Genomic DNA, 909,173 nt, shown 5'->3' with positions numbered 1-909,173 from the left:
CGCCGAGCGGCCGACGCCGATCACCGTACCGCCGGCGCGCGCGATCGAGACGGCGATGCCTTGGCCGATGCCGGTGTTCGCGCCGGTGACCAGGATACGCTTGCCGGCCAGGCTGAAGGAGGAAGGGCCGCTCAACGCAATTCACCCAGCGGCACCGGATCGACATCGGTGTAGTCGACATTGTCGCCGGCCATCGCCCAGATGAAGGCATAGTTCGAGGTGCCGGCCCCCGAATGGATCGACCAGCCCGGCGACAGCACCGCCTCCTCGTTGGCCATCACCAGATGCCGCGTTTCGTCCGGCTCGCCCATGAAATGGAAGACGCGCGCCGTCTCCGGCAGGTCGAAATAGAGATAGGCCTCCATGCGCCGGTCATGCACATGGCAAGGCATGGTGTTCCACACCGAGCCCGGCGCCAGCTGCGTCATGCCGACCACCAGCTGGCAGGTCTTGACGCCATCGGCATGAATGAACTGGAAGATCGAGCGTTCGTTGCAGGTTTCCTTGCTGCCGAGATCGAGGCGCTTGGCATCGCCAATGCGGATCAGCCGGTTGGGATGGGTGTGATGCGCAGGCGCGCTGAGCAGATAGAACTTGGCCAGTGCGCCCTCTTCGGCCGATGCGAACGAAACGTCGGTGCTGCCCATGCCGAGATAGAGCATGTCGCGCGCCTGCAACTGGTGGGTCTCGCCATTTGCCGTCACCGAGCCGGCGCCGCCGATATTGACGATGATCAGTTCGCGGCGGTCGAGAAAATTCTTGGTCCCCGTCGGCTTGATCGCTTCCAGCGGCAGCGCTGTCCCTTCCGGCACGGCGCCGCCGACGATCATGCGGTCATAATGGGCATAGGTCAGGCTGACGCGTCCCGGCTGGAACAGGTCGTCAATATGGAAGTTGTGCCGCAGTTCGTCGGTGCCCATGGAAGCCGCGGCGACCGGGTCGATGGCGAAACGCGAGGTGAAATCGGTATGCGGGTGACTTTGAGTCATTGCTGCTCCAGCTGAATGAATGGCTATTTGGTTGCCGACGCCTTGACCGAGTCGGCGTAGTAGACCTGGCGGGCGTGCAGCCGCTCGCGGTAGCGCTCTTGGCTGGCGGTGAGATGAGCGCGCATCGCCTCGCGCGCAGCTTCGGCGTCGCCCGAGGTGATCGCATTCAGGATCACCAGATGCTCGCGCTGCAGCCCGCGCTGATAGCTGTCGGATTGCACAAGTTCCGTCGACCAGGGCGAGGTCACGTCGCAGGGAATGGCGCGGCGTCCGAGCACATCGAGCATCTCGACATAGAACGGGTTGTTGGTGGCGCTGGCGATTGCCCGGTGGAAGGCGAGATCGGCCGGACCGGTCGGCTCGCTGTTGAGAAGCAGCCGTTCGAATTCGAAGAACGCTTCCTGGATCGCTGCTTCCTGCGCGGCGTTGCGGCGAATGGCGGCGAGCCCGGCCGATTCGATTTCGACGGCCAGGCGCACTTCGAGCACATTGAGCGCGATGGAATCCTTGCTGCCCATGTCGGCGGCGAGCGCGCCGAACATCGTTGAGATGTGCTCGGTGACGAACACGCCTGCGCCCTGGCGCGCCTCGACCAGCCCGTCGGCGGCGAGCTTGGCCAGCGCTTCGCGGATGACGGTGCGGCTGACGCCGAAGGTCTCGGTCAGCTGGCCCTCGGTCGGCAATTTGTGGCCGGGCAGGATCTCGCCCGCCTGCAACTGCTTGCGGATCGCCGCAACGACGGTCTCCGACAGTTTGGGTTTTCTCTCGACCCTGAGATCAACAGCGCTATCCGATGCCATATCGCACCCCTGTTTGAAGACGCCTATTTGAACACGCTCGGCAACCAGAGCGAAATCGCCGGAATATAGGTCACCAGCCCCAGAACCACGATGCCCGCGCCATAGAACGGCCAGATCGAGCGCATCGCTTCCCAGACCGTAATCTTGCCGACGGCACAGGCGACGAACTGCACCGTGCCGACCGGTGGCGTGTTGAGGCCAATGCCGAGATTGAGGATGGTGATGACGCCGAAATGCACGGGGTCGACGCCGTAATGGGTGACCAGCGGCAGGAAGATCGGCGTGCAGATGATGATCATCGGCCCCATGTCCATGAAGGTGCCGAGCAGCAGCATCAAGACGTTGAGCAGAAGCAGCACCACCAGCGGATCGGTGGAGATGGCGTTCATGCCTGCGATCAGCAACACCGGCACTTTGAGATAGGCCATCAGCCAGCTGAACGAGGCCGCCGTGCCGATGATCAGCAGCACCATTGAGGTCGTGCGCACCGCGCCCTTTGTGGCATGGACGAAATCGCCCCAGGCCATCGACCGGTAGACGAAGACGGTGACCAGCAAAGCGTAGATGATGGCGATGCAGGAGCTTTCCGTCGCCGTGAAAATGCCCGAGCGAACGCCGCCGAAGATGATCCCGATGAGCAGAAGTCCGGGGATGGCGATGACCGCCAGCTGGCCGACACGCGAGAAGCCGGGAAAAGCCTCGACCGGGTAGCCGCGGCTGCGGGCGACGAAATAGGCGGTGACCATCAGCGAAGCGGCGAACAGCAGACCCGGCAGGATACCGGCGGTGAACAGGTCGGCGATCGAAATCTTGCCGCCGCCGGCGATCGAATAGATGATCATGTTCTGCGACGGCGGCAGAAGCAGCGCGATCAGCGCCGCCATCGAGGTGACGTTGACGGCATAGTCGGCTCCGTAGCCGCGCGCTTTCATCTGCGGGATCATCAGCCCGCCGACGGCAGCGGCTTCCGCCACCGCCGAGCCGGAAATGCCGCCGAACAACGTCGCGGCGATGATGTTGACCTGACCGAGCCCACCGCGGACATGACCGACCAGCGAGCCGGCAAAGGAAACGATGCGCTGCGCGATGCCGCCGCGCACCATCAGGTCGCCGGCAAAGATGAAGAACGGGATCGCCATCAGCGAGAACGCCGACATGCCCGACTTCAATTGCTGGAACACCACCAGGGGCGGCAGGCCGAGATAAAGCACGGTGGCGAAGGACGCCGCACCCAGGCAAAAGGCGATCGGCGTGCCGGCAAACATCAAAAGCGTGAAGACGCCAAACAGGATCCAGAGTTCCATCTAGGCCTCCTGCACGGCCGGCATTTCCGGCACTTCTTCGAGATTGATATCCTTGTCGATGTCGGCGCCGGACCAGCGCAGCGCGATGCGTTCGGCCGAGAACAGGCAGATCAGAAAGCCGCCGGCAACCAGCGGCAGATAGTCGAAACCGCCGGGAAGTTCGAGCGCCGGGATGACAGTGTGCCAGGTCAGCCCGACCAGCTTGCAGCCGTACCAGACCATGCCGAAGCCGAAGCCGAACGCGATCAGGTCGGACAGGGTGCGCAGCGCCCATTTGCTGCCCTTGGGCAGGATATAGAGCAGCACGTCGAAGCCCATATGGTAATTCTCGCGCACGCCGACGGCAGCGCCCAGGAAGATGAACCAGTTCATCAGCATGATGGCGGTGACTTCGGTCCAGCTCGGTGACGCGTTGAGCACGAAGCGGGAAAACACCTGGTAGGCAACAAGCGCGGTCATGGCGACCATCCCGATGCCCGCGAGATAGAGCGCACCGTCGCAAATCTTCGAAAGCACCGCGCTGAAGCGCGGTGGCGCTCCGCTCCTGGCCGTTCCCGCAGTCATCCGATCCTCCCGGTCTTTCCGTCCCCTAAAAGCGATTGGCGGGGCGGCGCCATGCCGCCCCGCCAGAAAATCACTTGGTCGCCTGGATGCGCGTCGCGAGGTCCTTGAGCTCCGGCGTCTTCAGATACTTGTCGTAGACCGGCTTCATCGCATCGATCAGCGGCTGCTTGTCGATCTCGCTGACCTTGACGCCGGCCTTCTCGACGATCTCTCGCGACTTCTTCTCCTGCGCGTCCCACAATTCGCGCATCTTGACGACGCTATCCTTGGCCGCCTGCTTGACGATCGCCTGGTCTTCCGGCGTCAGTCTGTCCCAGCTCGATTTCGACATCACCAGCACTTCCGGCACGATCTGGTGCTGGTCGACGGTATAGTGCTTGGCGACTTCGTAGTGCTTGGCGGATTCGAAGCTGGGCCAGTTGTTCTCGGCGCCGTCGATGACGCCGGTTTCGAGCGCCGAATAGACCTCGCCATAGGCCATCGGCGTGGCGTTTGCGCCAAGCGCGTTGACCATGTCGACGAACACGTCGGACTGGATGACGCGGAACTTCATGCCTTTCAGATCGGCGATCGAGGTGATGTCCTTCTTGGTGTTGTAGAAGGAACGGGCGCCGGAATCGTAGAAGGCAAGGCCGACCAGATCATGCGTCTCGAAGGCCTTGAGGATCTCGTCGCCGATCGGCCCGTCCATGACATGGCGCATGTGCTCGACCGAACGGAACATGTAGGGCAGCGACGGCACCGCGGTTTCCGGCACGATGCCGTTGAACGGACCCATCGAGACGCGGTTCAGATCGATTACACCGGTCTGCGTCTGCTCGATCGTGTCTTTTTCCTCGCCGAGCTGCGCCGAATGATAGACCTCGACCGAATAGCGGCCGGCGGTGCGCTCCTTGATGAGCTCGCCGAGATATTTGACCGCCTCGACGGTCGGATACCCGTCCGGATGGGTGTCGGCCGAGCGCAGTACGGTCTGGGCGCCGGCAACGCCGATCATCAGCGAGCCGAAGGCGAATGTGGCTGCCATCAGTTTTGAAAAATGCAACATGACTGTCTTCCTCCCTTTTAAAATTCCACGCGCCCGGCTCACAGCCGGTACGCCTTCTTGGCAAGCGTGTAGGCAAGCTCCCGCGCCAGCTCATGCGCCTCGTCCTCACGCAGCCGGTGCTCGGCGACGAGACGGGCGAGAAAGGCGCAGTCAACCCGGCGCGCCACATCGTGACGGGCGGGAATCGACGGAAAGGCACGGGTGTCATCGTTGAAGCCGACGGTGTTGTAGAAGCCGGCGGTCTCGGTGGTCATCTCGCGGAACCGGCGCATGCCTTCCGGACTGTCGTGGAACCACCAGGCCGGCCCGAGCTTCAACGCCGGATAGACGCCGGCCAGCGGCGCCAGTTCGCGCGCGTAGCTGGTCTCGTCGAGCGTGAACAGAATGATGGAGAGGTCGCGCTCCAGCCCGACGCAGTCGAGCAAGGGTTTGAGCGCCGCGGCATAGTCGGTGCGGGTCGGAATATCGAAGCCTTTGTCGCGGCCGAATTTTTGGAAAACACCAGGCGAGTGGTTGCGCCAGGAGCCGGGATGGATCTGCATGACCAGCCCGTCGTCGCGGCTCATCTTGGCCATTTCGGTCAGCATCTGGGCGCGAAACAGCTTGCGCTCGCGCTCGTCGTCCGAGCCGCGGCGGATGCGGTTGAACAGCTCTTCCGCCGCCGCATCGGAAAGATTGGCGGTCTCGGCCGTCGGATGGCCGTGGTCCGACGAGGTTGCGCCGAAGCTTTTGAAGAAGGCGCGGCGCTGGCGATGCGCGTCGAGATAGCCGGCCCATGTGCCGGTGTCGCAGCCGGCGATCTCGCCCAGACGATCGAGATTGGCCGAAAATCCTTCGAAGTCGGGATCGACGACGGCATCCGGCCTGTAGGCAGTGATGACGCGGCCCTGCCAGCCGCTGTCGCGGATCGTCTTGTGCCATTGGAGATCGTCGAGTGCGCCCTCGGTCGTCGCGATGACCTCGATGTTGAAGCGCTCGAACAGCGCGCGTGGGCGATAATCGTCGCGCTGCAAAAGCGCCGCGATGGTGTCGTAATGGCGGCTAGCGGTGCTGGCGTTGAGCGGCTCTTCGATGCCGAACAGATGCTCGAGCACATGGTCGAGCCACAACCGCGTCGGCGTGCCGCGGAAGAGGTAATAGTGCTCGGCGAAGCGCCGCCAGATCGCCCTGGGATCGGTCTCGACCGGCGAGCCGTCGAGGGTCGGGACGCCGAGATCTTCCAGCCGCACGCCCTGGCTGAACAGCATACGGAAAATGTAGTGGTCGGGCACCACCAGCAATTGCGCGGGATCGGGGAATGGCTCGTTGAGCGCATACCAACGCGGATCGGTGTGGCCGTGCGGGCTGATGATCGGCAGGTCCTTGATGCCGGCATGGAGATCGCGCGCGATCGACAGCGCGCGCCCTTCGGCGGCAAAAAGCAGATCCGGATCGGTCAGTCCCGCCACGTCGTTCCTCCCAGGGGCGATATCGGTAGGATTGGAAAGAAATAATGTCAACATACAAAAACTGGATTGTTGTATGATGACTTTTAACCGGCGTCAGGTCATTGTGCGGCGGAAGAGCGGATGTTACGCCGCTAGCAGATCCCGCCCCGCACACCATCCAGCGACAAGCCGCGCCCAACAAGCCAAGCCATGACCAGCAGACGCCTTTCCAACGCAACAGTGCAATCCTTGCCGGCCTCGGTCGCGGTCCCCCCTATGATCGCGCCAGTGTCGCCCCAGGCATCGTCCATCTCGGCGTTGGAGCCTTCCACCGTGCCCATCAGGCCGCCTATGTCGATGACTGCCTAGCGGCCGGCGAGACCGGCTGGGGCATTGTCGGCGTCTCGCTGCGCAGCCCCGACACGCGCGATGCGCTGACGCCACAGGACGGGCTCTACACGCTGGCGGTGCGCGGCAGCGATGGCGAAGCGCTGCACATTATCGGCTCGATCCAGTCGATGCTGGTCGCGCCGGAAGACCCCGGCGCGGTGCTGGCCGCGCTGACCGACCCGCGCACCCGCATCGTCACCCTGACCATCACCGAAAAGGCCTATCTCAGGGCCGCCGACGGCAGCCTCGACGAAAACCATCCCGATATCGTCCACGATCTGGGCAATCCCGCATCTCCCAGGACAGCGCATGGATTCCTGGCGGAAGCGCTGGTGCGACGCCGGGCCGCCGGCACGCCGCCCTTCACCGTGCTTTGCTGCGACAACCTGCCGGCCAATGGCGCCACGCTGCACCGGCTGCTGGTCGGGTTTGCAAAACTGCGCGATGCCGGCGCTGCTGCTTCAGGCGACGCTGCCCTCGCCGGTCATATAGCCGATGACGTTGCATTCCCATCGAGCATGGTCGACCGCATCGTGCCGGCAACCACCGATGCCGACCGGGCGCGCATCGCGGTCGAACTCGGCCTCGAGGACGCCTGGCCGGTGATGACCGAACCGTTCCGGCAATGGGTGATCGAAAACAGGTTTCCAGCCGGCCGCCCGGCCTGGGAGAAATTCGGCGTCACCATGGTCGAGGATGTCCGGCCGTTCGAGGACATGAAGCTTCGGCTGCTCAACGGCGCCCATTCGGGCATCGCCTATATCGGCCTGCTCAGCGGCCACGTCACCGTCGACCGCGCCTTCGCGGATCCCGCGATCCGCGCGTTCGTCGACCGGCTCTGGGCCGAGGCCATCCCGACATTGCCTGGGGATGCCGGGCTCGACACGTCAGCCTATACGGCCGAACTTGCCGAACGTTTCTCCAACACCGCGCTGGCCCACCGCACCGCGCAGATCGCCAATGACGGCAGCCAGAAATTGCCGCAGCGCATTGTCGCTACCGCCATCGAGTGCATCCAGGCCGGCCTGGTCCCGGAGCATCTGACGCTGGTGATCGCCGCCTGGATCGCCGCCTGCGAGGCGCGCGGCAAGGACCTGCCGGAAGCCCACTTTACCGATCCGCTCGACGCGGCGCTGGCGGCGCTCGACGAACGACGGATGCTGGAACGAGTAGCGGCGGTGTTCGACTGGGCCGGCTTCGCCAGCGGCAAGCCCGAGCGGCAGACGCTGATCGAACTGGTCGCCGCTCATCGCGAGCATATCCTGCAAGGCGGGATCGTGCTTGCGCTCTCAGCGCTCGGCATACCGGAGCCGACAAACGTAGGCTGAAGCTGGTCCGGAACCGCCCATTTCAAGCCTATTGTCCCGCCGGAGCGTCCAGCCTCTGCCGCGACGAATACTCCGTGCCTTGCGAATTCCAGAACAGTCGCACTGCCTTGCCGACCAGGTTTTCGGCAGGAACGAAGCCGACACTGAGCCGGCTATCGGAGGAATTATCCCTGTTGTCGCCAAGCACGAAATAGTGGCCTTCGGGCACGTCGAACACCCGCGTGTTGTCGGTTATTGAATTGTCCGTAAGACTGATGACGGAATAGGAAACGCCGTTGGGGAGGGTTTCACGTTGCAGTCTGGCGCTTTGGGGAGAGTCCTCGGAGCTGTACGGACCAACATCCTCGAGTTTGACCGCCACACCATTGATGCGAAGGATTCCGTCGACCATCTGGATTTTGTCGCCCGGCAGTCCAACGACCCGCTTGACGTAGTCGATGCTCGGATCCGCTGGAAATTTGAACACCACAATATCTCCGCGCTTCGGCTCGGCGGCAAAGATCCGGCCTTCGAAGGGCAGCAGCCCAAGAGGAACACTGTAGCGGCTGTAACCATAGGCAAACTTCGAGACGAAGAAATAGTCGCCGAGTTCCAGCGTTGGTGTCATGCTGCCTGCCGGGGTCGAAAACGGCTGGAAGAGGAATGTGCGGATCGCTAACGCGGCTCCGTAGGAGGTCAGCACGGCCAACAGCAGCACCGAAAGGCCGTGTGAATACCACCGGTTCGGTCTGTATCGTGACGCGAAAGGCACGACGAGCGCTACCCACAGGACCATGAGACCTAAACTGGAGAGATCCACCAGCCAGGCGAGATCGACCCCCGGCAGAACCGGGAATCCCACATATGTCAGCGCAATGCTTATGGCGCTGATCACCACCAGGCTGGCAACCGCCGGCCGGCCGGCGCCGATCCAAAGGAACCCGCCGAACGGACCGCCAAAGGCCGCGATCAGCGCCGTCGTCCACCGGGATCGCGAGGCCGCTTCCGGTTGCGTTGTCTGTTCCGTCATCGGCCACCCCAAATCGATAGACAGCCGGACTGTCGAACAACCAGAAAGCAGGGGCAAGCCCCGATCCGACTGTACCGCCGCAGCCAAATCGCGGTTCCGCCGGCGCCATCGCCTAATACAAGCTCATCTCGCCCTGACTGGCAGCCGGCATGCCGCCACCCGATCTGATCATGCTGGCTGCCCGCCCTGAAATCCCGCCAAGGCCCTGCGCCTATGCGAGACGATCCAGGATGGCGGCCGCAACAAAAAAGCCGGGCTGAGCCCGGCCTTTTCTTCAAGTCATTCTGCGGCTTACGCCGGCAGCAGCGCGCCTTCGAGCGTGGTAAGCTGGCTAAGGAACTGCTCCGCCTTGCTGCGGCTCTGGTCGTCCTTGGCGTCGGCGGCGTCTTCCTTGGCTTCCTGGATGCGGCGGGCGAGATCGGCGCGGTCGATATCGCCGACGGCGACCGCCGATTCGGCGAGCAGCGTGCAGCCGGCAGGGACGATGTCGGCAAAGCCGCCGAACACCACATAGCGCTCTTCCTTGCCGCCGGCGGTCTTCAGCGTGACGACGCCCGGCTTGATCGTGGTCATGACTGGCGCATGGTGCGCCATGACTGTCATTTCACCTTCGGCGCCTGGAATGACGACGGACTCGACCTGCTCGGAAACCAGGAGGCGCTCCGGCGAGACCAGTTCGAACTTGAAAGCTTCAGCCATGTCAATTTAGTGAGTAGGGAATAGTGAGTAGGGAGTAGGGAGAGGACAGCTGTCCTGATCACCCGGCCGCTATTCACTACTGACTACTGACTACTCCCTATTGCCTTGATTACGCTGCTTCAGCCGCCAGGCGCTGAGCCTTCTCGACCGCTTCGTCGATGCCGCCGACCATGTAGAAGGCGGCTTCCGGCAGGTGATCGTAGTCGCCGTTGCAGAGGCCCTTGAAGCCCTTGATTGTGTCGGCGAGGTCGACCAGCTTGCCCGGCGCACCCGTAAACACTTCGGCGACGAAGAACGGCTGCGACAGGAAGCGCTCGATCTTGCGGGCGCGGGCCACCGTCTGCTTGTCCTCTTCCGACAGCTCATCCATGCCAAGGATGGCGATAATGTCCTGCAGCGACTTGTAGCGCTGGAGGATCGACTGCACCTGGCGGGCGACGGCATAGTGCTCCTCGCCGACGACCAGCGGATCGAGCATGCGCGAGGTCGAGTCGAGCGGATCGACGGCGGGGTAGATGCCCTTTTCCGAGATCGCGCGGTTGAGCACGGTCGTCGCGTCCAGGTGGGCGAACGAGGTCGCAGGCGCCGGGTCGGTCAAATCGTCGGCCGGCACGTAGATCGCCTGCACCGAAGTGATCGAACCCTTGGTCGTTGTGGTGATGCGTTCCTGCAGCGCACCCATGTCGGTGGCCAGCGTTGGCTGGTAACCCACGGCCGAAGGAATACGGCCGAGCAGCGCAGACACTTCAGAACCGGCCTGCGTGAAGCGGAAGATGTTGTCGACGAAGAACAGCACGTCCTGGCCCTGGTCGCGGAAATATTCGGCGACCGTCAGGCCGGTCAGGCCGACGCGGGCACGCGCGCCCGGCGGCTCGTTCATCTGGCCATAGACCAGTGCCGCCTTGGAGCCTTCGCCGCCGCCCTTCTTGTTGACGCCGGACTCGATGAACTCGTGATAAAGATCGTTGCCCTCGCGGGTGCGCTCGCCGACGCCGGCGAAGACCGAGAAGCCGCCATGCGCCTTGGCGACGTTGTTGATCAGCTCCTGGATCAGAACCGTCTTGCCGACGCCGGCGCCGCCGAACAGGCCGATCTTGCCTCCGCGGGCGTAGGGCGCCAGAAGGTCGAGCACCTTGATGCCGGTGATCAGGATCTGCGCTTCCGTCGACTGTTCGACATAGGTAGGCGCCGGCTGGTGGATGGCGCGCATCTCGATGCCGTCGACCGGGCCTTCTTCGTCGACCGGCTCGCCGATGACGTTGATGATGCGGCCGAGCATGCCCGGGCCGACCGGAACGGTGATCGGCGCGCCGGTGTCATAGACGTCCTGGCCGCGAACCAGGCCTTCGGTGGAATCCATGGCGATGCAGCGCACGGTGTTTTCGCCCAGATGCTGGGCAACTTCGAGCACCAGGCGGTTGCCGACATTGGAGGTTTCGATGGCGTTCAAAATGGCCGGCAGATGATCACCGAACTGCACGTCGACGACGGCGCCGATGACCTGGCGAACCTTGCCGATGGCGCCGGTCTTCTTGACGGCAACGCTCGTCGTCTTCGCTGCCGGGGCCGCGGCCTTGGCGGGCGCGGCCGCCTTCTTGGCCGGAGCGGCCTTCGCCGCTGCTGCCGGAGCCTTGGTGGCCGCCTTGGGGGCCGTCTTCGCTGGGGTCGCTGCTTTCGCCATCGTCTTTACCCTTCTCGTCCTTTGTTTCTCACGCTCCATCAGAAGGTCGATGACCTCCTGGCGGTCGCGCCTAGAGCGCTTCGGCGCCCGAAATGATTTCGATCAGTTCCTTGGTGATCTGCGCCTGGCGCTGGCGGTTATAGGTGATCGACAGTTTGTTGATCATGTCGCCGGCGTTGCGCGTTGCATTGTCCATGGCGCTCATTTTGGCGCCCATCTCGCCGGCTGCGTTTTCGAGCAGCGCGCGGAAGACCTGGACCGAGATGTTGCGCGGAATGAGGTCGGTGAGGATCTCGCCCGGCTCCGGCTCGTATTCGTAGACGGCATTGCCACCGGCGGTCGCTTCGGCGGGAGCGGAAGCCACGCCGGCAGGAATGATCTGCTGCGCGGTCGGAATCTGGCTGATCACCGACTTGAACTGCGAATAAAACAGCGTGCAGATATCGAAGCCGCCTTCGCCGAACAGATGGATGATCTTACGGGCGATCGCATCGGCATTGACGAAGCCGAGCTTCTTGACATCGCGCAGGTCGACGCGGTCGATAATCAGCGAGGCATAGTCTCGGCGCAGAATGTCGAAACCCTTCTTGCCGACGCAGATGATCTTGACCTGCTTGCCGTCGGCCAGAAGCCGGCGGATATGGTCGCGGGCCAGACGTGCGATCTGCGAGTTGAAGCCGCCGCACAGGCCGCGCTCGGCGGTGCAGACGACGAGCAGATGCACATCGTCCTTGCCGGTGCCGGTCATCAGCGCCGGGGCATCGCCGCCGCCGCCGATCGCCTGCGTGATATTGGCCAGCACCGCAGCCATCCGCTCGGAATAGGGACGCGCCGCCTCCGCTGCTTCCTGCGCGCGGCGCAGCTTCGCCGCGGCGACCATCTGCATCGCCTTGGTGATCTTCTGCGTCGCCTTGACCGAGGCGATACGGTTACGAAGGTCTTTTAATGAAGGCATGCTTCAAACCTGATCCCGAGCGTCCGGCTTCTTCTCAAGCGAAGGTCTTGGCGAAGGCGTCGATCTCGGCCTTCAGCTTGGCGCGCAGATCGTCCGACAGCGCCTTTTCCTTGCGGATGCCGTCCAGCACGTCCTTGCCGGCCGAGCGCATATGGCTGAGCAGGCCGTGCTCGAACTTGCCGACCTGGTTCAGCGCCAGCTTGTCGAGATAGCCGTTGACGCCGGCGAAGATCACCGTGACCTGCTCCTCGACCTTGAGGGGCGAGAACTGCGGCTGCTTCAACAGTTCGGTCAGGCGCGAGCCGCGGTTGAGCAGGCGCTGCGTGGCGGCGTCGAGATCGGAGCCGAACTGCGCGAACGCAGCCATTTCGCGGTACTGCGCGAGCTCTCCCTTGATCGAGCCGGCGACCTGCTTCATCGCCTTGATTTGCGCCGACGAACCAACGCGCGACACCGACAGGCCGACGTTGACCGCCGGACGGATGCCCTGGAAGAACAGGTTGGTTTCGAGGAAGATCTGGCCGTCGGTGATCGAGATCACGTTGGTCGGGATGTAGGCCGACACGTCGTTGGCCTGCGTCTCGATGATCGGCAGCGCGGTCAGCGAACCGCCGCCCAGATCGTCGTTGAGCTTGGCGGCGCGCTCGAGCAGGCGCGAATGCAGGTAGAACACGTCGCCCGGATAGGCTTCGCGGCCCGGCGGGCGGCGCAGCAAGAGCGACATCTGGCGATAGGCGACGGCCTGCTTCGACAGATCGTCATAGCTGATCAGCGCATGCATGCCGTTGTCGCGGAAATATTCGCCCATGGTGGCGCCGGTGAACGGCGCCAGGAACTGCATCGGCGCCGGATCGGAAGCGGTGGCGGCGACGATGATCGAATATTCAAGCGCGCCGCGCTCTTCGAGAACCTTCACGAACTGCGCGACCGTCGAGCGCTTCTGCCCGATGGCGACGTAGACGCAGTAGAGCTTTTCCTTTTCCGGTCCGTTGTCGTGCACGGCCTTCTGGTTGAGCATCGTGTCGAGGATGATCGCGGTTTTGCCGGTCTGGCGATCGCCGATGACCAGCTCGCGCTGGCCGCGACCGACCGGGATCAATGCATCGATGGCCTTGAGGCCGGTCGACATCGGCTCGTTGACCGACTTGCGCGGGATGATGCCTGGCGCCTTGACGTCCACGCGCTTGCGTTCGGTCGCCTTGATCGGGCCCTTGCCGTCGATCGGATTGCCGAGCGCGTCGACGACGCGGCCGAGCAGGCCCATGCCGACAGGCGTATCGACGATGGCGCCGGTGCGCTTGACGATGTCGCCTTCCTTGATGTCGCGGTCGGCGCCGAAGATGACGACGCCGACATTGTCGGCTTCGAGGTTGAGCGCCATGCCGCGGATGCCGCCGGGGAACTCGACCATTTCGCCGGCCTGGACATTGTCGAGGCCGTAGACGCGAGCGATACCGTCACCCACGGACAGCACCTGGCCGACTTCGGAGACCTCGGCCTCCTTGCCGAAATTCTTGATCTGGTCTTTGAGAATTGCGGAAATTTCCGCGGCGCGGATGTCCATCAGCCGACCTCTTTCAGTGCAAGCTTGAGCGAATTGAGTTTGGTTTTGAGCGACGTATCGATCTGGCGCGAGCCCATCTTGACCACCAGCCCGCCGAGCAGCGACGGATCGACGGTAACAGTGATGGCCACGTCCTTGCCGGCGACGCTTTTCAGCGCGGCCTTGAGTTCCGTCTGCTGGGCAGCCGTCAGTTCATGCGCCGAAGTGACCTCGGCTGATGTCTCACCGCGCTGTTCGGCAGAGATCCGGCGAAATGCCTTGATCATGCCGGGCACCGCGAAGAGCCGGCGGTTGCGGGCGACGACGCGCAGGAAATTGCCGGTCAGGCCGGTAATGCCGGCCTTGTCGGCGATCGACGCGATTGCCTTGGCCTGGTCCTCGCTGGAGAACACCGGGCTGTTGATGAGGCGCGTCAGGTCGGCGCTGTCATCCAGCATCTTGGCGAAACTGTTGAGGTCGGCCTCGACCTTGGCCACCGAATTCGACTGCAGCGCAAGTTCGAACAGCGAACCCGCGTAGCGTTCTGCGACACCTGAGATTGGCGATGACGATTGAGCCACGGACCGTCTTTTCTCTTGTCTGAGGGGCCGCAGATTGTTGGCGCGAGCAAAAACTCTGGCTAAATCTTTGACCTTACTAAGTTTTTCCAAGCACGGAGGCGCGGCTTCCGCTATCCCCGGCCGAAAGTCGATTGCCGTCTAGCACAGGCATTTTAAGACCGCAATGCGTCGTTCCGCATGCTTTTCGGGCACTATTGTCGCATCCGGCCGCAGAGTTCAACCGAAGCCTTTGGATTGGCTGCCGATTCAGGGCAGAAAGCCGAAGACGAAGGCGAGCGGCAACGCGGCCAGGACGAGTTCGACGACGATCGACGCCCAGTTGAAAGGCGTGTTGGCGCCGTCCGACATCATCGACAGCAAACGGCCAAAAGCGGTGAACAGCCAGGAAAAGCCGAGTGCCATATAGAGCCACGGCTGCGCCAACAGAATGCAGCACAGGCTGACGCCGAGATAGAAGCCCGACATCCGGCCGCGCCCTTCCGCGATTGCCGCTGCCCTTTCGGCCCGGACCTGCAGCCGCAGAATCCGAAATGCCAGCCCTGGCGCGAGGAAAAACAGCAGACCGAGCGCCAAGGTGACGACGGCGCTAGACCAAGCCAGCCATTCGCCCTGGCTGGTCGGCCACGGAAACGCAAATTCCATCTTGCTTTCATCCCCTCACAGCAATGCCGGATGTATTGAATGTCGCTGCAAAAAGAAGTCAAGCGCGCGGCAGTTTTGGCACGCAATTCGTGAAGGAGCGGAAGGCTGTTTAGGCCGCGCGCGCGTCCGCCCAGCATCGTGGCCAACCTGTATTATCAGGCGACGCCTCCCTCCTATCTGCAGGACCGGTTTTGCACAGCCAAAGGCCCCGACACCGATCGCCTTTATTTCCTGACCAGGCACCTCAATCTGGCCGGCACGGAAGCAGATCGATGGAAGCTGAAAGTTGTCGGCAGCGGCAATGTCGCCGTGGCCGCCCAGCCCTGATCCTTGTTTTGACCCTTCAGGGCAGCATGAATGCGACCGCCGCCTCAGCATGGATGCGCGTGGTGTCGAACACCGGAATGTCGAAATCGCGCTCGCCAATCAACATGGTGATCTCGGTGCAGCCCATGATGACGCCATCGATCTTCTCATCGCGCCGCAGACGGGCGACCTCGTCGATATAGGCCGCCTTCGATGCCGCGTTGACGATGCCCCGGCAAAGCTCGTCGTAGATTACCTGGTGCACCATGTCGCGCCCGGCCTGGTCCGGCACCACGGGCTGCAGCCCGTATTTCTCCCTCAGCCGGCCCTTGTAGAAATCCTGCTCCATGGTGAAGCGGGTCGCCAGCAGCGCCGGCCGCTTGACGCCGGCGCCCTTGACCGCGACGGCCGTGGCGTCGGCAATGTGGATAAGCGGGATCGACACCGCCGCCTGCACCCGGTCGGCGAGCTTGTGCATGGTGTTGGTGCAGATTAAAAGCCCCTCTGCGCCGCCCGCCTCCAGCTTGCGCGCCGCATCCGCCAGCAGCACGCCCGCACTGTCCCAGTCGCCATGATGCTGCCGGTCGGCGATTTCGGCGAAGTCGAAGGAATAGAGCAACAGCTTTGCCGAATGCAGCCCGCTCAGCCGCTCGCGCACGATCTCGTTGAGCAGGCGATAATAGATCGCCGTCGATTCCCAGCTCATGCCGCCGATGAGGCCAAGGGTTTTCATGCGCTGAGCCTCCAGCAGGACCGAACGATCTCTCTCACAGAAAAGCTTTACGGGTCGATGTCAACCTTAACGCGCGCCGTACCACGCTCTTCGGCCCGCCTCCACAAACATCACCGCGCGCCCGATTCGGTCATCCTCGCATTGGCGCCGAGATGATGCAGGCTTTGTGTCGTGTGCCTTGAACTCCAGGCAACCGGCGGATCGGGCAGATCGAGATCGAACTGTGCCCGCCCGAGCAGCGAATTGACGATCTTGGCGCTGCGCCAAGCCATCAGGCTGAGCTGCGGCTCGGCTATGCCATGGCTGAGCCGGCCGGCATTGAGCGCGTAGATCCGGCGGTCGTCGGGCCCGTCCCATTCGACCTCGAAGCTGGCGTTGAGCCTGTAATGACCGCGCTCGTCCAGCGCGATCCTGTTCATGAGCGGCGCCATGCAATCAGGAATGGCAAAGGCATAGCCGGTGGCCAGAACCACCGCATCGACGGTGCGCGTCTCGATGGCGCCGTCGAAGCCGTTGCGCATGATCAGCCGGTATTCGCTGCCTTCCCGCGTCACGTTCAGCACTTCGCGGTGCGGCGTCATGTTGACCGCCGTCGTTTCCTCCGAGAGGTGCCGCAGCGTGTAAAGCTGGCGATAGATCGCCTTCAGTGTGCTCGTCGATGCGCCGTCACCGGCAAGCAGTTGCTGTTCCAGGATCGTCTCACGCCGCCCTTGCGGCAGCCGATGGAAGCTTTCGACATAGCCCGGCGTGAAGAGTTCGTCGGTGAAAGGCGAGTCGTCCAGTGGCAGGAAATTCGGCCGCATCGAGATCCACTCGATTTCGCGGCCGGCGAAGCGGTCGGAGGAGATCAGATGCAGAAGCACTTCGGCGCCGCTCTGGCCACCGCCGATCACGGCGACACGCTGTCCGCTCAGGCGATCGAGGCGGTTGGCGGCCTGGGCGTTGTGGAAGCATTGATCGGAGGCCGCCGCCCGCGCCCAGGCGGGGATGTTGGGCACCAGCCCGACGGCAATGGCGAGATTGCGCGCGTTCACCTGCTCGCGGCCGATACGCAGCCTGAAATTCGTTCCGTCGAAGTCGATCCGGTCGACGGCGCTGGCGAAGCGCAGCGAAGACAAGTTCTCGCCGACCCATCCGAGATAGCGGGCGAATTCCGGCCGCGGGATGGCTGAGAAATCCGCGTTGAGGAATTCATAGAACCGCTTCTGCGCGACCAGATAGGACATGAACGACCATGGGCTGGTCGGATGCGTCGCGGTGACGAGATCCTTGAGGAAGGATGTCTGCAGTTCGACGCCCGGCAGCATCATGCCCGGGTGCCATTCGAGCCGCGTCGCCCTGTCGAAGAAGCGCGCGTCGACGCCGTCCACCGCATCGAGATGGGCGGCGAGGCTGAGGTTGAACGGCCCGATGCCGATGCCGGCGAGGTCAAGCGTATCGGTCATGGCGAACTCCTTGTGGAGCTGGCTGGGCTGATGGGAGATCGCCGGGCTGACTCGGGGTTAAGCGGATTGTCGAGCGGTGTGCCGAGGTCAGGCAGAGGGCGTTCGCCGCTGTCGCCGTACCCGATCGCGAACCGCACCTTGTTGATGGCGATGCGTGGGATCTTCGGAGCAAACAGATCGAAGAGCGCGAACCGTTCCGACAGATCCGGGTTCTGCGCCTGGTAGCGCCGGATGGCGGCGGCCAGGATGGCGTAGAAAGTCCTCTCGTCGAAGCGGTCATAGGCGGCCAGCGCCTCGGATAGGAAGCGCAGAACGCTGACGATGTGTCCCGTTTGCAGATGCTGGAGAAGATGTGCCGGCGGCCGGCGCTTCAGCGTCGACAGGATTTTGGGGTCGAGGCCGGCCAGTTCGGGAAACGGCTGGTCGACGAGATCGAGGTCGCCCTGGAAATCCTTGACCGCCACGCCGAGAGGCGTCGCTCCGTCGAGGATGATGGTGACGTTCTGGCCATGGGCGATGAAGCCGACGCCGTAACGGCACATGAAGTGGTAGAGCGGCACGAAGGCCGTGGAGAACAGGCGATCGAGCCATGCCTCCGGACCAAGGCCGGACTGCTCCATCAGGGCGCTGGCGATCGGCCTGCCATGCGCGTCGCGCTGCGGCAGGGCGCCCATCATCATCGGCCGCTGGCCCGCCGGCAGATCCTTTTCGGGGCTTTCGCGCCAGATGGCGCCCAGCATCTCGCAAAATTGGTAGGGCGCGCCTTCAACGCCGGTGTAGTGCGGGTGCGGATAGAAGGCGCCGGCGACTTCCCTCAGCACCTTGACGTCCTTGAGCACCGGGTCCGCGGCCGCCACCGTGGCCAGCCAGCGCGACAGATCGGCGCCGATCGCCATGTATTTGCCCGGCACGCCGCGCCACGCTGAGGTGTTGAGGACGGTCAGCGGCAGCTTGACGTGCAGCGCCTCGGGCCGTGCCACATTGGCAAGCGTGCGCAGCGACTGCAAGGGCAGGAACGGATCGCCGAACTGGCCAAGCGGCACCAGCCGGCCGGCGGCGATCTCGCTACCATATTGCGAGGCGATCATCGCCTGCCACTGCCAGGGGTGGACCGGCAGCAGCCTATGCGTCGATCGCGAGATCCCGGCGGCGCTGAAAGCCGCTTCGAGCCTTGCGCGCTCGTAGTCGCCGAGTGCGGCCTGCAGCAGCGCCTCTTCGTCGAGCCCGCAGTCAAGCGCCAGCAGGCAGCGATCGCTGGCGGCGGCAAGCCAGAAGAGCTGGAATGCGGTGGCCGATTCTGGCGCGTAGCGCTCGAAGTCGTCCCGTCCCCAGCCAAGCCGTCCCTTGTTGGCAGGGGCCTTCGGATGGCCGTCGAGCAATGCCTGCAACTCGGTATCCGGCAGCGCGGCTAGATCGGCGGCCGGTCGATTGCCGCGTGCCTTGGCGATCCGCATGTCGGCCATCAGCGTGTTGTAAAGCTCCTTCGCATAGGTGCAGAATGTTGCCGGCGACATGCCGAGCGTCTCGCGCGCGTCGGCGAAGAAGGCGACCGCATCGTCGACCGGCAGCTCGATGCCGGCGTCGCGAGTCAGCGTCTCCGGACGGACGGCGATCTGGCCCCACAGGCGCCGCGTCGCGGCAAAGCGATAGGTCACGCCGGGGCCGGGCGTCAGCTCCCATCGGCCGGGCGAAAGCTCGCGCGGCGACAGGCACTCCTCGAAGGTCAGTTCGGAAATGGCCTTGGCGATGGCGTCGCGGTTGATCGCGGCCCAGCGTGTCGCCTCCCCCGCTTTGGCAATCGGTTGCTGCACCGTCACAGCGGCACCTCGCGGAAGAAGCGCTCGCGTTCGCAGCAGACCAGCGCCGCGCGCTTGTGCGGGAAGTCGAACTCCTTGACTTTGTCGTAGGCGGCGCCGGCGCAATAGCTCAGCATCTTCTGGTGCGCGGCGCGTGGCTCGCCGACGACGCGCTGCGTGCGCGGCTCGTCGAGGAACAGATAGTGGGTGACGGAGCGGAACAGTGACAGCGTCTTCGGCCGGCCGAGATGGCGCATATTGCCGATCAGCCCATGCCAGCCGCGGTCCCAGTCGAGCGGCTCATAATAGGGCCCGAGCCGGTCCTCCTTGGCCCAGTAGAACTCGAAATAGCCGGTCGGCTCGCCGTCTAAGCTGGCGATGACGCCGAAAATATGCGGATCGCTTTCCTGCTCGGCGAGATATTTGTCGAGATCCTCATGGCTCTGGGCAAGTTCCCAGAAGAAGGCGACGCGGCCATCGTTCATCCAGCGATGGAAGAGGTCGAGATCGGTCCGGCGGTCGATCGGCCGCAGCGACACGGTGAGGCCGATTTCCGGAATCCAGCGTTCGTACATCGGGCCGCAGGGGCGCGGTTGGCGCAATGGCGGCAGCCGGTCTTCCGGGCCGATAGCGGTCGTCAATGCCGGATAGGTGACATGCGAGGCCTGGCTGCGCCACAGCAGCGGCAGCTGGCGCAGGACCGAGCGATGGATGACGGCGCATTCCGGTTCACCCGGAACCGTCTCGGTGGCCAGCGCCGAAACCGGCCACAGCGTCTTGGCCGCCGGCAGGAAGGCGCAGTCGAAGGAAGGATGCAGGCGCAGCACGGCGTCGACGAGACCTGCCAGGATTTGCGGTTGGTCGAGGCGGCCGCCAATAAACGCGACATCGTCGATGAGCAGGCGGCCATCCGCGTCGGAGATGCGGGCCTGTCCCACCGCTGTTCCCTCAGCGTTGACCAGGCTGACATGGCCATCGCCGGCACAAATGGCGAGCGGCTCCGCGGCCGAGGCCAGATGCTGCCATCCTTCGTTGCCGGCGACGGTGGCGGGTGACCAGTTTTTCGCAGCCTCGATGTTCATGCGTATTCTCTCACATGCAGGGGGTTCGGAAGCTCGACGTAACCTGCCAGCGGGTCGGTCACTTCGGTGTTCTCATTGATGTCGCGCAGCGCGATCAGGAAATTGCCCTTGGCGGCGAGCGTCGGCGCGTTGAGCAAATAGTCGACGCAGGACCGGTCAGCCATCGGCGTGGCGGCCAGCCGCTCGAGCGAGCGGCGGAATATCGCCAGCAGATCGTCTTCGTTGGTGAGGCCAGCGGCGGCAAGGGCTGCGACGGCGGCGAAAGCGCCATTGACGACCAGATAGTAGCCGAACAGCTTCGCGGCCGCTTCCGCTGGGAAGACATGATCGCCCGCCTGACCGGCCTCGGGCACGAATTCGCGCAGCCTGGGCAGGAATTCCTCGACATAACCAGTGCCCTGGCAGTCGCGAAAATAGAGCGCATTCGGCCAGCCTCCGGAAAGACCGACGACGAGGTTCTGCTGATGGGCGCCGAACAGCAGGCCGAATTCCGAGAAGGCAACGATAAACGGCTCGATGGCAGCATGAAGGAAACGCTCGAACCACAAACGCGCCGTTTCCTCGACAGGTCGCTTCTCGTCGCGGGCGATACGGTGGACCAGGTCGGACAGATGGCTTTCGGTACGGCCGGGATGGCGCTCGCAAAGCGCGCCGAGAACGGCAGCCGACGGATTGCCCGTGCCGCGAAACGGATTTTCGCGAAACGAGACGATGGTATCCGTCATCAGCCGGCCGTCTTCGTCACGCAGGCCGAACCAGGCGGGCTCACCCAGCACCGTCATGGTCGGGCAGCGCCGCTGCAAGGCATAGCCGAGCTTGCCCTTGACCAGCCGGTGCACCGAAAGGCCGCGCCGGCACTCATGCTCCTCGACGATGCGCCTGGAATTGGTCAGGCGCAGGCTGAGCGAGAATTTCAGCATCCACTCGGCTTCAGCTGAATGAACCGTGCGCAGCGAGGTCGTGGCCCGCCACGCTGGTCCGCCGAGCCCAACATCGACGATACGGCCGGCGCAAAACAGGCGCTCGACGCGGTCTTCCAGCATGAGCCGTACGGCCTGCCACGGATGCATCGGAACGAGAACCTTGCCCTGTTGCTTGCCAGCCCGAGCAAGCAGCTGCGGATCGCTGGCGGCAAGCCCGCGGACCATCTCGGTGACATCTAGCGGCTCGACGCTGCCCCCAGTGAGGATGGTCGGGTCGACGGCCCACCAGCGCAGTTTGAACGCATTGCAGTATTCATGCCCGAAGCGCGCGGAATCCGTGTGCGTGAACTCTTCGCGACTCATCGGCGCCGGATGCACGGCATGGCCGAAGCGCAGGGCGCTTTCGGCATCGATGAAATCAGGATCGCCTTCGGAGAAGGGCCGCGACGATCCACGCGCCGCAGTCGCGTCAGCGATTGCGGCGATGCTGGCCAGGCTGCGGCGCAGGAAGGTCAGTCGGCTTTTCGCTGTCGCCCGGCCGGCAATGTCAGGCTCCGCCAGGATCAGCGCCAAAAGACTGAAAAGGTCGATCTCGGACGCCTCGCCATCGGCCCCCTCGCTACTAATATCGAGGCGCCAGAGCGGCATCGCGAAATCGTGGTAACCAACCTTCGAGCGATGCCGCGCCTCGACGAGCACCGCCGCGCGCGAGGCAGGGAAATTCAGACGCAGCACGGCCGCCTGCGCCCGAAACAGCCCGGTTTGGCTGGCGTCGACGAATTCCCAGCCATCCCATTCCCGCAGCAACGCGTTGAGGAACGGGCTTAATGCAGAGGAAGATTCTGGTTTTACTTGTTCCATGTGCATCCTCATAAATCCACACAATACTGTAGTATTATATCTTATACGCTGTGGCTATTAGAACATTTCTGTTGATTATTTATTCTAACCAGGAAATAAGCTTCGCGTTATGACGACCAGTATGAAAAATCGATCTTCGCTTCTTCGCCGCCTGGCAATCGCGGTCTCGGCAATCGGCTTCGGCCAGTCGGCCTTCGTATCGCTCGTTCCCCTGGTGATGGAGCGGCTGAGGCTCGACACGTTTGCGATCGGCGCGGCAACTGCTGTCGGCGCGGCGGCCTTTCTGGTCGGCTCGCCGCTGTGGGGCCGTATGGGCGAGCGGCTTGGCCATGCCAGGCTGCTGCGCTTGCTCGGCCTCTCCATGCTGGCCGGCCAGGCGGTGTTCGCCATTCTGCTGATAGCCGGCATGGGAGCCGCGCTCGGCATCGCTTTGCTGATGCTTTCGCGAACCGTGTACGGTTTTGCCACGTCCGGCGTCATGCCGACGGCGCAGGTCTGGGCCAGCCGCTCGGTTGCCGATGACAGGCGACAGGCCGCGCTGGGACTGCTTGGCGCCGGCGTCAGCATGGGGCGGCTGGCCGGCGCGCTGGCGGCAACGGCTGCCGTCCTGTCGCCGCTGCTGCCGCCCATCCTGTTCCTGTTCAGCCCGCTGTTGCTGTGGTTCGCGCCGGGCAAAGGGGAAGCCGGCGGACGGAGCGACGGCAAGGCAGCCGACGTCGGCCGTGGAATATCGCCCTTCGATCGCCGCGCTCTGCCTTGCCTGGCGATGGGCTTGTGCCTGACGCTCGGCTTCGGACAGGTGCAGATGATGCTCGGCCCGATGGCCCAGCAGCGTTTTGGCCTTGGTGCGACGCAGGCCACGACGGTGACCGGCCTGGCCCTGATGCTGGTCGCCATCGTCATGGTTTTGGTCCAGGGACTGCTCATGGCGCGCCTGCGGCTGGCGGAGCGCAACAGCGTCGTCGTCGGCTGTCTCATGGTTTGCGTCGGCATGACGGCGCTGGCCGTCACGGCCAGCCATGTTGCCTCGGCAGCGTCTCTGGTGGTGGCGGCGGCCGGCATTGCCCTGGCGACACCCGGCTACACCGCCTGGCTGATGAAGCGCCTGGAGCCCGGCGAGCAGGGCGCGGCGGCCGGCTGGCTCACCAGCACCCATGTGCTCGGCCAGAGCATCGGCGCATTGGCCGGCGGCTTTGCCTTCACGCTCTGGCCCTTTGCGCCGCTGGCCGGCTGCGCGGCGCTGGCGCTGGCCGCTGCCTGTCTCGCTGCCATGGTTCGCAAGCACTAGCCAAACCGCGCTCATTCGGCGACCTCCGGCAGCGGCTGCATCGGAGTACCCGGCTGGGCTTTTGCGGCATCGGCGAAATGGGCATTCAGCATGCGATAGGTCGCCACCACGGCGATGCCCGACAGCACTGTCGCCAGGGTGAACAGCGCGGAGTAGCCGAGCATGTCGGCGAGGCGGCCGGCCAGCATGGAGCCGACGAGATAGACGATAAGCTGGGCGCAGGACAGGATGGTGAAATCGGTGCCGGGTTGGTCCGACGACGTGACGGACATGAACAGGCTGTAGAGCGCCACGATCTCCATGTAGCGCACCAGCGTCTGCAGGAACGAGGCGCCGAAGATCGGCCAGAAGCCGGCGATAGCGCCGAAAGCGTGCAGCGCGAAGATCAGGAAGCAGATGGTTCGCAGCGCGCCGAGCAGGCCGAGCACCGAGGCGGCGCCCCTTTTGTGCAGCAGCCACGCCGCCAGCGCCGAGCCGCCGAGCCCGACGGTGAGCGCGGCGCCGCCTGAGAGATAACCGATTATATCGAGCGGCACGCCGGCATCGACGAGATAGGAGCCTTCCATCGACTTCACCAGCCCCTCGCTGGCGCGGTAGATGAGCGCGATCCACAGGATCTGGCGCGCCTCCGGCCGGCGCAGGAAACGCAGGATCGAGGGGCGGTCCATGGACGCCTGCGGCGCGCTGGCGACGGGATCGGTCTCGCGCATGGCGAAGGCGGCGACCAGCGGGATGATGGACAGCGCGGCCACCATGGCCACCATGGTTTGCCAGCCGGCATGATGATAAGCTAACAGGCCGAGCGTGCCGCCGAGAACGACGCCGAGCGCGACGGCGCCGCCCTGGATCGCATTGCCGATCGGCCTGTCCTTCGGGTCGAGATATTTGGCCGCGTAGCCGTCGGTGGCGATGTCCTGGGTCGACATCAACAGGCTCACGACAAGGCCGACGGCAAAGATACCGGCGACATCGGTCGGCTCGATCCAAAGCATGGCGGCGATGCCGGCGATGACGCCGATCTGGGTGATGATGACCCAGCCGGCGCGATGGGCGCGGGCCACTGGCCGAAAGCGATCGACCAGCGGCGCCCACAGGAATTTCAGCACCAGCGGCAGCATCAGCAGCGCCATCATGCCGATGGCGGTGCGCGACACGCCTTGCTCGCGCAGGATCGGCGGGATCGCCGCGGCAAACAGATAGCTCGGGATGGCCTGCGCCAGATAAAGGCAGGCGAGAACGACGAAAAGCCGCAGGCGCGAAAGCCCGGCTGGCGCCGGCCGGTCTGCGTCGGCGCTCATTTGACATAGTCCTTCGGTGCGTAACCGTTCAGGAAGGCGCCGGCCTCCGCCCGGCTGCGGGTGACGAGCACTGGAAAGCCGAACAGGCTTTGCCAGACGCGCTGCATGTTCTCGTCGGCGGCGGGGCGCACCAGCGCACAGGCGCGGCAGCCTTTTTCGAGCTGCTCGCGTTCCGCCTTGTACCAGAGGTTTTGCGCCTTGCGCTGGGCGTCGCTCAGCGCGATCTCGATGCGGATATCGACCAGGAGCACGAACGGCTCCCGTTCCTGCGAAAGGCGGCCGAGCGCCTCGATATAGCGCGCGCCATCCGCCGGATCGGCTGGCGCTTCTGCCAGCAGCGAGACCAATGCACCGTTTCGTTGGAGAGACACCGCCACCGCCGCCCCTCAGAATGTGATCTGGTAGGACAACGCAACCGAACGTCCCAGACCCGGAACGTCGGCGCCGCGGGTCGCCGATGCGGAAGGGTTGATGTAGTAGGTGTCGAACACATTGCGCACGGCAAGGTTCAGCACGCTTTCATTGCCGAACGTCTTCGAGACGGCGAGATTGACCAGTGCTGCACCGTCCAGTTCCTGGGTGGCGATGCGGTCGCGTCCGGAAAACAGCTCCAACTCGCTGCGCAGGGTCAGCTCGTTCTCGAAACGGGTGGTGAGATAGACCAGGCCCTTGTAGGTCGAGGGGACACGGTTGTTCGGCAGATACTCGTTCGCTTCGATGTGGCCGTCGCGATCCGCGTCGTATTTGCCTTCGACATAGCCGACCGATCCGCCCAGCGTGAACATGCCGCTGAGGTCTGCCTCGAGATTGGCTTCGACGCCCCAGATACGTTCCTTCTGCTGCGATACCCGGTTGTTGACGATGTCGTAGCTGACGCCGTTGTCCGAGGTCGACAGATAGGTGCTGACGCCGCCGCGATAGTCGCCCCAATCGCCGCGCAGACCGGCTTCCCAGGTGTTCACCAGCTGGGGTTCAGGCGCGATATCGGCATAGCTGATCGCGTAATCCGGCGCGTTGGTGCATGGCAGCAGCGGCCGGATGGCGGTGCCATAGGCGTCGCAGGTTTCGGCGTTGGAGTTCAACCCGGCCCGGCGGGTGAAGCCGCCAATGTCGGTCAGGCTGTAGCCTTGCGAGAAATTGCCGAAAAGCTGCATCCTTTCGGTCAGATCGTAGACGGCGCCGGCGTTGAAGGTGACGGCGTCGTAGTCGAACGAGCCGCCGGTCACCTGGATCGCCGGCAGGCCGATAATGTTCCGGCCTAGCAGAACGGCAGCGGCAGGCCGGGTGAAGTCTTCAACGTTGAGATAAAACTGGTCGTAGCGCGCGCCGCCGCTGATGCGAAAGCGATCCGTCACCGAAATTTCGCCCTGCGCAAACAAGGCAACCGAGTTCTGGGTCGTGGGCGAGATGGCGTCCTGGCCGTTGGTCAGCTGCTGATCGGTGGCATCGAAAACGTAGTCGGCGCCCCAGGTCAGTGTGCTGCCCTGAGTGATAAAGTCCATCGGCGTGTTGACGGTCAGGTTGACGCCGCTGCGCCGCGATTGCAGCGCCGTCTGGTTGAAGTCGGCGGTCGGGTCCGTACCCGGCGGCAGGATCACCGGCCGCGTCGGGTTCGTCGGTAAATACACCTGGCTGTTGACGGCCGAGAATTTGGTAAAGGGCGACTGCTTGAAGATGTCGTTGTAGAACGCCTTGACCTCGAGGTTTCCGAGCGCGAAGTCGCTGTCGGTGTATTTGGCGGTCAGATATTTCGAATCTTCCTTCAGCGGCTTGCCTTCATAGGGATCGCCGAAATCCGGGGAGACCGGATTGGTCGTGTAATCGGTGAACCAGTCCGGCTTCTGGTTGGCATAGGTCCAGTCGACGCTGGCCTCGAAGCGCCTGGAATCGAACTGGTAGCCGGCCACGCCGAAGAGATTGCCCGTGCCGGTGCGGTCGCCGCCGCCTTGCCCAAGCATGGCGTCGGAAGCCACCTCGTTGCCGTGGCCGTCATAGGTGCGGCGCGACAGATCACCGGACGCCGAGAAGAAATAATCGAAATCGCCTTTCTTGCCCTCGACCGAGACACTGGTGCTTGGCCCGGCCGACTTGCCGGGGTTTTCGGTGAAGGCGGTGACGCCGGTGCGCACCGTCACCTTCGGCTTGTCGCTGTCGCCGCGCTTGATGATGAAGTTGATCGTGCCGCCGGTGGCGCCGGCGCCATAAAGGCTGGACGCGCCATTGATGACTTCGATGCGCTCGACCGAATTCAGGTCGATCATCGACAGGATGCGTGAGACGTCCCGCAGCGGTGTGTTGCGCGGCACACCGTCGACCATGATGAGAACGCTGCGCCCGCGGAAGGTTTCCGAAGCGCCGGAAATGGTCTGGTTGCGTGGCGCGTAGCCGGGGACGATGCGGCTGATCAGGGTCGCGGCGTCGATATTTTCCTGCGCGGCTTCCTCGACCTGTTCCTGTTCCACGACCTGGACAGACTGAGCGACGCTGGAAATCGACCTTTCATTGCGGCCGGTGACCAGTATCTGATCGAGCACGGTGGCTCCCTGCTGGTCCGTCGGAGCGGCTTCCTGGGCAAATGCCGCGCCTGCCATAATCGACGAACCCAAAGCCGATGACCAAAGAAGCGTACTGAAAAATCTGCGCATGCTGTCCCCATCCATGCCCTGGTCCCCAGCGCCAGAGCGGAAAGGCCCAGTTATAATTCATGATAAAACGAGTCAACATTTATTTTGTGGCTTTTCAAATCAGGATTAGTCAGCGAACGGATGGGAGCCGGGTACATGAACGGCGCGCATTTAGCCGGCACTAAGATGCTGAGTTTTCTTGACAAACGGCTTACGGGCGGCCGGCGGCGGCGTCAGCCTTTGTGCTTACAAGAAGCTCTGCGGATCGATGTCGACCTGCACGCGGACCGAGCCGCGCTGCTTCGGCCCTTCGGCCAGCATGGTGCGGATGAAGCCTTGGATGTCGGCGCGCTTTTCACCCTGGATCAGCAAACGGAAACGATGGCGCCCACCGAGCAGCGACAGCGGCGCCTCGGCCGGACCGAGCACGAACAGGTCGCTGGCCTGGGGTGCTGCACGGCGCAGGCCGCGCGCGTGGCCTTCGGCCTCGGCCCGCGTCACCGCACTGACGATGACGCCGGCAAGCCTGCCGAAGGGCGGCAGGGCTGCCCGTTCGCGCTCAGTGATCTCGCGTTCGTAAAAGGCCTCGGCATCGCCCGAGACGATCGCCCGCATCACCGGATGGTCCGGCTGGAAAGTCTGCAGCAGGCCGAGGCTCTTCTTGCCGGTGCGGCCGGCGCGTCCAGTCACCTGGCTGAGCAATTGGAAGGTGCGCTCAGCGGCGCGCGGATCGCCATTGGCGAGGCCGAGATCGGCATCGACGACGCCGACCAGCGTCATGTTGGGAAAGTTATGGCCCTTGGCGACCAGCTGCGTGCCGATGACGATGTCGGCCTCGCCATTGGCGATGGCCTCGAGCTCCAGCCGCAGCCGGCGCACCCCGCCCATCAAATCGGATGACAGGACGATCGTGCGCGCGTCGGGGAAATGCGCCACGACTTCTTCAGCTATCCGCTCGACGCCAGGCCCGCAGGCGACCAGATGGTCGAGCGTGCCGCATTCGGGACAGGCCTCCGGCCGCTTCTCATTGTGCCCGCAATGGTGGCAGACGAGTTGGCCGCGAAAGCGGTGCTCGACCAGCCAGGCCGAGCAGACCGGGCAGCCGAAGCGGTGGCCGCAGACCCGGCACAGTGTCAGCGGCGCGTAGCCGCGCCGGTTGAGGAACAGCAGCGACTGCTCTTGTCTCTCCAGCGTGCGCTGCATCTCTCCAATCAGCAGCGGCGACAGGAAGCCGCCGCGGGCCGGCGGCGCACGCCGCATGTCGATCGTCTTGAGATCGGGAAGCGCGGCCTCGGCGAAGCGCGCCGACAGCACCGCCCTGCTGTAGCGGCCCTGCTGCGCATTGACCCGGCTTTCGACCGATGGCGTCGCCGATGCCAGCACCACCGGAAAGCTGCTGATATGGCCGCGCACCACCGCCATGTCGCGGGCATTGTAGAAGACGCGGTCTTCCTGCTTGTAGGCAGGGTCGTGTTCCTCGTCGACGACGATGAGGCCGAGTTCCTTGAAAGGCAGGAACAGCGCCGAGCGCGCGCCGGCGACGACGCGCACGCCGCCTTCCGCCACCTGTCGCCAGACCTTTTCGCGCATTCTGGGCGGCAGGTCGGAATGCCATTCCGCCGGCTTGGCGCCGAAGCGCTGCTGGAAGCGTTCGAGGAAGGCATGCGTCAGCGCGATCTCCGGCAAAAGTATCAACACCTGCTTGCCCTGATCGAGAGCCGCCGCCACCGCTTCGAAATAAACCTCCGTCTTGCCCGAACCGGTGACGCCGTCGAGCAGCGTGACATTGAAAGCGGCGGCCGCGACATTGGCGCGCAGCATGGCGGCCGCATCGGCCTGGTCCGGCATCAGCTCCGGCATGGCGTAGGAGGGGTCGGGTGCTGCGACCACCGGTCGCGGCGGGATCATCACCGTCTCGAACACGCCTTGCGCCTTGAGCCCCTCGATCACCGTCGACGACACGCCCGCCGCATGCGCCAGCCCGGATCGCGTCCAGGCAAGCCCGCCTTCGGCCGTCTCCAGCACGCGCGTCCTGGCATCCGTCATCCGGTCGGGCATGACGAGGGTTCGCTGCAGGCCCTCGATCCACGGTTCGGGGTCAAAGGCCTCCGGCGCCCTGAGCAGCATGCGCGCCACCATGCCGGGCGGCGACAGTGTGTACTGCGCCAGCCAATCGACAAAGCGGCGCATGCCGCGGTCGATCGGCGGACAGTCGAAAACCTGCTCGATCGGCCGCAATTTCCTGGCGTCGACCTTCTCGACCACGCCGTCCCAGACGATGCCGGCAACCTGGCGCGGGCCGAGCGGCACGCGCACGATCGAGCCCGGCACCACGCGCATGCCGGCGGGCACAGCGTAGGTGTAGGGCCGTTCGGCGGGCATCGGCACCAGCACCGGCGCGGCTGCGACAAAGGGCGAATCTTCGATCATCGGGCGTGACCTTGCCCCGACTTTGGTCTAGATCAAAGGGCAACCCCGAATGTGCATGGCATGCACATGGAAATCTTTCAGGAGACCCCCATGAAATTTTTGTCGACACCGCTGACATCAAGGACATCAAGGAACTGAACGACCTGGGGCTGCTCGACGGCGTTACCACCAATCCCTCGCTGATCCTGAAATCCGGCGGCAAGATCGCCGAGGTCACCAAGCAGATCTGCGACATCGTCAAGGGTCCTGTCTCGGCCGAGGTCGTTGCATCCGAATACAAGGATATGATGGCCGAAGCCAAGGTCCTGGCCAAGATCGCCGACAATATCTGCATCAAGGTGCCGCTGACGCTCGACGGCCTGCGCGCCTGCAGGACGATCCGCACCGAAATGAACCGCATGGTCAATGTGACGCTGTGCTTCTCGGCCAACCAGGCGCTGCTCGCAGCCAAGGCCGGCGCCTCGTTCATCTCGCCCTTCGTCGGCCGCGTCGACGACACCGGCGCCGACGGCATGGAGCTGATCCAGGAAATCCGTCAGATCTACGACAACTATGATTTCGACACCGAGATCCTCGTCGCTTCGGTTCGCACCGTGAACCACGTCAAGCAGGCGGCCCTGATCGGCGCCGATGTCGTTACCGCGCCGGCCGCGACGCTGAAGGCGCTGGTCAAGCACCCGTTGACCGACAAGGGCCTGGATCAGTTCGCTGCCGACTGGGCCAAGACCGGCCAGAAGATCGGCTGAGATCGGTTCGATACAAACGAAAAAAGGCCGGGAAACCGGCCTTTTTGTTGCGGACTGCTAAAAGTCTAGTTGGCAGCGCCAGGGAATGCTCAGGCCTTCTTGCCGTGCCTGACCAAGTCCTGGGCGACCGACAGGCTCACCATTTCAGCCAGTTCACGCGCGGCGCGGTTCTCGGCGTCGAGCTGTGCCCGGTAGGAGGCGAACTCCTGCGTCGGCTTGTCGAAGGATGATGGGATCGACCGTTTGCCGGTTGCGATCACCACGCCGGTCCTGGCATCGGTCAGCACATAGTTTGCGGTCAGCGTCACCGTGCCTGCCGTCGGCTCGTCTTCGTCGGTCTGGATCTGCACCACCGCGGCCGATTCGACCAGTTCGGTGACGCCGAGATCGAGCATGTAGACCGGTGCCGTCGTTTCGCCGGCACCCTGGCCGAAGGCGAAGATCAGATTGTTGCGGACCTGCTGGGCATAGCGGGTCTTGACCGGCTTGACCGCGATCGAGGCGAGCTCCGCCGACGCACTGACAGTCGAGCCTGCCGTCAGCGGCGCGCTCGAATAGAGCGGCCTGACCGTGCAGGCCGAAACCAGCGTCATCGAGGCCACCAGCCCGCAGAGCGCGGTGCGGCGCAGCAAGCGCGTCGTCTTTTCCAGATCGGGCCCCATCCTTCTGAGGTCAAGCAACGACATTGACGATCCTCTGCGGCACGATGATCACCTTGCGGGGCGCCTTACCTTCCAGCGCTTTCTGCACGAAGTCGAGAGCCAGAACCGCTTTTTCGACCGCACCTTGGTCCGCGTCGCGGGCAATTGTCAAATCGCCGCGCTTCTTGCCGTTGACCTGAACCGGCAGCACGATCTCGTTGTCGACCACCAGCGCCGGGTCGTAGACCGGCCATGGCCGTTCGGCGACCAGATCGGTGCCGCCGAGCGTGTGCCAGCACTCTTCGGCCAGATGCGGCATGACCGGCGCGACCACATGCACAAGGATCTCCACCGCCTCGCGGCAGGCGCCTTTCAGCGCCGCATCGGCCTTGCCCTCGGCAACGTCGTTGAGCGGCGTGTTCAAGGCATTGGCAAGTTCGTAGATGCGGGCGATGGCCCGGTTGAAGCCGAGCTTCTCGATATCCTCGCCGATCGCTTTCAGGATCTTGTGCGCGGCCTTGGAAACGGCACCGGCCTCGCCATCCTGCGCCGCCTGTGGCTTGACGCCATCGAGCGTCTCGGCGGCGATCGACACCAGGCGCCAGACACGCTGGATGAAACGGTGCGCGCCGGCGGCGCCATCGTCGGTCCATTCCACGTCGCGTTCGGGCGGCGAATCCGACAGCATGAACCAGCGCGCGGTGTCGGCGCCGTAGCCGTCGGTGATGTCTTCCGGGCTCACCGTGTTCTTCTTCGACTTCGACATCTTTTCGAGCGAGCCGATCGCCGCCTCTTCGCCGGTGGCGATCTCGATGGCGCGGCGCTTGCCGCCGACATCCTCGATCTTGACCTCAGCCGGTGACAGCCAGCGGCCATTGTTCGACGCACCGCCGACGCGGTAGGTCTCATGCACCACCATGCCTTGCGTGAACAGGCCCTTGAATGGCTCGGCCAGGTCGAGATGCCCGGTCGCGCGCATGGCGCGGGTGAAGAAGCGCGAATAGAGCAGATGGAGGATCGCGTGCTCGATGCCGCCAATATACTGGTCGACGGCCAGCCAGTCATCGGCAGCCTTGGGCTCCGTCGGCTCATTGGCCCAGGGCGCGGTGAAGCGCGCGAAATACCAGGACGAATCGACGAACGTGTCCATCGTGTCGGTCTCGCGGCGCGCATCCTTGCCGCATTGCGGGCACTTCACATGCCGCCAGGTCGGGTGGCGGTCGAGCGGATTGCCGGGACGGTCGAACTCGATGTCGTCGGGCAGCTTGACGGGCAGGTCGGCCTTCGGCACCGGCACGACGCCGCAATCCTCGCAATGGATCATCGGGATCGGGCAGCCCCAGTAGCGCTGACGCGAAATGCCCCAGTCGCGCAAGCGGAAGTTCACCTTGCGCTCCGCCATTGGCCGGCCGCCGATGGTCTTCTGCTCCAGGAGCTTTGCCACCTCGTCGAACGCCTGCTCCGGCTTCAGGCCGTCGAGGAAACGCGAATTGATCATCACGCCGTCATCGACATAGGCCTCTTCCGTAACCTGGAAGGTCTTGGCGTCGGCATCTTCCGGCATCACCACCGGGATCACCGGCAGGCCGTATCTGTTGGCGAAATCGAGGTCGCGCTGGTCGCCCGACGGGCAGCCGAATATGGCGCCGGTGCCGTATTCCATCAGCACGAAATTGGCGACATAGACCGGCAGCGTCCACGAGTCGTCGAACGGATGAACGACGCGGATGCCGGTGTCGAAGCCCTTTTTCTCCGCCGTCTCAAGCGCGGCCACCGAGGTGCCCATATGTCTGATTTCGTCAATGAACTTGGCCAGTTCGACATTGGTCTCGGCGGCCTTCCTGGCCAGCGGATGGTCGGCGGCGACAGCCATGAAGGAGGCGCCGAAAATGGTGTCGGGCCTGGTCGTGTAGACTTCCAGCTCGTGCGTGTCCCCAACCGGAGCAGCCAGCGGCCAGCGGACCAGCAGCCCTTCCGAGCGGCCGATCCAGTTCTGCTGCATCAGCTTGACCTTTTCCGGCCATTCGCCGAGGCCGTCCAGCGAGTCCAGCAGGTCCTGCGCAAAATCGGTGATCTTGAAGAACCACTGCGTCAGCTCACGCTGTTCGACCAGCGCGCCCGAGCGCCAGCCGCGCCCGTCGATGACCTGCTCGTTGGCGAGCACCGTCATGTCCTCCGGGTCCCAATTGACCTTGGAGGATTTGCGCGTCACCAGCCCTTTCTCGACGAAATCGAGAAACAGCATCTGCTGGCGGTGGTAATAGTCGACGTCGCAGGTGGCGAACTCACGCGTCCAGTCCAGCGACAGGCCCATCATCTTGAGCTGTTCGCGCATGGCGGCGATGTTGGCGTAGGTCCATTCCTTGGGATGGACCTTGTTCTGCATCGCCGCATTTTCGGCCGGCATGCCGAAAGCGTCCCAGCCCATAGGGTGCAGCACGTTGAAACCCTTGGCCCGCTTGTAGCGCGCCACCACGTCGCCCATCGTGTAGTTGCGGGTGTGGCCGATATGGATCTTCCCCGAGGGATAGGGGAACATCTCCAGCACGTAGTATTTCGGCTTCGGGTCGTCGTTCTGCGCTTCGAACAGCTTCTTTTCGGCCCAGGCCTTCTGCCATTTGGGCTCTGACGCGCGCGGATTGTATCGTTCGGTTGCCATCGGATGATTTTCACTTAAAAGCAGGCGCAGACCGCCGGACAAGGCCCGGTGGCCAAGGTAAATGTCGTGGCGGTGTTCACCATGGATTGCCGGACCCGTCAACTGCGGTGAGCCGGCGAGGGCTAGAAAGACAGGCAGGATATAGGCATGGCGAGCGCCGTCGAACAGTTTTTCGCCGTCAGGACGAGGATCGCTGCCGCCGAGCGCGAGGCCGGCCGCGACGCCGGCTCCGTGACGCTGGTTGCTGTGTCGAAGACTTTTGAGGCCGACGCCATCCGCCCGGTCATCGAGGCCGGCCAGCGCGTCTTTGGCGAAAACCGGGTGCAGGAGGCGCAAGGCAAATGGCCGGCGCTGAAAACTGAATTCCCCGACATCGAGCTGCATCTGATCGGCCCGCTGCAGTCGAACAAGGCGAAGGAAGCCGTCGCGCTCGCCGACGTCATCGAGACCGTCGACCGCGAGAAGATCGCCGCCGAACTCGCCAAGGAGATCGCTAGGCAAGGCCGTGCACCAAAACTCTATGTCCAGGTCAATACCGGCTCGGAGCCGCAAAAGGCCGGCATCGAGCCGCGCGACGCCGTTGCCTTCGTTGCCCGCTGCCGCGATGTCCACGGCCTCGCCATCGAAGGCCTGATGTGCATCCCGCCGGCGGACGAGAATCCCGGCCCGCATTTCGCCCTGCTGGAAAAGCTCGGCAAGGAGGCCGGCGTCGCCAAACTGTCGATGGGCATGTCCGGCGACTACGAGACCGCGATCGCCTTCGGCGCCACCAGCGTCCGGGTCGGCTCGGCGATTTTTGGGAGCCGGTAGTCGTCGGCTTCGCGAGACACCTGTCGATCCCCGATTTTTCGAGCTAATGTATCGAGCACATCCGGCCGAGTTAGCGAGGACTATTCTTCTTGGACTGGCACCTCAGGGACGCACGAAACAATCTTTCGAAGCTTGTGCGACAGGCGCGCGAAGAAGGGCCGCAAACCATCACCTTGCGCGGAAAGCCAGCTGCCGTCGTGTTGTCTCCTGATGACTATGACCAACTGATCGGCGCAAAGCCTTCGCTTGCGGAATATCTCCTCTCCGGTCCCGCATGGGACGACGATTTCGTCGAGGAGGTCAACCGCCGCTCAGAGACGATGATCCGACCCGTGGAATTCTGATAGATTTTCGACACAAACATCGCCTCGCGCATCTCGCCACGGTTGACGAGTTCTATGGGGCCAGATGCATCCGGTCGATTACGCCACCACTGGAAACGAAACGTACCGTTCCTATTTGCTTTGCGTAATCACCAAATCTTCTGGAGCTGCCACCATGCGCTACAATCAACTCGGAAATACGGGGATGTTCGTCTCCGAACTCTGCCTCGGCACAATGACCTTCGGCGCCGCCGGCGAGAATGCCCAATGGGGTCTGATCGCCAGCCTCGACCAGAAGGGCGTCAACGACATCGTTGGCCGTTCGATCGCCGCCGGCGTCAATTTCTTCGACACCGCCGACGTCTACTCCTTCGGCCAGTCCGAGCGCCTGCTCGGCCAGTCGCTCAGGGATCTCGGCGTCAAGCGCTCGGACGTCGTCATTGCCACCAAGGTGCATGGCGCCATGGGCCAGGGCCCGAACGAGCGCGGCTCTTCGCGAGGCCACATCATGGATTCGGTCGAGGGCAGCCTGGAGCGGCTGCAGCTCGACCATATCGACCTCTATCAGTTGCACGGCACCGATACGGTGACGCCGATCGACGAGACGCTACGGGCACTTGATGACCTGGTTGCCAGCGGCAAGGTTCGCTATGTCGGCGTCTCCAACTGGCAGGCATGGCGCATCGCCAAGGCTCTGGGCATTGCCGAGCGCAAGGGGTTCTCCCGCTTCGAGACCATCCAGTCCTATTACTCGATCGCCGGCCGCGATCTCGAGCGTGAGATCGTGCCGCTCATCAACGAGGAGAAGCTCGGCTTGATGGTGTGGTCGCCGATGGCCGGCGGCCTGCTGTCGGGCAAATACGGTCCCGGCGCGCCCGGCAATGGCGAGGGCCGCCGCGCCGCCTTCAACTTCCCGCCGGTCGATGAGGACCGCGCCTGGGCAGCCGTCGCCGTCATGCGCGACATCGCCAAAAAGCACGATGTCAGCGTCGCTACGGTCGCGCTCGGTTATGTCCTGGCCAAACCTTTCGTCATGAGCGTCATCATCGGCGCCAGCCGCATGGAGCAGCTCGAGCAGAACCTAGCCGCGGCCGAGGTGAAGCTCGACGCCGACGATCTCGCCAAACTGGATGAGGTCAGCGCGCTGCCGGCCGAATATCCCGGCTGGATGCTGGAGCGTCAGGGCGCCGGTCGCCGCCCGGCGCCGTTCACCCCGAAGAAATAGTCATCGCTGTCGCCTGATGCTTGGGGGGTCATCTGGCTCCCCAACGTCTTTTCAGCTCATCCGCACGCTCTCGACCAGAAAGTCGAGAAACGCCCGCACCCGTGCGGGCAAATGCCGGCCCTGGCCGACATAGACGGCGTGGGTAGGCTCCTCGTCGCCCGGATTGAAATCCTCCAGCAGCGCCGTCAGCCGCCCCGCCGCGATGTCATCGGCCACATGCCAGTGTGCCAGCCGGGCGATGCCGGCGCCGCCGACCGCCATCAACCGCATCGACTCGCCATCGCCGACCAGCGTGTTTCCGGTGATCGGCACCATGACGGCGTTCCCGGTTGCATCGACAAACGACCAGCCATCGACATGCCGGACAAAGCCGAAAGCCATGCGATTGTGCCGGTCGAGATCTGCTGGAACCAGCGGCGTGCCATGCGTCTTGAGATAGGACGGTGCGGCAACGACTGTCATCCGGCTTTGCCCGAGCTTGCGCGCCACCAGCCGCGACTCGCCGAGCGGCCCGGCGCGGATGGCGACGTCGGCACGCTCAGCCATCAAATCGATGACGCTGTCGGTCAGCACCAGATCGACCGAAATCCCGGGGTAGCGTTCGAGGAAATCAGGCAGCAGCGGGATCAGCCGATGCACCCCGAAGGGCACATAGGAGTTGACGCGCAGCCGTCCGCGCGGCGCGGCACCCACGGCCGCCTCGCGCTCGGCCGCCGCCATATCGGCCAGGATGCGCACCCCGCTGTCATAGAACGCCGTCCCTTCCGGCGTCAGCTGCAGCTTGCGCGTCGAGCGCGTGACCAGCCGCGCGCCGAGCCTTGCCTCCAGTCGCGCGATCAGCTTGCTCACCGCCGACGGTGTCATACGCAGCGAACGAGCCGCAGCCGAGAAACTGCCCGCCTCGACGACGCGGACGAACACTTCGATCTCGCCGGAACGGTTGATATCGGGTCTGGCCATTTGTGAATCTATTTCACAGGAAATATGCCCAAGGCAAGTCTGGTTCACAAGGCATGGCAACACGATCTCTGCGGTCGGGGCGCGGGTCTGGTCGCGTTCATCGAGTTCGAACTGGAAACCGCCATGCCTCTTGCTCTCTACGCCCTCGCTGCCGGCGCCTTCGGCATCGGTGTCACCGAATTCGTCATCATGGGGCTGCTGATCGATGTCAGCAAAGATCTCGGAGTCTCGATCTCGGCCGCCGGCCAGTTGATTTCGGGCTACGCGTTGGGCGTCGTCATCGGCGCGCCGCTTTTGACCATCGCCACCGGCAACTGGCCCCGCAAGACCGTCCTTCTGGCCCTTATGGCGATCTTCACGCTCGGCAACCTCGCCTGTGCGATCGCCCCCGACTACTGGACGCTGATGGGCGCCCGCATCATCACCGCCTTTGCCCATGGCACTTTCTTTGGCGTCGGCTCGGTGGTCGCCACCGGCCTGGTCGCGCCCAACAAGAAGGCCTCGGCGATCGCGCTGATGTTCACCGGCCTGACTATCGCCAACATCCTCGGCGTGCCCTTCGGCACCTGGCTCGGCCAGACCTTCGGCTGGCGCGCCACCTTCTGGGCCGTAACCCTGGTCGGCTTGGCAGCCTTTGCCGTCATCCTGCTTCTGGTGCCGCGCAGCAAGGAAGCGCCCGAGAAGACCAATCTGCGCGCCGACCTCGCAGTGCTGCGCCGCACGCCGGTGCTGCTCGGCCTCGCCACCACCGTGCTCGGCTATGCCGGCGTCTTCGCCGTCTTCACCTACATCGCCCCGCTGCTCACCGAGATCACCGGTTTTGGGGAAGCCGCCGTGTCGCCGATCCTGCTCGTCTTCGGTGGCGGTCTTATCGCCGGCAATCTGCTTGGCGGCAAGGTCGCCGACCGCTGGCTGGTGCCGGCGGTGCTCGGCAGCCTCGTGGTGCTGGCGTTGGTGCTGGCCACAATGACCTTCGCCGTCCACAGCCAAATCCTGGCCGTCATCTATGTCGGCCTGCTTGGTGCCGCCGCCTTCGCCACCGTGGCGCCGCTGCAGATGTGGGTGCTGGAAAAGGCGCAAGGCGCGGGCCAGAGCCTCGCCTCGTCCTTCAACATCGCCGCCTTCAACCTCGGCAATGCCGCCGGCGCTTGGCTTGGCGGCGCGGTGATTGCCCATGGCCTCGGCCTCGGCTCACTAACCTGGATCGCCGCTTTGCTGCCGGTCGCGGCTCTTGGCGTCGCTGCCCTGGCGCTGCGCCTCGATCGCGCCCCCACAATCGGGGTGCCGGTCTGCGCCCAGTCATGAGCATCACGCGCAATCCTTCTTCGACATCATCAAGGAGCATAAAATGGATTATCGACGTCTCGGCGCATCGGGCCTGAAAGTGCCCGCACTCTCTTTCGGCGCCGGCACTTTCGGCGGCTCCGGGCCGCTGTTCGGGGCCTGGGGCAACAGCGATGCCAAGGAAGCGCGGCGGCTGATCGACATCTGCCTCGAGGCCGGCGTCAATCTGTTCGACACCGCCGATGTCTATTCGAACGGCGCCTCCGAGGAAGTGCTTGGCGAAGCCATCAAAGGCCGCCGCGACGCGGTGCTGATCTCGACCAAGACTTCGCTGCCGATGGGCGACAGACCGGCCGACTACGGCTCGTCGCGCTCGCGGCTGATCAAAGCCGTCGACGCCGCCCTGAAGCGCATGGGCACCGATTACATCGACCTGTTGCAGCTGCACGCCTTCGATGCCGGCACGCCGATCGAGGAGGTGTTGTCGACGCTGGACGACCTCGTGCGCGCCGGCAAGCTGCGCTATGTCGGCGTCTCCAACTTCTCCGGCTGGCAACTGATGAAGTCGCTGGCCGAGGCCGACAAGCATGGCTACCCGCGCTACGCCGCGCATCAGGTCTACTACTCGCTGGTCGGTCGCGACTATGAATGGGAGCTGATGCCGCTCGGTATCGACCAGGGCATCGGCGCGCTGGTGTGGAGCCCGCTCGGCTGGGGCCGCCTGACCGGCAAGATCCGCCGCGGCCAGCCCCTGCCGGAAAAGAGCCGGCTGCACGACACCGCCGATTTCGGCCCGCCGGTCGCGGACGAACATCTCTACCGGGTCATGGATGCGCTTGATGCGATGGCTGAAGAGACCGGCAAGACCGTGCCGCAGATCGCCATCAACTGGCTCTTGCAGCGCCCGACCGTGTCCTCGGTCATCATCGGCGCCCGCAACGAGGAACAGCTGCGCCAGAACCTCGGCGCCGTCGGCTGGGCGTTGACGCCGGAGCAGATCAAAAAACTCGACGCTGCAAGCGAGGTCACAGCGCCCTACCCGTACTTCCCCTATCGCCGCCAGGAAGGTTTCGCCCGGCTGAACCCCCCGGCGGTGTGATCGCCGACGTTGAAGCTGCCAATCTCCCCCGCAAGGGGGAGATCAGCTATACTGCCGCTTAGTGCAGCACGAACTCCCCATCCACCTTCCGCCATTCGTTCGGCGCGATCAGCTTCTGGTGCGTGTAGCTGATCGAATGCAGCGGCCCGTCGAGCCTGGCCTTCCAGAACTCGATGAACTTGATCAGCACCGGAAACTTCGGCGCCAGATCGTAATCCTGCCAGATGAAGCTCTGCAGCAGATGCGGGTGGTCGGGAAAATGGTACAGAATCTTGGCCGTGGTCAGGCCATACCCCTTGAGCATCAGGTCCATTTCGGAATGATCGCGCATGACAGCCCCTTGGCCTAGTTGATTCTCCATTCCTCCCAACACCGAATTGTGCGCGCCGTTCCTTAACTGTCTATGATTTTCCTGATCCCAGTCGGGTTTTATGCACGAAAACATGCAGTTAGCAGCGACCGCTGCCGAGTGCTGATACAACCGAAACGGGAGCTGCGGCATCCCGCCACGCGAATCCAACGTCTAATGTTGCCGTCAGCGCGGAACTGTTAATAATGCCGCCGAATTCGCGGCTGCGTCGCCGTGATCCTGGCTGTGGTCAAGCCGGCGGGGTGGTTTGGGAGGAAAGTGAAGACATGTCCGAGGTGAAGATCCACCGCGTCCAGCCGGCGTGGAAGAAGAATGCGCTGATCGACAATGACACCTACCTCAAATGGTATGCTGACAGCGTGAAGAATCCGGACAAGTTCTGGGGCAAGCACGGCAAGCGCATCGACTGGTTCAAGCCGTTCAGCAAGGTCAAGAACACCTCCTTCGAGGGCAAGGTCTCGATCAAATGGTTCGAGGACGGCGAAACCAACGTCTCCTACAACTGCATCGACCGCCATTTGAAGAAGCGCGGCAACCAGACAGCCATCATCTGGGAAGGCGACAATCCCTACGACGACAAGAAGGTCACCTATAACGAGCTTCACGAGCATGTCTGCCGGCTCGCCAATGTGATGAAGAAGCACGGCGTCAGGAAGGGCGACCGCGTCACCATCTACATGCCGATGATCCCGGAAGCCGCCTACGCGATGCTGGCTTGCACCCGCATCGGCGCCATCCACTCGATCGTCTTCGGCGGCTTTTCACCGGACGCCTTGGCCGGCCGCATCGATGACTGCAAGTCGACCTTCGTCATCACGGCCGACGAGGGCCTGCGCGGCGGCAAGCCGATCCCGCTGAAGGAAAACACCGACAGAGCGATCGAAATCGCCGCCAAGGCCGGCACCAAGGTCGAAAAAGTGGTCGTCGTGCGCCGCACCGGCGGCAAGACCGGCTGGGTTCAGGGACGCGACATCTGGTACCATGACGAGATCGCCACGGTGAAGGGCGACTGCAAGCCGGAGAAGATGAAGGCCGAGGATCCGCTGTTCATCCTCTACACCTCAGGCTCGACCGGCAAGCCGAAGGGCGTGCTGCACACCACTGCCGGCTATCTTGTCTATGTCTCGATGACCCACCAATATGTCTTCGACTACCATGATGGCGATATCTACTGGTGCACCGCCGATGTCGGTTGGGTCACCGGCCACAGCTATATCGTCTATGGCCCGCTCGCCAACGGCGCCACCACGCTGATGTTCGAGGGCGTGCCGAACTACCCCTCGCAGTCGCGCTTCTGGGAAGTCATCGACAAGCACAAGGTCAACATCTTCTACACTGCGCCGACGGCACTGCGCGCGCTGATGGGCGCCGGCGACGAACCGGTGAAGAAGACCTCGCGCAAGTCGCTGCGCGTGCTGGGCTCGGTCGGCGAACCGATCAATCCGGAAGCATGGGAGTGGTATTTCAACGTCGTCGGCAACGGCAAGGTGCCGATCGTCGACACATGGTGGCAGACCGAGACCGGCGGCATCCTGATCACGCCGCTGCCCGGCGCCACCGACCTCAAGGCCGGTTCGGCGACGCGGCCCTTCTTCGGCATCAAACCGCAACTGGTCGACGGCGAAGGCAAGGTGCTGGAAGGGGCGGCCGACGGCAATCTCTGCATCGCCGATTCCTGGCCCGGCCAGATGCGCACGGTCTATGGCGATCACGACCGCTTCGTGCAGACCTATTTCTCCACCTACAAGGGCAAATACTTCACCGGAGACGGCTGTCGCCGCGACGCCGACGGCTATTACTGGATCACCGGCCGCGTCGACGACGTCATCAACGTTTCCGGCCACCGCATGGGAACGGCCGAGGTCGAATCGGCGCTCGTCAGCCACGAGAAGGTGTCGGAAGCAGCTGTCGTCGGCTATCCCCACGACATCAAGGGCCAGGGCATCTACAGCTACGTTACCTTGATGAAAGGCGTGGAGCCGAGCGAGGAACTGCGCAAGGAGCTCGTGGCCCATGTCCGCAAGGAGATCGGCGCCATCGCCTCGCCCGACAAGCTGCAGTTCGCGCCCGGACTGCCGAAAACCCGCTCCGGCAAGATCATGCGCCGTATCCTGCGCAAGATCGCCGAGGACGATTTTTCCGCGCTCGGCGATACCTCGACACTGGCCGATCCGGCGGTGGTCGATGATCTAATCGCCAACCGCCAGAACAAGAAGGGCTGAGGGGATTTGATGGCTGCACTGGGCGCAGTCACGGAGCTCTGGCGTTACCCTGCAAGTTCGCTTGCCGGCGAACGCCAGGACGCCATTTCGGTCGGCCTTGAAACCATCGACGGCGACCGGCTGTTCGGCCTTGTCGATGTCTCGGACAATGAGATCGCGCGGCCCGACCGCGACGCCAAGTGGCACAAGGTGCCGCGCATCCGCACCCGGCTGAGCAAGGACCGCAAGCTGGAGATCGCCGTTCCCGACGGCGACTGGCTGGTAGCGCCGGGCGCTGAATGCGACAGCGCCGTCTCGACCTATCTCGGCTTCGCCGCCTCGATCCGGCCGTTCAGCCAGGACAACGCTCCCGGCTACACCGGCCCGCTGACCGCGGCGCGCTACCGCAAAGCGCCGATCCATCTCTTGACCACCGCATCGCCGGCCCGGCTCAAGGCGCTGCACCCCGAAGGCATTCCCGATCCGCGCCGCTTCCGCCCCAACATCGTCGTCGACATGGCGGCGGTCGAAGGCTCGTTTCCCGAGACCGAATGGATTGGCCGCAAGCTTGCCATCGGCGACCTGCTGGTGACCGTCTCGGAGCCGTGCCGCCGCTGCGGCTTCACCATCATCAGCCAGGACGGCTTTGACCACGATCCCGGCATCCTGCGCAATCTGGTCCGCCACAACGCCCATAATCTTGGCGTCTATTGCACTGTGGACAGGCCTGCCCGTGTCGAGATCGGCGCGCCGATGCGGTTCGTGTAGGCCTCTACCGCGAGGCAGCGAATCGCAGACCTTGGAAAGCGTGGGGTTCGGCCCCGAATCCTATCCCTACCGATACAGATCCGCCCGTGTCGGCGGCAGCCCGCTCGGGCCGCGTGCGCGTTTGGTGACGACGGTCTGAAAAATCTGCGCCGAGGCGCGCTCGAAGGTGATCGAGCAGCCGGTGAGATAAAGCAGCCACAGCCGTGCCTTGGCCTCGCCGACTTCGGCGACCGCCTCGTCGAAGCGAGCCTGCAGCCGCTCGGCCCACAGCCGGCAGGTGCGCGCATAGTGCTCGCGCAGATTCTCGACGTCGTAGACCAGGAAGCCATGCGCCTCCAGATTGCCCAGCGTCATGCCGATCGTGTCGAGTTCGCCGCCTGGGAAAATGTATTTGAGCAGCGCCTTGAACTCCGGCCCCTTGCGCAAGGTTTTCTTCAAGTCGCCCTTGCTGCGCCTGGTGATGGCGTGGTGCAGATAGATGCCGCCGGGCTTCAGCAAGCGATGGATGGTCTTGAAATAGGTGGCGTGGTTGGCGAGCCCGAGATGCTCGAACATACCGATCGACGATATCTTGTCGAAGGAGCCTTTGAGCTCCGCATAGGATTTGATCTCGATGGTGATGCGGTCCTGCAGCCCTTCGGCGCGGATGCGCTCGCGGGCGAGATCGGTCTGCGCCTGCGACAGCGACACGCCATGGCCGACGACGCCGTAATTTTTGGCCGCATGGATCAGTATGGCGCCCCAGCCGCAGCCGATGTCGAGCAGCTTTTCGCCCGATTTCAGCCTGAGCTTGCGGCAGATATGGTCGAGCTTGTCGGCCTGCGCTTGGTCGATGCCATTGGCGAAATCCGTAAAGTAGCCGCAGCTGTAGACCATGCGCTCGTCGAGGAAGAGCCGGTAAAAGGCATTCGAAATGTCGTAGTGATGCTGGATCGCCTCCTGGCTCGACCCGCTGACATAGGGGTTGCGACCCGACAGATCGGTGCGTGCACTCATCTGCTTGCGTGACAGGAGCACCGCCGGCAGGTCGCGCAGGATCGCCAGCTTCGGCAGTGACTTGAGCTTGGTCCTGAGCTTGCCTTGCGACGGCAGTGCGTAGAAATCGAAAATCGTCCCGTCTTCGATGTCTATCGTCTTGGAAATCCACATCTCGATCAGCGTCGACAACGATGGCCGCTTCACCACCTGCCAGACGATGTCCTGGTCGTTGATGGTGAGCACGGGCCCGGTGGCGGGACCGATCCGCTCGCCGGTCCACAGCTTGACCGCAAAACCCGGCTTCAGCGTTTCGATCACCGTTCGCACGATGCGCGCGGCCTTCTCGGCTGCCTCCATGGCCATCCTCCCGAGTCCTGACAATCCACCTTGCATGGATTTTGCCCGCCCTCGCGGCTCTTCGCAACCCGGCGCAAAAGGCGGCTCGCCACCTATTTCAAATCGGCATCTTGTTTTTTGCTGCAACGCACCCCATCATCTGTACGTGTTCAACAAATCGAAAGGAGGTGATCCGATGTCGAGTGATTTCGTTTTCCAGAACGTGGCCTCAGCGGATTGCACTTTCGGGAAGCAGTCTTCCCGTTAAGGCGCGATAAGCGCGGCGGGTGACCTCGGTCGCCGCCATTGGCCGCGCCACGGACGGAAACACGGAAGGCCGCCGGCTTCGTCAAGAAGCGGCGGCCTTTTCCATTTCCGGATTGTGTGTCGAAGCGAATCAGAATCCGGTCACGCCAGCATCCGCGCACTGACGGTCTTGTCGACGCCGTGATAGGGCGGGTTGAACAGATTGCCTTCCTGCTCATAGGTCCAGACCTTGAACAGCGAGAGCTGATGCGGGCCGAAGCTGTGCAGCAGCGGCACATCCGTGGCATCACGACCGCGCGCGATGACGACGCGGCCTATCCTCGGACGATTATGACGGGGGTCGAACGTGTACCATTTGCCGTCGAGGAACACTTCCATCCAGGCCGAAAAATCCATCGGCGCCGGGTCGGCCGGCACGCCGATGTCGCCGAGATAGCCGTTCACATAGCGGGCCGGGATGTTCATGCAGCGGCAGAGCGTGATCGCCAGATGGGCGAAGTCGCGGCATACACCAACCTGCTCCTCATGCGCTTGGGCTGCGGTGCGCGTCGACCGCGCATAGCCATAGCCGAAGGACAGCCGGTTGTGGACATAGTCGACGATCGCCTGCACCCGCGCCCAGCCAGAGGGAACATGGCCGAAAAGCTGCCAGGCCAGACTGCTCAGATGATCGGTCTCGCAATAGCGGCTGCCGAGGAGGTAGCCGAGCACATCGTCCGGCAGTTCCGCCACCGGCACTTCCCTGGCCAGCGTGTTGACCGCGTCAGGCTCGCCGCTGTCCTCGACGGCTGCGTCATAGAGAATGCGGAAACTGCCGGCGGGTACGGTGAAGCGGCGGCAGGTATTGCCGAACAGATCGTGATAGACCTTGCTCGGCACTGAAGGCGACGTCAGCACGCGCGTCTGCCGTTTGATGTCGGCCTGACGATCCCTGTGGATATCAAGCAGCGAGATGACCGGCGTGGCGCCGACGCATTCAATGGCGATTTCGTAGCCGAGCCGGATCAGCACAATGATTGCCCCTTCGATCCCGTGGAAAACAGTATGCTCAAAACGCCAGAGGCGGGACCATGGTTCCCTGGAACTATCGAAAAGGCTCTCCCGCGGCTTCCCAGGCAGGCGTGGCGACGTTACGGTCGCACGACATGTTTTGACCCTCCCGAAACGATCCCTAACCCCGTGGAAAATCTGATGTTTGCAGGCAGAAAATTCGCCGCGTTCCTGTTCGATATGGATGGCACGGTGCTCAATTCGATCGCCTCGGCCGAGCGCGTCTGGGCGGCGTGGGCGCTTAAGCACGATCTCGACGTCGAAGCCTTCCTGCCGACGATCCATGGCGTGCGGGCGGTCGAGACCATCACCAGGCTGGCGCTTCCCGGCGTCGACCCTGTTCATGAGGCGTTTGTGCTGTTGCAGGCCGAGTCGGACGACGTCGAAGGCGTGCTGCCGATCGCCGGCGCCGTGCTGTTCCTCAACGCTTTGCCGCCAGAGCGCTGGGCGATCGTCACCTCGGCGCCGCGCCCGTTGGCGCTGCTGCGCATGCGGGCCGCCGGCATCCCGGTTCCCGCCTTGGTGGTCGCGGCCGAGGATGTGTCGCACGGCAAGCCGGCGCCCGACTGTTTCCTGCTGGCGGCAAAACGGCTCGGCGTCGATATCGGCGACTGTCTGGTCTTCGAGGACGCACCGGCCGGTATCGCGGCGGCGGAAGCAGCGGGCGCGTCGGTGATGGTGATCAGCGCCACTCACCAGCATCCAATGACGACTCAGCACAACTCGATTGGCGGCTACGAAACCGTCTCCATCGCCATCGATGACAGCGGCTGGATGACGCTGGGGGCACAGCGCAGCGCGGCCTGAGGACTGGAGGACTGGAGGACTGGAGGACTGGAGGACTGGAGGACTGGAGGACTGGAGGACTGGAGGACTGCTATGCGCCTTTTTCTTCAACTCTTCAGTTCACCAGTTCCCCAGTTCTTCCGTTCCTGAACCCCTAGAAATCGCTAGCCAGTCCCTTCACTTCCCAGTCGCCGTAGCGGCCGGGTTCCTTGCCGCCGCGGCCGCCGATTTCCTTCGGCAGCGCAGCTTCCTTCTGGCGATACGCTTCACGGCGCGCCTCGGCTTCAGCCAGCGATCGGCTGGCCGCCGGCGTCAGGTCCTTCTCCCGGTCGGCATCGGCTTTGCTGGGTTGGTCGGTCATGCGATAGTCCGGGCGGATTGAAACGAAGGGCGGCGTTTCCCATCATATAGCCATGAGTTCACCCCGATCGACCTTTTTTTGCCACGGCCGCACAGGGAGCAGATGATGAGCACGCTACGCACCACCATGCTTCTGGCCGCGATGACGGCGCTGTTCATGGGCGTCGGCTTTCTGATCGGCGGCACCGGCGGCATGATGATCGCCTTCCTGGTCGCCGCGGGCACCAATCTGTTCAGCTACTGGAATGCCGACAAGATGGTGCTGTCGATGAACCGCGCCGTCGAGGTCAACGCGAAGAACGCGCCCGAATTCCACGCCATCGTCGAGGCGTTGGCCAAGCAGGCCGGCCTGCCGATGCCCAAGACCTATCTGATCGACAATCCGCAGCCGAACGCCTTCGCCACCGGCCGCAATCCCGAGAACGCCGCGGTCGCGGCCTCGACCGGGCTGCTGGAGCGCCTGTCGCATGAGGAGGTGGCGGCAGTCATGGCGCATGAGCTGGCCCACATCCAGCATCGAGACACGCTGACCATGACCATTGTCGCGACACTCGCCGGCGCCATCTCGATGCTCGGCAATTTCGCCTTCTTCTTCGGCGGCAGCCGCGACAACAACAACCCGTTCGGCTTTGTCGGCGTGCTGGTGGCGATGCTGGTCGCGCCCTTCGCCGCCATGATCGTGCAGATGGCGGTCAGCCGCACCCGCGAATACGAGGCCGACCGGCGCGGCGCCGAAATCGTTGGAAATCCGCTTTGGCTGGCATCAGCGCTTGACAAGATCGCCCGCGGCGCCGAACGCATCCGCAACCCGGATGCCGAACGCAATCCCGCGACCGCGCATCTCTTCATCATTAATCCTCTTCACGGCGAGCGAATGGACAGCCTGTTTTCGACCCACCCGAACACCGACAACCGCATCGCCGCGCTGCAGGCGATGGCGCGCGACATGGCAGGCCGCCAGCCGGCGCCGCGCCAGGCGCCGACGCCAGAGCCGATCGAAGAATTGCCGGCCGATGCCGAGCAAGGTCCGTGGGGTAAGGCAGCACGCCCCACGCAGCCGACCAAACCGGCCAAGCCGAAAGCCAATCCGTGGGGCCGCAATCCGACCGGACCCAAAGGTCCGTGGTCGTGAGCGGCGCCAGATCCCGGCCCGCACATTCAGGCGATCGCGAAAACAGCTCGGACGAATTCGTCGCCGGCCTCGCCGCGCGCAAGGCCGCGGCGCGGCTGCTGGCCGCCGTTATCGACGCCAAAACGCCGCTCGACGGGCTGACGGACCACGAGAACGGCCATCCGCAATACAAGGTGCTCGACTTGCGCGACCGCGGCCTGGTGCGCGCCATACTGGTGACCGCGCTGCGCTACCGCATGACCATTGCCGGGCTCCTCGCCCGCCGCCTTGAAAAGCCGCTGCCGCCCAACGCCACAGCTTTGTCGCACATCCTGCATGTTGCGGCGGCGCAGATCCTGTTCCTCGACATCCCCGACAGCGCCGCCGTCGATTTGGCTGTGACCCACGCCAAGTCGGACCCACGCACGCAGCGCTTTTCCGGCCTCGTCAACGGCGTGCTGCGCACTTTGGCGCGCGCCAAGGAGACCGAACTGCCGGCAGCTCTTGCCGCCACCGACGAGGCGCCAAAATGGTTCTCCGACCGGCTGAAGGCCGCCTATGGCGCCGAGATGACCAGACAGATCCTGGCGGCGCATCGCGTTGAGGCGCCGGTCGATTTCACGGTCAAGGCCGATCCCGAATTGTGGGCCGAAAAGTTCGGCGGCATCGTGCTGCCGACCGGCACGGTGCGAGTGGAAAAGCTCAGCGCCTCCGTCACCGAACTGCCGGGCTTCAGCGAAGGCGCATGGTGGGTCCAGGACGCCGCCGCCAGTTTTCCGGCGCGGCTGTTCGGCGATGTCAAAGGATTACGCGTCGCCGATCTCTGCGCCGCCCCCGGCGGCAAGACCGCTCAGCTTATCCTTGCCGGCGCCAAAGTCACCGCCTTGGACACCTCGAAGAACCGGCTGGCGCGGCTGACGCAGAACCTCGAACGGCTTGGGCTGTCCGCCGAGATCGTGCAGGCCGATCTGCTGAAATACCAGCCGGCGGAGCTTTTCGACGCCGTCCTGCTCGACGCGCCCTGCTCTTCCACCGGCACGGTTCGGCGCCACCCGGACGTGCCATGGACCAAGACGGTAGCCGACGTCGAAAAGCTAGCCGATCTGCAAGCAAAGCTGCTCGCCCGCGCCGTCACTTTGGTCAAACCGGGCGGCCGGATTGTTTTTTCCAACTGTTCGCTGGACCCGATCGAAGGCGAGGATCTGTATCGCGCCTTTCTGGCCGGCAACAAGACCGTCGCCGACGATCCGCTGCAGCCCGGCGAAATCGCTGGCATCGACGCCTTCCTGACCCTGCAAGGCACGCTGCGCACCACACCCGCCGATCTTGACCTTGGTTCGCCAGGGGTTTCCGGCCTGGACGGCTTCTTCGCCGCCCGCATGCGACGACTGGCCTGACTCCAACGCGACGACATGCCTAAAGCATGTCGTCCAAGGACCAGTGCTTCCCCCACCTTGCATCGATCTCATCATCGACATTCTGGTAGCGGATATCGGTGGAGAGCCGGATACCCCCCTCCGCGCTCTGGTTGGTCGTCGAGGCGTGGATCATGTAGGGCGAGTGGAGGACGACATCGCCGGCCTCGAAATCCGCGATCAGCCAGCGTGTATCGAACCGCTCCGCCATGTCGGGCAGGTCCTTCGACACCCAGCCGCCCTCGCTCATGTTCCTGTTGTAGGCGCTGATGCGCTCCTGCGGGCTCAGCCCGGCATTTTCCCTGGCGAACCGGGCCTCCATGTCGAGGCCGATGGCGTGCGATCCCTCGAGATAGACCAGGCCGCCCATGTCGACGGGAACGTCGCCGATCGGGATCCAGGCAGTGACGATGCGGCTGGTGCCGCCGCGCAGATAGACGAGGTCGTAATGCGCCGGCGTCGCCACAGTGGTGCCCGGTTGGGCGAAACGCATGATCTTGCGCTTGTGCAAATAGGACAGCCCGCCGACGAACGCATCCATCAGCCGAGCCATCAGGGGCTGTGCGCAGAACCCTTCATAGGCGGTGGAGCGAACCAGCGCCATCAACCGGCGATCGGCGAGCTGACGGTCGAACGTGCCGGCCGCCGCCAGGCCAAGCGCGGGATCGGACCCGGGCTGCAGCAAGCCGGTGTCGGCCAGATACGAAAACACCCAGCCGCGAAAATCGATGACGTCGCGGCGCGGCAGCATACCTTTCAGCCAGACATAGCCTTGCTCGGCAAGGAGGCCTCGAATGGCATCGATGCCGATCCCGGCGTCGGTTGGCACGAGATGACCTAACCGGTTCGGCGCCATCGATAATGTCTTGCCGTTGGCGTTCAGATCGATTGACGCAACAGGAATCCGTCGTTGCGTGCCACCTGTTGAGCTTGACATTTCAGCCACCTGCGATTTTCCATCCTTAGCTGGAAATGCCACACTGTTCGCACGCTCGCCCATGGACGGAACGAAGCCATGGACTTTTCGCTCATGAACGATCTCTCTTACGCGCTCTACAGATCCGCACCGGCCGCGGCCGGCGGCCTGTCGGTTACAGGGATTGGTCGGCATCGCGTCACGCAGGCGATCCAAGCGCGCAAATTGCCGGAATTCGCCGTGGTGCTGATTGAGAACGGTCAAGGCTGGCTTGAAACCAAGACTGCCGGCATGCAGACGATCCAAGCGCCGGCCCTGTTCTGGCTGCTTCCCGGGAGGATGCATTCCTACGGGCCGGACGCATCGGGCTGGCTCGAACGCTGGGCGCTCTTCGACGGCGCCTTGATACGCGATTTCACCCGGCTGCGGCTGATTGCCGAGGACGCCCCTGTCGTCCCCTTGCGCGACCTCGGCAAAATGCAGCGGCTGTTCGACAGGCTGCATGGTGAGCTGTCGCTCGATACGATGCTGAGCCAGGCAGAAGCCGCCGCCACGATGCATCGCATCTTCGTGCGTGCTGCCCGCCAGGCAATGGATTGGAACAACCGTCAACGAAATCCCGGCTTCCAGCATGCCGACATGCAGCCCATCATCGACGAATTGCGCCGCTGCGCGTGCGACCCGGTGGATCTCGATGCCTTCGCCGCGAAATTCTCGATGTCGCCGGCAACCTTGCGGCGCAGATTTGCGCGGGCAGCCGGCATGTCGCCCAAGGCCTTCCAACTGCGCACGAGGCTCGACCGCGCCAAACAGATGCTGGCCGCCTCCGATTCGCCCATCGAGTCCATTGCGGCCGCCGTCGGCATCCACGACGCCTTCTATTTCTCCCGTCTGTTTCGCGACCGCGAAAGCTGTTCGCCCAGCGAATTTCGGTCTCGCCACAACCGCAAGTGAGTGCCGGATTGCCAGGCTTAACCCCGCGAAGCACTTGACTTTTTTCGGGGTGGGTCGGTGGCCGGCAGCGTGAGGCGCTTCACGTCGGCGGAATTCGACTTCGCACAAGTTTTTGAATCATATAAGCTTGTGCTGGGGTACCGGAACATGATGCCGAAACCTGCGACGCGGTTTTCGGACGACAGCATGCTCTATCTCCAGGCGACGAGGAGGGGTTTTGGCACTGGCTGCCGGCAGCACGACACGTCTGTGGACGCTTGTCGCTAAGGAGTTTTGGCGCAAGACGCGCCGGCGCCTTCGCGCGGGGCCAGTTTATCGCTGGCGCTATTCCGGGCGCACGCCCGAACGCGTCCTGATTGCACCGCCCGACCTCAGGCTCGCCGATCCGCAGATCGCGCTCGAGATCTACTATGGCCGCTATCCGCTGTCGGGACACCTCGTCGAGACCGGCGGCAAATCGCCATTCCAGATCGATGTCGCCAATCGCGGCTGGGTGAAGACGCTGCACGGCTTTCGTTGGCTGCGCCATATGCGCGCCGCCGGCACCGAGCTGGCCGCCGCCAATGCACGCGCGCTTGTCTCCGACTGGGTCGCCATGCATGGCAACCAGATTTCCGGCATAGCCTGGGAGCCCGGCACCACCGCCAAGCGCGTCATTGCCTGGTTGCAACACTCGTCGGTTGTCCTACAAGGGGCCGAATTTCCGTTCTATCGCGCCTTCCTGAAATCGCTCGCCGTGCAGATCCGCTATCTCCGCTCGATGGCGCGCGAAATGCCGGACGGCAAGGACAGGCTGCGCGCTCGCATCGCGCTTGCCTTCGCCGCGCTGTCGCTGCCGGCGCCGGCCTCCGCACTGCGCGGCGCCACCCGCAACCTGGCGGAAGAACTCGACCGCCAGATCCTTCCCGACGGCGGCCATATTTCGCGCAACCCGATGGCGGTGCTCGAACTGCTCGCCGATCTCCTGCCGCTGCGTCAGACCTATGCCAATCAGGCCGAAACGCCACCGGCAGCCCTGATGGGCGCCATCGACCGCATGCTGCCGGCGCTCCGTTTCTTCCGCCATCAGGATGGCAGCCTGGCCCGCTTCAACGGCATGGGCGCGACCATCCACGACCGCATTGCCACCATCTTGCGCCACGACGACACCGCCGGCGCGCCGCTGCTGCACGCGCCGCATTCCGGCTATGAGCGGCTGTGTATGGGCGGCGTTACGGTGATTGCCGATACCGGCCCGTCGCCGGCCGTCGATGTGTCCAACGCCGCGCATGCCGGGTGCCTGGCCTTCGAACTCTCGTCCGGCCGCCAGCATTATATCGTCAATGCCGGCATCGACACCTATGGCGCTGCCGAGTTCCGGCCGCTGGCCCGTGCCACTGCGGCGCATTCGACCGCCACCATCAACGACACCTCGTCGGCGCGGTTTTCCCATTCGCTGCGCGTCAACGACCTGCTCGGCTCACCCTTGCTCGGCGGCCCGCAGCATGTGCCTTGCAAGCGCATCGACCAGAAGGGCACGCAAGGCTTCATCGCCCGCCATGACGGCTATATGCAGCGCTTTGGCTTCCTGCATGAGCGCGAGCTGAAACTGTCGAGCGAGGGCAATGTGCTCGCCGGCAGGGATCGCTTCCACCGCCCGGGCGGTGCGGCGATCCGCAACAATGGCCGCGACTTCGTCGTGGTGCGCTTCCACATCCACCCTGATATCAACCTTTTGCAGGACGAGCATGACCGCCTGGTGCTGACCGCCGACCAGGCCGACACCTGGGTGTTCACCTGCACCGAAGTGGTGCCGGAGGTCGAGGAATCGATCTATTTCGCCGGCCTTGGCGGCCCGCGCCGCAGCCGCCAGATCGTGCTCGCCTTCAAGGCCTCGGAGATCGCCGAAGTGCATTGGCAGCTCACGCGCACTGGCATCGCCGGCTATCCCGAGCACAGCTGAGCGTCGTTGCCGGCGCCGGCTTGATCGAGCTTCCGGCTTGATTTCCTGACCTCATGTGCTACGGCCCGGCAACGCTCTCCAATCAGCCCTGAAAGGCCGCCAGCCCATGGCCGTCGCCGCCAAGAACATTCCGGCACCCGACCTCGTTCCGGTCCGCCGCGCCCTGCTTTCCGTCTTCGACAAGACCGGCCTGACCGACTTCGCCAAAGGGCTGGTCGCGGCCGGCGTCGAGCTGGTCTCGACCGGAGGTACGGCAAAGGCGATCGCCGAGGCGGGGCTGGCGGTGCGTGACGTCTCGGAACTGACCGGCTTTCCCGAGATCATGGACGGCCGCGTGAAGACGCTGCACCCGTCGGTGCATGGCGCACTGCTCGGCGTGCGCGACGATCCCGAACACGCCAAGGCGATGCACGATCACCGCATCGAGCCGATCGATCTGCTCGTCTGCAATCTCTACCCGTTCGAGGAGGTCCGCCGTTCCGGCGCCGACTATGCCGCTGTTGTCGAGAACATCGACATTGGCGGCCCGGCGATGATCCGCGCTTCGGCCAAGAATCACGCCTATGTCGCCATCGTCACCGATCCCGGCGACTACGCCTCGGTGCTGAACGCGCTGGAGATGAACATCGGCTCGCTGTCGCTGGATTTCCGCCAGAAGCTGGCGGCCAAGGCCTTTGCCCGCACCGCCAGCTACGATGCGGCGATCTCCGGCTGGTTCGCCGAAACGCTTGAGATCGAGCACCCGACCTGGCGCACCTTCGGCGGCAGGCTGGAAAGCGTCATGCGCTATGGCGAGAACCCGCATCAGAGCGCCGGCTTCTACGTCAATGGCGACAAGCGGCCGGGGGTCGCCACGGCTCGCCAGTTGCAGGGCAAGCAGCTGTCCTACAACAACATCAACGACACCGATGCCGCCTTCGAGCTGGTCGGCGAGTTCGATCCCAACCGCTGCGCCGCCGTTGCCATCATCAAGCACGCCAACCCGTGCGGCGTCGCCGAGGACGCTTCGCTGGCTGCTGCCTATGCGAGAGCGCTGGCCTGCGACCCGGTTTCGGCCTTTGGCGGTATCGTTGCCATGAACCGCATCCTCGATGCCGAAGCGGCGCAGGAGATCGTAAAAACCTTCACCGAGGTGATCATCGCGCCGAACGCTTCGGAGGACGCTGTCCGCATCATCGCCGCCAAAAAGAATTTGCGACTGCTGGTCACCGGCGGTCTGCCCGATCCGCACGCCGGCGGCATCACTGTGAAATCCGTCGCTGGCGGCATGCTCGTCCAAGGCCGCGACAACGCGGTGGTCGACGATTTCGAACTGAAGGTGGTGACCAGGCGCGCGCCGACGGCGGCCGAGATGGCCGACCTCAAATTCGCTTTCCGCATCGCTAAGCACGTCAAGTCGAACGCCATCGTTTACGCCAAGGACGGCGCCACGGTCGGCATCGGCGCCGGGCAGATGAGCCGCGTCGATTCCTCGCGCATCGCCGCCCGCAAGGCGCTCGACGCGGCGGAAGCAGCTGGCCTCGCGGAGCCGTTGACCAAGGGCTCGGTGGTCGCCTCCGACGCTTTCTTCCCTTTCGCCGACGGGCTCATATCCGCGATCGAAGCCGGCGCCACGGCGGTGATCCAGCCCGGCGGCTCGATGCGCGACGACGACGTTATCGCCGCTGCCGACGCGCATGGCATCGCCATGGTGTTTACCGGCGTGAGGCATTTCAGGCATTGAGCGCCTCTGCCTTTTCCCACAAGGGGAGAAGGAAAAGTGCGGCGCTATTCCACTGGCTGATCCGCCGGGTACGGCGTCCAGATCAATATCGCGATCCCAACGCCCAGGAACAGCACGATGGCCGCCATGCCGAGCCGCGCCGAGCCGCTGGCGAGCGTGATCGACGCCACCATGAACGGCGCCAGGAAACTCGTCGCCCTTCCGGCCAGCGCATAGATGCCGAAATAGCGGCCGGATTCGGCCGCGGTCACGCTGCGCGCCATGTAGGAGCGTGACGACGCCTGCACCGGTCCGAACGCCAGCCCGATCAACAGGCCATAGAAAATGTAGGCCTTTTCCGCCGCCGTGCCGAACAGGCCGCCACTATCGGCTCCCGGCATCATCCAGGCGCCGAACAGCGTGTAGCCTGGCCCGGTCGAAACGATGCCGATGGTGGCGATGCTGAGCAGGACGAGCGAAATCATCACGATGGTCTTGGAGCCAAGCGCGGTGTCCAGCCATGCGGCAACCAGGCAGCCGACGATGGCGACGACGTTGAGAATAATGCCGAACATGCCGATCTCGGTGATCGACCAATGGAACATCGCTGCCGCAAAGGTGCCGCCCAAAGCGAGCAGCGCATTGACGCCGTCCTGATAAATCATGCGGGCGACAAGGAAGCGGAAGATGCCTTTGCGCCGGCGCACTTCAGTCAGCGTCGACTTCAGTTCCGACAGCCCCTCGCGCACCGCCGGCCCGATCGGAATGCCTTTGATGGCGTCTGGCGTGAAGAAGAACATCGGCAGGATGAACAGGAAATACCAGCCGGCCGACAGCGGCCCGGTGGCGCGCGCGTCCTCGCCGAGATTCGGGTCGAGCCCAAAGAGCGGGTCGATGCCGATGATCGTCTTGCCGGTCTCCGGCGAACCCGCCAGACAGGCGACGACAAAGATCAGCGCGATCATGCCGCCGAGATAACCAAGTCCCCAGGCAATGTTGGAGACGTGGCCGATCTCGCTCTTCGGCACCAGGCGCGGCATCATCGAATCGTTGAACACGGTCGAGAATTCCGCCGCGACCGAAGCGAGAGAAAAGAACAGCACCACCAGGAAAAGGTTCGAGCCGGGAGCGGCGAACCATAGCAGGCAAAGGCTGATGATCTTGATCGAGGCGAAGAACGCAATCCACGGCTTGCGCGGCCCGGTCTGGTCGGCAATCGAGCCGAGGATGGGCGACAAAACGGCAATGACCAGGCCCGCAACAGCGATGCCGTAGCCCCAGGCCGCCTGGCCCGAAACCGGATCGTTGGCCATGCGCGAGACGAAATAAGGGCCGAAGATGAAAGTGGTGACGACGGTGAAGAACGGCTGCGCCGCCCAGTCGAAGAACATCCACCCCCAGATGCCACGCCCGGATGCCCGCTGCACTGCATCTATCGCCGCCATGATGATTCCCCCGGACACCGCGCTTGTCGGACGCCATGTCTGCATGTTTCGAATGCTCATGCAAACCGCCAAAGATTCGCGCTGCCCCTCACCTGGATGTCGCCGCTGTCTACCTGCATAGAGACGCGAAGAAAGGCGCCGCGCCCCTACCTCCCCCTTGTGGGGAGGTCGGACCGAAGGTCCGGGTGGGGGTCGGTGCCGCACCCCCACCCCGCTGCTTCGCAGCGACCCTCCCCACAAGGGGGAGGGTAAGTCCCGAGCCTCACATCCCCGTCAGATCGCTCATCAGCCCCGAAGCCACCGACAGCCTGGACACGGTGATATCCCCGCCTTCGGTCAGCGCCTGCAGCCGCTCGCGAATGCGCGCCACGCGCTCGCCGCCGGCTTCCAGCCAGGCCGCCACAGGATCCGCCGTCCCGGCATGGCCGGCGAGAGCCGCCACCGCGATGCCGCGCCGCGCCGCGCCGATCGTGTCGGTGGCGCGCGACAGCGCCAGCTGGTCGTAATAGTCCGACGGCGTGATAGAACGCGCCGCCTCTTCGACGCGCGGAATGCGGAAGGCATCGCTGACGGCGAAGAACGCCTTGGCCGAGGCGACGACGTCGGCATTGGCCGTGCGCGCCGTCAGTGCGATGTCGGGGATCAGTCCCGCCACATCGGCCATTGCCAGCTGCCCGGCGAGCTTTTCCGGGGCGCCGGCCTTGAAGAGGCCATACCGCCTCTCCTCGACCCGCTCGCGCGAGAAGGCCGGTAGCAGCGAGAGCAGCTTCGGCTCCAGCGCCATGCGCGCCTCTTGCAGTTCGGCAATGCGCTGGCCGAGCGCTGCGGTGCCGGCATCGTTCTTCAGATACCAGCCGCTGGTCACGAAGATAAGCCGGCTGACGGACTGGTAGAGATCGAGCTGCGCCTGGCCGTCGATGTGGCTGTCCAGCGCATCGATCTCCTGATAGAGCGCCGGCAACGCGAAGCCGTCGCGCACCACGGCGAAGGTGCGCACCACGTCGGCCGCGCTGCGCCCCGTGGCTTCCTGCAGCCGGTTGACGAATGACGGTCCGCCGCGATTGACGAGATCGTTGGCGACGACGCGGGCGATGATTTCGCGGCGCAGCCGGTGGCCATGGATCTCGGCCGCATATTTCTTCGCCATCCGGTCAGGGAAATAGCCCATCAGGTCGCGGTCGAAATGCGCGTCGTCAGGCACGTCGCTGGCGACGATGTCGGAAAACAGCACGATCTTGGCATAGGCGAGCAGCACGCCAAGCTCCGCCCGGGTCAGCGGCTCGCCACGCGCCTCGCGCTCGGCAAGGGCGGCCGGCGACGGCAGCGTCTCGACAGCGCGGTCGAGCAGGCCCCGAGCCTCCAGCGCCGCCATGAACCGGCTCTGGTGCGCGATGTCGGCAAGGCCGCGCTTGCGGGCGATGGAAAGCGCCAGCGTCTGTTCGTAATTGTTGGACAGCACGAGGCCGGCGACCTCGTCGGTCATCTCGGCCAGCAGCTTGTTGCGCGCCGGCCGGGTCAGCGATCCCTTGCGCATGGCGGACGCCAGCGCGATCTTGATGTTGACCTCGACGTCGGAGCAGTTGACGCCGCCGGAATTGTCGATGGCATCGGAGTTGCAGCGACCGCCATTCATGCCGAATTCGATGCGGGCACGCTGCGTGACGCCGAGATTGGCGCCCTCACCGATCACTTTGGCCCGCACATCGAGCGCGGTGATGCGGATGGCGTCATTGGCGCGGTCGCCGACTTCGGCATTGGTTTCGCCCGAGGCCCGTAAATACGTGCCGATGCCGCCGAACCACAGAAGGTCGACGTTCGCCTTGAGGATGGCGGTCATGATCTCGGCCGGTGTCGCGGTGGTCTTGGCGAGGCCAATCGCCGCCGCCGCTGCCGCAGGCAGCGTGATCGACTTCTGGCTGCGCGAGACGATGACGCCGCCTTCCGACAGTTTGGTCTCGTCATAGTCCTGCCAAGACGAACGCGGCAGCGCGAACATGCGCTCGCGCTCGGCCATCGACGCCACTCTGTCTGGATCGGGATCGATGAAGATGTCGCGATGGTCGAAGGCGGCGATCAGCCTGGTCTGCGGCGACAGCAGCATGCCGTTGCCGAACACGTCGCCCGACATGTCGCCGACGCCGACGACGGTGAAGGGGGTGGCCTGGATGTCGCGGTTGATCTCGCGGAAATGCCGCTTGACCGCTTCCCAGGCGCCTTTGGCGGTGATGCCCATCTTCTTGTGGTCGTAACCGGCCGAGCCGCCGCTGGCGAAGGCATCGTCGAGCCAGAAACCGTGTTTCTCCGAAATGGCATTGGCGGTGTCGGAGAAGGTTGCCGTGCCCTTGTCGGCGGCGACGACGAAATAGGGATCGTCGGGGTCGCGCCTGACAACGCCGGCCGGCGGGATGACACCGTCCAGCCCGATATTGTCGGTAATCGACAACAGGCTGGAAACGAAATTCTTGTAGGCCGAGGTGCCGGCCTCGAAGATGGCGTCGCGGCCGGCGCTCATCGGCAGCTTCTTCGGATAGAAGCCGCCCTTGGCGCCGACCGGCACTATGACGGCGTTCTTGACCTGCTGCGCCTTGACCAGGCCGAGCACCTCGGTGCGGTAATCCTGGGCGCGGTCCGACCAGCGCAGGCCGCCGCGCGCAACCGGGCCGAAGCGCAGATGCACGCCCTCGACCTCGGACCCATAGACGAAGATCTCGCGCCACGGCCGCGGCGCCGGCAGGCCATCGACCGCTTGCGAGTCCAGCTTGATCGCCAGTGACTGGCCCCGCGCCTTCGTTCCCGCAACGAAATGATTGGTGCGCAACGAGGCTTCGATCAGGTTGAGATAGCGGCGGATGATGGTGTCGTCATCGATGTTAGGGACTTCCTCCAGCGCGTCCTTGATCTTGGCCTTGAGGTGCTTGGCGGCGACGACGCCTTCCGTCTCGGCGGTCGGGCCGAGACGAGCGACGAACAGTGCATGCAGGCCGCGCGCAATGTCGGGATAGCGGTTGAGCGCGGCCGCGATGAAATCCTGGCTCTGCGGGATACCGGCTTGCTGCAGGTAGCGGCCATAGGCGCGCAGAATGCTGACTTCGCCCGACCACAGGCCGGCGGTCTGGGCAAGCCCGTTATAGCTGTCATTGTCGATGTCGCCGCGCCAGACCGACAGGAACGCGTCCTCGAACAGCGCGCCGCCATCGCTGAGGTCGATCGGCTTGCCGTAGCTGTTCTCCAACTCCATGTCGTGGACGAAGACGGTGTCGCCGCCGTCCTCGCCAACTTCGAAGGTGCGCTCGCTGATGACGCGGAAGCCGATGTTTTCCAGCACCGGCACGCGACGCGACAGCGCTACCGGGCTGCCGTGGTGGTAGATCTTCAGCGCTGCCTGATGCGGTTTCTGCTCGGCATGGCGGTAATAGTCGATGGCGATCGGGTTGGCGGTGCTGATGCCGGCGATGCGCCCCGCATCCTTCAGCGCGACGGCCGCGCTGAAGGAATCGCGATAGCTCTCAGGCAGACGCGCGGCGATCGCCTTCAGCGATGGATCGCCGCCGACGGCTTCCGCAGCTTCGGCCAGCGCGTCGTCCCAGGTTCGCACGATGTCGCGGATCGCCGCTTCGATCACCGCCTGCTCGACCTTCGGCGTCTTGCCGCCGGAGCGGCCGATGATGAAATGCACACGCGCCAGCCCGCCCTCGGGGAAAGCCGGATAGTAAGCCGACAAACGGCCTTCGAAGACGGTCTTGAGATAGGTGCCGATCTTCTCGCGCACGACGCTGTCATAGCGGTCGCGCGGCACGAAGACGAGGATCGAGACGAAGCGGTCGAACTGGTCGGCGCGCACCAGCGCCCGCACCCGCGGCCGCTCGACCAGGCCGAGAATGGCCGCGGCGTGCTTCTTCAGGATCGGCACCGGCACCTGGAACAGTTCGTCGCGCGGATAGCTCTCCAGAACGTTGATCAGTGCCTTGCCGGAATGGTCGTGCCGGTCGAAGCCGGACTTGGCGATGATGGTCTCGGCCTTTGACCTCAGATACGGGATTTTCATCACCGAGCGCGTGTAGGCGGTCGAGGTGAACAGGCCGACCATGCGCAACTCGCCGGCAAGCGTGCCCTTGGCGGTGTAGGTTTTGACGCCGATATAATCGAGATAAATGCGGCGGTGCACCAGCGACTTGGCGTTGGCCTTGGTGACGATCAGCGGCTCCGGCCCATGCAGGAAGGCGCGGATTTCGGGCGTCGTCGTCACCGCCTCGGTGCCGCGCCGGAGCACCAGCACATCCGGGTCGGCGAGGATGCCGAGACCGGGTTTGTCGGCGCGCTCCAGATTGCCGCTCTCCGCGCCGCCGGAATATTTGAACTCGCGCATGCCAAGGAAAGTGAAATTGTCGTCGCGCAGCCATTCAAGGAAGGCGATGGCCTCGGCAACGCTCTTCTTGTCGAGCGGCACGGCGGAATAGCGGAATTCGGAAATCGCCTGGTCGAGACGGGCGAGCATCGGCTTCCAGTCGCTGACGGCGGCGCGCACCTGGTTGAGCATCTTGCGCAGGCGGTCGGCCAGCGCGTCGGCCTGCTCCGCCGTCAGGCGCGGAATATGGACATGGACGACGCTCAGGCGGTCGTGATTGCCATCGTCCTTGAGGGCGCTGCCGTCGCCGAGGATCTCGTCGACGCCGGCCTTGCCGTGACGCACGACGATGACCGGATGGGTGACCAAAGTCGGTTCGCCGGCAGTTTCTGTGATCTCGCCGAGGATCGAATCGAACAGGAACGGCATGTTGTCGTTGACGACGGTGATGATCGTCATCGGGCGGCCCTCGCGGGAGACGCCCGACCCGGCATCGACGGCGACGACACTTTGGCCCTTCTTGTGGGCGGCGACCGCACGTCCTGCCAGGTCGGCGGCGCGCTCCAGGTCGGCGGCGTCATAGGCGGCAATGTCTTCGGCCGGCGCGCGGGCCAGCAGATAGTCGGCGAGCCTGGCCGGCTTCCCGTCGGGTTTCACCCCGGCATTGGCTGTTTTCTTCGGCTTAGCTGCGGATTTCACGCTCGCCATGTTGTCCTCCCGTCACATGCTTTTACGACTATGGTAGCAGATGACCGCTGTTTGGCGACAAAGGTTTGACGGCTCGATAAGAATTACAGGAATTCGACGGTCAGGCGGCGGTGAACGAAGAGGGAGACCCCATGTCCGGCAAAATCAGCGCACTTGACCTCGGTATCGCGGAACTGAGCGAGGCGACAAAAGCCTATTTCGCCAAATGCGAGGAAAAGCTCGGCCTGGTTCCCAACGTGCTTCTTGCCTATGCCTTCGACGAGAAGAAGCTGCGCGCCTTTACCGACACCTACAATGATCTGATGCTGGGTGAATCCGGCCTGTCGAAGCTGGAACGGGAGATGATCGCGGTCGTCGTTTCCTCGATCAATCACTGCTATTATTGCCTGACCGCGCATGGCGCGGCGGTGCGCCAGCTCTCCGGCGATCCGGCTCTCGGCGAGATGATGGTGATGAACTTCCGCGCTGCCAATCTTTCACCGAAACAGACGGCGATGCTCGAATTCGCCGTCAAGCTGACGGAAGAGCCGGCAAAGATCGTCGAGGCGGACAGGGAAGCACTGCGCAACGCCGGCTTCACCAACCGAGACATCTGGGACATCGCCTCGACCGCCGCCTTCTTCAACATGTCGAACCGCGTGGCGGCGGCCATCGACATGCGCCCGAACGACGAATACCACTCAATGGCGAGGTGACCAATGACGATAGATACGTCAGGCAAGTGGTGGGTTGGCAGCGAGCCCACTGACATCGGAGAATACTTGGAAGCCTATGGCGCCGACAACGCCGAGGTTCATGACTTCAGGCTCGCCCGCTGCAAGTGCGGTTCCATCTCGTTTCTCCTCGATGCCGACGATGACGAGGGTGTGGCGCGACGAACGTGCACGGTCTGCGGATCCGAGCATCTTATCTGCGACAGTGCGGAATTTTGGGACGAAGCCCAGCCGGAACGATGGGCGTGCACCGAGTGCGGCTCCGAAGCTGCAAACATCGGCGTCGGGTTTTCCATCTACCCGGAACGTGACGGCGTTCGCTGGCTTTATGTTGGCGTACGATGCGCGGCCTGTGGCGTTTTGGGATGCTTCGCCGGCTGGAAAGTTGGCACGTCTGATAGCATGGGTCTATTGGACAAAGTCTAGCTTTGAGGTTCCCATAGAAAGGCGGTCAGGATCGCGCCGCGATGGCCGCGGCGGCGCCGGCCATCGTCGTGGCGCTGATGCGGTTGGCGATCTTCATCGCACGCTTGCTCTTCAACAGTTTGCGCGCCTGTGAGGCCGCGACGACCCAGGCGAGATCGATGGCGATCAGAACCACCGCCATCGTCGCCGTCAGTTCGACCCAGCCGATGACACTCACCGAAGCGAGGTCGATGATCGTCGGCAGCAGCGCCAGATAGAACATCATGATCTTGGGATTGCCGAGCGTCACCGCCATGCCGGCAAAGAACAGCTTTGTCGCCGAATCCTCGCGCGGCATCTCGCCTTCTTTTGCGTCGACAGGTGCGGTCCACATCTTGAAGGCGAGGTAGGCGAGGTAAGCGACGCCGATCCATTTCACGACGACGAAGGCTAAATGGAAGGTCTGCGCCACGACCGCCAGCCCGAACACCGCCAGCGACAGCCAGATGGCCTCGCCGATCCACATGGCGAGCAGGAAAGGGAACACGTCGCGAAAGCCTTTCGAGATGACGCGGGCACAAGTGCGGCGATCGACGGGCCGGGCGAACCGGCAGCGACGAACAAGGCGGCGGCGAAGATCAGGAGCGAGGTGAGGTGCATGACGGAGCCTTCGAGCGTTGGATGGCGAAGAATATCCGATCGGCGTCAATTTGGCACCCTCTGCCTGAGGGCCAACGAACGCGACACATTTCGGAGATCGGACTTGCCCGTGCCAGCGGTTTGAGAAAGGATCGCGGCCGTGAAATCAATCGTCATCCACGCCGCAAAAGACCTGCGCATCGAAGAGACCGATTCGGGCGCGCCTGGCGCCGGACAGGTCGAAATATCGGTCGAGGCCGGCGGCATCTGCGGCTCGGACCTGCACTACTACAATCATGGCGGCTTCGGCGTGGTGCGCCTGCGCGAGCCGATGATCCTCGGACATGAGGTCGCTGGCACGGTGAAGGCACTTGGCGCCGGCGTTTCCAGCCTTGCCGTCGGCGACCGCGTTGCGATTTCGCCCAGCCGGCCCTGCAATGCCTGCCGCTATTGCCTGCAGGGCATGCAGAACCAGTGCCTCAACATGCGCTTCTACGGCAGCGCCATGCCGATGCCGCATATACAGGGCGCCTTCCGCCAGCGCCTCGTCGCGGAGGCCTGGCAGTGCCACAAAATCGCCGACCATGTCTCCATCAACGAAGCCGCCTTTGCCGAGCCGTTCGCGGTAACGCTGCATGCCGTGAACCGCGCCGGTTCGCTGCTCGGCAAGCGGGTTCTGGTCACCGGCAGCGGGCCGATCGGCGCGCTGTGCATCCTGGCCGCGCGCGTCCACGGCGCGCGCGAGATCGTCGTCACCGATGTCATGGACGCGGTTCTGGCCAAGGCCAACGAGATCGGCGCCGACCGCACCATCAATGTCGCCACAGATGCCGACAAGCTCGCTGGCTACAATGTCGAGAAGGGCAGTTTCAACGTCATGTTCGAATGCTCCGGCAATGAGCGCGCGGTGCGAGCCGGGCTCGATGTGCTGAAGCCGCGCGGGGTGCTCGTGCAGCTCGGCCTAGGCGGCGACATGTCGCTGCCTCAGAATCTCATCGTCGCCAAGGAGATCGAAATGCGCGGCTCCTTCCGTTTCCACGACGAGTTCGCGCTGGCCGTCGATCTGATCAACAACCGTCGCGTCGACGTCAAGCCGCTGCTGACCGGCATCTATCCGATGGACGAGGCGGTTGCGGCTTTCGAGATCGCCGGCGACCGCAACAAATCGATGAAGGTACAGATCGCCTTCGCCTGAGCAGGGCGAGACACCCTATGAACCTTGCCCGCTCGGCATCTTGCCGCTAGAAGAACCGTCCCGACATTCATTTCGAGCTTCATTTTGCCTCAGTAACCGCCGGTCTCGCCAACTCCCTGATCACACTTGGCAGGGCGCCGCATTAAGCGGTGCCTGCTCCATTTCACGTGTTCCTCAGGCGGCGGTTCGAGACCGGTTTGGCACTGCTGAACCGTTGTCGCGCGCTTTGCCGCCCGTGACAGCTGATTTCCGACATAGCTAGCTCTCGCCACGCCGTGCCCGCATGGGCATCTCGCCATTGCCGACCTGAAGAACTTCCACACTGGAAGGTCTTCCGGCTTGTCCCAACATCTCGCTATCCGCTGGGCAATCGCGCCCGAAATCGCACCTCGACCCCTGATCCACTGCAACCGCTGCGGCGCCGTGAAAGCCTATCGCTGCAGCGACAAATTCCGCGTCAACGCCAATGGCAAACGCATTGATGTCTGGCTGATCTATCGCTGCATCGACTGCGACAATTCGTGGAATTTCGGCATTTTCGAACGCTGCAACCGCCGCGACATCGAACCCGCGCTGCTGGCAGCGCTCGAAAGCAACGATCCGGCCCTCGCCCGCCGCCATGCCTTCGATGTCGTGGCTTTGCGAAACCGGGTCGGCCGCGTCGAGGAGTTTCCCGATGTCGCCGTTCACAAACACCGGCTCGGCGGCGAAGGCCGACCCGCAGCCGCGCTTGAAATCAGGCTTGGGCTGGAAATGCCGACATCGCTGCGGCTCAACCGTCTGCTCGCCGGCGAACTCGGCATCTCCCGATCAAGGCTTCAGGCGCTGGAGGAGAAACGATTGCTGGTTGTTGTTCCCGAAGGCGCCAGAGCTTTGCGCAAGCCAGCCCGCGACGGCACGGCGATTCGCATTGACCTGGCCGACGAGCCGGATCGTGAAGCCATCATTTCGGCTGCCGTGGGTGAATGACAAGAGGGGCGAAGCACCGGTGCTTCGCCCCTCTCGAATTTAGACAATCAGACGATTACGCCGCGCCCACAACCTTGGCCGACTTCTCGAAGCGCTTGCGCTCGTTCGGGTCGAGATAGAGCTTGCGCAGGCGGATGGTCTTCGGCGTCACCTCGACCAGCTCGTCGTCCTGGATCCAGGCCAGCGCGCGCTCCAGCGTCATGCGGATCGGCGGCGTCAGTTTCACCGCCTCGTCCTTGCCGGCGGCGCGGATGTTGGTCAGCTTCTTGCCCTTCAGCACGTTCACTTCGAGGTCGTTGTCACGGCTATGGATGCCGATGATCATGCCCTGATAGACCTTGACGCCCGGGTCGATGACCATCGGGCCGCGGTCTTCGAGGTTCCACATGGCATAGGCCACTGCCTCGCCCTGTTCGTTGGAGATCAGCACGCCGTTGGTGCGGCCCGGCAGTTCGCCCTTGTAGGGCTGGTAGGCGTGGAACAGCCGGTTCATCACGGCGGTGCCGCGCGTGTCGGTCAACAGTTCCGACTGGTAGCCGATCAGTCCGCGCGTCGGCGCGTGGAAGACGATGCGCTGACGGTTGCCGCCCGAAGGCCGCAGCTCGACCATCTCGGCCTTGCGCTCCGACATCTTCTGCACGACGATGCCGGCGTGCTCCTCGTCGACGTCGATGACGACTTCCTCGACCGGCTCCAGCAATTCGCCATTTTCGCCCTTCTGCATGACGACGCGCGGACGCGACACGGCGATTTCAAAGCCTTCGCGGCGCATCGTCTCGATCAGCACGGCCAGCTGCAATTCGCCACGGCCGGAAACGAAAAACGAATCCTTGTCAGGCGATTCCTCGATCTTGAGCGCGACATTGCCTTCGGCTTCGCGCAGCAGGCGGTCGCGGATGACGCGGCTGGTCACCTTGTCGCCTTCAGTGCCGGCGAGCGGCGAATCGTTGACCAGGAAAGACATGGTCACGGTCGGCGGATCGATCGGTTGCGCATGCAACGCCTCGGTCACCGCCAGGTCGCAGAACGTGTCGGCGACGGTGCCTTTGGACAGGCCGGCAATGGCGACGATGTCACCCGCCTGCGCCTCTTCGATCGGTTGGCGCTCGAGGCCACGGAACGCGAGGATCTTGGAGATGCGCCCGGTTTCGATCTGGGTGCCGTCATGGTGGAGCACCTTGACCGCCTGGTTGGACTTCAGCGTGCCGCTCTCGATGCGGCCGGTAATGATGCGGCCGAGGAATGGATTGGCTTCCAGGATGGTGCCGATCATGCGGAACGGGCCGGGATGAACGGTCGGCTCCGGCACATGCTTGATGACGAGGTCGAACAGCGGCGCCAGGCCCTGGTCCTTCGGGCCTTCCGGATTTTCCGAGACCCAGCCATCGCGGCCAGAACCGTAGAGGATCGGGAAGTCGAGCTGCTCGTCGGTCGCGTCAAGCGCTGCAAACAGGTCGAACACCTCGTTGACCACCTCGACGTGGCGGGCGTCCGGACGGTCGATCTTGTTGATGACGACGATCGGCTTCAGGCCGACCTTGAGCGCCTTGCCGACGACGAACTTGGTCTGCGGCATGGGGCCTTCGGCGGCGTCGACCAGCACGATCGCCGAATCCACCATCGACAGGATGCGCTCGACCTCACCGCCGAAATCGGCGTGGCCGGGTGTGTCGACGATGTTAATGCGGGTGTCCTTCCAGTCGACCGAGGTCGCCTTGGCCAGGATGGTGATGCCGCGTTCCTTTTCGAGGTCGTTGGAATCCATGGCGCGCTCGGCGACGCGCTGATTGTCGCGGAAGGAACCGGATTGCCGCAGCAATTGGTCGACGAGGGTGGTTTTTCCATGGTCGACGTGCGCGATGATCGCGATATTACGAATTTTCATTTTGTGGTCTCGGGAGCGTTGCAGGCAGCAGGCCAAAAGGCGCCGCCTCTTTCGGTTGCGCGGCTCATACAGGGTTTTTCGCAATTGCGAAAGAGGAGGCGCACCACCAAATACTCATCAAATCTTAAGCATCTCGGTGTGAGATGGTTTTGTTAACCAAGGCGGGAACCTTTCTGGGCCCGGGTAGTTCGAAATTCATGACCGACAAACTCAACCGATTTTGGCCCCTCATCGCTTCGGTCGCATTCGCTGCCGTGCTGGCGGCCAATGCCGCTCAATCGGCCGCCACGGTGAAGGAAGCCAATCCGGCTTCGTCGTCCGACCGGACGGCCGAGCAGATGTTTGCCGACGCCCCTGATGGCGTCGACCCCGTGGTCACCGGCCCGGTCAGCGCCTCTTTCAAGCAGAGGCAGCAGGTTGCAGGCTGCGACAGCGCGGTGTGGCCGAAGATTCCGACGGTTTGCTACCCGGACTGACAGTTGCCCATTCCAGGCATAGCGATCCTTCGCACCGGCCCAAAGGCTTACGCCGACCGCACCGGATCGAGCGTCACCTTGTAAAGCTCGATGTCGTCGCGATCCATCAGCCGCACGGTCAGCTGCTCTGTCGCCCCTGAAATGTCCACCAGGCCAAAGAACTGCAGGCCGGCCGAGGGTGGCAGGTTCTGGCCCTGTTCGGTGGTCGGCGCCTTGATGAATTTCAGCTCCGGGCCGAAGGTCATGTCGAAATCATTGGGACCGAAGGTACCGGCGTGGATCGGGCCCGAGACGAATTCCCAGAAAGGATTGAAATCCTGGAACCGCGCCTTGTCGGGGTTGTAATAGTGCGCCGCCGTGTAGTGGACATCGGCGGTCAACCAGACCGTGTTGGTGATGCCGGCAGTCTTGATGTAGCGCAACAGGTCGGCGATCTCGAGCTCGCGGCCTTTGGGCAGGCCATTGTCGCCATTGCTGATGGCTTCCGCGCCGACCTTCTTGGCGCCGTCGTCCCAGACGACGAGGCCGAGCGGCATGTCGGCGGCAATGATCTTCCAGGTCGCCCTGGAATTCGTCAGCTCGCGCTTCAGCCATTTCGTCTGCTGTTCGCCCAGCATGCGTGACTGCGGCGTCATGTCCTCCTGCATGTCGGGGCCGTTCGGGCCGCGATAGGAGCGCATGTCGAGGAAGAACACGTCGAGCAGCGGCCCATGCGCGATCTTGCGGTAGACGCGGCCGGGCTCGGACGGCTCGTAGCGGATCGTCGTCATCTCATGGAAGGCGCGCGCCGCACGCGCCGCGAGCACATGGATGGATTTTTCGGTGTAGCGGCTGTCGGCGCCGAGATTCTTCGAATCCGACCAGTTGTTCAGCACCTCGTGATCGTCCCACTGGTAGAAGGTCGGGCAGATGGCGCTCAAGGCCAGAACGTTTTTGTCCATCATGTTGTATTTCCACTGGTCGCGGTACTCATCCAGCGTCTCGGCCACCTTGCGCTTGCCGTCGATCAGGACGACGTTTTTCCACTTGCCGCCGCCAGGCAGGTCTACCTCGTCCTTCATGGCGCCATCGGCATAGATGGTGTCGCCGGAATGCAGGAAGAAATCCGGCGTGTGCCTGGCGATGGTGGCGTAGGTTTTCATGCCGGTCTCATCGATTCCCCAGCCCTGGCCGGCCGTGTCGCCCGACCAGGCGAATTTTATGTCGCGCTTCGAGGCGGGTGCTGTGCGGAAACGGCCGACGATCGGTTCGGAAACGGCGTTGATATCCGACAGGTCGGCGGCAGTCATCCGGTAGAAGATATCCTGGTCGGAGGCGAGGTCGGTAAGCAGGCGCTTGACCGTGAAGTCGCTGGCCGGCGAGGTATCGAGCGGCGCCAGCCGCGTCGCATTGGCGAAGTTTTCCGTCGACGACACTTCGAACATGACGCGCGAAGGCCGGTCGGTGCGCGTCCACACCATGCCGCTCGAGGCATCGACATCGCCGGACTGGACGCCATGGGTGAAGGCCGGGCGCTGGCTGGCGCGCGAATAATAGGGCAAAGCGAGCCCCGATGCGCCGAGCAGACCGGCGGCGCTGGCAGAGGTGACGAAAGCGCGGCGGGTCAACGAGATCTTGTTCATGGCTGTCTCCTGATGGCTTCGAACGGTGCCAGCAAGCTCCAGCTTCAATGTTTCAGCCACATCTCGGGAAGATGAAACTTTGATAACAACCGACAGGTGATCTCCGCCCTTGAGGGGGGAGATGTCGCCGAAGGCGACAGAAGGGGGTCGCCTCGCTTGGAGCGCCGACCTCCTATGCGCAAGAGGCTGAGTCCGGTCGCACGGACCCCCTCTGGCCGCTTCGCGGCCATCTCCCCCCTGAGGGGGGAGATTAGTACCGCGCCTTACGCCGCTTGCGGCTCCGGATCGAAAGCCGGCCTGCTCGTATTGATCAGCAGCGACAGACACGCAGCCACGATCGCCGTCATGCCGGCGATCAGGAAAGCCAGTTCGTAATTGCCCTGCAGTTCGCGCATGGTGCCGCCGAAGGCGGCGGCGGTGGCGGCGCCGACCTGGTGGCCGGCTACGATCCAGCCGAACACGATCGGGCCGCTGCGGTCACCGAAGGCCTCGTTGGCGAGCCTGAGCGTCGGCGGCACGGTGGCGATCCAGTCGAGACCGTAGAGCACGGCGAAGATGATCAGGCTGGTCGCCGAGAAGCCGGAATAGGGCAGATAGATCAGCGCCAGGCCGCGAATGCCGTAGTAGACGCCGAGCAGCTTGCGCGGGTCGAAACGGTCGGTGAGCCAGCCCGAGAGCGTCGTCCCGATCAGGTCGAAAATGCCCATTAGCGACAGCAGGCCCGCGGCCTGTACCTCGGGGATGCCCATGTCGCCGCAGAAAGAGATCAGATGCGTGCCGACCAGCCCGTTGGTGGTGAAGCCGCAGATGAAGAAGGTGGCGAACAGATACCAGAAGACGCGGGTGCCGGCAGCGCGGCGTAGCGTGTTCAGCGTATGCGCCAGGAAATTGCCTTGCGATGCCGGCGATACCGGCGGCACGTCATCGGTCCCGGCGCCATAGCGCACCATGCCGATCGAAGCGGGACGCTCCGGAACCAACAGCCAGACCAGCGGCAGAAGACAGGCGGTGGCGATCGAGACGGCGGTAGCGACGGGCTGCCAGCCGCCCGACTGGGCGAGCGATGCCAGCAGCGGCAGGAACACCAAGAGGCCGGTGGCGCTGGAGGCCGACATCAGCCCCATCACCAAGCCGCGATTGGTCTTGAACCAGCGGTTGACGATGGTGGCGCCGAGCACGGTGGCGACCGCGCCGGAGCCGATACCTGAAAACACGCCCCAGGTGAGGAACAGATGCCATGGCTCGGTCATCAGCAGGCTGAGCGCGGTCGAGCCCGACATGATCACAAGCGAGGCAAGCAGCGTGCGGCGCAAGCCGATACGCTCCATCAATGCGGCGGCAAACGGCCCGGTCAGGCCGTAAAGGAAGATGCCGATCGCGGCGGCAATCGAAACCGTATCGCGCCCCCAGCCGAAGCTTTTATCCAACGGCAGCATCATCACCGAGGGTGCGGAACGAAGCCCGGCCGCGATCAACAAGCAGAGGAAGATGACGCCAACCACGACGAAAGCGTAGCGCTGGCCAAAGGGACGGGATTGAGCTATCATGTTACTGACCGGTACGTTGCAGGGTGAGGACATGTATACGTACCGATCGGTAACACGTCAATCGAGTCATACCATGCCAACGGACAAAAATATTGAACTGACCATCAAGGACGGTCATGCAGCCGCACCGCCCAAGGCTGCCAAGAAAATCCTCGACGTGGCGTACGACCTGTTCTACCGCCGCGGCATCCGGGCGATCGGCGTCGACGAGATCGTCAAGCGCGCCGGCGTCACCAAGCCCAGCCTCTACCGCAGCTTTCCCTCCAAGGACGAGCTCGCCGCTTCCTATCTCAGGCAATATGACCGTGAGTATTGGGAGCGTTTCGACGAAGCCGTGGCTGCCCATCCCGGCGACCCGCGGGCACAGCTCAGGGCTTTCCTGACTCGCGTCGGCAAGCGCACGCAAAGGCCGGACTATCGCGGCTGCGGCATGACCAACGCGGCGGTGGAATATCCCGAACATGGCCATCCGGCGCGCGTCGTCAGCGAGGCCAACAAGCAGGAGTTGCGCCACCGCCTGCGCGCGATGGCCGCAGCGATGGGCGCTAAAGACCCTGACACGCTCGGCGACGGCCTGCTGCTGTTGATCGAAGGCGCCTATATCAGTGGCCAGCTCTTCGGCCTCGGAGGCCCGGCGGCAGCGGTCGCCCACAACGCCGACCTGCTGATCGAGGCGAGCTTGAAGAAATAACATTTCGAACGTTGGCGCCGCCCCTCACCTGCCGGCATCCTTTCCCGGAAATGGGGCGAGGAACGCTCTCATCACGATTTCGCCAATTGCCGGCGTTGCAAGGTTGTCGCCAGCGGCGCAGCCGGCCACTTTCTCCCGTTCAGGGGGAGAATTGCCCGGCAGGGCGATTTGGGCGGCGCCAACGTTGAGATTGGCACGCTAGGCCGGCCGCAGATTTGGCGATAGGCTGGGGCGAACTTCACGGGAGACGTCCGCATGCGAACCCTGCTGCTTGTTCCATTCGCCCTCGCCGCCCTATCCCAAACCGCCCATGCCGACGGCATATCCAGCGTCTACACCGACCTCGACTCGCAAAAGGACTGCGTCACCTATGCGCAGGCGCAGGAAGGCGACGGCGAATGGGCCGAACTCGCCTGCTCCGGCTATCGTGGCTATCCCGTGCTGATCGCCTATGACGACGCCCGTGAATCGCTGTTCTACGGATTTCCGCCCGGCGGCGACATGACCTCGGTCTGGGAGAGCTTTTCCGGCTTCAACTCGTCCGGCGCCAAGGTCGAGTGGCGCATCGAGACCAAGGGCGACGTTGCCGTTCCCTTTGCCGTCATCCACCGCCGCTCGATCAGCAATCCCGAGGACGAGAACAAGCCGACCGAAGTGCTGCTCGTCGCCAAGGTCGCCCAGATGGAAGCCCGCGACGGCTGCACCATCGGCCTCGTGCTGGCCACCGGCAACCCGCAGGCCAATGACCAGGCGCGCAAGTTGGCCGACGAAAAGGCGAAGAGTTTCGCCTGTGGCAAGGACAAGCACACCGTCATCGGCAACGTGCCGGCGTTTGGTCGGGTGGATAACTAGTCACGTGGGTGCAAGGCACCCCCCTCTGCCCTGCCGGGCATCTCCCCCTCAAGGGGGGAGATTGGCAGCTTCGCTGGCGGCGCTTTTCTTTCGGCGCTGAAAATTGACGAAAGCCGTTGCGACTCCCCCCTTGAGGGGGAGATGGCCGGCAGGCCAGAGGGGGGTGCCTCGCGCTGGCGTTTGCCGCTTACTTGAACGAGACGCAGGCCTCTCTCGGCGCTACTTTGCCGCCTTCGCCCGTGCGATCGCGTCGACGATCATCTTCTTGGCGTATTTGGAATCGTGCCAGCCTTCGATCTTGACCCATTTGCCGGGCTCGAGATCCTTGTAGTGCTCGAAGAAGTGCTGGACCTGGTCGCGGGTGATCTCGGGCAGCTGCGTGTATTCGGTGACGTTTTCGTAGCGCAGCGTCAGCTTCGGCGACGGCACGGCAATGACCTTCTCGTCCTGGCCGGCATTGTCTTCCATCACCAGCACGCCGATCGGTCGCACATTGATGACGCAGCCCGGCACCAGCGCGCGCGTGTTGCAGACCAGCACGTCGATCGGGTCGCCGTCGCCCGACAGCGTGTGCGGCACGAAACCGTAATTGCCGGGGTAGCGCATCGACGTATGCAGGAAACGGTCGACGAACAGCGTGCCGGCCTCCTTGTCCATCTCGTACTTGATCGGCTCGCCGCCGATCGGCACCTCGATGATGACGTTGATGTCCTCGGGCGGGTTCTTTCCGATGGCAATGGCTTCGATACGCATGCTTAAATCCCTCTCTCGATCTCCAAGATCGATAGCGGGCGGCGCGGCATGGTGCAATGCGGCGATTGGTGCGAAGCGCTAACGGAAGCGCACGGTTTATGATGATTTGTAACCGAGGCCGGTCATTCCCAGACGAAGGCGACCTTCTTGAGCGCCCTCTGCTCGAAAATCTCGACGCCTTCGGCGACGTCACGGCCACCCGCGCCGGCATAGAAGGAAAGTGCGTTCTGGTTGTCTTCCAGCGCCCACACCACCATTCCCTTCAGCCCGTGGTCGGCAAGCCGCGCCCGCGCCGCCTTGAACAGCCGGCTGCCGAGCCCGATGCCCTGATATTCCGGACGCAGGTAAAGTTCGTAGATTTCGCCCTGTTGCTTCAGCTCGCGGGCGCGGTTCTTGCCGATCGTGGCATAGCCGGCGATGGTGCCGCCGATCTCGACCACCAGAACGGTGGCGGCGCGGCGGATGGCGTTGGCCCACCAGTCGGCGCCGCGGCGGTTGATCATCGAGGTCAGCGAGCGATGCGGGATGATGCCGGAATAGGCGCCCTCCCAAGCCTGCTGGTGCACGTCCGCAATGGCGCCGGCGTCGCGCGGTTCGGCTTTCCTGATGTCGATGCTCAGCGTATTCATGATTTGTTAACCATAAACCCGCATCGGCCATTTGCAAGAGTCGAGGTCAGCCCGCCGACCGCTTTCTCACAGCCGATCGCGACACTGCTGACAATGGGCAAAGCCTGCCTGGAAAACGCACCCAGCCGGCGCGGTCAGGCGTCCGTCCGGGTAGCGCGTGCTGGCTTTTCAGATCTCGACGAGATGATCGTCCAGTTCATTGGCATCGCCCGACGTCACCGGGAAATGCTCGGCCAGCACCGCGCCGACCTGCCCGATCGCCTTGACGAAGCCGTCGGCGAGCCGGTCGTCACCGGCATGCTGCAGGAGATCGCGCACCACGCCGTCCCAGACATGCTGGCCGACCTTGCTGTCGATGCCCGAATCGGCGACCACTTCGGCATAACGCTCGGCGATCGACACGAAGACCAACACGCCGGTGCGCGCCGTGGTGCGGTGGACATTGCGGGCGAGGAACTGCCTGAGCGCATTGTCATGTGCCGCCTGATAACGCTGCCGGCGCGGCACCAGATGGATGCGCAAGCCCGGCAGCGCCCACAAAAGCACCAACACCGAGGCCAGTGCCAGCAGTTGGACAATGACGAAATGCGGCAGCCGGATCGACAGCCACCAGGCTTCCAGCCCATAGGCGACGGCGAGGCTGGCAATCAGCATGCCAGATGTCGCCATGAAGGCGGCGGGAAAGAAATAGCCGTCGCTGGCATGCGCAACGACGCAGTAGATCTCGCCGTCGGTTTTGGCCTCGGCCGCGCGGATCGCGGTGGCGATGCGCTCATGGTCCTGTGGGCTGATCGGTCGTGTTGCCATCTTCTCTCACCAGCTCCCTGAAGACCCGCCACCGCCAGACGAACCGCCGCCGCCTGAAAACCCGCCGCCGCTGCTTGAGCCCGAAGACCAGCTGCTGCCCGAACTTCCCGATGACCATCCGCTGCCCGACGACGAACTTGTTGTCCAGCTGCTGGAGCCCGAGGACGATCCGCTCGGCCCCTGGCCGTAGCGAAAGGTCATGCCCAGCCATTTATACACGCCCGGCGACAGCTTGGTGCCGAAGATCGGCGGCAGGAATGCCATCGCCAGACCGCCGAAGAACATCGCCGCCCACAGGATCAGGAAGACCGCGACGACGGGATCGATGGGCGTGCTGCGGTCGGCCGGGTTGCGCTTGCCGCGCGCCTCCAGTTCTTCCGGGTTGCCTTCCAGCACCATGACCATGTCGTCGACGGCCTTGGAAATGCCGCCGGAGAAATCACCGGCGCGGAACGCCGGCACCATGTCGTTTTCGATGATCAGTTTGGTGTGCAGGTCGGTCAGCGTGCCTTCCAGCCCGTAGCCGACCTCGATGCGCATCTTGTGGTCGTTCTTGGCCACCAGCAGAAGCACGCCGTTGTTTTCGCCGGCCTGGCCGAGTTTCCAAAAGCGGAACAGCCGGTTGGCGTAGGGTTCGATCTCCTCGCCGTCGAGGCTGTTGATCGTGGCGACGACGATCTGGTCGGAGCCTTTGGTCTCGAAATCCGCGAGCTTCTGCGTCAGTGCCGCCTTGGTCGCGGCGTCGATAATACCGGCATTGTCGACCACCCGCCCGGTGAGTGCCGGCAGGTCTGCCGCCAAGGCTACAAACAGCATGGTGAGCATCGTCAACAGGGCGATGCCGATCGTCGCGGCTGCGCGGCCAGGTCTTGGCGGATTGAAGACGCGTACTGTCATGCCGTCACCAGTTCCCTCAACCACCATGACTGTCCTCAATCACCATGATCATGTCGTCGACCGCTTTGGAAATACCGCCGGAGAAATCCCCGGCGCGGAAGGCCGGCACCATGCCTTCAATGATCCGTGTGGCGTGCTGGTTGGTGAGCGTGGCTTCCAGCCCGTAGCCGACCTCGATGCGCATCTTGCGGTCGTTCACGGCCACCAGCAGAAGCACGCCATTGTTCTTGGCCTTCTGGCCGAGCTTCCAGGCGTTGAACAGCCGGGTGGCGTAAGGCTCGATCTCCTCGCCGTCGAGGCTGGGAACCGTCGCGACGACGATCTGGTCGGAGCCTTTGGTCTCGAAATCGGCCAGCTTCTGCGTCAGCGCCGCCTCGGTCGCAGCGTCGATGATGCCTGCATTGTCGACGACACGACCGGTGAGGGCGGGCAGTTCCGCCGCCAGCGCCGCGAAGCTGACGAGCAAGACCAGCAAGGCAGCGCCGGTCATCGTGGCGAAGCGGCCATGCCAGGGATTGGCGATGCGTGTTGTCATCTCGTCACCAGCTTCCCGAGGAGCCGCCGCCGCCGGACGAACCGCCGCCGCCGGAAAAGCCGCCACCACCGCTTGAACCCGACGACCAGCCGCCCCCGCCCGAAGACCCGCCGCCGCTGGATGACCGCTTGTGCGGCTCGAATGTCATGCCGAGCCAGCGATAGCGGCCGGGACCGAGTTTTTGGCCGAAGATCGGCGGCAGGATGGAGGCGGCCATGCTGCCGAAGAACATGATTGCCCAGATGCTGATGAAGACGCCGAAGAACAGATTGTCGGTATTGATGGGCGGCTTCTGGTTGCGCTCGCCGCGCGCCTCCAATTCCTCCGGATTGCCTTCCAGCACCATCACCATGTCGTCGACGGCCTTGGAAATGCCCCCGGAGAAATCGCCGGCGCGGAACGCCGGCACCATGTCGTTTTCGATGATCAGCTTGGTGTGCAAATCGGTCAGCGTGCCTTCCAGCCCATAGCCGACCTCGATGCGCATCTTGCGGTCGTTCGGCGCCACCAGCAGCAGCACGCCGTTGTTTTCCTTGGCCTGGCCGAGCTTCCAGAAGCGGAACAGCCGGTTGGCGTAAGGCTCAATCTCCTCGCCGTCGAGGCTGGGGATGGTTGCGACGACGATCTGGTCGGAGCCTCTGGTCTCGAAGTCGGCGAGTTTCTGGGTGAGCGCGGCTTTGGTGCCTGCATCGATGATCCCGGCATTGTCGACGACGCGGCCGGTCAGCGCGGGGAGGTCGGCGGCGAAGGCGGTGAGGGGCAGGAAGACGGCCAGAAAGGCGAGAAGAACACCAAGGTTGGCGATCCTTCGCGTCCCCCTCTGTCCTGCCGGACATCTCCCCCTCGAGGGGGGAGATTGGCAATCTCGCTGCCGACGCTCAGCCGGCAACGCTGATAATTGGCGCAAGGACAGAAGACAGCTGATCTCCCCCCTTGAGGGGGAGATGTCCGGCAGGACAGAGGGGGGTGTGAAGGAACGCAAGGCTGGCAAAGGCCAAGCTCACCCAGACGTCATCACCCGCCCTGCTTCGTGCCGAAATCGACCTTCGGCGGCTGCATCTTGTCTTCTTCGACGGTGAAGTTGGCGAAGGGCTCGTTGCTGCGGAACCAGAAGGTTGCCCATAGCACCGACGGAAAGGTCCTCAGCGTCAGATTGTAATCCTTGACCGCCAGGATGTAGTCGCGCCGCGCCACGGCGATACGGTTCTCGGTGCCTTCGAGTTGCGCCTGCAGCGCCAGGAAATTCTGGTTGGCCTTGAGGTCGGGATAGGCCTCCGACACCGCGATCAGCCGCGACAGCGCGCTGGTCAGCCCTGATTGCGCATCCTGGAACTTCTTGAGCGCTTCGGGGTCCTTCAGCGTTTCCGGCGTCACCGTGATCTGCGTCGCCTTGGCGCGCGCTTCGACCACCGCATCGAGCGTGTCCTTTTCATGCGAGGCATAGCCCTTCACCGTCTCGACCAGATTGGGAATGAGGTCGGACCGACGCTGATACTGGTTCAGCACCTCGCTCCATGCCGCCTTGGCGTTTTCCTCCGCCGTCGGGATGGTGTTGAAGCCGCAGCCGGCGAGCAGAGGCAGCACGACGGCCATCATCAGCACGGCCGGCAGACTGCGGAAAGGGAAGGCAAGGCGCTGGGCAAACATGGTGAGGTCCCTCGACAGAAGTTGCATGCGAAGCATTAGCACAATCCGCGCTCAAGAAAATGTCTGCCGCTGGCGCGCATTCCTGGCGCGCATTCATGCGCCGGCGAGGCCCTGTGATTGATCGCGCGAACACGATATGGTTGCCGGCAAACAGGACAGGATCATGGCGGAACGCCGCGACGATGACAGCGAATCGCGCCGCATTATCGAGCGCGTGGCGAACGAGGGCGGCCTTGGCGGCGCATCGCTGGTGTCACGGGCAGCGAAAGGCGCCCGCGATCATGTTACCGCAGCCGAGGCCGACCGATCCGATCCGATCGAGGTCTGGGGCACCCGCATCGGCCGCACACTTGGGCTCATCGTCGCCCTCGGCCTTTTGATCTGGCTCGTGTACTACGCCTCCCGGGGCAGCTAGAGCATGATCCTGAAAAGTGGGAACCGGTTTTCTCGGACAAGCGGGAACCGTTTTGTCCGGAGATCATGCTCCAACCAAAGAGATAGATCAGGATGACGATTCAACGAAAAATTATCCGTATCTAGGATTTTCCATGAACAGCGAAAAAGCCGACGCGCCGCGCGCGGTCATCGTCATTTCCAGCCATGTCGCCCGCGGCTCGGTCGGTAACCGCGCCGCCGTGTTTGCGCTGGAGACGCTGGGCTTTCCGGTGTGGGCGGTGCCGACGGTCATCCTGCCCTGGCATCCGGGCCATGGCCGCGCCACGCGCATCGTGCCGCCGCTCGACCAGTTCAAGGCGCTGATGGCCGATCTCGAGCGCGCGCCCTGGCTGGGCGAGGTGGGCGCGGTGCTGTCGGGCTATCTCGGCGAGGCCGGCCAGGCCGAGGCCGTCGCCTCGCTGGTTGCGGCAGTCAAGGCCAAGACGCCGGACGCGATCTATATATGCGATCCGGTGATGGGCGATTCCGGCGGGCTCTATGTGCCCGAGCCGACGGCCGCCGCGATGCGCGACCGGCTGATGCCGATCGCCGACATCGCCACCCCCAACCGCTATGAGCTGGAATGGATGGCCGGTGCGCCTTTGCCCGATCTGAAATCGGTGATCTCGGCCGCCCTCCATGCCGGACCGTCAACAATGCTGGTGACGTCGGCACAGTCGATGATGACCGGCGGCACCGGCAATCTGCTGCTTGACGGCACCCAGGCGCTGCTGGCCGAACACCGCCTCATCGACAAGCCGCCGAATGGCCTCGGCGACCTGACTGCGGCCGTCTATCTCGCCCGCATCCTGTCGGGACAGCCGCCGATCAAGGCGCTGCAATCGACCACCGCCGCCGTCTACGAAATCCTGGCGCGAACCGCCAAGCGTGGCGGCGACGAGCTGCAGCTTGAAACCGATGCCCAGAGCCTGTCGCACCCGATGGCGATGGTGCAGCTGCGCCACCTCACCCATCCGGGGCGGGACCGCCGGGCGTGATCTCGACCGTGGTCGTCGGGGTCGACGGCTGCAAGGCCGGCTGGATCGCCGTCCGCCGCGATCTGGATGTCGCGCCGTCAGTCCGCGTCTTTCCCAGCTTTGCGACCCTGCTCGACGCCTTGCCCGCCGATGCGACAGTGGCCGTCGAGATGCCGATCGGCCTGCCGGACGTCTCGCAAAGAGGCGGGCGCGGGCCGGAGACCTTGGTACGGCCAATGCTCGGAGCACGGCAATCCAGCGTCTTCTCTATCTCGTCCCGCGCGGCCCTCTACGCCGACATCAGCGACTTCACCACGGTCGAGGCCTGGTATGAGGCGCATCGGCGCGCCAGCGAGGTGGCCAAGGCGACCTCCGATCCGCCACGCGGCGTCTCGATCCAGGCCTTCGGCATCTTTGCCAAGGTACGCGAGATCGACGCGCTGCTGATCGCACGTCCGCAACTGCGCCGCCGCGTCTTCGAATCGCACCCCGAAGTGGCCTTCTGCCGGCTGAACGGCGAAAAACCGATGACGCTGCCGAAGAAGATCAAGGGCGCAGTCAATCCTGCCGGGATGGAAGAGCGCAAGGCACTGCTCTGCCGGCACGGCTATACCAGAGCTTTCCTTGACCAGCCGCCGCAACGCGGTGCTGCCGCCGACGATTTCCTCGACGCCGCAGCGATGATGCTGATTGCCGGACGCATTGCCGGCGGCGAGGCAAAGCCGTTTCCCGACCCGCCGCTTGCCGACCGTTTGGGCATTCCCCTGGCGATCTGGGCGTGAGGCAAGCGGCGAGCCATGCGTGCGGCATGGCGATTTGCGACGAAGCCATCCGCAATTCGGCATTGCCCGCGACGGGCATTTGCCGTTAGAGCCTTTCTAACTTGAAATGAGCTGCCGTCGCTAACCCCGAAAGGCTTCATCCCTAGCCCATGCCCCATCTCCCCGAACATCTTTGGACCGGCTACCGCAACTTCATGAATGGCCGCTATCTCACCGAGAGCGGACGCTATCGCGAGCTCGCCCGCGAAGGGCAGGCGCCCGAAACCATGATCGTTGCCTGCTGCGATTCCCGCTCTGCCCCCGAGGCGATCTTCGACGCCGGTCCGGGCGAACTGTTCGTCCTGCGCAATGTCGGCAATCTGGTGCCGCCCTATGCGCCGGACGGCGAGTTCCACTCGACCTCGGCCGCGCTCGAATTCGCCGTGCAGAGCCTGAAGGTGAAAAACATCGTAGTGATGGGCCATGGCCGCTGCGGCGGCATCCGCGCCGCGCTCGACACCAATTCGGCGCCGCTGTCGCCCGGCGACTTCATCGGCAAATGGATGAGCCTGATCGCGCCGGCGGCCGAAACCGTTTCGTCCAGCACGTTCATGACGACAACCGAACGGCAGACGGCGCTGGAGCGGATTTCCATCCGCTATTCGATCGCCAATCTCAGGACCTTCCCTTGCGTCTCCATCCTCGAAGGCAAGGGGCGGCTGTCGCTGCATGGCGCCTGGTTCGACATCTCGACAGGCGAGCTCTGGGTGATGAACAAGGACACTGGCGACTTCGAGCGGCCGGATTTGACGTAGACCCATGATCCCGAAAAGTGGGAACCGGTTTTCGGATAAGGGCATGGTCAAATAAGAGGAGGGAAGAATGCGGGTTTGGCGTGCGATCGCTTTCGCCGTAGCGGCGCTGCTGATTTCGCTCGTCCCTGCCCGCTCCGATGACGGCGCCATTATCGACCGCTGGTATTCGGCGCTGCTGGTCGCCGATCGCACCGAATTGTCGGACCTGCTCGCCGACGATGTCCGCATCAAGCTCGACGATCTCGGCGTCGTGCAGTCGAAGCAGGAGTTCATCGCGTCGATCGACGAATGGAAGGGCGCGGTCGCCGGCGCCGCAATCCGGCATCGCGTCGAAAAGAGCGAGGCCGGCGTCACCACTGTCATCGCCTGCTATGATTTCCCCAACAATGACATGCTGATGCAGGAAACGTTCGCCGTCACCGGCAACCGCATCACCGCCAGTTCGCAAGCGGCGATCGCGGAAAATTGCGACGGCTTCTGACGCGGGCTTGAACGGCCGCGCTGTTGCGCCGCGCCAGTCATCGCCCTACATCGGTCCAGCAAGCTCCGCCAATCATCGAAAGATCCCCCATGCCGTCCACGAAAACCGTCGATCTCGCCGCCCATCCGCTGACCAAATGGCAAGGGCCGCTCGGCCTGCCGGATTTTGCCAGCATCGGCGACGACGATTTCTCCTCGGTGTTCGACGCGGCGCTGAAGGCACATGAGGCCGAAATCGATGCGATCGCCGGCAACAAGGATGCGCCGACCATCGAGAATACGCTGGCAGCCCTCGAACTCGCCGGTGAGCCGCTCGACCATGTCTCGTCGATCTTCTGGTGCCGGGCCGGCGCCCACACCAACGATGCGATCCAGGCGCTGGAGCGTGAGATCTCGCCGAAGATGTCGCGGCATTTCTCGGCGATCTCGATGAACGAGAAACTGTTTGCCCGCATCGACGACCTCTACCAGCGCCGGGAGACGCTAAAACTCGACGTCGAGACGCTGCGGGTGCTGGAGAAGACCTGGAAAGGCTTTGTGCGATCGGGCGCAAAACTCGACGCCGACGGCAAGAAGCGGCTGGCCAACATCAGCGAGGAGCTGTCCTCGCTCGGCACCACTTTCGGCCAGAACGTGCTGGCCGACGAGCGCGACTGGGCGCTGTTCCTCGACGAGGCTGATCTTGCCGGCCTTCCGGACTTCGTGAAGAGTTCGATGGCCGAAGCCGCCGAGACGCGCGGCCAGAAGGGCCGCTACGCCGTCACTTTGTCGCGCTCAATCTATGAGCCGTTCACGACCTTTTCTGAACGCCGCGATCTGCGCGAGACCGCTTTCCGCGCCTTCACCATGCGCGGCCAGAATGGCGGCGCCAGCGACAACACCGCAGTGGTGCGCGACATGCTGAAACTGCGCGCCGAAAAGGCCAGGCTGCTCGGCTATGCCTCGTTCGCCGCGCTGAAACTCGACGACACCATGGCCAAGACGCCGAAGGCTGTGCACGACCTCCTCGACCCGGTCTGGGAGAAAGCGCTGGAGAAGGCCGCCGCCGACCAGAAGGAGCTGGAGCGGCTTGCGACCAAGGCAGGCAGCAACGAAAAATTCGCCGCCTGGGACTGGCGCTTCTACCAGGAGAAATTGCGCGCCGAAAAATTCGACTTCGACGAGGCGGAACTGAAACCCTATCTGCAACTCGACCGGGTCATCGACGCCTGCTTCGACGTCGCCACAAAACTGTTCGGCATCACTTTCGAGGAGAAGAAGGGCATCGCCGCCTGGCATCCCGACGCGCGCGTCTTCGTGGTGAAGAACGCCGATGGCAGCGAGCGCGGCCTGTTCCTCGCCGACTATTTCGCCCGATCCTCGAAGCGTTCTGGCGCCTGGATGAGCGCGCTGAAGTCTGGCTACAAGCTTGGGGATGGCTCCAAGCCGGTGATCTACAACATCATGAACTTCGCCAAGCCGCCGGCGGGGGAAGCGGCGCTGTTGTCGGTCGATGAGGCCAAGACCCTGTTCCACGAGTTCGGCCATGCTTTGCACGGCATGCTGACCGACGTCACCTGGCCGTCGGTGGCGGGCACCTCGGTTTCCCGCGATTTCGTCGAACTGCCTTCGCAGCTCTACGAGCACTGGCTGACGGTGCCCGCAGTGCTGGAAAAGCATGCGCTGCATGTTAAGACCGGCAAGCCGATGCCGAAGTCGCTGCTCGACAAGATGCTGGCCGCCCGCACGTTCGGCGCCGGTTTCGCCACGGTCGAGTTCACAGCGTCGGCGCTGATCGACATGGCGTATCACGCGCGGCCGGATGCGCCGGCGGAACCGCTGCGTTTCGAAGCCGAAACGCTGGAAAAGCTTGATATGCCCGACACCATCGCCATGCGTCATCGCACCCCGCATTTCGGCCATATCTTCTCCGGCGACGGTTATTCAGCCGGCTACTATTCCTACATGTGGTCGGAAGTGCTCGACGCCGACGCCTTCGCCGCCTTCGAGGAGACCGGCGATCCCTTCAACCCGGCGCTGGCGGAACGGCTTCGGAAGAATATCTATGCCGCTGGCGGGTCGAAGGATCCGGAGGAGCTGTACACGGCGTTCCGCGGCAAGATGCCTTCGCCGGAAGCGATGATGGTGAAGCGGGGATTGCTATAGCGCCGCCTTATCTCCCCCCTCGAGGGGGAGATCACCAGCGCCAAGGATCCGCCACCCGTGGCCACACCGGCCGCGTCAGCTTCCTGTAATCCGTCACCGCCGGATTGCTCGGATACGAGCTCGGCGCCGAGACATAGATGATCTCCGCCGCGATCGGTTCAAAGCCGGCGTAGAAATGGTTGGTTGACTTGATCAGCAATATGTCCTTCGACAACGGATCGACACCGATGTTGGAGAAGACATCCGGCTCGAAGGTCTGCGTGCGGTTGGTGTTGAGGATGATGTCGATTTCGGTGCCTTCGAGCCGCACCAGCGCCGTCGGTCCGAGCGTCACCCGGCTCGGCCCGAAGCTCTGCCAGCCCTCGGGGACGGCTTTCAACACCTTGACGCGCGCATCGATCGGTTCGCCGGCCAGCGGCCCGGCCTTGCCGCCGAAGCGCAGGTCGATGACGGCGCCTTCGCCTGCCGCCTGGCAAAAGGTGACAGCGATCGGGTCCCAGATCGTCGCCACGCCAAAATTGTCCACGCCCTGTTCCAGCATGGCGCGCAGCACGACCGTACCGTCGCCGGCGACGCCACCGCCGGGATTGTCCCAGATGTCGGCAATCACAACCGGCTTGCCGGGATTTTCCTTGCGCACGGCCAGTGCCCGCGCGATGCCGTCCTCGGTGTTCAGCATCGTCATCGCCGTCCTTTCGCGGATGGCGTAAAGCTCGTGCCCTAGCCTCTCCGCCAGCGCATCGCCCTTGGCCTTGTCATTGTCAGTGACGACCAGGATGCGCGTGCCCATTTCCGGCACGTCCGCGGCCATGAAGCCATGGATGACCGAGACCGACAGCACGCCGTCCTTGCCGTGCAGCGCCTTGATGCGGTCGACGAAGGAGCGCATCGGCTCGCGGCTGGTCGGCAGCACCTGGATCATGCGGCAGTCGAACGTCGAGATCACCGGCTTGATCTCGTCGCGCGCCGCCGCCAATCCAAGCTCGACGACATGTTCGCCGCGCTCATAGAAGTCGGTGTGCGGGAATTCGAGGAAATAGGCCATGACATTGCATGCCGCGACGCGCTTTGGGGTCAGATGACTGTGCGGGTCGAGCTCGACCGCGATCACCACGTCGGGCCCGACGATTGCGCGAACCCGTTCCAGCAGATCGCCTTCGCAATCGTCATAGCCTTGCGCCACCATGGCGCCGTGCAGGCCGAGGATGACGGCGTCGACCGGCAAGGCTGCCTTCAACTGGCCGAGAATCTCGTCGCGCAACGACTCATAGGTCTGCCGCTGCACCAGCCCGCCCGGCTCCGCCCAGGTGGCGGTGCCTTCGATGACGGTCAGCCCTTCGGCAGCCGCACGCCGGCGCAGCGCGACCATCGGCGAGGAGCACAAGGTCGGCGTGTCTGGATGCTTGCCCGGCCCGGCATAGAACGCCATCTCGAACGACGCCCGGTCGGTCGGCACCGGCGAGAAGGTGTTGGTTTCGGTCGCCAGCGAGGCGGTGAAGATGCGCATGAAAGCTCCGTTGTGAATGGCGCCGTTATTTGACCGCCCCGAGCGCCAGCCCGCGGACGAGATAGCGCTGCAGCCAGATGAACAGGATTGCCACCGGCAGCGTCGCCAGCAGCGTCGCCGCCATTACATGGTGCCATTCGATCGTGTAGCGGCCGGCGACCAGCGAGAACACCTGGATAGGCAGCGTGTAACTTTCCTGGCTGCGCAGCATTGTGAGCGCAACGACGAACTCATTCCATGCGTTGATGAAGGTGAAGATGGCGGTCACCGCTATTGCCGGCAGGCAAAGCGGCAGAAACACTTTTCGCAAGGTCAGCCATCGGCCGGCGCCTTCCATCCACGCTGCTTCCTCGAGATCGCGCGGGATGGTGTCGAAATAGCTTTGCAGCATCCACACGGTGAAGGCGACGTTGAAAGCCATGTAGATGACGCCGAGCGCGGTCGTGGATTCGATCAGACCCCAGGCCGCCATCAGCCGGAACAGGCCGAGCACCAGCACGATCGGCGAGATCATCTGCGAGATCAGCAGGAACTGGCGGAAGGCGCCATAGCCGGCAAAGCGAAACCGCGACATGGCATAGGCGGCCGGCACCGAGATCAGGATGGCGCCGACGGTGGCGATAACAGAGACATAGAGCGAATTGGCCAGCGCCTGGCCAAAGCCGGTCGCCACCCACATGTCGGCAAAATTCGACCAGTGGAATTCGCTTGGCCACCAGGTCGGCGACAGCACCTCCTGCCGCGGCTTGACCGCGGTCAAAAACATTACCGCGAAGGGGAAGATCGTCACCACGAGCAGCGGCGAAAGCAGCAGCCAGGCGATGATCGTACGCTTCAGCTTGGGCGTCATGTGCGCTGCTCCCGCATGGCAAGCCGCACATAGATCATGGTGAAGATCAAAAGGATGGCGAACATCAGCAGCGACACCGCCGATGCTTCGCCCAGCTTGCCGATGCGGAAGGCCAGCTTGTAGAGATGGGTGACCAATATGTCGGTCGAGTTGGCCGGCCCGCCCTGCGTCATCACCCAGATGATCGGGAAGGAATTGAAGACGTAGATGGTGTTGAGCACGATGGCGATGTTGATGAACGGCTTCAGCAGCGGAAAGGTGATCTCGCGGAACTGCTGCAGCGGCGTCGCCCCCTCCAGGGCCGCCGCCTCGTAGAGGTCGTCGGGGATCGACGACAGGCCGCCGAGGAAGATGGTCGTGGTGAACGGTACCGTCACCAATATGCCAATCAGCACCTGCATCGGGAATGCCGTCTCGGCGCGCGCCAGCCACTGGATGTTTTCATGGATCAGGCCGAGCCCGATCAGCGCCGAGTTCAGCATGCCGCTTTCACCGTTGAGCGCCCAGCGCCAGACCACCGCCGTCATCGTCAGCGACACCGCCCAGGGCAGCATGATGATGACGCGGGCAATGCCGCGGCCGTAGAAATCGGTGTTGAGGATCATCGCCACCGGCACCGACAACAGCAGCGCGCCGCCGACCACCAGCAACGTCCACAGGCCGGTGCGCCAGAGTGCCGCCAGGAAATCGGGATCGGCGAGGAAGGCTGAATAATTGGCGAAATCGTTGAAGTCGCGTAGCTGGCCGAAGCGGCTGACGTCATGCGTCGAGATCTGGATCAGGTCCCAGACCGGCCAGAAGATGACGACCGCCGCCAGCAACAGGCTGGGCAAGGTCAGCAGATAGGGCAAGAAGCGATTTTGCATCGGCCGGTTTTGTACCGTGGTTCTGTGGCGCTGGCACGCCAGCTCGGATCAATCTTGCATATCGGTCTTTAGCAGCGCTTCAGAAGAATGCCTTTCCTCTCCCCCGTCGATCAGGGGAGAGGTGTCGAGCGAAGCTCGGGGGGTCGACCCTTGGGGCGCAAGGCGAGGTGATGTTTGCCCCTATTGCCCTTCCTATGTCCGTTCGCGGCGGTTGCCAGGTGGTTCCCCCACTCCGTCTCGGCTTCGCCGAGCCACCTCTCCCCCTCCGGAGGGAGAGGAAAGTGTGGCGCGCCCCGATCTCAGGGGCGCGCCGGGCGCAGGGAGATACGCCCTATTTCTTGATCACGGCGTTGGCCTTGGCAGCCGCTTCCTTCAAGCCTGCCTCGGGGTCGCCGCCGAGATAGATCTTCTGCATGGCATCCGAGGTGATCTGGGCGACTTCTTCCCAGCCGGGGATGACCGGCGCAAAGCGGGCGTCGGGCAGCAGCGCGGTGAACGCTGCCAGATCGGCATTGTTGACGTAATAGTCCATCTTGGCCTCTTCCTTGTTCACCGGCAGGAAGCCTTCCCCTTGCGTGAACTTGGCGCGCTGTTCGGTGGTGAACAGGAAGTCGAGCAGCTTCCAGGCCCCATCCTTGTTCTTGGAATTCTTGAACATGATGATGGAATCGGTGACGCCGTACGTGCCGCGCGCGCCGGTCGGTCCGGCGGGGATAGCGGCCACGCCGTATTTCAGGTTCGGCGCCTCGTCCTTGATCTGGTTGGACAGGAAGGGCGCGGTGATCATCATGCCGACCTTGCCCTGCTTGAACAGGTTCTGGACGTCCTCGCGGTTGTTGGAGGTGACGCCGGGTTCCGTCAGGCCTTCGTCGATCATCGACTTGTAGAGCTTGGCGGCTTCGAGCGCGCCCGGCGTGCCGAGGCCCGACGTGCCATCCTTGTTGAGAATCTCGGTGCCTTGCGACCACATCGCATAATAATAATAGACGTCGGTCTCGATCTCCTTGCCCTGCAGGCCGAAGCCGAACGTGCCGGTGCCCAGTGCCTTGATCTTGCGCGCATCCTCCTGCAACTCGGTCCAGGTTGCCGGCGGGTTGGCGATTCCGGCCTTCTCGAACAATTCCTTGTTGTAGTACATGGCGCGCGCCGAGGCCGCGATCGGCAGGCCATAGGTCTTGCCCTCCATGATCGACGGCGACAGGAAGGTGTCGATGAAGCGGTCCTTGAAGTCTGGCTTGATGTAGGCGTCGAGCGGCTCGGCGACATCCTGCTGGACGAAATCGATCAGCCAGCGGGTGCCGATGATCGACAGGTCGGCATTGGTACCGGCCGTGATGTCGGTGGTCAGCTTCTGCAGCAGCACGTCCCACGGCACAACTTCGAACTTGACGGTGATACCCGGGTTGGCTGCCTCGAATTCCTTTTTCACCGCTTCGAAATACGGGCCGGTCTTGGCGCTGTATTCGGCGACGGTTACGCGCACCTCGCCGGCATCTGCCTGCGCGGCCAGGGCGAGCAGGCTCATTCCGGCCATCACGCCGACAGTCCATTTTGCAAGCTTCATTCGATCTCTCCCATTTGATTGCGTCTGCACTCTTGCGGCTTTGAGGCGGCCGCGGCTTTATGTGACTTTCCTACATTATCCATGATTTCGCGCTGTGCAAGCGGATTATCCTGTTGCTTAATTACATTTCTTAAAATAGCGTTTTCCGATTATCGTAGATCCCAGGGAGGCGCGCAGCGTGGTTTCAACGGCCGAATTCGCAGGCAAGACCGTGCTGGTGACCGGCGCCGGCGGCGGGCTCGGCTCGGCTATTGTGGCGCTGCTGGCCGAACGAGGCGCGCGCGTCGTCGGCTGCGACCAGTCGCAAGACCAGCTCGGCAGTCCGCATCTGGCGTCGCGCCACGTCTTCGACCTTCTCGACCGGATCTCCACCGATGCCGCGATCACGGCGATCCTCGAGAAAGACGGCGTGCCCGACATCCTGATCAACAATGCCGGCTGGACGCGCGCCGAGACTCTTGCAGCGCTGACCCCCGACAAGATCACGCATGAACTCGACCTCAATCTGACCGGGGTGATGCTGTTCGCCGATCCGCTGATCAAGGCAATGGCCGCGCGCGGTTCGGGCAGCGTCGTCTTCATCTCTTCCGTCAACGCCATCGCCCACTTCGGCAACCCGGCCTATGCCGCGGCCAAGGCCGGCATCAATGCCTATGCCAAAGCGGTCGCTGTGGAACTCGGCCGCAACGGGCTGCGCGCCAATGTCGTCTGCCCCGGCTCGATCCGCACCGCCGCATGGGACCATCGGCTGGCCAAGAACCCGGATGTTCTCGGCAAGCTCAAGCGGCTCTATCCGCTCGGCCGCATCGTCGACGCCACGGAAGTGGCCGAAGCGGTGGCCTTCCTTGTTTCGGATCGCGCATCGGGGATAACCGGCGCGGTGGTGCCGGTCGACGCCGGACTGACCGCCGGCTTCCTGCCCTTCATCGACGACATATTGGGAGCCTGACCATGACCGATGTCGAGTTCCGCGACCTGTCGAAATCCTTCGGACGCCACAAGATCCTCGAAAACATCAGCCTCGACATCAAGAGCGGCGAGTTCGTCGTGCTGGTCGGCCCTTCCGGCTGCGGCAAGTCGACCTTGCTGCGCATGCTGGCCGGGCTGGAGCCGATCACCGCAGGCGACCTCTTGATCGGCGGCGTGCGCGCCAACGATTTGCCGCCACAGCAGCGTAACATCGCGATGGTCTTCCAGTCCTATGCGCTGTTTCCGCACCTGAAAGCGGCCGACAACATCGGCTTTGGCCCAAAGATCCGCGGCGAAAGCCGCACGGCAATCGACGCCAAGGTGAAAAAGGCCTCTGGCGTCCTCAACCTGTTCTCCTATCTCGACCGCTATCCCCGGGAACTGTCGGGCGGCCAGCGCCAGCGCGTCGCAATGGGCCGCGCCATCGTGCGCGAACCCTCGGTGTTCCTGTTCGACGAGCCGCTCAGCAATCTCGACGCGCAACTGCGCGTGCAGATGCGCACCGAGATCAAGGCGCTGCACCAGCGGCTGAAATCGACCATCGTCTATGTCACCCACGACCAGATCGAGGCCATGACCATGGCCGACCGCATCGTGGTGATGGACCGCGGCAAGATCCAGCAGGTCGGCGCACCGCTGGAACTCTACGACCGTCCCGCCAACAAATTCGTCGCCTCCTTCATCGGCTCGCCGTCGATGAGTTTTGTCTCCGGCGCCCTGAAGACGACGCCCGAGAAAAGCTGGTTCGAATCGGCCGGCGGAGGGCGACTGGCGCTCGGCAGCAAGACGGTGCCGGCTGGCAGCACGGTCGAGGCCGGCATACGGCCCGAACACTTCGTCATCGGCGAGGCTGTCGACGCGATGGCGATCAAGGTCGATGTCGTCGAGCCGACCGGCTCGGAAACCCATGTCTATGGTGCGATCGGTGCCGACACGGTGCGCGCCGTGTTCCGCGACCGGATCCAGGTCAAGCCGGGTGAACTGCTGCCGGTCTCGGTAGCGCCGGGCAACATCCATCTGTTCGACACGGCGACAGGCCTGCCGCTATGAGCGCCGGCATGAAAACGAAAATACCACGATGAAGACGACAACCCAGAAATGAAAACGCCGGCCGACATCATCACGCGCCTGCAGCTGATGTCGCAGGACGGCACCAAATCGGACCGCCGCCTGGCCGGTCTCGTGCTCACAGATCTCGACTTTGCCTCCAAGGCGGCAATCTCGGAAATTGCCGCGCGCGTCGGCGTCAGCGAGCCGACGGTCACCCGTTTCTGCCGCAATCTCGGCTGCGAGGGTCTGCGCGATTTCAAATTCTACCTGGCGCAGGCGATCGCCATTGGCGGCCAGTATCTGTCGCCCGAACCGCTGAACCGCGACGCGCGCGAGCAGCGCATTGCGTCGGCCATCACCGAAGCGGCAATCGCCGCCATCCAGCGCGCCAGCGAAAACCTCGACATGAAGACGCTGGTGGGCGTGGCCGCGCGCATCGTCAGTTCGGGCAATGTGCTGTGCATCGGCTCCGGCGGCATTTCCTCGATGATGGCGACCGAGATGCAGAACCGGCTGTTTCGGCTCGGCGTGCCGGTGCTGGCGCAGATCGACGGGCAATTGCAGCGCATGTATGCCGCGGTCGCCACATCGGAGACGACGCTGATCGCGTTCTCGGTGTCCGGCTATGCGCGATCGGTGATCGACGCCGTTCAGGTGGCCCAGCAATATGGCGCCACCACCATCGCCGTAACCCCGCCGGAATCAGCGCTCGCCAAGGCCGCCGATACCGTCATCCAGTTCCAGTCGCTGGAGGACGGCAACATCTACAAGCCGACCTCGTCGCGCTATGCTCTGCTGTCGATCGTCGACATGATCGTCACCTCCGTGGCCGAGACGCGCGGACCCAGGGTTCTCGAAAACCTGCGCCGCATCAAGCAGAGCGTGAACACGCTGAAGGTCGACGATCCGAAGCTGCCGCTGGGGGACTGAGAGTGGGGCGGAAGCTGCCAATCTCCCCCCTCGTGGGGGAGATGTCCGGCAGGACAGAGGGGGGCGCTGTTCCGCCGACAGATCAAGGGGCTGCATGCCGCAACGCTGGATCTTCGATCAGCCGCTGAGCGCCCCGATACGCTGCGCCAGCACCGCCGGATCACCCCCGACACGCACCGTCTTCAGCCGCGCCGTGCCGCCTGCAACGACCGACACGACCGATGCCGGAACGCCCAGCGCCTTGGCCACCAGCGGTTCCAGCGCCGCATTGGCCGCGCCATTCTCCGGCACGGCGCGCACGCGCGCCTTCAAATGGCTGCGCCCGTCGGCCGATACCTCGGCGCCTTCGAGCCTGTCCACCGAAGACTTCGGCGTCAGCCGGATAAACAGGTCGATGCCGTCAGCGCGCAAGCGGAATGGCGCGCTCATGCCATCGTCAGGTTCACAGGACCAGCGGCGCTATCGTGGTGAGAATGAGCTGCCTGAGAAAGAACAGGAGCAGAAGCAGGATGATCGGCGAAATATCGACGCCGCCGAGGTCGGGCATGAACCGACGGATCGGCCGCAGCGCCGGCTCGGTCAGCCGGTAGAGCATGTTGCCGATGCTGCCGACAAACTGATTGCGCGAGTTGACGACGTTGAACGCATAGAGCCAGGAAAAGATCGCCGAGGCGATGATGACCCACCAGTACAGGTCCAGCGCCATGACGATTGTTTGAATGAGGGCTAGCATGCCGGTCTCCGATTGTTGCCGACATGTAGCCATTGCGCGCGAAACCGGCAAGGGCCGGTCGCCTGCAAGCACCGGGCACAAGGGATTTCCGCAAAACCCCGCCTTGACAGGAAACCGCAGCCTTCGATAAATGCGCCATCCGCTGGACGGGGCTGTAGCTCAGCTGGGAGAGCGCGTCGTTCGCAATGACGAGGTCAGGAGTTCGATCCTCCTCAGCTCCACCAGCGGAATTTTCCTGCCTGTCGACACATCTAAGTTCCGAGACGTCTCGTCAAAGCCCCGCCTTCGCTGCGAGATAGGGCGCCAGGGCAAGCGAGTAGCTGGCGGTCAGATGATGACTGTCCCGCCAGACGATGATGTTGCCGACAACTGCCGGGCATAGTTGCGGCCCGCAAATGGCATCGAGCATATCGATGGCGCGCACATTTTTCTGTCCTTCCGCGGCCAGCGCCAACACGTTGCTCCGCTCAATATCGCTCAGTTTGGTGACGCATTTCGTTGGGGTCGAACTCAGGCATTCGCCCGGGTCGAATTTCATATAGGGCGTGTTGCGGATGGCAACGATTTGCGAGCCGGCGTCCGTCAGCCCGCCCCAGAGACTTCGCAGCCCCTCGATCATCACGTCTTGCTGAACCGCTCCGTAATTGGACTGGCTGGTGAAGATCAGATCCGGTTTCAGCTTTAGGATCTCGGCCAGCACCTTTTCGTGCCACTGCGCGCATAAGACGTTGGGTTTGCCATCCGCCGTGATGGCCACGCGGGTGAATGGGCAGGCGGATTTTGTAAAGGTAACCAGTTTGAAGTTGCGGTCCTTTGCGATCTTGTCCAGTGCCGGCACCCACTGGGCTGCATGAGAATCTCCCACCAGAACCATTGTTTTCGCACCCGTGGGATCGCCTAGAGAGCATCGTTTGGGCTCCGAGCTTTCCTCCTGGTGGCACTTCCTTGCATACACGACCGGCACGTCCCGCCTCAGCCGGGCCAGCGGCGGCAGAAGGTTCACACCGTCCGGGACCACGGCGCCGGAGACGAGAGCGGCGGGCCCAGGGTAGGAAGGCGTGCCGATCAGCGCGGTGTCGATGCGTTCGGTCTTCAGAAAGAGCAGCAGGCTGCCGGATGCGGCCACGCATGTGAGAACCGCCGCGGTGCCGTATCCCAGCGGCTTCCACCAGGCGCCGCCCCGAGCTTGCCGGTAGCGCTGCTCAACATATCGATAGGACAGATCCGATAGAAGCAGGGTCGCCGCAATCAGGCCGAAACCGCCGGCAAGGGTCAGCGAATGACCCTGCGCCTGGGAGATGGTGATCAGCGGCCAATGCCATAGATAGACCGAGTAGGAGCGATCGCCGATGAAACGAAGTGGCAACGAATCGAGCCCACGAAACCGGCCGACTTCAACCTCGCCAGCCAGGATGACCAGCACTGTGGCCAAGGTCGGCAACAACGCACTGACGCCGGGAAATGGAGTTGCAGCGGAAAACAGCAAGGCGGACGCAACGATGCCCAGGATGCCGGCGATCGCCAGCCACTGTCTAGTGAGTGCCGCCAGTCGAAACTGGTGTTCGGTCAGCACCAGCAGGCCGCCCAACGCCAATTCCCACAGGCGTGTATGGCTGACGAAATAGGCCTGTGCCGAATCCGTTTTCGTCAGGATGACCGAGGCGGCCAGCGATGCCAGGAAAACGAGCGACAATGTCGTCGCCAAGCATCGTCGCAAGGAGAGATGCCATCGCCGCGCCAGCCAGATCACGCCGATCATGAGCACCGGCCAGACGATGTAGAACTGCTCTTCTATGGAAAGCGACCAGTAATGCTGCACCGGCGTCGGCAGATTGTCGGCGTCGAGATAGCTGACTGCCTCGTGGGCCAGACGCCAGTTCTCGACATAGAGCGCGCTGGCCAGGATCTGGTTGGCCGTTTCCTCCCAGCGCGCCTTGGAAATGAACAGCAGCGTACCGAGCAGCGTCACCAATAGAACCAGGATCGCTGCTGGCAGGAGCCGGCGGATTCGTCGCGAATAGAATTCGATCAGCGAGACGCGACCGTCGCGCAGCGCCATCTGCGCCAGCAGCCCGGTGATCAGATAGCCAGAGATGACGAAAAAGACGTCGACGCCGATATATCCGCCGGGAAGAGCATGGGGCCACAGGTGAAAGACGACGACCAGAGCGACGGCCAGTCCGCGCAACCCTTGTATTTCGGGTCGAAACCGACGGTTCTGATCGATTGTCACCGGGTATCCCCCAACAGTCTCAGCCGGCCTGGATCAACCGGCAGTTCGCGCCACGATCTTCATAAGGGCAGAGTGCCGTGAGGCAAGAGCCGATCGCAGCAGTTCATTCCCTTTCCGTCTCCAGTCCGCTCACCAGCGTGCCGACGAAACCCAGCAGCTCACTTTCGAGATCGGTGGACGCCAGGCCAATGAAACGGTCTTCGAGCGAGATGGCGACGATCCATGCACGGCGGAGAACAGCGTGCGCGCGCGGGCCAAAAGCTCCGGCGTTGCCGCCGCCGGGAGCAGCGCCGCCAGCGGCTCGACGAGATGCTGGATCAGCACGGCATGTTCGGCCAGATGCCATCCGGGCACCGCCACGCCTGGCGCCATGCGATGCTCGAACAGCGCCTTCCACGCCATGCGATTGTCGCGCGCGAAAGAGAGATAGGCTTTGGCCAGAGCCCTCAGCTTGGCCCTTGGCTCGGCCGCGCCGGTCGCCTCCTGTTCCAACGCCGCCCCAAGTCTTGCCAGCGTGATCGAGTTGACGTGCAGGATGAGCTCGTCCAGGTCGGCGAAGGCGGTGTAGAGCGCGCCCAGCGCGCAGCCGGCATCGGCCGTGATGTCGCGCGCACGCAGACCGGCGAGCCCCGAGGACTGGATGCGCGCTTGCGCGGCCTCGATCAGCCTGCCTTTGAGGTCCTCGCGTTTGGCGTCCCGTTTTGCGGTCATTAACCTTCTCTTATGCGCAATCATGAACACCGTTCATTTTCTCCTTGAACGCCGTTCACAATGTGCTACTTTGCCTCATGAACAACGTTCATAGAGGAGAAACGGAAATGTTGAAACAGTTTTTTGCTCTCGTTCGCGGCCGAAGCTACGAAGCCGCCGAGGCGGTCGTCGACCGCAACGCGCTGATAATCCTGCGCCAGCAGATCCGCGATTGCGCCGACGCTATCGCGGCCGCCCGCCGGGCGGTTGCAATTGCCATCGCCCAGAATGAACAGGAAGTCGCGCAGTTCAAGAAGCTTGTCCTCCGCATCGACGATTTGGAGAAGCGCACGATCGCCGCGATCGAGCAGGGACAGAATGAACTGGCCCGCGAAGCCGCCGAAACCATCGCCATGCTGGAAGCCGAACGCGACGCCTCCGCCGAGGCGCAGAAAAGCTTCGGCACCGAGATAGAGCGTCTCAAGCGGATTATCCGCGTCTCCGAAATGCGCCTGCGCGAATTGCAGCGCGGCCAGCGCATCGTTGCCGCGGTCGACTCGACCCAGCGCCTGCGAGAAAGCGCGCCCGGCTCCAGCCTGTCGGCGCTCAGGGACGCCGAGGAGACGCTGCTGCGCCTGCGCACCAGGCAAAAGCAGATCGACGACACCGCGGCCGCCATGACCGAGATGGAACAGTCGGGCGATCCTGCCGCGGTCTCAGAGAAGCTTGCGGCCGCCGGCTGCGGTGCGCCGCTGAGAAGCAGCGCCGACGCCGTGCTCGAACGGCTCACGAAGACCATGACCAAGCCGGCCTGATCGTACCCGGCCTGATTGTTATCCAGTCTGATTGTATCCGGCCTGATTGTATCCAGCCTGAAACAGACCCACGCCAACCAACCTGACCTTGAAACGAAAGGACCATATCGATGACCCCGAACACCTATTCCCCCAAGGACTCAAGCGCCTGGAAGACCTTCACCATGGCCAGTTTCGCCGTTGCCGCCACAATGATGGCCGGCGGCATCTACTTCATGGAGGCGAGCTTCGCCGCCAAGGGGTTTTATGCCATGGCGCCATCATGCTCGTGCACACCTCGATCACCATCACCAAGACACTGCGCGACTCGGAAGAGGCAAGCCGCTTCATCAACCGGCTGGAAGACGCCAAGACCGAGAAGTTGCTGATGGAAGTCAGCCGCAGTAACGAAGTGTAACCGGGTTCCCGCTAAACAAGGCTCAACGCGCAAGACCGCTGATCAATCCAGTCAGGATTTTCACCGGTCTTGCCCAATGGAAGTCGCCGCTATGGAAATCGCCCCGATCAACCGACCGACAGCTCATCTGATGACATCCAGGCGCTTTGCGCCCTTGTTCTGGACGCAGTTCCTGTCCGCCTTCAACGATAATTTCCTCAAGAACACGCTGGTGTTCCTTATTCTGTTCACGCTGGCGGCGGACCAGGCGGCATCACTGGTCACCTTGGCGGGCGCCGTCTTCATGGCTCCCTTCCTGCTCTTGTCGGCGCTCGGCGGCGAGCTCGCCGACCGCTTCGACAAGGCTCTCATAGCCAAGCGTCTGAAATTCGCCGAGATCGCCGCGGCGGGTGTCTCCGTCGTCGGCATCGCCCTGTCGTCCATTCCCGTGCTGATGACGGCGCTGTTGATGTTCGGCATCATCTCGGCGCTGTTCGGACCGATCAAATACGGAATCCTGCCCGATCACCTCGAACGCAAGGAACTGCCCAAGGCCAACGCCTGGATCGAGTCAGCCACGTTTGCCGCGATTCTCGGCGGCACCATAGCTGGCGGCGTCGTTTCCGCCGATGGTATCGGCGTCGCGGTGTTCGGACCGATCATGATGGCGCTCGCCGTCGGTTGCTGGCTCGTCAGCCGCTATATCCCGTCCACCGGTTCGGCGGCGCCCGACCTTGTCATCGACAAGAACATCTTCCGCTCGACCTGGCGCCAGGTCGCCGAATTGCGCACCGACACGCGCATCTGGCGCGCCGGCCTGATGACGTCGTGGTTCTGGCTGATCGGCGCCATCGTGCTCTCGCTCCTGCCGGTCCTGATCAAGGATTCGCTCGGCGGCAACGAAATGGCCGTCACCGTCTACCTCGCCGTGTTCGCCGTCTCGATCGCCATCGGTTCGGCCATCGCCGCCTGGATGTCGCAGGGCCGCATCGTGCTGTTGCCGGCACCGGTCGGCACGGCGCTGCTCGCCCTGTTCGGCCTGCATCTCGCCTGGACCATCTCCGGCATGACGCCGTCGCCCCAGGCGGAAACCCTTGGCGCATTCTTCGCCGGCCCAAACACGATCCGCGTCGCCATCGACCTCGCCGGCATGGCCATTTCAGCCGCTTTCCTGGTGGTGCCGACCTTCGCCGCCGTGCAGGCCTGGTCGCCCGAAGCGCGGCGCGCCCGGGTCGTCGCCGCCGTCAGTATCGTCAATGCCGGTTTCATGACTGGCGGCGGCATCATCATGGCCCTGATCCAGACGAAGGTCTCGACCGGCGGCATCCTGTTCGGCCTCGTCGCGGCCAATGCGATTGCCGCCTGGCTGATGCTGAAATATTTGCCGACGAACCCCTTCCGTGACTTCGTCTCCATCCTGTTCCGCGCTTTCCTGCGCCTCGAAGTCGAGGGCATGGAAAACCTCAAGGCGGCCGGCAAGGCGCCGATCCTGGCGCTCAACCATGTCAGCTTCCTCGACGGTCCGCTCGCCTTGACGCTGACCGATGAGGAACCGGTCTTCGCCATCGACTACACCATTGCCCAGGCTTGGTGGATGAAGCCGTTCATGAAACTTGCCCGCGCCTTGCCGCTCAACCCGGCCAAGCCGATGTCGACCCGCACGCTGATCAAGATCGTGCAGGGCGGCGACCCGCTGGTGATCTTCCCGGAGGGACGCATCACCGTGACCGGCGGCCTGATGAAAGTCTATGACGGCGCCGCCATGGTTGCCGACAAGACCGGCTCGATGGTTGTGCCGGTGCGCATCGACGGGCTGGAGAAGACCTACTTCTCGCGGCTGAGCTCGCAGCATGTGCGCCGCCGCCTGTTCCCGAAGGTCAAGGTGACTATTCTGGAACCGGTCAAGCTCGAGGTGCCGCAGGAGCTGAAGGGCCGCAAGCGCCGCGCCGCGGCGGGTTCCGCGCTCTACCAGGTGATGTCGGATCTCGTTTTCCGCACCCAGGACATCGACAAGACCGTACTGGAAAAGATCATCGAGACGGCGAACGAACGCGGCATGAAACAGCTCGCAGTTCAGGATCCGGTCACCGGTTCTCTCAGCTACAGCAAGCTGCTCACGGCTGCCGCCGTGCTTGGTGAGAAGTTCCAGACCCTTTATGCCGACCAGCAGACGCTGGGCATCATGCTGCCCAACGCCAACGGCTCTTGCGCGACGCTGCTCGGCGTCATGTCCGCCGGCAAGGTTCCGGCGATGATGAACTTCACCGCAGGTGCTGCCAATATTCTGTCCGCCTGCAAGGCCGCCGAAGTCCGCACCGTGCTGACGTCCCGCGCGTTCGTCGAACAGGCAAAGCTCGGCGCTGTAGTCGAGGAACTCGGTCGCTCGGTCGACATCGTGTGGCTCGACGATCTCAGAAAGACCATCAGTCTCAAGGATAAGCTGCTCGGCTTGCTGCGCAAGTCGACGCCACGCGCGAAACGCAAGCCCGGCGATGCGGCGGTGATCCTGTTCACCTCGGGTTCGGAAGGCACGCCGAAGGGCGTCGTTCTGACCCACCGCAACATCCTGGCCAACGCCGCCCAGGCGGCGTCGCGTATCGACTTCCATTCGGGCGACAAGGTGTTCAACGTGCTGCCGATCTTCCACTCCTTCGGCATGACCGCGGGCACGGTGCTGCCGTTGATCTCCGGCGTGCCGGTCTATTTCTACCCCTCGCCGCTGCACTACCGCCTCGTGCCGGAACTGATCTACGGCTCGAACGCGACGATCATCTTCGGCACCGACACCTTCCTCTCCGGCTATGCCCGCACCGCGCACCCCTACGACTTCCGCTCGATACGCTATTGTTTTGCCGGCGCAGAGCCGGTCAAGACAGCGACGCGCATGACCTATATGGAGAAGTTCGGCCTACGCATCCTCGAGGGCTACGGCGTCACCGAGACGGCGCCGGTGATCTCCATCAACACGCCGATGTACAATCGCTCCGGAACCGTCGGCAAGATCATGCCCGGCATGGAATACCGCCTCGATCCGGTCCCCGGCGTCGACGAAGGCGGCCGGCTGTTCGTGCGCGGCCCCAATGTCATGGCCGGTTATCTCCGGGCCGAGAAGCCCGGCGTGCTCGAACCGCTGGAGGACGGCTGGCATGATACGGGCGACGTCGTCGCTATCGACGAAGGCGGCTTCATCACCATTCGCGGCCGCGCCAAGCGCTTCGCCAAGATCGGCGGCGAGATGATCTCGCTCGCCGCTGTCGAAGCGCTGGCCGGCGAATTGTGGAAGGGCTCGCTGTCGGCGGTCGCCACGGTGCCCGACGCGCGCAAGGGCGAAAAGCTGATCCTCATCACTGAGGCATCCGGCGCCACACGAGCGGAATTCCTCGCCTACGCCAAGGCCAACGGCGCCATGGACCTGATGGTCCCGGCCGAAGTGCGGGTGGTCTCAAAGGTACCGGTCCTTGGCTCCGGCAAGCTCGACTTCGCCGCCGTGACAAAAATGGTGCGCGACGAAGAGGCCTTGAAGACCAAGGCCGCCTGACCCGGCTACGGCAACGGGCCGACGCAAGAGCCGGCCCGTTCAGATGATCAACCCTTCGCATGCCGCTGCGAGATCAGCATCGCCATGCGCTGGACTGCCCGCAGCTCCATTTCCACGCCCGGCGACGATGCCAGCGCCGGCATGTTGAGCGCCACCACGGTCAACGGCTCGAGCGTCGCCAGCAGCACATGGGTCGCCTCAAATTTCTCGAACAGCCATGCCAGCTGCTCGCGTATATCCTGGTCGACTGGCGCCCCCGGCTGCGTATCGGCGAGCGAGCGCACGGGCTCCTGCTCCAGTGCACGGGCCAGCACCTTCAGGTCGAAGTCGCCGAGGTCCCCTGCCGGCAGGATCAGCGCGCCGTCGACAAGGATATGGCTCTGCAGGCCGCGCAGGAAGCGCGCCGAGTCGGTGAGATCACCCTCGGCCATGTGCTTCAGCAACGAGTCGCGGCGCTTCTCCGCGGTGAGGCTGACGCTGTCATTGTAGATGACTGCCAGCAGCGTCGCCGACAGCACGATCACCACGCCCTGCACACTGCCGCGCCAGCCGAGATCGTCGATGCCGCCCAGCGCCAGCCCGGCGAAAACCGAGCTCAGCGTAATCACGGTAAAGGCGCCGATCGTGTCGCGATGGCCGAGGCTGGCGCGTCCAAGGCCGATCGTCAGCCAGCACAGGAACAGGATGGCGATGCCGCCAAGCCGAACCGGCACTTCGAACAGGCCGGGCCGGTAGTCGGTGACCATGAACGGAATGATCAACAGCAGCGACAGCGCCATGCGCTCGACCGTGCGGTTTTCGGCCGCCGACAGGCTGTCGCGATCGCGCGTCATCACCAGCCAGCCGATGGCGAGAAAACCTCCGAACTGGAAGGCAAGTAGTACCGCCATTCGCCATGGTTCAGCGAAACGTGCCGGGATCGGCGCCAGAAGGAAGAACAGCAGGGCACCGCCGGCGGCGAACAATTTGAGAGCGAACGGCGCGTGCCGGCGCAGCAGGCCTTCGGTCAGCAGCAGTGCGGCCAGCGGCAGCAGACCCGCCGCCGTGATGGTGACGAACCGGAAAAAGGCAAGACCCGTGGTCCAGTCGAGGATGCGGCAGGCAAGCAGCACTGCCAGCACCTTGAGGCCGAATAGAAAGCGCCGCGACAGCGGATCGCCCGTGTCGCGCCCGCCTATGATCGATATCACGACAAGCAGGCCAACCAGCGCCGCTAGCGAGGTGATGGTGTCGGCGACGAGCGTGCCGTCGAGGTTCATCATCGGCCGGCTGCCATCAGCTTGCGGATAAACCGAGACGCCACGAATGAAGCCATCAGCGTGTCCATGGTCTCAGCACATTCCATTGGCGGGTGCTATCGGCCCAGTGAACCACCGGCAGCACCAGCCGCTGCAGCGTGGCGGCCGCGCCGGCCACGGCAAGTGCTGCAAGCGAGCGGCGCGGAACCGTGTCGGCGAGAAAGGTGCGCGCCGACTGGAAGCTCATCTGGCCGATCTGCAGCACATCGTCGCCGCGCCCGTAGTCGAGTTCCTTGCGGCAGAACTCGTTAAAGGTCTCCTCGCGGTGCTTGGCCGTCTCGTCGAAGGTTTTCTTCAGATCGTCCGAGCCGCCCGTATAGGCATTGGTGATGACGAAACGCTCTTCGTCGAAACCCGCTTCGGGGCCGACGCCGAAGACATGGCGGTGCCGCGCCATGATCTGCCGCGCCAGAAGCACATGGGTAAGCGAGCGGCGCGCGCCGGCATGCGGTCCTGGGAACACATTGCTGAACGCCTCCGCGACCATGCCGACGGCAGCGGGTACCTGGGTGACATTGGAAATCCAGATCGGCCGCAGTTGATTGCGCAAAAACATCAGGAAGCAGGTCAGGCCGTAGAGGATCCAGCTCAGCCCGCGGCTGCGCTCGTCGGGATCGATCATGACCAAACCGAGGTGCAAGACTTCATAGGGCTTGCCGGCGAGCGATATCTCCATCAGCGCCAGCGAGTTGAAGGCGATCGGCTGCCGGTCGCTGCGCCGGTAGACAATGGTGATGATGGAATGTTCCAGCCGGCTGCGGTCGCCGGAAAACACGCCATAGGTCAGGCTGCCGAACTTCAGCGTCTTGGACGCCACCAGCCGCAGATCGCTGCTCAGCTGCTCCAGTTCGGCAGCCTTCATCCAGCGCCCGGGCCGCTCCACGACGCGCGTCTCGTAGTCGGCGGATACGCGCATGCGCACATCCATGAACCGACCCGGCAGCAGCTGCAGAACCGCCTTGAGCACTATTTTTCCCCGTGGCAAGAACGCCGACCGTATAGTGGCCGCCGTCCACCTAAGACGCGGTAAACCCGAGACGGCAGTTCTTGGATGTACTCAACAAAGTAAAAGAACAGCTGCCAGCCAGTGCGGGCTCAGCTTTCCGCAGCAACCAGATGGCCGCCGCCGACATCGTTCAGCGCCAGCTTCAGCGGCGCCTCCCCGATCCTGCGGGTGGCGCTCGGGATTTCCTGGTCGAGGCGCGCGAAGCGCGTTCTGCGCTGCGCCGGATCGGGCACCGGCACGGCGTCGATCAGCCGCCTGGTGTAGGGATGGCGCGGGTTGGAAAACACCTGGTCGCGCGTGCCCATCTCGACGATCTGGCCGAGATACATGACGGCAACGCGGTCGGAAATGTTCTCGACCACCGCCATGTCGTGCGAGATGAAGAGATAGGCGACGCCGAATTCGCGCTGCAATTCCTTCAGCAAATCGAGCACACGCGCCTGCACCGAGACGTCGAGCGCGGAGACGCTTTCGTCAGCGATGATCAGTTTTGGTCGTAGCGCCAGCGCTCGGGCGATGCAGACGCGCTGGCGCTGGCCACCGGAGAATTCGTGCGGGTAAAGCTCCATCTGGTCGGCCGACAGGCCGACACGCTCGAACAGCGCCCCCACCCGTTCGCGGCGCTCGTCCTTGGAGGCGATGCCATGGATCACCAGCGGCTCGGCGACGAGCTCGCCGACGCGCATGCGCGGATCGAGCGAAGCGAAGGGATCCTGGAAAATCATCTGGACGTCACGGCGCACCGCCTTGCGCTCGTCGCGGCCAAGACCGGAGAGATTGCGCCCGCCAATGACGATGTCGCCGCTATACGGCGCCAGTCCGGCCAGCGCCTTGGCGGTCGTCGACTTGCCGCAGCCGGATTCGCCGACCAGAGCAAGCGTTTCGTTGGGCGCGATCGAGAAGCTGACGCCCTCGACGGCGTGGACGCGGCGGGTGACCCGGCCAAAGATGCCGCCACGCAGATCGAAGCGGACATGCAGGTCGTTGACCTCGGCGACATTGGCCGGTTTCAAGACGTCAATCGCATCCCTGGATTTCTGTCGACCGACACCACTGCCGATGCGCGGCACGGCAGCCAGCAGTTCGCGCGTATAGTCGGCCTGCGGGCGGGCAAAAATATCCGATGTCGTGCCTTCTTCGACCATGCGGCCGTCGCGCATGACGATGACCCGGTCGGCCATTTCGGCAACCACGCCCATATCGTGGGTGATCAGGATGACGCTGGTGCCATGCTGGCGCTGCAGGTCGCGCAACAGCTCCAGCACTTCGCCTTGCACGGTGACGTCGAGCGCCGTCGTCGGCTCATCGGCGATCAGCACGTCGGGCTCGAGCGCCAGCGCCATGGCGATCATCACCCGCTGGCGCATGCCGCCGGAGAGTTCGTGCGGAAACTGCTTTAGCCGGCTTTCCGCCTCCGAAATGCGCACCGCCTTCAACGCCTCGATCGCGCGCTGGCGGGCTTGCGCCGACGACAGGCTGGTATGCGCTTCGATGGATTCGGTCAGTTGCCGGCCGATCGACAGCACCGGATTGAGCGAGGTCATCGGCTCCTGGAAGATCATGGCGATGCGGTCGCCGCGAATGCGCCGCATCTGGCGTTCGTCGAGGGTTGCTAGGTCGGTGTCGCCCCGATTCCCATCCCGAAGACGGATCATGCCTGACGATATGCGCGCCGCCGGCTGCGGCAAAAGCTGCATGATCGCCAGCGCGGTCATCGACTTGCCGGAGCCGGATTCGCCGGCAATGCAAAGCGTCTCACCGCGCGCCAGCGTCAGCGACAGGTTGGAGACTACATTGCGCTCGCCGTCCTCGCCGCGCACGCTGACGGAGAGGTTGGCGATGGAGAGGACGGGGGTGTCGGCGAGGGTCATTGTGGGTGGAGCCCTGCGACGGATTGGTTCCGTCGCACCATTCGCACAAACCTTGGCGCTGCCCCCCACCCGGACGTCCGGTCCGACCTCCCCACAAGGGGGAGGTAGGGCGGCAGCGCTTTACCCTCCGCCTTGTGGGGAGGGTCGCTGCGAAGCAGCGGGGTGGGGGTGCAGCGCCGACCTGACATCATTCAAACACGCAACGCGGAAAATAGAACGACACCACCCAATTCGGCATGTCGACGATCTCGCTGATGCGCAGATCACCACACACCGAGGCCAGCATATAGGCCTCGACCGGATCAATCTGGTAACGCCCAGCGAGCAGATCGACCATCTGCGCCACCGCCTCCTTCGCGCCCGCCATCAGATCCGGCCCAATCCCCGTCGTCACCTCGTAACCCTTGGCGTCGAGATGGCGCGTCACCGGGCCCGGCGTGGTGAAGCGCGGCGTCTTCAGCCTGGCGTCCTTGACAAGGTCGAGCTTGAGCACGACGTCCATCGGGCTCTCGATCGCCGTGCCGCAGACCTCGCCATCGCCTTGTGCGGCGTGCGTATCGCCGACCGAGAACAGCGCGCCGGCCACCTCAACCGGCAGATAGAGCGTCGTGCCGGCAGCGAGATCGCGGATGTCGAGATTGCCGCCGACCCGCCGTGGCGGCACCACCGAGTGAAGCCCCATCTCAGCCGGCGCATTGCCGATGGTGCCGGCGAACGGCTTCAGTGGCACGCGCGCGTTTTTCCCGAACAGCGCCGGTTCGAGCGCGGCTGCATCGTATTTCCAGATGTTCAGCGCCGGTTCCGTGAAGTCGTCGGCGAGCAGGCCGAAACCCGGAATGTTCGCCGTCCAGCCGAAGCCGGACGGTTTGAACATCTCGATCGTCACCTTGAGCGCGTCACCCGGCTCGGCGCCCTCGACGAAGATCGGCCCGGTCACCGGGTTGACCCCGGCGAAGTCGAGCTTGGCGATTTCGGCAACCGTGCTGTCGGCGTTCAGCTGGCCGCCGGCGGCATCGAGGCACTGGAACTCGATGGTCGCGCCGGGCGCCACCCGCTCGGCCGGGACAAAGGAATTGTCCCAGCCGAAATGGTGGTGGCGCCCATGGATGGTGTAGTCGCAGTTATTGCACATCTTTTACGTACACATTGTCGTAGTTGATCGGGATATGGACCGGGTCGACATAGAGGTTGTCGGCGCCGCCCATGCGCGCGGATTTCATGGTGAAGCGCTGTTCGTTGAAGACCGGCGCCCAGGGCGCGTCTTCCATCACCTTGTCGTAGATGGCGCTCCACATCTTGTCGCGTTCGCCGGCCTTTGCCGGGTCGACCACCGAATCCGCCTCGGCCGCCTTGGCGTCGAGATCCTTGTTGCAATACCACGCCCAGTTCCAGCCGCCGGGCACCGCGCCGGCGCAGCCGAGGATCGGGCCGTAGAAATTCGACGGATCGGGGAAGTCGGCGATCCAGGCCATGCCGCCCGACCAGATCATCGGCGCGCCGGCCTTGTCACCGCCGGCGGCGATGACATTGGCCTGCGCCAGCGACTGGATGCTGGCCTTGATGCCGATCGCCGCCAGGTCCTGCTGGATCGCTTGGGCAATGCGCGGGTTGGGATCGGTGTTCATGGCGAACAGCTGCGTGTCGAAACCATCGGCATGACCGGCCTCGGCCAGCAGCGCCTTGGCTTTGGCTACGTCATAGGGATAACCCTTGTAGTCCTTGTCGTAGCCCGGCATCGACGGCGGCAGCGGCTGGTTGGCCGGCACGGCGCGGCCGTTGATGATCTGGATGATGCGCGCCTTGTTGAGCGCCATGTTGACGGCCTGACGCACCTTAACATTGTCGAACGGCGCCATGGTGGTGTTCATGGTGACGTAGCCGGTGTGCAGCTGACCGCCTTCGACGACACGCGCCTTCTGCTCGGGATCGGCCATCACCTCCTGGAACTTGGCCGGCGGAATGCCGTCGCCGGGAACATCGATCTCGCCCTTCTGCAAGCGCAGCAGCGCCACGATCGGCTCCTGGCCGATCTCGAAGGTGATCTTGTCGAGATGCGGCAGGCCCTTGTGCCAATAGTCCGCATTGCGCTCGAAGACGATGCGCTGTCCCAGCGTCCACTCGGCGAGCTTGAAGGCGCCGGTGCCGACCGGATGCTTGCCGAAATCGGCGCCATATTTCTCGACCTCTTCCTTCGGCACGACATGGGCGAAATTGATGGCCATGACATGCAGGAAGGTGGCGTCGGGCCGGGTCAGTTCGAACTTGACCGTGTAGGGGTCGACGACGGTGACACCGGACAGGCCTTCGGCCTTGCCGGCGGCGACATCGTCATAGCCCTTGATCGAGCCGAAGAAGCCGGCGCCGGGGCTCTGCGTCTTCGGATTGGTGACGCGGTCGAGCGAATATTTCACGTCGTCGGCCGTCATCTCGCGGCCATTGTGGAATTTCACGCCATGGCGCAGCTTGAAGGTGAAGGTCTGGCCGTCGGGCGAAATCTCGTAGCTTTCTGCCAGATCGGGCTTCAAATTGGTGGTGCCTGGCTCGTAATCCATCAGCCCATCGAACAGGCTCTTGATCATCGACCAGTTCTGCCAGTCATAGCCGATCGCCGGATCGAGGGTCGCAACATCGTCCTTGTAGGTGATGGTGATGGCGCCGCCTTGCTTGGCGTTGGGATCGACCGTGTCTTCGGCGCGGACGCTTGTCATGCCGAGCATGAGGGCCAAGGCGGATGCCGCGACTGTGGATGCGAGAAACTTTTTCATTGTTGTGTTCCCTTTCTCTGTTTCATTTTCATCTGAGCTTGATGCGGGGATCGATGAACGGCGCGATGATGTCGGCGAGCAGATTGCCGAGCACGATGGCGAAGGCCGAGACCAGCGTGACGCCCATGATGATCGGAATGTCGACGCGCTGGATCGCCTGCCAAGCCAGCTGACCGATACCCGGCCAGCCGAACACGCTTTCGACGACGACGATGCCGCCCATGAAGATGCCGATGTCGATGCCGATCATGGCGATGACCGGCAGGATGGCGTTGGGCAAGGCATGGCGGAATATGATGGCGCTGCGCGCCAGGCCCTTGGCCCGCGCCGTGCGGACATAATCCTGGCGCAGGACGTCAATCATCGACGAGCGCATCATGCGCGCGTACCAGCCGGCGCCGAGTATGCCCATGGTCAGCGACGGCAGCACCAGATGGCGCCATGTGCCGTAGCCGCCGATCGGAAACCAGCTTAGCCGCACGGCAAAGACGTAGAGCAGCAACAAGCCGACGACGAATTGCGGCGCCGAGACGCCGACGAAGGAGGCCACCATCAGGGTCTGGTCGGTGGCGGAGCCGCGCTTGACGGCGGCGATCAGCCCCATCGAGAGCCCGATCAGCAATTCGCAAAGGATGGCGCCGACCATCAAAAGCAGGCTGGCCGGCAGCCGCGAGACGATGAGTTCGGTGACCTCCGAGCGCTGGATGTAGGAGCGGCCGAGATCGCCGCTGAGTAGCTTCGTCAGATAGTGCCAGTACTGGACCACGAAAGGCTGGTCGAGGCCGAGTTGCTGGCGGATGTTTTCCACCGTCTGCGGCGTGGCACTGCGGCCGGCGATCTGCCGCACCGGGTCGGCCGGCAAGAGGTAGAGCAGCGCAAAAGTGATCAGCGAGACGCCAAGCAGGATGAGCAGCGACTGGATCAGCCGGCGGCCGAGATAGGCGATCATGACCGGCCCCCCATTATTCCCGGCCCCTTTGCGTCGGATCGAGGATGTCGCGCAACGCGTCGCCGATCAGATTGAAGGCCAGCGCCAACGCGAGGATTGCGGCGCCGGGGAAGAACACCAGCCAGGGCGCGGCCTGGAAATAGGTCTGGTTCTCGAAAATGATGTTGCCCCACGACGCGGTCGGCGGCTGCACACCGATGCCGAGGAAGGAAAGCGTCGCCTCGAGCAGAACCGTGGTCGAGATGCCGAGCGTGCCCCAGACGATGATGGTCGGCAGCAGATGCGGCAGGATGTGGCGAAATAGGATGCGCGGCGCACTCGCCCCGATGCTGCGCTCGGCATCGATGAACTCGCGCTCGGCCAGCGATGAGGTCTCGGTGTAGATGACACGCGCCGTCTGCACCCAGTTGACCAGCGCGATGACCATGGCGACGATCCACAGACTCGGCTGAAACACTGCCGCCAGGCAGATGGCGAGCAGCAGCGCCGGGAACGCCATCATCAGATCGGTGAAGCGCATCAGCGCACTGCCGATCCAGCCGCGGAAATAGCCTGCGGTGACGCCCACCAAAGTGCCGATCAAAAGCGCCACGCCATTGGCGACGATGCCGATGATCAGCGAGGTGCGGGCGCCGTAGAGGATGCGGGTCAAGAGGTCACGTCCGAGCAGGTCGGTGCCGAGCCAGTACTGGGCGCTGGGCGGCAGCGGCGAGCCCTCGATGGTCAGGCCGTCGAACATCTGCTCGTTGGGGTCATAGCCGGTCAGCCGGGGCGCCAGCACAGCGCCGGCAAGGACAATGGCGACTATGACCAGGCCGAGCAGCGCGAGGCGGCGTTTCACCAGCCGGCGCCAGACACCGGCGCGCGGTTTTGCCGGCATGCGCACCGGTAGATCAGGCGCGATGGGACTGGTCATCGCCGCCTTCTTCCCCCGTCGCTTCCTCGCTTGTCATTGCCACGATCCGACGCGCGGCATCCTCGACGCTGATCTGCCAGCTCATCGCCAGCGAACGCAGCTGCGCATAGGCGCGCTCGTCGTCGCTGCCTTTCGACAAGGCCGTCACCGCGCGCACGATGGTCTGGCGCTCGGCGACGCGCTGGCGCAGCGACGCTATCTCGCCGGCTAAATGTTTTCGGGCCTCGAAACTCTGTCTCGCGATCAACAGAGCGCTGTAGACGCCGGCATTGCCGACCGGCTTCAGCAGCTGCGCATCGGCCTTGTGCGACAGCGCCCATTCGATACGCCCCGGCGCCTCGGAACCGATCAGCGCCACCAGCGGCATCGGCGCCTCGCCCGGCTTCCACGGAATTGCTCGTCGAAACCGAGATCGGCATCGAAGAAGACGAAATCGGCGGCGAGAGCTTCCGGCGGCAATTCCGGCCAGCAGTCGATCGTAGCCAGGCCGATGGCCGACAATTGCCTGGTGATGGCCTGCACCGTCGGATGCGGGCGATGCAGGATGAAAGCCCGCGCGCCGCCGAGATTGGGGATGCGCGTCCGGGTCATGACACCACTCTCAGACGCGGACGGCCGAACGTCTTGGCGGGGTCGTAGCGCGACAGATATGGATCCGGCGCGACCTCATCCTCCTGGCTGACGACCTCGAAGAAGCCATCGGCGATCCGGCCGATGATCACCGGCAGCGTCGCGTGCTGGGAGTGGGCGTCGATGGCGATCGGCCCGAGCCGGGTGGAGAAGCGCCGCTCGGCGAAGGCTTTGGAAAATTCCGCCGGGCCGGCATCAGTGTCGCGCGACAGCACGTCGGCCATCACCTGCACCGAGGCATAGGCGGAGGCCTCGAAGGACGAAGCGAAGGCAGCCGGCCGGGGCGCGAAATAGGGCCCGACCGACAGATGCCCTTTCCCTGTATCGCCGATCGCCGGCAACTCGCCTTCGGTGAGGTTGCAGGAGATGACGGGGCAGTTTTCCGGCCTGAATGCCGCATCCTCATCGCCCAGCTCGCGGTAAGCCGCCAGGAAGGCGTAGGATGAGGTGCCGATCAGATTGTTGAGGATGAAGCTCGGCCTCGTCGCCCGGATTTCCGCGATCAGCCGCGACACGTCGGTCTCGCCGATGCGCAGATAGCGCTCGCCCAGCACTTTGCCGCCGGCATCCGCGATCAGGTCGCGCGCCACGCGGTTCATCTCCCAGCCCCAAATGTAGTTCGAGCCGAGCAGGAAGCCGTTGGCGCCGAAACGCGGCACGACATGCGCCATCAGCGGAACCAGATGCTGGTTGGGGCAGGCGTGCATGTAGACGACATGCTCGTTGGCCTCGAACCCTTCATAGGGGCAGGCATACCAGAGCATGCCGCCGGCCTTCTCCAGCACCGGGATGGTTTCCTTGCGGCTCCAGGAGGTGACGCAACCGACGACATGGCGCGCGCTGCTGGTCCTGAAAATATCTTCGCACAAAGTCGCGTAGCGATCGGCATTACTTTGCGGATCGCGCTCGACCGGAACCAGTTCGATGCCATAGCTCCGATCGGCATTGATGTCGGCGATGGCGCGCATGGCGCCCATCCGGCACGCATCGGAGACCAGCTGATAGCTGCCCGAGCGGGAATACAGGATGCCGATCTCGATACGCCGTTTCAAACCGATCCTCAGAAATGACAATGCCCCGCAGCCAGCGCCGGAGGGCGAGGCATGCGAGGCATATTTGCCGCCCGGCGACCAAGGCCGGTATTTTGTGCTAGCGTATTCGGTCCGGCGGGTCAGTCAAGCGGGAAAGTACGTGGTCATGGGATCGGCCTTGTCCGACTGATTCTAGTTCCGCAGCGTGAACATCAAAGGCGCCACGACAGCCGTCCCGGCCTTCTCAGGCGGTGGCGCGGGCACCGTCGCACCCTGCAGAATGCCGAGCGCGGCGCGATCGAGATCGGCGTCCCCCGAAGATCGTGTCAGCCGGACGGAGGTCACCTTGCCCGAAGCGCTGACGACGAAGGTCACATTTGCGGTACCCACGGCGCGCCGCGACCTTGCCGCGCTCGGGTAGCGCTTGTGCCGATTGATCCATCCGATCAGCTGGGAGTTCCATTTGCTTGCACTGACTGATGATCCTCTCGATTGCGAAGCCTTCGGCGCCGACGCCTTCGCCGCTGCCTTTTGATCGACACTGGCGGTCACGACCGCTTTCGCCGGCGCGGCCTTTTCCTTCTTCTCTTTCGGTTTCGGCTTGGGTTTTTCGGCAGCCTTCTTCGCCTTCTCGATCGGCTTGGCCTCCACCGGCTTGGTCTCCGCCGGCTTGGTCTGGGGCAGCGGAATGACCACATCCGGCGCTATGGTCGGGACGATGTCGGGCACCACCTCATCCAGCGGCGGCGATTGATCGGGCTGCTCGGCCGCTGCCGTCTCGATCGGAGCGGTCTTATCGAGTTGAGCCGCTTCCGTCTTCTCGGTGACCGGCTCCGGCTTACCGGGCTCGGGCTCTACGACGGGCTTCAGTTCGGCAACCGCCTCCTCGATCTGGTTCGGCGGCTCGGGCGTCACCACGTCGGCCGCTGAGTCCACCCGCACCGCCGGCGCCACCATCATCGGCGACAGCTCGATAGCCACAGCCGGCGGCGGGCCGCCATCGGCCATGTTGGCCAGGCTGAAGCTCTGGACGGCATAGACGATCGCGACATGCGCGCCGACAATGACAATGGCCGCAGCCGCCCACAAACCGATCTCGCGCGCGCCGGCGCCCGGCGGGTCGGCGGTGGGAACGGCCGCGGCCAGTTGCGTCATGGGGCGGCGCCTGGTTGCGGCGGGGATGCGTCCGCTGGCACCGTCTCCAGCCCGACCAGCGCGATCTTCAGATAACCGGCGCCGCGCAGCAGGTTCATCACCTCCATCAACTCGCCATAGCCGACCGCCTTGTCGGCACGCAGGAAGATGCGGGTCTGCTTATCGCCCTTGGTTCTGCCGTCGAGCACGGAGGCAAAAGCCTGGCGCGGCACGCTGTCATTGCCGATCGCCAGCGTCAGATCGTCCTTCAGCGTCAGGAACAGCGGCGTTTCCGGCCGCGGCGCCGGTGTCGCGGTCGAACCCGGCAGATCGACATTGACGTCGACTGTCGCCAACGGGGCAGCGACCATGAAGATGATCAGCAGCACCAGGATGACGTCGATGAACGGCGTCACGTTGATCTCGTGGCTTTCCTCGAGATCGCCGTCGACAGTCTCGCGAATACTAGCCGCCATGGCCCATCACTCCGCCGCCAGCGCGGGCGCCTGCGGCACCGTGCGGAAATCGAGATCGCGGCTGACCAGCCGTTCGACCCCGGCCGAGGCATCGGCAAGGAGCTGCCGGTAGCCGGCTATCGACCGCGCAAAGACGTTGTAGATGACCACCGCGGGAATGGCCGCGACCAGGCCCATCGCAGTGGCGAGCAGCGCCTCGGCGATGCCGGGCGCGACGACCGCGAGGTTGGTGGTCTGCGCCTGCGAGATGCCGATGAAGGCGTTCATGATGCCCCAGACGGTGCCGAACAAGCCCACGAAGGGCGCCGTCGAGCCGATCGTCGCCAGCACGCCGGTGCCGCGCGACACGCGCCGCGCCGCCGCCGCCTCGATGCGCGACAGGCGCGACGCCACTCGTTCCTTCAGCCCGTCGCCGGTAACATGGCCGAGCGCACCGGCCGAAAGGGCAGTCTCTTCCTCGGCTGCCCGCACCAAAAGCGCACCGGGGCCGCCATTGTTGCCAAGCGAGCGCCCGGCCTGGCGCAGCGTGGCGGCATTGCCGATGGCGCGCGCAGCGCGCCGGGCGCCGAGCTTGCCGAAGAGAATCTCCAGCGATTTGGCCAGCCACACCGTCCAGGTGACGAGCGAGGCGAAGGCCAACCCGATCATCACCGCCTTGACGATGATGTCGGCGGCCATGAACATGCCCCAGGGCGACAGATCGTGCGGCAGCGTCAGCGATATTGCCGAAGGCTCGGCCTGCGCGGATGCACCGGGCTGGTTTGCCGGCTGGGGCGCGGTCGGCGCCGCCTGCCCGGCAGTTGGCGAAGCCGGCGCGACAGGCGCAGCCGGTGCGGGCCGTTCGACTGCGACCGGGGAAGGCTGGGCCGCCGACCGGGCAGCTGCAGCGGGTTCCGTCGTCACCCTGGGCTGCGTGTTTGGCTGCTCTTGCGCAGCAGCGCTGCCGGCCGACAGCATGACCGCGGCCAGCGCCGCCAACAAACCATTTCTGGACACGCTTCGTCCTCGCTTCGTCATTGCACGTACCGATCGGCTGGTCGGTGACGGGATGCGGGAACACCCCGATCTCGACCCCGAAAACTCCAGCCACGGATTCTGGCTTCTCTCAAACGCGGCACAGCCGCTGGAAACAATTCAGGCGGCCGAGTGCCCCTGCTTGACTATAAAACATGAGTTTAATAGTCAACAAACAAGATGGCTTTTTTGGCCAACGATTGTGGGCGCGATGTCTCAACGGCACATCGTCCTGGCATCGGTCTACCTGGTGTCGTCGCACTGAGGGATGGACGGCCGCAGGGTTGCTGGGCCACGATACCGGGCAGCAATTGAGGCAGGCTGCGATGATCAAGGCGATACCGTTCGATTTCCCCTATGACGGCCGGCTGGTGCCAGCAAACACCGCGCTGCTGGTCATCGACCTGCAGGAGGATTTCCTTTCGCCGACCGGCTATTTCGCCAGGAAGGGTTATGACCCCGCGCCGCTGCGCGCCATCCTGCCGACAGTTAACCGACTGATATCAGCGGCACGTGCGGCCGGCCTCACCATCATTTACACCAGGCAGGGATATCGCGGCGACATGGCCGACATGACGCCGTACGAGAGATGGCGCCGCAAGCGGGCGGGTCTCGAAGGCACCGACGTGCTGCTGCGCTCCGGCCCCGGCTTTCAGATCGTCGCCGAGATCGACGTCGCGCCGCACGACATCATCGTCGACAAGACCTGCAACAGCGCCTTCACCTATACGGATCTGGAGCTTGTGCTGCGCGCACGCGGCATCACCCATCTGATCTTTTCCGGCTGCACGACCGATGTCTGCGTGCACACGACGCTGCGCGAGGCCTGCGACCGCAATTTCCAGTGCCTGACCATCGCCGATGCCTGCGCCAGTGGCGACCAATACGCGCATGACGCGGCGCTGCATATGGTGACGGTGGAGGACGGGGTATTTGGTACGCTGACGGAATCTGACGCGGTGCTGGAGGCGCTGGCAGTGCTGAGTGGTGATTAGACGCTGGCGGGACAGCGCCCCTCTGCCCTGCCGGGCAGAGGGGGGTGTGACGGAACGCTACGAAATAGCTTTTCATTCCACCCGCAAATTCACCCTGCGTGAATGTCCCCACCCGCCCGCGCAAACGCGCCGGGCTGCGGCACCTCAGCCTCACGGCGTGCCAGCGAGTTGCGCAAGAGCGCGATCGTCTCGCGGCCGACGCTGGCGATCTCGCGCGGCCGGTCGACACCGACGATCATGAACTCGCTGATGCCCAGCGCTGCATAGGGCAGCAGCGACAGGGCGATCTGCGCCGGTGGTCCGGAAAGTTCGACCGCCTTGTGTCCGACGGTAGAGGCGCCACCCTCCGAGCGGACCCGGACCGGAAGCGCAAAACGCAGCTTGCCGGCGCGGCCATGCTCGGCGGCGGCGCTGCGCGCCCGTTCCATCAGCTGGCGGATCTCGTCGAGCGAACCAGCCGTGAGTTCAAACACGTCGGCATGGCGGCCGGCGACCTTGAGCGCGGTGCCGGACTGGCCACCCATGCGGATGATCACGTCGACGCCATGCGGCCCCTTGCGCGGCACATAGCCACCCTTGATGCTGTAGAACGCACCTTCATGGTCGAAGGGCCGGTCGTTCGACCACAGCCGCTTCAGCAGCACCAGATATTCGTCGATGCGCTGCCAGACCACGGTGTGGCCGACCGGACGCGTCTCGGCATCGTCGTCATCCAGCGGCTCGCTCAGCATCCTCAGCGCCAGCCGGCCGCCGCTCCTGGCGTCGAGCGCCGCCAGTTGCCGCGCCGCAACGGCTGGCGCGATCACGCCGGCCCAGTGCGTCAGCACCACTTCCAGCGACGAGGTGCGGTCCAGCGCCTGGGCGGCGATGTCCATATTGGTCAACAGCCCGGCCGGGTCGTCGACGACGATGTTCTGGAAGCCGGAATCCTCGATCAGCGACAGCTTGGTCGCCGTCTCGACGAAATCATAGAAGAACGGTACGGCCGAACCGGCATCGGCGGCGTGCGTTTTACCGGGAACATGCGTGAACTCGATCGGCATTGCCATCTCCTCCATCACGTTGGATGTATGTCGCCCCCGGTTTTGAGACGACGACATGCGTAAAAACAAGCATCAGCGCCAAAGCGCGTCCGCGTTCGGTTCATCAACTCCGGTCACTCACTGAAAGCGCTAGGTCGCCACCCTTTCGGCCTGATCGGTCAGGGAATCAAGCCGAGCACGACTGCCCCGGTGAACACGAACGCAAGGGCAAAGACGAGATAGGCGAAAGCGCCGGCATAGGCCGGGCGGAAAGCCTGGCTATTGGCCAGCCTCTGGCTGGTGCGGTCCGTCTCGGCGTTCTGGATATAGGACATATCGACCTCCGTCTTGCGGATTAATCTATAAAATCAGTAGACTTTGTCGAGTGCTATTTTTTGGCGATATGTAGAACGATTTTCTCAGTATTCCTTATTATTTGGTTTGGGATTGCTGGGAGACCCCTGTTGGCGACAAGCGAGCGACAAGCTTGGCCGACATCTGCATAGGCGATAGCATCGCCATTCCGGCGTAAATGCGGATCATTTCGATCGGGAACGGGGAACAGAACATGGGTACAAGACTAGCCGGCAAGATTGCAATCATCTCGGGCGGCGCGACCGGAATGGGCGGAGCGGCCTCGGAATTGTTCGCCGCCGAAGGCGCCAAGGTGGCGATCATCGACCGCAATGGCGAGGCGGCGGCAGCCACTGCGGCGGCGATACGCGCGCGGGGACATATCGCCGAACACTGGGTGGCCGACGTCTCGGACGAGGCGCAGGTCGAGGCCGCAGTGAAGGCGGCGACTGCCAGGCTCGGCCCGGCCACGGTGTTGTTCAACCATGCCGGCACCATCGTGATAAAGCCGTTCCTGGAGACGACAGTGCAGGAATGGGACTGGCTGCATGCGGTCAATGTCCGCTCGATGTTCCTGATGACGCGCGCCGTGTTGCCGGGCATGATCGCTGCCGGTGGCGGTTCGATCGTCTGCACCTCGTCGATCTCGGCTGTGGCGGCCACACCCATGGAGGTGCTCTACGACACCACCAAGGGCGCCTGCCACATGTTCGCGCGCGCCATCGCAGTCGAATTCCGCGACCGCAACATACGCTGCAACGCCGTCTGTCCCGGCTTCATCCGCACGCCGCACGGCCTGCGCGAGGTCGCCGATCTCGGCAAGCTCGGCGTCGACGTGTCGGACGCCGCATTGGCCGCACAGCAGGGCCGCATCGGTGAGCCGGAGGAAGTGGCCAAGGCAGCGCTGTACCTCGCCAGCGATGAGTCCAGCTTCGTCAATGGCACGCATCTGTTTGTCGATAATGGTTTTACGGCGATGTGAGTATCCCAGGCTTGGCGCCCTTCCTCTCCCCCGTCGATCGGGGGAGAGGTGTCGAGCGCAGCTCGACGGAGTGGGGGTCGACCCTTGGCGCAAGGAAGATTCATGCGCACCCGTTGGCAACAGTGGCGAGGTGGTTCCCCGCTCCGTCGCTGCTTCGCAGCGCCACCTCTTCCCCCGGAGGGAGAGGAAGGGCGCCAAGTCCTACTCGCCTTACCGCTCTTCTCGTCGAAACGGCTTCAGCAGCGCCGACGGCGCAACCGCGTTGCGTGACATCACGGCCATCGCGACGATGGTGAAAATAAAGGGCAGCATCAAGAACGCCTCATAGGGAATATGCCCGAGGCCGCTCGCCTGCATGCGCAATTGTAGCGCATCGACGAAGGCGAACAGCAGCGCCGCGCCCGCAGAGCGCCACGGGTCCCAGCGGCCGAACACGACCAGCGCGATCGCCACCCAGCCACGGCCCGACACGACACCAAAGGTGAAGGCGTTGAACTGTGCCATGGTGAGGAAGGTGCCCGCAAGCCCCATCAGCGCACCGCCGAGGATGACCGCCTGGAAGCGCGTGGCGATGACGCTGACCCCAGCGGAATCAGCGGCGCGCGGGTTCTCGCCGACCATCCGCACCGACAGCCCCCAAGGCGTGCGGTAGAGCACGAAAGCAGCGAGCGGGATGGCAATGATTGCCAAGTAGACCAGCGCAAACTGGTTGAAAACCGCTGACCCCAGAACCGGAATATCCGACAGCAGCGGGATCGGCACCGTCTGAAAACCCTTGATGCTGGGCGGCACCGATTGCTGGCCGAAGGTCAGACGGTAGAGGAAATAGGCAAGGCCGGACGAGAACAAAGTAACGCCGATGCCGCAGACATGCTGGCTGAGGCCGAGCGCCACGGTGAACAGCGCATGCAGCGCACTCATCGCCATGCCGGTCAACACCGCGGCCAGCACGCCGAGCCAAAGGCTGCCGCTGAGGCTGGCGGCGGTGAAGCCGGTCATCGCGCAGAGCAGCATGATGCCTTCGATACCGAGATTGAGCACGCCGGCCCGCTCGGAGAACATCTCGCCCAGCGTGGCAAATGCCAGCGGCGTGGCGATGCGGATAATGGCGGCGAGGAAGCCGACCTGAAAGATCTGTTCGAACACCGCGCTCATAAGGCGGCACCGACGCGGCGGATGCGATAGGCCGTGAACAGCAGCGCCACCAGCATGGCGAGCAGCGCCGTGCCCTGGATGACATCGCTGAGGAACGCCGGCACGCCGGTGGCGCGCGACATCGCTTCGGCGCCGGTCATCACGGCGGCCAGGAAGATCGCCGCCGGTACGACGCCGAGCGGATTGAGCCTGGCCAGCATGGCAACGACGATGCCGGAATAGCCATAGCCCGGCGAAATGTCGCTCATCACCTGGAAATGCACGCCGCCGACCTCGCCGACGCCGGCAAGCCCGGCCAGCGCGCCCGACAGCAGCGCCGTCGAGATCAGCACCCGCTCGACATGTATGCCGCCATAGCGGGCGGCTTCCGGGCTTTCGCCGGTGACCCTGATCCGGAAGCCGAGCGTGGTGCGCACGATCAGGAACCAGATCAACGGGGCCGCGATCAACGCGGCGATGACACCCAGATGCAGCCTTGTGCCTTCGAGCAGCACCGGGAAATTCGCCGAATCCTCGATCGGCGGCGAGATCGGATAGCCGCTGAACGAGTCCTTCCACGGCCCCTCGATCAGCGCCATCAGCGCATAGTAGATGACCGAATTTAGCAGCAGCGAACTGACGACGTCGTCCACCTTGAATTTGACCCTGAGCGTCGCGGGCACCAGCGCTACCGCGGCACCGGCAGCAGCGCCCGCCAGCGCCATCGACAGGATCGCCAGCGCGCCCGGCATTGGGATGGCGCCGACGAAGCAGCTGGCCACGGCGCCGGCCAGCAATTGGCCCTCGGCGCCGATGTTCCAGAATTTGGCCCGGAAGGCGACGGCCACAGCCAGCCCGGTGAAGATCATCGGGGCGGCGCGCACCAGCGTTTCGGTGATGGCATAGCTGTCGCCGAACGAGGCCGACAGCATCACGCCATAGGCCTCAAGCACGCCGGCGCCGGCCAGCGCGATGAGGCCGCTGCACAGGACCAGCGCTGCACCGATGGCCAGCAGCGGCAAAGCGAGATTGAACCAGGCGGGGGTGGAACTGCGGGCTTCGAGGCGGAACATCAGCTATGCCCCTCCGCCGCCCAGTCGGTCGCGCCGCCCCTCATCCGCCTGCCGGCACCTTCTCCCCGTATAGACACGGGGAGAAGGGTTCTGGGCCCTATGGCAACCCCCTCTTGCAGCTGTGGCGATTGGCGAAACCATGGGTGAGAGCCCCTCTCCCCGTCTCTATACGGGGAGAGGATGCCGGCAGGCAGGTGAGGGGCAGCGCTGACGCTTAAAGTCAGCCAAAAGCGGGCAGTATTATTTGAGGTGTCTGCGAGGAACCGAGTGAGAAAGTCCATCTAGGCTCTGCCCTCCGCCCCGGTCATCAGCAGCCCAAGCCGCGCGATGGTCGCATCGGCGCTGTCCAGCGTGCCGGCGATGCGGCCCTCATACATCACCGCGATGCGGTCGCAGAGCACCAGCAGCTCTTCGAGATCCTCGCCGATGACGATGATCCCGCAGCCCTTGGCGCGCATGTCGAGGAATTTTTCGTGGATGAAGCGGGCGGCACCGATGTCGAGGCCGCGCGTCGGCTGCGAGACGATCAGCACCTTCGGGTCGAAAGCCAGTTCGCGCGCCAGCAGCGCCTTCTGCAGATTGCCGCCCGACAGCGCGCCGGCGCGGGTCATCGGCCCGGGGCACCTGATGTCATAGGCCTTGATCTGTTCTTCGGCGAAGGCGCGGATCGCATCTGGCTTGAGCAGGCCCCGGCTGCTGAAAGCCGCAGTACCAATGCGCGGCAACACCATGGAATCGGCGAGCGGCAGATTGGTGACCAGCCCGGTCGTCATACGGTCTTCCGGGATGCGGCCAAGGCCGAGCGCCTGCACCTCGCGCGGCGAGAACCGCGTAACAGGTTTGCCGGCTATCGTCATCGCGCCGGCGTCGGGCGCGCGCGTGCCGGAAATCACCTCGGCCAGCGCCCGCTGGCCATTACCGGAGACCCCGGCAATGCCGAGGATTTCGCCCGCGCGAACGGCAAGCGATACATCGCGCAGCGGCGTCCCCGAATGCCGTGAGGTGGAAATACCGTCGAGCGTCAGCACCGCCGCGCCTGGGGTCGAAGGTCCTCTTGCCGGCGGCACGATCTCATGGCCGCACATCAGCTGCGCCATTTCTGCCGATGTCGTGTTCGCCGGATCGTCGACACGGCCGGCGACGCGGCCGTGCCGCAATACGGTGCAGCGATGGGTGAGCGCCCGCACCTCGTTCAATTTATGCGAGATGAAGATGATGCCGAGCCCCTGCGCCGCCATCGAGCGCAGCGCCGAAAACAGCCCGTCGACCTCGCTCGGCGCCAACACCGCCGTCGGCTCGTCGAGGATTAACAGCCTGGCGCCGCGAAACAGCGCCTTGACGATTTCGAGCCGCTGCTGCTCGCCGACCGACAGCGCGGAGACAGGCAGGTTGGGGTCCAGCGTCAGCCCATGCTGACGGCTGATGTCGGACAACCGGGCAAGTCCGCCGGCGCGGTCGATGCGGCCGGATTTGCCGGGAATGCCAATCAGAAGGTTTTCCAGGACCGTCAGCCTTGGCGCCAAATGAAAATGCTGGTGCACCATGCCGATGCCGGCGGCCAGCGCATCGGCCGAACTGGTGATCCGCACGGTCTTGCCCTGGATAAGAATTTCGCCGGCATCCGGCGCATAGGCGCCGAACAGCACATTCATCAGCGTCGTCTTGCCGGCGCCGTTTTCGCCCAGCAGGCCGAGGATCTCACCTGGGCGACGCTTAGATCGACAGCCTCATTCGCCTTGACGGCGCCGAAGCTCTTGGTGATGGCGCGCATTTCGATGAGAGGGGCGGACAATGGTGCTCCTGCGGAGATACCCCTCCCCCTCGAGGGCGGGTGGGGTCACCTCAACTGCCTCAACCTATGACTTAGCAGGATGGAGCACTTCGCGGAGGACCCCACCCGGCCCTGCGGGCCACCCTCCCCTCAAGGGGAGGGGTACGCCGAGCTAATCCGAAACCGGCGTGTTCTCGTCGACATCCACCCGGAAGTTGCCTTCCAGGATCTCGGCCTTCTTCTTCTCGACCAGATCCTTCACCTCGGCCGGCAGCGTCTTGTCGAATTTGTGGTAGGGGGCCAGGAACGAACCGCCCTTGGCCATGCGCGAGAAATCGCCATAGTCCTGCGCGGTGAAGACACCGGCCTTGACCAGCTTGATCGCCTGCTCGACCGTCGGATACATGTCCCAGACCGGCCCGGTTATCACCGTGTCGGGGCCGAGGCTCGACTGGTCGGACATGTTGGAGATGGCGAGGATCTTCTTGTCCACCGCCGCCTCGATGACGCCGAAGCGCTCCGCATAGATGACATCGACGCCGGCATCGATCTGGGCGACCGCCGCTTCCTTGGCCTTGGGCGGATCGAAGAACGAGCCGATGAAGGCGACCTTCTTCTTGATGTTGGGATTGACCTCCTTGGCGCCGGCAAAGAAGGCGTTGACCAGCCGGTTCACTTCCGGAATGCCCATGGCCGCCACCGCGCCGATCGTGCCCGACTTCGACATCTTGCCGGCGATCATGCCGGAGAGATAGGCCGGCTCGTGGATCCAGTTGTCGAAGACGCCGAAATTGGGCTCGGCCGGGCCTGCGCCGGAGCCAAACAGGAAAGCGGTCTTCGGGAACTGCTTTGCCGTGCGGCGCGATTCACGCTCGGCGGCGAAGGCGTCGCCCAGCACCAGCTGGTACCCGCCTTGCGCATATTCGCGCATGACGCGGCTGAAATCGGCGGTCTGCACCTTTTCCGACCATTTGTATTCGATGCCGAGTTCCTTCTCGGCCTTCTGCAGGGCGACGTGGATCTGGTTGTCCCACGGCTCCTCGATCGGCGTGGCGAAGATCGCCGCCACCTTCAGCTTCTTGTCCTTGGCGAAGGCTGCACCCGGCAGCATGGCTGCGGCCAGGCCAAGTGCGCCGAGTTCCAGCACGTCGCGCCGCGACAGGCCGGTCGATTGCGATTTGTTTTTCCGGTTTTCCATCTAGTGCCCCTCTGTTTGACAGCCGTGTCGAGCCGGCTGTTCCGAAATCAGACGCGGAACTATGGAACGGGTGCGGACTTTTGTCCACATGGTCAAATTTGGCGATGTCGCTGGCAGGAGCCGGCGCTAGCGTACCGCCTTCTCGCCACCGGCTACGGTGATGACGCCGACGATGATCAGCCCGGTCAGCAACAGCCGAACGCCGGCGCTGACGCCGAACGTGTTGAGCATGGTCAGAAGCAGCACCAGGAACAGCGCCGCGCCCCAGACACCGGGAACATTGGCCTTGCCGCCGGCGACCGAGGTGCCGCCGATGACGACGACGGCGATCGAGGCCAGCAGGTACTCGTTGCCGATATCGACATTGGCGCCGCGGAAATAGCCGGCGAGCAGCGCCCCGTCGATGCCGCCGAGCGCGCCCGACAGCGTGTAAGTGAGGAAGCGGGTGCGGCCGACATTGACGCCGGCAAGCCACGCGGCGCGGATGTTCTGGCCGATCGCCAGCACCGAGCGGCCATAGATCATGCGCTGCAAGGCGATGGCCGCACCGATGGTGAACAATACGGTAAGGATCGCCAGCACTGGAATGCCCAGGATTTGCCAGTTGGCAAAATCGGCAAAGCCGGGCGGCGGCTTGATCTGCAGGCCACGCCCATAGCTGATGTCGATCGACTGGATGATGAAACTGGCCGACAGAGTGGCGATGATCGGCGGGATCCTCAGCGCCCAGATCAGGAGATAGTTGACGGCACCGATGGCAGCGCCGCAGGCGAGCGCGGCGAGCAGCCCGACCACGATCATGGAATCGCTGCCGCCCATGACCTTCATGGCGACGGCGCTGGCGAGCCCGATATTGGCCGGCAGCGACAGGTCGACATTGCCTGGCCCGAGCGTGATGACGAACATTTGGCCGACTCCGACGATGACGGTGAACACCGCCAGCGACAGTGCCGCCGTGACCATGCCACCGCCGCCATAGCCGCCGGTGAAAGCGATGGTCGCCAGCCAGACGGACATCGCGCCGATGAACGACCATATCCAGGGTTTGGCGGCCAGCGATTTCACAAATGTCATCGCTATCTCTCCCTGCGACTGATCAGGACGCGGGCTGCCAGCACGATGATCAGGATGGCGCCGTTGGCGGCGACCTGCCAATCCGGCGGAATGTGCATGAAGGTGAGCAGAGGCGATGCCGCCAGCGCCAGTGTCAGCGCGCCGAGCACGGCGCCAATCGGCGATACCCGGCCGCCGACGAACTCGCCACCGCCGAGGATGACGCCGGCGATCGCCAGCAGCGTGTAGCCATTGCCGATATTAGCGTCGGCCGAGGTGGTGATGCCGATCAGCGCCATGCCGGACAGAACGCCGAACAGGCCGGTCAGCGCAAACAGCACGATCTTGGTGCGCAGCAGCGACCAGCCAGCGCGCCTGAGCGCCGCCGGATTGCCGCCGGATCCCCGCAGGATAACGCCATAGGAGGTGCGCATCAGCCCAAAATGCACCACCGCTGCGATCGCCAGCGCGGCGATGATAGGGAACGGAATGAAGGGCGGCTTGAAGGCCATCAGCGACAAGAGCCAGTCCGGCGCCTTGCCACCGGGCTTGGGCAGCACCAGAATGGCAAGCCCCTGCCAGACGAAGCTCATGCCCAGCGTCACCACGATCGACGGCAGATTGCGAAGATGGATCAATGCGCCCAGCAGTGCATAGACCCCGATGGCGCCGAGCAGGATGACCACGCCGAGCAGCGGCGCGTCCTTCAGCCAGGTCGCGGTGACGCAGCCGACAAAGCCGACAAAGGTGCCGATCGACAGATCGAGCTCGTTGCCGGCGATGACGAACATCTGGGCGATCGTCGCCAGCGCGATCGGGATCGCCAGGTTGAGCATCAGGCTGAAGCCGAAATAGCTGATGGCGCGTGGGTTGAGCAAGGCGATGGCGATAACCACCAGCGCCAGCGACAGCGCCGGCAACAGGCTGCGCAGCAGGCGCGCGCGGGCGGCACTGCTGCTCGGCGAGGACGTCGGGCCGGGAGCGATTGCCGTCATCTCAGGCCGCATCGCCGAATGAGGACTGGATGATCTTTTCCTCCGTCAGCTCGTCGCGCGTGAGATTGGCGACGATGCGGCCGTTCTTGAAGACATGGATGTGGTCGCAATTGTCGAGTTCTTCGGTCTCGGTGGTGTACCAGAGGAAGGTCCGGCCCTTGGCCGCCTCCTCGCGCACGAGATCGTAGACCTCGAGCTTGGTGCCGATGTCCACGCCGCGCATCGGATCGTCCATCAGCACGATCTGCGCATCGGAGCCGAGAGCGCGGGCAAACAGCGCTTTCTGCTGGTTGCCGCCGGACAGCGAGAAGATATTGTTGGCCATGTCAGGGGTGCGGATGCCGATCTTCTGCTTCCAGAACTCGGCAAGCTCGGCCTCGCGCTGCGGCGAGATCAGCAGCCCTTTGCGCAGCCGCGCCAGCGAGCGGATGCCGATGTTTTCCGAGATCGACCATTGCGGAAAGATGCCGTCCGACTGGCGGTCGCCGGCCACCAGCGCGACCGGGGCGGTCACCTCGATATCAAGCCTTCTACGCGTCGCGGCGGCAAAGATCGCCAGCAACAGGTCGGTCTGGCCATGGCCGGCAAGCCCGGCAAGCCCGATGATCTCGCCGGCGCGGGCGACAAGCTCCTTGCCGTCCTGCTGCCGCTCGGGCCGCGCCCGCACCCTGACCGGGCCTGCCGCCGGCCTGGCGGCGATCTCCGCCGCGATCTTCTCGCGCGCTTCCGCGCCGCCCATCGCCGTCACCAGCCGGTCACGGTCGAACGCTTTTGCCACGTCCGTGGCGACCACCTTGCCGTCGCGCATCACCACGATGCGGTCGGCATTCTGCAGCACCTCGCCCAGCACATGCGAGATCAGGATGCAGCTGCCCCCGGTGGCTACGAAACGGCGCACGAAGGCAAGCAGCTGGCCCGCAGTATGCGCGTCCAGCGAAGAGGTCGGCTCGTCGAGAATGACCAAGTCGAGCGGATCGCGCGTCACCGTGAAGGCGCGCGCCACCTCGACCATCTGCCGCCGGCCGATGGAGAGATCGCCGGCAATGTCGTCTGCCGAGATGCCGTGATCCGGAAAGATTTCGTCCAGCTTGGCGGCAATGAGAGCAGCCGCCTTGCGTCGCCAGCCGAAGCCGGTGAGCGCCGGATGGTTGATGCGCGTATTCTCCGCGATACTGAGGTTAGGGCAGAGCGACAGTTCCTGGAACACGCAGCGTATGCCGAGTTTCAGCGCGCGCGCCACCGAGTAGTCGGTTTCGGCATTGCCACGCACCGCGATCTCACCGCCATCGGGCTGCAGCGTACCGGCCACCATATGCATCAGCGTCGATTTGCCGGCTCCGTTGTGGCCGACCAGCCCGACGCATTCGCCTGATACAACATGGAAGTCGACGCCGTTAAGCGCCCGAACGGCGCCGAAATGTTTTTCGGCGCCGTTCAGCCTGATGATGTCCAAATGGGCGGCGCCGAAATGTTTTTCGGCGCCGCCCAGTCTGATGATGTCCGTATTGGCCTCAGGCATGCTCAACGATATCCGGTCGGTCATGCCGCTGGCAATGAATGCAATGCATCACTTGATATTGGCTTTGATCGCCGCGATTGCGTCTTCCTGGCTGTATTCGTGGGTGGCGACGCCGCCCTCCTTGATTTTCGGCAGCTCGGTCTCGAAATTGTCCTGGGTAAAGGCGAGATACGGCACCAAAAGGTCATGCGGAATGTCGGTGCGGCCGTCGAGCACCTGCTGCGCCACCCAGAAGGCCAGCGACGACACGCCGGGCGCGATCGAGGCCGACCAGGTCTGGTAGCCATCCTTGTCCTTCTGCTCCTTCCACCATTTCAGCTCGTCCTGGCGGTTGCCCATGATGATGGTCGGACGCGGCTTGCCTGCGGCGGCAAAGGCTTGTGCCGCGCCATAACCGTCACCGCCCTGGTCGACGATGCCGACGATGTCGGGCAACGAAGGCAGGATCGTCGCGACCGCCTTCTGCGCCGTCGTCTGGTCCCAGTCGCCGGTCACCGAACCGACGATCTTGAACTCGGGATGGGCGGCGACGCCTTCCAAGATACCGGCATGGATGGCATCGTCGATCGAGGTGCCGGCAAGGCCGCGGATTTCCAGCAAATTGCCGCCCTTGGGCTGGAACTTGGCCATCTGCTCGACTTCCTGCTTGCCCATGTCCTTGAAGTCGACGACGACGCGGTAGGCGCAAGGTTCGGTGACGGTCCCGTCGAAGGAGACGACGACGATGCCGGCATCGCAGGCCTGCTTGATGGCGCCGTTCAGCGCATCCGGCGATGCGGCATTGATGACGATGGCGTCATAACCCTGCAGGATCAGGTTCTGCACCTGGGCAGCCTGGGTCGGCACTTCCTTGTCGGCGGTGGTGAAGATGTCGGCGGCGCCGACGATCTTATCCTCCACCGCCTTCTTGGTGACGATGCCGTAGCTGTCGAGCATCGCCTGGCGCCACGAATTGCCGGCGTAATTGTTGGAGAAGGCGATCTTCTTGCCGCTGGTGTCGGCAAGCGCCGTGCCCGAGGCGAGCATCGCCGCCAGAGCGCTCAGGACGAGCAGTGTCTTCATGTCATAATCCTCCCATAGATTGTCGGCCCCGCCGACTGTTGCAGATGGTTTTGGCGTTGTCTGCCTGTTTTTTATCTATTGTCAGACAAATTCAGATACGCCCGCTTGTCAACTGCGATCGATCACGCTTGGACGATCAACTTCAGGTGCGGCGGTTGAAAAGCCTTCGCGTGCTGGTCTAGGGAAGGGTCCAGGAGACCATGCATGGCAGCGATGCCGCCGACCCTTCCCCCCAGTGCACCCAAAAGAATGGGCGCCCCCGGAATTCCGGCGCGCTGGACGTCAAGCGCCAAGAGCGGCGTAGGTGCCGCGCTTTCGCCGGCGAGCCGCGTCTGGTTCACGCTCAGCCATGGCATCGTAAACGAGGTCTATTATCCCGGCCTCGACAGCGCCTGCACGCGCGACATGGGACTGCTGGTCACCGGTCCCGGCGGCTGGTTCTCCGAGGAGAAGCGTGACGCCACGCATGCCATCGAGCCGTTCGAGGACGGCGTGCCCGCCTACCGGCTGATCAACGCGACGGCGCGTTACCAGATCGAAAAGCGCATCCTGGCGGATCCGGCGCGCCCGGCCTTGCTGCAGGAAACCAGCTTCACGGCACTCGAGGGCGTGGCCACGGACTACCGCGTCTACGCCCTGCTGGCGCCGCATCTGGTCAGTGCCGGCATGGGCAACACCGCCTGGACCGACGAGCACAAGGGGAGGCCGATGCTGTTCGCGTCCGGGCGCGGCACCTGCCTGGCGCTTGCATCCTCGCTGCCCTGGGGTGATTGCTCGGCCGGCTATGCAGGCTTTTCCGACGGCTGGCAGCAACTCAGCCGCGCCGGCCGGCTCGATCCGGCCTGCCAAAGGGCGGAGGACGGCAATGTCGCGCTGACCGGCGAGATCGGCTTTTCCTTACGCAACAGCAAAGCCTTGCTTGCGCTTGGGTTTGGGGCAACGCCGGATGAAGCGGCCGAAAACGCCGCCGCCAGCCTGAAACGCGGTTTTGAGCCGGCGGCAAAGGCCTATGTCGCGAAATGGCGGAAATGGCAGGCAGGCCTGACGGCGCTCGACCACCATGATGCATCCGGCCTCAACACCTACCGCGTCAGCACAGCGGTGCTGGCGACACACCTGTCGCTGGCGAGGCCCGGTGCGGCCGTCGCCAGCCTGTCGATCCCCTGGGGGTTCAGCAAGGGCGACGACGACCTTGGCGGCTATCATCTGGTCTGGCCGCGCGACCTTGTGGAAACCGCGGGCGGCTTCCTCGCCGCCGGCGATCCGGCGCAGGCGCTTGAGATCCTCGCCTATCTCTGTTCCATCCAGCAGCCGGACGGCCACTGGCCACAAAATGTGTGGCTCGACGGCTCACTCTATTGGCCGGGCATCCAGATGGACGAATGCGCCTTCCCGCTGCTGCTTGCCGATGCGCTGCACCGCGCCGGCCACCTGCCGCGCGCCAAGCTCGCCGCCTTCATGCCGATGGTCGAGAAGGCCGTGTCCTATGTCGTGCGCAATGGTCCCGTCACCGGGCAGGACCGCTGGGAAGAGGATGCCGGCTACAGCCCATTCACGCTCGCCGTCGAAATATCGGCACTGCTTGGCGCCGCCGATCTGTTCGACGTAGACGGCAAACCGGAGCCGGCTAACTATTTGCGCGAGGTCGCGGATTGCTGGAACGACCAGATCGAGCGCTGGACCTATGTCAGCGGCACACCGGAGTGCCACGAGGCTGGCGTCGACGGCTACTACATCCGCATCGCGCCGGCCGACGGTTCAGGCGCCGCATCGCCGAAGGACGGCTTCGTACCGATCAAGAACCGTCCGCCGGGCGATACCGACAAGCCGGCCGAAGCGATTGTCAGCCCGGACGCGCTGGCGCTGGTCCGCTTCGGCCTCAGGGCCGCGGACGATCCGCGCATCGTCGGCACGGTCAAGATCATAGACGCGCAACTGCGCTGCGACCTGCCGCAGGGGCCTCTCTGGTATCGCTACACCAGCGACGGTTATGGCGAACACGCCGACGGCGCCCCCTTCGACGGCAACGGCCAGGGCCGGCCCTGGCCGTTGCTGGCCGGCGAACGCGCCCACTACGAGCTGGCCGCCGGTAACAAGGACAAGGCGGCAAGCCTGCTCAGGACATTCGAGGCTTCGGCTGGCGTGGGCGGTCTGCTGCCGGAACAGGTCTGGGACGGCGCCGACATACCGGAGCGCGAATTGTGGCTGGGCAAGCCGTCGGGCAGCGCCATGCCGCTGGTCTGGGCGCATTCGGAACACATCAAGCTGTTGCGCTCGCTCCGCGACGGCGCCGTCTTCGACATGCCGCCGCAAGGCGTCAAGCGCTATGTCAGGGACAAGACCGGCTCGCCGCTGAGGATATGGCGCTTCAACAACAGGCTGCGCACCATGGAAGCCGGCAAGACGCTGCGGGTTGAACTGCTGCAGCCGGCACTGATCCGCTGGAGCGGCGACCAGTGGCAGACCAGCCATGAAATCAACACGTCCGTGAATGTCTTTGGCGTCCATCTGGCGGATCTGCCGGTGGCCGATATTCCGCGAGGTAATACGATCGTCTTCACTTTTTTCTGGCCCGACGGCGACCGTTGGGAGAATGTCGACTTCACCGTCGGCATTGAGAACTAACTCGCCCACAATTTTCTTTCCTCAAGCGACTAGGACAACACCATGCAGATCGGAATGATGGGACTGGGCAGGATGGGCGCCAACATGGTGCGCCGCCTGATGCGCGACGGCCATGAATGCGTCGTCTACGACATCAACCCGGCAAGCGTTGCCGGCCTGGTTGACGATGGCGCCATCGGCGCCGCATCGATGGAGGAGTTCGTCGGCAAGCTTTCCAAGCCGCGCAGCGCCTGGCTGATGCTGCCGGCGGCGATCACCGGCAAGATCGCCGACCAGGTGGCGGCACTTATGGAGCCCGGCGACATCATCATCGACGGCGGCAATTCCTACTATCACGACGCCGTCGACCAGGCGGTCGAACTAGCGGCCAAGGGCCTGCACTATGTCGATGTCGGCACCAGCGGCGGCGTCTGGGGCTTGGAGCGCGGCTACTGCCTGATGATCGGCGGCCCCGATACGGCGGTCAAACACCTCGATCCGATCTTCGCCACGCTGGCGCCCGGCGCCGATGCCGGCGCCACGCCCGACAAGGCGGGCGGGACCGCACCCTTTGGCTACCTGCATTGCGGACCGAGCGGCGCCGGCCATTTCGTCAAGATGATCCACAACGGCATCGAATATGGCGTCATGGCCGCCTACGCCGAAGGCATGAACATCCTGAAATCGGCCAATGCCGGCAAAAGACAGCGCACTGCCGACGCCGAGACCAGCCCTTTGGAAAACCCGCAATACTATCAGTTCGACATCGACCTGCCGCAGGTGGCCGAGGTCTGGCGCCATGGCAGTGTGATCGGCTCCTGGCTGCTCGACCTCACCGCCGGCGCTCTGAAGAGCGACCCGGCATTGGCCCAGTTCGGCGGCCGCGTCTCCGATTCCGGTGAAGGCCGCTGGACGCTGAAGGCGGCGATCGACACCGGCGTGCCGGCGCCGGTTCTGTCCTCGGCTTTGTTCGACCGCTTCTCCTCGCAGGGCGAATCCGAATTCGCCGACAAGCTGCTGTCGGCCATGCGCTATGCCTTTGGCGGCCATGTCGAAAAGCCGAAGGCCGGCAAGTGAAGGCCGCAGGGGAGACTCGCAAGATGAGCCCGGAACGGTCCGACACGCTGGTGCTCTTCGGAGCAACCGGCGACCTTGCCCACAAGAAGATATTTCCGGCCCTCTACCAGATGGTAGCCAAGGGGACGCTGACCGAGCCGGTGATCGGCGTCGCCTTCGATGCCTGGGACATCAACCAATTGCAGGCGAGGGCCCGCGACGGCATCGTCAACGCTCTCGGCAAGATCGACGAAAAGATCTTCGCCAAATTCGCCAGTCTGCTGCGCTATGTCAGCGGCGACTACCGCGACGGCGCGACCTTCGAGAAGCTGAAGACGGCGCTCGGCTCGGCGCAGCGGCCGCTTCACTATATGGCGGTGCCGCCGACCATGTTCGAGACCGTCGTCCAGGGGCTGGAGCAATCCGGTACCGCGCATGGCGCGCGGCTGATGGTGGAAAAGCCGTTCGGCCACGATCTCCAATCGGCGCGCTGGCTGAACCGCGTGCTGCATCTGGTGTTCGAAGAGCAGTCGATCTTCCGCATCGACCACTATCTCGGCAAGGAGGCGATCCAGAACCTGCTCTATTTCCGCTTTGCCAATTCCTTTCTCGAGCCGATCTGGAACCGCAACTTCGTCGAAAGCGTACAGATCACCATGGCCGAGGACTTCGGCGTTGAAGGCCGTGGCAAATTCTATGACGATGTCGGCGCTATCCGCGACGTGATCGAGAACCATCTGCTCAACATCCTTTTGCTGCTCGCCATGGAACCGCCGGTCGGCCGCTCGGCCGACGATCTGATCGACGAGAAGGTGCAGGTGCTGCGCGCCATCCGCACGCTGACCAAGGACGACGTCGTGCGCGGCCAGTTCACCGGCTACCTCGCTGAACCCGGCGTGAAGCCGAACTCGCCGGTCGAAACCTTTGCCGCGGTGCGCTTCATGGTCGACACCTGGCGCTGGCAGGACGTGCCCTTCTTCATCCGCACCGGCAAGAACATGCCGGTGCATGTGACCGAAGTGATCGTGCGGCTGAAGCGGCCGCCGCTCGACGTCTTCGATCCGATCAAGCCCAGCGACGCCAATTACGTGCGCTTCCGCATCGACCCGCAGGTGGCGATCTCGATCGGCGCGCAGCGCAAGGCGCCCGGCGACGACATGGTCGGCGAGCAGGTCGAGCTCACCGCGCTCGACGATTCGAAGGGCGACATGCCGCCCTATGAGCGGCTGATCGGCGATGCCATGAACGGCAATGGCCAATTGTTCACCCGCCAGGATGCCAGCGAGCTTGCCTGGCGCATTGTCGGCCCGGTGCTCGGCGACACCACGCCGCCGCATATGTATGAGCCGAAGACCTGGGGGCCGGCCGACGCCATGGCCAGCTTCGGGCCGCCCAACGGCTGGATCAATCCGAGTTGAGCAATTCCAGGAAAGTGCGAGCGGTCTTTCCGTCCGGAATTGCGTAAAAACAAAGACTTGGAGCATTCCCCCGTTTCCCTGAAACGGGGAACGCGCCAAGTGAGCGGAGGAAACGACATGGCCAAGGCAGCCAGGCCCGCGAAGGCCAAGGCGGAACCGATCGTGCTGACGATCGATGTCGGCGGCTCGCACGTAAAAATCCTCACCAGCGCAGGCGGCGAGATGCGCCGGGCCGATTCCGGACCGGATCTGACGCCGCAGCAGATGGTCGCCACGGTGAAGACGCTGGCCGAAGGGCTGCCCTATGACGTGATCTCGATGGGCTATCCCGGCCCGGTCAGGCACAACAGGCCTTCGCTCGATCCCGCCAATCTCGGCAAGGGCTGGGACGGCTACGATTTTGCCGCCGCCTTCGGCAAGCCGGTCAAGGTCGTCAACGACGCGCTGCTGCAGGCGATCGGCAGCTACGATGGCGGGCGCATGCTGTTCCTCGGCCTCGGCACCGGCCTGGGCGCGGCGATGATCCTCAACAATGTCGGCCAGCCGATGGAGCTGGCGCATCTGCCGTACCGCAAGGGCGGCAGTTTCGAAGATTATGTCGGCGAGCGCGGCCTGGAGAAATACGGCAAGAAGAAATGGCGCAAATACGTTTTCGACGTCGTCGGGCGGCTGCGTGCGGCGCTGCAGCCGGATTATGTCGTCATCGGCGGCGGCAATGTCGACAGACTGGATGAATTGCCCGCCACATCCAGGCGTGGCGACAATACGCGCGCCTTCGAGGGCGGTTTTCGACTATGGCGCGACAAGGCGCTGATCGTCTGATAGTATTAAAATTCAGTATAGTTGTTCAAAATGACGTGTGGCGCGATACGAAGTCATTGCGTTACGCAGATTTGGCGATTAGATCGGTGGCACCGGATGGAATCATCTGGCGCAACCGCACATATGCGGCAAGACAAATGACTAGAGCGGATTTCCGGCTCCGCTGGGACCGCTCTGGGAGTTTCCGCCACCCCCTAGCGACGGAGAGATAAATTGGCCGACGACAGCAACGACTCTGACAAGGACATCGACCTGCTCGAGCTTACCGCCCATATCGTGTCCGCTTACGTCGAGAAGAACCGCTTGCCCGTTGCCGGCCTGAGCGATCTCATCGCCAGCGTTGCGGCGTCGATCGGCGGGCTCAGCCAGCCGCCGGCCCCAGTGGCGGCGCCGCAGATCCCGGCCGTCAATCCCAAGCGGTCGGTGACGCCGGATTACATCATCTGCCTCGAGGACGGCAAAAAATTCAAATCGCTGAAGCGCCATCTCGGCGTCCATTTCAACCTGACGCCGGAAGCCTATCGTACCAAATGGGGCCTGCCGGCCGACTATCCGATGGTTGCCCCCAACTACGCGGCGTCGCGCTCCGAGCTGGCCAAGTCGATCGGCCTCGGCCGCAAGGCTGCAGTGGCCGCGCCGGCGAAAGCCAAGGGTCGGAAGGCCAAAGTTCCGGCCTGAGTGGGATCAGCGCCTCGGCCCTGAGCCAATCGTTTGGACGACTGGAACAGAAGCCTGCCGGCGAATGAGCCTTGGCAGGCTTCGTGCTTTTATGGCTTGTACCTCTGAGTGTCAGGACTTTGGGGGAGCAGCCATGAACTACGCCAGAATGGTGATCGAGAAAGAGGCGCCGGAGGAATACGGCTACGATCGCATTCGGTTCAATCTCTCCGAAAGCTCGATCGCCGATCAGAAACTCTCCGACGTCGGCCTGTCGCTGCCGGATCTCACGCTGTTCTACGGCGAGCATCGCGGCGACAAGGAGTTGCGGGCGCTGATCGCGGCGCAGGATTCCGGCATTTCGCCTGACGATGTTCTTGTGACCGCCGGTGCGGCGGGCGCGCTCTTCATCATTTCGACCTCGCTTCTGTCGGAGCGCGACCACCTTGTCGTGGTCCGGCCGAACTACGCCACCAACATCGAGACCCCCAAGGCGATCGGCTGCGCCATCTCCTATGTCGATCTCGATTTCGACGCAGGCTTTGCCATCGATTTCGGCCGCGTCGCCGCCAGCATGCAACCGAACACCAAGCTGATCAGCGTCACCTGCCCGCACAACCCGACCGGCACGATGATGGGCCGGGCCGATCTCGACGCGCTGATTGCGCTGGCCGAAGCGAGCGGCTGCCATCTGCTGGTCGACGAGACCTATCGCGACCTCTCCTATGGACAGCGCCTGCCGGCGGCGGCTTCTCTCAGCCCCAAAGCGATCAGCGTCTCGTCGCTGTCGAAAGCCTTCGGCATTCCCGGCATCCGCATTGGCTGGCTGATCACCAGCGATGCCGAACTGCAGGAGCGCTTCCTCGCCGCCAAGGAGCAGATCGGCATTTGCGGCAGCGTCATCGACGAAGGCATTGCGCGCGGCATGCTGGGGCGCCGCGACGCTTTCCTGGCCGCGCTGCTGCCCGAGATGGCGAAACGCCGCGACATCGTGCAAGCCTGGATCGACCGCGAGCCGCTGGTCGACTGGGTGCGGCCACAAGGCGGCGTCGTCGGATTTCCAAGGCTCGTTGTCAGTCCAGACTTCGACCTCGACCGTTTCTACGTCAATCTCTTGGAAAACCACGGCACCTATGTCGGTCCCGGCCACTGGTTCGATATGCCCAAGCGCTTCTTCCGCGTCGGTTTCGGCTGGCCGAAAGAGGCGGAATTACAGGGCGGCCTCGACGCCATTTCCGCCGCGCTGAGGCAGTAACGTCCGCGTGCAATCGGGCGAGCGGCTTGAAAACCGCTTGATCCGGGCCCGATTTTCACGCATACGCGCCCCGAACTTTGATAAGTTTCATTGGCCGGAACAGCGCCCATTTCCGGGAAGTGCCCCGCCGGCCAATGCAAGCAACGGGGCCTGTATCCATGACATCCCATTCCCATACACCGCCTGACCGGCGTTACGCCGCCTTCCGCCATCGCTCCTTCCTGAGCTATTGGGCGGCGCGTTTCCTGACCACCTTCGCCACCATGATCGTGTCCGTCGCCGTCGGCTGGCAGATCTATGATCTGACGCGCGATCCCTTCGATCTCGGCATTGTCGGCATCGTCCAGTTCCTGCCGTCGCTGCTGCTGGTGCTGGTCACCGGCGTTGTCGCCGACCGTTTCGGCCGCCGCCTGATCATGGCGCTGGCGACGGTAGTCGAGGCAGGTTGTGCGCTTGTCCTGTTGTACTTCACGCTGCGCGGTCTCGTCAGCCCGCTGCCGATCTTCATCGTGCTGGCTATGTTCGGCCTGGCGCGCGCTTTTTATGGGCCGGCCTCGTCGTCGCTGTTCGCCAACCTTGTTCCGCCGGAAGATTTCGGCAATGCGATCGCCTGGAACTCGTCCGCCTGGCAAACGGCGACCATTGTCGGCCCGGTCGCCGGCGGCCTGCTCTATGGCGTCTCGGCCGAAGCCGCTTACGCCGTTGCCTCCGTGCTGATGCTGGTGGCCGGTCTGCTGATCTTCACCATTCCGAAACCGGCCCAGCAGAGCGCCACCGACAAGCCGACGATGGAGACGCTGTTTGCCGGCTTCCGATACATCTGGAGCGAGAAGATCGTCCTGGGCGCCATCTCGCTCGACCTCTTCGCCGTGCTTCTGTCCGGTGCCTCGGCGCTGCTGCCGGTCTATGCCCGCGATATTCTGGAACTCGGCCCGTGGGGCCTCGGCCTGCTGCGCTCGGCGCCCGGCATCGGCGCCATCTGTGTCGCGGTCTGGCTTGCCGGGCATCCGCTGCGCGACAGTGCCGGCAAGATCATGCTCGGCTTCGTCGCCGGGTTCGGCGCCTTCACCGTGCTGTTCGGCGTCTCGACCATCACCTGGCTGTCGATCCTGGCCCTTGCCGGCCTCGGCGCCACCGACATGTTCAGCGTCTATATCAGGGAGACGCTGATCCAGCTGTGGACACCCGACGAGGTGCGCGGCCGCGTCAACGCCGTCAACCAGGTCTTCGTCGGCGCCTCCAACGAAGTCGGCGAGTTCCGCGCCGGCACCATGGCGGCGCTGATCGGCACCGTGCCGGCGGTGGTGATCGGCGGCGTCGGTGCGATTGCCGTCGCCGGACTGTGGGCGGTGCTGTTTCCGCAACTGCGAAGGGTGCGGCATCTCAACAGCCGCAACTGATCGAGTAAGCCGCAGGATCCGGCGCTCGGTCCAAATCAGCTTGCGCCGATGACGGCTGAGATGGGCCGGAAGCGGATGGGCCGGTTCTGGGCGAACTAGCCAGATGGCGGGGCAGCCACAGGGTGGACATTTCAGTCCATATGGAAAATGATTATGTTGCCATGCACAATACTGCAGTGCTCTGGTCTCGACGAGAAACCTTAAATATAGAAGAGAACCACCCGACCTCCGGGTCCAGCTAGCGGGGACGCAAATGGACACTTCAGGGAATCGGCAATCGCATCGCGACGCAAGCGGGCGACCCAGCCGATCGGTCGGCTGGCTGGCCCGCTCCGCCGTCCCAGTGGCATTCCTGCTCGGCATGGCTTTCAGCAGCAACGCGTTTGCGCAGGACCAGCAACTGCCGGTGGTGACGGCGGCCAAGCCGGTGGTGCGTGAAATCGTCGAAGACGACGAGTTCGTCGGGCGCTTCGAAGCCGTCGACGAGGTCGCCATCCGTTCGCGCGTCAGCGGCTATCTGGACAAGATCAGCTTCCAGGACGGCGCACTGGTCAACAAGGGCGACCTGCTCTTCACCATCGACCAGCGTCCGTACCAGGCGGCCTACGATGCCGCCAAGTCGCAAGTAGACGTCGCCAAGTCCCTGCTCGAATTCTCCAAGATGCAGCTGGATCGCGCCGATGAACTCGCCAAGACCGGCAATATCTCGGCCGCGACGGTCGACGACCGTCGGCGGGAATACCTTTCGGCGCAGGCGCAGATGCAAGGCGCGACGGCTGCGCTGACGACGGCCAACCTGAACCTGGAGTTCACCGAGATCAAGGCGCCCTTGTCCGGCCGCATCGACCGCCGGCTGGTGTCGGTCGGCAACCTCGTGCAGCCGGATTCCACCTTGCTGACGACTATCGTCACACGCGATCCGATCGACTTCTATTTCGACGTCGATGAGCGCCTGTATTTCAGCTACGCCCGCGATGCGAAGGAGCGCGGCGGCAGCATGCAGGAAGGCGCCGGCGGGCTCGAGGTGGTGGTTCGCGTCGCCGACCGCGCGGAGGCGGTATTCAAGGGCAAGCTCGATTTTGCCGAGAACCGGATCGACAACGCGACCGGCACCATGCGGGTGCGTGCAAGGTTTGCCAACGCCGACGGCGTTCTCCAGCCAGGCATGTTCGGGCGCATCAACGTGCCGGGGTCGCTGCCGCATAGCGGCGTCCTGGTGCCCGACGAGGCGGTCGGCGCCGATCAGGATCGCCGCATCGTGTACCTGGTGGATGAGGCCGGGATGGTGTCGGCGAAGCCCGTGCGCACCGGCCCGCTTCTCGACGGCTACCGGGTGATCCGCGCGGGCCTGACCGGCGACGAGACGATCATCGTCAACGGGCTGATGCACGCCAGGCCCGGCACCAAGGTGAAAGTCGAGATGGTGACGTTGCCGCCCAAGGTCGAGACCGCCGGGTTGCAGCAATGAGGTTCGCCCATTTCTTCGTCGACCGTCCGATCTTCGCATCGGTGGTTTCGATCGTCCTCCTGATCCTCGGCGGGATTGCTTATACCCAGCTGCCGATCGCGCAATATCCCGAGATCGCGCCGCCGACCATCGTCGTTCGCGCCCAGTACCCGGGCGCCGACGCCGAGACGGTCGCAGCGACGGTGGCAACGCCGATCGAGCAGGAGATCAACGGCGTCGAGGGCATGCTTTACATGTCGTCCTATTCGTCCGGCGACGGGGCGATGGCGCTGACCATCACCTTCAAGCTAGGCACCGATCTCGACCAGGCGCAGGTGCTGGTACAGAACCGCGTGTCGGTCGCCGAGCCGCGCCTGCCCGAAGAAGTCCGCCGCCTCGGCATCACCACCATCAAGAGCTCGCCCGACCTGATGATGGTCGTGCACATGCTGTCGCCCGACAATACCTACGACCAGCTCTACGTCTCGAACTACGCCCGCTCGCGGGTGCGCGACATACTGCTCAGGTTGGACGGCGTCGGCGACCTCATCATCTTTGGCGAACGCGAATATTCGCTGCGCATCTGGCTCGATCCGGAAAAACTGTCCGCCCTGGGGATGACCTCGGGCGATGTGGTGCAGGCGCTGCGCGACCAGAACGTCCAGGTGTCGGGCGGCTCCATCGGCGCGCCGCCGACCAATACCGGCACGGCGTTCCAGTACACGGTCACCACGCAAGGCCGCTTCAACGACGCACGCGACTTCCGATACGTGATCGTCAAATCGGCCGAAGACGGCCGCCTGATCCAGCTGCAGGACGTGGCGCGCATCGAGCTCGGCGCCAAGGATTACGTCACCAACTCCTATCTCAACGGCAAACCGGCGGTGGCGCTCGCCATCTTCCAGCGGCCAGGCACCAATGCGCTCGCCGCAGCCGCGGAGATCCAGGACAAGATGAAGGAGCTTTCCCAGGACTTCCCGAAGGGATTGAGCTACGACATCGTCTACAATCCGACCGAGTTCGTCGCCGAGTCGATCCAGGAGGTCTACAAGACGATCCTCGAGGCGATGGTGCTGGTCATCATCGTCATCATCGTCTTCCTGCAATCGTGGCGCATGGCGATCGTGCCGATCGTGGCCATCCCGGTGTCGCTGATCGGCACGCTGGCGGTGCTTTACGCCGCCGGCTTCTCCCTCAACATGCTGACGCTGTTCGGCCTCGTTCTGGCCATCGGCATCGTCGTCGACGATGCGATCGTCGTGGTCGAGAACGTCGAGCGAAATATCGCCAGGGGGTTGGCGCCCAATCCGGCGTCGCATCTGACCATGGACGAAGTCGGAACGGCGGTCATCGCGATCTCGCTGGTGCTGATAGCGGTGTTCGTGCCGACAGCCTTCATTCCCGGCATTTCCGGGCAGTTCTACCTGCAGTTTGCGATCACCATCGCGGTGTCGACGGCGATCTCGGCATTCAATTCGCTGACGCTCTCGCCGGCCTTGGCCGCGCTGCTGTTCAAGCCGCACCACACTGCTGCGGCGCCGCCGCGCTTTTTCCTGGCGCGGTTCGGACGGGCGCTCGCCGACGGCTTCAATGGCGGCTTCGACAAGGTCGCCCATTGGTATTCGAGCATCGTGCGCGTGCTGGTCGGCTCGCGGATAGCGATGGCCGCCACGCTGGCCGTTTTCGCGGCCCTCATCTACGCCACGGTCTATATGGTTCAGACGGTGCCGCGCGGTTTCATTCCGTCGCTCGACCAGGGGTATGCGATCGTCGTCGTCCAGTTGCCGGACGGCGCCTCGCTATCGCGGACCGATGCCGTCATCCAGCAGGCGTCGCAGATCATCCAGAAAACGCCGGGCGTCGACTACGCGGTCGCCTTCGCCGGCTTCTCCGGTGCCACCTTTACCAATGCCAGCAACGCGGGCGTGATCTTCGCCAGGTTCAAGCCGTTTGACGAGCGACTGGAAGCCGGCCAGTCCGCGACCCAGGTCATCGGCAATTTGTTCGGCAGCCTGCAAAGCATCAAGGAAGCCTTCATTATCGCACTGCCGCCGCCGCCGATCCGCGGCGTCGGCAATGCCGGCGGCTTCAAGCTGCAGATCCAGGAGCGCAACAGCGCCGACATGCGGCAGATCCTGGCGCTTGCCTATGAAATTGCCGGCAAGGCCAACAAGACGGCGGGGCTGACCGGCGTGTTCACCACCTTCTCCGCGTCCAGCCCGCAATTCTTCCTGGCGATCGATCGCGACAAGGCGCGCATCCTGAACGTGCCGATCCCCAACATCTTCGAGACGCTGTCGATCAATCTGGGCACCGCCTACGTCAACGACTTCAACGCTTTCGGGCGCGTCTACCAGGTGCGCGCGCAGGCCGACCAGGCGTTCCGCCTCGATCGCGCCGACATCTTGAAACTGAAGGTGCGCTCGGCGACCGGCGCGCTGGTTCCGCTGGGCACGTTGATCGAGATCCGCGACGTCACCGGCCCGGCGCTGGTCCAGCGCTACAACATGTACGTCTCCGTGCCGCTGCAGGGCAACGCCGCGCCCGGTGTTTCCACCGGCGATGCGCTTGCCAAGATGGAAGCGATCACGGCACAGACGTTGCCGGCCGGTACCTCCTACGAATGGACCGAACTCGCCTATCAGGAGCGCAACACCGGCAATGCCGCTGTCTATATCTTCGGACTGTCGGTGCTGTTCGTGTTCCTGGCGCTGGCGGCGCAATATGAAAGCTGGGTGCTGCCGTTCGCCATCGTGCTGGTGGTGCCGCTCGGCGTGCTCGCAGCGTTGCTCGGCGTGTCGTTCCGAGGGCTGGACAACAACATCCTCGTGCAGATCGGCCTCATCGTGCTGATCGGGCTTGCCGCCAAGAACGCGATCCTGATCGTCGAGTTCGCGCGGCAGGCCCAGGAACGCGGCCTGTCGGCGGCCGAGGCTGCCGTCGAAGCCTGCCGGCTCAGGCTGCGGCCGATCCTGATGACCGCCTTCTCGTTCATCCTCGGCGTCGTGCCGCTGATGATCGCGACGGGCCCGGGCGCGGAAATGCGCCAGTCGCTCGGCACCGCGGTGTTCTCCGGCATGCTGGGCGTCACTTTCGTCGGCCTGTTCCTGACGCCGGTGTTTTACGTCACGCTCAGGTCACTGTTCTCACGGCGCAAGCCGCATGCCGAGGCCGATTCTTCGGCACCGGCAGAGGTGCCGTCCGAGACGGCCGCCGAGTAGTGTTACACGGGCAGTTCGTGGCGCTGCCGACTATTTCGTTTTGGTGTTGAATTCACGGTTTGCAGCATAGTCGATAGTGAAGGTGCCCGCAGGAGCGCGAACGCCCTGCTTCACGTTAGATATGGTGACTGTCGAGGTAAGGCCCCTCTCGTCAGTCAGGGTCCATCTGCGTAGATCGAGCGATTCCCTGTCAAACACCATAGTGACATTCGAATTGCCGAAGGCCGACTTGTCGGCCAGCCTGATGATCACCTGGGCGCCATCGTCCCTGATACTTTTGAGGCGATTGCCGGAAAAGTTGACCTGATTGTCGAGGAGCAGCTTGAGCGGCGTCTTCGAGAGAGCATAAAGCCGCGATGTCTTGAGCTTCTTGTTATAGACCACCAAGGATTTTCCATCTGCAATTACGCTGACCCTGATTGGCCTGCATAGTTGAACCGGATCTTGCCCGGCCGCTGGAGGAAAAATTTCCCTTTGGTCCTTTCCGCTCTTGGGCCCGACTGGACAAAGTCCCCGGACATGGACTTTACCGATGAGAAGTGATCGGCAATCGTCTTCGCTTCTACAGGTGCGGCCAAGGCCGCGGTCGAAAGTTCGGCGTTTATCGCGACAGCGCTGACAACGGCTAACCAGAAAGCCAGCAGTCTTTTGCTGTTATATGCCATTCAGTTATCCTACCCCGAGCAGGCGCGTGATCGAAAGAGATCACGCGCCTTTGAGATCAGTAGCCGTCCGGGCACTGAGCAACGTAAACTCGACCGTTCCGACCGCGATATCTGCACTGGCCGGCTTCGCTGGCGTGCCCGATGACCGCCCCGGCCAGCGCTCCGACCGCCCCGCCAACAACCGCCCCTTTTACCGGGTCGCCGGCCACTGCTGCGCCTACAGCTGCGCCACCCAAACCACCGACGGCAGCGCCTTGTTCGGTGCGGGAGCATGCCGCGAGCGGAATGAGTAGGCTTAAAATGAGCAGCGTCTTCTTCATTGGTTCTCTCCTGGGGCCGTTATTAGCCGAAGCTTAAATGCGCCACGGAGTTTTTCGATCCATCGGAGTGTTTGGGGCGCAATCCAAATCTGCGGGAACGGGCTAAGGTCCCGGATCCATCGTACACGCCTCCCAGAGGTAAGTCGTCTTTGGCAAGCTCGGCCGTTCAGAGTAGTTGGATTTTGCTCTATCCCTCAGTAGGCTTGCCGAAGATCAGGCTCAAAAATTCGCTCAGCCAGCGCTTGAGGTGCATATCCCAGATCAGCGGGCCGCCGAGATGGTCGCGGCCGGGCTGCGCGCCGGGCAATTCGAAACGGTGCGCGCCGCGCACCACCCAGCGCTGCATCATCAACCGGGTCAGTTCGCCATGGAACTGGATGCCCCAGGCATTGTCGCCATAGCGAAAAGCCTGGTTGGGGTAGGTTTCCGCCGTCGCCAGCAGCGTCGCATCCCTGGGCAGCGAAAAGCCTTCGCGGTGAAACTGGTAGACCATGTCGGGCCAAGGCAGCAGTTTCTTGCCGGCCTCGGTCGGCTTCAGCGGATACCAGCCGATCTCGACCAGCCCCTCGCCATGCCCCTCGACCTTGCCGCCGAGATGATTGGCCAGCATCTGCGCGCCAAGGCAGATGCCGAGGAAGGGCCGGTTCTCCTTTAGCGGAACATTGAGCCAGTTGGTCTCGCGGCGGACGAACTCATCTTCGTCATTGGCGCTCATCGGCCCGCCGAATACCACGGCGCCGGCGTGTCCCTCCAGCGTCTCCGGCAGGCTGTCGCCGAGAGGCGGCCGGCGGATGTCGAGGTCGAAACCTTCCTCGAGCAGCATGTGGCCAACCCGGCCGGGGCTCGAAGTCTCCTGATGCAGCACGATCAGGATTTTTGGTTTCGAGCTCGGTCTGGACGGCATGGAAAGGCGGAATCCTATTCGTCGCTCGACGTTCCGCTGGCGCCGGGCGCGGCGGCCGCCGCCTTGCGGCGCGCCTCGACGCGATCCTGGCGCTCGACGCCGATCAGTTCGGCAACGCGCCAGACGGTGTTGTCCTCCAGTTCATGCAGTTCGCCGTCGGCATAGACGATTTCCCACATCAGGCCGATGAAAGCCTTGCGCGCCTCGGCGTCGAGATGGCGCTTCAAGACGCTGGTGAAGGCATAGAGGTCGATCGCCTCATTGTCGGCGCGCTCGCCGGCGGCAGCCAGTGCATCGAGCTCGTCGCCGCTGATCGAATAGCTCTGCGCCAGCACCTGCTTGAACCGCTCCCACTCGACATCCTGGCGCACGCCGTCGGCATTCATCACATGATAGAGCAAAGCCGACGCCGCAACGCGCGGATCGTCCGCATTGGCGCGAGCCCCAGCCCCGGAGGGCAGGTCTTTCAGAAAGGCCAGGACGCGTTCGAACATGGTGCTCACTTCACATTATTGGAGCATGATCTTTTCCAAAAACCGGTATCCACTTTTTGGGATCATGCTTCAGGGATCAAAACAGGCGGAAGCGGCGCGGTGACTTCTCCGCTTCGTCATCGGGGTCGACGCCGGGGTCGTCGGGCAGCCGCGCCAGTTCCTCGGCAGGTTCGACGGGTTCGGCGTCGTTTGGTATTGCGGCGAAAGCGGCGGCGGTGACCGGCGTGACCTGGTCATCGCCCACAGCGGGCTTCGGCTCGGTCGGCGCCTCGCTGATCGTCTTGGCAACGGCGGGATGATCGATCACTTCGGCTTCCTTTGCCGGCTTGGCGGGTGCCGCAAGCACCGGCACATCGGCTTCGTCTTCATGGCTGTCGATGAGCTGGCCCAGCCGCTCCATCGGTGCGCGCCAGGCGAAAGCGTCGAGCTTGCCGCTGACCGGCGATACCGGCGCCCAGCGTTCGGAGACGACGCCGTCGGCGACCCAGGCCGGATCGCGCGGCGCCCTGACCGCCTTGGACAGCAATTGCCTGATCTTGCCCTGGTCGCCGGTCTCTGCCTCCTCGATATCGGCCAGCAGCAGGTAAGCGCCTTCCCGGCGATCCATGCGGATCGCCGCTTCCGCCTCCCGGCGGGCGGTGGAAAAATCCTGCGCATCGAGCGCGGCGCGCGCCACCGTCATCGACGATTCGGCATTGTTGCGCTTCAGCTCCTGCAGCTTCTTCGCCCGGTTGAGACGATCGACCACGGCATCTCCCGGCCTTGCATGGGTGTAGAGCTCGGCGATCTCGGGATGCGGCTCCGCCTTCCAGGCTGCCTCAAGGATCTTCGAGCCTTTGCGCACATCGTTCTGTTTGAACAGAAGATTGGCGGCTGCAACCGCGGCCGGCGCGAAATCGGGCGCGAGCTTGTTGGCCTCGAGAGCGGCTGCCTTGGCTGCATTGGGGTCGCTGTCGGTCAGCGCCTGCGCCTTGGCGGTCAACAGCACAGCGCGGCGGCGATTGGCGGCGTCGCGTTCGATCTGCCTGGTCGACTTCTGCGCCTCCACCAGCTTCAGCGCGCCGTCCCAGTCGCCGCGTCCGGTCAGATCCTCCAGCGTCGATTCGGCGGCCCAAGCCAGTTGCGGCGCGACGGAAGCGGCGCGGCCGGCATAGTGACGCGCCGCGTTGCGGTCGCCGAGCCGTTCGGCTTCGAGATAGAGCCCGCGCAGGCCAAGCAGCCGCATTTCGGGGTCGTCGAGCATGGCCTCGAATTTTTCGCGCGCGCCCTCATGGTCGCCTTCGAGCAGCGAGGCTTGCGCTTCGAGCAGCTGGATCAGCGGCTCCTGGTCGGAGCGGATCAGTTTGGCGGCTTCCTTGGACTTCTTGCGGGCCAGCGCGCCGTCGCCGGCGCCGGCTGCGATCATGCCGGTCGACAGCGCCTGGTAGCCGCGGTCGCGGCGGCGCACGCGGAAATAGCGCGAGATCGTGTATGGGCTGTTCCACAGCGACTTGATCAGCCACCAGACGATCATCACCGCTGCGACGACGGCAACGATCGCCACCGCCGCCACCATCAGGCTGACCTGGTATTGGTAACCGTTGAAGGTAACGACCATCTCGCCGGGACGATCGGCCAGCCAGGCAAAGCCCAGACCGAGGGCGAAGACGGCGGCGAGAAAGATGAGAATGCGGATCATCGTGTCGTCCTCATGCCTTCATCGCACCTGCAATCAGCGCGTCGACCTGCGTCTCGACGTCGATGCGCGCCTTCAGTTTGCCGGCAAAGTCGGCGCCGGCAGCCTTGACCGCATCCGGCAGCGTTGCGTATTCGCTGAGCGCCTTGGCGTAGTCGCCCTGATTGACCGCCACTTCGATGCGCGCCACGGTTTCCGGCGCGCCGGCGCCTTCGACGGCGCCGATCGGCCGGACCTTGACCAGCGATTCGGCGCTCGACAAAAGGTTCTGGAAGAAGCCGGCATTTTCATCGACCGGCGTCGCCGCCGCGACCATCGCATTGGCCGCGGCGTCGGCCTCGCCGGCGATCTCGGTGCGGGTCGGGACGCCCTTTTCAGCGTAGGGGCGCAGCGCTGCAATCTGCGGTGCATCGGGCGAGATCGCCGCGAAGGTCTCCAACTCGGCGGCGAACGGCGCGCCGCGGTCAAGCGCCGCCTTCAAGGCCGAAGCGGCGATGGCCATCGCGATCTTTGGCTGCGAGGCCTGCGCATCGACCTTGCCGGCGAGCTGCGTCACCGACTGCTCCAGCGCGGCGATCTTGCCTTCCTGCGTCTTGGCTGCCTCACCGGCCGATTTCACCAGTGCGTCGAGGCCCGCCAGTCTTTCATTGAGCGGCGCGAGATCGACGGGCGCTGCACCACCGGCCTGGCCAAGGGCGGCGACCGCCGTCTCTATCTGCTTGACCTTGTCGCCAAGCGCTGCAAGCCCGGCATTGTCGCCGGCGCCGCCCTTTTCGACCGCCGATTTCAGCGATGCGACATCGGCCTTGACCTGATCCAGCGCCGAAGACAGCCCGTCGACCTTGGCCGTTGCGGCGCCATTGCCGCTGGCTTCCCTGAGGTCGGCGATTTCGCGCTTCAGCGAAGCGATCTCGCCATTGACGCCGTCGAGCGAGACCGTGCCCGCCCCTGAGCCCGGAGCGCCAAGCACGCCGGCAAACTGCAGCCCCCCGGCGGCAGCCAGCGCGATGACACCGCCGATGATGCCGGCGGCAATGCCGTTCGTGCGCTTCGGTTGCGCGGCCATGGGCTGGTTCCCGGCTGTCCTTGGGGTTTCCTTGGGTGCACCCGGCTTGGGCGAGGCATCCTCGAAACTGTAGTCGGAGGTTCTGGCGCGCGGTGGCGCATCCGAAGCGGTGGGGTAAGGCTGCTCCGCCTGGGTGGACGCCTTCGCATCGGCGCTTTCGGGAGCGGCCTGCGCCGCGGCGTCGGAGTGCTCCCACGGCTCGAGATCGGCTTGATCGGCATGAACGGGCTCGTCAGGCGTCTCCGGCTGCGCATTGGCCATGGCAGCCGCATCCTCAGCCGCAACCGACCCTGCCGGGGCCTCGACGTCGTCCGAGTTCGCGACATCCGTCTTGGCGGCATCCGCATCGGCAATGCGCGAGACAGCGCCGGGTTCGAGTTCGATGGTCACCGGCTCGCGGTGGCTTTTCGAATGTCGCATCTTCGGCGTCTTGACCATGCCTGGGCTCCGCAATCCTGCTTCGTCTGGGCGCCCGACGGCGCGTGATGGTTTGAAAAATGGTCTAGCACATCATCATCAGGTGAAAAGGGGCGGCGTGATGACACGGGGCTCAGTCGCCGCGGTGCAACAGCTCAAGCAGCGCCTCCTCCTGCGGTTCCCGCGCCATGCGTATTTTTTTGCCGGCGGCATTGTCAAACGCCGCTGCCACGCGCTCGGAGAGCGCAAAAACCTGCATGTTTTCAAAGAGATCGCGCAGCCCCGCCCGGTCGGTCAAGGCCTGCAACGCTGCCGCCGCCTTGGCTGAATAGAGCAGCATCGCGTCGACCGCCTGATGGGACAGGCGTGCACGGATTTCATCATCGGAATAATCGAGCGAAATCGTGTCGTAGGTTTCGACGGTGCGGACCTCGACGCCGGCCTTTCGCAGCGGCGCCTCGAAGGCCGGAAACCGCACGCGCCCTGTGAGATAGACGACCGCCTTGCCGGAAAGGCCGGCAGCAATCGCCTCGGCCAGCCGCTCGGCGTCGCCCGCCCCTTCGCTGACCGACAAGAACCCTGCCCAACGTGCCGCTTCAGCCGTCCTGCGTCCGACGGCATGGCAAGGCAAGGCGGCGAGCGCACGAATGAGTTCTTTCGGCGCATGCCGCACGGCATTGGCGCTGGTCACAGCGACGGCCACGGCATTGTCGCTCGCAGCATCGGCGCCAACCGGCAGTGTCACCGTTTCGGTCAGCGGCAGAAGGAGCGGCTCAAATCCCAATTCCTGCAGCCGCCGCATGGTTCGCGACGCCCCGGGTTGCGGCCGCGTCACCAGGACACGCATATCAGACCCAGCCGTCGAAGAAGGTTTCGCCCGCTTTGACCCGCACCATCCTGGCCGCGTCCGTGCCGATGTCAGCGGCATCCAGCGCCAAGCCTTCGGCCTTGACCTCATGCGATTGCGTGCCATCGGGCGAAATGATCAGCCCGGCGAAAACCAGCCTGCCGCCCGAGATCGTCGCATAGCCGGCGATCGGCGTGCGGCAGGAGCCGTCGAGCGCCGCCAGGAAGGCGCGCTCACAGGCCAGCGCCTGGCCTGTCGGCACATCATGGATGGCCACCAGCATCTTTTCGACCTCGCTGTCGCCGATGCGGGTTTCGATGCCGATTGCGCCTTGTCCCGGCGCCGGCGGAAAAGCATCGAGCGGCATCAGGTCGGTGACGACATGGCCGAGCCCGAGCCGCTTCAGCCCGGCATAAGCGAGGATCGTGCCTTCGGCGACGCCTTCCTCCAGCTTGCGCAGCCTGGTCTGCACATTGCCGCGGAACATGACCACGTCTAGGTCCGGCCGCATGCGCCGGATCAGCGCCTGGCGCCTGAGCGAAGACGACCCGACCTTGGCGCCTTGCGGCAAATCAACAATGCGCTTCACCACCTTGCCGATGAAGGCGTCCCGCGCATCCTCGCGCGGCAGGAAGGCGGACAGCTCCAGCCCGACCGGCAGCACTGTCGGCATGTCCTTGGAGGAATGCACGGCGATATCGATCGTGCCGGCCAGCAGCGCCTCTTCGATTTCCTTGGTGAACAGCCCCTTGCCGCCGGCTTCCGACAGCGGCCGGTCCTGGATGCGGTCGCCGCTGGTCGAAATGACGACGACCTCGAAGGCTTCCGCCGGCATGCCATGCGCTTCCATCAGCCGCGCCTGCGTCTCATGCGCCTGGGCGAGCGCCAGCGGGCTGCCGCGTGTTCCTATTTTCAAAGTTTGCATGGCGCGCGGTCCGTGATAACCCCCGGCTGGCTTTGCGTTTCCGGCGCTCTCCCTAACGAGGCCCGCCTCTACTAACTAGGAAAGTCCGGCGACACAATCTCTGGAGACAGCGACGAATTGATCCGCGTTCTGGGCATTGAGACGAGTTGCGACGAGACCGCCGCCAGCGTGGTGACGCTGGACGGCGATTCCGTGCCGGTGATTGCGTCCAACATCGTGCTCAGCCAGATCGAGGAGCACGCCGCCTTCGGCGGCGTCGTGCCGGAGATCGCCGCGCGTGCCCATGTCGAGGCGCTGGACGGCATTGTCGAGGCCGCTCTTGCGGATTCGGGCGTAGCCCTGGCCGACATCGACGCCATTGCCGCCACTGCTGGCCCCGGCCTGGTCGGCGGGCTGATCGTCGGCCTGATGACGGCCAAGGCGATTGCAGCGGCCGCCGGCAAGCCGCTGATCGCCATCAACCATCTCGAAGGCCACGCACTGACCGCAAGGCTGACCAACGGGCTCGACTTTCCCTATTTGCTGCTGCTGGTTTCCGGCGGCCACACCCAGATCGTCGCCGTGCGCGGCGTTGGCGACTACCAGCGCTGGGCGACGACCATCGACGACGCGCTCGGCGAAGCTTTCGACAAGACGGCCAAAATGCTCGGCCTGCCCTATCCCGGCGGCCCGAACGTCGAAAAGGCGGCAATGTCGGGCGATGCGGCGCGCTTTGCCCTTCCGCGGCCGATGAAGGGCTCGGCGCAGCCCGATTTCTCCTTCTCCGGCCTCAAGACTGCGGTGCGCCAGGCGGCGACCGCCATCCAGCCGCTGAGTGAGCAGGATGTCGCCGACATCTGCGCCTCGTTCCAGGCGGCAGTAGCCGATGCGCTGGGCGACCGCGTGGCCCGCGCGCTTGCCCGCTTCCGTGACGAATTTCCGGACAAGGCCAAGCCGGCGCTGGTCGTTGCCGGTGGCGTCGCCGCCAACAGAGCGATCAAGGCGACGCTGCAGAAGCAGTGCGCCGAGGCCGGCTTCGCCTTTGTCGCGCCGCCGCTCAAACTGTGCACCGACAATGCGGCGATGATCGCCTGGGCCGGGATCGAGCGGTTGCGGGCAGGCCTGTCGCAAGAGAACGGCTTCGATTTCGTGCCGCGTTCGCGCTGGCCGCTGGACAGCATTTCGGCGCCGATGGTCGGCTCCGGCCGGCGTGGAGCGAAAGCATGAGCGCCAGCAAGACAAGCGGCAGGGACAAGACCGGCTGGCGCGTCGCCGTGCTTGGCGGCGGCGCCTGGGGCACGGCGCTGGCGCTGGCGATGCTGCGCTCCGGTCACGATGTGCGGCTCTACGCCCGCGACGAAGAGACGGTTTCCGCGATCCGCCGCGGCGAGAACCCGCGTTATCTCCCCGGCATCGCCATTGAAACAGGCATTGCGGCGACCAGCGATATCGGCACTGCCCTGACTGATGCCGATTGCGCGCTGGCCGTGGCACCGGCACAGGCGCTGCGCGCCATGCTGACGACGGCAAAGCCCCATATGCCGAAAGGCATCCCGCTGGTTCTCTGCGCCAAGGGTATCGAGCGCGACACCGGCGCGCTGCTGTCGGCGATCGTTGGTGAGATTCTGCCCGAAACTCCGGTTTCGGCCCTGTCCGGTCCGAGCTTTGCCGCCGACGTCGCCAGGGGTCTGCCGACCGCTGTCGTGGTTGCTGCACGCGACGACGCCTTGGCGGCCGAGCTTGCCGCGCGCTTTTCGGCGCAGAATCTGCGCTGCTATTCCAGCGACGATTTGATCGGCGTCGAGATTGGCGGCGCTTTGAAGAATGTCTTCGCCATTGCCGCTGGCGCCGTCACCGGCGCCGGGCTCGGCGCCAGCGCGCAGGCCGCCATGGTGACGCGCGGCTTCGTCGAACTGCGCCGCATCGGCGCGTCCTTCGGCGCCAAGCCGGAGACGCTGATGGGGCTTTCCGGCCTCGGCGACCTTTTGCTCACCTGCTCTTCCGCCCAGTCGCGCAATTTCGCCTATGGGCTGGCGCTGGGGCAAGGTAAGCCCTTGTCGGGACTGCCACTCGCCGAAGGCGTGCCGACGGCGGCGATCGCCGCCCGCATCGCCACCGAGCGCCACATCGACGCGCCGATCATCGCTGCGGTGTCGGCGATACTGGACGGCACGATCACCATTCGGCAAGCTGTGTCCGCGCTGATGACGCGACCCCTGAAAACCGAAACCGACCTCTAATCCCCAAACAAACCGGAGTTTAACATGCTGTTTGCGTTGATTTGCAAGGACAAGCCGGGCAGCCTGCAGGTGCGGGTCGATACGCGGCCGGTCCACGTCGCCTTTCTCGAACGCCTGAACGCCGACAACAAACTGGCCTTTGCCGGCCCGTTCCTCGACGCCGAGGGCAAGCCCAATGGCAGCCTCGTCGTCGTGGAAGCGCCCGACCTCGCCGGTGCGCAGGCGCTGTCGGCTGCCGACCCCTATGCCAAGGCCGGGCTGTTCGAAAGTGTCGAAATCCGCCAGTGGAACTGGACCTTCAACAAGCCGGCGGCTAGTTAGTTCCGGCGGCGCCTAGAGCGATCCCAGGAAAATTGTGTAACGGTTTTCCGTCCGGAATTGCGCAAAAAATAGTAGTTGGAGCAAAGACATGAACTACTGGCTGTTCAAATCCGAACCTTCGGTCTTCTCCTTCGAGGCGCTGAAGGCCAAGGGCAAGGCCGGCACGCAGTGGGACGGCGTGCGCAACTATGCAGCGCGCAACAACATGAAGGCGATGCAGATCGGCGATCTCGGCTTCTTCTATCACTCCAATGAAGGGCTGAACGTCGTCGGCATTGCCGAAGTCTGCGGGCTTGCCCATCCCGACAGCACCACCGACGATCCGCGCTGGGAATGCGTCGACATCCGCGCCTTCAAGGACGTGCCGAACCCGCCGACGCTGGAGCAGGTCAAGGCCAATCCGAAGCTTGCCGAGATGGCGCTGGTGCGGCTTGGACGGCTTTCCGTACAGCCGGTGACGCCGGCCGAATGGAAGGAAGTCTGCCGCATGGGCGGCCTGACGCCGGCTCCGTGACGGTCCTTACGCCGAACAGCGCGAAAAAGTTCATTCTCGACAACACGGCGCTTATGTCGCCGCCGCATGTGCCGGAGATTGTCCTCAATCTGGCCGACGAAGCGCATGACCTCTGGCAGCGCACGGAGAACGAGCTGATCGAAATCGGCCTGCCGCCACCGTTCTGGGCCTTTGCCTGGGCCGGCGGTCAGGGCCTTGCCCGCTACGTGCTGGACAATCCGTCGGATGTGCGGGGCAAACGCGTGCTCGACTTCGCCTCCGGCTCCGGCCTTGTCGCCATCGCCGCCGCCAAGGCGGGTGCGGCGCACGTGATCGCCGCCGACATCGACCCGTTCTGCGAAACGGCGATCCGCCTCAACGCAGAGGCCAATGGCGTTGCCATCGACTTTTGCGGCACGGACTGCATCGGCACCGACGCCGGCTGGGACGTGGTACTGGCGGGCGACGTCTTCTACGACAAATCCTTCGCCGACACGCTGATGCCGTGGTTTTCGACACTGAAGGCGCGCGGCGCTGACATCCTCGTCGGCGATCCGGGCCGCTCCTACATGCCGAAGGCGGGACTGGAGCCGCTCGCCGTCTACGAAGTGGCGGTGACGCGGGCGCTGGAGGACGCCCTTGTCAAGCGCACCACGGTGTGGCGCTTCGCTTGACGGCATTGCCGAACAGGCGTTCCATCGCGCATTGATTTGAAGAATACGCATGTCGTTATCCCAGAACCGTCAGGCTTTGGGCTGCATGCTTGAGGGGAGGACTTTATGGATTTTTCAGTGGTGAACTGGCTGGCGGTGGTTGTCGCGGCCGTCGCGGCGTGGCTGTTTGGCGCGGTCTGGTACACGGTCCTCAGCAAGCCTTGGATGAGGGCGGCCAGGATCGATCCGTCAACGTCAAAGAAATCAATATTGCCCTTCATCATCTCCTTCATCGCCGAGCTGATCATGGCGCTGGTCTTGGCCTTGGTCGTCGGCGCGATGACGGGCGGCGAGCCGGTCCTTGTCGCAGGGCTGGTCTTCGGCTTCGTCCTCTGGCTGGGTTTCGTCGCCACGACGCTGACGGCCAACCATAGCTATGAGAATTTCGGCTGGGACCTGACCCTGATCGACGGCGGCCACTGGCTCGGCGTGCTGTTGATCATCGGCGCGGTGATCGGCTGGTTCGGGACGCCGGTCGCCGGCTGAGGCCTGCAGAAGTCGTCAGGTCTGCGTCCTGGCGACTTCGTCGAGGATCCATTCGCGGAAAGCGATGATGCGCGGATCGTTGGCAGTGCTCTCGGGATAGACCAGGAAGTAGCCGAACTCCGGCCCCACGCGCAGACCGAGTTCAAAGGGCTGCACCAGCCTTCCCTGGGAAAGGTCGTTTGCCACCATGGCGAACTCGGCGAGCGCCACGGCATTGCCGTCGAGCGCCGCCTGCACGGCATCGGTAGAGGTTCCAAACACGATAGTCCGGCTGTCGTCGAAATCGTTGATGCCGGCCGCCGCCATCCACATGCGCCAGTTCGGCCATGTCACGCCTTGGCGCGACCATTCGATATGGGCAAGCGTGTGGTTGAAGAGGTCGCGCGGTTCGCGCAGCGACGGGCCGGAGGTCAGCAGGCTCGGGCTGCACACCGGAATGAGGATGTTGTCGAACAGGCGATGGGCGCGAAGCCCCGGATACTTGCCGACCCCGAACCGGATGCCGACATCGACGTCGTCGAGTTCGAAATCGCGCACTTCGTAGCCGATGTCGAACCTCAGCTCGATACTGGGCTGAAGTTTGCGAAAATCGTCGACGCGCCGCATCAGCCATTTTGACGCGAACTGCGCGTCGAGCGTTACCTTCAGCAATGCCGTGCCGCGCGTCAGCTTGCGCGCCCGCGACACCGCCCGGTTGAGCAGGTCGAGCGCATCGATCGAGGCCTCGAACAGCACCGTACCTGCCTCGGTCAACCGGATGGTACGACTGGTTCGCGTGAACAGCACCAGCCCGAGCTGATCCTCGATTTCCTTGATCTGGTGGCTGACCGCCGCCGGCGTCAGCCCGAGCTCGTCGGCAGCGCGGGTGAAATTGAGGTGGCGGGCGGCGGCTTCCAGAGTCCTCAGCGCGCGCGTTCCGGGCAACAGACGGGACATCAACGTATCCTCAAATAAAACTTGACGATCTGAAAAGAACTACTCGTTTCTCTCATGGATTTCAATGCGGCATGATGCATCCATCGAAACACCATCAAGCCGGATTTGATATCCGGCGGAACACGGGAGCGCATCATGTCCATCTTCGTTTTGAACTCGCCAGCAGCTCGCTCGAACTGGTTGCATGCCGTAACGGACTGGCTTCGCCAGGCGAAAGTCGCCATCAACCTGCCGCGCCAGGACGTGGAGGATCTGTCGGATCGCCAGTTGCGCGACGTCGGCGCGCAGCGCAAGGACGTGACGCGGGCCGTGGACCGGGAACTCGGCCGGCTTGGATTGCTGGACACTGGGTGGCAGAAGCCGAGAAGGCGTTAGGCAATGGTGAGTAGTGAGTAGTGAGTAGTGAAGGATTGAAACGACGCCGAGACCATCCTACTCCCTACTCCCTACTCCCTACTCCCTACTCCCTACTCCCTACTCCCTACTCCCTACTCCCTACTCCCTACTCCCTACCTCACCACCCTCACCACCGTCCGGTCCGACACCAGCGGCAACAGCCGCGCCATTGTCCGCGCTGTCACCGCCACGCAGCCTTGCGTCGGTGTGAAGCCTGGGCGCGCCAGATGGAAGAAGATGGCGCTGCCACGGCCGCGCCGGCGCGGCGCCATGTTCCAGTCGAGCACCAGGCAGGCGTCATAGAGGCGGTCGTCGCGCCGCATTCGCTCATGGCTGGCGCCATAGGGGATTTTCACCGGCCGGTTGTAGTTGCGGTCGTCCGGCACCTCGCACCAGCCGAGATCGGCGCCGATCGGCGCCATCGCCAGCCGGGTTTTGCGGCCGGCCGCGAAATGATCGCCCCGAAAATATCCTGACAAAATCCGCATCTCGCCAAGCGGCGTCGCACCGTCGCCTTCGCGCTTGTTGGCTGAGATGCCGCCGCGTCCGAGCGCGCAGGCAAACACCTTGCTGCCGGCCTGCAATATCCCCTGGCTGGGGTTGCCCGGCCTCGCCCGAACCACCAGCACACGCAGCCCTTTCGGCAAAATTGCGCCGGCTGCATTGCGATCGCGTTTTTTCTTGTATGATCGTGTCACGGAACAAATCACTGTGATCGGACTGTTGCGCCGGTCAGCTTCCGCATAAATGGGGGGCGGTCAACTGAAAATTCTTTTCAAAACAATGGATTGATCCATGACATCACGTACCATTCTGATCGTTGACGACGATGACGACCTGCGCGGAACCCTCGTCGAGCAACTGGCCCTTTACGAAGAATTCGACGTCTTGCAGGAAGCGACCGCCGCCAAAGGCGTCGCCGCGGCGCGCGGCGGGCTCATCGACCTACTCATCATGGATGTCGGGCTGCCCGACATGGATGGCCGCGAGGCGGTGAAGATCCTGCGCAAGGGCGGCTACAAGGCGCCGATCATCATGCTGACCGGCCACGATACCGATTCCGACACGATTCTGGGCCTCGAGGCGGGCGCCAACGACTATGTCACCAAGCCGTTCCGCTTCGCCGTGCTGCTCGCCCGCATACGCGCACAACTGCGCCAGCACGAGCAGAGCGAGGACGCCACCTTTTCGGTCGGGCCCTACACGTTCAAGCCCAGCCAGAAGCTTCTGATCGACCAGCGCGGCGGCAAGGTGCGGCTGACCGAGAAGGAAGCCTCGATCATCAAATATCTCTATCGAGCCGACCAGAAGGTGGTCACGCGCGACGTCCTGCTTGAGGAAGTGTGGGGCTACAATTCCGGCGTCACCACGCACACGCTCGAAACTCACGTCTACCGGCTGCGCCAGAAGATCGAGCGCGATCCTTCCAATGCTGAAATTCTTGTGACAGAAAGCGGCGGCTACAAGCTGGTTCCTTAAACTTTTCATTGTTCAATAGGCGGTCGGGGCGGGACTGTTTCGGGGAGGATCCGGCTGGGGGAGCCTGGATCGGCCCGCTGCGCAGATTGAAGTGTTAGAGCGTCCTTTGCGCGTTCAATTGGACGCGCGGCGCTCTAAGGGAGGGATTGGACTGACCGTTCGGGGACGCAGCTAGAGATGGCGCTGGATGACGACATCCGCATCCTGTCCGCCGTGAAGCTCTTTGAGGGTTTCACGCAGGAACAGCTGCGCCTGCTCGCCTTCGGCGCCGAAGCCACCCATCTGCAGGCCGACCGCAAGCTGTACCGCGAGGATGACGAAGCCGACTCGGCCTATATCGTGGTCAGTGGCCGCATCGTGCTCTACCGGGAGCATGATGGCGACCGCATCCCGATCGGCACCGCCGGCCCCGGCACGATCCTCAGCGAACTGGCGCTGATCGCCGACTCAAGACGGCTGACCAGCGCCTCGGCCGAGACCGATTCGGAAGTGATAAGGTTGAGCCGCAAGATGTTTCGCCGCATCCTGGAGGAATATCCCGAGGTGGCGGTGAAACTGCACCAGCGCATCCTCGATGATTTCCAGGCCATGATCGCCCGCATCGAGAAGCTGGCCCCAAGGTTTGGCGGGTAGGTCCCCGCGACCGCGCTCACGCTTGGGTGTGTCGAGATTCAGGTCAGGCCGAGTCGAAAATGGCTGATACCGAGAACCGGAGCGGAGCGTACTCAAAGTACGCGAGCACCGGAAGCGCAGGTATCGGCCATTTGCAGGCCGGCCTCACCTGAATATCGGCCCGCCTAATCCAGGTCGAACCGCGCAATCACCGGCACATGGTCCGAGGGCCGCTCCCAGCCACGCGCCTCTCGCAGGATCTCATAGCCGGCAAAGCTCGGCACCAGGTTCGGTGACGACCAGACATGGTCGAGCCGGCGGCCGCGGTTCGAGGCTTCCCAGTCCCGCGCGCGATAGCTCCACCAGGTGTAGAGCTTCTGCTCTGGCGGCACGTCGAGCCGCATCAGGTCGACCCAGTCGCCGGCGATCCGCATCGCGTCGAAATTTTGCGTCTCGACCGGCGTGTGGCTGACGACGTTGAGCAATTGCTTGTGCGACCAGACATCGTGCTCCTGCGGAGCGATGTTGAGGTCGCCGACCAGGATCGAGGCCGACACCTCGTCATGCGCGGCGCGGATGGCGTTCATCTCGGCAACGAAATCGAGCTTGTGGCGGAACTTGCGGTTGATCTCCGGATCGGGCTCGTCGCCGCCGGCCGGCACGTAGAAATTGTGGACCAGGATTGCCTTGCCGCCGGCCTGCACCTTGACCGACAGATGCCGGCTGTCATCGATCTCGCAGAAGCGCCGTTTCTCGACAATCTCGATCGGCCGCCGCGCCACCGTCGCAACGCCGTGATAGCCCTTCTGGCCATGGAATGCGATGTGCTCGTAGCCGGCCTTGCGGAACGCCTTTTCCGGAAACAGCTCGTCGGGAACCTTCGTCTCCTGCAGGCAAAGCACATCGGGCGCCTGCTCCGTCAGCAGCCGCTCGACGATCGGCATGCGCAGGCGCACGGAGTTGATGTTCCAGGTGGCGATGGAGAAGGGCATGCGGCGGTCCGAACAAGGTCGCCGATCTACTGCCAGCCTAGCGCCACAAACACAAGCCAGCCTTTGCGGGCGGCGGCTCTGATTCAGGTCAGGCCGAGTCGAATGGCGGTCTCCGAGAACCGGAGCGGAGCGTACTTAAACCACGTGAGCACCGGAAGCGCAGGAGATCGCCATTGGCAGGCCGGCCTCACCGCATCTAGCGCTGGTTGGTGTTCAGCTCGCGGTTCGCCGCATAGTCGATGGCAAAGGTGTCCGCAGGGAAGCTGACGCCTTCCTTGGTGTTGTAGATCATCACCGTGGTGTCCTTGCCCTGCGCGTCGGTGATGGTCCACTGGCGCAGATCATAGGATTTCGGATCGAACATCATAGTGATCTTCGAATTGCCGAACACCGACTTGTCGGCAAGCTGGATGGTGGTGAGGTCGCTCTCTTCCTTGATCGATTTCACGCGGCCCCCCGAGAGGTCGATCTTGGTGTCGAGCAACAGCTTCAGCGGCGTCTTCGACAACGGATAGAGATCGGACGTTTTCAGCCGCTTGTTGAGGATGACCACCGACTTGCCGTCGGAAATCACCCGGAAATTCGACTTGCCGTCATAGTTGAAGCGAATCTTGCCTGGCCGCTCAAGGAAGAACTTGCCGCCGGTCTGCTGGTTGTTGGGGCCGAACTGGACGAACTCGCCGCTCATCGATTTGACCGAGGAGAAATGGTCGGCGATCTTTTGCGCCGTCGGCGGCACCGCCGCCTGCGCCGAGGCCAGGAGCTGGAACCCCGGCACGACGTTGATGGCCGCGGCGCCGGCAAGCATCAGGCCAAGGCCGAGCAACTGGCGACGGTTTGGAGCGAAATCGCTGATCGCGGAAAGATCGTTTTTCATGCCGGTCACTCTCGTGTGGTGTGTGTCTCGTTGCAGTCCGTGGACCCCCAGTTAGACTTAAGTTTGGCGGGCCGGACAGCGCTCAGTCGCTGTAACGCGCCAAAAGGTTCAAGGTTGCCGCCGGGCCGTATCGGCTGATCAGAACTTGTCGTCCTCGGTCGGCACCAGGATTTCGCGTTTGCCGGCATGGTTGGCCGGGCCGACAATGCCTTCCTTCTCCATCTTCTCGATGATCGAGGCGGCGCGGTTGTAGCCGATGCCGAGCCGGCGCTGGATATAGCTGGTCGACGCCTTGCCGTCGCGCAGCACGACCGAGACCGCCTGGTCGTAGGGATCGTCGGAATCCTCGAAATTGCTGTTGCCGCCACCGCCAGCGCCGCCCTTGCCCGACGGCTCGTCATCGTCCTCGCCGTCATCCTCGGTGATGGCGTCGAGATATTCGGGCACGCCCTGCAGCTTCAGATGGGCGACGATCTTCTCGACCTCGTCGTCGGCGACGAACGGGCCGTGCACGCGCTGGATGCGGCCGCCTCCGGCCATGTACAGCATGTCGCCCATGCCGAGCAGCTGCTCGGCGCCCTGCTCGCCCAGAATGGTGCGGCTGTCGATCTTCGACGTCACCTGGAAGGAGATACGGGTCGGGAAATTGGCCTTGATGGTGCCGGTGATGACGTCGACCGACGGACGCTGCGTCGCCATGATGACATGGATGCCGGCCGCGCGCGCCATTTGTGCCAGGCGCTGCACCGCGCCTTCGATGTCCTTGCCGGCGACCATCATCAAATCGGCCATCTCGTCGATGATGACCACTATGTAGGGCATTGGCTCGAGATCGAGGTTCTCGGTCTCGTAGATCGCCTCGCCGGTCTGGCGGTCGAAGCCGGTCTGCACGGTGCGCGAGATTTTTTCGCCCTTCTTTTCAGCCAACTGCACGCGCGCGTTGAAGCCGTCGATGTTGCGCACGCCGACCTTGGACATCTTGCGGTAGCGGTCCTCCATCTCGCGCACCGTCCATTTCAACGCCACCACCGCCTTCTTCGGGTCGGTGACCACCGGCGTCAGAAGGTGCGGGATGCCGTCATAGACCGAAAGTTCCAGCATCTTCGGGTCGATCATGATCAGCCGGCAGTCCTGCGGCGTCAGCTTGTAGAGCAGCGACAGGATCATGGTGTTGATGGCGACGGACTTGCCGGAGCCGGTGGTGCCGGCGACCAGCACATGCGGCATCTTGGCGATGTCGACGATCACCGCCTCGCCATTGATGGTCTTGCCCAGCGCCAGCGCCAGCTTGGACTTGGTCGTCTCGAAATCGCGGCTGGCCAGGATCTCCCGGAGATAGACGGTCTCGCGCTTGGCATTCGGCAATTCGATGCCGATGGCGTTGCGGCCGGGCACCACGGCGACGCGGCAGGCAATGGCGCTCATCGAGCGGGCGATGTCGTCGGACAGGCCGATGACGCGCGACGATTTGATGCCGGGCGCCGGTTCCAGTTCATAGAGCGTGACCACCGGGCCGGGCCGTACCGCGATAATCTCGCCCTTGACGCCGAAATCCTCCAGAACGCCTTCGAGCAGGCGCGCATTCTGCTCCAGCGCGTCCTTGGACAGGCTGGCGTCGCGCACCACGTTCTTCGGCTCCGACAGGAAATGCAGCGACGGCATTTCGAATGTTTCCGAGCCGATCAGCGAGGTCTGCGCCTCGCGCTGGACGCGCGCGCCGGGAGCGGGACGCGGCGCAGGTGCGGCGACGCGGGTCGCCGCATCTGACCGGAAGTTTTGCACCTTGGCGTTCGGCGCGGCACGGCGCTGGACCGGCTCGTCGTCGAGTTCGACCTCCTCGTCGCCATTGTCGAAACCGGCATCGAGGACGTCGTCATCGTCCGGATCGACGGAAACGCTGCGGTCATTGACCATGGCGGCGAAGAATTCCGGCTCGACGCGGGCGCGGCCATCCGGGCTCATCCGCGCTTCGGCGAATTCCGCCGATTCGACCCGTTCGGCGGCGCGGCGCCATGCGGTGGAGCGCTGCTCCATCTCCGGCTCGAACTCGTCGCGCTCCTGCTGGCGGCGCACAGCCCGGCGATGCATCCAGGCGCGGAAAGACAGCCACCAGTGGGTAACGGCGCCGAGCGCCAGTATCCCCTCGTCGCCCTCGTCCTCGTCTTCGTCGAAGAGCAGATCGTCCTCTCGGGGATCGGGCTCCGCGGTGCGCTCCATGACGGCAAAGCCGTTCTTGCGCGCAATCAGCGCCGAGCCATAGGCAAACAGCCACAGCGCCGGCGCAATGAGCACCATGGCAATGATGCTGGCAACGATGCCGGTCGGGTAGCCGCCAATGACCACGCCCGGAATATTGAGCACCATGTCGCCGAACACACCGCCGAGGCCGGTCGGCAACGGCCACGTCTTGGGCGGCACCACGCAGCCGGCCATCGCCGCCGCGAGCAGCGCGAAGCCGAACCACGCAAGGCCGCGCTTCGGCAGCCTGTCGACGCCGCGCGCCGAAAACAGGAGAAAGCCCCAGATCACCGCCGGCACCAGGGCGGCGACCGCGGCAAGGCCGAAGAACTGCATGGCGAGGTCGGAGAATACCGCGCCCGCATAACCCATGGCGTTGGTGACGATGTTGGCGGTGGCGTGCGAGAAGCTGGGATCGGCGACGTTCCAGGTCGCCAGCGCCGCGACGCCAAAGGCGACCAGCGCAAACAGGCCGGCGCCGACCAGCCGCCCGACCTGGCGCCGCGCGAATGCCTGGATGCCGTGCCCCGTATCGGTCAGCGCGAGCGGTGCTGAAGCCCCTGAACGCATGCTTCGTTCCCCGTCTGTCATGGACTGGCCGGGCGCATGACGCACTCCGGCAGATTCGGATGTCAGACTATCGGGGGAAGGTTAAGGCCGCATTAACTATACGCACCCAGAGCCACGGATCTTGCTCACTCCACTGTAGGCAGTCTCAACAGTTCAGAACCAATCCGGTCGACGTCTCCCCGCCGGCGGCCATCACTAGAACGTGATTGCGCAGGGACCGAGGCCTGCCAGCACGGTTGCCAAAAAGAGAGGCCCGGAATGACCCGGGCCTCAAAGCGTGAACTCCTTTCGGGAGCGTCACGACGGGATGGGAGAATGCGGGGCGGCCGAGCCGCCCCGCAAGGCTTACGAGTGGTAGGCCGCTTCGCCATGCGAAGTCAGGTCGAGGCCTTCGCGCTCGGCGTCGGCTGTCGGACGCAGACCGATGATCAAGTCGACGACCTTGTAGAGGATTGCGCTGCCGATGCCCGACCACAGCAGGGTTACCAGGACGCCTTTGCCCTGCGCCAGGAGCTGCGTGGCCGTGCCGGCATAGCCGGCGGCGAAGTCGGCCGTCGAATAGTCGACGATGCCGGCGCCGCCGAGGGCGGGATTGACCAGAATGCCAGTGCCTAGCGCACCGATGATGCCACCGACGCAGTGGACGCCGAAGACATCGAGGCTGTCATCATAGTCGAACGTGTTCTTCACCACCGAGACGAAGAAGTAGCAGACGAAGGTGGCAACGATGCCAAGCACGATAGCGCCCATCGGGCCGGCAAAACCTGCAGCCGGCGTAATCGCGACGAGGCCGGTGACCGCGCCCGAAACAGCGCCGAGCATGGAGGCTTTGCCGCGCAGCAGCGATTCAAGCACGATCCAGGCCACTGCCGCCGCCGCCGTGGCGACGAAGGTGTTGATCATCGCCAGCACCGCATAGGCGTTCGCTTCGAGGTTCGAACCGGCGTTGAAGCCGAACCAGCCGACCCACAGCAATGAAGCGCCGACCATGGTCAGCGTCATCGAGTGCGGCGCCATGATGTCCTTCTTGTAGCCGATGCGCTTGCCGATCATCAGCGCGCCGACGAGACCGGCAATGCCCGCATTGATGTGAACGACCGTGCCGCCGGCGAAGTCGATGGCGCCGAAGCTGAAGATCAGGCCGGACGGGTCGGCATAGGCGCTCGGGCCGCCCCAGAACCAGACCATGTGCGCGATCGGGAAGTAGATTAACGTCACCCATAGGATAACGAAAAGGATCAAGGCGGAGAATTTGACGCGTTCGGCGAATGCGCCGACGATCAGGGCGGGCGTGATGCAGGCGAAGGTCATCTGGAAGACGACGAACACCAGTTCAGGAATGGCGACGCCCTTGCTGAAGGTTTCCGAAAGCGTTGATACGTTGACGCCGGAGAGAAACATCTTCGAAAGGCCGCCGACGAAGGCGTTGCCCGGGGTGAAGGCGAGGCTGTAGCCGTAGAAGACCCAGATGATCATGACCACGCTGGTGATGGTGAAGACCTGCATCAGCACCGACAGCATGTTCTTGGTACGAACCAGGCCGCCGTAGAAAAGCGCAAGGCCGGGAATGGTCATCAACAGCACCAGCACGGTGGAAATCATCATCCACGTGGTGTCGCCCTTGTCGACGGTAAAAGCCGGCGCTGCTGGCGCTGCCGCCGCGACGGCGGGAGCCGCCTCCTGCGCGAAGGCAGCAACCGTGCCCAATGCTCCGAGCGCTAAGGAGCCCAGCAGCGCGGAGCGCGCCACTGACTTCAAGGTGGAAGGTATATTCATTGAACTCTCCATTGGAATACGTGTTCGCCGCTCAAAGTGCGTCGGTGTCTGTTTCGCCGGTACGGATGCGCACCGCCTGATCGATGCCGAAGACGAAGATCTTGCCGTCGCCGATCTGGCCGGTCTTGGCCGCCGCCGTGATGGCTTCGACGGCCTTGTCGACCAGGTCTGTGCTAACCGCGACTTCGATCTTGATTTTCGGCAGGAAACTGACCGCGTATTCCGCCCCGCGATAGATTTCCGTGTGTCCCTTCTGACGCCCGTAGCCTTTGACTTCGGTGACGGTCAGGCCCTGGATGCCGACGGCGGTGAGCGCTTCGCGCACCTCGTCGAGCTTGAACGGCTTGATGATTGCCATCACGATTTTCATAAGGTTTCACCCTTTGCTGTTGCGGTCCCCCGCGTTTGCACACCTTCACCGATCCCAAAAAGCCCGGAGAGTGCCCAACAGGATTCAAGCTCCGTGCCAGTTGCGGAAGCAGGGTGTTAACTCATTGTAAATAAACGGATCGCTCGAGTCCCGGCGCCACGGTGCGCACTGTCAACGGACAGTCACTGATTAAAAAGTAGGCAATTTTTCGAAAATGCCTATTCCGCAGGCGGCCGCTTCAGCCGGATCAGGCCTTCCTGGGCAACCGAGGCGATCAGGGTGCCGTCGCGGGCAAACAGCGAGCCGCGGGTGAAGCCGCGCGACCCCTGCGTCGACGGGCTGTCCTGCGTGTACAGGATCCAGTCATCGAGCGGATGGCTGCGATGGAACCACATCGCATGGTCGAGGCTCGCCGCCTGGATGTCGCGGTCGAAAATGGCGCGGCCGTGCGCAAAGGTCGAGGTGTCGAGCAGCGTCATGTCGGAGAGGTAAGCAAGCACCGCCGCCTGGATGCCGCGGTCGGCCGGCACCGGGCCGGTGGTGCGGATCCAGATGTTCTGCTGCGGCTCCAGCTTTTCGCGGCTGGTGTAATGCTTCAGCATCACCGGCTTCATCTCGATCGGCCGGTCACGCTCCCAGTAGCGCTTGATGCCGTCCGGCACCGCCTCGCCGAACTTGCCCAGCAATTCGCGCTGCGACAACAGGCTGTCGGGCGGCGGCACGTCGCGCGGCATCGGCAGCTGATGCTCAAGGCCAACCTCGTCCTGCTGGAACGAGGCTTCCAGCGAAAAGATCGCCTGGCCGTGCTGGATCGCCACCACGCGCCGCGTGGTGAAGGAGCCGCCATCGCGGATGCGGTCGACCTCGTAGACGATCGGCACCTTGGTGTCGCCGGGCCGCATGAAATAGCCGTGCAGCGAATGCACGTGGCGCTCGGGCTCGACGGTGCGCTGCGCGGCGACCAGCGCCTGGGCGATGGTCTGGCCGCCGAAAACGCGCTGCCAGTCGAGCTTGGGGCTGCGACCACGGTACAGATTGTGTTCCAGCTGCTCGAGGTCGAGAATGCTGAGAAGCTCGTCCATGGCCGCCGTCATGCTTCGTGACCTCGCCGTAAGATGCTATGGCGGTTTCCGACAGGAATGGCGGGCAGTCAAGGCCGGAATGCCCCAGTGGGCGGGGATGGTCGAGACTTCGAAAGGAATTGACATGGCGAACCGCAACCCGGACGCAAAAACCCCGCTCGACGTGCTGGTCGCTGGCGCCGGCTATGTCGGCCTCGCCGCCGCCGTGTCGCTGAAACAGGCGCGGCCGGGCCTCGCCGTGGCGGTCGTTGATGCTGCCCCCGCCGGCGTCTGGCAGAAGGACCGCCGCGCCTCGGCGATCGCCGCCGCCGCCTGCCGCATGCTCGACCAGCTCGGCGTCTGGCAGGAAATCGTCGGGCAATCGCAGGCGATCACCGAGATGATCGTCACCGATTCGCGCACCGCCGATCCGGTGCGTCCGGTGTTTCTCACCTTCGATGGCGAGGTCGCGCCGGGCGAACCGTTCGCCCACATGGTCGCCAACAAGGACCTGAACAGCGCCTTGCGCCGCCGCGCGCAAAAGCTCGGCATCGACATCATCGAAGGTGTCGCGGTCGCATCGTTCGACGGCAATGGCGCCGGCATCACCGTGCATCTGGCCGACGGCGCGGCGATTGAGGCGCGGCTGCTGGTCGCCGCCGACGGCGTCAATTCCAAATTGCGCGACATGGCCGGCATCAAGACGGTGAAATGGGAATATGGCCAGTCCGGCATCGTCTGCACGGTGGCGCATGAGCGCCCGCACAATGGCCGCGCCGAAGAGCATTTTCTGCCGGCCGGCCCGTTTGCAACGCTGCCGCTCAAGCCGACCGAGGACGGCACCAACCGTTCGTCGCTGGTCTGGGTCGAACGTTCCGAGGATGCCGAAAAGCTGGTCTCGGGCGACGACCTCGTCTTCGAGCAGGAGCTTGAATTGCGCTTCGGCCTGAAGCTCGGCGAAATCCGCGTCACCGACAAGCCGCGCGCCTGGCCGCTCGGCCTGACCATCGCGCGCGCCTTTGTCGCCCCGCGCATCGCGCTTGCCGGCGACGCCGCGCACGGCATCCACCCGATCGCCGGCCAGGGCCTCAATCTCGGCTTCAAGGATGTGGCGGCCCTTGCTGAAGTGGTGGTCGAGGCCGATCGCTTGGGACAGGATATCGGCGCGCTCGACGTGCTCGAGCGCTACCAGCAATGGCGCCGCTTCGACACGGTGCAGATGGGCGTCACCACAGATGTGCTGAACCGGCTGTTTTCCAACGACATCGGCCCGCTGCGCCAGCTCCGCGACATAGGCCTCGGCCTTGTCGAACGGATGCCCAGGCTGAAGGAGTTCTTCATCCGCCAGGCGTCGGGGTTGTCCAACGGCACACCACGGCTGCTCAAGGGTGAGGCGATTTAGGCCGGGAATGAGTGCCGCTTTGTCATAGACGCGGCTCGGCTCCTGACATCAGCCGCGCAATGTTGGCGCGGTGGCGCACGATCACGTAGATGCCGCCGGCGATGACCAGCAACCGGTAGGGCAATGGTTGTTCCATGCCGCCGACGAGGGCGATCGCGGTGAGCGCCGCCAGCATCGAACTCAGGGACACAATTCGGGAAACTGCCAACACCACGGCAAATGCCGTCGCCGCGCCTAGACCCACAGGCCAGGACATCGCCAACAAAACACCCAACCCCGTCGCAGCCGATTTGCCGCCGGTGAAATTCAGCCAGATCGAACGGCTATGCCCAAGCAAAACAGCGAGTCCGGCCAGGCATACAACCCAAGGAGCCCAAACGGGCATATCAGATATTGCCGACGGCGGCGTTGCGGAAGACCAGAAACAAAACCAACGGGCAAAGATGACCGCTGCCGCCCCTTTCAGCACGTCCACCAGAAGCACCACCAATGCTGGCCATTTCCCGAGTGTGCGCAATACATTTGTCGCACCGGTGGACTTGGAGCCGTGCTCCCGGATATCGATGCCCTTAAGCAGTTTCCCCGCCAGGTAGCCGGCAGGCGTAGAGCCGATAAGGTAAGCGGCAGCCGATCCTACCACGCTCGCTATCCAGAATGACATGCGCCCGGGCTGTTTCTCAGTTGACCTCAAACCCCAGCTTCTGCCGCAGTCGCAGCATGCGTTGGTCGGCGACCTTGAAACTCTGCTCGCCGCTCTTGGCAACACGATCCAGCATCTGCAGCAGGTCTTCGCGCTCATGCGGATCGAGGCGCTCGCGCAGGAAGGGCGCCAGCTTGTCGATGACGATCGTCGTGTCGTCGATCTGCGCCGCGGCCCATTTGGCGTAGACGACGGCTTCATCGGTCTTCTTCTGGTTGTCCGCAATCTGCGAGATCACCTCGCGGATGACCGTTTCACGCTTCGGCAGGATCGGGCCGTGCTCCGCTGCCAGTGCGGTGATCAGCGTTGCCGCCGCCACCACCGGATCGTCGATCGCCGTCAGCGGCGACAGCGCCGCCTGCTTGCGCAGCTTCTTGCGCCTTATGTTGCCCTGGACGCGGCCGACGACGTCGGCGACCTCGCGCGCGGCTTCGTTCATGGCCTTCATGCGATACCACCAGAACGCCCCGGCTCCCAGCACGCCGAGAATAGCAATCAGGAAAGGCATGTCGAATTCCCCCGAAAATTGCGGCGACGATAGGAGAACTCCGGCGTTGCTTCAACACGCAAGAATTGTATCTGATGAGAAAACAGAGCTGGCCCCCTAATCATCCAGACGCCGAGATCGGACGTCCTGGGTTCAGGTCGCTCGTCACGGGCATCTGATGGTGCAACCGCTTGGCGATAACGCCGACTTCGCATCGAGCGCGGTGCCCATCATGACGATCCGTTCGGCCACTGCAACGCGGCTGTCGGCGCGGTGACGCCAACCTGGGACGATCCGATGTTCCACCCGTTTCTCTACGGGTCGGGACAAGGGGCGGAGTTCCGCGCCGGCTTCTACGGCCTCGCCGGCTGGCATAGGGAAGGCCATATGCTGCGCGCGCTGTTCGAGGGCGTGATGTTCGAGCACCGGCGCCACATCAATGTTCTGAAGGACGCCGGTGTCAGCTTCGACAAAGCGGTCCTGTCCGGCGGCGGTTCGCGCAGCGAGCACTGGCCGCAGATCTTCGCCGACGGGCTTGGCGTGCCGATCACCGTCCCTGAAGCACGCGAGACCGGCGCACTTGGTGCGGCGATCGGCGCCGGGGTCGCGGCCGGCCTGTTCGCCGACTACGAGGCCGGCGTTGACGCCATGACCCGGTCAAGCGCCACCTACCGTCCGAACCCGGCCATGCAGGACCATTACAACAGGCGTTATCGCGCCTATTGCGGCCTTGCCGATACGCTGCGATCGTTCTGGGCCGAACAGGCGGCAGAACCGAGTAGAACACCGCCGAGTAAACCACCGCAATGACCCAACGGCTCGATGGCGACTACGACTACATCATCGTCGGCGCAGGCACGGCGGGCTGCGTGCTGGCCAATCGGCTGAGCGAAAACCCGGCGACGCGCGTGCTGCTGCTTGAGGCCGGCGGCAGCGACAATTATCACTGGGTGCATATCCCGGTCGGCTATCTCTATTGCATCGGCAATCCGCGCACCGACTGGATGATGAAGACTGCCCCCGAAGCCGGCCTGAACGGCCGCTCGCTGGTCTATCCCCGCGGCAAGGTGCTGGGCGGCTGCACCTCGGTCAACGGCATGATCTACATGCGCGGCCAGGCGGCGGACTACGATGGCTGGCGGCAGATGGGCAATGTCGGCTGGGGCTGGGACGATGTGCTGCCCTACTTCCTCAAATCCGAGGACCATCATGGCGGCAAGACCAAGCTGCATGGCTCCGGCGGCGAATGGAAAGTGGCGCGGCAACGCCTGGCCTGGCCGATCCTGAACACGGTGCAGGAGGCGGCCAAGGAATTCGGCATCATGCCGCGCGAGGATTTCAATGACGGCGACAATGAGGGGTCGGGTTTCTTCGAAGTAAACCAGAGCAAGGGCGTGCGCTGGAACACGGCCAAAGCATTCCTGCGCCCGGCGCTGCGGCGGCCCAACCTTCGGCTGGTCGTCAACGCGCATGTAGAGACGGTGCTGTTCGAGGGCAAGCGTGCTATCGGCGTCCGCTACCGCGCCGGCGGCCAAGCCATCGAGGCAAAGGCCAGCGAGGTGCTGCTGACCGCCGGCTCGATCAACACGCCGAAACTGCTGGAGCTTTCCGGGGTCGGCGAGCCGGATCGCCTCGCCGCGCTCGGCATCGATGTGGTTCACGCCAGCCCCAATGTCGGCGAGAACCTTCAGGACCATCTGCAGATCCGTACCGTCTATAAAGTGTCGGCGGCGCTGACGCTCAACACGCTAGCCAACAGCCTGAGCGGCAAGGCGAAGATCGCGCTGCAATATGCCTTTGGCCGCTCGGGACCGATGTCGATGGCGCCGAGCCAGTTCGGCATGTTCTCGAAATCCGATCCGTCGATGGCGACGCCGGACCTGGAGTACCACGTCCAGCCCTTGTCTACCGACCGGCTGGGCGACCCGCTGCACCCGTTCCCGGCAATCACCATGTCGGTCTGCAATCTGCGGCCCGAGAGCGTCGGCTCGGTGCACGCTACGACGCGCGAGCTGGCCGTGCAGCCGGAGATCCGGCTGAACTACCTCTCTACGGCGCGCGACCGCGAGATCGCGCTGCGTTCGGTGCGCCAGGCGCGCAGCATCATGACCGCCAAGGCTCTTGCCGGCTTCCATCCGGAAGAAATCCTGCCTGGTCTCGCCCACCAGTCGGACGAGGACCTGCTGCACCAGATCGGCTCGATCGCCACGACCATCTTCCACCCGGTCGGCACCTGCCGGATGGGCATCGATGACCGCGCCGTCGTCAGCCCGGACCTGCGCGTGACCGGTATCGAGGGGCTGCGGATCATCGACGCGTCGATCATGCCGCGCATCGTCTCCGGCAACACCGCCTCGCCAGTGGTGATGATCGCCGAGAAGGCGGCGGATATGATCCGCCGGCCTGCATGACGTCGCCGCCGCCTATGACCCCGGCACGTCGTAGATCGCCCTGACCTCGATCGTGCCGATTTCGGCCAGCGGAATCTCGCCTGCGATCGCCAGCGCCTGTTCGAGACCGTCGGCCTCGATCATGACGAAACCGAGCAATTGCTCCTTGGTTTCGGCAAACGGACCGTCAGTGATCAGCCGCTTGCCTTGGCGCCGCCGCACCGTCTTCGACGTCTTCACCGATTGCAGCGCCTGCGCGATGATCAGCTTGCCTTGCTGGTCCAATGACCGGTCATAGGCCATCGAATCGGCGTCGAGCTTGGCCAGACGCTCCGGCGTCATTGCATGGAGGTCCTTTTCCTCGCCGTAGACCAGACAGACATATTTCATTTCCAGCTCCCTTGCTGTGACGACCCATAGGCGATCACGGCGCCGGCGGCATCCCTGCCGGCAGCAGCGTGGTCGAGCACGCAGACGGCAATGCCGATCACGGCGACCGCAGCAAGCAGCCGGCCGAAGCCGGAAGATCGCGAGCACTCGATCTCGTGTAGACGCGCGCTTTTGTCGGCATCGTTCCAATGGGCAGAAAACAGATTGTTCATCTTGGATCTCCATCCCACGAGAATCCGTGGGTGCCCGCAGGACGCCCGGCGCCGATGCAAGCCGACATTTTTGCACGCACATTTTTTCAGAAAAAATTTGCAGGGCACGCCGGCGTCGCATCCGGCCGAAACAGCGCGGTGGTCTTCCCCTGCCGCCGCGCTATAGTTGGAGGGAACGCCGCGTGGCCGGCGCTGTCGCTGTAATCAAGGAGAATTTTATGGACCGCAACGCAAACGCCGTCTGGAAAGGCAATCTGAAGGAGGGCACGGGCACGCTCGACAGCCAGAGCGGCACCTTGAAGGGCACGCCCTATTCGTTCAAGGCTCGCTTCGAGGACGAGAGCGGCAAATCCGGCACCAATCCCGAAGAGTTGATCGCGGCGGCACACGCCGGCTGCTACGCCATGCAGCTGTCGCATTTCCTGGCCGAGAACGGCACGCCCGCCACTGAACTCGACGCCAAGGCGGTGGTGACGCTGGTCCCCGGCACCGGCATCACCGGCAGCGCCATCACCCTGATCGGCAAGGTACCGGGCATCGATGCGGCGAAGTTCAAGGAATTGGCCGAGAAGGCCAAGGCCGAATGCCCGGTTTCGAAGGCGCTCGGCGCCATCAAAGTGTCGCTCGACGCGAAACTGGGGTGATCCGCCGATTTTGCCCGGGGTAGCGATTCTTCGCGCCCCCCTCTGCCCTGCCGGGCATCTCCCGGGGAAATTGGAAGCTCGGTAGCTGGCACTCTTCTTTCGACGTTCGTAATTGGCGAAGGCCGGCGTGACATCTGATCTCCCCACTTGAGGGGGAGATGGCCGGCAGGCCAGAGGGGGTGCTGTCCCGCCGACGTCTCGGATACTATTGGGCGCCCAGCGCATCAAGCCGGGCGCGAAGGGCTGCGACTTCCTGCTCCAGAGCCTCCAATCTCGCTTCCAGGTCGGAAGCAGGCAATGCCGGCGCGCTCCGCTGCACCGATAACGCCGCGACGTCCACCGGTCCTGCGAGCAGATGCATAAAACGGTCCTCGCGCTGCCCCGGCCCGCGCGGTATTTCCTGGACGAGCGGCGGGCGGCGGCCGATCAGCATGTCGAGTTCGCCACGCAGGTCCTCGACGGACGAAAACCGCGCCATGCGCTCAGCTCGCGCCAGCAACTCATGCGCCGTCTGCGGCCCGCGCAGCAAAAGCAGGCCGATCACCGCAGTCTGCGGCGTCGTCAGCGAGAAGCGCTGCGCCATCTGATGCTCATAGCGCTCGACGCGCGAGCCGAACATCTGACGCACCAGCCCCTTCTGCTCGAGCAGCTTGAGAGTCCGATGCACCTCCGTCTGCTCCAGCGCCATGACAGGCTCGCGCGCCGTCTTCTGGTTGGCGGCTGCAAGTGCTGCATTCAGCGTCAGCGGATAGACATCCGGCGTCAGCTCCTTCTTCTCGATCAGGCAGCCGAGCACACGGGCTTCGACCGGATTAAGGATTGGAAGCTCTTCGCTCATTGGGTTGAGTATCCTTTCTAGCGCCGGCGAGACAGCGCCCCCCTCTCTGTCCTACCGGATATCTCCCCACGCGGGGGGAGATCGGCAGCTTCGCCGACAGCGCGCCATCCTTCAACCTTGGAGATTGGCGAAAGCCGCGATGACGGCCAATCTCCCCACCCGTGGGGGAGATGTCCGGCAGGACAGAGGGGGGCGCGAAGGATCGCCGCGTCCGAGATTGCCGCGAGCGAACTCGCCTCAACTAAACCCGCCGCTCCACCATCATCTTTTTGATCTCGGCAATCGCCTTGGCCGGGTTGAGCCCCTTCGGGCAGGTCTGGGCGCAGTTCATGATGGTGTGGCAGCGGTAGAGCCGGAACGGGTCTTCGAGATCGTCGAGCCGTTCGCCCGTGGCTTCGTCGCGGCTGTCGATCAGCCAGCGATAGGCCTGCAGCAACGTCGCCGGGCCGAGATAGCGGTCGCCGTTCCACCAATAGCTCGGGCACGAGGTCGAGCAGCAGGCGCACAGGATGCACTCGTAGAGCCCGTCGAGCTTTTCGCGATCCTCATGGCTCTGCAGCCATTCCTTGGCCGGCTCTGGCGACACTGTCTTCAGCCATGGCTGGATCGAGGCGTGCTGGGCGTAGAAATTGGTGAGGTCGGGCACCAGATCCTTGACCACCTGCATATGCGGCAGCGGGTAGACCTTGACGGCGCCGGAAATGTCGTCGCAGCCCTTGGTGCAGGCCAGCGTGTTGGAGCCATCGATGTTCATGGCGCAGGAGCCGCAAATGCCTTCGCGGCATGAGCGGCGCAAGGCAAGCGTCGGATCGATCTTGTTCTTGATCCAGAGCAGCGCGTCGAGCACCATCGGCCCGCAATCGTCCATGTCGACGAAATAGGTGTCGATGCGCGGGTTCTCGTCATCGTCGGGCGACCAGCGGTAGATGCGGTATTCCCTGAGGTTGGTGGCGCCCTCCGGCTTCGGCCAGGTCTTGCCCGGCTGCACCTTGGAGTTCTTGGGAAGCGTGAGTTCGACCATTACCTCAGATCCTTTCGGATGACGGGCTTCGGCACCATGGTCAGTATACCCTGGCCTTCGGCGCGATCTTGGCAAGACTGATGCCGCCGTCCTTTTCCGCCACCAGCGGCTCGGTGTGCACGGGACGATAGCTGAGGCTCACCTGGCCGTCCTCGCTTAGCCGGGCCAGCGTATGCTTGCGCCAGATAATGTCGTCTCGGGCCGAAAAATCTTCGCGCGCATGCGCGCCGCGGCTCTCCTTGCGCGCCTCGGCGCCGTAGACCGTGGTGATGGCGTTGGCCATCAGATTTTCCAGCTCCAGCGTCTCGACCAGGTCGGAATTCCAGATCATCGAGCGGTCGGAGACTTTCAGGTCCTTGAGCTCGGTCCATATCTGCGAAATGCGCTTGCAGCCGTTTTCGAGCGACTCCTGTGTGCGGAACACGGCGGCGTCTTCCTGCATCGCCTTCTGCATCTTCTCACGCAGAACGGCGGTTGGCGTCGAGCCATTGGCGTGGCGCAGCCGGTCGAAGCGGTCCATGATGTTTTCGACCGAGGCTTCGTTGGGCGAAGGGATCGCCGAATTGCGGTCGATGACCTGGCCGGCGCGGATTGCGGCGGCGCGGCCGAACACCACCAGATCGATCAGCGAGTTCGAGCCCAGCCGGTTGGCGCCGTGCACGGAGGCACAGCCGGCCTCGCCGACCGCCATCAGCCCGGGTGACACCCGGTCAGGATTCTCGACAGTCGGGTTCAGCACCTCGCCCCAGTAATTGGTCGGCACGCCGCCCATATTGTAGTGCACCGTCGGCAGCACGGGGATCGGCTCCTTGGTCAGGTCGACGCCGGCGAAAATCCTGGCCGATTCCGAAATGCCCGGCAGCCGCTCATGCAGCACGGCCGGATCGAGATGGTCGAGATGCAGGAAGATATGGTCCTTGTTCTTGCCGACCCCGCGGCCTTCGCGGATCTCCAGCGTCATGCAACGCGAGACGACGTCGCGCGAGGCCAGGTCCTTGGCCGACGGCGCGTAGCGCTCCATGAAGCGCTCGCCCTCGGAATTGACGAGATAGCCGCCCTCGCCGCGCGCGCCTTCGGTGATCAGGCAGCCGGCGCCGTAGATGCCGGTCGGATGAAACTGCACGAACTCCATATCCTGCAGCGGGAAGCCGGCCCGTGCCGCCATGCCGCCGCCGTCGCCTGTACAGGTGTGCGCCGACGTCGCCGAGAAATAGGCGCGGCCATATCCGCCGGTCGCCAGCACCACCATCTTGGCGGAGAAGCGATGGATGGTGCCGTCGTCGAGGTTCCAGGCGACGACGCCGGTGCACGTGCCGTCCGGTTCCATGATCAGGTCGAGCGCAAAATACTCGATGAAGAACTGTGCATTGTTCTTCAGCGACTGGCCGTAGAGCGTGTGCAGGATGGCGTGACCGGTGCGGTCGGCGGCAGCACAGGTGCGCTGCACCGGCGGGCCGTCGCCATAATTCATCATGTGTCCGCCGAACGGCCGCTGGTAGATCTTGCCCTCTTCGGTGCGCGAGAACGGCACGCCGTAATGCTCGAGCTCGTAGACCGCCGCCGGTGCCTCGCGCACCAGATATTCCATGGCGTCGACGTCGCCCAGCCAGTCCGAACCCTTGACGGTGTCGTACATGTGCCACTGCCAGGAGTCCGGACCCATGTTGGACAGCGACGCGGCAATGCCGCCTTGTGCCGCCACCGTGTGCGAGCGGGTCGGGAACACTTTGGTGATGCAGGCCGTGCGCAGGCCCTGCTCGGCCATGCCGAGCGTGGCGCGCAGGCCGGCGCCGCCGGCGCCGACGACCACCACGTCGAACTTGTGGTCGACAAAGGTATAGCCGGTGGCCGATTTCGCGTCCTTGGCCAAATCAGCCTCCGAATGCCAGTTTGAGCAGGGCGAAGATCGAGGCGACGCCGACCGCTATGGTGAAAAACGTGCTGAGTGCGATCAGCGCCAGCTTCATGCCTTCGGCATGCACGTAATCCTCGATAATGACCTGCATGCCGACACGCATATGGGTGAGACCGGAAACGAGCACCAGCGCCAACACCAGCGCCACGAACGGACTGGCGAGCGCCGCCCGCACCTCGGCGAAGCCGGCGCCATTGAGCGCGATCAGGAACCCGACGAAGAACAGTATCAGCGGGATGTTGGCAATGGCCGTCAGCCGCTGTCGCCAGAAATGCCCGGTGCCTTCGCGGGCCGAGCCCAGACCGCGGACCTTGGCCAGCGGCGTGCGCATATCGTTGTTGTTCGTGCCGCTCATCACAAGGTTCCCCGCGCCATGTAGCCGGCGACCCAGATCAGCAGCGTGAGCAGGATGGAACCGGCGAGCGTCGCCCAGGCGATCTTCGATGCCGTGTGTTTCTCCAGCCCGGCGCCGGTGTCCCAGACGAGATGGCGCACGCCGCCCAGCATGTGGTGCATCAGCGCCCAGGTGTAGCCGAACAGGATGAGCCGGCCGAGCCAGGTGCCGAAGGCCCAGTTGATCCAATCGAAAGCGCCTTGCGAACTCGCCGCCGCCATCAGCCACGCGGCGACCAGCAGCGTGCCGAAATACAGCGCCCCGCCAGTGATGCGGTGAATGATCGACATCGTCATGGTGATCGGTGGGCGGTAAATCGTCAGGTGCGGCGAGAGCGGCCGTTCACGTCTGGCGGTTCGGGTGGCTGGTGATTTGCTCATGGCTGCCCCAGTTCGATGTCCGGAGCCGCGGTGGAAAGCGGCACTTACCGCCTCGATATATGACTTCAGACAGCCGGTTTCTAATGCTCTTTTTGCACCGCGTCAAAGCCGGAAAATCGTTTTGAAAACGTCATTTAGTCTGACAAAAGGCTGCTGTTTCGCTTCAATCGATTTGCCCACCGTCGAAAGCCGGCGCACCGTTCGCTGCAGTGCGGCATTTCCTTTGCAATCGACGCCAGGCTATCGTTTGCAGGTCTGTGGTGTCGAGCCCCTCTTCATCACCAGCGCCTCGCGCGCGTCGATCACGATTGCGTCATGCGACGCGGCTTCCTGGTAGCGGCTGGACTGGTTGGCGGGTGATGCGGCAAACTCCTCGGTCGTGCCATCGGGCCTGACAACGCGCAACGCCGTGCCGAGGTTCTGGATGGTGATCACACCGCCATTGCCGCATCTGTAAGTCGCCGTGCCGACAGCAGACCGCGGCGCGGTAAGGTCGGTGACGATCTTGGCTGAAGGTGCGGCAGGCGCTGTCGGAGCCGTTGCGGAAGCCGGGGGCGCCACAGGTGCGGCGGACTGCTGAGCCGGCACGGGCGCGACAGTGGGTGGTACGGTATTCACCGCCGTCCGCGCGCCGTTCTGCGGCACGCAGGCTGCGGCAGTCAGCAAGGGGATCGACAACAGCGTCACCCGAAACGTCCGGCGTAACGCCATATGCTGTCCTCCTGCGCGGCTAACTAGCCGCGATGTTCCACCAAGATCAAGCTCACCCGACGTCAGCGTAGTTGTGTGCGTCGCGGCCGATGGTGCGGGCAAGCATGGCCGAATGATGACGCCCGGGTTTCCATCCCGTCGGATATTAACCATGTTTGGCGAGAGATCGCCGCCGGATGCGCCTGCCCTCTTAACAAAGGTTAAGAAAAGGTTAATTTCCGATTCGATCGGGTCCACAGCAGAGAGGACACCATGCTTTCGAATTCAGGAAGAGCGCGCCTTGCGGCGCTTGTGCTGGCGACAGCCAGTCTCGGCTTCGCCGCCCCGGCAATGGCCTGGTCGCGCCATCATGACCGCGTCTATGCCGATTCCCTGGGCAATCTCGTCATCGACAGCGCCGCCGGCTACAAGCGCATCATTGTCGGCCAAGGCAGGCTGGCCAAGAAATTGTCCGACTACACCAGCGCCGGGCAGCCGGAAGCGGAACCGGAAGTCCTTTATGAAGACGAGGCGGATCACATCTCCAGGCGTGGCTGCTACCAGCCGCCGGTGTTCGTGAAGGGCCGCTCCTATATGTACGGCCTCTCCGATGGCGAAATGCCCAACCTCAGCCCTTGCCGCTGATGATCCGGCACGGCCGAGAGGCCGTTTAAGCGAGACGCTAACCGACGCTGCCTGTATCCGGGATGAACACCGTTTCCGCCCGCTCATAGGACAATCGCACGCTGTCGCGGCCGTTCTTCTTGGCCTTGTAGAGCGCTTCGTCGGCGCGCCGCATCAGCGGCTCCAGCCCTTCGTCGCCGGTGCGCGCCGCGACGCCGAAGCTCGCGGTCACCCTGGTGCCCGGCGGCAACCCGTCGACACTGCCGGCCGAATAGTGCGTGCGCACGGCTTCGGCAAACAGCCGCGCCGTGGCAAGATCGCTCAGCGACAGAAGCACAGCGAACTCCTCGCCGCCGATGCGGCCGGCAACCGCACGCGTGCCGGCGGCCGCGCTAAGCTTGGCCGCGAAGTCGGCGATCACCTGGTCGCCCGCGGCATGTCCGTATTTGTCGTTGAGCGCCTTGAAGTGATCGAGATCGGCCAGCACCAGCGCGACCGGCACCTTGGTAACAGCGCAATGCTGCAGCACCAGCAAGGCGCGCTCCTCGAAACCCCTGCGGTTGAGCAGGCCAGACAGCGGATCGGTGTGCGTCTCGGCCTTCAGCGCCTTCATCACGTCGAGCGCAGCTGCCGAGAACAGGCAGAGCGCGATCAGCAACGACAGCAGCGCGTGCGTCAAAAGCGCCGTCGTCCAGTAGGACGAGCCATAAAACCCGTCATAGCTGGTGAACGGCCCGTGCGAGATGACGACGAGCAGCGTGCGGCCGATAAAGTTCAGCCCGGACAGCAGCGACAGTACGAACAGGATTTTTCCGTCGGGCCGTTCTTGCGCACGGCGCGCAGCTCGGCGGCGACCAGCAGGCTGAGGCCGCCAAAGCCGAAATTGATCGACAGGATGCGCCAAGTCAAGTCCGGCTGGACGAACAGGAACCAGCAGAATGCCACCATCCCGCCACCCGCCAGAATGCCGATCGCGATAAAGGGCACGCGCCTGCCGTAGCGTGAGATGATCGCACCGACGAGGCAACAGGCGGCGAGCGTGAAGCAGAGGTTGGAGACCAGCTTGGTCAGCACCATGCCGCCGGGCAGCGTGAAATACTGCAGCAGGAAGCCGGGCGCGGACACGCAATAGCTCGTGCCGAGCACAGCCAGATAGGGCCGGTGGCGCTGATAGAACCATAGCACGAGGAACGCCGCGCCGAGCGCCAGCGCGATCGTCGGATTGAGCAGCGCTATGAACAGGCCGGTGTCCAAAGGACGGTGACTTCCCCGCTTGACGTCAGGGAAGACCTTAGAGCGCAAGCCCCAACAAGCGGTTAAGCCGGGACGAATATGCAAGTCGCCACTCATGAAGCTGCTGCACGGAACCGGGACCTGAGGCAGGCGTTTCCTGACAGCAATCAAGGAGAAGTTGTTCATGGCCGACACGATCACGCTGACCGATCACGAAGCAATTCGCTCATGGGCCGCAGGGCGCGCCGGATTTCCGGCGATCGTCGATGTATCGCCCGAAACCGGAACTCAGCCGTTGCTGAGGCTCGTCTTCGGCCAGCACGCCTATCAGGACCAGGATCAGCCTGAACGCCCGGTCAACGCAGGCGGCTACGAGCTGGTCGAATGGGACGAGTGGTTCAAGATCTTCGACGAGCGCGAACTGGCGCTGGTGGTCGCGGCCGACGAACCCGGCAGCCGGGAGGAATTTCATGAAATCATCCGGCGTGCCGGCTAGGGCATATACCCCAAGGGCCTTAGAGCGGCGCGCTGTAAACAAAACCCCGAACGGTTTTGCCGTTCGGGGTTTTGCATACGCTCAGATCAGGCTTGAACCAGTCTGCGCTATTTCCAGTCGCGGATGTCGACGAAATGGCCGGCGATCGCCGCCGCCGCCGCCATGGCCGGCGACACCAGATGGGTGCGGCCCTTGAAGCCCTGCCGGCCTTCGAAATTGCGGTTCGAGGTCGAGGCGCAGCGCTCATGCGGCTTCAGCCGGTCGTCGTTCATGGCCAGGCACATCGAGCAGCCCGGCTCGCGCCAGTCGAAACCGGCGGCAATGAAGATCTTGTCGAGACCCTCGGCCTCCGCCTGTTCCTTGACCAGACCGGAGCCCGGCACGATCATCGCATCGACATGCGCACTCACCGTCTTGCCTTCGACCACCTTGGCCACCGCACGCAGATCCTCGATGCGGCCATTGGTGCAGGAGCCGATGAAGACGCGGTCGAGCGTGATGTCGGTGATCTTCGTGCCCGGCGTCAGCCCCATATAGTCGAGCGCGCGGATCTTTGACGTCCGCTTGTTCTCGTCCGTGATCTCTTCCGGATTGGGAACGACGCCCTGCACCGAAACGACGTCCTCGGGCGAGGAACCCCAGGAGACGATCGGCGGCAGCTTGGCCGCGTCGAGCACGATCACCTTGTCGAAATGCGCGCCCTCGTCGGACTGCAGCGTCTTCCAGTATTCGAGCGCGGCGTCCCACGACGCGCCCTTCGGCGCGCGCGGCTTGCCCTTGACATAGGCGAAGGTGGTTTCGTCGGCCGCGATCAGGCCGGCGCGCGCGCCGCCCTCGATCGACATGTTGCAGATCGTCATGCGGCCTTCCATCGACAGCGCGCGGATCGCCTCGCCGGCATATTCGATGACATAGCCGGTGCCGCCGGCGGTGCCGATCTCGCCGATGATGGCGAGGATAATGTCCTTGGCGGTGACGCCTTCCGGCAACTGGCCATCGACGCGCACCAGCATGTTCTTGGCCTTGCGTTGGATCAGCGTCTGCGTCGCCAGCACATGCTCGACCTCGGAGGTGCCGATGCCATGCGCCAATGCGCCGAAGGCGCCATGCGTCGAGGTGTGGCTGTCGCCGCAGACGATCGTCATGCCGGGCAGCGTGAAGCCCTGCTCCGGCCCGATGATGTGGACGATGCCCTGGCGGATATCGTTCTCGGAATAATATTCGACGCCGAAATCCCTAGCGTTCTTGGCCAAGGCCTCGACCTGGATGCGGCTTTCCTCGTTCTTGATGCCGAATTTGCGCTCCGGCGAGGTCGAGACATTGTGATCGACCACGGCCAGCGTCTTTTCCGGATGCCGGACTTTTCTGCCGGTCATGCGCAGACCTTCGAAGGCTTGCGGGCTGGTCACTTCATGGACGAGATGGCGGTCGATGTAGAGCAGACAGGTGCCATCATCCTGGCGATCGACGACATGGTCGTCGAAAATCTTGTCGTAGAGGGTGCGCGGTGCGCTCATGTGCGTAAATCCGTCGATTTGCAAAAAGGGGAAGGGCAGACGCGCCGAAGCCTTCGGCCCGGCGAAAGCGGCTTAGCTAAGTCGGCTGGTGAGCGCGCCGGAAATGCGCGAAGAGAAACGCGACGGCAGGCGTTTTCTGTCCTGCAGCACGAAACCCTTATAGGCCGGATCGCCAAAAAGCTCTTCCATGGCGTGGCTCATACCAATGTTTTGGCTTTTCGGCAATTGCGGCGTGTTTTCCCCTTGTGAGAGAAGGCGAAGAGGGCGGCGCTCAAAGCACCTCGAACACAAAAGTCTTCACCAGCGCGTCCGGCTCGGCGATCGCATAGCAGCGGAACCATGGGCTTTGCTCGGCCGGCCGCCATTTCCCGGCCCGCTCCAGCCCTTCGAACACGGCCTGGAAGCCGCCGCTGTCAAACACCTGGTCGCGCACGGTGAAGATGGCGTGGCCGCCTTTTCTGGTGATGCGGACAAGCTCGTGCAGGCCGGACGCCGGCGCATGGCCGATGGTGAACACGCCAGTCGAGAAGAAGGCGCGGAAATGCCCGTCCGGCCAGGGCAGCGGCCCGCCGAGCATTGCCAGCTTCAGATCGCCATAGGCATTGCGGCTGCCGGCGATCTTCAGCATGTCGTCGGAGAGGTCGAGCCCGGCAATGTCGTGATAACCCAGCGCCTTCAATGACGGGCCCGACAGGCCGGTGCCGCAGCCGGCGTCGAGCAGCGGTCCTTCGCCCGCCTGCACATGGCGCGCCACCCAGGCGGTGATCAGGAACGGCAGCAGATAGCCTAGCGAAGCGGTTTCGCCGTCATAGGTCGCGGCCCAGTCGGCATAGGCCTTGGCCAGCCCTTCCGGCGTGTCGGCCGAATAGACGGTGCCCAGCGCCGCATTGGCCTTGTCGATCGTCATCGCCTGCATCCTCCGGAATCCTGTCCTCCGCGATCGTAGCCGTGCCCGCGTCGGACTTCTATTCCTGCTGCGCCCGCCGCAGTCGTTGCTCCAGCCCCCGCAGCGCCAGCGACAGGCTGACGGTGAGGATGAGATAGATATAGGCGACGATCGTATAGGTCTCGAAGAAGCGGAACGAGCCGGCGGCGTAGATCTTGCCCATCTGCGTGATGTCGGCGACGCCGAGCACCGAGACCAGCGAGGAATCCTTGACCATGGCGACGAAGTCATTGCCGAGCGGCGGCAGGATGGTGCGGATCGCCTGTGGGAAGACGATCAGCCGGAAGCGCTGCGTGCGCGTCAGCCCGAGCGCCTTGGCAGCCTCGATCTGGCCTTTCTCGACCGACTGGATGCCCGCGCGAAAAACCTCGGAGATGAAGGCGGAATAACCGATGGTCAGCGCCATGATTGCACGCCACAACAGCGACACGTCGCGCACCAAAAGCTCGCCGAGATAGCCGGCGTTTTGCAGCGGCGCGGTCAGCGCATTCCACGCAGCCACGAAGGCCGGCGCGCCGGCGAAGGCGATCCAGAACAACAGCACCAGGATCGGCACGCCGCGGATGATTTCGACATAGAAACGAGCGATCTGCCTGAGCCAACGCGACCCCGACAACCCCATCAGCGCAATGCTGAGCCCGATGGCGGAAGCCAGCGCGAAGGCGACCGCGGTGACAAGAATGGTGATGCCGATGCCTTTGGCGACGGTGGCAAAAACCTGGGCGTAGAGATCGCTGGCGGCAATGCAGAGCGCAGCCACGATGGCGAGCGCGATCGCAGCGGCAAGCCACCAGGGGAAATCGGATTTTGGGGTTGAGGCGAGCATCAATGCCCAACGCTGGTGAACAGCTGCGCTCGCAAGATCTGCCGATCTCCCCCCTTGCGGGGGAGATGTCCGGCAGGACAGAGGGGGGTGCTGTCCCTCCAACCTGTCAAACGGTTACAGTCACAACCTTTGGCCTCTTTGGAAAAGCTCAAAACAAAAGGGAGGCGATCCTTCACACCCCCCTCTGCCCTGCCGGGCATCTCCCCCGCAAGGGGGGTCAGCGGCCGTCGCGCCAAGACGGCCTACTGCCCCATCTTGTAGTCGAGAAACCACTTCCTGTTCAGCGCCTCGATCGTGCCGTCGGCCTTCAGCGCCGCGATCGCCGCGTTGACCGGCTTCACCAGGTCCGAGCCCTTCGGGAAGATGAAGCCAAAATCCTCGGTGCCGAGCGGGCCGCCGATCAGCTTGAGCTTGCCGCCGGAGGCATCGACATAGCCTTTGCCGGCGGTGCCGTCGGTCAGGACGACATCGACGTCGCCGGATTTCAGTGCCTGCACCGAAGCGCCGAAGGTCTCGAACTGCTTGATGCGCGGGTTCTGCTCATTGCCGTCGAGCACGCTGTAGACGGCGGTGTAGAACGGCGTCGTTCCGGCCTGCGCGCCGATCAACCCGTCCTTGAAGGCGGCGAAGGTCTTGGCGTCGGTGAAGCGGCTTTCATCGGCGCGCACCAGCATGAACTGCTCCGAACGCATATAGGGGTCGGAGAAATCGACCTTCTCCTTTCGGTCGTCCTTGATGGTGATGCCGGTCATGCCAATGTTGTACTGGTTGTCGGAAACCGCCTGGATCATCGCGTCCCAGGAGGTGTTCTGGTACTCCACCTTGAAGTTCAGCCGCTTGGCGATTTCGTCCATCGCGTCATACTCCCAGCCGATCTGCTTGCCGGTCTTGGCGTCGATGAACTGCAGCGGCGGATAGGCGTTTTCCGTCACCACCACCACCTTCTTGCCGCCGAGATCGGGCAGCGCATCGGCCGCCCATGCAGCGACGGGCGCGAGGAAACAGGCCGCGAGGGCGGCCAGCAGCAGCTTCGATTTGGTCATGACACGCTCCAGGATGAGAAGCCCGCTTGCAGCCGGGCTCGCATGAAAATCCAGGCGCGACTTTAGCCGTCCGCAGACGGCTTGCAAGCCGGTCCGGTGCTCAGCGTCCGGTGAAAGCGGATTCCAATGCCTTCAACCAACGCGGTTTTAGAACGCCCCGCGGTCGGAATTTATTCCGTCATCCCGCGACGGCAAACTAGGTGGCCTCTCACGGACACAAGGAAATCCGTCAAACGACGAGTCAGGACGGTGACGTCGCGTTGCGCAACTTGGCGACAAATCCAGTCAAGGTCCGGTGCAGCGACTTCAGCTCTTCAGCTTCGAGCGGCATGGCACAGGCAAGACCTGCGGATACGTCCTTGATGCGGGCGCGCAGCGCCTGGCCCTTGGCAGTCGGTTCGACCAGCACGCGGCGCTCGTCGGCCGGATCGCGACGGCGGGTGACGAGACCAGCCGCTTCCATCCGCTTGAGCAGAGGCGTCAATGTCGCCGAATCCAGCCCCAGCGCCTCGCCGAGTTCGCCGACCGTGCTCGGCGCATGCTGCCACAGCGCCAGCATCGCCAAATATTGCGGATAGGTCAGGCCGAGCGGGTCAAGCAGCGGCCGATAGAGCTTGGTCATCAGCCCGCTCGCCGAATAGAGCGCGAAGCAGAGCTGCTGGTCGAGGCGCGGAACGGCGATCCTCCCGGCGGTGTCCGCCGGGACTTCGCTGGCCCTGGTTTCGGTCTTCGTCGTCATGCTGCCTTTGCCGGAAGCGCCACGGTCGAAAGCGCCACCTCGACATTGCCTTTGATCGCATTGGAATAGGGGCAAATCTGATGCGCGGCCGATACAAGCGCTTCCGCCGCCGCCTGATCAAGGCCTTTGGTCTCGGCGGCCAGTGCGACACCAAGTTTGAAGCCTTCACCATTGGGAAGCAGGCTGACGGTGGCGCTCACCGCCGCATCGTCCAGCGGCAGCTTCTGCTTGCGCGCGACGAAGCGGATGGCGCTTTCGAAGCAGGCGGCATAGCCGACCGCGAACAGCTGCTCGGGATTGGTGGCGCCACCCTGTCCGCCGAGCTCCTTCGGCAAAGCGAGGTCGACCTTCAGCAGGCCGTCGCTGGTCTCGCCGTGGCCGGCGCGGCCGCCGGTGACGCGAGCCTGTGTGGTGTAGAGTGCCATGTCAGTTCTCCATTTTATTTGTACACTATCATTTAGTGTACAAGATAATTCGGGTCAACAGCCGTGGCCAAACTCTCGGCCGGCAATCGTTCACAGTCTGGTGAAACGAAAAAAGGCGGCCGAAGCCGCCTTTTCAAAATCCTTGGACCAGGTTTATTCGGCCGGGGTCGCTTCCGCCGCCTTTGCAGCCTCGTCGGCGGCCTTGGCGGCTTCGTCGACGGCCTTCTTCTCGGCAGCTTCCTTGGCGGCCGTCTCGGCGGCCAGCGCCTGGGCAGCGGCAACCTTCTCGGCTTCGATGCGGGCCTTCTCGGCGTTCAGCGCGTCGCGTTCCTCATCGTTGAGCTTGCGGGCGCGCACGCCGGTGTTTTCCGAAATACGGGCCGACTTGCCGCGACGGTCGCGCAAATAATAGAGCTTGGCGCGGCGCACCTTGCCGCGGCGCACGATCTCGACGCCTTCGACCATCGGCGAGTAGACCGGGAAAACGCGCTCGACGCCTTCGCCGTAGGAGATCTTGCGGACGGTGAAATTTTCCTGGAAGCCGGCGCCGGCGCGGGCGATGACGACGCCCTCATAGGCCTGGACGCGGGTGCGGGTGCCTTCGGTCACGCGGACCTGGACGCGCACGGTGTCGCCGGGCTGAAACTCGGGAAGCTTGCGCTTGGCTTCGATCTTGGCGGCCTGTTCGGCCTCGAGCTGACGGATGATATCCATCTCAATAGTCCACTTCTTGTTCTTCCGACAGTCAGAGCGTCCGACACTCGCCTTGCAGTTCCATTGACCGCTCGGCTATGCCCTTTGTCCCCGAGACATCTTGTCTTCGAAACATTGGGCAGGGGCGACTACACCGTCATTGTTGACGGTCCGGGAGATTTTTCTCGCCAGTACGGGCGGGCACATACAGCTATTTCACTGACTTGTCACGCCTTGGCCCTGTCTTTTTTGGTCGCATGCCACCACGCAATCGTCCAGTGCAGGGTTGCGCCGGCCCTTCAAGCTTCCTAATCCGGGAGCAGCACACTTGTCCGGCGGCCTCACAATGTCTGTTTTCGACGCTATCCTGCTCTTCCTCGCGGGTTTTCTGTCAGGCGCCGTCAACGCGGTTGCCGGCGGCGGCACCTTCATAACCTTCGGCGCCATGACGCTGGCCGGCCTGCCGCCGATCATCGCCAACGCCACCTCCTCGGTGACGCAGTTTCCCGGTTACATCACCTCGACGCTGGCTTACTGGACCGACATCAAGCATTTCTGGCGCGGCGCGCTGCTGCTTTGCCTGATCTCGGCTTTGGGCGCGCTGGCTGGGGCGCTCATCCTGCTGGCGCTCTCAAATCCGTCGTTCCGCGCCCTGGTGCCGTGGCTGCTGCTGGCCGCAACTGCCTTGTTCGCCGCCGGGCCGTGGCTGAAACCAACGCCGAAGCCTGGGCATGAAGCCACGGTCGGCTCTCTGGCCGGTTCGCTGGCGCAGTTCGCCACCGCCATCTATGGCGGCTTCTTCGGCGCCGGCATGGGCGTCATGATGCTGGCAACGCTCGGCCTGACGCAATCCGGCGACTATCACCGGCTGAACGCGCTGAAGAACATGCTGGCCGTGGTCATCGCCGCCGTTGCCATACTGGTCTTCGTTTCCGGCGGCGTTGTTGCCTGGCCTCAGGCAATCGTCATGATCCCCGGCGGCGCGCTCGGCGGCTATGCCGGCGTCTGGATCGCCAAGCGCGTGCCGCAAAACGCAGTACGCGGCTTCGTCATCGCCGTCGGCCTGTTTCTCGCCGTCTACTATTTTGCCAAGGGCTGAGCGGCGAGCAAATCCGGCTCCAGACCATAGTAAATGTCCAGATCGAGCTTGATGCCACGTTCGCCCAGCATTTGCAGAGTACCCGGGGTAAATCCCAGACCTTGGTTTTCCTCGTCGAGCCAAACGCCGCAAAACATGTCGACCTTGAACCTCCGGACGAGATCGGCCCAGATGCCAAGGTCCGACGTGAGCGTCTTCAAGATGCTTGCAATCTGGTGATCGAGTTGATCGCCTTTGCCGGATTCAGAAGACAGCCTCCACAGCCCTTTCAGCGCGATGCGAGGTGGCTGACTTGGGGGATAGGTATGCAGGTCGCCTTTCCGAACGGCATAGGTCGGTTGGCCGGCCAGAAGCTTCGTGAGTTCGGCTGGATCAAGATCATCGCCGAATAACCGTAGCGAAGCTGAACTCTGGCTGATCTCAGCCATTCTTGCCGAGCTCATTTAGCAAATCCGGCCGCCGCTCCTTCGTCAGCTTCTCGGACTCCGCACGCCGCCAGGCGGCGATCTTCTTGTGGTTGCCGGAGACCAGCACGTCGGGGATCGGCCTGCCCTCGAACTCCTGCGGCCGCGTGTAATGCGGGTGTTCGAGCAGGCCGTTCTCAAAGCTTTCCTCCTCGCCCGACACCGCATTGCCCATGACGCCGGGCAACAGCCGCACCACGGCGTCGAGCAGCACGAGCGCCGCCGGCTCGCCGCCCGACAGGATAAAATCACCGATGGAGACCTCTTCCAGTCCACGCGCCTCGATCAGCCGCTGGTCGACGCCTTCGAACCGGCCGCAGACGATGACGGCGCCCGGCCCGACGGCAAGTTCGCGCACACGTGCCTGCGTCAGCGGTTTTCCACGCGGGCTCATCAGCAAACGCGGCCGCGGATCGCCGGACGGCGAGGTGTGGTCGATCGCCTTGGCCAGCACATCGGCGCGCATCACCATGCCGGCGCCACCGCCGGCCGGCGTGTCGTCGACGGTGTGATGGCGATCGCTGGCGAAGTCGCGGATCTGGATCGCTTCCAGCGACCATGTCCCGACTTCGAGCGCCCGTCCGGCCAGCGACAGGCCTAGCCCGCCCGGAAACATCTCGGGATAGAGCGTCAGCACCGAGGCCTTGAATGTCACCGGTTGCCTCCGGCTTCGCGCGGCCCGCGCGGTCGCCCCTTCGCGTCGAAATCTTCTTCGCGCGGCGCGTCGCCATCCTCATCCTCCACAAGGCCGGCGGCTGCCGGGTCGACGCGGAGAAAACCTTCGGCGATCGAAACCTGAGGCACGGCGGCCTGGGTGAACGGGATCAGCACGCCTTTGCGCCCGCCGAGGGTAACGTCGAGAATGTCGCCGCCGCCGAAATTATGCACCGCCACCACCTTGCCGATGACCGCGTCCTTATCGTCGCGGACTTCAAGTCCGACGAGATCGGCGTGGTAGAATTCGTCCTCCTCGCCATCGTCGGGCAGCATCGAGCGGTCGACGAACAGCTCGGTTCCGGCCAGCGCCTCGGCGGCATTGCGATCGGCAATGCCCTTGAAGCGCACCACCACGACGGTGTTGGCCGGCCTTATGTCGGTGATCTGGAAAACGCGGCCGTCCTTGGCATAGAGCGGCCCATAATCGGCCAGCGCCATCGGCTCGCCAGTGAAGGTCTTCACCCGCAATTCGCCCTTGATGCCGTGGGCGGCGCCGATCACGGCCATTTGCACGGGGTTCTGGGGCTTCGACATGGCTGATATCCTTTGCCCTGCTCTAACGCCCTACCCGCGTCATTTCAATGATCGCCCGTGGCCATTTCAATGACAGGTTCTTCACCGCTTCCTAACCCGGCTGCCTGACAATGGCGGCATGCAGGAATTTCTCATCCCGGCAAAACCCGACCTCCAGGCAGCGCGCGAAAGCTGGCTGAAGATGCTGGCGCGCGAGCGCCGGCTGGCGCCGGCGACCGTCGAAGCCTATGAGCGCGACACGCGCCAGTTCCTGCATTTCCTCACAGGGCATTGCGGCGGCTCGCCTGGTCTTTCCGACATCGCCACTCTGCGCCCGGCCGATCTGCGCGGCTTTCTTGCCGCGCGGCGCAACGCCGGCGCCGGCGCCCGCACGCTCGGACGCGGCCTCGCCGGCATCCGCTCGCTGCTGCGCTTCCTCGAACGGCGCGGTCTCGCCAATGCCGCCGGTGCCGCTGCGTTGCGCGCGCCGCGCCAGCCGAAATCGCTGCCCAAGCCGCTGACCGCCAGCGATGCCAAACATGTCGTGTCGGTGGAAGGCCAGCTGGCTGAAGAGCCCTGGATCGCCGCCCGCAACGCCGCCGTGCTGACGCTGCTTTATGGATCGGGCCTGCGCATTTCCGAAGCGCTGGGCCTCAGCGCCGCCGACCTGGCATCGGAAGCCGACACCGTGCTGCGCGTCACCGGCAAGGGTGGCAAGACACGGCTGGTGCCGGTGCTGCCGGTGGCGCTCAGGGCAATCGCCGAATACCGAAAACTGTGTCCCTATCATCTCGATCCCAAGGGCCTGCTGTTTCGCGGCGCCCGCGGCGGGCCGCTCAACCCGGCCATCGTCCAGCGCGACATGGCCAGGCTGCGCTCGGCGCTGAACCTGCCCGACACCGCGACGCCGCACGCGTTGCGCCATTCCTTCGCCACCCATCTGCTCGGGCGCGGCGGCGACCTGCGCACCATCCAGGAACTGCTCGGCCACGCCAGCCTGTCAACGACGCAGGTCTATACCGGCGTCGACACCGCAAGACTGCTCGAGATTTACGAATCCGCGCATCCCCGCGCGTGACCACTGTATAAGTCCAGGACAATTTCCCCACGCCGGTTAACCGTTTCGCCGCTTTTCAGTCCTAGAACCGCACCATGAAACGCGCCCTTGCCATTGCCGATCGCGCGGCCCTTGTGTCGCTGAAGCTGCTCGTCGCGCTCAACGCCGTGTTTTGCCTGTCTTTTCTCGTCGTGCTGCTGCTTGCCATGGGCAGGGCGCATGCCGAAGCCCCGGCCTGCGCCGGCGCCGATCTGCTGTCGGCCCTGCAGAAGGAAGACCCCGCCACCTATTCCAGGATCGAGACGGAAGCAGCAGCGACGCTGAACGGCAAGGGCCTGTTGTGGAAGCTGGAGAAATCAGGCGAAAAGCCATCCTTCCTGTTCGGCACCATGCACATGACCGACCCGCGCGTGACCACTCTGCCGCCGGCAGCCAGGAAAGCCTATGACGCTGCCGGCACCATCATCATCGAGACCACCGACGTGCTCGACAAGCAGAAGATGATGGAGGCCATGCTCAAGGAACCCGAGCTGATGATGTTCACCGACAACACGACGTTGTCGTCGCTGTTGTCGCCGGAGGATGCGGCGGTGGTGAACAAAGGGCTCGATGCGCGCGGCATTCCGCCGGCGAGCGTCTCCAAGATGAAGCCGTGGCTGCTGTCGGCCATGGTCGCGCTGCCGGTCTGTGAGGTCGCCCGTCAGGCAGGCGGCGCACCGGTTCTCGACGTCAAGCTGGCGCAGGACGCCAAGGCTAATGGCAAGCCGGTGGAAGGGTTGGAGACCGCAATCAGCCAGCTGCGCGCCATGGCCTCGCTGCCGCTTGCGTTCCACATCAAGGGGCTGGTCGAGACCCTGAAGCTCGGCGACAAGATAAACGATATCAACGAAACCATGATCGTGCTTTACCAGCGCGGCGACACCGGCACCTTCTGGCCGCTGTTGCGTTCGATCTCGCCCGACGAAGACGACGCAGGTTACGCCGAATTCGACCGGACGATGATCACCGGCCGCAACAAGGTCATGGCCGACCATGCCGCACCGATCCTGGCCAAGGGCAATGCCTTCATGGCCGTCGGCGCCATGCATCTTCCCGGCCCCGAAGGCCTGGTCGAGGATTTTCGCAAAGCCGGCTATACCGTCACCGCCGTCGACTGAGCAGCGCCCGTCTTGAATACCGAATCACGTAAGGTCCGGCTCTGTGCGGTGCGCAACTGATTCGCAAAGCGGAGGCGGTTGGCCCTATTTTTGGCGGAAAAGGCCAGCTAAGCTCGTTCTACCTCGTTCGTGATTGATTTTGCGGGGGAAATACAGGCCAACAAGCGGTTGCGAATCAGAATTTTCCTGCGTTCGTCAATTTGAAGGCCTAGTATGAACCCGTTCAACGGTTGCGCGTTGAGGGGTGTTGATTGATGCTTTTCATCCACGGAGGACACTTTTATGGCGAACCCTAACGATCCAGCGCCCAGGTCGGGTGGTGGCAGCGGCTGGCTGATTGCGCTGGTCGTCGTCATCCTTGCGATTGTCGCGTACTATGTTTTCGGCAGAAGCGGCGAACATCCTGCGCCCGCAGAGCCGCCGGCAGCCAGCACACCGGCGCCCGCACCTGCACCGGCTGAGCCGATGAAGCCCGCCGAACCGGCTCCCGCACCAGCCCCTGCGCCCGCACCGGCTCCTGCGCCCGCGCCTGCTCCGGCGCCGAGCCCGTAATCTGGCCAACTGATCTGGCATCTTGCTTCCAACCCAAGAACGGCCCGCTGAAAAGCGGGCCGTTTTGTTTGGGGCACCTATCGGCGAGCATCGCGATTCTTCACCGCCCCTCTGTGCTGCCGGACATCTCTCCTCAAGGGGGAGATCGGCTGTCTCACGAACAGCCCAGGTTAGAAACGTGAGAAACTTGAAGGCTCGCGACGCGGCGGTGAAGTCCAATCTCCCCCGTTGAGGGGGAGATGGCCGGCAGGCCAGAGGGGGGGTGCTGTCCCTCCAGCGTTTCCTTAAATATGGATCGGCTTGAAGAACGTCGCCAGCGCTGCTTCCTTCACCGCTTCCGACATTGTCGGATGCGCGTGGCAGGTGCGGGCGAGGTCTTCGGATGAGCCGCCGAATTCCATCAGCACCGCCGCCTCATGAATCATCTCGCCGGCGCCGAAGCCAACAATGTGGACGCCGAGCACGCGGTCGCTGGCTTTGTCGGCGAGGATCTTCACGAAGCCGTCCGTGTGCAGCATGGCGCGCGCCCGGCCGTTGGCGGTGAACGGGAATTTGCCGCTTTTGTAGTCGATGCCGGCCTTCCTCAGCTCTTCCTCTGTCTTGCCGACCGAAGCGATTTCCGGGCTGGTGTAGACGACGCTCGGAATGACGTCGTAATTCACATGGCCGGCCTGGCCGGCAATGGTCTCGGCCACCGCCACGCCTTCATCCTCGGCCTTGTGCGCCAGCATCGGCCCGGCGATGACGTCGCCAATGGCGTAGATGCCGGCCACGTTGGTCCTGAGATGCCCGTCGGTCTTGACCCGGCCGCGCTCGTCGACCTCGACGCCGGCTTCTTTCAACCCGAGGCTGTCGGAATAGGCCCGGCGTCCGGTCGAGATCAGCACCGCGTCGGCCTCGATGGTCTCGGCCGCACCACCCTTGACCGGTTCGAACGCAACGGCGGCGCCCTTTTTGGCCTTGGTCACCCCTGTCACCTTGGCGCCGAGCTTGAACTCGAAACCCTGCTTGGAAAGCAGGCGCTGGAACTGCTTGGAGACCTCGCCGTCCATGCCGCCCAGGATGGTGTCGAGGAATTCGACCACGGTGACCTTGGCGCCGAGCCGTGCCCAGACCGAGCCGAGCTCCAGACCGATGACCCCACCGCCGACCACCACCAGATGTCCCGGCACTTTCTCCAGCGACAGCGCGCCGGTCGACGATACGATCACCTTCTCGTCGATGTCGACCTTGACGCCGGGAATGCCGGCGACATCGGAGCCCGTGGCAATAACGATGTTTTTCGTCTCGATCTCCTCGACCTTGCCGTCCTCAGCCGTCACCAACACCTTGCCGGCCGCAACCACCTTCCCGGTGCCACGGAAACTATCGATCTTGTTTTTCTTGAACAGGAAGGCGACGCCATTGACGTTTGCCGAAACGGTCGCGTCCTTGTGCGCCATCATCTTCTTCAGATTGAGTTTCGGCGCCGGTATCTCGACGCCCAGCGCATCGAAGGAATGGCCGGCCTCGGCGAACATCTCCGAGGCATAAAGCAGCGCCTTGGATGGGATGCAGCCGATGTTCAGGCAGGTGCCGCCGAAAGTGGCGTTCTTCTCGACCACCGCGACCTTGAGCCCGAGCTGTGCCGCCTTGATGGCACAGACATAGCCGCCCGGTCCCGACCCGATGATAACGACATCATAAGCCATGTTCGTTTCCCTTAGCTTGGGGCTCAGCGGCCGCCGCTTACATTCAGGATTGCGCCCGTCGTGTAGGACGCTTCATCCGACAAAAAATAGAGAACGGCATGCGCGACTTCATCCGCCGTGCCGGCTCGTTTCATCGGCAGCATGTCGCGGAACCGCTCGACCCGGTCCGGCTGGCCGCCCGAAGCGTGGATCTCGGTGTCGATGATGCCCGGCCGTATCGCGTTGACGCGCACGCCTTCGGTCGCGACTTCGCGCGCCAGGCCGAGCGTAAAAGTGTCGATCGCCGCCTTGGACGCTGCATAGTCGACATATTCGCCGGGCGAGCCGTGTAGCGACGCCGCCGACGAGATGTTGACGATGGCGCCGCCCTGGCTGCCATGCTTGCTCGACATGCGTTTAACCGCTTCGCGCGCGCACAGGAACGAGCCGATGACGTTGATGCGCATCATGCGCTCCAGCCGCGCCAGGCTCATCTCATCGACGCGCGCCTTGACGTCGACGATTCCGGCATTGTTGACCAGGGCGTCGAGCCGACCGAAGCGGCGGTCGACCGCTTCGAACATTGCCACGATGTCGGCTTCGTTGCCGACGTCACCCTTGACCGCAAAGGCTTCACCGCCCGCTGCCTCGATTTCGGCAACCAGCGCATCAGCGGCAGCCTCGTTCGAAGCATAGTTGACCGCGACGCGGTAGCCGGCCTTCGCCGCGAGCCGGCAAGTGGCGGCACCAATGCCGCGGCTGCCGCCGGTGACCAGAAGCACTTTTTGCGATGCACTCATTCCTGGCAGCCCTTCAGCAGAAACACATCCCACGGCAGTTTCGAGAAGCCTTTCGGACCGAAGGCCGACGACATCTGCAGCGACGGGCCGAGATCGGGGAAAATCAGGCTCTGCGGCGCGTCCGTGCTTTCGTCCGCCAGCAGCGCAATATTGCCCTTGTCGTCGGCGCTGTAGACCACGCCCTGCCAGACCGTGCAGCCGGCAAGCTCGTCGCCGGTGACGTCGCCGGTCGGGCATTTGTACATCAGCGAGCCATGCGGTCGCGAAACACCGGAGGTCCACATCACAATGCCGTCGAGCACGATGCCCTTGTCGAGCACAATCTTGAAGGTATTGGTGACGGTGGCCGCACCCATCGTCGGCCGAAAATCGATTCCGGCATCGCTCTCGGCATCGCCATAAACGGCAAGGGCCAGAGGGCAGGCGGCGTGTGCGGGGATCGGCGTCGCCACCGCTGCTGCTAGCGACAGGGCCAGAACACGCTGCGAAATGCGGAAGGACCGGATTGTCATTCGTCGCCCTGAACATCCCGGTCGACAAGGAAGACCGCTGCTAGAAAGTAATCTATCTCAAAGACAATTTTCGCATCCCCGTCCACCGGAATGGTGTTGATCTCATACTTGAGGGTCAAATAGCGGGAGCCTTCCGACAGTTCGATATAGATGTCGCGCTCATCGCCGCCACCGATTGCCCAATTGAACTCAGGCTTGTTCAGGACCTGCAGCGCTTTCGGCAACGCGTGAAATGCAATCGGGTCGTTGCCAGCCAGAATGGTTGGATGTCTTCCCAGATTGAGTTCGAAATCGCCGCGCCAGGTCGCCATCATGCCATTGAGTGCCAAGGCGGTCTTGGAAGGCTCGACGCTGATCGATCGCAAGCGAAAATCGGGGCTGAAGAAGAATTCGCAATTGGCGCCATAGATACACCACGCGGACTCCGTGTCCCCGTGGCGATAATGACCGTCCACCCGCACATCCTCCGCGTCGATCAGTTGTCGAACCGCCTCACGGCTGCTTTTGCCGAGTTCGAGAGGACCCGCGCGGCCAGTCGTCAGGAGTTCGAACAGGTCGATCGGCTGGGCGGGCTCGGCCATCCCGGATCACTCACAGATCGAGCACCAGCCGTTCGGGATCCTCCAGGCTATCCTTGACGCGGACCAGGAAGGTCACAGCTTCCTTGCCGTCGACAATGCGGTGATCGTAGCTCAGCGCCAAGTACATCATCGGCCGGATCACGATCTGGCCGCCGACCACGACGGGCCGGTCCTGGATCTTGTGCATGCCAAGAATGCCCGACTGCGGCGCATTGAGGATCGGCGTCGACATCAGCGAACCGTAGACGCCACCGTTGGAAATCGTGAACGTGCCGCCTTGCATGTCGGCGACCGACAGCTTGCCGTCGCGTGCGGCGATGCCCAGCCGGCCGATATCCTTCTCTATTTCGGCAATCGACATCTGGTCGGCGTCGCGCACCACCGGCACGACGAGGCCCTTTTCGGTGCCGACGGCGACGCCGATATGGGCATAGTTCTTGAAGATGATGTCGGTGCCGTCGATCTCGGCATTGACCGAGGGGATTTCCTTCAATGCGTGCGTAACCGCCTTGGTGAAGAAGCCCATGAAGCCGAGCTTCACGCCATGCTTCTTCTCGAAGATGTCCTTGTACTTGGTCCTGAGCGCCATCACCGCCGACATGTCGACCTCGTTGAAGGTGGTCAGCATGGCGGCGGTCGACTGCGCTTCCTTCAGCCGGCGCGCAATGGTCTGGCGCAGCTTGGTCATGCGCACGCGCTCCTCGCGCGACGCATCGTCGCCCGAAGACGGCGCACGCACGGCGACCGGAGCCGGTGCGGACTTTGGAATTTCGGCCGGCTGAGACGGCGCGCCCTTGGAAATCGCGTCGAGCACATCGCCCTTAAGCACCTGGCCGCGCTTGCCCGAGCCAGAAACCTGGTCGACCGACAGATTGTTCTCGGCGATCAGCTTTGCGGCAGCTGGCGCCGGCGGCATTGTGCGCGGCTCGACCGGCCCGGCATCGCCGGCGATCTTGGCGGTCTCGGCCGCGGCCTGCTTGGTCGTATGTGCCGCGTCGGGGCTCGACGCCTGCGACACAGCTTGCGGCTTGGTCTCCTGCTTGGACGCCGGGGCGGCGGCAGCGCCTCCAGCCGAGATCGAACCGAGCAGCGCACCGACGCCGACGGTCTCGCCTTCCTTGGCGGTGATCTCGCCAAGCGTGCCGGCGGCGGCGGCAGGCACTTCCACCGTCACCTTGTCGGTTTCGAGCTCGACCAGCGGCTCGTCGACGGCAATGGCATCGCCGACCTTCTTGAACCACTTGCCGATGGTCGCCTCGGTGACGGATTCGCCGAGAGTGGGAACGCGGATTTCGGTAGCCATTGTGCTGTCCGTTTCTTCTCTGTCTGTTCTATTCGTCGGGTTTTGTTCTATTCGCCGAGCGCGTCTTCGAGCAGGGCAGCGAGCTGCGCCAAATGCTTCGACATCAAGCCGGTCGCCGGCGATGCCGCCGCTGGCCTGCCGGTATAGCGCACCCGTTGATGCTTGGCGTCGATATGCGCCAGCACCCATTCCAGATAAGGGTCGATGAACGACCATGCGCCCATGTTCTTGGGTTCCTCCTGGCACCACACCATCTCGGCATTGCGGAAGCGCGACAGTTCGGTGATCAGCGCCTTGGCCGGGAACGGGTAGAGCTGTTCGACGCGCAGGAGATAGATATCGTTGATGCCGCGCTTCTCGCGCTCCTCGTAGAGGTCGTAATAGACCTTGCCCGAGCACAGCACGACGCGGCGGATCTTGGAATCCTTGGTGAGCTTGATCGCCTGGTTCTGCAACAGCTGGGCGTCGTCCCACAACAGCCGGTGGAACGAGCTTTCGCCCGAAATCTCCGGCAGCGTCGACACTGCCCGCTTATGGCGCAGCAGCGACTTCGGCGTCATCAGGATCAGCGGCTTGCGGAAGTCGCGCTTCAGCTGCCGGCGCAGTATGTGGAAGTAGTTGGCCGGCGTCGTGCAGTTGGCGACTTGCATATTGTCTTCGGCGCAGAGCTGCAGGAAGCGCTCGAGCCGGGCCGAAGAATGCTCCGGACCCTGGCCTTCATAGCCATGCGGCAGCAGGCATACCAGGCCTGACATTCTGAGCCACTTGCGCTCGCCCGACGAGATGAACTGGTCGAACACCACCTGGGCGCCGTTGGCGAAATCGCCGAACTGCGCTTCCCAGAGCGTCAGCGCCTTCGGCTCGGCCAGGCTGTAGCCATATTCGAAGCCAAGCACCGCCTCTTCCGACAGCATCGAGTTGATGACTTCGTAGCCGGCCTGTGCCGCCGACAGATTGTTGAGCGGGATGTAGCGGGTCTCGTCCTTCTGGTCGTAGAGCACGGAATGGCGCTGCGAGAAGGTGCCCCGTTCTGAATCCTGGCCGGAGAGCCGGATCGGATTGCCGTCGAGCAGGATGGCGCCGAAGGCCAGCGCCTCGGCCGTCGACCAGTCGATGCCTTCGCCCGAGTCGATCGCCTGGCGGCGGTTTTCGAGGAAGCGGATGATGGTCTTGTGCGCCTCGAAACCTTTCGGCACCTCGGTCAGTTTCTTGCCGATGTCCTTCAGCACCTTGACCGGCACGGCGGTCTTGCCGCGGCGCTGTTCGTCCTGGTTGTCGGCGGTGCGCAAACCAGACCAGGCGCCGTCCAACCAGTCGGCCTTGTTGGGCTTGTAGTGCTGGCCGACTTCCCATTCGGACTCCAGATGGGCGCGCCAGTCGGCCTTCATCTTGTCGAGTTCGGCCTGGCTGATATGGCCCTCGGCGATCAGCCGCTCGCCATAGATCTGCACCGTCGTCTTGTGGTTGCGGATGTTGGCGTACATGATCGGCTGCGTGAAGGCCGGTTCGTCGCCCTCATTGTGGCCGAAGCGGCGATAGCAGAACATGTCCACCACCACCGGCTTGTGGAACTTCATGCGAAATTCGATCGCCACCTTGGTGGCATGCACCACCGCTTCCGGGTCGTCGCCATTGACGTGGAAGATCGGCGCCTCGATCATCTTGGCGACGTCGGACGGATAGGGCGACGAGCGCGAGAAGCGCGGATTGGTGGTGAAGCCGATCTGGTTGTTGATGATGAAATGCAGCGTGCCGGCGACGCGGTGGCCGCGCAGGCCCGACAGGCCGAGAATTTCCGCGATTACGCCCTGGCCAGCAAAGGCGGCGTCGCCATGCAGAAGCAGCGGCAGCACCTTGGCGCGCTCTTCCAGCGGCACGATCTCCTCGCGGCTGCGGCCGAACAGATAGTCCTGCTTGGCGCGCGCCTTGCCCATCACAACCGGATCGACGATTTCCAGATGCGAAGGATTGGCGGTCAGCGACAGATGCACCTTGTTGCCGTCGAATTCGCGGTCCGACGAGGCGCCGAGATGGTACTTGACGTCGCCCGAGCCCTCGACCTCGTCGGGAGCGGCCGAGCCGCCCTTGAACTCGTGGAAGATGGCGCGATGCGGTTTGGCCATCACCTGGGACAGCACGTTCAGCCGGCCGCGATGCGCCATGCCGAGCACGATCTCCTTCATGCCGAGCTGGCCGCCGCGCTTGATGATCTGCTCCAGCGCCGGGATCAGACCTTCGCTACCATCGAGGCCGAAGCGCTTGGTGCCCTTGTACTTGACATCGATGAACTGCTCGAAGCCTTCGGCCTCGACCAGCTTCTGCAGGATCGCTTTTTTTCCCGTAGCGGTGAAGGAAATCTCCTTGTCGGCGCCCTCGATGCGCGCCTGGATCCAGGCCTTCTCCTCGGGATCGGAAATGTGCATGAACTCGACACCGAGCGTCGAGCAATAGGTGCGGGTCAGAATTTCCAGCATCTGCCGGATGGTGCCGAATTCGAGGCCGAGCACATTGTCGAGGAAGATCGGCCGGTCGTAGTCGGCTGCGGTGAAACCGTAATTCTCCGGCGACAGCTCGTTATAGTCCTCAAGCGGCTTGGCGATGCCGAGTGGGTCGAGATTGGCATGCAGATGGCCGCGCATGCGGAAGGCGCGGATCATCATGATGGCGCGCACCGAATCGCGCGTCGCCTGATGCACGTCGGCATCCGACAGCACGACGCCATTGGTGACCGCCTTGTCCTTGACCTTCTTTTCCAGATGCTTCTCGACGATGCCCCAATTGCCGTCCAGCGCCGACACCAGTTCGCCATTGGCCTGCAGCGGCCAGGAGGGCTTTGCCCAGGAAGCGCCCTTGGCGTTCTTGCGCACATCGCCGGCGTCGTCCTTCAGCCCGGCGAAGAAGTCCTGCCATTCGGGGTTTACCGACTCTGGATCATCCTCATAGGAGGCATACAACGCGTCGATATAGTCGGCATTGCCGCCATAGAGGAAAGAGGTGAGCGAAAATTGGTCGTTGGCCTGATCTTGTCTTGCCATTTTTGTCTGCGGAGCCTGGCTCCGTCTCCTTTTCAAAAGCGAATAGTGAGTAGCGAATAGCGAGTAGGGATTTTTCCCGGGTCGCGCCGTTACTCTCTTTTCCCTATTCGCTATTCACTACTCGCTACTCACTTAGCCTTTGATCGCCTCGACCAGCGTCGTGCCCAGACGCGCCGGCGATGGCGATACCTTGATGCCGGCCGATTCCATCGCCGCGATCTTGTCTTCCGCGCCGCCCTTGCCGCCGGAGATGACCGCGCCCGCATGGCCCATGGTGCGACCGGCCGGCGCAGTGCGCCCGGCGATGAAGCCCGCCATCGGTTTCCTGCGGCCGCGCTTGGCCTCGTCCTTGAGGAACTGCGCGGCGTCTTCCTCGGCCGAGCCGCCGATCTCGCCGATCATGATGATCGACTTGGTCTCGTCGTCGGCGAGGAACATCTCGAGCACGTCGATGAACTCGGTGCCTTTGACGGGGTCGCCGCCGATACCGACCGCGGTCGTCTGGCCGAGGCCGACATTTGTGGTCTGGAACACTGCCTCATAGGTAAGCGTTCCTGAGCGCGAAACAACGCCGACCGAGCCTTTGCGGAAGATGTTGCCGGGCATGATGCCGATCTTGCATTCGTCGGGGGTGAGCACGCCGGGGCAGTTCGGGCCGATCAGCCGCGAGGTCGAGCGGTCGAGCCGCGCCTTGACCCTGACCATGTCCATCACCGGAATGCCTTCGGTGATGCAGACGATCAGCGGGATCTCGGCTTCGATGGCTTCGAGGATGGCTTCGGCGGCGCCCGCCGGCGGCACATAGACGACCGAGGCATTGGCGCCGGTCTTTTCCTTGCCCTCGGCAACGGAAGCGAAGATCGGCAGGTTTTCGCCCTTGGCGCCGGTCCAGGTCTCGCCGCCCTTCTTGGGATGGATGCCGCCGACCATCCTGGTGCCGTGATAGGCCAAGGCCTGCTCGGTGTGGAACGTGCCGGTCTTGCCGGTCAGGCCCTGAACCAGCACCTTGGTGTTCTTGTCGATGAGAATGGACATCGGAGCCCTTTTCTAAAAGCCGTTGATCGGGGAAGGCGAGACGCGCCGGTAGACGCCGCTCACCATGTCTTGCCAGCTGTCGCTGCCGGCAGGTTTGAAATGCAGTCGCATCCGGTAGGCATCGGCATTGTCGAAAATATACGTCACGCGCGCTGAGCCACGCGGCGACGACCGCTCCAGAACCAGCTCATCGCCGTTCCACGTTCCTGTGGCCGGCGAGGCCGGCACAAAACCCATGGAGTCGAACTGGTGCATGGTGAAGAGCCTGTTTGGCTGATCGAAGCCGAACACGCTGTGCGAGCCGAACGAGACCGTGCCGTCGCGGCGCTGGCGATAGCGCTGGACCACGAACAGTCCGCCGAACTGTGGCTCTGTCAGCACGTCGGAAGTCGCTGTGCCGCCATCGGCCCACTGCGTTTCCGCCACCTCTTCCTCGCCGCGCCACGCGCCGACCAGTGCCTGCAGGCGCTGGTGATCGGCCGAGAGCGAGGAGAACGCGTTCATGGTCAGAGCCGCTTCAGGTCGCAGACGGTGAGGTCGCTCTTGGCGTTGCCGGTGTTGAGCGTCGTTGCCGGCTCGAACATCAGCACCACCGGCTCGGCGGTCAGCGAGCGCGGCCGGTGCTCGACGCCGCGCGGCACGATGATGAAATCACCCTCGCCGAGCTCGACCGGCCCGTCGCGGAAATCGATGGCAATCCTGCCCCGCAGGACGAGGAAGGCTTCGTCCTCATGCTCATGCGCATGCCAGTCGAAGGTCTCGCCGAACTTGGCAACCTTGGCCTGGCTGTCATTGACGTCGCCGGCGATATGCGGATCGAAGACCTTGGTGATCTTCGCGTCCGCCGCCTCGACGAGGTTTATCTTGCGCGGAGGCATTCGCCTTCAGCCCTTCACCGCCGCCACGATCTTCTTGGCTGCGTCGTCGAGATCGTCGGCCGACACGACGTTTAGACCGCTGTCGTTGATGATCTTCTTGCCGAGCTCGGCATTGGTGCCTTCAAGGCGCACCACCAGCGGCACTTGCAGGCCGACTTCCTTGACCGCGGCAATGACGCCCTCGGCGATGATGTCGCACTTCATGATGCCGCCGAAGATGTTGATCAGTATGCCTTTGACGGCCGGATCCTTGGTGATGATCTTGAACGCCGCCGTCACCTTCTCCTTCGACGCGCCGCCGCCGACATCGAGGAAGTTGGCGGGCTCGGCGCCGTAGAGCTTGATGATGTCCATAGTCGCCATGGCGAGGCCGGCGCCATTGACCATGCAGCCGATATTGCCGTCGAGCGCGACATAGGCGAGGTCGTATTTCGACGCCTCGATCTCCTTCTCGTCCTCTTCGGTGGTGTCGCGCAGTTCCATCAGTTCGGGGTGGCGGAAGAGAGCGTTGTTGTCGAACGACACCTTGGCGTCCAGCACGCGCAGGCGGCCGTTTTTCATCACGATCAGCGGGTTGACCTCGAGCAGGCTCATGTCCTTCTCGACAAAGGCCTTGTAGAGGATCGGGAACAGCGTGCCGGCATCCTTGGCGGCATCGCCGGTGAGGCCCAGCGCTTCCACCAATATGTCGACGTCGATGGTCGTCACGCCGGCCAGCGGGTCGATGGCGCGGGTGATGATCTTTTCCGGTGTGTCGTGGGCGACGCCTTCAATGTCCATGCCGCCCTCGGTCGAGACGACGAAAGCGATGCGGCCGACCGAGCGGTCGACCAGGATCGACAGATAAAGCTCGCGATCGATGTCGGCGCCGTCCTCGATATAAAGGCGGTTGACCTGCTTGCCGGCCGGGCCGGTCTGCTTGGTGACCAGCGTGTGGCCGAGCATCTCATTGGCGTTGGCGACGACGTTGGCCACCGACTTCGCCAGCCGCACGCCCCCCTTGGCGTCGGGCGACAGTTCCTTGAACTTGCCCTTGCCGCGGCCGCCGGCATGGATCTGGCTCTTCACCACATAGAGCGGACCGGGCAGCGCTTGTGCCGCGGCTTCCGCCTCGCTTGCCTTGAACACCGGCACGCCCTCGGCCACCGGCGCGCCAAAGCTCTTCAGCAGCGCCTTGCCCTGATATTCATGGATGTTCATCTGGATGGTCTCCGGATCGGCTGCTTGGGGGGATCACTTCGAGGCGAGGTGCGGGGCGATCTTGACGCAGGCCTCGGTCAGGCCCTGCACCGTCGCCACCGAGGCGTCGAACATCTTCTGCTCGGCCTTGTTGAGGTCGATCTCGATGATGCGCTCGACGCCGCCGGCGCCGATCACAACGGGAACGCCGACATAGGTGCCCTTGACGCCATACTGGCCCGAGAGATGCGCCGCGCAAGGCAGCACGCGCTTCTTGTCCTTGAGGTAGGATTCGGCCATCGAGATCGCCGAGGCGGCTGGCGCGTAGAAGGCCGAGCCGGTCTTGAGCAGACCGACGATCTCGGCGCCGCCGTCGCGGGTGCGCTGGACGATCTGGTCGAGCTTTTCCTTCGAGGTCCAGCCCATCTTGATGAGATCGGGCAACGGAATGCCTGACACAGTGGAGTAGCGGATCATCGGCACCATGGAATCGCCGTGGCCGCCGAGCACGAAGGCGGTAACGTCCTCGACCGAGACCTTGAATTCCTCGGCTAGGAAATAGCGGAAGCGCGCGCTGTCGAGCACGCCGGCCATGCCGACGACATGGGTCTTGGGCAGGCCGGAAAACTTCTGCAGCGCCCAGACCATGGCGTCGAGCGGGTTGGTGATGCAGATGACGAAGGCCTTGGGTGCATATTTCTTCAGCCCGGCGCCGACCTGTTCCATGACCTTGAGGTTGATGCCCAGCAGATCGTCGCGGCTCATGCCTGGCTTGCGCGGCACGCCCGCGGTGACGATGCAAACGTCGGCGCCCTCGATGCCGGCATAATCATTGACGCCGGTCAGCCGGGAATCAAAACCGTCGACCGGCGACGACTGCGCGATATCGAGCCCCTTGCCTTGCGGAATGCCCTCGGCAATATCGAACAGCACCACGTCGCCGAGGTCCTTGAGGCCGATCATGTGAGCGAGCGTGCCGCCGATCATGCCGGAGCCGATGAGCGCTATCTTGTTGCGTGCCATGTGAGGAAATTTTCCCTTTGTCTGTGACGACGCCCAAAATCCCTGGCGATCTGTTGACGGCGTCGAGGAAGAGGCCGGAATGCTATGGTCTCAGCTAGATTTCGCCGCATCCAGTAGCCCCGGTGGAAAATATATTCAATCGATTATTTTCGAGTGAATGATTTCAATCGGTTAGAAACATTGGGACTTACGTAAACGTCAAAGTTTGTAGGCCAGCTTGGGAGATTTTACACAATGAGCGTGGAAATCAGAAGACTATATCCAGGCGATGACGCCCTTGTGAAGCGCATCGCCGAGGACGTGTTCGACGAGCCGGTCCGGGCAGACAGGCTTGCTGCCTACCTCGCCTCATCATCACATGATCGTGGCATTGGCCGGCGGCGTCGTCGACCAGTGCCCCACAATCATCCACCGCCATCCCGACAAGGTCAACGGACTCTACATCGACGAAGTCGGCGTCTCACCCGCCTACCAGCGCCAAGGCATCGCGCGAAAAATGCTCGACGCGATGTTCGCGCTCGGCCGCGAGCAAAGGTTGCGGCGAAGCCTGTGTTGGAACCGAGCCGGACAATGTTCCATCGCGCGGGCTTTATGAAAAACGCAGGGAGGAGCATGGGCAGGCGGAGGCGTTTGTAATGTATGCGTATGACCTTTAGGCGTCGGCGGGACAGCGCCCCCCTCTGCCTTGCCAGGCATCTCCCCCACGAGGGGGGAGATCGGACGTCACGCGACCTTTCGCCAATCTCCAATGGCCGCAGGAATGAGCGGAGCGCCGAAACCGCCAATCTCCCCCGTGTGGGGGAGATGTCCGGCAGGACAGAGGGGGGCGCGAAGGATCACTACATAATGACCTCTTCGAACCCTCAGACCTGCACTTCCGCCTTCGCCTTTTGCCGTTCCGCCCAGTCCTCCAGCCAATCCCGGCTCTGCATTTCGATCAGCCGCGAGGCCGTGCGCTCGAATTCGAACACCTCGTTGCCGCGCCTGGCCGTATAGAGCTCAGGGGGCGAGGCATCGGCGCTTACCACCAGCCGCGTGTGATGATCGTAGAGCGTGTCTATCAGGAGGATGAAGCGCTTGGCCTCGTTGCGCTTGCCTTCGCCCAGCACCGGCACGTGATCGATGAAGACGGTCGAGAAGCGGCCGGCAATCGCCAGGAAATCGCGCGCGCCGAGCGGCTTTTCGCAGAGATCGGCGAAGGAAAACCGCGCCGCATTGCCGGAAGCAGCCGGTATTCTCACCTGCCGCCCCTTGAGCGTCAGCGCGGTCTCGGCCGTTGCCGCCCCGTGCGTCATCGCCTGCCAGGCTTCGTCGAGCATACGATCGGCTTCGGCATCCCCCGGCGTGACATAGACAGGCGTGCGGGCGAGCTTTTCCAGCCGGTAGTCCTTGTCGGCATCGAGCGTCAGCACATGGGCGTGGCGCTCGAGAATGCTGATGAAGGGCAGGAAGAGTTGGCGGTTCAGCCCGTCGCGATAAAGGTCTTGCGGCGCGACATTCGAGGTGGCGACCAGAACCACGCCATTGGCGAACAGCGCCGAAAACAGCCGCGACAGGACCATCGCATCGGCAATGTCGGTGACCGAAAACTCATCGAAGCACAGCACCCAGGCCTGTTCGGCAAGCTGAAGCGCGACCGGCGGGATCGGGTCGTCCTCCTTGACGTCGCCGTTCTTGCGCGCCTGCCGGTGCTTCTGGATGCGGTCCTGCACATCGGCCATGAAGTCGTTGAAATGAACGCGGCGCTTGCGCCTGACCGGCAACAGCTCGAAGAACATATCCATCAGCATGGTCTTGCCCCGACCGACGCCGCCATGAATGTAGAGGCCCTTGACGACCTCGCGCGTCTCGCGCTTGCGGGCAAACAGCCAGCCGAGCGCGCTCGACTTGTGCGCCAGCCGCTTGACCGAGATCTCGTCGGTCAGCCGGTCGAGCGCGGCGGCGATGCGCTCCTGCGCCGCATCGCGCTCGATGGCGCCGGTTGCGACCAGATGGTCGTAGCGCTGCCTGACGGTCGCATGGGTCTGGAGGCCGTCACGCAGATGCATCGGTCACGTCGCTGTCTAGGGATAGGCAGCCTATCTTGTAAGCGATATCGGCAAGCCGTTGGTAGTCTGGCCGTCGAATTTCGAACCGCCCGAGGAATAGAGCCGCGCCAGCGTGCCGCCATTCTCGTCATAGAGCGTCAGCTGCTTGCCGGCGACGTTCCACGATTTGATGCCGTCGATGGGCGGCGGGCAATGCAGCGGCCCGGCGCGGAAGCCGGCGCCGAATTTGGTCTGCGGCGTCGCCACCTTGCAGCTCTGTCCGGACACGCTGGCGTTCCAGACGCCGGCAACGCTCGCAGCGGTAAGGTCGGAGGCTCCGGCCGGCGCCGATCCGTCCGGCGGCAGCGAGGCGACCTGCGCGCCTGCCGGCGCGGTCGGGAATTGCGATGGGTCGGTGGTGCCCGGCGCTGCCGGGGGCGGCAGTTGGCTTCCGCTCACCGTGCCGGCGGGCGCGGGCTGCAGCGGGGCGGGCTGCTGGTCATCCATCGATGAAAAACGCGAGGTCGAACAGCCGCTCGCAACGAGCGCTGCCAGCGATACGGCCATCAGCCCGCTTCTCGAAAAAATCATTCCAACCTCCGTCGGATCCGGCTGGGGGGAAGCCGTCCGCACAATCTCACCCCTCACCAAGATGGAGAAGGTGGCGAAATTTCAACCCGATATGGTTAAAATAGGGTTTGCACCACGAATTGTTGTAAATTTGTCGCAAAATGGCTGGCGGACAAAAGGCATGTCTTCGCTCTAGCGCGGTTCCAACCGGTACATTGGTTGCGAAAGCGGCACCGGAGCCCGCAGCAGGTCGGCGCATCGGCGATCGAGCGCAACTGCCGGCGCAAAACTGACTGAAGCGCTTGAGGCGCAAGGCCTGGCGCGTGAGCGGTTTCGCGCCTTGCGTCCGGGCGAGGTTTGGGACGTTCCCGAGATCGAGCGCGGCTGGAGTCTGCATTTGGCCGTTTACGACACTGCCATTTTAGCCGATGGTCTATCGCAACAGGGGGAACAGATGAAATCAATCTTGGCAGTTTTGATCGCGCTGGTAATTTCGACGCCGGCCGCTTTCGCGGGTGAAATCACCGATCGCGCCGCTGAAGCCGAAAAGGCACTGCAGGCGGGTGATGGCGCCGGCGCGCTGGACAAATTCCGCAGCGCCGAGGACGCTCTGTGGCAAGCGATGCCGCTTGGCGTGCAAAATGTGAAGCATATCATGTCGGCCAGCGGGTTCGGCGCCTACGCCGAGCGCCCGAACCATGTCTACAAGCCGGGCGAAGAGATTGTGCTTTATATGGAGCCGGTCGGTTACGGCTACGGCTCGGATGGGCTCGGCAACAACCAGATCGCGCTTTACGTTGACCTTACTGTGCTTTCCCAGTCGGGCGAGAAGCTGGGAACCGTCGAAAAGCTTGGCCGGGTCCAGCTCGCCTCGCGCTCGCATAACCGAGAGATGTTCTTCAAATTAAACGTCTCCCTGGATGGCGTTCCCCCCGGCAAATACCGAGCGGATTTCCTCATGCATGACGAGAACTCGCAAAAGACGGCGCCTTTCACGACCGACTTCGAGATTGCCGAATAGCGCGCCCAGTCGGAGAGAGCCTCGCGGCAAGAGGGAACCAGAGCGCGGCAGATGCGTTCTTAGGCCGCTGCAGTCAATTTGCGAGGCATTGTCCATGATCAAATGGATCATCATTCTTCTCATCGTTGCTGCCGCCGCCAGCCTGCTCGGCATGCCGGCGCTGGCCGGTGCCGCCGCCACCGGCGCGCGCGTGCTGATCGGCATCGTTCTCGTCATCTTCCTGCTGATCGTGCTAGGCGTTTTCGCGGTAACCTAGACGCAGCCCACACTGGTAATTCCCGCCCGTTTCCGCCATATAGCGGCGAAACGTACAGGAATTACCTCAGATCATGGCAGGCACTGCCCCCTTCGCCAAGATGAACGGCATCGGCAACGAAATCATCGTCGCCGACATGCGTGGCCGTGCCGATAGGGTCACGGCGGCGTCGGCTGTCGCGCTGAACGCCGATGCGGCGACCAGGTTCGACCAGATCATGGCGATCCACGATTCGCGCACGCCGGGCACCGCCTTTTACATCGACATTTTGAATTCCGACGGCTCGGGCGCGCAGGCCTGCGGCAACGGCATGCGCTGTGTCGTCCAGGCGCTGGCCGCCGAAACCGGCCAGAAGACTTTCACCTTCGAGACCCGCGCCGGCATCCTCAACGCCGTCGAACATGCCGACGGCACCATCTCGGTCGACATGGGCACTCCGCGCTTTGGCTGGCAGGACATTCCGCTGGCCGAGGAATTCCGCGACACCCGCATGATCGAGTTGCAGATCGGCCCCATCGACGCGCCGGTGCTGCATTCGCCTTCGGCTCTCTCGATGGGCAACCCTCACGCTATCTTCTGGGTCGACAACGATGTCTGGTCCTACGAACTCGAGCGTTTCGGCCCGCTGCTCGAAAACCATCCGATCTTCCCCGAGCGCGCCAACATCACCATCGCCCAGGTAACGTCGCCGGAGACGATGATCATCCGCACCTGGGAGCGCGGCGCCGGCCTGACCAGGGCTTGCGGCTCGGCCGCTTGCGCTTCCGTCGTCGCCGCTGCCCGCACCCGGCGCACCGGCCGCAGCGTTACGCTGATGACGCCCGGCGGCGGCTCGCTGCATGTGGAATGGCGCGACGACGACCACGTCATCCTGACCGGCGCTGCCGAATGGGAGTTTTCCGGCAATTTCGATCCGTCGACCGGCACCTGGGCCCGCGACACCGAAAGCGCGGCCTGATGTCTGCACTTGCCGATACCAAGGGCCCCAACTCCCAAGGCATAGACGTCGTCACCTTTGGCTGCCGTCTCAACACCTATGAATCCGAAGTGATGCGCCGCGAGGCCGAAAGCGCAGGTCTCGGCGCGCTCAAAGGCGGCGCCATTATCTTCAACACCTGCGCCGTCACCGCCGAAGCGGTGCGCCAGGCCAGGCAGTCGATCAGAAAGGCCCGCCGCGAAAATCCGGCGGCGCGCATCATCGTCACCGGCTGCGCCGCGCAAACCGAACCGCAGAATTTTGCCGCCATGGACGAGGTCGACCTCGTGCTTGGCAACGAAGAGAAGCTGAAGGCCAACTCCTACCGCGCGCTGCCGGATTTCGGCGCCAACGACAGCGAGAAGGCGCGCGTCAACGACATTTTCTCGGTGCGCGAGACCGCCGGCCACATGGTCGACGCCATTGAGGGCCGGGCACGTGCTTTCGTCCAGGTGCAGAACGGCTGCGACCATCGCTGCACCTTCTGCATCATCCCCTATGGCCGCGGCAACTCACGCTCGGTGCCGATGGGCGCGGTTGTCGAGCAGGTCAAGCGTCTCGCCGGCAACGGCTACGCCGAGATCGTGCTGACCGGCGTCGACATGACCTCTTTCGGCGCCGACCTGCCGGGCGCGCCGAAGCTGGGAAAGCTGGTGAAGACCATCCTGAAGCAGGTGCCTGATGTGAGGCGGCTGCGGCTGTCCTCCATCGATTCGATCGAGGCCGACGACGATCTGCTGGACGCCATCGCCACCGAGCCCAGGCTGATGCCGCATCTGCATCTGTCGCTGCAGTCGGGCGACGACATGATCTTGAAGCGCATGAAGCGCAGGCATTTGCGTGACCAGTCGATCCGCTTCTGCGAGGATGTGCGCAAGCTGCGCCCCGAAATCGTCTTCGGCGCCGACATCATCGCCGGCTTCCCGACCGAGACCGAGGAAATGTTTCAGAATTCGATAAAGATCGTCGAGGAATGTGGGCTGACGCACCTGCATGTCTTCCCGTTTTCGCCGCGCGAAGGCACGCCCGCCGCGCGCATGCCGCAGGTCCGCCGCGAATTGGTCAAGCAGCGCGCGGCCCGGCTGCGCGCCGTCGGCGAGGCCGCCTATCGCCGCCATTTGTCGTCGCTCCCGGGAACGCGCCAGTCGATCCTGGTCGAGCGCGACGGCCTCGGCCGCACCGAAGGGTTCACGCTTGCCGCGCTAGGCACAGGCGCGCCGGGCGAGATCGTCGAGGCAGACATCACCGGCCATGATGGCGCGCGCCTGATAGCCTCGCCCCTCACTGCCCGCGCCGCCTGAGACGATTGAAGCATGGCCGGTTTTTTCAAGAACATATTTTCGTTCGGCAAGAAGGAAGTCGTCGAGGAGCGCATCGACGAAACCGCTCCCCTGCCGCCGATCAAATGGGATGCGCTTGAGGCGCTGAAGCCGGCGGCCGAGCAGGTCGTTCCGGAGTTCTTGAAGCGCGAGGAGCCCGAGCCGCCGACGCCCCACCCTCCCCTCGATGGGGAGGGTCGCCACGAAGTGGCGGGGAGGGGTGAGAGCGCCGACGCCGGCGCCACTCACCCCCACCCCCAAGCTTCGCTTGGGACCTCCCCCATCGAGGGGGAGGTAAAGCCTGCGCCGCAGTCGGCGCCAGAAGAACCGAAGCCCAAACCCGCGCCGACCATCCCGCCCGCGCCGGAACCGGTCGTCCCATCCGAGCCGGAACCGTTGCCGGAGCCCGCGCCGGTAGAAGAACCGCAGCCTGAGCCGGAGATACCCGAGCCGCCTGCACCGGAAGAAGTTCCTGCGCCAGCCGTTCCGGAGCCGGCTCCCGAGCCGCAGCCCCAAGAAGTGCCGCCGGCGCCGGCCGAGCCGGAGATCGAACCATCGCGTCCGGAACCGCAGCTGGAGCCCGCTCCCGTCGAAGTGCCGACGCCTGCCGAGACTCCAGCAGAACCGGCCGCCCCGATCGAAGTGCCGCAACCGTCCGCGCCTCCCGCACAGCCTACCTCAGAGGTCAGCGCCGCCCCTCATCCGCCTGCCGGCACCTTCTCCCCGTATAGCCACGGGGAGAAGGACGAGGCGCCCCACCCTCCCCTCGATGGGGAGGGTCGACGCGAAGCGGCGGGGTGGGGTGATGGCGCCGACGCCAGCGCAAATCACCCCACCCCAAGCTTCGCTTGGGACCTCCCCCATCGAGGGGGAGGTAAAGCGCACGTCGGTTGAAGCTGTACCCGCGCCGGTCGAAGCCAAGACCATCGTTGCCGAGCTAGCGCCCGCGCCGGCCGCGCAACCTTCGCCACAGTCAAAACCAGCTCCCGGCAAAGTCACCGTCACCAAAAAGGTCGAGCAGAAAGCCGAGCCGCAAAAGGCGCCCGAACCGGCGCCGCGACGCTCCTGGTTCCAGCGCATGCGCGACGGGCTTGCCCGCTCCTCGAAAGAACTCACCGGCAACATCGCCGGCGTCTTCACCAAGCGCAAGCTCGACGAGGAGACGCTGCAGGATCTGGAGGACGTGCTGATCCGTGCCGATCTGGGCATGGAAACAGCCTTGCGCGTCACCGATGCCCTCGCTGCCAGCCGCTACGGCAAGGATGTCTCCGACGCGGATGTCCGCACCATCATGGCGGCCGAGGTGGAGAAGGTGCTGGCCCATGTCGCCATGCCGCTGGAGCTCGACCTGTCGCATAAGCCGCATGTCATTCTGGTGGTCGGCGTCAACGGCACCGGCAAGACCACGACCATCGGCAAGCTCGCCGCCAAACTGACCGATGGTGGCCTGTCGGTGATGCTGGCCGCCGGCGACACGTTTCGCGCTGCGGCCATCGAGCAGCTGAAGATCTGGGGCGAGAGGACGAAGTCGCCGGTCATCGCCTCGAAGATCGACGCGGATGCCGCCGGCCTCGCCTACGACGCTTTCGAACGCGCCAAGGAGGCCGGCTCCGACGTACTGATCATCGACACCGCCGGCCGGCTGCAAAACAAGACCGAACTGATGGCGGAGCTGGAAAAGATCGTGCGCGTGCTGGGCAAGCTCGATCCGGAAGCGCCGCATACCGTGCTGCAGACGGTCGACGCCACCACCGGCCAGAATGCGCTCAATCAGGTCGAGATCTTTCGCAATGTCGCCGGCGTCAACGGCCTGGTGATGACCAAGCTGGACGGCACGGCGCGCGGCGGTATTCTGGTCGCGATCGCGGCAAAGCACAAACTGCCGGTCTACTTCATCGGCGTCGGCGAACAGGTCGACGACCTCGAACCATTCTCGGCCGGCGAATTCGCCAGGGCGATCGCCGGCGTAGCGTAACAGGCAATGATCCCGAAGAGCTGACGGCTTTTTGGACAAGATCATGCGTCAGAAGGAAGTCATGAACCCACCCATCCTCGAACGCGACCCGTCCGACCCGCGAAAGAAGAAAGAAAGCGTCAATCCGCTGCTCAAGCTGGTGCTGGAACTCGGGCCGCTGATGGTGTTCTTCTTCGCCAATGCACGCGGCGCCTGGCTGGTGCAGAAATTTCCTGTCCTGGCCGAATTCGGCGGGCCGATCTTCGTCGCCACCGGCCTTTTCATGGCGGCGACGGCGATCGCGCTGATCGCCTCCTGGCTGCTGCTGCGCACCTTGCCGATCATGCCGATGGTCTCGGGCGTCGTCGTCTTCATCTTCGGCGCGCTGACGCTGTATCTGCAGGACGACGTGTTCATCAAGATGAAGCCGACCATCGTCAACACCCTGTTCGGCGGCGTGCTGCTCGGCGGTCTGTATTTCGGCCGATCGCTGCTCGGCTATGTCTTCGATTCGGCCTTTCGCCTCGATGCCGAAGGCTGGCGCAAGCTGACTTTCCGCTGGGGCCTGTTCTTCCTGTTCCTGGCTCTTGCCAATGAAGTGGTGTGGCGGAATTTTTCCACCGACTTCTGGGTTACCTTCAAGGTCTGGGGCATCATGCCGATCACCCTGTTGTTCACCTTCAGCCAGATGCCGCTGATCCTGCACCACTCGATCGAGGATAAGACCGAGAAGGTGGAAGAAGCCGGCAAGTAGAGCAATTCCAGGAAAAGTGTGAAGCGGTTTTCCGTCCGGAATTGCATCCGAATAAACGGAGACGGCCATGGAATTCGTTACCACGCGCAATGAACTGAGGGCGATCTACAAGACACCGCGGCCGACCGACGCATCGATGCGCAAGGAGCTCAAGGCGCTTGACGGCCACTGCCGCTCCTTCATCGGCAAGAGCCCTTTCGTGCTGATCGGTTCTTCCGACGGCGCCGGCAATGCCGACGTGACGCCTAAAGGCGACAGGCCCGGCTTCGCCCTTGTCCTTGACGACAAGGCCATCGCCATTCCCGACCGGCCCGGCAACAACCGGCTGGACACGCTGGAGAACATCCTGCTCAATCCTTCGGTCGGCCTGCTTTTCCTCATCCCTGGCATGAACGAGACGCTGCGCATCAATGGCGACGCCCGCATAACCGTCGATGCCGGTTTGCGCGAGCGCCTCACCGTCGACGGCAAGCAACCGCAAAGCGTCGTCGTGGTGAGCGTCAAGGCCGCTTACATGCACTGCGCCAAGGCCTTCATGCGCTCCGAATTGTGGAAGCCGGACAGCTGGCACGACCGCGCGACATTGCCGACGCTCGGTCAGATCCTGTCCGATCAGATGGCGCATGCCGAAACTGCCGACGATTTCGACCGCTCGCTGGACGAAGCCTACAGCAAGACCCTGTGGTAGATTTCGGGTACGATTCGCCATTGCGGTCCTTTGCCGGTTTCCCTAGCCCTGTTTCCCCGTGATCGAACTCCTCGCCATCTCCGGCAGCCTGCGCGCCGCCTCGACCAATTCGGCGCTGCTGGCGGCGCTGTCCGCGAACGCGCCTTCGGATTGCCGCGTAACTGTCTATGACGGGCTCGGCCTGCTGCCGATCTTCAACCCGGATGACGAAGGCGAGCGCACACCGGCCGAGGCCATGCGGCTGATCGAGGCCGTCACCAGCGCCGACGGCATCATCGTCTCCTGCCCCGAATATGCCCATGGCGTGCCCGGCGGCATGAAAAACGCGCTCGACTGGCTGGTCTCGCGCGACGCCGCCGTCGGCAAGCCCGCCATGCTGGCCCACGCCTCCGCGCGCTCGCTCTATGCCCGCGCCGCGCTGGCCGAGATCATGCGCACCATGTCGTTCGCGCTTTGTGAGAATGCGGTTCTGGAGATTGCCTTGCTCGGCAAGAAACCGCCGGAGCTAGAAGCGATCCTGGGAGAGGACGAGAACCTGCGGGCCATGCGCGAAGCGGTGCAGGTTTTCGCGAGTTTTATACGCGCAAACGTTGCCTCGTCATCCTAGGGCGGAGCAAGGAGCGAAGCGACGCGGCGCAGACCCTAGGATGACGAACGAAAGGGTGCGGCGCACCCCAACGTGCCGCAGTGCTACCCCTTCCGCAACGTCTCGACATCGGTCACACCGACATACCAGTCGCGCGCGTTGACCTCTTCGAACACCACCCAGACGTCGTCATTGCTAAGCCCGGTGGCGTCCATGATGGCCGCCGTGACCTTTTTGGCAATGTCGGCCTTCTTGCCAGCGGGATCAGCGGCGATCACTTCCTTGACGATGCGGATGTTGACGAATGGCATGATGTCCTCCCCTTGAATTGTGTCTGATAGCGCCGCGCCGCGGCTCCGAAATCCGCTCCGGCGAATCGCTTGTCGGTCGTTCCGGCGGCCGCCGCGCAACAGGCGCCGCGGACATGCGCAGAAACGCCATCAAGGGCCGCCAGAGAAGCGTTTCCAGCAGCCTCAATACGTCTTCGCCCCGTTCACCATCAGCCGCACCATGTAGAGCGACGTGGTGCCGGCGATGTAGAGGCAGTTCAGCTTGTTGCCGCCGAACACGCAATTGGCGGTCACTTCCGGCACCTTGACCTTGCCGATCAGCGTGCCGTCGGGATCGTAGCAATGGATGCCGTCGGCGGCACTGGTCCAGATGCGGCCGGCCTCGTCGAGCCGGAAGCCGTCGAATAGACCGGCCGTGCAGTCAGCGAACACCTTCCCGCCCGAGACCTTCTTGCCGTGCTTGCCGACGTTGAAGACCCGCATATGCGCGGGGTTCTGCGCGCCATGGGTGCGGCCGGTGTCGACGACATAGAGCTGGCTTTCATCCAGTGAAAAGGCAAGCCCGTTCGGCCGGACCATGTCGGTGATGACGGCCTCGACCTCGCCCGTATCCGGATCGACCCGGTAGACATTGCAAGCGCCGATCTCGCTTTCGGCCTTGTCGCCCTCATAGTCGGTGTCGATGCCGTAGCTCGGATCGGTGAACCAGATCGAGCCGTCGGATTTCACGACCGCGTCATTGGGCGAATTCAGCCGCTTGCCTTTCCATTCGGCCGCGATGGTGGTGACGGAACCGTCATGCTCGGTGCGGCTGACGCGGCGGCCGGAATGCTCGCACGTCACCAGTCGGCCCTGGCGGTCGACGGTGTTGCCGTTGGAATTGCCGGAGGGCTGACGGAAGACGCTGACATTGCCGTCGGTCTCGTCATAGCGCAGCATGCGGTTGTTGGGGATGTCGGACCAGACGACATAGCGGCCGGCGGCGAACCAGGCCGGCCCTTCCGCCCACTGACATCCGGTAAACAGCTTTTCCACCTGGGCGTTGCCGTTGAACAGCCGCGCGAAACGCGGATCCAGAATTTCGTAATAGTCTGCGGTCGCCATGCATTTCCTCCGGGCATCACGTGACGCGCGGATCAAGCCAGCCTGCGGGCGCGATGGCAAGGTGGCGCAGGCGCAATTTGTAAGACAAAAGGTGCCCGGCCGGCATGGCCCGCCAGCCTGTCCGGCCGTTTATGGTGCTGGAGCGCTGTATTAACCCGCTATGCGCCCTGTGCAATGGTGCATTGCAACATCTTCTTTTTGCATCGCACCATTCCTATGTCATGGTGCGAACGACCAAGGGAGGAACAAATTCACCGCTGATATGCGGCACGAAAGGACCCTTGCTATGGCTTTTGACAACCTCTTCTCCCGCGCGCGCACCTCGATGGCCAAGCGCCGCCACTATAACCGCCTCGTCGCGGAAATCGAAAACCTGACGAGCCGCGATCTGGCCGACCTGCGCGCCGACCGCTCGGAAATGCTCTACCAGGTCCACAGGCAGATCTACGGCTGAGCATTTCAGACCTCAGCGGGGCACCGCCCCCTCACCCGGATTGCCAAACCGAATTGCATGAGCAATTCGGGCAATCCGACCTCTCCCCCCGGGGAGAGGAGCTAGCCTGTGCCGATGCTTCCCTCTTCTCCCCCACGGGGAGGAGGGGGCGCGTAGCGGCCTGATGAGGGGGCATGGCGCCAACGTCAGCTCGGTGCCGCGAGCGCCTTTTCAATCTGCGGCAACAGAACATCCCTCGCCGACTCCCCTGTCAGCGGCCCGACATGCTTGTAGGCAATCTTGCCGTCCTTGCCGATGACGAAGGTTTCCGGCACGCCGTAGACGCCCCAGTCGATGGCCGTGCGGCCGGCCTCGTCGACACCTATCGCCTGGAACGGATTGCCGAGATCACCAAGGAACCGGCGCGCGTTTTGCGCTTGGTCCTTGTAGTTTAGCGCGGCCATGACGAAGCGCTTGTCCTGCGACAGCTGCAAGAGCACCGGATGCTCTTCCCGGCACGGCGCGCACCACGATGCAAAGACGTTGACCAGCGTTACCTTGCCGGCGAAGGCTTTCGAATCCAGCCCGGGCAGGTTTGACCCTTCCAGCGCCGGCAGGTTGGTCTGCGGCGCCGGCAGGCCGATCAGCGCCGACGGCACTGCCGCCTCATCGCGTCCCGACAAAAGCTGCGACAGGAACAATCCGGCGAGGCCGAGAAAAACCAGCAGCGGCAACAGCACGATCAGGCGGCGGCGCGGCGACGCCGTCGTTTCGCTTTCCGTGCTCATGGCTTGCTGGCCCCAGTGCTGGCCCCAGTACCGGCTTTGTCCGAGCGACGCCGCACGCCGGCCGCTTCGAGGTCTGCCAGTTCGCGCTTGCGGGTCCGCTGGTCGAGCAGGATCCAGCCGATCAGCCCGGCCAGCACGATCACCGTGATGCCATAGGCGGCCGCGACATAGAGTGCGTGTGCACTCATGCGCTTCGCTCCCCTTCCACCGTCACTTCGTCGTGCTCGATCATGGCCTTCCCATGGCTTTGCGGCTTTCTTAGCTTTGCGGCTGGGGCTTCGCAATTGATCGTCGCGCCGCAGCGGTCATATCAATCCGTTCCATGCCGCAGCGCCAGTGCTGCCGCCACCGGACCCAGCACGGCAAGAAACAGCGTCAGCGCGGCAAGAATGAGGAAGGGCTGCAGGAACGGATCAGGGTCGGCCACCGCGCCGTAGCTCGCCGACACCCCGAAGATCAGCACCGGGATGGTCAGCGGCAGCACCAGCACCGAGATCAGCAGACCGCCACGCGGCAGCGCCACCGCCACCGCCGCCCCGACCGCGCCGATGAAAGTGATCGCCGGCGTGCCGACCAGCAGCGTGAGCGCGGTGGCGCCGATGCTGAGCGGCTCCATGTTCATGAACAGGCTCAGCAGAGGTGCCGCAACCACCAGCGGCAGAACGCTGCCCGCCCAATGCGCCAGGCACTTCACCAGCACCGTCAACGCCAGCATGTGGCGGTCATTGCCCAGCACCAGAAGATCGAGCGACCCGTCTTCGCGATCGGCCTGAAACAGCCGGTCGAGGCCGAGCAGGCAGGCGAGCAGAGCGCCGATCCAAAGGATCGCCGGACCGATGCGGGCGAGCAGCTTCAGGTCCGGTCCGACACCGAAGGGGATGGTGGCGATGACGGCGAGGAAGAAGATGACGCTGGTGAGCGCTCCGCCGCCGGCCCGGATGGAGAGGCGGATGTCGCGCAGGAAGAGGGCTAGCATTGCCAAGCCGCGCCTGCCGTTTGATCGCCATCTTGCCGAAGGTGGCGTTCCTTCACACCCCCTCTGTCCTCCCGGACATCTCCCCCGCAAGGGGGGAGATTGGCAGCTCCGTTGCTGACGCCTCTTTTCAATGCCGGTGATTGGCGAAAGCCGGCATGACATCTGATCTCCCCCCCTGCGGGGGAGATGCCCGGCAGGGCAGAGGGGGTGGGCGGGAATGCCGACATCACCCTGTTGCTCCCATCCTCAATTCCTTCGCCCCATCCAATCCCAGCGGCAAGTGCGTCGCCGCGACAATAATCCCGCCCTCCGCGCAATGCCTCGTCATCAGCCCCGCAAACCGCGCCTCCGAAGCCTTGTCCAGCCCAGCCGTCGGCTCATCCAGCAGCCACAGCGGCTTATGACTGACCAGCAATTTCGCAATCGCCGCGCGCCGCCTTTGCCCGGTCGACAGATAGCCGAAAGGCAGATGGCCGATGCCGCCGAGACCAACCGTCTCCAGCGCCTCTCCGACACCCAACTGCCCATCGCCGTTGAAATCGCGCCAGAAGCGCAGATCCTCCGCCACGCTGAGCGCCGTCTTCATTGCATTGAGGTGGCCGAGATAGTGGACCGCCGAAGCGATCGTCGGAAACCTCTCGCCGCCCTCGATGCGCACATCGCCTTGCGCCTTCGGCAGCAGCCCGGCGATGACCCTGAGCAGCGTCGATTTGCCCGAGCCGTTCGGCCCGGTGACGACCAGCACCTGGCCCTTGTCGAGCGCAAAACCGATGCCGGAAAAGACCGTCTCGCCGCCGCGTTCGCCGCCCAGATTTTCGGCAATCAGCCGCATGCCTGCCCGTCCCGAAAACTTTACCGCGCGATAGCTGCCGCATCGCACAAATTTGCTCCGCAACTGTCTAGAACTATTCCAGAAAATTCTCTATATGCGGGACATCCGTGCCAGCGGTCGGCACGGGAACAGAATTTGCGCCGAACCAGCGCACGCGCCGCCTTGAACGGCTCGGGTTGGCTGGGAACGGACAGCGGAAATGGCCGTACCCGCACCTTTGCGCGTGATTGCATGCCCATCGGCGTCCGTTCCCTTTCAGGCTGAACAGACAAGGACGGACCGCACGTGTCAAAATCCCTCGACAGTTTCAATTGCCGCCGCACCCTCACCGTGGGTGGCGCGGACTATGTCTATTACAATCTGGTCGAGGCCGAGAGGAACGGCCTCACCGGCATTGCCCAGCTGCCTTATTCGATGAAGGTGCTGCTGGAAAACCTTTTGCGCAATGAAGACGGCCGCTCCGTCACCAAGGACTCTATCCAGGCTGTTGCCGGCTGGCTGACCGACAAGGGCACCGCCGGCGTCGAGATCGCCTATCGCCCCGCGCGTGTCCTGATGCAGGATTTCACCGGCGTCCCGGCGGTGGTCGACTTGGCCGCCATGCGCGACGGCCTCAAGGCGCTCGGCGGCGATCCGCAGAAGATCAATCCGCTGGTGCCGGTCGACCTCGTCATCGACCACTCCGTCATCGTCGACGAATTCGGCACGCCACTGGCCTTTGCCAGGAATGTCGAGCTCGAATATGAGCGCAACGAAGAGCGCTATAAATTCCTGAAATGGGGCCAGCAGGCGTTCCGCAATTTTCGCGTCGTGCCGCCCGGCACCGGCATCTGCCATCAGGTCAACCTCGAATATCTCGGTCAGGTCGTCTGGACCAACACGGAAGACGGCGGAACGACCGCCTATCCCGACACCTGCGTCGGCACCGATTCGCACACCACTATGATCAACGGCCTTGGCGTGCTCGGCTGGGGCGTCGGCGGTATCGAGGCCGAGGCGGCGATGCTCGGCCAGCCGGTTTCCATGCTGTTGCCCGAAGTCATCGGCTTCCGCCTTACCGGCAAGCTCAGGGAGGGCATCACCGCCACCGACCTCGTACTGACCGTCACCCAGATGCTGCGCAAGAAGGGCGTCGTCGGCAAGTTCGTCGAGTTCTTCGGCCCGGGCCTGTCCAACATGACGCTGGCCGACCGCGCCACCATCGGCAACATGGCGCCCGAATATGGCGCCACCTGCGGCTTCTTCCCGGTCGACGGCGAGACCATCCGCTACCTCACAATGTCGGGCCGCGAGGAAAGCCGCATCGCCCTGGTCGAGGCCTATTCCAAGGCGCAAGGCATGTGGCGTGACGCCGGCTCGGCCGACCCTGTCTTCACTGACCTGCTCGAACTCGAGCTCGACAGCGTCGTGCCGTCGATGGCAGGTCCCAAGCGCCCCGAAGGCCGCGTTCCGCTCGAAGGCATTCCGGCCGGCTTCGCAAAGGCGATGGAAACCGAGTACAAGAAGGCTGCCGAAATCCACAAGCGCTATGCCGTCGAAGGCACGGACCATGATCTCGGTCATGGCGATGTCGTCATTGCCGCCATCACGTCCTGCACCAACACCTCCAACCCGAGCGTGCTGATCGGCGCCGGCCTTTTGGCGCGCAACGCCAACCGGCTCGGCCTCAAGCAGAAGCCGTGGGTGAAGACCTCGCTGGCGCCGGGCAGCCAGGTGGTCGCCGAATATCTGGAAAAGTCCGGCCTGCAGAAGGAGCTCGACCAGATCGGCTTCAACCTGGTTGGTTTCGGCTGCACCACCTGCATCGGCAATTCCGGCCCGCTGCCGGCGCCGATCTCCAAGACCATCAACGATAAGGGCCTGATCGCCGCCGCAGTGCTCTCCGGCAACCGCAACTTCGAAGGCCGTGTTTCACCTGACGTGCAGGCGAACTATCTGGCGTCGCCGCCGCTGGTGGTAGCCCATGCTTTGGCCGGCACCGTCACCAAGGACCTGACCACCGAGCCACTCGGCGAAGGCCGCGACGGCAAGCCGGTCTATCTCAGGGATATCTGGCCGAGTTCGGCCGAGATCCAGGAGTTCATCGAGAAGAACGTCACACGTGAGCTATTCGCCCGCAAATATGCCGACGTCTTCAAGGGCGACGAATACTGGCAGAACGTCAAGGCGCCGGAAGGCCAGACCTATGCCTGGGACGACAACTCGACCTATGTGCAGAACCCGCCCTATTTCGCCGGCATGACCTCCGGTTTCGGCAAGATCGGCGACATCAAGGGCGCGCGCGTGCTCGGCCTGTTCGGCGACAAGATCACCACCGATCACATCTCACCGGCGGGTTCGATCAAGGCCGCTTCCCCGGCCGGCAAATACCTCACCGACCATGGCGTCGGCGTTGCCGACTTCAACCAGTACGGCACAAGGCGCGGCAACCATGAGGTGATGATGCGCGGCACCTTCGCCAACATCCGCATCCGCAACCACATGCTGGGCGAGAACGGCCGCGAGGGCGGCTACACCATCCACTACCCGTCGAAGGAAGAGGAATCGATCTACGACGCGGCGATGAGATACAAAAAGGAAGGCGTGCCGCTGGTCATCTTCGCCGGCGTCGAATACGGCAACGGCTCCTCGCGCGACTGGGCAGCTAAAGGAACGAATCTCCTCGGTGTCCGTGCCGTCATCGCCCAGTCCTTCGAGCGCATCCATCGCTCCAACCTAGTCGGCATGGGCGTCATCCCCTTCGTCTTCGAGGAAGGCACCTCATGGGCCTCGCTCAACCTCAAGGGTGACGAGCTGGTCGAGATCGACGGCATAAGCACCATCAAGCCACGCCAGACGATGATCGCCAAGGTGACCTATGGCGACGGCACCGTGAAGAACGTGCCGATCATCTGCCGCATCGATACGCTGGACGAACTCGACTACTTCAAGAATGGCGGCATTTTGCAATACGTGCTGCGCGATCTGGCCGCGTAGCGGCCAGGGCTTAGGCAGTAGGGATTGGGCGGTAGCGGGGAACGACATCCCCTACTCCCTACCCTACTCCCTACCCTACTCCCTACCCTACTCCCTACCCTACTCCCTACTCCCTACTCCCTACTCCCTACTCCCTACTCCCTACTCCCAGTCTTTCCAAAGCATTGCCCGACCCGATCGAAGCCCCGCCCTGTACGACAGGAGTAAAAACCGGCTGGGCTCAGCAAGATCTGCCCCACGCTCCTGATGCCATGCTCCCGATCGAACCGGGCGGTGAAGTGCTCCCCCTGTGATGCCATACCCATGGTTGCGGCAGCAAAAATTTCACCGCAACGTGACTTCCCGTTGACTGTCGCTTCTGCCACAAATCTGGGCAACCAGAACAAGGCCGGCGTCACCGGCGGGAATCGGAACGATCATGGCACCTCGACAACCTCTGCGGCTTGCGGCTTTTGCGCTGGCCTTCTCGGCGCTTGCCGGGACCGGGTTCGCCGAGGAATCGGGAACGACCCAGACCGACAAACCGCAGATTGACAGGCCCTTGGGCGTGGTCGAGCTGTTCACCAGCCAGGGCTGCAATTCCTGCCCGCCGGCGGACGCTTTCTTTGCCGAGCTGGCGGCCAAGGACAACGTCGTCGCGCTCGCCTACCACGTCAATTACTGGGACTATCTCGGCTGGCAGGACACGCTGAGCAGCAAGGACAATACCGACCGGCAATATGACTATATGCGCGCCTTCGGCACCCGCTCCGTCTACACGCCGCAAGCCGTCATCAATGGTCGCAGCCATGTCAACGGCGCCAGCCGCAAGGAGGTCGACGGCGCGCTTGCCCGCATGGAGAAATCCGGTGAAGGCATGCGGGTCAGCGTCAAGGTCAGCCGCACCAGCGATCGCGTCATGATCGATGCCGGCGACGCCGGTAGCGGCCCGAGCGACGCCCATGTCGTCATCGTCTATTTCGAACCACCGCAGACGGTGACCATCGCCAAGGGCGAGAACACCGGCCGCAGCATGACCTACTGGAACGCCGTCACCGGCATCCAGACCGCCGGCATGTGGCACGGCAAGGCGCAGCGCTACGAATTGCCGATGACCGAGATCGCCAAGAAAGGCGGCTGCGCCGTGCTGCTGCAATCGGTTGGCAAGGACGGCCTGCCGGGGCCAATTCTGGGCGCGGCGTTTATTCACAAGCCTTAAGAGGCTGGTCCATACCTTTTGATATCGGCGGGACAGCACCCCCCTCTGGCCTGCCGGCCATCTCCCCCGCAAGGAGGGAGATTGGCAGCTTCGCCACATCCGCCATCCTGTCCCACGTTTGAGATTGGCGAAAGCAAACGCGAAATCTGATCTCCACCCTTGCGGGGAGATGTCCGGCAGGACAGAGGGGGGTGTGAAGGATCACGACGACAAGTGTCTGGCGCCGCCCAACAAAAAAACCGACGTCAGCTTGCTTCTGACGTCGGTCATTTAGGCTTTGGGATCGTCGCACCCGGTCTCTCCCTGAGGAAAGTCCGAGGTTGGTTCGATCCGACGCAGACCCGTGGGCGGGGGGCTTGGGGTTTACGAGCCGGTGCCGGACCGAACCGTCTCAGGCAACGCCGGTAAATTCGTCGGACATTGGGGCATGAGCGCGGATAAAAAAGGGCGGAAATGTGGCGAGGCATCACCAATTCAAACACCGCGTTTTATAAAAGTGACTGGACGTTGCGAAAACAGCGCGGTCCCGGGATGGTTAGCCGGGCCTTGCAATTCCACGGCGAACACGCCAACTTCTGCAAGCGAGATTCATTTTCAAAGGGATCGCGGGATGACCGATCGCAGCGGTGGGACGGAGGATGGGGACGCATCCGCAATATTGATCCCGCTGCACGAGGCGCGACGCGAACGCCTCGACCAGCCGGTCCGTTTCGACCGGCGTGAGCTCGATGAGATCCTGAGGCTGTACGGACGCATGGTCGCCGCCAACGAATGGCGCGACTATGCCATCGATCATCTGTCTGATCGGGCTGTGTTTTCAGTCTTCCGCCGGGCCAGCGAAGTGCCGCTGTTCCAGATCGTCAAGGATCCGAAACTGGCGCGCCGGCAAGGCGCGTTCGCCGTCATCGCCGCCGGCGGCCGAATCCTCAAGCGCGGCCAGGAACTCGGTCGCGTGCTCAACGTCTTCGATGCTAAGCTGAAGATTGTCCAGGCCTAATTGAGAATTGGGGAATTGAAGAATTGAAGAATTGAAGAATTGAAAAAAGAGGATGTAACGGTCGAAATACCGCCGGGTTTGTTGCTATTCAAATCCTCAATTCTTCAGTTCTTCAACTCCTCAATTCCCGCTCCTCAGGCTCTCACGAAACTTCCGCTCCGGCAGCGAATGCGGATCGGGCGGAACCGTTGCGCCGCCATTCAGCGACAGCTGCATGAACACCGTGTCAAGCCAGCGCCCATGCTTGTAGCCGGAGCCTTCCAGGCGACCGGAATGGCGAAAGCCGAGCTTTTCATGCAGCCGCACCGAGGCGCTGTCTGCATGGCCGTCACCGATCACCGCGACGATCTGGCGAAAGCCCGCCATACGGCAGGCTTCAATCAGCGCCTGCATCAGCAGCAGCCCGACGCCCTGGCCCTTCGCATCAGGCGCGACATAGACGGAATCCTCTACGATGAAGCGGTAGGCCGGGCGCGGCCGGAACGCGCCGGCATAGGCGTAGCCGAGCAGCGCGCCATCTCGTTCCGCCACCAGATAGGGAAAGCCCCCCGCCGTCAGGCTGTCGAAGCGCCCACCCATCTCAGTGCGGCTGGGCGGCTCGAGCTCATAGCTCGCGGTGCCATGCGTCACGGCATCGCCGTAGATCTCGGTGATTCGGCCGAGGTCGCCTTCCAAGGCCGCGCGGATGGAAATAGTGCTCATGATTTATGCAGACGATTCATCTGCCTCCATGACAGCAAAGGCCGGCACAAAAGAAAAGGGCGGCCGTTGGCCGCCCTCTTGATATCAGCTGGTCCAGTTGCCTGATGGGAAGACCGCCTAGCGGCGATCGCCCATGAACTGCAGCAGGAACATGAACAGGTTGATGAAGTCGAGATATAGCCTCAACGCGCCCATGATCGCCTTGCGGCCGGCAACGTCGGCCTGATCGCCTTCGTAGTACATTTCCTTGATGGTCTGCGTGTCATAGGCGGTGAGCCCGGCGAAGATCAGCACGCCGATCGCCGAGATGGCGAAGCCGAGCGCCGACGACTGCAGGAAGATGTTGATCAGCATGGCGATCACCAGGCCGACCACGCCCATGACCAGGAACGAGCCGAACGCCGAAAGGTCGCGCTTGGTCGTGTAGCCGTAGAGCGACAGCGCGCCGAAGGCGGCCGCCGTGGCAAAGAAGGTCTGAGTGATCGAGGCGCCGGTGTAGACCAGGAAGATGGTCGACAGCGACAGGCCGACCAGGCACGAATAGACCCAGAAGGTGGTTTGCGCCGCGGCCACGCTCATCGACTGGATCCTGAACGACAGGAAGAAGACGGCGGCGAGCGGAGCCAGGATGACCACCCAGCGGAAGGCGCTGGCATAGATCAGCGTGCCGAAAGCGGTCAGCTGTCCGTCGCCGGTGACGGCGAGCTGGAAAGCGCCCCAGGCGGCGACGCCGGTGATGAGGAGGCCAAGCCCCATCAAATTGTAGACCTTGAGCATGTAAGTGCGCAGGCCTTGGTCGATGTCGGCGCGCGCGCCCGGCACGGCCGAAGTCTGGTAGTTGCGAATGGGCTCAGCCATTGGAATCCTCTGTTGCTTCTGCCCCGTACGGTGTCAGGCCCTTTCGGACCTGGGCGCCGCTGGCGGGGCTCCAGCATGCCTGTGGCGAAATATGATGGTTCTTGACGTCAAGAACAAGACCGTAACGGGCTGCAACGCTTGGTGAATCTCCGGAAGCCGGTTTTCTTGGGCTTCCATGACTGCACATTACCAAGATTTAATCGGAAACGGCAGATTCGGCCAACCTTGCCGTTTTGGGCCTAGAGGTCGCGCAGCACCGGCGCCGCCTTGTGCCCGAGCACCCGCCAGGTGCCGGCAAGGCCGATGCCGACCGTGATCACCAGCGCAAACACCAAGGTCGCCACTGCCACCTCCGGCATGAAATGCGACGGCAACGTCATGATGCGGGCAACGATGTACCAGGCGGCGATGCCGCCGGCAGCCAACGCAAACACCGCGGTGGCCAGGCCGATCAGCATGTATTCCAGCGAAAACGCCGCGATCAGCGTGCGCCTCGTGGCGCCCAACGTCTTCAGCACCACGGCATCGTGGATGCGGGCGCGATTTCCCGCGGCGAGCGCGCCGGCCAGCACCAGCACCGAAGCGATCATCGCCACGCCGGCCGCGGCCCGGATCGCCGTGCCGAGCTGGCCGACCAGCCGGTTGACGACGTCGAGCGCGTCCTTGACCCGAACTGTCGTCACCGCCGGGAAGGCGCGGGTGACGGCGTTGAGCAGGCGGGCATCCTCTGCTGCCGTGGCATCCTTTTCGGTCAGCGTCGCCAGCCAGCCATGGGGCGCGCCTGCAAAAGTGTTGGGCGAGAACACCATGACGAAGTTGATGCCCATCGTCTCCCATTGCACCTCTCGGAAATTGGCGATCCTGGCCGTCACATTGCGTCCGAGCACATTGACGGTGACGGTATCGCCGAGCTTCAGGCCGAGCGCCTTGCCTTCATCGTTGGAGAACGAGACCAGCGGTTCGCCGCTGTAGTTCTCCGGCCACCAGCTGCCCTCGGTCAATGTCGCATTGGCCGGTTGTTTGGCGTCGTAGGTCAGGCCGCGATCGCCGCGCAGCACCCAGGCGCCTTCCGATGGCACATTGGCCTTGTCGACACTAACGCCGTTCAGCGCCATCACCCGGCCGCGCAGCATCGGCACCTTGACCAGCGTTCCCTTCGGCGCCTCATTGCCGATCAATGTCGAGAAGGCATCGACCTCGCTATTCTGGATGTCGACGAAGAAGAAATTCGGCGCCCGTTCCGGCAGACTGCCGGAGATCTGCTGCCTGAGATTGCCGTCGATCAGCGCCAGCGTCACCAAAAGCGTCAGCCCGAGGCCCAGCGACAGCACGACGGACGGCGTCAGCGCGCCGGGCCGGTGGATGTTGCCGATGGCGAGCCTGAGCGCGACCGAGCGCACACGCGGGCTTTTGCGCGCCACCCACTGCACCAGCGCACCGACCAGGCGCAACACCAGAAAGGCAAAGACCGTCGCGCCGACGAAGATCAAGGCGATGCGCCGGTCGCCGGAAAACAGGATGGCGAGCGCCGCCAAAGCGACCGCGATGCCGACCGCCGTGGCAAGATAGGGCAGGCGTGGAAAGCCGCGGCCCTCAAAACCCATTTCGCGAAACAGCGCGGTCGCCGGCACATCGCGGGCGCGGCCGAGCGGCAACAGCGCGAAGGCAAGCGTCACCAGCAGCCCGAACAGCGCGGCAAGAGCCAGCGCACCGGGATAGAAGCCGCCTTTAGCCGGCACCGGAATGACCGACTGGAGCGCAGCGCTGGCAGCAAACGGCATGGCGGCGCCGAGGATGAGGCCAAGCGCGATGCCGAGGCCGGCGATCATCAGGATCTGCACGAGATAGACGGTGAAGACGAAGCCGCCCGAGGCGCCAAGGCTCTTGAAGGTGGCGATGACGCCGCGCTTGCCGTCGAGATAGGCGCGCACCGCATTGGCAACGCCGACGCCACCGACGACCAGCGCCGTCAGCCCGACCAGCGTGAGGAATTGCGAGAAGCGCTCGATGTTGGCCGACAGCGCCGGCGCCGCATTGGAACGCGTGCGGATCGACCAGCCGGCTTCAGGGAAATCGCTCGCCGCCCGATCTTGGATGGTCTTGAGATCGGCCTCGCTGGCGCCGGCCGGCAGCCGAACCTTGTAGGCATTCTCGACCAGGCTGCCTGGCTGGATCAGGCCGGACGCGGCAAGCCCCGCGGTCGAGACCATCAGCCGCGGCGCGAAGCCGAAACCGTCCGACACCGCATCCGGTTCGCTCACCAGCCTGGCCCGCAATTCGAATGTCGCGCTGCCGACCTTCAGCCGGTCACCGATCTTCACATTCAGCCGGTCGAACAACAGGTCGGGCGCGGCGGCGCCAAAGACGCCTGATTTCTCGCCGAACAAATCCTTTCTGCCAAGCTGCGGCGCGGTCTCGATCGCGCCATAGAGCGGATAGACGTCGTCGACGGCCTTGGCCTCGACCAGCGCCTGGTCGGAGCCGTCTTCCAGCCGCGCCATCGAGCGCATATTGGCGCTGTGCGACACAGTGCCGAGGCGGTCGAGGAAGGTGCTTTCGGCTGGCGTCGCATCGCGCTGGTTGAGCTGGAAGCGCAAGTCGCCGCCAAGCAGCGTCTGGCCCTGGTCGGCAACGCCTGCGGTGATCGCCTGCGCCACCGAATTGACCCCGCCGATTGCAGCGACGCCGAGCGCGATGCAGGCAAGGAAGATCATGAAGCCGGACAGTCCGCCGCGCATCTCGCGCAGCGAAAAGCGGAACGCGAGCTTCAGCGTCTGCGACAGTGGCATCAGGCCGGCACCTTGACCTGCGCTACCGGCGCATCCTCGATGCGGCCGGAGCGCATCGACACCTGGCGCGAGCAGCGCGCCGCAAGGGCCGGATCGTGCGTGACCAGCACCAAGGTCATGCCGCGCTCGGCCGCCTTGGCGAACAAAAGGTCGGCGACCTGCCGCCCCGTCGCCTGGTCGAGATTGCCGGTCGGCTCGTCGGCAATCAGAATGCGCGGCGACGGCGCCAGCGCGCGGGCGATCGCCACGCGCTGCTGTTCGCCGCCGGAGAGTTCGCCGGGATAGTGGGTGACGCGATCGCTCAAGCCGACGGCCGCCAACTCCCGCGCGGCGACGCCGAACGGATCGGCATGGCCGGCCAGTTCCAGCGGCACCGCGACATTTTCGAGCGCCGTCATGTTGGGAATGAGATGGAAGGACTGAAAGACGATGCCTATGTTTCGGCCCCGAAACGAGGCGATCTGGTCCTCGCTTTTGCCGTTCAGCAATTCGCCGGCGATCCGCACCGTCCCCGAATCGACCTGCTCCAGCCCGGCCAGCACCATCAGCAAGGTCGACTTGCCGGAACCCGAAGGGCCGACAATGCCGGTCGCCTCGCCGCGCGTCACGTCAAGGCTGACGCCTTTCAGCACATGCACGGACGAAGCCCCTTGGCCCAGGGTCAGGGATATGTCTTTAAGCGCGATGACGGCTTCTGTCACAATTAAAGCGTCCTATATCAGGATGAAGGCTCTGCTTGCCGGAAGCCGTCGCCGGAAGAATTCCTCGGGTATATGGGGGCTGCCACATGTCTTTCAAACGCTTGAATGCCGCAGGGCTCGTCCTTTTCGTCACCCTTTGCGGCGCCATTTCGTCTGTGCGCGCCGAGACGTTCACCATCGTCGGCTTCGGCGACAGCCTGATGGCCGGTTTCGGCCTCGGGCCTGGCGATGGCTTTACCGACAAATTGCAAGCTGCGCTGCGCGCCAAAGGCCATGACGTCACCGTCGCCAACGCCGGCGTTTCAGGCGACACCTCGAGCGGCGGCTTGGCGCGGCTTGACTGGTCGGTGCCGGATGGGACAAGGCTGGTTATCCTCGAACTCGGCGCCAACGACATGCTGCGCGGCGTCTCGCCCAGCATTACGGAAAAGAACCTGGACGACATGCTGGCGAAGCTGAAAGCGCGCAAGATCGCGGTGCTTTTGGCCGGCATGCGCGCCGCTCCCAATCTCGGCGCCGACTACCAGAACGCCTTCGATGCGATCTACCCAAAGCTGGCCGCGAAATACGATGTGCCGCTCTATCCGTTTTTTCTCGATGGCGTCGCCGGGCAGTCCGGCCTGCAGTTGGAGGATGGCCTGCATCCCAATCCGAAGGGCATCGCAGCGATGGTCGAGCGCATCATGCCCGCCGTGGAGAAGGCGATTGCGGCAGTTGAGGGTGGCGGTTGAACGCCGGTCTGACGAGAATAACGCGGCGTTCGCCTCGCGCGAACTTTGAAACAAAAGACCGGGCTGCCGATGACCCGAGTCATCCATGCTGCGCTCGAAGAGCATATGCAGCATCTGGGTAATGCAAGCGCCGAGGCGGCACGGCAATAGTGCTTACTCATCGCTTGGAGGCGCCTGTTCGTAAAAATGCCTGCAACCAACAAACCACTTGCCCCGTTTGACTATCGATGATTCGCTAGGGGCACAGTTCGATTCGAGGAAGGGAGGCTCACCATGCCGCGTCTTTTCACCGCCCTCGAAATACCCCGTGACGCCGCTCTTTCGCTGTCCCTGCTCAGGGGCGGCCTGCCCGGAGCCCGCTGGATCGATGTCGAAAACTACCATCTGACGCTGCGCTTCATCGGCGACGTCGAAGGCCATATCGCCGACGAAATCGCCAACGCGCTCGACCGGGTGCACCGCCCATCCTTCTCGCTCACCCTGTCCGGAGTTGGCGCTTTCGGCCAGAAGAAGCCGCACGCCGTCTGGGCCGGCGTCTTCGCCTCGCCCGACCTTTCGGCGCTGCAGAGCGAAATCGACCGCATCTGCCAGCGGCTCGGCCTGCCCGCCGACCCGCGCAAGTTCACCCCGCATGTTACGCTGGCACGCTTGCGCAATTCGAGCCCGCTCGACGTCGCCCAGTACCTGTCGGCGCGCGGCAATTTTGCGACGCTACCGTTTCGCGTCGGCCGCTTCGTGCTGATGTCGTCGCGCGATTCGGTCGGCGGCGGTCCCTACATTGTCGAGGAGGCGTGGCCGCTCTCCGGCGTCGACGCCCGCGCCACCAATCTCGTCGCCAGCGCCTCCGACGCTTCGCGGATCATGCGGTAGACCGAAGCGAACGCTTCGGCCCCGTCATAATAGGGATCCGGCACGTCGCGGGTTTTGCCCTGCGCAAACTCTGCCAAGAGATGAATACGTTCCCGCGCACCGGCCGGCGCCAACGCCTTGAGGTCGCGGACATTTTGCCGATCCATGCCGAGGATCAGGTCGAAGCGCGAAAAATCCTCCGGCCTGACCTTGCGTGCCCGCTGCCCTGATATGTCGAGGCCGTGGCGGGCCGCAATCGCGATCGAGCGCGGGTCGGGCGCTTCGCCGAGGTTCCAGCCGCCGGTCGCCGCAGAGTCCAGCACGATGTCGTCCAGCACCATGTCGCGGCCGCGTTCCGCCAGCACGGCGCGGAACACGCCTTCGGCCAGGGGTGAGCGGCAGATGTTGCCGAGGCAGACGAAGAGTATGGAATTTATCGGCTTTACGCTCATTCGATATGCGCCGTTCGTGCATTTGGAAGCCCAAAACGCAAAGGACTTTTGGGCGACTTGCATTATGGTGAGGGTCGATATCTGGGATAGCACGGGAAATCATCATGACGAGAGAGAAACTCAGCAAGGACGCCATCGCCGCCGCACTGGCCGAACTGGCCGGCTGGTCGCAGGCAGCCGATGGCGCCTCCATCAAGCGCAGCTTCGACTTCAAGAATTTTTCCGAAGCCTTCGCCTTCATGACCCGCGTCGCGCTGGCCGCCGAGAAGATGGACCATCATCCCGACTGGTCGAACGTCTACAAGACTGTCGACGTGACGCTCAACACCCATGATGCCGGTGGTGTCACTGCGCTCGACATCGCGCTGGCCAAGAAGATGAATGGGTATGCTGGCGGCTGAACGCTGGGGCGGCAACGCCAAATCGGCGCCATCCTCTTGCAGTGGACCGGGACTTTCACCACATTTTCCGTGGCGGCCGCGCGCAACGCGTAGCGCGACGGCCGGCAAGGAGAGGATTGATGGCGCAGCAGCCCGGTTTTGATTTCTTCGGCTTCGGCAGCAAGCTCGGCGACGAGAGTGAAGTGCGCGCCAAATTCTGGCGCACGGCCAAGAAGGCCGCCCGGCAGATTCCGTTCATGGAAGAGGTCGTCGCCGGCTATTATTGCGCGCTCGACAGGAAGACGCCTTTGCGTGCCAAGGGCATATTGCTGGCAGCGCTTGGCTATTTCGTGCTGCCGGTCGACGTCATACCCGATTTCGTCTTCGGCCTCGGCTTCACCGACGACATCGCCGTGCTGACCGCCGCGATCTCCGCGGTAAGCGCCCATATCACCCCTGCGCACCGCAAGGCCGCCAAGGAGGCGATCGCCGACAAGAGCTGAATCGGCGTCGCGTTGGCAACTTGGTTCAGAAGAAATCCTCCGCTCAAACAGGACGATAGCGGCTTGGCTTCGGGTTCCGCTGCGGCCGTTGGAAAAGTCAAACTCTTGCCGCTTTCGTGGCCTCCAAGTCGCCGCAGGGACATTGCGAAAGCCGTTTTTTCAAGAAGCGGCGCGGAAATGGCGGTGGTTTCCATGGGTGAATGTCCTTTTCCGAGGGAAATTCACCGTTTGGTAACCCAGATTAAATCAAAATGAAGCGACGGGCAGGACGCCAAGCCGGCCTGCCCCGCACCATTTGGAATACGGGAAAAGCGATGCGCGGATTGATTGCACTAGTCTCGAGCCTGGTCCTGGTGGCTTTTGCCGCGCCGGCGCTGGCGCAGCAGGCGACCAAGATCGGCCAGCACAATGCCTGGGGCACCTACAGCTACCAGGCGCAGGGCGGCAAGGTCTGCTATGTGCTCACCGTGCCGACCGACAAGCAGCCGCCGACGCTCGATCACGGCGACATGTTCTTCTTCGTCAGCCAGCGGCCGGGCCAGCAAGTGTCCTACGAGCCGCAATTCATCGCCGGCTACACATTCCAGGAAGGCTCCAAGGCCACCGTCACCATCGACAAGAAGACGTTCTCGATGTTCACCCGCGGCAAGTCGGCCTGGGTCGAGAACGCCGCCGAAGAGCCTGTGCTGATCGCCGCCATGAAGACCGGCACCGACATGAAGGTCTCGGCGAAGTCTGGCCGCGGCAATCCGACGACCTATGTGTTTTCGCTGAAAGGCATCTCGGCCGCGCTGACGTCGATCGCCAAGTGCAAGTAGGCTAGCGCGGTTCCCGCCGCATGACTCTCGCCGCAACCTGTGCTATGCGCCGCGCTTCTTTCGGCACGATGGATGAAATCGGCCGCAATTCGCTTATATTGGCGCTGATATGACCCTTTCCTTCGATCTCACCAATGAGGGCGCACGCGACGCGTTGCGCACTCGCGCCACGCCCGAGAAGCCGTCGCTGATCGGCCTGACCCGGACCGAGCTCGGCGAGGCCCTCATCAGTGCCGGCATCGTGCCCGAGCGCCAGGCGAAAATGCGCGCCCAACAGCTCTGGCACTGGATGTATGTGCGCGGCGTCTCCGATTTTGCCGGCATGTTCAACATCTCCAAGGATCTGCGCGCCGAACTCGACAAGCATTTTACCGTCGCCCGGCCCGAAATCGTCGAGGAGCAGATTTCCTCCGACGGCACGCGCAAATGGCTGTTCCGCTTTCCGCCGCGCGGCGCCGGCCGTCCCGTCGAGATCGAGACCGTCTACATCCCCGAGGAAGGCCGCGGCACGCTATGCATCTCATCGCAGGTCGGCTGCACGCTGACCTGCTCGTTCTGCCACACCGGCACGCAGAAGCTGGTGCGCAATTTGACGGCGGAAGAGATCCTGGCGCAATTGCTCACCGCCCGCGACCGGCTGGGTGACTTCCCCGACCGCGACACACCCGACGGCGCCATCGTCCCGGCCGAGGGCCGCAAAGTTTCCAACGTCGTCATGATGGGCATGGGCGAGCCGCTCTACAATTTTGAAGCCGTGAAGAAGGCGCTGCTGATCGCCTCCGACGGTGATGGGCTTTCGCTGTCGAAGCGCCGCATCACGCTGTCGACCTCCGGCGTCGTGCCCGAGATCTTCCGCGCCGGCGAGGAGATAGGGGTCATGCTGGCGATCTCGCTGCACGCCACCAATGACGATCTGCGCGACCTGCTTGTGCCGATCAACAAGAAGTATCCGCTGAAGGAACTGATCGAGGCCTGCCGCGCCTATCCCGGCCTGTCCAACGCCAAGCGCATCACCTTCGAATATGTGATGCTGAAGGACGTCAACGATTCCATCGAGGACGCCAAGGGGCTGATCAAGCTGCTCAAAGGCATTCCAGCCAAGATCAATCTGATCCCGTTCAACCCGTGGCCGGGCACCAACTATCAGTGCTCGGACTGGGAGACGATCGAGAAGTTTGCCGACTACATCAACAATGCCGGCTATGCCTCGCCGATCCGCACGCCGCGCGGCCGCGACATCCTGGCCGCCTGCGGGCAGCTCAAATCGGACTCCGAACGCATGCGCAAGGTCGACCGCCTGGCACTTGAAGCCATGATGATTGCGGGGCACGGCGAGGCGTGAGCCGCCTCATCGCCTATATCGTCCGCTTCGCCGCGATCCTGTTCGGCTATGTCGTCGCCTCGCTGGCGGCGAGCGCCTTTCTCAACGTCCTGTTCCTGGCTTCGCCCGGCTACGCGCCGGAACATGCGCACCCGACGGCGACGGCTTCGCTTTATTTTTCAATCCCCTTCGTGGCGCTGTTCGTCGCCTATTTTGCTTTCATGCCGGCAGCCATCGTCATCCTGATCTCGGAGATACTCAGCCGCCGCGACTGGCTGTTCTATGCGCTTGCGGGCGGCATCGTGGCCGCGGTGTTCCTCGGCTTCGTCCACCAGAATGCCGACATCAATTTCGACGTCACTGAGCCCCGCGCCATCGCCGCCGTGATCGGCTGCGGCATGGTCGGTGGCATCTTCTACTGGCTCGCCGCCGGCCGGTGGGCCGGAAACTGGTGGCAGGCCGCTACTTCGCCTGAGCGGTCAGTATCTTGAGCGCGAAGGCTGAAAACACCCCGGCAAAGAGGTAGTCGACCACCCGCGTCACCCGCGGGCTGGCCTTCATCGCCGCCGAGAACCTTTCCGCGGCAAACACCATCGGCGCCGTGACCGGGATCGACAGCACGATGAACATGAGGCCGAGGAAGAACAGTTTTCCCGGTGCGTTCGGATCGTGAGCGGAGACGAACTGCGGCAAAAACGTCATGAAAAACAGGATGATCTTCGGGTTGAGCAGGTTGACGCCGAGCCCGGCGGCCCAGCTGCGGAACAGCGAAATCTCAGGCCCGCTCTTCTTCTGCGGCGAAAAAGCCGAACCCTTGGTAATCGCCTGCCAGGCCAGGAACACCAGATAGGCGGCGCCGAAGATTTTCAGCACCAGGAAGGCCATCGGCGAGGCGACGATCAGCGCCGAGATGCCGACCGCCACCAAAGTTGTGTGGATCAGCGTGCCGCACAGCGCCCCGGCCAGCGAGGCAAAGCCGGCGGCGCGGCCCTGGCTCAGCGTGCGCGAGACGAAAAGCGTCATATCAGGCCCCGGCGTGATCGCCAGGATCATGGTGGCGACGGCGAACTGGATCAGCGTCGTGGTGTCGGGAATGAAGGACATCGGCGGCCCCTGGCGAATGATCGTCGGTCTATAACGCAGCCTCCCCGCTCACGCCAGCAACTGACTGGCGTGGGCATCTGGTCCAGCGGCTGCGGCGGCCGGCGCCCGTTCATCCCTTGCGCTGGCCGGAAATGCCGTGATACCTCGCCCGCGAAACTCACGCGCGGAACCGCCAAAATGTCCCCAGCAATGCCCAAGACAAAAGACGTCAAGAAGGTCGTGCTCGCCTATTCCGGCGGTCTCGACACCTCCATCATCCTGAAATGGCTGCAGACCGAGCTCGGCGCCGAAGTCGTCACCTTCACCGCCGATCTCGGCCAGGGTGGCGAGCTGGAGCCGGCGCGCCAGAAGGCTGAGATGATGGGCATCAAGGATATCCGCGTCGTCGATGTGCGCGAGGAATTCGTCTCGGATTTCGTCTTCCCGATGTTTCGCGCCAACGCCGTCTATGAAGGCACCTACCTGCTCGGCACCTCGATCGCCCGCCCGCTGATTTCCAAGCACCTGGTCGAGATCGCCCAGGAGGTCGGCGCCGATGCCATTGCGCACGGCGCCACCGGCAAGGGCAACGACCAGGTGCGTTTCGAGCTGTCGGCCTATGCGCTGAATCCCGACATCAAGGTCATCGCGCCGTGGCGCGACTGGTCGTTCAAGTCGCGCACCGACCTGATCAACTTCGCCGAGCAGCACCAGATCCCGGTGGCCAAGGACAAGCGGGGGGAGGCGCCGTTCTCGGTCGACGCCAACCTTCTGCACTCCTCTTCCGAGGGCAAGGTGCTGGAAGACCCGTGGAGCGAGCCGCCGGAATTCGTCCATCAGCGCACCGTCTCGCCGATGGAGGCGCCGGACAAGGTCACCGAGATCGAGATCGAATTTTTGAAGGGCGATCCGATTGCACTGAACGGCAAGAAGCTGTCGCCGGCCGCCATTCTGACGGCGCTTAACGATCTTGGCCGCGACAATGGCATCGGCCGGCTCGATCTGGTCGAGAACCGCTTCGTCGGCATGAAATCGCGCGGCGTCTACGAGACCCCCGGCGGCACCATCCTGATCGTCGCCCACCGCGCCATCGAATCGATCACGCTCGACCGCGGCGCCGGCCACCTCAAGGACGAGTTCATGCCGCGCTACGCCGAGCTGATCTACAACGGCTTCTGGTTCTCGCCCGAGCGGCTGATGCTCCAGGCGATGATCGACAAGAGCCAGGAAGACGTCGAAGGCACGGTGCGCCTGAAACTCTACAAGGGCAATGTCATGGTCACCGGCCGCAAATCCAAGAAGACGCTCTATTCCGACGCGCTGGTCACCTTCGAGGATGACCGCGGCGCCTACGACCAGAAGGACGCCGCCGGCTTCATCCGCCTCAATGCGCTGCGGCTGAGGACGCTGGCGGCAAGGAGCCGCAAGGGTTGAGCCCAACTACTATTCCGGGCAACCCGGCGGAGACTGCCAAGAGGGGCTAACGCTGGGCTCTTGATTATTCGCATGGCCATGCACCAACGAAAAAGCCCGGCGTTGGCCGGGCTTTCATGTCGAATGAAGATTATCGTTCAGCCGCCGTCGATCGCGTCGGCGATCTGGGCGATGGCCTGCTGGTAGACGCTGGCGGAATTCCAGCCGGCGATGGCCCCCATATTCGCACTCGCGCTCGCACCCGCCCGCCAGCCATGAGCCTTGAGGAAGTTGGCCGTCGAAGCCAAGGCCGTCGCCTTGTCGCGCAGATTTCCGTTGCCGACGCCATACTTCAGGACATTGCCCGGCAGGAACTGCGTATGGCCGATCTCGCCATGCGCAGCGCCGACCGACGAGGCGCTCAGCGCGCCGCGATCGACCAGCTTCAGCGCCGCAATGGCGTGCGGGTAAAAGAACCCCGGGCGACGGCAATCATAGGCAAGCGTCAGAATGGCGGAGACCGTGTTCTGGTTGCCCAGGGAGGCTCCGAAGCCGGTTTCCATGCCCCAGATGGCCAGCAACACGCCCGGCGACACCCCGTAATTGCTCTCGATCCTGTCGAACATCGCCGCATTCGACTTCTTCAGCGCACGGCCCCTGGAAATGATCGCAGCTCCGCCACGGCGCTTCATGAAGGCGTCCACCGAACCGCTGAACGCCTTGTGGATGGCGCGGTCGACGGAGATTGTCTTTGTCGCGTAGCTGGCACCGGCCAGAGCAGCCAGACCCTTCCCGCCGACACCTTCGGACCTGGCCTGCGCGGCAAAGTCCTGCTTCCACGCTTCGAAGCCCGCGCCGGTCTTGCCGCAGCTGGCCGCCGCCTGCGCGCCCGTCGCCAGCGCGAGTACCGCGACCACCGCGGCAGCAATAATCTTTCCCTTGGCAAGCAATGCCATGCTTTCTCTCCTGATTGCCTGAATCACGTCCCGGTTGCGAACTTGCCAGCGAAACGCGCCATTGTCACCGTACCCCCGGCGCTACCCTGGCCAATGCAGCGGAATTTGCTTACGATCAAGTGCTTATTGTGGCCGAAACGCCCGGCGCCGGGCAGGCGAATTCGCTGCTCGGGTAAAAAGAGGTGACGGGGGCATGGAACGGCGGCCCGTGGCGGGCGTTTGGGCGAGGCGCCGCTCCGCACCATATTCCTCCTCTGACGCCATACGCCAACGCCTGACGCATCGAGATCGACATGAAACTGTTCGACTGCCCGCATTGCGGCCACCGCCTCTACTTCGAGAATGCGCAGTGCCTGAATTGCGGGAGTCTCGTGCTTTACGATCCCGAGCATGCGCGCTTTGCCTTGTCTGACGTCGACGGCATCTTCCACTGCAGCAATGCGGATGAATGCGCCTGCAACTGGATGGCCGAACCGGGCCATACCTACTGCCGCGCCTGCGTGCTGAACCAGCTGATCCCCGACCTCTCCGTCGACGGCAACCGCCGCCGCTGGATTCGCGTCGAGGCGGCCAAGAAGCGCGCCGTCTATTCGCTGCTCGCCTTCGGCCTGCCGGTAGCGCCCAAGCACAAGCACGGCGACGAAATCGGCCTCGCCTTCGACTTCATTGCCGATCCGATCGGCGGCGGTCCCGGCGGCGAACGCATCCTTACCGGCCACGACAACGGCCTGATCACGCTCAACGTCGCCGAGGCGGACTCGGCCGAGCGCGAGCGGCGGCGCGTCGAGATGGGCGAAAATTACCGCACGCTGCTCGGTCATTTCCGTCATGAGCTTGGCCATTACTACTGGGACCGGCTGATCCGCGACGTGCCGCAACGGCTCGAAGCCTTCCGGGCGCTGTTCGGCGACGAACGCCCGGACTACGAGCAGGCGCTGAAGGCCTATTACGCCAATGGCGCTGCGCCCGACTGGCAGCAGAACCACATCTCCGCCTATGCGACGTCGCATCCATGGGAAGACTGGGCCGAGACCTGGGCGCACCATCTCCACATCACCGACACGCTGGAGATGGTGCACGCGCTGAATTTTCCACTCGGCCAGCTTGAGACGATGGAGACCAATGTGCTGCCGCAAGGCGACACCGGCGGCCGGTTGCAGGCGGCGCCCGCGGAACCTGACGCCGTGCCCGAGCCGTTCGAAAAGATTCTCGCCCGCTGGCTGGTACTCTCGGAAGCCTCCAACTCGATCAACCGCTGCATGGGCCTGCCCGACCTTTATCCCTTCGTCATTTCGGACGTGACGGCGCAGAAACTCAGCTTCGTGCATGAGCTTTTGACCGGTTTGCCGAAAGAAACCGGAACAAATCGTGAGCTGGCGTCGGTATTTTAGCCGGAACGCATGCGTTCTGGTTTCGTTTGGTGTCGCGAGGGACCATGAAAGGGAGAGAAACCATGAGACGCATATTGTTTCCGGCCGTCGCCGGGGCGCTTGTCGCGATGTCGGGTGCGGCACTCGCCGATACCGCCGTCTCGGCCGTCACCGATCTTAATGTGCGCGCCGGCCCCGGCCCGCAATATCCTGTGATCGGCGTGCTCGCCGCCGGCCAGTCGGCGACGCTCAATGGCTGCATCGAAAACAGCAAATGGTGCACCATTGCCGAAGCCGGAGGCCAGGGCTGGGTCTATTCCGACTATGTCACGGCCGATTTCGGCGGCAACCGGGTCGTTCTGACACGCCGCCCCGCCAACGCCGCCATCACCGTGGTTACACCGCCGCAGGATGATTATCCCGATACCTATACCGGTGCGATTCTGTCCGACGACGGCCCCGTCGACGCCATCGACAGGCCACCGGCGGAAGTCGGCACCTATGTCAGCACGCACCGGCTCGATCCTGTCTATCTCGAGGGCGAGGTGGTGACCGGTGCCACCTTGCCCGACACGGTCGAACTGCGCGAAATCCCCGACTACCGCTACCGCTACGTCTATGTGAATGGCCAGCAGGCGCTGGTCGACCCGCAGACACGGCGCATCATGTACGTCGTGCGCTGATTTTGCCTGGAAAGAATGACAAGTGAACTCGTGCCGCCCTCCTGCCGAGGCTGAGGGCGGCAAAAGGGTCGCTGAACAGCAGCAATTGCGCGAGAGCCGACGATCCCCTAGATCATGCGACCCGATGCGTTCGGCAGAGGAACTCGCGTGATATCAGATCCAGCCGCCTTCGAGCGCTATAGCAACACGGCCACCGAAAAGACGAACCTGCCGCGGCTGATAATTGGAACGGCAGTCGTCGTCCTGTTCTGGGTGGCGATCACCCTGGTTGTGGTGCTTGGCGGCACCTATGTCGCGATCGTCTGGCATGTATTGCCGGACGATCCGCGCGGGCCGCTTCAGGGCTTTCTGGCCTCGCCCATCGGCATACTCACCGCACTCACCTCGTTTACCGGCATCTGGCTCGGCCTCTGGCTTGCCATGCGTTTCGTCCATGGCGAGCCGCTCTCGGCGCTTTTCGGCGCCAGTCGCCGCGTGTCCTTGTCGGGCTTCCTCAAGGGCCTGGTCGCGGTGCTGATCACATCGGCGCTTTCCGAAATCCTGCTCTACTGGCTACAGCCCGAAATCGCCCGCGGCACGATCAACCTGTCGACCTGGCTGCTGTTCCTGCTCCCGATCGTGGCGCTGACCCTGCTGCAGACCTCGTCCGAGGAGATGCTGTTTCGCGGCTATCTGCTGCGCGGCCTGGCCAGGCGTTTCGAGAGCCCTTACGTGTGGGCGCTATTGCCCGCCTTGCTGTTCACCTCCTTGCATTGGAGCCCGGGCTCGACCCCCGCCATCAACGCCTGCGTGCTGGCCTCGATCGCCGCCTTCGCCTTGCTGTTGACGCTGGTGGTTTATGTCACCGGCAATCTCGGCGCCGCCTTCGGCGCCCATCTCGGCAACAATCTCACCGGCTTCCTGCTGATCTCGCATCAGGAGAACTACAATTCCTTCGCCCTGTTCAACGCCAAGCCGCTGGAAGGTCCGGACTGGACGACGACGGATGCCGTCATCATCGCCGCCATCGGTATCGTCTGCACCTTGCTGACGATCCTGCTGCTTCTGCACCCGCGCTCGCCGCTGAAGGTTACGGCCGACCCTCGGGATGCAGGGTGAACTAAACAGGGACCGATCCAGAGACCGGGAAGCCGCCCTTGTCTTGACTCTTCGGCCGATTTCCTGTCTACAGCCCCGAAATCCGCGACGAGTATCCCTCCGAGCAAGCCGACCAGGACGCCAAAACCTTTTGAGGTGGGTGCTGTAAACAGATCCTGGAGGCCAACACCCGGCAGCGCTGAGCGCCCCCGGGTGCTTTTTGGTTTTGAGCTTTGCTTGGATGAGCGGCGCGAACGCACTACCTCTCGGGCACCATCGGGGTGCCTGAGAAAAAGGAAACGGAATGTTTGAATCGCTGCAGGAGCGCACAAGAGGCGTGGAGGGCCATCGGCCCGACAGGGATCACCATGAATCCAAGGCGCTCTCGCGCGGCGGGTTGACCAATGTTTGAATCACTTCAGGAGCGCCTTGGCTCCATCCTGAACGGCCTGACAGGCCGCGGCGCGCTGTCGGAGGCTGATGTCTCGGCGGCGTTGCGCGAGGTGCGCCGTGCGCTGCTCGAAGCCGACGTTGCGCTGGAAGTGGTGCGTTCCTTCACCGACAAGGTGCGCGAGAAGGCCGTCGGCGCCGCCGTCGTCAAGTCGATCAAGCCCGGACAGATGGTCGTCAAGATCGTCCATGACGAGTTGGTCGACATGCTCGGCGCCGAGGGCGTCGCCATCGACCTCAATGCGCCGGCGCCGGTCGTCATCATGATGGTCGGCCTGCAGGGCTCCGGCAAGACGACGACCTCCGCCAAGATCGCCAAGCGCCTGACCGAGCGCCAGAACAAGAAGGTTCTGATGGCCTCGCTCGACACGCGGCGGCCCGCGGCGCAAGAGCAGCTGCGCCAGCTCGGCGAGCAGGTCAAAGTCGCGACCCTGCCTGTCATTGCGGGCCAGAACCCGGTCGACATCGCCAGGCGCGCCGTCCAGGCAGCCAAGCTCGGCGGTCATGACGTCGTCATCCTCGACACCGCCGGCCGCACCCATATCGATGAGCCGCTGATGGTGGAGATGGCCGACATCAAGAAGATGTCGAGCCCGCACGAAATCCTGCTGGTCGCGGATTCGCTGACCGGCCAGGACGCCGTCAACCTTGCCAAAAGCTTCGACGAGCGCGTCGGCATCACCGGCCTGGTGCTGACCCGCATGGACGGCGATGGCCGTGGCGGTGCCGCGCTTTCGATGCGCGCCGTCACCGGCAAGCCGATCAAGCTGATCGGCACCGGCGAAAAGATGGACGGGCTGGAGGAATTCCACCCCAAGCGTATTGCAGACCGCATCCTCGGCATGGGCGACATCGTCTCGCTGGTCGAAAAGGCCGCCGAAAACATCGACGCCGAGCAGGCGGCGGCGATGGCCAAAAAGATGCAGTCGGGCAAGTTCGACCTGAACGACCTTGCCGGCCAGCTTCAGCAGATGTCGAAAATGGGCGGCATGGGCGGCATCATGGGCATGATGCCCGGCATGGGCAAAATGAAGGACCAGATGGCCGCCGCCGGCCTCGACGACAAGATGTTCGGCCGCCAGCTAGCCATCATCTCGTCGATGACCAAGGCCGAACGCGCCAATCCGGACATGCTGAAACATTCGCGCAAGAAGCGCATCGCCGCCGGCTCAGGCACGGATGCGGCCGAGATCAACAAGCTCTTGAAAATGCATCGCGGCATGGCCGACATGATGAAGGCGATGGGCGGCAAGGGCAAAGGCGGCGGCCTGATGCGCGGCATGATGGGCGGCCTTGCCTCCAAGATGGGCCTCGGCGGCATGATGCCTGGCGGCATGGGCGGCCCTGGGGGCATGATGGGCGGCGGCATGCCCGACCTCTCCAAGATGGATCCCAAGCAGCTCGAAGCCTTGCAGAAGCAGATGCCCGGCCTTGGCGGCATGAAGGGCCCGCCCACCCCGAGCGGCGGTGGCCTGCCCGGTCTGCCCGGCGGCATGAAGCTTCCCGGCCTTGGCGGCGGTGGTCTGCCCGGCCTCGGAAAGAAGAAGTGAGGACGCTATGAACGAAGAAAAAGACATGGCCGACGCACGCACCATCCTGGCCGGCTATCGCGCCTCGATCGACAACATCGACGCCGCCCTCATTCATATGCTGGCCGAGCGCTTCCGCTGCACCAAGGCGGTCGGCGTGCTCAAGGCCGAGCATGGCCTGCCGCCCGCCGACCCGGCGCGCGAGCAGGAGCAGATCACCCGCCTTCGCCAGCTGGCGAAGGACGCTCATCTCGACCCCGATTTCGCGGAAAAATTCCTCAACTTCGTCGTCCGCGAAGTGATCCGCCATCACGAGCAGATCGCCGCGTCCAACGGCGCAAGCAAAACCGGCTAACAAAGTGCATGTCGCCCAAAAGTGCGCAGCGGTTTTGGGACAACGACCTGCACCAGACAAAGCCATTAACCCAACACTGACATCAGAAATTTTAGGAGAAATGAAATGCCCTTGAAGATCAGACTGGCCCGTGCGGGCTCGAAGAAGCGCCCTTACTACCACGTCGTCATCGCCGACGCCCGTTCGCCGCGTGACGGCCGGTTCATCGAGTCGATCGGCTCGTGGAACCCGCTGCTGCCCAAGGACGGCGAGCGCGTCAAGGTCGACGCCGACCGCGTCAAGCATTGGCTGTCGCACGGCGCTCAGCCGACCGACCGCGTGCTGCGCTTCCTCGATGAGGCCGGCCTCCTCAAGCGCGAAGCCCGCTCCAACCCGAAGAAGGCCGAGCCCGGCAAGAAGGCGCAGGAACGCGCCTCTCTGCTGAAGAAGGCCCAGGAAGACGCCGCCGCCGCCGTTGCCGCCGCTGCTGCAGCCCCGGCCGAAGCGGAAGCCGCCACCGCCGAATAAGCATCGCGTCATCGCATCGACAAAACGGCGGGCCTGTGCCCGCCGTTTTGCTATTGTGCGGCGATGTCATATGGCGTTCGAACGAAAGATGACTGAGCGGACCGTCACGGAAGAGACCCTTTTCGGCGGCGTAGCCGGAACGCTGTTGCGATGCGCCGGCGCCACGACAGGCGTCGTCGTGCTGAGCGGATCGAGCGGCCGCATCGACGTCACCCGCGCCCGGCTCTTTGCCAAGGAAGGAGCATCCGCTCTCGCGCTGCAATGGTTTGGCGGCGAAGGTCAGGTGCCCGGCATTTGCGAGATCCCGCTCGAAACGTTTTTCGCGGCGACCGGCTATCTTGTCCAGATGGGATGCCGGCGCATCGTCTATGTCGGGACCTCGAAAGGCGCCGAGGCCTCCCTGCTTGCGGCGGCTCATGATCCACGCATTGACGTCGTGGTTGCGATCAGCCCGACATCGGTGGTCTGGGGGAATATCGGGCCGGGCCGCGACGGCGTCAGCTGGCCGGAACGATCGTCGTGGACGCTCGAGGGGATTCCTTTGCCGTTCGTCCCAAGCAATCCCGCTTGGAACGCGGAGTATGTCGACGGTCTGGTGTCCTACCGAGGCCTCTTCCAGCGTGCCTTGCAAACCTTCAAGGACGCTGCGGCCGAGGCTGCCATTCCCCCGAAGCTATTTCAGCCGACATTGTTCTGGTTGCGGGCGGCGACGACGCGCTATGGCCATCGCTGGATTTTGCCCAGTCGATCATTCAGCGTCGCCAGGACACCGCAATGACCACCTGCCTCGTCTCAGTGCCCGACGCCGGCCACCGCATTCTGCTGCCGGGCGAAATCACGCCGCGCTCGAGGCTGCATGCCCATGGCGGCAATGACGACGCCGACACGCGCCTGGGCCGCCTGGCTGGGAGCATATCCGGGGATTGCTGTAGCGCAGGCAGCCATGGTCCAGCTGCCTTGGGCAACAGCGAAACCGGCGATCTATAGCCGCCGGTTTCCGATGTTGGACCTGGCTGTGTTCAATAACCGTCGGGGCAGCTGGCGATATAGGTGCGCCCGTTGCGGCCGCGGTAGCGACATTGACCGCTTTCGCTGGCACGGCCGATCAGCGCGCCGGCTACGGCGCCGACGGCGCCGCCGACGACGGCGCCCTGAACCGGATCATTTGCCACAGCTGCGCCAACCGCCGCGCCGCCGAGACCGCCGACCGCGGCACCCTTTTCGGTTTGCGAGCACGCACCCAGTGCGGTCGCCAGTACCAGAATGATCATCGCTTTTTTCATTGTCGTTCCTCTCTCACGCGGATCGCCGTCCTCGCCGCCACGGCTCTAACTCCCAGACAGCTGATTTGATCCCGAAGACGTGAGAGATCCCGGTGCGCCCGCCTGTCACATTCGTAACGACCGCCGCCGAGCTTGTTGAAATGCAGGACGTTTTACCTTTCAGTGGCCTTCTTCAGATTGGCGAGGCCAGCCTCGAAATCCTTGCCGATCAGCGTATCGAAATTCATGAAGAGGCCCAAAAGCTTGGCAATGAAGGGCCGGCTGCCGCGCATTGCCCAGGTGACTGCGGTGGTGTCGCCCGAGGGCTTCAGGGTGAAGTCGACGCTGTTGTTGGCCCGGAACGGCTTCTCGAAGTCGAGCTTCAGCGACACCAGCGAGGATGGCACGGAATTGACGATCTCCATGCGTCCCTTGCCGGCCTTGGCATTGCCTTCCCAGGCGTAGTCGGCGCCCTTGCCGGCATCAGCGCCCGACAGCGTGCGCTTCATCTCGGGGTCGAGCTTTTCGTAGGGTGACCACTCCGGCCAGTGCTTGAAATTGTTGATCAGCGGAAAGATCGCTTCCGGCGCGGCCTTGATGCTGGCGGTGCGGGCGGTGACGAAATCATTCGACCTCGTCGCCGCATAGATGAGCACGGCGGCGATGATGACGACCAGGATGATGAGAATGGTGCTGAGCATGTTTTTCTCCTCGCTTAACGGCTGAACGGGATCAGGGCGCGCACGCTTGGGTCGCGCAGATAGAGACCGCCCCACAGGATGATGCCGAGATAGACGCTAAACAGCGTGTGCGAAAACAAGGGGCTGCCGACGCGCATGTTTGTGGCGATGGCGCCGCCGAGATAGCCGGTGAGCAGGATGGCGCCGAGCACCGAGGTGCGGGGCAGCGCATAGAGCGCGGTCGAGATCAGCCCGATAATGCCGAGCGTGCGCGCGACATTGACATCGGCCGGCCAGCCGAGCGGCACCATGGTCTGGGTGACGACATCGAGCGGCGGCAGCTTGATGACGCCGTCGAAGATCATGAACAGGATGATGAGGTCGCTGAGCACGCGGCCGGTCCACAGGGCGCCCGATGAGACGGGCATGGTTTGAGAAATACTCACGGGTGTTCCCTCCTAAGCGGTTCGAGCCGTTTGCTGGCTTCGGACCAAGGACGAGCGATGGGGCGGCGATCCTACAGTGTGCGGATTCTTTTTGGGTAGCAGCAAGCAAAAGCCGCTGCGTGGCGATCCTTCACACCCCCCTCTGGCCTGCCGGCCATCTCCCCCGCAAGGGGGGAGATTACACGCTCGACCGCTTCGGCAATGTTCCATGAATGAGCGGAGCATCGAAACCGCCGATCTCCCTGCTTGCGGGGGAGATGCCCGGCAGGGCAGAGGGGGGCGCTGTCCCTCCACCTTGACGGACTATCGACATCCACCAGTCACGGCTATTGATAGGGCTGGGCGAGAGACGAGCGAATGGCCGGCGAGACTGATCTGAAAAAGCTGCTGGCGGCGATGACGCCGGAACTGCTGCCGGACGTCTACGTGTTCGCTACGCTCACACCTGGAATCAGCCGGCAGGCAGGCCTCGATCCCGTGATGGTCTTTCGCGAGCGCGAGGGTGTGACACTGATCGTGACCGAGGACGCGGCACGGGCGGCCGGGCTGACCGCTTCGTTCCGCTGCCGCATGATCACCCTGAACGTCCACTCCTCGCTGGAAGCCGTCGGCTTCCTCGCCGCCATCACCGCCCGGCTGGCCGCCGCCGGCATGGGCGTCAATCCGGTCTCTGCTTTCTATCATGACCATCTGTTCGTGCCCGCTGAGCGGGCCGAGGAAGCGATGGAGTTATTGCGCCAACTGGCCAAGGATAGCGCCGGCTGAGTATCAAGCTCGACGCACGTAGAGATTCGGCAGGCCTTCTTCGTTGGTGGTGCCGTCGCCGAACGTCTCCGGGCGAAAGCCATGGCGCTCGTAGAACCGACGCGCGCCGGTGTTGGCCTGGAAGCAATGCAGTTTAACGATCCGTAGCGCGGCGGTCGCTTGCACCAGCAGCCGGCTGCCGATGCCTTGCCCCATCCAGGCGGGGTCGAGATAGAGCTGTTCCACCCAATCGCCGCTCAGGGCAATGAAGCCGACAATGCCGGTGCCGGTCTCGGCGACCGTCACCTGCTGCCGGGACAGCACGATCTCGCGGATGAAGGCAATATCCTCATCCGGCGTGTGGATGACCGGCATCCAGGAGAACGAGCCAAGTGCGGCCCGCATGACAATGGCGATGGTCGCGGCATCCAAAGCCGTGGCGGGGCGCAGCACGATTTTGGTGGGATCGTTCAAAGGCGTTTCTCAACAGAGGTCAGCGCTGCCCTCATCCCCCTGCCGGGACCTTCTCCCCGTGAACGGGGAGAAGGAAGGCTTCGGCCGAAGGCCGAGCCCGCGACTGCGGGCCGCCGGCTTTCCGGCGCCCCCGCGGAGGGCCCGCCGCGGCAGCGGCGATACGGCCCGTGAGCGAATAAACGGAATCGGCCGAAGGCCGAACCCCGTGAGCGAAAACAAACCAGCCGTCAGGCCGCCTTCTTCTTCGGCTGGATCAGGCCGCGCTCGACCAGAAGCTCGGCGATCTGCACCGCGTTGAGCGCCGCGCCCTTGCGCAGATTGTCGGAGACAATCCACATCGACAGGCCGTTGTCGATGGTCGAATCCTCGCGGATGCGCGAGATGAAGGTGGCGTCCTCGCCGGCCGATTCCAGCGGCGTGATGTAGCCGCCATCCTCGCGCTTGTCCAAGACCTGGCAGCCTGGCGCTTCGCGCAGGATATCGCGCGCCTCGTCGGCGGTGATCGGCTTTTCGAACTCGATGTTGACGGCTTCGGAATGGCCGATGAACACCGGCACGCGCACACAGGTCGCCGTCAGCTTGATCTTGGGGTCGAGCATCTTCTTGGTCTCGGCGACCATCTTCCACTCTTCCTTGGTCGAGCCGTCGTCGAGGAAGACGTCGATGTGCGGAATGACGTTGAAGGCGATGCGCTTGGTGAACTTCTTGACCTCGACGCCATCGGCGACGAACACCGCGCGGGTCTGTGTAAAGAGTTCGTCCATGCCCTCCTTGCCGGCGCCGGATACCGATTGATAGGTGGCGACGACGACGCGCTTGATGGTGGCGACATCGTGCAGCGGCTTCAGCGCCACGACCAGCTGCGCCGTCGAGCAGTTCGGATTGGCGATGATGTTCTTGCGGGTGAACAGCGAGATCGCATCCGGGTTAACTTCCGGCACGATCAGCGGCACGTCCTGGTCGTAGCGGAAGGCCGACGAGTTATCGATGACGACGCAGCCCTGCTTGCCGATCTTCGGCGACCACTCCTTCGAGACGTTGCCGCCGGCCGACATGATGCAGATGTCGGTGTCGGAAAAATCATACTGGTCGAGCGTCTTGACCTTCAGCGAACGGTCGCCGAACGACACTTCGGTGCCCTGGCTGCGCCGCGAGGCCAGCGCCACGACTTCGCTTACCGGAAAGCCGCGCTCTTCCAGTATGTTGAGCATTTCGCGACCCACATTGCCCGTGGCGCCGACTACCGCAACCTTGAAACTCATCAGAAATCTCCTGTCCCTCTCCGCTTGGTTTTTGGAGAAAACCCGCCGGCCAATGCGGGTTTCGTCCCCCGGGCCGGACCCGGGAGAGGGTGGTTAGGCCAAGGGAATCACACCGTTTTGGTGGTGGTTTTGGCCATAGTTTTGCTGGAACGGTAAGACGCGCCAACGCGCCCGGCCCCATGATTGTGGCCGGGGAAGTCGAATGCAAGAAGAGCCATCAGAAGGCCGCGCATCGAAAATGATCCCGTTCGATGCCGGCTTTTACGCGGTTTGCGTCAGGAGTCAATTGCGGCAAGGCACTCGCTTGCCCTGTACAATAGCGGCCGCAAGAAGTACGAACGCCCAAATAGTGTTTGGCTGGCGTGGCGCCAGCCCCGGCATGTGCTGCATGATGAGCCCATGCCCCGAATTCCGAAAGAGTGAGATGTCCAATTTCGAACGTATCGTTCCTGCGCTGGCAGAGGCGCTGGAAAAACGCGGCTATACCGAGCTGACGCCGGTGCAGAAGGCGGTGCTGGAACTCGGCGAGGCCGACGCTCTGGTGTCGGCGCAGACCGGCTCCGGCAAGACTGTCGCCTTCGGCCTGGCTTTGGCACCGACCCTTCTTGGAAGCGCCGAGCGTTTTGACCAGGCTGGCGCACCGCTGGCGCTGGCCGTGGCGCCGACGCGCGAGCTCGCTCTGCAGGTGATGCGCGAATTGCAATGGCTCTACGCGCCGACCGGCGCCACCGTCGCGTCCTGTGTCGGCGGCATGGACATGCGTTCCGAACGGCGCGTGCTGGAGCGCGGCGCCCACATCGTCGTCGGCACGCCCGGCCGCCTGCGCGACCACATCACCCGCAACTCTCTCGACATGTCGGCGCTGAAAGCCGTGGTGCTGGACGAGGCCGACGAGATGCTCGACCTCGGCTTTCGCGAGGACCTCGAATTCATCCTCGATGCCGCACCGGCTCAGCGCCGCACGCTGATGTTTTCGGCCACCGTGCCGCGCTCGATCGCCACGCTGGCGCAAGGCTATCAGCGCGACGCCGTACGCATCTCGGCCGGTGGCGAGGAAAAGCAGCATCTCGATATCGAATACCGGGCGCTGAATGTCGCCTATCCCGACCGCGAGAACGCCATCATCAACGTGCTGCGCTTTTACGAGGCGAAGAACGCGCTGGTGTTCTGCAACACCCGCGCCGCCGTCAATCATCTGACGGCACGCTTCAACAACCGCAATTTTTCCGTCGTCGCACTGTCGGGCGAGCTCAGCCAGAACGAACGCACCCACGCGCTGCAGGCGATGCGCGACGGACGCGCCAAAGTCTGCATCGCCACGGATGTCGCGGCGCGCGGCATCGACCTGCCCAATCTCGAACTGGTCATCCATGCCGATCTGCCGACCAATCCCGAAACGCTGCTGCATCGCAGCGGCCGTACCGGCCGCGCCGGCCGCAAGGGCGTCAGCGCGCTGATCGTGCCCAACGGCGCCCGCAAGCGCACCGAGCGCCTGCTGCAGAATGCCGGCCTCAAGGCGACATGGGCGAGCCCGCCCTCGGCCGACGACGTGATCAAGCGCGACGACGAGCGCATCCTTGCCGATCCAGCCTTCGACGAGCCGGTGGCCGAGGACGAGCGCGGCTTCATCGACGCGCTTCTGGCCAGGCATGGCGCCGAACAGATTGCGGCCGCCTTCGTGCGCCAATGCCGCGCCAGCCGCTCGGCGCCCGAGGAACTGACGGAGGTCGCGGCCTTCACGCCGTCGCGTGACAGACCGGCGGGCGAAAAATTCGAACGCCGCGACGAAGCGCCCAGCCGCCGCGACGATTTCGGCGACAGCGTCTGGTTCTCGCTGTCGATCGGGCGCAAGCAGAATGCCGAGCCGCGCTGGCTGATCCCGATGCTGTGCCGCACCGGCAACATCTCCAAGCGCGAGATCGGCTCCATCAAGATGCAGCAGGATGAGACCTACGTGCAGATCGCGGCCGACTGGGCCGATCGCTTCCTCGCTGCCATCGGCCCCGACAAGAAGCTGCAGGGCAACATCGTGGTGAAGCGCCTGGACGGCACGCCCGACCTGTCGCGGGCCGGCTACCAGGCGCCGAAGCCCGACAAGAAGCCGCATCGCGGCAAGCGACCGTTCGAGGCGCCGCAAAGCGCACACAAGCCGAAATTCGAGAAGCGGGAACGGCCCGCCGGCGATGCAAAGCCTTGGGCCGGGAAACCGAAATTCGACAAGGCGGGACCGCCGAAGAACAAGAAGCCGAAGAAGCGGCCGGTTTGAGGCTCTTATCGGCCAATTACAAATGCAGGCGCTGCCCCTCATTGCCCTGCCTGGCGTTTCTCCCCGTATAGTGACGGGAGAAAGGGCGGACCGCAGCCTTGGCGCTCTTCTTGCAGCGTTGGTGATTGGCGGAATCGTCGATAACAGCGACCCCTCTCTCCGTCACTATACGGGGAGGGGATGCCGGCAGGCAGGTGAGGGGCAGCGCCAACGCACCGGAAAATAAAGCAACTCATGCCTGAACCGTTTGCCCTCCATTTCGTCCACCCCCTTGCAGTCCGCCGCAACTTTGAACAGTCTGTGCCTACACGGGGGCAAGGCTAAATGCGCGGCGAAGTTCTTCACTATGACGAGGCCCAAGGTTTCGGCTTCATCACCGGGGCGGACGGCAACCGCTACACCTTCGCGCGCGAGGATCTGCGCCGTGATACCGTGATCGCGAACGGCGCCGTGGTCGAGTTTCTGCCGGCAAGCGGTCAGGCGCGCGACGTTTTTTCAATCCGCGCCCAGCCCGCCAGTCCGGCCACCGCGGCGCCAGCGGCAAGCGTCGCGCCGCCCAAGGCGGCTGCCGCTTCAGCCGCGCCACAGCATTTCGGCCGCCTGGCGGAAGACGGCGCGGTTCGCGATAGCGGACTGCCGGGTTATTTCTGGCGAGGCGTGACGCGCAACTACATCAACTTCGCCGAACGCGCCCGCCGCAAGGAATTCTGGGGCTACTGCCTGTTCTGGACCGTCAGCTTCATCCTGGTCGGAATTGCCGGCGCCCTCGCCGACCAGGCCGTCGGCAATTTCGATGCCGGCAACTGGCCGATTGTGATGATCGGCGTCTGGGGGCTGTTTTGGCTAGCGACGTTCCTGCCCTGGGTCGGGCTCGTCGTGCGCCGCTTGCACGACATCGGCCTGACCGGCTGGCTGGCAATACCTTACTTCGCATTCACCTTCATGTTCGCTCCGGCTACGCTGATCCTCGCGCTGATACTCGGATTGATCCCGACCCAGGCCCACGAAAACCAGTGGGGGCCGGTGCCTGGAGGAGGCGGAGCCTAGACCGCACCAGAAATGAGCTGCCGGCTGTTTGCGGACAGCCGTGCTTTAACAATGGCTTAGGTCGCAGCCAGGAAGGCAGCTGCTGTTTTGACCGGACGAACAAAATATTTCTCTTGCCATTTTGTCTGCGCACAGATAATCTGTGCACTCGTTAAATCGACGATCGAAAAGGGATGATGGAGCCAAGACAAATGTGGACCAACGAGTACACCGCAATTTCCCCCCTTTCGGCGCAGGCCATCTGGAACGCGCTCAAGGCGCTGCACGAAGGCCGCCTCACCTACGAAGGGTCCGATACGTTCGTGCTGCACGGCCCGTTCGCCAAGGGCACCCGCCTCTCTGTAACGCCCGTCGGGCAGGACACCTTCGAATCGACGATCGTCGATCTTGTCGACACTGTAACGTATGCCGACGAGACCTCGTTCGGCGACACGAAACTGCTGTTCAGGCATACGCTGACGCCGGTCGAGGGTGGCACTCAAGTGACGCATCGCCTCGAGATTTCCGGCCCATCGGCCGCCGAGGTCGGACCAGAGCTCGGGCCGCAGATCAGCGGCGATTTCGACACTTCGATGGCCAAACTGTTCGAGCAGGCAAGGGAGTTGGCGAACGGTGGCTGATCGGGGGGATCTGCAAACGCGCTTCAGCGGACCATCCGAGAGCCCCGGCTTGTTGCTCTGGCGAACCACCATGCGCTGGCAGCGCGTCATGACGGCGGCGCTGGCCCCGCTTGACCTTACGCATGTCCAGTTCGTGCTGCTGGCTTCGGCGATGTGGCTCGGCCGCTATGGCGAGCCGCCTAACCAGGTGCAGCTCGCCGCCCAGGCCGGCACCGAGGTGAAGATGACATCGGACGTCGTCGCCCGGCTCGAGGCAAAGGGACTGATTGTGCGGGACACCAACCCGCGGGATTCCCGCGCCAAGGTGATCCGCGTCTCCACGACGGGGACGGCCGCAGTCCAGCGCGCTATCGTCGCCGTCGAAGCCGCCGACGCTGCTTTTTTCTCAGCCGTGGATGAGGCGCAACTCGTCGGCCTGCTGAAACGGCTGGCCGGCGAGATCCGCTGAGTCGGCCGCTAAGCCAGGAACTTGGCGATGATGGCATCGCCCATTGCGACAGTGCCGACTTCGGTCATGCCCTCGGACAAAATATCCTTCGTCCGCAGCCCGTCGTCGAGCACGGCGGCTATTGCGCCTTCGAGCTTGTCGGCCTCATCGACCATGCCGAAGGAATATCGCAGGCACATGGCAAACGACGCGATCATGGCGATCGGGTTGGCGATGCCCTGGCCGGCAATGTCGGGCGCCGAGCCATGCACCGGCTCGTACAGCGCCTTGCGCTTCTTGGTCTTCACATCGGGCGCGCCGAGCGAGGCCGACGGCAGCATGCCGATCGATCCGGTCAGCATGGCGGCGATGTCGGACAGCATGTCGCCGAACAAATTGTCGGTGACGATGACGTCGAACTGCTTTGGCAAGCGCACCAGCTGCATGCCGCCGGCATCGGCCAGCATGTGGTCGAGCTTGACGTCGGCATAGCGAGTCTTCTGGGTCTGGGTGACGACCTCGTTCCACAGCACGCCGGATTTCATGACGTTGCGCTTCTCCATGGATGTCACATGGTTCTTGCGGGTGCGCGCCAGCTCGAAGGCGACGCCCGAAATGCGCTCGATCTCGAACGTATCGTAGACCTGCGTGTCGATGCCGCGCTTCTGGCCGTTTCCGAGATCGATGATCTGCTTGGGCTCGCCGAAATAGACGCCGCCGGTAAGCTCGCGCACGATCAATATGTCGAGGCCTTCGACCACCTCCTGCTTCAGCGAAGAGGACGCGGCCAGCGCCGGATAGCAGATGGCGGGGCGCAGATTGGCAAACAGCTCCATGTCCTTGCGCAGCCGTAGCAACCCGGCCTCGGGACGCACCTCGTAAGGCACCTTGTCCCATTTCGGCCCGCCAACGGCGCCGAACAGAACCGCATCCGCAGCCATCGCCTTTGCCATGTCGGCATCCGAAATCGCCGCGCCATGCGCATCGTAGGCGCAGCCGCCGACCAGACCCTCATCGGTGACGAAATCACTGCCGAGCTTGACGTTCATGGCCGCGATCAGCTTCTTCACCTCGGCCATCGCCTCGGGGCCGATGCCATCGCCGGCGAGCAGGAGAAGATTTTTCGAAGCCATGGAGAACCGTCCCAACACTGTTTGGAGAAACCGCGGCCTTGCTAAACGCCAAGAGCTTGCGGCGCAAGGGGATGAAGAACGCTACGACGGCGCCCGCCTCTCAGAACCTGGGTTCCTCGCCCTCGACAGAGGCGGGGGAGAGGAACAAATCACTTATGGGACAAAATATTCACCAACCGGCCGAACGGATCGCGCACATAAAACCGCCCTACGCCCCACGGCTCGTCGGCCGGACCGTATTCGACGGCAAAGCCGGCGGCCTTCATGCCTTGCAGCGCCGCATCGACATCGTCGACCTCGATGGAGAGGTCCGGCACCGGCGTGCCGGAGCCGCCCTGGGCCATGAAGCTGATCTGCACCTGCATCCGTGCGTCGGAGCCTAAGGTGACGATCCAGCCCTGATCCATCAGCACATCGAGGCCAAGCACGTCCTGATAGAAGCGTTTCGCCGCTGCCGCGTCTGGTGTCCCGATATTGGCCACGATGCGCCGGACCGTCATGGCTTTGCCTCCTCAAGCCGTGCGCCGCAGCGCCGTGACTTCGATCTCGATCTTCATTTCCGGCTTGTTGAGCTGGCACACGATCATCGTCGCCGCCGGCCTGATCTCGCCGAAAGCCTCGCCGAGGATGGGGAAGACCACGTCCACGAAGGCCTGGTCGGTGATGTAGTAATGCGCCCGCACCACATCGGCCATGTCGAAGCCGCCATCCCTCAGCGCCTCGGCGATGGTCGCCAGACAATTGCGCGTCTGCGCCTCCACCGTTTCCGGCATGGCCATCGTCGCATAGTCATAGCCGGTGGTTCCCGAGACGAAGCACCAGTCGCCCTGCACCACCGCGCGCGAATAGCCGGCGGTTTTTTCGAAGGGCGAACCGGTGGAGATGAGTGTGCGCATGGAGCCTCGCTGTGGTTTCGGACACTTTGCAGGAAAAGGGCCGGCCAGACCATGGGCCAAGTCAGGTGCAAATCTTGGTCGTCGGCGGGACAGCACCCCCCTCTGGCCTGCCGGCCATCTCCCCCTCAAGGGGGGAGATTAGCAGTTCGGACGCCTTTCTCGCTTTCCACATTTGCGATTGGCGAAAGCCAGAGTGACGCCTGATCTCCCCCTTGAGCGGGAGATGCCCGGCAGGGCAGAGGGGGGTGTGACGGATCGCGACGGAACAAGCATGAACACCGAGTGTTCGCCGCGCTGCCGCGAACTCTAGTTCCCCGACTCCTGCGCCTTGTCCATTGCTTCCTTCACATCCGCAGGCCAGGTCTTCACGTCAGGCCACGCCTGCGGCTCGCCATTGTCGCCGCGCCGGGCGAAGTAGAGCGTGTGCTTGGCCGGGTCGACCGCCATGAAACCGTCATTGCTGCCGCATGCGTGCGGCACGCAGCCGGTGGCGTAGAAGGCGCCCGACGCCGTCTTTTCGGTGCCGGCGCCGACCAGCAGGCTGGTCGCCATGTCGGGCATGGTGTCGCCGAGCAGCGTCTGCGCCGCCTTGTAGACGGCCTCATTGTGGAAGGCGTCGATGATGTTCTGGTATTTGGCCGGATCGACGTCCTTCCAGTCCGTACCCGGCTCCGGCGCGTAGGTCAGGTCGCCCGAGATCGTCAGCCCGTCGCTGGGCGACCATTGCAGCGCTTGCTTCGTATCGCCCGGCAACACATACGGCACGAAATAGATGGCGTTGTCGGCCACCGCCGCCGGCGGCGCGCCGCATTCTTCCTGTTCGACCTTGAGGCTTTGTATCTCGCCGCCTTCCGGCTTCCAGACGATGACCTTGGCCGGGCCGCACTGGTTGCCGCCGTCGCCGACATCGACCAGCGCCACGTCGACGCCGCCGACCTTGACTGTTCTGTCGAAGAACACGTCATAATTGCTGGCCAGCTGCTTGCCGTCATAGGCCAGCACCTTCTCGCCATCCTGCTCCGGCTGGGTGATGGTCAGCTGCCCGCCCTCGAACGGGACCGGCCCCTGGCTGTCATCGTCCGCCAGGGCCGCATTGTTCGACGCGCCCAGATCGGCGGCGGACGGATCTTCTGCCGGCACGAGTATCTTGTCGGTCTGTGCTTGCGCGCCGGCCACCGGCATCAGCATCCACGCCAGCGCGCAGGCGCCGGCAAGAAGAAAACGTGTCATGACTGTCCCCTCCGTTCAGCCGCCACGAACCCGGCTTTGTGGCGGCCGGGCCATCTCGTACCACTCAGGCCCAAGGACGCTCGGCAGCGTTCTTCTTCTCGAACGAGGCGATGGCGCCGGCCTTCTCCATGGTCAGGCCGATATCGTCGAGACCGTTCAGCAGGCAGTGGCGCTTGAAGTCGTCGAGGTCGAAGGCGACCACGCCGCCGTCGGGGCCGCGGATTTCCTTGGCCTCGAGGTCGACCGACACCGTCGCATTGGAGCCGCGCGAGGCGTCGTCCATCAGCTTCTCCAGGTCTTCGGGGCTGACGGTGATCGGCAGGATTCCGTTCTTGAAGCAGTTGTTGTAGAAAATGTCGGCGAACGACGTCGAGATGACGCAGCGAATGCCGAAATCGAGCAGCGCCCACGGCGCGTGTTCGCGGCTCGAACCGCAGCCGAAATTGTCGCCGGCGACCAGGATCTGCGCCTTGCGGTAGGCTGGCTTGTTGAGCACGAAGTCGGGGTTTTCCGAGCCATCGTCCTTGTAGCGCATTTCGGCGAACAGGCCGCTGCCGAGCCCGGTGCGCTTGATCGTCTTGAGATAATCCTTGGGGATGATCATGTCGGTGTCGACATTGACGATCGGCATCGGTGCGGCGACGCCGGTGAGCTTGGTGAATTTTTCCATGGCTTTTGCCCGTTCTTGATCGAATTCGTTGCGTCAGGGTTTGCTGCGCCCGGTTTACACAAAGCCGCCGGCAAATAAAAGGCAACTGTTGGTGCGCGGCCCGATCGAAAGATCGGCGGCAAACGTCTTTAAAACCGGCCGCCGCTGGTGCACCTTGCGCCCATGACCACACAATCGAATATTATCTATGCCAGTGAGCCTGAGCTCGACGTCGCTGAATTCCGCCGCGTGCTGGTCGAATCCACGCTCGGCGAAACACGCCCCGTCGATGACGACGCCCGGCTGCAAGCGATGCTTTCAGGCGCGAACCTGGTGCTCACGGCGCGGCTCGACATCGAAGGCAGGCCGCTGATCGGCGTTATCAGGGCCATCACCGATTTTTCCTGGGTGTGCTACGTCTCAGAGCTCGCCGTGTCGCAATCGGCGCAAGGCGTCGGCATCGGCAAGGGCCTGATGGACGAGGCCCGCCGGCAGCTTGGGCCTTCGGTCGCCATCAGCCTGATCTCGATGCCCGACGCCGTCGGCTTCTACGAGCGTATCGGCATGAAGCGCATGGCCGACGCGTTCTGGTTCTCCCGCGAGGGCTGACGCCGCATCGGGCGCAATTGCCGACCGGGTTGGGCAGTCAAGGCGGGCAAGGTTATCGGGCAATGCGGAACGGTGTTCAGGACCCTGCTGAGCAACGCCTCCTTGCCGCCCTTGACCCGCGCTTCATCCGGTCCACATCCCCAGCATGGGAAATCGCCGATCTCTCATAGGCACCGCCGGCTGGGGAATTCCGTCTCGATACAAGGCTGAGTTTCCGCAGTCCGGTTCGCATCTCGAACGTTACGGAAAACGCTTTCCGGTCGTCGAGATCGACACCTCGTTCTACAAGCCGCACCGCCGCGAGACCTATGAGCGCTGGGCTCACGCCGTGCCGGAGCACTTCCGCTTCGCGGTCAAGGCACCGAAGAGCATGACCCATGAGCATCGCCTCGCCGATTGCGAGGGGCTGACAGAGGACTTTCTCGGGCAGGTCGAAGGTCTCGGCGAAAAGCTGAGCGTGCTTCTGGTGCAGCTGCCGCCGAGCCTGCCCTTCGAGCCGGAGGTCGCCGGCGGTTTCTTCGACATGTTGGGCAAGCGTATCCGGGCAAGGCTGGCATGCGAGCCGCGCCATCCCACCTGGTTCAGTGCCGAGACGGACGCACTGCTGGCCGGTCACCAGGTCGCCCGGGTCGCCGCCGACCCGGCTTCGGTTCCGGAGGCAGCAGGGCCGGGTGGCTGGCCCGGCCTTGCCTATTTCCGCTGGCACGGCGCGCCGCGCATCTACTATTCGGGTTACGATACCGAAACGCTCGACCGGTTTGCGCGGCAAGTGGAAGCAACGGCCGCTTCCGGTGCCGAGGTCTGGGGCATTTTCGACAACACGGCCGCCGGGCATGCACTGGGCAACGCGATGGCTGTCAGTGCGATGGTTGCTTAGACTCTCGCGGGACAGCACCCCCCTCTGGCCTGCCGACCATCTCCCCCGCAAGGGGGGAGATCAGATGCCGCGACCGCTTTCGCCAATCGCCGACGTTGCAAGAATGGCGCCTTCGCCGAAGCTGCCAATCTCCCCCCTTGCGGGGGAGATGCCCGGCAGGGCAGAGGGGGGTGGGCGGGAACTCGACAGTGAGCTTTTGCCGCCTCAAATCACATTCAATTCCCGGAACGCCCTTCCCTCAGCCACTCTGGCGTACCCAAACGCCGAGCAATCCACCGTCCGATACCCGCCATGCACCAACAACTCCGCCAGCGCCTTGCCGACGGCCGGCGCCTGCTGCAGGCCGTGGCCTGAAAATCCGTTGGCGAAGATGAAATTGCCGACCTCGGGATGCGGGCCGATCACCGCATTCTGGTCGAGCGCGTTGTAGTCGTAGTGGCCGGCCCAGGCGCGTGTCGGCTTGATCGCCTCGAAGGCAGGGATACGGGTTGCCAGCACGGGCCAGATCACCTCTTCGAACAGCGGCCAGTCGACGTCGAAATCCCTGGGGTCGGCGGGGCCATCGCCCTCCTCCGGTTCGGCGCCGCCGGTGAGATAGACCGAGCCTTCAGGCCGGACATAGATGCCGGATGGGTCGACCAGCAGCGGCATGTCGACGTATTTTTCCCGCGCCTCGAAGACGAAAACGTTGCGCTTGCGCGGCTCGACGGGCAGCACGAGTCCCGCCATGCCGGCCACCTTGCCGGCATTCGGCCCGGCGGCGTTGACGACGATGCCGGCTTGCAGTCTTTCGCCATTGTCGAGGTCCACTCCGGCGGCGCGGTTGCCCTGCCTCTCAATGCCGGTGACATCGGCGGCGATGAAATCTATTTGTCTGTCACGCAATGCCTTGCGAAACAGCGTCAACATGGCATGAGCGTCGAACCAGCCCTCGCCGGTACGGCCGAAGGCGCCGGCGCTGATGCCTTCGGTCGACAGCCATGAAAAGCGCTTTGCCAGCTGGTCGGCGTCCTCGAGCAGAATGTCGGCGCCCTCGGCGACCTGCGCCTCGTGGTTGGCTTTCAGGATCGGCAACCCGGCGTCGCCGGCCAGGATGAGATAGCCGCCTTCGCGAAAACCGATATCGGCGTCGGTGCCGAAGGTCTCCTTCAGCCGCCGGAACAGGTTGAGCGTGAACTGCGACAGCCGGATATTTTCCGGAATCGAGAATTGCTGACGGATCGAGGCCATGGACAGCGTCGTTGCCGCATGGGCGAATTGCGGGTCGCGTTCGATCAGCGCGATGGAGCCGGAAAAGCCTTCCTCGCGAAGGTAGTAGGCGACCGAGGAGCCGACGATGGCTCCGCCGATGATGACGATGTCGTAGCGCACTTTGTTCTCCGATCCACCAGCCCTCACGCGGCTGGCAAGGAAATCTCGAAGCGCGTGCCGCGCCCGGAGTCAACCAGCGCGATCGTGCCATCATGCGCTTTCAGGAGGGCCAGCACGATGCCAAGGCCCATGCCGGTGCCGCCGGACTCGCGCCGCGTGGTGAAAAACGGCTCGAAAATGCGCGCCCTGTTGCTCGGCGAAATGCCGGCGCCATCATCGCTGATCGCAATCGTCACTTTGCCGTCGGCGCTGGCAGCCGCCAGCAAAACCTGGGTCGCGCCGTGCCTGGCGGAATTGTCGATCAGGTTGGCAAGCACGATCGCCGCATTCTCGGCCGAGATGCGCAGACCGGTTTCGCCGCCCGTCTCGATGGTCACAGCCAGCCTGCCGTCCACCGGCAGCAATGCCAGCGCCGCATCGAGCGATGTGCTTTCGCCGCTCGGCGCCAGGTTTTCCGCGCGCGCCAGATCGAGCAGGCGCCGTACCAGCAGATTGAGCCTTCCGGCATCGTTGACGATGTTGCCGGAAAACCGCTTGCGCTCTGCCGCGTCCATCGCCTCGCCGGAATCGCGCAAGAGTTCGGCCGCGCCCTGGATCGCCGTCAGCGGCGATTTGAGCTCGTGCGAGACATGGGTGGCAAAGGTCTGGATCGAGTCGGAGCGCGCCTGCAGCTTTTCCGCCATGTCGAGGAAGGCGGCGGACAGCTCGGCCATTTCGCGCGTGCCGTGATGGTCGAGCGGCCGGATCGCGTCGCGGTCGCCGGCGGCGATGCGCCTCGTGCGCTCCATCAGCGCGTAGATCGGCCGGCTCACGGTGCGCAGGAACACCAGCGCGATCAGCAGCGTGCCAGAGAGCATGGCGATGGCCGCCAGCGTCACCTTGCCGCGTTCGCCATAGAGATGCTTGACGATGTTGTTCGGCGTTCGAGACAGGTAGATCACGCCGGCGACATGGCCGTCGACCGCGATCGGCATGGCGACAAAGACGCGAACTTTCGTGCCGCGGCTGACCGAATAGAGGGGCGGTGGCGGCTGGTCGGGAATTCTTTGTCTCAACACGCTGGCGTAGTGGCCGGCAAGGGCGGTGCGCACCTCTTCGACATTGGCCAGCGATAGTCCGACCTCGTCGCGCCCTGCAATGACAACGCCGCGCGGATCGAGCAGCCGGAAGCCGGCCAGCGTGGTTTTTTGCGTCGTGTCGAGAATGCCGGACAGGCTGGCGCCGATCGCCGCGAAGGCTGGATCGATGGCCGCGGCGATGCCGGCGGGTCGGGTCGGCAGCAGGTAGTCGGAAGCGAGATCGAGGGTAGGCTCGATCGGCTGGTAAGGCGTGTCGTCGCCGCGGCTGGCTTCGCCGCTGTCAGCCTGCATCGGCACCCCAAGCTTCTCCGGGGCAATGGCGGCGTCACTGATATTCTGCGCATAGATGGCGGCGATGACGGCGCCTTGCGCGATCAACTCGCCCTCGGTCTGGCGGATCAGCTGGTTTTCATAAAGCCGGAAGAAGAACAGGCCGACCAGCGGCAGCGCCAGCACCATGATGAGGATGGCGAGGACCACCGTGGCCAGCCTTGGCCGCCATTTGGTGCCGATCCATTTGGCGTCGCTCAGGCGCCGCATCGGCCAAGCCGGAAGCCGACGCCATGCACGGTTTCGATGGCGTCGAGACAGCCTGCCGCCGCCAGCTTGGCGCGGATGTTGCGGATGTGGCTGTCGACGGTACGGTCGGCGACATGGATGTTGGCGGCATAGGCGCTAGCGACCACCAGGTCGCGCCCCAGCACATGCGCCGGCCGCGCCAGAAATCCTTTCAGGATCGAGAATTCGATCGCCGTCAGCGCCAGCGCCTTGCCGTCGAAACTGGCGCCGTGGCTGGCCGGCACCAGGCTGAGCTTGCCATGCGCAAAGGCCCTGTCATCGGCCGGATCCGGCGCCAGCGGGCGGGCGCGACGCAGGATGACGTTGACGCGCGCCACCAGCTCGCGCGGGCTGAACGGTTTCGTCACATAGTCGTCGCCGCCCATTTCGAGCCCGAGGATGCGATCGATCTCCTCGTCTCGCGCCGACAGGAACAGTATCGGCACATCGGAGCGCTGCCTCAGCCGCCGGCAGACTTCCAGCCCGTCCATCTCCGGCATGCCGATATCGAGCACGACGAGGTCGGGCTCGCGGCCTTCGATCGCCTGCAGGGCGGCTGCGCCGTCAGCGACGGCCTGCGTCTTCATCCCGGCCCTCTCCAGCGCAAAGCAGATGATCTCGCGTATGTGCGGATCGTCGTCGGCGACCAGGATCTGATGCGGCATGGATCTAACGGTCCGGCACTGAAGGTTGCGAGGGCTGGGTAGGTGGAGGAAGCACGAGCGGACCTCTCTTGTCGAGAACCTGCACGAGCCTCCAGCCGCGAAAGCTCCAGGCGCGCCACTGCTTCTGCTCGGCGATAGTGTCGTCGATCATCATTTGGTCGGCCAGATAGGTGGTTTGGTTTCCGAATTGGTGCATGTAGAGGCGGTCCAGCGCCGGCATGGCGGCAGCGCCGAGCGAGCGCAGATATTCGGTATCGATAGGCGTGCCGTCGCCGGTCATTTCAAGGGAATGGTCGACATTGAAATTGGCGATCATTGCGGCGAAGTTGATGAAGCAGCAGGCATAAAGCGTCGCCGATAGCGTCGCAAGATTGGCGGAGAGCAGCCATTCGTTGGATTTTCCAAGCGCGATGCGGGCAATGATCAGTACAAGCCCTGACGCCACCAACCCCATCCAGACGAAAGCCGCGATGCGCCAGTAGGTCAGTGCATAGACGCCGATATAGAGATCGAGCCTGAGAATCGACGAAATGACCAGCACGATGTTCTGCGCCACCCAGGCATAGACCAGTCGGCGGATCAGCGGATCGCTTGACGTTTCGCTGCCCGGCCGCAGCGCCGCCAGCACGAAGCCGGCGGCCAGCAGCGCGGTGGCGATCAGCGGATAGGCGCCGCGATGCGCATAAGCGGCATAGCTCAACCCGTCGGGAAGGGCGACCCCGCCCCAGAGATAGGCGGCGTCGAGCCCGGTCTGCAGCGCAAACAGGGCATTGAAGACGATCAGCGCGCGCAAGATCGCGGCCTTGCCGAAGACGACGGCCTCGATCGTCGTGGCGGATTTTGTCGCGGCCGGTGCGGCCACGGCTGCAGGCGGCGCCAAAGGTGGAAGGCGGCGTGGGGGTCGGCGCAGCAAGCGCGGCAGGCGAGGCCGCAGGAAAGCCCAGACGCCGGCGAGCACGAACAGCCAGAAGACGATCCGCGCCAGCTGGATGAGATCGAGCAGCTTCATCAGGTCGATCAGCGACAGCCAGTATTCGATGACCGGATTGGCGGTGCCGAACAAAAGCAGGAACACCGCGCCCAGCGTCACCGGCATGACCCAGACGATGATGGACGCCAGGTGGATGCGGCGGCCGCCAAGCCGGCGCACCGTGCGGCGCCATTGGAAAAAGTCACGGATAAGGCGCAGCGGCGCCGCCAGCAGGAACAGCGCGACCTGGCCGGCAATGCGGGCGATGCCGTGCCGCAGCCGCCCGGACAGGGACAGCGCAAACACCACCAGCGCCACGACAGCTATCGCCACCGACAGCGGGCTGACGTTCTCGGCCAGCGGCAGCAGCGCGACGAACAAAGCGGCCGGCTTGAGCCAGGGTCGGGTGGAATTCAGTGCGGCAGGATGCACAGCGACCACCGCGCCGGCGATCAGGATGGCAAACAGCAGCACCGTGATCCCGGCGGGCTGGCCGTAAAAGAAAAAATCCGCCAGCGCCACGAGCAGGACGGCGATGCCGAAGCGGCTGGAAAAGCTTGCAAACGATGTCATGCGCGGATTTTCCTGATGGGCTGGGTCCGCTCGGCCGGTGGGCGGATAAAAGGGAGCAGGCTCGCTTCCAGGTAAGGGCGGGCCGCCGCCCGGGGCGGATCGACCAACCACCAGCTTTCGCTGCGCAGGCGATAGGGCAAGGACCAAAGGTGAGCGTTTCGCTGTTGCATGCCGCTGTTGTCGCGGGCTCGCATGGAAACGGCGGGGCGGAGCGGAGGAGGTTTTCCGCAGGGATGTGCAGTTTTCGTGCAGGACCTGTGCTTACGGCCGGGGCGCTCCCCCCCCCATCTTTCCGGACGTTGGCGCTGTCCCAGCCAGGCTCCTTTCCTCTCCCTCCGGAGGGGGGAGAGGTGGCTCGGCGAAGCCGAGACGGAGTGGGGGAACCACCTGGCAGTCGCCGCGAACGGACATCGGAAGGGCACTGAGCGCATGGGTCGACCCCCACTCCGTCGAGCTTCGCTCGACACCTCTCCCCCGATCGACGGGGGAGAGGAAAGGCCCCCCTTCCGCAACTGCTGCGGGACGGGCGGGGCAGCGCAAGCTTTCGCAGTTGGCTCGTCATCAGGTACCGGTCGGACGCTTGCCTCACCCGCCCCCACGCGGCATAGATCGGCCATGACAAGCGAACCTTACCGCCCGCGCCGCTCGGTGCTTTACGTCCCCGCCTCCAACGACAAGGCGCTGGCCAGGATCGCGACGCTGGCCTGCGATGCCGTGATCATCGACCTCGAAGACGCCGTCGCGCCCTCAGACAAGATCGCCGCGCGGGACAAACTGGCCGGCATTTTCGCCAGCCGACCGAAACGCCGCTGCGAGATGATCGTGCGCGTCAACGCGCTGTCCAGCGAATGGGGCAACGATGACCTGCTGACCGCGGCGAAATTCGAGCCCGACGGCATCCTGTTGTCCAAGGTCGCCACGCCGCGCGATATCCTCGAAGTCGGCGACGTGCTCGACGACAATTTTGCCCCCGACAGCGTCAAGCTCTGGGCGATGATCGAGACGCCCAAGGCCATGCTCAATATCGGCGCCATTGCCGAACTCGGCCGCGATCGCGCTTCGCGGCTAAATTGTTTCGTTGCCGGAACGAACGATCTGGTCAAGGAAACCGGCATTCTGGCGACGCCTGATCGGCGCTACCTCGTGCCTTGGCTGATGCAGATGGTGCTGGCGGCGCGGGCCGGCGGCATCGACATACTCGACGGCGTCTCCAACGATTTTCGCGACCTCGACGCGTTTGCGCGCGAATGCACGGAAGCCGCCGCCATGGGGTTCGACGGCAAGACGCTGATCCACCCCGCCCAGATCGAAACCGCCAACCGCGCCTTTGCGCCCGCGCCCGAAGCCTTGGCCGAGGCGCACGCGGTGAAAGAGGCTTTCGCCTTGCCCGAAAATGCCGGCAAGGGCGTGATTGCGCTGGATGGCAGGATGGTCGAACGGCTGCACCTGGTGCAAGCCGAAAAACTGCTGGCGAAGGCCGCCGCCATCGGCGCATGATCCGCCCCGAAAAGACGAACTCACGACAGGATCTGACCCATGAGACTTTACCGCTTTCTGTCCGCCCCCGACGATTCAACCTTCTGCCACAAGGTCACCGCGGCGCTGAACAAGGGCTGGCACCTGTACGGCTCACCGACCTACGCCTATGACAAGAAGACCAAATCGATGCGCTGCGGCCAGGCGGTGGTGAAGGATATCGACGGCCAGGAATACGGGCCGGATACGAAGCTGAGTGATTGGTAGGGAAGGCGTCAACCTCCGCGTCTTCGTCATCCTAGGGCGAAGCAAGGAGCGAAGCGACGCGACGCAGACCCTAGGATCCATGCCGTGCCGTTTGCCCTAGAGTGCAGCGGATCAGAATGACGCTTGTGCCGGCGCTCGTTACTGCGGATCTGTGCTGTTCGCAGAACCGCTTGCTTTCCTGCACCGCGGCACCTGCACCGCCGTCACGGCATGGATCCCAGGGTCTTCGCGACGGAGCTTCGCTCCTGCTTCGCCCTGGGATGACAAAGGTGGGGGCTATTCCGCCGCCTCTTCGATTTTCTCCATATCATCATCCGACAGGCCGAAATGGTGGCCGATCTCGTGGATCAGCACGTGGGTGACGATGTCGCCCAGCGTCTCTTCGTTCTCGGCCCAGTAGTCGAGGATGGCGCGGCGGTAGAGGGTGATGCGGTTCGGGCCTTCGCCGGTCTGCGGGTTCCAGCGCTCGGCGATGCCGCGGCCCTCGAACAGGCCGAGCAGGTCGAACGGCGTCTCCAGCGACAGATCGTCCATGATCTCGTCGGTCGGGAATTCGGCGATCATGATGACGATCTCGCCGGTCAGCTTGCGGAAATCGTCGGGCAGATGCGCGTACGCCTCCAGCGCCAGAAACTCCATCTCCTCGATCGAGGGCGAGAGTTCGTCATGCCAGGTGCGGGTCTTGTAGATGCGGGCCATGCTTTGTCCTTTGATCCCGGCATATAGGCTTTCCCTCCGGACTCGGCAATGAAGCGGTAATTCCATGACGTCAATGGCTATAGAGGAATAAATTCCTTCTGACTCCGCTTGACTCTTTCGGCACCCTCTGGAATCTATAGGAACATAACAGGAACAATTATGAGAGAAATTGACCGTCATGGCGACATCAGCCGTGGCGCGGGAGACTGTTTTTGCCCTGCGCCGCCAGATCGCGAAGATCGAGGGAACGCTGCCCGAGCGCCTGGCCGTGCCGGCCGGCGAGCGACCTCGTGCGTGCCCTGACAGCGCTATCGGCGGTGCGCCCGAACCTAATGCCGATGTCACCATCATCCGCCGCGGGCTTGCCGTGGCTTCGCCGGATGCTTTCCTGGCCACCGGCGTCGAGCGCCTCGATGCGGCGCTGAGCGGCGGCCTGCCGAAAGCCGCCTTGAGCGAAATCCATGGCCTTGAGACCCGCAATGCCGGGGCCGTCGCCGGCTTTGTGCTGTCGCTTGTCAGCCTGATCCTCAAGGGCCAGCCCTTGCCAGTGCTGTGGATCGGCACGTCGGAGATTTTTCGCGAGGCCGGCTTTCCCTATGCCAGGGGATTGCAGGGCATGTTCGGTATCGCACCGGAGCAGTTGCTGTTTTCCGAGGCGCCGAAACTCACCGATGCGCTGTGGGTAGCCGAGGAGGCCGCCAAGATGACGGCGCTCGCCGCAATCATCCTCGAAATCCGTGGCAGCCCGCAGCGGCTCGACCTCACCGCGACGCGCCGGCTGCACGCGCGCGCCCAAAACGCCCGCCGGCCGGTATTCCTGCTGCGCCAGGCCGGCGAAACCGAGCCGACCGCCGCCCCGGTGCGCCTCATCGTGTCGGCTGCACCAGCGACATCGCGCCGGACGATCGCCGGGCCGCTTGCCGGCTCGATCGGCCACCCTGCCTTCACCGTCAGCATCGGCAAGAGCCGCACCGCTCTGCCTGGACAATTCACACTGGAGTGGAACCCCGATGAACACGCATTCGAAGAAAGAAAGCCCCGCGAAAAACGGCCAGAGAATTCTGTCGCTGTGGTTCCCGCATCTGGCGGCCGAACGGATCCTGCGCCAGCGCCTGGGACGGTCGTGGCGTTCCCGGCCTTCGGATCATTTCCCGCTCGTGATCAGCCATCGCGACCGCAACGCCCAGCGCATATCGGCCCTCGACGAGCGGGCTGAGGCGCTGCATCTGAAGCCTGGCATGGGCATTGCCGACGCCCGTGCCATGCATCCCTCGATCGACATTGTCGAGGCCGATCCGGAGGCCGACCGCCGGCTGCTCGAAGGCCTCGCCGACTGGTGCGACCGCTATACGCCGCTGGTGGCGCTTGACGGCGTCGACGGGCTTTATCTCGACGTCACCGGCTGTACCCACCTGTTCGGCGGCGAGCGCGCCATGCTGGACGACATCCTTGCGCGGTTTTTCCAGCAGGGTTTCGATGTCCGCGCCGGGTTGGCCGCGACGCCGGGTGCAGCCTGGGCGGCAGCGCGCTTTTGCGGCGACCGCATCGTTGTCTCCGGCGAGGAAGAAGCGCTGCTCGCCCCCTTGCCGCTGGCCGCACTGCGCATCGAGGCCGATATCCGCGCCAGCCTGGAAAGCGTCGGTCTGCGCACCGCCGGCGCGGTCATGGCAGCGCCGCGCGCGCCGCTCGCCCGCCGTTTCGGCGCGACCTTGCTGTTGCGTCTTGACCAGGCGCTCGGCCGCCTCGACGAGGCGGTATCGCCGCGCCTGCCGGTGGCGCCCCTTTCAGTCGAACGCCACCTGGCCGAGCCGGTCGTGCTGACCGCCGAGATCGAACGGCTGGTGCTCTTGCTGGCGGTGACGCTGAAGGCCGATCTCGAACGCCGCGGCGAAGGCGCAAGGATGCTGGCGCTGCTGTTGTTTCGCGTCGACGGCGCCGTCAGCCGCATCGCTGTCGGCACCTCGCGTCCGCTGCGCGAACCGAAGCTGATCCAGCGCCTGTTCCATGAGCGGCTGGCCGCGCTCGAACAGGACATCGATGCCGGCTACGGCTTCGACCTGGTTCGGCTTTCGGTGCTGGCGGCCGCCGACTTCGACATGCAGCAAGCCGATTTGACCGGCGAGGCCGAGGATGACGGCGCCGACATGGCACTCTTTGCCGACCGCATCCGCGCCAGGCTCGGCGACAGTGCGGTGCTGAAGCCGGTCGCCCTCGAGAGCCATCTGCCGGAGCGCGCCGTCGCCACCATCTCGTTCTCGGAAGCGCCACAACGCAAAACACCGCCCATGAAGCCCGGCTCGAAAGACGCGCCGCGCGCAACCATCTTCCCGCCGGAACGGCCGATCCGGCTGTTCCGTTCGCCCGAGCCGATCGAGGTGCCGGCCACCGAAATGCCTGAGGGCCCGCCGATGAATTTCCGCTGGCGCCGCGCCCTCTACCGGGTTGCGCGCGCCGAGGGGCCGGAACGCATCGCGCCGGAATGGTGGCGTGAAACGTCAAGCGATCCGCTCACATCGACGCGTGACTATTTCCGGATCGAGGATGCCGACGGCCGTCGCTACTGGCTCTACCGGCAAGGCCTCTATGGCAACCCGCAGGTGCCGCCGCGCTGGTTCATGCATGGGGTCTTCGCATGAATGCGCTGACCGTCATCCCCTATGCCGAATTCGGCATCCAGTCGAACTTCTCCTTCCTGCGCGGCGCCTCCAAGCCGGAGGAGCTGGTGGTGGCGGCCAAATTCCTCGGCTTTTCCTCGATCGGACTGGCCGACCGCAACACGGTGGCCGGCGTCGTGCGCGCCTGGCAGCAGGCCAAGGTCGAGAAGCTCGCCTATCACCCCGGCTGCCGCCTGGTGTTCGGCGACGGCACGCCAGACATTCTCGCCTATCCGCAGAACCGCAAGGGCTGGGGCCATCTCTGCCGCATGCTGACGCAAGCCAATCTGCGCGATGAAAACGAGAAGGGCGCGACCCTTCTCCAGCGCAGCGACCTGCTCGAATGGGGCGACCTGCTGTCGCTGGCGGTGCTGCCGGATCTCTCGGCGAATGCCGACGATCCCCTGGCATTGGTCCGTCAACTGAAAGACCGCTTCGGTGCTAATTTGCGGCTAGGCATGGCGCCGGATTATCGCGGCAATGACCGTTTCCGCATTGAGCAGGCGGCGGGGATCGCGGACGTCACCGGCGTGCCGCTGATGGCAACCAACGACGTGCTTTATCACAGCGCCGAGCGCCGCTCGCTGCAAGATGTGCTCACCGCCATCCGCCTCAATTTGCCGGTCGCCGAGGTCGGGCTGGAGCTGACGGCCAACGCCGAGCGCCATCTGAAGCCGCCGCTGGAAATGGCCCGTCTCTTCCGCCGCCATCCGCAGGCGCTGGCCGAGACGCTGCGCTTTGCCGGCGAACTGACCTTCTCGCTCAGCGACCTCCAGTACAATTATCCCGACGAGCCGACGCAATCAGGGCTTGGGCCGCAGGCCGAGCTAGAGCGTCTGGCCAGGGAGGGGGCCGCCACGCGCTATCCGGCGGGCGTCCCCGCTTCCGTCTTGCAGCGCATCAGTGAGGAGCTCGCTCTGATCGAGCGTCTGAATTATGCGCGCTATTTCCTGACCGTTTACGACATCGTCCAGTTCGCCCGCAATGAGGGCATTCTGTGCCAGGGCAGAGGCTCGGCCGCCAACTCGATCGTCTGCTACTGCATCGGCATCACCGAGGTCGGCCCCGAGCGCATCGACACGTTGTTCGAGCGCTTCATTTCCGAGGAGCGCAACGAGCCGCCCGACATCGACGTCGATTTCGAGCATGAGCGGCGTGAGGAGGTGATCCAGTACATCTACTCCAAATACAGCGCCAAGCGCACCGCGCTGGCTGCCGCCGTCATCAGCTATCGCGGCCGCTCGGCGCTGCGCGAGGTGGCCAAGGCCATGGGCCTGTCGGACGATGTCCGCATTGCGCTCTCCAGTTCAATCTGGGGCTGGTCGACCTCGGAGCTCGGCGAGAAGGAGGCGCATGCCGGCGGCCTCGACCGCAACGAGACCTCGACCCGTCACGTGATCGCCCACGCCAACGAGATCATGGGCTTTCCCCGGCATCTGTCGCAGCATGTCGGCGGCTTCGTCATTACCCGCGACCGGCTCGACGAGATCGTCCCCATCGTCAAGACGGCGATGGAGGCGCGCAAGATGGTCGAGTGGGATAAGGACGATCTCGACGCGGTGAAGATCCTGAAGGTCGATATTCTGGCGCTCGGCATGCTGACCTGCCTGAAGCGCGCCTTCACCTTGCTCACCGACCATTATCCGAAGGCCCGGGATGATTACGGCCGACCCTATGTGCTGGCCACCCTGCCGCCGGAAGAGAACGACGTGTACGACATGATCTGCCGCGCCGACACACTCGGCGTCTTCCAGATCGAATCGCGCGCGCAGATGTCGATGCTGCCGCGTCTACGCCCGCGCGAATTCTACGACCTGGTCATCGAGGTGGCGATCGTGCGGCCCGGCCCGATCCAGGGCGACATGGTGCACCCCTATCTGCGCCGTCGGCAGGGCAAGGAAGCGGCTGAATATCAAAAGCCAGAGCTGGAGGCTATTCTCAAGAAGACACTCGGCGTGCCGCTGTTTCAGGAACAGGCGATGAATATTGCAATCGTCGCCGGTGGTTTCAAACCCGGCGAAGCCGACGAACTACGCCGCGCCATGGCCACCTTCAAGCGCACCGGCACCATCGGCAATTACCGCCAGCGCATGATCGACGGCATGGTCGGCAAGGGATACACCAAGGACTTCGCCGAGCGCTGCTTCAAGCAGATCGAAGGCTTCGGCGAATACGGCTTTCCCGAAAGCCACGCCGCCTCCTTCGCTTTGCTCGTCTATGCCTCCTGCTGGTTCAAGACCTTTTATCCCGACGTGTTCTGCGCCGCGATCCTGAATTCGCAGCCGATGGGGTTTTACCAGCCGGCCCAGCTGGTGCGCGACGCGCGCCACCATGGCGTCGATATCCGCGACGTCGACGTCAATTTTTCCGACTGGGACTGCACCCTGGAGAAAGCCCAATTCGATCCGGGCCGCATCCTGGGGCGCCATGCCGAAATGCGCGGTGTCATCAAGATCCGGTACGCCGTCCGGCTTGGCTTCCGTCAGATCAAGGGCTTGGCCGAGAAGCGTATGGAAGCTTTCACCGCGCGGCGCGGCGCCGGCTATACAAGCGTCAGGGATGTCTGGCTGCGCTCGGGCCTCGATGTCGGCGAAATCGAAAGACTGGCGCAGGCTGACGCCTTCCGCTCGCTCGGCCTCGATCGTCGTGAAGCCTTGTGGGCGGTGCGCGCGCTGGATGGCAAGAGCGCCGCCGAACGGCTGCCGCTGTTCGACCAGCCGGCGATCCGGCTGCGCGAACTCGAGCCCGAGACAAAACTGCCGACAATGCCGCTCGGCGAGCACGTCATCCACGACTACCGCGCGCTCGGCCTGTCGCTGAAGGCGCATCCGGTCGCCTTCCTGCGCGAGCGGCTCGACCGCGCCGGCGTCATTCCCAATGCCAATCTCGGCTCGGTGCGCGACGGCAGGCGGGTCTCGGTCGCCGGCCTGGTACTGGTGCGGCAGCGGCCCGGCAAGGGCAATGCGATCTTCCTGACGCTGGAAGACGACAAGGCCGTCGCCAACGTCATTTTCTGGGAGCGGACCTTTACCCGTTTCCGGCCCATCGTCATGGGCGCGCGCTTCGTCAAGGTCACCGGCAAGCTGCAGTCGGAATCCGACGTCATCCACATCGTCGCCGAGAAGATCGAGGATTTGACGCCGTGGCTGACGGTGCTGCTGGAAGAGATGACGCCGGCTGCCCGGCCCGACATTGCCACCCTCTCGGACAAAGCTGAAAGGGTCATGCCCAAGGGGCGGAATTTTCAGTAGGCAAGTGCAGGGCGGTCGGGAGCCCATGACATTAACGCCGGCAAGGGCAGAGGGGGGCGCGAAGGATCGCCAACAGAATGGCTTCTTAGGCTGAGGTCCGTTTGAACCACCCCTGGCCCTTCAGCCCGGCCCACCCAATCGCGGCGGCGACAGCACGTCTTCCGCCGAAACAGTCCGCGCCTCCGAGGGCAGCATGATCGGGATGCCGTCGCGCACGGGATAAGCGAGCTTGGCAAGCCGCGAGATCAACTCGCCGCGCACCGGGTCCCAGGCCAGCGGCCCCTTGGTCAGCGGGCAGGCCAGCAGCTCCAGCAATTTTGGATCGACATTGACCGACTTGCCGTCACGCCCATCCGCAGCCATTGGATCCCCCTTCAGCCATCGGCTCAGCCCTTATTGCAGGCTGGAACCAAAGTCCTCATTCTCGCGCGCCAGCGCCATTTCGGTGATGGCGATCAGCGTCTCCGCGCGGGCTTTCAGGTCGGGCGCCTCCAGCAGCGCCTGTTTCTCGGCAGGTCCGTAGGGCGCCATCATCGACAGCGCATTGACCAGCATGGTGTTCTCGGCGCGGCTGACGCTTTCCCAATCGGCTTCGAGATCGTTGGCCTGCAGATAGGCGCGAAACGCTTTCAACAGCGCCGGCCGGTCGATCTCGCTTGCCGCCTGGTCTTCGGCGAGATCGGTGAGGAACGGCGCCAGCTTGCATTGCCGGAACGGCGTCTTCACCGGCAATTCGCTGGTGATGCGGAAACGGCAGACGCCCTGCAGCGAAATCAGATAGCGGCCGTCGCCGCTCTCGGCCATCGAGATGATGCGCCCGGCGCAGCCGACATTGCACAGTTCCGGCTCGCCGTCGGCGCGCAACGCGCCATTGAGGCTGGGCTGGACGATGCCGATCAGCCGCGCGCCGGCGATCGCCTCATCCACCATCTGCAGATAGCGCGGCTCGAAAATGTTGAGCGGCATGCGCCCGCCCGGCAGCAGCAGCGCGCCGGCAAGCGGAAACACCGGAATGGTTGCCGGCAGATCCTTGCCGACCCGGTAGAATGCGTTTCCGACCTGCACCTTCACTCCTCCGACCCGCTTCGGGCGCGATGTTATCGGCCTAATCTGGCGCGGCGGCCGCCGACCGCAAGGCCCGACAGCCACGCCCCGGCAATTTGGCCGGCAAACGGCTCAGGAAAACAGCAGCGACGACAATTTGCGCCGTGCCGCCAGCGTCGCCTCGTCGGTCATGCCCCAGGCCTCGAACAGTTTCAGCAACTGCGCCCTGGCGCCGTCCTCGTTCCACGTCCGGTCGGCTTTTATAATCGCCAGAAGATTGTCGGCCGCCGCATGGCGCTCGCCCTTGGCGTTCTGGATCATGGCGAGGTCGAAACGCGCCTGGTGGTCGCCGGGATTGGCGGCCAGTCGCTGCTCGAATTCAGCTGGATTGCCAAGTGCTGCCGCTTCCGCAGCCAGCGTCATCTTGGCACGCAGCGCGGCAAGTGCCGGCGCATTCTTCTTGGCCTCCGGCGCCGTTGCCAGCAGCGCCTCGGCGCCGTCGCTGTCGCCGGCCTCGAACAGAAGCTCGCCCAGCCCGGCGATCGCCTCGATCGTCTCCGGCGCCTGCGCCAGGATGGCGTCGTAAATGTCGGCTGCGGTCTGCGCATCGCCCGCCGCATGCGCTTCCGCCGCCGCGGCCAGTGCTTCGGCGACGGGCGGCGCGCCATTGCCCTTGCCGCCGACCTTGGTGATGAACTCGGCAATCTGGCTCTCGGGGATGGCGCCCATGAAGCCGTCGACAGGCTGGCCGTCCTTGAAGGCGATGACCGCCGGGATCGATTGGATGCCGAGCTGGCCGGCGATCGAGGGATGATCGTCAATGTTCATCTTGACCAGCTTGACCTTGCCGCCGGCGGCCTTGATCGCCTTTTCCAGAAGCGGCGTGAGCTGCTTGCAGGGCCCGCACCACGGCGCCCAGAAATCGACCAGTACCGGCTGTTTGCGCGATTCCTGGATGACGTCGGCGGCGAAAGTGGCGGTCGTGGTGTCCTTGATCAGCTCGCCAGCGGCAGGTGCTGCGCCGGGTGTCGGGCCAAGTGCCGACTTGGCCGGCTCGGCGCCGCCATATTGCACGGAAGTGGTGTATTGGCCCGAATTGCCGCCGAATTGGCCGCCAAACGGATTGTTGTTGTCGCTCATGTCGTCGCCCTTCCGGTCGCGCCCAGCGGAGCAGCGCGACCACCTTAACTAGAGGTCAGTTTTCGCCATCCATGTGGCGATCAAGCCGAGACTTTCAAGATAGCAGCATCATGTCCGGTTGCCTCGACGAATCTGATGAGGTCGGCGGACGCGATCGACGTCGTCGCCTCATTGGTCAGCGGATGCGCGTTGACTGTCGCATGTGCCATCAAATCCTGGTCGAGCACCACCTTGACCCGTCTTTCGGTATCGTTGATCAGCCCGAACACGGTGACCGCGCCCGGAATGACACCGAGCAGCTCCATCAGCATCTCCGGTTTGCCGAACGACACCCGGCCGGCGGCGCCGACGATCGTGTGGATCTGCTTCAGGTCGACGACCGCCTCCTCGCCGACGCTGACCAGGAAGAAATTGTCCTTCTTGTCCTTGAGAAACAGATTTTTCGTGTGCCCGCCCGGTATCTCGCCGCGCAGCGACTGCGAATCGGCCACCGTATAGAGCGGCGGATGGCGCACGGTCGACACTGATATGCCGAGATCGGCAAGAAAGGCGAAAAGCTCGGCTTCGGTCTTCGGCATTGGTGGTCTTCCCCTGTATCGGCGCGCGGCAAAGCCGTTTACGGCCAATGATGCCGCCGAGACAAGACCGTCATGCGGGAAGTCGATGAACCACCCGCGTGGCCGACAAGGTTCGGCCAGGCGAATTTGGCGCGACCAAAAAGCCCGTCATTTCCCTGTTGCAATCGCCGCGCTCTTCAGCCATATAGGCCCGGCTTGCGGCCAAAGGGCCGTGTGAGCGGGTGTAGCTCAGGGGTAGAGCACAACCTTGCCAAGGTTGGGGTCGAGCGTTCGAATCGCTTCACCCGCTCCAAATCTTCTATAGATTTGAGAAGCATAAAGGGCCCGGGTAACCGGGCCTTTTTGCTGTCTGGCGCTGGGGAGCGCTAGGGGTATCACCGTGTCATAGAGGTATTCGACTGCACCGGAACCTGGTCATTGCGCGCGATGGTTCGCGGTCATCCAACAACGATGGTCCGGACAACTTCGTCTTGGACGATGCGGTTTGGGTGGCGCAGGATTGGTCATGTCCTCACACCTCGCCCAATTGCATTAGGTCGCGCCGATCCCCGTCCCGCTTGATCGGGAAGGCTTCTACAAACCAGCGCAGGATGTCCTTCGGGGTCGGAGGCGCAGATCCTGCCCAGGCTGCGCCAATGGACGCGTGCAATTGCGTCAGCGCCGCATCAGCTTCATCCATTCTGCCCAACTTGCGCAGGGCGGCCGTTTTCCAACCGGCGGTGTCGACGATTGCGTTCTTGGACCGATCGGCCGCCGCGATTGCGCCTTCGAAATCTCCAGCAAAATAGCGGATTACCGCGATGTGTGACCACTGATAGTCCAAAAACATGGATGTTAAATCCATTGCACGCTCCAGCAGACGCGACGCAGAATCGACGCGGCCCATGAACGCCATGCCCAAAGCCGCCGACACCAGTGTCTTGGGACTGTTGGGGTTGAGTTCGGCGGCCAGTTCGTAGTGCACTTCCGACTGTTCGAAGTGTCGGGTCATGGCTGTCGACCAGGCGACGACCAGATGATTGCGGGCATCCAGCGGATCGAGGGCCACAGCGCGTTGCGCCAGCTCGGCGGCCCTCTCCGTTATGGAAGGATCGGCAGCAATTCCCGGTCGGATGAATTGTCGCGCATTGTGGATGCTGGCCAAACTGGCGTAGGCAGGAGCGAAGTTCGGGTCGGCAACGATCGCGCCTTCGAACAGCCCTTGGGCCTCGTCTTCGGCATCGGGTGTCCAGCGGGTCAGCAAGTCTTCGCCGCGCAACCACGCATCGTAGATATTGAGATTTTGCGGGAGGCCCCTGACATGGCGTGACAGCCTGTCATGCGAAAGGTAAACTTCCAAAGTGGAAGCAATTCTTCCGACCAGCTGCTTCTGCAAGGCCAGCCAGCTTCCCAGCGAAAATCGAAACGAATCGCTCCAGATGACCTGGTTCGTGCTGGGATCGCTGACCGAGACGATCAATTGCATGTCGTCTTGGTTGTCCACGCATTGGGCCGCCAGCAGATAGTCCGTGTCGGGCCTTTCGATTGCGGTATCTTTCAACTCGATGACTGTGAACTCACGGAATTTGGATAGATTGGCGATCAGCTCGGAGCGGAATCCCCAGACCAGAAGAGAGATTTTCTTTGTTCGAGCTTCAAATTTTTCGACCGCAAGCGTTGGCGCGGGTCCGCTCGGCCGAGGTGGTTTCTTTCTGTTCAACAACAGCGGCTCCGGACTCTTGAGGGCCTCGGCTAAAGCCGTTGTTTCCATGCTAGGCAGTAACCGATATCGTTCCCGCAGAAGGTCGCGCAGATTTTCGTAGACGCGCATTGCGGCGGCGACATTCTGCAGTTCGGCATGGTGGCGGATGAGACAGCGCGCAGCGCGCTCATGGCTCGGTTCGAGCATCAAGAGGGCATTTGCTGCCCTGCGCATTGCAGGTTCGGATATCTCGAAGCGTTCCAGCATGGCCTCCAAGGCCTCCAATGCGTGGTCACGCCAGTTGTGCCTCGTGACGCTCAGCCACGCGCTGAATAGGTCGCTGGTGTCTTCCAGGCCGAATAGGATCGCCTCGGACCAATCCGATCGTTTGAGGAGCAGCTCGTCGATCTTGCCCTCTCCAAGGTCCTTCAACATGCGAACCACATCGACGCTTATGCGCGAGGGGCTCAACCCGATAATATTTCCGCGCCTGAGAATTCCTGCCGCCGAGTCGCCCGCAATTGATCTTTCGGCGATCTGCAGGCAGTTCGCCAACGCGCGCCGAGCGGCTTCCGGGCTTCGTTCTGGCCAGATCAAGGTAGCAACCCGGTCATGCACCTCCTGATAATTGCTGGACAGTGCAAGGTATCCGATCAGTGCCTGCGCTTTCGGGGAACGCAATGCGATTGCTTCGCCATCTTCCCGGTAAAGGCCAAGCCCATCGATGACCGAAATCAGTCGCTGATGCCCGTTGTCCGGGACATCGGTAAGGTTGGAGGCAACCACGTTGTAGAGCGTCAGCGGCTCAGGCATGTTCTTCAAAGCGGGCCGCCCGGCGAACCGAAAACGCCACCGCCCGGTGTTGCGGGCCGCCCAATAGACGTCTTGGGTCACACACACACCGCCTGGCTCGGCCATAGCCTGCACCCGGGCAGCCACGTTTATCGCATGCCCGAACACGTCGCCGTCACGGCGATGGACCTCTCCAATATGCAATCCGATCCGGAACCGACTGTAAAACGCTCTCTTGTCCAGGAGGTCAGCCAGGGTGCCCTGCATGAACATGGCGTAGTCGATGGCGTTCGATACACCGTCGAACAGTATCAGGACCCCGTCGCCGGTCGTCTTGATGAACTCGGCGCCGAATTCCTCGCAGTGGGTCTGGAAGAGTTGGAAACATTGAGAAACGAGATCCAGTGTTCCAAGTTCGTCGGCCGCGGTTAGCCGGCTATACTGAGCCAGGTCAGCAAACAGGATTGATTTAAGGGTCGCTCGCTCCGAAAACGCTTGCATGGTCGCCGCCGCTGCCCTGTCGAATGTGCTATTCTGCTCCCCAATGCGGGCTTAGTCGACGGTACAACGAACTGATGACAAATGCTTTCATGGACGGCTTTAGCGAACTCGCCCGGGTCGGCGAGTTGTTCGAGGCGATTAACCTGCCTGTGACGGATGTTCCAGCTCATTTCGCAATCGCAATCCCTAAGGACGCGCTGTTGCAAATGCCAGCAGCCCCGCGCGCAGCAATGCCCGAAACAGGGAGGCTGGCGAGCGGCCGAGGATTGAGCATCGACGATTGCCGAGCGAGTTGCCTTGGCGAGGCAGCTGAACTCTTCAGTTGCTGCTCGTGGGGCGATGAGCCGTTGATCACCGCTACGGTCGACGAGATCGGATCGGCGGCAATCCCACCTGAAAGCCTGAACGGCTTCAGTCCAGATCAGATTGTAGCCCGCGTTGCGTGGAATAGGGAAAACGCTGGCTTCGACTGGCGACCGCCGATCAGGGATGTATCTGCGGCGCTGAACTGGCTGAGGGTTGAAGATGCATTTGGGGGGCATGGTGCGTTCATACCAGCGGACTTTGCTTTCATAGGACGGAAAACGGCCGGCGAGGAGGGCGCGGTCGCCATCGGCGATAGTAGTGGGTGCGCTGCCGGAGCTAGTGCCAATGCAGCGAAACTGGCGGCTATCCTGGAATTGGTCGAGAGGGATGCGACGGGTCGGTGGTGGTATGGAAGAAGGCAGCGGCGAATGATTGATCCGTCCTGTCTCTCGGGCATCGAACCGCTTGTCGACTGGCTGTGCGATCGCGAGCGTCGAACCCGGCTCTTCGATATTAGCTCAGACATCGACGTCCCAGTGATTGCCGCTGCTTCCGCGGAACCGGACGGCAAAGATGTCGCGATAGGCTTTGCTGCGGGCAAGAGCCTGCAGTCCGCTGCGACAGCCGCCCTGACCGAGATGCTTCAAATGGAGATTTCGCTAGGGGCTTCACGTGCGCTTGGCGACAAAGCTGGCGCTTGGTCGCGATGGCGAGAGAAAGCCTCGATGACGACCCCGCCGCTGAATATGGCGCCGATCCAACATGTCGCGCCAAGTCATCCCACCGTTGAACGTGACCTATCGGACGTGCTCGACGCCTTGGCGCATAGAGGAATCGATTTGTGGTTTGCCGAAATGACCCGCGCGGAAATCGGCATTCCTGTGTTTCGCGCCGTATCCACCCTGCTCTGTCACTACAAACCACGTTTCGGACGCGCACGGCTCCTTGCTCCCGATGCCCGCGATCTAAGCTTCGACACAAGTTCGCCTGAGGACCAGCCGCTGCTTTTGATTTAGTTTTAGCGGCATGAGCTGATCGTCCCCTTCCGACAGATCTGTCCGGCAGGACATCGTCGCCCGAATTCTGAACGCCTCCCGCTGCACCGCCTGATCGATAGGCGGAACTTGGCAGCCGCGCGGGGGCGGTAGGGTGCCGGCGGCTGCCGGAACCACCTCCCGAAGGAATTCAGCGGCAGCGGGTCAACAGCATTAGACCGAACATGAACTTGTTCGCATCCGCCTGGTTGCCAGCCTGAACCATGTCGTGAATTATCGTGGTGTATTGATTGAGGTAGGTGACGTCTGTTGGTCTTTTGTCAGGGAGCGGCACGGTGACGACTGACCTTTTGTTGCCCTTCCTCTTGACGTCTTTTTGGGCCAGCACCTTGCAGTTGTTGTTGTCGATGATTTCGGAAACACCGTCGGCTCTTTCGTGTTCGATGACATCATTGTTGTTCGTGTCCTTTCCGGCCGCGGCTTGCAACAACGCCGGACGTTCATCCGGATCGGCATCGAGGAATTCGTAGAATTTGTCTTCCACAAGGATCATATTGCTGACGACGTTGATATAACCTTGCGGGTACAAGGTCTTCACACTCGTCGTGCTCTTCTGAAGGCATTTCAGCTTCGCCATTGGGTTCCTCCGATTGTTGCTAGCTGCAGATTCCCAGAGCACCCAGCGGATCCGGATGCCCAGCGATGAGAAGCAGGTCCATCATCGTGAAGTAAGGAGCGCTGGCGCGCGGCAGACTCGGTTGCCAGGCTTTGTTGGAAATAATGTTGTCCGGGGCCGCCTCGATCGCAGCGTGCAGCGTCTCCATCAACACCCGCCCTGCCAGTGGACCAAGCCGCCCCGCGCCCAGCACCTCTGCCTCGCGGAGCATGTAGAACCAGAGCGGCGTCGTCTCCTTCAGGGCTTTGCAGTCTTCGAACGCAGCGGCGATGCCTGCGTCTCCACCGATGATTTGCGGCAGCGAAAGCATCGGTATCGTATTGCCCAGCGGGCCATTTGCCGCGATGACGGCCTGCTGCCCGCTTGCCAAATTCAGCTCGATGCCTCGGATCATAGTGGCCGTGGCGAGATCGAATGCGGGTCCTGACTGGGAATCGCCGTAGCACATGTCGTCGCGAAGGCAGGTCGGCAGTGCTCTGAGCGCCGACGTTAACCGGCTGTCTATGGCGGCAGCCAACATGGGATATCCCGCCAGTGATCCGAGCGAGGTGCCAGTGAAATCGAACAGGCGGCGCCAGTCCGTGATCCAGTTCATCGGTAGCCGGTGGCTCTCGGAAGCCAGGCCGTCGCCCGAATTTGAGTAGCTGAAATGCATGAACTCCTGCACCGAAGCGGCAAGACCGGGGGTGATGCAGTTCCACGGCATGTAGCTGTCGCGAATCATGCTGTGGCCGAAACGGCCGATCGCACCGGCAAATTCCAGTGGCATCCAGTCGATGTCGTTGGCACGCGCGCCCGCCCGGACGAGCTTGCGCCCATGGGCGAGGACGTCGGCGTAGGTCGTCGGGTCGACGAGCCTCGGCAGGTAATCGTGCAGCACGACGGCCTGGAAATGCTGCATCCAGGTCCGACGCACGTCGGCCCACCAGCTGTCGGGCAACGTCTGGCCTGGCACTCCGAGATAACCGTTCAGCCGGGCGATAGCGTTGTAGAATTTGATCAGGGCCAGATGGCACTGCGAAAGAGGAAGGAAATCGTCGTTCCTCGGATCCTCGACCAACGGGCGACCGGCATAGGCGGCCTGCTGGTCGCGCGGCAGGTCCTCGGCCAACTGGTTGTCGCCCGAAGTAAACCCAACCGCCAGCGGTCCCTGGCCGGGCCCGGCGAGAAGGCTCTGAGCCGGTGTGCCAAAGGGGAGCACGCTGTCCAGGTCGAGCGCTGCCGTTCGCTTGTCGATCCAGTCGTTGCCGGTCTTGCTCGGCGAAAGGAACGAGATGTCGTGAATGATGAACTGGCCGAGATAGGTGTAGCCTGCCGGAACATCGGCGGACAGTGCGGGCGTGCCCGGCTGCGCGTTCATCGCATCGGCGAGCGCGGTCAGCGCGGCATCCGGCAGCTCAGCCTTCAGGTCGTGCTCGCCGAAGATGTGCACGTAGGACGCGCTGTTCGAATCGACCTGGAGCGCCCGAAATTCATCGGCACTGACGAGCACCGGGAGCTTACGTGTCAAGTAAAGCGTAAACTGGTCCCGTTCGTAGAGCTGGTCCCACCCGCGAACAAGATAGGTGCTCTCGCCGTGGCGCCTCATCTTTGCCCTCCAATCCCGCGGCAACTGTCGCCGTGAGGCACCGGGCGCGGAACATGCGCTCGGACGAAGCCTTGAAATCCAAAGTCCATCAAGAAATAGCTGCCGGCGGACTGTGCGCAGCTTGAAAGTAGTCAGGCGGTTTTTCTTTCACTGTGCTACTAACATCATATTAGCGCTCGCGCAATTACCCGACAACGGCAAGCGATCTTCCTGGCATTGAAGTGGGTTGAACTTCGCGCAGCTCACAGAAGGGACCTCGGGTACCGCCAGCTCGAAAGAAGTAACAGTTTAGGGCCCGGCGAGCCGAGGCCGAGTTGCATCGGGTTCGGGGAGACTTGGAGCGCAGCGGTCAGGACTACAACGGTGAAGACTACAATGCCGAGCACTGTTACCGAGCCATCGGCATTGCGCAACAGCAAAGCACGAAGTTCTGGGAGTTGCACGCCGCGATCAGTCTCGCCCGGCTCCTGGTGCGAACACCACGGGTGAACGCGTCCCGAGCCCACCATGGCCGGAAGCCGGAGCGCTCCCGCTCGGTGATGCCGACGGCCTTGCCTGGCGCCTGGCGCGTTCCACCGCCTTGGAACCCTGGCATCTTCTGCGCTCCCAAATGCGCACCCGAGCCTACCGTCCGCCTGCGCATAACTCGTCTCATCTCTGTTTCCGCTCGGGAGCCCGATGTTCCGGATACCTTGGGACGGCAGAGTCCGCTTAACGATCCCTTCCATTTCGCGTTGAGCAGCCCGCTTCTGCCCAGCGACCTCAACCTGAATATACAAGTCCACTTCCTTCCCCCCGTCGCCGAAATTGTTACATCAGTTTGTAATATTTGCTAGAATTTGGAAATGGCGAAACACCTCATAATACGCGACCTCAACGATGCTGAACAAATGATGGAGACAGTCCGTAGTTCTGCCAGCCGAGCGCAAGCCTGGATTGCGGCGCAGTCTGGTGACCCGCTCGATATGCTGCGCCGGATGAAATTCGAACCGGTCGGTTTTCATCCGCTCCAGGATCGCGCGCTAAATATCATTGAGCAGATAAATCAGACATGGACCTTCGCCGTAGCAATCGCGGCCTCAAGACAGCTCCTTACGTTGCATCCGGATGTAGGAGGGCTTCTCCTTGCGCCGGGAGCGCACGCGTCACTCGACCTCGACATCATGAGCGAAGCGGAGGGGTATGTCGGAGCGGAGACATTTGCTGCGGTGAGCCCGCGAAATAATGGCAAGCTCGCAGCCGATCTGCTGAAGCTCTCGGTTCGGCCTGAGCGGTATCGATACGTCTTTTTCATGTCTCCCTTGTTCCCAGGCAATGTACGACGGCCGCAGTTCGAGCGAGACGGCGTTGAAGTCTGGTCGGTCGATGTCTGAGAAAGGGAATTCCGCCCTCAGACTAGCACACGGCCTTGTTGCCGCTGCTGGCCGAAGAGACTACCGAACTTCCAGTTCTCCAGCTTCGATGATGGCCATCGGATCAGCGCCGATGGGCCTGGCGTCGGCAGCGAGCCTCGGGCGCGGGCCTTCTGGTCATCAAGTGGTCTCCAATTTAAACGGTGGGAGGGCGAGGAGGACATCCCAGTGGCCGACTATTCCGAACTGCTGAGTCATCCGTTACTGCTTTTCGCAACGCGCAGCCTCAACCAAGGCAGGGAGCGAGATGAGACAGCCCGAGCGCTTGTCGGGAATGGCTGCGACGCAAACGAAGCGTCCCGACTTATCGAGATTGCAGCCGAAGGAATCGCGAGAAGGAAGAAAGAGGGGCTGAGAGCTACACGGATCGCCGGGTCGAGTGCGCTGTGTTTCGGTCTGGTAGTACTGGGAATATCTACTATTTGAACACCAAAGACATACCGGCCTTGTTCTGGGGACTATCTTGGGTGCGGCGACTTCCCTTTCGGGTCTTTGGCTACTTATCACAGGTCGAGATGACGCCTAGTGGGACCCTGACATCTGCGACGACGATCTGACCCTACGCTTGGGGGGCGGTGGCGTTGACGCCAATTGTAGACCTCCGATCCGTAGTGCCTCGGGGCAGGACCAGCCTTTTCCTGACTGGCGGATAGTGCGCCTGCATGCGGCGCCGCCACTACGCCCCTGCTGTCACGGTTAACCGGTTGTCGCAAGCAGCGCCTTACGCTCCTCCAGTGCCTTGGCGCTCGGTCGGTCCCGAGGTTCTGGGGGCACCCGGACTTGCTGCCCGTCTAACGACTGATATTCGCTGCCGCGAAGACGATCGGACAGGACCACCCTCATAGTACCGGGATCGATCTCAACCAGACCGCAATCGAACAACGTATGTAGATCTGAGCGAAGGAGAAGCCCGTTGCTCGCTACATTGGTCTGATCCCCACGGTAAGGGTAGATGTGAGCCGCCTCCAACACATCGGTGATCGCACAACCCGAAATCGCACACTTCCCACCGTAGGCCTTGAGTAGCCTATCTCTAAACACCTTTTGCCCACGTCTCCTGGCGATCGTTCCTAAGACACGCTCACGCGCATCGTCGACTTCGCTTGGGTCGAAGGCCTCGTCGTCGGCAGTGTCAGGGTCAACCGCTTCTCGGGTATCGGACGAGCGAAGCACGAAGTTAGTCGGCGATGCGCCAGAGTGACCAAGGTGCTCGTAAGGACCTAGATACCGAAATCCGCCACCACTGAATTCATTCTTTTGCTTCCTGAAGAACAGGAGCAGCTCAAGGTCGAGATCGCGATGACCGATGATAAGATGGTCGGTGCGACCCGCTGTCTGCCCCTGCCAGTAGAGAAGGTCACCCTCGATCCGGTCCCTGTATTGGGTTCTGTCGGCTGTCTTTTCCTCTGTAACAAGAGCCAAACCGACCCCAGGTTCTTTGCTCTGAAAACCCCGTTATTTAGGGAGGCATCTCTTATCCCAAACATGTCGCGTAACTGCTCGCGAGTATAGATGTCACCCAGGCGCAACATCGAAGACGCCGACTCCTCCTTCTCTTTCGAGCTGGGGGCGCCATTGGAACCGGCGTCGACCTTTTCAAACCGTACTAGCTCGCTCCCAGCCTCGTAAAAGGCTTCGTAGCCGTTGTTCAGCCATTGGGAGCGCCTGGATAAATGATAGCCTCGCGCGTTCGCCCAAAACTGCGACGTCCGGGCTTCACCCGGGAGAGGGCCCACCATACTTTCGATTTCGGTCAGTGGCAGGCGTATCGAGCTTGTTGGGTAGTGTGCTGAGAGTTCTGCAAATTCGCTGAGAGGGGCGGTCATGGCAGGCTGGTGATTGTTCACGTCACCTGATTCCCGCGAAGGAACGCCACCATGACCAAGACTGAAGTTAAGACCGCCAGCGCTGCCGTCAAAGACATTTTGCTTTCGAACCCGGATGGATTGCACGAAGTGCTCCGTGCGGTGATACAGGAGGTGCTTGAGGCCGAGATGGACGAGGCGCTGGGTGCCTCGAAGAGCGAGCGCACGCCCGAACGGCTTGGCTATCGCTCGGGCTATTACGGCCGTACCCTTGTGACGCGGGTCGGCAAGCTCGAGCTGCGGGTTCCGCAGGACCGGGCCGGGCGCTTCTCCACCGAGCTGTTCGAGCGCTACCAGCGTTCCGAGCGGGCCTTGGTGGCGACACTGGCGGAGATGTATGTGCAGGGCGTGTCGACCCGCAAGGTGAAGGCGATCACGGAAGAACTGTGCGGCCATGCCTTCTCGGCCTCGTCGATCTCGGCCATCAACAAGCGGCTGGACGAGAGCCTCGCTGCCTTTGCCAGGCGCCCCCTTCAAGAGCCGTTTCCTTACCTCATCCTCGATGCGCGCTACGAGAAGGTGCGTGAAGCCGGTGTTGTCATGAGCCAGGCGGTGCTGATCGCGGTCGGTATCGACTGGGACGGAAGGCGCCAGATCCTGGCCGTGGAGATGGCCAATCGCGAGAGCCGCTCGGCCTGGAGGGACTTCCTCGTCGGCCTCAAGGCGCGCGGCCTCAAGGGCGTCGAGTTGGTTGTGTCCGACGATCACGCCGGCCTGGTGGCAGCGATCGGCGAGGTGATCCCCGAAGCCGCCTGGCAACGCTGCTACGTGCACTTCCTCAGGAACGCGCTCGATCATCTGCCGAGGAAGCACGGCGACGACTGCCTGCAGGAATTGCGCTGGCTCTACGACCGGCGCGATCTCGCAGAGGCCAGGGCTGATCTTGCCGCATGGCTTGCCAAATGGTCGGCACGCTATCCGCGCCTGACAGGCTGGGCCGAGGATGCCATCGAACAAACCCTGACCTTCTTCAGGCTGCCGAGACAGCACCACAAGCATCTCAAATCCACCAACATGCTGGAGCGGCTCAACGAGGAAATCCGCCGGCGCACCTATGTCGTGCGCATCTTCCCCAACACCGAAAGCTGCCTGCGCCTGGTCAGGGCGTTGGCCGTCGAGACCAATGAAAACTGGATGGAGGCCAACCGATACATCAACATGGACGACCTGCGCGAGCACAAGAAGCTCGCTCTGCGCCAAGCCGCATGACCAGCATCATGGCCGCCCCATTTTGCAGAACTTGACGCACACAACCGCTTGTTGACTGTGCCTTCAAAAACTCCCCGAGGCGATCATATCGGCTTGCCATTTATCTTCCCCTTAGCAGAGCGTGCTGTACGCCACCCTATCGCCATCGCGACTATTTTCCCACAGATCGGCGCGGGCGAGAAAGCTCAGTCCGGATCGGCGCCCACGATGGCCATGCCTTGCAGTTCCAGCGGCATCTGCCCGCGTCGCGCCGAAAAGGGTGGTTCCAACTAAACAGTGCTGGCCGATCGGACGGCAGAAAGTTTCTAGGCGACGGACCGCGGCGGCACCATACTCCAACCGAGGTTAGGGTGCCGGGCCGCAAACCAGCGAGAAAGGTGGTCCGTCGACGTATTGTCGGCGAGTCAGGGGAGCGTAGGGGGAGCCGAAGGCCATTTGGCCAACGAAAAGCCGGGTATGCGCTGCGTCGCTCCCGCCCGGGCTAGCGATGGCGCGTGCGCCACGTCGCCGCAGTCTTGGCCACTGAACCCGGCGGCATGTCCTTGCGATCGACGAGCTCATATCCGAGATGGCGCATCACCTGCCCAACGATGGAGCCGGCGTCGACAGTTCCGAGGTCGTGCGGGTGATAGAGAACTCCGAGGTCGGCGACAATCAATGGTTCGACACCTGCCAAAGCGGGCATACCTGCCTCTGTCGCTTCAACCAGGAGTCTCTTGCCCTGACTGGACCATGCGATCTCCTCCATGCGGAGGTGCACCGGGTCGGAGAATGTGATCCCGCCGGAACGAAGCGGTAGGCCGGACGCGTCGATCAGGTCTATGACTTCTTGACCGCCTTGTTCCAGGCGCTTCCTGGCATTTTCGTAGAGCGTTGCCCGCTGCTCCGGCGACATGGCCTGCAGCTTCTCGATCGTTATTTGCATGACATCCCCCTTACTGACCGCTGCCCCAACAGGGGAGCACCTTCAAGTTATGGCCACCCACCTGGCACAGGCGTCTCGGAGGCGGTCTTTGCCCATTTCCCCCACGCGGGTCCTTGCCAGGACCGCAAGACAAGCAGGCCGCCCGGTTTCCAGGCGGCCTGATGCAGTCTTGACATCCCGTCAATGGTGCGAGTGACGGATCATTGCCTCGGCAGAAGCAAGTGCGGCCTTAGCAGCCGTAAGCGCGGCCATTACTTCGACAGCAACCCTAGCGGCGGGATAAGGGCCACGGGGCGGAACATCCCCCGAATCCGCCGGCTCGACCCAAAGATACCGTTTGCCTGTGGCAATTTCCGCGATACGCCCGCCGTTTACTCCAAACCAAGCCGCGATGTCATGCTGCCTGTCGCCTCGGGCCAACATGCCCTTTGCGATTGCAGCATCGTCCGCTGCGAGTACGATACCGCTGGGTTCAGCACGTTTTCCCATGACCCGCCTACTGAACGCTGATCTTGGGGAGGCGCTGCTGCATCTTGGCAATCAGCACACGACGCCCGGCGCTGCTAGAATACGACCCCGCCGCGCCCAGTGGAGCAGCGCGCCAGAAGTTAACCCCGGAGACCGGATCACCCGAGGCGTTCTCGCCCTCGATGTGTTCAAGCGCATCCCGCAAGATGCGCGCGTAGGACGTGGGTTCCGTGACCGCATCCCCTCGCGAACGAGCAATCTCAATCACCTGCGTCAGCAACATATGAAGAACCGTCACGCCAATGCCTTTCTGGACGGAGAACTCCGACGATTCGTCGAAGGCCTCGGGCATAACTTCGCGGATACCACGCCAGTAGGCATCTAGGATCAACACAACCTGGTCAGGGGAAAGCGCCTTGAAATAAGGCGAACCGAGAACCGGTTTGAGCGACGAAACCATTGACGCCGAAGGCATGACCGTGTCGCCCTTTTCCATTGCGGCGAATCGGATGCGGTTGCGCCAAACAGGACTATCCTCGGCGAGCCGCTTGACGATGTTCATTCCATGGACCTGCCAGTCCCGGCCGCGCTCCACGAGAGACTCCATCACCTCGGGGTCCTGTGCGCGTTGCGACAAAAGCTCGTAGGCAAGATCGGTCCGCACCGATTTGGCCTTCGAATTGACGATGTAGAACTGGTCCATTTCTTCGTCTTCTGTCGCACCAAGCATGCAGGTGAACGGAATCATGTACTTCGACCAACGATCTTCCTCAAACTCCTCAATCAGGCGCTTCAAAGCGAGGATCCGGTGCTGTCCATCAACGACGTAGAATTTGGGCTCGTAACCAAGCGACCGGCCGGCGTCGTTGAAGGGCAAGAGGTTAAGCTGGCCGTCATGGAAAGCGCGGCGCGCCTCGCGATTGCGGATATTCAGAAGCACCGACGTGGGCAGGTCGACGCGGCCCTTCCGCAAGTCGGTGGCCAATTCGTTGATGCGCGCCTCTTGGGGCAGGCGTTGATAGCCACGTCCCGTACGGGAATCACGATGAGGAACGACGAAATTGGCAGGGATCAGCGCCCCTGCCGGAATGAAGCCGGTGACGATCGGAACGTCGGCCCGGATCAACTTCGGTCCTAGGATAACCGGGATGGCGTTAGGGGCTAAGAAGGCGCCGGGTTCCGGCGTAAAGGTGGGACGCGCCATTGAATCATCTTCCATTTCAGGAGCAACATTGGTAAACATGAGAAAACCTCTTAGCTGGGGTTGATGAACGGGCTCCCCGGGTACCAGCCGGTGGGCCCGTTTTTTTGGGCCCAAGAGTCCGACGATCTCTCGACCGCATCGCCTTAATGACTGATCTTCGGTGCCTTGTCCAGAAAAAATCAGCGGATCCGCGAAAATAGATCCTATAGGCAGGATCCGGCATTCACCGGCATGTGCAGTGGATCGCGCGAAGGGCAAGGTTGGTTCGGTGCGCTGTCGCTTGTGACACCGCCGACACTCTCGGCATTATGCCGCTTTGATGTCGACGTAAGCCAAGCGCTATTCCGGAATCGCTCTCCAGACTGCCCGGCAAAGAGTCCTATCCCGGACTGGCCAGACAGATCTTGCCTCTAAAGCGCGCGCGCGTTGGGCCGATTTCGGCTGTCGGCCAGTACACTATTTCCTGCCGTTCCGCGCGTCTGGCGCTGACCGAGGCCGACGGTATCGAACCGTGCGGCCCGGCACCGTGGGATCCCGGGTAGTCTGACCTTGGCCGTCAGCACTTTCTGCCGCCAAATCCTTGCGGCTCTATGCCCACGGTGAAGTGCTTACCGGAATGATCGCGCTAGGCGCATGGTGGTTCGCGATCAGCGTTGGGCAGTCGTCCCGTGCTGGAGCCTGGCCTGCCAAGGGCGGTCCGACCGGTCCGGCCATTTCTTTATTCAAAGCGCAGTGGACCGAAAGACGTCGAAGGGCTGGGAGCGAGAGGTAGCAAAGAAAAAGAATCGTTGCGACCCCGGACCGGCCGGGCCGATCGGTTCACCCGGTGGAGAGCTTGCTTGGTGCAGCGTCGAATGGCGGGGTTGGGGCCGGTTGCAGACTGGCGGCGTCGGCAAGAACGTAGCGGACGTTCATTTCGGTGGTACGAAGCACCGAGGTCGGAACGCCGCGGATGTGCCAGGCCGAACCCACATTGGCTAAGAGCAGCTCCAGTGGCACAATCAAAATATGGAAACGGCCCGTGTTGACATTGTGTACCGCCCGCTGCGGATTGCATTCGCGGTCCACTCAAGTGACCTCGATAGCGTCCGTGCTGCAGTAAGGTACTGCCACTGCCTTTGGGGCGGTCGTTACAACCCCATTGTTTTGATCGATCGGCCGGAAGCCCACCGACTCATGGAGCTGTTCCGCCCCGACATCGTGACTTCAGTGGGAAATCACGCAGACCTAGCCCTATTCAAGCGGGGGTATGCCGGTCTCCAGAGCGGCCGTGTTCCCGCGAACCTATTCTATCCACCATACGGTGGTCGGGAAGGCACGGCCACCGTGCTCGACGTTCGTAACCTCATGATCCATCGGCGGGATGATCCTGACTGGAAGGCGATGGTCGAGCATGGCGTTCGAGTCGCCGCCTGGGATGACGGCGATCCCCTGGCCGATGTTTTTTTGATGCAGTATGGCCAATACCCCGCGCACGAAGCCGTTGGGATCGACTACCGGAGCAGTCTGGATCAAGCGGTCCAGGCAGTTAATCTGCCGATTGCGAATGGCGCCCCGATACCGGCAGAGATCATGCAGTATCCGGGGATATCCCATTTGAGCCGCTACGATCTGACGCCACACTATTCGGCACGTGCAGGATGGGACTATCCAGGCTTTTATCTGGGCAGCGCGGCAAACATCGATGACCTTGTCACGTTCTGGAACCTTCGCGCGTGCGGCATCCAGATTGCGTGGCACGACCTCCAGCACCCAGCGCGATTTGGCCTTGTCAAAGCTGACTATGAGACAAGGCTGCGGACCAGCCTCGCTGGACGCGACGACTTTCACAACAGACCCGCCATTTGGTGCCTGGACGCCAACAGGGAAAACGCAACCGCGACCCTTGGCGACGGCCCCTGGGCGGTCTGCGGGGTGGGCGAGGCAACATGGAATGGGCACAACGTCAGCCCGGCGAAAATGCATTTTGGCACAGAGTCGGCACTTGCAGTGCTCGGCGGCCCGGGCCAGTTGCCTAGCCTTAGCTTCGCGCTAAAGGACAAGCCGTTTGCGTCGGACCCTTGGTTCCACCAGCAGCACCTCATGGCTTCTATTTCGGTTATTGGCGCGCGTGGCGACGGCAGCAACTACACCTTCATCCCGCCGTGCGTTCCGGAGCTGAACGAGTTCGCCGGCCGCACGATGATTATGCACCATGATGGCCTGCGACTTGAGCCCGAAAACGTTGGCATCATAATCGACGCCGCCGACGTTGACCTTAGGCTCGGCGCTATGCCCATACCGGCACTCATCGAGCGCACGTTTGCGTTGGCGGGCTTTGAGGCCAAGCTGAGTGGGAGTGGCCTCATCACTCGCCAGCTTGTCACCAGTATGGGAGGTCTGGATGGCGTTCGGGCCTTCAAGATTTCAGGCGTCCGCAGACTGATCAAGTCATTTGGCCCAACGCACTCGTTTTCAAAGAATGACGCCACCAACAAAATTGGCTCGAAGGACCCTGACACCGGTTCCACATTTGCGGACCATCGGCAGCTGTACATCGAACAGCGGGGGGTTGGCACGGATCTCACGCCGCCTATGGTTTTTACTCATCTGGTAGAAAAAGGCCTGTTCCGAATCGGTTCGGACCTGCGCTGCCCGACGTGCCAACTCTCGAGCTGGACCCCGCTCGACAGCTTAAAGCAGAAAGCAACGTGCCCGCTTTGCGGGACCGACTTTGACGCGACCCGACAGCTGGTCGATGGGCAATTCGCCTACAGACGGACCGGCGTTCTAGGCGTCGAAAGGAACGCAGCGGGCGCCATACCGGTGGCTATGGTATTGCAGCAGCTCTACGTGAACCTGAGAAGCACGTTCCACACCGAGGGCTATGGCGCTTCATACGATCTCAAGCCCATCGATCCTACCGGCGGCTTACCCGTCTGCGAGACCGACCTAGTGGCTCTGGTACACGAGCCCCGCTCCTCGAGGCCGGCAGTTATCATCGGTGAGTGCAAGGATGTTGGCGGTGCGATCGACGCCATCGACATCGAGCATTTGCGGCAAGTTGCCGATGCTTTCCCGAACGAGCGCTTCGCGGCGTACATCCTCCTCGCGAAGCTGTCCGCGTTCACGCCAGACGAAATCGAGCTGGCCAAATCCCTCAACACTCAGTTTGTCCGCCGCGTGATCCTCCTTACTCACCAAGAGCTCGAGCCGTATCATTTCTACGAGCGGCGCAAGGATGCCGTCGGCGAGGATATCTACGCATCCAGCGCTCATGACCTGGCGGAGGCGACCCACCAGCTTTACTTTCTGCCTCAGCCAGCGAGTGTCGCTCCGGCAGCGGCTGATAGCCAGGTAGAAGGCTCCGCAGCAGACCAATAGCGACGAGTTCGCCGCGTCGATCAAGCTGCGGGCGACATCGAGACAGATGCCTTGCCTTCCCATCCAGGCAGAGGTTCGGTAGACGTAAAAGGACCGCTGCGCCTAGTCGCGCGTATGACTGCTTTCGGGATCTTGCGGCGATTTTCTCAACGACCGAACTTGGGCGCGAAGCGGTCATATGCGGCACCGCCTTCCGCCTCATCCGTGCCCAAGACTTACATCGATGCGGTGCCGGGCACTACCCGTTGCGATAGTGCTCGCCTAGGTAGTCGCTCGGAACCTGAGCCCGTCCGCGAAAAAGTGGGTCCGCCCGGTCCGACCATTTTCTTATTCTAATCGCGGTCAAGGGAAGACGTCGGAGAGAGCTGGGAAGAAGAGTAGTAAGAGGAAGAATTGCTTCTATGTCGGACCGGCCGGACCGGGCCTCTAGCTGAACCGCTGGGCTTCCGCCGCCTGGACTCCGTTGGGCGGGTCGGCACGAACGCGTGGCCACGCTTGCCGGCCATCGCCGGCGTTGGCGGGGTCATCGTAGCTGCCATCCCTCGCGTCGCCTTCGCAACGCTCGCCCCGATCTGTCCGACGACAGTGTCACCTTGTTTATTGTTTATTGGCCGGGCAACCCCCAAAACGCTCGGCGTGGCGCCATGCGGCGGGCGTTAGCACCCTGGCGCGTCGTTCGGGAGCTCCCCGGGCAAAAAACCTGGCCCGGCGTAATGCAAAGGGTCCCCTCCTCGGCAATCGCGACCGACTAGAGGGCAGTCCGCCGACGACGACAGCGTGGCGCCCGACCATCCACCACGGCTTGGCTTTCCAGGCGCACGGTGCGCCGACACGCGACGAGGGACCGGCAAGTCCTAGAACGGCGCGTCCTGCCGGGTGGCGGCCCACAAGCGAATGCCAAGAAAGACATTCACCCTTTGGCTACCGGAACGCCGCTCCTTGCTACGACCGACACTGGGAACGGCCGCCATGAGGTCTTTCGCAAAGGTGCTGATGGTGCCCGGATGAAAACCGCGCTGGTCGCAGTAGGCGCGCCAGGACTGAAACAGCTCGTTTTTGTTGACCGACGCTTCGGGATGAAGTTCGCACTGCTCCTCGACGAAGGCGGTGACGGGCGAACCGAGGTCTATAAGGGAGCCGAGCACCTCCTTGGACTCGGGCGGCAGCTCGAAGCGACCGCGCTCCTTCAGCCGGCGCCATCCCTCGATGGACCAGTTCAGAATGCCTGGCAGTTCGGCGAGCAGTTGCACCAGCAGGTCAGGGTCCTCACGCCCGAGATAGCTCTTGAAAAAGACCAGCGGCAGGTAGCGGTTTGCCAGGGCTGTGGACGCGTCCGCCAGGTGCGGCAGCTCGTTGCTTAGGATGAGAAACCGCGTGGGCAATGGGCCGTTCCAGGCCGGCTTGTACTTCCGATGGATAGTGACCATGTCGCCGCCACTGACGCGCAGTAGGTTCTCGGCGATGGCTGCCTGGTCCGTCTTGCTGCCGATGCGCATGTCGCCGAGGATGGCAAGCTGTTTGCCAATCAACGGCTCCAACCCGAACGGATGCGAGAGGCTGGACGCGTTCGGGCCACAGATATTTTCCTGGCCGACCAGATGCCCGATGACCTGGGCAATGGTGCTCTTGCCGCTGCGCGGTGGCCCCATAAAGAGGAAGATTTTGTGCAGCGATGTGTCCGGTACCAGCAGATAGCCCATCATCTCCTGGAGAGTGTCCCTGGCTTCGGGGCTGTTTGGCCAGTATTCGCTTAGCAGCCCGAGCCAGCGCGTTGGTGCCGGCGCCTCGGGCTCGTACCCAAACCCGAGCGCGTTCCGAGTGTAGAAGTCGGGCGTCGGCGGCAGCAGCACTCCCGACGGCAGGTGCACGAGGCCGTTGGCGCACGCGAGTATCTCGCCGGCAGGCGGCCCGTCGCCACGCAGCCAGCATGGCGGGCGATATCGGTCCCTCTCCTTGTGCGCGGTCGCCTCCAGCGCGGCGACGACGTCGGCCACCGGATTTCTCGTTACGGAAAACCGCTTCCGATTGCCGTTGGCATCTTCCTCCACCGCCGTCGCGAGGAATCGATAGCATTCGGACTCCACGGTCGCCTTCTCCACCTCGTTGTAGCTCGAGCCGTTGTGGTCCAGCCATTCGCCGTTGGTGTGCATTAGGTTAGGCCGACGAAGGCGGATGAACTCGCTGGCGCTAAAGAGCGGGTTTCCGCGACTTAGCACTAGCGGCCCCGAGCCTACGTCTTCGCGAGCGTCGCGCGCCTGCTTCAGCGCGTATTCGCGCGGCTTGCCCTGGTCGCGAACGTGCGCGCTGATGCCGTGGTTGCTATCCGTCAGGACATTTGCGATCTCGTCGTCGGAACAACCGGCGCGAACCAGGGAGCAGGCCGCGAAGAAGACCGCTTCGGAGCGCGAGGTCCAGCGTCCTGGGTTTCGCTCGTCGGAACCGGTCCTGACTATCGCGGCGAGATCGGTCGGCAGGCGCGCGAGGAGTTCGCCGACATCGGCGCCTGATGCCGGTTTTGCCGGCGTCGTCGCCGGCTCTCCGGTGTTGTTGCCGACCGTTCGCTCTGGTGCCAGCCTGGCGCCCTGACTTGGCGACGCCTTTTCGCGCTCTGCTGCCGGAAAGTACGACAACGGAAATGTCGTGGGTTCATGCCAGAGCATCTTGGCCGGCGCGACCTCGCGTCCCTTTTCGATCTTCCTCTTGTCCGGCCAGTTTGTCGTGCCAGGCAGACGCAGCACGCGGCTTACGTCCTTGGCCGACACATCGCCACCAAGCCGAACTGCGAGCGCATGGTTGCGGCGTGCGAAATCGTCCGCCATCTCCACGGAGCCATCCAACTGCACTGGCACGTCGAGGAGAAAAAGCGCCTGGAACCCGCCGCCACTGTCGACGATGCAGGTGGGCTCGGCGTCCATCAGCAATGGGACGATGCGATCGCGCTCAGCTCCGACGTGACGCGCTTTCTCTTCGTCGGACGCGTCGACGGGCGGCGGACTTGGATCGACATCCACGTGAAGGTACCGCACCTCGGTGATGTCGGTCTTGCTCGCCTTTAGCAGCGCGCCGCGCTCGCTGCGCCGGACGTTGGGGTATGGGTTCACATGGTAGTACTGGTTGTGCAGAGCGTGCCCGACGACCCACGCCGACACCTTCTCCTCGTCGCCCGGACCGTAGGCTGCGCTGCACCAGAGCCCTGGGCCATAGGCCTCCTTGGCCCACAATACCCAGGGTCCTTCAGGGTGCAGCAGCCACAAGAATCGGATCGCCTCGTCCGTGTCGACGAACTCGCTGGCGGAAATGTCCACGGGAGCGTTCATTGGCCGCTCCTCTCGCCGGCGGCACCGGCCACGGATGCAGCGGCGCCCGTGCCTACCTTGCCAAGCGCGACGGTACGAGCGCGCTCGGCGCGCTCGGCCCTACCTTCGGCCAAGTCGCGAGCGGCTAGCCGGGCAACGATCCAGTCCTCGATCTCTCGCTCCAGGAACGCGACCTTGTGGTCGCCGAGTTGCACGGGCCGCGGGAAGCTGCCGTTGGCGATCTTGCGGTAGATGTGTGTTCGGGAAAACGAGACGCGATCTACGACCTCGTCCATACTTATGAAGCGATCTGGCACGATAGTTACTCTCCGTTACGGGGGACGGAGAGGCACATCTCGCAATTTGCGTGCTTCCGAACGTCGCAACAAAACGGGCCAGAGGAAGCCTTTTTGGTGCCAAGTCCCGCCGGAGCAGCTGCGGCTGGGCAAGTCGAGCGTCTTGGGCCAAATGACGGCGCGCGGACCTATGCGCAGCCGGCGAGGCGCGAGCTGCCTCGATAACACCTGCCGCGGCCAACGCCCTTGCAGATTGACAAAGCGGAACTAGCGTTTACGCATCCGACCACAGCTCGGCCTGCCAGCGCACCGCGGCGGGCAGCACAGAAAGCGAGACATGAGCGAAGACAAAGTGGTAGCGCGTTGCGGGACACTTGTTCTCCCTCAAAACCAGGCGCGGGTAGTACGGCGTGGCGCATAATCCCTTGGTTTCCAGTTCGGCGAACGGCGGCACCGCATCCGAAGCGCTTGCTTGGCTGGCGTTGCGGAACGCCGCGTCCGAATGCGGCTCAGGCTCGCGCTCGATCGACCCGCAGCCCCTGCGCGCGCTGCCGGCGGGACGCAAGTGGGCGCGTGAGATCGCCAAGGTGATCTTCGATGGCCTTGTGGCAGGAAGCCTTTCGGTGCCGGGGCAACTGGCTGCCCGGTGGGACAGCTTCGGCAGCGCAACCACCGCATTGATCATCGAACTCGGCAAGGTCTGGGACAATCCCGCAGCGGCTCGCCGCGTCCAGTACCAGCTTGAGCAAATGCTTCTCGAACCCGACGATCTTGCCACGCCGCGCAGGCTGGCGCGAACGCTCGGAATTCGCGTCGACGCTCGCAACCCGACCGCGACCGAACTGCCGGAGGGCATCGATCAGATTTATGCCCATCTGATGCTGGATGGCCGGATCGAGGCTGTCGTGCTGTTCGCCGCACTCGGGACGGTGACAAGCGATCATTGGATTGAATTGATCCTGGATGTAGTGCCTGCTGAGCGGCTTGCGAGAGGATCGCCTGCACCGCAAAAGGGCGCCGGCGCGACCACGTCAAACACGCCTGCAGCCGAGGCATCGTTGACCATGGCGGGAAGCGAGCCCGATCCGGACAGCCACTTCGGCAAACTCGCGCAATTGGCCGCACAGGCGCATGACCTGGTTCGGTCGAGCGCTGAACCGTCAGAGCCTGTTGCGCCGCGCCGCGCACGGGTCGCGGACAAGCACGACAAGGATCGCACGGCGTTCTGGAACAGCTATTTCGCGACCGAAGATCCGTGGAACTACGGTTCGTCCTATGAGCAGGAAAAATACGAGCGCCAGCTCGAAATCCTGCCTCCCGGTCCCATCGGGCGGGCGCTCGAGTTGGCCTGCGCGGAGGGCCACTTCACGCGGCAGCTGGCGCCTCGCGTCGGCCATTTGACCGCAACCGACATTTCCGCCATAGCCGTCGGGCGAGCCCGCGCCCGATGCAACGATCAGCCGAATGTCGAGTTCGGCGTACTCGATTTCGCTGCCGACACGCTGCCGGGTGAGATGGATCTGATCGTCTGTTCGGAAGTGCTCTACTACCTCGATGATCTCGCCGAGCTACGGCGCATCGCCAGGAAATTCGCCGAGGCGTTGGCGCCTGGCGGCAGCTTCATCAGCGCACACGCATTCGTGCTGCGTGACAATGTCGAAAAGACCGGCTTCGACTGGAATACATTCGGCGCCCAGGCGATCTCCGAGACGCTGGCGGCGACCGAAGGCCTCGTCCTCGAGCAATCGATCCAGACCGAGCTCTACCGCATAGACCGCTTCCGCCGCCTGTCGCCGGGCGATGTGGCGACGGACCCGGTGATCGATCATGTGCCGATCCGCGCGCCCATCGAAATCGGCGTCGCGCGAAATATCGTCTGGGGTGGGGCGCGAGCCTTGCGCCGCGACGTCGCACGTAACGAGCAGCGCCGGCATATCCCTGTCCTCATGTATCACGGCGTTGCCGATGGAGGTCCGGCCGCGCTCGCTCGCTTTCGGCTCACGCCCGCCGCATTCGCCAGCCAGATGGCATGGCTGCGCGCCAATGGCTTTTACGCCATTGGCTCCGAGCAGTTGGAGCAGTTCATCACCAACCGTCAGCCTTTCGTCGGCCGCCCGGTGCTCATCACCTTCGATGACGGCTTCCAGAACTTCGCCGACCATGCCTGGCCGATCTTGCGCGCTAACGACCTGACCGCGGAAGTGTTCTTGGTGACGGACCTGGTGGGCGAAAGTGCAAAGTGGGACACCGACATCGGTCCGCCGACGCCGCTTATGGGCGCCGGGACGGTGCGACGCCTCGCTGCCGAAGGCGCCTTCTTCGGCAGCCACATGGCGACGCATCGCGCCATCGATGGTCTGTCGAGCGCTGACCTGGCCGCCGAGCTCCTGCGCTCTCGTCTGTTCATCGAACGCTGGACCGGCCGTCCAACCACGGCGTTCGCGGCACCCTTCTCCGTCACCGACCGACGGCTTGGCCGGCTGGCCAGGGAGTGCGGCTATCGAGTAGGCTTCGGCCGCAGGCACGGGCCGGCGGACCTCGATAGCGATCTCATCGACCTTCCGCGCATCGAGATTCGCGGCGACCGCTCGCTCGATGACTTTGTCGCCACTGTGGAGGCCGTGCTCGGATAAACGCCGAACTGGTCGGTGCGGCAGCGCAAATGGGCATCCGCGTGGGCTGGTGTCAGAGCGCTGCCGGTAGCGTGGCTGCGTGGCCGTGATTTGCGAAAATTCCCTCGTCCCGCCGTCTTCCTGCTATGATGGAGATGAGGAGGCGACCCATGAGCGAGAACCGTAAGCTGGCCGCAATCCTGGCTGCAGATGTGGTCGGATACAGCCGGCTCGCGAGCGCGGACGAAGATCGTACCTTGGCGCGGTTGCGGGCACTGCGCAGCGACCTGATCGATCCGATCATTGCAGTGCACCACGGGCGGGTTATCAAGCGTACCGGAGATGGGGCACTGGTTGAGTTTCGCAGTGTGGTCGATGCCGTGCGCTGCGCCGTTGAGATTCAAAACGGTATGGTTGAGCGCAATGCCGGCGTACCGCAGGAGCGCCGCATCGAGTTCAGGATCGGCATCCATCTGGGCGACGTGGTCGAAGAGAGCGATGGCGACCTGATGGGTGACGGCGTCAACATCGCCTCGCGTCTGGAGGGCGTTGCGGCGCCCGGCGCCATCTGCCTGTCCGAGGATGCCTATCGCCAGGTCAAGGCCAGGCTTGACCTCTCGGTCAGCGATCTCGGCAGCACACAGCTCAAGAACATCGCCGAGCCGATCCGGGTGTACTCGCTGCAGGTCGGCGCCGGGGCCAAGGTGGCCGTGACCTCGCAAACCCCGACGAGCCCTCCGGCTGCGGCAGCGCCGCCGAAACTGTCGATCGCCGTGCTGCCGTTCGCCAATATGAGCGGTGATGCCGAACAGGACTACTTCGCCGACGGCATCTCCGAAGACATCATCACGGCGCTGTCCAAACTGTCACAGCTCTTCGTCATCGCTCGCAATTCGTCCTTCATCTTCAAGGGCCAGAACGTCCATGTGCAGGATGTCGGCACGAAGCTCGGCGTGCGCTATGTCCTTGAAGGCAGCGTACGCAAGTCGGGGAACAAGGTACGCATCACCGCGCAGCTCATCGATGCAATCTCAGGCGGCCATCTTTGGGCGGAGCGGTTCGATCGCGATCTGACCGACATTTTCGCCGTGCAGGATGACGTGACGCAGCACATCGTCGGTGCACTGGCGCTCAATCTGACCGAGGATGACCGTCTGCGGCTGGCGCCCGAACACCAGCGCAACCCGGAGGCGTATGACTGTTTCCTGCGGGGCCGGGAGCTATGGCACCGGCTGACGAAGGACACGAACGTCGCGGCCCGCGAGCTCTTGCAGCGGGCCATCGAACTGGACCCGAAATTTGCCTCTGCCCACGCTTTCCTAGCCCTCACGTACGGGCTCGATTACCTCAACAGGTGGGGTGCGTCGGACTCGATGGCGCAAGCGGAAGAGGCAGCAACGCGAGCGGTAACGCTGGATGACAGCGATCCCTGGGCGCACTGGGCGCTGGCATCGGCCAAGCTTTACACACGACGGCACGATGAGGCCATCGGCGAGGTGGAGCGCGCGATAGCCCTCAATCCGAACTTCGCCGAAGCGCACGTCGCCCGCGGCGAGGCGCTGTATTATTCGGGTAGACCCGCGGAGGCGCTAGAGAGTTTCGCCCGGGGAAAGACCTTGAATCCATACTTCCCGGATGTGCTTCTGCACTTCCAGGCTTTGGCATCGTTTCAACTGGGAAGGTACGAAGAGGCGGTCGACCTCTTGCTGCAACGGCTGGCTCGCAACGCTGTCACCGACCTCTCGCGCGCGCTTCTGGCCGCCACCTACGGCCATCTGGGCCGTCTGGAGGAGGCCCATACGGCATGGCAGGACCTGCTTCGCGTCAATCCCGCCTATTCGCTGGAACACCGCCGCAAGGTCTTGCCTTACAAGAACCCTGCCGATTTCGAACTCATGGTCGAGGGGCTCCGCAAGGCCGGTGTGGTGCAATGACGGGCTAAAGCCCGGCCGGATCAGAGGCGTGAGGCCCGGCCGATCTTGCGCCATCGGGGGTTTTCGCGAACCGGTTTCAGGTCGTCGGTCGTCTCGGCAAATGTCCGCAACCGGTATTGCCGGAGCAGGTCCGGGAAGAGCGCCCCTTCCGGCAGGCCGGCAAGCTGCTCGCGGACCGAGATCTTTTCATCGATGACCCGCATGCCCCAGGCATTTTCCCGAACCTGCAGCTCGGCGGCCAGATCGCGCTCTTCTGGCGCGTGTTCATCCAGCGCAGCCAGCAGGATCGAGTGGAAAAGCGCGACATAGCCAATCTGTCTCAGGCCGCCCACAACCCGCACGCGCGGCAATATGGCAAGGGCAAGGAACATCAGGAACAAGTCCGGCAAAAGCATGCCGTCCAGCAGTGCCTGCTGGAGATGCGGCCGCTCGAACGGGATGGAAAGACCATGCGGCCTGTCAGGCTCGATCAGCCGCCCGTTCTTGAGGACGAGCTTGCGCACGCGCTGCTCGCGGATGCCCCAGAAATAGGCCGTGGCATTGGGCAGGAACCTGCCAAATGGGCCCGATGCGGCTTCTTGCAAGGCATGGTCGAGACGCCGGCGCCTTGGGGGCTTGAGGAGCAGCCTGGAAAGAAGACTGCCTTCATCTTCCAGATGCCGCGCCACGACAGTCGCGGCCAGCCTATCATCGACGAAAACCGGCCGGGCCATGCCGGAACGATCCCAATCGGCGACCAGATCCTCGTTGAGTTCTGTCAGCGCATCGGCGGCTGTTGCAAATACCTTGCCCTGGCTGGCAAGCAGCGTGCCCAGCCAGCTTCTGGCATCCGTCTCATTGCCCACCGTTTCGAGCGCGCGCCCGTTGAGGGTAACGGGACCGGCCGCGCAGGCGCTTTTGCGGCACAGTTTGTGGCGCCCCATGCCAAACAAATTGACCTTGTCGTCGCCGACATCGAGCCATCCCGGCCCCTCCCGGCCGGTTGTCTCCATGGTCATCGTCGTTCCCATGAAGCCGAAAAAAGCCGACAGCCCGTTTTCGACCGCGCCGAGCCAGGCAAGCAGCAGGGCATCGAAGGTGATGCGATCCATCAGAAGCAGGCAGTGCAGGCCGGACTGGATAACCGGTCTGTGGTCGAATTCGTCGAGGGCCTTGTCGATCGCTTCGGGCTGCATGATCGCACCGAGGCGCTGCTGCAGGACGTCGCGCAGGATCGAGCGGGCAGCGATCGACGGGGCCGATCCAGGCCTTGCCACCGGCCGCCACAGATGGCGGGCATAATCGGAAACCGGCGCATTCCAGTTCTGCTCGATGTCACGCACGACCTCCGGGCAGAGCAGCGACAGCACAGCCAAAATGTCCACCGGAGGCGCAGGGGCAGGGACGGCGGTCATCAGAACCGCAGCCGGGCCATGCTCAGGAGGTCGTGGTACTGCCCGTCGGTAAAACCGGCCTTCACATGCCGTCCCTCGACCCCGAAGCCGTGGCTTGTGTAGAGACGGATGGCCGGTTCGTTGTCGGCATAGACAGTCAACTCGACCCGCTTCAGGGCGCGCCAGTTGTCGGCCACGTCAAGCAGCGCGCCAAGGATGGCAGAGCCGATGCCTCTGCCGACAAAGCCATCGTCAAGGCCGATATTGATCTCGCCGATATGCGAGCGGCGCGGCGAACCCTGCGCGACCAGGCTGCCATGGCCGACAACCTTGCCGTCCAGCTCCGCAACGATCCAGGTGGTTTCCGGGCCGGACTTGGCGATGCGCCGCTCCACCTGCTCCACCATCTCGAACGGCATCCTGAGCGTGCCCCAGCGGAACCCCGGCATATTGAAGATAGCGCACAGCGCCTCGGCATCGCTTGGCCGGACGGCCCGGAGCTGCGGCTGGATTTTCTCGGATAAGGAGGTCGTGCTGGTCATGGCTTTCCCGCCTAACGCAATTCCAGGAAAAGTGTGAGCGGTTTTCCGTCCGGAATTGCGTCAGAACAAAGCGACAGAGGCAATATGCCCGGCACGATGCACCGGACGTCACCTGAAAATCCAGCCGTCTCTGCGACCTATGCCGATTGCGCGGCAAAATGCCGGGGGGCGGCGTAGAGTTTGAGGATACCGCTGATGCCGATCCAGCCGAAAAGGGCGAGCCAGCACAATGTCCCGGCCGCCGTCCAGTCGATCCGGTGCACGGCAGCGTCGGTGATGAAGAGGCCAAGAACAGCAAGCAGGCCAACCAGAAACTGCGCCAGGCCGAGCACCAGCAATTCCTCACGCGGTGCACTTCTCCAGACGAGATAGGTGCCGCCGGCGCCGGCGAGGAAGATGGCGCTGTAGACCTGGGCGTGAAAAGCATCGATCGGCCATGGCCAGAAGCCACCGAATGTCAGGGGAAACAGCAACAGGCCGACGCCGTAGAGCCCCAGGACTGCCATTTCCGCCGGTAGGTAGGCGCGCCATGCGGAGTTCAAGATCACGCCTTTTGCAGAAGGGCGAGCCCTTGCCAGCCACAGGAACAGCCCGGATACCGCGGCTGACGCAAGATAGACCAGAAACCAGAGCCAGGGGGCTTTGCGCTCGAAGTTGAAATAGCCAAGGTTGATGAACGAAGCCGCCGACACGATGACGGTGAAGATGAAGGCCATGACCAGCACGAGCCTGCCGGGCGACCAGCGATTCCAGACCAGCAGCGCCGCCATCACTGCCATTTCGGCGGTGTAGAAGCCGCCGAGGAAGCGGGCATTGAACGGCGTGACGGCCCAGGGCCAGCGCGGCTTGACCAGCGCGGGCGCGAAAAACAGGCCGGCCCCGACGATCAGGACGATGATGACCCCCGCCGAGAAAAGGCGCAGGGCCGCCGGAAACGGCGGGTTGTCGCGTGTCGGCATGGAGAAAACCCCAGAGATGAATGCCCCATGGGCTATCATAGTTTGGAATTCAACAAATGGAAATTGACCTGTCACCAGGCTTGTCCATTCGAATGGCCGTACGGTCCATTTCGCAGTATGATGGAGCGTTCGGGTCGAAGATCGGTCCGGCCAACACGCCTAGAGCCGGATGATTTCAGGTCTGTCCGACCTGAAATCTGAATCCGCCTCTGAATCAGGAAATAGAGCATGATGTCGTCCGAAAACCGCTTCACACTTTTCGGCATCATGCCCTAACGGCGCAATTTCCGGAGCCTGCACGATGACCGAAGCTCAGGATCTGTTCTCGCTTCTGCGGCAATCGACCGATGTCGATCCGCAGGCAATCGACGCAATCCGGCAAACCATCGCCGAGGGCAAGGACCGCGAACTTTGCCGCATCAATGCGCTGGCCTTCGCCAGCAAGCATGGCCTCGACGAGGAACGCACCATAAGCGCCTTTCTCCATGCGGCGCGGGTGGGCATCTTCGACATTTCCTGGAATGTTCTGTGCCCCGGCTGTGGCGGCGTGCTCGACACCAACGCCACGCTGAAAACCATGCAGAAGGACGAATACACCTGCGCGCTGTGCTCCCAGGGCTATTCGCCGACACTCGACGAGATGGTCGAGGTGACATTCACCGTCAGTCCCCGTGTGCGCAGGATTGCCGCCCACAATCCACACGAACTGCCGTTGGTGGAATATTACCGCCAGATCTACTGGGCGTCCGGGGCCGATCTGCCGGACGAGGATCTGGCGGAAAAGATGGAAGCGTTCTCGCTGGAAGATATCGAGCTTGCGCCCGGTGAAAAGGCGGTTCTGCACATCCAGCTTCCGCCCCAATTTATCATCGTCTTCGAGCCGGTCACGCATTCGGCCCAGTTCATCGACGCGAAGGGCGAACCGGCAAAAGAGCGGCGAAACCTCTCTCTGGCCTTCGACCGCGACCATGTCCAGAGCCAGACGCTGGAGATGCAGCCCGGCCCATTGCGCATTTCGCTGGAAAACAGGACCGACACGCGCGTGCTGCCGACGGTCTTCATCGCCTGCCCGGTATTGCATGATTTCCTGGGCAAGCGCCGGCCCTTCGTGACCGCCAAGCGCCTGCTCACCAACCAGACGTTCCGGGATCTCTATCGCACGGATACGCTCGACATCAACCAGCGCCTGAAGATCACCAGCCTGACCTTCCTGTTCACCGATCTGCGCGGATCGACCGAGCTTTACGAGCGGGTGGGCGATCTTTCAGCCTTCGATCTCGTGCGCGAGCATTTCCAGGTTCTGCACGAGATCGTCGCGGCGGAGGCAGGCGCGGTTGTGAAGACGATCGGCGATGCGGTGATGGCGACCTTCGCGACGCCTGACCGTGCGATTGCCGCGGCGCTGCGGATGCGCGACGCCATGCGGGCGCTCAATGACAAAAGCGGGCGCGAGGACCTTCTGCTCAAGATCGGTGTTCATGCCGGCCCCTGCATAGCCGTGTCCATGAACGAGCGGCAGGATTATTTCGGCCAGACGGTCAACATTGCTTCGCGGGTCCAGAACCTCGCCAACGCACAGGCGATCTTCGCCACGCGTGCGGTGGTCGACGATAATCTCACCGCCGATCTGTTGCACAGGAACGCGCTGACGCCCGTGCCGCACGAGGTCTCGCTGCGCGGCATCGAGCGGGAGATTGCGGTTTATACGATCCCCTGAAGAGTTCTCTACCGCTCACACGCGCTTGCAGAGGAAATAACGGTCGGCGGGCTCCGAAGTGGGCGCCGGGAGGTGTTGCAGCAGCGGGTGATCGAGCGGCGTGCCACTGACCGCGAAGCCGCCGACGCGAAGCAGGCTCGCAATCAGATCGGGAAGCCAGGTAGCGGTCACTGCATCGCGATCGTCATAGCCGGTGCCAATGTCGGCATGAACAAGGGCGGCTTCGATGCCAATGAACTTGCGGCCCGTCTCGCGTATTTCGCCGAGCACGAGGTTTTCAGCTTCGGGAATTGAGCTAGTGTGCGCGCCAACTTCGCGGTCGAACACCACGATCCGGCGCCCGGGCAGAAGCTCGCGCAGATGGTGGAATGTCCGGCCATTGCCGAGGCCGAGCTCAAGCACAAGCCCCTCCATCTTCGCCACCTCGGGGCAGATTCGATTGAGAATGTCGCGCTGCGCGGTCATCCTGCTGATGAAATTATCGAGGCGACTCATATGCGATTGTGTGTCCTGAACCAGCAGCCCCGATCGAGGCTTGCTGCATATAAAGGCGAACGACGAACCCTGCAATAACGCAACCGGCCGCCGACAAGCGTCATACCGGGTGGAGTGTTCGGCAGGCCTCGCGGTGGAACAGCGATATCACTTGTAGGGGTCTGCGGCGTCCCGCAAGCCGTCGCCGAGGAAGTTGAACGCCATGATAACGAGGATGACCGGCAGCATCGGCAAAAGCAGCCATGGATAGAACGCGATCACGCTGACGCTGCGCGCCTCGGTGAGCAGGATGCCCCAGCTGGTTATCGGCGCCCTCAGGCCGAGCCCGAGGAAGCTCAGCGCCGTTTCGCCCAGGATCATGCCAGGGATGGAGAGCGTCGCCGTCGCGATCAGATGCGACATGAAGCCGGGAATGAGATGCCGCCTGATGATGCGGCTGCTTCCGGCGCCCATCAATTGCGCCGCCAGAACGTAATCCTCCTCGCGCAAGGCCAGAAGCTTTGAACGCACGGCGCGCGCCAGTCCGGTCCAGTCGAGCAGCCCGAGGATGACGGTGATGCCGAAATAGATCAGGATCGGACTCCACGTTATCGGCATGATCGCCGCCAGGGCCAGCCATAGCGGAATGCTGGGAATCGATTGCAGGACTTCGATTATCCGTTGGACGATCAAGTCGAAGATACCGCCGTGATAGCCGGCCAGTCCGCCGATGACGATGCCGAGCAGGAAGCTGAAACTGATGCCGACGAGGCCGATAGTCAGTGAAATGCGTGCGCCATAGATCATGCGCGAGAGCACGTCGCGCCCCAGCCTGTCGGTGCCGGCCAGAAACAGCTGCCCGTTTTCGGCAGGACAGACAAAATGCCTGTCACCTTCGATCAGGCCCCAGAACCGATAAGTGTCGCCCTGGCAGAAGAAACGGAGCCGCTGAACGTCGTCGTGGTTCTCGATGTAGTTCCGCTTGAGCGTGTCCATATCCAGCGTCATCTGGCGGCCATAGACGAACGGCCCGACGAACTCGCCATTGTGGAACAGGTGCACGTGCTGCGGCGGCGCATAGATGTAGTCCATGTTGCGCGAGTGCAGATTGTAGGGCGCCAGGAACTCGCAGATAAGTATCCCGGAATACAGCACTGCCAGGAATATGCCGGATATAAGCGCAAGCCGGTGTTTGCGGAATTTCCACCACATCAGCCGCAACTGCGATGCCTGAAAGACCTTCGATTGCTCCGGCGTCATCGCCTCGACCGACTGCAGGTCGAAGGGCGCGCCGGAAATGTAGTGTTGCAGTGGAGCACCCGGAGCGGGCAGCGGCGAGTCCTGCTTCATTTGGTGCTGCCACCCTGCAAACGAATTCGTGGATCAAGCAGCGCCAGCGCCAGGTCGGAAATCAGCACGCCGATGACCGTAAGGAAGGCGAGGAACATCAGGAATGACCCAGCCAGATACATATCCTGGCTTTGCAGCGCCTTGATCAGCATCGGCCCGGTCGTTTCCAATGACAGAACGATAGCCGTGATTTCGGCGCCGGAAATGATGGCAGGCAGGATCGAGCCGATGTCGGAAATGAAGAAATTGAGCGCCATGCGCAGCGGATATTTGACCAGCGCCTTGAACGGATGCAGGCCCTTGGCGCGCGCCGTAACGACATATTGCTTGTGCAGTTCGTCGAGCAGATTGGCGCGCAGCCGCCGGATCATGCTCGCCGTGCCGCCGGTGCCGATGATCAGGACCGGGATCCAGAGATGGGCGAGGATCGACTTCGCCTTGGCCCAGCTCATCGGCTCGCCGAGATATTGCTGGTCCATGAGGTGGCCGATGGACGTGCCGAACCAGATGTTGGCGAAATACATCAGGATCAGCGCCAGCATGAAATTCGGAATGGCAAGGCCGAGAAGGCCGAAGAAAGTCAGGCCGTAGTCGCCCCAGCTGTATTGATGCGTGGCGGAGTACATGCCGATCGGAAAGGCGATGAGCCAGGTGAAGATGATCGTGACGAAGGAAACCAGCACGGTCAGCCACATTCGGTCGCCGACGACGTCGCGAACCGGCAGCTCATATTCGAAGGAATAGCCGAAATCGCCGTGCAGCATCCCGCCCACCCAGTAGAAGTAGCGAATGACCGGCGGCTGGTCGAAACCATATTCCTTGCGCATCATCTGGATGCGGTCGGAATCCACCGCTTCGCCCTGGGCCCGAAGCTCAGCGACATAGCTGTCGAAATAGTCGCCCGGTGGAAGTTCGATGATGGTGAACACCAGCGCCGATATGACCAGCAGCGTTGGAACCATCACGGCGATGCGCCAGACAAGATATCGAAGCACGCTCAGGAGCCTCCAAGCCAGAATGTGTCCAGCAAATAGACACCGAAATAGGAGGTCGGGTCGTAGCCGTAGAGTGCTTTGTCAGGCAGGTTGCGCAGCCGCGAGGATACCAGAATCGGCTGAAGTGTTTCGTTCACCGTACCGATAGAGAACACCTGATCGGTGTAGATCGACAGCATCGAATTCCAGATTTCGGCGCGCTCGCTGGATTGGGTCGATCCGTTCCAGCGCTTGAGCAAAGCCATCAACTCGACCACTTCAGGAACATCGGGCGCCTCACCCATCTTGCCATGCGACAGATAGTAAGCGCCCCAGAGCGGCCATTGCAGCTGGTCGTCGATGGTGGGGGCCAGCTGGTATGGATTCATGTCGGCGGTCGGCACGCCATTGTCGATGCCCGACGACATCGACATCAGGATCTGGCCGCCAAGCGCGCGGCTGCGGAAGATGTCGCGCTGCGAAGTCCGGATGAACAAAGCGATGCCGATCTTGCGCCAGTGATCGGTGATGAGTTCGAGCGCATCGGTTTCCAGCGTGCTTTCGCCGGCTGTTTCCACGATGATCTGCGCCGGGCGTCCATCGGGAAGTAGCCGCAGGCCGTCATCGTCACGGGCCTGAAGCCCGACCTCGTCAAGCAGCGCATTGGCCTGGTCGGGATCGTGGGCGATCCAGGCTTTCGCGAATTCCGGCCGGTAGAGCGGGCTCTCCGGCAAGACCGTGTCGGCGCTTTCCTGCGCCAATCCGTAGAAGACGGCCATGTTGATCTCGCGACGGTCGACAGCGAGCGAAAGGGCGCGTCGCACGCGCACGTCACGCAAAAGGCCGCGCCACACCGGGTCGGCACAATTCAGATTTGGCATGAGCGCCAGCCGCGAACCCTGTGTGCGTTTCCACAGATGCATCTTCACCGGGTAGCGCTTCTCCGCGTCCTTCAGGAAGGAGTAATCGCTGAAGTCGATTCCCATGCATTGCAGGTCGCTCTCGCCCGCACCGGTCTTGGCGGAGATGATCGCCGACGAGCTGACATTCATGATGATCCGGTCGACATAGGGCAGTTGCCGGCCGTTCTCGTCTGTTCGATGAAAGAACGGGTTGCGCTCGAAGATGAACTGCTCGGCCGGCGGCTTGGTCCGGTTCTGCCAGGGGTCGAGTGTCGGCAGATCCGGGTTCTCCGGGCGATACTGCCGCGACATGCGGATGTGCAGCAGCGTCCATTTTGCGGTCCGGTTCTCCTTCATCAGGCCGGCGAGCCGGAATGGATCCTGATATTTCTTGTGGAACTGCTTGAGATAGGCGGCTGGCAAAACAAGCGGTGTCGGCGAAGCAGCGGCAAGTTTGGGCAGGAAGTCGGGATTGGGCGCGTCCCAACTGTAGCGGACCGTCAACGGATCGACGATCTCGAAACGTGGCGGCTTGCCGTCCGCCAGCAGGGCAGGGGCGAGCCCCCCTTGCGAAAGCTCATCGTTCAGCCAGACATCTTCCCAGCAATAACGAAAATCCTCCGGCGTCAGCAGGCTGCCGTCTGACCATTTATGGCCTTCCCGAATCTTGAACGTGAAGACGCGATCGTCCTTCACGTCGAAACTTTCGAGAATGTCGGCCTGAAAGTTAAGCTTCTCGTCATAGCCGACCAGCCGGGAATACCCGTAGATCGTCATCATCCGGATATCTTTCTGGCTGCCGATGATCGTACGCAGCGTGCCGCCATACTGGCCGGGCTGCCGGCCCATCGCGGCGAGGTTCAACGCGCGCGGGCTCTTGGGCAGGCGCTCCGCGAGTGGCGGCAGAGCCCTGGCTTTCAGCTGCGGCTGAAGAAAATCCGGCTCCAGATCGCCGGCGCGCGCCGTGCCCGGCAGAAATGCCGAAGCCATGAGACCAAGGACAGTGCGGCGGCTGATCAATGGCGTAACTCGCTGACATCGGCCGAACGTCGGGCCAGGACGAGGTGGCCGCCGCCAAGATCGAGCGGCGACAGCATATCCTCTTCGCCCTCGTCGCGGAATTGCGGGCCCCATGCGCTGGTGTCGGAAGCGCCGCCGAGCTTCAGCGTCTTGAAATCCATGGGCCGGTCGAGATCGGGGAAAGGGACTGCGGCGAGCAGTGAGCGCGTGTAGGGGTGGATCGGTTTCCTGAGCAGAATTTCGCGCGGCGCAAGCTCGACGATACGCCCGCCGCACATCACCGCGATGCGGTCCGCCATGTAGTCCACCACCGCCAGATTGTGGGATATGAACAGGTAGGTCAGGCCCAGTTCCTTCTGCAGGTCCTTCAGAAGGTTCAGGATCTGCGCCTGCACGGAGACATCGAGCGCCGAAACCGGCTCGTCGCAGATCAGCAGTTCAGGCCCCAGCGCCAAGGCGCGCGCGATGCCGATACGCTGACGCTGCCCGCCGGAGAAGCTGTGGGGATAGCGCTGGATGAAGCGCGGATCGAGCCCGATTGCCTGCATCAGGCTCTTGACCGTGGCTAGCCGGGACGCAGCATTGCCACGTTGATGGATTTCCAGCGGCTCGCTCAAGATGTTTTCCACTGTCATGCGTGGCGAAAGTGACGAAACCGGATCCTGGAAGACCATCTGGAGTTTCGCGCGCAGCAAGCGCAGGGCGTCTCCCTCGGCTTCCAGGACGTCGATCGGTCCGTCGCGGCCGTTGAAGATCACGGAGCCGCCGGTAGGGGTGACGGCCCGCATCAGGATCTTGCTGACGGTGGTTTTGCCGCAACCGCTTTCGCCAACCAGGCCCAGGCACTCACCTCGCCTGATGTCGAAGCTGACGCCGTCCACGGCGCGAACAGAGGTCTGATGGCTCCCGCTGAACCATCCGGAGTTGCGGATGGTGTAGACCTTTTTCAGATCCCTGACCGACAGCAGAATGTCGTCCGGCCCTTTCGCTTCCGGCGCCGTCTGCTTGCCCAGCAGGGTCCCGACATTCACCGGCACCTCGCGGAGCGCCTTCAGCCTTTCACCAGGCTTCAGGTCGAAATGCGGAACGGCTGCCATCAGGCCCTTCAGGTAAGGGTGGCCTGGCCGGCGGAATATTGCCTCCACAGGCCCGGCTTCCATGATCTCGCCATGGTACATGACGACCACCTCGTCGGCGACATTGGCGACCACGCCGAGGTCGTGTGTGATCAGCAGCATTGCCATGTTGAGCTTGGTCTGGAGCCCGCGCAGCAATTGCAGGATTTGCGCCTGGATGGTGACATCCAACGCCGTCGTCGGCTCGTCGGCGATCAACAGAGCGGGCCGGCAGATAAGCGCCATGGCGATCATGGCGCGTTGCCGCAATCCTCCCGAAAGTTCGAACGGATACATGTCGTAGGCGCGCTTGGGATTGGGAAACCCGACGAGGCCGAGCATTTCCTCGGTCCGTGCCTTGCGCTCCGTCCGATCCATGTGCGTATGAATCTGTAGGGATTCGCTGACCTGGTTGCCGATCGTGTGCAGCGGCGACAGCGATGTCATCGGCTCCTGAAAGATCTTGCCGATGCGGCTGCCTCTCAACGCCCGGATTTCGGGTCCGTCTCGCGGCATCTGCAGGATATCCTGCGTCGTGCCGGGCTTTTTGGGATCGGAAAACAGGATACGGCCGCGAACATGGGCCGTGTTCGGCAAGATGCCCATCACGGCCTGGCTGAGAACCGATTTTCCGGAACCGGACTCACCGACAAGTGCGGTGACCTTGCCGGGCAGGACGCGAAGATTTGCCCGCCTGACGGCATGCAACGGTCCCCCGACAATGGCAAAAGAGATGCCAACATCCTCGATCCGCAGCAGATCAACGCCTGCATCCATTCCCACACCAGCCCCAATCTGGCGCCTCCCGACCGGCCCCAAAAAGCAAGACTAGCGCATTGTCAGCGCAGAGCAACTTGGATTCGAAACGAATTCCCCGGCGACCGGCGGCCGGACAGCATACCAGGGCGTCCAGATCGGATGGTGGTGACTACTGGAGCTTCCTCCGGTCGCCCGCCGACAGCCGCGCGGCATCGCGATGAAGCAGCATGACCTGCTCGGCGTCCGATATCCGATCGTGAAACGGCTGCAGCGCAGCGTCTTCATCGAGTGCGAGAGCACCCGACAGATCGGGTGAAAGCACCGTCAGCTTCTGCTTGCTGCCCGCCAGTTCCTCCTCGCCGAGCGTCAGCCAGCTGTTGGCCCCGCAATAGCCGGCGAAGTCCTTGCTGGCGAGAACGCTGTGCGGATATTTCTTGGTCAGGGTCTGGAGACGCTGGACCTCGTTTACAGCCGAGCCGAAGACCGAGAATGTGAGTCGGTCGGTAAGCCCGACATTGCCGAACATCACATTGCCGACATGCAGGCCGATACCAAATTTTATGTCGCCCAGTCCTTGCTCTTTTCTGCGCAGATTGAGCTCCATCATGCGCATGCTGGCCTTGTGCGCAGCCGCAAGAGCAGCCTGGCAGGCGATCTCTGACTGCGCCCGGTGCCTTTCGCAGGGGTAGACGGCAATGAATCCATCCCCCAGGAAACTCATGATCTGCCCGCCTTTGCGATTGAAAGGTGCTGCGATGGCATCGAAAAACTGGTTCAGCGTATCGATATAGACTTCGCGGCCGGAGGTTTCGGCGAGCCTTGTCGACCCGCGCATATCGCCCATCACCAGCGCGGCCCGGATTGTGTCGCCCTCGCCGCGCTTGATCTGGCCGTCCAGCACGCGCCTGCCGGCGTCACCGCCGAGATACGTGGTCATCATGTTGTCGGCGAGCTTGGTGAGCACCGCCATCTTGCTTGCTATAGCGAGATGGTTCTGGATCCGCAGCAGCGCCGAAATCATGCTGTCGCTGAAGCCTGAAGCACTGTCGGTGGACCAGGACCCCAACATGCCCTGACTTGTATCGCCGTTGAAGGGATGGACGAAAGCCATGTAATCGGTGACGCCCATAAGCCTGAGCTCATCGAAAACAGGAAACTCCGACCGCACCGACGGGTCGAGCCGGCGCCGCAGATGATCGAGCTTGTTGCTGAGCAGATGGTAGTATGGGCTGGTCAGGAATCTGTCGGAATGGACGCCGTTCTCACTCCGGAAGCCTTCCACTTCCAGGCCTTGGCCGCGAATCCAGGTGAAACCGAGCGCGTCATAAAGCGGATGCAGCATCGAAAAGCTCAAATGCACCCGCTTCAGCGGCAGGCCGGCAGCAGCCAGCCGTTCACAAAAACCCTTGACCAATGTTTCCAGGTCGTCGCCCGCCAGCGCCGACTGGGTCAGCCAATCGGCAACCTTATCCATGAGAATGTTGGAAATTTCTGCTTGCGCTGTGCTCATGCTATCTCGAAACCCGTCGAAGACGAGCCATCTCCTTTGATCCGCAAAATTCTCGAAGTCAATGAAGCCGGCTTCGGGGGCAGAAGCCGGCGAAGAATATCCCGAATGACTGTCCTTGCAGGAAGCAAGCAGACGTCGACCGCACAAATCACCTGCAACACTATGTGGCGAGGCTGCCGGCGAAGTGCAATCCCGATCCTGACATCGCGCAAATAATTGGTCGGCTCAGGCACCGTTGGGCTCGCCGGGTCCCAAGAACCATGGCCGCGGCGCATTGCGGAAAATCGATTCCCCAAGCCGTCATCAGACCGGCGCCTTCGCCTTCAGGCTTGCGGCAGCCATTGCATAGCCGCCGGCGGCGCCATCGATGAAGTGAACATGATCGCGCTGCAGCGGCGAGATGACGAGGCATGTCATCAAGGCCGACTTCTGGCGGTGCAGGCCATAGTTGCAGATGCCGGCCTCTTCCGCTTGTTTCAGCCGGTTCTCGATCCGCTGCAACACATCCGCGTCGACGTCGATGGTCATCTTCAAGCCGTCGTCGAACTTGCGGAAATCCGAATTGCTGGCCACCTCGCGCTTGTAGACCTTCGGATCGAAACCGCCGATCGTCCAGCCCAATTTGTCGGTGACGGCCGTAAGCGTCATCAGGAAGATCACCCACAGCTTGGCCAGCCACCGCCGCCCCGGCGGCGCCGTGGCCCGTGCCTCGACATCGAGACCGGCGGGCAAGACACTGTAGGCCGGACCGTCCACCGGCACCGGGTGGCCATCGCGCTCCTGCCTGCCGGCAAGGGCGATGATGTCGGAAGCCAGAAACTGGAAACCACGCAAGTCGCGCGATGCCCCCGGCACGGCTATGATCGAGACAATTTCGCCATGCCGGGCTTCGATCGGATTCCAGCGGCAGGAGAGGCCCGTCAGATCCGGCCGCGCGCCCGCCGGCGCGGGGTCGATGCGGTAGCGCCCGGCTTTCATTTCGGCTTCCGCCCAACTGCCGCCGCCGCCGGCGAACATGGCATAGAAGGCTGCTTCGGAGGCCTGGAACCTCGCCACGCGAACGTCGAGGCCTTGCGCTCTTATGTCCTTTATCGGCACGATTGCGGCACGCAAGGTCAGGTCCAGTTCGTCCGCCACCCATCTCTGGACAGAAGCCAGCGCGATACGGGCGATCTCCAGCGCCGAGCCGGGAAACGCCACGAGCGCGCCGTCGCCGCCGAAGACGAAGGGAAGATCTTGCCGGCCCAGCGCGTTGAGAAGCGCCGAAATGACGCTGGCGCCGGCCATATTGACGGTTTTGTAGCGCCCGGCCTCGATCGCCTTGGTCGAGCCGACGATGTCGGCGGTGGCCAGCGCCCAGCCATCGGGGAGAGGCCGATAGTTGTCGATATCGGCAACGCTTTCGAACTTTGCGAAGACCGGCAAAGAAGCGACGAACGGGTCGGACGCGACAGCTGTTTCCATAAGCATCAGATAGCACATTCCAGCGCTTGAAGGTGAAGTCGATCATGCCTCGAAATTGACTTGGGCAGGCTTTGCGATGATAGGATCGCGCGATGCGAATTGCCTTCTACGCCCCGCTGAAGTCGCCCAATCATCCCGTTGTCTCCGGCGACCGCCAGATGGCACGGATGCTGGTCCGGGCGCTGCGGCATGGCGGGCATAGCGTCGAACTGGCATCGGAGTTGCGCTTCTATCTACGCCAGCCGGAACCGAAAAGTTTCGATGCGCTCATGATCGAGGCCCGGGACGAAGCCGCGCGACTGACAAGGCTTTGGGACCGTGACGGCAAGCCCGATCTCTGGTTCTCCTATCATCCCTACTACAAGGCGCCCGACCTGATCGGGCCCGAGCTGGCGTTGGCCTTTGCCGTCCCCTATGTGACGGCTGAAGCCTCCTATTCCGAACGGCGCAACGCCGGTTCGTGGGCCGATAGCCAGGCATTGGTGGCGCGAGCCATCGAACAGGCGGCGCTGAACATCTGCTTCACGCAAAGGGATCGCCAGGGGCTGGCGGATGCTGTTCCCCACGCCGCTCTCGGTATGCTTTCACCCTTCATCGACACATCGGCATTCCACGAAATGCCGCTACTGGATTATCCCACGCGCCTCGTGACCGTCGCCATGATGCGCCCGGGCGACAAGGTCTTGAGCTATCGCATGCTGGCGCAGGCGCTCGGTTTGATCGGCCATCTCCCCTGGACGCTATCGGTCGTCGGGGACGGACCTGCCCGTGACGAGGTAAAGGCGCAATTCGCCGGCTTGCCCGCCGACCGTATCGAATGGCTTGGCGCGATTGAGCCGGTCGCCGTGCCGGCTGTCCTCTATAGCGGGGGAATCTACGTCTGGCCGGGTTACGGCGAGGCCTATGGCATTGCCTATCTTGAAGCACAGGCCGCCGGCCTTCCGGTGGTGGCTCAGGACATTGCCGGCGTGCCGGAGGTCGTGCGGCATGGCCAGACCGGGTTTCTCACCCCGCCAGGCGATGTAGCGGCGTTCGCTTCCGCAATTGCAAGGCTTCTGGCCAATAATGATGAAAGAACCATCATGGCTGCAGAGGCCAGACGTTTCGTTCTCGAAGAACGCTCTCTCGGTGCTGCAAAGGCCCGTCTGGCGGAACTTCTCAAGATGATCCCGTTGTCATGACATCCGACCCGATTTGGCAGCCCCTGGTGGACGAGCTGGCGCACCGGCAACGGGCGGGCCGCAAGGCAGAGTTCTGGCTGCGCGACGATGACGCCGTGGATCCGACGCCGGCGCTCGATCGGTTGCTCGACCTCACCGGTGACTTCGGGGTGCCGGTCACTCTGGCCGTCATTCCGGCCCGGACCGACGGGACGCTTGTCGTCCGGCTTGACGCGGCGCCGCATGCCACGGTCGCCATTCATGGCTGGGCGCACCGAAATCATGCGCCCGAGGGTCAAAAAAAGCAGGAGCTTGGCGCGCATCGGCCACGCGAGGTGGTGCTGGATGAGCTGGCCGGCGGGCTGTCGCGTGTAAGCGGCCTGCACGGCGCACGTGCGGTTCCGATGCTGGTGCCGCCCTGGAACCGGATCGACGCCGGCCTGGTACCCGACCTCCGATCGATAGGATTTGCGGCATTGTCGGTGTTCGGGCCGCCAAGGCCGGCTTCCCTGGCGGTCATCAACAGCAATGTCGACATCATGGATTGGCATGGCACGCGCGGCTGCCGCGATCATGGTCTGTTGGTTCAGGCCATCGTCGCGCAATTGCAGCGTGCATTCGGCGGCGGCGAACCGGTCGGCCTGCTCACCCACCATCTCGTCCATGATGAATCGGCCTGGCTTTTCCTCGAACGGCTGTTCACGATCACCGCGCGGGCAGAAGGCTGCGCATGGCTTCCGATCAGCACACTGACAGAACGCAGCGCCGGAAAATAGCTCAGCGCTTTTTGTGCAAGACTGGAAATGTGAGCGTCTGGCCATCCCGCGCCGCAAAAGCGCCGGCAAATCTGTCTTTGGCCAGTTTCTCCATCTCGTCCAGCTCATCGTCGGTGCGTGCCGGATCGTGGTGAAACAGCGCAAGCCCGCGCGCGCCGGCCGCCTCGCAGAGCTTGACGCCCTGTTGCCATGTCGAGTGCCCGTTGCCGCGGTAGCGCTCCATTTCCTCCTCGGTGTAGGTGCAATCGTAAATGACGAGGTCGGCATTCTCGATCAGGCCGAGCACCGCCGGATCGAGTTTGCCCGGCTCGTGCTCGGTGTCTGTGATGACCGCCACGACGCGGCCCCCCATTCGACCCGGTAGCCGATGCAGCCGCCCGGATGGGTAAGACTACCGGTCCGCACAACAACTCCTTCGCGCGGCCGAAGCACGTCTCCGGATGCGAAATCGCGGCAGTCGAGGCTCGCCTTGCAGACACCGAGTGTCACCGGAAACCATGGCGGCCGAATGAATTCATCGACCATCTGCCGCGTCGTCATGCGTCCAGCCAGATGCCCGGACCAAAGCGTAACTTTGATGCCTCGTTCATAAATAGGCTTGAAAGCCGGCAGCCCGATGACGTGGTCGTAGTGGCAATGGGTGAAAAACAGGTCGAAATCGGTGACGCCCGCCGCCCGAAGCGTCCTGCCGGCAGGCCGCAAGCCGGAGCCCGCGTCGAACAGAAGCGTATGCTTGCCGCATTGCATCTCGATGCAGATCGTGTTGCCGCCATAGCGAGCAAATTCTGGCCCCGACACCGCAATGCTGCCGCGCACGCCCCAAAACCTGACAAGGAAGAAATCGTCGTCCATGCACCCTTTCGCCCATCGTAGCCAACCAACTGCTGCCAGAGTCGTTCCAGGAAAGGTGTGACACGGTTCCGGAAACTGCATCAAAACAAAGAAACAGAGCGGCTCGCCGCTTCAGTGCAACTGTGAATCGCTCTCGGCCGTTCGTGCGTCGATCAGGTCCGCGGTCGTACTGCTTAGCCTATCGGCAAGAACCCGCAATATCTCGATGGTCATTTCGGGAAACTCCTTCATAAGCCTCAGGAAATGGTCCTTGCGGATTCTCAAGGCCTCCAGCTCACTTGCCGCTTTGACGGTGGCAGTACGGGAGCTGTTGCACAATATGGCAATCTCGCCAACGATCGAATTTGGCAGCAATTCAGCAACTTTGATCGGCCCATTGTCGGAATCGACCAGAATATCCGCGCTGCCCGAAAGGATGACATAGGCCGCGTCTGCCTCGTCGCCCTGCCGGAAAAGAATCTGGCCGGCACTGTAGTTCACGCGATCGGACGTGAACGCGAGCAGCTTGAGCTTTGTCGGCTCGATGCCAGAGAACAAGGGAACGCGTTGCAGCATTCCAACTTCATCCTTGAGCAGCATTGTCGCAAACCTTCCTGAATTCGCGTTTGCCAGACTATGACACAAGTTCCTTGAAGATACCGTTTCCCGCCAAGAGTGTCTCGTGTGTTCCGTCTTCCACCAATTGGCCTGAGTCAAAGACCACAACCCGATCGAACATCGCCGCCATTGCCGGATTCGTCACCACCCACACAATTGCCGGCGAATGGCCGTCGCGTCTGGCTTCGTCGAGCACATTCCGCAACACTTTGTCCTGCACGCGCTGGTCGAGCGCTGACAGCGGCCGATTGAGAATGAGGAAATCGGGACGCTTGAGCAAGGCGCGGGCAACATCGAGCTTCTGTCGCTGTCCGCCGGTCAGCCGCCTGCCGGCGGCGCCGACGTTGAAGTCCAGGCCGACATCCAGAAGCTCGGCATAAAGTCCCAGTTCGTCAAGAATATCATAGACGATGGAGCGAATACGGTCCGGCGCGTCGGGATGGTTGTTGCCGACACGCCCGAACAGGACGTTGTCCATGACGGTGGCCGCGGCGATGTATTTGGCAGGATCAAACCGTTCGACAGCTTTCTCCAGCTCGGCCGGCAGGTTTTCATAGAACTGGTTGCGTGCAGCGATGATCTTGCTCATCAGCTCGTCGGTCAACAGGCCGAAGCGATGCCGGGGCTCGATATAGGCAAAGCTTAAGGTGACCATCATGGCGCGGTCGTTCTCCGAAACCGCATCGTAGGGGCGATTCTTGAGCCGTTGCAGCAAGGTTTCGTAGGCGGGTATCTCCTCGGCGCTCATGAAGGCGAGCTGCTGGAAGAACTGATGTTCGGGCGGCAGGTCGGCAAACAGCTCGATCGCCTGTTCGGCGATCTCCATGCCCATTTCGTAGAGCGTGCGGTCGAGGCCGGCTTGCTTCAGCACGGAAGCAAAATAGGGATTGGACGCCAGTGCCTTGTGAGCCAGTTCGGGGCCGGCCGCAGCGCCGAAGAGCAGGTTCTGGCCGATCGTCGCTTCCTTGTTGTAGGCGCCCGGTTCAAAAGGAACCACCAGCGCGCTCAGGCCTTCTTCCTCCAACCGGGTTCGCAGCGCCGCACGCAATTCGACGATCCGCCCGGCAAGCTTCGTGTGGCGCTTGAGGTCGGCCGAAGAGCGCAAGCCTAGATCCAGAATGTCGCGCGACAGAAGAACCGCGTCGAGCACCCGGCGCACGGCTTCAAAGAGGTCGTGCGGGCCGGTGGCGCCGGCGGAGGCATAGTTGATCCAGTCGCTGCGGATATCGAGATCCGGATTGCCCGACCGGCGCGCCTCGTCGATATTCCAACGGTGCTGGTCCGCCGCGGCGCCGTCATATGTCACCGATGTCAGCGGCGCATGCTTCAACCCGTAGAGCAAATTGTCGCGCAGGCTTGCCTGGAACAGGAAAACATCCGACGAAGCGTAGGACATGCGCCGGCCGGTCACGGCTTCGGGGAGATCGAGCAAGTCATCGGAGCCCGAAACGATCCTTCCACTATCCGGCCAGGTCAGCCGCGCAAAGGCTTCCGCAAGCGCCTCCGCTCCCCCTGTTGCGGTGCTGACCAGCGCCACCGTCTCACCCGGCTTGACCTCGAGCGAGATGCGATTGAGGAGCATTGCGCCGCCATCGTCGGCTATCGACAGGCTGATCGCCGACAGCGGCTTGGTCATCGGATCGGGATCGTCGATCGTCAGTGCTCCGATTTCCGGCGCGATGATATTCTCGACGGTGAACTGTTCGACGACCTGCTGATATTTGACCTGGACATCCTGCCGGTCCTGATCCCAGTCGATCAGTTCCTTCATCGGTCCGGGCAAGTCCTTGTAGGCGCCAATCACGGCCACGAGCTGGCCGACATCCAGCCGCCCCTGGATGACCAGATAGCCACCGATCATGTAGAACAGAAAGGGCGTGAGCTGCGCGAGAAAATTGTTGAGGAACTTTACCATGAATTTCCATTGGTAAAGATCGAAGCGGATTTTGAAGATGAGCCCGAGCCGGGCTGCTATGTCGGCGCGCTCGTAATTCGACGTATCGTGGACGTGAACCGCGCCGATGCCGTCGACGATTTCGCCAACCCGGCCCGACAGCGCGCGCGCCGTCAACTGCCGCTGGCGCCCCAGCACGAGCAGCCGCCGCCGCATTCGCGGGATAAGCACGATCTGGATCGCCACGATCACGACCGCTATCATTCCGAGCCAGACGTTCTGGACCATGATGAACAGCATGGCCGTCAGCGCCTGGCCGCCGAGCAGCACCGGCTGCAGGAAGGCATCGCCGATGAAGCCGCCCAGCGGCTCCACCTCGTCCTTCACCATGGTCGCCACTTCGGCGGATTTCACCCGCTTGAAGTAAACCGGCGGAAACCGCAGCACACGATCGACCAGGTCGAAACGAATACGCCGCAGCATGCGTTCGCCGAGCCGGCCCTTGTAAGTGTTGATGTAGAGCTTGAACAAGCCGTTGATGACGACCAGCAAGAGGAACACAAGGCTGAGCGCAAGCAGGGTCGACGTGCGGTCCAGTTGAAAACCGGAGAAGAACTGGACCTCGCCGATGAACGGCAGATTATAGTGCAACCGCATGAATGGCAGGGTCGCGCCCGGTTGCTCGAACCCCTTGCCTTGGATCGGGCCGTTGACGATCAGCTTCGGCAGGTCGAACGACATGAAATACGGGACCATCGAAAGCACGACGATCATCAATATCCAGAGCTGCTGCTTCCTGGTGTGCGTCCAGATATAGCGGGCTAGGCTGGTTTCCATATGCGATTGTCAGTTTGAAGGATGCAGAATGTAAAGGCACCTGCTGGCGAATGGTGTATTGGCCATGTCTTCGCCGCCAACGACGATCTCGAAGCGGCAGCTGCGCGCCAGGCGGATGGATGCCGATGGTCCGGACAAATGCAATCGGCCTCCTCCGGGCAATGGCGAAACGGCTTGCGGCACAATCGCGTCCGCAAGTCGAACAGCCTTGCATGAGGCAAGATTGCGTTGTGTCGCCCGAAATCCCAACATAGAAGACGAATATGATGGATGTCACGCAACCACGCAATGCCGGCATGGATGGGCATGAGCAAGCCCTGGACCTCACGCGGGGAATTGCCGCCTATGTCGACCACCCTCTCGTGGCCGGGCTGGCGCGCGTCATCGCCAAGCATCCGCAGGCCAATATCGCGAACGCCTTCAACCACAAGCAGGTCGCCTGCAAGATGTGGGCGCTCGACAGGCTTTTCGAAAGCTGCGGCGGTCGGTTCGAGCGCATATGGGTTCTGGGTGGATGGTACGGCGTATTGCCGGCGATGCTTTTCAACGACGCCCGCTTCGACATCGCGGCGATCGACAGCATCGACATTGATCCCGAAGTCGGCGCGGTCGCCCGGACACTCAACCGGCAAGCCGGCGACCGGTTTCAAGCGCTGACGGCAGATATGTACGCACTCGACTATGCCGCCGGCGGGCCCGACTTGGTGGTCAATACGAGCTGCGAACACATAGCCGACCTCAGCGCCTGGCTTGCCCTGCTTCCGCGGGGCACGAACGTGCTGCTGCAGTCGAACGACTATTTCAGCGAGCCGACGCACATCAACTGCGTGGCGTCACTTGCAGCCTTCGAAGCAATGGCGGCGCTGCGGCAGATCAGGTTCTCCGGCGAATTGCCGACAAAAAATTATACACGCTTCATGCTGATTGGAACTGTTTGAAGCGCTCGCGCAGGATTTGCGCCGAGCGCCGCGCCCCTTCCAGATCGAGGCGATGCGCGGCTGGCGGCGGTCCCGCAAGCGCCTGCTCGGTCGCATGCGCCAGACCTTCAGGCGTCAGGTCCTGTTCCGTCAGCACCGTTGCAAGACCGAGCTCTTCGAGTAACAGGGCGCGACGCGTCTGCTCGGTTTCCCCGCCGGCTGCAAATGGAACGAGCAGCGAGCGACACCCCGCGCGCAGGACATCGCAGACCGTGTTGTAACCGGCCTGCGAGACCGACAGGCGGGCGCCGGTCAACAGGCTGGCGAAATCCTCGCGGAACCGGAAGATGGACAGGCGTGGGGAGGCATCGCGTGAAATCGCGTCAAACTCGTCCTTCGGCAGGTTTGGGCCGGTGATCAAACACCATGTCCAGGCGTTATCGGCATTTCGCGCCGCCGCGACGGTGGATCTGACAAGGCTCTTTCCGGCCGCCCCGCCGCCAACCGACACCAGAACGTCGAAGCGCTCTGAGGCCGCTTGCGTCGGCGGCGCGGCAACGAGCCCGGTGTAGGCGACCTCGGCCCTGATCGCCCCAGCCAGCGGAAATGTCTTGTCGATGGTTGCGAAAGCCGGATCGCCATGGACCATGACAAGATCGAAATGCCTGTTGACGATATCGACCGTTTCTTCGTTTCGGCTCGGCTTCACGCGCTCCTGAAGGATGTCGCGGACGGACGCCGCCAGCAGCGGTCTGGGCGATGTCGCTTCGATGGCCTCGATCAGTGGCAAGAGTTCGAAACGCATCTGCCGGCGTCCAAAGGGAAACGCCTCGATAATGACGATGTCGGGCCTGTAATCCCGGAAAGCCTGCAGCAGCATCTCTGAGCGCCGCGTCTTGAAATCATCGTCGACGGCTTTGCCCTGCAGGTCGACAAGTCCGGAAAATCCTTCGTCACCGGAGGTGACAGGCGGCAGGGTCACGGATTTTACACCCGATCCCGGAAATCCCGCGATCGGCGCTCCGCCGGTCACGACGGTGACGTCGAACCCGTCATCGACCAGAGCCGCCGCAATGCGGCTGGCGCGCGCGAGATGGCCGATGCCGAGCAGGTGCTGAACATAGAAGAAAGCGCGCAGCCGCTTCATTCGGCGGCCCGCCACTCCCGCTCGAACAGTTCCTTGAGCTGTCCAATGCCTGCCACATGATCGAAATTGCTTCGCACGCGCCGCTCCGCGGCGTCGCCGAGGCGGACGCGCAGGACGGGATCGCGGATCAGGCGCTCCAGCGCCTGTGCCAGGGCAGTCGGGTTTTCCGAGGGAATCAGCAGCCCGGTTTCATCCGACGATAAAAGCTCCGGCACGCCGGATATATCGGTCGACACGCAGGCAAGCCGCTGGCTGGCCGCCTCCACCAGAACATTCGGCAGGCCGTCCCGGTCGCCATCCGCGGTGATCCTGCAGGCCAAAGCGAAGATGTCGGCGCTGCGGTAGTGCTCAAGCACCTCCTCCTGCGCCAGCGCGCCTTTCCAGGAGACGCGCCCCTCCAGCCCGAGCCTTTGCGCCAGCGCCTTCAGCCGTTTCAGTTCCTCGCCGCCACCGATATGCTCGAAACACCACGCCAGATCGCCAGGCAAGAGGGCAAGAGCCTCCAGCAACGTATCATAGCCTTTCTTTTCAACGGCGCGTCCGACACTCAAGATCATGACCGGTTCGGCCGGCGCCGAGCCGTCACGCTGTTTTCGCGCCTCGCCGAAACTGCCGAAGCGGTCAAGGTCGAGCCCATGATAGCTTAGATGCACGGACGAACTGCCGTTGGCGAGTTTTTTCAGACGGTCGAAGCCGGTTTTCGTGCACGTGACCGTCCAGCGCGCCGAGGAAAGCTTGCCGGCCAGATCCCAGTCCGCCGACGTCCAGATGTCCTTGGCATGGGCTGAGCAGCTCCAGGGCAACCCACGAAGCTGGCTGGCATAGCGCGTCACCGATGCCGGCGTGTGCGCGAAATGGGCATGCAGCCAGCCCGCGTCTTGCGGCCATTCGGCGGCCAACACGAGCGCTTGCCCGAAGCGGCGCGCGCGATTGCGGGTAAAGTCGCGGCGGATATCGGCAGCCAGCGATTTGAGCGCGCGCCAGAAGCCAGGCCGCGGCAGACAGGCAAACAGCGACCGAACCACGCGCAGCGGCTCTCTGTGCAGATATTCCGGTAGATAGTGGACGGGGGCCTTGATCTCGTCATGCACGGGATGACGTTTTGCGTCGGTCGGCCGCCTGAGCGCGAAAAGTATCAGGTCGAACCCCGCACGCTCGAGACCGAGCAATTCCTGCGCGATGAAGGTTTCCGACAGCCGCGGATAGCCCTTCAGAACCACGACGATCTTGCGGTGTTGCAACTCAGTTCATGCCTTCAATGACCGAAAGGTGATGGCCGGCCCGCCGGTCGAGCAGTTCCGCCACGATTTCGGAAATGTGAGGCAGCCCTTCCAGCGTCAGATGCGCATTGCTCTGCGATGGGCGGGGCCGGTCCGGCAACACCTGCAGCGCATCGGCGAACCGCTGGGCATCCTCGGCCTCCTCAGGCAAAAGCATCTCGATGAGGCCGAGTTCGGCTGCGCGCCGTGCCCGGATCAGCTGTTCCTCGCGCGGCGTGACGCGCGGCACGATCAGCGCCGGCTTGTCGAAAGACAATATCTCGCAATAGGTGTTGTAACCGCCCATCGCCACCACCGCCTTGGCGCCGGCAATCAGCTCTTCCATGCGGTTGTCGAATTCGATGATCTTGACGTAGGGGATCTTGGCCCCTTTCCTGACCAGCTTGTTGCGCTTGCGCGCCGGCATGTAGGGCCCAAGCACGATCAGCGCCCTGTGCTGCAATCGCGGATCCTGCTGATAGGCCTCGATGACGTTGTGGATCAGGTCGGCGCCGTCACCGCCGCCACCGGTGGTAACCAGGATATAGTCGCCCTCGGGCCGGTGGCCGGGCAACTGGTTCTGCTGCAGGCTCCGTTGCAGGAAACCGACGAACTTCATCTTTGCCCTGACCGCCGGCGGCACGTCCAGGCCGGTCAACGGATCGTAGAAATCCGGCGGGCCATAGACCCAGACCTTGTCGTAGAACAGGCCAATCTTGCGCATCACATCCCTGCGTGCCCACTCCGCTTCGAGCAAATGCGGCGCGTCCATCACCTCGCGCAGGCCAAGCACGAGCGTGGTGCCCCGCGTCTTGAGGTAGGACAGCGTATCCTCGATCTCTCCGCGCAGCCCCAGCGGTTCCTTGTCGACGATGAAGATATCCGGCCGGAAGCTCTCGGCCGTGTGGCGGATAATCGACTGCCGCATCCTTAGCGTCTCGTGCAGATCGATGTCCTTTTCCAGCGAGGTGTATTCGCCGTTTCGCAGCTTGATGACGCTGGGGATCTTCACGAAGTCGACGCGGGCGCGGTAGTCGAAGGCGCCGGCGATGGTGGCGCCCGAAATGATTAGCACCTGAAGTCCGCGGAAATCCCCGACCAGCGAATGCGCGATCGTTCGGCAACGCTGCAAATGGCCGAGCCCGAACGTGTCGTGGCTGTACATGAGAATTCGTGCGTCTTTTGCGTGCTGTGTCATTGTGAACGTCTTTTAGAATTCTCGCCGGACCGTGGGCAACCCCGCAGGCTTCGAAACCATTCTCGCGGGTCTATCGACCTGTTTTGAAACATGGGGGCGAGAGGTACGCAACGGCATTCTTCACCAGGTCACGAATGCCAGGGGCGCTGATTGTGGCGCCATGCCTTGTCTTCGCCGACGATAGACGGCCCGAGCACAAATCTCTGTCATGAGGCTTGACCCCGTGGAATTAAATGCCCTGCGGCCTGAGGCAGGCAAAGCGCACATTGCGAAAAATCAAGGGCGACCAAGGCGAAACGAGGCTGCCGCACATTGTGAGGAGAACCCGCACCTTGGGAAAATGCTTCATAATCCATCGAAACACAACGGCCGCCAGAGGCCGCACGTTGCGGCCTTTTATCCTGCCATCAGCCTTGGCCTGTGGCAAGCGTCCGGTCCTTGCACCGTTGAAGCTGGTGCAATCTCGCGTCATGCCGGCTTCCTCCGTCATGTGGAGGATAGCTGCGGCCCCAATGAGATTCGTCAGCCAGGCGACCCATTCGCCAGATCCGTCACAAAGCTTTGCGTGAACACGCCGGCCGGAAGGACGGCTACGCCAACCTTGCCCTTGTCGTCCTCGGCGTTGCCAGCAGCAGACTTGTCTCGCTGCCGGTTATCCCCGGGATGAGCCGTATCCGCCTAAGCACCGCGTCGAAATCGGTGAGCGACGCCGTTCCGAGTTCGACCACCAGGTCCCAGCGGCCATTGGTGGTGTGAATGGTCGAAACCTCGGCGAGGCCGCCGAGCGCCCGGACCACGCGGTCGGCGGCATGGCCCTCGATCTCGATCATCATCACGCCGCGTATCCGCTGGTCGACCGCGTCGGCGCGCAGCACCACCGTGTAGCCGATGGTCTCGCCCGTTTTTTCCAGCCGCTCCATGCGCGCCCTGACCGTGGCGCGCGACACCCCGAGATCGACCGCGAGATCGGAGATGCTGCGCCGGGCATCATGCCTGAGCAGCGTGACCAGCCTTTCGTCGAGCAAGTCCATGATTCTATCCACTTTGACCAAACTGACTTATCGAATTGATAAATCATTCTTCTCGAAATGTCAATTTCGCCTGTTCAAACTGCCGGTCCAAGATGGTTCATTCCACGCATCAATTGCCCAATCAATTTGCAAGGACACCAAAAACCATGCGCTGCAGGATCGTTGGCGCGCCGGTGCAGGACGGCGCCGGCAGGATGGGATGCGAGATGGGGCCGAGCGCGCTGCGCACGGCCGGGCTTGTCTCGGTGCTGTCGGAACTCGGCCACGAGGTCGAGGACTGGGGCGCGGTGCAACCGGCCGCCGTGCGCGCAATCGTCCACGGCAATCTCGCGCTGAAGGCCCTGCCGGAGATTTCCGCCTGGACGGCGGCAATTGCCGAGACCGCCTATGCGGCTTCGCGAGACGCCATGCCGATCTTCCTTGGCGGCGACCACGCGATATCGGCCGGCACGGTGTCGGGCATAGCCCGCCGCGCCGCCGAACGCGGCCGGCCGCTCTTCGTGCTGTGGCTCGACGCACATCCCGATTTCCACACGCTCGATACCACCGTCAGCGGCAATCTGCACGGCGTGCCGCTCGCCTATGCCAGCGGCCGGCCGGGCTTCAACGGTTATTTCCCGGACCTGCCTGTCGCCGTCGACCCTGCCCACATCTGCGTCATGGGCCTGCGCAGCGTCGATCCGGCGGAGCGCCGGGCGCTGAGCGAAGCGGGGGTTACCGTGCACGACATGCGCACCATTGACGAGCACGGCGTTGCACCTTTGCTGCGCGCCTTCCTGGCCATCGTCGAAAAGGAAAAGGGCCTGCTGCATGTCAGCCTCGACGTCGACTTCCTCGACCCCTCCATCGCGCCGGCCGTCGGCACCACCGTGCCCGGCGGCGCCACCTTCCGCGAGGCGCATCTGGTGATGGAGATGCTGTCCGACAGCGGCCTGGTCTCCAGCCTCGATCTGGTCGAGCTCAACCCGTTCCTCGACGAGCGCGGCCGCACCGCCACGCTGATGGTCGACCTCGCCGCCAGCCTGATGGGCCGCCGGATCATGGACCGCCCGACCCGCAGCCATTCCGGAAGCATTGCATGACCCAGCCTTCCCGCCTTGCCATCGTCCCCTTCGTCAGCGTCGACCGCATGATGAAGCTGGTGCTGACCATCGGCGTCGAGCGGTTCCTCACCGAACTCGCCGCCTATATCGAGGAGGATTTTCGCCGCTGGGAGCTGTTCGACAAGACGCCGCGCATCGCCTCGCACAGCCATGACGGCGTCATCGAACTGATGCCGACCAGCGACGGCCGGCTATACGGCTTCAAATATGTCAACGGCCATCCCAAGAACATGCGCGAGGGGCGCCAGACCGTCACCGCCTTCGGCGTGCTCGCCGATGTCGGCTCCGGCTATCCGATGCTGCTCACCGAAATGACGATCCTGACGGCGCTGCGCACCGCGGCGACCTCCGCTGTCGCGGCCAAATATCTGGCGCCGAAAGGCGCGCGCTCGATGGCCATCATCGGCAATGGCGCCCAGTCCGAATTCCAGGCTGTCGCCTTCAAAGCGCTGCTCGGCATCGACCGGCTGCGGCTCTACGACATCGACCGCTCGGCTTCGGAAAAATGCGCCCGCAACCTCGCCGGCAAAGGCTTTGACATCACCATCTGCGCCACCGGCCAGGATGCTGTGGAAGGAGTCGACATCATCACCACGGTGACCGCCGACAAGCTGTCCGCCACCATTCTGACCGACAACATGGTCGGTTCCGGCGTGCACATCAACGCGGTCGGCGGCGACTGCCCCGGCAAGACGGAACTGCACCGCGACATCCTTTTGCGCTCCGACATCTTCGTCGAGTTCTCGCCGCAGACGCGCATCGAGGGCGAAATCCAGCAGCTCCACGCCGACCATCCGGTGACCGAGTTGTGGCAGGTGATGACCGGCAAGGCGGAAGGCCGCAAGACGGCGGAACAGATCACCTTGTTCGATTCCGTCGGCTTCGCCACCGAGGATTTTTCCGCACTGCGCTATATCAGAGACCAGCTTCAGGCCACCGGCCTCTACGAGGAACTCGACCTGCTCGCCGATCCCGACGAGCCGCGCGACCTCTTCGGCATGCTGCTCAGGGCAGCGCTGCAGCCGGCAGCCGGCCTGAGGGGCTTCAGCCGCGCAACGGCGCGCAGCTCTCCCGTTCGACGAGCACCGGGGTGAGCACTTCGCGGCGCGAATGCGCCGCCGGCTCGGCAACCCGCTCGAGCAGCAGGCTGACCGCCCGCGTGCCGATCTTCTCGACCGGCTGTGCGATCGTCGTCAGTGGCGGCCAGGTGGTGACGGCATAGGGTATGTCGTCGAAGCCGATCATCGACATGTCGCCGGGGACCCGCAATCCGCGCCCGCGCAGCACTGTCAGCGCGCCCATGGCCATCAGATCGTTACAGGCAAACAGCGCCGTGATCCCCGGCGCCTGCGCCATCAGCCGCTCCATCGCCATGCGGCCGCCGGCGAAGTGGTAGTCGGAATCCACCACCGAGGCCGGCGGCAGGTCGAGGCCGGCTTCCTGCAGCGCCCTGGCGAAGCCGCGCAGGCGGGCGGGGCTGGAGCTGGAATCGCGCGGGCCGCCGATGACGCCGATCTTCTCGTGACCGAGCCCGGCCAGATAGCGGCCGGCGAGATAGCCGCCATAATCGTGATCGACCAGCACGGAATCGACATTGACCGAATGGATCTCGCGGTCGATCAGCACCGCCGGGACGCCGGGCAGAAGGCTGGAGAACACCCGCGCATGATCGGACGAGCCGGCAAAGATCAGCCCGTCGATCTGCTTGGCCATCAGCACCTGGAGGTAGCGCTCCTCCTTCTCGGCGCTGCCGTCGGAGTTGCACAGGATCACCGTATAGCCGGCAAGGAAGCCGGCATCCTCGATCTGGCGTGCCACGCCGGCGAAGAACGGATTGGAATTGTCCGGCAGCAGCAGGCCGATGGTCTTGGTCTCGCCGCGCCTCAGGCTGCGCGCCAGCGTGTTCGGACTGTAGCGCAAGGCGGCGATGGCCGAATGCACGCGCTCGGCCGTCTCCGGCTCGACATGGCGCGTGCGGTTCATCACATGCGAGACGGTTGCGACCGACACTCCGGCATGGCGCGCGACATCGGCAATCGTCGTCATTTCTTGTCCCCTAGTGCATGTCGCCCGGAGTGTCCGGCGGATCTGGGAAAATGACATCCATAAAACAAAAACCAAAAAGCGCGACGCGCTTTATCGGATCACCCTCAACAGCTTTTCCCGATAGGCATCCAGAATGACGGCGAGCACAATGACAAGGCCTAGCACGATCGGCTTGAAATTGTCGCCGACGCCGAGCAGCTCGTAGCGACGCCGGCGACCGGGCCACCGATGTTGACGCAACAGATAGACCATGGCGACGATGCCGGCGCGTTCTCCCTTCCGCCGGAGCGCTGTATCCTTCTCAGGCTAGTGATTCCCGCAGACAGGAAACCTTCATGAACGGCGTGACGCCCATACTTTCCACCGTGACCGCCTCGTTCCTTGCCTCCTTCGTCGAAGTGGTCGAGGCCTTCACCATCGTGCTGGCGGTAGGCGTCACCCGCAGCTGGCGGCCAGCGCTGACAGGCGCGGCGCTGGCGCTGGCGGTGCTGGCGGCTCTGGTGCTGGCCTTCGGACCGCTGCTGGCGCTGATTCCCATTGCGGTGCTGCAGTTCGTCGTCGGCGTGCTCCTAGTCCTGTTTGGCATGCGCTGGTTGAGAAAGGCCATTTTGCGCAGTGTCGGCGTCATCGCCCTGCATGACGAGGACGCGGCCTTTTCAAAGGAAACCGCCGCTTTGCAGCAGCAGGCCAATGACCGCCGCGCCGATTATCTGGCCGGGCTCGCGGCCTTCAAGGCGGTGCTGCTCGAAGGTGTCGAGGTGGTGTTCATCGTCATTGCCGTCGGCGCCGCGCATGCACAGACCTTCTATGCCAGCCTTGGCGCGTTGGCAGCCTTCGTCCTGGTAACGATCATCGGCCTTGCGGTGCACAGGCCGCTGGCGCGGGTGCCGGAAAACGCGCTCAAATTCGCCGTCGGCCTGATGTTGACAAGCTTCGGCATTTTCTGGACCGGCGAAGGCCTGGGCACCGACTGGCCGGGCGCCGATCTGGCGCTGCTGGCCATCTTCGCAATCATCGCCGTCGCGTGCTTCGCCATGGTGCGCTGGTTGCGCGCCAGCTACCCCAAGGCTGCACAAGGAGTTGCTCGATGAACGTCGTCCGCCTCATTCTAAAGGAGCTCGTCGGCATGTTCATCGACGACGGCAGCCTTGCGACGCTGGCGCTGCTGTTGATCGTAGCGATTGCCGCGGCAGTGAAGCTGCTGGCGTTGCCGCCGCTTGCCGGCGGCGTCCTGCTTCTGCCCGGCTGCCTCGTCATCCTGCTCTACAGCGTGCGCCGCGCGGCACGGCGCTCCGGTCAGTAGAGGGTGAAAAACACCGGCAGCATGCCGCTGATCCGCAACTGCTCAATCGTCTCGATGGCCGGGAACAGCGCCAGGAAATAGAGCCCGTCCGTGAATGTCCGCCGCAACGCCTTTGTCGAGAACCGGCGTTCGGCTTGATCGTGAAACAGCAGCGGGTTCGGCCAGAAAGGCGGCGTGCGTTCGGCATAGACGCTGTAGGCGGGGACCGAACTTTCCAAACAGGAACTCGGCTTCCTTGCGCACCGTCACCCGGAACACCAGGTAGCTCACCAGAGCCAGCGCCGCCGCCACCAGCACCGAGCCGTACATCAACCCGACGCCCGCCGCGCCGACCGTGGAAAAGAAGTAGAGCGGGTTCCGGCTCATCGAGAACGGGCCGATGGTGACCAACTCGTCGTTCTTCCTTCCGCCGACATAGAGAATGCTCCACAGACGGCCAAGGAAGCAGACCAGCACGAAGCCGATGCCCAGCGCCTCAATGTATCCGTGCCCGTCCGAGCCTTCGACGAGAAAGGGCTTGGTGAACAGCAACAGCATGACGGCGAGGGCTGCCGCCACTTGTATGACGAGCAGGCGCTTGTGCTGGTCGAACGCCTTCGCTGCCGGCTTGGGGGGAGCGTAGCTCATCATAGTTCCTGCACCCCGGCAGGGCTCATAGCGCCGGTGTCTCGCCACCCACTAGCGAGACGGGGGCCGACTATCTGGCCGTCAATCTTGGCTTCGGACTGACCGTCACCTCGCTGATCATGACCGGCATCCTTGTCGTCGCGCTGGCGCTGCAATTCGCGCAGAAGCGTTATGTGCCATGCCTATTGGCTGGCGGTGGTGCTGATCAGCGTCGTCGGCACCTTGATCACCGACAATCTGGTCGACAATTTGGGCGTCCGTCTGCAAACCACCACGATTGCCTTGGGCGATGTCCATACTTGGGCAAAGCCGGTATTCATCGTTCTGATCTGCATTCATGCCGGTGCGGCACTCTTCCATCATTTTATTCTGAAAGACGCCGTGCTGCGCAGGATGCTTGTCCCTGCGCGCGATCCGGTCGGATGACACTTATGGACATGTGCAACGACCACGAGCGACCAGGCGCCGGCGGATATTCTAGGAACGGACCGCCGCCGGTGCTAGCATGCCGCTCTGGCAAAGCCTCGGCAACAGACCGGAACAGAGATGCGACTTCTCCTTGTTGAGGATGACCCCAGGACCGCAGACTATGTCGTCAAGGGCCTGAGCGAAGCCGGGCATGTCTGCGATCTGCTGCGCGACGGGCATGACGCGCTGTTTGCCGCGACACGCGACGCCTATGACGTGATCGTCGTCGACCGCATGCTGCCCGGCCTCGACGGCCTGTCGATGATCAAGGCGGTGCGGGCGGCGGGCGTGCGCACGCCGGCGATCTTTCTGACCTCGGTCGGCGGCGTCGACGACAGGGTTGAAGGGCTCGAGGCCGGCGGCGACGACTATCTCGTCAAGCCATTCGCCTTTTCCGAACTGCTCGCCCGCATCAACGCGCTCGGCCGTCGCCCTGCGGTGCAGGAGCTGAAGACGACGCTGCGCATCGCAGACCTCGAAATGGACCTGATCCAGCGCCGCGTCACCAGGCAGGGCCAGGCGATCGACCTGCAGCCGCGCGAATTCAGCCTGCTCGAAGTGCTGATGCGCGGCGAGGGCCGCGTCATCACCCGCACCATGCTTCTGGAACGGGTCTGGGATTTTCACTTCGACCCCAAGACCAGCGTCGTCGAAACCCATATCAGCCGGCTGCGCGCCAAGATCGACAGGCCGTTCGAAACCGCGTTGATCCACACCGTGCGCAACACTGGCTACAGTGTTCACGACTGAGGCGCGGCATGACAGAAACTTGCCATGACTGAAGCTTGCCATGACTGAAACGCACTATGACTGAGACAGGCTCTCGCCTGCTGCGCAGCACGCCGTTTCGGCTGGCCCTGACCTTCGCCTTGCTGTTCGTGCTCGCCTTCATCCTGTCAGGCGCCATCGTCTACCAGCTGATGAGCGCGGATCTTGCCGAGCAGCTCGACCAGTCGGTCAAGGAGACCTATTCGGTCGTGGCGGTGACCTATGCCGGAAACGACCGGGAGGATCTGGTTTCGGCAGTCGACAGCCACGCCGCGCTCAGCCCGAGCAAGGAACAGCTGTTCTCGCTCACCGATCCCGCCGGCAATCGCCTGGCCGGGAATTTCACCGCCGCCGACCTTCCCGATGGCTTTTCGGATTTTGCCGCTTCCCTGCCAGGCGTTGCGCCGGACACTATGTACCGCGCCTGGACCGGTTCGGTCGGGCCCAACAGCCTGACAATCGCCTTCTCGCTCTCCGAAACCGAGGAGCTGGAACGCATCGTTTTGATGAGCTTCGGCTGGGCCACCCTGATCATTTCAGGGCTGGCGGTGGCTGGCGGCGCCTTGCTGGCGTCGCGTGTGCAGCGTCGCCTCGACGGTATTGCCACCACCATGGACGATGTCTCCAACGGCCGGCTCGACGCCCGCATTCCACTGCTCGGCAATGGCGACGACATTGACGGCGTCTCGCGCCAGGTCAACGCCGCGCTGGAGCGGCTGGCGGCGCTGGTGGACGGCATGCGCCAGGTCAGCGCCGACATCGCGCATGATCTGAAGACGCCGCTCAACCGGCTGCAGATGATTTTGGAAGCTGCGGCCGACAGGACCGCGCGGGGTGAGGCCGTTGCCGATGAGCTGGCGGAGGCACGTGGGGAAAGCCTGCAGATCAACGATACTTTCGATGCGCTGTTGCGTATTGCCCAGATCGAGGCCGGCGCCCGCAAGTCGCGCTTTGTCGATCTCGACCTCACCGGCGTCATCGATGCCATTGCCGAAATCTACGCCGGTGTCGCCGAGGATGACGGCAAGTCGCTGTCGGCCACGATCGTCCACGGCACCCCATGCCTGGTCCACGGCGACCGCGACCTGCTGACGCAATTGTTTGCCAATCTGGTTGAGAACGCGCTGCGGCATTGCCCCGATGGCACGGCAATCCTTCTATCGGTGCGGCGGCAAGGCGACCGCATTCTGGCTGAGGTCGCCGACAATGGCCCCGGCATCCCGGCGCAGGAGCGCGAAAAAGTGTTCCAGCGGCTCTACCGGCTGGACTCCAGCCGCACCACGCCCGGCAGCGGCCTGGGCCTCAGCCTTGTGCGGGCCATCGCCGACCTGCATGGTGCAACGATTGCGCTGGAGGATCGCCGGCCTGGGCTGGCGGTAATTGTCGGGTTTCCTCGGGCGGAGGGCACCGGTCCCGGCTTGAAATGACAACGCCAGAGCCAGGTCGACCCCACTCCGTCGAGCGAAGCAGCGACGGAGTGGGGGAAGGCGCTCATGAAACGCCAAGTCGCTGACAACTTTCTCCAAGTTGATGATCGCATCCGACAAAGGCGGTCGCGATTAGCCTTGCACATGTTTCCACCCGGAACGGCTGCGGGTTGATCAAGATGATCGTTGAACCTATCGGCCCACCGCACCCCGGCGAAAATCCGAGGGCGACATCCCTGCCAGCTTGCGGAAGGATTTGTTGAAGGCGCTGAGCGAGCCGAAGCCTGAATCCATGGCGACGCGCAGCACATTGGCGTCTTCATGCATCAGCAGCGCCTGCGCGTAGCTCAGCCGCAGCAGATTCATATATTCGTTGAGCGTCATGCCGGTCGATTTCTTGAAAATGCTCATGGCGTATTTGGGATGGATGTCGGCCGCCGCCGCGATGTCGACGCAGTCTATGTCGTAGAGGAAATTCTCGGCGATGAAGTCGCACATGCGACCGACATTGCGCAGCGATTGCTGGTCGAACGGGCCGCCGGGTTCCTGGCCGATGGCGGTTTCCGGCACCAGCCGGTAGGGCTCGAAGCGCACCCGCTCCAACCGCAGCAGCAGCTCGTTCACGGCGTGCTCGGTTATCGCCGCATCGCCCGAGCGGAAATAGCGGTTCCAGCGCTCGAAATTGTGATGGTCGGCCTGGTCGGTCGCCGATGTCACCAGCGTGGCGCCGGTCATCAGCCTGTGGCGGACATCCGTCGGCAGATGCAGGCGGAAGAAATGCACCAGCGGCAGATGCGCGCCGGCATAGATGGCGTCGTCGGAGAGATCGTCCATCTGGTGCGGCAGCCCGCCCCAGAACAGGCACATGTCGCCGGCCGACAGCGAGATCTCGTGCTCGTTCATGCGGTAATGCACGCTGCCGCGGACGATGAAATTGACCTCGACCTGGGCATGCCAGTGCGGCTTCAGCATCACCAGCGGATGGTTGTGAAACATCTGCAAAGCCATCGGCAGGCCTTCGACGCTGCTGGCGCCAGGCTGGTAAAACGGCCGTTCCGGCATCTTACTTTCCGCCCATCTTTTATTCCCGTTGTCAGGGACAAGCCTTCCGCGCCGCCTAGTCTAGCCATGCTCGCGAAGAGAGAGCAAATGAAATGGGAGGATTTCAATGCGCACGACACTGATCTGTGCCGCGCTGGCGCTTGGCCTGGGCTCAGGCCCGGCTTTGGCGCAGTCCGGCGAAATCACGATCTGGAGCTGGAATATCGCCGCTTCGTCGCTGAAGGCGACGGTGGCCGGCTTCAACAAGCAGTATCCCGACGTCAAGGTCACCGTTCAGGATCTCGGCAACCAGCCGACCTATGACAAGTCGATCGCCGGCTGTGCGGCCGGCGGCGTCGGCCTGCCCGATATCGTCTCGATCGAAAACGGCGAGGCCGAGAACTACTGGAGCCAGTTCCCCGATTGCTTCGTCGATTTGCACACGCTGGGCTACACCGCCGACGACCAGAAGAAATTCCCGGATTTCAAGCGCACCGAATTGGAGGTCGGCGACAAGGCCTATGCCATGCCGTGGGATTCCGGCCCAGTCGCCGCCTTCTACCGCCGCGACTTCTACGAGAAGGCCGGGGTCGATCCGGCCTCGATCAAGACCTGGGACGATTTCATCGCCGCCGGCAAGAAGGTCCAGGCCGCCAATCCCGGCGTCACCATGACCAATGCCGATTTCAACGGCGACACCGAATTCTTCCGCATGATTTCCAACGAACAGGGCTGCGGCTATTTCGCCGCCGATGGGCAGTCGATCACCGTCAACCAGCCGAAATGCGTCGACACGCTGGCCAAGATCAAGGACATGAAGGACGCCGGCATCATCTCGTCGGCCGACTGGGGCACCAAGATCACCAACAACACCGCCGGCACCGTCGCCACCCAGGTCTATGGCGGCTGGTATGAGGGCACCATCCGCACCGAATCCGCCGGCGAAAACGGCAAATGGGGTGTCTATCTGATGCCGAGCCTGACCGCCGACGGCCCGCGCGCCGCCAATCTCGGAGGCTCGTCGCTCGCCATCACCTCGGCCTCGAAGAACAAGGAGGCCGCCTACGCCTATCTGAAATACACGCTCGAGACCAATGAAGGCCAGATCACCATGCTCAGGGATTTCGGCCTGGTGCCGTCACTGATCTCGGCGCTCGACGATCCCTATGTCTCGCAAGGCCTGCCCTATTGGGGCGGCCAGGCAGTGTGGAAGGACATTCTCGCCACGCTGCCCAAGGTGGTGCCGAGCCGCGGCACGCCGTTCCAGAGCGACGCCGAAATCATCATGCGCGCCGTGCAGACCAAATATCTCGGCGGCGGCTATCCCGATGCCAAGGCCGCCCTCGACGACGCCGCCAGCCAGATCGCTTCGGCGACTGGATTGCCGGTAAAGTGACGAAGGCGGAGATGCTGGCGGGCCAGATATAGGGCAATTTGCCGGACTGTTGGCGCTGCCCCTCACCTGCCTGCCGGCATCCTCTCCCCGTATAGTGGCGGGGAAAGGGACGCTCTCGCCCAACAGTGCGCCAATTGCCGGCGGCGTCCGCCGGCTAACAACACGCCGGATATCAGCCGGGAAAGAGGAAGGAGGAGGAAACCATGCGCTACCAGAACGCCACGGCCTATCGCTTCCTTACGCCCTACCTCCTGATCTTCGCCATCTTCTGGGTGTGGCCGATCATCTCCTCGTTCATGATTTCCTTCCAGGCGACGCGCACGGTGCCCTGGCGCTTTGCGCCGACGTTCAACTGGGGCCGCCTGATCGGCGACCCCGCTTTCTTCAACGCGCTGAAGAACACGCTGCTCATCCTCGTCATCCAGGTGCCGGTGATGATCTCGCTGGCGATCATCATGGCGGTGCTGCTGAACTCGCCGCTGCTGAAAGCACGTGGCCTCTACCGCTTTGCCTTCTTCGCTCCGGTGGTGGTCGGCGAGGTCGCCTATTCCGCCGTGTTCCGGCTGATGTTCAACCTGGATTTCGGCATCATCAACAAGCTCCTCGCCGGCGTCGGCCTGGCCAAGATCGACTGGTTCTCCAACGTCACACCGGCCATGGCGCTGATCATGATCGCGGTAACCTGGCGCTGGGCCGGCTACAACGCCATCATCCTGCTCGCCGGCCTGCAGTCGATCCCCGAGGACGTCTATGAAGCAGCGACGCTCGACCGCGTCAGCAAGCTCAAGCAGTTCTTCTACATAACGCTGCCGCTGCTCAAGCCGGTCATCGTGTTTTGCGCCGTGCTGTCGATCATCGGCACCATGCAGCTGTTCACCGAGCCGTTCCTGATCACGGAGCGCGGCGGCCCCGGCGGCGGCACCGAGACGCTTGGCCTGCTGCTCTACCGCCAGGGTTTTCGCTCGCTCAATTTCGGCTACGCCTCGGCCGTCGCCTACACCATGGCGGGGCTGGCCATCGCCATCACGCTGGTGCAGCTGTGGCTGACAAGAGAGCCGAAATGAGTTCGCTGTCGCAACGCCGGCTCGGCCGCAGCGTCCTGCTGCATCTGGTCCTGACACCGCTGGCGGTGATCTGGCTGTTTCCGCTGTGGATGATGGTGGTGTTTTCGACCATGCCCGACAACGGCATTTTCAGCCCCGGCATAGAGCTTCTGCCGCACGGCAATTTCGTCGACAATTTCAACAACCTGCAGCGCGACACCAATTTCGTCGGCGCTATCGGTATTTCGGTGGCGGTGGCGGTGACCTACACCTTCTTCTCGGTGCTGCTGACCTCGATGGCCGGCTGGGCGCTCGCCCGCTATCAGTTCTTCGGCAAGGGCGCGGTGGTGGCGATCATCCTCGGCACCATTACGCTGCCCTATGCGGTGGTGCTGATCCCGCAATTCATCATGGTGGCGCGCGACTTCCAGCTCGCCAACACCTGGATTGCGCTGATCGTGCCACCCTTGTTCAATTCGCTGGGCGTGCTGTTCATGCGCCAGGCTTTCTCGATGATGCCGGCCGACCTTTTCGACGCGGCACGTGTCGAGGGCGTCAAGGAATGGCGTATCTTCCTGTTCGTCGCTTTGCCACTGGCGCGGCCGATGCTGGCGGCGCTCGCCATCATTCTGTTCCTCGCTTCGTGGAACAATTATCTCTGGCCGCTTTTGATCAACAGCCAGCCCGGCGCGATGACCGCACCGGTGGCGCTGGGCACGCTGATCGGCCTGACCAAGGTCTCATGGGGCGGCATCATGGCCGGCGCCGTCATGCTGACCGTGCCGATGCTGGTCGTCTTCGTTCTGCTGCAGCGCCATTTCATCGCCGGCATCGCCGCCGGCGCCGTCAAGTAGGACTAGAGCGATATGGCGGCAGTCACCCTCACCAATGTCGTAAAACGCTTCGGCGTCTATGAGATCATCCATGGCGCCAACATCGATATCGCCGATGGCGAGTTCGTCGTCTTTGTCGGCCCGTCGGGTTGTGGAAAATCGACGCTGCTCAGGATGATCGCCGGGCTGGAGGATATCAGCGGCGGCGAGATCGCCATTGGCGGCAAGGTGATGAACGATGTCGAGCCGGCCGAGCGCGGCATCGCCATGGTGTTCCAGTCCTACGCGCTCTACCCGCACATGAGCGTGGAGCAGAATCTGAGCTTTGGCCTCAGGATGACCGGCAACCCCAAGGAGGACACCGAGCGGCGGGTGAAGCGGGCCTCCGAAATCCTGCGCATCACAGAGTTGATGACGCGGCGGCCCAGGCAATTGTCCGGCGGCCAGCGCCAGCGCGTCGCCATTGGCCGCGCCATCGTGCGCGAACCGCAAGTCTTCCTGTTCGACGAGCCGTTGAGCAATCTCGACGCCGAGCTGCGCGTCCAGATGCGGGTCGAGATCTCGCGCCTGCACAAGGAGCTCGGCACGACGATGATCTATGTCACCCACGACCAGACCGAAGCGATGACGCTGGCCGACCGGATCGTCGTGCTGCGCGGCGGCCATGTCGAGCAGATCGGCCGGCCGCTCGATCTCTACGACAATCCCGACAACCAGTTCGTCGCCGGCTTTGTAGGCTCGCCGAAGATGAATTTCATCAAGGGCCGCGTCGTCGGGCGCAACACGAGCAGCGTCACCGTCGAGCTGGTAGGCGAGGAAAAGACCCGCATTATGCAACCGTTGACCGGCGCCGTGCCAGAAACAGGAGCCAAGGTCATTGTCGGCGTGCGGCCCGAACATTTCGGCAATGGCGGCGAAGGCGAAGCCGACCTCACCGTCGGCATCGACGTGGTCGAGCATCTCGGCGGCACCAGCTTCATCTATGCCAGGACCGCCCATGGCGAAGACCTGGTGATCCAGCGCGACGCGGCAAAGGTCCCCGACACCCAGGAGATCACCGTGTCCATCCGCAAATCCTATCTGTTCGATGAAGACGGCCAGCGGCTGCGCTGAGCGCTTCCAGCCTTGCAAGGAGAATGATCATGACTGCAACCGCGCCCCTCCGCTGGGGGATACTTGGGCCCGGCGACATCGCCAAAGCGTTCGCCCGCGGCGTGGCAGGCTCGCGCACCGGCACGATCGTGGCGCTCGGCGCCCGCAATCCCGGCAAGGCAGGCCTGGCCGAGACGTTTCCCGGCGCCCGCATCCTCGACGGTTACGACGCGCTGCTCGCCGACCCCGAGGTCGACGCCGTCTATATCGCCATCCCGCATCCCGGCCATGCCGAATGGGGAATCAAGGCGGCGGAAGCCGGCAAGCATGTGCTGTGCGAAAAGCCGCTGGCGCTGACCGCCTTCGAGGCCGACGCCATGATCCATGCCGCGCGCAAGGCCGGCACCTTCCTCGGCGAAGCCTTCATGTACCGCCTGCACCCGCAGACGGCGAAGCTGGTCGAGGTGATCCAGTCGGGCGTCATTGGCGATGTCAGGCTGATCAAGTCGAGCTTCGGCTTCGCCATGCCGGGCTTCATGCCCGAGCACCGGCTCTACGCCAACGATCTCGCCGGTGGCGGCATTCTCGACGTCGGCGGCTATCCCGTCTCCATGGTGCGGCTGATCGCGGGCGCTGCCACAGGCAAACCCTTCGCCGAGCCGGACAAGGTTGTCGGCACCGCCCATCTCGGCAAGTCCGGCGTCGACGAATGGGCCTCGGCGCTGCTGCATTTTCCCGGTGGAATCGTTGCCGAGGTATCCTGCAGCATCTCGCTCAAACAGGACAATGTCCTGCGCATCCTCGGCACCAAGGGCCGCATCGAGGTGCCGGATTTCTGGTTCGCCGGCGGCGGCAACCGCGATGGCGGCCCTGGCCGGATCGATGTAATTCTCGCCGACGACACGCGCGAGACCATCAGCCTCAACGAAACCCGCCATCTCTATTCCTTTGAGGTCGACGCCGCCGGCGAGGCGATCCTGGCCGGCAAACAGGAATTCGCCTGGCCGGGCATGGGCTGGGCCGACAGTCTCGGCACGCTGCGTGTGCTCGACAAATGGCGCGCTGCCGTAGGGCTCGAATATGAAATCGAAAAGCCGGCTAAGCGAACCAACACCCTTTCGGGCCGGCCGCTGCGCACCGGCGGCACCGCCATCGGCAAGCGCAAGATTCCGGGCCTGTCGAAGCCGGCCTCCGTGGTGGCGCTCGGCTTCGAGGATTTCCGCACCTTCTCGTCGGGCGCAATCCTGCTCGACGCCTTCTTCGAGGCCGGCGGCAATCTGTTCGACACCGGCTATGTCTACGGCGCCGGCTACACCGAAACGCTGCTTGGCCAGTGGCTCAGGAATCGCGGCGTGCGCGAGCAGTCGGTGATCATCGCCAAGGGCGCGCACTCGCCGCTCTGTTATCCCGATGTCATCGGCAAGCAGCTCGCCCAGTCGTTGGACCGGCTGCAGACCGACCATGTCGACCTCTATTTCATGCACCGCGACAACCCCGATGTGCCGGTCGGCGAATTCGTCGATGCGATGGACGCCGAGGTCAAGGCCGGCCGCATCCGTGGCCCGTTCGGCGGCTCGAACTGGACGATGGCGCGCATGGACGAGGCGATTGCCTATGCCGAGCGCACCGGCAAGCAGAAGCCCGGCGTGCTCTCCAACAATTTCTCGCTGGCCGAGATGCTGGAGCCGATCTGGGCCGGCTGCATCACCTCGTCGACCGACGACTGGAAATCCTGGCTGACGAAAAGGCAGATGCCCAACTTCGCCTGGTCGAGCCAGGGCCGCGGCTTCTTCACCGACCGCGCCGGCCGCGACAAGCAGGACAATGAGGAGCTGGTGCGGGTCTGGTATTCCGAGAAGAACTTTGGCCGCCGCGACCGCGCCATCGAGCTGGCGCAGCGCCTGGGCAAAAGTCCGATCCACATCGCGCTCGCCTATGTGCTGGCGCAGCCCTTTCCGTCGGTGCCGTTGATCGGCCCGCGCACGCTGGACGAGTTGGAGGACAGTTTGAAGGCGCTGGATATCAAGCTGTCGGCGGAGGATGTGGCGTGGCTGGATAGCGGGCCGGAAAGGCGGCGGGCTTAGCAGCTAATCTCCCCCCTTGAGGGGGAGATGTCGCCGAAGGCGACAGAGGGGGTCGCCTCGCGTGGAGCGCTAACCTCCTTCTGCAGCGGCAGGTAGGCCGAGCCCAGTCGAACGACCCCCTCTGGCCTGCCGGCCATCTCCCCCGCAAGGGGGGAGATTAGCAGCTCATGCGTTCCACCTACCGATCGATCCGTGTCGACAAAATAATCGACGACGACGTCCGCTCGACCCCGTCCATCGCCCCGATCTCGTCCAGCAACGCATCCAGATCCCTGATCGACGGCGCGTCGACGATGACGATCATGTCGAAATTGCCGCTCACCGAGTGCAGCGTCCGTACCGGCGGCAGCGCCTGCAGCGCCCGCACCACCTTGTCGGCGAGCTTGGGCGTGACGGTGAGCAGCACATGCGCCCGCACAAGCCCCTGCTCGTAGTCCGGCGCCATCCGCACGCCATAGCCGGTGATGATGCCGCGCTGTTCCAGCCGCTCGATCCGGCTCTGCACTGTCGTGCGCGAAACGCCGAGCTGGCGCGCCAGCTCAGTGGTCGACGCGCGGGCATTGGCGCGCAGCAGGGAAAGCAGTTTTTGTTCGGCGTCACTGAGCATTTCGACGAACCTCGTCGGCGTATCGTTCAAGTGCAGGGTTCATTTCAAACGATCCCACGCTTCCTTTCGACAGGCAAGCTGCGATTCTTGAAGGCATCGCGTCCACCGCGCGGCGGTCTGGGCCAAAGAGTTTTCACGAGGGGCAAGGTCATGAAGAAAATCATCGTCGTCGGCGCCGGCAAGATCGGCTCCACCATTGCAGGCATGCTCGCCGACAGCGGCGACTACCACGTCACCGTTGTCGACCGCGCGGCGGCGCAGTTTGCCGCGGCCGAACTTCCCGCCGGCGTCGAGGGCTGGAGCTCGATATCGCAGCGCCGGGCGCACTCGAGGCCGCCCTTGCCGGCGCCTTCGCCGTGCTGAGCGCCGCCCCCTTCCATTTGACCACGCGCATCGCCGAAGCGGCCGCCGCCACCGGCGTGCACTATCTCGATTTGACCGAGGATGTCGTCTCGACCCGCCGCGTCAAGGAGCTGGCCAAGTCGGGCAACAGCGCCTTCATTCCGCAATGCGGCCTGGCGCCGGGCTTCATCTCGATCGTCGCCAATGATCTCGCCAGCCGCTTCGACACGCTGGAAAGCGTTCGCATGCGCGTCGGCGCGCTGCCGCAATACCCGTCCAATGCGCTGAACTACAATCTGACCTGGAGCACCGACGGCGTCATCAACGAATATTGCGAACCCTGCGAGGCGATCGTCGAGGGCGAGCTGATCGAGGTGCCGCCGCTGGAGGAGCGCGAAGAGTTCTCGCTCGACGGCGTCACCTATGAGGCCTTCAACACCTCCGGCGGTCTCGGCACGCTGGCCGAGACGCTGAAGGGCAAGGTGCGCACGCTGAACTACCGCACCATCCGCTATTCCGGCCACGCGGCGATCATGAAGGCGCTGCTCAACGATCTCGGCCTGCGCCACCGCCGCGACGTGCTGAAGGACATTTTCGAGAGCGCCCTGCCGGCAACGCTGCAGGACGTGGTCATCGTCTTCGTCACCGTCTCGGGCCGCCGCAATGGCCGCCTGCTGCAGGAAACCTACGCCAACAAGATCTATTCGCAGCGCATTGGCAGCCAGGTGCGCAGCGCAATCCAGATCACCACTGCCTCAGGCATCTGCGCCGTGCTCGACATGCTGGCCGACGGCACCTTGCCGGCGACCGGTTTCGTCAAGCAGGAAGACATCGCGCTGGATGCGTTTCTCGCCAATCGTTTTGGGCGCGCTTATGCGCAGCACGAGATGGTGAGCCGGCTGGCGAGCTGAGCTACTTCACCCTCCCCCTTGTGGGGAGGGTCGGCGCGCAATCGGAGCGAAGCGGAGATGGCGAGACGGGGTGGGGGGTGAGCGCCGACGGTTGGCGAGGACCCCACCCTGCTCCGCTCCGCGATCGACCCTCCCCACAAGGGGGAGGGTAAAGCGCCCGCTACTTCCGCAGAGCCATCGGTCGTCCGAGCAGAAACCGGATGAAGTTGCCCGCGGTCCGCGGCGCCATGCGGGGCTGCGTCGCCTGTCGTGGCGCGCTTTGCCTTCGCGCTGGCACCTTGGGTTCGACACCCGGTCGGCCCACCGTGAAGGAGGGCCCCGAGACCGGCTTCCCCCTCAACACGTTGGCGGCGTTGTTGTCATGGATGACGATGCACCATTGCGCGCCCTTCGATGCCGCCACGACGGTGTTGAAGCGCGTCGCCATTTTTGCGTGGTGCTCGCTGTAGACGCCGCTCATCGCCGGCGATCTCCTTTCGACCAGCGTGCCGAACGCCGACGTGACATAGTCGTGGTGCGTGTAGCGTCCGCTTGCCGTCTCGAAATTCTGGCCGTCCGGAAAGGCAATGTAGAGCGGCTGCAGGTCCACCACACGCTTTTCGATCTCCCGGCGCGCGTAGTGGTCGACGCGCTCCATGAAGGTCGGCGCCAGCGCGTCGTCGCTGTCGAGCCGCGTTAGCGAGACATACTCGGCATCGCTGTCGTCGTGGACGAAAGCATTGAAGCGATTGTTGTAATCGTCGCCGGCCTCGACAAGGATCGGCCTGACGTCGACACCGGCCACGCAGCTGCACACGGTGCGAATATAGTTCTCGTGCGTATCGGCATCGAACGCCACAAGGACGGTAAAATCCTTCAGCGACTGGCCTTCGAGCGACGACGCGCAATAGGTGTCGAACAACGCCAGGCGCTCGACCAGCCAGACCGGGTCGAGATTGGCGCGGCCCTTTCCGTCCCACTGGCTTGGCTTGAAGCCAGCGGCGATGTTGTAGCGTATGGCGATGTATTTCTTCAGGCCGGTGTCCATGGACCGACACTTAGTACATTCCGCTGATCTGCGACAACCAACGGCTGGGCGGCCACCCTCCCCCTTGTGGGGAGGGTCGGCTCGCGGTCGGAGCGAAGCGGAGATGGCGAGACGGGGTGGGGGTGAGCGCTGACGGTCGGCGAGGACCCCCACCCCGCTCCGCTACGCGGATCGACCCTCCCCACAAGGGCATAGGCGCTAAGATAGGTATTGCCCTGCGGAATCGGGTGTGATTCTACGCTGCGATGACACACGAATCGCTTGTTGATGACGGCTGGGCCGAGACGATTGAGCTTCTGGGCGGCGAAGAGTTGATCGCAGGAAGTGCCCGCGAGACGAAGGCGTTCCTGCGCCCGCGCGGCGTCAGGTCGGCGAGCGACCTGTTGCGCCTGACACTGGCTTACTGCCTTGGCAAGGTTGGCATGCGGGGCGTCGTGGCTTGGGCGGCGGCGAGCGGGATAGCCGACATTTCGGACGTGGCGTTGCTTGGCCGGCTGCGCAATGCAGGACCATGGCTGCAGCAGTTGATTGGGCACCTTTTGAAGCGCGAGGATGCAGGTTTGGCCAAAGGCCGACTGGTTCGCATCCTCGATGCGACAGCGGTTGCCAAGGCCGGTGCGTATGAGAAGAAGAACAATGGTCTTTGGCGCATGCACTGCGCCTTTGAGCTTGAGCGCGAGCAGTTCGACTTCATCGAGATCACCGATCAGAGCGAGGCCGAGTTGATCGACCGCGTGCCGGTGGTGCCGGGCGAGATCCGCATCGGTGACCGCGCCTATCTGCAGGCCGAGCGGATCGCCAAGGTGATGGCGCAAGGCGGCGATGTTGTTGTGCGCGCGTCGTGGAAAAACGCGCGATGGCTCGACGCCAACGGCAGGGCGTTCGATCTCATCGGCTACCTGGAGAACTGCCGGGAGGAAGTCTGCGAAACGCCTGCCCGGCTGGCACTCAAGAAGGGCGAGCCTGTGAAGATGCGCCTGATCGCCTTGCGCAAATCCGAGGCCGCGGCACAAGAAGCGCGGCGCAAAATCAACAAGGAAGCCAGGGCCAAGGGCAACAAGGTTCAACCGCAGACGCTGATTGCGGCCGGCTTCGTCCTGCTTGTGACCTCGCTTGACCGGGAGGAGTTTCCCGCCGATACGGTCCTCAAGCTCTACCGCATGCGCTGGCGCATCGAACTCGCCTTCAAGCGCCTGAAGAGCCTGATCGGGCTGCGCTCTCCTCCCGCCAAGGACCCAAGGATCGCAAGGCCTTGGATCCTTGCACACTTCCTCATCGCGCTTGTGACCGAACCCCTCTCGCAGGAGTTGGGTGTCTCTCCCCCTTGAGCGACGGGCGCCCGCTGCTGTGGCGCGCCACCCGCCAGATCGTCGCCTCTCTGATCGCTACCATCTTTACTCAACCTTCCTTGGCGGCCCTGCGTCAAAATCTCCATGCCTTGCGATATCGCTGGCGCGAACCACCACGAAAGCGCAAATTTCAGTCCATGCCAAAGCTATCTTAGCGCCTATGCCCACAAGGGGGAGGGTAAGCGCACTTCAAATATGCAGCGCGTGGCCCAGCGCCTTCAGCGCCGCTTCCTGGAAGCCTTCGCCTTGCGTCGGATGCGCATGGATGGTCCCGGCGATATCCTCCAGCCGCGCGCCCATTTCCAGCGCCAGGCCGAACGCCGCCGCCAGTTCCGACACGCCTTGCCCGACCGCCTGGATGCCCAGCACCAGATGGTTGTCCGCGCGGGCGACAACACGAACAAACCCGTCCTCGCCGAGTTTCGTCATCGCCCGGCCGTTGGCGGCGAAGGGGAACTGGCCGATCTTGATTTCGCCTGAAGCCTTCGCCTCCTCCGGCGTTAGCCCTGCCGTCACCAGCTCCGGATCGGTGAAGCAGACGGCCGGGATCGAGCGCTTGTCCCAGCTGCGCTTGTGGCCGGCGACGATCTCGGCCACCATTTCGCCTTGCGCCATCGCCCGGTGCGCCAGCATCGGCTCGCCGGTGACGTCGCCAATGGCATAGATGCCGCGCATCGAGCTGCGGCACTGGTCGTCGATCTTGATGAACTTGCCGGCCACGTCGAGATCGATCTGATCGAGGCCCCAGCCCTCCGTCACCGGCTTGCGGCCGACCGTGACCAGGATCTTGTCTGCCGCGATTTTGGTGCTCTTGCCGTCCGCGGTCTCGACCAGCAGCGCGTCGCCCTTGACCCCCTTGGCCTTGGCGCCAAGCATCACCTCGACGCCGATCTGGGCCAGCCGTTTCACCACCGGCCGGGTCAGTTCCGCATCATACTGCGCCAGCACGCGCGGCAGCGCCTCGACCACGGTCACCGCGGCGCCCATTTTGGCGAACGCCATGCCGAGTTCCAGCCCGATATAGCCGCCGCCGACCACGGCGAGCTTTTTCGGCACCTCGCCGAGAGCCAGCGCTTCTGTGGATGAAATCACCGGGCCGCCGAACGGCAGGAACGGCAGTTCCACCGTCGCCGAGCCGGTGGCGATCACAACCGTTTCGGCGCGGATGATCTGGGTGCCGGTCTCGGTCTCGACCGCGACGGTCTTGCCGTCGCGGAACGTCGCCCAGCCATAGACGGTCTTGACCTTGGCCTTCTTCAGTAGCCCGGCAACGCCCCCGGTCAGCCGGCTAACAATGCCGTCCTTCCACGCAACCGTCTTGCCGAGATCGAGCACGGGCGCTGCTACCGAGATGCCGAGCGGACTGCTGCCGCCGGCCATATGCGCGACCTTCTCGAACTCTTCCGCCGCATGGATCATCGCCTTGGACGGGATGCAGCCGACATTGAGACAGGTGCCGCCCGGTTTGCCGGCTTCAACGATCACCGTATCGATGCCGAGCTGGCCGGCACGGATAGCGCAGACGTAGCCGCCGGGCCCGGCGCCGATGACCAGCAGCTTGCAGGAGATTTCTTTCATGGCGTGACCCTTTGATGCGAGGGAATGTTCCGTCGCGATCCTTCGCGCCCCCCTCTGTCCTGCCGGACATCTCCCCCACGAGGGGGGAGATCAGCAGCTTCTTCGCTTCGCTCATTCCTGCAACGATGGAGATTGGCGAAACCCTGCGTGACGTCCAATCTCCCCCCTTGTGGGGGAGATGCCTGGTAAGGCAGAGGGGGGCGCTGTCCCGCCGTCATCTCGGTCGTTCCGCCCCTCAATCCACAAATATCAGCGCTGGCGTCTCAATCAGCGCCTTGATCCGCTGCACAAACACCGCCGCATCCCAGCCGTCGACCACCCGGTGATCGAAGCTCGACGACAGGTTCATCATCTTGCGCGGGATGAACTTGGTGCCGTCCCAGACCGGCCGCACCATCATCTTGTTGACGCCGACGATCGCCACCTCAGGATGATTGATGACCGGCGTCGTCGCCACGCCGCCCATGGCGCCGAGCGAGGTAATGGTGATGGTCGATCCCGACAGCTCGTCGCGGCTGGCCGTGCCGGACTTCGCCGCTTCGGCCAGGCGGTTGAGCTCGGCCGCGCAATCCCAGAGGTCGCGCGCCTCGGCGTGCTTGACCACCGGCACCACCAGGCCCGACGGCGTCTGCGCGGCAATGCCGATATGGACGCCGCCATGCTGATGGATGATGCCGGCCTCGTCGTCGAACAGCGCGTTGATGTTGGGCTGGTCGGCAATCGCCTTGACCATCGCCCGCATCAGGAACGGCAGCAGCGTCAGCTTCGGCCTCTCCACACCCTTGCGCTTTTCCTTGTTGAGCGCCGCGCGCAACTCCTCGAGTGCTGTGACGTCGATCTCCTCGACATAGGTGATGTGCGGGATGCGTGACTTCGCCAGCGACATTTTTTCGGCGATCTTGCGCCGCAGTCCGATGACCTTGATATCCTCGACGCTGTCATTGCGCGCCAGACCCGACGCCTTCGCTACCTGCGGTCCGCGTGCCAGGAATGCCTCGATATCTTCGTGGCTGATGCGGCCGGCAGGGCCGGTACCCGACACCTGGCGCAGATCGATCCCCGCCTCCTTCGCCCTGAGCCGGATGGCGGGCGACGCCAGGGGCTTTTCGCCCTCCGGGCGCGGCGCGCCGGTGGGTGCCGCACCTTTAGATGTCGGCGCAGTACCCCCACCCCTGGCCCCTCCCCACAAGGGGGAGGGGGATTCAGTCTCAGCTGCCCGTGCGCTTTTGGCTGCTGGTGCAGGTGGTGGCGACTTGGCGTCGGATTTCGTGGCCGAAACGCCTCCCTCTTGTGGGGGTCCGGAGGACGGGCGAGACCCGTGGCTCGCCCCGGCAGGGGTGGGGGTCGGTGCCGCCGTGACCTCTGACAATTTCGAGCCTTCGCCGACATTGCCCTCCCCCGCCACTTTCAGCCGCACGATCGGCGAGCCGATCGCCACCGTGTCGCCGATCTCCGCGCCCAGCCACAGGATCTCGCCATCGACCGGCGAAGGTATTTCCACCGTCGCCTTGTCGGTCATCACGGCGGCAAGCACCGAGTCCTCGCGCACGAGGTCGCCGACCTTGACGTGCCACTCCACAAGTTCGGCCTCGGCGACGCCTTCGCCGACATCCGGCAGCTTGATGATGTGTTCGCCCATCCCTAGGCTCCCATGGTTTCGAGAAGCGCGCGGCCGACACGGGCCGGCCCCGGGAAATAGTCCCATTCCTGCGCATGCGGGTAGGGCGTGTCCCAACCGGTGACGCGCGCCACCGGCGCTTCCAGATGGTAGAAACAATTTTCCTGCACCAGCGCCGACAGCTCGGCGCCGAAGCCGGAGGTCAGTGTCGCCTCGTGCACGACGACGCAGCGTCCGGTCTTCTTCACCGAAGCGACTATCGCGTCGAGATCGAGCGGCAGCAGGGTCCGCAAATCGATGATCTCGGCATCGATGCCGGTTTCTTCCACAGCCGCCTGCGCGACATAGACCATGGTGCCGTAGGCGAGCACGGTGACGGCCGAGCCCGCCCGGCGGATCGCCGCCGTGCCGAGCGGCACCGTGTAATGGCCGTCGGCGACCTCGCCCAGTTCATGCTTCGACCATGGCGTCACCGGTCGGTCGTGATGGCCATCGAACGGTCCGTTATAGAGCCGCTTCGGCTCCAGAAAAATCACCGGATCGGGATCCTCGATCGCCGCGATCAGCAGTCCCTTGGCGTCGTGCGGATTGGACGGCACCACCGTCTTCAGCCCCGACACATGGGTGAACAGCGCTTCCGGGCTCTGGCTGTGCGTCTGGCCGCCAAAGATGCCGCCGCCGGTCGGCATGCGGACAACGATCGGGCAGGTGAAATCGCCGTTCGAGCGGTAGCGCAGGCGTGCTGCTTCCTGCGTCAGCTGGTCGTACGCCGGGTACATGTAGTCGGCAAACTGAATTTCCACGCATGGCTTCAGCCCGTAGGCGGCCATGCCGATGGCCGAGCCGACAATACCGGATTCGTTGATCGGCGCATCGAAGCAGCGGCTCTTGCCGTACTTCGCTTGCAGGCCTGCCGTGCAGCGGAAGACACCCCCGAAAAAGCCGACATCCTCGCCATAGACGATGACGCGTTCGTCGCGCGCCATCGACACGTCCATGGCGTCGCGGATCGCCTCGATCATGGTCCGTCTCGGCATGGTCAGACTCCCGCCTGCTGGCGCTGGCGCCTGAGATGCGGCGGCATCTCGGCAAACACGCCCTCGAACATCTCGCGCGTCGACGGCTTGCCGCCGGCATGCAGCGTGCCGTGGCCTTCAGCTTCCTTCTGCGCCGCGATCACCGTCTCGAGGATTTCCGCTTCGGCCTGGGCGTGACGCTCGTCCGACCAGACGCCGCGTTGGATCAGATGGTTCTTCAGCCGCATCACCGGATCGCCGAGCGGCCAGGCGTCGGATTCCGTCTTCGGCCGATAGGCCGACGGATCGTCCGAGCTCGAATGCGCGCCGGCACGGTAGGTGACATGTTCGATCAGCGTCGGCCCGAGATTCTGCCGCGCCCGCTCCGCCGCCCATTTGGCCACGGCATGCACGGCGAGATAATCATTGCCGTCGACGCGCAGCGCCGGAATGCCGAAGCCGAGGCCGCGCGCGGCAAAGGTGCCGGAGCCGCCACGCGCAATGCCTTGAAACGTCGAGATCGCCCACTGGTTGTTGACGACGTTGAGGATGACCGGCGCCTTGTACGTCGAGGCGAACACCAGTGCGGAATGGAAATCGGATTCGGCCGTCGAGCCGTCGCCGATCCACGCCGCCGCGATTTTCGAATCGTTGCTGATAGCGGAAGCCATCGCCCAGCCGACCGCCTGGATGTATTGCGTCGCCAGATTGCCGGAGATCGAGAAGAAGCCATGCTCCTTCGACGAATACATGATCGGCAATTGCCGCCCTTTGAGCGGATCGGCCTCGTTGGAATAAATCTGGTTCATCATCGTGACCATCGGATAGCCGTCGGCGATGAGCAGGCCGGCTTGCCGATAGGTCGGGAAATTCATGTCGCCTGGCGCCAGCGCCTTGCGGAAAGCGCAGCTCACCGCCTCTTCGCCCAGATGCTGCATGTAGAACGAGGTCTTGCCCTGGCGCTGCGCCATCTGCATGCGCGCATCGAAGCTGCGCAGCGTCATCATGTGGCGCAACCCCTCGAGCAGCTCCTCGTCGGTGAGCAGCCCGGCCCACGGCCCGACCGCCTCACCGGTGCGGTTGAGCACGCGGATGATCGAAAACGCCATGTCGCGGATGGTGCGCGGATCGACATCGATGTCCGGTCGCGGCACCGAGCCGGCCTTGGGGATCGGCACGTTGGAGAAGTCGGGCGTTCCGCCCGGCCGCACTTCCGGCTCCGGCACATGAAACCGCAACATCCCAGCATCGGTCATGACCATGGTCCTCCCATTTGCTGCGTCGATATTTGCACATCCGCGCGCCCGGCACAGCGCCAATTCATGGGGCGCCGCAACCCATCCGGCGTCACGGCCGGCAGGCGACCCCAAGATGCAGATATGTCTGCGAAATTTCTTGTCGATGTTGGGGAGCAGCGCGCAATTAGGCGCAAAGTTTTGCAGGATTTCCGGTAGATAGTCACTTCACGGCATCCGGGAGAGATAAAGCACCAAGGTCGGCGAACTCGCGCTTTCCTCTCCCCGTGATCGGGGGAGAGGTGTCGAGCGAAGCTCGACGGAGTGGGGGTCGACCCTTGGGCGCTAGGCAATGCTTGAAATAGTGCCCTTCCTTTGTCCGTTCGCGGCGATTGCCACTTGGCTCCCCCACTCCGTCTCGGCTTCGCCGAGCCACCTCTCCCCCCTCCGGAGGGAGAGGAAGGGCGCCAAGGTCTCGAACGCTTTGGAGAACGTTCACTCAGCGACCGCATCATGCTAACCACCCTCCATGGCGCAGAAAAAAGGATACGAGGTCGATTCGTGGCTGGCGAAGCCTGACGCGCGCATATCGATCGTCCTGCTTTACGGTCCCGACCGCGGCTTGGTCGCCGAGCGGGCCAAAGCCTTTGCCGCGAAAACCGGCCTGTCGCTCGACGATCCGTTCTCAGTCGTCCGGCTCGATGGCGCGGAGGTCGATCGCGACCAGGGCCGGCTGCTCGACGAAGCCCGCACCGTGCCGATGTTCTCCGACCGGCGGCTTCTGTGGGTGCGAAATGCCAGCGGCCAGAAGGCCCTGGCCGACGACGTCAAGGCGCTGACCGCGGAGCCCGCGCGCGACGCCATCATTCTCATCGAGGCCGGCGACCTGAAAAAGGGCGTCGGACTGCGCGCGATCGTCGAGGCCGCCGACACCGCCATGGCGCTGCCTTGCTACGCCGATGAAGCCCGCGACATCGACAGCGTCATCGACGACGAGTTGCGCAAGGCCGGCATGTCGATGGCGCTCGACGCACGCCAGGCGCTGCGCCGCAATCTCGGCGGCGACCGGTTGGCCTCACGCGGTGAGATCGAAAAACTGGTGCTTTATGCCCACGGCCAGAAGGACATCAGCCTCGACGACGTAAGGGCGATGTCCGGCGACGTCTCCGGCGCCTCCTTCGACGACGCGGTCGATGCTGTGCTGGAGGGCAGGATCGGTGACTTCGACACCGCCTTCACCCGCCACTGCCTGTCCGGCGGCCATCCTTTCCTGGTGCTGTCCTCGGCGATGCGGCAGCTGCAGCAGCTTCAGGTCATGCGCGGCCAGATGGACACCGCCGGCCGCAACGCCGCCTCGGCCATGGCCGGCGCCCGTCCGCCGGTGTTTTTCTCGCGGCGCAAGCTGGTGGAGAAGGCGCTGGAGCGCTGGAACGTCGAGGCGCTCAGCCGCGCGCTGAACCGGCTGCAATCGGCCGTGCTGCAGACCAGGCGCAGGCCGGATTTGTCGGAAGCGCTGGCACGGCAGGCGCTGCTCAGCATTGCGGTGGAGAGCGCGAGGCTGGCGCAGCGGTGATCTCCCCCCTTGAGGGCATAGGCGCTAAGATAGGTATTGCCCTGCGGAATCGGGTGTGATTCTACACTGCGATGACACACGAATCGCTTGTTGATGACGGCTGGGCCGAGACGATTGAGCTTCTGGGCGGCGAAGAGTTGATCGCAGCAAGTGCCCGCGAGACGAAGGCGTTCCTGCGCCCGCGCGGCGTCAGGTCGGCGAGCGACCTGTTGCGCCTGACACTGGCTTACTGCCTTGGCAAGGTTGGCATGCGGGGCGTCGTGGCCTGGGCGGCGGCGAGCGGGATAGCCGACATTTCGGACGTGGCGTTGCTTGGCCGGCTGCGCAATGCAGGACCATGGCTGCAGCAGTTGATTGGGCACCTTTTGAAGCGCGAGGATGCAGGTTTGGCCAAAGGCCGACTGGTTCGCATCCTCGATGCGACAGCGGTTGCCAAGGCCGGTGCGTATGAGAAGAAGAACAATGGTCTTTGGCGCATGCACTGCGCCTTCGAGCTTGAGCGCGAGCAGTTCGACTTCATCGAGATCACCGACCAGAGCGAGGCCGAGTTGATCGACCGCGTGCCGGTGGTGCCGGGCGAGATCCGCATCGGTGACCGCGCCTATCTGCAGGCCGAGCGGATCGCCAAGGTGATGGCGCAAGGCGGCGATGTTGTTGTGCGCGCGTCGTGGAAAAACGCGCGATGGCTCGACGCCAACGGCAGGGCGTTCGATCTCATCGGCTACCTGGAGAACTGCCGGGAGGAAGTCTGCGAAACGCCTGCCCGGCTGGCACTCAAGAAGGGCGAGCCTGTGAAGATGCGCCTGATCGCCTTGCGCAAATCCGAGGCCGCGGCACAAGAAGCGCGGCGCAAAATCAACAAGGAAGCCAGGGCCAAGGGCAACAAGGTTCAACCGCAGACGCTGATTGCGGCCGGCTTCGTCCTGCTTGTGACCTCGCTTGACCGGGAGGAGTTTCCCGCCGATACGGTCCTCAAGCTCTACCGCATGCGCTGGCGCATCGAACTCGCCTTCAAGCGCCTGAAGAGCCTGATCGGGCTGCGCTCTCCTCCCGCCAAAGACCCAAGGATCGCAAGGCCTTGGATCCTTGCCCACTTCCTCATCGCGCTCGTGACCGAACCCCTCTCGCAGGAGTTGGGTGTCTCTCCCCCTTGAGCGACGGGCGCCCGCTACTGTGGCGCGCAACCCGCCAGATCGTCGCCTCTCTGATCGCGACCATCTTTACTCAACCTTCCTTGGCGGCCCTGCGCCACAATCTCCATGCCTTGCGATATCGCTGGCGCGAACCACCACGAAAGCGCAAATTTCAGTCCATGCCAAAGCTATCTTAGCGCCTATGCCCTTGAGGGGGAGATGTCGCCAAAGGCGACAGAGGGGGTCGCCGCGCGTGGAGCGCTGGCGCCTTTCGCAACGACAAACGAGGTCGGCGCTTGATGCGAGACGACCCCTTCTGGCCTGCCGGCCATCTCCCCCTCAAGGGGGGAGATCAGCAGTTCGATCCCTTCGGCAATCGCCAATAAAAAGAAGGGCCGGCAACCGCCAAGCCCTTTCTTCATCCTAAGCCAGAACTTCATTCGCCGGCTAAATATGGCGCAACCTCAACCTTCTACCGCTCGTCCTTCAACCGCCGGCATAGCTCGTCGAGCTGCTCCAGGCTGCGGTAGTCCACGCGGATCGCGCCGCCTTTGCCCTTGTGCTCGATGGTCACGATCATGCCGATCGTGTTGGTCATCAGCCTTTCTAGCGCCAGCGTGTCGGCATCCTTGCCCGATGCGCCGTGTGCTGGTTTTGCCTTGGGCGGCGTGCCGCCCGCCGGCATTTGCGCCAGCGCCTCGGCCTGGCGCACCGAAAGCCCTTCTTCGACGATCTGCTTGGCTAGCCCGGCGGGATCCTGCGCCGTCACCAGCGTCCGGGCATGGCCGGCCGACAGCGCGCCGTCGACCAGCATGTCGCGGATCACGTCGGGCAGCTTCAACAGCCTGAGCGTGTTGGCGACGTGGCTGCGGCTCTTGCCGATTACATTGCCGAGGTCGGCCTGTGTGTAGCCGTGGTCGTCGATCAATTGCTGGTAGCCGAGCGCCTCCTCGACCGGGTTGAGATCGGTGCGCTGGACGTTTTCTATGATCGCCAGTTCCAGCGCTGTGCGGTCGTTGACGTCGCGCACGATGATCGGGATCTCGGTCAGCCCGGCTCGCTGGGCCGCGCGCCAGCGCCGCTCGCCTGCAATGATTTCGTAGCGCCCGGCCTGCGTCGGCGAAGGCCGCGCCACCACCGGCTGCACCACGCCATGCTCGCGGATCGACTGCGCGAGATCGGTGAGGTCGGCGTCGCCAAAGTGCCGGCGCGGGTTTTTCGGATTCGGGCTCAGAAACTCGATCGGCACCTTGCCATCGGCATTCAAGCCCGGCTTTTCGGTCGCTGCCGGGCGATCGATCTCGCCGATCAGCGCCGCCAGTCCGCGCCCCAGTCTCTTTCTCGAAAGGTCGTCGCTCATCTCAATTCCAGATTCTTGATCGTTTCGGTAACGGATCGGCTTTGTTTATCGACCCTGCCTAATCAAGCAGCGCGCAATTTGCGCTCGCGGCGGATCACTTCGGACGCCAGCTGCAGATAGGCCTGGCTGCCCGAGCATTTCAGGTCATAGAGGATTGCCGGCTTGCCATAGGAGGGCGCCTCGGACACTCGCACATTCCTAGGAATGATGGTCTCGTAGACCTTGTCGCCCATATGTGCCCGCACGTCCTGCACCACCTGGTTGGCGAGGTTGTTGCGGCCGTCATACATGGTCAGCACGATGCCCTGGATGATCAAGTCCGGATTGATCGAACGGCGCACCTGCTCCACCGTTTCCAGGAGTTGGCTTAGCCCTTCCAGCGCGAAGAACTCGCACTGCAGCGGCACAAGAACAGAATCGGCTGCCGCCATTGAATTCAAAGTCAAAAGGTTGAGCGAGGGCGGGCAGTCGATCAGCACATAGCCGAACGGCGCACCGCGCTCGGTGGCGGCGCGCAGCGCGTTGCGCAGCTTAAGCACGCGATCCGGCGCCGAGGCGATTTCCATCTCGATGCCGAGCAGATCGAGCGTCGACGGCACGATCGACAGGCCGGGCACCGCCGTTGGAATGGCGGCCTCTTCCAGGCCGAGTTCGCCGGTCAGCACATCGTAGGAGGAGACGGTGCGGTCCTTGCGGTCGATACCGAGACCCGTCGAGGCATTGCCTTGCGGGTCGAGATCGACGATCAGCACCTTTTCGCCGATCGCGGCCAGCGCCGTGGCCAGATTGATGGCGGTGGTAGTCTTGCCGACGCCGCCCTTCTGGTTGGCGACGGTGATGATGCGAGGTCCGGTTTTCATGGGTCCGTGCCAGGTATTCATGTGGGCCAGGTATTCATTGCGTCGCCAAGGTTGCGAAGGAGAGCTTACGCCGTCCGCAGATCGGTCACTTCGAGGATGACGCCATGGGCGTCGGTCATGCTCGGATGTTCTACCAGATCGAAAGCCCAGCGGTGAGTGCTTTCTTCCACCTCGGAGCGGTAATCCCGGCCTTTGTGGAACAGCGCCCGCGATCCCTTGGTCAACCACGGCGCCGACAGATCGAGCAGCGCCGGCAGCGGGGCAAGCGCCCGCGCCGTGATGATTTCCGGTGCGGAAACAAGCGCATAGCTGTCGTCGATGCGCCGGGCGACGACCCGTGCCGGCAAACCGAACTGGCCAATGACCGCCTGCAAAAACGATGCTTTCTTGCGGTTGCTCTCGACCAGATCGATCGACGCGCCGTCACGCTCGCCCAGCAGGAAGGCCATTACCAGGCCCGGAAAACCGCCGCCCGAACCGAGATCGGCCCAGCGTTTGGCCTGGGGGGCGATTCGGGCCAGCTGCGCGCTGTCCAGAATATGGCGGCCCCAGACATCGTCCAGCGTCGACGGCGCGGCCAGATTGATGCTGCGGTTCCATTTCAGGAACAACTGTTCGAACGTCACCAACCGATCGAATGTTTCACGTGAAACCGGTCCCGCGGCCTCTTGCAGGCTCGCCCATGAGGCAGCGCTCACGCAACGGCCCTTTGGGCGGCCGATTCGGCGTTGCGGACGTGCGCGACGATGATGGCCAGCGCCGCCGGCGTCATGCCTTCCATACGCTGCGCGTCAGCGATCGACCGGGGCTGACGCGTTAGCATCTTCTGCTTCAGCTCATTGGACAGGCCAGGAACATCGGCGAAATCCACCGACGCCGGGATCAGCCGGCTTTCCTCGCGGCGGATCTGTCCGACATCCGCCTGCTGGCGATCAAGGTAAACCGAATATTTCGCTTCCGTTTCGAGCCGCTCAGCGGTTTTGACGTCGATTGCGCCAAAGGCCGGCGCAACACGGGCCAGCCAGGCTATATCGACGCCGGGATGAGCGAGCAATTCATAAGCGGAGCGGCGCACGCCGTCCCTGTTGATCTCCAGCCCATGCCGCGCCGCTTCGTTGGGCGTCATCGTCGTCGCAACTGCGAGTTCGCGCGCCCTATCAAGATCCTGTGTGACTTGATTGAACCGCTGCATCCGCTCCGGCGACACGATACCAAGCCGATTTGCCAGAGGCGTAAGCCTTTCATCGGCATTGTCGGCGCGCAGCGATAGGCGAAACTCCGCCCGCGAAGTGAACATGCGGTAGGGCTCGGCAATGCCGCGGCTGGTGAGGTCGTCCACCATCACACCGATGTAGGCTTCGGTGCGGCTGAGCACGATTTGGTCGTCGGCCGCCGCCTTGCGCGCGGCGTTGAGCCCGGCGAGCAGGCCCTGCGCTCCGGCTTCTTCATAACCGGTGGTGCCGTTGATCTGACCGGCTAGGAAAAGCCCCGCAATACGTTTGGCCTCAAGCGTCGGCTCCAACTCGCGCGGATCGACATGGTCGTATTCGATGGCGTAGCCGGGCTGCAGCATGGTCGCCCGCAATAGCCCGGGTATAGTTTTGAGAATGTCGAGTTGCACATCCTCGGGCAGGGAGGTCGAAATGCCATTGGGGTAGACCGTGTCGTCGTCCAACCCTTCCGGCTCGAGGAAAATCTGGTGGCCTTCGCGATCGCCGAACTTGACGATCTTGTCTTCGATCGACGGGCAATAGCGTGGTCCGACCCCCTCTATCGAGCCGGAATACATGGCGGAGCGGCCGAGATTGGCGCGGATCAGCTCGTGCGTCGCCGGTGTCGTACGCGTGATGCCGCAATGGATTTGCGGATTCTTGATTGTGTCGGTGAGCAGCGAGAACGGCACTGGATGTTCGTCGGCCGCCTGGCTTTCCAGCGACGCCCAGTCGATGGTGCGGCCATCGAGCCGCGGCGGCGTGCCGGTCTTCAGCCGTCCAAGCGCGAAACCGGCGCGGCTCATCGTCGCCGACAGGCCAAGGCTCGCCTGCTCGTTCATCCGCCCGGCGACAATCTTCCTGTCGCCAATGTGGATGAGGCCGCGAAGAAAAGTGCCGGTGGTCAGGACGACTGCACCGCACGCCAACCGGCGCCCGTCGGCCAGGAGCACAGCGGCGATCCGTCCTTCTTCGATCTCGAAATCCAAGACTTCGCCTTCGACGACGTCGAGACCGTTCTGCTGCCGAATCGCTTCCTGCATGGCCAGCCGGTAAAGCTTGCGGTCGGCCTGCGTGCGCGGCCCGCGCACGGCAGGGCCTTTGCGGCGATTAAGCAGGCGGAATTGGATGCCGGCAGCATCGGCGATGCGGCCCATCAGCCCGTCCATGGCGTCGATCTCACGCACCAGATGGCCCTTCCCGAGGCCGCCGATCGCCGGATTGCAGGACATGACACCGATCGTGTCGAAGCGCAGCGTGATCAGCGCGGTCCTGGCACCGGCGCGCGCGGCAGCGCTCGCAGCCTCGCACCCGGCATGGCCACCGCCCACCACAACCACATCATAGTGATCGATCATTGTCCCTTCCAGATTCAGAGATTTCCCGACACATGTCCCCACGAGAGGACGCTGTCAAGGATTGCAGGTTGATTCGTTCACGGGGAACGGAGTGCTGAAAGCCGCAGAGTGTTTCACGTGAGTCAGGGAAGCGGCGACAATTACCTCGGCTGGCGCTGCCCCTCATCTGCCTGCCGGCATCTTCTCCCGGTGAACAAGGAGGAGCTCAAGCGCTGGCGCGCTTCGGCGAAATCCCGGATAACAGTATCTTTCTCCCCGTCACTGCACGTGAGAAATGCCCGGGAGGACAATGAGGGGCGGGGCCGGCCTTCGGCACTTGCCGTTTTGCCAAACTCCTCATTTCACGTGAAACACGCACTAGGGCGGCCCCCTGTGTTTCACGTGAGTCACTCACACGGCGCGCCCCCCTGTTTCACGTGAGTCACTTTCCAATGCAAAACTGCGAAAAGATTACGTCCAGCAGGTCCTCGACATCCACCGCGCCGACAATCCGGCCGAGCCGGTCCGCCGCAAGACGCAGCTCCTCCGCCCGCAGCTCCTGGCCGCGCTCTTGCCCCGACAAAGCCGAGATCAGAAAGCGCCTGGTCTCATTGAGCAGCTCCACATGCCGCAACCGAGACGGCAGGATGTCACCGGCATCGCCGATAGCAGCCGCGGCGCGCCTGCCGATCTCGGCCAGGAGTTCAGCCAACCCAGTGCCGTCCACCGTCGAGATCAACGCATCATACGCCTCCAATCGCGGCGAACCTTTCAAGAGATCGACCTTGGTGCCGATTCTCAAAGCCGGGGCGTCAACAGGCATGTTGCCGATCGCAGTAGGGTCCGCCAGATCTTCCAGCAACAGCACCAGGTCAGCCGTGTGCGCCTTGGCCCGCGCCTTTTCGATACCGATCGCTTCGATCTTGCCGGGCGACTCGCGCAGGCCCGCGGTGTCGGTTACCCTGACCCGCACTCCGTGGAGATCCAGCACCACTTCGAGCAAGTCCCGCGTCGTGCCGGGCTCGTCGGTAACAATCGCCGCCTCACGCCTGGCCAGCGCGTTGAACAGGCTGGATTTGCCGGCGTTCGGTGCACCGAGGATGACAACCTCAAACCCGTCACGGATGATCTCGGCGGCATGGAAGCCATCGACATGCCGGCCGATCTCGCCCACCATTGCGCGCACATCGGACCAAACCGTGTCCGAAACCGAACCGGGCACGTCGTCTTCGTCGGCGAAGTCGATTTCCGCCTCGATCATCGCCCGTGCATGGATCAGCCGACGGCGCCAGCCAAGATAGAGTTCGCTTTGCACTCCTTCGGCATTCTGCACGGCAAAGCGCCGCTGCGCTTCGGTTTCGGCGTTGACCAGATCGGCCAACGCCTCCGTCTCGACCAGATCCAGCTTGCCGTTGAGAAGAGCCCGGCGCGTAAATTCACCAGGTTCCGCATGACGCACGCCGTCAAACCCGGCAATGATCTCCAGCATCTTGCTGGCGACGGCGCGGCCGCCATGGACGTGGAACTCGGCGACATCCTCGCCGGTAAAACTGTTCGGCCCCGGAAAAAACAGCACCAGGCCGTTGTCGATAAGCGACCCGTCCACTGTTCGGAGCTTGCGCAGGGTCGCAACCCGGTCCTTGATCATGCCGTCGGCAACCGTTTCGACAGCGAATCGAGTTCTTGGTCCGGAGATGCGGATGACAGCGATGCCGGCAGGCAGGCGGCCGCTGGACAGCGCAACAATCGAATCGCCTGAAATCATTTGCCCGTCTCACCGGTCGCCTAGCTGTCCGGTCAACAATCCCACAGTATGCGGCCGTCATGAACCGGCTGTTCGTCAATATCAAGGTCGATCGCGAGGAGCGGCCGGACATTACCAAATCTGTATAGCCGCCTTGTCATCCATGTGCGAGCAGGCGGGTCCTAATTCCGACGCCAAGCAGTTCTGGGCGGGCCAGCAAGCCCTACGCAGGCCGCATCGTTAACGCTTGTGCCTGGCCCCGAGCCGTGAAGCTGGATCCTTCGCCCCCGACAGGCAAGCTTCGTTCCGGCTGCGAATCAGAATCCCGACCTGCGTCACGCCGATATTGCCGCCCCGATCGGAACGCATGCGAATCGATCGAACATTGGCCAGTGGCATCCGGCCGCCAACCGGCAGACCGGAGCTATGCACCGGCTATCCTGCCCGTGGCGCCGGATCCGTAGGAACCGAGCCGCTGTTGCGACGGCAGGTCAACCGGTGTTTCCGTCCAACGCCGAAGGAAGCGGCGTCGCATCAATGGATGGCGACCGCGGCCCGAACAGCAAATCCTTGGCCGCGACCACCGCTCCGACCGTGATCAGGATGCAAGCAACAGCCACCGACCAGTGAAACACACCAAAGCCTGCCAGCAGAAGCACGATGACCGAGAAGAGGGGCGCGGCATAGGAGAGGGCGCCGAGGATCATGATGTCCCCGTGCTTGCAGCCATAGTCCCAGGCGTAAAAGCCGGCGCCTAGCGGCATTACGCCCAAGATGACGATGGCGCTCCACTCCGTCGCCGTCTGTGCCCAGACGGTGGTCTCAAGGGTGAGGTGCAGCACCAAGGCGACCGCAGCCGTGATGAAGCAGTAACCGACGACCACATCGGTCGGCACCTTGCCAAAGCGGCGCGATAAAACCGAATAGCCGGCCCAGATGAAAGCGCAGAACAGCGAGATGACATGCCCCTTCATCACACCATTGGCCAGTCCGATCGTGCCGCCCTTGGTGATCACCACAATGGCGCCGGCAAGGCCGAGCATGACGCCGGCAATGTGATGGGCCCTCAGCTTTTCTCCAGGCAGGAAGGCGGCAAAGACGACGATCAGCAACGGCCAGAGATAGGCGATCAGGCTGACCTCGACCGGCGGCGCCGACTGGACGGCGAAGAAATAGGCGCAGTGGTAGATGCACAGCCCCGCTGTGCCGAGCGCCCAGACCTGCCACGGCTGGCGCAGCGACTTGATCGCCGCCGGACGGACAAGCCAGCTCGACGCGCCGACCAACCCGCCAAGCAGAAACGTCATCGCCGCCAGCTGAAAGGGCGGAATCGGTCCCGCCGCCGTCGAAAGCAGCGCCAGGAAGGACCATGTCAGGATGGCCGAGAAGCCGATCAGGGTCGGGATTGTTTTCTCCATGCGGCTTCCGATCTTCGAGACGCGATTACTCGCATGACGACAGCTGTGGAAATTGCCGCCCAAGGCCACGCCCTGTCGGAAATGCGACCTGTTTGCCCCCGCAATGAAAAACCCCGTCCCAGTTCCCGGAACGAGGCTTCAATGCGAAACGATGGCCGACGAGAAGCTTACGTGTTCATCGAATCGAAGAAATCGGCGTTGGTCTTGGTCTGCTTCAGCTTGTCGATCAGGAACTCGATCGCATCCGTGGTTCCCATCGGCGCCAGGATGCGGCGCAGGACGAAGATCTTCTGCAGATCCTGCTTGGAGACCAGCAGGTCTTCCTTGCGGGTGCCGGACTTCAAAATGTCCATGGCCGGGTAGATGCGCTTGTCGGCGACCTTGCGGTCGAGCTGGATTTCGCAGTTGCCGGTGCCCTTGAACTCTTCGAAGATGACTTCGTCCATGCGGCTGCCGGTGTCGATCAGCGCGGTGGCGATGATGGTCAGCGAGCCGCCTTCCTCGATGTTGCGGGCCGCGCCGAAGAAGCGCTTTGGCCGCTGCAGCGCGTTGGCGTCGACACCGCCGGTCAGCACCTTGCCGGAGGACGGCACGACGGTGTTGTAGGCACGGCCGAGGCGGGTGATCGAATCGAGCAGAATAACGACGTCGCGGCCATGCTCGACCAGGCGCTTGGCCTTTTCGATGACCATTTCGGCGACCTGGACGTGGCGCACCGCCGGTTCGTCAAAGGTCGAGGACACGACCTCGCCCTTCACCGAACGCTGCATGTCGGTCACTTCTTCTGGCCGTTCGTCGATCAGAAGTACGATCAGATAGCATTCCGGATGATTGGCCGTGATCGAGTGGGCAATATTCTGCATCAGCACCGTTTTGCCGGTACGCGGCTGCGCGTTGATGAGCGCGCGCTGTCCCTTGCCGATCGGCGCCACCAGGTCGATCACGCGCGACGAGATGTCCTTGCCGGTCGGATTGTCGATCTCCATCTTCAGCCGCTTGGTCGGATAGAGCGGCGTCAGATTGTCGAAATGGATCTTGTGACGGATCTTTTCGGGATCGTCGAAATTGATCGTGTTGACCTTGAGAAGGGCGAAATAGCGCTCGCCCTCTTTTGGGCTGCGGATCGGCCCTTCGACGGTATCGCCGGTCTTCAAGGAGAAGCGGCGGATCTGCGACGGCGAGATGTAGATATCGTCGGGACCGGGCAGATAATTGGCGTTGGCTGAGCGCAGGAAGCCGAAACCGTCCTGCAGCAACTCGACCACGCCATCGCCGATGATCTCGACGTCCTGGGCGGCCAGTTTCTTCAGGATGGCAAACATCAGTTCCTGCTTGCGCATGACGCTGGCGTTTTCCACTTCGAGCGATTCGGCATAGGCGATCAGCTCTGGCGGCTTCTTGTTCTTGAACTCTGCGAGTTTCATTTCTTGCATAGACGGACTCTGAATCTGCTTTGGGGAAAATATATCGGCTGGATGCGATAAATGCCGGGCGCGGCCGAAAGCAATCAAGGGCGGCGCATGACGGGAAGGAAGACCCGTCTTTTATCGTCGGTCGGGGGAAAGAGCAAGCTGCGTTTGTCGACCGAAATGGGCCTAGAACGGCTTGACGACAACCAGGATGACGATGGCGATCATCAGCAATGTGGGGATCTCGTTGGCGATTCGCCAGTGCCGCGCCGGTTTTTCATTGCGGTCCTCGGCGAATTTTCTGACAGCACCGGCCAGATAGCCATGCACGCCCGACAGCAACAGCACCAAGCCTATCTTGGCGTGCAGCCAGCCGCCGTGAAAGCCAAACACTTTCCAGGCAAGCCAAAGCCCGAACACCCAGGTGACGATCATCGCCGGATTGATGATGCCGCGCAGCAGACGCCGCTCCATCACCTTGAAGGTCTCCGATTGGACGGACCCCTTCTCTGTGTCGGCGTGGTAGACCAGCAATCGCGGCAGATAGAGCATGCCGGCCATCCAGGAGATGACGGCCAGGATATGGATTGCCTTCGCCCAGGGATAGAAACCCTCAGGCGCAAAGAAAAACAAAAGTGCGGCGAGAACAACCAGCACTCCGATGCCGATGGTCATCCGCATCATCGCCCCACGAGTGCCGTTGCCGCGCGTATTATCCGATTGAGCCATCAGCGTGTCGCGCTCCGCACCTGCTTCACCATCGCCTCGACATGTGCCACCGGCGTCTCCGGCGTGATGCCATGGCCGAGATTGAAGATCAGCGGTCCGTCGCCCAGCGCCTTGAGGATCGCATCGACGCCGTCCGACAGGGCTTTGCCGCCGGCCACGAGCCGCAAGGGATCGAGGTTGCCCTGGACCGCACCCGAGCGCTGCAGTTCGTTCGCCGCCGCCAGGGGTACGGTCCAGTCGATCCCCAGCCCCGTGACACCGGTCTTCTCACGATAGGTCTCGTAGCGGGCGCCGGCGCCCTTGGGAAAGCCTATGATCGGAACATGGCGATGAACCGCACGAACCTGGCCGACGATCTCCGCCACCGGTTGCACGCAGAACTGCTCGAAAGACGCATCATCAAGCACGCCGGACCAGGAATCGAAAATCTGCACCACGTCGGCACCGGCTTCGATCTGGCGGATCAAATAGGCCGCGGAGTGATCGGCGAGCACTTTCAGGAGATGCTTGAAGGCCGTCGGTTCGCGATAGGCAAACAGCCGCGCTGGCGCCTGGTCGGGTGTGCCGTGGCCGGCGATCATGTAGGTCGCCACCGTCCACGGCGCGCCGCAGAAGCCGATCAGCGTGGTCTCGTCAGGCAATCTTGCCCGCAGCCGGCGAACCGTCTCGTAGACCGGTTCGAGATTCACGTGAAACGTTTCACTGTTGAGAGCCGAAATCTCAGCTGCAGTGATTGGCGTCAGCAGCGGCCCGCGGCCCTCCTCGAAGCGGACATCGCGTCCCAGCGCATGCGGCACGACCAGAATGTCCGAGAACAGGATCGAGGCATCGAAGCCGAAGCGCTCGATCGGCTGCAGCGTCACTTCGACAGCCAGATCAGGATTGTAGCAAAGATCGAGAAAGGACCCGGCGCGCTTTCTGGTCTCGCGGTACTCCGGCAGATAGCGCCCGGCCTGGCGCATCATCCAGAGCGGCGGCGGAAACACTGCCTCGCCTCTCAGCACGTCCAGCACGATGCGGTTCTCGGGCATTGAGCGCTCTCTTCCCTGCCTTCTCTAAAATTAAATAGTCTATTTCTAGAATCTTCTGATTCTAAGAGTCTGTTGGTATCGGTGGTTGTCACCTGTCCCGCTTTGCCCTGGAAAAGGCCAGCCAGCATTTTGTCGCGTGTTTCTTCCGCCGGATTGGCAAAGAGTGTGGATGACCAGGATTCCATCACTGGAGTCAATGGTTTGACGTAGCCGCTGAAAAACCGCCTCTGTGGATGAAGCGCTGGCAAAAACGCCCGTCCCCAGATTTGTCCCCAACCGCACAGTGAAGCTGACAGCGCATCGAATTGTGGACAACTGGCCTTCTGATACAGTCGCCTCCAGCCGGTCGCCTTTGCGGCCCCGGTTTATCCACACAAGCCCACAGCCTGAGGCGCCCCCTGTGAACAAACCCCAGAGCTTCTTTCACCTGCACCTGATTTCCGACGCCACCGGCGAGACGCTGCTGGCGGCCGGCCGAGCCGCCTCGGCGCAATACAAGGATGCGCGCGCCATCGAGCATATCTATCCGCTCATCCGCACCGAAAAGCAGGTGGCGAAAGTCTTCGAGGACATAGAAGAGGAACCGGGCATCATCCTCTACACCGTCGTCGACCAGAAGCTGGCGCGCGGTATTGACGAGCGCTGCGCCGCCATGGGGCTGCCCTGCGTTTCGGTGCTGGAGCCGGTCCTCACCGTGTTCCAGTCCTATCTCGGCACGCCGGCCGGCCGCCGCGTCGGCGCCCAGCATGTGCTCGATGCCGATTATTTCCACCGTATCGACGCACTCAATTTTACGATGGAGCATGATGACGGGCAGCTGCCGCTCAACATGGACGACGCCGATGTCGTGCTGATCGGCATTTCCAGGACATCGAAGACGCCGACCAGCATCTATCTCGCCAACCGCGGCATCAAGACCGCCAACATCCCGATCGTGCTCGGCGTGCCGGTGCCCGAAAGCCTGGCCGCTGCTACCAAGCCGCTGATCGTCGGGCTGATCGCCACCGCCGAACGCATCTCGCATGTCCGGCAGAACCGCGTGCTCGGCAACAGCAGCACCTACGAAGCGACCGATTATGTCGACCGTGCCTCGATCGCCGAAGAGCTCGCCTATGCCCGCCAGATCTGCACCCGCCACAATTGGCCGATGATAGACGTCAGCCGCCGTTCGATCGAAGAGACCGCGGCAGCCATTGTTGCCCTGCGGGGGAAGAATAGATGATGGGATGGCAACGCGACCTCCTGCCCCAATCAACCACTATCGACCAGGCCCAGAACCCATGACCGAAAAAATCATCCTCGCCTCCGGCAGCCCGTTCCGCAAAGCAATGCTCATCAATGCCGGGCTCGGCATCGAAGCGGTGCCTGCCGATGTCGACGAGCGTGCGCTCGAGGCGCCGTTGCAGGACAGCGGTGTGTCGCCGGAAGATGTCGCCCTGATACTCGCCGAAGCCAAGGCGACCGAGGTCAGCGAACGCAGACCGGGCGCCCTGGTGCTCGGCTGCGACCAGACTTTGTCACTGGGAGATGAAGTGTTCCACAAGCCGGCCGACATGGAAGGCGCCCGCCGCCATCTGCTGGCGCTGTCGGGCAAGACGCATCAGCTGAACAGCGCCGCCGTGCTCTGCCGCAACGGCAAGGTGCTGTGGCGTCACGTCGGCATCGCCAGCCTTACCATGCGCAAGCTCGATCCGGCCTTCGTCGGCCGGCACCTGGCCCGCGTCGGCGCCAAGGCGTTGTCGAGCGTCGGCGCCTACCAGATCGAGGGCGAAGGCATCCAGCTGTTCGAAAAGATCGAAGGCGATTATTTCACCATTGTCGGCCTGCCGCTGTTACCGGTGCTGGCGGAATTGCGTGCGCTCGGAGCCATCGATGGTTGAGAAAAAAGCTTTCGTCACCGGCCATCCGATCGCGCATTCGCGCTCGCCGAAGATCCACGGCTATTGGCTGAATACATACGGCATCGACGGCAGCTACCGTGCGATCGATGTCGCGCCGGCCGATTTTCCCGAGTTCCTCTCGTCGCTCGAGGCCAATGGCTATCAAGGCGGCAACGTCACCATCCCGCACAAGGAAGCCGCCTTCGCCCAGGTCGAACGCCGCGACGAGGCGGCGGAGATGATCGGCGCGGTCAACATGCTGTGGCTGGACGACGGCGTGCTGTGGGGCGGCAATTCGGACTGGATCGGCTTTGCCGGCAACCTCGACGAGCATGCCCCGGGCTGGGACAGGAATAGTCCGGCCGTGGTGCTCGGCGCCGGCGGCGCGTCGCGCGCGGTCATCCACGCGCTTAAATCGCGCGGCATCAAAGATATCCGCATCGTCAACCGCACATTGGCGCGGGCGCAGGAACTCGCCGACCGCTTCGGCGCCGGCGTTTCGGCACATGGCGCGGTCGGCGACTTGCTTGGCGATGCCGGCTTGCTGATCAACACCACGGCACTTGGCATGCATGGCGATGCGACGCTGGCCGCCGATCCGGCCGGCCTGCCAGCTCACGCCATTGTCGCAGACATCGTCTATGTGCCGCTGGAAACACCGCTGCTTGCCGCTGCCCGCGCGAGAAATTTGAAGACGGTCGACGGGCTCGGCATGCTGTTGCACCAGGCTGTGCCCGGTTTCGAACGCTGGTTCGGCAAGATGCCGCAGGTCACGCCTGAGTTGCGACAGATGATCGTCGCCGACATCCTCGCCAAATGATGGGTCGCAAATGATGGGCGCCAAATGATGATCGTGCTTGGCCTCACCGGGTCGATCGGCATGGGCAAGTCGACGACGGCGAAAATGTTCGTCGACGCCGGCGTGCCGGTGCATGATTCCGACGAGACCGTACATCGCCTCTATGCCGGCAAGGCAGCACCTCTCGTCGAGGCGGCCTTTCCGGGCACCGTGATTGCCGGTTCGGTCGACCGCACCGAGTTGGCGCGCCGCGTGCTCGGCAACGCTGCTGCGCTGAAGACATTGGAGGCGATCGTCCATCCGCTGGTGCGGGCCGATGCCGATGCCTTTCTGGCAAGGCACCGCGCCGCCGGCGCGCCGCTCGTCGTGCTCGACATTCCGCTGCTGTTCGAAACCGGCGGCCGCAACCGTGTCGACAAGGTCATCGTCGTCACCGCGCCGGCCGATATCCAGCGCGCCCGCGTGCTGGCGCGTCCTGACTTGAGCGAGGAAAAGCTGGCGGCCATCCTGGCCAAGCAGGTGCCCGATGCCGAAAAACGCCGGCAGGCCGATTTCGTCATCGACACCGGTGAAGGCATGGACGCCGCCCGCACCGCGGTCGGCGCGATCATTGCCGAGCTCTCAGGACGCTGAGCTCGCCTGCTAACTCCTGGGGGATAAGTCGCGCCCATCAGGCCCCTGACGGCAGGCTGTCGGCATTACCCATTGCCATTTTGTTCCGCTCCATGATTCTACTCCTCCAGGAGTAGGTTGATTCTATGCGTGAGATCATTTTCGATACCGAAACCACCGGACTCGACATGCGCGACGACCGCATCATCGAGCTTGGCGGCGTCGAGCTGGTCAACCGCTTCCCGACCGGCCGCACCTTCCACAAATTCATCAATCCGCAGGGGCGCGCCGTCCATGTCGAGGCGCAAGCCGTGCACGGCATCAGCGCCGCCGACCTCGTCGGCAAGCCGACCTTTGCCGAAATCGCCGAGGAATGGCTCGCCTTCACCGACGGCGCCAAGCTCGTCGCCCACAACGCCAATTTCGACATCGGCTTCCTCAACACGGAATTCGGGCGGCTCGGCCAGCCGGCCATAGACACCGGGCGCGTCGTCGACACGCTGGCGCTGGCGCGGCGCAAGCATCCGATGGGCCCCAATTCGCTCGACGCGCTCTGCCGCCGCTACGGCATCGACAACGGCCACCGCACCAAGCACGGCGCGCTGCTCGATTCCGAGCTCCTGGCCGAGGTCTACATCGAACTCATCGGCGGCAAGCAGGCCGCACTTGTCCTCGACGCGGTCGTGGTGCAGCTCAACAGCAATGGCGACGTTGCCGACATCGACATCTCGATCGCCGCCAGGCCAATCGCCCTGCCGCCGCGCCTGACCGAGGGCGAGCGAGCGGCGCATGCGGGGCTGGTGGCGACGCTGGGTGAAAAGGCGCTGTGGCTGAAGGTGGCGGCGGGGTGAACGGATCGCGGAGGTAGCGTTCCGTCACACCCCTCTCTGGCCTGCCGGCCATCTCCCCCTCAAGGGGGGAGATCAGCAGCTTCGCCGCTCCAGCCCATTCCTGCAACGTCTAAAGTTGGCGAAGGTCGCGATGAGGGGGAGATGCCTGGCAAGGCAGAGGGGGTGCTGTCCCGCCAGCATCTCAGTATACAAAAAGCCCGGCACGAAGCCGGGCTTTCAACTCATGCGCGTGACGCTTGCCTTCAGCTCACCTTGACCTTCGATGCCGCCTGGTCCTCGGCCAGCTTCTGCTGGAACATCTGGGCAAAATCGATCGGGTCGAGCATCAACGGCGGGAAGCCGCCATTGCGGGTGGCTTCGGCGATGATCTGGCGGGCGAACGGGAACAAAAGCCGCGGGCATTCGATGAACAGGATCGGCAGCATGTGCTCCTGCGGGAAGCCGGCGATGGCGAAGACGCCGCCATAGACCAGTTCGACATTGAACAGCACTTCCTGGTCGAAGGACGCCTTGGCGTTCAAGGTCAGATTGACGTCGAACTGCTTGTCGGAGAGCGGGTTGGCATTGACATTGACGTTGATCGCAATGCCTGGGGCCTTGTCGCGGCCGCGCAGCGAGTTCGGCGCGCCGGGGCTTTCGAAGGACAGGTCCTTCACATACTGGGCAAGCACGTTGAGCGAGGGCTGCGCCGTTTCGCCGTTGCCGTTGGCGGCGCCGACCGGCGCGTCATCTTTGCTGGCCATGAGCCTTGTTCCTTTTGCCTGGACAGCAGCGCTGACCGAATTGAAATCGGGCGTTGGCTAGCATGGTCGGCAAGACAAGACAAGGTTTGCCGCCTTCAGGCCGAAAGGGGTCAATAGTCAGTCGTTGGCAAGGTGACGTTCAGTCGTCCTTCAGGCGGCGCCACGGCGAGTTATGGTCGGGACCGCGCTTGAAATCGTCCTCGCGCGAATAGTCGCGGTCGTCGAGGTCGATGACCTTGTCACGCGACCTGCCGCGAAAACCGCCGGCGGTGAAATCGGTCGCGACGACGATGCGGCCCTTGAGCCTGCGCCAGGCAAGGTCGCGCACCGGCGGCAGGAACAGCAGCAGGCCGACAATATCGGTGATGAAGCCGGGGATGATCAACAGGATCGCGGCGACCACGATCATGGCGCCATGCGCGAGCTGGCGGCTGGGGTCGCCGCCGCCGGCCATCTCGGCGCGGACCCGCGCCATGACGCCAAAACCCTGGTGCCGGAGCAGAAGCACGCCGGCAATGCTTGAAGCCAGCACCAGACCGACCGTCGCCAGCGCCCCGACCTCGCGGCCGACAATGACGAAACCGGCGATTTCCAGCAGCGGCAGCGCAAGCAGGAACAGAGGAAGGAAGGAAATGCGCAAGTCTTGACCGATCGTTTCCATGTTTGCCGGGCGGCGCATAATCGCCGCTGGCACTGAGGCCGTTAGATAGGTATGCCTGCCTTTGATTTGAATGATTGCGCCATGCGTTCTATATGCTTTGCATGTTTAACGCCATGCGACCGCCGCCCGATTGGCTGGCGGTCCCGGCCAGGTCAGGGATTGATTGGCGAAAGATATGGGATTCTTCGACTTCGGCACCATTTTCTTTCTGATTGCGGCGGTGGTGATCTTTTTCCAGCTGCGCAACGTGCTTGGCCGCCGCACGGGCAGCGAGCGCCCGCCCTTCGATCCGTACACGGCCAGCCGCACCGAGAAGGACGCGACCCAGAAGCCCGAAAATGTGGTTTCGCTGCCACGCAAGCGCATGCCGGGCGAGACGGCTGCCGAGACCTATGCGGCCATCGATGCCTTCGCCAAGCCCGACACCGACCTCAACAAGGGCCTGCGCGCGATCAAGGACAATGATCCCTCCTTCGACCCCAAAGTCTTCGTCGACGGCGCCAAGATGGCTTATGAGATGATCGTCATGGCCTATGCCGATGGCGACCGAAAAACGCTGAAGAACCTGTTGTCGCGCGAGGTTTTTGACGGCTTCGTTGCCGCGATTGGCGACCGCGAGGCGAAAGCCGAAAAGATCCAGTCCTCCTTCGTCGGCATCGACAAGGCCGACATCGTCTCGGCCGAGATGAAGGGCGGCGAGGCCCACATCACGCTGCGCATCGTGAGCGAACTGATTTCGGCGACCCGCGACAAGGCGGGTGCCGTCATCGACGGCGATCCCGAGACGGTGGCCGAGGTCAAGGATGTCTGGACCTTCGCCCGCGACACACGCTCGCGCGATCCGAACTGGAAGCTGGTCGCCACCGAGGAAGAAGACTGAGCCTATGCATGTCGCCCGGTGCGGGCAGCTTTTTTGGGATAGCGACATGCAGGCAAACATCGGCAGTGGCGAGGCTGAGGTGTCGCTCTCGCCGCTTTTCGTGGAAAAGTCCTTCGATGATCTTCCCGGTTGGAATTTCGATGACCATCTGCCCGCTTTCGAAGCCTTCCGCCGTTCGGCCTTTCATGTCCTGAACAAGCCCTACCGCACCGGTTCGTTGGGCGTCCGGTTCGACGCGTTTGCCGGCGCTTATGACGAGGCGCGCACCGTTTCGCCGGCGAATCGGTCGGCGGCCAAGGGTTTTTTCGAGCGCCATTTCGCCCCAGTCCAGATTCGATTCGAAAACCCCGGCCTGGTCACCGGCTTCTACGAGCCGGAGGTCGAGGCCTCACCAGTGCGCACGGATGAATTCACGGTGCCGCTGCTGGAGCGGCCTTCCGATCTCGTCGACATCGATGATGCCAACCGTCCTCGAGGGATGGACGACTATCTCGCCTTCGCCCGCGATACGCCGCAGGGCCTGGTGGAGTATTTCGACCGCAGTGAGATCGAGAGAGGCGCGCTGGCCGGCCAAGGCCTGGAAATCGCCTGGCTTGCCGACAAGGTCGACGTCTTCTTCATCCATGTGCAAGGTGCGGCCAGGCTGAAGATGACCGACGGCCGGCTTTGCCGCGTCACCTACGCCGCCAAATCCGGCCAACGTTTCAGCGGTCCGGGGAAGATTCTCGCCGAACTCGGCGAAATCCCACTGGAAAAAGTGACGATGCAGTCTATCCGCGCCTGGTTCAGGGCGCATCCGGATCGCGTCGACGAGATCCTCTGGCAGAACCGCTCCTATATCTTCTTTCGCGAAGCCGATGTCGACGATGCCGCACTCGGTCCTATCGCCGCCGCCAAGGTGCCGTTGACGCCGGGCCGTTCGCTCGCGGTCGACCGGCTGCGGCACACATTCGGTACCCCCTTCTACATCGACGCTCCGTCGCTGACCGCCTTCGACGGAAAACCGTTCCGGCGGCTGATGATTGCGCAGGACACCGGCTCGGCCATCACCGGACCGGCGCGGGGCGATCTGTTCGCCGGCTCCGGCGATGCGGCCGGCGAGATCGCCGGCGTCGTTCGCAATGCGGCCGATTTCTATGCCTTGGTTCCACGCGCTCTCGTTTCGGAATCGAATCGATGAGCAAGCGCCCCGATAAACTCAACGAAGACGACCGGGTGCTGTGGAACCTGGTGGCGCGCACCGCCCGACCGCTGAAGGGCCGGACCGCGGTCGAGATTGCCGACATCGTCGTAGACCCCAAGCCGGCACAGACGCCGGTCGCTGTCGGTCCGGTCCTCGCCGCCAAGCCGAAGGCGCAGCATGTATCGCACGCGCTGGACGAGCCGACATTGGACAAGCTGAAGAAGGGCCGGCTGCCGATCGAAGGCCGCGTCGATCTGCATGGCATGACCCAGGACGAGGCCTATTCGCTGCTGTTTTCGTTCCTGCACCGGGCCCATGCCGGCGGCATCCGCTATGTCCTCGTCATTACGGGAAAAGGGTCGTCGTCGGGCGGCGACGGCGTCTTGCGGCGCGCCGTGCCTGCCTGGCTGTCGACGCCTGCCTTCCGGCCGCTGGTCTCCAGCCACGATCACGCCGCCCGCAACCACGGCGGTTCGGGCGCGCTCTACGTTCGGCTCAGGCGAACCCGCTGATGACGCCGTTCGGCGAAAAACTGCGGGCGCTTCGAGCCGAGCGCGGCTTGCGCCAGAAGGACATGGCGCAGGCGATCGGAGTCAGCGCCGCCTATCTGTCGGCGCTGGAACATGGCCGCCGCGGCGCGCCGACCTGGACGCTGATCCAGAAGATCATCGGCTATTTCAACGTCATCTGGGACGATGCCGAAGAGCTGGCGCGTCTGGCCGAGGCCTCACATCCGCGGGTGAGACTCGATACGTCCGGCCTCAGTCCTGCCGCCACCGAGTTGGCCAATCTCCTGGCCGAGAACATCGAGAAGCTGAGCGAAGCCGAGCTTGCCCGCATCACCGCCTCGATCCGGGCCGCACTGGAGCGGCGTAAGTAGGGCGGCGCCAAGGCCACGAATGCTCATCAATAGCGCCGGCATTTCATCCTGAAGGCGATGCCCGCCGGCCGTTAGCCAGCGGGCATATAGCGAGATTACTTCGCGCCGGCCTGGCCGCCACGGCCGCCAGTGCTGTCATGATCGCCGCCGCGGCCGCCACCCAGGCAGTCCGAGGTGAGATCGCAACAGCGATTGCCCCACTGGTTGTTCTTGGCGCAGCCGGTCTGGTCGGCCATAGCGGATCCGGCCAGGGACGATACCGCGATGGCGGCGAGGAAAGCATTACGCAGGAAAGCAGTCATTTGAAGTCTCCATGGTTGGGTTTCTGTTTACGGCTGTGTGTCGCCGCTGGAGACGGTTTGGTTCACGCAGGTAGCGAAATTTTTTGAGGAGGCGTTTCGAGAGATAAGATTTCGAGGTCAGCGCTGCCCTCATCCGCCGCGCTGCGCCTATTTGGCAACGTTGACGATTGGCGAAATCACCGATGGCAGCATCTTTCTCCCCGTCACTATACGGGGAGAAATGCCCGGCAGGGCAATGAGGGGCAGCGCCGACTTGCGGTTATCTCGTGAAAGTTATTAGCCGCGGGCTTCCGACGAAGCTGTTCGCAGCGACGCGCTCACATGCATCGTCCTTATTTACTGAACCGCGCCGACCAGCACCTGCTGGCCGCCGCGGATCGAGACCCAGCGGCCGGTGTTGTCGATGGCCTGCCGCTTGAGGAAGCGATAGCCGGTGGCGTCCCAGATCTTCACCTTGTCGGTCAGATTGTCGAGGACGTAGTCGCCCTTGTCGGTGCGCACCGTCAGCACGGCATGGCCTTCGCCGTCCGGCTTGCGCACGACGGTGATCAAGAGATCGGCCAGCGACACGCCAGAGCGCGAGAGCTGGCGGCGCTTTTCCAGCACATAGTCTTCGCAGTCGCCGACGCCCTTGTCGGGATAGGCCCAGACCTCGTCCTTGCCATAGATGTCGTAGTCGCTCATCGGCTTGACGGCGGCGTTGACCCTTGACGTCACGTTGATCAGCTTGCGCATGAAGGCGTCGGTCATCGCGGCGGGGTTGAGGTTGCTCGGCCGGATCGAGCATTCGCCGGGCTGGGTTTTACAGAAATCATAGTGGCCGATCGGCTGCGAGGTCATGCCGCCCGTCGCCATGGCGCCGCCTGCAAGTGCCGGCACTGCCCAGCACGCAGAGATCGCCAGCCCTGCTGCCGCCCAGAAGCGCAGCGTCCGTGCCATCGGTGAGGAAGTCATTGTCCCCGTTCGCCCTTGTTCTTAACGAAAGGTTAAAGGGGATTTACACTCCGTGTCAATTATCGGGGGAGCCAGATTCTTCGGCATGGTTACCCGCGCCCGCCCAACAGCGTCTATTGTGCAACAGAACGCCTGTGGCGCGCAAAATCGCCCCGCTTTTGCGGGCAATGCACGCTGCAGCCGGATCGAGCCTCAGCCTTTGGCGGAGCGGACCAGCTTGGGTTTCACCGCTACGCGTGTTTGGCGGCCGTAGCTTGTGATGAAATCGACGATGCGCGGCACGATTTCCGAGCGGAATCTCGACCCGTTGAAGACGCCGTAATGGCCGACGGCCGGCTGCATGTAATGCGCATGCCGGTCAGCCGGGATGTTGGGGCAGAGATCGTGGGCGGCCTGGGTCTGGCCGAGACCGGAAATGTCGTCGTTCTCGCCTTCGACCGTGAACAGCGCGACATTGCGGATCGCCTTGGTGTCGACCACCTCGCCGCGATGCGTCATCTCGCCCTTGGGCAGCGCATGGCGCACGAACACCGTGTCGACGGTCTGCAGATAGAATTCCGCCGTCAGGTCCATCACCGCCAGATATTCGTCGTAGAAATCGCGGTGCTTCTCGGCATTGTCGCCGTCATGCTTGACCAGGTGCATGAAGAAGTCCTTGTGGGCGGTGATGTGCCGGTCGAGGTTCATGCTCATGAAGCCCGACAACTGCAGGAAGCCCGGATAGACTTCGCGGCCGAAGCCCGGCACCGGCCAGGGCGCGTGCATGATGACGTTGTCGCGGAACCAGTCGATGCCCTTTTCCTTGGCCAGAAGATTGACCGCGGTCGGATTGCGGCGGGTGTCGATCGGCCCGCCCATCAACGTCATGGTCGAGGGCACGAAGGGATCGCCGCGCTTTTCCATCAGCGCCACCGCTGCCAGCACCGGCACCGAAGGCTGGCACACCGCCATCACATGGGTGTCCGGCCCCAGCGCATGCAGCATGTCGATGATGTAGTCGATATAATCGTCGAGGTCGAAATGGCCGTCGGTCACCGGCACCATGCGGGCATCGACCCAGTCGGTGATGTGCACGTCGGCATAGGGCAGCATCGCCTCGACCGTGCCGCGCAGCAGCGTCGCATAATGGCCCGACATCGGCGCCACGATGAGAAGCTTGGGGTCGGCCTTGCGCCCGGCGGGCACCGACCGCTCGAAGCGGGTGAGATTGCAGAACGGCCGCGACCACACGGTCTTTTCGCTGACCTCGACGCTTTTCCAGTCGACCACGGTCTTGCTCAGGCCGAAATGCGGCTTGCTGTAGCGGCGCGTCGTGCGCTCGAACAGTTCGGCGGTGGCAGCGACCGAGCGGCCCCACGGCGTATGCGAAAACGGATTGAGCGGGTTGGTGTAGAACAGCCGCACTGCATCGGCATAAAGCCGCGCGGGCTGCAGGGCGGCATGGTTCATTTCGTAGAGCTGGTAGAACATCAGGTACTCCGCAGCTGCCGTGACCGAAGGGACGACGGACAGCGCCGAGCCTTGAATGTCTCGCGCGGAGGTTAACAAGATATTGCTGCGATGCAATACGTCACGTGGCGTGACATATGCCAGTCTTTCGTCCAAGGCCTTGAGAAACCGCGTTGGGCGGCTGGAGCCGGCTGAATGTGCACTGCAAAATGCAAGGCTGTTGGACAACGGGGCAGGATGCGTCCGGCCCGATCGGGCCGGACTTGGACAGATCTAGACGCGCGCCATGCACACCGAGGTATGGCCCGAGCCGATGAAGCCGAGTTGGCCGGCGGCGCCCTTGGACAGATCGAGCACGCGCCCTTTGATGAACGGGCCGCGGTCGTTGATGCGCACGATGACGCTGCGGCCATTATTCTGGTTGGTCACTTTCAACTTGGTGCCGAAAGGCAGGCTGCGGTGCGCGGCGGTCAGCGCCGACGGGTTCATGCGTTCGCCATTGGCGGTCCTGGAATGCAGTGCGTACCAGGAGGCGCGGCCGCACTGGCCAGCGGCGGAGGAGGCGGATGCACCGACCATTAGGCCAGCCGCGATCGTTACCGCGACAAGCGCGGTCTGGTTTGTTTTCTTCATGTTGGGGGGATTGGCTCCGTTTTCGACAGACCCCAGCCGTTAAGTGCCGAATAAGGCGGGAAATGCGGCAAGCATCGGGCAGTTCCGTGGCACCGGCACACGTTTGGAGTCGCTGGGAAACAGTTTGTCAGGCATCTTTCGTGTGGCGCGGCCGTATCGCCGGCGATATTGCGAGCTGTTTCACAGATTCCGTGAGCAAGGCAGGACGTTATAGTACAAGTAGAAGAGAGCGCGATTGGGCGCCGTCCTTTCGCTCTGTCATCACGGTCATGGCGCAGTTGACGATCGACTTTGAAAAGGGATTCCAACGATGAGACTGTTCAAATATCTGCTGGCTCTGATCGTACTGGCCATCGGCGCGCTGTGGTCGCTGCAAGGCATTGGCGTGGTCGGCGGCAGCTTCATGACCGGCCAGTCGCAATGGCTCTATATCGGTATCGTGACCATGCTGGTCGGTTTCGCCGGGCTGGTATGGGCGAGCCGTTCGCGGGGGTGAGTTGCGACGAAAGTCGACCGCCACAGATCGACTCCCACTCCGTCGAGCTTCGCTCGACACCTCTCCCCCGATCGACGGGGGAGAGGAAAGGCGCGAGCCTATGCAAGGGCGCGAACTTATGCGGGCTGGCTCCCTTCCTCTCCCTCCGGAGGGGGGAGAGGTGGCGCCGCGAAGCGGTGACGGAGTCGGGGAAGGCGCTGGTCAAACCCGCAGTCGCAAACAGGGCCAACCCGGCGAGCAAGAAAACAGCCACCCCATATTGCCGGTCCATTCTGTTACCTATCTATCCGGTTCGGATAGAATGCCCTGCCCGCGACAGCACTACCCGAACAGCTGATCCAGAATCCTGCCCTCCAGCCTGGCAAGCTCGACGGAACCACGCCGGCGCGGCCGCGCCACCGACACGTCGAGATCGAGCGCGATGCGGCCCTCGTCGATCACCACCACCCGGTCGGCGAGCGCAACCGCCTCGGCGACGTCATGCGTGACCAGCACGGCGGTGAATTTTTGCTCCAGCCAGATGCGTTCCAGAAGCTGCTGCATTTCGATGCGGGTCAGCGCATCGAGCGCGCCGAGCGGCTCGTCGAGCGCCAGGATCCGAGGCTGGCCGATCAGGGCGCGCGCCAGCGCCACGCGCTGCTTCTGGCCGCCCGACAGCACCGAGGGCCATTCGTCGGCGCGGTCGGCGAGGCCGACTTCACCCAGGATGGCGAGCGCGCGCCGCCTGGCTTCCGCACCGGTGGCAAGCCCGGTCAGCCCGACCTCGACGTTTTTCACCACGCTGGCCCAGGGCAACAGCCGCGGCTCCTGGAACATGAAGCGGCTCTCTTCCCCGGCGCCGGCCTTCGCCTCCGGCCCGAATGTAAGGGATCCAGCGGTTGGCCGATCGAGCCCGGCCAGCAGCCGCAACAGCGTACTCTTGCCGCAGCCACTCTTGCCGATGACGGCCACAAACTGTCCGACGGGCACATCGAGATCGATGCCGTCGAGCACGACCTTGTCGCCAAAGCGCTTTTCCACGCCCTTGAAGGCAAAGGCGCGCTGCCTTTCGACGGCCTCCTCCGGCCGTGACGGTTCCGGCGCGGCGACGAAGGAACGGATGGCGGTCAGGCTGGCGGTTGGCATCGAACCCTCAGGCGTTCTGGAAGGCGGGATGCCAGCCGAGCGACAGCCGCTCGAGCAGGCGGGCGAAGCTGTCGGCAAGCTTGCCGAGCAGCGCATAGATCAGGATCGACAGCACGACCACATCGATCAGCAGGAATTCGCGTGCCTGCATGGCCATGTAGCCGAGGCCGGAACTGGCCGAGATGGTTTCGGCAACGATCAGCGTCAGCCACATGATGCCTAAGGCATAGCGCAGGCCGACGAAGATCGCCGGCAGCGCGCCGGGCAGGATCACCTGAAAAAACAACGCGCGGCGGTCCATGCCGTAGACCCGGCCCATCTCGACCAGCTGCGGGTCGACGCTCTGGATGCCGAGCAGCGTGTTGACGTAGATCGGGAAGAACACGCCGAGCGCCACCAGGAACAGTTTTGCTTCCTCGTCGATGCCGAACCACAGGATGACCAGCGGGATCAGCGCCAGATGCGGGATGTTGCGGATCATCTGCAGCGTCGTGTCGGTCAGGCCGCGGCTGAGCGCCGACAGCCCGTTGGCAAGGCCGAGTGCAAAGCCGATCGAGCCGCCGATGGCAAACCCGGCCAGCGCGCGCAGCGTGCTGACGCCGATGTTCTGTATCAGCTCGCCCGACAGCGTCAGCCGCCAGAAGGCCTCGGCCACCGCGCTCGGCGCCGGCAGTACATTGGCCGGCATCACGCCGGCGCGGCTGGCGGCTTCCCAGGCAATTATGACCAACGCCGGCAGCAGCCAGCCGATGCCGTTCTGTTTGACCCGTTGAGCCAGGCTCATGACGACGCCTGAAGGCGGTTGGCGCCGTGGAAGCCGACGGCGAATTCATTGGCGATGTTCTCATGCGCCCGTGCCCGCCTGGTGCCCAGGCCGAGACGCGGGAACAGAAGCTCGGCGACGCGGTAGGCTTCCTCGAGATGCGGGTAGCCGGAGCCGATGATGGTGTCGATGCCGATCGCCTGATACTCGCGGATGCGCTCAACGATCTGCTCGGGCGAGCCGACCAAAGCTGTGCCGGCGCCGCCGCGCACCAGGCCGACGCCGGCCCACAGATTGGGCGAAACCACCAGCCTGTCGCGGCGGCCGCCATGCAGTTCGGCCATGCGCCGCTGTCCCACAGAGTCCATCTCCCTGGTGAAGCGGGCCTGGGCATTTTCGATCTGGGCATCGGTGACGTGGCTGATCAGCCGGTCGGCGGCGCGCCAGGCCTCTTCCTCGGTCTCGCGCACGATGAAATGAAGCCTGATGCCGAAACGCAGTTTGCGGCCGCGCCGTTCAGCCTTTTTGCGCGCCGCGCTGAGTTTTTCCGCCACCTGCGCCGGCGGCTCGCCCCAGGTCAGGTACATATCGACGAGATCGGCGGCGAGCTCCTGGCCGGCATCGGACGAGCCGCCGAAATAGAGCGGCGGCCGCTCCTGTTGCGGCAGAAGGTCAAGGCGGCCATTGTCGACGCGGTAATATTTGCCGTTGAAGTTGACGCTCTCGCCCGACACCAGGGCGCGCCAGATGGTCAGGAACTCTTGCGCCTGCGCATAGCGCTCATCATGCGGCAGGAACACGCCATCGCCGGCAAGCTCGGTCGGGTTGCCGCCGACCACGACATTGAGCAGCAGGCGGCCATTGCTCAGCCGGTCGAGCGCCGCCGTCTGGCGCGCCGCGAAGGTGGGCAACGTCACGCCGGGCCGTAGCGCCACCAGGAATTTGAGCTTTTCCGTCAGCGCTGCAAGGCCGGAGGCGGTGATCCAGGAATCCTCGCAATTCTGCCCGGTCGGCAAAAGCACGCCGGGAAAGCCGAGCCGGTCGACGGCCTGTGCTATCTCCTTGAAGTAAGCGAACTCCGGCGGCCGCTGCTGCTGTTCGGAGCCGAGATAGGAGCCGTCGCCATGCGTCGGGATGAACCAGAAGAAATCGAGCGGGCCGGCTTGCGGGCTTGATGAAGCGGTCATGGCGAAATCCCTGAAGCTTGAAACGGCAAAGGCGCCGGGCGTTTTCCGCCCGGCGCCACACAAGAAAGTTCAATTGCCCGGTGCGGTCCACACGGCGTCGGAGATGCGCACCGCGTTCGGGATCAGCTTGAGCTTCTAGAAGCGATCGGCTGTCGCCTGCTGGCCGGCGATGATCTCGTCGGTGATCGGGAAGATGCCGAATTTGGTGCGGTTGGCCGCGATCGTCTGTGCATCGAGCGGCACGCCGGTCACCTCATGCAGCGCCGCGGCAACCTTGTCGCGGTTCGCGTCCGCCCATTTCGCCGCCACGCCGAGCGCCGATATCGTCGTGGCGATCGTCTCCGGATGCGCCTTGGCGAAATCCTTGTTGGCGAGGAAATAGGTGTTCACCTTCAGCACCTCGCTGGAGCGCGCCAGCACGCGCGGCTGGTAGCGTGTCTCGGCGATGGCGTAGAACGGATCCCAGACCGCCCAGGCATCGATCTGGTCGCTGGCGAAAGCCGCCGCAGCATCGGCCGGGCTGAGATAGACCGGGGTGATCTGGTCGAAGGGGATGTTTGCTTTTTCGAGTGCCGCGACCAGCAGATTGTGCGCGCTGGTGCCTTTGCCGACGCCGATGCGCTTTCCCTTGAGGTCGGCGAGCGACTGGATCGGCGATGCCGGCTTGACGAAGATCGCTTCGCCGTCGCCATTGGCCGGCAGTGCCGCCGCATAGACGATGTTGGCGCCGGCCGACTGGCCGAAGATTGGCGGTGCGTCGCCGGTCCAGCCGACATCGATGGCGCCGACATTGAGCGCCTCGACCAGCGGCGGGCCGGCGGTGAATTCGACCCATTTCACCGCGACACCCTTGTCGCTCAGCGCCTTCTCGATCACCTGCTGCTGCCGGGCGATGACCGGCAGGCCGGTCTTCTGATAGCCGATGTTGAGCTGCTTCAACTCCTGCGCCGAGGCACTGAGCGAGGCAGCAATGCCCGCCGCCAAAAGGCCAAGGCCGAAAACGCGTCTGGTCAGGCTGAACATGATCCCTCTTCCTTCGCTGCGAACCGGCGCCGGGAAGGGCTCCCTGCCGTGGATGAGAGACAAGGCTAGGTAGCTCTATAAATTTAGTAGAGGAACGATTTTGCGAGTTGACTGCTTGACGTGGAAATATTTTCTTCAGAACCCAGCGCTCGTCATCCTAGGGCGAAGCAAGGAGCGAAGCGACGCGGCGCAGACCTAGGATCCATGCCGTGACGTTTGGCGTAGAGTGGAACCGATCAGAATGTCGCTTGTGCGCGAACCGAGGCTCGATACCCTGAAACCATGACCGGCTACGTCTACATGACTGCAAGCCAAAAACGCGGCACGATCTACATCGGCGTCACCAACGATCTCGCCCGCCGCATGCCTGAACACAAATCCGGCCAGGGCGCAGGCTTCACCAGCCGCTACGGTGTTCAACGGCTGGTCTGGTATGAGGAATTCTTCGACATCACCGATGCCATTCAACGCGAGAAGTCGCTGAAGCGATGGCCAAGATCGAACTGATAGAGAAGGCCAATCCGGAGTGGTTTGAGCTGTTTCGCGGAACCGGGTGGTAGGCGCCCGGTTTGTTGCTCCCCTGGAGCGTAGCATCAGCGTCTCGGCATGGATCCTAGGGTCTGCGCCGCGTCGCTTCGCTCCTTGCTTCGCCCTAGGATGACGAAATCGCGAAGGCTGGCGCTAATCACCATCACCTCACTGCGACCAATACTGCCAGGCCCAGTAAAATCCCTCGTCGCGCGGCGGCAGGCGGTCGCGTTCGGCGTCGAGTTGCACGGGGGCCGGCGATTTCGGCTGCGGCTGCGACGACGAGTTCTCCCGCCAGGCGAGCAGCCAGTTGCCGAGATGGGCGAACAGCACCGCGGTGGACTGGGTCATGACATCACTCCTTCTGTTCCGGGGTCGGCGGTCGCCGTGCTGCGAAGGGAAGCAGCCGGTCAAACCGGCAGAACTTGTTGTCATTCCTTTCCCGCCCACGGAACCAGCTGACGCTCGATTCGGCGGATAATGAATTCCAGCACGAAGGCTATTGTCGCGATCACCACTATTCCCATCACCACGACATCGGTGACCAGGAACTGGGCGGCCGACTGGATCATGAAGCCGAGGCCGCGCGTTGCCGCCACCAGCTCGGCTGCAACCAGCGTCGACCAGCCGGCGCCGAGCGCGATGCGCAGGCCGGTGAGGATCGACGGCAGCGCGCTGGGCAGGATGACATGGCGCACCACTTGGCGCTGCGTCGCACCAAGCGAACGGGCCGCATCGATGCGCTCCTTTGAGACACCGCGCACGCCCGAGGCCGTCGACAGCGCCACCGGCGCCAGCATGGCGATTGCGATCACCAGGATCTTTGACGGCTCGCCGATGCCGAACCAGATGATGACCAGCGGCAGATAGGCGAGCGGCGGGATCGGCCGCAAAAATTCGAGCAGCGGATCGAAGATGCCGCGCCCAATGGTGCTGATGCCTATGGCGAGACCGACGGGCACGCCGACGATGATGGCCGCGACCAGCGCCGCGAACACGCGGCCGAGGCTGGCGACGATGTGCTGGAGCAAAGTCGCGTCGACGAAGCCGTCCTTGATCACCACGATGAACTTGGTCCACACGGCGGCAGGCGACGGCAGGAACACCGGCGACACCAGTTGCAGGCGCGCAGACAGCGCCCATGCCGCCAGCACGGCCAGGATGGTGACGGCGCTGATCGCCCGCGAGGAAACCCCGCGCCGCTTCCGCACCGGCCGCGACCACGGCACCGAAATGGCATCGGCCTCGCCGGTCCCGGTGGCCGGCCGCTCGCTGTAGGAGGTTACGCTCATGCCGCCTCTCCTTCGAAGATCGCATCGGTCAGCTCGCCGCGCGCCGCGGCAAAGGCTGGATCGGCCTTGATGGCGCGGATCGGCTCGCCTGCGGCATAGCGCCGGCTGAAGCCGGTTTCGAATGTCCGCACCACATGGCCAGGTCCCGGCGCGAGCACGACGATGCTTGTGGCCAGCACCAGCGCCTCCTCGATGCCATGCGTGACCATCAGCACGCCGACCCGGCTTGCGGTCCACAGGTCGAGCAGCGTCGTCTGCATGCGCTCGCGCGTCAGCGCATCGAGCGCGCCGAGCGGTTCGTCGAGCAGCAAGAATTCCGGTTCGGCGGCAAGCGCACGGGCGAGGCCGACGCGCTGGCGCATGCCGCCGGACAATTCCCAGATGCGTTTGTCGCCGACGCTGTCGAGCTTGACCAGCGCCAGCAACTGGTCGGCGCGGCGCACCCGCTCGGCTTGCGGCACGCCGCGCAGCCTGAGCGCAAAGGCGACGTTTTCACGAGCCGTCAGCCAGGGAAACAGCGCATCGTTCTGGAACACGACCGCCCGGTCGGAGCCTGGGCCGGTGATCGGCCGGCCGCCGATCGTGGCGACACCGCGCGCGGGCTCGACCAGGCCGGCGGCGACATTGAGCAGCGAGGTCTTGCCGCAGCCGGAGCGGCCGACCAGCACGACGAAATCACCCTTGGCGACATCGATGGAAACTCGGTCGATCGCCGGCGCTGCTTGGCCGTCATAGTGAACCGAGACCTTGTCGAGTACGAGATGCGGGTCGAGTACGAGATGCGGCATGAAAAGGGGCTCCGGAAGAAAATCAGCCTGCCCCGGCCCTGGTTAAGCGGATCCGGGACAGGCAGCACGCGGCGTCAGGGAAGAGGAAACCGCGCGTGTTCAGAGCAATTCCAGGAAAAGTGTGAAGCGGTTTTCCGTCCGGAATTGCGTAAAACTGAAGATCAGTTCGAGGCCAGAGCCTCGGTCACGTATTTCGACGACACGTATTTCGAATAGTCGGGCAGCACGGCGTCGATCTTGCCCTGCTCCTTGAGGAAGGCCGAAGCTGCCGCGATCGCCTTGACCGTGCCGCCGCCGAGGAATTTGCCGGAAGCCTGCTCTTCCAATGTCGGGAAGACGTAACCCTTGAGGAGCTGCGGCACCTCTTCCAGTTTGGCGCCGGTGATCTTGGCGATCTTGGCCGCTTCCGGCGACGAAACCGACCATGCCTCGGGCTTGCCCAGGAACTGGGCATAGGATTCGCCGGTCACCTTGACGAAATCGCGCACGGCGTCCGGGTTCTTTTCGGCGAAGTCGGTGCGCACGATCCAGGCGTCGAAGGTCGGCGCGCCCCAGGCGGCAACCTGCGAGGAATCCAGCACCACCTTGCCTGTCGTCTTGATCTGGCCGAGCGCCGGATCCCAGACATAGGCCGCGTCTATGTCGCCTCGGGCGAAGGCGGCGGCTATTTCCGGTGGCCTGAGATTAAGGATTTCGACCGACTTCGGGTCGACGTTTTCGTGCTTCAGCGCGGCAAGCAGGCTGTAATGCGTGGTCGACACGAACGGCACCGCCACCTTCTTGCCGGCGAGGTCGGCGATCTTCTCGATGCCGGATCCGTTGCGCGCGACCAGCGCCTCGGACTGGCCGATCAGGCCGACGACAAAGATGGTCTGGATCGGCAGTTCGCGGCTGGCGGCCGCGGCCAGCGGACTCGAGCCGACATAGCCGATATCGACCGAACCGGATGCGACGGCGGCGATGACATCGGCGCCGGAATCGAATTTGCGCCAGTCGATCGTGGCCTTGGTCGCCTTTTCATAGGCGCCGTCGGCCTGCGCTACTTTGGAAGGTTCGACCACCGTCTGGTAGCCGATGGTGATGTTGAGGTCCTGCGCCTGGGCCGGGCCGAGGAAGGCCGCACCCGCCAAAGCTGCCGACGACAGGAGGACAATGCGTCGCGAAATGCTGGACATGAAAGGCTCCATGAAAATGAGAAAACCGGATGCCTGTTCATACTCAGCTAATTCTATCATTCTTGTAGAGTTAAATCCTTCCAAGCAAGAAGCACTTGTTAGAAAAAAACCACCGGCTGATGCGGGCGCGGTGACCGGCCCGTGTCGAACCGTGCACAAACGCAAACGGCGCCCGAAAGGCGCTGAAGAGTTGGTGGTTCTGCCAATCCTCCCTACGGAAGAGGCCTGATTTGGTGCTCGGCGCGCCGCTTGCGGCCTGCCGCAGGATCGATGTCGAGCCGTTGAGCCTCACCGACTTCGGCAGCGACGGCCACCGCTGGATGCTGCGCTCAAGCGGCGTGCCCGTGGCCGCCAAGGCCGCCCGGTCTCAGAGCGACAACGCGGCGTCCTGATATCGGGCGCAGGGCGGCGCCCGAGTTGTCGGGAGTCATGTTTCGCCGATCCGCGGGCTGCGACCCAAAATTCCTGGCAAAGCCCCAAATAGCGCAAATCCATGCTGTAAAAGACGGTTGATTTGAAAACACGTTCCGCGTGTTCGAGGGTAAGTATAGTAATCTTGTCGACATTGGGAGCAGGAGCCGCCGCTCATCGCCGCAATCGCTCGCGGCTGGCTGTGACCTTAACGGCACAAAGCTTGCTAAAGTGGCCCCTGCGGCGTGAAAACGAAGCAAAATCAAGGTTTCTCGGCTTGTATATCATGTCAGTAGAATTTATGTGTCGAAGCAGCTTGCACGCGGCGGGGAGGCACGTCAGGCGTTTCGCAACCGATGGTTTTGGGCCATCGCCTGACAGAGAAACATTCGGTCTATGCTCACCAAAAAAGGCAAGTACGGCCTCAAGGCGCTGGTCCATCTGGCGCAACTGCCGGTGGGACAGCTCGCCTTTGTCGGCGACATCGCCAGCGGCAACAACATTCCGAAGAAATTCCTCGACGCCATTCTGGGCGAATTGCGCAATGCCGGTTTCGTCCAGAGCCGCAAGGGCAAGGATGGCGGCTATCGCTTGGCGCGCCCCGCCGACGAGATCAAGGTCGGCCATGTCGTGCGCGTCCTCGACGGACCGCTGGCGCCCATCCCCTGCGCCAGCCGCACCCAGTATCAGCGCTGTGAAGACTGCAATGAGGCGACATGCCAAGTCCGACATCTGATGCTCGAGGTCCGGCAGGCGATCGCCGAGGTGCTCGACCAGCGCACGCTGGCCGAGATGCGCGACATCGTCCTCGACGACCTTCCGGTCGCGAGGGACATCGACGAGCTTGCGCCGGCGCAAAAGGTCCCCGCCTGATCCTGAGCGTGCTCGCATGAGCGTCGCGCGCGCCAATTCGATCATCCCCAGCTCGATCATCATCGTCGGCGGCGGCGCCAGCGGCGTCGTGTTGGCCGCTCATCTGCTGAAGTCGCCCAACCCGGACCTTCGCGTCACGCTGATCGAAAAGCGTCCGCATTTCGGCCAGGGCATCGCCTATTCGACGCTTTTGTCGGCGCACGTGCTGAATGTCAGCGCTGCGGGGATGAGCGCCTATGCCGACGATCCCCTGAATTTCTGGCGCTGGTTGCAGGGGCGCGGCCTGATAAGCCAGGAACAGACGCCGCAGACACCCTTCTATGCACCGCGCAGCGTCTATGCCCGCTACCTCAAGGAAGTGCTCGACGAGCTCGAAGCGCGCGAAAAGGAAACCGGCCGTCTCAGGCTGATTCGCGAGGAAAGCCTGTCGATCTCGCCGACATCGTCCGGCGTCGAAGTGGTGCTGGCCAACGGCACCAGCGTCGTCGCGCATCTGGCGGTGCTTGCCACCGGCCATGACGAGCAGCCCGGCGCCGGCCAGGGCCACGCCATCCGCATGGGCACCGAGGCCGACACCGCGCTCGATCCTGAAGCCCGCGTGCTGGTGCTGGGCACCGGGCTCAGCATGGTCGATGCCTTCCTGTCGCTCGAGCAGCGCGGCCATCGCGGCGAGATCGTCGCCGTGTCGCGGCGCGGCCTGCTGCCGTCGCCGCACCGCAAGGGCAACCCGATCAAGCTCGACGTCGCCGACATTCCGCTCGGCACGCAGCTCTCCTATTTCGTCGGCTGGTTCCGCGACCTGATCCGAGAAAACCAGAAGGCCGGCATCGACTGGCGCGACGTCGTCGATGGGCTGCGACCCTTCAACCAGAAGATCTGGCAGAACTGGCCGTCCTCGGCCAAGCGCCGCTTCGTCGAGCACACCAAGGCCTGGTGGGACATCCATCGCCATCGGCTGGCGCCCGAGGTGCATGCCCGCGTCACCGAGGCGGTGCGCACCGGCCGCATCCGCCCGGTCGCCGGCCGTGTCGTCGGCATCGAGGCCGGCGATGGATTCACCGTCGGCATCCAGTCCCGCCACACAAAGGCGCTGGAAACGCTGCAGGTCGCCCGCATCTATGATTGCACCGGCATCGCCCGCGATATCTCGACGACGTCGAACAGCGTCGTGCGCTCGCTGGTCGACCGCGGCCTGGCGCGGCCCGACCCGCTGCGGCTTGGTCTCGATGTCACAGCCAAATGCGAAATCATCGCCGGCGACGGCACCGCATCGGCCAAGATCCTCGCCGTCGGGCCGCTGACCCGCGGCACCTTCTTCGAGATCGACGCCATCCCCGATATCCGAGTCCAGTGTGCGCGGCTGAGCAAGCAGCTGCTGGGGTAAAGCTGTTGACGTCGGTGGGATAGCACGCCCCTCAGAGGGGGGTGGGAAGGATCGCTACGGAGGGTGTTGGGCTTGAGTCCAAAGCCGGCCTAAAACTGGAATTCCATTCCCCCTCTCGCCGGTTGATTGGCACGATCTACCTTCTTTCCGACTGCAAACGGCCGGAAAAGAAGCTACGCTGCCGCTCTGCCCCCGAGGCGGTCGCTTGTTCAAGGGAGCACATCGATATGAGCGAGCACGGAAAAGCTGCGCCAGGCAGTTCGGACGGCGCGTTATCCCGCCTGCGTCCGCCCTACGCCTCGGTGCTCGACCTCATCGGCCAGACGCCGGTGGTCGAACTGACCAAATTCGACACCGGCAAGTGCCGGCTGTTCATCAAGCTCGAAAGCCAGAATCCAGGCGGCTCGATCAAGGACCGCATTGCGCTGTCTATGATTTCCGCGGCCGAGAAGGAAGGCAAGCTCAAGCGCGGCGGCACCATCGTCGAGGCGACCGCCGGGAATACCGGCCTCGGCCTCGCCCAGGTCGGCATCCCCAAGGGCTACCGCATCATCCTCGTCGTGCCCGACAAGATGTCGCGCGAAAAGATCCAGCATCTGCGCGCGCTCGGCGCCGAAGTGCGCATGACGCGCTCCGATGTCGGCAAGGGCCATGCCGAATATTACCAGGACATGGCCGAGAAGATCGCATCGGAAACGCCCGGCGCCTTCTACGCCAACCAGTTCGCCAACCCGGCCAACCCCGAGGCGCATGAGACCACCACCGGACCGGAAATCCTTGCCCAGCTCGATGGCGACCTCGACGCCGTGGTCGTCGGCGTCGGCTCCGGCGGTACGCTGACCGGGCTTGGCCGCTACTTCGCCAGAACATCGCCGAAGACCGAAATGGTGCTGGCCGATCCCGTCGGATCGGTGCTGGCGCCGCTGATCAAGACCGGCAAGATGGAAGAGGCCGGCAGCTGGACCGTCGAAGGCATCGGCGAGGATTTTGTGCCGCCCAATGCCGATCTGTCGCTGGTCAGGAAAGCCTATTCCATCCCAGACAAGCAGAGCATGCTGGCCGTGCGGGACCTGCTTTCGAAGGAAGGCATTCTCGCCGGCTCGTCTTCCGGCACGCTGCTGTCGGCCGCGCTTCGCTATTGCCGCGAGCAGACGACAGCAAAACGCGTCGTCACCTTCGTCTGCGACAGCGGCAACAAATACCTGTCCAAGGTGTTCGACGATTTCTGGCTGGCCGAGCAGGGGCTGGCCGAACAGGAACAGCATGGCGATCTGCGCGACCTTGTCGTGCGCTCGCACCGCACCGGCGACACCGTCTATGTCGGCCCCGACGAAAGCCTGCTCAACGCCTATGGCCGCATGCGCCGCTCCGATGTCTCGCAGCTGCCGGTGCTGGACAACGGCAAGCTGGTCGGCATTATCGATGAGGGCGATATATTGGCCAAGGTCGACGGCCCCTATGACGGCCGCTGGGACCGCTTCAACGCTCCGGTGTGCACCGCCATGACCTCCAATCTGCACACGCTGCAGGCCAGCCAGACGCTGGATGCGCTGCTGCCGGTGTTCGACCGCAACGAGGTCGCCATCATCTTCGATGGCGACGAGTTCGTCGGCCTGATAACCCGTATCGACCTGATCAACCATTTAAGGCGCGCACGATGACTGCTGAAACACCCCCATCGGGCAAGAACCGCCTGGCTTTTTCCACGCGCACCATCCATGGCGGCCAGAGCCATGACCCGCTGACCGGCGCGGTGATGGTGCCGATCTACGCGACCTCGACCTATGGCCAGCAGTCGCCCGGCGTGCACAAGGGGTTTGAGTACGCCCGCAGCCAGAACCCGACCCGCTTCGCCTTCGAGCGCGCGGTGGCCGATCTCGAAAGCGGCTCGGCCGCCTTTGCATTCGCGTCCGGCCTGGCGGCGATCTCGACCGTGCTCGAGCTGCTCGACAGCGGCGCCCATATCGTTGCAACCGACGACATCTATGGCGGCTCGTTCCGGCTGATGGAGCGGGTGCGCAAGCGCTCGGCCAATCTGCAGGTCTCCTTCGTCGATTTTACCGACCTCGCCGCTGTCGAAGCCGCTATCCGTCCGGAGACGAAACTGCTCTGGGTCGAAACGCCCACCAATCCGCTGCTGCGCATCGTCGACCTCGAAGGCGTTGCGGCACTCGCCAGGCGCAAAGGGGTTTTGACGGTCGCCGACAACACGTTCTGCAGCCCCTACATCCAGCGGCCGCTTGAACTCGGCATCGACATCGTCGTCCATTCGACGACAAAATATCTCAACGGCCATTCCGACATGGTCGGCGGCGTCGCCATCGTCGGCGACAACAAGGATCTCGCCGCCCAGCTGAAATTCCTGCAGAACGCCATCGGCGCCATCTCCGGTCCCTTCGACAGTTTTCTCGCGCTGCGCGGCATCAAGACACTGGCGCTCAGGATGGAGCGGCATTCCACGAACGGCCTGAAGATTGCGCAGTGGCTGGAGGCGCGAAAAGATGTGCGCCGCGTCGTCTATCCCGGCCTGGCCAGCCATCCGCAGCACGCCATCGCCGTCCAACAGATGCATGCCTTCGGCGGCATGATCTCGGTCGACCTCGACCGCGACCTCGCCGGCACCAAACGCTTCCTCGAACGGACGCAATTGTTCACGCTGGCTGAAAGCCTCGGCGGCGTCGAAAGCCTGATCGAACACCCGGCGCTGATGACGCACGGCTCGATCCCGGCGGAAAAGCGCGCGGAAATCGGCATTTCGGATTCGCTGGTGCGGTTGTCGTCGGGGATAGAGGATGGCGATGATCTGATCGCCGACCTGGACCAGGCGCTGCGGGGGTAGGCGTACCAGATGCGTACCGATGACAATGAGGGGCGGCGCTGACCGTCGAGATTAAATCCCAATCCGCCGCGCGTTAACACATTCAGCAGCCTTTGCTTAACCCTTCGCCGCTATGTCCCGCCTGGGGAGGCATGGCGAGAGTGAGTATGATGGACAACAACCCGGAAAAGCGCAGCGAATGGCGCGCCATTTTTTATGTGCAGGCCCGCGTGGCCATCCTGTTCGTCCCGGTCGTCGCCAGTCTTCTGATCATTGCCGCACTTGCCGGCAACGACCACAATCCCAATGCCATAGACCGCACGGTTACTGGCTCGGTGAAATAGGCGCAGCGGTCGGCCGACAGTCGGCCGCCTCAGAAAAACTTCGGGATCGGGCCGTTCTGAGGCGTCACGTCGCCTTCCAGGTCGATGAACGCCTCGTCGACAAAGCACCATGCCCAGCCTTCCGGCGGGTCGTAGCCTTCGATGATCGGGTGCTTTGTGGCGTGGAAATGCTTGGTGGCGTGGCGGTTGGGCGAGTCGTCGCAGCAGCCGACATGGCCGCAGGTGCGGCACAGCCTGAGATGCACCCACATGGAGCCGCTCTTCAGGCACTCCTCGCAACCGAGCGCGCTCGGCGTCACCGTCTTAATGTCGCGCGTGTGTTTGCATTCATCCATTATGCTCTCCTGTCCAGTTCGGGCGCTGCTGCGTTGGGTCGCGCGAGATAGGCGTGCAAGGCAGCCACCACCTGGGCGCCTTCGCCGACGGCGGCGGCGACCCGCTTGACCGAGCCTGCGCGCACGTCGCCGATGGCGAACACGCCGCTGCGGCTGGTCTCCATCTGGCCCGCCCCTATGTCGGCGCCGGTGCGCACGAAACCCCTGGCGTCGAGCGCGATATCGCACCCAGCCAGCCAATCGGTGTTGGGGTCGGCGCCGATGAACAGGAAGAGATGTTGGATCGGCCGCGTCTCGACGCCGCCGGGGTTGCGCCAGCGCAACTGGGTGAGATTGCCGCCTTCGCCTTCCAGCGCCTCGATCTCGGTCTCGCCAAGCACCTCGATGTTGGGTTGCGCCTCGATACGCTCGACCAGATAGCGCGACATGGTTTCCCTGAGGCCGCCGCGGCGCGCCAGCATCGTCACCTTGCGGACCTGGCTGGCGAGATAGACCGCCGCCTGCCCCGCCGAATTGCCGGCGCCGACCAGCGCCACTTCTTGCCCTGTGCATAGCCGCGCCTCGATCGGCGAGGCCCAGTAATGCACCGACGTGCCCTCGAACTCGGCCAGCTTGGCGACGTCGAGGCGGCGGTAGCGGGCGCCGCTGGCGATCACCACCGTGCGCGCGCGCAGGCTTTCACCGTCGCCGACGGCGAGCGTGTAGCCCTCGCCTGCTGCACCGAGCAGCTTGGCCTCGTCGGGGATGACTATTTCGACGCCGAATTTCTGCGCCTGGTTGTAGGCGCGCGCCATCAGCGCCATGCCGGAAATGCCGGTGGGGAAACCCAGATAGTTCTCGATGCGCGCGGAGGCGCCGGCCTGGCCGCCGAAGGCGCGGCAATCGAGCACGATGGTCGACAGCCCTTCGGATGCCGCATAGACCGCGGCCGCCAGCCCCGCCGGCCCGGCGCCGACAATGGCGATGTCATAGACCATGTCGGGATCGATCGGCCGCAGCAGGCCGATGCAGCGGGCAAGTTCGGTTTCGCCGGGATTGTGCATCAGCTTGCCGTTGGGGCAGAGCACGATCGGCAGATGGTGCGGGTCGACATGAAAATGCTCAATCAGCGTCTTGGCGCACGGGTCGCTGTCGGAATCGAGCGCGCGGTGCGGCTGGCCGCTGCGGCGCAGAAACCCCTGCAGCCGCAGCGTGTCGCCATTGCCGGCCGGGCCTACGACGATCGGTCCGCTGCTGCCGCTTTCCAGGAGCCCGACGCGGCGCAGGATCAGCGCCCGCATGATCCGCTCGCCAAGGCTTGCCTCCTGCACCATCAGGTTGCGCAGCCGCTGCGAGGGGATGACGAAGGCCTCGACCGGCTCGGCCGCCTCCGCATTGACCAGCGACGGCCGGCTGGAAAGCTGCGCCAGCTCGCCGATGAAATTGCCGGGACCATGAGTGACGATGGTCTCGCGCCGGCCGGGCCTGACATCCTGGGTGATATCGGCCGTGCCCGACAGGATGACGATCAGCCCCGGCGCCACGGTGCCGGCGGTGACGATGTGCTCGCCGGCGGCATAGGAACTCGCCTCGCCGAACCGGCGCATGCGCTCGATATCGGCGTCGCCCAGGATGGGAAACATCTGGTCGCGGCGGGTGACGGTGATCGGCTGGGTGGGTGGGGCCATAGGTAGAACGTAGCGCCGAGACGGCCGGGTTTGAAGTGGTTTGTTGGAGGACTGGCCGGAAGGGGAGGTGGCTCCCGCGCCAACTGGTTCGGATGCTTCGCATGGCCCCGCGCTGCAAGGCAAACAGCGCGCCGACCAGTGCGACCTTTATAAGGGCGAGCCCGAGCAGTACCGTCGGCAGTCCTCGCTCACCGGTGTGTTGCAGGAGCAGCGCGCCGACGAACGGCGCCGCGGCTATCGCGTTACGCCAAGCGCCTGGGGTGCGGTGGTATCCTCGGGCTCCCCGAAGGCAGATCCCGGCGAAAGCCCATTCGTCACATCTTTGTAGAGCGCTATCGGATGCGGGCGCCCCACCAGATATCCTTGGATTTCGGGACATCCTTCCCTCATCAGGAAGGCACGCTCGTCCTCTGTTTCGACACCCTCCGCGATGACAGGCAAGGCCAGCGCATTCCCCAGGCTGAGTATCGTGCGCACGATGGCGGCCGATTGGACATTCGAACCGACACCCGAAACAAAACTGCGATCGATCTTGATCTTGTCGAATGGAAACGCCTGCAGCGAGGACAGCGAGGCATACCCGGTGCCAAAATCATCCATCGAGACCCTGACGCCCAACGCCTTCAACCTCCGCAAAACCGACAAGGCAGTTGCCCGGTCGCGGATGAGAACCCCTTCCGTGATTTCCAGTTCCAGCCGCCCCGGAGCAAGGCCGGTCTCGTAGAGGATAGAATGAACGAGGCCTACCAGGTCCCCGAAACGGAATTGCACGGGAGAGAGGTTGACGGCGATCTGCAGCGGTGAGGGCCAGGAGGCCGCGTCTCTGCACGCCTGCCTGAGCGTCCATTCACCTATCTCAACGATCGTGCCATCCTGTTCGGCAAGCGAGACAAACGCGTTTGGGGAGATGAGCCCATGCTTTGGATGGTGCCATCGGGCGAGTGCCTCGAAACCGAAGATTTCGCCGTCCATCCTGGCTTGCGGCTGATAATGAAGCACAAGTTCGCCATGGGCGACCGCAGAGCGCAAATCTCGCTGCAAGGCGTAGCGCTCTCTTAGCCGCCTATCCATCTCAGGATCGAAGAATTGCACCATTCGACGACCGTCCGCCTTGGCCCGGTACAGCGCTGCGTCGGCATTTGCCATCAGCGCCGCGGCATTCTCTCCGTCTTTCGGATAGATCGCCGCGCCGATGCTCACCCCGATCGAAATGTGCTGGCCCCGGATTTCGAATTTGCCTGCCGCCGATTCGAACAGACGGTCCGCAACATCCTTGGCACTCGCGGACCGGTCATCCATGGTCAGGACAACCGTGAACTCGTCGCCGCCCATGCGCGCGATAAAGGCCTCAGGCGCCGCGGTTTGGAGACGCCGGGAGATGGTGCAAAGCAGATCGTCGCCGGCGGCGTGCCCGAAAACGTCGTTCGCCTCTTTAAAATGGTCAAGGTCGATGCTGAAGACGGCAAAGCTGGCGTGCGTTGCTTTTGCGCGCTCGAGCGTCGTGGCCAGGTGTGCTGCAAGCGCGGCTCGGTTCGCCAGGCCGGTAAGCGGATCGTGGTGCGCGAGATGCGCGATTTCCTCGTGCCGTGCCATCAGTTCGGTGCGCGCTACGTTCATGTTCTCGCGCGCGTCGTCCAGGCCGTGGGCGGCTTCCCTCACCTTGTCCTGGAGCAGATTGAAGCTTTCGGCCATCTCTCCAAGTTCGTCACGAGAGTTTACGGTAACCGGCATGATGTTCACGGAGGCGTGCGCCGCGGCGAGGTCTCCCCGCCCCAGGGCGACCATGGCAAGAGAGAAATCCTTCAGCGTTCCGGATGTCAGACGCTTTGCCGCGTTGCTCACCTCGGTCGCCGAATGGGTGATCATCCCCGGCAAGATCAGGCCAACGCTGATGGTCAGCAGCGCGACAACGACAAAAATGTCCTCCAGCGCGGCGACCAATGAAGTGTCGCCTTGGGGAACGCTGCCGATCGCCAGGAAATAGCCGGCACCGTCAAGCACGAGCACAAAAAGCATGGCTCCGGTAAGCTTCAGGTGAAGCGTATGTGGCAGCAAGGGTAGACCGAGTGCGTATCGATCCTCCATCGTGCGCCAGGCGTATAGCGCAGCACCCGAATATGCCAAAGCCAGACCGAACAGGACGGTAGGAAGGCCAAATTGCTGAAATCCCAGTATGGCGGTCAACAGCCATATTGCAGCCGCGCCTACGCCAAGGATGATCGTTCCCCTAGGAGCCCGGAAGGGTCGCTCGGCTTCGGGACTGTCACGGCGCAAGAGCCAGACTGCGATGTTTGGCATGCAGATGCTGATCAGGTACGTAAAATTGGCCGCGGCGATCATCCAGAGCGGATACCCGCACAGCATGAAGCCGATTGCCGCGGCAGCTGTGAGCAGCGTTGCCGCCCAGGGACAATCTGTTGAGGTGCGCCTGGCCAGGACGCTCGGCAGCAGGCCGTCTTCGCTCAGCTGCGCAAGGGTCCGCGCGGCGCCTGCCAATGGCTGCAACGTTCCATGGAACATGTTCAGCATGATGAGCCAGATGGCGGCCGCCTTGCCGAAACTCCCCAACAAGGGCGCAAAGGTGGGCCCGAGAGCTATGGCGAGGTCGGTGCCGAGCGGCTCCGGTCCGAGCACACCCAGCCAGACAACCGGCAGGACCAGGAAATAGACGCCCGCCATTGCGGCGCTGGCCCACATCGCCAGAGGAATGTTGCGGTTGGGATCGATGGTTTCGCCAACATGGCAGGCTGCAGCCTCAAATGCCGGTGCGGCAAACCCGATCAGATACAGTCCCGCCATCACCGACGTGATGTCGCCGAACAGGCCGGTAAACGGGCTGGTCAGGGCAAAATCCGTCGCCTGCCGCCAGTCGACCGAGCCACTGATGACCGGTACGAGGGATGAGAGAAACGCAAGCGTCGCGGAGGCCGTGGCGATCGGGATCGCCAGTTGGACCACCCACTTGATTCCACACAGGTTCACCGTCGTAAAGAATGCGATAAGCCCGCAGGCGACCGCCTCCACGGGGAGGCCCGGCAGGTACCATTGCTGGATTGCAGACGCTGAAAGAACCGCTGTCAGTCCGCAGGTCGGCACCCAACCCCACCAATAGCAGGTGCCCGTCAGAGCCGAGAGAACGGGACTGTAAGGTCGGAAGGCTTCGGCGCACGCTGCAGAGATACCGCCGACGCGGTTTGGCCACATGAGAACCAATTCGGTCCACGCAGGCGCGGCGGCCCAGCTTAGAAGCAGACCAACAACGAGCAAAGGAACCGCAGCGCTTCCTTGACCGGGAATATTCCCCTGACCGACAAAAAGGGCGGCAATCAGAAACAGGCTTTGATTGCTGCCACCCATGGCGAGCGCTGTCGTGCCCATCCATCCCAAGGTTCTCGGGTGCGGTCGTGAAGGCGTGAGGCCCGGCATTCAGAGACATCCATTCGAGTGCGGAGCGCTGTCTGACTGGCGAATGTAACCTGCGGAGATATTTCTGTCGAACGTCGCGCTCCCGAAGTCAAAGTTGGAACTTAGGTGAGACGTATTAAGACTTCGTACCAAATCCGATCCCGCTGATGATCACTGTCAACTTCCGGTGGCTGCGGTTCAATCATGCTGATGCCGGTCCGAATGGCTCGATCTCCTCCGATCCGGGATATCATTTCCAATTTTATCTAATCACCCACTATGGAAGAGCGATCGGATAGTCGCGAATACAGCCTAATATCGCTTATTATCGACAAATCTCGTGATTGCGGAGCGCCATCATTCGAAACGGCGGCTGAAGTCGACTGTTGATCGCTAAGCACATTGACCGCTTTTGACTTCGTAACTCGCCATCGTGGGGGGGCAAGGACCGAGACTTCACGCCGTGCCTCAAGCTGGAGCTAACTTGTGCGAGCACGCCGCATAGCCCCGCGTTGCAGGGTAAACAGCGCCCCGACCACGCTGGGCGCGGCGGTCGGCCTTGGCGCGCTGGTGGGTCCTTCCCAGGCCGGCGCCCGTACGGTCGATATGGCGATCGCTCGCTACCATCATCCGATCTCCACCAAACTGGCCTCGGTGACATTTCTGACCATAGGCGTGGCGACGCTCTGGACCGGCCTGCCCGGTTCTGCCGGCCGCGCTGATTTTCTACGGCGCCGGCTGCGGCTAGCATGGCCGGGTATCGTCACATGCGGCGACATGGTGTTCTGGACGATGCTTGAGCGCGACGCGACCTCGCCAGCGGGCACGCCTTCGACGCCGGCCCGCAGCAGGAATGTGTTCAGCACCAGAACACTTGGGATCAGCGTTGCGGGCGCCTGCACACGTGAGTACTCCGCCTCACAAGCCTTCCGGCTGGTCCTCGAGGACGAACGACGCTGCAATCAGGTCATCGCCGCTGATGCGGCCGCTGCCGCCAACCATGATGGATGCGACTTTCTGAAAGGTCTTCATGTCGGCCTCTGTTATGCGCGCATCGCGCATTCTCGCCCTGAGAGAACCCAGGCGGGTATCGAGGGCTGGCGATGTCTCGACGTCATCGATCATTTTCGATCATCCTGGAGCGCAATGTGATCCACAGCCCGCCGCCATGGTCGGCGGCGGGCGGCAGCTATTCGATCAGTCGTAGACCTTCACAATTTTCCGGGTGCCGGGGTCGACCAGGACGGTGCGGTTGTCGACCACGACATAGCGGTATTTGACGTTGGGAACTTCGTGCAGCTCGACCGTATCAGGCAAGGCACTGCCGACGTTCAGCTCCACGCCCGGGATCTTCACCGAAGCCAGCGGCTGCTTTTTCACATATTCGCGGACGACCGTATCCTGCTCCGGTGTGATGACGACATCCTGAGCTGCGGCGCTGCCGACCCCAGCCAAAAGCAACAAGCCTGCAGCGGCACTTGCAAAGTGGATTTTCATGGTCTTCTCCTCGCGTAATCCGGCGACGGCACCACGCCTGTTCGCCGAGGGACCGAACTTGAGATCAGCCAGATTGTTCCTGTGACTTCAGTCCGCGGCGAACCAGACCAAAGTCGGATATCAGCTAAGACCCAAGTCCCGAGGCGGAACGTTCAAGCGGGGCAGGCGTTTCCCAAATGCAACTAAATAAAACAGGAGAGGAACACATGGCCGACGGCCCAACTGTTGTTAATTCTGGGGGTGGCGGCGGCACTGCGATTGCTGTTGTTCTTGCACTTATTGCGGTCGTAGTGTTGCTTATTTTTACCGGCGTCATCAATATCCGCGGCGACGGCGGCAAGGATATCAACGTCAAGGTTGAAGCGCCAAAGGTGGAAGCTCCGGCTGCACCCGCAAAGCCTGCGGCACCTGCCCCAGCCCCTGCGAGTGGCGGCTGATCTGGTCGTATCCACGCCTTCAAACTGACCTATGAAAGGAAATTCCCATGACCAGATATTTCGTCAGCGCCGCCGGCGCCCTCGTCCTTATGGCGGGCATCGGCACCTCGTTTGCCGAGGATGTTATTGTTCTCAAGCCCGAACAACAGACGGTCATTCGCGAATATATCCATAAGCAGAAGCTGGCCTCAGTCAGTTTGCTCGGCGTCGAACTCAATGTCGGCACGGCACTTCCAGACACTGTCGAGCTCCACGCAATCGACGTTCCGGATGTCCGCTACAAGTATACGGTTGTCGGAGATCATGCGGTTCTCGTCGATCCCGACACGCGCAAGGTCGTGCAGATCATCGAATAACGCGCGAGCCCGCCGCTCCGGTCTGGAGCGGCGAGCTGTGGCTGCCCTGTGAAAGTCTACGGGCAGCCTTTTCTCAACGGGAGGATGTCTGATGTTTAGCGACAAGGAAACTTGGGTCCTGGAAGCTGCCTTACTCGCGGCAATTCCAATTTGCGTAGCCGTCACCGCACTCGTGGCATTTTTGACCGCGGCCTGGATATGAATCGCTTCCTGTTTGTGATGGGCGACTTTCTATCCCGGCCACCGGGCTTCTATGTCCTTCTTGTAGCCATGCTGCTCTGTACTGCATTGGTGCCATTCGGCCTGACCAATGTGGTCACCTACGCATTGTCGGTAGCGGCCATCGTGATCACGGGCGTTGTGCTGATCCAGGGTTACCGCGACACGGCCGCCATTCACGCCAAGCTTGATGAGATTATCGTTTCGCTGAATGAGACCAGAAACGATGTCGTCGGCCTGGAGCATGCCGAGCCGGAGGAGATTCGGGAGAAGCTCCAGACACTCGAAGAAGAAGCAATGAAAGCGGTTCGCCCGCCGCATTGACCCTCCGCTGGACTGCCTGTCATCCATCAGCAAAAAAGCCCGGGAACCGGGCTTTTTTGCTTCGCGTCTAAATCATTTCGGACTTATCCGAAACGGGAATTTGGTGCCCAGAAGAGGACTCGAACCTCCACTCCTTGCGGAACACGGACCTGAACCGTGCGCGTCTACCAATTCCGCCATCTGGGCTGGTGCGGGCTCATGTAAGCGGGCAAACGATATGTGTCAACGCGCTTTTTCGAGGGCCGCTGCCTGCCGGCTTAGTTTCCCGGGGGTCAGCGCCGCCCCTCACCTGCCTGCCGGCATCCTCTCCCCGTACAGTGACGGGGAGAGGGGCGCTCTCATCGATGATTTTCGCCGGTCACCTGCGTCACAAGAAGAGCGCCGAGGCTGCGGCCAGCCCTTTCTCCCCGTCACTATACCGGGAGAACTGCCCGGCAGGGCAATGAGGGGCAGCGCCGACTTGGCGAATGCGCTGGCCGAAAACCTCACCCCTCCAGCACGTCCTTCGACGCCACAGTGGAATCGGCGTTGAGCTTGTAGATCACCGGCACGCCGGTGCCGAGCTCGAGCTTGACGATCTCCTCGCCGCTCTTGCCGTCCAGCGCCATGATCAGCGCGCGCAGCGAATTGCCATGCGCGGCGACCAGCACGGTGCCGCCTTTCAGAACATGCGACTGCATGTCGTGCAGGTAATAGGGCCAGACGCGGGCGCCGGTGTCCTTCAGGCTTTCGCCGCCGGGCGGCGGCACGTCGTAGGAGCGGCGCCAGATGTGCACCTGCTCTTCGCCCCACTTCTGACGCGCGTCATCCTTGTTGAGACCGGAGAGGTCGCCGTAGTCGCGCTCGTTCAGCGCCTGGTCGCGGATCGTCTTCAAATCGCTCTGGCCGACCGCGTCGAGAATGTGCTGGCAGGTTTTCTGCGCCCGGATCAGCGCCGAGGTGAAGGCAATGTCGAATTTCAAGCCGCGTGCCTTGAGCTTCTGGCCGGCTTCCTTGGCCTCCTTGTGGCCCTGCTCGGTAAGGTCGACATCGCGCCAGCCGGTGAACAGGTTCTTCAGGTTCCATTCGCTCTGGCCGTGGCGCACGAGCACGAGAGTTCCCGACATGTTTGCTCCTTCAAAATTATGGATAGTTTAGCTCAAGCCGAGCACGTCCCGCATGGAATAAAGTCCGGGCTTTTTACCGCGCGCCCAGAGCGCGGCCTTGACCGCGCCGCGGGCAAAGATGGCGCGGTCCTCGGCATGGTGCGACAGCATGATGCGCTCGCCGGTTCCGGCCAGGATGACGCTGTGGTCGCCGACCACCGAGCCACCGCGCAAGCTGGCAAAGCCGATCGTTCCTGGCTTGCGCACGCCGGTATGGCCGTCGCGTGACCGCACATCGTTGCCGGCAAGGGAAATGCCGCGTCCCGCCGCCGCCGCTTCGCCGAGCAGCAAGGCGGTGCCCGACGGCGCGTCGACCTTGTGCTTGTGATGCATTTCGAGGATCTCGATGTCGAAATCCTCTGGACCGAGCGCGCGCGCGGCCTGCTCGACCAGCACCGCCAGAAGATTGACGCCGAGGCTCATATTGCCGGATTTGACGATCGTCGCGTGGCGGGCCGCGGCCTCGATCCTGGCGTCGTCTTCCGCCGAGCAGCCGGTGGTGCCGATGACATGGGCAATGCGTGCCTGCGCGGCATAGCCTGCGAATTCGACGGTGGCTGCCGGCATGGTGAAATCGAGCACGCCGTCGGCCTTGGCGAACACCGGCAGCGGATCGTCGCCGACCGTCACATTGATGATGCCGATGCCGGCAAGCTCGCCCGCATCCCTGCCGAGATAGGGCGATCCGGTTCGTTCGACCGCGCCGACGACGCGGGCGCCGGGGATCGAGTGGATGGCGCGGATCAGCGTCTGGCCCATGCGGCCGGCCGCCCCCACCACCACCAGGCCCATTTCGCCGGATTCGCTCATGCTGTTCTCCCCACCGCCTTCTTGGCGCGGTTGCGCCGGACCGGAGTTTGGACGGGCTTGGAGTCGTCGACAAGCCCCAACCCGTTCTTGCCTTGAATGCGGTGGAAGCGGGCGTAGACACTGTTTGGATCGGCCATCAGTGCGGCATGGGTGCCTTCCTCGACCAGGCGCCCCTCTTCAAGCACGATAATGTGGTCGGCGTTGACGACCGTCGACAGGCGATGCGCTATCACGATGGTGGTGCGCCCTTCCATCACATGGGTCAGCGCCTCCTGGACGCGCGCCTCGGCCTCGTTGTCGAGCGCCGAGGTCGCTTCGTCGAGCAAAAGGATCGGCGCGTTGCGCACGATCGCCCGCGCAATCGAGACGCGCTGGCGCTGGCCGCCGGAAAGTGTCGAGCCGCCCTCGCCGACGGGCGTGTCGTAGCCCTGCGGCTGCTGACGGATGAACTCGTCGGCCGCCGCCAGCACCGCCGCCCGCTCGATCTCGGCGTCGGTCGCCGAAAGTCGGCCAAAACGGATGTTGTCGCGTATGCTGCCTTCGAACAGATAGGGCGCCTGCGAGACATAGGCGATCGAGCCGCGCAGCGAGTGCTTGGTGACTTTGGAAATGTCCTGGCCATCGATCTCGATCGAACCCTTGTCGACATCGTAGAAGCGCTGCAGCAGCGCCACGAGCGTCGTCTTGCCGGCACCCGAGGCCCCGACCACCGCCGTAACCTTGCCGGCCGCGGCGGTGAAACTCAGGTTCCTGATCACCGGCATGTCGGCGCTGTAGCCGAACGTCACATTGTCGAAGCGAACCTCGCCGGTGGTGATCCTGGCTTCGACCGCGTCGGGCGCATCGCCCTGTTTAGGCTCCAGGTCGAGCAGCTCGTAAATCATCCGGGCGTTGACCAGGGCACGTTCCATACCGACCTGCGTACGAGCCAGGCGCCGTGCCGGATCGTAGGCCATGATCAGCGCGGTGATGAAGGAAAACACAGCGCCTGGTGGTTGTCCGAGCACCAGCGCCCGGTAGCCGGAATAGGCAAGGACGGAGGTAATGGCGAGACCGCCCAAAATCTCGGAAATCGGCGACAGCCGCTCCGCGACCCGGGCGATCTTGTTGTTACGCTGCTCGGCCGTATCGGCCATGATGCCGATCCGGCGCGCCAGCTCGGCTTCCAGGGTGAAGGCCTTGACGATGGCGATGCCTTGCGTGGCCTCCTGTACGGACCCGTTCAGCCGCGAGTTGATCAGCACCGATTCCCGGTTGATGCGCCGCAATCGGCGGGTGATGTAGACGACGGCCCAGATCAGCGGCGGCCCGATCAGCAGCGAGCTGAGCGACAACACCGGATCCTGGTAGATCATGACGCCAACGAGGGCGATCAGCGAGACCGCGTCGCGGCTGATGGAGGTCAGCGTCAGCGACAGCAGATCGCGAACGCCGCCGACATTCTCGTTGACCTGTGCCGCCAGCCGACCGGAACGCGTATCGTTGAAGAAGTCGACGCCGAGCTTCATCAGGTGGTCGAAGCTGCGCTTCTGGTAGCGGGCGACCAGATTGTTGCCGATCTTGGCCAACGCGACCGCCTGGCCGTAACCGGCGAAGCCGCGCAGCACGGAGGCGGCCAAGAACCCGGCGCAGATCCAGACGATCATGTCGCCGCGTCGTTCGTAGAAGATCTCGTTGATCATCGGGGCCATGATCCACGCCGTGAAGGCGGTGGTGGCGGAAACAATCAGCAGGCAGCCGACGGCAACGACATAGGTCCAGCGATATTCACTGCCGTTTTCGGCCAGGATGCGGCGCAGCACCGCAGTGACCTCAGCTGGCTGGACTTTCAGTTTGAGTGGACTTTGAGCGGTCAAATCGCGGGCGCTTCGTGGTTTGCTAGAGCATGATGCCGAAAAGTGTGAAGCGGTTTTCGGACGACATCATGCTCTATCTCTTTGATTTAGAGCCGGATTCAGATTTCAGGTCGATTCGATCTGAAATCATCCGGCCCTAGGGATGCCAGGCTGGAATTCGGCCCCTCTTAGCGCCCCGGCTACGGCTTGCCTATGGCGAAACTTCGTCGCGGCCCGAGGTTGGGGTCACGAAAGCGGCAGCCATTTCCAAGAAAATACCCGTTTTCGGGACGAAATGGATCATGCCCGCCAGCGCCGCCCCGCGGTCTGGACGCCGAACAGCGAAGGGTTGCGGGCATAGGCGGCAAGGCCCAGAAGTGCCGCCAGCGGGTGGGTGATGACATAGACCGGCATCGAGGCCATCAGCGCGCTGTGCGGCGCCTTGTCCTCGAAGGCGGCGCGGAAATTGCCTTCCTTCAGCGCGGGCACGATCTTTTGCGCGATGCCGCCGGTCAAGAACACGCCGCCGCGGCTCATGAACACCAGCGCGAGGTCGCCGGCGGTGCGGCCGAGGCAGGTGACGAACAGCGCCAGCGCTTCCTCGGCGACCGTATCGGTCTTGGCCAGAGCCGCCCCGGTGATTTCGGCCGGCGTGGTGAACGGCGCCGGCTTGCCGTCGGCCTTGGCGACCGCCCGGTAGACATTGACCAGACCGCGCCCGCACAGGATCTGCTCGCCCGAAATGCGGCCGTCCAGCTTTTCGATATGCGGGAACACCTCGAAATCGCGCGGCGTCCGCGGACCGATATCCATATGGCCGCCTTCGCCAGGCACCGGTATCCAGTGGTGGAGGGCATGAACCAACCCAGCGACGCCGAGGCCGGTGCCGGGACCGAGCACGACACGCCCGGCATTCTCCTCCGGCGTGCCGCCGCCGATCTTTTCCATATGCTCTTCGCCGAGCGCCACGACGGCCAGCGCCTGCGCCTCGAAATCGTTGAGCACGACGATGTCGCCCAGGCCCAGATTGGCAAACATCTGCTTCGGCTTCACCACCCAGGGACAGTTGGTAAGCGGGATCTCGTCGCCATCGACTGGTCCGGCGATGGCCAGCACTGCCGAATTCGGCCGGATGGACGACCGGTCGAGCACCGCCGCCTGGATCGCCTCGTCTATGGTGGCGAAATCGGCGGTTTGCACGATATGCGGCTCACCGGCTTCCGAATTTGCGTCGAGCACGATCGAAAAGCGCGCATTGGTGCCGCCGATGTCGCCGATCAGCACTGGAAACCGCAACGCGGTGTCGTCGTCGCCTGACATGCTCTTGCTCGTCCCCTTTGCGGCGCCGTTGCGACCGTTTCAATCGCCCGGTTTTTCAATCGCCCGGTGTTCAATCGCCCGGTGTTCAATCGATTGACTAGCGCATGGCCCCGGAAAGGGAAAGCGTCAGTTCGCCATCACTGTCCGACGTTTGCCGGCGGCCGTCGCCTTGGCAGGGGAATGCCGATCTCCGGCGTGGCGGTGAAGGCGTTGGCTGCGTTTGGCAGGCCGCCCGCATTGCCCGCAATAGGCGGAGGCGCGTCGGGTTCCGGCGCCCTGGCGGCCATCGGCACGCCGCCGCCGCGATAGGTGACGGCTTCGGCCGAGTCGGCATCGGGCTGGTCGAGCACGAACTGGCATTGTTTCGGCAGGTTCGCCATCGTCATCAGGTCGCGCGCCTTGGGCGCGTCCGGGTTCTTGTTGGGGCGCCACGGCTCCTCGGTAAACCACCAGGCCAGCGGCTTGCCGCAGCCGTCATCGTCGGGCGTCGCTTCCTGTCCCTTGCAGTTGGGCGAACCCGGCTGGCAGCCGATGCGGATGTGGAAATGATAGTCATGGCCCCAGAACGGCCGGATTTTTCTCAGCCAGGTACGGTCGCCGGTGACGGTGTCGCACAGCTTCTTCTTGATCCCAGGATTGACCAGGATGCGCTCGACTTCCGGATAGCTCGCCGCGCGCTTCAACAGCTTGGTATGCATCGGCTTCCACAGCCTGTCCTTCACCAGATGCGTCTTGTCGTCGACCATCAGCGTGGCGCTGATGTTTTCGCGCTCCTGGGTGGTGAGCTTGCGGTCGGGCATTGGCGTCAGCCAGATGTCGGCGTCGAGGCCGATCTGGTGCGAGGCGTGCCCGGTCAGCATCGGCCCGCCGCGCGGCTGCGAAATGTCGCCGATCAGAAGCCCCGGCCAGCCGTCGGCGGCGGCATCGCGCGACAGTTTCTCGATCAGCGCAATCATCGTTGGATGACCCCAGCGCCGGTTGCGCGAGGGACGCATCACCTCCCAGTTCTGGCCGTCCATCGGAATGGCGACGCCGCCAGTGAAGCAGCCCTTTGAATAGAAGCCGAAGGATTGCGCCGCAGCCACCGCCGGCAGCTTCTTGGCGCCGAACAGGTCTTTTGCCCGTGGCTCGGCCGTGATTGCGCCCGCCACCAGCCCGGCCAGCGCCACGATCGCCAGCGCCGCCGTCAGGAACGGCCGTCTGCCGGTCAAGGATCGCATCGAAATCGTCATGAACCCCACTGCAAAAGTCCGCAACACAATCGAATCATATCACCCTCGGGCTCGCGTTTCGATTATCTACCTTCATCGGGCTGCGCGGCTCGCCGTCGCGCCAGCTGCCGTCGGCCCACATCCGATCGAACGCCTGGCGGTAGTCCGGATAGCGGAACCGGTAGCCCGCTGCCTTGATCGCGGCGTTGGCGACGCGCTTGTTCTCGCCATAGAAGGACCGCGCCATGGGCGAAAGTTGGGCGGTCTCGAAAGGAATCTCCGGCGGCGGCTCGACGCCCATCAGCGAAGCGGCATAGGTGACGACATCCTGCGGCGGCGCCGGCTCGTCATCGGTGATGTTGAAAATGCCGCCTCTATTGCCACCGATGAGGTGCCAGAGCGCGCCGGCGATGTCGTCGCAATGGATGCGGTTGAACACCTGGTCGGGCTTGACCAGCCGCCTGGCCGTGCCGTTTTCCAGATTGACCAGCGCGTTGCGACCCGGCCCGTAAATGCCGGAAAGCCGCAGGATGGCCACCGGCTTGCCGGTCTCGAGTCCAAGCTGCAGCCAGCCCCGCTCGGCCGCCACTCGCATCGACGAGCGTTTCGACACCGGCCGGCATTCGGCCGTTTCATCGACCCAGGCACCGTCATAATTGCCATAGACGCCGACGGTCGAGAGATAGCCGATCCAGCGAAGCGCCGGCATCGCCTCGATCGCCTTGCGCGGGGCGAGAAGCACAGGGTCGCCGGCCTCCTCCGGTGCCACCGAGACGACGAGATGGGTGGTCTTTTCCAGCGCATCGCCGATTTCAGGGGTCAGGGCGCCGTCGAACAGCAGCGGCGCGATGCCGACCTGCCGCAGCGCGTCGAATTTTTCCAATGAGCGCGTGGTGCCAAAAATGAGATTCTTGTGAAGAGGGGCGCCCACACTACCCCTCCCCACAAGGGGGAGGGAACGCTGCCGCGCGCTCTTACCGATCCCAGTCGCTGGGTCTGCGAAGGTAGGCGCTTCCGCGAGTTCCCCTCCCCCTTGTGGGGAGGGGTTAGGGGTGGGGGTATTCGTAGTGCGCAAACCGTGCCAGCCCGCATTGGCCCGTGCAAAGGCTTTGCCCGAATAGCCGGCGCCAAAGATAAAAACCTGTTTTTCGCTCATGCGTGCGCCTCAATTGGCAATACGGACAGCCATTCGCCCCGCACTGTCGTGTCGGTTTCAGTGTTCGAGTAGATCGCCGCCTGCCTGTTGAATTCGGCGGCCGGCACCAGCCGCGCCAGCGCCCAGATCGCCGCGCCGCGCACCAGCGGCGAGGCGTCGCCAAGGAGGGCGCGCACCGGGCCGGCCAGCGAAACATCGCCGGAATTGCCGGCGGCGGTCAGCACGTTGCGGACAAAGCGGTCGCGGCCGATGCGTTTGATCGGCGAGCCCGAGAAGAAAGACCGGAACGCCGTGTCGTCCAGCTGCAACAGCTCGCCCAGCGGCGGCTCGCGCAGTTCGTCGCGGGCAGCAAGCTTGGCTTCCGAAGCGGCGCGGGCAAACTTGTTCCACGGGCAGGCGGCGAGACAATCGTCGCAGCCATAGATGCGGTTGCCGATCTTTTCGCGGAATTCTTGCGGGATCGGCCCCTTGTTCTCGATGGTCAGGTAGGAGATGCAGCGCCTGGCATCGAGCCGATAGGGCGCCGGAAAGGCATCGGTCGGGCAGGCGTCGAGACAGGCGCGGCAGGAACCGCAATGGTCTACCTCGGTCGCATCGGGCGTGAGCTCAGCCGTGGTGAAGATGGTGCCGAGAAACAGCCAGGAGCCGTGCTCGCGGCTGACCAGATTGGTATGCTTGCCTTGCCAGCCGAGCCCGGCGGCCTCAGCCAGCGGCTTTTCCATCACGGGCGCCGTATCGACGAAAACCTTCACGTCGCCGCCGGCCCGCGCGACGATCTTGCCGGCGATCTCCTTCAGCCGGCCCTTCATCACCTCGTGATAGTCGCGGTTTTGCGCATAGACCGAGATCGCGCCGCGATCGCGCCTTGCCTGCAGCGCACGCGGATCGTGGTCGGGGCCGTAATTCATTGCCAGCACGATGATCGAGCGCACCTCGGGCCACAGCGTCGAAGGCTCGCTACGGCGTTGAAGCGTCTCCGCAATCCAAGCCATCGAACCGTGAAAACCATCGGCGACGAATTCTGCCAATCTGGCCGGCGCCAGCGGGATCGAGTCAGGCGTGGTGACGGCAACCGCATCGAAGCCGGCGCGCCGCGCCTCGGCGTCGATCAGCGCGCGCAGGGTTTGGCTTCTAGAAGTCGAGGTCCGCATAATGCGAAACCGGCGACAGGCCGCGAACCCGGTCGGAGAGCAGCGGCCGGAACGACGGCCGCGATTTCACCCGCGTGTACCATTCGCGCGCCGCGGCATGCTCGCGCCAATCGATCTCGCCGAGATAATCCAGCACCGACAGCGTCGCCGCTGCCGCCAGGTCGGCATAGGTGACCTTGCTGCCGGCCAGCCAATGACGGGTGCCGGCCAGCCAGTTGGTGTACTTCATGTGCTGGCGAATGTTGGCGCGCGCTGCGCGGATCGCCGCCGAATCGGGGGAACCGCCGCCCGCCGTTTCCGGCATCACCGGCTTCAGCACGCGCTCGCGCACCAGATGCCGGGTCACTTCGCTCTCGGCCTTGTTGAGATACCAGTCGGTCAGGCGGCGGATTTCGGCGCGCTGCATCGGGTCTTCCGCAAACAGGCGCTTGTCGCGCTTCAGGACACCACGTGTTTCGTCGAGATATTCAGCGATCACCATGGCGCCGACGATCGGCACGTCGCCTTCGGCCAGCAGGATAGGCAAGGTGCCGGCCGGGTTCAGCGCCAAAAACTCCTTGCGCCGCGTCCACGGTTTTTCCTCGATCAGCGCCAGCTCCTCGCCATATTCGCCGAAGGCGAGGCGCACGAAGCGGCAGGTGGCGAACATCGGGTGATGGAAAAGCGTCAGCATGATTCCGCGATATTAAGGCGCACTGGCGAATCGCCGTCCGCACCGGTAAGTCTTGGCGGCCCGTCATGCGGCCGTCACGGTGCTGCGACCTATAGGGGGACTTCCGCGCCGTGACAAGCAAGCCCTTTTGCCAGCCGTTTCCTTCCGTCCCTTGAATGCCGAGGTTGCCATATGGATAGCCATACCATTGTCGAAGCCCTGCTGCTCGGCCTGCTGGAGGGGCTGACCGAGTTCATCCCGGTCTCCTCGACCGGCCATATCCTGCTCGCCGGCCATTTCCTCGGCTTCCATTCCACCGGCAAGGCTTTTGAGATCCTGATCCAGCTGGGCGCCATCCTGGCGATCCTCAGCGTCTATTTCCGCCGCCTGTGGCAGATGCTGCTCGACCTGCCGCATGACCGGCTGACGCGGCATTTCGTCCTCGGCATCCTGATTGCCTTCCTGCCGGCCGCCATCATCGGCGCGCTGGCGCATGATTTCATCAAGACGGTGCTGTTCGAATCGCCAAGGCTGATCTGCATCATGCTGATCGTCGGCGGCGTCGTGCTGTTGGTCGTCGACCGCATGAAGCTGCAGCCGGTCTATCGCGATGTCGAGCGCTTCCCGACAAGGCTTTATTTGCAGATCGGCCTGTTCCAGTGCCTGTCGCTGATCCCCGGCACGTCGCGCTCCGGTTCGACCATCGTCGGCGCGCTGCTGCTGGGCGTCGACAAGCGCGCGGCGGCGGAATTCTCCTTCTTCCTCGCCATCCCGACCATGGTCGGCGCCTTCGCCTTCGATCTGTTCAAGAACCGCAACGTGCTGAGCAGCGCCGACCTGCCGATCATCGCCATCGGCTTCATCGCCGCCTTTGTTACCGCGCTGATCGTCGTGCGCTTCCTGCTCGATTACGTCTCGCGCAACGGCTACTCGCTGTTCGGCTGGTGGCGCCTGGTGGTGGGCACTGTGGGGTTGGTGGCGCTGATGATCTGGGGGTGAGCTTTACCCTCCCCCTTGTGGGGGTCCGAAGGACGGGCGAGACAGGCGGCTCGCCCCGGTCAGTCGATCCGCAAAGCGGATCGGGGTGGGGGTTGGCGCCACACCCCCGCCCCGTTTCGCCAACGACGCTTCGCGTCGCTTGCTCACCGACCTCCCCACAAGGGGGAGGGTAAAGGCCGCTAACTCCTCCCAAAAAACGCGTTCTCGACATGCACCGGCCAGCGCCAGGGCAGCACCGCGATCATGTCGAAGCGCATCGACAATCTGCCGTAGTCCGGCTGCCGCGACAGCCAGATGTCGGCGGCGCCCTCGATGCGGCGCTCCGATTCGTGGCCGATCGCCTCCATCGCTTCCATCAGCGTGCGCCGCGCCTTGACCTCGACGAACAGCACCAGGTCGCCGCGCCTGGCGATCAGGTCGATCTCGCCGAAGCGGGTGCGATGCCGGCGGGCGAGTATGCGATAACCTTTCAGCATCAGCGCCGCCGCCGCCAGCCACTCGCCGCGATGGCCGCGCCGATAGGCTTTTTGGCGGCTGGCGGCCGGGCGCTCAGCCACCTTCGCCTTCTCCAACCGCATTCCTGAGTTCCAGCAGCCGGCGGTAGAGCGACTGCTTCTGCCCGCGTGTCATCTTCGCCGCTTCCGCCGCCGCCTTGGACGCCGGCATTTCGGCGGCCAGCGACAGAAGCAGCCTGTCGATGTCGGCGGGTTGGTCGGCCTTGATCTCGGCGGGCCCGACGCAGATGACGATCTCGCCCTTCGGCGTGTCAGCCGCCGCATAGTGGTCGGCCAGCGCCTGCAGCGTTCCCGTCCGCATCTCTTCAAAAGTCTTGGTCAGCTCGCGGCCGATGGCGGCCTTGCGCGCGCCGCCCAACGCCTCGACCATGGCGACCAGCGTTTCGGCCAGCCGGCGTGGCGACTCGAAGAAGATCAGCGTTGCCGGCACCGCCCTGAACGTTTCCAGCTTTGTCATCCGCTGCCCTGATTTCACCGGCAGAAACCCGGCAAACAGGAAGGCGTCGGACGGCAGGCCCGACGCCGTCAGCGCCGCCAGCGGCGCCGATGGGCCGGGGATCGGCACCACGCGCAGGCCGCGCTCCAGCGCTTCGCCGACCAGCCGGTAGCCTGGGTCGGAGATCAGCGGCGTGCCGGCATCCGAAATCAGCGCCACGCTCTGCCCGGCCTCGAGTGCCGCGATCAGCTTCGGCCCGGCCTCGCCGGCGTTGTGCTCGTGATAAGCGGTGGTGCGCCGCCGGATGCCGTAGCGATCGAGCAACACGCGCGAGACGCGAGTGTCCTCGCAGGCGACGATGTCGGCGGCGGCGAGCGTCTCCAGCGCGCGCAGCGTGATGTCGGAGAGGTTGCCGATCGGCGTCGCCACCAGATACAGCGCCGGCGCCAGCGACCGGACCGCGATCTCGGTCTGCCCGATCACATAGCTGCGCTTCTCGCCGGTCACCGGGGTCTCTCCATTTCGCCCTGTTTGGCACGGCGCGCGCCGGGTTGCAAAACTCCCGAACATCGAGCCAAACCTGACGCCGATGTAACCCGGCGGCCATGTCTTTGCCACAGTGGGGAACGAAAGCGTGGCTGGCGGATTGAATACCTGAGTCTCTTGAGGAGGAGGACAGGATGGACAGCCTGGAATTGCAGGACGTTTTCGAGCCCTATTATGCCGAGCGCAAGCGCTTCACTGCGCGAAAGGGCAAGCGTGCGCTCGCCGAAAGCGACACCGGCCTGGCCAGTCGGGCGGCCACCGCCTTGCCGACGAATGTCAGGCTTTCGGACAACAAACCGGACAGCACGACGGAGCACTGACCGTACGATGCCCAATCGTTTCGATATCTTCATCACCCGTCTTGAAACGAAGAGCGCCCGCGAAGGCGCGCCGCCGCATCCGATGAACGACCAGAACAGCGTCCGCCGGGACAAGAGCGACGCCAAGCCGGCCCGGACCGGAGAGCCGCATGCCGAGAAACACCGCGGCAAGCGCCGCTTCAAGCACGACGCTTAGTTTGTCGATCGGTGCAACATCGTCATCCTAGGGCGAAGCAAGGAGCGAAGTGACGCGGCGCAGACCCTATGATCCATTCCGTGACCTCTGCCGAAGGATGCAGCGGCGCAGAATTCTGAACCGCTGCAGCGCCTTAACCTCGCGGCAAATCCCGGGTGAAGCCCGAGGATGGCGAACGCGGGCGTGGAACGCCCCAACCACATCAGTCAGCCCAGGTATCGCGTCACCCTCACCTCCAGCAATCGCACCAACTCCGGATCCATGAATCCGTAATCATCCGGGATGTCGAGGCAGATGACGCGGGCCTTCTTCAGGCTCTCCTTGAATTTCTTCTGCAGCTTGGTGCGGTGCGCCTTTTCCATCACGAAGACGATGTCGGCCCAGGCGACCAGCTCATGCGTCAGCGGCGTGTGGGCGTCGTGGTTGGTGCCGGCCGACGCGACCTCGATATCCCTACGTTTGGAGAACACCTGCTCGGCGGTCGGGCTGCGCAAGCGGTTCTGGCTGCAGACGAACAGCACGTTCTTCATCGCGATCTACCGCGCCAAATCCGCCACCACGGCATCGAGCACGATCATGCCGGCTGGCGTGGCGCGTAGCCTGGCATTGCCGATCGGCGCCACCAGCCCCTCATCCTGCAGCACGGTGAGCCGGGCGCTCGACAGGCCGCGCCCGGAAAACGCCTCGTAGCGGGAAAGGTCGATGCCTTCGGCCAACCTCAGCCCCATCAGCAGGAACTCGTCGGCCTCTTCGGAGCGCGTCAGGATCTCGCCGCCGGTGACGCCATGGCCCCTGGCCTCCACCAGATTGGCCCAGGTCTCCGGCATCCGCTCGGCGATCGTCACAACACGGTGGCCGTTCTCGATAAAGCGGCCATGCGCGCCCGGTCCGACGCCGACATATTCGCCATACCGCCAATAGGTCAGATTGTGCCGGCTCTCGGCGCCCGGCCTGGCGTGGTTGGAAATCTCATAGGCCGGCAGGCCATGCGCCGCGGTGACCTCCTGAGTCAGCGCATAGAGATCGGCGGCCCGGTCATTGTCGGGAACGGTAAACTTGTGCGCCGCATGCAGCGCATGGAACGGCGTGCCTTCCTCGATGGTCAGCTGGTAGAGCGACAGATGGTCGGCGGCATGGCCGATCGCCTGTTCGAGCTCCACCTGCCAGTCGTCCAGCGTCTGGCCGGGGCGGGCGTAGATCAGGTCGAAGGAAAGTCTTGGGAATATGTCCCGTGCCAGGCCAATTGCATGCAGCGCCTCGTCGACATTGTGCAGCCGGCCGAGGAAGCGCAGATCCTTGTCGTTCAGCGCCTGCACGCCGAGCGACACGCGGTTGACGCCGGCGGCGCGGTAGCCGCGAAAGCGCTCGGCCTCGACCGAAGATGGATTGGCTTCCAGCGTCACCTCGATGCCGTCGGGCACCGTCCAGTTCTTCGCCACGGCGTCCAGCACCGCCGCCACCGTCTGCGGCTGCATTAGCGACGGTGTGCCGCCGCCGAGAAAGATGCTGGTCACCTCGCGCGCCCCGGTCCGCTCGCGCATCGTCTTCAGCTCGGTCTCGAAGGCGCGGGCAAAGCGCTCCTGGTCGACCGGCTGGTGACGGACATGGCTGTTGAAGTCGCAATACGGGCATTTGGCCGCGCAGAACGGCCAATGGATGTAGACGCCGAAGCCCGGGCTGCGGTCCAGCGACATTAAGCTGAGCCTAACCTGGCGCGGGCGAATTTCTGGAAGGCGCGGGCGCGGTGCGACAGCGCCGTCGGCTGACCGGGCTTCCAGCCGTGTTTTTCCTCAACGCTCATCTCGCCGAACGTCTTGTCGAAACCGTCGGGCAAAAACACCGGGTCGTAGCCGAAGCCGAGTTCGCCGCGCGGCGGCCACACCAGCGTTCCCTCAGCCTCGCCGCGATAATATTCAGCCTCGCCATCGGGGAACGCCAGGCAGATGACGGCGACGAACCGCCCCTTGCGCTGCGCTGGCTCGGCGGCGCCGACCTCCTGCAAGGCCACTTCGGTGCGCTGCATGGCCATGCCGAAGTCGCGGCTGCCATCGGGAGCTTCGGCCCAATTGGCGGTGTAGACGCCGGGAGCGCCGTCGAGCGCGTCGACGCACAGGCCCGAATCGTCCGACAGCGCCGGCAGGCCGGTCGCCTTAGCCGCGGCGAAGGCCTTGATGTAGGCGTTTTCCTCGAAGGTGGTGCCGGTCTCCTCCGGTTCCGGCAGGCCGTAGTCCTTGGCCGACTTCGCCTCGAAGCCGAACGGACCCATCAAGTCGGCGAATTCGCGCAGCTTGCCTTCATTGTGGCTGGCAACGACGATCTTCTTTCCATCGAGAGAATGCATCAAAGGCCCCAGATCCTTGGCTCGGCGAATTCGATCGAATTGCCCGAGGGGTCGCGTATGTAGATCGAGCGCCCGCCCTGCGGCCATTCGAATTCGCTTTCGATGGCGATGTTTTTCGCCTCAAGTTGCGCCTTCCACTGTGCGAGTTCATCCGCACTTGCGGCAAAGCAGAGATGGCCCTCGCCGACCGTGCCATGTGGCGGCACTTTCAGCCGCGCATCGGGCGCCGGCGGGATTTTGGTGGCTTCGGCGTTGAAGACCAGCAGCACGCCCGGGCCGCAGCGGAAGAAGAGATGGCGGCCGTCGACCTTGCCGAGCAGGCCGAGTCCAAGCACGTCGGAGTAGAAGGCTTCGGCGGCGGCGAGATCCGTGACGTAAAGCGCTGACTCAAGAATAGCGGAGGGCGTCACGAGGCGCCCCCCTCTGCTCTGCCGGACATCTCCCCCTCAAGGGGGGAGATCGGCAGCTTCGAGCCTGCCGCCCACTTTGCAACGTTGGAAACTGGCGAAAGCCGCAACAACATCCAATCTCCCCCCTTGAGGGGGAGATGGCCGGCAGGCCAGAGGGGGGTGCACAAGCTCGGCATTCGAAACCTCAGGCCACAGCCATCTGCTGCAAGCTCACCAGCCGCTGAATGCCCTTCTTTGCTAGGCCCATCAGCTCCGCGAACTGCCCTTCCGAGAACGGCTCGCCCTCGGCGGTGCCCTGGATCTCGACGATGCCGCCCTTGCCGGTCATGACGAAATTGGCGTCGGTGCCGGCAGATGAATCCTCGATGTAGTCGAGGTCGATGACCGGCTGGCCGTCATGGATGCCGCAGGAAATTGCCGCGACATGGTCCTTCAGCACCTTGGCAACACTGGCCATCTGCCGCGCTTCCATCCAGCGCAGGCAATCGTAGAGCGCCACCCAGCCGCCGGTGATCGAGGCCGTGCGGGTGCCGCCATCGGCCTGGATGACGTCGCAGTCGACGGTGACCTGCTGTTCGCCCAGTGCCTGCAGGTCGACAACGGCGCGCAAGGAGCGGCCGATCAGCCGCTGGATTTCCAGCGTGCGGCCGCCTTGCTTGCCGGCCGAGGCTTCACGGCGCATGCGCTCGCCGGTCGAACGCGGCAGCATGCCGTATTCCGCCGTCACCCAGCCCTTGCCGGAATTGCGCATCCAGCCTGGCACCTTTTCCTCCAGGCTTGCCGTGCACAACACATGCGTGTCGCCGAATTTCACCAGGCACGAGCCTTCGGCGTGTTTGGAGACGCCGCGCTCGAACGAGATGGCGCGCATTTCGTCGGCTTGGCGTTTGGAAGGGCGCATCGAGGCCTCTTTCTGTTCTTTTTACGGTTGCGTCGGCGGCTTGTAGACGCATGCAGCCCATGGCGCAAAGGAAAAGGCCGGGCGATCTGGCACAGACGCCGGGTTGCGCGAGGGTGATGGAAGTCTATATCCTTGGGCCGGAGGTTTTTGGCTCGAATGACCAAGGCAGTCACCGAACCCAGTCTGCTGGCGCCCGCGCTGCAATCGCTCGACATGCGTTCGCGCGACATTTTTAGGCGCATCGTCGAATCCTATTTGAAGGACGGTGAGCCTGTGGGATCGCGCAGCCTGTCGCGCATCCTGCCGTCGTCGCTGTCGCCGGCCACCATCCGCAACGTGATGAGCGACCTCGAACATCTCGGCCTGATCTATGCCCCGCACATCTCGGCCGGGCGCCTGCCGACCCAGACCGGCCTGCGCTTCTTCGTCGATGCCTTCATGGAGCTTGGCGATCTCTCCGACGAGGAACGCCGGGTCATCGAGGCGCAGGTGCGCGCCTCCGGCTCGGGCGCGACGCTGGAACACATGCTGACCGAGGCCAGCCAGATGCTGTCGGGCATGTCGCGCGGCGCCGGCCTGGTGCTCGCCACCAAGAACGAGGTGGCGCTGAAGCACATCGAGTTCATCCAGCTCGAGCCGACCAAGGCGCTGGCGGTGATGGTGTCGCAGAATGGCGATGTCGAGAACCGCGTCGTCGACCTGCCGGCCGGCATCACCGTCTCGCAGCTGCACGAGGCCTCCAACTTCCTCAACGCCCATATCAGGGGCCGCACGCTCGCCGAGGCGCGCATCGAGATCGCCCGCATCAAGGACGAGACCAGGGCAGCGCTGGACACGCTGTCGCAGGATCTGGTCGAGAAAGGCCTGGCGGTGTGGGCCGGCGCCGATAGCGGCCTGCCGGCGCGCCTTATCGTGCGAGGCCGCGCCAATTTGCTCGAAAACGTCACCGCCCAGGCCGATATCGAATTGCTGCGCCACCTGTTCGAGGATCTGGAGACGCAGGACGGGCTGATCCAGCTGCTCGACCTCGCCGAGGACGGCCCCGGCGTGCGGATCTTCATCGGCTCGGAAAACAAGCTGTTCTCGCTCTCCGGCTCGTCGCTGGTCGTGGCGCCTTACCGCGACAAGGACGCCCGCGTCGTCGGCGCGCTCGGCGTCATCGGCCCGACCAGGCTGAATTATGCCCGCATCGTGCCGATGGTCGACTACACGGCCCAATTGATTACCCGGATGTTAAGATAATTCCGAAGCCGGGATCACCGTAAAGGAGGGCGCAGAATGGCGCTTGAATCGTTCAAGGCCCAGATCAGCATGCTGCTCGAAGAAATGGTCAACCAGCCGGAGGACGAGCACGAAATCCAGGAGCAGCTGCGCGAAAAACTGCGCGAAATGCGCGCCATGGGCTTGCCGCTGCCGGAAGATCTCGTCGCATTGGAAAAGCGTCTCGACGACGATCTGGACGTCGAAGAGGAAAGTTGAGCGGTTCTCTCGTCGAATCTGCGCGCGCGCACGCTTCTCTTTTGCGGCGGCTGCACAATATCTCCCTTGTGCATGACGCGCCGACCGGCGCGAGTTCGAGGAGAACAGCATGATCCGGATTGCCGGCTTGGCAGGCCTTGCCCTGCTTCTGGCCACCAGCACCTTCGCCCAGGAGGCCGATCAACCGCTGCTGACCGGCAAGGACGCTTTCGGCGACTGGAAGGCCGACAAGCCAGGTGTGCGCCGGCTGATCAAGCCGGATGATCTGCAAAAGCCCAACATGACCGAATCCGCCTCCAACAGCGCCGGCCTTGGCGATCGGCCCGAGGGCGCGAAGCCCGTCCTGCTGCCTGGGTTTTCGGCCGAACTGGTTGCTTCCGGCATTTCCAATCCGCGGGTCGTGCGCGTGGCGCCGAACGGCGACCTGTTCGTCGCCGACAGCGACGCCAACCAGATCCGCGTCTATCGGCTGGCCAAGGGTAGCGCGAAGCCGGCCGAAGAGGGCATTTTTGCCGACAATCTCAACCAGCCCTATGGCATCGCCTTCTACCCGCCTGGCGACAAGCCGCAATGGGTCTACGTCGCCAACAACGACAGCGTGGTCCGCTACGCCTATCGCGACGGCGACCTTAAAGCCTCTGGCGAACCGGAGACGATTGTCTCCGACATCCCTACCGGCGGCCACTGGACCCGCGATATCTCCTTCTCGCCGGACGGGAAGACGCTGTATCTCTCGGTCGGCTCCGGTTCTAACGTCGCGGAGGGCATGGGGAAGGCACCGAATAGCGGCCTTGACGCCTGGGCAAAATCACAGCCACTCGGCGCCACCTGGGGTTCCGAGGATGGCCGTGCCGACGTGCTGGCCTTCGGCCCCGACGGCAAGAATGGCCGCATCCTCGCTACCGGCCTGCGCAATTGTTCGGGCATGACCGTGCAACCGGCCACCGGCGCGCTGTGGTGTGTCGTCAACGAGCGCGACGGTCTCGGCGACGATGTGCCGTTCGAATATGCCACCTCAGTCAAGGACGGCGCCTTCTATGGCTGGCCCTGGTATTATATCGGCGCCAACGAGGACCCGCGTCACGAGGGCGCGCGCCCAGACCTCGCCGGCTCGGTCGCCGTGCCCGACGTGCTGATGCAGGCGCATTCGGCGCCGCTCAACATCGCCTTCTATGACGGCGGCAATTTTCCGGCCGAGTACAAGGGCGATGCTTTCGTCGCCCTGCACGGCTCCTGGAACCGTGGTATGAGGACCGGCTACAAGGTGGTGCGGCTGAGATTCAGCGACGGCAAGCCGACCGGCGAGTACCAGGATTTCATCACCGGCTTCGTCCTCTCCGACGACGCCGTCTGGGGCCGGCCGGTCGGCGTCGCGGTGGCCAAGGACGGCGCGCTTATCGTAACCGAGGATGGCAACGGCACCATCTGGCGCATCACCCATGTCGATGGCCCATCCTGAGCCGGCGAACAGCGCAATCCGGCCCTAATGCACGTCCCGATGGATCACCTTGGGATAGGTATGGATCACCTCGGCCGATGAGCGCGGTCATCGAAACCGGTATCCCTGAGATTGAAGAGGCCGACCGAGCCGAAGGACTTCTTCGCCCCTTGCGCGAAGCGGCCGCCGCTGAAATCGTGTTCGTAAAGCGTCACCGTGACGTGGCCGGCATTGAGCTTCGGCACGTAAACACTGCTGATGGTGTCGTTGGCGACGCCAAGCTGGTTGACGTTGAAGCGATAGAGGTCCTGCACCATGCGCCGGGCCGCATTGCCATTGATCATCCAGTATTCGCGGCGCGATGCGCGATGAGTTTGAGCGGCGCCTTGCGGCCAAGCCCGAGCCAGTGCTCGAACACCATCACATTGGCGCCCCACGGATAGGGATAGTTGGACTTGTCGATGATGCGTGGCGGGCCATCCTCGGCAACCTCGGCGGTATCGACATAGTCCAGCCATTGCAGCTGGAACGACGCTTCCACGTTGAGGTCGGTACTGCGCGGATCGGCAGCGATGATGCGCCAGTCGGAGACCGGCGGATATTTGGTGTGGAGGTCGATGTAGAATTCGCCTTTGGCGGTGTCGTCGGGGTCCATCTTTTGCGGTCCGTCACGCTCCATCGCCACCAGCCGCACCTTGAACCGGTTGTTGACGACCAGCGGATAGATCATCGGACGAATGGGGTGAGCGCCAAGGTTCCGGCTGTCGGTAAAATATCCAGTCTGCGGAACGACATCGCTATCGCCCTTGTCGAACAGGCTGAAAGCCTGACGCCCCTCGAATGACCGGCTTTCATGTCCTGCTTGGCGCAATCGAATCCGTTTTGCCGTTGCAGGCTTTCATGGCATCAGAGCGGCTCAGGAGGTGCGACCGTCATGACCCTCACCGGCTTCCTTGCCTATAGTGCTGCGCTGGGCATCGCCGCCGCCATTCCCGGCCCCGGCGTCACCGCGCTTGTGGCGCGGGCGCTCGGATCCGGCTTCCGCTCGTCGCTGGCGATGTCGTTCGGCCTGATGCTCGGCGACCTCATTTATCTCACCGCGGTGGTGCTCGGCCTTGCCTTTGTCGCGCAAAGCTTCGGCATGGTGTTTCTCGCCATCAAATGGCTGGGCGTCGCCTATCTCGCCTTCCTCGGCTGGCGTTTCTGGACGGCCGGGATCACGCCCGAGACTGTCGAGGCCAGGAAAGGCAAGGGCGGTCTGGTATCGAGCTTCCTTGCCGGCCTCACCGTCACGCTGGGCAACCCGAAGACGATGATCTTCTACCTCGCCATCACGCCAACCATCGTCGACCTGAAGACCATCACGCTCGCCGACTACGGCATCCTGGTCGCGCTCACCGTTATCGTGCTCTTCGTGGTGCTTGTGCCCTATCTGGCGCTGGCCGCCAAGGCGCGCTGGTTCCTGAAATCGCCGCGCGCGCTGAAGGCGCTGAACCGCACCGCCGCCGGCTTCATGGTGGGCGCGGCCGCAGCCATTGCCGCACGTCAGTAGATCGGTTCAGGCAATTCATTCCGCCGATCGGTCCATCCGGAAATGCGGCTTCGGAAGGCAAGCGTTTTCAGCAAGCGGCCCACTCGATATTTTCGGCCGGCAGCCTATCTTGCGCGGACGAAAGCCTTATTCTGTCCGCCGACGCCAATTGCCTGATCTGATTTGGGAGCGAAACCAATGAGCAAGCCTTCCGCGCGCGTGCCCGGCCGCGGCCGTGTCTACAACTCGATCACCGAGACGATCGGCGACACGCCGCTGGTGCGGCTCGACAAGTTCGCCAAGGAGAAGGGCGTCGTTGCCAACCTTCTTGCCAAGCTCGAATTCTTCAATCCGATCGCCTCGGTCAAGGACCGCATCGGCGTTTCGATGATCGAGGCGCTGGAAGCGTCGGGCCGGATCAAACCCGGCAAGACGACGCTGATCGAGCCGACCTCCGGGAATACCGGTATCGCGCTCGCCTTCGCCGCCGCCGCCAAGGGCTACAAGCTGATCCTGACCATGCCCGAAACCATGTCGGTGGAGCGCCGCAAGATGCTGGCGCTGCTCGGCGCCGAACTGGTGCTGACGGAAGGGCCGAAAGGCATGAAGGGCGCCATCGCCAAGGCCGACGAGCTGGCCGCCACCTTGCCCGACGCCGTCATCCCGCAGCAGTTCGAAAACCCGGCCAACCCGGAGATCCACCGCCGCACCACCGCCGAGGAGATCTGGAACGACACCGATGGCGGGGTCGACATCTTCGTCGCCGGCATCGGCACCGGCGGCACCATCACCGGTGTCGGCCAGGTGCTGAAGCAGCGCAAGCCTTCGGTGCATGTCGTCGCCGTCGAGCCCGAGGCCTCGCCGGTGCTGTCGGGCGGCCAGCCCGGCCCGCACAAGATCCAGGGCATCGGCGCCGGCTTTGCGCCCAAGATCCTCGACACTTCGATCTATGACGAGATCGTCAAGGTCTCCAACGAGGATTCGGTCGCCAACGCCCGCCTCGTCGCCCGCCTTGAAGGCGTGCCGGTCGGCATCTCGTCGGGCGCCGCCCTGCAAGCGGCGATCGTCGTCGGGTCGCGGCCGGAGAACAAGGGCAAGAACCTGGTGGTGATCATCCCGTCCTTCGCCGAGCGCTATCTGTCGACGATCCTGTTCGACGGGCTGGGCGCTTAGTTTTCGCGGAGCGGGAAGGACGGATAGGTAGCGATCCGTACCTCCTTCTGTCCCGCCGACACCTCCAGCACTTGCTCCGTCTGGACCGCACAAAATACCGCGTGGCACCGGGCCGACCCGCTTGAGCGCGGCGCTCTGCCGGTGCAAATCTCCAACGGCCCGCGTGGGCCGGGGAGGACATTCATGTACAGACTTTACACGCGCCCAGGCAGTGGCGGTTTCGTCGTCGAGGCCGCATTGGCGCTGGCAAACGCGCAATTCGACCAGATCGATGTGCCCAAGAAGGATCCGCCGGACCCGGCTTTCCTCGACATCAGCCCGTTGAATCAGGTTCCGGTGCTGACCTTGCCCAACGGTCAATCGATAACCGAATCGGCGGCGATCTGCATCCTGCTTGCCGAGCGCCATCCGGAGGCGGGTCTGGCACCGGCCGCCGGATCCCCGGATCGCGCCGGTTTCCTGCGCTGGATGGCGTTCATGTCGTCGGTGCTCTACCCCGCCATCCTGCGCCTCTACTATGCCCATCGCTACACCACCGATGCCGACGGCAAGAAAGCCGTCAAGCAGGCAGCCATTGCCGAGATGGACCGCGGCTTCGCCATTGTCGATGCAGCCCTGGAGAGGCGCGGCTGGCTGGTCGGCGACGCGATGTCGCTGGCCGACATCTACCTCGTCATGCTGGTGGCCTGGCACCCCGACATGGACAAGGCGCGGGCCGACTGGCCGAACATCGAACGCTTATGGTCGGCGCTGCGCGCGCATCCGCTGATAAAACGGCTCAACACCGCGCATGAGATGTGGCCGGCCTGAACGACGCTTCAATTTCGCAGGATCGCCCGTTTCGCCTGCAGGAAGCGGCGCACGGCGGGGTCGCGTTCAAGGCCGATCGCCCGGTCATAGGCTTCGACCGCTTGCGCCGCATTGCCGAGCCTGGCCAGCAGGCCGGCGCGGGCGGCCCAGTAGGGCTGGTAGTCGTTGAGCCGCTTGTCGTCGCCCAGCACGTAGAGCGCCGCCAGTCCTGCCGCCGCCCCTTCGCCCTCGGCAATCGCCACGGCGCGGTTGATCGAAATCACCGGCGAACCTGATATCGCCGACAGCGCATCGTAGAAGTTACGGATCGCCGCCCAATCGGTTTGGCCGGTCCGTCGCCGCGTCGCATGCACCGATTGTACCGCCGCTTCGAGCTGGTAGCGGCCGATGACGCCCATGGTGGCGGCGTGGCCCAGCAGCGCCTCGGCTTCGTTGATCAGCGCGTGATCCCAAAGACGGCAATCCTGTTCGGCGAGCGGCACATAATCTCCAGCCGCATCGCGCCGCGCCGGGCGGCGCGCCTCGGCAAACAGCATCAGCGCCAGCAGGCCGAGCGCTTCCGGTTCGTCCGGCATCAGGGATGCCACCAGCCGCCCGAGCCAGATGCCTTCGGTCGCCAGATTGCGCGCTCTCGTCTCGGTCCCTGCCGGGTCGGTCCAGCCTTCGGCGAAAGCCGCGTAGATCGCTTCCAGCACCGTTTCCAGCCGCTCGCCGAGTTCGGCGCGATCCGGCACGCGGAACGGAATGCCGATCTCGCGGATGCGGCTCTTGGCGCGCACCAGACGCTGGCCCATCGTCGCCGGCGAAACCAGGAAGGCCGAGGCGATCGTCGCCGCGTCGAAACCCAGAACCGTTTGCAGGATCAGCGGCGCCCGCACGCTGGCTTCGATTGCCGGATGCGCACAGGCAAACATCAGCCTGAGACGTTCGTCGGGCAGGTCTTCGTCTTCCATGCTCGCCTCCATCTCCTCGGCCATCAGCTTGAGATGGTCGCGGCTCGCCTCGCTGGTCAGCCGACGGCGCACCGCATCGACACCACGGCGGCGCGCGACGGCCAGCAGCCATGCCTCAGGCTTCTCAGGCACGCCGGTCTGTGGCCAGCGCTCCAGCGCCGCGGCAAAGGCCTCGGCCAGCGCGTCCTCGGCGCCGGCCACGTCGCGGGTGCGCGCCGCTAGCCAGGCGACCAGCTTGCCGTAACTCTGCCGGGCGGCCGCTTCGGCCGCCGCCCGCGCGATCTCCGGGCGACTGTCCATCACATTGTCATTTCTTGGGCATGTAGTCGGCCATTTCCCAGATCGGCCGCAACTCGACCGTGCCGGCGCTCGCCGCCGGACAGCGCGCCGCCCAGTCGATGGCGGTATCGATATCGGCCGCCTCGATCATGTAGAAGCCGGCAAGCTGCTCCTTGGTGTCGGCATAGGGGCCGTCGATCACGTTGGTCTTGCCGTCTGTGATCCGCACCGAGGTGGTCGCCTGGGTCGGGCGCAACCGTTCGCCGGCGAGCCATGCGCCGGATTTCTTCAACGCTTCGGTATAGGCGGCATATGCTGCGCTCATCTGCTGAGCCTTCTCGATTGGCGTGTTCGCCTGCGCGGCTTCGTCGCTGTTGATCAAAAGCATGTATCGCATGGGTCTTCTCCCGTGGTTTCGAAGGCCGCGTCCTAGCGGGGCCAGACGTATGTCGCGCGGCGGCGGCCGATTTCGACAGGCTTCAGAAAAAACTTTCGCCTCCGCCAGGAGATTTCGCAAGGACCAGATGTTCCTCCGTCTGCTGGCGGATGACCGGCAGCGGACTGGCCGTGGCTCCGCACAGCACTATCCTCTGTCGTTGGCGGGCACGTCACACGAGGCATGGGAGAAGAGAATGGAACTCGTGACCCACAAGAAATTCAAGAACGGCCGGTTGATGCCATGGGGCAAAGGCAAGGTCGTCAGCGGTGCGAAAGGCACCGTCTATCTCTGCGGCAACACCGCGACATCGGCTGACTACGATCCGGCCGGCAAGAAGGGTGGCGGCTTCGCCGGCGATGCCGCGGCGCAGTGGCGGGAAGTTCTCGGCAACATCAAATCGGATCTGGAAGAACTTGGCAGCGGGCTCGACCATCTCATCAGGCTGACCTTTTTCGTCAAAGGGCCATTTCCCGACGGCGGCGTCCTCAGCTCGCCTAATTTTCGTCTCGACGTGCTGGACGCGTTTTTCGCCGAGCATTGTCCGAAGCATTGCAGCGACAACAATCCGCCGCCTTCGGAGGTAATCGGCGTCGCAGCGCTTGCCCAGGCAGACATCGTCATCGAGATCGTCGCCGTCGCGGCGCTGCCGGACTGAGGCGCGAACGAACAGGCCGGCCTTGCGCGACGTCGCCGTTGCGATCGAAGCGCGTCGGCACGAGCGGCGGCGCCGCGCCGGTGCGGGTTTTGCACCAGGCCTCGGCTTTGGCCAGTGAGCGCCCGGCGACGAGCAGGATTAGGCGTGGCTCGCTCTCCAGCAATTGCATGATGCGGCCGCCGAAAATGCCATAGCCGCCAACGACCAGAAGCCTCATGGCGCCGCTCTTTTTGCGTATGTCGTTTTCCCGGAACCGAGGTCACTTTTGGGTGACAGGCGATTAGCCGATCACGCGCGCACGTATCGCGGCGGACAGGATCTCGCAACTGTCCTTGCGGCCGAACATGGCGTAGCGGTTTTTGGCGATGCGTTCGTAGAGCCAGTCACGCAAGGGGCGCGGGATGAGCAGCAGGGCCTTCGCCGCCCGCCACGGCCAGCCGAGTTCGGCCATCACCGCGATGAAACTGTCCAGCCGCATGAAGGGAGCGCCGCCGACAAGGACCAGATTGGTCTCGTAGCTGTCGGTGCGCAGCCCGTATCTCTGGAACAGCGCCTCGCCGAAGGGCGACTGCGCCGTGGCGAAGCGGAAGCGGTTTTTGCGGTCGAGCCCGACCACCGTGCGTACGAAGCCCGAGCACAGCACGCAGACGCCGTCGAAAACGATCAATGGCTGGCTGGCATCGAAGGGTTCAGGAGAAGAAGTCACGGGACGTCCGGCAGCTTGTGTCTTCAGACACTAAGCCCGCCGGCAGCGGGATCAAAGCCGCGGCGTTGTCGCACGGCTTCTCGCGGCCAGCGCGGGGCGCTCGGCGCGATAGGTGGTTGCGCGGGGATCGGCCTCCGGTCTGCAGATCCGGCTGTCGTGACGCGTTTCGAATGTCATGATCAATGCGCGCCGAGCGAGCTGCCGCGACGGGCGCAGGCCGGACCCGGGCCGCGCATGTAGTAGCGCTCCGGCCGATAGGTCGGCGCGATGAACTCGCGGATGGCGGCGGCATAGCCGGCGATGTGGCCCCAGAATTTCATTTTACTCAAGTCCCTGTCCCGATTTTCGGATGTCCCGTCCGATTGCGGGGATCATAGCGTCGAGGCGTGAATAGTCGGTGAACACGATGTTAATCTTTGGTCGAAAACCCCATGCTTCGTGGCCGGAATGCGGCTGTTTGGGGGTCTTTCGGTGTGGTTCGTCGCCATTTCCGGCATTGTGACTTTTGCATCACATATGTTTCGTATGGATGTCGCTTGAGCGCGGTTCTGTTTCAGATTTGGCGAGCCTCTCGAAATTTCCATGCTCGCTGCCGAAATGCCCCTGGCTGCGCGCCCGGAACCGGAACGGGCCTTGCCCGTTCTCGCTTGAACCGCATCGCGCAGGAGTTCGCCATGGCACCTCGCCCCGCCTGGAAGGGCTATCTGAAACTGTCGCTGGTCACCTGCGCTGTCGAACTGACCAACGTCGTCACCCACGCCGAAAAAGTTTCGTTCCGGGTGCTCAACCGCAAGACCGGCAACACGGTCAAGCGCATCTATGTCGATTCTGAAACCGGCAAGCCGCTGGGCGATGGCGACGAGATCAGGGGCTATGAGGTGAGCCCCGGTGAGTTCGTCCATATCGAGGACGAAGAGATCGAAGCGGTGCAGATCGAGTCCTCGCACACGATGGCGCTGGATGGCTTCGTCGACAAAGCCTCGATAGAGCAGATCTATCTCGACACGCCCTATTATGTCACGCCCGCCGACAAGGTGTCGGAGGAGGCCTTTGCCGTCATTCGCGATGCCATGGCGGACAAGAAGATGGCCGGGCTGGCGCGCGTCGTGCTCTATAGCCGCGAGCGGCCCGTAGTCATCGAGCCGCGCGGCAAAGGCATGGTGCTGACCACCTTGCGCTACGGCAACACGGTGCGGGAGCCGGAGAGCATCTTCGGCGACATCAAGGCGGTGAAGACCGACCAGGAGATGACCGATATGGCCGAACGCATCATCGACCAGAAGAAGGGGAAGTTCGATCCGTCGACATTCGAGGACAAGTATGAGGACGCGCTGCTCGAACTGATCCGCGCCAAGAAGGCCGGCAAGAAGGCTCCGAAAGCGCAGGCCGCGCCCAAGCCGTCCAATGTCGTCAATCTGTTCGACGCGCTGAAGAAGAGCCTGTCCGATGGCGGCCAGGCGGAAGGCCCGGCGAAGAAGGCCAAGCCGGCGGCAAAAAGCGGCAAGGCGAAAGCTTCTGCGCCCAAGCGCAAGTCGGCTTGAGGGTCGGCGCCGTGGCCAGCCTCGAACAATATCAGTCCAAGCGCGATTTCAAGAAGACGGCCGAGCCGGCGGGCAAGGTCGCGCGCGGCAAGCAGCCCGGCGGCATCTTCGTCGTCCAGAAGCACGACGCGACCAGGCTGCACTATGATTTCCGCCTCGAGCATGAGGGCGTGTTGTGGAGCTGGGCGGTGACGCGGGGCCCGAGCCTCGACCCGCACGAGAAGCGGCTGGCCGTGCATGTCGAGGACCACCCGATCGACTATGCCGGCTTCGAGGGCACCATTCCCAAGGGCGAGTATGGCGGCGGCACCGTCATCGTCTGGGACGAAGGCACATGGACGCCAGAGATCGACCCGGCCAAGGCGATGAAGAAGGGCCATATCGACTTCGAACTCAACGGCCAGAAGCTGAATGGGCGGTGGCATCTGGTCAGGTTAAGACCCCGCCCGGGCGAAAAGCGCGACAACTGGCTGCTGATCAAATCCGACGATGCCGCCGCCCGCCCCGGCGAGGATATCCTGAAGGACGCACCGAAATCGGTGAAGTCCGGCCTGACCATCGAAGAGGTCGCGGAAGGCAAGACCGCCGACGGCAAGAAGCCGAAGGTCTGGCACTCCAACAAGCCCGCGGCATCCAGCAAGGCGAAAGCCGGCAAGCGCCTCGACTTCGTCGAGCCGCAGCTGGCGACGCTGGAGCGCGAGGCGCCGCCCGGCGAGGACTGGCTGCATGAGGTGAAGTTCGACGGGTACCGCATGCAGGCGCAGATCGCCGGCACGGAGGTGCGGCTGCTGACCCGCACCGGCCTCGACTGGACGGGGAAATTCGGCCCCGAGATCGTCGCGGAACTCGCCCAGCTGAAATGCAGCGACGCCATCATCGATGGCGAGATCGTCGTGCTCGCCGACAGCGGCGTTTCGTCCTTCTCGCTGCTGCAGCAGGATCTCTCCGCCAATCGAACCGACCGCTTCACCTACTATGTGTTCGACCTGATGCGGCTTGACGGCAAGGATTTGCGCCGCGAGCCGCTGGTCGAGCGCAAGCAGGCGCTGCAGGAGCTGCTCGGCGAGACGGCCGAAAATGCCGCCGTCCGCTTCAGCGACCATTTCGCTGAGCCCGGCAAGATCATGCTGCAGCACGCCTGCCGCATGGGCCTCGAAGGCATCGTCTCCAAGCGCGCCGATGCGCCCTACCGCAGCGGCCGTGGCCCAAGCTGGGTGAAATCGAAATGCACGGCCCGCCAGGAATTCGTCATCGGCGGGTATCTGCCCTCGGACAAGACCGGCCGCGGCCTGCGTTCGCTGCTGCTCGGCTACCACGAGGGCGGCAAGCTCCACTATGCCGGCCGCGTCGGCACGGGCTTCACAGCCAGGAGCGCCACCGATCTGAAGAAAAAACTCGATGCGCTGAAGGCAGACGCCTCGCCCTTTGCCGCCGCCGTGCCGAAGGGCAAGGGTTTGGTCTGGGTCAGGCCCGAACTTGTCGGCGAAGTGGAGTTCCGCAGCTGGACGTCGGACCGTATAATACGCCACGCGTCGTTCCAGGGACTGCGCGAGGACAAGCCGGCGGAGGAAGTCGTGCAGGAAAAGGCATCGAAGGCGGCGAACAAGGCAAAGCCGGCGGCAAGCAGCGCCGGCAAGGCCGCCGGGGCTAAGGCGCCCGCGACGATCACGACCAGCGTAAAACTATCCCATCCCGACAAGCTGCTGTGGCCCGAGGAGAAAATATCCAAACAGACCTTGCTCGAACACTACGCGCTGGTCTGGCCGCGCATGGAGCAGTTCATCGTCAACCGGCCGCTCAGCCTGGTCCGGGCGCCGGATGGCATCGGCGGCCCGCGCTTCTTCCAGAAACATGCTTCGGCCGGCATGAGCGACAAGATCGCCCGGATGAAGGATCCAACCGATGGCGAGGAAATCCTGTTCATCCGCGATTTCGACGGCCTTGCCGCCTTGGTCCAGTATGGCGTGGTCGAGGTCCACATCTGGGGCTGCAAGATCGAGGAGCTGGAAAAGCCGGATCAGATCATCTTCGATCTCGATCCCGATGAAGGCGTCGACGTCAAGGCGGTGCGCGAGGCCGCGCTCGACATCAGAGGCAAGCTCGACGATCTGTCGCTGCCGAATTTCGTCAAGCCGTCAGGCGGCAAGGGCTATCACGTGCTGGTGCCGCTGAAGCCGTCGGCGGACTGGGAGGCGGTCAAAACCTTCTCGCATGATTTCGCCAAGGCGCTGGAGCAGGCCGCGCCCGACCGCTACACGGCGACGCTGTCGAAAAAGGCGCGCACCGGAAAAATCTTCGTCGACTATCTGCGCAACGGCCGGGGTTCGACCACCGTCGCGCCCTACTCTTCCCGCGCCAAGAAGGGCGCGACGGTGTCGATCCCGGTGACGTGGGCGGAGGTTGAAAAGGGGCTGGCGCCGAATTCCTTCCCGATCGGCGACAAGACGACGCTGAAGGAACTAGCGGAGGCCGATCCGTGGGCGGATTTCTTCGAGCAGGGGAAGGTGCTGAAGCGGGGGTGAGCGTCGCGCGCCTCACCGGCTACGCAAGCGTTCCGTCACACCCCCCTCTGGCCGGCAGGCCAGAGGGGGGTGCTGTCCCGCCAGCGTCGCCCAATTAGCGCCGCCGAACCTCTAACCCAAAAACACCCGCTCGAACGCCTGCTTCCCCGGCGGTGAAAACACCACCGCGCGGCTGTCCTTCTCCCGCCTTGCCCATTTCTCCGACAGGATCTTGTCCAGAATAGCCCCGCCGAGCGTTCCCGCGAGGTGCGAGCGGCGCACGCTCCAGTCGAGACAGGCGCGGCAGACCGGCCGGCGCGGCTTGGCGCCGACATCGATACCGAGGGCCGAAAAATATGACGCCGCCGACGGCCCGAGCCTGATCTCCCCCGGCCGGATCTGCCCCGGCCTGATCTCCCCGAGCCTGATCTCCTTATCGTCGCGCAACAGGATGCCGCGCGCGACGAGCCGGTCGAGCATCGCCACCGCCTGTTCGCCGGCGAGGTGGTCGTAGCAGACGCGGGCCACGCGCATGGCGCCGTCGCGCGGGCCGGGCCGCACCCGCTTGGGGCCGACCGCTTCGGCCACCCCGGTGATCGCCTCGATCATGCCGGCAACCTGCGGCCCGGCGAGGCCGTAATAGCGATGCCGTCCCTGGCTGGCCAAAGTTAAAAGCCCGCCCTCCATCAGTTTCGACAGATGCGAGGACGCCGTCGGCAGCGAGACGCCGGCCTCCAGCGCCAGTTCGCTCGCCGTCAAAGCCGTGCCGCCCATCAGCGCATTCAGCATGTTTGCCCGCGCCGGATCGCCGACCAGGCTGGCGATGCGGGCAATGTCGGGTCCTTCACGCATAGTTAGGTCTCCATCGAAGCATTCTCGTCAGATAAGCATTATTGTCGGGCGGGATCAAGGAGAACGCCGATGCCAACCGCTTCCGCCCCACTCGCCAGCCGCCGGCGGTTTCCATTCGTCACCTGGCTGCAACGGCGGCTGCTCGCCCGCTGGTACGACCGCCATGTGCAGCAGCTCGACCTCGCGGAGGTCGACGACCATCTGCTGCGCGATCTCGGCCTGACCGGTGAGGATGTGCGCCGCGAATGCGCAAAATCCTTCTCGCAGGCCTGACCGCCAGCACGTTTGCCTAGCAGACCCTGCGGCACAACGTTTCGAGGCCGCTCGAACTATCCACGCGAAACCCAAGGAGATCACGATGACCATCACTTGCTTCATCCGCTATGAGATCGACCCGTTCGGCAAGCCGGCCTTCGAGCAATATGCCAAGGCCTGGGGCCAGGCGATCCCGCGCTGCGGCGCCGATCTGATCGGCTACTACGCCCCGCATGAGGGCTCGGCCACCACCGCCTACGCCGCCTACAACATCGACAGCCTCGCTGCCTATGAGGCCTACCGCGCTCGTCTCGCCGCCGATCCGGCGGGCAAGGCCAATTACGAATTCGCCCGCCGCGAAAAGTTCATCTTGAAAGAGGACCGCATCTTCCTGAAGCTGGTGTCGGGGCCGCATGGACCGCGGCAGCTGTTCCAGACCGCGGTCAAGGAGGAGATATGATCGCTGTCATCTTCGAGGTGCAGCCGGCTGAGGGAAAGCGCGATGCCTATCTCGGCATCGCCGCGGAACTGCGGCCGCTGCTCAGCGGCATCGATGGCTTCATCTCGATCGAGCGCTTTCAGAGCCTGGGCGATCCCAACCGGGTCCTGTCACTGTCCTTCTGGCGCGACGAGGAAGCGGTGAAAGCCTGGCGCAATACGGAAGAGCATCGGCAGGCGCAGCATGCGGGTCGCGGCGGAATATTTGCCGGCTACCGGCTGCGCATTGCGCATGTGGTGCGGGATTACGGGCTGACGGAGAGGGACGAGGCGCCAGAGGATAGCAGGGCGGTGAATGGGTGACTAGGTATCGGCGTCGCGCCAGGCCCCCTCATCCGGCCGCTTCGCGGCCACCTTCTCCCCGCTGGGGAGAAGAGACTGGCGCAGGCTTCGAAAATCTCCTCTCCCCTCGGGGAGAGGTCAGCCGAGCGAAGCGGAGGCTGGGTGAGGGGGCGCTTGGCGCTCACGCATTCCCGATCAGCACCCCGGCCGCAAACACCAGCGCCCCGCCCAGCACCACCTGAAACGCCGCGCGCAGGAACGGGGTCTGCATGTAGCGGTTCTGCACGAAGGCGATCGCCCACAATTCGAAGAACACCACCACGGCCGCCACCGCCGTCGCCGTCCAGAAATGCGGGATGATGTAAGGCAGCGCGTGGCCCAGCCCACCCAGCGTCGTCATGATGCCGACGGTCAGTCCGCGCTTGATCGGCGAGCCACGCCCTGACAATTTGCCATCGTCGGAAGCGACCTCCGTAAAGCCCATCGAGATGCCGGCGCCGATCGAGGCGGCGAGGCCAACCAGCAGCGTCTGCCAGGTGTCGTGCGTGGCAAACGCTGCGGCAAAGATCGGCGCCAGCGTCGACACCGAGCCGTCCATCAGCCCGGCAAGCCCGGGCTGCACATAGGTCAGGATGAACTGGCGTTGCTCGGCGCTGGCTTCCTCGTCCTTCACCTCGCCCGGCACAAGTTTCTGCTCCAGCCGATGCGCCGAATTCTCATGGCTTTGCTCGGCCGCGGCCAGGTCGCCGAGCAGTTTCCGGGTCGAGGCATCGCCGGTGCGCTTGGCCGCCTCGACATAGAAGCGATAGGCCTGCCGCTCCATCTCTTCGGCTTGGCGCCGCACATGCTCGATGCCGAGCGGCCGCACCAGCCAGTCGGGCTTGCGCTCGTAATAGCCTTTCACGTGCTCGCGGCGCAGCAACGGAATGCGCTCGCCGAAACGCTTGCGGTAGAGCTCGATCAGGGAATCGCGATGGCCGTCCTCCTCCTCCGCCATCGCCTCGAACACTTTCGCCGATTGCGGAAAACTGTCCGCCAGCCCGTCGGCATAGGCGCGGTAGATGCGCCCGTCATCCTCTTCGGATGAAATTGCCAGGGCCAGGATCTCCTGTTCCGACAGCGTTTCGAAAGGACGGCGGCCGAAACCGAAGACACGGGAAAGCATGAGAAATTCACCCCAGTTTAGAACAATTCTAAACTAGGCGCTGCAGTCTCCGCGGTCAATCACCAGTCAAGAAATGTTGAAGCGCCGGATTGCAACGCGCCCTTCATTATCAGCAAATGTTCGCCTATATCGGTCGCGATACGCAAGCGAAAGGCATGAGCAAGATGACGGCAAAGCCGCACGACCACTTCGATCCGAAACCCATCCTCGATCTGATCGCCAGCATCGAGGCCGATTTGCAACGGCTGAAAGGCCTGGTCGAACAGCAGGTCGAAAAATTCGACCCCGCCAATCCGCACAACAAGGCGCCCGACGGCAAACTGACCGAGGAGGGCGTCGAATGCTGCTACCGCCTGTTCGACGAAGGCAAGTCGCGCTACTCGGTCGCCCAGCAGATGAAGATCTCGTTTGCCGCCGCCACGCACCGGTTCAATTCCTGGCGCAAGGCGGGCGGGCCGAAGCGGCAGAGGGCGTTGCTGGGATAATTGGCGAAAGCCGCGGGGAAACCCGATCTCCCCCCTCGTGGGGGTTGAGGAGTGGTCCGCGCAGCGGACGGAAAGCCAACTGCTTGGCTTTCCGAGCGACGAACGGCCGGCAGGCCAGAGGGGGGCGCTGTCCCGCCGACCTTTCCCTGCCTAGCCCAGCACGGTTCAGGATGCGCCTCCAAGCCCAGCCGCAATCACAATATGCTGGCAGACATTGTCGACGTCGCGGATGACGTCGTCATTCCAGAACCGCAGGACGGTCCAGCCATCTTGTTCGAGGTGCGATGTCCGCGTTTCATCACCGGGAGCCGCGCCGGCGTCCGCATGCTGGGAGCCATCGACTTCGATGACCAGCTTCTTCTCCGGGCAAGCGAAATCGACGATGTAGGCGGCAATCGGAAATTGTCGCCGGAAGCCAAGCCCCATCAGCCGGTGGGCACGAAGTTCGTTCCAGAGCTTGAGTTCGGCTGGCGTCAGGACTTTGCGCATCGATCTGGCGTTTGCGCGATGTCGAGGCGGTAGAGGCGTGTGCGGCATTACGATGCTCGGTGGTGCGGAGGCTTGCGCTCTATGGCGCCCCCCTCTGTCCTGCCGGACATCTCCCCCACTTGGGGGGAGATTGGTTGTACTTCCTACGGCGTCAGTTCAATTTCCTCCGTCTCGCCGCCATTGCAGGTGTAGCAGCAATCCTCGCATCTTTCCTTGTTGTTGGGGCCGACGCCCCAATAGGTTCCCTCGTCGCCGTCGACCCAGGCGCCGTAGCAGATGGACTCGCCCTCGTCGCACGAGACCGGGATCTGCTTGGTTTCGCCATCGTCGAGATAGAAGTCCTTGTCGTTGCCCGGCCAGACATAGTCGCGGTCCTGGCTGTAGAGCTCGAGGCGCATGGCATTGGGATGGCTGTTCTTGACGGCGAAGGTGATGTCGGCGGCATGAGCGGCCGGCGCAAACAGCGCGGCAAGCGAGAGCGCAACGACGATGCGGCGCAGACAAGTGAAGGACATGGTGTTTACCCCGAGGCAAATCGGCCCCCCGGCCGAGGGAATTCAGCATCGCATGATGGCGGCGGAGATTGAAGGGCGGGGCGTGACTGATTTTGGGGGGATTGGGAGAGGTTGGTGGAGCTGCTGATCTCCCCCCTCGTGGGGGAGATGCCTGGCAAGGCAGAGGGGGGCGCTGTCCCGCCGACCTCTCATTCCTGCAGCCGCGTCATTTCAATTTTATGCTTGCTGATCCATACGCTGGCGATCCTTCGCGCCCCCCTCTGTCCTGCCGGACATCTCCCCCACGAGGGGGGAGATCAGCAGCTTCGGCGCCCCGCCCCTCACTCAACCAGATCGATCGTCTCGGTCGTCTTCTCCACGCAGATGAAGCAGCACGTATCGCACGGCTGGTCATTATCCGGCCCGACCCCGGCGGAGATCGCATCATTGCCGTTCACCCAGGCGCCGTAGCAGATGTTCTCGCCCGGATTGCACGAGATCGGCACCGATTTCTGCGAGCTCGGCTCGATCAGAAACACCTGACCACCGCCCGGCCACGACATCTTGCGGTCACGGCTGAACAGCTCCACCGCCACCGCCTGGCTGCGCAGGTTCTTGACGAAGAACGCCATGTCGGCGGCATGCGCCGGGGTGGCGATGAGGAGGACGGCAAGGGTGAGGCGGAGCATGGCGGCGGGTTTCCGAATCGGAGACGCACGCTCGCATGGTCGGGGAAGAAGCGCCATCTTCCCTTCTCCCCCTGTGGGAGAAGGTGGCCTCGCGAAGCGAGGTCGGATGAGGGGTGTTCCAGGAACGCAAGCGTCTCACTCCGCTGGAACACCCCTCATCCGGCTCGGCGCTATCGCGCCGATCCACCTTCCCCCACAAGGGGGGAAGGAAAAGTCAGCGCCCCACCTTCACATGCGGAGCCAGCCGCCGGATCGCGTCAATCACCTCGGCGACTTCAGCAACGTCCAGATCCAGCCGGCAAACGTCAGCACCAGGAACGGATAGCCGGCGGCGGGCAGCGGCGCCGAGGTGGGCAGCAAGGGCGCGCCCCACCATGCCCACCGTCACGACAAACAGGATGGCGCGCCGGCGAGCCGCATCCAGAGCGCAAAGGTATTCGCCGCGGCGATCAGAACGAGTGCCGCCGCCCACAGCGAAATGCCGCCGACATAGGAGGGCACGCTGGCCTCCAGCCCCGCCGCATTGCCGGCCAAAAGCAGGTTTCGCCGGCGAGGAAGGTGAGGAAGCCCGCGGCTACGCAGTCATTGCCCAGCCGCTGGTATTTCATCGTCAACAGTGCGGTGGCCACCACGAGTGCTGCCCCATCGATCGCCCAGAGCGTTTCGCGCAGCGGAGCGCTGGCGACGAAGGTGCCGGCCAGGCCGAAGGCGCCACCTATTGCGAGGCCGAGTGCAGCGACGGTGTCGGAAGTGGTGCGCATTCTCCCCCCAAGTGTCACAAAGATGGTTCTGCTACCAGATGGTTAACCCGGAACTGGTGACACTGAAACACGTTGTGATTCGCTTTTGGAATCCAATTGAGCCACGGTGTTCTTGGTTTGTTCTCTGTGACTCGAAAGGCACGCACAAGGAGAATGTGAATGAATCATGTCAGGGACATATGCGAATCATCATCTACAGTTCACTCTGAGTAAAAACTAAGGCAGCGAAGGGAGAAAATTATGAGGGTCAAGATAGAGAAGATCCGCTCGGGTAGTCACCCAAGCGAAGTTCTGGTTTCTGTCCACACCGTTAATGGCGACGAGCATCTGGTCGTGCATGAACGATCTGTAGCAGATGGGATGCTAGAAATAGGCTACCCCATCAATTCTCGCGGCTCAGAACATTTGGTGGAGTTACCCCGTGAGACTGTGAACGGAGCTTGGAGAGTTTGGGTTCCGTCTAATTCGGTGTTATAGCTCCCGCTAAATAGTTGGGGGCGGGAATGATTCTAACAGACAGAGAGATCCAAATCGCCATAGACAGTGGCGCAATAGTTGTTGATCCCGCCCCTTCTGACGTTGCTTATAGCTCTACAAGCCTCGATCTAACCCTCGATAAAACTCTGACGGGCTTTAAACAAATAACGGCTGGCTTGAATCTCTGCATCGATCCTTCGATAAAAGGGTTTGACCACGAAAAAGTCCTGTCTGATACGACCGAACAATTCGAAATTCACCCCGACAGGGGGTTCGAATTTGAACCCGGCAAGCTAATTCTCGCATGGACCCGAGAATTTGTTGAGCTGAAGCCTCATTCAAGAATCGCTGCCCGGGTTGAGGGCAAGAGTTCGATGGCCCGACTTGGGATCGGCGTGCACCTGACAGCACCAACTATACATGCTGGATTCTCGGGGCAAATCCGTTTGGAAATGGTCAACCACAACACCATTCCAGTTAAACTCAAGGCGGGCATGCGCATTTGCCAGCTAATTTTCGAGCAAACCGTTGGAACTCCAGTGCGTGGCTACAAGGGTAGGTTTGCCGGACAGACGGCCACCGAACGGAAGGGCTGAAAGGCCGTCCTCGCTTAATTAGCTGGCGCTCCTCACGCCCAACCGGCGGAGAGCGATCGCGCCTGTGTGAATCGCGCCCGCGAATCTGCCCGAGAGGAAACCTAGCCTTTTAAGGCGCCGCGATCTCCGCGGTTGGCATTTCCTCTCCCTCACAAGGTGGGGAGAGGTGGCCCGGCGAAGCCGAGACGGAGTGGGGGAGGACCCGCAAGCGCCACGAGTCGTCGGCAGATCAATCTATCTACATGCGCTTCGCAAGGTCTCCAACCATTGCCTTTCTAAACGGCTTGGTTTTGTCTGGCATTTCTACCACCTCTTCAGTGGTGGGGGTCAGCCATCCTTGCAAGCCGGTCGATTTTCGTATCACTTTCCGTCCGCCCTCCAACACCTCGGACGATTCCAAGGTCGCGATGCGCTCTTGAACATACGTTATGACGCCGCGCCCAATGACTTCTTCAAATATCCCGAGCTGTTCTCCCGTATCGGGATCCTTGATTTCTTCGCCCTGTCTATAGATAATATAATCTTGGCCGACCTTAACGCCTTCATTTTTGCCGACATTTAGGACGACCTTATATTCACTTATTACCTTGGCGACTTTGGGGTGCTTCATGGATCAATTAACCCGATTCGAGGGGTGCCAGGTTTGATGATTATTTCCTTGAAGTGATCTTTCGATCCGGACGCGAGGCTAGTCCAAATGTCGTCCGAGCCATCGTCGCGCTGAATTACCGACAGCTGCACTCTTCTATCGTCTTGGATATTAAATACCTCGGCGATTCCCAACAACCGCTCGAATCCATCATTTTGAGCAAGAAACAAGGCGTACACAAAACGATAAGATAGCCACGGGGCAGGCGAGATGAGAAATATGCCGGGGCCTTCTTTTTTGAATAATAAGACCTTGGGCCTCACAAGATCGGCGGACGGTCGACTAAGATAAAAATGGAGTGCAGTCCCGATATACACGAATGCCACTGTCGCCAGTGCTATCGAGATAGCTGGCGAGGTGAGTGTTGCGGTAGCTGGCAGAAGCAGTCCGGCAACCCATCCTATGAACGCCGCAACGCCGAAGGCGAAACCCCACGGCGCAAGCCACCAGCCGCGATCTCCTTCTCCGCCAGGTGCCACCCAATCTCCCCATTACTGAGGCACCACTTAGCATAGAACTCGCCCGCGCGTAATCCTGGTCTGGCTAACTCTTGGCCGCTATTCGTAGGCACCAACCGGCTTCTCAATCCCCCATCTTCAGCGCCTGGATAAACGCCTCCTGCGGGATATCCACCTTGCCAAACTGGCGCATCCGCTTCTTGCCCTCTTTCTGCTTGTCGAGAAGCTTGCGCTTGCGGGACACGTCGCCGCCGTAGCACTTCGCGGTCACGTCCTTGCGCAGCGCCGAGATGGTTTCGCGGGCGATGACCTTGCCGCCGATCGCGGCCTGGATCGGGATCTTGAACAAATGGTTCGGGATCAGCTCCTTCAGCTTCTCGCACATCTGGCGGCCGCGCTTTTCCGCCGCCGTGCGGTGGACCAGCATGGACAGCGCGTCGACCGGCTCTTCATTGACCAGGATCGACATCTTCACCAAATCGCCTTCCTTGTAGTCGGTCAGATGATAGTCGAAGGAGGCGTAGCCCTTGGAGATCGATTTTAGGCGATCATAGAAGTCAAAAACCACTTCGTTGAGCGGCAGGTCGTAGATCAGCATGGCGCGCTTGCCGACATAGGACAGGTCGGCCTGGATGCCGCGCCGGTCCTGGCAGAGCTTCAATATGCCGCCGAGATAGTCGTCCGGCGTCAGAATCGTGGCGCGGATCCACGGCTCCTCGATGGCCGAGATTTTCACCACGTCGGGCATGTCGGCGGGGTTGTGCAGTTCCTTGACCGAGCCGTCATTGAGCAGCAGCCGGTAGACGACGCTCGGCGCGGTGGCGATCAGGTCGAGGTTGAACTCGCGCTCCAGCCGCTCCTGGATGATTTCGAGGTGCAGCAGGCCAAGGAAGCCGCAGCGATAGCCGAAGCCGAGCGCGGCGCTGGTCTCCATTTCATAGGAGAAGCTGGCGTCGTTGAGGCGCAATTTGCCGACGGCGGCGCGCAGATCCTCGAAGTCGGCGGCGTCGACCGGGAACAGGCCGCAAAACACCACCGGCTGCGCCGGCTTGAAGCCGGGCAGCGCATGCGCCGTCTGGCGCTTGTCCTCGGTGATGGTGTCGCCGACGCGTGTGTCGGCCACTTCCTTGATCGAGCCGGTGAAGAAGCCGAACTCGCCGGGGCCGAGCTCGTCGACATTGATGCGGGCCGGCGTGAACACGCCGGTGCGCTCGACCAGATGTTTTGCGCCGGTGCCCATCATGCGGATGGTCGCGCCCTTTTTCAAAACGCCGTCGATGACGCGCACCAGAACGATGACGCCGAGATAGGCGTCGTACCAGCTGTCGACCAGCATGGCTTTGAGCGGTGCTGACGCATCGCCTTCGCGCGGCGGCGGCAATTGGTGGACGATGGCTTCCAAGACATCCGGAATGCCGAGGCCGGTCTTGGCCGAGATGAGCACGGCGTTGGAAGCGTCGATGCCGATGACCTCCTCGACCTGCTCGCGGATGCGCTCGGGCTCGGCGGCCGGCAGGTCGACCTTGTTCAGCACCACGACGATCTCGTGGTTGTTGTCGATGGCCTGGTAGACATTGGCCAGCGTCTGCGCCTCGACGCCTTGGCTGGCGTCGACGACCAGCAGCGAGCCCTCGCAGGCGGCCAGCGACCGCGACACTTCATAGGCGAAGTCGACATGGCCGGGCGTGTCGATGAGGTTGAGGATATAGTCCTCGCCATTGTTGGCGCGGTATTTCAGCCGCACCGTCTGCGCCTTGATGGTGATGCCGCGCTCGCGCTCGATGTCCATCGAGTCCAGCACCTGCTCCTTCATGTCGCGCAGCTCCAGCCCGCCGGTGGACTGGATCAGCCGGTCGGCAAGCGTGGATTTGCCATGGTCGATATGGGCGACGATTGAGAAATTGCGGATGTGGTCGAGAGGCGTGCTCATGGCGCGCGCTTTAGCAGGGGCGGGTTGCAGGGGCAAGCGGGGTGGCGGTGCCCTTGCCTTCTCCCCTTGTGGGAGAAGGTGGATGGGTGCGCAGCGCCGAGACGGATGAGGGGTGTTCCAGCTTGACGCCGGCGTTCTTTCACCGCCATGGCTGCAAACTGACATCCCTTACATAAGCGATTATCGTGGTGCAGACGCTGTCCATGTCTTTCAGGACATCGTCGTTCCAAAAGCGCAACACACGAAAGCCTCTCGCCTCCAGTTCCGTTCTACGGGCCTGGTCTGACTCTGAGTCCGCATGCTGACTCCCATCGATCTCGATGACGAGGAGTGATTCAAGACAAGCGAAATCGGCGACGTATTTTCCAACAGGAACTTGGCGCCGAAATTTGATCCGATCGAGCCTGCGGTCACGTAGTTCGTGCCACAGTTTGTCTTCCGCCTCCGTCATTTCACGTCGGAGCGAACGGGCAAAGTTTCGTTTGGCAGGAGCGACGGGCTGATGTGGCATGACGTTAGATTAACCAACGTCTCACTCCGCTGGAACACCCCTCATCCGTCTCGGCGCTTCGCGCCGATCCACCTTCTCCCACAAGGGGAGAAGGCAACGACGCGTCCGCCCCCAATCACGAAGCGGTGAACCATGTAACGAAGCCTCTGGCAGCGGCGAAGTGTGGGAAGAACCCGCCGCAACGGAGACCCCCAATGACTGGATCCAACACAAAACGCGCCGGCATGCTGGCTGCCGTAGGCGCGGCGCTGATGATGCTTGGCGGCGCCGCCTTCGCCCAGCCGCTCACCGTGGTCGAATTGTTCACCAGCCAGGGCTGTTCGTCTTGCCCGCCGGCCAATGCCAACCTGATCAAGGTCAAGGACCAGCCGGGCGTTCTGGCGCTGTCGTTCAACGTCACCTACTGGGACTATCTCGGCTGGAAGGACATTTTCGGCCGCGAGGAGTTCACCCAGCGCCAGGTGCGCTATGAGCCGTCGCTCGGCCGCTCCGGCCCGTTCACGCCGCAGGTGGTGGTCAATGGCGGTGCCGATGCGGTGGGCGCGGCATCAGGCGAGATCGAGCAGCTGATTTCCGCGAGCGGCCGCACGAACGGGCCGACGCTGTCGCTCGACGGCGGCAAGATCAGCATCGGCGCCGGTTCCGCGCCGGCCGGCCGCGCCGATGTCTGGCTGGTCCGCTACAACAAGGGCGTCATCGAAGTGCCGGTGGCGCGCGGCGAGAATACCGGGCGCACGCTGCCGCATGCCAATGTCGTGCACTCGCTGGAGAAACTCGGCAGCTGGAGCGGCGACGCCACCACACTGCCGCTGCCGGCGGCAAGCGGCGGGCTGAGCACCGCGGTGCTGGTGCAGTCGCCGGGTGGTGGGCCGATCCTGGCTGCAGCCGCCGACTGATTCTTTTTCTACGCAACGCCGCTAGCGCGGCATAACCGGGCTCGCATCCGCGCGCCCTCTTCAAGGAGGAAATACCATCATGACCAAGACCCTGACCGCGCTCGCTTTTGCGCTTTCGATGACCGGCTTCGCCGCCGGCGCCCGTGCCGACGAAGCGACCAACGCCATGAAGCCGGCGATGGCAACCGATGCGATGAAGCCCGTGACCGATGCCATGGCGCCGGCGACCGGTGCCATGAAGCCAGCCGACCCAATGGCGACGAATGCGATGAAACCCGCCACCAACGCCATGAAACCGGCCGACGCCATGAAACCCGCAACGGATGCGATGAAGCCGGCGGACGCCATGGCGCCCGCGCAATAAGGCTGGGTTCCATGGCCCGCCGCACAATGGCCGGGCCGGCGCACGGCAATTTGAGAAACCAGGCGGGACGTTCTGTCGTATAGTCTTCGCCACCATCAAGGAGATCAGACATGACCGGCATTGCAAGGACGAGAACGCCGATCTTCAAGAGCGCGCTTGCCGCGCTCATCGTCGCCGCCGCGGCGGCTGCCTTCTGGCAGAGCCCGGCACGCTCGGCCGAGGACGCGGTGGTGATCCCGCCGCCGGCAGTGGACGAGAAGGCCGCCAGCGGCAGCGAGAAGGCGATCTTCGCCGGCGGCTGCTTCTGGGGCGTGCAGGGCGTGTTCCAGCACGTCAAGGGCGTGACCAAGGCCGTCTCCGGCTACACCGGCGGCGCCAAGGATGACGCCGTCTACGAAACGGTGGGCAGCGGCCGCACCGGCCACGCCGAATCGGTCGAGATCACCTACGATCCGTCCAAGGTGACCTACGGCCAGCTGCTGCAGGTCTATTTCTCGGTCGCCCACAACCCGACGCAGTTGAACTTCCAGGGCCCCGACTCGGGCACCCAGTACCGCTCGACCATCTTTGCCGAGAACGATGCGCAGCAGAAGATCGCCCAGAGCTACATCGCCCAGCTCGACCAGGCCAAGGTGTTTTCAAAACCCATCGTCACCACGCTGGAGACGGGCAAAACCTTCTATCCGGCCGAGGAATATCACCAGGACTTTCTGACGCTGAACCCGACCTATCCCTACATCGTCTACAACGACCTGCCCAAGGTGGCGAATTTGAAGTCGCTGTTCCCGGGGTTGTACAGCGAGAAGCCGGTGCTGGTGCTGGCGGGGAAGAGCTGAGGGGCGATAGGACTTGGCCGGACGCAGAGAGCGGCGACGCCCTACCTGAGCCGCCAGCGGGACAGCACCCCCCTCTGCCCTTCCGGGCATCTCCCCCTCAAGGGGTGAGATTGGCAGCGTCGCTGACGGTGCTCATCTTGCAAGGTTGGCGAAGGCCGCAGTGAGAGCTGATCTCCCCCCTTGAGGGGAGATGGCCGGCAGGCCAGAGGGGGGGTGCCTCGCGCAAACCGCGATTAGAGAGCCCTTCAATCATACGTCAGATCCGTCGCCTTGCCCCCGAACACCCGATACGCATAGAACGAATAGAAGATGATCACCGGCAGCACGACCACCGTGCCGGCGAGGATGATGGCCAGGCTTTCCGTCGCCGACGCCGCCTGCCAGATGGTCAGCCTGTCGGGCACCACGAAGGGGTAGAACGACCAGGCAAGCCCGGCAAAGCCGAGCGCGAAGATGGCGGCGAGCGTCAGGAACGGCCGCAGCGCGTGGCGATCGTCGGGCTTGGGCAGGTGGAAGGTCTGCCGCCACAGCCACAGGAACAGCAGCGCCGACAGGATCGGCAGCGGCGACAGATAGAGCATTTCGGGCCAGACGAACCATTTGGCGAAGATGCGCGGACTGGCGAATGGGGTCGCCAGCGACACCGCCGCCATGCCGAGCGCGGTCAGCACCAGGGCTGTCCGCAGCCAGGCCACCGCCTTCCTCTGCAATTCGCCCTCGGTCTTGTAGATGACCCAGGCCGCGCCCATCGCTGCATAGGCCGCCGACAGGCAGAGCGCCACCAGCGCGCCGAAAGCGATGCCGCCAAAACCGACATCGAGGCCAAGCACATAGACGCCGAGCATATAGCCTTGCGCCAGCGAGGCGATGACGGAACCGAGGAAGAAAATGCGGTTCCAGCGATGCTTCTTGCCGGCGGGCACCTTGGCGCGGAAATCGAAGGCGACGCCGCGCAGGATGAGGCCGACCAAAAGCACGAAGACGGGAATGTAGAGTGCGGTGAGGATGACGCCATGCGCCAGCGGGAAGGCGACCAGGAGCAGGCCGACGGCCAGCACCAGCCAGGTCTCGTTGGCATCCCAGAACGGGCCTATTGCCGCGATCATGGTGTCCTGCTCGGCATCTTCGGCGACCGAGAACAGGATGCCGATGCCGAGATCGAAACCGTCGAGAATGACGTAGATCAGGATGGCGAGGCCCATCAGGCCGGCGAAGATCAAGGGCAGCGCGGTTGGCCAGTCGAAGGTCATCGGTCTGTCATCCCTCTCATCAACGGTTCTGCCCTTCGCTATGGCTCCGGGCGTTCGTCATTCGAAAAGCCAAATCGTTGGCTTTTCGTCCGCCACGCGGACCATTCTCACTCCGCTGCGGCCGGTTGCGACATCGCCGTCTTCATCACGCCCGGCAGCGGCGAGGTGTCGCCGTCCTTGGCCGCCTTCAGCGCCAGGTGCACCAGCACGCCGAGATAGGCGATCAGCAAAAGCACATAGAGGATGAGATAGATGGCGAGCGTCAGCGCGACATGGCTGCCGGCGACCGGGCCGATAGCGTCGGCGGTTTTCAGCACGCCGGTGACCAGCCAGGGCTGGCGGCCGATTTCGGTGGTGTACCAGCCGGCCAGCGTCGCCAGCCAGCCCGACAGCGCCATCGGCACCATCAGCATGGCCAGCGGCCTCGGCAGGCTGTGGCGGCGCTTGAGGAAGAAGGTCGCCGACCACGAGACGATGAGCATCAAAATGCCGGTGCCGACCATGATGCGGAAGCCCCAGAACACCGGGAACACCGGCGGGTGCAGGCCAGGATAGTCGTTGAGCCCCGGCACGATACCGCTGGTCGAATGCCGCAGCACCAGGCTGGCGCCGTCGGGAATGGCGATCTCGAATTTGTTTTCCTTCGCCGCCTCGTCGGGCAGCGCAAACAGCACCAGCGGCACGTTGGGGCCGGTGTTCCAGTTCGCCTCCATGGCGGCGATCTTCTGCGGCTGGTGCTCCAGCGTATTCAGCCCGTGCTGGTCGCCGGCGAAGATCTGGATCGGGATCAGGATGGCGGCGGTGAAGACGCCGGTGCGCAGCGCCTTCCACATCGATTCCGACCGGTCGCCGGTGAGGTAGCGCAGCGCCGACAGGCCGGCGATCAGGAACGACACCGTCAGGCCGGAGGCAAGCAGCATATGCGTCAGACGGTAGGGCATGGACGGGTTGAAGACGATCGCCCACCAGTCGACGGGATGCGCCTTGCCATCGATCATCTCGAAGCCGGCCGGCGTCTGCATCCAGGAATTGAGCGCAATGATCCAGAAGGCCGACAGCGTGGTGCCGCCGGCGACCAATACCGTCGCCAGCGTGTGGACGCGGTTGGAGACGCGGCGGAACCCGAACAGCATGATGCCGAGGAAGGCCGCTTCGAGGAAGAAGGCGGTGAGGATCTCGTAGGCAAGCAGCGGCCCGGCGATGTTGCCGACCTTTTCCATATAGCCCGGCCAGTTGGTGCCGAACTGGAAGCTCATGGTGACGCCGGAGACCACGCCCATGGCGAAGGACAGCGCGAACACTTTCACCCAGGTGAAATAGGCGCGCATCCAGGCGGAATCATTGGTGGCGTTGTAGCGGAGCTTGAAGAACAGCAGCACCCAGCCAAGCGCAATCGTGATGGTCGGAAACAGGATGTGGAACGAGATATTCGCCCCGAACTGCATTCGCGACAGGATGAGCGGGTCCATGCGGGCTCCGGCTGCTGTTGTTGGCGCAGAATAGGCGGCGGATGCGGTCCGGTCAAAGCGGCTTGGCGTCACGCGGGGCGCGTTGTCGCAGCAGATGGGATCAATCCGTCAGTGCCCCGATACCCCCATGACGAAACGGCAAAAGGGGAACGTTTGTCCACAATTGTCAGCAGCGGCATTGACTTCGCGCCGTACGCACCGACATTCAGCGCAATAATAATCCCCGCCTCTTTCAAACAGTCGTTTTCGGCCTCATGTCTTCCACTAATTTGCCTTCCATCATTTCGATTTCCGGGGTCACCAAGACCTACGCCACCGGCTTCAAGGCGCTGAAGGAAATCAACCTCGACATCGAACGCGGCGAGATTTTCGCGCTGCTGGGGCCGAACGGCGCCGGCAAGACGACGCTCATCTCGATCGTCTGCGGCATCGTCAACCGTTCGTCGGGAACGGTGACCGTCGACGGCCACGACATCAACCGAGACTACCGCGCCGCGCGCAGCCTGATCGGGCTGGTGCCGCAGGAGCTGACCATCGATGCGTTCGAGAGCGTCTGGGCAACCGTCACCTACAGCCGCGGCCTGTTTGGCAGGGCGCCCAATCCGGGCTTCGTCGAAAAGGTGCTGCGCGACCTGTCGTTGTGGGACAAGAAGGACGCCAAGGCGATCACGCTGTCGGGCGGCATGAAGCGGCGGCTGATGATTGCAAAGGCGCTGTCGCATGAGCCGCGCATCCTGTTCCTCGACGAACCGACGGCCGGCGTCGACGTCGAACTGCGCCAGGACATGTGGGCGATGGTGCGACGGCTGCGCGACGACGGCGTCACCATCATCCTCACCACGCACTATATCGAAGAGGCCGAGGCGATGGCCGACCGTGTCGGCGTCATCAACCGCGGCGAGATCATCCTGGTCGAGGGCAAGGCCGAACTGATGCGCAAGCTCGGCCGCAAGCGCCTGATCGTCGAATTGCGCAACCCGCTCACCGCCATTCCCGATGCATTCTCGCACTACGCGTTGGAGCTGTCGGGCGATGGCACACAGCTGACCTACACCTATGACAACCAGAGCGAACGCCCCGGCGTCGCATCGCTGCTGCGCGAACTCGAGACGGCAGGCATCCAGTTCCGCGACATGGACACGCAAAACAGCTCGCTCGAGGAGATCTTCGTCAATCTGTTGAGGCAAGAGCCATGAATTGGCGAGCAGTATGGGCGATCTACCGGGTCGAGATGGCGCGTGCGTTCCGCACCGTGCTGCAGAGCATCGTCTCGCCGGTGATCTCGACATCGCTTTATTTCGTCGTCTTCGGCTCGGCCATCGGCTCGCGCATCACCGAGATTGACGGCATCAGCTACGGCGCCTTCATCGTGCCGGGGCTGATCATGCTGTCGCTGTTGACGCAGTCGATCTCCAACGCTTCCTTTGCCATCTATTTCCCGAAATTCGTCGGCTCCATCTACGAGCTCTTGTCGGCGCCGGTGTCGTATCTGGAGATCGTCATCGCCTATGTCGGCGGCGCCGCGACCAAGTCGATCATCCTCGGCTTGATCATCCTGGCGACGGCCTCGCTGTTCGTGCCGCTCACCATCCAGCATCCGTTCTGGATGCTGGCCTTCCTTGTCTTGACGGCGGTGACCTTCAGCCTGTTCGGCTTCATCATCGGCATCTGGGCGAAAAGCTTCGAGCAGCTGCAGCTGGTGCCGCTGTTGATCATCACGCCGCTGACCTTCCTTGGCGGCAGCTTCTACTCGATCAACATGCTGCCCGAGGCCTGGCGCACGGTGACGCTGTTCAACCCGGTCGTTTATCTGATCAGCGGTTTCCGCTGGAGCTTTTACGGCAAGTCCGATGTCTCGGTCGCCGTCAGCCTGGGCATGACGATGGTGTTCCTCGCCATCTGCATCGCCATCGTCGCCTGGATCTTCCGCACCGGCTACCGGCTGCGCAACTGACCCTGCCGCTCTAAAGCGCGTCGCGTTTGAACGGACTCAGGCGACACGCATTAGGTCTTTGTTTTTATGCATGTCGTTTGCTCAAAATCGGGACCACTTTTGAGCGACATGCAAATAGGCGATCGCCCGTGCGCCGGTCAAATCAACAGTTTTGCTGGGGGCAAATTGGCCACGTTGGCCGCCACGCTTCTTGCTAGATCGCCTTGATGAGGCGCAGCAACCCCAGCATCTCGATCAGCCTGCCCTCGCGGAAGGCGATGTAGGTCGGTTCCTCGACGCCGTGGAAGCGGCGCTTGAACGCCGCCTGGCCCTTGAGGTTGAACTTGCTGCGGTTGACCCAGGGCGACTCATAGGCCCGCTCGAAGGCGTTGCGCCAGAAGCTTGATTCGGCAAAGCCGTTGGCTCCGACATCGAGCATCGGCGACAGGCCGAGCGTGACGACCGAAATGCCCTCATTGCGAAACCTGTCGACGGCGAATTTGGTCAGCCCGATCTCGGCATGCGGCGAGGCATCGATATGCTTGCGCTTGAACGAGGTGGTGTAGCCGATCACCTTGCCGCCGCTGAACATCGGATCGAAATCGAGCAAGGCGACGAGCTCGCCTTCCGGGCTGTAGAGCACGAAACGGCGCATATCGATGCCGAGATGATCGGCAAAGGGCCGGTTGAGGAAGGCCATCTCCCAGCGCTTGACGATGCGGTCTGCCCGCCAGTTCTGCGACAGGCGCTGGACCTCGTCGAGATAGACCGCTCCTTCGCCAAAGGAAAACCCCTTCTTCAAGAGCCAGCGTTCGGAATAGCGCACGGTTTCGTTGCGCTTGCCGGAAAAATCGTGAGCCGGCAGTTCCAGCCGCGTGTCGACGCCGAGACGGTTGACCTGGTAGCCGAGCCCTGCCAGAACGCGCGCCGTCGGTTCGCCGATCTGCACGAACCACGGGCTGTCGGCGGCTTCGACAAAGCGCCTGATATAGTCGGGCCGATCGGCCGGATGGGCGACCGGGTCACCGAGCGCGAAATGGTGCTTCATCTTGGTGCCGAAGCCGATGTAGCCGTCGGCGTCACCGAAATAGGACAGTTTTTGCTGCACGGCGGTCGAATAGGCCAGCGAGAAGTCGCCGTGGCGGCGGACAAGCGCCAGCCGCTCGACATGCGAAAAATCATGGCGCGGCACCTTGGCTGCGGCGCCCTCCAGCAGTCTGTCGAGAAAGATACGCAAGGAGGGCATGGTCGAGCTTCCGCGTGCCGATGATAAACAGAGGCTTGCCCCCAAGGCCTCGAATCAGTCGCATTGACGCGACCTCATTATCGATCATATCGCCCCTGTGCCATATGGGACGTGCCACATAGGACGGGTCCCCATGGCGCACTTAAAAGGAAATCTCGACCGAATGGCGGCTACGACAAGCGAAACGATGCCTATCGTCCTGGGGCCGAAAGGACCCGACGATACGGTTATCGTCATCGGCGCCGGAGCGGCGGGGCTGGCGGCCGCCGACGCGCTTGGCCGGCGCGGCGTGCGGGTCGTCGTGCTTGAAAAGGAGCCGCGGATCGCCGAACCGTGGCGAGGGCGGCACGAGAAGCTGACCCTCAACACGCATCGCGCGCTATCGGCCCTGCCCGGCCTTGCCTATCCGCCACGCACCGCCGCCTTTCCGAACAAGGATGCCATCGTCGGTTATCTCGAGGATTTTGCCCGCGCGCGCGGCATAAGGGTCGAATTCGGCACCGCCGTCGAGCGGATCGGACGCAGAGGCAATGGCTGGCTCGTCCATACGGGCCGGGAAACGCTGAGCGCCCGCAATGTCATCGTCGCCACCGGCCGCGACCGCTTGCCATGGACGCCGGACTGGCAAGGCAAGGCGACTTTCACCGGCAAACTTGTCCACGCCGCCGATTTCGGCACAGCGCAGGACTATGTGGGCAAAAGCGTGCTGGTGGTCGGGGCCGGAAATTCCGGCTTCGACGTGCTCAACCACCTCGTCCGCGCCGACACCAAGGCCATCTGCTTGTCAGCCAGGCAGGGTCCGTCGCTGATGCCGAAACGGATCGGCAAGGTCGCCGTGGCGCGCCTCGGCGGTTTCATGGCGATGCTGCCGACGTGGATTGCCGATGCCGCGATTGCCGCGACGCAGCGGCTGGTGTTCGCGACCTCGCCCGCTTCGGCCTGCCGCCGGCGCCGAAGGGCGGCGCCAGCCGGCTCGGCGTCGAGCAGATCGCCATTGCCGTTGACGACGGCGCCGTCGCAGCGCTGAAGGCCGGACGGATTTCGGTGGTGGCGCCGGTGGCGTCCTTCGAAAGCGCCGGCGTGCGGCTGAACGACGGCACGGTGCTCGAGCCGGATGTGGTGATCGCGGCAACCGGCTATCGCAGCGGCCTGGAGGCCATGCTGGGCGATCTCGGCGTGCTCGACGCCAAGGGCGTGCCGAAGGCCAATGGCGGCACCCCGAGCGGCCAGCCCGGCCTGTGGTTCATCGGCATGCGGCCAAGCCTGACCAGCTATTTTCACAGCGCCGGCCTGCAGGCCGAAGCGATTGCCCGTCAGATCGCCAGGAAGTTGTAGACGAGCGCTTCTGGACGGAGAACCACCGCGAACTTCGGGCTGCTGCTGTGGCGGGGACTGGTGGTTCAACGCATCTGCAAGATGGATCGAATATCCTGGCGATTGGCTGAAACGCCGATCCCGTCGTCTTCCACGGGCGAAGCAAGGAGCGTAGCGACGCGGCGCAGACCCCAGGATCCATGCCGTGACTTCTGAGCTACGCTGCGTTGCAGGTTCTGCTCCGCTGCTTCCGCGGCCAAGGTCCCGGCATGGATCCCTGGGTCTCCGCGACGGAGCTTCGCTCCTGCTTCGCCCAAGGATGACGAAGTCGAGATGCGTGCGGCCAACCTCCAAAGCAGGCGCTTGAATTCGTTCATTGCATCGTTATATAACATGTTATGGTTATCCAGCAGGCGGATCACCCATGGAAGACATCATTCGATCCCTTGGCTACCTCACCCTCGGCAGCAGGCTGAAGCGTATCGGCGAGCAGTTGCAGGCCGATACGAAGCGCGTGCTCGATGGGCTGGAGGTGCCGGTGCAGTCCAGCCAGTATCCTCTGCTGGCCGCGCTCGACCGGCTCGGGCCGCTGCCTGTCGGCGAGCTGGCGCTGTCACTGGGGATCACCCAGCCGGGGGTGACGCGCAGCGTGGCGCTGCTGGCCGAGTTGGGGCTGGTCGAGGCCGCGCCATCGAACGACGACCAGCGCCGCAGGATGATCTCGCTGACCGCGAACGGCCAGCGCCTGGTCGACAGGGCGAAGCGGGACGTTTGGCCGCGCATCGAGAACGCCGTTGCCGACTTGTGCAAAGGCCTTGCAGGGCCGCTTCTCGAACAACTCTCGGCAATGGAGGACGGCCTGGCGGCGGCCCCGCTCGACCGTCGTGTGAAACAGGATGTCGCGCCATGAGCCATGTCCTCGATCGTCCGGTCTGGAGCGCGCTCGACACGCGGCATCGGATCTTTGCGTATGGCGACAGGCTCGCCAGGCGCTATCCCTCCTCGATCGTCCCCTTCGCGGCTTCCGGGGCAGACGACGCTGAGAGCCTGCAGGCGCTCGCAAGCCTCATTCCTGCAGGTGAGAGCGTGTTCCTGCTCCAGGCGGACCCCATTGCCTTGCCGCCGGAACTGACCGCGACCGTGACCGCCTTCGGCGTTCAGATGGTTGCCGAGGCGCCATTGCCTTCCGTGTCGGACGAGCGTGTACAGCAGCTGACGCAGGACGACGCGGCCGAGATGCTTGCTTTGGCGTCACTGACCAGGCCCGGCCCGTTCACGCTCAAGGCGCTGAGCCTCGGCGAGTTCTGGGGCGTGAAGATCGACGGCCGGCTGGCGGCGATGGCCGGCGAGCGCATGAAGCAGCCCGGCTACAGCGAACTCAGCGGCGTCTGCTCGCATCCCGAATTTCGCGGCAGCGGCCTCGGCTGGCTGCTGTCGGTGTTCGTGGCCAACCGAATTTTTGCGCGCGGCGAAGTTCCCTACCTGCATGTCTATGCCAGCAATGCCGGCGCGGTCCGGTTGTACGAGTCCATCGGCTTCAGGCTGAGGGCAGAGATGAATGTGGCCGTCGTGCAGCGCGCCGGCTAGAGCGTTTCACCGTTTCACGGAAACGGCGAACCGCTCTAGGCCTTTGTTTTTTACGCAATTCCGGACGGAAACCGCTTCACACTTTCTGGAATTGCTCCAGGCCGCCTTGCGGGCCTCAGGCTGATTTCGGCTCCAGCCTGCGGAAACCCACGGTTTCCATAAGCATATCTTCCTCGACCATCCCGGCATTGTGCAGCGCAAGCAGGTTCAGCGCGATCTCCCGCGCCTCCGCCGAATCGGGATGCACGTCGCGCCTGCGGCAGGCTTCGTCGAACACGCGTTGCAGCCTGGCGATGTCGTCGGGTTTCAGCAGGCCACGGTCATAGACGGACTTTGGCATGGCACTCTCCTCCAGAAGAGGTAGGGCGCCATGTTTAAATGTCCATTCTTTTCCGGGGCTTGGGTGGGCAGCTGCCTGGGTTTGCGTTAATCCGGCCCGAGCGTTGCAATCAGACCGCGATCGTGCTGCCATTCATTCAGCCACCTCTCGTCATCGTCGGGCCTGTCTCGCCGCAGTCTGCTTGACGTGTCGGCGCGCTTGCGAAACAAGGGCTGCCACAAACGACAGCGAGGCACAAAAGTGAGTTTCTGGGGACTGGCGCAGCTCGTCGTTTCGACGGTGATCTTCCTGCTGGCGGCAATCGCGGCCAAGCAATGGGGGCTGGCGCCAAGCCTTGGCAAGATCGTGCTGACACTGGCGCTCTATACGGCGGGCAATCTGATGATGCTGCGGCTGGTTCGTGAGTTCGGCATGTCGGTGTCGTTCGGCCTGTCGGCGGTGATCCAGCTGGTGGCGGTCAATGTGGTGGCGCTGGTGTTCTTCGGCGAACGCGTCAATGCCTTGCAGGCGACCGGCATCGTGCTGGCCATCGCGGCGGTGGTGCTGATCTCGCTCGGGCCTTACCTGCAGGGGCGACTGTAATCCGATGAAGACCCCGCGTGCGTTCACCAACTGGCTTGAATTTCCGGTGCTGCTGGCCGGGCTGGTGATAGCCGCCGGGCTGTGGGGCTTCGAGGAACTGATGGAGGTGGCGCGGGCCACCACGCCGCACGCTTTCGATACTGAGATCCTGCTCGCTTTCCGAAAAGTGGGTCAGCCGGATGTTCCCGTCGGCCCGGCATGGCTGGAAGGCGCGATGCGCGACATCACCAGCCTCGGCAGCTCCAGCGTGCTGGCGCTGATCGTAACGGCGGTGATCGTCTACCTCCTACTGATCCGTAGGCCGAGGACGGCGCTGCTGATCTTTGTCGCGGTGGCTGGCGGGCAGCTGCTGTCGACCTTGCTCAAGGCCGGCATCGACCGGCCGCGCCCCGATCTTGTCTCGCACCTGGCCAACGAGACGTCGCTGTCGTTTCCCAGCGGCCACGCCATGCTGTCGGCGGTGACCTATCTCACGCTGGGCTCGCTGGCAGCGCGCTTCCTGCCGGGACGAACGACGAAAATCTATGTCCTCAGCCTGGCGGTGCTGGTAACGCTGCTGGTCGGCGTCAGCCGCGTCTATCTCGGCGTCCACTGGCCTTCCGACGTGCTGGCGGGATGGTGCGCCGGCTTCACCTGGGCGACGCTGTGCTGGCTGGCGGCGCGAATGCTGCAGCGGAACAAGGCGGTGGCCGATGGCAACGAGCCCGAAGACTGACGATCCGGAGCGACATTCAAATCAGCCGGTTGATCAGCCCGTGTCCGCAGCCTGCCAGCAGAAAAACCGCCGACAGCAAGGCTGCCGACGTCGTCAAGGTCCTGAAAATCTTCAACTGATATTTCCCCGCCATAAGAGCCAAGGCGGTTAACGTAGCATGCTCATCCCGTATCCCGCCATCCGGCTTTGTGGAGAGATCATGTTTCATGTATGCTTTATGATGGTTGAAACATCACTATGATTGTATTACACGTCGTCTCCGCAGACTCAGACGGGGGTTCCGACCGATGATCACTGCCGCGCAGATGCGCGCCGCGAGGGCGCTGGCCGGCATCGATCAGAAGACACTCGCCGAGCGTGCCGGCGTTTCGCTTCCGACAATCCAGCGCATGGAAGCGAGTGACGGCGTGGTCAGGGGTGTGGTCGATACGCTGATGAAGGTTGTCCAGGCTCTCGACGAGGCCGGGGTGGAGCTCATCGGCGAGAACCAGACCAGCGAGCGCGGCGGCCGGGGCGTGCGCCTCAAGCCGGTCGCGCCGCCGAACCCGCAAGGCTGAGCCGGCATATAGTCGCGACGGCGACCGCCGACAGTCCTGCCGACGATCCCGCCGCCTTCACGCAAGCGGAAGGCAGTCCATGGATCAGATCCGGCGGGCAGTGCATCAACCGGCCCAGAAGTCGGCAAAGCCGACATTTTCAGAGCTGTTCACGCCCAAGCTGGTGACGGTCTGGCGCGAAGGTTACCGCCTGCCGCAGTTCAAGGCCGACTTCATGGCCGGGCTGACCGTCGCCATTGTCGCGTTGCCGCTGTCGATGGCGATTGCGATTGCTTCGGGCGTGACGCCGGAGCGCGGCCTGTTCACGGCCATTGTCGGCGGCTTCATCGTCTCGGCGCTCGGCGGCAGCCGCTTCCAGATCGGCGGCCCGGCCGGCGCCTTCATCGTGCTGGTGGCGGCGACGGTGCAGCGCGAAGGCGTCGACGGACTGCTGCTGGCGACGATGATGGCCGGCATTTTCCTGCTCGCCATCGGCTATCTCCGGCTCGGAACCTATATCAAATTCATCCCTTACCCGGTGACGGTCGGCTTCACCGCCGGCATCGCAGTCATCATCTTCTCCGGCCAGATCGTCGAACTGTTCGGGCTGAGGCTTGCCGGGCCGGAGCCCGGGCCGCTGCTGCCGAAGCTGATGGCGATCGGCCACGCGGCCGGCACGCTCAATATCTCGGCAACGCTGGTGGCGGCGCTGACCATCGCCACCATCGTCGGGGTGAAGCGCTGGCGGCCCGGCTGGCCGGGCATGCTGATCGCCGTCGGACTGGCCTCCCTTGTCGTGGCGCTGCTTTCGCTGCCGGCGGAAACGATCGGCACCCGCTATGGCGGCATTCCGCGCAGCCTGCCGTTGCCGGCACTGCCGGCACTCAACCTCGACAAGGCGCTTGCGGTGCTGCCGGATGCGGTGGCTTTTGCGCTGCTCGGCGCCATCGAATCGCTGCTCTCGGCCGTGGTCGCCGATGGCATGACCGGGCGGCGTCACCGTTCCAATTGCGAACTGGTGGCGCAAGGCTTTGCCAACATCGCGTCTGCCCTGTTCGGCGGCATCTGCACCACCGGCACCATCGCCCGCACCGCCACCAATGTGCGGGCCGGCGCGCATGGGCCGGTTTCCGGCATGCTGCATTCGCTTTTTCTGCTGGTCTTCATGCTGGTGGCCGCACCAATGGCGAGCTACATCCCGCTTGCCGCCCTTGCCGGGGTGCTGGCGGTTGTCTGCTGGAACATGTTCGAGAAGCAGGCCTTCGCCACGTTGCTGCGCGCTTCGCGCGGCGACGCCCTGGTGCTGATGGCAACCTTCCTGATCGTCGTCTTCCGCGATCTCACCGAAGGCATCGTCGTCGGCTTCGCGCTAGGCTCGATCCTGTTCATCGACCGCATGGCCAAGTCGATCGCCGTGGAGGCGGATTTGCCGCTGGTGCAGGACGATGTCGCCGACAGCAGCGGCCGCGCCTACGATGCAAGCGAGGCAAGCGACGCCGACACCGTCGTCTATCGCATCTCCGGCGCCTTCTTCTTCGGCGCCGCCTCGACTGTCGGCACGGTGCTCGACCGCATCGCCGACCAGCGCAAGAACTTCATCCTCGATTGCTCGGCGGTGCCGTTCTTCGATTCCACCGCGGCCAATGTCATCGAGGGCGCGGCGCACAAGGCGAAGCGCGCAGGGGTGCGTTTCATCATCGCCGGTGCCTCGCCGCAGACACGGCGCATGCTGATCAACCACGGCGTCAAGCGGCCGCTGGTGACCTTTGCCGCCTCGATCAAGGATTCGCGGGCGCAACTCAAAGCCGCGCCCGCTGGCTGAGCCGGCAAGTGTGCGCCGTCAGTCCAGGCTCAGCACCGCGATCTCGCCCTCGTTCATCAGCGGCACGAAGATCCGCGTGCCGTCTGTGCCGATATCGGCGCTGCCCGGCTTGAACTGCTCTACAGCCTTCGGCGCCTCGCCGACTTTGTACCGATAGAGCGTGCCGGTCATGAAGGCGGTGGCGTAGATGCTGTCGCCGATGGCGACGACGCCGTCGAGGTCGGCAAAGTTTTGTGCGCCAGGCAGCGGCGTCACGGCTTTCGTCGCGAGATCGACCGACAGCAGGCCCCCGGGCGCGGCAGTGCTGAAGTCCGGCTTGATGCCCTTGCCCCAGGACGCCACGATCAGCCGATCGCGATCGGCAAAGATGCCGTTGGGTGCGGCGAGCTTCGCATCCTTCACGAACAGTTCCGGCTTGTCGCCGTCAATGCGGTAGATCGCATCGGCCAGCATGTCGGTGACATAAACCTTGCCCGAACTGTCCGATGTCACGTCATTGAGGAAAACGGCGCCGGGCACATCGATCGTCGAGATGAGCTTGCCGCTGGCGAGATCGACGATGCGCACCTTGGTGATGTCGGCGACGTAGAGCTTGCCGCCAGAGATCGCCGAGCCCTTCGGTGCATCCATGCCGGCGGTCCAGTGCCGGCTAACGACCTTGCCGTCCAGCGACAGCACCGAGAGATAGCCGTTGCCGTCGGCCTCCCCGGGATTGCCGACGATGTTGGAGACGATAATGCGATTGTTGGCGGCATCGAACAGCGCCGATTCGGGTTGCTCGAAGCCCGAGGCGCGCCAGAGTTCGGCGGCCTCGGCCGCAGGCACGAGCGCGATACCGAAGGCGGCGAGACAAATAGAGGGGATGAGGGTTTTCACGGCCAGGTCTCCTGTGGTGGATGGCGGAGAGCTAGAGATGTCGATACTTTTCCGGAAGGGCGATTGCCGCTAGTATCGAAACGCGATACCAAACCGCGAGAAAAGAGGTGCATTCCATGAACGGCCTGATCTTCGAGGCGCTGAAGCGGACGCTGAAGGCCAAGGGCGTCACCTATCGTGAGCTAGCCGGGCGTATGGGCATTTCCGAGCCGACGGTGAAGCGCATCTTCCACGAGCGCAACTGCAAGCTCGACCGTCTCATCGGGATCTGCGCTGCCGCCGGCGTCGAGCTGGAAAACGTGCTGGGGTCGATGAACCGGGGGCCGGGACCGGTCAATCGCATCGCGCCGGAGATCGAGCGCAAGCTCGCGGGACGGCCGGCGCTGCTGTTCATCTTCGTCATGCTGTCGGAGAAGTTCACGCCCGAAGGCGTCATGCGCTCGCAAGGCTTGAGCGAAGCCTCGATGTTCCTTTATCTGCGCGATCTCGAAGCGATCGGCCTGATCGCATTGGGCAGCGGGCTGTCGGCACGGCTGCTGGTCGACACACCGATCCAGTGGAATTTCGAAGGGCCGCTCAGGCCGCTATTCGAGATGACAAACAAGAATTTCATCGGCTGGGCGATCACCCATCTGGAGCGGGAAGCGACCTTCGTCTCTTTCTCCAGGCGGATGCGGCCGGAGACGGCGGAGATGGTGAAGCGCGAGGCGGAGGAACTGGCCGAGCGCGCCAAACTGCTCGCCCATCACGACCAGCACACGACGCCGGAAGACGGGCTGACCGGCTACAAATGGACGTTTGCTTTTGGCGCAACCCCGTTTCCGGCGATCATGCCGATCGGCCCGCACCCCAGGGATGCCGGTGCGTCCGACCGGCCCACCGCTCCGGCAAAGGGACGCCGCCCGTTGCCGGCCTGACTGGGCCATCATCCGAGCAGGATTGCATCTGGCGGCTGAGCTTGTCGCGCTCCAGTCCGGAGGTGCTTCAAAAATGAAGCCACATTCATGATAGAGTTCGCGCGCTGATTTGCCAGACTGAACGGGGCGGGTTTGCCGAATGCGTGACCGTCCCCGCAAAATCGAAGTGATCCTATGCCGACCGCGCCAACACTTGAACTTCGCCGCTATTCGCGCCTGAAAAATTTGCGGGAGCGCGCAGAACGCCAGGGTGCTGCATTGCAGTTCTGGGCGCGCACGGCATCGCTCGCCGTGATCTCCTGCTTCTTTTCCTTGATCAGCCGCTGGGATGCCTCGCTGCTCTTCGTGCTGGCGGGCCTCGCGCTGTTCCAACTCGTCGGCCTGATCCAGTTTCGCTTTGCGCGCCGTCGCAACGCGCCATGGTGGATCGGTTACCTCGTCGGTACGCTGGACATCATTCTGTTGACCGTTCTGCTGGTAACGCCCAACCCGTTTTCCCTCGAGGTCGCGCCGGCCGCGATGCAACTGCGCGAGGGCAGCTTCAAATTCCTGCTGATTTTCGTATGCCTTGGCGCGCTGACCCTTTCGACACGATTGGCGCTCTATCTCGGCGCGCTCGCGGCCTTGACGTGGACGATCGGGGTGGGATGGGTGGTTTTTCATGCGGGAACCGTCATTCCGGCAACGAACCTCTATTCGCTGCCGCTGACAGAGCGACTGAATCTCTATCTCAACCCCAATTTCGTCGATACGTTCGCGCAGGCGACCAATGTGTTGGTTGTGCTGATTATCGGCGCGATCATGGCGCTGGTCGTCTCTCGTTCCCGACATCTGTCGGAAGACTATGTCAAGGCGGAGCGCGCCCGCGCCAATCTCGCCCGGCATTTTTCGCCCAATGTCGTCGACCAGCTCGCCACGGATGACGAGCCCTTCGGCCCGGTCCGCCGGCAGGATATCGCGGTGCTGTTCGCCGACATCGTCGGCTTCACACACTATTCCGAGGATCATCCGGCCGAAGCAGTGTTCGAACTACTGCGTCAGTTCCACCGTCGCATGGAGCAGGTCGTCTTCGACCACCATGGCACCGTCGACAACTATATCGGCGATTGCATCATGGCGACCTTCGGGGTTCCGCAAGCCAGCCATGACGACGCAACCCGGGCCATCCGGTGCGCTGAAGCGATGATCGCCGCTATCGAAGACTGGAATGTCCAGCGTGTGTCCAGAGGATATCCGCCGCTGGACGTTCGGATCGGTGCACAATATGGCGCCGTCGTCCTCGGCGCGGTCGGCAGCGAGCGCAACCTGTCCTTCGCGGTGGTGGGCGACACCGTCAACGTCGCCAGCCGTTTGCAGGCGCTCTGCCGGGAGCTTCAGGCGAATATTTGCTTTGGGTCACGACTGATCGAGGCCGCGAAGGCGGAATCGCTCGGGACACAGCTGAATGCGCGCGACCATGGGCCGGTGAGCATCCGCGGCCGGGACGAACCGGTCCATGTCTGGGTCGAACACAGGGCCGAAAACCAGGGCGCCATTGCGGTTTCGGCGTGATGCAGGCCGCCATGTGAGACGCCTGAACCTCATGACTCAGGCCGAAGCCATCACGTGTCTGAGGCGATTGCGCCAGCCTTCGCGGCTGCGGCGTCGGTGCCTGCCTTGTCCTCCCAGGTCACCGCCCGGTAGTCGAAACCATATTCCAGCGTCGGTTTGACGATGCGGAAGAATGGTGACAGGTCGAAGTCGCGCGGCGTGTAGAGCGAGTGGTGGCGGATGTGCAGGATTTCGCGGCGCGAATAGTTCGACTGCGCCGAGGCGCGGCCGGGCGCGCGGGTGATCTCGGGCAGGATCGGGTAGCGGATCTCGCCATAGGCTTCGGCGATCAGCGTCGAGCAGATGGCGCGGGTCGGATCGCCGGAACCGAAAGCCAGCATGCGGCGGCGCCAGCGCACCGGCACCGGTGGCGTCGGCAGGAAAAAGCGCAGCATGTCGAAAATGTTCTTGAGATCGTATTTCAGGCCGAGCTTGCCGATCATGAAGGCGACGACATGGTCGCGGTCTTCCGGGGTCAGCCCGCTCGCCCGGCAGATACGGGTATTGTAGGTGCGGTAGCGCGACAGCGGCACGGCGACACAGCCTTCGCCGAGCGTGACTTCGATCAGCCGACGCCGTTCCGATCCGTCCTCCGGCTCGGACAAGGCATCGCCGGTATAGAAAGCCGCATGCGACCAGGTCGACTGTGTCAGGTATTTGATTGCCGCCGAGATCTTCTGGTTGCCTTCGATGAGCAGGATGTCGCCGGGCTCGAGCGTGCGCCGCAACGTCTCGGCGTCGGACGGCGTGTAGGGCTCATAGCCGGAGGATTCGTCCTGCAGCCGGCCGGCAAGCCAGCGGCCAAGGCGGTCGAGAAGCGTGTCGCGCGGCGCGGTCATGGCAAAGTGTGACTAGCACGAGGTGACGTCCTCGGCCATGATCAACCGACCGGGACCTCTTCCGACGATGCCGGGCCGGCGAGGTCGTCGCGCGCATTGCGCGCGAGTTTCTTCGTCGAGCGCTTGGGGCTGTCGCCGAACAGCTCGGCCGCTCCGGCAAGGCAGCTCTTCTTCAGGCTTTTTTCCGAGCGCTTCAAAAGCTTGCCAAGAAGCCTTGTGTCCTGCGCATCGCCGAGCGGCTCACCGTCGGCCTCGAGCAACACGCGCATGACGAAGACGTCGTGCAGTTCGCCGAGTTTTTCGCCAAGTTCATCAACTGCCTTGCACCGCACCTTGATCGGCGTCGGCCACAGCCGGCCGAGCAGCGACAAATGCATCGAGTGGGTCTTGGCAGCCTTGCGCAGATCGTGGAAATCCTCTGCTTCGCCGCGCGATCCCGCCCGGTCCAGCGCCTTCCTGGCCCGGCGCAAGGTCTTGCGAGCGCCTTCCGCAAGCACATCGGCTGCATGCTCAGGCAGATCGGGGAGCAGCAGCCGCTCGATCCGGATCAGGCCTTCCTCGCAGGCGGCCGTGGCCGCGCCTATGGCGGCGTCGAGACCAGCCCCGGCATGCATTTCATGCTGGCGAGCGATAAGCCGGTCGCGCACGCTGTCGAGGCCGCCGCCGGCAACCTGCTCGGGAAAGGCGGCTGCCAGCCGGTCGACGGTCTCGACCAGCGCGGTCGCCTCGCGCGGCCCGGCAAGCAGCGCCGCCACCTGACGGTAGCATTGGTTCTCAGTCCGACAGAATGTTTCATTTCCGGAACGGACCAGCCGCAGCAAGGCGCGCGCGCTCTTCAGCCGCTTGCGGCATTTGTGCAATGCCTGCTCCGGCTGGTCGCGCGCGACGGCCAGATGGGCAAGCGCCTTGCCGATCTCCTCGCCAAGGATACGCCTGACCTCGCCGGTCAGCGGCAGGCGCGGATCGATGCGAAAGCTCATGCGGCGATCTCCGGAATCCCCCTAGAGCATGATGCCGAAAAGGTGAAGCGGTTTTCGGACGACATCATGCTCCATCTCTTTTGATTTAGAGCCGGATTCCGATTTTAGGTCGACCCGACCTAAAATCATCCGGCTCTAGGGCGAGCGACGCGTTGTAAAATCTCTGCTCGCCGGTCACTTCGCGGCCGAGCCAATCAGGCAGCATTTCGTCAGGTACATCCTCCGGCGTCTCCAGTTCGGCCACCACAAGGCCGGCTAGGATCCCGCCGAAAACATCGACTTCGTAGAGATAGCCGCGATGCCTAACATGGTGGCGTGTCTTCTCGATGACATGTCCGATGGCGAAGGCCAGCATCTCCTCGGCATCAGTCAGAGGAATTTCATATTCGTATTCGTCGCGCTCGCGGATCTTGCTGCCGAATTTAAGCGTCAGCTTCGCCGAACTGCCGTCGCTGATGCGTACGCGCACGGTGCGGCCAGGTGCTGCGGCAAGGTAGAACTGGCGAATGCGTATATTCGCCTCGGCCATTTCTAGCCATTCGGCGCTGGAGACCAGGAACTTGCGTTCGACTTCCTTGCCCATGGCCGCGCACTAAAGCGTCTGCGGCTCGACATGGCAAGCGGCCGTAGATAATCAATTTGACTTTAATCAATCGATTGATTAAAGAGGCCGACATGATCAAATCCGCGCCCGACAAAATGCCCCGCCAGGAGACATCGCCCGCCGAGCAGACGCGCGCCGCACTGGTGCTGGCCGCGCTCAAACTGTTCGGGCGGCAGGGCTTCGACGGCACCTCGACGCGCGAGATCGCGGCGGAGGCGAAGGCCAACATCGGCTCCATCGCCTATCATTTCGGCGGCAAGGAAGGGCTCCGCGGGGCCGCCGCCGACCACATCGTCGAGACCATCCAGGCGGTTGCTGGCCAGGCGCTCGGCGGCATGCAGCTGCAAGGTCAAGCCAGTTCAGAGACGGCGCGGGCGCAGCTCTCGACCGCATTGGAGCGGATGGTAGGATTTATCGTCGCCCGGCCGGAGGCGGGCGATATCGTACAATTCGTACTTAGAGAGTTGTCGCATCCGACGGCCGCCCTCGACCGCATCTATGACGGGGTGTTCGAACCGACGCATCGCCGCCTCTGCCAGATCTGGGAACAGGCGACGGGCGAGCCGGCCGAAAGCGAGGCCACCAAGCTCGTGGTCTTCACGCTGATCGGCCAGGTCATCTATTTCCGCATCGGCCGCGAAGCAGTGATGCGTCGTATGGGCTGGCGCGAGATCGGTAACGCCGAAGCCGCCAAGGTGGTGGCGGCGGTCACAAGCAATCTTGGCGCCATACTGGCGGCCCGAAATCCGGTCGCCCGCAAGGAGGGCAAGCGATGAGTTTTCTCTGTTCCCTGCCGCTCGCGGCCCAGCTGTTCGGCGCCTGCGCGCCGGCAGCGCCGCTTGCCGTCGGCTATGTCGAGGGCGACTATGTCTTGCTGGCGCCGATCGAAGTGGCGCAGGTCGAGACCGTCGCGGTCAAGCGCGGCGACCGTGTTGTATCAGGCACGCCGGTGGTGACTCTCGAAAGCGCCGACGCAAAAATCGCCGTCGCCCAGGCAGAGGCCGCGCTCGCCCAGGCGCAGGCGCAGCTTGCCGACCTGCAGATCGGCAAGCGGCCGGAGGAGATCGCGGTGCTGAAGGCCGAGGTCGACATGGCCAAGGCCCAGGCCACGGATGCCAAGCGCAAATACGACCGCGCCGCCGACCTGTTCAAGCGCGGTGCCGGCACGCAGGCCGACTACGACACGGCCGCCGCGACGCTGGAGACCGCCAATGCGCAGGTCGGCCAGGCGCAGGCCAACCTCGCCGTCGGCGGTCTGCCTGCGCGTCCCGAAACGATCAAGGCGGCAGACAATCAGGTCAAACAGGCGCAGTCGGCGTTGGAACAGGCTGAGTGGCGGTTGTCGAAGCGCGTGCTGGCGGCACCTTCGCCCGGCCGCATCAATGACGTCATCCGCAATTCCGGCGACACCGCCGGTCCGACCGCGCCTGTCATTTCGATGTTGCCGGACGGTGCGGTGAAGCTCAGCGTCTATGTCCCGGAAAGTGCGTTCTCGTCGATCAAGGTCGGCACGCTGCTTGTCGTCCATTGCGACGGCTGCGGGCCGGAGGTGAAGGCGCGCGTCAGCTATGTCTCGCCCGACCCGGAATTCACCCCGCCGGTGATCTACTCGCTCGAGAACCGGCAGAAGCTGGTCTACCTCGTCGAGGCGCGGCCTGAGGGCAAGGCGCAAGCGCTGCAGCCGGGACAGATCGTCGATGTCGAGCTGGCGGCCTCCGCAAAATGAACGCCATCGACGTTCATGGCCTGGTCAAGCGTTTCGGCGACAAGACTGTCGTCGACCATGTGACGATGACGGTGGCCGAGGGCGAGATCGTCGGCTTTCTCGGGCCCAACGGGTCCGGCAAGACGACGACCATCCGCATCATGTGCGGCCTGCTGACGCCCGACGAGGGCGAAGGTAGGGTGCTGGGTTTCAACATCCGCACCGAGTCGCTCCGCATCAAGCGCGAAGTCGGCTACATGACGCAGAAATTCTCGTTCTACGAGGATTTGACGATCGGCGAGAATCTCGAATTCGTGGCGCGGCTCTACCGGCTGAAGCCGGTCGAGGAGCATGTGTCGAAAACGCTGGAAGAGCTTGGCCTGACGAGCCGCCGCAACCAGCTCGCCGGCACGCTGTCGGGCGGCTGGAAGCAGCGGCTGGCACTGGCCGCCTGCATCATGCACAAGCCGAAGCTGCTGCTGCTCGACGAGCCGACCGCCGGCGTCGATCCGAAGGCGCGGCGCGAATTCTGGGACGAGATCCACCGGCTGGCGAGCGGCGGTCTGACCGTGCTGGTGTCCACCCACTACATGGACGAAGCCGAGCGCTGCCACCGCATCAGCTACATCTCCTACGGCAAGATGCTGGCCACCGGCACGGTGGACGAGGTGGTGACGAATGCCGGTCTGACCACCTTCGTGCTGCAGGGACCGCGCCTCGACCAGGTCGCCGATGCACTCAGGGACCGGCCCGGCGTCGACCAGGTGGCGCCGTTCGGCGCGACGCTGCATGTCGTCGGCTCCGACAAGGCAAAGCTCGAAAAGGCGCTCGCCGATGTCGAGAAGGAGCACAAGGGCGTCAGCGTAAAACCCGGCGAGACCAGCCTCGAGGACGTCTTCATTCAGTTCATGTCCGGCTCGAAGGACAATATGGCATGAACAGCGTCTTCTCCTTCGCCAGGCTCGGTGCGCTGCTGATCAAGGAATTCATCCAGATGCGGCGCGACCGCATCACCTTCGCCATGATGCTGGGCGTGCCGCTTTTGCAGCTGGTGCTGTTCGGCTACGCCATCAACAACGATCCCAAAAGCCTGCCTGCCGCACTGGTGGCGACCAGCAATGACCCCTACACCCGCGCCATTGTCGCGGCCCTGCAGACGACCGGCTACTACCGCTTCGACCATGTTGCGCAAAGTGCCGAGGCTGCCGAATTCCTGATGGCGCGCGGCGATGTCGCCTTCGTCGTCACCATCCCGGCCGATTTCGGCCGCCGGGTGGAGCGCGGCGACAATCCGCAGATACTCATCGAGGCCGACGCCACCGACCCGGCCGCCGCCAGCGGCGCCATCTCGACGCTAAGCAAAGTGGCCAGCCAGGCGCTGCTTCGGGCGCAAGGCATGCAGGAGGCGGCGAGTGAGGCCGCTAGGGGCCAGCTCGATGTGGTGGTGCACCAGCGCTACAATCCGGAAGGCATCTCGCAATACAACATCGTGCCCGGCCTGCTCGGCGTCATCCTGCAGATGACCCTGGTGATGATGACCTCGATCGCGCTGACCCGCGAGACCGAGCGCGGCACGATGGAAAACCTGCTCGCCATGCCGTCCAGCCCGTTCGAGATCATGCTGGGCAAGGTGCTGCCCTATCTTGTGGTCGGTGGCGTCCAGGTGGTGGTGGTGCTGGCGGCGTCGAAGCTTCTGTTCGCCATTCCTTTCACCGGCTCGATGTCGCTGCTGCTTACCGCCGTGCTGGTGTTCGTGCTGGCGCTGGTGCTGCTTGGCTACACCATCTCGACCATCGCCCGCACGCAGATGCAGGCGCTGCAGCTGACCTTCTTCTTCTTCCTGCCGTCGATCCTTTTGTCCGGCTTCATGTTCCCCTATCGCGGCATGCCGGGCTGGGCGCAGACCTTCGGCGAGATTTTCCCGCTGACGCATTTTTTGCGCATTACCCGCGCGGTGATGCTGAAGGGCGCTGAACTGCCGGCGGTTGCGGGCGAGATCGCCTGGCTGGTCGGGTTCGTGGCCTTGTTTGCCGGCGTCGCATTGGTGCGGTTCAGGCGCACGCTCGACTGAGCGTTCAGGAATTGAGCGATCGCGGACCGCTGACGAACGGACTGCCCCTGACATAGAACCGCAGCGGGCGGTCCGCATCCTTCGTGATGCCGATGCGGATGCCTTGGCCGATGTCGCCGGCCTGATGCCCGTCGGCTGCCAGCCATAGCGGGCCTTGGCGGCACAGATCGAGGCCGTCCAGCGAACGGTCGATCCGCAATGCCTGTGCGAGCCGTCCCGGCCCGCGCGCCAGGTCGCGCAGGCGCTCCACGCCCCGGTTCTGCCGCATGATGGCGATGCCTTCGAGCGGTTCGAGCGCCCGGATCAGCACACCGGTGCCGGTCCCTGGCCCCTCGCTCGAAACATTGAGCATCCAGGAGACGCCATAGGCGAGATAGACATAGGCGTGCCCGGCGTCAAGAAACATCGAACGGTTGCGCGGCGTCATCCCGCGATAGCCGTGACCGGCGGCGTCGCCGGTGACATAGGCCTCGGTCTCGACGATACGGCCGCCGACGATGCCTTCCGGCAATTCCCGCACCACGAGCTTGCCGATGAGATAGCGGGCGAGATCGGCCGTATCATCAGGCAGTTCGGCACGATCGAGCGGATGGTGGCCGGTCATGCTACCGCCGCCGTGTTTCAAGGTATCCGTTCGACCCATTGCGCGCGCGACTGCCCCGGCTCGAACGGATCGCCGAAATACTGGGTCTCGCGAACCACTTTGCCATCGACGAACTCCATGATGCTCACCGTATAGGACGGAATCCCGTCATAGGTCAGGACATATTCGGTGATCCAGAGGTCGCCTGACCCGGTGATCCGCCGCACGGCAAAGCGCTTCCGGTTGGGCTGCGTGGCGCGCGACGACTGGATGTTGTGCCGTCCGCTGATGCGCTCGCCTGATTGCGGATAATCGAGCACCGCGTCCTCGCGATAGATCTGATGCTCCGTCTCGAGATCATTGGCATCGGAGGCAGCCCAATGGCGATCGAGAGCCGCCCTTATCTCAGCGTCTGCCATATCGGTTCTCAGGCCGCGGCCATGATCTCGGCATAGGTGGTGAAATCGACATTGCCGCCTGACAGCACGACGGCGACGCATTTGCCCGACAGTTCGATCTCGCCTGACGAGAGCGCCGCCAGCGCCACGCAGCCGCCGGGTTCGACCACCAGCTTGAGATGGGCCATGGCGTCGCGCACCGCCTGTGCGGCCGCCTTGTCGGAGACGGCGATGGCGCCGGCGAGGTTCTTGCGGTTGATCTCGAAGGTGATGGCACCGGGCTCTGCGGTGAGGATGGCATCGCAGATCGAACTGTGGCCGGGCTCGTTGGAAACCCTTTTTCCTTCGATCAGCGAGCGGCGGGTGTCGTCGAAATGCTCGGGCTCAACGGCCCAGACTGCTGTGGCCGGCGAGGCATCCTTGACGGCGATCGAAATGCCGCTCGTCAGGCCGCCGCCTCCACAGGGAATGACGACCGCATCGAGGCTGACGCCGAGCGCTTTTGCCTGGCGCATCAGTTCGAGACCGATCGTGCCCTGGCCAGCGATGATGGCCGGATCGTCGAAAGGAGGCACCAGCACCATGCCCTTGTCCATGTAGGGTCGCACCACCGTCATGCGGTCGTCGCGAAAGCGGTCGAACGGCACCACTTCGGCGCCCATCTTGCGGACATTGGCGATCTTCATCGCCGGCGCGTCGGCCGGCATGGCAATGACCGCCTTGACGCCGAACATGGCAGCCGCCGCGGCGACGCCCTGAGCATGGTTGCCGGAGGAGAAGGCGACGACGCCGCGGCTGCGCTCTTCTTCGCTCAGCGAAGACAGTTTGTTGTAGGCGCCGCGGAACTTGAACGAGCCGGTGCGCTGCAGCGTCTCCGGCTTGAACAGGATGCGGCCGCCGAAGCGCTTGTTGAGTTCCAGCGATTCGATCAAGGTCGTTTCGGCGATCAGGCCGGAGAGCCGCGCGGCGGCGGCATGGATGTCGGCGATGCCGGGAAGCGTGGTCATGGCGAAGTCCTGAAAGCGATGAGTTCGGAGCATGGTGCACGCAAAGGCAGGCCACGCACCAATGAAAAAATGTGACCGTTACAAAGTTTGACGGGCATGAGCGGCGACGAGGGTCAAACTGGCCCACCTCTCCCGCCTTTATCAGCCGGGCCGTATCGGCTAAGGGCGGGGAGCAGAATCCCGGACCGCCAGACATGACCGCCAAGCCAAAACCCCTTTTTCTCGGTATCGACACCGGTGGCACCTATACCGATGCCGTGCTGTGGTCGGAACAAGGCGGGCCAAAAGGCAAGGTGCTGGCCAAGGCCAAGGCGCTGACGACGCGGCACGATCTTGCCGTCGGCATTTCCGGCGCGGTCGATGCGGTGCTGGAAAAATCGGCCACCGATCCGGCCGCCATCAAACTCGTGTCGATGTCGACGACGCTCGCCACCAATGCGCTGGTCGAGGGCCAGGGTGGGCGTGTGGCGCTCATCATGATCGGCTTTACCGGGGCCGACCTTGCGCGCGACGGGCTGAAGACCGCGCTCGGCACCGATCCGGTGGTGTTTTGTCCGGGCGGCCATGACGTGCACGGCAATGCGGCCAAGCTCGATCTGTCGGGGCTGGAAGCGGCGATCCCTGAACTCGGCGCCTCGGTGTCGGGCTTTGCCGTCTGCGCCTATTTCGCCACCCGCAACCCGGTGCATGAACTCGCCGCGCGCGACTTCATCCGCGAAAAGACCGGCCTGCCGGTCACCGCCAGCCACGAATTGTCGGCCAAGCTCGGCGGCCCGCGCCGCGCGCTCACCACCTTGCTCAACGCCAGGCTGATCTCGATGATCGACCGGCTTGTGGCGGCAACCGAAGGATTTTTGGAGGCCCGCAACATCGTAGCCCCCCTGATGGTGGTGCGCGGCGATGGCGCGCTGGTTTCGGCGGCGTTTGCCCGCCAGCGGCCGATCGAGACCATCCTGTCCGGCCCGGCCGCCAGCCTGGTCGGCGCCCGCCACATGACGGGCCTGGACAACGCCATGGTGTCCGACATTGGCGGCACCACCACCGATGTCGCCGTGCTCGACGGCGGCCGTCCTCGGCTCGATCCCGAAGGCGCCACTGTCGGCGGCTTCCGCACCATGGTCGAGGCGGTCGCCATGCGCACTTTCGGCCTCGGCGGCGATTCCGAGGTGGCACTGGAAGATGGCGCGCTCAACCCGAAAATCCTGCTCGGGCCGCGCCGCCTGGTGCCGCTGGCGCTGGCCGGCATGATGCATGGTGTTTCCGTGACATCGGAGCTCGAGCGCCAGCTCAGGGCGCCCAACCCCGGCCGCATGGACGGCCGCTTTGCGTTGCGCACCGGCGTGCCGGACAGGCTCGCCGCCGGCCTGACCTCGCCCGAGGCGAAACTGTATGAACTGATTGGTGCCGTGCCGCTCGCCATCGACAGGCTGCTCACCTCGAACGCCCAGAACGCCACGCTGAACCGGCTGGTCTCGCGCGGTCTTGTGCATATCTCGGGCTTCACCCCCTCGGACGCCGCCCATGTGCTCGGCAAGCAGGCCAACTGGGACCCGCTTGCGGCCCGGCTCGGCGCCGAACTGTTTGCCCGCAAGCGTGATGGGCGAGGCCAGTACATCGCGCCGTCTCCGGAGGTGATTTCCGAACGCGTGCTGCTGACGCTCACGCGCTGGTCGGCCGAATACATTCTGGAGACAGCCTTTGCCGAGGATGGGCTGGATGGCGCCGCCACCGTCGCGCACGCGCTGGTGCAGCGCGCCGTCGATTCCCATCCCGGCATCGCAAGGCTCAGCGTCGCGCTCGATCGTCCGGTCATTGGCCTCGGCGCCTCGGCGCCGCTGCACTATGCCGGCTTGGCCGAGCTGGTCGGTAATGAGTGCGTGGTGCCGGAGGATACCGACGTCGCCAACGCGCTCGGCGCCGTCGTCGGCCAGGTCCGCGTCTCGGCCGAAGCCCGCGTCAGCCAGCCCAAGGAAGGTTTGTTCCGGGTCGCGTCGGGGCAAACGGTGCGCGACTTCACCGACGAGGCCAAGGCGATCGCGGCAGCGGAGGCTGATGTGCGGGCGATCGTAGCCGCGCGCGCGAAGGATGCCGGCACGGATAATGCCGAGATCGACGTTTCGACCGAGTTCAAGGTGTCTACGGTTGAGGCCCAACGGATGTTTATCGAAGCGCATGTGGTGGCGGTTGCATCGGGTCGGCCGAGGATTGCGGTTTAGGTAATCTCCCCCCTTGGGGTCCCCTTGGGGGGAGATCAGCAGCTTCAAAATCCCCGCCTTCACCCTAAGCTGAATTGACCCCTCACCCCCGACATGCCAAAGGCCGCAAAGCCTTTCATCTGGAGAAGCCCTGATGACCGATCGCGTCGAGATCGCCGGATTGCGGATTGCCCGCGAACTGCATGACTTTGTCGGCGAAGCGCTGCCCGGTTCCGGCATTGCCGCCGACGCCTTCTGGAACGGCTTTTCGGCCATCGTCCATGATCTCGCGCCGAAGAACCGGGCGTTGTTGGCCAAACGCGACGCCATGCAGGAACAGATCGACGCCTGGCACCGCGCCAATGGCGCGCCCATCGATATGGAGGCCTACAAAAGCTTCTTGCGTGAGATCGGCTATGTCGTGCCCGAAGGGCCGGCCTTTTCCGTGTCGACCGACAATGTCGACCCCGAGATCGCCACCGTTGCCGGGCCGCAGCTGGTGGTGCCGGTGATGAATGCGCGTTATGCGATCAACGCCGCCAATGCCCGCTGGGGTTCGCTCTACGATGCGCTCTACGGCACCGACGCCATTGCCGAGACCGGTGGCGCCGAGAAGGGTAAAAGCTTCAACCCCGTGCGCGGCGCCAAGGTGGTTGCCTGGGCGAAGAGTTTTCTGGACGAGTCCGTGCCGCTCACCTCGGGCAAATGGGCCGGCGTGAACGGGCTGACGGCTTCGGGTGGCACCTTGCGGCTCGGCGCCGGCGCCGGCGGCACCACGCTGGCCAACCCGAAACAATTTGCCGGCTATCGCGGCGACGGCGCCAACCCGGAAGCCATCCTGCTGGTCCAGAACGGCCTGCACATCGAGATCCTCATCGACCGCACCAACCAGATCGGCCGCACCGACCCGGCCGGCATTGCCGACGTGATCCTGGAATCGGCGCTGACCACCATCCAGGACTGCGAGGATTCGGTCGCGGCGGTGGATGCCGAGGACAAGGTTATCGTCTACCGCAACTGGCTCGGCTTGATGAAGGGCGATCTGGCGGAGGAAATCAGCAAGGGCGGCAAAACCTTCACGCGCAAACTCAATCCGGACCGCGCCTGGACCGCGCCCAGTGGTGGCGCGCTGAGCTTGCCTGGCCGCTCGCTGATGCTGGTGCGAAACGTCGGTCACCTCATGACCAATCCGGCCATCCTCGACCGCGATGGCAACGAGGTGCCGGAAGGCATCTTGGATGCGGCGATGACGGCGCTGATCGCGCTGCACGATGTCGGCGCCAACGGGCGTCGGATGAATTCCCGCGCGGGCTCGATGTATGTGGTGAAGCCGAAGATGCATGGGCCGGAGGAAGTCGCCTTCGCAGTCGAGATTTTCGACCGCGTCGAAGCGCTGCTCGGTATGGCCAAAAACACTATCAAGATGGGCATCATGGACGAGGAGCGGCGCACCACCGTCAACCTCAAGGAGGCGATCCGCGCCGCCAGGGAACGCGTCGTGTTCATCAACACCGGCTTCCTCGACCGCACCGGCGACGAGATCCACACCTCGATGGAAGCCGGCCCGATGATCCGCAAGGGCGACATGAAGCAGGCCGCCTGGATTTCCGCCTATGAGGCGTGGAATGTCGACGCCGGGCTCGAATGCGGGCTGGCCGGTCATGCCCAGATCGGCAAGGGCATGTGGGCGATGCCCGATCTGATGGCGGCGATGCTGGAACAGAAGATCGCCCATCCCAAGGCCGGCGCCAACACCGCCTGGGTGCCGTCGCCGACGGCGGCGACGTTGCACGCCACGCACTATCACAAGGTCGATGTCCATGCCGTCCAGGCGGCGCTCAAGAGCCGGCCGAAGGCGAAGCTCGATGATATATTGTCGGTGCCGGTGGCGGTGCGGCCGAACTGGACCCCCGACGAGATCCAGCGCGAGCTCGACAACAATGCGCAAGGCATTCTGGGCTATGTCGTGCGCTGGATCGACCAGGGCGTCGGCTGCTCGAAAGTGCCCGACATCAACGATGTCGGCCTGATGGAAGACCGCGCCACGCTGCGCATCTCCTCGCAACACATCGCCAACTGGCTGCACCACAAGGTTTGCTCCGAAATTCAGGTGATGGATTCGCTGCGGCGCATGGCGGCGATCGTCGACCTCCAAAATGTCGGCGACCCGCTCTACCGCCCGATGGCCGCCGATTTCGACAATTCCATCGCCTTCCAGGCCGCCTGCGATCTGGTGTTCAAGGGCCGCGAGCAGCCGAACGGCTATACGGAACCGGTGCTGCACGCACGGCGGCTGGAGCTGAAGGCGAAAGAGCGGGCCTGAGCGCCGGCGTCTCCCTCCCCCTTGAGGGTCCCTTGAGGGGAGGGTGGCCCGAAGGGCCGGGAGGGGTCCTGCGTGAAGCGCGCCGACTCCCTTCGGACTACACTACAAGCAATGTCATCGCAGAGGCCCTTTCTCGGCTCGGCTTCAAAAAAAAGGTCGAGCATTCTTCGGTGACCCCACCCCGCCGCTTCGCTGCACCCTCCCCTTACGCCGCCTGCGCTACCCGCTCCGACATCATGCGGTAGGAAATCGCCTCGGCCAGGTGAATTCGGCCGACGGTTTCGCTGGCGTCGAGGTCAGCCAGTGTGCGCGCCACTTTGAGCACGCGGTGATAGGCGCGCGCAGAAAAGCCGAGTTTCTCGCTGGCGTCTTTCAGCAGCGACAGGCCTGCTGCGTCCGGCGCAGCGATGTCCTCGATAACAGAAGGCGAGCAATGGGCGTTGGTGGTGGCGCTGGTAACGCCCAGCCGCTCGAACCGTTCGCGCTGGATGGTGCGGGCGCGCGCCACGCGCTGGGCGACGGCTGCACTTTTCTCCGCTCGGTCGGGCCGGATCAGGTCGGCGGCCGAGACCGCCGGTACCTCGATCCTGAGGTCGATGCGGTCGAGCAACGGGCCTGAGATGCGCGCCTGGTAGTCGGTGCGGCAGCGCTCGCCGCGCAGGCAGCGATAGCCGGGCTCGCCGGCCATGCCGCAACGGCACGGGTTCATCGCCGCCACCAGCTGGATGCGCGCTGGATAGGTGACGCGGTGGTTGGCGCGCGCGATCATGCAGTCGCCGGTCTCCAGCGGTTGGCGCAGCGCATCCAAGGTCTGCGGCGTGAATTCGGGAAACTCGTCGAGGAACAGCACGCCGTTGTGGGCAAGCGATACTTCGCCCGGCCGCGCCCTGATGCCGCCGCCGACCATTGCCGCCATCGAAGCCGAATGGTGCGGGGCGCGGAACGGCCGCCGGTCGGTGAGCTTGCCTTCGCCGAGCTCGCCGGCCACCGAGGCGATCATCGAGACTTCAAGAAGTTCCTTGGGCGCCAGTGGCGGCAGAATTGAGGGCAGCCTCTGCGCCAGCATCGATTTTCCCGAGCCGGGAGGCCCGACCATCAACAGATTGTGGCCGCCGGCCGCCGCCACTTCCAGCGCCCGCTTGGCGCTTTCCTGGCCCTTGATGTCTGAAAGGTCGGGCAGGTCGCGGGCCGAGACATGGATGCCGGGCTCGGGCCGCGACAGCACCTGCGTGCCGCGAAAATGATTGGCGATGGCAATCAGGCTGCGCGGCGCCAATATGTCGAAATCCTTGCCCGCCCAGGCCGCTTCCGGCCCGCAGCCGAACGGGCAGATCAGGCCTTTTCCCTCGGCATTGGCACCGATCGCCGCCGGCAGCGCACCGGCGACCGCGGCAATGGTGCCGTCGAGCGACAATTCTCCGAGCACGACATAGGAGGCCAGCATGTCGCCCGGAATGGCGCCGAGTGCAGCCATCAGGCCGAGCGCGATCGGCAGGTCGTAATGGCTCCCTTCCTTGGGCAGGTCGGCAGGCGCCAGGTTGACCGTCACCTTCTTCGACGGCATCGACAGCCCCGACGCATGCAGTGCCGCCTGCACGCGCTCGCGGCTTTCGGCCACCGCCTTGTCGGCCAGCCCAACGATCTGCATGCCGACCTTGCCCGGCGCGATCATCACCTGGACATCGACCGGCACGGCCTCGATGCCCTGGAAAGCCACCGTGCGAACCCGCGCCACCATCTTGCTCTGCCCCCGGATATCGGCTCGCCTCGGCCTTGTGGTTCAGACCGCGAGCGACGTCAGGACAAGACAACCATAGATTTTAGGCCAAGGCAAGAACATTACAGGAACATGCATTCGTGGTGGTTGCAGCGCGCTGTGCCGGTTGCAAAAACGGAAGATGGTTAAGCAATGGAACGGCTGCTCCGCCTCCTCGACCGCGTTAACAAGGCGACTAGGCCCTTCGGCAATCTGAGGCTGTTGCTTTCTAAGCGGTGATGAAGGCATCGACCGAACCTGAAAGCGATCGATCGATCGCGACCTGCGGTGGAAGCCACTCCATGACAGGATATCGGAAAGGCCAAGGCATGGCGATCCGGCGCGAAGAGCCGCTCTCCAGAAAAATCTCGTTTACAAGGTCTATGAACCGCCCGCGGTCTCGTTCGATTCGTTTCAAAGTTTGCGAACGAATGTAATCCCGGGGAATTCGTCGCTCCTTCAGCGCTAAGACAGCCTCCGCGATGGATCGAGGATCGGGTGGAACTGTGAGCGAATAGTCGTCATCCAGATAAAGGTCTCGGCCGCCATGGTTCGGCGTCGTGACCACTGGAAGGCCCGCGAGAAGATATTCCGTGCTGGCGAACATTGGTCCTTCCAGGTGAGAGAGACAGATTCCCACGGCTGCACGATTTAGATGCGTGTTCACCTGAGCCGGTGCCAATCGGACCGGCTTGCCGGTGCCGTCAAACTCGTTGATAAAGACGTGATGCGGCGCGAGCTCCCTATGCCGATTTATTCGTGCTCTTTCCGACTCCGTCGTGGAGGACCCGCTTGAATCTCGATAGAAGACAAATGCGCAACGCTGGATGCCAAGCGACAAGTCATGGCGCTTCCACGGAGCCAGTTGCGCATTGTAGATTGCATCAAATTCTACAGGGACGTCATCGAGAGGCCTGAATATGTGTTCGGAGGTTGTTGACGTCTTGTTGTGCAGGACGGCGGCCTCGCCGGACTGATTCAACAGATCAGCCTCGGCCTGAGTGTTGGATAGGAAGATTAGCGAGTGACGGGGGTTCTTGAGTCTATGCAGAACGGCATAGGTCCGGATGGTTTTGACGCTAGCACTGCTTTCGATGGACCAGGTTGGCGAGATGAGAAACCAGGCGCGGTGGCCGCGTGGAAGGAAAGGCATATGACTTGCTAATCCGAGCGGCGTACCGGACATTCCCGAATAGGATATGAACGGATCGTCAGACAGCAAACTGGCCTGAAGAGCAGGTTGCGACTTCGCGGAAGGGTGCCCCTTTCTGAGTTTGTGGCCATGACGCAGCATGGCTCTGACAATCTCGAATTTGGTAGGAGGGCGATACCCGTGCTGTAGGGTCAACATGCGGCAATTGCGATCTTGAGTGCGGGGCAAAACTCGCTTCGACAGAGAGAAATTTGGCAAAGAAACATCGCCAGTTGATCGACGGAATATCTCAGGCGATCAAATCTGGTGTACGGAGAAGCGCCTCTTGAAAGAAAACATCGTCCCAAGCGGGGCTGGTTCTCACATCGCGCTACCAACCGTATCCGTTTGCGTAGGCTGTTTCAATCAAGAGGCATTCATCGACACTGCGATCCGATCCGTAGCGGCGCAGACATACACTGCGTTCGAGTGCGTGGTGGTCGATGATTTTTCGACCGACGCTTCCCGCCGAAGGATTGAAGAGTGTCTGTCCCAGCTTGGCGACAGTCGTTTCCGCTTTCTGCCCCGACTGCAAAATGGCGGGCAGATGGCAACAATGATGACCGGGCTTGACGCGACAGCCGGGCCCCTGATCTCGTTTCTTGACGGTGACGATGCTTGGCACCCTGACTTCATAGAATGCCATGTGAGAGCGCATCTCAGCCACACCCGTATCGCGGCGATGTCGAGCTCCGATGAGGTGGTGATAGATACGGCCGGCAAACTGCTTGCGGGCGGTCATCCCGTATTCCACCTGAATGACCCGCGATCGATGCCGAAAATGAGCGGCTACCTGCATGTCGACACCGAAGCTGACCCGACATTATTATTTATTGATCGGGGCACCGTGGGTTGGTTTTGGTCAACCACATCGGGGATGATGTTTCGTCGAGCTCCGCTTGAAATCATGCGTCCATCCGATCCGGACGAAATAAAGATATGTGCCGATGGTTATATGGCTCGTGCCGCCCATATGATCGGCGGAACCGTGAGGATTGGGCGGGCTCTTGGCAGTTATCGGCTTCACGGCGGCAATGGCTGGGCGGACGGGCGCATCCTGGGTACCGGAGTTGGCCTCGGCAGGATGTCGCCTGATACTGAAATAGCGATACGGCGGGCACTGGCCAATCGTTGGTGCGAAGTGGCGCCGGGACTGGAGCATTTAATCTCCCGCCACTCAATGCGCAGGACCTTGGTCGACCTGATCGGACTGTCTGCGGCTTTTGCATTGCTGGAAAAGAACGCCGATGCGGGTTTTCTGCTGAAAGACTGGGCAACACCACAGCTAAAATTGCAGACCTGACTTATCGGTCTCCTTCCTCCGAAACTGAGGCCTCGGCGCTTCCGGGACATAGTTTGATTTGATGAGCCGCTTGCTCGGCAGTCTTACCCGATAAAGAGCATCTTTCGATGCTTCTCTGGACCCACCAAAGTCCTCCGTAGCAACGCACACTACGCGGCCGAATTGCGCCGCTTCGCCTCCACCGCGTCCCAGAACAGGCTGGCGATATCCGCGCCACCAAAACGTTGCACTTCGCGCACGCCGGTCGGCGAGGTCACGTTGATCTCGGTCATGTAGTCGCCGATGACGTCGATGCCGACGAGGATGAAGCCGCGTGCTTTCAGGGACGGCCCGATGCGGGCGCAGATCTCGCGTTCGCGTGTCGTCAGCTCGGTCTTTTCGGCACGGCCGCCGACATGCATGTTGGAGCGGGAATCGTGGTCGGCCGGCACGCGGTTGATGGCGCCGACCGCCTCGCCGTCGATCAGGATGATGCGCTTGTCCCCCTTGCGCACATCCTTGAGATAGCGCTGGACGATATAGGGCTCGCGTGACAGCTGGGCGAACATTTCGAGCAGTGAGGCGAGGTTGCGGTCGCCCTCCTTGAGATGGAAGATGCCGGCGCCGCCATTGCCGTAGAGCGGTTTGACGATGATGTCGCCGAATTCCTTGCGGAAGGCCGCGACCTCCTGGGGATCCTTGGTGATCAGCGTTTCGGGCATCAGATCGGGGAATTCGGTGACGAAGATCTTTTCCGGGCTGTTGCGCACCCAGGCCGGGTCGTTGACGACCAGTGTCTTGGGATGGATACGCTCCAGAATGTGCGTGGTGGTGATGTAATTCATGTCGAAGGGCGGGTCCTGGCGCAGCAGGATCACATCCATCTCCGACAGGTCGGTGCGCACTTTGTCGCCCAGCGTATAATGATTGCCCTTCTCGTCGCGGAGCTTCATCTCTTCGATGCGGGCAAACACCTTGCCGCCCAGCATCGACAGCCGGTCGGGCGTATAGTGGAACAGTTGGTGGCCGCGCCGCTGCGCCTCCAGCGACAGCGCAAACGACGTGTCGCCGGCGATCGAGACGGTGGAGACATGGTCCATCTGGACGGCGATTTTCAGGGGCATCTTCCGGTCTCCAGCAGGCTCTGTCGCCGATATACGGAACTTGGCGGCTTCTGCCAATCGCGCTTGCTTGGCCCAGACCTTTAACGGTCGAAGACCAGCCGGGAGTAACCGAGGAACGACAGCGCCATGGCGACCGGCGAGGCGACGGCAAGTGCGGCCAGCGGCGGCAGCGCCGGCAGCGCAAACAGGATGGCGCAGTAGATGAGATAGTTGACGATGCTGGTGGCGATGCCGACGCCGCCATAGCGCGCGCCCTCCTGCGCCACGCCGCGGCTCGACGGCGAAAAGGTCAGGTGCCGGTTGATCTGCCAGGTGACGCACAGCGCAAAGCCGATCGACAGGACACGGGCGACGAAGGGACCGAGCGGCGTCAGCGCCAAGAGCAGCCAGAGCGCCGCGGCATCGGCGACGAAACCAACGCCGCCTGCCAGGACGAAGCGGGCGAGCCGGCTCACGGCTCAGGCGGCCCGGGGCGTCTTGCCCGGTTCGGCCTTCGGGATTTCACCAGTGCGTTCGCGCCCTTCGACCCGGCTCGACGGCACCGAGAGATAAAAAATGCGCTTCTGCTCGGCGCGCCCGCGCGACACCGAATCGAGGATCAATCCGGTCACCATCGCAAGCATCGAGAGCAGCAGCAGGCCGACCGACAGCACCCAGGTCGGCATGCGCGGCACGAGGCCGGTCTGGGCGAATTCGATCAGCACCGGCGTCATCAGGGCAAGGCTCGACGCCAGGAAGAAAATCGCGAAGGCGCCGAAGAAGCGCAGCGGCTGCGTCTCCTTCATCAGCATGGCGAACATCCACAGGATCCTGGCGCCGTCGCGATAGGTCGACAGCTTCGACGACGATCCCTCAGGCCGGCGGCCATAATCGAGCGCGATCTCGCTCACCGGCAGTTTGAGCTGCGAGGCATGCACCGACATTTCGGTCTCGATCTCGAAGCCGCCGGAAACCGCGGGAAAGCTCTTGACGAAACGCCTCGAGAAGACGCGGTAGCCGGAGAAGATGTCGGTGAAGTCGGTGCCGAACAGCCGCTTGTAGAGGCTGTTGAAAATGCGGTTGCCAAAGGCATGGCCGGAACGGCCGGCATCGTCGGTGACGCCGCGCCTGGTGCCCACCACCATGTCGCAGCGCTCGGTCTGCAGGATGTTGATCAGCAGCGAGGCATCTTCCGGCGCATAGGTGCCGTCGCCGTCGGCCATCAGATAGATATCGGCATCGATGTCGGCGAACATGCGCCGCACGACATTGCCCTTGCCCTGGCGCGGCTCGCGGACGACGATGGCGCCCGCCGCGCGGGCCTTTAATGCCGTCAGGTCGCGCGAATTGTTGTCATAGACATAGATGTCGGCCGATGGCAGCGTCTCGCGAAAGCGCCGCACCACCTCGGCGATGGTCAGTTCCTCATTGTAGCAAGGCAGGAGCACGGCAATGGCCGGCTCATGGCGGACTTCGTGCGGCATTTCCGTCTCCCGACGCCCGGCGGAGCCTCCGGCCGCGCTCATATGCGGCCTCGCTCAGGCGACTTTACTATTTATTGAAGCTGTTAAGGCTAGGTTTAAGGCCGCAGTCTTTCCGACGAAGGTCATGATGATGAACGCAGCCAAGGCGGGTGCTTCCTCCTGGAAGTCCGATATGACGCTGGCGCTGCTTGCCATGCTGGTGGTGCTGGCCGTCAATGCCGCCACGGGCTTTCGCGAATTGAGCAATGCCGGCGGCGACAATGACAGCCTGCTGCGGCTGGTCGAGGTTCGCGACATGCTGGCCGGCCAGGGCTGGTTCGACCTGCATCAGTACAGGATGGGGCCGGAAGGCGGTTTCGTCATGCACTGGTCGCGGCTGGTCGACGCACCGCTCGCCGCCATCATCCTCGCCGCCTCGGCGCTGACCGGCAGCATGGCCATGGCCGAAGCGATCGCACAGGTGCTGTGGCCGTCGCTGCTGTTCTGCCTGGCGGTGTTTTTTACAGCCCGTGCGGCACGAAGCTTCGCCGGCGTCGGCGCCGTGCTGCCCGCTATCGTCATCGGCGCTGCAGCGCTGCATTTCATCGGCATTTTCTTGCCGGGTGCGCTCGATCATCACAATGTCCAGCTGACGCTGACCATGGCCAGCCTCAGCCTGCTGCTCGAGGCGCCGGCGCGTCGCTGGGCGGCGCTGATTTCCGGGCTGTGCGCGGCCCTGACGCTGGCCGTCGGCATGGAAACCGCGCCCTATGTCGCCACCATCGGCGCCTGCATCGCCTTGCTGTTCGTCGTCGATCCCGGCGGCGAACGCCGGATCGCCAGGGATTTCGGTCTCGGCTTTGCCGGGGTTTCAGCCCTCGTCTTCGTCACCACCATCCCGCCATCGGCCATGGGCCAGCCGCAGTGCGATGCCTTCTCGGCTGTGCAGTTCTTGGTGGCGGCAATCGCCGGACTGGGGCTTGCCGCCGTGACGTCGCTCACGGTGTCCAATGGCACCGCCAGCCGCCGCCTGATCTCGCTTAGCCTGCTCGCGCTTGTGCTGGGCGCCGTCATCGTGGCGCTGTTTCCGCAATGCCTTGCGGCTCCCTACGCAAACCTCGATCCGCGCCTCAAGGAATTGTGGCTCGATCACATTGACGAGGCGCAGTCGCTGTTCAGTATTGCCGCCAGCGAGCCGGCGTCGCTGGCGGCGCGCTATGTCACGCCGCTGGTGGCGATCGCGCTGATGGCGCTTCGCCTGCGCGGACCATGGCGCCGCCAGGACAGCCTCGTCGGCGCCTTGCTGGTCGGCGCCTTCATCGTCAGCGCCTGGCAGGTGCGCGGCTCGACATTCTCGATCGCCTTTGCCGTCATCCCGCTGTCGGCCTGGATCGCAAGCTGGCGCGAACGGGCGAGGATCAGCCCTGCGCGCAGCGTATCGCTGCGCATGGCGGCGGTCTGGGTGGTGTCGGTGAATGCCGTCTGGGCCGGTGCTGCCGCCGCGACGTCGAGCGTATTCGAGGCCAACAAGGTCTCGGTCGAGGCACAGGACACCGACAGCGATCCGTCCTGCGAGCGCAAGGCCTCCTTCGCGGCGTTGGCCCGGCTGCCGGACACCACGGTGCTTGCCATTTCCAATCTCGGCTCGCCCATCCTGGCCTATTCCGGGCACCGCGTCTTTGCCGGCCCCTATCATCGCAACATCGCCGGCGACCTGCTTGCGCTCGATGCCTTCCTCGGATCGGCGGACCAGGCGAGGATGATCGCGGCGGCTCACCACGTCGGCCTGATGGCGCTCTGCCGCGGCAGCGCCGAAAGCAAGATGCTTGCCGCCAAGGCGCCGCAAGGCTTCCTGGCCAGGCTGATGCAGGGAAGCGTCCCCGATTGGCTCGAACCGGTGGCCGAAACGCGCGGAACCCCGGTCGAACTCTACCGCGTCCGCTAAAGCATCATTCGCCAGCGAAAAATCGATTTCGCGATACGCTTCCTAAACGCTTTGCTGCCAGTCTCAGCCTAAATTTCGGGCGTCACAAACAGGGATACCGATGCAAACGACGTTTGGCACCGGGCAGGCAAGCAGGGAAAACTCGGATCTGGCGTTCACCGATGCGCTGACCGGGCTTGGCAACCATCGCCGCTTCTTCGACAAGGTCGATCGCCTGATCAGCGACCGTGCAGACGATCCCGCGCCGTTCACGGTCGGCATTCTCGACCTCGACGGCTTCAAGCCGATCAACGATCTGTTCGGCCACAAGGCCGGCGACGACATATTGATCCAGGTGGCGATGCGGCTGCGCGCCTCGATGGACAGCCACTCTACGGTCTGCCGCATCGGCGCCGACGAATTCGCCTTCCTGTATCCGATGGTGTTCTCGGAGGAAGCGGCGGCCGAGAAGTCGCGCATGATGATCGAAATCCTGTCGGCGCCCTACGATGTCGGCGAACGCACCGCCAGGCTTTCGGCCTCGGTCGGCTGCTCGCTCTTTTATTCCGGCGACGAAACCACGGAAATCCTCGTCAACAAGGCCGAAACGGCGCTCTACCACGCCAAGCGTTCGGGCCGTGGCCGGGTCGTCGTCTACACCCGCGAAATGGAAGAGGCGGCCAAGCGCGTCACCCGCATCGAACAGGCGCTGCGCCGTGCCGTCTCGGCCGGTGAGGTCGAACCGCATTTCCAGCCCATCGTCGATTTGACCACCCGCCGCACCATCGGCTTCGAGACGCTGGCGCGCTGGACCGATCGCGACCTCGGCGTGGTGCCGCCGACCGTGTTCATCCCGATCGCCGAAGAGCGCGGCATCATCGGCCCGCTATCGCAGCTGGTGCTGCGCAAGGCGACCGAAGCGGCGCGCAGCTGGCCGAAGGACCTGTTCCTGTCCTTCAACCTGTCGCCCTCGCAACTCGTCGACCAGAACACCGGCCTGCACATATTGTCGATCCTCGACCGCACCGGCTTCGATCCGCGACGGCTGGAGATCGAGATCACCGAAACCGGCCTGATGAACGATCCGGCCTCGGCCGAGAAGATCGTCGAGGACCTGCGTCGCGTCGGCATCCGAGTCTCGCTCGACGATTTCGGCACCGGCCAGTCCTCGCTCGGCCGCTTGCGCGAATTCCATTTCGACAAGCTCAAGATCGACCGCGCCTTCGTCTCCTCGATCCTCGACGACCGCCCGTCGGAACACATCATCCGCGCCATTCTGGCCATGTGCGAAGGGCTCGGCATGGATGTCGTCGCCGAAGGCATCGAGGAGGAGGCGCAGGCCGACCGCCTCGTCCAGTTCGGCTGCGCCGGCGGCCAGGGCTATCTCTTCGGCAAACCGGTCGACGCCGACGCCACGCTCGGCTACCTCCGCGATTCCTATCGCGGCGCCCTCTACGCCAAGGCAGTCTGACCGGCGGTCTTGCCTGCGTCGAGCAAGTCAGCGGTGCGAGCCAAGATCGACTGTGGCCGCCATCTTGCGTCCTTTTGTCTGACATAAGCCAAACAAATCGCCGTTTTCGCCCTTGCTCCCCGGACTTGGCTGGATAGGATGCGCGCCGACCGGATCGGGAGAGAAAAATATGATGCCATCGGCCGATTTTGCCGACCTCAGGGGAGCCTCGGTGCTGATCACCGGCGGCGGTTCCGGAATTGGTGCGGCACTGACCGAGGGCTTCGTTCGCCAGGGCGCCCATGTCGCCTTCATCGACATCGCCGATGGCCTAAGCACGCTGCTTGCCGACCGCGTCGAAAAAGAACTTGGCCGGCGACCGCTCTACCTCAAGACCGATTTGCGTGACGTCGAGGCGTTGCGCGCTTCGGCCGCCAAAGCGGCTGAGGCGCATGGCGACGTCACCGTGCTGGTCAACAATGCCGCCTGGGACGAACGCCACGAGGTCGCCGACGTTACCGTCGAGTTCTGGGACAACAATCTCGCCGTCAATCTGCGCCCGCATTTCTTCACCGCACAGGCGGTCGCGCCGGGCATGAAGCGGGCCGGCGGCGGGTCGATCATCAACTTCACCTCAACCTCCTATCTCATCAACCACCCCGATATGCCGGCCTACACCGCCGCCAAGGCCGGCATACTCGGCCTCACCAAAGGTCTCGCGGGCAAGCTTGGGGTCGACGGCATCCGCGTCAATGCGATTGCGCCGGGCTGGGTGATCACCGAGCGGCAGCGGGAACTCTGGGTCACCGAGGAGAGGCTCGCCGCCCATGTCGCCAAGCAATGCATCAAGCAGGTCATGCAGCCCGACGACATCGTCGGCACGGTGCTGTTCCTGGCCTCCGACGCCTCACGTATGCTGACGGCGCAGATGTTGATCGTCGACGGGGGTTTCCTGTGAGCCCGGTGAATCAAAATCCGGCAAAAGGCACGCCGGCAGTCGCCGCCGTCGACTGGGGCACGACCCGCATGCGGGTCTGGCTGGTCGACGAGGCGGGCGGGGTGCTTGCCGAGCGTCGCGGCGATGATGGGTTGATCACCGCGCAGCAAAAAGGCTTTTCGATCATCCTCGAGGGCCATCTGGCGGCGCTCGGCGCACCTGACACACTGCCGGTCATCATCTGCGGCATGGCCGGCTCGCGCCAGGGTTGGCTGGAAGCGCCTTACGTCACCGTGCCGGCGCCGCTCAGTGCCATCCTCGCGGGGGCCGCCCGCATTCCCGGCCAGAGCCGCGACATCCGCATCGTGCCTGGCCTGGCGCAGCGCCTGGAAGATGCGCCGGACGTAATGCGCGGCGAGGAAACCCAGCTTGCCGGCGCCGGTTTGCCGGCAAAAGGTCGCCATCTCGTCTGCATGCCCGGCACCCATTCGAAATGGGTTCTGGTCGCAGACGGCGCGGTCGACGGCTTCTGCACCTGGCCGACCGGCGAGCTGTTTTCGGTGCTGGCCACTCACTCTATCCTGCGCCATTCGCTGGGCGAGAGCCCGAAGCCGGTCACTCCGGACAATCCGTTCTTCCAGGAATGGTGCCGCAAGGCTTTGGCGGAGGGCGGCGATGTCACTTCGCGGCTGTTCTCGATCCGCGCCGCCGGCCTGCTGCAGAACCTCAAGGCCGACGATGCCGCCGCTTGCCTATCCGGCCTGCTGATCGGCGGCGAGATCGCCTCGGCGGGCCGCCGCTATGGCGAAAGCACCACCGCAATCGTGCTGGTTGCGTCCGGCTCGCTAGCAGCCCTCTACCGCCAGGCGCTAGACCTTGCAGGGCTTGCCGTCAGGACGGTCGACGCCGACGAGGCGGTGCGTGCCGGCCTCATCGAGGCAGCGCGGGAAAATGGCATGATCGCCAAATGACTCACCAGAGTGGAGTGACAGCGTGACCCAGACCGCACCTTTCCCGAAGCTGAAGCGTGGTCTTGTCGCCATTCTGCGCGGCCTCAGACCCAGCGAGGCGGTTGCCATCGGCCAGGCGCTGTTTGACGCCGGCATCGAAGCCATCGAGGTGCCGCTCAATTCGCCGGAGCCGTTTTCATCGATCGCCAGCATTGTCACCGCATTGCCCAAGACGACGCTGGTCGGCGCCGGCACGGTGCTGACTTCAGCCGATGTCGACGCCCTGGCCAAGGCCGGCGGGAGGCTGCTGGTCAGCCCCAACATCGATGCCGACGTCATGGCCCGCGCCATGCACCACGGCATGGTGACGATGCCAGGCGTGTTCGCCCCCACCGAAGCTTTTCAGGCGATTAGGCTTGGGGCTTCGGCGCTCAAATTCTTCCCGGCAAGCGTGCTCGGGCCTAGCGGCATTTCGGCGATGCGGGCCGTGCTGCCGGCCGATACCGTGGTCGGCGCCGTCGGCGGCGTTTCCGACAAAGACTTTGCCGGCTACAAAGCCGCTGGGGTGACTGCTTTTGGTCTTGGCTCCAGCCTGTTCAAACCTGGTATGAGCGTCGACGAGGTGGCCTCGCGCGCCCGGGCGGCGGTGACGGCCTGGGATGCGGCCTTCGGCGGAGCGGCATGATGGGAAACGTTTCGGTTTTTTCGGACCATGTCTGTGAACTCGGCGAGGGGCCGAGCTACGATCCCGCCACCGACACGCTGTTCTGGTTCGACATCGTCAACGGGCTTTTGCTGGAGCAGGGTGTCACGTCCGGCGCGCGGAAGGTCCATGAGCTCGGCCAGATGGCCAGCGCCATCGCCATTATCGACGACAATCGCCAGCTCATCGCCACCGAGACCGGCCTGCATGTCCGCGACGTCTCGACCGGCAAGCTGACGCTGCATACGCCCATCGAGGCCGACAATGCGCTGACCCGCTCCAACGATGCGCGCGTCCACCCTTGTGGCGCCTTCTGGGTCGGCACGATGGGCAAGGGCGAGGAGAAGGGCGCGGGCGCCATCTACTGGTTCTTCAAGGGAGAATTGCGCACGCTTTACACCGGCATCACCGTGTCGAACTCGATCTGTTTCTCGCAGGATGGAACGATCGCCTACTACACCGATACCGCGACCGGCCTGTTGATGCGCGTCGCCTGCGATCCGGCAACGGGTCTGCCGATCGGCGAGTCCAAAGTGTTCGTCGACCATCGCTCGTCGAAGGGCTATGTCGATGGCTCGGTCGTCGACCGCGACGGCGTGCTGTGGAACGCGGTCTGGGGCGGCAAGGCGGTGAAGGCTTATGCGCCGGACGGCACATTGTTGCGCGAAATTGCCACGCCGGCGGGGCAGTCCTCGTGCCCGGCCTTTGTCGGCGCCAAGGCCGATCGGCTGGCGGTGACCTCGGCCTGGAAAGGCAAGGACGACAAGCAGCGCAAGCTTGACCCACAGGCCGGCATGACCTTCCTGCTCGACATCCCCGTCAACGGCCGCTTCGAGCCGCGCGTGCTGATCGCCTGAGCGTACCGGTTGTCGTGCAGGCGTCGGGCGCGGGTCGATTTCGCGCAAGCCGATCGCATTGGCCGTGCGATGGTGTGGCTGCATCACCGAGAAGCGTTGACCCATGCCGCGCCCGACCTTGATCCTCGTCCACGAGCCGGAAAAGGCCTGTTTCGACAGGCTGGTCGCCGACGGCTTTCCCGCCGAGCGCGCCTTGGAAATCTCGTCTTATCTGGCGCAGTCGACCGATCTCGCTCCTGAGTTCGATCAACTGGCGACCACTTGTGAAAAGCGCGGCCTCGCCTTTATGCCGGTTGCACTCGACGATGCGGCAAGCGCGCTGGCGAAGGCCGATCCCGCAACCACGCTGGTCTGGACGCTGACCGACGGCATTGCCTATTTCCGCGGTGCTGCAGCGCCCGCACTTGCCAGGCTGAATGGGCTTAGAACCATCGGAGCCGACGATGCGCTGTTCGCGCTTTGCCAGGACAAGTTCCGTTCCGGCGCCGTGCTTTGCGCGCTCGGCCTGCCGGCGCCGCAGGCAGGCCTGGCCCGCGACGGCCGCTGGCTGGCCGACCCGCCAGCTTCGGAAGCCGGCTGGTTCGTCAAGCCGAACCGGCTCGGCTCCAAGGTAGGCATCTGGCCGGATTCACGCTGCAACGACCTGGCCCATGCGCTGGAGCTTAGCCGGCGGGTCTATGCCGCTTATCGCGACGATGTCGTCGTCCAGCCCTATGTCGGCGGTCGCAATGTCCGCGCCAGCTTCCTTGGGCTGCAAACGGATGCCGGGGCGGAAGCGCTCGGCGTTGCATTCGTCGACTCCGGCGGCGATTTCCAGACCATGGCGGACTCGATGGCGCTTTACGGCGACACCGGCGAGGCCGCCAAGGCGGCTGGACTATACAGCGAGCCGGTGCTGGAGGCGGTTGCCGACACCCAGCCGGCAGCCGCGGCAACCATCCGCCGCATCGCCGAGCGGCTGGTCAGCGGGCTCGGCCTGCGAGACGTGTTTTCCCTCGATTTCAGGGTCGAGGCTAACGACCATGTCCACCTCATCGAGTTCGAGGTCTGTCCCGGCCTGCCCTGCTTCGATTTCCGCGCCTATTGCCTGATGCAATGGGGCATGACGCTGGCCGATGCGGTTGCCGAGACGGCGGCGAACCGACTGAACCGACAGGCGATCTGAACGGTCGAGGGACCAGCGCGACCTACCGCGCCTTGACAGCTTTTGCTCCACCTTTAGTGTCGCGGGACAGTCCTCAGGCAAGGCCGCGCTATGAGCACACCAGCAAGCTCCCTCCATCATCACATAAGGCGCATGACCGGGCGCGATCCGCATGAGGCGCATCGCGTCGCCACGCCGCTCGAGCTGCTGTTCGATCTGACCTTCGTCACCGCCTTCAGCCTTGCCTCGTCGCAACTGGCGCATGCCTTGGCCGAGGGCCACTACGCGGCGGCGCTGATCGGCTTCGGCTTTGCCAGCTTCGCCATCTGCTGGGCGTGGATCAATTTCTCCTGGTTTTCCTCCGCCTATGACACCGACGATTGGATCTTCCGCCTCGTCACCATGGTGCAGATGATCGGCGTGCTGGTGCTGGCCATCGGCCTGCCGCGCATGTTCGCCTCGATCGAGCATGGCGAACACCTCAACAATTCGGTCATGGTGCTGGGCTACGTCATCATGCGCGTCGCCATGATCTTCCAATGGCTGCGCGCGGCGCGGCAGGACCTTGGGCGGCGGCGTGCCTGTCTCACCTATGCCATCGCCATCGCGATCGCCCAGATCGGCTGGGTGGTGCAGATCCTGGTCGATTTCTCGCTGGCGACGAGCCTGGCTTTCGGCGCGGTCCTGCTTCTCATCGAGCTTGCCGGACCGGTCATCGCCGAACGCCGGGATGGCGGCACGCCCTGGCACGCGCATCACGTCGCCGAGCGCTACAGCCTGTTCGCCATTATCGCGCTGGGCGAAGGGGTGATCGGCACGCTGGCGACGCTGTCGGCCGTGGTCGAGGAGCAGGGCTGGAACCTCGATGCCGCCTTGATCGGCATTGCCGGAATGGGTCTCACCTTCGGCATGTGGTGGGTCTATTACATGCTGCCCTCGGGGACGGTGCTGCACCAGCACCGCAGCCGTTCCTTCGTCTGGGGCTATGGCCAGATGGTGATCGTCGCTGCCATCGTCGCCACCGGCGCCGGGCTGCATGTCGCGGCCTATTTCATCGAGCACAAGACCCATAACGGCCCGGTAGCGACCCTGCTGTCAGTCGCCATTCCGCTAGGCGTGTTCCTGGGGGCGATCTATGCGCTGTATTATTATCTCGTCCAGCGCTTCGATCCCCTCCACGTCTGGCTGCTGGCGGGAACGGCTGCGGTCGTCGCACTTGGCATCATCGCCGCCATTGCCGACGTCGACATGGCGGTCTGCCTCATCTTACTCACGCTAGCGCCGGCCGTCACTGTTGTCGGCTATGAGCTGTCGGGGCACCGCCATCAACTGGAGGTGCTGGCGCAGGAGGAAGCGCCGCACTGAGCAGAGCAGCTTCGCGCGTCAGATACCCTCGACCAGCACGATCTCGCCATCGGCCACTTTCTGACGGATGGCGACGGCGCGTTGGTATTCCGGCGAGTGGTAGCAGTCATGCGCCGCGCTGAGCGATTCGAACTCGATAATGACATTGCGGGCGCGGCCAGGCCCCTCGGCCTTTTCATGCTCACCGCCACGGGCAAGGAACTTCACGTCGAAACGGTCGAAAGCGAGCTTGGCGGCAGCGACATAGTCCTTGTAGCCTTCAGCGTCGCGCACATCGACGCGGGCTATCCAGTATCCCTTGCGCATTTTCTTCTCCTCGTTACGCGGCGCGCATCTCTTCCAGTATGGCTTCCGCCGCCGCGCGCCTGTCGCTTGCCGCCACGATTGGCCGGCCCACAACAAGATGGCTGGAGCCGTTGCGGATCGCCTGGCCGGGCGTCACCACGCGTTTCTGGTCACCATGGTCGCTGCCCTTGGGCCGTATCCCCGGCGTCACCACCGCCAGGTCGGGTCCGACGATGCGGCGCACCGCTTCCGCCTCCTCGGCCGAGCAGACGACGCCGCCCATGCCTGCATGCAGCGCCTGTTCGGCGCGCCTCAGCACCAGCGTGTGCGGGTCATATTCATAGCCGGCGTCGATCACGTCCTGCTCGTCCATCGAGGTCAGCACGCTGACCGCCAGCAGGCACAGGTCGCTGCCCCTGGCGGCCTCCACCGCGGCCCGCATCGCCTTGGGATAGGCGTGGATGGTCAGCATGGTCATGCCCATGCGCACGATGTTCTCGACACCCTTGGCCACCGTGTGGTCGATGTCGAGCAGCTTCATGTCGAGGAAGATTCTGGTGCCGCCGCTGGCCAACTCCCTGGCGAAGTCGAGCCCGCCGGCGAAGGCCAACTGATAGCCGATCTTGTAGAAGGAGACGACGCCGTCGAGTTCGCGCACCGCCTGTTCGGCCTCTTTCACCGTCGGCACGTCGAGGCCGACGATCAGCCTGTCTCTCATGGTATGGGCCTGCATGGCTGTGGAAATCATGCCCCGGTCCGGGTCGATAGCATGCGCGAGGTTTCGATCAGCGTGCGGCATAGGTGCTCCATCGATTTGGTCAGTCTATCATCCCTGAAATTGCCGTCGCCGTCGAAGGCACTGCCGCCATCGGATACCGAGCATTCCGGCGTCACCATCTCCAGCTGGCAGCGCACCAGCACGGCGCGCAGATGGTTGATGCAGCGGATCCCGGCGAAATGTCCGTTCGAAGACGAGCACAGGCCGGCGACCTTGCCGACAAATGGCCTCACCGGCCAGCCGCCATCGAGGCGCACCCGGCTTACCCAGTCGATCGTGTTCTTGAGCAGTGGCGGGATCGAGCCATTATATTCCGGCGTCGCGATCAGCAGCCCGTCATGGGCGGCGATCAGCCGGCCGAGCTTCACGGCGTTGTCGGGAACGCCTTTTTCCTTTTCGAGGTCCTCGTCGATGATCGGCAGCGGATAGTCGGCCAGCGAAATGCGCGTCACCTCGGCGCCTTGCATGGCCAGCTCCTTCTGCGCCACATCGGCGGTCCTGCCGCTGAAGGCGCCGCTGCGCACCGAGCCGGCGAAGACGAGGATTTTCGCGATCACAGCCATTGGCCACTCTTGTTCCCGGACAGGTACAGCCAGAGGCTGCGCAAATCAACGCACTGGCCCAAAAAACGGAAACGATCGGGGGGCAAGCGCGCGAAGGTGTGCCGAGCAGCTGGGCTATTGCTAGTGGGTGACCGCAATTCTTGCACTCAGCGCGATGAGTGCAACTCCGAGCAAGGCATCTATCGGCCTGCGGACGCTGCCATATACCGACCGAACCCTTCTTGTGGAGAACATTAGCGCGACAAGCCCAAACCACGCCATCGCGACCAGCCCGATTATGGCCAGGGACACTGCCTGGACCCAGATCGGAGCCTGCATCGGCAATACCGATATGAACAGGCTCGCGAAGAAGGCGGCCGTCTTCGGATTTGTAATTCCGACAACGAAGCCGCTTCGCCAGGGAGCCGTAGTCTCTGCGCCACTGACGGCCAGCGGTGGCTGCGCCTGCCAAGCCGACAAAAGGATCTTGCTGCCCAGGTAACCGAGATACACGGCGCCGGCGATCCGGACGGCAAGGTGAGCCCATGCAATCTGCGTCAGCACGAGGCCCAGGCCAAACATCGCGAGAGCCGCCCACACCATGATCGCTGCGGCAATGCCAAGCGCCACATGGAACCCCGCGCGACGGCTGATCAGCGCATGGGAAGTCACGGCTACAAAATCGGGTCCCGGGCTCATGGCGCCGAGCAGGAACACTGAAGCAAGTGTCAGGAATTGCGGAAGGTAGCTCATGCGAAGCTCCAATTTCAGGCTCGTCGTACCGCACGCCTGCATGCCAGAGAGGCCAGGAAGCCGCTCGCCGCGATTTCGAGGGTCGTTTCCCTCATCTTCACAAACCTACAGCGCCCTTTAATATGAGCGAAATGAAAGATATTTCGGCAGCCATGAACAAAGCTAATATCAACATCACAATGGTGCGCGTCCTGACATCGCTCAGCGAGACGCGCAGCTTCACGAAAACCGCCGAGCGGCTCTGTCTTTCTCAATCGGCCATAAGCCATGCAATGAAGGCGCTGGAGGAGATCGTTGGCGCGCCCCTCGTCATACGTGATCGGCGCGGTGTCGCTTTCACCGCAACCGGCGAGTCGGCTTTGGATGCGGCGCGCGCCGCTTTGCATGCTTTAGGCCGTCTTGCCGGCCTACGGGAACACTCCATCAAAGGCAGAGTACGGCTCGCGCTGGTCAGCAGCGCCTCGGTAAAGATTGCTCCATATGCGTTGAACATTACTTCCGTCCGGCACCCGGAGCTTGCTGTCGAACTGCTCTTGGGCACGGATACCGAGGTGGCGGAGTGGGTCGATCGCGGTGCCGCCGATATTGGACTGTCCTACATCGCCGGCAATTGCCAAGCCGAGGAACTTGTCGACGACGAACTCTTTGTGGCGTCATCGCAAAAGAACTCAGTCCAAGGCGGGTCATTTCCGATCCGCGCTCTCGACGGCCAGCCATTCATCATGTCGAGCGGCGGCTGCGGACCAATGCTTGCCGAATTGTTCCAGGATTTTGGCGTTGCGCCAGTTGTCATCCTGTCGGCGAGCGATATGGCGGCGCTGCTTGCTCTGGTTGGGGCCGGGCGCGGTTTGTCGATTGCGCCAGGCCTGGCGTTTCCGGCCGATTGGCAGCGAACCGTCGCGAGGCGTCCTCTGGAGCCGCGTGCGCGTCGGCCTCTGCTGCTTCTGTTCTCCAGCAGCGCCGAAGCAACGGCCGTGCGGGCCATGTGCGCGGCGATCAGAGAAGTCGCCACGAGTTTGCGAGGCGGATAACAGTCAAGGATGTGGATCGACCCTCAATCGAGCTTCCTTCGGGAGACGTCGATCCTCTACAAGGCGCCAGAGACTTCTCCCGCCCCCAATACCAGCTAATGCGCTTCGCGCCGGTAGATCCACAGCTGCGTCGGCGGGATGTTGCGGAAGATGAAGTCGAAATGCTTGACCGTGTAATTGCCGCGGCCGGGCGGGATCGGCGACAACGGCCCATAGGTCAGCTGCACGATCGGCCGTCCAACCGGGATGCGGTCTAGCAGGCTTTCAATATAGGCGATCCGCTGTGCGACCGGGAAATTGAGCAGCGGCACGCCGGAGACGACGGAATCGAAAACCATACCGCTCTTCTCGCCAAGCGTGGCGTTGAGATTGAAGGCATCGCCCTCGATGACGTTGACGCCGGGATAGAGCTGGCGCAGATGGCGCACGAAATCGGTGGAATATTCGACCGCATAGAGGTTTTCGGGCTTAACGCCCTGGGCGAGGATTGCACGCGTGATGACGCCTGTGCCGGGGCCGACTTCAAGCACCGGCAGGCCGGACTTCGGATTGACGATGGAAGCCATCTTGCGGGCGGTGACGGAGCTTGTCGGCACGATCGAACCGACCGACTTCGGCTTGTCGATCCAGCCTTTGAAGAATTTGAGTTCGTCGTCGAACTTTTCCGCCAGCGCCTTCCGCAATCCCGGACCACGTGCCATGCAAGTTCTCCTCAACACTCCCCGAACGCTACTTAGCAGCTAACAGGTCCAAGGCAAGGCGCGATCTGGCATAAGATGTTGATGACGTTTGGGAAGCGTGGCGGCCTTGGCTTGGGTTCAGTGCTCGCCGAAGGATTCGAAAAAGTCCTTCATGCGGGCGAAAAAGCCGCTCGACTGGGGCGAATTGTCCTTCGACGACAGCTGCTCGAACTCTTCCAGCAACTCGCGCTGGCGGCGCGACAGGTTTTGCGGCGTTTCGACCGCGGTCTGGATATAGAGGTCGCCGACATTGGGCTGGCGCAGCACCGGCATGCCCTTGCCCTTGAGGCGGAACTGGCGGCCGTTCTGCGTGCCTTCGGTCACTTTCACCTTGGTCTGACTGCCGTCCAGCGTCGTCACCTCGAACGAGCCGCCAAGGGCGGCCGTCGTCATCGATATCGGCACCTTGCAGTAGAGATCGGCGCCGTCGCGCTGGAAGAATTCATGCGGCTTCACCGCCAGGAAAATATAGAGGTCGCCCGATGGGCCGCCGCGCAGGCCCGCCTCGCCCTCATTGGCAAGCCGGATGCGGGTGCCGTCCTCGATGCCGGCCGGGATATTGACCGACAGCGAGCGTTCCTCGGTGACGCGGCCCTGGCCGGCGCATTTCGGGCACGGGTCCTTGATCGTCTGGCCGCGGCCTTGGCATTGCGGGCAGGTACGCTCGATCGAGAAGAAGCCTTGCGTCGCTCGTACCTTGCCGTGGCCATGGCACATCGAGCAGGTCACCGGCTGGGTGCCGGGCTTGGCGCCGGTCCCGGAGCATTCCGTGCATGAGATCGAGGCCGGCACGCGGATTTGCGCGGTCTTGCCGGCAAACGCTTCTTCCAGCGTGATTTCCATATTGTAGCGCAAATCGGCGCCGCGTTCGCGGCCGCCCGACGAGCGGCGCTGGCGCCCGCCCATCATGTCGCCGAAAATATCTTCGAAAATGTCGGCGAAGCCGCCGGCGCCAAAACCTTGCGCGCCGCCATTCATGCCGCCCTGCTCGAAGGCGGCGTGACCGAAACGGTCATAGGCCGCGCGCTTCTGCGGGTCCTTCAGCGTTTCGTAGGCTTCGTTGATTTCCTTGAACTTATGCTCGCATGAGTGATCGCCGGGATTGCGGTCGGGATGGAACTGCATGGCCAGCTTGCGGAAAGCGCTCTTGAGCTCCTTCTCGTCGGCGCCCTTTTGCACGCCCAGCGTCTCGTAGAAATCAGCTTTCATCTTTTCCCGCAGTCCGGATGCTCAACGTCTTGATGCATGTTGCGTCGTTTGCCGGCACGTTGTCTCGATTTAGGAGCGGTGCTGCCCGGATGCTAGGGCCGGCGCGCTTGTGCCTGTGTTTTTCAGTGACTTTTTCGGCAAGGCCCGCACTTTTTCAGCGAGGGTTGCAAAAAAGCCCGGCTTTGCGCCGGGCTTTCCGCTTTATTTGCCGTCAACCGGTCAGGCCGACTTCTTCTTCTCGTCGTTTTCGTCGATTTCCTCGAAATCGGCGTCGACCACATCGCTATCCTTGGCCGCGTCCGCCTTGGCGTCGGCTTCCGCCGCTTCCTTCTGCGAAGCTTCGTACATGGCCTGGCCGAGCTTCATGGATGCTTCGGCAAGCGTCTGCGACTTGGCCTCGATGTCGGCGGCATCGTCGCCTTCGGCAGCAGCCTTCAGCGCCGTGATAGCCTCCGATATCGCCGTGCGCTCGGTTTCCGAAACCTTGTCGCCATATTCTTTCAGCGACTTCTCGGAGGAGTGCACCAGCGCCTCGGCCTGGTTGCGGGCCTCGACCAAGGCGCGCCGCTGCTTGTCGGTCTCGGCATTGGCTTCGGCGTCCTTGACCATCTTCTCGATGTCGGCGTCCGAAAGGCCACCAGAGGCCTGGATGCGGATCTGGTGCTCCTTGCCGGTGCCCTTGTCCTTGGCCGAAACGTTGACGATGCCGTTGGCGTCGATGTCGAAAGTGACCTCGATCTGCGGCACGCCGCGCGGCGCCGGCGGAATGCCGACCAGGTCGAACTGGCCGAGCGCCTTGTTGTCGGCAGCCATTTCACGCTCGCCCTGGAAGACGCGGATGGTCACGGCCGACTGACTGTCTTCAGCGGTCGAGAACACCTGGCTCTTCTTGGTCGGGATGGTCGTGTTGCGTTCGATCAGGCGGGTAAACACGCCACCCAGCGTCTCGATGCCGAGCGACAGCGGCGTCACGTCGAGCAGCAGCACGTCCTTCACGTCGCCCTGCAGCACGCCGGCCTGGATTGCGGCGCCGAGTGCGACGACCTCATCCGGGTTGACGCCCTTGTGCGGCTCCTTGCCGAAGAACTGCTTCACGATCTCCTGGATCTTGGGCATGCGGGTCATGCCGCCGACCAGGACCACTTCGTCGATCTCGCCAGCCTTCAGCCCGGCATCCTTGAGCGCTGCCTTGCAGGGCTCGATGGTGCGCTGGACGAGATCGTCGACCAGCTGCTCGAACTTGGCACGGGTCAGCTTCAGTGTCAGGTGCTTGGGGCCGGTCGCGTCGGCGGTGATGAAGGGCAGGTTGATTTCGGTCTGCGTCGTCGACGACAGCTCGATTTTGGCCTTTTCAGCCGCCTCCTTGAGGCGCTGCAGCGCAAGCTTGTCGTTCTTCAGGTCGATGCCCTGTTCCTTCTTGAACTCGGCCGCCAGGTATTCGACGAGACGCATGTCGAAATCCTCGCCGCCGAGGAAGGTGTCGCCATTGGTCGACTTCACTTCGAACACGCCGTCGCCGATTTCGAGCACCGAAATGTCGAACGTGCCGCCGCCAAGGTCATAGACGGCAATGGTCTTGCCATCCTTCTTGTCGAGGCCGTAGGCAAGTGCTGCAGCCGTCGGCTCGTTGATGATGCGCAGCACCTCAAGGCCGGCGATCTTGCCGGCGTCCTTGGTGGCCTGGCGCTGGGCGTCATTGAAATAGGCCGGAACGGTGATGACCGCCTTCTCGACCTTCTCGCCGAGATAGGCCTCCGCCGTTTCCTTCATCTTCTGCAGGATCATGGCCGAGATCTGGCTGGGCGACTGCTTCTTGCCGCCGGCCTCGACCCAGGCATCGCCATTGTCGCCCTTGACGATCTTGTAGGGGACAAGCTTCTTGTCCTTCTCCGTCACCGGGTCGTCATAGCGGCGGCCGATCAGGCGCTTGACCGCGAAGATGGTGTTTTCAGGATTGGTGACCGCCTGGCGCTTGGCCGGCTGGCCGACGAGACGTTCGCCGTCGCCCGAGATGGCGACGATGGAAGGCGTCGTGCGCGCGCCTTCCGCATTTTCAATGACCTTGGGCTCCTTGCCATCCATGATGGCGATGCAGGAGTTGGTGGTGCCGAGATCGATACCGATTACTTTTGCCATTTTTCTAGTCTCTCCGCTAAGCAGGCTCTCAGGACCCGTAAGGCGTTCCGACGAAAGCCCCTGTTCACAAGAAATTCCGCTCCGGCAACCGGCATTCCGGCACTGGGCGGCTTGGCGCGTATATAAGAACAGGCGGCATCGGGCGCAAGCATTCTGCGCATGGCATCCACCGCGCCGCGCTTGGCGCCTTTGAACAGCCGCCCGGCGGCCCGGATGTGCTCAAACCGCGCTCAAAACCCCAGGATCTGCGCGATCCCCCGGCGAAGCGCCCAGTCAGGGCTTCGAAACCACAAGAAAACGTCACCTATGCGTGAGAGAGGCGGCTCCTGGCTGAGGAAGGCGCCTGCCCACAGCAGACACAGGCAAAAGCGTCACGCGGCCTGCGACAGCGATTTATGCGCCTCGGCCAGGATTTCGAACGAGCGCACGCGTGCCGCATGGTCGAAGATCTGCGCGGTCACCATCAGCTCGTCTGCGCCGGTGCGGCGCACGAACGCGTCTATGCCTTGCCGGACGGTTTCGGGGGAGCCGACGACGGCGCAGGACAGCGCCTGCGAAATCATGGTTTTTGCCATCGGCTCGAGCGTCTGGTCATAGCCCTCGACCGGCGGCGGCAGGCGGCCGGCCCGCCCCGTGCGCAGATTGACGAAGGCCTGCTGCAACGAGGTGAACAGCAGTTTGGCCTCTCCATCGGTCGGTGCGGCGAAAACGTTGAGGCCGAGCATGACATAGGGCTTGTCCAGCTGTTCCGAAGGCTGGAAGCGCGAACGGTAGATCTCCAGCGCATGGTCGAGTTCGGCCGGCGCGAAATGCGAGGCAAATGCATAGGGCAGGCCGAGCATGGCGGCGAGCTGCGCGCCATAGAGGCTGGAACCGAGGATCCAGACCGGCACCTTCTGGCCTTCGCCGGGCACGGCGTGGATACGCTGGCCTTCCGCGGCCGGCTGGAAATAGCCCATCAGCTCGACGACATCCTGGGGGAAATTGTCTGACGCCTCGAGATTGCGGCGCAGCGCGCGCGCTGTTCCCATATCGGTGCCGGGCGCGCGGCCGAGGCCGAGGTCGATGCGGCCGGGGTGCAGTGCCGCCAGCGTGCCGAACTGCTCGGCAATCACCAGCGGCGCATGGTTGGGCAGCATGATGCCACCGGCGCCAACGCGGATGGTCTTGGTGCCGCCGGCGACATGGGCGATGACCACGGCGGTCGCCGCGCTGGCGATGCCCGGCATGTTGTGGTGCTCGGCCAGCCAGTAGCGCCTGTAGCCGAGCCGCTCGGCATGGCGGGCCAGGTCGAGCGAATTTGCCAGCGATTGCGAGGCGTCGCTGCCTTCGACGATCGGCGACAGGTCGAGAACGGAAAGTGCGGTCATGGGCCTCAAGCCTTTACGATGTTCAACTGCCTGACCCTGGTTTCGAAGGCGCGGTCGGGAATGACGATGTCGAGCTGGCACCAAGCAACGGGTCCAGATTCTCGAACGGGATCGCCTGCGGATGCTGGCGATGCAGCGCGCTCAGCGTGTCGAGCGACGCATCGATCGGACCGCGATAGCCGATGCGGTCGAAATAGGAATCGAGGTCGAAGGAGGCATCGTTCATCGCAGGGTCCGGCTTGACCGGCTCGATATAGGCACTCCGCCTGAAGACAACAAATGCGGGATGACGGACAGGCGCGGCAAGCTTATGGCGCGGCCTTTCCGTTCTCTTCGGCCGCTTCCTCCTCCACCACGGCCGTCTGCTGTGCGGCGAGAAAATTGCCGACATGGCTGAGGCCATCGAAATGATCGCAGAACACTTTGACGACGACCAGCAGCGGCACCGCCATCAGCGCGCCGACAAAGCCCCAAAGCCAAGACCAGAAGGCGATGGCGATGAAGATCGCCACGGCGTTGATCTCGAGGCGTCGGCCGACAACCATCGGCGTAACGAACTGGCCTTCGACGATGTCGCACAAAAGCACGAAGCCCGGCGCCAAAAGCGCGTAGGTGATCGAGTCGAAGCTGATCATCGCAATGACGCTGACCAGCACGATGGTGATCAGCGCGCCGACATAGGGCAGGAAGTTGAGCAGCGCCGCCATCGTTCCCCAGACGAGCGGGTTGGGCATGCCGAGCGCCCACAGGCCAAGGCCGATAACCGCGCCGAGACCGGCATTGATGACGGTGACGGTGAGCAGATAATGCGAGATTTCGCGCTCGACGTCATAGACGACGCGCAAGGCCCGCTTCTTCTCACTGAGGCTGGCGAAGGACTGGATGATCTTCTCATAGAACATCGTGCCTGACGCCAGCAGGAACAGCGACAGCACGAAGATGATGGTCAGGCTTGTCCCCGCCGACAGGACGTTGCTGGCGGCGGCCGACAGGACGCCGGACTGCGCCATCGCCACCTTCTGGATGCCCGGCTCCTGCGAGGTCTCCGTCATCTGTTCGATCTGATGCGAGATCTGCATGATCCTCTCGAGCGGACGCCGTAATTGCGCCAGCCGTTCGGTAAGTTGTTGGCCGATCGACGAGGTGTTGTTGAGAAGGTCGATGACCGGGCCGCTGAGCAGATAGCCGGCAACGCCGAAGACGCAGATCGACAGCACGACCAACATTGTCGCCGAAACCACTTCCGGAATGCCGCGCTTGCGCAGGAAGCGGACGATTGGTGTCAGCGTCAGCGTCAGCAGGAAGGCGAGGATGACCGGCATGAAGAAAGCACGCGCGAAATACAGCGCGTAGATGGCCATGAACAGGAAGATCCCGATGAGCAGCGAACGCATCAGATGCGTGTCGGCACGCGCCACAACTCTCGCCTCTTCGGTCTCGGCAAGGCCAGCACCCAAAGCGGCGGGTTCGGCTTTCATGATTTTCCCTCAGCGGCGCACCGCAATTGGTGCATTCCCCTGACGGAAACGCCTCTGCAAGCCCAAGGTTCCGTTAGCCGGCAAGGCCCTCAATCCGGGCCGCCCGTCGCTCAGGCGGCTGGCGCTGCGACGGCGACGCCGGGCTTGGCGGTCTCCTTGCGCACGATCGGCGCCACCTTGGTGCCGTACAGTTCGATCGCCTTCATGATCTTGGCGTGCGGCATGGCGCCGATCGCCATCTGCAGCAGGAAGCGGTCATTGTTGAAGATCTTGTGCTGGGCGACGATCTTTTCCGCCACCTGCTCCGGATTACCGACAAACAGCGCGCCGTTCGGACCACGCGACTGATCGAAATGCGCCCGCGAGGTCGGGCCCCAGCCGCGCTCGCGGCCGATGCGGTTCATCACTTCGGCCTGCGGGCCGTAGAAATCGTCGGCCGCCTGTTCAGTGGTCCCGGCGATGAAGCCGTGCACATTGATGCTGGTGGCAAGGCCCGAGGGGTCGGTACCGGCCCGCCTGGCGGCATCGCGATAAATGTCGAACAGCGGTGCAAACCGCGCCGGCTCGCCGCCGATGACGGCCAGCGCCAGCGGCAGGCCGAGCACCCCCGCGCGGGCCGCAGACTGCGGCGTTCCACCTATTGCGATCCAGATCGGCAATTTGTCCTGCAGCGGCCGCGGATAGACGCCGCGGTCGTTGATGGGCGCGCGCAGATTGCCGGACCAGGTGACCTTGACGCTGTCGCGTATGGCCAGCAGCAGGTCGAGCTTTTCGGCGAACAGCTCGTCATAGTCCTCGAGATTGTAGCCGAACAGCGGGAAGGATTCGATGAACGAGCCGCGCCCGGCCATGATCTCGGCCCGGCCGCCCGACAAAAGGTCGAGCGTTGCGAACTGCTGGAAGACACGCACCGGATCATCGGAGGACAGCACGGTGACCGCGCTGGTCAGCTTGATGCGCTTGGTGCGTTCGGCGGCAGCGGCCAGCGCCACCACCGGCGCGGACGCGGCATAGTCGGGGCGGTGATGTTCGCCCAGACCAAAGACGTCGAGGCCGACCTGGTCGGCCAGCTCGACCTCCTCGATCAGATTGCGTAGTCGCTGATGCGGGCCGATCGCGCCGGGGCCGGGCTCCGGGCTGACGTCGGCGAAAGTGTAGAGACCGAGTTCCATGGCATGTCATCCAAATGTTCTGATTTGCCGCTAGAGGTAGCGGCGAGCCGCCCCGGCCGCCAGAGGGGCGGATAGTGAACAGTGCATGTCGGTTTCGGCCGGCTTTGTTTCAGGGAAAACGCGTCTCCCGGCTGCAACAGCCTAAACTTTCATGGCTGGCATACCGTTTTGGCGCTTGAACTCTCGGTTTTCGCGCGTATGTAAGCGTCGCGAATTGACTTCAGGGAAGTGGACTTGGCTATCTACAGGGAAAAAGACATTTTCGAGCGGCGCAATGCCGCGAACGAGGCAAAGAAGGCGCTTCTGGAGCGCTTCAAGTCAAAGCCGGCGGCTGATGATCCTGCGGTTCTGGCCAAACAGGCCGAACGCAAGGCGATTCTTGAGGCTCGCGAAATACGCGAGGCCGAAAAGGCCAGGCTGAAGCAGGAAAAGCTGGCACGCGAGGCGGTCGAGAAGGCCGAGCGCGAGGCAGCAGCCGAAGCGGCGCGTATTGCGGCCGAAGAGGCAGCGCAGGCTGAAGCGAAGATCAAGGAAGCCGAAGAAAACGAGCGCATTGCCCGTTTGCTGGCCGACGAAGCCGAACGCAAGGCCAAGCGCGACGCACGCTATGCGGCGCGCAAGCAGCGTACCGGCAGGACGCCTCCGGGCTTCTCCGCCCGCTAACGCTTCGATCGAAACGATCGGACATCAGGGTCGCCTTCCAGCGGCCCTGAAGGCGTTTGCCTAATTTAAGGGTTTGATGCCTCGGAGCTCAGGCGGCGAGCTTCAGCCCCATAATGCCGCAGACGATGAGCGCAATGCAGGCGAGCCGGATGGCCGTCGCAGGCTCGCCCAGCAGCCAGATGCCAAGCAGCGCCGTGCCGACCGTGCCGATGCCGGTCCACACCGCATAGGCCGTGCCGACGGGCAGCGTCTTCAGCGCCAGGCCAAGCAGGCCCAGGCTGATGATCATCGAGGCGACGGTGAGCACCGTCGGCAGCGGCTTCGAGAAGCCGTCGGTGTATTTGAGGCCGATCGCCCAGCCGATTTCGAACAGGCCGGCGAAAAACAGAAAAATCCACGACATCGGGATGCACTCCATTCCATGAGCATGGCGGGCCGTCCCGGCCGATTTATGGGAAGGCGCGAGGTCGTCCTCGCCGCTTCGACACAAGCGGCTGCGCCGGTGCGATCAACAAAACACCGGCCGCATCGTTCATGCCGCCGGTGTCAAAATCTGCGCCGAAACGGTTTGTCCGGATTTCAACCGTCCAAGATCTTCCGAGGCGGGCTTACTTTTCCTTGAGCCTCATCGCCTTGACGGGCGGCGCCTTGAGTGCCGGAGCAGCTGCGGGCTTCTTGGCGTCTTTTTTCGGCTTCCGAGCTTCCTTGCCCGCCTTCATCGCACCTTTAGCCATGATTCGTTCCTCCAGTTGCTGGGAGGCCAAGTGAAACAAGAGAAACGCCGGACTGCAAGGGGGCGGGCGTCTGTCGCCGGCGCCGTCGGGCCGCTTTCAACCGGTTTCTAATTTGCTCGTAAACCATTCCGGTCCGTGCCATGGTTGCCTTCGCACTGCAGCATCGGCCATGCCTTCGCCCGGCGATGATCAGGCAGTGCGGTCAGGACGACAATGCGAATCCGCATCGGCAGCGAGATGAGTTTCGATTTTCCGCAGGAAACGCCGCTGATCGCGATGCTCAACGTCCACTACTCCAGGGCCTCCGATCTCGAGCGCCCGGATTTCCTGACCTCCAACCCGCCGGTGCCGATCCAGAGCTACCGCGACAGTTTCGGCAATTGGTGCAACCGCTTCGTCGCCCCGCCCGGTCGCTTCACCTTCGGCACCGATTCGGTAATCCGCGACCCCGGCACGTTCGAGATGGGCGACCTGATGGCCTGGCAGCACGAGGTGCGCGATCTGCCGTCGGACACATTGCTCTTCCTGTTGCCGAGCCGCTTTTGCGAGAGCGATCTGCTGGCCAGCGAAGCCTGGCGGCTGTTCGGGCATACGCCGCTTGGCATTGCGCGCGTCCAGGCGGTCTGCGACTTCGTCCACAACCACATCGTCTTCAGCTACGGCAATGCGCGGCCGACCCGCACCGCGGCGGAAGCCTATCGGGAGCAAAGCGGCGTCTGCCGTGACTTTGCCCACCTCGCCGTCACCTTCTGCCGTGCGCTCAACATCCCGGCCCGCTACTGCACCGGCTACATCAGCGACATCGGCCTGCCCAAACCTTGGGCGAGCATGGATTTCGCAGCCTGGATGGAGGTCTATCTCGGTGGCCGCTGGCATGTCTTTGACCCGCGCAACAATTCGCCACGCATCGGCCGCATCCTGATCGCCTCCGGCCGCGACGCCGCCGACGTGCCGCTGACCCACATCTTCGGACCGGGCACGCTGGCTGGTTTCAAGGTGTGGACGGACGAGATCATCGAATAGGGGCGTCTTTCCGCAAGCTGGCCTACAAGACCCTGAACGACCGGGCGATTCGTGCGTTGTGATGCCTGTGGAGCTCAGGGGCGTTACATCAGGTTCCTTGGAGGGACAGCATGGCAGCACATGGCGGGTCGAAGACGGTCATCTACGCGGCGCTCGCCGGTAATCTCGCTATTGCTGTGACCAAATTCGTCGCCGCCTTCTTCACCGGCAGCTCGGCGATGCTGTCGGAAGGCGTGCACTCGCTGGTGGATACCGGCAATGGCGGGCTGCTGCTCTACGGCATGCACCGCGCCGCCCGCCCGCCGGACCGCACGCATCCGCTCGGCCATGGCCGCGAGCTGTATTTCTGGAGCTTCATTGTCGCCCTGCTCGTATTCGCGCTCGGCGCCGGCGTGTCCTTCTATGAAGGCGTCGTCCACATCATGGCGCCTGAGCCGGTCGCCAATCCCAAAATCAACTACATTGTGCTTGGCCTCTCAATGCTGTTCGAGGGCAGCTCCTGGTACGTGGCGCTGAAGGAGTTCCGCCAGCAGAAGGGCAAGCAAGGCTGGCTGCAGGCCGTGCAATCGAGCAAGGATCCGAGCGTCTACACGATCCTGTTCGAGGACAGCGCCGCCCTGCTCGGTCTGTTCGTCGCCTTCGCCGGCATATTGGCGGCCGAACTCCTCGACATGCCCGAACTCGACGGCGTCGCCTCGATCGGCATCGCGATGATCCTCGGCGCCACCGCCATCTTTCTGGCGCGCGAAAGCAAGGGATTGCTCATCGGTGAGCCGGCCTCCCCGGAAGTGCAGGCCAAGGTGCTGGCCATCGCCCAGCAGGATCCGGCAGTGCAGCGGGCCAACGGCGTTCTCACCGTCCATCTCGGCCCGCAACAGATCGTCGCTGGGCTGAGCATCGAATTCGAGGACCATCTGACGGCGCCTGAGATCGAAGCCTGTGTCGAGCGCATCGAGGCGCTCTTGAAAAAAGAAATGCCGGAGATCACCAGACTGTTCGTCAAGCCGCAGACGACCGGAACCTGGGAGCACCGGCGCAAGCAGGTCGAGGCGGCGTCGGACTAGTTCTGGACCAGCAGTCCACCGTTGGCGCCATCGCCTGGTCCCGCTAAGATCACCCGACGGATTTCGGAGAATCAACGATGAAAATCGATGGTGGGTGCCATTGCGGCGCCATAACTTATGAAGCAGACGTCGACCCGGAAAAGACCTCTATCTGTCATTGCACCGACTGCCAGCAACTGACCGGTACCGCCTTTCGTGTCACTGTTCCCGCGCCTGAGGATCATTATAGGATCACAAAGGGCACACCGAAGGTTTATATCAAGACGGGATCGAGCGGCGCCAAGCGTGCCCAGGCGTTCTGCGGCGACTGCGGTTCGCATCTTTACGCAACGTCGGTTGGCGACGGGCCGAAGGTCTATGGGATCAGGGCGGGGACCGCGCGGCAACGCGAGGATCTCGTTCCGACCCAACAGAAATGGCACCGATCGGCCCTGCACTGGCTTCCGGAATTCGAGGGCGTAAGCATCGTAGAGGCGCAGTAGCACCTGCCTCCCGGTTAAACGCGGCCCAAACCAGCCAATAATGTGCTAGGCTACCCATCAAACGGATGGCGGGGGATAGCAATGTCGGAAACGGACAAAGTGTTTGCCGGCTCGATTCCGGAAAACTACGACCGCTACATGGTGCCGTTGATCTTCGAGCCGTTCGCCGCGGATTTGGCACGACGGGCAGCGTCCTTGTCGCCCGGCGCCGTCCTGGAAGTCGCCGCCGGCACCGGCGTTGTCACCCGCGCATTGGCTCCAAAACTGTCTCCCGGCGCAAGCTATGTCGTGACCGACCTCAACCAGCCTATGCTCGACTACGCGGCCTCGCGACAAGCTCCCGACAGTCGTATACAATGGCGTCAGGCGGATGCTCTGGCGCTCCCGTTCGAAGATGCGGCTTTCGATCTCGTTTGCTGTCAGTTCGGCGCGATGTTCTTTCCCGACCGAGCCGCCGGCTATCGCGAAGCAAAGCGGATCCTGAAGACCGGCGGCCATTTCCTGTTCAACGTGTGGGATCGCATTGAAGAGAATGTATTCGCCAATGATGTGACGAATGCTCTTGCGGAGATTTTTCCGAACGATCCGCCCCGCTTTCTCTCCCGCACGCCGCACGGCTACAATGACACTGCATTGATCCGCGGCGAGTTGGAAGCCGCAGGTTTCTCCCGTGTGGTGATCGACACGAGGGCCGAACAAAGCCGTGCCTCCTCGCCGCGCCTTCCGGCGGTTGCCTATTGCCAGGGAACTCCGCTTCGCAACGAAATCGAGGCCAGAGGAAAACTGGAAGCCGCAACCGATCACGCCGCGTCCGTGATTGCAGCCAGACACGGCAGCGGCGAGGTTGCGGCCAAGATCCAGGCGCACGTGATCGTGGCTACGGTCTAATGCATGGCGCCCAGAAGTGTGCCGCGGTTCTGGGACAACGACATGCATCAAAACAAAGACTTTTAAAGCGCGTCGTATGAATCCGTTCAGCGCGACGCGCTTTAATCGTCGCCTTCGACGACACGTAGCCTGAGCTGCCCCGTCTTGGAATCCGCCACCCGCACCCCGGCTTCGGCCTTGGCGGGTCCGCCACCGCGCACTTCGGCTTCGCTTTCGGCAAACTCCAGCGCTTCGATCTTTTGGCCGCGCTTGGTCACCTTCGACGTCGACACCAGTATCTCGTCGATATCCTTGGCCGACTGGCCAAAATGCGTCTGCAACCGGCGCACGCGTTCGTCGATGCGCGCGACGTCTTCCATCAGCCGGATCACCTCGCCCTGGATCAGATGCGCCTGTTCGCGCATGCGGGCGTCCTTGAGGATGGCCTGGATGACCTGGATCGACAGCATCAAAAGCGACGGTGAGACGATGATGACACGCGCCCGGTGCGCCTTCTGGACCACGGCGTCGAAATTCTCGTGGATTTCGGCGAACACCGATTCCGACGGCACGAACATGAAGGCGGTGTCCTGCGTCTCGCCCTGGATCAGGTATTTTTCCGAGATATCGCGGACGTGAATTTCGATGTCGCGGCGGAAAGCCTGGGCCGCGATCTTCTGTTGTTCGGCGCCATCGGCGGCGCGGATGGCGTTCCAGGCTTCCAGCGGAAACTTGGCGTCGATGGCAAGCTGCGGCGCACCGTTCGGCATCCTGACCAGGCAGTCGGGACGGCTGCCGTTTGACAGCGTTGCCTGGAACTCGTAGGCGCCCATCGGAAGGCCGTCGGCGACGATCGCCTCCATGCGCGACTGGCCGAAGGCGCCGCGCGTCTGCTTGTTGGACAGGATCGCCTGCAATTGCACGACCTGGCCGGCCAGCGACTGGATGTTGCCTTGCGCGGTGTCGATGACCGCCAGCCGTTCCTGCAGTTTGGCGAGGCTCTCATGCGTCGATTTGGTCTGTTCGGTCAAGGTTTGGCCGAGCCTGCCGGTCATGGCGTCGAGGCGCTGGCCGATCGACTGGTTGAGTTCGGCCTGCCTTGCGCCGAACACGTCGGCGATGGCGCCCATGCGGCCCTGCATCTCGGCCTGGCTTTGCAAAATGCCGGCCATCCGCGCCTCGGCGTCGCGGGCGTGGTCGGCGGCTTCCGCCGCGGCGATGGTGCGCGCCTTGGCCGATCGCCACAGCGCCACGACAAGCGCCAGGAACAGGCCGAGAAACACCAGCGCGCCGAGGGTCAGTGCATGGCCGAGCGTGATCGTCGTGGCGCCAAGCCGGGCAACGGGTTCGGAAAGGATGGTGCTCAGGTCGTTCATCCCGCCAGCATAGCCGATTCGCAGACCTGGCACAGATCAAAACGTGAACGAGACCGATTCGCACCGGTTGACGCTTCTCCTGCGACGTTTTAGGTGAGGCGCCATGTCGATCAAGCCGCTCATCATCCTTCCCGATCCCATCCTGCGCCAGGTTTCCAAACCAGTCGAACGCGTCGACGCGCCTTTGCGCAAACTGGCCGACGACATGCTGGCGACGATGTATGATGCGCCGGGCATCGGCTTGGCCGCAATCCAGATCGGCGAGCCGCTGCGCATGCTGGTCATCGACCTCGCCAAGGAAGACGAGCCGCCGGCGCCGCATGTGTTCATCAATCCCGAAATCCTCGAAAGCGCCGACGCTCGCTCGGTCTACGAGGAAGGCTGCCTGTCGATCCCGGACTATTACGCCGAGGTCGAGCGTCCCGCCTCGGTGCGCGTGAAATATCTCGACCGCGACGGCAAGCTGCAGGAGATCGAGGCCGAAGGCCTGATGGCGACCTGCCTGCAGCACGAGATCGACCATCTCAACGGTGTGCTGTTCATCGACCACATCTCGAAGCTGAAGCGCGACATGGTGGTCAAGAAGTTCAAGAAGCTCGCCAAGGACAAGGCGCCGGGCAAGCTGGTGGGATAGGGAAGATGCCGCTTCGCGTCATCTTCATGGGCACGCCGGAGTTTTCGGTGCCGGTGCTGCGCGCGATTGCCGAGGCCGGGCACGAGATAGCAGCCGTCTACACCCAGCCGCCGCGCGCCGCGGGCCGCCGCGGGCTGGAGCTGACACCGTCGCCGGTGCAGCGCGAGGCTGAGCGGCTGGGCATCGAAGTGCGCACGCCGCTGTCGCTGAAGGGCGAGGCCGAGCAAGCTGCTTTCCATGCGTTGCGTGCCGATGTCGCGGTCGTCGTCGCGTATGGTTTGCTGTTGCCGAAGGGTATTCTGGAGGCTCCGCGCCTCGGCTGCCTCAACGGCCACGCCTCGCTTTTGCCGCGTTGGCGTGGTGCAGCTCCCATCCAGCGCGCCATTATGGCCGGCGACGTCGAAACCGGCATGATGGTGATGCGCATGGAAGAGGGCCTGGACACCGGTCCGGTGGCACTGGTTGAAAAATGCGCCATAGAGCCCGACATGACGGCCGGCGATCTGCACGACCGCTTGATGAATATTGCTGCCACGCTGATGGTGGAAGCGCTGTCCCGATTGGAGACAAATACCCTGGCATCGACTTTGCAGGCGGCTGACAGGGTGACCTACGCCAGGAAAATCGATAAGTCGGAGACACGTGTGGACTGGACGCGCCCGGCTGCGGAGGTCCACAATCACATTCGCGGCCTGTCGCCATTCCCGGGCGCCTGGTGCGAGGCCGACATCGGCGGCCGCACGGAACGGCTGAAACTGCTTCGCTCGACGCTTTCTGAAGGTACGCTTTCTGAAAGCATGGGCGAGTCGGGAGGAATTCTCGATGACCGGCTGACGGTCGCCTGCGGGTCGGGCGCGGTCAGGCTGGTCGAAGTTCAACGGGCGGGCGGAAAGCCTGCTGCCGCGCAGGAGTTTCTGCGCGGGGCCAAGATCGAAAAAGGAATGAAGTTCTCATGAGCATGATGTCGATACGCGGCGCGACGCCGCGGGACCGCGAGGCCATACGCCTGGTCGAGGAACACGCATTCGGCCAGCAGGCGGAGGCCGGGCTGGTCGACGCTCTGGTCACCGGCGGCGACGCCGTTGTCGAACTGGTGGCGGAAGAAGACGGCCAGGTGGTCGGCCACATCCTGTTTTCCAGGCTGTTCGTCCAGAACGGCGGCAAGCAGTTCGCAGCCGTGGCGCTGGCGCCGTTGGCGGTGGAACCTTCGTTCCACGGCTCGGGCATTGGCGGTGCGCTGATCCGCGAGGCGCATATCCGCCTCAGGGATGGCGCCGAGACGCTCGCCGTTGTGTTGGGCGATCCGGCCTATTACGGCCGCTTCGGCTACAGCCATGCGCGCGCCGAAAAGTTCGAGAGCGAATATCAGGGCGAAGCGCTGCAGGCGCTGGCCTGGGGTGACGCACCCGAAAAAGGCAAACTGGTCTACGCCCAGGCCTTTACCGCACTCGCCGCCTGAACGAAGGGTGTATGCCGCGTTTTCGTCTCGATATCGAATATGACGGCAGCCTTTTCGCCGGCTGGCAACACCAGGCGGATCAGCCTTCGGTGCAGCAGGCGATAGAGCAGGCGATCGAGAAATTCTGCGGTGAGGCGGTGCGGATACGCGCCGCCGGCCGCACCGACGCCGGGGTGCATGCGACCGCCCAGGTGGCGCATGTCGACCTCGCCAAGGCATGGCCAAACGACAAGGTGCGCGACGCCGTCAACGCGCACCTGCAGGCGGCAGGCGCGCGCATCGCCATCCTGCAGGCGACGGTTGTCCCCAATGAGTTCGACGCCCGTTTCTCGGCCACCGGACGGCACTATCTCTACCGCATCCTCAACCGGCGCGCGCCTGCAGCGATGGAAAAGGGCAAGGTCTGGTGGGTGCCGAAGCGGCTCGATGCGAACGCCATGCACGAAGCGGCGAAAGTCCTGCTCGGCCGACATGACTTTACCACCTTCCGCTCGACGCAATGCCAGGCCAACAGTCCGGTGCGGACGCTGGAGCGGCTCGATGTAAGCCGCCAGGGCGACCTGATCGAAGTCAGGGCCTCGGCGCGCTCTTTCCTGCACAACCAAGTGCGCTCCATGGTCGGTTCGCTGAAACGCGTCGGCGACGGCGGCTGGACCGGCGCCGACCTCAAGGCAGCGCTCGCGGCGCAAGACCGCGCCGCCTGCGGCCAGGTGGCGCCGCCCGACGGGCTTTTTCTCGTCGGTGTAGACTATCCGGAAAAGTTCTAAGCCGGAGCGGCGGTCGGCACAGTGATGCCGAGCAGCGCCACCAGGCCGAACAAGACGGCCAGAGACACCACCAACATGCCTGCGAACACGGCGCTGCCGACAGCCGCGCCCTTGCCGATCGCGGCGTTGGTCATCCGCCAGGAGAGTACCAGCGACAGCACCACCAGAACCAGCCACACCAATTCGGCAACCGGGTTGCCAGACGGCAGGAAAAGCCTGATCAGCGCTGAAGGCAGCAGCATCCAGGCAGTGATCGCCGACGCCCAGTTGCTGGCGACGACATAGTGGACGAAGCGGTCGCCGATGCCGGCGCGCGATGCGACCAGGGCAAGCACAACCAGGGGCAGCAGCCACGAGCCGAGGTCGACGGTCGCCAGGCGAATCAACATGCCCAGCCGGCCGGCGAACGCATTGGGATCGCCGATCTCGTTGGCCGTGCCGACCCAGCCGACGATCATCGCCGGCGCGGCGACGACGATGGCGAAGAAGGAATTCCAGAAGCCGTCCGCCGAAAGGTCGAGCAGCCGCAAGCCGTCGGCCTTTCCGAGCATCAGCCGCCAGGCGCCGTTAAGCGATGAAGAGGTCTCGTCAACCGAAAGCATGATCAGCCCTGCTCGAACCAGTCATCGATGAAGCGCTGGTAGATTTGGGTCAGCGTCTCGAGGTCGGCCAGTGCGACGCGCTCGTCGACCATGTGCATGGTCTTGCCGACGAGGCCGAACTCGACCACCGGGCAATAGTCCTTGATGAAACGCGCATCCGAGGTTCCGCCCGAGGTGGACAGCGCCGGCTCCTTGCCGACTGTCGCCCTGATCGACCCGCGCAGCGTCTCGATCAGCTTGTCGTCGCGCGTCAGGAAGACATGGCTCGGCCGGTCGCGCCAGATCAGCTCGTAGTCGACCGGCGTCTTGCCGGTCCGGTATTTCTTGCGCTTCGCCGCCTGGTCGAGGCGGTTATGGATCTCGGCCTGCACCGTCTCGGCAGTCCATGTGTCGTTGAAGCGGATGTTGAAGGTGGCTGTCGCCTTGGCCGGAATAACATTGGTCGCCGGGTTGCCGACATCGATCGAGGTCACTTCCAGATTGGTCGGCTGAAAATCCTTCGTGCCCTTGTCGAAGACGGGCGACAGCAAGGCGTCGACCAGGCTGATCAGGCCGCGCACCGGATTGTCGGCGAGCAATGGATAGGCGACATGGCCCTGGCGGCCGTTGACCGTGACACTGCCCGACATCGAGCCACGCCGGCCGATCTTGATCATGTCGCCGAGCGTGTCCGGATTGGTCGGCTCGCCGACGATCGCGGCGTCCCATCTCTCGCCCTTGGCCGCCGCCCAGTCGAGCAGTTTTGTCGTCCCGTTGATCGCCGGCCCCTCCTCGTCGCCGGTAATCAGCAGCGAGACCGAGCCTTTCGGACCACCCTTTTTCTCGACATGGCGCGCCACGGCGGCGATGAAACAGGCGATGCCGCCCTTCATGTCGACGGCGCCGCGGCCGTACATTTCGCCCTTGGCGATCTCGGCGGCAAAGGGCGGATGCGTCCACGACGCCTCGTCGCCCGCCGGCACCACGTCGGTATGGCCGGCAAACATCAGATGCGGCCCATTGCCGGAGCGGCGCGCGTAGAGGTTCTCGATGTCGGGGGTGCAGTCTTCGGAAAACACCGGGCGTTCGACGGAAAAGCCGAGCGGCTTCAGCATGCCTTCCAGGGCAGCCAGCGCGCCGCCCTCGGCGGGCGTTACGGAGGCGCAGCGTATGAGGGTCGCGAGGTTGGCGGCGGGATCGGTCGGCAGTTTCATGGGCAAAGCGATAGTTGAAAGCGAAAGGCCTGTCACGGCCAGAGATGATGACCGGTCCTGCCGCCGACATTATGGTTTTCGTATAGTGCAGGCCAACACGAGATAATCGCATGGCCAACGCCGAAAAGACCATCGTCATTGCCGGCGCCGGCAGCATCGGCTGCTATGTCGGCGGTTGCCTGGCGCTGGCCGGACGCAAGGTGTTGTTTTTGGCGCGGCCAGGCATAGCGACGGCCTTGCTGGACGGTGGCCTGCGCATCACCGATCTCGATGGTCGCGACCGATCCATGCGGCCGGAGTCCGTCACCACCGATCCCGCCGCTGCCCTCGCCAGTGCCGACGTGGTGCTGGTGACGGTCAAGAACGGCGCTACCGAGGAGATGGCGTCGCTTGTTGCCGGACATGCGCGCGGCGATGTCGTGGTGGTCAGCCTGCAGAACGGCGTCGGCAATGCCGACCGGTTACGCGCCGGGCTCGGTGGCCGGACTGTACTCGCCGGCATGGTGCCGTTCAATGTCGTCCAGTCGGCCATAGGCAATTTGCCGCTTCACGTGCATCGCGCCAGCGACGGCAAGGTCATGATCGAAGATGGCGTGACCGGCCTTGCCGGCCTTCTCGATGTCGAAGGGCTTGGCGTGGAAACCCATCCCGATATGAAGGCCGTGCAGTGGGGCAAGCTGCTGATCAACCTCAACAACGCGCTTGTCGCCTTGTCCGGCCTGCCGCTGGCGAGTGAACTTGCCGACCGCCGCTGGCGGCGGATCCTGGCCGGTCAGATCGACGAGGCCCTGGCGGCGATGAAGGCGTTACATATCGCGCCGGCGCGGATCGGCGGCTTGCGTCCCGGCCTGCTGTCGAAGCTGCTCCGGCTGCCGGACTGGCTGTTCCGGCTGGTCGCCCGCCGCATGCTCGCCATCGACCCGCAGGCGCGCTCGTCCATGTGGGACGACCTCCAGCGCGGTCGGCCGACCGAGATCGGTGACCTGCAGGGGGCCGTCCTGAGCCTCGCCGAAAAGGCCGGCACGCCGGCGCCTCTGCTGAAGCGGGTCACCGCGCTGGTGCAGCAGGCCGAGCGGGAAAAGCGCGGCTCACCCGGGCTGACGCCGGAAGCCGTCACTGGATAGTCTACTTGCCGCGAGCCGCGGGCCTTGGCCCGCATAGCCCGAAAACAGGCGCGTGGGCCCGCCGCGTCACAGCTTTGGTGCGCGCCTCGGAGCCGGCGCTTTGCTCGCCGGGCCTGGCGCCGGCACGGGCTGCGCCGCCGGGTGGTTCTCGATCAGCGTGATCTTCTGCCAGATCTTGCGCGACAGGTTGGACGCCAGGTTCTCGACGTCGTTGACGCCGTCGATGACCACATCGTCATTGACCGACTGCGCAAACAGCGCCGCGATCTTGCCGGTGATCGACAGCATTTCCGAGCAATAGTCGAGGTAGCGCGCCAGGTCGGCGGCATTGGTGATGCGAGCCGGCGAATGCGCGGTCGGCCTGAAATTGGCGGACAATGCTGCCGGATCCTTGGTCAGCTGGTGCATGTCGATGACATGGATCAGCGATCTCAACCCATGCAGCTGGCGAAACACCCGCTTGCGCTTGATGCGCTCCTCGGTGCGGATCAGCGCCAGCAGGCCGAGCACGGCAAGGATCATCATGTTGATCGTGGCTTCGATGCCTTGCACCGACTGCACCGCATCGTCGGCCTGCGAGATATGGATGAGCGGCAGGATGGTGCCGACGAATAGGAAGATCAGCGCGCCGGCGGCAACAGCGGCGACGATGGCGCCGCGCAGCCACCAGATCGGCGCTTCCAGCGCCTGCGCCGCCTTGGCCAGGTCGCGCGACAGCGACACCAGTTCGGCGGCGACGCCGCGCAGGCCGGCATCGGGAAAACGCTCGGCGACGCGCTCTTCCAGCCGCTCGGCGGTGTCGATGATCAGTTTCGGATCAAGCGTGCGGTAGCGCATGGCGAGATATCCGGTCGGCGCTCATGGTTCAGCCGGCGCGTTGCTGCGTTTGCCGTAGCGGTTCGGACCGGGGTCACCGCGGAAACACGCTAGAACGATGAGAAGAATGGGGCCGATGATAAGAGAGATCAACGCGTAATAAGTCGGCTTGCCGAAATCATGAAACCGCTTTGCGGTTACCGCAAAGCTCGACCATGTCGAGATCAGCAAAACGACCCAGAACACAAGTGCCCAGTTCTGGCTGGTTGCGGTGCCGGGTTCCAGTCTCGACAACTGGTAGAGCGGGAAAAACTGTGCAAGCACCAGCAGCAGCCCGGCGAGCACGTAGGCACTTGGGCTGACGCGCCCTGAGAGGCTGAAGAAAAGCCAGGGAAGTGGTGGTGTGTTGGGCAATCTGGAGCGCTCTGGTTGCTCGGACAGGATCAATCACGCAGCAGTTCGTTGATCGAGGTTTTCGACCGGGTCTTGGCATCGACGCGCTTGACGATGACGGCGCAGTAGAGGCCAGGGCCCGGCTCGTTGTTCGGAAAGGCCTTGCCCGGCATCGAGCCGGCGACGACGACCGAATTCGGCGGCACCTCGCCATAAAACACTTCGCCGGTGGCGCGGTCGACGATCTTGGTCGACTGGCCGATGAACACACCCATTCCGAGCACCGAGCCTTCGCGCACGATGCAGCCCTCGACCACTTCGGAGCGCGCGCCGATGAAGCAATTGTCCTCGATGATGGTCGGGCCGGCCTGCATCGGCTCCAGCACCCCGCCGATGCCTACGCCGCCCGAGAGGTGCACATTCTTGCCGATTTGGGCGCAGGAGCCGACCGAGGCCCAGGTGTCGACCATGGTGCCGCTATCGACATAGGCGCCGACATTGACGAAGGACGGCATCAGCACCGCGCCCGGCGCGACATAGGCCGAGCGGCGCACGATCGAAGACGGCACGGCGCGGAAGCCTGCCTTCTCGAAATCGACCGCGCTCCAGCCGTCGAACTTCGACGCCACCTTGTCCCACCAGACCGCCTGGCCGGGGCCGCCCTTGATGATCTCCATCGGATAGAGCCGGAACGAGAGCAGCACCGCCTTCTTCAGCCATTGGTTGACATGCCATTTGCCATCGGCCTGGCGCTCGGCAACGCGCACGGTGCCACGGTCGAGCAGGTCGAGTGAGGACTGGATGGCGTCGCGCGTTTCGCCCCGGGTCGCGGTCGAAATCGTGTCGCGCTCCTCGAAGGCCTTCTCGATCGTCATTTCGAGGCTGGCCAGATCAGGCTTCGACATGAATTCGCTCCGTTACCACGCTGTTAAGGCCGTCGGCCTTAACCTTGTTTTGAAAGTCGCGCGGACCCTATGTTAAGGCGTATTGGGGGTCAATCGCGCGTGCGCCATGGGACGGCGCAAGTGAACTGTTGGGACGGGTAGAAAGCATATGACTCCTATGGAAAAGGCGGGATGGACGCCGCTGCCGCATTCGGACGAGGATCTGGAGCGCTCGAAAAGCGTTCCCGACACGCCGCAGACGCGCGCCGAAACCTACCGGCTGGCCTGGAACGATCCCGACTTCATGACGCGCCGGGAATTGCGCGCTGTGCGCTTGCAGCTTGAGCTCTTGAAGCCCGAAATGATCCTGGCCGAGCGCGGCATCCGCTCGACGGTGATCCTGTTCGGCGGCGCGCGTATTCCCGAGCCCGGCGGCGAGGCCTGGGCCGCCAAGAACGAGACGCAGAAGAAAAACCTCGAGGAAAACAGCAAATACTACGAGGAGGCGCGCAAATTCGCCCGCCTCTGCTCACAGCAATCGGCCACGTCCTACTACCGCGAATTCGTCGTCGTCACCGGTGGCGGTCCAGGCGTTATGGAGGCGGGAAATCGCGGCGCCGACGATGTCGGCGCGCCGTCGATCGGCCTCAACATCGTCCTGCCGCACGAGCAGGCGCCGAACGCCTATGTGACCCCGGAGCTTTGCTTCAACTTCCACTATTTCGCCATCCGCAAGATGCATTTCGTGATGCGCGCCAAGGCCGTCGCGGTGTTTCCGGGCGGCTTCGGCACCATGGACGAATTCTTCGAGACGCTGACGCTGATCCAGACCGGCCGCATGGAGCGCGTGCCGGTGATCCTGTTCGGCAAGGCATTCTGGCAGCGCGCGATCGACCTCGATTTCCTGGCCGAACAAGGCACCATCACGCCCGGCGACCAGGATATCATCGACTTTGTCGACACCGCCGACGAGGCCTGGGGGATCATCAGCCGCTTCTACAAGTTAGGAGAATAGGGTTGGCGAAATGGGAATTGAAGAACTGAAGAATTGAGGAAAAGGAGGTCCGGATCGTTCTCCCTTTCACCAGTTCTTCAATTCTTCAGCTCCTCAATTCCTCTACCCCCTCCACTATCCCCGTCAGAAACGTCGCGAGATCGTCGGTGACGAAATCGACGTCGTCCTCATTGGCCGGATCGCGTTCCCAGATCTCGGCAAAGGTCGGCTCGAAATTGCGCGGCACCACCAGCACCGTGGTCATGCCGAGTGATTTCGGCACCTCGAGGTTGCGGGCGAGATCCTCGAACATCACCGCATTGTGTCCGGTGACGGCGTGCAGTTCGGCAAACTTCTCATAGGTCTGCCGCGACGGCTTCGGCGTCAGCCCGGCGGCGACGATATCGAAAATGTCGTCGAAATGGTCGAGTATGCCGAGCTGGCGCGCGGTGCGCTCGGCGTGCCTGCGGTCGCCGTTGGTGAAGATGAACTTGCGGCCGGGCAGCTGGCGGATGGCGGTGCCCAGCACCGGATCCGGCACCAGCCACGAATAGTCGATATCATGCACCTTTTCGAGAAAGTCGTCGGGGTCGATGCCGTGACGCGTCATCAGCCCGTTCAGCGTCGTGCCATATTCGAGATAGAGTTCCTTCTGCAGCTTGCGCGCTTCCTCGCGCGGCAGCGTGAGCAGTTCTCCGACATAGGCCGTCATCTTGACGTCGATCTGCGAAAACAGATTCGAATGGTGCGGATAAAGCGTGTTGTCGAGGTCGAACACCCAGTCGGTGACATGGGCGAAGCGGGCGGGATCGGGCAGCGTGGTCATGGCGTCCTTATGGCATGAAATATCTGCCGTTCGAACCCCTTTCTGATGTAGAGCTTATCCACAACCTATGTGCATCTAGAGTTGTAAAAATGGGCTCACCATTCAAATTTTAGCCATCACGGAAAGGTGGCCTTCAGGGCTTGCTGGCACAGAGACGGTTCAGTGGGAGCCAGCGATGAGTCGCATAGTCTTAAAGTCCGCCGTGGTCGCATTCGGCTCGGTAGCCATCTCGCTTTTGCTGACGCTGATCATCGTTCCCGCCATGGGTTTTCCGGTCGACCGCACTGTCTGGCTGACATCGACGGTGTGCCCGCTGGCGCTCGCCTGGATCGCCTGCGCCAGCACCTTCTGGCAGAGCGACCGACTGAAAAACGCGCATCGCGATCTCGCCCGCGCGCATGCCCAGCTCGCCGCCGCGCATCGGCGCCTGTCGGCGAAGGCGAGCCGCGACGACATGACCGGCATGCTCAACCGCGAGAGCTTCTTTGCCGCGTTGGACGGCTCGAGGCGCAAATCCGATCGCGGCGCGCTGCTGATCATCGACGCCGACCATTTCAAGGCGATCAACGACAGTTTCGGCCATCTGACCGGCGATGACGCACTGGTGTTGATCGCCAGCGCCATCGAGCGCGGCGTCCGCAGCGGCGACGTGCTCGGCCGCATTGGCGGTGAGGAGTTCGGCGCCTTCCTGGTCGGCGCTACGGAAGCCGAAGCCCGGCGCGTGGCCGAGCGCATCCGCCGTGAAGTCGAGCTGGTCCGCTTTCGTCCGGTCGACGAGCGCACGGTGCCGCTGACCGTCTCGATCGGCGGCATCACCTGTGCGCAAGATGCCGATGTCTCGGACCTGATGCGCGCCGCCGACCGCCGGCTCTACGAGGCCAAGCACCGCGGCCGCAATTTGTCGATCCTCGACCGGGACATTTCCGAAGCTGCCTGAGGTGTTGGTGGTGGGGCTGTTAACGCTTCGCCGACATTGTTTCCACGCAACTGCGCCGTTTACCGGGTTGTAACTCGTTTACAGGCAAGGCTTGGCACGGGAATGGCATGTCTGGCCGGTACCTGTGCCGTTCAGGGAACGCCATGCGTGGATCGAAGCCCCCATCCAGAGACGTGTCATGAGTTTCTTCATCAGGAAAATGTCGCGCCGCACCATCGTGCAGGCGCTGATTGCGATGCCGGCGCTACAGCTTTTTCGCAAGCTGCCTGACAGCGACCGCCCCCCGGCCGATCCCGACGAGATCGTCGTGGTCAATGGCTGGATCCTGAAGCGGAGCGACCTGGCATGATCTTCGACAGCTATGAGGCGTTTCGAGCCTCGGATTTCAAGCCCAAGGTCTGCATTCTCGGCTCCGGGCCGGCCGGCACCACCATTGCCAGAAAGCTCGGCGCCGCCGGCATTCCGGTCGTGGTGCTGGAGGCCGGCGCACGCGAATTCAGCGACGAGTCGCAGGATTTCTACCGCGGCTCCACGGTCGGCGATCAATATTTCGATCTCGACATCACCCGGCTGCGCTTCATGGGCGGATCGTCGAACCATTGGGCCGGCTGGTGCCGCGTGCTCGACAAGCAGGACTTCGAACCCAAGGCATGGGCGCCGGACACCGGCTGGCCAATCAGCCGCGCCGACATCGAGCCTTATCTGTCCGAGGTGCACGACATACTCGAGCTTCCCGACTTCAAGCCCGATGTGCCGATTTCAGACGACATACGCTGGGTGCAGCTGATCAAGAGCCCGGCCGTGCGCTTTGGCGAGAAATTCTCCGACGAGCTCGACAAGAGCAAAAACATAGCGCTCGTGCTCAACACCTATGCCACCGAACTTGCCGGGGACGGCAAACGAGTGACCGGCGCCGGGCTGTGGTCGAACGGCAAGGATGCCGGCGCTTTCAGCGCCGATTATTTCATCGTCTGCGCCGGCGGGCTGGAGAATTCGCGGCTGCTTCTATGGTCGAACCAGCGCTCGAATGGCGGCGTGGTGCCGAACGCCACGGCACTTGGCCGCTACTGGATGGAGCACCCGACCTTCGAGGGCGGCAATGCCATCCTGGCCGATTACAGGGAGTTCGAGGTCGATGCCGTCAACGAGGCGTTCTTCTCGCCGACGCTCGCCGCCATGGAGCGGCTGCAGATCATGAATTTCGGCATACGCCTGATCGAGACGCCCTATGCCGGCGTCAAGAGCCTGATTGCCGACCTCGCCTGCACCGCGCCCGAGGCCGCCGAATGGGTCGCCTACCAGCTCAGCCAGAACCTGCGCTGCGCCGCCCAGCTCTACGTCGCCTGGGAACAGGCGCCGCTGGCCTCGAACCATATCGAATTGTCGAAGACCGATGTCGACCGTGCCGGCGTGCCGCGCATCGAGCTGCACTGGAAGAAGTCGCCGTTGGAGCGCCGCACCATCCTCGAGGGGCTCAAGCTGTTCGGAACGACGCTGATCGAGAAGGACCTCGGCCGCGTCCGCATCATGGACTGGCTGACCAATGGCGAGGACTACCCGACGGATGAGGAACTGGCCGGCCACCACCACATGGGCGGCACGCGCATGGGCACCGATGTCACCAAGAGCGTGGTCGACGCCAACTGCAAGGTGCACGGCATGGACAATCTCTATGTCGGTGGTTCCTCGGTATTCTGCACCTCTGGCGAATGCAATCCAACGACGACGATCACCGCACTTGCCTGCCGGCTAGGCGACCATCTGACAAAAGTAATCACGGTGTGACGAAGTCATCCCCCCGGTGTGACGAAGTCATCACCGTCTGATTGTCAAAAAAGCGAACGGCGCGACAGGATTGCTGCCGGCGCTACCCATGCCTTGGTGTCGAAACCCTCGGAAATCAGCGCCAACGAGATCTCCCTCCCCCTTTGTGGGGAGGGATTAAGGGTGGGGGTAGGTGCCGCGCAAACCCTCCAGGATTTGCTAAACCGTTGCCGGATCGAGCGCCGGCTGCCCCTTGCGGCGGGCGACGATCGCCCTGAAATCGGCGGTCCGGAACGCATCGCGCAACACGTCGAAAGACGGCAGCACGAAATAGGCGCGCTGGAACTTGTCGATCTCGTAGCCGGTGCGCATCACCGTTTCGAGGTCGAAGGGCACGCGGTGCGCGTCCGGGCTCGCGACGGCGAACTGCAATTCGGTGAACGACGACATCAGCCCGGCGCCGAAAGCTTTCAGCTTCTGGCCCTCCTCCTGTATCAGCCCGTATTCGGCGGTGTACCAGTAGAGCCGGGTGATCATCTCGTCACCGCCCAGCGCAATCACGTTCTCGGCCTTTTCGCCATACATCTGCATGAAGTCGGCAAACACCGGCTGTGTCAGGATGGGCACATGGCCGAAGAAGTCGTGGAACATGTCGGGTTCGACGATGTAGTCGAGCTCGTCCTTGGTGCGCAGCCAGTTGGTCACCGGAAAGCGCCGGTTGGCGAGATGGTCGAAGAAGGGCGCGGCCGGGATGAGGCCAGGCACGGCGACGATTTCCCAGCCGGTCAGCTTGCGCAGCTTGTCTGAGACCGCGCCGAAATCCGGGATCTTGTCGAGCAGGCCGAGTGCGGCGACGCCATCGAGATAGGAATGGTGCGCCAGCTTCTGCGTCAGCTTGGTCTGCCGGTCGCACAACGTGCGCCACACCGCCTGTTCTTCGGCGCTGTAATCATAGCCCTGCGCCACGGTGAAATCGGAACGGCAGACCGAATAGTCGCCACGCAGGCCTTGCGCCGCGCAATCACGGGCATATTCGGCAACGCTCATCGTCGTCATGGTTCTTCTCCCCTGATCGTGACACTTGAATCTGTCCGCCGAATCTAGCGGCAGCCGGCGAGGCAATTCAGCTTTGATGATGGCTTGGGTCCATGATTTGAGGTAAAAATCACCAAGCAGAAGCTGAAAGAGAGTGAAAATGCCTCAGTTCGACGATTTCGAGATCAAGATGCTGGATGTGCTTCAGCGCGATGGACGCAAGCCCGTGTCCGAACTGGCGCAGGAGATCGGCCTGTCGACGACGCCTTGCGCCCGCCGCTTCGAGGCGCTGCAGGAGGCCGACATCATCAAGGGCTTTGCCGCCGTGCTCAACCGCCGCGCCGTCGGCCTGATGGTCGAGGTGTTCATCCAGGTGCGGCTCACCAGCCACAGCGACGGTTCGCCCGAAAGCTTCATCGCCGCCGTGCAACGCATGGACGAAGTGTCGTCATGCTGGACGATGACCGGCGACCACGATTTCCTGCTGCACGTCATGGTGCCGTCGGTCGACGAGCTCAACGCCTTCGTCATGCACCGCCTGATGCGGCTTGCCGGCGTGCGCGACGTTCACACCCAGCTGGTGCTGCAGAACATCAAAGGCCCGGGCCACGTGCCGCTCGCCCACCTCAGGCGGTAGGACACGCACCGCCATTTCTGCGGAAAAGCTGCACGCAAACTGCTGAACGGAGCCCAAATGCGAAACTGAAACGCCGGCTACGCCATGCGGACCGTCGCTCAAAGGTCCGTCATGAACATCGTGCTGATCAATCCGCCGCACACCGCCATCGGCAGCCGCGTGCCCGATGACCATCTGCCACCGCTCGGCCTGCTGGCACTGGGCGGCCCGCTTATCGACGCCGGCCATAAAGTCCGGCTGGTCGATGCCGAATTCGGGCCGATGCCGTTGGAAACGCTGGTGCGCGATGCGCTCAGCGGCCAGCCCGATTGCATCCTGATCGGCCACTCCGGCTCGACCTCGGCGCATCCCACCGCGCTCGCGATCGCCCGCATGGTCAAGGCGCTCGAGCCGGCGACGCTGGTGATCTATGGCGGCGTGTTCCCGACCTATCACTGGCGCGACGATGCGCTGGTACACGCAAATGGGCCGCCGCGTGGTTCCACGAGGTCTGGGGTTTTCTGGCCCGCGACCGCCGCCTCAAGGATGGTCCGACGCTGGCTGAGTTCTGGGGCGCTCCGCAGGATCCCGATGAGGAATCCATGGTCGTCATGCGCCCGTCGCGCAAGCCGGCCGAAGCGGCTGTCGCGATCTCTGCCGGCGCCTGACAGGCTCGCTGCCATTCATAGATACGTACCGTATGCGTATTGACATACGCAGCGTATGTACCCACCTCATGCATACGGGACGTATGTGAGTGCCCCGGACAATGGAGTGAAAATGACCAAACGTGACGCGATCTTTCCTGCCGGCCGGCAGGCTCTCTACGAGATCAATCGCTATTCTGCTGCAATCCGATCGGGCGATCTTTTGTTCGTCTCGGGCCAGGTCGGCAGCCGCGAGGACGGGTCGCCCGAACCTGCATTCGAAAAGCAGGTCCAGCTTGCCTTCGATAATCTCGCGGCAGTACTGAAAGCAGCGGGCGCCACGTTCGACGATATAGTCGACGTGACCACCTTCCACACCGATCCGGCAGCGCAATGGCCCGTGATCGATGCCGTTCGGCTGAAGGTGTTCGGTGAACCGCCCTACACCAATTGGACGGCGGTCGGCGTCAACTGGTTAGCCGGCTTCGACTTCGAGATAAAGGCCATCGCGCGCCTGCCCCAGCCTGCCTAACGGCTGGCCAGCCGATCGACTGGCCGCCAAGCAAGTTGCACCTCAGGGCACGATCAGCGTGCCGGCGCCGTGTTCGGTGAACAGTTCCAGAAGCACCGCATGCGGCGTCTTGCCGTTGAGGATGACGACGCCTTCGACGCCGCGCTCGATCGCCTCGATGCAGGTCTCGACCTTGGGGATCATGCCGCCCGATACCGTGCCGTCCTTGATCAGCGCCCTGGCCTCGGCCACCGTCAGCTCGTCGATCAGCTTCTTGTTCTTGTCGAGCACGCCGGGCACGTCGGTCAGGAACAAAAGGCGCGTCGCCTGGCAGGCGCCTGCAATGGCGCCGGCGAAAGTGTCGGCATTGATGTTGTACGTGTGGCCGTCGCGGCCCGGCGCCACCGGCGCCAGCACCGGGATCATTTCCGAGCGTGCCAGCAGATCGAGCAGGGTGCGGTCTACCTCGACCGGCTCGCCGACGAAACCGAGATCGAGCACACGCTCGATGTTGGAGTCCGGGTCGATCATGGTCTTGCGCGCCTTTTCGGCGAACACCATGTTGCCGTCCTTGCCGCACAGGCCGATCGCCCATTCGCCCTCGGCGTTGATCAGCGCGACGATCTCCTTGTTGATCGAACCGGCCAGCACCATCTCGACGATCTCGACCGTCTTCTGGTCGGTAACGCGCAGCCCGCCTTCGAACTTGGATTCGATGCCCATCTTGGCCAGCATGGCGCCGATCTGCGGCCCGCCGCCATGGACGACGATCGGGTTGACGCCGGACTGCTTCAGCAGCGCGATGTCACGGGCGAAAGCCTTGCCGAGCTCGATATCGCCCATGGCATGACCGCCATATTTCACCACCACCGTCTTGTGCTCGTAGCGCTGCATATAGGGCAGGGCCCGCGAGAGCAGGGCGGCCTGCATTTCGGCGGTGGCGGTGATCTCCGTCATCGGCATGGTTCCCTGGATGTGGGTAAGGACGGCGGCGTCTTAGCGGGAATTGGCCCAGGCCGCAAACAGCTTTGCTATCACGATGATGAAATCTGCCGGATCAGGCCGGCACCTTGAGCGGCGCCGCCGCGTCAGCCACCCGGAAACCTTCTCCATCTGCGCGGCAAGCGACAAAAGCGTCCTGCTCGTCGCCGGGGCGGCCGACGGCCTGGATGCCGAGCGGCAGGCCGGCATCGGTGACATGGGCCGGCAGCGCGATCGACGGCTGGCCGCTGACATTCTGGATCGCCGGCCAGTGGTGAACCACAGGCTCTTGTCCATCAATTGCCCAAACAGGGATCTGATCTCCAAGAGACGGGTCAAATGCAATTTGTCGAGCAGGTTTTCGATGAGCTCGTCGGCCCCCTTCGGGTCCATGGCGCCTCAGGCAAGCGGCGGATGCGCAATGATCGGGTTGCCTCGGCGCGCGCGATCGCAGCATCGACAAGGTCTGGCGGCGAGATCTCGCCTCTGTGCACAGCCTGCCAAGTCGGTTGCATCGTTCTCCCACAGCATCTGTTCGGCCGACATTGCTGTTCCCCTTTCTGCGGGAGGCTAACGACAGCCGATTTCCTTGGCACCGACCGGCGATTACTGGCGATCGGGCGCGGACATCGTTTGCGTGGACAACAAGATTTCTGCCTTTGCAAATAAATTGTGATCGCTTAGCTTGTCCGTATGACGCCGCAGGATATCTCCACCCTGATTGTCCGGACCTCGATGAAGGATCGGACTGCGTTCGATCTGCTTTACCGGCAAACCAGTGCGAAACTTTTCGGCGTGTGCCTTCGTGTATTGAAGGATCGCGGAGATGCGGAAGAAGCGCTGCAAGAGGTCTTCGTCAAAGTGTGGACGAAGGCGGATCGTTTCGCTGTTTCCGATCTAAGCCCAATCTCCTGGCTGGTGGCCATAGCACGCAATCATGCGATTGATCGCATCCGGTCGCGACGCAAGCCTGCTGCCGATATCGATGCCGCGCTCGACGTGGCTGACCCCGGTCCCGGGCCAGAGGCTATGGTTGTTGCGGGCGGTGAATCCGAGCGCATCTATCAGTGCCTTGAAGAGTTGGAACAAGACCGGGCGCAAGCCGTTCGGGGTGCGTATTTGAACGGCGAAAGTTACGCCGAGCTCGCGGAACGTCATAAGGTTCCGCTCAACACGATGCGGACATGGCTGCGCCGCAGCCTGTTGAAACTTAGAGAATGTCTGGAAAGATGACCCTGGCAGAAGAAAATGGACCGGAACGTGGAGGCGACGACCTGCTCGCAGCCGAATACGTTCTCGGCGTGCTGCCGGCGGATGAGCGCCAGATAGCCTCCGGACGCATCGACGCGGAGACCGGCTTTGCCCGTCTCGTCGATTCCTGGGAAGTGAACCTCTCGCCGATCGCTGCCGCTTATGCTGAGGTAGAGCCGCCGGCCACGGTCAAGCCGGCTATCGATCGCCGGCTGTTCTCCTCCACCGCGGCGTCGATGACGGCGCCGAGCGGCAGTCTCTGGTCCAGCCTTGCCTTCTGGCGCGGCCTCACCGCAGCGGCTCTCGCGGCCCTGGTACTCTATGTCGCCGTGCCCTACGTCAGGTCGCCGGTCGTCGTGCCACAGGAGCGCCTCGTCGCCTCGCTGGCCGCCGAAGGCAGCGATGTCAAATACCTCGTCGTCTACGACGCATCCCGCCGCGATGTCGGCCTGTCGCTGGTTTCGGGCGAACGCGCCCCCGGCAAGGACTTCGAACTGTGGATGATCGAAGGCAAGAATGCGCCGGTCTCGATGGGTGTCATTCCCGCCGGCCAGGTCACGCACATTCCGGTTACCCCGGCAGTGCAGCAGAAGCTGGCGCAAGGCGCCGTGCTTGCCGTCAGCGTCGAGCCGACGGGCGGTTCGACGACCGGACAGCCGACCGGACCGGTCGTTGCCGCGGGCGACCTGAAGGGCATCTGATAAATCGTAAGATCATGACGTGACAATGAAGGCAGCGGAAGTACATCTTCCGCTGTTTTCGTTTTGGATACGCTGCTGGAGATTAGAGATTCGATCTCCGGAGATAATTCGCCGACAAGATAAAGGATAAATTTTTCCCGGCGCGCGGAAACTCAGGCAGTTCTATTACGTATCTCCTCATGTTCCCGAAAGAGGAAACAATAACCCCGAGGAGTTCGAACACTATGCGTAGAATCGCCACCCTTTTGCTCGCCGGTACCATTGCCGTCTCCGCCCTCGCCACAATCGCCTATGCCGAGAATCCGATGGTTGGCGGCGCCGCCATGTACGCCAACAAGAACATCGTCGAGAACGCCGTCAATTCGAAGGATCACACGACACTGGTCGCCGCCGTCAAGGCTGCCGGCCTGGTCGAGACACTGCAGGGCGCCGGCCCGTTCACCGTGTTCGCGCCGACCAATGAGGCCTTCGCCGCGCTTCCGGCTGGCACGGTCGAGTCGCTGCTCAAGCCCGAGAACAAGGACAAGCTCACCAAGATCCTGACCTGCCATGTCATCGGCGCCAAGGCGATGGGCGCCGATGTCGCCTCGATGGCCAAGGCCGATGGCGGCACCCACAAGGTCAAGACGGTCGGCGGCTGCGAGCTGTCGCTCAAGGCCGATGGCGGCAAGGTCACCGTAGCCGACGAGAACGGCAATGTCGCCAATGTCACGATCGCCGATGTCGAGCAGTCGAACGGCGTCATCCACGTCATCGACAAGGTCCTGCTGCCGAAGATGTAACAAAGCCCCTGCCGCCGACGAACAGGCGGTAAGCTCCTGCAGATTGCGCGGCCCCGCCCCGTGGGCCGAGCAACGACCGAGCGCTCCATCCCGTCCGCAACAAGCGCGGAGCCGGTGTGGAGCGTTCGTTTGCAGGACAACCGTCACCGGCTTTTGATTTTCCAGTGGCGGCCAAAATGGCAAAACAACCCGCAGGAGGATTTCTGTCATGAACCGTCGAGATTTGCTTTTGAGCGGCGCCGCCATCGTTGCCGTGGCCGGCGCGGCGGCAACGTTGCGCATGGGCGGGCCCGCTAAGGCTGCCGAAACCTTCGAGGTCACCAAGACCGACGCCGAATGGCACGCCATCCTGTCCGACGAAGCCTTCAACGTGCTGCGCAAGGAAGGCACCGAGTATCCCGGCACCAGCCCGCTGCTGAACGAGCATCGCAAGGGCATTTTCGCCTGCGCCGGTTGCGACCTGCCGGTCTACCCCTCAGACACCAAGTTCGAGTCCGGCACCGGCTGGCCGAGCTTCTGGCAGGAGATTGCCAACGCCGTCGGCAAGACCGAGGACCGTTCGCTGGGCATGACCCGCACCGAGGTTCATTGCCGCCGCTGCGGCGGTCATCTCGGCCATGTCTTCGATGACGGTCCCGCACCCACCGGCCTGCGCCATTGCATCAACGGCGTTGCGCTCAGCTTCAAGCCGGCCACTGCCTGACCGTTCGGCGTCTTTTAGCGGGGTGGGGGATTTGGAGCCGGTGTGACGACCGCCTCGTATCTCCTGAAATGGGGCGAAAACAGTCAACTTCAAGAATTGGCAGACGGCTTTTTATGCGTAGATTCCGCAGCCCTAACGAGAGGGCCAGAACCTATGCAACCAACCAAAGCACGGGCTCGCGACGGCGAGCCCAAATCGACCGCCAAATCGACCGACGGTGTTGATGCGGACCGGCCGCGAATATCCCATTCCGTGGTGATCGCCGGCGGCGGCCCGACCGGGTTGATGCTGGCCGGCGAGCTTTCCCTGGCCGGCATCGATGTGGCCATCGTCGAGCGGCGCGAGAACCAGGACCTCGCCGGCGCGCGCTCGGGCGGCCTGCATTCGCGCACCATCGAGATCTTCGACCAGCGCGGCATTGCCGATCGGTTCCTGTCGCAAGGCCAGACCGCACAGGTCGCAGGCTTCGCCGGCGTTTCGCTTGATATCAGCGACTTCCCCACCCGCCACAATTACGGGCTGGCGCTGTGGCAAAAGCACATAGAGCGCATCCTTGCCTGCTGGGTCGATGAACTTGGCGTCACGGTCTACCGTGGCCGCGAGGTGACAGGCTTCGTGCAGGATGCAGGCGGCGTCGATGTCGCGCTGACAGATGGCGGGTCGCTTCGTGCCGATTATCTTGTCGGCTGCGACGGCGGCAGAAGCCTCGTGCGCAAGGCGGGGGGCATCGAGTTCCCCGGTTCCGAGCCGACAACCAGCAATTTGATCGCCGAGATCGAGGTAGCGGAAGAGCCGCAATGGGGTATCCACCGCGATGCCATCGGAATTCACGGCCTCAGCAGACTGGAAGACGGTACGGTGCGGGTGCTGGTGACCGAACGCGAGGTCGGGGCCGGCGGCGTGCCCACATTGCATGAGCTCAGCGAGGCGCTCATTGCCGTCTACGGCACCGATTACGGCGTCCACAATCCAACATCGCTGGCCCGCTTCACCGACATGACCCGGCAGGCAGCCTCATACCGCAAGGGGCGGGTGCTGCTGGCAGGCGACGCCGCGCACGTGCATCCACCGGACGGTGGACAGGGGCTGCAGACCGGCGTGCAGGACGCGGTCAATCTGGGCTGGAAGCTCGCCCAAGTGGTCAGGAAAACTGCGCCCGAAAGCCTGCTCGACAGCTACCAGGCAGAGCGCCACCCGATTGCCGCGCGTGTGATGAAAAACACCATGGCGTCGGTCGTGCTCCGTCGCGAAGACGAGCGCACCAAGGCGCTGCGCGATACAGTGTCGGAACTTCTCGGCATGGAAGAGCCGCGCAAGCGTTTTGCCGGCATGTTGTCCGGCCTGGACATCCACTACGATCTTGGCGAGGGGCATCCGCTGCTGGGGCGTCGCATGCCGGATCTCGACCTCGTCACCGCTGCCGGTCCGCTGCCGGTTTTCGCCCTGCTGCACGACGCTCGGCCGCTGCTGCTTAATCTTGGTGAGCCCGGCGCTTTTGGTATCGGCCAGTGGGTGGAGCGGATTCAGCTGGTCGACGCCAGCTACGATGGCGCATGGGAGCTTCCGGTGCTGGGGGCAGTCGAAGCCCCACGCGCAGTGCTGGTCCGGCCTGACGGTTATGTGGCCTGGGTCGGCGGCCCTGAAGCAGCCGGGCTAACCGACTCGCTGACCAAATGGTTTGGGCCGCCTGCCGCAGCATAGCGCGCCGGGTGTTCGACCAAGGAGCTTGACAACGATCGATGCTTAAGCGTGACCCCGGAAATCGGGGGTGATTTCCGGGGTCACACATGAGGGCGCCAGGCGGGGGATCCGGCGCGCTCAATGGCCTCCGCTACCGCTGCCCGCGGGCGGCGCCGGCTTGGCGATGACCAGGGTGAAGACCGCCATGGTCGCGAACAGCACGGTCAGCATGGTGAACACATCCATGAACGACAGCAGCGACGCCTGCTGCTGGACCATGCCCGACAGTTTGGAGATCGCCGCCTTGGTGGCGTCGAGGCCGGGAGTCTGCTGGAAGTCGAGCGTCATGTTCTGCAGCTTGGCCTGCGCCGCTGCACTGCCCCATTCCACATGCTCGGCCAGCCGGGCGTAGTGGAAGGCGCTGCGATCGATCAGCACGGTGTTGATGACGGCAAGGCCGACCGCACCGCCGAGGTTGCGGGTCAGGTTGAACAGGCCCGACGCGTTCTTCAGCCGGTCCGGCGGCAAGGTGCCGAGCGCAATGTTGTTGATCGGCACCATGCACAGCATCATCGAGCTGCCGCGCAGGATCTGCGGGATCAGCAATTCCCAGAAATCCCAGTCGGCGGTCAGATGCGTCATCCACCATGTGCCGGCAGCGAAACCGAACAGCCCGATCATCATCATGATGCGCAAATCCATCTTGCTCGACAGGATGCCGGAAATCGGCGCGGTGACGAACATCGCCAGGCCGCTGACGAACAGGGCTTCGCCGATCATCAAGGAATCGTAGCCGCGGATGCGTCCGAGGAACACTGGGTAGAGATAGGTCAGACCGTACAGGCCGATGCCGATGACGAAGGAGAACAGCGAACCGAAGGCGAAATTGACGTTGGTGAAGGCCCTGAGATCGACGATCGGCTCCTCGGCGGTAAAGGCGCGCCAGAAGAACAGCGCCGCACCGACAACCATGATGATGGCGCAGATGAACACGGCCTGTTCCTGCAGCCAGTCATGGTTCGGACCTTCCTCGAGCACATATTCCATGCAGCCGAGGAACGCCGCCATGCCGGCAAGGCCCCACCAGTCGAACTTGCTGAACAGGCCGAGATTGGGCTTGTCGAAATCGATCAGGGTCCAAGTCGTGACCGTCACCAGAATGCCTGGAATGACATTGATGAGGAACAGCCAGTGCCACGACATGGCATGGCTGATATAGCCGCCGACGGTCGGGCCGATGGTCGGCGCCAGCGTCGCCACCAGGCCGATCATCGGCGACACCATGGCGCGGCGCGACGGCGGGAAGATGGTGAAGGCGGCGGCGAAAACGCTCGGGATCATGCCGCCGCCGATAAAGCCCTGGATGGCTCGGTAGACGATCATCTGGTCGATGTTGGTGGCGGTCGCGGCCAGCGCGCTGGCCGCCGTGAAGCCGGCCGCGGCGCCTGCAAACAGCACGCGCGTCGACAGCATCCGGCTGAGGAAGCCCGACAGCGGGATCATCACCACTTCGGCGATCAGATAGGCGGTCTGCACCCATGGGATTTCGTCGGAACTGGCGCTGAGGCCGGCCTGGATCTCGGCCAGCGAGGCTGAGACGATCTGGATGTCGAGGATCGCCATGAACATGCCGAACACCATCGCCAGGAAGGCGATGAGGCGGCGCGTCGAGATGGTCGTCGGTACCGCCGGCATGGCAGGCGCCGGCGCCGCTCCTGCAGTTATGGTTGCGGTTGCCATGGCGTTGCTCCCGGCTTTCGCTCAGTTCGCCGTAGCCGGAGCCGTGCGGCTGTCGACGGCGACGACGACGCTCAGGCCGGCGCGCAGCCTGCCTGCCTTCAGCACATCGGCCGGCACGTCGATGCGAACCGGGATGCGCTGCACCACCTTGGTGAAGTTGCCGGTGGCATTTTCCGGCGGCAGCAGCGAGAACACCGCACCCGAAGCCGGCGCCAGCGACGACACCGTGCCTTCGAAATCATGGCCGTCCGTGGCGTCGACCGAGACCCGCACCTTCTCACCGGGCACCAGCTTGGCCAGCTGCGTCTCCTTGATGTTGGCAACGATGTAGAGCTTGTCCAGCGGCACCACGACGGCGAGCTTCTGGCCGGGGCTGACGAGGTCGCCCTGCTCGACCGAGCGGTTGCCGACGACGCCGTCATAAGGCGCCTTGAGCACGGTGAAGGACAGATCGCGCGCGGCCTTGTCGCGGTTCAGCCGCAGCGAAGCCAGCGTGCTGGCCGATTCGGCGCGCTGCGCTTCGAACACGCCGATATTGGCCTGTGCGGCTGCAATCTGCGCGTCGGCGCCGACGAGGGCTGCATTGGCCTGGTCGAGAGCGGTCTGGGCGTCGTCCAGTTGCGCCTGTGTGCCGACATGCGTCTTGACCAGTTGCGCGGCGCGCTGCTGGGCGCGAGCGGCGTTGTCGGCTGCCGCCTGGTCGGCGACCTTCTGCGCCTGCGCCTGTTGCAGCGAAGCTTGCGCCGCCTTCGTCTGCGCGTCGATACGGTCGAGCGTCTTAGCCAGCGTGGCGATCTGCGCCTCCGCCTGGGCAACGGCTATTCTGTAGTCGCCGTCGTCGATCGTCAGCAGCGGATCGCCGGCCTTAACCTGCTGGTTCTCCGAGACCTTGACTTGATCGACATAGCCGGAAATCTTCGGCGAGACGAACGACATGTCGGCCTGGACATAGGCGTCGTCGGTCGAGATCAGGAACCGGCCGTCGGTCCAGTAATTATAGCCATACCAGGCGCCGGCGCTGAGCAGAGCGAGGCCGATGATCGGCAGCATCAACGAGCGAGCCGACCGCTTCTTCTTGGCCGGCACCTCGGCCAAAACTTCGGCGGCAGGCTTGATGGGCGCTTCCGGCGCTTCGATAACCGGCGAGACCTTGGCGTTGGGAAAGGGGCGGACTTCGGCGGTGGTTGGCGTGTTCGAGGACATGATATCTCGCTACCGTAGCTATATAAGGAAAATGTGTTATACTGAACCGTTCGGTTCGATGTGAACGTTGACATAGCGCTAAAGCAGGCCCATATCAAGAGCAATCGAACCGCTCGGTTCGAATTATTTTCGCGAGGTGTGACTTTAATGGCCGACACGTTACCCGACGTCGAAAATGATCCGTGCGATGTGCTGGATAGTGCGCGTCGCGGCCGCCCGGCGGCGGGCCAGGATCCGGTCAAGCGCAGCCAGATTATCGAGGGCGCGCGGCGCGTGTTCATCGACAAGGGCTTCGAAGCGGCGTCGATGAACGACATTACCCGCGAGGCCGGCGTCTCCAAGGGCACGATCTATGTCTACTTCGCCAACAAGGAAGAGCTGTTCGAGGCGCTGATCGAGGAAGAGCGCGGCACCATCTTCAAGAACATGTACGACATGCTCGACCGCGCTGACGATCTGCGCCAGACGCTGGTGAAATTCGGCAAGGTGCTGTCGATGAAGATCACCTCGGCCAAGGTCATCCAGGCGCAACGCACCGTGATCGGCGCCTCCGACAGGATACCCGACATGGGCGCGCGGTTTTACGAACGCGGCCCCAAACGCGGCCACGACAAGGTGGTCAAGTTCCTCAATGCAGCCATCGAACGCGGCCTGCTCAAGATCGATGATGTCGATCTTGCCGCCTATCAATTCACCGAACTGTGCCTCGCCGGCCTGTTTCGCCAGTGCATCTTCGCCTACCGCACCAAGGCGCCGAGCCAGGATGAAATCGACCACATCGTGCGGTCGGGCGTCAGCCTGTTCCTGAAGTCCTACGGCACCGAAAAGCTTGCCGAGGAAGAAAGCCATCAGATGATCGCGCTCGAGGCGAAGTCCAAGGCAAAGGCCTAGTTAGCCAAAGGTCTTTTTTCGCAACTCCGGACGGAAAACCGCTTCACACTTTTCCCGGAGTTGCTTTTAACCGCCATTGGCCGCCAGCACGATAGCCGCGCGCAGTTCGTCCAGACCCTCGCCCTTTTCCGACGACGTGGCGAGCACGAACGGAAACGCCGCCGGCCGCTTCTTGATCTTCAGTAATGTCTCTTCGATCAGCTGCGGCACGCCGGCGGCCTTGATCTTGTCGGTCTTGGTCAGCACGATCTGGTAGGACACCGCCGCCTTGTCGAGCAGCGACAGCACTTCGTCGTCCTTGGCTTTGATGCCATGGCGGGAATCGATCAGCACATAGACCCGCTTCAGCGTCACGCGGCCCTTGAGATAGTCGAAGACCAGCTTGGTCCAATCGTCCACCTTTTCCTTCGGCGCGCTGGCATAGCCGTAGCCCGGCATGTCGACCAGCGCCATTGGCGGCAGGTCGGTGCCTTCGCCGGAAAACCCGCCCGGCACGAAATAGTTGAGCTCCTGCGTGCGCCCCGGCGTGTTGGAGGTGCGCGCCAGCCCGTTATGGCCGACGAGCGCATTGATCAGCGACGACTTGCCGACATTGGAGCGGCCGGCAAAGGCGATCTCAGGCGGCCCCTCCGGCGGCAGGAACTTCATCGCCGGCACGCCGCGGATGAAGATCCACCCCTTGGTGAACAGGTCGGTGCCGATGACGGTGTTGCCCAGCGCGTTCAAATTGCTGCCTCCAGCCTGGAAATATCGGCGCCCCGGATGGCGTTGAGGTTGCGGCCGATCTTGTCCACCGGCCAATTCCACCACGCCACAGCCAGCAACCGCCGCACCGTCCTGTCGTCGAAACGCATCTTCACCACCTTTGCCGCATTGCCGGCGACGATCGCATAGGCCGGCACGTCATGCGTCACCACCGATTTCGCCGCCACGATGGCGCCATTGCCGACCGACACGCCGGGCATGATCACCGCATCCATGCCGATCCATACATCATTGCCGACCACCGTGTCGCCGCGCAGTTCCTGCGACCACGTCTTCGGGTCGAAGCCTTGCTCCCAGCCATGACCGAAAATGTTGAACGGATAGGTGGAAAAGCCGGACATGGCATGGTTGGCGCCGTTCATGATGAAGCGCGCGCCCTCCGCGATGGCGCAGAACTTGCCGATGATCAGCTTGTCGCCGATGAAGGGATAATGATGCAGCACGCATCGCTCGGCGAATTTGTCCGGTCCGTCAGGATCGTCATAGTAGGTGAACTCGCCGATCTCGATATTCGGCGCGGTGACCAGGGGCTTGAGGAAGCCGACGCGGGTGTGCATCGGGATCGGGTGTTTGATGTCTGGGTTGGGTCCGTCCATGGCGAGATCCGTCGAGAGTGGCGCAAATTAAAGCCGCCATTCTAGATGGCGTGATCCGCCCTATAGCACCAATCGCCCGATGAGCGAGCCCTGCTGGGCTTCGATGTTCACTTGGTGCCGCGGCAGATCACGATCAGGTCGACCGCAGCGCAGTCGCCTAAGGCGCCCTGAAACGAAAAACGGGGCCCTGCGAAGGACAAGCAGGACCCCGGTGGTGTCGAAGACGGCTTCAAAAGAATGGCACCTCGCCGTGAGGTGGGGAAGGCAGACCGAGAAAGCCCGTCGCAGCCCGCCGTCATTCGCCGTTGCCTAAAACCGTTACTTCGGCAACAGCACCTTGTTGACGACGTGGATGACGCCGTTCGACTGGTTGACGTCGGCGACCGTTACCTTGGCGGCGCCGCCGGATTCGTCGACGATATAAAGCGCGCCTTTTTTTACCTCGGCGATCAGCGTGTCGCCGCTGACGGTCTTCATTTCATACTTGCCACCCATCGCCTTGGCCTTGGTCATCATATCCTTGGCGGAGATCTTGCCGGCCACGACATGGGCGGTCAGGATCTTGGTCAGCTTGTCCTTATTTTCGGGCTTCACCAGCGTGGCGACGGTGCCGGCCGGCAGTTTCTTAAAGGCGGAATCGGTCGGCGCAAACACCGTGAAGGGTCCCGCGCTTTCCAGCGTGTCGACCAGGCCGGCGGCCTTGACGGCGGCAACCAGCGTCTTGTGGATCGGCGAGTTGAGGGCGTTCTCGACGATGTTCTTCGAGGTCAGCATCGCAGCGCCGCCAACGGCGGGATTGGCGAGCGTATAGGCCGTCGTAGCTGCGAGGCCCGATAGAGCCAGGCCGGCGGAAAAGCAGAATGCCTTGAGGATGGACTTTGCCATTGGAGAACCCTTCTGGTGCGACAATTGTTGATTCGATTGTCGGGAAGAGTTACGCGGCGATTGCGGGAAAGTTTCGGTGCAGAGTAAAAAACGATAATGATAACAAATACTTAAAGGCGAATGCCCATTCCACGCGCCGCATCCCCGCGATGGACATGACGGGGTCACGGATCAAAAACAGCGGTCTTCGGATTAGAGCTGATCGGTGTTGATCGGCCTTGGCGGTACAAGCAGCAGCCACGCCGGTTGCACGCCGCAAGTTTCGCGCCTCACGGGAACGTGATGCGCGCCTCGTCCAAAAAAGCCCCGGACGAGCCGGGGCTTTGATTGCCGGAATAGCGCCTTCTATTCAGCCGGCGAGGGTTTCTTTCGGAACAATGCCGTCAGATTGTCCCACAATTCGATCTTGGCGCCCTGGCGCTTCATGATCACGCCCTGCTGCAGGATCGACAGCGTGTTGTTCCAGGCCCAGTAGATGACGAGGCCGGCCGGGAAGCTGCCCATCATGAAGGTGAAGATCACCGGCATCCAGGTGAAGATCTGCGCCTGCGTCGGATCCGGCGGCGTCGGGTTCATGCGCATCTGCAGGAACATGGTGATGCCCATGACCACCGCCCAGGCGCCCATATGCGGCAGGAATGCCGGTGGCGCGAAGGGCAGCAGGCCGAACAGGTTGAAGACCGAGGTCGGATCGGGCGCGGCCAAATCCTGGATCCAGCCGAAGAACGGCGCGTGCCGCATCTCGATGGTGATGTAGAGCACCTTGTAGAGCGAGAAGAACACCGGGATCTGCAGCGCCACCGGCCAGCAGCCGGCGAGCGGATTGATCTTCTCGGTCTTGTACAGCTCCATCATCGCCTGTTGCTGCTTCATCTTGTCGTCCGCGTATTTCTCGCGGATCTCGAGCATCTTGGGCTGCACCTTCTTCATGTTCGCCATCGACGCATAGGATTTGTTGGCGAGCGGGAAGAAGAGGGTTTTGACGACGACCGTGGTGGCAAGGATGGCCAGGCCGAAATTGCCGAAGAATTTGTACAGCGTGTCGATCAGGTAGAACATCGGCTTGGTGATCCAGATGAACCACCCCCAATCGATCAGCCGGTCGAACAGCCTGATCTGCCGGTCCTGGGCGTAGGCGTTGATCTTGTTGACTTCCTTGGCGCCGGCGAAGATCTCGGTCTCCACCGTCGCCGACTGGCCGGCGGCAATGGTGATCGGGTCGGTGAGGAAGTCCGACTGGTAGCGCGGGCGGCCATTGTCGTAATAGGCATAGTGCGGCTGGAAGGGCTGCTTCTCGGTCGGCACCAGGGTGACCGCCCAGTATTTGTCGGTGATGCCAAGCCAGCCATCGGTCGATTTGCTCGGCGTATACAGCTTGTTCTTCTCGATGTCGGCGTATTTGTGCTCCTGCAGGCCTTCCGTGCCGGTGACGCCGATCAGGCCTTCATGCAGCACATAGGAGCTGGCAATGGCTGGCTTGTCGAAACGGATGACGCGGCCGTAATTGGACAGCGTGACCGGGGCCGAGCCTGAATTCTGCACCGCATCGGAAACGGTGAACATGTAGTCGCCGTCGACGGAGATCGTGCGCTTGAAGGTCAGGCCCTTGTCGTTGGTGAAGGTCAGCGTCACTGGCGTCGCCGGCGTCAGAGTCGCATTGCCGTCGACGCTCCAGACCGTTTCCGGGCCCGGCACCGTGCCGGTCGTGTCGCTGCCGACAAAGCCGATCTCGGCATAATAGCCGGTGGGCAGCGCCTGCGGATTGAGCAGCTGGATCTGCGGCGATGTCTTGTCGACCGTCTCGGTATAGTGCTTGAGCTTGAGGTCGTCGAGGCGGGCGCCGGTGAGGTTGATCGAGCCCGACAGGCTCGGCGTGTCGATGTTGACGCGGGCCGTCTTGGCCACTTCCTGCGCGCGGCCTTCCGGCGTCGTAACATAGGTGCCGGGCGCGTTTGGAATGGCGCCGGGCGCTGCGGGCGCCGGCGTGCCGCCGGGGTTGGCGGCCTCGGCCGCCTTCTTCTGCTCCGCCGCCCGCTGCTCTTCGATGCGGGCCGCCTCGCGCTGCTGTTCGCTGCGCGGCAGCACATAGAAATATTGCCACAGCCCGAGGATCAGCACCGACAAGACGATGGTGATGTAGAAGTTCCGGTTGTTTTCCATCGAAAGCCCTTGGCCTATCGTGTTCCGCTGAGACGGCGGGAGAGTTCGGCCTTCAACTGGCCGAACGGAATGGTGAGCACGTCTTCACGCCCGACGATGACATAGTCATTGCCGGGCGCCATGTCACTTGCGGCATGGGTGCGCACGGCTTCTTTCAGCCGCCGCCTGACGCGGTTGCGGACAACCGCATTGCCGACCTTCTTGGTGACGGTGAAGCCGACGCGCGGCGGCAGGCCGTCATTGCGGTCGAGAACTTCGACGAGAAAAAGCCGCCCGCGCCGCTTTTCACCGCGGCGGACGGCCAGGAATTCCGCACGTTTCAGAAGCCGCTTGGGGTTTGGTCCCACTGGCTTGCCGGTTGCGGGCAACGATCTCGTCTTCCGTTCAGGCGCTGAGCCGCTTGCGGCCGCGGTTGCGGCGAGCTGCGACGACGCCGCGACCACCCTTGGTGGCCATGCGAGCACGGAAACCGTGCCGGCGTTTGCGGACGAGTTTGGACGGTTGGTAGGTACGCTTCATTTGTTTTAATACCGCGGGGTGCGGCCCTTCTTGATTCTGTCACTGTGTAACAGGAGCTTTGCCGGGCCGGCATTGGCGCGATCGAAACCGCGCCGGGACGAATGGCCCGAGCGTGAGCGGCTTATAGAAAGAAGGGTTTTGGGAGTCAATCCAGCGCGAACGCCAGTTCGTCGCAGCGCGAACTGCCAGTTCGTCACGGCGCGACACCCCGTTCGTCGCGGCGCGAACACCCAGTTCGAGGCTATTTTTATTGCTGGCGCCATCGTCCAACGAAGGATGAAATTGGCAAAAAAGCCGCAATCACCTAATCTCAACCGATCAAGCGTTTGTGAAGACAGGCCTTAATGAGCGAAGTTGCATCAGCGGATGAAGGGAGCGGCCCGGCGACAGCCGATGCCAGCCCGGCGACCGTTCGCCCGGTTGCGAGCCGTTCGGTGCCCAATCGTTCAGTGCCCTTGGCGCGCGGCCTGTCGACCAAGCTGCTCTTGCTCACCATTGTCTTCGTGCTCCTGGCCGAAGTCCTCATTTTCCTGCCCTGGATCGCCAGCTACCGCCTGGCCTGGCTGAAGGAGAGGCTAAGCACCGCTGCCGCGGTGTCGATCGTGCTGGTGCAGGGTGAGCCCAATTCGCTCTCCCGCGCCGCCCAGAACGACGTGCTGATGGCAATCGGCGCCAAGGCGATCGCGGTGCGCGACGGCGGCGTATCGCGCCTGCTGGTGGTGGCCGAGATGCCGCCGCAGGTCGACGAGCACATCGACATCGCCAATGTCGGCATGATCAAGGGCATGACCGGGGCGCTGGATACGCTGTTCTTCGGCGGCAAGCGCATGCTGCGGGTGTTCGGCCCGGTCGGCGACAGCGACAAGGAATTCGAGCTGATCATGCCCGACTATTCCCTCCGCAACGCCATGCTGCGCTATTCGCGCAACGTCGCCTTCGTCTCGCTGCTGATCTCGCTGTTCACCGCAATGCTGGTCTATGCCGCGATCGACCTGATCATGATCGGCCCGATCCGCACCATGACGCGCTCGATGCTGTCCTTCTCCGAGGCGCCCGACGATCCAGGGCGCATCATCCACCCGGCCGCCCGTGCCGACGAGATCGGCGTTGCCGAGCGCGAACTGTCGCAGATGCAGGAACGGCTGCAAAAGATGCTGTCGGAGCAGAAGCATCTTGCCGATCTTGGCCTCGCCGTCTCCAAGATCAACCATGACATGCGCAACATCCTGGCCTCGGCGCAGCTGATGTCGGACCGCCTGCGCCTGGTCAAGGACCCGACGGTGCAGGCCTTCGCGCCAAAGCTGTTGCGCGCGCTCGACCGCGCCGTCTCCTATTCCGAAGGTGTGCTCCACTATGGTCGCACGCAGGAGCCGGCGCCCTCACGCCGCCGCTTGCGGCTGCGCCAGCTGGTCGACGACGTCCACGGCCTGCTCGACATCAAGGACGGCATCGAATTCGTCAATGCCGTCGAGCTCGCCTTCGAGGTCGATGCCGATTCCGACCAGCTGTTTCGCGTGCTCACCAATCTGTGCCGAAACGCGGTGCAGGCGATGGCGGCCGACGCCGAGAGCGCGCTGGTGCGCCGGCTCGCCGTATCGGCCGAGCGCATAGGCAGCGTAAGCCGCATCATTGTCACCGACACCGGTCCCGGCCTGCCGGCGAAGGCGCGAGAAAACCTGTTCGCGGCGTTTCGAGGCTCGGCCCGCAGCGGCGGCACCGGCCTTGGCCTGGCCATCGCGCACGAGCTGATCCGCGCCCATGGCGGCACGGTGGAACTGGTCGAATCGATCGGCGGCCGCACCACCTTCGCCGTCACCATCCCCGACCAGCCGGTCCGCCTCGACCAGGCCCGCAACGGCCTGCGCCGCCCTGCCTGAGCTGTATTGATATTCAGCCGAAGCCGGACTGAGCTGAATCTCAGCACCCCTTTGATCGGCACCGTCGAAAGCAGCTGCGACAAAACTTTTGCCGGATTGGCTTGCTTTTCGGAAATTCAGTCGCTAGGGAACACGTCTTGTCGCGGCCGGTCGTCAGGATCGGTTAGCGGGGCTATGTAAAGCATGGCCTGTTGCGCGCCCGTAGCTCAGCTGGATAGAGCACCAGACTACGAATCTGGGGGTCAGGAGTTCGAATCTCTTCGGGCGCGCCATTTCCGCCGAATCTGCGATTTCCTGCGATCCGCTAGCCGGTCTTGGGCTCGCATATGAAGAGCAGGTCGCGGAACACGTTGCCGAGCACCGCCTCATCCGAGTGCTGGAGAACTGGACGCCGCCTATTCCGGGCTTCTTCATTTATTACCCCAGTCGTCAGCCTGACTGCGCTATAAACGCGCTGCGATGTTCTTGAAACGGGAGAGTACGCGGCGACCGTTATCTGGGCGCAGCGACGCTGAATGCTCATTCACGCCGCCGCGCAGCACGCTCACTTTTCTTCCGCCTTTCCCGGATCAGGGCCCAATAGGCCTCGCTCCAGCCAGATACCGCTCATTGTCAAACGGCTCGGCGTGGGTGCTGCCCGGGCTCCACATGTGGCGGTGGGTCTCGGTCAGATTGCCGAGATAGGCATGCAGCGCGCCTGAGCGGGCGATGCCGGTGTTGGCCACCGCGTGCACGGTATCAGGGGTCATGTGCACCACCGCGGGCGCCGCGATGTCGTGGCGTTCCGGCGCATCGATCTCGCTGCCGTCGACGGGATAGATGAAGTTGGTCTCGCTGCCCTTGTAGATGCCGATCAGCGCATCCATCAGATGGTTGTGCGGCGGGTACCGCAGGCCGGGCGACAGCGTGATGTGGTAGATGGTCAAGTCAGGGCTGGCATGCAGCAGCACCTCATCGTCGTCTTCCTCATGCGCGAGCACGCCTGATGCATGGAAGCGGTCGGTGTGTTCGCGCAGCACCGCCTTGACCCGTTCGATGGCATGAGCACCTTTGGCTGCGTTGACGATACCGGCGGTTACGGCGTAGAGAGGCGAGTTGGCGGCAAGAGACATTTGTCGTCATCTCCATTGGGAAGCTCAACCAATACAGCTGAGATGCTCAGGCTAGCGAATGCCGACAGACCCGTCAACCGGATGGTCGAAACGGGCAAGCAGACTACGCGGGCAGACTACGCGGGCAGACCACGCGGGCAGACCACACGGGCAGGCAGATATGGCTCTTCCGAAATCAGTGTCACCGTCCGCCGTCAAGGCGCCGTCGACCGCCGACATATTGCGCAGCGAGGAAGCTTATGAGCAGCTGAAGAGCGACATCGTCGCCTGCGTCCTGCAACCCGGCGAAAGCCTGACCGAAAAGCAGATCGGCGACCGCTACCAGATCAGGAAGGCGACGATCCGCTCGGCTTTGGCCCGCCTGACGCAGGAAGGGCTGATCAAGAGCGAGCCGCGCCGCGGTTATGTCATCGCACCGCTTAGCCTGCGCGACGTCAACGAGATCTTCGACCTCCGCAGCCTGATCGAACCGGAAGTGTTCCGGGTGGCCGCGGCAAACCTCACCGAACGCGGGCTCGACGACATCAGGCTGGCGGCGCAGAAGGTGCTGAAGCCGGAGACGCTGCGCAGCCATGTCGCCTTTCTGGCGGCCGACCGCGCCTTTCGCCTGGCCCTGGCTGAACTCTCCGGCAATCTGCGGCTGGTTCGCCTGCTCGACCAAACGCTCGACCAGTCGGAGCGTGTCCTCCATCTCGGCTTCAAATCGCGCGACTTCACGCAAGCGATCATCGGCCAGCAGAAGGAGTTGGTGCTTGCCTGCGAGCTGGCCGAAGTCTCGGCCATCGCAAAGCTTGCCCGCTCGCAGTGCCTGTCGCTCAAGAAGCAGGTGCTCGAGGCCTTGCTCGCCGGCTCCAAGCTGCAGGACGCCAATTTGCAAAGCTTCGCCTGAGGCGCGAAGTCCGCGCTCTCTGGCCGATGCTTACTCGTCGATGAAGCGGATGTCCGCATCGGCAAGGCAATAGGGCGCGTAGCGGAAATCGCGGATATGGCTGACCTTTCCATCCTGCCAGTCGACCAGCATGAAGCCGCGCACGGCGTCATCTCCCGTTTGCGGGTTGCGGATCAGGATGGCCGGCCTGCGGTCGACGAAGCCGAGCGACAGCGCCCAGTCCTGGACACGGTCGTAATTGCCGAAATAGTTGGAAACCTGCGCCTTGCCGCGCATGCGGGTGCGGTTGACGACTTCAAGCTGGATATCCTCGGCGATCAACGCGCGCACGGCGTCGAAGTCGCGCGCGTTGAACAGGTCGACATAGCGGCGCAGGCGCCGCTCGTCGTCGGCGTCGAGCTTTGGGGCAGGCGCCTGCTCGTCCTGTGACGCCAGCAGGCGCAGCTGCGACCGCCCGCGATGCAGCGCTGCCTTGGTCGCGGCCAGCGTCGCGCCGGACACTTCGCAGGTTTCGTGCAGGCTGAGGCCAAGCACGTCGACAAGGATCACGGCGCTGCGCTGCACTGTTGCCAGCTGCATGAAGCTTCGCAGGCTGGCGGCGGTGGCGAGCCTCGCATCGGCGCTTGCGGAGGGGTCTTCGATCGTCGTCATGTCGGTCTCGCTCATGCGCGCCTGCTCCCGCTGGCGCCGGCGCAGATGATCCTGCGCGGCATTGTGGGCTATGCGGAACAGCCATTGCTCCGGACGCCCAACGGTGGCGTCGCCGTCGATGGCCTGCAGTGCCTTGATCAGTGTCTCCTGGACGATGTCCTCGCCATCGATCACCGAGCCGGCCATGCGGGCGCAGTAGCGGTGCAGCTTCGGTCGCAAGGCGCCGAGCATCGCCTCCAGGGCAACGCGGTCGAGTTTTGCTGTGTTCATCCTGTCCGTTCCCAAAATGCCGGTCTTTGCATTCAAGCCGGCACGACCTCGCCGGCCAGCATACGATAATTGCCGACGATCTTTGCCGGCGATCTGGCAAGCGGCGTCGAGCGGCGCCCGGCATGATCGGCGCTGAAGGCCTTGAAGGCTGCGAGCCCCGTCAGGCCGTCGCCATCCTGGCTGACAAGATGGATGAACTCGCCATTCTCCAGTTCCAGGACGAGGTAGCGCACGGATTGCGGCTTCGTGTCGTCGAGTGCCTCGAACACCTGTGCAACCAGCATACGGTTCTCGGCGATGCTTTCGTCCTTCACGCCGTAGCGGACGAGATTGTAGCCCATTGTCGTCTCCTGTTTTTCAACTCTGCACAGAGAAGACGTTTCGCGGCCTCGAAAAGATTCGTCGCCCGGCGAATCTTTTCGATCGTCCGGATCGTCTTTCCCGTCGACGGCTGCGCGGCAGCCGTCCAGGAGCAGGAGAGACCCATCATGCACATCCAGTTTGCCGAATTGCCGGTGTTCGACCAGGACCGCGCCAAGGCCTTCTACACCGGACATCTTGCTTGCCAAGTGGCGGAGGACCAGCTGATGGGCGACAGCGGCTGGCGCTGGATCGAGCTGACATTTCCCGGCGCCGTCACCAATTTGCATTTCGTCAAACGCCCCGATGACACGCCGGGCACTGAGCCCGTGCTGGTGCTCGTTGATGGCGATGTCGAGGCAACGGTCGCGGGCCTGAAGGCGCGCGGCGTCGAAATCATCACCGAGCCGCAGGAAGCGCCTTGGCAGCCGGGCCGCACAGTCGCCGAATTCCGCGACAGCGAGGGCAACCGCATGGTTGTCGCCAGCAAATGATCGGACCCGGCGCAAAGCCGAACTTTGACATGAGAACAACAGGAGAGATGGACATGACCCCCCAAACGTCGACGCTGAAAGTACCGGGCGCCAGCCTCTATTATGAGATGCGCGGTTCCGGCCCCGTACTGTTGATAATCCCCGGCGGACCGCAGGACGCCGGCGTCTTCGCCGATGTCGCGGGCCACCTCGCCGACCGCTACACGGTGGTCGCCTATGATCCGCGCGGCAATTCGCGCAGCACCTTCGACGGAGAGCCGCAAGAGCAGGACCTCGATGTCCATGGCGACGATGCCGCGCGATTGATCGAGGCGCTTGGCGCCGGACCGGCCTATGTGTTCGGCACCAGCGGCGGCGCCCAGATCGGGCTCAACCTCGCCGCCCGCCATCCCGGCCGGGTTCGTGCACTGGTGGCGCATGAGCCGCCCAGCATGATGCTGCTCGACGACCCGTCGCCGTCACTGGCCGGCATGCGCGACCTGCACGACACCTATCGCAGCCAGGGTGTCGAGGCGGCGATGCAGAAATTCTTCAGCGAGAACAGCCTGTCGGAAGGGCCGGGTCAGGATGAAGCCGGGCCGCAGGACGGACCGCCTTCGTTCGAACCGTCGCCCGAGGAGGCCGAGACCTTTGCCAGGGTCAGCGGCAATTTCGAATACTGGCTGGCGCATGGCGTCATGCCGCTGTCGCTCTACCGTCCCGATATCGAGGCGCTGCGCGGCCGCCCGGTCGTGGTCGGCATCGGCGAAGAGTCCATCGGCCAGCCGATCGACGGCATGGGCAAGGCGCTGGCCGACGGGCTCGGCAGCAAGCGCGCCGCCTTCCCCGGCGACCACATGGGCTTTGCGCCCTATCCCGACCGCTTCGCCGAGACCTTGCACCTGACGCTCAGAGGCGCGTGAGATCGTCAGTTCAACAGGAAAGGAGCGTCCGCATGCACAATGCGGACGCCCTTCTCCCATGAAATTACCCGCTAAGATTGCTGTATCAGACGGCCTCCCAGCCTTCCTTGCCGCCGGCGCGGAAGATGGCGTCGATGACCTTCTGGTTGAGCACGGACTCCTCCAGCGTGAAGACACGCTCCTTGCCACCCTGTGCCGCCCTGGCAAACGTCTCGACCTCGCGCCGGTATTGCTGCGTGCCGGGAAAGCGGAACACCTGCGCCTCCGTATGGTTCTGGTTGTGCAATTCGATGCGGTGATGGTCGTAGAGCCCGGCATTGAACGGCGAGAACACCTCGATGAAACCCTTCTCGCCGTGGAACACCATCACCTGCCGCGCCGCCATCTGCGTCGACAGATAGAAGGACAGTTCGAAATCGCCGAAATCGGCGCGGATCGAGGAATAGATGTCGGTGCCGAATTTCTTGTCGCGCTCGATCGTCGCCTGCACGCGCAGTGGCTCCTTGCCGCTCGAAAACCGCGTCGACACCGTCGGATAGACGCCGATATCAGGCAGCGCGCCGCCGCCGAGATCGAGCTGGTTGCGCATGTTGGTGGGATCGACATTGTAATAGGAGAAGGCGCCCTGCACATGGCGCAGCCGGCCGATGGCGCCATCGGCGATGAGATCGCGCACCTTGATCCATTGCGGGTGGTAGATGACCATGAAGGCCTCGCAGACCAGCACCTTCTTCTGGTCGCGCAGCTTGATCAGCGGTGCGATATTCTTGGCGTCGAGCGCCAGCGGCTTTTCCACCAGCACATGCTTGCCCGCTTCGATGGCCTTGGCCGTCCACTCGACATGCTGCGAGGTCGGCAGCGGGATGTAGACGCCGTCGACGTCTTTCGAAGCGAGCAGCTCCTCATACGAACCAAAGGCATGCCTGGCGCCGAACCGCTCGCCCAGGGCCTCGGCCTTCGACAGGTCGCGGCTGGCGATCGCGGACAAAACGCCATTCTCGGCCTCGACGATTGCCGGCAACAATTGCTCGCGGCCGATCTTGGCCGTCGACAAAACACCCCATCGGAACATCAGGCTTCTCCTATCGATTTACAGGCGAGGAGGTTTGCCCGAAATTGCAGGAAAAGCCAATGCGGATCGCTGGTCCTGCTAGCCTCGCTTGCCCGTTAGCGTCATGTCGAAATTGACGATATTCGAATAGATCGGCGTGCCGACATCCATGCCGTACCGGGAGCGCAGCACCTTGCCGGTGACGTGGAATTTAATGACGCCGCCCTTCAGCCCGCCGAGCTCGGCAGTGAACTTTTCCGCAAACGTCTTGCCGCGCGCCGTCAGCCGGCCGCTGACCAGCGCCGTGGTGTCGCTGGTTCGGGTTACGCTGGTCGAGCGGAACTGGATTTCGGGGCTGTTGGCCACGTCGAACACCGCATCGGAGCGCAGGAAGGCGTCGATGCGGCCCTGGCCGGTGCCGACGCTTTCGGGATAGATGGTGAAGTTGACCGCGGAACGGCCGACATCGCTGTTGTCGATGCGGATGGAGCCCTTGAAGCGGCCAAAGGCGCCGTCGAGGCCGCCGCCACCGACCTTGCCGATGGAGAAGCGAATGCTGGAGCTGGCCGGGTTGACCGTGTAGCTGCCGGCGGCGTCGCCGAGGTCCACAGCGGCGGAGACAGGCATGGCAAGGCAAGCGGCAACAGCCGCCAATCCGAAGATGCGCGCATACATGGGTTTTGTCCTTACTGGGGCAGGCGAAGTGTTGCGCCCTCACTCCAATGAACGAATGCGCGGCGCGCGCTATTCCATGTCCTGATCTGACGAAGGCGTGATCATGCGCGTGAGCACGCTGTCGCGCAGCCAGAAATGATGCCGCAGCGCCGCCAGCGCATGCAGCGCAACCAAGGCAATGCCGGCATAGGCGAGATACCAGTGTGCTGCCGCCCAGAAGTTTTCCGCCGCATCGGACACGCCGAGCGGCAGGTTCGGCATCACGAAAAGGTTGAACGGCATGCTGGGGATCTCCAGCATCGACACCGAAACCAGTGCCCAGCCGGACAGCGGCACCGCGAGCTGGAAGCCATAAAGTGCCAGATGCGCCAGCGGCGCCGTCCGACGCTCCAGGCCTCCGACCGAGGCCGGCAAGGCCGGGGCCGCATTGCCGAGCCGCCAGGCAATGCGCAGGATGAGGAGGCCGAGCAGCAGGAAGCCGAAGGATTTGTGCAGCTGGATCAGCTCGAAGGCGGTGCGCTGGCTGGTCAACCGCACCATGATGAAGCCGAGCATGAACTGGCCGATGAACAGGATGCCGATCAGCCAGTGGAGGACGATCGCCGCCCAGCCGTAGCGGGTTGAGTTGTTGGTGATGAATGCCGGCATGGCTGGTGAACGAATGGCAGCTGGGCTTTCTTCCACCCTCCCCACAAGGGGGAGGTGGCTAAGCACCGACCTTGAAGAAATCCACAAACGCCCGCAGCGCCGGGCGCATCTGGCGGCGGCTGGGGTAGTAGACGAAGAAACCGTCGAAGGGCGGACACCAGTCTTCCAGCACGCGGATCAAGCGGCCGTCGGCGAGCGGCGCGCGCACATAATCGTCGAAGACGAAGGCGAGCCCTGCGCCGTCGACCGCTGCCTGGGCGATCAGATGGTCTTCGTCGAGGATCAGCGGCCCTTGCGCCGCGATCTCGATCTCTTCGCCATCCTTCTCGAATTCCAGCGGTAAAGAATGCCGCTGGAAAAACGGAAGCGGATGCAGCGGTGGTCGGCAAGATCGCGCGGATGGCGGGGTCTTGGCATGGTCGCGAAATAGGATGGCGCGCCGACCGCGGCGCCGCGAAGGTCCGGTCCGATGCGCACCGCGATCATGTCGCGCTGCAGGCTCTCACCGAGCCGCACGCCGGCATCGAAGCCGCCTTCGACGACGTCGGTGAAGCGATCCTCGATGACGATTTCCAGCACGATGTCGGGATAGGCCGCGGCAAAGCCGCCGAGCCTGGGCGTCAATGCCAGGTGGGCCGCGGTGCGCGGCACGGTCAGCCGCAGGTTCCCGGCCGGCCGGTCGCGCGCCTCGATCGCCGTTTCCAGCGCCAGATCGATCTCGGACAGCGCCGGCCGCAGCCGTTCGAGCAGCTGCGCGCCCTCCTCCGTTGGTGCCACGCTGCGGGTGCTGCGCGCCAAAAGCCGCACGCCGAGCCGCGCCTCCAGGCTGGACACGGCATGGCTAACTGCCGAGGGCGCGATGGCCAGTTCGCGCGCCGCGCCGCGAAAACTACCGCATTGGGCGACTGTTGCCAGTACAGCGAGTTGAGAAAGATGCGCTCGGTTCATTGCTCTATTTTATAGAACAGCCCGTGCGAATGACAGCCAATTATCGAACGTAAAGCCAGGCGCTATCTCTGTTTCATCGCAACAAGGAGATGCGCCATGAAAACCCGCAAACTTGGTACTGAGCTCGAAGTCTTCCCCGTCGGCCTCGGCTGCATGGGCATGAGCTTCGCATATGGCGGTCAGGCAGAGGTTGACGCAATCGCCACGCTGCGCCGCGCTGTCGAGATCGGCGTGACGTTTTTCGACACCGCCGAAGTCTATGGTCCCTTTGAGAACGAGATCCTTCTCGGCAAGGCGTTGAAGCCGGTGCGCGACAGGGTGACGATCGCGACCAAATTCGGCTTCAAGATTTCCGAGGAAGGCTCAGGCCTCGAACGCATGGTCGGCGTCGACAGCCGCCCGGAGCACGTCAAGGCGGTGGCGGAAGCCTCGCTGAAGCGGCTCGATACCGATGTTATCGACCTCTACTACCAGCACCGCGTCGATCCCGACGTGCCGATAGAGGACACGGTCGGTGCCATGGCCGAGCTGGTGCGCGATGGCAAGGTGCGGGCGCTGGGCCTGTCGGAGGTCAGTGCCGCCACCATCCGCCGGGCGCACGCCGTGCATCCGATCGCTGCCGTGCAGAGTGAGTACTCGCTTTGGAGCCGCGACCCCGAAGACGAAGTGTTCGATGTCTGCCGCGAACTCGGCATCGGCTTCGTCCCCTACAGCCCGCTCGGTCGCGGCCTGCTCACCGGCACCATCGCCAAGCCCGAGGCCCTCAGCGACGACGATTGGCGCCGCACCTTGCCGCGTTTCCAGGCCGACGCCATGGCGGCAAACGCCAAGGTCGTTGCGACGCTGGAAAAGCTGGCGGTGGAAAAAGGCGTCACATCGGCGCAGCTGGCGCTGGCTTGGGTGCTGCACCAGGGCGACTTCATCGTGCCGATCCCCGGCGCAAGAAAGATACGCCATCTCGAGCAGAACACGGCGGCGGTCGGGATCGAGCTGAGCGCGGCCGAGGTGGCGGCGATCGGCGACGCGCTGTCGCCGGATAAGGTGGTTGGCAAGCGCTATACGGAGGAACTGTTGGCGCTGGTGAATGGGTGAACAAGCGGGGGAGCTTGGCGCCCTGAGAAGTCAGCGCGCGGCACCCCCCTCTGTCCTGCCGGACATCTCCCCCGCAAGGGGGGAGATCGGCTGTCGTCGCTGTTTTCGCCAATCACCAACGTTGCAGAAAGTGCGCCAACGATGAAGCTGCCAATCTCCCTCCTTGCGGGGGAGATGGCCGGCAGGCCAGAGGGGGGTGCCTCGCGCCGCCATTTCGTATCACCAAGGCACCACCGTAATCTCCGGCCAGCACGCCTTCGCCCTCGCCCCCTTCGCCTCATGCGTGCGCCTGTTATCCATCAGCCGGTTGGGCGTGATGCGAAACGCGAAGAGGTCATCCAGCCCGAACGGCGCCACGACCTCAAGCTGCCCATCGGCATCGTATCGCACCCCGACCGCATGCGTCTTCGAAGCAAAATAGCTCACCGACTCGCTGGAACTCGTATAGCGCGGGCAGGGCTGGCCGAATTTCTGCGGATACCACAGATGCACCCGTGCCTGGTTGCGCACCTCGGCCGGCAGAGCCAGCCCCTCGAAATGCTGCGCGGCTCGACGGATGACCGCGTCCTCGGCCTCGTAGGACAGGTCGCTGTCATCGAAGTAGAAGAGATCGACATCCTTGATGCCGTAGCCCGATGGCTTGCCGGTCAGATGGTTCCAGACGGAATTATAGAGCGCGCCTGAAACCACCAGCCAATCCGGCAGGTCAAGCGAGCGTGCCTGCGCCAGCGCGTCGCGAACCAGTGGATCCGCCGACACGATGGCGAGAAGCGCTTCGCGTTGTGCTTCGAACGAGAACCCGGAATAGCGCAGATGATCCATCACCCTTTGGAGGGCGATTCGCTGTCGATCCGCAATCCGGACACTTGAGATCTTATCTCATTGCGGAGTCAGAATTCGTACTGAGTATGAAGAAAACTCTTGCGTACTCAGTACGCAACTGATACTCCGTGCCACGAAAATGGAGATTCCAATATGACACCGGAACAGTTCAAGGCTTGGCGCAAGGATCTCGGGCTATCGCAAGAAGCTGCAGCCGCAGTTCTCGGCGTCTCACGTGGTTCCATCGAAAATTACGAGCGCGGTAGCAGGCGCGAGGATCAACGCCCCGTCGAGATACCTACCAACGTCGTTCGGCTTGCGGTGCTCATCGCATACCGAAAGGATATCAACGCCCGGATCGAGGTCCTCGAACGGCAAGTTGAATTGCTTGAAACAGGGCATTTGAAAACAAGAGAAAGCACTATCGAGCATCCCGAATGGCGCGACACCACACAAACAGATATTGAGCACGCCCAGGAACACATCAGGATGTATCAAGGTATTCTGTCGAGGCTGGACGTGACCGCGTAGGAGCCCGCGCGGTTTTACGACCTGAGCTTCCGTTTCAATCCGGCCTTGCCCTAGCAAATCAACTCCCAGTAGGAGGGCGATTCGCCACCCCTGCCGGCAATCCCTTTACGTCCTCAGCACGCCGCCCGTTTGCTTGCCAACATTGTCGACGATGCGCTTGGCCAGCGCCTCGAAATCCTCGTCGGTGAGCGTCTTTTCAACCGGCTGGATAGATACTTCGATGGCAACCGACTTCTTGGCGGTCCCGAGAGATGCCCCCTCGAACACATCGAACACCGAAACGCCGGTGACCAGCTTCTTGTCGGCGGCGAGCGCCGCGCGCACCAGCGCGCCGGCCTCCACCGTCTTGTCGACGACGAAAGCAAAGTCGCGCTTCACCGCCTGGAAGGCGGACAGCTCCAGCTTCGGCTTGGTTTTCGTCGGCTTGGCCTTCGGTTCCGGCACGGCGTCGATATAGACCTCGAAACCGCAGATCGGTCCGGAAACGTCCAACCCCTCCAGCGTCTTCGGGTGGAACTCGCCGAAGGTGCCGAGCACTGTCTTCGGGCCGAGCTTGATCGTGCCGGAGCGGCCGGGATGATACCAGGCCGGACCGCCTGGCTCGATCTGCAGCCTGTCGACCGGCGCGCCGCAGGCTTCCAGCGCTGCAATCGCGTCGGCTTTGGCGTCGAACACGCCGACCGGACCGGAATTGCCGGCCCAACTGCGGCCGGAACCGTCGAGCTTGGCGGTGCCGCGGCGCACACCGGCGGCAACGCGCCGCTGCTGGTCGGGGCCGTCGCCCTCATAGGTACCGGAGACCTCGAACAGCGCGACATCGCCGATCCCCTTGTCGGCATTGCGCTGCGCGGCGACGATCAGGCCGGGCAACAACGAGGGCCGCATATCGGACATGTCGGCTGCAATCGGATTAGCGAGCTTCAGCGCCGTCTGGCCGCCGCCGAACAGTTCGGCGTGTCTGGCCGGGATGAACGACCAGGTGAGAACCTCCAGCATGCCCCGCACGGCGAGCGAGCGCTTGGCAATGCGGGTGCGCACCTGCAGGGTCGTCAGGATCTTGGAATTGACCGCGTCATGAGCGCCGAGCGGCTGCGGCGCGATGTTGTCGACGCCGTGAATGCGCATGACTTCCTCGACCAGGTCGGCTTTGCCATCGACATCGGGCCGCCAGGACGGCACCGCCACATCGACGATGTCGTCCGAGCCCTGCGGCTCGAAGCCGAGGCGCGAAAGGATGTCGAGGCTTTCCGCCTTCGGCACTTCGGTGCCGGTCAGCCGCTTTACTTCCGAGATCGGGAAGGAAACGATCTTAGGCTTGTAGCCGGCATAGCCAACGACCTCGGTTTCCGTCGGCTCGCCGCCGCAGAACTCCAGCACAAGCTTTGTCGCCAGCTCGACGCCGGGCACCATGAATTCTGGGTCGACGCCACGCTCGAAACGGTAACGGGCATCGGTGATGATGCCGAGCGTACGGCCAGTGCGGGCCGTGGTGATCGGATCCCAAAGAGCGGATTCGATCAGCACGTCCGTGGTGCTCTCGTCGCAGCCGGAATGCTCGCCGCCCATGACACCGGCGATCGATTCGACGCCATTATCATCGGCGATCACGCACATCTGCGGCGTCAGCGTGTATTCGCGCCCGTCGAGCGCCAGCACCTTCTCGCCGTCGCGTGCGCGGCGCACGACGAGATTGCCGGCGACCTTCTTGGCATCGAACACATGCAGCGGCCGGCCACGGTCGAAGGTGACGTAGTTGGTGATGTCGACCAGCGCGCTGATCGGGCGCAAGCCGATGGCGATCAGCCTTTGCTGCAGCCATTTCGGCGACGGCCCGTTCTTCACGCCTTTCACCAGGCGCAGCGCGAAACCGGGGCAGAGCTCCGGCGCCTCGATGGTCACCTTGACCGGCGTTTCACCTTTGCCAAGGACCGCTTCGACCGGCGCGGTCTTGAGCCGGCCAAGCCCGCTTGCCGCCAGGTCCCGGGCGACGCCGTAAATGCTGGTCGCATCCGGCCGGTTCGGCGTCAGATTGATCTCGATCACCGGATCGTCGAGATGCGCGTAAGCCGCGAAGCTGGTGCCGACAGGCGCATCGGCCGGCAGGTCGATAATGCCATTGTGCTCATCCGACAGCTCCAGCTCGCGCTCGGAACACATCATGCCATGGCTCTCGACGCCGCGGATCTTGCCGACGGTCAGCGTCACGTCGATACCGGGCACATAGGCGCCGGGCGCGGCGAAGGCGCCGATCAAGCCGGCGCGGGCATTCGGCGCACCGCACACCACCTGGACAGGGGCTGCGCCATTGCCGGTGTCGACGGTCAGCACCCGCAGCCGGTCGGCGTCGGGATGCTGCACCGCCGTCAGCACCTTGGCGATGACGAACGGCTTCAGGCCGGCCTTGTCGTCGACATGCTCGACTTCGAGGCCGATCGAGGTCAGCCTCTCGACGATCTCGTCGAGCGTGGCGTCGGTGTCGAGATGATCCTTGAGCCAGGAAAGGGTGAGTTTCATCACTATGTTCCGTTTTGTCTGTACCCGCCCGGACCTTGTCCATCGGGTCTGGGCACGCTTGTCTTCAAATGGCGCGGCAAGTCGTCGGGCATATGCACGAAGGGCAGCTGCTCGCGCACATAGGCATGGTGCGTCGGCCGGAAATAGGCCGGCATGTCCATGGCGCCCAGCATGAAATAGATGTGGTCTTCCAGCCGCTCGTCGACATAGGCGATAGGCGAGCCGCAAATGCCGCAGAACGAGCGCGTCACCGGCCCGTTCTCGTACATCTTCAGCGCCTTGCCGGTGAAAGCCACCTGCTCGGTCAGGAAGCCGACAAAGGCCGACACCGGCGCGCCGCTGGCGCGCCGGCAATCGCCGCAATGGCAATAGCTGATATGGTGCGGTTCGACCGAGGCCTCGAACCGTACCGCGCCGCAGCGGCAGCCACCCGTGTGCGGCGCCGTCATGCGGAAAGACCTCCGAACAGCGTCGGCATGTCGAGCGGCCTGAAACCGTAATGCGACAGCCAGCGCACATCGGCGTCGAAGAAGGCGCGCAGGTCCGGCATGCCGTATTTCAGCATGGCGATGCGGTCGATGCCCATGCCCCAGGCAAAGCCCTGATATTCGTCGGGATCGAGCCCGCCGGCGCGCAGCACATTGGGGTGGACCATGCCGCAGCCGAGGATCTCCATCCAGTCGGAGCCTTCGCCGAATCGCACTTCGCCGGGCCGCGAGCGGTCGCACTGGATGTCGACCTCGAGGCTGGGCTCGGTGAACGGGAAAAAGGACGGCCGGAAGCGCATCTTGACCTGCGGCACCTCGAAGAAAGCCTTGCAGAATTCTTCCAGCACCCACTTCATGTTGGCGACATTGGCCGATTTGTCGATCACCAGCCCCTCGACCTGATGGAACATCGGCGAGTGGGTAGCGTCGGAATCCTGCCGGTAGGTCTTGCCGGGAATGACGATGCGGATCGGCGGCTTCTGCTTCTCCATGGTGCGGATCTGTACCGGCGAGGTGTGCGTGCGCAACAGCTTGCGCTCGCCCTTTTCGTCCGGCTGGAAAAAGAAGGTATCGTGCATCTCGCGCGCCGGATGCCCTTCGGGGAAATTCAGCGCGGTGAAATTGTAATAGTCGCTCTCGACATCGGGACCTTCTGCGATGGCAAAGCCGAGATCGCCGAAGATCGCCGCGATCTCGTCGATGACCTGGCTGATCGGATGGATGCGGCCGCGCTCGGCCGGCGATTGCCGCACCGGCAGCGTCACGTCGACCGTCTCGGCGGCAAGGCGCGCCGTGACCGCCACATCCTTCAGCTCGACCTTGCGTGTCGTCAGCGCTTCGGTGACGCGGTTCTTCAGGCCGTTGATCGCGGGGCCCTTGACCTGGCGCTCCTCGGCGCTCATCGCGCCCAGTGTCTTCAGCAATTCCGAGATCGACCCCTTTTTGCCGAGAGCCGCGACGCGCACGGCTTCGATAGCAGCCTCATCGGCGGCCGACGCGACGTCGGCAAGCAGGGAGTTTTCGAGAGTATCCAAGCCGGTAGCTATGTCGTTCACGGTCAAACTCGCTGTGTTGGGAGTCAACTTTGAGGTGAAAGTCACTTTCAAGTTGAAAGTTCAGCCATAAGAAAAACCCGCGCCAGCCGTGCCAGCGCGGGTTCCCCAATCAGAATTGCGAATGCTGGGAAGCGCTGGGCTCGGAGCCCGATCCCGAAAAGTTGCAGACTTTTCGGAAAGATCGCGCTCCTCGCTAAATTTCCCTGAGCATGATGTTGTCCAAAAAGTCAGCAACTTTTTGGCATCATGCTCTAGGCGACAGCGCTTTCAAAAGCATTCGGGGTGGTGTTCTTCAGATATTCGAGCGCGACCTTGGCCTTGGCCACGAGTGCGGCGAACGCCTGCGGTTCATGGATGGCCATGTCGGACAGGATCTTGCGATCGATCTCGATACCGGACTTGTTGAGGCCGTCGATGAAGCGGCCATAGGTCAGGCCATGCTCGTGCGTCGCGGCGTTGATGCGCTGGATCCACAGCGCGCGGAACGAGCGCTTGCGGTTCTTGCGGTCGCGATACGCATACTGCATCGACTTTTCGACCGCCTGCTTGGCGATGCGAATGGTGTTCTTGCGGCGGCCGTAGAAGCCTTTCGCGGCTTTCAGGACCTTCTTGTGCTTGGCGTGCGAGGTGACGCCTCTTTTTACGCGTGCCATGTCATGATCTCCTTAAACGCTGTTCCTGAAACCGAATGCTCAGAGGCCGTTCGGCAGAAAATTCTTGATGACCTTCTTGCCATCCGGTTCAGCCAGAACCATCGTGCCGCGGGCATTTCGAATGAACTTGTTGGAACGCTTGATCATGCCGTGACGCTTGCCGGCCGCAGCCGACAGGACTTTACCCGTACCTGTGATCTTGAACCGCTTCTTGGCGGCCGATTTGGTCTTCATCTTGGGCATTTTGCTACTCCGTATTGGTGGCGCACAATCGCGCTTCTTGTTCGCTTCGGGCGGACCAAAGCCCGAAAAGCAAATGAAACCGCCACGGCATGCCCTGCCGGGCGGTTTTCTTGGAACGGCGGTCCTATACGTCAAAGCGGGCTGGCGCGCAACACCCGAGCGGCTGCGACGCTCTCTCCGCGATCAGGGCAGCCTAAACAGCACCGGCAGAATGCCCGATTGCTGGGCGCCATCGATGGTCTCGAACACCGGCAACGCCACCAGAAACACCAGCCCGTCGAGCAAGGTGGTCAGCAAGAGGCGCGGCTTGAAGCTGCCGGTGTCGCCTTCCTGGTAGAGCGACAGCTGGGGGAAGAAACGCGGCACCCGCGCCAGATAGGCTGTATAGGGCGCGCCGAGAACCTCCTTGAGATACCGTTCCTCGCGCAGGATGACGATGTGGAAGGCGCCGGCGCACAAAAGCGCAAACAGGACGATGCCGGAGAACGAGCCGATCTGCGCCCCGACGCCGGCGGCGGCAACGGTCGAGAACACGTAGAGCGGATTGCGGGTGATCGAATAGGGGCCGCCGGTGACCACTTCGGAGGATTTGCGCCCGCCGATATAGAGTGTCGACCACAAGCGGCCGACGACGCCAAGGAAGATCAGCAGCACGCCGACCATCTCGATCGTTTCATGCACCGGGGTATCGGGCGGGAAGGTCGACTGGCCGAACAGCAGTGCCGCAAACAGCACCACCACCAGCACCGCAAGCACCATGCGGCGCATGTGCTGGTAGCCGCCCAGCTCCTTGATGGGCGCAGGGTTGATTTCATTGGCCATGTCGGGAATCCGATCGTCGAGAAGCTTTGCCGGCGATCGCGGCGTCTGGACAGGAGAATCGGCGTCCCGCCGATCGCCGGGACGCCATGAGACAGGATTCAGGCGGATTTAGAGCGCAACGCCCGAACTGATCTAGCGCGGGGCCAGCACCATCATCATCTGGCGGCCTTCCAGCTTCGGCTCGGCTTCGACCTTGGCGATGGTAGCCGTCTCCTCGCGCACCTTGTTCAGGAGCTGCATGCCGAGTTCCATATGCGCCATCTCGCGGCCGCGGAAGCGCAGCGTCAGCTTGACCTTGTCACCTTCCTCGAAGAAGCGCCGCACGGCCTTCATCTTGGTTTCGTAGTCATGGCTGTCGATGTTCGGGCGCATCTTGATCTCCTTGATCTCGATGACCTTCTGGTTCTTGCGCGCCTCGGCCGCCTTCTTCTGGTTGGCGTATTTCAATTTGCCGAGATCGAGAATTTTGACGACAGGCGGCACCGCATTGGGCGAGATCTCGACCAGATCGAGCCCTGCCTCTTCGGCGAGCAGCAATGCGTCGTTGATGGAAATATCGCCGCGGTTCTGGCCATCGGCGTCGATCAGTTGGACCCGGGGAACCCGGATATCACGGTTGGAGCGCGGGCCATCTTTGGTGGGCGCCGCTGCTTTGAAAGGTCTGCGAATGGTCGTGGTCTCCTTGGCCGTTTCGTTCAGGGTTTCAATCTAGAAATGTTCAGGACGCGCCAATGTGGTGAGCGCGCGGGCGGAGTCAATAGCACAGCGCTGACAGAAAATCACCCTGATCGCAGGCCTGCACCAAACAAAGGATGTCGCGAGCACTTTCCGCCTCGCCTGTGCCTGTGTCAAAAGACCGGCGAGTAAAATCAGGCTCCCGCAATCAGGCCCCCAGAACCAGGATTGATCCACAGCCATGACCGCGACCACCCCAACCCTGCTGGATGTCGACGGCATTGATATCGCGGTTCGCCATTCCTCGGGCGCAACGCCCGGCATCGTCTGGCTCGGCGGCTATAAATCCGACATGCTGGGCACGAAGGCGCAGACGCTATCGGATTGGGCGGCAAGGGAAGGCCGCGCGTATCTGCGCCACGATTATTCCGGCCATGGCGAATCCGGCGGCGCCTTTGCCGACGGCACCATTTCGAAATGGCTTGGCGAGAGCCTCGCCGTCTTCCGGCGTTTCACCGAGGGCAAGCAAATCCTGGTCGGCTCGTCGATGGGCGCCTGGATCGCGCTGCGCATGGCGCAGGAACTGCGCAAGGCGGGCGACAGCAATGTGGTTGGCCTGGTGCTGCTCGCGCCGGCGCCGGATTTCACCGCCGAGCTGGTCGAGCCGGCTCTGACGGAGGAACAGAGGCGCGACCTCCGGGAGAAAGGCTTTTTCGAAGAACCTTCGGACTATTCCGCCGAGCCTTACATCTACACAAGCGCGCTGATCGAGGACGGCAGGGCGAACCGGGTCATGACCGGGCCGATCGATACCCATTGCCCCGTCCACATCCTGCAGGGCCTGGCCGATGCCGATGTGCCGGCAAGCCATGCGCTGAAGCTGGTCTCGCTGCTGCCGGCCGACGACGTCACCTTGTCGCTCATTCCCGACGGCGACCACCGGCTGTCGCGGCCGCAGGATCTCGACATGCTGCTGAGGGCGGTGGGCGACATGGTTCAGCGGGCGGGGTAGGCAAGAATGCGCATTTCCATCCCGATATCCGCCTTTGTCGCGGCAATCGTCGGCTTCGGCGGCACGCTGGCCGTCGTCATTGCCGCCGCCAAGGCGGTTGGCGCCACGCAAGCCGAAACCGCGAGCTGGGTGACGGCAGTGTGCGTGGCGATGGCGATCGAATGCTTGTGGCTGTCCTGGCGCACGAAAATACCCATCATCACCGCCTGGTCGACACCGGGCCTGGCGCTGATGGCGGCATCGAGCGGGTTTACCATGGCTGATGCGGTCGGCGCCTTCATCGTCACCAGCTTGATGTTGATCGCCACCGGCCTGTTCAAGCCGCTGACCCAGCTGATATCAAGGATACCGGCGTCAGTCGCGTCCGGCATGCTGGCGGGCATCGTCGTCACCTTCGCGCTCAATGCCGTCAAGACCATTCCGGTCGATCCCTGGCTGATCCTGCCGCTGATCGCGGCCTTCTTCGTCATTCGCCTGTTCAACCCGGCGCTGTCGGTGCTGGCGGTGCTGATCGGCGGCGGCATCGCCGCATTCCTGACAGGCCGTGTCGGCGGACTGCCGGCGCCGGAACTGTCGACGCTGACGCTGATTGCCCCGCATTTCAGCGCCGCAGCTGTCATCGGCCTGGCGCTGCCGCTCTACCTCGTCACCATGGCGTCGCAGAACCTGTCGGGTCTCGCCGTCTTGCGCGCCGCCGGCTATCACCCCGAACCCGGCTCGCTGATCGGCGTCACCGGCCTGTTCTCGCTGCTGTCGGCGCCGTTTGGCGGCTCGACCACCAATCTGGCCGCGATCTCTGCGGCGATCTGCACCGGGCCGGACGTCCATCCCAACCCGGCCGAGCGCTGGAAGACCGGACCCTTCTATGCACTTGCCTATCTGATTTTCGCGGTTTTCGGCGCCTCGCTGGTGGCTATCTTCGCCGTCCTGCCGCAGAGCCTGATCGTTCTGGTAGCCGGCCTGGCGCTGATGGGATCGCTCGCCAACGCGCTGTCGATCGCGCTCAAGGACGAGGACCAGCGCATGGCCGCCACGGTCACCTTCGTGGTCACCGCGTCAGGGCTGACCTTGTTCGGCGTTGGCGCCGCCTTCTGGGGTCTGGTCGCTGGCCTGGTCGTGCTTTCCCTCGAAGCGCTCAAAAAGCGATAATCATTTCAGGCCCTTGTCCGGTTTTGGCGGACGTTATCTTGAATCGCCGTTTTTCTCATCCCATTTCGAATCCACGCAGCCACTCTTGGCTGTCTCCAACCGAAGGAATGGGAGAAAATGAACACATCCGCATTGATCCGCCCGGCCTGGACGCCGGCGACCATCGCGCTGATGGTGATCGGCTTCATGGTGTTCTGGCCGCTTGGCTTCGCCATGCTCGCCTACATCATCTGGGGCGACCGGCTTGACGGCTTCAAGCGCGACGTCAACCGCGCCACGGACGGCATCTTCGCCGGCTGCCGCCGCGGTTCCGACAAGGCCGCGCGCTGGGGCCACGGTTCGGCCCGCACCGGCAATGTCGCTTTCGACGACTGGCGCGAGAAGGAACTCGAACGCCTTGCCGAAGAGCGTCGCAAGCTCGACGAGATGCTGAGCGAGTTCGATGAGTACGCCCGCGAATTGCGCCGCGCCAAGGACCAGGACGAGTTCGACCGCTTCATGGCCAACCGCAACAAGTCGACGGCGCCTGCGAAGACAGGCTCGGCCGAAACGGCCAAGCCCGCGACCCCCAAGCGCAAGGGCCCGAACCTGCTTGACGACTGAGGCTGCGCGCATGACCCCGAAAATCGGAACCGATTTTCGGAAAGGTTCATGCGCCAAATTAGAGTGCTATAGCGTCCTGTGCGCGTCAGAGACGCGCGGCGCTGTAGGACAGGCCTTGGCATGATGGACGGCGTCGCGCGAGCGGCGCCGTTTCTTTTTTGTTCTGGTCGTTTTCCTCGAATCGCGTATCGTTCAGCCATGTCCTTCGGCTTTTTCCGCAACCTGACCAAACCAAAACCCTCGCCTGTCGAAGAGCGAGAGCACGTCGTTGCCGGCCGCACACTGCCGCTCAGGATCGTCGAGAGCGCCCGCGCACGGCGGCTGACGCTGCGCATCGATTCGGGCGGCCAGGGGCTGCGCATCACCGTGCCGCCGGGCCTGCGCCGCGGCGAGGTGGAGAAATTCCTTCACCGCCACCAGGACTGGCTGGAGCAGCGTCTGGCCAAGGTACCGACACGGCCGCAAGTGCGCCCCGGCATCAAGATCCCGATACGCGGCGTCGCGCATCGCATCGTCCACGAACCGTCGAAACGCGGCACCGTCACCGTGTCGCGCGACGAGCGCGGTCCGCTGCTGATCGTCCATGGCGAGCGCATACATTTGCCGCGCCGCATCGCCGATTTCCTCAAGCGCGAGGCCAAGAAGGACATCGAGAAGCTGGTGGTCAAGCATACCGAAGCCATCGGCAAGCGCGCCAAGGCGATCCGCTTCAAGGACACGTCGAGCCGCTGGGGCTCCTGCACTTCCGACGGCAATTTGTCCTTCTCATGGCGCATCATGATGGCGCCGACGCCGGTGATAAACTACCTGGTCGCGCATGAAGTGGCGCATCTCAAGGAGATGAACCACGGCCCGAAATTCTGGAAACTGTGCGAGCAGCTCTGCCCCGACACCGACCGCTGCAAGGACTGGCTGAAGAGGAATGGTGGGGCGTTGCAGGCGATTGTGTTCGATTAGCCTGCGCCAGCGCCGCGCTCAATCATCATTGGCCGCATTAAGCTCTTCAGGCCGCAGCCCTTCGTCGCCATGGCGCGGCCATGGCAGGAAATTCTGCTCGAACGCATCGCTGCCGAAATAATCCAGGACCCGGTGCGCTTCTGCCCCGTCGAAGGCGGCCTTTTGCATCAGATGCGCGATGACGTCGCGCGCTTGCGCGATCTTCTGCCTGAGTTCGGCTATGCTCTGGTCGGCCATTCGTCTGCTCCGCCTTGCTTCTCCCATCAATAGGTAGCGCCTTTGGCGTTGCCGGCAAACAGCATGCTTTTTCTCGACTCTTGGCCGGTTTCGTGCCAATCCCCGCGCCATGGCGCTCGATATCAAGATCTGCGGATTGAAGACCGATGATGCAACGGCCGCGGCATTGGCCGGCGGCGCCAGCCATGTCGGCTTCATCTTCTTTGCCAGGAGCCCGCGCTATGTCGAGCCTGCGGCAGCCGGCCGCCTGCGCCAGGCGGCAATCGGCAAGGCCCTGGCGGTTGCCGTGACGGTCGATGCCGATGACGCCTTCCTGGACGAGATCGTCGAAAAGATGCGACCCGACATGCTGCAACTGCACGGCACGGAGACGCCCGAGCGGGTGGCCGAGGTGAAAGCCCGCTACGGCTCGCCTGTCATGAAGGTGTTCTCCGTCAGTGAGGCTGCCGATCTCGAGCGGCTACAGCCGTTCATCGGCGTTGCTGATCGCTTCATGTTCGATGCCAAGCCGCCAAAGGGCTCGCAACTTCCGGGTGGCAATGGCGTCGCCTTTGACTGGCGCATCCTGGCCGGCCTTGACGCCGGGCTCGATTACATGCTTTCCGGTGGGCTCAACGCCGCCAATATCGGCGATGCCCTGAGATCCGCCAATCCGCCCGCGATAGACATTTCGTCGGGGGTGGAAAGCGGCCCGGGCGTCAAGGATCCGGCGCTGATCGAGCAGTTTTTCCAGGCCGTCAGGGCCGCGCGCGACGACCGCGCTGCCTGAGGCACTTCTTTCGAACCCGAGCATGTTCCGGAGAAGTGGGAACCGGTTTTCCGATAAGACATGCTCAGAACCAAGACCAGGAGATCGGCGATGAACAAGCCGGCGACACCCAATTCCTTCCGCACGGGACCCGACGAACAGGGCATGTTCGGCATCTTCGGGGGCCGCTTCGTGGCCGAGACGCTGATGCCGCTGATCCTCGACCTCGAGCGGCACTGGAACGAGGTCAAGAACGATCCGGACTTCAAGGCCGAGTTGACCAACCTCTCGACCCACTATGCCGGGCGGCCGTCAAAGCTGTATTTCGCCGAAGGCCTGACCAAACATCTTCGTGAGGTTTCCTCGGCGAAGGGCCTCGGGGGCGGCGCCAAGGTCTATTTCAAGCGCGAGGACCTGAACCACACCGGTTCGCACAAGATCAACAATTGCCTCGGTCAGATTCTGCTCGCCAAGCGCATGGGCAAGAAGCGCATCATCGCCGAGACGGGCGCCGGCCAGCACGGCGTGGCGGCGGCCACAGTCGCGGCGCGCTTCGGCTTTCCCTGCGTGGTCTATATGGGCGCCACCGACGTCGCCCGCCAAAGCCCCAACGTCTTCCGCATGAAGCTGCTCGGCGCCGAAGTGCGGCCGGTCACCGCCGGCCACGGCACGCTGAAGGACGCCATGAACGAGGCGTTGCGCGACTGGGTCACCAATGTCGAGGACACTTATTACCTGATCGGCACTGCCGCCGGCCCGCATCCCTATCCGGAGCTGGTGCGCGACTTCCAGTCGGTGATCGGCATCGAGGCGCGCGCCCAGATCCTCGAACAGGAAGGCCGGCTGCCCGACACCATCATCGCGGCTGTCGGCGGCGGCTCCAACGCCATCGGCCTGTTCCATCCTTTCCTCGACGACAGGCAAGTCCGCATCATCGGCATCGAAGCCGGCGGCCGCGGCCTCGACGGCATCGAGCATTGCGCCTCGATGAATGCCGGCGCGCCAGGCGTCCTGCACGGCAACCGCACCTATCTCCTGCAGAACGCCGATGGCCAGATCCTCGACGGCCATTCGATCTCGGCCGGCCTCGACTATCCGGGCGTCGGCCCCGAACATTCCTGGCTGCGCGATTCCGGCCGCGTCGAATATGTGCCGATCCTCGACGACGAGGCGCTGGAGGCCTTCAAGCTGACGACGCGCGTCGAAGGCATCATCCCGGCGCTGGAATCCGCCCACGCCATCGCGCATGCGGTGAAGATCGTGCCTGATATGGACAAGGACCAGATCGTCATCGTCAACCTGTCGGGACGCGGCGACAAGGATGTGCACACAGTGGCCTCGATGCTGGGCATGGAGATCTGATCATGGTGACCCGCATCGACCGCCGCATGGCAAAACTGAAAGCCGAGGGCCGCCCGGCGCTCGTCACCTATTTCATGAGCGGCGACCCCGACTATGACACCGCTTTGTCGATCATGAAGGCGCTGCCCAAGGCCGGCGCCGACATCATTGAAATGGGCATGCCGTTTTCCGATCCGATGGCCGATGGACCGGCGATCCAGGCCGCTGGCCTGCGGGCGCTGAAAGGTGGCCAGACCCTGGTCAAGACGCTGAAGACGGCGGCTGATTTCCGCGCCACCGACAATGAAACGCCGATCGTGCTGATGGGCTACTACAACCCGATCTACATCTACGGTGTCGATCGCTTCCTCAAGGACGCCATCGCCAGCGGCATTGACGGGCTGATCGTCGTCGACCTGCCACCGGAGATGGACGAAGAACTCTGCATTCCGGCGCTGAAGGCCGGCATCAACTTCATCCGCTTGGCAACGCCGACCACCGACGACAAGCGCCTGCCCAAGGTGCTGCAGAATACGTCGGGCTTCGTCTATTACGTGTCGATGACCGGCATCACCGGCTCGGCTTTGGCCGACACCGGCAAGGTTGCCGCCGCGGTCAAGCGCATCAAGGGCCACACCGATCTGCCGGTCTGCGTCGGCTTCGGCGTCAAGACCGCCGAGCAGGCGCGCATTATCGGCGCCAATGCCGATGGCGTCGTCGTCGGCACCGCGATCGTCAACGCGGTAGCCAATGTGTTGGGACCGAAGGGCGAGAAGACCGCCGACCCGGCCGAGGCCGTCGCCACCCTGGTCAGCGGACTGTCTCAGGGCGTGCGTTCGGCCCGCCTTGCTGCTGCCGAATAGTTTCCCTACTTAGGCCTTGTGCAAGTCGTTATCCCAAAACCGGTTCCCACTTTTGGGCGACATGCACGAGCCAACTCTTCGTCAGGACAGGAGCCGAAGCGATGAACTGGATCACCAATTACGTTCGCCCGAGGATCAATTCGATGCTCGGCCGGCGCACCGACATGCCCGAGAATCTCTGGATCAAGGATCCCGAGACCGGCGAGATGGTGTTTCACAAGGACCTGGAATCCAACCAGTTCGTCATCCCGTCATCGGGCCATCACATGAAGATTTCGGCCAAGGAACGGCTGAAATTCTTCCTCGACGACGGCAAATACGAGCAGCTTGAGAACCCCAAGGTCGTGCAGGACCCGCTCAAGTTCCGCGACGAGAAGCGCTACACGGACCGGCTGAAGGACGCCAAGGCCAAGACCGGCCTGGAAGACGCCATCATCAACGCGCTGGGCACGGTCGAAGGCCTGCCGGTTGTGGTGACGGTGCAGGATTTCGCCTTCATGGGCGGCTCGCTCGGCATGGCCGCGGGTGACGCTATCGTGCACGGTTTCGAGATCGCCTTGCAGCGCAAGCGGCCGCTGATCCTGTTTGCCGCCTCCGGTGGCGCGCGTATGCAGGAAGGCATCCTGTCGCTAATGCAGTTGCCGCGCACCACGATCGGCGTCGACCGGCTGAAGGAAGCCGGCCTGCCTTACATCGTCGTCTTGACCAATCCGACCACCGGCGGCGTTACCGCCTCCTACGCCATGCTGGGAGACGTCCACATTGCCGAGCCCGGCGCGCTGATCGGCTTTGCCGGCCCGCGCGTCATCGAGCAGACCATCCGGGAGAAACTGCCGGACGGTTTCCAGCGCTCCGAATATCTGATGGAGCACGGCATGGTCGATATGGTGGTGTCGCGGCTGGAACTGCGCGAGACGATTTCACGGCTGTTGAAAATCCTGCTCAAACTGCCGCAGGAGCAAAAGCCGCTGGAGCCGGAAATCCTGCCGCCGTCGGTCATCCCGACGGAAGCCCGCCCGCAAGCCTGACGCGACATTTCTGGCCGCAAACCGCGATTGCGTGCACCTGCGCGCATGCGTAGGATTCGCTCATGACAACGCTTGCCGCAGATCGTGAAATCGAAGCCCTGATGGCGCTGCATCCGAAAGGCTTCGACCTTTCGCTCGACCGCATCACAAGGCTGCTCGAACGCCTCGGCAATCCGCAGGAGCGGCTGCCGCCGGTCATCCATATCGCCGGCACCAACGGTAAGGGCTCGTGCGCGGCCTTTTCGCGCGCGCTGCTCGAAGCCGGCGGCCACCTTGTCCATGTCCACACTTCGCCGCATCTGGTGAACTGGGCCGAGCGCTACCGGCTGGCGGCCGAGGGCGGCGGCCGGCTGGTCGACGACGAGACCTTCGCCGAGGCCATCGCCCGCGTCGCCCGGGCCAATGCCGGCCAGAAGATCACCGTCTTCGAAATCCTAACCGCCGTCACCTTCATCCTGTTTTCCGAGCATCCGGCTGCCGCCGCCATCATCGAGGTCGGCCTTGGCGGCCGCTTCGACGCCACCAATGTCGTTGCCCGGCCGGCGGTGTCGGTGATCATGCCGGTGTCGATGGATCACGAAGCCTATCTCGGCGACCGGGTCGAACTGATCGCCGCCGAAAAGGCCGGCATCATGAAGCGCGGCTGCCCGGTGGTCATCGGCGCGCAGGAGAGCGAGACGGCGCTGCAAGTGCTGATCGAAACCGCCGAGCGGCTGGATTGCCCGACCTTCGTCTACGGCCAGGATTTTCTCGCCTTCGAGGAAAACGGCCGCATGGTCTATCAGGATGAGGACGGGCTGATGGACCTGCCGCCACCGCGCCTGCCCGGGCGCCACCAGTTCGCCAATGCGGCGGCAGCGATTGCCGCCGTCAAGGCCACCGGTTTCGAAATCAGTCATCGCGCCACTGAGAAGGCGATGGCGAGCGTCGCATGGCCGGGCCGCATGCAGAAACTGGTACAGGGCCGGCTGATGGAGCTGGCGCCCAAGGGCGCCGACATCTGGCTCGACGGCGGCCACAATCCGGGCGCCGGCATGGTCATTGCCGAGGCGCTGGCCGAGCAGGAGGAAAAGAACCCGCGGCCGCTGTTTCTGATCTCCGGCATGATCAACACCAAGGACCAGAGCGGCTACTTCCACGCCTTCAAGGGCCTGGCTCGGCACGTCTACACCGTGCCGGTGAGCATGAGCGATGCCGGCGTGCCGAATGACGAGCTGGCGGTGCGGGCGACCGAAGCCGGCCTCACGGCCGAACCGGTCAGTTCCGTCGCCAGTGCGCTGATGCTGCTGCGCGACACCTGGGACGGGCCGGCGCCACGCATCCTGATCGGGGGGTCGTTATATCTCGCCGGCGCGGTGCTGGCCGAAAACGGCACGCCGCCAACCTGAAGCCATTTCACTGCGAGGAGCCCATCATGATCAAGGTCAAGCAACTCGCCCATGTCTGCATCTTCGCGCATGATCTGGAGGCGACGCGAAGCTTCTACCGCGACGTGCTTGGCCTCGACACGCAGTTCAATTTCCTGCGCGACGACAAGGTCTTCGGCTTCTACCTCAATTGCGGCGGCCGCAGCCATGTCGAGGTGTTCCAGAAGGACGGCACTGCATACAGCGAGCAGAACCAGATCAACCATTTCTGCCTGGAAGTCGAAGATCTCGACGCGGCGATCGCCCATATCAAATCGAAGGGCATCGACGTCACCGCCAAGAAGCACGCCTGCGACGACACTTTTCAGGCCTGGATCCGCGACCCCAACGGCGTGAAGATCGAGCTGTTCGAATACACCGCAAAAAGCGCGCAATTTACCGGAGGCGACCGCATCGCCGACTGGTAGTATTTTGGCCCGGGGAATCTATCGGGCGGTTGCCCCTCGGGCAGAAGCCCCGATATGCTTGGCCAAGCATGGAGGCAAGCTCGAATGGTTGTGAAGTGTCTTGTTACCGTCGACAACGACCCGCCGGAGGAGCTGATATTTGAATATGCTCCGCGGGTCGGCGATCATGTGATGTTACCGGGAGCCATCGAGCCACCGCACCCAATTGTTCGAGTGGCCCACAGACCGACGCGCCCCAATGATGCATCCGGCCAGCCCAGTGTCGCGTATTTCGTAAGCCGAGAGACGTTTCTCTATCGTGTGTATACGGGCGCTATAGAGGGATATGGGCAGGTCCTGAAGCCCGCGACCGGACGGAAGCCCGGCAAGCCTAGGCAGGCCAAAAAAACCGTGGCTCAAACTAAATAGACATCGGCGGCCGCGGCACCAGTCTGAGGCCTATTTCAGCTCGATCTCGATGAAGGCGTATTCGCCGTCATTGGCGCTGATGACGTCGTGCTCGACGCCTTCCTTGCGGAAGTAGGGCGCGCCCTTCTTCATTTCAGCAAAACTCTCGCCGTCCTTGGTCACCAGCTTCACCTTGCCGTCCATCAGCGGCACCACGACGTAGTCATGGCGATGCCGGTGCCAGCCGGTGTTGTCGCCGGGCTGGAAGCGGTATTCGGTGACGATGACGCGCTCATTGTCGATGAAGACGGTGGCCTTGGCGGATCCGGTCATTCTGTTTCTCCCTGTCCTGCCTCAAGCAGATGACATGGAGTGCGCCGATGCGAGGGCCAGAGGCGGCCGGGCGATGACGCCAAAGAAAAAGCCCGGCGCGAGGGCCGGGCTTCGATCTCGGGAACTAATGCAGGTCGCCCAAAAGTGGTCCCGGTTTTGGGAGGACGACATGCATCAAAACAAAGCCAGATCAGGCGAGGCTGCCATTGATCCAGTGCGACAGCGCGGTCTTCGGCGCGGCGCCGACCTTCATGTCGGCGACTTCGCCGCCCTTGAAGATCATCAGCGTCGGGATCGAGCGCACGCCGAATTGGGCGGCAAGCTCGGGGTTCTCGTCGATGTTCAGCTTGGCGATCTTGATCTTGTCGCCGAGTTCGTTGGCGATCTCTTCCAGCGACGGACCGATCATCTTGCAGGGGCCGCACCATTCGGCCCAGAAATCCACGACGACGGGCTGCGAGGCGTTGAGCACATCGGCCTGGAAATTGCTCTTGTCGACCTTGACGGTGGCCATACGAAAATCCTTTCGAAATTTATCTCGCACCAAATGTGGTGGTTCAGCAGCCCTTCTTCAAGCAGAACTTGTGTCACGCTCCCGTGAGTCGGGCAAGGGCGTCATCCATCGCTTGCACCGGCAGTTCGATAAGCCTCGGTGCCTCGGTGAACAGCAGTGCTGCCGTCACCGCGCGGCCGGGGTAAAGCGGCTGGAGCAGCGCGCGGTAGAGCGCCAGCTGCAGGATATAGGCCGGCGGCACCTGGGCCAGGCCTGCGGGCGCCGGCCGGTTGGTCTTGTAGTCGACGATCGATACGCGCCCGGGCGTCACCGCCAGCCGGTCGATCTTGCCGGAGATCGAGCGCAGCCTGCCCTTGACCTCAAGGCTGCCCATCACAGCAACTTCGGCGCGGGACGACGGCGAAAACAGCCCGGCAAAACGCGAATCTCTGAGGATCGCCATCACCGAAGCCAGCGCCTTGTTGCGCTCGGCCTCCGGCCAGTCGGCGCCGGCTCGAATGAGATACTGCGCCGCCGCGCCTTGCCGTTCGTCTTCGGCAAAACCGGGCAGCATCTGCAGCAGCTTGTGCAGCGCCAGCCCGCGCATCACCGCAAAGCCCGGCTCCGCCTCGCTGTCCAGCACCGGCGAGCGGGTATCGACAACAGCTTCCTTGGCCTCGTCGATCAGCGCCGACGCGCCGGAAGGCGACAGCGGGCGCGGCAGCTCCTCATAAGGCGGCAAGGGCCGGAACAAGCCCACCGGCAGCGGCGGCACCTGTTGCGGCAGCCGCGCCTCGTCGGCGGCTGCCAGCGCCACCGGCGGCAGCTTGGTGATGACGAAGCGATGCACCGGCTCGCCGCTGGCGGGATGATGGCGCTCCGTGCTTTCCGGCGCTGCCAGCAGCGCGCGGCTGACGATCGAATGCCAGGTGCCGGTGCTGGGCTGACGCTTGCCGTGATAGCCGCAGACGATCAGCCGGTCCTCGGCGCGTGTCATGCCGACATAGAGCAGCCGCCGGTATTCGTCGTCGGCAAGCTCCCGCGCCCTGGCCGAGGCTGCCTTTGAGAAGCCGTTGGCGACATCGGCGGCCGAGCGCCAGAGATAGCCCTTGCCGTCGAAATTGCGGCCCGAAGCGTCGAACGGCATGAGCCGCGGCAGATGCTGGTCGCTGAACGGCGCCGACCCGCCATCGACCAGGAAGACAACAGGCGCTTCCAGGCCCTTGGCGGCGTGCACGGTCATCACGCGGACCTCGTCGCGCGTCTGGTCCATCTCGCGCTTGATCTCCGGGCCGGTGTTCTCCAGCGTCGCCAGAAAGGCTTCCAGCCCCGGCAGTCCGGTGCGTTCCTCGGCCAGGCAGAAACTCAGGAATTCGTCGAGGATGTCGCCGGCTTCCGGTCCAAGCCGGGCGATCATCTTCTTGCGCAGGCCGTCGCGCGCCAGCACCCCGGCGTAGAATTCGAACACGGGCCGGAACGCCGCCTCGTTGGCCCAGCCGTCGAGCCGGGCAACGACATCGGTCAGCGCGGTATTGTCGCCAGCATGCTGGCGTAGTGAGGCGATCAGCGATGTTCCGGCTGGCCGTCCGGCGCCAAGCGTAAAAAGCGTCTCCTCCGACACGTCGAAAACCGGGCTGCGGAGCACGGCGGCGAGCGACAGATCATCCTGCGGCTGGATGAGGAAATGGCCGAGTGCGATCAGGTCCTTGACCGCGATGTGGCCGGGCAGGCTCAGCCGGTCGGCGCCGGCAACGGGAATATCGCGGTCCTTCAGCGCGCGCGACAGCGCATGGACGAAGCGGTCGCGCTTGCGCACCAGCACAAGAATGTCGCCGGCCCTCAGCCTGCGTCCCTTGCCCTCGATGATCTCGCGGTCCTTGAGCCAGGCCTGGATGATCGCAGCCACGTGCTCGGCCACCCGCACAGCCGGCGCGCTGGCATGATTGACCGGCAACGTCCAGTCGTCGGGCTCCTCGACGGCGTCAGCGCCGAGCGACGGCCAGACCTCGACATAGCCAGGCGCGTCGTTGCGGATCGCCTTGTGGTCGAGCGGATCGGGGTCATGGCTGATGCCGCGCCGCACGCCCGGATCGGCAAAGACGCGGTCGACGGCGGCAAGCACGTCGTCGGTCGACCGGAACGACCAGGTCAGTTTCAGGTCGGCAAACGAAGCATTGGCGGCGTTCACACGTCCGGAAAACAAGAGCCGGCTGTCGGCGAAGGATTCCGGCGCGGCACCCTGAAAGGAATAGATCGACTGCTTTTCGTCGCCGACGGCGAACACCGTGCGATTGGTCGTGCCGCGCTGGCCGTGGCCGGCAAAGAACTCCTCCGCCAGCCGCTTCACCACCTCCCATTGGTCGGGGCTGGTGTCCTGCGCCTCGTCCAGCAGGATGTGGTCGATACCCTGGTCGAGCTTGTACTGCACCCAGGGTCCGGCATCCGGCCGCGCCAGAAGGTTGACGGTGCGGGTGATGAGGTCGTTGAAGTCGAGAAAGCCGCGGCTGCGCTTCAGGCGCTCGTACCGCACGATCAGCCAGTCGGCTATGGTCAACGCCGCGACCGTGCCTTCCAGCATCCGGAACAGCGCCAGCCGGTCGGAGACCTCTGTTATCGCCTTGACGGCCGCCAGATAGCGCTCGGGAAGGTCGGGCAGCCGGCCGAGCAGCGCCTTCTTGAACAACTTTGAGGGATCATAGGGGTCGCCATCGGCCTTGAGAAAGGCTTTGCCGAGCATCTGCAGCCGGCGGATCGGGTCCGTCTCGGCAAAGGCCAAGCGGGCATAGGGCAAGAGATTGTTGAGCACGGTGCGGGCGTCGGTGGCCTCGGCGGCACTGGCGAACTCTGCAAAGAAGTCCGGCAGGAAACCCGGCAGCGGCCATACCGATGCCGCTATGTCTTCGGCGCTCTGCCCGGGGCGAAAATGGAATTCGTCGAACAGGGCCTGAAAGCCGGCGCCGTCGCGCCGGACCGCATCGATGAAGCCGCGTAAGCCGTCGCGCTTGCGCACGATTTCGGCGAGCAGCGCATCGAGCCCGTGTTCTCCGCCGCGCTCCAGCACGGTGGCAAAGGCCTCGGCCAGTCCGGCGTCTCCGGCTGACGTGCCCGAAATCATGTCGCGGCGGGCGCCGGCAAATAGCGAGGCCTCCATCTGCGGATCGAGCATTTCGAAATGCGCCGGGATGTTGGCCTCCAGCGGAAACTGGTGCAGCACCGATTCGCAGAAGGCGTGGATGGTCTGGATCTTCAGCCCGCCCGGCGTTTCCAGCGCTTCGGCAAACAGCCGGCGCGCCCGCCGCATCGTGTCGCGGTCGGGCCGGCGGCCGTCCACCGCCTCAATCTTTGTGGCAAGCTCGGCATCGCCGAGCGCTGTCCATTCCGACAGGGTCGAGAACACGCGGTTCGACATGTTGGCGGCGGCCGCCCGCGTATAGGTCAGGCACAGGATCTTCGACGGATCGGTGCCGTTGAGCAGCAGCCGGATGACGCGCTGGGCCAGCACATGCGTCTTGCCCGAGCCGGCATTGGCCGACACCCAGGCCGAGTTCTTCGGGTCGGAAGCGCGCGCCTGGCTGGCGGCGGTTTCGCTGGGGACGGGATAGGCTTTTTTCATGCCTCCCCGCCCTCGTCATCGCTGTCGCCGCCGGCCGACCATTCGAGCACGCGCGCCAGATGGTCGTAATCGCCATCGCTCTCGCCCTCGCGAAAAGGCAGCGCCCGCGACAGGTAGCCGGTCGTCGGATCTGCATAATGGACCAGCAGCTTTTCCAGCCGCGCCCAGGCCTCCTCGGCGAGGTCTTCGGCGGTCCGGGGCTGGCGGTTGTAGTCGAGGATGGATTCCTCGAACACTTCGCCATTCGGCTTCAGCCGCACAAATGCAAGCTGGGAGGGCTCGCGCGCGCCAAGCCCCTTGAAGGCGCCGCGCCGGAGCAGCGCCCCTTCGAGCGCCAGCTGTGGCGCCAGCAACGTGTGGGCCTGCGCCTTGGACGGCGAGGAGCCGGTCTTGTAATCGAGAATGTCGGCCATGCCGCCGGCCAAAAGGTCGACGCGGTCGGCATAGCCGGACAGCGTCACGCCGGTGCGGCCGACAGCGGTCTTTTCGGCGCGCTCCTCGGCATGCCGCCGGGCGACGGCGGGAGCGCGGCCGCGCTCCCATTCGATGATGTTGGCGGCAAGCTTTTCGAAGCGCGGCCACCACACAGCCTCGACGTCGGCGGGCAGGGCGATCTCGGCAAAGCAGGTCCGGCCGGCGGCGATAAGGCGCTCCAGGGCTTCCGGCGCGCGCGGGTCCGCAACCTCTGTCGAGAACAGATGCAGGATGTCATGAAACAGCGTGCCGCGCTCGGCCGCGCCGGGGTCGCGGATCACCGGCTCGAGCGGCAGAAGGCTCAGAATACGCTTGGCATAGACCGCATAGGGGTCGCGGCGCAGCGTCTCGATCTCGGTCACCGAGAAGTGGGTGGGCCGCATGCTTAGCGGTGGTTTCGGCTGCGGTCGCGGCGCGAAATGCTGCCGCTCGCCGGCATCGAGCGCGCGCGCCCAGGCAAGCAATTCGTCGCCGCGTCCGCGCAGTGCGGCCGCTGGATCCTTGCCGATGAAGGTGAGGATGCGCTGCAGCCAGCGCGACGGCACCGCCGGTGCGTCGCCGGCTCGGGCGGAGCGCGTCAGCACCACCTTTTTCGCCCCCATCGCCATCTGGAAGTCGTGGGCGGCAAGGCCGATACGGCGCTCCGGCGGCTCGAGATCGATGCCGGTCTTCATCAACCGCGACATGAAGCGATCGCTTTCCGGCTTGCGTGGCCACACGCCCTCGTTCAGCCCGCCAATGACCAGCGTGTCGACATTCTGCAGCCGCGCTTCCAGCGCCCCCCAAATGGCGATGTTGCGGTCGGTGCCTTGCCCGGGCTTGACCGTTTCCGGTGCTACCAGCGCGTCCATCACATCAGGCCATTCGTCGGCCGGGAAGTCGAACGATGCAGACGCGGCGACCACACCGCGCAGCAGCTCGGCGAGTTTCTCGCCGGCGTCGCCGGCATAAAATTCAGCCAGGCTGCCCTGCGCCGTGCGGCCGAGATTTTCCAGCGCGGCGACGCTCGCTCTGGTCAACGCGACGAGATCGGCATTCTCTTCACCGCGAAAGGCGGTCAGCGGCGCCAGCGCCGCCACAAGCCGGCTCAGCATATCGCGGGCATCGTCGATGCCGCGCACGCTCAGGCGCGAAAACCAGAAGGGCTGGCGCTTGTCCCCGCTCAGCCCGGCGAGACGCTCCTCGAACAGTGCTGGCAAAGAGGCGATGTCGGGGCGTCCGGTGCCGCCGCGCAGCGCCACGAGTTCGATGAGCTCGGCGGCATGGCGCACGCCGGTGCGCTCAAGTCCGAGCCCGAGCAGCGGATGCTTGAGCAGCGACAAAAGGCCGACGGGATCGCCCGGCCGGAATACCGCTTGAAGTGTGAGCCGCAGCAGGCTGGCGGCAGGCGTGTTGGCGAGCGGCGTGCCGCCGGAATCGTCGGCGATCACGCCGAAGCGCAACAGCTCGGCCGAGACGCGCCGCGCCAGCCCGCGGTCGCCGGTAACGAGAGCTGCCCTGTGTCCAGGCTGTTCCACGGCCGTTTTCAGCGCGATGGCGATCGCCGCCGCCTCGTCGCGTTCGCTGGCGGCTTCCACCAGCGTCACGTCGGCGAAGGCCTCGGCGATGTCTACGGCGTTGAAGCGTATGCGGGTCTCGGCCCATAATTCCGTGGTCTCGGCCGGCCGCAGCGCCTCGCCGACAAGGGCCGCACGGAGCGCCAGTGCGGGCTCGGCGGAGACCACTTCCTCGACATCGCCACGCAGCACGCCGATCTTGCCGATCAGCTTGGCCATGCCGTATTGCGGGTGGCCGAGCAGTGCCGGCCGCGCACCGGGCGCCGCAATCGCGGCAAAAGACGGTTCGTCCAGCATCCCATCGAGCCCGGGCAGCACCACGGCGCCGTTGGGCAGGCTGGCGACCGTGGCAAGCAGTTCAGCCGTGGCGGGAATAGAGCCCGTCGAGCCGGCGGCGATCACCGGACCTTTGGGCGGATTGCGTTCCAGCCGCTTCGCCTCGCGCCGGATCAGCGCATTGCGGTGCGCGGCCGGGTTGGAACGGTCGCGCTCCTCAAGCAATTTCGGCCAGGCCTCGGTGACGATGCGGAGGAAATCGAGCGTCACCAGCCACCAGCCGGCAAGATTGCCGGTGACCAGATCGGCAAGCCTGGTCCAGTCCGTGCCTTCGGTTTCGATCTCGTCCATCAGCCGGGCGAGGTCGCGCGCCAGCCAGATCGCATCGGCGGCGGAGGCCGGCACGACGATCTCTTCGTTGAACATATCAAGGACATGCGCCGGCAGGGTGCGCTTCCAGGCCTGCACCAGCGGCGCCAGCAGCAGCAGGCGTTCGATGGCTGCGATCGGCGGCGCCATTTCAAGCTCGGTCGGCGTGCCGGCGTCGAAGGCGGCTTCGTCCTGGTCGAACTCTCCGAGCGGGCGGATGACCGGCAGGATCGCCGAACGGCGGCTCCCTCCCGGTCCCGAAAGCGCGTCGACAAAGGCGCCGCGCAGCGCGCGGGCCGCGCGCCGCGTCGGCACATAGATTGTGACATCAGCCAGCGCCAGCGGATCGCCGTCGAACCGGAAGCCGGGCACAAGCTGTCCCGCCAGCAAGGCTTGCGCCAGAGTCGGCAGGAATGGCGCTCCGGGCGGGATCGAAAGAACGCGGCGCGCGCCGCTCATACCACCTTCGCGAGAGCTTCGGCGGCGGCCGCTTCCGCCTGCGGAATGGCGTCGGGAGTGCCGACGGTGATCCAGCTTCCGCGCATCTGCATGCCGAACAGACGGCCAGAGGCGATTGCCTTGTCGAAATGGGTGTTGAGCGAATGCGCCCCGGCCGGCGCATCCCTGAAGATGGCGGGATTGACGATTGCCGCTCCGGCATAGATCAACCCGGCCGGATCGCCTTTCGAGCGCCGCAGGCCGCCATCCGGCGCCATGAGGAAATCCGTGCCGACACCGTGTCCGGTGGCCGAGTCGAGATCGGTAAGCATCAGCAGAATATCCATTTTCGCGCCGTCCCATGCAAGGGCAAGGCGTTCGAGGCTGGGCTGGCCGCTGTCGATCCAGAACGTATCGGCGTTGATGATGTAGAAGGGGTCGCTGCCCAGCAGCGGCAACGCTTTGACGATGCCACCCGCCGAATTCAGCAGCGCGTCGCGCTCGTCGGAAATGACGATCTTTGGCGCCCGCCTGTGGGCTATATGGGCGACGATCTGGTCCGGCAGATAGTGCACGTTGACGATTGCTTTCTCGACGCCGGCCGCTTCGAGACTGTCCAGCCCCCAGTCGAGCAAGGTCCTGCCGGCGATCCGCACCAGCGGCTTCGGCATGGTGTCGGTGATCGGCCGCATGCGCTTGCCAAGACCCGCCGCCAGCACCATCGCTGTGGTCAAGGTCACGGGAGCCGTTCCTCCAGCAGGCCATGTGCCATGTAAAACTCCTTCAGCTGAGCCAGCGCCGGGTGCGCCAGCGCCCGCCTGAGATAATCGCGGATGCGCGGCAGGTGTCGGAGATAATAGGGCTTACCGTCGCGCTTTTCGAGCCGCACGAAAATGCCGAGGATCTTCGAATTGCGCTGCGCCGCCATGATCGCATAGGCTGCGCGGAAGGCGTCCTCATCGAAGCCGCCGGCGGCGTGGCGCGCAGCGACATAGGCGTCCACGGTCCGCTGCTCGATATCGGGCGAAACGGTGACGCGGGCATCCATGGCCAGCGACGCAACGTCATAGGCCGCAGGACCCATCAGCGCGTCCTGGACGTCGACGATGCCGAGGCGGTCGTGGCCTTTGCGGTCACCGCGCCAGATGATGTTGGGCGAATGGAAGTCGCGCAGCATCAGCGTGTATTCCTGTGTGTCCAGCCGATCGAGAACCGCGTTCCATTCCCTGTGATAGCCGGCGCGTAAAGCCTCGCTTGCCGGGCTGCCGGTCACCATCGGCACATACCAATCGACCAAGAGATCGGCTTCGATCAGCATGGCGTCGCGATCGAAGGGCGGCACCTCGTGGAAGACGCCTGGGACGGCTTCCATGCGCGGCAGCCAGGTCTTGCCATGCATCATGGCCAGCAATTCGGCTGCTGCCGCGTAGCGCTCGGCCACCGGCTCACCATTGCCGTCGAGAAAACCTTCCGAGCCCAGATGCTCCAGCAGCAGAAACCCTTGCTCGAGATCCTCGGCATGGATTTTTGGGACACTGACACCTTGCGCCAGCAGCGCCTTGTCGATGGCGACGAAAGCGGTGACCGACTGCGCCGTGTGGGCGATCACGGCATAGGGCTTGCCGTCGCGCACCGGCGGCCCCAGCACCAGCCTTGGCGAATTCATCAGCACGCGCGGCGCAAGGCCGGCGAGCGAAACAATCTCGTAAGAGCGCGCCGAGGCGTCGCCGACGAAATGGCGCCGCGCGGCGTCGCCCCAACCGGCCGTTTTGAGGAAATCGCGCATCGCCAGCGATCGCGCCACGCGTTCGAAGGCAACGCCTTGGCCCGATAGTTTCGCCAATCGTCCTTCGTCCTGATGGACGAGTTCGATCCAGATCGACGTTCTCGGAAGAGCGGCCTCCGCCCGTTCCGGCCACTCGACAAGGGCAGCGCCCTGCAGCAGCGCCTCGTCGAAACCCAGCTCGTCCATCTCGCCGGCCGAGGACAGGCGATAGAGATCGAAATGGTGCACGGGGATGCGCGTGTCGTAGCTTTGCACCAAGGTGAAGGTAGGGCTCGGCACATCGAGGCCGGCATCATCGGCCAGCGCCCTGATCAGGGCCCGCGCCAGCGTCGACTTGCCGGCGCCGAGATCGCCCTTGAGCGCCAGCACGTCGCCCGGCCGCAGCGCCATGGCCAGGTCTTCGCCGAGCCTTGCGGTCGCAGCCTCGTCGGCGAGAAAACGCTCCAGCACAACAACGGTCATCGAGCGCGCTACTCGGCCGCGGCGCGGATGCCCGACGGTGCATCGGGGAAGGTGCAGATGACGGTGGTGCCCTTGTCCTTGCCGGTCTCGATGCGCACGCTGCCGCCGTGCAGCTCGACAAAGCTCTTGACGATCGACAGGCCTAAGCCCGCACCGCGCCGGCGCCCGCCATTGGTGCGCGGCTCGAAGCGGCGGAACACCGAATCGAGCAGGTCCGGCGGCATGCCGGGGCCGTTGTCATGGACGGAGAATTCCACACCTTGCTCCAAATGCCGGCAGGCAAGCGTGATAGTGCTCGCCTCCGGCGCGTAATTGGCGGCGTTGCTGAGCAGATTGTAGAGGATCTGGCGAACCCGGGTCTCGTCGCCGTGAAAACTCTTCGGCGCCGCAGCGGCGTCGATCCGGAGCTTGATCGAATGCTCTTGCAGCCGGTCGGCGACCAGTTCGGCCGCGGCCTCGATGGTGCGCTCGACGCTTACTTCCGAAATGTCGAGCTGCATGATGCCGGCGTCGACGGTGGCGAGGTCGAGTATGTCGTTGACGATGGTGAGCAGCACCGAGGATGACGAGCCGACATGCTCGACATATTCGCGCTGCTTTGGGCTGAGCGGCCCGGTCGCCGGCAGCGACAGAAGCTCGGTGAAGCCGATGATGTTGGTCAGCGGCGAGCGCAGCTCGTAGGAGACATGCTGCACGAACTCGTTCTTCAGCTGGTCGGATTTCTGCAGCGCTTCGTTCTTGTCCTTCAGCGCGCGCTCGACATTGACGCTGTCGGTGACGTCCACAAAGGTCATCATCACCTGGCCGTTGGGCAGCGGGATGACGGCGTAGCTGAGCACTGTGCCGTTCTTCAGTTCGGTCTGGCCATGGCGGTCGCGGCGCTCGTCGTCGAAACCGGTGATGGCGGCGACGAACCCGCCCCACGGGCTGTCGACGGCGCGCTGGTCGCTGAGATCGCGGATCGCCGAGACATGGACGTTGGGCTTGATCACATCCTGGCTCAGTCCCCACAGCGCGACAAAGGCCGGGTTCGACAGGCGCAGCCGCCCATCGGGACCGAACACGGCGACGCCTTCGGCCAGATTGTCGAGCGTTTCGCCCTGGACCCGCACCGCCGTCTGGTAGCGGCTTTCCAGGTCCATCTTCTCGGTCAGGTTCTCGAACACCCAGGTCACGCCGCCCTTCGGCTGCGGGTTGGCCACCACGCGGATGGTCTTGCCGTCGGGCAGATGCCACCAATGCTCTTGCGATTCCACCGCGCGGTAGGCACCAAGCAGGCCTTCTTTCCAGCGCCGCCATTCCGGCTGCTCGGCGATCTTGCCTTCGCTGCGCAGCCGGTCGAGCAGCAGCGCATTGTCGGGCGCGCTGTGCAGGAAGCCCGGGTCCAGCCCCCACAGTTTCTGGAACGCCTGGTTGAAGAAGCGCAACTTCTCGTTGGCATCGAAGATCGCCACCGCCGTGTTGAGCTGGTCGAGCGTGTCGGCATGGCTGCGCACCGTGCGCTCATATTCGCCGCGAATGGTTTCGGTGGCGCTGGTGTCGCAGGCAAGGCCGGCCGAGCCGTCGGCACCGGCGAAGTCGGTGACGGCGAACACGCGGCGGTCGCCCTCGATCACTGTCGACAGCGTTTGTTCGAAGATTGGGCGCGATTTGTGCTGCGCGGCGATCTGTTCGCGCGCTTGGGCGCCGAGGAATTCCTTGGCTTCGCGCACGGCGGTCTCGGCGTTCGGTGCCTCGACCGCTCCGGCATAGGCACGGTTGACCCATTTCAGCCGCCCGTCGGTGGCGCGCAGCCAGGCCGGCATCGGCAAGGCGTCGAGCAGGCCGATCATGGTCTCGTAGTCGGCGGCCAGCCGCTGGTTCTCGATCTTCAGCCTGGCTTGGCTCCTCTGAGTTTCCGACAGCGAGACGAAGCGCACCAGCACATGCGCGGCGCTCTTGCGGCCATGCACTTCAAGCGGCGCCCCGGCCTGCGATTCGATCACGAGATCAAAGGGTTTCGCTTTCTCGCGCAGACCAGCGACGGCATTTTCGAGCGCCGCCGCCGAGCGCGGCATCAGCCAGCGGCCGAAGGCGAGGAAGGCTGCACGGTCGTCCGGCGCACCGCTTTCCAGCGGCAGCGTGCCGATCAGCTCCGGCTTCTTGTTCTCCGACGCCCAGACGATGACGCGCTGGTCACGCAGATTGAGCAGCGCCTCGGAGCGCTGCAGCGCCGCATTGATGTCGGCAATGCGGGCTCTGAGTTCGACATTCTGCGCCGAGGTGCGGGCTCTTTCGCGGATCAGGAAGATGGCCGAGACCAGTGCCGCGCCCATGACGCCGACGAACATGGCGAGCTGGATGACTTCGACCGCGCTGACCGACAGTCCGGCCTTCTGCGCAATGGCCGGCTCGGCATGGGCGGCAAACGAGGTGAGCGGGCCGGCAAGAGCTGAGGTGGCAAGAAAGCCGGCGGTGCGGGCGCCAACGCGCCTCTTCAGGCCACCGCCTGTCGTGACGGAGCCATTGCTATCGGAATCGTCATGGCCGCCGGAAACGGCCGATCCCGCGCGAGGCGGGTTTTCCCCCGGCATGCCTTGGTCCTCTTCGCCGCCTGAATGCAAGACCGCCTAGATCAGGATCACGTTTGATGAAACGCCCTTCTGACCTAACTCTTTTCTAAAGAGCATGATCTTTTCCGAAAACCGCTTCCCACTTTTCGCTGACGCGGTCCTTCGGTTCGAATCATGCTCTCGATGCGTACGCCGGCCTCGTCCCCGGCCCACGAATCAGCACAATAGCGCGTGCTGGAATCGGCGTGAAGAATCATCCGCGCAAAAAAGAAGCCGGGCGAAAAGTCAATCGCCCGGCTTCAATATCTAGTGGTAAACGCCGCTTTGGCTAATAGCGGTAGTGTTCCGGCTTGAACGGACCCTGCGGGGTCACGCCGATATAGGCGGCCTGTTCGCCGGAAAGTTCGGTCAAGCGGGCTCCAAGCTTGTCGAGATGCAGACGCGCCACCTTCTCGTCGAGGTGCTTGGGCAGCACATAGACCTGGTTCTGGTACTGGCCGGGCTTGGTGTAGAGCTCGATCTGCGCCAGCACCTGATTGGTGAACGAAGCCGACATCACGAAGCTCGGATGACCGGTCGCGTTGCCGAGGTTGAGCAGGCGCCCCTCGGACAGCAGGATCATCCGCTTGCCGTCCGGGAAGGTTATCATGTCGACCTGCGGCTTGACGTTGGTCCATTGCAGGTTGCGCAGCGACGCGACCTGGATCTCATTGTCGAAGTGGCCGATATTGCCGACGATCACCATGTCCTTCATCGAGCGCATGTGGTCGAGGGTGACGACATCCTTGTTGCCGGTGGTGGTGATGACGATGTCGGCGGTCGGTGCGGCATCTTCCAGCGTGACGACTTCAAAGCCGTCCATCGCCGCTTGCAGCGCGCAGATCGGATCGACTTCGGTGACCTTGACGCGGGCGCCGGCGCCCTTGAGCGAAGCCGACGAGCCCTTGCCGACGTCGCCATAGCCGCAGACGACCGCAACCTTGCCGGCCATCATGGTGTCGGTGCCGCGGCGGATGCCGTCGACCAGCGATTCCTTGCAGCCATATTTGTTGTCGAACTTCGACTTGGTGACCGAGTCGTTGACGTTGATCGCGGGGAACGGCAGCAGGCCCTTCTTCTGCAGCTGGTAGAGACGGTTGACGCCCGTCGTCGTCTCTTCGGTGACGCCGCGAATGGCTTCCTTCTGCTTGGTGAAGAAGCCGGGTGAGGCCTTCAGGCGCTTCTTGACCTGGGCGTAGAAGTATTCCTCTTCCTCGCTCTGCGGGTTGGACAGCACGTCCTCGCCGGCCTCGGCGCGGGCGCCGATCAGTATGTACATCGTGGCGTCGCCGCCATCGTCGAGGATCATGTTGGAGAGGTCGCCATCGGCCCACTGGAAGATCCTGTCGGTGTAGTCCCAATACTCCTCGAGCGACTCGCCCTTGACGGCGAACACCGGGATGCCGGCCTCGGCGATGGCCGCGGCCGCATGGTCCTGGGTCGAGAAGATGTTGCACGATGCCCAGCGGATATCGGCGCCAAGCGCCTTCAGCGTCTCGATCAGCACCGCCGTCTGGATGGTCATGTGCAGCGATCCGGTGATGCGCGCACCTTTCAACGGCTTCTTGTCGCCGAATTCCTCGCGGCAGGCCATCAGGCCCGGCATTTCGGTTTCGGCGATATCGAGTTCCTTGCGGCCCCAGCCGGCAAGCGAGATGTCGGCGACCACATAGTCCTTGCTACCTGTCATGGCAGTGCTCCGGTGTGATTTGTCTTCAGAATGCGCCTGCGCCACACGGCGCGTCGAAGGGCGCGGAATGCCGGCCTGACTAGCAGATCGCCGCCAAGACGACAATGGGATATAAAGAAATCTTTATGCGCGTATGTGTTTACGGGGATGCATGCCGCCCAAAAGTATCCCGCGGTTTGGGGCAACGGCGTTCAAAGCAAAAACTTCAGCACTCTTCGCCGAAGCGCGAGGCGACCAGCTGCTCCAGCGCGTCCATCGCCGCTGCGGCTTCAGCGCCGCTGGCGGTGACGCGGATCGAATAACCGGGGCTCGCCGCCAGCATCATCAGCCCCATGATCGAGGTGCCGCCGACCTTGAGACCATCCTTCTCGACATGGACGGTGGCGTCGAAGCCGCTGGCGACCTGGACGAACTTCGCCGAGGCGCGCGCATGCAGGCCGCGCTGGTTGACGATCGGGAACTCGCGCACGATCTCACCAGGCGACAGCGCGTTCATTTGCTGCTCAGCAGCTGACTTGCGACGTTGATGTATTTGCGCCCCGCGGCCTGCGCCTCGTCGAGCGCGGTCGCCATGTTGTCGCCCTTGCGGATCGACGACAGCTTGATCAGCATCGGCAGGTTCATGCCGGCGATGACCTCGGTGCGACCGGATTCCATCACCGAAATGGCGAGGTTGGAAGGCGTGCCGCCGAACATATCGGTCAGAACGATGACGCCGGTCCCGGTGTCGACGCGGCCGACGGCGTCGACGATATCGCGCCGACGCTGCTCCATATCGTCATCGGCGCCGATTGCCACGGTTTCGAAATTGTCTTGTGGCCCCACGACATGTTCCACGGCATGGCGGAACTCGGCGGCCAGTTGACCGTGCGTTACAAGCACGAGTCCGATCATTCTATGGTGGCTCCCGTCATCGCCGCTTCACAGGCGCTTTTTATGCTCGCCGGCCATCCCAGGCGGCGGGAGCGCTATCTTGTCGACGCGCGGCGCGTTGACAAGCCCAAAATTGCGTCGGCCATGGCCAATTTGACGCATTGCAGCAAAAAACCGGCGGCGGATCATACGAAAGGCGCAATCGCCAGCCGCGCCATTACCGCCGGCAAAGCCGCAGTGACGTTGCGCTGAACGAGGTCGATGCGCGGCACCACACAGCCGGCAATGGTCGCGCTCGACTCTTCCTGGAAACGCTCCACAGCGTTAGCGGCAACCAGCTGGATCGTAAGGTCGATGACTCCCACAGGTTGGAACAAAAGCGGCTTCGGACCAAGTCCGGGCACCTCTGCGAGGCCGGCAATGCTGGCTGGCGCATGGCAGACCAGCCGCCCGAAACGCGCCGCGACAAACAGCTGGTCGTCGCCGATCAGCCGCGCAAACAGCCCGAGCCGGCTGAAATGGTCGATGAGCGCCAGCGCCAGCGTTGTCTTGCCCGAGCCGGACGGCCCGGTGATCAGGACGCCCCGCTCGCCAATCAGGACTGCGGTGGCATGGATGTTCTCGGGTTCCGCGGTGGGATCGGGCATGCGCAGCCGCGATCAGCCTTCGGCCGGCAGCGTAACGACGAAGCGCGCGCCCTTGATGTCGCCGGGCTTGGTGCCGGGGATGTTCTCGGCGGTCAGCGTGCCGCCATGGGCTTCGACGATCTGCCTGGATATCGACAGGCCAAGCCCCGAATTCTGGCCGAACGCCTCGCCCGCCGGGCGGTCGGTGTAGAAGCGCTCGAAGATGCGGTCGATGGCGTCGGCGCGGATTCCGGGGCCGTTGTCGTCGACGGTGACGATGTTGACCTTGCCCGAGCGTGCCAGGGAAATGGCGATATGGCCGTGGTCCTCCGGCACGAAGGAGCGGGCATTCTCGATCAGATTGGTGATGACCTGGCCGATCCTCAGATCATGGCCGGTGACGAAATAGCCTTTGACGCCTTGCGGCAGCTTGGCGGCCTTGAATTCGATCTCGACAGCCTTTTTGTTGCGCGTCGCTTCGCGCGACACGGCGACGAGATCGGTGATGAATTTCTTCAAATCGACCGTGGCGGCATCCTCACGCGCCAGTTCGGCGTCGAGGCGCGAGGCATCGGAAATGTCGGTGATCAGCCGGTCGAGACGCCGGACATCGTGCTGGATGATCTCCATCAGCCTGCCGCGTGAATTGTCGTTCTTGGCCAGCGGCAAGGTCTCCACCGCGCTGCGCAGCGAGGTCAGCGGGTTCTTCAGCTCGTGCGAGACATCGGCGGCGAAGCTTTCGATCGCCTCGATGCGGGCATAGAGCGCGTTGGTCATGTCGCGCACCGCGACCGACAAATTGCCGATCTCGTCCTGGCGGTCGGAAAAGTCGGGGATCTCCTCGCGGCTCTTGACGCCGCGCCGCACCCGCACTGCCGCCGCCGATAGCCGGCGCAGCGGATTGGCGATGGTGGATGCGAGCAGCATCGACAGGATGGCGGTGACCAGGGCGGCGATGCCGAACACGCGCAAAATAGCCTTGCGCTCGGCGGCGACGATCTTGTCGATGTCGCCGCCTTCCGTCGACAGCATCAGCACGCCGAGAACGGCGCGGAAGCGCTGGATCGGCACCGCCACGGAAACGATCTGCTCGCCCTGTTCGCTCACCCGCACGATCGTCGATGGACTGCCGGTCAGCGCCTTGACCACTTCCGGGAAGGCCGCACCGTTGCCGCCGGGCTGCTCGTGGTAGACGGGCAGGTCCTTGTTGCGGAAGAAGTCGAAGACGAATTTCTGCACGCGCTCCAGCATATCCGGCTGCTCGTCCTCGACCGGCGGCAGGTCGTAGCGCAGGATCTGGCCGCGCGAGTAGAGATGGCGCGAATCGAGCAGCAGATTGGCGTCGCGATCATAGATGCGGGCCCGGGTGCGCGTCGGCGAAATCAGCCGCCGCAGCACCGGCGCGACGCGCTCGGGGTTGATCGGGAAATCCAGGTTGTCGAGCTGGTCTGAGCCCGGCCCGAGGCTTTCACCGGCCTGCAGTTCGAGCAGTTTTTCCGGATCGATGCTGATCGAATCGGTCTCGACCGTCGCCGACGCGGCAATGGCGCCGGCGATGATCTCGCCCTGCGTCATCAGGCTTTCGACGCGGGCGTCGATCAGCCCGTCGCGGAAGGTGTTGAGATAGAGGATGCCGGTGACCAGCACGGCGAGGCCGGCCAGGTTGAGGAACAGGATGCGCCGGGTCAGGCTGGAAAAGATGTGGTGGCCGAGGAAGCGGCGCATCGGCACGGTCAACCTCGACAGGAATGCGGGCAGAATCCGCGACCGCCTGACAGCGCTCGTTCGTCTGCTCCGCTGTACATCCACTGCCATCGAATAGCAGCTCCCGCCTAGTCTTTGGTTTTATGCATGTCGTCGTCCCAAAAACCACGACCACTTTTGGGCGACATGCATCAACTCAAGCTTCGCGGAACCGGTATCCGACTCCGTAAAGGGTTTCGATCATTTCGAAGTCGTCATCGACGGCCTTGAACTTCTTGCGCAGCCGCTTGATGTGGCTGTCGATGGTGCGGTCGTCGACATAGACCTGCTCATCATAGGCCGAATCCATCAGCGCATCACGGCTTTTTACCACGCCGGGGCGCTGCGCCAACGAGTGCAGGATGAGAAATTCGGTGACCGTCAGCGTCACCGGCTCGCCCTTCCAGGTGCAGGTATGGCGTTCCTGGTCCATGACCAGCTGCCCGCGTTCCAGCGAACGGGCCTGCTGGCTGGGCGCCTTTGCCGCAGCTTCGCGGGCGCTGGCGCGGCGCAGCACGGCGCGCACCCGCTCGACCAGCAGGCGCTGCGAGAACGGTTTGCGGATGAAATCATCGGCGCCCATCTTGAGGCCGAAAAGCTCATCGATCTCATCGTCCTTCGAGGTCAGGAAGATCACCGGCAGGTCGGACTTCTGCCGCATCCGGCGCAACAGCTCCATGCCGTCCATGCGCGGCATCTTGATGTCGAGGATGGCGAGATTCGGCGGCCGCGCCGCCAGGCCTTCCAGCGCCGACGCACCATCCGTGTAGGTCTCGACGCGATACCCCTCGGACTCGAGGGCGATCGACACCGATGTCAGAATGTTGCGGTCGTCATCGACAAGCGCGATTGTTGCCATTTCAAGCGGCTCCCTCATGAGCTGTCCCTTCTGTGTTAGAGAAGGGGCTTTTGCAGGACAAATTAGGTACAAAATGTGGCACAGGCTCCACCCGCTGTCGCGGACGGCTTGCCGGCGGCCCCATCGGAACCTCTACACGGGTTGGACGAACACTGTGTGCCAATCCTTTGGGCAACCACCGTGATTTTTGCACATATAAACGATTTAAACAACTTTCAAAATTTTTAAATCGATTAATGATTTGATATCATTCGAGTTTTCTGGTTCTCACCGTCTCAGCCCCTAACGCGGGCTCGCCGGAAACGCGCCGGCAAAGTGCGGCGAATCCAGAAGAAGGGACCCTTGATGTCGGAAGTCGGCAAACGCAATTCTGCTTGCGCGATCGATCGTATCGGCCTGAAAACCACCGGCACGGTGCATTATAATTTTGGTGCGGCCGCCCTTTATGAGGCAGCGATCCGTCGTGGCGAGGCCCGGTTGACCGCCGGCGGCGCGCTGCTTGCCGAGACCGGCCAGCACACTGGCCGCTCGCCCAAGGACAAGTTTGTCGTCCGCGATGGCGCCACCGAGCCCCATGTCTGGTGGGACAACAACAAGGCGATTTCGGCGGGGCAGTTCGAAATGCTGCTCGCCGATTTCCTTGTCCACGCCGCGAATAGCGATCTCTATGTGCAGGACCTCGTCGGCGGCGCCGATGCCGAGCTGAAGCTGCCGACGCGGGTCATCACCGAATTCGCCTGGCACTCGCTGTTCATCCGCAATCTTTTGATCCGCCCGCAGGCCGCCGAGCTTGAGGATTTCGTGCCGGAGATGACGATCATCGACCTGCCGTCCTTCCGCGCCGATCCGGCCCGCCACGGCAGCCGCACCGAAACGGTGATTGCGGTCGATCTCACCCGCAAGATCGTGCTCATCGGCGGCACTTCCTATGCCGGCGAGATGAAGAAATCGGTGTTCACCATGCTCAACTATCTGCTGCCGGAAAAGGGCGTCATGCCGATGCACTGCTCGGCCAATGAGGGCCCGGGCGGCGACGCAGCGATCTTCTTCGGGCTTTCCGGGACGGGCAAGACGACGCTGTCGGCCGATCCGTCACGTACGCTCATCGGCGACGACGAGCACGGCTGGGGACCGCACGGCATCTTCAACTTCGAAGGCGGCTGCTACGCCAAGACGATCCGGCTGTCGGCCGAGGCCGAGCCGGAGATTTTCGCCACCACGCAGCGTTTCGGCACGGTGCTGGAAAATGTCGTGCTCAACGCCGACCGCGTGCCGGACTTCAACGACGGCCGGCTCACCGAAAACACGCGCTGCGCCTATCCGCTGGATTTCATCCCCAATGCCTCGAAGAGCGGACGGGCCAGCCACCCGAAAAACATCATCATGCTGACCGCCGATGCCTTCGGCATCATGCCGCCGATCGCCCGGCTGACCCCGGCGCAGGCGATGTACCACTTCCTCTCCGGCTACACCGCCAAGGTGGCCGGCACCGAGAAGGGCGTTACCGAGCCGGAAGCGACTTTCTCGACCTGCTTCGGCGCCCCGTTCATGCCGCGCCACCCCAAGGAATACGGCAATCTGCTGCGCGAGCTGATCGCCCGCCACGGCGCCGATTGCTGGCTGGTCAACACCGGCTGGACCGGCGGCGCCTACGGCACCGGCAAGCGCATGCCGATCAAGGCGACGCGCGCCTTGCTGGCCGCAGCGCTTGACGGTTCGTTGAAGGCGTCCGGTTTCCGCACCGACGCCAATTTCGGCTTCGAGGTGCCGGTTGCTGTGCCTGGCGTCGACAGCGCCATTCTCGACCCGCGTTCGACCTGGGCCGACAAGGCAGCCTATGACCGGCAGGCAGCGCGATTGGTCGGCATGTTCGCCGTCAACTTCGAGAAATTCGAGAGCCATGTCGATGCCGTCGTGCTCGGCGCAGCACCTCGCCTGCAGGAAGCTGCGGAATAGTCGAGGCGTCTTCACCGAAGCATCCTTGAAAGGCGCGATCTCGATCGGGCCTTTTCTTTTTTGGTCCGCCGCGCCATGACTGCGGTATGCCTATCGACGACATCATCATATCAGACGAGGCCGTAATCCACCCGGGCGACCTGCACGAGGATTTCATCCGCTCGTCGGGTCCCGGCGGCCAGAACGTCAACAAGGTGGCGACCGCGGTCCAGTTGCGCTTCGACGCCGCCAATGCGGCTGGCCTGTCCGAACGCGTGCGCGCGCGCACGATCAAGCTCGCCGGCCAGCGCGCCACCAAGGACGGCGTCATCGTCATCGAGGCCGGCCGCTTCCGCACCCAGGAGCAGAACCGGGCCGATGCCCGGGCAAGGCTGACGGCGCTGGTCGCCAAGGCCGCGGAACCGCCGCCGCCGCCGCGCAAGAAGACCAGGCCGTCGAAAGGCTCGGTGGAGCGGCGGCTGCAAAGCAAGGCAGGGCGCGGCACGATCAAAAAGCTGCGCGGCCGGGTAGAGAACGACTAAGGACCGCGCCGACTGCGTGCATAAAGCGGCCTCCCCTTCGGAACCGCAGCCACAAGGTTTCACCATTGCCACAGAAAGGGAGGCCGACAACGGTGGCTTTCGGGTCGCCGTTTCTGATTGGCGGTGGCATGGTTTCAGTATCAACCGGAGGCGAAGTCATGCTCGTTCTGCCCAAAGGCGTCCGCCACATGCCTGGTTATCTGTCCCGCGCGGCGCAGGAAGCGCTGGTCGAAGAGGTGAGGACCATTGTACAGCGGGCGCCGCTGTACGTGCCGGCGATGCCGCGGACCGGCAAGGAGATGAGCGTGCGCATGACCAATTGCGGCACGCTCGGCTGGGTCACTGACAAGGAGTTGGGCTATCGCTACCAGCCAACGCACCCACTCACCGGAGAGCCATGGCCGCCGATCCCGGACGCGCTGCTGCAATTGTGGCGGGAGGTCGCCGCCTATCCGAATCCGCCGGAGGCCTGCCTGGTCAATTTCTATACGCAGGACGCCAAAATGGGTCTGCACCAGGATCGCGACGAAGCCGATTTCTCGGCCCCAGTGGTCTCGGTGTCACTTGGCGACGATTGCCTGTTCCGGGTCGGCCAAGTGACGGGCAGGGGGGCCACACGCGACGGCGGTACCAAATCGTTCCGCCTGAAAAGCGGCGACGTCGTCGTGCTCGGCGGCGAAGGCCGGCTCTGCTTCCACGGCGTCGGCCGCATCTATCCGTCGACCTCGGCGCTGCTGAAAAATGGCGGCCGGATCAATCTGACGCTGCGGCGGGTCAACCGTACCCTGGAGCAGTAGAGGTATTCTTCGACTTACTGTTTGTTAAAGTATAGGTGCGACACAAAGGAATGTTCTCAAAAAGATTGGGGCCGTTCCTATGGCTTCCTCTGAAATCGTGCAAAGTCCTTCGCATGTGGACCGGTTTCCCGCATGGCTCGCGCGTGAGGGCCGCCGCAGTGCAATGATCTTCGCATTTGTCGTGTTGACCTTTCTCATCGCGACAATCAGGGGCGATTCGATCCTGCCCCATATTGTTGAATATACCGGTCGAATTGTGCGCTTTTTGCCTTTGCTGGGCTCTATCCTTGTTGCCGTGGTTGGTTCCTGCGCGCTCGTTCAGGGTCGCCATGGGTCACCAGTCAGCATCGCGGTCGCTTCCCTCGGAGGCATGTCGAATACCCTTGCGCGGGGTTTCTGCGCTAGCGTCGTGTTGGCTCTCTTCATGGCGGCATTCCTCTACAACAAAATGATGATTCCGATTGTCGCCCCCTTCCAGTGGGACGAAACTTTCTCCCACTGGGATGCAAATCTCCTGGGTGGGAATCAGGCGTGGCAAATCATTCAGCCGGTCGTCGGCATGCCTTGGGTAACTCGCCTGTTGGACATAGTGTACACTCTGTGGATGCTGCTGGTGTTCTTGTTCTGGGTGGGGTTGCTTGTCAGTCCGCGCGTGCCTGAGCGGATCCGCCTTCGCTACTGGCGGGCGACGGTCATTTCGTGGATCCTGATCGGCCTGGTCATAGCAACGTTGTTCTCCTCGGCAGGACCTTGTTACTTTGCGGAAATGGTGCCGGGCGCACCCTCGCCATATGCCGATCTGATGCGCTATCTCGACGAGGTTGCCTCGATCTATCCGCTGTCGTCATCCTTGACACAGGATTTTCTTTGGGAGGTCTATACTGGCCGTGTCGATTTGCCCGGTGGCATTTCGGCCATGCCCAGCATGCACAACGCGCAGGCGGCGCTGTTTGTGGCTGTCGCGTACTCAATTGATCGCAGGTTCGGTCACGCCATGCTGGCCTTTGGCGTCTTGTTGTTCTTCGGCTCGATTCACCTCGGGTGGCACTATGCCGTGGACGGAATTGTCGGCATTGCCGCGGCGCTCGCCATCTGGTGGGGCTGTGGCAAATTGGGGCTGGCGAATGACGACGCTTTCTTGAGCGAGCGCGTCCTCGCACAGCACTAACCGATTCTACAGATTTTCCTTATAAAGTGCCCGGGCATTGCAACGTCGGCTCGGGACAATGACAAAGAGCAGTGTGGTTTTCCGTCAGTTGTGGGCAGTCATCAAACAAGCGATCCCGCTGATTCGCCGGGATTCAGGCGTTTATCTGTTCATCGTCGTCTACACATTGGCCGGACTGGTTTTTCTGTATGCAATAGGCGCGGCCGACCGCAGCGCGTATTCGATATATTTCGGGCGGTGGATATTGTTGAACGGCCTGATGCTGCCGACCTTCGCCATTATTGTTGACATAAGCCTGCTTATACATCGCACCGACATCAGGCGCCGTCTGGCGGCGAAATATGTGTTCTCGACATCGCGGCTGGCATATTCGCTCTCGGGTCTATGCCTCCTCATGGCGCTCATGATCTTTCAAGGCACATTCACCTCGGTGAAGAACGGAATGCCGGTCTGGCAGGACGGCTTTCCATTTGACGTGCTGCATGCCGACATCGATGCGTTCCTGCATTTCGGCGCCGATCCGTGGCGCTGGCTCTATCTGGTGGCCAAAAACGATTTCGTGCGGGCTGCCATCGAGTGGAATTACAACGTATTCTGGTTTGTCCTCAATTTTGGCGCCTTGTTCTTCGTCGCGACATCGCCCCGGACGGCGTCGGTTCGAACGCGCTATGTCATCTGCTTCATGGTGGTTTGGATCGTCGTCGGCAACATATTGGCTGGACTGTTCCTGTCGGCTGGTCCGGCGTTTTACGGGATGGTCACGGGCGACACGGCGCGGTTTGGCGAACAGCTCGCATTCTTGGCCCGCGGCGCCGAATCCTCCAATTCCGCTGTTTCCTACCAGCAATATTTGTGGAGGCTTCATGAGGCCAGGCAGACCGGTTTCGCGTCAGGCATTTCGGCCTTTCCCAGCGTGCATGTCGGCTTGGCGATGCTCAACGCACTTTTTGCATGGGAGTACAATCGCCGTCTCGGCGCTGTAGCGTTTGTCTATGTGGCCTTTGTTGCCGTCAGCTCGGTTTATCTGGCGTGGCACTATGCAATCGACGGCTATGCCGCAGCTGCTGTCTCGGTGATTGTCTATGTCGCGGCGCGCAAACTCGTCCCGGCCGACCGGCGCTATGTCCGGCGACCGGCGCAGGATACGCAATCGGCCGATATCGCGACCAGCCCGGAGGCGGCGGTCACAGTTTCCTGAGCGCCACTTCCTCGACCAGATGATTGGCGCCCTTGCGCAGGATGAGGTCGGCCCGCGCTCGTGTCGGCACGATGTTCTCGCGCAGGTTTTTCAGGTTGATGTTGGCCCACAAGCCTTCCGCAATGGCGCGCGCGGCGTCTTCCGAAAGCTGCGAATAGCGGTGGAAGAAGGAGTCCGGATTGCGGAAGGCCGTCTCGCGCAGGCGCATGAAGCGGGCGATGTACCATTGGTGGATCAGCTTTTCGTCGGCGTCGATATAAATGGCGAAATCGAAGAAATCCGACAGGAACGGCACTATCTTGCCGTCCTTCGGCAATTTGCCGGGTTGCAGAACGTTGATGCCTTCGAAGATCAGAATGTCTGGCCGGTCGATGGTGACGAACTCGCCGGGAATGACGTCATAGGTCAAATGCGAATAGACGGGCGCGCGGACATTGCGCTGGGCCGACTTGATGCCCGAGAGGAAACGCAGCAGCGCACCGACATCGTAGCTGTCGGGAAAGCCCTTGCGCTCCATCAGATTGTCGCGTCGCAACACCTTGTTGGGCAGCAGGAACCCGTCGGTGGTGATGAGATCGACCTTGGGGCTCGACGGCCAGCGCGCCAGAAGCTCCTTCAGCACGCGCGCCGTGGTCGATTTGCCGACCGCAACCGAACCGGCAATGCCGATGATGAACGGTGTCTTGACCACATCCAGCGCGTTGAAGAAGGCCTGGCGCTGGCGAAACAGCAACTGGCTGGCCTCGACATGCGCCGAAAGCAGCCGCGAGAGCGACAGATAGATGCGCTTGACTTCTTCCAGGTCGACCGGATCGTTCAGTGAGCGCAGACGGTTGATCTCGTCTTCGCCCAGCGTCATCGGCGTGTCGGCGCGGAAGTTCGACCATTGCTCGGCCGAGAAGAAACGATAGGGGGAATATTTCTCGGTCGGAGCGAGCTGGTCCATCGAGTTTCCTGCCCTCTAGAGCATGAGGCCGAAAAGTGTGAAGCGGTTTTCGGGCGACATCATGCTCCCTCTATCAATTTAGAGACGGATTCAGATTTAAGGCCTCGGCCCGAAATCATCCGGCTCTCGCGGTCAGCCTTTCGGCCGGGATGCCTTTTCAGTGACGCCCGAACGGCCGGTACGGCCCTCAAGCTCCTTCAGCACCTCGCCCAGCGAAACGCCGGCCATGCCAAGCACGACGAGCCAATGATATATGAGATCGGCACTTTCGGAAACGAGGGCATTTTTGTCGCCCTTGACGGCGGCAATGACGGTCTCGACTGCCTCTTCACCAAGCTTCTGCGCCGCCTTGTCGATGCCTTTGGCGAACAGTTTTGCCGTCCACGAGTCCGGGTCGCCGGAACGGGCGCGTTCGCCAATGATCGTTTCCAGATCGGACAGCGAAAATTCAGCCATGGCGCAGCCTACAGCCTTTGTGGAGTGGATTGAACCGGGTAGTCCAGCCGCATCGGTAGCCCGGCCTCGGCCATATGCGCCTTGGCTTCCGCAATCGTGTAAGTGCCGAAATGGAAGATCGAGGCCGCGAGCACGGCGCCGGCGTGGCCGTCGCGAATGCCCTCGACCAGATGGTCGAGCGTGCCGACGCCGCCCGACGCGATGACCGGCGCGCGCACCGCATCCGCTATCGCGCGGGTCAGCGCAATGTCGTAACCGGCCTTGGTGCCGTCGCGGTCCATTGAGGTCAGCAGGATCTCGCCAGCGCCGCGATCGACCATTTTTCGCGCAAACTCGACCGCATCGATGCCGGTCTTTTCACTGCCGCCATGGGTGAAGATCTCCCAGCGGCCGGGCTCTTTCGGCGCCGACACCTTCTTGGCGTCGATGGCCACGACAATACACTGGTTGCCGAACTTGTCGGCGGCTTCCGCGACGAAATCGGGGTTCTTCACCGCCGCAGTGTTGATCGACACCTTGTCGGCGCCAGCCAGCAACAGTTTGCGAATATCGGCCACCTGGCGCACGCCGCCGCCGACGGTCAGCGGCATGAAGCATTGTTCGGCGGTGCGGGCGACGACGTCGAAGATGGTTTCACGGTTGTCGGACGACGCGGTGATATCGAGAAAGCAAAGCTCGTCAGCGCCGGCCGCGTCATAGGCTTTGGCCGCCTCGACCGGATCACCGGCATCGATGAGGTCGACGAAATTGACGCCCTTGACGACGCGGCCGTTCTTGACGTCGAGGCAAGGGATGACTCGGGCCTTCAGCATCAGCCCTTCTCCATCGTCGCCAGCAACTCGCTTAGCAGTTCGCCGACCAGCGGCGGAACCTCGGCCTGCGCATCGAACGCCGGATCGTAGGCGGAAATGGTGATGCCGGAAATCGGCAGCAGGCCGGCCATGCCGCAGACAGCCTGGCGCAGCTGTTTCGGCTCCGGGCCGCCGGGCGTGGTGTAGCGGTTGGCCTGCAGCGCCCCGGGGTCGTGTACGTCGAGATCGAGATGCAGGTGCACCCGCTTCGCATCCGGCGCCTTCAGCCTGCCGCTGGCCGTCGCCCAGTCCGGGCATTCGGTGCGGATGACCGGCAACGTCTTCAACAGCTCCGTTTCGGCCGGATCGAGATCGCGCGCGTTGACCAGCACGCAGCGCGCCGGATCGATCGGCCGGAAGCCGGGGATGGCCGAGGCCATCGGCTTCCAGCACAGGCCGAGAACCGTGGCCAGCGCCATGCCGTCGAGAAAGCCGAAGATGGACGTCTCCGGGGTGTTGAGATCGCCATGCTGGTCGGCCCAGATGATCGCATCGGCATCCTCGCCGGCAACCGCACCGGCCGATGTCAGACAATTGCCGGCCAGCACGATGGGAAGCCGGCCGCGGTCTATGGCGATGCGGACCTCGCCGGAGACGGCACCGCACACGGCAAAGCCGGTGGCGATCTCGCGCTGCTGTTCGTCGCCAACCCTGCCGATATCGGTGACGACGACGTCGTGCCCGGAGAGCGTCAGCGCGTCGACAAGCCCGCCGGCGATGAGTGCATCCGGGCCTCGGCCCATGCCGCCGTGATAGTGGCCGCTGTCATAGGAGGCCAGGATGATGGAGATTTTCACGGCCGGGTCTCCATCGCCTTGCCCTGCAGCACCGCAAGCGCCTCGGCCGGGTCGATACGCCCGTCATAGAGCGCGCGGCCGGAGATGGCGCCTTCCAGTTTCTTCGCGTCGGGCATGGTCATGCGCACGATGTCGGCGATCGAAGCCAGCCCGCCCGAGGCGATGACCGGGATCGAGACGGCGTCGGCGAGATCGATCGTGGCATCCCAGTTGATGCCGGTCAGAACGCCGTCGCGGTCGATATCGGTGTAGATGATGGCGGCAACGCCGGCGCCTTCGAATTTCCGCGCCAGTTCGATGACGCCGAGGCTGGAAGCCTCGGCCCAGCCTTCGACCGCCACCTTGCCGCCCTTGGCGTCGATGCCCACGGCGATCTTTCCAGGAAATTCCTTGCAGGCTTCCCGGACCAGGTCGGGATCGCGCACCGCCACCGTGCCGAGGATGACGCGGGCCAGCCCGCGGTCGAGCCAGTCCTCGATCTGCGCCAGCGTGCGGATGCCGCCGCCGAGCTGCACCGGGTTTTTCGTCGCCTTGAGGATGGCGCCGACCGCCGCGCTGTTGACGCTCTGGCCCTTGAAGGCGCCGTTGAGGTCGACGACATGCAGCCATTCAAACCCTTGCTCTTCGAAGGCCTTGGCCTGGGCCGCAGGGTCGTCATTGTAGATGGTCGCGGTCGCCATATCGCCGTGCTTCAGCCGCACGCACTTGCCGTCCTTGAGGTCGATGGCCGGAAACAGGATCACCGTTCAGACCCCTTCCACAATGGCGAAATGCGAGGTCGAATAAGCGCGCCGGAATTTCAGCGCTGCCTGGTATTCGGGGGAATGGAAGCAAGCCAGCGCGACCTCGTAGCTTTCGAACTCGACGATCACATGGCGATTGCCGGATGGCCCTTCCGGGCTTGACGACTGACCGCCTCGCGTCAGGAATTTCGCGCCGTATTTGTCGAACGCCGCTTTGTTGGCGGCGATGTATTTCGGATAGTTTTCCGGATCGGTCACATCGACCATCGCCATCCAGTAGCCCTTCTTGCTCATCTCAAGGCCTCCAGCGCAGGAAGTTGGTGATCAGTGCCAGGCCGAGCGCCTGGCTCTTTTCCGGATGGAATTGCGTGCCGGCAAGGTTGCCGCGCGCGACCGCCGCCGTTACCGGGCCGCCATAATCGGCGACGGCCAGCACTTCGTCCGGCCTTGTCGCGTCGAGATGGTAGGAATGAACGAAATAGGCGTGCAGACCCTTAGGCCCGGTCGCAATACCCGAAAACAGCGGGTGCTTGCGCTCCAGATCGATGGTGTTCCAGCCGATTTGCGGGATCTTCAGTGCCGGATCGGCGGGCGTGATCTCCTTGACGTCGCCGGCAATCCAGCCGAAGCCCTTGGTCACGGTCTTTTCCAGGCCGCGCTCCGACATCAGCTGCATGCCGACGCAGATGCCGAGGAACGGCCGCGCCTTGGCGATCGCTACCTCTTCCACCGCTTCCCACATGCCGGCGACGCCGCGCAGGCCCGCCGCGCAATCGGCATAGGCGCCGACGCCGGGCAAAACGATTCGGTCGGCGCTGCGCACCCGCTCGGCGTCGGCGGTCAGCTCGATGGCAGCGGCAATGCCGGCTTCATGCGCGGCGCGCTCGAAGGCCTTGGTGGCCGAGCGCAGATTGCCCGACCCGTAATCGATGATGGCAACCCGCATCTCAGGCTTTTCCCGGCGTATGGCTCAGGCCCAGCGTCAGCCCGGTCTGCGTCGGCCGGGCCAGGCTGGCGTCCGGCACGATGCGCGGCAGCGGCGCCGGCTCGTCGGCAAGCGCCTCGGCGTCCAGTGTCTGGCGGATGTCGGCATCGTCAGGATTGTCGGCTTCGACGACGCCCCATTCATGCCAGCCGCGGCAGCGCAGCGCTGCGATCCGCAGCCCTTGGCCTTCCAGCCCGATATAGAGCGAGACCAGTAAAGACAGTGCGGAGCCGGCCCAGTCCAGTCCCAGCCATTGGCCGAGCACCGAGATGAGCCCCATGGCGACGAAGGCGAGCGCGGCCTCGATCCAAAGCCGGTGCCAGGCGAGCCACAGCGGCGCCACCAGGAAAGCCAGCCAGGAAAAACCGTCGCGGACCAAAACGGTTGCGTCGGCCGCCTCGGTGCGGCCTGGCGGTTCCATCACGACATAGATGGCCATCAGCCTACCCTTTCAGAGATCCCTTGGTGGAGGGAACCGCTTCCGGCTGGCGCGGGTCGCGCTCCAGTGCGAAACGCAGCGCGCGCGCCACCGCCTTGAAGCAGGTCTCGGCAATATGGTGGTTGTTGGCGCCATAATGATTGGTGACATGCAGCGTGATACCGGCATTCTGCGCCAGCGCCTGGAAGAATTCACGCACCAGTTCGGTGTCGAACGTGCCGATCTTCGGGGACGAGAAGGCGACATTCCAGACCAGGAACGGACGGCCCGACACGTCGATCGCGGCCCGCGTCAGCGTCTCGTCCATGGCAAGGTCGACAGAGGCATAGCGCATGATGCCGCGCCGCTCGCCCAGCGCCTGGCCGATCGCAATGCCGGTGTCCTCGACCGTGTGGTGGTCGTCAATGTGCAGGTCGCCCTTCGCCTTCACCGTCATGTCGATCAGCGAGTGGCGCGACAGCTGGTCCAGCATGTGGTCGAAGAAGCCGACGCCGCTCGACATGTCGGATTTTCCGGTGCCGTCGACATGGACCGAGACGCTGATCTCGGTTTCCTTGGTCTTGCGGCTGACTTCGGCGGAACGGGACGCCATGACCTTGTCCTTGGCTGAGGGGTTCGAAACTCAAGACGGGGTTCCAAGCTGTCATTTGCTTGAAAACGAGTGCCTTCTAGCAGCATGAACCGGCGATTGCCAGTTGCGATGCGGACAGCCACCGGCCATGGCGGACGCCGTTTGCAATCACCCGCCCCATGCATACATATGGCCGATCGAAATCACTCGTACCGCGCGCCAATCGCCTTATCGGGATCGCGCGAATCGGAGCTAAAAATGTCGAATGAACTGAGCATGCACGCCACGACCATCGTGACGGTGCGCAAGGGCAACAAGGTGGTGATCGCCGGCGACGGCCAAGTCAGCCTTGGCCAGACCATCATGAAAGGCAACGCCAAAAAGGTGCGCCGCATCGGCAAGGGCGGCAATGTCATTGCCGGTTTCGCCGGCGCCACGGCGGACGCCTTCACCCTTCTGGAGCGGCTGGAAGCCAAGCTCGAACAATATCCGGACCAGTTGACGCGCGCCTGCGTCGAGCTCGCCAAGGACTGGCGCACCGACCGTTATCTGCGCCGGCTGGAAGCGATGATGCTGGTGGCCGACAAGTCGGTTTCGCTGGCGCTCACCGGCACCGGCGACGTGCTGGAGCCCGAATTCGGCGTCATGGCCATCGGTTCCGGCGGCAACTATGCGCTGGCCGCTGCCCGCGCGCTGATGGATAGCGACAAGGATGCCGAGGAGATCGCCCGCAAGGCGATGCAGATCGCCTCCGACATTTGCGTCTACACCAACAACAACTTTGTTGTCGAAACGCTCGATGCCGGCTAACCCGCCGGTGCTCTATGATTTTCGACCGGTTGCCGAAAAAGACCTGCCGATGATCGCCGGCTGGCTGGCCGAGCCGCATGTCGCCGAATGGTGGGACGATCCGGAGACGGAAATCGCCGAAATCCGGGAGCACATTGACTCTATTTCTGTAGAGCCGCTGATCGTCGAGCTCGACGGCAGGCCGATCGCCTATCTGCAGAGCTACGATCCGCATCTGGAAGACGGCCATCCCTATGCCGACCAGCCGTTTGGCACGCTCGGCATCGACCTGTCGATCGGCGTGCCGGACCTGGTCGGCAAAGGTCATGGCTCGGCGATTGTCAGGCAATTCGTCGAGCAACTGTTCGAGGAAGGCGCGCCGCGCATCATAATCGATCCGCATCCCGACAATGGCCGCGCCATCCGCGCCTATGAAAAAGCGGGGTTCAGGGCTATCGATCGCAGGCACTCTAGATATGGGGACGTCGTGCTGATGGCTGTCGGTGCCAAAGAGAGCGACGCGGAAGAAGGGGAATGAGTTGATGGCGACACCGGGCACTGCCAAAAATTACTCGGCCTACGAAGACAGCTGGCGCATGGGGCTTCTGCTCGTGCTCGCTCTGCTCATCTTCCAGGTCGGCGCGCTTTACGGCATGGGCCGCACGCCGATCTGCACCTGCGGTTACGTCAAACTCTGGCACGGTGTGGTGAACAGTTCGGAGAATTCCCAGCATATTTCCGACTGGTACACGTTCTCGCACATCATCCACGGCTTCCTGTTCTACGCCTTGGCCTGGTTCCTCTTCCCGCGCTCGCCAATCGGTCTGCGCCTGGCTTTCGCCGTTGTCATCGAGGGCGGCTGGGAACTCCTGGAAAACAGCCCGTTCATCATCGAGCGCTACCGCGCCGGCACGATTTCGCTGGATTACTATGGCGACTCGATCATCAATTCGGTGTCCGACACGCTGGCCATGGTGCTGGGGTTTGTGATGGCCAGAAAGCTACCTATATGGGTGGTCGTCGGCCTCGCCCTCATCTTCGAACTGGGTGTCGGCTACCTCATCCGGGACAATCTGACGCTCAACGTGATCATGCTGCTGCATCCGTTCGAGTCCATCAAGCAGTGGCAAAGTGGAATTCAGTGATATGACCACCTTCTCTCCCCGTGAAATCGTTTCGGAACTCGACCGCTTCATCATCGGCCAGAAGGACGCCAAGCGCGCCGTGGCCATTGCCTTGCGCAACCGCTGGCGCCGCCAGCAGCTGGAAGGCCAGATGCGCGAAGAGGTGATGCCGAAGAACATCCTGATGATCGGCCCGACCGGCGTCGGCAAGACCGAGATCTCGCGCCGCCTGGCGCGGCTCGCCGGTGCGCCTTTCGTCAAGGTCGAGGCCACCAAGTTCACCGAAGTCGGCTATGTCGGCCGCGATGTCGAGCAGATCATCCGCGACCTGGTCGAGATCGCCATCGGCCTGGTGCGCGAGAAGATGCGCGAGGACGTGAAGGCGCGCGCGCACCTCAATGCCGAGGAGCGCGTGCTGGAAGCCCTGGTCGGCAAGACGGCGAGCCCGGCGACCCGCGATTCGTTCCGCAAGAAGCTGCGCGACGGCGAGCTCGACGACAAGGAGATCGAGATCGAGGTTGCCGACACCGGCACCGGCGGCATGCCCGGCTTCGAGATCCCCGGCATGCCGGGCGCTAATATCGGCGTGCTCAACATCAACGACATGCTGTCGAAGGCGATGGGTGGCAAGAAGACCAAGGCGCGCAAGACGACGGTCAAGGAGTCCTACGCGCTGTTGGTCAACGACGAGTCCGACAAGCTGCTCGACCAGGACGAGGTGGTGCGCCGGGCGCTCGACGCGACCGAAAATGACGGCATCGTCTTCCTCGACGAGATCGACAAGATCGCCTCGCGCGAAGGCGGCATGGGCGCCGGCGTCTCGCGCGAAGGCGTGCAGCGCGACCTGCTGCCGCTGATCGAAGGCACGACGGTGGCGACCAAATACGGACCGTTGAAGACCGACCACATACTGTTCATCGCCTCGGGCGCCTTCCATGTCTCCAAGCCGTCCGACCTGTTGCCGGAATTGCAGGGCCGCCTGCCGATCCGTGTCGAGTTGCGGGCGCTGGAGAAGGACGATTTCATTCGCATCCTCACCGAGACCGAGGCCAGCCTCATCAAGCAGTATATCGCGCTGATGAAGACCGAAGGCGTCGACCTCACCTTCACCGACGATGCCATCGATTCGCTGGCCGGCATCGCTGTCGACCTCAACGCTAGCGTCGAAAACATCGGAGCGAGACGCCTGCAGACGGTGATGGAGCGCGTGCTGGACGAGATCTCCTACGACGCGCCCGACCGCAACGGCACCAGCGTCGCCATCGATGCCGCCTATGTGGAAAAGCATGTCGGCGACCTCTCGCGAAACACAGATTTGTCGCGATTCATCCTTTAAACGAGGGCGCCGGTTCATCCGGCGCCGGTATTAGAGCGCCGCGCGTCCTTTGGACGCGCAAAGGTCGCTCTAACAGTATTGAATCGACGCATCGGACTTTCCAAAATCGGTTTCGATTTTTGGGCCGATGCTTAGGCACCAATTTCCGGCAAACATCATCGTGTGTGGCCGGATGGTATCATGCGGCCACCTTTCGTCTTGCCGGCTGCAAGGGCGCTCTCGACTCGACCGGGAGCTTTACCTAGTTTGCGCGGCAATTCTCTAGGCGGCGGCGCATGAAAAAACTGATCCTGCTCATTCTCGGCTTGACGCTGGCGGCGACGCTGTTCGCGGCTGACGCGGCGACATTGGTGCCGGCGGGCAACCGCAATGCCGTGCAGCCTGACATACCGGGCGCCTCGAGCCGCCGCACCCAGGCGACCAACACCACCTTCCAGGCCAAATACCGCAAGGTCTACGCCTTGCTTCAGAACGACGCCGAACTGCGCGCCAAGATCAGGAAGGCCTCTGCCGCTTACGGCATCAATCCTTTGCACATCGTCGGCGCCATCGTCGGCGAGCACACCTACAATGTCGACGCCTACGACCGGCTGCAGACCTACTACGTCAAGGCGATTTCCTACCTCTCCAGCAAGCTGTCCTTCGCCTATGACGGCGAGGACATCACCGATTTCGTGCAACGGCCGGAATTCAAGAAATGCACGATGTCGGACAGCTACGACCTGTGGGAATGCCGCGAACAGGTGTGGAACCGCTCCTTCCGCGGCAAGACCGTCGGCGGCACAAGCTTTCCCAACGACCGCTTCGGCGCAACCTTCTTCCAGCCCTATTATGCCGGCCAGACCTTTGGCCTCGGCCAGCTCAACCCGCTGACCGCGCTGCAGATGAGCGATCTCGTGCACAAGGTGTCGGGGCTGCCCGAACTCGATGTCGGCGATCCCAATGGGGTCTACAAGACCATCATGGATCCGGATCTGACATTGCCCTACGTCGCAGCGACGATCAGGAAGTCGATCGACGCCTACAAAAACATTGCCGGCTTCGACATCTCAGGCAATCCGGGGCTGACCGCCACGCTCTACAATGTCGGCAATCCCGAGCAGCGCGCCTATGCGCTGAAAGCAGAGAACGACAAGCGCCGCGCGGCGGGTGAGACGGTCAAACTGCCCGAGGAGAATTATTACGGCTGGCTGGTCAACGACAAGCTGGACGAGCTGAAGGCGCTGTTTTAGCGGGCTTAGCTCAGCCGTCTACCTCCCCCTTTGTGGGGAGGTCGGACCGCAGGTCCGGGTGGGGGCCGGTGCCGCACCCCCACCCCGCTGCTTCGCAGCGACCCTCCCCACAAGGGGGAGGGTAAGTCAGCCCTTCACGCTGCCAGCAACGACTTCAGCTTCACATCCGGCGACCCCAACGCCTCCGGCGCCGGCTGTGCCCGTTTCGCGATCAGCATCTCGGCCAGCCTGATGTCGCGCGCCACGGCATTGCCCGTACCGAGGCCGCTCGCCGCCACCAGCCTGCCATCCTCGGCCAGATGAAACAGAATAAAAGCACCGTCGCCGAGATCGCGGCGGACCGTGCTTTTGCCCTCGTCCGAAAGGCCGGCGATCTGCAGCGACAAACCATACTGATCCGACCAGAACCATGGCACCGCGGCATGCGCTTCGCGGGCGCCCAGCATGTTCTTCGCGGCCAGCGCACCCTGTTCCTGCGCATTGCGCCAGGCTTCCAGCCGCACCCGCCGGCCAGCATAGACAGCGAGCGGAAACGAGCAGCAATCGCCGGCGGCGAAGATGTTGGGATCGATTGTTTGGAGTTCGCCATTGACGGCGATGCCGTTATCGACGGTCAGGCCCGCTTCCGCGGCAAGCCCGGTCACCGGCACGGCGCCGATGCCGATGACGGCGAGATCGGCGACGATGTCCTGCCCATCGGCGAGCATGATGTGCACCTCAGCGCCGTCGTCGGCGATATCAGCGATGCCCTGACCGGTGAGCACGGTCACGCCTTCGGCCTCATGCGCCTGATGGATGATTTCAGCGATCTCCGCCGGCACCCCGCGCATGAGGATGCGCGGCTGCGCCTCAATGACCGTGACGCTGGCCCCGAGCTTGCGCGCCGAAGCGGCGAGCTCCAGGCCGATAAAGCCACCACCAATGATGGCGATGCGGTTTGCCGGGCTGAGGTGGGCGCGAATGGCCAGCGCGTCGGCAAAGGTGCGGAGGTAGACGCAGCGCGACCCCAATCCCGGCATCGGCAGCTTGCGCGGTGTCGAGCCGGTCGCCAGCAGCAGCTTGTCGTAGGGCAGGGCCGAACCGTCCGACAGCCGCACCATATGCTCCGGGCGGTCGATCGCCACCGCTTGAACGGAATGGATATGCCGGATCGATTTCTCGGCCAGAATTTCGTCGCTGGCGATCGTCTTGATCTCGGCCGCGTCGCTCGTCATTGCGTCCTTGGACAGGGGCGGCCGCTCATAGGGCAGATGGGGTTCGTCACCCACCAGCGTCACCGGCCCGTCATAGCCCAGTTCGCGCAGAGCAAGGGCTGCCCGCCCGCCGCACTCGCCGGCGCCAATGATGACCATTCCCGCCTGCATGGTCCTACCCGATCTGGATCAGCACTTTGCCGGCCTCGACCTTTACCGGATAGGTGGCGAGATTGACGCAAACCGGCGCGCCGCGTGCCGCCCCCGTCTTGTAATTGAAGCGGCCATTGTGCTTGGGGCACTCGATGATGTCGTCCATCACCAGCCCGTCGGCCAGATGCACCTTTTCGTGCGTGCACAGGCCATCGGTGGCGAAGTAGTCGTCATCGGGGCTGCGATAGATGGCGAAGGTGCGGCCGCCATGGTCGAAGCGCATCACATCTTCTTCGTCGATGTCGCCGGCAGCACAGGCTTCGATCCAGTCGCTCATGTGTTCCTCCCAAAAGCAATTCCAGGAAAAGTGCGTTGCGGTTTTCCGTTCGGAGTTGCGTCAAAACAAAAGCTTAATCGCGCGATCATTCCGCCGCGGCGGCGACGGCGTCGTTGTGGAGTTCCTCGCGATAGGGCCGCGCCGTCGGCGGCAGTTCGCGCTTGAGGAAATAGTCCTCGTTGCGCAGCTGGCGCAAAAAGGCCGGGATCATCTCACGATAGCCGGCCAGGATCGACGGCGTCGGCGCCGGCAGATCGTGCTTGATCAGCGCATGCAGTTTAGGCAGCGCATGATAGGGCACCATCGGGAACATGTGGTGTTCGACGTGATAGTTCATGTTCCAATAGATGAAGCGGCTGACCGGGTTCATGTAGACGGTGCGGCTGTTCAGCCGGTGGTCGATGACATTTTCCGCGAGCCCGCCATGCTGCAGCAGGCCGACCATGACATGATGCCAGGCGCCGTAGAGCCGGGGCAGCCCGACCAGCATCAGCGGCAGCCATGAACCGAAATAAAGCGCCAGCGCGATCGTCACGGCATAGATCGCCGTCCAGATGCGGGCGATGCGAATGGCCTTAGGCTGCTCCTGTTCGGGGATAAAAGTCTTTTCCGCCGCGCTGATATTGCCGGCGGCATTGCGCAGCATGTCCGACATCGCATGCCAGGCATCCAGCACGCCGATAAAGCCAAGCGCGACCCGGAACAGATCCGGCGGCCGCATGACGGAGATTTCCGGGTCGCGGCCGACGATGATGGTGTCGGTGTGGTGGCGGGTGTGGCTCCAGCGCCAGGTCACCGGATTGCGCATGATCATGAAGCAGGCGATCTGGTAAACCGCGTCGTTCATCCACTGGGTGCGGAAGGCGGTGCCGTGGCCGCATTCGTGCCAGCGTGAGTCGGTGGAGGAGCCGTAGAGCACGCCATAGACGAAGAAGAACGGCACGCACCACCAGCTGCCCCAGAACCAGGCGCCGCCGGCGGCACTCAGGATCAGCGCGGCCAGCCAGATCGCGGTGTCGCGGATCGCCGGCCCGTCGGAGCGCTGCATCAGCTCCTTCATCTGCTTGCGCGGAATATCGGTGTGATACCACTCGGCCGCCGCCAGCCCGGTCTCGACGGCGAGCTTGGAATCGCGGCCCATCAGGCTGTAGTCGCGCCGAAACGGTAGTGTGGATAGTGTCGCTTCCATAGGGGCTGCCTCCGTCGGCCACAGCATCCGTCAGGACGGATATGTCCATTACAGGCGCTTGTGTCCGAGCGCAAAATAGCGCCATGCGGTGATAGTCTCAATATCACAAAGATAGTTTCTATCATTTTCCATCAGAACGATGTAAGCAGTTGCAGGCACTCATGCGGGACAGTCATGGCAAAACGGCCAACCATCACCGATCTGGCGCGCATCTCCGGCGTTAGCGTCGCCACTGTCGACAGGGTGCTGAACAACCGGCTGCCGGTGCGCGAGGAAACCGCGCGCCGCGTCTATGAGGCGGCGACCGGCATCGGCTACCACGCCGCCGGGCTGATCAAGCGGCGCATGCGCCAGGAATTGCCGGAATACCGCCTCGGCTTTCTGCTGCTGCGGGGCAATGATGTTTTTTACGGCGATTTCGCGAGGGAGCTAGAAATGGCGGTCTCGCAATCGCAGCGCTTCCGCGGCGTCGCCACCATCGATTTCGCCAGCTCGCTAGCCGCCGACGAGATCGCCGCCCAGATGCGCAAGCTGGCAGCGAAATCCAGAGCAATCGCCGTTGTCGGTCCGGACCATCCGACGCTGACGGCGGTCGTGGAGTCGCTGAAAGCGAGGGGGCAACCTGTCTTCTCGCTGCTGTCCGACTTTGCCGCTGGCATCCGTGAGGGATATGTCGGCCTCGACAATCGCAAGGTCGGTCGCACCGCGGCCTGGATGATCGCCAGGGCGGCAAAGAACCCCGGCAAGGTCGCCCTTTTCGTCGGCAGTCATCGCTTCCACGGCCATGAACTGCGCGAGATCGGATTTCGCTCCTTCTTCCGCGAACATGCGCCGGACTTCACGGTGATGGAAACGCTGGTCAATCTGGAAGCCAACCAGGTCACCCACGATGCGATGATCGATCTCCTGGTGCGGTATCCGGATCTTGCCGGCTGCTATGTCGCCGGCGGCGGCATGGAAGGCGCGGTCTCGGCGCTGCGGGCTGCGAAGCCCGCAAGCATGCCGGTGGTCGTCTGCAACGAGATCAACGCCGAATCGCGCGCGGCACTCGCCGACAACATCCTGACCATGGTGATCTCGACGCCGCTCGCCGCCTTGTGCCGCGAGCTTGTCGACCTGATGGCGCATTCCATCGAGGCCGGCGCCGCCAACGCGCCGGGCCAGACCTTTCTGCCCTTCGACATATATCTGCCGGAAAATATCTAACGCGTTGCCGCGCCGACCCGTTCGGCGCGGGCTCTCCGGCGATGATAGAATCTATCAGAGTCTGCCTTCAGACACGGCCTGTGCCGCTGCCGGCCTTGATTCGACGTGAAATTGCGGCGAGGCGACCGAAAATCCGCTTTCCGACTTAGGAATCGCTCTTGACGTCTCGCGAAAAAATGGAATAAATATTTCATCAGATTGGTATTTTGGTTCTTTCGTTCCGGAACATCTGTTTCAAACTGGGAGCCTGGCGTTCCATCGCTTGGACAAAACGCCATACGGAACAGGAAGGCATCAGGGAGAGATTCCTCGGGCTATCGGGGATTCCGGGTAGATCGGTGCAGCCGGACACCAATGTGGAGGAGAAACACAATGAAGAAACTGATTTTGGGCGTCGCCTTTGCGGCGCTGATGAGTTCGTCCGCTTTTGCCGCCAAGGTCGGCGTGTCGATGGCCAAGTTCGACGACAACTTCCTCACCGTGCTGCGCAACGGCATGATCGAGCAGGCCAAGGGCATGAGCGGCGTGGAACTGCAGGTCGAGGACGCGCAGAACGACGTCGCCAAGCAGCTCGACCAGATCAAGAACTTCGCCGCCTCGGGCGTCGACGCCATCATCGTCAACCCGGTCGACACCTCGGCCACGCAGGCGATGTCGGACGCCGCAGCCGCCGCCAAGATCCCGTTGGTCTATGTCAACCGCCAGCCGGTCAATGTCGACACGCTGCCGGACAACCAGGCCTTCGTCGCGTCGAACGAGGCCGATTCCGGCACGCTCGAGACCAAGGAAGTCTGCCGCCTGTTCACCGAGGCCGGCAAGAAGGAAGCCAATGTCTATGTCATCATGGGCGAGCTTTCCAACCAGGCCGCCGTGCAGCGCACCAAGGACATCGAAGAGGTGATCGCCACGCCGGAGTGCAGCTTCATCAAGATCATCGACAAGCAGACTTCGAACTGGAACCGCGACGAAGCGCAGAACCTGATGACCAACTGGCTGTCGACCGGCAAGCCGTTCGACGGCGTCATCGCCAACAATGACGAAAGCGCCATCGGCGCCATCCAGGCGATGAAGGCCGCCAACATCGACATGAAGACGGTGGTCGTCGGCGGTGTCGACGCCACGCAGGACGCGCTTGCCGCCATGCAGGCCGGCGACCTCGATGCCACCGTGTTCCAGGATGCGGCCGGCCAGGGCGCCGGCGCGCTCGATGCGGCACTGAAGCTCGCCAAGGGCGAGAAGGTCGAGCACAAGGTCTACGTGCCCTTCCAGCTGGTTACGCCGGCCAACATCGACAAGTTCCTGAAGAAGAACTGAGCCGGCAACTCACGCGTAAGCAATTCCAGGAAAAAGTGTGAAGCGGTTTTCCGTCCGGAATTGCGACAAACAAACAAGAGAGCGGCGCAACCGCGCCGCTCCCGTTTCCCCCACCGCCCTGAGGGGCGGAAGGGCAAATGCGGCCTCACGGAGGACAAGGCATGTCACAGACATCTCATGGCGTCGGCGGGGTCAGCTATGACGCGAAGAGGCGGACATGGCCGGCCGAATTCAACGTCTTCCTGGCGCTGGTCATTCTGGTCGTCATCTTCGAAATGATCGGCCGCATCTTTCTTGGCGACAGCTTCCTGTTCAACACGCGCGACAACGTCGCCGGGATCTTCAATGAGGCCCGCCTGCAGATCATCATCCTGCAGGTGTCGATCGTCGGCATCATCGCCATCGGCGTCACGCAGGTGATCATTTGCGGCGGCATCGACTTGTCCTCGGGCTCGATCGTCGGCGCCACCGCCATGATCGCCATGAGTTTTGCCCAGGTGGCGACGGTCAACGGTAACCCCAACCCCAAGGCGATGTTCCTGGCGCAAGGCTGGACCGACCTGCCGGTCATCGTGCCGGTGCTGGTCGCCATCGGCTGCGGTCTGCTCGCCGGTCTCGTCAACGGCTCCTTGATTGCATACACGCGCATTCCGCCGTTCATCGCCACGCTCGGCATGATGGTGACCGCGCGCGGCATTGCCAAATGGTGGTCCAAGGGTCAGCCGATCTCGTTTCCGACCGAAAGTTTCGCTGGTATCGGCAAGGGCCTGATGCCGGTCATCATCTTCCTGTCGCTGGCGGTGCTGTTCCAGCTGATCATGACCTACACACGCTACGGCAAGCACTGCTACGCCATCGGCTCCAACGAAGATGCCGCGCGCATGTCGGGCATCAAGATCGCCAACCACAAGATCCTCGTCTATGTCATTGCCGGCATCCTCGCCGCGCTGGCCGCCGTCGTGCTATCCTCCAAGAACCTGACGGCACAGTCCGGCATGGGCGTCATGTACGAGCTCGACGCCATCGCCATGGCGGTCATCGGCGGCGTCTCTTTGTCGGGCGGCCGCGGCTCGATCGTCGGCACCGTGATCGGCTCACTGATCTTCGGCGTCATCATTTCCGGCTTCACCTTCCTGCGCCTCGACGCCTACTATCAGGAGATGGTCAAGGGCGTGATCATCGTCGGCGCGGTCGTTCTCGACCAATGGCGCCAGCGCATGCGGGCATTGAGGGCTTGACCATGCCAGATATCTCCACGACAGACATCGTCCTGAAGACCGAAAACCTGACCAAACGCTATGGCGGCGTCCATGCGCTGGAAGGCGCGAATTTCGAGCTGCGCAAGGGCGAGCATGTCGCCATCATGGGCGACAATGGCGCCGGCAAATCCACCTTCGTGCGCCAGATCACCGCCGTCGAGCAGCGCACCAGCGGCCAGATCTGGTTCGACGGCAGGGAAGTGAATTTCGCCGGGCCGATCGAAGCGCGCACGGCGGGCATCGAGACCGTGTTCCAGAATCTGGCGCTGGCCGACGATCTCGACGTGCCGTCGAACCTGTTCCTCGGCCGCGAAAAGGTGCTTTTCAATCTCGGGCCGTTCTCGATCCTCGACCGCAAATACATGCGCAAGGCGACCGAGGCGGCGCTGATCCGCACGGCAGTGAAAATCCCCAATTTGTCCAACACCATTCGCCACATGTCGGGCGGCCAGCGCCAGTGCGTTGCGATCGCCCGGACCGCGACCTTCGCCTCCAAGCTGATCATCATGGACGAGCCGACGGCAGCCCTTGGCGTGCAGGAGACCGCGCAGGTCGAAAACATCATCCGCACGCTGAAGGACAATGGCGAACCGCTGATCCTGATCAGCCACAACATGCGCCAGGTGTTCGACCTGTGCGACCGTATCGTCGTCTTCCGGCGCGGCCGCATCGTCGCCAACCTGCGCAAGGAAAACACCGACGGCAACGACATCGTCTCCTACATCACCGGCGCCAAGACCGGGGAGGCGGAACTCGCGGCCTGAACAGGATGGTCATCCTGTTTTCTGGCGTGCTCCAAAAATTATCTTGCCACCTTTCTCAAAAGGAAGGTGGAGACACAACTCTCTCGAACCCATCCCCCTAGAGGAAATACCCCATGACTGTTCGTTTCGCCCTCCTCGGTGCCGGCCGCATCGGCAAGGTCCATGCCCGCGCCGTCGGCTCCAACCCGCAGGCCAGACTGGTGGCCGTTGCCGACGCTTTTGAAAAGGCTGCGACCGAGTTGGCAACCGCCTATGGCGCCGAAGTGCGCACCATCGACGCGATCGAGAAGGCCAAGGACGTCGACGCCGTGGTCATCTGCACGCCGACCGACACCCATGCCGATCTGATCGAGCGTTTCGCCAAGGCCGGCAAGGCGATCTTCTGCGAGAAGCCGATCGACCTCGACGTCAAGCGTGTCGAGAAATGCCTTGCCGTGGTCGACAAGGCCAAGGCGACGCTGATGGTCGGTTTCAACCGCCGCTTCGATCCGCATTTCGCCGCCGTGCGCAAGGCGATCGACGACGGCGCAATCGGCAAGGTCGAGATGGTCACCATCACTTCGCGCGATCCAGGTGCGCCGCCGGTCGACTACATCAAGCGCTCGGGCGGCATCTTTCGCGACATGACCATCCACGATTTCGACATGGCGCGCTTCCTGCTCGGCGAAGAGGTGGTCGCGGTCAGCGCCCATGCCTCGGTTCTGGTCGACAAGAAGATCGGTGAGGCTGGCGATTTCGATTCGGTCAGCGTCATCCTCGAAACCGCGTCCGGCAAGCAGGCCGTCATCTCCAATTCGCGCCGCGCCACCTATGGCTACGACCAGCGCATCGAGGTGCATGGCTCCAAGGGCATGGTCGCCGCCGAGAACCAGCGGCCGGTGTCGATCGAGGTCGCCAATGAGAAGGGCTATACGCGCCCGCCGCTGCACGACTTCTTCATGACCCGCTATCTCGACGCCTACGCCATCGAGATTGCCGCTTTCATCACTGCTGCAACCTCGGGCAAGAAGGCATCGCCGAGCGGCGCCGACGGCCTCGTGGCGCTGAAGCTGGCCGATGCCGCGCTGAAGTCGGCGAGATCAGGCAAGACCGTCCGTCTCGACAAGTAAGAACCGGAACCAAGGCACAGGAGCAGAGCGATGAGCACATCCGCCGATCGCAATTCGAAGACGCGCGCCATCGTCACCGGCGGCGCGCAAGGCATCGGCTTTGCCGTCGCCGAAGCGCTGGCCGACGAGGGCTGCAAAGCGCTGGCGCTCATCGGCCGCTCGCAGGAGAAGGGCGACAAGGCGGTCGCCCACTTCAAGAAGGCCGGCGTCGATGCGATCTTCATCAGCGCCGACGTCTCGAAAGTGGCGGACTGCAAGCGCGCGGTGGCAACCGCGATCTCGCATTTCGACACCATCAACGCGCTGGTCAACGCCGCCGCCACGTCCGCGCGTGGTTCACTTGTCGAAACTTCGGAAGAGGTGTTCGACCAGATTTTCCACACCAATGTGCGTGGTCCCTTCTTCCTGATGCAGGGCGTGGTGGCGCATCTGCTGGACAAGAAGGCGCCGGGCTCGATCGTCAACGTGCTCTCTATGTCGGCGCATTGCGGCCAGTCCTTCCTGGCGCCCTATTCATCGAGCAAGGGTGCACTGGCGACACTGACCAAGAACGTCGCCAACGCCTATCGCTCCAACCGCATCCGCTGCAACGCCGTTCTGCCGGGCTGGATGGACACCGAGGGCGAGGACATCGTGCAGAAGAAATGGCACGGTGCCTCCGACGACTGGCTGGCAAAGGCAGAGGCCGGCCAGCCCATGGGCCAACTGGTGAAGCCCGACCAACTGGCGCGGCTGATCAGCTACATGGCCAGCCCGCAATCCGGTGTCATGACCGGCTCGCTGGTCGACTATGACCAGAACGTCGCGGGGACCTCGCCGGAGTAGCTTCAAACCCTGTTGCAGCAACATCGCCATTCCCAGATAGTCATGATAGTCATGATAGTCACGAGGGATGCGATGCTAACGTCATCCAAAGGCACCAACTGGACGGTTGCCGGGGCAAAAGCCCGGCTCTCCGAGGTCATCGAGCGCGCGCAGTCCTCGCCGCAGACGATCACCAAGAACGGCAAACCAAGCGTGGTTGTCGTCTCGGCCGAGGAATGGCAGCGCAAGATCGCACGCAAGGGTACGCTTGCCGAGTTCCTGCTGGACTCGCCGCTGCGCGGCGCCGATCTCGACCTTGAACGTCAGCGCGACGAACCGCGTGACCTGCCGCGGTGAGACTGCTGCTCGACACGAATGTCCTGTCCGAGGTGACGAGGCCAGCGCCTGTCGCACGTGTCCTGGGCTGGCTGGACGAGCTTGATGAGGACCGCTCCTTCATCAGCGTAGTGTCGATCGCCGAGATCCGGCGCGGCGTCTCTCTGATGGATGAGGGCCGCAAACGCGAGGCGCTGGCCGAATGGCTCGCCCGGGACCTGCCCCAGCGCTTCGAACAGCGGGTTTTGCCGGTGGACGATGCGGTTGCCTTGCCTGGGGCGACCTGATGGGTCTTGCGAAGCGCCGCGGTCGTGGTCTGTCGTCGATGGACGGCCTGATCGCAGCCACTGCGATTGCGCACGAGCTCACCTTGGCAACGTGCAATACGAAAGATTTCGAAGGCTTTGGGCTTGAACTCTTCGATCCCTGGACCGCATGAGCCGCTCCGCGTTATACGTGTTGGCGATTGGCGAACCGCCGGCACTTCGTCATCCACGGGCGGAGCAAGGAGCGTGGCGACGCAGCGCAGACCCGAGGATCCACGCCGCGACTTCAGAGCGCTGCTACGGTCCAGAATTCTGCTCCGCCGCACTCCACGGCCCAGGTCACGGAATGGATCCCAGGGTCTCCGCGACGGAGCTTCGCTCCTGCTCCGCCCAGGGATGACGAAATCGCGAGGATTCGGCCCATCCCGAATTGTCTCCGCATACCCCACGTGACAAACACCCCCGCATCGACTATATGAGCCTCATGATCAACCTGACCGCCACCTATTGGTACTTTACGAGCTCGCTGGCGGCGGGAGGATTGCGCTCGATCTGAAGATTGCAGCAACAAGTCCGAACAGCCGCCAGACCTGGCGGCTTTTTTGTATCAGCCGGCAGGTCTCCTAAAAACAGGAGCAGAAAGCCGTGTTGACCACCACAGACGATCTTCGGGTCAAGGAAATCCGAGAATTGAGTACGCCGGACGAGGTGATGCGGGAGATCCCGCGCACGCTGACGGCAACGCGCACCGTGAGCGCATCACGCAACGCCACCCATGCCATCTTGAACGGCACCGACGACCGGCTGCTTGTCATCGTCGGCCCGTGTTCGATCCACGACCCGGTCGCGGCCGTTGACTATGCCAGCCGGCTAGTGGCGCTGCGCGAGACCCTGTCCGACCGGTTGGAGATCGTCATGCGGGTCTATTTCGAAAAGCCGCGCACGACTGTCGGCTGGAAGGGCCTTATCAACGACCCCGATCTCGACGGCAGCTTCAACATCGACAAGGGGCTGCGGATGGCGCGCAACGTGCTGTCGGCGGTCAACAATCTCGGCCTGCCCTCGGCCACCGAATTTCTCGACATGACGACGCCGCAATACATTGCCGACCTCGTCGCCTGGGGCGCCATCGGCGCGCGCACCACCGAGAGCCAGATCCACCGCGAACTGGCTTCCGGCCTGTCCTGCCCGGTCGGCTTCAAGAACGGTACCGACGGCAATCTCAGGATCGCCGCCGAGGCGGTGAAATCCGCCGCCCAGCCGCATCATTTCATGGCGGTGACCAAGGGCGGACGCAGCGGCATTGCGACTACTACCGGCAATGAGGACTGCCACGTCATCCTGCGCGGCGGCGTTCAGCCGAATTACGATGCGGCGAGCGTCGAGGCGGCCTCGGTCGAACTTGCCCGCATCGGCGTCGCCCCCCGTCTGATGATCGATGTCAGCCACGCGAACTCGAGCAAGAAGCCGGAGAACCAGCCGAAGGTGGCGGCCGATGTCGCCGGCCAGGTGGCAGCAGGGGACGAGCGTATCATCGGCGTCATGATCGAGAGCAATCTCGTCGCCGGCCGGCAGGACGTGGTATCAGGCAAGCCGCTCGTCTATGGCCAGAGCATCACAGATGGCTGCATAGACTGGGCGACCACAGAGACGGTGCTGCACGGCCTCGCCGGCGCCGTAGAATGGCGCCGCTCAGCCCGCCGCGCCATGATGGAGAACCGGCCGGGCGCCGCCTGATACGAGGCGATGCGCGGGAAGGACGCTGCGGCTCCCTTGCACCCCGGCAACCGGTCTGCTAAATACTGAACCATATGGTTCAGTATACCGACTTGGATTCCTCGTTCGCCGCGCTCTCGGACGCCACCCGGCGTGGCGTTCTGGAGCAGCTCGGACGCGCAGACGCTTCGATCACCGAGCTTGCCGGAAAGTTCCACATGACCCTCACGGGCATGAAGAAGCACGTCGGCGTCCTGGAGCAGGCGGGGCTCGTCACCACGCAGAAGGTTGGCCGCGTGCGGACCTGCAAGCTCGGCCTGCGCGGACTGGAGGAAGAGGCGGCCTGGATCGAGCGGCACCGCCTGCTCTGGGACGCACGCTTCAACGAGTTGGACAAGGTTGTCGAGGAATTGAAACGGAAGGAGAAAGCCGATGCGCCAAAGAACCGAGAGTGAGCCCACGAACAGCCGCACCACGGTCGAACGGAAGTCCGAGCGCGAGCTGGTCGTCACGCGAACAGTCAACGGTCCGGCGCGCATCGTGTTCGAGGCGTGGACCAAGCCCGAGCTGTTCAAGCAGTGGTGGGTGCCGAAGTCGATGGGCATGTTCCTGCGTTCCTGCGAGATGGATGCTCGTACCGGAGGCACGTACCGCCTGGTGTTCGGCCACGACGCCTCGGACCTTCACGAATTCTTCGGCAGGTATATCGAAGTGACACCCCACTCACGCCTCGTCTGGACCAATGACGAAGGTGGTGACGGTGGACCCGTCACCACGCTGACCTTCGAGGAAAAGGGTGGCAAGACGCTGCTGGTCATGCACGAACTCTATCCCTCGAAGGAGGCTCTCGACGCGGCCGGTACCGGGGCGGCGGATGCGATGGGCGAGACGTTCGAGCAATTGGACGAGCTTCTCGTCGTCTTGGGCGAGGGCGTGAGGCGGTCATGACGTCATCGGTCTCGCGGACGGGGTAGCTGCCGCCCTCGACGACGAAAAGACCGGGACAGTGATCCGCAAGCGCCGCGCCGAGGCGAAGAAACGCGGCGTCATCGCTTGATCGGGATCACGCTGCCCTCAACCCTTCCCATGCCGTAAACACCGAGACCGCAAACAGCAGCAGTCCGGCCGCCCGGCCCGCAAAAGCGGTCGCCCGCGGATTGGCCACCAGCAGATTGCGGCTGCGGCCGGCGGTGATGGCGAGCCCGCCATAGATGGCGGCCTGCGTCAGCATCGTCAGCAAGCCCATGACCGTCGCCTGCATCCAGATCGGGCCGTAATCCGGCTTCAGGAACTGCGGATAGACGGCAAATATGAAGAGATAGGCCTTCGGGTTGATCAGGCAGGTCACCAGTCCCTGGCGAAAGGCCTTCCAGGCCGTACGGCTGCCGGCGGGCCCGTCATGGCCGACGGTGATGGAACTGCGCATCAGCGAGATGCCGATGAAGGCCATGTAGGCGGCGCCGGCTATCAGCAGCGGCTTGTACAGGATCGGTACGAAATGCATCAGCAGGCCGACGCCGATGGCGCCGTTCAGCGTGTGCACGATGCCGCCGACCATGATGCCGCCCGTGGCGGCGAGGCCCCGGTCGCGGCCGCCGGTGAGCGCATTGGCCAGCACGAACAGCATGTCCATGCCGGGCACGATGATGATGCCGGACAGCAGGATAAAGAACAGCCAGAGATTTTCCGCGTAACTCATGTCAGTTACTTGTCGCTTCCTGCTGGGGTGCCGTTGAGGAATTTGTTGATTTTCAACCCGATAGGCAGTCCAATAAATCATCCCAACTGACGGGGATGTGTCAGTAGCGTTTCATCAGGGAGAGGAAATGCGCAAGGCGTCGCGCCTGTTCGAGATCATCCAGATCCTGCGGCTGGCGCGGCAGCCGGTGACGGCGGCCATGATCGCCGGGCAGCTGGAAGTCACGATGCGTTCGATCTATCGCGACATCGCCGCACTGCAGGCGATGCGCGTGCCGATCGAAGGCGGGCGCGGTATCGGTTATATATTGCGGCCCGGCTTCGACCTGCCGCCGCTGATGTTTTCGATCGAGGAGATGGAGGCGATCGTCCTGTCGCTGGCGCTGCTGGAGCGCACGGGAGACAGCGAGCTCAAGCAGGCGGCCAAGCGCGTCAGCGCCAAGATCGCCGGCGCCGTGCCGCCGCCGTTGCGCCAGGCGTTCGACGCCAACGCACTGCATGTCTGGGGGTTCGCTGCACCGGCAATCGGCACCATCGATCTGGCGCTGGTGCGCCGCGCAATCCGCGACGAGGAAAAGCTCGACCTGTCCTATCGCGACGAAATCGGCCGCGCCTCCGAGCGGCTGATCCGTCCGATCGCGCTGATCTACTATTCAGAGACCGCCAACATCGTCGCCTGGTGCGAATTGCGCCAGGCCATCCGCAATTTCCGCAGCGACCGCATCGCGAATTGCCGGGCGACCGGGCTGCGCTTCAAGGGCGAAGGCGATCGCCTGCGGCAGGTCTGGGTCAGTGGCTGGGAGGCGAACGCTGTCGCTGGCGGCTGAAGCGGATCTTACCGCACATCCACCCAGCGCTTCTCCTCGAACGACCTCGCCATCGCGTGCACGGTGCGCTCGATCTCCAGCCCTTCGGCAAATTCGATGACCCGTGCCGGCTTGCCGGCAAGCCGCGTCAGCAATTCGTGGCACTCGATGATCTTGAGGTCGTTGAAACCGAGCCCATGGCCCGGCGCCGGGAGGAAGGCGTCGTAAGGCTTGTGGTGCGGCGCCACCAATATGGTGCGGTAGCCCTGTTCGGTCGGGCGATCGGCGGTGACGTAGAGCTGGATTTCGTTCATCCGCTCCTGGTCGAACAGGATCGATCCCTTGGAGCCGAAAATCTGTATGGCGATGCGGCCCTTGCGGCCCCAGGCCGAGCGGTTGACCAGCAGCGTGCCGGCAATGCCGTTTTCCAGATGCATCAAAACGCTGGCGATGTCGTAGGTCTCCACCGCACGGCGGCCGCCGCCGGCCAGCTTGCGGTCGACATAGGGTTTGGCCATGTCGCAGATGACTTTTGCGACGCGGCCGAACAGCGTCGAGACCAGCGACAGCGGATGCACGGCGAAATCGTCGAGCGCGCCATAGCCGGACGCCGCCTCATGCTTCCAGAAGAACAGCGCTTCCGGGTCGGCCATGAAGTCCTCGTCCATCTCGATGCGCAGATGGTTGACCTCGCCGATGATCTTTTCCTCGAGCAGCGCACCGATGTGGCGGATGGCCGGGCTCTGTATGTAGTTGTAGCCAAGGGCTGCGACCTTGCCGGATTCCCTGGCAGCGGCCGCCATCGCCGCTGCTTCGGCAAAGCTCGGCGCCATCGGCTTCTCGCACCACAGATGCTTGCCGGCTTCGAGAATAGCGATGGCCATCTCCGGATGGAACTGATTGGGCGTGGTCAACGAGACGATATCGACCTCGGGGTCGTTGACGACCGCGCGCCAGTCGCCGGACGCCTTGGCGAAGCCGAACTCGCCGGCCTTACGCTTGGCCAGTTCCTCATTGACCTCGCCGAGATGGACCAGCTTCGGCTTGGCGACATCGGGAAAGACGGCGCCGACGGCGCTCCACGCAATGGCGTGGCATTTGCCCATGAAACCCGTGCCGATAAGACCAACGCCGACCATTTCTTTCTCCCAACACCTGAAGCGATCGATGGATGAATTAGTCCATTTCTTCTCCGAATGGAATGTCTGCCTCATTTTTTATGGCCTTCTTGCGCAGGCTCGCTATGATGGGGCAGAGAGGACGTCACTTGAGTTAAAGAGAGCATGATGTCGTCCGAAAACCGCTGCACACTTTTCGGCATCATGCTCTAGATGAGCTTGGACGGGGCGACGATGGACGAACGGGTACCTCGCGACTTCGAGACGCTGCGCGCCACGATCCTCGATCGCCGTGAAACCTTGCCCAAGCGCATCGCCCAGATCGCCGCCTATGCGCTCGACAATCCCGATGACATCGCCTTCGGCACCGCCGCCAGCATCGCCGCTTCGGCGGGCGTGCAGCCGTCCACCTTGATCCGCTTTGCCCAGCAACTAGGCTTCGACGGCTTCACCAGCCTGCAGCAGGTGTTTCGCGAGCGGCTGCGCGAGCGCAATTCCTCTTATGACGAACGCCTGCAGGCGCTGCGCGCCAAGGCCGATGCGGGTGCTGGACACCGCGCCATCTTCGACGGCTTCGTCGCCGCCGCCAGCACTTCGCTCAATGACATCTCGCGCTCGCTGGACGAGGCGCATCTGGAAGACGCAATTGCGCTGCTGGCCAAGGCCGAGACCATCTATGTCCTGGCCAAGCGCCGCTCCTACCCGGTGGCGAGCTACATTGCCTATGCCTTGGGCAAACTGAAGATCCGCAACCAGCTGATCGAATCCGCCGCCGGCCTCAATGCCGAGATGGTCGCCTTCGCCACGCCGGCGGACGCCGTCATTGCCATCAGTTTCTCGCCCTATGCGCCGGCCACCATCGAGGAGGCCCGCACCATTTCCGAACAGGGCGTGCCGATCGTCGCCATCACCGACAGTTCGTTTTCGCCACTAGCGCAGTTCGCCAAGGTCTGGTTCGAGGTTGCCGAGGCCGATTTTGCCGGCTTCCGCTCGCTGTCGGCCACCATGGCGCTGGCCATGGCGCTCACCGTCGGCGTCGGCGAGAAGCGGCGCAGCACGGGCAAGAAGCGTAAGGCCTAGGCCGGCGCCCGGCGGTCGAATTCGCGGAAGGAATGCTCATTCCATATTGACTATGGATTGGAATTATTATTTCATATTCCCGGCGCCACGCTGCCGCTCGCGCGTGTCCCCCAACTACGTTGCTCAAGACAACAAGACCGACGGGAGGTTCCAATGAGCGAAGCCATGGACGCCAAACAGGCGACGCTCGATGTCATCACCATCGGTCGCGCTTCCGTCGACCTTTACGGCCAGCAGATCGGCTCGCGGCTGGAGGACATCACCTCCTTTGCCAAATCGGTCGGCGGCTGCCCGGCCAACATCTCGGTTGGCACGGCGAGACTAGGCCTGCGCTCGGCGCTGCTCACCCGCGTCGGCGACGAGCAGATGGGCCGCTTCATCCGCGAGCAGCTGCGGCGCGAAGGCGTCAATGTCGATGGGCTGAAGACCGACAAGGAACGGCTGACGGCTCTGGTGCTGCTTTCGGTCGAGAGCGAAGGCGTCTCGCCGATGATCTTTTATCGCAGCGACTGCGCCGACATGGCGCTCGCCGAAGAAGACATCGATGAAGCCTTCATCGCCTCGGCCCGTTCCATCGTCGTCACCGGCACGCATTTTTCCCGACCCAACAGCGACGCCGCCCAGCGCAAGGCGATCCGCATCATCAAGGCCAGGGGCGGCAAGGTGGTGTTCGACATCGACTACCGCCCCAACCTCTGGGGACTCGCAGGCCATGCCGAGGGTTTTGAGCGTTATGTCAAATCCGACCGCGTCTCGGCCCAGCTGAAGACGGTGCTGCCCGATTGCGACCTCATCGTCGGCACCGAGGAAGAGATCATGATCGCCTCGGGCGCCGACGATTGCCTGAGCGCGCTGAAGACGATCCGCGCGCTGTCCAAGGCAACCATCGTACTGAAGCGCGGCGCCATGGGGTGCATCGTCTATGACGGGCCGATCAGCGACGATCTGGAAGACGGTATCGTCGGCAAGGGCTTTCCGATCGAGATCTATAATGTGCTGGGCGCGGGCGATGCCTTCATGTCCGGTTTCCTGCGCGGCTGGCTGGGTGGCGAAGATCATGCGACAGCGGCGACCTGGGCCAATGCCTGCGGCGCCTTCGCCGTGTCGCGGCTGCTCTGCGCGCCGGAATATCCGACCTCCGAGGAATTGCAGTTCTTCCTCAAGAACGGCAGCAAGCATCTCGCTCTGCGCAAGGACGAGGCGATCAACCACATCCATTGGGCGACGACCCGCCGCCGCGATATCCCCTCGATGATGGCGCTCGCCTGCGACCACCGTGTGCAGCTCGAGGACGTCGCGGCAAAGACCGGCGCCGATCCGGCGCGCATCCGCGATTTCAAGGTGCTGGCGGTCAAGGCCGCGGCGAAAGTCGCCGCCGGCCGCGACGGCTATGGCATGCTGATCGACGAGAAGCACGGTCGCGAGGCGATGTTCGAGTTCGCCCGCCACCCCTTTGCCTGGCTCGGCCGTCCCGTCGAACTGCCGGGCTCGCGGCCGCTGCGCTTCGAGTTCTCGCAGGACATCGGCTCGCAACTGGTGGAATGGCCGGTCGACCACTGCATCAAATGCCTGTGCTTCTATCACCCCGACGATCCGGCAGCGCTCAAGGAAGAGCAGCAGCAGAAGCTGCGCTCGCTGTTCGAAGCCGCGCGGACGGTCGGCCGGGAGCTTCTGGTCGAGATCATCGCCGGCAAGCACGGCAAGCTCGATGACACGACGATCCCGCGCGCCCTGGAAGAACTCTATGCGCTTGGCATCAAGCCGGACTGGTGGAAGCTCGAACCGCAGGCGTCGGCCGGCGCCTGGGCCAAGATCGAAGCGGTGATCCTGAAGCACGATCCCTGGTGTCGTGGCGTCGTGCTGCTGGGTCTCGAAGCGCCGCAGGACGAACTGGAAGCGGCCTTTGCCGCCACCGCCAAGGCGCCGATCGTCAAGGGCTTTGCCGTCGGCCGCACCATCTTCGTCCACGCCGCCGAACAATGGCTGGCGGGCAAGATGACGGATGACGAGGCTATCGCCGACATGGCCGCGCGCTTCGAACAGTTGACCGAAGCGTGGCTTGCCGCGCGTGGCCGTAAAGCAGCATAAAGGCGCGGCAAGAGGACTGCGGAGGAAAACACCATGAGCAAGACAATCCGCCTGACGATGGCGCAGGCGCTGACCCGCTTTCTCAGCAAGCAGATGACCGAGATCGACGGCAGACGAGTGCCCATCTTCGGCGGTGTCTGGGCGATCTTCGGTCACGGCAATGTCGCCGGCATCGGCGAGGCGCTGTACCAGCTGCGCGACGAATTGCCGACCTTCCGCGCCCACAATGAGCAGGCGATGGCGCATGCGGCGATCGCCTATGGCAAGGCCAATTTCCGCCGCCGCTTCATGGCCGCGACCTCTTCGATCGGCCCCGGTGCGCTCAACATGGTGACGGCGGCGGCGCTCGCCCACGTAAACAGGTTGCCCGTCCTGTTTTTGCCGGGCGATGTCTTCGCCAACCGCATCCCCGATCCGGTGCTGCAGCAGGCCGAGGACTTTTCCGACGGCACCGCGACGGTCAATGACTGCTTCCGTCCGGTGTCGCGCTATTTCGACCGCATCACCCGTCCCGAGCAGATCATCCCGGCATTGGCGCGGACCATGCAGGTGCTGACCGATCCGGCGGAATGCGGCCCGGTGACGCTGTCGCTCTGCCAGGACGTGCAGGCCGAGGCCTATGACTATCCCGAGAGCTTTTTCGCCGAGCGCGTCTGGCACCAGCGCCGGCCGCGTCCGGACCGGCATGAATTGGCGGCGGCGGTCACCGCGCTGAAGGGTGCGAAAAAACCGCTGATCATTGCCGGCGGTGGGGTGCTCTACTCGCAGGCTTCGGATGAACTGGCGAAATTCGGCGAGAGCGCCGGCATTCCGGTCTGCGAGACGCAAGGCGGCAAATCCTCGCTGCCCGACACACATCCGCTCAACATGGCGGCGGTCGGCGTCACCGGGACGTCCGCGGCCAACCGGCTGGCGGAAGAAGCCGATGTCGTGCTCGCCATCGGCACCCGCCTGCAGGATTTCACCACCGGCTCGTGGGCGCTGTTCAAGAACTCCGGCAAGACCATCATCGGGCTCAACGTGCAGCCTTTCGACGCCGGCAAGCACCGCGCGCTGCCGCTGGTCGCCGATGCGGCCGAAGGGCTCGCCGAACTCGGTGCTGCGCTGGGGAACTGGAAAGCACCGGCGACATGGACCGACAATGCGACCCAGGGCAAGAAGGCTTGGCAGGCTGAAGCCTCCAAGGTGACGGCGTCGACCAATGCCGCCTTCCCTTCGGATGCGCAGGTGATCGGCGCTGTGCAGCGCGCGCTGGGATCCGGCGTGACCTTGCTGAACGCGTCAGGCGGCCTGCCGGGCGAGTTGCACAAGCTCTGGCAGGCAGGCGCGCCCGGCTCGTACCATGGCGAATATGGCTTCTCGACCATGGGTTACGAGATTGCCGGCGGGCTCGGCGCCAAGATGGCCAAGCCCGACCAGGAGATAGTCGTCATGGTCGGGGACGGCTCCTACCTCATGATGAATTCCGAAATCGCCACGTCGGTGATGCTTGGCTTGAAGCTGACCATCGTGGTGCTCGACAACAGGGGTTATGGCTGCATCAACCGGCTGCAGATGGCCACCGGCGGCGCCAACTTCAACAACCTCCTGAAGGACGCGCGCCACGAGATCCTGCCCGACATCGACTTCGCCGCGCATGCGGCCAGCATGGGCGCTATTGCCGAGAAGGTGCCGTCGATCACTGGCCTGGAGACCGCGCTGCAAAAGTCTAAAACCAACGACCGCACCACCGTGCTGGTCATCGACACCGACCCGCTGATTTCCACCGATGCCGGCGGCCATTGGTGGGATGTCGCGGTGCCGGAAGTCTCCGCACGGCCGCAAGTCAACGCAGCCCGCAAGGCCTATGACGAAAAGCGGCAGATGCAGACAATCGGCGATTGATGTACATGCACCCGCCCCCTACCCTCCCCCTTGTGGAGGTCGGACCGAAGGTCCGGTGGGGGTCTGGCGCCGCACCCCACCCCGCTGCTTCGCAGCGACCCTCCCCACAAGGGGGAGGGTGAACAAGAAACCGGAGCTAAAACTTGAAAGCCAAACTGGGCATGTCCCCATTGCGTGGTGGAACGACGATCTTGCCGAACTCAGCGACGACGTCTCGCTGGAAGAGTGCCTGCGCCAGTCGCGCTCGGCAGGTTTCACCGGCATGGAAATGGGCCGGCGTTTTCCAAACGACCCCGAAATCATGCTGCCGATCCTGAAAAAGGCCGACGTGACGCTGTGCGGCGGCTGGTTCTCCGGCACCCTGGTCGATGAGGACATGGGCAGGAACAAGGATCGCATCCAGCCGATGATCGACCTGTTCAAGGCGGTGAATGCGCCTTGCATCGTCTATGGCGAGGTCGGCCGCTCGATCCAGGGCGATCGCTCCAGGCCTCTCGCCACCAAGCCGAAATTGTCGAACGACGAGATGAGGGCCTATGCCAGGCGCCTCACCGAGTTCGGCGAATGGTGCGCAGAGCAAGGCATGCCGCTGTCCTATCACCATCACATGGCGGCGGTGGTCGAGACAGAGCCGGAGCTCGATGCCTTCATGCGCCATTCCGGCGAAGGCATTCCGTTGCTGCTCGATGCAGGGCATCTCGCCTTTGCCGGTGGCGACGTGCTGCGCGCCATCGACAACCACCACAAGCGCATCAGCCATGTCCATGTGAAGGATGTGCGCATGGGCGTGATCGACGGGCTCGACCGCACAAAGCAGTCCTTTCTCGACGCCGTGGCGCTCGGTGCCTTCACGGTGCCTGGCGACGGTTCGCTCGAATTCGGCGCCATCGTGCAGCGCTTCGCCGACCATGGCTATGAAGGCTGGTTCGTCGTCGAGGCCGAGCAGGACCCGAAAAAGAACCCGCCGCTGAAGATGGCCCAAGTGGGTTACAAGGAGCTGATGCGGGTGATGACGGCGGCCGGCTACACGGTCGAGACGCAAGGCTTTCCCAATGCGTAAGCCGGTCCGATGAAGGATTACGAGCACCCGTTCTTCCGGCCGCTGTGGCGGCGCGTTGCCGTCGTCGCCGTCTGCGTGATCTGGGCCGGAATAGAATTCGCCTCCGGCACCCCGTTCTGGGGCATCATTGCGCTCGGCTTTGCCGCCTACGCCGTCTGGCAGTTCTTCTATCTTTACAAGCCGGTGGAGGAGAGCAAGGCTACGCCTGATCGACCGAAGACCGGCGAAGCGAAGGCGGACGCCGAACCGAAGGAATGAACGGCCGTGGCTCGGAAGGGCTTGCGGGTCGGACACTCGACACCTGGCGTATCGCCTACGTCGGTGATTGGCCGGAATGTCCCTCGCTTCGTCATCCTAGGGTCTTCGCGACGGAGCTTCGCTCCTGCTTCGCCCTAGGATGACGAAGTTGAGAGGCCGACCTCGAAGACATGCGATAGGAGAGACAAAACATGTCGAAACTGCTCGTCAAAGCCGACAAGGGCCATGGCCGCGTCGCGCATGTCACGCCCAACAGCGCCGGCTGGACCTATGTCGGCTTCGACCTGCACCGTTTGAAGCCCGGCGAAAACGCCTCGGGTAAGACGGGCGGTCGCGAAGTCTGCCTGGTGTTCGTCACCGGCAAGGGCACGGCCAAGGCCGGCGGCCGGGAACTTGGCCTGCTCGGCGAGCGCATGTCGCCCTTCGAGGGCAAGCCGTGGTCGGTCTATATTCCTGAGGGGTCGGATTGGTCGGTCACCGCCGACACCGATCTCGAGCTCGCGGTCTGCTCGGCGCCGGGCCTGGGCGGCGGCTTGCCCGTTCGCGTCATCGCACCCCACGACCTCGGCCAGGAGACTCGGGGCAAAGGCACCAACACGCGCTACGTCACCAACATATTGCCCGAGGGTAAGCCGGCCGACTCGCTGCTGGTGGTCGAGGTCATCACGCCCGGCGGCCACACATCGAGCTACCCGCCGCACAAGCACGACCAGGACAATCTGCCCGCCGAATCCTATCTTGAGGAAACCTACTACCACCGCCTCAACCCGCCACAGGGTTTTGCCTTCCAGCGCGTCTACACCGACGCCGACAAGACCGGCGCCCGCGAGCTGGACGAAGCCATGGCGATCGAGGACGGCGATGTTGTGCTGGTGCCCAAGGGCTATCACCCCTGCGCCGCCTGCCACGGCTACGACCTCTATTACCTCAACGTCATGGCCGGGCCGAAGCGGACGTGGAAGTTCCACAACGCGCCCGAGCACGAATGGCTGATGAAGGCCTGATCGGCCTTCACTTGCGGCGGAAGCTGTTGGTCAAGCAGGAAAAAATCGTCGGCTAACGATCCATGGGGTCGATTTGCCTTCGAAAACCCGCATAAGCTTCGTCAATCCGTCATGGAAATCACCTATGGCAGCGGGCCAGTGCATGTCGCCCAAAAGTGCGCAGCTTTTTTGGGATGACGACATGCAGCAAATTAAAGACTTAAAGCGCGTCGCGCCATCGGTTCGGTTTCGGCGCGCTTTAAGGAGGATTTTCGATGCGCTACGCCATCTATTTCACCCCAAGGCAGGACGAGCCGTTGGCGCGGATCGCCGCCAACTGGCTGGGCCGCGACCCCTTTGGCGCCGCCACCAGGCCGGTCGAGGCGGTGGGCGAGCTGTCGGCGGCCGAAGTCGCCTTTCACACCGCATCGGCGCGGCGCTACGGTTTTCATGCGACGCTGAAAGCGCCCTTCCGGTTGGCCGCCAACGAAACCGAAAGCTCGTTGCGCGCGGCGCTGGACGCCTTTGCCGAAGCAACGCCGACGGTCACCATCCCGCGCCTGGTCGTCAGCCAGATCGATGGTTTCTTCGCTTTGGTGCCGGAAGGCCCGCTGCCGCCGCTCAACCGTTTCGCCGATTATGTCGTGCTTAGCTTCGACCGTTTTCGCGCGCCGCTCACCGAGGCCGAGATCGAGCGGCGCAGCCTGGATTCGCTGAAGCCGGCCGAGTTCCGCAATCTCTGCCAGTGGGGCTATCCCTATGTGTTTGAGACCTTTCGCTTCCACATGACACTGTCCGGCCGGGCCGGGCCGCAGGAAAGCCAACGTCTGCGCGCGGCAATTGACAGCCTGTTCGCCGATGTGCTGCAGCAGCCGGTGCTGGTGGATGCGCTGACGCTGTTCGTCGAAACCGAACCGGGCGCTCCGTTCATGGTGCTTTCGCATCATGCGCTCGGCCGCCGCGCTGCCCGAAAAACCGCCTGACCGCAATTCGTCCGAGTAAGCAAGGACTGCCTGAATGACCGCCGAAACTGTTCTCCACAACGCCCGCATCGTGCTTGCCGACGAGATCGTCGAAGGGTCGCTCGTGCTGCGCGACGGTTTTATCTCCGGCGTCGACGCCGGCACCGGCCACACCGGCGGGAGCATGGGCGGCGAGGACATGGGCGGCGACTACATCATTCCCGGCCTGGTCGAGCTGCACACTGACCATCTCGAAGGCCACTATGCGCCGCGCCCGAAAGTGCGCTGGAACCCGATCGCCGCCGTCCTTGCCCATGACGCGCAGGTGGCCACCGCCGGCATCACCACCGTGCTCGACGCTTTGCGTGTCGGCATGGACGAGGACGCCGACCTTACCTCCGACGATATCCGCAAGTTGGCCGACGCGATCGAGGACAGCGTCGCGAAGGACCGGTTGCGGGCGGACCATTTCCTGCATCTGCGCTGCGAGGTCTCGGCGCCGGATTGTTTGCGGGCTTTCGCCAATTTCGATGGCGACGAGCGGGTCAAACTGGCGTCGCTGATGGACCATGCGCCGGGACAGCGCCAGTTCGTCAATCTCGAGACCTACGCCTATTACTATCAGCGCAAGCTGAAGTTGACCGATCGCGACTTCCAATTGTTCTGCGAAAAGCGGATGTCGGAATCAGCGAAGAATTCGGGACCGAACCGGGTGGCGATATCAGCCGCCTGCAACGAGCGGGGCATTGTGCTGGCGAGCCATGACGACGCCACATCAGGCCATGTCGACGAGGCGATCGAGCAGGGCGTGCGCGTCGCGGAATTCCCGACCACGCTGGAAGCCGCCAAGGCCTCGAAGGATGCCGGGCTCGGCGTGCTGATGGGCGCGCCCAACGTCATGCGCGGCTCCTCGCATTCGGGCAATGTCTCGGCCCGCACGCTGGCCGGCGACGGCCTGCTCGACATATTGTCGTCCGACTATATCCCTTTCAGCCTGATCCAGTCGGCCTTCTTCCTCGGCGACGTCGTCGAGGGCATCTCCTTGCCCCAGGCGGTCGCGATGGTGTCGAAGAACCCGGCCGAGGCCATCGGCCTCAACGACCGCGGCGTCATCGAACAGGGCCGCCGCGCCGACCTCGTGCGGGTGCGCGTCGACGACCATGTGCCGGTCGTGCGCACCGTCTGGCGCCAAGGGCGGCGGGTCGCCTGATGGTCTCGGCGTCGATCGAGCGCGAACTGACCAGCGAGGCCTTTCCGCTCCGCAACGGCGTGTTTGTCGCCGTCGTCGGCCCGAGCGGCGCCGGCAAGGATACGGTAATCGGCTATGCCCGCACCTTGTTTGCCGACGAGACGAGGCTGGAGTTCGTCCGCCGGGTCATCACCAGGCCGAGCGACGCCGCAAGCGAGGATCACGACACGCTGGCCGACGCCGCCTTTGCCGAGGCCCAGGCCGACGGCGCTTTCGCCATTTCCTGGGAGGCGCACGGCCTGCGCTACGGCATTCCGGCCGATGTCGACTGGTCCATCGCCAATGGCCATGTCGCGGTGGCCAATGTCTCGCGCGCAGTCATCCCGGTGCTGCGGGAGCGCTATGCCAATCTGGCTGTCGTCGAGATCACCGCCTCGCCGGAAATCCTCGCCGAGCGTCTCGCCCAGCGCGGCCGCGAATCGCGCGGCGAAGTGCTGGCTCGGCTCGCCCGCAGCGCCAATATCGCTTTGTCCGGCTCCGGCGTCACCTCGATCGACAATGGCGGCCGGCGCGAAGCCGCCGGAGAACGCTTCGCCGAGGTGCTGCGCAAGGCGATGGCCTTCTCGGATATATCTGGCGTGATGTAGCGCTACTCGGCCGCGACAGTCTTGCGGCTGGCATCGAGCATCAGCCGCCTTGCGCGGAACACGCCCCATTGCTGGTCGACCAGCACGCCGATCAGGATCACGCCGCCCATCACCGCGAAGTTGAGCGAGGACGGAATGCCGAGCAGATTGACCAGGTTCTGCAACTCCTGCAGCAGCACGGTGCCCAGGATGACGCCGACCAGCGAGCCTTCGCCGCCGCGCAGCGAGAAGCCGCCGAGAACGGCGGCGGCAATGGCGTAGAGTTCGTAGAACTGGCCGTGGCTGGCCGGCGAGATCGAGCGCGTGTACATGGCGAAATAGATCGCCGACAGCGCCGTCAGCACGCCGCAGATGACGTAGGCGGCCATGACGACACGGCCGGTGCGAATTCCTGAATATTTCGCCGCCTCTTCGTTCTTGCCGATGGCATAGAGGTAGCGTCCGAACACCGAGCGGTGCAGCACCACCCACATGACGATCGAAATGACGATCAGTGCGATGAAGCTGTTGGGCACGCCATAGCTGCGGCCCGCAGTGAGGAATTCGAGCTCGGGAAAATTCTGGCCGAAGGCGAAGCCGGCGGTGCCGTCGGCGGTATAGAAACGGGCGACCCCGCGATAGATCAAAAGGCCGCACAGCGTCACCACGAAGGGCTGCAATTTCAGCCTTGTGATCAGCCAGCCATGCGCCAGTCCGATGATGCCGCCCAGCACCAGGATCAGCGGCAGCGCCAGCGGCCATGGCATGTCGCGCACGGCGATGAAATCGATGAATAGCGTGCCGAGCAGCGCCACCAGCGATCCCACCGACAATTCGATGCCGCCGGTAATGATGACGAAGGCCTGGCCGATGGCGAGGATCCCGAACAGGCCGATCAGGTTCGAGGTGTTGGCGAGGTTGATCGGCAAAAGAAAGCGCGGGTTGATGGCGGTCACCACGGCGCCGACCACCAGGATCAGGATCAGCAGGCCGAGATCTTTTTTGCTCATCGTCTTCTCCCCAATGCGCCGGACCGGCAATCGCCTGAAGCCCGCTAGTTTGCCGGCTTGCCGACCGCCAGCAACAGCACGTTTTCCTGGCTGAATTGTTCTTTGTCGAGAATGCCCGAGATCTGGCCCTCATGCATGACGGCGATGCGGTCGGACACGCCGATCACCTCTTCCATGTCGCTGGAGATCATCAGCACGGCCACGCCGGCATCGGCCAAGGCTCGCATCAGCCCGTAAATCTCGGCCTTGGCGCCGATATCGATGCCGCGCGTAGGCTCATCGAGGATCATCACCTTCGGGTTCATCGCCAGCCATTTGCCCAGCACCACCTTCTGCTGGTTGCCGCCCGACAGCGTGCCGGTTCGCGTCTGCACCGACGGCGCCTTGATGCCGAGATTGCTCTTCTGCTTCTCGGCGGTGGCGGTCTCGGCGCTTGCCGACACCAGTCGACGCTTCGCATGCGCCGGCAGGTTGGGCAGCGAGATGTTCTGCGCGATCGACAGGTCAAGCAAAATGCCGGTCAGCTTGCGGTCTTCCGGAACCAGAAAAATGCCATGCGCGACCGCATCGGCCGCCGAACCCAGCACAAGCGGCTTGCCGTCGAGTTCGAGCCCACCGCCAAGCGTGCTGTCTATGCCGAAGAACACCCGCGCCAGTTCGGTGCGGCCGGAGCCGACAAGGCCGGCGAGGCCGAGGATTTCACCGCGCCTGATGTCGAGGTCGACCGGCCGGGCAGGGTAGGCGGGGGTGCGGATGGCTTTGGCCGAGAGCGCAGTGGCGCCCGGCGCCCGAGCCGCCTCGGAGGCCTTCTCGCGCTCCTTCAGCATGCGGCCGATCATCAGCTTGACCATCTGGTCGTGGTTGATGGCGCTCTTCGGCAAGGTGCCAGCCAGCATGCCGTCGCGCAGCACCACGACGCGGTCGGCGACGCGCTCGACCTCATGCAGCCGGTGCGAAATGAAGATGACGCTGATGCCATCGGCCTTCAGCGCCTTGATGACGTCGAGCAGCTTGTCGGTTTCGGCGAGCGGCAGGCTCGACGTCGGCTCGTCGAGGATCACCAGCCGCGCCTTGATCGACAGTGCCTTGGCGATCTCGACCATCTGCTGCTGCGCCAGCGACAGCGAGGCAACCGGCGTATCGGCGGAGAAATTGGCGCCGACGCGCTTCAGCAGTGGCGCCACCATTTCGCGCAGCTTGGCGCGGTCGACCAATCTCAGCGGCCCGCCGCGCAACGGCTCGCGGCCGAAGAAGATATTGGCGGCAACATCGAGGTTTTCGAAGAGATTGAGTTCCTGGTGGACGAAGGCGATGCCCGACCCCAGGCTGCCTTCGACGGTGAGCCCGTCATGCGCAACGCCGTCGACGGTGATGGCGCCGCTGTCCGGCCTGGTGACGCCGCCGAGGATCTTCATCAAGGTCGATTTGCCGGCGCCGTTTTCGCCGACCAGGCCGATCACCTCGCCCGGCCTGACCTCCATGGAAAAGCCGTCCAGCGCCACCACGCCCGGATAGGTCTTGCGCACGTTCTCGAGGCCGAGGAACGGGGTGGTTGCGACGATAGATGGGTCGGAATAATTCATCACGCCATATTTGATCAGGCTTGCCAGCAGCCGGTGGGCTACAGACTGACGGGCCTTGGCCGACCCGTCAACACGATCGCCGGCTCAAGGCGAACCCTGAGCCGGCGCAACTGCTCGTGGTCTCAGTTTCCGGACATCGCCTTCAGATTGGCGGCATAGGTGTCGACATCGTCCTTACCGATGATCTTGGTCGGGATGATGATCAGGCCGCCTTCCGGAATGCCTGATTTGTCGCCCTTGAGATAGGCGGCCATCAGCTTCATGCCCTGATAGGCCCATTCGAAGGGCTGCTGCACGACGGTGGCCGCCACGGTGCCTTCCTTGACGCCGCCCAACGTGATCGGATCGTCATCGAAGCCGACGACGGTGATCGAGCCGAGCTTGCCGGCGTCGCGCAGCGCTTCATAGATGCGCGGCGTGTTGTAGGAATAGAAGCCGACCATGCAGGTGATGTCGGGGCTGGCGACCAGCGCGTCCTCGACATTCTTCTTGGCGCGCGCCTGGTCGATGTCGTCGCCGCGCACGTCCACCAGTTCGATCTTGCTGCCGGCGAGGCCGTCCTTCATGCCCTGGATGCGTTCCTTGGCATTGTCGGCGCCGAGCAGGCCGACGAAGCCGAGGCACTTGCCGCCGTCCGGCATCGCTTTCTTGGCGATCTCGGCCGCCTGCTTGCCGGCGTCGACATTGGACGAGCCGATATAGGCAACACGCTTGGTCTGCGGGGCATCGGAGTCGGTGGTGAACAGCGCCGTTTCCGACGCTATCTTGTTCAGACCGTCGGTCGAGGTCTTGGGATCGACGGCCGAGACCATGATGCCCTTGACGCCGGCGGTCACCAGATCATCCATCAGCCGCTGCTGGATGGCGACCGAGGACTGCTCGGGATATTTGAGTTCGAGATTGTAGTCGGGCAATTCGGCCTGCGCCTTCTTGACGCCGGCTTCGGCGGCCTTCCAGAAATCGGAAGCGCCGTTGACGACGAAGGCCAGCGTCGGCTTGTCGTCGGCGCGCGCAATGGCTGTCGCGGTCAGGCCAAGCAGCAGGGCTGCGGTGGCCACGGATGCATGTCGTATCAAGGATTTCATGTTCAACCTCCCGTTTTGGCTCAGTCGTCGGACTGAACCGATCTTGCATTCACTGACTTGCCGCTCGCGATTTGGACGCCCTCCTCCTCAGGGGTTCCCGGCGCTGAAGAATGGCGTCGTCGGTCGCGATCACGGACATTAGAGACTCATCCCGTGCTCGTAAATAGTCTGATTTGTCTGACATATCACATGTCCGAGACCACGCTTGCGGAGGCAAACCCCGCTCGCCATCGGGCCATTCACGTGCACTTCTCGCCGCACGGGTCCCACCTGACCGGACACGGCGGATTGACGTTACAGCGTCGTTTTGTATTAGTAAACACTATTAGCAGAGGTCCCGCGCGGACACTCGGCGGTGGCCCTAGGTCTAGTTTTCCCGAACAGGTGCAGCACCGCTTCGCGCAAGCAGATGCCTTGCAGTCCTCGAATTTCACGCGGCCCGCAGCGGCATGGCGGGGAACTTCAAAGCTGCTAATAAAGATAAACGCCTTCGACTATTTCCATCGGTCGACGGCGCGACACCATCTTGTCGGTGTGGCAGGCTTGCGACTAGACAGGCTGGGGATTGGGACGCAATGCCATGAGCGAGACGAGGGATCCGGACGACACGGCGAAGCGGCGCAAGGCGCCGGCGAGAGCCGCCAAGGGCGGCCGCGTCACCATGACCGACATCGCCAGGGCAGCCGGGTGCTCGCAGGCGACCGTCTCTTTCGTGCTCAACGATTCGCCCGGCATCCGGCTGTCGCAGCAGACGCGCGAGCGGGTGATCGACGCCGCGCGTGCGCTCGGCTACGCAGCACCCGCCTTCTCGGCGCTGCGCAAACCTGTTCCCGCCTTCGATGGACTTGACAGTGTCATCGGTTTCGCCGTCGACCAGCTGGCGACAAGCCCGGAAGCCGTTGTCGCCATCGAGGGCGCGCGCCAGGCGTCGTGGAACGCCGGCAATGTGTTGCTCGTGGCGCAGACCATGGGCGACTCCGTCATGGAGCCGCGCGCCATTGCGGCGCTCACCAGGCGCGGCATCTCGGCGCTGGTCTACATGACCATCTTCACCCGCGAGATCACGGCACCGGACTTCCTCTACGGCCTCGACATCCCGGTCATCCTGCTCAACTGCTACACGGCCGATTATGCCTTCCCGGCCGTGGTGCCGTCCGAGATCGCCGGCGGCCAGAACTCGACCCGGCATCTGATCGGCCACGGCCACCGCCGCATCGCCACCATCACCGGCGAGCCGTGGATGCAGGCCGCGCAGGACCGGCTGAAAGGCTACCGCAGAGCGCTCGCCACCGCCGACATCCCGTTCGATCCCGAACTGGTGGTCGAGGGCGACTGGTCGGCGAGCGCCGGCTATGCCGCGACCGTTAAGCTTTTGGCGCTCAAGGAGCGCCCGACCGCCATCTTCTGCCAGAACGACCGCACAGCCATCGGCTGCTACGAAGCGCTGAAGGAGGCGGGCCTGCACATCCCGCAGGACATCTCCGTCGTCGGCTATGACGACGAGGAGATCGCCCGCCACCTGTTCCCGCCGCTGACAACATCGATCCTGCCGCACATGGCGATGGGCCAATGGGCGATCGAACAGCTCGAAGTGCCGCCGCCTCCCGGCCGCGGCCGCTATCCAATCACCAAGCTGGAATGCCCGCTGGTGCAGCGGGATTCGGTGGCAGCTGTGGCTGGATAAAGCTGAACCAGCCCATCCCGATGCAAATCGGGATGGGTCTGTTTGATGTTTGCGCCTCAGGGCAGGGTCAATCCGGGAACGTGCCGCGGTTAGAACCGCAAGACGACGAAGGAGCGCCTGCGATAGCAGCGCCGGCGCAACCGGCCATGCCGCCAGAACGTGCGGCAGTGCCGTCTCCAGACATGCCGCCTGTGGTGGCGACGATGGTGCCATCGCCGATGCGAGATCTGCTCGACATCGCCAGCGCCTTCGTCGTCATCAAACGAATTGGCATCCTGCTTGTCGAGTTCATCGAGAATGCCGTTACCGACATTGGGAACCCCGGCCACGGCCTCGAGAGGCCGAACCGCGGTAGCAAGCGCCGCGGCCCCCGCAACGCCAAACAATGCTGTCAAGAATGATCGCCGATCCATCAAAACCTCCATCAGCAAGACAAGGCTAACATGACGAGCCTAACACAAAGCAGCTAGAGCGGGTGATACAAAAGGCCAGAGGCGAATCTTCGAGCCGGCCCAAACGGGTGACCGGACGGACGGCAGAGGTCGGAGCAAGGCCGCTACCGGGCGGCGCGCTTCCTTCGGCTCGGCGACCAAGCCATGCGGAATGCCGCCGATGAAAGCGCACAGCCTGAGCGGTTCCGCCTTTCCGCGAAACTCTGAACCGCTTGGCAAAGCTACCCCCTAAGAATGCCCGCCACCTTGCGGCAGTGGCTGGCTGAGAGACTGACGCCCCACGGCAGATGCGATGTTGCGGTACTCAGCGCCGCGCCAATATCCGGCAGAGCTCCTTCAGGTCCCGGTCGTAGGTGCCCTTGCCGCTGAGCACGCTGGCGCAGCGTTTTTTCATCTTGGCGATCTGGCCGGCCGACATGGCGCTGATGGCAACCACCGCCGGTCGCGCCGGCACCGCCGGCGTGTTGGGATCCCTGGGGCTGGTGGTCGTTGTCTGTGTGCCAATGCCGACGCCGACCCCGGCCGTCACTCCACTGCCCACCCCGACCCCGGCGCCGACCCCGACACCGCTGCCGACGGTTGCGCCGACCCCGACCCCGACGCCCGTGCCGACCGATACGCCGGCGCCGGCGGTAACGCCGCTGCCAACCGAGGCGCCGACACTGGCGGTGGTGCCGCTGGTGCCTCCGACCGTCGCTCCGGCATTGACGCCCTTGCTCCCGCCGACCGAGACACCGACGCCAAGCCCGCCGCCACTGCCGCCGACCGAAACACCCACCCCACCGCTGCCGCCGATGCCCACACTGAGCCCGCCCGCGCCAGCCGGAAAGCACAAAGCTACGGAAACCGCGCCGCCGGCCAAGACCTTTGTTAAACTTTTAAAGAAATCCATAACGCCACTCCCCGTGCTGGTTGCCTGGACGCAGGTTGAACAGCATCCGTTACCAATATGATTACGCGAGTGTAGCGTTTTTAGTTTCTGCAAGAATAGGTAGTATTGGAAATCGTTGTTATGGCTTCTTGCGGCGACCGGAATATATATGTTGGAATTGGCGGAAAAAATCGAGGATTTGCGGTTAGACTCGGAACCTTAGACAGGCAGGACGAGTGCTCGCATGCGGGAATTTACCGGTCGCATGCCTCAGGCCATCTTGCGACGCCGCTTCCCTAGGCTGCGGTGGAGAATGGACCCTCGAGAATGGGGCTCGTACTGCAGAAAAGGGGACGATCCAAGAAACCCGCGACGATCTCCACCGATGTCGGGCGCGTTGTGCGCCACATCGTTCCGCTGCTCGCAGTCGACGGCGTCAGCGCTACCCTTGCGGGCATACCTTCGCCCCGTTTGGCGTTTCTGCCCTTTGGATCGGATGCCGATCGTCCGCTGGCGTTTCGAATCTCTTCAACTTACGCCGAGTTTCGCAAATCCACTTTAATCCCGGCTAACGTTCGAAGGGTTCGCCAAGCGAGGCGACACCGTTCAGCCTGAGCAAGCGGCGGTCCGCCGAGATGACACCGAGCACGACGATCGTAACGAGATAGGGAAGGCTGGAAAGCAGTTGCGATGGCAAGTCCAGACCGGTCGCCTGGGCGGCGAGGCTCATCAGCGAAACCGCACCGAAGAGGCAGGCACCCAGGAAGATGCGGCCAGCGAGCCACGTACCAAAGACAACGAGTGCGATCGCGATCCAGCCACGTCCGGCAATCATACCGTCCGCCCAAAGGGGCGTGTACACCGCCGCCGCATAGGCGCCGGCAAAACCCGCCATCATGCCACCAAAAGCTATGGCCGCGATACGGATAGCGATGACCGGATAGCCGATGGCATGGGCTGCCTTGGGATTCTCGCCGATTGCCCTCACGACAAGGCCGACTCTCGTATAGGCAAACATCGCCCAGATCGCAAACGTCACGGCAAGGGAAAGCCATACGACGATGTCCTGGACAAACAGCCTGCCGACTACCGGGATTTCCGAGAGGCCGGGAAAGGCAAGTTTCGGGAGCCCCTTCACCGTCAAGCTCTCGTAGCTTTTGCCGAACAGCGCCGAAAGGCCTTGGCCGAGAATGCCGATCGCAAGGCCTGTCGCGACCTGGTTTGCCCGGAATCCGAGTGCCAGCACTGCAAAGACGAGGGACAGGACGGCGCTACCGAGGCCGGCGGCAACGAACCCCAGCAGGTGTCCACCGCCGTGGTAGACGACGATGAACGCGAGCACCGCGCCGAGGGCCATCAGGCCCTCTACGCCGAGGTTAAGAACACCGGCGCGCTCGACCACCAACTCGCCGAGTGCGGCAAGGAGAAAGGGGGTTGCCGCTGCGAGCATGCCCGAAATAATGAACTCGACGGCGTTCATGGCTGGCTCAGGTGATGGGGGCGGCGCCACTCGATGCGGTAGCGCACGAAGGCCACAGCGCCGAGATAGGCGAGCAGCAAGCTGCCTTGGAAGACGCGGACGGCGGCGATCGGCAGGTTTGCCGACACCATCGCATTGTCGCCGCCGATATAGAGGACAGCCATGAAGAGCGCGGAAAAGATGATGCCGACTGGATGCAAGCCGCCGAGATAGGCGACAATGATGGCCGCATAACCGTAGCCGGTCGAGATCGAGCGCTGCAGCTGGCCGAGCGGACCCGCGACTTCCGCCGCGCCTGCCAGTCCCGCCGCCATGCCACCGATCAGAAGCGATAGCCAAATCGCACGCCCTTCGCTGAAGCCGGCGTAACCGGCCGCGCGCGGGGCAAGGCCGCCGACCTTGAGCTTATACCCCATGAAGCTTCGCTGCATGAAAACCCAGGCCACCAGCGAGAGCGCAAGTGTGATGAGCAGCGAGACGTTGACGCGGGTACCGGTGATCAGGGTCGGCACCATCGCGTCGTTCTGAAACATGACGGATTGTGGGAAATTGAAGCCGGCCGGGTCCTTCCATGGGCCGAGCAGCAGGTAGTTGAGGACTTGCGCCGCAACGAGGCTCAGCATCAAGGAGACCAGGATCTCGTTCGCATTGAGCCTGACGCGCCAGAAGGCGGTGATAGATGCCCAAAGTGCACCGCCGAGGGCACCGAGAAGCAGCATCAGCGGCCAGATCCACTGCCCGGTCGCCTGCGGAAACCAGACGGGGATCGCCGAGGCGAAAATAGCGCCCAGGATAAACTGGCCCTCCGCGCCGATGTTGAACACTTTTGCGCGGAAACCGATCGCCAGCCCCTGAGCAATGAGGAGAAGGGGCCCCGCCTTCAGCAGCACCTCCGCAAACGATGCCCAGGAGAGGAACGGCTCGAGAAGCATCGCGTACAGGACGGCCGCCGGATCTCGGCCTATCAGCACATAAAGGCCCAGATTGAGGATGATCGCCATGCCAAGCGCGACAGCCGGGGCCAGCATGGCCGCGACGAGCGAGGCATGCTCCCGGCGGACGAGCGCGGGGAGGAACGTCGCGGCCCAAACGCTCATGCAGGAACCTTCTCTGGCGAGGCATGTGCTCCGATCATGTATCTGCCGATGTCTTCGGGGCGCGTGTCCCGCGTGACCAGAGGCGGACTCAGCATTCCATGATGGAGCACCTGGATGAAATCGCAGAGTTCGAAAAGTTCCTCGAGTTCCTCGGAAATTACGAGGATCGCCACGCCCAGGTTGCGCAACGCGATGAGCCGCCTTCTGATGGCGGATGCAGCGCCAATGTCTACACCCCAGGTCGGCTGCGCCACGAAAAGCAGTTTTGGCGACAGCATCATCTCGCGACCGACGATGAATTTCTGCAAGTTGCCGCCGGACAGCGAGCCCGCTTCGGCATCCGGGCCGGAGGCGCGGACGTCGTACCGACGGATGCATTCGCTGGTGAAAGCCGTCGCTCCGGCGCTGTTGATGAGGCCGCGCCTCACGAGATCGAAAGGATGGGCGGTAAGAACGGTGTTGAGCACGAGCGACATTTCAGGGACCGCGCCGCGTCCCAGCCGGTCTTCGGGCACGAAGGCGAAGCCAAATCTCCTGCGCGCGGCCGCATCGAGTGTGCCTACGTCGCGGCCCATCATGTAGATCCGGTCGCGTTGTTCCTTCAGCAGCATCGCTTCGCCCGAGATGAGCGCGGCAAGCTCGCCTTGGCCATTGCCCGATATTCCGGCTATGCCAAGGATCTCGCCTGATCGTACCGTGAGGCTGATGCCGGAGAGCGGCGTGGCAAAGGGGTCGTCCGGCGTGTAGTCCATGTCGATTATTTCCAGCCGCTTCTCCCCCTCGGGCATGGCCAACGCGGGCATCACCTCGGGCATGTCGCGGCCGATCATCATCCGGGCGAGGTCGTGCGCATCATAGTCGCGCGGGTCGACGGTGCCGATAACGCGCCCTCCACGCAAGACCGTCGCCTGGTCACAGATCGTGCGAATTTCCTCCAGTTTGTGGGAGATGAACAGGATGGACACGCCGCGGTCGCGAAGGCGCCTGAGCGTGTCGAACAGCTTCTTCACCGCCTGCGGCGGCAAGACCGAGGTCGGCTCGTCGAGAATGAGCAGCTTCGGGTCCGTCATCAGGCAGCGGATGATCTCCACCCGCTGCCGTTCGCCGACCGAGAGCGCGTGCACATCGGCGAGAGGATCCACTTCAAGGCCGAAATCCTGGCCGAGGCTGCGGATGCGCCCCGCCAGCTCCGCCTTGCCGCCGGGGACGACGAGCTGGATGTTCTCGACGACAGTCAGCGTCTCGAACAGCGAGAAATGCTGAAAGACCATGCCGATGCCCCTGCGCCGTGCCTCAGCCGGCGAGGCAAGGCGCAGATGCTCTCCGTTCCAGACGACGGTGCCTTCGTCCGGCTGTTCAACGCCATAGATGAGCTTCATCAGCGTCGATTTGCCCGCCCCATTCTCCCCGAGGATCGCATGGATCGATTGGGGCGCCACGTCCAGATCGATGGCTTGGTTGACCCGGATCTGGCCGTAGCTCTTCGAGATGCCGCGGAGCGACAGAAGGGGCGGGGTCATGACTTACTTCGGCAGTGGTGTGGTGACACCCTTGACGTGCCAGTCCATCGCGACGATCTCGGGATCCGCTATCGTCGCACCGGCGGCGGCGGCTTCGCTGCCGTCGGCCTTGGTGATTGGACCTGTGAAGGGCGAGAAGCTGCCGTCGGCGATCTTCGCCGCCACTTCCTTGATCTTCGTCATCGTGTCGGCTGGGATATCTGAGTTCCAGTCCACGACCTCCACCACCTTTTCGGCGACGCCGAGGAAGGTGTTGGCGCCCTTGAAAGTTCCGGCGAGATGGGCATCCACGGAAGCCTTGAAGAAGGGCGACCAGTCTGTCGCGATGCAGCCGAGATATTTCTTCGGTGCATATTTCTTCATCGACGAATTGAGGTTGAACGCGTAGACGCCAGCCTCCTCGCAGGCCGAGATCACGGAGGGTGTGTCCTGCGCGTTCGAGAAGATCACGTCGCAGTTCTGTGCCATCAGCGCCTTGGCGGCTTCCTGTTCCTTGGCCGGGTCGAACCAGGAGTTCACCCAGACGACCGATACCTCGATATCGGGATTTACGGTCTGTGCGCCGAGCGTAAATGCGTTGATCGAGGTGATCAGCTCCGGAATGGCGAAGGCCGAGACGGAGCCGACCTTGCCGGTCTTGGAAAGAGCTGCGGCGGCTATGCCGAGCAGGTAAGTGCCCTGGAAATACTTCGCCGCGAAGGGCGAGAAATTCGGCGCGGTCTGGAAGCCGGAGGCATGCAGCACGGTGACCGCAGGATCGCGGCGGGCGATCTGTAATGCACCATTCTGGTAGCCGAATGAGCCGGCGATCAGGAACTTGTTACCGTCGGCGACGGTCTTGTTCATGATCCGGTCGGCGTCCGGCCCTTCGGCGATGTTCTCGATGACGGTGATCTTCACCTTGTCGCCGTATGCGGCCTTGACCGGCTCGAGGCCGGCGGCGAGCGCATGGCCCCAGCCGACATCGCCGACCGGCGACGGGAGCACGAGCGTGATACCGAGCGGCTCGTCGGCCGCAAAGGCGGGACGGCTGCCAAGCGCGCCGGCAAGCCCTGTCGCGGCAAGGCCCTTCATCAGAGTTCTGCGGGTCAGATAGTTCAGCATGTCAGTTCCCCTGTCTTAAGTTGTTAGAATTCCACCGCGGCAAAGGCGGCTTCCGCGTCCGCAGCAAGCCGGGCCTCGTTCAGCCCGGTAAACGCACCCTTCTCCCAGACGATGCGGCCGTTGATCATGGTCATGTCGGTGGGCATGCCGATACCGACCTTGGCGATCAGGCTCAATGGATCGTGGCGCGTGCCGACATAATCCATGCGGCGCGTGTCGATCGCGAAGAGGTCGGCGCCCATGCCGGGCGACAGTCGGCCGATGTCATTGCGGCCCAGAAGCGCGGCCCCGCCCGTTGTCGCATAGCCGAGGAAATCGACCGGCGCAGGCACGGGATGAGCGCGCGTCGAGGCCGCCAGGCATTGCAGCATGTAGGCGGAATGGATGCAGTGCATGAGGTTGGAGTTGTCGTTCGAGGCAGCACCGTCGCAGCCGAGACCGACGCGCAGGCCAAAGGCGGACATGGCGGGAATATCAGTCACCTCCGCACCCACCAGATAGACCGGCTCCGGGCAATGCGAGACACCGGTGCCGCTCGCCGCCATCAGCCGCAGTTCGTCATGCGTCAGCTCCCAGCAATGGGCATAGAAAGTGTCTCGGCCGGCAAATCCGAGGTCCTCGAGATAGTCCACCGTACGCATGCCATGGCGGGCCTCGATGATCGGGCTTTCGCCCTCGCCGACATGGGTGTGCATCCGCACCCCGCGATCACGCGCCAGCGAAACCGATTCCACGAAGGTCTCGCGGTAGCAGTTGACCGGCTGGCAGGGAGCGACCACGACCTGACGCATGCTGAAGGGACTGGTGTCGTGATAAGTGTCGATGAGGCGTGCGCAGTCGGCAATGAATTCGTCCGTGGTCTCCAGCATCTCGTCTGGAATGGTCGAGCCTTCCGATTTTGGCAGCGTGTTGCCGCCGCGGCCGGCATGGAAACGCATGCCGAGAAGATCGGCCGCTTCGAACTGCCGGTCGATGAGCCGTTTTCCGGCATGGCGCGGAAAATTGTACTGGTGGTCGAAGGCCGTCGTGCAACCGTGCTTTATCATCTCTGCCATCGCCGTGATCGAGGCGTGGTAGAAACAATCCTCGTTGAGCCGGGAGAAGATCGGATAGATCCGGTCGAGCCATTCGATGACCGACAGCTTCGTCCAGTCGAGTTCGGCACGGTTGCGCACAAAGCACTGAAAGAAGTGATGGTGCGTGTTGACGAGGCCGGGATAGACGAACCAGCCGTCGGCGTCCTGCACGATAGTACCGGCCGGCAACTCGCTTCTGTGCAGGCCTTGCCCGATTGCCTCGATCTGCGGGCCATTCGTCAGCACATCGACATTGCGCCGGACGCTCGGACCCCTGCCCTCGTCGGTGATGACCGCTGCGCAATTCTTCAGGAGATAGCCGGTCACCTCACGCCTCGTCCAGCATGGGTCGCGGTTCGGGCTTCAACTCGTGCAGCCGGTGGATACCGGGCATCTCGATGAAATTGTCGAGGCTGCGGAGCGCTCGCGACCAGAGCCGGATCGTGGGATACGAATCGAGGGAAACGCCGCCGTCGGGCGCGAGCGCGACATAGGGAAAGCAAGCAATGTCGGCAATCGTCGGCCGGTCGGAAGCGAGAAACCGGTCGCCACGCATTTTTTGTTCGAAGAGGCCGGCTTCCAGCTCACGTAGTGCCGCTATGCCATTGGCCTGAAGCGCACCGATGTCACCGGGGCGCAGCAGCATCTCATGCAGGCGCGCGCCGCCGAGGTTGGCGGTCAGCCTGTGCGAGAAGGAAAGCCATTGCTGGATGCGCGCCGTCTCCTCGGGGGCGCCGCTGCCGAGCCAGGCCGGTGCTGCCTTCGCGGCGAGATAGCCAAGCATGGCGGAAGACTCGGTCAGGATCAGGTCGCCGTCTTCAAGGATCGGGATGGAGCCTCCCGGATTAAGCGCCATAAGCTCGGGGCCACGATGCTCGGCGCCGGGATGGAAGTCGACCGGGCGGATTTCGAGCTTCACACCTGACAGCGTCGCCATCAGGCGCACCTTGTAGCAACTTGGGGAGAGGATGTAGTCGTAAAGCTTCACTGTGCCACCAATTGCGCGCCGTAGGTATAATTGTGGCGCTTCAGCCAGCGGCGATAGGCGACCGAGGTCAGGTCGGCGCGCGTCGGGATTTCCATGCCGGGATCGAGCGGCAGAAGACGCGGGATCTGGTTTTCGAGGATCGAGCGGTCCTGCAGGAAAATCGTCTGCTGGAAATGGATGAGGTCGGTCTGTGGCGTCTCGTCATCGAAAAGCGCCATCCACGGCCAGACGTCGCAGAGATCCTCGGCAAGCGGTTGGACGAATAGCGTAATGACATCCCATTCGCCCGGGCGCGGCGGGCAGGTCTTGTAGAGGACTGAGCAGGTCGGGGCCGGCACGCGGTACATGTATTCCGTCGTGATACCTCCGCTCGCGGATTTCGCCGCCTGCGGCTGGTAGAACTTCACCTGGGTCGCCCAGACCTCGTCCTCTTCCTCGCGGATCTCGACCTTGTAGTTTTCGACCTCGGTATGTGGCTCCGAGCCGAGGATGTCGGTATGGACGAAGGGGAAGTGCGCGATGTCGAGGAAGTTCTCGACGGCGCGGAGCGGCGAGCAGCGCACCCGCACCACGCCGACATCGACGAAGCGGCGCCCGGGTTGGTCTGCCTCGGGAATCGGAAAGACCGGTTTCTTCGGTTCGCCGAGCGACGACCAGATATGGCCATAGCGCACCGAAACCGGCAGCACGCGCCCGTTTTCGCCTGTCACTTTCGCCGCGCCATTGGCGTCTAGCGCAACCTTGATCGGCTCGTCCATCAGGGTGGTCTCGCGCCCATAGCGGTCGAGCCGGCTGAAAAGCCCGACCGGATACCATTCGTCGCGCATCGCATCGTCGATCATGGCACAGCCCCTTTCGCCTCGATCCCTTCGGCCATGCGCCGAAGGCTCTCGGCGGCTCGCGAGGCGGCGATGCGCTCGGACGCATCGCAATCGGCTGGAACAAGGACGTGGATCAGCGTCTCGCCGGCTTCCTGCGGGATAGGCAGCAGGCGAATTGCCGGCGCGCCGGGTGCCTGCCAGACGTATCCTTCAACGGTGGCCTTCGTACCGGCAGCGACCGAGAGCGCCGAATGTCCGGCACGGGCCGTCAATGAACGGAGCGGCGCGTAACCCTCAAAAAGGGGTGGGTTGCCGTCAGGCTCTCCATCAGCGACCCAGATGATCCCGCCGGCCTCTTCGACCAACCGGGTCGCAACGCGAATCGTCTCCGGCGGCGTGAGGCTGGGATGGGCAGGAATGCGCAGGCACTGACCGGCCTGCGAATAGGTCCAGCCGTGATAGATGCAGGAGAGCGCCTCGCCGCGCACGAAGCCATGGGAGAGGCGCATGCCGCGATGCGGACAGCGATCCGCCGATGCCGCCAAGCGCCCCGATTGGCTTCGCCAGAGGGCAATGGGACCGGCGGGCGTCCGCGCCGGCATTACCTGTCCTGTTGGCAGATCCTGGGTAAGGGCGACCGGCACCCAGGTGTCCGTCTTGTCGGACAGCATGACCTTACTTTCCGTACTGATACTACTGTTTCCCGACCAGAGAGATGCCGGCGCAAGGAGTTGGCGAACCGCTCGATGCGGCTGACGTATGCATAATTATTTCGCAATTGCAATATTGGTTAAATTAAGTGCAAACGGACGGTAACCACACGCAAAGCTATATGTTTTTTTGCTCGACAGGCGCGCGGTCGATCGTCTCGACCCAGACCTCAATGGGCCCAAGCGAACATCCCATCTCCATCATGTCGATCAGTTCCGCCGCACCGGCAATATCGAGTTCGATGCGATCGGTGCTTGCATGAGCGATGTGGTGCGCGAGACCGAGCTTGGCCGCATGGCGCATGATCCAGGGCACGAAGGACGCGGGTTCGAGGTGGCCGCGAATGGTCATCCGCTCATGCAAGCGGTGTTGACTTTGCTTCATCACGAACGGAACGCGCGCCTTGGTGTCATGGTCGGCAGCATAGCGTCTGACTGAACGGGCGGAAGTGGTAATCGACGCGCCAATAACACCGAATATCGACTGATCGCCCGTGCCTAGACCCGGGCACTCATGCATGTCGCCCAGAAGTGCCGCGGTTGTGGGACAACGACATGCATTAAACAAAGACTTTAAAGCGCGTCGCATGAATCCGTTTCAGCGCGACGCGCTTTAGGGTTATCTGAGCTATTGTAATGCATCGGTAAGTTGGCGCACCCGACAGGATTCGAACCTGTGACCTCTGCCTTCGGAGGGCAGCGCTCTATCCAGCTGAGCTACGGGTGCCTTCAAGGAACCTGAAAACGAACCAGCCGATAGGCCGGCCAGCCACGGCTTCTTAGCGGAAGCCGCGCCGGGCTTCAACGGGCAATTGGCGTGGCGATATTTTTGAAGCCACGTCGCGCGGCTCGGCAACTTCGCGTCCGCCCTGCAGCCTCAGCCCGGGACTCACCCCGCCACCTCCACCTTCGCCACCCGCCTGCGCACCCTGCGCGGCGCCCGCTTCGCCTTCTTCGCGCCCGTCAGCTCATGCATCGCGTCCAGCTGCATCTGCTGCATTTCGGCCAGCCGCGTCCATTGGCGCGAGATCAGATAGTCGAGCTTTTCGTGCAGATGGCGCACTTCCAGCTCGGCTTTCAGGTTCACCCGGTAGTCGTTGAACGAGCGCAGGCGGTCCTTGGCCTCCGTCCGTCTCTGGCTCATCATGATGATCGGCGCCTGGATGGCGGCGATGCAGGAGAGCAGCAGGTTGAGCAGGATGAAGGGGTAGGGGTCGAAGGCGCTGCTCACGCCCGCGATCAAATTGATGCCGATCCACACCGCAAGCACGCTGCCGAACGAGATCAGGAACCACCAGCTGCCGCCGAAAGCCGCCATGTTGTCGGAGACGCGGTCGGCGAACGAGCGGTGCTCCTCGAACTCCTCTTCCGAGTTTTCCGAAATCGTGTCCTGCCTGGCGATCGATTCGACCACCTGGCGGTCGAGCTCGGAGAATTCGCCATGCTCCTGCTGCAGCAACTCCTCCATGTAGCGCATGCGGTAGCGGCCGAGCTCTTCGCGGCTGATGCGGGCGCCGCGCGGCAGGTCGGGATGGTCGGAGCGGATGCGGTCGGCCAGGCTTGGCCGCAGGTCGTCGATGCGCACCAGGTCGCGCTTGCGGAATTTGCGGCCCGATATCGCCGATGGTTTCCGCTTCGGCTTCAGGCGGCCATGGGGTTCGGAGTCCGGCACATCGGGCGCTTCCAGCGCCTCGTCGGCCACCAGCTCGGCGTCGTGGTCGGTCGGCGCCTCGAAATACTCGCCGCCGCTATCGTTTTCATTGGCGGCCTGTTCGGATGGTTTTGGGCTCATGATGCCGGCTCCTGCTGTCGCGCCCACGATACGCCAAGCCGGCACGCCATAGCCACTGTGGCGGTGAAGATTGGGGGCTTGTGCAAGCGCTTGTGATGAATGCCTGCTGCAATTGCCTGTGGCGGCGCAGCCCCCCGGGGCCTCGCTCGCCTGCTGCTCGGCAACCAGACCGCCGAAGTGCTGTTGCGCCTGCTGCAGAGTTAAGATGAGGCAGCGATCCTTCACGACCCCCCTCTGTCCTGCCGGACATCTCCCCCTCAAGGGGGGAGATCAGATGTCGCCATGGCTTCGCCAAACACGAAAAAGAGGCGAGACGCCGAAGCTGCTAATCTCCCCACTTGAGGGGGAGATGGCCGGCAGGCCAGAGGGGGGTGCTGTCCCGCCGGCGTTTCAGAGTTCCTCCACCCAACGACGGGTTCTATTGCGGCGGTAAACCAGGCAACTGCGACCCCTGCGCCGGCAAACCAGGCGGCGGCAGGCCGGGCGACGCGGCCGGCTGATCTCCCGCAAACATCAGCCGCGTCTTCGTATCGGCCAGCGTCGGCGAAAGACTGCGCTGGATCAGCGCTTCGACATGGTCGTTGCGCTGGCGTGCGCTGTCGGCGCCCATCACCACGACGATCAGATGCCGGCCGTCGGCATTGTAGGACGTGACGATATTGTAGCCGGATGCCCTGATATAGCCGGTCTTGATGCCGTCGACGCCGCGCACCCGGCCGAGCATGTCGTTGTGGCCGCGCACCAGCCGACCGCGGAACATGAAGTCGCTTTCGGAGAAATAGTGGAACTGCTGCGGGAAGCGGGCGCGCAGCGCCATGCCGAGCGTCGCCATGTCGCGCGCCGATGTGTGCTGGCCATCGTCGGGCAGGCCCGATGCGTTGCGGAAGACGGTGCTGCTCATGCCGATCTGGCGCGCCTTCGAGGTCATCATGGCGGCGAACTGGTTCTCCGAGCCGCCGAGATATTCGCCCACCGCCACCGCCACGTCATTGGCCGACTTGACAACGATCGCCCGGATCGCCGAATCGACATCGATGCTCTCGCCGCGCTTGAAGCGCAATTTGGTCGGCGGCTGCCGGGCGGCATTCTCGGAGACCGGGATCTGCGTTTCCTTCGAGACACGGCCGGACTCCAGCGCCTCGAACAGCAGGTAGAGCGTCATCATCTTGGTCAGCGACGCCGGATAGCGTTGCGCCCTCGAACTGACCTCGAACAGCGTCTTGCCACTGCCGGCATCAATTACGATGGCGGCATATTTCTCCTGCGGCGCCGGCACCGCCAGCACGCTGTCGGGCGGCGCGGTGGTGCTGCAGCCGGCAACGAAGACGAGCAGCAGCAAGGCCGCGACGAATTTTTGTATGAGGGAGGGGAAATGGAAGTTTGGCAAGGCAAGTCCGGCGTTGCTGAGAGGGCCGGAACCTAGCCTAACCCATTGTGTTCGTCCATTTGGTTAACGGCGGAGCTGCCGATGACGCTGCCAATCTCCCCCGCAAAGGGGGAGATCAGATGTCGCTTCGGCTTCGCCAATCATCGGCGCTGAAACGGCAACCTCGAAATCCGCCCACCCGCCCCGAAATCGCCTGCTTCCTGTCCTGTTTTGCCTGCGGGGTCGCGGTGCTGCTATAGAGGCGGCAATTGCTTGGGGGATTTGACAATGACCGGTGACATCGGCGCGGCTGCGCCATCTCTTATCAGGGCTTCGCTCAGCCGCACCGGCAAATGGGCCGGCAGCGTCGCTTTCATCGGCGGCGCTGCTTCCGACATCCTCAATCCGCTGGCGCCGTTCGCCGCCTATATCGCGCTGGTCGCTTCGGTTGCCGCCGCCGTCATCGCCATTGCCATCGTTCTGCGGCTGGTGCTGGCCGCCAAGGCGCTGCCGGCGCTGATCTTTGCCACCAGCGCTGCCGCCGTCGCCGGCGGCGTCTATGGCCTGCAGCAGCAGACCAATTCGCAGAACGGTGTGATCGCCGGCCTGGTGCCGGCCATCGCCCAGTTGCAGCAGCAGATGGGCATCGTCTCGGCCAGGGTGGCCAGGATCGAGCAAACGGTAACCGAGACGAAGCTGGCGGTCGACCAGGTCAAGCAATCGACTGACGCGGTGGCGAAGAAGACCGAGGAAATTGCGTCGACCCAGCAGCAGCAGGCTGAGCAGGACGCGCAGACGCAAAAGTCGGTAGAGGCGGTCAAGCAGACGACCGAAACGCTCGCTGCCGGCCAGCAGAAACAGGCCGAGCAGGCGGATAAGCTTCAGGCGACCACCGAGCAGATCGCCGCCTCGATCGACACCATCGCCAAGGGCTTTGCCGCATTGGCCGCGCAGGGCGGGGCGATCGCCGAGCCGAAGCGGCCGGATGAATTCTACCACAATGCCCGCGTCTACGAGCTTTCCGGCGACATGCTGAATGCGCGGCGCTCCTATCTCGCTTTTGCCGGTTTCGACGTCGACGCCGTCGATCCCTACACTCGCTTTGCCACCCTGCTGCGCGTGCAGGACGGCAAGGCCGGCGCCCGCGAAGTGTTCGGCCAGCTGGCCGACAAGGCCAAGGCGCTGTCGATCAAGCTGGTCCATATCCTGCAGTTCGACGATGCCCAGCGTCTCGACAAGCTCAACGCCTTCATCGCGGCCAATCCGGATTTCGCACCGGCCTATTATCTGCTCGCGCAGGAGTTTTCCGAGGATCGCCTCGGCGTCCAGTCGCTGTCCGACAAGCGCAGCGAGGCCGAGGCGCTGACCAGGTTCGTCTCCTATGAAAAGGAAGGCGGGCTGCTCAAATATTTCGTCGACCAGACGCAGCTCGCCGACTGGCTCGACCGCAGCCGTACCCGCCTGACGGCGCTTGGCGACGTGCTCGACCCAGCACGCTTTGCCCCGACGCTGACGCCGATGCGCTCCAATGCCGGCTGGACGATCTCCATCTCGCTGCCCGAGGCCGCGACCGGCATTTCCTGGCGCATGGGTGTGTCAGGTCCGTTCACCGACACCGGGCTGATGGCGATGAACGACCAGCGCACCGGCAAGCCGATGCCCAATCCGAGCTTCGAATTGCCCGACAGCACCACGGCCACCACCATCGGGGTCAAGTATCTCGATCTCAGGGGCCGCGAGACCGGGCCGTTCGACATAAGTTTCGATCCGGACGCAGCGCTGCAACAGGGCAACAAACAGATCCTCGACCAGTTCTGGACGTCGTGGATCGCCTTCGACGCCAGCGGCAATCACGGCCTGGTCTATTTCTCCCAGATGCTGTCGTTCCGCTGCGGCATCAAGGAGGTGCGCTACAGCCTGAACGGCACGGCGCTCGACAGGGAGATCAAGCTGCCGCCTTGCGACAAGAAGGACCCGTACGCCATTCCTTATGACTACCAGCCTTACTTCAAGGTCCCCGACAACGTGACATCGATGGCGGTGCAGGTCACCTACACCGACGGCACCAAGTCGCCGGTGCGCGAGTATAAGCGGCAGTAGGCGCCCACCCTCCCCCATGTGGGGAGGGTCGATCCGCGTAGCGGATCGGGGTGGGGGTCCTCGTAGGGCGCTACCCCCACCCCGTCGATCGATCTCCGCTTCGCTCCGATCGCTCGCCGACCCTCCCCACAAGGGGGAGGGTAAAAATCGCCCTGATGCAAAATGCCGGTCGCTGTGCTTGCGCATCCCTCGCGGAGCGGGTTTGTTCGCTGCCATCAGAATCAGCAGGTGCGCGGATGGATACGGTCACGATCAAGGCAAAGGGCATTTCGGTCACGCTCGATCTCACTGTCGGCCATATCGCCGACATAACGGTCGACAGCGATGGCCGCCAGCTGAAGCCGCTGCACCGCGCGCCCTGGATCGATGCCGGCGAGACGCTGCCGCCGGATCTGCCTCAAGGCACGGTGCGGCTGTCGGGCGATTTCCTATGCGCACCGTTTTCGGCCAGCGACATCGAGGCCGCACCGCTGCATGGCTGGCCGGCCAACAGCGCCTGGGATGTCACCGCCAGCGAAGCGACATCCGACGGCTGGCGGGCCGTCTTCCGGTTGCGCCGCACGGTGATGGGCGCGACGGTCGACAAGATCTTCACGCTCCGCAACAGTCATCCCTTTCTCTATCAGGAGCATGTCTTTTCCGGCGGTTCCGGCGCTGTCTCCGCCGCCCACCATCCGATGGCGGCGATGCGCGATGGCGGCCGGCTGGCCTTTTCGCCGAAGCGCTTTGCCGGGACACTGGACGCACCGCTGGAGCCCGATCCGGCCCGCGGTCGCTTCAAGCTTTCCTATCCCGCCCGCTCGACCGATCTGACGCGCTTTCCAGCCACTGGCGGCGGCACGCTCGATCTCACCGACTACCACATGGAGGATGAGCGCGAGGATTTCATCACCCTGGTCGAAGCCGATCATGGCGGTCCGGGCTGGACGGCGCTGGCGCGCCGGGCCGAACAGGATCTGGTGCTGGTGCTGAAGAACCCGGCGGAGCTGCCGGTCACCATGCTGTGGTTCAGCAATGGCGGCCGCGACTACGCGCCGTGGAGCAGCCGCCATCGCGGCGTGCTCGGCATCGAGGACGGCCGCGCCGCCATCGGCCATGCCGCATCGATCGGCGACAATTGGCTGAAGCGCGAAGGGGTCGCGACCGCTTTTACCCTCGGCGGCGAAGTCTCCTTCCGCCATGTCATCGGCACGCTGCCGCTCACGAGCGGCGAGCCGCCGCGCGATATCGGGACAGCCTCAGGTCACATGCGTCTCACCGGAGCCGATGGTTCGACCCGCGATGTCAGGTTCGACAGCGATTTCCTGCGGATCGGCCAGCCCGGCTGATTTTCGAACGCTGGCCCTGCCCCTCACCTGCCTGCCGGCATCTCGACACACGGCACATGGAGCTTGTCCGCCGCACCGCCGCGCCAACCAATCTGCTTGGCGCTGCGGCGGACGCATTGGGAGGAGAAGTGTTACCCATCTATCGGCTGGACACCGGCAGGGCGACGAGGGGCAGCGCTGACGTGGCGGATGTCGTGAGATTGCCCAAATCGCGGTTTGAAATTTCCTCGAACTGCCGACAAGATGCAAAGCATAGCTGGAAGCGCCCAATGTCCGAAATCGCCCATCTCGCCGCCACCATCTTCAAGCGCGCCGGCAAGGCGAAACGGTTCATCGTCGCCATTGCCGGCCCGCCCGGCGCCGGCAAGTCGACGCTCTCGGCCGGGCTGCATGATCTGCTGCCGGAGGGCACGGCTGAAGTCGTGCCGATGGACGGCTTCCACTATGACGACATCGTGCTCGACCAGCGCGGCCTGCGGCCAAGAAAGGGCGCGCCGGAGACTTTCGACTTCGCCGGCTTCGAGACGCTGTTGAAGCGCATCCGTTCGGGCGAGCCAGACATCGCCATTCCGGTGTTCGACCGCAGCATGGAATTGTCGCGCGCCGCCGCCTCCATCGTTGCCGCCGAGACCAAGTTCATCCTGGTCGAAGGCAATTACCTCCTGCTCGACGAGGAGCCGTGGTCGCGGCTGGCGCCGCTGTTCGACTTCACCATCTTTGTCGATGTGCCGCGGGCCGAACTCGAGCGCCGCCTTCTGGTGCGCTGGCACGAGCATGGCCGCTCCGACGAAGACGCCCGCGCCTGGATCGCTTCCAACGACATGCCCAACATCGATCGCGTGCTCGGCCGTCGCAGGTCCGCCGACCTGGTTGTTGGCGATCCCGCATAGTTCGCTGGACTTCGGAACGGGAACCTTAAGACTTTCAGGTCGTTATCTCTCATCGGCAATCGTGCCGCCGTGAGGGAACCGTCAGATGGCAACCAAGGCAAAAACACCCGCCAAGAGCAAGACCGCTCAACCCAAAGCCAGGCAGGCAAAGGCCACGCAGGCCAAGGCAGGCGCCGGCCCGGCGATCGCCGAGCGGTCCAAGGACGCAAAGCCGGCTTTCGGCAAAGCGGCGCCAAAGAAGGTAGAACCGGTCGCGACGGCGAAGGTGGCGGCGAAAACCTCCAAACCCAAGAAGCCGGCAAGCCGCGGCTCGATGGCCGGCGGGGCCATGCGCACGGTCAAGGCGACCGCCAATGTCGCCGCTGGTGCGGTGGCGGCGACAGCCAGGGGCGCCGCGTCGCTCGCTGCGTCCGTCATCGGCAAGGGCGGCTCGAAAAGCAAGGCCAAGGCGAAATAGACCCGGCTGCTTCGGCTGGCCGAGGTCAATTCCTGGCGGGAATGGTCAGGCCGCGCTGCACCGCGGGCCGCGCCAGCCCGCGCTCCAGCCATGCCGCGACGGTGGGGAAGTCGTCGAAGCCGACGAGTTCGCGCGCCTCGTAGAAGCCGATCAGATTGCGCACCCAGCCCAGCATCGAAATGTCGGCGATGGTATAGTCGTCGTCCATGATCCAGGTTCGACCCTTCAGCCGCGTCTCCAGCACCCCGATCAGCCGCCGCGATTCATTGCGGTAGCGATCCAGCGGCCGCTTGTCGGCGATCTCGCGTCCGGCGAATTTGTTGAAAAACCCGACCTGTCCGAAAATCGGCCCGATCGCCGCCATCTGGAAGAACACCCATTGGATGGTCTCGTAGCGCCGCGCCGGATCGGCAGGGATCAGCTTGCCGGTCTTGTCGGTGAGGTAGAGCAGGATGGCGCCGGATTCGAACAGGCCGAATGGCCTGCCGCCCGGCCCGTCGGGGTCGATGATCGCGGGTATCTTGCCGTTCGGGTTCAGCGACAGGAATTCCGGCGTCCAGCTCTGGTCCTTGCCGATATCCACCAGATGCGCCTCGTAGGGGAGGCCGAGTTCTTCCAGCGCGATCGAGACTTTCACCCCATTCGGCGTCGTCGCGGAATAGAGCTGCAGGCGGTCGGGGTGGCTGGCCGGCCAGCGCTTGGTGATCGGAAAGGCGGACAGGTCGGTCATCGAAAGCTCCGGTCGGGAATTTGGCGCGGTATCGCGCCATCTGGCGTGTTGCGAAGGATTATCCTCGGCGTCTTTGCCGATCAACCGGTCGACGGTGCAGACACCGTCTTCGCAGTCATTCAGGCCCAGTCGCTCAGGGGCCAGTCGCTTGCCGTCAGACCGCCTTGAACGCGACCACGGCATTGGTGCCGCCAAAGGCAAAACCGTTGCTGATCGCCGCGCGCACCTTGCGCTCGCGCGCCACATTCGGCGTGATGTCGAGATCGCAGTCGGGGTCGGCCTGCCGGAAATTGGCCGTCGGCGGCACGATGCCTTCGCGGATCGCCATCACGCAGGCGATCATTTCCAGGCCGCCCGAGGCGCCGAGGCAATGGGCATGCATCGACTTGGTCGACGACACCGACAGCTTATAGGCATGGTCGCCGAAGACGCGCTTGATTGCCGCCGTCTCGATCTGGTCGTTGGCCTTGGTGCCGGTGCCGTGGGCGTTGAGATAGTCGACGTCCTCGGGATTGAGCCCGGCGTCCGCCAGGCAGGCGCGCATCGCCGCCGTCGGTCCCTCGACAGTCGGCGCGACGATATCGGAAGCGTCGGCGGAAAGGCCGGCTCCGGCAAATTCGGCCAGAATGGTAGCGCCGCGCGCCATGGCGTGTTCATACGTTTCCAGCACCGCCATTCCAGCACCTTCGCCGAGCGACAGGCCCTGGCGATCGGCTGAGAACGGCCGGCAGGTATCGGGCGCCAGCACCCGCAGGGCTTCCCAGCCTTTCAGGATGCCCCAGAGCAGCGGCGCGTCGGTGCCGCCGGCGACCATGACATCGGCGCGGCCGAGCCGGATCTGGTCGACCGCCGAGGCAAAGGCGTGATTGGACGAGGAGCAGGCCGAAGTGACGCCGAACACCGGCCCGCGCAGGCCGAGATTCATGCTGACATGGCCGGATGCCGCACTCGGCATCACTTTCGGCACGGTGAAGATGCCGGCCCGGTTCTTGCCGTCGACCAGGATGGCGCGATAGTTCTCCTCGATCGCCTCCCAGCCGCAGACGCCGACGCCGACAACCGCGCCCATCCGGTAGGTGGTTGCTTCATTCGATGTCAGGCCGGCATGCTGCATGGCTTCGCGCGCGGCAATCGTCGCCAAAAGGCTGAAGCGGTCCATCGACACGGTCTGCTTGTGGCTGATGCCATGGTCGGGCAGCGTCTTGATTTCGCAGCCGACCTTGACCTTCAAATCATGCAAACCGGGATTGCTGATTTGACCGATGGCCGATCGGCCGGCCCGCATCTCGTTCCAGATTGCAGGCGCATTGGCGCCGAGCCCGCATATGCCGCCGATGCCGGTAATGACGACGCGCTTTTGCATTCAGCTCAGGCTTTTTTCGCAATCAGCGCGCGAACAGCCTCAACCATATCGCCGACATTCTTGAGATTGCTCCAGGCATCGACCGTGTTCATCTCGATCTCGATGCCGTACTGCTCCTCGAGATCGAAGATGATCTCGGTCAGTTCCAGGGAATGGATGCCAAGCGCGGTCAATTCCGTATTGGTGGTGATCTCTTCGCCACCGGGCTCCGCATGTGCCCTGATCTTGGCGATGATTTCCGTTGCCAGCTCGTCAGCCATTCGATTCCTTCCCCAATTTTATAACGCCGCGGTGCCGATTGGTTGGCGCCCCTGTTGCCTGGACTGAAATCGCCGTCGCCTTCAAAAACCCGCCAGGCGCAGCATGACCGTTCCAAAGAGGCTCCCTCTATAGAAACGGAAACGCTGTCAAGCAACAAGCTATATCAACAAGCACCATATCGACAAAGCGCCGGGAGTGCTTAACGTTAGCGCCGTGGATACGTTGCAGCATGTCTTGATCTCAGCTCTTCCGGCCCAGCGCGCGGCCGGGGCGGCCCGGCTTGCGTGCGGCGTCAGGGATGGACGCACCCGGCTTTTGCGCCTCTATCAGGACGGCTCGGCCAAAATCCGCATGCCGGCCGTTGCGGCCGATCCGCTCGAAGCCGTGCTCATCAACACCGCCGGCGGTCTGACCGGCGGCGATCGGCTCGGCTGGGAAATCGATGTCGGGCCAGGTGCCTCCGCCTCGATAACCACCCAGGCCTGCGAAAAGATCTATCGTGCCGCTAGCGACCGCGCCGAAGTTCGGGTGAAGCTCAGCGTCGGCGCGGGCGGGCGTATCGCCTGGCTGCCCCAGGAAACCATCGTCTTCGACCGCTCGGCCTTTGCCCGCACGCTCGAGGTCGAGCTTGCCGCAGGCGCCGAGGCATTGCTGCTTGAAGCCACCATATTCGGCCGCCTCGCCATGGGCGAAGAGGCCGCGCACGGCCATTTCCACGACCGTTGGCGTGTCCGCCAGGATGGTGCGCTCGTTCATGCCGAGGATTCCCGCATCGGGCCGGCTATCGCGGCGGCACTTGGCCGCCCGGCGGTCGCCGGCGGCGCCATTGCCGCTGCGACGCTGCTGATGGTTTCGCCGCAGGCCGAAGGCTTGCTCGATGCGGCCCGCGACATCATCGGCGCCGACGGCGATGCCAGCGCCTGGAGCGTCAAAAAATCTGGCAAGCTTCTTGCGAGGCTGTTTGCCGAGGACGGCTACCAGCTGCGCAAGCGGCTGGTTCCGCTCGTCGAACTGCTCAACGGGCGGGCGGGTCTGCCCAAATTATGGTCACTCTGAGCCAAATCCAGGCCAAATCCAGGAAAGCGCATGAACCTGACGCCGCGTGAAAAGGACAAGCTGCTCATCGCCATGGCGGCGATCGTGGCGCGCAAGCGGCTGGAACGCGGCGTCAAGCTCAATCACCCCGAAGCGATCGCGCTGATCACCGATTTCGTCGTCGAGGGCGCCCGCGACGGCCGCCCGGTCGCCGAACTGATGGAGGCCGGCGCCCATGTCATCACCCGCGCGCAGGTGATGGAAGGCATCGCCGAGATGATCCACGACGTGCAGGTCGAGGCGACCTTTCCCGACGGCACCAAGTTGGTGACCGTTCACGAACCGATCAGGTGAGGAGAAAAACGATGCTGGAGCTGCGACCGAATTGCGAATGCTGCGACAAGGACCTGCCGCCGGAAGCGGCGGACGCGCTGATCTGCACCTTTGAATGCACCTTCTGCGCTGACTGCGCTGAACATGTGCTGGGCGGCGTCTGCCCGAACTGCGGCGGCAATTTTTCCGCACGCCCGATCCGCCCAGTGGAGAAACTGGTGAAATATCCGGCCTCGACCCAACGCGTGCTCAAGGCCGAGGGCTGCGGCCCGCGCAAGGCTGCGTGATTGTTTTCGTGACTTCGAAGGGAAGACCGATGATCTCTGCTTCAACCAAACGCACCACGCTTGCAGCGATCCTGCTGCTGGCGGCGGCGATGCCCGCCTATGCCCATGTCGGCATCGGCACCACCTCGTCCTTCGCGGCGGGCTTCGCGCATCCGCTGTCCGGCCTCGACCATATGACCGTCATGGTCGCCGTCGGCCTGTGGGCGGCGCTCAAGGGCGGCAAGGCGATCTGGGCCTGGCCGCTGGCCTTTGTCGGCGTCATGCTGGTCGGCGGCGCGCTCGGCATGCTCCACGTGCCGGTGCCTTTCGTCGAACCGGGCATCCTTGCCTCCGTCGTCGCGCTTGGCTTGCTAGTGGCGTTGGCGGTCGATCTGCCGGTCTCGGCCGGAGTCGCCATCATCGGCCTGTTCGCGCTGTTCCATGGCCATGCCCACGGCACCGAAGTGCCGGAAAATGCAGGTGGGCTTGACTATATGGCCGGCTTTGCCGTTGCCACCGCACTTCTCCATGCCATGGGCATCGCTGCCGGCCTTGGCCTCGGCATGCGCTTTCGCGGGCTTGCCCGCGCCGCTGGCGCCGCTTGTGCTGCAGTCGGCGGCGGCCTGGTCTTCGGCGTTTTGTGAGGCTAACGATGATTCCCGGCGAAATCATCACCGCAAGCGGCGACATCGAGCTCAACAAGGGGCTGCCGACGGTGACGCTGAAGGTCGCCAACAGCGGCGACCGGCCGATCCAGGTCGGCAGCCACTACCACTTCTTCGAAACCAATGAGGGTCTGAAATTCGATCGCGACAAGGCGCGCGGCATGCGCCTCGACATTGCCGCCGGCACCGCGATGCGCTTCGAACCGGGACAGCAGCGCGACGTCACGCTGGTGCCGCTCGGCGGAAAACGCGAGGTCTACGGCTTTCAGCAGAAAATCATGGGCAGGCTGTGAGATCGACGGGGTCGAGCGCCCGGACGTCAGTTCGACGGCCTGGCCGCCGCGTAGATGACGATTCTTGCCGAGCCGTCGAATTCCACGGCAAGGACGTCTTCCGCAAGCACGCGCCGCGAATCGATGGCGTTGAACAGCAAGGCGTTGGCGTCGATCTCCTTCCGCAGTTCCGCAATGTCGTCCTGATGCTGTTCGACCTTGCTCTCGACGGCCGGCGGCGGGCCGCCTTCGCTGCGTGCCGCGTCGGTGAGGAAGACGATATCGACGGTATCGAGCTTGGATGTCTTGCGCACGGCACCGATGTTGTCACGCGTCCGCTCGATCGCGGTGATGATCTTTTTGGTCTGCGTCTCCGTCCGCGCCTCTTCCTGCCGGACATCGGAGCCCACAATCCGGTTGACAGTGTCAGCCCGGTTGACTGTGTCAGCGCTTTCAAGACCTTGCGCGGCTTGCGGGCCGAAAGCCGCGAGAAACGCGCAAGCGGCAATGGCGTGGAGCCATCTGGCGTCGGCAAGGGGAATGGTAGGCATCGCTCGCTCCTGGCAGACTTTTCTGCGCAACGCCGTTCGGCGCCAAAGGGACGAAACGGCTCCCGTCCGGCGAAGGTTCCCTCCGGGATAGGGCCAGCGGGCCGGATGCCGGCCCGCCATGCCCTGTCGTCAGCTTGCCTTCTTGGTGACGATGGTCAGCGCGCCATCGGTGGTCATGCTGGCGGCGACCACCTGTGCCGAGGTGAGTCCCTTGGCTTCGAGCGCCGACTTGATCTGCGGCGTCGCGTCGATCGAAGAGCGCAGTTTCTGCAGCCCGGCATCGCCACGCTGGGCGATCACCTGATTGACCTGCGTCTGGGTGGCCTTGGGCAATTCGCTGATATCGACGATGTTGACCTTCTGGATTGCCGGCGCCGCCGGCTGAGCGCTGGGCGCCGCCGGCTTCGGTTGCGGCGTGGGCTGCTGCTGGGCGCCGGCTACGGTTGCGGAGGCCAGCGTGGCGGCGGCTGCAAGAACGATGATCTTGCGCATGTATTTTCCTTTCATCGATTTGGCCAAGGGTTTGGCAAACAGGCGGTTTGGGTGGCAGGGCCACCTCAACGGCCAAATGGGATCAGAAGGTGTCGCCGAGCGGGTCATTGCATGACAATTGGATGGCGACGATGTGGAGTTCGGCTGCGGCCGGGCTCTCGTTTGGGGAGCATTGACTGATGGCTAGAATTACCCGCGCCGCCTACGCGCAGATGTATGGCCCGACGGTCGGCGACAGAGTGCGCCTGGCCGACACCGAGCTGTTTATCGAGGTCGAAAAGGACCTCACCGTCCATGGCGAGGAGGTGAAATTCGGCGGCGGCAAGGTCATCCGCGACGGCATGGGCCAGAGCCAGGTGTCGCGCGCCGGCGGCGCGGTCGACACGGTCATCACCAACGCGCTGGTGGTCGATGCCACGGCCGGCATCTTCAAGGCCGATATAGGTCTCAGGGACGGCCGCATCGCGGCGATCGGCAAGGCCGGCAATCCCGACACGCAGGACGGTGTCACCATCATCATCGGCCCCGGTACCGAGATCATCGCCGGCGAGGGCAAGATCCTGACCGCCGGCGGCTTCGACGCGCACATCCACTTCATCTGCCCGCAGCAGATCGACGAAGCGCTGATGTCGGGCATCACCACCATGCTCGGCGGCGGCACCGGCCCGGCGCATGGCACGCTGGCCACCACCTGCACGCCCGGACCCTGGCACATGGCGCGCATGATCCAGTCCTTCGACGCTTTCCCGATGAACATCGGCCTGTCCGGAAAGGGCAACGCCTCGCTGCCGGCGGCGCTCGAGGAAATGGTGCTGGGCGGGGCCTGCTCGCTGAAGCTGCACGAGGACTGGGGCACGACGCCGGCGGCCATCGACTGCTGCCTGTCGGTTGCCGACGATTACGACGTGCAGGTGATGATCCACACCGACACGCTGAACGAATCCGGCTTTGTGGAGAACACCGTCGCCGCCATCAAGGGCCGCACCATCCACGCCTTCCACACCGAGGGTGCCGGCGGCGGCCATGCGCCTGACATCATCAAGGTTTGCGGCCTGCCCAACGTCATCCCGTCCTCGACCAACCCGACCCGGCCCTACACCGTCAACACGCTGGCCGAGCATCTCGACATGCTGATGGTCTGCCATCATCTGTCGCCGTCGATCCCCGAAGACATCGCCTTTGCCGAAAGCCGCATCCGCAAGGAGACCATCGCGGCGGAAGACATTCTGCATGACATCGGCGCCTTCTCGATCATCTCGTCGGACTCGCAGGCAATGGGCCGCGTCGGCGAGGTGGCGATCCGCACCTGGCAGACCGCCGACAAGATGAAGCGCCAGCGCGGGTCATTGCCGCAGGAGACCGGCAACAACGACAATTTCCGCGTCCGCCGCTATATCGCCAAATACACCATCAACCCGGCAATCGCGCATGGCCTGTCCAGGGACATCGGTTCGATCGCGGTCGGCAAGCGCGCCGATCTGGTGCTGTGGAACCCAGCCTTCTTCGGCGTCAAACCGGACATGGTGCTGATCGGCGGCATGATAGCCGCAGCCCCGATGGGCGACCCAAACGCCTCTATCCCGACACCGCAGCCGATGCACTACCGCCCGATGTTCGGCGCCTATGGCAAGGCCAGGACCAACTCGTCGGTGACCTTCGTTTCGAAGGCGGCGCTGGAGTCCGGCCTGCATGGCAGGCTCGGCGTCGACAAGCAGTTCGTGGCGGTGGAAAATACCCGCGGCGGCATCGGCAAGCACTCGATGATCCTCAACGACGCCACGCCGCATATCGAGGTCGATCCCGAAACCTATGAGGTTCGCGCCGATGGCGAACTCTTGACTTGCGAGCCGGCAACCGTGCTGCCGATGGCGCAGCGGTATTTCCTGTTTTGAGGCGAGGGGCGATTTGATCGACCCGGCAAATTCCATTGCGAGCCGGTCGGTCCCACCGCAATATGCGGCTCAAAGAAACCGCGTAGCAGGTCATGGTCACCGAAATAGCCTCCGCCCACGACATCTTCCCGCATATCCGCATCGTCATGGGCATGGTGATCGGACTTGGCGTCGCTCGCCTGCTGTCGGGGGTGGCGCGAATCGTCCAGCATCCCGGCCAGTACAGGCTCTATCCCGTGCACCTCGGCTGGGTCGCCTCCATGCTGTTGCTGCTGGTGCATTTCTGGTGGTGGGAGTTCGGCCTCTACACCATAGAGGTCTGGACTTTCGGCAAGTACCTGTTCCTGATCTTCTACGCCATCACGCTGTTCCTGCTGTGCGCGCTGCTGTTTCCGGATTCGATGCTCGACTACACCAGCTACGAGGATTTCTTCTATTCACGCCGTGGCTGGTTCTTCGGCCTGCTGGCGACGACCTATCTGCTCGACGTCGTCGACACGCTGCTGAAGGGTCCCGAGCATTTCGCCCGCTACGGCAATGAATATCTGTTCCGAACGCCGGTTTTCGTGGTGTTGTGCATCGCCGCCATACTGGTGCGTGACCGCCGCTTCCACATCGCATTCGTCGCCGGCACGCTGATCTATCAGATATCGTTCATCCTGCGGCTCTTCGACACCATCGTCTGAACAGTGGCTATGGTTTAGGGTCGCAGGAAAGAGGGTTCAACCATGTACAAGGCCATCGGATCGCGTGGATCCCGCGTCAGCCGCGTTCTGTGGATGCTCGAGGAACTCGGGCAGCCCTATGAATTCGTCGAGGTCAAATTGCGTTCGCCCGAAGCCTATGCGCTCAGCCCGTCGGGCAAGGTGCCGATCCTGATCGATGGCGAACTGACGGTGACTGATTCGGCGGCAATCTGCGTCTATCTCGCCGACAAGCACGCCGACAAAGGCATGGGCGCCAATCCAGGTGTGGCCGGACGCGCCGAAATGGATTCCTGGATGCATTTTGCCCAGTCCGAGTTCGAAGCGCCGCTGTGGAACAAGCTGCGCCACCGCTTCCTGTTGCCGAAGGACGTGCGGGTCGATGTCGGCCCCGCCGCCGCCTACGATTTCGCCTCGGAGGCCAAGGCGCTCGACGGCCGGCTGGGGGATCGGGAGTTTGCGCTGGGCGACCGGTTTTCCGCCGTCGACGTGCTGTTGGGCGACATGGGCGGCTGGGCCCGCGCCGGAAAATTTCCGATCGAATCCGAGCGCGTCAACGCGTATTTCGACCGCGTCCTGGCGCGGCCTGCCCGTGCGAGAGCCCAGGCTAACGGTGGAGCCATGCGATGAAACTCAACCTGAACACCGACTTCACCAAGTTCCCCCGGGCCGTCTCGGTGGTGCCTGCCGGCACTGCCGGAACTACGCCGCCATCCGGCCGTGCCGTCCTGCCCCATGACGAGCGTCATTTGCGCCGCCGCGCCATTGAGCTTGCCGACGGCAGCAAGGTGCTGGTCGATCTGCCCGAGCCCGTGACCTTGAACGATGGCGACCGGCTGGTGCTGGAGGATGGCGGCCAGGTCGAGATCACCGCGGCACCCGAAGAGGTCTATGATATCCGCGCCCGCGATGCGGTGCATCTGACGGAGCTTGCCTGGCATATCGGCAACCGCCATCTGGCGGCAGCGATCGAGCCCGGCCGCATCCTGATCCTGCGCGACCATGTCATCAAGGCTATGCTGGAAGGGCTGGGCGCCACGGTCCGCGAAGTCTCCGAACCGTTCAAGCCGGTGCGCGGCGCCTATTCCGCCCAAGGTGCGCATGGTCACGATCATGGCCATGCGCATGCGCACGCCGAAGCGCATTCCCATGATGGACGTTCCCACGCACACAGCGAGTCGCATTCGCACAGCCATTCCCATGACGGGCACCATCACGATCATGACTGACCAGCCATCCGGCATCGCTTTGCTGCGGCTCATGGCGTGGCTGTCGCCGGCCTTTCCGGTCGGCGGCTTTGCCTACAGCCATGGCCTCGAACGCGCCGGGCAAGACGGGCTGGTTGCCGATACCGCCAGCCTCGCCTTCTGGCTGGAGACGCTGGTCGAGATGGGCTCGGGCTGGAACGACGCCGTGCTCTTCACGGAAGCCTGGCGCCGCGCCCGCGACGGCGGCGATCTCCATGAAATTGCCGATCTCGCCGAAGCGCTGGCCGGCTCGCGTGAGCGTCACACCGAAACCATGCTGCAAGGCGCCGCCTTCCTGAAAGCGGCAGCGGCTTGGGCGAATCCGGTGTTGGGCCGCCTGCCGGCCGAATGCGCCTACTGTGTCGCCGTCGGCGCCGTTGCCGGCGGCAACGGCATCGCGCTTCAGGACGCGATGTCGGCCTTCCTGCAGGCCTTCTTCTCCAACCTCGTCCAGGCGGCGATCCGACTCGGAATCGTCGGCCAGACGGACGCTATGGCCTTGCTCGCCGGCTTCGAGCCGTTGGCGCTGTCGACGGCCGCGCGCGCCGCCGGCTCGACATTGGACGATCTCGGCGGCTGCGCCTTCATCTCCGACATCATGGCGATGAAGCACGAGACGCAGTATTCCAGGCTGTTCCGCTCATGATCGTCCTCGCCTTCGCCCTCTCGGCCGTCCTGCTGCTGATCACCGCGCTGCATGTCTATTGGGGCCTTGGCGGCATCTGGCCGGGCAGGGACGGCGTCTCCTGCGCCCACGCCGTCGTCGGCTTTCGCGGCGTCGACGAGATGCCGACGCCGTTTGCCTGTCTCGCCGTTGCCGCGTGCCTGTGCCTCGCAACCCTGTGGCCGCTGGCGCTGACCGGGGTCTTCGCCACCCCCTTTCCAAGGGAAGGCCTTGCCGCCACAGCGCTGCTCATAGGGCTGGTCTTCCTCGGCCGCGGCATTGCCGGCTTCACGCCGTGGTGGCGCCGTCTGGCGCCGGAACAGCCTTTTGCGCGGCTCGATGTCAGCTTCTATTCGCCGCTCTGCCTGTTGATCGGGCTCAGCTTCGCCATCCTCGCCATCACGGAGTTTTTCGGCATGACGGATTTTTCGCTATGACTCAGGCCAACGGTCCCCTGCGCATCGGCATCGGCGGTCCCGTCGGCTCCGGCAAGACGACGCTAACCGAAAAGCTCTGCAAGGCGCTGCGCGACGATTTCTCCATCGCCGTCGTCACCAACGACATCTACACCAAGGAAGACGCCATGATGCTGGCTCGCCTGCAGGCGCTGCCTGAGGACCGCATCGTCGGCGTGGAGACCGGCGGCTGCCCGCACACCGCCATCCGTGAGGACGCCTCGATCAATTTGCAGGCGATCGCCGAGCTGAACAGGAAATTCCCCGATCTCGACATCGTCTTCATCGAATCCGGCGGCGACAATCTTGCCGCCACCTTCTCGCCGGACCTTGCCGACCTGACCCTCTATGTCATCTCGGTTTGCCAGGGCGAGGAAATCCCCAGGAAGGGCGGGCCGGCGATCACCCGTTCCGATTTCCTGGTCATCAACAAGAGCGATCTGGCGCCCTATGTGAACGTCAACCTCGATGTCATGGAGAGCGACGCCGCCCGAATGCGGGGCAAGCGCCCGTTCGGCTTCACCGACCTGTCGCGCGGCAAGGGACTGCAGGAAGTCATCGACTTCATCGTCGAACATGGCGGGCTGCAGTCGGCCCGCTCGGCGGCCTGACCCAGTACTTACCGGTTGCTGGTCGGCATTGGGCGCGGCATTCTTGGGGAAATGGAGGATTTTTTGATGAGCATCGCCCGTTTGCAGAAAGAGCCGCTGACCAACCTGCCCTATTATGAGGAGCGCGTCGACCTCGCCGCCGCCTTCCGCTGGACGGCGCGGCTCAACATGCATGAAGCCGTGGCCAACCACTTCTCGCTGTCGGTCAACGAGGACGGCAGCAAATTCCTGATGAACCCCAACCAGGTGCATTTCTCGCGCATCAAGGCGAGCGACCTTTTGCTGATCGACGCCAACGATCCCGAGACGCTGACCGGCCCCGACGCGCCCGACCCGACTGCCTGGGGTCTGCACGGCGCCATTCACCGCAACGTGCCGCATGCGCGCTGCGCCATGCATGTGCATTCCATTCATGCCACTGTGCTTGCATCGCTGGCCGACTCGACTCTGCCGCCGATCGACCAGAACTCGGCCATGTTCTTCAACCGCCACGTCGTCGACGCCCATTATGGCGGGCTGGCCTTCGAGGAAGAGGGCGAGCGCTGCTCGCAACTGCTCACCGACCCTAAGGTCAAGGTGATGGTGATGGGCAATCACGGCGTCATGGTCATCGGCGACACCGTTGCCGACGCCTTCAACCGCATGTTCTATTTCGAACGCGCCGCCGAGACCTACATCAAGGCGCTGTGGACCGGCCGGCCGCTGCGCACGCTCTCCGACGCCATTGCCGAAAAGGCCGCCAGCGAAATGGACGACTATCCCGGCCAGGCGGAGCGTCACCTGGCCGAGCTGAAGGCGATCCTCGACGAGGAGGAGCCGGTGTACCGCAGCTGAATGAGTTCACCCTTCTCCCCGTTCACGGGGAGAAGGTCCCGGCAGGGGGATGAGGGCAGCGCCGACGTTCATAGGCTCACTCAGAGTCCCAACTGAGCCCGCAACTCTTCCGCACTGTTGATCACGACAGCGCCCTTCGGTCCTGCCATCGGCGCTTCCGGCCAGAAGATCGTCCGCATCCCCGCGGCCAGGCCTGATGTGGCGCCGGTAACGCTGTCGTCGACGGCCACCGCGTCTGAAGGATCGACGCCGGCCAGCCACGCGGCGCGCAGGAACGGTTCGGGATGCGGCTTGCCTTCGCGCACGTCGTTTCGGCTGATCGTGCGCATGCCGGGATAGATCAGGCCGACGGCGCTCAGATTTGCATCGACGATCACCCGGTCGGAATTGGACACCACCGCCTGCTGCACGCCGAGCGCGCGCAACTCGTTGAACACTTCGATCGCGCCGGGGCGCGGCTTCAGCGTCTCGGCCATCGGCATGTAGTGATCGTATTTGCGCACGATCCAGTCGTCGAAGGGCAGGTCGAGGCCGAACTCGCTGCGCAGCATCTCGTAGACCGGTGCGGCGGCGACGCCCAGCACCCGCTCATGCAGGTCGGCCGGCGGCGTGATACCGACGCTGCGCAGCGCCGCCACCAAGGCCGCCTCGTGCAGCGGCTCGCTGTCGACCAGCGTGCCGTCCATATCCCAGAAAACCGCTTTCGGCGTCATGCGAGGCTCCTTTGCCGATCCCCTTAAAGCGTTTGTATCAGGAGATAAACCGCCGAGCCCGTCCGCTGGCGATTTTCGCTGGGTTGGTTGCCGCGCGGCGGCCGGATCGAAGCAGCAAGCAATTGTCTTCCCGATTGAACAATTGCGCGCCGACACATTCCCTGCAAGACTACGACGCTTCGCCCAAGGGCGCGCAAAGGGGCAGGGCTGGAGGCACATTTTGAATTCGCGGCAAGATGGCGGCAGCAGCAGGCTGGACGAGGCAGCGCGCGCCGGCTGGCTTTATTATGTTGCCGGCAACACCCAGGACCAGATCGCCGCCACGCTCGGCATTTCCCGGCAGACGGCGCAGCGGCTGGTGTCGCTGGCGGTGTCGGAGGGGCTGATCAAGGTTCGCGTCGATCACCCGATCGCCAATTGCCTTGATCTCGCAGCTAGACTGAAGTCACGCTTCGCGCTCGACCTCGTCGAAGTGGTGCCGAGCGATCCAACCTCATCCTCGACCACGATCGGCATTGCCGAGGCGGCCGCGACCGAGATCGAGCGGCGGCTGCGGTCACCGACGCCCATCGTCTTGGCCATCGGCACCGGCCGCACGCTGAAGGCGGCGATCGAGCAATTGCCGCCGATGGAATGCTCGCAGCACAAGGTTGTGTCCTTGACCGGCAACATCTCGCCCGACGGTTCGGCCGCCTTCTACAACGTCATCTTCACCATGGCCGACCGGGTCAAGGCGCGCTCGTTCCCGATGCCGCTGCCGGTCATCGCCTCGTCGCCGGAAGAGCGCGAGATGCTGCTTGCCCAGCCGATGATCCAACCGACGCTGGCGCTGGCCGCGGAAGCCGACGTGACCTTTGTCGGCATCGGCGATCTCGGCCCGAAGGCGCCGCTCTACGAGGACGGTTTTATCTCGGAAAGCGAGCTGAAGGCGTTGCAAAAGGCTGGCGGCGTCGCCGAGATCGTCGGCTGGGTGTTCGATCGGGAAGGCCGCATGATCGAGGGCATCACCAACGACCGGGTATCGTCGGCAGCCTTGCCGTCACGCGAAAAGTCGCTGGTCATTGCGCTCGCCATGGGCGAGCGCAAATTGCCGGGCATCCTGGCCGCTGTGAACCGCCGGCTGGTCAATGGCCTCATCACCGACGAGCGGACCGCCACGGCCTTGCTCGACGGTTCCTGATAGATTAAGCGGCCCATCGATAAAATCCAACACGTTTATTTGCAGCGCCCGGACGGGTCGTTGCCGTCGAGAAAACCCATATCGCGCTGCAGATGCGGCGACAACTCCCGGACGTCGACGTAGCCGCGCCGGCGGTGCACAAGCAGGGAAAATTCATGCACCAGCAGGGAAAACCAGCTCTGCGCCGGGGTGGAATGGAGTTTTTGCTGTGCCGTGGTCATGATCTTCAGCCTCCGCTATGCTTGAACTTGATTGATCGTTGACACCAGATATCGGCCTGATTGGCTCTTGCCGCCAATCAAACGTCGATCACGACCCATAAGGAGGGCTTATGCCCGATCTCAAGGCACCACAGCTCGCCCAGCTGCCGCCGCTGCAGGCCATCAGGGTGTTCGAAGCCGTCGCGCGGCATCTCTCCTTCACCAAGGCCGCGCAGGAACTCGGCATGACGCAGGCCGCCGCCAGTTATCAGATCAAGCTTCTGGAAGAGCGCATCGGTTCGCCGCTGTTCCTGCGCCAGCCGCGCCAGATTGTGCTGACGGAACCCGGCCAGCGCCTGGCGCCCGCCGTCAGCGAGGCGTTCAGCCTGCTCTCAAGCGCCTATTCCGCCGCGCGTGGGGGCGCCGATGGTGTGCTGTGCGTCTCGACGCTGCTGACCTTTGCCTCGAACTGGCTGGCGCAGCACCTCGGCTCCTTCCAGGTCGCGCATCCGTCGCTGGCGGTGCGCGTCGATACCTCGAACAGGGTGATCGATTTTGCCCGCGAGGACATGGACATCGCTATCCGCTCCGGCAGCGGCAAGTGGCCTGGAGTGGAGACCCATCTTTTGTTCAAGGCCGATTTCACCCCGGTGCTGAGCCCGGCACTCGCTGCCACCATAGGTGGCGTCCACGAACCCGCCGACCTGTTCAAGCTGCCCATTCTCGATCCCGGCGACATCTGGTGGCGGGAATGGTTCGCCCTTGCCGGCGTCCCGGCGGACGAACTTGCCAGGCGCACCGGCACCAGCATGGGCGCGCAGGCCTATGAGGCGAACGCGGCCATCGCCGGCCATGGTGTGGCGATCCTGACCACCGCATTGTTCAAGACCGAGCTCGCCGCCGGCCGCCTGATCCAGCCCTTCGACCTGGTCGGCGACGACGGCCACGCCTATTGGCTGGTCTACCCGACGGCGCGTCGCAACGTGCCGAAGATAAAAGCCTTCCGGGACTGGATCCTGGCCGAGATCGCCTGCGCCTGAGGGCGAGCGATTCGCGGATTGATTTCCGAGATGCAAAGCGAGCCATGGATCCGCGACGAATGCTCGCTTTCGCGGACAAACAGCTGCGATCGGGCCACCCGGTTAACCAAGCTTGACAAAAACGCTGTCGATATCACTCGCCCGGCATAGGCTTGTGCTTGTGAGGACCCAATTGAGCAGGATCAATCGTCTGCAGATTGAAACAGGGTCGATCAGCCGGCTGATGAAAGTCTATCGCGTCGAAGAAATCGAAAACAACACCGTGCGCACGACGCAGGTGATCGAAGCATTTACGCCGTTTCAAGCTGCCGTGAAGGCAATCGGCCGGGAAGTTAGGCTGCGCAAGGACGAGCCCAGCTGGATCCAGGTGACGGAAGTGCTGACCAGAGCCAAGCAAACACGCGACGGCAGGGTTTTCGAATATTCCGTCGGACGCTACCCGTCCCACGGCTGACGGGCTGGGCCCTATCGCTCCCTTGGCGCCATGATTGGGTTGCGATGGGTCGGCATCAACCCGCTCTCACATCCCGTGCAAACAGCCTCCCAAATCCATTCAATATCCTGTACGCGACGCAACGTCGCGCACCTGCCCCGTGTGCTGCGCTGCAGCATCGAATCCGGCTTGACATAATTAACGCCAAGTGAGTAATTGCCCATTACCAAGGCAAATGCTCATCTTGGTTCATGGGAGGAATTTGATGAAACTGCGCACGCTCACTTTGGGCCTGTTGTCGGCCAGCGCCTTCGCTTTCGCCGCGCATGCCGAATCCATCACCATCGCCACCGTCAACAATGGCGACATGGTCCGCATGCAGAAGCTGACCGACGACTTCACCAAGGCTAACCCCGACGTCACGCTCAACTGGGTCACGCTCGAAGAGAACGTGCTGCGCGAGCGCGTCACCACCGACATTGCCACCAAGGGCGGCCAGTATGACGTTATGACCATCGGCACCTACGAGGTTCCGATCTGGGCCAAGCAGAACTGGCTGTTGCCGCTCGACAAGCTCGGCGACGACTATGACGCCAAGGACATCATCCCGGCCATCGCCGGCGGCCTGTCGGTCGACGGCAAGCTCTATGCCGCGCCCTTCTACGGCGAAAGCTCCTTCGTCATGTACCGCAAGGACTTGATCGAGAAGGCCGGGCTGAAGATGCCCGACGCCCCGACCTGGGACTTCATCAAGCAGGCCGCCGACAAGATGACCGACCGCGCCAATGGCGTGAACGGCGTTTGCCTGCGCGGCAAGGCCGGCTGGGGCGAGAACATGGCCTTCCTCACCGCCATGTCGAACTCCTTCGGCGCCCGCTGGTTCGACGAGAACTGGAAGCCGCAATTCGACCAGCCGGAATGGAAGAACACGCTGCAGTTCTATGTCGACCTGATGAAGGCCGACGGTCCCGAGGGCGCCTCGTCCAACGGCTTCAACGAAAACCTGGCGCTGTTCCAGCAGGGCAAGTGCGGCATGTGGATCGACGCCACTGTCGCCGCCTCCTTCGTCTCCGACCCGAAGAACTCGACCGTCGCGGACAAGGTCGGCTACGCACTGGCCCCCGACAATGGTCTGGGCAAGCGCGGCAACTGGCTGTGGGCATGGTCGCTGGCCATCCCGGCCGGCACGCAGAAGGGAGACGCCGCACAGAAGTTCGTCTCTTGGGCGACCAGCAAGCACTACGCAGAACTGGTTGCTTCGAAGGAAGGCTGGGCCAACGTTCCTCCGGGCACGCGCTCCTCGCTCTACGCCAATGCCGAGTATCAGAAGGCGGCTCCGTTCGCCAAGATGACGCTGGACTCGATCAATGCCGCCGACCCGACGCATCCGACCGTCAAGCCGGTGCCCTATGTCGGTGTGCAGTTCGTCGCCATTCCTGAGTTCCAGGGCCTCGGCACAACCGTTGGCCAGCTGTTCTCGGCGGCGCTCGCCGGCCAGACCAGCGTAGACGACGCGCTCAAGCAGGCGCAGGACGCCGCCACCGCGACCATGACCGAAGGCGGTTATATCAAGTAAGGCTCCTCCCGGTGCCGAATGCCGGCCGCCTCCTTGGCCGGCAACGGCCGCCCGAATCCCATTTCGGGCGGCCCCTTTCACACACCTGAAAATTTGGCTGACCTTGAAGGGTGACCGTCATGGCTACTCAGCAGACCCGTTCGCTTGCCCGCTTTATGTTGGCGCCATCCGTGGTGCTGCTGTTCGTCTGGATGATCGTGCCGCTGGCACTCACGATCTGGTTCTCCTTCCAGCAGTACAATCCGCTCAATCCGATCCGCGACGGGTTTGTCTGGTTCTCGAATTACTCGCTGTTCTATTCCAACCCGGCATTCCTGCAGTCGATCCTCAACACGCTGGTCCTGGTGGGCAGCGTGCTGCTGATCACCGTCATCGGCGGCGTCATGCTGGCGCTGTTGATCGATCAGCCGATGTGGGGACAGGGGATCGTCCGCATCCTCGTCATCTCTCCGTTCTTCGTCATGCCGCCGGTGGCTGCACTTGTCTGGAAGAACATGATCATGCACCCGCAATACGGCGTCTTTGCCGACATTGCGCGCTTCTTCGGGGCTCAACCGATCGACTGGTTCGGGCAGCATCCGATGCTTGCCATCATCATCATCGTCGCCTGGCAATGGCTGCCCTTCGCAACGCTGATCCTGCTGACCGCATTGCAGTCGCTCGACGGCGAGCAGAAGGAAGCCGCCGAGATGGACGGCGCCGGTTTCGTCAGCCGCTTCATCTATCTGACGCTGCCGCACATGTCGCGCGCCATCACCGTCGTCATCCTGATCCAGACCATCTTCCTGCTGTCGGTCTATGCCGAAATCCTGGTCACCACCAATGGCGGACCCGGCTATGCCTCCACCAACCTGCCCTTCCTCGTCTACCAGAAGGCATTGCTGGAGTTCAAAATCGGCCAGGCATCGGCCGGCGGTGTCATCGCCGTCATTCTCGCCAACATCGTCGCCTTCTTCGCCATGCGCGCGGTCGGCAAGAACCTGGACAAGTAAGGGAGGATACGATGGCACGTGCAGTCACCACCCAACACAAGGTCATTGCGACAGGCGCCGCCTGGATCGTCGCGCTGCTGATCTTCTTCCCGATCCTCTACACGATCATCACCTCGTTCAAGTCGGAGCAGGAGGCCATCCAGGGCTTCGCGCTGATCCCGTCGGGGACGTTCGAGAGCTATACCGAGGTCCAGGCGCAGAGCGGCTACTTCAAGTTCTTCTTCAACTCGGTGCTGCTCTCGGTCGGCTCGACCATCCTGGCCCTGATAGTCGCGGTTCCGGCCGCCTGGTCGATGGCCTTCTCGCCGGGCAAGTGGACCAAGGACATCCTGATGTGGATGCTCTCGACCAAGATGATGCCGGCGGTTGCCGTGCTATTCCCGATCTACCTCATCTTCCGCGATGCCGGACTGCTCGACAGCCGCATCGGCCTGATGATCATGCTGATGCTGATCAACCTGCCGATCGTGATCTGGATGCTCTACACCTACTTCCGCGAAATCCCCGGCGAAATCCTGGAGGCGGCACGCATGGACGGCGCCACCCTGTGGGGCGAGATCGTCTATGTGCTGACCCCCATGGCCGTGCCGGGCATCGCATCGACCATGCTGCTCAACATCATCCTGGCATGGAACGAAGCGTTCTGGACCATCCGCCTGACCACCACCGAGGCGGCGCCGCTGACGGCCTTCATCAGTTCGTTCTCAAGCCCGCAAGGCCTGTTCTGGGCCAAGCTTTCGGCGGCCTCGACGCTGGCCATCGCCCCCATCCTGATCATGGGCTGGTTCAGCCAGAAGCAGCTGGTGCGCGGCCTGACATTCGGCGCGGTAAAATAACGGACGTTGCCTGAAGCAATCCGGCCAAATAACCCCTCGGGGAGGAAACCATGGGAAACATCACGCTCAAGAACGTCTCCAAGCATTTCGGATCGACGGTCATCATTCCAGGCCTCGACCTGGTCATCGAGAATGGCGAGTTCGTCGTCTTCGTCGGGCCGTCGGGTTGCGGCAAGTCCACGCTGCTGCGCCTCATCGCCGGGCTCGAGGACACCAGCGGGGGCACCATCAACATCGATGGCCGTGACGTCACCGGCGAGGCGCCGGCCAAGCGCAAGCTGGCCATGGTATTCCAGTCCTATGCGCTCTATCCGCATATGACGGTGGCCAAGAACATCGGCTTCCCGCTGAAGATGGCGGGCGAGGATGTGGCGACGATCGACAGGAAGGTGAAGGACGCAGCCCGGGTCCTCAACCTCACCAACTATCTCGAACGCCGGCCCGGCCAGCTCTCCGGCGGCCAGCGGCAACGCGTCGCCATCGGCCGCGCCATCGTGCGCCAGCCCTCGGCATTCCTGTTCGACGAGCCGCTGTCCAACCTCGATGCCGCACTGCGCGGCACCATGCGGCTCGAAATCAGCGAGCTGCACCATCAGCTCAAGACGACGATGGTCTACGTCACCCACGACCAGATCGAAGCCATGACCATGGCCGACAAGATCGTCGTGCTTAACGCCGGCAACATCGAACAGGTCGGCTCGCCGATGGAACTCTACAAGTCGCCGAAGAACCTGTTCGTGGCGGGCTTCATCGGTTCGCCGAAAATGAACCTGATCGAAGGTGCGCCGGCGGCCAAATACAACGCCAAGACCATCGGCATTCGTCCTGAGCATATGGGGATATCGACCACAGCGGGTGACTGGAAAGCCCTTGTCGGCGTCGCCGAGCATCTGGGCTCCGACACCTTCCTGCATGTCCAGGCCGACGGCGTCGGTCCGCTGACGGTACGCGCCGATGGCGAACTGGCAGTACGCCACGGCGACACCATCTATTTGACGCCCGACAAGGTCCGCATGCATCGCTTCGGCCCCGACGGAAAGGCGCTGACGCAGTGAGACTGAAAGGCAAATCGGCGCTGATCACCGGATCCGCGCGCGGCATCGGCAGGGCTTTTGCCGAAGCCTATACGCGCGAGGGTGCCACGGTGGCCATTGCCGATATCAATCTGGCGGCTGCCGAAAAGACGGCCGCCGAGATTGGCGCCAACTCCTATCCGGTCAGGCTCGACGTCAGCGACCTTGCTTCGATCCATGCGGCGGTCAATGCGGTCGAAACAAAGACCGGCGGCCTCGACATACTGATCAACAACGCTGCCTTGTTCGACCTGGCGCCGATCGTCGAGATCACCAAAGCAAGCTACGACAAATTGTTCTCCGTCAACGTCGCCGGCACCTTGTTCATGCTGCAGGCAGCGGCGCGTTCGATGATCGCAAGGGGCAAGGGCGGCAAGATCATCAACATCGCCAGCCAGGCAGGACGGCGCGGCGAGCCGCTGGTCGCCGTCTATTGCGCCACCAAGGCCGCGGTGATTTCGCTGACCCAGTCCGCCGGGCTCGATCTGATCAAGCACCGCATCAACGTCAATGGCATCGCGCCCGGCGTCGTCGACAGCGATATGTGGGATGAGGTCGATGCGCTGTTTGCCAAATATGAGAACCGGCCGAAGGGCGAGAAGAAGCGGCTGGTCGGCGAGGGCGTGCCCTATGGCCGCATGGGCAAGCCGGAGGACCTGACCGGCATGGCGGTCTTCCTGGCCAGCGACGACGCCGAATACATCGTCGCCCAGACCTACAATGTCGATGGCGGCCAATGGATGAGTTGATGGGCCGGGATCACGAAGGCCGCAGCCCGGCCAAAAGGGTAGAAAAATGACCGTGAAACTCTCCTCCTCGATCCTCTCGGAACTCCCCGCCAAGGTCGCCGGTCCCAGATATGATCGCTCCAGGCTCAAACCCGGTATCGTCCATTTCGGCGTCGGCAATTTCCATCGGTCGCATCAGGCGGTCTACCTCGACGATCTCTTCAATGCAGGCATCGGCCATGACTGGGCGCTGGTCGGCGCCGGGGTCTTCGAGGGCGAAAAAATCGGTCGTTCCAAGCTGCAGGAGCAGGACTGGCTGACCACCGTGGTCGAGCAGGATTCCGACCATATGAGCGCCCGCGTCACCGGCGTCATGATCGATTTCCTGACGCCCGGCGATGCGGATGCGATCATCGACCAGCTCGCCGATCCGGCGATCAAGATCGTCTCGCTGACCATCACCGAAGGCGGGTATTTCATCGATCCGGCCTCCGGAAAGTTCAACCCGACCCATCCTGATATCGTTGCCGACGCGCAGGCAGGTACGACGCCGAAGACGGTGTTCGGCCTCATCCTGGCCGGGCTGATGCGCCGCCGGGCCGACGGCATCGTGCCGTTCACCGTCATGTCCTGCGACAACATCCCTCACAATGGCCATGTCACCTCGGATGGCGTCATCGGCCTCGCCCGGCTGATCGACGAGGATCTGGCAAACTGGGTCAGCGACAATGTCGCCTTTCCCAACGGCATGGTCGACCGCATCACCCCCGCCACCTCCGACCGCGAGCGCGGCATTCTCGCCACCGAGTTCGGCCTCGAGGACAACTGGCCGGTGTTCTGCGAGCCGTTCAAGCAATGGGTGCTGGAAGACCGTTTCACCGACGGCCGCCCGCCGCTGGAAAAGGTCGGTGTGCAATTCGTGAGGGATGTCGCGCCCTATGAGCTGATGAAGATCCGCATCCTCAATGGCGGTCATGCCACGATCGCTTATCCCGCAGGGTTGATGGACATCCATTTCGTCCATGAGGCGATGCAGGAGCCGCTGGTGCGCGGCTTCCTCGCCAAGCTCGAGCATGACGAGATCATCCCGACGGTGCCGCCGGTGCCGGACACCGTGCTGGAGGATTATTACCAGCTCATCGAGCACCGCTTTTCCAACCCGAAGATCGGCGACACCATCCGCCGGCTTTGCCTCGACGGTTCCAACCGGCAGCCGAAATTCATCATCCCGACCATCGCCGACCGGCTGAAAGCCGGGAAGAGCGTTGCGGGTCTCGCGCTGGAATCGGCGCTGTGGTGCCGCTATTGCTTCGGCACCACCGACAGCGGCGCCGACATCGAAGCCAACGATCCCAGCTGGGACCGGCTGCAGGCAACCGCCAAGGCGGCGAAGGATGCGCCCGGCGCCTGGCTTGCGATGGAGGACATCTATGGCGATGTCGGCCGCTCGGCGGCGTTCGCCGAGGCCTTTGCCCATGCGCTCAACGTCTTGTGGGCGAATGGCACGCGCGCGACGCTGACGCGCTACATCTCCGGCAAGCTCTGACGCCAGCCGCAATGACGCCCGAACTGGTCATCTTCGACTGTGACGGCGTGCTGGTCGACAGCGAGGCGCTGTCGGTTTCGGCTCTGCTCGGCATGATCTCTGCCGCCGGGGGCTCGGTCAGCGAGGATGCGGCCTACGAGCATTTCCTCGGCAAGAGCATGAAGAGCGTGCGCGAGATACTTCTTCGCGATTTCACCATCGACATCACCGACGTGCACCTGACCGATATGCGCGTCGAGCTGATGCGCAAATTCCGCGAGGAGCTGAAGCCGATTCCCGGCATCAGCGACATCCTGCCGAGGCTGGGCGTGCCCTGCTGCGTCGCTTCCTCCGGCACGCTCGACCGCATTCGCTATGCGCTCGACGTTACCGGCCTGCTCGGCCTGCTCGAGCCCCATCTGTTCAGCGCTGCCATGGTCGCGCGCGGCAAGCCGGCGCCGGATCTTTTTCTCCATGCCGCCGCTGCTATGCGCGCGCATCCCGGTAATTGCATCGTAATCGAGGACAGCCCTGCCGGCATCGCGGCGGCGCGTGCGGCCGGTATGCGCGTCTTTGCTTTCACCGGCGGTTCGCACGCCGGCAACCCGGCCTTGAAAGCGCGGCTTGCGTCGAGTGAACCGGACTTTATATTCGCGGACATGCTGCAATTGCCCGATCTGATTGCAGGCTAGAGCATGATGCCGAAAAGTGTGAAGCGGTTTTCGGACGACATCATGCTCTACTTCTTTGATTTAGAGACGGATTCAGATTTCAGGTCGAACAGACCTGAAATCATCCGGCTCTAGGGAGCGAGAGTAAAAGCATCTTGACGAAAAGCTTCGTTTGCGCGGTCGATGTCGGCACCGGGAGCGCCCGCGCGGGCATTCTCGACACGTCAGGCACCTTGCTCGGCCGCGCCGAGCATCCGATCGTCATGAACCAGCCGCAGGCCGATCACGCCGAGCACAATTCGCAGGATATCTGGTCGGCTGTGTGCATCGCGGTGCGTGCCGCGCGCGAAAAGGCCGGTGTGTCAGCCGACGATATTGTCGGCATGTCGTTCGACGCCACCTGCTCGCTGGTGGTGCTGGACAGGAATGCCGGCCAGCTCAGCGTCTCGGTGACGGGCGAACGGCGCTGGGACACCATCGTCTGGCTCGACCATCGCGCCATCGCCGAGGCAGATGAATGCACCGATAGCGGCCACGCCGTACTCGACTATATCGGTGGCGTCATGTCGCCGGAAATGGCGACGCCGAAGCTGATGTGGCTGAAGCGCAATCTGCCGGGAACTTGGCATGAAGCCGGCTACCTATTCGACCTCACCGATTTCCTGACCTGGAAGGCGACCGGGTCGCTGGCGCGCTCGCAATGCACGCTGACCGCCAAATGGACCTATCTGGCGCATGAGGAAACCGGCTGGCGCCGTGACTTCTTCGACAGGGTCGGGCTTGGCGATCTGTTCGAACACGGCAGCCTGCCGGAGAAGGCAAGTGCTGTCGGCGCAGACATCGGCACGCTCACCCCTGAAGCGGCGGCGGAGTTGGGCTTGAGCGAAAACTGTCGGGTCGGCGCCGGCGTCATCGATGCCTATGCCGGCGCGCTTGGCGTGCTCGGCGGCTTTGCTGGCGACGAGCAGAATATCGGCCGCCATCTGGCATTGATCGCCGGCACCTCGTCCTGCGTCATGGCGATGTCGCCCGACCCGCAGCCTTTCGCCGGCGTCTGGGGTCCATACTATGGCGCCGCACTGCCAAAACTCTGGCTGTCGGAAGGCGGCCAGTCGGCGACCGGTGCGCTGCTCGACCATATCATCCGCTGGCACGGCGCCGGCGGCGAGCCGGACGCGGCCATGCATGCAAAAATCGCCAGGCGCGTCGCCGAACTGCGCAGCACCGAAGGTGACAAGCTGGCGGCAAGGCTGCATGTGCTGCCGGATTTCCATGGCAACCGCTCGCCGCTTGCCGATCCGCATGCGGTCGGTGTGGTCAGCGGGCTGACGCTGGATTCCTCCTTCGACAGTCTGTGCAAGCTGTATTGGCGCACCGCCGTCGGCATCGCGCTCGGCGTGCGCCATGTGCTGGAGGCGCTGAACGAGAACGGCTATCTCATAGACACGCTGCATGTCACCGGCGGCCACACCAAGAACCCGTTGCTGATGGAGCTCTATGCCGACGCCACCGGCTGCGCGGTGATCGAGCCGCTGGCCGACGAAGCCGTTCTGCTCGGCACCGGCATGGTCGCCGCCACTGCCGCTGGCCTGTTCCCGGACCTGAATGCCGCCTGCGTCGCCATGCAGCAAGGCGGCAGGGCGCGCACCTCGAACCCGACCGCGTCAGGCCGCTTCGACCGCGACTACAGGATCTTCCTCGAAATGCACCGCCAGCGGCAGGCGCTCGACGCCATCAACTAGAGCAATTCCAGGAAAAGCGTGAAACGGTTTTCCGTCCGGAATTGCGTACCAAATCTAGGCCTCCTCTCGCCGGCGCAAGGATGCGCCGGTCGCCGCGTCGAACAGATGCACGCTCTCCTCCTCGAATGTGTAGCGCACAGGCGCGCGCAACGCCGGGCATTCGCGGGCCGATACCAACGCGCCGACCTCCTTGCCGCCGCAGGCGAACGTCACCAGCGCGTCATTGCCGTGGAACTCGATGAGGTCGGCGGTGCCTTGCAGAAGATTGATGCTCTGAGCACCGGCGGTCTTCAGGTCCGGCGGTCGGATTCCAAGCACGGCGCGATGGACGCCGCGCAGATCGAAGCCCAGGCCTTCTATGAAGAAGGTCGAGCCGCCGCCTGTCAGCGTCCAGCGTTCGTCCTTCCGCCCGACGGCCACGTCGATGAAATTCATGTTCGGCGTACCGATGAAGCCGGCGACGAACAGATTGCCCGGCTGGCGATAGATCTCGGCCGGCGAGCCGATCTGTTCGATGACGCCATCCCTGAGCAGCACGATCCGGTCGGCCAGCGTCATCGCTTCGAGCTGGTCGTGGGTGACATAGACGGTAGTGGTCTTCAGCGACTGGTGCAGGCGGGCGATTTCGACCCGCATATGGTTGCGAAGTTTGGCGTCGAGATTCGACAGCGGCTCGTCGAACAGGAACACTTTCGGCGTCTTGATCATGGCGCGCGCAATCGCCACGCGCTGCTGCTGGCCGCCGGAAAGTTCGGTCGGCTTGCGGGCGAGGTAAGGTTCGAGGCCGAGCGTCGTTGCCACCGCCTCGACCCGCTTCCGGATCTCGGCCGGGGGCACTTTCTGTCGCTTGAGCCCAAAGGCGATATTGTCGAAGATCGTCATATGCGGGTAGAGCGCATAGTTCTGGAAAACCATGGCAATGCCGCGCTCGCCGGGCTCGAGATCGTTGACCACTTTGCCGCCGATCGACACTTCCCCGCCGCTGATATCCTCCAGTCCGGCCAGCATCCTGAGCAAGGTCGACTTGCCGCAGCCGGACGGGCCGAGGAATACGACGAATTCGTGCTCCTCGATCGAGAGATTGAGGTCTCGGATGACGGTAGTGGCGCCGTAAGCCTTGTCGACATGGGAGCAAACGATCGCGGACATGGTCAGCCCTTCTCGCCGGTAAGAAGGATTTGCAGCTTGACGTCTTGCGGCTTGCCTTGCGCCGCCCGCTCGAAGGCCTCGATGCTGTCCGAGAAATCATAAGTGCCGGTGATCAGCGGCTTGAGGTCGACCTTCCCCGAGGCGATCAGCTGCAGCGCGCGGTCGAAGATGTTGGCGTAACGGAACACCGTCTCGATGCGCACTTCCTTGGAGATCGCCGCCGGAACGTTGAGGCTGACCGGTTCGACCGGCAGTCCGACCAGCACCACCGCGCCGCCCGGCCGCACGACATCGAACAGGTCGGAGAATGCCTTCGGGCTGCCGCTCGCCTCGAACACGATATCCGCGCCCCAATTGTCGGTCGCGGCGGAGACTGCGTCGACCAGCGATTGCTCACCTATATTGACCGGCACGATGCCGGGATATTGCGCGGCAATCTTGAGCTTGGGTGCGGAAAAATCGGAGATCAGCACCTTCGAGCAGCCGCCGGCCAGCGCCGCCAGCGCGATCATGATGCCGATCGGGCCGCAGCCGACGACGACGGCGACGTCGCCAGGCACGATGCGGGCGCGGCGCGCCGCCTGCATGCCGATGGCAAAGGGTTCGACCATCGCGCCTTCGGCGAAGGTGACATTGTCCGGCAGTCTGTAGGTGAAGGCGGCCGGGTGCACGGCATAGGGCGCCAGCACGCCATGCACAGGCGGCGTCGCCCAGAAGGAGACGTCAGGGTCGACATTGTAGATGCCGAGCCTGGTCGCGCGCGACGACAGGTTCGGCACGCCCGGCTCCATGCAGACGCGGTCGCCGACCTTCAGCGTGCCGACATTGGCGCCGATCTCGACGATCGTTCCCGCGGCTTCGTGGCCGAGCACCATCGGGGCCCGCACGACATAGCTGCCGATGGCGCCATGGGTGTAATAGTGCACGTCGCTGCCGCAGACGCCGACCGTGTGGATGGCGATCTTGACATCGCCCGGTCCGACGTCGAGCGGCAGCGCGATCTCGCGCAGCGACAGTTCGCCTTTTTTCTCAAGCACCAGTGCCCGCATAGGTAAGTCCTCGCATCAAGTCTTTTTTTGCCGGAAAACGGAATTCAGGAAGCCGCTGAGCACGCCGAGGAACAGCAGCGGCGGTAGCGACAACAGCACGACCGAGGCGTTGAGGATTCCCCACGGCACGTTCATGCCTTGCTGTGAAAGTTCGGAAGCGACGATCGGCAATGTCTTGGCGTTGGAACTGGACAGCATCAGCGCGATCAGGAATTCGTTCCACACCAGCACGAAGCTGAAGGCGACGGCGCCGATCAGCGAGCGCGCCGCTACCGGCAGCGCAATGCGCCAGAACACCGAGTAAGCGCCGTAGCCGTCGACGAAAGCGGCTTCCTCGATTTCCTTCGGCACGGCCTGGAAGGCGGGAATGGCGAGCCACATGATCACCGAGATGGTGAGCAGCGAATAGGTGACGATCAGCGCCGGCAAGGTGTCGTAGAGCCCGATCTGCAGCCAGATCACCATCAGCGGAATGGCGACCGCCACCGGGGGCAGGAAGCGCAGCGACAACACGAAGAACTGGATGTCGCCAGCGAAGCGATTGGGATAGCGCGCCACCGCATAGGCTGCCGGAAGGCCGAGCATGACGCCGATCAGCACGGCGACGCCGCAGGAAATGACCGAGTTATAGAGACCGGTCATGACGCTGTCGCGGCCGATGATGTAGCTGATATTGTCGAAGGTCGGGGTAAACACCAGGCGCGGCACGCGGGTGATGATGTCGACATTGTTCTTCAGCGAATTGACCGCCGTCCAGGCGAGCGGAAACACCGCCATGAAGCCGGCGAAGGCTAGGATGATCTTGCCGATGAGGCGGCCCGGTCTCATGCGATACGGCCTCATGCCTGCACCCGCTTCCACAGCATGGTGAAGGTGATGACAGTCGCGATCATCATCAGCACCGCCATGGCCGAGGCATAGGACACCTTGCCGGATTCGATGAAGCCTTGCGAGAAGGCGTACATGTCGAGCGTCTCGGTCGCCACGCCCGGCCCGCCGCGCGTCATCACATAAATCAGGTCGAAGGAGCGCAGCGATTCGATCATCTTGACGAACATCAGGCTGATCAGCGGCGCCTTCAGCATAGGCAAGGTCACATAGGCATGGATCTGCCAGCGTTTGGCGTGGTCGAGCCGCGCCGCTTCGATCGGCTGCGGCGGCAAGGTCTCCAGAAGCTTCAGCACGATGACCGCGAAGAACAGTCCCCACTGCCAGACATCGACCGAGGCGACGGCAAACAGGGCAATCGACGGCTTCGACAGCGGGTCGAAGATCAGCCCGCCGGTGATCAGCCTGTAGGGATAGGTGGCGATGCCGTAGAGCGGATGATAGGCAAACTTCCACACGAAGGCCGCCGAGACACGCGGCAACAGCACCGGGATGATGAACAGCAGGCAGTAGATGTTGCGCAGCCGCGGCGACGCTACTTCGAACATCAGCACGCCGAGCCCGATCGCCACCATCATCGTCGCCACCACGGTGACGATTTCCCACTTCACCGAAACCCAGACCGCGTTGAGGAAACGCCGGTCGGCGAACAGGTCGATGAAGTTCGACAGCCAGACCCAGGAATAGTCCGACGAGCTCAGCTCGCGGTTCTGCAGCGCAATGACGATGGCGTACAGCGTCGGCACCATCGACAGCACCAGAAGAATGGCGAGCGTCGGAACCAGAAACGTCACGGGCAGGGAAGAGCGTCGGCGCATTGCCTATCCTCGGGCTGTGCCTTTTTGGAGAGACCCGCGGCGCACAGGTCCCGGCATCCGGTCGAATGCCGTGGACCGCGCGCCGCGGGCGGGAGGATTACTTCTTCTTCACCAGCTCGTTGGCGTAGGCCTCGAGTTCGTCGAGGCCGCCCTTGACGTAGGTGCGCGTGCCGGTGACCAGCTCTTCCAGGATGATGCCCCAGCGGTCGCCGAGATCCGGCCAGCGCGGATCCTGCCAGAAGTTCACCGCCGTCACCTTGCCGGTATCGGCAAGCGCCTGGCCGAGATCGGCGCCATAGATGTCGGCGAACTCCTTGCTGGACAGCACGCTGGTGCGGTTGAGCTCGCCGAATTGGTGCGCGTCGAGCCGGCGCTTCTCGTTCTCCTTCGACGTCGCCCAGGCGATGAACAGGCCGGCGCATTGCTTCGCGGCGTCGTCGGCATTGGCCTTGGCGGCGATGGCGAGGCCGTGGCCGTAGCCGCCGCCGGTCAGTGGCGAGGGCGGCGGCAGGAAGCCGATCTTGCCGACCACTTGCGAGGTCTTCGGGTCGACCGCCATGCCCGACAGCGGCGTCGATTCGACCAAGATGGCAACCTGGCCCGACAGGAAGGCGCCGGTCGATTCGTCCCAGCTGCCGGTCTGCGTGCCGGGCGCTGAATCCTTGAACAGTTTAAGATAGGTCTCGGTCGCTTTGACCGCGGCCTCGGAGTTGAAAGCCGGCTTGTCACCGTCGAACCATTTTCCGCCATAGGCCTTGAAGAACGGCATCCAGCGCCAGACATTGGCGCCCGAGCCACGCGCGCCGCGCAGCGCGATGCCGTACATGCCCTTGTCGGGATCGGTCAGCTTCGGCACGTCGGCGATCAACTCGTCCAGCGACTTCGGCGGCTGGATGCCGGCGGCTTCCAGAATGTCCTTGCGGTAGACCATCAGGTCGCCGCCGCCGGTCAGCGGCGCGAACCACACCTTGCCGTCATAGGTGGCGACCTTCTGCCGGCCCGGGTCGAAATCGGCGTAGTCGTAGTCAGCCGGGTAATAGTCGGTGAGCGGCACGATCCATTTCGACGAGGCGAACAGCGCGACATTGGCTTCGTCGACATAGTAGACGTTGTAGTTGCCGACCGTGGACGCATCGGCGCGCGACTTTGCCCGGCGGTCGTTCTCGTTGAGATAGTCGATCTGGAAGCTGGCGCCGGCCAGTTTCTGGAACTCGTCCTTGGACGCTTCCAGCAGCGTCAGCCCGTCACGCGGTTGCGCCAGCACCTTGACCGGCGCCGAGCAGACCGGCGCCGCCAGCGCCATGGTCGAGAGGGTCGTGGTAAGCATGAAAGCTGCGCTTATGCTCGCAGCGAGCCGAATTGGTTTCATTGATTTTCTCCTCCAGGAACAGTCGCAGGAAGCGTAAGTCTTCGGTTGCGCGATCCTCGCCATCGCCCGAGCGACAAGCCACCCATCGCCAAAATGAGGAGTTGCTAAAGGCCGCGCTAGAAGCCCCGTTGCAGCAGACCTGTACTTTTATGCATTGTGCGCTGCAAAATCCGGCCCGCCTGCACGGCCTCTGTCACATGAGTACCGATGGAGTGAGGAAGGCCGGTTTTCAGGCGCGCATCGTCATCCGCTGCTTCGACAGCTTGCGGTAGGATGACGGCGTCATCCGGTGCTTGCGCAGGAAGGCGCGGTTGAAGTTGGAGATGTTCATGTAGCCGACCTGGAAGCAGATGTCGGTGATCGGAATATCGGTGTCCGCCAGCAGCTTGCAGGCTTGCCAGAGCCGGAGCTTGGCGATGTGGTCGCTGAAACTGTTACCGGTGTTTTTCTGGAAGAAGCGCGAAAACGTGCTTTCGCTCATCCCCGCCAGCTCCGCCGCCTCCGGCAGCTTCAGGTCCTCGGCGAAGTGCTGGAAGAGATAGGTCAGCGTGCGCTGGATGATGTCCAGCGAGGTTGCGTCGAGCGCGGGTGAGAAATCCGGCGAGGACAAAAGCTCGTATTCGTCTGTCCTGGCCAGCAGATCGACCAGTTCGAGGAAGAGGCAAAACCGGGCGAGCCCGTGCACGGTGCCCATCCGTTCCATCAGCGCAGCGCCGTCGAGCGCGGCGCGGCCATGGAAGACGATGCCGCGCAGCGATCGCTCCAGGAACGGTTCTAGTTCGCGCAGCTCAGGCAGCAGTCCCGCCGAGCCGCGCAGCCGCTGCGGATCGAATTGCAGCACGATGTCGCGTCCTTCGATCAGCTCGCCGGGTTGCACCGATGTCACCCAGTCATGCGGCAGCCCGCCGCCGACGATGCTCAGGTAGCCCGGCCCGAATTCGCCGATGTGATCGCCGACCAGCGCGACCCCGGAAGACTTCCTCAGGAGATGGATCTCGTATTCCGGATGAAAATTCCAGACATTGCGCTCCCAGGGATAGTCGTCGAGCCGCCACAGGAAACTGTCGCTCGCCTCGGTGACGATGTGCTCGAAAGCCGGCACCGTGCGAGGGATCGCGGCCGTGTTCTTTCTGCGCCTGAATGCCATCGTCTGCTCTCCGGGGCGTATGAGGAAGCGACTGGTTTCGGGCAATCCGTAGCAGTCTGTCGCCCGCAAGTGAACGATGTCTGCCTCAGCGATTTCAACGCCGGCTCTCGATGATCTCAATGAAGCGGGCGAACAGCCCGGCCTGGGATTTGATGCCGAGTTTGCGGTGGATGTTGCGGCGGTGAACCTTCACCGTTCCCGGCACGATGCGCATGGCTCTTGCGATCGACTCGGTGGAATGCCCCTGCAGCACCAGATCGACGACATGCTTTTCGCGCGGGGTCAGCGACAGGCTTTCCCAAATGTGGGCGCGGTCGAACTCGTTGACGGCGGCGATCGTCTCGCCCTGCTCCGCTTCGTCCTGCTCCTCGGCCGAAAGTGCGGGCCAGCGCAACCGGGCGAAGTTGATGACCGCCGGCGCCATGTCGCGCAGCAGCCTGGCATCGGCGGTGCCGAAGGGACCCGAGGCGTGCAATCGCATCAGCGACAGCACCAGGGCATCCTTGCCGGGCAGCGGCACGAAGAAGCCGACCTCCTCGGCCAGCCTTGTCTGGCTATAGTAGGTGCGAAAATACTCGCTGGCATAGAAGCGGTCGGGCGCCAGCTCGCGCATGCGCCAGAACCCCTCCTTGCGCTCCACCGCCGCGTGATGAAATGGGTCGAGCAGATAAGGTCCTTCCTGATAGAGCGTGACGAAGACATGGCTCTCGTCAGGCGAGAAGGTTTCGAACAGCAGCGGCGGTCGCGATGCGCCGCGATAGCCGAAGATAACGCAGTGGTCGAAGCTGACATGCTGGCTCAGCCAATCGACCATTGCCTGGCCGAACATTTCGCCGCTGGTCTCTCGCGTTGCCGCGACAAGGGCTGCGAGCCGGCTGTATTCGTCGCTGCGGGACGCACTCAACCTATACCCCCTCAAACGAGAAAATAGATCAGATATACCACCAGCGAGGTATATACTAGACGCCATTGGCTCTGGTAGCGTCCTGGAATAGCCCTGTTGCTGGAGCCAGCACTTTGACCGCAGTGCCCGACATCGAGTTTCGCGGCGTCACCAAGCGCTATGGCGCTGTGACCGCCGTCAGCGGCATCGATCTCGCTGTGCCGCCCTCCGCCTTTGTCGCCCTTCTCGGACCGTCCGGCTGCGGCAAGACCACATGCCTGCGCATGATCGGCGGCTTCGAGCAGCCGAGCGAAGGCCAGGTGTTCATCCGTGGCCGGGACATGGCCGGAACGCCGCCCTATCGTCGGCCGGTCAACATGGTGTTCCAGCAATACGCGCTGTTTCCGCATCTCGATGTCGAAGCCAATGTGTCCTACGGGTTGCGCCAGGCACGGCCGCGCCTGTCGTCGCAGGAAATCGGCCGGCGCGCCGGCGAGGCGCTCGAAATGGTGCGGCTCGCCGGCTATGGCCGCCGCAAGATCCACGAACTCTCCGGCGGCCAGCAGCAGCGCGTCGCGCTGGCGCGCGCACTGGTCAACAAGCCGGCCGTGCTGTTGCTCGACGAGCCGCTGGCAGCGCTCGACAAAAAGCTGCGCACCGACATGCAGATCGAGCTGCAGAACCTGCAGCGCGAGATCGGCATCACCTTCGTGCTGGTCACCCACGACCAGGAGGAGGCGCTGTCGATGAGCGACTTCGTCTGCGTCATGAACGGCGGCCGCATCGTACAGCTCGGGCAACCAAGCGAGATCTATGACGAGCCGGCCGACCTGTTCGTCGCCGACTTCGTCGGCAAGACCAATCTGTTGAGCGGCAAGGTTGCCGGGCATACAGGCGATCTTGTCAATGTGGCGCTGGCGGACGGAACCGTCATTGCCGCGCGCAAACGAACCGCCTTGCAGCAGGGCGAGACCGTTTCCGTCAGCCTGCGTCCTGAATCGCTAAGCCTCGGCGCCACCAAAGGCAGCCCTTTCAAGGGCATCGTGCGCAACCGGATCTTCCTGGGCTCGACGGCGGAATACGCCATCGAGGTGCAGGGCATCGGAACGCTGCTGGCCAAGGCCGACCATGTGATCGGCCATGGCAATCTCTTCAAGCCGGGTGAACCCGTCGCCATCGGCTTTGCCTCCGGGACGCCGCTGGCGTTTCCGGAGACCAAGAACAACGGGACCAACCAGAGGGTAGCAAAAAATGTCGAAATCATATCGTGACGGACTGCCGATTAGCTCTGAGAACTTCGTCGACCAGCTGATGCGCCTGAAGCGCGGCTCGATCGGCCGCCGCGATTTCCTCGGCCTCACCGGCCTGGGCATCGCAACCGCGGTGATGGCGCGCGAGCTCGGCATCATGCCGACGCCGGCCTTCGCCGCCGAAAACCTCGGCGACCGCATGTCGATCGCCACCTGGCCGAACTATCACGACCCGCAGACCTTCGAGAATTTCAAGAAGGACACCGGCGTCGCCGTCGAGGTCAACGTCTTCGGCTCCAATGAGGAGATGCTTGCCAAGCTGCAGGCCGGCGCCTCGGGCTGGAGCCTGTTCGTGCCGACCAACTACACGATCTCGACCTACAAGAAACTCGGCATCATCGATCCGCTCGACATGGCCAAGCTGCCGAATTTCGACAGCTCCCAGGAGGACCCGCGCTTCACCTCGGAAGGCACGATCGACGGCACGACCTACGCGGTGCCGAAGAACTGGGGCACCACGGGCTTTGCCGTCAACACCAAGAAGCTGGCCAAGCCGATGACGAGCTGGAAGGAGTTCTGGGACGTCGCCATGGCTGAGGGCGATGGCCGCACCATGGTCCACGACTACCAGCTGACCACAATCGGCAACGCGCTGAAATATCACGGCTATTCCTTCAACTCGCTGAAGCAGGACGAACTCGCCAAGGCCGAGGAGCTGCTGCTCAAGGTCAAGCCGCATCTGTTCGCGGTCTCGTCCGACTACCAGCCGGGCATGCGGGCGGGCGACGCCTGGATGACCATGTGCTGGACGAATGACGGCGCACAGCTGCATCGCGATATCCCGGAGATCGCCTATGTGCTGGGCAAGGAGGGCGGCGAAATCTGGACCGATTTCTACGCCATCCCGAAGGACGCGCCGAACAAGCCGGCCGGCTATGCCTTGCTCAACTATCTGATGACCCCTGAGGTCGCGGTGAAGGAGCATCTGGCCAACGGCGCGCCGTCGACCGACGCACGCGTCAACAAGCTGCTGCCCAAGGAAGTGCTGGACAATCCGATCCTCTATCCGGCGGCCGACCTGTTGACACCGCTGGAATTCGGTGCGGCGGCGACGCTGACCGATCCCGGCCGCGCCGAGCTGATGGCGCGCTTCAAGTCGGCTTGAGGCCGGCCTGACGCAAACGGAAACCGGTGGGCCTATGTCCGCCGGCATCGGGGCGGTTTCCATGCACGGCAACAGATTTCGGTATAACATCCTGACAGCGCTGCTGCTCGCTCCGGCTACAGCGTGGCTGGTGGTGTTTCTGGTGTTGCCGTTCGTCGCCATTGCCGTGTTCAGCGTCGGCGAGCGGGCGCCGGAGGGCGGCTACCAGGCCGCCTTCACGCTGGCGCAATATGCCAACCTCCCGGCGCGGGCGACAGCCTTCTGGAACACGATGATGCTGGCGCCGGTGGGCGCGCTTGCCTGCCTGCTCGTCGCCTACCCGGTTGCCTACTATCTCGCCCTGAAGGCGCCGCAACGCTGGCGGCTGATCCTGCTGGCGCTCGTCGTCATTCCCTTTTGGACCAGCCTTTTGATGCGCACCTACGCCTGGATGTACATTCTGGGCGGACGCGGCATTCCCGCACTGCTGGCCTTTGTCGGCATCGAGGATGTCAGGCTGATCAACACGCCGGGCGCCGTGCTGCTCGGCATTGTCTACGGCTATTTGCCCCTGATGATCCTGCCGATCTATGTCAGTCTCGAGCGGCTCGACCGAAGGCTGCTGGAAGCCTCCGCCGATCTCGGCGCGACCCCGCTCTCAACCTTTCTGGGGGTGACGCTGAAGCTGTCGCTGCCGGGCGTCATGACCGGCTTCTCGCTGGTCATGATCCTGCTGCTTGGCGAATACCTCATCCCGACGCTGCTTGGCGGCGGCAAGGTGTTCTTCATCGGCAATGCGCTGGTCGACCTGTTCCTGCAGTCGCGCAATTGGCCGTTCGGATCGGCCATCGCCATCACGCTGGTGGCGGTTTCGGTGGTGGTGCTGATCGCGGCAAACCGCATTTCGACACGGGTGTCGGGCGCCCGCAAGGTGGATCTGATCTGATGCGCGCCTTCGTCACAGCCGTCTTCGCCTTCCTCTATCTGCCGATCGCGTTGGTCGTGCTGTTTTCCTTCAACGCCGGCCGCCATGCCAGCGAGTTCACCGGCTTTTCGGTGCAGTGGTACGGCACGGCGCTGTCGAACCCGTTCCTGGTGGAGGCGTTGAAGAACAGCCTGTTCATCGCCACCACCAGCGCCCTTCTGGCGGCGGTGTGCGGCACGGCGGCGGCACTCGGCCTGGCGCGGGTCGGGCTCAGAACCCGCGCCGTCTTCGACGCGCTGATGGGTGCCGCGATCGTCGTTCCCGGCGTCGTCATCGGCATCTCGACGCTTGTCGCGCTGGTCCAGCTGTTTGGCGTGCTCAACCCGTTCCTCGCCTCGATCTGGCCAAACGACCAGCCGCCGCGCCTGTCGCTCGGCTATGGATCGATCATTGCCGCGCATGGCCTGTTTTCGATGGCGCTGGTGACGATGATCGTCGGCACGCGTCTCGCCAGCCTCGACCGCAACCTGGTCGAGGCCTCGAGCGATCTCTACGCCACGCCGCTGACGACGTTTCGCTCGATCGTGCTGCCGCAGATCATGCCGGCGGTGATCGCCGGCTTCCTGCTCGCCTTCACCTTCTCCTTCGACGATTTCATCGTCGCCTTCTTCGTCGCCGGCGCGCAGACGACGCTGCCGATCTATGTCTTCGCCTCGATCCGGCGCGGCGTGACGCCGGAAATCAACGCCATCGCCACCATCGTGCTCGTCGCCTCGGTTCTTCTGGTGGTGCTTGCCCAATGGCAGCTGCGCCAGCGCCAGCCGTCAAACTGAACAAGCCATCCAGCTGAAAGACAAATTCATGATCCTTAGAGACCGCATCGCCGTGGTGACGGGCGCCGGTTCCGGCATCGGCCGCGCCGGCGCCATGATCATGGCCAGGGAAGGCGCTGTGGTGGTCATTGCCGACCGGGATAAGACCAGCGGCGAGACGACAGCGGCGGACATCCGGGCAGTGGGCGGGCAGGCCGAGGCCGTTGTCACCGACGTCTCTGACGACGCCGCGGTCGGGCAGCTCATCACCGGCACGCTCGGCAAGTATGGCCGCATCGACGTTCTGCACAATCACGCCGGCATCCAGGTCGGCGGCACGCTGACCGAGGTCGAGGTCGATGGTATGGATGCGTCATGGCGCATCAATGTACGGGCGCAGTTTCTGGCCGCGCGGCTGGTCATGCCGGCAATGGTCGCGCAAGGCGGCGGCGTCATCCTCAACACGGCTTCGAATTCGGGCGTCTTCTACGACCGCGAGATGATCGCCTATGCCACGTCCAAACATGCCGTGGTGGCGATGACCAGGCAGATGTCGCTCGACTATGCCCGGCACAATGTGCGCGTCAACGCGCTCTGCCCCGGCTGGGTCGACACCCCCTTCAACGAGCCGTTCATCGCCCAAATGGGCGGCCGCGAGGCGATCGAGACCTATGTCCGCACCAAGATCCCGATGGGGCGCTGGGCGAGCGCCGAAGAGATCGCCGAAGCGATCCTGTTCCTCGTCTCCGACCGCTCATCCTTCATGACCGGCCAGGCGCTGGTGATCGACGGCGGCGAAAGCATCGGCTGATCCAAGGGCCGTCGGCAGGAATGGTTCCCGCCTCTGGCTCAATCGCCGGCTGCCCGTCCTCCCTTGCCTTCATGCCGCATTTCGTCCAATAGAACGACGCAAACGCTGCGAAACCGAAGGTTTTGCCGTTTGGAAGTGCGGCTTCCGGCCTCGTTGCCGACGCGCCGCAATCGGAAAGAGCAGGACAATGTCTGCGATCGAAGCCGGCGCTCGTGCGCCGGAAAATCTTTGGCGTCAGGAAATCAGGGCGACGCTGGCGCTGGCCTGGCCGATGGTGCTCACCAATCTCGGCCAGACCGCGATGACCGCCACCGACGTCATGATGATGGGGCGTCTGGGCGCGGACACGCTGGCCAGCGGCGCGCTCGGCGCCAACCTCTATTTCATGCCGCTGATCTTCGGCCTCGGCCTGATGCTGGCGACTTCGCCGATGATCGCCACCGAGCTTGGCCGCCGCCGCTATTCGGTGCGCGATTTGCGCCGTACCGTGCGCCAGGGCCTGTGGCTGGCGATCCTGATCTCGATCCCGATCTGGATCGTGCTGTGGCATGGCGAGGCCATTCTGCTGGCCATGGGCCAGGAGCCGGCGCTCGCCCACCAGGCCGGCATCTATCTGCGCTGGCTGGAATGGGCGGTGCTGCCTTTCTACGGCTATATCGTGCTGCGTTCCTTCATCTCGGCGCTGGAGCGGCCGGGCTGGGCGCTGATCATCGTCTTCGTCGCCGTCGCCTGCAACGCCTTCTTCAACTGGGTGTTCATGTTCGGCAATCTCGGCGTCACCTCGATGGGCATTGCCGGTTCGGGGCTGGCGACGACGCTGTCGAGCACGCTGATGTTCTGCGGCCTGGCAGCCGTGGTGATGCTGGAGAAGAAGTTCCGCCGCTACCGCCTGTTCGGCCGCTTTTGGCGCTCCGACTGGCCGCGTTTCAAGGGTCTGCTGCGGCTCGGCATGCCGATCGCCGGCATCCTCGCCTTCGAGGTGACGATCTTCAACGCGGCAGCCCTGCTGATGGGCCTGATCGATGCGGATTCGCTGGCCGCGCACGCCATCGCCATCCAGATCGCCTCGATCTCCTTCATGGTGCCGCTCGGCCTCAACCAGGCCGTCACCGTGCGCGTCGGGCTGGCCCATGGCGCAGGCAATCCGGCAGGCGTTTCGCGCGCCGGCTGGACCGCCTTCGTCATCGGCGTCTCGTCCATGGCGCTGATGGCGCTGGTGATGGTGCTGTGGCCGCATCTGTTGATCAGCGCCTTCATCGACATGGCCGCTCCGGCCAATGCCAGGATGATCGCGCTGGCCGTGTCGTTCCTGGCCTTTGCCGCGCTGTTCCAGATCTTTGACGGCGCGCAGGCCGTTGCCGCCGGCATGCTGCGCGGCCTGCACGACACCAAGGTGCCGATGATCTATGCCGCCATCGGCTATTGGGGCATCGGCCTGCCGCTCGGCGTGCTGCTCGCCTTCCATTTCGGCCTGCACGGCGTGGGCATCTGGATCGGCCTGGCGTCAGGTCTGGCCGTGGTGGCGGTGCTGCTCCTGGCGCGCTGGCTGCGGCGGGATCGGATAGCGCCACCGCTTGTCTTCATCCATTAATGGCGCACCAAGCGGTCCGCCAGCTGCCCGAAGCAGTCACTGCAGAGCAGATGTCTGGTGTCGCCTTTTGGACCGGAAGCGGCCGAACGCTTCGGGCGTGGGATCTTCAAAAGCGGACTCTCAGTTCGACGCGAGCATCGTTGCGAGTGAACGATCCCAGACTCTCGCTGCTTTTCAGAACCGGGTAGAACGCTCTGCCGGTTGGGGCGACTTCAAGCCGTGGCAAGAGCATTCCGGATTGGCCGGAAGTCGCGCCGCGGTCTCCAGCGCAACCCGCGAGGCTGTCATAGAGAGGCTCGGCAGCACGTGCTCCTGCAGCAATTTCTGGCGCTCGCGGTCCATATAGTCGTTGAAGCCGGCCGTGACGAACGCCAGGGGCACGAAACAGGCGCCGATCTCGCGCGATAAGGTGGCCTCAGGGGCGATCGAATGGTTGAGCACGTCCGCTCCCATGTTTCGATACGCCAGAGCTTCGGCGGGAGTTGTCAGTCGCGGCCCGTAGCAGTGGGCAGCCACCAACTGCTGCTCGATGCCATGGACGCGGCATTCGGCTGGCCAATGGCGCCGGGCGGTCTCGGCCAACAACGCCGCACATCTTGGACATACGATCTGCTTGCCCGAGCAGTCGAAGCTCTGGCGGCCAGGCAGAAGTGAAAACGGGGTCTGCGACAGTTCGATGATATCGGCGTTTACGACTATGTCGCCGGGCTGGATCGCCTTGTTGACGGCGCCAACGGTCGAGCAGGCCAGCACTTGCCTTACACCCGCTTTCATCAAGACCCAGAACGCGCGGCGATGACAGGAATGGTCGATATGGTCTCGGGGATTGCCGTGCGAATACATGCACAGGGCACGTTTCGTTTTGCCCTCGACGGTAATAGATGCATCGAATTCGAGCAGTTTCCAATTGTCGCTGGGACCGAAAGGGGTTTCGAAACTCATGTCTCGTTGCAAGGTGCGGACGCCATCGACTTCGACATCTTCCGGAAAGGCGAGACCCCAATTCGCCGAGCCGGTGATGATCGCCAACCCCACCTGGGGTATGTCCGTTGAATGATCCGCCAGATCGTCGGCTGCATGATGATTGTTGGGCATGTTTCCAATCTCGGTCAGGATTTTTGGCGAAGGGTCACGACGAGGACAACGACCACGACGATGACGGTCCACAAGGTCGAAATCGCCGCAATGGTCGGGTCGATCTGATCGCGCAGCGACAGGAACATGAGCTTCGGCAGCGTGCTGTTTTGACCACTCGCGACGAAGATCGAAATGACGGATTCATCGAGCGAGGTCAGGAAGGCCATCAGCGTGGCCGACAACAGACTTATCCGAAGTTGGGGGACAATTATTCCGCCAATGGCTCTTGCCCAGTTTGCGCCCAGGCTGCGCGCCGCCTGAACCTGGTTCCAGTCAAAGCGGGCCAAGGCGGGCACCAACACAATGCAGGCGACCGGAATGGCCAGCACCACATGTCCGACCAGGACACCGAACAGCGTTCCGACCAGACGTTGGGCCGCCAGAACAAAGAAGAGACCAATCGCGAGCAGGATTCCCGGCACGATAGAAGGGGTTAGCAGAATACCCTGAATGGCAATGGCGGCCTTTCCGCCGAGCCGATTTATCGAAATGCAGGCCAGCAGCCCCAGGGGCACTGCGATCATCGCCGTCAATGTGCCAAGGATCAGGCTCGTCCTGAGTGCGGCCATCCATGCCGCGGAACCGAAGAAAGCCTCGTACCAGCGCAACGAGTATGCGCGCGGCGGGAACTCCAAAAGATTGGACGCCGAAAAAGAGAGCGGCACGACGACGAGCGTCGGCAGCATCAGGAACGCCATAACGACCGCGCAAAAGCTCCACAGGAGGATGCGGGCCAGCCTGCTATCTGGATAGGCTTCAAGCATGGGCTGTGCCGATGCTGCGTCCGGCAATCAGCCGCCGCGCAGCCAGGAACATCACCCCCACCAACGCCATTAGTACGAGGAGCAGGATGCCCAGGACGCTCGCCGAGCCCCAATCCTGGAAGGTCGATAGCGTGCGCTCGATCCGGGTGGAAAGAGGGTTTACCTTGCCGCCGCCAAGCACCGCGGGCGTGATGAAGAACCCTATGGTGTAAATGAAGACGATGATCGAACCCGAGAAGATGCCGCCGGCCGAAAGCGGCAGAATGACCGTGCGGATCGTTTGTCCGAGCGTGGCGCCCATGCTCGCCGACGCGCGAACGAGGTTTGCATCGATATCGCGCATCGCCGCATAAACGGGCAGCAGGAAGAGCGGCAGCATGTAGTGAACCATGCCGATGAGCGTTCCCGTTAAGTTGTAGACCAGCGGCAAGGGCTCAGCTGTCAGGCCTGAACCGGTCAAAGCCGCGTTGATCAGGCCATCGCGTCGCAACAGAACGAGCCAGCCATAGGTGCGCACCAGAATGGAGGTCCACAACGGCAGCATGACGAAGGCCATCAGCAAATTGGCCACCCTTGATCTGGTGCTGGCCAGGGCGAGCGCCAAGGGGGTACCGAGTAGAATGCAGATCGCCAGCGTGCCCACGGACAGCTCAAGGGTGGTGACGAGTGCCGACCATGTCAGTCCGCTCGAAAGCACTTTCTCGTAGTTGCCGACGGTGTATTCACCCGCTGTGGTGAGGAAGGATTGCCGGATAATCCAGACGATGGGCAGGATCGCCGCCAGCCCAACGATCAAAAGCGCGGGCACTGAAAGCGACAGGAAGAACCGCCGCTCGCGTCGTGCGTCTGCCGCGAGCGCAGGATCGGCGATGACGGTCACGCTCCTGCTCCCGGTATCGCGTGAACTTTCGCTGCCGGTGCATATGCGGTCACTCGCTGACCGGTCGCAAGCTCGCCGCAGCCGCTGGCCATCGCCGCCGGAACGCAGACAAGAATCTCTTGCCCGCCGTCAAGCGCCAGCGTCAAAAGCCAGTTCTCGCCGCGAAACGCCTTGGCGCGCAGCGTTCCCTCGAGCGCCACCCCGTCTCGCCCGACGAGCTTCGCATCAAGATGGAAACTTTCGGCGCGGATCATCAGAGCTTCGCTTGATGCATCGGCGCCGTCTATTCTGCGCACCGCGCCCGGGGCCACAATGTTGGCCTCACCCATGAACTCCGCGACAAAGCGGGTCGATGGACGATCATAAATCCGCTGTGGCGTGTCGATCTGCTGAATACGGCCGGAATTCATCACCGCGACCCGGTCTGACATGATCAGTGCTTCGCGCTGGTCATGCGTCACATAAATCGTGGTGATCCCCAGATCATCGTGCAGACGCCGGATCTCGTACTGCATGGTTTCGCGCAAATTCTTGTCGAGCGCCGACAACGGCTCGTCCATCAGCATCACGCGCGGCTCGAAGACGATCGCCCGCGCTAACGCAACCCGCTGGCGCTGGCCGCCGGACAATGCGGCAATGTTGCGCTCCGCCAAACCTTCGAGCTTCACGCGGTCCAAAGTGTCGAGCGCCCGCTGGCGGGCGTCGGCTTTCGGTACCTTGCGCAGCACCAGCGGATACTCAACATTTGCCAGAACGTTCATGTGGGGAAACAGGGCGTAGTTCTGGAAGACTATGCCGATGTTGCGCCTGTTCGGGGCCAGGCGGGTAATGTCGCGATCGCCCAACAGAAGTCTACCGGAATCCGGCCGGACAAAGCCGGCCAGAGCCATGAGCAGCGTGGTCTTGCCCGATCCCGATGGCCCCAGCAGCGTGAGGAATTCGCCAGCCCGAATGTCGAGCGAGACATCGTCCAGCGCGACGTAAGATCCATAGGTCTTGCGCACGCTGTCGATGGTGATCGGGAGCGACTTCATCATGTGCTCAAGCCTTAGAGCTGAGACTCAGCGGGCCATCATCTCATCGAAGGCTTTTTGGGCAGCCTCGCCATTCCTGACCCACCATTCTGAATTCGAAAACACCGAAGTGCCGGCATTTTCAGGCGCGGTCGCCAGCGTCTTGAGACGGTCCTCGGGGATAAGGCCACCCTCATAGCCAGCAGGATTGACCGGGCCATAGGCTATGAAGTCGGTCAGCTTCGCCACGCGCGCGGGCTGTGTCATCGCTGCGATGAGCTTCATAGCTGCTTCCTTCTTCGGCGCCCCTTTCGGCACCGCAAGACAGTCGGTGCCAATGACGGAACCCTTGAACGTGTAGTCGGCCGCGCCGCCATCTGCTTTTACGGTTTGGGCCCGCCCGTTCCAGGTAACGACCAAATCCGCCTCACCATCTTTCAGCAACTGCGCCGACTGCGCTCCCGAGGTCCACCAAACGGCGACATTTGGCTTGAGTGCTTCGAGCTGCTTGATAGCGCGATCCAGACCCTCTGGCGTGCTGAGAACGGGATAGACGTCCGCCGGTGCTACGCCATCGGAGAGCAGCGCGATCTCGATCGAGTCCTGGGCATTGGCACGCAGCGCACGACGGCCGGGGAATTTGGCAACGTCCCAGAACTCCGCCCATGTCTTCGGCGGGTTTTCGCCATAGGTCTTGGTGTTCCACGACAAGACGGTGCCATAGGAGTCGAATGGATAGCAGTAGTCGGACTTTGCGCCGTCCGGCACGGCCTTTGGGTCGATGATCGTGTAGTCGAGCGGCTCCAGCAGCGACTGTGCGGCGGCCTGCGCGCCCTCCGGTGAGCCCAGGTGAATGACGTCGGTTGTGACCGTGCCCGAGGTAACCTGCATCTTCAGGGCGGCCAAGCCGTCGCTGAGGGTCTCCTCGCGGATATCATAGCCAAGCTCTTTTGCAGCGGGGGCCCACATGGCTTCCTTCATGGCGTTGCCATAATCGCCGCCCGCGGTCGTGATGGTGACTGATTGGGCATAGACCGGCACGGCGGCCGAGAATGCGAATGCCGTCAAGGAAATGCGTAACCAAGACATAGGTTCTCCTCCCTAGAATTTGTTGAGACGCGCTAAAAAGGGCCAATTCTTGCCAATCGTAACGTTACGATTGCATCCAATTGCAGGAGAGTCAAGCTGCTTTAGCGAGAGCTTGGATTGACCGTGAGGTGGAATTCGGTCACCTAGTGAAAGTCAGCAAATCAGCCGGCGCTTTCGCAAATGAGGTCGGGCGACATGACCAACCTGAAACAGATCGCGGCGGAACTTTCCCTTTCGGTGACCACGGTATCCCGCGCGCTGAAGGATGGGCCGGAGGTTCATCCCGCCACCATCGCTCGCGTCAAGGAAGTGGCGCAGCGGGTCGGCTATGTGCCAAATCATCATGGCTTCGCGCTCAAAACTGGCCGCACGCTGACGATGACAGCAATCTACCCGATGGAAACACAAGATCATCTGTCCGATCTGTTGAAGCTTCCGTTAATCGAAGGCATGACGCTGGCGGCGCGGCAAGCGGGTTATAGTCTATCCATCTACTCCACCACGCCCGATGATGACCCCATCGAGAGTGTGCAGCGACAGCTTCAGGCGGGCAGCACAGACGGACTGATTATCACGCGCATGGTCTTGGGTGATCCACGCGTTAAGCTATTGCTGGATAGAGGCATGCCATTCGTCGCGTTTGGAAGAACTGACCTGGATACAGCATATCCTTATGTCGACATCGACAATGAACAGATTGCCTACGAGGCGACCCGGCGGCTCATGGACAAGGGCTGCCGACGCATTGCGCTGCAACTTCTCGTTCCGGGCGACCAGGCGAGTGCCATGCGTCTTTCCGGGTATGGAAGGGCAATGGCCGAGGCTGGTATTCCGATCGACCAGTCGCTGATCGGTCATGGAATGTTCACCATGGAATCGAGCGCAGCCTGGTTCGATCGCATGCTGGCCTGGTCAGATCCGCCGACGGGCTTGGCTTGCGCCAACGAACTGGGCCTTTTGGGGGCACTACACGCTCTTGGCAGAAGAGGTCTCGCGCCAGGGAGTGACATCCACATTGTCACTCGGGACAGCACGCGGCTGTCACGTTTCTTGCCTGCGAAGATCGGCGTTCATTTCGTGGACATAGCGGGTGTCGGACGCAAACTTGTCGAAGTCCTGGAGAGCCGGATCGTCAATCCCCTCGGGCCGGTGGAGACAGTCTTGTTCAAAGGTGAGTTCGACCCTGGCGAATAGTCGGGCGAAGAAGTCAGTTGTCCGCTTTCGAGGAGCACTTAAGTTCACCCCTGAGTCCGAGATGAGGCGCGAAGCTGCCGCCTGCGCGAGTGCATAGGGTGCACTCAGCACCTTCATGGCATTGGTGGTCTGAGCAGCGATCGAGGGGTGTTGTACTGGTGCTGTTACTTAGAATGAATGCAATCAGCTCCCGTCCGACGACATCGCGCCGAGCAGCCTGCGTATATCGCCGAACCTGGCGATCGAGCCGAACACCAGTGCCGCCACCGCGACGAAGAACACCGACACCGAAGCCATGGTCGGTGTGTAGCCGTAGCGCAGCGCGTTGAAGATCTTGATGGGCAGCGTCTCGGTGGTGAAGCCGATCGTCATGTAGGCGACGATGTATTCGTTGAGCGACAAGACGAAGGCGAAGGCGTAGCCCGAGACGAGGTAGGGCAGGATCAGCGGCAGCACCACGGTCTTCAGCACCGTGCGGTCGTCGGCGCCCATGGTGGCGGCGGCCTCTACCAGCGAGCGGTCGATCGAGGCAAAGCCCAGCGACAGCGTCACCAGCGGCAGCGTCACGAAGAAGATGGCGTGGCTGATTATGGCGGTGAAGAACTGGCCGAACAGCCCGACCGTCGCCCAGAAGGAGAGGAAGCCGAGCGCGGTGATGACCGGCGGCAGGATGAAGGGGGCAAGCCCCAGCACCTGGAAGATGTTCGCCCATGGCGCGATGCGCCGCCACAGGAACCAGGCCAGGGGCAGCGCGACCGCCACGGCAATGGCCGCCGAGCAGACGGCCAGCGTCACCGAATGGATCAGCGCCAGCCGCCATTCCGGATCGGTGAAGATCTGGGCGTACCAGGCGAGCGAGAAGCCGACCGGGGGGAAGCTGAGCTCCTGCCGCGAATTCACCGACACGCCGGCGACGACGATCAGCGGCGCCGCCAGGAACAGCGCGACGATGGTGAAATAGACACGGCGCAGCAAGGTCGCGGTCATAGGGCGTTCTCCCTTCGTCCGACGAGCAGTGTCAATCCGACCAGCGCCAGCGAGATCAGCACCAGGAACACCGCCATTGCGGCCGCGAACGGCATGTTGGACTGGTAGATCGCCTGGTCGGTGATCAGCACCGACAGCGTCCAGTGCTGCGGCCGTCCCAGAATCTGCGGCAGCAGGTAGGAGCCGAGGGCGAACACGAAGACCATGATCAGCGTCGCCACGATGGTGTTTCTGAGCGCCGGCGCGACGACGTTGAAGAAGGCGCGGATCGGCGAGGCGCCGAGCGTGCGCGCGGCCTCGAGCAATGTCGGATCGAGGCGCACGAGGGCGGGGTACAGCACCAGGATCGTATAGGGCAGCGCCTGGTAGACCATGCCGGTCAGCACGGCGCCAAAAGTCGGCAGCAACGCCACCGGCTTGTCCATCAGCCCGATCGCCACGAACAGATTGGTGATGCCGGCGGTGCGCGAAAACAGCGTCGACCAGGCAAAGCCGATGATGACCTCCGACAGCGATAGCACCGATAACAGGCCGACCAGCCACAGCGTCTGCACGCGGCGCGGCCGGCGGGTCAAAAGGTAGGTGAAGGGAAAGGCGATGGCCACGCAGCAGACGGCGACCAGCACCGCCAGCAGCAGCGAAAAGCCGAGCACGCCGCCGAAGAACACCGACAGGAAGCGGGCGTAATTGTCGAACACGAAATCCGGCGTGTAGAAACCGGACGGGTTGCGCTTGAAGAAGCTGACCGCGATCATCGTCGAGAAGGGCACGACGAAGAAGACGACCAGCATCAGCGCCGGAAAGAACAGCGGCGTGTAGTCGGCTATCGACTTCGGGGCTTCGCGTCTCATGCGCCGAGCACCACGCAGCTTGCCGGCGGCAATGTTACGCCGACCTTGGCGCCGACCGGCACGTCATGCCGCTCGCGCGGCGTCGTCACCGCAATGATGCTGGTGCCGCCGACGTCGACGAAGGTCTCGATGGTGCCGCCGAGATCGCGCACGAAACTCACCTCGCCGGTGATGGCCGAGCCGCCGGGGCTGCCGAGATGCACATCCTCCGGGCGAACCGAAACAGACGCTTTGGTCTGACCCGCCGGCATGGCAAGGCCCGGAATGGCTGTGCCCAGAATGGTGGTGCGCCCGGTGCTGTCGATCTCGGCCGGCAGCAGATTGGTGATGCCGATGAAGTCGGCGACGAAGGCGTCGGCCGGCTTGCGGTAGATCTCGATGGGCGGCGCCGCCTGCAGGATCCTACCGTGGCCCATGACGACGACCAGGTCGGCCATGGTCATGGCTTCGCGCTGGTCGTGGGTGACGACGATGGTGGTGATGCCCAACCGCTGCTGCAGCTGCCGCAGTTCCACCTGCATGGCCTCGCGCAGTTTGGCGTCGAGCGCCGACAGCGGCTCGTCGAGCAGGAACAGCTTTGGTGACAGCGCCAGTGCCCGGGCGATCGCCACGCGCTGGCGCTGGCCGCCCGACAGTTTGGCCACCGGGCGGTCGGCAAAGCCGGTCAGATGGATCAGGCCCAGCAACTCGTCGACGCGTTTCTTCTGCTCCTCCTTCGAGGCGCCGCGAATGCGCAGCGCATAGGCGATGTTGTCGCCGACAGAGAGATGCGGAAACAGCGCCAGCGACTGGAACACCATGCCGAGATTGCGCTTGTGCGTCGGCAGCGGGGTGATGTCCTCGCCGTCGAGCACGATGGCGCCGCTGGTCGGCTCCTCCAGCCCGGCGATCATGCGCAGCAGCGTGGTCTTGCCGCAGCCCGACGGGCCGAGCAGGCACACGAACGTGCCGTGCGGCACGTTGAGCTGCACATTGTCGACGGCGGCGAAGTTGCCGAATTTTTTGGTGACGGCGTTGATGTCTAGTCCGGACATGCTCATCCCTTGGAGGGTTTGCTAAGGGGCCGCCGGACTATGCCGGCGGCCGCTGTGGTTCAGACGGATCGAACGGCTCAGCCGACGATCAGCTCGGTCCACTTCTGGTTGATCCAGTCGGCCTTCGACGTATAGAGGTCGTAGCGCGGGATGATCGGGTCGATATCCGACGACACCGCGGCGAACTCTTCCGGCTTGAGGTCGAGCACCTCTTTCTTCAGCGTCGGCGTGGTGCCGACCTTGCGCGACATCAGGCCCTGCATCGACGGCTGGCTCATATAGTCGATGAAGGCATGCGCCTCGTCGACCTTGGTCGAGGCGCGCGACAGCACCCAATTGCCGGAATCCTGGATGCCGCCTTCCTTCGGGAAGGTCGAGCGGACATGGAAGCCGTCGGCGACCGCGAGGCCGGTGACGTCGTGATAATACTGGCCCATCGGGATCTCGCCCGACTTCAGCGCCTGCTCGAACTGCGCCTCGTCGCGGTACCACAGCCGGACATTCGGCTTGAGCTCGGCGAGCTTTTCGAACGCCTTGTTCAGTCCGTCCTCGGTGTCGAGCGCATTGGTGCCGCCCATGAAGGTCTTGGCTGTCACTTCGAGCAGGAACGAGTTCGAGGCAAGCGCCAGGAGGCCAAGCTTGTCCTCATTGGCCTTGTCCCACAGCGTCTCCCATGAGGTCGGCGCATCCTTGTAGACATCGGTGTTGGAGACCAGCGTGATCCACCAGGCGACGGCGCCGATGCCGGCGACCCGGCCATCCGGATATTTGTTGACGAAGCGCGGCAAGAGGTCGTTGTAGTGCTTGAACTTCGACGTATCGAGCGGCGTCCATAATTCGGTCGACTGGCCCTTCAGCGTCGAGGTCTGCGACATCATCGAAAGGTCGGCCGGCGCCTGGCCTGCCTTGGACGCCTGTTCGAGCTGCACCAGCCAGGCTTCGCCGGTCGGCTCGGCGACCGATTCCACTGCAATGCCGGTGGCCTTGGTGAAATCTGGGAAGACGTGCTCGTCAAAGGATTTCTTGAAATAGCCGCCGTAGACGCCGACCTTCAGCGACTTGTCCTGCGCGCGCAGGATCGACGGCATGGCGAGCACGCCGGCTGTAGCGAGGCCCGCACCAAGCACGCCGCGCCGTGTCAGGGATTTTCCGATCAGTCTGTTCATCTGGTTTCTCCTCAGTTGATGCCGTTCTATTCCGGCAGGTTCCCTTCACGCACTGTCGCCGCCTGGCGTCAGTGGGCCGCCGCTCGTTGTTCGAGCGTACGGGCGTATTGCGTCAGTGGAAAGCACATGACGAAGAAGATCAGCGCCACCAGCCCGTAGACCTTGAACGGTTCGAAGGTGGCGTTGTTGATGGCGTTGGAGGTTCTGACCAGCTCCTCGAAGCCGATGATCGAGGTCAGCGCCGTCGATTTGATCAACTGCACCAGGAAGCCGACGATCGGCGCCCTTGTGATCGAGAACGCCTGCGGCAGGATGATCAGCCTGAGCTCCTGCAGACGGTGCAGCCCAAGGCTGGCGCCAGCGTCCCACTGCCCGCGCGGCAGCGCATCGACGCCGCTGCGCCAGATCTCGGCCAGATGGGCGCTGGCGAAGAAGGTCAGGCCGAGCACCGCTGCCGTCCATGGCTCGATGCGCAGGCCGAGCATCGGCAGGCCGAAGAACATCAGGAACAGCTGCATCAACAGCGGCGTTCCCTGGAACAGGGCGATGTAGCCGGAAGCGATGCGCCGGCTCCATTTATTTTCGGCGATGCGGAAGAACAGCACGATCAGCCCTACCACCGCCCCGCCGACAAAGGCCGCCAGCGACAACAGCACCGTCCAGCGGGCGGCGAGCAGCAGATTGCGAACGATGTCCCAGAAGGTGAATTCGATCATGTGACACCTGCCCCCAATACGCGGCGCCCGCCTGTGACCAGCAGCCGGCGCAAGGCCATGGACAGGACGAGGTAGACCAGGGTCACGACGAAATAGGTTTCGAAGGAGCGGAAGGTGCGGGCTTGCAGCATGTCGGCCTCATAGGTCAGCTCACGCACGGCGATCTGCGACACCACGGCCGATTCCAGCATCATGATGACGATCTGGCTGGTCAGCGCCGGGTAGATCACCTTGAGCGCCTGCGGCAGCACGATCTTGATGAAGACCTGGCGCGGTCTCAAGCCCAGTGCAAGCGCTGCTTCCGTCTGTCCGCCGGGCACGGCATCGAGACCGGCGCCGACGATTTCAATGGTGTAGGCCGCCATGTTGAGCGTCATTGCCAGCATGGCGGCCAGGATCGGGTCGAGCCTTATGCCGAGGCTGGGCAGGCCGAAGAAGATGAAGAACAGCTGCACCAGGAACGGCGTGTTGCGCATCACCTCGACATAGACCGCGATGGCGCGCTTCACGAATACCGGGCCGTTGCGCCGGCCGGCAGCGCCCAGGATGCTGAGCAGCGTGCCCACGAGCGTGGTCACGACGATCAACAGGATCGTCGTGGCCGCGCCGCGCGCGATGTCGCCCACAGCACCTGGGAGCCAGGCAAAGGCCACGAGAACTCAATCCTTGAGGTTGTCGGGATTGAGCGGCGTCTTCAGCCAGGCCTTCGAGCTCTCGTCGAGCTTGCCGTCGGCCAGCATCTTGGCAACCGCATCATTGACCGCCGTCTTCAGCCGGTCCTCTTTCTTGTTGAGGCCGATATGCGAGGGCGAGGTCAAGAGCTGGAACTTCTGCTCCGGCTTCAGCGCGTCCTGCTTGGCCAGCACCTGGGCGCCGACATCATTGCCGACCACCATCAGCTGGGTCTGGCCCGAGATGAAGGCCTGGATGACGGAATTGTAGTTGTCGAAGCGCTTGATGTCGGCCGATGACGGCGCCGCTTCGGTCAACGACGTATCCTCGAGCGTGCCGCGATTGACGGCGATCGACTTGTCGGCAAGATCTTCCTTGCCTTTGATCGAAAGCGCTGCCGGACCGATGACGGCGATGTAGTAGGGCGCATAGGCGGCGGCGAAATCGATCACCTCCTCGCGCTCCTTGGAATAGCCGACGCTCATCAGGATATCGACGCGCTTGTCGGTGAGATACGGGATGCGGTTCTGGCCGGTGACGCTGACCAGATTGAGCTTCACCTTGAGTGAATCGGCGATCGCCTGCGCGACGTCGACGTCGTAACCCTTGATGCTCATATCGGCGCTGGCCGAGGAGAAGGGCGGAAAGTCGGAGAAGATGCCGACATTGATGGCGCCGGCCTTGGTGATGTCGTCGACGGCGTCGGCATTGGCCTGGGAGGCGAAGCCGAGGCCGGCGAGCATCAGCGCAGCGGCGATGGTTGATTTCATATGGATTGTCATTGGTATTCCCCTTCTGGAAGCTTGTTTGTTTTGGAAACGGCCGCCGGCTCCAGCGCGGCGGCCGCCTTTGCATGTGAAATCCGTCAGGCCCCCTTGCCGGTGATCGCCGGGCTGAACACCATCAGGCTCAGGATCTCGAACAGGACCTGGGCGCCGACATGGGCGGTGTTGGTGGTGGCGTCATATTGCGGCGCCACCTCGACGACATCGCCGCCGACAATGTTGAGGCCTTTCAAGCCGCGCAGCAGTTCGAGCACCTCGCGCGTCGTCAGGCCGCCTATTTCCGGCGTGCCGGTACCCGGCGCGAAGGCCGGATCGACACTGTCGACGTCGAAGGAAATGTAGGTCGGGCCGTCGCCGACTATTCTGCGCGCCTTCTCGATGATGGCCGGAATGCCGAGACCCGTCACCTCTTCGGCATGCACGACCGTCATGCCGGATTCATAGGTGAACTCCCACAGATACTCCGCCGAGCCGCGGATGCCGATCTGGATGGTGCGGGTGGGGTCGAGCACGCCGTCCAGCACCGCGTTGCGGAACGGTCCGCCATGATGGAACTTGGTCATGTCGAACAGCCCGCTTGTGTCGCAATGAGCGTCGATGTGGATCATGCCGACCGGCGCCTTCTTGCCGACCGCCTTCAGGATCGGATGGCTGATCGAGTGGTCGCCTCCGACCGAGAGCGGCAGCACGCCGGCATCGACGATCTGGTTGGTGCGGCGCTCGATATCCTCGTGGCTGATCTCCAGCCGGTAGCGGCTGCGGAACGGCGTATCGCCGATGTCGGCGACGCGAAGCTCATGCGTCGGCGCGCATTCCAGCACATGATTGTAGGGGCCTATGCGCTCGATGGCGCGCAGCGCCCTTGGCCCGAAGCGCGAGCCGGGCCGGTTGGTGACGCCGAGATCCATCGGCACGCCGATGATCGCCACCTGCAAATCGCCGAAATCCGGATTGTCGGCAGCGATTTCACGGTAGGGCGCGGCGAGGAAGGTCGGGATGCCGGCATAGGGCGCGAGTCGGGTGCCGCTCTTGGAGAAGATCTTGTCGGCGACCTTGCGGAACTTCGGGTCGAACATCTCGCCGCCATGGCTCTCGCCATACTTGCGGCGCAAGGCTTCCAGCTTGCCTCTGTCATAACCCATGTCGGTCTCCTCCTGCGGGCTGATGCATGCGGCCGTGGCGACATCTGCGAACTGACCATCATCCGGCCGGGTCGCTGTCCCGCTGGCTGCCTGTAGATTTCACGTCATTGATGCTGTTGACCTGCCAAAGTGTCCGGCAGCCGCATTGAAAAATCAATTGATATTGTTACGGTGCTGATTGTGAGAAAATCTCACAGAGTATCCGGTTGCTCATGGCCAAGCGTCTGCCCCCCTTGAATCCCTTGCGCGCCTTCGAGGCGACGGCGCGGCATGCCTCGCTGACCAAGGCGGCGAGTGAGCTCAACGTCACCCACGGCGCAATCAGCCACCAGATCAAGGCGCTCGAGCAATCGCTCGGCGTAAAACTGTTCGAACGCACCGGACAGCGGGTAAAGCTCACCCCGCACGGCGCCGAATTGCTGCCGGCGGTCTCGACCGCCTTCGACGGCATCGCCGCCGCCACCCAGCGCATGACCAGGCCAGCCAGCGCCGGTACGCTGTCGGTCTCCTGCGTGCCGGCGCTGCTGCTTCTGTGGATGACGCCGCGGCTCGGCAGCTTCATGGCGCAATATCCTGATATCAGGTTGACGCTGATCCCGTCCAACGACCCCAAGGACATCCGCGCCCCACAGGTCGATGTCTGCGTGCTCTATGGCGACGGCAGCTGGACCGATTGCTGGATGCGCAAATGGTCGGGCCTCGAACTGTTCCCGGTGGTCAGCCCGACGCTGATCAACAACCGGCCGCTCCGCATCTGCCGGGATCTTGCTGGCCATGTCATCCTGCATGGCGATGATGGCCGCGAATGGCACACCTGGCTGGCCGCCGCCGATGGGCTCGACCTCGAACGTGGCCGCCGCCACCATCTCGGCGACGCCCGCACCGCGATCGAAGCCGCGGTGCACGGCCACGGCGTCGCGCTCGGCGATTCCGTCACCGCCAGCATGCTGCTCGCCAGGGGCCTGCTGGTGGCGCCGTTCAGCCTGTCGGTGCCGGCGGTCGACGATTTCTATGTTGTCTGCCGCAACGAGATGCGTTCGGCGCCGATCGTGCAATTGTTCGTCGACTGGCTGTTTGCCGAAAAGGAACAAGCCGACAGCCGGGCCGACGCGCCGGTGGCCGGCCGCATCGGCAGCCGCAGGAAGCGTCCGGCACTGCGGGTGGTGGGCGCCAAGAGTTGAGGCTGGACCGGGAGCGACTGCTTTTTGTCGGGCCAGCCCGCAAAGCGGGAGGCGCTTTCAAAAATTCAATGCTAATAAGCTCTTGCCAGGCAATTCCAGGAAAACTGTGCGGCGGTTTCCTGTCCGGAATTGCGTAAGAAGGACGTGAGCAGCGAAGGCGACGGCAGGACATGGCAAGAACTGATATAGCGCGGCGCGTCTACAACCACACCTGGAAGCTGGACCCGATCGTCCGCAGCCTGCTCGACACCGATTTCTACAAGCTTCTGATGCTGCAGATGATCTGGGGCATGTACCCCAAGGTCGACGCCACCTTTTCGCTGATCAACCGCACCACCTCGGTGCGGCTTGCCGACGACATCGACGAAGGCGAATTGCGCGACCAGCTCGACCATGCCCGCACGCTGCGCTTCTCCAAGAAGGAGATGATCTGGCTTGGCGGTAACAATTTCTATGGCCGCAAGCAGATCTTCGAGCCGGAATTCCTCGCCTGGCTGGAAGGTTTTCGGCTGCCCGACTACGAGCTGTCCAAGCGCGACGGTCAGTACGAGCTCTCCTTCAGCGGTCCCTGGATGTACACCACCCTGTGGGAAATCCCGGCGCTGGCGATCATCAATGAGCTTCGTTCCCGCGCCGCCATGCGCGCCTTCGGTCCCTTCGCGCTTGACGTGCTCTATGCACGCGCCAAGGGGAAGATGTGGGCCAAGACCGAACGCTTGAAGGCGCTGCCCGGCATCCGCATCTCCGATTTCGGCACCCGCCGCCGCCATTCCTTCCTGTGGCAGCGCTGGTGCGTCGAGGCGCTCAAGGAAGGCATTGGCGAAGCCTTCACCGGCACCTCGAACGTGCTGCTGGCGATGGACAACGACCTCGAAGCGCTCGGCACCAACGCGCATGAATTGCCGATGGTTTTTGCCGCCCTTGCCAAGTCGGAAAAGGAATTGAAGGAATCGCCCTACAAGGTGCTGCAGGACTGGCAGCGCTATTACGGCGGCAACCTGCTGATCGTGCTGCCCGACGCTTTCGGCACCGCATCCTTCCTGCGCGACGCCCCGGACTGGGTCGCCGACTGGACCGGCTTCCGCCCCGACAGCGCGCCGCCGATCGAAGGCGGCGAAAAAATCATCGACTGGTGGCGCGAGAAGGGCAAGGACCCCAGGCAGAAGCTGCTGATCTTCTCCGACGGTCTCGAGGTCGAAACCATCGAGGAGACCTACAGGCACTTCAAGGGCAAGGTGCGCATGTCCTTCGGCTGGGGCACCAACCTCACCAACGATTTCGAAGGCTGCGCGCCGACCGAAACCAACAGCCTGGATGCGATATCGCTGGTCTGCAAGGTGACGGAGGCCAATGGCCGGCCGGCGGTGAAGCTGTCGGACAATCCGGCGAAAGCGACGGGCGACAAGAAGGAGATCGAGCGCTATCTCCGGATTTTTGGGGCGAAGGACCGCGTGGAGCAGCTGGTCAAGGTTTGAGGGTCGGCGGGTGCCTTGCTGGACGAAATGGAAATCGCGATAGCGTGAGTTGCCGCCCACCCCCCTCTGTCCTGCCGGACATCTCCCCCGCAAGGGGGGAGATTGGCAGCATCGAGTACCGCGCCTCTTTCTTTACCCTTGAAAGTTGGCGAAAGCCCCGGCGACATCCAATCTCCCCCCTTGCGGGGGAGATGGCCGGCAGGCCAGAGGGGGGTGTGAAGGATCGCGTCAGGCTGACATATGTCGCCTGCTCCCCCACCCTCACACTCCTCCCCACCCCTGCCTTCGCCCACGCCTCCGACCGCGGCCACGTCCTCCTCCTCCCGACCGGCTACTACATCGCCGGCGGCGCGCTTGCCGTCGCGGTAAGCTTCCTCGTCCTCGCCCTGCTGCCACCCGCAACCCTCGACCGCTTCTGGCGCCGCCGCCTGCCGCTCTTCCCATTCGCCGACACCCCTCGCACAATCATCAGCCTCATCTCCTTTGCCGGTTTCGCAACGCTCATCGCCGCCGGCCTGTTCGGCAGCCGCGATCCGCTCTCCAATCCGCTGCCCCTGACCATCTGGACGCTGCTCTGGGTCGGCCTTGCCATCGCGCAAGGCCTGTTCGGCGATGTCTGGTCGTGGCCGAATCCATGGTATGGCCCGTGGCGGATCGTAAGCCGCCTGTTCAAGCTTCGTGGCGGTGAGGGACAGAAATTGCGTTTGCCTTCATGGCTCGGCTGCTGGCCAGCCGTTATCCTGTTCTTCGCCTTTGCCTGGTTCGAGCTGATCGACCCGGCGCCCGACGACCCGGCGCGGCTGGCCTATGCCGCCGGCCTCTACTGGTTGCTTACCTTCATCGCCATGCTCGCCTTCGGCTACCGCGATTGGAGCCGGCGCGGCGAATTCCTGACGGTGTTCTTCGCCATGGTGGCGCGCTTCGCCATCGTCGAGCGCAATGAACACGGGCGGCTCGCTCTCTGCTGGCCGGGCTCAAAACTGCTCGGCGCGGCACCCCTGCCGGCAAGCGGCATCGCTTTCCTGCTGCTCAGCCTGTCATCGGTGTCCTTCGACGGCCTGTCGAAAACCTTCTTCTGGCTCGGCCTGTCCGGCATCAACCCGCTGGAATATCCCGGCCGCACCGCGCTCATCGGCATTAGCAGCTTCGGCCTCGTGCTGACCTTCGTTCTGCTGGCGGCGGCATTCCTGCTGGCCGTCATCCTCGGCCAGCGCCTCGCCGGCAGCCGACATTCCCTCCGCGAGGCCGCCAGGCTGCTGGTGTGGTCGATCGTGCCGATCGCGCTCGCCTATCATGTCGCGCACTATCTGACGGCGCTGCTGGTCGACGGCCAGTATGCGATCGCCGCTCTGTCCGACCCGTTCGCGCTGGGATGGAACCTGTTCGGCGCCGCCGACATGCAGATCGAGGCCGGCATCGTCGCCGGGGCCCACTCCGCCTGGTGGCTGTGGAACCTGCAGGCCGGCATCATCATCGCCGGCCATATGCTGGCGGTGCTCGTTGCCCATGGACTGGCCTGGCGACTGCACCAGGTGCCATCGCGCGCCGCCCTCAGCCAGTTGCCGCTCACCATGCTGATGATTGCCTACACGATCTTCGGCCTGTGGTTGCTTGCCACGCCGACGGCCGGATGAGACAAGCTGATCAACATGCCTTTGCGGAAAGCCCGCTTGCAAGCTCTGTGCTTTGGTGATTTAGTTTGTACACATGCAATTTCTGCCCCTCCTGCAAGGGAGTGGCCTTGCCTCGTTACAGACAGTCAAAACTCAAAAACAGGGGAACTGCCGTGACTGACAAGAATGGGTTTTTCGATCTCTCCAAATCCACCCTTAGCCGCCGCACCGCGCTGAAAGGTCTCGCCGCCGGCGCCGGGCTGACGCTCGCGCCCTGCTTCGTCCGCTACAGCCAGGCGCAGAGTTCGGCGCCAATCAAGATCGGCTTCCAGTCGCACCGCACCGGCATCGGCGCCGCCTATGGCCGCTGGTACGAAAAGACCAGTGCCGCCGCGGTCAAGGCGATCAACGATGCCGGCGGCATCAACGGCCGGCCGGTCGAACTGGTGATCGAGGATGACGGCACCGATCCCGGCCGTGGCGCCGAAGTGGTCGGCAAGTTCGCCACCCAGCACAAGACCGACATCGTCTTCGGCACGCTGTTCTCGCATGTCGTGATCGGCTCGGCGCCGGCCGCCGGCGAAAACAAGATCCCTTATTTCGTCGTCAGCGAAGGCCACCATGTCGCTTCGACCAAGCTCAACCGCTACGTCTTCCAGCCCGGCATCACCGATGTGAAGAGCCAGATCCAGTCGATGGCGCCATGGATCGCGGCCAATGCCGGCAAGAAGGTGACGCAGATCTTCCCGGATTTCGCCTTCGGCTACGACCATCGCGACTACCTGCCGCCGGCGCTGAAGGCGCAAGGCGCCGAGGTCATCGCCCAGATCGCCATCCCGCCGACAGAGTCGTCTTTTACGAAATACTTCCCGCAGATACCGGCCGAGACCGAAGTCATCTACCACGTGATGGTCGGCCCGGCCGTGCTCACCTTCGTCAAGGAACTCGGCGAGTTCTACGGCTCCAACCGGCCGCAGCTGTTCGGCTTCATCGATTCGCTCGAAGCCACCGACATCAACAGCCCCGGCCTCGAATTCCTGGACGGCAGCCATTTCTGGGAAGGCTCGCCGCGCTATGCCCAGGCCAATGACTCGGCCGCGCAGAAAGCCTACCGCGCCGCCGTTGGCATCGACGAAAATGGCGCTGCCGTCGGCGACCCCAAGGACGTCTCCACCGCCGCCCACATGTTCGGCTGCTGGGAGACGCTCTATGTCGTCAAGAAGGCGATGGAAGACGCCGGCTACAAGGGCCTGGAAGACCGCGCCAAGCTGGTCGAGGCGACCGAGGCGCTGACCGAATTCGCCGAAGGGCCGGAGCATCCGCAGGGGCCGAAGACCTTCAACGGCAAGATCCACCAGTGTTTTGGCATCCAGAACATCTCCAAGGTCGAAGGTGGCAAGCTGAATGTCGTCCACAAGACCAAGATCGAGGACGGGCTTTACGAGGCCGAAGGGGATTATACGACGCAGGCGCTGTGAGGCGCCTTACCCTCCCCCTTGTGGGGAGGGTCGGCACGCAAGCTTCGCACTTTTGCGAAGCTTGCGAGACGGGGTGGGGTCGCGACGGCCCGTGCCCAACCCCCACCCGACCGCTGCGCGGTCACCCTCCCCACAAGGGAGGGTAAGGGCGCCCTGAATGCATTTCGGACCCCATCTCCTCCTCGCCGCCCTCGAAGGCCTTGTCACCTCAGCCGTGCTGGCGCTGACGGCGCTTGGGCTGTCGCTGGTGTTCGGCGTCATGCGCGTCGTCAACGTCGCCCATGGCGAGTTCTTCATGCTGGGCGCGGTGCTGGCCTGGGCGATCTCGACGGCGATACCCGGCCATCCCACGCTCGGCTTCCTGGCGGCGCTGGTGATTGCGCCGCTGATTGTCGGCGCCATTGCGCTGGTAGCCGAGCGGCTTGTGCTGCGGCGGCTCAATTACAATCCGGAAGCCACCATCGTCGCCACGATCGGCATGCTCTACATCATCCAGCAGCTGGCGTTGAGCTTCTATGGCCCGGAAGCCCGCCCGGTGGAGCCGCCCTTCAGCTACCGCATCCTTTTGCCCTGGTTCGGCTATTCCGGCTACAAGCTGTCGATCATTGCCGCTTCGGCCCTTCTGCTCATCGCCACCTGGCTGGTGCTGACGCGCACCAAGATCGGCCTCATCATGCGCGCCACCCAATATGACAGCGAGACGGCGCAGGCCTTCGGCATTCCGGTCGCCCGCGTCTATGCCGGCGTCTTCGCGCTCGGCGCCATGCTGGCGGCCATCGCCGCCGTGCTGATCGTGCCGATCAGTCAGGCGCACTACCTGATGGGGCAGGACCCGCTGCTGTTGTCCTTCATCGTCGTCATCATCGGCGGCCTCGGCTCGCTGCGCGGCACCGTCGTTGCCGCCGTGCTGATCGGCCTGTCCGATGGCATCATCTCGGTGTTCTTCTCGCCGACTTTGGCCAAGATCATAGCCACGCTGCTGGTGGCCATGGTGCTGGTGTTCAGGCCGCAAGGCCTGTTCGGGCAGGCGCCGCGATGAGCGAAGCTTCGCCGGCAAAAGCGTATGCATTGCATATCGGCGCCATCGCGCTGCTGTTCGCCCTGAGCTTCGTCCTGCCGGATTATCATCACGGCCTGCTCGCCCGCATCATGGTGCTGGCGGTGTTCGCCATGGGCTACAACATGCTGTTCGGCTATGTCGGCCTGCTCAGCCTCGGCCACGCCATGTTCTTCGCCGCCGGGCTCTATGGCGCTGGTCTCGCCGTCATCCATCTCGGCTGGAGCGTGCCTTTGGCTTTCCTCGCCGGTATCGCCTGCGGCGCGCTGCTGGCACTTGTGATCGGCCTGCTGGCGCTGCGCACCACCGGCGTCGCCTTCATGATCGTCACCATGATGTTCGCGCAGGTGTTTTACCTCACCATCCTCTATTTCGCCGCCTGGACCGGCGGCGACCAGGGTCTGGTGGTGCCGCAGCCGGCGCGGGTTCTGGCCTTCGGCTCGACATCGCTCGACCTCACCAACCCGACCGTGCGCTACATGAGCGCGCTGGCGCTGTTCTCGGTCGTGCTGCTGATCACCCTCGCCATCGTCCGCTCCCGCTATGGCCGCGTGCTGGTCGCGGTGCGCGAGAACGAGGAGCGCACGAAAATGCTGGGCTACGACACCTTCTCCAACAAGCTGATCGCCGTCGTCGTCTCCGGCACCATCTGCGCCGCCTCGGGTGCGGCCTATGCGCTGCTGTTCGGCTATGTCGGCTCGAGCTTTGCCTCGGTGCAGTATTCCATCCTGCCGCTGCTCTGGGTGCTGCTCGGCGGCGCCGCCACGACGCTGGGCGCGCTGCTCGGCACGGTGTTCATGTACTATGTCATCGACACCGCCAGCGGCTACACCTCCGCCTATCTCCTGATCGTCGGTATTGCGCTCATCCTGCTGGTGCTGTTTTTCCCCAAAGGCATTCTGGGCACCATCCGCCAGCGCTGGCTCGGGTGGCTGCCATGATGCCGTTGCTGACCACCAAAGGCCTGGCGCGCAGTTTCGGCGGCCTGCGCGCCGTCGACGGTGTCGATTTTCAGCTGATGCCGGGCGAGATCCGCGCCGTCATCGGTCCCAATGGCGCTGGCAAAACCACCTTCGTCAGCCTGGTCAGCGGCCGCATTCAGCCATCGTCCGGCATGATCGTCTTCGACGGCGCCGACATCACCAGCCAGCCGGCCTATCTCAGGGTGCGCCGGGGCATCGCCTACACCTTCCAGATCACCAGCGTCTTCGCCAACCTCTCTGCCTACGATAATGTCGCGCTGCCGGTGCAGCGCACGCTGACCGATGCCCGCTCGAAAGGTGCGGTGCGCACCGGCGTCATGGCCGCGCTGGAACGCACCGGACTGGCCGGCCGCGCCCATATGCCGGCCGGCCAGCTTTCCTACGGCCATCAGCGCCTGCTGGAAGTGGCAATGGGCCTGGCGCTGAAGCCGCGGCTTTTGATCCTCGACGAGCCGACGCAAGGGCTGGCCGACAGCGAGATCGACAATTTCATCGAACTGGTGCGCGAGATCGCCAAGAGCGCCACCGTGCTTTTGATCGAGCACAACATGCCTGTCGTCATGCAGCTGGCCGACCGCATCACGGTCTTCAACGCCGGCAGGATCCTGGCCGAAGGCACGCCCGAACAGGTTCGCGCCAACACACAGGTGCAGGAAGCCTATCTGGGGACGGCGCCATGAGCGAAGCCCCCAAGACTGAAGCCCACGAGACTGAAGCGCTGACTATCTCCAGGCTCGACTGCTTCTATGGCGAGGTTCAGGTGCTCTATGGGCTCGACCTAGTGCTCAACAAGGGCGAGGTGCTGTGCCTGTTCGGTCGCAACGGCGCCGGCAAGACGACGACGCTGAAAGCGATCATGGGGCTGGTTCGGTCGAGCGCCGGTTCGATCCGGCTCGCCGGCAAGGAGTTGACCGGCCTGGCGGCGCATGAGGTGCCCAAGGCCGGCGTCGCCTATGTGCCCCAGGGCAGGCGGCTGTTCGCCGAGATGACGGTGGCGGAAAACATCGAGATCGGCCTGATGGCGCGCGGCAAGGGAAGAGCGACGCGCGAGAGCGTGCTCGACCTCTTCCCGCTGCTGCGCCAGCGGCTGCGCCAGCGCTCCGGCACTTTGTCCGGCGGCGAGCAGCAGATGCTGGCCATGGCCCGTGCGCTTTGCCTTGAGCCGCAGGTGCTGTTGCTAGACGAGCCGACGGAGGGGCTGATGCCGTCGATGATCGCCAAGATCCGCGAGACGGTGGTGAAGCTGCGTGAGCTAGGTGTCTCCACCATTCTGGTCGAACAGCGCGTCGACGCCGTGCTGTCCGTCGCCGACCGCGTCTGCTTCATCGAAAACGGCCGTAACCGCGAGACGGTGGATGTCGAACAGCTTCGCGCCGATCCGTCGGCGGTGCGCCGATATGTAGGCGTCGGCTAAGATTACCCTCCCCCTTGTGGGGAGGGTGGCTGCGAAGCAGCCGGGTCGGGGCGGCACCGACCCCCACCCGGACCTTCGGTCCGACCTCCCCACACGGGGTAAGTAAGGGCCCAGCGCCCTTCGCATCACGCAAAGAACAAAAAACCCGCAATCAGGAAAACCGGGATCAGCACCAGGCCCGACCACGCCATGTAGCCGAAGAAGCCCGGCATCTTCACACCGCGGTGTCGGGCAATGGCGTAGACCATGAAGTTGGGTGCATTGCCGATATAGGTGTTGGCCCCCATGAACACCGCGCCGGCCGAGATCGCGGCCAGCGTCGAGGCCGCCTCCGTCATCAGGTGCCGCGCGTCGCCGCCTGCGAGTTCGAAGAACACCAGATAGGTCGGCGCATTGTCGAGGAAGGACGACAGCCCGCCGGTCAGCCAGAAATAGGCGAGATCATTGGGCTGCCCGGTGGGTGACGTCACCAGCGCGACCAGCGGCGCCAGCGCGCCGTCATGGCCGGCGCGAAGGATGGCAATGACCGGCACGATGCAGATGAAGATGCCAGCAAACAGTTTCGCCACCTCCGCGATCGGGCCCCAGGTGAAGCCGTTGGCCTCGCGATGGCTCTTGAGTGACACGACAAGCGACAGTCCGGCGAGCCCCAGGATAATGGCGTCGCGCGCCAGGTTCTGCAGTTCGAGGCTCACGCCCAGCACTGAAAAGCTCACGCCCGGCTTCCACGCTGCCGACAGCAGGATCGCGGCAATGACGCCGGCCAGCAGCGGCAGATTGGCCAGGCCGCGAAGGCGCACCTTCGTATCCGGCGTCGGATCCTTGATCTTCGGCGCGCCGCCTTCACGGCGATGCAGCATGATGTCGATGGCCAGGAAGACAAGCAGCACCAGGCCGCCGGTAAACAGCGTCTCGCGCCAGAGGTTCGCCGACGTCCAGAAGAAGTCGACGCCGCGCAGGAAGCCGACGAACAATGGCGGGTCGCCCAAGGGCGTCAACGAGCCGCCGATGTTGGACACCAGGAAGATGAAGAAGATGACGACATGGGCGTTGAACTGCCGGTTGTCGTTGGCGCGCAGCATCGGCCGGATCAGGATCATCGAGGCGCCGGTGGTGCCGATCACCGAGGCCAGCATCGCCCCGACGAGCAGCAGCCCGGCATTGACCAGCGGCGTGCCATGGATGTTGCCGGCGACAAGGATGCCGCCCGAAATGGTGTAGAGCGCGAACAGCAGGATAATGAAGGACATGTATTCGGTGAGCAGCGTGTGCAGCACGGCTTCACCGGCTACCGGAACGCCGAATGCAACCATCAGCGGGATGACCGCCAGCGCTGCCCAGCCGGCGGCGATCTTGCCGTAATGATGCTCCCAGACATAGTGGAACAGCAGCGGTCCGGTGGCGATCGAGAGCAGCAGGCCGGCGAAAGGCAGCGCCCACCACAGCGACATGGCAGCATCGGGCAGGCCGCGGGCCTCGGCCGCGAAGGCCATTTGCGGAGACACAGCGGAAGCGAGTACACCTGCCGCGAAAGCCTTCCCCAACTGTGTGCAGCCCCCTCGATGCGTCACGATCCAGTCACTCCGAGATCGGGTCTTCGAGCTTCACCCCGGCATCGCGCATCCTCTTCAGCATCGCCTCGACCGAACCGTTTAGATCGATGCCGCGGCACGCGTCGAGCCGCACCGTCGTCTTGAAGCCTTGCTTGACCGCGTCGAGGGCCGAAAAGGCAACGCAGAAGTCGGTCGCCAGGCCAACCAGGGTCACACTGTCGATGCTGCGCTCCTTGAGGTAGCCGGCGAGCCCCGTCGGCGTCTTGTGGTCGTTCTCGAAGAAGGCGGAGTAGCTGTCGATATCAGGGCGAAATCCCTTGCGGATCACCAGCTCGGCCTTGGTCCAGGCGAGCCCCGAGTGAAAATCCGAGCCGAGGCTGCCCTGGATGCAATGGTCCGGCCACAGCGTCTGCGGCCCATAGGGCATCTCGATCGCGCTAAAGGGCTGCGCCCCCGGATGGCTGGAGGCAAAGCTCGAATGTCCGGCCGGGTGCCAGTCCTGCGTCAGCACGACATGCTCGGCATGCCGAATCAGATCGTTGACCAGCGGCACGATTTCGTCGCCGCCGGCAACCGCCAGTGCGCCGCCGGGGCAGAAGTCGTTTTGCAGGTCGATGACAACAAGCGCTTCGTCGGCCATGGCGCCTCTCCTCTTCTACGTCTCGAACGGGGGATCGAGTGAAATACGCCGCTGATGCGACCGGATGCTGAAACTTGACCGGATGGCCGCCTGCGTCAACCTCTGCAAGCGTAAGAAATGCTTGGCGGCCGGGTTCCCTTAAACTCCGGCTTTGACAATTTCCGCCAGCTTGATATCATTTGCATACGAATGAATTTGGCCTGATCAGACACTGGCGGGTTCGGGAAGTCCCCACCTTTGAAGGCCCCAATGGGAAGGCCGATTTTTTTGGAAGGCAAAGCGTGATCCGTTACGCGAAACCCACCACGCTCGACGAGGCGCTCGCTCTGCTGGGCGAGGGCGCCTGGCGCGTGCTTGCCGGCGGCACCGATTTCTATCCAGCGCAGGGCGCCAAACCGTTCCGCGACAATGTTCTCGATATTAACGGCCTGCACTCGCTGCGCGGCATTGCCGAGACCGAAACCCATTGGGTTTTGGGCGCCCGCACCACCTGGACCGACCTTGTCCGCCATCCATTGCCGGCGGCTTTCGATGCGCTGAAGCAGGCCGCGCGCGAAGTGGGCTCCCTGCAGATCCAGAATGTCGCCTCGATCGCCGGCAATCTCTGCAATGCTTCGCCTGCCGCCGATGGCGTTCCGGGACTGCTGGTGCTGGACGCCGAGGTCGAGCTGCGCTCTGCAGCCGGGACGCGTCATCTGCCGCTGCAGGAGTTCATTCTCGGCAACCGCCGCACCGCGCTGCTACCGGGCGAGCTGGTTACCGCCATCCGGGTGCCGAAGCCCAGGGCCACCGGCACGTCGGCCTTCGTCAAGCTCGGTGCGCGGCGCTACCTCGTCATCTCCATCGCCATGGTGGCGGCGCGCCTCGTTGCCGAGGATGGCATGGTCATGGAAGCCGCTGTCGCGGTCGGGTCCTGCTCGGCCGTGGCCAAGCGGCTCGCCGCTGTCGAAGCCGTGCTGGTGGGCAAGCCTGTCGGCCCGGCACTCGCCGATGCGCTCCTGTCCGCGCCGATGGCCGAGCTCTCGCCGATTGCCGACGTGCGCGGCAGCGCCGAATACCGGCTCGACGCAGCGCGCGAGCTTGTCGCCCGCGCCGTGCTGAGGGCTTGCGGACTGACGAACGACAACAGCATGGTGGCGGCATGAGCCACTCCGAGATGATTGAAGCCCTGCCCGACCTCGTGCCGGGCGTCGGCCTCGATCGCGCCGAGATCGCCTTCGCCGTCAATGGCGCCGCCGTCTCGGTCAATGTGCCGCCGCTGCGCCGTCTGTCGCAGGTTTTGCGCGACGAATTGCAGCTGACGGGCACCAAGGTTGGCTGCGATGCCGGCGATTGCGGCGCCTGCACGGTGCTGGTCGACGGCGACGCCGTCTGCGCCTGCCTGATGCCGGCGGCCTCCGCAGCCGGGACGTCCGTAACGACCGTCGAAGGCCTCGCCAATGGCCGGCTCTCGGCTCTGCAGGCGTCCTTCCTGGCACATGGCGCCGCGCAATGCGGCATCTGCACGCCGGCGCTGCTGGTCGCGGCAACGGCGCTGGTGGATGGCACGCCGAATCCGACCGAGACCGAGGTGCAGGATGCGCTGGGTGGCATCCTGTGCCGTTGCACCGGGTACAGAAAGATCATTGCGGCAGTGATGGATGCGGGACGGTTCGAGACGTCGACCGACGGCGCTGCCCCTCATCCGCCTGCCGGCACCTTCACCCCGTATAGTGACGGGGAGAAGGGAAGTGCTCCAGCGCCGACGCTCCCCTCTCCCCGTTCTTCACGGGAAGAGGGTAAGGGTGAGGGGCAGCGCCAACGTCATTCGTTGGAATTCAACTTTGAACGTAGAATGCCAACCACAGGGAATGCTGTAGGCGCCTCCCCGGTCCGGCTCGACGGCGTGCCAAAAGTCACCGGCGCTGAAAAATTCGGCGCCGATGCCTTTCCCGCCGATGCGCTGGCCGTGCTGGTGGTCCGCTCGCCGCATTATCATGCCGGCTTCGCCTTCGGCGACCTGGAGGGCTGGGTGAAGTCGCATCCCGGCATCGCCGGCGTCTTCACCGCCGCCGACATTCCGGGAAAAAACTGTTTCGGCGTCATCGGTCCGTTTGCCGACCAGCCGGCGCTGGCCGAAGGCTTTGCGCGGCTGCGCGGCGAGGCAGTGGCGCTGGTCGCCGGCGAGCGCGAGGCCATGCTCGATCTCGACCTCCAGGATTTCCCGGTCCGCTGGACCGAGCTGCCGCATTTTCTGCAGCCCGGCGACGCGCAGGCAGAAGGGGCGGCGCTCATCCACGCGAACCGCCCGGCCAATTTGTTGACCAAGGGCTTTGTCGAGCGCGGCGACCCCGAGGCGGCGCTTGGCGAGGCTGCCTTCACAGTGTCCGGTGCCATCGACACCTCCTATGTCGAGCACGCCTATATCGAGCCGGAAGCCGGCCATGCCTACATGGACGGCGACACGCTGGTCGTCGTCGCCTGCACCCAGGCCCCTACATGGATCGCGACGAAACGGCGAAGGTGCTCGGTCTTGCCGTCGACAAGGTGCGCATCGTGCCGACCGCGACCGGCGGCGGCTTCGGCTCGAAACTGGACGTTTCATTGCAGCCGCTCATCGGCCTTGTGGCACTGAAAACCGGCCGGCCGGCGGCGCTTGCCTACACCCGCACCGAATCGATGATGTCGACCACCAAGCGCCACCCCGCCGAGATGAAGGCGACGATCGGCACTGACGCCGAGGGCCATGTCACCGGCATGATCTTTTCCGGCGATTTCAACACCGGCGCCTATGCCAGCTGGGGCCCGACCGTCGCCAACCGCGTGCCGGTGCATGCCTCCGGTCCCTATGCGACGCCGAATTACCGCGCCGAAGGCCGCGCCATCCACACCCACGGGCCGATTTCCGGCGCCTTCCGCGGCTTCGGCGTGCCGCAGGCGACGATCATGCAGGAGACGCTCTATGATGAGCTCGCCGGCAAGCTGGGCATGGACCGGCTCGATTTTCGGCTGAAGAACTGCCTTCGGAACGGATCCGAAACGGTTACCGGACAGCGACTGGAGTCGGGCGTCGGCATATTCGAGTGCCTCGACTCCTTGCGGCCGCATTGGGCTCGCGCGAAGGCCGACGCAGATACATTCAACAATGCCAATACGAGCAAAAAGCGCGGCGTCGGCATCGCGTCCTGCTGGTATGGCTGCGGCAACACCTCGCTGCCCAATCCGTCGACCATCCGGGTCGGTATCTCGCCAGAGGGGGAGGTCATCCTGCATCAGGGCGCCGTCGATATCGGCCAGGGCTCCAACACCGTCATTGCCCAGATCTGCGCCGACGCACTTGACCTGCCGCTGGAAAAATTCAAGCTGAGAAGCGCCGACACCGCGATCAGCCCGGACGCCGGCAAAACATCGGCCTCGCGCCAGACTTTTGTCACCGGCAAGGCGGCCGAGAAGGCCGGCCGCGCCTTGCGCGAAAAGATCCTGCGTTTTGCCAATGTCTCGGAGAACGCGAGCCTGCAATTGGACGGCCCGGCGATCGTCATTCGCGAGGGCGAAGCCACTCGGCGCATCGATCTCGCCGCCCTCGATGTCGATGCGGACGGCTACGTCTTCCGCGCCGAGGAAACCTACGACCCGCCGACGCTGCCGCTCGACGCCAAGGGCCAGGGCAAGCCTTACGCCGTCTATGGCTATGGCGCGCAGATCGCCGAACTGGAGGTCGATCTCAAGCTTGGCACCGTGAAGCTGCTGAAAATCACCGCCGCGCACGATGTAGGCAAGGCTATCAACCCGCTGCTGGTCGAAGGCCAGATCGAAGGCGGCATCGCGCAAGGCATCGGCATGGCGCTGATGGAGGAATACATCCCCGGCCGCACCGAGAATCTGCACGACTATCTCATCCCGACCATCGGCGACGTGCCGCCAATCGAGCACATATTGATCGAGGTTCCCGATCCCGAGGGGCCGTTCGGCGCCAAGGGCCTGGGCGAGCATGTGCTGATCCCGACCGCACCCGCCATCCTCAACGCCATCCGCCACGCCACCGGCGTGCTCATCACCAAGGTTCCGGCGACGCCGGCGCGCATCCGCGCTGCTATCCGCGAAAAAGATGGCATCCGCGACAAGGAGGCACGCCGATGAGCGAGCTTGCCGAACGCTTCGAAACCCACGATCCCGGCGAAAAGCTGGTGGCGGAAAAGATCCGCTGCGATGCCTGTCCGGTCATGTGCTACATCGCCGATGGCCGCACCGGCGCCTGCGACCGCTACGGCAATGTCGGTGGCCGCATCGTGCGTATGGACCCGCTGACCATCCTGGACCATGCGGCGGAGACCGGCGCCGCGGTCGTGCCCTTCACCGCCGAGGGCGAGCAATGGGACGGCGAACTGGTCAACACCGGCCGCCGCTTCGTCACTGCGATCGGCGCCGGCACCACCTATCCCGACTACAAGCCGGCCCCCTTCATCGTCAGCCAGGAGGTCGAGGGCGTCGATCTGGTGACCGTGGTCACCGAAGGCATTTTTTCGTACTGCGGCGTCAAGGTGAAGATCGACACCGACCGTCATCTCGGCCCCGAAACGGCAATCGTGCGCGCGCAAGGCGAGGCGATCGGCCACGTCACGACAGGCGAATATGGCTCGCAGATGCTGTCGCTCGGCGGCGTGCATCATTTGACCGGCGGCTCCAAGGCCGAAGGCCGGGCAACCTGTGACGCGATGCTCAGTCTGTGCAATCGCAAGCCGGTCGAACTGACCATCGATGGCGGCGCCACCATCACCGTCGAAGCCGGCAAACCACCTGTCATCGACGGCAAGCAGGAACACCGCATGCGGGTCGGCTGCGGCTCGGCCACCATCGGCATGTTCGCCACGCAATGGCGCGGCCTTGTCGACGAGGTGGTGGTGGTCGACGACCATATCACCGGCGTCGTCTCCGAGCATCAGGCCGGCAAGGTGCTGGGCTGGCAGGATACCGGCATCAAGATCATCGGCCGCCGCTCGACGCCGGGCCGCTATTTCAAGGTCTCCGAGCCCGGCCTCGGCTGGGGCGGCACCTCGATTTCCGATCCGCTGTCGATCCTCGGCGAGTGGAATGTCAACAAGGGCGCCCGCCCCGGCCTGTCGCTGCTGATGGTGTCGACCACCGGCGAACAGTTCGCCTATTACGAACTCGACGACGAGTTGAAGCCGGTCCAAAAACCGTTCCCGGAACGGCTGCAGAAGTCGGTCGGCCTGATCGAGGACAATTGCGAGCCGGCGCTCTGCACCGTGCTGTTCATTGGCGGCGCCGGCGGTTCGCTGCGCGCCGGCGTCACCGAAAACCCGGTCAATCTCACCCGCTCGGTGCAGGGCTTGAATACCTATGTTACCGTTGGCGGCGCGCCGGTCTATGTCTGGCCGGGCGGCGGCATCACGCTGATGGTCGACGTCATGCGCGTGCCGGAAGGCGCCTTCGGCTATGTGCCGACGCCGGCGCTGGTGGCGCCGATCGAATTCACGCTACGCCGCGACGACTATGTCCGGCTGGGCGGCTACGAGGCCGAGATACGCAGCGTCGAGGATATCGTTGCCAGGGGCGGCGAATATCTCAACCCGCGTCGCGGCTCAGGCGCTGAGGCTCAAAATCCATGGCCGCCGCTGGCGCAGTTGCGCCGCGTCGGCTCGAACGGGGCCTCTTGATGCAAGGCCCGCAAGTCCACTGGCTGCAGGACGGCAAGCGGCTGCACCTCAACCACGGGCCGATCGACCTGATCGTCGAGGCCTTTGGTGAGGCGGCTGAGTGTCGTGCCGCCTACGATCAGGCGATCGAGCGCTTCCAGACGATCCTGATCGAGTTGGTCGAGGAGCTTCCCGAATTGCGGCTGCCGGCATTTTTCCTGGCGCCGCGCACCTTCGCCGGCCCGACCGCGCGGCGCATGGAAGCAGCCGTCATGCCGTTGGCGGAATGCTTCATCACGCCGATGGCCGCCGTCGCGGGATCGGTAGCCGACGAAATGCTCTCGGCATTGCTTGCCGGTCGCAAGCTCGACCGGGCCTATGTCAACAATGGCGGCGACAGCGCCCTCCATATCGGCAAGGGCCAGTCGATGAACCTGGCGATCGCCGGCACCGGCAACGGCATGGCCGACCGCCTCACCATTCGCTCGGCGGACGGCGTGCGCGGCGTCGCCACCAGCGGCTGGCGCGGCCGTTCGTTCTCGCTTGGCATTGCCGACGCCGTCACCGTGCTGGCGCACACCGGCGCCGAGGCCGATGCGGCCGCGACACTCATTGCCAACGCCGTCGACCTGCCCGGCAATCCCGCCATCAAGCGCATTCCCGCGCAGGACTTGGCGCCCGACAGCGACCTCGGTGCACGGCTGGTGACACAAGCCGTCGGCATCCTCGCGCGTGGCGATGTGGAGCGGGCGCTGGACAATGGCCTTGCCGTCGCCGAAGATTTTCGCCGGCGCGGCCTGATTGCCGCATCGGCGCTGTTTCTAGGTGGGGAAGCGCGCATCAGTGGTTCCATGGCGCTTGCCGCGCCCAACAAAAATCCAGGGAAGGAAGTTGCCCATGCCTGAGTTTCCGATCCGCAAGATCGCGGTTCTGACCGAAGAGATCTTTCACGATGGCGGGCCGGTCGCTGCTCTGCCGCGCCGCCGCGCTGCAGCCGTGGCCCTGGTGAAGAACCCGTTCGCCGGCCGCTACGTCGAAGAACTGCAGAGCGCTATGGACGATCTGAAGCCGCTCGGCCTGCTGCTCACCGACAAGCTCATTGCCGCATTGGGCGGCGACATCAAGCAGATCGACGCCTACGGCAAGGGCACCATCGTCGGTTCGTCAGGGGAGCTGGAGCACGGCGCGCTGTGGCATGTGCCGGGCGGTTACGCCATGCGCGAGCGGCTGGGCGACGCCAAGGCGATCGTGCCGTCGGCAACCAAGGTCGGCGCCTTCGGCTCGCGGCTCGACGTGCCGCTCGGCCACACCAACGCCGCCTATGTGCGTAGCCATTTCGACGCCATGGAGGTCGGTCTCAGCGACGGGCCGCGCGCCGACGAAATCCTGTTCTGCCTCGCCATGAGCTGCGGCCCCCGCGTGCACGACCGCATGGGCGGCCTGGCGGTCGGCGACATCAAGGCCTGGGACGGCTTGCGATGAGCGGCGGGGACAATCTTCTCAAGCTCGTCGAGGCCGAAGAGCCCGACGAACATGACTACCGCCTGCAGGAGCAGGTCGGCTTCATCCTGCGCAAGGCGCATCAGCGCCATGTCTCGATCTTTGCCGCCCAGATCAGCGACCTGACGCCGCCGCAATTTGCAGCACTCGCCAAACTGCACGATGTCGGCGAGACCTCGCAGAACCAGCTCGGCACGCTGATTGCCATGGACGCGGCGACGGTCAAGGGCGTCATCGACCGACTGAAAGCGCGCGGCCTGGTCGACCTGACCAAGCATGAGGTCGACAAAAGGCGCCTGCTGGTCAGTCTCACGCCCCGGGGACGCGAGGCGATCGAGCGGCTGATCCCGCTGGCCCGCGCCATCACCCAGGAAACGCTGGCGCCGCTGACCGCCAAGGAGGCCGCTACGTTTATGCGGCTGCTGGCGAAACTCGCCTAGGCGCGCAGTCTCGTGCCTTCTGGATCGAAGAACGGCATCGGCGCCACCACCGCGCGTGTCCGCTTGCCGTCAATGTCGATGCTGAGTTCGGTCCCGATGGCGGTGAACGGCAGCCGCAAATGCGCCGTCGCCAGAACTTTGCCTAAGGAATAGCCGTGATCGCTGTAGGTGACGACGCCGGCATCCTCGCCGTCGGCGAAAACCCTGGCATCCGTCGCGGCCGGCTTGTCACCGTCGAGAATCAGCCCGGTCCAGCGTTCGTCGAGCCCCTTGTCGCGAATTGTGCGCAATGCCTCGCGGCCGATGAACTCGCCCTTGTCGAACTTGATCCAGCGATCGAGCCCGACATGGAAGGGCGTACGGCTCTCGTCCATGTCGATGCCATGCGCCGGATAGGCCTTTTCCAGCCCGAGCGTGAACATGGCCAGCACGCCGTATGGCTTCAGGCCGAAATCGCTACCGGTCCGCATCAGCGCGTCCCAGACGGAAGTGGCCTCGTCCGCCGGCACGAACAGTTCGAAGCCGAGCTCGCCGGTCACCCCGGTGCGTGAGATCAGGACTTTGGTCTCGCCGACGCGCCCTGAAGTGAACGCCCAGCGTTTCAACTCATCGAGATCGGCATCCGAAACCAGTGCTTTCAGCAGCTCGCGTGAACGCGGCCCCTGTATCGTCGGAAAGGCGACGGCCGCCGTGATGTCGGTGACATAGGCCTTTCGCGCTTCAGCATGATGCTGCAGCCAGGGCAGCATCTTCAGCCGGTTGACCGAACCGGTCACCAGCATGAAATGCTCCGATCCCAGCCGGAACACGGTGAGGTCGTCCATGATGCCGCCATCGTCGCGGCAGACGGTGGAATAGCGCACCTGGCCGGGGCTCATCGCGGCCGCATCGTTGACGATGATGTGGTTGACCAGCGCCTCGGCTTCCGCCCCCTTGATGTCCATCTTGCCCATGGTGCTGAGATCCTGCACGCCGACATTCTTGCGCGTGTTCAGGTGCTCGTCGGCAATGCCGGAGTAAGTTTTGGCCGAGACGAAATCGCCGCCGACCCGGCCCATCGTGGCGCCGAGGCCAACGATGCTGGTGTAGAAAGGGGAGCGCCGCTCAACCAAGAAACTTCTCCGTCATCTCATGAAAACGGCAGCGCCTGATGGCGCTGCCGAGGTAGGAGCGGTGAAGGGGTTAACTTCCGTAGACGTCGAACAAGAAGTATTTGTCGTTGATTTCCTTGTACTTGCCGTTGGCACGCAGGGCGTCGATGGCGGCATTGAACTTGTCGGCCAGTTCCTTGTTGCCCTTTTGCAGGGCGATGCCGACGCCGGGTCCATGAATGGCCGGATCGGCGGCCAGCGTGCCGAGCAATTTGCAGCAGGCGCCATCGGGCTTCTTCAGCCATTCGGTCAGGATGATCGAGCCGTCCATCATCGCGTCCAGCCGGCCATTGGCCATGTCGGTGCGGGCGTCGTCGCCGGTCGGATAGGCCTTGACGGTCGAGCCGGAGTATTTCTTCTCGGCGAAATTCTGGTGGATGGTGGCGCTCTGCACACCCAGCACCTTGCCCTTCAGATCGTCAGGCGACGTGCCTGCAATGGTCGAATCCTTCGGCACGGCGATGGCCGGTGGCGTCTGGTAATATTTGTGGGTGAACTCGACCTTCTCGGCCCGTTCCGGCGTGATGGTGATGTTGATGATGGCGTCGAACTTGCCGGCCTGCAGCGCCGGAATGGAACCATCGAAATCCTGTACGGAGAATTCGCACTCGGCCTTCATCTCGGCACACAGCGCCTTGCCGAGGTCGATGTCGAAGCCGCCCAGCGTGCCGTCCGAATTGGCATAGTTGAAGGGCGGATAGGCGCCCTCGGTCCCGATCCTGAGTTTCTCGGCGGAGGCAGCACCGGTCCCAAGCAGCAGGGCGGCGGAAGCGGCAAGCACGAAACGACCGAAAAGACGCATGTTCCTGATCTCCGTTGACTAAGCAATTCCAGGGAAGGTGTTGGCGGTTTCCCGTCCGGAATTGCGCGAAAACAAGGATAGAAGTCTATGGTCTTTTGCAGGCCCCACGGAGACGGAAACGACATGCTCTGCGGCGATCACGGCGTGGCAAGCCGTCCTTCCCCAGGAATCTTACTGTGATCTAAATTACAGACCGATCATGGACATGGGCGCATGCTCAGCTGGAAGTAGACGGTCGTGGGAGGGACCTGGGGATGGACCAGCAGGAATTCGTGCAGGAAGCCGCGCAGCGGCGCATAGACGACGACATCGCCAAGCGCATCAGGGTTCACCAGGCCAACATCGAGCGGCTCGAAACCGCAAGGGAAAGTGCCGGCAATCTCGAGGCGGCCGTCGCCAACCGGCCGCTGGTGATGCTGGCGCAGGGCGATTCCTGGTTCGACTATCCGCTCACCGGGAACGGATTTCCGTTCGTCGACACCGATGTGATCGCGCAGCTGCGCCGCATCGGCTCGATGCCGCCGACCATCCTCAACCTTGCCCATCATGGCGATGCGGCGACCGACGAGATGTCGCTGCCCAAGCAGCAGCGCATGATCGCCGCCCTGCGCAACAAGGCCAACTGGCTGGACGGCAAGCCCGATGCCATCCTGTTCTCTGCCGGTGGCAACGACATTGCCGGCGACCAGTTCTGCATCTTCCTCGACTTCAATGACGGCCACGCCCCCGGGCTGAACAAGAACCGCTTCACCAAGGCGCTCGGCATGGTCGAGGCCTGCTATCTCGATTTGTTCGCGCTGCGCGACCGCGTCGCGCCAGGCGTGCCGATCTTTGGCCATTGCTATGATTTTCCGATCCCGAACGGAGCGCATCCGTCCTGTGTCGGCCCGTGGCTGAAACCGTCGCTCGATTTCTGCAACTGGACGGTCGCCAAGGGCACGGTCATCGTTCACGACGCGCTGGCGGCGTTCCGCGATGTGGTGAAGCGCCTGGCCGACGATCCCAACAACAATTTCCATCTGGTCGACACGCAGGGAACGTTGAAGGTGGCCGACTGGGCCAACGAACTGCATCCCGATCCCGCCGGCTTCAAGAAGATCGCGCAAAAATTCGCCGATGCGCTGAAGGCCAAGCTGCAGACCTGACGCGGCTCGGGCCTGTCGGCTGTCAGGTTCCGAACAGCTCTTTGGCTTGTTCAACGGTGTAGTAACCAAGCCTGATGTCTTCGGCGACCAGTTTCGGGTCGCGCTCACGCGGATCACCATAGCCGCCGCCCCGGGCGTGCCGACCCTCACGCGGTCGCCGGCCTTGAGCGCGATGTCCTGTTCCTTGGACAGATGCGGCGGCACATGTGCCTCGCCGTCGCGGAACACGGTCACCGTGTTCACCGCGCCGTCCTTGCCGCCGAGCGCGCCTTGCGGGCCGAAACGGCCATGGTCCATGACGAAGGACGCGCGCGCCTCTCCTCGCAATATCTCGACCTCATAGGCGAGGCCGAAGCCGCCGCGCTGCTTGCCGGCGCCGCCCGAGCCTTCGCGCAAGGCATAGTGGCGGTAGAGAACCGGAAAGGCCTGCTCCATGATCTCGACCGGCGGCGATTTCGAAATGCCGATGGTCGAGCAGCCATTGGTCAGGCCGTCATGGCCGGAATTGCCGCCATAGCCGCCGCCGGAGATCTGATACATCACATAGTCGCGGCCGCGCGCCGGATCGTTGCCGCCCAGCGCGAAATTGCCGCTGGAGCCGGCGGGCGCGGCCGTCACCTTTTCCGGCAGCGCCTGCACCATCGCCGCGAACACCGCCTCGGCGATGCGCTGCGAGACTTCAGCCGCACAGCCGGAGACGGGACGCGGGTATTTGGCGTCGAGGAACGTGCCTTCCGGCCGCTTGACGATCAGCGGCTCGAAAGCGCCGGCGCTGATCGGCACATCAGGGAAAATATGGCGCATGGCGAGATAGACCGACGACAATGTCGTCGCCAGCACGCTGTTCATCGGCCCGGCACAGGGTTTTGACGAACCTGTGAAATCGAAGGTCAGCGTATCGCCCTTCTTCTCCACCGCGAGCGCGATGGTCAGCGGCTCGTTGACCACGCCGTCCGAGTCGACAAAGGCCTTCGAGCTGTAGGTGCCGTCGGGAATGGCGGAGATGTTGGCGCGCATCTGCTCGGCGGCGCGGCGACGCAGTTCGGCGATCGCCCCGACGACGGTTTCGTCCCCGTAACGATCGAGGATTCCATTGAGCCGGTCCTGACCGATCAACAGTGCCGCGGCTTGCGCCCTTATATCGCCGATGCGCTGGTCGGCGACGCGGATGTTGGAGCAGATGATGGCGTAGATTTCGGTGTCGAGCACGCCCTTCTTGAACAGCTTGACCGGCGGCAGCCGCAGGCCTTCCTGCTCGACGGCTGTGGCGGAGGCGGAGAAGCCGCCCGGCACCGAGCCACCGATATCGGGCCAGTGGCCGGTATTCGATAGCCAGCAAAATATCTTGCCGTCGCGGTAGACTGGCATGGCGAAGCGCACGTCCATGAGATGCGTGCCGCCGAGATAGGGATCGTTGACGATGTAGATGTCGCCCGGCTCAGGCGGCAGGCAACGGCCGTCGGCGATCATCTCGATCACCGTTTTGGTCGAATACTGCATGACGCCGACGAACACCGGCAGGCCCTGGCTGCCTTGTGCGATCAACGAACCATCGACGGCCGAGTAGATGCCGTCGGAGCGGTCATTGGCCTCGGCGATGACAGGCGAGAAGGCAGCGCGGGAGAAAGTGAGATCCATCTCGTCGCAGACCTGCTGCAAGGCTGCCTGCAGGACCGAAAGCGTGATGGCGTCGAGCTTTTGCATCTCAGGCCTCGCCAATGTCGATGATGATGTTGCCGTCGGCGTCCGATCTTGCGCGGTCGCCGGGTTCGAGCACGGTGGTGGCGTCCATCTGTTCGAGGATCGCCGGCCCTTGGATAACGGCATCGAGCGGCAATTTTTCGCGTGCGTATATCGGCGTATCGTGCCAGCGTCCGGCATACCAGACCGGCCTTGTCTCGCGCAGCGCCTCGTCTAGCGTCTTTGTACGTCCGGCCGGGTCGATCAGCCGTGACAGGTCGATTGCCGGCCGCACGCCCGTCACCGACGTGTTGAGGTTGACCAGATTGGCGCGGATCTCCGGCAACTCGACCTTGAAGCGGGCGAAATAGGCTTTTTCGAACAGCGCCTGCAACTCCTGCCTTGTCACCGATGAAGACGGCAGCGCCACGTTGATGATGTGGGTCTGGCCGACGAACTGCATGTCGGCAGAGTGCGTAACGCGGATCGTTTCCGGCTTCACCGCTTCCTTGCCGATCAGTTCCTCGCCTTCCCCGCGGTGACGTTCCAGCACCTCGCGAAGCCGGGCTTCATCAAGCACGGCGACCGGCTGGTTGATGGTGTTGACGAAGTCATGGCGCAGATCGGCCACGACGCAGCCGAGCGCGTTGGTGATGCCCGGACGGGCCGGCACCAGCACGCGGGGCAGGCCGAGTTCGCGCGCCAGCGCGGTTGCATGCAGCGGCCCGGCGCCGCCGAAGGCGAACAGCGCGAAATCACGCGGATCATGGCCGCGCGACACCGAGACCATGCGGATGGCGCCGGCCATTTTCATGTTGCCGAGCCGCAGGATTGCACCCGCCGCCTCGACGCCGGAGAGGCCGGTGGCCTTGCCTATTCTGTCTTCGAAGATGCCGGTGACGCGCTCGACGGTGACCGGATTTTCGACCGCCAGCAGTTTTTTCGGCGCCAGCCGTCCCAGCACCAGATTGGCATCGGTGATGGTCGGCTCCAAGCCGCCGCGGCCGTAGCAGATCGGACCGGGATTGGCGCCGGCACTTTCCGGGCCGATCTGGATCAGGCCGGCCGCATCAACGCGCGCGATCGAGCCGCCGCCGGCGCCGACCGTATGCACCGCCACCATCGGCACATGGATCGGCATCGCATATTCGATCTCGATCTCGTTGGAGACCGCCGGCTCGGCGTTGCGGATCAGCGCCACATCGGTCGAGGTGCCGCCCATGTCGTAGGTGACGAGGTTTTCAAAGCCGGCGCGCTTGCCCGTATAGGCGGCCGCGATGACACCCGAAGCCGGGCCTGACATCACGGTCTTGGCCGACTCGCGCGTGACGAAGCGGGCCGAGATCATGCCGCCATTGCCGTTCATGATCAGGAAGTCGCGGGCATAGCCCTTGGCAGCCAATTCCTTGCGCAGCCGCTCGACATAACGCTCGAGGATCGGCTGCACCGAGGCGTTCACCGCGGCGGTCACGCCGCGCTCGAATTCGCGGGCTTCCGACAGCAGCGCATGGCCAGTCGTGATGTAGCCGTTCGGCCAAAGCTCGGCGGCGATTTCGGCCGCGCGCCGCTCATGCGAAGGGTTGGCGTAGGAATGCAGGAAATGGATGACCAGGGACTCGCAGCCGGCCCCGATCAGCGTCTTCACGGCGTCGCGCATCTCGGCCTCGTCGAGCGGCGTGCGCACCGCGCCCGACGCCTCGACGCGCTCCGACACTTCGAGCCGGAGATCGCGCGGGATGATCGGAACGAAGCTTCCGGTCATGCCGTAGGGCTGCGGCCGTGTGCGGCGGCCAAGCTCGATCACGTCGCGAAAACCGCGCGTGGTGATCATGCCGGTTTTCGCCAGCCTGCGTTCCAGCACCGCATTGGTGGTGGTGGTCGTGCCATGCACGATGAGGTCGATGCCGTCTATGGCAAAGCCTGTGGCGCCCAGCGCTGAAACCACGCCGAACGCCTGGTTGTCGACCGTCGTCGGCGTCTTGGCGATATGCACCTTTCCGCCGTCATTTCCGTCGATCAAAATGAGGTCGGTGAAGGTTCCGCCAACATCGATGCCGGCAACGACGTCGCCTGCGGAATCCGGCTGCTTCACCGAAAAATTCTCTTTCATTGTCGAAATCCGAAATGGCGGAACTACGAATATGCCGCAGTTTGGAAAGCTGTTTTAGCGTGGTATCTTGACACAAATATCGTTTGTATACTAATAAATTTGGGACACAAGAGCTCACTGCTTTGGAGTGTGTGAACGGCTCGCCGGGACCTGAATGGTCTGGGCGCGCAGGAAACGGTTTGGCGCCCGCACAGGCGTGGGCAAGACAGAGTTGGATCGATGAACACCACATCCGCACTCAACACCGCCGGCGCCCGTCCGCTGCAGTTCCCGATTCCGGCCAATGTCTATGCCGAAACCGTCGTCTCGGTGAAGCATTACACCGACCGCCTGTTCTCGTTCCGCATCACCCGCCCGCAGTCGTTGCGCTTCCGCTCCGGCGAGTTCGTCATGATCGGTCTGCCCAATGCCGAAAAGCCGGTGTACCGCGCCTATTCGGTCGCCAGCCCGGCCTGGGACGAGGAGCTGGAATTCTTCTCGATCAAGGTGCCGGATGGTCCGCTGACCTCCGAACTGCAGAAGATCCAGGTCGGCGACACCGTCATCATGCGCCAGAAGTCGACCGGCACGCTGGTTGTCGACGCGCTGACCCCGGCAAAGCGCCTGTTCATGATCTCGACCGGCACCGGCATCGCGCCCTTCGCCAGCCTTCTGCGCGACCCCGATACCTACGAAAAATTCGATCAGGTCATCCTGACCCACACCTGCCGCGACAATGCCGAACTGACCTATGGCCAGGAACTGGTGGCCGCGCTCGAGAACGATCCCCTGATCGGCGAACTGACCGGCGGCCGCGTCACCCTCTACAATTCGACGACCCGCGAAGAATCGGCGCGCATGGGCCGCATCACGGCGCTGATCGGCTCGGGCAAGTTCTACGCCGACCTCGGCATCGAGAAGCTCAATCCGGAGACGGACCGCATCATGATCTGCGGCTCGATGCATATGCTGAAGGACGTCAAGGAAATGGCCGAAGGCCTCGGCTTCCATGAGGGCTCGCTCAGCCATCCCTCGACCTTCGTCGTCGAGCGCGCTTTCGTCGGCTGACATCAGCAGGCGCCTCGGCGCCTGCTTCTCGATTGGAATTTTGACCATGCGGTCAAAATTCAGCTGCTTTCGCCGCCTTTTTCCGCTATGACCGCTTGAAGGACTCGTGAAGCGATGCTTCACGGGCTATCTTCGGTGTGCGTCGCCTAAAGCCGCCGTGCGGTCCGGGAGCAACGACACGCACCACGACGTAAAATCGTCGAGCGAAAGGGCAGGAGATGAGCAGCACAATCCGCGAAGCCGATCTCGGCGCGTCCAAGGTCACGCCGCTGCCGGCGCGTGCCGCAGCCAACACGCCCGTTCCGCAATCGCATGGCATCGCCCGCAACACCGGCATGCGGCTCGATCTCGGCTTCATGGAATCGGTGCGCTCGGTCAATCGCTCGGCGCTGGAGCGCCGCGTCGCCAGCCTGACCAAGCGTCGTTCGATCAAGGCCGACAACCAGGCGGCATGGCTGCTGCGCGCCGTCTCCTGCATGGATTTGACGACGCTGAATTCCAACGACACCGAAGAGCGCGTGCGCCGCCTGTGCGCCAAGGCGATCAACCCGTTCCGCCGCGACATCGTCGAGGGGCTTGGCATCGAGGGCGAGAAAATCCGGCCGGCGGCGGTCTGCGTCTATCATCCCTTCGTCGCGACGGCTGTTGATGCCGTGCGCGGCACCGGCATCCATGTCGCCGCCGTCTCCACCGCTTTCCCGCACGGCCTTGCGCCGCTGTCGACCCGCCTGCAGGAGATCGAGGCTTCGGTGCGCGACGGCGCCGACGAGATCGATGTCGTCATCCCGCGCGGCTTGGTCTTCGGCGCCAAATGGCAGGAGCTCTACAACGAGATCGTCTCGATGCGCGAAGCCTGCAGTGATGCGCATCTCAAGGTTATCCTCGGCACCGGCGACCTCGCCACGCTGCGAAATGTCATGCTGGCCTCGATGGTGGCGATGATGGCGGGCGCCGATTTCATCAAGACCTCGACCGGCAAGGAAAGCGTCAACGCCACGCTGCCCGTCGGCCTCGCCATGGTGCGCGCCATCCGAGCCTATTTCGAGGAGACCGGCTTTCTCATCGGCTTCAAGCCGGCCGGCGGCATCTCTACAGCCAAGGCTTCGCTCGACTGGCTGGTGCTGATGAAGGAGGAGCTCGGCCGGCCATGGCTGGAGCCAGACCTGTTCCGCTTCGGCGCCTCGAGCCTGCTCACCGACATCGAGCGCCAGCTCGAGCACCATCTGACCGGGCATTATTCGGCCAATCACCGCCACGCGATGGCGTGAGGCGGAGAAGGCCTTGAACGTCGAGTTCCTTCGCGCCTCCCTCTGTCCTGCCGGACATCTCCCCCGATTGGGGAGAGATTGGCTAACGTCGGCGATTTCGCCAATTGTCGACGTTTCAGAGCCGACAGGCGCGAAGGCTAATCTCCCTCCTTGTGGGGGAGATGTCCGGCAGGACAGAGGGGGGCGCCACAGAGCGCCTGCCAAGACGATTATCTGGAGCGCGTCATGAACATTCTCGAACGCTATCACGCCATGGAATACGGCCCGGCGCCGGAAGCCCGCACCGAGGCCGATGCCTGGCTTGCCGGACGCGATTTCGGCAAGGCGCTGTTCATCGACGGCGGCTGGAAGGCAGCAGGCGGCGGCAAGACCTTCGAGACCAGCGAACCCTCATCCGGCAAGCTGCTGGCCAAGATCTCCGATGCCGGCGCCGCCGATATCGACGCAGCCGTCGCCGCAGCCACCAGGGCCTTACCGAAATGGTCGGCATCCTCGGGCTACCAGCGCGCAAAAGTGCTTTACGCCATTGGCCGCGCGATGCAGCGTCATCAGCGCCTGTTCGCAGTGCTTGAGTCAATCGACAACGGCAAGCCGATCCGCGAAAGCCGCGACATCGACGTGCCGCTGGCCATCCGCCATTTCATCCATCATACCGGCTGGGCACAGGCGCTGGACAAGGATTTCCCAGGCCACAAGGGTGTCGGCGTCGTCGGCCAGATCATCCCATGGAATTTCCCGCTGCTGATGCTGGCCTGGAAGATTGCGCCGGCGCTCGCCGCCGGCTGCACGGTGGTGCTGAAGCCGGCCGAGTTCACGCCGCTCACCGCCATCCTGTTTGCCGAGATCTGCGAGCGTGCCGGCGTGCCCAAGGGCGTCGTCAACATCGTCCAGGGCGGGCCGGAAGCGGGCGTCGCCATCGTCAACCATCCCGGCATCCAGAAGATCGCCTTCACCGGCTCTTCGGAGGTCGGCAAGATCATCAGGAAAGCCACGGCTGGATCGGGCAAGAAGCTGTCATTGGAGCTTGGCGGCAAATCGGCCTTCATCGTCTTCGAGGACGCCGATCTCGACAGCGCCGTCGAAGGACTGGTCGACGGCATCTGGTTCAACCAGGGCCAGGTCTGCTGCGCAGGCTCGCGGCTTCTGGTGCAGGAAGGCATTGCCGACGCGTTGATCGCAAAGGTCAAGGTCAGGATGAGCCGGCTTCGCGTCGGCAGCCCGCTCGACAAGAACACCGATATCGGACCGCTGGTCGACTTGACGCAACTGGACCGCGTCAAGGGTCTGGTCGCCGAAGGCGCCAGACAGGGCGCCGTCTGCTGGCAGCCCGACGCGGTGCTGCCGTCTTCCGGCTACTACCACCTGCCGACGCTCGCCACCGGTGTTTCGCCGGCAAATATATTGGCGCAGGAAGAGGTGTTCGGTCCGGTTCTGGCCACCATGACCTTCCGCAACACCGAGGAAGCGATCGAGCTTGCCAACAACACGCGCTATGGGCTGGCCGCCTCGGTGTGGAGCGAAAACATCAACCTCGCGCTGCATGTCGCGCCGCAGCTGAAGGCCGGCGTCGTCTGGGTCAACGGTACCAACATGTTCGACGCAGCCTGCGGCTTCGGCGGCTACCGCGAAAGCGGTTTTGGCCGTGAAGGCGGCCGCGAGGGCATGTTCGAATATCTGTCGGTGAAACTGCCGCTTGGTCCCGTGATCAAGCCGGCGACCTCTTCGGCGCAGCCGGTCGAGCAATCGGATGGCGGCGCCATCGATCGTACGGCCAAACTGTTCATCGGCGGCAAGCAGGTGCGGCCCGATGGCAATTATTCGCTTTCTGTCGCCACTGCCAGGGGCAAGCTGGCCGGCGAAGTCGGTCTCGGCAGCCGCAAGGACATCCGCGACGCCGTTGCCGCCGCCCGCGCCTGCAAGGCGTGGCCGGAGGCGACCGCTACAATCGTTCCCAGGTGCTCTACTACCTCGCCGAAAATCTGTCCGGCCGTACCGGCGAATTTACCGCACGCTTGACCGAACTGACCGGCGCCAACGCCAAGGCCGCGCGGGAGGAAGTGGAACAATCGATCGAGCGCCTGTTCCTCTATGCCGGCCTTGCCGACAAGTATGAGGGCAGGGTGCATCAGCCACCGGCCCGCGCCGTCACGCTCGCTTTGCACGAGCCGGTCGGCGTCCTCGGCATCGTCGTCCAGGACAGCGCGCCGCTGCTCGGCTTGATCTCCCTGATCGCACCTGCGCTTGCCATGGGCAACACCGTGGTGGCCGTGCCGTCGGAAAAATACCCGCTGCTCGCCACCGATCTCTACCAGGTGATCGAATATTCCGACGTTCCGGCAGGCGCCATCAACATCGTCACCGGCCGCAGCGCCGAACTTTCCGGCGTGCTGGCCAAGCATGACGATGTCGACGGGCTCTGGCTGTTTGCCGATGCCGACACTTGCGCCAAGGCGGAGGCCGATTCCGTCGGCAATCTCAAGCGCGTCTGGACCGGCAACGGCCGCAGCCTCGACTGGGCGTCCGACGAGGCCGCCGGCGATGCCCTGCTGCGCCGCGCCGTCGAAGTGAAGAACGTCTGGGTGCCATACGGCGACTAATGCCGCCTGAAATGCGCTGTGCTTGAGCGAACCATGGCAACGTGACTCGTTGCCCGGTTGTCATACATGTTGTTGCATCAGAGCAAGCGATGTGCATTACATCAGCCGTCGCGAAGGTGATCGCGTTCGGGCTTGACGCCCGGACGTGTGTTCTTTAACCAGAAAAAACATTTGTTATTTTGGACTGATGGATTGTGCAGGCCGCATAGTCGCGCCTGTCTGGCACAGGACGCCCTGGTCAGCCCGCATTAAATCGGGCCGGGAAGTGGCCAAAGAGGGCGAGGAGAAACGCATGGCGGATCTGGCAGGCAAGGTCGTTGTCGTCACGGCGGCGGCGCAAGGCATCGGCAGAGCGAGCGCTCTGGCCTTCGCCAAGGCAGGTGCCATCGTGCACGCCACCGACATCAACGAGGCGCTGCTGGCCGAACTCGCCAAGACCTCCGGCATCAAGACCCGCAAGCTCGACGTTCTCAACGACGATGCGGTGGCATCCGGCTTCGCCGAAATCGGCCGCGTCGACGTGCTGTTCAACTGCGCCGGCTTCGTCCATTCCGGGTCCATCCTCGAGATGAAGGATGCCGATCTCGACTTCGCCTTCAACCTCAATGTCCGCGCCATGATCCGCACCATTCGGGCGGTACTGCCCGGCATGCTGGAGCGCGGCGATGGCTCGATCATCAACATGTCGTCCGTCGCCGGCGCCGGCAAGGGCGTGCCCAACCGCTTCGCCTATGGCGTCTCCAAGGCGGCCGTGATCGGTCTCACCAAGGCGGTTGCCGCGGACTATGTCGCCAAGGGCATTCGCTGCAACGCCATCTGCCCCGGCACCGTCGAGAGTCCGTCGCTGCAGGACCGCATGCATGCGCAGGGCGATTACGAGGCGGCCCGTGCAGCCTTCATTGCCCGCCAGCCGATGGGCCGTCTCGGCACGCCCGAGGAAATCGCCGACCTTGCCGTCTACCTCGCCGGCGCCACGTACACCTCAGGCCAGGCCTATAATATCGACGGCGGCTGGTCGATCTGAGCAATAGCCTCGATCCGCAGGTCCAGGCTCGAACAGTTCTAAAGTCCGGCTTGCCCCAGGTCGGGTCCGATAGCCAGAGTCCGCCCAGTCATCGCTTGGCGGAGCGAGTTTTGAAAACGGCCTTGGGCCGCAATTTGGAGAGCAAGATGAAACTGCTGCGCTATGGCGAGATAGGGAGCGAACGCCCCGGCCTGCTCGATGCGGATGGAACGATCCGCGATCTTTCGGGTCATGTCACCGACATTGCTGGCAAGGCGCTCGATCCGGCGTCGCTCGAGACATTGTCGAAGCTCGATCCGAACTCGCTGCCGGCGGTTTCCGGCAAGCCGCGCCTCGGCGCCTGCGTCGCCGGCACGGGCAAGTTCATCTGCATCGGCCTGAATTATTCCGACCATGCCGCCGAAACCGGCGCCACCGTGCCGCCGGAGCCGATCATCTTCATGAAGGCGAGCTCGGCCATTGTCGGCCCCGACGATGATGTGCTGATCCCGCGCGGCTCGGAAAAGACCGACTGGGAGGTTGAACTCGCCGTGGTCATCGGCAGAAAAGCCAAATATGTCAGCGAGGCCGATGCGCTGGATTATGTCGCCGGCTATGCCGTTGCCCATGACGTGTCCGAGCGCGCCTTCCAGGCCGAGCGCCAGGGCCAGTGGACCAAGGGCAAGAGCTGCGACACGTTTGGTCCGACCGGGCCGTGGCTTGTCACCAAGGACGAGGTTGCCGATCCGCAGAACCTCAAAATGTGGCTGACGGTCAACGGCAAGACGATGCAGAACGGCTCGACCAGGACCATGGTCTACGGCGTCGCCTATCTCGTTTCCTATCTCAGCCAGTTCATGTCGCTCCACCCCGGCGACATCATCTCCACCGGCACGCCACCCGGCGTTGGGCTGGGCATGAAGCCGCCGGTGTTCTTGAAGGCTGGCGATGTGGTGGAACTGGGCATCGAGGGGCTCGGCCAGCAGAAGCAGACCTTCAAGGCGGATGCCTAGCCGCCTCTTCCCTTAGAGCGTTTCACCGTTTGCCGGCGAAACGGTCTATCTCTTTGTTTGCCCGGCGGCTGGCGCCTCTTGTCAGCGCCAGCCGAGAGCTGGCGCGACGTGCTTCAGGATCGCCTCGATGACGTGGGCGTTGTACTCGACGCCGAGCTGGTTGGGGACGGTCAGAAGCAGCGTGTCGGCCTCGGCGATCGCTTCATCCTCTTTCAGCTGCTTGACCAGCACATCGGGCTCGGCGGCATAGGAGCGGCCGAAGACGGCAAGCTTCTCAGGCTCGATATAGCCGAAATGATCTTCGCTGCTGCCGCCGCCGAAATAAGCGCGGTCGCGGTCGTTCACCAGCGCAAAGATGCTGCGGCTGACCGACACGCGCGGCTCGCGTGTATGGCCGGCTTCCTTCCACGCCGCACGATAAGCGCGGATCTGTTCGGCCTGCTGGATGTGGAGCGGCTGGCCGCCCTCATCGAACTTCAGCGTCGAACTTTGCAGGTTCATGCCGAGCTTGCCCGCCCATTCGGCGGTGGCGTTGGTAGCGGCGCCCCACCAGATCCGGTCGCGTAGGCCGGCCGAGAACGGCTCGAGCCGCAGCATTCCCGGAGGATTGGGGAACATCGGCCGCGGATTGGGTTGCGCGAAACCTTCGCCGCGCAGCACGTCCAGAAACACCTCGGCATGGTTGCGCGCCATGTCGGCATCGCTTTTGCCGTCCTGCGGCACGTAGCCGAAGTAGCGCCAGCCGTCGATCACCTGCTCCGGCGAACCGCGGCTGATGCCAAGCTGCAGCCGGCCACCGGCGATCAGGTCGGCAGCACCGGCATCCTCGGCCATATACAGCGGATTCTCATAGCGCATGTCGATGACGGCGGTGCCGATCTCGATGCGGCTGGTGCGGGCGCCGACCGCCGCCAGAAGCGGAAACGGCGAAGCGAGCTGGCGGGCAAAATGATGGACGCGGAAATAGGCGCCGTCCGCACCCAGCTCCTCGGCGGCGACGGCCAGGTCGATCGACTGCAGCAGCGCGTCGGACGCCGAGCGCGTCTGCGATTGCGACGAGGGCGACCAATGGCCGAAGGAAAGAAAGCCGATCTTCTTCATGCGCGCATCCTGTTCTTTGATTGCAGTTGCCTACTTCGTCGCCCACGCGATTGGGTTCAATCGACACTCATACAACGCAGTGTCAATGCCGCCGGCCCTTGACCGTTTCGCGACGATACCCATCAGTGCGCAAAGGACCAAGGCCATGGTCCCCGGCGATGCCTTTCGCGACCGCGTCAGCATCTGCCGCGGCGCTTTTGGGGCCAAATGAACCAACCAAAGGCGATGTACCGCAAACTCCATTCGCTTCAGAGCCCGGTTTTGAAATCTTCTCGCTCATTTAATTCTACAGAATCGGTAGGCTTAATCCGGATAGTGCGTTTGCGAGAAGGAGCCTCGGATGTCAAAAAAGCTGGTGGTGGGGTTGTCCGGCAACCTGACCCGTCCGTCCAAGACGAAGGCATTCGTCAGCCACATCGCCGGTGAGGTGGCGAGCCGGGCCGGCTCGGCTTTGAGCGTTTTCGACATCGAGGATCTCGGCCCGTCCTTTGCGCCTGCAAGACAGCTTGGCGATCTCGATCCGGCGGCGCGCGGTATTATCGAGCAGCTGCTCGGCGCCGACGTGCTGGTGGTCGGCTCCCCGACCTTCAAGGGCAGCTACACCGGGCTGTTCAAGCACTTCTTCGACCTGCTCGACCCGTCGTCGCTGCGCGGCAAGCCGATCATCCTGGCGGCAACAGGCGGCGGCGAGCGTCATTCGCTTGTCGTCGAACATCAGTTGCGGCCGTTGTTCGGCTTCTTCGAGGCGCAGACCCTGCCGACCGCGATCTACGCCTCGGACAAGGACTTTGCCGATGGCGTGCTGGTGTCCGAGACAGTCAAGGCGCGAGCCCGGCAGGCGGTCGCCGAGGCATGCCGGGTGGCGGGCGTGCCCTACAGCGTCGTCCTTGCCGCCTGAAACCACGATCCGCGACGCAATATTCCATCCCGCATAGACCAGAAGGACGCCTGCAATGACTCGAGCCAGCAAGTCCGATAGCAGGCCGCGGCAGATCAAGCTCGGCGCTTTCCTGCCCGGCGGCGGGCAGCATATCGCCGCCTGGCGTCATCCCGATGCGCCGGCCGACGGCGCCACCAATTTCGAGTTCCACAAGAAGCTGGCGCTGACCGCCGAGCGCGGCCTGTTCGACGCCTATTTCCTGGCCGACAACCTGACCGTCGGCCTCGGCGCCCGCGAGGGCGGCAACGCCAAGATCGCCGGCTTCGAGCCGGTGACGCTGTTTGCGGCGCTGGCGCCGCTGACGACGCATCTCGGCTTCATCGCAACGGCGTCCACCACTTATGAGGAGCCTTACACGCTGGCGCGCAAATTCGCTTCGCTCGACCTGTTGTCGAACGGCCGCGCCGGCTGGAACGTGGTGACCTCGGCCGGCGACGAAACGGCACGCAATTTCAACCGCGACGTCCAGCCCAGCCATGCCGAGCGCTATGCCAGGGCGCATGAGCATGTCGAGACGGTCAAGGCGCTGTGGGACAGCTGGGAGGATGACGCCTTCATCCGCGACAAGCAGTCGGGCCGTTTCTACGACAAGGACAGATTGCACGACATCGACCACAAGGGCGAGCATTTCAGCGTCAAGGGTCCGCTCAACGTGCCGCGCCCGGTGCAAGGACATCCGGTTGTCGTACAAGCGGGGCAGTCGGAAGACGGCCGTGGGCTTGCCGCGCACTCGGCCGAGGTCATCTTCACGGCCCATCAGAAGCTCGAGACGGCGCAGGAATTCTACCGCGACATCAAGGCGCGCGTGGCTGAAGTCGGCCGCGATCCCGACCAGGTGCTGATCATGCCGGGCGTCGCGCCCTTCGTCGGCCGCACCGAGGACGAGGCCCGTGCCAAATACCAACAGCTTAACGACCTTATCCTGCCCGAGGACGGTGTCGCCCTGCTCAACGGGCTGGCCGGCCAGACGCTCGACATCAGGGGCTATCCGCTCGACGGCCCGTTGCCGCCGAGCAAGGAAACCGAAGGCATGAAAAGCCGCCAGGCGCTGATCCGGCAGATTGCCGACGAGCACAATTTCAGCATCCGCCAGCTTTACCAATGGGTAGCGACGGCGCGCGGCCACTACACCATCGTCGGCAGCGTCACGCAGGTCGCCGATCAGCTGGAGGAATGGTTCACCAGCGAGGCGGCCGACGGCTTCAACATCCTGCCGCCCTGGCTGCCCGGCGCGCTCGACGATTTCGTCGACCTGGTCATTCCCGAGCTGCAGCGGCGCGGCCTGTTCCGCACGGCTTACGAAGGCCGCACGCTGCGCGAGAATCTCGGTCTCAGGCGCCCGGAAAATCCATGGACCGTCGCCCGCTCGACCGTCCTTGCCGCCGAATGACCTTGGCATCGAAGGGGTGAAGCAATGACGTTGCAGCACATCGATCGGCAAATCACGGTTCGCCGCAGTGGTGGCGAAACCGGGCTCGGCACCGACTTTCTGCGCCTCGGCGGCCGGGCTGCTGTTCGCTTCCTGAAGCGCTACGGCGTGCTTGCCGGCTTCCTGGCGCTCTGGCAGGTGGCGAGCAGCGTCGGATGGGTCAACGCGGCGGTGCTGCCGCCGATCGACATGATCGTCGAAGCGCTCTGGAAGGGGCTTGCCGGCGGCAGCCTGCTCGGCGACATCGCCATCAGCCTGCAGCGCGCCGGCATCGCCTTTGCCGCAGCCGTGGCCGTCGCCATTCCGCTCGGCCTGTTCATGGGCCAGGTGCGCCCGGTCGAAACCGCGCTCGATCCGATCCTGCAGGTGTTCCGGCAGACCTCTGCACTGGCGCTCTACCCGGTGTTCATCCTGCTCTTGGGACTTGGCGAGACCTCGAAGATCTTCGTCATCTTCTGGGCGACGCTGTTTCCGCTGCTGCTCAATACCACCAGCGGCGTCAAGGAAGTCGATCCCAAGCTGCTTGAAATGGCGCGCGTCTATGGTGCGAGCCGGCTCACCGTGTTTCGCCGCGTCGTACTGCCGGGCGCCGTGCCGTCGATCTTCGTCGGCTTGCGGCTGAGCGCCACCACGGCGCTGCTGCTGCTGATCGCGTCCGAGATGATCGGTGCCAACAAGGGCATCGGCTTCCAGGTGATGAACGCGCAGTACAATTTCCAGATCCCGCTGATGTTTGCGGCAATCGTCATCCTCGCCGGGCTTGGCCTGATCGCCAACCAGGCGTTGGTCACCCTGCAGCGGCGGCTCTGTCGCTGGAGCAATCCTGTCAACTGAGCAGTCCGCCCCTCACCGTTTACCTCACAAGGACCCGATCATGAAAATCACCCGCCGTTCGCTGCTTGCCGGCGCGCCGCTTGCCGCCGGCCTCATCGCCGCCGGCCTGCCGCGCCTGGCCTTTGCGCAAGCCGCAGCCGTCAAGTTCCGCTACCTCGCCAGCCGTGGCAGCATCTCCCCGCACGAGCTGGCCGACGAGCTCGGCTACTTCAAAGGGCTCGGCGTCGAGCTGGAGAATGTCGGCTATTCCTCGGGTGGACCGGAATCGCTGTTTGCGCTGTCTTCCGGCAGCGTCGACATCGGCTCGGCCGCCACCGCAGCGGTGATCAACTCGATCTCCGGCGGCAACGACTTCGTCGCGGCGTATCCGAGCAACGGCATCAACAAGGATGTGAAGAGCGTCTTCTACGTGCTGGAAGACAGCCCGATCAAATCGATCGCCGACATTGCCGGCAAGACCATCTCGGTCAACACGCTCGGCGCTCATCTCGACTATACGGTGCGTGAGGCCCTGCACAGCGTCGGCCTGCCGCCGACCGCCGCCAACCTCATTGTCGTGCCCGGCCCGCAGCTTGAGCAGACGCTGCGCTCGCGCCAGGTCGACATTGCCGGCCTCGGCTACTGGCAGGCGACCTTTGCCGGCGCGCTGGTCGCCAACGGCGGCGTGCGCGGCGTGTTCGACGACACCCAGGTGCTCGGCGAACTCGCCGGCGGCTTCGTCGTACTCAGGCGCGACTTCATTGCCGCCAACCCGGATGCGGCGCGCAACTTCGTCGAACAGTCGGCGCGCGCCTCGGACTGGTCGCGCCAGAACCCGGACGAAGCCCGCAAGGTGCTGGCCACTATCCTCGACAAGCGCGGCGAAAACGGCGATCTCGCCCGCTACTGGACCGGCTTTGGTCTGCGCGAAGGTGCGCAGGCGACCGATCGCGACATCGACTTCTGGGTCGCCGTGCTGGAGCGAGACGGCCGTCTGGCCAAGGGCAAGCTGAAAGCCGCCGACATCCTGTACCGGCCCGGCGAAACCAAGATCAACTGAGCTTTGAAATAGCTGAGAGACAAGATGGCCGGTTCCAACCGTGGCGGAGAGGTCTCGATCCGCGACCTGTCCAAATCCTTCAGCCTCGGCGGGCGCCAGCTTGCCGTGCTGCGGACGCTCAACCTCGACATTCGTTCGGGGGAATGCCTGGTCATCGTCGGCGCCAGCGGCTCCGGCAAGACCACGCTGCTGCGTATTCTGGCCGGGCTGGAGGCGGCCGACAGCGGCGGTGTCGCGATCGACGGCCAGCCGGTGCATGGCGTCGGCGCCGAGCGTGCCGTGATCTTCCAGGAACCGCGGCTGCTGCCGTGGCTGAGCGTGCTCGGCAATGTCGCGTTCGGCCTCGAAGTGCGCGGTGTTCCCAAGAGGCAGGCCGAGGAACGCGCCCGCTTCTACGTCGCCCTGGTCGGCCTTGCCGAATTCGCCGATGCTTTTCCGAGCCAGCTTTCCGGCGGCATGGCGCAGCGCGTCGGCATCGCCCGGGCGCTCACCGTGCAGCCCGAGATCCTCCTGCTCGACGAGCCGCTGGGGGCCCTGGACGCCATGACCAAGATCGGCATGCAGGAGGAACTGGCGCGCATCTGGAGCGAGGAGAACGTCACCATGGTGATGGTCACCCACGATCTGGAGGAGGCGATCTATCTGGCTGACCGGGTGCTGATCCTGCCCAAGGAGAAAGGCGGCGCGGCGCGGTTGATCGACATCGACCTGCCACGCCCGCGCGAGCGCAGCGAGAGCCGCTTCGTGCGCTACCGTGAAGAATTGCTGCGCGAATTCGGATTGCACTGATCAAGGGAAGGGGCCAGCCGTGGCTCCCCCGGAAGATTAGCTCTCGCGATTATTGCTTGGTGAACGTGCCCGTATAGGTTCGGTCGGCAAGCCCATAGGTGACGGCCAGCGTTCCGTCCGCCTGAATGACCGCGCTGACGTCCGCGCCATTGGGAAGGCGCCGCAGTTTCAACGTGTTGCCGAAAATCTTGCCTTCGCCATCGGCCACGCCCGGTTTGTTGTCGGCGACATCGCCCCAGGCATAGGTGGCGGTGACATTGCCGCCGCGCGTAATCGTCAGCACGGCGAGCTTGCCGTCATACATCCCGTCCAGCTGTCCGCCCCATATGCCGGAAAACGCGACATATTTGGCCGGGACGCCTTCGCCGGGCGGCATAACCCGCACGGATGGATCGAGGACCGCCGCACCATCAGGAGCAGAGATCGCGGCAGGCTCCATGGGCTGAGGTGCGGGCGGCGATGATGGTTCAGGCGCCGACTGGCAGGCGACAAGCATGAATGCCGCGAAACCGAGCGTCGGAAAGAGACTGTTTGGTGGAGCCAATCGGGATCGAACCGACGACCTCTTGAATGCCATTCAAGCGCTCTCCCAACTGAGCTATGGCCCCACTCCGGCAGTCAGCCGTCGCCGTTGCCGGCGAGAGGTCCGGCGCGGGTTTCAGGACCGCGCCGTTTAGTGCAGGCGGCTTCTAACCCCGCCTTCCCTGAAGATCAAGCCTTCGAGGGCCGCTTTTTCGTCATAGCCCGTGAACGCCGCTAAATGCATGCGTTCGAAGCGTTCTTAGACTTCGTCGTCGTCGTCGCCGACGCCGATCATGTCGGCGACATCGTCGTCTTCTTCCTCTTCGTCGGCAAGGAAAGTATCGTCCTCATCGTCGCCTAGATCGACATCGTCCTCGTCGTCGCCCAGGTCGGGAAGCTCGTCGCCGGCCTTGACGTCTTCGTCGGCCTCTTCAAGCGAGACGACTTCAACGCCTTCTTCTTCCTCGGCGTCCACTTCCTTCTCGGCCACTTCCTCTTCCTCTTCGAGGGCGGCGATCTTGCCGTCCTCGAAATAGGAACGCGGATACGTCTTGCCCGTATAGGGCGAGACGACAGGGTCCTTGTTCAGGTCGTAGAATTTTCGGCCCGTTTCAGGGTCGACACGCTTTGTGCCAAGTTCGTTTTTTGCCACGTCAAGCCTCGTCAGTAAAAGAGTGGTCCCCTTAACCACAGTTTACCGCGCTGTCAAAGCGAAAAGCCGGCGTCACAAAACCAAGCACTGAAAGGCCTCGCGCCAAGCGACGACCATGGGGATGACCATTCGTGCCCGCCGTGATACGAGACCGCCGCAACAAATGAAAAGCGCCGGTGCGCCGGCATTCCGTCCAGGGAAATTCCATGTCTCACGCCGCCGCTGCCAAGCCGGCCACCGCCCGCAAATCATCCGCCCTTTCCGGCACCGCTCGCGTGCCGGGCGACAAGTCGATTTCGCACCGTTCCATGATGTTCGGCGGCCTTGCCTCCGGCGAAACCCGCGTCACCGGCCTGCTCGAAGGCGAGGATGTGATGCGCACGGCGGCCGCCATGAAGGCGATGGGCGCGCATATCGAGAAGCGCGGCGCCGAGTGGGTGATCCGCGGCACCGGCAATGGCGCGCTGCTGCAGCCGGAAGGCCCGCTCGATTTCGGCAATGCCGGTACCGGCTCCCGCCTCACAATGGGCCTCGTCGGCACTTACGACATGGAAACGACCTTCATCGGCGACGCATCGCTGTCGGGACGGCCGATGGGCCGCGTGCTCGAACCCTTGCGCCAGATGGGCGTGCAGGTGCTGAAGGCGACGCCGGGCGACCGCATGCCGATCACGCTGCATGGGCCGAAACACGCCGCACCCATTACCTACCGCGTGCCGATGGCCTCGGCGCAGGTGAAGTCGGCCGTGCTGCTGGCAGGCCTCAACACGCCCGGCATCACCACCGTGATCGAACCGGTGATGACGCGCGATCATACCGAAAAGATGCTTAGGGGATTTGGCGCCAATCTCTCGGTCGAGACCGACGAGCGCGGCGTGCGCCACATCTTCATCGAGGGCCAGGGCAAATTGACGGGGCAGACCATCGCCGTGCCCGGCGACCCCTCCTCGGCCGGCTTCCCGCTGGTCGCGGCACTGATCGTGCCGGGTTCGGACATCGTCATCGAGAACGTGCTGATGAACCCCACCCGCACCGGCCTGCTTCTAACGTTGCAGGAAATGGGCGGCCAGATCGACATCTTGAACCCGCGCAATGCCGGCGGCGAGGATGTTGCCGATCTGCGCGTGCGCTACTCCGAGCTCAAGGGCGTCACCGTGCCGCCCGAGCGGGCGCCGTCTATGATCGACGAATATCCGGTGCTGGCGGTTGCCGCGAGCTTCGCCGAGGGCGAGACGTTGATGCAGGGGCTGGAAGAGCTGCGGGTGAAGGAATCCGACCGACTGGCAGCGGTTGCCAATGGGCTGAAGCTCAACGGCGTCGACTGCGCCGAAGGCGAAGCTTCGCTCGCGGTGCGCGGAAAGCCCGGCGGCAAGGGGCTGGGCGGCCATCCCAATGGCCAGGACACGACGGTGCAGACGCATCTCGACCATCGTATCGCCATGAGCTTCCTGGTAATGGGGCTGGCAACGGAAAAGCCGGTGACCATCGACGACGCCGCCATGATCGCGACGAGTTTCCCGGAGTTCATGGGTCTGATGACGGGGCTCGGTGCGGAGATCGGGTAGGTTGATGCCAAGCGCAAAGCAAGCAGAGATGTCGGCGGGACAGCGCCCCCCTCTGTCCTGCCGGACATCTCCCCCTCAAGGGGGGAGATCGGCCGTCACAGCGGCTTTCGCCAGTTTTCGAAATTGCAGGAAAGAGTGGGGCGCAGAAGCTTCTGATCTCCCCTCTGGAGGGGGAGATGTCCGGCAGGACAGAGGGGGGCGCGAAGGATCGCGGCGTCTGTCTTTCGTGTTGGCCCGCCAATGACCTTCACCATCGCCATCGACGGTCCCGCCGGCGCCGGCAAAGGCACGCTGGCCCGACGGCTGGCCGACCACTACCGCCTCAACCTGCTCGACACCGGCCTCACCTACCGCGCCGTCGCCTATGCGTTGATCCGGCACGCGCTGCCACTCGACAATGTCTCAGCAGCCGAAACCGCCGCACGCCAGGTCGATCTGGCAAAGCTCGACCGTGCGGTGCTGTCGGCGCATGCGGTTGGCGAGGCGGCCTCGAAGGTCGCGATTTACCCTACCGTCCGGCGCATCCTGGTCGAAAAGCAGCGCGATTTCGCCAGGACACCGCCAGGCGCGGTGCTCGACGGGCGCGACATCGGCACGGTTGTGTGCCCTGACGCCGACATAAAGCTCTATGTGACGGCGAGCGCCGAAGTGCGGGCGCAGCGCCGGCTGGCCGAGATCGAAAGCATCGGCGGCACCGCCGATTTCGCCGAAATTCTTGCCGATATTGTGCGCCGCGACGAGCGCGACATGGGCCGCGCCGACTCGCCGCTGAAGCCGGCGGCGGACGCGCACTTGCTTGATACCTCCGAAATGGCTATAGAGGCCGCGTTTCTGGCGGCCAAAGCGATCATCGACGACGCCCTGGCCAAGAGAGACAAAGCCTGATCCAGGGTTTTCCCGCTCCACCGATTGCCGGAAGCGAAGAAAATACCCATATCGGGCACGAACCAGCCTGCCAGCATTCTTCATGCGCCGGAATTGCCGCTTAGGCGGCCCAGGGCTTTTGTAGCCCGGAACGCCGGCAGGCCAACGCAACGCTAACCCACGGCGCCCGTCCCGCTTCAGATGCGGGGCACTCCAGGAGAAAATATGTCAGCTGCAAATCCCACTCGCGACGATTTCGCGAGCCTGCTCGAAGAATCATTTACCACCGGTCACTCCGGCGAAGGTCAGGTCGTCAAGGGCACGATCCTGGCGATCGAAAAAGACATGGCCATCATCGATGTCGGCCTCAAGGTCGAAGGCCGCGTGCCGCTGAAGGAATTCGGCGTCAAGGGCAAGGACTCGACGCTCAAGGTCGGCGACACGGTCGAGGTCATGGTCGAGCGCATCGAAAACGCGCTGGGCGAAGCCGTCCTGTCGCGCGACAAGGCCCGCCGCGAAGAGAGCTGGGTCAAGCTCGAAGAGAAGTTCACCAAGGGTGAGCGCGTCGAAGGCGTCATCTTCAACCAGGTCAAGGGCGGCTTCACCGTCGACCTCGACGGCGCCGTGGCCTTCCTGCCGCGCAGCCAGGTCGATATCCGCCCGATCCGCGATGTCTCTCCGCTGATGCACAACCCGCAGCCCTTCGAGATCCTCAAGATGGATCGCCGCCGCGGCAACATCGTGGTGTCGCGCCGCACCGTGCTCGAGGAAAGCCGCGCCGAACAGCGTTCGGAAATCGTGCAGAACCTCGAAGAAGGCCAGGTTGTCGAAGGCGTCGTCAAGAACATCACCGATTACGGTGCGTTCGTCGACCTCGGCGGCATCGATGGCCTGCTGCATGTCACCGACATGGCATGGCGCCGCGTCAACCACCCGACCGAGATCCTCAACATCGGTCAGACGGTCAAGGTGCAGATCATCCGCATCAACCAGGAAACCCACCGCATCTCGCTCGGCATGAAGCAGCTCGAGAGCGATCCGTGGTCCGAGATCGGCACCAAGTTCCCGATCGGCAAGAAGATCAAGGGTACCGTCACCAACATCACCGACTACGGCGCGTTCGTCGAGCTGGAGCCGGGCATCGAAGGCCTCATCCACGTTTCGGAAATGTCGTGGACCAAGAAGAACGTGCACCCCGGCAAGATCCTGTCGACGACGCAGGAAGTCGACGTGGTCGTGCTCGAGGTCGATCCGGCCAAGCGCCGCATCTCGCTCGGCCTCAAGCAGACGCTCGAGAATCCGTGGCAGGCTTTTGCCGCGAGCCATCCGGTCGGCAGCCAGGTCGAGGGCGAGGTCAAGAACAAGACCGAGTTCGGCCTGTTCATCGGCCTTGAAGGCGACGTGGACGGCATGGTGCACCTCTCGGACCTCGACTGGACCCGTCCGGGCGAGCAGGTCATCGAAGAGTACAATCGCGGCGACATGGTCAAGGCGCAGGTGCTCGACGTCGACATCGACAAGGAGCGCATCTCGCTCGGCATCAAGCAGCTGGCCAAGGATACGGTCGGCGAAGCGGCGACTTCAGGCGAACTGCGCAAGAACGCGGTCGTCACCTGCGAAGTCACCGGCATCAAGGATGGCGGCCTGGAAGTGCGGCTGGTCGACAGCGGCATAGAGACCTTCATCAAGCGCAACGACCTCAGCCGTGACCGTGACGAGCAGCGCCCCGAGCGCTTCTCGGTCGGCCAGAAGCTGGACGCCCGCGTCATCGCCTTCGACAAGAAGACCCGCAAGCTGCAGGTCTCGATCAAGGCGCTGGAAATCGCCGAAGAGAAGGAAGCCGTCGCACAGTACGGCTCTACCGACTCCGGCGCTTCGCTGGGCGACATCCTTGGCGCCGCGCTGAAGAAGCAGGGCAGCTAAGCCGCTTTGCGCGCAGCGCGTAAGCCGCTTCGCGCAAGCGTAAGCCTCGGCTGCGCCTCGCGCGCAGCCTGAACAAGAAAACCCGCGGGCCGCAAGGCTCGCGGGTTTTTCATGCTCGGCTGCGCGATTGGCACTAGACTAAGACTGTGCAACCCCTTCAATTCCACACGCGCGGTTGTAGGCTCGGCCGTCGTTGCAGACGTAAACACGGAAGTCCGGCCCTTCGGGCAACGGAGAAGCATGCGGGATGAAGGTCGTCGAACTCTATCGCTATCCGGTCAAGAGCCTGCGCGGCCATGCCGTGCCGAGCGCCGACATCGAGACAATGGGCATGGAAGGCGACCGCCGCTGGATGGTCGTCGACAAGGATGGGCAGTTCCTCACCATTCGCCAGATACCTGATATGACGACGATCGACGTCGAGCATCGCGGAACGGGCATCCTGTTGAAACATGACAGGCATGGCTCGCACTTCGTCGAGGCTCCGGCTCCCGGCACCGCGCTCCGGCAAGTCAAGATCTGGAAGGATATGGCTGCCGCGCGGCCGGGCGATCCGGCCGCCGGCGCCTATCTCTCGGCTATTCTTGGCCGGCCTGTCGATCTCGTCTATTTCGACGATCCGCAAAACCGGCCGGTCGATGCGGAATTCGGCCAGCCCGGCGATTTCGTCGGCTTTGCCGACGGTTTTCCGCTGCTGATCGCCACGACAGGCTCGCTGAACCATCTGAACAGCCATCTTGCCAGGCCCATCGAGATGGCGCGGTTCCGGCCAAACATCGTCGTCGACGCAGAAGGCGCATGGCCTGAAGACAGCTGGAAGACGATCCGCATCGGCACGGTGGAGTTGCGGATCGCAAAGCCCTGCTCGCGCTGCGTCATCACCACCCGAGATCCGTTGAGCGGCGAGCAGCCGGACCCGCGCGAGCCGTTGCAGACGCTTGGCAAACTCCACCGCTCCGCCAAGGGCGGCATCATCTTCGGCCAGAATGCGATTCCCAACAACGCCGGCGCGATCGCCATCGGCGACGCAGTCGAGGTCGTGGAAGCGGGCGTCTCGAACCTGACGTAGTCGCAGGCCTTCTAATGCCGTGGAGGCGTCGGCGGACGCCATGATTGAATGGCCAACCTCCGCTGTAGACTCAGGCGAGGTCGGCAAAGGCCGCCATCGGAAGCCAAACCAAATGAGTCGCCTGCGCGGCGGAACTTCAGGCGCGGCCGTAAAGTGGCGCCAGCGTTCCGCTCATTGCCAGATTGGCCGGTGATGCCAGATAGGCGATTGCCTCGGCGGCGGCTTCGAGGCTGACCCATTTGCCGAAATCGGCATCCGGCATGTCGGCGCGGTTGGCCGGCGTATCGAGCGTCGAGGGCGCCACCGCGTTGACCAGTATGCCTTTGTGCTTCAGCTCTTCCGCCATCGCCACGGTCATCGCCGCCACTGCCGCTTTGCTCGCGGTATAGGCGACCATGCCGGCGCCTCGGCGCGGGTCGAGCCCGGCGCGTGCCGTGACATTGACGATGCGGCCCGCTGTGTTCGAGCCCAACATGGAGCGCACTGCCGCGCGGCAGCACAGAAAGGCGGTGCGGGCGTTGGTGTCCATCATTTCGGCAAAGGATGCGGATTCGATCTTCTCGACCGGGGCTGCGGCAAAGCCGCCGGCCAGATGGATGGAGGCCCACAATTCGGGGACGCTGTCATAGAAGGCATCGACCTTGGCAGGATCGGCGAGATCGACATTGTGCGCCAGCCGGACGCGATCATGGGCCGCGAAGGGGAAATGCGAGGGGGCCGACGCGTGGGCATTCGGCACATGGCAGATCGCGCCGTCCGCCAGCAATTTGCCGACGACCGCGGCACCCAGCGCCCCGGTGCCACCGGTCACCACGATATGCTTGCCCTGAACTGTTTCCGTCATCCTGGACGCTCCTGTCGTTTCTTATGATTATGTCGCTTGTCGTGCCGCGCCGACGCAGAGCGTCGCGCCTTTTGCACGATCACTCAACCGACATCTCGACATGGCAGTTGTTGCGTCTTTGCATCGCTCGAAGTCGCCGACCGCCCCCTTCTGACCCGCGCATTGACGTAAAGCGCGCGGTCAAGCGTCAGTCGATGGTGATTTCGATGACGTGCGGCAGTCTGGTTGCGCGTGCGCGTTTGAGCGCATCGGCGAGACCGGCAGTACCGGCAAGCCGTTCGGCTGATATGCCGTAGGCCTCGGCCAGCTTGCAGAAATCCGGCGGCGCCGGCGACACGCCGACCGGCTCGACGCCGACATCGAGCATCGACGTTTCGATCTCGCGATAGCATCTGTTGTTCCAGACGACGAAGATGACCGGTGCGGGTGCATCGAGCGCCGCGCCCAGCTCCGGCAAGGTGAACTGGAAGCCGCCGTCGCCGGTGAGGCAGACCACCGGCACGCCGGGCATGGCAAGGGCTGCGCCGATCGCCGCCGGTGGTCCGTAGCCGAGCGCGCCGAAACCGGTGGCGGCATTGAACCAGCCGCCTGGCCGGTCATGGTCGTAGTAAAGGTTGGCGGCGTAGATCGGCTGGGTGGAATCGCCGACGATGATGGCGCCCGGCAGCGCGTCGCGAATGGTTTCCACCGCACGCACCTGCGCGGCATAGGCCGGGCTGAGCTCGGCAAAGGCCGCCTTTCTCGACGCGGCTGCGCGGCTCTCGCCGTCCTTCGCCGCGGCATGATCAGGGTGGAGCGCGCCAAGCAGTGCGCCAAGCGCCTCCGCGCAATCGGCCTGGATGCCGACGCTCACCGGGCGGCGGGCGAGCTGGTCGGCGCCGATATCGATGCGGATCAGATTGGCGGGCAGCACGAAGCCGCCATCGCTGTAACCGTCATAGTCGGTCGGGCCGAATTCGGTGCCGGCGGCGATGACCAGATCGGCGTCTGCCATCAGCGCACGCACCGCCTTCAGGCTGGGGCTGGCCGGCACGCAAAGCGGATGTGCATGCAGCAGACCGCGCGCATTGGCGGTCTGGGCGACAGGCGCGCCGAGCCGCTCGGCCAAAAGCTGCAATGGCTGTTCGGCGCGCTTGGCGCCGCCACCGGCAAGGATCAGCGGCCGGCGCGCGGCTGCGATCAGTTTGGCTGCCTCGGCAATGGCCGCGCCATCCGGCGCCGGCGGCGCTGCATTGGTGAGCGAAGCAGCGATGCCGTCGGCCGGTTTGACCATGACGTCGGTCGGGATCTCGATATGGACGGGGCCCGGCCGCGACGACGAAAACAGCGCGAAGGCCCGCGCCAAAGCGCCAGGCAATTCGCTGGCCTCGGTGACACGCTGCGAAAACAGCGCCACCTTCTCCATCATGCCGCGCTGGTCCGGCAGTTCGTGCAGGAAGCCCAGTCCCTTTCCCAACGTCGGCATCGCGTTGACGCCCGAAATCACCAGCATCGGCACCGAATCGGCGCGCGCCTGGCCCATTGCGGTGATGGTGTTGGTCAGCCCCGGTCCGGTGATGACAAAGGCAACGCCCGGCCGGCCGCTGGCACGGGCATAGCCGTCGGCCATGAAGCCGGCGCCCTGTTCGTGACGCGGCGTGACATGGCGTATCTTTGAACGCGCCAGCCCGCGATAAAGCTCGACAGTGTGGACGCCAGGAATGCCGAAAACGGTGTCGACGCCATGCGCTTCGAGCAGCGTGATGAGGGCTTCGCCGATGGTGGTCATGGGTTCTCTCCCGTTAGTGCCGACCACTGTTCAACGGAAACAATGATCGGCTCTACCTCTTTGTTTTTAACGCAATTCCGGACGGAAAACCGCTTCTCACTTTTCCTGGAATTGCGTTTGCGGCGCGAGGCCGAGCTCGGCCTCTATGGCTTTGACGCCGATCCCCGCCAATTCGCCAGGCGAGAACATCTCTGCGGCCAGACAGCCTTCGATCCAGAGCCCGTCGATGATCGCGTTGATCGCGATGGCATGGCGGCGCAGCTCATTTGCGTTTGGCCTGCGCTGCTCGGCGCCGAGCACTTCGGCAACGACTGCTTCCACCTCGTTGCGAAAGCCGAGATAGCCTTCGCGGTGGGCGCGAGCCAGGCTCGGATCCGCGCCGGCGCGGCCGATGAAGGTTGCCCAGAGCGAAAACACGCGTGCATCGATGATCGGCGCGTTGAGGTTGGCGGCAACGAAGGCCGCAAGGCGCTGGCGCGGCGAGGCGTCTTCCATGAGCAATGCCGCCTTCGCCTGCTCGGTCATGCGGCCCATCAGCGCCGCGTACGCTTCCTGCAGCAAGTCTTCCTTGCCGGGGAAATAGTGCCGGATCAGCCCGGCGGTGACACCGGCGCGCAGTGCGATGGTGCGCAGGCTGGCGCCCTCCAGCCCATGTTCGGCCACGCTGTCCAGGGTCGCGTCGATCAAATCCTGCCGCCGCCGCTCCTCGCCCTCGCGGCGGAACTTGCGGCGCTCATTCATTGCCGCAGGATGGGCCGCGTCAGGCATGTCGGCCCACCTTCGCAGGCGATGCAGAGGGCATCCGCCTCGAAGATTTGAACCGTGCAGCCGGCGGCTTCCATCGCGGCCTTGGTCTTGGGAAAGCCGGCGACGGCAATGACCTTATGCGGGCTGGTCGGCAGCACGTTCAGGCTGAGGCCGTTGGACGCGGCAAACTCTTCGGCGTCGCCTTCCACCAGCCGGATGCCGCGCGCCTTCAGCAACTGATAGAACGGCGCCGGCAAAAGCGGTGAATAGACCAGGGCCAGGTCGTCGGCCAGCGGGCTGATCACCGACATCAGATGCAGGCACGCCTCCTCGCCCTGCCACAGCGGCAGATCGAAGCCGTAGACGGAAATGCCGAGCGGCGTCAGCAGGTTGGAAACCTGCTGTATGCCTTCCTGGTTGGAGCGCACCCCGCGCCCGATTACCAGCGTGTTTTTATCCAGCCATACGCAATCGCCGCCTTCGACCTGGCCGGGAGCCTCGACGCGGCCGAGGATAGGAATACCCAAGCGTGTGTAGGTTTCCTCATGCAGCGATGGCTCCCTGGCGCGCAGTGGCTTGCCCATGGACAGGATCAGCGCGCCGCGATCGGTCATCAGTGACGGATCGTGGGTGAATACGGAATCCGACAGCCCGTCGGCATTGTCATCGATCCATTCGATTTCGGCGCCGGACGCCGTCACCAGCTCAGCGAGAGCCGCGTGCTGCGCCGCCGCTTTCGCCGGGTCGAAACCCGGGCCATAGTGCCAGGTAGCCCGGTCGGCACCGCGCATGGCATTGGCCGCCGACCGCATCAGCACGCGCCGCAACGGCGCCGCCATGGACTGTGATCCGAAAGCGCTCATCAGTGCCCTTTTCAATGCCGTGTTCAGGGTGAAAAAAATGGAAGAAATTTCATCGGAGGCTATTTATACACTTGCACAATAAGGCCGCAAGTGCCGTAATGAGCGGGATTGACGGGCTCGCGCTGTTGGGTCCATGCTGAAGTCTGGAGTGGGCATTACAGCGTATGTTGATTAGCCGGATAGACGTTCGACGATCTGCCGTGGACCCTGTGGCAGAGGTTCCCCGGTGAGCGCGGCGGGAACCGCCGCAGTCCAATCCGGCAAGGCGCAGGACGGCGCCGCCGAAGCCATCCATGTCGAGAACCTGCACAAGAAATTCGGCCATCTGCATGTGCTGAAAGGCGTTTCGCTGTCGGCGCGCGACGGCGAGGTGATCGCCATTATCGGCGGCTCGGGTTCCGGCAAGTCGACGCTGCTGCGCTGCATCAACTGCCTGGAAAACCCGACCAGCGGCATCATCCGCGTCAATGGCGAGGAGATCAAACTCAAGGCCGACAGCCACGGCCACACCGTGCCCGCCGACCGCCGGCAGATCGAACGCATCCGCGCCAAGCTCGGCATGGTGTTCCAGAACTTCAACCTGTGGAGCCACATGACGCTGATCGAGAACGTCATCGAGGTTCCGGTGCATGTTCTGGGCGTCAGGCGCGACGTGGCGATCAGGGAAGCCGAAAAGCTTTTGGCGCGCGTCGGCCTGGCCGAAAAGCGCGACGTCTATCCGGCCTATCTCTCGGGCGGCCAGCAGCAGCGCGCGGCGATCGCCCGCGCCCTGGCCATCAACCCGCGCGTCATGCTGTTCGACGAGCCGACCTCGGCGCTCGACCCGGAGCTGGTCGGCGAGGTGCTGAAGGTGATCGGCGACCTGGCGCGCGAGGGCCGCACCATGGTGCTGGTCACGCATGAAATGAAATTCGCCCGCGAGGTCGCGACCCATGTCGTCTACCTCTGCAACGGGCTGGTCGAGGAAGAGGGGCCGCCGGAGCAGATATTCGGCGCACCGAAATCCGAAAGGCTGAAGCAGTTCATCCGCAACATCGGCTAGGACAAGCCGGGACGGAAGAAAACCGGGAACCAACAACAAACTGGGAGTCGTGACATGAAGACTGTTCTGAAAACATTCGCCGCAGCGCTGCTGCTCGGCGTCGCCGCCATGGGCGTGGCCAAGGCCGATCCGGTCAAGATCGGCGTCGCCGCCGAGCCCTATCCGCCCTTCACCTCGCCGGACGCTTCCGGCAAATGGGTTGGCTGGGAAATCGAGTTCATCGACGCCGTCTGCGCCGAGGAGAAGCTCGACTGCGTCATCACGCCTGTCGCCTGGGACGGCATCATCCCGGCGCTGACGACCAAGAAGATCGACGTCATCGCCAGTTCGATGTCGATCACTGCCGAACGCGAGAAGACCATCGACTTCTCGGATAAGTACTACAACACGCCGACCGCCATCATCGGGCCGAAGGACCAGAAATTCGGCGCCACGCCCGACGATCTCAAGGGCAAAGTGCTCGGCGTGCAGGTGTCGACCACCCATTCGGCCTATGCCAAGAAGCATTTCGGGCCCACGGCCGCCGAGATCAAGGAATACCAGACGCAGGACGAAGCCAACAACGATCTGGCCGCAGGCCGCCTCGACGCCGTCCAGGCGGATTCGATCGCGCTCGACGCATTTCTGAAGTCGGACCAGGGCAAGGCCTGCTGCGATCTGAAGGGCATGGTGGCTCCGGACGATGAAGTGCTCGGACCGGGCGTGGGCGCCGGCGTGCGCAAGGAAGACACCGACCTTAAGGCCAAGATCAACGCCGGCATCAAGGCGATCCGCTCGAACGGCAAATATGACGAGATATCGAAGAAATACTTCGATTTCGACATTTACGGTGGTGGCGGCGCGCAGTCGAACTGACGATCCTCGCATGAGCTGAGGGGCATGGCGCCAACGCCATGCCCCTCCTGCCCGACCTTTCCCAGACATGCTTGCCGCCGGCGCTGCCGTCGGCGGTGGTTGGACCCAGCAATCCGGGGGCGACGCTGATCGACGCACTTCTTTCGGCCTCGGCGGCCGGCATCATAGAACTTCTCTCGCCCAATCCGCCGGGCTGGGGCGGCACGCTGTTGCTTGGGCTGCTCCATTCGATCGAGATCGCGCTCGGCGCCACGGTCCTCGGTCTTCTGATCGGCACCGGTGGCGCCTTTGGCAAGCTCTATGGCGGTCCTGTCGTGCGCGATCTGCTGGCGGTTTACACCACCATCGTGCGCGCCGTGCCCGAACTGGTGCTGATCCTGCTGCTCTATTATGCCGGAACAGACCTGATCAACCAGGCGCTGACGGCAATGGGCTACCAGCGCGTCGACGTCAGCGGCCTTGCGGCGGGCATCGCCGTGCTCGGCTTTGTCCAGGGCGCCTATTCGACCGAAGTGATCCGCGGCGCCATCCTGGCCATACCGCAGGGCCAGATCGAAGCCGCTCGCGCCTATGGCATGTCACCCGGGCTCATGCTGCGGCGCATCACCTTGCCGGCGATGCTGCCCTTCGCCATACCCGGGCTCGCCAATCTGTGGCTGATCGCCACCAAGGATACGGCCCTTCTGGCGGTCGTCGGCTTTTACGAGCTGGCGCTGGCGACGCGGCAGGCGGCGGGCGTCACCAAAGCCTATTTCACCTTCTTTTTCGCCGCGGGCGTGCTCTATCTCATCTTGTCGCTGGTCTCCAACCTGCTCATCGGCCGCCTCGAGGCCTGGTCGCGGCGCGGTATGCCGTCGCTCAAGGATGCGCGCTGATGGCCGGAGAAGCGACCATCATCAACGCTGCCGCGCGCACGTCGCTGTGGCTGCAGCCGCATCGCATCGTGCTGATCCTGGTCGCAATCGCGCTGGTTTTCGGTGCGGCCTTCTTCATGCGCTGGGACTGGCTGCCGCAATATTACGAAATGGGGCTTCTCGGCATCTGGCGCTCGCTGTGGATCCTGGCCGTCACCTGCTTTCTCGGCTTCCTGCTCGCCGTGCCGCTCGGGCTGGCGCAGGCCGCCGGCCCGTTCTGGCTTTCCGCTCCAGCCAGGACATTCTGCACCGTCATCAGGGGCACGCCGCTGCTGATCCAGTTGTGGCTGCTCTATTACGGGCTGGGCTCGCTGTTTCCGCAATATCCGTGGATCCGCGAATCCTGGATGTGGCCGTATCTCAGGCAAGCCTGGCCCTATGGCGTGCTGGCGTTGACCTTGTCCTTCGCCGGCTATGAGGGCGAGGTGATGCGCGGCGCCTTTGCCGGCGTGCCGAAGGGGCAGCTCGAGGCAGCCCGCGCCTTCGGCATGAGCCGCTGGAAGATTTTCCGCCGCATCTGGCTGCCGCAGGCCATCTACCGGGCGCTGCCGACGCTGACCGGCGAAACCGTGCTGCAGCTGAAGTCGACGCCGCTGGTAGCGACGATCAGCGTCATCGACATCTTCGCCGTCTCGTCCAAGGTCCGGCAGGACACCTATCTCACCTACGAACCCTTGCTGCTTTTGGCGCTGATCTACATGATCATCACCGGCATACTGGTGTTTGCATTCAGCAAGATCGAGGCGCGCATACCGAACAAGGTGGGCTAGGGAATAGTGAGCAGGCAGTAGTGAGTAGTCAGCATATGACCGGGAAACCGCTTGCTTTCGCTACTCCCTACTGACTACTCCCTACTCACTCTCACCACCAATCGGGTCCGCACCATGCAACTCTCTCTAGACCAGGCAACAGGGCTGTGCCGGATGGCGGCGCTCGGCGCCGGCGCCAATGAGGAGGCGGCGCGGTCGCTCACCGCCTCGATCATTGCCGCCGAGGCGGAAGGGCTTTCGACCGTCGGGCTGACCCATTTCATCGATTACCTCGAAGCGCTGGAAGCCGGCCGCATCGACGGCAATGCCGATCCGGTGATCACCAGGCCGGCGCTCGCCGTCTATCTCTCCGATGCGCGTGGCGGCCTCGCCCATACCGGCTTCGACCGCACCATCGACGACCTCGCCAAGGCGGCAAAGCTGTTCGGCGTCGCCATCTTCTCGCAGAAGAACGCCTATACGTGCGGCGCACTAGGCTATTTCACCGGGCGTCTGGCGCAGCTGGGATTGGTCTCCTTCGCCGCCACCAACGGGCCGGCGGTGCTGGCAGGCTCGGGCTCGGTCAAGCCGGTCTATTGCACCAACCCGATGTCGTTTGCGGCACCCGCCGCCGATGGCGCGCCGCTGGTCATCGACCAGTCGTCGAGCGCCACCGCCTTCGTCAACATCCGCAAGGCGGCCGAGGACGGCAAGAAGATCCCCGAAGGCTGGGCGCTGGACGCCAGCGGCAACCCGACCACCGATCCGGCCGCTGCCATGAAGGGCGCCATGCTGGCCTTCGGCGGCCAGCGTGGCGCCAACATCGCGCTGATGGTCGAAGTGCTGGCGGCTGGCCTGTCGGGCGCCAACTGGTCGCTCGACGCGCCCTGGTTCTCCGGCGGATCGGACAGCCCGGGAACCGGCCTGTTCGTGCTCGCCGTCGAGCCCAAGCTGCTCGACCCGGATTTCGAGCAACGCATGAAGGACCAGCTCGACCGGCTGCGCCGGCGCTTTGGCGTGCACGTGCCGGGCCGGGCGCGGGCCGAAGCGGCCGAGAAGGCGCAGGCGCGCGGCATCAATGCCCCCAAAGCCGTGGTGCAGCGCATTTCCGAATTCGCCGAGCGCTATTCGGGCTGAAGCGGTCCTGCGACAACGCGACCTGGCTGAACCTTTCTACCGATCGCAACGACCAATAGCTGCCGGGTCGGGTTTGCCCGGTCGGTGTCTTCTGTCGGATGCGTCCAGGGCCCGGGCGGGCGTATGCCGTCTCAGCTTATCCGCCCCGTTGCGCTCTGTCTCGACCGTTGCGTCACCCGGAAAACCCCGCTTCGGCGGGGTTTTCTGCGTTCGTGCTCTGTGTGCTAAAACATGATGGCGGAGTTAACTTTTGTGAACTTGACTTGCCGGAACCATCGGGCGTTGCGAGGGATCGTCACAACAACAGGAGCTACGATGTCCGCAACCACCGACGCTTCCCGCGGCAAACTTATCGTTCCGGTGTTTGGCCGCCTGTATTCGTCGCTGCATGATGGCGCCGAAACCCTTCTGCGCGTCGTCGCCGGCGGGTTTCTCACCATTCACGGCTCGCAGAAGATCACCAACCCTTTCGGCGCCGCCGAGATGGTCGAAGGCCTCGGCTTCTATCCCGGCGCGTTCTGGTCGCTGCTTTTGTCCTGCACCGAATTCTTCGGCGGCATTCTGATCGCCATCGGCCTGTTGACTCGGCCCGCCGCCTTTGCCGGCATGATCGTGCTGCTGGTCACCGTCTGGTTCCACTGGATCACTGTCGGCCAGGGCTTTTCCGGCGCTGAAAAGTCGCTTCTATGGGCGGCGATCCTGCTGTTCTTCGTTATCCGCGGCGGCAACCGCCAGTCGGTCGACGCGCGCCTCGGCAAGGCGTTCTGAAGGGTCTATAAGAGGGTGGCAGCGACGACGCGTCACCCTTTGCCTTTGGCCCAAAACGGACTATGAAACGGCTTCAGCCAAGCTTTCGAGCGCCGGAGCCAGCCATGACCGAAATCCTGCAGATCCCCAAGCTCGTGGTCGTCTTCGGCGGCTCCGGCTTCGTCGGCCGCCACATCGTGCGGGCGCTGGCCAAGCGCGGCTACCGCATCAGGGTGGCGGTGCGCCGGCCCGATCTGGCGGGACATCTGCAGCCGCTCGGCAATGTCGGCCAGATCCAGCCGGTGCAGGCCAATGTGCGCGTGCGCTGGTCGGTCGACCGCGCCGTGCAGGGCGCCGACCATGTCATCAATCTGGTCGCCATCCCGCATGAAAGCGGCCGGCAGAAATTCAACACCGTGCACGAATTCGGCGCCCGCGCCGTCGCCGAAGCCGCACGCTCGGTCGGCGCAGGGCTCACCCACATCTCGGCGCTGGGCGCCGACCTCAACGCCGAATCCGACTATGCCCGCACCAAGGCGCTCGGCGAAAAGGCCGTCCTGGAGACGATCCCGGACGCCGTCATCTTCCGTCCGGCGATCAATTTCGGACCGGAGGACAGTTTCTTCAATCGCTTCGCCGACATGGCGCGCTATTCGCCGGTGCTGCCGCTGATCGGCGGCGGCCAGACCAAGTTCCAGCCGGTCTATGTCGGCGATGTCGCCGAAGCCGTGGCGCGTTCGGTCGAGGGCAAGGTCAAGGGTGGCCAGATCTATGAACTCGGCGGGCCGCAAGTGCTCACCTTCAAGCAGTGCATGGAAGAGCTGCTGACCGTCATCGAGCGCAAGCGGCTCCTGGTACCGGTGCCGTGGTGGATGGCCAATCTGCAGGCCTCGATCCTCGGCCTGCTGCCCAACCCGTTGCTGACCAAGGACCAGGTGCTGCTGCTGCGCCAGCCCAACATCGTGTCGGAGGAGGCCAACAAGGCCAACCGGAACCTTGCCGGCCTCGACATCCAGCCGCAGTCTATCGGCACCATCCTGCCCAGCTATCTCTGGCGCTTCCGCGCCGCAGGCCAGTTCCAGCGCAAGCCCGCCGGTATCGCGTAACAAGGCGTTGCGCCGTTAAACGCGCCGCGTGACCTGCATCGGCAGGCCGCCCTGCGGCTGTGTCGTCAGTTTCTGCACCGGCCACGGCTTGGTCTCGGCGGTCACATCGAAGCGGAAGCGCGACAGCATGATGGCCAGCGCAATGATCGCCTCCTGCATGGCGAAGCTGGCGCCGATGCAGATGCGCGGACCGGCGCCGAACGGCAGATACTGGAAGCGGTCGATCTTCTCGCGGTTTCCCGGATGGAAGCGTTCGGGCATGAAGGCGTCGGGCATGTCCCACAGTTTTCTGTGGCGGTGGACGACCCAAGGCATCACCAGTACGGCCGCGCGCTTGGGGAGCACCAGATCGTTCCAGGTCTCCGTCTCGATCGGCTCGCGGTTGATCGACGGCGCCGGCGGATAAAGCCGCAGCGCCTCCTCGAAGGCGGCGCGGGTGAACGGCATTGCCTCGAGCCATTTCGTTGGGTCGGGTTCGCGCGCCAGCACGGCCTCGATCTCGCGCTCGACCTTTTCGCGCTCCCACGGCGCTTCGGCGAGGCAGTAGATCGTCCAGCCCAGTGCCCGCGCGGTGGTCTCGTGGCCGGCGCCGATGAAGGTGATGATGTTGTCCTCGACTTCCGCCCGCGTCAGCCCGTCGGGGCCTTCGGCGCGCAGCAGAAGCGTCAGGAAATCCTGCGGCGCGGTGTCGGGGTCGCGCTTCAGCCGCTCCTCGCGCATCTTGACCGTATCGGTGACGATCTTGCGGAAATAGGCCATGGTCTTGCGGCCGCGGATGCGGGTCAGCCGCGGCAGCCATTCGGGCGCGCGCAACAGGTCGAGCGGATCGACGCGGCCCATGGTCTCGAACAGGCGGTCGATCTCCTGCGCGAAACTGCCGGGCTCGCCCGCAATCTCGCCCGAAAACAGCGTCTCGGCCAGGATATCGTAGGTGAGCAGCGTCATGTCATGGGCGACATCGGTCATGCCGCCTTCGTCATAGCGGGCGACGAACTGCATCGTGCGGCGCAGCATCGGCTCGGCGAAGCCGAAGATATGCCGCGGCGTGAACACCGGCGCCATCGCCTTGCGCGAGCGCTTCCACACCTCGCCTTCGGCGGTCAACAGCCCGTCGCGCAAGATCGGTCGCAGGATCATCTGGCGCACCGTCGCCATCTTGTAGTTCTTGGCGTTGTCGATCAGCACGTGGCGGATAAGGCCGGGATCGTTGGCGACGATCAGATGCCCGCCGACGCCATTCGCCGAAATCCAGGGCTCGTTGTAGGTGTGCTCGCCCCACAGTTCGAGCGGATTGCGGTAGACGATCCGCATCATCTCCAGCGTCGAAGGCGGCGTCGTGCGCGGCCTGGGCGCCGGCGGCACGAAGGGGACGGGCTGCGTGTCCATGAGGTGCTCCGCTGATAGCTCAGATGTAGTGGCTGGCAATCCGGGCGTCCATGTGACCGAACGGCAAACTGAAACGCTGCAGCGCCCGGTGTGCCCGACAGACGGTGTGTTCATCGGATCGTGACCGCCGGTGAAACGGTGCGGCTTGTCCGGTTGGACACTCTGCCATAGGTGACAGTTACCAACAGCTACTGCCAATCGCCCAGGAGAGTCCGCTTGAAGCACAAGCTGAACATCATAATCGGCAGCACGCGGCCGGGCCGCGCCGGGCCGGTCTTCGCCCACTGGCTGGAGGATTTTGCCCGCGAGCACGGCAAATTCGAACCGGTGCTGACCGACATTGCCACGTTCCATCTGCCGGTTCTGGACGAGCCGCATCACCCCAGGCTCGGCAATTACCAGAACGACCACACCAAAGCCTGGTCGAAGGTCATTGATGCCGCCGACGCCTTCGTGTTCGTGGCGCCGGAGTACAATTATTTCGTGGCGCCTGCGATCGTCAACGCCATCGACTACCTTGCGCGCGAATGGAAATACAAGCCAGCCGCCATCTTCAGCTATGGCGGCATTTCCGGAGGCCTGCGCGCCGCGCAGGCGCTGAAGCCGCTGCTGACCGCGGTGGGCGTCATGCCCATCTCGGAAGGCGTCGCGCTGCCGATGTATCAGAAACTGCTGGAGAGCGACGGCTCCTTCCAGGCTAGTGAGCAGGTAGAGGGTGGGACCAAGACCATGCTGGACGAGCTCTCGCGCTGGAGCGGGGCGCTGAAGCCGATGCGGGCTACGTAACGCAGCCGGCCCCGGCTTGCTCATGCCATAAAGAGGTGGAATGGTCGGCAGGTGACTGAGCCGGGGGCGGTTCGATTTGCGCCTGTTGTTTGCCTTGCTGTTGATGCTTGCGACCACCGCCACAGCGGTGGCGGAGCGGCGCGTGGCGTTGGTCATTGCCGAGGACGACTACCGGCTGGTGCGGCCGCTGGCCAATCCTGTCAATGACGGCGAGGTGATGGAAGTGGCGCTGAAGAAGCTCGGCTTCGAGGTCGTGGTCGAGACCAATCGTGATCTCAGGCGCATGCGCCGGGCTCTCGACGATTTTCGCGAGGACGCCATGGGCGCCGACGTGGCGCTGGTGTATTTCTCCGGCCATGGCGTCGAAATCTCCGGCGACAACCGTCTTCTGCCGGTCGATGCCGATGCCTCCTCGCTCGACCAGCTGGAGAAGACCAGCCTGCCGTTGGAGGAAGTGCGCGATGCGGTTGCCGCCACGGCGAAGGTCGGGCTGATCGTGCTCGACGCCTGCCGCAGCGATCCGTTCACAGGCGGCAACGGCGACGGGCGTGGCGCCACATCGCTGATCAAGGACCTGGTGGACAAGATCAAGCCGGGCCTCGGACGCGTCGGCAAGGCGGAAAACATCCTGTTCGCCTTTTCGGCGGCGCCCGGCGAGACGGCTGCCGACGGTACCGGTGCGAATTCGCCCTTTACAGCGGCGCTGATCAAATACCTCGGCACCGACGGGCTCGAAATCCGCTCGGTGCTGACGCTGGTGCAGCAGGAGGTCTACGACCTTTCGCGCGGAAAACAGCTGCCCTACGTCGAGAGCGGGCTGCCGAAGCTGTTCTTCGCCTCGGCGGCCAAGGAACAACTGCCGGAGCGCGAGCGGCTGTTGCTTGCCATGGCCGATGTGACGCCGGAAATGCGCGGCGCGGTCGAACGGGTCGCCAGCGATGCCGACATGCCGCTGGCGCCGCTCTATGGCGCGCTGATCAGTTCCGACACCAGCCATCTCTCCGGCGAAAGCCTGGACGCCAAGCTGCGCGAGGCGGCCGACGCCTTCGTCAAGGTGCGCGGCGAGATGAAGACGCTGGCCGCCGACGACCCGCAGGTGACCGAACTGCGCCGCCAGGCCGAGGAACAGTTGGCGCTCGGCGCTTTCGATGGTGCACGCGTGATCCTCGCCAAGGCCGCCGACGTCGACAATGTCTCGCGCCAGGCGTTGAAGGCCAATTTCGTCAGCCGCACCCTGTCCGAAGCCGCGACGCGATTTCTCTCGGGCGGCGCGGCGCGTGCCACCCTGGACTATGCAACCGCCATCAAGGACTATGAAACGGTGCTGGCGCTCTATGGCGAAGCCGGGCAGACCTCGCTCAGCCTGGAACAGGCCGACCGCCAAAGCCGCACGCTGGAAGAGCTCGGCATCCTCTACACAACGGTCGGCAACACCGACGCCGCCGGCCGCGCCTTTGCGGCGCTGGTCGCCAATCTTGAGCAGCGAGCGCGCCAGGAAACCGATCCGAGCGTCAAGCGCGACCTCGCCATCGGCCATATCAAGTTCGCCAACATCAAGATGGCGCAAGGCGATCTGCCGGCCTCCCTGCAAAACTATGAGGCGGCCAGGGACATGTTGCAGGGCCTGACCACAGACGTGCCGGACAAGAAGGACTGGCTCGGCGATCTCGCCATGGCCAATGACAAGATCGGCAATGTGCTGGCCACGCAAGGCGACCTGGGTGCGGCAGCCCAGGCCTACCAGCAAAGCCTGTCCATCAAGCAGCAATTGGCCGATGCCGAGCCGAACAGCGTCTATCTGCTGCGCGACCTGACCATTACCTACGACGAAATCGGCGGTCTTGCCCGTACCGCCGGCCAGCTGGATGGCGCCCAGACTGCATTCGAAGAGAGCCTGAGAATTCGGCTGGCGCTGGCGCAGAACAACCCCGACGACCCCAGGCATCAGCGCGCCGTCTCCGTCAGCTACACCAGGATCGGCGACGTCCTGCGCGAGCGTGGCGACGCTGCGGGCGCGCTCGACGCCTACAACAAGAGCCAAATAATCGCCGAAGCGCTGGTGCGCCGCGACTCAAACGACACCGATTTGAAGCGCGACCTGTCGGTCGGTTACGCCAAGATCGGCAATGCTTACGGCGACCAGAAGGACTGGCCATTCGCGTTGGAGGCCTACCAGCAGGCGCTGGCCACGGCGCGAGACCTTGCCGCCAGCGACCCAGGCAACACCGATTGGCAGCGCGACCTGTCGGTCTGTCTGGAAAAAATTGCCGGCGTGTTTGATGCCCAGGGCGATATCGCCGGTGCTTTGCAGAACTACCAGGACAGTCTCGTCATTGCCGACCGGTTGGCAAATCTCGACCCGGGCAATTCCGACTGGCAGCGCGACCTGTCGATCACGTTCGAGGAAATAGGCCTGCTGGAGACCAAGCAGCGCCACTATGAGGGCTCGAAGAAGGCCTTCGAAGCCAGCCTGGCCATCCGCCAGCGGTTGGCCCTGTCCGATCCGGACAATGCGATCTGGCAATTCGATCTGGTACAGGCCTATATCAACTATGCCTATGTGGCGAAGAATCCGAAGGCTGTGTTGTCGCAGGCGCTAGACCTGACGCTGGAGCTTGACCGCACAGGCAAACTGGCGCCGAGGGACAAACCCACGATCAAATATCTGCGCCGTCTTCTGGCCAAATTGAAAGCCGCGAAAAAATAGCCGGCTGCCAGCTCGGGATTCAGCCCTGAAATGCCCGCAAACCTTGGAAAAACCGCCTTTTGCGCCTATATCTAGGACATCAAAGCGGCGTGATTCGAAGCCATTTTTTCGCGCTGAGCATGCGGCATCAATCAGACAGGTTTTCATGAGCGATCAAAGCGACAACGCCAACGGCGCTGAGGCCGAATACGGCGCCGATTCCATCAAGGTTTTGAAGGGGTTGGACGCTGTCCGCAAGCGGCCGGGCATGTATATCGGCGACACCGACGACGGCTCGGGCCTGCATCACATGGTCTATGAGGTGGTCGACAACGCCATCGACGAGGCGCTGGCCGGCCATGCCGATCTGGTCACGGTGACGCTCAATCCCGACGGTTCGGTCACCGTTATCGACAATGGCCGCGGGATTCCGACCGATATTCACACTGGCGAAGGCATTTCGGCGGCCGAAGTGATCATGACGCAGCTGCATGCCGGCGGCAAATTCGACCAGAATTCCTACAAGGTGTCTGGCGGCCTGCACGGCGTCGGCGTCTCGGTGGTCAACGCGTTGTCGGCCTGGCTGAAGCTGAAAATCCGCCGCAACGGCCAGATTTTCGAGATGAGCTTCACGCATGGCAATGCCGATGCGCCGCTCAAGGCGACCGGCAGCTATGAGCAGAACAAGCAGCCCGGCACCTATGAGGGCCGCAGCGGTTCCGAGATCACCTTCTTTCCGTCGTCCGAAACCTTCACCATGGTCGAGTTCGACTTCGGCACGCTGGAGCACCGGCTGCGCGAGCTCGCCTTCCTGAATTCCGGCGTGCGCATCATTTTGACCGATGCCCGCCATGCCGATCTCGTGCGCCACGAGTTGCACTATGATGGCGGCCTGGAAGAGTTCGTCAAATATCTCGACCGGGTCAAGAAACCGCTGATCGACAAGCCGATCGCCATCAAGGCCGAGCGCGACGGCATCACCGTCGAAGTGGCGATGTGGTGGAACGACAGCTACCACGAGAACGTGCTGGCCTTCACCAACAACATCCCGCAGCGCGATGGCGGCACCCATCTGGCCGGCTTCCGTGGCGCGCTGACGCGCCAGATCACCGGCTATGGCGAATCGTCGGGCCTGACCAAGAAGGAAAAGGTGGCGCTGATCGGCGACGACTGCCGCGAAGGCCTGACGGCGGTGCTGTCGGTCAAGGTTCCCGACCCGAAATTCTCCTCCCAGACCAAGGACAAGCTGGTCTCGTCGGAAGTCCGCCCGGTGGTCGAAGGCCTGGTCAACGAGGCGCTTGGCACCTGGCTGGAAGAACACCCGACCGAGGGCAAGGTGGTCATCGACAAGGTGATCCAGGCGGCCGCGGCGCGCGAAGCCGCGCGCAAGGCCCGAGACATCACCCGCAAAAGCTCGCTCGGCGTCACCTCTCTGCCTGGCAAGCTTGCCGACTGCCAGGAACGCGACCCGGCGAAATCCGAAATCTTCATCGTCGAGGGTGACTCGGCCGGCGGCTCTGCCAAGGGCGGCCGTTCGCGCCAGAACCAGGCAATCCTGCCGTTGCGCGGCAAGATACTCAATGTCGAGCGGGCGCGCTTCGACCGCATGCTCGGCTCCGAGATGATCGGCACGCTGATCACCGCGCTCGGCACCTCGATCGGCAAGGACGAGTTCAACGCCGACAAATTGCGCTACCACAAGATCATCCTGATGACCGACGCCGACGTCGACGGCGCCCATATCAGGACCTTGCTGCTCACCTTCTTCTTCCGCCAGATGCCGGAGCTGATCGAGCGCGGCCATCTCTACATCGCCCAGCCGCCGCTCTACAAAGTGACGCGCGGAAAAAGCTCGCAATACATCAAGGACGAGAGCGCCTTCGAGGAGTTCCTGATCGGCTCCGGGCTGGAGGAGGCGTCGCTGACGCTTGCCTCCGGCGAGGCGCGGGCCGGACAGGATCTGCGCGGCTCGATCGATGATGCACTGGCCGTGCGCCAGCTCATCAACGGGCTGCACACGCGCTACAACAGGGGCGTGGTCGAACAGGCGGCGATCGCCGGCGCGCTCAACGCCGATGTGCTAAACGACCTCGGCCGCGCCAATGCCATGGCCGAACGCGTCGCCCAGCGCCTTGACATCATTGCCGAGGACACCGAGCGCGGCTGGACCGGCCGGCTGTCGACCTCCAATGAAGGCGTCGGCGGCTATGTGTTCGAACGCACGGTGCGCAGCGTCAAGGAATTCGCGCAGCTCGATGCCGGGCTGATAAATTCGGCCGACGCACGCCAGCTCGACCGCTATGCCCCGCGCCTCATGGAAGTCTATGGCGAGCCGCCGGTGCTGCGCCGCAAGGATGTCTCCGAAACCATTTCGGGGCCGCTGGCGCTGCTCAACGCGGTGTTTGCGACCGGCCGCAAGGGCCTGACCATGCAGCGCTACAAGGGCCTCGGCGAGATGAATGCCGAGCAGCTCTGGGAAACCACGCTCGACCCGAATGTGCGTTCGCTGCTGCAGGTCAAGGTCAATGACGCCACCGATGCGGATTCGCTGTTTTCGCGGCTGATGGGCGACGAGGTCGAACCGCGGCGCGAATTCATCCAGGACAACGCGCTGTCAGTTGCCAATCTGGACATTTGAGGGCTGGGGGCCTTGCCGCCGGAGCTCCACTCCGGGTCAGGCCTTTGGCTCCAGCTTCCGACCAAGGTCCACCGCGTCGCGCAGCACTTGCAGATGCGAGCGCGGCGCGGTGCCCGCCGGCAGGGCGATTTCGACGCCGTTTGCCGTCGATGACCAATAAAGCGTGTGGGTGAAGATACGGCCAAGTGAGCTGCGAAGCTCGATCTGGATGTTCTCCACACCGGGGCCGAAGTTTTCCGTCATCGGACCGGAAATCGGATCGCCTGTCGCCCAGCCATTGCCGCGGTCGTAGACGTTCGTCCAGCGCGTTGCCGCAAACACCGCGCCATGATGCACCGCGCGCTGCGCCTTGCCTTGGCTGTGTCCTTCCCGGTAAAGCACGGTGCCGCCGGGGCGCCCGTCATCGGCAATCGGCGGGCAAGCCGAGAACAGGCGCTCGGCAAGGCCACGCCTGAATTCCGCGAGATTGTAGGTCACCAGGAATTCGCTGTGGGAGAGCGGACTGCCAAGCGTGACGAAATCGCTGATCTTCCAGGGCAGCGGGTGGTCGGCGTCCTTGGTCCGAAGCTGCTGGTAGAGCGCCCATTGACCGCGCCGGAATCCGGCGAGGTCTTCAAGGTTCTTTGGCCACGCTGACCCATCAGAGCCGAGCGTTGCCTTGTCGACGGCCTCGACCGCCGCCAGTTTGGCCTTGTCGCGGACCGCTTCCAGCCTTCGCGGCCGGAACTCGGCCCACAGGATCTGCAGCAAATCATAGGCGATGATCGACCCAAGGCTGTGCGAGACCAGCACGATGCGGTCGTAAGCATCGTCCTTCATCAGCGTCTTGAGCAACGTCAGGCCTCTGTCGCGGATCAGCGCACGCTTCTCGATCGTCGCCGCCTCGGCGCGCACATAAGCGGCGACGTCACCGAAATAGGGCAGGGCGAACTGATCGACCGCCCAGATGACAAAAGAAGCGAGGGTGGTGATCATCAGGCCGGTCGTCAAGGTAACGGCCTGTTGCCAGACCGATGTTGCCAGCACGAGTGCTGCGCCCAGAATGACGATAACGATCAGAAGTGTGGCGACGTAAAGCTTGCGGGCGTCGAGCGGAATGTCGGCGGGCTTGCGCCACAACAGGTTCGTCACCCAGGCGGCCAGCCGGCCGCGCGTCGTGCCTTGCGTGATGTCGGCCCAATAAAGCTCGTAGAAATCGGTACGGCGGCCATCGACGTCGTAGGGCGTGGTGATGCGGCGCAGCTCGTGTGACTTGGTCCGGCTGTCGGGCGTGATCCAGCTCTGGTTGATCGTGGCGCCGGAAACGGCCGGATCGGGAATCTGGGCGTAGGGTGGAGCACGGGTGGGATCGCTGCTCCAGACCGCCTGGACGAATCCCCTCAGCGTACCCATCGGCCGCTGCTCGCCCATGCCGTGCACGATCACCACCGCCTGGCCGGGCTGCGCCTTTTTGTAAGCCAGCGATGCGACAGTCTTGGGCATCAGCGTCTCCGTTGACGACATCCGACGGCGGGATCGCTCATGCTACCCCCGGCTCACCGAGCCAACAATACACGGCAGCCCATGTGGAACTCCGTGAACCAATCCACAGTTTCGCAGTTGTGCCTCGGGCCGCGCGGAAAATAGTTCCGTTCCCGGCAAGCAAATCATTTCATTGCCCTTCGGAACGGAAATCGCTCAGGAACATTGTGACGACATCGATCAATTTCTCGCAGGGAGGCTCTTTATGGGACGCGGTATTTTGCTCTGGTTGCTCGGTATTCCGATCCCGATCATCATTCTCATCATGCTGTTCGTACGGTAGGAGGCGTCGATGCAGTCCACCGTATCGGCTGTCGACGTATCCGCCTCAACGGAATCCTCCGCCCCGGCCGTCAGCTGGGGTCCGATCATCGCCGGCGCCTTCGCGGCCTCGACGCTGACCTTCATCCTCATGCTGCTCGGTTCGGGGCTGGGGCTGACCATGGTCTCGCCGTGGTCCGGCGCCAGTGCCTCGCTGACCACCTTCGCGGTGTCCGGCGCCATCTGGCTCATCATCGTGCAATGGCTGTCCTCCGGGGTCGGTGGCTATCTTGCCGGACGCCTGCGCACCAAATGGGTCGGCATCCACACCGACGAGGTCTATTTCCGTGACACCGCGCACGGCCTCCTCGCCTGGGCGCTGGCGACATTGCTGGTCGTCGGCATTCTCGGGTCGGCGCTGTCGGCAGTGCTTGGTTCAGGCGTGCAGGCGGCTTCTACTGTTGCCTCAGGCGCCGCCATGGGTGCTTCGGCCGGCGCGTCCGCCAATGCCGGCAGCGCACCGGCCGACAATGCAACGTCCTATCTCGTGGATACGCTGTTCCGTCCGGCTGATGCCGCCAGGCTCGCGGCGGCCAATCCGGACAGCGATGCGGCTGCGGCCGGGCAGGCTTCGCGCATCCTCATCGCCAGTGCGGCGGCAGGCGAAGTTTCGGCTGACGACAAGACCTATCTGTCGCAGCTGGTCGCCGCCCGCACCGGGCTTTCCGAGGCCGACGCCAAGGCGCGTGTCGACGCCCTGGTGGCCAGGGTCGAGGACGCCAAGGTCAAGGCAAAGCAGGCCGCCGACGCCGCGCGGAAAGGCAGCGCCACCTTCGCCCTGCTTGGCGCGCTGTCGCTGGTTATCGGCGCCTTCATCGCCAGCGCTGCGGCAGCCCTGGGCGGCAGGCAGCGCGACGACGAGGAAGCGGTTTTCCTGACCAGCCGCTGAACCGGTCTTCAACATCAAAAAGCCCGGTCGAACCGGGCTTTTTTGTTTCCGATGATGGACCGACAACCTTCCAGTGGAAGGTTGCGGCGGCTTAGTGATCCATGGCCTTGACGATTTCCTCGGTCATCTTCTTGGCGTCGCCGAGCAGCATCATGGTGCCGTCCTTGTAGAACAGCGTGTTGTCGATGCCGGCGTAGCCCGAGCCGAGCGAGCGCTTGACGAACAGGCAGGTGCGGGCCTTGTCGACGTCGAGGATCGGCATACCGTAGATCGGCGACGACTTGTCGTCGCGGGCGGACGGATTGGTGACGTCATTGGCGCCGATGACATAGGCGACATCGGCCTGCGCGAACTCGGAGTTGATGTCTTCCAGTTCGAACACTTCGTCATAGGGAACATTGGCTTCGGCGAGCAGCACGTTCATGTGGCCGGGCATGCGGCCGGCCACGGGGTGGATGGCGTATTTGACATCCACGCCATTGGCCTTGAGCTTGTCGGCCATTTCGCGCAGCGCGTGCTGGGCCTGGGCGACCGCCATGCCGTAGCCCGGCACGATGATGACCTTCTGTGCGTTCATCATCAGATAGGCAGCGTCGTCGGCCGAGCCCTGCTTGACCGTGCGTTCGATGCCGTCATCGGCAACCGCCGCGGTCTCGCCGCCGAAGCCGCCGAGGATGACCGAGATGAACGACCGGTTCATGCCCTTGCACATGATGTAGGACAGGATGGCGCCGGACGAGCCGACCAGCGCGCCGGTGATGATCAACGCCAGATTGCCAAGCGTGAAGCCGAGTGCCGCGGCGGCCCAGCCGGAATAGGAATTCAGCATCGAGACGACGACCGGCATGTCGGCGCCGCCGATCGGGATGATCAAGAGGACGCCGAGCGCCAGCGAAGCCGCGACGATCAGCCAGAACACCAGCTTGGCCTCGGTGGTGACCAGAAGCACGATCAGCACGATCAGCGCGATGCCGAGGACCGCGTTGATGATGTGACGGCCGCCGATCATGATCGGCTTGCCCGACATGCGGCCATCGAGCTTGAGGAAGGCGATGACGGAGCCGGTGAAGGTGATGGCGCCGATGGCAACGCCAAGGCTCATCTCGATCAACGCCTGGGCGTGGATGTCGCCATTCGTGCCGATGCCGAAACTTTCCGGCGCGTAGATGGCGGCTGCCGCTACCATGACGGCGGCAAGGCCGACCAGCGAGTGGAAGGCGGCGACCAGCTGCGGCATCGAAGTCATGGCGATGCGGCGCGCTGTAACGGCGCCGACGCCGCCGCCGATGGCCAGACCAAGCACGATCAGGCCGAAGCGCCCGGCGGACGGAGTCGCCAGCGCCAGCGTGGTGGCAATGGCAATGCCCATGCCGATCATGCCGTAGAGATTGCCTTGGCGGCTGGTGGTCGGATGCGACAGGCCGCGCAGCGCCATGATGAACAGGACGCCGGAGACCAGGTAGAGGAAGGACGCGAAGTTGGCGTTCATGGCTCTCTACCGGTCCTTCTTCTTGTACATGGCCAGCATGCGCTGGGTGACCAGGAAGCCGCCAAAGATGTTGACCGAGACCAGCATCAGCGCGACGAAGCCGAAGCCGGTGGCAATGCCGGAGGCCGAGATGCCGACGGCCAGCAGCGCGCCGACGACGATGACCGAGGAGATGGCGTTGGTGACCGCCATCAGCGGCGTGTGCAGCGCCGGCGTCACCGACCAGACGACGTAGTATCCGACGAATATCGCAAGTACGAAGATGGCGAAGCGGAAGACGAAGGGATCGATGGCGCCGCCGGACAGTGCGTGCGCGGCATCGCCCGCCGCATCGGCGCCACCGGGCGCGTTGGCCAGGTTCTGCACAGCCAGCCGGACGGCGGCACTTGCCTGGTCGAGCTGATCGAGGGCTTTCTGCAAGGTCTGATCCATCACGCGATCCCCTTCGGCTTGGCGGCGGACTTGCCGGCAGTGGCTTTGTCGGACGCCTTTTTCGGTGCAGCCTTCTTCGGCGTGGCATCAGCCACCATGGTCTCGGCCGGAATGGCCGCCGGTTCGATATGGGGCTGTTCCGCCGCCTTGGCGAAGGCCGGATGCACCACGCGGCCAGCGTCGGTCAGCATCGTCGCCTTAACCAGATCGTCTTCGCGGTTGATGGCGAGCGTCTTGCTGGTCTTGTCGACCAGCGTCTCGAGGAAGGCGAACAGGTTCCTGGCGTAGAGCAGCGAGGCCGATGCGGCGACGCGGCCGGGCACGTTGAGGTGGCCGACGATCTTAACGTTGTTGGCCGTCGTCACCACCTGACCCGCAACCGCGCCTTCGACATTGCCGCCGCGCTCGACGGCGAGGTCGACGATCACCGAACCCGGCTTCATCGAGGCGACCATCGCCGCCGACACCAGCTTCGGCGCCGGCCGGCCGGGGATCAGCGCCGTGGTGATGACGATGTCCTGCTTGGCGATGTGCTCAGCGGTGAGCGCTGCCTGCTTCGCCTGGTACTCCTTCGACATTTCCTTGGCGTAGCCGCCGGCGGTCTCGGCCGCCTTGAACTCCTCGTCCTCGACGGCGAGGAACTTTGCGCCAAGCGACGCCACCTGTTCCTTGGCGGCGGGACGAACGTCCGTGGCGGTGACGACAGCGCCGAGACGGCGCGCCGTGGCGATCGCCTGCAGGCCGGCAACGCCGACGCCCATGATGAAGATCTTCGCCGCCGGCACGGTGCCGGCCGCAGTCATCATCATCGGCAGCGCGCGGTCATACTCCGATGCGCCGTCAATCACGGCCTGGTAGCCGGCGAGATTGGCCTGCGACGACAGCACATCCATCGACTGGGCGCGGGTGATGCGCGGCATGAATTCCATCGAGAAGGCGGTGACCCCAGCCTCGGCAAGCGCCGCGACCGCGGCATCATTGCCGTAGGGATCCATGATGGCGATGACCGCCGCACCCGATTTGTAGCCCTTCAGCTCGGCGTCGGTCGGCCGGCGCACCTTCAGCACCACATCCGCCCGTCTCGCATCCGAAGCCTTGCCGATCGCGGCACCCGCCTTGGCGAACTCCTCATCGGGAATGCGCGACCTGGTGCCGGCGCCCGTCTCGACGGTGACGTCGAAGCCCAGCGCCGCCAGCCGCTTCACGGTATCGGGCGAGGCCGCGACACGAGGCTCGCTGGCATCGAGCTCGCGAGGGATGAAAACCGTCTGTCCCACCGCATGATCCTTTCGGCTGGAACCTGTTTGCGCAAGAGTGCGGCTTTGCGAAAGAGTGCGGCCGGATGTCCGGCTACGCCCTTGGCAAGGGTCTGAAGAGACTATCGGAGAATGAAGGCGCCGAGGGCGAGGATCAGCACGAACAGGATGGTCGCGGAGAAGAAGCCGCCTGCGAAGAAGCCGAAAGCCATGGCCAGGAGCAGGGCGCCGCAGAACAGCGAGCCGTATTTGGCCAGCGCCAGAAAGCCATGATAGGTGCGGTCATGTTCGGCATAGTCCATCTTCGCGCCCAGTTCGACAGGACCGGTCGGCGTGTGATCAGCCATAGGAATACCCCTTCGAAGACATCTTTGAGGCACATAGCGAAAAGCTGGACCAAGAGCAATGGCGCTATTGCCGCACGACCAGCGACAACAGCCTCAAAGAATGTTGAAAGCCGGCGGTATGGGCTCTTGTCGCCGGCCTAACGTCGAACGTTGAGGGTTTTGCGTTTCAACCGGCTAGATGCGGAAACAGCCCGAGCAGCCCAATGACGATCAGATAGAGCGCGACGATGTAGTTGAGCAGCCGCGGCATCACCAGGATCAGCACGCCGGCAATCAGCGAGATCAGCGGGGTCAGTGCTAGCTCGGGAATATGCATGTCGGTTCCTTTCTATGGCCGCGTCGGGGTCGTGACGTCCAGAACGCCGAAGCGGCCGGAAAGCTCCTCGCACCGGGAGCTAAAGTGCGCCGGCTTTGCCGACATTACGCTGCTTCGCGAAAATATTTAGCGGTGGGCAGGATGGTCAGCGGCGCGAGCTCGCCGGCCGGCGCCTTGGCAAACAGCATACGCCGCTCCAGCGCCGTCGACTGGAAGAAGGGAAAGCGCTCCAGCGTCGGGGCCATGTTCTGCTCGCAGATCGATTCATAGAAGAAGATCGGCATGGTGAAGGGCGGGTAGAGGCGCGGCTCGCCGACCTGCACCGATCCGAAGATGCGATGGTAGAAGGCCGTGTGCTCCTCGCGGATCATCGAAATGCAGCTGGTGGCGTTGAAGAAGGTGTTGGCGATAACCGCGAGCCGCAGCGTGACATAGGGCAGGGCGCGGTTGGCCGACGACATTTGCGGATCGATCGCCAACCGGCTCGGGTCGATGAAGGTTTCACCGCGCGCCAGCCGCAGCAGCAGCCGGTCGCCGAAAACGGTCATGATCGGCGCTTCGGGGGTCTCACGGGTCAAATGGTGGAGCCTGACGGTGCTGACCAGCTCGCCATCCATGAAGACGCCGAAACAGTAGCAATTGCGCACTTCGTCAAGGTGATCGACGAGCTTCTGTTCGGTAATGGTGTCAAGCAGGCCGTGTGTATGAAAGGCCTTGTAGCGCAGCCGGTAGACCGCTTCGAGATCCTCGCCGCTTTCGCAGCGCCGGTATTCGACACGCTCGAGGACGTCGAGGACGTTGCGGGCGAACAGGGAAGGCGGGCCAGATTTGACTGCCGCACCCGAAAGCACACCTGACTGATGCGTGTCCATTACTTCCCCTCGTACCGCCGCAGGAGAACAATACCGGACGACCGAAGGAACAAGAAGATGAAACTCTAATCGTCTGTGTTTACCGATCATTAACCTTAACAATCAGTTAACGTCTAGACAATACAACGCTTTTTAGACGGGCTTTTCAAGCGCAATTTAATGACGGGTCAGGGCGTGGCGAGTTTTGCCGCCGGCCGCAGCTCGGCGGCGAAAGGCCAGGTCACGTTGGACATGGTCTCTATGCCCGAGGCACTAAGTGCTGCGCCAAACAGGAAGCCCTGGACGAGGTCCGGCTTGACCGAATGCACCAGGATCTTCAGCTGTTCGAAGGTTTCCACACCTTCGATGGTGACGGTCAGCCCGAGCACGCGGGTCAGGTCGACGATGCCCTTCAACAAGTCGAGCGAACGCTTGTTCTGGGTCACGTCCATCAGGAACGAACGGTCGATCTTGATCTTGTCGAGCGGCAGCTTGTGGAGGTAGCTCAGGCTTGAATAGCCGGTGCCGAAATCGTCGAGCGCAATGCGCACGCCAAGCTGCTTCAGTTCCTCGATATACTGGCGCGTTAGCGATTTGTCGTCGAGCAGCGCGGTTTCGGTGACTTCGATCTCGAGGCGGCCGGCGGCGAGCCCCGAAGTGGCAAGCGCGTCGCGAACCTTCTGGACAACGTCGCGGTTGCGGAAATCCTTGGCCGAAAGGTTGACCGAGACGCTGGTCTGGCCCGGCCATTTGGCGCATTCGGCGCAGGCAGCCGCGAGCACAAAAGTGCTGATCTCGGAGATGATGCCCATTTCTTCGGCCAGCGGAATGAAGATGCTGGGCGAAACCGGCCCGAGATCGGGATGATCCCAGCGGCACAGGGCCTCGCAGCTGGCGATGCGCATGGTGTTCATCGCCACGATCGGCTGATAGACCACCCGCAGCGCCTTGCCTTCGACCGCCGTGCGCAGGTCGGCCTTCATCAGCTGGCGGTTGCGGAACGCCGCATCCATCGCTGCCTCGAACAGCCGCCAGTTGTTCTTGCCGAGTTCCTTGGCCTTGTAGAGCGCCAGATCGGCCTTGACGATCATGGCGTCGACATCGGTGTCGTCGACCCTGGACAGCACGGCGCCCGCGCTTGCCTGGATGCGCAGACCGTGGCCTGCGACGTCGACCTCGCCCTGCAGATCGGCAAAGATCTGGTCGAGCAGGCCCGTCAGATGGCTTTCATCCTCGACGCGGTCGAAGAAGATCATGAACTCGTCGCCGCCGAAACGGCTGACATTGACGCCTTGCCCGGCGACGGCCGCCAGCCGCTCGGCAACGGCATAGATAAGTCCGTCGCCGACCGGATGGCCGAGGGTGTCGTTGACGCTCTTGAAATCGTCGAGATCGAGCACCGCCAGGGCGCACAGGCGGTCGCGGCTGCCCGACGCCATGGCTTCACCGACCAGCTCATGGAAATACGCGCGGTTCGGCAGGCCGGTAAGGCTGTCATAGCGCGCCATGAAGCGGATTTTTTCCTCAGCCTCGACGCGGGCGGTGACGTCCTCGAAGGTGATGACACCGAGATCCTGATTGCCTTCGCGGGCCGAGAACTCATAGTGCTGGCCATTGGAGAAGGAGACCAGCACCTTGCGGTCGCGGCCCTCGCGCAAGGCGCGCGTCAGCTGCGCTTCGACATAACGACAGTCTTTCGGCGCCAGCATGCCGCCGGCGACGCCGCGCAGGAGCAGCGAATGGATCGACCGCCCGAGCAGTTGGTCGGGCGAGCGCAGCGACATCAGATGCGCGGCTTCGGCATTGCCGACCACGACCTTGCCGTCGGGGCCGAGCATGACCAGGCCATGCGACATGGTGTTGAGCGCGCGGTTGAAGCGCTCGGCGAGCCTGGCGGCCGTCTTGCGCTCCGAAATGGCGTTGAACAGCACGGTGCGGACGTGGCTGGCCATCCGGGTGATGATGAAGATGAACGGCACTATGTAGAGGCCGAGGATGAAATCGCCGAGATGTCCCTTGAGCATCAGCCCGACCGCGATCGGCAGCACGACCGTGAAGGCCTGCACCGCAACCATGGTCTTGGAGCCGTAATTGCGGCCGACAATGGTCACCGTCGAGCCCATTATGACGGCGATGGCGGCGCTTTCCCCGAAGACATCGGGAATGAGATAGATTGAGGTGAAGCAGAAAAGCCCCATGAAGAAAGCCTGGATGGTGCCGCCAACCAGATAGTAGCGTTCCCACTTCTTGGCTTGTTCATAAGTTTCGAAACTGCCTATGCGCAGGCCTTTGCAGATGCCGTAGTAACGGTAAAGCCCCGCCCCAAGCATAAGCGCGGCCAATGCAAGATAGGCCGGATGCCCCGAGGTAAAATAAACCAGAATGCCGATGAGGCCATGGCAAAATGCGCCAATCAGCAGGATCCCGGGATCGTTGAACAACGATCGCACGAACCCAGCATAGACGTCCTCACCTATCTCTGCGGCTTTGTTTTCTTGCATGGCCTGCGGTGTCGCACGAACCGCAGTCATGTCACATTCGCCTTAAGAAAGGTTTAGAGATGCCGTTTCGACGCTTGGCGTCAAGTCGGCTCCACCGGCGTAAACCGCGAAAATTCGTGTTCAGGTAAACAAGGCGTATCGATCACTCGGCGGCCTGAAGTTCAGGCCGCGCCGGCGTGTTGGCCAGCCGCTCGACAAGCCTTGTGCGCTCGCCCTCGGCCTTTTCGGCGCTGCCCTGCCTCACATGGCCGTAGCCGCGAATGAGCGCCGGCACCGAGACAAGGGCGATGGCGGCCTCGATCCTGCCTGGCGCAAGTGCCTTGGCGACAAGCTCCAGATCGGCCTCATAGCGGGCCAGAAGCTGCCGCTCCATGCGCCGCTCAGTGCTGTAGCCGAACACGTCGAAGGCCGTGCCGCGCAGGCTTTTCAGCGCCGCGAGCAGGCGAAAACCCTTCATCATCCACGGGCCGAAGCTCGATTTCCTCGGCTTGCCGTCATTGCCGCGCCTGCCCATGATCGGCGGCGCCAGATGAAATTCGAGCTTTTCGTAGCTCTGGAACTGTTTTGACAGCTCCATAGCGAAGGAGCCGTCAGTGTAGAGCCGCGCCACCTCATATTCGTCCTTGATCGCCATCAGCTTGAACAGGTTTCTGGCGGCGGCCTCGGTCACCGCGGTCGAGTCAGGCACGGCCTTGGCCTCGGCAGCACGCAAAACCGCCAGCTTCTCGGCATAGCGCCTGCCATAGGCGGCATTCTGATAGGCAGAGAGGAAAGCGACGCGGCGGGCGATGATATCGTCCAGCGTCTTGGCGATCTCAGTGGCCTTGCCCGGCTGGGCGACGAGGCCGCGCACAAACTCCGGCTGATGCGCGGCGCGCCGGCCCCAGCGGAAGGCGGCGATGTTCATCGCCACCGCCTCGCCGTTTAATTCGATTGCTTTTTCAATGGCTTGCGCCGACAGCGGCAGCCCGCCATTCTGGAAGGCGAAGCCGAGCATGAACATATTGGCGCCGAGTGAATTGCCGAACAATTGGGTGGCGGTGCGCGTGGCGTCGAAGAAATGCGTCTTGTCTTCGCCGGCGGCAGCACGGATCGCCTTCTTCAGGCGCTCGATCGGCAGCGAGAAATCGGCCGAACGGGCGAATTCGCCGGGCATGATCTCGGCGGTGTTGGCGAGGAAGATGGTATGGCCTTCGCGCACTGCGGCCAGCACCTTCTTGGCGCCCGAGACGACGAGGTCGCAGCCGAGCACCAGGTCCGCCTTGCCGGCCGAAACGCGGATCGCGTGGATGTCGTCCGGAGTGCGGGCGATGCGGACATGGGTGAACACCGAGCCGCCCTTCTGGGCGAGGCCGGCCATGTCGATCATGCCGCAGCCCTTGTCCTCAAGATGGGCGGCCATGCCGAGCACAGCACCTATGGTGACGACGCCGGTGCCGCCGACGCCGTCGATGATCGCCGCCCAACCCTCGCTACCGAGCGGGAATTCGGCCGGCACCGGCACGCCGTCAAGCGGGTCGGAGCGGCCGGCAATGCCTTCGGCCTTCCTGATCTTGGCGCCGTGCACGGTGACGAAGGACGGGCAGAAGCCGTTGACGCAGGAGAAATCCTTGTTGCAGCTCGACTGGTCTATTCTGCGCTTGCGGCCGAACTCGGTCTCGACCGGCTGGATCGAGACGCAGTTCGATTGCACGCCGCAATCGCCGCAGCCCTCGCAGACCAGTTCGTTGATGAAGACCCGCTTGTCGGGATCCGGGAAGGTGCCACGCTTGCGGCGGCGGCGCTTTTCGGCGGCGCAGGTCTGGTCATAGAGCAGCACCGAGACGCCCTTGACGTCGCGCAACTCGCGCTGGACGAGGTCGAGGTCGTCGCGGTGGTGGATGGTGGCGCCGGAGGGGAATTCGGCCTTTCCTGCATATTTGTCCGGCTCGTCGGTGACGATGGCGATGCGCTCGACGCCTTCGGCGCGCACCTGCCTGGCGATCATGTCGACAGTCAGGCCGCCTTCATGCGGCTGGCCGCCGGTCATAGCGACGGCGTCGTTGTAGAGGATCTTGTAGGTGATGTTGGCATCGGTCGACAGCGCGAAGCGGATCGCCAGCGTGCCGGAGTGATTGTAGGTCCCGTCGCCGAGATTCTGGAAAATGTGGCCGCGCTTGGAGAATGGCGCCTGGCCGACCCATTGTGCGCCCTCGCCCCCCATGGCGGTGAAGCCGACCGTGTTGCGGTCCATCCACAGCGCCATGAAATGGCAGCCGATACCGGCGGCGGCGATCGAGCCGTTGGGCACCTTGGTCGAGGAATTGTGCGGGCAGCCGGAGCAGAAGAACGGCGTGCGCGAACCGATATCGCTGGTGTCGGCAAGCATCGCCTGGGACTGGCGCAGCTTCGCCACCTTGGCAGTGATCTCTTCCGAAGGGCCGATTGTGCGCAGGATGCGCTCGCCCAGCGCAATGGCGATCTCGTTGGGGTCGAGCGCGCCCTTGGCCGGGAACAGCCAGTCGCCGCGCTCGTCCTTCTTGCCGACGATCATCGGCTGGGTGGCGGTGCCGTAGAGGTTTTCGCGCAGTTGCACCTCGATCAGCGAGCGCTTCTCCTCGACGACGACGATGGTGTCGAGGCCGCGGGCGAATTCGGCGATATGCTGCAGGTCGAGCGGCCATGGGCAACCGACCTTGAACAGGCGGATGCCGATGCGGCCGGCGGCGGCCTCGTCGATGCCGATATCTTCCAGCGCCTGGCGGACATCGAGATAGCTCTTGCCGAGCGTGATGATACCGAGCTTCGGCGCCCGGCCACCCGAATAGACGATGCGGTTCAGGCGGTTGGCATGGATGAAGGCGGATGCAGCGGCGCGCTTGTATTCATGCAGCCGCTCCTCCTGGCCGAGCATGTCGATCTCATCGCGGATGTTGAGGCCGCCGGGCGGCATATCGAACTCCGGCACGACGATGTTCAGGCGCTCGAGCGCGGCATCGACGGAGGCCGTGGATTCGATGTTGTCCTTGACGCATTTGATAGCCGCCCAGGTGCCGGCGAAGCGCGACATGGCAAAGCCGTAGAGCCCGTAGTCGATGATCTCCTGGACGCCGGCCGGATTGAGGATCGGCACCATGGTGTCGACGAACAGGAATTCGGTGGCGTGCGCATTGGTCGATGATTCGGCCATATGGTCGTCGCCCATCAGCGCAAGCACGCCGCCATGCTTCGACGATCCCGCGAGGTTGGCGTGGCGGAAAACGTCGCCGGAGCGGTCGACGCCCGGTCCCTTGCCGTACCAGACCGAAAACACCCCGTCATGCTTGCCTTCGCCCATTAATTCCGTCTGCTGAGAGCCCCAGCAGGCGGTGGCGGCAAGCTCCTCGTTGAGGCCGGGCTGGAAAACGATGTCGGCCTGCGCCAGCTGCTTTTTCGCCCGCCACAGCTGCATATCGAGGCCGCCGAGCGGCGAGCCGCGATAACCGGACACGAAGCCGGCCGTGTTGAGGCCGGCCCGGCGGTCGCGCTCGCGTTGCATCAAAAGCATGCGGATGACCGCCTGTGCACCGGACAGGAAGATGCGCTCCTTACCAAGATCGAACTTGTCGTCGAGCGCGACGTCGTGCAGCGTCATCAGGCATTTCCTCTGCGGAGACAGCACCGGGGGCGCGCAGCCAACGTAGGAGTGAGATGGCGCAGTCTTTCTCCGCTTGCAAGGCAGGTCAAACGAAATCGAAAGTGCCAGGCAAAGCGCAACGAACGATCCGCTGCCGTCGCGTATCCGGCACGAAATCGGTCCGCGGCGGTTGTCCGGCGACCAAAAATTTCCACGCAATCGCGCCGGGCTAAGACGCGTCAGCCTTTCGAGCAATCCGGCTTCGGCTCACCCGGCAGCTTGCCGTCGGGATGGCCGGCAAGATCGGGATTGGCCGTATAGAGCTGGTCGACCACCAGCGGCCGGTCGGGAAGGATCGACTGGTCCTCGCTCGACATCAGCGTCGTGTCGATCTTCTGCAGGAACGTGCCGTCAGGACCCCTGATGCTGATCGAAATCGCATAGGGCTTGTCCTTGACGATACAGGTCAGCGCCGGGCTTTCCAGGCTGACCTTGTCGAGCTTCGGCCAGACCTTCTGCTCGATCACCAGGGGAGGACCGCCAGCCGGATTCTGGAAGCTGGCGACCGCAACCTGGCCTTCGCCCATCGGCTGCAGGGGCCGCAGCGTCACGACATAGGTCGCCCGGGCGAGGCGGTAATTGAAGACGACGACCTTGCCGGAAACCTCGAACAGCTTGCCGTCGCCGCCGGTGTCGCGGCAGGCGCCAAGCGCAACGGCTGCAATGAGCGCAGCACCGACAAGGATCGAACGAAAAACAACCCTAGGCATTGTTGACCTCATGGGGCGCCGTGCGGCGGCGGCGATAGTGACGGCTTGCTTTCTGGCGGTTGCCGCACACAGCCATATCGCACCAAAGGCGGCTGGAATTGCGGCTCCTGTCGACGAACAGCCAGCTGCAATTGGGACAGATCCTGAGCCTGGCGACCGTGTCGTCGCGCAGCAGCGACAAGGCCGAAACCGCCAGCGCCGCCTCGAACGCGATCGGCGTCGATGGGTCGCCGAACGGTCTACCCGGTGCGCCGATTTCGGCCAGGCTCCGGTCGAGGCCGTTGGCGCAGGCCTTGAGAAAAGCGGCGAGGTCGCCGGCGGCAAGCGCACCTTTCGACACCGCGCCGCGAAACAGGCAGTCGGTCGTCTCGCGGATCGCCAGCACCACCGGGGCGATCCTGTCCGGCGAGGTCGCCTCCAGCGGTCTGCCGCCAAGCTCGGCACCGCGAAAGCCGCTTGCGGCATCGGCGAAGCGCGCGATCTCGGCCGGATCGTCAAAACGGTCGAAGGTCTTTTCCGGATCGTTGCGCAACACCACGGTGTTGGCCGTATCGAGCGCAAGAATGCCGCCGGTGAAGCGATGTGGGGTCCAAGATACTGTCATATCAGAAATCTAACCCATAAAACGCATTTGACAAGTTAGATTCTACGATGCAAACCTTGGCGCGGGCTCCGGCGCCCGGAAAGCTGTCTATGCTCTATTTCTTCCAGCAGGTGCTGAACGGGCTGCATTCCGGCGCGCTCTATGCGCTGCTTGCCTTCGGCTACGTGCTGACCAACGGCATCCTGCACCGGACCAATCTCGCCTATGGCGCGCTGTTCGCCTTTTGCGGCCAGACGATGATCCTGACCGTGGCCTTCGGCTATCAGGTATTGTGGCTGACCTTGCTGGCGGCAGTGGTGCTCGGCGTCGTCACGGCTTTCCTTTATGCCGCGCTGATCGGCCACGTGCTGTCGCGCAGCGTCTTCGAACCGCTGGCCGACCGCACGCCCAATGCCATTGTGGTGACGACGCTCGGCATCCTGCTGGTGCTGTCGGAAGCAAGCCGTATCGCCGCCGACACGCATGATTGGTGGCTGCCGCCGATGCTGGCGCAACCCATTGTCTTCGCTCAGGATGCCGGCTTCCAGGCGACGCTGACGCTGATCCAGCTCATCGATTGCGCGGTGGTTCTGGCGGCCATCATGCTCGCTGCATGGGCGTTTGCCCGCTCGGGCTTCGGTCGCCGTTGGCGCGCCGTCTCCGACGACCCCAAAGCGGCTGCCATGTGCGGCGTGGACGTGCGCGCAGTGTTCCGGCATGCGGTGCTGTTCGGCGGTTTCTGCGCCGCGCTGGCCGGAATCATGGCCGCCCTTTACTACGGCAATGTCAGCTTCGGCTCCGGCCTCGTCTACGGGCTGAAAATCCTGTTCGTGACGGCGGTGGGCGGCTATCTCTCTCCGCCTCGGGCCGCGCTCGGTGCGGCCGCCTTCGGCATGACGGAGTCGCTATGGGCCGGCTATTTCCCGATCGAATGGCGCGATGGCTGGATGTATCTGTTCCTGGTCGCGGCACTTGTGCTGATCGGTCCCGGCCGCGACCAGCAGAAGATCGCCTGATCGCCGCATCCGCTGTCAGACTTTGGTTGCATGACGCAGCAGCCGGTCGGCACTTATCCCCTGCCTCCCGTCACGACGGCGTTGATCGCGCCCATGCCATGTTGACCCGCCGAACCACGCACGGCATACCGTTGGGCCACAGCGGCGCGACGGAAAATAGGGGAGCCGGCGCGCCTTCGACCTCAGGGAGGAAATGCATGGCAGGGCTGCTCGCTCTATCCAGAACGATCGACCGTATGAACGAGTTCATCGGCCGGTGGATATCGTGGCTGATCCTGCTGGCAATCCTGGTCAGCGCCGCCAATGCCATCATCCGCAAGGTCTTCGACGTCTCGTCGAATGCCTGGCTGGAACTGCAGTGGTACCTGTTCGGCGCCGCCTTCATGCTGGCCGCCGCCTACACGCTGAAACAGAACGACCATATCCGCATCGACATCGTCTACGGCATGTGGTCGCGCCGCGTGCAGCACTGGATCGACCTGCTCGGTCATGTCTTCTTCCTGATGCCGTTCGTGACGCTGATGGTGATCTATTTTGTCCCCTACGTGTCGCTGTCGTTCCGCAGCGGCGAAATGTCGAACAATTCCGGCGGCCTGATCATCTGGCCGGCCAAGGCAATCCTGCTCGTCGGCTTCTTCCTGCTGGCGCTGCAAGGCATCTCCGAGATCATCAAGAAGATCGCCATCATGCGCGGCGACATGGACGATCCCAATCCGTTCATCTCGGTGCACGAACAGGCCGAGCTCGAGGCTAAAGCCCTTGCTGAAGAGGCCAAGGCGCTCGCCCAGGAGGCGCGCCCATGATCGAGTTCATCGCCCAGAACATGGCGCCGATCATGTTCGCTTCGCTGATCGTCTTCCTGCTGATCGGCTATCCCGTCGCTTTTTCACTCGCCGCAAACGGCCTGATGTTCTTCTTCATCGGTGTCGTGCTGTCGCCCTATTCGGGCGGCTCGATCAACCTGGCGTGGCCGCTGCTGCATGCGCTGCCCGACAATTTCTACGGCAGCCGGGTGATGTCGAACGACACGCTCTTGGCAATCCCGTTCTTCACCTTCATGGGCATCGTGCTGGAACGATCGGGCATGGCCGAGGACCTGCTCGACACGATCGGCCAGCTGTTCGGCCCGGTTCGCGGCGGCCTTGCCTATGCGGTGATTTTCGTCGGCGCGCTGCTTGCCGCGACCACGGGCGTGGTCGCGGCTTCGGTCATCGCCATGGGCCTGATCTCGCTGCCGATCATGCTGCGCTACGGCTATGACCGACGACTGGCGTCGGGCGTCATCGCGGCATCCGGCACACTCGCCCAGATCATCCCGCCGTCGCTGGTGCTGATCGTTCTGGCCGACCAGCTCGGCCGTTCGGTCGGCGACATGTATGCCGGCGCGCTGATCCCCGGCCTGGTGCTGACCGGCCTTTACACGCTCTACATCCTGATCATGTCGATCGTCCGGCCGAACTCGATGCCGGCGTTGCCGCTGGCGGCCCGCACGCTTGGCCACGGCGTGCTGTCGCTGCTCGCGGCACTGCTGGTGGCAGTCGCGGCTTCCTATGCGGCCTATCGCTACCTTGCGCCGGCGCATGGCGACAATGCCGATATCCTTGGCGCCAGCATCGGGGTGATCCTGATCTATATCGTGGCGATCGCCGACAAGGGCCTGAACATCAACATGATGTCCAGGTTGGCGCAGCAGGTGATCATCGTTTTGATCCCGCCTCTGGCGCTGATCTTCCTGGTGCTGGGCACCATCTTCCTCGGCATCGCCACCCCGACGGAGGGCGGCGCCATGGGCGCGGTTGGCGCCCTGGCGATGGCGGCAATGAAGGGGCGGTTGTCGCTGGATGTCATCAAACAGGCGCTCGCGTCGACCACCAGGCTTTCCTCCTTCGTGCTGTTCATCCTGATCGGCGCGCGGGTGTTCTCGCTGACCTTCTACGGCGTCAACGGCCACGTCTGGGTCGAGCATTTGTTGACGTCGCTGCCGGGCGGCGAAGTCGGCTTCCTGATCGGCGTCAACATCCTGGTCTTCGTGCTCGCCTTCTTCCTCGACTTCTTCGAGCTCGCCTTCATCATCGTACCGCTCTTGGCGCCGGCTGCCGATAAGCTCGGCATCGACCTGATCTGGTTCGGCGTGCTGCTCGGCGTCAACATGCAGACAAGCTTCATGCACCCGCCTTTCGGCTTTGCGCTGTTCTACCTGCGCTCTGTCGCCGCGCGCGTGCCCTATCTCGATCGCCTCACCGGCAAGCAGATCGCGCCGGTGACCACCGGCCAGATCTATTGGGGCGCCGTGCCCTTCGTCTGCATCCAGGTGATCATGATCGGGCTGACCATCGCCTTCCCGCAAATGGTCATGCGCTACAAGGGTGCGGCCGTCGATCCGGGAACGATCGAGATCAACTTGCCTGATATGCCAGGCCTTGCGCCTCTCGGCACACCACCACCAGCCAACGGTGGCCCATCACCCGCGGCGCCACCGTCGAACGATCTCTCGCAGCCGCCGAATTTCGGCGAGACGCCGCCCGCCAAGCCGGCGGCGCCGGCGACCGACCTGTCGCAGCCGCCGAACTTCAACTGATGTGTGAACACTGAGAACCTGAGTGAGGATGTCATGAGAGCCGTGCGCCTGGAAGCCGTGGGCAGCATTGCGCTACGGGAGGTCGACAAGCCTGTTGCGGGACCGCAGGACGTTCTGGTGCGCGTCGAAGCCTGCGGCGTTTGCGGCACCGACCGTCACCTCCTCCACGGCGAATTCCCTTCGAGCCCGCCGGTGACGCTTGGTCACGAATTCTGCGGCATCGTGGAGGCTGTCGGCGATGCGGTTTCCGGCATCGCCATCGGTGACCGTGTTACCGGCGATCCCAACATCTTCTGCGGACGCTGCAGTCATTGCCGAGCCGGCCGCGTCAATCTGTGCAGCAATCTCAGGGCCATCGGCATCCATCGCGACGGCGGCTTCGCCGACTACGTCGTGATGCCGCAGAGCCAGGCCTTTCTTCTGCCTGCGAACCTCAAGCCAACGCATGGCGCCTTCTGCGAGCCGCTGGCCTGCTGCCTGCACGCTGTCGACCTCGCCGGAATCAGACCCGGCGCTGCCGTGGTGGTGCTTGGTGGCGGCGTCATCGGCCTGCTTACCGTGCAATTGGCGAGGCTCGCAGGAGCGGCGACCATCATCCTGTCGACGCGGCAGGCCTCCCGCCGTGCGCTCGCCGAAGAGCTCGGTGCAACGGCGACGGTCGACCCAAACGCGGTCGACCCGATCGAGGCGATCGCCGGCCCAACCGGCCTTGTGCCCGGCGGGGCCGACGTGGTGCTCGAATGCGCCGGTGTCCCCGATACCGTCGAACAATCGATGCGGCTGGCGAAGTCCGGCGGCTCGGTGGTGATCGTCGGCGTGATGCCGCAAGGCGTGAAAGTGCCCTTCGAACCGTTCGACATCCTGTTTCGCGAACTGAAGGTTCTCGGCTCGTTCATCAACCCCTTCACCCACAGGCGGGCGGCGGACCTTGTCGCGTCCGGCGCAATCGAGATCGACAAGCTCATCTCAAGGCAGGTCGGCCTGGAGGAAGCCGCCTCGGTGATCGCCAATCCGGCAGCGCCCGGCGAGGTCAAGGTGTTGGTGGTGCCGGGCATGGAATGAAGGGCAGCCTCAATCCTGCGGCGTTGGCGATTGGCGAAACGGCGATGACCGCGCCCCTCTCCCCGTCACTATACGGGGACAGGATGCCGGCAGGCAGGTGAGGGGTAGCGTCAACGCTCGGAAAAATAAGCTATAATTTCGGGGCGGCTACCAAGCCCAAGGCGATCGATCGCCGAAGTTTGCGCCGCCCCTCATCCACCTGCCGGGACCTTCTCCCCGTATAGTGACGGGGAGAAGGGACAGATCCCAGCCTACAGTTTCCCGTTGCGCTGCTGGACCATCATGAAGGTGTCGTAATTGTACTCGGCCACCTGCGCCCACAGATAGTGCTCCTTGCGGAAGCCCTTGATCGAGTCCCAGATCTTCTTGAACGGTGCGTTGGTGGCTTCCATTTCGGTGTAGACCTCATTGGCCTTCTCGAAACAGGCGGCCATGATGTCCTGGCTGAACGGGCGCAATTTCGCGCCGCCGGCCACCAGCCGCTTCACCGCCGCAGGATTGAGAAAATCGTATTTCTGCAGCATGTTGGCGTCCGCCGCCTGCGCGGCGGTGTGCACAAGCGACTTGTAGGCGGGCGACAGCTCCTCGTACTTGGCCTTGTTGAACAAGAGATGGACGGTCGGGCCGCCTTCCCACCAGCCGGGATAATAGTAGTAGGGCGCGACCTTGTAGAAGCCGAGCTTCTCGTCGTCATAGGGGCCGACCCATTCGGCGGCGTCGATCGTGCCTTTTTCCAGCGCCGGATAGATGTCGCCACCGGCGATCTGCTGCGGCACGACGCCGAGCTTCTGCACCACTTTGCCGGCAAAGCCGCCGATGCGCATCTTGAGGCCGGACAGGTCGGCGACGGTGTTGATCTCCTTGCGGAACCAGCCGCCCATCTGCACGCCGGTGTTGCCGCCGGGCAGGCCGAAAAGACCCTGCGTGGCAAGAAACTCGTTGAACAGGTCGATGCCGCCGCCATGATAGTGCCAGGCGTTCATGCCGCGCGCGTTGAGCGAGAACGGCACCGCCGCACCGAGCGCCCATGTCGGGTCCTTGCCCCAATAATAGTATGACACCGTGTGGCAGGCCTCGACGGTGCCGGCAGTGGTGGCGTCGGCGGCCTGCAGGCCGGGCACGAGTTCGCCGGAGGCGAAGACCTGGACCTGGAAATTGCCGTCCGTCGCCTCAGACAGCATCTTGGAGAAGACTTCGGCGCCGCCATAGATCGTATCGAGTGACTTGGGAAAGGATGACGCCAACCGCCACGTCACTTTCGGATTGGACTGGGCGATTGCCGGTGCGGCTAGCGTAGCGGCAGCCGCCGCTGCGCCCACGCCGGTGACCCCGGCCTTGCGGATGAATGAACGACGATCCATGCAGTTCCTCCCTATTGGACCAACAACCGATATCAGGGACATCTCCTCACGTCCGGTATCGATTTGCCCGAAACAATACACGGGCAAAAGGTCGAGTCCAGCATGGTGGCGGGATTTGACGGCGGCGCTGGCGACAAATCCGCGGGCCGGCCGGCCAGCCTGCAACTATAGTCTAACGTTCGCCGCGTGGCCCATGCGAGATGGCGAAACTTGCCATGGAAAAGCGCCTTCGGATCGCCTATTTTGCAGGCACAATAGCTATTCGCTTCGCGCCAAATGGAATCCGGACCCAAAATGCACCAGCCGCTCGTCGCCATATCAACCGACGTCCGTCAGTTCGACAACTACACCTGGCATGCCGTCCCGCAGCAATATATCGAGGCAGCACTTTCCGGCGCCGGCGTGTTCCCGCTTTTGGTGCCGTCATTCGGTGACCGGCTCGACTTCGACGAGCTGTTGTCTTCGGTCGACGGTGTCATGGTCACTGGCTCGAAGTCCAACGTGCATCCATCGCTCTATGGCGGCGACGCCAGCGAAGCCAACGGCCCCTACGACCCGGCGCGCGATTCCACCACGCTGCCGCTAATCCGCAAGGCGATCGAGCGCGGCGTGCCGCTGCTTGCCATCTGCCGCGGCATCCAGGAGTTGAACGTTGCGCTGGGCGGCACGCTTGGCACCGAGATCCAGGAGCGCGAAGGCTCGCTCGACCATCGCGCGCCGGTGAGCGACAACCAGGACGAACGCTTCGCCATTCACCAGACCATTTCGATCAAGCCGGGCAGCTGCCTGGCCGGCGTGTTTGGCGCCGGCGACATCAAGGTCAACTCGCTGCACCGCCAAGGCATCGACCGGCTCGGCTCGAAGCTGCAGGTCGAGGCGGTTGCCGGCGACGGCACGGTGGAGGCAGTTTCGGTGAAGGACGCCCGCGCCTTCGCCGTCGGCGTGCAATGGCACCCCGAATACTGGGTCAAGTCGGACAACAACTCGGCCAAGATCTTCCGCGCCTTCGGCGATGCGGTGCGGCTGCATGCGGCGGCGAAGGCCGGCGCGCGGGCGGCGGCGGAATAAATCCCGACGATCAATTGCCGGCGGATTGATCCCGTTCGCCGGTTGTCGCCAGCGAAAGCAGCGGCGTGGCCGGAGCGTAGGATTCGTAGCCGTCGCCATCCGCAACCGAGAAGGTGACGATCGGGTCGGTGCCGTCGGCGCTGAACGCGATCGTGCCGTCCTCGCCCTCTCGCCAGAATTTTGCCCGCTCGATCCCCGGCAGCAACCCGCGGCAGTTCGGCGCCACGGTCAACAGCGACAGGCCATCGTCAATCGCGGCGCCGCGGCTAACCGCGCAGTCGCCTTCGTCGCCATTGGCGACCAGCCTGAAGGTGGTTGCCGGCCTTGCTTCATTGGCCGAACTTTCACTGCTGCCGCCGTGAAACAGCTGAAAGCCGGCGAAAAGTGCCGCTGCCGCAATCAATGCCGGAAGTTTCGTCATCTTGCACTCCGCGCCCCCCGGCGCAGATGCAGAATGATTCCAAAGCGTTAAGCCGACGTTAACGAGTGTGGCAGACAGCCGCTCAGCTTCGTGGCTTGACTTGCGCCGTCTCCGGCACCGGGGTCAGTGGCCGGCGCTCGCTGAACCAGGATACCAGATTGTCGACGCACAGATCCGCCATGGCGCGGCGCGTGTGGTGCGAGGCCGAACCGACATGGGGCAAAAGCGAGGTGTTGGGCGCCTCCAGCAAAGCCTTGGGCACATTCGGTTCATCGGCGAAAACATCGAGCCCGGCCGCGGCGATGGTGCCGTTGGCAAGCGCTGCGGCGAGGTCTGCCTCGTCGACCGTGCTGCCACGGCCGATGTTGACGAAAACGCCGTTGGCGCCAAGCGCCGCCAGGATTTCGGCATTGACCGCCTTCTCCGTGGAAGCGCCGCCCGGCACTACGGAAATCAGCGTATCGACCGCTTCGGCAAGGCCCTTCAGCGTCGGGTGGTATTCATAAGCCAGACCTTCGACCTTGCGCCTGTTGTGGTAGGCCACCGGCAGCCCGAACGCTTCCAGCCGGCGCGCAATGGCAAGGCCGATGCGGCCCATGCCGAAAATGCCGACATGCCGACCGCGCAAGGTCAGCCGGCTCAGGGGATAGTTGCCCTTCTTCACCCAACTGCCGTCGCGCAGCCATTTCTCGGCGTTGTAAAGTTCACGCACGGTGTTGAGCAAAAGGCCGATCGTGGTGTCGGCGACCTCCTCGGTCAAAACATCGGGGGTGTTGGTGACCATGATGTTTTTCTTGGCCGCATGGCCGGCATCGACCGAATCATAGCCGACGCCGAAGGAGGCGATGAGTTCGAGGTTGGGCAATGCATCCATCAATGCCGCATTGACGCCGGCAAAGGACGCAATGGCGCGCACGTCATGGCGCATCTCCTCGGTGACCAGGGCGGGATCGGCGCGCTCTATCTTGACCCGCTTGAAGGTGCGGTCGATGCGCTCGACCGCATGGTCGTTGAAATGTCCCGGCACCAGAACGGCGACGGTCTGCAACGCATCAGTCTTGGTCATGCACGCTCCACCGGCTTGCCGGTCGACTGGCGCACATGCAGTTCCGGCTTGATCAGTTCCTGTGACGGCCGTACCGCCTGTCCGTTCAGCTTGTCGAGCAGCGCGCTGGCGGCACGGCGGCCGACCTCTCGCTGGCCATTCCAGACTGTGGTGAGCGCCGGTGTCGCGATTGCCGCCTCCTCGAGATCGTCATAGCCGGTCACCGAGATGTCGGCGCCCGGCACCAGGCCGGCGCGGGCAATGCCGTTCATCAGGCCGATGGCGACCAGATCATTCCAGCAGCAAGCGGCGGTTGGCTTGTCTTTAAGCGCCAGAAACTGTCCAGCCGCCTCGAATCCGCCCTGCTTGGTGCGCGGCCCGGCGATGCGCCAGGACGGCCTGACCTCAAGCCCGGCGGCCTCCATGGCGTTGAGATAGCCCTGGTAGCGGTCGCGCCCGGTCGAGGTCTGGTCGGTGCCGCCGATCATGGCGATGCGCTTGTGCCCGAGCGAGATCAGATGATTGGTGGCAAGTGCCGTGCCATAGGCATCGTCGCCGCGAAACACCGGCACGTCGGCGCCTTCCACGCTGCGTGCGATCAGCACCGCCGGCAGGCCGTTTTCCTCGGCCATGACGATGTCGGAGGCCGGCGTGCCGATGGCCGGGGACATGATGACGCCGTCGGCGCCGAGCTGCAGCAGCGTGTCGATGAAGGTGCGTTGCTTTTCCAGCTGGTCGTAGTGATTGGACAGGATGAAGGTCTGCCGGCTGCGATCGAGTTCGCTCTCGATCGAGCGCAGGATCTCGGCGAAGAACGGGTTCATGATGTCGTGCACGACGACGCCGACAATGCCCGAGCGCGAGGTGCGCAGTGAGGCGGCGCGGCGGTTGTAGATATAACCGATGGCCCGCGCATGTTCCTTGATGCGGTCACGCGTGGCGCCGGCGACCAGCGGGCTGTCGCGCAAGGCGAGGGAGACCGTGGCCGTGGACACGCCAAGCGCATCCGCGATCGTCGAAAGCTTGATCTTTTGTGCCAGCCCTTCGCTCCCCGAGTTTTTTTAAAATTTTTTAAATGCGGCGTTATGCCATCGGATTCGGAGCAAATCAAAGTTTTTTCGCCAGCGCCTCCGCCTCGGCATCGACGGTCGTGCGATTGCGCAGCCGCAAACGGTGCTCGCGATGGATGATGTAAAGGCCGCTGGCGACGATGATGGCAGCACCCACCAGCGTCCAGCGGTCGGGGAACTGGTGGAAGATGATCCAGCCGGACAGGATCATCCAGACCATCTGCGAATAGGGGTACGGCGCCAGCGCCGTGGTAGTCGCCAGGCGGTAGGCCTGCACCAGCAGCCAGTGGCCGCCGGCGCCGAACACGCCCAGCATCACCAGTATGAACCAGTGCCAGCCATCCTGCGGCAGCCCATGCGAGAACGGCAGCATCGGCAGAAGCAGCACGGCCGGCGCCAGCGCCGAAAACAGGATCAGGCTTTCCGAGGTTTCGCTGGCTGACATCCGCCGCGTCATGATGACGTAAAAACTGTTCGACAGCATCGAGCCGAGCGCGAAAAGATGGCCGATGCCGAACACGCCGATGCCCGGCCTTGTAATGACGAGCACGCCGACAAAGCCCGACAGGATTGCCAGCCAGCGCCGCCAGCCGGCCCATTCACCAAGCAGCGGTCCGGCAAGGGCGGTGATCACCATCGGCCCGAAGAAGTAGATCGAGGTGGTCTCGGCCAGTTGAAGCGTTTTGAGCGCCATGACGTTGCACATGGTCGAGCCGAACAGCAGACCGCCGCGCAGGATGTGGGCCGGCAAATTGTTGGCGCGGAAGCGCGACGGCTCGCGCCAGCCGCGCAGGAAGACGCCGACAAGCAGGACATGGACGGTGAAGCGGGCCCAGGCGACGATCAGCGCCGAGACGCCGGCCAGCACCAGATATTTGCTCGAGGTGTCGAGAAAGGTGAAAAAGACATAGGTCGAAAGCATGAACAGCATCGCCGCGGGCGGCGTTGCGCTTTCGTCTGATTTTGCGGGAACGTTCAAATGTCAGGCCGGGCAGGGAGGATCAACGCTTAACCTTTGCGGCAATCGCCTGCGCCCGGCAAGCCAAAAGCGACTGGCACAACAGGCGTCTGAGACAGGTTCAGCGCAGGCCGATCCGATGCCAGCTAAGGCGCTTTGCGTTCCGCTGCGACGTTCTGACATCCGGTGCTTTGCCGTCGGATGCCACTTGCGCCTGGAGATGAAGCCACAACGCCTCGGCGACGGGTCCATGCGGTCGGTCGCGCCGGCGCACCGCCGCCAGGATCTCCGTCCGGCCGGGCAGATGTGCACCAGCGATCGAGATCAGCCTCCTATCCCGCAGTTCGTCCTCGATCAGCCATGCCGGCAGATGGCCCCAGGCCAGTCCGTGAAGGATCAGTTCCTTCTTCATCAGATGATCCGGCGCCGAGCACTGATGCGCACCGTCGATGAGGAAATAGCTCTCCGGCGCTGGCCGCCGCGCCGTGTCGCGGATCACGCACTGGGTGAAGGGCCGCATCTGCTCCGGCGCAATCTCGCGGCCAGGCGCGAACGGAAGGAACCCAGGCGCCACCACCGGCACGAGGGGCACCGCGCAGAGATCGATCCGCTCGAGATGCGGATCGGAAGGATCCGCGCGATGGAAGATGAGGTCAGCCGAGCCTTCCATCAACCGTTCGAGCGGACCGCCGACCGCCTCGTACTCCAGGTGCAGGCGTGTCCCGGTGCGTTCGGCAAAGAAGCCGCTGAGCATACGCAGGATTTGCGGTCGCGGGCAGAGATCACCCATGACGACACGCAGGACCGTCTCCTCGCCACTCGCCAACTGGCCCGCATAGGTTCGCAGATGGTCGAGCTCGCGCAATGTCAGCTGCGCTCGCGCGTGAAACTCGCGGCCCGCCTCCGTCAGCCCCACCCGATATCCGCTGCGGTCGAGAAGTGTGAGCCCGAGCAACTGCTCGAGGCGTGCGACAGCGGCGAAGACGGATGGATGCGATCGGTTCAAGGCAAGGGCGGCCGCCTGGAAGCTGCCCTCGCTTGCCACGGCGTCAAAGCACCGTAGGTCGTGGAGTTTCAGACCATTCATTATCGCCAAAACCTACTGAGATTGTCCAATCATAGTAATTTTCCTGGATAATTACGACGCCTAGGGTGGCTCATTCAAAGGGCGGCGGGAGCATCGAACTCCTTTCGCCAGGGTGAGATGAGGACCAGATGACTGACACGCTTTATTTTACGACGGGCGACGGCTGCCGGATCGCCTATCAGCTGGCGGGGGCCGGCCCTGTGCTTGTGCTCTCGAATTCCATTGCGACGAACCTGCATATGTGGGACCGGCAGCTTGCGGAATTTGCCGGATCTTTCCGGGTGCTGCGCTATGATCTGCGCGGCCACGGCAGTTCCGATGCTCCGGCCGGAGCCTATTCGCTCGATCGGCTGGGCCGCGACGTCCTTGAGTTGCTGGATGCGCTTCAGATCGCCCGCGTGCATTTCTGCGGGCTGTCGCTGGGCGGCTTCGTAGGGCAGTGGCTGGGTATCCATGCCCCGGACCGCATCGAGCGTCTCATCCTTTCCAACACCTCGCCACATCTCGGGCCGGCTTCTTACTTTGACGAGCAGATCCGTACTGTCCTTGCTGCGAGCAACATGTCGGCCGCCGCGGACATGTTCATGCACAACTGGTTTCCCGCCTCGATGCTTGCCGGCCCAAACGAAACCGTCGACGCGTTCCGCGCGATGGTCCTGGCGACGCCGCCCCAAGGTCTCGCGGGATGCTTCGCCGCCGTACGCGATTGCGATCTGCGCCGGACTGTCTCCCTCATTACCGCCCCCACTCTGGTGATCGGTGGAGAAGACGACAAGGTAACGCTGGCAAGCCACAGCGAGGCGATCGCAGCCAGCATCCCCGGCGCCACGCTTACACTGCTTCCGGGCGTCCATATGCTGAACGTCGAGCGGCCGACTGAATTCATGAGCGCCGTTACACGCTTCCTGCTGAATTAGGCGTGCATGCGGGCGCCCTTGGTGATCTTGTCGACGAGTTTCTTGTCGGCACGCAGCGCGATGCCGACGATCTTGGCGTCCTCAGGGCCGAACTCGGCGAAGACGGCGCGGTTGGCCGCATCGAAGCCGGTGGCAAACATCTCCTCGACATAGGCTGACGCCGTCACGCCCCGCTCCAGCGCCTTCCGGTGGATGGAGTTGAGCGTCGGCCCATCGGCCGAAAGCACGATGACCGGCTGGATCGACAGAGGATTGTAAAGGTTGCCGGCGCGGTCGCGGTAGGGTTCGCCGATAATGTCGGGGAATTGCGCGACGACGCCGCTGGTCAGGAAGGCCGTGACGTTGAGCTTTTGCCAGACGGCGAGATCGTCCCGCAGCACGATTGCAAATTTCGTATCGAACACCAAAATGAGGACTCCGGAGCACGCCCATGAAGGGCAGGGATAGGTGATGACGCACGATCTAGACGGTGAGGCGACACAGGGTCTTGGACGTTCGTGCGCGGATGAAGACCGGATCGTCTCGGCGCCAGGCAGCACCGGCATCGAGCGCATCGAGGCGCATTTCCATGGCAACGCCTTCGACCTACACCGTCATGATACGCTTGCCGTCGGCGTGACGCTTTCCGGTGTGCAGCGCTTCCACTACAGGGGCACTGTCAACCACAGCCTGCCCGGCCAGGTTATCGTGCTGCATCCCGACGAAGTGCACGATGGCGGCGCCGGGACCGAGGATGGTCTGCGCTACCGGATCCTCTATCTGGAACCCTCACTGCTGCTCGACTGCCTCGACGGCGCGCCGCTGCCTTTCGTCAGGGATGCTGTGGTCAGCGATCCTGCCTTGCGTGGCACGCTGCTTTCGGCTCTGGCGCCGCTCGACGAGGAACTGGACGAGCTGTTCGTCGCCGATTTCGTTGCGGAGCTGGCGCAGCATCTGGGGCGTCATGCGGGACAGAAGGCAAAGCCGATGGGGAAGTCGGCCTCGCGTGCGGCGGCGCTGGCGCGCGGCTATCTCGAGGAGAATGCCGAGCGGTCCGTTCGTTCCGATGAGCTGGAAGCCGTCACCGGGCTCGACCGCTATGCGCTGTCACGCCATTTTCGCGCGACCTATTCCACCAGCCCGCATCGGTTCCTGCTGATGCGCCGGCTGCAAAAGGCAAGACGGATGATCGAGGTGGGCGAGCCGCTGGCCGAGATTGCCGTTGGCGCCGGCTTCAGCGACCAGAGCCATTTCAACAGGCATTTCAAGAAAGCATTCGGCCTGACGCCCGGCCGCTGGTCGACCCTGGTGCGCGGGCCTTCGGTAGCCGCCTAGGTCAGGAAGATCAATCGTCGATGTCGCCATCGTCGTCGACAAGCACCAGCTCCTCGTTCGACAAATTGGCCTCGATGCGGGCGAGCAGCTTGAACAGCGTCTTCTGTTCTTTCTTGTCGAGGCCCTTCAACGCCTGCTTCTCGGTCTTCTTCACCGACTTCTCGATGGCGTGGATGATCTCGCGGCCGGTGTCGGTGAGAAAGATATGCGCCTGGCGTGCATCCGCGGAAGAGGCGCGCTTTTCCAAAAAGCCCTGGGCCTGCAGCCGGTTGATGGTCTTGGTGATGGTCGGCGGGCGCACGCCGAGGCGGCCGGCGAGATTGCCGGGCGTCTGGCCGTCCTCGCGGTCGAGCGTCAGCATGATCTGGTCCTGGCCGGCATAGAAGCCGTGCGCCAGAAGCCGCGCCGCCAGCGCGGTCCTTGCCAGCCTTGCCGCCGAATGCAGCCGGCTCATCGTTGCAGTCTTGTCCGCCTTGGCCATGGTGATCCCTCTTCGGCCGTACCGGTGCGTGCAGCATAGACGCAGCCGGCCGGTTGGCAATCGACGATCAAAAAGATTCCGGCTTTCGAAACAGCTTTGCCGGCAAGCATTTGTGGTGCTCGAAATGGTGATGCCAGATGTTTATTTCAGTTAGATGACAAACGAGTTTCCGCCAAGGCGATTGCAACGGTTTGACGCGGCGCGGCTTAGCACAGATCAACGAAGAGGCGTTTCCAGCGACACGTTGATGGTCGGCATCCCTCGCACTCGGCCTCTCGGGTCTACCCATCCGCTTCGTCAATCCTGGGTCAAACACCCAGGCGGTTTGCCTCGTGCAAAAGGCCGGCACACATCCTATATCAGGCCAACAATCCCTTCTTGCGGCCCGCAATTCCGTGGCCCAGCCATTTCGAGGCAAGATATGAGCGAAGCACAGACGCAAATCCCCGTGACCGTTCTCACCGGCTATCTCGGCGCCGGCAAGACGACGCTGCTCAACCGCATCCTGTCGGAAAACCATGGCAAGCGTTATGCCGTCATCGTCAATGAATTCGGCGAGATCGGCATCGACAATGATTTGATCGTGGAATCCGACGAGGAAATCTACGAAATGAACAATGGCTGCGTCTGCTGCACGGTGCGCGGCGACCTGATCCGCGTCGTCGAAGGCCTGATGCGCCGTCCCGGCCGCTTCGACGCCATCGTCGTCGAGACCACCGGCCTCGCCGATCCTGTGCCGGTGGCGCAGACCTTCTTCATGGACGACGACGTGCGCTCCAAGACCAAACTCGACGCTGTCGTGGCCCTGGTCGACGCCAAGCACCTGCCGCTCAGGTTGAAGGATTCCAAGGAAGCCGAGGACCAGATCGCCTTCGCCGATGTTGTCGTGCTGAACAAGACCGATCTGGTGACGCCCGAAGAGCTGGCCAAGGTCGAAGCCACCATCCGCGCCATCAACCCGGCGGCCAGGATCCACCGCACCACGCGCGCCGGCGTGGCGCTGTCGGAAGTGCTCGACCGCGGCGCCTTCGACCTGTCGCGCGCATTGGAAAACGATCCGCATTTTCTCGAGGCGCACGATCATGATCACGACCACCATGATCACGACCACGATCACCACGACCACGATCACCACGACCATGATCACGACCATCATCATCACGATCACGCGCATCCCTCCGACATCCATGACGTGACCGTGCAGTCGGTGTCGCTGCGCGGCGGCGAGATGGACCCGAAGAAATTCTTCCCGTGGATCGAGAAGATCACTCAGATGGAAGGTCCCAACATTCTGCGGCTGAAAGGCATCATCGCGCTCAAGGGCGACGACGAGCGCTATGTCATCCAGGGCGTGCACATGATCATCGAAGGCGACCACCAGCGCGCCTGGAAAGACGGCGAAAAGCATGAGAGCCGGCTGGTGTTCATCGGCCGCGAGCTTGACGCCGAACGGCTGAAGAAGAGCTTTGACGCCTGCCAGGCGGCTTGATTTCCGGACTCTATGGCGCTAGCGCTGCCCGCTCTTCCTTCTCCCCTTGTGGGAGTAGGTGGCCTCGCGAAGCGAGGTCGGATGAGGGGTGCTCCAGCTCGGCACCGACGGCGATCCGTCCAACACCCCTCATCCGTCTCGGCGCTGCGCGCCGATCCACCTTCTCCCACAAAGGGGAAGGTTGACGCCAGGCCTGGCCGCCTCAATGGCTTCCCGGGAGTGGTGACAGCTTCATTGGAATGGTCCTGATGCCCACAGTTGCTCCCCTCGACCTGGAAGGTCACTGCCTTGCCGCCGTCTTCCTCGACAACGTGCCGCATTTTGCGCTGGCCGATGGGACAGTTCATAGGCTCGACAACGGCCACAAGGCAATTCAGGCCAATGACGGCCTGCTCTCCACGTTCCATGACGCCGCCAACGACCGCCTGGTCACCGGCGGCGAGGACGGCAAGATTTTTGCTGTCACCGCAGGTGGCACCGTCGGCGAATTGGCGAGCGCCGGCAAGAAGTGGATCACCAGCGTCGCCGCCGGGCCGCAAGGCGCTATCGCCTATGCCACAGGCAAGACTGCGTTCGTGCGCTTTGCCGACGGCAAGACCAAAGAGTTTGCCCATCCGCGTTCGGTCGAGGGGCTGGCCTTCTCCCCCAAGGGCATACGCTTCGGCGTCGCCCGCTACAATGGCGCGACGCTGCATTTCCCGGCCGCCGAGGGCAAGCCGGTGGAGCTGGAATGGGCCGGTGCCCATACCGGCGTCACCTTCTCGCCGGATGGCGCCTTCCTCGTCACCACCATGCAGGAAAACGCGCTGCATGGCTGGAAGCTCGCCGACGGCAAGCACATGCGCATGACCGGCTATCCCGGCAAGGTCAAAAGCCTGTCGTGGAGCGTGAAGGGCAAGTGGCTGGCGAGTTCCGGCGCGCCGGCGGCGATCGTCTGGCCGTTTTCGGGCAAGGACGGCCCGATGGGCAAGGCGCCGCTGGAGCTCGGCACGCGCGGCAACGCCATGGTGACATCGGTTGCCTGCCATCCGAGCCAGGATGTCGTCGCCGTCGGCTATGATGACGGCATGGTCATGGCGGTGCGCTTTGCCGATGCCAAAGAGGTGCTGTTGCGCCGCCCGGGCATGGGCGCCATCACCGCGATGATGTGGGACAAGGAAGAGCGCCGGGTCGCCTTCGGCAGTGCCGCCGGCGACTGCGGCGTCATCGATATCTCGGCGTGACCTATTCGGCTCCGCACGACACCTTGCCGGTCAATTCTTTCGGCTTGCCGTCCTGTTCCGTGTCGGCGGCGTTGTCGTAGACGGCAAGCGTGTACCGGCCGCCATAGACGCCCTCGTCACTGGTCTTGGTCAGGATCGTCAGTTCGACAGAGTTGAATTTAACGCCGAGCGGATGCTCGTGGTAGATGTTCAGCCGCAACTCCTTGTCGTCCAGCCAGTACTGGGTGAGGTCGGAATCCTCGAAGACGGTCTTGCGCAGACTGTCGCCTTCCGGCCGGCCAAGTATCTCGAGATCGCCGCGAAAATTGAAGGTCGGGCCGCCCATACCTCTGGTGACCCCGGCGCCGACCTCGAATTGCACCGCTTTGTCATCGACGGAACACCAGACGCCGCCCGATGCGGAAGCCGCAGCGGCCGACAAGAGTAGCGCAATAGCGCAGATGATCGTCCGCATTTTTCTCCCCAAACCACAGACCCGATCGCATTGGCGCCCGACTGCGCCGGAAGGTCAAGTCTGCCGAACTTGCTGCTGACCCAATGCAGCGCACCAACACGGCCAATTGCGGTTGCCGTCGCCAATTGGGTAGTGTGCCGGCCGAGAGGGATTTCATGTACAGCACGAACAGTTCAAAGGCGTCCATTGGCGGTATCAGCCGTGACCGCATCGCTGCATTGCGGACAAGCGAGGCGAACACCTTCCGCAAGGCGCGGCCGAAATCGCAGGCCAAGGTCGGTAACGGCCTGCCAGGCTTCTTCGGCGGTGTGCCGATGCACTGGATGAACGACTGGCCGACGCCATTCCCGATCCTGGTCGAAAGCGCCAAGGGCGCCGCCATCACGGATATCGACGGCAACAGGCTGGACGATTTCTGCCTCGGCGACACCGGTTCGATGTTCGGCCATTCGCCGCCGCCGGTGGCGCGCGCCATCCGCCGCCAGGCCGGGCGCGGCCTGACCTATATGCTGCCTTCGGAGGATGCGCTGGCCATCGGGCCGCTGCTCACACAGCGTTTCGGTCTGCCGTTCTGGCAGATCGCCACCAGCGCCACCGACGCCAACCGCTTCGCGCTGCGCGTCGCCCGCGCCGTCACCGGCCGCGAAAAGATACTGGTCTTCAACGGCTGCTATCACGGCTCGGTCGACGAGACGATGGTCCGGATGGTCGACGGCAAGCCCGTGAATCGGCCGGGGCTGGCGGGTGAGTTTCGCGACCTGACCAAGACGGCGAAGGTCATTGAATTCAACGATGTCGCCGCGCTGCAAGCAGCGCTCAAGGACAAGGATGTCGCCTGCGTCATTGCTGAGCCGGTGCTGACCAATTCCTGCATGGTGCTGCCCGATCCGGGTTTTCACGACGCCTTGCGCAAACTGACGCGCGCGGCCGGAACGCTGCTGCTGATCGACGAGACCCACACCATCTCGACCGGCCCAGGGGGCTACACCAGAAAATTCGGGCTGCAGCCCGACCTTTTCGTGCTGGGCAAGCCGATCGCCGGTGGCGTGCCGGCAAGCGTGTGGGGCATGAGCGACGAGGTCGCCTCGCGCTATGCCGACTACAACCGAACCAAGGAGCCGGGCTATTCCGGCATGGGCACGACGCTGTCGGCGAACCCGCTGCAGTTCGCAGCCATGCGCGCAACGCTCGAAGAGGTGATGACGCAGGAGAATTATGCCCGGATGGATCGCCTCGCCCTGCGGCTCGATGCCGGGCTGACCGGCGTCATCGATCGCTACAATCTGCCCTGGCATGTCGCCCGCGTCGGCGCCCGCGTCGAGTTCATCTGCGCCCCTGGCCCGCTCAGGAACGGCGCCGAAGCCGAGACTGCCCATGCGCCGGAGCTTGAGGCGGCTATCCATGTCGCGCTGGTCAACCAGGGCGTGCTGATCGCGCCCTTTCACAACATGATGCTGATCTCACCGGCCACCACCGGCGCCCAGGTCAACCGGCTGATCACCGCCTTCGCCACGGTTGCGGCAAGGCTGACGGCATGAGACAAGCTGCCAAGCCAAACTCGAGTACACTAATCATGACTTCACCTTCGGGCTCGACGCCCGCCGAGGCGCAAGCCTTTCTCGACGCCCATCCCGAAATCGAAGCCTTCGATATCGTCTTGACCGACGCCAACGGGGTCGGCCGCGGCAAGATCGTGCGCCGGCATGAGCTGAAAAGCATCTTCGAGGGCGGCCGCCACATGCCGATCTCGATCCTCGGCCTCGACATCACCGGCGAGGATGTTCACGAAACCGGGCTGATCTGGACGACCGGCGATGGCGACCTCAGGGCCTGGCCGATCCCCGGCACCCTGGTGCCGCTTTACGGCACGAACCCGCCGCGCGGCCAGTTGCTGATGGCGATGTACCATCTCGAGGGACAGCCTATGTCGTCGGACCCACGGCTGGCGCTGGCCAGGCAGGTCGACATCTTGGCGGCCAAGGGCCTCTATCCCGCCGGCGCCTTCGAACTCGAATTTTTCCTGCTTGCCAATGAGCGTGACGCCGACGGCAAGGTAAAGCCGGCGGACGCCGTGCTCGACGGCCGCCGCTCGGCCAAGACGGAAGTCTATTCCGTCGACCATCTGCACGGCATGGAGCCGCTGTTTTCCGACATCTATGCCGCGGCCAAGGCGCAAGGCATTCCGGCCGAAACGGTGATTTCCGAATACGCGCCCGGCCAGTACGAGCTGACGCTGAACTATCGCAAGGATGTCATGCGGGCGGCCGACGACCTCGTCATGTTGAAGCGGCTGGTGCGGGCGCAGGCGCGCCGCCATGGTGTCACCGCCTGCTTCATGGCCAAGCCGATCGAAAAATACGCCGGCTCCGGCATGCATTTCCATGTTTCGTTGCAGGACAAGAACGGCCGCAACGTTTTTGCCGAGGCTGGCGGCGAAAGCTGGTCGCTGCCGCTGCTGCAGGGGCTCGGCGGGCTGATCCAGACCATGGCCGAATCGATGCTGGTGTTTGCGCCGCACGCCAATTCCTGGCGGCGCTTCGTCTCGCAGTCCTATGCGCCGGTGGCGCCGACCTGGGGCGTCAACAACCGTTCGGTGGCGCTGCGCATCCCGGCGGGCGACGCCAAGAACCGGCGCATCGAGCACCGGCCGTCGGGTGTCGACGCCAATCCCTACCTGATCGCGGCAACGGTGCTGGCCGGCATCATCAAGGGTCTGGATGAAGGCCTCGACCCCGGCCCCGAAACCACTGGGAATGGCTATGAAGCCGCCATCACGCGCACGACCATGCCGGTCGACTGGCGCGCCGCGATCGAGGCGGCGCGGGCATCGAGCTTCCTGAAAGAGGCGCTTGGCGAGGATCTGCATCGCACCTTCGTGGCGATCAAGCAGTCGGAGTATCTGCGCGTCGCCCGCACCGTCAGCGAGCTGGATTACCACCTCTACCTCCATGAGGTCTGAGAGACCGCCTGGAACTCGGGCAGTCGTCCTGCTAGCCCGACGATCAGGCGGCGATTACTTTTTCGCCGCCTGCATCAAATGAGGTGGCGCTGCAGCCTTCAAGAACATATCATGAACGGATGAGCGCACCTACCGTCCGTGAAAAGCTGGCAATCCTGTCTGACGCCGCCAAATACGATGCTTCCTGCGCCTCGTCCGGCTGGGCGAAGAAGGATTCGCTCCAATCCGGCGGTATCGGCTCCACAGAAGGCATGGGCATCTGCCATTCCTACGCGCCGGATGGCCGCTGCATTTCGCTCCTGAAAATCCTGCTCACCAATTTCTGCATTTACGATTGCAGCTACTGCATCAACCGCTCGTCATCGAATGTGCGCCGCGCCCGCTTTAGCATCGACGAGGTGGTGAAGCTGACCATGGATTTCTACCGGCGCAACTACATCGAGGGCCTCTTCCTGTCCTCCGGCGTCATCCGTTCGCCCGACGAGACCATGGCCGAGATGGTGGAGGTGGCGCGGCGGCTGCGGCTGGACGAAAAATTCTCCGGCTATATTCATCTGAAGACCATTCCGGAAAGCTCGGCCGAACTGGTCGAGCAGGCCGGGCTCTACGCCGACCGGCTGTCTATCAACGTCGAACTGCCGACCGATGAGGGCGTCAAGAAACTGGCGCCGGAGAAGAAGCCGGAAACGATCCGCCTTTCCATGGCGAACCTGCGCCGGAAGATGGAGGAAAAAGCCGAGCCGACGCTGAGGACCAAGAAGCGCGAACGCTTTGCGCCCGGAGGTCAGTCGACGCAGATGATCGTCGGCGCCGACAAGACATCCGACGACGGCATCTTGCACACCAGTGCGCGGCTCTATGGCAGCTACCATCTGCGGCGCGTCTATTACTCCGCCTTCAGCCCGATCCCGGATTCGTCATCGTCGCTGCCGCTGCAGAAACCGCCGCTGATGCGCGAGCACCGGCTCTATCAGGCCGACTGGCTGATGCGCTTCTACGGCTTTTCGCAGCCGGAAATCCTCGCCGGCAGCAGCGACGGCATGCTCGATCTCGCCATTGACCCCAAGCTCGCCTGGGCTTTGCGCAATCGGGCGAGGTTTCCCGTCGACATCAACCGCGCCGATCGGGAAGCGCTGCTGCGGGTTCCGGGTCTGGGCACCAAGGTGGTGGCGAAGATCCTTGAAACCCGCCGCCACCGACACATGCGGCTGGAAGATGTCGGACGGATCTGCCATTCGATCGCCAAGCTGAGGCCCTTCATCATCGCCGAAGGCTGGTCGCCGGGTGGACTAACGGACAAGACCGGCTTGCGCGACACGATCGTAAAGTCCTGCGAACAACTGTCTCTGTTTTGACCATGCAGCCGGCCCAGCTCGACCTTGCCCGATACACTGTCCGGCTAGCGAGCCAGACCGATTTCGCCGGTTGGCGCGATGCGGCACGGCGTCTGGCGCTGAATGAGGTCCGACCTGAGGATATTAGTTGGGGTGTCGGGTCCGACGCCAATGATACTCAAGATGCCTTGCCGGCGGTGCCAGAGGGCGCGCAGCTTACCGTCCCGCGCGAGTTCATCGCCCATGCCGAAACGGCCTTCTGCCACTCCGACCCCGGCCGGTTTGCCTTTCTCTACTGGATGCTTTGGCGCCTGCGCACCGAGCCGAAACTGCTGGCGATCGCATCCGATCCCGACACCAGGCGGCTCGAAGCCATGGAAAAGGCGGTGCGGCGCGACAGCCATAAGATGCATGCCTTCGTACGCTTCCGGAAGATCGGCGACGGCGAGAACGAGCGCTACGTCGCCTGGTTCGAGCCGGAGCATTTCATTGTCGAGCGCAACGCGGATTTCTTCGTCCGGCGGTTCACCGGCATGCGCTGGACCATCCTGACGCCCTATGCCTCCGCCGACTGGAACGGCGAAAGGCTGGCGATCGGGCCGGGTGCGGCCAAGGGCGATGCACCCGATCAGGACGACACCGAGGCGTTGTGGCTGACCTATTTCGAAAACATCTTCAACCCGGCGCGGCTCAAGGTGAAGGCGATGCAGAAGGAGATGCCGAAGAAATATTGGCGGAACCTTCCCGAGGCCTCGCTCATTCCAGATCTGATCGCAGGAGCGGACGAGGCCGCCAGGGATATGATTGCCAGACTGCCGACAACGCCGGCGCCGCACCACGCCAAGCTGCAGGCGAAACATTGGCCGAAGCGCGAGCCGGCCGAGGCGCCGGACGATGACGCCAACACCATTTCCGAGCTACGCGAAGCCGCGAAAGGCTGCCGCCGCTGCCCGTTGTGGCGCGACGCGACACAGACCGTGTTCGGCGAGGGGCCGGATGATGCCAAAGTGGTCTTCGTCGGCGAACAACCGGGCGATCAGGAAGATCTCGCCGGCAAACCTTTTGTCGGGCCAGCGGGCAAAGTGTTCGATGCAATTCTCGATGACGCAGGCGTCGACCGGCAAAAAGTCTACGTCACCAACGCCGTCAAGCATTTCAAGTTCGAGCCGCGCGGCAAGCGCCGCATCCATTCGAAGCCAAATGCCGGCGAAGTCCAGGCCTGCCGCTGGTGGATCGGCCGGGAGCTTGAGCTGATCAAGCCGGACCTCGCCGTGGCGCTTGGGGCAACGGCGGCGTTGTCGCTGCTGGGCAAGGCCATTGCCGTGACGAAAATGCGCGGCCAGTTGATCGAACGCGAGGATGGCTTGCGCGTGTTCATCACCATCCACCCCTCCTTTATCCTGCGCATTCACGAGCCGACGGACAAGGAGGCTGAGCGCGAGCGGTTCCTAAAGGATATGAAAGAGGTGAAGCGGCTGATGGGGTCGTGAGATGAGCGAAAGCCTCAGCGACATCGTCATCCGCGGGCGGAGCAAGGAGTGAAGCGACGCAGCGCAGACCCGAGGATCCATGCCGCGACGTTTGCACGCTGCTACGGTGCAGAATTATGCCGTTGCGCTCGACGGCTAACATCACGGAATGGATCCCAGGGGTCTTCGCGACGGAGCTTCGCTCCTGCTTCGCCCAGGGATGACGAAGCTGGGTGGCTTCACGGTCGTGAATCCAACGTTGGAAAACTTCGGCCGCCACGGCCAGATTAACTGATTAGGATTGCCCTCAGATCGTTCACATTCGTACCCGTCGGCCCCGGCACGAACAGATCGCCGATCGCGTTGAACGCCGTCCAGGCATTGTTGCCGGCCAGCATCGCCTTGGCGTCGATGCCGGCGGCACGCATGCGCGAGACAGTCGAGCCATCGGCAAAGGCGCCGGCATTGTCTTCCGAGCCATCGATGCCGTCGGTATCGGCGGCCAGTGCATGAATACCTTCCGCGCCGCTGATGCCGATGGCAAAGGCGAGCAGGAATTCGGAGTTGCGGCCGCCCTTGCCCCTTTTTCCGTCAACAGGGGCCCGCAAGGTCACGGTCGTCTCGCCGCCGGACAGGATCAGCACCGGCTTTTTGAACGGCCGGTTGCGCGTCGCCACTTCGCGCGCAATGGCTGCATGCACGCCACCGACCTCGCGCGCCTCGCCCTCGATGGAATCGGAGAGGATGACGGCTTCGATGCCCTGCCGTTTTGCCTCAGCGGCTGCCGCTTCCAGCGACACGCCAGCCGAGGCGATCAGGTGCACTTCATTGCGTGAAAAGCGCTGGTCATCCAGATCTGGCGCATCGGCCTCTGGCGAGTTGATGTGCGCCATGACGGCGTCGGGCAGTTTCATGCCGTAGGCCGCTATCGAGGCCAGCGCATCGGCGCGGTTGCCGGAGTCGGGCACGGTCGGGCCGGAGGCCACCAGCGCCGGGTTGTCGCCGGGAATGTCAGAGACAACCAGTGATACCAGTTTGGCCGGCCAGGCGGCAGCTGCCAGCCGGCCGCCCTTGATGGTCGAGAGATGCTTGCGGATTGTGTTCATCGCCGCGATCGGCGCGCCGGAGGCAAGCAGCGCCTCGTTGACGGCGATTTCGTCGGCGAGCGTCAGGCCGGCGGCAGGCGACGGCAGCAGCGCCGATCCTCCGCCCGATATCAGCGCCACTACCAGGTCGTCCGCAGTCAGCCCTTGCACCTTTTCGAGCAGGCGCCGCGACGCCTCAAGACCGGCAGCGTCCGGCACCGGATGTGCCGCCTCGATGATTTCGATGCGCTCGCATCTGGCGCCATAGCCGTAGCGGGTGACGACCAGCCCTTCGATCGGGCCATCCCACACCTTCTCGAATGCCGCCGCCATCTGCGCCGAGCCCTTGCCGGCGCCGATGACGATGGTGCGGCCCTTGGGCCTGGCCGGCAGATGATCCCTGATGGTCCGTTCAGGATCGGCAGCGGCAACAGCGGCATTGAAGATCGAGATGAGAAAGGATTTGGGATCGAGCACGGTTATCCTTGGCCGTAACTGGCGGTTTTCAAAATGAGCAAACGTTGGCGCTGCCCCTCACCCTCACCCCGTGAAAGACGGGGAGAGGGGATCGCCAGCGCTCGAGCTTGTCCTTTCTCCCCGTCACTATACGGGGAGAAGGTGCCGGCAGGCGGATGAGGGGCAGCGCCAACGTCACGATTTACCTTCCGGCGGCAGCGCCAATTGTGTCCGATCGACGCCGAGATGATCGCACAGTGCATCGACGACGACGCCATGATCCTGGCGTTCCGGCAGGCCGGAGACGGCGATGACGCCGATGACGCCGGCACCCTTTACAGTCACCGGAAACCCGCCGCCGGCCAGTACGTAATCAGCAATATCCAGCCCCTCGCCGACCTTGAAGGTGCGGTCCGGTCGCTGCTGTTCCAGCACCAGACGATAGGTGCTCCTGAGGTAGCGCTTGACCACATTGATCTTGCGTCGTGCCCAGTCGGGGTTGGAGGCGTTTGAACCGGGCATCGCGGCATAAAACAGCGGCCGATCCCACAGCCTGATATCGATGATGATGGGCAGCTTTTCGGCCAGCGCCCGCTCGCGGATCGCCGCGCCGACCTTGAACGCGACGGCCTCGTCGAAGGCCGGGAAGACCAGCGTCTCTTCCTGTTTCTGGATCAGAGCGATGTCGTCTGCGGCGGCCATTTTTGTTCTCCGAAATCGTCACAAATCGTGTGTACGACAAGCTCCGCCCGGTCAAGGTCTCGTCGCGGTGGTGGTCTTGCCCCGCCAGGATCGCCCCCCCCACTCCGTCGAGCTTCTCTCGACACCTCTCCCCGATCGACGGGGTAGAGGAAGGGCGCAAAGCTGTCCGAACCGGCGCCCGTCCTCCGAAGCAAAGGCTCCCTTCCTCTCCCTCCGGAGGGGGATAGGTGGCGCCGCGAAGCGGCGACGGAGTGGGGGAACCTCTTGGCAACCAGGCGCAATCATCATCTTGTCCCGCGCGGATGATGAGTCCTAACCCGCGATCATATCACTCTTGGCCGGCCGCCCCGCGACATAGACCTCGCGCACGGCACGGTCGTCGCCCAGCGTCTGCAGCAGGAACAGCTCCTCCGCCAGCGTCTCCACAGTCGCCATCCTCAGCCGCATCGCCGGCGTGGCGCGGGCGTCGAGCACGGTGATGTCGGCATCGGTGCCTTCATCCAGCGTGCCGACCTTGTCCGCCATAGACAGCGCCTCGGCATTGCCACGTGTTAATTGCCAGAAGGACTGGAACGGGTTCAGCTTTTCGCCAGTCAGCGCGATCACCTTGTAGCCCTCGTCCATGGTGCGCAGCATCGAATAGTTGGTGCCGCCGCCGACATCGCTGGCCGCGGCGATGCGCAGCGGCTTGTCGCGGCGCCGAAAGCGCTGGTAATCGAACAGGCCGGAGCCGAGGAACAGGTTCGAGGTCGGGCAGAACACCGCCACCGAGCCGCTGTCCGACAGCGCATCGGCCTCGCGTTCCAAGAGATGGATGCAGTGGCCGAACAGGCTCTTTGGCCCCAGCAGGCCATACTGCTCGTAGACATCGGTGTAGTCGCGCGCCTGCGGATAGAGTTTTTGCGTGAAGGCGATTTCGGCGTGGTTTTCCGACAGATGCGTCTGCATATGCAGATCGGGATGCTCGCGGCAGAGCGCGCCCGACATCTCCAACTGTTCGGGCGAAGAGGTGATGGCGAAACGCGGCGTGATCGCATAAAGCTGGCGGCCCTTGCCGTGCCATTCCGCAATCAGTGCCTTCGTATCGTCATAGCCGGATTGCGGCGTGTCGAGCACGCCTACCGGCGCGTTTCGATCCATCATCACCTTGCCGGCAATGTTGAGCATGCCGCGCGCATGCGATTCGGCAAAGAACGCTTCGGCAGACGCCTTGTGCACCGAGCAGTAGGCGGCGACCGTCGTCGTGCCGTGGCGCACCATCTCGTCCAGGAACAGCCGGGCGATGCGGCGGCCATGCTGGGCGTTGGCGAATTTGGTCTCTTCGGGAAAGGTGTAGGTGTTCAGCCAGTCGAGCAGTTCGGCGCCGTAGGAGGCAATGACCTGCATCTGCGGGAAATGCGCATGCGCATCGATGAAGCCGGGCAGCAGCAGATGCGGCCGATGATCGATCCTTTTCGCACCGTCGCCCGCTTGCTTTTCGACTTCCGTGTAGCTGCCTGCGGCAACGATCCGGCCGTCGCGGATCAGCAGGCCGCCATCCTCCTCATAGCGCCAGGCGGCATGGTCGTCGATGGCTTCGGGCCAGCGCAAGAAGCTTAGCGTGCGGCCGCGCAGAAGTGTGGAGGTCATCCCTATTTCCCTGCGCCTTCGAACCAGGCGACCAGCAGCGCCCGTTCCTTGTCGCTGATCTGGGTGACGTTGGCGGGCGGCATGGCGTGGCTGCGCCCGGCCTGCAAATAGATTTCACGCGCATGCTCGGCAATGCCGGCGTCGGTGTCGAGCATCACGCCCTTCGGCGCATGGTAGATGCCTTCATAGACCGGCTCGGCCGTATGGCACATCGAGCAGCGGCCAAGCACGGTGTCGCGCACCGCCGGGAAATGCGACGAGGCGATATAGACTTCGGCCGCGGCGGATGCCTTGGGCTCGCCGGTCAGTATTTTCGGCGCTGTCGACAGCCACATGATGATGACGAATAGCACCGCAGCCGCCATCCAGGTCCAGTGGGGGTTGCCGGCACGCTTATGCACGGTGTTGAAATAGTGCCGGATCAAGACGCCGATGATGAACACCAGCGAGGCGATGACCCAGTTGAACTCCGTCGCAAACGCCAGCGGATAGTGGTTCGACAGCATCAGGAACAGCACGGGCAGCGTCAGGTAGTTGTTGTGCAGCGAGCGCTGCTTGGCGATCTTGCCGTATTTCGGGTCGGGCTTTCGGCCGGCAATCAGGTCGGCGACGACGATCTTCTGGTTTGGAATAATCACCATGAAGACATTGGCCGACATGATAGTGGCGGTGATGGCGCCGAGATGCAGGAAAGCGGCGCGGCCGGTGAACAGATGCGTCAGACCCCAGGCGATGAACACCAGAACGCCATAGAGCACCAGCATCAGTCCGGTGTCACTTTTGCCGAGCGGCGACCGGCAGAGCAGATCGTAGACAACCCAGCCGACGCCGATCGTCGCCATCGACAGCAGGATGCCCACGGGAACCGACATGGACAGAACATTGGGGTCGATCAGGAACAGGTCGGCGCCGGCATAGTAGACCACGCACAGCATGGCGAAGCCGGACAGCCAGGTGGCGTAGGATTCCCACTTGAACCAGGTCAGGTGTTCCGGCATTTCGGCCGGCGCCACCAGATATTTCTGGACGTGGTAGAAGCCGCCGCCATGCACCTGCCATTCCTCGCCGAATGCGCCGACCGGCATGCCGGGGCGCTGGCGCAGGCCAAGGTCGAGCGCGACGAAATAGAAGGACGAGCCGATCCAGGCGATGCCGGTGACGACGTGCAGCCAGCGCACGGCGAAACTCAGCCAGTCCCAGAAAATCGCGAAATCCATCATGTGAAATCGTCCCTGCCGATCGGCTGACTTTACGGTGTGGGGCGCAAACGAAAAGAGGCGAGGTGTACGATGACTTTCAAAAAAAAATGGAAAATACTAGGCTGACCACGTACGCCGCCACATAAAGAGCCACGAATGGCCTATCTCGACAACATCGCCGTCTTCGTCCGCGTCGTCGAGCTTGGTAATCTCTCGGCGGCAGGCCGCGACATGCGCATTTCGCCGGCGGTCGCCTCCAACCGCATCAAGGAGCTGGAAAAACACCTCGGCGTGCGGCTGTTCAACCGCACGACACGGCAATTGATGCCGACGGAGCATGGCACGGTGTTCTACTCCGGCGCCAAGCAGGTGCTGGAGGCTATCACCGAGGCGGAAGCCGCGGTTTCGGCGCTTTCCGGCCAACCGCGCGGCACCATCAAGGTGACCGCACCGCTCGGCCTCGGACGGCGGCTGGTGGCGTCGGGCATTCCGGATTTCCACGACAAATACCCCGATATCGAGGTGCGGCTGAGGCTCTCCGACCACAATATCGACATCATGAAGGAAGGCATCGACGTCGCCTTCAAGCTCGGCATCATCGAGGATTCCAGCCTGCGGATGCGCGGCATCATGGAATGTGAACGCGTGCTGGTGGCGGCACCGAAATATCTCGAAGCGCGCGGCGAGCCGGTGGAGCCACAGGAGCTGATCGGCAAGAAGCACGACTGCCTGATGCTGCGCTATTCCGGGGCGCGCGAATATGTCTGGACGCTGCAGACGCCGTCCGGCCCGCAGAAATTCGAGGTGCACGGCCCCTACGACACCGACGATGGCGATGTGCTGACCGGCTGGGCGCTGTCGGGCCGCGGCATCATCAACAAGCCGCGCTTCGAGGTCGAACCCTTCATCCGCGACCGGCGGCTGCAGGTCATCCTGGCCAGCACGCCGCCAACGCCGGTGCAGTTCGCCGCCGTCTATCCGCACAAGAAGCTGCAGGATCCAAAGGTGCGGCTGTTGCTCGACTTCATGGCCGAGCGTTGCCAGCGGCTGATCAAGGATTTGCTGGCCGGCAAGTGAGGGGCTGTTGGCCCAGTCGCCAGGGTTGTCTTACAAGCAGGTGACCTTAGGTTCGCATACGCCGGCCTATGATCGATGGTCCCATGCCGACTGACCAGCAAGCCACAATGCATCTTGCCGTTTCGCTCAACATTACTTCCGGGCAGCCGCTCGGGTTTAGCGACCTGGCCGGCTTTGCCAAGCAAGCGGAAGCGGCGGGGCTGGACATGATTGTCCTCGATGATTCCGCGCCGAACAGCGCCGGGTCGAGTTCTTTCGAAGCGACGACCTTGCTGGCGGCGCTGGCGACGGTGACAAGTCGGATCGGCCTTGTCGCTGCAGCCTCGACGGTGGCTCACCAGCCGTACAATCTGGCGCGCCGTTTTGCTTCGCTCGACATCATCAGCCATGGCCGCGCCGGCTGGCACGCGACCATGGCGCAGGCGCCACGGGAAGCCGCCAATTTCAGCCGGCCGGATGGATTTTCCGACGATGTGTTCCGCCGCCGCACGCAGGAATACATCGGCATCGTTCAGCGCCTGTGGCAGGGCTGGGATGCCGACGCGCTGCTGTTCGACAAGATCGGCGGCCGCTTCCACGATCCCGAAAAAATGCACCTGCTCGACCACAAGGGCGAATTTTTCTCCGTGCGCGGGCCGCTGAACGTCGCGCGCTCGCCGCAGGATACGCCGGTGCTGGTGCTGTCCGGCCTGTCCGAGGCCGACCTGGATATGGCCGCCCGCACTGCCGATGTCGTCCTGCTGGACAGACCCACAAAGGACCCCAAGGCGCGCCATGACGATCTCAAGCGCCGCGTTGTGGCCTGCGGACGCGATCCGGGTGCGGTCAAGCTGCTGCTGAACGTTGGCGCAGATGTCGCTGCCAACGCGCTCGAAACATGGTTCAGCTCGCAAAGCTGCGACGGGTTCAACATCGCAATACCGCCTGCGGCGATTGACGGTTTCATCGGCCGCGTGCTGCCGGAATTGCAGCGCCGCGGCCTCGTCCGCCCGGATTATCCCGGCACCACCTTGCGCTCTCATCTCAGACTTGCCGGAGGAGCGCAATGACCCGCCAGATGAAGCTTGGCGCCTTCCTGTGGGCGACGGGCCACCACATCGCCGCCTGGCGTCACCCCAAGGCGCATGTCACGGCAGGCATCGACATCGATCATTACATCCAGCTGGCGCGCACGGCGGAAGCGGCGAAGTTCGACATGGTGTTCTGCGAGGACGCCGCCGGTCTGCGCGAAGCCAATGTCGGCATCGCCAGCCAGACCTCACGCTCGATCGGCTTCGAGCCGATCAGCCTGCTGTCCGCGCTCGCCGTGCAGACCAGCCGCATCGGCCTCGTTTCGACGGCGTCGACCAGCTACAACGAGCCCTACGGCCTGGCGCGCACCTTTCTGTCGCTCGATCATCTGAGTGGTGGCCGGACTGGCTGGAACCTGGTGACGTCGGCCAGCCCCATCGAAGCCGCCAATTTCGGCGCGACGGGCCTGAAACCGCATGCCGACCGCTACGAGCGGGCGCGCGAATTCGCCGAGGTGGTATCAGGACTTTGGCAAGGCAGTGGCTTTCACGGCCACAACGGCCAGAGCTTTTCGGTGCGCGACCCGCTCGACCTGCCGCGCTCGCCGCAGGGCGCGCCGGTGATGGTGCAGGCCGGCGCCTCGGATGTCGGCCGCGACCTTGCCGCACGCACGGCCGACGTCGTGTTCACGGCGGCGCAGACCCTCGAGGAAGGCAAGGCCTTTTACGACGACCTCAGGGGCCGTATGGCGGCCTATGGGCGAGAACCCGACGACATCAAGATCATGCCCGGCGTCTCCCCGGTGGTGGCAGACACCGAGGCCGAAGCGCGGGAGAAACAGGAGGAATTGCAGGCGCTGATCCCGGACGATGTCGGCGTGGCGCTGCTGTCCAGCTATCTCAGCATCTCCGATCTCGGGAGCTATCCGATCGACGGACCGCTGCCCGAACTGCCGGAGACCGAGGGCATGAAAAGCCGCCAGGCGCTGGTCATCGAACAATCGCGCCGCGACGGCCTGTCGATCCGCCAGCTTGCGCGCCATTTCGCCGGCGCACGTGGCCATTGGCGTATCGTCGGCACGCCGGTGCAGATCGCTGACGAATTGCAGGCGCGGTTCGAGGGCGGCGGCGCGGACGGCTTCAACGTCATGCCGTCATACTTCCCCGGCGAGCTCGATGCCTTTTGCGAACTCGTGGTGCCGGAACTGCAGCGGCGCGGACTGTTCCGTCGGGAATACGAAGGCAGCACCTTGCGAGATCATCTTGGCCTGAAGCGGCCTGCTTAGCCGCGCCGAAGCTTAGCCGGCCATCATCTTGTGCTGGACTTCATGGTCGGCATTCGGCGCGGTGTTGTGAACGACCAGTGCCGTCATGATCTCGGCTGCCGCGAGCGCCGCGATCACCGGCGGGCGCTTGTCCCTGACGGCGTCGCCGCCGATCGGGGAGACGAGGCGGGCCAACTCAGCCTCCGTGCCATCCGCCGATTTCAGGAACCAGTTCCTGAACGTCGCTCTCTTGGTTTTCGAGCCGATCATGCCGACATAGGCCGCGTCGTCGCGCTTCAGCGCCTCGGCGACGATGAGGAAATCCAGCGCATGGTCGTGGGTGAGGATGGCGAAGGCGGTGCCGGCGGGAGCGTTTCGCACCTCGGCCTCGGGCATCGGCGTCAGCCGCCTCTCGACCGTCTCCGGCATGTCTTCCAGCGCTTCGGCCCGCGTCTCAATGACGACGCCATGCACGGGAAGAAGTGCTACCGTCGCGGCCAGCGCCTGGCCGACATGGCCGCCGCCGAACATATAGACATGCGGCAGGTGGGCTTCCTCGGCTTCTGCGGCCGCAATCAGCTCGGCAGTAAGCGCGGCATCGACGATACGGATCAAGACTTCGACGCGCCCGCCGCAGCACTGGCCGATCTCGGGACCTAGCGGCACGTCAAGCGTGGCGCAGACTTCGTCGAAGCCGATGCGGGCTTCTTTACCCTCCCCCTTGTGGGGAGGGTCGGTGAGCGGACGCCGCGTGGCGGCGTCCGCGAAACGGGGTGGCTTGGCACGATCGTCCGCACCCCCACCCCGGCCGGCTTCGCCGGCCGACCCTCCCCACAAGGGGGAGGGTGAAGACCCCACCATCTGCCTCGCCTTGTCGATCGCCATGTACTCGAGCTGACCGCCGCCGATCGTGCCAAAAATCGCCGCCTGCGATACGAGCATGAAGGCGCCCTTCTCGCGCGGAGTCGAGCCTTTGGTGCCGGCCACTTCGACCAGAGCAAGCCGGCCGGCGCTGGCGAGAAAAGCTCTGAGGCTTTGCACTTTCGAGTTCATATTTCGCATTCCCGTACGGGAAATATAGAGTTTTTCAGTCTGAATTGCACGTTTTGCCAGAATCCAGGTCAGAGTCAGGCGCTATTCTCGGCTTCACCCTTCAACCGTTCGATCGCCATCAGCACCCGTTCTGGTGTTGCAGGAGCGTCGAGACGCGGACAGACCTTATGATCGGCCACACTTGCCACCGCGTCCGACAGCGCATGCAGCACAGACATGCCGAGCGGGAAGGGCGGTTCGCCGACCGCCTTGGAACGGTGCACCGTCGGCTCGTTGGCCTCCGGCCAGTCGGCCAGCGTGACGTTGAATATCTTCGGCCGGTCGGACGCGAGCGGGATCTTATAGGTCGACGGCGCATGCGTGCGCAGCCGGCCCTTGTCGTCCCACCACAGCTCCTCCGTCGTCAGCCAGCCCATGCCCTGGATGAAGCCGCCCTCGATCTGGCCGAGATCGATGGCGCGGTTCAGCGAGCGGCCGGTTTCATGCAATATGTCGGTGCGCTCGACGACATATTCGCCGGTCAGCGTGTCGACCGAGACTTCCGAGCACGAGGCGCCATAGGCGAAATAATAGAACGGACGGCCCTCGCCCTTGTCACGGTTCCAGTGGATTTTCGGCGTCTTGTAAAAACCCGCCGCCGACAGTTGGATGCGGGCCATATAGGCCTGCTTGACAAGGTCGGTGAAGGCGATCTCCTGGTTGCCGATGCGCACCCGGTTGGGCAGGAAAAGCACCTGCTCGCGCGGCACCTGGTATTTTTCGGCGGCGAAGTCGGTCAGCCGTTCCTTGATCTGGCGGGCGCCGTTCTGCGCCGCCATGCCGTTGAGGTCGGTGCCGGACGACGCCGCGGTGGCCGAAGTGTTGGGCACCTTGCCGGTGGTCGTCGCGGTGATCTTGACCTGGTCGAGGTCGATCTGGAACTCTTCCGCCACCACCTGCGCCACCTTGACGTAGAGGCCTTGCCCCATCTCGGTGCCGCCGTGATTCAGATGCACCGAACCGTCGGTGTAGACATGCACCAGCGCGCCGGCCTGGTTGTAGTGGGTGGCCGTGAAAGAGATGCCGAATTTGACCGGCGTCAGCGCCAGGCCGCGCTTGATGAAGCGGCTGTTGGCGTTGAAGGCCTGGATGATGCGGCGGCGCCCCGCATAGTCGGCGCTCGCCTCCAGCTCGGCGACGATGCGGTGGATGATGTTGTCCTCGACCGTCTGGTGATACGGGGTGACGTTGCGGCCCCCGTCTTTATCACCACTGGTGCCATAAAAATTCTGCTTGCGGATTTCGAGCGGGTCCTTGCCGACGGCAAAGGCAACCTCGTCGATGACGCGTTCGGCGCCGACCATGCCTTGCGGGCCGCCGAAGCCGCGAAACGCCGTGTTCGACACGGTGTTGGTGTAAAGCGGCGCCGATTGCGCATGCACCGCCGGCCAGAAATAGGTGTTGTCGCAATGGAACAGCGCGCGGTCGGTGACCGGGCCGGACAGGTCCGATGAAAAGCCGCAACGCGCCGCGAACATGAAGTCGACGCCAAGAATGTTGCCGGCGTCGTCGAAACCTACTTCGTAGTCGACGAGGAAGTCATGGCGCTTGCCGGTGGCAATCATGTCGTCGTCACGGTCGGGCCGGATCTTGACCGCGCGATGGTGTTTCTTGGCGGCGATCGCCGCCAATGCCGCAAACTGGTTGCCTTGCGTCTCCTTCCCGCCGAAGCCACCGCCCATACGGCGGATTTCCACCGTGATGGCATTGCTCGGCACGCCCAGCGCATGGCTGACCATATGCTGCACTTCGCTCGGATGCTGGGTCGAGGAATAGATGGTGACGTCCTGGTCCTCGCCGGGAATGGCCACGGCGATATGGCCTTCCAGATAGAAATGCTCCTGGCCGCCGATGCGCATCTTGCCCTTCAGCCGGCGCGGTGCCGCCTTGATCGCGGCAGCGGCATCGCCACGCTTCAGCGTGAGCGGCGGCGTGACCAGCTTGTCCTTGCGGGGGTCGAGGTCGCCAATGTCGGTGACGAAAGGCAATGGACTGTATTCGACCTTGGCCAGCCGGGTGGCGCGGCGCGCCTGTTCGCGCGTCTTGGCAATGACGCAGAAGATCGGCTGACCATAAAACTGCACCTTGTCGTCGGCCAGCACCGGCTCGTCGTGGCGGCCGGTCGGCGAAATGTCATTTTCGCCCGGAACGTCCTTGGCCGTCAGCACATCGACGACGCCCGGCGCCGCGCGCACCGCCGACAGATCCATTTTGCTGATCGTCGCATGCGTCGCCGTGGACAGGCCGAGGCAGCCATGCAGCATGCCCGCCGGTTCCGGCATATCGTCGATATAGACCGCGCTGCCGCTGACATGCTTGTGCGCGGAATCGTGGCGCTGGTCGGCGGCGACGCCACCGGAAATCTTCTGCGCCTTGAGATCTGGAGAGGCGTGCTTGTTCATCAGGCCGCCTCGTTGCGTGACACCTGGAACGGCGCCTTGCTGCCGCTGGTTTCGGCAAAAAAGCGCAGCAGCAGGTTCCTGGCCGCCAGCGCCCGGTATTCGGCCGATGCCCGCATATCGGTCAGCGGGGTGAAATCGCCGGCATATTCAGCCATGGCCGCTTCCACCGTCGTCTCCGTCCACGGCTTGCCGAGCAGCGCCTTTTCGACACCGAAAGCCCGCTTTGGGGTCGCCGCCATGCCGCCATAGGCGATGCAGACATCGGCCACCGTGCCATCCTTGGCCAGGTCGAGGAAAAAGGCGCCAAGGGCTGCGGTGATGTCCTCGTCGCGGCGCTTGGTGATCTTGTAGACGGCAAACTTCGTGCCCTTGGCCGGCACGGGAACGTGCACGGCCTCGACGAATTCGCCTGGCTGCCGGTCCTGCTTGCCATAGGCGATGAAGAAATCCTCGAGCGCGATGGTGCGCCGCTTCTTGCCGCGGCGCAGCGTCAGTTGCGCACCAAGCGCGATCAGGGGCGGCGGCGTGTCGCCGATCGGCGAGCCATTGGCGATGTTGCCGCCGATGGTGCCCATGTTTCGTACCTGTTCGCCGCCGATGCGGTCGAACAATGGCCCGAGCGCGGGGATGCGCTTGGCCAGTGTCGCGAAGGCGTCGGTGTAGGTAACGCCGGCTCCGATGGTGATGACGTCATTGTCTTCGGAGATCGCGCACAGCCCCTCGAGATTGCCGATGAAGACTACCGGTGAGATGTCGCGCATGTGCTTGGTGACCCACAGGCCGACGTCGGTCGAGCCGGCGACAACAGTGGCGTCGGGTTCCTTATCCAGTACAGCGGCGAAATCATCGGCGTTGGCCGGGACGACCAACCTCAGCTTGCCGGCGCCGATTTCGACGCGGGCACCGTCATGCATAGCCTCGAGCCTGGCGGTGATCGCCTTGCGCTCGGCCGCCAGCGGATCCTTCGCCGCCTTGCCGTAGCTGGAGATGGCACGCGCGGCGCGCATGATTGCCTCATAGCCGGTGCAGCGGCAAAGATTGCCTTGCAAGGCCTTCTCGATCGCCGCATTCGACGGGTCCGGCGACTTCATCCACAAGCCGTAGAGCGACATGACGAAGCCCGGCGTGCAGAAGCCGCATTGCGAAGCGTGGAAATCGACCATCGCCTGCTGCACCGGATGCAATTGGCCAGGCGCGCCGCGCAGATGCTCGACGGTGACGACATGGGTGCCGTCGAGCGAACCGAGGAAACGGATGCAGGCGTTGACGCTTTCATAAACCAGCTTGCCGGCGGACAATTTTCCGACCAGGACCGTGCAGGCGCCGCAATCGCCCTCGGCGCAGCCTTCCTTGGTGCCGCGCAGCGAGCGGTCGAGCCGCAGCCAGTCGAGCAAGGTCGCGTCGGGCGCCACCGACGACAGCGCGACATCCCTGCCATTGAGGATGAAGCGGATCTCGTTGCGTATTGTGATCTTGGCCATGCGTCAGCTCCCCCTGTAGGTCGAGTAGCCATAAGGAGAGATAAGCAACGGCACATGATAATGCACGGATTCCGCCATGCCGAAGCGGATCGGCACACTGTCGAGGAAGGCCGGTTCCGGCAGTTTGGTGCCCTGGCCGCGTAGATAGTCACCGGCGGCGAACACCAGTTCGTATTCGCCGAGGCGGAATTCCGCTCCTGCCAGCAGCGGCGCATCGCAGCGGCCGTCGGCATTTGTGACGACGGTCTTCAAATGTATCCGCGCGTCGCTCTCAAGATGATAAAGCGCGATCGACAGGCCCGCCGCCGGCTTGCCGGTCGCGGTGTCGAGCACATGCGTCGTCAGACGTCCGCCATCGGCTTTCGACGTTTCTGCCACTGGCGCCTCCCATTTCCGATACAGCCGAACAAAGCAGTGAATTGTGCGCCAATTAAAGGCGATGCATAAGTCCCGGTCGAGCGGAGTGGCACAAAAACACTTTCAAAAATTTCGGGGGAATGCGCGAGCAACCCTTTCGACTATCCTGATCACAACTTCCGGCAGCGTCCGGCGGGGAGGGGCAATGCGTTACTCTAGAGACATGCGCGGCTACGGAGCCAATCCGCCGGATCCGAAATGGCCGGGCGGTGCGCATGTGGCCGTCCAATTCGTCGTCAACTACGAGGAAGGCGGCGAGAACTGCGTGCTGCACGGCGACAAGGCCTCGGAAGCCTTCCTGTCGGAAATCGTCGGCGCCGCGCCCTGGGTCGGCCTGCGCCACTGGAACATGGAATCGATCTACGAATATGGCGCGCGGGCAGGCTTCTGGCGGCTGCTGCGCCTGTTCAGCGAGGCGCAAGTGCCGGTGACCTGCTATGGGGTCGCCTCAGCATTAGCCCGGTCGCCCGACCAGGTGGCGGCGATGCAGGAGGCCGGCTGGGAAATGGCCTCGCACGGCCTGAAATGGATCGACTACCGCGACCACAGCGCCGAGGACGAGCGCCGCGACCTCGAAGCGGCGATCAAGCTGCACTACGAGGTGACGGGCCAACGGCCGACCGGCTGGTACACCGGCCGCACCTCGGTCAATACGGTGCGGTTGGTGGCCGAAGAGGGCGGCTTCGACTATGTGTCGGACACTTATGACGACGAACTGCCCTACTGGTTCGAGCACAGCGGCGGCGCGCAACTCGTCATCCCCTACACGCTCGATGCCAACGACATGCGTTTCGCCACGCCGCAGGGATTCAATTCCGGCGACCAGTTCTTCGCCTATTTGAAGGACAGTTTCGACACGCTCTTTGCCGAGGGCAAAGCGGGCCGGCCGCGGATGATGAACATCGGCCTGCATTGCCGCCTCGTCGGACGTCCTGGTCGGGTGGCGGCGCTGAAGCGCTTCGTCGACTATGTGAAATCGCACGACAAGGTCTGGCTGGCGCGGCGGATCGATATCGCCAGGCACTGGCAGAAGAACCACCCCTACCAGCCGGCGGCGCTCAAGCCGTCGAAGATGGAGTTCGAAACCTTCGTCGACACTTTCGGCGGCGTGTTCGAACATTCGCCCTGGATCGCCGAACGTGCCTATGAGCTGGAGCTTGGGCCGGCGCATGACAGCGCCGGCGGCCTGCACAATGCGCTCTGCCGCGTCTTCCGCGCCGCCAGCGAAACCGAGCGGATCGGCGTCCTCAACGCCCATCCCGATCTCGCTGGCAAACTGGCCGAAGCGAGACGCCTCACTGCGGAATCCACACGCGAGCAGGCCTCCGCCGGCCTCGACGCGCTGACCGACAAGGAGCGCGAGCTGTTTTCCAAGCTCAACGCCGCTTACGTCACCACCTTCGGCTTTCCCTTCATCATCGCGGTGCGGGGCAAGACCAAGGAGGAGATCCTCGCCGAGTTCGAGGCGCGCATCGGCAACAGCCGTGGCGTAGAACTCGATACCTCCTGCAAACAGGTCGAGCGCATCGCGCTGCTCCGCCTGAAAGACATGCTCCCGCTCTAATGAAATGACTGAGGGGTCAGGACCCAATGGATATGATCAAGACTGACCAGAAAACCTATTATGCACCGCATGGCGGCCATCCCGGCCAAACTGAGCTTTTGACCGGCCGCGCCGTCTTCACCGAGGCCTATGCCGTCATACCGAAGGGAGTGATGCAGGACATCGTCACCAGCCCACTGCCGTTCTGGGACGAGACCAGGGCCTGGATCATCGCCAGGCCGCTTTCGGGTTTCGCCGAGACATTTTCGCAGTACATCGTCGAGATCCTGCCTGGCGGCGGCAGCGACCGGCCCGAGCCGGACGCCGGCGCCGAGGGCGTGCTGTTCGTGGTCGAGGGCGAGTTGACCGTTTCGCTGGCCGGCAAGAAGCACGTGCTTCAAGCCGGCGGTTTTGCCTTCCTGCCGCCGGCCAGCGGCTGGACGGTGCGCAACGAAGGTCGCGACGCCGTACGCTTCCACTGGATCAGGAAGGCCTATGAGGCCGTCGACGGCATCGACGCGCCGGAAGCCCTGTTCAGCAGTGACCAGCAAGTGGCGCCGACGCCGATGCCCGGCACCGAGGGCCGCTGGGCGACGACCCGTTTCGTCGATCCGGCCGACATGCGCCACGACATGCATGTCACCATCGTCACGCTCGAGCCCGGCGCCGTCATCCCGTTTGCCGAGACGCATGTCATGGAGCACGGGCTCTATGTCTTGGAAGGCAAGGCGGTCTACCGCCTCAACCAGGACTGGGTCGAGGTCGAGGCCGGCGACTTCATGTGGCTGCGCGCCTTCTGCCCGCAGGCCTGCTACGCGGGCGGCCCAGGCAAATTCCGCTATCTCCTTTACAAGGACGTCAACCGGCACGCCAAGCTCGGCGGGGCGGGCATTGGCGGTCGCGCGCGGTGACCCGCATCACAGCGCGGCCGCTGACCCGCGAAAGCTTTGCCGGCTTCGGCGATGTCATCGACATGGGCGGCGGCAATCACTACCCGATCAATGGCGGCAAGACCGAGCGCTACCACAATCTCGCCACCGCTGAAGCCGCGGGACCGAATGCCTGCGTGCTGATCTCGATGGCGCGCGGCACGCCTTACGACCTGCCGCTGAAGCTGACCATGGTCGAGCGCCATCCCTTAGGCAGCCAGGCGTTCATCCCGCTGTCACCGCGCCCTTTCCTGGTCGTCGTCTGCCATGACGGCAAGGACGGTCCGGGCGAGCCGCACGCCTTCATCACCGCACCCGGGCAAGGCGTCAACTATCCGCGCAATCTCTGGCACGGCGTGCTGACGCCGCTCGGCGAAGCGCAGGATTTCGTCATCGTCGACCGCGGCGGTGACGGCTCCAACCTCGAAGAGTTCCATTTCTCGCACACCTACGAAATCCATCTCCCCAACGAGACCTGAGAAATGACCGACATATCGCTGATCGACCGCCTGCTCGATGTCATCGAGCACGACATCGTGCCGAAAACGGCAGAGGGCGTGGCCCATGGGAACAAGCTGTTCGGCGCCGCCATCCTGCGGAAGGGCGACCGCTCGCTGGTGCTGGCCGAAACCAACAACGAGATGGAAAATCCGCTCTGGCATGGCGAGGTGCACTGCCTGAAGCGTTTCTATGAAATGCCGAAAGCCGAGCGCGTCGACACCAAGGACGCCATCTTCATCGCCACGCATGAGCCCTGCTCGCTCTGCCTGTCGGCGATCACCTGGACCGGCTTCGACAATTTCTACTACCTCTTCAGCCACGAGGATTCACGCGACAGCTTTGCGATCCCGCACGATCTGAAAATCCTGAAAGAGGTCTTCACTCTTGATCCCGGCGGCTACAATGCCGAGAACACTTATTGGAAGAGTTTTTCCATTCGCAGGCTGGTGCGGGCGCTGCCCGAGGCCGAGCGCGGCCGGCTTGAGGCAAGGATCGGCAATATTTCCGCCCGCTACGACGAACTGTCCGGCGCTTATCAGGCGCGCAAGGCCGAAAACGACATTCCGCTGAACTGACGCGGATTGCCTAGCCTACCTTCGCGTTTTTCAGCACCTCGTTGATCCTGGCCTGCCAGCCCTTGCCGGTCGCCTTGAATTTACTGATGACATCCTGATCCAGACGGATGGACACGACTTGCTTAGGCTTCTCCACGGCTGGCCGGCCACGAGCACGCCTTATGCTCTCGAAAAGTTCTGGAAACACTTCCGCGAAAGGCCTGGCTTGCGCCAACTGTTCGTCTGTCGTCTCCGCATCGTCGGGATCATCAACAATTTGTCTTTGAATTTCCACTTCCTCCGCATCGGTAAGCGGTCGAACACGCGATTTAGGATTGTTCATATACTGACCTTTCCTTTCGGCTGGCACGGCGCATCGAGATCACCGAAATCGCCTCCGAACCAAGCGGCTTGAAAATCACGGCCAGGATGATCTCTCCGAATTCGCCAATCGCCTTGAACCGGTCGGCCTTGGCTGGAAGGACGGTTGAAGTCGCAAAAAACTCAATATCGAGTTCGGCAAAATCGAGACCCCGGCTGTCCAGGTTCGTCACGCGCTTTGGCTCATCCCAAACGATTTTCAGGCGAAACCATCCTCATCACGTTGGGTTCAGTTAATAAATGTAATACATTAATTATAATCCTGCAACATCAGGGCAAAACAATCGGGCTACATATCGTGGCGTCGTCGCGGCGACACCGGCCGTCGCCCGTTTGACTTCATGACATGCCCGCTTCATGCGTCACTGACATCCTGGAGCATCGCATGAAAACCATCACCGAATTTCCCCGCAAGGTCGTCGAATTCCCCGATATGGGCATCGTCATGCCGGATGGTTGCCGGCTGTCGGCGCGGGTTTGGATGCCGGAGGACGCCAGCAGCGATCCGGTGCCGGCGATCCTCGAGCACCTGCCCTACCGCAAGCGCGACGGCACCATCTTTCGCGATCAGCTGACGCATCCCTATTTCGCCGGCCACGGCTACGCCTCGATCCGCGTCGACATGCGCGGCAATGGCGATTCCGAAGGGCTGATGGACGACGAATATTCCGAACAGGAATTGCAGGACGCCTGTGATGTGATTGCCTGGGCGGCAGCACAGCCCTGGTGCAATGGCAGCGTCGGCATGATGGGCATTTCCTGGGGCGGCTTCAACTGCCTGCAGGTAGCGGCCAAGCAGCCGCCGGCGCTGAAGGCGGTGATCAGCCTGTGCTCGACCGTCGACCGCTACGCCGACGACATCCACTACAAGGGCGGCTGCCTTTTGACGGAAAATTTCGGCTGGGCCTCGACTATGTTGTCCTATTCGTCGCGACCGCCGGATCCGCTGATTGCGGGCGACAATCGCTGGCGCGACCTCTGGCTGACGCGGCTGGAGAACCAGTCTTTCCTTCTGCCGCTCTGGCTCAGCCATCAGCATCGCGACGCCTATTGGAAACGCGGTTCGATCTGCGAGGATTTCTCCGCGGTCAAAGCCGCCGTGCTGTCGATCGGCGGCTGGCATGACGGCTACCGCAACACGATCTCGCATCTGGTCACCAACATCCAGGCGCCGGTGAAGGGCATTGTCGGGCCATGGATCCACAAATACCCGCATTATGCCGAACCCAAACCCGCCATCGGCTTCCTGCAGGAGGCGTTGCGCTGGTGGGACAACTGGTTGAAGGGCGTCGACACCGGCGTCGAGGCCGACCCGGACTACCGCGCCTATGTCATGGACAGTGTGCGGCCGGCGCGCTGGCACCCGGAGCGGCCGGGCCGTTGGGTGGCCGAACAGGAATGGCCGTCTCCCAACATCAAGGTCGGGGCGATCGAACTCATTGCTGACGGCGTCAGGCCGGCGATCGTGGCGACCCCGCAAAGCTGCGGGCTCGCCGGCGGCGAATATTTTCCCTTCACCTTTGGCCCGGAACTGCCCGGCGACCAGCGCCCGGACGATGCGCTGTCCGTCTGCTTCGATCAGCCTGTGCTTGCCGAGGCACTCGACATCGTCGGCGCGCCGGAGCTTCTCATCCGGGTGTCGTCCGATCGCCCGCAGGCGAACATCGCGGTGCGGCTGTGCGACGTGCACCCCGACGGCGCCTCGGAACTGATCTCCTACGGCGTGCTCAACCTGACGCATCGCGCTTCGCACGAACAGCCGCAAGCGCTGGTGCCGGGCGAAACGGTTTCGGCGCGCGTTATTCTCGACCAGTGCGCCTACCGCGTGCCGGCCGGACACCGCCTGCGCATCGCTGTTTCCAACGCTTACTGGCCGATGATCTGGCCGTCGCCGGAGCCGGTGCGGCTCGACCTTTCAGCGGCGACGCTGAGGCTGCCGCTGCGCCCGCTCGCAAAAAGCGACGAGACTTCATTCCAGTCTCCCGAAGGCGCAACACCCTGGGCAACCGAGACAGTTCGTACAGCGAATTCCGAGCGTCACGTCGATCGCGATGAGAAGACCGGCATCGTCACGCTGTCGATCACGGATGATTTCGGAGAAGTGCGCGATCTCGCGCATGGACTGGCCAATGGCAGCATTGCCCGCGAGAGCTGGACGATCCACCCCGACGACCCGCTGTCTGCCTCGGGCCGCACGCACTGGACGCAGACCTTGTCGCGAAACGGATGGTCGGTGCGCACCGAGACGTCGGCTGAAATGCGCTGCGATGCGCAAAACTTCATCGTCAGCGCCAGAATCGAAGCCTATGAGGGCGAAACGCTGGTTTTCGAACGCGATTTCGAAGAGACGATCCCGCGCGACCTGCTCTGAGCGTCCACCCGACTGGTCCAGTTGCGACGCACGATTTACGCCACGGCATGTCGCATTCCGTCTTGCTTACCGCTTTGCCTTCCGGTCAATATCCCTTTGGTAACAACAAGCAAAAAACGACCATAAGGTCGAACCAACAGAGTGAGGAACTCAAATGTCCAACGAACTCGAATATCTGAGCCGGCGCGTTGCGTCCGGCAAGCTGAGCCGTCGTGATTTCCTCGGCCGCGCCGCAGCACTCGGCGTCACAGCGCCCTTCGCCAATATGCTGCTTTCCAGTGCGGCTCGCGCGGAAGGCCCGGTCAAGGGCGGCACGCTGAAGGCCGGCCTCGTCGGCGGCGAATCCACGAACAGCCTGGACCCGGCTTTGTTCATGACGCAAGTGCCGTTCGCTTTTGGCAAGATGTGGGGCGAACTGATCGTCGAGCTGTCCCCGGAAGGCAAGCTCGAGAACCGCATCGCCGAAGAGATCGGCTCGTCGGACGACGCCAAGGTGTGGACGCTGAAAATCCGCGACGGCGTCGAATTCCACAACGGCAAGACGGTGACCGCTGAGGATGTGGCGGCAACGCTCGAGCGCCATTCCGATGAAAAGTCGAAGTCCGGCGCGCTGGGCTACATGAAGGGCATCGACAGCATCAAAGCCAGTGGCAAGGAAGTCGTCCTGACGCTGAAGGAGGCCAACGCCGACCTTCCCTATCTCCTCAGCGACTACCACCTCATCGTCCAGCCCAACGGCGGCAAGGACAAGGCGGATGCCGGCATCTCGGCAGGACCCTACAAGGTCACCACCAACGAGCCCGGCGTGCGCCATGGCGGCGAGCGCTTCGCCAATTACTGGCAGGCCGACAAGATGGGCCATGCCGACCAGATCGAGATCATCGTCATCAACGACGCGACCGCGCGCACGGCGGCCCTGCAGGGCGGCCAGGTCAACATGATCAACCGCGTCGAGCCGAAGATCGTCGACCTCATCAAGCGCGTACCGGGCGTCACCATCCGCAACCATGCCGGCCCCGGCCACTACGTCTTCATCATGCATTGCAACACCGCGCCCTTCGACAACAGCGACCTGCGCATGGCGCTGAAGCTCGCGATCGACCGCGAAGAGATGCTGAACAAGGTGCTGCGCGGCTACGGCTCGCTCGGCAACGACTTCCCGATCAATTCGTCCTATCCGCTGTTTTCCGAGATCGAGCAGCGCAAATATGATCCCGACAAGGCCAAGTTCCACTACAAGAAGTCGGGCCATGACGGCACCGTGCTGCTGCGCACCTCCGACGTCGCCTTCCCGGGCGCGGTCGACGCCTCGCAGCTCTTCCAGCAGAGCGCGGCCAAGGCCGGCATCAAGATCGAGCTCAAGCGCGAGCCCGGCGACGGCTACTGGAACGAGGTCTGGAACAAGCAGCCCTTCTGCGCCTCCTATTGGGGCGGCCGCTCGACCCAGGACCAGATGTACTCGACCGCCTATCTGTCGACCGCCGACTGGAACGACACCCGTTTCAAGCGTCCGGACTTCGACAAGCTGGTGCTGGCCGCACGCGCCGAACTCGACGAGACCAAGCGCAAGCAGATGTACCACGACATGGCCGTGCTGGTGCGCGACGAGGGCGGCCTGATCCTGCCGATGTTCAATCAGTTCATCGATGCGACAGGCGCCAAGGTCGGCGGCTGGGTAGACGATCCGCATCAGGAGCTGATGAACGGCTACGCGCTGGCGAAGTGCTGGCTCGAAGCCTGAGCCCGGCTTTGCGGATATGTCCTCACCCGTCGTGAAACTTGTGGCCCAGCGCGTTGCGCTGGGCATCGTCCTCTTGCTGGCCGTTTCGGTCCTGATCTTCGCCGGCACCCAGATCCTGCCCGGCGACGTCGCGCAAGCCATTCTCGGACAGTCGGCGACGCCGGAATCGCTCGCCAATCTGCGCGAGCAGCTCGGCCTGAATCAGCCGGCTTACATCAGGTATTTCCATTGGCTAGGCGGTGTGCTCACCGGCGATCTTGGCACGGCGATGTCGAGCGGCCAGGATATTGCCACGTCGATCAAGGGGCGGCTGTGGAACACGCTGTTCCTCGCCTTCTGGGCTGCGATCGTGGCCGTGCCGCTGGCCATCATCCTCGGCCTGATCGCCGTGCGTTACCGCAATGGCTGGGTCGACAAGCTGATCTCCGGCCTGGCGCTCGCCTCGACATCTTTCCCGGAATTCTTCATCGGCTATGTGCTCGTCTATTTCTTTGCCGTGAAGTATCAATGGTTCCCGGCCATTTCCACGGTCTATGACGGCATGCCGTTCGGTGAGCGCATGCAGGCGATCGCGCTGCCGGCCACCGCGCTGACGCTGGTTGTGCTGGCGCATATGATGCGCATGACCCGCGCGGCCATCCTCAACGTCATGCAGTCGGCCTATGTCGAGACGGCGGAACTGAAAGGCCTGTCGGCCTTCAACGTCATCCGCAAGCATGCTTTCCCCAATGCCATAGCGCCGATCATCAACGTGGTCATGCTCAACCTCGCCTACCTCATCGTCGGCGTCGTCGTGGTCGAGGTGATCTTCGTCTATCCCGGCATGGGACAATATCTGGTCGACCACGTCACCAAGCGCGACGTGCCGGTGGTGCAGGCGGTCGGCCTGGTCTTCGCCGCCGTCTATATCAGCCTGAACATCATTGCGGACATCGGGGCGATCGTCGCCAATCCGCGCCTCAGACATCCGAAATAGGCGGCGGGCATGCTCGACATCAAACGCATCCCCATCCCTGCGCTGATCGGCATCGTGCTGACGGCTATGTTCGTGTTGGCGGCAGTTTTCGCACCGTTGATCGCACCGTACGGCAATGCCGAAATCGTCGGCGATGTCTGGGAACCGATGACGGCGGCACATTTGCTGGGCACCGACAATCTCGGTCGCGATCTTCTGTCGCGCATGATCTACGGCGCTCGCATCACGCTGTTCATCGCGGTGCTGGCCACCGCGCTGTCATTCTCGCTCGGCGCCATCCTCGGCTTTTCGGCGGCGGTGTTCGGCGGCTGGTTCGACACGCTTCTGTCGCGCCTTGTCGATCTGCTGATGTCGATCCCGACCCTGATCATGGCGCTCGTCGTGCTTTCGGTGCTGCCGACCAATCTGGTGACGCTGATCCTGGTGATGGGCGTCCTCGACTCGACCCGCGTCTACCGGCTGTCGCGCGCGGTGGCCGTCGACATCAACGTCATGGACTATGTCGAGGCCGCCAAGCTGCGGGGCGAAGGCAGCGGCTGGATCATCTTCCGCGAGATCCTGCCCAACGCGCTTTCGCCGCTGGTCTCGGAACTTGGCCTGCGCTTCATCTACGCGGTGCTGTTCTTGTCGACGCTCTCCTTTCTCGGGCTTGGCGTGCAACCGCCGGATGCCGACTGGGGCGGCATGGTCAAGGAGAACAAGGACGGCATCGTCTTCGGTATCGGGGCGGCACTCATTCCCGCCGCGGCGATCGCAGCACTGGCGATTTCGGTCAATCTGGTCGCCGACTGGGTGCTCAACCGCACGACAAGCCTGAAGGGAGGACGCGGGTGATGGCTGACACAAAAGCAAAGCCCGGCCTGCTGCTCGATATCCGCAATCTGCGCATCGAAGCGACAGTGTTTCCGCCCGGCGAGGCGCCGAAGAACATCGTTTTGGTCCACGATGTCTCGCTGACGCTGGAAAAGGGCAAGGTGCTCGGCCTGATCGGCGAGTCCGGCGCCGGCAAGTCGACCATCGGCCTGTCGTCGATGGGCTATGGCCGTGGCGGCGTGCGCATCACCGGCGGAGAGGTGCTGCTCAACGGCCGCGATATCCTCAAGGGCGGCAAGGAAGGTTTCCGCAAATTGCGCGGCCGCGAGGTCTGCTATGTCGCGCAGTCGGCGGCCGCGGCCTTCAATCCGGCGCACAAGCTGATGGACCAGGTGGTGGAAGCAACGCTGCTGCACGGCACGGCGACACGCGCCGAGGCCGAGAAACGTGCCGTGGCGTTGTTCAAGAAGCTCAGCCTGCCAAACCCCGAAATCATCGGCGAACGGTTCCCGCACCAGGTCTCCGGCGGTCAGTTGCAGCGGGTGATGACGGCTATGGCGCTGTGTTCGGAACCCGACCTGATCGTCTTCGACGAGCCGACCACGGCGCTCGACGTGACGACGCAGATCGACGTGCTGGCGGCGATCAAGGACGCCATCCGCGACACCCATGTCGCGGCGCTCTACATTACCCACGATCTTGCCGTCGTCGCCCAGGTCTCGGACGAGATCATGGTGCTGCGCCATGGCAGGCTGGTCGAATGGGGCGGCACTCGCCAGATCATCAAGGAGCCGCGCCAGGAATACACCAATGCGCTGGTCTCGGTGCATGAGATCGAGCATGCCGAGCAGAAGCCCGGCGCCGCGCCGTTCCTGTCGGTCAAGAACGTCACCGCCGCTTACGGCGGCAGCCACGTCAAGGTGCTGAAGAACGTCTCGGTCGACATCTTTCCGGGACAGACGCTGGCTGTCGTCGGTGAATCCGGCTCCGGCAAGTCGACGCTGGCGCGCGCCATCACCGGGCTGTTGCCGCCGGAAGAAGGCACCGTCACCTTCGACGGCAGGCCGCTCGCCAACAGGCTTGCCGACCGGCCGAAGGAGGATCTGCGGCAATTGCAGATGATCTACCAGATGGCCGACGTGGCGATGAACCCGCGCCAGACCGTCGGCACCATCATCGGCCGGCCGCTGGAATTCTACTTCGGCATACGCGGTCGCGAGCGCGACAAGCGCGTCGCCGAACTGCTCGACGAGATCGAGATGGGCAAGGGCTTTCTCGATCGTTATCCGGCCGAACTCTCCGGCGGCCAGAAACAGCGCGTCTGTATCGCCCGCTCGCTCGCTGCCAAGCCCAAGCTGATCATCTGCGACGAGGTGACATCGGCGCTCGACCCGCTGGTGGCCAACGGCATTCTCAAGCTGCTGCTCAACCTGCAGCAGCACGAGAAGGTCGCCTACCTCTTCATCACCCACGATCTGGCGACGGTGAAGTCGATCGCCGATTCGATCGCGGTGATGTACCGCGGCGAGGTGGTGCGCTACGGCGCCAAGAGCAAGGTGCTGACGCCGCCCTTCGACGCCTATACCGACCTGCTGCTGTCGTCCGTTCCCGAGATGGAGATCGGCTGGCTGGAAAAGGCGATCAAGGGACGGCGCATGGCGAGCGCGGGGAATTAGTAGGGAATTCGCGGCCTTTGTCGCGAAAACTTCCTTCAACGGCAAAAGCTTTCCGGAGCCGCCCATGGCGCTCAAGACCAAACTGCTGCTCATCATTTTCGATGGCGTGCCCTACCGGAACTGGCGCCGGCTGATGGGCAATCTCGAAGGCTGGGTGCAATCGGGCGAGGCGCAGGTGTGGAAGATGCGCTCGGTGCTGCCGTCGACCTCGGCCTGCTGCTATGCCTCGATCCACACCGGCGTTTCGCCGCAGGAGCACGGCATCCTATCCAACGAGAACCGTTTTCTCGTCAACAAGCCGGATATTTTCTCCGAGGTCAGCAAGGCCGGCGGCAAGACCGGCGCGGTGACGCATTCCTACTGGTCGGAATTCTTTCGTTCCTATCCGTTCGATCTGGTCGAGGACATGGAGTATGACGAGCCCAACGGACCGATCGCGCATGGCCGCTTCCACACCATGACCGGCTACAATGCCCGCAACCAGATGACGCCGAGCGATGTCGACCTGTTTGCGACGCTGACCATGCTGACCCGACGCCATGCCATCGACTACGGTATCCTGCACACCTGCACTCTGGATTCGATGGGCCATCGCTTCGGCCATGACTGCCACGAAATGGACCATGCCTGCTATGCGATGGACGGCATGCTGGCAGCCTTCCTGCCGGGCTGGCGGCAGGCCGGTTACGAGGTGATCGTAACCGCCGACCACGGCCAGACAGACCGCGGCCATCATGGCGGCCGTGACGATGAAATGCAGGATTTCGCGCTGTATTATTTCGGAGCCGGCAAAGGGCCGGATCCGGACACGCTGCTTGATCAACTGCAACTGGCGCCGACGGTGCTGAAGCGGCTGGGTGTGCCGGTGCCGGAGACCATGAAGGCTAAGCCGTTTTTGGGGTGACGGAGGTCGTCGCTGAGCCGCCGTTCGCTACCCCCTCTCCCCGTCACTATACGGGGAGAGGGTAAGGGTGAGGGGCAGCGCAACATCAAACATAAATACCCCAACGCCGGTGCCGCCCCTCATCCGGCTGCCGCCACCTTCTCCCTGTATAGTGACGGGGAGAAGGGAGACACTCTGGCAACACTCACCTTCTTCGGTTAGCTTCGCCAAAATTCCTTGGCGGAAGGATGAACCTTTTTGAACCTATCGGCGACAGAGCAGACAGGAGCCAGGCGGCTCGACCGGCCATGACGGCAGCGACCGAGACTGATCGCGCGCTTGTCGACCGGGTCGCGAAGGGCGACCGTGCCGCTGTTCGGCTGCTGTTCATGCGTCACCACGCGCGGGTCTACCGCTTCGTGGTGCGCCAGACGGGATCGGAAATGATGGCCGACGATATCGCAAACGAGGTCTTTCTCGAGCTGTGGCGCCAGGCGCCCGGTTTCGAAGGGCGCTCGGAAGTCTCGACATGGCTGCTCGGCATCGCCCGGTTCAAGGCGCTGTCGATGCTGCGCAAGAAAAAAGAAGACTGGATCGATGACGATGATGCGGCGCAGGTTCCCGATGGCGCCGACACGCCGGATGTCGCCACCATGAAGGAAGACAAGGGCGCCGCCTTGCGGCGCTTCGTCGATGCCTTGCCGGAGGAACACCGCTCGGTGATCGACCTTGCCTATTACCATGGACAGTCGGTGACGGAGATCGGCGAGGTACTCGGCATCCCGGTCGCCACTGTCAAGACCCGAATGTTCTACGCCCGCAAGAAACTCGGCGAAGCCCTCAAGGCCGCCGGTTACGACAGGGGGTGGCCATGAGCAATCCTGAAGACATGAGCGCCGCTGAAAAAATGTCGCGCCGTGACGAAATGGAAACGCTGCTGCCGTTCTACCTGAACGGCTCGCTGGAAGGCTCGGACCTCGAAGCCGTCGAGGAATGGCTGGCGTCCGATCCGGCGGCGATGGCGGCGCTTGGCGAGGCTGAGGCGGAATTCTCCGGCGCCACCGCCGCCAACGAGGCGATCCGGCCACCGGCCGATGCGCTCAGCCGCTTTGCCAGGGCGCTCGACGCCGAAGCCGGACCGGTCCGCGCTCCCGCGGGCCGTTTCTGGCTGGCGCAGGCACTCGGCCGTTTCATGGCGGTGCCGGTCGGTGTCGCCTGGGCGGCAGCGGCGGTGCTGCTGGCGTTGGTCGTGGTGCAGTCCTACGTGCAGACCGGCGGCAAGAGCCATGATTTCGAGATTGCCGGCGCCGAGGATGATCTGGCCAAACTGCCGTTCGCGCTGGTCAAGTTCAAGCCGGATGCGAAGATGTCCGACATCGCTGTTTTCCTCGACCAGAACGCGCTGAAGATCGCCGGCGGGCCGGCCGCCTCGGGCGTCTTCCGCATTGCCATCCCGGTCAAGACCGGAGCAGACTACACCAGGCTCGTCGGCCTTATTGCCGCCCAGCCGTTCGCGGAGACTGTGATCGAGGGAAGGAAACCGGTTGATGGCAGCTAGGGCGGTCATTCGATTTGCGGCGATCCTGGTGGCGGCGACGACAATCGTCGCCGTGCCGGCGTCGGCGCAGACCAATGATCCCAATGCCGGCCGGGCCGACTGCACCGACGCGGCCGGAGCGGCGGCTGCCGACTGCCCGAAAGACGGCAATGAGGCCAACGTCGGCGGCGAACCAGGCGCAGTTACCCTTCCGGCCCTGATCGTCGACCTGTTTCCCAACCCACCGGCTCCCGTAGCGCCCGTGCCGACGCCGCGGCCGTCAGCGCCGCCTGCCGACACGCAGGCCGGGCCACCCGCCGGCGGGGCGATCGTTTCGCCGACCGATCTTGTCGCGACCGCGCCGCGCCGTGCCATCGCCGGCGAGTTCGTGCCCGACGAGGTGCTGGTGACCGTCGACGGCGATGCCGGCGCCGTCCAGCAGATCGCCGCCTCCTTCGGCCTTGAAGTGCGCTCGCAGCGCCAGTCGCGGCTGCTCGGCACCACGCTGGTGCGCTTCGGCATTCCCGACGGCCGCCCGGTCGGCGCCGTGCTGGCGCAGCTGGCCGCCGATGGCCGCACCCTGCGGCGCGAGCCAAACCATATCTATTCGCTGCAGCAGGCGGCCGGCATCGTCAACTATGCCTTCGAGCGCATTCAGCTCGACAACAAGCAAGCCAGTGGCGAAAACGTGCGCATCGCCGTCATCGACACCGGCATAGACGACACCAATCCGGCGCTGACCGGCGTCATTGCCGACCAGTTCGACGCCATGCCCAACGTGCCGGTCGAAAAGCGTGACCACGGTACCTCGGTCGACGGGCTGATCGCCGGCGTCGGCGCGCTCGAAGGCATGGCGCCCGGCGCCAGGATCTATCACGCCCGCGCCTTCGAGGACGGCAGGTCGACCATGGATGTCATCCTGTCGGCGCTCGACTGGGCGGCGGACCAGAATGTCAGCATCATCAATATGAGTTTCGTCGGCCCCAAGAACGATCTGCTCGCCACCGCCTGCCGCAATGCGCGCGGGCTCGGCATCATCCTGGTCGCTGCTGCCGGCAACAACGGGCCGAAAGCGCCCTATGGCTACCCCGCCGCCTATGACGGCGTGATCGCGGTCACCGCCACCGACGCCAAGGACGGGCTGATGCAGCAGGCCAATCGCGGCGCTTATGTCTTCATCTCGGCGCCCGGCGTCGAGATGGTGGCGCCGAGCGGCGCCGGCTCTGACGTCGTCACCGGCACCTCGTTTGCCGCCGCGATCGTGTCCGGCGCTATCGCCAATTTGATCCACGCTTCACCCGAGCGCTCCGCCGACGACATCGAAAAGGCGCTGGCCGCCACCGCCAGGGATCTCGGTCCGAAGGGACGGGACAATGATTTCGGTTATGGGCTGCTGGATACGAAGGCGGCGGCGAACAAGTAAACCGGGCGAAATTCGCGCCACCAATTCAGAGCGCCGGGCCCAGCCGGACAGGGCTGCCATCATGGAAGCGTGACAGGCGGAAGCGGCTGAGGTCGTGTCCGGTCTCGTTTCCCTGAATCATGTCCGCAACGACCCGGCCTATGCCAGGCCCGATACCGAAGCCGTGACCGCTCATTCCCGTCGCGACGAAAAGACCGCCGACGGCCTGCACATGATCCACGATGGGGACGACGTCCGGCATGGCGTCGATCATGCCGCCCCAGCCTGCCTTCAGGCGAACCGTCTCGAACTGCGGAAAGAGGTGCTTGAACTTGCGTTCTATCGAACGCAGACGGGCCGGTTCCGGGGCCGGGTCGAGCACCCGCATTCTCTCGAAAGGGCTGTGCGAATCCGGCGCCCAATCGCGCGGCGTCGACCAGGCATCGGGGTAACCTGACGGCGCGAACGGAAAGTAGCGTGTCCCCAGCGGATTGTCCCTCAGCGCAGGAAGGTATTTGGAGGCGTGCCGGAATGCATCAGGTCCCAGGTAATGCAGGTGGCTGCCGCCCGCGGCGAGCGTGTAGCCGCCATCCTGCCGGCGCCGGAAAGCGATGTGTTCGTCAGTCGCCGCGCCTGCATAGATTTCAGCCAGGGGCTCGGTTGCGGCGACGGTTACCCTGACACTGAGCTGGGGGATGGAGACGCCGTGTCTTCTCAGGAACAGGGATGACCAGGCGCCTCCGGCGACCAATACGCTGGAGGCCTCGATATACCCCGCCTCGGTCCACACGCCCTTGACCTTGCCGGCCGAGATTTCGAGGGTTCGCGCCGCGCAGTTCTCCACGATTTTGACGCCTTTTCGCACGGCGAGCCGGGCAAGTGCAGGCACCGCCAGCCAAGGCTCCGCACGCATGTCGGAGGGCGTCGTCATCGCGCCCTTGAATTTGCGCGACATGCCTTTGATGAGTGTCGCGGTTTCGTCTGCATCCAGGAGACGGGTGTCGAGCGCATGCATCGCGGCGATCTTCATGAACGCTTCGAAGCCGGCCATGTCCTTGTCGGTGTTCGCCAGGTAGGTCACACCTGTTTGGGTCAGGCCGATGTCCTCGCCGCATTCCTCAGCCAGTTGCCGCCACAGGCGAATAGCCTCGATGACGATGGGCAACTCGTCGGCGTCGCGTCCTTGCTTTCGAATCCAGCCCCAATTCCGGGACGACTGTTCAGCCGCAATGCGTCCTTTTTCCAGCAGCGTCACCGGGATGTTCCGCTGTGCCAGGAAAAGCGCCGTCGTCACACCGATGATGCCGCCACCGACAATGACCACCTCCGACGTTTTCGGCGGTGGGCCAGGATGCCGGATTGGATCCGTTTCGGAGAACGGGAATATGGGCAAGTGGCGCACCCTGAGGACTGGTTGATGGCTCTGGCTTACTGGTTGCCACCCACTCGAAGCCAAATCAAGGACAGGTCCAGGCAGACCGTTGTCCCAACGAAGTCAATCTATCTGCGGGCAACATCCACATGGGTGAACTTGCCCAGCGGAGCAATTGGATTAATCCCTAAACCGGCGCGCCGGCGACCGAGCCTCTCACCACCAGGTCGACAGGCCAGACCTCGCCTCGCGCCCCTTCTTCCAAGCCGGAAATGCGCGCTGCCAGGCGTTCGGCGATGCGGGCGCCGGCGAGGCGGATCGACGAGCGCGTCGTCGACAGCGGCACGGAAAAATTCTCCGGCTTCAGCCATGGAAAGACGTCGTCATGGGCAATCAACGACAGGTCGCCGGGAATGGTCAGGCCAAGGTCGCGCACCGCGCGCACGACGCCGAGCGACATGATCAGGCTGGAGCAGGCGATCGCCGTCGGCCGCTCGCTCTGTTCGAGCAGGCGCCTGGCGGCGCGGTAGCCGTTCTCCTCGGTCATGGTGAGTGAACAGACATGGCGCTCGCCGAGCGTCAGGCCGCTCGCGGCCAGCGCCCTGCGCATGCCGCGCTCGCGGTGGATGGCGAAGGTCTCGCGGTCGTCGCCATTGATCAGCGCCAGCCGGCGGTGGCCGAGCTGAACCAGCAGCCGGGCGGCGTCGTGGAAGCCGCCCTCATTGTCGATGTCGGTGAAGGGGTAGTCGAAATCGAAGCCTTCGCTGCGGCCATGGACGATGAAGGGAATGCCGAGCGTGTTGACCAGCGCCACCCGCCGGTCGGCCGGGCGCGGCGAGGAGATGTAGACGGCGTCGACCTGGCGGTTGGCGACGATGCGGCGATAGGTGGTTTCCTGGTCGTCGGCATCGGCCGGCGACAGCACCAGGTCGAGCTCGTGCGAGCGGGCATAGTCGCCGAGACCCGACAGGAACTCGACGAAATGCGGGTCGATGTCGACGGAGGCGCCCGTCGGCAGCACATACCCGATCATGCCCGTCTTGCCGGTCGCCAGCCGGCGCGCGCTCGGGTTGGGCCGGTAGCCGTGGCGCTTGGCGGCATCCAACACACGCCGGCGGGTTTCCTCGTTGACCTCGGGATAGCCGTTGAGCGCACGGCTTACCGTTGTCTGCGACAGGGCCAGCATATGAGAGAGCTGCTTCAGGTTCACTGGGAGGCCTCCAAGCCTCAAAGCGCTTTTAATTTTGAAGCCACGCGGCGCCACAATGGGCGCGGCCGAACTGGTCGACCATACGCACTGGTCCGGCCAGTTTGAAGCTTAATACGGTGCTGCACCGCCGTAAAACTGTGCTGCAGTGCACTTTACCAAGTCTTGCGGCCCGCAATTAAATCGATTAGCCCACCGCCCTCTTGACTTCCAGCCGATTCAATGGCGAGATCAAAAAGACCAAAGCGCTTTGGAAGACTCTTTCGAAAGGTTGCGGTTCCTTTCTGAACGAGTCACAGTCCTGCAGCGTCGGCGGGCGGAATGGAGGTTCCGCCCGGGTGTATGTGTCCACACTGGGAGGAATACCGATGAAGAAGATGCTTCTGCTTGGCGCAGCGTTTGCCACGCTCGCCTTGTCCCTGCCGGCGCAAGCCGAACTGAAGTTCAAGCCCGGGGAAGACAAGCGCTTCAACTGGGCCAATTACGAAGAGCTGAAGAAGGTCGATCTCAAGGGCGAGACGCTGACCATCTTCGGGCCCTGGCGCGGCGAGGACGAAGGCCTCATTCGCACTGTTCTCGAATATTTTCAGGAAGCCACCGGCGCCGAGATCAAATACTCCTCGTCGGAAAATTACGAACAGCAGATCGTCATCGATACCCAGGCCGGCAGCCCGCCCAATATCGCCGTACTGCCGCAGCCGGGCCTGATCCAGGATCTGGCGTCCAAGGGCCTTTTGACGCCGCTGGGCGACGACACCGCCAAATGGATCAAGGACAATTACGGCGCCGGCCAGTCATGGGTCGATCTCGGCACCTTCAAGGACAAGGACGGCAAGCCGGGCTTCTTCGCCTTCCCCTACAAGGCCGACGTGAAATCGCTGGTCTGGTATTCGCCGGACAATTTCGAGGAAGCCGGCTACAAGGTTCCCAAGACCCAGGAAGAGCTCGCCGACCTCGAGAAGAAGATCATCGCCGACGGCGGCACGCCGTGGTGCATCGGCCTCGGCTCAGGCGGCGCTACCGGCTGGCCGGCGACCGACTGGGTCGAAGACATCATGCTGCGCACCCAGACGCCCGACGTGTATGACAAGTGGGTAAAGAACGAGATCCCGTTCAGCGATCCGGCGGTGGTCAACGCCATCGACATTTTCGGCAAGATCGCGACCGACGACAAGATGGTCGACGGTGGGGCCAAGGCGGTTGCCGCGACCGACTTCCGCGACAGCCCGAAGGGCCTCTTCTCGGTGCCGCCGAAATGCTACCTGCACCATCAGGCATCGTTCATCCCGACCTTCTTCCCGGAAGGCACAAAGGTTGGACAGGACGCCGACTTCTTCTACTTCCCGCCCTATGCATCCAAGCCCGAGCTGGGCACGCCTGTGCTCGGCGCCGGCACGCTGGCCATGATCACCAAGGATTCGAAGGGTGCACGCGCGTTCATCGAATTTCTGAAAATGCCGCTGGCACATGAAATCTGGATGGCCCAGGGCGGCTTCGTCACCCCGCTCAAGTCGGTCAACAAGGATGCCTATGCCAGCGACGCGCTGAAGAAGCAGGGCGATATCCTTGCCAATGCCTCGACCTTCCGCTTCGACGGTTCGGACCTGATGCCGGGCAAGATCGGCGCCGGCGCCTTCTGGACCGGCATGATCGATCTGGTCGGCGGCAAGTCGGCGCAGGATGTCGCCACCGACATCCAGAAGAGCTGGGACGCTATCAAGTAGTCAGCTGGCAAGCAGTCAGCTGGCAAGTAACCACTGCCAAGTAATCAGCCGCTTTGGCGGCAAATTCAGGACTTCCTCCACAGACTGGGTCCGGGCCGCTATGGCCCGGATCCGACCGGCGCCTTACGCCGGACCGATTTGCGTTCGTTCGTTTCAGAATAACTTAAATCGGCGCAGAGCCACATCGCCAGGGCTGTTCAAGGCCCGGCCGATCATGCGCAGGGAAGAGGGACCCATGGCTGCTCAGATCTTATCGGCCATTTTTGTCATCATCATCGGCGTCGGCGGCTGCGTCGCCTATTTCTGGGGCGCCAACAAGCTGGTCGACCTGATATTCCCGTCGCGCGGCGTGGCCGGGGCTGCGGCCATCGACAATCTGCGCCGGCAAGGACTGGTCCGTCCGTGGCTGTTCGTCGGCCCGGCGATGATCATCCTCACCGTCTACCTGATCTATCCGGTGGTGGCGACGCTCTGGCTGTCCTTCCTCGACCGCGGCGGCCAGCATTTTGTCGGCTTCGCCAACTATGAATGGGCGTTCGGCGACCGCGAGTTCCGCAACTCGATCCTGAATAACATCATCTGGCTCGCGGTGGTGCCCGCCGCCTGCACCTTTCTAGGGCTGATAATCGCCGTGCTCACTGACAAGATCTGGTGGGGCACGATCGCCAAGAGCCTGATTTTCCTGCCGCTGGCGATCTCCTTCGTCGGCGCCAGCGTGATCTGGAAATTCATCTACGAATATCGCGGCGAGGGCCAGACGCAGATCGGTCTGCTCAACGCCATCATCCAGTATTTCGGCGGTCAGCCGCAGGTCTGGATATCGCTGCCGTTCTGGAACAATTTCTTCCTGATGATCATCCTGATCTGGATCCAGACCGGCTTTGCCATGGTCATCCTGTCTTCGGCGTTGCGCGGCATCCCCGAAGAGACGCTTGAAGCCGCGGTCATCGACGGCGCCAATCCGTTCCAGATCTTCTGGAAGATCATGGTGCCGCAGATCTGGGGCACCATCGCCGTGGTCTGGACGACGATCACCATCCTGGTGCTGAAAGTGTTCGACATCGTGCTGACCATGACCAATGGCCAGTGGAACAGCCAGGTGCTGGCCAATCTGATGTTCGACTGGATGTTCCGCGGCGGCGGCGATTTCGGCCGCGGCGCCACCATCGCCATCATCATCATGATCGCGGTCATCCCGATCATGGTCTGGAACATCCGCCAGGCGAACAAAGAGACGGGAGGACATTGAGATGGCCGTCGCGACCGGAAAGTCCTTTGCCAGCCGCTTCGGCGTCCACATCGCCGTGCTCGTCTTCGTCGCCATCTGGACCGTGCCGACGCTCGGCATCCTGGTCTCGTCGCTGCGCGACAAGGACCAGATCATCGCCTCGGGCTGGTGGAACTCGTTCTCCAGCTCCAGCCAGACTGAAGCCGGCCGCCTGCCGCCGGCCTCGGCGCAGGTCGAGAAGGACGGCAAGTTCGTGCTTGCCGGCAATATCTTCGGCGACGGTGCTGCGCGCAACATCAGCGCCTTCGGCGTCAAGTCGGCGGCACCGACGCAATATCCGGCCGGCACCACTGCCGATCTCGGCGACGGCGTGACCTTGCAGCTCAATGCCGACGGAACGTTCGTCATGAGTTCGCCCAAGGCTTTCGAAGGCGACCGTGGCCAGCGCGTCTATTACGCCTCGTCGGCGCCACCGAAATTCACCACCGACAATTACCAGACCGTGCTGTTTTCGGAGGGCATCGGCCGCTCGTTCATAAACTCGCTGACCGTCACCATCCCGGCGACGGTCATCCCGATCCTGATCGCCGCCTTCGCCGCCTATGCATTGGCGTGGATGCGTTTTCCCGGCCGCGCCTTGCTGATCGCCACAATCATCGGCCTGCTGGTCGTGCCGCTGCAGATGTCCTTGATCCCGCTTTTGAAGATCTACAACGGCGTCGGCATCTTCTTCGGTGTGCCGTCGAAAACCTATCTCGGCATCTGGCTGGCGCATACCGGCTTCGGCCTGCCCTTCGCCATCTATCTCCTGCGCAGCTATATTGCCGGCCTGCCGCGCGAGATCATGGAATCGGCGCGCATAGATGGCGCCAGCGATTTCGAAATCTTCGTCAAGATCGTGCTGCCGCTGTCCTTCCCGGTGCTGGCGTCCTTTGCAATCTTCCAGTTCCTGTGGGTGTGGAACGATTTGTTGGTGGCAATGGTTTTCCTCGGTACCGAAGGGGACCAGATCGTGCTGACCGCGAAGCTCAACGCGCTGCTCGGCTCGCGCGGCGGCGACTGGGAAATCCTGACGACATCGGCCTTCGTCACCATTATCGTGCCGCTGATCGTGTTCTTCTCGCTGCAGCGCTATTTCGTCCGCGGGCTGCTGGCCGGCTCGGTCAAAGGAGGTTGAGACTTATGCAAGCCGCTTTGAAGGCGACCTCGAAGCCCGATCTCGCCGTCGATCGCGACTGGTGGCGGGGCGCGGTGATCTACCAGATCTATCCGCGCTCCTATCAGGACTCCAATGGCGACGGCATCGGCGACCTCAAGGGCATCATCCGCAGGCTGCCCTACATCGCCTCGCTCGGCGTCGACGCCATCTGGATTTCGCCCTTCTTCAAGTCGCCGATGAAGGATTTCGGCTACGACGTCTCGGACTATTGCGACGTCGACCCGATGTTCGGGACGCTCGCCGATTTCGACGCGCTGGTTGCGGAAGCCCATCACCTCGGCCTCAAGGTGATGATCGACGAGGTGCTGTCGCACACCGCCGACAACCATCCATGGTTCAAGGAGAGCCGCGCCAGCCGTAGCAATCCCAAGGCCGACTGGTATGTCTGGGCCGACGCCAGGCCGGACGGCACGCCGCCCAACAACTGGCTGTCGATCTTCGGCGGCTCGGCCTGGCAGTGGGACACCAGCCGCCAGCAATATTATCTGCATAATTTCCTGTCCGAGCAGCCGGACCTCAACTTCCACAATCTGGAAGTCCAGGACGCGCTGCTCGACGTCACCCGCTTCTGGCTGGAGCGCGGCGTCGACGGCTTCCGCCTCGACACCATCAATTTCTACTTCCACAGCCAGGGGCTGGAGAACAATCCGCCGCTGCCGCCCGAAGAGCGCAACGACCAAACAGCACCTGCGGTCAATCCCTACAACTACCAGGACCATATCTACGACAAGAGCCGGCCGGAAAACCTTGCCTTCCTCGAACGGTTCCGGGCGCTGCTCGACGAATATCCGGCGGCCGCCGCGGTCGGCGAAGTCGGCGATTCGCAGCGTGGGCTGGAAGTGGTCGCCGCCTACACCGCCGGCGGCAAACGCGTCCACATGTGCTATTCCTTCGATTTCCTGGCGCCGGAAAAGATCAGCGCCGCCAAGGTGCGCCAGGTGCTGGAAGCCTTCGGCAAGGTCGCCAGCGACGGCTGGTCGTGCTGGGCCTTTTCCAACCACGACGTGATGCGTCCGGCCTCGCGCTGGGCCGCCGACGAGGCCGACCCGGCCGCCTATCTGAAGGTTATCTCGGCGCTGCTGATGTCGCTGCGCGGTTCGGTCTGCCTCTATCAGGGAGAGGAGCTTGGGCTGGGCGAAGCCGAGTTGCAGTTCGAGGATCTGCAGGACCCCTACGGCATTCGCTTCTGGCCCGAATTCAAGGGCCGCGACGGCTGCCGCACGCCGATGGTGTGGGATGCAACCGCCAGCAATGCCGGCTTTTCGACGGCCAAGCCCTGGCTGCCGGTGCCGGGCAAGCACTTGTCGCAAGCGGTCAATGTTCAGCAGGGCGACGCGGCCTCGCTGCTCGAGCACTACCGGCGCTTTCTCGGTTTCCGCCGCCAGCATCCGGCCCTGGCCAAAGGCGACATCGAGTTCATCGAAAGCGAGGGCGACACCGTCGCCTTCACCCGCCGTGAGGGCAATGAGCAGATCGTCTGCGTCTTCAATCTGGCCAGCAAGCCGGCCGAGGTCGATCTCGGTGGTCAGGCGCTGCTGCCATTGGCCGGGCACGGTTTTTCGGGACAATCCGGCACAGGTTCCATCCGCCTCGGCGGCTACGGCGCCTGGTTCGGGCGCATCGACTGAGTTTTTGACGAAACTGGATTTTTTGAGGAAATCCAGGTTCTCTAGGGAAATCACTGGGAGGAAATTATGGCCGATGTCACGCTGAGACAGGTGAAGAAATCATACGGCAATCTGCACATTCTCCACGGCATCGACCTCGACATAAAGTCGGGCGAGTTCATCGTCTTCGTCGGCCCGTCGGGTTGCGGCAAGTCGACCTTGCTGCGGTCCATCGCCGGGCTTGAGGAGATCACCTCCGGCGAGCTGAAGATCGCCGGCGAGGTGGTGAACGACGTGCCGCCTTCCAAGCGCGGCATTGCCATGGTGTTCCAGTCCTATGCGCTCTATCCGCACATGACCGTCTACGACAACATGGCCTTCTCGATGAAGATCGGCAAGGAAAGCAAGGCCGAGATCGACAAGCGGGTGCGGCAGGCCGCCGAAATCCTGCAGCTGACCAAATATCTCGACCGCCTGCCCAAGGCGATGTCGGGCGGCCAGCGCCAGCGTGTCGCCATCGGTCGCGCCATCGTGCGCAATCCGAAAGTGTTCCTGTTCGACGAGCCGCTGTCGAATCTCGACGCGGCGCTGCGCGTCGCGACCCGCATCGAGATCGCCAAGCTCAAGGAATCGATGCCTGCCACGACCATGATCTACGTCACCCACGATCAGGTCGAAGCGATGACGCTCGCCGACCGCATCGTCGTGCTGAAGGATGGCCATATCGAGCAGGTCGGCACGCCGATGGACCTCTACAAGAAGCCCGGCAATCTGTTCGTTGCCCAGTTCATCGGCTCGCCGGCCATGAACATCCTGCCGGCGACAATCGACAGGACGGGCAACCCGACAATCGTCAGCCATGTCGGCGGTCGCAAGGCAACGGTGCCGATCGCAACGCCGGCGTCAGCAAAGGGTGCGGCAGTCAGCTTCGGCGTGCGGCCGGAGGATCTGTCGGCCGCCACCGGCGCGGAATATCTTTTCGAGGGCGTGGTAGACTATGTCGAGCAACTCGGCGAGGTGCAGCTTGTCTATGTCGATATCGGCCGCGCTGACCTGCCGTTGGTGACCAAGCTGCCCGGCAATGTCGAGGTCAAGCGCGGGGCAAAGCTGCGACTGACCGCGGATGCCGGGGACCTGCACATCTTCGACGCCGATGGGCACTCCTTCTCGCTCAAGCCGGTGGAAGTGAAGGCGGCTTGAGATAGCTGCGTCGTACAGGCATGAAAAAGAGCGGCGGGCCAGGCCCGCCGCTCTTTTTTTAAGCTTCGGCTGTTAGTTGTTGCCGAACCGATCCCTGTCGCTGCTCTGAGGAACGAACTTCTGTTGGTCGTTCGACGAGTTCAGCAGCTTGTAGACCGCCGAGTTGGTGCCGGTCGACGAAGTGCGGGTGGTGTCGACGGCAGCGGCCGGCTGGTTGGCGCCATTGGAGCCATAATTGTCGCTGCCGGCAAAGGCAGCGCTCGAAATAGCCAGAACGGCTGCGGTGGCAAGAACGATCTTCTTCATTTTAGTCTCCTGAATTTTTCTGATGCCGCCAGCTGCAGCGGATAAGCCCGCCACGTGCTGGAAACCGGCTTTTAGCGGCCGAAAAGGTTACGGTCGGCACCGTGGGCAGGCGCCTGCTCGGCTGGAGCCGACTTCTCAACCGAAGCCGTATGGCCACTATCGGTCGACGTAATCGCAGGCTGGTTGGCGCCGTCCGAACCGTAGTTGTCGCTGCCGGCGAAAGCGCTGCCGGAGATGGCCAAAACGGCGGCGGCAGCAAGGATGATCTTTTTCATTTCAATACTCCTGAATTTTTTGGGATCCCGAGAGCGACGGGTTAGCCGCCCTTCTTTGGTCGGGATCAGCGATTGCCGTAGAGGTCGCGGTCGGCGCCCTGAACGACAGGCTGCTTGTCAGCGTGCGCCGGCTTCTGAATGGAAGCCGTATACGAGCTGTCGACCGAGACGGCTGGCTGGTTCGCACCATTGGAACCGTAATTGTCGCTACCGGCGAAGGCGCTGCCGGTGATCGCCAAAACGGCTGCGGCAGTGAGGATGATCTTTTTCATTTTTAGTACTCCAGTTTGTCTGTCCGTCTAGCGGCGTGTCTTGGGAGGAATTCGCGTCGTTCGGACAGCCCCGATGTGGGAAAGCCATAGGCTGGTTTCCAATCACGAAGTTGTTCCGTGTGGACCACGGTCCTGCACCTTGAAATTGTGCCAGGAAGTTCCTCTATGGTCATTTATCGCATTGTTTTCAGTTGCTTATGTCGAACCGAGTGGTTCGCTCCGGTGTCGGTTTCCGGGCCGTCGTTCACACCGTCCTGCACGCATTGTCAACAGAAACGAACCGTTCGGTTCGATTAGAGATTGCTAATAGTAACTTTTCGATACCGTTGAGCCCTTTTTGCCCCCGATCGGAACTGGATCCGCAGCGATTCGAAACGGCGATGATAGCGCCGCAAGACAGGATCTCAGCCCTTCGGTGGTCGGCGGGGCGTATGCCGCGCGTGTCGCGCCGCATGGATATGATGTCGCTTTCATGCCGACGTCGCGATCGCTGCCGTGATTAGATGATCGCATCTCAGGTGCCGCTTCGTGACGACGCAGCGGAGAATTGGGAAGCCGGTCAGAATCCGGCGCTGCCCCCGCAACGGTGGTGGAGTTGAAGTCGCAACGGGAGACCACTGGGCAGCAGCCTGGGAAGGTGTCGCGATGGTCCGCAAGGACAACTCCAGAGCCCGGAAACCAGCCCGAGATGCATAGACTCGACTGATCGCGGTGGGCGGTCAAGAGGTGGATAGTGCATGTCCGGCGCCGCGCCGGCCTGCGTCCGATCCTTCCTCCATCACCACCAAGTTCAGTCCTTAAACCACGAGGACAGAACTATGGATACGCGCAACGACATGCTGAGGCTCCTGAACGGCCGCAAGCAAGGCTTTTCGCTGGAACAGCCCTTCTACACCGACCCGGACTATTTCAAGCTCGACATGGAGCTTATCTGGTATCGCGACTGGCTGTTCATCGGCCATGATTGCGAACTGCCGAAGCCCGGCAGCTATATCACCGTGCAGATCGGCGATTATCCGGTGGTGCTGGTCCGCGACCAGAAGGGCAACATCAACGCCTTTCACAATTCCTGCCGCCATCGCGGCAGCCGTGTCTGCAACACTGAGAAGGGCATGGCGGCAAAGCTTGTCTGCCCCTATCACCAGTGGACCTACGAGCTTGACGGCCGGCTGCTGTTTGCCCGCCAGATGGCCGACGGTTTCCACAAGAGCCAGTTCGGCCTGAAGCCCGTCGCCTGCGAGAGCGTCGGCGGCTACATCTTCATCTGCCTGGCGAAAGAACCTGCCGACTTTGCGCCGATGCGCGCCATGATAGAGCCCTACCTCAAGCCGCACCGGCTGAATGAAGCCAAGGTCGCCTTCGAGAGCACCATCATCGAGAAGGGCAACTGGAAGCTGGTCTGGGAAAACAACCGCGAATGCTATCACTGCGCCGGCAATCATCCGGAGCTGTGCAAGACATTCCCCGAAGCGCCGACGGTGACCGGCGTGCAGGGCGCCGACAGTGACCCGGAGATGCTCGCGCACTGGGCGAAATGCGAGGCGGCGGGCCTGCCGAGCAAGTTCCGCATCGATCCGGCCGGGCAATACCGCGCCACCCGCGCGCCGCTGCTGCGCGATGCCGTCAGCTACACGATGTCGGGAAAGCGCGCGGTGACGAAGAACCTGTCCGACACTGTTGCCGCCGACCGCATCGGCACCTTGATGCACTACCACTATCCGACGACCTGGAACCACATCCTGATCGACCATGCGGTCACCTTCCGGGTGCTGCCGATCAGCGCCACCGAAACCGCGGTGACGACCAAGTGGCTGGTGCACAAGGATGCGGTCGAGGGGGTCGACTACAACCTTGAGGAGCTCACCCATGTCTGGACCGAGACCAACGACCAGGACCGCCGCATCGTCGAGGAAAACGCCTTCGGCATCCTGTCTCCGGCCTATGAGCCCGGCCCCTACTCGGAGCTGCACGAGGGCGGCGTGATCCAGTTCGTCGAATGGTACGCGGCCTTCATCGGCCCGCGCCTTGCCGAAGGCGGCCGGCCGGCGCTACGCAGCGTCGCGTGAGCTGGAGCAGGCGAAGAGGGACCAGAGGATGAATGCGATGACGGATCTTGGGCTCTATCGCCATCTCGACCAGATGGCGCCGTGGAACGATAGGCTGCAGGTGCTGGAAGTGATCGGCGTCAGCGACGAGGCGCCCGACGTCAAGACCTTCACCTTCCGCTCCGACAACCAGACCTGGTTCCGCTACAAGCCGGGCCAGTTCCTGACGCTGGAACTGCCGACACCGGACGGGCCGCTGATGCGCACCTACACGCTGTCGTCGTCGCCATCGCGGCCGTTTTCGATCGCGGTGACGATCAAGGCGCAGGCCGGCAGCATCGGCACGCGCTGGATGTTCGACCATCTGGTGCCCGGTTCGCATGTCAAGGCCTACGGACCGGCCGGCGACTTCTCGTTGCACAGCCACCCGGCGGCCAAATACCTGTTCATTTCCGCCGGCTCCGGCGTGACGCCGATGATGTCGATGCTGCGCTGGCTGAACGACTGCGCGCCATGGACCGATGTCGGTTTCGTCAACTGCGCGCGGCGTGCCGAAGAGATCATCTTCCGCAAGGAACTCGAACTGCTCGGCGGCCATATGCCCGGCCTGTCGCTCGGCTTCATGATCGAGGAACGTTCCAGCCGCGAAGGCTGGTACGGCCATATGGGCCGCATCGATGCGATCCGGCTGCCCTTGCTGGCTCCGGACTTCCGCGAGCGCGAAATCTTCTGCTGCGGCCCCGATCCGTTCATGCGCGCCGTGCGCGGCATGCTGGATGCCGCCGGCTTCGACATGACGAAATACCATCAGGAGAGCTTTGCCGCGCCTGTGGTGGAGGAAATTCCGGCGCCGTTTGCCTCCCCGGTCGAGGACGGCATCGCTGCACCTGTCGAAGCCGTGACGCCGATCCGCTTCTCGCTTTCGGAGGTCGACGCCGGCTGCGTCGCCGGCCAGACCGTGCTGCAGACCGCGCGCAGCTCGGGCGTGCGGATTCCCGCCGCCTGCGAGTTCGGCCTGTGCGGCACCTGCAAGGTGAAGAAGGTCTCCGGCGAAGTCGAGATGAGCCACAATGGCGGCATCCTCGACCACGAGATCGATGACGGTTTTATCCTTGCCTGCTGCTCGAAACCATTGTCGGCGCTCGAAATCGAGGCTTGAGCCGGTCGACTTCGCCGCAACGGTCGCCGACGCAGGCGTTGTATTCGCGGGTCTTTGTCTTGCCAACCAACGGCCAAGTGATTTAGACGCACTTAGGAAGGGCTTGGCAGACCGTGAAGCCGGCGCATCCCTTCAGGGCGCATGGGACGGGGGACACAGCGATGCAACAGCGGGTCTACGCGGTCGCAAGCAAGGACATCGTTTTCGAATCATTCGATGGCGAAGCCGTCGTTCTCGATCTTTCGAACGGCAAGTATTTCGGCTTTTCCGATTCCGGCAGCCGGGTCTGGCAGGCTTTGTCGTCCGGCGTCGCCACTGAAGCGCTGGTCGGAGCTGCCGCGGGCGCCGCAAAAATAAGCCTGGCCGACCTCGAAAGCTTCGTTGCCCGACTGCTCGATTTCGGGTTGCTTGCGCCAGCCGAAACACCGGCACAACCGCTTTCGGGCGAGCTGTCGTCTGCGCTTGCTGCCAGCAATGAGCCGCTCAAGGTCGATGTCCATGACGACCTTGCCGATCTCATCATTGTCGACCCGATCCATGAGGTCGAGGAACCTCTCGGCTGGCCGGCGGTGAAACAGGCATAATCGTTTCCCTAAAGCGCGTCGCGTTTGAACGGACTCAGGCGACGCGGTTTAGATCTTTGATTTTATGCATGTCGTCGTCTCAAAACCGGGGCCACCCCGAGCGACATGCATCAGGCGACCCGGCGCAATTCTGGACGCTGAACAACCAACACATGCCTTTGATCACGCTGCAAACCCTGCCGGATTATGCCCGCCATGTGCTGGCGGCCGCGGAAAGCGCCGCCGCCTTCTATCCCGTTGCCGCCAGCGTGCGGTTGCCGGGACTGGACCTGAGTGTCCACCTCGACCATGGCACGCTGGCGGAAGCCATGAGCCATGCCTTCATACCGGCCCCGGAAAATCCGTCTGCATCTGACGGCTGCCGCATTTTCGTCGCCCACCCGGCCATCGATGGCGTCCCCGCCCCGGCCACCTGGGGCCGAGGCGATTACAACCATCATGCCTTTGCCAACCGGCTGGAAGAGGCCGGATTGCGCGGCAGCTACTATCATGACCTCGACTTCTGGCAGTTCCATGATCCGCAACGCCATGTCGGGGCGCAGCTGATGATGTCGGCCGACGCCTTTCCGCCATGGGAACAGGCGGCGCCGCTGCGCGCCTTCCTGCATTGGGAATATGCGGCGCGCGGCATGCGGCTTACCCATGCCGGCACGCTGGGCATCGATGGCAAGGGCGTGTTGCTGGCGGGCTCCGGGGGAGCCGGAAAATCGGGAACAGTCGTCGCCGGCCTGCTCAATGGGCTCGATAGCGTCGGCGACGACTATGTGCTGATCGACCGGACCGAGGGCGTGACGGCCTATCCGCTGTTTGCCACGCTCAAGCAGGATCCGGAGGGCTTCAAGCGGCTGAAGCTGGAGGGTCGGCTAAAGTCGTACCAACCGCTGAACTGGCAAGGCAAGCATGCCTTTCGCATCGACGAGATCGCGCCTCGACCACCTCCTGCAAGTCTGGACATTATTGCTTTGATAGTGCCCCATATCAGGGGAGGTGCGAGAAGCTCGGTCATGCCCATATCGCGCAAGGATGCCATGATCGCCTTGGCCCCGTCAGGAATCGTGCAGATGCCGGGCGAGCGGGAAGCGGGCTTTCGCTTTTTCAGCGAGCTTACCCGCGATCTGCCATGCTACCGGCTGTCGCTGGGGACCGAGCCGCGCGAGATCGCCGGCACGATTGCGGATTTCGTCCTTCGGGGCGCTGCATGAAGTTGAGCATCATTGTGCCGGTGTACAATCGGGAGATCTATGTCGTTTCGACGTTGCGGTCCCTGCTCAGGCAACGCGACGATGCCGATCTCGATATCATCGTTGTCGACGACGGCTCGACGGACAGCTCCGTTGAAGCAGTCCGCGCCATCATGCGGGAAGCGTCGTGCATCCGCCTGTTCCAGCAGGCAAACCAGGGCGTGGCCAACGCGCGCAACACAGGGCTGAGGCAGTTGCTGCCGCAAACCGAACTGGTGTCGTTCCTGGATTCGGACGACGTCTCGCCGGCTGGACGATTCAAGGCTGGCCTACCCCTGTTCGCGGCCGACCCTGCGCTCGAGCTGACCTACTCGCTGATGACGCGCGTCGATCTCATGGACGACGAAACCCTGCAGCCGGCACGGGGCGGCGCAGGTCCCACCGTGCGCGGCGTCAGCCTTAGCGCCGGGATACTCCGCAGGGCACTCATCGACCGTACAGGTGCTTTCGACGAGGAGTTCCGGCAGGGCGAAGACGCCGACTATCTGCTGCGCATTTTCGAAACCAGCCCAAAGCACATTTTTCCCGACACCGTCGCGGTATACTACCGGCGCCACCCCGGCAATTTGACCAAGCAAAGGGATGTGGCGGTGCGCGAATATCTGCGTGTGATTCAGAAATCCTTGCGGCGGCGCAAGGCCGATCCGTCGCGGCGCCCGGTCGAGGGGCTTTTCGAGATCAAGCGCCCGGCAGAGTGGTGAAAGAATGAATAGATCACAGCCTGGAATGCGTGCGTGAAGCTGAGCGTGATCATGCCGGTCTACAACCGCGAACGCCATGTCGGCTCGGCGCTGCGCTCGCTGCTGAGGCAGCGCGATGCCGCCGATCTCGACATCATCGTTATCGATGACGGTTCGACCGACAGTTCGGTGGCGGTCGTGCGCTCGCTGATCGCGGAGGCGCCGTGCATTCGCCTTTTCCAGCAGCAGAATGCCGGGGTGACGCGGGCACGCAACGCGGGCTTGCGGCAATTGCTGCCGCAGACCGGGCTGGTATCGTTTCTCGATTCCGACGACATTTCCCCGCCGGGCCGCTTCAAGGCGGATCTGACCTGTTTCGACGCAGACCCCACCCTCGAGCTCACCTATTCGCGCATGACGCTGGTCGACGACATAGATGACGATACGCTGGAGCCGACAGCCGACAGCCACTCGATGACGGTTCGCGGCATTCACCTGTCTCCCGCTATCTTCGTCCGGCGGTTGGTCGAACGCATCGGCAGCTTCGACGAGGATTTCCACCAGGCCGAGGACACCGACTATCTGCTGCGCACTTTCGAAAGCGGTCCGAAATTCACGATGCCCGACACTGTTGCGCTCTATTACCGGCGCCATCCCGGCAACATGACCAGGCAGGCCGATGTTCCTTTTCGCGAATTCATGCGCGCCGTCTACAAGTCGATGAAACGGCGCGAGGCCGACCGCTCCTTGCACCCTGTCGACGGCATCTTCGATTTCAAGGAACTTGCGAATTGGCGTTTCCTGTGATGGCCAGCTACGGCGTCGTCATTCCGGCCTTCAACGCGACCGCCACCATCGCCGAGACGCTGCGATCGGTCGCGGCCCAGACGGTCCAGCCCGACGCCATAATCGTCGTCGATGACGGCTCGACCGACGATACGGTCGCGGTGGTCAATGCGCTGGGCATGCCGGTGCAGGTGTTGCGCCAGGACAATGCCGGACCAGGCAGCGCCACCACCAGGGGCATCGCCGCGCTGGCGACGCCCTTCGTCGCCACGCTCGATGCGGACGATCTGTGGCTGCCGACCAAGATCGAAAGGCAGCTGGAGCATTTCGAGCGGTTTCCCGCGACGGCAGGAGTCTTTGCCCACTGGCGGACGTTTCGCGATGACAAGCCCGATGTGCAACAGGACGTGGCCGTGGCGGGCTGGTCGCGCACGACGATGATGATCCGCCGGGAGGTAGCCGAGGCCGTCGGTCCGATCATCGACCCGCAAGGCGGTCGCGGCGACATGGTCGACTGGATCGCCCGTGTCCGCGAGGCGGGCTTTGCGCTTGCCATGCTCGACGATGTCCTAACCTTGCGCCGCATCCGGCCCGACAGCATGTCCTATGGACGCGACCCCGTGCGCGACCGCGGTTATGTCGAAGTCGTAAGGCTGGCCATGCAAAGGCGAGCAGCGAAAAAGGCGAGCGCCGACTGATGACCAATGCCATGCGCCGTATCGGCCGTCGGTTTCCGGACTATGGTTGGTCATGGCCCACTGGCGGCCTCGACCAGTTGCTGAAGGCCGCATTGCTCCCCGATGAAGAGGCGGCCGGGGCCTATGCGGCGCGCTGGCTCGACGAGAACGATATCGACCATGCTGCTTTCCGCGAGCATCGGCTGCTGGCCGCGATCTCCGACAGGTTCGGCCGCAAGCTCGCTGGGCATCCGGCCTATCCACGTCTTGTCGGCCTGCAAAAGATGCTGTGGACCAAATCGCGACTGGCTGCGCGCGAGGCCGAGCCGGCGCTACAGGCCATGATCGACGCCGGCTGCGCGGTGATGCTTATCAAAGGCGCCAGCCGCATCGCCGTCAACGCGTCGGCGCAGCGCGGCCGGGTGGCGCATGACATCGACATACTGGTGCGCTCGCAGGCCATGATTGCCGCCTTCGATGTGCTTAGCGAACGCGACTGGCAGATCGCCACCGGCGTCAGTCCGCAATATCTGCGCACCAGGCTGGCGTCCTTGCGTTCGATGAATTTTTTCAAGGGCAGTTTCGGCGACATCGACCTGCACCAGCTCGCTTATGACGGGTCGCAGCAAAGCGCGGAAGATGATCTGGCGATCTGGCAGCGGGCGCTGTCAGCCGATTTCAATGGCGTCCGCGTGCTTGTGCCCTCTCCGGCCGACCGCATGGCGCTCGCCATCGCACATGGCGGCCTCGATGCCCACACCCACAGCGACTGGCTGGTTGACTGTGCGGTCGCCATCGAGAGTGGCGCAGTCGATTGGGGCGTGTTCGGCGACATCGTCGCCAAGCGGGGCCTCGCCGTCGCCGCGGCGGTGGCGCTCTCCTATCTCTGCCTGGAGATCGGCATTGCGGTGCCGGAGGCCGAACTTGCAAAGACGATTGAGTTGGCCGACCGCGCCGGCCTGTCGCGCTGGTCCTCGGTGCTGCAGGCCAAGCCGCGTACCGATTTCGGCGGCCTCGTTTGGCTGTCGCGCGGCTTTGCCAAGCAGTTGCGCCTCAAACGCAAAAAGGGCCGCCTGCAGCAGCCGACGCCCGCCGTCTGGCGCGGCAGGCCGACATTGCGCAAGGCAAGAGCGACGTCGGCGCCGTTTGCACTTTCCCAGCCCCTGCCGCGTCCGGACAGGACTGGAGCGATGGTGCTGGACGTCACCGTCAGGATCGTCGTTCCACCAATCCGGCGCCGCATTGAGATGGAAATCAATGCCGGCGGCGGCCATGTCGCCCGCCTGCGTTCCATGGTGATCAGCCGCGCCGGCGGCGGACGTGTGCTGCGCTTTCGCGGCAAGGTAACGGTGGACGACACCGGCCGGCCTCTGGTGATCGAGGCACGGCCATCGCGCCAGTTCCGCAACTGGGACAATGAGGCCGAAGTCGCCGCCTATGGCGCGCTGCCGTTCCAATTGCTGTCGGCAAGGTTTTCACCCACCTGAGAGCGGGTGGCTGTTTCCATGAAACGGTGAACCACTGTGGCCCTCTCAGACGCCATAGCGCTCGGTGCGGATGATTTCCGCTGATATGCCGGCGTCGATCAGCGCCTGGGCAGCCGCCGAGACGAAGGCGTTCGACCCGCAGACGAAGGCGAGCGCCGGCGGCCGCGGCAGCCGCGTGAGCGCCTGCATGACCATTGCCGTGTCGATGCGCCTCGAATAGTCGGACGGGCGCCGTACGGCCTCGCGCGTCAGCGTCAGCACCAGCTCGAACCCGTCGCGGCGGTCACCGAGACCGATCAGCTCGTCGCGGAAGATCACCTCGTCCCAGACCCGCACCGAAAACATCAGCGCCACCGGCACCGCCGATTTGCGCAAGGCTCGATGCCGCACCATCGCCATCAGCGGCACCACGCCGGAGCCGCCGCCGACCAGAAGCAGCGGCCCGCCATCCCCATCGGACCAGACGAAATGGCCGCCGAGCGGCCCGCGCAGTTCGATCTCGTCACCGACCGCGGCGACGTCGTGGAAGAAGGGCGAGACTTCACCGTCGTCGAGCTTCTCGATCGCCAGCTCGATCGTGGCGCCGCTCTCCGGCGCCGAGGCGATGGAGTAGGAGCGGCGTGCCTGGTAGCCGTCAGGCGCGGTCAGCCTGACATCGACATGCTGTCCGGCGCGATAGGCGAATGGCCGTGACAGCGCGAAGAAGAAACTGGTAACGCGTGGCGTCCGCTTTTCGATCCGGGTGATTTTCGCCGTCTGCCAGGGAGATTGCGGCGCTTCGCTCATGGATCGCCGCTATAGCGCTGCTCGCGCCACGGGTCGCCATAGATGTGATAGCCGCGCAATTCCCAGAAGCCCGGCTCGTCGCGCTCGGTGAACTGCAGCCCGTTCAGCCATTTAGCCGATTTCCAAAAATAGAGATGCGGCACCAGGAGCCGCGCCGGGCCGCCATGGTCGGCAGTGATTGGCTTGCCTTCATAAAGCAGCGCCACCATCGCCTTCCCCGCGGTGAGATCCTTGGCCGGCACGTTGGTGGTATAGCCGTCATAGCCATGCGCCAGCAGGAAGCCGGTCGGCGCTTCGATGCCGGCATCGGCAAGGATGTCGTCGACCAGCACGCCTTGCCAGGCGGTATCGAACTTGGTCCAGGCGGTAACGCAATGGATGTCGCGCGTCATCTTGGTCAAGGGCAGCGCGTTGAACTCGGCCCAGTTCCACTTCTTGATCGGGCGTGGCCCGTGCTTGAGCGTGAACGACCAGTCCTCGGTGCGCACGCGCGGCGTCGGCCCCGCCGACAGCACCGGAAAGCCCTGTTCGAGATACTGACCGGGCGGAATGCGCGCATCGGTCTCCGTCGGAGGCTTTCGACCGGAGGAAAAACCGCGAGTGACCATTTGACTGTCCGTTTTTAGCAGGCCATTGCCGGCCTGCCGTAATGTTCTCGAAGATGTCGCGGCGGGCAACAGGAATTTTGGCGGGGCCGTGAGGCAGGCCTGCCGATCGTTCAGCGAGCCCGCCGCATCATGACTCAACCGGCGGCGAAGGGTACGGCGACGAAGATTTGCGCGTCGCCCCGGTCGACCAAAAGCAGCACCGACTTCCGGCCCGATCTGCCGGCCTCGGCGATCGCCTGGTTGGCTTGCCGCGCATCCCGCACGGGCGACCGGTCGACGGCGACGATGACGTCGCCCGGCTGCAGGCCGGCATTGGCAGCTGCCTTGTCCGGATTGACGCGCTCGACCACGGCGGCCACGCTGGTTCCAATCCCAATGTCGTCAGAGGCCTCCGGTGCGCCTGAGATAGGCTGTGGCGATCTCGCGCATCCGGTTGCCGTCGAAGCTCGGCCCATGGCCGCCATGGCCGAGGCGAACAGGCAGGTCAAGGAGCCGCTGCATGGTACGGCGATAATCAGGCCGGGAGGAATCCGGCAGGTCGTCGATCAGCGTGGAATCGTAGATGGCGTCGCCGGCAAAGAACAGGCCGTCTGCCTCGTCGAACAAAGCGATCGAATCCGGCGAATGTCCGGGCAGATGCAGGACGCGGAACTGCCGGTCGCCGAGGTCGACGATGTCGCCCTCGTCCAGCGTGCGCGTCAGCGGCGCCGGCGGAATCTTGTAGTCGGCCGCCGTCCAGCCCGGCGCCGGCAATTTCGAAACGGCGCCGTCGAGATTGTTGAACATGTAGGCGTAGGTCACCTGATCGTTCATGGTCTCGAAATGCTCGGCACTGTGCCGCGGCCCGGCGCGCAGCGGAAACTCGTGCAGCGAGCCGACATGGTCGAGATGGATGTGGGTGGCGACAACAATGAGCGGCTTGCCCTCGGGCGTGTCGATCTCAGGCGCCAGCGGGCAGATGCCCATGCCGGTGTCGACCAGCAGGTCGGCGTCGCGTCCCCTGAAATGCCAGATGTTGGCGCGCACGAAATCATGCACGAACGGCTCGGTCAGCATCGTCGTGCGGTCGTCGATGATCGTCTTGCCGAACCAGTCGCCGACAACGCGCTCGCCACCAAAACGGGTGCCGCCAAAACGGCCGCCCATCAGACGAAGGGCTTTCCCACCTTGTATTTTTCCGGCACCAGCCGCTTCAGGTAAGCCATGCCCGCTTCCGACAGCTGGTTGACATCGGGCTTCATGAAATCGTCGGGCATATGGCGCGTCTTGCCGGCGACGTTCTTCAGCGGCACCTTCTTCAGCACGGTTCTCGTGCCGTCATATTGCAGCGCCACCGAGCCACCGCCTTCGCCGGCAACGGCAACCGCGAAGGCGCCGGCGTCGAAAGCCTCCCGCGCGTCGACGGCGCTGATCGCGCCGACATAGCCGCGTGGCATGTAGCCAAGCGCATCGACGCGGGCGCGCTTGCCCGGCAGGCCTTCGGCGAGCGCACGTTCCAGAGCTGACGGCAGGTCGCTGCCCGACAGTTTGACGTTGCCATGCGCGTCGCGCTCGAGCTTGTCCGGCGGCACCAGGCTTTCGACCAGCGCCTTGCCGTCGGCGGTGCTGACTCCTTCGGAGACGGCGACGATGCAACGCTTGTGGCGGTCGAGCGTGGCGCGCACGTCGTCGATGAAACCGGCGGCGGAGAACGGCCGTTCCGGCACGTAGACCAGATGCGGGCCGCTGTCGGGATCGAGCTGCCAGGCTGCAGCCGCCGCGGTGAGGAAGCCGGCATGCCGACCCATTACGATGCCGACATAGATGCCGGGCAATGCGCGGAAATCGAGATCGACGGACAGGAAGGCGCCGGCGACGAATTCGGCCGCCGAGATGAAGCCCGGCGTGTGGTCGTTTTCCTCGAGGTCGTTGTCGATGGTTTTTGGCGCATGGACGAAAGCAATGCTGCCGCCGGCGGCGTCGGTCAGAATCTGCTGCGTGCCCGACGTGTCGTTGCCACCGATGTAGATGAAAGCGTCGGCGCCGGCCTTCTTCAGGCCCTTGAGGATGACCTCGCAATAGGCGGCATCCGGTTTGTCGCGCGTCGAGCCGAGCGCGGCACTCGGCGTGCCGGCGATCAGCCGCAGCCGGTCCTCTGGGATGGCGGAGAGGTCGACATAGTTGCCGTCACGAATGCCGCGCACGCCGTGGAGCGAGCCCAGCACCTTGGCGCCGGGATGGCGCTTGCGGACTTCCAGCGTGGCCCCGACAACCGTCTGGTTGATGACGGCGGTCGGGCCGCCGCCCTGTGCGATGACAAACGTTCCAGCCATGCTCGATCTCTCCCGGCGCTGTGGTTTTCAAGGCACCTTGGCCTAGCTTGCCGCATCGCGCAACGGGAGTTTCCAGCGGCGCCAAACCGCCGCACAGGATCAGACGACCACGACCGGGTTCTTCTTGGAAACGCGGCTGTAGAGGTCGATGATATCCTGGTTGATCAGGCGCACGCAGCCCGACGACATCGCCTGGCCAATGCTCGCCCATTCCGGCGAACCGTGTATGCGGTAGCCGGTGTCCTTGCCGTCCTGGTAGATGTAGAGGGCGCGTGCGCCGAGCGGGTTGGTGAGGCCACCGGGCTGGCCGTTTTGCCATTTCACCAGTTCCGGCTTGCGCTGGATCATCTCCGGCGGCGGCGTCCAGGTCGGCCATTCCTTGCCGTACTGGATGTTGGCGCGGCCGGACCAGCGGAAGCCGTCCTTGCCGATGCCGACGCCGTAGCGGATGGCGTCGCCGCCCTCCTGCACCAGATAGAGCTTTCGCTCCTGCAGATGGACGACAATCGTGCCGGGCGCCTCGCCGGTCTCGTTGACGACGATCTGGCGGCGGAACTCCGGCTTGACCTTCTGATAGGGCACCGCCGGCACTTCGAAGCCGCCATCGTTTAGCGAAGCGTACATGACATCGGGGCCGGTGACGTTCTTGTCGACGCTGATCGCCGGACGGATCGGCCGCACCGAGCCGGTGACCGTGTCATCCAGCTGGAATTGCGGCAGCTCGAGCGTCGAAGTGCTGCAGCCGGCCATGCCGAGCAGCGTCATGGCGCCGGCCCCTGACAGGACGAAGCGGCGGGAATAGAGATGTTCGGTCTCGTTTGCGTCGCCATTTGCTGGCGGCGTCACATTCTGCGGCAACTCACGCATGCACCCAAACCCTACGCTGTCGGCGGGAAACACGGTCCGGCCGGATAGCAGGCAGTTTCGCCAAACATGGTTGAAAAAGGGTGAAGGCCCAACGACCGGCATTAAACTTGTGCCGCCAATAGCCGCAGCGGTCGGGCGAAATGGTCCGCCGTGTATTTTTGGGAGAGGGCTCTTTACATTCCTCCGCACACGAGGATTTATCCTTTTCTTTGCGCTCAAGGAGACAAAGATGTCGTTCGAAAACTGGGCCGCCTTCGCCGCCGCCTCCACCGTTCTGCTCATCATTCCCGGCCCGACCATTCTTCTGGTCGTGTCCTATGCGCTGGGCCAGGGCTGGCGCACCGCCTTGCCGATGTCCGTCGGCGTGGCGCTGGGCGACTTCACCGCCATGACCCTGTCGATGCTGGGCATCGGCGCGCTGCTGGCCGCGTCGGCGACCGTGTTCACCATTCTGAAGCTGATCGGCGCCTGCTATCTGATCTATCTCGGGGTAAAACTATTTCGCGCCAGCGGCGCGCTCAAAGCCGAACCACGCACAGATGCCGTCTCGGCCGCCAAGATGATGGCGCACGCCTGGCTGGTCACCGCACTCAACCCGAAGAGCATCACCTTCTTCGTCGCCTTCCTGCCGCAGTTCCTCAACCGGGAAGCCGATTTCTGGGCACAGATGCTGATCTTCGAAGCGACCTTCCTGGCGCTCGCCTTCGCCAATGCCTTCGGCTACGCGCTGATTGCGGCGCGCGCCCGCAACGTCGTACGCAACCCCAAGGCGATCCGCATCTTCAACCGCACCGGCGGCACGCTGCTGGTCGGCGCCGGGATCGCCACGGTGGCGATGCGCTCGGGCAATTAGGAACTGCGGAGCATCAGGGCCGATATGGCAGTAAGAGATCCATTCGGCCTAATGTTTTCGGGCGCGACCGAGGCCGGGTTTTCACCCTACAGCCAGGCCGTTCATGAATTGCAATGCTTCGTCGGCGACCCGGTCGGCTCCGTTGACCGCGCCATATCGGCGGATCCCGGTTTCGTCATGGCGCATGTCTTCAAGGGTATCTGTTCGGCCTCGCCACCGAACGCGAGGCAATGGCGGTCACCCAGGCATGCCATGCTGCGGCACTGCCGCTTGCCGCGACGCCGCGCGAACAGGCGCATGTGGCGGCCCTTGGCCACCTTGCCGAGGGACGCTGGCATGACGCCGCGCGCCTGCTCGAAGATATCGCCATCGACAACCCGCTCGACGTGGTGGCGTTGCAGGTCGGCCACCAGATCGACTTCTTCACCGGCAATGCCCGCATGCTGCGCGACCGTATCGGCCGCGCGCTACCGTCCTGGCAGAGCGGCATGCCAGGTTATCACGCCATTCTCGGTATGCAGGCCTTCGGTCTCGAGGAGATGGGCGACTATATCAGAGCCGAAAGTTTTGGCCGACAGGCGATCGAGATCGAGCCGCGAGACGGCTGGGCGCAGCACGCGGTCGCCCATGTCATGGAGATGCAGAGCCGGCAACGGGACGGCATCGCCTGGATGCGCGCCAATCCCGAGGCGTGGACCAAAGAGAGCTTCCTGCAGGTGCATAATTGGTGGCATCTGGCGCTGTTCCACTACGATCTCGGCGAGACCGACGAGGTGCTCAAACTCTATGACGGGCCGATCTATGGCGAGCGTTCGACGCTGGCGCTGAACATGGTCGATGCATCCGCGATCCTGTGGCGGCTTTATCTCGGCGGTGTCGATGTCGGCGACCGCTGGGCAGCGCTCGCTGCCAACTGGGCGCCGAAGGCTGGAGCCGGCAATTACGCCTTCAACGATGCGCATGCGATGATGGCATTCGTCGGCGCCGGTCTCGAAGCGCCGGTCAAGATCTTGCTCGAAGCCCAGCACGAGGCGATGCGCGGCAGCGACGACAACGCCGCCTTCACCCGGGATGTCGGCCAGCCACTGACGGAAGGCATCAAGGCATTCGGCGAGGGCAATTACAGCGAAGCGGTGCGCCTGATCCGACCGATCCGCGCCATTGCCCATCGCTTTGGCGGCAGCCACGCCCAGCGCGATGTGATTGATCTCACGCTGATCGAGGCGGCGTTGCGCGCCGGCGACACGGCGCTTGCCTGGGCGTTGACGGCCGAGCGCGCACTGGTCCGGCCGGACAGTCCGCTGTCGGCGCTGTTTTCGCAACGCGCCGCCAATTTGTCAGAGAATTGACCCGCGGCGGATCTTGTTTTAAAAACTGGCGAGCCAGATTTTTTCGAGACCCGAAAAAATTAATGGCAATGGGAGGAATGCATGTATCTCGGCCTCGATCTCGGCACGTCGGGCGTCAAGGCGCTGTTGATCGATGCCGGGCAGAAGATCATCGGCTCCGGCCATGCTTCGCTTGACGTATCGCGGCCGCATCCCGGCTGGTCCGAACAAAACCCCGCCGACTGGATCCGCGCCTGCGAGACGGCCATTGCCGAGCTGAAAGCCTCGCACCCGAAAGAGCTTGCCGCAGTCAAAGGCATCGGCCTTTCCGGCCATATGCATGGCGCCACCTTGCTCGACGCCGGCGACCAGGTGCTGCGCCCCTGCATTCTGTGGAACGATACGCGCAGCCACGCCGAGGCCGCGGCGCTCGATGCCGACCCTCGCTTTCGCCAACTCACCGGCAACATCGTCTTCCCCGGCTTCACGGCGCCGAAACTCGCCTGGGTGAAGAACAATGAGCCCTCCGTCTTCGCCAAAGTGGCGAAGGTGCTTTTGCCGAAGGATTTCCTGCGGCTGTGGCTGACCGGCGAGCATATCTCAGAAATGTCCGACTCGGCCGGCACCTCCTGGCTCGATGTCGGCAAACGGCGCTGGTCCCCCGAGTTGCTTGCGGCGACATCGCTCGACGAAAGGCAGATGCCGTCGCTGGTCGAAGGCACGGAGAAGGCCGGCGCCTTGCGCGCCGAACTGGCCGCCAGCTGGGGCATAGCATCGGGCACCCCGGTTGCCGGCGGCGCCGGCGACAATGCTGCTTCGGCCTGCGGCATGGGCACGGTCGGCGCCGGCCATGCCTTCGTGTCGCTTGGCACATCCGGCGTGCTGTTTGCCGCCAACGCGTCCTATTTGCCCAATCCGGCCAGCGCGGTGCACACCTTCTGTCACGCGCTGCCAAACACCTGGCACCAGATGGGCGTCATCCTGTCGGCGACCGATTCGCTGAACTGGCTGTCGGAGATTTCAGGCAAGAAGGCCGGCGAATTGACCGCCGAACTTGGCGATGTGCTGAAAGCGCCTAGCGGGGTGTCGTTCCTGCCCTATCTCTCGGGCGAGCGCACGCCGCACAATGATTCCGCCATTCGTGGGTCCTTCACCGGACTGGCGCATGAGTCGAGCCGCGCGGTGCTGACGCAGGCCGTGCTTGAAGGCGTCGCCTTCGCATTCCGCGACAGTCTCGAAGCCTTGAAGACCGCCGGCACGGATTTGACGTGGGTGACGGCAATCGGCGGCGGCTCGCGCTCGCGCTACTGGCTGAAGGCGATCGCTACGGCGCTGCAGGTGCCCGTGGACATTCCGGCCGACGGCGATTTCGGTGCTGCCTTTGGCGCGGCGAGGCTTGGTCTGATCGCGGCGACAGGGGCTGATCCGCTGGCGGTGTGCACGGCGCCGAGGACGGATGCGACGATCGAGCCGGATGCTGCGCTTGGCGGGGCGTATGCCGATGCCTATCAGCGCTACCGGGCGCTATACCCGGCGATCAAGGCGGCAACCGCGTGAGTAAGTGCGAGGCACCCCCTCTGCCCTGCCGGGCATCTCCCCCGCAAGGGGGGAGATCGGCAGCGTCGGCGGGTATGCCAGTCTTGTAAGGTGGGTGATTAGCGAAGGCGTGGATGCCAGCCAATCTCCCCCTTGCGGGGGAGATGCCCGGCAGGGCAGAGGGGGGTGTCTCGCGCCACCCTTAATCGATCACTGCGCCGGCACCTTGTCCAGAAACCCGGTGACGCTCTTCAGGCGCCCATTTTCGATAACACCGATATCGGTGCCTTCGATAACCGACGGCACGCCTTCCGGCCCAAGATTCCACGAGAAGCGGATGCGGTCGCCAAACCCGTCCGGCGTACCCTTCAGCGAGAACCGGAAGCCGGCGAAGCGCTGCTGTACGCCGTCGATCAGCCCAGCAACGCCGGCGTGGCCGTCGCCCTGCATGAGCGGATCGCGGTAGCTGACGTCTTCGGTGAAGGTGGCCTTGAGCAGTTCGGCACGGCGATCCGCATCGGCCTCGTTCCAGGCGGTGATGTAGTTCTCGGCGATCGTGTTGAGGTCGGTCATGGTCTGTCTCCTTCGTTGAGTGGCTTTGACACGAGCCTTTTCACCCCAAGCGAGAGCGAAACCAATTACGCCTGAGGTAATCAGGGTGAACTATTCGAGAGAGGACAGAAATCATGAGCAGCGGATTTTTCGGCGACATCAAAGCAATCAAGTATGAGGGGCCGGATTCGACCAATCCGCTGGCCTACCGCTACTACAATCCCGACGAGGTGGTGGCCGGTAAGCGGCTGGAAGACCATCTGCGCTTCGCCGTCGCCTACTGGCATTCTTTCGCCTGGCCGGGCGGCGATCCCTTTGGCGGCCAGACCTTCGACCGGCCCTGGTTTCCCAAGGCTGGCGGCGTCGACACGATGGAACTGGCCAAGCTGAAAGCCGACGTCGCCTTCGAGATGTTCTCGCTGCTCGGCGCCCCCTATTTCTGCTTTCACGACGCCGACGTGCGGCCCGAGGGAAAGGATTTCTCCGAAAGTGCCGCGCGGCTCGACGAGATCGCCGACTATTTTGCCGCCAAGATGAAGAAGACCGGCGTCAAGCTGCTCTGGGGTACGGCCAACCTGTTCTCCAACCGCCGCTTCATGTCGGGCGCCGCCACCAATCCCGATCCGGACGTCTTCGCCTATGCTGCGGCGACGGTGAAAAGCTGCATTGACGTCACCAAGCGGCTGAAGGGCGAGAATTATGTACTGTGGGGCGGGCGCGAGGGCTATGAAACGCTGCTCAACACCGATCTTGCCCGCGAGCAGGAGCAGGCCGGGCGCTTCCTCAGTCTCGTCGTCGACTACAAGCACAAGATTGGCTTCAAAGGCACGATCCTGATCGAGCCGAAGCCGCAGGAGCCGACCAAGCATCAGTACGACTACGACGTTGCCACGGTCTACGGTTTCCTCAAGCGCTTCGGGCTGGAGAAGGAAGTGAAGCTGAACATCGAGCAGGGCCACGCGATACTTGCCGGCCATTCCTTCGAGCACGAGCTGGCGCTGGCCAATGCGCTCGGCATCTTCGGCTCGATCGACATGAACCGCAACGACTACCAGTCGGGCTGGGACACCGACCAGTTCCCCAACAATGTGCCGGAGATGGCGCTGGCCTATTATCAGGTGTTGCAGGCCGGCGGCTTCAAGACCGGCGGCACCAATTTCGACGCCAAGCTGCGCCGCCAGTCGCTCGACCCGCAGGACCTGTTGATCGGCCATATCGGCGGCATGGATTCGTGCGCACGAGGTCTCAAGGCAGCCGCGAAGATGGTCGAGGACAAGGCGCTGTCGGGTCCGCTGGCCGAGCGCTATGCCGGTTGGAACACGGTCGAGGGCAAGGCGATGCTGTCGGGCAAGCGCTCGCTGGAAGACATCGCCGAGCGCGTGGTGAAGAAGAAGATCGAGCCGCAGCCACGCTCCGGCCGCCAGGAGTTGCTGGAAAACATCGTCAACCGCTACGTCTGAGGGCGGAAAGCCGATTCGTTATGCTCAAGGTGGCTGGATAACATTCCGGCCGCCCCGGAATGGGGTTTGCGCAAGACCCCATCCGACGACAAGGGTTTGCCCTTTGGCGCCCCTCAATGACCTCGCTCTTGCCTTCAAACTGCCGTCACGTATCTCGTATAAGAGGTCCGTTGTGGCGGGTGAAAGGAAGGAGGCGAACCGATAATGCAATACGAACGCGAAATCGACGCCCTGCTCTCATCCGGCGAGACCGGATCGATCATCGACCGGCTGATGGCGCTGCCGCGGCCGACCGACAGCGTGAAAAACGAATGGGATCGGGCTGTCAGCAGCCGATTTGAACTCCGTCTGGCGAGGCAGATCCGCTCGCAGATGGACGCCGGCGGCGAACGACAGAACGCAGCCTGATCTCCCTTTGTCTGTGCATGTCGTTATCCCAAAACCGCGACACACTTTTGGGCGACATGCATCAACCTCGGCGCAGCCTGACCGGGGCTTCGCCGAACGCTCTTGAAAACGCTCTGGAAAATGCCGCGGCGGACGAGAACCCCGTCCGCCCGGCAATATCCGCCATGGCGATTCGCGTGTCGACCACCAGCCGACGCGCCGCGCCCAGCCGCAGCCTGAGATAATATGCGCCCGGCGTCTCGCCGATCGACTTGCGAAAAATGCTCTCCAATGTCCGCGCCGTCACCCCGGCGCGTTTTGCCACCGCGTCGATGGTCAGCGGCTGGTCGACATGCGATTCCATCAGCCGGATAGCCTGCGCCAGACGCGGGTCGTAGCCGTCGAGCCGGCCGAGCGAGACCAGCGGCTGCGCGTCGGTCGCGGCGCGCGCCTGGTCGTAGATGAAGACGCTGGCGACATCGAGCGCGACGGCCATGCCGAGCCGGGTGCGGATCAGATGCAGCATCAGGTCGAAGGTCGGCGACGCCCCGCCCGAGGTGAACACCGGTCCGTCGATGACGTAGCGGTCCGGACGCACGTCGACGCCGGGAAAGGCGGAGGAAAAATCCTCCATGTCTTCCCAATGGGTGGTGGCGCTGCGGCCTTCGAGGAGGCCGGCGCGCGCCACCAGCCATGTGCCGGCCTCGACGCCGCCGCAGGCGCGAGCCGCGCGGGCCGCTCGCCGTAATCCGGAAAGCAGAGCCGATGTCGCGTAATTCTGGGTGCCGAAGCCGGCGACGACGACAAGCACGTCGGTCGGCTCGGCCGCATCGAAGCGGCCCCTGACCGCCACCGGCAGGCCGCATGTGGTGACCGGCGCCTCGCCGGTGACCGAGACCAGTTTGAAATCGAACAGCGTCTCGCCTGAGATGCGGTTGGCGGCGCGCAGCGGGTCGACGGTCGACGCCACGCACATGATGGACGAGCCTGAAAACACCAGCAGCGTCACCTTGAGCGGCGATCGCTCAGCGCGAAAGATGGTCGGTTTTTCGCTTTTGATCACGAGAGCTTCGTAAATTGCAAAACAGTTTCCGGCAAGTCGGTCATTGTTAGGGTCTGTTTCTATGGGGAGGAGATGTCCATGCCGCTCGCGATGAACCGTGAGGTTTTCATTACCTGTGCCGTGACCGGGTCCGGCGGCTCGCAGGACCGCTCCCCGCATGTGCCACGCTCGCCCAAGCAGATCGCCGATTCGGCGATCGATGCGGCCAAGGCCGGTGCCGCCATCGTCCACTGCCATGTCCGCGACCCCGAGACCGGCAAGCCGCGCCGCGATGTCCATCTCTACCGCGAAGTGACGGACCGCATCCGCGCGGCAGAAGTCGATGTGATCCTGAACCTGACCGCCGGGATGGGCGGCGACATGGTGTTCGGCTCACCGGAAGCGCCGCTGCCGCTCAATGAAAAAGGCACCGACATGGGCGGCGCCACCAACCGCATGGAACATGTGCGCCAGTGCCTGCCGGAAATCTGCACGCTGGATTGCGGCACCATGAACTTCGCCGAGGCCGATTATGTCATGACCAACACGCCCGGCATGCTGCGCGCAATGGGCGGCATGATGACGGCGCTCGGCGTCAAGCCGGAGATCGAAGCCTTCGATACCGGCCACCTCTGGTTCGCCAAGCAGCTGGTCGAAGAAAAGGTCTTGAATCCCGACGCGCTGGTGCAGCTCTGCATGGGTGTGCCGTGGGGGGCGCCGGACGACCTCAACACCTTCATGGCCATGGTTAACAACGTGCCGTCGACCTGGAACTGGTCGGCCTTCGCCATCGGCCGCAACCAGATGGCCTATGCAGCCGCTGCAGTGCTCGCCGGCGGCAATGTCCGCGTCGGTCTCGAAGACAATCTCTGGCTCGACAAGGGCGTGCTGGCCACCAATGCGCAGCTCGTCGAGCGCGCGGCCAGCATCGTTACCAATCTCGGCGCCAGGATTTTGGGGCCGGAGGAAGTGCGCAGGAAGCTCAACCTCACCAAGCGGGCGCCGATCGCAGCGGCTGCTTAAGACGGGAGCGGATCATGGCTACCGTCAAATTCACTGCGATGAAGGATGGCGACAGGCAAGACTATGAGTTCCTGACCGCCCATGAGATCGACTATGCCGCCAGGACCGGCGAGCGGCTGCTCGACGCACTGGTGCAACTCGACGAAGGCCTGTCGGGCTACAAGATCACCAGGCTCGGCCATTCGCTGCAAGCGGCGACGCGGGCCTGGCGCGACGGCGCCGACACCGACTGGATCGCCTGCGCGCTGCTGCACGACATCGGCGACATCTACGCACCGTACAATCACGACGAATACGCCGCCTCGATCCTGAAACCTTTCGTGCGCGAGCAATGCACCTGGGTGGTGGAAAAGCATGGCGACTTCCAGCGGCTCTATTACGCGCATCATCTCGGCGGCAACCGCCATGCTCGCGACCGCTTCGCCGGCCATGCCTATTTCGACGATTGCGACCAGTTTTGCGAACGCTGGGACCAGTCGAGCTTCGACCCGGACTACGACACGCTGCCGATCGAATTCTTCCGGCCCTTCGTGCTCGAAGTCTTCGCCCGCAAGGCCTACGACCCCTCCGTGATCCGCGTTGGCGAGCGCGTGCCTCTCATCGACCCTCAAACCGCCAAGACAAAAACCGGAGCCTGACCATGAGCATCATCAACAAGGCAGCCGCCATTGGCGGCGGTGTCATCGGCGCCGGTTGGGTGGCGCGGTTGCTGCTCAACGGCATCGATGTGTCGATCTTCGATCCGGACCTGGAAGCGTCGCGCAAGGTCTCGGAAGTGATGAAGGGCGCGCGCCGCGCCTACAGGCAGATGGTTCCCGGCGGCCTGCCCAAGGAAGGCAGACTGACCTTTGCCAAGACCATCGCCGAGGCGGTGGCCGATGCCGATTTCATCCAGGAGAGCGTGCCGGAGCGGCTCGACCTCAAACACCGCGTACTGGCCGAGATCGATCTCTACGCGCCGGCCAACGCCATTGTCGGCTCGTCCACCTCGGGCATCAAGCCGACCGACATGCAGGTGGCGATGAAGAAGCATCCGGAGCGTCTGGTTGTCGGACATCCCTTCAACCCGGTCTACCTGCTGCCGCTGGTCGAGATCGTCGGCGGCGAGCAGACGTTCCCCGAAGCGATCGAGGTTGCCAAGGAAATCTATGCCTCGATCGGCATGAAGCCGGTGGTGATCCGCAAGGAGATCGAGGCCTTTGTCGGCGACCGCCTGCTGGAGGCGGCCTGGCGCGAGGCGCTGTGGCTGATCAAGGACGGCATCTGCACGGTCGAGGAACTCGACGACATCATGCGCTATGGCTTCGGCCTGCGCTGGGCGCAGATGGGCATGTTCCAGGTCTACCGCGTCGCCGGCGGCGAGGCAGGCATGCGCCACTTTATGGCGCAGTTCGGGCCGTGCCTGAAATGGCCGTGGACCAAGCTGATGGACGTGCCGGAGTTCAACGACGAGCTGGTCGATCTGATCGCCACCCAGTCGGACGACCAGGCGCATGGCCTGTCGATCCGTGAGCTGGAAAAGATCCGCGACGACAATCTGGTCGCGATCATGGATGCTCTGTCGAAACAGAACAAAGGCAAGGGCTGGGGCGCCGGCGCCTTGCACAAGGACTATACCAAGCAGTTGGCCAAGCTGGCGGCGAAGAAGCCGGCCGCATCCAGGGCCGCAGAAAAGGCCAAGGCATCGAAGCCGGTGAAGAAGGCGGAAAAGCCGAAGAAAAAGAAGAAGGGCTGAGGACCATGGATTTCGGTCTTTCGGAGGAACAGAAGCTCATTGTCGAGACGACGCGCGCGTTCGTCGAGAATGAGCTTTACCCGCATGAACGCGAGGTCGAGCGCACCGGCGTGCTGCGCCGCGAGTTGATCGAGGAGATCAAGGTCAAGGCAATCGAAGCCGGGCTCTATGCGGCCAACATGCCGGCCGATGTCGGTGGCGCTGGCCTCGATACGGTGACTTGGTTGCTCTACGAGAAGGAACTCGGCCGCGCCAACTATGCGCTGCACTGGACCTGCGTCGCGCGCCCCTCCAACATCCTGCTCGCCGGCACACCCGAGCAGCGCGAAAAATACCTGTTCCCGTGTATTCGTGGCGAGAAGTGGGACTGCCTGGCGATGACCGAGCCCGGCGCCGGCTCCGATTTGCGCGGCATGAAGGCGTCAGCCGTGCAGGACGGCGACGACTGGGTGCTCAATGGCACCAAGCATTTCATCAGCCACGCCGATCTTGCCGATTTCGCAATTAGTTTCATGGCTTCGGGCGAGGAAGAAACGCCGCGCGGCAAGCGCAAGAAGATCACCGCCTTCTTCGTCGACAAGGGCACCAAGGGGTTCACCGCGCGCGACGGCTACCGCAACGTCTCGCATCGCGGCTACACCAACGCCATCCTCGAATTCGACGATTGCCGCCTGCCGGCAAGCCAGGTGCTGGGTGAGGTCCACAAGGGCTTCGACGTCGCCAATTCCTGGCTCGGCGCCACGCGCCTGCAGGTCGGCGCCACCTGTCTCGGCCGCGCCGAGCGGGCACTCGGCCACGCCATCGAATACTCGGCGCAACGCCAGCAGTTCGGCCAGCAGATCGGCAAGTTCCAGGGCGTGTCGTTCAAGCTCGCCGACATGGCGACGGAACTGAAGGCGGCGGACCTGATGGTGTTCGAAGCCGGCTGGAAGTACGATCAGGGCACCGTCACCGATCAGGACATGGCCATGGCGAAGCTGAAGGCTACCGAAATGCTCGCCTTTGTTGCCGACGAAGCAATCCAGATCCATGGCGGCATGGGGCTGATGGATGACCTGCCGCTGGAGCGCATCTGGCGCGACGCCCGTGTCGAGCGCATCTGGGAAGGGACGTCGGAAATCCAGCGCCACATCATTTCGCGGGCGCTGCTGCGCCCGTTCGGGGCATAACCCATGCACAAGCTTGAGCGTCTGTTGCGCCCAAAATCCATCGCGGTGTTCGGCGGGGCCCAGGCCGCCGCCGTCGTCGCCCAATCGATCAAGATGGGCTTTGTCGGCGAAATCTGGCCGGTGCATCCGAACAAGGACGAGGTCGCCGGCCGCAAGGCCTATCGCTCGGTCGCCGAATTGCCCGGGGCGCCCGACGCCGCCTTTGTCGGCGTAAACCGGCATCTCACCATCGAGGTGATCAAGGCGCTGGCCAAGCGTGGCGCCGGCGGCGCCGTCTGTTTTGCCGCGGGCTTTCTTGAGACCGAGGCCTATGACGATGACGGCGAGCGGCTGCAGGCCGAACTGGTGGCTGCCGCGGGCCAGATGCCGATCATCGGGCCGAACTGCTACGGCCTGATCAACTATGCCGATGGCGCGCTGCTATGGCCCGACCAGCATGGCGGCATCAGGCTGCCCGAAGGCGCCAAGGGCGTCGCCATCATCACCCAGTCCTCCAACATCGCCATCAACATGACGATGCAGAAGCGCGGCCTGCCGATCGCCTTCCTGATGACCGCCGGCAACCAGGCGCAGACCGGCCTCTCCGAAATGGCGCTCGGCCTGATCGAGGACGAGCGCGTCACCTCGCTCGGCCTGCACATCGAAGCCTTCGATTCGGTAGCCGGCTTCGAGAAGCTGGCGGCGCGGGCGCGCGAACTGAAGAAGCCGATCATCGCCATGAAGGTCGGCCGGTCCGAACAGGCCAGGCAGGCGACCGTCTCGCACACAGCTTCGCTCGCCGGTTCGGATGCCGCTTCGGGCGCTTTCCTGCGGCGGCTCGGCATTGCGCGCGTCGATTCCATCCCCGCCTTTATCGAGGCGCTGAAGCTTCTGCACGTCACAGGACCACTGCCCGGCTATAGACTGTCATCGATGAGTTGCTCGGGCGGCGAAGCCTCTGTCATGGCCGACAGCGCCGAAGGCCGCTGGGTCAATTTCCCGGAGCTCACCAGCAAACACCGCGCCCATGTCAAATCGACGCTCGGGCCGCTGGTCGCGGTCGCCAACCCGTTGGACTATCACACCTTCATCTGGAACAATGAACCGGCGATGACCGCCACCTTCACCGCCATGGTGTCGGGCGGTTTCGACCTCAACATGCTGGTGCTCGATTTCCCGCGCCCCGACCGCTGCTCGGTCACCGACTGGTGGGCGACGCTGCGCGCCTTCGAGGCGGCGCTGAAGACCAACAAGGCGCATGGCGCGATTGTCTCGTCGCTGCCGGAGAACCTGCCGGAGGAATACACCGCCGAGCTGATGGCGCGCGGCATGGTGCCGTTGTTCGGCATTTCCGAGGCCATTGATGCCGCAGGCGCGGCGGCCTTCATCGGCTGGGCCTGGGCCGAGCCGCAGGCGCAGCCGATCGACACGTCGGCTGCAGGTGCTGCCGGCGGCGATCATGTCACCCCTGACGAGGCCGAAGCCAAGGCGCGGCTGATCGAGGCCGGCTTGCCGGTGCCGAAGGCCGAACGCGCCGCCAATGCCGTCGAAGCGGTGATTTCGTCGATGGCGCTCGGCTTCCCGGTGGCGTTGAAGGCGCTTGGCGTCACCCACAAGTCGGAAGTCGGCGCTGTCAGGCTTAACCTCAAGGACGCCGAATCCGTCAGCACCGCGGCGCACGATCTCTTGCCGCTCGGCACCGGGCTCTATGTCGAGCGCATGGTGCGCGACGGCGTTGCCGAACTGATTGTCGGCTTTACCCGCGACCCGATGTTCGGCGCCGTCATGACGCTGGGAACTGGCGGCGTGCTGGTCGAGCTGTTGCGCGACAGCGTGACCTTGATGCTGCCGGCAACGCGCGACGATATCGAGGCGGCGCTACGCGGCCTGAAACTGTTCCCTCTGCTTGAGGGCTATCGCGGCCGGCCGAAGGCCGATGTCGCCGCGGCCATCGACGCCATCGCGGGCATTGCCGGCTTCGTGCAGACGAATGCCGGAGAGATCGAGGAACTCGACATCAACCCGCTGATCGTCTGCGCCGAGGGCAAGGGCGCCTGGATCGCCGACGCGCTGCTGGTGCTGGGAGAGAAGAAGAATGTCTGACGTCATTTCCACCCGCCGCGAGGGCACCATCCTCGAGGTCACGCTCGACCGGCCCAAGGCCAACGCCATCGACCTCAAGACCTCGCGGCTGATGGGCGAGACCTTCAAGGCGTTCCGCGACGACCCGGAACTGCGCGTCGCCATCGTCAAGACCGCCGGCGACAAGTTCTTCTGCGCCGGCTGGGATTTGAAGGCAGCCGCCGGTGGCGACGCGGTCGACGGCGACTATGGCGTCGGCGGCTTTGCCGGCCTGCAGGAGCTGCGCGACATGAACAAGCCGGTCATCGCCTGCGTCAACGGCATGGCGGTCGGCGGCGGCTTCGAGTTGGCGCTGTCCTGCGACCTCATTTTCGCCTCCGACCACTCCTCCTTCGCACTGCCCGAAATCCGCGCCGGCACGCTAGCGGACGCCGCGACGATCAAGCTGCCGAAGCGCATTCCCTATCATGTCGCCATGGACTTGCTGCTCACCGGCCGCTGGATGGATGTAGCGGAAGCGCATCGCTGGGGCCTGGTCAACGAAGTGTTGCCCAAGGAAAAGCTTGAAGACCGCGTCTGGGAGGTCGCAAGGCTACTGGCCAGCGGCCCGCCGCTGGTGTTTGCCGCGATCAAGGAGACGGCGCGGGTGGCCGAGGCGCTGACCTTCCAGGATGCCATGAACCGCGTCACGCGCCGGCAACTGGCGACGGTCGATGCGCTTTATGGCTCCGAGGACGGTATGGAAGGGTTCCGGGCGTTTGCGGAGAAGCGCGACCCGGTGTGGAAGGGGAAGTAGCCTCTTTACCCTCCCCTCGATGGGGAGGGTCGGACCGAAGGTCCGGGGTGGGGTGATGCGCCACCACCCCCACCCGCCGCTTCGCGGCGACCTCCCCCATCAAGGGGGAGGTAAAGGAGCTGCATGACCGACTACAAAACCCTCATCGATGCCGAGACCTGGGCCTTCATCGAGCGGACCAATTCCTATTACCCGCCCGATACGATCGACTACACCATCGCCCAGCAGCGTGCGATTTATGACCGGATGTGCCGCGAGTTCTTTGCCGGCTATCCCAATGGTGTGACGGCGGAAACGACTTTCATTGCCAACCGATCACACGACATCCCGATCCGCATCTATCGCAGCGCTACCCCGAACACGGCGGCGATGGTGCTCTACATCCATGGCGGGGGTTTCATCCTCGGCGGCCTAGACAGCCATGACGATGTCTGCGCCGAGCTCTGCGCCCGCACCGGTTACGAGGTGGGTTCCATCGATTACCGGCTGGCGCCGGAGCATTTGCACCCGGCCGCTTTCGACGATGCTTTACGTGCCTTCGAATGGGCAGCCAAAACCTACGACCGCCCTATTCTGCTGTGCGGCGACAGCGCCGGCGGCAATCTCTGCGCGGCTGTTGCTCACGCAACGCGTGGCCATGCCAAAAAGCCGATCGGCCAGGTGCTGATCTATCCGGGCCTCGGCGGCGACCGTTCGAAGGGCTCGTATGTCGCGCACGCCGAAGCACCGATGTTGACCATGCGCGATCTCGAATTCTACAAGCACATCCGCACCGGCGGCGCTGACGGTACTGGTGACATCACCTTGTCGCCGCTCGCCGACACCGATTTCACCAAACTGCCGCCAACCGTGCTGATCACCGCGCAATGCGACCCGCTGTCGTCCGACGGCGAGGCCTACCGCGACCGCATCCTTACCGCAGGCGGACACGCCAGCTGGTCCGAGGAGCCGGGGCTGGTGCATGGCTATCTCCGGGCCAGGCACACGGTCGGCCGGGCCCGCGCCAGCTTCAACCGTATCGTCGAAGCGGTGTCGGTGCTGGGCAAGGGCGACTGGATCTGGTGATCCGGCTCAACCGCGGACAAAGGCGATCAGTTCCTCAGCCATGCGATCGTTGAATTCCCGACGAAAGCGGTTTTTCTTCAGCCATTCAGGGTTTGAGCCGACGGTCTTGTTGGCATCCACGACAACGCCTTTGCCATCGACAATGAAATAGTCGATGGCGCCGAAGTCCAGGTTGAGCCGCTGCCGCACCGCCAGCACTTCCGGTGGCACGGCGCCGCCCACCTCATTGCTCAGGATTTTTGAGCCGGCGCACAACACATCGTCGTAGACCTGCCGCATGTTGACCTCGGCACCGAGCAGGAACATGTAGCGGTGCTTGACGATGGGCAGGTCGAGCGTATCGAAAGCGAATTTTTCCACCATCAGGCGATTGTTGCGCCATACATCCCGCGGAACCTCGCCGATCGTCTGGTAGACCTTATAGGGCGGGCACAGGCGGTCCTTGTAGCCGGGTTCGAAGAGCTTGCGGATGGCATGCGCGCCTCCTGGTCAGGCCGTTGCGATGCTGCCACCAGCGCTGCTCTGGTCGGCCCCTGGAGTTGAGGACCGTCTTGACGACAACCGGCCCCTTGTGGCTGTCGCCGGCCTCCAGCTTCAGTGTCGAATAAAGGTGCCGGTGGATGGACAGCGCGCGGCCATTGATGGTGCGGTCGTAGAGGTGGCCGAGACCGCGGTACGTTGGCGGCACGATTGTCAGGTCGACATGCAGAAAGGCCACCGGCGCCCGATCTCGGCCGGCCGGCCGGTCGAGCAGGCGCACTTTCAATCCAGCCTGTTCCAGGTAAGGCAGTGACTGCGCGATGCAATAGCTCCGCACCAGTCGGAAATTGCGCAGGCTCTCTACATAGACATCGAGATCTGCGGCAGACACCGAACGCTATTCCTTGATATCGACGCCCGAGAAATCGTGGTGATCAAAGGGGTCCATGACATAGCCCGTCACCTGTTCGCGCATCGGGATCGAGACCACGGAGTGGGCGATAGCGACCCACGGCATCTGCTCCCTGAAGATCGTTTGCGCCTGCGAATAGAGTTTTGCGCGGGCAGCGGGATCGACGATCCCGGCTGCCTGCTTTAGCAGATCGTCGAAGGCCGGAAAACACCAGTTGGCACGATTGGTGGTGCCGACGCCGGCACAGCCAAGCGGCACCGACAGGAAGTTATCGGGGTCGCCATTGTCGCCGGTGAAGCCGAACAGCATGGCGCCGTCGCGGTCGCGTGACTTCGAGCGGGCAAGGTATTCAGTCCACTCATACGTCACGACTTCCACGGTGACACCGATCTTTGCCAGGTCGGACTGGATCATTTCGGCCATACGCTGCGCATTCGGGTTATACGGACGCTGTACCGGCATCGCCCAGATCTTCATGTGCAGGTCTTTTACGCCGGCATCGGCGAGCCCCTGCCTGGCGGCAGCGGGGTCGAAGACATGATCGGGGCTCGTCTTGTCATAGGCCCAGGAGGTTGGCGGCAGCGGATTGCGTGCGACTTCGCCGGTGCCGCGGAATACGACGTCGACCAGCGCCTGCGTGTCGATGGCAATGGCGATCGCCTTCCTCACCCTTGGATCGTCGAAGGGCTTCTGCAAGGTGTTGAAGGCGAGGTATCCCGTATTGAGGCCCTCCTGCCGCATGACCTTGATTCCGGGCGTCGCCTTGATCGCCTCCAGGTCGGCCGGATTTGGATAGGGCATGAGATCGCATTCGCCGGCGCGCAGCTTTTCCATGCGAATGCTGGCATCGGTGGCAATGGCGAAGACGAGATCGTCGATCTTCGGCTTGCCGCGCCAGTAGTCCGGATTGGCCTTGTAGCGGATGACTGCATCCTGCTGGTAGTCGACAAGCTGGAACGGACCCGTCCCGACCGGCTTCAGCGCCAGGTCGAGAAGCCGCTTCTCTGCGACGAGCTTGTCGGCATATTCCTTGGAAACGACCGAAGCGAAATCCATCGCCAGGTCGGCAAGCATCGGCGAATGCGGCGCCTTCAGCGTCATCACCACAGTATGGTCGTCAAGCTTGCGCCAACCGGCGACAAGATCCGGCATGCCGATGCCGTCGAAGTAAATGTACTGGCGTTTGGCGTAATTGTTGAACGGGTTCTGCGCGTTGGCCTGCCGGTCGAAGGTGAACAGCACGTCATCGGCATTGAAGTCGCGACTAGGCGTAAAGCCCTCGACGCTGTGGAATTTCACGCCCTGCCGCAGGTGGAATGTGTAGGTGAGGCCATCGTCGGAAATCTCCCAGCTTTCGGCAAGGCCGGGGCGCACCTTGGTGGTGCCGGGCTCGAACTCGACCATGCGGTTATAGAGAGCGGTGGCCGAGGCGTCGCGGGATCCGGAGGCGAGTGCGGGATCGAACGTATCGGGCTAACCTCGGTGCAGTAGACCAAGGTCTTGGCTAAGGATTGATGGACCGGCAACGCACATGGAAAAAGCGCCGCCAGCAATAGAACGAAGTGCCTGCGTGTCATGATACCCCCCAGGGTTGGGAAGACGCTAGCAGAAGCCGGCACTGACGGTAAGTAAGCCGGCCGGTCTTTCGCGCGCCAAGACTGTTTTCCACCTGAGTTGACACAAGGAATTAGCCGCGCCTCTGTGAAATGGCGGACAGACCCGGCCGCCGTTTTGCATGAACCTTTCTGCTCCAGCCGGCGACTGACGACCAGGCGCCGCATGGTGCGGGCCGGAAAGGATGCCCCATGACCAGGACCCCAGAGGCTCCACGGTCTCCGGGACCAACGCAAGCTCAGCGCGACCACCGCCTTCGGGATGGAGTCGATGCGCTGGGCTTTCGGCTGATTCCGTTGACCCTGCGCAGGAGCAGGCGTATCGTGAAGATGAGGAAAGCAGACAATTCGATCAGGGACGAACGTGCCGGAACGCCGCGCCTTGCCCTGTTTCGCGCGGCCGGACCGGATGTTCCTCCCGAAAACTTCGGGGGGAGTTTTATGTCCTGCGATCGCGGCGCGTCCATGTCGTCTCCAAGCGGCGGTTTGCGCCGTTCGCTCCATCTGGCCGGCGGTTTGCTTGCCCTGGCGCTGAGCGCCACGCTCTGGTTGGACACAGCCGCCCAAGCGCAGGAAACCCAGATCATCTATCCCGGCTCGATGGCGGTCACCGGATTTTCCGGCACCGTCATTCCCAATTTCGACTCTGCCGATTCCGAAAGGGGGGGGCTGCCGCCCGGCGTCGACCCGGTCGACGAAACCTTCATCGACACGACGCGCGCCACCTTGCGCGTCTTCGACGTTTCGGCGCTCGGCGGACCGGCTTCCGGCCAGCTCGTCTACACGCCGCCGCCCTTCGAGGTGACGGCCGAACAGATCGGCCAGGTGTTCGCCATCACCTATGATGACGGTGTGCGCGACGGCGTTCCCTCGGGCGTCCCCAACCTCTATGCCGGCGCTACCTCCCTGCACGGCATCCGTATCGTCACCCCGGACGAAGATGCCGACGGTCGGCCCGAGCGACAGCGCCGCGGAACCGCAGGCGCCGTCTTCATGGACGGCCAGTTCGGCACCGAAAGCGGTGGCGGTCCGGGCACGATCTGGAAGATCGACGGCATCACCGGCGCGGTCTCCAAATTCGCCGACATTGACACCAACAGCGGTTCCGGCATCGGCGACATCAGCTTCGACAGCAATCACCGCGAGTTCTTCGCCAGCGATCTCGACACCGGCCTCATCCACCGCCTCGATGCCAACGGCACGCTGATCGACACATTCAATCACGGCGTTGCCGGGCGGCCGGCGCATGGGCTGGCTCCCGTCGCCGAGGACGGTGCGGTGATGGACATACAGGGTGCTGCCTTCGACTCGGAAGACCCCGACACATGGGGCTACACGCAGGACGAACGCCGCGTCTGGTCCGTCGCCTATCATGGCGGCCGGCTCTATTATTCGGTCGGCGAAAAGGCCGAGATCTGGTCGGTTGGCATTGCCCGCGATGGCAGCTTTGCCGGTGATCCGCGCTGGGAGCTGACGGTCAAGGCCGACAAGGACTACGCCGTCACCGACATCGCCTTCGACAACCAGGGTTTCATGTATCTGGCGCAGCGCGGCCCGGTCGAGAATCGCTACGATTACAGCCAGTTCGCCGATTCCGGCAAGGGCGAGGTCATCCGCTACTGGCGCGAAAACCCGGACGATCCGGCAACGGAATCGGTCTGGGTGGAAGAGCCGCAGGAATATGCGGTCGGCTTCCCGCAAGGCAACCGGCAGTCGGCCGGTGGGCTCGACCTGCAATATGGCTATGACGCCGACGGCAATCTCGACACCGGCGTGTGCACCGACACGCTGGTCAACACCGGCGACAAGCTGCGCGACAACCCGACACTTGCCGACCACCTCGCCGCCGGCGGGCCGCTTGCCGTGCACGGCGTGCAGATCACGCCGACGCCGTTGGTCAAGCCGGCCAACGTGCCGCCTTTCGGCTCGTGGTTCGTCGACTTCGACGGCTATTTCGAAGACCCGGAAGTGGAAGGCCATGTCGGCGACGTCGAGGTCTGGCACCCCTGCGAAGGCCGTGCCGGCTATTATGAAGAGATCCCCGGCGGTTATCTGCCGCCGTTCTATCCGCCGGACTTCCCACCGCCCGGCGATCTGCCTCCGTGCATCGATGTCGAGGATGTTCAGTTCTACTGCACGCCTCGCGGCCTCCAGGCCGACCTCTATCTCCATGACCATGCCGGCTTTGGCGGCGATTCGATCAAGGTCCAGCCTTCCAGTGAGACAAAGTCCAGGACACCAGGCGTCGGGGTGACATCACCCCAGTCGCATGCTCCCGGTAAGCCTTACACGGTCGACATCACCGGCCATTCTCCGGGCGACAGAGTCGATGTTGGACTTTGCTTCTACAGGCAGTCCGACAAGGACAAGGGTGGCTACTACCCTTGCTGCAAGATGACTTTGCCGCTCAGAACCCCAGCCGTCAGCTGCGAACGTTGAGGAGGGGAAGATGAAAAATCTCGCACTTTCCCCGACCGCGAACAGCAGTCAATCCACCGGCAAGCAGCCAACCGTCATGGAGACCATCATGAAACCCCTGTCATATGCCAGGCGCGGCGCGCGCTGGCTGATGGCGGCCGGTATCGCGGTCGCCATGTTCACCCCTGTGGCAAGCCACGCCGAAGATGCAGTCCCGATCACTCCGGAACTGCGGCTCGACCTGGACAATTCAAAAATCGTCAATCCGAGGCCGGAACGGATCGTGCCGTTCTTCACCAAAACAGGCACACAGAGGAGCTGCGACTACGTCGTCTACTCCCTGAGCTTTGGCCTGCGCGGCGACCCGCAAGGCTTTGCCGACCCAAGCTTTTCGGCCAGGCTGAAGAAACTCCAACTCGACTTCAAGGATCAGCTTCCGCACGGTCTTGCGATCGTCAACGTCAACGTGTCCGGCGACGGCACGGATGCGTCTGGCGGACCGCTGCCGGGTGCGACAATCAGCACCTCGGCTAATCCGAACGATACGGCAACGGTCTCCGATTTCCGGATTTCCACCACCGATCTCGACGGCGCCGGGGCTGGCAATGAACGCGTCATCAATTTCAAGATCACCGCCAAGATCGACCATGCGGCGTTTCCTTCGCCGACCATCGTCGACAACCAGGGCATGATCAAGGTGACGCCGGGCGTCGGCACGGGGGCCATCATCCCGTCGCAGGATCCGGGCAAGCCCGACGACGGCGACTACAAGACCGGGGCCAAGACCTCGATCAAGATCGACCTCACCAATTGTGACAAGCGGCCTCCGCCTCCCGACCGGGAATGTTTCAAGGTGGAGCGCGGCACGGTCGATTGCGTGCAAGGCGGCGGCGCGTTCATCTACCACATGCCTGTCGGCCCGGAGATGGGCGGCAAATGGGTGCAGGTATCGACGACGACCCCAGGCATCACCATCATCCCCGACACGCAATTGGTGCCGGCGGGCGGCGGTGTGCTGAACTGGAAGATCGTCGGTGCGTCGCCCGGCGACGTCATCCACCTCATCGTAACCGGCATCGAGACCTATGCCGGCCCGAAGGAGGGCTGGGGACTATGCTGCACGCAGACCATCGACATCGTCATCCCGCGTGACTTGAGATGTCCGCCCAAGGACAAGGAACCGGACCTCAAGGTCGAGAAACGCGCCGACGTGACGCGTTGCACGATGGGCGGCGGCTGCGACTTCACCATCAAGGTCACCAATGTCGGCGACGGGCCGTATCACGGCAAGATCGTGCTCGACGAGGTGACGCTGCCGGCCGGCTCGACTCTGGATTCAGGGCCCAATCCGCCCTGGGTATGCATGCCCGGCGTGACCCCGATGACGTGCACCTATCCGGTGACCACGCTCAATCCGGGGGCCTCCATCAACCTCAAGCTCGGCTTCAAGCCGGCGGGTGGTTGGCAAGGCAGCGCGCTGCGCAACTGCGCCACCTATAACTACGGCGCCAGCGGCAAGCCGCTGTTCGGCAGCCAGCAGAACGATCGCGGCTGTGCCTCGATCCCGATCTGCCGGCGTGGCGACCGCGACCGCGATTGCCGGCCCCCGGTCGACAAGAAGGTCGACCTGATCCTGAAGAAGCGTGCCCGCATCCCGGTCTGCACGCCCGACGGCATCTGCTACTTCGTGATCGACATCATCAACAATGGCAGCGTCCCCTATAATGGGCCGCTGACGGTTATCGACAATTACCCGGGCGGCGCGCCGGTCTCTTCGACCTTCGGCCCGTCTCCGCCCTGGACATGCGGACCGAACGGTCCTGGCCAGTTCCGCTGCGACAATGCCGGCATCGTGCTGATGCCGGGCGCATCGACGCCGATCGTCGTCAAGGCGATCATGCCGGCCGGCTACCAGTCGGATGCGGTCGAGAACTGCGCGGCGCTGAAGCCCGTCCCCGGTGAGGTCGACCTCACCAACAACAAGGCCTGCGCCAAGGAACGCTTCCGTCGTCCCAATGGCGGCAAGCCGACCCTGCGCATAACCAAGGTGTGCAACGGCTCGCTCGCCGGTGCAGCGGTGGTTTCCTGCCGCATCACCGTCATCAGCCTTGGCACCGCTGCCCCCACCGGTCCGGTGCGGGTCAACGATGCTGCCACGCTGATATCGGGTGGCGCGCCGGTCCAGATCCAGACCGTCACACCCGACGGCGCGGAATGGGCCTGCGGAGCGGTTCCGGCCAACGCGCTGTCGTGCCAGATACCCGGCGCCGCGATGACTCCCGGAACATCGAGGCACTTCGATGTGACGGTCTCGGCCAATGGCGCGTTCGAGAACTGCGCACGCGGCTCATACGGCCCGGCCCCTGGAGACGATATCGTCTACCCGATCGGCCAGGCCTGCGCCAAGGGCGGCGGCACGTCCACCGTCAGCGTCAAGAAGACCGGCGATGCCGAGTGCCAGCCCGGGCAACCCTGCTCGTTCGAGATCACCATCACCAATGATGGCCAGACCGCCTTCTCCGGTCCGGTCCGCATCGGCGATGCGATCGGGGTGGACGGCCTGGGGCGGCTGCAAGGCGTCGCGATCACCTCGATCGAACCGCCCTTTGGCTGCTCGCCCGAACCGACGACCTTGCCGTTGACCTGCATTGCCAACCTGACGCTCGGCGCCGGGGAAAGCCATGTGCACAAGGTCACCGTGGTCCTTCCCGACGCTCCCCTGGTCAATCTGCGGGGCAACGTCAGCGGCCAGAACTGCGTCGGCGTCTTGTCTCCCGACACCAGGGTGCAAGGCGGCGGCGACGTACTGCCCGGCGACCTGACCAACGTCCAGGGCGATCGCGGCAAGGCCTATGCCTGCCATCCGTTCACCATCAAGCGCGAGGTGAAGAAGGAATGCTCGCCAGGCTTCGTCATGAACGATGCCGGCCGGTGCGTGTGTCCGGAAGGCACGACGTTCCGCAACGGCCAGTGCTCGCCCGACGGCGGCGTCATCATCCAGCCGAAGGATCCGAGGCCCTGCGTGCTGCTCAAGGGCCAGATCCGCACCGAGGATGGACGCTGTGTCTGCCCGCGCGGAACCGAGCTTGAGAACGGCGCTTGCGTCAAGACCGACAAGCCTGGCTGCGCCATCCCCGGTTCGGTCCCGACGTCGGACGGCAATGGCTGCTACTGCCCGGAAGGTACGCATCTCGACCGACAGGCAAATGCCTGCGTGCGCGACAAGCAGAAGCCCGAGCAGTGCAGCATACGCGGCCAGGTTCATGACGCCGATGGCGATTGTGTCTGCCCGCGTGGGACAGAGGAGCGCAATGGAGCCTGCCGGCCGATCCGGCCAAAGCCTGAACAATGCTCGATCCGTGGTCAGATCCAAAACGCCAATGGCGATTGCGTCTGCCCGGACGGCACAGAAGTCAGGGGCAAGGTCTGCCGGCCGATCCGGCCGAAGCCCGAGCAGTGCTCGATCCGCGGCCAGGTCCACGACGCCAACGGCAATTGTGTCTGCCCGCGGGGTACCGAGGTGCAAGGCAATGCCTGCCGGCAGAAGAAGCCTGTGCTGGAACAGTGCGACATACGCGGCCAGGTGCACAACAAGCGCGGCGAGTGTGTTTGCCCGCGCGGCACCCAGGTGATCGACGGCGCATGCCGCAAGCCGAGGCCGCAGGTGGGAGACTGCGCCCCGGGCTCGCAGATGGTCGGCGGCCAGTGCGTGCCGATCATCAGGCGGCGCTGCCCCGAAGGCACCGTTGGTCGGTTCCCGAACTGCAGAGCCATCCGGCAGCAGCCGTCGCTCGACCCGACCCTGTTGCTCAATCCAGGTGTCCTTCAGCAGTTCATACCGAAGCGCACGCCGCAGACGCAGGTACAGCCGCAAAGGGATCCGGCGGCCAACTTCAAGCCATAGGATCTGATACGAGTCAAAATTCAGAACCCCGCCGGAGCGATTCGGCGGGTTTTTTTCGTCAGCGCGATCGGGGTCCGCCGCATCTCGTCGTTGAAATGCCGGTGCAATCTTCCTCGGACACCAGCAAGCCGCTGTCGCCCGACGGTCCCTCGATAAAGCCGTCCAGCGACGTCAGCATGGAAGAGACGGTCTTTCCCGTCTGAGCTCTCCTTTCTGTTTTCGCCAATTGGGCCATAACCGGAAGCGAGGCCGAGCAGGTAAGGCATCAGCCGAGGCCGCTCCTAGCACAACAAATACCGACTTTCCCTTTTCGGGATCATGGTCTAGGCAGACGTTTGGATCGCGCCCGCAAACAGGGCGCCCAAAGGGGCCGCATCATGAGCAGGAAGACCCTGATCGCGCCATCGGTGCTGGCGTCGGATTTCTCGAAGCTCGGCGACGAGGTCGAGGCGGTGACGGCGGCCGGCGCCGACTGGATCCATCTCGACGTCATGGACGGGCATTTCGTGCCCAACATCACCTTCGGCCCGCCGGTGATCAAGGCCATCCGCAACCGCACCAAGGCCTTTTTCGACTGCCATTTGATGATTGCGCCGGCCGATCCTTATCTGGCTGCCTTTGCCGATGCCGGCTGCGACGGCATGACCGTGCATGCCGAGGCCGGACCGCATCTCGACCGCTCGCTTCAGACCATCAAGGGTCTCGGCAAGAAGGCCGGCGTATCGCTCAATCCGGCGACGCCGGAAAGTGCGATCGAATATGTGCTCGACCGGCTTGACCTGATCCTGATCATGACCGTCAATCCGGGTTTCGGCGGGCAGGCCTTCATCCCGGCCATGGTCGACAAGGTCAAGCGGGTGAAAGCGCTGATCGGAAACCGGCCGATTCGCATCGAGATCGACGGCGGCGTGTCGCCGGAAACTGCCCCCCTTGTCACATCAGCCGGCGCCGATGTGCTGGTGGCAGGCGCCGCCATCTTCAAGGGCGGCAGCGTCGAAGCCTACCGGGCCAATATAGAAGCCATCCGAACCGCGGCCGACCGGGCTGCCGGCTGACATCAGTTCCAGGGCAAGTTCCCGGCTGGTCGGTTCTCCTCGGCCTGATCTCCCTGCCTGATCCTTCGATCTCCCAAGAAGCCGTCAACGGGTGGCAGCCGCAAGGGCATCGCGGCACGCGACAGGATCGCGGCATCCGGCACTAGTTTTGGCCCATAAACCTAGTGGATAACTGCCGAAGGGATCTGCATGCGGGGAGAGGTCAATCCGGCGGCATGACGCGCGTTAAGACAAAATTATCCGTATTCGGGATCTCGAAGCTGTTTCTCGAGGGCACCTGCCATGCTGGGAGACAAACTTTCTTCAGAAGAACAAGTTTTTCACGATTTTAGTTACTTCCGGCGGATAAGATGCGGTCAACCTTCCTCTTTAAGTCGAATATCGTGATCTTTCGCTTGAGGGGCGGATGCCTTAGGAGCTACAGTAGATTCACACGGGAAATCGTTTGCTTCGCGAACGGGCTAGCGGAGCTTGGGAGAGCTACAGGAGTCATATTGACCTACGGATCTGCCGATGTGAGCGAAGGCGCGGGACCCAAGAGCACACTCGCTAGTACGGTCTATCAACAGCTTCGCGACGATCTCCTGCGCGGCGTGTTTGAAAGTGAAAGCAAGCTTCGTGTCGAATGGGTGGTTTCCCGTTACGGCGCCGGCGCCTCACCGGTTCGCGAGGCCCTCAACCGACTTGCTTCGGAGGGTCTGCTCGGCCGCCACGACCAGCGCGGTTTCTTCATCATGCCGGTCAGTGCCCCGGAACTTGAGGAATTGACGCGCACTCGCTGCTGGCTGGAAGAGCGGGCCCTGCGTGAATCCATTGCCAACCGCACCGGCGAATGGGAAGAGCAGCTCGTGCTGGCCTTGCATCGCCTGGCGCGTGCCCCGCGCCGCTTGCCGGAGGATCCGTCCTCGAACAATCCGGAATGGGAAAAGCTGCACCGCGCCTTCCATCGGGCACTGATCGCAGGCTGCCGCTCGCATTGGCTGACCGGCTTTTGCGACCAGCTTTCGGATCAGGCCTCCCGCTACCGGCTGATCTCCCAGGACGGCAGCGAGCGCGACGAAATCAGTGAACATCGGCTGATTGCGGAGCGCACGGTGGATGGCGATGCCGATGGCGCCGTTGAAGCCCTCCTCAGCCACTACCGTCTGACGGCAGCCATGTGCATGGAGCGCTTCAACGACAGCGGCGATCCACGCGTGAGCGCCACCAAGGCGCTGCGCAGTCGCAGATAGAAGCGCTTCCGGTCCGCTATCCAAAATCCGCCCGCTATCCAAAATCGCCCGTTATCCAAGTCCGCTTGCCTTCATCTGATCGGCGGCAAACCCGATTTCACGTTTTTGCCGGACGGAGGCGAAATCGTTTCCTTTGTTCCAAGGCCATGCGCTAGAGCCGGATGAATTTCAGGCCGAATCGACCTGGAATCATCCGGCTCTAAATCAAAGGGTAGAGCATGATGTCCTCCGAAAACCGCTTCACACTTTTCGGCATCATGCTCTAGGGAAGGCGCATGACCAATCACCTGTTCGACGCGTTCCGCAGCCGGATTTCAGCCTCCGAGCGCATCCTGATGGCGACCGATGACGGACGCGCGATCGCCTATGGCGACATGCTGGCGCAATCGGCACAGCTGGCACATGCGCTGAGGCATTTCGGCGTCGAGCCGGGCGACCGCGTTGCCGTGCAGGTCGAAAAAAGCCCCGAATGCATTTTCCTTTACCTCGCCTGCCTGCGCGCCGGCGCGGTCTTCCTGCCGCTCAACACCGCCTACACGCTGGCCGAACTCGGCTATTTCTTCGGTGATGCCGAGCCGCGGCTGGTCGTCTGCGACCCGGCCCGCGCCGGCGCTATCGCGCCGTTGGCGCAGGCGTCGGGTGCTGCCACCTTCACGCTTGGCAGCAATGGTGAGGGCTCGCTGACCGAACTGGCGACACAACAGCCCACGGATTTCGACGCCGTGGCGCGCGGGCCGGACGATCTGGCCGCAATCCTTTACACATCGGGCACCACCGGACGCTCCAAGGGCGCCATGCTCAGCCACGAAAACCTGGCCTCCAATGCGCGCGTGCTGGTCGAGCAATGGCGTTTCACCGGGGATGACGTGCTGATCCATGCCCTGCCGATCTTCCACACGCATGGCCTGTTCGTCGCCACCAACGTCACCCTGATGGCCGGCGCCTCGATGCTGTTCGAGCAGAAGTTCGACGGCGCCCGCATCGTCTCGCTCTTGCCGCGCGCGACAGTGCTGATGGGCGTGCCGACCTTCTATACAAGGCTCCTGCAGCAGGACGGGCTGGATGTCCAGGCGGCGAAGAACATCCGCCTGTTCGTTTCCGGCTCGGCGCCGCTGCTCGCCGAAACGCACAAGGCCTGGCGCGAGCGCACCGGCCACGACATTCTCGAGCGCTACGGCATGACCGAGACCAATATGAACACGTCGAACCCCTATGAGGGCGAGCGTCGGGCCGGCACGGTCGGTTTCCCGCTGCCCGGCGTTTCGCTGCGCATCGCCGACCCTGACAGCGGCGATGCGCTTGGCCAGGGTGAAGTCGGCATGATCGAGGTCAAAGGTCCGAATGTCTTTTCCGGCTATTGGCGCATGCCGGAAAAAACCAAGGCGGAGTTTCGCAAGGACGGCTTCTTCATCACCGGCGACCTCGGCATCATCGACGCGGACGGCTACGTCCACATCGTCGGCCGCGGCAAGGATCTCATTATCTCCGGCGGCTACAACATCTATCCCAAGGAGATCGAGAGCGAGATCGACGCGGTTGCCGGCGTCTTGGAAAGTGCCGTCATCGGAATTGCCCATCCCGATTTCGGCGAAGGCGTCACCGCTGTCGTGGTGCGTGCGCCGGCATCGCAGATCACCGGGGCCGAGATCGTTGGCGCCATTGCCGACCAGCTGGCCAAATACAAGCATCCGAAGCAGGTGATCTTCGTCGACGAGCTCCCGCGCAACACGATGGGCAAGGTGCAGAAGAACCTGCTGCGCGAGACCTACAAGGGTCTCTACGGCTAATCCATAGCCGGCTAATGTCTTTGCCCAAGCGCTTCGCCTGGACATCTCTGTTCGCGGTTCGGCAGTGGCGCCTTTTACCTGCGCGGCTTTTTCACCCGAGTGCTGGAACCCCACAAAGCGCGGTTCAGCAGGCTGCGTTTGCGCTTGCGCGGGATGAGGTCGACGTCGCTGACGAGCTTGGCGCCGCCCTCCCGCCGCTCCAGGGTGATCTTGCGGCTATGGAAGGCTTCGAGCTCCGCACGATGCGCCACGCTGATGATGGTGACGTCAGGCAGTTCGCGGATCACCGTCAACATCATCGTGTCCTGGCTCTTCTCGTCGAGCGCCGAAGTCGCTTCATCCAGCACCACGATATCGGGGCGATGCAGCAGCAGGCGCGCGAAGGCGAGGCGTTGCTTTTCGCCGCCCGACAGCGTCTGGTCCCATGGCGCCTCTTCCTTGATCCTGCCGGTGAGATAGCCAAGCCCCACCTTGTCGAGGGCAGCCTTGATTTGCTTGATGGTCCACTTGTCCGCCGCCGCGGGATAGGCGACCGCGCGGCGAAGCGTTCCGGAAGGGATGTAGGGGCGTTGCGGCAGCATGAACAGGCGCCTGTCGGTGTGGAAATTGACGCTGCCGCCGCCCCATGGCCACAGGCCCGCGACGGCCCGCACCAGCGTCGACTTGCCTGAACCGGATTCGCCTGAAACCAGCACCCGCTCGCCCGGCTCGATCACGACCTCGGTTTCCTTGACCACGGAGGTGCCGTCGTCGAGTGTCACGGAAAGATTGTCGAGGCTGAGGATGGCGCCGTCTTCCGCTTCGCCCCGGTTGATGCGTCCGAGCGCATCGCTCTGCTCGGCGCGCTCGAGCCCGTCGAGCGACATCATCAGCGAGGCAATGCGCCGCGCGGAGGCGTTCCAGTCGGCGAGGCGCGGATAGTTGTCGACCAGCCAGCCGAACGCGCCTTGCACGATGCCAAAGGCAGACGCCGCCTGCATCACCTCGCCAAGCGTCATCGAGCCTTCGAGGAATTTTGGCGCGCACAAAAGGATCGGCACGACCGGCGCAAACAGGCTCGATCCCTGCGACACCGCCGCCGTGCGCATGTGCTGTCCGGTCAGCAGCGCCCATTGCCTCAGCACATGGCCGAAATTCCTGTCGATGCCGCTGCGCTCCTCGTCCTCGCCTCCCAGCAAGGCGATGCTTTCGCCGTTTTCGCGCACGCGCGTCAGCGTGTAGCGCAGTTCGGCCTCCGCCTGGTTCTTCCGCTCGGAGAGCTGGACGAAGTCGCGGCCGATGACCACCATCGAGGTCGAGGTGATGGCGGCATAGATGATCGCGGTGATGACCAGAAAGCCGGGAATGGTGATGCTCTCACCGCCGACCGGCAGGGTGAGCGCGCCACCGATGGTCCACAGCACGACGATAAAGGTCGAGGCCGACAAGAACGCGTTGAGGACGCCGGCGGTGAAATCGACCGGCGACTCGGTGGCGATGCGCAGATCCTCGGTCATGCGGGCCTCGGGGTTCTGGTGGTCGCCGCCCACGAGGTTCAGCTGGTAGTAGCGGCCGTTTGCCAGCCAGCGCGCGACGACCCCGGTGGTCAGCCAGGAACGCCAGCGGCGCTGGATCGTCATGCGCAGGTAGACCTGCGCGACGACAAGGCTGCCGCTGCAGATCACCAGCGGCACGAATACGGCGCTGAGGAGATAGACCGTGCGGGCGTTGCGCTGCTCGAGGGCATCGAACATCGAGCGGTTCCAGACATTGATGCCATACTGGAAACCGATGTTGATGCAGATCAGCAGCAGCACTCCGATCGTCAAAGGCCAGGCGAGCTTGTCGCCATGCCTCCCCCAATAGCCGCGCCCGCTGATCCAGAAACGCCGCAGCAGATATTTCTTGCGCGCCTGCTCGGCCTGCTCAGGCGTCAGCTTGGGATCGGGTTCGACGGCATCCGGCGGCGGCGCAGCCTCGCCAACGGGCTCGGACGTGGCTTCGGCGGCCGATGCTTTTTTCTCGCGCGGCGTGTCCTCGCGCGGTCCATCTCCGCGCGTTTGCCGTGACGGCTTTTCCCGACGCGACTTCGTGGCATCGCGCGCTCCGACACCATCGGCCGGTTTCGATTTGGGTTTTGCCTCGGACATATGCCCCGACAACGACCTCCATATCAAAAGGTTTCATGGTATGCGCCTGCCCGACGTTTCAGGAACGCCCGTCATTGCGGATATAAAAGCCCAACGACATGTTCTGCGATGGCGAGGCTGGCGGTAAGGCCAGGGCTCTCGATGCCGAACAGATTGACGATCTGACCGCCCCCGTGGTCAGCCGGTCCCTGGATGACGAAGTCGGCGGCCGGCTGGCCCGGACCGGACAGTTTCGGCCTGACGCCGGCATAGGCCGGTTGCAGGGCGCCGTCCGCCAGGCCGGACCAGTAGCGCCTGATTTCGTCGTAGAAGGCAGCGCCTCGTGCGGGATCGACGGTATAGTCGACGCGATCGATCCATTCGACATCCGGGCCAAAGCGCGCGCTCCCCGACATGTCGAGGGTCAGATGCACGCCGAGGCCGCCATGGACCGGCACCGGATAGATCAGCCGCGAAAAGGGCGAGCGGCCGGAAAGCGCGAAATAATTGCCGCGCGCCAGCCACAGCGGCGGAACACGGTCTTGCGGGAGGCCTTCGATGCGGCCGGCGAGCGCCTGCGCGTCGAGGCCGGCGGCGTTGATGAAGGCGCCGGTCTTCAAGGTGAAACCCTCGCCATCGGCGTCGCGCGTGTCGATCCGGATGCCGTCGGCTTCGATGCTCGCGCCTGAGACAACGGTGAGCAAGGCGAAAGATGCGCCGGCCGCTTCCGCGTCTCCACGCAATGACAGCATCAGCGCCTGGCTGTCGACGATGCCGGTTGACGGCGACAGCAGCGCGCCGGCGCAGCTCAGCGCCGGTTCCAGGCTTTCGGCCTCTGCGCGCGTCAAAAGCTTGAGGTCACCGACTCCGCATTGCGCCGCGTTGATCTGGATCGCCTGCAGTTTGTCCAACTGGTCGGGTTCGACGGCAACGATCAGTTTGCCGGTGCGATGATGGGCGACGTCGTGCTCGCGGCAATAGGCATAGAGACGCTCGCGGCCGTTGACGCAGAGACGGGCCTTCAGGCTGCCCGGCGTATAATGAAGCCCGGCATGGATGACTTCCGAATTGCGCGAACTGGTGCCGGTGCCGATGGCTGCGGCCTTCTCGACCACCAGCACCTCGCGGCTCGACAGCGCCAGCGCGCGGGCAATGGCGAGGCCGACAACACCGGCTCCGGCGACAACGCAGTCGACATCATGCATAAGTGGACTTTAGCGCGGACTGTCCGCGCCTGCAAAAACCTTGTCGCCGCCGATCCAGACGCCGTTGACGTCGAGGTTGTCCGACAGAGCGACAATATCGGCAGCCGTGCCACTGGCGAAGCGGCCGAGCCGGTGGGCCTGGCCGACCGCCTGCGCCGGATAGAGCGAGGCCATGCGCAACGCTTCCGACAGGTCCAGCCCGACGATCCTGTGCATGTAGCGGACGGCCGAGATCATATCGAGATCGGCGCCGGCCAGCGTGCCGTCGGCCAGCCGCAGACTGCCATCCTTGCGATAGATGATGCGGCCGTTGAGGGTGAACGACGTCATGTCGGTGCCGATCGTCGCCATGGCGTCGGTGACCAGCACGATCCTGCCCGGCCCCTGCTTGGCGCGCAGCGCGATTGCCATGGTGGCGGGATCGACATGGATGCCGTCGGCAATGATCCCGGCCGACAGACTGCCTATGTCGATGGCCGCACCCGCCAGCCCCGGCTCACGGTTGCCGATCTGGCTCATGGCGTTGAACAGATGTGTGACCACGCTGGCGCCGGCATCGGCAAAGGCTCTGGCCGTGGCGTAGCCGGTGTCGGAATGGCCGAGGCTGACAATCACACCGGCCTTGGCCAAGGCCGCAACGCGGGCAGGCTCGACGGATTCAGGCGCTATCGTCGTCAGCAGCACCGGCAGGTTTTTGCGTGCCGCGACCAGCGCCGCTTCATCCGCATCCGTCATCGGCCGGATCAGCGCCGGTTCATGCGCGCCCTTGCGAGCGACGGAGAGATGCGGCCCTTCGAGATGCAGGCCGAGAAATCCCGGCAGTTTTTGCCGTGCCGCCCCGGTGCCGGCGGCAATGGCCGCGGCGGTGATGTCAGGCGTATCTGTGATCAGCGTCGGCAGCAGTGCGGTCGTGCCGAACGGCGCATGCGCCCGGCAGATTGTTGCCAGCGAGGCGACATCGGGATGGTCGTTGAGCATGACGCCGCCGCCGCCATTGACCTGCAGGTCGACAAAACCCGGCACCAGCATGCCGCCCCCGGCGTCGATGCGGGCAACGCCCGACGGAATGGCGCCGACGGGATGAATGCCTTCGACCACATCGCCGTGCACGACAAGGGCGGCGTTGTCATGCCAGTCGTCGCCATCGAAAATTCGGGCGCCAGTCAGGGCAAAACGGTCGCTCATACGGTTTCCGTCACCTTGCGCAGATTGCGCGGTACATCCGGATCGAGGCCGCGATGGCGGGCGAAGGCTTCGACGAAGCCGTAGAAGGAGACGATCAGCGTCAGCGGGTCAGTCAAGGGATGACCGGTGGCGACATGCGGCAGCCGCGCCGCGCTCTTGGCTTTGTCCGAGGTTACAAAACTGCTGCACCCTTGCCGGCAAGGTTGTCGGCAGCCTCTGCCACGGACGGCTCGGAGGCATCGCGGGCGGCGAGCGCCAGCACCGGGAAGCCTGGCCCGACCAGGGCCAGCGGGCCGTGCATGACTTCGGCGGCGCTATAGGCCTCTGCATGCATGCCGCAGGTCTCCTTGAATTTCAGCGCCGCCTCGTTGGCCATCGCCGCCGACGGGCCACGTCCCAGGATGAACAGCGATTGCGGCGTCTCCAATGCGCCGGCCAGCGCCATCCAGTCGCAGGCGATCGCCTTGCTGAAATGCTCGGGCAGGCGGGCAAGGGCGGCCAGCAGTCTGTCGTCGCCGGTGCAATGCGCCATCAGCGCCAGGCCGGCGACCGCCGAATTGACGAATGTCTTGGTCGCCGCGACGCTGCGCTCGGGGCCGGCCAGAATGTCGATGGCAAAATCCGAAGCCCGCGCCAGCGGCGAATCGGCGGTGTTGGTGATGGCGACGGTGAGCGCACCGCCGGCTCGTGCCGTCTCGGCCATGGCGACGATATCAGGGCTTTTGCCGGATTGCGAGATGGCGAGGCAAGCCGAACCGGCGAGCTTGAGCTTGGCGCCGTAGATCGAGGCGACCGATGGGCCGACCGAAGCGACGGCCAGGCCGGCGGTCAGTTCGACGGCATATTTCATGAAGGTGGCGGCATGGTCGGACGAACCGCGCGCGACGGTAACGACGAAGCTCGGATCGCGCTCGCGAATGCCGCGTCCGGCCTCGGTCAGCACCGCCGCCGAGCCATCGAGCAGGCGAGCGACGGCTTGCGGAATTTCGTCGATCTCGCGCCGCATATGGGTGGTCTTGGGGATCATGGTCGGCCCTCTTCGCTCGGCCCTGTCAGGCGCAATTCGGCGACGAAATCATAGGCATCGCCGCGGTAGATGGAGCGGGTGAACTCGATCACCTTGCCGCTCGCGAGATAGGAAATGCGTTCGATGTGCAGGCCGGCAATGCCGGATGGCACTTCGAGCAGACGCGCATCGGCGTCGCCGAGATTGGCGGCCGATATGCGCTGCACCGCCCGCACCGGCCGGTTACCGGTCAGTTGCAGCGCCGCATAGAGTGACGAGCCTATCCCGGCCGGATCCGGCAGCACGCTGGCCGACAACGAGGCGCGCTCGATGGCCAGCGGCGTGTCGTTTGCGATGCGCAGGCGCGCCACGCGCGCCACCAGCTCGTTCGACGACAGGCCGAGCACCATCATCTCGTCGGGCGAGGGCGGGTAGAGGTCGCGATCGAGCCAGGCTGAACGCACCGCCATGCCGCGCCTTGCCATGTCCTCGGTAAATGAAGTGAGCCTGGAGAGCGACTGCTCGACGCGCTCCATGCGCGGCGCGACGAAGGTGCCGGAGCCGTGGCGCTGCACGAGGATGCCGCCCTTGACCAGATCCTGCACCGCCTTGCGCACGGTGACGCGCGAAATGTCGGCCTTGGTGGCGATGTCGCGCTCGGAAGGCAGCGCATCGCCCGGCCCGATCAGGCCGCGATTGACGGCGTCCTCGATGCTTTTCCTGAGCTGCAGATAGAGCGGGGCGCCGCTCTGCGACGACTGCTTCAGCGTGGCGAAGATCTGGTCGGCGGCGTCGCTCATCGCGTCGCCTCCGCTTTGGCGAAGATGCGGGCCGCCATCTGCACGGCGCCGCCCAGCGCATCGTCGAGCGGCGCTTTCACCAGCGCCTGGTAGCGCTGGGAAAGGCGCGGCCCATAGAGCGGCGCCAGCCCGCCGAGCAGGCAGAGCGGGGCGTCATCAGAGAGGTCGAGCGCGTGGAGCGACTCCTCGACATCGGCAACCGACTTGTCCACGATCCAGTTGGCGACGCTGTCGCCCTTCTCGGCATGCTCGAAAACCTTGGGCGCGAAGCCGCCGAAATCGCCGGGCTTGGCATTGGTGGTGAACTCGACCACGTCTTCGGGATTGTTGCGGAAAATGCCCATCATGCTGTCGGTCAGGACTGAGCGCGGCCGGACGCCGTCATGGGCGAGCAGCGTCTGCTCCAGCAGGTCGCGGCCGATCCGGGCGCCGCTGCCTTGATCACCGACCTGAAAGCCCCAGCCGCCGATGGCGCGCGACGTGCCGCCCTTGCGCGCCATATAGGCGGTGCCGGTGCCGAGGATGGCCATGGCGCCGTCACCAGAGCCGACTGCCCCTTCGAGCGCGATCTCGGCGTCCGTCTCGACGCGGCTGATGCTGAACGGCAGGATTGCTTCAAGCTGCTGGCGGTAGGTGCCGACATTGGCGCCGGCAAGGCCGAGAATGGCTGGTGTCTGCGGGATCAGGTCCGGATCTTGCCCGGCGGCGATGAAGGCCTGACGAGCAGCCTCGACGATGTGGGTGCGAGCGCCGGTGAGATCGGTGCGGATGTTGGCGGCGCCGCTTTTGGCACGGCCAATGACAACGCCATCGCCTGTCGCAAGGGCTGCCCTGCAGCTGGTGCCGCCGCCGTCGATACCGAGCACGAATTTCACGCGATGTCTCCTCCGGGCGGATAATACCAATAAAATACCAATAGCCAAGGGATTAATTTCCGTTTCAAAAAGATTAAGGCGTATCAGGTTGAAAAACCCGGGAATTTTGCCGGCTCAACGATTTCCAGTTCGCAATTTCGTTAATGCGTGTGGACAAGTGGTATTTTTTTGGTATTGTTCTTCCATCGGAGGGACAGGGATGACCGAACCGCGCACCGAAGCGCTTCACAGCAATGCCGAGGGACTGGACATCCAGGCCCCGGACGCCATCCTTTCTTCTTTGGTCAATGCGCAGATCGAGGCCGCCAAGGCTGTGCGCGACGCCATTCCCGCCATCGCCGCCGCAGCCGAAATCATCGCCGAGCGGCTGAACGGCGGCGGCAAGCTCGCCTATGCTGCGGCCGGCAGCTCCGGCCTGATGGCGCTGGCCGACGCGCTGGAGTTGCCCGGCACCTTCGGCATCAAGCGCGAACGCATCGCCATCCTCATCGCCGGTGGCGACGACGCTTTCAAGACCCTGGCCGGCGGACCGGAAGACGACACCGACGAAGCCTCGACGGCAATTGCCGGCGCCGGCATCGGCAAGGGCGACTGCCTGATCACGATTTCGGCCAGCGGCTCGACGCCCTATGCGGTGCAGGCGCTGAAGGATGCGCGCAGCCGGGGCGCGGCAACCATCGCCATTGCCAACAACAAGGACACGCCCCTGCTCAGGCTGGCCGACGTCGCCATCCTGCTCGAGACGCCACCGGAGGTGATTGCCGGCTCGACGCGCATGGGCGCCGGCACTGCCCAGAAGATCGCGCTCAACATGCTGTCGACGCTTACCGCCATTCATCTCGGCCATGTCCATGACGGCTACATGGTCAATCTCACCGCCGACAACATCAAGCTGCGCGACCGCGCGGCTCGCATCGTCGCCGCTATCAGCGGCCGCGACCGGCAAGACGCCGTGCGGCTGCTCGAAGCGAGCGGCGGCGTCGTCAAGACAGCCATTCTGCTCGCCGCCGGCGCTGCCAACGCCGTTGCGGCCGAGAAGATACTGGAAGGGACCGGCCAGAAGCTGCGGCCGGCCCTTTCCGCGATCGAGGGGAACAAGGGCGCGAAGGCCCCTGTTCTCAAAACCGAACCTGAAAAAGGTCAACAGGGAGACTAGCATGACAACGAAATTACTGACGGCACTGCTTCTCGGCACCAGCATTCTCGGCACCGCCGGGTTGGCTCACGCCGATGACGTAACGCTCAATATCGAAAGCTGGCGCGGCGACGACCTTGCCATCTGGAAGGACAAGCTGATCCCGGCTTTTGAGGCCAAGAACCCGGGCATCAAAGTGGTGTTCGCACCGTCGGCGCCGACCGAGTATGACGCCGCACTCGGCGCCAAGCTCGCCGCCGGCTCGGCTGGCGACCTGATCACCTGCCGCCCGTTCGACAAATCGCTCGAACTGTTCAAGAAGGGCAACCTTGCCGATCTGTCTTCGCTGCCCGGCATGGAGAACTTCTCACCGGTCGCCAAGGCGGCATGGCAGACCGACGACGGCAAGGCGAGCTTCTGCGTCCCGATGGCCTCGGTCATTCACGGCTTCATCTACAACAAGGACGCCTTCGACAAGCTCGGCCTCAAGGTGCCGACGACGCGTGACGAGTTCTTCGCCGCGCTCGACAAGATCAAGGCCGACGGCACCTACATCCCGATGGCCATGGGCACCAAGGACCTATGGGAAGCCGCGACCATGGGCTATCAGAACATCGGTCCGAACTACTGGAAGGGCGAAGAGGGCCGCGCAGCGCTGATCAAGGGCGACCAGAAGCTGACCGACAAGGACTGGGTTGCTCCCTATGAGGAACTGGCCAAGTGGAAGCCTTATCTCGGCGACGGCTTCGAGGCCCAGACCTATCCGGACAGCCAGAACCTGTTCACGCTTGGCCGCGCCGCCATCTACCCGGCGGGATCGTGGGAGATCGGCCTGTTCAACACCCAGGCGCAGTTCAAGATGGGCGCCTTCCCGCCGCCGGTCGAGAAGGCCGGCGACACCTACTACATCTCCGACCATACCGATATCGGCATGGGCCTGAATGCGGCGTCGAAGAATGCCGACGCGGCCAAGACCTTCCTGTCCTGGGTCGCCTCGCCGGACTTCGCCACCATCTACGCCAACGCTTTGCCGGGCTTCTTCAGCCTAAATTCCACCCCGGTGAAGATGGAAGACCTGCTGGCGCAGGAATTCGTCTCCTGGCGCGACAAGTGCAAGTCGACGATCCGCTCGACCTACCAGATCCTGTCGCGCGGCACGCCGAACCTCGAGAACGAAACCTGGGTTGAATCGGCCAACGTCATCAACGGCACCGACACGCCGGAAGCTGCCGCCAAGAAGCTGCAGGACGGCCTCGACAGCTGGTACAAGCCGGGCAAGTAAGCTCAGGACAGACAGGCCCCCAAGTGGACGGCCCTGCGTTTTTCGATAGCATCATCGACTGCGAACGACGGCGCCGCCCCTCATCCGCCTGCCGGCACCTTCTCCCCGTATAGTGACGGGGAGAAGGATCAGCCGAAACGCAGGCGCCCCCTCTCCCCGTCCTTCACGGGGAGAGGGTAAGGGTGAGGGGCAGCGCTGCCGTCGAAGGCATTGCTAAACCTGATCGGCGGGGACCGCACTCATGGCCGCACAAACACGACCGAAGCGACCGTTCCGCTGGCATATCGGCGTCTTCCTGGCGCCGGCGCTGCTGGTCTATACGGCGATCATGATCCTGCCGCTCGCCGGCACGCTGCAGCTGTCGCTGTTCCGCAATGTCGATCAGCATCAGGTGTTCGTCGGTTTCACTAATTTCCGTACGTTGTTCGGCGACCCCAACTGGTCGGTCGGCTTCTGGAACGCGCTGCGGAACAATACCTGGTTCTTCATCATCCACATGGTGGTGCAGAACCCGATCGGTGTCATGCTGGCGGCATTGCTGTCCAGCCCGAGGCTGAGATTCGCCGCCTTCTACCGCACCGCGATCTTCGTGCCGACCATCCTGTCCTTCGTCATCGTCGGTTTCGCCTGGAAACTGATCCTGTCGCCGTTGTGGGGCGTGGCGCCGCATCTGATGGATCTGGTCGGCCTGAAAAGCCTGTTCACGCCGTGGCTCGGCAAACAACAATATGCCCTGACCGCGCTCAGCCTGATCTCGGTCTGGCAGTTCGTCGGCATTCCGATGATGCTGATCTATGCAGCACTCCTGTCGATCCCCGAAGAGGTGATCGAGGCTGCCGAATGCGACGGCATCACCGGCATGTCTCAGTTCTGGAAGATCAAGCTGCCGCTGATCCTACCCTCGATCGGCATCATCTCGATCCTGACCTTCGTCGGCAATTTCAACGCTTTCGACCTGATCTACACCGCACAAGGGGCGCTTGCCGGGCCGAATTATTCGACCGATATTCTGGGCACTTTCCTCTACCGCGCCTTCTTCGGCTTCCAGCTGCAGACCGGCGATCCCAATATGGGTGCGGCGATCGCCACGATGATGTTCCTGATCATCCTCGGCGGCGTCTGCGTCTACCTCTTCCTCGTCCAGACGCGCCTGCGTCGCTACCAGTTCTGAGAGGGGCGAGATGTCGAGCTTGAACACCCCCTCTGGCCTGCCGGCCATCTCCCCCGCAAGGGGGAGATTGGCAGCTCTGGCCTTGCCGCTCGGCTTGCAACGTTGGCGATTGGCGAAAGCAGTCGCGGCATCTGATCTCCCCCCTTGCTGGGGAGATGTCCGGCAGGACAGAGGGGGTGCCTTGGCGCCAACCTCGCCTGCCTTGGCTCGTCAGGAGACCTTCCAATGAGCACCGCCACTCGTTCGCTGCCCCGCACCATCGGCGCCCACGCGATCCTGCTGACCTACACGGCGATCGCGCTGTTTCCGGTGATCCTGGTCATCATGAATTCGTTCAAGTCCCGCGCCGGCATCTTCAGCGAACCGCTGACGCCGCCGACGCCAAAGACCTTCGACCTGATCGGCTATACCACCGTGATCGGGCAGGGCGACTTCATCCACTATTTTCAGAACAGCCTCGTCGTCACCGTCGCCTCGCTGTTCTTCGTGCTTCTGTTCGGCGCGATGGCGGCGTTCGCGCTCTCGGAATACCGCTTCCGCGGCAACACGCTGATGGGGCTTTACCTCGCGCTCGGCATCATGATCCCGATCCGGCTCGGCACCGTCGCCATCCTGCAATTGATGGTGGCGAGCGGGCTGGTCAACACGCTGACGGCGCTGATCCTGGTCTACACCGCGCAAGGGCTGCCGCTGGCCGTCTTCATCCTGTCGGAATTCATGAAGCAGGTGTCGGACGATCTGAAGAATGCCGGCCGTATCGACGGGCTGTCGGAATACACGATCTTCTTTCGGCTGGTGCTGCCGCTGGTGCGGCCGTCGATGGCGACGGTCGCCGTCTTCACCATGATCCCGATCTGGAACGATCTGTGGTTCCCGCTGATCCTGGCGCCGTCGGAAGAGACCAAGACGGTGACGCTCGGCGCGCAGTTGTTCCTCGGCCAGTTCGTCACCAACTGGAACGCCATCCTGGCCGCACTCTCGCTGGCGATCATGCCGGTGCTGACCCTCTACGTCATCTTCTCGCGGCAGCTGATCCGAGGCATCACATCCGGAGCCGTCAAGTGAGCGGAGCCCTACAAATCTCTGCTGGAGCCTTCACCCCACCCGGCGCTGCGCGCCGACCTCCCCATCAAGGGGAGGTAAAAGGTCGTGGCTTCATTCACGACCGCCAAAGGGCGACTTTCGGAGAAGCTTCTTTGGCAGTGAGGGTGTTCGCGCCAACGTCCTACCTCCCCTCGATGGGGAGGTCGGCGCGAAGCGCCGGGTGGGGTGACGCCCTCTCAGAAGGAACAACTGGAACATCTGGAGTAGTTAGGTGACCTCTAAATCGCCCCTTCGCGTCGTCGTCGCAGGCCTCGGTAATATGGGGCGTAGCCATGCGCTGGCCTATCATAACAATCCGGGCTTCGAGATCGCGGCGCTGATCAACCGCTCCGACGTGCCGTTACCGGACGGGCTGTCGGCCTATGGCATCAGGCGCTCCTTCGACGAGGCGCTGCGCGATGAAAAGCCGGATGTTGCCTGCATCGCCACCTATTCCGACAGCCATGCCGACTATGCGGTGAAGGCATTCGAGGCCGGCTGCCACGTCTTTGTCGAAAAGCCGCTGGCAACGACGGTGGCGGACGCCAAGCGCGTCGTCGCGGCGGCCAAGGCCAATGGCAGAAAGCTGGTGATTGGCTATATCCTGCGCCATCACCCGTCCTGGGTCCGGCTGATCGCCGAGGCGCGCAAGCTTGGCGGCCCTTACGTGTTCCGCATGAACCTCAACCAGCAATCGTCAGGCCCGACCTGGCAGACGCACAAGCAGTTGATGCAGACGACGTCGCCGATCGTCGATTGCGGCGTGCACTATCTCGACGTCATGCTGCAGATCACCGACGCCAAGCCGGTCGAGGTGCGCGGCATGGGTCTGCGGATGACCGAGGAGATCGCGCCGACCATGTATAATTACGGCCATCTTCAGGTGCTGTTCGATGACGGTTCGGTCGGCTGGTACGAAGCCGCCTGGGGACCGATGATTTCGGAAACGGCGTTCTTCGTGAAGGACGTGATTTCGCCCAATGGCTGCGTGTCGATCGTGATGAAGGAAGGTGTGAAGTCCGACGACATCGACACCCACACCAAGACCTCGACCATCCGCCTGCACAGCGCTGCGACCGGCGCGGACGGCAAGTTCGCCAGGCCGGACGAGATGCTGTCGATGGACGGCGAACCCGGCCACCAGGATCTCTGCGACCTTGAACAGGCCTTCGTGCTGAAGGCGATCCGGGAAGACATCGACCTGACCCGCCACATGGACGACGCGGTCAAATCGCTCGCCGTCTGCCTTGCCGCCGATGAGAGCGTGCGCAGCGGCGCCCCAGTTAAGCTCTAGTAGGGCAAACTCTAGAACAAGGACGAAGCCGTGGGCTCGCTGGTAATCGAGAATGTGAAGAAGGCCTTCGGGCCGGTCGAGGTGCTGAAAGGCATCAACCTCGAAGTGACCGACGGCGAATTCGTCGTCTTCGTCGGCCCATCTGGCTGCGGCAAGTCAACCTTGCTCAGGGTCATCGCCGGGCTGGAGGATTCGACCTCCGGCAGGGTGGTGATCGACGGCGCCGATGTCTCGGCCACGCCCCCGGCAAAACGCGGCATCGCCATGGTGTTCCAGACATACGCGCTCTACCCGCATCTGACGGTGAAGAACAATATGGGTCTCGGCCTGAAGCAGGCCGGCACGCCCGCCCCAGAGATCGAGCGCCGCATCGGCATAGCCTCGTCGATGCTGTCGCTGGAGCCCTATCTCGAGCGGCGGCCGGCCGAACTCTCCGGCGGCCAGCGCCAGCGCGTCGCCATCGGCCGCGCCGTGGTGCGCGAACCAAAACTCTTTCTCTTCGACGAGCCGCTATCGAACCTCGATGCAGCACTTCGCGTCAACACGCGCCTGGAGATCGCGCAGCTGCACCGGCGGCTGAAGGCGACGATGATCTATGTCACCCACGACCAGGTCGAGGCGATGACGCTGGCCGACAAGATCGTGGTGCTCAATGCCGGCCAGATCGAGCAGATCGGCGGACCGATGGAACTCTACAATTCGCCGGCAAATGAATTTGTCGCCGGCTTCATCGGCTCACCGAAGATGAACTTCATCGACGGCGCCAGGCTGGGGGAAACGGCCAAGACGATTGGCGTGCGGCCGGAGCATCTGACCGTCGATCCGAAGTCCGGCGCCTGGAAGGGAACGGTCGTGCACGCCGAACATCTCGGCGCCGACACCAACCTCTATCTCGACTGCGACAAGGCCGGGCTGATCACGGTGCGTATTTTCGGTGTCTACGACGCGGAGCCGGGCGCCACGCTTTATGCGACGCCCGAGCCGGGAAAGACGTACCGGTTTGGGGCGGACGGGAAGACGATCAAGTAATCCTCTGCCCGCAGCGCCAGAGCGATCATGCAGCGCCGAGCAGCACCGCTCCGTGAATGGCCGCCTGCCAGCCCAGGGCGGCCCAGCGTATGTCCAGAGGCTGGACAACAAGCGAATGCGGCAGGCTCTCCGCGATACGCTGCTTGAGCGTCTGGCGGGGATAGGACTTCATGTCGACAATGCCGCCACCGATCAGGATCGTCTGCGGGGAAAACAAAGCGGCTGCCGTTGCGATGGTCACCGCCTGCTGCCAGACGATCTCATCGAGCCATTCGCGCAGCGACGGCGGCTGCCCGGTCGCCGAAAACAGCTCGGCAACCGGGATATCGTAGTCTGTCGCGAGTTCGACAAGCGTTGCCCCTGAGGCGTAGGTCTCGACGCGGTTTGGCGGTCCGCTTTCGTCAGGCCGGTAGATCGGCATATGGCCGATTCCAGCGCCCAGCCGCCGCCCCTGAAAATGCCGTCCTTGCCGAGATAGGCCGCACCGATGCCGGTGCCGAGATAGACCGCCAGCACTTCCTTTTGCCGCTTCACTGCGCCGGCGACGCTTTCACCCAGCAATTGCAGCACGACGTCGCGTTCGAGCCGCACGGGAGCGCGGAGCCGCGATGCCAGTTCCGTACCCAGCCGGATGCCGTTCAGCTCGGGAATGTTGGCCGTGTGCAGCACCGTGTCGAAGTCGCGGTCGATGAACCCAGGCACCGTCGCAACGACCCGTGCAGGTTTGAGCCCGGCATCGCGGCAGGCTGCGGTGACCGCATCGGCCAACCCCGCCACAGGCGCGCCCTGGCGCAGTTGCGCGGTCGGGTAGGTGCGGGCAAAATCCACCGGGATGCCGTGGTCGGCAAAGCCAACTTTGACCGACGTGCCGCCGATCTCGACCACGGCGATCGTGTCTTCCATCGTTTGATGCGTCATGCCAGCGCTTCCAGGAATTCCGAAAGACAGGCGCGGAATTCCCGCCGGTAGGCGGCGCGATCCTGCGATTTGGCTGTGATGGTGCAAAGCCGGGCCGACGGGATGAGCCCGGCCAGCGTCTGTGCGTCGTCCAGTCGATGGACGAGGTCATGGTCATGGCCGATGACAAGGGTCGGCACCGCGATAGCGCGGATGTCCGCCTCGCTCACGCCCGGACCATCGCCCGCGATCGCCACCAGCAACCTACCGAACAGAACCGGGTCCGGGCGATTGAAGAAGCCTTGCAGGCTGGCGAGATTGTCCGGCGCCAGCCTCGCTAGCTCTGCGGCAACTGCGCTGTCATCGAACAGACGCCTGGCGTCAGGCGAATGGCGCATCAGGAGATCGCCGACCACGGCATAGGGCCTCATATTGGCCGGTGCAGCCTGGGATACCCACGCAGGCCGGGCGAGCACCAGCGCCCGCACCCGCGCCGGCCTGTGCACCGCCAGGCGGAGCGCCAGCGCCGCGCCCATCGAGATGCCGCCGACGACGGCCGGGCCGAGGCCGAGATCGTCGGCCAGTGCATCGACGTCCTCGGCAAACGTCGCGATCGAAAGCTGCTCGACAGGCCCGTAGCCGGATCCGCCCTGGCCACGGCATTCGAGCGTCACGCGCCGCGTCACCGGCAGATCGGGAAACACGTCGGCCACCTGCGCCTCATCGCCGCCCAGCCCATGCTGGAAGATGACGGGAAGGCCCGTGCCGACCTCCCGGTAGGCAAGGTCGACGCCATCTCGGCTGAAGGTCTTTTTCACGTGTCGTCGCTCGCTTCCAGGACATTGCGCAGGAACGCGCCGACGCCGGGCGCCTCGGCCTCTGTCAGGCCATGCGTGATCAGGGGGCCGTCGAACCCGGCGGCTCTTAGGCAGCCGATGAAATGCGGGAAATCGACGACGCCCTGTCCGGCGGCGGCAAAACTGCCATCGGCATTGCGGTCCTTGGCATGGGCCATGCCGATCTCCGCAGCCAGCAGATCGACGGCCTCGTCGATCAGGCGGTGACGCTCCGCGCTGTCCGCCACTTCGAATAGATTGGCCGGGTCGAGCACAATGCGCAGCCGCGCGCTGTTCATCTCGTCGAGCAGCCGGCGAGCGGCCCGCGCGCTGGAGACGACATTGGCCAGTTCCGGTTCGATGCCGAGCTCGATGTCGAAGCGCTCGGCAATCGCGATCGCCGCTTCCATCTCCGTCCGCAGATCGCTCCATGCCGCCTCGCTTGCATTGTCGGGATGCCAGCGCCACGGATCCTGTGCATCCCTTGTGCCGGTGCACAGCGTGATCAGGCGGGTGCCCATGTCAGCGCATGACGCAGCCAGCACCTCCAGCCGAGCAAGACCTGACACACGAACCGAGCGATCCGGGTGGATCATATTGTAGGTTCCAGACACGGCCGCGATCGAAACGCCGGCCTCGCCGCTCGCCTTAGCGACGGACCGGGCCGCATCCGGCTCGATGCTGTCCGGCATCGACGGCAGTCCAAGGCACGCCATGTTGAACTGCGCCGCCGTGTAGCCGCCGTCCGCGACCGCGCGCAGCACCGGCAAGGCGCCGGTGGTGGCGAAGGTCTTGGCGAAAATCCCAAGCTGCATCACACGACCCCGTCGACATCGGCCAGACGGACGGCGCGGCCGCCGGCAGCGGCCGAGCGGGCTATGGCCGCCATGCCCCTGACCGAGGCGATGCCGTCCTCGATGCCGGCGCCGATCATCGGCGCGCCATTCAGCACGACATCGGCAAAGCCTTCGAGCTGCCGGCGATAGAAGTGGCCATCCGCGCCAAGCGTCCGATGCCAACTGCCATCGGCCTCGCGGAAAATGTCGACCTCGCTGCTCTTGTAGTACCAGGGGTTGTAGGTCTTCGCGAGAACGCTGCCATTCTGGCCGTAGATCTGGAACCCTTCGTGCCAGTCCATGCGCACGGCGACCGTCAGGTCGAGATGGCCGATCGTGCCGTCGGCGAAGATGGTGGTGACGAACCAGCAATAGGCGCCGTAGCGCTCGGTGAGCCGGGCCTCGACCGCCTCAATCGGACCATGCAGATGGCGCGCCGTATCGATGAGATGGCTGCCATGCGCCAGCATATAATACTGGCGCAGATCCGCCTTGGGATTGACGGAGGGCTTGCGTGCCTTGGCGCTGGTGATGATGAGCGGCTGCACCGCATCGGTCATCGGGTAGCGGTGGGTGCTGTCGCAATACCAGCCCTTGAATGCCAGACGCTCGCCCATCTCGTTATCTACGAAGGCCTTTGCCGCCTGGATGCCTGGATCGAAGCGCTTCATATGGCCGACCTGAAGCACCTTGCCGCTCTTGTCGAGTGCGGCCCGCAAGCCTTCGACTTCCTCGACCGAAACGCCCAGCGGCTTCTCGCACAGCACATGCTTGTCGGCATCCAGCGCCAGTTCGGCGGCCTTGACGTGGAACGTGTCCGAGGTCGCGATGATGACGGCATCGAGGTCGGGATCGGCCAGCATCTGGCCGTAGTCGGCATAGGATTTTTCGGGCGCGTAGGTCGCGGCCATCCTGTCGCGCAGATCGTCGGCGACATCGCAGATGGCATAGAGGTCGGCGTTGCGCGCCTTGGTGCAGGATTCGAAATGCGCGGCCTGCGCAATCGGGCCGCAGCCGAGCACGCCGACACGCAGCCGCTTTTCGTCTTTGCGAGGCATGGAATCTCTCCTGATTAGCGCGCGGCGAGGCCGCGAAGTTGAAATTGCGGATCGCCCGACAAAGCTGCCTGATGCAGCAGACAGGCAGCGCCCAATGCCGGACCGTCGGCGCCGACGCGCGACAGTTCGACCGTGGGAACGGGATAACCTTCAGCCAGGAAGCCCGAGAGGAAAGCTTCCACCTGTTCGGCGACAAAGGGATAGATGGCATTGACCGAGCCGGAGAGAATGATGCGCTCCGGCTGCAAGGTGCAGGCAAGCGTCGCCAGGCCGCGACCGAACCACAGCGCCCAGTCGCGCGCGGTGGCGACGGCTGCCGGATCGCCGCCGGCCAGCGCTGCGACAAACTCATCCACGCCGGCGCGCCGCCCGCTTATGTGCAAATAGCGCGCCAGCAAAGCATCCTTGCCGACATATGATTCCAGCCGGCCCGGGCGCTTGGCGTCGAAGACAAAACCTTCGTCGCCAATGCGCAAATGACCGATCTCGCCGGCGCCGCCGAGCCGGCCGCGATGCAGCCTGCCGGCATTGATGATGCCGCCGCCGACGCCGTTCTCGATCAGGATGATCAGCGCATCCTCATCGTCCTTTCCCGGCTGCGCCCAGTATGTCTCGGCCACAGCGACGGCATTGGCATCGTTTTCCAGCAGGATCGGAAAATCGTCGCCAAAGGCGTTGCCCAAAAGCTCAGCCAGATTGACCCCGTGCCAGCCAAGGATGGTGGCATGGTATGAGACGCCATCAGCGGCGGGGAAGCCGGGCACGGCGACATTGAGCCCGTAGGGGCGCGTGCTCTCAGGCAATTGCGATCGGACATCGCCAACGAGTTCCTCGATGATGGCGACTGCAGCGGCAGGCGTACTACCCGGGCCGGCAAAGGCCTTCGATGCTGCGGCACGCTGCGTGCCAGCAAGGTCGACAGCCACGGCAGCGATCCAGTTGACGCCGATATAGGCGCCAAGGAAGAAGCCGCCATTGCCTTCGATCTCGACAAGGATTCCGGGGCGGCCGACCCGGCCCTCGCCGTCCTGCTCGTCATCCCCTTCATCCGAGCGCTCGCGCGCCAGACCGGCTTCGATCAGTCCCAGCACCAGGGCGCCGGTGGTCGACCGGGTCAGGCCGAGATCGCGTGCGAGCGCCGCCCGGCTCAACGCGCCGGCACGAAACAGCGCCGCAAGGGCCCGCGTTTCATTCGGCCGAAGATCGGTCGACACCAGCACGTCTTCCTCCGCGATTTGTTTGATTGCCATACTAATAGATTTTTTATGCGATTTGAAAGGGTCAAACGGGGCGCACTGTAACAAAATGTTCGGCGTTCTGAATCTGTTGACCCAAGTTTCAAACGATAATTTGTATCAAAAACTTACAAATTGACATGGGAGGATGCGATGCCGGTTCTAGCGCCATTGTCACCCACCAGGCCAAAAGCCTCGCCCTCATGATGTCGAGCGAGACATTGTCCAGCGCGCGGACGGCACCGAAATCCTTCACAATATGGGGACATCTCTTCGAATGCAGGCTTGTCGGTCAGCCTGGCCCGCTTTGCGATCAGAGATCGTCGCCGTCTCTCCAGCAGGCGATCAGATGACCGTCGCCGGCCTGCCTGACGGGTGGTTGCGCCTTTCGGCAATCGGGCAGCGCGACAGGACAGCGGGCGGCAAAGGGGCATCCGGAGGTCTCGGCATCGTGTGCCGCGACGTCGAGCTGAGCCGGAGCCTTCGGCGCCGTCTCATCCGAGGACGCGGCCAGAAGCAGCTTCGTGTAGGGGTGGTTGGGGCCACGGAAAATCTGCTCGGATGAGCCGGTCTCGACCAGCCGGCCGCGATAAAGCACGCCGATCCGGTCGGCCATATAGCGCACCACCCTGAGGTCGTGGCTGATGAACAGATAGGTGGTGTCCTTGTCGCGCTGCAGGTCGTTGAGCAAATTGAGCACGGTCGCCTGCACGGAAACGTCGAGCGCAGAGGTTGGCTCGTCCAGCACCACGAGCTTCGGCGCGCCGGCAAAGGCGCGCGCAATCGCCGCACGTTGGCGCTGGCCACCAGACAGCGATCTCGGCTTCTGGTCGACGGTCGTAGCGGCAAGACGAACCGAGGCCAGGAGATCGGCGACACGCTGCTTCACCTCGCTGCGGCCAAAGCCGGCGAGCCGCCGCAGCGGACGGCCGAGGATCCTGCCGATCCGCTGGCGCGGATTGAGCGTGCGGTCGGGTGACTGGAACACCATCTGCACGTCGCGCCGTTCGCTCAGGCTTCTTTTCTCGACGCGCGGCGCGACAGTGCTGCCGAACAGCTCGACCGACCCAGCGTCCGGCGTCTGGAGGCCAGTCACGATCCTTGCCAATGTCGACTTGCCGGAGCCGGATTCGCCGATCAGCCCGAACGTCTCGCCCTGGGCTATCTCCAGGTCGATATCGTGCAGGACGGCCTGGGAGCCGAAGGCGTGGCTGATGCCTTTGCAGGCGACGGCGATCGGACGTGCGGCTTCCGGTTGATCGCTGCGGACAGGCTTCGACGGGCCGGTTGTGTGCATCTCGGCCAGCCTGCCGTCGCGCTTGGTGAAGTTGAGCGCCGGGATCGAGGCGATCAGCGCCTTGGTGTAGGCGTGAACAGGGTTCTCGAAGACATCGTTGGCGATGCCGCTTTCGACCACCGTCCCCGACTGCATCACGGCCACCCGATCGCAGGCCCGGCGGACCATGTTGATGTCATGGCTGATCAGCAGAACGCTGGTTTGGTGATCGCGGCGCAAGTCCTGCAGGATGGCGACGATCTCGGACTGGACGCTGGCGTCAAGCGCCGTCGTCGGCTCGTCCAGCACCAGCAGCGACGGGTCGAGCGCAATGGCAATCGCGATGTTGGCGCGCTGCTGCATGCCGCCCGACAATTCGTGCGGATAGAGATCGAGCACCCGTTCCGGATTGCTCACCCTGACACGGATCAGCAGTTCGGCGGCGCGGGTGCGTGCTTCGTCCTGCCGAACCTGGCGATGCCGCATGATCGTTTCGGTGATCTGCCGGCCGATCGTCATGGCCGGATTGAGCGCCGCACCTGGATGCTGGTAGACAGCCGCGATGCGATCGCCCCTTAGCCGGCGAAGCTGCTCGCCGGAGAGACTGCGGATCTCGCGACCCTGGAATTCGAGCGCGACGCGGCGATCCGGGCGTTGCGCGGCAGATAGCGCAGAATAGCGAGAGCCACCGAGCTCTTGCCCGATCCGGACTCGCCGACAAGGCCGAGCGCTTCGCCTTCGCCGATGGCGAGCGACACGCCGTCGACGGCCGGATGCGATCCCCGGCGTCCATCATAGGCGACGGTGAGCTGCTCGACCTTCAGAACCGATGACGACATGTCTTGCTGAAACCACTTTCTTTCGGCGCGGCCTTCAAGGGCAATCGCTTCCGCTTTCGCAACGCACAATCTCTATAAAATTACTCGAATTAAGCTGGAGCGCAATCTACCTTTCATCGCTCAGGAGAGATTGTCGCAGCCGGTCGAGGCGTCGCGACGGTCCCTTGGAGCAGTTCTGCAAGGAGGCCGACATGGCACGCGACCACATGATCCTCAGCGCGTTTTTCTTCAACCCGCAGGGCGATCATCGCATGTCGTGGCGCCATCCGCGCGCGCCGGGCCGCGAAGTGCTCGACTTCGACTTCTACCGCGATCTCGTCCAGTCTGCCGAGCGCGCCAGGATCGATACGATCTTCGTCGCCGACCATGTCGCGATCTGGGATTCCGTACAGAGCGGCGTAGCCCATTACGCCAATGCCCGCCTGGAACCGCTGACGCTGTTGTCGGCGCTTGCCGGCGTGACCAGGCATATCGGCCTCATCACGACCGCCTCGAGCTCCTACAGCGAGCCCTACAATGTCGCCCGCATGTTTGCCTCGCTCGACCATATCAGCAAGGGCAGGGCGTCTTGGAATGTGGTGACGTCGGCCATGGACGAGGAGGCCCGCAATTTCGGCCGCGACGGCAATATCGAGCACGCCTTTCGCTATGAGCGCGCCACCGAATTCCTCGATATCGTCAAGGCGCTGTGGGACAGCTGGGAAGACGAAGCCCTGCTTATCGACAAGGCATCGGGCTATTTCGCCGATCCCGACAAGGTCCATGCGATCAACCACAAGGGCCCGCACTTCAAGGTGCGCGGACCGCTCAATGTCTCGCGCCCGCCGCAGGGCCATCCGCTGATCGTCCAGGCCGGCTCGTCCGAAGACGGCAAGAATTTCGCTACCGCGCACGCCGATGCGCACTTTGCCATCTACAGCACCAAGGAAGACGGCATCAAATATAGGCAGGACATCAACGAGCGCCTCGCCCGTTACGGTCGCAAGCCCGAGAGCTTCAAGATCCTGCCGGGCATCCTGCCGATCGTCGCAGCTTCCGAAGCGGAGGGACGCGAGCGGCAGGAGTATCTGCAGAGCTTGCTTCCCGATAGGGTCGGCATCGACCTTCTCTCGAGCTGGAGCGGCGTCGATCTCTCCGTATATCCGCCGGACGGCCCGCTGCCGCCGCTGCCGGACGAGAGCACCTTCAATGGCGGCCGCACCTCGCTCAATCGCGTCAAGGAATGGTCGAAGCAGAACCTCACTCTGCGCGAGATCGCTCGCAAGCTCGCCAACAGCGGTTCGGTGCCGACCGTCGTCGGCACACCGAACCAGATCGCAGATCAGCTGCAGGACTGGTTCGAGGCAGGTGCCGCCGACGGCTTCAACCTGATGTTCCCGCTGCTCCCGGAGGATTGGGTGAATTTTGCCGAGCAGGTCGTGCCGGAACTGCAGCGCCGCGGCGTATTCCCCACCGAATATGCGCCGGGGACGCTGCGTGATCGTTTCGGCCTGGCTCGGCCGGCCAACCGCTTCGCCGAACAGCGCGACAATGTGCGCGCCGTATCCTGACTTGGGGCAACTGATATGACCGGAGCGCCAAAACTTCAGCCCCGCGAAGCCACGGCTCCGCAGCTCATCAATGTTCTGCACAGCCCCAAGCGCATTCGGGTCAAATTCGCCGGCCGCACCATCGCCGACAGCCGCAACGTCCTGGTGCTGCGCTCCAACCATTTTCTGCCGATCTATTTCTTCCCGGCCTCCTCGGTGGACCGCTCGCTCTTGAAGCCGTCCGAGCGTCGCCAGCCGCATCCAGTCGGCGGCGAAACCACCTATTGGGACCTGGAGACGGGATCGAAAGCTTCTCCCAATGCGGCCTGGTCGTTTGTCGCGCCGCAGGATGAAAGCCTGTCGCCACTGGCCGGCCGCATCGCCTTCACCTGGAAAGCGGTCGACCAATGGTTCGAGGAGGAGGAAGAAGTCTTCGTCCACGCCCGCGACCCATACGCCCGCATCGACGCTCTGCAGAGTTCAAGCCATGTCCAGATCTGGTTCGACGGCGAAGTGATCGCCGACAGCCATCGCCCGGTGCTGCTGTTCGAAACGCATCTGCCGACGCGTTTCTATTTGCATCCGGACGATGTCAGGCTCGACCGTCTGGTCGACTCGGACAGCACGACGCGCTGTCCCTACAAGGGCATCGCCTCCTACTGGTCGGGCCGGCGCGCCGACGGCTCGGTGAGCCCCGATGTCGCCTGGAGCTACCGCGATCCCATTGCCGAAATGCCCAAGATCAGGGGCCTCATCGCCTTTTACCCGCAAGCCGTCGACCGCATCCATCTCGACGGCGAACCAGTCGCTTAAGCCATTCAACAGTCATTTCAGACAGGGGTTTCAGAATGACCAAACGCAACCACATCGATACGCTTCGCAATCTGTCCGGCGACATCTGGAACGTCGCCGTCGATGAGCACCAGGCCGGCTTCCTCAAGCGCCGCGATCTGCTGAAATACGCAGCCTTGATCGGCCTCACCGGCTTTGCCGCCTCGCAGGGACCTGCTGGTTTCGGCACGGCGCGCGCTGCCGGCGCCGGCGGCACGGTCCGCGTTGGGCTCGGACAGCCGACCAAGGCGATCGATCCCGTCTCCATCACCGATCCGGCCAGCATCGGCGTCATCAGCCAGGTCGGCGAATATCTCATCCTCGACGATCCCAAGGACGGTCTGCAGCCCAAGCTCGCTCTGTCGTGGGAGGCCGACGAGACCGCCAGCCGCTGGACCTTGAAATTGCGGCCGGGCGTGAAATTCCACGACGGCCGCACCGTCACCGCCAAGGATGTGGTGGCGAGCTTCGAGCGGCTGGTCGATCCGGCCAGCGGTTCGTCCGCTTTGTCTGCCTATAAGGGCATCCTGTCCAAGGGCGGCGCCAAGGTCGTCGACGACCAGACAGTCGCCTTCGATCTCGACGGGCCCAACAGCAACTTCCCCTTCTATGTCTCCTCCGACGTCTACAACGCCGTAATACTGCCGGCCGACTATGCCGGCGATTTCGAGAAGAATTTCAACGGCACCGGCCCGTTCAAGCTCGAATCCTTCCGCCCCAAGCAGGGCGCCAGCTTCGTGCGCAACCCAGACTATTGGGGCGACAAGGCGCTGCCCGACCGCGTCGAGATCAAGTTCTTCGACGACGAGCAGGCGCAGGTGCTGGCGCTGCAGGCCGGCCAGCTCGACGTCGTCCCGAGCACGACCCGGCTGGAATTGGCGATCGAGGGCAATCCCAACTTCAAGCTGCTCAGCGTGCAGGCAAGTTCGCATGACGAGGTGCATCTGCGGACCGACCAGGCGCCGTTCACCGACAAGCGCATTCGCCGCGCCTTGGCGCTCACCATCGACCGCGAGGCGGTGGTCAAGGGCTTGCTCAAGGGCCGCGCCATTGTCGGCAACGACACCCCGTTCGCGCCGATCTTCCCCTCGGCCGATCCGTCGGTGCCGCAGCGCAAGCAGGACATCGCCGAGGCCAAGCGCCTGCTTGGCGAAGCCGGCGTGCCGAACGGCTTCCCGGTGACGCTGACCACCGAGCGCGCCTATGACATTCCCGATTATGCCGTGCTGATCCAGAATTTTGCCAAGAAGGCCGGCATCGACATCAAACTCAACGTGCTGCCGCAGGACGCCTATTATGGCTCGGCGAAGTTCGGCTCGTCGCCATGGCTCGATCCAATCTCGGCATCACCGATTTCGGCCATCGCGGCACGCCCGACATCTTCCTCAATGCCACGCTGAAGAGCTCGGGCGCCTGGAACGCGGCGCATTTCAACAACCCGGCCTATGACGGGTTGCTGCTCGAATACGGCAAGGCCCGCGACCTTCAGGCGCAACGCCTTGCGGCGGGCAAGATCCAGACCTTGCTGCTCGACGAGACGCCGCTGATCATCAGCTACTTCTCGCAATACAGCCGGATCGTCTCATCGAAGGTCGAGGGCGTCCGCTTCACGGCAATCTCGCATCTGCTGCTCGACCGCGTGACGTTCGCCCAGGCATGATTGCGAGACGTCCAGCCACTCCGGGCACCACAATCCGATGCTGACCGGCCGCACTGTGTCGGTGCGGGCAGCCTCGCTTCTGCTCACGCTGTGGCTGGTCAGCATGCTGGTGTTCTTCGCCGGGCAGGTCCTGCCCGGCGATGTCGGCCGCCTCATGCTCGGGCCGTTCGCCGATGCCGAGGCCGTCGCGGCGCTGAACAGGCAGCTCGGCGCCGACCAGCCGGTGCTCGTGCAATACTGGCACTGGTTCAGCAGCGTGCTGTCAGGCGACTTCGGCACCTCCCTGTCGCTGCGTTTGCCGGTGGCGCCCTTCGTTCTGGAAAGCCTCAAGCGCTCGGCGGCCCTTGCCGGAATTATCCTCGTCTTTCTGTTGCCGCTGGGCATCGGCGCCGGCATCGTCGCCGGTCTCAACCAGGGCCGCTTTATCGACCGCCTGATCGTACTCGCCGGCGTGTCCTTCGGCATCGTCCCGGACTTCGTCTCCGGCCTGCTGTTGCTCATCGTCTTCGGCCTGTGGCTGAACTGGTTCCCGATCACCGGCGCTGCTCCCGATGGCGCCGGGCTGTGGGTCAGTGGCTATTATCTGATCCTGCCGGCGCTGCCGCTGGTGCTGAACCTTGCCGGCTACATCGCCCGCATGACGCGGGCCGGCGTGATCGAGGCGCTGGCCGCCGACTATACGCGCACCGCCGTCCTGAAGGGCCTCGAGCGTCGCGAGATACTCATCCGGCACGTGCTGCGCAATGCGCTGACGCCGACCATCGCCGTGCTCGCGACCCAGACCGGTTACATGCTGGGTGGTCTGGTGGTCATCGAAGCCCTGTTCGGCATACAGGGTCTCGGCAATCTGGTGCTCAACGCCGCCAAGTCGCGTGACTTCCCGATGCTCGAAGCCGGCGTGCTGGTCATGGCGACCATCTTCGTGCTGTCGGCCGCGGCAGGCGATCTCGTGAATGCCTTGCTCGATCCGCGGCAGCGCCGCCGTGTCTCGCCATGATGGAACTGATGGAATTGCCGGAGCGCCGTACGCTGCGCTGGCGGGCAGCAAGTCGCATCCGCGAGACTGTTTCGCAGCTGCCGCCCTCGGTCATCATCGGCTCGCTGATCCTGCTGTTCTGGGTCGGCTGTGCCGTGTTCGGCAGCCTGTTTGTGCCCTACGATCCCTATGCCGAGGATTTCCTCGTCATGCTGGCGCCGCCCGACGCGGCGCACTGGTTCGGCACCGACCAGCTCGGTCGTGACGTGCTGTCGCGCATCGTCGTCGGCTCGCGTGACATCCTGCTGGTCGCGCCGGCAGCAACCCTGCTCGGCGTAGCCGCCGGCAGTGTGCTTGGCCTCGTGCTCGGCTATTTCGACGGGCTGATCGACGCCATCGGCGCCAGGCTGCTCGACACGCTGATGGCTTTTCCCTTCATCGTGCTCGTCACCATGACGCTGGTCGCGCTCGGGCCGTCCAACCTCACCGTCATCCTGGTGATCGGCATCGCCTATGCGCCGCTGGTGGCGCGAACGGTGCGCGCCGCCGTGCGCGAACAGCGCGACCGCGACTATGTCAGCGCCGCCCGTCTCGGCGGCGAGAGCGCTCTTTCCATCATGTTCCTCGAGATCCTGCCTAATGTCAGGGAAACCATCCTCATCGAGCTGGTCACAAGGCTTGGCTACGCCTTCTTTTCGATCGCCACGCTGAGCTTCCTCGGCCTCGGCATCCAGCCTCCCTCAGCCGATTGGGGACTGGCGGTCGCCGACGGCTACGGCTTCCTGACCGGCGGCAAATGGTGGGTGGTGATCTTCAACTCGGCGGCCATCGTCTCGCTGGTCATGGCCACCAATCTGATCGCGCAAGGCATGGGCGCCTTCGAAAACAGCGACCGGTGAAGATCGGCGCTCACCAAAGCTGACGCGCAATTCAGGACCGTGCGCTAAAATCGCTCCTTGTGATTCGGCCCGGATAGGGCATCAGAACAAGGAACGGCATGAGCAAGGCTCTCTCCACATTCGCACTGGTCGCGGTGTTCACCGCATTGCTCATGGCGCTCAGCCTGGCGGTTGCCCGGCACGGCTATCCCTATGGCGCGATCGGGGTCCGGCGGCTGGACGGCATCGCCGATGCTGGCTCGTTCCTGCCGCTCGCCGCCGTCTATTTCTTCAGCGCCATGCTGATGATGATCCTGCCGATCCGCGCCGCCGGCATCGTGCTCACCCATGCGGCGGACGCGCTGTTCTGGGCGGTAATCGCCTTGTTCGCGACCATTGTCGGCTGCCTCGTCGCCCGCTGGGCCTTCGGCCAGAGCAGTGTGTTATGGGCGCTGCTCAACTGGCGCTTTCTGTTTGCCGCGGCAATCGTCGGCTGTCATTTCACCGTGAACGAGCTGCGCCGTAACATCCTGCTCAGAAGCCTGTTCTTCGTCATCTTCGCCGCGGCAACGCTGGCTTGCCTGTTCTGGACTTTTCCGAGCTGACAGCGGCCTGCTTCATATCGTCCGTTTTGAGGTCGCGGCTTTCACAGCAGCGCGCCATCGGCTATCCAGTCCGCAGCTAGACTTCAGGCCTCACAGTGTCGTCATTTGTCTGATAAATGATTCAGGCATACGGCACCGCCAGCGAACCATTACAAGGAAGACTGCGACATGACCCTGTTTCGTAAAAATCTGATCGACGGCGAGTGGGTGGGCGAAGCCGGCTCGCGCAACATCAATCCCTCGAACACGGGGGATGTCGTTGGCGAATATGCCTCGGCCGGTGCCGAACAGGCCAAGCAGGCCATCGCGGCGGCCAAGGCTGCTTTCCCGGCCTGGTCGCGTTCGGCGCCGCTGGTTCGCCATGCCGTGCTGAAAAAGGCGTCGGACGAGATCATGGCGCGCAAGGAAGAGATCGGCCGCGCCCTGTCGCGCGAAGAGGGCAAGACGCTGGCCGAGGGCATTGGCGAGACCATCCGCGCCGCCCAGATCTTCGACTTCTTCGCCGGCGAGACGCTGCGCCTGTCGGGTGAATTGGTGCCCAGCGTGCGCCCGGGCGTCGGCGTCGAGATCACCCGCGAAGCCGTCGGCGTGGTAGGCATCATCACCCCGTGGAATTTCCCGATCGCCATCCCCACCTGGAAGATCGCGCCGGCGTTGGCCCACGGCAACACCATCGTCTTCAAGCCGGCCGAATTGGTGCCGGAGAGCGCCTGGACCATTGTCGACATCCTGCACCGCGCTGGCCTGCCGAAAGGCGTGCTCAATTTGGTCATGGGCAAGGGCTCGGTGGTCGGCCAGGCCATGCTTGACAGCCCCGACCTCAACGCCATCACCTTCACCGGCTCGGTCGGCACCGGCAAACGCGTCGCCGCCGCAAGCGTCGAGCATATGCGCAAGTTCCAGCTCGAAATGGGCGGCAAGAACCCGATGGTCGTGCTTGATGACGCCGACCTCGCCACGGCGGTCGAATGCGCCATCAACGGCGCCTATTTCTCGACCGGCCAGCGTTGCACGGCCTCGTCGCGCCTGGTGGTGACCGAAGGCATTCACGACCGCTTCGTCGCCGCGCTCAAGGAGCGCCTGGAAAAGCTCGTCATCGGCGATGCGCTCGACACCAAGACCCAGATAGGACCGGTCGTCGATGCGAGCCAGCTCAAGCAGGACGAGGACTACATCGCCATCGGCAGCCAGGAAGGCGCCAACCTCGCTTTCGGCGGCGAGCGGCTCGATCGCGAAACGCCCGGCTTCTACCTCAGGCCGGCGCTGTTCACCGAGAGCACCAACGCCATGCGCATTTCGCGCGAAGAAATCTTCGGGCCGGTCGCCAATGTCATCCGTGTCAAGGATTATGACGAGGCGCTGGCGGTTGCCAACGACACGCCCTTCGGCCTGACCTCCGGCATCTGCACCTCTAGCCTCAAGCATGCCACGCATTTCCGGCGCAATTCCGAGGCCGGCATGGTGATGGTCAATCTGCCGACGGCGGGCGTCGATTTTCACGTTCCATTCGGCGGCCGCAAGGGCTCGAGCTACGGCCCACGCGAGCAGGGCCGCTACGCCGCGGAGTTCTACACAACGGTGAAGACAGCCTATACCTTTGCCGGCTGATCGGCGGGTGTATAGGTGACTTCGGCGAAAGAGGAACTGACCTGGCTCAACCCGCCGCCGCATCATGTTGTCGGTGACACTACGGTGCATGTGCGCACCGGCAAGGAAACCGACTTCTGGCGCGAAACCTTTTACGGTTTCTGGCGTGACAATGGCCATTTCCTGTATCGGCCGGTCGAGGGTGACTTCAGCGCCGAAGTCACCGTCAAGGGCGACTACAAGGTGCTCTACGACCAGGCCGGGCTGATGCTGCGGCTGAGTGAAACGCACTGGATCAAGGCCGGCATCGAATACACCGACGGGCTGGCTTACTTTTCGGTGGTGGTTACCAACGACACCTCGGACTGGTCGCTGCTCAGCATTCCCACCGGCCCCGACGGCGTGCGCATCCGGCTGACCCGCCATGCCGAGGCGATCCGCATCCAATATCTTGATACCACCGATGGCAAGTGGAAGCCGGTGCGGCTGGCTTATTTCCCGATCTCCAAATCCGTCGATGTCGGCATGATGTGCTGCTCGCCGCAGCGCGAAGGGTTTGAGGTAACATTCTCCGGCTTTACTGTCGGCCCGCCGATTTCCAGGCAATTGCACGACTGACGGCCATATCGATGGCGGACTAACCGTCTGCCTGATGCTGGAAGAACTGTAAAAACAGCTCCCGTTCGGTGGTGATGTCGAGCTTCTCGTAGATGCGGCGGCGGTGGTTCTTCACCGTGCCGACGGTGATGCCGAGCCGCTCGGCGATGTTGGCGGTGGGGTGACCCGCGAGGATCAGCTGCACCAATTCCCGCTCGCGCAGCGACAGCTCCGGCCACAGGCTCGCCGGGATGGTCGGCTCCTGCCGGGGCGAGGCGCCGGGGCCGGTCGGCGCCGATGTGCGGGAGAATTCCGTCCCCCGCGCCTCAATGTCGAGTGCATGCAGCGCCTCGAACACCGGCAGCCGCTCGTCCAGCAGGGCGATCTCGCTCTCCTTGAAGGTGGAGGTCGAGCGGTCGAGGAAGATGCCGAGGCACCAGTCGCCGCCATCGGCCAGCATGATGCCGACCTCGTCGCAGATTTCCGACTGCGCCAGGAAGCCCGCTATGTACTGGCCGCGCTTGGCCTCGTCGTCGGCAAGCCGCTTCAGCGGCAGGATGCCCAGCCGGCGTTCACGCCGCCACGAGGCATAGAACGGGTCGAAGACGTAGTAATTGTCGAGATAGCGCCGGACCATCTCGTCGGAGAAGCGCCGGTGCTTGATGAATTCCGGCGTCTGCGTCGCCGAATATCGGGTCACGGTGACGAGATCGTGCTCGATGTCGGCGCCGATCAGGTCGATCAGGCAGTCGACATGCCTGTCCGTACCGGTGGCGGCAATCGCCCTGGCGAGCGGCCCCCAGATATTGCCCATGCGCATGCCCTTTTCTCGGCGATCCCGGTCCGGCGGACATTGTGTCTTTTGGCATATGGCGCAAGGCCGCCCAAGGAATCTAGCTTGAGCCATCCTACAGCAATCCTGAGGCGACCGTGACCCAACCCAACCTCACCAGCCCCATCGTCGGCAATCCAATCGTCATCGGCATCGACGCCGGCGGCACCATGACCGACACGATCCTTGTCGACCAGGACGGCCACTTCAAGATCGGCAAGTCGGCAACCACGCCGAAGAACGAGGCCGAAGGCTTCCTCGCATCGGCCGAAGACGCGGCCGACGCCTGGGGCATCTCGCTGGAGCAGCTGTTCTCCGGCGTCAACGTCGTGCTCTATTCCGGCACCGGCATGCTCAACACACTGTTGTCGCGCACCGGGCGCCGGCTTGGCCTGATCACCACCAAGGGTCTGGAAGACATGATCCTGATGGGTCGGGGCCTGCAGGCCTGGGCCGACTATTCCTATGCCGACCGGCTGCATGCGGTGACCCACCATCATCCCGATCCGCTGGTGCCGCGCCGTCGCACCCATGGCGTCACCGAGCGCATCGACCAGTTCGGCGACATCGTGCTGCCGCTCTACGAGCATGAAGTCGCGATTGCGGCCAGGAAGCTGATTGCCGACAAGGTCGAGGCGATCTGCATCATGACCATCTTCTCGCACGTCAATCCGGTGCACGAAAAGCGCATCGCCGAGATATGCCGCGAGGAGGTGCTGAAAGCCGGCGCCGACATCCTCATCTACACCAGCCACGAGGTCCGCCCGGTCATCCGCGAACAGTCGCGGCTGAACTCGGTGCTGATCGAAGCCTACGCGACGTCGCGCGGCCGCAAGCAGCTTAGGGGTATCGAGGACGTTTCGAAAAAATACGGCTTCAAATACGGCGTGCAGACGCTGCTGTCCTTTGGCGGCCTGACCTCGATCAACCATCCGCGCCTGCACGAAACCATGATTTCCGGCCCGATCGGCGGTATTCTCGGCGCGGCCTATGTCGGCAAGCTCATCGGCAACGACTCCCTGATCTGCTCGGACATGGGCGGCACCTCCTTCGACATGGGCGTGATTTCGCGCGGCCAGACGCGGATCGAGAACGAGCCGCTGATGGACCGTTTCAAGCTCAACGTGCCGACGCTGCATCTCGACACGATCGGCGCCGGCGCCGGCATGATCCTCAAGGTCGACCCGCTGACCAAGAAAGTCTCGCTCGGGCCGGAAAGCGCCGGTTCCGACCCCGGCCCCATCTGCTTCGCCAAGGGCGGCACTGAACCCACCATCGCCGATTGCGACGCCATACTAGGCCGCCTCAACCCCTATTATTTCCTCGGCGGCAAGGTCGTCTTGCAGGTCGAGAAGGCGCGCAAAGCGTTTGAGGAAAAATGCTCCAGCATCCTTGGCGTCGGGGTCGAGGAGGCTGCCGAAGGCATGATCGACATGCTGGAAGCCGATGCCAACAACGCGCTGCGCCGGGTCATTTCCGGCCAGGGCATCCATCCCTCGGAATTCACGCTGCTGTCCTATGGCGGCTCGGGTCCGCTGCATCTGGCCGGCTGCTCCATGGGCATCGGCTTCAAGGACATCATCACCTTCCAGTTTGCCGCCGCCTTCTCGGCCTTCGGCTGCACCACCGCCGATTTCATGCGTCGGCATTCGGTGTCGACGCAGCACGACATTGGCGCCCGCGCAAGCGATGACGAGCTGCTCGCTTTCGGCAAGAAGGTCACCGACGTCTGGAATGATCTCACCAAGGCGGCGGTCGACGAGATGATCAGCGACGGCCATATCAGAGACAAGATCAAGACCGTGCCGTTCCTGATGATGCGCTACACCGGCCAGCTCGAGGACGTCGAGGTCATGGCACCGCTCGCCGAGGTCAATTCGGCTGACGACATGCGTAGGGTCATTGACGAGTTCGAGGCGGTCTACGCCAAGGTCAACCATCGCGTTTCGCGCTATGGCGAAGCCGGCTTCACCATCACCGAGCTCGGATTGATCGCCACCGCCGACAAGGTCAAGCCGGTGCTCTTGAAGCGCCCGCTCGGCAAGTCGGCCCCGGCAGCAGCGCACAAGGGCGTGCGCGAGGCCTATATCGGGGGACGCTGGCACAAGGCCAATCTCTACGAGATGGACCTACTGCAGCCCGGCCATGAGGTGATCGGTCCGGCCATCATCGAACATCCCGCCACCACGCTCGTTGTTCATCCGCAGGACCGTGTCCACGTCGATGAGTGGACGCTGCTGCATTACACCCATTCTTGAAAGGGCACCGCCATGTTGGACAGACCTGCCTCGGCCCTGCGCCTTCGCGAACGGCTGCTCGATTCAGAACGGCTGATGGAAGAGACCGGCTGCTATGACGGCATCACCGAGCTCACGCTACGCAACCAGGACCCGCTGAAATTCGAGACGCTGCACACCAAGCTGCGCGCCTATTGCGTCTCGGCCCGCGAAATGGCCCGCCGCATCTCGGCCTCGCCCGGCGTGCGCGAAGTCGGCGAAATGGTGGTGGCGATCTATACGCCCGAGGGCGATGCGATCGCGCTGTCCAACGGCATCATGGTCCACGTCCACACGATGAGCCGCTTCATCAAATGGATGATCAAGAACAATTACGAGGAAAACCCGAAGATCCGCGAAGGCGACATCTTTGCCAACAACGATGCCTTCATCGGCACCGTGCAGGTGCCCGACGTCATGGACGTGGTGCCGATCTTCCATGAAGGCACGCTGGTCGGCTGGGCCGGTGCGGTCTGCCACGAGCTCGAAGCCGGCGGCATCACGCCCGGCGGCGACGTCTGCCTGGCGCAGGAGCGCTTCACCGAAGGCCTGTTCGTCTGCGCCGAGAAGATCGGCGAGAATGACGAGATCCGCCGCGACTACGTCATCCGCTGCGAGCGCAATCTGCGCATGCCGATCTACTGGGTGCTCGACGAGAAGGCCAAGG

859 protein-coding genes, 6 tRNA genes, 31 pseudogenes and 1 riboswitch (2 of these 897 cut by a window edge) are annotated in these 909,173 nt (G+C 63.5%); of the genes and pseudogenes, 431 read left to right on the top strand and 465 right to left on the bottom strand.

The genetic code is table 11. From position 1 onward, the window contains the following. From kduD to uxaC, 7 genes are all read right to left on the bottom strand, one after another. Positions 1–135: the beginning of a 2-dehydro-3-deoxy-D-gluconate 5-dehydrogenase KduD gene (kduD, locus tag NKL04_RS27085; RefSeq protein ID WP_023700230.1), read on the bottom strand. Its footprint begins 633 nt before the window's first position; the window shows 135 of its 768 coding nt (coding positions 1–135); it begins with the start codon at positions 133–135; the stop codon falls past the left edge of the window. Further along, positions 132–989 carry a 5-dehydro-4-deoxy-D-glucuronate isomerase gene (gene kduI / locus NKL04_RS27080; protein WP_023668681.1) on the bottom strand — a complete coding sequence of 286 codons (858 nt, stop codon included), beginning with the start codon at positions 987–989 and terminating at the stop codon, positions 132–134. Before kduI ends, kduD begins: the two co-directional genes overlap by 4 nt. Before the next feature lie 23 nt (positions 990–1,012). Then, positions 1,013–1,789 carry a FadR/GntR family transcriptional regulator gene (locus tag NKL04_RS27075; protein WP_023700229.1) on the bottom strand — a complete coding sequence of 259 codons (777 nt, stop codon included), beginning with the start codon at positions 1,787–1,789 and terminating at the stop codon, positions 1,013–1,015. Positions 1,790–1,812: 23 nt separating this feature from the next. Next, the gene (locus tag NKL04_RS27070) at positions 1,813–3,093 is read right to left on the bottom strand and encodes a TRAP transporter large permease (RefSeq protein ID WP_023684106.1); all 1,281 of its coding nucleotides are present in this window, start codon (positions 3,091–3,093) and stop codon (positions 1,813–1,815) included. Then, complete coding sequence (locus NKL04_RS27065) at positions 3,094–3,657, bottom strand: TRAP transporter small permease (protein ID WP_023668678.1); 564 nt, start codon at positions 3,655–3,657, stop codon at positions 3,094–3,096. 70 nt (positions 3,658–3,727) lie between these two features. Beyond that, entirely contained in the window at positions 3,728–4,705 is a 978-nt protein-coding gene (locus NKL04_RS27060) for a TRAP transporter substrate-binding protein (protein ID WP_023684104.1), read from the bottom strand. Positions 4,706–4,743: 38 nt separating this feature from the next. After that, positions 4,744–6,153 carry a glucuronate isomerase gene (gene uxaC / locus NKL04_RS27055; protein WP_023698223.1) on the bottom strand — a complete coding sequence of 470 codons (1,410 nt, stop codon included), beginning with the start codon at positions 6,151–6,153 and terminating at the stop codon, positions 4,744–4,746. 189 nt (positions 6,154–6,342) lie between these two features. Here uxaC and NKL04_RS27050 point away from each other — a divergent pair. Next, positions 6,343–7,850, top strand: a pseudogene (locus NKL04_RS27050) (mannitol dehydrogenase family protein). 28 nt (positions 7,851–7,878) lie between these two features. On the opposite strand, the gene lepB reads toward NKL04_RS27050, so the two are convergent. The 7 genes from lepB to NKL04_RS27015 all read right to left on the bottom strand — a co-directional run bounded on the left by lepB (position 7,879) and on the right by NKL04_RS27015 (position 14,960). Next, positions 7,879–8,625, bottom strand: a complete 747-nt coding sequence (lepB, locus tag NKL04_RS27045; RefSeq protein WP_032892998.1) for a signal peptidase I — start codon at positions 8,623–8,625, stop codon at positions 7,879–7,881. A gap of 525 nt (positions 8,626–9,150) precedes the next feature. Further along, positions 9,151–9,558 carry a F0F1 ATP synthase subunit epsilon gene (locus NKL04_RS27040; RefSeq protein ID WP_023668674.1) on the bottom strand — a complete coding sequence of 136 codons (408 nt, stop codon included), beginning with the start codon at positions 9,556–9,558 and terminating at the stop codon, positions 9,151–9,153. A gap of 109 nt (positions 9,559–9,667) precedes the next feature. Beyond that, positions 9,668–11,239: a F0F1 ATP synthase subunit beta gene (atpD, locus tag NKL04_RS27035; RefSeq protein WP_023700228.1), complete on the bottom strand. Its 1,572-nt coding sequence runs from the start codon at positions 11,237–11,239 to the stop codon at positions 9,668–9,670. Positions 11,240–11,309: 70 nt separating this feature from the next. Next, positions 11,310–12,194, bottom strand: a complete 885-nt coding sequence (locus tag NKL04_RS27030) for a F0F1 ATP synthase subunit gamma (RefSeq protein WP_023700227.1) — start codon at positions 12,192–12,194, stop codon at positions 11,310–11,312. Positions 12,195–12,228: 34 nt separating this feature from the next. Then, positions 12,229–13,758: a F0F1 ATP synthase subunit alpha gene (gene atpA, locus NKL04_RS27025; RefSeq protein WP_023684101.1), complete on the bottom strand. Its 1,530-nt coding sequence runs from the start codon at positions 13,756–13,758 to the stop codon at positions 12,229–12,231. Continuing rightward, a complete protein-coding gene (locus NKL04_RS27020) occupies positions 13,758–14,318 on the bottom strand; it encodes a F0F1 ATP synthase subunit delta (RefSeq protein ID WP_023700226.1) in 561 nt (186 codons plus the stop codon). The genes atpA and NKL04_RS27020 overlap by 1 nt, the downstream gene beginning before the upstream one ends. A gap of 246 nt (positions 14,319–14,564) precedes the next feature. Then, positions 14,565–14,960, bottom strand: coding sequence for an AGROH133_08824 family phage infection protein (locus tag NKL04_RS27015; RefSeq protein WP_023688886.1), 396 nt, complete (start codon positions 14,958–14,960; stop codon positions 14,565–14,567). A 138-nt stretch (positions 14,961–15,098) separates the two neighbouring features. Between NKL04_RS27015 and NKL04_RS27010 the strand changes: the two genes are divergently transcribed. Continuing rightward, complete coding sequence (locus NKL04_RS27010) at positions 15,099–15,287, top strand: hypothetical protein (RefSeq protein WP_023688885.1); 189 nt, start codon at positions 15,099–15,101, stop codon at positions 15,285–15,287. A gap of 16 nt (positions 15,288–15,303) precedes the next feature. Here NKL04_RS27010 and NKL04_RS27005 read toward each other — a convergent pair whose 3' ends face one another. From NKL04_RS27005 to NKL04_RS26985, 5 genes are all read right to left on the bottom strand, one after another. Then, complete coding sequence (locus NKL04_RS27005) at positions 15,304–15,999, bottom strand: aspartate/glutamate racemase family protein (RefSeq protein ID WP_023700225.1); 696 nt, start codon at positions 15,997–15,999, stop codon at positions 15,304–15,306. A 110-nt stretch (positions 16,000–16,109) separates the two neighbouring features. Continuing rightward, on the bottom strand, positions 16,110–17,444 hold the full coding sequence (locus NKL04_RS27000; protein WP_023700224.1) for a lysine N(6)-hydroxylase/L-ornithine N(5)-oxygenase family protein: 1,335 nt from the start codon (positions 17,442–17,444) through the stop codon (positions 16,110–16,112). Then, on the bottom strand, positions 17,441–19,261 hold the full coding sequence (locus NKL04_RS26995; RefSeq protein WP_050593539.1) for an IucA/IucC family protein: 1,821 nt from the start codon (positions 19,259–19,261) through the stop codon (positions 17,441–17,443). The genes NKL04_RS27000 and NKL04_RS26995 overlap by 4 nt, the downstream gene beginning before the upstream one ends. Next, positions 19,258–20,322, bottom strand: a complete 1,065-nt coding sequence (locus tag NKL04_RS26990) for a GNAT family N-acetyltransferase (RefSeq protein ID WP_031209181.1) — start codon at positions 20,320–20,322, stop codon at positions 19,258–19,260. Before NKL04_RS26990 ends, NKL04_RS26995 begins: the two co-directional genes overlap by 4 nt. Further along, positions 20,319–22,106 carry an IucA/IucC family protein gene (locus NKL04_RS26985; RefSeq protein ID WP_352724646.1) on the bottom strand — a complete coding sequence of 596 codons (1,788 nt, stop codon included), beginning with the start codon at positions 22,104–22,106 and terminating at the stop codon, positions 20,319–20,321. The genes NKL04_RS26990 and NKL04_RS26985 overlap by 4 nt, the downstream gene beginning before the upstream one ends. 121 nt (positions 22,107–22,227) lie before the next feature. Here NKL04_RS26985 and NKL04_RS26980 point away from each other — a divergent pair, with 121 nt between their 5' ends. Next, complete coding sequence (locus NKL04_RS26980) at positions 22,228–23,394, top strand: MFS transporter (protein WP_023700217.1); 1,167 nt, start codon at positions 22,228–22,230, stop codon at positions 23,392–23,394. Between the two features lie 11 nt (positions 23,395–23,405). On the opposite strand, the gene NKL04_RS26975 is transcribed toward NKL04_RS26980, so the two are convergent. From NKL04_RS26975 to NKL04_RS26960, 4 genes are all read right to left on the bottom strand, one after another. Then, entirely contained in the window at positions 23,406–24,692 is a 1,287-nt protein-coding gene (locus NKL04_RS26975) for a RhtX/FptX family siderophore transporter (RefSeq protein ID WP_023700216.1), read from the bottom strand. Next, positions 24,689–25,063, bottom strand: coding sequence for a hypothetical protein (locus tag NKL04_RS26970; protein ID WP_155922495.1), 375 nt, complete (start codon positions 25,061–25,063; stop codon positions 24,689–24,691). Before NKL04_RS26970 ends, NKL04_RS26975 begins: the two co-directional genes overlap by 4 nt. Positions 25,064–25,078: 15 nt before the next feature. Continuing rightward, positions 25,079–27,283 (bottom strand): TonB-dependent receptor, encoded by a 2,205-nt coding sequence (locus tag NKL04_RS26965; RefSeq protein WP_023700214.1) that lies wholly within the window; start codon positions 27,281–27,283, stop codon positions 25,079–25,081. 279 nt (positions 27,284–27,562) lie between these two features. Then, complete coding sequence (locus tag NKL04_RS26960) at positions 27,563–29,746, bottom strand: primosomal protein N' (protein WP_023700213.1); 2,184 nt, start codon at positions 29,744–29,746, stop codon at positions 27,563–27,565. 95 nt (positions 29,747–29,841) lie between these two features. On the opposite strand from NKL04_RS26960, the gene fsa reads away from it, so the two are divergent. Further along, positions 29,842–30,492 carry a fructose-6-phosphate aldolase gene (fsa, locus tag NKL04_RS26955; protein ID WP_352724928.1) on the top strand — a complete coding sequence of 217 codons (651 nt, stop codon included), beginning with the start codon at positions 29,842–29,844 and terminating at the stop codon, positions 30,490–30,492. An 89-nt stretch (positions 30,493–30,581) separates the two neighbouring features. Here fsa and NKL04_RS26950 read toward each other — a convergent pair whose 3' ends face one another. Continuing rightward, the gene (locus NKL04_RS26950; protein ID WP_023700212.1) at positions 30,582–31,178 is read right to left on the bottom strand and encodes an LPS assembly lipoprotein LptE; all 597 of its coding nucleotides are present in this window, start codon (positions 31,176–31,178) and stop codon (positions 30,582–30,584) included. After that, on the bottom strand, positions 31,165–33,792 hold the full coding sequence (gene leuS / locus NKL04_RS26945; protein ID WP_023700211.1) for a leucine--tRNA ligase: 2,628 nt from the start codon (positions 33,790–33,792) through the stop codon (positions 31,165–31,167). Before leuS ends, NKL04_RS26950 begins: the two co-directional genes overlap by 14 nt. A 147-nt stretch (positions 33,793–33,939) precedes the next feature. On the opposite strand from leuS, the gene NKL04_RS26940 reads away from it, so the two are divergent. The 3 genes from NKL04_RS26940 to NKL04_RS26930 all read left to right on the top strand — a co-directional run bounded on the left by NKL04_RS26940 (position 33,940) and on the right by NKL04_RS26930 (position 36,150). Next, entirely contained in the window at positions 33,940–34,602 is a 663-nt protein-coding gene (locus NKL04_RS26940) for a YggS family pyridoxal phosphate-dependent enzyme (RefSeq protein WP_023700210.1), read from the top strand. A gap of 89 nt (positions 34,603–34,691) precedes the next feature. Then, positions 34,692–34,946 (top strand): type II toxin-antitoxin system Phd/YefM family antitoxin, encoded by a 255-nt coding sequence (locus NKL04_RS26935; RefSeq protein WP_023700209.1) that lies wholly within the window; start codon positions 34,692–34,694, stop codon positions 34,944–34,946. Between the two features lie 154 nt (positions 34,947–35,100). Then, entirely contained in the window at positions 35,101–36,150 is a 1,050-nt protein-coding gene (locus NKL04_RS26930; RefSeq protein WP_023700208.1) for an aldo/keto reductase, read from the top strand. Between the two features lie 51 nt (positions 36,151–36,201). On the opposite strand, the gene NKL04_RS26925 is transcribed toward NKL04_RS26930, so the two are convergent. Beyond that, on the bottom strand, positions 36,202–37,110 hold the full coding sequence (locus tag NKL04_RS26925) for a LysR family transcriptional regulator (RefSeq protein WP_023700207.1): 909 nt from the start codon (positions 37,108–37,110) through the stop codon (positions 36,202–36,204). 123 nt (positions 37,111–37,233) lie between these two features. On the opposite strand from NKL04_RS26925, the gene NKL04_RS26920 reads away from it, so the two are divergent. Both NKL04_RS26920 and NKL04_RS26915 read left to right on the top strand, forming a co-directional pair. After that, a complete protein-coding gene (locus NKL04_RS26920; RefSeq protein ID WP_352724639.1) occupies positions 37,234–38,415 on the top strand; it encodes an MFS transporter in 1,182 nt (393 codons plus the stop codon). Between the two features lie 43 nt (positions 38,416–38,458). Beyond that, positions 38,459–39,493, top strand: a complete 1,035-nt coding sequence (locus NKL04_RS26915; RefSeq protein ID WP_023700205.1) for an aldo/keto reductase — start codon at positions 38,459–38,461, stop codon at positions 39,491–39,493. 58 nt (positions 39,494–39,551) lie between these two features. Here NKL04_RS26915 and NKL04_RS26910 read toward each other — a convergent pair whose 3' ends face one another. Continuing rightward, on the bottom strand, positions 39,552–39,824 hold the full coding sequence (locus NKL04_RS26910; RefSeq protein WP_023668649.1) for an usg protein: 273 nt from the start codon (positions 39,822–39,824) through the stop codon (positions 39,552–39,554). Positions 39,825–40,129: 305 nt separating this feature from the next. Here NKL04_RS26910 and acs point away from each other — a divergent pair, with 305 nt between their 5' ends. Then, complete coding sequence (acs, locus tag NKL04_RS26905; RefSeq protein ID WP_023700204.1) at positions 40,130–42,085, top strand: acetate--CoA ligase; 1,956 nt, start codon at positions 40,130–40,132, stop codon at positions 42,083–42,085. 9 nt (positions 42,086–42,094) lie between these two features. Beyond that, positions 42,095–42,832 (top strand): MOSC domain-containing protein, encoded by a 738-nt coding sequence (locus tag NKL04_RS26900; RefSeq protein ID WP_023700203.1) that lies wholly within the window; start codon positions 42,095–42,097, stop codon positions 42,830–42,832. A 66-nt stretch (positions 42,833–42,898) separates the two neighbouring features. Here the strand turns inward: NKL04_RS26900 and NKL04_RS26895 are convergent, their stop codons facing one another. Both NKL04_RS26895 and NKL04_RS26890 read right to left on the bottom strand, forming a co-directional pair. Then, entirely contained in the window at positions 42,899–44,167 is a 1,269-nt protein-coding gene (locus NKL04_RS26895) for a class I SAM-dependent methyltransferase (protein ID WP_023700202.1), read from the bottom strand. Between the two features lie 387 nt (positions 44,168–44,554). Continuing rightward, positions 44,555–45,424, bottom strand: a complete 870-nt coding sequence (locus NKL04_RS26890) for a transglutaminase-like domain-containing protein (protein WP_023700201.1) — start codon at positions 45,422–45,424, stop codon at positions 44,555–44,557. Between the two features lie 180 nt (positions 45,425–45,604). Here NKL04_RS26890 and NKL04_RS26885 point away from each other — a divergent pair, with 180 nt between their 5' ends. Next, entirely contained in the window at positions 45,605–46,270 is a 666-nt protein-coding gene (locus NKL04_RS26885) for an HAD-IA family hydrolase (RefSeq protein WP_023700200.1), read from the top strand. Between the two features lie 133 nt (positions 46,271–46,403). Here the strand turns inward: NKL04_RS26885 and NKL04_RS26880 are convergent, their stop codons facing one another. Next, positions 46,404–46,610 carry a DUF1674 domain-containing protein gene (locus NKL04_RS26880; protein ID WP_023700199.1) on the bottom strand — a complete coding sequence of 69 codons (207 nt, stop codon included), beginning with the start codon at positions 46,608–46,610 and terminating at the stop codon, positions 46,404–46,406. A 105-nt stretch (positions 46,611–46,715) separates the two neighbouring features. Here NKL04_RS26880 and htpX point away from each other — a divergent pair, with 105 nt between their 5' ends. Continuing rightward, complete coding sequence (gene htpX / locus NKL04_RS26875) at positions 46,716–47,741, top strand: zinc metalloprotease HtpX (protein ID WP_023700198.1); 1,026 nt, start codon at positions 46,716–46,718, stop codon at positions 47,739–47,741. After that, the gene (locus tag NKL04_RS26870; protein WP_023700197.1) at positions 47,732–49,117 is read left to right on the top strand and encodes an RsmB/NOP family class I SAM-dependent RNA methyltransferase; all 1,386 of its coding nucleotides are present in this window, start codon (positions 47,732–47,734) and stop codon (positions 49,115–49,117) included. Before htpX ends, NKL04_RS26870 begins: the two co-directional genes overlap by 10 nt. A 19-nt stretch (positions 49,118–49,136) precedes the next feature. Here the strand turns inward: NKL04_RS26870 and NKL04_RS26865 are convergent, their stop codons facing one another. Then, complete coding sequence (locus NKL04_RS26865) at positions 49,137–50,072, bottom strand: phytanoyl-CoA dioxygenase family protein (protein ID WP_023700196.1); 936 nt, start codon at positions 50,070–50,072, stop codon at positions 49,137–49,139. 78 nt (positions 50,073–50,150) lie between these two features. Between NKL04_RS26865 and NKL04_RS26860 the strand changes: the two genes are divergently transcribed. From NKL04_RS26860 to purH, 3 genes are all read left to right on the top strand, one after another. Then, positions 50,151–51,005: a helix-turn-helix transcriptional regulator gene (locus NKL04_RS26860; RefSeq protein WP_502903365.1), complete on the top strand. Its 855-nt coding sequence runs from the start codon at positions 50,151–50,153 to the stop codon at positions 51,003–51,005. A gap of 217 nt (positions 51,006–51,222) precedes the next feature. Then, positions 51,223–52,947 carry a heparinase II/III family protein gene (locus NKL04_RS26855; protein WP_352724634.1) on the top strand — a complete coding sequence of 575 codons (1,725 nt, stop codon included), beginning with the start codon at positions 51,223–51,225 and terminating at the stop codon, positions 52,945–52,947. A 106-nt stretch (positions 52,948–53,053) separates the two neighbouring features. Next, positions 53,054–54,670: a bifunctional phosphoribosylaminoimidazolecarboxamide formyltransferase/IMP cyclohydrolase gene (gene purH, locus NKL04_RS26850; protein WP_023700194.1), complete on the top strand. Its 1,617-nt coding sequence runs from the start codon at positions 53,054–53,056 to the stop codon at positions 54,668–54,670. A gap of 44 nt (positions 54,671–54,714) precedes the next feature. Here purH and NKL04_RS26845 read toward each other — a convergent pair whose 3' ends face one another. Together NKL04_RS26845 and NKL04_RS26840 are read right to left on the bottom strand one after the other, a co-directional pair. Further along, on the bottom strand, positions 54,715–56,094 hold the full coding sequence (locus NKL04_RS26845) for an MFS transporter (RefSeq protein WP_023668636.1): 1,380 nt from the start codon (positions 56,092–56,094) through the stop codon (positions 54,715–54,717). Between the two features lie 262 nt (positions 56,095–56,356). Continuing rightward, entirely contained in the window at positions 56,357–61,147 is a 4,791-nt protein-coding gene (locus tag NKL04_RS26840) for an NAD-glutamate dehydrogenase (protein ID WP_023700193.1), read from the bottom strand. Between the two features lie 131 nt (positions 61,148–61,278). On the opposite strand from NKL04_RS26840, the gene NKL04_RS26835 reads away from it, so the two are divergent. Together NKL04_RS26835 and NKL04_RS26830 are read left to right on the top strand one after the other, a co-directional pair. After that, the gene (locus tag NKL04_RS26835) at positions 61,279–61,842 is read left to right on the top strand and encodes a peroxidase-related enzyme (RefSeq protein WP_023668634.1); all 564 of its coding nucleotides are present in this window, start codon (positions 61,279–61,281) and stop codon (positions 61,840–61,842) included. Between the two features lie 66 nt (positions 61,843–61,908). Next, a complete protein-coding gene (locus tag NKL04_RS26830) occupies positions 61,909–62,286 on the top strand; it encodes a hypothetical protein (RefSeq protein ID WP_198029284.1) in 378 nt (125 codons plus the stop codon). A gap of 25 nt (positions 62,287–62,311) precedes the next feature. On the opposite strand, the pseudogene NKL04_RS26825 reads toward NKL04_RS26830, so the two are convergent. Further along, a pseudogene (locus tag NKL04_RS26825) lies at positions 62,312–62,925 on the bottom strand (LysE family translocator). Positions 62,926–63,064: 139 nt separating this feature from the next. Here NKL04_RS26825 and NKL04_RS26820 point away from each other — a divergent pair. After that, positions 63,065–64,099 carry an L-idonate 5-dehydrogenase gene (locus NKL04_RS26820; RefSeq protein WP_023700191.1) on the top strand — a complete coding sequence of 345 codons (1,035 nt, stop codon included), beginning with the start codon at positions 63,065–63,067 and terminating at the stop codon, positions 64,097–64,099. A 339-nt stretch (positions 64,100–64,438) separates the two neighbouring features. Further along, on the top strand, positions 64,439–65,068 hold the full coding sequence (locus NKL04_RS26815; protein ID WP_023700190.1) for a DUF1062 domain-containing protein: 630 nt from the start codon (positions 64,439–64,441) through the stop codon (positions 65,066–65,068). 55 nt (positions 65,069–65,123) lie between these two features. Here the strand turns inward: NKL04_RS26815 and typA are convergent, their stop codons facing one another. Further along, positions 65,124–66,953: a translational GTPase TypA gene (gene typA / locus NKL04_RS26810; RefSeq protein WP_023681424.1), complete on the bottom strand. Its 1,830-nt coding sequence runs from the start codon at positions 66,951–66,953 to the stop codon at positions 65,124–65,126. 197 nt (positions 66,954–67,150) lie between these two features. Here typA and NKL04_RS26805 point away from each other — a divergent pair, with 197 nt between their 5' ends. Next, positions 67,151–67,429, top strand: coding sequence for a hypothetical protein (locus NKL04_RS26805; protein ID WP_023753187.1), 279 nt, complete (start codon positions 67,151–67,153; stop codon positions 67,427–67,429). A 47-nt stretch (positions 67,430–67,476) separates the two neighbouring features. Here the strand turns inward: NKL04_RS26805 and NKL04_RS26800 are convergent, their stop codons facing one another. Next, positions 67,477–69,051: an alkaline phosphatase D family protein gene (locus NKL04_RS26800; RefSeq protein ID WP_023700189.1), complete on the bottom strand. Its 1,575-nt coding sequence runs from the start codon at positions 69,049–69,051 to the stop codon at positions 67,477–67,479. Between the two features lie 263 nt (positions 69,052–69,314). Then, entirely contained in the window at positions 69,315–70,598 is a 1,284-nt protein-coding gene (locus NKL04_RS26795; protein WP_027050546.1) for an MFS transporter, read from the bottom strand. 73 nt (positions 70,599–70,671) lie between these two features. Between NKL04_RS26795 and NKL04_RS26790 the strand changes: the two genes are divergently transcribed. Both NKL04_RS26790 and NKL04_RS26785 read left to right on the top strand, forming a co-directional pair. Beyond that, a complete protein-coding gene (locus NKL04_RS26790) occupies positions 70,672–71,289 on the top strand; it encodes a TetR/AcrR family transcriptional regulator (RefSeq protein WP_023668625.1) in 618 nt (205 codons plus the stop codon). A gap of 255 nt (positions 71,290–71,544) precedes the next feature. Further along, positions 71,545–72,141 (top strand): hypothetical protein, encoded by a 597-nt coding sequence (locus tag NKL04_RS26785; protein ID WP_023700187.1) that lies wholly within the window; start codon positions 71,545–71,547, stop codon positions 72,139–72,141. A 219-nt stretch (positions 72,142–72,360) separates the two neighbouring features. Here the strand turns inward: NKL04_RS26785 and ppa are convergent, their stop codons facing one another. The 7 genes and pseudogenes from ppa to NKL04_RS26750 form a co-directional block, all read right to left on the bottom strand. Next, on the bottom strand, positions 72,361–72,894 hold the full coding sequence (ppa, locus tag NKL04_RS26780; RefSeq protein ID WP_023668623.1) for an inorganic diphosphatase: 534 nt from the start codon (positions 72,892–72,894) through the stop codon (positions 72,361–72,363). Between the two features lie 122 nt (positions 72,895–73,016). Next, on the bottom strand, positions 73,017–73,523 hold the full coding sequence (locus NKL04_RS26775; protein ID WP_023668622.1) for a GNAT family N-acetyltransferase: 507 nt from the start codon (positions 73,521–73,523) through the stop codon (positions 73,017–73,019). A 168-nt stretch (positions 73,524–73,691) separates the two neighbouring features. Further along, on the bottom strand, positions 73,692–74,330 hold the full coding sequence (locus NKL04_RS26770; protein ID WP_023700186.1) for a TPM domain-containing protein: 639 nt from the start codon (positions 74,328–74,330) through the stop codon (positions 73,692–73,694). Between the two features lie 6 nt (positions 74,331–74,336). Then, positions 74,337–75,227 (bottom strand): TPM domain-containing protein, encoded by an 891-nt coding sequence (locus tag NKL04_RS26765; protein ID WP_023681431.1) that lies wholly within the window; start codon positions 75,225–75,227, stop codon positions 74,337–74,339. Positions 75,228–75,261: 34 nt separating this feature from the next. Beyond that, a pseudogene (locus tag NKL04_RS26760) lies at positions 75,262–75,717 on the bottom strand (TPM domain-containing protein); the annotation flags it as partial. Positions 75,718–75,766: 49 nt separating this feature from the next. Further along, positions 75,767–76,567, bottom strand: coding sequence for a TPM domain-containing protein (locus NKL04_RS26755; protein ID WP_031209172.1), 801 nt, complete (start codon positions 76,565–76,567; stop codon positions 75,767–75,769). A 209-nt stretch (positions 76,568–76,776) separates the two neighbouring features. After that, positions 76,777–77,409, bottom strand: coding sequence for a LemA family protein (locus NKL04_RS26750; RefSeq protein WP_023681434.1), 633 nt, complete (start codon positions 77,407–77,409; stop codon positions 76,777–76,779). A gap of 163 nt (positions 77,410–77,572) precedes the next feature. Here NKL04_RS26750 and NKL04_RS26745 point away from each other — a divergent pair, with 163 nt between their 5' ends. From NKL04_RS26745 to NKL04_RS26720, 6 genes are all read left to right on the top strand, one after another. Continuing rightward, positions 77,573–77,824, top strand: a complete 252-nt coding sequence (locus tag NKL04_RS26745; RefSeq protein WP_023700184.1) for a hypothetical protein — start codon at positions 77,573–77,575, stop codon at positions 77,822–77,824. Positions 77,825–77,957: 133 nt separating this feature from the next. Continuing rightward, positions 77,958–78,842, top strand: a complete 885-nt coding sequence (gene pdxY, locus NKL04_RS26740) for a pyridoxal kinase PdxY (protein WP_023668615.1) — start codon at positions 77,958–77,960, stop codon at positions 78,840–78,842. After that, positions 78,839–79,603 (top strand): DUF429 domain-containing protein, encoded by a 765-nt coding sequence (locus NKL04_RS26735; protein ID WP_023700183.1) that lies wholly within the window; start codon positions 78,839–78,841, stop codon positions 79,601–79,603. Before pdxY ends, NKL04_RS26735 begins: the two co-directional genes overlap by 4 nt. Positions 79,604–79,752: 149 nt before the next feature. After that, positions 79,753–80,397 carry a carbonic anhydrase gene (locus NKL04_RS26730; RefSeq protein WP_023668613.1) on the top strand — a complete coding sequence of 215 codons (645 nt, stop codon included), beginning with the start codon at positions 79,753–79,755 and terminating at the stop codon, positions 80,395–80,397. A gap of 67 nt (positions 80,398–80,464) precedes the next feature. Beyond that, positions 80,465–80,878: a hypothetical protein gene (locus NKL04_RS26725; RefSeq protein WP_023668612.1), complete on the top strand. Its 414-nt coding sequence runs from the start codon at positions 80,465–80,467 to the stop codon at positions 80,876–80,878. 89 nt (positions 80,879–80,967) lie between these two features. Beyond that, positions 80,968–83,022, top strand: coding sequence for a M3 family metallopeptidase (locus NKL04_RS26720; RefSeq protein ID WP_023681439.1), 2,055 nt, complete (start codon positions 80,968–80,970; stop codon positions 83,020–83,022). Positions 83,023–83,053: 31 nt separating this feature from the next. On the opposite strand, the gene NKL04_RS26715 is transcribed toward NKL04_RS26720, so the two are convergent. From NKL04_RS26715 to NKL04_RS26700, 4 genes are all read right to left on the bottom strand, one after another. Continuing rightward, the gene (locus NKL04_RS26715; protein WP_023688837.1) at positions 83,054–84,529 is read right to left on the bottom strand and encodes a M81 family metallopeptidase; all 1,476 of its coding nucleotides are present in this window, start codon (positions 84,527–84,529) and stop codon (positions 83,054–83,056) included. A gap of 25 nt (positions 84,530–84,554) precedes the next feature. Next, positions 84,555–85,379: a carbohydrate ABC transporter permease gene (locus tag NKL04_RS26710; RefSeq protein WP_023668609.1), complete on the bottom strand. Its 825-nt coding sequence runs from the start codon at positions 85,377–85,379 to the stop codon at positions 84,555–84,557. Next, complete coding sequence (locus NKL04_RS26705) at positions 85,376–86,245, bottom strand: carbohydrate ABC transporter permease (protein WP_023681441.1); 870 nt, start codon at positions 86,243–86,245, stop codon at positions 85,376–85,378. Before NKL04_RS26705 ends, NKL04_RS26710 begins: the two co-directional genes overlap by 4 nt. Before the next feature lie 331 nt (positions 86,246–86,576). Then, the gene (locus tag NKL04_RS26700) at positions 86,577–87,809 is read right to left on the bottom strand and encodes an ABC transporter substrate-binding protein (RefSeq protein WP_023700182.1); all 1,233 of its coding nucleotides are present in this window, start codon (positions 87,807–87,809) and stop codon (positions 86,577–86,579) included. A 178-nt stretch (positions 87,810–87,987) separates the two neighbouring features. Here NKL04_RS26700 and NKL04_RS26695 point away from each other — a divergent pair, with 178 nt between their 5' ends. From NKL04_RS26695 to NKL04_RS26685, 3 genes are read left to right on the top strand one after another with little or no spacing between them, the layout of a single operon-like run. Then, positions 87,988–88,758 carry an SDR family oxidoreductase gene (locus NKL04_RS26695; protein WP_023688835.1) on the top strand — a complete coding sequence of 257 codons (771 nt, stop codon included), beginning with the start codon at positions 87,988–87,990 and terminating at the stop codon, positions 88,756–88,758. Between the two features lie 2 nt (positions 88,759–88,760). Next, the gene (locus tag NKL04_RS26690; RefSeq protein WP_023698734.1) at positions 88,761–89,828 is read left to right on the top strand and encodes an ABC transporter ATP-binding protein; all 1,068 of its coding nucleotides are present in this window, start codon (positions 88,761–88,763) and stop codon (positions 89,826–89,828) included. 48 nt (positions 89,829–89,876) lie between these two features. Then, positions 89,877–90,758 carry a MurR/RpiR family transcriptional regulator gene (locus tag NKL04_RS26685; protein WP_023681445.1) on the top strand — a complete coding sequence of 294 codons (882 nt, stop codon included), beginning with the start codon at positions 89,877–89,879 and terminating at the stop codon, positions 90,756–90,758. 117 nt (positions 90,759–90,875) lie between these two features. Here NKL04_RS26685 and NKL04_RS26680 read toward each other — a convergent pair whose 3' ends face one another. Beyond that, a complete protein-coding gene (locus tag NKL04_RS26680) occupies positions 90,876–91,187 on the bottom strand; it encodes a DUF167 family protein (protein WP_023700181.1) in 312 nt (103 codons plus the stop codon). Positions 91,188–91,200: 13 nt separating this feature from the next. After that, on the bottom strand, positions 91,201–91,491 hold the full coding sequence (locus NKL04_RS26675) for a YggT family protein (protein ID WP_023668602.1): 291 nt from the start codon (positions 91,489–91,491) through the stop codon (positions 91,201–91,203). Positions 91,492–91,639: 148 nt separating this feature from the next. Here NKL04_RS26675 and NKL04_RS26670 point away from each other — a divergent pair. Beyond that, a tRNA-Ala gene (locus NKL04_RS26670) sits at positions 91,640–91,715 on the top strand. Between the two features lie 47 nt (positions 91,716–91,762). On the opposite strand, the gene NKL04_RS26665 is transcribed toward NKL04_RS26670, so the two are convergent. Further along, positions 91,763–93,724: an acyltransferase family protein gene (locus NKL04_RS26665; RefSeq protein ID WP_084568493.1), complete on the bottom strand. Its 1,962-nt coding sequence runs from the start codon at positions 93,722–93,724 to the stop codon at positions 91,763–91,765. Positions 93,725–93,827: 103 nt separating this feature from the next. Continuing rightward, positions 93,828–94,435, bottom strand: a pseudogene (locus NKL04_RS26660) (TetR/AcrR family transcriptional regulator). A 107-nt stretch (positions 94,436–94,542) separates the two neighbouring features. Here NKL04_RS26660 and NKL04_RS26655 point away from each other — a divergent pair. From NKL04_RS26655 to NKL04_RS26640, 4 genes and pseudogenes are all read left to right on the top strand, one after another. Beyond that, the gene (locus NKL04_RS26655) at positions 94,543–95,229 is read left to right on the top strand and encodes a PspA/IM30 family protein (protein ID WP_023700179.1); all 687 of its coding nucleotides are present in this window, start codon (positions 94,543–94,545) and stop codon (positions 95,227–95,229) included. Between the two features lie 110 nt (positions 95,230–95,339). Beyond that, a pseudogene (locus NKL04_RS26650) lies at positions 95,340–95,435 on the top strand (hypothetical protein); the annotation flags it as partial. 56 nt (positions 95,436–95,491) lie between these two features. Further along, a complete protein-coding gene (locus NKL04_RS26645; RefSeq protein ID WP_352724942.1) occupies positions 95,492–95,626 on the top strand; it encodes a hypothetical protein in 135 nt (44 codons plus the stop codon). Between the two features lie 91 nt (positions 95,627–95,717). Beyond that, on the top strand, positions 95,718–99,143 hold the full coding sequence (locus NKL04_RS26640; protein ID WP_023700178.1) for an acyl-[ACP]--phospholipid O-acyltransferase: 3,426 nt from the start codon (positions 95,718–95,720) through the stop codon (positions 99,141–99,143). Positions 99,144–99,190: 47 nt separating this feature from the next. Here NKL04_RS26640 and NKL04_RS26635 read toward each other — a convergent pair whose 3' ends face one another. The 12 genes and pseudogenes from NKL04_RS26635 to exbB all read right to left on the bottom strand — a co-directional run bounded on the left by NKL04_RS26635 (position 99,191) and on the right by exbB (position 112,215). After that, on the bottom strand, positions 99,191–100,405 hold the full coding sequence (locus NKL04_RS26635; RefSeq protein ID WP_023668596.1) for a hypothetical protein: 1,215 nt from the start codon (positions 100,403–100,405) through the stop codon (positions 99,191–99,193). 52 nt (positions 100,406–100,457) lie between these two features. After that, positions 100,458–101,408, bottom strand: a complete 951-nt coding sequence (locus NKL04_RS26630) for a hypothetical protein (RefSeq protein ID WP_031209168.1) — start codon at positions 101,406–101,408, stop codon at positions 100,458–100,460. 128 nt (positions 101,409–101,536) lie between these two features. After that, positions 101,537–103,318 (bottom strand): ABC transporter ATP-binding protein, encoded by a 1,782-nt coding sequence (locus tag NKL04_RS26625; RefSeq protein WP_023698727.1) that lies wholly within the window; start codon positions 103,316–103,318, stop codon positions 101,537–101,539. Positions 103,319–103,505: 187 nt separating this feature from the next. Next, a complete protein-coding gene (locus NKL04_RS26620; protein WP_023700176.1) occupies positions 103,506–104,450 on the bottom strand; it encodes an acetamidase/formamidase family protein in 945 nt (314 codons plus the stop codon). Continuing rightward, positions 104,440–106,035, bottom strand: coding sequence for an ABC transporter substrate-binding protein (locus NKL04_RS26615; RefSeq protein WP_502903377.1), 1,596 nt, complete (start codon positions 106,033–106,035; stop codon positions 104,440–104,442). The genes NKL04_RS26620 and NKL04_RS26615 overlap by 11 nt, the downstream gene beginning before the upstream one ends. A gap of 76 nt (positions 106,036–106,111) precedes the next feature. Further along, a complete protein-coding gene (locus NKL04_RS26610; RefSeq protein WP_023693234.1) occupies positions 106,112–107,032 on the bottom strand; it encodes an ABC transporter permease in 921 nt (306 codons plus the stop codon). A gap of 13 nt (positions 107,033–107,045) precedes the next feature. After that, positions 107,046–107,948, bottom strand: a complete 903-nt coding sequence (locus tag NKL04_RS26605; protein WP_023668590.1) for an ABC transporter permease — start codon at positions 107,946–107,948, stop codon at positions 107,046–107,048. Then, positions 107,926–108,539, bottom strand: a pseudogene (locus NKL04_RS26600) (ANTAR domain-containing response regulator). Before NKL04_RS26600 ends, NKL04_RS26605 begins: the two are co-directional and overlap by 23 nt. Next, complete coding sequence (locus NKL04_RS26595) at positions 108,536–109,630, bottom strand: transporter substrate-binding protein (protein WP_023700174.1); 1,095 nt, start codon at positions 109,628–109,630, stop codon at positions 108,536–108,538. Before NKL04_RS26595 ends, NKL04_RS26600 begins: the two are co-directional and overlap by 4 nt. Positions 109,631–109,801: 171 nt before the next feature. Beyond that, positions 109,802–110,764, bottom strand: a complete 963-nt coding sequence (locus NKL04_RS26590; protein ID WP_023715882.1) for an energy transducer TonB — start codon at positions 110,762–110,764, stop codon at positions 109,802–109,804. Beyond that, complete coding sequence (exbD, locus tag NKL04_RS26585; RefSeq protein ID WP_023700172.1) at positions 110,761–111,219, bottom strand: TonB system transport protein ExbD; 459 nt, start codon at positions 111,217–111,219, stop codon at positions 110,761–110,763. Before exbD ends, NKL04_RS26590 begins: the two co-directional genes overlap by 4 nt. 6 nt (positions 111,220–111,225) lie before the next feature. Then, complete coding sequence (gene exbB / locus NKL04_RS26580) at positions 111,226–112,215, bottom strand: tonB-system energizer ExbB (RefSeq protein WP_352724621.1); 990 nt, start codon at positions 112,213–112,215, stop codon at positions 111,226–111,228. A gap of 344 nt (positions 112,216–112,559) precedes the next feature. Between exbB and NKL04_RS26575 the strand changes: the two genes are divergently transcribed. Beyond that, positions 112,560–113,228 (top strand): cysteine hydrolase family protein, encoded by a 669-nt coding sequence (locus NKL04_RS26575; protein ID WP_023702406.1) that lies wholly within the window; start codon positions 112,560–112,562, stop codon positions 113,226–113,228. 89 nt (positions 113,229–113,317) lie between these two features. On the opposite strand, the gene NKL04_RS26570 is transcribed toward NKL04_RS26575, so the two are convergent. Beyond that, positions 113,318–114,271, bottom strand: a complete 954-nt coding sequence (locus NKL04_RS26570) for an LLM class flavin-dependent oxidoreductase (RefSeq protein ID WP_023715880.1) — start codon at positions 114,269–114,271, stop codon at positions 113,318–113,320. 158 nt (positions 114,272–114,429) lie between these two features. Beyond that, positions 114,430–114,585 carry a hypothetical protein gene (locus NKL04_RS26565; protein WP_023670454.1) on the bottom strand — a complete coding sequence of 52 codons (156 nt, stop codon included), beginning with the start codon at positions 114,583–114,585 and terminating at the stop codon, positions 114,430–114,432. A gap of 233 nt (positions 114,586–114,818) precedes the next feature. On the opposite strand from NKL04_RS26565, the gene NKL04_RS26560 reads away from it, so the two are divergent. Continuing rightward, positions 114,819–115,586 (top strand): SDR family NAD(P)-dependent oxidoreductase, encoded by a 768-nt coding sequence (locus NKL04_RS26560; RefSeq protein ID WP_023686096.1) that lies wholly within the window; start codon positions 114,819–114,821, stop codon positions 115,584–115,586. Between the two features lie 210 nt (positions 115,587–115,796). On the opposite strand, the gene NKL04_RS26555 is transcribed toward NKL04_RS26560, so the two are convergent. From NKL04_RS26555 to NKL04_RS26515, 9 genes are all read right to left on the bottom strand, one after another. Then, positions 115,797–116,741, bottom strand: coding sequence for an ABC transporter permease (locus tag NKL04_RS26555; protein WP_023702405.1), 945 nt, complete (start codon positions 116,739–116,741; stop codon positions 115,797–115,799). Continuing rightward, positions 116,738–117,793, bottom strand: coding sequence for an ABC transporter permease (locus tag NKL04_RS26550; RefSeq protein WP_023683937.1), 1,056 nt, complete (start codon positions 117,791–117,793; stop codon positions 116,738–116,740). Before NKL04_RS26550 ends, NKL04_RS26555 begins: the two co-directional genes overlap by 4 nt. A 281-nt stretch (positions 117,794–118,074) precedes the next feature. Continuing rightward, on the bottom strand, positions 118,075–119,445 hold the full coding sequence (locus NKL04_RS26545) for an ABC transporter ATP-binding protein (RefSeq protein WP_352724618.1): 1,371 nt from the start codon (positions 119,443–119,445) through the stop codon (positions 118,075–118,077). Beyond that, a complete protein-coding gene (locus NKL04_RS26540) occupies positions 119,445–119,585 on the bottom strand; it encodes a hypothetical protein (protein WP_352724616.1) in 141 nt (46 codons plus the stop codon). The genes NKL04_RS26545 and NKL04_RS26540 overlap by 1 nt, the downstream gene beginning before the upstream one ends. Positions 119,586–119,736: 151 nt before the next feature. Further along, complete coding sequence (locus NKL04_RS26535) at positions 119,737–120,762, bottom strand: BMP family protein (RefSeq protein ID WP_352724614.1); 1,026 nt, start codon at positions 120,760–120,762, stop codon at positions 119,737–119,739. Between the two features lie 126 nt (positions 120,763–120,888). Then, on the bottom strand, positions 120,889–121,836 hold the full coding sequence (locus NKL04_RS26530) for an ABC transporter permease (RefSeq protein WP_023702402.1): 948 nt from the start codon (positions 121,834–121,836) through the stop codon (positions 120,889–120,891). Between the two features lie 2 nt (positions 121,837–121,838). Beyond that, positions 121,839–122,810: an ABC transporter permease gene (locus tag NKL04_RS26525; protein WP_031209704.1), complete on the bottom strand. Its 972-nt coding sequence runs from the start codon at positions 122,808–122,810 to the stop codon at positions 121,839–121,841. Position 122,811: 1 nt separating this feature from the next. Beyond that, positions 122,812–124,329, bottom strand: coding sequence for a sugar ABC transporter ATP-binding protein (locus NKL04_RS26520; protein WP_031209703.1), 1,518 nt, complete (start codon positions 124,327–124,329; stop codon positions 122,812–122,814). A gap of 48 nt (positions 124,330–124,377) precedes the next feature. Next, positions 124,378–125,391 (bottom strand): ABC transporter substrate-binding protein, encoded by a 1,014-nt coding sequence (locus NKL04_RS26515; RefSeq protein ID WP_023670464.1) that lies wholly within the window; start codon positions 125,389–125,391, stop codon positions 124,378–124,380. 204 nt (positions 125,392–125,595) lie between these two features. Here NKL04_RS26515 and NKL04_RS26510 point away from each other — a divergent pair, with 204 nt between their 5' ends. From NKL04_RS26510 to NKL04_RS26470, 9 genes are all read left to right on the top strand, one after another. After that, positions 125,596–128,016 (top strand): glucan 1,4-alpha-glucosidase, encoded by a 2,421-nt coding sequence (locus tag NKL04_RS26510; protein ID WP_031209702.1) that lies wholly within the window; start codon positions 125,596–125,598, stop codon positions 128,014–128,016. A gap of 42 nt (positions 128,017–128,058) precedes the next feature. Next, entirely contained in the window at positions 128,059–129,072 is a 1,014-nt protein-coding gene (gene gnd / locus NKL04_RS26505; protein ID WP_023702398.1) for a phosphogluconate dehydrogenase (NAD(+)-dependent, decarboxylating), read from the top strand. Between the two features lie 23 nt (positions 129,073–129,095). Next, positions 129,096–130,469: a glucose-6-phosphate dehydrogenase gene (gene zwf, locus NKL04_RS26500; protein ID WP_023687745.1), complete on the top strand. Its 1,374-nt coding sequence runs from the start codon at positions 129,096–129,098 to the stop codon at positions 130,467–130,469. 117 nt (positions 130,470–130,586) lie between these two features. Continuing rightward, positions 130,587–131,291, top strand: a complete 705-nt coding sequence (locus NKL04_RS26495) for an ROK family protein (protein ID WP_023715876.1) — start codon at positions 130,587–130,589, stop codon at positions 131,289–131,291. 213 nt (positions 131,292–131,504) lie between these two features. Then, positions 131,505–131,969, top strand: coding sequence for a Ros/MucR family transcriptional regulator (locus NKL04_RS26490; protein ID WP_023687743.1), 465 nt, complete (start codon positions 131,505–131,507; stop codon positions 131,967–131,969). A gap of 133 nt (positions 131,970–132,102) precedes the next feature. Next, the gene (locus NKL04_RS26485) at positions 132,103–133,203 is read left to right on the top strand and encodes a pyridoxal phosphate-dependent aminotransferase (RefSeq protein WP_031209701.1); all 1,101 of its coding nucleotides are present in this window, start codon (positions 132,103–132,105) and stop codon (positions 133,201–133,203) included. 158 nt (positions 133,204–133,361) lie between these two features. Continuing rightward, the gene (locus NKL04_RS26480; protein WP_023670472.1) at positions 133,362–134,603 is read left to right on the top strand and encodes an MFS transporter; all 1,242 of its coding nucleotides are present in this window, start codon (positions 133,362–133,364) and stop codon (positions 134,601–134,603) included. A gap of 361 nt (positions 134,604–134,964) precedes the next feature. Then, positions 134,965–136,071 carry an efflux RND transporter periplasmic adaptor subunit gene (locus NKL04_RS26475; RefSeq protein WP_023687741.1) on the top strand — a complete coding sequence of 369 codons (1,107 nt, stop codon included), beginning with the start codon at positions 134,965–134,967 and terminating at the stop codon, positions 136,069–136,071. Beyond that, on the top strand, positions 136,068–139,271 hold the full coding sequence (locus NKL04_RS26470) for an efflux RND transporter permease subunit (protein WP_023702393.1): 3,204 nt from the start codon (positions 136,068–136,070) through the stop codon (positions 139,269–139,271). Before NKL04_RS26475 ends, NKL04_RS26470 begins: the two co-directional genes overlap by 4 nt. Positions 139,272–139,301: 30 nt before the next feature. On the opposite strand, the pseudogene NKL04_RS26465 reads toward NKL04_RS26470, so the two are convergent. The 8 genes and pseudogenes from NKL04_RS26465 to hemC all read right to left on the bottom strand — a co-directional run bounded on the left by NKL04_RS26465 (position 139,302) and on the right by hemC (position 146,584). Then, positions 139,302–139,936 (bottom strand): annotated as a pseudogene (locus NKL04_RS26465) (LolA family protein). A gap of 56 nt (positions 139,937–139,992) precedes the next feature. Continuing rightward, positions 139,993–140,256 (bottom strand): YMGG-like glycine zipper-containing protein, encoded by a 264-nt coding sequence (locus NKL04_RS26460; RefSeq protein ID WP_023670477.1) that lies wholly within the window; start codon positions 140,254–140,256, stop codon positions 139,993–139,995. Positions 140,257–140,443: 187 nt separating this feature from the next. Then, positions 140,444–141,160 carry a glutamine amidotransferase gene (locus NKL04_RS26455; protein ID WP_352724609.1) on the bottom strand — a complete coding sequence of 239 codons (717 nt, stop codon included), beginning with the start codon at positions 141,158–141,160 and terminating at the stop codon, positions 140,444–140,446. Positions 141,161–141,174: 14 nt separating this feature from the next. Beyond that, positions 141,175–141,654 carry a tellurite resistance TerB family protein gene (locus NKL04_RS26450; protein WP_023702389.1) on the bottom strand — a complete coding sequence of 160 codons (480 nt, stop codon included), beginning with the start codon at positions 141,652–141,654 and terminating at the stop codon, positions 141,175–141,177. A gap of 76 nt (positions 141,655–141,730) precedes the next feature. Further along, complete coding sequence (locus NKL04_RS26445) at positions 141,731–143,332, bottom strand: heme biosynthesis protein HemY (RefSeq protein ID WP_023702388.1); 1,602 nt, start codon at positions 143,330–143,332, stop codon at positions 141,731–141,733. A gap of 10 nt (positions 143,333–143,342) precedes the next feature. Continuing rightward, entirely contained in the window at positions 143,343–144,833 is a 1,491-nt protein-coding gene (locus NKL04_RS26440; RefSeq protein WP_023702387.1) for a COG4223 family protein, read from the bottom strand. Between the two features lie 112 nt (positions 144,834–144,945). Continuing rightward, positions 144,946–145,659, bottom strand: coding sequence for a uroporphyrinogen-III synthase (locus tag NKL04_RS26435; RefSeq protein ID WP_352724607.1), 714 nt, complete (start codon positions 145,657–145,659; stop codon positions 144,946–144,948). A 1-nt stretch (position 145,660) separates the two neighbouring features. Continuing rightward, the gene (gene hemC / locus NKL04_RS26430; protein WP_023702385.1) at positions 145,661–146,584 is read right to left on the bottom strand and encodes a hydroxymethylbilane synthase; all 924 of its coding nucleotides are present in this window, start codon (positions 146,582–146,584) and stop codon (positions 145,661–145,663) included. A 120-nt stretch (positions 146,585–146,704) separates the two neighbouring features. On the opposite strand from hemC, the gene tsaD reads away from it, so the two are divergent. The 6 genes from tsaD (at position 146,705) to NKL04_RS26400 (ending at position 150,816) form a co-directional block, all read left to right on the top strand. Continuing rightward, positions 146,705–147,790 (top strand): tRNA (adenosine(37)-N6)-threonylcarbamoyltransferase complex transferase subunit TsaD, encoded by a 1,086-nt coding sequence (gene tsaD, locus NKL04_RS26425; protein WP_198029330.1) that lies wholly within the window; start codon positions 146,705–146,707, stop codon positions 147,788–147,790. Further along, positions 147,787–148,803: an NAD(P)H-dependent glycerol-3-phosphate dehydrogenase gene (locus tag NKL04_RS26420; RefSeq protein ID WP_023702383.1), complete on the top strand. Its 1,017-nt coding sequence runs from the start codon at positions 147,787–147,789 to the stop codon at positions 148,801–148,803. Before tsaD ends, NKL04_RS26420 begins: the two co-directional genes overlap by 4 nt. Before the next feature lie 24 nt (positions 148,804–148,827). Beyond that, positions 148,828–149,124, top strand: a complete 297-nt coding sequence (locus NKL04_RS26415; protein ID WP_023687732.1) for a YciI-like protein — start codon at positions 148,828–148,830, stop codon at positions 149,122–149,124. A gap of 88 nt (positions 149,125–149,212) precedes the next feature. Then, complete coding sequence (locus NKL04_RS26410; RefSeq protein WP_023683904.1) at positions 149,213–149,638, top strand: EVE domain-containing protein; 426 nt, start codon at positions 149,213–149,215, stop codon at positions 149,636–149,638. Next, positions 149,593–150,291, top strand: coding sequence for a class I SAM-dependent methyltransferase (locus NKL04_RS26405; protein WP_023702382.1), 699 nt, complete (start codon positions 149,593–149,595; stop codon positions 150,289–150,291). The genes NKL04_RS26410 and NKL04_RS26405 overlap by 46 nt, the downstream gene beginning before the upstream one ends. A 105-nt stretch (positions 150,292–150,396) precedes the next feature. Further along, on the top strand, positions 150,397–150,816 hold the full coding sequence (locus NKL04_RS26400; RefSeq protein WP_023702381.1) for a DUF1761 domain-containing protein: 420 nt from the start codon (positions 150,397–150,399) through the stop codon (positions 150,814–150,816). A gap of 15 nt (positions 150,817–150,831) precedes the next feature. Here NKL04_RS26400 and gcvA (NKL04_RS26395) read toward each other — a convergent pair whose 3' ends face one another. Continuing rightward, positions 150,832–151,752: a transcriptional regulator GcvA gene (gcvA, locus tag NKL04_RS26395; protein WP_023702380.1), complete on the bottom strand. Its 921-nt coding sequence runs from the start codon at positions 151,750–151,752 to the stop codon at positions 150,832–150,834. A 135-nt stretch (positions 151,753–151,887) separates the two neighbouring features. Here gcvA (NKL04_RS26395) and NKL04_RS26390 point away from each other — a divergent pair, with 135 nt between their 5' ends. Then, the gene (locus tag NKL04_RS26390; RefSeq protein WP_023670491.1) at positions 151,888–152,127 is read left to right on the top strand and encodes a hypothetical protein; all 240 of its coding nucleotides are present in this window, start codon (positions 151,888–151,890) and stop codon (positions 152,125–152,127) included. A gap of 134 nt (positions 152,128–152,261) precedes the next feature. On the opposite strand, the gene NKL04_RS26385 is transcribed toward NKL04_RS26390, so the two are convergent. Further along, on the bottom strand, positions 152,262–152,798 hold the full coding sequence (locus tag NKL04_RS26385; protein WP_196813612.1) for a L,D-transpeptidase family protein: 537 nt from the start codon (positions 152,796–152,798) through the stop codon (positions 152,262–152,264). 145 nt (positions 152,799–152,943) lie between these two features. Here NKL04_RS26385 and NKL04_RS26380 point away from each other — a divergent pair, with 145 nt between their 5' ends. After that, positions 152,944–153,627: a response regulator transcription factor gene (locus NKL04_RS26380; RefSeq protein ID WP_023670493.1), complete on the top strand. Its 684-nt coding sequence runs from the start codon at positions 152,944–152,946 to the stop codon at positions 153,625–153,627. 177 nt (positions 153,628–153,804) lie between these two features. Beyond that, positions 153,805–154,260, top strand: a complete 456-nt coding sequence (locus tag NKL04_RS26375) for a cyclic nucleotide-binding domain-containing protein (protein ID WP_023670494.1) — start codon at positions 153,805–153,807, stop codon at positions 154,258–154,260. Positions 154,261–154,424: 164 nt separating this feature from the next. Here the strand turns inward: NKL04_RS26375 and xth are convergent, their stop codons facing one another. The 6 genes from xth to tesB form a co-directional block, all read right to left on the bottom strand. Beyond that, positions 154,425–155,231 (bottom strand): exodeoxyribonuclease III, encoded by an 807-nt coding sequence (gene xth, locus NKL04_RS26370; RefSeq protein ID WP_023670495.1) that lies wholly within the window; start codon positions 155,229–155,231, stop codon positions 154,425–154,427. Between the two features lie 196 nt (positions 155,232–155,427). After that, positions 155,428–156,108, bottom strand: a complete 681-nt coding sequence (locus tag NKL04_RS26365) for an outer-membrane lipoprotein carrier protein LolA (protein ID WP_023670496.1) — start codon at positions 156,106–156,108, stop codon at positions 155,428–155,430. A gap of 138 nt (positions 156,109–156,246) precedes the next feature. Beyond that, complete coding sequence (locus NKL04_RS26360) at positions 156,247–158,916, bottom strand: DNA translocase FtsK (protein WP_023670497.1); 2,670 nt, start codon at positions 158,914–158,916, stop codon at positions 156,247–156,249. Positions 158,917–159,261: 345 nt separating this feature from the next. Next, positions 159,262–160,710 carry an ammonium transporter gene (locus tag NKL04_RS26355; RefSeq protein WP_373420142.1) on the bottom strand — a complete coding sequence of 483 codons (1,449 nt, stop codon included), beginning with the start codon at positions 160,708–160,710 and terminating at the stop codon, positions 159,262–159,264. 13 nt (positions 160,711–160,723) lie between these two features. Then, positions 160,724–161,062: a P-II family nitrogen regulator gene (locus NKL04_RS26350; protein ID WP_023670499.1), complete on the bottom strand. Its 339-nt coding sequence runs from the start codon at positions 161,060–161,062 to the stop codon at positions 160,724–160,726. A gap of 218 nt (positions 161,063–161,280) precedes the next feature. Next, positions 161,281–162,156, bottom strand: coding sequence for an acyl-CoA thioesterase II (gene tesB / locus NKL04_RS26345; RefSeq protein WP_023687727.1), 876 nt, complete (start codon positions 162,154–162,156; stop codon positions 161,281–161,283). 112 nt (positions 162,157–162,268) lie between these two features. Here tesB and NKL04_RS26340 point away from each other — a divergent pair, with 112 nt between their 5' ends. Further along, entirely contained in the window at positions 162,269–163,525 is a 1,257-nt protein-coding gene (locus NKL04_RS26340) for a ubiquinone biosynthesis hydroxylase (protein WP_023726060.1), read from the top strand. A gap of 22 nt (positions 163,526–163,547) precedes the next feature. Here NKL04_RS26340 and plsY read toward each other — a convergent pair whose 3' ends face one another. Both plsY and NKL04_RS26330 read right to left on the bottom strand, forming a co-directional pair. Then, positions 163,548–164,186, bottom strand: coding sequence for a glycerol-3-phosphate 1-O-acyltransferase PlsY (gene plsY, locus NKL04_RS26335; RefSeq protein ID WP_023670502.1), 639 nt, complete (start codon positions 164,184–164,186; stop codon positions 163,548–163,550). A gap of 16 nt (positions 164,187–164,202) precedes the next feature. Further along, the gene (locus NKL04_RS26330) at positions 164,203–164,733 is read right to left on the bottom strand and encodes a hypothetical protein (protein ID WP_023670503.1); all 531 of its coding nucleotides are present in this window, start codon (positions 164,731–164,733) and stop codon (positions 164,203–164,205) included. Positions 164,734–164,931: 198 nt separating this feature from the next. Here NKL04_RS26330 and NKL04_RS26325 point away from each other — a divergent pair. Then, a pseudogene (locus tag NKL04_RS26325) lies at positions 164,932–165,522 on the top strand (FGGY-family carbohydrate kinase); the annotation flags it as partial. Next, on the top strand, positions 165,519–167,123 hold the full coding sequence (locus NKL04_RS26320; protein ID WP_023702376.1) for a GMC family oxidoreductase: 1,605 nt from the start codon (positions 165,519–165,521) through the stop codon (positions 167,121–167,123). The pseudogene NKL04_RS26325 and the gene NKL04_RS26320, both read left to right, overlap by 4 nt. Positions 167,124–167,135: 12 nt before the next feature. Here the strand turns inward: NKL04_RS26320 and NKL04_RS26315 are convergent, their stop codons facing one another. Next, positions 167,136–167,492 (bottom strand): YciI family protein, encoded by a 357-nt coding sequence (locus tag NKL04_RS26315; protein WP_023687715.1) that lies wholly within the window; start codon positions 167,490–167,492, stop codon positions 167,136–167,138. Beyond that, positions 167,489–167,704 (bottom strand): hypothetical protein, encoded by a 216-nt coding sequence (locus NKL04_RS26310; RefSeq protein ID WP_023702375.1) that lies wholly within the window; start codon positions 167,702–167,704, stop codon positions 167,489–167,491. Before NKL04_RS26310 ends, NKL04_RS26315 begins: the two co-directional genes overlap by 4 nt. Before the next feature lie 218 nt (positions 167,705–167,922). On the opposite strand from NKL04_RS26310, the gene NKL04_RS26305 reads away from it, so the two are divergent. Next, positions 167,923–168,348, top strand: a complete 426-nt coding sequence (locus NKL04_RS26305) for an OsmC family protein (RefSeq protein WP_023702374.1) — start codon at positions 167,923–167,925, stop codon at positions 168,346–168,348. A 205-nt stretch (positions 168,349–168,553) separates the two neighbouring features. On the opposite strand, the gene NKL04_RS26300 is transcribed toward NKL04_RS26305, so the two are convergent. The 6 genes from NKL04_RS26300 to NKL04_RS26275 all read right to left on the bottom strand — a co-directional run bounded on the left by NKL04_RS26300 (position 168,554) and on the right by NKL04_RS26275 (position 173,607). Next, on the bottom strand, positions 168,554–169,186 hold the full coding sequence (locus tag NKL04_RS26300) for a YceH family protein (RefSeq protein ID WP_023702373.1): 633 nt from the start codon (positions 169,184–169,186) through the stop codon (positions 168,554–168,556). A gap of 241 nt (positions 169,187–169,427) precedes the next feature. Beyond that, the gene (locus NKL04_RS26295; protein ID WP_023670510.1) at positions 169,428–170,207 is read right to left on the bottom strand and encodes a succinate dehydrogenase iron-sulfur subunit; all 780 of its coding nucleotides are present in this window, start codon (positions 170,205–170,207) and stop codon (positions 169,428–169,430) included. A 40-nt stretch (positions 170,208–170,247) separates the two neighbouring features. Beyond that, complete coding sequence (sdhA, locus tag NKL04_RS26290; RefSeq protein WP_023687711.1) at positions 170,248–172,077, bottom strand: succinate dehydrogenase flavoprotein subunit; 1,830 nt, start codon at positions 172,075–172,077, stop codon at positions 170,248–170,250. A gap of 1 nt (position 172,078) precedes the next feature. Continuing rightward, complete coding sequence (gene sdhD / locus NKL04_RS26285) at positions 172,079–172,477, bottom strand: succinate dehydrogenase, hydrophobic membrane anchor protein (RefSeq protein WP_023683885.1); 399 nt, start codon at positions 172,475–172,477, stop codon at positions 172,079–172,081. Further along, positions 172,477–172,896, bottom strand: coding sequence for a succinate dehydrogenase, cytochrome b556 subunit (gene sdhC, locus NKL04_RS26280; RefSeq protein WP_023683884.1), 420 nt, complete (start codon positions 172,894–172,896; stop codon positions 172,477–172,479). Before sdhC ends, sdhD begins: the two co-directional genes overlap by 1 nt. Before the next feature lie 240 nt (positions 172,897–173,136). Then, on the bottom strand, positions 173,137–173,607 hold the full coding sequence (locus NKL04_RS26275; RefSeq protein WP_031209699.1) for a hypothetical protein: 471 nt from the start codon (positions 173,605–173,607) through the stop codon (positions 173,137–173,139). A 252-nt stretch (positions 173,608–173,859) separates the two neighbouring features. Between NKL04_RS26275 and NKL04_RS26270 the strand changes: the two genes are divergently transcribed. After that, positions 173,860–174,231 (top strand): hypothetical protein, encoded by a 372-nt coding sequence (locus tag NKL04_RS26270; protein ID WP_023687709.1) that lies wholly within the window; start codon positions 173,860–173,862, stop codon positions 174,229–174,231. A 37-nt stretch (positions 174,232–174,268) separates the two neighbouring features. Here NKL04_RS26270 and NKL04_RS26265 read toward each other — a convergent pair. Further along, positions 174,269–175,464 (bottom strand): annotated as a pseudogene (locus NKL04_RS26265) (GGDEF domain-containing protein). A 163-nt stretch (positions 175,465–175,627) separates the two neighbouring features. On the opposite strand from NKL04_RS26265, the gene NKL04_RS26260 reads away from it, so the two are divergent. Then, complete coding sequence (locus NKL04_RS26260; RefSeq protein ID WP_023670517.1) at positions 175,628–175,939, top strand: hypothetical protein; 312 nt, start codon at positions 175,628–175,630, stop codon at positions 175,937–175,939. Between the two features lie 107 nt (positions 175,940–176,046). Here NKL04_RS26260 and leuC read toward each other — a convergent pair whose 3' ends face one another. The 7 genes from leuC to rplS all read right to left on the bottom strand — a co-directional run bounded on the left by leuC (position 176,047) and on the right by rplS (position 182,149). Further along, complete coding sequence (gene leuC, locus NKL04_RS26255; RefSeq protein ID WP_023670518.1) at positions 176,047–177,456, bottom strand: 3-isopropylmalate dehydratase large subunit; 1,410 nt, start codon at positions 177,454–177,456, stop codon at positions 176,047–176,049. 271 nt (positions 177,457–177,727) lie between these two features. Further along, positions 177,728–178,363, bottom strand: a complete 636-nt coding sequence (locus NKL04_RS26250) for a class I SAM-dependent DNA methyltransferase (RefSeq protein ID WP_031209698.1) — start codon at positions 178,361–178,363, stop codon at positions 177,728–177,730. A gap of 58 nt (positions 178,364–178,421) precedes the next feature. Next, entirely contained in the window at positions 178,422–179,228 is an 807-nt protein-coding gene (locus NKL04_RS26245) for an amino acid ABC transporter permease (RefSeq protein ID WP_023702369.1), read from the bottom strand. A 242-nt stretch (positions 179,229–179,470) separates the two neighbouring features. Beyond that, positions 179,471–180,271: a transporter substrate-binding domain-containing protein gene (locus tag NKL04_RS26240; protein WP_023702368.1), complete on the bottom strand. Its 801-nt coding sequence runs from the start codon at positions 180,269–180,271 to the stop codon at positions 179,471–179,473. A 241-nt stretch (positions 180,272–180,512) separates the two neighbouring features. Next, positions 180,513–181,010, bottom strand: coding sequence for a MarR family winged helix-turn-helix transcriptional regulator (locus tag NKL04_RS26235; RefSeq protein WP_023702367.1), 498 nt, complete (start codon positions 181,008–181,010; stop codon positions 180,513–180,515). Beyond that, entirely contained in the window at positions 181,007–181,435 is a 429-nt protein-coding gene (locus NKL04_RS26230) for an organic hydroperoxide resistance protein (protein ID WP_023670524.1), read from the bottom strand. The genes NKL04_RS26235 and NKL04_RS26230 overlap by 4 nt, the downstream gene beginning before the upstream one ends. A 153-nt stretch (positions 181,436–181,588) precedes the next feature. Then, a complete protein-coding gene (gene rplS / locus NKL04_RS26225) occupies positions 181,589–182,149 on the bottom strand; it encodes a 50S ribosomal protein L19 (RefSeq protein WP_023687704.1) in 561 nt (186 codons plus the stop codon). A gap of 325 nt (positions 182,150–182,474) precedes the next feature. Between rplS and NKL04_RS26220 the strand changes: the two genes are divergently transcribed. Further along, positions 182,475–183,227, top strand: coding sequence for a sulfite exporter TauE/SafE family protein (locus NKL04_RS26220; protein ID WP_023702366.1), 753 nt, complete (start codon positions 182,475–182,477; stop codon positions 183,225–183,227). Here the strand turns inward: NKL04_RS26220 and NKL04_RS26215 are convergent. From NKL04_RS26215 to rimM, 3 genes are read right to left on the bottom strand one after another with little or no spacing between them, the layout of a single operon-like run. After that, a complete protein-coding gene (locus NKL04_RS26215; RefSeq protein ID WP_023702365.1) occupies positions 183,209–183,655 on the bottom strand; it encodes a DUF4279 domain-containing protein in 447 nt (148 codons plus the stop codon). The two genes, NKL04_RS26220 and NKL04_RS26215, sit on opposite strands and share 19 nt — an antisense overlap. Beyond that, positions 183,648–184,346 (bottom strand): tRNA (guanosine(37)-N1)-methyltransferase TrmD, encoded by a 699-nt coding sequence (gene trmD / locus NKL04_RS26210; RefSeq protein WP_023702364.1) that lies wholly within the window; start codon positions 184,344–184,346, stop codon positions 183,648–183,650. Before trmD ends, NKL04_RS26215 begins: the two co-directional genes overlap by 8 nt. Next, a complete protein-coding gene (gene rimM, locus NKL04_RS26205) occupies positions 184,343–184,942 on the bottom strand; it encodes a ribosome maturation factor RimM (RefSeq protein WP_031209697.1) in 600 nt (199 codons plus the stop codon). The genes trmD and rimM overlap by 4 nt, the downstream gene beginning before the upstream one ends. Before the next feature lie 118 nt (positions 184,943–185,060). Between rimM and NKL04_RS26200 the strand changes: the two genes are divergently transcribed. Both NKL04_RS26200 and NKL04_RS26195 read left to right on the top strand, forming a co-directional pair. Then, on the top strand, positions 185,061–185,999 hold the full coding sequence (locus NKL04_RS26200) for a tyrosine recombinase XerC (protein ID WP_023747380.1): 939 nt from the start codon (positions 185,061–185,063) through the stop codon (positions 185,997–185,999). A 74-nt stretch (positions 186,000–186,073) separates the two neighbouring features. Beyond that, positions 186,074–187,135, top strand: a complete 1,062-nt coding sequence (locus NKL04_RS26195; RefSeq protein ID WP_023702624.1) for a TraB/GumN family protein — start codon at positions 186,074–186,076, stop codon at positions 187,133–187,135. Positions 187,136–187,971: 836 nt separating this feature from the next. Here NKL04_RS26195 and lpdA (NKL04_RS26190) read toward each other — a convergent pair. The 11 genes from lpdA (NKL04_RS26190) to mdh form a co-directional block, all read right to left on the bottom strand. Next, the gene (gene lpdA, locus NKL04_RS26190) at positions 187,972–189,378 is read right to left on the bottom strand and encodes a dihydrolipoyl dehydrogenase (RefSeq protein WP_023702623.1); all 1,407 of its coding nucleotides are present in this window, start codon (positions 189,376–189,378) and stop codon (positions 187,972–187,974) included. Between the two features lie 23 nt (positions 189,379–189,401). Further along, positions 189,402–190,157 (bottom strand): SDR family oxidoreductase, encoded by a 756-nt coding sequence (locus tag NKL04_RS26185; protein ID WP_023702622.1) that lies wholly within the window; start codon positions 190,155–190,157, stop codon positions 189,402–189,404. Further along, positions 190,154–190,669: a hypothetical protein gene (locus NKL04_RS26180; protein ID WP_023702621.1), complete on the bottom strand. Its 516-nt coding sequence runs from the start codon at positions 190,667–190,669 to the stop codon at positions 190,154–190,156. The genes NKL04_RS26185 and NKL04_RS26180 overlap by 4 nt, the downstream gene beginning before the upstream one ends. After that, positions 190,666–191,250, bottom strand: a complete 585-nt coding sequence (locus tag NKL04_RS26175; protein ID WP_023702620.1) for a hypothetical protein — start codon at positions 191,248–191,250, stop codon at positions 190,666–190,668. Before NKL04_RS26175 ends, NKL04_RS26180 begins: the two co-directional genes overlap by 4 nt. Before the next feature lie 10 nt (positions 191,251–191,260). Further along, positions 191,261–192,553 (bottom strand): 2-oxoglutarate dehydrogenase complex dihydrolipoyllysine-residue succinyltransferase, encoded by a 1,293-nt coding sequence (gene odhB, locus NKL04_RS26170; RefSeq protein WP_023702619.1) that lies wholly within the window; start codon positions 192,551–192,553, stop codon positions 191,261–191,263. 47 nt (positions 192,554–192,600) lie between these two features. After that, entirely contained in the window at positions 192,601–195,588 is a 2,988-nt protein-coding gene (locus NKL04_RS26165; protein ID WP_023706737.1) for a 2-oxoglutarate dehydrogenase E1 component, read from the bottom strand. A gap of 132 nt (positions 195,589–195,720) precedes the next feature. After that, the gene (gene sucD, locus NKL04_RS26160) at positions 195,721–196,623 is read right to left on the bottom strand and encodes a succinate--CoA ligase subunit alpha (protein WP_023702617.1); all 903 of its coding nucleotides are present in this window, start codon (positions 196,621–196,623) and stop codon (positions 195,721–195,723) included. Positions 196,624–196,635: 12 nt separating this feature from the next. Beyond that, positions 196,636–197,127: a DUF1579 family protein gene (locus NKL04_RS26155; RefSeq protein ID WP_023702616.1), complete on the bottom strand. Its 492-nt coding sequence runs from the start codon at positions 197,125–197,127 to the stop codon at positions 196,636–196,638. Between the two features lie 2 nt (positions 197,128–197,129). Then, on the bottom strand, positions 197,130–197,501 hold the full coding sequence (locus tag NKL04_RS26150; RefSeq protein ID WP_023702615.1) for a cupin domain-containing protein: 372 nt from the start codon (positions 197,499–197,501) through the stop codon (positions 197,130–197,132). A gap of 6 nt (positions 197,502–197,507) precedes the next feature. Next, positions 197,508–198,701, bottom strand: a complete 1,194-nt coding sequence (gene sucC / locus NKL04_RS26145; RefSeq protein ID WP_023702614.1) for an ADP-forming succinate--CoA ligase subunit beta — start codon at positions 198,699–198,701, stop codon at positions 197,508–197,510. Positions 198,702–198,734: 33 nt separating this feature from the next. Then, positions 198,735–199,703: a malate dehydrogenase gene (gene mdh, locus NKL04_RS26140; RefSeq protein ID WP_023670541.1), complete on the bottom strand. Its 969-nt coding sequence runs from the start codon at positions 199,701–199,703 to the stop codon at positions 198,735–198,737. A 370-nt stretch (positions 199,704–200,073) separates the two neighbouring features. Between mdh and NKL04_RS26135 the strand changes: the two genes are divergently transcribed. Then, positions 200,074–200,298 carry a GNAT family N-acetyltransferase gene (locus NKL04_RS26135; RefSeq protein ID WP_245265803.1) on the top strand — a complete coding sequence of 75 codons (225 nt, stop codon included), beginning with the start codon at positions 200,074–200,076 and terminating at the stop codon, positions 200,296–200,298. Positions 200,299–200,566: 268 nt separating this feature from the next. On the opposite strand, the gene zapE is transcribed toward NKL04_RS26135, so the two are convergent. Continuing rightward, positions 200,567–201,751: a cell division protein ZapE gene (gene zapE / locus NKL04_RS26130; protein WP_023831869.1), complete on the bottom strand. Its 1,185-nt coding sequence runs from the start codon at positions 201,749–201,751 to the stop codon at positions 200,567–200,569. Between the two features lie 30 nt (positions 201,752–201,781). After that, the gene (locus NKL04_RS26125; protein ID WP_023687689.1) at positions 201,782–202,321 is read right to left on the bottom strand and encodes a protease inhibitor Inh/omp19 family protein; all 540 of its coding nucleotides are present in this window, start codon (positions 202,319–202,321) and stop codon (positions 201,782–201,784) included. A 376-nt stretch (positions 202,322–202,697) separates the two neighbouring features. Between NKL04_RS26125 and NKL04_RS26120 the strand changes: the two genes are divergently transcribed. From NKL04_RS26120 to NKL04_RS26085, 8 genes are all read left to right on the top strand, one after another. Next, positions 202,698–203,321 carry a hypothetical protein gene (locus NKL04_RS26120; protein WP_245271470.1) on the top strand — a complete coding sequence of 208 codons (624 nt, stop codon included), beginning with the start codon at positions 202,698–202,700 and terminating at the stop codon, positions 203,319–203,321. Positions 203,322–203,415: 94 nt separating this feature from the next. Then, positions 203,416–203,577, top strand: a complete 162-nt coding sequence (locus NKL04_RS26115; RefSeq protein ID WP_023683859.1) for a DUF1328 family protein — start codon at positions 203,416–203,418, stop codon at positions 203,575–203,577. Positions 203,578–203,650: 73 nt separating this feature from the next. After that, the gene (dapF, locus tag NKL04_RS26110; protein ID WP_023687687.1) at positions 203,651–204,535 is read left to right on the top strand and encodes a diaminopimelate epimerase; all 885 of its coding nucleotides are present in this window, start codon (positions 203,651–203,653) and stop codon (positions 204,533–204,535) included. Next, positions 204,535–205,854, top strand: a complete 1,320-nt coding sequence (mtaB, locus tag NKL04_RS26105) for a tRNA (N(6)-L-threonylcarbamoyladenosine(37)-C(2))-methylthiotransferase MtaB (RefSeq protein ID WP_023702610.1) — start codon at positions 204,535–204,537, stop codon at positions 205,852–205,854. The genes dapF and mtaB overlap by 1 nt, the downstream gene beginning before the upstream one ends. Before the next feature lie 823 nt (positions 205,855–206,677). Continuing rightward, on the top strand, positions 206,678–207,847 hold the full coding sequence (gene ftsY, locus NKL04_RS32195) for a signal recognition particle-docking protein FtsY (protein WP_502903361.1): 1,170 nt from the start codon (positions 206,678–206,680) through the stop codon (positions 207,845–207,847). Positions 207,848–207,908: 61 nt separating this feature from the next. Continuing rightward, positions 207,909–208,580 (top strand): septation protein A, encoded by a 672-nt coding sequence (locus tag NKL04_RS26095; protein ID WP_023715760.1) that lies wholly within the window; start codon positions 207,909–207,911, stop codon positions 208,578–208,580. A 67-nt stretch (positions 208,581–208,647) separates the two neighbouring features. Further along, complete coding sequence (locus tag NKL04_RS26090; protein WP_023702608.1) at positions 208,648–209,268, top strand: pyridoxamine 5'-phosphate oxidase family protein; 621 nt, start codon at positions 208,648–208,650, stop codon at positions 209,266–209,268. Positions 209,269–209,326: 58 nt separating this feature from the next. Beyond that, positions 209,327–209,875, top strand: a complete 549-nt coding sequence (locus NKL04_RS26085; RefSeq protein WP_023702607.1) for an NADPH-dependent FMN reductase — start codon at positions 209,327–209,329, stop codon at positions 209,873–209,875. An 83-nt stretch (positions 209,876–209,958) separates the two neighbouring features. Here NKL04_RS26085 and NKL04_RS26080 read toward each other — a convergent pair whose 3' ends face one another. Further along, positions 209,959–210,165 carry a tautomerase family protein gene (locus NKL04_RS26080; protein ID WP_023683852.1) on the bottom strand — a complete coding sequence of 69 codons (207 nt, stop codon included), beginning with the start codon at positions 210,163–210,165 and terminating at the stop codon, positions 209,959–209,961. A 162-nt stretch (positions 210,166–210,327) separates the two neighbouring features. Next, positions 210,328–211,248: an SMP-30/gluconolactonase/LRE family protein gene (locus NKL04_RS26075; RefSeq protein ID WP_023671738.1), complete on the bottom strand. Its 921-nt coding sequence runs from the start codon at positions 211,246–211,248 to the stop codon at positions 210,328–210,330. A 286-nt stretch (positions 211,249–211,534) separates the two neighbouring features. On the opposite strand from NKL04_RS26075, the gene NKL04_RS26070 reads away from it, so the two are divergent. Then, complete coding sequence (locus NKL04_RS26070; RefSeq protein WP_023671737.1) at positions 211,535–211,702, top strand: hypothetical protein; 168 nt, start codon at positions 211,535–211,537, stop codon at positions 211,700–211,702. 185 nt (positions 211,703–211,887) lie between these two features. On the opposite strand, the gene NKL04_RS26065 is transcribed toward NKL04_RS26070, so the two are convergent. The 4 genes from NKL04_RS26065 to ccmA form a co-directional block, all read right to left on the bottom strand. After that, the gene (locus tag NKL04_RS26065) at positions 211,888–212,469 is read right to left on the bottom strand and encodes a DsbE family thiol:disulfide interchange protein (RefSeq protein ID WP_023671736.1); all 582 of its coding nucleotides are present in this window, start codon (positions 212,467–212,469) and stop codon (positions 211,888–211,890) included. Then, positions 212,466–212,657: a heme exporter protein CcmD gene (gene ccmD / locus NKL04_RS26060; RefSeq protein ID WP_023671735.1), complete on the bottom strand. Its 192-nt coding sequence runs from the start codon at positions 212,655–212,657 to the stop codon at positions 212,466–212,468. Before ccmD ends, NKL04_RS26065 begins: the two co-directional genes overlap by 4 nt. Before the next feature lie 122 nt (positions 212,658–212,779). Continuing rightward, positions 212,780–213,445, bottom strand: coding sequence for a heme exporter protein CcmB (ccmB, locus tag NKL04_RS26055; protein WP_023698868.1), 666 nt, complete (start codon positions 213,443–213,445; stop codon positions 212,780–212,782). Positions 213,446–213,671: 226 nt separating this feature from the next. Then, entirely contained in the window at positions 213,672–214,277 is a 606-nt protein-coding gene (ccmA, locus tag NKL04_RS26050) for a heme ABC exporter ATP-binding protein CcmA (RefSeq protein ID WP_023671732.1), read from the bottom strand. A 285-nt stretch (positions 214,278–214,562) separates the two neighbouring features. On the opposite strand from ccmA, the gene acnA reads away from it, so the two are divergent. From acnA to NKL04_RS26035, 3 genes are all read left to right on the top strand, one after another. Further along, positions 214,563–217,253: an aconitate hydratase AcnA gene (acnA, locus tag NKL04_RS26045; protein ID WP_023745430.1), complete on the top strand. Its 2,691-nt coding sequence runs from the start codon at positions 214,563–214,565 to the stop codon at positions 217,251–217,253. A 418-nt stretch (positions 217,254–217,671) separates the two neighbouring features. Beyond that, entirely contained in the window at positions 217,672–218,451 is a 780-nt protein-coding gene (locus NKL04_RS26040) for a DUF1223 domain-containing protein (RefSeq protein ID WP_023671730.1), read from the top strand. 610 nt (positions 218,452–219,061) lie between these two features. Next, positions 219,062–219,448 (top strand): DUF2794 domain-containing protein, encoded by a 387-nt coding sequence (locus NKL04_RS26035; RefSeq protein ID WP_023683844.1) that lies wholly within the window; start codon positions 219,062–219,064, stop codon positions 219,446–219,448. Between the two features lie 120 nt (positions 219,449–219,568). On the opposite strand, the gene NKL04_RS26030 is transcribed toward NKL04_RS26035, so the two are convergent. The 4 genes from NKL04_RS26030 to NKL04_RS26015 form a co-directional block, all read right to left on the bottom strand. Next, positions 219,569–220,150 (bottom strand): GNAT family N-acetyltransferase, encoded by a 582-nt coding sequence (locus NKL04_RS26030; protein WP_023698867.1) that lies wholly within the window; start codon positions 220,148–220,150, stop codon positions 219,569–219,571. A 117-nt stretch (positions 220,151–220,267) separates the two neighbouring features. Beyond that, the gene (locus tag NKL04_RS26025) at positions 220,268–221,008 is read right to left on the bottom strand and encodes a Bax inhibitor-1/YccA family protein (protein WP_023702604.1); all 741 of its coding nucleotides are present in this window, start codon (positions 221,006–221,008) and stop codon (positions 220,268–220,270) included. A gap of 239 nt (positions 221,009–221,247) precedes the next feature. Continuing rightward, the gene (locus tag NKL04_RS26020; RefSeq protein ID WP_352724589.1) at positions 221,248–223,797 is read right to left on the bottom strand and encodes an ABC transporter permease; all 2,550 of its coding nucleotides are present in this window, start codon (positions 223,795–223,797) and stop codon (positions 221,248–221,250) included. Next, entirely contained in the window at positions 223,797–224,498 is a 702-nt protein-coding gene (locus NKL04_RS26015; RefSeq protein WP_031209777.1) for an ABC transporter ATP-binding protein, read from the bottom strand. The genes NKL04_RS26020 and NKL04_RS26015 overlap by 1 nt, the downstream gene beginning before the upstream one ends. An 86-nt stretch (positions 224,499–224,584) precedes the next feature. Between NKL04_RS26015 and NKL04_RS26010 the strand changes: the two genes are divergently transcribed. Together NKL04_RS26010 and thpR are read left to right on the top strand one after the other, a co-directional pair. After that, complete coding sequence (locus tag NKL04_RS26010; protein WP_023702600.1) at positions 224,585–225,229, top strand: arylesterase; 645 nt, start codon at positions 224,585–224,587, stop codon at positions 225,227–225,229. Between the two features lie 273 nt (positions 225,230–225,502). Then, positions 225,503–226,099, top strand: coding sequence for an RNA 2',3'-cyclic phosphodiesterase (gene thpR / locus NKL04_RS26005; protein WP_023671722.1), 597 nt, complete (start codon positions 225,503–225,505; stop codon positions 226,097–226,099). Here thpR and NKL04_RS26000 read toward each other — a convergent pair. Further along, on the bottom strand, positions 226,003–226,530 hold the full coding sequence (locus NKL04_RS26000) for a low molecular weight protein-tyrosine-phosphatase (RefSeq protein WP_023702599.1): 528 nt from the start codon (positions 226,528–226,530) through the stop codon (positions 226,003–226,005). The two genes, thpR and NKL04_RS26000, sit on opposite strands and share 97 nt — an antisense overlap. A 104-nt stretch (positions 226,531–226,634) precedes the next feature. On the opposite strand from NKL04_RS26000, the gene NKL04_RS25995 reads away from it, so the two are divergent. The 5 genes from NKL04_RS25995 to NKL04_RS25975 all read left to right on the top strand — a co-directional run bounded on the left by NKL04_RS25995 (position 226,635) and on the right by NKL04_RS25975 (position 230,043). After that, on the top strand, positions 226,635–226,931 hold the full coding sequence (locus NKL04_RS25995) for a 4a-hydroxytetrahydrobiopterin dehydratase (protein WP_023671720.1): 297 nt from the start codon (positions 226,635–226,637) through the stop codon (positions 226,929–226,931). A 119-nt stretch (positions 226,932–227,050) separates the two neighbouring features. Then, the gene (locus NKL04_RS25990; protein WP_023687669.1) at positions 227,051–227,413 is read left to right on the top strand and encodes a YkvA family protein; all 363 of its coding nucleotides are present in this window, start codon (positions 227,051–227,053) and stop codon (positions 227,411–227,413) included. Positions 227,414–227,727: 314 nt separating this feature from the next. Next, on the top strand, positions 227,728–228,231 hold the full coding sequence (locus tag NKL04_RS25985) for an invasion associated locus B family protein (protein ID WP_023671718.1): 504 nt from the start codon (positions 227,728–227,730) through the stop codon (positions 228,229–228,231). A 109-nt stretch (positions 228,232–228,340) separates the two neighbouring features. Next, positions 228,341–229,573, top strand: coding sequence for a dual-specificity RNA methyltransferase RlmN (gene rlmN / locus NKL04_RS25980; protein WP_023702598.1), 1,233 nt, complete (start codon positions 228,341–228,343; stop codon positions 229,571–229,573). Beyond that, positions 229,570–230,043 (top strand): hypothetical protein, encoded by a 474-nt coding sequence (locus NKL04_RS25975; RefSeq protein ID WP_023702597.1) that lies wholly within the window; start codon positions 229,570–229,572, stop codon positions 230,041–230,043. The genes rlmN and NKL04_RS25975 overlap by 4 nt, the downstream gene beginning before the upstream one ends. On the opposite strand, the gene NKL04_RS25970 is transcribed toward NKL04_RS25975, so the two are convergent. After that, a complete protein-coding gene (locus NKL04_RS25970) occupies positions 230,015–230,656 on the bottom strand; it encodes a LysE family translocator (protein WP_023702596.1) in 642 nt (213 codons plus the stop codon). The genes NKL04_RS25975 and NKL04_RS25970 overlap by 29 nt on opposite strands. A 189-nt stretch (positions 230,657–230,845) precedes the next feature. Here NKL04_RS25970 and NKL04_RS25965 point away from each other — a divergent pair, with 189 nt between their 5' ends. Beyond that, on the top strand, positions 230,846–232,069 hold the full coding sequence (locus NKL04_RS25965; protein ID WP_023702595.1) for an argininosuccinate synthase: 1,224 nt from the start codon (positions 230,846–230,848) through the stop codon (positions 232,067–232,069). 137 nt (positions 232,070–232,206) lie between these two features. Here NKL04_RS25965 and NKL04_RS25960 read toward each other — a convergent pair whose 3' ends face one another. Then, entirely contained in the window at positions 232,207–233,004 is a 798-nt protein-coding gene (locus tag NKL04_RS25960; protein ID WP_023671711.1) for a lytic murein transglycosylase, read from the bottom strand. Between the two features lie 293 nt (positions 233,005–233,297). Here NKL04_RS25960 and NKL04_RS25955 point away from each other — a divergent pair, with 293 nt between their 5' ends. The 7 genes and pseudogenes from NKL04_RS25955 (at position 233,298) to NKL04_RS25925 (ending at position 239,907) form a co-directional block, all read left to right on the top strand. Continuing rightward, a complete protein-coding gene (locus NKL04_RS25955) occupies positions 233,298–234,395 on the top strand; it encodes a zinc-binding metallopeptidase family protein (RefSeq protein ID WP_023702593.1) in 1,098 nt (365 codons plus the stop codon). A gap of 62 nt (positions 234,396–234,457) precedes the next feature. Next, positions 234,458–235,057, top strand: coding sequence for a DUF1236 domain-containing protein (locus tag NKL04_RS25950; RefSeq protein WP_023671709.1), 600 nt, complete (start codon positions 234,458–234,460; stop codon positions 235,055–235,057). Positions 235,058–235,204: 147 nt separating this feature from the next. Next, positions 235,205–236,155, top strand: a complete 951-nt coding sequence (locus NKL04_RS25945) for a CPBP family intramembrane glutamic endopeptidase (RefSeq protein ID WP_023702592.1) — start codon at positions 235,205–235,207, stop codon at positions 236,153–236,155. A gap of 383 nt (positions 236,156–236,538) precedes the next feature. Next, entirely contained in the window at positions 236,539–238,134 is a 1,596-nt protein-coding gene (ffh, locus tag NKL04_RS25940) for a signal recognition particle protein (RefSeq protein WP_023702591.1), read from the top strand. 7 nt (positions 238,135–238,141) lie between these two features. After that, positions 238,142–238,468 (top strand): chorismate mutase, encoded by a 327-nt coding sequence (locus NKL04_RS25935; RefSeq protein ID WP_023671706.1) that lies wholly within the window; start codon positions 238,142–238,144, stop codon positions 238,466–238,468. 105 nt (positions 238,469–238,573) lie between these two features. After that, positions 238,574–238,975, top strand: coding sequence for a 30S ribosomal protein S16 (gene rpsP, locus NKL04_RS25930; protein WP_023671705.1), 402 nt, complete (start codon positions 238,574–238,576; stop codon positions 238,973–238,975). Positions 238,976–239,063: 88 nt separating this feature from the next. Further along, positions 239,064–239,907, top strand: a pseudogene (locus tag NKL04_RS25925) (acyl-CoA thioester hydrolase/BAAT C-terminal domain-containing protein). 87 nt (positions 239,908–239,994) lie between these two features. Here NKL04_RS25925 and NKL04_RS25920 read toward each other — a convergent pair. The 3 genes from NKL04_RS25920 to NKL04_RS25910 form a co-directional block, all read right to left on the bottom strand. After that, the gene (locus NKL04_RS25920) at positions 239,995–240,258 is read right to left on the bottom strand and encodes a YMGG-like glycine zipper-containing protein (protein ID WP_023683830.1); all 264 of its coding nucleotides are present in this window, start codon (positions 240,256–240,258) and stop codon (positions 239,995–239,997) included. A gap of 152 nt (positions 240,259–240,410) precedes the next feature. Continuing rightward, on the bottom strand, positions 240,411–240,938 hold the full coding sequence (locus tag NKL04_RS25915) for an SRPBCC family protein (RefSeq protein WP_023702588.1): 528 nt from the start codon (positions 240,936–240,938) through the stop codon (positions 240,411–240,413). 14 nt (positions 240,939–240,952) lie between these two features. Then, positions 240,953–241,363, bottom strand: a complete 411-nt coding sequence (locus NKL04_RS25910) for a DoxX family protein (protein WP_031209773.1) — start codon at positions 241,361–241,363, stop codon at positions 240,953–240,955. 357 nt (positions 241,364–241,720) lie between these two features. Between NKL04_RS25910 and NKL04_RS25905 the strand changes: the two genes are divergently transcribed. Beyond that, entirely contained in the window at positions 241,721–242,128 is a 408-nt protein-coding gene (locus tag NKL04_RS25905; RefSeq protein ID WP_023702586.1) for an ACT domain-containing protein, read from the top strand. Between the two features lie 3 nt (positions 242,129–242,131). On the opposite strand, the gene NKL04_RS25900 is transcribed toward NKL04_RS25905, so the two are convergent. Further along, positions 242,132–242,581 (bottom strand): GNAT family N-acetyltransferase, encoded by a 450-nt coding sequence (locus tag NKL04_RS25900; protein WP_023702585.1) that lies wholly within the window; start codon positions 242,579–242,581, stop codon positions 242,132–242,134. A gap of 227 nt (positions 242,582–242,808) precedes the next feature. Further along, positions 242,809–243,843: an aspartate-semialdehyde dehydrogenase gene (locus NKL04_RS25895; protein WP_023671698.1), complete on the bottom strand. Its 1,035-nt coding sequence runs from the start codon at positions 243,841–243,843 to the stop codon at positions 242,809–242,811. A 424-nt stretch (positions 243,844–244,267) separates the two neighbouring features. Here NKL04_RS25895 and NKL04_RS25890 point away from each other — a divergent pair, with 424 nt between their 5' ends. The 4 genes from NKL04_RS25890 (at position 244,268) to NKL04_RS25875 (ending at position 248,224) form a co-directional block, all read left to right on the top strand. Beyond that, a complete protein-coding gene (locus NKL04_RS25890) occupies positions 244,268–246,109 on the top strand; it encodes a DEAD/DEAH box helicase (protein WP_023702584.1) in 1,842 nt (613 codons plus the stop codon). 324 nt (positions 246,110–246,433) lie between these two features. Continuing rightward, positions 246,434–247,156 carry a DUF805 domain-containing protein gene (locus NKL04_RS25885; RefSeq protein WP_023702583.1) on the top strand — a complete coding sequence of 241 codons (723 nt, stop codon included), beginning with the start codon at positions 246,434–246,436 and terminating at the stop codon, positions 247,154–247,156. A gap of 191 nt (positions 247,157–247,347) precedes the next feature. After that, positions 247,348–247,776: an SRPBCC family protein gene (locus NKL04_RS25880; RefSeq protein ID WP_023671694.1), complete on the top strand. Its 429-nt coding sequence runs from the start codon at positions 247,348–247,350 to the stop codon at positions 247,774–247,776. 70 nt (positions 247,777–247,846) lie between these two features. Beyond that, positions 247,847–248,224, top strand: coding sequence for a MarR family winged helix-turn-helix transcriptional regulator (locus tag NKL04_RS25875; protein WP_023671693.1), 378 nt, complete (start codon positions 247,847–247,849; stop codon positions 248,222–248,224). 8 nt (positions 248,225–248,232) lie between these two features. Here the strand turns inward: NKL04_RS25875 and leuB are convergent, their stop codons facing one another. The 5 genes from leuB to leuD form a co-directional block, all read right to left on the bottom strand. After that, positions 248,233–249,336: a 3-isopropylmalate dehydrogenase gene (leuB, locus tag NKL04_RS25870; protein WP_023702582.1), complete on the bottom strand. Its 1,104-nt coding sequence runs from the start codon at positions 249,334–249,336 to the stop codon at positions 248,233–248,235. Positions 249,337–249,485: 149 nt separating this feature from the next. Further along, positions 249,486–249,836 carry a VOC family protein gene (locus tag NKL04_RS25865; RefSeq protein WP_023702581.1) on the bottom strand — a complete coding sequence of 117 codons (351 nt, stop codon included), beginning with the start codon at positions 249,834–249,836 and terminating at the stop codon, positions 249,486–249,488. Positions 249,837–249,848: 12 nt separating this feature from the next. Beyond that, positions 249,849–250,232, bottom strand: coding sequence for a RidA family protein (locus NKL04_RS25860; protein WP_023702580.1), 384 nt, complete (start codon positions 250,230–250,232; stop codon positions 249,849–249,851). A gap of 306 nt (positions 250,233–250,538) precedes the next feature. Beyond that, positions 250,539–251,462: an Ivy family c-type lysozyme inhibitor gene (locus NKL04_RS25855; protein ID WP_023702579.1), complete on the bottom strand. Its 924-nt coding sequence runs from the start codon at positions 251,460–251,462 to the stop codon at positions 250,539–250,541. Between the two features lie 64 nt (positions 251,463–251,526). Next, entirely contained in the window at positions 251,527–252,132 is a 606-nt protein-coding gene (gene leuD, locus NKL04_RS25850) for a 3-isopropylmalate dehydratase small subunit (protein ID WP_023702578.1), read from the bottom strand. 162 nt (positions 252,133–252,294) lie between these two features. Between leuD and NKL04_RS25845 the strand changes: the two genes are divergently transcribed. Together NKL04_RS25845 and NKL04_RS25840 are read left to right on the top strand one after the other, a co-directional pair. Then, entirely contained in the window at positions 252,295–252,720 is a 426-nt protein-coding gene (locus tag NKL04_RS25845) for a GNAT family N-acetyltransferase (protein WP_023694557.1), read from the top strand. A gap of 145 nt (positions 252,721–252,865) precedes the next feature. Beyond that, on the top strand, positions 252,866–253,597 hold the full coding sequence (locus NKL04_RS25840) for a DUF72 domain-containing protein (RefSeq protein ID WP_023694558.1): 732 nt from the start codon (positions 252,866–252,868) through the stop codon (positions 253,595–253,597). Between the two features lie 204 nt (positions 253,598–253,801). Here NKL04_RS25840 and NKL04_RS25835 read toward each other — a convergent pair whose 3' ends face one another. Genes NKL04_RS25835 through NKL04_RS25820 form a run of 4 tightly spaced genes read right to left on the bottom strand, consistent with a single transcriptional unit; the run spans position 253,802 to position 258,813 of the window. Beyond that, positions 253,802–254,968: an NAD(P)/FAD-dependent oxidoreductase gene (locus NKL04_RS25835; protein WP_031209772.1), complete on the bottom strand. Its 1,167-nt coding sequence runs from the start codon at positions 254,966–254,968 to the stop codon at positions 253,802–253,804. A 23-nt stretch (positions 254,969–254,991) separates the two neighbouring features. Continuing rightward, on the bottom strand, positions 254,992–256,587 hold the full coding sequence (locus NKL04_RS25830) for a HAMP domain-containing sensor histidine kinase (RefSeq protein WP_023702575.1): 1,596 nt from the start codon (positions 256,585–256,587) through the stop codon (positions 254,992–254,994). Next, the gene (locus tag NKL04_RS25825; RefSeq protein WP_023702574.1) at positions 256,575–257,270 is read right to left on the bottom strand and encodes a response regulator transcription factor; all 696 of its coding nucleotides are present in this window, start codon (positions 257,268–257,270) and stop codon (positions 256,575–256,577) included. The genes NKL04_RS25830 and NKL04_RS25825 overlap by 13 nt, the downstream gene beginning before the upstream one ends. A 4-nt stretch (positions 257,271–257,274) precedes the next feature. Further along, positions 257,275–258,813, bottom strand: a complete 1,539-nt coding sequence (locus tag NKL04_RS25820) for a DUF4153 domain-containing protein (RefSeq protein ID WP_023702573.1) — start codon at positions 258,811–258,813, stop codon at positions 257,275–257,277. Positions 258,814–259,428: 615 nt separating this feature from the next. On the opposite strand from NKL04_RS25820, the gene NKL04_RS25815 reads away from it, so the two are divergent. After that, complete coding sequence (locus NKL04_RS25815) at positions 259,429–260,310, top strand: HpcH/HpaI aldolase/citrate lyase family protein (protein WP_023673922.1); 882 nt, start codon at positions 259,429–259,431, stop codon at positions 260,308–260,310. A 39-nt stretch (positions 260,311–260,349) separates the two neighbouring features. After that, positions 260,350–260,556: a DUF1737 domain-containing protein gene (locus NKL04_RS25810; RefSeq protein WP_023673921.1), complete on the top strand. Its 207-nt coding sequence runs from the start codon at positions 260,350–260,352 to the stop codon at positions 260,554–260,556. A gap of 276 nt (positions 260,557–260,832) precedes the next feature. Here NKL04_RS25810 and NKL04_RS25805 read toward each other — a convergent pair whose 3' ends face one another. After that, positions 260,833–261,255, bottom strand: coding sequence for a metallopeptidase family protein (locus tag NKL04_RS25805; protein WP_023702572.1), 423 nt, complete (start codon positions 261,253–261,255; stop codon positions 260,833–260,835). A 178-nt stretch (positions 261,256–261,433) separates the two neighbouring features. On the opposite strand from NKL04_RS25805, the gene NKL04_RS25800 reads away from it, so the two are divergent. From NKL04_RS25800 to NKL04_RS25790, 3 genes are read left to right on the top strand one after another with little or no spacing between them, the layout of a single operon-like run. After that, the gene (locus NKL04_RS25800) at positions 261,434–262,471 is read left to right on the top strand and encodes an ImuA family protein (RefSeq protein WP_023754924.1); all 1,038 of its coding nucleotides are present in this window, start codon (positions 261,434–261,436) and stop codon (positions 262,469–262,471) included. Then, positions 262,413–263,891 carry a DUF6504 family protein gene (locus NKL04_RS25795; protein ID WP_352724576.1) on the top strand — a complete coding sequence of 493 codons (1,479 nt, stop codon included), beginning with the start codon at positions 262,413–262,415 and terminating at the stop codon, positions 263,889–263,891. The genes NKL04_RS25800 and NKL04_RS25795 overlap by 59 nt, the downstream gene beginning before the upstream one ends. Next, positions 263,888–267,160, top strand: coding sequence for an error-prone DNA polymerase (locus NKL04_RS25790; RefSeq protein WP_352724574.1), 3,273 nt, complete (start codon positions 263,888–263,890; stop codon positions 267,158–267,160). Before NKL04_RS25795 ends, NKL04_RS25790 begins: the two co-directional genes overlap by 4 nt. A gap of 120 nt (positions 267,161–267,280) precedes the next feature. On the opposite strand, the gene NKL04_RS25785 is transcribed toward NKL04_RS25790, so the two are convergent. From NKL04_RS25785 to NKL04_RS25770, 4 genes are all read right to left on the bottom strand, one after another. Next, entirely contained in the window at positions 267,281–267,523 is a 243-nt protein-coding gene (locus NKL04_RS25785) for a Trm112 family protein (RefSeq protein WP_023703198.1), read from the bottom strand. A gap of 30 nt (positions 267,524–267,553) precedes the next feature. Next, positions 267,554–268,225, bottom strand: coding sequence for an LON peptidase substrate-binding domain-containing protein (locus NKL04_RS25780; RefSeq protein WP_023703197.1), 672 nt, complete (start codon positions 268,223–268,225; stop codon positions 267,554–267,556). A gap of 111 nt (positions 268,226–268,336) precedes the next feature. Continuing rightward, positions 268,337–269,344, bottom strand: a complete 1,008-nt coding sequence (gene trxA, locus NKL04_RS25775) for a thioredoxin (protein WP_023698125.1) — start codon at positions 269,342–269,344, stop codon at positions 268,337–268,339. Between the two features lie 80 nt (positions 269,345–269,424). Then, the gene (locus NKL04_RS25770) at positions 269,425–269,922 is read right to left on the bottom strand and encodes a prolyl-tRNA synthetase associated domain-containing protein (protein ID WP_023703196.1); all 498 of its coding nucleotides are present in this window, start codon (positions 269,920–269,922) and stop codon (positions 269,425–269,427) included. Positions 269,923–270,139: 217 nt separating this feature from the next. Between NKL04_RS25770 and NKL04_RS25765 the strand changes: the two genes are divergently transcribed. Further along, positions 270,140–270,214 (top strand) — tRNA-Gly (locus NKL04_RS25765). Positions 270,215–270,433: 219 nt separating this feature from the next. Here the strand turns inward: NKL04_RS25765 and NKL04_RS25760 are convergent. Continuing rightward, on the bottom strand, positions 270,434–272,896 hold the full coding sequence (locus tag NKL04_RS25760; RefSeq protein ID WP_023703195.1) for an adenylate/guanylate cyclase domain-containing protein: 2,463 nt from the start codon (positions 272,894–272,896) through the stop codon (positions 270,434–270,436). Positions 272,897–272,970: 74 nt separating this feature from the next. Between NKL04_RS25760 and NKL04_RS25755 the strand changes: the two genes are divergently transcribed. After that, positions 272,971–274,218: a YcaO-like family protein gene (locus NKL04_RS25755; RefSeq protein ID WP_050593620.1), complete on the top strand. Its 1,248-nt coding sequence runs from the start codon at positions 272,971–272,973 to the stop codon at positions 274,216–274,218. Between the two features lie 169 nt (positions 274,219–274,387). On the opposite strand, the gene NKL04_RS25750 is transcribed toward NKL04_RS25755, so the two are convergent. Next, positions 274,388–274,834, bottom strand: a complete 447-nt coding sequence (locus NKL04_RS25750; RefSeq protein ID WP_023703193.1) for a hypothetical protein — start codon at positions 274,832–274,834, stop codon at positions 274,388–274,390. 19 nt (positions 274,835–274,853) lie between these two features. Next, positions 274,854–276,461: a peroxidase family protein gene (locus NKL04_RS25745; protein ID WP_023703192.1), complete on the bottom strand. Its 1,608-nt coding sequence runs from the start codon at positions 276,459–276,461 to the stop codon at positions 274,854–274,856. Between the two features lie 845 nt (positions 276,462–277,306). Here NKL04_RS25745 and NKL04_RS25740 point away from each other — a divergent pair. Beyond that, positions 277,307–277,834, top strand: coding sequence for a hypothetical protein (locus NKL04_RS25740; RefSeq protein WP_023703190.1), 528 nt, complete (start codon positions 277,307–277,309; stop codon positions 277,832–277,834). Between the two features lie 735 nt (positions 277,835–278,569). Here the strand turns inward: NKL04_RS25740 and NKL04_RS25735 are convergent. After that, positions 278,570–279,295 (bottom strand): HNH endonuclease, encoded by a 726-nt coding sequence (locus NKL04_RS25735; RefSeq protein ID WP_023703189.1) that lies wholly within the window; start codon positions 279,293–279,295, stop codon positions 278,570–278,572. Between the two features lie 455 nt (positions 279,296–279,750). Here NKL04_RS25735 and NKL04_RS25730 point away from each other — a divergent pair, with 455 nt between their 5' ends. Continuing rightward, entirely contained in the window at positions 279,751–280,947 is a 1,197-nt protein-coding gene (locus tag NKL04_RS25730) for an IS256 family transposase (RefSeq protein ID WP_352581544.1), read from the top strand. Positions 280,948–281,428: 481 nt separating this feature from the next. Here the strand turns inward: NKL04_RS25730 and NKL04_RS25725 are convergent, their stop codons facing one another. The 3 genes from NKL04_RS25725 to NKL04_RS25715 form a co-directional block, all read right to left on the bottom strand. Further along, positions 281,429–281,872 (bottom strand): hypothetical protein, encoded by a 444-nt coding sequence (locus NKL04_RS25725; RefSeq protein WP_023702569.1) that lies wholly within the window; start codon positions 281,870–281,872, stop codon positions 281,429–281,431. A 496-nt stretch (positions 281,873–282,368) separates the two neighbouring features. Next, positions 282,369–283,583, bottom strand: a complete 1,215-nt coding sequence (locus tag NKL04_RS25720; RefSeq protein WP_084568606.1) for a DGQHR domain-containing protein — start codon at positions 283,581–283,583, stop codon at positions 282,369–282,371. 780 nt (positions 283,584–284,363) lie between these two features. Next, on the bottom strand, positions 284,364–284,612 hold the full coding sequence (locus NKL04_RS25715) for a hypothetical protein (protein WP_023702566.1): 249 nt from the start codon (positions 284,610–284,612) through the stop codon (positions 284,364–284,366). Positions 284,613–284,720: 108 nt separating this feature from the next. On the opposite strand from NKL04_RS25715, the gene NKL04_RS25710 reads away from it, so the two are divergent. Then, positions 284,721–286,907 (top strand): hypothetical protein, encoded by a 2,187-nt coding sequence (locus NKL04_RS25710; RefSeq protein ID WP_023702565.1) that lies wholly within the window; start codon positions 284,721–284,723, stop codon positions 286,905–286,907. A gap of 854 nt (positions 286,908–287,761) precedes the next feature. On the opposite strand, the gene NKL04_RS25705 is transcribed toward NKL04_RS25710, so the two are convergent. The 3 genes from NKL04_RS25705 to NKL04_RS25695 form a co-directional block, all read right to left on the bottom strand. Continuing rightward, positions 287,762–290,224: a phage/plasmid primase, P4 family gene (locus NKL04_RS25705; protein ID WP_023702564.1), complete on the bottom strand. Its 2,463-nt coding sequence runs from the start codon at positions 290,222–290,224 to the stop codon at positions 287,762–287,764. Further along, entirely contained in the window at positions 290,221–290,520 is a 300-nt protein-coding gene (locus NKL04_RS25700; RefSeq protein ID WP_245271469.1) for a helix-turn-helix transcriptional regulator, read from the bottom strand. Before NKL04_RS25700 ends, NKL04_RS25705 begins: the two co-directional genes overlap by 4 nt. A gap of 253 nt (positions 290,521–290,773) precedes the next feature. Next, positions 290,774–291,085 (bottom strand): hypothetical protein, encoded by a 312-nt coding sequence (locus NKL04_RS25695; protein ID WP_245271468.1) that lies wholly within the window; start codon positions 291,083–291,085, stop codon positions 290,774–290,776. Between the two features lie 37 nt (positions 291,086–291,122). On the opposite strand from NKL04_RS25695, the gene NKL04_RS25690 reads away from it, so the two are divergent. Both NKL04_RS25690 and NKL04_RS25685 read left to right on the top strand, forming a co-directional pair. Continuing rightward, positions 291,123–293,132: an SAM-dependent methyltransferase gene (locus NKL04_RS25690; protein ID WP_245271467.1), complete on the top strand. Its 2,010-nt coding sequence runs from the start codon at positions 291,123–291,125 to the stop codon at positions 293,130–293,132. A 149-nt stretch (positions 293,133–293,281) separates the two neighbouring features. Next, positions 293,282–295,045 carry an adenylate/guanylate cyclase domain-containing protein gene (locus NKL04_RS25685; protein ID WP_023702561.1) on the top strand — a complete coding sequence of 588 codons (1,764 nt, stop codon included), beginning with the start codon at positions 293,282–293,284 and terminating at the stop codon, positions 295,043–295,045. Positions 295,046–295,065: 20 nt separating this feature from the next. On the opposite strand, the gene NKL04_RS25680 is transcribed toward NKL04_RS25685, so the two are convergent. From NKL04_RS25680 to NKL04_RS25670, 3 genes are all read right to left on the bottom strand, one after another. After that, positions 295,066–296,409: a hypothetical protein gene (locus NKL04_RS25680; protein ID WP_352724566.1), complete on the bottom strand. Its 1,344-nt coding sequence runs from the start codon at positions 296,407–296,409 to the stop codon at positions 295,066–295,068. Positions 296,410–296,438: 29 nt separating this feature from the next. Continuing rightward, positions 296,439–296,960, bottom strand: coding sequence for a GNAT family N-acetyltransferase (locus NKL04_RS25675; RefSeq protein WP_023702559.1), 522 nt, complete (start codon positions 296,958–296,960; stop codon positions 296,439–296,441). A gap of 137 nt (positions 296,961–297,097) precedes the next feature. Then, on the bottom strand, positions 297,098–297,919 hold the full coding sequence (locus NKL04_RS25670; protein WP_023702558.1) for a hypothetical protein: 822 nt from the start codon (positions 297,917–297,919) through the stop codon (positions 297,098–297,100). Positions 297,920–298,220: 301 nt separating this feature from the next. Here NKL04_RS25670 and NKL04_RS25665 point away from each other — a divergent pair, with 301 nt between their 5' ends. Next, a complete protein-coding gene (locus NKL04_RS25665; RefSeq protein WP_023685078.1) occupies positions 298,221–299,636 on the top strand; it encodes an adenylate/guanylate cyclase domain-containing protein in 1,416 nt (471 codons plus the stop codon). Between the two features lie 15 nt (positions 299,637–299,651). Here NKL04_RS25665 and NKL04_RS25660 read toward each other — a convergent pair whose 3' ends face one another. From NKL04_RS25660 to NKL04_RS25630, 7 genes are all read right to left on the bottom strand, one after another. After that, complete coding sequence (locus tag NKL04_RS25660; protein ID WP_023672134.1) at positions 299,652–300,131, bottom strand: class I SAM-dependent methyltransferase; 480 nt, start codon at positions 300,129–300,131, stop codon at positions 299,652–299,654. A 147-nt stretch (positions 300,132–300,278) separates the two neighbouring features. Next, positions 300,279–301,460 carry an ABC transporter permease gene (locus NKL04_RS25655; protein ID WP_023702557.1) on the bottom strand — a complete coding sequence of 394 codons (1,182 nt, stop codon included), beginning with the start codon at positions 301,458–301,460 and terminating at the stop codon, positions 300,279–300,281. Next, complete coding sequence (locus NKL04_RS25650) at positions 301,457–302,455, bottom strand: ABC transporter permease (RefSeq protein WP_023672136.1); 999 nt, start codon at positions 302,453–302,455, stop codon at positions 301,457–301,459. Before NKL04_RS25650 ends, NKL04_RS25655 begins: the two co-directional genes overlap by 4 nt. A 2-nt stretch (positions 302,456–302,457) precedes the next feature. Then, a complete protein-coding gene (locus tag NKL04_RS25645) occupies positions 302,458–304,356 on the bottom strand; it encodes an ABC transporter substrate-binding protein (RefSeq protein ID WP_031209754.1) in 1,899 nt (632 codons plus the stop codon). Next, entirely contained in the window at positions 304,353–306,248 is a 1,896-nt protein-coding gene (locus NKL04_RS25640; protein WP_023672138.1) for an ABC transporter ATP-binding protein, read from the bottom strand. The genes NKL04_RS25645 and NKL04_RS25640 overlap by 4 nt, the downstream gene beginning before the upstream one ends. Before the next feature lie 151 nt (positions 306,249–306,399). Continuing rightward, positions 306,400–307,740, bottom strand: coding sequence for an adenylate/guanylate cyclase domain-containing protein (locus tag NKL04_RS25635; protein WP_023672139.1), 1,341 nt, complete (start codon positions 307,738–307,740; stop codon positions 306,400–306,402). A gap of 303 nt (positions 307,741–308,043) precedes the next feature. After that, the gene (locus NKL04_RS25630; RefSeq protein ID WP_023702553.1) at positions 308,044–309,222 is read right to left on the bottom strand and encodes a DUF3095 domain-containing protein; all 1,179 of its coding nucleotides are present in this window, start codon (positions 309,220–309,222) and stop codon (positions 308,044–308,046) included. Positions 309,223–309,296: 74 nt separating this feature from the next. Here NKL04_RS25630 and NKL04_RS25625 point away from each other — a divergent pair, with 74 nt between their 5' ends. Together NKL04_RS25625 and NKL04_RS25620 are read left to right on the top strand one after the other, a co-directional pair. Then, positions 309,297–310,385 carry a glycosyltransferase family 4 protein gene (locus NKL04_RS25625; RefSeq protein WP_023702552.1) on the top strand — a complete coding sequence of 363 codons (1,089 nt, stop codon included), beginning with the start codon at positions 309,297–309,299 and terminating at the stop codon, positions 310,383–310,385. Next, positions 310,382–311,140, top strand: coding sequence for a polysaccharide deacetylase family protein (locus NKL04_RS25620; protein WP_023672142.1), 759 nt, complete (start codon positions 310,382–310,384; stop codon positions 311,138–311,140). Before NKL04_RS25625 ends, NKL04_RS25620 begins: the two co-directional genes overlap by 4 nt. Position 311,141: 1 nt before the next feature. Here NKL04_RS25620 and NKL04_RS25615 read toward each other — a convergent pair. From NKL04_RS25615 to NKL04_RS25605, 3 genes and pseudogenes are all read right to left on the bottom strand, one after another. Beyond that, positions 311,142–311,992: pseudogene (locus NKL04_RS25615) on the bottom strand (MBL fold metallo-hydrolase). 111 nt (positions 311,993–312,103) lie between these two features. Next, positions 312,104–312,571, bottom strand: a complete 468-nt coding sequence (locus NKL04_RS25610) for a cyclic nucleotide-binding domain-containing protein (RefSeq protein ID WP_023672144.1) — start codon at positions 312,569–312,571, stop codon at positions 312,104–312,106. Positions 312,572–312,605: 34 nt separating this feature from the next. Continuing rightward, positions 312,606–315,320: an ABC transporter transmembrane domain-containing protein gene (locus NKL04_RS25605; protein WP_023672145.1), complete on the bottom strand. Its 2,715-nt coding sequence runs from the start codon at positions 315,318–315,320 to the stop codon at positions 312,606–312,608. A gap of 266 nt (positions 315,321–315,586) precedes the next feature. On the opposite strand from NKL04_RS25605, the gene NKL04_RS25600 reads away from it, so the two are divergent. Continuing rightward, a complete protein-coding gene (locus NKL04_RS25600) occupies positions 315,587–316,258 on the top strand; it encodes a class I SAM-dependent methyltransferase (RefSeq protein WP_084558991.1) in 672 nt (223 codons plus the stop codon). Here the strand turns inward: NKL04_RS25600 and NKL04_RS25595 are convergent. From NKL04_RS25595 to NKL04_RS25575, 5 genes are all read right to left on the bottom strand, one after another. Next, positions 316,236–317,384: a glycosyltransferase family protein gene (locus tag NKL04_RS25595; RefSeq protein WP_023672148.1), complete on the bottom strand. Its 1,149-nt coding sequence runs from the start codon at positions 317,382–317,384 to the stop codon at positions 316,236–316,238. The two genes, NKL04_RS25600 and NKL04_RS25595, sit on opposite strands and share 23 nt — an antisense overlap. Further along, on the bottom strand, positions 317,381–318,625 hold the full coding sequence (locus tag NKL04_RS25590; protein ID WP_027050454.1) for a glycosyltransferase: 1,245 nt from the start codon (positions 318,623–318,625) through the stop codon (positions 317,381–317,383). Before NKL04_RS25590 ends, NKL04_RS25595 begins: the two co-directional genes overlap by 4 nt. Position 318,626: 1 nt before the next feature. Continuing rightward, entirely contained in the window at positions 318,627–319,841 is a 1,215-nt protein-coding gene (locus tag NKL04_RS25585; RefSeq protein WP_031209749.1) for a glycosyltransferase family protein, read from the bottom strand. A 229-nt stretch (positions 319,842–320,070) separates the two neighbouring features. Then, positions 320,071–320,331 (bottom strand): hypothetical protein, encoded by a 261-nt coding sequence (locus NKL04_RS25580; protein WP_023685066.1) that lies wholly within the window; start codon positions 320,329–320,331, stop codon positions 320,071–320,073. Positions 320,332–320,431: 100 nt separating this feature from the next. Beyond that, positions 320,432–320,872: an Lrp/AsnC family transcriptional regulator gene (locus NKL04_RS25575; protein WP_023702548.1), complete on the bottom strand. Its 441-nt coding sequence runs from the start codon at positions 320,870–320,872 to the stop codon at positions 320,432–320,434. A 146-nt stretch (positions 320,873–321,018) separates the two neighbouring features. Between NKL04_RS25575 and rocF the strand changes: the two genes are divergently transcribed. Beyond that, the gene (rocF, locus tag NKL04_RS25570; protein ID WP_023702547.1) at positions 321,019–321,954 is read left to right on the top strand and encodes an arginase; all 936 of its coding nucleotides are present in this window, start codon (positions 321,019–321,021) and stop codon (positions 321,952–321,954) included. Continuing rightward, positions 321,951–323,069 (top strand): ornithine cyclodeaminase, encoded by a 1,119-nt coding sequence (gene ocd, locus NKL04_RS25565; protein ID WP_023702546.1) that lies wholly within the window; start codon positions 321,951–321,953, stop codon positions 323,067–323,069. Before rocF ends, ocd begins: the two co-directional genes overlap by 4 nt. On the opposite strand, the gene NKL04_RS25560 is transcribed toward ocd, so the two are convergent. Together NKL04_RS25560 and NKL04_RS32190 are read right to left on the bottom strand one after the other, a co-directional pair. Continuing rightward, complete coding sequence (locus tag NKL04_RS25560) at positions 323,020–324,021, bottom strand: LacI family DNA-binding transcriptional regulator (protein ID WP_023692902.1); 1,002 nt, start codon at positions 324,019–324,021, stop codon at positions 323,020–323,022. The two genes, ocd and NKL04_RS25560, sit on opposite strands and share 50 nt — an antisense overlap. A 90-nt stretch (positions 324,022–324,111) precedes the next feature. Then, positions 324,112–324,297, bottom strand: a pseudogene (locus NKL04_RS32190) (ABC transporter permease); the annotation flags it as partial. 59 nt (positions 324,298–324,356) lie between these two features. Here NKL04_RS32190 and NKL04_RS25550 point away from each other — a divergent pair. Together NKL04_RS25550 and NKL04_RS25545 are read left to right on the top strand one after the other, a co-directional pair. Beyond that, entirely contained in the window at positions 324,357–325,112 is a 756-nt protein-coding gene (locus NKL04_RS25550) for a COG4280 domain-containing protein (protein WP_023702545.1), read from the top strand. Continuing rightward, positions 325,109–325,324 carry a hypothetical protein gene (locus tag NKL04_RS25545; protein ID WP_023672157.1) on the top strand — a complete coding sequence of 72 codons (216 nt, stop codon included), beginning with the start codon at positions 325,109–325,111 and terminating at the stop codon, positions 325,322–325,324. The genes NKL04_RS25550 and NKL04_RS25545 overlap by 4 nt, the downstream gene beginning before the upstream one ends. A 42-nt stretch (positions 325,325–325,366) precedes the next feature. Here NKL04_RS25545 and NKL04_RS25540 read toward each other — a convergent pair whose 3' ends face one another. Next, entirely contained in the window at positions 325,367–325,951 is a 585-nt protein-coding gene (locus NKL04_RS25540; RefSeq protein WP_348529217.1) for a methyltransferase family protein, read from the bottom strand. Positions 325,952–326,007: 56 nt separating this feature from the next. Here NKL04_RS25540 and NKL04_RS25535 point away from each other — a divergent pair. The 3 genes and pseudogenes from NKL04_RS25535 to NKL04_RS25525 form a co-directional block, all read left to right on the top strand. Then, positions 326,008–326,377, top strand: a pseudogene (locus tag NKL04_RS25535) (hypothetical protein); the annotation flags it as partial. 120 nt (positions 326,378–326,497) lie between these two features. Then, positions 326,498–327,169, top strand: coding sequence for a winged helix-turn-helix domain-containing protein (locus NKL04_RS25530; protein WP_023672160.1), 672 nt, complete (start codon positions 326,498–326,500; stop codon positions 327,167–327,169). 56 nt (positions 327,170–327,225) lie between these two features. Further along, a complete protein-coding gene (locus tag NKL04_RS25525) occupies positions 327,226–328,614 on the top strand; it encodes a HAMP domain-containing sensor histidine kinase (protein ID WP_023692904.1) in 1,389 nt (462 codons plus the stop codon). 192 nt (positions 328,615–328,806) lie between these two features. Here the strand turns inward: NKL04_RS25525 and NKL04_RS25520 are convergent, their stop codons facing one another. After that, complete coding sequence (locus tag NKL04_RS25520) at positions 328,807–329,676, bottom strand: helix-turn-helix domain-containing protein (RefSeq protein WP_023672161.1); 870 nt, start codon at positions 329,674–329,676, stop codon at positions 328,807–328,809. 106 nt (positions 329,677–329,782) lie between these two features. Here NKL04_RS25520 and NKL04_RS25515 point away from each other — a divergent pair, with 106 nt between their 5' ends. The 5 genes from NKL04_RS25515 to NKL04_RS25495 all read left to right on the top strand — a co-directional run bounded on the left by NKL04_RS25515 (position 329,783) and on the right by NKL04_RS25495 (position 336,103). Next, a complete protein-coding gene (locus NKL04_RS25515; protein WP_023702540.1) occupies positions 329,783–331,051 on the top strand; it encodes an ABC transporter substrate-binding protein in 1,269 nt (422 codons plus the stop codon). 203 nt (positions 331,052–331,254) lie between these two features. After that, complete coding sequence (locus tag NKL04_RS25510) at positions 331,255–332,115, top strand: carbohydrate ABC transporter permease (protein ID WP_023672163.1); 861 nt, start codon at positions 331,255–331,257, stop codon at positions 332,113–332,115. Further along, positions 332,112–332,948, top strand: a complete 837-nt coding sequence (locus tag NKL04_RS25505) for a carbohydrate ABC transporter permease (protein WP_023672164.1) — start codon at positions 332,112–332,114, stop codon at positions 332,946–332,948. Before NKL04_RS25510 ends, NKL04_RS25505 begins: the two co-directional genes overlap by 4 nt. Positions 332,949–332,960: 12 nt before the next feature. Then, on the top strand, positions 332,961–334,040 hold the full coding sequence (locus NKL04_RS25500; RefSeq protein ID WP_023687606.1) for an ABC transporter ATP-binding protein: 1,080 nt from the start codon (positions 332,961–332,963) through the stop codon (positions 334,038–334,040). A gap of 29 nt (positions 334,041–334,069) precedes the next feature. Further along, positions 334,070–336,103 (top strand): aldo/keto reductase, encoded by a 2,034-nt coding sequence (locus NKL04_RS25495; RefSeq protein ID WP_023698108.1) that lies wholly within the window; start codon positions 334,070–334,072, stop codon positions 336,101–336,103. Positions 336,104–336,281: 178 nt separating this feature from the next. Here NKL04_RS25495 and NKL04_RS25490 read toward each other — a convergent pair whose 3' ends face one another. Then, the gene (locus NKL04_RS25490; RefSeq protein ID WP_023672167.1) at positions 336,282–336,710 is read right to left on the bottom strand and encodes an Lrp/AsnC family transcriptional regulator; all 429 of its coding nucleotides are present in this window, start codon (positions 336,708–336,710) and stop codon (positions 336,282–336,284) included. Between the two features lie 150 nt (positions 336,711–336,860). Here NKL04_RS25490 and NKL04_RS25485 point away from each other — a divergent pair. Beyond that, positions 336,861–337,963, top strand: a pseudogene (locus NKL04_RS25485) (saccharopine dehydrogenase family protein). A 160-nt stretch (positions 337,964–338,123) separates the two neighbouring features. Here NKL04_RS25485 and NKL04_RS25480 read toward each other — a convergent pair. Then, positions 338,124–338,990, bottom strand: a complete 867-nt coding sequence (locus NKL04_RS25480; RefSeq protein WP_023702534.1) for a glycosyltransferase — start codon at positions 338,988–338,990, stop codon at positions 338,124–338,126. Positions 338,991–339,235: 245 nt separating this feature from the next. On the opposite strand from NKL04_RS25480, the gene NKL04_RS25475 reads away from it, so the two are divergent. Further along, the gene (locus tag NKL04_RS25475; protein ID WP_352546297.1) at positions 339,236–340,318 is read left to right on the top strand and encodes a transposase; all 1,083 of its coding nucleotides are present in this window, start codon (positions 339,236–339,238) and stop codon (positions 340,316–340,318) included. 210 nt (positions 340,319–340,528) lie between these two features. Here the strand turns inward: NKL04_RS25475 and lpdA (NKL04_RS25470) are convergent, their stop codons facing one another. From lpdA (NKL04_RS25470) to NKL04_RS25455, 4 genes are all read right to left on the bottom strand, one after another. Further along, positions 340,529–341,917 carry a dihydrolipoyl dehydrogenase gene (gene lpdA / locus NKL04_RS25470; protein ID WP_023710314.1) on the bottom strand — a complete coding sequence of 463 codons (1,389 nt, stop codon included), beginning with the start codon at positions 341,915–341,917 and terminating at the stop codon, positions 340,529–340,531. A 235-nt stretch (positions 341,918–342,152) separates the two neighbouring features. Continuing rightward, entirely contained in the window at positions 342,153–343,556 is a 1,404-nt protein-coding gene (locus tag NKL04_RS25465) for a dihydrolipoamide acetyltransferase family protein (RefSeq protein WP_023702532.1), read from the bottom strand. A gap of 2 nt (positions 343,557–343,558) precedes the next feature. Continuing rightward, positions 343,559–344,572 (bottom strand): alpha-ketoacid dehydrogenase subunit beta, encoded by a 1,014-nt coding sequence (locus tag NKL04_RS25460; protein WP_023745906.1) that lies wholly within the window; start codon positions 344,570–344,572, stop codon positions 343,559–343,561. 2 nt (positions 344,573–344,574) lie between these two features. Then, positions 344,575–345,807, bottom strand: a complete 1,233-nt coding sequence (locus tag NKL04_RS25455) for a 3-methyl-2-oxobutanoate dehydrogenase (2-methylpropanoyl-transferring) subunit alpha (RefSeq protein WP_023710316.1) — start codon at positions 345,805–345,807, stop codon at positions 344,575–344,577. A gap of 508 nt (positions 345,808–346,315) precedes the next feature. Between NKL04_RS25455 and holA the strand changes: the two genes are divergently transcribed. Continuing rightward, positions 346,316–347,359, top strand: coding sequence for a DNA polymerase III subunit delta (holA, locus tag NKL04_RS25450; protein ID WP_023702529.1), 1,044 nt, complete (start codon positions 346,316–346,318; stop codon positions 347,357–347,359). A 71-nt stretch (positions 347,360–347,430) separates the two neighbouring features. Next, positions 347,431–348,513 (top strand): transposase, encoded by a 1,083-nt coding sequence (locus tag NKL04_RS25445; protein WP_023701472.1) that lies wholly within the window; start codon positions 347,431–347,433, stop codon positions 348,511–348,513. Between the two features lie 451 nt (positions 348,514–348,964). Here the strand turns inward: NKL04_RS25445 and NKL04_RS25440 are convergent, their stop codons facing one another. From NKL04_RS25440 to mnmE, 5 genes are all read right to left on the bottom strand, one after another. Continuing rightward, a complete protein-coding gene (locus tag NKL04_RS25440) occupies positions 348,965–349,852 on the bottom strand; it encodes a ParB/RepB/Spo0J family partition protein (RefSeq protein ID WP_023685045.1) in 888 nt (295 codons plus the stop codon). Positions 349,853–349,914: 62 nt separating this feature from the next. Further along, positions 349,915–350,712 carry a ParA family protein gene (locus NKL04_RS25435; RefSeq protein WP_023672118.1) on the bottom strand — a complete coding sequence of 266 codons (798 nt, stop codon included), beginning with the start codon at positions 350,710–350,712 and terminating at the stop codon, positions 349,915–349,917. A 65-nt stretch (positions 350,713–350,777) separates the two neighbouring features. Further along, on the bottom strand, positions 350,778–351,410 hold the full coding sequence (gene rsmG / locus NKL04_RS25430) for a 16S rRNA (guanine(527)-N(7))-methyltransferase RsmG (RefSeq protein ID WP_023702449.1): 633 nt from the start codon (positions 351,408–351,410) through the stop codon (positions 350,778–350,780). Then, the gene (gene mnmG / locus NKL04_RS25425) at positions 351,407–353,281 is read right to left on the bottom strand and encodes a tRNA uridine-5-carboxymethylaminomethyl(34) synthesis enzyme MnmG (protein ID WP_023702448.1); all 1,875 of its coding nucleotides are present in this window, start codon (positions 353,279–353,281) and stop codon (positions 351,407–351,409) included. Before mnmG ends, rsmG begins: the two co-directional genes overlap by 4 nt. 421 nt (positions 353,282–353,702) lie before the next feature. Next, complete coding sequence (gene mnmE / locus NKL04_RS25420; RefSeq protein ID WP_023702447.1) at positions 353,703–355,025, bottom strand: tRNA uridine-5-carboxymethylaminomethyl(34) synthesis GTPase MnmE; 1,323 nt, start codon at positions 355,023–355,025, stop codon at positions 353,703–353,705. A 50-nt stretch (positions 355,026–355,075) separates the two neighbouring features. Between mnmE and NKL04_RS32185 the strand changes: the two are divergent. After that, positions 355,076–355,218, top strand: a pseudogene (locus tag NKL04_RS32185) (DUF255 domain-containing protein); the annotation flags it as partial. A gap of 277 nt (positions 355,219–355,495) precedes the next feature. On the opposite strand, the gene yddG reads toward NKL04_RS32185, so the two are convergent. The 4 genes from yddG to hemE form a co-directional block, all read right to left on the bottom strand. Further along, entirely contained in the window at positions 355,496–356,422 is a 927-nt protein-coding gene (yddG, locus tag NKL04_RS25410) for an aromatic amino acid exporter YddG (protein ID WP_023702446.1), read from the bottom strand. 167 nt (positions 356,423–356,589) lie between these two features. Continuing rightward, complete coding sequence (gene rho, locus NKL04_RS25405; RefSeq protein WP_023672113.1) at positions 356,590–357,855, bottom strand: transcription termination factor Rho; 1,266 nt, start codon at positions 357,853–357,855, stop codon at positions 356,590–356,592. A gap of 162 nt (positions 357,856–358,017) precedes the next feature. Beyond that, a complete protein-coding gene (hemJ, locus tag NKL04_RS25400) occupies positions 358,018–358,560 on the bottom strand; it encodes a protoporphyrinogen oxidase HemJ (protein ID WP_023702445.1) in 543 nt (180 codons plus the stop codon). Beyond that, a complete protein-coding gene (gene hemE, locus NKL04_RS25395; RefSeq protein WP_023702444.1) occupies positions 358,560–359,591 on the bottom strand; it encodes a uroporphyrinogen decarboxylase in 1,032 nt (343 codons plus the stop codon). Before hemE ends, hemJ begins: the two co-directional genes overlap by 1 nt. Positions 359,592–359,874: 283 nt before the next feature. Here hemE and NKL04_RS25390 point away from each other — a divergent pair, with 283 nt between their 5' ends. The 5 genes from NKL04_RS25390 (at position 359,875) to dnaQ (ending at position 363,733) form a co-directional block, all read left to right on the top strand. Then, positions 359,875–360,813: a pyruvate, water dikinase regulatory protein gene (locus tag NKL04_RS25390; RefSeq protein ID WP_488505159.1), complete on the top strand. Its 939-nt coding sequence runs from the start codon at positions 359,875–359,877 to the stop codon at positions 360,811–360,813. Positions 360,814–360,871: 58 nt separating this feature from the next. After that, positions 360,872–361,471, top strand: coding sequence for a Maf-like protein (locus NKL04_RS25385; RefSeq protein WP_023685039.1), 600 nt, complete (start codon positions 360,872–360,874; stop codon positions 361,469–361,471). Next, positions 361,464–362,291 (top strand): shikimate dehydrogenase, encoded by an 828-nt coding sequence (locus NKL04_RS25380; protein WP_023702443.1) that lies wholly within the window; start codon positions 361,464–361,466, stop codon positions 362,289–362,291. The genes NKL04_RS25385 and NKL04_RS25380 overlap by 8 nt, the downstream gene beginning before the upstream one ends. 27 nt (positions 362,292–362,318) lie before the next feature. Next, on the top strand, positions 362,319–362,903 hold the full coding sequence (gene coaE / locus NKL04_RS25375; RefSeq protein WP_023702442.1) for a dephospho-CoA kinase: 585 nt from the start codon (positions 362,319–362,321) through the stop codon (positions 362,901–362,903). 125 nt (positions 362,904–363,028) lie between these two features. Continuing rightward, a complete protein-coding gene (gene dnaQ, locus NKL04_RS25370; protein ID WP_023672106.1) occupies positions 363,029–363,733 on the top strand; it encodes a DNA polymerase III subunit epsilon in 705 nt (234 codons plus the stop codon). Between the two features lie 242 nt (positions 363,734–363,975). Here dnaQ and secB read toward each other — a convergent pair whose 3' ends face one another. Together secB and NKL04_RS25360 are read right to left on the bottom strand one after the other, a co-directional pair. Next, a complete protein-coding gene (gene secB, locus NKL04_RS25365; protein WP_023672105.1) occupies positions 363,976–364,476 on the bottom strand; it encodes a protein-export chaperone SecB in 501 nt (166 codons plus the stop codon). A 139-nt stretch (positions 364,477–364,615) separates the two neighbouring features. After that, positions 364,616–365,116: an FxsA family protein gene (locus NKL04_RS25360; protein WP_023687591.1), complete on the bottom strand. Its 501-nt coding sequence runs from the start codon at positions 365,114–365,116 to the stop codon at positions 364,616–364,618. Positions 365,117–365,312: 196 nt separating this feature from the next. Here NKL04_RS25360 and NKL04_RS25355 point away from each other — a divergent pair, with 196 nt between their 5' ends. The 4 genes from NKL04_RS25355 to NKL04_RS25340 all read left to right on the top strand — a co-directional run bounded on the left by NKL04_RS25355 (position 365,313) and on the right by NKL04_RS25340 (position 368,080). Continuing rightward, a complete protein-coding gene (locus NKL04_RS25355) occupies positions 365,313–366,017 on the top strand; it encodes a Tim44/TimA family putative adaptor protein (RefSeq protein WP_023672103.1) in 705 nt (234 codons plus the stop codon). 79 nt (positions 366,018–366,096) lie between these two features. Then, positions 366,097–367,197, top strand: coding sequence for a murein transglycosylase A (gene mltA / locus NKL04_RS25350; protein ID WP_023702441.1), 1,101 nt, complete (start codon positions 366,097–366,099; stop codon positions 367,195–367,197). Continuing rightward, positions 367,194–367,712, top strand: a complete 519-nt coding sequence (locus NKL04_RS25345; protein WP_023702440.1) for a Smr/MutS family protein — start codon at positions 367,194–367,196, stop codon at positions 367,710–367,712. Before mltA ends, NKL04_RS25345 begins: the two co-directional genes overlap by 4 nt. Next, positions 367,712–368,080 carry a helix-turn-helix domain-containing protein gene (locus NKL04_RS25340; protein ID WP_023686054.1) on the top strand — a complete coding sequence of 123 codons (369 nt, stop codon included), beginning with the start codon at positions 367,712–367,714 and terminating at the stop codon, positions 368,078–368,080. The genes NKL04_RS25345 and NKL04_RS25340 overlap by 1 nt, the downstream gene beginning before the upstream one ends. Positions 368,081–368,175: 95 nt before the next feature. Here NKL04_RS25340 and NKL04_RS25335 read toward each other — a convergent pair whose 3' ends face one another. The 4 genes from NKL04_RS25335 to NKL04_RS25320 all read right to left on the bottom strand — a co-directional run bounded on the left by NKL04_RS25335 (position 368,176) and on the right by NKL04_RS25320 (position 371,418). After that, positions 368,176–368,382, bottom strand: a complete 207-nt coding sequence (locus NKL04_RS25335; protein ID WP_023672099.1) for a hypothetical protein — start codon at positions 368,380–368,382, stop codon at positions 368,176–368,178. A gap of 336 nt (positions 368,383–368,718) precedes the next feature. Next, positions 368,719–369,336 (bottom strand): transglutaminase-like cysteine peptidase, encoded by a 618-nt coding sequence (locus tag NKL04_RS25330; protein WP_023702439.1) that lies wholly within the window; start codon positions 369,334–369,336, stop codon positions 368,719–368,721. Between the two features lie 192 nt (positions 369,337–369,528). Then, a complete protein-coding gene (locus tag NKL04_RS25325; RefSeq protein WP_023687587.1) occupies positions 369,529–370,806 on the bottom strand; it encodes a polyhydroxyalkanoate depolymerase in 1,278 nt (425 codons plus the stop codon). A 252-nt stretch (positions 370,807–371,058) separates the two neighbouring features. After that, positions 371,059–371,418: a septal ring lytic transglycosylase RlpA family protein gene (locus NKL04_RS25320; RefSeq protein WP_023672096.1), complete on the bottom strand. Its 360-nt coding sequence runs from the start codon at positions 371,416–371,418 to the stop codon at positions 371,059–371,061. Positions 371,419–371,728: 310 nt separating this feature from the next. Here NKL04_RS25320 and NKL04_RS25315 point away from each other — a divergent pair, with 310 nt between their 5' ends. After that, entirely contained in the window at positions 371,729–371,914 is a 186-nt protein-coding gene (locus tag NKL04_RS25315; protein ID WP_023702438.1) for a hypothetical protein, read from the top strand. A gap of 321 nt (positions 371,915–372,235) precedes the next feature. On the opposite strand, the gene NKL04_RS25310 is transcribed toward NKL04_RS25315, so the two are convergent. Genes NKL04_RS25310 through ssuD form a run of 3 tightly spaced genes read right to left on the bottom strand, consistent with a single transcriptional unit; the run spans position 372,236 to position 374,989 of the window. Beyond that, positions 372,236–373,039, bottom strand: a complete 804-nt coding sequence (locus NKL04_RS25310) for an ATP-binding cassette domain-containing protein (protein ID WP_023702437.1) — start codon at positions 373,037–373,039, stop codon at positions 372,236–372,238. Between the two features lie 7 nt (positions 373,040–373,046). After that, positions 373,047–373,823: an ABC transporter permease subunit gene (locus tag NKL04_RS25305; RefSeq protein ID WP_023702436.1), complete on the bottom strand. Its 777-nt coding sequence runs from the start codon at positions 373,821–373,823 to the stop codon at positions 373,047–373,049. Further along, on the bottom strand, positions 373,820–374,989 hold the full coding sequence (gene ssuD, locus NKL04_RS25300) for an FMNH2-dependent alkanesulfonate monooxygenase (protein WP_023702435.1): 1,170 nt from the start codon (positions 374,987–374,989) through the stop codon (positions 373,820–373,822). The genes NKL04_RS25305 and ssuD overlap by 4 nt, the downstream gene beginning before the upstream one ends. Between ssuD and NKL04_RS25295 the strand changes: the two genes are divergently transcribed. Continuing rightward, the gene (locus NKL04_RS25295; protein WP_198029331.1) at positions 374,988–375,128 is read left to right on the top strand and encodes a hypothetical protein; all 141 of its coding nucleotides are present in this window, start codon (positions 374,988–374,990) and stop codon (positions 375,126–375,128) included. The two genes, ssuD and NKL04_RS25295, sit on opposite strands and share 2 nt — an antisense overlap. Here NKL04_RS25295 and NKL04_RS25290 read toward each other — a convergent pair. After that, positions 375,059–376,012 (bottom strand): annotated as a pseudogene (locus NKL04_RS25290) (sulfonate ABC transporter substrate-binding protein). The gene NKL04_RS25295 and the pseudogene NKL04_RS25290 sit on opposite strands and share 70 nt — an antisense overlap. 282 nt (positions 376,013–376,294) lie before the next feature. On the opposite strand from NKL04_RS25290, the pseudogene NKL04_RS25285 reads away from it, so the two are divergent. Beyond that, a pseudogene (locus NKL04_RS25285) lies at positions 376,295–376,572 on the top strand (GIY-YIG nuclease family protein). 136 nt (positions 376,573–376,708) lie between these two features. Here the strand turns inward: NKL04_RS25285 and NKL04_RS25280 are convergent. The 4 genes from NKL04_RS25280 to tauA all read right to left on the bottom strand — a co-directional run bounded on the left by NKL04_RS25280 (position 376,709) and on the right by tauA (position 379,795). Further along, positions 376,709–376,891 (bottom strand): hypothetical protein, encoded by a 183-nt coding sequence (locus NKL04_RS25280; protein WP_023672089.1) that lies wholly within the window; start codon positions 376,889–376,891, stop codon positions 376,709–376,711. 80 nt (positions 376,892–376,971) lie between these two features. Beyond that, entirely contained in the window at positions 376,972–377,832 is an 861-nt protein-coding gene (locus NKL04_RS25275; protein WP_023702434.1) for an ABC transporter permease subunit, read from the bottom strand. Further along, positions 377,829–378,620, bottom strand: coding sequence for a taurine ABC transporter ATP-binding protein (locus NKL04_RS25270; protein WP_023702433.1), 792 nt, complete (start codon positions 378,618–378,620; stop codon positions 377,829–377,831). Before NKL04_RS25270 ends, NKL04_RS25275 begins: the two co-directional genes overlap by 4 nt. Before the next feature lie 161 nt (positions 378,621–378,781). Then, positions 378,782–379,795, bottom strand: coding sequence for a taurine ABC transporter substrate-binding protein (tauA, locus tag NKL04_RS25265; RefSeq protein ID WP_023702432.1), 1,014 nt, complete (start codon positions 379,793–379,795; stop codon positions 378,782–378,784). Between tauA and NKL04_RS25260 the strand changes: the two genes are divergently transcribed. The 7 genes from NKL04_RS25260 (at position 379,785) to NKL04_RS25230 (ending at position 385,625) form a co-directional block, all read left to right on the top strand. Further along, positions 379,785–380,024, top strand: coding sequence for a hypothetical protein (locus NKL04_RS25260; RefSeq protein WP_156951508.1), 240 nt, complete (start codon positions 379,785–379,787; stop codon positions 380,022–380,024). The genes tauA and NKL04_RS25260 overlap by 11 nt on opposite strands. A gap of 1 nt (position 380,025) precedes the next feature. After that, positions 380,026–380,187, top strand: coding sequence for a hypothetical protein (locus NKL04_RS25255; protein WP_023702431.1), 162 nt, complete (start codon positions 380,026–380,028; stop codon positions 380,185–380,187). A 415-nt stretch (positions 380,188–380,602) separates the two neighbouring features. Next, on the top strand, positions 380,603–381,079 hold the full coding sequence (locus tag NKL04_RS25250; protein WP_023687576.1) for an RrF2 family transcriptional regulator: 477 nt from the start codon (positions 380,603–380,605) through the stop codon (positions 381,077–381,079). A 16-nt stretch (positions 381,080–381,095) separates the two neighbouring features. Then, a complete protein-coding gene (locus NKL04_RS25245; RefSeq protein ID WP_023692935.1) occupies positions 381,096–382,463 on the top strand; it encodes an FAD/NAD(P)-binding protein in 1,368 nt (455 codons plus the stop codon). A 227-nt stretch (positions 382,464–382,690) separates the two neighbouring features. After that, a complete protein-coding gene (locus tag NKL04_RS25240; RefSeq protein WP_023672082.1) occupies positions 382,691–384,124 on the top strand; it encodes a pyridoxal-phosphate dependent enzyme in 1,434 nt (477 codons plus the stop codon). After that, positions 384,121–385,302 (top strand): trans-sulfuration enzyme family protein, encoded by a 1,182-nt coding sequence (locus NKL04_RS25235; RefSeq protein ID WP_023702430.1) that lies wholly within the window; start codon positions 384,121–384,123, stop codon positions 385,300–385,302. The genes NKL04_RS25240 and NKL04_RS25235 overlap by 4 nt, the downstream gene beginning before the upstream one ends. Positions 385,303–385,448: 146 nt before the next feature. Beyond that, positions 385,449–385,625, top strand: a complete 177-nt coding sequence (locus NKL04_RS25230; RefSeq protein ID WP_081725472.1) for a hypothetical protein — start codon at positions 385,449–385,451, stop codon at positions 385,623–385,625. A 29-nt stretch (positions 385,626–385,654) separates the two neighbouring features. Here NKL04_RS25230 and NKL04_RS25225 read toward each other — a convergent pair whose 3' ends face one another. From NKL04_RS25225 to NKL04_RS25215, 3 genes are all read right to left on the bottom strand, one after another. Beyond that, positions 385,655–385,960 (bottom strand): UBP-type zinc finger domain-containing protein, encoded by a 306-nt coding sequence (locus NKL04_RS25225; RefSeq protein ID WP_023672079.1) that lies wholly within the window; start codon positions 385,958–385,960, stop codon positions 385,655–385,657. Further along, positions 385,960–387,627 (bottom strand): FAD-dependent oxidoreductase, encoded by a 1,668-nt coding sequence (locus NKL04_RS25220; RefSeq protein WP_023702429.1) that lies wholly within the window; start codon positions 387,625–387,627, stop codon positions 385,960–385,962. Before NKL04_RS25220 ends, NKL04_RS25225 begins: the two co-directional genes overlap by 1 nt. Positions 387,628–387,861: 234 nt before the next feature. Then, a complete protein-coding gene (locus NKL04_RS25215) occupies positions 387,862–391,005 on the bottom strand; it encodes an amino acid permease (RefSeq protein ID WP_352724546.1) in 3,144 nt (1,047 codons plus the stop codon). Positions 391,006–391,518: 513 nt separating this feature from the next. Between NKL04_RS25215 and NKL04_RS25210 the strand changes: the two genes are divergently transcribed. Further along, positions 391,519–392,184 (top strand): hypothetical protein, encoded by a 666-nt coding sequence (locus NKL04_RS25210; protein WP_352724544.1) that lies wholly within the window; start codon positions 391,519–391,521, stop codon positions 392,182–392,184. Between the two features lie 45 nt (positions 392,185–392,229). Here the strand turns inward: NKL04_RS25210 and NKL04_RS25205 are convergent, their stop codons facing one another. Continuing rightward, positions 392,230–392,529, bottom strand: a complete 300-nt coding sequence (locus NKL04_RS25205) for a DUF1236 domain-containing protein (RefSeq protein ID WP_023687568.1) — start codon at positions 392,527–392,529, stop codon at positions 392,230–392,232. A 206-nt stretch (positions 392,530–392,735) separates the two neighbouring features. Between NKL04_RS25205 and NKL04_RS25200 the strand changes: the two genes are divergently transcribed. From NKL04_RS25200 to NKL04_RS25190, 3 genes are all read left to right on the top strand, one after another. Further along, positions 392,736–392,966 carry a hypothetical protein gene (locus NKL04_RS25200; RefSeq protein ID WP_033001362.1) on the top strand — a complete coding sequence of 77 codons (231 nt, stop codon included), beginning with the start codon at positions 392,736–392,738 and terminating at the stop codon, positions 392,964–392,966. A 47-nt stretch (positions 392,967–393,013) separates the two neighbouring features. Continuing rightward, positions 393,014–393,322 (top strand): DUF1236 domain-containing protein, encoded by a 309-nt coding sequence (locus tag NKL04_RS25195; RefSeq protein WP_023681217.1) that lies wholly within the window; start codon positions 393,014–393,016, stop codon positions 393,320–393,322. A gap of 198 nt (positions 393,323–393,520) precedes the next feature. Further along, entirely contained in the window at positions 393,521–393,865 is a 345-nt protein-coding gene (locus NKL04_RS25190) for a low affinity iron permease family protein (RefSeq protein ID WP_023672069.1), read from the top strand. 101 nt (positions 393,866–393,966) lie between these two features. Here NKL04_RS25190 and NKL04_RS25185 read toward each other — a convergent pair. The 9 genes from NKL04_RS25185 to NKL04_RS25145 all read right to left on the bottom strand — a co-directional run bounded on the left by NKL04_RS25185 (position 393,967) and on the right by NKL04_RS25145 (position 403,166). Beyond that, positions 393,967–394,051, bottom strand: a tRNA-Leu gene (locus NKL04_RS25185). Positions 394,052–394,350: 299 nt separating this feature from the next. After that, positions 394,351–394,971, bottom strand: a complete 621-nt coding sequence (locus NKL04_RS25180) for a 2,3-bisphosphoglycerate-dependent phosphoglycerate mutase (RefSeq protein WP_023672068.1) — start codon at positions 394,969–394,971, stop codon at positions 394,351–394,353. A gap of 27 nt (positions 394,972–394,998) precedes the next feature. Further along, positions 394,999–395,820 (bottom strand): 4-hydroxy-tetrahydrodipicolinate reductase, encoded by an 822-nt coding sequence (dapB, locus tag NKL04_RS25175; RefSeq protein ID WP_023702425.1) that lies wholly within the window; start codon positions 395,818–395,820, stop codon positions 394,999–395,001. Continuing rightward, entirely contained in the window at positions 395,817–397,676 is a 1,860-nt protein-coding gene (locus tag NKL04_RS25170) for an ABC transporter ATP-binding protein (protein WP_023702424.1), read from the bottom strand. Before NKL04_RS25170 ends, dapB begins: the two co-directional genes overlap by 4 nt. A 279-nt stretch (positions 397,677–397,955) precedes the next feature. Then, entirely contained in the window at positions 397,956–398,975 is a 1,020-nt protein-coding gene (locus tag NKL04_RS25165; RefSeq protein WP_023702423.1) for a glucokinase, read from the bottom strand. Positions 398,976–399,112: 137 nt separating this feature from the next. Next, on the bottom strand, positions 399,113–400,195 hold the full coding sequence (gene mepA / locus NKL04_RS25160; protein WP_502896807.1) for a penicillin-insensitive murein endopeptidase: 1,083 nt from the start codon (positions 400,193–400,195) through the stop codon (positions 399,113–399,115). Between the two features lie 46 nt (positions 400,196–400,241). Then, complete coding sequence (locus NKL04_RS25155; RefSeq protein WP_023702421.1) at positions 400,242–401,342, bottom strand: SDR family oxidoreductase; 1,101 nt, start codon at positions 401,340–401,342, stop codon at positions 400,242–400,244. Continuing rightward, positions 401,339–402,493, bottom strand: a complete 1,155-nt coding sequence (queG, locus tag NKL04_RS25150; RefSeq protein WP_352724540.1) for a tRNA epoxyqueuosine(34) reductase QueG — start codon at positions 402,491–402,493, stop codon at positions 401,339–401,341. Before queG ends, NKL04_RS25155 begins: the two co-directional genes overlap by 4 nt. After that, positions 402,474–403,166: a glutathione S-transferase family protein gene (locus NKL04_RS25145; protein WP_023672063.1), complete on the bottom strand. Its 693-nt coding sequence runs from the start codon at positions 403,164–403,166 to the stop codon at positions 402,474–402,476. Before NKL04_RS25145 ends, queG begins: the two co-directional genes overlap by 20 nt. A gap of 171 nt (positions 403,167–403,337) precedes the next feature. On the opposite strand from NKL04_RS25145, the gene NKL04_RS25140 reads away from it, so the two are divergent. Then, positions 403,338–404,144, top strand: a complete 807-nt coding sequence (locus NKL04_RS25140; RefSeq protein WP_023702420.1) for an undecaprenyl-diphosphate phosphatase — start codon at positions 403,338–403,340, stop codon at positions 404,142–404,144. Between the two features lie 179 nt (positions 404,145–404,323). Here the strand turns inward: NKL04_RS25140 and NKL04_RS25135 are convergent, their stop codons facing one another. Together NKL04_RS25135 and rsmI are read right to left on the bottom strand one after the other, a co-directional pair. Further along, a complete protein-coding gene (locus tag NKL04_RS25135; RefSeq protein ID WP_023698068.1) occupies positions 404,324–404,701 on the bottom strand; it encodes a YraN family protein in 378 nt (125 codons plus the stop codon). Continuing rightward, complete coding sequence (gene rsmI, locus NKL04_RS25130; protein WP_023702419.1) at positions 404,694–405,602, bottom strand: 16S rRNA (cytidine(1402)-2'-O)-methyltransferase; 909 nt, start codon at positions 405,600–405,602, stop codon at positions 404,694–404,696. Before rsmI ends, NKL04_RS25135 begins: the two co-directional genes overlap by 8 nt. Before the next feature lie 173 nt (positions 405,603–405,775). On the opposite strand from rsmI, the gene NKL04_RS25125 reads away from it, so the two are divergent. Further along, complete coding sequence (locus tag NKL04_RS25125; RefSeq protein ID WP_023687558.1) at positions 405,776–405,961, top strand: hypothetical protein; 186 nt, start codon at positions 405,776–405,778, stop codon at positions 405,959–405,961. Between the two features lie 79 nt (positions 405,962–406,040). On the opposite strand, the pseudogene NKL04_RS25120 reads toward NKL04_RS25125, so the two are convergent. The 6 genes and pseudogenes from NKL04_RS25120 to rph form a co-directional block, all read right to left on the bottom strand. After that, positions 406,041–406,175 (bottom strand): annotated as a pseudogene (locus tag NKL04_RS25120) (EamA family transporter); the annotation flags it as partial. 188 nt (positions 406,176–406,363) lie between these two features. Beyond that, positions 406,364–406,687 (bottom strand): low molecular weight protein tyrosine phosphatase family protein, encoded by a 324-nt coding sequence (locus NKL04_RS25115; RefSeq protein WP_023702417.1) that lies wholly within the window; start codon positions 406,685–406,687, stop codon positions 406,364–406,366. Between the two features lie 6 nt (positions 406,688–406,693). Beyond that, complete coding sequence (gene hemW / locus NKL04_RS25110; RefSeq protein ID WP_023702416.1) at positions 406,694–407,851, bottom strand: radical SAM family heme chaperone HemW; 1,158 nt, start codon at positions 407,849–407,851, stop codon at positions 406,694–406,696. Further along, positions 407,851–408,498 carry an RdgB/HAM1 family non-canonical purine NTP pyrophosphatase gene (gene rdgB / locus NKL04_RS25105; RefSeq protein WP_023702415.1) on the bottom strand — a complete coding sequence of 216 codons (648 nt, stop codon included), beginning with the start codon at positions 408,496–408,498 and terminating at the stop codon, positions 407,851–407,853. The genes hemW and rdgB overlap by 1 nt, the downstream gene beginning before the upstream one ends. Continuing rightward, positions 408,498–408,908, bottom strand: a complete 411-nt coding sequence (locus NKL04_RS25100; RefSeq protein WP_023702414.1) for a VOC family protein — start codon at positions 408,906–408,908, stop codon at positions 408,498–408,500. The genes rdgB and NKL04_RS25100 overlap by 1 nt, the downstream gene beginning before the upstream one ends. A gap of 184 nt (positions 408,909–409,092) precedes the next feature. After that, a complete protein-coding gene (rph, locus tag NKL04_RS25095; RefSeq protein WP_023702412.1) occupies positions 409,093–409,809 on the bottom strand; it encodes a ribonuclease PH in 717 nt (238 codons plus the stop codon). A 156-nt stretch (positions 409,810–409,965) separates the two neighbouring features. Here rph and hrcA point away from each other — a divergent pair, with 156 nt between their 5' ends. From hrcA to NKL04_RS25080, 3 genes are all read left to right on the top strand, one after another. Further along, entirely contained in the window at positions 409,966–411,051 is a 1,086-nt protein-coding gene (gene hrcA, locus NKL04_RS25090) for a heat-inducible transcriptional repressor HrcA (protein WP_023681233.1), read from the top strand. 36 nt (positions 411,052–411,087) lie between these two features. Next, positions 411,088–411,288 (top strand): hypothetical protein, encoded by a 201-nt coding sequence (locus NKL04_RS25085; RefSeq protein WP_023672050.1) that lies wholly within the window; start codon positions 411,088–411,090, stop codon positions 411,286–411,288. Positions 411,289–411,397: 109 nt separating this feature from the next. Further along, positions 411,398–412,747: a PQQ-dependent sugar dehydrogenase gene (locus tag NKL04_RS25080; protein WP_023702411.1), complete on the top strand. Its 1,350-nt coding sequence runs from the start codon at positions 411,398–411,400 to the stop codon at positions 412,745–412,747. A gap of 65 nt (positions 412,748–412,812) precedes the next feature. On the opposite strand, the gene NKL04_RS25075 is transcribed toward NKL04_RS25080, so the two are convergent. After that, a complete protein-coding gene (locus NKL04_RS25075) occupies positions 412,813–413,070 on the bottom strand; it encodes a hypothetical protein (RefSeq protein WP_023687551.1) in 258 nt (85 codons plus the stop codon). Continuing rightward, positions 413,067–413,597, bottom strand: a complete 531-nt coding sequence (locus NKL04_RS25070; protein ID WP_031202523.1) for a hypothetical protein — start codon at positions 413,595–413,597, stop codon at positions 413,067–413,069. Before NKL04_RS25070 ends, NKL04_RS25075 begins: the two co-directional genes overlap by 4 nt. 63 nt (positions 413,598–413,660) lie before the next feature. On the opposite strand from NKL04_RS25070, the gene NKL04_RS25065 reads away from it, so the two are divergent. The 3 genes from NKL04_RS25065 to NKL04_RS25055 all read left to right on the top strand — a co-directional run bounded on the left by NKL04_RS25065 (position 413,661) and on the right by NKL04_RS25055 (position 416,240). Then, a complete protein-coding gene (locus NKL04_RS25065) occupies positions 413,661–414,278 on the top strand; it encodes a LysE family translocator (RefSeq protein ID WP_023698059.1) in 618 nt (205 codons plus the stop codon). A gap of 177 nt (positions 414,279–414,455) precedes the next feature. After that, entirely contained in the window at positions 414,456–415,430 is a 975-nt protein-coding gene (gene cysK / locus NKL04_RS25060; protein ID WP_023702410.1) for a cysteine synthase A, read from the top strand. Between the two features lie 183 nt (positions 415,431–415,613). After that, a complete protein-coding gene (locus NKL04_RS25055) occupies positions 415,614–416,240 on the top strand; it encodes a glutathione S-transferase family protein (protein ID WP_023702409.1) in 627 nt (208 codons plus the stop codon). 8 nt (positions 416,241–416,248) lie between these two features. Here NKL04_RS25055 and NKL04_RS25050 read toward each other — a convergent pair whose 3' ends face one another. Together NKL04_RS25050 and NKL04_RS25045 are read right to left on the bottom strand one after the other, a co-directional pair. Next, entirely contained in the window at positions 416,249–417,493 is a 1,245-nt protein-coding gene (locus NKL04_RS25050; RefSeq protein ID WP_352724533.1) for an RNA polymerase sigma factor, read from the bottom strand. A gap of 7 nt (positions 417,494–417,500) precedes the next feature. Further along, positions 417,501–417,869 (bottom strand): YciI family protein, encoded by a 369-nt coding sequence (locus NKL04_RS25045; RefSeq protein WP_023681239.1) that lies wholly within the window; start codon positions 417,867–417,869, stop codon positions 417,501–417,503. Between the two features lie 235 nt (positions 417,870–418,104). On the opposite strand from NKL04_RS25045, the gene NKL04_RS25040 reads away from it, so the two are divergent. Continuing rightward, a complete protein-coding gene (locus NKL04_RS25040; RefSeq protein ID WP_031209588.1) occupies positions 418,105–418,566 on the top strand; it encodes a RidA family protein in 462 nt (153 codons plus the stop codon). Here the strand turns inward: NKL04_RS25040 and NKL04_RS25035 are convergent. The 3 genes from NKL04_RS25035 to NKL04_RS25025 all read right to left on the bottom strand — a co-directional run bounded on the left by NKL04_RS25035 (position 418,529) and on the right by NKL04_RS25025 (position 419,601). Then, a complete protein-coding gene (locus NKL04_RS25035; RefSeq protein WP_023701911.1) occupies positions 418,529–418,783 on the bottom strand; it encodes a hypothetical protein in 255 nt (84 codons plus the stop codon). The two genes, NKL04_RS25040 and NKL04_RS25035, sit on opposite strands and share 38 nt — an antisense overlap. A 63-nt stretch (positions 418,784–418,846) precedes the next feature. Beyond that, a complete protein-coding gene (locus NKL04_RS25030; protein ID WP_031199395.1) occupies positions 418,847–419,272 on the bottom strand; it encodes a thiol-disulfide oxidoreductase DCC family protein in 426 nt (141 codons plus the stop codon). A gap of 179 nt (positions 419,273–419,451) precedes the next feature. Next, positions 419,452–419,601: a hypothetical protein gene (locus NKL04_RS25025; protein WP_196813601.1), complete on the bottom strand. Its 150-nt coding sequence runs from the start codon at positions 419,599–419,601 to the stop codon at positions 419,452–419,454. A gap of 345 nt (positions 419,602–419,946) precedes the next feature. Between NKL04_RS25025 and ku the strand changes: the two genes are divergently transcribed. Both ku and ligD read left to right on the top strand, forming a co-directional pair. Continuing rightward, the gene (gene ku, locus NKL04_RS25020) at positions 419,947–420,813 is read left to right on the top strand and encodes a non-homologous end joining protein Ku (RefSeq protein WP_031209591.1); all 867 of its coding nucleotides are present in this window, start codon (positions 419,947–419,949) and stop codon (positions 420,811–420,813) included. A gap of 11 nt (positions 420,814–420,824) precedes the next feature. Further along, positions 420,825–423,335 (top strand): DNA ligase D, encoded by a 2,511-nt coding sequence (ligD, locus tag NKL04_RS25015; protein ID WP_031209593.1) that lies wholly within the window; start codon positions 420,825–420,827, stop codon positions 423,333–423,335. A gap of 111 nt (positions 423,336–423,446) precedes the next feature. Here ligD and NKL04_RS25010 read toward each other — a convergent pair whose 3' ends face one another. Next, positions 423,447–424,166 carry an ArsR/SmtB family transcription factor gene (locus NKL04_RS25010; protein WP_352724529.1) on the bottom strand — a complete coding sequence of 240 codons (720 nt, stop codon included), beginning with the start codon at positions 424,164–424,166 and terminating at the stop codon, positions 423,447–423,449. 69 nt (positions 424,167–424,235) lie between these two features. On the opposite strand from NKL04_RS25010, the gene NKL04_RS25005 reads away from it, so the two are divergent. From NKL04_RS25005 to NKL04_RS24995, 3 genes are all read left to right on the top strand, one after another. Next, positions 424,236–424,439, top strand: a complete 204-nt coding sequence (locus tag NKL04_RS25005) for a DUF1127 domain-containing protein (protein ID WP_023701917.1) — start codon at positions 424,236–424,238, stop codon at positions 424,437–424,439. 85 nt (positions 424,440–424,524) lie between these two features. Further along, positions 424,525–424,881 carry an NIPSNAP family protein gene (locus NKL04_RS25000; protein WP_023673248.1) on the top strand — a complete coding sequence of 119 codons (357 nt, stop codon included), beginning with the start codon at positions 424,525–424,527 and terminating at the stop codon, positions 424,879–424,881. After that, complete coding sequence (locus NKL04_RS24995; RefSeq protein WP_023701918.1) at positions 424,878–425,222, top strand: antibiotic biosynthesis monooxygenase family protein; 345 nt, start codon at positions 424,878–424,880, stop codon at positions 425,220–425,222. The genes NKL04_RS25000 and NKL04_RS24995 overlap by 4 nt, the downstream gene beginning before the upstream one ends. Before the next feature lie 160 nt (positions 425,223–425,382). Here the strand turns inward: NKL04_RS24995 and mbfA are convergent, their stop codons facing one another. Then, positions 425,383–426,366 carry an iron exporter MbfA gene (gene mbfA, locus NKL04_RS24990; protein ID WP_023681248.1) on the bottom strand — a complete coding sequence of 328 codons (984 nt, stop codon included), beginning with the start codon at positions 426,364–426,366 and terminating at the stop codon, positions 425,383–425,385. Between the two features lie 164 nt (positions 426,367–426,530). Between mbfA and NKL04_RS24985 the strand changes: the two genes are divergently transcribed. Beyond that, entirely contained in the window at positions 426,531–426,851 is a 321-nt protein-coding gene (locus tag NKL04_RS24985) for a hypothetical protein (protein WP_031209595.1), read from the top strand. Between the two features lie 165 nt (positions 426,852–427,016). Here the strand turns inward: NKL04_RS24985 and NKL04_RS24980 are convergent, their stop codons facing one another. The 4 genes from NKL04_RS24980 to NKL04_RS24965 form a co-directional block, all read right to left on the bottom strand. Next, the gene (locus NKL04_RS24980) at positions 427,017–427,388 is read right to left on the bottom strand and encodes an endonuclease domain-containing protein (protein ID WP_352652512.1); all 372 of its coding nucleotides are present in this window, start codon (positions 427,386–427,388) and stop codon (positions 427,017–427,019) included. 95 nt (positions 427,389–427,483) lie between these two features. After that, on the bottom strand, positions 427,484–427,855 hold the full coding sequence (locus NKL04_RS24975; RefSeq protein WP_023701920.1) for a hypothetical protein: 372 nt from the start codon (positions 427,853–427,855) through the stop codon (positions 427,484–427,486). A 320-nt stretch (positions 427,856–428,175) separates the two neighbouring features. Then, positions 428,176–428,580 (bottom strand): hypothetical protein, encoded by a 405-nt coding sequence (locus NKL04_RS24970; protein ID WP_352724525.1) that lies wholly within the window; start codon positions 428,578–428,580, stop codon positions 428,176–428,178. Between the two features lie 392 nt (positions 428,581–428,972). Further along, the gene (locus NKL04_RS24965; protein WP_245271448.1) at positions 428,973–429,284 is read right to left on the bottom strand and encodes a hypothetical protein; all 312 of its coding nucleotides are present in this window, start codon (positions 429,282–429,284) and stop codon (positions 428,973–428,975) included. 503 nt (positions 429,285–429,787) lie between these two features. On the opposite strand from NKL04_RS24965, the gene dcd reads away from it, so the two are divergent. Further along, on the top strand, positions 429,788–430,357 hold the full coding sequence (gene dcd / locus NKL04_RS24960; protein WP_031209598.1) for a dCTP deaminase: 570 nt from the start codon (positions 429,788–429,790) through the stop codon (positions 430,355–430,357). Positions 430,358–430,595: 238 nt separating this feature from the next. On the opposite strand, the gene NKL04_RS24955 is transcribed toward dcd, so the two are convergent. The 4 genes from NKL04_RS24955 to NKL04_RS24940 all read right to left on the bottom strand — a co-directional run bounded on the left by NKL04_RS24955 (position 430,596) and on the right by NKL04_RS24940 (position 433,905). After that, entirely contained in the window at positions 430,596–430,967 is a 372-nt protein-coding gene (locus NKL04_RS24955) for a hypothetical protein (RefSeq protein WP_023701925.1), read from the bottom strand. After that, on the bottom strand, positions 430,964–431,485 hold the full coding sequence (locus NKL04_RS24950; protein ID WP_156951497.1) for a hypothetical protein: 522 nt from the start codon (positions 431,483–431,485) through the stop codon (positions 430,964–430,966). The genes NKL04_RS24955 and NKL04_RS24950 overlap by 4 nt, the downstream gene beginning before the upstream one ends. Before the next feature lie 103 nt (positions 431,486–431,588). Further along, entirely contained in the window at positions 431,589–433,394 is a 1,806-nt protein-coding gene (gene lepA, locus NKL04_RS24945; RefSeq protein ID WP_023701927.1) for a translation elongation factor 4, read from the bottom strand. Positions 433,395–433,533: 139 nt separating this feature from the next. Next, entirely contained in the window at positions 433,534–433,905 is a 372-nt protein-coding gene (locus NKL04_RS24940) for an endonuclease domain-containing protein (RefSeq protein WP_031209602.1), read from the bottom strand. Positions 433,906–434,099: 194 nt separating this feature from the next. Here NKL04_RS24940 and NKL04_RS24935 point away from each other — a divergent pair, with 194 nt between their 5' ends. The 3 genes from NKL04_RS24935 to msrA all read left to right on the top strand — a co-directional run bounded on the left by NKL04_RS24935 (position 434,100) and on the right by msrA (position 436,001). Further along, on the top strand, positions 434,100–434,801 hold the full coding sequence (locus NKL04_RS24935) for a DUF1223 domain-containing protein (RefSeq protein ID WP_031209604.1): 702 nt from the start codon (positions 434,100–434,102) through the stop codon (positions 434,799–434,801). Positions 434,802–434,880: 79 nt separating this feature from the next. Beyond that, positions 434,881–435,165, top strand: a complete 285-nt coding sequence (locus tag NKL04_RS24930; RefSeq protein WP_023701930.1) for a hypothetical protein — start codon at positions 434,881–434,883, stop codon at positions 435,163–435,165. 110 nt (positions 435,166–435,275) lie between these two features. Continuing rightward, positions 435,276–436,001, top strand: coding sequence for a peptide-methionine (S)-S-oxide reductase MsrA (msrA, locus tag NKL04_RS24925; RefSeq protein ID WP_023701931.1), 726 nt, complete (start codon positions 435,276–435,278; stop codon positions 435,999–436,001). A 245-nt stretch (positions 436,002–436,246) separates the two neighbouring features. Here the strand turns inward: msrA and NKL04_RS24920 are convergent, their stop codons facing one another. Further along, positions 436,247–437,251, bottom strand: coding sequence for a cytochrome d ubiquinol oxidase subunit II (locus NKL04_RS24920; protein ID WP_023701932.1), 1,005 nt, complete (start codon positions 437,249–437,251; stop codon positions 436,247–436,249). A gap of 107 nt (positions 437,252–437,358) precedes the next feature. Further along, on the bottom strand, positions 437,359–438,720 hold the full coding sequence (locus NKL04_RS24915) for a cytochrome ubiquinol oxidase subunit I (protein ID WP_023701933.1): 1,362 nt from the start codon (positions 438,718–438,720) through the stop codon (positions 437,359–437,361). A gap of 269 nt (positions 438,721–438,989) precedes the next feature. On the opposite strand from NKL04_RS24915, the gene NKL04_RS24910 reads away from it, so the two are divergent. Then, on the top strand, positions 438,990–439,916 hold the full coding sequence (locus NKL04_RS24910; RefSeq protein WP_023701934.1) for an ABC transporter ATP-binding protein: 927 nt from the start codon (positions 438,990–438,992) through the stop codon (positions 439,914–439,916). After that, positions 439,913–440,674, top strand: coding sequence for an ABC transporter permease (locus NKL04_RS24905; protein WP_023805830.1), 762 nt, complete (start codon positions 439,913–439,915; stop codon positions 440,672–440,674). Before NKL04_RS24910 ends, NKL04_RS24905 begins: the two co-directional genes overlap by 4 nt. A gap of 193 nt (positions 440,675–440,867) precedes the next feature. Here NKL04_RS24905 and NKL04_RS24900 read toward each other — a convergent pair whose 3' ends face one another. Beyond that, entirely contained in the window at positions 440,868–441,899 is a 1,032-nt protein-coding gene (locus NKL04_RS24900) for a phosphatidylglycerol lysyltransferase domain-containing protein (protein WP_023701936.1), read from the bottom strand. Positions 441,900–442,062: 163 nt separating this feature from the next. Between NKL04_RS24900 and NKL04_RS24895 the strand changes: the two genes are divergently transcribed. The 4 genes from NKL04_RS24895 to NKL04_RS24880 all read left to right on the top strand — a co-directional run bounded on the left by NKL04_RS24895 (position 442,063) and on the right by NKL04_RS24880 (position 444,800). Then, positions 442,063–442,926, top strand: coding sequence for an FAD-dependent oxidoreductase (locus NKL04_RS24895; protein ID WP_023701937.1), 864 nt, complete (start codon positions 442,063–442,065; stop codon positions 442,924–442,926). A 29-nt stretch (positions 442,927–442,955) separates the two neighbouring features. Then, a complete protein-coding gene (locus tag NKL04_RS24890) occupies positions 442,956–443,234 on the top strand; it encodes an NAD(P)/FAD-dependent oxidoreductase (protein WP_245271450.1) in 279 nt (92 codons plus the stop codon). 403 nt (positions 443,235–443,637) lie between these two features. After that, positions 443,638–444,123 (top strand): MarR family winged helix-turn-helix transcriptional regulator, encoded by a 486-nt coding sequence (locus tag NKL04_RS24885; protein WP_023701940.1) that lies wholly within the window; start codon positions 443,638–443,640, stop codon positions 444,121–444,123. Beyond that, the gene (locus NKL04_RS24880) at positions 444,120–444,800 is read left to right on the top strand and encodes a GNAT family N-acetyltransferase (RefSeq protein ID WP_352724522.1); all 681 of its coding nucleotides are present in this window, start codon (positions 444,120–444,122) and stop codon (positions 444,798–444,800) included. The genes NKL04_RS24885 and NKL04_RS24880 overlap by 4 nt, the downstream gene beginning before the upstream one ends. Positions 444,801–444,915: 115 nt before the next feature. Here the strand turns inward: NKL04_RS24880 and NKL04_RS24875 are convergent, their stop codons facing one another. After that, positions 444,916–445,140 (bottom strand): hypothetical protein, encoded by a 225-nt coding sequence (locus tag NKL04_RS24875; protein WP_023673272.1) that lies wholly within the window; start codon positions 445,138–445,140, stop codon positions 444,916–444,918. Between the two features lie 240 nt (positions 445,141–445,380). On the opposite strand from NKL04_RS24875, the gene NKL04_RS24870 reads away from it, so the two are divergent. Both NKL04_RS24870 and NKL04_RS24865 read left to right on the top strand, forming a co-directional pair. Next, positions 445,381–445,722: a hypothetical protein gene (locus NKL04_RS24870; RefSeq protein ID WP_031209608.1), complete on the top strand. Its 342-nt coding sequence runs from the start codon at positions 445,381–445,383 to the stop codon at positions 445,720–445,722. A gap of 4 nt (positions 445,723–445,726) precedes the next feature. Next, on the top strand, positions 445,727–446,437 hold the full coding sequence (locus tag NKL04_RS24865; RefSeq protein ID WP_023701943.1) for a phosphatase PAP2 family protein: 711 nt from the start codon (positions 445,727–445,729) through the stop codon (positions 446,435–446,437). Positions 446,438–446,453: 16 nt separating this feature from the next. Here NKL04_RS24865 and NKL04_RS24860 read toward each other — a convergent pair whose 3' ends face one another. Beyond that, a complete protein-coding gene (locus tag NKL04_RS24860; protein ID WP_023687515.1) occupies positions 446,454–446,645 on the bottom strand; it encodes a hypothetical protein in 192 nt (63 codons plus the stop codon). Between the two features lie 79 nt (positions 446,646–446,724). Between NKL04_RS24860 and NKL04_RS24855 the strand changes: the two genes are divergently transcribed. Continuing rightward, on the top strand, positions 446,725–446,994 hold the full coding sequence (locus tag NKL04_RS24855) for a helix-turn-helix domain-containing protein (protein ID WP_023687514.1): 270 nt from the start codon (positions 446,725–446,727) through the stop codon (positions 446,992–446,994). Positions 446,995–447,073: 79 nt separating this feature from the next. Continuing rightward, positions 447,074–448,795 (top strand): SulP family inorganic anion transporter, encoded by a 1,722-nt coding sequence (locus NKL04_RS24850; protein ID WP_023692975.1) that lies wholly within the window; start codon positions 447,074–447,076, stop codon positions 448,793–448,795. Between the two features lie 18 nt (positions 448,796–448,813). On the opposite strand, the gene NKL04_RS24845 is transcribed toward NKL04_RS24850, so the two are convergent. Then, positions 448,814–449,671: an NHL repeat-containing protein gene (locus NKL04_RS24845; protein ID WP_023692976.1), complete on the bottom strand. Its 858-nt coding sequence runs from the start codon at positions 449,669–449,671 to the stop codon at positions 448,814–448,816. A 116-nt stretch (positions 449,672–449,787) separates the two neighbouring features. On the opposite strand from NKL04_RS24845, the gene NKL04_RS24840 reads away from it, so the two are divergent. Both NKL04_RS24840 and NKL04_RS24835 read left to right on the top strand, forming a co-directional pair. Next, positions 449,788–450,588, top strand: a complete 801-nt coding sequence (locus tag NKL04_RS24840; RefSeq protein WP_023681272.1) for a helix-turn-helix domain-containing protein — start codon at positions 449,788–449,790, stop codon at positions 450,586–450,588. 174 nt (positions 450,589–450,762) lie between these two features. Continuing rightward, positions 450,763–452,139 (top strand): adenylate/guanylate cyclase domain-containing protein, encoded by a 1,377-nt coding sequence (locus NKL04_RS24835; RefSeq protein ID WP_023681273.1) that lies wholly within the window; start codon positions 450,763–450,765, stop codon positions 452,137–452,139. Positions 452,140–452,189: 50 nt separating this feature from the next. On the opposite strand, the gene NKL04_RS24830 is transcribed toward NKL04_RS24835, so the two are convergent. From NKL04_RS24830 to NKL04_RS24820, 3 genes are all read right to left on the bottom strand, one after another. Then, complete coding sequence (locus NKL04_RS24830; RefSeq protein ID WP_023692977.1) at positions 452,190–453,017, bottom strand: C40 family peptidase; 828 nt, start codon at positions 453,015–453,017, stop codon at positions 452,190–452,192. A gap of 41 nt (positions 453,018–453,058) precedes the next feature. Continuing rightward, positions 453,059–453,997: a CHAD domain-containing protein gene (locus NKL04_RS24825; protein ID WP_023692978.1), complete on the bottom strand. Its 939-nt coding sequence runs from the start codon at positions 453,995–453,997 to the stop codon at positions 453,059–453,061. Positions 453,998–454,082: 85 nt separating this feature from the next. After that, positions 454,083–454,580: a CYTH domain-containing protein gene (locus NKL04_RS24820; RefSeq protein WP_023681278.1), complete on the bottom strand. Its 498-nt coding sequence runs from the start codon at positions 454,578–454,580 to the stop codon at positions 454,083–454,085. Positions 454,581–454,672: 92 nt separating this feature from the next. Here NKL04_RS24820 and NKL04_RS24815 point away from each other — a divergent pair, with 92 nt between their 5' ends. The 4 genes from NKL04_RS24815 to NKL04_RS24800 are packed head-to-tail and all read left to right on the top strand — an operon-like array spanning position 454,673 to position 458,377. Then, positions 454,673–455,377, top strand: a complete 705-nt coding sequence (locus NKL04_RS24815; RefSeq protein WP_023681279.1) for a CerR family C-terminal domain-containing protein — start codon at positions 454,673–454,675, stop codon at positions 455,375–455,377. Continuing rightward, positions 455,374–456,327, top strand: coding sequence for an HlyD family secretion protein (locus NKL04_RS24810; RefSeq protein ID WP_023681280.1), 954 nt, complete (start codon positions 455,374–455,376; stop codon positions 456,325–456,327). Before NKL04_RS24815 ends, NKL04_RS24810 begins: the two co-directional genes overlap by 4 nt. Beyond that, positions 456,324–457,244 carry an ABC transporter ATP-binding protein gene (locus NKL04_RS24805; RefSeq protein WP_023701945.1) on the top strand — a complete coding sequence of 307 codons (921 nt, stop codon included), beginning with the start codon at positions 456,324–456,326 and terminating at the stop codon, positions 457,242–457,244. The genes NKL04_RS24810 and NKL04_RS24805 overlap by 4 nt, the downstream gene beginning before the upstream one ends. Further along, complete coding sequence (locus NKL04_RS24800) at positions 457,241–458,377, top strand: ABC transporter permease (protein ID WP_023681282.1); 1,137 nt, start codon at positions 457,241–457,243, stop codon at positions 458,375–458,377. Before NKL04_RS24805 ends, NKL04_RS24800 begins: the two co-directional genes overlap by 4 nt. A gap of 4 nt (positions 458,378–458,381) precedes the next feature. Here the strand turns inward: NKL04_RS24800 and NKL04_RS24795 are convergent, their stop codons facing one another. Genes NKL04_RS24795 through NKL04_RS24785 form a run of 3 tightly spaced genes read right to left on the bottom strand, consistent with a single transcriptional unit; the run spans position 458,382 to position 460,365 of the window. Continuing rightward, complete coding sequence (locus tag NKL04_RS24795) at positions 458,382–458,981, bottom strand: DNA-3-methyladenine glycosylase (RefSeq protein WP_023701946.1); 600 nt, start codon at positions 458,979–458,981, stop codon at positions 458,382–458,384. A gap of 17 nt (positions 458,982–458,998) precedes the next feature. After that, entirely contained in the window at positions 458,999–459,379 is a 381-nt protein-coding gene (locus NKL04_RS24790) for a nuclear transport factor 2 family protein (protein ID WP_023681284.1), read from the bottom strand. Positions 459,380–459,387: 8 nt separating this feature from the next. Further along, positions 459,388–460,365, bottom strand: a complete 978-nt coding sequence (locus tag NKL04_RS24785; RefSeq protein ID WP_023673293.1) for a threonine ammonia-lyase — start codon at positions 460,363–460,365, stop codon at positions 459,388–459,390. Positions 460,366–460,559: 194 nt separating this feature from the next. Here NKL04_RS24785 and NKL04_RS24780 point away from each other — a divergent pair, with 194 nt between their 5' ends. Continuing rightward, a complete protein-coding gene (locus NKL04_RS24780; RefSeq protein ID WP_023701947.1) occupies positions 460,560–462,581 on the top strand; it encodes a hydantoinase/oxoprolinase N-terminal domain-containing protein in 2,022 nt (673 codons plus the stop codon). 133 nt (positions 462,582–462,714) lie between these two features. After that, a complete protein-coding gene (locus NKL04_RS24775) occupies positions 462,715–464,883 on the top strand; it encodes a malate synthase G (protein ID WP_023701948.1) in 2,169 nt (722 codons plus the stop codon). A 205-nt stretch (positions 464,884–465,088) separates the two neighbouring features. Here NKL04_RS24775 and NKL04_RS24770 read toward each other — a convergent pair whose 3' ends face one another. Both NKL04_RS24770 and NKL04_RS24765 read right to left on the bottom strand, forming a co-directional pair. Beyond that, positions 465,089–466,621 (bottom strand): YifB family Mg chelatase-like AAA ATPase, encoded by a 1,533-nt coding sequence (locus NKL04_RS24770; protein WP_023701949.1) that lies wholly within the window; start codon positions 466,619–466,621, stop codon positions 465,089–465,091. Between the two features lie 247 nt (positions 466,622–466,868). Next, positions 466,869–467,933, bottom strand: coding sequence for a glycosyltransferase (locus NKL04_RS24765; protein WP_352724517.1), 1,065 nt, complete (start codon positions 467,931–467,933; stop codon positions 466,869–466,871). A 184-nt stretch (positions 467,934–468,117) separates the two neighbouring features. On the opposite strand from NKL04_RS24765, the gene NKL04_RS24760 reads away from it, so the two are divergent. Beyond that, positions 468,118–469,134, top strand: coding sequence for a glycosyltransferase family 2 protein (locus NKL04_RS24760; protein WP_023701951.1), 1,017 nt, complete (start codon positions 468,118–468,120; stop codon positions 469,132–469,134). A gap of 149 nt (positions 469,135–469,283) precedes the next feature. On the opposite strand, the gene gshB is transcribed toward NKL04_RS24760, so the two are convergent. The 3 genes from gshB to NKL04_RS24745 form a co-directional block, all read right to left on the bottom strand. Further along, positions 469,284–470,237 (bottom strand): glutathione synthase, encoded by a 954-nt coding sequence (gshB, locus tag NKL04_RS24755; protein ID WP_023701952.1) that lies wholly within the window; start codon positions 470,235–470,237, stop codon positions 469,284–469,286. An 80-nt stretch (positions 470,238–470,317) separates the two neighbouring features. Beyond that, entirely contained in the window at positions 470,318–470,692 is a 375-nt protein-coding gene (locus NKL04_RS24750) for a GtrA family protein (RefSeq protein WP_023701953.1), read from the bottom strand. A gap of 3 nt (positions 470,693–470,695) precedes the next feature. Continuing rightward, on the bottom strand, positions 470,696–471,700 hold the full coding sequence (locus tag NKL04_RS24745) for a glycosyltransferase (protein WP_023814539.1): 1,005 nt from the start codon (positions 471,698–471,700) through the stop codon (positions 470,696–470,698). A gap of 127 nt (positions 471,701–471,827) precedes the next feature. Between NKL04_RS24745 and NKL04_RS24740 the strand changes: the two genes are divergently transcribed. The 8 genes from NKL04_RS24740 to NKL04_RS24705 all read left to right on the top strand — a co-directional run bounded on the left by NKL04_RS24740 (position 471,828) and on the right by NKL04_RS24705 (position 481,009). Beyond that, on the top strand, positions 471,828–473,624 hold the full coding sequence (locus NKL04_RS24740) for a GtrA family protein (RefSeq protein WP_245271451.1): 1,797 nt from the start codon (positions 471,828–471,830) through the stop codon (positions 473,622–473,624). Between the two features lie 100 nt (positions 473,625–473,724). After that, complete coding sequence (locus tag NKL04_RS24735) at positions 473,725–475,074, top strand: putative bifunctional diguanylate cyclase/phosphodiesterase (protein WP_023681311.1); 1,350 nt, start codon at positions 473,725–473,727, stop codon at positions 475,072–475,074. Between the two features lie 169 nt (positions 475,075–475,243). Beyond that, positions 475,244–476,011 (top strand): SDR family NAD(P)-dependent oxidoreductase, encoded by a 768-nt coding sequence (locus tag NKL04_RS24730; protein ID WP_023701956.1) that lies wholly within the window; start codon positions 475,244–475,246, stop codon positions 476,009–476,011. 5 nt (positions 476,012–476,016) lie between these two features. Further along, positions 476,017–476,961, top strand: coding sequence for a 2-dehydro-3-deoxygalactonokinase (locus NKL04_RS24725; RefSeq protein ID WP_031209613.1), 945 nt, complete (start codon positions 476,017–476,019; stop codon positions 476,959–476,961). Between the two features lie 22 nt (positions 476,962–476,983). Continuing rightward, entirely contained in the window at positions 476,984–477,625 is a 642-nt protein-coding gene (locus NKL04_RS24720; RefSeq protein ID WP_023701958.1) for a 2-dehydro-3-deoxy-6-phosphogalactonate aldolase, read from the top strand. Beyond that, the gene (locus NKL04_RS24715) at positions 477,625–478,500 is read left to right on the top strand and encodes an SMP-30/gluconolactonase/LRE family protein (RefSeq protein ID WP_023701959.1); all 876 of its coding nucleotides are present in this window, start codon (positions 477,625–477,627) and stop codon (positions 478,498–478,500) included. The genes NKL04_RS24720 and NKL04_RS24715 overlap by 1 nt, the downstream gene beginning before the upstream one ends. A gap of 103 nt (positions 478,501–478,603) precedes the next feature. Next, a complete protein-coding gene (locus NKL04_RS24710) occupies positions 478,604–479,665 on the top strand; it encodes a D-alanine--D-alanine ligase family protein (RefSeq protein WP_023701960.1) in 1,062 nt (353 codons plus the stop codon). 90 nt (positions 479,666–479,755) lie between these two features. Continuing rightward, positions 479,756–481,009 (top strand): low temperature requirement protein A, encoded by a 1,254-nt coding sequence (locus NKL04_RS24705; protein ID WP_031209614.1) that lies wholly within the window; start codon positions 479,756–479,758, stop codon positions 481,007–481,009. Between the two features lie 18 nt (positions 481,010–481,027). Here NKL04_RS24705 and NKL04_RS24700 read toward each other — a convergent pair whose 3' ends face one another. The 4 genes from NKL04_RS24700 to NKL04_RS24685 form a co-directional block, all read right to left on the bottom strand. Then, on the bottom strand, positions 481,028–481,315 hold the full coding sequence (locus NKL04_RS24700; protein WP_023701962.1) for a DUF1330 domain-containing protein: 288 nt from the start codon (positions 481,313–481,315) through the stop codon (positions 481,028–481,030). A 13-nt stretch (positions 481,316–481,328) separates the two neighbouring features. Then, positions 481,329–482,042, bottom strand: a complete 714-nt coding sequence (pyrF, locus tag NKL04_RS24695) for an orotidine-5'-phosphate decarboxylase (RefSeq protein ID WP_023701963.1) — start codon at positions 482,040–482,042, stop codon at positions 481,329–481,331. Further along, entirely contained in the window at positions 482,039–482,635 is a 597-nt protein-coding gene (locus tag NKL04_RS24690; RefSeq protein WP_023701964.1) for an NADPH-dependent FMN reductase, read from the bottom strand. Before NKL04_RS24690 ends, pyrF begins: the two co-directional genes overlap by 4 nt. Positions 482,636–482,755: 120 nt before the next feature. After that, positions 482,756–483,367, bottom strand: coding sequence for a LysE family translocator (locus tag NKL04_RS24685; protein ID WP_023714463.1), 612 nt, complete (start codon positions 483,365–483,367; stop codon positions 482,756–482,758). 122 nt (positions 483,368–483,489) lie between these two features. Between NKL04_RS24685 and NKL04_RS24680 the strand changes: the two genes are divergently transcribed. Further along, on the top strand, positions 483,490–484,398 hold the full coding sequence (locus NKL04_RS24680; protein WP_023701965.1) for a LysR family transcriptional regulator: 909 nt from the start codon (positions 483,490–483,492) through the stop codon (positions 484,396–484,398). A gap of 95 nt (positions 484,399–484,493) precedes the next feature. Here the strand turns inward: NKL04_RS24680 and pmtA are convergent, their stop codons facing one another. The 7 genes from pmtA to NKL04_RS24645 form a co-directional block, all read right to left on the bottom strand. Then, positions 484,494–485,099 carry a phospholipid N-methyltransferase PmtA gene (pmtA, locus tag NKL04_RS24675; protein WP_023681321.1) on the bottom strand — a complete coding sequence of 202 codons (606 nt, stop codon included), beginning with the start codon at positions 485,097–485,099 and terminating at the stop codon, positions 484,494–484,496. Between the two features lie 117 nt (positions 485,100–485,216). Beyond that, a complete protein-coding gene (dnaJ, locus tag NKL04_RS24670) occupies positions 485,217–486,347 on the bottom strand; it encodes a molecular chaperone DnaJ (protein WP_023681322.1) in 1,131 nt (376 codons plus the stop codon). A 219-nt stretch (positions 486,348–486,566) separates the two neighbouring features. Beyond that, entirely contained in the window at positions 486,567–488,483 is a 1,917-nt protein-coding gene (dnaK, locus tag NKL04_RS24665; RefSeq protein ID WP_023673200.1) for a molecular chaperone DnaK, read from the bottom strand. 371 nt (positions 488,484–488,854) lie between these two features. After that, positions 488,855–489,853, bottom strand: coding sequence for an LLM class flavin-dependent oxidoreductase (locus tag NKL04_RS24660; RefSeq protein ID WP_023673201.1), 999 nt, complete (start codon positions 489,851–489,853; stop codon positions 488,855–488,857). A 22-nt stretch (positions 489,854–489,875) separates the two neighbouring features. Then, the gene (locus tag NKL04_RS24655; RefSeq protein WP_023681323.1) at positions 489,876–490,079 is read right to left on the bottom strand and encodes an arylamine N-acetyltransferase; all 204 of its coding nucleotides are present in this window, start codon (positions 490,077–490,079) and stop codon (positions 489,876–489,878) included. Between the two features lie 82 nt (positions 490,080–490,161). Then, entirely contained in the window at positions 490,162–491,331 is a 1,170-nt protein-coding gene (locus NKL04_RS24650; protein WP_023681324.1) for an AI-2E family transporter, read from the bottom strand. Positions 491,332–491,441: 110 nt separating this feature from the next. Then, positions 491,442–492,503: an LLM class flavin-dependent oxidoreductase gene (locus NKL04_RS24645; RefSeq protein ID WP_023681325.1), complete on the bottom strand. Its 1,062-nt coding sequence runs from the start codon at positions 492,501–492,503 to the stop codon at positions 491,442–491,444. A 234-nt stretch (positions 492,504–492,737) separates the two neighbouring features. Here NKL04_RS24645 and NKL04_RS24640 point away from each other — a divergent pair, with 234 nt between their 5' ends. Then, the gene (locus NKL04_RS24640; protein ID WP_023673205.1) at positions 492,738–493,166 is read left to right on the top strand and encodes a DUF6481 family protein; all 429 of its coding nucleotides are present in this window, start codon (positions 492,738–492,740) and stop codon (positions 493,164–493,166) included. An 88-nt stretch (positions 493,167–493,254) separates the two neighbouring features. Here the strand turns inward: NKL04_RS24640 and sugE are convergent, their stop codons facing one another. Together sugE and NKL04_RS24630 are read right to left on the bottom strand one after the other, a co-directional pair. Then, a complete protein-coding gene (gene sugE, locus NKL04_RS24635) occupies positions 493,255–493,569 on the bottom strand; it encodes a quaternary ammonium compound efflux SMR transporter SugE (protein WP_023681326.1) in 315 nt (104 codons plus the stop codon). A gap of 205 nt (positions 493,570–493,774) precedes the next feature. Further along, the gene (locus tag NKL04_RS24630) at positions 493,775–493,900 is read right to left on the bottom strand and encodes a hypothetical protein (protein WP_006200611.1); all 126 of its coding nucleotides are present in this window, start codon (positions 493,898–493,900) and stop codon (positions 493,775–493,777) included. A gap of 213 nt (positions 493,901–494,113) precedes the next feature. Between NKL04_RS24630 and NKL04_RS24625 the strand changes: the two genes are divergently transcribed. The 4 genes from NKL04_RS24625 (at position 494,114) to NKL04_RS24610 (ending at position 497,357) form a co-directional block, all read left to right on the top strand. Then, entirely contained in the window at positions 494,114–494,923 is an 810-nt protein-coding gene (locus tag NKL04_RS24625) for a transglutaminase-like domain-containing protein (RefSeq protein ID WP_023701968.1), read from the top strand. A 110-nt stretch (positions 494,924–495,033) separates the two neighbouring features. Then, the gene (locus tag NKL04_RS24620) at positions 495,034–495,987 is read left to right on the top strand and encodes a cation diffusion facilitator family transporter (RefSeq protein WP_023701969.1); all 954 of its coding nucleotides are present in this window, start codon (positions 495,034–495,036) and stop codon (positions 495,985–495,987) included. Between the two features lie 77 nt (positions 495,988–496,064). Next, complete coding sequence (locus NKL04_RS24615; protein WP_023673210.1) at positions 496,065–496,469, top strand: GFA family protein; 405 nt, start codon at positions 496,065–496,067, stop codon at positions 496,467–496,469. A gap of 81 nt (positions 496,470–496,550) precedes the next feature. Next, positions 496,551–497,357, top strand: coding sequence for a class I SAM-dependent methyltransferase (locus tag NKL04_RS24610; RefSeq protein ID WP_023701970.1), 807 nt, complete (start codon positions 496,551–496,553; stop codon positions 497,355–497,357). Positions 497,358–497,458: 101 nt separating this feature from the next. Here the strand turns inward: NKL04_RS24610 and NKL04_RS24605 are convergent, their stop codons facing one another. After that, the gene (locus NKL04_RS24605) at positions 497,459–498,712 is read right to left on the bottom strand and encodes a DNA recombination protein RmuC (protein WP_023701971.1); all 1,254 of its coding nucleotides are present in this window, start codon (positions 498,710–498,712) and stop codon (positions 497,459–497,461) included. A gap of 103 nt (positions 498,713–498,815) precedes the next feature. Between NKL04_RS24605 and def the strand changes: the two genes are divergently transcribed. From def to truA, 4 genes are read left to right on the top strand one after another with little or no spacing between them, the layout of a single operon-like run. Then, complete coding sequence (def, locus tag NKL04_RS24600; RefSeq protein ID WP_023673213.1) at positions 498,816–499,346, top strand: peptide deformylase; 531 nt, start codon at positions 498,816–498,818, stop codon at positions 499,344–499,346. Between the two features lie 5 nt (positions 499,347–499,351). Further along, positions 499,352–500,302, top strand: coding sequence for a methionyl-tRNA formyltransferase (gene fmt / locus NKL04_RS24595; RefSeq protein ID WP_023701972.1), 951 nt, complete (start codon positions 499,352–499,354; stop codon positions 500,300–500,302). Beyond that, complete coding sequence (locus tag NKL04_RS24590; RefSeq protein WP_023692998.1) at positions 500,299–500,805, top strand: GNAT family N-acetyltransferase; 507 nt, start codon at positions 500,299–500,301, stop codon at positions 500,803–500,805. The genes fmt and NKL04_RS24590 overlap by 4 nt, the downstream gene beginning before the upstream one ends. Positions 500,806–500,816: 11 nt before the next feature. Further along, positions 500,817–501,572 carry a tRNA pseudouridine(38-40) synthase TruA gene (truA, locus tag NKL04_RS24585; protein ID WP_023673216.1) on the top strand — a complete coding sequence of 252 codons (756 nt, stop codon included), beginning with the start codon at positions 500,817–500,819 and terminating at the stop codon, positions 501,570–501,572. Here the strand turns inward: truA and NKL04_RS24580 are convergent. Both NKL04_RS24580 and dapE read right to left on the bottom strand, forming a co-directional pair. Beyond that, a complete protein-coding gene (locus NKL04_RS24580) occupies positions 501,569–502,174 on the bottom strand; it encodes a hypothetical protein (protein WP_023673217.1) in 606 nt (201 codons plus the stop codon). The genes truA and NKL04_RS24580 overlap by 4 nt on opposite strands. A 2-nt stretch (positions 502,175–502,176) precedes the next feature. Further along, positions 502,177–503,367, bottom strand: a complete 1,191-nt coding sequence (gene dapE / locus NKL04_RS24575; protein WP_023701973.1) for a succinyl-diaminopimelate desuccinylase — start codon at positions 503,365–503,367, stop codon at positions 502,177–502,179. Between the two features lie 110 nt (positions 503,368–503,477). Here dapE and NKL04_RS24570 point away from each other — a divergent pair, with 110 nt between their 5' ends. After that, positions 503,478–504,491 (top strand): 2-dehydropantoate 2-reductase, encoded by a 1,014-nt coding sequence (locus tag NKL04_RS24570; protein ID WP_023701974.1) that lies wholly within the window; start codon positions 503,478–503,480, stop codon positions 504,489–504,491. A 66-nt stretch (positions 504,492–504,557) separates the two neighbouring features. Here NKL04_RS24570 and NKL04_RS24565 read toward each other — a convergent pair whose 3' ends face one another. From NKL04_RS24565 to dapD, 3 genes are read right to left on the bottom strand one after another with little or no spacing between them, the layout of a single operon-like run. Beyond that, positions 504,558–505,328: a hypothetical protein gene (locus NKL04_RS24565; RefSeq protein ID WP_023673220.1), complete on the bottom strand. Its 771-nt coding sequence runs from the start codon at positions 505,326–505,328 to the stop codon at positions 504,558–504,560. A 21-nt stretch (positions 505,329–505,349) separates the two neighbouring features. After that, positions 505,350–505,754, bottom strand: coding sequence for a DUF805 domain-containing protein (locus NKL04_RS24560; protein WP_081725464.1), 405 nt, complete (start codon positions 505,752–505,754; stop codon positions 505,350–505,352). Then, entirely contained in the window at positions 505,751–506,605 is an 855-nt protein-coding gene (gene dapD, locus NKL04_RS24555; RefSeq protein ID WP_023701975.1) for a 2,3,4,5-tetrahydropyridine-2,6-dicarboxylate N-succinyltransferase, read from the bottom strand. The genes NKL04_RS24560 and dapD overlap by 4 nt, the downstream gene beginning before the upstream one ends. Positions 506,606–506,753: 148 nt before the next feature. Here dapD and NKL04_RS24550 point away from each other — a divergent pair, with 148 nt between their 5' ends. Next, a complete protein-coding gene (locus tag NKL04_RS24550) occupies positions 506,754–507,599 on the top strand; it encodes an LOG family protein (RefSeq protein WP_023681343.1) in 846 nt (281 codons plus the stop codon). Between the two features lie 85 nt (positions 507,600–507,684). Here the strand turns inward: NKL04_RS24550 and NKL04_RS24545 are convergent, their stop codons facing one another. Then, the gene (locus NKL04_RS24545; RefSeq protein ID WP_023687469.1) at positions 507,685–508,404 is read right to left on the bottom strand and encodes a pyrimidine 5'-nucleotidase; all 720 of its coding nucleotides are present in this window, start codon (positions 508,402–508,404) and stop codon (positions 507,685–507,687) included. 175 nt (positions 508,405–508,579) lie between these two features. On the opposite strand from NKL04_RS24545, the gene NKL04_RS24540 reads away from it, so the two are divergent. From NKL04_RS24540 to NKL04_RS24530, 3 genes are all read left to right on the top strand, one after another. Further along, the gene (locus NKL04_RS24540; RefSeq protein WP_031209615.1) at positions 508,580–509,341 is read left to right on the top strand and encodes a GGDEF domain-containing protein; all 762 of its coding nucleotides are present in this window, start codon (positions 508,580–508,582) and stop codon (positions 509,339–509,341) included. Positions 509,342–509,519: 178 nt separating this feature from the next. Continuing rightward, a complete protein-coding gene (locus tag NKL04_RS24535; RefSeq protein WP_023673226.1) occupies positions 509,520–509,690 on the top strand; it encodes a hypothetical protein in 171 nt (56 codons plus the stop codon). After that, on the top strand, positions 509,687–511,126 hold the full coding sequence (locus NKL04_RS24530; protein WP_023701977.1) for a GMC oxidoreductase: 1,440 nt from the start codon (positions 509,687–509,689) through the stop codon (positions 511,124–511,126). The genes NKL04_RS24535 and NKL04_RS24530 overlap by 4 nt, the downstream gene beginning before the upstream one ends. 198 nt (positions 511,127–511,324) lie before the next feature. Here the strand turns inward: NKL04_RS24530 and phhA are convergent, their stop codons facing one another. Beyond that, positions 511,325–512,161, bottom strand: coding sequence for a phenylalanine 4-monooxygenase (gene phhA / locus NKL04_RS24525; protein WP_023701978.1), 837 nt, complete (start codon positions 512,159–512,161; stop codon positions 511,325–511,327). Between the two features lie 139 nt (positions 512,162–512,300). Here phhA and NKL04_RS24520 point away from each other — a divergent pair, with 139 nt between their 5' ends. From NKL04_RS24520 to NKL04_RS24510, 3 genes and pseudogenes are all read left to right on the top strand, one after another. Further along, a complete protein-coding gene (locus NKL04_RS24520) occupies positions 512,301–512,777 on the top strand; it encodes an Lrp/AsnC family transcriptional regulator (protein ID WP_023701979.1) in 477 nt (158 codons plus the stop codon). Between the two features lie 111 nt (positions 512,778–512,888). After that, positions 512,889–513,221, top strand: a pseudogene (locus tag NKL04_RS24515) (cobalamin-dependent protein); the annotation flags it as partial. A gap of 315 nt (positions 513,222–513,536) precedes the next feature. Continuing rightward, positions 513,537–513,935: a RidA family protein gene (locus NKL04_RS24510; protein WP_023701981.1), complete on the top strand. Its 399-nt coding sequence runs from the start codon at positions 513,537–513,539 to the stop codon at positions 513,933–513,935. Between the two features lie 42 nt (positions 513,936–513,977). On the opposite strand, the gene argB is transcribed toward NKL04_RS24510, so the two are convergent. After that, positions 513,978–514,871 carry an acetylglutamate kinase gene (gene argB, locus NKL04_RS24505; RefSeq protein ID WP_031209616.1) on the bottom strand — a complete coding sequence of 298 codons (894 nt, stop codon included), beginning with the start codon at positions 514,869–514,871 and terminating at the stop codon, positions 513,978–513,980. A gap of 100 nt (positions 514,872–514,971) precedes the next feature. After that, the gene (locus NKL04_RS24500; protein WP_023701983.1) at positions 514,972–515,178 is read right to left on the bottom strand and encodes an amidase family protein; all 207 of its coding nucleotides are present in this window, start codon (positions 515,176–515,178) and stop codon (positions 514,972–514,974) included. A gap of 410 nt (positions 515,179–515,588) precedes the next feature. Here NKL04_RS24500 and NKL04_RS24495 point away from each other — a divergent pair, with 410 nt between their 5' ends. The 5 genes from NKL04_RS24495 (at position 515,589) to NKL04_RS24475 (ending at position 520,033) form a co-directional block, all read left to right on the top strand. Beyond that, positions 515,589–516,128, top strand: a complete 540-nt coding sequence (locus NKL04_RS24495; RefSeq protein WP_023673234.1) for a sigma-70 family RNA polymerase sigma factor — start codon at positions 515,589–515,591, stop codon at positions 516,126–516,128. Then, entirely contained in the window at positions 516,125–516,847 is a 723-nt protein-coding gene (locus NKL04_RS24490) for an anti-sigma factor (protein ID WP_023687460.1), read from the top strand. The genes NKL04_RS24495 and NKL04_RS24490 overlap by 4 nt, the downstream gene beginning before the upstream one ends. A gap of 224 nt (positions 516,848–517,071) precedes the next feature. After that, the gene (locus tag NKL04_RS24485; protein WP_023687459.1) at positions 517,072–517,629 is read left to right on the top strand and encodes a fasciclin domain-containing protein; all 558 of its coding nucleotides are present in this window, start codon (positions 517,072–517,074) and stop codon (positions 517,627–517,629) included. A gap of 208 nt (positions 517,630–517,837) precedes the next feature. Then, positions 517,838–518,332 (top strand): peptide-methionine (R)-S-oxide reductase MsrB, encoded by a 495-nt coding sequence (msrB, locus tag NKL04_RS24480; RefSeq protein WP_023687458.1) that lies wholly within the window; start codon positions 517,838–517,840, stop codon positions 518,330–518,332. 153 nt (positions 518,333–518,485) lie between these two features. After that, positions 518,486–520,033: an FAD-dependent monooxygenase gene (locus tag NKL04_RS24475; RefSeq protein WP_023701986.1), complete on the top strand. Its 1,548-nt coding sequence runs from the start codon at positions 518,486–518,488 to the stop codon at positions 520,031–520,033. Between the two features lie 117 nt (positions 520,034–520,150). On the opposite strand, the gene NKL04_RS24470 is transcribed toward NKL04_RS24475, so the two are convergent. Together NKL04_RS24470 and NKL04_RS24465 are read right to left on the bottom strand one after the other, a co-directional pair. After that, positions 520,151–521,752 (bottom strand): DHA2 family efflux MFS transporter permease subunit, encoded by a 1,602-nt coding sequence (locus tag NKL04_RS24470; RefSeq protein WP_023739775.1) that lies wholly within the window; start codon positions 521,750–521,752, stop codon positions 520,151–520,153. Between the two features lie 21 nt (positions 521,753–521,773). Next, the gene (locus NKL04_RS24465; RefSeq protein ID WP_023701988.1) at positions 521,774–522,955 is read right to left on the bottom strand and encodes an HlyD family secretion protein; all 1,182 of its coding nucleotides are present in this window, start codon (positions 522,953–522,955) and stop codon (positions 521,774–521,776) included. A 147-nt stretch (positions 522,956–523,102) separates the two neighbouring features. Here NKL04_RS24465 and NKL04_RS24460 point away from each other — a divergent pair, with 147 nt between their 5' ends. Further along, a complete protein-coding gene (locus tag NKL04_RS24460) occupies positions 523,103–523,846 on the top strand; it encodes a TetR/AcrR family transcriptional regulator (protein WP_023681357.1) in 744 nt (247 codons plus the stop codon). Between the two features lie 66 nt (positions 523,847–523,912). On the opposite strand, the gene yihA is transcribed toward NKL04_RS24460, so the two are convergent. From yihA to rpmH, 6 genes are all read right to left on the bottom strand, one after another. Next, the gene (gene yihA, locus NKL04_RS24455; protein WP_023673242.1) at positions 523,913–524,572 is read right to left on the bottom strand and encodes a ribosome biogenesis GTP-binding protein YihA/YsxC; all 660 of its coding nucleotides are present in this window, start codon (positions 524,570–524,572) and stop codon (positions 523,913–523,915) included. Next, positions 524,569–525,207: a CatB-related O-acetyltransferase gene (locus NKL04_RS24450; RefSeq protein ID WP_023701989.1), complete on the bottom strand. Its 639-nt coding sequence runs from the start codon at positions 525,205–525,207 to the stop codon at positions 524,569–524,571. The genes yihA and NKL04_RS24450 overlap by 4 nt, the downstream gene beginning before the upstream one ends. Before the next feature lie 318 nt (positions 525,208–525,525). After that, positions 525,526–526,092, bottom strand: coding sequence for a fasciclin domain-containing protein (locus tag NKL04_RS24445; RefSeq protein WP_023673244.1), 567 nt, complete (start codon positions 526,090–526,092; stop codon positions 525,526–525,528). 345 nt (positions 526,093–526,437) lie between these two features. Next, positions 526,438–528,252, bottom strand: coding sequence for a membrane protein insertase YidC (yidC, locus tag NKL04_RS24440; RefSeq protein ID WP_023709266.1), 1,815 nt, complete (start codon positions 528,250–528,252; stop codon positions 526,438–526,440). Positions 528,253–528,266: 14 nt separating this feature from the next. Continuing rightward, positions 528,267–528,620, bottom strand: a complete 354-nt coding sequence (gene rnpA / locus NKL04_RS24435; protein WP_023672264.1) for a ribonuclease P protein component — start codon at positions 528,618–528,620, stop codon at positions 528,267–528,269. A gap of 16 nt (positions 528,621–528,636) precedes the next feature. After that, positions 528,637–528,771, bottom strand: a complete 135-nt coding sequence (gene rpmH / locus NKL04_RS24430) for a 50S ribosomal protein L34 (RefSeq protein WP_008833937.1) — start codon at positions 528,769–528,771, stop codon at positions 528,637–528,639. 344 nt (positions 528,772–529,115) lie between these two features. Here rpmH and NKL04_RS24425 point away from each other — a divergent pair, with 344 nt between their 5' ends. From NKL04_RS24425 to NKL04_RS24415, 3 genes and pseudogenes are all read left to right on the top strand, one after another. Next, a complete protein-coding gene (locus tag NKL04_RS24425; RefSeq protein WP_023702063.1) occupies positions 529,116–530,648 on the top strand; it encodes an ATP-binding protein in 1,533 nt (510 codons plus the stop codon). A 195-nt stretch (positions 530,649–530,843) separates the two neighbouring features. Continuing rightward, positions 530,844–530,920 (top strand) — tRNA-Arg (locus tag NKL04_RS24420). 32 nt (positions 530,921–530,952) lie between these two features. Next, positions 530,953–531,117, top strand: a pseudogene (locus NKL04_RS24415) (LysR family transcriptional regulator); the annotation flags it as partial. A gap of 100 nt (positions 531,118–531,217) precedes the next feature. On the opposite strand, the gene NKL04_RS24410 reads toward NKL04_RS24415, so the two are convergent. Beyond that, positions 531,218–531,760, bottom strand: a complete 543-nt coding sequence (locus NKL04_RS24410; protein WP_023702064.1) for an autotransporter — start codon at positions 531,758–531,760, stop codon at positions 531,218–531,220. 160 nt (positions 531,761–531,920) lie between these two features. Here NKL04_RS24410 and NKL04_RS24405 point away from each other — a divergent pair, with 160 nt between their 5' ends. Next, positions 531,921–532,649 carry a GntR family transcriptional regulator gene (locus NKL04_RS24405; RefSeq protein ID WP_023672267.1) on the top strand — a complete coding sequence of 243 codons (729 nt, stop codon included), beginning with the start codon at positions 531,921–531,923 and terminating at the stop codon, positions 532,647–532,649. A 30-nt stretch (positions 532,650–532,679) separates the two neighbouring features. On the opposite strand, the gene NKL04_RS24400 is transcribed toward NKL04_RS24405, so the two are convergent. Beyond that, positions 532,680–533,570, bottom strand: a complete 891-nt coding sequence (locus NKL04_RS24400; RefSeq protein ID WP_023672268.1) for a sigma-70 family RNA polymerase sigma factor — start codon at positions 533,568–533,570, stop codon at positions 532,680–532,682. 32 nt (positions 533,571–533,602) lie between these two features. Then, on the bottom strand, positions 533,603–533,911 hold the full coding sequence (locus NKL04_RS24395) for a hypothetical protein (protein ID WP_023687449.1): 309 nt from the start codon (positions 533,909–533,911) through the stop codon (positions 533,603–533,605). Positions 533,912–534,058: 147 nt separating this feature from the next. Between NKL04_RS24395 and NKL04_RS24390 the strand changes: the two genes are divergently transcribed. Next, positions 534,059–534,424: a VOC family protein gene (locus NKL04_RS24390; protein WP_023672270.1), complete on the top strand. Its 366-nt coding sequence runs from the start codon at positions 534,059–534,061 to the stop codon at positions 534,422–534,424. Positions 534,425–534,477: 53 nt separating this feature from the next. Next, complete coding sequence (locus tag NKL04_RS24385; protein ID WP_245261692.1) at positions 534,478–535,326, top strand: alpha/beta hydrolase; 849 nt, start codon at positions 534,478–534,480, stop codon at positions 535,324–535,326. An 85-nt stretch (positions 535,327–535,411) separates the two neighbouring features. On the opposite strand, the gene NKL04_RS24380 is transcribed toward NKL04_RS24385, so the two are convergent. The 4 genes and pseudogenes from NKL04_RS24380 to NKL04_RS24365 form a co-directional block, all read right to left on the bottom strand. Beyond that, entirely contained in the window at positions 535,412–536,398 is a 987-nt protein-coding gene (locus NKL04_RS24380) for a Gfo/Idh/MocA family protein (protein WP_023681380.1), read from the bottom strand. Between the two features lie 78 nt (positions 536,399–536,476). Beyond that, positions 536,477–537,052 carry a YceI family protein gene (locus tag NKL04_RS24375; RefSeq protein WP_023681381.1) on the bottom strand — a complete coding sequence of 192 codons (576 nt, stop codon included), beginning with the start codon at positions 537,050–537,052 and terminating at the stop codon, positions 536,477–536,479. A gap of 69 nt (positions 537,053–537,121) precedes the next feature. Further along, positions 537,122–537,700 carry a cytochrome b gene (locus NKL04_RS24370; RefSeq protein ID WP_023681382.1) on the bottom strand — a complete coding sequence of 193 codons (579 nt, stop codon included), beginning with the start codon at positions 537,698–537,700 and terminating at the stop codon, positions 537,122–537,124. Positions 537,701–537,758: 58 nt separating this feature from the next. Further along, positions 537,759–538,648 (bottom strand): annotated as a pseudogene (locus NKL04_RS24365) (LysR family transcriptional regulator). 96 nt (positions 538,649–538,744) lie between these two features. Here NKL04_RS24365 and NKL04_RS24360 point away from each other — a divergent pair. Further along, entirely contained in the window at positions 538,745–539,740 is a 996-nt protein-coding gene (locus tag NKL04_RS24360) for an aldo/keto reductase (protein WP_023681384.1), read from the top strand. Positions 539,741–539,959: 219 nt separating this feature from the next. Here NKL04_RS24360 and NKL04_RS24355 read toward each other — a convergent pair whose 3' ends face one another. Next, the gene (locus NKL04_RS24355; RefSeq protein WP_023702065.1) at positions 539,960–540,562 is read right to left on the bottom strand and encodes a nucleotidyltransferase family protein; all 603 of its coding nucleotides are present in this window, start codon (positions 540,560–540,562) and stop codon (positions 539,960–539,962) included. 153 nt (positions 540,563–540,715) lie between these two features. Here NKL04_RS24355 and NKL04_RS24350 point away from each other — a divergent pair, with 153 nt between their 5' ends. Further along, on the top strand, positions 540,716–541,093 hold the full coding sequence (locus NKL04_RS24350; protein WP_023702066.1) for a helix-turn-helix domain-containing protein: 378 nt from the start codon (positions 540,716–540,718) through the stop codon (positions 541,091–541,093). Between the two features lie 105 nt (positions 541,094–541,198). Here NKL04_RS24350 and pheT read toward each other — a convergent pair whose 3' ends face one another. The 7 genes from pheT to infC form a co-directional block, all read right to left on the bottom strand. Continuing rightward, the gene (pheT, locus tag NKL04_RS24345; protein WP_023702067.1) at positions 541,199–543,607 is read right to left on the bottom strand and encodes a phenylalanine--tRNA ligase subunit beta; all 2,409 of its coding nucleotides are present in this window, start codon (positions 543,605–543,607) and stop codon (positions 541,199–541,201) included. A gap of 2 nt (positions 543,608–543,609) precedes the next feature. Next, complete coding sequence (locus NKL04_RS24340; RefSeq protein ID WP_023696009.1) at positions 543,610–544,056, bottom strand: GFA family protein; 447 nt, start codon at positions 544,054–544,056, stop codon at positions 543,610–543,612. Beyond that, positions 544,053–545,150 carry a phenylalanine--tRNA ligase subunit alpha gene (gene pheS / locus NKL04_RS24335; protein ID WP_023702068.1) on the bottom strand — a complete coding sequence of 366 codons (1,098 nt, stop codon included), beginning with the start codon at positions 545,148–545,150 and terminating at the stop codon, positions 544,053–544,055. The genes NKL04_RS24340 and pheS overlap by 4 nt, the downstream gene beginning before the upstream one ends. A 251-nt stretch (positions 545,151–545,401) precedes the next feature. Next, on the bottom strand, positions 545,402–545,803 hold the full coding sequence (rplT, locus tag NKL04_RS24330; RefSeq protein WP_023672281.1) for a 50S ribosomal protein L20: 402 nt from the start codon (positions 545,801–545,803) through the stop codon (positions 545,402–545,404). A 39-nt stretch (positions 545,804–545,842) separates the two neighbouring features. Next, entirely contained in the window at positions 545,843–546,046 is a 204-nt protein-coding gene (gene rpmI / locus NKL04_RS24325) for a 50S ribosomal protein L35 (RefSeq protein WP_006201248.1), read from the bottom strand. Positions 546,047–546,229: 183 nt separating this feature from the next. Beyond that, the gene (locus NKL04_RS24320; RefSeq protein WP_023681388.1) at positions 546,230–546,868 is read right to left on the bottom strand and encodes a methyltransferase family protein; all 639 of its coding nucleotides are present in this window, start codon (positions 546,866–546,868) and stop codon (positions 546,230–546,232) included. Positions 546,869–547,000: 132 nt separating this feature from the next. Next, entirely contained in the window at positions 547,001–547,537 is a 537-nt protein-coding gene (gene infC / locus NKL04_RS24315; RefSeq protein ID WP_023744911.1) for a translation initiation factor IF-3, read from the bottom strand. Between the two features lie 247 nt (positions 547,538–547,784). Here infC and NKL04_RS24310 point away from each other — a divergent pair, with 247 nt between their 5' ends. The 4 genes from NKL04_RS24310 (at position 547,785) to NKL04_RS24295 (ending at position 551,264) form a co-directional block, all read left to right on the top strand. Then, on the top strand, positions 547,785–548,555 hold the full coding sequence (locus tag NKL04_RS24310) for an alpha/beta hydrolase (RefSeq protein ID WP_023693062.1): 771 nt from the start codon (positions 547,785–547,787) through the stop codon (positions 548,553–548,555). A gap of 6 nt (positions 548,556–548,561) precedes the next feature. Then, on the top strand, positions 548,562–549,704 hold the full coding sequence (locus NKL04_RS24305) for a benzoate/H(+) symporter BenE family transporter (RefSeq protein WP_023702069.1): 1,143 nt from the start codon (positions 548,562–548,564) through the stop codon (positions 549,702–549,704). Between the two features lie 117 nt (positions 549,705–549,821). Further along, positions 549,822–550,307 carry a DUF2852 domain-containing protein gene (locus NKL04_RS24300; RefSeq protein ID WP_023672286.1) on the top strand — a complete coding sequence of 162 codons (486 nt, stop codon included), beginning with the start codon at positions 549,822–549,824 and terminating at the stop codon, positions 550,305–550,307. A 198-nt stretch (positions 550,308–550,505) separates the two neighbouring features. Continuing rightward, positions 550,506–551,264 (top strand): M48 family metallopeptidase, encoded by a 759-nt coding sequence (locus NKL04_RS24295; RefSeq protein ID WP_023702070.1) that lies wholly within the window; start codon positions 550,506–550,508, stop codon positions 551,262–551,264. Positions 551,265–551,282: 18 nt separating this feature from the next. On the opposite strand, the gene NKL04_RS24290 is transcribed toward NKL04_RS24295, so the two are convergent. Continuing rightward, on the bottom strand, positions 551,283–551,501 hold the full coding sequence (locus NKL04_RS24290; RefSeq protein ID WP_023672288.1) for a hypothetical protein: 219 nt from the start codon (positions 551,499–551,501) through the stop codon (positions 551,283–551,285). A gap of 109 nt (positions 551,502–551,610) precedes the next feature. Here NKL04_RS24290 and NKL04_RS24285 point away from each other — a divergent pair, with 109 nt between their 5' ends. From NKL04_RS24285 to NKL04_RS24260, 6 genes are all read left to right on the top strand, one after another. Continuing rightward, on the top strand, positions 551,611–552,270 hold the full coding sequence (locus NKL04_RS24285) for a phosphoribosylanthranilate isomerase (protein ID WP_352724497.1): 660 nt from the start codon (positions 551,611–551,613) through the stop codon (positions 552,268–552,270). Positions 552,271–552,360: 90 nt separating this feature from the next. After that, positions 552,361–553,611, top strand: coding sequence for a tryptophan synthase subunit beta (gene trpB, locus NKL04_RS24280; RefSeq protein ID WP_023702071.1), 1,251 nt, complete (start codon positions 552,361–552,363; stop codon positions 553,609–553,611). A 2-nt stretch (positions 553,612–553,613) separates the two neighbouring features. Beyond that, the gene (trpA, locus tag NKL04_RS24275; RefSeq protein WP_023702072.1) at positions 553,614–554,453 is read left to right on the top strand and encodes a tryptophan synthase subunit alpha; all 840 of its coding nucleotides are present in this window, start codon (positions 553,614–553,616) and stop codon (positions 554,451–554,453) included. A 101-nt stretch (positions 554,454–554,554) separates the two neighbouring features. Then, positions 554,555–555,481, top strand: a complete 927-nt coding sequence (accD, locus tag NKL04_RS24270) for an acetyl-CoA carboxylase, carboxyltransferase subunit beta (protein ID WP_023702073.1) — start codon at positions 554,555–554,557, stop codon at positions 555,479–555,481. A 62-nt stretch (positions 555,482–555,543) separates the two neighbouring features. Further along, a complete protein-coding gene (locus NKL04_RS24265) occupies positions 555,544–556,869 on the top strand; it encodes a bifunctional folylpolyglutamate synthase/dihydrofolate synthase (protein WP_023672293.1) in 1,326 nt (441 codons plus the stop codon). A 26-nt stretch (positions 556,870–556,895) separates the two neighbouring features. Then, positions 556,896–557,315: a VOC family protein gene (locus tag NKL04_RS24260; protein WP_023681395.1), complete on the top strand. Its 420-nt coding sequence runs from the start codon at positions 556,896–556,898 to the stop codon at positions 557,313–557,315. A gap of 438 nt (positions 557,316–557,753) precedes the next feature. Here the strand turns inward: NKL04_RS24260 and NKL04_RS24255 are convergent, their stop codons facing one another. The 13 genes from NKL04_RS24255 to NKL04_RS24195 all read right to left on the bottom strand — a co-directional run bounded on the left by NKL04_RS24255 (position 557,754) and on the right by NKL04_RS24195 (position 575,884). Beyond that, positions 557,754–558,035, bottom strand: coding sequence for a cupin domain-containing protein (locus tag NKL04_RS24255; protein ID WP_023672296.1), 282 nt, complete (start codon positions 558,033–558,035; stop codon positions 557,754–557,756). 190 nt (positions 558,036–558,225) lie between these two features. Continuing rightward, entirely contained in the window at positions 558,226–558,549 is a 324-nt protein-coding gene (gene trxA, locus NKL04_RS24250; protein WP_023672297.1) for a thioredoxin, read from the bottom strand. 73 nt (positions 558,550–558,622) lie between these two features. Next, positions 558,623–562,141, bottom strand: coding sequence for a double-strand break repair helicase AddA (gene addA / locus NKL04_RS24245; protein WP_023702074.1), 3,519 nt, complete (start codon positions 562,139–562,141; stop codon positions 558,623–558,625). Further along, complete coding sequence (gene addB / locus NKL04_RS24240) at positions 562,138–565,275, bottom strand: double-strand break repair protein AddB (protein ID WP_352724493.1); 3,138 nt, start codon at positions 565,273–565,275, stop codon at positions 562,138–562,140. The genes addA and addB overlap by 4 nt, the downstream gene beginning before the upstream one ends. Beyond that, entirely contained in the window at positions 565,272–565,976 is a 705-nt protein-coding gene (locus NKL04_RS24235) for a nucleotidyltransferase family protein (RefSeq protein ID WP_027049083.1), read from the bottom strand. Before NKL04_RS24235 ends, addB begins: the two co-directional genes overlap by 4 nt. A gap of 14 nt (positions 565,977–565,990) precedes the next feature. Then, complete coding sequence (tsaE, locus tag NKL04_RS24230) at positions 565,991–567,502, bottom strand: tRNA (adenosine(37)-N6)-threonylcarbamoyltransferase complex ATPase subunit type 1 TsaE (RefSeq protein ID WP_023702076.1); 1,512 nt, start codon at positions 567,500–567,502, stop codon at positions 565,991–565,993. Between the two features lie 8 nt (positions 567,503–567,510). Further along, on the bottom strand, positions 567,511–570,075 hold the full coding sequence (locus NKL04_RS24225) for a sensor histidine kinase (RefSeq protein WP_023672300.1): 2,565 nt from the start codon (positions 570,073–570,075) through the stop codon (positions 567,511–567,513). 307 nt (positions 570,076–570,382) lie between these two features. Then, positions 570,383–571,783, bottom strand: a complete 1,401-nt coding sequence (gene ahcY, locus NKL04_RS24220) for an adenosylhomocysteinase (protein WP_023702077.1) — start codon at positions 571,781–571,783, stop codon at positions 570,383–570,385. A gap of 205 nt (positions 571,784–571,988) precedes the next feature. Beyond that, on the bottom strand, positions 571,989–572,279 hold the full coding sequence (locus NKL04_RS24215; protein WP_023672303.1) for an HPr family phosphocarrier protein: 291 nt from the start codon (positions 572,277–572,279) through the stop codon (positions 571,989–571,991). Further along, on the bottom strand, positions 572,276–572,677 hold the full coding sequence (locus tag NKL04_RS24210) for a PTS sugar transporter subunit IIA (RefSeq protein WP_023672304.1): 402 nt from the start codon (positions 572,675–572,677) through the stop codon (positions 572,276–572,278). Before NKL04_RS24210 ends, NKL04_RS24215 begins: the two co-directional genes overlap by 4 nt. 164 nt (positions 572,678–572,841) lie before the next feature. Continuing rightward, on the bottom strand, positions 572,842–573,303 hold the full coding sequence (locus NKL04_RS24205; protein WP_023672306.1) for an HPr kinase/phosphorylase: 462 nt from the start codon (positions 573,301–573,303) through the stop codon (positions 572,842–572,844). A 12-nt stretch (positions 573,304–573,315) separates the two neighbouring features. Further along, on the bottom strand, positions 573,316–575,097 hold the full coding sequence (locus tag NKL04_RS24200) for a sensor histidine kinase (protein WP_023672307.1): 1,782 nt from the start codon (positions 575,095–575,097) through the stop codon (positions 573,316–573,318). Between the two features lie 85 nt (positions 575,098–575,182). After that, positions 575,183–575,884 (bottom strand): response regulator transcription factor, encoded by a 702-nt coding sequence (locus NKL04_RS24195; protein WP_010912942.1) that lies wholly within the window; start codon positions 575,882–575,884, stop codon positions 575,183–575,185. Between the two features lie 345 nt (positions 575,885–576,229). Here NKL04_RS24195 and NKL04_RS24190 point away from each other — a divergent pair, with 345 nt between their 5' ends. The 5 genes from NKL04_RS24190 to NKL04_RS24170 all read left to right on the top strand — a co-directional run bounded on the left by NKL04_RS24190 (position 576,230) and on the right by NKL04_RS24170 (position 581,524). Beyond that, complete coding sequence (locus NKL04_RS24190) at positions 576,230–577,840, top strand: phosphoenolpyruvate carboxykinase (protein ID WP_023695997.1); 1,611 nt, start codon at positions 576,230–576,232, stop codon at positions 577,838–577,840. An 86-nt stretch (positions 577,841–577,926) separates the two neighbouring features. Further along, positions 577,927–578,361 carry an alternative ribosome rescue aminoacyl-tRNA hydrolase ArfB gene (gene arfB / locus NKL04_RS24185; protein WP_023672309.1) on the top strand — a complete coding sequence of 145 codons (435 nt, stop codon included), beginning with the start codon at positions 577,927–577,929 and terminating at the stop codon, positions 578,359–578,361. 158 nt (positions 578,362–578,519) lie between these two features. Beyond that, entirely contained in the window at positions 578,520–579,158 is a 639-nt protein-coding gene (locus NKL04_RS24180) for an alpha-ketoglutarate-dependent dioxygenase AlkB (protein WP_023702078.1), read from the top strand. 79 nt (positions 579,159–579,237) lie between these two features. Beyond that, positions 579,238–580,326 (top strand): phosphatase PAP2 family protein, encoded by a 1,089-nt coding sequence (locus NKL04_RS24175; RefSeq protein ID WP_081725589.1) that lies wholly within the window; start codon positions 579,238–579,240, stop codon positions 580,324–580,326. 58 nt (positions 580,327–580,384) lie between these two features. Next, entirely contained in the window at positions 580,385–581,524 is a 1,140-nt protein-coding gene (locus NKL04_RS24170) for a phosphatase PAP2 family protein (RefSeq protein ID WP_023694619.1), read from the top strand. On the opposite strand, the gene coaA is transcribed toward NKL04_RS24170, so the two are convergent. The 9 genes from coaA to hisB all read right to left on the bottom strand — a co-directional run bounded on the left by coaA (position 581,511) and on the right by hisB (position 587,333). Further along, positions 581,511–582,470: a type I pantothenate kinase gene (gene coaA / locus NKL04_RS24165; protein WP_023672313.1), complete on the bottom strand. Its 960-nt coding sequence runs from the start codon at positions 582,468–582,470 to the stop codon at positions 581,511–581,513. The genes NKL04_RS24170 and coaA overlap by 14 nt on opposite strands. Positions 582,471–582,602: 132 nt before the next feature. Continuing rightward, positions 582,603–582,926 carry a phosphoribosyl-ATP diphosphatase gene (locus NKL04_RS24160; RefSeq protein WP_023672314.1) on the bottom strand — a complete coding sequence of 108 codons (324 nt, stop codon included), beginning with the start codon at positions 582,924–582,926 and terminating at the stop codon, positions 582,603–582,605. Positions 582,927–582,934: 8 nt separating this feature from the next. Next, positions 582,935–583,741, bottom strand: coding sequence for an imidazole glycerol phosphate synthase subunit HisF (gene hisF, locus NKL04_RS24155; RefSeq protein ID WP_023702080.1), 807 nt, complete (start codon positions 583,739–583,741; stop codon positions 582,935–582,937). After that, the gene (locus NKL04_RS24150; RefSeq protein ID WP_023702081.1) at positions 583,738–584,574 is read right to left on the bottom strand and encodes an arginase family protein; all 837 of its coding nucleotides are present in this window, start codon (positions 584,572–584,574) and stop codon (positions 583,738–583,740) included. Before NKL04_RS24150 ends, hisF begins: the two co-directional genes overlap by 4 nt. After that, positions 584,571–585,317, bottom strand: coding sequence for a 1-(5-phosphoribosyl)-5-[(5-phosphoribosylamino)methylideneamino]imidazole-4-carboxamide isomerase (hisA, locus tag NKL04_RS24145; protein WP_023694622.1), 747 nt, complete (start codon positions 585,315–585,317; stop codon positions 584,571–584,573). The genes NKL04_RS24150 and hisA overlap by 4 nt, the downstream gene beginning before the upstream one ends. A gap of 3 nt (positions 585,318–585,320) precedes the next feature. Then, positions 585,321–585,611: a DUF1330 domain-containing protein gene (locus tag NKL04_RS24140; protein ID WP_023672318.1), complete on the bottom strand. Its 291-nt coding sequence runs from the start codon at positions 585,609–585,611 to the stop codon at positions 585,321–585,323. Between the two features lies 1 nt (position 585,612). Further along, positions 585,613–586,263 carry an imidazole glycerol phosphate synthase subunit HisH gene (gene hisH, locus NKL04_RS24135; RefSeq protein WP_023681413.1) on the bottom strand — a complete coding sequence of 217 codons (651 nt, stop codon included), beginning with the start codon at positions 586,261–586,263 and terminating at the stop codon, positions 585,613–585,615. 1 nt (position 586,264) lies between these two features. Further along, positions 586,265–586,741, bottom strand: coding sequence for a DUF2628 domain-containing protein (locus tag NKL04_RS24130; RefSeq protein WP_023695989.1), 477 nt, complete (start codon positions 586,739–586,741; stop codon positions 586,265–586,267). 4 nt (positions 586,742–586,745) lie between these two features. Continuing rightward, on the bottom strand, positions 586,746–587,333 hold the full coding sequence (hisB, locus tag NKL04_RS24125) for an imidazoleglycerol-phosphate dehydratase HisB (protein ID WP_023702082.1): 588 nt from the start codon (positions 587,331–587,333) through the stop codon (positions 586,746–586,748). Between the two features lie 237 nt (positions 587,334–587,570). Here hisB and hslV point away from each other — a divergent pair, with 237 nt between their 5' ends. From hslV to NKL04_RS24100, 5 genes are all read left to right on the top strand, one after another. Beyond that, the gene (hslV, locus tag NKL04_RS24120; protein ID WP_023672322.1) at positions 587,571–588,122 is read left to right on the top strand and encodes an ATP-dependent protease subunit HslV; all 552 of its coding nucleotides are present in this window, start codon (positions 587,571–587,573) and stop codon (positions 588,120–588,122) included. Beyond that, positions 588,112–588,639, top strand: coding sequence for a GNAT family N-acetyltransferase (locus NKL04_RS24115; protein WP_023702083.1), 528 nt, complete (start codon positions 588,112–588,114; stop codon positions 588,637–588,639). Before hslV ends, NKL04_RS24115 begins: the two co-directional genes overlap by 11 nt. A gap of 4 nt (positions 588,640–588,643) precedes the next feature. After that, positions 588,644–589,246: a DUF2585 domain-containing protein gene (locus NKL04_RS24110; protein WP_023702084.1), complete on the top strand. Its 603-nt coding sequence runs from the start codon at positions 588,644–588,646 to the stop codon at positions 589,244–589,246. A gap of 1 nt (position 589,247) precedes the next feature. Next, positions 589,248–590,561, top strand: coding sequence for an ATP-dependent protease ATPase subunit HslU (hslU, locus tag NKL04_RS24105; RefSeq protein WP_023672325.1), 1,314 nt, complete (start codon positions 589,248–589,250; stop codon positions 590,559–590,561). A 275-nt stretch (positions 590,562–590,836) separates the two neighbouring features. Further along, on the top strand, positions 590,837–591,793 hold the full coding sequence (locus NKL04_RS24100; RefSeq protein WP_023702085.1) for a DUF1402 family protein: 957 nt from the start codon (positions 590,837–590,839) through the stop codon (positions 591,791–591,793). A gap of 134 nt (positions 591,794–591,927) precedes the next feature. On the opposite strand, the gene NKL04_RS24095 is transcribed toward NKL04_RS24100, so the two are convergent. From NKL04_RS24095 to NKL04_RS24085, 3 genes are all read right to left on the bottom strand, one after another. Beyond that, positions 591,928–593,145 carry an NAD(P)/FAD-dependent oxidoreductase gene (locus NKL04_RS24095; protein WP_023702086.1) on the bottom strand — a complete coding sequence of 406 codons (1,218 nt, stop codon included), beginning with the start codon at positions 593,143–593,145 and terminating at the stop codon, positions 591,928–591,930. A gap of 16 nt (positions 593,146–593,161) precedes the next feature. After that, a complete protein-coding gene (locus NKL04_RS24090) occupies positions 593,162–593,476 on the bottom strand; it encodes a MocE family 2Fe-2S type ferredoxin (RefSeq protein WP_023672328.1) in 315 nt (104 codons plus the stop codon). An 85-nt stretch (positions 593,477–593,561) separates the two neighbouring features. After that, complete coding sequence (locus NKL04_RS24085) at positions 593,562–594,665, bottom strand: fatty acid desaturase family protein (RefSeq protein ID WP_031209636.1); 1,104 nt, start codon at positions 594,663–594,665, stop codon at positions 593,562–593,564. A 174-nt stretch (positions 594,666–594,839) separates the two neighbouring features. Between NKL04_RS24085 and NKL04_RS24080 the strand changes: the two genes are divergently transcribed. The 11 genes and pseudogenes from NKL04_RS24080 to NKL04_RS24030 all read left to right on the top strand — a co-directional run bounded on the left by NKL04_RS24080 (position 594,840) and on the right by NKL04_RS24030 (position 604,387). After that, positions 594,840–595,871 (top strand): LacI family DNA-binding transcriptional regulator, encoded by a 1,032-nt coding sequence (locus NKL04_RS24080; RefSeq protein WP_023672329.1) that lies wholly within the window; start codon positions 594,840–594,842, stop codon positions 595,869–595,871. Between the two features lie 372 nt (positions 595,872–596,243). Beyond that, positions 596,244–597,185: a sugar ABC transporter substrate-binding protein gene (locus NKL04_RS24075; protein WP_023684065.1), complete on the top strand. Its 942-nt coding sequence runs from the start codon at positions 596,244–596,246 to the stop codon at positions 597,183–597,185. Between the two features lie 161 nt (positions 597,186–597,346). Continuing rightward, complete coding sequence (locus NKL04_RS24070) at positions 597,347–598,423, top strand: ABC transporter permease (RefSeq protein ID WP_023687413.1); 1,077 nt, start codon at positions 597,347–597,349, stop codon at positions 598,421–598,423. Positions 598,424–598,425: 2 nt separating this feature from the next. Further along, positions 598,426–599,208, top strand: a complete 783-nt coding sequence (locus NKL04_RS24065) for an ATP-binding cassette domain-containing protein (RefSeq protein ID WP_027049093.1) — start codon at positions 598,426–598,428, stop codon at positions 599,206–599,208. A 113-nt stretch (positions 599,209–599,321) separates the two neighbouring features. Continuing rightward, positions 599,322–600,317, top strand: coding sequence for an inositol 2-dehydrogenase (gene iolG, locus NKL04_RS24060; RefSeq protein ID WP_023702088.1), 996 nt, complete (start codon positions 599,322–599,324; stop codon positions 600,315–600,317). Positions 600,318–600,347: 30 nt separating this feature from the next. Then, on the top strand, positions 600,348–601,142 hold the full coding sequence (locus tag NKL04_RS24055; RefSeq protein ID WP_023702089.1) for an SDR family oxidoreductase: 795 nt from the start codon (positions 600,348–600,350) through the stop codon (positions 601,140–601,142). A gap of 72 nt (positions 601,143–601,214) precedes the next feature. Next, positions 601,215–601,478 (top strand): type II toxin-antitoxin system Phd/YefM family antitoxin, encoded by a 264-nt coding sequence (locus tag NKL04_RS24050; protein ID WP_023702090.1) that lies wholly within the window; start codon positions 601,215–601,217, stop codon positions 601,476–601,478. Continuing rightward, positions 601,475–601,896 (top strand): annotated as a pseudogene (locus NKL04_RS24045) (type II toxin-antitoxin system VapC family toxin). Before NKL04_RS24050 ends, NKL04_RS24045 begins: the two are co-directional and overlap by 4 nt. Positions 601,897–602,368: 472 nt before the next feature. Next, the gene (locus NKL04_RS24040; protein WP_023695981.1) at positions 602,369–603,460 is read left to right on the top strand and encodes a 3-deoxy-7-phosphoheptulonate synthase; all 1,092 of its coding nucleotides are present in this window, start codon (positions 602,369–602,371) and stop codon (positions 603,458–603,460) included. 74 nt (positions 603,461–603,534) lie between these two features. After that, positions 603,535–603,894: an ArsR/SmtB family transcription factor gene (locus NKL04_RS24035; protein WP_023672338.1), complete on the top strand. Its 360-nt coding sequence runs from the start codon at positions 603,535–603,537 to the stop codon at positions 603,892–603,894. Next, a complete protein-coding gene (locus tag NKL04_RS24030; RefSeq protein ID WP_023702091.1) occupies positions 603,872–604,387 on the top strand; it encodes an SRPBCC domain-containing protein in 516 nt (171 codons plus the stop codon). The genes NKL04_RS24035 and NKL04_RS24030 overlap by 23 nt, the downstream gene beginning before the upstream one ends. Positions 604,388–604,502: 115 nt before the next feature. Here NKL04_RS24030 and NKL04_RS24025 read toward each other — a convergent pair whose 3' ends face one another. Then, positions 604,503–605,138: a LysE family translocator gene (locus NKL04_RS24025; protein WP_023672340.1), complete on the bottom strand. Its 636-nt coding sequence runs from the start codon at positions 605,136–605,138 to the stop codon at positions 604,503–604,505. 127 nt (positions 605,139–605,265) lie between these two features. Here NKL04_RS24025 and NKL04_RS24020 point away from each other — a divergent pair, with 127 nt between their 5' ends. Further along, entirely contained in the window at positions 605,266–605,964 is a 699-nt protein-coding gene (locus NKL04_RS24020) for a helix-turn-helix transcriptional regulator (RefSeq protein ID WP_023702092.1), read from the top strand. An 8-nt stretch (positions 605,965–605,972) separates the two neighbouring features. On the opposite strand, the gene NKL04_RS24015 is transcribed toward NKL04_RS24020, so the two are convergent. After that, positions 605,973–607,082 carry a Gfo/Idh/MocA family protein gene (locus NKL04_RS24015; protein WP_023702093.1) on the bottom strand — a complete coding sequence of 370 codons (1,110 nt, stop codon included), beginning with the start codon at positions 607,080–607,082 and terminating at the stop codon, positions 605,973–605,975. 213 nt (positions 607,083–607,295) lie between these two features. On the opposite strand from NKL04_RS24015, the gene NKL04_RS24010 reads away from it, so the two are divergent. The 9 genes and pseudogenes from NKL04_RS24010 (at position 607,296) to phnN (ending at position 617,212) form a co-directional block, all read left to right on the top strand. Then, complete coding sequence (locus NKL04_RS24010; protein ID WP_023672343.1) at positions 607,296–608,141, top strand: MurR/RpiR family transcriptional regulator; 846 nt, start codon at positions 607,296–607,298, stop codon at positions 608,139–608,141. Between the two features lie 153 nt (positions 608,142–608,294). Continuing rightward, positions 608,295–610,229, top strand: coding sequence for a bifunctional 5-dehydro-2-deoxygluconokinase/5-dehydro-2-deoxyphosphogluconate aldolase (locus NKL04_RS24005; protein ID WP_023702094.1), 1,935 nt, complete (start codon positions 608,295–608,297; stop codon positions 610,227–610,229). A 33-nt stretch (positions 610,230–610,262) separates the two neighbouring features. Next, positions 610,263–612,113: a 3D-(3,5/4)-trihydroxycyclohexane-1,2-dione acylhydrolase (decyclizing) gene (gene iolD / locus NKL04_RS24000; protein WP_352724482.1), complete on the top strand. Its 1,851-nt coding sequence runs from the start codon at positions 610,263–610,265 to the stop codon at positions 612,111–612,113. A 143-nt stretch (positions 612,114–612,256) separates the two neighbouring features. Further along, a pseudogene (gene iolE, locus NKL04_RS23995) lies at positions 612,257–613,173 on the top strand (myo-inosose-2 dehydratase). A gap of 9 nt (positions 613,174–613,182) precedes the next feature. Continuing rightward, positions 613,183–613,431, top strand: a complete 249-nt coding sequence (locus tag NKL04_RS23990; RefSeq protein ID WP_023694642.1) for a hypothetical protein — start codon at positions 613,183–613,185, stop codon at positions 613,429–613,431. Positions 613,432–613,622: 191 nt separating this feature from the next. Further along, entirely contained in the window at positions 613,623–614,435 is an 813-nt protein-coding gene (gene iolB, locus NKL04_RS23985) for a 5-deoxy-glucuronate isomerase (protein WP_023694643.1), read from the top strand. A 254-nt stretch (positions 614,436–614,689) separates the two neighbouring features. After that, positions 614,690–615,397: a DUF1045 domain-containing protein gene (locus NKL04_RS23980; protein ID WP_023694644.1), complete on the top strand. Its 708-nt coding sequence runs from the start codon at positions 614,690–614,692 to the stop codon at positions 615,395–615,397. Between the two features lie 34 nt (positions 615,398–615,431). After that, positions 615,432–616,586 (top strand): alpha-D-ribose 1-methylphosphonate 5-triphosphate diphosphatase, encoded by a 1,155-nt coding sequence (locus NKL04_RS23975; RefSeq protein ID WP_023702096.1) that lies wholly within the window; start codon positions 615,432–615,434, stop codon positions 616,584–616,586. Further along, positions 616,583–617,212, top strand: coding sequence for a phosphonate metabolism protein/1,5-bisphosphokinase (PRPP-forming) PhnN (gene phnN / locus NKL04_RS23970; RefSeq protein ID WP_023702097.1), 630 nt, complete (start codon positions 616,583–616,585; stop codon positions 617,210–617,212). Before NKL04_RS23975 ends, phnN begins: the two co-directional genes overlap by 4 nt. A gap of 2 nt (positions 617,213–617,214) precedes the next feature. Here phnN and NKL04_RS23965 read toward each other — a convergent pair whose 3' ends face one another. The 3 genes from NKL04_RS23965 to NKL04_RS23955 form a co-directional block, all read right to left on the bottom strand. Next, a complete protein-coding gene (locus tag NKL04_RS23965; RefSeq protein WP_023672350.1) occupies positions 617,215–618,201 on the bottom strand; it encodes an ABC transporter permease in 987 nt (328 codons plus the stop codon). Positions 618,202–618,245: 44 nt separating this feature from the next. Then, positions 618,246–619,784, bottom strand: coding sequence for a sugar ABC transporter ATP-binding protein (locus NKL04_RS23960; RefSeq protein WP_023672351.1), 1,539 nt, complete (start codon positions 619,782–619,784; stop codon positions 618,246–618,248). A gap of 122 nt (positions 619,785–619,906) precedes the next feature. After that, positions 619,907–620,869: a sugar-binding protein gene (locus NKL04_RS23955; protein WP_023672352.1), complete on the bottom strand. Its 963-nt coding sequence runs from the start codon at positions 620,867–620,869 to the stop codon at positions 619,907–619,909. Positions 620,870–621,449: 580 nt separating this feature from the next. Here NKL04_RS23955 and NKL04_RS23950 point away from each other — a divergent pair. Together NKL04_RS23950 and NKL04_RS23945 are read left to right on the top strand one after the other, a co-directional pair. Then, positions 621,450–622,553: a LacI family DNA-binding transcriptional regulator gene (locus NKL04_RS23950; RefSeq protein ID WP_023832680.1), complete on the top strand. Its 1,104-nt coding sequence runs from the start codon at positions 621,450–621,452 to the stop codon at positions 622,551–622,553. Between the two features lie 218 nt (positions 622,554–622,771). Then, the gene (locus NKL04_RS23945; protein ID WP_196815106.1) at positions 622,772–622,954 is read left to right on the top strand and encodes a hypothetical protein; all 183 of its coding nucleotides are present in this window, start codon (positions 622,772–622,774) and stop codon (positions 622,952–622,954) included. Positions 622,955–623,309: 355 nt separating this feature from the next. On the opposite strand, the gene NKL04_RS23940 is transcribed toward NKL04_RS23945, so the two are convergent. From NKL04_RS23940 to NKL04_RS23880, 13 genes are all read right to left on the bottom strand, one after another. Continuing rightward, positions 623,310–623,783: a hypothetical protein gene (locus NKL04_RS23940; protein WP_245271902.1), complete on the bottom strand. Its 474-nt coding sequence runs from the start codon at positions 623,781–623,783 to the stop codon at positions 623,310–623,312. A 661-nt stretch (positions 623,784–624,444) separates the two neighbouring features. Next, positions 624,445–625,356, bottom strand: coding sequence for an ABC transporter permease (locus NKL04_RS23935; protein ID WP_023700481.1), 912 nt, complete (start codon positions 625,354–625,356; stop codon positions 624,445–624,447). Further along, positions 625,353–626,453: an ABC transporter permease gene (locus NKL04_RS23930; protein ID WP_023695008.1), complete on the bottom strand. Its 1,101-nt coding sequence runs from the start codon at positions 626,451–626,453 to the stop codon at positions 625,353–625,355. Before NKL04_RS23930 ends, NKL04_RS23935 begins: the two co-directional genes overlap by 4 nt. After that, the gene (locus NKL04_RS23925; RefSeq protein ID WP_023700480.1) at positions 626,450–627,973 is read right to left on the bottom strand and encodes an ABC transporter ATP-binding protein; all 1,524 of its coding nucleotides are present in this window, start codon (positions 627,971–627,973) and stop codon (positions 626,450–626,452) included. Before NKL04_RS23925 ends, NKL04_RS23930 begins: the two co-directional genes overlap by 4 nt. Before the next feature lie 3 nt (positions 627,974–627,976). Then, positions 627,977–629,074 (bottom strand): BMP family ABC transporter substrate-binding protein, encoded by a 1,098-nt coding sequence (locus NKL04_RS23920; protein WP_196814159.1) that lies wholly within the window; start codon positions 629,072–629,074, stop codon positions 627,977–627,979. A 26-nt stretch (positions 629,075–629,100) separates the two neighbouring features. After that, positions 629,101–630,480 (bottom strand): amidohydrolase, encoded by a 1,380-nt coding sequence (locus tag NKL04_RS23915; RefSeq protein WP_023700478.1) that lies wholly within the window; start codon positions 630,478–630,480, stop codon positions 629,101–629,103. A 1-nt stretch (position 630,481) separates the two neighbouring features. Continuing rightward, positions 630,482–631,141, bottom strand: a complete 660-nt coding sequence (locus tag NKL04_RS23910) for a glutathione S-transferase family protein (protein WP_023689145.1) — start codon at positions 631,139–631,141, stop codon at positions 630,482–630,484. Beyond that, a complete protein-coding gene (locus tag NKL04_RS23905) occupies positions 631,138–631,983 on the bottom strand; it encodes an aromatic ring-hydroxylating oxygenase subunit alpha (RefSeq protein ID WP_023700477.1) in 846 nt (281 codons plus the stop codon). Before NKL04_RS23905 ends, NKL04_RS23910 begins: the two co-directional genes overlap by 4 nt. After that, positions 631,980–632,633 carry a Rieske 2Fe-2S domain-containing protein gene (locus NKL04_RS23900; protein ID WP_023700476.1) on the bottom strand — a complete coding sequence of 218 codons (654 nt, stop codon included), beginning with the start codon at positions 632,631–632,633 and terminating at the stop codon, positions 631,980–631,982. The genes NKL04_RS23905 and NKL04_RS23900 overlap by 4 nt, the downstream gene beginning before the upstream one ends. Positions 632,634–632,790: 157 nt before the next feature. Beyond that, a complete protein-coding gene (locus tag NKL04_RS32180) occupies positions 632,791–633,261 on the bottom strand; it encodes an acylphosphatase (protein ID WP_502903359.1) in 471 nt (156 codons plus the stop codon). Positions 633,262–633,322: 61 nt separating this feature from the next. Further along, positions 633,323–633,399, bottom strand: a tRNA-Arg gene (locus NKL04_RS23890). A 162-nt stretch (positions 633,400–633,561) separates the two neighbouring features. After that, entirely contained in the window at positions 633,562–634,464 is a 903-nt protein-coding gene (locus NKL04_RS23885; RefSeq protein ID WP_023745876.1) for a DUF1003 domain-containing protein, read from the bottom strand. Positions 634,465–634,882: 418 nt separating this feature from the next. Then, complete coding sequence (locus NKL04_RS23880; protein ID WP_023700474.1) at positions 634,883–635,851, bottom strand: D-alanyl-D-alanine carboxypeptidase family protein; 969 nt, start codon at positions 635,849–635,851, stop codon at positions 634,883–634,885. Between the two features lie 267 nt (positions 635,852–636,118). On the opposite strand from NKL04_RS23880, the gene NKL04_RS23875 reads away from it, so the two are divergent. The 4 genes from NKL04_RS23875 (at position 636,119) to NKL04_RS23860 (ending at position 640,605) form a co-directional block, all read left to right on the top strand. After that, positions 636,119–637,930, top strand: a complete 1,812-nt coding sequence (locus NKL04_RS23875) for a methyl-accepting chemotaxis protein (protein ID WP_031209266.1) — start codon at positions 636,119–636,121, stop codon at positions 637,928–637,930. Positions 637,931–638,166: 236 nt separating this feature from the next. Beyond that, complete coding sequence (locus tag NKL04_RS23870) at positions 638,167–639,258, top strand: hypothetical protein (RefSeq protein ID WP_023700472.1); 1,092 nt, start codon at positions 638,167–638,169, stop codon at positions 639,256–639,258. 269 nt (positions 639,259–639,527) lie between these two features. Beyond that, entirely contained in the window at positions 639,528–640,148 is a 621-nt protein-coding gene (locus tag NKL04_RS23865; protein WP_023700471.1) for a nucleoside triphosphate hydrolase, read from the top strand. Positions 640,149–640,233: 85 nt separating this feature from the next. Next, positions 640,234–640,605 (top strand): hypothetical protein, encoded by a 372-nt coding sequence (locus NKL04_RS23860; RefSeq protein ID WP_023700470.1) that lies wholly within the window; start codon positions 640,234–640,236, stop codon positions 640,603–640,605. Between the two features lie 25 nt (positions 640,606–640,630). On the opposite strand, the gene NKL04_RS23855 is transcribed toward NKL04_RS23860, so the two are convergent. The 3 genes from NKL04_RS23855 to NKL04_RS23845 all read right to left on the bottom strand — a co-directional run bounded on the left by NKL04_RS23855 (position 640,631) and on the right by NKL04_RS23845 (position 642,958). After that, positions 640,631–641,335 (bottom strand): glutathione S-transferase family protein, encoded by a 705-nt coding sequence (locus NKL04_RS23855; protein WP_023671224.1) that lies wholly within the window; start codon positions 641,333–641,335, stop codon positions 640,631–640,633. A gap of 154 nt (positions 641,336–641,489) precedes the next feature. Next, the gene (locus NKL04_RS23850; protein WP_023683604.1) at positions 641,490–642,698 is read right to left on the bottom strand and encodes a beta-ketoacyl-[acyl-carrier-protein] synthase family protein; all 1,209 of its coding nucleotides are present in this window, start codon (positions 642,696–642,698) and stop codon (positions 641,490–641,492) included. A 5-nt stretch (positions 642,699–642,703) separates the two neighbouring features. Further along, positions 642,704–642,958 carry an acyl carrier protein gene (locus NKL04_RS23845; RefSeq protein ID WP_023671226.1) on the bottom strand — a complete coding sequence of 85 codons (255 nt, stop codon included), beginning with the start codon at positions 642,956–642,958 and terminating at the stop codon, positions 642,704–642,706. 235 nt (positions 642,959–643,193) lie between these two features. Here NKL04_RS23845 and NKL04_RS23840 point away from each other — a divergent pair, with 235 nt between their 5' ends. Genes NKL04_RS23840 through NKL04_RS23820 form a run of 5 tightly spaced genes read left to right on the top strand, consistent with a single transcriptional unit; the run spans position 643,194 to position 645,551 of the window. Beyond that, complete coding sequence (locus NKL04_RS23840; protein ID WP_084568503.1) at positions 643,194–644,015, top strand: urease accessory protein UreD; 822 nt, start codon at positions 643,194–643,196, stop codon at positions 644,013–644,015. A 30-nt stretch (positions 644,016–644,045) separates the two neighbouring features. Next, on the top strand, positions 644,046–644,348 hold the full coding sequence (locus NKL04_RS23835) for an urease subunit gamma (RefSeq protein WP_023671228.1): 303 nt from the start codon (positions 644,046–644,048) through the stop codon (positions 644,346–644,348). An 11-nt stretch (positions 644,349–644,359) separates the two neighbouring features. Further along, a complete protein-coding gene (locus tag NKL04_RS23830) occupies positions 644,360–644,614 on the top strand; it encodes a DUF1272 domain-containing protein (protein ID WP_023671229.1) in 255 nt (84 codons plus the stop codon). A gap of 29 nt (positions 644,615–644,643) precedes the next feature. After that, positions 644,644–645,237 carry a HupE/UreJ family protein gene (locus NKL04_RS23825; RefSeq protein ID WP_023671230.1) on the top strand — a complete coding sequence of 198 codons (594 nt, stop codon included), beginning with the start codon at positions 644,644–644,646 and terminating at the stop codon, positions 645,235–645,237. 8 nt (positions 645,238–645,245) lie between these two features. Next, positions 645,246–645,551, top strand: a complete 306-nt coding sequence (locus tag NKL04_RS23820; RefSeq protein ID WP_023700468.1) for an urease subunit beta — start codon at positions 645,246–645,248, stop codon at positions 645,549–645,551. A 26-nt stretch (positions 645,552–645,577) separates the two neighbouring features. Here NKL04_RS23820 and NKL04_RS23815 read toward each other — a convergent pair whose 3' ends face one another. Together NKL04_RS23815 and NKL04_RS23810 are read right to left on the bottom strand one after the other, a co-directional pair. Beyond that, positions 645,578–646,081, bottom strand: a complete 504-nt coding sequence (locus tag NKL04_RS23815; protein WP_023700467.1) for a hypothetical protein — start codon at positions 646,079–646,081, stop codon at positions 645,578–645,580. Positions 646,082–646,210: 129 nt separating this feature from the next. Then, the gene (locus NKL04_RS23810) at positions 646,211–646,573 is read right to left on the bottom strand and encodes a hypothetical protein (protein WP_023700466.1); all 363 of its coding nucleotides are present in this window, start codon (positions 646,571–646,573) and stop codon (positions 646,211–646,213) included. 179 nt (positions 646,574–646,752) lie between these two features. Between NKL04_RS23810 and ureC the strand changes: the two genes are divergently transcribed. The 8 genes from ureC to NKL04_RS23770 all read left to right on the top strand — a co-directional run bounded on the left by ureC (position 646,753) and on the right by NKL04_RS23770 (position 652,980). Next, positions 646,753–648,465 carry an urease subunit alpha gene (gene ureC / locus NKL04_RS23805; RefSeq protein ID WP_031195771.1) on the top strand — a complete coding sequence of 571 codons (1,713 nt, stop codon included), beginning with the start codon at positions 646,753–646,755 and terminating at the stop codon, positions 648,463–648,465. A gap of 92 nt (positions 648,466–648,557) precedes the next feature. After that, positions 648,558–649,151: a hypothetical protein gene (locus tag NKL04_RS23800; RefSeq protein WP_023683601.1), complete on the top strand. Its 594-nt coding sequence runs from the start codon at positions 648,558–648,560 to the stop codon at positions 649,149–649,151. A 42-nt stretch (positions 649,152–649,193) separates the two neighbouring features. Further along, positions 649,194–649,799, top strand: coding sequence for a glutathione S-transferase family protein (locus tag NKL04_RS23795; protein ID WP_023700465.1), 606 nt, complete (start codon positions 649,194–649,196; stop codon positions 649,797–649,799). Next, on the top strand, positions 649,796–650,398 hold the full coding sequence (gene ureE, locus NKL04_RS23790; RefSeq protein ID WP_023683599.1) for an urease accessory protein UreE: 603 nt from the start codon (positions 649,796–649,798) through the stop codon (positions 650,396–650,398). Before NKL04_RS23795 ends, ureE begins: the two co-directional genes overlap by 4 nt. Continuing rightward, positions 650,391–651,062: an urease accessory protein UreF gene (locus tag NKL04_RS23785; protein WP_023683598.1), complete on the top strand. Its 672-nt coding sequence runs from the start codon at positions 650,391–650,393 to the stop codon at positions 651,060–651,062. The genes ureE and NKL04_RS23785 overlap by 8 nt, the downstream gene beginning before the upstream one ends. Then, positions 651,059–651,517, top strand: a complete 459-nt coding sequence (locus NKL04_RS23780; protein ID WP_023732687.1) for a DUF3995 domain-containing protein — start codon at positions 651,059–651,061, stop codon at positions 651,515–651,517. Before NKL04_RS23785 ends, NKL04_RS23780 begins: the two co-directional genes overlap by 4 nt. After that, on the top strand, positions 651,514–652,146 hold the full coding sequence (gene ureG, locus NKL04_RS23775) for an urease accessory protein UreG (protein ID WP_023689161.1): 633 nt from the start codon (positions 651,514–651,516) through the stop codon (positions 652,144–652,146). Before NKL04_RS23780 ends, ureG begins: the two co-directional genes overlap by 4 nt. A gap of 66 nt (positions 652,147–652,212) precedes the next feature. After that, entirely contained in the window at positions 652,213–652,980 is a 768-nt protein-coding gene (locus NKL04_RS23770) for a class II aldolase and adducin N-terminal domain-containing protein (RefSeq protein ID WP_023689162.1), read from the top strand. 80 nt (positions 652,981–653,060) lie between these two features. Here NKL04_RS23770 and NKL04_RS23765 read toward each other — a convergent pair whose 3' ends face one another. Next, positions 653,061–653,693 (bottom strand): HAD family hydrolase, encoded by a 633-nt coding sequence (locus NKL04_RS23765; protein WP_023671242.1) that lies wholly within the window; start codon positions 653,691–653,693, stop codon positions 653,061–653,063. Positions 653,694–653,913: 220 nt separating this feature from the next. On the opposite strand from NKL04_RS23765, the gene NKL04_RS23760 reads away from it, so the two are divergent. After that, entirely contained in the window at positions 653,914–654,873 is a 960-nt protein-coding gene (locus NKL04_RS23760; protein ID WP_023700463.1) for a sugar-binding transcriptional regulator, read from the top strand. A 35-nt stretch (positions 654,874–654,908) separates the two neighbouring features. Here NKL04_RS23760 and NKL04_RS23755 read toward each other — a convergent pair whose 3' ends face one another. Beyond that, positions 654,909–655,094, bottom strand: a complete 186-nt coding sequence (locus NKL04_RS23755; protein ID WP_023700462.1) for a hypothetical protein — start codon at positions 655,092–655,094, stop codon at positions 654,909–654,911. A 110-nt stretch (positions 655,095–655,204) separates the two neighbouring features. Between NKL04_RS23755 and NKL04_RS23750 the strand changes: the two genes are divergently transcribed. The 10 genes from NKL04_RS23750 (at position 655,205) to NKL04_RS23705 (ending at position 665,689) form a co-directional block, all read left to right on the top strand. Next, positions 655,205–656,113 (top strand): LysR substrate-binding domain-containing protein, encoded by a 909-nt coding sequence (locus NKL04_RS23750; protein WP_023671245.1) that lies wholly within the window; start codon positions 655,205–655,207, stop codon positions 656,111–656,113. Between the two features lie 172 nt (positions 656,114–656,285). Further along, positions 656,286–656,567, top strand: coding sequence for a hypothetical protein (locus tag NKL04_RS23745; RefSeq protein WP_023700461.1), 282 nt, complete (start codon positions 656,286–656,288; stop codon positions 656,565–656,567). Positions 656,568–656,811: 244 nt separating this feature from the next. Next, entirely contained in the window at positions 656,812–658,122 is a 1,311-nt protein-coding gene (locus NKL04_RS23740) for an ABC transporter substrate-binding protein (protein ID WP_023671248.1), read from the top strand. Between the two features lie 119 nt (positions 658,123–658,241). Continuing rightward, a complete protein-coding gene (locus NKL04_RS23735) occupies positions 658,242–659,114 on the top strand; it encodes a carbohydrate ABC transporter permease (protein ID WP_352724468.1) in 873 nt (290 codons plus the stop codon). A gap of 11 nt (positions 659,115–659,125) precedes the next feature. After that, on the top strand, positions 659,126–659,950 hold the full coding sequence (locus NKL04_RS23730) for a carbohydrate ABC transporter permease (protein WP_023671250.1): 825 nt from the start codon (positions 659,126–659,128) through the stop codon (positions 659,948–659,950). A gap of 50 nt (positions 659,951–660,000) precedes the next feature. Next, a complete protein-coding gene (locus tag NKL04_RS23725) occupies positions 660,001–661,005 on the top strand; it encodes an ABC transporter ATP-binding protein (RefSeq protein WP_023700460.1) in 1,005 nt (334 codons plus the stop codon). Continuing rightward, complete coding sequence (locus NKL04_RS23720) at positions 661,002–661,772, top strand: L-iditol 2-dehydrogenase (protein ID WP_023700459.1); 771 nt, start codon at positions 661,002–661,004, stop codon at positions 661,770–661,772. Before NKL04_RS23725 ends, NKL04_RS23720 begins: the two co-directional genes overlap by 4 nt. Before the next feature lie 46 nt (positions 661,773–661,818). Next, entirely contained in the window at positions 661,819–663,297 is a 1,479-nt protein-coding gene (locus NKL04_RS23715; protein ID WP_023689169.1) for a mannitol dehydrogenase family protein, read from the top strand. Between the two features lie 11 nt (positions 663,298–663,308). Further along, positions 663,309–663,968 carry an HAD family hydrolase gene (locus NKL04_RS23710; RefSeq protein WP_023683588.1) on the top strand — a complete coding sequence of 220 codons (660 nt, stop codon included), beginning with the start codon at positions 663,309–663,311 and terminating at the stop codon, positions 663,966–663,968. Positions 663,969–664,102: 134 nt separating this feature from the next. Then, positions 664,103–665,689 carry an FGGY-family carbohydrate kinase gene (locus NKL04_RS23705; RefSeq protein WP_023700458.1) on the top strand — a complete coding sequence of 529 codons (1,587 nt, stop codon included), beginning with the start codon at positions 664,103–664,105 and terminating at the stop codon, positions 665,687–665,689. A 54-nt stretch (positions 665,690–665,743) separates the two neighbouring features. Here the strand turns inward: NKL04_RS23705 and NKL04_RS23700 are convergent, their stop codons facing one another. From NKL04_RS23700 to NKL04_RS23670, 7 genes are all read right to left on the bottom strand, one after another. Further along, on the bottom strand, positions 665,744–666,838 hold the full coding sequence (locus NKL04_RS23700) for an ABC transporter ATP-binding protein (protein WP_023700457.1): 1,095 nt from the start codon (positions 666,836–666,838) through the stop codon (positions 665,744–665,746). 2 nt (positions 666,839–666,840) lie between these two features. After that, positions 666,841–667,887 (bottom strand): NAD(P)-dependent alcohol dehydrogenase, encoded by a 1,047-nt coding sequence (locus NKL04_RS23695; protein WP_023700456.1) that lies wholly within the window; start codon positions 667,885–667,887, stop codon positions 666,841–666,843. 15 nt (positions 667,888–667,902) lie between these two features. Further along, the gene (locus NKL04_RS23690; RefSeq protein ID WP_023671259.1) at positions 667,903–668,715 is read right to left on the bottom strand and encodes a carbohydrate ABC transporter permease; all 813 of its coding nucleotides are present in this window, start codon (positions 668,713–668,715) and stop codon (positions 667,903–667,905) included. A gap of 11 nt (positions 668,716–668,726) precedes the next feature. Then, positions 668,727–669,593, bottom strand: coding sequence for a carbohydrate ABC transporter permease (locus tag NKL04_RS23685; RefSeq protein ID WP_023700455.1), 867 nt, complete (start codon positions 669,591–669,593; stop codon positions 668,727–668,729). A 97-nt stretch (positions 669,594–669,690) separates the two neighbouring features. After that, positions 669,691–670,962 (bottom strand): extracellular solute-binding protein, encoded by a 1,272-nt coding sequence (locus tag NKL04_RS23680; protein WP_023700454.1) that lies wholly within the window; start codon positions 670,960–670,962, stop codon positions 669,691–669,693. 229 nt (positions 670,963–671,191) lie between these two features. Beyond that, positions 671,192–672,109 carry an AraC family transcriptional regulator gene (locus NKL04_RS23675; protein ID WP_023671262.1) on the bottom strand — a complete coding sequence of 306 codons (918 nt, stop codon included), beginning with the start codon at positions 672,107–672,109 and terminating at the stop codon, positions 671,192–671,194. A gap of 94 nt (positions 672,110–672,203) precedes the next feature. Next, positions 672,204–673,013, bottom strand: coding sequence for a helix-turn-helix transcriptional regulator (locus tag NKL04_RS23670; RefSeq protein ID WP_023700453.1), 810 nt, complete (start codon positions 673,011–673,013; stop codon positions 672,204–672,206). A 113-nt stretch (positions 673,014–673,126) separates the two neighbouring features. On the opposite strand from NKL04_RS23670, the gene NKL04_RS23665 reads away from it, so the two are divergent. The 6 genes from NKL04_RS23665 to NKL04_RS23640 all read left to right on the top strand — a co-directional run bounded on the left by NKL04_RS23665 (position 673,127) and on the right by NKL04_RS23640 (position 679,525). Next, on the top strand, positions 673,127–674,263 hold the full coding sequence (locus NKL04_RS23665) for an ABC transporter ATP-binding protein (RefSeq protein ID WP_023700452.1): 1,137 nt from the start codon (positions 673,127–673,129) through the stop codon (positions 674,261–674,263). Further along, the gene (locus tag NKL04_RS23660) at positions 674,244–675,407 is read left to right on the top strand and encodes an ABC transporter substrate-binding protein (RefSeq protein ID WP_352724462.1); all 1,164 of its coding nucleotides are present in this window, start codon (positions 674,244–674,246) and stop codon (positions 675,405–675,407) included. Before NKL04_RS23665 ends, NKL04_RS23660 begins: the two co-directional genes overlap by 20 nt. A gap of 61 nt (positions 675,408–675,468) precedes the next feature. Further along, positions 675,469–676,332 (top strand): ABC transporter permease, encoded by an 864-nt coding sequence (locus NKL04_RS23655; protein WP_023700450.1) that lies wholly within the window; start codon positions 675,469–675,471, stop codon positions 676,330–676,332. Then, entirely contained in the window at positions 676,332–677,144 is an 813-nt protein-coding gene (locus NKL04_RS23650) for an ABC transporter permease (RefSeq protein WP_023671267.1), read from the top strand. The genes NKL04_RS23655 and NKL04_RS23650 overlap by 1 nt, the downstream gene beginning before the upstream one ends. A gap of 28 nt (positions 677,145–677,172) precedes the next feature. Then, complete coding sequence (locus tag NKL04_RS23645; RefSeq protein WP_023700449.1) at positions 677,173–677,934, top strand: SDR family NAD(P)-dependent oxidoreductase; 762 nt, start codon at positions 677,173–677,175, stop codon at positions 677,932–677,934. A gap of 187 nt (positions 677,935–678,121) precedes the next feature. Further along, entirely contained in the window at positions 678,122–679,525 is a 1,404-nt protein-coding gene (locus tag NKL04_RS23640) for an MATE family efflux transporter (protein ID WP_023700448.1), read from the top strand. A gap of 174 nt (positions 679,526–679,699) precedes the next feature. On the opposite strand, the gene NKL04_RS23635 is transcribed toward NKL04_RS23640, so the two are convergent. The 5 genes from NKL04_RS23635 to NKL04_RS23615 are packed head-to-tail and all read right to left on the bottom strand — an operon-like array spanning position 679,700 to position 684,408. Next, positions 679,700–680,620: a phosphorylase family protein gene (locus NKL04_RS23635; protein ID WP_023700447.1), complete on the bottom strand. Its 921-nt coding sequence runs from the start codon at positions 680,618–680,620 to the stop codon at positions 679,700–679,702. Positions 680,621–680,634: 14 nt separating this feature from the next. Further along, positions 680,635–681,426, bottom strand: coding sequence for an ABC transporter permease (locus NKL04_RS23630; protein WP_023700446.1), 792 nt, complete (start codon positions 681,424–681,426; stop codon positions 680,635–680,637). Further along, positions 681,419–682,306: an ABC transporter permease gene (locus NKL04_RS23625; RefSeq protein WP_023700445.1), complete on the bottom strand. Its 888-nt coding sequence runs from the start codon at positions 682,304–682,306 to the stop codon at positions 681,419–681,421. The genes NKL04_RS23630 and NKL04_RS23625 overlap by 8 nt, the downstream gene beginning before the upstream one ends. Beyond that, on the bottom strand, positions 682,303–683,340 hold the full coding sequence (locus tag NKL04_RS23620) for an ABC transporter ATP-binding protein (protein WP_023700444.1): 1,038 nt from the start codon (positions 683,338–683,340) through the stop codon (positions 682,303–682,305). The genes NKL04_RS23625 and NKL04_RS23620 overlap by 4 nt, the downstream gene beginning before the upstream one ends. Positions 683,341–683,367: 27 nt before the next feature. Next, positions 683,368–684,408, bottom strand: a complete 1,041-nt coding sequence (locus tag NKL04_RS23615) for an ABC transporter substrate-binding protein (RefSeq protein WP_023700443.1) — start codon at positions 684,406–684,408, stop codon at positions 683,368–683,370. A gap of 195 nt (positions 684,409–684,603) precedes the next feature. Here NKL04_RS23615 and NKL04_RS23610 point away from each other — a divergent pair, with 195 nt between their 5' ends. Then, positions 684,604–685,602, top strand: a complete 999-nt coding sequence (locus tag NKL04_RS23610) for a LacI family DNA-binding transcriptional regulator (protein ID WP_023700442.1) — start codon at positions 684,604–684,606, stop codon at positions 685,600–685,602. A 183-nt stretch (positions 685,603–685,785) separates the two neighbouring features. Here the strand turns inward: NKL04_RS23610 and NKL04_RS23605 are convergent, their stop codons facing one another. The 8 genes from NKL04_RS23605 to speB all read right to left on the bottom strand — a co-directional run bounded on the left by NKL04_RS23605 (position 685,786) and on the right by speB (position 692,955). Next, positions 685,786–686,589, bottom strand: a complete 804-nt coding sequence (locus NKL04_RS23605; RefSeq protein WP_023671272.1) for an ABC transporter permease — start codon at positions 686,587–686,589, stop codon at positions 685,786–685,788. After that, the gene (locus tag NKL04_RS23600; protein ID WP_023671273.1) at positions 686,586–687,440 is read right to left on the bottom strand and encodes an ABC transporter permease; all 855 of its coding nucleotides are present in this window, start codon (positions 687,438–687,440) and stop codon (positions 686,586–686,588) included. Before NKL04_RS23600 ends, NKL04_RS23605 begins: the two co-directional genes overlap by 4 nt. Next, entirely contained in the window at positions 687,437–688,474 is a 1,038-nt protein-coding gene (locus NKL04_RS23595; protein WP_023671274.1) for an ABC transporter ATP-binding protein, read from the bottom strand. Before NKL04_RS23595 ends, NKL04_RS23600 begins: the two co-directional genes overlap by 4 nt. 77 nt (positions 688,475–688,551) lie before the next feature. Then, positions 688,552–689,640, bottom strand: a complete 1,089-nt coding sequence (locus NKL04_RS23590) for an ABC transporter substrate-binding protein (protein ID WP_023671275.1) — start codon at positions 689,638–689,640, stop codon at positions 688,552–688,554. A 68-nt stretch (positions 689,641–689,708) separates the two neighbouring features. After that, positions 689,709–690,356, bottom strand: coding sequence for an amino acid ABC transporter permease (locus tag NKL04_RS23585; protein ID WP_023700441.1), 648 nt, complete (start codon positions 690,354–690,356; stop codon positions 689,709–689,711). Further along, positions 690,353–691,009, bottom strand: coding sequence for an amino acid ABC transporter permease (locus NKL04_RS23580; RefSeq protein WP_023671277.1), 657 nt, complete (start codon positions 691,007–691,009; stop codon positions 690,353–690,355). The genes NKL04_RS23585 and NKL04_RS23580 overlap by 4 nt, the downstream gene beginning before the upstream one ends. 6 nt (positions 691,010–691,015) lie before the next feature. Next, positions 691,016–691,810 carry a transporter substrate-binding domain-containing protein gene (locus NKL04_RS23575; RefSeq protein WP_023700440.1) on the bottom strand — a complete coding sequence of 265 codons (795 nt, stop codon included), beginning with the start codon at positions 691,808–691,810 and terminating at the stop codon, positions 691,016–691,018. Positions 691,811–691,893: 83 nt separating this feature from the next. Beyond that, positions 691,894–692,955 (bottom strand): agmatinase, encoded by a 1,062-nt coding sequence (gene speB, locus NKL04_RS23570; RefSeq protein WP_023700439.1) that lies wholly within the window; start codon positions 692,953–692,955, stop codon positions 691,894–691,896. A 212-nt stretch (positions 692,956–693,167) separates the two neighbouring features. On the opposite strand from speB, the gene gcvA (NKL04_RS23565) reads away from it, so the two are divergent. The 8 genes from gcvA (NKL04_RS23565) to NKL04_RS23530 all read left to right on the top strand — a co-directional run bounded on the left by gcvA (NKL04_RS23565) (position 693,168) and on the right by NKL04_RS23530 (position 702,156). Beyond that, positions 693,168–694,136 (top strand): transcriptional regulator GcvA, encoded by a 969-nt coding sequence (gene gcvA / locus NKL04_RS23565; RefSeq protein WP_023671280.1) that lies wholly within the window; start codon positions 693,168–693,170, stop codon positions 694,134–694,136. Between the two features lie 170 nt (positions 694,137–694,306). Beyond that, positions 694,307–695,611 carry a nicotinate phosphoribosyltransferase gene (gene pncB, locus NKL04_RS23560; RefSeq protein WP_023683568.1) on the top strand — a complete coding sequence of 435 codons (1,305 nt, stop codon included), beginning with the start codon at positions 694,307–694,309 and terminating at the stop codon, positions 695,609–695,611. A 191-nt stretch (positions 695,612–695,802) separates the two neighbouring features. Then, positions 695,803–697,245 carry a hypothetical protein gene (locus NKL04_RS23555; protein WP_023700438.1) on the top strand — a complete coding sequence of 481 codons (1,443 nt, stop codon included), beginning with the start codon at positions 695,803–695,805 and terminating at the stop codon, positions 697,243–697,245. 152 nt (positions 697,246–697,397) lie between these two features. Then, the gene (locus NKL04_RS23550; RefSeq protein ID WP_023700437.1) at positions 697,398–698,702 is read left to right on the top strand and encodes an ABC transporter substrate-binding protein; all 1,305 of its coding nucleotides are present in this window, start codon (positions 697,398–697,400) and stop codon (positions 698,700–698,702) included. Positions 698,703–698,859: 157 nt separating this feature from the next. Next, on the top strand, positions 698,860–699,741 hold the full coding sequence (locus NKL04_RS23545; protein WP_023683565.1) for a branched-chain amino acid ABC transporter permease: 882 nt from the start codon (positions 698,860–698,862) through the stop codon (positions 699,739–699,741). After that, positions 699,738–700,700, top strand: coding sequence for a branched-chain amino acid ABC transporter permease (locus NKL04_RS23540; RefSeq protein WP_023683564.1), 963 nt, complete (start codon positions 699,738–699,740; stop codon positions 700,698–700,700). The genes NKL04_RS23545 and NKL04_RS23540 overlap by 4 nt, the downstream gene beginning before the upstream one ends. Next, a complete protein-coding gene (locus NKL04_RS23535) occupies positions 700,697–701,422 on the top strand; it encodes an ABC transporter ATP-binding protein (RefSeq protein WP_023683563.1) in 726 nt (241 codons plus the stop codon). The genes NKL04_RS23540 and NKL04_RS23535 overlap by 4 nt, the downstream gene beginning before the upstream one ends. Then, positions 701,419–702,156: an ABC transporter ATP-binding protein gene (locus NKL04_RS23530; protein ID WP_023683562.1), complete on the top strand. Its 738-nt coding sequence runs from the start codon at positions 701,419–701,421 to the stop codon at positions 702,154–702,156. Before NKL04_RS23535 ends, NKL04_RS23530 begins: the two co-directional genes overlap by 4 nt. A 125-nt stretch (positions 702,157–702,281) precedes the next feature. Here the strand turns inward: NKL04_RS23530 and NKL04_RS23525 are convergent, their stop codons facing one another. Continuing rightward, positions 702,282–703,649, bottom strand: coding sequence for a sodium:proton antiporter (locus NKL04_RS23525; protein ID WP_050593543.1), 1,368 nt, complete (start codon positions 703,647–703,649; stop codon positions 702,282–702,284). A gap of 85 nt (positions 703,650–703,734) precedes the next feature. Further along, positions 703,735–704,349: a bifunctional nicotinamidase/pyrazinamidase gene (gene pncA, locus NKL04_RS23520; protein ID WP_023683560.1), complete on the bottom strand. Its 615-nt coding sequence runs from the start codon at positions 704,347–704,349 to the stop codon at positions 703,735–703,737. A 281-nt stretch (positions 704,350–704,630) separates the two neighbouring features. Here pncA and NKL04_RS23515 point away from each other — a divergent pair, with 281 nt between their 5' ends. The 8 genes and pseudogenes from NKL04_RS23515 (at position 704,631) to NKL04_RS23480 (ending at position 711,925) form a co-directional block, all read left to right on the top strand. Then, positions 704,631–705,494, top strand: coding sequence for an FAD binding domain-containing protein (locus tag NKL04_RS23515; RefSeq protein WP_023683559.1), 864 nt, complete (start codon positions 704,631–704,633; stop codon positions 705,492–705,494). A gap of 11 nt (positions 705,495–705,505) precedes the next feature. Beyond that, positions 705,506–705,994, top strand: a pseudogene (locus NKL04_RS23510) ((2Fe-2S)-binding protein); the annotation flags it as partial. Next, positions 705,986–707,286: pseudogene (locus NKL04_RS23505) on the top strand (xanthine dehydrogenase family protein molybdopterin-binding subunit); the annotation flags it as partial. The pseudogenes NKL04_RS23510 and NKL04_RS23505, both read left to right, overlap by 9 nt. Next, positions 707,275–708,468, top strand: a complete 1,194-nt coding sequence (locus NKL04_RS23500; RefSeq protein WP_352724921.1) for a xanthine dehydrogenase family protein molybdopterin-binding subunit — start codon at positions 707,275–707,277, stop codon at positions 708,466–708,468. The pseudogene NKL04_RS23505 and the gene NKL04_RS23500, both read left to right, overlap by 12 nt. Further along, positions 708,465–710,006 carry a hypothetical protein gene (locus NKL04_RS23495; RefSeq protein ID WP_023700434.1) on the top strand — a complete coding sequence of 514 codons (1,542 nt, stop codon included), beginning with the start codon at positions 708,465–708,467 and terminating at the stop codon, positions 710,004–710,006. The genes NKL04_RS23500 and NKL04_RS23495 overlap by 4 nt, the downstream gene beginning before the upstream one ends. Beyond that, positions 710,006–710,890 (top strand): UPF0280 family protein, encoded by an 885-nt coding sequence (locus tag NKL04_RS23490; protein ID WP_023700433.1) that lies wholly within the window; start codon positions 710,006–710,008, stop codon positions 710,888–710,890. The genes NKL04_RS23495 and NKL04_RS23490 overlap by 1 nt, the downstream gene beginning before the upstream one ends. Continuing rightward, positions 710,883–711,467 carry an amino acid synthesis family protein gene (locus NKL04_RS23485; protein WP_023683555.1) on the top strand — a complete coding sequence of 195 codons (585 nt, stop codon included), beginning with the start codon at positions 710,883–710,885 and terminating at the stop codon, positions 711,465–711,467. Before NKL04_RS23490 ends, NKL04_RS23485 begins: the two co-directional genes overlap by 8 nt. Further along, positions 711,464–711,925: a MarR family winged helix-turn-helix transcriptional regulator gene (locus tag NKL04_RS23480; protein ID WP_023700432.1), complete on the top strand. Its 462-nt coding sequence runs from the start codon at positions 711,464–711,466 to the stop codon at positions 711,923–711,925. Before NKL04_RS23485 ends, NKL04_RS23480 begins: the two co-directional genes overlap by 4 nt. Here NKL04_RS23480 and NKL04_RS23475 read toward each other — a convergent pair. Further along, complete coding sequence (locus NKL04_RS23475; protein WP_023700431.1) at positions 711,922–713,037, bottom strand: aminomethyl transferase family protein; 1,116 nt, start codon at positions 713,035–713,037, stop codon at positions 711,922–711,924. The two genes, NKL04_RS23480 and NKL04_RS23475, sit on opposite strands and share 4 nt — an antisense overlap. Positions 713,038–713,107: 70 nt before the next feature. Further along, on the bottom strand, positions 713,108–713,878 hold the full coding sequence (locus tag NKL04_RS23470; protein ID WP_023700430.1) for an ABC transporter substrate-binding protein: 771 nt from the start codon (positions 713,876–713,878) through the stop codon (positions 713,108–713,110). 254 nt (positions 713,879–714,132) lie between these two features. Between NKL04_RS23470 and NKL04_RS23465 the strand changes: the two genes are divergently transcribed. Beyond that, positions 714,133–715,023, top strand: a complete 891-nt coding sequence (locus NKL04_RS23465; RefSeq protein ID WP_023689203.1) for an SGNH/GDSL hydrolase family protein — start codon at positions 714,133–714,135, stop codon at positions 715,021–715,023. Between the two features lie 22 nt (positions 715,024–715,045). Here NKL04_RS23465 and NKL04_RS23460 read toward each other — a convergent pair. Together NKL04_RS23460 and NKL04_RS23455 are read right to left on the bottom strand one after the other, a co-directional pair. After that, positions 715,046–716,727, bottom strand: a pseudogene (locus NKL04_RS23460) (hydantoinase B/oxoprolinase family protein). A gap of 1 nt (position 716,728) precedes the next feature. After that, the gene (locus tag NKL04_RS23455; RefSeq protein ID WP_023700428.1) at positions 716,729–718,813 is read right to left on the bottom strand and encodes a hydantoinase/oxoprolinase family protein; all 2,085 of its coding nucleotides are present in this window, start codon (positions 718,811–718,813) and stop codon (positions 716,729–716,731) included. Between the two features lie 219 nt (positions 718,814–719,032). On the opposite strand from NKL04_RS23455, the gene NKL04_RS23450 reads away from it, so the two are divergent. From NKL04_RS23450 to NKL04_RS23430, 5 genes and pseudogenes are all read left to right on the top strand, one after another. Next, positions 719,033–719,860 carry a ferredoxin--NADP reductase gene (locus tag NKL04_RS23450; RefSeq protein ID WP_023700427.1) on the top strand — a complete coding sequence of 276 codons (828 nt, stop codon included), beginning with the start codon at positions 719,033–719,035 and terminating at the stop codon, positions 719,858–719,860. A 218-nt stretch (positions 719,861–720,078) separates the two neighbouring features. Then, positions 720,079–721,128 (top strand): deoxyribose-phosphate aldolase, encoded by a 1,050-nt coding sequence (gene deoC / locus NKL04_RS23445; RefSeq protein WP_023683550.1) that lies wholly within the window; start codon positions 720,079–720,081, stop codon positions 721,126–721,128. Between the two features lie 225 nt (positions 721,129–721,353). Then, positions 721,354–723,725, top strand: a pseudogene (locus tag NKL04_RS23440) (aldehyde dehydrogenase family protein). A gap of 292 nt (positions 723,726–724,017) precedes the next feature. Next, on the top strand, positions 724,018–724,749 hold the full coding sequence (locus NKL04_RS23435) for an SDR family oxidoreductase (RefSeq protein ID WP_023695912.1): 732 nt from the start codon (positions 724,018–724,020) through the stop codon (positions 724,747–724,749). Positions 724,750–724,895: 146 nt separating this feature from the next. Continuing rightward, a complete protein-coding gene (locus tag NKL04_RS23430; protein ID WP_023693126.1) occupies positions 724,896–725,741 on the top strand; it encodes a fumarylacetoacetate hydrolase family protein in 846 nt (281 codons plus the stop codon). A gap of 81 nt (positions 725,742–725,822) precedes the next feature. Here NKL04_RS23430 and NKL04_RS23425 read toward each other — a convergent pair whose 3' ends face one another. Beyond that, entirely contained in the window at positions 725,823–726,842 is a 1,020-nt protein-coding gene (locus NKL04_RS23425) for an LLM class flavin-dependent oxidoreductase (RefSeq protein WP_023683546.1), read from the bottom strand. Positions 726,843–727,182: 340 nt separating this feature from the next. Between NKL04_RS23425 and msuE the strand changes: the two genes are divergently transcribed. From msuE to NKL04_RS23400, 5 genes are read left to right on the top strand one after another with little or no spacing between them, the layout of a single operon-like run. Continuing rightward, entirely contained in the window at positions 727,183–727,740 is a 558-nt protein-coding gene (gene msuE / locus NKL04_RS23420; protein ID WP_023689213.1) for an FMN reductase, read from the top strand. 55 nt (positions 727,741–727,795) lie between these two features. After that, on the top strand, positions 727,796–729,172 hold the full coding sequence (locus NKL04_RS23415; RefSeq protein WP_023700424.1) for an LLM class flavin-dependent oxidoreductase: 1,377 nt from the start codon (positions 727,796–727,798) through the stop codon (positions 729,170–729,172). A 24-nt stretch (positions 729,173–729,196) separates the two neighbouring features. Beyond that, positions 729,197–730,045 carry an ABC transporter permease gene (locus tag NKL04_RS23410; protein ID WP_023683543.1) on the top strand — a complete coding sequence of 283 codons (849 nt, stop codon included), beginning with the start codon at positions 729,197–729,199 and terminating at the stop codon, positions 730,043–730,045. Between the two features lie 40 nt (positions 730,046–730,085). Next, a complete protein-coding gene (locus NKL04_RS23405; RefSeq protein ID WP_023671310.1) occupies positions 730,086–731,084 on the top strand; it encodes an ABC transporter substrate-binding protein in 999 nt (332 codons plus the stop codon). Positions 731,085–731,108: 24 nt separating this feature from the next. Beyond that, positions 731,109–731,873 carry an ABC transporter ATP-binding protein gene (locus NKL04_RS23400; RefSeq protein WP_023671311.1) on the top strand — a complete coding sequence of 255 codons (765 nt, stop codon included), beginning with the start codon at positions 731,109–731,111 and terminating at the stop codon, positions 731,871–731,873. Between the two features lie 49 nt (positions 731,874–731,922). Here NKL04_RS23400 and NKL04_RS23395 read toward each other — a convergent pair whose 3' ends face one another. From NKL04_RS23395 to NKL04_RS23385, 3 genes are all read right to left on the bottom strand, one after another. After that, on the bottom strand, positions 731,923–732,312 hold the full coding sequence (locus tag NKL04_RS23395) for a hypothetical protein (protein WP_023689215.1): 390 nt from the start codon (positions 732,310–732,312) through the stop codon (positions 731,923–731,925). Positions 732,313–732,405: 93 nt separating this feature from the next. Continuing rightward, positions 732,406–732,481 (bottom strand) — tRNA-Ala (locus NKL04_RS23390). A 173-nt stretch (positions 732,482–732,654) separates the two neighbouring features. Continuing rightward, a complete protein-coding gene (locus tag NKL04_RS23385; protein ID WP_023671313.1) occupies positions 732,655–733,047 on the bottom strand; it encodes a TIGR02300 family protein in 393 nt (130 codons plus the stop codon). 206 nt (positions 733,048–733,253) lie between these two features. Here NKL04_RS23385 and aroA point away from each other — a divergent pair, with 206 nt between their 5' ends. The 4 genes from aroA to NKL04_RS23365 all read left to right on the top strand — a co-directional run bounded on the left by aroA (position 733,254) and on the right by NKL04_RS23365 (position 738,468). Next, the gene (gene aroA, locus NKL04_RS23380) at positions 733,254–734,612 is read left to right on the top strand and encodes a 3-phosphoshikimate 1-carboxyvinyltransferase (protein ID WP_023671314.1); all 1,359 of its coding nucleotides are present in this window, start codon (positions 733,254–733,256) and stop codon (positions 734,610–734,612) included. A 240-nt stretch (positions 734,613–734,852) separates the two neighbouring features. Next, a complete protein-coding gene (cmk, locus tag NKL04_RS23375) occupies positions 734,853–735,497 on the top strand; it encodes a (d)CMP kinase (RefSeq protein ID WP_023671315.1) in 645 nt (214 codons plus the stop codon). 204 nt (positions 735,498–735,701) lie between these two features. Beyond that, a complete protein-coding gene (gene rpsA, locus NKL04_RS23370; RefSeq protein ID WP_023671316.1) occupies positions 735,702–737,399 on the top strand; it encodes a 30S ribosomal protein S1 in 1,698 nt (565 codons plus the stop codon). 247 nt (positions 737,400–737,646) lie between these two features. Next, positions 737,647–738,468, top strand: coding sequence for an MOSC domain-containing protein (locus NKL04_RS23365; protein WP_023689216.1), 822 nt, complete (start codon positions 737,647–737,649; stop codon positions 738,466–738,468). Between the two features lie 136 nt (positions 738,469–738,604). Here the strand turns inward: NKL04_RS23365 and NKL04_RS23360 are convergent, their stop codons facing one another. The 4 genes from NKL04_RS23360 to NKL04_RS23345 all read right to left on the bottom strand — a co-directional run bounded on the left by NKL04_RS23360 (position 738,605) and on the right by NKL04_RS23345 (position 742,690). Then, on the bottom strand, positions 738,605–739,312 hold the full coding sequence (locus NKL04_RS23360) for an SDR family NAD(P)-dependent oxidoreductase (protein ID WP_023671318.1): 708 nt from the start codon (positions 739,310–739,312) through the stop codon (positions 738,605–738,607). A 187-nt stretch (positions 739,313–739,499) separates the two neighbouring features. Further along, the gene (locus NKL04_RS23355; protein WP_023689217.1) at positions 739,500–741,080 is read right to left on the bottom strand and encodes a 5-guanidino-2-oxopentanoate decarboxylase; all 1,581 of its coding nucleotides are present in this window, start codon (positions 741,078–741,080) and stop codon (positions 739,500–739,502) included. Positions 741,081–741,176: 96 nt separating this feature from the next. Further along, positions 741,177–741,848, bottom strand: a complete 672-nt coding sequence (locus NKL04_RS23350) for a TetR family transcriptional regulator C-terminal domain-containing protein (protein WP_023671320.1) — start codon at positions 741,846–741,848, stop codon at positions 741,177–741,179. After that, a complete protein-coding gene (locus NKL04_RS23345; RefSeq protein WP_023671321.1) occupies positions 741,818–742,690 on the bottom strand; it encodes a dimethylarginine dimethylaminohydrolase family protein in 873 nt (290 codons plus the stop codon). The genes NKL04_RS23350 and NKL04_RS23345 overlap by 31 nt, the downstream gene beginning before the upstream one ends. 226 nt (positions 742,691–742,916) lie before the next feature. On the opposite strand from NKL04_RS23345, the gene NKL04_RS23340 reads away from it, so the two are divergent. The 7 genes from NKL04_RS23340 to NKL04_RS23310 all read left to right on the top strand — a co-directional run bounded on the left by NKL04_RS23340 (position 742,917) and on the right by NKL04_RS23310 (position 749,240). Beyond that, positions 742,917–743,732 (top strand): ABC transporter ATP-binding protein, encoded by an 816-nt coding sequence (locus tag NKL04_RS23340; RefSeq protein WP_023671322.1) that lies wholly within the window; start codon positions 742,917–742,919, stop codon positions 743,730–743,732. A 54-nt stretch (positions 743,733–743,786) separates the two neighbouring features. Continuing rightward, on the top strand, positions 743,787–744,587 hold the full coding sequence (locus NKL04_RS23335) for a transporter substrate-binding domain-containing protein (RefSeq protein WP_023671323.1): 801 nt from the start codon (positions 743,787–743,789) through the stop codon (positions 744,585–744,587). A 161-nt stretch (positions 744,588–744,748) separates the two neighbouring features. Then, positions 744,749–745,462, top strand: coding sequence for an ABC transporter permease (locus NKL04_RS23330; RefSeq protein WP_245271369.1), 714 nt, complete (start codon positions 744,749–744,751; stop codon positions 745,460–745,462). Continuing rightward, positions 745,462–746,271: an ABC transporter permease gene (locus tag NKL04_RS23325; protein ID WP_023689221.1), complete on the top strand. Its 810-nt coding sequence runs from the start codon at positions 745,462–745,464 to the stop codon at positions 746,269–746,271. Before NKL04_RS23330 ends, NKL04_RS23325 begins: the two co-directional genes overlap by 1 nt. Before the next feature lie 114 nt (positions 746,272–746,385). After that, complete coding sequence (locus NKL04_RS23320) at positions 746,386–747,387, top strand: Ldh family oxidoreductase (RefSeq protein ID WP_023700423.1); 1,002 nt, start codon at positions 746,386–746,388, stop codon at positions 747,385–747,387. Positions 747,388–747,702: 315 nt separating this feature from the next. Next, positions 747,703–748,155: a DoxX family protein gene (locus NKL04_RS23315; protein ID WP_023700422.1), complete on the top strand. Its 453-nt coding sequence runs from the start codon at positions 747,703–747,705 to the stop codon at positions 748,153–748,155. A 104-nt stretch (positions 748,156–748,259) separates the two neighbouring features. Further along, the gene (locus NKL04_RS23310) at positions 748,260–749,240 is read left to right on the top strand and encodes a complex I NDUFA9 subunit family protein (RefSeq protein WP_023695927.1); all 981 of its coding nucleotides are present in this window, start codon (positions 748,260–748,262) and stop codon (positions 749,238–749,240) included. A 15-nt stretch (positions 749,241–749,255) separates the two neighbouring features. Here the strand turns inward: NKL04_RS23310 and NKL04_RS23305 are convergent, their stop codons facing one another. After that, complete coding sequence (locus NKL04_RS23305) at positions 749,256–750,626, bottom strand: cytochrome P450 (protein ID WP_023671330.1); 1,371 nt, start codon at positions 750,624–750,626, stop codon at positions 749,256–749,258. A gap of 216 nt (positions 750,627–750,842) precedes the next feature. On the opposite strand from NKL04_RS23305, the gene NKL04_RS23300 reads away from it, so the two are divergent. The 3 genes from NKL04_RS23300 (at position 750,843) to gyrB (ending at position 756,736) form a co-directional block, all read left to right on the top strand. Next, positions 750,843–751,412, top strand: coding sequence for an NADPH-dependent FMN reductase (locus NKL04_RS23300; RefSeq protein ID WP_023683526.1), 570 nt, complete (start codon positions 750,843–750,845; stop codon positions 751,410–751,412). A gap of 76 nt (positions 751,413–751,488) precedes the next feature. Continuing rightward, positions 751,489–754,119, top strand: a complete 2,631-nt coding sequence (locus tag NKL04_RS23295) for a caspase family protein (RefSeq protein WP_023683525.1) — start codon at positions 751,489–751,491, stop codon at positions 754,117–754,119. A gap of 145 nt (positions 754,120–754,264) precedes the next feature. Further along, the gene (gyrB, locus tag NKL04_RS23290; RefSeq protein WP_023671333.1) at positions 754,265–756,736 is read left to right on the top strand and encodes a DNA topoisomerase (ATP-hydrolyzing) subunit B; all 2,472 of its coding nucleotides are present in this window, start codon (positions 754,265–754,267) and stop codon (positions 756,734–756,736) included. A gap of 36 nt (positions 756,737–756,772) precedes the next feature. On the opposite strand, the gene NKL04_RS23285 is transcribed toward gyrB, so the two are convergent. Then, positions 756,773–758,218 (bottom strand): hypothetical protein, encoded by a 1,446-nt coding sequence (locus tag NKL04_RS23285; RefSeq protein WP_023703663.1) that lies wholly within the window; start codon positions 758,216–758,218, stop codon positions 756,773–756,775. Between the two features lie 331 nt (positions 758,219–758,549). Here NKL04_RS23285 and NKL04_RS23280 point away from each other — a divergent pair, with 331 nt between their 5' ends. Then, positions 758,550–759,467, top strand: coding sequence for a membrane protein (locus NKL04_RS23280; protein WP_023700421.1), 918 nt, complete (start codon positions 758,550–758,552; stop codon positions 759,465–759,467). Between the two features lie 91 nt (positions 759,468–759,558). Here NKL04_RS23280 and NKL04_RS23275 read toward each other — a convergent pair whose 3' ends face one another. The 10 genes from NKL04_RS23275 to NKL04_RS23230 form a co-directional block, all read right to left on the bottom strand. Continuing rightward, a complete protein-coding gene (locus tag NKL04_RS23275; protein WP_023671337.1) occupies positions 759,559–760,956 on the bottom strand; it encodes an NAD(P)(+) transhydrogenase (Re/Si-specific) subunit beta in 1,398 nt (465 codons plus the stop codon). Between the two features lie 6 nt (positions 760,957–760,962). Beyond that, positions 760,963–761,388 (bottom strand): proton-translocating transhydrogenase family protein, encoded by a 426-nt coding sequence (locus tag NKL04_RS23270; RefSeq protein WP_032885960.1) that lies wholly within the window; start codon positions 761,386–761,388, stop codon positions 760,963–760,965. Then, positions 761,388–762,665, bottom strand: coding sequence for a Re/Si-specific NAD(P)(+) transhydrogenase subunit alpha (locus NKL04_RS23265; protein WP_023671339.1), 1,278 nt, complete (start codon positions 762,663–762,665; stop codon positions 761,388–761,390). The genes NKL04_RS23270 and NKL04_RS23265 overlap by 1 nt, the downstream gene beginning before the upstream one ends. 101 nt (positions 762,666–762,766) lie before the next feature. Next, positions 762,767–762,991, bottom strand: coding sequence for an aa3-type cytochrome c oxidase subunit IV (locus NKL04_RS23260; RefSeq protein ID WP_023671340.1), 225 nt, complete (start codon positions 762,989–762,991; stop codon positions 762,767–762,769). Between the two features lie 166 nt (positions 762,992–763,157). Further along, positions 763,158–763,307, bottom strand: coding sequence for a DUF3096 domain-containing protein (locus tag NKL04_RS23255; protein ID WP_023671341.1), 150 nt, complete (start codon positions 763,305–763,307; stop codon positions 763,158–763,160). Positions 763,308–763,411: 104 nt separating this feature from the next. Continuing rightward, positions 763,412–764,179, bottom strand: a complete 768-nt coding sequence (locus NKL04_RS23250) for an N-acyl amino acid synthase FeeM domain-containing protein (RefSeq protein WP_023671342.1) — start codon at positions 764,177–764,179, stop codon at positions 763,412–763,414. Positions 764,180–764,346: 167 nt separating this feature from the next. Further along, a complete protein-coding gene (locus tag NKL04_RS23245) occupies positions 764,347–766,689 on the bottom strand; it encodes an EAL domain-containing protein (protein WP_031209247.1) in 2,343 nt (780 codons plus the stop codon). 112 nt (positions 766,690–766,801) lie between these two features. Continuing rightward, positions 766,802–770,272: an indolepyruvate ferredoxin oxidoreductase family protein gene (locus NKL04_RS23240; protein ID WP_352724446.1), complete on the bottom strand. Its 3,471-nt coding sequence runs from the start codon at positions 770,270–770,272 to the stop codon at positions 766,802–766,804. A 221-nt stretch (positions 770,273–770,493) separates the two neighbouring features. After that, the gene (locus tag NKL04_RS23235) at positions 770,494–771,024 is read right to left on the bottom strand and encodes a hypothetical protein (RefSeq protein WP_023671345.1); all 531 of its coding nucleotides are present in this window, start codon (positions 771,022–771,024) and stop codon (positions 770,494–770,496) included. Next, positions 771,017–771,628, bottom strand: a complete 612-nt coding sequence (locus NKL04_RS23230) for a CGNR zinc finger domain-containing protein (RefSeq protein WP_023683519.1) — start codon at positions 771,626–771,628, stop codon at positions 771,017–771,019. The genes NKL04_RS23235 and NKL04_RS23230 overlap by 8 nt, the downstream gene beginning before the upstream one ends. Positions 771,629–771,717: 89 nt before the next feature. Here NKL04_RS23230 and NKL04_RS23225 point away from each other — a divergent pair, with 89 nt between their 5' ends. From NKL04_RS23225 to NKL04_RS23210, 4 genes are all read left to right on the top strand, one after another. Then, complete coding sequence (locus NKL04_RS23225; protein ID WP_023683518.1) at positions 771,718–772,623, top strand: branched-chain amino acid ABC transporter permease; 906 nt, start codon at positions 771,718–771,720, stop codon at positions 772,621–772,623. A 197-nt stretch (positions 772,624–772,820) separates the two neighbouring features. Continuing rightward, positions 772,821–773,426 (top strand): TRAP transporter small permease subunit, encoded by a 606-nt coding sequence (locus NKL04_RS23220; protein WP_023683517.1) that lies wholly within the window; start codon positions 772,821–772,823, stop codon positions 773,424–773,426. Continuing rightward, on the top strand, positions 773,423–775,201 hold the full coding sequence (locus NKL04_RS23215) for a TRAP transporter large permease (protein WP_352557151.1): 1,779 nt from the start codon (positions 773,423–773,425) through the stop codon (positions 775,199–775,201). Before NKL04_RS23220 ends, NKL04_RS23215 begins: the two co-directional genes overlap by 4 nt. A gap of 33 nt (positions 775,202–775,234) precedes the next feature. Then, positions 775,235–776,263, top strand: coding sequence for a zinc-dependent alcohol dehydrogenase family protein (locus NKL04_RS23210; RefSeq protein WP_023683515.1), 1,029 nt, complete (start codon positions 775,235–775,237; stop codon positions 776,261–776,263). Between the two features lie 251 nt (positions 776,264–776,514). Here the strand turns inward: NKL04_RS23210 and NKL04_RS23205 are convergent, their stop codons facing one another. Then, entirely contained in the window at positions 776,515–777,624 is a 1,110-nt protein-coding gene (locus NKL04_RS23205) for a TRAP transporter substrate-binding protein (protein WP_023671351.1), read from the bottom strand. 294 nt (positions 777,625–777,918) lie between these two features. Between NKL04_RS23205 and NKL04_RS23200 the strand changes: the two genes are divergently transcribed. Next, entirely contained in the window at positions 777,919–778,692 is a 774-nt protein-coding gene (locus tag NKL04_RS23200) for a gamma-glutamyl-gamma-aminobutyrate hydrolase family protein (RefSeq protein ID WP_023671352.1), read from the top strand. A gap of 10 nt (positions 778,693–778,702) precedes the next feature. Here the strand turns inward: NKL04_RS23200 and NKL04_RS23195 are convergent, their stop codons facing one another. The 5 genes from NKL04_RS23195 to NKL04_RS23175 form a co-directional block, all read right to left on the bottom strand. Further along, positions 778,703–779,113 (bottom strand): hypothetical protein, encoded by a 411-nt coding sequence (locus tag NKL04_RS23195; protein WP_023683514.1) that lies wholly within the window; start codon positions 779,111–779,113, stop codon positions 778,703–778,705. Positions 779,114–779,195: 82 nt separating this feature from the next. After that, positions 779,196–780,179: a 2-hydroxyacid dehydrogenase gene (locus NKL04_RS23190; protein ID WP_023671354.1), complete on the bottom strand. Its 984-nt coding sequence runs from the start codon at positions 780,177–780,179 to the stop codon at positions 779,196–779,198. Then, on the bottom strand, positions 780,176–781,198 hold the full coding sequence (locus NKL04_RS23185; RefSeq protein ID WP_023671355.1) for a LacI family DNA-binding transcriptional regulator: 1,023 nt from the start codon (positions 781,196–781,198) through the stop codon (positions 780,176–780,178). Before NKL04_RS23185 ends, NKL04_RS23190 begins: the two co-directional genes overlap by 4 nt. A 67-nt stretch (positions 781,199–781,265) precedes the next feature. Next, the gene (locus tag NKL04_RS23180) at positions 781,266–782,150 is read right to left on the bottom strand and encodes a DMT family transporter (protein ID WP_032886143.1); all 885 of its coding nucleotides are present in this window, start codon (positions 782,148–782,150) and stop codon (positions 781,266–781,268) included. Between the two features lie 157 nt (positions 782,151–782,307). Next, positions 782,308–783,273, bottom strand: a complete 966-nt coding sequence (locus NKL04_RS23175) for a LysR family transcriptional regulator (protein WP_023689239.1) — start codon at positions 783,271–783,273, stop codon at positions 782,308–782,310. Between the two features lie 128 nt (positions 783,274–783,401). Here NKL04_RS23175 and NKL04_RS23170 point away from each other — a divergent pair, with 128 nt between their 5' ends. After that, positions 783,402–784,190 (top strand): alpha/beta fold hydrolase, encoded by a 789-nt coding sequence (locus tag NKL04_RS23170; RefSeq protein ID WP_023689240.1) that lies wholly within the window; start codon positions 783,402–783,404, stop codon positions 784,188–784,190. On the opposite strand, the gene NKL04_RS23165 is transcribed toward NKL04_RS23170, so the two are convergent. Next, positions 784,187–784,594, bottom strand: a complete 408-nt coding sequence (locus NKL04_RS23165) for a DUF2000 family protein (RefSeq protein WP_023694715.1) — start codon at positions 784,592–784,594, stop codon at positions 784,187–784,189. The two genes, NKL04_RS23170 and NKL04_RS23165, sit on opposite strands and share 4 nt — an antisense overlap. 46 nt (positions 784,595–784,640) lie before the next feature. Between NKL04_RS23165 and NKL04_RS23160 the strand changes: the two genes are divergently transcribed. Then, positions 784,641–785,504, top strand: coding sequence for an AraC family transcriptional regulator (locus tag NKL04_RS23160; RefSeq protein ID WP_023700418.1), 864 nt, complete (start codon positions 784,641–784,643; stop codon positions 785,502–785,504). Between the two features lie 10 nt (positions 785,505–785,514). Here the strand turns inward: NKL04_RS23160 and NKL04_RS23155 are convergent, their stop codons facing one another. Then, positions 785,515–785,985, bottom strand: a complete 471-nt coding sequence (locus NKL04_RS23155; protein ID WP_023671361.1) for a MarR family winged helix-turn-helix transcriptional regulator — start codon at positions 785,983–785,985, stop codon at positions 785,515–785,517. A gap of 421 nt (positions 785,986–786,406) precedes the next feature. On the opposite strand from NKL04_RS23155, the gene NKL04_RS23150 reads away from it, so the two are divergent. Beyond that, complete coding sequence (locus NKL04_RS23150; protein WP_023700417.1) at positions 786,407–787,474, top strand: CobW family GTP-binding protein; 1,068 nt, start codon at positions 786,407–786,409, stop codon at positions 787,472–787,474. A 248-nt stretch (positions 787,475–787,722) separates the two neighbouring features. Further along, positions 787,723–788,697 (top strand): WD40 repeat domain-containing protein, encoded by a 975-nt coding sequence (locus tag NKL04_RS23145; RefSeq protein ID WP_352724442.1) that lies wholly within the window; start codon positions 787,723–787,725, stop codon positions 788,695–788,697. Between the two features lies 1 nt (position 788,698). Here the strand turns inward: NKL04_RS23145 and NKL04_RS23140 are convergent, their stop codons facing one another. Beyond that, complete coding sequence (locus NKL04_RS23140) at positions 788,699–789,151, bottom strand: hypothetical protein (protein ID WP_023700415.1); 453 nt, start codon at positions 789,149–789,151, stop codon at positions 788,699–788,701. A gap of 155 nt (positions 789,152–789,306) precedes the next feature. On the opposite strand from NKL04_RS23140, the gene NKL04_RS23135 reads away from it, so the two are divergent. The 4 genes from NKL04_RS23135 to NKL04_RS23120 all read left to right on the top strand — a co-directional run bounded on the left by NKL04_RS23135 (position 789,307) and on the right by NKL04_RS23120 (position 794,934). Then, positions 789,307–790,689 (top strand): aspartate aminotransferase family protein, encoded by a 1,383-nt coding sequence (locus tag NKL04_RS23135; RefSeq protein WP_023700414.1) that lies wholly within the window; start codon positions 789,307–789,309, stop codon positions 790,687–790,689. 35 nt (positions 790,690–790,724) lie between these two features. Next, positions 790,725–792,110: a glutamine synthetase family protein gene (locus NKL04_RS23130; RefSeq protein ID WP_023695949.1), complete on the top strand. Its 1,386-nt coding sequence runs from the start codon at positions 790,725–790,727 to the stop codon at positions 792,108–792,110. A gap of 119 nt (positions 792,111–792,229) precedes the next feature. Next, positions 792,230–793,465, top strand: coding sequence for a putative DNA modification/repair radical SAM protein (locus NKL04_RS23125; RefSeq protein WP_023700413.1), 1,236 nt, complete (start codon positions 792,230–792,232; stop codon positions 793,463–793,465). 2 nt (positions 793,466–793,467) lie between these two features. Then, positions 793,468–794,934, top strand: a complete 1,467-nt coding sequence (locus NKL04_RS23120; protein ID WP_023700412.1) for a UdgX family uracil-DNA binding protein — start codon at positions 793,468–793,470, stop codon at positions 794,932–794,934. A 266-nt stretch (positions 794,935–795,200) separates the two neighbouring features. Here the strand turns inward: NKL04_RS23120 and NKL04_RS23115 are convergent, their stop codons facing one another. From NKL04_RS23115 to NKL04_RS23100, 4 genes are all read right to left on the bottom strand, one after another. Next, on the bottom strand, positions 795,201–796,481 hold the full coding sequence (locus tag NKL04_RS23115) for a glycerate kinase type-2 family protein (RefSeq protein ID WP_023671369.1): 1,281 nt from the start codon (positions 796,479–796,481) through the stop codon (positions 795,201–795,203). A 168-nt stretch (positions 796,482–796,649) separates the two neighbouring features. Further along, positions 796,650–797,156 (bottom strand): heme-degrading domain-containing protein, encoded by a 507-nt coding sequence (locus NKL04_RS23110; protein ID WP_023671370.1) that lies wholly within the window; start codon positions 797,154–797,156, stop codon positions 796,650–796,652. Between the two features lie 312 nt (positions 797,157–797,468). Then, on the bottom strand, positions 797,469–798,785 hold the full coding sequence (gene guaD / locus NKL04_RS23105) for a guanine deaminase (RefSeq protein ID WP_023671371.1): 1,317 nt from the start codon (positions 798,783–798,785) through the stop codon (positions 797,469–797,471). Between the two features lie 2 nt (positions 798,786–798,787). Then, a complete protein-coding gene (locus NKL04_RS23100) occupies positions 798,788–800,005 on the bottom strand; it encodes a urate hydroxylase PuuD (protein ID WP_023671372.1) in 1,218 nt (405 codons plus the stop codon). Between the two features lie 135 nt (positions 800,006–800,140). On the opposite strand from NKL04_RS23100, the gene NKL04_RS23095 reads away from it, so the two are divergent. From NKL04_RS23095 to NKL04_RS23085, 3 genes are all read left to right on the top strand, one after another. After that, positions 800,141–801,061, top strand: coding sequence for a LysR family transcriptional regulator (locus tag NKL04_RS23095; protein WP_023671373.1), 921 nt, complete (start codon positions 800,141–800,143; stop codon positions 801,059–801,061). Positions 801,062–801,168: 107 nt separating this feature from the next. Then, entirely contained in the window at positions 801,169–802,110 is a 942-nt protein-coding gene (locus tag NKL04_RS23090) for an LLM class flavin-dependent oxidoreductase (RefSeq protein ID WP_023671374.1), read from the top strand. Continuing rightward, positions 802,107–803,357, top strand: a complete 1,251-nt coding sequence (locus tag NKL04_RS23085) for an LLM class flavin-dependent oxidoreductase (protein ID WP_023700410.1) — start codon at positions 802,107–802,109, stop codon at positions 803,355–803,357. The genes NKL04_RS23090 and NKL04_RS23085 overlap by 4 nt, the downstream gene beginning before the upstream one ends. Positions 803,358–803,369: 12 nt before the next feature. Here the strand turns inward: NKL04_RS23085 and xdhC are convergent, their stop codons facing one another. From xdhC to uraH, 4 genes are all read right to left on the bottom strand, one after another. After that, positions 803,370–804,389: a xanthine dehydrogenase accessory protein XdhC gene (xdhC, locus tag NKL04_RS23080; RefSeq protein WP_352724437.1), complete on the bottom strand. Its 1,020-nt coding sequence runs from the start codon at positions 804,387–804,389 to the stop codon at positions 803,370–803,372. Between the two features lie 74 nt (positions 804,390–804,463). Next, positions 804,464–806,830 (bottom strand): xanthine dehydrogenase molybdopterin binding subunit, encoded by a 2,367-nt coding sequence (xdhB, locus tag NKL04_RS23075; RefSeq protein WP_023700409.1) that lies wholly within the window; start codon positions 806,828–806,830, stop codon positions 804,464–804,466. Beyond that, positions 806,830–808,311 (bottom strand): xanthine dehydrogenase small subunit, encoded by a 1,482-nt coding sequence (gene xdhA / locus NKL04_RS23070; protein WP_023694733.1) that lies wholly within the window; start codon positions 808,309–808,311, stop codon positions 806,830–806,832. Before xdhA ends, xdhB begins: the two co-directional genes overlap by 1 nt. A gap of 3 nt (positions 808,312–808,314) precedes the next feature. Continuing rightward, on the bottom strand, positions 808,315–808,689 hold the full coding sequence (uraH, locus tag NKL04_RS23065) for a hydroxyisourate hydrolase (RefSeq protein WP_023694734.1): 375 nt from the start codon (positions 808,687–808,689) through the stop codon (positions 808,315–808,317). Positions 808,690–808,873: 184 nt separating this feature from the next. Between uraH and puuE the strand changes: the two genes are divergently transcribed. The 4 genes from puuE to NKL04_RS23045 are packed head-to-tail and all read left to right on the top strand — an operon-like array spanning position 808,874 to position 812,276. Beyond that, positions 808,874–810,292 (top strand): allantoinase PuuE, encoded by a 1,419-nt coding sequence (gene puuE / locus NKL04_RS23060; protein ID WP_023700408.1) that lies wholly within the window; start codon positions 808,874–808,876, stop codon positions 810,290–810,292. Between the two features lie 32 nt (positions 810,293–810,324). After that, a complete protein-coding gene (locus tag NKL04_RS23055) occupies positions 810,325–811,182 on the top strand; it encodes a bifunctional allantoicase/(S)-ureidoglycine aminohydrolase (RefSeq protein ID WP_460221814.1) in 858 nt (285 codons plus the stop codon). Continuing rightward, a complete protein-coding gene (locus NKL04_RS23050; protein WP_023700406.1) occupies positions 811,179–811,679 on the top strand; it encodes an ureidoglycolate lyase in 501 nt (166 codons plus the stop codon). Before NKL04_RS23055 ends, NKL04_RS23050 begins: the two co-directional genes overlap by 4 nt. 3 nt (positions 811,680–811,682) lie before the next feature. Continuing rightward, positions 811,683–812,276: a nucleoside deaminase gene (locus NKL04_RS23045; protein ID WP_023700405.1), complete on the top strand. Its 594-nt coding sequence runs from the start codon at positions 811,683–811,685 to the stop codon at positions 812,274–812,276. Positions 812,277–812,286: 10 nt separating this feature from the next. On the opposite strand, the gene NKL04_RS23040 is transcribed toward NKL04_RS23045, so the two are convergent. Beyond that, on the bottom strand, positions 812,287–812,598 hold the full coding sequence (locus tag NKL04_RS23040) for a BrnA antitoxin family protein (RefSeq protein WP_023671384.1): 312 nt from the start codon (positions 812,596–812,598) through the stop codon (positions 812,287–812,289). Then, positions 812,585–812,839, bottom strand: coding sequence for a BrnT family toxin (locus NKL04_RS23035; protein ID WP_023700404.1), 255 nt, complete (start codon positions 812,837–812,839; stop codon positions 812,585–812,587). The genes NKL04_RS23040 and NKL04_RS23035 overlap by 14 nt, the downstream gene beginning before the upstream one ends. Positions 812,840–813,021: 182 nt before the next feature. Between NKL04_RS23035 and NKL04_RS23030 the strand changes: the two genes are divergently transcribed. The 9 genes from NKL04_RS23030 to NKL04_RS22990 all read left to right on the top strand — a co-directional run bounded on the left by NKL04_RS23030 (position 813,022) and on the right by NKL04_RS22990 (position 824,056). Then, a complete protein-coding gene (locus tag NKL04_RS23030) occupies positions 813,022–815,007 on the top strand; it encodes a CocE/NonD family hydrolase (protein WP_023700403.1) in 1,986 nt (661 codons plus the stop codon). Between the two features lie 154 nt (positions 815,008–815,161). Then, entirely contained in the window at positions 815,162–816,748 is a 1,587-nt protein-coding gene (locus tag NKL04_RS23025) for an ABC transporter substrate-binding protein (protein ID WP_023671387.1), read from the top strand. A 16-nt stretch (positions 816,749–816,764) separates the two neighbouring features. Then, positions 816,765–817,724 carry an ABC transporter permease gene (locus tag NKL04_RS23020; protein ID WP_023671388.1) on the top strand — a complete coding sequence of 320 codons (960 nt, stop codon included), beginning with the start codon at positions 816,765–816,767 and terminating at the stop codon, positions 817,722–817,724. A 9-nt stretch (positions 817,725–817,733) separates the two neighbouring features. Beyond that, entirely contained in the window at positions 817,734–818,558 is an 825-nt protein-coding gene (locus tag NKL04_RS23015) for an ABC transporter permease (protein WP_023671389.1), read from the top strand. Continuing rightward, positions 818,558–820,213, top strand: coding sequence for an ABC transporter ATP-binding protein (locus NKL04_RS23010; protein WP_023694741.1), 1,656 nt, complete (start codon positions 818,558–818,560; stop codon positions 820,211–820,213). Before NKL04_RS23015 ends, NKL04_RS23010 begins: the two co-directional genes overlap by 1 nt. Before the next feature lie 64 nt (positions 820,214–820,277). Next, positions 820,278–821,117, top strand: a complete 840-nt coding sequence (locus NKL04_RS23005) for an alkaline phosphatase family protein (RefSeq protein WP_023694742.1) — start codon at positions 820,278–820,280, stop codon at positions 821,115–821,117. Positions 821,118–821,404: 287 nt separating this feature from the next. Beyond that, positions 821,405–821,971 carry a sigma-70 family RNA polymerase sigma factor gene (locus NKL04_RS23000; RefSeq protein ID WP_023700402.1) on the top strand — a complete coding sequence of 189 codons (567 nt, stop codon included), beginning with the start codon at positions 821,405–821,407 and terminating at the stop codon, positions 821,969–821,971. Between the two features lie 14 nt (positions 821,972–821,985). After that, positions 821,986–822,654, top strand: coding sequence for a hypothetical protein (locus NKL04_RS22995; protein WP_023700401.1), 669 nt, complete (start codon positions 821,986–821,988; stop codon positions 822,652–822,654). Beyond that, positions 822,644–824,056, top strand: a complete 1,413-nt coding sequence (locus NKL04_RS22990) for a S8 family serine peptidase (RefSeq protein ID WP_352514617.1) — start codon at positions 822,644–822,646, stop codon at positions 824,054–824,056. Before NKL04_RS22995 ends, NKL04_RS22990 begins: the two co-directional genes overlap by 11 nt. A 25-nt stretch (positions 824,057–824,081) precedes the next feature. On the opposite strand, the gene NKL04_RS22985 is transcribed toward NKL04_RS22990, so the two are convergent. Both NKL04_RS22985 and NKL04_RS22980 read right to left on the bottom strand, forming a co-directional pair. Then, positions 824,082–825,428: an NAD(P)/FAD-dependent oxidoreductase gene (locus tag NKL04_RS22985; protein ID WP_023702527.1), complete on the bottom strand. Its 1,347-nt coding sequence runs from the start codon at positions 825,426–825,428 to the stop codon at positions 824,082–824,084. A 166-nt stretch (positions 825,429–825,594) separates the two neighbouring features. Further along, positions 825,595–826,617 (bottom strand): substrate-binding domain-containing protein, encoded by a 1,023-nt coding sequence (locus NKL04_RS22980; RefSeq protein WP_023702526.1) that lies wholly within the window; start codon positions 826,615–826,617, stop codon positions 825,595–825,597. Between the two features lie 365 nt (positions 826,618–826,982). Between NKL04_RS22980 and NKL04_RS22975 the strand changes: the two genes are divergently transcribed. The 5 genes from NKL04_RS22975 to NKL04_RS22955 all read left to right on the top strand — a co-directional run bounded on the left by NKL04_RS22975 (position 826,983) and on the right by NKL04_RS22955 (position 833,592). After that, on the top strand, positions 826,983–828,338 hold the full coding sequence (locus tag NKL04_RS22975; protein ID WP_023684298.1) for an ABC transporter substrate-binding protein: 1,356 nt from the start codon (positions 826,983–826,985) through the stop codon (positions 828,336–828,338). Positions 828,339–828,573: 235 nt separating this feature from the next. Beyond that, positions 828,574–829,587 carry a carbohydrate ABC transporter permease gene (locus NKL04_RS22970; protein WP_023668891.1) on the top strand — a complete coding sequence of 338 codons (1,014 nt, stop codon included), beginning with the start codon at positions 828,574–828,576 and terminating at the stop codon, positions 829,585–829,587. Between the two features lies 1 nt (position 829,588). Then, a complete protein-coding gene (locus NKL04_RS22965; protein ID WP_023702525.1) occupies positions 829,589–830,743 on the top strand; it encodes a carbohydrate ABC transporter permease in 1,155 nt (384 codons plus the stop codon). 5 nt (positions 830,744–830,748) lie between these two features. Further along, entirely contained in the window at positions 830,749–832,413 is a 1,665-nt protein-coding gene (gene bglA, locus NKL04_RS22960; RefSeq protein ID WP_031198273.1) for a beta-galactosidase BglA, read from the top strand. Positions 832,414–832,479: 66 nt separating this feature from the next. Further along, positions 832,480–833,592, top strand: a complete 1,113-nt coding sequence (locus NKL04_RS22955) for an ABC transporter ATP-binding protein (RefSeq protein ID WP_023668888.1) — start codon at positions 832,480–832,482, stop codon at positions 833,590–833,592. 72 nt (positions 833,593–833,664) lie between these two features. Here NKL04_RS22955 and NKL04_RS22950 read toward each other — a convergent pair whose 3' ends face one another. The 3 genes from NKL04_RS22950 to NKL04_RS22940 form a co-directional block, all read right to left on the bottom strand. Further along, on the bottom strand, positions 833,665–833,898 hold the full coding sequence (locus NKL04_RS22950; RefSeq protein WP_023668887.1) for a DUF680 domain-containing protein: 234 nt from the start codon (positions 833,896–833,898) through the stop codon (positions 833,665–833,667). A gap of 71 nt (positions 833,899–833,969) precedes the next feature. Then, positions 833,970–834,173: a DUF680 domain-containing protein gene (locus tag NKL04_RS22945; protein WP_023702524.1), complete on the bottom strand. Its 204-nt coding sequence runs from the start codon at positions 834,171–834,173 to the stop codon at positions 833,970–833,972. Positions 834,174–834,238: 65 nt separating this feature from the next. Next, positions 834,239–834,445 carry a DUF680 domain-containing protein gene (locus NKL04_RS22940; protein ID WP_023668885.1) on the bottom strand — a complete coding sequence of 69 codons (207 nt, stop codon included), beginning with the start codon at positions 834,443–834,445 and terminating at the stop codon, positions 834,239–834,241. Positions 834,446–834,944: 499 nt separating this feature from the next. Next, positions 834,945–835,146: riboswitch (cobalamin riboswitch) on the top strand. 117 nt (positions 835,147–835,263) lie between these two features. Between NKL04_RS22940 and NKL04_RS22935 the strand changes: the two genes are divergently transcribed. The 8 genes from NKL04_RS22935 to NKL04_RS22900 all read left to right on the top strand — a co-directional run bounded on the left by NKL04_RS22935 (position 835,264) and on the right by NKL04_RS22900 (position 843,104). Next, positions 835,264–836,511 (top strand): aromatic ring-hydroxylating oxygenase subunit alpha, encoded by a 1,248-nt coding sequence (locus NKL04_RS22935; protein ID WP_023702523.1) that lies wholly within the window; start codon positions 835,264–835,266, stop codon positions 836,509–836,511. A 37-nt stretch (positions 836,512–836,548) separates the two neighbouring features. Next, positions 836,549–837,649 (top strand): FAD-binding oxidoreductase, encoded by a 1,101-nt coding sequence (locus tag NKL04_RS22930; RefSeq protein WP_023690258.1) that lies wholly within the window; start codon positions 836,549–836,551, stop codon positions 837,647–837,649. Positions 837,650–837,810: 161 nt separating this feature from the next. Next, positions 837,811–838,233 (top strand): PqqD family protein, encoded by a 423-nt coding sequence (locus NKL04_RS22925; RefSeq protein WP_023696905.1) that lies wholly within the window; start codon positions 837,811–837,813, stop codon positions 838,231–838,233. Between the two features lie 152 nt (positions 838,234–838,385). Further along, the gene (locus tag NKL04_RS22920) at positions 838,386–839,435 is read left to right on the top strand and encodes a hypothetical protein (RefSeq protein WP_023702522.1); all 1,050 of its coding nucleotides are present in this window, start codon (positions 838,386–838,388) and stop codon (positions 839,433–839,435) included. Next, positions 839,432–840,175: a glycosyltransferase family 2 protein gene (locus tag NKL04_RS22915; RefSeq protein ID WP_023668880.1), complete on the top strand. Its 744-nt coding sequence runs from the start codon at positions 839,432–839,434 to the stop codon at positions 840,173–840,175. The genes NKL04_RS22920 and NKL04_RS22915 overlap by 4 nt, the downstream gene beginning before the upstream one ends. 33 nt (positions 840,176–840,208) lie before the next feature. Beyond that, on the top strand, positions 840,209–840,961 hold the full coding sequence (locus NKL04_RS22910) for a glycosyltransferase family 2 protein (protein ID WP_023668879.1): 753 nt from the start codon (positions 840,209–840,211) through the stop codon (positions 840,959–840,961). Continuing rightward, entirely contained in the window at positions 840,946–841,638 is a 693-nt protein-coding gene (locus tag NKL04_RS22905; protein ID WP_245260052.1) for a glycosyltransferase family 2 protein, read from the top strand. The genes NKL04_RS22910 and NKL04_RS22905 overlap by 16 nt, the downstream gene beginning before the upstream one ends. After that, positions 841,638–843,104, top strand: coding sequence for a nucleotidyltransferase family protein (locus NKL04_RS22900; RefSeq protein ID WP_023702521.1), 1,467 nt, complete (start codon positions 841,638–841,640; stop codon positions 843,102–843,104). Before NKL04_RS22905 ends, NKL04_RS22900 begins: the two co-directional genes overlap by 1 nt. Positions 843,105–843,149: 45 nt before the next feature. On the opposite strand, the gene NKL04_RS22895 is transcribed toward NKL04_RS22900, so the two are convergent. From NKL04_RS22895 to NKL04_RS22870, 6 genes are all read right to left on the bottom strand, one after another. Next, entirely contained in the window at positions 843,150–843,890 is a 741-nt protein-coding gene (locus NKL04_RS22895; protein WP_023702520.1) for an FAD-binding oxidoreductase, read from the bottom strand. Beyond that, positions 843,887–844,498 carry a sulfite oxidase-like oxidoreductase gene (locus NKL04_RS22890; protein WP_023684287.1) on the bottom strand — a complete coding sequence of 204 codons (612 nt, stop codon included), beginning with the start codon at positions 844,496–844,498 and terminating at the stop codon, positions 843,887–843,889. Before NKL04_RS22890 ends, NKL04_RS22895 begins: the two co-directional genes overlap by 4 nt. A 134-nt stretch (positions 844,499–844,632) precedes the next feature. Further along, on the bottom strand, positions 844,633–844,857 hold the full coding sequence (locus NKL04_RS22885) for a PDZ domain-containing protein (protein ID WP_023702519.1): 225 nt from the start codon (positions 844,855–844,857) through the stop codon (positions 844,633–844,635). A gap of 22 nt (positions 844,858–844,879) precedes the next feature. Continuing rightward, a complete protein-coding gene (locus tag NKL04_RS22880; RefSeq protein ID WP_031209742.1) occupies positions 844,880–845,644 on the bottom strand; it encodes an MBL fold metallo-hydrolase in 765 nt (254 codons plus the stop codon). After that, positions 845,644–846,810, bottom strand: coding sequence for a diphosphate--fructose-6-phosphate 1-phosphotransferase (locus NKL04_RS22875; protein ID WP_023819473.1), 1,167 nt, complete (start codon positions 846,808–846,810; stop codon positions 845,644–845,646). The genes NKL04_RS22880 and NKL04_RS22875 overlap by 1 nt, the downstream gene beginning before the upstream one ends. A gap of 99 nt (positions 846,811–846,909) precedes the next feature. Further along, entirely contained in the window at positions 846,910–847,677 is a 768-nt protein-coding gene (locus NKL04_RS22870) for a L,D-transpeptidase (protein WP_023668871.1), read from the bottom strand. A gap of 229 nt (positions 847,678–847,906) precedes the next feature. Here NKL04_RS22870 and NKL04_RS22865 point away from each other — a divergent pair, with 229 nt between their 5' ends. The 3 genes and pseudogenes from NKL04_RS22865 (at position 847,907) to xylB (ending at position 851,415) form a co-directional block, all read left to right on the top strand. Beyond that, entirely contained in the window at positions 847,907–848,530 is a 624-nt protein-coding gene (locus NKL04_RS22865) for a LysE family translocator (RefSeq protein WP_023702517.1), read from the top strand. Positions 848,531–848,554: 24 nt separating this feature from the next. After that, positions 848,555–849,879, top strand: a pseudogene (locus tag NKL04_RS22860) (tetratricopeptide repeat protein). Positions 849,880–849,960: 81 nt separating this feature from the next. Further along, positions 849,961–851,415: a xylulokinase gene (gene xylB / locus NKL04_RS22855; RefSeq protein ID WP_023702515.1), complete on the top strand. Its 1,455-nt coding sequence runs from the start codon at positions 849,961–849,963 to the stop codon at positions 851,413–851,415. A 189-nt stretch (positions 851,416–851,604) separates the two neighbouring features. Here xylB and NKL04_RS22850 read toward each other — a convergent pair whose 3' ends face one another. Then, a complete protein-coding gene (locus NKL04_RS22850; protein ID WP_023668867.1) occupies positions 851,605–851,967 on the bottom strand; it encodes a nuclear transport factor 2 family protein in 363 nt (120 codons plus the stop codon). 113 nt (positions 851,968–852,080) lie between these two features. Between NKL04_RS22850 and xylA the strand changes: the two genes are divergently transcribed. Together xylA and NKL04_RS22840 are read left to right on the top strand one after the other, a co-directional pair. Further along, on the top strand, positions 852,081–853,406 hold the full coding sequence (gene xylA, locus NKL04_RS22845) for a xylose isomerase (RefSeq protein ID WP_023702514.1): 1,326 nt from the start codon (positions 852,081–852,083) through the stop codon (positions 853,404–853,406). A 204-nt stretch (positions 853,407–853,610) separates the two neighbouring features. After that, positions 853,611–853,814, top strand: a complete 204-nt coding sequence (locus NKL04_RS22840) for a hypothetical protein (RefSeq protein WP_023702513.1) — start codon at positions 853,611–853,613, stop codon at positions 853,812–853,814. Between the two features lie 61 nt (positions 853,815–853,875). Here NKL04_RS22840 and NKL04_RS22835 read toward each other — a convergent pair whose 3' ends face one another. Then, positions 853,876–854,856, bottom strand: a complete 981-nt coding sequence (locus NKL04_RS22835) for a GlxA family transcriptional regulator (RefSeq protein WP_023668864.1) — start codon at positions 854,854–854,856, stop codon at positions 853,876–853,878. A gap of 78 nt (positions 854,857–854,934) precedes the next feature. Here NKL04_RS22835 and bcoG point away from each other — a divergent pair, with 78 nt between their 5' ends. The 7 genes from bcoG (at position 854,935) to NKL04_RS22800 (ending at position 862,684) form a co-directional block, all read left to right on the top strand. Continuing rightward, complete coding sequence (gene bcoG / locus NKL04_RS22830; RefSeq protein ID WP_023668863.1) at positions 854,935–855,858, top strand: 3-dehydrocarnitine:acetyl-CoA trimethylamine transferase BcoG; 924 nt, start codon at positions 854,935–854,937, stop codon at positions 855,856–855,858. A 14-nt stretch (positions 855,859–855,872) separates the two neighbouring features. Beyond that, entirely contained in the window at positions 855,873–856,496 is a 624-nt protein-coding gene (locus NKL04_RS22825; RefSeq protein WP_023702512.1) for an HD domain-containing protein, read from the top strand. Between the two features lie 2 nt (positions 856,497–856,498). Beyond that, the gene (locus tag NKL04_RS22820) at positions 856,499–857,593 is read left to right on the top strand and encodes a 3-hydroxyacyl-CoA dehydrogenase NAD-binding domain-containing protein (RefSeq protein ID WP_023702511.1); all 1,095 of its coding nucleotides are present in this window, start codon (positions 856,499–856,501) and stop codon (positions 857,591–857,593) included. A 5-nt stretch (positions 857,594–857,598) separates the two neighbouring features. Beyond that, positions 857,599–858,762, top strand: a complete 1,164-nt coding sequence (locus NKL04_RS22815; RefSeq protein ID WP_023702510.1) for an acyl-CoA dehydrogenase family protein — start codon at positions 857,599–857,601, stop codon at positions 858,760–858,762. A 3-nt stretch (positions 858,763–858,765) separates the two neighbouring features. Next, positions 858,766–860,844, top strand: a complete 2,079-nt coding sequence (locus NKL04_RS22810) for an acetate--CoA ligase family protein (protein WP_023702509.1) — start codon at positions 858,766–858,768, stop codon at positions 860,842–860,844. Continuing rightward, positions 860,837–861,619 (top strand): carnitinyl-CoA dehydratase, encoded by a 783-nt coding sequence (locus NKL04_RS22805; protein WP_023696923.1) that lies wholly within the window; start codon positions 860,837–860,839, stop codon positions 861,617–861,619. The genes NKL04_RS22810 and NKL04_RS22805 overlap by 8 nt, the downstream gene beginning before the upstream one ends. Positions 861,620–861,742: 123 nt before the next feature. Then, complete coding sequence (locus NKL04_RS22800) at positions 861,743–862,684, top strand: alpha/beta hydrolase (RefSeq protein ID WP_023696924.1); 942 nt, start codon at positions 861,743–861,745, stop codon at positions 862,682–862,684. 6 nt (positions 862,685–862,690) lie between these two features. Here NKL04_RS22800 and NKL04_RS22795 read toward each other — a convergent pair whose 3' ends face one another. From NKL04_RS22795 to NKL04_RS22785, 3 genes are all read right to left on the bottom strand, one after another. Further along, positions 862,691–862,990, bottom strand: coding sequence for a hypothetical protein (locus NKL04_RS22795; protein WP_156951514.1), 300 nt, complete (start codon positions 862,988–862,990; stop codon positions 862,691–862,693). Positions 862,991–863,102: 112 nt separating this feature from the next. Further along, positions 863,103–863,555, bottom strand: coding sequence for a hypothetical protein (locus NKL04_RS22790; RefSeq protein WP_156951513.1), 453 nt, complete (start codon positions 863,553–863,555; stop codon positions 863,103–863,105). A 6-nt stretch (positions 863,556–863,561) separates the two neighbouring features. Further along, positions 863,562–864,980: an ABC transporter substrate-binding protein gene (locus NKL04_RS22785; RefSeq protein WP_352724424.1), complete on the bottom strand. Its 1,419-nt coding sequence runs from the start codon at positions 864,978–864,980 to the stop codon at positions 863,562–863,564. A 674-nt stretch (positions 864,981–865,654) separates the two neighbouring features. Here NKL04_RS22785 and NKL04_RS22780 point away from each other — a divergent pair. The 5 genes from NKL04_RS22780 (at position 865,655) to NKL04_RS22760 (ending at position 875,585) form a co-directional block, all read left to right on the top strand. Next, positions 865,655–867,628, top strand: a complete 1,974-nt coding sequence (locus NKL04_RS22780) for a hypothetical protein (protein WP_502903376.1) — start codon at positions 865,655–865,657, stop codon at positions 867,626–867,628. Between the two features lie 10 nt (positions 867,629–867,638). Then, positions 867,639–871,511, top strand: a complete 3,873-nt coding sequence (locus NKL04_RS22775; protein WP_023702505.1) for a DUF7929 domain-containing protein — start codon at positions 867,639–867,641, stop codon at positions 871,509–871,511. Between the two features lie 377 nt (positions 871,512–871,888). Next, on the top strand, positions 871,889–872,566 hold the full coding sequence (gene rpe, locus NKL04_RS22770) for a ribulose-phosphate 3-epimerase (protein ID WP_023668852.1): 678 nt from the start codon (positions 871,889–871,891) through the stop codon (positions 872,564–872,566). A gap of 494 nt (positions 872,567–873,060) precedes the next feature. Continuing rightward, on the top strand, positions 873,061–873,798 hold the full coding sequence (locus NKL04_RS22765; protein WP_023668851.1) for a GntR family transcriptional regulator: 738 nt from the start codon (positions 873,061–873,063) through the stop codon (positions 873,796–873,798). A 275-nt stretch (positions 873,799–874,073) separates the two neighbouring features. After that, the gene (locus tag NKL04_RS22760; RefSeq protein ID WP_031209739.1) at positions 874,074–875,585 is read left to right on the top strand and encodes a malonate--CoA ligase; all 1,512 of its coding nucleotides are present in this window, start codon (positions 874,074–874,076) and stop codon (positions 875,583–875,585) included. A 74-nt stretch (positions 875,586–875,659) separates the two neighbouring features. On the opposite strand, the gene NKL04_RS22755 is transcribed toward NKL04_RS22760, so the two are convergent. The 6 genes and pseudogenes from NKL04_RS22755 to NKL04_RS22730 all read right to left on the bottom strand — a co-directional run bounded on the left by NKL04_RS22755 (position 875,660) and on the right by NKL04_RS22730 (position 882,764). Further along, on the bottom strand, positions 875,660–877,714 hold the full coding sequence (locus NKL04_RS22755) for an ABC transporter ATP-binding protein/permease (RefSeq protein WP_023752420.1): 2,055 nt from the start codon (positions 877,712–877,714) through the stop codon (positions 875,660–875,662). Positions 877,715–877,785: 71 nt separating this feature from the next. After that, positions 877,786–878,898: an NAD(P)/FAD-dependent oxidoreductase gene (locus NKL04_RS22750; protein WP_352447207.1), complete on the bottom strand. Its 1,113-nt coding sequence runs from the start codon at positions 878,896–878,898 to the stop codon at positions 877,786–877,788. Positions 878,899–878,907: 9 nt separating this feature from the next. Continuing rightward, complete coding sequence (gene nagA / locus NKL04_RS22745; RefSeq protein ID WP_023702503.1) at positions 878,908–880,083, bottom strand: N-acetylglucosamine-6-phosphate deacetylase; 1,176 nt, start codon at positions 880,081–880,083, stop codon at positions 878,908–878,910. Then, positions 880,080–881,110 (bottom strand): annotated as a pseudogene (locus tag NKL04_RS22740) (SIS domain-containing protein). The gene nagA and the pseudogene NKL04_RS22740 overlap by 4 nt, the downstream one beginning before the upstream one ends. Next, positions 881,107–881,889 carry a GntR family transcriptional regulator gene (locus NKL04_RS22735; protein ID WP_023696933.1) on the bottom strand — a complete coding sequence of 261 codons (783 nt, stop codon included), beginning with the start codon at positions 881,887–881,889 and terminating at the stop codon, positions 881,107–881,109. Before NKL04_RS22735 ends, NKL04_RS22740 begins: the two are co-directional and overlap by 4 nt. Continuing rightward, the gene (locus tag NKL04_RS22730; RefSeq protein ID WP_023702502.1) at positions 881,886–882,764 is read right to left on the bottom strand and encodes a glucosamine kinase nucleotide-binding domain-containing protein; all 879 of its coding nucleotides are present in this window, start codon (positions 882,762–882,764) and stop codon (positions 881,886–881,888) included. The genes NKL04_RS22735 and NKL04_RS22730 overlap by 4 nt, the downstream gene beginning before the upstream one ends. 199 nt (positions 882,765–882,963) lie before the next feature. Here NKL04_RS22730 and NKL04_RS22725 point away from each other — a divergent pair, with 199 nt between their 5' ends. From NKL04_RS22725 to NKL04_RS22700, 6 genes are all read left to right on the top strand, one after another. Continuing rightward, positions 882,964–883,920 (top strand): N-acetylmuramic acid 6-phosphate etherase, encoded by a 957-nt coding sequence (locus tag NKL04_RS22725; RefSeq protein ID WP_023702501.1) that lies wholly within the window; start codon positions 882,964–882,966, stop codon positions 883,918–883,920. Between the two features lies 1 nt (position 883,921). Beyond that, on the top strand, positions 883,922–885,181 hold the full coding sequence (locus tag NKL04_RS22720) for an ABC transporter substrate-binding protein (protein ID WP_023702500.1): 1,260 nt from the start codon (positions 883,922–883,924) through the stop codon (positions 885,179–885,181). A 241-nt stretch (positions 885,182–885,422) separates the two neighbouring features. After that, complete coding sequence (locus NKL04_RS22715) at positions 885,423–886,352, top strand: carbohydrate ABC transporter permease (RefSeq protein ID WP_023702499.1); 930 nt, start codon at positions 885,423–885,425, stop codon at positions 886,350–886,352. 225 nt (positions 886,353–886,577) lie between these two features. Further along, positions 886,578–887,417, top strand: coding sequence for a carbohydrate ABC transporter permease (locus tag NKL04_RS22710; RefSeq protein WP_023668842.1), 840 nt, complete (start codon positions 886,578–886,580; stop codon positions 887,415–887,417). A gap of 250 nt (positions 887,418–887,667) precedes the next feature. Next, positions 887,668–888,729, top strand: a complete 1,062-nt coding sequence (locus NKL04_RS22705) for a Gfo/Idh/MocA family protein (RefSeq protein WP_023702498.1) — start codon at positions 887,668–887,670, stop codon at positions 888,727–888,729. A 30-nt stretch (positions 888,730–888,759) separates the two neighbouring features. Then, positions 888,760–889,758, top strand: a complete 999-nt coding sequence (locus NKL04_RS22700) for an ABC transporter ATP-binding protein (RefSeq protein ID WP_023702497.1) — start codon at positions 888,760–888,762, stop codon at positions 889,756–889,758. Between the two features lie 25 nt (positions 889,759–889,783). Here NKL04_RS22700 and NKL04_RS22695 read toward each other — a convergent pair. The 7 genes and pseudogenes from NKL04_RS22695 to NKL04_RS22665 form a co-directional block, all read right to left on the bottom strand. After that, positions 889,784–890,661 (bottom strand): annotated as a pseudogene (locus NKL04_RS22695) (ROK family protein). Positions 890,662–890,672: 11 nt separating this feature from the next. Continuing rightward, positions 890,673–891,473: an alpha/beta fold hydrolase gene (locus tag NKL04_RS22690; RefSeq protein ID WP_023711279.1), complete on the bottom strand. Its 801-nt coding sequence runs from the start codon at positions 891,471–891,473 to the stop codon at positions 890,673–890,675. After that, complete coding sequence (locus NKL04_RS22685) at positions 891,470–892,306, bottom strand: sugar phosphate isomerase/epimerase family protein (protein WP_023702361.1); 837 nt, start codon at positions 892,304–892,306, stop codon at positions 891,470–891,472. The genes NKL04_RS22690 and NKL04_RS22685 overlap by 4 nt, the downstream gene beginning before the upstream one ends. Continuing rightward, positions 892,306–893,385, bottom strand: coding sequence for a Gfo/Idh/MocA family protein (locus tag NKL04_RS22680; protein WP_023702360.1), 1,080 nt, complete (start codon positions 893,383–893,385; stop codon positions 892,306–892,308). The genes NKL04_RS22685 and NKL04_RS22680 overlap by 1 nt, the downstream gene beginning before the upstream one ends. A gap of 14 nt (positions 893,386–893,399) precedes the next feature. Then, complete coding sequence (locus NKL04_RS22675) at positions 893,400–894,635, bottom strand: ROK family transcriptional regulator (protein ID WP_023702359.1); 1,236 nt, start codon at positions 894,633–894,635, stop codon at positions 893,400–893,402. A 298-nt stretch (positions 894,636–894,933) separates the two neighbouring features. Next, on the bottom strand, positions 894,934–896,508 hold the full coding sequence (locus tag NKL04_RS22670; RefSeq protein WP_280938724.1) for a dipeptide ABC transporter ATP-binding protein: 1,575 nt from the start codon (positions 896,506–896,508) through the stop codon (positions 894,934–894,936). Further along, entirely contained in the window at positions 896,472–896,735 is a 264-nt protein-coding gene (locus NKL04_RS22665; protein WP_280938723.1) for an ATP-binding cassette domain-containing protein, read from the bottom strand. The genes NKL04_RS22670 and NKL04_RS22665 overlap by 37 nt, the downstream gene beginning before the upstream one ends. A gap of 191 nt (positions 896,736–896,926) precedes the next feature. Between NKL04_RS22665 and NKL04_RS22660 the strand changes: the two genes are divergently transcribed. From NKL04_RS22660 to NKL04_RS22620, 8 genes and pseudogenes are all read left to right on the top strand, one after another. After that, complete coding sequence (locus NKL04_RS22660) at positions 896,927–898,285, top strand: LLM class flavin-dependent oxidoreductase (RefSeq protein WP_023668832.1); 1,359 nt, start codon at positions 896,927–896,929, stop codon at positions 898,283–898,285. Between the two features lie 15 nt (positions 898,286–898,300). After that, complete coding sequence (locus tag NKL04_RS22655) at positions 898,301–899,077, top strand: DUF427 domain-containing protein (protein ID WP_023702355.1); 777 nt, start codon at positions 898,301–898,303, stop codon at positions 899,075–899,077. A gap of 35 nt (positions 899,078–899,112) precedes the next feature. Further along, positions 899,113–900,755 (top strand): annotated as a pseudogene (locus NKL04_RS22650) (ABC transporter substrate-binding protein). A 37-nt stretch (positions 900,756–900,792) separates the two neighbouring features. Continuing rightward, positions 900,793–901,752 (top strand): ABC transporter permease, encoded by a 960-nt coding sequence (locus tag NKL04_RS22640; RefSeq protein ID WP_023689971.1) that lies wholly within the window; start codon positions 900,793–900,795, stop codon positions 901,750–901,752. Next, positions 901,749–902,630, top strand: coding sequence for an ABC transporter permease (locus NKL04_RS22635; RefSeq protein WP_023702352.1), 882 nt, complete (start codon positions 901,749–901,751; stop codon positions 902,628–902,630). The genes NKL04_RS22640 and NKL04_RS22635 overlap by 4 nt, the downstream gene beginning before the upstream one ends. 98 nt (positions 902,631–902,728) lie before the next feature. Then, positions 902,729–903,214, top strand: a complete 486-nt coding sequence (locus tag NKL04_RS22630) for a hypothetical protein (RefSeq protein ID WP_023702351.1) — start codon at positions 902,729–902,731, stop codon at positions 903,212–903,214. 168 nt (positions 903,215–903,382) lie between these two features. After that, the gene (locus NKL04_RS22625; RefSeq protein WP_023702350.1) at positions 903,383–904,822 is read left to right on the top strand and encodes an aldehyde dehydrogenase family protein; all 1,440 of its coding nucleotides are present in this window, start codon (positions 903,383–903,385) and stop codon (positions 904,820–904,822) included. A 15-nt stretch (positions 904,823–904,837) separates the two neighbouring features. Next, complete coding sequence (locus NKL04_RS22620; protein ID WP_023702349.1) at positions 904,838–905,419, top strand: DUF1349 domain-containing protein; 582 nt, start codon at positions 904,838–904,840, stop codon at positions 905,417–905,419. A 19-nt stretch (positions 905,420–905,438) separates the two neighbouring features. On the opposite strand, the gene NKL04_RS22615 is transcribed toward NKL04_RS22620, so the two are convergent. Next, positions 905,439–906,218 carry a helix-turn-helix transcriptional regulator gene (locus NKL04_RS22615; protein WP_023702348.1) on the bottom strand — a complete coding sequence of 260 codons (780 nt, stop codon included), beginning with the start codon at positions 906,216–906,218 and terminating at the stop codon, positions 905,439–905,441. Positions 906,219–906,328: 110 nt separating this feature from the next. Here NKL04_RS22615 and NKL04_RS22610 point away from each other — a divergent pair, with 110 nt between their 5' ends. Beyond that, on the top strand, positions 906,329–908,488 hold the full coding sequence (locus NKL04_RS22610) for a hydantoinase/oxoprolinase family protein (RefSeq protein ID WP_023702347.1): 2,160 nt from the start codon (positions 906,329–906,331) through the stop codon (positions 908,486–908,488). Between the two features lie 12 nt (positions 908,489–908,500). Then, positions 908,501–909,173, top strand: the 5' portion of a protein-coding gene (locus NKL04_RS22605) for a hydantoinase B/oxoprolinase family protein (RefSeq protein WP_023694214.1). The gene runs 1,532 nt beyond the window's last position; 673 of the gene's 2,205 nt are visible here — the first part of the coding sequence; it begins with the start codon at positions 908,501–908,503; its stop codon lies off the right edge, out of view.

The organism is Mesorhizobium sp. C264A (assembly GCF_040324515.1).
Lineage (GTDB): Bacteria > Pseudomonadota > Alphaproteobacteria > Rhizobiales > Rhizobiaceae > Mesorhizobium.
Note: the sequence above shows the minus strand (reverse complement) of the source record. Positions and strands in the feature narration are given on the sequence as shown.

Bases quoted from the DNA above. Each gene is read 5' to 3' on its own strand.
- kduI (WP_023668681.1), bottom strand. From the start codon at position 989: ATGACTCAAAGTCACCCGCATACCGATTTCACCTCGCGTTTCGCCATC.
- NKL04_RS27075 (WP_023700229.1), bottom strand. From the start codon at position 1,789: ATGGCATCGGATAGCGCTGTTGATCTCAGGGTCGAGAGAAAACCCAAA.
- NKL04_RS27070 (WP_023684106.1), bottom strand. From the start codon at position 3,093: ATGGAACTCTGGATCCTGTTTGGCGTCTTCACGCTTTTGATGTTTGCC.
- NKL04_RS27065 (WP_023668678.1), bottom strand. From the start codon at position 3,657: ATGACTGCGGGAACGGCCAGGAGCGGAGCGCCACCGCGCTTCAGCGCG.
- NKL04_RS27060 (WP_023684104.1), bottom strand. From the start codon at position 4,705: ATGTTGCATTTTTCAAAACTGATGGCAGCCACATTCGCCTTCGGCTCG.
- lepB (WP_032892998.1), bottom strand. From the start codon at position 8,625: ATGGTCCTGTGGGTAGCGCTCGTCGTGCCTTTCGCGTCACGATACAGA.
- NKL04_RS27040 (WP_023668674.1), bottom strand. From the start codon at position 9,558: ATGGCTGAAGCTTTCAAGTTCGAACTGGTCTCGCCGGAGCGCCTCCTG.
- atpD (WP_023700228.1), bottom strand. From the start codon at position 11,239: ATGGCGAAAGCAGCGACCCCAGCGAAGACGGCCCCCAAGGCGGCCACC.
- NKL04_RS27030 (WP_023700227.1), bottom strand. From the start codon at position 12,194: ATGCCTTCATTAAAAGACCTTCGTAACCGTATCGCCTCGGTCAAGGCG.
- atpA (WP_023684101.1), bottom strand. From the start codon at position 13,758: ATGGACATCCGCGCCGCGGAAATTTCCGCAATTCTCAAAGACCAGATC.
- NKL04_RS27015 (WP_023688886.1), bottom strand. From the start codon at position 14,960: ATGGAATTTGCGTTTCCGTGGCCGACCAGCCAGGGCGAATGGCTGGCT.
- NKL04_RS27005 (WP_023700225.1), bottom strand. From the start codon at position 15,999: ATGAAAACCCTTGGCCTCATCGGCGGCATGAGCTGGGAATCGACGGCG.
- NKL04_RS27000 (WP_023700224.1), bottom strand. From the start codon at position 17,444: ATGACCGATACGCTTGACCTCGCCGGCATCGGCATCGGGCCGTTCAAC.
- NKL04_RS26990 (WP_031209181.1), bottom strand. From the start codon at position 20,322: ATGAACATCGAGGCTGCGAAAAACTGGTCACCCGCCACCGTCGCCGGC.
- NKL04_RS26985 (WP_352724646.1), bottom strand. From the start codon at position 22,106: ATGGAACAAGTAAAACCAGAATCTTCCTCTGCATTAAGCCCGTTCCTC.
- NKL04_RS26980 (WP_023700217.1), top strand. From the start codon at position 22,228: ATGAAAAATCGATCTTCGCTTCTTCGCCGCCTGGCAATCGCGGTCTCG.
- NKL04_RS26975 (WP_023700216.1), bottom strand. From the start codon at position 24,692: ATGAGCGCCGACGCAGACCGGCCGGCGCCAGCCGGGCTTTCGCGCCTG.
- NKL04_RS26965 (WP_023700214.1), bottom strand. From the start codon at position 27,283: ATGGCAGGCGCGGCATTTGCCCAGGAAGCCGCTCCGACGGACCAGCAG.
- NKL04_RS26960 (WP_023700213.1), bottom strand. From the start codon at position 29,746: ATGATCGAAGATTCGCCCTTTGTCGCAGCCGCGCCGGTGCTGGTGCCG.
- NKL04_RS26950 (WP_023700212.1), bottom strand. From the start codon at position 31,178: ATGTCGTTGCTTGACCTCAGAAGGATGGGGCCCGATCTGGAAAAGACG.
- leuS (WP_023700211.1), bottom strand. From the start codon at position 33,792: ATGGCAACCGAACGATACAATCCGCGCGCGTCAGAGCCCAAATGGCAG.
- NKL04_RS26940 (WP_023700210.1), top strand. From the start codon at position 33,940: ATGGCGAGCGCCGTCGAACAGTTTTTCGCCGTCAGGACGAGGATCGCT.
- NKL04_RS26930 (WP_023700208.1), top strand. From the start codon at position 35,101: ATGCGCTACAATCAACTCGGAAATACGGGGATGTTCGTCTCCGAACTC.
- NKL04_RS26925 (WP_023700207.1), bottom strand. From the start codon at position 37,110: ATGGCCAGACCCGATATCAACCGTTCCGGCGAGATCGAAGTGTTCGTC.
- NKL04_RS26920 (WP_352724639.1), top strand. From the start codon at position 37,234: ATGCCTCTTGCTCTCTACGCCCTCGCTGCCGGCGCCTTCGGCATCGGT.
- NKL04_RS26915 (WP_023700205.1), top strand. From the start codon at position 38,459: ATGGATTATCGACGTCTCGGCGCATCGGGCCTGAAAGTGCCCGCACTC.
- NKL04_RS26910 (WP_023668649.1), bottom strand. From the start codon at position 39,824: ATGCGCGATCATTCCGAAATGGACCTGATGCTCAAGGGGTATGGCCTG.
- acs (WP_023700204.1), top strand. From the start codon at position 40,130: ATGTCCGAGGTGAAGATCCACCGCGTCCAGCCGGCGTGGAAGAAGAAT.
- NKL04_RS26900 (WP_023700203.1), top strand. From the start codon at position 42,095: ATGGCTGCACTGGGCGCAGTCACGGAGCTCTGGCGTTACCCTGCAAGT.
- NKL04_RS26895 (WP_023700202.1), bottom strand. From the start codon at position 44,167: ATGGAGGCAGCCGAGAAGGCCGCGCGCATCGTGCGAACGGTGATCGAA.
- NKL04_RS26885 (WP_023700200.1), top strand. From the start codon at position 45,605: ATGTTTGCAGGCAGAAAATTCGCCGCGTTCCTGTTCGATATGGATGGC.
- NKL04_RS26880 (WP_023700199.1), bottom strand. From the start codon at position 46,610: ATGACCGACCAACCCAGCAAAGCCGATGCCGACCGGGAGAAGGACCTG.
- htpX (WP_023700198.1), top strand. From the start codon at position 46,716: ATGAGCACGCTACGCACCACCATGCTTCTGGCCGCGATGACGGCGCTG.
- NKL04_RS26865 (WP_023700196.1), bottom strand. From the start codon at position 50,072: ATGTCAAGCTCAACAGGTGGCACGCAACGACGGATTCCTGTTGCGTCA.
- NKL04_RS26860 (WP_502903365.1), top strand. From the start codon at position 50,151: ATGGACTTTTCGCTCATGAACGATCTCTCTTACGCGCTCTACAGATCC.
- purH (WP_023700194.1), top strand. From the start codon at position 53,054: ATGGCCGTCGCCGCCAAGAACATTCCGGCACCCGACCTCGTTCCGGTC.
- NKL04_RS26845 (WP_023668636.1), bottom strand. From the start codon at position 56,094: ATGGCGGCGATAGATGCAGTGCAGCGGGCATCCGGGCGTGGCATCTGG.
- NKL04_RS26840 (WP_023700193.1), bottom strand. From the start codon at position 61,147: ATGGCGAGCGTGAAATCCGCAGCTAAGCCGAAGAAAACAGCCAATGCC.
- NKL04_RS26835 (WP_023668634.1), top strand. From the start codon at position 61,279: ATGTCCGGCAAAATCAGCGCACTTGACCTCGGTATCGCGGAACTGAGC.
- typA (WP_023681424.1), bottom strand. From the start codon at position 66,953: ATGAAAATTCGTAATATCGCGATCATCGCGCACGTCGACCATGGAAAA.
- NKL04_RS26805 (WP_023753187.1), top strand. From the start codon at position 67,151: ATGACCGACAAACTCAACCGATTTTGGCCCCTCATCGCTTCGGTCGCA.
- NKL04_RS26800 (WP_023700189.1), bottom strand. From the start codon at position 69,051: ATGAACAAGATCTCGTTGACCCGCCGCGCTTTCGTCACCTCTGCCAGC.
- NKL04_RS26795 (WP_027050546.1), bottom strand. From the start codon at position 70,598: ATGATAGCTCAATCCCGTCCCTTTGGCCAGCGCTACGCTTTCGTCGTG.
- NKL04_RS26790 (WP_023668625.1), top strand. From the start codon at position 70,672: ATGCCAACGGACAAAAATATTGAACTGACCATCAAGGACGGTCATGCA.
- NKL04_RS26785 (WP_023700187.1), top strand. From the start codon at position 71,545: ATGCGAACCCTGCTGCTTGTTCCATTCGCCCTCGCCGCCCTATCCCAA.
- ppa (WP_023668623.1), bottom strand. From the start codon at position 72,894: ATGCGTATCGAAGCCATTGCCATCGGAAAGAACCCGCCCGAGGACATC.
- NKL04_RS26775 (WP_023668622.1), bottom strand. From the start codon at position 73,523: ATGAATACGCTGAGCATCGACATCAGGAAAGCCGAACCGCGCGACGCC.
- NKL04_RS26770 (WP_023700186.1), bottom strand. From the start codon at position 74,330: ATGGCAACACGACCGATCAGCCCACAGGACCATGAGCGCATCGCCACC.
- NKL04_RS26765 (WP_023681431.1), bottom strand. From the start codon at position 75,227: ATGACAGTACGCGTCTTCAATCCGCCAAGACCTGGCCGCGCAGCCGCG.
- NKL04_RS26750 (WP_023681434.1), bottom strand. From the start codon at position 77,409: ATGTTTGCCCAGCGCCTTGCCTTCCCTTTCCGCAGTCTGCCGGCCGTG.
- NKL04_RS26745 (WP_023700184.1), top strand. From the start codon at position 77,573: ATGGCGGAACGCCGCGACGATGACAGCGAATCGCGCCGCATTATCGAG.
- pdxY (WP_023668615.1), top strand. From the start codon at position 77,958: ATGAACAGCGAAAAAGCCGACGCGCCGCGCGCGGTCATCGTCATTTCC.
- NKL04_RS26730 (WP_023668613.1), top strand. From the start codon at position 79,753: ATGCCCCATCTCCCCGAACATCTTTGGACCGGCTACCGCAACTTCATG.
- NKL04_RS26725 (WP_023668612.1), top strand. From the start codon at position 80,465: ATGCGGGTTTGGCGTGCGATCGCTTTCGCCGTAGCGGCGCTGCTGATT.
- NKL04_RS26720 (WP_023681439.1), top strand. From the start codon at position 80,968: ATGCCGTCCACGAAAACCGTCGATCTCGCCGCCCATCCGCTGACCAAA.
- NKL04_RS26715 (WP_023688837.1), bottom strand. From the start codon at position 84,529: ATGCGCATCTTCACCGCCTCGCTGGCGACCGAAACCAACACCTTCTCG.
- NKL04_RS26710 (WP_023668609.1), bottom strand. From the start codon at position 85,379: ATGACGCCCAAGCTGAAGCGTACGATCATCGCCTGGCTGCTGCTTTCG.
- NKL04_RS26705 (WP_023681441.1), bottom strand. From the start codon at position 86,245: ATGCAAAATCGCTTCTTGCCCTATCTGCTGACCTTGCCCAGCCTGTTG.
- NKL04_RS26700 (WP_023700182.1), bottom strand. From the start codon at position 87,809: ATGAAGCTTGCAAAATGGACTGTCGGCGTGATGGCCGGAATGAGCCTG.
- NKL04_RS26690 (WP_023698734.1), top strand. From the start codon at position 88,761: ATGACCGATGTCGAGTTCCGCGACCTGTCGAAATCCTTCGGACGCCAC.
- NKL04_RS26685 (WP_023681445.1), top strand. From the start codon at position 89,877: ATGAAAACGCCGGCCGACATCATCACGCGCCTGCAGCTGATGTCGCAG.
- NKL04_RS26680 (WP_023700181.1), bottom strand. From the start codon at position 91,187: ATGAGCGCGCCATTCCGCTTGCGCGCTGACGGCATCGACCTGTTTATC.
- NKL04_RS26675 (WP_023668602.1), bottom strand. From the start codon at position 91,491: ATGCTAGCCCTCATTCAAACAATCGTCATGGCGCTGGACCTGTACTGG.
- NKL04_RS26655 (WP_023700179.1), top strand. From the start codon at position 94,543: ATGTTGAAACAGTTTTTTGCTCTCGTTCGCGGCCGAAGCTACGAAGCC.
- NKL04_RS26645 (WP_352724942.1), top strand. From the start codon at position 95,492: ATGCTCGTGCACACCTCGATCACCATCACCAAGACACTGCGCGACTCG.
- NKL04_RS26640 (WP_023700178.1), top strand. From the start codon at position 95,718: ATGGAAATCGCCCCGATCAACCGACCGACAGCTCATCTGATGACATCC.
- NKL04_RS26635 (WP_023668596.1), bottom strand. From the start codon at position 100,405: ATGATGAACCTCGACGGCACGCTCGTCGCCGACACCATCACCTCGCTA.
- NKL04_RS26625 (WP_023698727.1), bottom strand. From the start codon at position 103,318: ATGACCCTCGCCGACACCCCCGTCCTCTCCATCGCCAACCTCTCCGTC.
- NKL04_RS26620 (WP_023700176.1), bottom strand. From the start codon at position 104,450: ATGTGCAATAACTGCGACTACACCATCCATGGGCGCCACCACCATTTC.
- NKL04_RS26615 (WP_502903377.1), bottom strand. From the start codon at position 106,035: ATGCTCGGCATGACAAGCGTCCGCGCCGAAGACACGGTCGATCCCAAC.
- NKL04_RS26610 (WP_023693234.1), bottom strand. From the start codon at position 107,032: ATGATCGCCTATCTCGGCCGCCGGCTGATCCAGTCGCTGCTCATCCTG.
- NKL04_RS26605 (WP_023668590.1), bottom strand. From the start codon at position 107,948: ATGACCAGTCCCATCGCGCCTGATCTACCGGTGCGCATGCCGGCAAAA.
- NKL04_RS26590 (WP_023715882.1), bottom strand. From the start codon at position 110,764: ATGACGCAACTGGCCGCGGCCGTTCCCACCGCCGACCCGCCGGGCGCC.
- exbD (WP_023700172.1), bottom strand. From the start codon at position 111,219: ATGGCGGCTAGTATTCGCGAGACTGTCGACGGCGATCTCGAGGAAAGC.
- NKL04_RS26575 (WP_023702406.1), top strand. From the start codon at position 112,560: ATGATCAAGGCGATACCGTTCGATTTCCCCTATGACGGCCGGCTGGTG.
- NKL04_RS26570 (WP_023715880.1), bottom strand. From the start codon at position 114,271: ATGCCGATCGAGTTCACGCATGTTCCCGGTAAAACGCACGCCGCCGAT.
- NKL04_RS26565 (WP_023670454.1), bottom strand. From the start codon at position 114,585: ATGTCCTATATCCAGAACGCCGAGACGGACCGCACCAGCCAGAGGCTG.
- NKL04_RS26560 (WP_023686096.1), top strand. From the start codon at position 114,819: ATGGGTACAAGACTAGCCGGCAAGATTGCAATCATCTCGGGCGGCGCG.
- NKL04_RS26555 (WP_023702405.1), bottom strand. From the start codon at position 116,741: ATGAGCGCGGTGTTCGAACAGATCTTTCAGGTCGGCTTCCTCGCCGCC.
- NKL04_RS26550 (WP_023683937.1), bottom strand. From the start codon at position 117,793: ATGTTCCGCCTCGAAGCCCGCAGTTCCACCCCCGCCTGGTTCAATCTC.
- NKL04_RS26545 (WP_352724618.1), bottom strand. From the start codon at position 119,445: ATGAATGTGCTGTTCGGCGCCTATGCGCCGGATGCCGGCGAAATTCTT.
- NKL04_RS26535 (WP_352724614.1), bottom strand. From the start codon at position 120,762: ATGGAAAACCGGAAAAACAAATCGCAATCGACCGGCCTGTCGCGGCGC.
- NKL04_RS26530 (WP_023702402.1), bottom strand. From the start codon at position 121,836: ATGACATTTGTGAAATCGCTGGCCGCCAAACCCTGGATATGGTCGTTC.
- NKL04_RS26525 (WP_031209704.1), bottom strand. From the start codon at position 122,810: ATGACGGCAATCGCTCCCGGCCCGACGTCCTCGCCGAGCAGCAGTGCC.
- NKL04_RS26520 (WP_031209703.1), bottom strand. From the start codon at position 124,329: ATGCCTGAGGCCAATACGGACATCATCAGACTGGGCGGCGCCGAAAAA.
- NKL04_RS26515 (WP_023670464.1), bottom strand. From the start codon at position 125,391: ATGAAGACACTGCTCGTCCTGAGCGCTCTGGCGGCGATGCTCGCCTCG.
- NKL04_RS26510 (WP_031209702.1), top strand. From the start codon at position 125,596: ATGGCAGCGATGCCGCCGACCCTTCCCCCCAGTGCACCCAAAAGAATG.
- gnd (WP_023702398.1), top strand. From the start codon at position 128,059: ATGCAGATCGGAATGATGGGACTGGGCAGGATGGGCGCCAACATGGTG.
- zwf (WP_023687745.1), top strand. From the start codon at position 129,096: ATGAGCCCGGAACGGTCCGACACGCTGGTGCTCTTCGGAGCAACCGGC.
- NKL04_RS26495 (WP_023715876.1), top strand. From the start codon at position 130,587: ATGGCCAAGGCAGCCAGGCCCGCGAAGGCCAAGGCGGAACCGATCGTG.
- NKL04_RS26485 (WP_031209701.1), top strand. From the start codon at position 132,103: ATGAACTACGCCAGAATGGTGATCGAGAAAGAGGCGCCGGAGGAATAC.
- NKL04_RS26480 (WP_023670472.1), top strand. From the start codon at position 133,362: ATGACATCCCATTCCCATACACCGCCTGACCGGCGTTACGCCGCCTTC.
- NKL04_RS26475 (WP_023687741.1), top strand. From the start codon at position 134,965: ATGGCTTTCAGCAGCAACGCGTTTGCGCAGGACCAGCAACTGCCGGTG.
- NKL04_RS26470 (WP_023702393.1), top strand. From the start codon at position 136,068: ATGAGGTTCGCCCATTTCTTCGTCGACCGTCCGATCTTCGCATCGGTG.
- NKL04_RS26460 (WP_023670477.1), bottom strand. From the start codon at position 140,256: ATGAAGAAGACGCTGCTCATTTTAAGCCTACTCATTCCGCTCGCGGCA.
- NKL04_RS26455 (WP_352724609.1), bottom strand. From the start codon at position 141,160: ATGCCGTCCAGACCGAGCTCGAAACCAAAAATCCTGATCGTGCTGCAT.
- NKL04_RS26450 (WP_023702389.1), bottom strand. From the start codon at position 141,654: ATGTTCGAACGCGTCCTGGCCTTTCTGAAAGACCTGCCCTCCGGGGCT.
- NKL04_RS26445 (WP_023702388.1), bottom strand. From the start codon at position 143,332: ATGATCCGCATTCTCATCTTTCTCGCCGCCGTCTTCGCCCTCGGTCTG.
- NKL04_RS26440 (WP_023702387.1), bottom strand. From the start codon at position 144,833: ATGGTCAAGACGCCGAAGATGCGACATTCGAAAAGCCACCGCGAGCCG.
- NKL04_RS26435 (WP_352724607.1), bottom strand. From the start codon at position 145,659: ATGCGTGTCCTGGTGACGCGGCCGCAACCCGGGGCGTCGCGAACCATG.
- hemC (WP_023702385.1), bottom strand. From the start codon at position 146,584: ATGCAAACTTTGAAAATAGGAACACGCGGCAGCCCGCTGGCGCTCGCC.
- NKL04_RS26420 (WP_023702383.1), top strand. From the start codon at position 147,787: ATGAGCGCCAGCAAGACAAGCGGCAGGGACAAGACCGGCTGGCGCGTC.
- NKL04_RS26415 (WP_023687732.1), top strand. From the start codon at position 148,828: ATGCTGTTTGCGTTGATTTGCAAGGACAAGCCGGGCAGCCTGCAGGTG.
- NKL04_RS26410 (WP_023683904.1), top strand. From the start codon at position 149,213: ATGAACTACTGGCTGTTCAAATCCGAACCTTCGGTCTTCTCCTTCGAG.
- NKL04_RS26405 (WP_023702382.1), top strand. From the start codon at position 149,593: ATGGAAGGAAGTCTGCCGCATGGGCGGCCTGACGCCGGCTCCGTGACG.
- NKL04_RS26400 (WP_023702381.1), top strand. From the start codon at position 150,397: ATGGATTTTTCAGTGGTGAACTGGCTGGCGGTGGTTGTCGCGGCCGTC.
- gcvA (WP_023702380.1), bottom strand. From the start codon at position 151,752: ATGTCCCGTCTGTTGCCCGGAACGCGCGCGCTGAGGACTCTGGAAGCC.
- NKL04_RS26390 (WP_023670491.1), top strand. From the start codon at position 151,888: ATGTCCATCTTCGTTTTGAACTCGCCAGCAGCTCGCTCGAACTGGTTG.
- NKL04_RS26380 (WP_023670493.1), top strand. From the start codon at position 152,944: ATGACATCACGTACCATTCTGATCGTTGACGACGATGACGACCTGCGC.
- NKL04_RS26375 (WP_023670494.1), top strand. From the start codon at position 153,805: ATGGCGCTGGATGACGACATCCGCATCCTGTCCGCCGTGAAGCTCTTT.
- xth (WP_023670495.1), bottom strand. From the start codon at position 155,231: ATGCCCTTCTCCATCGCCACCTGGAACATCAACTCCGTGCGCCTGCGC.
- NKL04_RS26365 (WP_023670496.1), bottom strand. From the start codon at position 156,108: ATGAAAAACGATCTTTCCGCGATCAGCGATTTCGCTCCAAACCGTCGC.
- NKL04_RS26360 (WP_023670497.1), bottom strand. From the start codon at position 158,916: ATGCGTTCAGGGGCTTCAGCACCGCTCGCGCTGACCGATACGGGGCAC.
- NKL04_RS26350 (WP_023670499.1), bottom strand. From the start codon at position 161,062: ATGAAAATCGTGATGGCAATCATCAAGCCGTTCAAGCTCGACGAGGTG.
- tesB (WP_023687727.1), bottom strand. From the start codon at position 162,156: ATGACGGCGGCCATGGACGAGCTTCTCAGCATTCTCGACCTCGAGCAG.
- NKL04_RS26340 (WP_023726060.1), top strand. From the start codon at position 162,269: ATGGCGAACCGCAACCCGGACGCAAAAACCCCGCTCGACGTGCTGGTC.
- plsY (WP_023670502.1), bottom strand. From the start codon at position 164,186: ATGTCATTCTGGATAGCGAGCGTGGTAGGATCGGCTGCCGCTTACCTT.
- NKL04_RS26330 (WP_023670503.1), bottom strand. From the start codon at position 164,733: ATGCCTTTCCTGATTGCTATTCTCGGCGTGCTGGGAGCCGGGGCGTTC.
- NKL04_RS26320 (WP_023702376.1), top strand. From the start codon at position 165,519: ATGACCCAACGGCTCGATGGCGACTACGACTACATCATCGTCGGCGCA.
- NKL04_RS26315 (WP_023687715.1), bottom strand. From the start codon at position 167,492: ATGAAATATGTCTGTCTGGTCTACGGCGAGGAAAAGGACCTCCATGCA.
- NKL04_RS26310 (WP_023702375.1), bottom strand. From the start codon at position 167,704: ATGAACAATCTGTTTTCTGCCCATTGGAACGATGCCGACAAAAGCGCG.
- NKL04_RS26305 (WP_023702374.1), top strand. From the start codon at position 167,923: ATGGACCGCAACGCAAACGCCGTCTGGAAAGGCAATCTGAAGGAGGGC.
- NKL04_RS26300 (WP_023702373.1), bottom strand. From the start codon at position 169,186: ATGAGCGAAGAGCTTCCAATCCTTAATCCGGTCGAAGCCCGTGTGCTC.
- NKL04_RS26295 (WP_023670510.1), bottom strand. From the start codon at position 170,207: ATGGTCGAACTCACGCTTCCCAAGAACTCCAAGGTGCAGCCGGGCAAG.
- sdhD (WP_023683885.1), bottom strand. From the start codon at position 172,477: ATGAGCGGCACGAACAACAACGATATGCGCACGCCGCTGGCCAAGGTC.
- sdhC (WP_023683884.1), bottom strand. From the start codon at position 172,896: ATGAGCAAATCACCAGCCACCCGAACCGCCAGACGTGAACGGCCGCTC.
- NKL04_RS26275 (WP_031209699.1), bottom strand. From the start codon at position 173,607: ATGGCGTTACGCCGGACGTTTCGGGTGACGCTGTTGTCGATCCCCTTG.
- NKL04_RS26270 (WP_023687709.1), top strand. From the start codon at position 173,860: ATGCTTTCGAATTCAGGAAGAGCGCGCCTTGCGGCGCTTGTGCTGGCG.
- NKL04_RS26260 (WP_023670517.1), top strand. From the start codon at position 175,628: ATGGCCGACACGATCACGCTGACCGATCACGAAGCAATTCGCTCATGG.
- leuC (WP_023670518.1), bottom strand. From the start codon at position 177,456: ATGAGCGCACCGCGCACCCTCTACGACAAGATTTTCGACGACCATGTC.
- NKL04_RS26250 (WP_031209698.1), bottom strand. From the start codon at position 178,363: ATGACGATCGACAAGGCCAATGCGGCGCTGGGCACCGTCTATTCGGCC.
- NKL04_RS26245 (WP_023702369.1), bottom strand. From the start codon at position 179,228: ATGCTCGCCTCAACCCCAAAATCCGATTTCCCCTGGTGGCTTGCCGCT.
- NKL04_RS26240 (WP_023702368.1), bottom strand. From the start codon at position 180,271: ATGACCAAATCGAAGCTGCTGCTGGCCGCCCTCGCGGCCTGTTTCCTC.
- NKL04_RS26235 (WP_023702367.1), bottom strand. From the start codon at position 181,010: ATGACGACGAAGACCGAAACCAGGGCCAGCGAAGTCCCGGCGGACACC.
- NKL04_RS26230 (WP_023670524.1), bottom strand. From the start codon at position 181,435: ATGGCACTCTACACCACACAGGCTCGCGTCACCGGCGGCCGCGCCGGC.
- rplS (WP_023687704.1), bottom strand. From the start codon at position 182,149: ATGGATATCATCCGTCAGCTCGAGGCCGAACAGGCCGCCAAGATCGAA.
- NKL04_RS26220 (WP_023702366.1), top strand. From the start codon at position 182,475: ATGTCTGTTTTCGACGCTATCCTGCTCTTCCTCGCGGGTTTTCTGTCA.
- NKL04_RS26215 (WP_023702365.1), bottom strand. From the start codon at position 183,655: ATGGCTGAGATCAGCCAGAGTTCAGCTTCGCTACGGTTATTCGGCGAT.
- rimM (WP_031209697.1), bottom strand. From the start codon at position 184,942: ATGTCGAAGCCCCAGAACCCCGTGCAAATGGCCGTGATCGGCGCCGCC.
- NKL04_RS26200 (WP_023747380.1), top strand. From the start codon at position 185,061: ATGCAGGAATTTCTCATCCCGGCAAAACCCGACCTCCAGGCAGCGCGC.
- NKL04_RS26195 (WP_023702624.1), top strand. From the start codon at position 186,074: ATGAAACGCGCCCTTGCCATTGCCGATCGCGCGGCCCTTGTGTCGCTG.
- lpdA (WP_023702623.1), bottom strand. From the start codon at position 189,378: ATGGCTTATGATGTCGTTATCATCGGGTCGGGACCGGGCGGCTATGTC.
- NKL04_RS26185 (WP_023702622.1), bottom strand. From the start codon at position 190,157: ATGAGTGCATCGCAAAAAGTGCTTCTGGTCACCGGCGGCAGCCGCGGC.
- NKL04_RS26180 (WP_023702621.1), bottom strand. From the start codon at position 190,669: ATGACAATCCGGTCCTTCCGCATTTCGCAGCGTGTTCTGGCCCTGTCG.
- NKL04_RS26175 (WP_023702620.1), bottom strand. From the start codon at position 191,250: ATGGCCGAGCCCGCCCAGCCGATCGACCTGTTCGAACTCCTGACGACT.
- odhB (WP_023702619.1), bottom strand. From the start codon at position 192,553: ATGGCTACCGAAATCCGCGTTCCCACTCTCGGCGAATCCGTCACCGAG.
- NKL04_RS26165 (WP_023706737.1), bottom strand. From the start codon at position 195,588: ATGGCAAGACAAGATCAGGCCAACGACCAATTTTCGCTCACCTCTTTC.
- sucD (WP_023702617.1), bottom strand. From the start codon at position 196,623: ATGTCCATTCTCATCGACAAGAACACCAAGGTGCTGGTTCAGGGCCTG.
- NKL04_RS26155 (WP_023702616.1), bottom strand. From the start codon at position 197,127: ATGAACGCGTTCTCCTCGCTCTCGGCCGATCACCAGCGCCTGCAGGCA.
- NKL04_RS26150 (WP_023702615.1), bottom strand. From the start codon at position 197,501: ATGCCTCCGCGCAAGATAAACCTCGTCGAGGCGGCGGACGCGAAGATC.
- sucC (WP_023702614.1), bottom strand. From the start codon at position 198,701: ATGAACATCCATGAATATCAGGGCAAGGCGCTGCTGAAGAGCTTTGGC.
- mdh (WP_023670541.1), bottom strand. From the start codon at position 199,703: ATGGCACGCAACAAGATAGCGCTCATCGGCTCCGGCATGATCGGCGGC.
- zapE (WP_023831869.1), bottom strand. From the start codon at position 201,751: ATGCATCTGCGTGACGGCCTCCAGACCCATGCGACCGTCAGGCAGCGC.
- NKL04_RS26125 (WP_023687689.1), bottom strand. From the start codon at position 202,321: ATGATTTTTTCGAGAAGCGGGCTGATGGCCGTATCGCTGGCAGCGCTC.
- NKL04_RS26115 (WP_023683859.1), top strand. From the start codon at position 203,416: ATGATCAAATGGATCATCATTCTTCTCATCGTTGCTGCCGCCGCCAGC.
- dapF (WP_023687687.1), top strand. From the start codon at position 203,651: ATGGCAGGCACTGCCCCCTTCGCCAAGATGAACGGCATCGGCAACGAA.
- mtaB (WP_023702610.1), top strand. From the start codon at position 204,535: ATGTCTGCACTTGCCGATACCAAGGGCCCCAACTCCCAAGGCATAGAC.
- ftsY (WP_502903361.1), top strand. From the start codon at position 206,678: ATGGCGCCGACGCCAGCGCAAATCACCCCACCCCAAGCTTCGCTTGGG.
- NKL04_RS26095 (WP_023715760.1), top strand. From the start codon at position 207,909: ATGAACCCACCCATCCTCGAACGCGACCCGTCCGACCCGCGAAAGAAG.
- NKL04_RS26090 (WP_023702608.1), top strand. From the start codon at position 208,648: ATGGAATTCGTTACCACGCGCAATGAACTGAGGGCGATCTACAAGACA.
- NKL04_RS26080 (WP_023683852.1), bottom strand. From the start codon at position 210,165: ATGCCATTCGTCAACATCCGCATCGTCAAGGAAGTGATCGCCGCTGAT.
- NKL04_RS26075 (WP_023671738.1), bottom strand. From the start codon at position 211,248: ATGGCGACCGCAGACTATTACGAAATTCTGGATCCGCGTTTCGCGCGG.
- NKL04_RS26070 (WP_023671737.1), top strand. From the start codon at position 211,535: ATGGCTTTTGACAACCTCTTCTCCCGCGCGCGCACCTCGATGGCCAAG.
- NKL04_RS26065 (WP_023671736.1), bottom strand. From the start codon at position 212,469: ATGAGCACGGAAAGCGAAACGACGGCGTCGCCGCGCCGCCGCCTGATC.
- ccmD (WP_023671735.1), bottom strand. From the start codon at position 212,657: ATGAGTGCACACGCACTCTATGTCGCGGCCGCCTATGGCATCACGGTG.
- ccmB (WP_023698868.1), bottom strand. From the start codon at position 213,445: ATGCTAGCCCTCTTCCTGCGCGACATCCGCCTCTCCATCCGGGCCGGC.
- ccmA (WP_023671732.1), bottom strand. From the start codon at position 214,277: ATGCGGCTGATTGCCGAAAATCTGGGCGGCGAACGCGGCGGCGAGACG.
- NKL04_RS26040 (WP_023671730.1), top strand. From the start codon at position 217,672: ATGGCACCTCGACAACCTCTGCGGCTTGCGGCTTTTGCGCTGGCCTTC.
- NKL04_RS26035 (WP_023683844.1), top strand. From the start codon at position 219,062: ATGACCGATCGCAGCGGTGGGACGGAGGATGGGGACGCATCCGCAATA.
- NKL04_RS26030 (WP_023698867.1), bottom strand. From the start codon at position 220,150: ATGAGCACTATTTCCATCCGCGCGGCCTTGGAAGGCGACCTCGGCCGA.
- NKL04_RS26025 (WP_023702604.1), bottom strand. From the start codon at position 221,008: ATGGCTGAGCCCATTCGCAACTACCAGACTTCGGCCGTGCCGGGCGCG.
- NKL04_RS26020 (WP_352724589.1), bottom strand. From the start codon at position 223,797: ATGCCACTGTCGCAGACGCTGAAGCTCGCGTTCCGCTTTTCGCTGCGC.
- NKL04_RS26010 (WP_023702600.1), top strand. From the start codon at position 224,585: ATGTCTTTCAAACGCTTGAATGCCGCAGGGCTCGTCCTTTTCGTCACC.
- thpR (WP_023671722.1), top strand. From the start codon at position 225,503: ATGCCGCGTCTTTTCACCGCCCTCGAAATACCCCGTGACGCCGCTCTT.
- NKL04_RS26000 (WP_023702599.1), bottom strand. From the start codon at position 226,530: ATGAGCGTAAAGCCGATAAATTCCATACTCTTCGTCTGCCTCGGCAAC.
- NKL04_RS25995 (WP_023671720.1), top strand. From the start codon at position 226,635: ATGACGAGAGAGAAACTCAGCAAGGACGCCATCGCCGCCGCACTGGCC.
- NKL04_RS25990 (WP_023687669.1), top strand. From the start codon at position 227,051: ATGGCGCAGCAGCCCGGTTTTGATTTCTTCGGCTTCGGCAGCAAGCTC.
- NKL04_RS25985 (WP_023671718.1), top strand. From the start codon at position 227,728: ATGCGCGGATTGATTGCACTAGTCTCGAGCCTGGTCCTGGTGGCTTTT.
- rlmN (WP_023702598.1), top strand. From the start codon at position 228,341: ATGACCCTTTCCTTCGATCTCACCAATGAGGGCGCACGCGACGCGTTG.
- NKL04_RS25970 (WP_023702596.1), bottom strand. From the start codon at position 230,656: ATGTCCTTCATTCCCGACACCACGACGCTGATCCAGTTCGCCGTCGCC.
- NKL04_RS25965 (WP_023702595.1), top strand. From the start codon at position 230,846: ATGCCCAAGACAAAAGACGTCAAGAAGGTCGTGCTCGCCTATTCCGGC.
- NKL04_RS25960 (WP_023671711.1), bottom strand. From the start codon at position 233,004: ATGGCATTGCTTGCCAAGGGAAAGATTATTGCTGCCGCGGTGGTCGCG.
- NKL04_RS25955 (WP_023702593.1), top strand. From the start codon at position 233,298: ATGAAACTGTTCGACTGCCCGCATTGCGGCCACCGCCTCTACTTCGAG.
- NKL04_RS25950 (WP_023671709.1), top strand. From the start codon at position 234,458: ATGAGACGCATATTGTTTCCGGCCGTCGCCGGGGCGCTTGTCGCGATG.
- ffh (WP_023702591.1), top strand. From the start codon at position 236,539: ATGTTTGAATCACTTCAGGAGCGCCTTGGCTCCATCCTGAACGGCCTG.
- NKL04_RS25935 (WP_023671706.1), top strand. From the start codon at position 238,142: ATGAACGAAGAAAAAGACATGGCCGACGCACGCACCATCCTGGCCGGC.
- rpsP (WP_023671705.1), top strand. From the start codon at position 238,574: ATGCCCTTGAAGATCAGACTGGCCCGTGCGGGCTCGAAGAAGCGCCCT.
- NKL04_RS25920 (WP_023683830.1), bottom strand. From the start codon at position 240,258: ATGAAAAAAGCGATGATCATTCTGGTACTGGCGACCGCACTGGGTGCG.
- NKL04_RS25915 (WP_023702588.1), bottom strand. From the start codon at position 240,938: ATGCTCAGCACCATTCTCATCATCCTGGTCGTCATCATCGCCGCCGTG.
- NKL04_RS25905 (WP_023702586.1), top strand. From the start codon at position 241,721: ATGGCCGGCGAGACTGATCTGAAAAAGCTGCTGGCGGCGATGACGCCG.
- NKL04_RS25895 (WP_023671698.1), bottom strand. From the start codon at position 243,843: ATGAGTTTCAAGGTTGCGGTAGTCGGCGCCACGGGCAATGTGGGTCGC.
- NKL04_RS25890 (WP_023702584.1), top strand. From the start codon at position 244,268: ATGTCCAATTTCGAACGTATCGTTCCTGCGCTGGCAGAGGCGCTGGAA.
- NKL04_RS25885 (WP_023702583.1), top strand. From the start codon at position 246,434: ATGCGCGGCGAAGTTCTTCACTATGACGAGGCCCAAGGTTTCGGCTTC.
- NKL04_RS25880 (WP_023671694.1), top strand. From the start codon at position 247,348: ATGTGGACCAACGAGTACACCGCAATTTCCCCCCTTTCGGCGCAGGCC.
- NKL04_RS25875 (WP_023671693.1), top strand. From the start codon at position 247,847: ATGCGCTGGCAGCGCGTCATGACGGCGGCGCTGGCCCCGCTTGACCTT.
- leuB (WP_023702582.1), bottom strand. From the start codon at position 249,336: ATGGCTTCGAAAAATCTTCTCCTGCTCGCCGGCGATGGCATCGGCCCC.
- NKL04_RS25865 (WP_023702581.1), bottom strand. From the start codon at position 249,836: ATGACGGTCCGGCGCATCGTGGCCAATATCGGGACACCAGACGCGGCA.
- NKL04_RS25860 (WP_023702580.1), bottom strand. From the start codon at position 250,232: ATGCGCACACTCATCTCCACCGGTTCGCCCTTCGAAAAAACCGCCGGC.
- NKL04_RS25855 (WP_023702579.1), bottom strand. From the start codon at position 251,462: ATGACACGTTTTCTTCTTGCCGGCGCCTGCGCGCTGGCGTGGATGCTG.
- leuD (WP_023702578.1), bottom strand. From the start codon at position 252,132: ATGGAAAAATTCACCAAGCTCACCGGCGTCGCCGCACCGATGCCGATC.
- NKL04_RS25845 (WP_023694557.1), top strand. From the start codon at position 252,295: ATGACCACACAATCGAATATTATCTATGCCAGTGAGCCTGAGCTCGAC.
- NKL04_RS25840 (WP_023694558.1), top strand. From the start codon at position 252,866: ATGGGAAATCGCCGATCTCTCATAGGCACCGCCGGCTGGGGAATTCCG.
- NKL04_RS25830 (WP_023702575.1), bottom strand. From the start codon at position 256,587: ATGCGGCGCCTGAGCGACGCCAAATGGATCGGCACCAAATGGCGGCCA.
- NKL04_RS25825 (WP_023702574.1), bottom strand. From the start codon at position 257,270: ATGCCGCATCAGATCCTGGTCGCCGACGACGATCCGCACATACGCGAG.
- NKL04_RS25820 (WP_023702573.1), bottom strand. From the start codon at position 258,813: ATGACATCGTTTGCAAGCTTTTCCAGCCGCTTCGGCATCGCCGTCCTG.
- NKL04_RS25815 (WP_023673922.1), top strand. From the start codon at position 259,429: ATGACAAGCGAACCTTACCGCCCGCGCCGCTCGGTGCTTTACGTCCCC.
- NKL04_RS25810 (WP_023673921.1), top strand. From the start codon at position 260,350: ATGAGACTTTACCGCTTTCTGTCCGCCCCCGACGATTCAACCTTCTGC.
- NKL04_RS25805 (WP_023702572.1), bottom strand. From the start codon at position 261,255: ATGGCCCGCATCTACAAGACCCGCACCTGGCATGACGAACTCTCGCCC.
- NKL04_RS25800 (WP_023754924.1), top strand. From the start codon at position 261,434: ATGGCGACATCAGCCGTGGCGCGGGAGACTGTTTTTGCCCTGCGCCGC.
- NKL04_RS25790 (WP_352724574.1), top strand. From the start codon at position 263,888: ATGAATGCGCTGACCGTCATCCCCTATGCCGAATTCGGCATCCAGTCG.
- NKL04_RS25785 (WP_023703198.1), bottom strand. From the start codon at position 267,523: ATGGCTGCGGATGGGCGTGACGGCAAGTCGGTCAATGTCGATCCAAAA.
- trxA (WP_023698125.1), bottom strand. From the start codon at position 269,344: ATGAGCGACAACAACAATCCGTTTGGCGGCCAATTCGGCGGCAATTCG.
- NKL04_RS25770 (WP_023703196.1), bottom strand. From the start codon at position 269,922: ATGCCGAAGACCGAAGCCGAGCTTTTCGCCTTTCTTGCCGATCTCGGC.
- NKL04_RS25760 (WP_023703195.1), bottom strand. From the start codon at position 272,896: ATGCAAGCGTTTTCGGAGCGAGCGACCCTTAAATCAATCCTGTTTGCT.
- NKL04_RS25755 (WP_050593620.1), top strand. From the start codon at position 272,971: ATGACAAATGCTTTCATGGACGGCTTTAGCGAACTCGCCCGGGTCGGC.
- NKL04_RS25750 (WP_023703193.1), bottom strand. From the start codon at position 274,834: ATGGCGAAGCTGAAATGCCTTCAGAAGAGCACGACGAGTGTGAAGACC.
- NKL04_RS25745 (WP_023703192.1), bottom strand. From the start codon at position 276,461: ATGAGGCGCCACGGCGAGAGCACCTATCTTGTTCGCGGGTGGGACCAG.
- NKL04_RS25740 (WP_023703190.1), top strand. From the start codon at position 277,307: ATGGCGAAACACCTCATAATACGCGACCTCAACGATGCTGAACAAATG.
- NKL04_RS25730 (WP_352581544.1), top strand. From the start codon at position 279,751: ATGACCAAGACTGAAGTTAAGACCGCCAGCGCTGCCGTCAAAGACATT.
- NKL04_RS25725 (WP_023702569.1), bottom strand. From the start codon at position 281,872: ATGCAAATAACGATCGAGAAGCTGCAGGCCATGTCGCCGGAGCAGCGG.
- NKL04_RS25720 (WP_084568606.1), bottom strand. From the start codon at position 283,583: ATGTTTACCAATGTTGCTCCTGAAATGGAAGATGATTCAATGGCGCGT.
- NKL04_RS25710 (WP_023702565.1), top strand. From the start codon at position 284,721: ATGGAGCTGTTCCGCCCCGACATCGTGACTTCAGTGGGAAATCACGCA.
- NKL04_RS25705 (WP_023702564.1), bottom strand. From the start codon at position 290,224: ATGAACGCTCCCGTGGACATTTCCGCCAGCGAGTTCGTCGACACGGAC.
- NKL04_RS25685 (WP_023702561.1), top strand. From the start codon at position 293,282: ATGAGCGAGAACCGTAAGCTGGCCGCAATCCTGGCTGCAGATGTGGTC.
- NKL04_RS25675 (WP_023702559.1), bottom strand. From the start codon at position 296,960: ATGACCAGCACGACCTCCTTATCCGAGAAAATCCAGCCGCAGCTCCGG.
- NKL04_RS25670 (WP_023702558.1), bottom strand. From the start codon at position 297,919: ATGCCGACACGCGACAACCCGCCGTTTCCGGCGGCCCTGCGCCTTTTC.
- NKL04_RS25665 (WP_023685078.1), top strand. From the start codon at position 298,221: ATGACCGAAGCTCAGGATCTGTTCTCGCTTCTGCGGCAATCGACCGAT.
- NKL04_RS25660 (WP_023672134.1), bottom strand. From the start codon at position 300,131: ATGAGTCGCCTCGATAATTTCATCAGCAGGATGACCGCGCAGCGCGAC.
- NKL04_RS25655 (WP_023702557.1), bottom strand. From the start codon at position 301,460: ATGAAGCAGGACTCGCCGCTGCCCGCTCCGGGTGCTCCACTGCAACAC.
- NKL04_RS25640 (WP_023672138.1), bottom strand. From the start codon at position 306,248: ATGGATGCAGGCGTTGATCTGCTGCGGATCGAGGATGTTGGCATCTCT.
- NKL04_RS25635 (WP_023672139.1), bottom strand. From the start codon at position 307,740: ATGAGCACAGCGCAAGCAGAAATTTCCAACATTCTCATGGATAAGGTT.
- NKL04_RS25630 (WP_023702553.1), bottom strand. From the start codon at position 309,222: ATGTGCTATCTGATGCTTATGGAAACAGCTGTCGCGTCCGACCCGTTC.
- NKL04_RS25625 (WP_023702552.1), top strand. From the start codon at position 309,297: ATGCGAATTGCCTTCTACGCCCCGCTGAAGTCGCCCAATCATCCCGTT.
- NKL04_RS25620 (WP_023672142.1), top strand. From the start codon at position 310,382: ATGACATCCGACCCGATTTGGCAGCCCCTGGTGGACGAGCTGGCGCAC.
- NKL04_RS25610 (WP_023672144.1), bottom strand. From the start codon at position 312,571: ATGCTGCTCAAGGATGAAGTTGGAATGCTGCAACGCGTTCCCTTGTTC.
- NKL04_RS25605 (WP_023672145.1), bottom strand. From the start codon at position 315,320: ATGGAAACCAGCCTAGCCCGCTATATCTGGACGCACACCAGGAAGCAG.
- NKL04_RS25600 (WP_084558991.1), top strand. From the start codon at position 315,587: ATGGATGTCACGCAACCACGCAATGCCGGCATGGATGGGCATGAGCAA.
- NKL04_RS25595 (WP_023672148.1), bottom strand. From the start codon at position 317,384: ATGAAGCGGCTGCGCGCTTTCTTCTATGTTCAGCACCTGCTCGGCATC.
- NKL04_RS25585 (WP_031209749.1), bottom strand. From the start codon at position 319,841: ATGACACAGCACGCAAAAGACGCACGAATTCTCATGTACAGCCACGAC.
- NKL04_RS25580 (WP_023685066.1), bottom strand. From the start codon at position 320,331: ATGACGGAGGAAGCCGGCATGACGCGAGATTGCACCAGCTTCAACGGT.
- NKL04_RS25575 (WP_023702548.1), bottom strand. From the start codon at position 320,872: ATGGACTTGCTCGACGAAAGGCTGGTCACGCTGCTCAGGCATGATGCC.
- rocF (WP_023702547.1), top strand. From the start codon at position 321,019: ATGCGCTGCAGGATCGTTGGCGCGCCGGTGCAGGACGGCGCCGGCAGG.
- ocd (WP_023702546.1), top strand. From the start codon at position 321,951: ATGACCCAGCCTTCCCGCCTTGCCATCGTCCCCTTCGTCAGCGTCGAC.
- NKL04_RS25560 (WP_023692902.1), bottom strand. From the start codon at position 324,021: ATGACGACGATTGCCGATGTCGCGCGCCATGCCGGAGTGTCGGTCGCA.
- NKL04_RS25550 (WP_023702545.1), top strand. From the start codon at position 324,357: ATGAACGGCGTGACGCCCATACTTTCCACCGTGACCGCCTCGTTCCTT.
- NKL04_RS25545 (WP_023672157.1), top strand. From the start codon at position 325,109: ATGAACGTCGTCCGCCTCATTCTAAAGGAGCTCGTCGGCATGTTCATC.
- NKL04_RS25540 (WP_348529217.1), bottom strand. From the start codon at position 325,951: ATGAGCTACGCTCCCCCCAAGCCGGCAGCGAAGGCGTTCGACCAGCAC.
- NKL04_RS25530 (WP_023672160.1), top strand. From the start codon at position 326,498: ATGCGACTTCTCCTTGTTGAGGATGACCCCAGGACCGCAGACTATGTC.
- NKL04_RS25525 (WP_023692904.1), top strand. From the start codon at position 327,226: ATGACTGAGACAGGCTCTCGCCTGCTGCGCAGCACGCCGTTTCGGCTG.
- NKL04_RS25520 (WP_023672161.1), bottom strand. From the start codon at position 329,676: ATGCCGGAACGGCCGTTTTACCAGCCTGGCGCCAGCAGCGTCGAAGGC.
- NKL04_RS25515 (WP_023702540.1), top strand. From the start codon at position 329,783: ATGCGCACGACACTGATCTGTGCCGCGCTGGCGCTTGGCCTGGGCTCA.
- NKL04_RS25510 (WP_023672163.1), top strand. From the start codon at position 331,255: ATGCGCTACCAGAACGCCACGGCCTATCGCTTCCTTACGCCCTACCTC.
- NKL04_RS25505 (WP_023672164.1), top strand. From the start codon at position 332,112: ATGAGTTCGCTGTCGCAACGCCGGCTCGGCCGCAGCGTCCTGCTGCAT.
- NKL04_RS25500 (WP_023687606.1), top strand. From the start codon at position 332,961: ATGGCGGCAGTCACCCTCACCAATGTCGTAAAACGCTTCGGCGTCTAT.
- NKL04_RS25495 (WP_023698108.1), top strand. From the start codon at position 334,070: ATGACTGCAACCGCGCCCCTCCGCTGGGGGATACTTGGGCCCGGCGAC.
- NKL04_RS25490 (WP_023672167.1), bottom strand. From the start codon at position 336,710: ATGCTCAGTGACGCCGAACAAAAACTGCTTTCCCTGCTGCGCGCCAAT.
- NKL04_RS25480 (WP_023702534.1), bottom strand. From the start codon at position 338,990: ATGGACACCGGCCTGAAGAAATACATCGCCATACGCTACAACATCGCC.
- NKL04_RS25475 (WP_352546297.1), top strand. From the start codon at position 339,236: ATGACACACGAATCGCTTGTTGATGACGGCTGGGCCGAGACGATTGAG.
- lpdA (WP_023710314.1), bottom strand. From the start codon at position 341,917: ATGAAAGAAATCTCCTGCAAGCTGCTGGTCATCGGCGCCGGGCCCGGC.
- NKL04_RS25465 (WP_023702532.1), bottom strand. From the start codon at position 343,556: ATGGGCGAACACATCATCAAGCTGCCGGATGTCGGCGAAGGCGTCGCC.
- NKL04_RS25460 (WP_023745906.1), bottom strand. From the start codon at position 344,572: ATGCCGAGACGGACCATGATCGAGGCGATCCGCGACGCCATGGACGTG.
- NKL04_RS25455 (WP_023710316.1), bottom strand. From the start codon at position 345,807: ATGACCGATGCTGGGATGTTGCGGTTTCATGTGCCGGAGCCGGAAGTG.
- holA (WP_023702529.1), top strand. From the start codon at position 346,316: ATGGCGCAGAAAAAAGGATACGAGGTCGATTCGTGGCTGGCGAAGCCT.
- NKL04_RS25445 (WP_023701472.1), top strand. From the start codon at position 347,431: ATGACACACGAATCGCTTGTTGATGACGGCTGGGCCGAGACGATTGAG.
- NKL04_RS25440 (WP_023685045.1), bottom strand. From the start codon at position 349,852: ATGAGCGACGACCTTTCGAGAAAGAGACTGGGGCGCGGACTGGCGGCG.
- NKL04_RS25435 (WP_023672118.1), bottom strand. From the start codon at position 350,712: ATGAAAACCGGACCTCGCATCATCACCGTCGCCAACCAGAAGGGCGGC.
- mnmG (WP_023702448.1), bottom strand. From the start codon at position 353,281: ATGATCGATCACTATGATGTGGTTGTGGTGGGCGGTGGCCATGCCGGG.
- mnmE (WP_023702447.1), bottom strand. From the start codon at position 355,025: ATGATTTCAGGCGATTCGATTGTTGCGCTGTCCAGCGGCCGCCTGCCT.
- yddG (WP_023702446.1), bottom strand. From the start codon at position 356,422: ATGGAGAAAACAATCCCGACCCTGATCGGCTTCTCGGCCATCCTGACA.
- rho (WP_023672113.1), bottom strand. From the start codon at position 357,855: ATGCAAGAAATGAAACTCGCAGAGTTCAAGAACAAGAAGCCGCCAGAG.
- hemJ (WP_023702445.1), bottom strand. From the start codon at position 358,560: ATGGCTCAATCGGATAATACGCGCGGCAACGGCACTCGTGGGGCGATG.
- hemE (WP_023702444.1), bottom strand. From the start codon at position 359,591: ATGCCCGAGAACCGCATCGTGCTGGACGTGCTGAGAGGCGAGGCAGTG.
- NKL04_RS25385 (WP_023685039.1), top strand. From the start codon at position 360,872: ATGACCGAAAAAATCATCCTCGCCTCCGGCAGCCCGTTCCGCAAAGCA.
- NKL04_RS25380 (WP_023702443.1), top strand. From the start codon at position 361,464: ATGGTTGAGAAAAAAGCTTTCGTCACCGGCCATCCGATCGCGCATTCG.
- coaE (WP_023702442.1), top strand. From the start codon at position 362,319: ATGATCGTGCTTGGCCTCACCGGGTCGATCGGCATGGGCAAGTCGACG.
- dnaQ (WP_023672106.1), top strand. From the start codon at position 363,029: ATGCGTGAGATCATTTTCGATACCGAAACCACCGGACTCGACATGCGC.
- secB (WP_023672105.1), bottom strand. From the start codon at position 364,476: ATGGCCAGCAAAGATGACGCGCCGGTCGGCGCCGCCAACGGCAACGGC.
- NKL04_RS25355 (WP_023672103.1), top strand. From the start codon at position 365,313: ATGGGATTCTTCGACTTCGGCACCATTTTCTTTCTGATTGCGGCGGTG.
- NKL04_RS25345 (WP_023702440.1), top strand. From the start codon at position 367,194: ATGAGCAAGCGCCCCGATAAACTCAACGAAGACGACCGGGTGCTGTGG.
- NKL04_RS25340 (WP_023686054.1), top strand. From the start codon at position 367,712: ATGACGCCGTTCGGCGAAAAACTGCGGGCGCTTCGAGCCGAGCGCGGC.
- NKL04_RS25335 (WP_023672099.1), bottom strand. From the start codon at position 368,382: ATGACTGCTTTCCTGCGTAATGCTTTCCTCGCCGCCATCGCGGTATCG.
- NKL04_RS25330 (WP_023702439.1), bottom strand. From the start codon at position 369,336: ATGACTTCCTCACCGATGGCACGGACGCTGCGCTTCTGGGCGGCAGCA.
- NKL04_RS25325 (WP_023687587.1), bottom strand. From the start codon at position 370,806: ATGTTCTACCAGCTCTACGAAATGAACCATGCCGCCCTGCAGCCCGCG.
- NKL04_RS25320 (WP_023672096.1), bottom strand. From the start codon at position 371,418: ATGAAGAAAACAAACCAGACCGCGCTTGTCGCGGTAACGATCGCGGCT.
- NKL04_RS25315 (WP_023702438.1), top strand. From the start codon at position 371,729: ATGAGACTGTTCAAATATCTGCTGGCTCTGATCGTACTGGCCATCGGC.
- NKL04_RS25310 (WP_023702437.1), bottom strand. From the start codon at position 373,039: ATGCCAACCGCCAGCCTGACCGCCATCCGTTCCTTCGTCGCCGCGCCG.
- NKL04_RS25305 (WP_023702436.1), bottom strand. From the start codon at position 373,823: ATGAGCCTGGCTCAACGGGTCAAACAGAACGGCATCGGCTGGCTGCTG.
- NKL04_RS25295 (WP_198029331.1), top strand. From the start codon at position 374,988: ATGGCGAAATCCCTGAAGCTTGAAACGGCAAAGGCGCCGGGCGTTTTC.
- ssuD (WP_023702435.1), bottom strand. From the start codon at position 374,989: ATGACCGCTTCATCAAGCCCGCAAGCCGGCCCGCTCGATTTCTTCTGG.
- NKL04_RS25280 (WP_023672089.1), bottom strand. From the start codon at position 376,891: ATGACCCAGTCCACCGCGGTGCTGTTCGCCCATCTCGGCAACTGGCTG.
- NKL04_RS25275 (WP_023702434.1), bottom strand. From the start codon at position 377,832: ATGAGCGTAACCTCCTACAGCGAGCGGCCGGCCACCGGGACCGGCGAG.
- NKL04_RS25270 (WP_023702433.1), bottom strand. From the start codon at position 378,620: ATGCCGCATCTCGTACTCGACCCGCATCTCGTACTCGACAAGGTCTCG.
- NKL04_RS25260 (WP_156951508.1), top strand. From the start codon at position 379,785: ATGCTGGACATGAAAGGCTCCATGAAAATGAGAAAACCGGATGCCTGT.
- tauA (WP_023702432.1), bottom strand. From the start codon at position 379,795: ATGTCCAGCATTTCGCGACGCATTGTCCTCCTGTCGTCGGCAGCTTTG.
- NKL04_RS25250 (WP_023687576.1), top strand. From the start codon at position 380,603: ATGCTCACCAAAAAAGGCAAGTACGGCCTCAAGGCGCTGGTCCATCTG.
- NKL04_RS25245 (WP_023692935.1), top strand. From the start codon at position 381,096: ATGAGCGTCGCGCGCGCCAATTCGATCATCCCCAGCTCGATCATCATC.
- NKL04_RS25240 (WP_023672082.1), top strand. From the start codon at position 382,691: ATGAGCGAGCACGGAAAAGCTGCGCCAGGCAGTTCGGACGGCGCGTTA.
- NKL04_RS25235 (WP_023702430.1), top strand. From the start codon at position 384,121: ATGACTGCTGAAACACCCCCATCGGGCAAGAACCGCCTGGCTTTTTCC.
- NKL04_RS25230 (WP_081725472.1), top strand. From the start codon at position 385,449: ATGATGGACAACAACCCGGAAAAGCGCAGCGAATGGCGCGCCATTTTT.
- NKL04_RS25225 (WP_023672079.1), bottom strand. From the start codon at position 385,960: ATGGATGAATGCAAACACACGCGCGACATTAAGACGGTGACGCCGAGC.
- NKL04_RS25220 (WP_023702429.1), bottom strand. From the start codon at position 387,627: ATGGCCCCACCCACCCAGCCGATCACCGTCACCCGCCGCGACCAGATG.
- NKL04_RS25215 (WP_352724546.1), bottom strand. From the start codon at position 391,005: ATGGGCACGACAGCGCTCGCCATGGGTGGCAGCAATCAAAGCCTGTTT.
- NKL04_RS25205 (WP_023687568.1), bottom strand. From the start codon at position 392,529: ATGAAAATCCACTTTGCAAGTGCCGCTGCAGGCTTGTTGCTTTTGGCT.
- NKL04_RS25200 (WP_033001362.1), top strand. From the start codon at position 392,736: ATGGCCGACGGCCCAACTGTTGTTAATTCTGGGGGTGGCGGCGGCACT.
- NKL04_RS25195 (WP_023681217.1), top strand. From the start codon at position 393,014: ATGACCAGATATTTCGTCAGCGCCGCCGGCGCCCTCGTCCTTATGGCG.
- NKL04_RS25190 (WP_023672069.1), top strand. From the start codon at position 393,521: ATGAATCGCTTCCTGTTTGTGATGGGCGACTTTCTATCCCGGCCACCG.
- NKL04_RS25180 (WP_023672068.1), bottom strand. From the start codon at position 394,971: ATGTCGGGAACTCTCGTGCTCGTGCGCCACGGCCAGAGCGAATGGAAC.
- dapB (WP_023702425.1), bottom strand. From the start codon at position 395,820: ATGAGCGAATCCGGCGAAATGGGCCTGGTGGTGGTGGGGGCGGCCGGC.
- NKL04_RS25165 (WP_023702423.1), bottom strand. From the start codon at position 398,975: ATGTCAGGCGACGACGACACCGCGTTGCGGTTTCCAGTGCTGATCGGC.
- mepA (WP_502896807.1), bottom strand. From the start codon at position 400,195: ATGCGATCCTTGACCGGCAGACGGCCGTTCCTGACGGCGGCGCTGGCG.
- NKL04_RS25155 (WP_023702421.1), bottom strand. From the start codon at position 401,342: ATGAGCGAAAAACAGGTTTTTATCTTTGGCGCCGGCTATTCGGGCAAA.
- queG (WP_352724540.1), bottom strand. From the start codon at position 402,493: ATGCGGACCTCGACTTCTAGAAGCCAAACCCTGCGCGCGCTGATCGAC.
- NKL04_RS25145 (WP_023672063.1), bottom strand. From the start codon at position 403,166: ATGCTGACGCTTTTCCATCACCCGATGTTCGCCACCTGCCGCTTCGTG.
- NKL04_RS25140 (WP_023702420.1), top strand. From the start codon at position 403,338: ATGGATAGCCATACCATTGTCGAAGCCCTGCTGCTCGGCCTGCTGGAG.
- NKL04_RS25125 (WP_023687558.1), top strand. From the start codon at position 405,776: ATGGACAGCCTGGAATTGCAGGACGTTTTCGAGCCCTATTATGCCGAG.
- NKL04_RS25115 (WP_023702417.1), bottom strand. From the start codon at position 406,687: ATGAAGAACGTGCTGTTCGTCTGCAGCCAGAACCGCTTGCGCAGCCCG.
- hemW (WP_023702416.1), bottom strand. From the start codon at position 407,851: ATGTCGCTGGACCGCAGCCCGGGCTTCGGCGTCTACATCCATTGGCCG.
- rdgB (WP_023702415.1), bottom strand. From the start codon at position 408,498: ATGCATTCTCTCGATGGAAAGAAGATCGTCGTTGCCAGCCACAATGAA.
- rph (WP_023702412.1), bottom strand. From the start codon at position 409,809: ATGCGCCCTTCCAAACGCCAAGCCGACGAAATGCGCGCCATCTCGTTC.
- hrcA (WP_023681233.1), top strand. From the start codon at position 409,966: ATGACCAAGGCAGTCACCGAACCCAGTCTGCTGGCGCCCGCGCTGCAA.
- NKL04_RS25085 (WP_023672050.1), top strand. From the start codon at position 411,088: ATGGCGCTTGAATCGTTCAAGGCCCAGATCAGCATGCTGCTCGAAGAA.
- NKL04_RS25080 (WP_023702411.1), top strand. From the start codon at position 411,398: ATGATCCGGATTGCCGGCTTGGCAGGCCTTGCCCTGCTTCTGGCCACC.
- NKL04_RS25075 (WP_023687551.1), bottom strand. From the start codon at position 413,070: ATGATCAATGGCAATGCGGCCCGGCGCATGGTGCAGGACCTCTATCGC.
- NKL04_RS25065 (WP_023698059.1), top strand. From the start codon at position 413,661: ATGACCCTCACCGGCTTCCTTGCCTATAGTGCTGCGCTGGGCATCGCC.
- cysK (WP_023702410.1), top strand. From the start codon at position 414,456: ATGAGCAAGCCTTCCGCGCGCGTGCCCGGCCGCGGCCGTGTCTACAAC.
- NKL04_RS25055 (WP_023702409.1), top strand. From the start codon at position 415,614: ATGTACAGACTTTACACGCGCCCAGGCAGTGGCGGTTTCGTCGTCGAG.
- NKL04_RS25050 (WP_352724533.1), bottom strand. From the start codon at position 417,493: ATGGACAGTCGCCCGGAGATCGCGCGGGCGGCGGCCGAAGCGGCCGCC.
- NKL04_RS25045 (WP_023681239.1), bottom strand. From the start codon at position 417,869: ATGCGATACATGCTTTTGATCAACAGCGACGAAGCCGCGCAGGCGAAC.
- NKL04_RS25040 (WP_031209588.1), top strand. From the start codon at position 418,105: ATGGAACTCGTGACCCACAAGAAATTCAAGAACGGCCGGTTGATGCCA.
- NKL04_RS25035 (WP_023701911.1), bottom strand. From the start codon at position 418,783: ATGAGGCTTCTGGTCGTTGGCGGCTATGGCATTTTCGGCGGCCGCATC.
- ku (WP_031209591.1), top strand. From the start codon at position 419,947: ATGGCACCTCGCCCCGCCTGGAAGGGCTATCTGAAACTGTCGCTGGTC.
- NKL04_RS25010 (WP_352724529.1), bottom strand. From the start codon at position 424,166: ATGCGTGAAGGACCCGACATTGCCCGCATCGCCAGCCTGGTCGGCGAT.
- NKL04_RS25005 (WP_023701917.1), top strand. From the start codon at position 424,236: ATGCCAACCGCTTCCGCCCCACTCGCCAGCCGCCGGCGGTTTCCATTC.
- NKL04_RS25000 (WP_023673248.1), top strand. From the start codon at position 424,525: ATGACCATCACTTGCTTCATCCGCTATGAGATCGACCCGTTCGGCAAG.
- NKL04_RS24995 (WP_023701918.1), top strand. From the start codon at position 424,878: ATGATCGCTGTCATCTTCGAGGTGCAGCCGGCTGAGGGAAAGCGCGAT.
- mbfA (WP_023681248.1), bottom strand. From the start codon at position 426,366: ATGCTTTCCCGTGTCTTCGGTTTCGGCCGCCGTCCTTTCGAAACGCTG.
- NKL04_RS24985 (WP_031209595.1), top strand. From the start codon at position 426,531: ATGACGGCAAAGCCGCACGACCACTTCGATCCGAAACCCATCCTCGAT.
- NKL04_RS24980 (WP_352652512.1), bottom strand. From the start codon at position 427,388: ATGCCGCACACGCCTCTACCGCCTCGACATCGCGCAAACGCCAGATCG.
- NKL04_RS24975 (WP_023701920.1), bottom strand. From the start codon at position 427,855: ATGTCCTTCACTTGTCTGCGCCGCATCGTCGTTGCGCTCTCGCTTGCC.
- NKL04_RS24970 (WP_352724525.1), bottom strand. From the start codon at position 428,580: ATGGCGCTTCTTCCCCGACCATGCGAGCGTGCGTCTCCGATTCGGAAA.
- NKL04_RS24965 (WP_245271448.1), bottom strand. From the start codon at position 429,284: ATGCGCACCACTTCCGACACCGTCGCTGCACTCGGCCTCGCAATAGGT.
- dcd (WP_031209598.1), top strand. From the start codon at position 429,788: ATGATTCTAACAGACAGAGAGATCCAAATCGCCATAGACAGTGGCGCA.
- NKL04_RS24955 (WP_023701925.1), bottom strand. From the start codon at position 430,967: ATGAAGCACCCCAAAGTCGCCAAGGTAATAAGTGAATATAAGGTCGTC.
- lepA (WP_023701927.1), bottom strand. From the start codon at position 433,394: ATGAGCACGCCTCTCGACCACATCCGCAATTTCTCAATCGTCGCCCAT.
- NKL04_RS24940 (WP_031209602.1), bottom strand. From the start codon at position 433,905: ATGCCACATCAGCCCGTCGCTCCTGCCAAACGAAACTTTGCCCGTTCG.
- NKL04_RS24935 (WP_031209604.1), top strand. From the start codon at position 434,100: ATGACTGGATCCAACACAAAACGCGCCGGCATGCTGGCTGCCGTAGGC.
- NKL04_RS24930 (WP_023701930.1), top strand. From the start codon at position 434,881: ATGACCAAGACCCTGACCGCGCTCGCTTTTGCGCTTTCGATGACCGGC.
- msrA (WP_023701931.1), top strand. From the start codon at position 435,276: ATGACCGGCATTGCAAGGACGAGAACGCCGATCTTCAAGAGCGCGCTT.
- NKL04_RS24920 (WP_023701932.1), bottom strand. From the start codon at position 437,251: ATGACCTTCGACTGGCCAACCGCGCTGCCCTTGATCTTCGCCGGCCTG.
- NKL04_RS24915 (WP_023701933.1), bottom strand. From the start codon at position 438,720: ATGGACCCGCTCATCCTGTCGCGAATGCAGTTCGGGGCGAATATCTCG.
- NKL04_RS24905 (WP_023805830.1), top strand. From the start codon at position 439,913: ATGAATTGGCGAGCAGTATGGGCGATCTACCGGGTCGAGATGGCGCGT.
- NKL04_RS24900 (WP_023701936.1), bottom strand. From the start codon at position 441,899: ATGCCCTCCTTGCGTATCTTTCTCGACAGACTGCTGGAGGGCGCCGCA.
- NKL04_RS24895 (WP_023701937.1), top strand. From the start codon at position 442,063: ATGGCGGCTACGACAAGCGAAACGATGCCTATCGTCCTGGGGCCGAAA.
- NKL04_RS24885 (WP_023701940.1), top strand. From the start codon at position 443,638: ATGGAAGACATCATTCGATCCCTTGGCTACCTCACCCTCGGCAGCAGG.
- NKL04_RS24880 (WP_352724522.1), top strand. From the start codon at position 444,120: ATGAGCCATGTCCTCGATCGTCCGGTCTGGAGCGCGCTCGACACGCGG.
- NKL04_RS24875 (WP_023673272.1), bottom strand. From the start codon at position 445,140: ATGCCAAAGTCCGTCTATGACCGTGGCCTGCTGAAACCCGACGACATC.
- NKL04_RS24865 (WP_023701943.1), top strand. From the start codon at position 445,727: ATGAAGACCCCGCGTGCGTTCACCAACTGGCTTGAATTTCCGGTGCTG.
- NKL04_RS24860 (WP_023687515.1), bottom strand. From the start codon at position 446,645: ATGAAACATGATCTCTCCACAAAGCCGGATGGCGGGATACGGGATGAG.
- NKL04_RS24855 (WP_023687514.1), top strand. From the start codon at position 446,725: ATGATCACTGCCGCGCAGATGCGCGCCGCGAGGGCGCTGGCCGGCATC.
- NKL04_RS24850 (WP_023692975.1), top strand. From the start codon at position 447,074: ATGGATCAGATCCGGCGGGCAGTGCATCAACCGGCCCAGAAGTCGGCA.
- NKL04_RS24840 (WP_023681272.1), top strand. From the start codon at position 449,788: ATGAACGGCCTGATCTTCGAGGCGCTGAAGCGGACGCTGAAGGCCAAG.
- NKL04_RS24835 (WP_023681273.1), top strand. From the start codon at position 450,763: ATGCCGACCGCGCCAACACTTGAACTTCGCCGCTATTCGCGCCTGAAA.
- NKL04_RS24830 (WP_023692977.1), bottom strand. From the start codon at position 453,017: ATGACCGCGCCGCGCGACACGCTTCTCGACCGCCTTGGCCGCTGGCTT.
- NKL04_RS24825 (WP_023692978.1), bottom strand. From the start codon at position 453,997: ATGAGCTTTCGCATCGATCCGCGCCTGCCGCTGACCGGCGAGGTCAGG.
- NKL04_RS24820 (WP_023681278.1), bottom strand. From the start codon at position 454,580: ATGGGCAAGGAAGTCGAACGCAAGTTCCTGGTCTCCAGCGCCGAATGG.
- NKL04_RS24815 (WP_023681279.1), top strand. From the start codon at position 454,673: ATGATCAAATCCGCGCCCGACAAAATGCCCCGCCAGGAGACATCGCCC.
- NKL04_RS24810 (WP_023681280.1), top strand. From the start codon at position 455,374: ATGAGTTTTCTCTGTTCCCTGCCGCTCGCGGCCCAGCTGTTCGGCGCC.
- NKL04_RS24805 (WP_023701945.1), top strand. From the start codon at position 456,324: ATGAACGCCATCGACGTTCATGGCCTGGTCAAGCGTTTCGGCGACAAG.
- NKL04_RS24800 (WP_023681282.1), top strand. From the start codon at position 457,241: ATGAACAGCGTCTTCTCCTTCGCCAGGCTCGGTGCGCTGCTGATCAAG.
- NKL04_RS24795 (WP_023701946.1), bottom strand. From the start codon at position 458,981: ATGACCGGCCACCATCCGCTCGATCGTGCCGAACTGCCTGATGATACG.
- NKL04_RS24790 (WP_023681284.1), bottom strand. From the start codon at position 459,379: ATGGCAGACGCTGAGATAAGGGCGGCTCTCGATCGCCATTGGGCTGCC.
- NKL04_RS24785 (WP_023673293.1), bottom strand. From the start codon at position 460,365: ATGACCACGCTTCCCGGCATCGCCGACATCCATGCCGCCGCCGCGCGG.
- NKL04_RS24780 (WP_023701947.1), top strand. From the start codon at position 460,560: ATGACCGCCAAGCCAAAACCCCTTTTTCTCGGTATCGACACCGGTGGC.
- NKL04_RS24775 (WP_023701948.1), top strand. From the start codon at position 462,715: ATGACCGATCGCGTCGAGATCGCCGGATTGCGGATTGCCCGCGAACTG.
- NKL04_RS24770 (WP_023701949.1), bottom strand. From the start codon at position 466,621: ATGGTGGCGCGGGTTCGCACGGTGGCTTTCCAGGGCATCGAGGCCGTG.
- NKL04_RS24765 (WP_352724517.1), bottom strand. From the start codon at position 467,933: ATGCTGCGTCATGGCCACAAACTCAGAAAGGGGCACCCTTCCGCGAAG.
- gshB (WP_023701952.1), bottom strand. From the start codon at position 470,237: ATGCCCCTGAAAATCGCCGTCCAGATGGACCATGTCTCCACCGTCTCG.
- NKL04_RS24745 (WP_023814539.1), bottom strand. From the start codon at position 471,700: ATGCCGCACGAAGTCCGCCATGAGCCGGCCATTGCCGTGCTCCTGCCT.
- NKL04_RS24740 (WP_245271451.1), top strand. From the start codon at position 471,828: ATGATGAACGCAGCCAAGGCGGGTGCTTCCTCCTGGAAGTCCGATATG.
- NKL04_RS24735 (WP_023681311.1), top strand. From the start codon at position 473,725: ATGCAAACGACGTTTGGCACCGGGCAGGCAAGCAGGGAAAACTCGGAT.
- NKL04_RS24730 (WP_023701956.1), top strand. From the start codon at position 475,244: ATGATGCCATCGGCCGATTTTGCCGACCTCAGGGGAGCCTCGGTGCTG.
- NKL04_RS24715 (WP_023701959.1), top strand. From the start codon at position 477,625: ATGGGAAACGTTTCGGTTTTTTCGGACCATGTCTGTGAACTCGGCGAG.
- NKL04_RS24710 (WP_023701960.1), top strand. From the start codon at position 478,604: ATGCCGCGCCCGACCTTGATCCTCGTCCACGAGCCGGAAAAGGCCTGT.
- NKL04_RS24705 (WP_031209614.1), top strand. From the start codon at position 479,756: ATGAGCACACCAGCAAGCTCCCTCCATCATCACATAAGGCGCATGACC.
- NKL04_RS24700 (WP_023701962.1), bottom strand. From the start codon at position 481,315: ATGCGCAAGGGATACTGGATAGCCCGCGTCGATGTGCGCGACGCTGAA.
- pyrF (WP_023701963.1), bottom strand. From the start codon at position 482,042: ATGATTTCCACAGCCATGCAGGCCCATACCATGAGAGACAGGCTGATC.
- NKL04_RS24690 (WP_023701964.1), bottom strand. From the start codon at position 482,635: ATGGCTGTGATCGCGAAAATCCTCGTCTTCGCCGGCTCGGTGCGCAGC.
- NKL04_RS24685 (WP_023714463.1), bottom strand. From the start codon at position 483,367: ATGAGCTACCTTCCGCAATTCCTGACACTTGCTTCAGTGTTCCTGCTC.
- NKL04_RS24680 (WP_023701965.1), top strand. From the start codon at position 483,490: ATGAGCGAAATGAAAGATATTTCGGCAGCCATGAACAAAGCTAATATC.
- pmtA (WP_023681321.1), bottom strand. From the start codon at position 485,099: ATGGCACGTGGTCCGGGATTGCGGAAGGCGCTGGCGGAAAAGTTCGAC.
- dnaJ (WP_023681322.1), bottom strand. From the start codon at position 486,347: ATGAAAGCTGATTTCTACGAGACGCTGGGCGTGCAAAAGGGCGCCGAC.
- dnaK (WP_023673200.1), bottom strand. From the start codon at position 488,483: ATGGCAAAAGTAATCGGTATCGATCTCGGCACCACCAACTCCTGCATC.
- NKL04_RS24660 (WP_023673201.1), bottom strand. From the start codon at position 489,853: ATGACCGCACTTTCCGTTCTCGACCTGTCGCCGATCGTCGAAGGCAGC.
- NKL04_RS24655 (WP_023681323.1), bottom strand. From the start codon at position 490,079: ATGAACGATGCCTCCTTCGACCTCGATTCCTATTTCGACCGCATCGGC.
- NKL04_RS24650 (WP_023681324.1), bottom strand. From the start codon at position 491,331: ATGAAAGCCGAACCCGCCGCTTTGGGTGCTGGCCTTGCCGAGACCGAA.
- NKL04_RS24645 (WP_023681325.1), bottom strand. From the start codon at position 492,503: ATGGAACTCGGTCTCTACACTTTCGCCGACGTCAGCCCGGAGCCCGGC.
- sugE (WP_023681326.1), bottom strand. From the start codon at position 493,569: ATGTCGTGGATTTTTCTGTTTTTCGCCGGCCTGTTCGAAATCGGCTGG.
- NKL04_RS24630 (WP_006200611.1), bottom strand. From the start codon at position 493,900: ATGGCTAAAGGTGCGATGAAGGCGGGCAAGGAAGCTCGGAAGCCGAAA.
- NKL04_RS24625 (WP_023701968.1), top strand. From the start codon at position 494,114: ATGCGAATCCGCATCGGCAGCGAGATGAGTTTCGATTTTCCGCAGGAA.
- NKL04_RS24620 (WP_023701969.1), top strand. From the start codon at position 495,034: ATGGCAGCACATGGCGGGTCGAAGACGGTCATCTACGCGGCGCTCGCC.
- NKL04_RS24615 (WP_023673210.1), top strand. From the start codon at position 496,065: ATGAAAATCGATGGTGGGTGCCATTGCGGCGCCATAACTTATGAAGCA.
- NKL04_RS24610 (WP_023701970.1), top strand. From the start codon at position 496,551: ATGTCGGAAACGGACAAAGTGTTTGCCGGCTCGATTCCGGAAAACTAC.
- NKL04_RS24605 (WP_023701971.1), bottom strand. From the start codon at position 498,712: ATGAACGACCTGAGCACCATCCTTTCCGAACCCGTTGCCCGGCTTGGC.
- def (WP_023673213.1), top strand. From the start codon at position 498,816: ATGTCGATCAAGCCGCTCATCATCCTTCCCGATCCCATCCTGCGCCAG.
- fmt (WP_023701972.1), top strand. From the start codon at position 499,352: ATGCCGCTTCGCGTCATCTTCATGGGCACGCCGGAGTTTTCGGTGCCG.
- NKL04_RS24590 (WP_023692998.1), top strand. From the start codon at position 500,299: ATGAGCATGATGTCGATACGCGGCGCGACGCCGCGGGACCGCGAGGCC.
- truA (WP_023673216.1), top strand. From the start codon at position 500,817: ATGCCGCGTTTTCGTCTCGATATCGAATATGACGGCAGCCTTTTCGCC.
- NKL04_RS24580 (WP_023673217.1), bottom strand. From the start codon at position 502,174: ATGCTTTCGGTTGACGAGACCTCTTCATCGCTTAACGGCGCCTGGCGG.
- dapE (WP_023701973.1), bottom strand. From the start codon at position 503,367: ATGAAACTGCCGACCGATCCCGCCGCCAACCTCGCGACCCTCATACGC.
- NKL04_RS24570 (WP_023701974.1), top strand. From the start codon at position 503,478: ATGGCCAACGCCGAAAAGACCATCGTCATTGCCGGCGCCGGCAGCATC.
- NKL04_RS24565 (WP_023673220.1), bottom strand. From the start codon at position 505,328: ATGCGCTACCGCACGCTTGATCCGAAACTGATCATCGACACCGCCGAG.
- dapD (WP_023701975.1), bottom strand. From the start codon at position 506,605: ATGTCGAAGCCTGATCTGGCCAGCCTCGAAATGACGATCGAGAAGGCC.
- NKL04_RS24550 (WP_023681343.1), top strand. From the start codon at position 506,754: ATGACTCCTATGGAAAAGGCGGGATGGACGCCGCTGCCGCATTCGGAC.
- NKL04_RS24545 (WP_023687469.1), bottom strand. From the start codon at position 508,404: ATGACCACGCTGCCCGATCCCGCCCGCTTCGCCCATGTCACCGACTGG.
- NKL04_RS24540 (WP_031209615.1), top strand. From the start codon at position 508,580: ATGAGTCGCATAGTCTTAAAGTCCGCCGTGGTCGCATTCGGCTCGGTA.
- NKL04_RS24535 (WP_023673226.1), top strand. From the start codon at position 509,520: ATGAGTTTCTTCATCAGGAAAATGTCGCGCCGCACCATCGTGCAGGCG.
- NKL04_RS24530 (WP_023701977.1), top strand. From the start codon at position 509,687: ATGATCTTCGACAGCTATGAGGCGTTTCGAGCCTCGGATTTCAAGCCC.
- phhA (WP_023701978.1), bottom strand. From the start codon at position 512,161: ATGACGACGATGAGCGTTGCCGAATATGCCCGTGATTGCGCGGCGCAA.
- NKL04_RS24520 (WP_023701979.1), top strand. From the start codon at position 512,301: ATGCCTCAGTTCGACGATTTCGAGATCAAGATGCTGGATGTGCTTCAG.
- NKL04_RS24510 (WP_023701981.1), top strand. From the start codon at position 513,537: ATGACCAAACGTGACGCGATCTTTCCTGCCGGCCGGCAGGCTCTCTAC.
- argB (WP_031209616.1), bottom strand. From the start codon at position 514,871: ATGACGGAGATCACCGCCACCGCCGAAATGCAGGCCGCCCTGCTCTCG.
- NKL04_RS24495 (WP_023673234.1), top strand. From the start codon at position 515,589: ATGACGCCGCAGGATATCTCCACCCTGATTGTCCGGACCTCGATGAAG.
- NKL04_RS24490 (WP_023687460.1), top strand. From the start codon at position 516,125: ATGACCCTGGCAGAAGAAAATGGACCGGAACGTGGAGGCGACGACCTG.
- NKL04_RS24485 (WP_023687459.1), top strand. From the start codon at position 517,072: ATGCGTAGAATCGCCACCCTTTTGCTCGCCGGTACCATTGCCGTCTCC.
- msrB (WP_023687458.1), top strand. From the start codon at position 517,838: ATGAACCGTCGAGATTTGCTTTTGAGCGGCGCCGCCATCGTTGCCGTG.
- NKL04_RS24475 (WP_023701986.1), top strand. From the start codon at position 518,486: ATGCAACCAACCAAAGCACGGGCTCGCGACGGCGAGCCCAAATCGACC.
- NKL04_RS24470 (WP_023739775.1), bottom strand. From the start codon at position 521,752: ATGGCAACCGCAACCATAACTGCAGGAGCGGCGCCGGCGCCTGCCATG.
- NKL04_RS24465 (WP_023701988.1), bottom strand. From the start codon at position 522,955: ATGTCCTCGAACACGCCAACCACCGCCGAAGTCCGCCCCTTTCCCAAC.
- NKL04_RS24460 (WP_023681357.1), top strand. From the start codon at position 523,103: ATGGCCGACACGTTACCCGACGTCGAAAATGATCCGTGCGATGTGCTG.
- NKL04_RS24450 (WP_023701989.1), bottom strand. From the start codon at position 525,207: ATGGACGGACCCAACCCAGACATCAAACACCCGATCCCGATGCACACC.
- NKL04_RS24445 (WP_023673244.1), bottom strand. From the start codon at position 526,092: ATGGCAAAGTCCATCCTCAAGGCATTCTGCTTTTCCGCCGGCCTGGCT.
- yidC (WP_023709266.1), bottom strand. From the start codon at position 528,252: ATGGAAAACAACCGGAACTTCTACATCACCATCGTCTTGTCGGTGCTG.
- rpmH (WP_008833937.1), bottom strand. From the start codon at position 528,771: ATGAAGCGTACCTACCAACCGTCCAAACTCGTCCGCAAACGCCGGCAC.
- NKL04_RS24425 (WP_023702063.1), top strand. From the start codon at position 529,116: ATGAGCGAAGTTGCATCAGCGGATGAAGGGAGCGGCCCGGCGACAGCC.
- NKL04_RS24410 (WP_023702064.1), bottom strand. From the start codon at position 531,760: ATGTCTCTTGCCGCCAACTCGCCTCTCTACGCCGTAACCGCCGGTATC.
- NKL04_RS24405 (WP_023672267.1), top strand. From the start codon at position 531,921: ATGGCTCTTCCGAAATCAGTGTCACCGTCCGCCGTCAAGGCGCCGTCG.
- NKL04_RS24400 (WP_023672268.1), bottom strand. From the start codon at position 533,570: ATGAACACAGCAAAACTCGACCGCGTTGCCCTGGAGGCGATGCTCGGC.
- NKL04_RS24395 (WP_023687449.1), bottom strand. From the start codon at position 533,911: ATGGGCTACAATCTCGTCCGCTACGGCGTGAAGGACGAAAGCATCGCC.
- NKL04_RS24390 (WP_023672270.1), top strand. From the start codon at position 534,059: ATGCACATCCAGTTTGCCGAATTGCCGGTGTTCGACCAGGACCGCGCC.
- NKL04_RS24385 (WP_245261692.1), top strand. From the start codon at position 534,478: ATGACCCCCCAAACGTCGACGCTGAAAGTACCGGGCGCCAGCCTCTAT.
- NKL04_RS24380 (WP_023681380.1), bottom strand. From the start codon at position 536,398: ATGTTCCGATGGGGTGTTTTGTCGACGGCCAAGATCGGCCGCGAGCAA.
- NKL04_RS24375 (WP_023681381.1), bottom strand. From the start codon at position 537,052: ATGTATGCGCGCATCTTCGGATTGGCGGCTGTTGCCGCTTGCCTTGCC.
- NKL04_RS24370 (WP_023681382.1), bottom strand. From the start codon at position 537,700: ATGCCGGCATTCATCACCAACAACTCAACCCGCTACGGCTGGGCGGCG.
- NKL04_RS24360 (WP_023681384.1), top strand. From the start codon at position 538,745: ATGAAAACCCGCAAACTTGGTACTGAGCTCGAAGTCTTCCCCGTCGGC.
- NKL04_RS24355 (WP_023702065.1), bottom strand. From the start codon at position 540,562: ATGGATCATCTGCGCTATTCCGGGTTCTCGTTCGAAGCACAACGCGAA.
- NKL04_RS24350 (WP_023702066.1), top strand. From the start codon at position 540,716: ATGACACCGGAACAGTTCAAGGCTTGGCGCAAGGATCTCGGGCTATCG.
- pheT (WP_023702067.1), bottom strand. From the start codon at position 543,607: ATGAAACTCACCCTTTCCTGGCTCAAGGATCATCTCGACACCGACGCC.
- NKL04_RS24340 (WP_023696009.1), bottom strand. From the start codon at position 544,056: ATGACGGCGCCGCACACGGGTGGCTGCCGCTGCGGCGCGGTACGGTTC.
- rplT (WP_023672281.1), bottom strand. From the start codon at position 545,803: ATGGCACGCGTAAAAAGAGGCGTCACCTCGCACGCCAAGCACAAGAAG.
- rpmI (WP_006201248.1), bottom strand. From the start codon at position 546,046: ATGCCCAAGATGAAGACCAAATCGGCCGCCAAGAAGCGGTTCAAGATC.
- NKL04_RS24320 (WP_023681388.1), bottom strand. From the start codon at position 546,868: ATGGCCAATGAAATCAACCCTGCGCCCATCAAGGAGCTGGGCGGCTAC.
- NKL04_RS24310 (WP_023693062.1), top strand. From the start codon at position 547,785: ATGACCGCGACCACCCCAACCCTGCTGGATGTCGACGGCATTGATATC.
- NKL04_RS24305 (WP_023702069.1), top strand. From the start codon at position 548,562: ATGCGCATTTCCATCCCGATATCCGCCTTTGTCGCGGCAATCGTCGGC.
- NKL04_RS24300 (WP_023672286.1), top strand. From the start codon at position 549,822: ATGAACACATCCGCATTGATCCGCCCGGCCTGGACGCCGGCGACCATC.
- NKL04_RS24295 (WP_023702070.1), top strand. From the start codon at position 550,506: ATGTCCTTCGGCTTTTTCCGCAACCTGACCAAACCAAAACCCTCGCCT.
- NKL04_RS24290 (WP_023672288.1), bottom strand. From the start codon at position 551,501: ATGGCCGACCAGAGCATAGCCGAACTCAGGCAGAAGATCGCGCAAGCG.
- NKL04_RS24285 (WP_352724497.1), top strand. From the start codon at position 551,611: ATGGCGCTCGATATCAAGATCTGCGGATTGAAGACCGATGATGCAACG.
- trpB (WP_023702071.1), top strand. From the start codon at position 552,361: ATGAACAAGCCGGCGACACCCAATTCCTTCCGCACGGGACCCGACGAA.
- trpA (WP_023702072.1), top strand. From the start codon at position 553,614: ATGGTGACCCGCATCGACCGCCGCATGGCAAAACTGAAAGCCGAGGGC.
- accD (WP_023702073.1), top strand. From the start codon at position 554,555: ATGAACTGGATCACCAATTACGTTCGCCCGAGGATCAATTCGATGCTC.
- NKL04_RS24265 (WP_023672293.1), top strand. From the start codon at position 555,544: ATGACAACGCTTGCCGCAGATCGTGAAATCGAAGCCCTGATGGCGCTG.
- NKL04_RS24260 (WP_023681395.1), top strand. From the start codon at position 556,896: ATGATCAAGGTCAAGCAACTCGCCCATGTCTGCATCTTCGCGCATGAT.
- NKL04_RS24255 (WP_023672296.1), bottom strand. From the start codon at position 558,035: ATGACCGGATCCGCCAAGGCCACCGTCTTCATCGACAATGAGCGCGTC.
- trxA (WP_023672297.1), bottom strand. From the start codon at position 558,549: ATGGCCACCGTCAAGGTCGACAAGAGCAATTTCCAGGCCGATGTGCTC.
- addA (WP_023702074.1), bottom strand. From the start codon at position 562,141: ATGAAAAAAGCCTATCCCGTCCCCAGCGAAACCGCCGCCAGCCAGGCG.
- addB (WP_352724493.1), bottom strand. From the start codon at position 565,275: ATGAGCGGCGCGCGCCGCGTTCTTTCGATCCCGCCCGGAGCGCCATTC.
- NKL04_RS24235 (WP_027049083.1), bottom strand. From the start codon at position 565,976: ATGGTGCTGGCGGCGGGTCTTGGCAAGCGCATGCGGCCGATCACCGAC.
- tsaE (WP_023702076.1), bottom strand. From the start codon at position 567,502: ATGACCGTTGTTGTGCTGGAGCGTTTTCTCGCCGACGAGGCTGCGACC.
- NKL04_RS24225 (WP_023672300.1), bottom strand. From the start codon at position 570,075: ATGCCGGGGGAAAACCCGCCTCGCGCGGGATCGGCCGTTTCCGGCGGC.
- ahcY (WP_023702077.1), bottom strand. From the start codon at position 571,783: ATGACAGGTAGCAAGGACTATGTGGTCGCCGACATCTCGCTTGCCGGC.
- NKL04_RS24215 (WP_023672303.1), bottom strand. From the start codon at position 572,279: ATGAACGCGCTGTCGCCTGGTGAGATCGTGCGCGAGTTCCCGATCGTC.
- NKL04_RS24210 (WP_023672304.1), bottom strand. From the start codon at position 572,677: ATGATCGGACTCGTGCTTGTAACGCACGGTCAACTGGCCGCCGAGTTC.
- NKL04_RS24205 (WP_023672306.1), bottom strand. From the start codon at position 573,303: ATGCCCGATCCCACCGCGGAACCCGAGAACATCCATGCCACCGCAGTC.
- NKL04_RS24200 (WP_023672307.1), bottom strand. From the start codon at position 575,097: ATGGCAGTGGATGTACAGCGGAGCAGACGAACGAGCGCTGTCAGGCGG.
- NKL04_RS24195 (WP_010912942.1), bottom strand. From the start codon at position 575,884: ATGGCAACAATCGCGCTTGTCGATGACGACCGCAACATTCTGACATCG.
- NKL04_RS24190 (WP_023695997.1), top strand. From the start codon at position 576,230: ATGTCGGAAGTCGGCAAACGCAATTCTGCTTGCGCGATCGATCGTATC.
- arfB (WP_023672309.1), top strand. From the start codon at position 577,927: ATGCCTATCGACGACATCATCATATCAGACGAGGCCGTAATCCACCCG.
- NKL04_RS24180 (WP_023702078.1), top strand. From the start codon at position 578,520: ATGCTCGTTCTGCCCAAAGGCGTCCGCCACATGCCTGGTTATCTGTCC.
- NKL04_RS24175 (WP_081725589.1), top strand. From the start codon at position 579,238: ATGGCTTCCTCTGAAATCGTGCAAAGTCCTTCGCATGTGGACCGGTTT.
- NKL04_RS24170 (WP_023694619.1), top strand. From the start codon at position 580,385: ATGACAAAGAGCAGTGTGGTTTTCCGTCAGTTGTGGGCAGTCATCAAA.
- coaA (WP_023672313.1), bottom strand. From the start codon at position 582,470: ATGGACCAGCTCGCTCCGACCGAGAAATATTCCCCCTATCGTTTCTTC.
- NKL04_RS24160 (WP_023672314.1), bottom strand. From the start codon at position 582,926: ATGGCTGAATTTTCGCTGTCCGATCTGGAAACGATCATTGGCGAACGC.
- NKL04_RS24140 (WP_023672318.1), bottom strand. From the start codon at position 585,611: ATGAGCAAGAAGGGCTACTGGATGGCGATGGTCGATGTGACCGATCCG.
- hisH (WP_023681413.1), bottom strand. From the start codon at position 586,263: ATGCGGGTTGCCATCATCGATTACGGGTCGGGCAATCTGCGCTCGGCC.
- NKL04_RS24130 (WP_023695989.1), bottom strand. From the start codon at position 586,741: ATGGCCATCTATGTCGTGATGGAACCGCCAGGCCGCACCGAGGCGGCC.
- hisB (WP_023702082.1), bottom strand. From the start codon at position 587,333: ATGGCGTCCCGTTCCGCCGAAGTCAGCCGCAAGACCAAGGAAACCGAG.
- hslV (WP_023672322.1), top strand. From the start codon at position 587,571: ATGTCGAATGAACTGAGCATGCACGCCACGACCATCGTGACGGTGCGC.
- NKL04_RS24115 (WP_023702083.1), top strand. From the start codon at position 588,112: ATGCCGGCTAACCCGCCGGTGCTCTATGATTTTCGACCGGTTGCCGAA.
- NKL04_RS24110 (WP_023702084.1), top strand. From the start codon at position 588,644: ATGGCGACACCGGGCACTGCCAAAAATTACTCGGCCTACGAAGACAGC.
- hslU (WP_023672325.1), top strand. From the start codon at position 589,248: ATGACCACCTTCTCTCCCCGTGAAATCGTTTCGGAACTCGACCGCTTC.
- NKL04_RS24100 (WP_023702085.1), top strand. From the start codon at position 590,837: ATGAAAAAACTGATCCTGCTCATTCTCGGCTTGACGCTGGCGGCGACG.
- NKL04_RS24095 (WP_023702086.1), bottom strand. From the start codon at position 593,145: ATGGTCATCATTGGCGCCGGCGAGTGCGGCGGGCGGGCAGCCCTTGCT.
- NKL04_RS24090 (WP_023672328.1), bottom strand. From the start codon at position 593,476: ATGAGCGACTGGATCGAAGCCTGTGCTGCCGGCGACATCGACGAAGAA.
- NKL04_RS24085 (WP_031209636.1), bottom strand. From the start codon at position 594,665: ATGGAAGCGACACTATCCACACTACCGTTTCGGCGCGACTACAGCCTG.
- NKL04_RS24080 (WP_023672329.1), top strand. From the start codon at position 594,840: ATGGCAAAACGGCCAACCATCACCGATCTGGCGCGCATCTCCGGCGTT.
- NKL04_RS24075 (WP_023684065.1), top strand. From the start codon at position 596,244: ATGAAGAAACTGATTTTGGGCGTCGCCTTTGCGGCGCTGATGAGTTCG.
- NKL04_RS24070 (WP_023687413.1), top strand. From the start codon at position 597,347: ATGTCACAGACATCTCATGGCGTCGGCGGGGTCAGCTATGACGCGAAG.
- NKL04_RS24065 (WP_027049093.1), top strand. From the start codon at position 598,426: ATGCCAGATATCTCCACGACAGACATCGTCCTGAAGACCGAAAACCTG.
- iolG (WP_023702088.1), top strand. From the start codon at position 599,322: ATGACTGTTCGTTTCGCCCTCCTCGGTGCCGGCCGCATCGGCAAGGTC.
- NKL04_RS24055 (WP_023702089.1), top strand. From the start codon at position 600,348: ATGAGCACATCCGCCGATCGCAATTCGAAGACGCGCGCCATCGTCACC.
- NKL04_RS24050 (WP_023702090.1), top strand. From the start codon at position 601,215: ATGCTAACGTCATCCAAAGGCACCAACTGGACGGTTGCCGGGGCAAAA.
- NKL04_RS24035 (WP_023672338.1), top strand. From the start codon at position 603,535: ATGGTTCAGTATACCGACTTGGATTCCTCGTTCGCCGCGCTCTCGGAC.
- NKL04_RS24030 (WP_023702091.1), top strand. From the start codon at position 603,872: ATGCGCCAAAGAACCGAGAGTGAGCCCACGAACAGCCGCACCACGGTC.
- NKL04_RS24025 (WP_023672340.1), bottom strand. From the start codon at position 605,138: ATGAGTTACGCGGAAAATCTCTGGCTGTTCTTTATCCTGCTGTCCGGC.
- NKL04_RS24020 (WP_023702092.1), top strand. From the start codon at position 605,266: ATGCGCAAGGCGTCGCGCCTGTTCGAGATCATCCAGATCCTGCGGCTG.
- NKL04_RS24015 (WP_023702093.1), bottom strand. From the start codon at position 607,082: ATGGTCGGCGTTGGTCTTATCGGCACGGGTTTCATGGGCAAATGCCAC.
- NKL04_RS24010 (WP_023672343.1), top strand. From the start codon at position 607,296: ATGGACGAACGGGTACCTCGCGACTTCGAGACGCTGCGCGCCACGATC.
- NKL04_RS24005 (WP_023702094.1), top strand. From the start codon at position 608,295: ATGAGCGAAGCCATGGACGCCAAACAGGCGACGCTCGATGTCATCACC.
- iolD (WP_352724482.1), top strand. From the start codon at position 610,263: ATGAGCAAGACAATCCGCCTGACGATGGCGCAGGCGCTGACCCGCTTT.
- NKL04_RS23990 (WP_023694642.1), top strand. From the start codon at position 613,183: ATGAAGGATTACGAGCACCCGTTCTTCCGGCCGCTGTGGCGGCGCGTT.
- iolB (WP_023694643.1), top strand. From the start codon at position 613,623: ATGTCGAAACTGCTCGTCAAAGCCGACAAGGGCCATGGCCGCGTCGCG.
- NKL04_RS23980 (WP_023694644.1), top strand. From the start codon at position 614,690: ATGCGCTACGCCATCTATTTCACCCCAAGGCAGGACGAGCCGTTGGCG.
- NKL04_RS23975 (WP_023702096.1), top strand. From the start codon at position 615,432: ATGACCGCCGAAACTGTTCTCCACAACGCCCGCATCGTGCTTGCCGAC.
- NKL04_RS23965 (WP_023672350.1), bottom strand. From the start codon at position 618,201: ATGAGCAAAAAAGATCTCGGCCTGCTGATCCTGATCCTGGTGGTCGGC.
- NKL04_RS23960 (WP_023672351.1), bottom strand. From the start codon at position 619,784: ATGAATTATTCCGACCCATCTATCGTCGCAACCACCCCGTTCCTCGGC.
- NKL04_RS23955 (WP_023672352.1), bottom strand. From the start codon at position 620,869: ATGAAATCCTTGATACGACATGCATCCGTGGCCACCGCAGCCCTGCTG.
- NKL04_RS23950 (WP_023832680.1), top strand. From the start codon at position 621,450: ATGAGCGAGACGAGGGATCCGGACGACACGGCGAAGCGGCGCAAGGCG.
- NKL04_RS23945 (WP_196815106.1), top strand. From the start codon at position 622,772: ATGCGAGATCTGCTCGACATCGCCAGCGCCTTCGTCGTCATCAAACGA.
- NKL04_RS23935 (WP_023700481.1), bottom strand. From the start codon at position 625,356: ATGAACGCCGTCGAGTTCATTATTTCGGGCATGCTCGCAGCGGCAACC.
- NKL04_RS23930 (WP_023695008.1), bottom strand. From the start codon at position 626,453: ATGAGCGTTTGGGCCGCGACGTTCCTCCCCGCGCTCGTCCGCCGGGAG.
- NKL04_RS23925 (WP_023700480.1), bottom strand. From the start codon at position 627,973: ATGACCCCGCCCCTTCTGTCGCTCCGCGGCATCTCGAAGAGCTACGGC.
- NKL04_RS23905 (WP_023700477.1), bottom strand. From the start codon at position 631,983: ATGATCGACGATGCGATGCGCGACGAATGGTATCCGGTCGGGCTTTTC.
- NKL04_RS23900 (WP_023700476.1), bottom strand. From the start codon at position 632,633: ATGCTGTCCGACAAGACGGACACCTGGGTGCCGGTCGCCCTTACCCAG.
- NKL04_RS32180 (WP_502903359.1), bottom strand. From the start codon at position 633,261: ATGCGACGCGCTTTAAAGTCTTTGTTTAATGCATGTCGTTGTCCCACA.
- NKL04_RS23885 (WP_023745876.1), bottom strand. From the start codon at position 634,464: ATGAGCCCAAAACCATCCGAACAGGCCGCCAATGAAAACGATAGCGGC.
- NKL04_RS23875 (WP_031209266.1), top strand. From the start codon at position 636,119: ATGACCGGTGACATCGGCGCGGCTGCGCCATCTCTTATCAGGGCTTCG.
- NKL04_RS23870 (WP_023700472.1), top strand. From the start codon at position 638,167: ATGGATACGGTCACGATCAAGGCAAAGGGCATTTCGGTCACGCTCGAT.
- NKL04_RS23865 (WP_023700471.1), top strand. From the start codon at position 639,528: ATGTCCGAAATCGCCCATCTCGCCGCCACCATCTTCAAGCGCGCCGGC.
- NKL04_RS23860 (WP_023700470.1), top strand. From the start codon at position 640,234: ATGGCAACCAAGGCAAAAACACCCGCCAAGAGCAAGACCGCTCAACCC.
- NKL04_RS23855 (WP_023671224.1), bottom strand. From the start codon at position 641,335: ATGACCGACCTGTCCGCCTTTCCGATCACCAAGCGCTGGCCGGCCAGC.
- NKL04_RS23850 (WP_023683604.1), bottom strand. From the start codon at position 642,698: ATGCAAAAGCGCGTCGTCATTACCGGCATCGGCGGCATATGCGGGCTC.
- NKL04_RS23845 (WP_023671226.1), bottom strand. From the start codon at position 642,958: ATGGCTGACGAGCTGGCAACGGAAATCATCGCCAAGATCAGGGCACAT.
- NKL04_RS23835 (WP_023671228.1), top strand. From the start codon at position 644,046: ATGAACCTGACGCCGCGTGAAAAGGACAAGCTGCTCATCGCCATGGCG.
- NKL04_RS23830 (WP_023671229.1), top strand. From the start codon at position 644,360: ATGCTGGAGCTGCGACCGAATTGCGAATGCTGCGACAAGGACCTGCCG.
- NKL04_RS23825 (WP_023671230.1), top strand. From the start codon at position 644,644: ATGATCTCTGCTTCAACCAAACGCACCACGCTTGCAGCGATCCTGCTG.
- NKL04_RS23820 (WP_023700468.1), top strand. From the start codon at position 645,246: ATGATTCCCGGCGAAATCATCACCGCAAGCGGCGACATCGAGCTCAAC.
- NKL04_RS23815 (WP_023700467.1), bottom strand. From the start codon at position 646,081: ATGCCTACCATTCCCCTTGCCGACGCCAGATGGCTCCACGCCATTGCC.
- NKL04_RS23810 (WP_023700466.1), bottom strand. From the start codon at position 646,573: ATGCGCAAGATCATCGTTCTTGCAGCCGCCGCCACGCTGGCCTCCGCA.
- ureC (WP_031195771.1), top strand. From the start codon at position 646,753: ATGGCTAGAATTACCCGCGCCGCCTACGCGCAGATGTATGGCCCGACG.
- NKL04_RS23800 (WP_023683601.1), top strand. From the start codon at position 648,558: ATGGTCACCGAAATAGCCTCCGCCCACGACATCTTCCCGCATATCCGC.
- NKL04_RS23795 (WP_023700465.1), top strand. From the start codon at position 649,194: ATGTACAAGGCCATCGGATCGCGTGGATCCCGCGTCAGCCGCGTTCTG.
- ureE (WP_023683599.1), top strand. From the start codon at position 649,796: ATGAAACTCAACCTGAACACCGACTTCACCAAGTTCCCCCGGGCCGTC.
- NKL04_RS23785 (WP_023683598.1), top strand. From the start codon at position 650,391: ATGACTGACCAGCCATCCGGCATCGCTTTGCTGCGGCTCATGGCGTGG.
- NKL04_RS23780 (WP_023732687.1), top strand. From the start codon at position 651,059: ATGATCGTCCTCGCCTTCGCCCTCTCGGCCGTCCTGCTGCTGATCACC.
- ureG (WP_023689161.1), top strand. From the start codon at position 651,514: ATGACTCAGGCCAACGGTCCCCTGCGCATCGGCATCGGCGGTCCCGTC.
- NKL04_RS23770 (WP_023689162.1), top strand. From the start codon at position 652,213: ATGAGCATCGCCCGTTTGCAGAAAGAGCCGCTGACCAACCTGCCCTAT.
- NKL04_RS23765 (WP_023671242.1), bottom strand. From the start codon at position 653,693: ATGACGCCGAAAGCGGTTTTCTGGGATATGGACGGCACGCTGGTCGAC.
- NKL04_RS23755 (WP_023700462.1), bottom strand. From the start codon at position 655,094: ATGACCACGGCACAGCAAAAACTCCATTCCACCCCGGCGCAGAGCTGG.
- NKL04_RS23750 (WP_023671245.1), top strand. From the start codon at position 655,205: ATGCCCGATCTCAAGGCACCACAGCTCGCCCAGCTGCCGCCGCTGCAG.
- NKL04_RS23740 (WP_023671248.1), top strand. From the start codon at position 656,812: ATGAAACTGCGCACGCTCACTTTGGGCCTGTTGTCGGCCAGCGCCTTC.
- NKL04_RS23735 (WP_352724468.1), top strand. From the start codon at position 658,242: ATGGCTACTCAGCAGACCCGTTCGCTTGCCCGCTTTATGTTGGCGCCA.
- NKL04_RS23730 (WP_023671250.1), top strand. From the start codon at position 659,126: ATGGCACGTGCAGTCACCACCCAACACAAGGTCATTGCGACAGGCGCC.
- NKL04_RS23725 (WP_023700460.1), top strand. From the start codon at position 660,001: ATGGGAAACATCACGCTCAAGAACGTCTCCAAGCATTTCGGATCGACG.
- NKL04_RS23715 (WP_023689169.1), top strand. From the start codon at position 661,819: ATGACCGTGAAACTCTCCTCCTCGATCCTCTCGGAACTCCCCGCCAAG.
- NKL04_RS23710 (WP_023683588.1), top strand. From the start codon at position 663,309: ATGACGCCCGAACTGGTCATCTTCGACTGTGACGGCGTGCTGGTCGAC.
- NKL04_RS23700 (WP_023700457.1), bottom strand. From the start codon at position 666,838: ATGTCCGCGATCGTTTGCTCCCATGTCGACAAGGCTTACGGCGCCACT.
- NKL04_RS23695 (WP_023700456.1), bottom strand. From the start codon at position 667,887: ATGCGGGCACTGGTGCTTGAGAAAAAAGGCGAACTGTCGCTGCGCGAG.
- NKL04_RS23690 (WP_023671259.1), bottom strand. From the start codon at position 668,715: ATGAGACCGGGCCGCCTCATCGGCAAGATCATCCTAGCCTTCGCCGGC.
- NKL04_RS23685 (WP_023700455.1), bottom strand. From the start codon at position 669,593: ATGCGCCGACGCTCTTCCCTGCCCGTGACGTTTCTGGTTCCGACGCTC.
- NKL04_RS23680 (WP_023700454.1), bottom strand. From the start codon at position 670,962: ATGAAACCAATTCGGCTCGCTGCGAGCATAAGCGCAGCTTTCATGCTT.
- NKL04_RS23675 (WP_023671262.1), bottom strand. From the start codon at position 672,109: ATGGCATTCAGGCGCAGAAAGAACACGGCCGCGATCCCTCGCACGGTG.
- NKL04_RS23660 (WP_352724462.1), top strand. From the start codon at position 674,244: ATGTCGAAATCATATCGTGACGGACTGCCGATTAGCTCTGAGAACTTC.
- NKL04_RS23655 (WP_023700450.1), top strand. From the start codon at position 675,469: ATGCACGGCAACAGATTTCGGTATAACATCCTGACAGCGCTGCTGCTC.
- NKL04_RS23650 (WP_023671267.1), top strand. From the start codon at position 676,332: ATGCGCGCCTTCGTCACAGCCGTCTTCGCCTTCCTCTATCTGCCGATC.
- NKL04_RS23645 (WP_023700449.1), top strand. From the start codon at position 677,173: ATGATCCTTAGAGACCGCATCGCCGTGGTGACGGGCGCCGGTTCCGGC.
- NKL04_RS23640 (WP_023700448.1), top strand. From the start codon at position 678,122: ATGTCTGCGATCGAAGCCGGCGCTCGTGCGCCGGAAAATCTTTGGCGT.
- NKL04_RS23635 (WP_023700447.1), bottom strand. From the start codon at position 680,620: ATGCCCAACAATCATCATGCAGCCGACGATCTGGCGGATCATTCAACG.
- NKL04_RS23630 (WP_023700446.1), bottom strand. From the start codon at position 681,426: ATGCTTGAAGCCTATCCAGATAGCAGGCTGGCCCGCATCCTCCTGTGG.
- NKL04_RS23620 (WP_023700444.1), bottom strand. From the start codon at position 683,340: ATGAAGTCGCTCCCGATCACCATCGACAGCGTGCGCAAGACCTATGGA.
- NKL04_RS23615 (WP_023700443.1), bottom strand. From the start codon at position 684,408: ATGTCTTGGTTACGCATTTCCTTGACGGCATTCGCATTCTCGGCCGCC.
- NKL04_RS23610 (WP_023700442.1), top strand. From the start codon at position 684,604: ATGACCAACCTGAAACAGATCGCGGCGGAACTTTCCCTTTCGGTGACC.
- NKL04_RS23605 (WP_023671272.1), bottom strand. From the start codon at position 686,589: ATGACCGCGACCTTGCTGCGCCGTGTCTATTTCACCATCGTCGCGCTG.
- NKL04_RS23600 (WP_023671273.1), bottom strand. From the start codon at position 687,440: ATGAGACGCGAAGCCCCGAAGTCGATAGCCGACTACACGCCGCTGTTC.
- NKL04_RS23595 (WP_023671274.1), bottom strand. From the start codon at position 688,474: ATGTCCGGACTAGACATCAACGCCGTCACCAAAAAATTCGGCAACTTC.
- NKL04_RS23590 (WP_023671275.1), bottom strand. From the start codon at position 689,640: ATGAACAGACTGATCGGAAAATCCCTGACACGGCGCGGCGTGCTTGGT.
- NKL04_RS23585 (WP_023700441.1), bottom strand. From the start codon at position 690,356: ATGATCGAATTCACCTTCTGGGACATCGTTCGCAATCTGCTGCTCGCC.
- NKL04_RS23575 (WP_023700440.1), bottom strand. From the start codon at position 691,810: ATGACAATCCATATGAAATCAACCATCGCCGCTGCGCTGATGCTCGCC.
- speB (WP_023700439.1), bottom strand. From the start codon at position 692,955: ATGGGTTATGACAGAGGCAAGCTGGAAGCCTTGCGCCGCAAGTATGGC.
- gcvA (WP_023671280.1), top strand. From the start codon at position 693,168: ATGGCCAAGCGTCTGCCCCCCTTGAATCCCTTGCGCGCCTTCGAGGCG.
- pncB (WP_023683568.1), top strand. From the start codon at position 694,307: ATGGCAAGAACTGATATAGCGCGGCGCGTCTACAACCACACCTGGAAG.
- NKL04_RS23555 (WP_023700438.1), top strand. From the start codon at position 695,803: ATGGCCGGCAGGCCAGAGGGGGGTGTGAAGGATCGCGTCAGGCTGACA.
- NKL04_RS23545 (WP_023683565.1), top strand. From the start codon at position 698,860: ATGCATTTCGGACCCCATCTCCTCCTCGCCGCCCTCGAAGGCCTTGTC.
- NKL04_RS23540 (WP_023683564.1), top strand. From the start codon at position 699,738: ATGAGCGAAGCTTCGCCGGCAAAAGCGTATGCATTGCATATCGGCGCC.
- NKL04_RS23535 (WP_023683563.1), top strand. From the start codon at position 700,697: ATGATGCCGTTGCTGACCACCAAAGGCCTGGCGCGCAGTTTCGGCGGC.
- NKL04_RS23530 (WP_023683562.1), top strand. From the start codon at position 701,419: ATGAGCGAAGCCCCCAAGACTGAAGCCCACGAGACTGAAGCGCTGACT.
- NKL04_RS23525 (WP_050593543.1), bottom strand. From the start codon at position 703,649: ATGGCCTTCGCGGCCGAGGCCCGCGGCCTGCCCGATGCTGCCATGTCG.
- pncA (WP_023683560.1), bottom strand. From the start codon at position 704,349: ATGGCCGACGAAGCGCTTGTTGTCATCGACCTGCAAAACGACTTCTGC.
- NKL04_RS23500 (WP_352724921.1), top strand. From the start codon at position 707,275: ATGCAGGAGACGCTCTATGATGAGCTCGCCGGCAAGCTGGGCATGGAC.
- NKL04_RS23495 (WP_023700434.1), top strand. From the start codon at position 708,465: ATGAGCGAGCTTGCCGAACGCTTCGAAACCCACGATCCCGGCGAAAAG.
- NKL04_RS23490 (WP_023700433.1), top strand. From the start codon at position 710,006: ATGCAAGGCCCGCAAGTCCACTGGCTGCAGGACGGCAAGCGGCTGCAC.
- NKL04_RS23485 (WP_023683555.1), top strand. From the start codon at position 710,883: ATGCCTGAGTTTCCGATCCGCAAGATCGCGGTTCTGACCGAAGAGATC.
- NKL04_RS23480 (WP_023700432.1), top strand. From the start codon at position 711,464: ATGAGCGGCGGGGACAATCTTCTCAAGCTCGTCGAGGCCGAAGAGCCC.
- NKL04_RS23470 (WP_023700430.1), bottom strand. From the start codon at position 713,878: ATGCGTCTTTTCGGTCGTTTCGTGCTTGCCGCTTCCGCCGCCCTGCTG.
- NKL04_RS23465 (WP_023689203.1), top strand. From the start codon at position 714,133: ATGGACCAGCAGGAATTCGTGCAGGAAGCCGCGCAGCGGCGCATAGAC.
- NKL04_RS23455 (WP_023700428.1), bottom strand. From the start codon at position 718,813: ATGAAAGAGAATTTTTCGGTGAAGCAGCCGGATTCCGCAGGCGACGTC.
- NKL04_RS23450 (WP_023700427.1), top strand. From the start codon at position 719,033: ATGAACACCACATCCGCACTCAACACCGCCGGCGCCCGTCCGCTGCAG.
- deoC (WP_023683550.1), top strand. From the start codon at position 720,079: ATGAGCAGCACAATCCGCGAAGCCGATCTCGGCGCGTCCAAGGTCACG.
- NKL04_RS23435 (WP_023695912.1), top strand. From the start codon at position 724,018: ATGGCGGATCTGGCAGGCAAGGTCGTTGTCGTCACGGCGGCGGCGCAA.
- NKL04_RS23430 (WP_023693126.1), top strand. From the start codon at position 724,896: ATGAAACTGCTGCGCTATGGCGAGATAGGGAGCGAACGCCCCGGCCTG.
- NKL04_RS23425 (WP_023683546.1), bottom strand. From the start codon at position 726,842: ATGAAGAAGATCGGCTTTCTTTCCTTCGGCCATTGGTCGCCCTCGTCG.
- msuE (WP_023689213.1), top strand. From the start codon at position 727,183: ATGTCAAAAAAGCTGGTGGTGGGGTTGTCCGGCAACCTGACCCGTCCG.
- NKL04_RS23415 (WP_023700424.1), top strand. From the start codon at position 727,796: ATGACTCGAGCCAGCAAGTCCGATAGCAGGCCGCGGCAGATCAAGCTC.
- NKL04_RS23410 (WP_023683543.1), top strand. From the start codon at position 729,197: ATGACGTTGCAGCACATCGATCGGCAAATCACGGTTCGCCGCAGTGGT.
- NKL04_RS23405 (WP_023671310.1), top strand. From the start codon at position 730,086: ATGAAAATCACCCGCCGTTCGCTGCTTGCCGGCGCGCCGCTTGCCGCC.
- NKL04_RS23400 (WP_023671311.1), top strand. From the start codon at position 731,109: ATGGCCGGTTCCAACCGTGGCGGAGAGGTCTCGATCCGCGACCTGTCC.
- NKL04_RS23395 (WP_023689215.1), bottom strand. From the start codon at position 732,312: ATGGAGCCTGCCGCGATCTCTGCTCCTGATGGTGCGGCGGTCCTCGAT.
- aroA (WP_023671314.1), top strand. From the start codon at position 733,254: ATGTCTCACGCCGCCGCTGCCAAGCCGGCCACCGCCCGCAAATCATCC.
- cmk (WP_023671315.1), top strand. From the start codon at position 734,853: ATGACCTTCACCATCGCCATCGACGGTCCCGCCGGCGCCGGCAAAGGC.
- rpsA (WP_023671316.1), top strand. From the start codon at position 735,702: ATGTCAGCTGCAAATCCCACTCGCGACGATTTCGCGAGCCTGCTCGAA.
- NKL04_RS23365 (WP_023689216.1), top strand. From the start codon at position 737,647: ATGAAGGTCGTCGAACTCTATCGCTATCCGGTCAAGAGCCTGCGCGGC.
- NKL04_RS23360 (WP_023671318.1), bottom strand. From the start codon at position 739,312: ATGACGGAAACAGTTCAGGGCAAGCATATCGTGGTGACCGGTGGCACC.
- NKL04_RS23355 (WP_023689217.1), bottom strand. From the start codon at position 741,080: ATGACCACCATCGGCGAAGCCCTCATCACGCTGCTCGAAGCGCATGGC.
- NKL04_RS23350 (WP_023671320.1), bottom strand. From the start codon at position 741,848: ATGCCTGACGCGGCCCATCCTGCGGCAATGAATGAGCGCCGCAAGTTC.
- NKL04_RS23345 (WP_023671321.1), bottom strand. From the start codon at position 742,690: ATGAGCGCTTTCGGATCACAGTCCATGGCGGCGCCGTTGCGGCGCGTG.
- NKL04_RS23335 (WP_023671323.1), top strand. From the start codon at position 743,787: ATGAAGACTGTTCTGAAAACATTCGCCGCAGCGCTGCTGCTCGGCGTC.
- NKL04_RS23325 (WP_023689221.1), top strand. From the start codon at position 745,462: ATGGCCGGAGAAGCGACCATCATCAACGCTGCCGCGCGCACGTCGCTG.
- NKL04_RS23320 (WP_023700423.1), top strand. From the start codon at position 746,386: ATGCAACTCTCTCTAGACCAGGCAACAGGGCTGTGCCGGATGGCGGCG.
- NKL04_RS23315 (WP_023700422.1), top strand. From the start codon at position 747,703: ATGTCCGCAACCACCGACGCTTCCCGCGGCAAACTTATCGTTCCGGTG.
- NKL04_RS23310 (WP_023695927.1), top strand. From the start codon at position 748,260: ATGACCGAAATCCTGCAGATCCCCAAGCTCGTGGTCGTCTTCGGCGGC.
- NKL04_RS23305 (WP_023671330.1), bottom strand. From the start codon at position 750,626: ATGGACACGCAGCCCGTCCCCTTCGTGCCGCCGGCGCCCAGGCCGCGC.
- gyrB (WP_023671333.1), top strand. From the start codon at position 754,265: ATGAGCGATCAAAGCGACAACGCCAACGGCGCTGAGGCCGAATACGGC.
- NKL04_RS23285 (WP_023703663.1), bottom strand. From the start codon at position 758,218: ATGCCCAAGACTGTCGCATCGCTGGCTTACAAAAAGGCGCAGCCCGGC.
- NKL04_RS23280 (WP_023700421.1), top strand. From the start codon at position 758,550: ATGCAGTCCACCGTATCGGCTGTCGACGTATCCGCCTCAACGGAATCC.
- NKL04_RS23275 (WP_023671337.1), bottom strand. From the start codon at position 760,956: ATGAACGCCAACTTCGCGTCCTTCCTCTACCTGGTCTCCGGCGTCCTG.
- NKL04_RS23270 (WP_032885960.1), bottom strand. From the start codon at position 761,388: ATGGATCAGACCTTGCAGAAAGCCCTCGATCAGCTCGACCAGGCAAGT.
- NKL04_RS23260 (WP_023671340.1), bottom strand. From the start codon at position 762,991: ATGGCTGATCACACGCCGACCGGTCCTGTCGAACTGGGCGCGAAGATG.
- NKL04_RS23255 (WP_023671341.1), bottom strand. From the start codon at position 763,307: ATGCATATTCCCGAGCTAGCACTGACCCCGCTGATCTCGCTGATTGCC.
- NKL04_RS23250 (WP_023671342.1), bottom strand. From the start codon at position 764,179: ATGGACACGCATCAGTCAGGTGTGCTTTCGGGTGCGGCAGTCAAATCT.
- NKL04_RS23245 (WP_031209247.1), bottom strand. From the start codon at position 766,689: ATGACTGCGGTTCGTGCGACACCGCAGGCCATGCAAGAAAACAAAGCC.
- NKL04_RS23240 (WP_352724446.1), bottom strand. From the start codon at position 770,272: ATGACGCTGCACGACGTCGCGCTCGACGACAAGTTCGATCTTGGTAAG.
- NKL04_RS23235 (WP_023671345.1), bottom strand. From the start codon at position 771,024: ATGCCTAGGGTTGTTTTTCGTTCGATCCTTGTCGGTGCTGCGCTCATT.
- NKL04_RS23230 (WP_023683519.1), bottom strand. From the start codon at position 771,628: ATGACAGTATCTTGGACCCCACATCGCTTCACCGGCGGCATTCTTGCG.
- NKL04_RS23225 (WP_023683518.1), top strand. From the start codon at position 771,718: ATGCTCTATTTCTTCCAGCAGGTGCTGAACGGGCTGCATTCCGGCGCG.
- NKL04_RS23220 (WP_023683517.1), top strand. From the start codon at position 772,821: ATGGCAGGGCTGCTCGCTCTATCCAGAACGATCGACCGTATGAACGAG.
- NKL04_RS23215 (WP_352557151.1), top strand. From the start codon at position 773,423: ATGATCGAGTTCATCGCCCAGAACATGGCGCCGATCATGTTCGCTTCG.
- NKL04_RS23210 (WP_023683515.1), top strand. From the start codon at position 775,235: ATGAGAGCCGTGCGCCTGGAAGCCGTGGGCAGCATTGCGCTACGGGAG.
- NKL04_RS23205 (WP_023671351.1), bottom strand. From the start codon at position 777,624: ATGGATCGTCGTTCATTCATCCGCAAGGCCGGGGTCACCGGCGTGGGC.
- NKL04_RS23200 (WP_023671352.1), top strand. From the start codon at position 777,919: ATGCACCAGCCGCTCGTCGCCATATCAACCGACGTCCGTCAGTTCGAC.
- NKL04_RS23195 (WP_023683514.1), bottom strand. From the start codon at position 779,113: ATGACGAAACTTCCGGCATTGATTGCGGCAGCGGCACTTTTCGCCGGC.
- NKL04_RS23190 (WP_023671354.1), bottom strand. From the start codon at position 780,179: ATGACCAAGACTGATGCGTTGCAGACCGTCGCCGTTCTGGTGCCGGGA.
- NKL04_RS23180 (WP_032886143.1), bottom strand. From the start codon at position 782,150: ATGCTTTCGACCTATGTCTTTTTCACCTTTCTCGACACCTCGAGCAAA.
- NKL04_RS23175 (WP_023689239.1), bottom strand. From the start codon at position 783,273: ATGAATGGTCTGAAACTCCACGACCTACGGTGCTTTGACGCCGTGGCA.
- NKL04_RS23170 (WP_023689240.1), top strand. From the start codon at position 783,402: ATGACTGACACGCTTTATTTTACGACGGGCGACGGCTGCCGGATCGCC.
- NKL04_RS23160 (WP_023700418.1), top strand. From the start codon at position 784,641: ATGACGCACGATCTAGACGGTGAGGCGACACAGGGTCTTGGACGTTCG.
- NKL04_RS23155 (WP_023671361.1), bottom strand. From the start codon at position 785,985: ATGGCCAAGGCGGACAAGACTGCAACGATGAGCCGGCTGCATTCGGCG.
- NKL04_RS23150 (WP_023700417.1), top strand. From the start codon at position 786,407: ATGAGCGAAGCACAGACGCAAATCCCCGTGACCGTTCTCACCGGCTAT.
- NKL04_RS23145 (WP_352724442.1), top strand. From the start codon at position 787,723: ATGCCCACAGTTGCTCCCCTCGACCTGGAAGGTCACTGCCTTGCCGCC.
- NKL04_RS23140 (WP_023700415.1), bottom strand. From the start codon at position 789,151: ATGCGGACGATCATCTGCGCTATTGCGCTACTCTTGTCGGCCGCTGCG.
- NKL04_RS23135 (WP_023700414.1), top strand. From the start codon at position 789,307: ATGTACAGCACGAACAGTTCAAAGGCGTCCATTGGCGGTATCAGCCGT.
- NKL04_RS23130 (WP_023695949.1), top strand. From the start codon at position 790,725: ATGACTTCACCTTCGGGCTCGACGCCCGCCGAGGCGCAAGCCTTTCTC.
- NKL04_RS23125 (WP_023700413.1), top strand. From the start codon at position 792,230: ATGAGCGCACCTACCGTCCGTGAAAAGCTGGCAATCCTGTCTGACGCC.
- NKL04_RS23120 (WP_023700412.1), top strand. From the start codon at position 793,468: ATGCAGCCGGCCCAGCTCGACCTTGCCCGATACACTGTCCGGCTAGCG.
- NKL04_RS23110 (WP_023671370.1), bottom strand. From the start codon at position 797,156: ATGGCCGCCGCAGACGACATCGCTCTGATCCAGAAACAGGAAGAGACG.
- guaD (WP_023671371.1), bottom strand. From the start codon at position 798,785: ATGACCTCCACACTTCTGCGCGGCCGCACGCTAAGCTTCTTGCGCTGG.
- NKL04_RS23100 (WP_023671372.1), bottom strand. From the start codon at position 800,005: ATGATGGATTTCGCGATTTTCTGGGACTGGCTGAGTTTCGCCGTGCGC.
- NKL04_RS23095 (WP_023671373.1), top strand. From the start codon at position 800,141: ATGGCCTATCTCGACAACATCGCCGTCTTCGTCCGCGTCGTCGAGCTT.
- NKL04_RS23090 (WP_023671374.1), top strand. From the start codon at position 801,169: ATGCATCTTGCCGTTTCGCTCAACATTACTTCCGGGCAGCCGCTCGGG.
- NKL04_RS23085 (WP_023700410.1), top strand. From the start codon at position 802,107: ATGACCCGCCAGATGAAGCTTGGCGCCTTCCTGTGGGCGACGGGCCAC.
- xdhC (WP_352724437.1), bottom strand. From the start codon at position 804,389: ATGAACTCGAAAGTGCAAAGCCTCAGAGCTTTTCTCGCCAGCGCCGGC.
- xdhB (WP_023700409.1), bottom strand. From the start codon at position 806,830: ATGAACAAGCACGCCTCTCCAGATCTCAAGGCGCAGAAGATTTCCGGT.
- xdhA (WP_023694733.1), bottom strand. From the start codon at position 808,311: ATGGCCAAGATCACAATACGCAACGAGATCCGCTTCATCCTCAATGGC.
- puuE (WP_023700408.1), top strand. From the start codon at position 808,874: ATGCGTTACTCTAGAGACATGCGCGGCTACGGAGCCAATCCGCCGGAT.
- NKL04_RS23055 (WP_460221814.1), top strand. From the start codon at position 810,325: ATGATCAAGACTGACCAGAAAACCTATTATGCACCGCATGGCGGCCAT.
- NKL04_RS23045 (WP_023700405.1), top strand. From the start codon at position 811,683: ATGACCGACATATCGCTGATCGACCGCCTGCTCGATGTCATCGAGCAC.
- NKL04_RS23040 (WP_023671384.1), bottom strand. From the start codon at position 812,598: ATGAACAATCCTAAATCGCGTGTTCGACCGCTTACCGATGCGGAGGAA.
- NKL04_RS23030 (WP_023700403.1), top strand. From the start codon at position 813,022: ATGAAAACCATCACCGAATTTCCCCGCAAGGTCGTCGAATTCCCCGAT.
- NKL04_RS23025 (WP_023671387.1), top strand. From the start codon at position 815,162: ATGTCCAACGAACTCGAATATCTGAGCCGGCGCGTTGCGTCCGGCAAG.
- NKL04_RS23020 (WP_023671388.1), top strand. From the start codon at position 816,765: ATGTCCTCACCCGTCGTGAAACTTGTGGCCCAGCGCGTTGCGCTGGGC.
- NKL04_RS23015 (WP_023671389.1), top strand. From the start codon at position 817,734: ATGCTCGACATCAAACGCATCCCCATCCCTGCGCTGATCGGCATCGTG.
- NKL04_RS23010 (WP_023694741.1), top strand. From the start codon at position 818,558: ATGGCTGACACAAAAGCAAAGCCCGGCCTGCTGCTCGATATCCGCAAT.
- NKL04_RS23005 (WP_023694742.1), top strand. From the start codon at position 820,278: ATGGCGCTCAAGACCAAACTGCTGCTCATCATTTTCGATGGCGTGCCC.
- NKL04_RS23000 (WP_023700402.1), top strand. From the start codon at position 821,405: ATGACGGCAGCGACCGAGACTGATCGCGCGCTTGTCGACCGGGTCGCG.
- NKL04_RS22995 (WP_023700401.1), top strand. From the start codon at position 821,986: ATGAGCGCCGCTGAAAAAATGTCGCGCCGTGACGAAATGGAAACGCTG.
- NKL04_RS22990 (WP_352514617.1), top strand. From the start codon at position 822,644: ATGGCAGCTAGGGCGGTCATTCGATTTGCGGCGATCCTGGTGGCGGCG.
- NKL04_RS22975 (WP_023684298.1), top strand. From the start codon at position 826,983: ATGAAGAAGATGCTTCTGCTTGGCGCAGCGTTTGCCACGCTCGCCTTG.
- NKL04_RS22970 (WP_023668891.1), top strand. From the start codon at position 828,574: ATGGCTGCTCAGATCTTATCGGCCATTTTTGTCATCATCATCGGCGTC.
- NKL04_RS22965 (WP_023702525.1), top strand. From the start codon at position 829,589: ATGGCCGTCGCGACCGGAAAGTCCTTTGCCAGCCGCTTCGGCGTCCAC.
- bglA (WP_031198273.1), top strand. From the start codon at position 830,749: ATGCAAGCCGCTTTGAAGGCGACCTCGAAGCCCGATCTCGCCGTCGAT.
- NKL04_RS22955 (WP_023668888.1), top strand. From the start codon at position 832,480: ATGGCCGATGTCACGCTGAGACAGGTGAAGAAATCATACGGCAATCTG.
- NKL04_RS22950 (WP_023668887.1), bottom strand. From the start codon at position 833,898: ATGAAGAAGATCGTTCTTGCCACCGCAGCCGTTCTGGCTATTTCGAGC.
- NKL04_RS22945 (WP_023702524.1), bottom strand. From the start codon at position 834,173: ATGAAAAAGATCATCCTTGCTGCCGCCGCCGTTTTGGCCATCTCCGGC.
- NKL04_RS22940 (WP_023668885.1), bottom strand. From the start codon at position 834,445: ATGAAAAAGATCATCCTCACTGCCGCAGCCGTTTTGGCGATCACCGGC.
- NKL04_RS22935 (WP_023702523.1), top strand. From the start codon at position 835,264: ATGGATACGCGCAACGACATGCTGAGGCTCCTGAACGGCCGCAAGCAA.
- NKL04_RS22930 (WP_023690258.1), top strand. From the start codon at position 836,549: ATGACGGATCTTGGGCTCTATCGCCATCTCGACCAGATGGCGCCGTGG.
- NKL04_RS22925 (WP_023696905.1), top strand. From the start codon at position 837,811: ATGCAACAGCGGGTCTACGCGGTCGCAAGCAAGGACATCGTTTTCGAA.
- NKL04_RS22920 (WP_023702522.1), top strand. From the start codon at position 838,386: ATGCCTTTGATCACGCTGCAAACCCTGCCGGATTATGCCCGCCATGTG.
- NKL04_RS22915 (WP_023668880.1), top strand. From the start codon at position 839,432: ATGAAGTTGAGCATCATTGTGCCGGTGTACAATCGGGAGATCTATGTC.
- NKL04_RS22900 (WP_023702521.1), top strand. From the start codon at position 841,638: ATGACCAATGCCATGCGCCGTATCGGCCGTCGGTTTCCGGACTATGGT.
- NKL04_RS22895 (WP_023702520.1), bottom strand. From the start codon at position 843,890: ATGAGCGAAGCGCCGCAATCTCCCTGGCAGACGGCGAAAATCACCCGG.
- NKL04_RS22890 (WP_023684287.1), bottom strand. From the start codon at position 844,498: ATGGTCACTCGCGGTTTTTCCTCCGGTCGAAAGCCTCCGACGGAGACC.
- NKL04_RS22880 (WP_031209742.1), bottom strand. From the start codon at position 845,644: ATGGGCGGCCGTTTTGGCGGCACCCGTTTTGGTGGCGAGCGCGTTGTC.
- NKL04_RS22875 (WP_023819473.1), bottom strand. From the start codon at position 846,810: ATGGCTGGAACGTTTGTCATCGCACAGGGCGGCGGCCCGACCGCCGTC.
- NKL04_RS22870 (WP_023668871.1), bottom strand. From the start codon at position 847,677: ATGCGTGAGTTGCCGCAGAATGTGACGCCGCCAGCAAATGGCGACGCA.
- NKL04_RS22865 (WP_023702517.1), top strand. From the start codon at position 847,907: ATGTCGTTCGAAAACTGGGCCGCCTTCGCCGCCGCCTCCACCGTTCTG.
- xylB (WP_023702515.1), top strand. From the start codon at position 849,961: ATGTATCTCGGCCTCGATCTCGGCACGTCGGGCGTCAAGGCGCTGTTG.
- NKL04_RS22850 (WP_023668867.1), bottom strand. From the start codon at position 851,967: ATGACCGACCTCAACACGATCGCCGAGAACTACATCACCGCCTGGAAC.
- xylA (WP_023702514.1), top strand. From the start codon at position 852,081: ATGAGCAGCGGATTTTTCGGCGACATCAAAGCAATCAAGTATGAGGGG.
- NKL04_RS22840 (WP_023702513.1), top strand. From the start codon at position 853,611: ATGCAATACGAACGCGAAATCGACGCCCTGCTCTCATCCGGCGAGACC.
- bcoG (WP_023668863.1), top strand. From the start codon at position 854,935: ATGCCGCTCGCGATGAACCGTGAGGTTTTCATTACCTGTGCCGTGACC.
- NKL04_RS22825 (WP_023702512.1), top strand. From the start codon at position 855,873: ATGGCTACCGTCAAATTCACTGCGATGAAGGATGGCGACAGGCAAGAC.
- NKL04_RS22820 (WP_023702511.1), top strand. From the start codon at position 856,499: ATGAGCATCATCAACAAGGCAGCCGCCATTGGCGGCGGTGTCATCGGC.
- NKL04_RS22815 (WP_023702510.1), top strand. From the start codon at position 857,599: ATGGATTTCGGTCTTTCGGAGGAACAGAAGCTCATTGTCGAGACGACG.
- NKL04_RS22810 (WP_023702509.1), top strand. From the start codon at position 858,766: ATGCACAAGCTTGAGCGTCTGTTGCGCCCAAAATCCATCGCGGTGTTC.
- NKL04_RS22805 (WP_023696923.1), top strand. From the start codon at position 860,837: ATGTCTGACGTCATTTCCACCCGCCGCGAGGGCACCATCCTCGAGGTC.
- NKL04_RS22800 (WP_023696924.1), top strand. From the start codon at position 861,743: ATGACCGACTACAAAACCCTCATCGATGCCGAGACCTGGGCCTTCATC.
- NKL04_RS22795 (WP_156951514.1), bottom strand. From the start codon at position 862,990: ATGTTCCTGCTCGGTGCCGAGGTCAACATGCGGCAGGTCTACGACGAT.
- NKL04_RS22785 (WP_352724424.1), bottom strand. From the start codon at position 864,980: ATGGTCGAGTTCGAGCCCGGCACCACCAAGGTGCGCCCCGGCCTTGCC.
- NKL04_RS22780 (WP_502903376.1), top strand. From the start codon at position 865,655: ATGTCGTCTCCAAGCGGCGGTTTGCGCCGTTCGCTCCATCTGGCCGGC.
- NKL04_RS22775 (WP_023702505.1), top strand. From the start codon at position 867,639: ATGAAAAATCTCGCACTTTCCCCGACCGCGAACAGCAGTCAATCCACC.
- rpe (WP_023668852.1), top strand. From the start codon at position 871,889: ATGAGCAGGAAGACCCTGATCGCGCCATCGGTGCTGGCGTCGGATTTC.
- NKL04_RS22760 (WP_031209739.1), top strand. From the start codon at position 874,074: ATGACCAATCACCTGTTCGACGCGTTCCGCAGCCGGATTTCAGCCTCC.
- NKL04_RS22755 (WP_023752420.1), bottom strand. From the start codon at position 877,714: ATGTCCGAGGCAAAACCCAAATCGAAACCGGCCGATGGTGTCGGAGCG.
- NKL04_RS22750 (WP_352447207.1), bottom strand. From the start codon at position 878,898: ATGCATGATGTCGACTGCGTTGTCGCCGGAGCCGGTGTTGTCGGCCTC.
- nagA (WP_023702503.1), bottom strand. From the start codon at position 880,083: ATGAGCGACCGTTTTGCCCTGACTGGCGCCCGAATTTTCGATGGCGAC.
- NKL04_RS22735 (WP_023696933.1), bottom strand. From the start codon at position 881,889: ATGAGCGACGCCGCCGACCAGATCTTCGCCACGCTGAAGCAGTCGTCG.
- NKL04_RS22725 (WP_023702501.1), top strand. From the start codon at position 882,964: ATGACCGAACCGCGCACCGAAGCGCTTCACAGCAATGCCGAGGGACTG.
- NKL04_RS22720 (WP_023702500.1), top strand. From the start codon at position 883,922: ATGACAACGAAATTACTGACGGCACTGCTTCTCGGCACCAGCATTCTC.
- NKL04_RS22715 (WP_023702499.1), top strand. From the start codon at position 885,423: ATGGCCGCACAAACACGACCGAAGCGACCGTTCCGCTGGCATATCGGC.
- NKL04_RS22710 (WP_023668842.1), top strand. From the start codon at position 886,578: ATGAGCACCGCCACTCGTTCGCTGCCCCGCACCATCGGCGCCCACGCG.
- NKL04_RS22685 (WP_023702361.1), bottom strand. From the start codon at position 892,306: ATGCAGCTTGGGATTTTCGCCAAGACCTTCGCCACCACCGGCGCCTTG.
- NKL04_RS22680 (WP_023702360.1), bottom strand. From the start codon at position 893,385: ATGCCTCGCAAAGACGAAAAGCGGCTGCGTGTCGGCGTGCTCGGCTGC.
- NKL04_RS22675 (WP_023702359.1), bottom strand. From the start codon at position 894,635: ATGGCAATCAAACAAATCGCGGAGGAAGACGTGCTGGTGTCGACCGAT.
- NKL04_RS22665 (WP_280938723.1), bottom strand. From the start codon at position 896,735: ATGTCGTCATCGGTTCTGAAGGTCGAGCAGCTCACCGTCGCCTATGAT.
- NKL04_RS22660 (WP_023668832.1), top strand. From the start codon at position 896,927: ATGGCACGCGACCACATGATCCTCAGCGCGTTTTTCTTCAACCCGCAG.
- NKL04_RS22655 (WP_023702355.1), top strand. From the start codon at position 898,301: ATGACCGGAGCGCCAAAACTTCAGCCCCGCGAAGCCACGGCTCCGCAG.
- NKL04_RS22640 (WP_023689971.1), top strand. From the start codon at position 900,793: ATGCTGACCGGCCGCACTGTGTCGGTGCGGGCAGCCTCGCTTCTGCTC.
- NKL04_RS22635 (WP_023702352.1), top strand. From the start codon at position 901,749: ATGATGGAACTGATGGAATTGCCGGAGCGCCGTACGCTGCGCTGGCGG.
- NKL04_RS22630 (WP_023702351.1), top strand. From the start codon at position 902,729: ATGAGCAAGGCTCTCTCCACATTCGCACTGGTCGCGGTGTTCACCGCA.
- NKL04_RS22625 (WP_023702350.1), top strand. From the start codon at position 903,383: ATGACCCTGTTTCGTAAAAATCTGATCGACGGCGAGTGGGTGGGCGAA.
- NKL04_RS22615 (WP_023702348.1), bottom strand. From the start codon at position 906,218: ATGCGCATGGGCAATATCTGGGGGCCGCTCGCCAGGGCGATTGCCGCC.